Annotated in this window: 807 protein-coding genes, 15 tRNA genes, 1 other RNA gene, 7 pseudogenes and 5 riboswitches (1 of these 835 cut by a window edge); of the genes and pseudogenes, 419 read left to right on the forward strand and 411 right to left on the reverse strand. The window is 69.2% G+C overall.

Annotation, left to right across the window (positions count from 1 at the left end):
• Positions 1–183: the 5' end (the start) of a heavy metal translocating P-type ATPase gene (locus AC1MLT_RS01580; protein ID WP_481035080.1), read on the reverse strand. 2,094 nt of this gene lie to the left of the window's left edge; only the first 183 of its 2,277 coding nucleotides appear in the window; the start codon lies at positions 181–183; its stop codon lies beyond the left edge, outside the window.
• Positions 184–551: 368 nt separating this feature from the next.
• Between AC1MLT_RS01580 and AC1MLT_RS01585 the strand changes: the two genes are divergently transcribed.
• Positions 552–974 (forward strand): Cd(II)/Pb(II)-responsive transcriptional regulator, encoded by a 423-nt coding sequence (locus tag AC1MLT_RS01585; RefSeq protein ID WP_481033539.1) that lies wholly within the window; start codon positions 552–554, stop codon positions 972–974.
• Between the two features lie 18 nt (positions 975–992).
• On the opposite strand, the gene AC1MLT_RS01590 is transcribed toward AC1MLT_RS01585, so the two are convergent.
• Together AC1MLT_RS01590 and AC1MLT_RS01595 are read right to left on the reverse strand one after the other, a co-directional pair.
• On the reverse strand, positions 993–2,300 hold the full coding sequence (locus AC1MLT_RS01590; RefSeq protein ID WP_481033540.1) for a c-type cytochrome: 1,308 nt from the start codon (positions 2,298–2,300) through the stop codon (positions 993–995).
• Positions 2,297–3,085 carry a c-type cytochrome gene (locus tag AC1MLT_RS01595; RefSeq protein WP_481033541.1) on the reverse strand — a complete coding sequence of 263 codons (789 nt, stop codon included), beginning with the start codon at positions 3,083–3,085 and terminating at the stop codon, positions 2,297–2,299. The genes AC1MLT_RS01590 and AC1MLT_RS01595 overlap by 4 nt, the downstream gene beginning before the upstream one ends.
• A 184-nt stretch (positions 3,086–3,269) precedes the next feature.
• Between AC1MLT_RS01595 and AC1MLT_RS01600 the strand changes: the two genes are divergently transcribed.
• The 3 genes from AC1MLT_RS01600 to AC1MLT_RS01610 all read left to right on the forward strand — a co-directional run bounded on the left by AC1MLT_RS01600 (position 3,270) and on the right by AC1MLT_RS01610 (position 4,942).
• Positions 3,270–3,345 (forward strand) — tRNA-Gly (locus AC1MLT_RS01600).
• Positions 3,346–3,441: 96 nt separating this feature from the next.
• A complete protein-coding gene (locus AC1MLT_RS01605) occupies positions 3,442–4,221 on the forward strand; it encodes a fumarylacetoacetate hydrolase family protein (RefSeq protein ID WP_481033542.1) in 780 nt (259 codons plus the stop codon).
• A gap of 52 nt (positions 4,222–4,273) precedes the next feature.
• On the forward strand, positions 4,274–4,942 hold the full coding sequence (locus tag AC1MLT_RS01610; RefSeq protein WP_481033543.1) for a DUF1345 domain-containing protein: 669 nt from the start codon (positions 4,274–4,276) through the stop codon (positions 4,940–4,942).
• 12 nt (positions 4,943–4,954) lie between these two features.
• Here AC1MLT_RS01610 and AC1MLT_RS01615 read toward each other — a convergent pair whose 3' ends face one another.
• Genes AC1MLT_RS01615 through AC1MLT_RS01625 form a run of 3 tightly spaced genes read right to left on the reverse strand, consistent with a single transcriptional unit; the run spans position 4,955 to position 8,132 of the window.
• A complete protein-coding gene (locus AC1MLT_RS01615; RefSeq protein WP_481033544.1) occupies positions 4,955–5,935 on the reverse strand; it encodes a DMT family transporter in 981 nt (326 codons plus the stop codon).
• On the reverse strand, positions 5,932–6,429 hold the full coding sequence (locus tag AC1MLT_RS01620) for a methylated-DNA--[protein]-cysteine S-methyltransferase (protein ID WP_481033545.1): 498 nt from the start codon (positions 6,427–6,429) through the stop codon (positions 5,932–5,934). The genes AC1MLT_RS01615 and AC1MLT_RS01620 overlap by 4 nt, the downstream gene beginning before the upstream one ends.
• Complete coding sequence (locus AC1MLT_RS01625; RefSeq protein ID WP_481033546.1) at positions 6,426–8,132, reverse strand: Ada metal-binding domain-containing protein; 1,707 nt, start codon at positions 8,130–8,132, stop codon at positions 6,426–6,428. Before AC1MLT_RS01625 ends, AC1MLT_RS01620 begins: the two co-directional genes overlap by 4 nt.
• Positions 8,133–8,248: 116 nt before the next feature.
• On the opposite strand from AC1MLT_RS01625, the gene AC1MLT_RS01630 reads away from it, so the two are divergent.
• Entirely contained in the window at positions 8,249–9,631 is a 1,383-nt protein-coding gene (locus AC1MLT_RS01630) for a phosphomannomutase/phosphoglucomutase (RefSeq protein ID WP_481033547.1), read from the forward strand.
• 43 nt (positions 9,632–9,674) lie between these two features.
• Positions 9,675–11,186: a 3-deoxy-D-manno-octulosonic acid transferase gene (locus AC1MLT_RS01635; RefSeq protein WP_481033548.1), complete on the forward strand. Its 1,512-nt coding sequence runs from the start codon at positions 9,675–9,677 to the stop codon at positions 11,184–11,186.
• Between the two features lies 1 nt (position 11,187).
• Here the strand turns inward: AC1MLT_RS01635 and AC1MLT_RS01640 are convergent, their stop codons facing one another.
• The 4 genes from AC1MLT_RS01640 to AC1MLT_RS01655 all read right to left on the reverse strand — a co-directional run bounded on the left by AC1MLT_RS01640 (position 11,188) and on the right by AC1MLT_RS01655 (position 14,589).
• Positions 11,188–12,726: a TolC family outer membrane protein gene (locus AC1MLT_RS01640; protein WP_481033549.1), complete on the reverse strand. Its 1,539-nt coding sequence runs from the start codon at positions 12,724–12,726 to the stop codon at positions 11,188–11,190.
• 5 nt (positions 12,727–12,731) lie between these two features.
• A complete protein-coding gene (locus tag AC1MLT_RS01645; protein ID WP_481033550.1) occupies positions 12,732–13,073 on the reverse strand; it encodes a rhodanese-like domain-containing protein in 342 nt (113 codons plus the stop codon).
• A 131-nt stretch (positions 13,074–13,204) separates the two neighbouring features.
• Entirely contained in the window at positions 13,205–13,882 is a 678-nt protein-coding gene (locus AC1MLT_RS01650; RefSeq protein ID WP_481033551.1) for a protein-L-isoaspartate O-methyltransferase family protein, read from the reverse strand.
• On the reverse strand, positions 13,879–14,589 hold the full coding sequence (locus tag AC1MLT_RS01655) for a TetR/AcrR family transcriptional regulator (protein WP_481033552.1): 711 nt from the start codon (positions 14,587–14,589) through the stop codon (positions 13,879–13,881). The genes AC1MLT_RS01650 and AC1MLT_RS01655 overlap by 4 nt, the downstream gene beginning before the upstream one ends.
• Positions 14,590–14,863: 274 nt before the next feature.
• Here AC1MLT_RS01655 and AC1MLT_RS01660 point away from each other — a divergent pair, with 274 nt between their 5' ends.
• Positions 14,864–15,046 carry a hypothetical protein gene (locus tag AC1MLT_RS01660; protein ID WP_481033553.1) on the forward strand — a complete coding sequence of 61 codons (183 nt, stop codon included), beginning with the start codon at positions 14,864–14,866 and terminating at the stop codon, positions 15,044–15,046.
• Complete coding sequence (locus tag AC1MLT_RS01665) at positions 15,021–15,278, forward strand: hypothetical protein (RefSeq protein WP_481033554.1); 258 nt, start codon at positions 15,021–15,023, stop codon at positions 15,276–15,278. The genes AC1MLT_RS01660 and AC1MLT_RS01665 overlap by 26 nt, the downstream gene beginning before the upstream one ends.
• A gap of 54 nt (positions 15,279–15,332) precedes the next feature.
• On the opposite strand, the gene AC1MLT_RS01670 is transcribed toward AC1MLT_RS01665, so the two are convergent.
• Together AC1MLT_RS01670 and AC1MLT_RS01675 are read right to left on the reverse strand one after the other, a co-directional pair.
• Positions 15,333–18,380, reverse strand: coding sequence for an AAA family ATPase (locus tag AC1MLT_RS01670; RefSeq protein WP_481033555.1), 3,048 nt, complete (start codon positions 18,378–18,380; stop codon positions 15,333–15,335).
• Complete coding sequence (locus AC1MLT_RS01675; protein WP_481033556.1) at positions 18,364–18,612, reverse strand: hypothetical protein; 249 nt, start codon at positions 18,610–18,612, stop codon at positions 18,364–18,366. Before AC1MLT_RS01675 ends, AC1MLT_RS01670 begins: the two co-directional genes overlap by 17 nt.
• A 253-nt stretch (positions 18,613–18,865) precedes the next feature.
• On the opposite strand from AC1MLT_RS01675, the gene AC1MLT_RS01680 reads away from it, so the two are divergent.
• Positions 18,866–19,423 (forward strand): hypothetical protein, encoded by a 558-nt coding sequence (locus tag AC1MLT_RS01680; protein ID WP_481033557.1) that lies wholly within the window; start codon positions 18,866–18,868, stop codon positions 19,421–19,423.
• Positions 19,424–20,215: 792 nt separating this feature from the next.
• Here AC1MLT_RS01680 and AC1MLT_RS01685 read toward each other — a convergent pair.
• The gene (locus tag AC1MLT_RS01685) at positions 20,216–21,202 is read right to left on the reverse strand and encodes a DNA-methyltransferase (protein WP_481033558.1); all 987 of its coding nucleotides are present in this window, start codon (positions 21,200–21,202) and stop codon (positions 20,216–20,218) included.
• A gap of 100 nt (positions 21,203–21,302) precedes the next feature.
• Between AC1MLT_RS01685 and AC1MLT_RS01690 the strand changes: the two genes are divergently transcribed.
• Both AC1MLT_RS01690 and AC1MLT_RS01695 read left to right on the forward strand, forming a co-directional pair.
• Complete coding sequence (locus AC1MLT_RS01690) at positions 21,303–21,527, forward strand: helix-turn-helix domain-containing protein (RefSeq protein WP_481033559.1); 225 nt, start codon at positions 21,303–21,305, stop codon at positions 21,525–21,527.
• On the forward strand, positions 21,508–22,104 hold the full coding sequence (locus tag AC1MLT_RS01695) for a restriction endonuclease (RefSeq protein WP_481033560.1): 597 nt from the start codon (positions 21,508–21,510) through the stop codon (positions 22,102–22,104). Before AC1MLT_RS01690 ends, AC1MLT_RS01695 begins: the two co-directional genes overlap by 20 nt.
• Positions 22,105–22,151: 47 nt before the next feature.
• On the opposite strand, the gene AC1MLT_RS01700 is transcribed toward AC1MLT_RS01695, so the two are convergent.
• Positions 22,152–22,754: a hypothetical protein gene (locus AC1MLT_RS01700; RefSeq protein WP_481033561.1), complete on the reverse strand. Its 603-nt coding sequence runs from the start codon at positions 22,752–22,754 to the stop codon at positions 22,152–22,154.
• 59 nt (positions 22,755–22,813) lie between these two features.
• On the reverse strand, positions 22,814–24,058 hold the full coding sequence (locus tag AC1MLT_RS01705) for a tyrosine-type recombinase/integrase (RefSeq protein WP_481033562.1): 1,245 nt from the start codon (positions 24,056–24,058) through the stop codon (positions 22,814–22,816).
• Positions 24,059–24,152: 94 nt separating this feature from the next.
• On the opposite strand from AC1MLT_RS01705, the gene msrA reads away from it, so the two are divergent.
• The 4 genes from msrA (at position 24,153) to AC1MLT_RS01725 (ending at position 28,625) form a co-directional block, all read left to right on the forward strand.
• Positions 24,153–24,686, forward strand: coding sequence for a peptide-methionine (S)-S-oxide reductase MsrA (msrA, locus tag AC1MLT_RS01710; RefSeq protein WP_481033563.1), 534 nt, complete (start codon positions 24,153–24,155; stop codon positions 24,684–24,686).
• 26 nt (positions 24,687–24,712) lie between these two features.
• Entirely contained in the window at positions 24,713–25,198 is a 486-nt protein-coding gene (locus tag AC1MLT_RS01715; RefSeq protein ID WP_481033564.1) for a hypothetical protein, read from the forward strand.
• An 85-nt stretch (positions 25,199–25,283) separates the two neighbouring features.
• Entirely contained in the window at positions 25,284–27,365 is a 2,082-nt protein-coding gene (locus tag AC1MLT_RS01720; protein ID WP_481033565.1) for a TonB-dependent receptor, read from the forward strand.
• A gap of 162 nt (positions 27,366–27,527) precedes the next feature.
• A complete protein-coding gene (locus AC1MLT_RS01725; protein WP_481033566.1) occupies positions 27,528–28,625 on the forward strand; it encodes a diguanylate cyclase in 1,098 nt (365 codons plus the stop codon).
• Between the two features lie 40 nt (positions 28,626–28,665).
• Here the strand turns inward: AC1MLT_RS01725 and AC1MLT_RS01730 are convergent, their stop codons facing one another.
• On the reverse strand, positions 28,666–29,262 hold the full coding sequence (locus AC1MLT_RS01730; RefSeq protein WP_481033567.1) for a chemotaxis protein CheB: 597 nt from the start codon (positions 29,260–29,262) through the stop codon (positions 28,666–28,668).
• 338 nt (positions 29,263–29,600) lie between these two features.
• Here AC1MLT_RS01730 and AC1MLT_RS01735 point away from each other — a divergent pair, with 338 nt between their 5' ends.
• On the forward strand, positions 29,601–30,578 hold the full coding sequence (locus AC1MLT_RS01735) for a Bug family tripartite tricarboxylate transporter substrate binding protein (protein ID WP_481033568.1): 978 nt from the start codon (positions 29,601–29,603) through the stop codon (positions 30,576–30,578).
• Between the two features lie 46 nt (positions 30,579–30,624).
• Positions 30,625–30,954, forward strand: a complete 330-nt coding sequence (locus tag AC1MLT_RS01740) for a hypothetical protein (protein ID WP_481033569.1) — start codon at positions 30,625–30,627, stop codon at positions 30,952–30,954.
• Positions 30,955–30,973: 19 nt separating this feature from the next.
• On the opposite strand, the gene AC1MLT_RS01745 is transcribed toward AC1MLT_RS01740, so the two are convergent.
• Entirely contained in the window at positions 30,974–33,211 is a 2,238-nt protein-coding gene (locus tag AC1MLT_RS01745; RefSeq protein WP_481033570.1) for an NADP-dependent isocitrate dehydrogenase, read from the reverse strand.
• Between the two features lie 233 nt (positions 33,212–33,444).
• On the opposite strand from AC1MLT_RS01745, the gene AC1MLT_RS01750 reads away from it, so the two are divergent.
• Together AC1MLT_RS01750 and AC1MLT_RS01755 are read left to right on the forward strand one after the other, a co-directional pair.
• Complete coding sequence (locus AC1MLT_RS01750; RefSeq protein WP_481033571.1) at positions 33,445–34,131, forward strand: DUF421 domain-containing protein; 687 nt, start codon at positions 33,445–33,447, stop codon at positions 34,129–34,131.
• 475 nt (positions 34,132–34,606) lie between these two features.
• Positions 34,607–35,980, forward strand: coding sequence for an SGNH/GDSL hydrolase family protein (locus tag AC1MLT_RS01755; protein WP_481033572.1), 1,374 nt, complete (start codon positions 34,607–34,609; stop codon positions 35,978–35,980).
• 161 nt (positions 35,981–36,141) lie between these two features.
• Here AC1MLT_RS01755 and AC1MLT_RS01760 read toward each other — a convergent pair.
• The 10 genes from AC1MLT_RS01760 to AC1MLT_RS01805 all read right to left on the reverse strand — a co-directional run bounded on the left by AC1MLT_RS01760 (position 36,142) and on the right by AC1MLT_RS01805 (position 44,519).
• Positions 36,142–36,217 (reverse strand) — tRNA-Lys (locus AC1MLT_RS01760).
• Between the two features lie 121 nt (positions 36,218–36,338).
• A complete protein-coding gene (locus tag AC1MLT_RS01765) occupies positions 36,339–37,697 on the reverse strand; it encodes an acyltransferase family protein (protein ID WP_481033573.1) in 1,359 nt (452 codons plus the stop codon).
• Positions 37,698–37,925: 228 nt separating this feature from the next.
• On the reverse strand, positions 37,926–38,069 hold the full coding sequence (locus AC1MLT_RS01770; RefSeq protein WP_481033574.1) for a hypothetical protein: 144 nt from the start codon (positions 38,067–38,069) through the stop codon (positions 37,926–37,928).
• A 37-nt stretch (positions 38,070–38,106) separates the two neighbouring features.
• The gene (locus AC1MLT_RS01775) at positions 38,107–39,051 is read right to left on the reverse strand and encodes a DUF707 domain-containing protein (protein WP_481033575.1); all 945 of its coding nucleotides are present in this window, start codon (positions 39,049–39,051) and stop codon (positions 38,107–38,109) included.
• 23 nt (positions 39,052–39,074) lie between these two features.
• A complete protein-coding gene (gene rfbC, locus AC1MLT_RS01780; RefSeq protein ID WP_481033576.1) occupies positions 39,075–39,623 on the reverse strand; it encodes a dTDP-4-dehydrorhamnose 3,5-epimerase in 549 nt (182 codons plus the stop codon).
• Between the two features lie 30 nt (positions 39,624–39,653).
• On the reverse strand, positions 39,654–40,982 hold the full coding sequence (locus AC1MLT_RS01785; protein WP_481033577.1) for an NAD(P)H-dependent oxidoreductase: 1,329 nt from the start codon (positions 40,980–40,982) through the stop codon (positions 39,654–39,656).
• Between the two features lie 54 nt (positions 40,983–41,036).
• Complete coding sequence (rfbF, locus tag AC1MLT_RS01790; protein ID WP_481033578.1) at positions 41,037–41,822, reverse strand: glucose-1-phosphate cytidylyltransferase; 786 nt, start codon at positions 41,820–41,822, stop codon at positions 41,037–41,039.
• A gap of 87 nt (positions 41,823–41,909) precedes the next feature.
• Positions 41,910–42,962 carry an NAD-dependent epimerase/dehydratase family protein gene (locus AC1MLT_RS01795; RefSeq protein WP_481033579.1) on the reverse strand — a complete coding sequence of 351 codons (1,053 nt, stop codon included), beginning with the start codon at positions 42,960–42,962 and terminating at the stop codon, positions 41,910–41,912.
• A 435-nt stretch (positions 42,963–43,397) separates the two neighbouring features.
• Positions 43,398–43,473 (reverse strand) — tRNA-Ala (locus AC1MLT_RS01800).
• Positions 43,474–43,541: 68 nt separating this feature from the next.
• Positions 43,542–44,519: a GMP reductase gene (locus AC1MLT_RS01805; protein WP_481033580.1), complete on the reverse strand. Its 978-nt coding sequence runs from the start codon at positions 44,517–44,519 to the stop codon at positions 43,542–43,544.
• Between the two features lie 241 nt (positions 44,520–44,760).
• Between AC1MLT_RS01805 and AC1MLT_RS01810 the strand changes: the two genes are divergently transcribed.
• Positions 44,761–47,193 carry a UvrD-helicase domain-containing protein gene (locus tag AC1MLT_RS01810; protein WP_481033581.1) on the forward strand — a complete coding sequence of 811 codons (2,433 nt, stop codon included), beginning with the start codon at positions 44,761–44,763 and terminating at the stop codon, positions 47,191–47,193.
• Between the two features lie 60 nt (positions 47,194–47,253).
• Here the strand turns inward: AC1MLT_RS01810 and AC1MLT_RS01815 are convergent, their stop codons facing one another.
• The 3 genes from AC1MLT_RS01815 to AC1MLT_RS01825 are packed head-to-tail and all read right to left on the reverse strand — an operon-like array spanning position 47,254 to position 49,531.
• Positions 47,254–48,057 (reverse strand): BPSS1780 family membrane protein, encoded by an 804-nt coding sequence (locus tag AC1MLT_RS01815; RefSeq protein ID WP_481033582.1) that lies wholly within the window; start codon positions 48,055–48,057, stop codon positions 47,254–47,256.
• A gap of 9 nt (positions 48,058–48,066) precedes the next feature.
• Entirely contained in the window at positions 48,067–49,125 is a 1,059-nt protein-coding gene (locus tag AC1MLT_RS01820; protein WP_481033583.1) for a homoserine kinase, read from the reverse strand.
• A gap of 7 nt (positions 49,126–49,132) precedes the next feature.
• On the reverse strand, positions 49,133–49,531 hold the full coding sequence (locus AC1MLT_RS01825) for a hypothetical protein (protein ID WP_481033584.1): 399 nt from the start codon (positions 49,529–49,531) through the stop codon (positions 49,133–49,135).
• Between the two features lie 95 nt (positions 49,532–49,626).
• On the opposite strand from AC1MLT_RS01825, the gene polA reads away from it, so the two are divergent.
• From polA to AC1MLT_RS01850, 5 genes are all read left to right on the forward strand, one after another.
• Positions 49,627–52,419, forward strand: coding sequence for a DNA polymerase I (gene polA / locus AC1MLT_RS01830; RefSeq protein ID WP_481033585.1), 2,793 nt, complete (start codon positions 49,627–49,629; stop codon positions 52,417–52,419).
• A gap of 187 nt (positions 52,420–52,606) precedes the next feature.
• Positions 52,607–53,917 (forward strand): M20/M25/M40 family metallo-hydrolase, encoded by a 1,311-nt coding sequence (locus tag AC1MLT_RS01835; protein WP_481033586.1) that lies wholly within the window; start codon positions 52,607–52,609, stop codon positions 53,915–53,917.
• Positions 53,918–53,988: 71 nt separating this feature from the next.
• Positions 53,989–54,495 (forward strand): copper chaperone PCu(A)C, encoded by a 507-nt coding sequence (locus tag AC1MLT_RS01840; protein WP_481033587.1) that lies wholly within the window; start codon positions 53,989–53,991, stop codon positions 54,493–54,495.
• A gap of 230 nt (positions 54,496–54,725) precedes the next feature.
• The gene (locus AC1MLT_RS01845; RefSeq protein ID WP_481035081.1) at positions 54,726–55,385 is read left to right on the forward strand and encodes a superoxide dismutase; all 660 of its coding nucleotides are present in this window, start codon (positions 54,726–54,728) and stop codon (positions 55,383–55,385) included.
• A 147-nt stretch (positions 55,386–55,532) separates the two neighbouring features.
• Positions 55,533–56,459 (forward strand): dienelactone hydrolase family protein, encoded by a 927-nt coding sequence (locus tag AC1MLT_RS01850; protein ID WP_481033588.1) that lies wholly within the window; start codon positions 55,533–55,535, stop codon positions 56,457–56,459.
• A 28-nt stretch (positions 56,460–56,487) separates the two neighbouring features.
• On the opposite strand, the gene AC1MLT_RS01855 is transcribed toward AC1MLT_RS01850, so the two are convergent.
• The 4 genes from AC1MLT_RS01855 to AC1MLT_RS01870 form a co-directional block, all read right to left on the reverse strand.
• Positions 56,488–57,204 (reverse strand): 2OG-Fe(II) oxygenase, encoded by a 717-nt coding sequence (locus AC1MLT_RS01855; protein WP_481033589.1) that lies wholly within the window; start codon positions 57,202–57,204, stop codon positions 56,488–56,490.
• Positions 57,201–58,307: a bifunctional DNA-binding transcriptional regulator/O6-methylguanine-DNA methyltransferase Ada gene (ada, locus tag AC1MLT_RS01860; protein WP_481033590.1), complete on the reverse strand. Its 1,107-nt coding sequence runs from the start codon at positions 58,305–58,307 to the stop codon at positions 57,201–57,203. The genes AC1MLT_RS01855 and ada overlap by 4 nt, the downstream gene beginning before the upstream one ends.
• A 121-nt stretch (positions 58,308–58,428) precedes the next feature.
• The gene (gene alkB, locus AC1MLT_RS01865) at positions 58,429–59,082 is read right to left on the reverse strand and encodes a DNA oxidative demethylase AlkB (protein WP_481033591.1); all 654 of its coding nucleotides are present in this window, start codon (positions 59,080–59,082) and stop codon (positions 58,429–58,431) included.
• A gap of 22 nt (positions 59,083–59,104) precedes the next feature.
• A complete protein-coding gene (locus AC1MLT_RS01870) occupies positions 59,105–59,806 on the reverse strand; it encodes a 2OG-Fe(II) oxygenase (protein WP_481033592.1) in 702 nt (233 codons plus the stop codon).
• Between the two features lie 249 nt (positions 59,807–60,055).
• On the opposite strand from AC1MLT_RS01870, the gene AC1MLT_RS01875 reads away from it, so the two are divergent.
• Positions 60,056–61,042: a ZIP family metal transporter gene (locus AC1MLT_RS01875; protein WP_481033593.1), complete on the forward strand. Its 987-nt coding sequence runs from the start codon at positions 60,056–60,058 to the stop codon at positions 61,040–61,042.
• A gap of 115 nt (positions 61,043–61,157) precedes the next feature.
• Positions 61,158–61,382 carry a hypothetical protein gene (locus tag AC1MLT_RS01880; protein ID WP_481033594.1) on the forward strand — a complete coding sequence of 75 codons (225 nt, stop codon included), beginning with the start codon at positions 61,158–61,160 and terminating at the stop codon, positions 61,380–61,382.
• Between the two features lie 50 nt (positions 61,383–61,432).
• Here AC1MLT_RS01880 and AC1MLT_RS01885 read toward each other — a convergent pair whose 3' ends face one another.
• Genes AC1MLT_RS01885 through AC1MLT_RS01895 form a run of 3 tightly spaced genes read right to left on the reverse strand, consistent with a single transcriptional unit; the run spans position 61,433 to position 64,511 of the window.
• The gene (locus tag AC1MLT_RS01885; protein ID WP_481033595.1) at positions 61,433–62,338 is read right to left on the reverse strand and encodes a sulfurtransferase; all 906 of its coding nucleotides are present in this window, start codon (positions 62,336–62,338) and stop codon (positions 61,433–61,435) included.
• A 43-nt stretch (positions 62,339–62,381) separates the two neighbouring features.
• Complete coding sequence (locus tag AC1MLT_RS01890; protein WP_481033596.1) at positions 62,382–63,329, reverse strand: DMT family transporter; 948 nt, start codon at positions 63,327–63,329, stop codon at positions 62,382–62,384.
• A gap of 36 nt (positions 63,330–63,365) precedes the next feature.
• Entirely contained in the window at positions 63,366–64,511 is a 1,146-nt protein-coding gene (locus AC1MLT_RS01895; RefSeq protein ID WP_481033597.1) for an aromatic ring-hydroxylating oxygenase subunit alpha, read from the reverse strand.
• 323 nt (positions 64,512–64,834) lie between these two features.
• Here AC1MLT_RS01895 and xseB point away from each other — a divergent pair, with 323 nt between their 5' ends.
• From xseB to AC1MLT_RS01915, 4 genes are all read left to right on the forward strand, one after another.
• A complete protein-coding gene (gene xseB, locus AC1MLT_RS01900; RefSeq protein ID WP_481035083.1) occupies positions 64,835–65,062 on the forward strand; it encodes an exodeoxyribonuclease VII small subunit in 228 nt (75 codons plus the stop codon).
• The gene (locus tag AC1MLT_RS01905) at positions 65,059–65,967 is read left to right on the forward strand and encodes a polyprenyl synthetase family protein (RefSeq protein ID WP_481033598.1); all 909 of its coding nucleotides are present in this window, start codon (positions 65,059–65,061) and stop codon (positions 65,965–65,967) included. The genes xseB and AC1MLT_RS01905 overlap by 4 nt, the downstream gene beginning before the upstream one ends.
• 12 nt (positions 65,968–65,979) lie before the next feature.
• Positions 65,980–67,875: a 1-deoxy-D-xylulose-5-phosphate synthase gene (gene dxs / locus AC1MLT_RS01910; protein WP_481033599.1), complete on the forward strand. Its 1,896-nt coding sequence runs from the start codon at positions 65,980–65,982 to the stop codon at positions 67,873–67,875.
• Positions 67,876–67,987: 112 nt separating this feature from the next.
• The gene (locus AC1MLT_RS01915; protein ID WP_481033600.1) at positions 67,988–69,067 is read left to right on the forward strand and encodes a TRAP transporter substrate-binding protein; all 1,080 of its coding nucleotides are present in this window, start codon (positions 67,988–67,990) and stop codon (positions 69,065–69,067) included.
• A gap of 26 nt (positions 69,068–69,093) precedes the next feature.
• On the opposite strand, the gene AC1MLT_RS01920 is transcribed toward AC1MLT_RS01915, so the two are convergent.
• The 3 genes from AC1MLT_RS01920 to AC1MLT_RS01930 form a co-directional block, all read right to left on the reverse strand.
• On the reverse strand, positions 69,094–69,564 hold the full coding sequence (locus AC1MLT_RS01920) for a hypothetical protein (RefSeq protein WP_481033601.1): 471 nt from the start codon (positions 69,562–69,564) through the stop codon (positions 69,094–69,096).
• Positions 69,561–71,108 carry a TRAP transporter large permease gene (locus AC1MLT_RS01925; RefSeq protein WP_481033602.1) on the reverse strand — a complete coding sequence of 516 codons (1,548 nt, stop codon included), beginning with the start codon at positions 71,106–71,108 and terminating at the stop codon, positions 69,561–69,563. The genes AC1MLT_RS01920 and AC1MLT_RS01925 overlap by 4 nt, the downstream gene beginning before the upstream one ends.
• 65 nt (positions 71,109–71,173) lie before the next feature.
• Complete coding sequence (locus tag AC1MLT_RS01930; RefSeq protein WP_481033603.1) at positions 71,174–71,713, reverse strand: TRAP transporter small permease subunit; 540 nt, start codon at positions 71,711–71,713, stop codon at positions 71,174–71,176.
• A 133-nt stretch (positions 71,714–71,846) separates the two neighbouring features.
• Here AC1MLT_RS01930 and AC1MLT_RS01935 point away from each other — a divergent pair, with 133 nt between their 5' ends.
• Entirely contained in the window at positions 71,847–73,091 is a 1,245-nt protein-coding gene (locus tag AC1MLT_RS01935; RefSeq protein WP_481033604.1) for an SUMF1/EgtB/PvdO family nonheme iron enzyme, read from the forward strand.
• Positions 73,092–73,116: 25 nt separating this feature from the next.
• Here the strand turns inward: AC1MLT_RS01935 and glpK are convergent, their stop codons facing one another.
• Positions 73,117–74,610 (reverse strand): glycerol kinase GlpK, encoded by a 1,494-nt coding sequence (gene glpK, locus AC1MLT_RS01940; RefSeq protein ID WP_481033605.1) that lies wholly within the window; start codon positions 74,608–74,610, stop codon positions 73,117–73,119.
• A 52-nt stretch (positions 74,611–74,662) separates the two neighbouring features.
• Positions 74,663–75,430, reverse strand: coding sequence for a DeoR/GlpR family DNA-binding transcription regulator (locus tag AC1MLT_RS01945; RefSeq protein ID WP_481033606.1), 768 nt, complete (start codon positions 75,428–75,430; stop codon positions 74,663–74,665).
• Positions 75,431–75,539: 109 nt separating this feature from the next.
• Here AC1MLT_RS01945 and glpD point away from each other — a divergent pair, with 109 nt between their 5' ends.
• The 8 genes from glpD (at position 75,540) to AC1MLT_RS01985 (ending at position 83,977) form a co-directional block, all read left to right on the forward strand.
• Positions 75,540–77,213 (forward strand): glycerol-3-phosphate dehydrogenase, encoded by a 1,674-nt coding sequence (gene glpD, locus AC1MLT_RS01950; protein WP_481033607.1) that lies wholly within the window; start codon positions 75,540–75,542, stop codon positions 77,211–77,213.
• Positions 77,214–77,239: 26 nt separating this feature from the next.
• On the forward strand, positions 77,240–78,334 hold the full coding sequence (locus tag AC1MLT_RS01955) for an ABC transporter ATP-binding protein (RefSeq protein WP_481033608.1): 1,095 nt from the start codon (positions 77,240–77,242) through the stop codon (positions 78,332–78,334).
• 1 nt (position 78,335) lies between these two features.
• Complete coding sequence (locus AC1MLT_RS01960) at positions 78,336–79,406, forward strand: ABC transporter ATP-binding protein (protein WP_481033609.1); 1,071 nt, start codon at positions 78,336–78,338, stop codon at positions 79,404–79,406.
• Positions 79,403–80,293: a carbohydrate ABC transporter permease gene (locus AC1MLT_RS01965; RefSeq protein WP_481033610.1), complete on the forward strand. Its 891-nt coding sequence runs from the start codon at positions 79,403–79,405 to the stop codon at positions 80,291–80,293. Before AC1MLT_RS01960 ends, AC1MLT_RS01965 begins: the two co-directional genes overlap by 4 nt.
• Positions 80,290–81,105 (forward strand): carbohydrate ABC transporter permease, encoded by an 816-nt coding sequence (locus AC1MLT_RS01970; protein ID WP_481033611.1) that lies wholly within the window; start codon positions 80,290–80,292, stop codon positions 81,103–81,105. Before AC1MLT_RS01965 ends, AC1MLT_RS01970 begins: the two co-directional genes overlap by 4 nt.
• 3 nt (positions 81,106–81,108) lie before the next feature.
• Entirely contained in the window at positions 81,109–81,417 is a 309-nt protein-coding gene (locus tag AC1MLT_RS01975) for a DUF2160 domain-containing protein (RefSeq protein WP_481033612.1), read from the forward strand.
• Positions 81,418–81,506: 89 nt separating this feature from the next.
• Positions 81,507–83,240 carry an ABC transporter substrate-binding protein gene (locus tag AC1MLT_RS01980; protein ID WP_481033613.1) on the forward strand — a complete coding sequence of 578 codons (1,734 nt, stop codon included), beginning with the start codon at positions 81,507–81,509 and terminating at the stop codon, positions 83,238–83,240.
• Between the two features lie 191 nt (positions 83,241–83,431).
• Positions 83,432–83,977, forward strand: a complete 546-nt coding sequence (locus tag AC1MLT_RS01985; RefSeq protein ID WP_481033614.1) for a histidine phosphatase family protein — start codon at positions 83,432–83,434, stop codon at positions 83,975–83,977.
• A 30-nt stretch (positions 83,978–84,007) separates the two neighbouring features.
• On the opposite strand, the gene mltB is transcribed toward AC1MLT_RS01985, so the two are convergent.
• From mltB to AC1MLT_RS02005, 4 genes are all read right to left on the reverse strand, one after another.
• On the reverse strand, positions 84,008–85,150 hold the full coding sequence (gene mltB, locus AC1MLT_RS01990; RefSeq protein ID WP_481033615.1) for a lytic murein transglycosylase B: 1,143 nt from the start codon (positions 85,148–85,150) through the stop codon (positions 84,008–84,010).
• A gap of 101 nt (positions 85,151–85,251) precedes the next feature.
• Complete coding sequence (locus tag AC1MLT_RS01995; protein ID WP_481033616.1) at positions 85,252–87,288, reverse strand: transglutaminase TgpA family protein; 2,037 nt, start codon at positions 87,286–87,288, stop codon at positions 85,252–85,254.
• Positions 87,282–88,253, reverse strand: a complete 972-nt coding sequence (locus AC1MLT_RS02000) for a DUF58 domain-containing protein (RefSeq protein WP_481033617.1) — start codon at positions 88,251–88,253, stop codon at positions 87,282–87,284. Before AC1MLT_RS02000 ends, AC1MLT_RS01995 begins: the two co-directional genes overlap by 7 nt.
• 12 nt (positions 88,254–88,265) lie before the next feature.
• Positions 88,266–89,186: an AAA family ATPase gene (locus tag AC1MLT_RS02005; protein ID WP_481033618.1), complete on the reverse strand. Its 921-nt coding sequence runs from the start codon at positions 89,184–89,186 to the stop codon at positions 88,266–88,268.
• Positions 89,187–89,263: 77 nt separating this feature from the next.
• On the opposite strand from AC1MLT_RS02005, the gene AC1MLT_RS02010 reads away from it, so the two are divergent.
• The 12 genes from AC1MLT_RS02010 to AC1MLT_RS02065 all read left to right on the forward strand — a co-directional run bounded on the left by AC1MLT_RS02010 (position 89,264) and on the right by AC1MLT_RS02065 (position 103,541).
• Entirely contained in the window at positions 89,264–90,217 is a 954-nt protein-coding gene (locus tag AC1MLT_RS02010) for a histone deacetylase family protein (protein ID WP_481033619.1), read from the forward strand.
• A 30-nt stretch (positions 90,218–90,247) separates the two neighbouring features.
• Positions 90,248–91,528, forward strand: a complete 1,281-nt coding sequence (locus tag AC1MLT_RS02015; protein WP_481033620.1) for a mechanosensitive ion channel family protein — start codon at positions 90,248–90,250, stop codon at positions 91,526–91,528.
• A 159-nt stretch (positions 91,529–91,687) separates the two neighbouring features.
• On the forward strand, positions 91,688–92,437 hold the full coding sequence (locus AC1MLT_RS02020; protein ID WP_481033621.1) for an electron transfer flavoprotein subunit beta/FixA family protein: 750 nt from the start codon (positions 91,688–91,690) through the stop codon (positions 92,435–92,437).
• 2 nt (positions 92,438–92,439) lie between these two features.
• Positions 92,440–93,372, forward strand: a complete 933-nt coding sequence (locus AC1MLT_RS02025; protein WP_481033622.1) for an electron transfer flavoprotein subunit alpha/FixB family protein — start codon at positions 92,440–92,442, stop codon at positions 93,370–93,372.
• 88 nt (positions 93,373–93,460) lie between these two features.
• The gene (locus AC1MLT_RS02030; RefSeq protein ID WP_481033623.1) at positions 93,461–95,275 is read left to right on the forward strand and encodes an acyl-CoA dehydrogenase; all 1,815 of its coding nucleotides are present in this window, start codon (positions 93,461–93,463) and stop codon (positions 95,273–95,275) included.
• Between the two features lie 56 nt (positions 95,276–95,331).
• On the forward strand, positions 95,332–96,294 hold the full coding sequence (locus AC1MLT_RS02035) for an NAD(P)H-dependent flavin oxidoreductase (protein WP_481033624.1): 963 nt from the start codon (positions 95,332–95,334) through the stop codon (positions 96,292–96,294).
• Positions 96,295–96,801: 507 nt separating this feature from the next.
• A complete protein-coding gene (locus AC1MLT_RS02040) occupies positions 96,802–97,920 on the forward strand; it encodes an acyltransferase family protein (RefSeq protein ID WP_481033625.1) in 1,119 nt (372 codons plus the stop codon).
• A 94-nt stretch (positions 97,921–98,014) separates the two neighbouring features.
• Entirely contained in the window at positions 98,015–99,136 is a 1,122-nt protein-coding gene (gene aroC / locus AC1MLT_RS02045) for a chorismate synthase (RefSeq protein ID WP_481033626.1), read from the forward strand.
• 86 nt (positions 99,137–99,222) lie between these two features.
• Positions 99,223–99,816 (forward strand): rhomboid family intramembrane serine protease, encoded by a 594-nt coding sequence (locus AC1MLT_RS02050; protein ID WP_481033627.1) that lies wholly within the window; start codon positions 99,223–99,225, stop codon positions 99,814–99,816.
• A 109-nt stretch (positions 99,817–99,925) separates the two neighbouring features.
• Positions 99,926–100,600: a DsbA family oxidoreductase gene (locus AC1MLT_RS02055; protein WP_481033628.1), complete on the forward strand. Its 675-nt coding sequence runs from the start codon at positions 99,926–99,928 to the stop codon at positions 100,598–100,600.
• Positions 100,601–100,844: 244 nt separating this feature from the next.
• Positions 100,845–102,302 carry a DUF1800 domain-containing protein gene (locus AC1MLT_RS02060; RefSeq protein WP_481035084.1) on the forward strand — a complete coding sequence of 486 codons (1,458 nt, stop codon included), beginning with the start codon at positions 100,845–100,847 and terminating at the stop codon, positions 102,300–102,302.
• Between the two features lie 24 nt (positions 102,303–102,326).
• Complete coding sequence (locus AC1MLT_RS02065) at positions 102,327–103,541, forward strand: DUF1501 domain-containing protein (protein ID WP_481033629.1); 1,215 nt, start codon at positions 102,327–102,329, stop codon at positions 103,539–103,541.
• Between the two features lie 33 nt (positions 103,542–103,574).
• Here the strand turns inward: AC1MLT_RS02065 and AC1MLT_RS02070 are convergent, their stop codons facing one another.
• Positions 103,575–104,525: an NAD(P)H-hydrate dehydratase gene (locus AC1MLT_RS02070; RefSeq protein ID WP_481033630.1), complete on the reverse strand. Its 951-nt coding sequence runs from the start codon at positions 104,523–104,525 to the stop codon at positions 103,575–103,577.
• Complete coding sequence (locus tag AC1MLT_RS02075; RefSeq protein WP_481033631.1) at positions 104,522–105,349, reverse strand: histidine phosphatase family protein; 828 nt, start codon at positions 105,347–105,349, stop codon at positions 104,522–104,524. The genes AC1MLT_RS02070 and AC1MLT_RS02075 overlap by 4 nt, the downstream gene beginning before the upstream one ends.
• Before the next feature lie 126 nt (positions 105,350–105,475).
• On the opposite strand from AC1MLT_RS02075, the gene AC1MLT_RS02080 reads away from it, so the two are divergent.
• Positions 105,476–106,402, forward strand: a complete 927-nt coding sequence (locus tag AC1MLT_RS02080; protein WP_481033632.1) for a DUF3014 domain-containing protein — start codon at positions 105,476–105,478, stop codon at positions 106,400–106,402.
• A 45-nt stretch (positions 106,403–106,447) separates the two neighbouring features.
• Here AC1MLT_RS02080 and gcvP read toward each other — a convergent pair whose 3' ends face one another.
• The 8 genes from gcvP to yjgA all read right to left on the reverse strand — a co-directional run bounded on the left by gcvP (position 106,448) and on the right by yjgA (position 115,612).
• Complete coding sequence (gcvP, locus tag AC1MLT_RS02085) at positions 106,448–109,366, reverse strand: aminomethyl-transferring glycine dehydrogenase (protein WP_481033633.1); 2,919 nt, start codon at positions 109,364–109,366, stop codon at positions 106,448–106,450.
• A 40-nt stretch (positions 109,367–109,406) separates the two neighbouring features.
• Positions 109,407–109,778, reverse strand: a complete 372-nt coding sequence (gene gcvH / locus AC1MLT_RS02090) for a glycine cleavage system protein GcvH (protein WP_481033634.1) — start codon at positions 109,776–109,778, stop codon at positions 109,407–109,409.
• A 105-nt stretch (positions 109,779–109,883) separates the two neighbouring features.
• Positions 109,884–111,068 (reverse strand): glycine cleavage system aminomethyltransferase GcvT, encoded by a 1,185-nt coding sequence (gcvT, locus tag AC1MLT_RS02095; protein WP_481033635.1) that lies wholly within the window; start codon positions 111,066–111,068, stop codon positions 109,884–109,886.
• A 57-nt stretch (positions 111,069–111,125) separates the two neighbouring features.
• Positions 111,126–111,252: riboswitch (glycine riboswitch) on the reverse strand.
• Between the two features lie 11 nt (positions 111,253–111,263).
• Positions 111,264–111,358: riboswitch (glycine riboswitch) on the reverse strand.
• 42 nt (positions 111,359–111,400) lie between these two features.
• Positions 111,401–112,693 carry a TRAP transporter large permease gene (locus AC1MLT_RS02100; RefSeq protein WP_481033636.1) on the reverse strand — a complete coding sequence of 431 codons (1,293 nt, stop codon included), beginning with the start codon at positions 112,691–112,693 and terminating at the stop codon, positions 111,401–111,403.
• 12 nt (positions 112,694–112,705) lie between these two features.
• Positions 112,706–113,239: a TRAP transporter small permease gene (locus AC1MLT_RS02105; protein WP_481033637.1), complete on the reverse strand. Its 534-nt coding sequence runs from the start codon at positions 113,237–113,239 to the stop codon at positions 112,706–112,708.
• Complete coding sequence (locus AC1MLT_RS02110; RefSeq protein WP_481033638.1) at positions 113,236–114,216, reverse strand: TRAP transporter substrate-binding protein; 981 nt, start codon at positions 114,214–114,216, stop codon at positions 113,236–113,238. Before AC1MLT_RS02110 ends, AC1MLT_RS02105 begins: the two co-directional genes overlap by 4 nt.
• A 122-nt stretch (positions 114,217–114,338) precedes the next feature.
• Positions 114,339–114,941 (reverse strand): molybdopterin adenylyltransferase, encoded by a 603-nt coding sequence (mog, locus tag AC1MLT_RS02115; protein ID WP_481033639.1) that lies wholly within the window; start codon positions 114,939–114,941, stop codon positions 114,339–114,341.
• Complete coding sequence (gene yjgA / locus AC1MLT_RS02120) at positions 114,938–115,612, reverse strand: ribosome biogenesis factor YjgA (RefSeq protein ID WP_481033640.1); 675 nt, start codon at positions 115,610–115,612, stop codon at positions 114,938–114,940. The genes mog and yjgA overlap by 4 nt, the downstream gene beginning before the upstream one ends.
• Positions 115,613–115,681: 69 nt before the next feature.
• Here yjgA and pmbA point away from each other — a divergent pair, with 69 nt between their 5' ends.
• Complete coding sequence (gene pmbA, locus AC1MLT_RS02125; RefSeq protein ID WP_481033641.1) at positions 115,682–117,052, forward strand: metalloprotease PmbA; 1,371 nt, start codon at positions 115,682–115,684, stop codon at positions 117,050–117,052.
• A 19-nt stretch (positions 117,053–117,071) separates the two neighbouring features.
• On the opposite strand, the gene AC1MLT_RS02130 is transcribed toward pmbA, so the two are convergent.
• From AC1MLT_RS02130 to AC1MLT_RS02175, 10 genes are all read right to left on the reverse strand, one after another.
• Positions 117,072–117,518 carry a GatB/YqeY domain-containing protein gene (locus AC1MLT_RS02130; RefSeq protein WP_481033642.1) on the reverse strand — a complete coding sequence of 149 codons (447 nt, stop codon included), beginning with the start codon at positions 117,516–117,518 and terminating at the stop codon, positions 117,072–117,074.
• 157 nt (positions 117,519–117,675) lie between these two features.
• On the reverse strand, positions 117,676–117,888 hold the full coding sequence (rpsU, locus tag AC1MLT_RS02135) for a 30S ribosomal protein S21 (protein WP_007833691.1): 213 nt from the start codon (positions 117,886–117,888) through the stop codon (positions 117,676–117,678).
• A gap of 132 nt (positions 117,889–118,020) precedes the next feature.
• A complete protein-coding gene (locus tag AC1MLT_RS02140) occupies positions 118,021–119,247 on the reverse strand; it encodes a BaiN/RdsA family NAD(P)/FAD-dependent oxidoreductase (protein ID WP_481033643.1) in 1,227 nt (408 codons plus the stop codon).
• A 121-nt stretch (positions 119,248–119,368) separates the two neighbouring features.
• The gene (cobA, locus tag AC1MLT_RS02145; RefSeq protein WP_481033644.1) at positions 119,369–120,205 is read right to left on the reverse strand and encodes a uroporphyrinogen-III C-methyltransferase; all 837 of its coding nucleotides are present in this window, start codon (positions 120,203–120,205) and stop codon (positions 119,369–119,371) included.
• Positions 120,202–121,107, reverse strand: a complete 906-nt coding sequence (gene ybiB / locus AC1MLT_RS02150) for a DNA-binding protein YbiB (protein WP_481033645.1) — start codon at positions 121,105–121,107, stop codon at positions 120,202–120,204. The genes cobA and ybiB overlap by 4 nt, the downstream gene beginning before the upstream one ends.
• A 75-nt stretch (positions 121,108–121,182) precedes the next feature.
• Positions 121,183–122,073 carry a GAF domain-containing protein gene (locus tag AC1MLT_RS02155; protein WP_481033646.1) on the reverse strand — a complete coding sequence of 297 codons (891 nt, stop codon included), beginning with the start codon at positions 122,071–122,073 and terminating at the stop codon, positions 121,183–121,185.
• Between the two features lie 28 nt (positions 122,074–122,101).
• On the reverse strand, positions 122,102–122,926 hold the full coding sequence (locus tag AC1MLT_RS02160; RefSeq protein ID WP_481033647.1) for an ABC transporter ATP-binding protein: 825 nt from the start codon (positions 122,924–122,926) through the stop codon (positions 122,102–122,104).
• Entirely contained in the window at positions 122,923–123,825 is a 903-nt protein-coding gene (gene ntrB, locus AC1MLT_RS02165; RefSeq protein WP_481033648.1) for a nitrate ABC transporter permease, read from the reverse strand. Before ntrB ends, AC1MLT_RS02160 begins: the two co-directional genes overlap by 4 nt.
• An 11-nt stretch (positions 123,826–123,836) precedes the next feature.
• Positions 123,837–125,081, reverse strand: coding sequence for a CmpA/NrtA family ABC transporter substrate-binding protein (locus tag AC1MLT_RS02170; protein ID WP_481033649.1), 1,245 nt, complete (start codon positions 125,079–125,081; stop codon positions 123,837–123,839).
• Positions 125,082–125,352: 271 nt separating this feature from the next.
• Positions 125,353–126,666, reverse strand: a complete 1,314-nt coding sequence (locus AC1MLT_RS02175) for a nitrate- and nitrite sensing domain-containing protein (RefSeq protein ID WP_481033650.1) — start codon at positions 126,664–126,666, stop codon at positions 125,353–125,355.
• Positions 126,667–126,728: 62 nt separating this feature from the next.
• On the opposite strand from AC1MLT_RS02175, the gene tsaD reads away from it, so the two are divergent.
• Positions 126,729–127,775 (forward strand): tRNA (adenosine(37)-N6)-threonylcarbamoyltransferase complex transferase subunit TsaD, encoded by a 1,047-nt coding sequence (tsaD, locus tag AC1MLT_RS02180; protein ID WP_481033651.1) that lies wholly within the window; start codon positions 126,729–126,731, stop codon positions 127,773–127,775.
• A gap of 31 nt (positions 127,776–127,806) precedes the next feature.
• On the opposite strand, the gene AC1MLT_RS02185 is transcribed toward tsaD, so the two are convergent.
• Complete coding sequence (locus tag AC1MLT_RS02185) at positions 127,807–128,502, reverse strand: phospholipase D family nuclease (RefSeq protein ID WP_481033652.1); 696 nt, start codon at positions 128,500–128,502, stop codon at positions 127,807–127,809.
• A complete protein-coding gene (locus AC1MLT_RS02190; protein ID WP_481033653.1) occupies positions 128,492–129,046 on the reverse strand; it encodes an alpha/beta hydrolase in 555 nt (184 codons plus the stop codon). Before AC1MLT_RS02190 ends, AC1MLT_RS02185 begins: the two co-directional genes overlap by 11 nt.
• Positions 129,047–129,755: 709 nt before the next feature.
• Between AC1MLT_RS02190 and AC1MLT_RS02195 the strand changes: the two genes are divergently transcribed.
• From AC1MLT_RS02195 to AC1MLT_RS02315, 25 genes are all read left to right on the forward strand, one after another.
• Positions 129,756–131,030 carry a branched-chain amino acid ABC transporter substrate-binding protein gene (locus AC1MLT_RS02195; RefSeq protein WP_481033654.1) on the forward strand — a complete coding sequence of 425 codons (1,275 nt, stop codon included), beginning with the start codon at positions 129,756–129,758 and terminating at the stop codon, positions 131,028–131,030.
• Between the two features lie 7 nt (positions 131,031–131,037).
• Positions 131,038–132,279, forward strand: coding sequence for a pyridoxal phosphate-dependent aminotransferase (locus AC1MLT_RS02200; protein ID WP_481033655.1), 1,242 nt, complete (start codon positions 131,038–131,040; stop codon positions 132,277–132,279).
• 155 nt (positions 132,280–132,434) lie between these two features.
• Positions 132,435–132,701 carry a 30S ribosomal protein S15 gene (gene rpsO / locus AC1MLT_RS02205; protein WP_007837783.1) on the forward strand — a complete coding sequence of 89 codons (267 nt, stop codon included), beginning with the start codon at positions 132,435–132,437 and terminating at the stop codon, positions 132,699–132,701.
• 263 nt (positions 132,702–132,964) lie between these two features.
• Positions 132,965–135,361 carry a polyribonucleotide nucleotidyltransferase gene (gene pnp, locus AC1MLT_RS02210; RefSeq protein WP_481033656.1) on the forward strand — a complete coding sequence of 799 codons (2,397 nt, stop codon included), beginning with the start codon at positions 132,965–132,967 and terminating at the stop codon, positions 135,359–135,361.
• A gap of 78 nt (positions 135,362–135,439) precedes the next feature.
• On the forward strand, positions 135,440–136,450 hold the full coding sequence (locus tag AC1MLT_RS02215; RefSeq protein ID WP_481033657.1) for an NAD(P)H-quinone oxidoreductase: 1,011 nt from the start codon (positions 135,440–135,442) through the stop codon (positions 136,448–136,450).
• Positions 136,451–136,470: 20 nt separating this feature from the next.
• A complete protein-coding gene (gene tpiA, locus AC1MLT_RS02220) occupies positions 136,471–137,220 on the forward strand; it encodes a triose-phosphate isomerase (RefSeq protein ID WP_481033658.1) in 750 nt (249 codons plus the stop codon).
• Between the two features lie 36 nt (positions 137,221–137,256).
• Complete coding sequence (secG, locus tag AC1MLT_RS02225; RefSeq protein WP_481033659.1) at positions 137,257–137,718, forward strand: preprotein translocase subunit SecG; 462 nt, start codon at positions 137,257–137,259, stop codon at positions 137,716–137,718.
• Positions 137,719–137,834: 116 nt separating this feature from the next.
• Positions 137,835–137,919, forward strand: a tRNA-Leu gene (locus AC1MLT_RS02230).
• Between the two features lie 67 nt (positions 137,920–137,986).
• Positions 137,987–138,346 (forward strand): NADH-quinone oxidoreductase subunit A, encoded by a 360-nt coding sequence (locus AC1MLT_RS02235; protein ID WP_481033660.1) that lies wholly within the window; start codon positions 137,987–137,989, stop codon positions 138,344–138,346.
• Between the two features lie 50 nt (positions 138,347–138,396).
• Positions 138,397–138,879 (forward strand): NuoB/complex I 20 kDa subunit family protein, encoded by a 483-nt coding sequence (locus AC1MLT_RS02240; protein WP_140839331.1) that lies wholly within the window; start codon positions 138,397–138,399, stop codon positions 138,877–138,879.
• A gap of 12 nt (positions 138,880–138,891) precedes the next feature.
• Entirely contained in the window at positions 138,892–139,518 is a 627-nt protein-coding gene (locus AC1MLT_RS02245; RefSeq protein ID WP_481033661.1) for an NADH-quinone oxidoreductase subunit C, read from the forward strand.
• A 6-nt stretch (positions 139,519–139,524) separates the two neighbouring features.
• On the forward strand, positions 139,525–140,778 hold the full coding sequence (locus AC1MLT_RS02250; protein WP_481033662.1) for an NADH-quinone oxidoreductase subunit D: 1,254 nt from the start codon (positions 139,525–139,527) through the stop codon (positions 140,776–140,778).
• On the forward strand, positions 140,775–141,323 hold the full coding sequence (gene nuoE, locus AC1MLT_RS02255) for an NADH-quinone oxidoreductase subunit NuoE (protein WP_481033663.1): 549 nt from the start codon (positions 140,775–140,777) through the stop codon (positions 141,321–141,323). The genes AC1MLT_RS02250 and nuoE overlap by 4 nt, the downstream gene beginning before the upstream one ends.
• Complete coding sequence (gene nuoF, locus AC1MLT_RS02260; RefSeq protein WP_481033664.1) at positions 141,320–142,660, forward strand: NADH-quinone oxidoreductase subunit NuoF; 1,341 nt, start codon at positions 141,320–141,322, stop codon at positions 142,658–142,660. Before nuoE ends, nuoF begins: the two co-directional genes overlap by 4 nt.
• 23 nt (positions 142,661–142,683) lie before the next feature.
• Entirely contained in the window at positions 142,684–144,885 is a 2,202-nt protein-coding gene (gene nuoG / locus AC1MLT_RS02265; protein WP_481033665.1) for an NADH-quinone oxidoreductase subunit NuoG, read from the forward strand.
• Positions 144,882–145,958, forward strand: a complete 1,077-nt coding sequence (gene nuoH, locus AC1MLT_RS02270; RefSeq protein ID WP_481033666.1) for an NADH-quinone oxidoreductase subunit NuoH — start codon at positions 144,882–144,884, stop codon at positions 145,956–145,958. Before nuoG ends, nuoH begins: the two co-directional genes overlap by 4 nt.
• 15 nt (positions 145,959–145,973) lie before the next feature.
• A complete protein-coding gene (gene nuoI, locus AC1MLT_RS02275) occupies positions 145,974–146,504 on the forward strand; it encodes an NADH-quinone oxidoreductase subunit NuoI (RefSeq protein WP_481033667.1) in 531 nt (176 codons plus the stop codon).
• Positions 146,505–146,533: 29 nt separating this feature from the next.
• Positions 146,534–147,187, forward strand: a complete 654-nt coding sequence (locus AC1MLT_RS02280; RefSeq protein ID WP_481033668.1) for an NADH-quinone oxidoreductase subunit J — start codon at positions 146,534–146,536, stop codon at positions 147,185–147,187.
• Positions 147,184–147,492, forward strand: coding sequence for an NADH-quinone oxidoreductase subunit NuoK (gene nuoK / locus AC1MLT_RS02285; protein ID WP_481033669.1), 309 nt, complete (start codon positions 147,184–147,186; stop codon positions 147,490–147,492). The genes AC1MLT_RS02280 and nuoK overlap by 4 nt, the downstream gene beginning before the upstream one ends.
• 11 nt (positions 147,493–147,503) lie before the next feature.
• The gene (gene nuoL, locus AC1MLT_RS02290) at positions 147,504–149,618 is read left to right on the forward strand and encodes an NADH-quinone oxidoreductase subunit L (RefSeq protein WP_481033670.1); all 2,115 of its coding nucleotides are present in this window, start codon (positions 147,504–147,506) and stop codon (positions 149,616–149,618) included.
• A gap of 24 nt (positions 149,619–149,642) precedes the next feature.
• Positions 149,643–151,115 (forward strand): NADH-quinone oxidoreductase subunit M, encoded by a 1,473-nt coding sequence (locus AC1MLT_RS02295; protein WP_481033671.1) that lies wholly within the window; start codon positions 149,643–149,645, stop codon positions 151,113–151,115.
• 22 nt (positions 151,116–151,137) lie between these two features.
• On the forward strand, positions 151,138–152,634 hold the full coding sequence (gene nuoN, locus AC1MLT_RS02300; protein ID WP_481033672.1) for an NADH-quinone oxidoreductase subunit NuoN: 1,497 nt from the start codon (positions 151,138–151,140) through the stop codon (positions 152,632–152,634).
• Positions 152,635–152,650: 16 nt separating this feature from the next.
• Positions 152,651–152,974, forward strand: coding sequence for a DUF2818 family protein (locus AC1MLT_RS02305; RefSeq protein ID WP_481034872.1), 324 nt, complete (start codon positions 152,651–152,653; stop codon positions 152,972–152,974).
• Positions 152,975–152,999: 25 nt separating this feature from the next.
• Positions 153,000–153,620 carry an NUDIX domain-containing protein gene (locus AC1MLT_RS02310; protein WP_481033673.1) on the forward strand — a complete coding sequence of 207 codons (621 nt, stop codon included), beginning with the start codon at positions 153,000–153,002 and terminating at the stop codon, positions 153,618–153,620.
• Between the two features lie 8 nt (positions 153,621–153,628).
• Positions 153,629–154,117, forward strand: coding sequence for a DUF1178 family protein (locus AC1MLT_RS02315; protein WP_481033674.1), 489 nt, complete (start codon positions 153,629–153,631; stop codon positions 154,115–154,117).
• Positions 154,118–154,155: 38 nt separating this feature from the next.
• Here AC1MLT_RS02315 and AC1MLT_RS02320 read toward each other — a convergent pair whose 3' ends face one another.
• Positions 154,156–155,940 carry an ABC transporter transmembrane domain-containing protein gene (locus AC1MLT_RS02320; RefSeq protein ID WP_481033675.1) on the reverse strand — a complete coding sequence of 595 codons (1,785 nt, stop codon included), beginning with the start codon at positions 155,938–155,940 and terminating at the stop codon, positions 154,156–154,158.
• A 126-nt stretch (positions 155,941–156,066) separates the two neighbouring features.
• Between AC1MLT_RS02320 and AC1MLT_RS02325 the strand changes: the two genes are divergently transcribed.
• From AC1MLT_RS02325 to AC1MLT_RS02365, 9 genes are all read left to right on the forward strand, one after another.
• Positions 156,067–156,543 (forward strand): MarR family winged helix-turn-helix transcriptional regulator, encoded by a 477-nt coding sequence (locus AC1MLT_RS02325; RefSeq protein WP_481033676.1) that lies wholly within the window; start codon positions 156,067–156,069, stop codon positions 156,541–156,543.
• Positions 156,540–158,072: an efflux transporter outer membrane subunit gene (locus tag AC1MLT_RS02330; protein ID WP_481033677.1), complete on the forward strand. Its 1,533-nt coding sequence runs from the start codon at positions 156,540–156,542 to the stop codon at positions 158,070–158,072. Before AC1MLT_RS02325 ends, AC1MLT_RS02330 begins: the two co-directional genes overlap by 4 nt.
• 53 nt (positions 158,073–158,125) lie before the next feature.
• Positions 158,126–159,463 carry an EmrA/EmrK family multidrug efflux transporter periplasmic adaptor subunit gene (locus AC1MLT_RS02335; protein ID WP_481033678.1) on the forward strand — a complete coding sequence of 446 codons (1,338 nt, stop codon included), beginning with the start codon at positions 158,126–158,128 and terminating at the stop codon, positions 159,461–159,463.
• 20 nt (positions 159,464–159,483) lie between these two features.
• Entirely contained in the window at positions 159,484–161,082 is a 1,599-nt protein-coding gene (locus tag AC1MLT_RS02340; RefSeq protein WP_481033679.1) for a DHA2 family efflux MFS transporter permease subunit, read from the forward strand.
• Positions 161,083–161,257: 175 nt separating this feature from the next.
• On the forward strand, positions 161,258–162,028 hold the full coding sequence (locus AC1MLT_RS02345; RefSeq protein ID WP_481033680.1) for an ABC transporter ATP-binding protein: 771 nt from the start codon (positions 161,258–161,260) through the stop codon (positions 162,026–162,028).
• Position 162,029: 1 nt separating this feature from the next.
• A complete protein-coding gene (locus AC1MLT_RS02350; protein ID WP_481033681.1) occupies positions 162,030–162,737 on the forward strand; it encodes an ABC transporter ATP-binding protein in 708 nt (235 codons plus the stop codon).
• Between the two features lie 74 nt (positions 162,738–162,811).
• On the forward strand, positions 162,812–164,014 hold the full coding sequence (locus AC1MLT_RS02355) for an ABC transporter substrate-binding protein (protein WP_481033682.1): 1,203 nt from the start codon (positions 162,812–162,814) through the stop codon (positions 164,012–164,014).
• A gap of 170 nt (positions 164,015–164,184) precedes the next feature.
• Positions 164,185–165,060: a branched-chain amino acid ABC transporter permease gene (locus AC1MLT_RS02360; RefSeq protein ID WP_481033683.1), complete on the forward strand. Its 876-nt coding sequence runs from the start codon at positions 164,185–164,187 to the stop codon at positions 165,058–165,060.
• Positions 165,061–165,077: 17 nt separating this feature from the next.
• The gene (locus AC1MLT_RS02365; RefSeq protein WP_481033684.1) at positions 165,078–166,067 is read left to right on the forward strand and encodes a branched-chain amino acid ABC transporter permease; all 990 of its coding nucleotides are present in this window, start codon (positions 165,078–165,080) and stop codon (positions 166,065–166,067) included.
• 31 nt (positions 166,068–166,098) lie between these two features.
• Here the strand turns inward: AC1MLT_RS02365 and AC1MLT_RS02370 are convergent, their stop codons facing one another.
• From AC1MLT_RS02370 to mutL, 7 genes are all read right to left on the reverse strand, one after another.
• Positions 166,099–166,695 (reverse strand): flavin reductase family protein, encoded by a 597-nt coding sequence (locus tag AC1MLT_RS02370; RefSeq protein WP_481033685.1) that lies wholly within the window; start codon positions 166,693–166,695, stop codon positions 166,099–166,101.
• 74 nt (positions 166,696–166,769) lie between these two features.
• Positions 166,770–167,849 carry a lipocalin-like domain-containing protein gene (locus AC1MLT_RS02375; RefSeq protein ID WP_481034874.1) on the reverse strand — a complete coding sequence of 360 codons (1,080 nt, stop codon included), beginning with the start codon at positions 167,847–167,849 and terminating at the stop codon, positions 166,770–166,772.
• A 122-nt stretch (positions 167,850–167,971) separates the two neighbouring features.
• Positions 167,972–170,602, reverse strand: a complete 2,631-nt coding sequence (locus AC1MLT_RS02380; protein ID WP_481034875.1) for an ABC transporter permease — start codon at positions 170,600–170,602, stop codon at positions 167,972–167,974.
• Positions 170,603–170,646: 44 nt separating this feature from the next.
• On the reverse strand, positions 170,647–171,312 hold the full coding sequence (locus AC1MLT_RS02385; RefSeq protein WP_481033686.1) for an ABC transporter ATP-binding protein: 666 nt from the start codon (positions 171,310–171,312) through the stop codon (positions 170,647–170,649).
• Positions 171,309–172,391 carry a tRNA (adenosine(37)-N6)-dimethylallyltransferase MiaA gene (miaA, locus tag AC1MLT_RS02390; RefSeq protein WP_481033687.1) on the reverse strand — a complete coding sequence of 361 codons (1,083 nt, stop codon included), beginning with the start codon at positions 172,389–172,391 and terminating at the stop codon, positions 171,309–171,311. The genes AC1MLT_RS02385 and miaA overlap by 4 nt, the downstream gene beginning before the upstream one ends.
• Before the next feature lie 74 nt (positions 172,392–172,465).
• Complete coding sequence (locus AC1MLT_RS02395; RefSeq protein WP_481033688.1) at positions 172,466–173,353, reverse strand: alpha/beta hydrolase; 888 nt, start codon at positions 173,351–173,353, stop codon at positions 172,466–172,468.
• A gap of 122 nt (positions 173,354–173,475) precedes the next feature.
• Positions 173,476–175,380, reverse strand: coding sequence for a DNA mismatch repair endonuclease MutL (gene mutL / locus AC1MLT_RS02400; RefSeq protein WP_481034876.1), 1,905 nt, complete (start codon positions 175,378–175,380; stop codon positions 173,476–173,478).
• A 127-nt stretch (positions 175,381–175,507) separates the two neighbouring features.
• Between mutL and AC1MLT_RS02405 the strand changes: the two genes are divergently transcribed.
• Positions 175,508–176,176 carry a DedA family protein gene (locus tag AC1MLT_RS02405; RefSeq protein ID WP_481033689.1) on the forward strand — a complete coding sequence of 223 codons (669 nt, stop codon included), beginning with the start codon at positions 175,508–175,510 and terminating at the stop codon, positions 176,174–176,176.
• 89 nt (positions 176,177–176,265) lie between these two features.
• Here AC1MLT_RS02405 and AC1MLT_RS02410 read toward each other — a convergent pair whose 3' ends face one another.
• The 3 genes from AC1MLT_RS02410 to tsaE form a co-directional block, all read right to left on the reverse strand.
• On the reverse strand, positions 176,266–176,523 hold the full coding sequence (locus AC1MLT_RS02410; protein WP_481033690.1) for a glycine zipper domain-containing protein: 258 nt from the start codon (positions 176,521–176,523) through the stop codon (positions 176,266–176,268).
• A 121-nt stretch (positions 176,524–176,644) separates the two neighbouring features.
• The gene (locus AC1MLT_RS02415; protein ID WP_481033691.1) at positions 176,645–178,198 is read right to left on the reverse strand and encodes an N-acetylmuramoyl-L-alanine amidase; all 1,554 of its coding nucleotides are present in this window, start codon (positions 178,196–178,198) and stop codon (positions 176,645–176,647) included.
• Entirely contained in the window at positions 178,195–178,779 is a 585-nt protein-coding gene (gene tsaE, locus AC1MLT_RS02420; protein ID WP_481033692.1) for a tRNA (adenosine(37)-N6)-threonylcarbamoyltransferase complex ATPase subunit type 1 TsaE, read from the reverse strand. The genes AC1MLT_RS02415 and tsaE overlap by 4 nt, the downstream gene beginning before the upstream one ends.
• On the opposite strand from tsaE, the gene queG reads away from it, so the two are divergent.
• Entirely contained in the window at positions 178,765–179,838 is a 1,074-nt protein-coding gene (gene queG / locus AC1MLT_RS02425) for a tRNA epoxyqueuosine(34) reductase QueG (protein ID WP_481033693.1), read from the forward strand. The two genes, tsaE and queG, sit on opposite strands and share 15 nt — an antisense overlap.
• A gap of 55 nt (positions 179,839–179,893) precedes the next feature.
• Here queG and AC1MLT_RS02430 read toward each other — a convergent pair whose 3' ends face one another.
• Both AC1MLT_RS02430 and AC1MLT_RS02435 read right to left on the reverse strand, forming a co-directional pair.
• The gene (locus AC1MLT_RS02430; RefSeq protein WP_481033694.1) at positions 179,894–180,721 is read right to left on the reverse strand and encodes a siderophore-interacting protein; all 828 of its coding nucleotides are present in this window, start codon (positions 180,719–180,721) and stop codon (positions 179,894–179,896) included.
• Positions 180,721–181,350 (reverse strand): PadR family transcriptional regulator, encoded by a 630-nt coding sequence (locus AC1MLT_RS02435; protein WP_481033695.1) that lies wholly within the window; start codon positions 181,348–181,350, stop codon positions 180,721–180,723. The genes AC1MLT_RS02430 and AC1MLT_RS02435 overlap by 1 nt, the downstream gene beginning before the upstream one ends.
• A 136-nt stretch (positions 181,351–181,486) precedes the next feature.
• On the opposite strand from AC1MLT_RS02435, the gene AC1MLT_RS02440 reads away from it, so the two are divergent.
• On the forward strand, positions 181,487–182,182 hold the full coding sequence (locus AC1MLT_RS02440) for an SDR family NAD(P)-dependent oxidoreductase (protein ID WP_481033696.1): 696 nt from the start codon (positions 181,487–181,489) through the stop codon (positions 182,180–182,182).
• A gap of 18 nt (positions 182,183–182,200) precedes the next feature.
• Here the strand turns inward: AC1MLT_RS02440 and AC1MLT_RS02445 are convergent, their stop codons facing one another.
• The 7 genes and pseudogenes from AC1MLT_RS02445 to AC1MLT_RS02475 form a co-directional block, all read right to left on the reverse strand.
• Positions 182,201–183,544, reverse strand: a complete 1,344-nt coding sequence (locus AC1MLT_RS02445; RefSeq protein WP_481033697.1) for a sulfatase family protein — start codon at positions 183,542–183,544, stop codon at positions 182,201–182,203.
• A gap of 86 nt (positions 183,545–183,630) precedes the next feature.
• Positions 183,631–184,623, reverse strand: coding sequence for a tripartite tricarboxylate transporter substrate-binding protein (locus tag AC1MLT_RS02450; protein WP_481033698.1), 993 nt, complete (start codon positions 184,621–184,623; stop codon positions 183,631–183,633).
• A gap of 119 nt (positions 184,624–184,742) precedes the next feature.
• Positions 184,743–185,150 carry a DUF2846 domain-containing protein gene (locus AC1MLT_RS02455; protein ID WP_481033699.1) on the reverse strand — a complete coding sequence of 136 codons (408 nt, stop codon included), beginning with the start codon at positions 185,148–185,150 and terminating at the stop codon, positions 184,743–184,745.
• Positions 185,151–185,370: 220 nt separating this feature from the next.
• Positions 185,371–186,306, reverse strand: a complete 936-nt coding sequence (locus AC1MLT_RS02460) for a hypothetical protein (protein ID WP_481033700.1) — start codon at positions 186,304–186,306, stop codon at positions 185,371–185,373.
• Between the two features lie 191 nt (positions 186,307–186,497).
• Positions 186,498–187,577: a mechanosensitive ion channel family protein gene (locus AC1MLT_RS02465; RefSeq protein WP_481033701.1), complete on the reverse strand. Its 1,080-nt coding sequence runs from the start codon at positions 187,575–187,577 to the stop codon at positions 186,498–186,500.
• 16 nt (positions 187,578–187,593) lie between these two features.
• Positions 187,594–189,912, reverse strand: coding sequence for an FUSC family protein (locus tag AC1MLT_RS02470; RefSeq protein ID WP_481033702.1), 2,319 nt, complete (start codon positions 189,910–189,912; stop codon positions 187,594–187,596).
• Between the two features lie 286 nt (positions 189,913–190,198).
• Positions 190,199–191,233: pseudogene (locus tag AC1MLT_RS02475) on the reverse strand (inositol monophosphatase family protein); the annotation flags it as partial.
• Positions 191,234–191,377: 144 nt separating this feature from the next.
• Here AC1MLT_RS02475 and AC1MLT_RS02480 point away from each other — a divergent pair.
• Positions 191,378–192,196, forward strand: a complete 819-nt coding sequence (locus AC1MLT_RS02480; RefSeq protein WP_481033703.1) for an RNA methyltransferase — start codon at positions 191,378–191,380, stop codon at positions 192,194–192,196.
• 48 nt (positions 192,197–192,244) lie between these two features.
• Here the strand turns inward: AC1MLT_RS02480 and AC1MLT_RS02485 are convergent, their stop codons facing one another.
• The 5 genes and pseudogenes from AC1MLT_RS02485 to AC1MLT_RS02505 all read right to left on the reverse strand — a co-directional run bounded on the left by AC1MLT_RS02485 (position 192,245) and on the right by AC1MLT_RS02505 (position 194,515).
• On the reverse strand, positions 192,245–192,529 hold the full coding sequence (locus AC1MLT_RS02485) for a GIY-YIG nuclease family protein (RefSeq protein ID WP_481033704.1): 285 nt from the start codon (positions 192,527–192,529) through the stop codon (positions 192,245–192,247).
• Positions 192,530–192,629: 100 nt separating this feature from the next.
• Positions 192,630–192,821: pseudogene (locus AC1MLT_RS02490) on the reverse strand (PIN domain-containing protein); the annotation flags it as partial.
• Between the two features lie 45 nt (positions 192,822–192,866).
• Complete coding sequence (locus tag AC1MLT_RS02495) at positions 192,867–193,289, reverse strand: PIN domain-containing protein (protein WP_481033705.1); 423 nt, start codon at positions 193,287–193,289, stop codon at positions 192,867–192,869.
• Positions 193,286–193,540 carry a FitA-like ribbon-helix-helix domain-containing protein gene (locus AC1MLT_RS02500; protein WP_481034877.1) on the reverse strand — a complete coding sequence of 85 codons (255 nt, stop codon included), beginning with the start codon at positions 193,538–193,540 and terminating at the stop codon, positions 193,286–193,288. The genes AC1MLT_RS02495 and AC1MLT_RS02500 overlap by 4 nt, the downstream gene beginning before the upstream one ends.
• A gap of 48 nt (positions 193,541–193,588) precedes the next feature.
• Positions 193,589–194,515: a LysR family transcriptional regulator gene (locus AC1MLT_RS02505; RefSeq protein WP_481033706.1), complete on the reverse strand. Its 927-nt coding sequence runs from the start codon at positions 194,513–194,515 to the stop codon at positions 193,589–193,591.
• Positions 194,516–194,671: 156 nt separating this feature from the next.
• Between AC1MLT_RS02505 and AC1MLT_RS02510 the strand changes: the two genes are divergently transcribed.
• Genes AC1MLT_RS02510 through AC1MLT_RS02535 form a run of 6 tightly spaced genes read left to right on the forward strand, consistent with a single transcriptional unit; the run spans position 194,672 to position 201,957 of the window.
• On the forward strand, positions 194,672–195,523 hold the full coding sequence (locus AC1MLT_RS02510) for a fumarylacetoacetate hydrolase family protein (RefSeq protein ID WP_481033707.1): 852 nt from the start codon (positions 194,672–194,674) through the stop codon (positions 195,521–195,523).
• A gap of 15 nt (positions 195,524–195,538) precedes the next feature.
• Complete coding sequence (locus AC1MLT_RS02515) at positions 195,539–197,623, forward strand: hydantoinase/oxoprolinase family protein (RefSeq protein ID WP_481033708.1); 2,085 nt, start codon at positions 195,539–195,541, stop codon at positions 197,621–197,623.
• Positions 197,620–199,440 (forward strand): hydantoinase B/oxoprolinase family protein, encoded by a 1,821-nt coding sequence (locus AC1MLT_RS02520; RefSeq protein ID WP_481033709.1) that lies wholly within the window; start codon positions 197,620–197,622, stop codon positions 199,438–199,440. Before AC1MLT_RS02515 ends, AC1MLT_RS02520 begins: the two co-directional genes overlap by 4 nt.
• A gap of 8 nt (positions 199,441–199,448) precedes the next feature.
• Positions 199,449–199,823 carry a hypothetical protein gene (locus tag AC1MLT_RS02525; RefSeq protein ID WP_481033710.1) on the forward strand — a complete coding sequence of 125 codons (375 nt, stop codon included), beginning with the start codon at positions 199,449–199,451 and terminating at the stop codon, positions 199,821–199,823.
• Positions 199,820–200,986 carry a CobW family GTP-binding protein gene (locus tag AC1MLT_RS02530; RefSeq protein WP_481033711.1) on the forward strand — a complete coding sequence of 389 codons (1,167 nt, stop codon included), beginning with the start codon at positions 199,820–199,822 and terminating at the stop codon, positions 200,984–200,986. The genes AC1MLT_RS02525 and AC1MLT_RS02530 overlap by 4 nt, the downstream gene beginning before the upstream one ends.
• Complete coding sequence (locus AC1MLT_RS02535; RefSeq protein ID WP_481033712.1) at positions 200,983–201,957, forward strand: Bug family tripartite tricarboxylate transporter substrate binding protein; 975 nt, start codon at positions 200,983–200,985, stop codon at positions 201,955–201,957. The genes AC1MLT_RS02530 and AC1MLT_RS02535 overlap by 4 nt, the downstream gene beginning before the upstream one ends.
• Positions 201,958–201,972: 15 nt before the next feature.
• On the opposite strand, the gene AC1MLT_RS02540 is transcribed toward AC1MLT_RS02535, so the two are convergent.
• From AC1MLT_RS02540 to AC1MLT_RS02550, 3 genes are all read right to left on the reverse strand, one after another.
• Positions 201,973–203,673: an electron transfer flavoprotein-ubiquinone oxidoreductase gene (locus tag AC1MLT_RS02540; protein WP_481033713.1), complete on the reverse strand. Its 1,701-nt coding sequence runs from the start codon at positions 203,671–203,673 to the stop codon at positions 201,973–201,975.
• Positions 203,674–203,874: 201 nt separating this feature from the next.
• On the reverse strand, positions 203,875–205,236 hold the full coding sequence (locus AC1MLT_RS02545; protein WP_481033714.1) for a sensor histidine kinase: 1,362 nt from the start codon (positions 205,234–205,236) through the stop codon (positions 203,875–203,877).
• The gene (locus tag AC1MLT_RS02550) at positions 205,233–205,907 is read right to left on the reverse strand and encodes a response regulator (RefSeq protein WP_481033715.1); all 675 of its coding nucleotides are present in this window, start codon (positions 205,905–205,907) and stop codon (positions 205,233–205,235) included. The genes AC1MLT_RS02545 and AC1MLT_RS02550 overlap by 4 nt, the downstream gene beginning before the upstream one ends.
• A 169-nt stretch (positions 205,908–206,076) precedes the next feature.
• Between AC1MLT_RS02550 and AC1MLT_RS02555 the strand changes: the two genes are divergently transcribed.
• On the forward strand, positions 206,077–206,769 hold the full coding sequence (locus AC1MLT_RS02555; protein ID WP_481033716.1) for a phosphatase PAP2 family protein: 693 nt from the start codon (positions 206,077–206,079) through the stop codon (positions 206,767–206,769).
• Between the two features lie 57 nt (positions 206,770–206,826).
• Positions 206,827–208,605, forward strand: a complete 1,779-nt coding sequence (locus tag AC1MLT_RS02560) for a phosphoethanolamine transferase (RefSeq protein WP_481033717.1) — start codon at positions 206,827–206,829, stop codon at positions 208,603–208,605.
• Here the strand turns inward: AC1MLT_RS02560 and AC1MLT_RS02565 are convergent.
• Genes AC1MLT_RS02565 through AC1MLT_RS02575 form a run of 3 tightly spaced genes read right to left on the reverse strand, consistent with a single transcriptional unit; the run spans position 208,590 to position 211,543 of the window.
• Positions 208,590–209,225 carry a peroxidase-related enzyme gene (locus tag AC1MLT_RS02565; protein WP_481033718.1) on the reverse strand — a complete coding sequence of 212 codons (636 nt, stop codon included), beginning with the start codon at positions 209,223–209,225 and terminating at the stop codon, positions 208,590–208,592. The genes AC1MLT_RS02560 and AC1MLT_RS02565 overlap by 16 nt on opposite strands.
• Entirely contained in the window at positions 209,222–210,145 is a 924-nt protein-coding gene (eutC, locus tag AC1MLT_RS02570; RefSeq protein WP_481033719.1) for an ethanolamine ammonia-lyase subunit EutC, read from the reverse strand. The genes AC1MLT_RS02565 and eutC overlap by 4 nt, the downstream gene beginning before the upstream one ends.
• 3 nt (positions 210,146–210,148) lie before the next feature.
• On the reverse strand, positions 210,149–211,543 hold the full coding sequence (locus AC1MLT_RS02575) for an ethanolamine ammonia-lyase subunit EutB (RefSeq protein WP_481033720.1): 1,395 nt from the start codon (positions 211,541–211,543) through the stop codon (positions 210,149–210,151).
• A 137-nt stretch (positions 211,544–211,680) separates the two neighbouring features.
• Here AC1MLT_RS02575 and AC1MLT_RS02580 point away from each other — a divergent pair, with 137 nt between their 5' ends.
• Both AC1MLT_RS02580 and AC1MLT_RS02585 read left to right on the forward strand, forming a co-directional pair.
• Complete coding sequence (locus AC1MLT_RS02580) at positions 211,681–212,847, forward strand: oxidoreductase (RefSeq protein WP_481033721.1); 1,167 nt, start codon at positions 211,681–211,683, stop codon at positions 212,845–212,847.
• A gap of 245 nt (positions 212,848–213,092) precedes the next feature.
• The gene (locus tag AC1MLT_RS02585) at positions 213,093–213,467 is read left to right on the forward strand and encodes an FKBP-type peptidyl-prolyl cis-trans isomerase (RefSeq protein WP_481034879.1); all 375 of its coding nucleotides are present in this window, start codon (positions 213,093–213,095) and stop codon (positions 213,465–213,467) included.
• A gap of 226 nt (positions 213,468–213,693) precedes the next feature.
• On the opposite strand, the gene AC1MLT_RS02590 is transcribed toward AC1MLT_RS02585, so the two are convergent.
• Positions 213,694–215,286, reverse strand: a complete 1,593-nt coding sequence (locus AC1MLT_RS02590; RefSeq protein WP_481033722.1) for an OpgD/OpgG family glucan biosynthesis protein — start codon at positions 215,284–215,286, stop codon at positions 213,694–213,696.
• Between the two features lie 58 nt (positions 215,287–215,344).
• Entirely contained in the window at positions 215,345–215,932 is a 588-nt protein-coding gene (locus AC1MLT_RS02595) for a LuxR C-terminal-related transcriptional regulator (protein ID WP_481033723.1), read from the reverse strand.
• A 102-nt stretch (positions 215,933–216,034) separates the two neighbouring features.
• On the opposite strand from AC1MLT_RS02595, the gene AC1MLT_RS02600 reads away from it, so the two are divergent.
• From AC1MLT_RS02600 to AC1MLT_RS02610, 3 genes are all read left to right on the forward strand, one after another.
• Positions 216,035–216,859, forward strand: a complete 825-nt coding sequence (locus AC1MLT_RS02600) for a CoA transferase subunit A (RefSeq protein ID WP_481033724.1) — start codon at positions 216,035–216,037, stop codon at positions 216,857–216,859.
• Positions 216,860–216,861: 2 nt separating this feature from the next.
• Complete coding sequence (locus AC1MLT_RS02605; protein ID WP_481033725.1) at positions 216,862–217,503, forward strand: CoA transferase subunit B; 642 nt, start codon at positions 216,862–216,864, stop codon at positions 217,501–217,503.
• Positions 217,504–218,217: 714 nt separating this feature from the next.
• The gene (locus AC1MLT_RS02610; RefSeq protein WP_481033726.1) at positions 218,218–219,612 is read left to right on the forward strand and encodes a sigma 54-interacting transcriptional regulator; all 1,395 of its coding nucleotides are present in this window, start codon (positions 218,218–218,220) and stop codon (positions 219,610–219,612) included.
• Between the two features lie 24 nt (positions 219,613–219,636).
• On the opposite strand, the gene AC1MLT_RS02615 is transcribed toward AC1MLT_RS02610, so the two are convergent.
• A complete protein-coding gene (locus tag AC1MLT_RS02615; RefSeq protein ID WP_481033727.1) occupies positions 219,637–220,569 on the reverse strand; it encodes a LysR family transcriptional regulator in 933 nt (310 codons plus the stop codon).
• 130 nt (positions 220,570–220,699) lie between these two features.
• Here AC1MLT_RS02615 and AC1MLT_RS02620 point away from each other — a divergent pair, with 130 nt between their 5' ends.
• From AC1MLT_RS02620 to mmsB, 5 genes are read left to right on the forward strand one after another with little or no spacing between them, the layout of a single operon-like run.
• Positions 220,700–222,226 carry a CoA-acylating methylmalonate-semialdehyde dehydrogenase gene (locus AC1MLT_RS02620; RefSeq protein ID WP_481033728.1) on the forward strand — a complete coding sequence of 509 codons (1,527 nt, stop codon included), beginning with the start codon at positions 220,700–220,702 and terminating at the stop codon, positions 222,224–222,226.
• 41 nt (positions 222,227–222,267) lie between these two features.
• Positions 222,268–222,678, forward strand: a complete 411-nt coding sequence (locus AC1MLT_RS02625) for a lysozyme inhibitor LprI family protein (protein WP_481033729.1) — start codon at positions 222,268–222,270, stop codon at positions 222,676–222,678.
• The gene (locus AC1MLT_RS02630; protein ID WP_481033730.1) at positions 222,675–223,823 is read left to right on the forward strand and encodes an acyl-CoA dehydrogenase family protein; all 1,149 of its coding nucleotides are present in this window, start codon (positions 222,675–222,677) and stop codon (positions 223,821–223,823) included. The genes AC1MLT_RS02625 and AC1MLT_RS02630 overlap by 4 nt, the downstream gene beginning before the upstream one ends.
• Positions 223,820–224,980 carry an enoyl-CoA hydratase/isomerase family protein gene (locus AC1MLT_RS02635; RefSeq protein WP_481033731.1) on the forward strand — a complete coding sequence of 387 codons (1,161 nt, stop codon included), beginning with the start codon at positions 223,820–223,822 and terminating at the stop codon, positions 224,978–224,980. Before AC1MLT_RS02630 ends, AC1MLT_RS02635 begins: the two co-directional genes overlap by 4 nt.
• Positions 224,981–225,005: 25 nt before the next feature.
• Positions 225,006–225,902 (forward strand): 3-hydroxyisobutyrate dehydrogenase, encoded by an 897-nt coding sequence (gene mmsB / locus AC1MLT_RS02640; RefSeq protein ID WP_481033732.1) that lies wholly within the window; start codon positions 225,006–225,008, stop codon positions 225,900–225,902.
• A gap of 45 nt (positions 225,903–225,947) precedes the next feature.
• On the opposite strand, the gene AC1MLT_RS02645 is transcribed toward mmsB, so the two are convergent.
• On the reverse strand, positions 225,948–227,108 hold the full coding sequence (locus AC1MLT_RS02645) for a PQQ-dependent sugar dehydrogenase (protein ID WP_481033733.1): 1,161 nt from the start codon (positions 227,106–227,108) through the stop codon (positions 225,948–225,950).
• 157 nt (positions 227,109–227,265) lie between these two features.
• Here AC1MLT_RS02645 and AC1MLT_RS02650 point away from each other — a divergent pair, with 157 nt between their 5' ends.
• Complete coding sequence (locus tag AC1MLT_RS02650) at positions 227,266–227,757, forward strand: hypothetical protein (RefSeq protein WP_481033734.1); 492 nt, start codon at positions 227,266–227,268, stop codon at positions 227,755–227,757.
• A gap of 8 nt (positions 227,758–227,765) precedes the next feature.
• Here the strand turns inward: AC1MLT_RS02650 and AC1MLT_RS02655 are convergent, their stop codons facing one another.
• From AC1MLT_RS02655 to hemH, 14 genes are all read right to left on the reverse strand, one after another.
• A complete protein-coding gene (locus AC1MLT_RS02655) occupies positions 227,766–228,056 on the reverse strand; it encodes a helix-turn-helix domain-containing protein (RefSeq protein WP_481033735.1) in 291 nt (96 codons plus the stop codon).
• Positions 228,057–228,327: 271 nt separating this feature from the next.
• A complete protein-coding gene (locus tag AC1MLT_RS02660; RefSeq protein ID WP_481033736.1) occupies positions 228,328–228,804 on the reverse strand; it encodes a hypothetical protein in 477 nt (158 codons plus the stop codon).
• A 142-nt stretch (positions 228,805–228,946) separates the two neighbouring features.
• Positions 228,947–229,120 carry a hypothetical protein gene (locus AC1MLT_RS02665; RefSeq protein WP_481033737.1) on the reverse strand — a complete coding sequence of 58 codons (174 nt, stop codon included), beginning with the start codon at positions 229,118–229,120 and terminating at the stop codon, positions 228,947–228,949.
• Positions 229,121–229,234: 114 nt separating this feature from the next.
• Positions 229,235–230,485 (reverse strand): MFS transporter, encoded by a 1,251-nt coding sequence (locus AC1MLT_RS02670; RefSeq protein WP_481033738.1) that lies wholly within the window; start codon positions 230,483–230,485, stop codon positions 229,235–229,237.
• Positions 230,482–231,117, reverse strand: a complete 636-nt coding sequence (locus AC1MLT_RS02675; protein WP_481033739.1) for a glutathione S-transferase family protein — start codon at positions 231,115–231,117, stop codon at positions 230,482–230,484. The genes AC1MLT_RS02670 and AC1MLT_RS02675 overlap by 4 nt, the downstream gene beginning before the upstream one ends.
• Before the next feature lie 68 nt (positions 231,118–231,185).
• Positions 231,186–232,109, reverse strand: a complete 924-nt coding sequence (locus AC1MLT_RS02680) for an ABC transporter permease (RefSeq protein WP_481033740.1) — start codon at positions 232,107–232,109, stop codon at positions 231,186–231,188.
• Positions 232,106–233,170, reverse strand: a complete 1,065-nt coding sequence (locus tag AC1MLT_RS02685) for an ABC transporter permease (protein WP_481033741.1) — start codon at positions 233,168–233,170, stop codon at positions 232,106–232,108. Before AC1MLT_RS02685 ends, AC1MLT_RS02680 begins: the two co-directional genes overlap by 4 nt.
• A gap of 5 nt (positions 233,171–233,175) precedes the next feature.
• Entirely contained in the window at positions 233,176–234,768 is a 1,593-nt protein-coding gene (locus tag AC1MLT_RS02690) for an ABC transporter ATP-binding protein (RefSeq protein WP_481033742.1), read from the reverse strand.
• A 14-nt stretch (positions 234,769–234,782) separates the two neighbouring features.
• A complete protein-coding gene (locus AC1MLT_RS02695; RefSeq protein WP_481033743.1) occupies positions 234,783–235,784 on the reverse strand; it encodes a 5'-methylthioadenosine/S-adenosylhomocysteine nucleosidase in 1,002 nt (333 codons plus the stop codon).
• Positions 235,781–236,788 (reverse strand): BMP family protein, encoded by a 1,008-nt coding sequence (locus tag AC1MLT_RS02700; protein ID WP_481033744.1) that lies wholly within the window; start codon positions 236,786–236,788, stop codon positions 235,781–235,783. The genes AC1MLT_RS02695 and AC1MLT_RS02700 overlap by 4 nt, the downstream gene beginning before the upstream one ends.
• 174 nt (positions 236,789–236,962) lie before the next feature.
• A complete protein-coding gene (gene upp, locus AC1MLT_RS02705) occupies positions 236,963–237,607 on the reverse strand; it encodes a uracil phosphoribosyltransferase (RefSeq protein WP_481033745.1) in 645 nt (214 codons plus the stop codon).
• Between the two features lie 185 nt (positions 237,608–237,792).
• Positions 237,793–239,169 (reverse strand): URC4/urg3 family protein, encoded by a 1,377-nt coding sequence (locus tag AC1MLT_RS02710; protein WP_481033746.1) that lies wholly within the window; start codon positions 239,167–239,169, stop codon positions 237,793–237,795.
• The gene (locus tag AC1MLT_RS02715) at positions 239,166–240,572 is read right to left on the reverse strand and encodes a GTP cyclohydrolase II (protein WP_481033747.1); all 1,407 of its coding nucleotides are present in this window, start codon (positions 240,570–240,572) and stop codon (positions 239,166–239,168) included. Before AC1MLT_RS02715 ends, AC1MLT_RS02710 begins: the two co-directional genes overlap by 4 nt.
• A 79-nt stretch (positions 240,573–240,651) precedes the next feature.
• Positions 240,652–241,749: a ferrochelatase gene (gene hemH / locus AC1MLT_RS02720; RefSeq protein ID WP_481033748.1), complete on the reverse strand. Its 1,098-nt coding sequence runs from the start codon at positions 241,747–241,749 to the stop codon at positions 240,652–240,654.
• A 15-nt stretch (positions 241,750–241,764) separates the two neighbouring features.
• Here hemH and AC1MLT_RS02725 point away from each other — a divergent pair, with 15 nt between their 5' ends.
• A complete protein-coding gene (locus AC1MLT_RS02725; protein ID WP_481033749.1) occupies positions 241,765–242,520 on the forward strand; it encodes an HAD family hydrolase in 756 nt (251 codons plus the stop codon).
• 66 nt (positions 242,521–242,586) lie between these two features.
• Here AC1MLT_RS02725 and AC1MLT_RS02730 read toward each other — a convergent pair whose 3' ends face one another.
• The 4 genes from AC1MLT_RS02730 to hpnC form a co-directional block, all read right to left on the reverse strand.
• Positions 242,587–243,336, reverse strand: a complete 750-nt coding sequence (locus AC1MLT_RS02730; protein ID WP_481033750.1) for a response regulator transcription factor — start codon at positions 243,334–243,336, stop codon at positions 242,587–242,589.
• 306 nt (positions 243,337–243,642) lie between these two features.
• Complete coding sequence (gene hpnE, locus AC1MLT_RS02735) at positions 243,643–244,938, reverse strand: hydroxysqualene dehydroxylase HpnE (protein ID WP_481034881.1); 1,296 nt, start codon at positions 244,936–244,938, stop codon at positions 243,643–243,645.
• 25 nt (positions 244,939–244,963) lie between these two features.
• The gene (gene hpnD, locus AC1MLT_RS02740; RefSeq protein ID WP_481033751.1) at positions 244,964–245,803 is read right to left on the reverse strand and encodes a presqualene diphosphate synthase HpnD; all 840 of its coding nucleotides are present in this window, start codon (positions 245,801–245,803) and stop codon (positions 244,964–244,966) included.
• A 28-nt stretch (positions 245,804–245,831) separates the two neighbouring features.
• Positions 245,832–246,731: a squalene synthase HpnC gene (gene hpnC, locus AC1MLT_RS02745; protein ID WP_481033752.1), complete on the reverse strand. Its 900-nt coding sequence runs from the start codon at positions 246,729–246,731 to the stop codon at positions 245,832–245,834.
• A 171-nt stretch (positions 246,732–246,902) separates the two neighbouring features.
• Here hpnC and AC1MLT_RS02750 point away from each other — a divergent pair, with 171 nt between their 5' ends.
• The 9 genes from AC1MLT_RS02750 to AC1MLT_RS02790 all read left to right on the forward strand — a co-directional run bounded on the left by AC1MLT_RS02750 (position 246,903) and on the right by AC1MLT_RS02790 (position 257,758).
• Positions 246,903–248,093 (forward strand): efflux RND transporter periplasmic adaptor subunit, encoded by a 1,191-nt coding sequence (locus tag AC1MLT_RS02750; protein WP_481033753.1) that lies wholly within the window; start codon positions 246,903–246,905, stop codon positions 248,091–248,093.
• Between the two features lie 58 nt (positions 248,094–248,151).
• Complete coding sequence (locus AC1MLT_RS02755; RefSeq protein WP_481034882.1) at positions 248,152–251,298, forward strand: efflux RND transporter permease subunit; 3,147 nt, start codon at positions 248,152–248,154, stop codon at positions 251,296–251,298.
• 74 nt (positions 251,299–251,372) lie between these two features.
• A tRNA-Leu gene (locus AC1MLT_RS02760) sits at positions 251,373–251,459 on the forward strand.
• A gap of 31 nt (positions 251,460–251,490) precedes the next feature.
• A complete protein-coding gene (tig, locus tag AC1MLT_RS02765) occupies positions 251,491–252,813 on the forward strand; it encodes a trigger factor (RefSeq protein WP_481033754.1) in 1,323 nt (440 codons plus the stop codon).
• A 98-nt stretch (positions 252,814–252,911) separates the two neighbouring features.
• Complete coding sequence (gene clpP, locus AC1MLT_RS02770) at positions 252,912–253,520, forward strand: ATP-dependent Clp endopeptidase proteolytic subunit ClpP (protein WP_481033755.1); 609 nt, start codon at positions 252,912–252,914, stop codon at positions 253,518–253,520.
• A 138-nt stretch (positions 253,521–253,658) separates the two neighbouring features.
• Positions 253,659–254,924, forward strand: a complete 1,266-nt coding sequence (gene clpX / locus AC1MLT_RS02775) for an ATP-dependent Clp protease ATP-binding subunit ClpX (RefSeq protein ID WP_481033756.1) — start codon at positions 253,659–253,661, stop codon at positions 254,922–254,924.
• A gap of 124 nt (positions 254,925–255,048) precedes the next feature.
• Entirely contained in the window at positions 255,049–257,490 is a 2,442-nt protein-coding gene (gene lon / locus AC1MLT_RS02780; protein ID WP_481033757.1) for an endopeptidase La, read from the forward strand.
• A 61-nt stretch (positions 257,491–257,551) separates the two neighbouring features.
• Positions 257,552–257,627, forward strand: a tRNA-Gly gene (locus AC1MLT_RS02785).
• A gap of 57 nt (positions 257,628–257,684) precedes the next feature.
• A tRNA-Cys gene (locus AC1MLT_RS02790) sits at positions 257,685–257,758 on the forward strand.
• 85 nt (positions 257,759–257,843) lie between these two features.
• Here the strand turns inward: AC1MLT_RS02790 and AC1MLT_RS02795 are convergent.
• Positions 257,844–258,983 (reverse strand): DnaJ C-terminal domain-containing protein, encoded by a 1,140-nt coding sequence (locus AC1MLT_RS02795; protein ID WP_481033758.1) that lies wholly within the window; start codon positions 258,981–258,983, stop codon positions 257,844–257,846.
• 830 nt (positions 258,984–259,813) lie between these two features.
• Here AC1MLT_RS02795 and AC1MLT_RS02800 point away from each other — a divergent pair.
• The 4 genes from AC1MLT_RS02800 (at position 259,814) to mdeB (ending at position 267,203) form a co-directional block, all read left to right on the forward strand.
• The gene (locus AC1MLT_RS02800) at positions 259,814–262,288 is read left to right on the forward strand and encodes an ATP-dependent DNA helicase (protein WP_481033759.1); all 2,475 of its coding nucleotides are present in this window, start codon (positions 259,814–259,816) and stop codon (positions 262,286–262,288) included.
• Between the two features lie 143 nt (positions 262,289–262,431).
• Positions 262,432–263,070, forward strand: a complete 639-nt coding sequence (locus AC1MLT_RS02805) for a DUF6806 family protein (protein WP_481033760.1) — start codon at positions 262,432–262,434, stop codon at positions 263,068–263,070.
• A 22-nt stretch (positions 263,071–263,092) separates the two neighbouring features.
• Positions 263,093–264,442: an MFS transporter gene (locus AC1MLT_RS02810; protein WP_481033761.1), complete on the forward strand. Its 1,350-nt coding sequence runs from the start codon at positions 263,093–263,095 to the stop codon at positions 264,440–264,442.
• A 91-nt stretch (positions 264,443–264,533) separates the two neighbouring features.
• Positions 264,534–267,203 (forward strand): alpha-ketoglutarate dehydrogenase, encoded by a 2,670-nt coding sequence (gene mdeB / locus AC1MLT_RS02815; protein WP_481033762.1) that lies wholly within the window; start codon positions 264,534–264,536, stop codon positions 267,201–267,203.
• A 21-nt stretch (positions 267,204–267,224) separates the two neighbouring features.
• On the opposite strand, the gene AC1MLT_RS02820 is transcribed toward mdeB, so the two are convergent.
• Positions 267,225–267,644 carry a BLUF domain-containing protein gene (locus AC1MLT_RS02820; RefSeq protein ID WP_481033763.1) on the reverse strand — a complete coding sequence of 140 codons (420 nt, stop codon included), beginning with the start codon at positions 267,642–267,644 and terminating at the stop codon, positions 267,225–267,227.
• 191 nt (positions 267,645–267,835) lie between these two features.
• Between AC1MLT_RS02820 and AC1MLT_RS02825 the strand changes: the two genes are divergently transcribed.
• From AC1MLT_RS02825 to AC1MLT_RS02845, 5 genes are read left to right on the forward strand one after another with little or no spacing between them, the layout of a single operon-like run.
• Positions 267,836–268,720 carry a TauD/TfdA dioxygenase family protein gene (locus tag AC1MLT_RS02825; protein WP_481033764.1) on the forward strand — a complete coding sequence of 295 codons (885 nt, stop codon included), beginning with the start codon at positions 267,836–267,838 and terminating at the stop codon, positions 268,718–268,720.
• Positions 268,721–268,731: 11 nt separating this feature from the next.
• Complete coding sequence (locus tag AC1MLT_RS02830) at positions 268,732–269,760, forward strand: ABC transporter substrate-binding protein (RefSeq protein ID WP_481033765.1); 1,029 nt, start codon at positions 268,732–268,734, stop codon at positions 269,758–269,760.
• Positions 269,760–270,698, forward strand: coding sequence for an ABC transporter ATP-binding protein (locus AC1MLT_RS02835; RefSeq protein WP_481033766.1), 939 nt, complete (start codon positions 269,760–269,762; stop codon positions 270,696–270,698). The genes AC1MLT_RS02830 and AC1MLT_RS02835 overlap by 1 nt, the downstream gene beginning before the upstream one ends.
• A complete protein-coding gene (locus AC1MLT_RS02840) occupies positions 270,695–271,564 on the forward strand; it encodes an ABC transporter permease (protein WP_481033767.1) in 870 nt (289 codons plus the stop codon). Before AC1MLT_RS02835 ends, AC1MLT_RS02840 begins: the two co-directional genes overlap by 4 nt.
• A 17-nt stretch (positions 271,565–271,581) precedes the next feature.
• A complete protein-coding gene (locus tag AC1MLT_RS02845; RefSeq protein ID WP_481033768.1) occupies positions 271,582–271,962 on the forward strand; it encodes a VOC family protein in 381 nt (126 codons plus the stop codon).
• Between the two features lie 9 nt (positions 271,963–271,971).
• On the opposite strand, the gene AC1MLT_RS02850 is transcribed toward AC1MLT_RS02845, so the two are convergent.
• From AC1MLT_RS02850 to AC1MLT_RS02860, 3 genes are read right to left on the reverse strand one after another with little or no spacing between them, the layout of a single operon-like run.
• Entirely contained in the window at positions 271,972–272,739 is a 768-nt protein-coding gene (locus tag AC1MLT_RS02850) for a PA3715 family protein (protein ID WP_481033769.1), read from the reverse strand.
• Complete coding sequence (gene murI, locus AC1MLT_RS02855; protein WP_481033770.1) at positions 272,736–273,554, reverse strand: glutamate racemase; 819 nt, start codon at positions 273,552–273,554, stop codon at positions 272,736–272,738. The genes AC1MLT_RS02850 and murI overlap by 4 nt, the downstream gene beginning before the upstream one ends.
• Complete coding sequence (locus AC1MLT_RS02860; RefSeq protein ID WP_481033771.1) at positions 273,551–275,104, reverse strand: fumarate hydratase; 1,554 nt, start codon at positions 275,102–275,104, stop codon at positions 273,551–273,553. Before AC1MLT_RS02860 ends, murI begins: the two co-directional genes overlap by 4 nt.
• 131 nt (positions 275,105–275,235) lie before the next feature.
• Here AC1MLT_RS02860 and fumC point away from each other — a divergent pair, with 131 nt between their 5' ends.
• Positions 275,236–276,633 (forward strand): class II fumarate hydratase, encoded by a 1,398-nt coding sequence (gene fumC / locus AC1MLT_RS02865; protein WP_481033772.1) that lies wholly within the window; start codon positions 275,236–275,238, stop codon positions 276,631–276,633.
• Positions 276,634–276,670: 37 nt separating this feature from the next.
• On the opposite strand, the gene AC1MLT_RS02870 is transcribed toward fumC, so the two are convergent.
• The 5 genes from AC1MLT_RS02870 to AC1MLT_RS02890 form a co-directional block, all read right to left on the reverse strand.
• A complete protein-coding gene (locus tag AC1MLT_RS02870; RefSeq protein ID WP_481033773.1) occupies positions 276,671–277,384 on the reverse strand; it encodes a response regulator in 714 nt (237 codons plus the stop codon).
• Positions 277,381–279,015 (reverse strand): ATP-binding protein, encoded by a 1,635-nt coding sequence (locus AC1MLT_RS02875; protein WP_481033774.1) that lies wholly within the window; start codon positions 279,013–279,015, stop codon positions 277,381–277,383. Before AC1MLT_RS02875 ends, AC1MLT_RS02870 begins: the two co-directional genes overlap by 4 nt.
• A 146-nt stretch (positions 279,016–279,161) precedes the next feature.
• Positions 279,162–279,836, reverse strand: a complete 675-nt coding sequence (locus tag AC1MLT_RS02880; protein WP_481033775.1) for a YqhA family protein — start codon at positions 279,834–279,836, stop codon at positions 279,162–279,164.
• A 175-nt stretch (positions 279,837–280,011) separates the two neighbouring features.
• Complete coding sequence (gene map, locus AC1MLT_RS02885) at positions 280,012–280,803, reverse strand: type I methionyl aminopeptidase (RefSeq protein WP_481033776.1); 792 nt, start codon at positions 280,801–280,803, stop codon at positions 280,012–280,014.
• Entirely contained in the window at positions 280,800–281,069 is a 270-nt protein-coding gene (locus AC1MLT_RS02890; RefSeq protein ID WP_481034883.1) for a ParD-like family protein, read from the reverse strand. Before AC1MLT_RS02890 ends, map (AC1MLT_RS02885) begins: the two co-directional genes overlap by 4 nt.
• A 163-nt stretch (positions 281,070–281,232) precedes the next feature.
• Here AC1MLT_RS02890 and AC1MLT_RS02895 point away from each other — a divergent pair, with 163 nt between their 5' ends.
• Positions 281,233–281,760: a LapA family protein gene (locus tag AC1MLT_RS02895; protein ID WP_481033777.1), complete on the forward strand. Its 528-nt coding sequence runs from the start codon at positions 281,233–281,235 to the stop codon at positions 281,758–281,760.
• Positions 281,761–281,772: 12 nt separating this feature from the next.
• Here the strand turns inward: AC1MLT_RS02895 and AC1MLT_RS02900 are convergent, their stop codons facing one another.
• Positions 281,773–282,081, reverse strand: a complete 309-nt coding sequence (locus AC1MLT_RS02900) for a c-type cytochrome (RefSeq protein ID WP_481033778.1) — start codon at positions 282,079–282,081, stop codon at positions 281,773–281,775.
• Between the two features lie 189 nt (positions 282,082–282,270).
• On the opposite strand from AC1MLT_RS02900, the gene AC1MLT_RS02905 reads away from it, so the two are divergent.
• Positions 282,271–282,546, forward strand: coding sequence for a TIGR04438 family Trp-rich protein (locus AC1MLT_RS02905; protein WP_481034885.1), 276 nt, complete (start codon positions 282,271–282,273; stop codon positions 282,544–282,546).
• Positions 282,547–282,615: 69 nt separating this feature from the next.
• Here AC1MLT_RS02905 and ilvD read toward each other — a convergent pair whose 3' ends face one another.
• A complete protein-coding gene (ilvD, locus tag AC1MLT_RS02910) occupies positions 282,616–284,310 on the reverse strand; it encodes a dihydroxy-acid dehydratase (RefSeq protein WP_481033779.1) in 1,695 nt (564 codons plus the stop codon).
• A 97-nt stretch (positions 284,311–284,407) separates the two neighbouring features.
• Here ilvD and AC1MLT_RS02915 point away from each other — a divergent pair, with 97 nt between their 5' ends.
• Positions 284,408–285,391: a LysR family transcriptional regulator gene (locus tag AC1MLT_RS02915; protein ID WP_481033780.1), complete on the forward strand. Its 984-nt coding sequence runs from the start codon at positions 284,408–284,410 to the stop codon at positions 285,389–285,391.
• Here the strand turns inward: AC1MLT_RS02915 and AC1MLT_RS02920 are convergent.
• Entirely contained in the window at positions 285,367–293,100 is a 7,734-nt protein-coding gene (locus AC1MLT_RS02920) for a hypothetical protein (protein ID WP_481033781.1), read from the reverse strand. The genes AC1MLT_RS02915 and AC1MLT_RS02920 overlap by 25 nt on opposite strands.
• A 175-nt stretch (positions 293,101–293,275) precedes the next feature.
• Here AC1MLT_RS02920 and lgt point away from each other — a divergent pair, with 175 nt between their 5' ends.
• Positions 293,276–294,136, forward strand: a complete 861-nt coding sequence (gene lgt / locus AC1MLT_RS02925; RefSeq protein ID WP_481033782.1) for a prolipoprotein diacylglyceryl transferase — start codon at positions 293,276–293,278, stop codon at positions 294,134–294,136.
• Here the strand turns inward: lgt and AC1MLT_RS02930 are convergent.
• Positions 294,095–297,259, reverse strand: a complete 3,165-nt coding sequence (locus AC1MLT_RS02930) for an EAL domain-containing protein (protein ID WP_481033783.1) — start codon at positions 297,257–297,259, stop codon at positions 294,095–294,097. The genes lgt and AC1MLT_RS02930 overlap by 42 nt on opposite strands.
• Positions 297,260–297,402: 143 nt before the next feature.
• On the opposite strand from AC1MLT_RS02930, the gene AC1MLT_RS02935 reads away from it, so the two are divergent.
• On the forward strand, positions 297,403–297,879 hold the full coding sequence (locus tag AC1MLT_RS02935; RefSeq protein WP_481033784.1) for a reverse transcriptase-like protein: 477 nt from the start codon (positions 297,403–297,405) through the stop codon (positions 297,877–297,879).
• 52 nt (positions 297,880–297,931) lie between these two features.
• Here the strand turns inward: AC1MLT_RS02935 and AC1MLT_RS02940 are convergent, their stop codons facing one another.
• The 7 genes from AC1MLT_RS02940 to AC1MLT_RS02970 all read right to left on the reverse strand — a co-directional run bounded on the left by AC1MLT_RS02940 (position 297,932) and on the right by AC1MLT_RS02970 (position 303,448).
• Positions 297,932–298,645, reverse strand: coding sequence for a YebC/PmpR family DNA-binding transcriptional regulator (locus AC1MLT_RS02940; protein WP_481033785.1), 714 nt, complete (start codon positions 298,643–298,645; stop codon positions 297,932–297,934).
• A 72-nt stretch (positions 298,646–298,717) separates the two neighbouring features.
• Positions 298,718–299,668, reverse strand: coding sequence for a pseudouridine synthase (locus AC1MLT_RS02945; RefSeq protein ID WP_481033786.1), 951 nt, complete (start codon positions 299,666–299,668; stop codon positions 298,718–298,720).
• A gap of 60 nt (positions 299,669–299,728) precedes the next feature.
• Positions 299,729–300,523, reverse strand: a complete 795-nt coding sequence (locus AC1MLT_RS02950; protein ID WP_481033787.1) for an amino acid ABC transporter ATP-binding protein — start codon at positions 300,521–300,523, stop codon at positions 299,729–299,731.
• Positions 300,507–301,160: an amino acid ABC transporter permease gene (locus tag AC1MLT_RS02955; RefSeq protein WP_481033788.1), complete on the reverse strand. Its 654-nt coding sequence runs from the start codon at positions 301,158–301,160 to the stop codon at positions 300,507–300,509. Before AC1MLT_RS02955 ends, AC1MLT_RS02950 begins: the two co-directional genes overlap by 17 nt.
• A 48-nt stretch (positions 301,161–301,208) precedes the next feature.
• Positions 301,209–301,871: an amino acid ABC transporter permease gene (locus tag AC1MLT_RS02960; protein ID WP_481033789.1), complete on the reverse strand. Its 663-nt coding sequence runs from the start codon at positions 301,869–301,871 to the stop codon at positions 301,209–301,211.
• A 21-nt stretch (positions 301,872–301,892) separates the two neighbouring features.
• The gene (locus AC1MLT_RS02965) at positions 301,893–302,687 is read right to left on the reverse strand and encodes a transporter substrate-binding domain-containing protein (RefSeq protein ID WP_481033790.1); all 795 of its coding nucleotides are present in this window, start codon (positions 302,685–302,687) and stop codon (positions 301,893–301,895) included.
• On the reverse strand, positions 302,684–303,448 hold the full coding sequence (locus tag AC1MLT_RS02970) for a GntR family transcriptional regulator (protein ID WP_481034886.1): 765 nt from the start codon (positions 303,446–303,448) through the stop codon (positions 302,684–302,686). The genes AC1MLT_RS02965 and AC1MLT_RS02970 overlap by 4 nt, the downstream gene beginning before the upstream one ends.
• 211 nt (positions 303,449–303,659) lie before the next feature.
• Between AC1MLT_RS02970 and AC1MLT_RS02975 the strand changes: the two genes are divergently transcribed.
• The 3 genes from AC1MLT_RS02975 to AC1MLT_RS02985 all read left to right on the forward strand — a co-directional run bounded on the left by AC1MLT_RS02975 (position 303,660) and on the right by AC1MLT_RS02985 (position 307,857).
• A complete protein-coding gene (locus AC1MLT_RS02975) occupies positions 303,660–305,060 on the forward strand; it encodes a malonyl-CoA decarboxylase (RefSeq protein ID WP_481033791.1) in 1,401 nt (466 codons plus the stop codon).
• Between the two features lie 64 nt (positions 305,061–305,124).
• Positions 305,125–306,141: a Bug family tripartite tricarboxylate transporter substrate binding protein gene (locus AC1MLT_RS02980; RefSeq protein ID WP_481033792.1), complete on the forward strand. Its 1,017-nt coding sequence runs from the start codon at positions 305,125–305,127 to the stop codon at positions 306,139–306,141.
• A 114-nt stretch (positions 306,142–306,255) separates the two neighbouring features.
• Positions 306,256–307,857 carry a malonate--CoA ligase gene (locus tag AC1MLT_RS02985; RefSeq protein WP_481033793.1) on the forward strand — a complete coding sequence of 534 codons (1,602 nt, stop codon included), beginning with the start codon at positions 306,256–306,258 and terminating at the stop codon, positions 307,855–307,857.
• A gap of 43 nt (positions 307,858–307,900) precedes the next feature.
• On the opposite strand, the gene AC1MLT_RS02990 is transcribed toward AC1MLT_RS02985, so the two are convergent.
• The 3 genes from AC1MLT_RS02990 to AC1MLT_RS03000 form a co-directional block, all read right to left on the reverse strand.
• Positions 307,901–309,013: a catalase family protein gene (locus AC1MLT_RS02990; RefSeq protein ID WP_481033794.1), complete on the reverse strand. Its 1,113-nt coding sequence runs from the start codon at positions 309,011–309,013 to the stop codon at positions 307,901–307,903.
• A gap of 479 nt (positions 309,014–309,492) precedes the next feature.
• A complete protein-coding gene (locus AC1MLT_RS02995; protein ID WP_481033795.1) occupies positions 309,493–309,921 on the reverse strand; it encodes a cell division protein ZapA in 429 nt (142 codons plus the stop codon).
• A complete protein-coding gene (locus tag AC1MLT_RS03000) occupies positions 309,918–310,193 on the reverse strand; it encodes a DUF904 domain-containing protein (protein ID WP_481033796.1) in 276 nt (91 codons plus the stop codon). The genes AC1MLT_RS02995 and AC1MLT_RS03000 overlap by 4 nt, the downstream gene beginning before the upstream one ends.
• 39 nt (positions 310,194–310,232) lie before the next feature.
• A riboswitch (cobalamin riboswitch) is annotated at positions 310,233–310,474 on the forward strand.
• A 73-nt stretch (positions 310,475–310,547) separates the two neighbouring features.
• Here AC1MLT_RS03000 and AC1MLT_RS03005 point away from each other — a divergent pair.
• The 6 genes from AC1MLT_RS03005 to AC1MLT_RS03030 are packed head-to-tail and all read left to right on the forward strand — an operon-like array spanning position 310,548 to position 317,411.
• Positions 310,548–312,491: a TonB-dependent receptor domain-containing protein gene (locus tag AC1MLT_RS03005; protein WP_481033797.1), complete on the forward strand. Its 1,944-nt coding sequence runs from the start codon at positions 310,548–310,550 to the stop codon at positions 312,489–312,491.
• Positions 312,488–313,927, forward strand: coding sequence for a cobyrinic acid a,c-diamide synthase CobB (locus AC1MLT_RS03010; protein WP_481033798.1), 1,440 nt, complete (start codon positions 312,488–312,490; stop codon positions 313,925–313,927). Before AC1MLT_RS03005 ends, AC1MLT_RS03010 begins: the two co-directional genes overlap by 4 nt.
• Positions 313,920–314,501 carry a bifunctional adenosylcobinamide kinase/adenosylcobinamide-phosphate guanylyltransferase gene (locus AC1MLT_RS03015; protein ID WP_481033799.1) on the forward strand — a complete coding sequence of 194 codons (582 nt, stop codon included), beginning with the start codon at positions 313,920–313,922 and terminating at the stop codon, positions 314,499–314,501. The genes AC1MLT_RS03010 and AC1MLT_RS03015 overlap by 8 nt, the downstream gene beginning before the upstream one ends.
• Entirely contained in the window at positions 314,498–315,619 is a 1,122-nt protein-coding gene (locus AC1MLT_RS03020) for an ABC transporter substrate-binding protein (protein WP_481033800.1), read from the forward strand. The genes AC1MLT_RS03015 and AC1MLT_RS03020 overlap by 4 nt, the downstream gene beginning before the upstream one ends.
• Positions 315,616–316,635 (forward strand): FecCD family ABC transporter permease, encoded by a 1,020-nt coding sequence (locus AC1MLT_RS03025; RefSeq protein WP_481033801.1) that lies wholly within the window; start codon positions 315,616–315,618, stop codon positions 316,633–316,635. Before AC1MLT_RS03020 ends, AC1MLT_RS03025 begins: the two co-directional genes overlap by 4 nt.
• Positions 316,632–317,411 carry an ABC transporter ATP-binding protein gene (locus AC1MLT_RS03030; protein ID WP_481033802.1) on the forward strand — a complete coding sequence of 260 codons (780 nt, stop codon included), beginning with the start codon at positions 316,632–316,634 and terminating at the stop codon, positions 317,409–317,411. Before AC1MLT_RS03025 ends, AC1MLT_RS03030 begins: the two co-directional genes overlap by 4 nt.
• Positions 317,412–317,464: 53 nt before the next feature.
• Here the strand turns inward: AC1MLT_RS03030 and AC1MLT_RS03035 are convergent, their stop codons facing one another.
• Complete coding sequence (locus AC1MLT_RS03035; RefSeq protein WP_481033803.1) at positions 317,465–318,181, reverse strand: SDR family NAD(P)-dependent oxidoreductase; 717 nt, start codon at positions 318,179–318,181, stop codon at positions 317,465–317,467.
• Positions 318,182–318,266: 85 nt separating this feature from the next.
• Here AC1MLT_RS03035 and cobO point away from each other — a divergent pair, with 85 nt between their 5' ends.
• Genes cobO through AC1MLT_RS03050 form a run of 3 tightly spaced genes read left to right on the forward strand, consistent with a single transcriptional unit; the run spans position 318,267 to position 320,989 of the window.
• A complete protein-coding gene (gene cobO, locus AC1MLT_RS03040) occupies positions 318,267–318,848 on the forward strand; it encodes a cob(I)yrinic acid a,c-diamide adenosyltransferase (RefSeq protein ID WP_481033804.1) in 582 nt (193 codons plus the stop codon).
• 30 nt (positions 318,849–318,878) lie between these two features.
• Positions 318,879–319,901 carry an adenosylcobinamide-phosphate synthase CbiB gene (gene cbiB / locus AC1MLT_RS03045; protein WP_481033805.1) on the forward strand — a complete coding sequence of 341 codons (1,023 nt, stop codon included), beginning with the start codon at positions 318,879–318,881 and terminating at the stop codon, positions 319,899–319,901.
• Positions 319,898–320,989 (forward strand): aminotransferase class I/II-fold pyridoxal phosphate-dependent enzyme, encoded by a 1,092-nt coding sequence (locus tag AC1MLT_RS03050; RefSeq protein ID WP_481033806.1) that lies wholly within the window; start codon positions 319,898–319,900, stop codon positions 320,987–320,989. Before cbiB ends, AC1MLT_RS03050 begins: the two co-directional genes overlap by 4 nt.
• On the opposite strand, the gene AC1MLT_RS03055 is transcribed toward AC1MLT_RS03050, so the two are convergent.
• Together AC1MLT_RS03055 and AC1MLT_RS03060 are read right to left on the reverse strand one after the other, a co-directional pair.
• Positions 320,925–321,113, reverse strand: coding sequence for a hypothetical protein (locus AC1MLT_RS03055; protein ID WP_481033807.1), 189 nt, complete (start codon positions 321,111–321,113; stop codon positions 320,925–320,927). The genes AC1MLT_RS03050 and AC1MLT_RS03055 overlap by 65 nt on opposite strands.
• 105 nt (positions 321,114–321,218) lie before the next feature.
• Complete coding sequence (locus AC1MLT_RS03060; protein ID WP_481033808.1) at positions 321,219–321,452, reverse strand: hypothetical protein; 234 nt, start codon at positions 321,450–321,452, stop codon at positions 321,219–321,221.
• A 134-nt stretch (positions 321,453–321,586) separates the two neighbouring features.
• On the opposite strand from AC1MLT_RS03060, the gene AC1MLT_RS03065 reads away from it, so the two are divergent.
• From AC1MLT_RS03065 to AC1MLT_RS03080, 4 genes are read left to right on the forward strand one after another with little or no spacing between them, the layout of a single operon-like run.
• Positions 321,587–323,074, forward strand: a complete 1,488-nt coding sequence (locus tag AC1MLT_RS03065) for a cobyric acid synthase (protein WP_481033809.1) — start codon at positions 321,587–321,589, stop codon at positions 323,072–323,074.
• A 54-nt stretch (positions 323,075–323,128) separates the two neighbouring features.
• A complete protein-coding gene (gene cobT, locus AC1MLT_RS03070; RefSeq protein ID WP_481033810.1) occupies positions 323,129–324,316 on the forward strand; it encodes a nicotinate-nucleotide--dimethylbenzimidazole phosphoribosyltransferase in 1,188 nt (395 codons plus the stop codon).
• Positions 324,317–324,341: 25 nt separating this feature from the next.
• Positions 324,342–325,127, forward strand: coding sequence for an adenosylcobinamide-GDP ribazoletransferase (gene cobS / locus AC1MLT_RS03075; protein ID WP_481034888.1), 786 nt, complete (start codon positions 324,342–324,344; stop codon positions 325,125–325,127).
• A 41-nt stretch (positions 325,128–325,168) separates the two neighbouring features.
• Positions 325,169–325,906, forward strand: a complete 738-nt coding sequence (locus AC1MLT_RS03080; RefSeq protein WP_481033811.1) for a histidine phosphatase family protein — start codon at positions 325,169–325,171, stop codon at positions 325,904–325,906.
• Positions 325,907–325,908: 2 nt separating this feature from the next.
• Here the strand turns inward: AC1MLT_RS03080 and nth are convergent, their stop codons facing one another.
• Together nth and AC1MLT_RS03090 are read right to left on the reverse strand one after the other, a co-directional pair.
• A complete protein-coding gene (gene nth, locus AC1MLT_RS03085; RefSeq protein ID WP_481033812.1) occupies positions 325,909–326,553 on the reverse strand; it encodes an endonuclease III in 645 nt (214 codons plus the stop codon).
• Positions 326,554–326,593: 40 nt separating this feature from the next.
• Positions 326,594–327,979 carry a HipA domain-containing protein gene (locus AC1MLT_RS03090; protein WP_481033813.1) on the reverse strand — a complete coding sequence of 462 codons (1,386 nt, stop codon included), beginning with the start codon at positions 327,977–327,979 and terminating at the stop codon, positions 326,594–326,596.
• Positions 327,980–328,304: 325 nt separating this feature from the next.
• Between AC1MLT_RS03090 and AC1MLT_RS03095 the strand changes: the two genes are divergently transcribed.
• Positions 328,305–329,492: an aminotransferase-like domain-containing protein gene (locus tag AC1MLT_RS03095; RefSeq protein WP_481033814.1), complete on the forward strand. Its 1,188-nt coding sequence runs from the start codon at positions 328,305–328,307 to the stop codon at positions 329,490–329,492.
• A gap of 54 nt (positions 329,493–329,546) precedes the next feature.
• Here AC1MLT_RS03095 and AC1MLT_RS03100 read toward each other — a convergent pair whose 3' ends face one another.
• A complete protein-coding gene (locus AC1MLT_RS03100) occupies positions 329,547–329,774 on the reverse strand; it encodes a hypothetical protein (protein ID WP_481033815.1) in 228 nt (75 codons plus the stop codon).
• A 90-nt stretch (positions 329,775–329,864) separates the two neighbouring features.
• Between AC1MLT_RS03100 and AC1MLT_RS03105 the strand changes: the two genes are divergently transcribed.
• Positions 329,865–330,203 carry a DUF6172 family protein gene (locus tag AC1MLT_RS03105; protein WP_481033816.1) on the forward strand — a complete coding sequence of 113 codons (339 nt, stop codon included), beginning with the start codon at positions 329,865–329,867 and terminating at the stop codon, positions 330,201–330,203.
• 119 nt (positions 330,204–330,322) lie between these two features.
• On the opposite strand, the gene serB is transcribed toward AC1MLT_RS03105, so the two are convergent.
• Both serB and mfd read right to left on the reverse strand, forming a co-directional pair.
• Complete coding sequence (gene serB / locus AC1MLT_RS03110) at positions 330,323–331,042, reverse strand: phosphoserine phosphatase SerB (RefSeq protein WP_481033817.1); 720 nt, start codon at positions 331,040–331,042, stop codon at positions 330,323–330,325.
• Complete coding sequence (mfd, locus tag AC1MLT_RS03115; RefSeq protein ID WP_481033818.1) at positions 331,039–334,542, reverse strand: transcription-repair coupling factor; 3,504 nt, start codon at positions 334,540–334,542, stop codon at positions 331,039–331,041. Before mfd ends, serB begins: the two co-directional genes overlap by 4 nt.
• Positions 334,543–334,687: 145 nt before the next feature.
• Between mfd and ispD the strand changes: the two genes are divergently transcribed.
• Positions 334,688–335,446, forward strand: a complete 759-nt coding sequence (gene ispD / locus AC1MLT_RS03120) for a 2-C-methyl-D-erythritol 4-phosphate cytidylyltransferase (RefSeq protein ID WP_481033819.1) — start codon at positions 334,688–334,690, stop codon at positions 335,444–335,446.
• Complete coding sequence (gene ispF / locus AC1MLT_RS03125) at positions 335,443–335,991, forward strand: 2-C-methyl-D-erythritol 2,4-cyclodiphosphate synthase (protein WP_481033820.1); 549 nt, start codon at positions 335,443–335,445, stop codon at positions 335,989–335,991. Before ispD ends, ispF begins: the two co-directional genes overlap by 4 nt.
• A 67-nt stretch (positions 335,992–336,058) precedes the next feature.
• Here the strand turns inward: ispF and AC1MLT_RS03130 are convergent, their stop codons facing one another.
• Entirely contained in the window at positions 336,059–337,471 is a 1,413-nt protein-coding gene (locus AC1MLT_RS03130) for a sensor histidine kinase (protein WP_481034889.1), read from the reverse strand.
• An 86-nt stretch (positions 337,472–337,557) separates the two neighbouring features.
• Entirely contained in the window at positions 337,558–338,289 is a 732-nt protein-coding gene (gene ompR / locus AC1MLT_RS03135; protein ID WP_481033821.1) for an osmolarity response regulator transcription factor OmpR, read from the reverse strand.
• 180 nt (positions 338,290–338,469) lie between these two features.
• Here ompR and AC1MLT_RS03140 point away from each other — a divergent pair, with 180 nt between their 5' ends.
• The 5 genes from AC1MLT_RS03140 (at position 338,470) to AC1MLT_RS03160 (ending at position 343,229) form a co-directional block, all read left to right on the forward strand.
• Positions 338,470–338,862 (forward strand): hypothetical protein, encoded by a 393-nt coding sequence (locus AC1MLT_RS03140; protein ID WP_481033822.1) that lies wholly within the window; start codon positions 338,470–338,472, stop codon positions 338,860–338,862.
• A gap of 118 nt (positions 338,863–338,980) precedes the next feature.
• Positions 338,981–339,715 (forward strand): SIMPL domain-containing protein, encoded by a 735-nt coding sequence (locus AC1MLT_RS03145; RefSeq protein WP_481033823.1) that lies wholly within the window; start codon positions 338,981–338,983, stop codon positions 339,713–339,715.
• A gap of 114 nt (positions 339,716–339,829) precedes the next feature.
• Positions 339,830–340,813: an alpha/beta fold hydrolase gene (locus AC1MLT_RS03150; RefSeq protein ID WP_481033824.1), complete on the forward strand. Its 984-nt coding sequence runs from the start codon at positions 339,830–339,832 to the stop codon at positions 340,811–340,813.
• A 32-nt stretch (positions 340,814–340,845) separates the two neighbouring features.
• Positions 340,846–343,107 carry a RelA/SpoT family protein gene (locus AC1MLT_RS03155; protein WP_481033825.1) on the forward strand — a complete coding sequence of 754 codons (2,262 nt, stop codon included), beginning with the start codon at positions 340,846–340,848 and terminating at the stop codon, positions 343,105–343,107.
• Between the two features lie 45 nt (positions 343,108–343,152).
• A tRNA-Val gene (locus tag AC1MLT_RS03160) sits at positions 343,153–343,229 on the forward strand.
• A 129-nt stretch (positions 343,230–343,358) separates the two neighbouring features.
• Here the strand turns inward: AC1MLT_RS03160 and AC1MLT_RS03165 are convergent.
• The 3 genes from AC1MLT_RS03165 to pcaB are packed head-to-tail and all read right to left on the reverse strand — an operon-like array spanning position 343,359 to position 347,568.
• Positions 343,359–344,738, reverse strand: coding sequence for a class II fumarate hydratase (locus tag AC1MLT_RS03165; protein ID WP_481033826.1), 1,380 nt, complete (start codon positions 344,736–344,738; stop codon positions 343,359–343,361).
• Complete coding sequence (locus AC1MLT_RS03170; RefSeq protein WP_481033827.1) at positions 344,735–346,159, reverse strand: cation:dicarboxylate symporter family transporter; 1,425 nt, start codon at positions 346,157–346,159, stop codon at positions 344,735–344,737. Before AC1MLT_RS03170 ends, AC1MLT_RS03165 begins: the two co-directional genes overlap by 4 nt.
• A complete protein-coding gene (pcaB, locus tag AC1MLT_RS03175) occupies positions 346,156–347,568 on the reverse strand; it encodes a 3-carboxy-cis,cis-muconate cycloisomerase (RefSeq protein ID WP_481033828.1) in 1,413 nt (470 codons plus the stop codon). The genes AC1MLT_RS03170 and pcaB overlap by 4 nt, the downstream gene beginning before the upstream one ends.
• Before the next feature lie 102 nt (positions 347,569–347,670).
• Between pcaB and AC1MLT_RS03180 the strand changes: the two genes are divergently transcribed.
• Positions 347,671–348,429: a GntR family transcriptional regulator gene (locus AC1MLT_RS03180; protein WP_481033829.1), complete on the forward strand. Its 759-nt coding sequence runs from the start codon at positions 347,671–347,673 to the stop codon at positions 348,427–348,429.
• Positions 348,430–348,454: 25 nt separating this feature from the next.
• Here AC1MLT_RS03180 and AC1MLT_RS03185 read toward each other — a convergent pair whose 3' ends face one another.
• Together AC1MLT_RS03185 and AC1MLT_RS03190 are read right to left on the reverse strand one after the other, a co-directional pair.
• Complete coding sequence (locus tag AC1MLT_RS03185) at positions 348,455–349,471, reverse strand: glycerophosphodiester phosphodiesterase (RefSeq protein ID WP_481033830.1); 1,017 nt, start codon at positions 349,469–349,471, stop codon at positions 348,455–348,457.
• A complete protein-coding gene (locus AC1MLT_RS03190) occupies positions 349,468–350,040 on the reverse strand; it encodes a YceB family lipoprotein (protein WP_481033831.1) in 573 nt (190 codons plus the stop codon). Before AC1MLT_RS03190 ends, AC1MLT_RS03185 begins: the two co-directional genes overlap by 4 nt.
• A gap of 125 nt (positions 350,041–350,165) precedes the next feature.
• Here AC1MLT_RS03190 and AC1MLT_RS03195 point away from each other — a divergent pair, with 125 nt between their 5' ends.
• The 7 genes from AC1MLT_RS03195 to AC1MLT_RS03225 all read left to right on the forward strand — a co-directional run bounded on the left by AC1MLT_RS03195 (position 350,166) and on the right by AC1MLT_RS03225 (position 356,399).
• Positions 350,166–351,863 carry a long-chain fatty acid--CoA ligase gene (locus AC1MLT_RS03195; protein WP_481033832.1) on the forward strand — a complete coding sequence of 566 codons (1,698 nt, stop codon included), beginning with the start codon at positions 350,166–350,168 and terminating at the stop codon, positions 351,861–351,863.
• A gap of 42 nt (positions 351,864–351,905) precedes the next feature.
• Positions 351,906–352,349 carry a cyanase gene (gene cynS, locus AC1MLT_RS03200; RefSeq protein ID WP_481033833.1) on the forward strand — a complete coding sequence of 148 codons (444 nt, stop codon included), beginning with the start codon at positions 351,906–351,908 and terminating at the stop codon, positions 352,347–352,349.
• A 115-nt stretch (positions 352,350–352,464) separates the two neighbouring features.
• Positions 352,465–353,727, forward strand: coding sequence for an ergothioneine biosynthesis protein EgtB (gene egtB / locus AC1MLT_RS03205; protein ID WP_481033834.1), 1,263 nt, complete (start codon positions 352,465–352,467; stop codon positions 353,725–353,727).
• Entirely contained in the window at positions 353,728–354,747 is a 1,020-nt protein-coding gene (gene egtD, locus AC1MLT_RS03210) for an L-histidine N(alpha)-methyltransferase (RefSeq protein WP_481033835.1), read from the forward strand.
• A gap of 73 nt (positions 354,748–354,820) precedes the next feature.
• Positions 354,821–355,102, forward strand: coding sequence for a DUF427 domain-containing protein (locus tag AC1MLT_RS03215; RefSeq protein WP_481033836.1), 282 nt, complete (start codon positions 354,821–354,823; stop codon positions 355,100–355,102).
• Between the two features lie 49 nt (positions 355,103–355,151).
• A complete protein-coding gene (locus AC1MLT_RS03220) occupies positions 355,152–355,922 on the forward strand; it encodes a 2OG-Fe dioxygenase family protein (RefSeq protein WP_481033837.1) in 771 nt (256 codons plus the stop codon).
• Between the two features lie 36 nt (positions 355,923–355,958).
• Complete coding sequence (locus AC1MLT_RS03225) at positions 355,959–356,399, forward strand: universal stress protein (protein WP_481033838.1); 441 nt, start codon at positions 355,959–355,961, stop codon at positions 356,397–356,399.
• A gap of 20 nt (positions 356,400–356,419) precedes the next feature.
• Here AC1MLT_RS03225 and AC1MLT_RS03230 read toward each other — a convergent pair whose 3' ends face one another.
• On the reverse strand, positions 356,420–357,172 hold the full coding sequence (locus tag AC1MLT_RS03230) for an RluA family pseudouridine synthase (RefSeq protein ID WP_481033839.1): 753 nt from the start codon (positions 357,170–357,172) through the stop codon (positions 356,420–356,422).
• A gap of 17 nt (positions 357,173–357,189) precedes the next feature.
• Between AC1MLT_RS03230 and AC1MLT_RS03235 the strand changes: the two genes are divergently transcribed.
• A complete protein-coding gene (locus tag AC1MLT_RS03235; RefSeq protein WP_481033840.1) occupies positions 357,190–358,473 on the forward strand; it encodes an MFS transporter in 1,284 nt (427 codons plus the stop codon).
• A 44-nt stretch (positions 358,474–358,517) separates the two neighbouring features.
• On the opposite strand, the gene AC1MLT_RS03240 is transcribed toward AC1MLT_RS03235, so the two are convergent.
• The 3 genes from AC1MLT_RS03240 to AC1MLT_RS03250 are packed head-to-tail and all read right to left on the reverse strand — an operon-like array spanning position 358,518 to position 359,256.
• The gene (locus tag AC1MLT_RS03240) at positions 358,518–358,787 is read right to left on the reverse strand and encodes a 2Fe-2S iron-sulfur cluster-binding protein (protein WP_481033841.1); all 270 of its coding nucleotides are present in this window, start codon (positions 358,785–358,787) and stop codon (positions 358,518–358,520) included.
• Positions 358,784–359,089, reverse strand: a complete 306-nt coding sequence (locus tag AC1MLT_RS03245; protein WP_481033842.1) for a VF530 family protein — start codon at positions 359,087–359,089, stop codon at positions 358,784–358,786. The genes AC1MLT_RS03240 and AC1MLT_RS03245 overlap by 4 nt, the downstream gene beginning before the upstream one ends.
• Before the next feature lie 17 nt (positions 359,090–359,106).
• On the reverse strand, positions 359,107–359,256 hold the full coding sequence (locus AC1MLT_RS03250) for a hypothetical protein (protein WP_429591616.1): 150 nt from the start codon (positions 359,254–359,256) through the stop codon (positions 359,107–359,109).
• Between the two features lie 242 nt (positions 359,257–359,498).
• On the opposite strand from AC1MLT_RS03250, the gene AC1MLT_RS03255 reads away from it, so the two are divergent.
• Entirely contained in the window at positions 359,499–360,017 is a 519-nt protein-coding gene (locus AC1MLT_RS03255) for an N-acetyltransferase family protein (protein WP_481033843.1), read from the forward strand.
• Positions 360,018–360,148: 131 nt separating this feature from the next.
• The gene (locus tag AC1MLT_RS03260; RefSeq protein ID WP_481033844.1) at positions 360,149–361,054 is read left to right on the forward strand and encodes a DUF808 domain-containing protein; all 906 of its coding nucleotides are present in this window, start codon (positions 360,149–360,151) and stop codon (positions 361,052–361,054) included.
• 58 nt (positions 361,055–361,112) lie between these two features.
• On the opposite strand, the gene AC1MLT_RS03265 is transcribed toward AC1MLT_RS03260, so the two are convergent.
• On the reverse strand, positions 361,113–361,331 hold the full coding sequence (locus AC1MLT_RS03265) for a hypothetical protein (protein ID WP_481033845.1): 219 nt from the start codon (positions 361,329–361,331) through the stop codon (positions 361,113–361,115).
• A gap of 24 nt (positions 361,332–361,355) precedes the next feature.
• Here AC1MLT_RS03265 and AC1MLT_RS03270 point away from each other — a divergent pair, with 24 nt between their 5' ends.
• Positions 361,356–361,781: a hypothetical protein gene (locus AC1MLT_RS03270; RefSeq protein WP_481033846.1), complete on the forward strand. Its 426-nt coding sequence runs from the start codon at positions 361,356–361,358 to the stop codon at positions 361,779–361,781.
• A 25-nt stretch (positions 361,782–361,806) separates the two neighbouring features.
• Here AC1MLT_RS03270 and AC1MLT_RS03275 read toward each other — a convergent pair whose 3' ends face one another.
• The 3 genes from AC1MLT_RS03275 to AC1MLT_RS03285 all read right to left on the reverse strand — a co-directional run bounded on the left by AC1MLT_RS03275 (position 361,807) and on the right by AC1MLT_RS03285 (position 365,943).
• Entirely contained in the window at positions 361,807–363,489 is a 1,683-nt protein-coding gene (locus AC1MLT_RS03275) for a ShlB/FhaC/HecB family hemolysin secretion/activation protein (RefSeq protein ID WP_481033847.1), read from the reverse strand.
• 11 nt (positions 363,490–363,500) lie between these two features.
• Entirely contained in the window at positions 363,501–365,156 is a 1,656-nt protein-coding gene (locus AC1MLT_RS03280) for a collagen-like triple helix repeat-containing protein (protein WP_481033848.1), read from the reverse strand.
• Positions 365,157–365,502: 346 nt separating this feature from the next.
• The gene (locus AC1MLT_RS03285) at positions 365,503–365,943 is read right to left on the reverse strand and encodes a hypothetical protein (RefSeq protein ID WP_481033849.1); all 441 of its coding nucleotides are present in this window, start codon (positions 365,941–365,943) and stop codon (positions 365,503–365,505) included.
• A 135-nt stretch (positions 365,944–366,078) separates the two neighbouring features.
• Here AC1MLT_RS03285 and AC1MLT_RS03290 point away from each other — a divergent pair, with 135 nt between their 5' ends.
• The 4 genes from AC1MLT_RS03290 (at position 366,079) to AC1MLT_RS03305 (ending at position 370,007) form a co-directional block, all read left to right on the forward strand.
• Positions 366,079–366,750, forward strand: coding sequence for an alpha/beta hydrolase (locus tag AC1MLT_RS03290; RefSeq protein ID WP_481033850.1), 672 nt, complete (start codon positions 366,079–366,081; stop codon positions 366,748–366,750).
• A 113-nt stretch (positions 366,751–366,863) separates the two neighbouring features.
• A complete protein-coding gene (gene gshA / locus AC1MLT_RS03295) occupies positions 366,864–368,432 on the forward strand; it encodes a glutamate--cysteine ligase (protein WP_481033851.1) in 1,569 nt (522 codons plus the stop codon).
• A 160-nt stretch (positions 368,433–368,592) separates the two neighbouring features.
• Positions 368,593–368,970 (forward strand): response regulator, encoded by a 378-nt coding sequence (locus tag AC1MLT_RS03300; RefSeq protein WP_481033852.1) that lies wholly within the window; start codon positions 368,593–368,595, stop codon positions 368,968–368,970.
• A gap of 122 nt (positions 368,971–369,092) precedes the next feature.
• Positions 369,093–370,007 (forward strand): SDR family NAD(P)-dependent oxidoreductase, encoded by a 915-nt coding sequence (locus AC1MLT_RS03305; protein WP_481033853.1) that lies wholly within the window; start codon positions 369,093–369,095, stop codon positions 370,005–370,007.
• A gap of 40 nt (positions 370,008–370,047) precedes the next feature.
• Here AC1MLT_RS03305 and AC1MLT_RS03310 read toward each other — a convergent pair whose 3' ends face one another.
• Both AC1MLT_RS03310 and AC1MLT_RS03315 read right to left on the reverse strand, forming a co-directional pair.
• Positions 370,048–372,267: a hypothetical protein gene (locus AC1MLT_RS03310; protein WP_481033854.1), complete on the reverse strand. Its 2,220-nt coding sequence runs from the start codon at positions 372,265–372,267 to the stop codon at positions 370,048–370,050.
• A 16-nt stretch (positions 372,268–372,283) separates the two neighbouring features.
• Positions 372,284–372,715 (reverse strand): CBS domain-containing protein, encoded by a 432-nt coding sequence (locus AC1MLT_RS03315; protein ID WP_481033855.1) that lies wholly within the window; start codon positions 372,713–372,715, stop codon positions 372,284–372,286.
• A 147-nt stretch (positions 372,716–372,862) separates the two neighbouring features.
• On the opposite strand from AC1MLT_RS03315, the gene ylqF reads away from it, so the two are divergent.
• A complete protein-coding gene (ylqF, locus tag AC1MLT_RS03320; protein WP_481033856.1) occupies positions 372,863–373,810 on the forward strand; it encodes a ribosome biogenesis GTPase YlqF in 948 nt (315 codons plus the stop codon).
• A gap of 9 nt (positions 373,811–373,819) precedes the next feature.
• Here the strand turns inward: ylqF and AC1MLT_RS03325 are convergent, their stop codons facing one another.
• Positions 373,820–374,035 carry a hypothetical protein gene (locus tag AC1MLT_RS03325; RefSeq protein ID WP_481033857.1) on the reverse strand — a complete coding sequence of 72 codons (216 nt, stop codon included), beginning with the start codon at positions 374,033–374,035 and terminating at the stop codon, positions 373,820–373,822.
• 147 nt (positions 374,036–374,182) lie between these two features.
• Here AC1MLT_RS03325 and AC1MLT_RS03330 point away from each other — a divergent pair, with 147 nt between their 5' ends.
• Together AC1MLT_RS03330 and AC1MLT_RS03335 are read left to right on the forward strand one after the other, a co-directional pair.
• The gene (locus tag AC1MLT_RS03330) at positions 374,183–374,602 is read left to right on the forward strand and encodes a DoxX family protein (RefSeq protein ID WP_481033858.1); all 420 of its coding nucleotides are present in this window, start codon (positions 374,183–374,185) and stop codon (positions 374,600–374,602) included.
• A gap of 67 nt (positions 374,603–374,669) precedes the next feature.
• Positions 374,670–374,873 carry a hypothetical protein gene (locus AC1MLT_RS03335; protein WP_481033859.1) on the forward strand — a complete coding sequence of 68 codons (204 nt, stop codon included), beginning with the start codon at positions 374,670–374,672 and terminating at the stop codon, positions 374,871–374,873.
• Between the two features lie 172 nt (positions 374,874–375,045).
• Here AC1MLT_RS03335 and AC1MLT_RS03340 read toward each other — a convergent pair whose 3' ends face one another.
• A complete protein-coding gene (locus AC1MLT_RS03340) occupies positions 375,046–375,963 on the reverse strand; it encodes a peptidoglycan DD-metalloendopeptidase family protein (protein ID WP_481033860.1) in 918 nt (305 codons plus the stop codon).
• A gap of 102 nt (positions 375,964–376,065) precedes the next feature.
• Between AC1MLT_RS03340 and AC1MLT_RS03345 the strand changes: the two genes are divergently transcribed.
• Together AC1MLT_RS03345 and AC1MLT_RS03350 are read left to right on the forward strand one after the other, a co-directional pair.
• Positions 376,066–377,025 carry a restriction endonuclease gene (locus AC1MLT_RS03345; RefSeq protein ID WP_481033861.1) on the forward strand — a complete coding sequence of 320 codons (960 nt, stop codon included), beginning with the start codon at positions 376,066–376,068 and terminating at the stop codon, positions 377,023–377,025.
• Positions 377,022–377,501 (forward strand): DUF4124 domain-containing protein, encoded by a 480-nt coding sequence (locus tag AC1MLT_RS03350; protein ID WP_481033862.1) that lies wholly within the window; start codon positions 377,022–377,024, stop codon positions 377,499–377,501. The genes AC1MLT_RS03345 and AC1MLT_RS03350 overlap by 4 nt, the downstream gene beginning before the upstream one ends.
• A 102-nt stretch (positions 377,502–377,603) precedes the next feature.
• On the opposite strand, the gene AC1MLT_RS03355 is transcribed toward AC1MLT_RS03350, so the two are convergent.
• Genes AC1MLT_RS03355 through AC1MLT_RS03370 form a run of 4 tightly spaced genes read right to left on the reverse strand, consistent with a single transcriptional unit; the run spans position 377,604 to position 381,613 of the window.
• Entirely contained in the window at positions 377,604–378,152 is a 549-nt protein-coding gene (locus AC1MLT_RS03355) for a pseudouridine synthase (protein ID WP_481033863.1), read from the reverse strand.
• On the reverse strand, positions 378,149–379,360 hold the full coding sequence (locus AC1MLT_RS03360; RefSeq protein ID WP_481033864.1) for a Fic family protein: 1,212 nt from the start codon (positions 379,358–379,360) through the stop codon (positions 378,149–378,151). Before AC1MLT_RS03360 ends, AC1MLT_RS03355 begins: the two co-directional genes overlap by 4 nt.
• Before the next feature lie 57 nt (positions 379,361–379,417).
• On the reverse strand, positions 379,418–379,792 hold the full coding sequence (locus AC1MLT_RS03365) for a hydroxyisourate hydrolase (protein ID WP_481033865.1): 375 nt from the start codon (positions 379,790–379,792) through the stop codon (positions 379,418–379,420).
• Positions 379,793–379,795: 3 nt separating this feature from the next.
• A complete protein-coding gene (locus AC1MLT_RS03370; RefSeq protein WP_481033866.1) occupies positions 379,796–381,613 on the reverse strand; it encodes a glutamine--tRNA ligase/YqeY domain fusion protein in 1,818 nt (605 codons plus the stop codon).
• A gap of 147 nt (positions 381,614–381,760) precedes the next feature.
• Here AC1MLT_RS03370 and AC1MLT_RS03375 point away from each other — a divergent pair, with 147 nt between their 5' ends.
• The 6 genes from AC1MLT_RS03375 (at position 381,761) to AC1MLT_RS03400 (ending at position 392,630) form a co-directional block, all read left to right on the forward strand.
• Entirely contained in the window at positions 381,761–382,141 is a 381-nt protein-coding gene (locus AC1MLT_RS03375; protein ID WP_481033867.1) for a hypothetical protein, read from the forward strand.
• Between the two features lie 272 nt (positions 382,142–382,413).
• On the forward strand, positions 382,414–383,829 hold the full coding sequence (locus AC1MLT_RS03380) for an efflux RND transporter periplasmic adaptor subunit (RefSeq protein WP_481033868.1): 1,416 nt from the start codon (positions 382,414–382,416) through the stop codon (positions 383,827–383,829).
• On the forward strand, positions 383,826–387,014 hold the full coding sequence (locus AC1MLT_RS03385; protein WP_481033869.1) for an efflux RND transporter permease subunit: 3,189 nt from the start codon (positions 383,826–383,828) through the stop codon (positions 387,012–387,014). The genes AC1MLT_RS03380 and AC1MLT_RS03385 overlap by 4 nt, the downstream gene beginning before the upstream one ends.
• Positions 387,011–390,238 (forward strand): efflux RND transporter permease subunit, encoded by a 3,228-nt coding sequence (locus AC1MLT_RS03390; RefSeq protein ID WP_481033870.1) that lies wholly within the window; start codon positions 387,011–387,013, stop codon positions 390,236–390,238. The genes AC1MLT_RS03385 and AC1MLT_RS03390 overlap by 4 nt, the downstream gene beginning before the upstream one ends.
• Positions 390,235–391,734: an efflux transporter outer membrane subunit gene (locus tag AC1MLT_RS03395; protein ID WP_481033871.1), complete on the forward strand. Its 1,500-nt coding sequence runs from the start codon at positions 390,235–390,237 to the stop codon at positions 391,732–391,734. The genes AC1MLT_RS03390 and AC1MLT_RS03395 overlap by 4 nt, the downstream gene beginning before the upstream one ends.
• A 71-nt stretch (positions 391,735–391,805) precedes the next feature.
• Positions 391,806–392,630 carry an undecaprenyl-diphosphate phosphatase gene (locus AC1MLT_RS03400; protein WP_481033872.1) on the forward strand — a complete coding sequence of 275 codons (825 nt, stop codon included), beginning with the start codon at positions 391,806–391,808 and terminating at the stop codon, positions 392,628–392,630.
• Positions 392,631–392,643: 13 nt separating this feature from the next.
• Here the strand turns inward: AC1MLT_RS03400 and AC1MLT_RS03405 are convergent, their stop codons facing one another.
• Together AC1MLT_RS03405 and mutS are read right to left on the reverse strand one after the other, a co-directional pair.
• Entirely contained in the window at positions 392,644–393,483 is an 840-nt protein-coding gene (locus AC1MLT_RS03405; RefSeq protein ID WP_481033873.1) for a proteasome-type protease, read from the reverse strand.
• A gap of 27 nt (positions 393,484–393,510) precedes the next feature.
• Positions 393,511–396,150, reverse strand: coding sequence for a DNA mismatch repair protein MutS (mutS, locus tag AC1MLT_RS03410; RefSeq protein ID WP_481033874.1), 2,640 nt, complete (start codon positions 396,148–396,150; stop codon positions 393,511–393,513).
• Positions 396,151–396,393: 243 nt separating this feature from the next.
• Between mutS and AC1MLT_RS03415 the strand changes: the two genes are divergently transcribed.
• Positions 396,394–396,858: a hypothetical protein gene (locus tag AC1MLT_RS03415; RefSeq protein ID WP_481033875.1), complete on the forward strand. Its 465-nt coding sequence runs from the start codon at positions 396,394–396,396 to the stop codon at positions 396,856–396,858.
• A gap of 366 nt (positions 396,859–397,224) precedes the next feature.
• Here AC1MLT_RS03415 and AC1MLT_RS03420 read toward each other — a convergent pair whose 3' ends face one another.
• Positions 397,225–398,340, reverse strand: coding sequence for a hypothetical protein (locus tag AC1MLT_RS03420; RefSeq protein ID WP_481033876.1), 1,116 nt, complete (start codon positions 398,338–398,340; stop codon positions 397,225–397,227).
• 236 nt (positions 398,341–398,576) lie between these two features.
• Positions 398,577–399,161: a hypothetical protein gene (locus AC1MLT_RS03425; protein WP_481033877.1), complete on the reverse strand. Its 585-nt coding sequence runs from the start codon at positions 399,159–399,161 to the stop codon at positions 398,577–398,579.
• A 108-nt stretch (positions 399,162–399,269) separates the two neighbouring features.
• On the opposite strand from AC1MLT_RS03425, the gene AC1MLT_RS03430 reads away from it, so the two are divergent.
• Entirely contained in the window at positions 399,270–400,808 is a 1,539-nt protein-coding gene (locus AC1MLT_RS03430; RefSeq protein WP_481033878.1) for an IS3 family transposase, read from the forward strand.
• 255 nt (positions 400,809–401,063) lie between these two features.
• Here AC1MLT_RS03430 and AC1MLT_RS03435 read toward each other — a convergent pair whose 3' ends face one another.
• Positions 401,064–401,984 (reverse strand): AEC family transporter, encoded by a 921-nt coding sequence (locus AC1MLT_RS03435; RefSeq protein WP_481033879.1) that lies wholly within the window; start codon positions 401,982–401,984, stop codon positions 401,064–401,066.
• A 138-nt stretch (positions 401,985–402,122) separates the two neighbouring features.
• Between AC1MLT_RS03435 and AC1MLT_RS03440 the strand changes: the two genes are divergently transcribed.
• The 3 genes from AC1MLT_RS03440 to AC1MLT_RS03450 all read left to right on the forward strand — a co-directional run bounded on the left by AC1MLT_RS03440 (position 402,123) and on the right by AC1MLT_RS03450 (position 406,543).
• Positions 402,123–403,100, forward strand: a complete 978-nt coding sequence (locus AC1MLT_RS03440; RefSeq protein WP_481033880.1) for a tripartite tricarboxylate transporter substrate binding protein BugE — start codon at positions 402,123–402,125, stop codon at positions 403,098–403,100.
• A gap of 157 nt (positions 403,101–403,257) precedes the next feature.
• Positions 403,258–404,151, forward strand: coding sequence for a site-specific tyrosine recombinase XerD (gene xerD / locus AC1MLT_RS03445; protein ID WP_481034890.1), 894 nt, complete (start codon positions 403,258–403,260; stop codon positions 404,149–404,151).
• 232 nt (positions 404,152–404,383) lie between these two features.
• A complete protein-coding gene (locus AC1MLT_RS03450; protein WP_481034892.1) occupies positions 404,384–406,543 on the forward strand; it encodes a TonB-dependent receptor in 2,160 nt (719 codons plus the stop codon).
• 54 nt (positions 406,544–406,597) lie between these two features.
• Here AC1MLT_RS03450 and AC1MLT_RS03455 read toward each other — a convergent pair whose 3' ends face one another.
• Positions 406,598–407,470, reverse strand: a complete 873-nt coding sequence (locus tag AC1MLT_RS03455; protein WP_481033881.1) for a ferritin-like domain-containing protein — start codon at positions 407,468–407,470, stop codon at positions 406,598–406,600.
• Between the two features lie 37 nt (positions 407,471–407,507).
• On the opposite strand from AC1MLT_RS03455, the gene AC1MLT_RS03460 reads away from it, so the two are divergent.
• Positions 407,508–408,035, forward strand: a complete 528-nt coding sequence (locus AC1MLT_RS03460; RefSeq protein WP_481033882.1) for a gamma carbonic anhydrase family protein — start codon at positions 407,508–407,510, stop codon at positions 408,033–408,035.
• A gap of 11 nt (positions 408,036–408,046) precedes the next feature.
• A complete protein-coding gene (gene hslO, locus AC1MLT_RS03465; protein WP_481033883.1) occupies positions 408,047–409,045 on the forward strand; it encodes an Hsp33 family molecular chaperone HslO in 999 nt (332 codons plus the stop codon).
• A gap of 30 nt (positions 409,046–409,075) precedes the next feature.
• Here the strand turns inward: hslO and AC1MLT_RS03470 are convergent, their stop codons facing one another.
• From AC1MLT_RS03470 to AC1MLT_RS03500, 7 genes are all read right to left on the reverse strand, one after another.
• Positions 409,076–409,753: an AAA family ATPase gene (locus AC1MLT_RS03470; RefSeq protein WP_481033884.1), complete on the reverse strand. Its 678-nt coding sequence runs from the start codon at positions 409,751–409,753 to the stop codon at positions 409,076–409,078.
• Complete coding sequence (gene pnuC, locus AC1MLT_RS03475) at positions 409,750–410,391, reverse strand: nicotinamide riboside transporter PnuC (protein ID WP_481033885.1); 642 nt, start codon at positions 410,389–410,391, stop codon at positions 409,750–409,752. Before pnuC ends, AC1MLT_RS03470 begins: the two co-directional genes overlap by 4 nt.
• Positions 410,392–410,404: 13 nt before the next feature.
• A complete protein-coding gene (gene ftsB / locus AC1MLT_RS03480) occupies positions 410,405–410,680 on the reverse strand; it encodes a cell division protein FtsB (RefSeq protein ID WP_481033886.1) in 276 nt (91 codons plus the stop codon).
• A gap of 29 nt (positions 410,681–410,709) precedes the next feature.
• Positions 410,710–411,993, reverse strand: a complete 1,284-nt coding sequence (gene eno / locus AC1MLT_RS03485; RefSeq protein WP_481033887.1) for a phosphopyruvate hydratase — start codon at positions 411,991–411,993, stop codon at positions 410,710–410,712.
• A 70-nt stretch (positions 411,994–412,063) separates the two neighbouring features.
• Positions 412,064–412,354, reverse strand: coding sequence for a DUF1330 domain-containing protein (locus tag AC1MLT_RS03490; protein WP_481033888.1), 291 nt, complete (start codon positions 412,352–412,354; stop codon positions 412,064–412,066).
• Complete coding sequence (gene kdsA / locus AC1MLT_RS03495) at positions 412,351–413,208, reverse strand: 3-deoxy-8-phosphooctulonate synthase (protein ID WP_481033889.1); 858 nt, start codon at positions 413,206–413,208, stop codon at positions 412,351–412,353. The genes AC1MLT_RS03490 and kdsA overlap by 4 nt, the downstream gene beginning before the upstream one ends.
• A 61-nt stretch (positions 413,209–413,269) precedes the next feature.
• Entirely contained in the window at positions 413,270–414,940 is a 1,671-nt protein-coding gene (locus tag AC1MLT_RS03500; protein ID WP_481033890.1) for a CTP synthase, read from the reverse strand.
• Between the two features lie 70 nt (positions 414,941–415,010).
• Between AC1MLT_RS03500 and coaBC the strand changes: the two genes are divergently transcribed.
• The 4 genes from coaBC (at position 415,011) to AC1MLT_RS03520 (ending at position 417,780) form a co-directional block, all read left to right on the forward strand.
• Complete coding sequence (coaBC, locus tag AC1MLT_RS03505; protein WP_481033891.1) at positions 415,011–416,240, forward strand: bifunctional phosphopantothenoylcysteine decarboxylase/phosphopantothenate--cysteine ligase CoaBC; 1,230 nt, start codon at positions 415,011–415,013, stop codon at positions 416,238–416,240.
• Entirely contained in the window at positions 416,237–416,665 is a 429-nt protein-coding gene (locus AC1MLT_RS03510; protein WP_481033892.1) for a hypothetical protein, read from the forward strand. Before coaBC ends, AC1MLT_RS03510 begins: the two co-directional genes overlap by 4 nt.
• Positions 416,662–417,108 (forward strand): dUTP diphosphatase, encoded by a 447-nt coding sequence (gene dut, locus AC1MLT_RS03515; protein WP_481033893.1) that lies wholly within the window; start codon positions 416,662–416,664, stop codon positions 417,106–417,108. Before AC1MLT_RS03510 ends, dut begins: the two co-directional genes overlap by 4 nt.
• Positions 417,109–417,246: 138 nt before the next feature.
• Entirely contained in the window at positions 417,247–417,780 is a 534-nt protein-coding gene (locus AC1MLT_RS03520; protein WP_481033894.1) for a glycine zipper 2TM domain-containing protein, read from the forward strand.
• 89 nt (positions 417,781–417,869) lie between these two features.
• Here AC1MLT_RS03520 and AC1MLT_RS03525 read toward each other — a convergent pair whose 3' ends face one another.
• Positions 417,870–418,394, reverse strand: coding sequence for an FKBP-type peptidyl-prolyl cis-trans isomerase (locus AC1MLT_RS03525; RefSeq protein ID WP_481033895.1), 525 nt, complete (start codon positions 418,392–418,394; stop codon positions 417,870–417,872).
• Positions 418,395–418,604: 210 nt separating this feature from the next.
• Here AC1MLT_RS03525 and AC1MLT_RS03530 point away from each other — a divergent pair, with 210 nt between their 5' ends.
• The 3 genes from AC1MLT_RS03530 (at position 418,605) to AC1MLT_RS03540 (ending at position 420,683) form a co-directional block, all read left to right on the forward strand.
• Positions 418,605–419,750 carry a JmjC domain-containing protein gene (locus AC1MLT_RS03530; RefSeq protein ID WP_481033896.1) on the forward strand — a complete coding sequence of 382 codons (1,146 nt, stop codon included), beginning with the start codon at positions 418,605–418,607 and terminating at the stop codon, positions 419,748–419,750.
• Entirely contained in the window at positions 419,737–420,264 is a 528-nt protein-coding gene (locus tag AC1MLT_RS03535; protein ID WP_481033897.1) for a hypothetical protein, read from the forward strand. The genes AC1MLT_RS03530 and AC1MLT_RS03535 overlap by 14 nt, the downstream gene beginning before the upstream one ends.
• Before the next feature lie 134 nt (positions 420,265–420,398).
• Positions 420,399–420,683 carry a hypothetical protein gene (locus tag AC1MLT_RS03540; RefSeq protein WP_481033898.1) on the forward strand — a complete coding sequence of 95 codons (285 nt, stop codon included), beginning with the start codon at positions 420,399–420,401 and terminating at the stop codon, positions 420,681–420,683.
• A gap of 109 nt (positions 420,684–420,792) precedes the next feature.
• Here AC1MLT_RS03540 and AC1MLT_RS03545 read toward each other — a convergent pair whose 3' ends face one another.
• The 3 genes from AC1MLT_RS03545 to AC1MLT_RS03555 form a co-directional block, all read right to left on the reverse strand.
• On the reverse strand, positions 420,793–421,767 hold the full coding sequence (locus tag AC1MLT_RS03545; protein ID WP_481033899.1) for an aldo/keto reductase: 975 nt from the start codon (positions 421,765–421,767) through the stop codon (positions 420,793–420,795).
• A 72-nt stretch (positions 421,768–421,839) separates the two neighbouring features.
• Entirely contained in the window at positions 421,840–422,439 is a 600-nt protein-coding gene (locus AC1MLT_RS03550; RefSeq protein ID WP_481033900.1) for a chromate transporter, read from the reverse strand.
• Positions 422,436–423,020: a chromate transporter gene (locus AC1MLT_RS03555; protein WP_481033901.1), complete on the reverse strand. Its 585-nt coding sequence runs from the start codon at positions 423,018–423,020 to the stop codon at positions 422,436–422,438. Before AC1MLT_RS03555 ends, AC1MLT_RS03550 begins: the two co-directional genes overlap by 4 nt.
• 104 nt (positions 423,021–423,124) lie before the next feature.
• On the opposite strand from AC1MLT_RS03555, the gene AC1MLT_RS03560 reads away from it, so the two are divergent.
• The 4 genes from AC1MLT_RS03560 (at position 423,125) to AC1MLT_RS03575 (ending at position 428,793) form a co-directional block, all read left to right on the forward strand.
• On the forward strand, positions 423,125–424,060 hold the full coding sequence (locus AC1MLT_RS03560) for a YihY/virulence factor BrkB family protein (protein WP_481033902.1): 936 nt from the start codon (positions 423,125–423,127) through the stop codon (positions 424,058–424,060).
• Positions 424,057–425,265 carry a DUF3734 domain-containing protein gene (locus tag AC1MLT_RS03565; protein WP_481033903.1) on the forward strand — a complete coding sequence of 403 codons (1,209 nt, stop codon included), beginning with the start codon at positions 424,057–424,059 and terminating at the stop codon, positions 425,263–425,265. The genes AC1MLT_RS03560 and AC1MLT_RS03565 overlap by 4 nt, the downstream gene beginning before the upstream one ends.
• Before the next feature lie 48 nt (positions 425,266–425,313).
• A complete protein-coding gene (locus AC1MLT_RS03570; protein WP_481033904.1) occupies positions 425,314–426,096 on the forward strand; it encodes a 3-hydroxybutyrate dehydrogenase in 783 nt (260 codons plus the stop codon).
• A gap of 135 nt (positions 426,097–426,231) precedes the next feature.
• On the forward strand, positions 426,232–428,793 hold the full coding sequence (locus AC1MLT_RS03575; protein ID WP_481033905.1) for a YgiQ family radical SAM protein: 2,562 nt from the start codon (positions 426,232–426,234) through the stop codon (positions 428,791–428,793).
• Positions 428,794–428,865: 72 nt separating this feature from the next.
• Here the strand turns inward: AC1MLT_RS03575 and AC1MLT_RS03580 are convergent, their stop codons facing one another.
• Positions 428,866–430,752, reverse strand: a complete 1,887-nt coding sequence (locus AC1MLT_RS03580) for a PhoX family protein (protein ID WP_481033906.1) — start codon at positions 430,750–430,752, stop codon at positions 428,866–428,868.
• Positions 430,753–430,866: 114 nt separating this feature from the next.
• On the opposite strand from AC1MLT_RS03580, the gene AC1MLT_RS03585 reads away from it, so the two are divergent.
• Positions 430,867–430,943: transfer RNA gene (locus AC1MLT_RS03585), tRNA-Pro, on the forward strand.
• A gap of 75 nt (positions 430,944–431,018) precedes the next feature.
• Positions 431,019–431,095 (forward strand) — tRNA-Arg (locus AC1MLT_RS03590).
• On the opposite strand, the gene AC1MLT_RS03595 is transcribed toward AC1MLT_RS03590, so the two are convergent.
• The gene (locus tag AC1MLT_RS03595) at positions 431,054–432,232 is read right to left on the reverse strand and encodes an acyltransferase family protein (protein WP_481034893.1); all 1,179 of its coding nucleotides are present in this window, start codon (positions 432,230–432,232) and stop codon (positions 431,054–431,056) included. The genes AC1MLT_RS03590 and AC1MLT_RS03595 overlap by 42 nt on opposite strands.
• 411 nt (positions 432,233–432,643) lie before the next feature.
• On the opposite strand from AC1MLT_RS03595, the gene AC1MLT_RS03600 reads away from it, so the two are divergent.
• Positions 432,644–432,853 carry a hypothetical protein gene (locus tag AC1MLT_RS03600; protein WP_481033907.1) on the forward strand — a complete coding sequence of 70 codons (210 nt, stop codon included), beginning with the start codon at positions 432,644–432,646 and terminating at the stop codon, positions 432,851–432,853.
• 149 nt (positions 432,854–433,002) lie between these two features.
• On the forward strand, positions 433,003–433,188 hold the full coding sequence (locus AC1MLT_RS03605) for a hypothetical protein (RefSeq protein WP_481033908.1): 186 nt from the start codon (positions 433,003–433,005) through the stop codon (positions 433,186–433,188).
• A gap of 47 nt (positions 433,189–433,235) precedes the next feature.
• Here AC1MLT_RS03605 and AC1MLT_RS03610 read toward each other — a convergent pair whose 3' ends face one another.
• Entirely contained in the window at positions 433,236–433,475 is a 240-nt protein-coding gene (locus tag AC1MLT_RS03610) for a hypothetical protein (RefSeq protein WP_481033909.1), read from the reverse strand.
• Positions 433,476–433,629: 154 nt separating this feature from the next.
• Positions 433,630–434,445 carry an OBAP family protein gene (locus tag AC1MLT_RS03615; protein WP_481033910.1) on the reverse strand — a complete coding sequence of 272 codons (816 nt, stop codon included), beginning with the start codon at positions 434,443–434,445 and terminating at the stop codon, positions 433,630–433,632.
• A 152-nt stretch (positions 434,446–434,597) separates the two neighbouring features.
• Between AC1MLT_RS03615 and AC1MLT_RS03620 the strand changes: the two genes are divergently transcribed.
• Complete coding sequence (locus AC1MLT_RS03620; protein WP_481033911.1) at positions 434,598–435,263, forward strand: SOS response-associated peptidase; 666 nt, start codon at positions 434,598–434,600, stop codon at positions 435,261–435,263.
• Between the two features lie 18 nt (positions 435,264–435,281).
• Here AC1MLT_RS03620 and AC1MLT_RS03625 read toward each other — a convergent pair whose 3' ends face one another.
• Positions 435,282–436,244 (reverse strand): threo-3-hydroxy-L-aspartate ammonia-lyase, encoded by a 963-nt coding sequence (locus AC1MLT_RS03625; protein ID WP_481034895.1) that lies wholly within the window; start codon positions 436,242–436,244, stop codon positions 435,282–435,284.
• Positions 436,245–436,357: 113 nt separating this feature from the next.
• On the opposite strand from AC1MLT_RS03625, the gene AC1MLT_RS03630 reads away from it, so the two are divergent.
• The 6 genes from AC1MLT_RS03630 (at position 436,358) to AC1MLT_RS03655 (ending at position 441,297) form a co-directional block, all read left to right on the forward strand.
• On the forward strand, positions 436,358–436,834 hold the full coding sequence (locus AC1MLT_RS03630) for a hypothetical protein (protein WP_481033912.1): 477 nt from the start codon (positions 436,358–436,360) through the stop codon (positions 436,832–436,834).
• A 108-nt stretch (positions 436,835–436,942) separates the two neighbouring features.
• Complete coding sequence (locus tag AC1MLT_RS03635; protein WP_481033913.1) at positions 436,943–437,752, forward strand: DUF5672 family protein; 810 nt, start codon at positions 436,943–436,945, stop codon at positions 437,750–437,752.
• A 123-nt stretch (positions 437,753–437,875) separates the two neighbouring features.
• Entirely contained in the window at positions 437,876–439,432 is a 1,557-nt protein-coding gene (locus AC1MLT_RS03640) for a phospholipase D family protein (RefSeq protein WP_481034896.1), read from the forward strand.
• A 27-nt stretch (positions 439,433–439,459) separates the two neighbouring features.
• Complete coding sequence (locus AC1MLT_RS03645) at positions 439,460–439,678, forward strand: hypothetical protein (RefSeq protein ID WP_481033914.1); 219 nt, start codon at positions 439,460–439,462, stop codon at positions 439,676–439,678.
• A gap of 86 nt (positions 439,679–439,764) precedes the next feature.
• Positions 439,765–440,868 (forward strand): acyltransferase family protein, encoded by a 1,104-nt coding sequence (locus AC1MLT_RS03650; RefSeq protein ID WP_481033915.1) that lies wholly within the window; start codon positions 439,765–439,767, stop codon positions 440,866–440,868.
• A gap of 69 nt (positions 440,869–440,937) precedes the next feature.
• Positions 440,938–441,297, forward strand: coding sequence for a hypothetical protein (locus tag AC1MLT_RS03655; protein WP_481033916.1), 360 nt, complete (start codon positions 440,938–440,940; stop codon positions 441,295–441,297).
• Between the two features lie 19 nt (positions 441,298–441,316).
• Here AC1MLT_RS03655 and AC1MLT_RS03660 read toward each other — a convergent pair whose 3' ends face one another.
• Positions 441,317–441,586, reverse strand: a complete 270-nt coding sequence (locus AC1MLT_RS03660; RefSeq protein ID WP_481033917.1) for a hypothetical protein — start codon at positions 441,584–441,586, stop codon at positions 441,317–441,319.
• Positions 441,587–441,626: 40 nt separating this feature from the next.
• Positions 441,627–442,331: a glutathione binding-like protein gene (locus tag AC1MLT_RS03665; RefSeq protein WP_481033918.1), complete on the reverse strand. Its 705-nt coding sequence runs from the start codon at positions 442,329–442,331 to the stop codon at positions 441,627–441,629.
• A gap of 154 nt (positions 442,332–442,485) precedes the next feature.
• Here AC1MLT_RS03665 and AC1MLT_RS03670 point away from each other — a divergent pair, with 154 nt between their 5' ends.
• From AC1MLT_RS03670 to AC1MLT_RS03680, 3 genes are all read left to right on the forward strand, one after another.
• Entirely contained in the window at positions 442,486–443,340 is an 855-nt protein-coding gene (locus AC1MLT_RS03670; protein ID WP_481033919.1) for a GNAT family N-acetyltransferase, read from the forward strand.
• 121 nt (positions 443,341–443,461) lie between these two features.
• On the forward strand, positions 443,462–445,648 hold the full coding sequence (ppk1, locus tag AC1MLT_RS03675; protein WP_481033920.1) for a polyphosphate kinase 1: 2,187 nt from the start codon (positions 443,462–443,464) through the stop codon (positions 445,646–445,648).
• 24 nt (positions 445,649–445,672) lie between these two features.
• The gene (locus AC1MLT_RS03680) at positions 445,673–446,134 is read left to right on the forward strand and encodes a SixA phosphatase family protein (RefSeq protein ID WP_481033921.1); all 462 of its coding nucleotides are present in this window, start codon (positions 445,673–445,675) and stop codon (positions 446,132–446,134) included.
• Here the strand turns inward: AC1MLT_RS03680 and AC1MLT_RS03685 are convergent, their stop codons facing one another.
• Positions 446,135–447,649, reverse strand: coding sequence for a Ppx/GppA phosphatase family protein (locus AC1MLT_RS03685; protein WP_481033922.1), 1,515 nt, complete (start codon positions 447,647–447,649; stop codon positions 446,135–446,137).
• 268 nt (positions 447,650–447,917) lie between these two features.
• On the opposite strand from AC1MLT_RS03685, the gene pstS reads away from it, so the two are divergent.
• The 7 genes from pstS (at position 447,918) to phoR (ending at position 454,757) form a co-directional block, all read left to right on the forward strand.
• Positions 447,918–448,961: a phosphate ABC transporter substrate-binding protein PstS gene (gene pstS / locus AC1MLT_RS03690; protein ID WP_481033923.1), complete on the forward strand. Its 1,044-nt coding sequence runs from the start codon at positions 447,918–447,920 to the stop codon at positions 448,959–448,961.
• 19 nt (positions 448,962–448,980) lie between these two features.
• Positions 448,981–450,063 (forward strand): phosphate ABC transporter permease subunit PstC, encoded by a 1,083-nt coding sequence (pstC, locus tag AC1MLT_RS03695; protein ID WP_481033924.1) that lies wholly within the window; start codon positions 448,981–448,983, stop codon positions 450,061–450,063.
• Positions 450,060–450,944, forward strand: a complete 885-nt coding sequence (gene pstA / locus AC1MLT_RS03700; protein ID WP_481033925.1) for a phosphate ABC transporter permease PstA — start codon at positions 450,060–450,062, stop codon at positions 450,942–450,944. Before pstC ends, pstA begins: the two co-directional genes overlap by 4 nt.
• Positions 450,945–450,965: 21 nt before the next feature.
• A complete protein-coding gene (pstB, locus tag AC1MLT_RS03705; protein WP_481033926.1) occupies positions 450,966–451,748 on the forward strand; it encodes a phosphate ABC transporter ATP-binding protein PstB in 783 nt (260 codons plus the stop codon).
• A gap of 137 nt (positions 451,749–451,885) precedes the next feature.
• Positions 451,886–452,587 carry a phosphate signaling complex protein PhoU gene (gene phoU / locus AC1MLT_RS03710; RefSeq protein ID WP_481033927.1) on the forward strand — a complete coding sequence of 234 codons (702 nt, stop codon included), beginning with the start codon at positions 451,886–451,888 and terminating at the stop codon, positions 452,585–452,587.
• Between the two features lie 59 nt (positions 452,588–452,646).
• Positions 452,647–453,339, forward strand: coding sequence for a phosphate regulon transcriptional regulator PhoB (gene phoB / locus AC1MLT_RS03715; protein ID WP_481033928.1), 693 nt, complete (start codon positions 452,647–452,649; stop codon positions 453,337–453,339).
• Between the two features lie 50 nt (positions 453,340–453,389).
• Positions 453,390–454,757 (forward strand): phosphate regulon sensor histidine kinase PhoR, encoded by a 1,368-nt coding sequence (phoR, locus tag AC1MLT_RS03720; protein ID WP_481033929.1) that lies wholly within the window; start codon positions 453,390–453,392, stop codon positions 454,755–454,757.
• Here phoR and AC1MLT_RS03725 read toward each other — a convergent pair.
• The 3 genes from AC1MLT_RS03725 to AC1MLT_RS03735 all read right to left on the reverse strand — a co-directional run bounded on the left by AC1MLT_RS03725 (position 454,741) and on the right by AC1MLT_RS03735 (position 458,240).
• Complete coding sequence (locus tag AC1MLT_RS03725; RefSeq protein ID WP_481033930.1) at positions 454,741–456,105, reverse strand: MATE family efflux transporter; 1,365 nt, start codon at positions 456,103–456,105, stop codon at positions 454,741–454,743. The genes phoR and AC1MLT_RS03725 overlap by 17 nt on opposite strands.
• Positions 456,102–457,889, reverse strand: coding sequence for a hypothetical protein (locus AC1MLT_RS03730; RefSeq protein ID WP_481033931.1), 1,788 nt, complete (start codon positions 457,887–457,889; stop codon positions 456,102–456,104). The genes AC1MLT_RS03725 and AC1MLT_RS03730 overlap by 4 nt, the downstream gene beginning before the upstream one ends.
• 81 nt (positions 457,890–457,970) lie before the next feature.
• Entirely contained in the window at positions 457,971–458,240 is a 270-nt protein-coding gene (locus tag AC1MLT_RS03735; RefSeq protein WP_481033932.1) for a type B 50S ribosomal protein L31, read from the reverse strand.
• Positions 458,241–458,378: 138 nt separating this feature from the next.
• Between AC1MLT_RS03735 and AC1MLT_RS03740 the strand changes: the two genes are divergently transcribed.
• Positions 458,379–459,464, forward strand: a complete 1,086-nt coding sequence (locus tag AC1MLT_RS03740) for an oxidoreductase (protein ID WP_481033933.1) — start codon at positions 458,379–458,381, stop codon at positions 459,462–459,464.
• A gap of 127 nt (positions 459,465–459,591) precedes the next feature.
• Here the strand turns inward: AC1MLT_RS03740 and rho are convergent, their stop codons facing one another.
• On the reverse strand, positions 459,592–460,857 hold the full coding sequence (rho, locus tag AC1MLT_RS03745) for a transcription termination factor Rho (protein ID WP_481033934.1): 1,266 nt from the start codon (positions 460,855–460,857) through the stop codon (positions 459,592–459,594).
• A 178-nt stretch (positions 460,858–461,035) separates the two neighbouring features.
• The gene (gene trxA, locus AC1MLT_RS03750; RefSeq protein WP_429591325.1) at positions 461,036–461,368 is read right to left on the reverse strand and encodes a thioredoxin TrxA; all 333 of its coding nucleotides are present in this window, start codon (positions 461,366–461,368) and stop codon (positions 461,036–461,038) included.
• Between the two features lie 237 nt (positions 461,369–461,605).
• Between trxA and AC1MLT_RS03755 the strand changes: the two genes are divergently transcribed.
• From AC1MLT_RS03755 to AC1MLT_RS03780, 6 genes are all read left to right on the forward strand, one after another.
• Positions 461,606–467,533 carry a UvrD-helicase domain-containing protein gene (locus AC1MLT_RS03755; RefSeq protein ID WP_481033935.1) on the forward strand — a complete coding sequence of 1,976 codons (5,928 nt, stop codon included), beginning with the start codon at positions 461,606–461,608 and terminating at the stop codon, positions 467,531–467,533.
• A complete protein-coding gene (locus AC1MLT_RS03760) occupies positions 467,530–468,906 on the forward strand; it encodes a TIGR03862 family flavoprotein (RefSeq protein ID WP_481033936.1) in 1,377 nt (458 codons plus the stop codon). The genes AC1MLT_RS03755 and AC1MLT_RS03760 overlap by 4 nt, the downstream gene beginning before the upstream one ends.
• A gap of 66 nt (positions 468,907–468,972) precedes the next feature.
• The gene (locus AC1MLT_RS03765) at positions 468,973–469,248 is read left to right on the forward strand and encodes a hypothetical protein (protein ID WP_481033937.1); all 276 of its coding nucleotides are present in this window, start codon (positions 468,973–468,975) and stop codon (positions 469,246–469,248) included.
• 125 nt (positions 469,249–469,373) lie between these two features.
• On the forward strand, positions 469,374–471,998 hold the full coding sequence (gene alaS, locus AC1MLT_RS03770; RefSeq protein WP_481033938.1) for an alanine--tRNA ligase: 2,625 nt from the start codon (positions 469,374–469,376) through the stop codon (positions 471,996–471,998).
• A gap of 133 nt (positions 471,999–472,131) precedes the next feature.
• On the forward strand, positions 472,132–472,437 hold the full coding sequence (locus tag AC1MLT_RS03775; protein WP_481033939.1) for a plasmid stabilization protein: 306 nt from the start codon (positions 472,132–472,134) through the stop codon (positions 472,435–472,437).
• Positions 472,438–472,589: 152 nt separating this feature from the next.
• Complete coding sequence (locus AC1MLT_RS03780; RefSeq protein WP_481033940.1) at positions 472,590–473,315, forward strand: carbonic anhydrase; 726 nt, start codon at positions 472,590–472,592, stop codon at positions 473,313–473,315.
• On the opposite strand, the gene trmB is transcribed toward AC1MLT_RS03780, so the two are convergent.
• From trmB to AC1MLT_RS03800, 4 genes are all read right to left on the reverse strand, one after another.
• Positions 473,305–474,171, reverse strand: a complete 867-nt coding sequence (gene trmB, locus AC1MLT_RS03785; RefSeq protein WP_481033941.1) for a tRNA (guanosine(46)-N7)-methyltransferase TrmB — start codon at positions 474,169–474,171, stop codon at positions 473,305–473,307. The genes AC1MLT_RS03780 and trmB overlap by 11 nt on opposite strands.
• The gene (gluQRS, locus tag AC1MLT_RS03790) at positions 474,141–475,109 is read right to left on the reverse strand and encodes a tRNA glutamyl-Q(34) synthetase GluQRS (RefSeq protein WP_481033942.1); all 969 of its coding nucleotides are present in this window, start codon (positions 475,107–475,109) and stop codon (positions 474,141–474,143) included. The genes trmB and gluQRS overlap by 31 nt, the downstream gene beginning before the upstream one ends.
• Before the next feature lie 45 nt (positions 475,110–475,154).
• Positions 475,155–476,327 carry an NAD(P)/FAD-dependent oxidoreductase gene (locus tag AC1MLT_RS03795; protein ID WP_481033943.1) on the reverse strand — a complete coding sequence of 391 codons (1,173 nt, stop codon included), beginning with the start codon at positions 476,325–476,327 and terminating at the stop codon, positions 475,155–475,157.
• Positions 476,328–476,431: 104 nt separating this feature from the next.
• On the reverse strand, positions 476,432–477,385 hold the full coding sequence (locus AC1MLT_RS03800) for a LysR family transcriptional regulator (RefSeq protein WP_481033944.1): 954 nt from the start codon (positions 477,383–477,385) through the stop codon (positions 476,432–476,434).
• 142 nt (positions 477,386–477,527) lie between these two features.
• On the opposite strand from AC1MLT_RS03800, the gene AC1MLT_RS03805 reads away from it, so the two are divergent.
• The 5 genes from AC1MLT_RS03805 (at position 477,528) to AC1MLT_RS03825 (ending at position 481,815) form a co-directional block, all read left to right on the forward strand.
• Complete coding sequence (locus AC1MLT_RS03805) at positions 477,528–478,229, forward strand: pirin family protein (RefSeq protein ID WP_481033945.1); 702 nt, start codon at positions 477,528–477,530, stop codon at positions 478,227–478,229.
• Positions 478,230–478,338: 109 nt separating this feature from the next.
• Positions 478,339–478,779, forward strand: coding sequence for a DoxX family protein (locus AC1MLT_RS03810; protein WP_481033946.1), 441 nt, complete (start codon positions 478,339–478,341; stop codon positions 478,777–478,779).
• A 76-nt stretch (positions 478,780–478,855) separates the two neighbouring features.
• Positions 478,856–479,413, forward strand: a complete 558-nt coding sequence (locus AC1MLT_RS03815) for a flavodoxin family protein (protein WP_481033947.1) — start codon at positions 478,856–478,858, stop codon at positions 479,411–479,413.
• Positions 479,414–479,454: 41 nt separating this feature from the next.
• Positions 479,455–480,372, forward strand: coding sequence for a pirin family protein (locus AC1MLT_RS03820; protein WP_481033948.1), 918 nt, complete (start codon positions 479,455–479,457; stop codon positions 480,370–480,372).
• Between the two features lie 78 nt (positions 480,373–480,450).
• The gene (locus AC1MLT_RS03825; protein ID WP_481033949.1) at positions 480,451–481,815 is read left to right on the forward strand and encodes a carbohydrate porin; all 1,365 of its coding nucleotides are present in this window, start codon (positions 480,451–480,453) and stop codon (positions 481,813–481,815) included.
• A gap of 46 nt (positions 481,816–481,861) precedes the next feature.
• Here AC1MLT_RS03825 and budC read toward each other — a convergent pair whose 3' ends face one another.
• The gene (gene budC, locus AC1MLT_RS03830) at positions 481,862–482,698 is read right to left on the reverse strand and encodes a meso-2,3-butanediol dehydrogenase (protein WP_481033950.1); all 837 of its coding nucleotides are present in this window, start codon (positions 482,696–482,698) and stop codon (positions 481,862–481,864) included.
• Between the two features lie 155 nt (positions 482,699–482,853).
• Here budC and AC1MLT_RS03835 point away from each other — a divergent pair, with 155 nt between their 5' ends.
• The 9 genes from AC1MLT_RS03835 to AC1MLT_RS03875 all read left to right on the forward strand — a co-directional run bounded on the left by AC1MLT_RS03835 (position 482,854) and on the right by AC1MLT_RS03875 (position 491,611).
• The gene (locus AC1MLT_RS03835) at positions 482,854–483,771 is read left to right on the forward strand and encodes a LysR family transcriptional regulator (protein ID WP_481033951.1); all 918 of its coding nucleotides are present in this window, start codon (positions 482,854–482,856) and stop codon (positions 483,769–483,771) included.
• Between the two features lie 115 nt (positions 483,772–483,886).
• The gene (locus AC1MLT_RS03840; protein ID WP_481033952.1) at positions 483,887–484,897 is read left to right on the forward strand and encodes a Bug family tripartite tricarboxylate transporter substrate binding protein; all 1,011 of its coding nucleotides are present in this window, start codon (positions 483,887–483,889) and stop codon (positions 484,895–484,897) included.
• A gap of 218 nt (positions 484,898–485,115) precedes the next feature.
• Entirely contained in the window at positions 485,116–485,808 is a 693-nt protein-coding gene (locus tag AC1MLT_RS03845) for an RraA family protein (protein ID WP_481033953.1), read from the forward strand.
• Positions 485,805–486,740: an NAD(P)-dependent oxidoreductase gene (locus AC1MLT_RS03850; protein WP_481033954.1), complete on the forward strand. Its 936-nt coding sequence runs from the start codon at positions 485,805–485,807 to the stop codon at positions 486,738–486,740. Before AC1MLT_RS03845 ends, AC1MLT_RS03850 begins: the two co-directional genes overlap by 4 nt.
• A gap of 79 nt (positions 486,741–486,819) precedes the next feature.
• Positions 486,820–487,800 carry a tripartite tricarboxylate transporter substrate binding protein gene (locus AC1MLT_RS03855; RefSeq protein WP_481033955.1) on the forward strand — a complete coding sequence of 327 codons (981 nt, stop codon included), beginning with the start codon at positions 486,820–486,822 and terminating at the stop codon, positions 487,798–487,800.
• A gap of 65 nt (positions 487,801–487,865) precedes the next feature.
• Positions 487,866–488,822, forward strand: coding sequence for a tripartite tricarboxylate transporter substrate binding protein (locus AC1MLT_RS03860; RefSeq protein WP_481033956.1), 957 nt, complete (start codon positions 487,866–487,868; stop codon positions 488,820–488,822).
• Positions 488,823–488,836: 14 nt separating this feature from the next.
• On the forward strand, positions 488,837–489,721 hold the full coding sequence (locus AC1MLT_RS03865) for an amidohydrolase family protein (RefSeq protein ID WP_481033957.1): 885 nt from the start codon (positions 488,837–488,839) through the stop codon (positions 489,719–489,721).
• A gap of 19 nt (positions 489,722–489,740) precedes the next feature.
• On the forward strand, positions 489,741–490,682 hold the full coding sequence (locus tag AC1MLT_RS03870; protein WP_481033958.1) for an SMP-30/gluconolactonase/LRE family protein: 942 nt from the start codon (positions 489,741–489,743) through the stop codon (positions 490,680–490,682).
• Complete coding sequence (locus AC1MLT_RS03875; RefSeq protein ID WP_481033959.1) at positions 490,679–491,611, forward strand: hydroxyacid dehydrogenase; 933 nt, start codon at positions 490,679–490,681, stop codon at positions 491,609–491,611. The genes AC1MLT_RS03870 and AC1MLT_RS03875 overlap by 4 nt, the downstream gene beginning before the upstream one ends.
• Here the strand turns inward: AC1MLT_RS03875 and AC1MLT_RS03880 are convergent.
• Positions 491,601–492,410 carry a sulfurtransferase gene (locus AC1MLT_RS03880; protein WP_481033960.1) on the reverse strand — a complete coding sequence of 270 codons (810 nt, stop codon included), beginning with the start codon at positions 492,408–492,410 and terminating at the stop codon, positions 491,601–491,603. The genes AC1MLT_RS03875 and AC1MLT_RS03880 overlap by 11 nt on opposite strands.
• A gap of 70 nt (positions 492,411–492,480) precedes the next feature.
• On the opposite strand from AC1MLT_RS03880, the gene dnaE reads away from it, so the two are divergent.
• Both dnaE and AC1MLT_RS03890 read left to right on the forward strand, forming a co-directional pair.
• Positions 492,481–495,981, forward strand: coding sequence for a DNA polymerase III subunit alpha (gene dnaE / locus AC1MLT_RS03885; RefSeq protein ID WP_481033961.1), 3,501 nt, complete (start codon positions 492,481–492,483; stop codon positions 495,979–495,981).
• Positions 495,982–496,118: 137 nt separating this feature from the next.
• Positions 496,119–496,988, forward strand: coding sequence for a cupin-like domain-containing protein (locus tag AC1MLT_RS03890; RefSeq protein WP_481033962.1), 870 nt, complete (start codon positions 496,119–496,121; stop codon positions 496,986–496,988).
• Positions 496,989–497,028: 40 nt separating this feature from the next.
• On the opposite strand, the gene tolA is transcribed toward AC1MLT_RS03890, so the two are convergent.
• The 9 genes from tolA to AC1MLT_RS03935 are packed head-to-tail and all read right to left on the reverse strand — an operon-like array spanning position 497,029 to position 503,864.
• A complete protein-coding gene (gene tolA, locus AC1MLT_RS03895; protein ID WP_481033963.1) occupies positions 497,029–498,138 on the reverse strand; it encodes a cell envelope integrity protein TolA in 1,110 nt (369 codons plus the stop codon).
• Positions 498,139–498,141: 3 nt separating this feature from the next.
• Positions 498,142–498,579: an ExbD/TolR family protein gene (locus AC1MLT_RS03900; RefSeq protein WP_481033964.1), complete on the reverse strand. Its 438-nt coding sequence runs from the start codon at positions 498,577–498,579 to the stop codon at positions 498,142–498,144.
• A 44-nt stretch (positions 498,580–498,623) separates the two neighbouring features.
• Positions 498,624–499,352, reverse strand: coding sequence for a protein TolQ (gene tolQ, locus AC1MLT_RS03905; RefSeq protein WP_481033965.1), 729 nt, complete (start codon positions 499,350–499,352; stop codon positions 498,624–498,626).
• A gap of 16 nt (positions 499,353–499,368) precedes the next feature.
• Complete coding sequence (gene ybgC / locus AC1MLT_RS03910; RefSeq protein WP_481033966.1) at positions 499,369–499,785, reverse strand: tol-pal system-associated acyl-CoA thioesterase; 417 nt, start codon at positions 499,783–499,785, stop codon at positions 499,369–499,371.
• Positions 499,782–500,969, reverse strand: coding sequence for a pyridoxal phosphate-dependent aminotransferase (locus AC1MLT_RS03915; RefSeq protein ID WP_481034898.1), 1,188 nt, complete (start codon positions 500,967–500,969; stop codon positions 499,782–499,784). The genes ybgC and AC1MLT_RS03915 overlap by 4 nt, the downstream gene beginning before the upstream one ends.
• A 2-nt stretch (positions 500,970–500,971) precedes the next feature.
• The gene (gene nusB, locus AC1MLT_RS03920; protein WP_481033967.1) at positions 500,972–501,532 is read right to left on the reverse strand and encodes a transcription antitermination factor NusB; all 561 of its coding nucleotides are present in this window, start codon (positions 501,530–501,532) and stop codon (positions 500,972–500,974) included.
• Positions 501,529–501,993, reverse strand: coding sequence for a 6,7-dimethyl-8-ribityllumazine synthase (gene ribH / locus AC1MLT_RS03925; protein ID WP_481033968.1), 465 nt, complete (start codon positions 501,991–501,993; stop codon positions 501,529–501,531). Before ribH ends, nusB begins: the two co-directional genes overlap by 4 nt.
• A 6-nt stretch (positions 501,994–501,999) precedes the next feature.
• Positions 502,000–503,181 (reverse strand): bifunctional 3,4-dihydroxy-2-butanone-4-phosphate synthase/GTP cyclohydrolase II, encoded by a 1,182-nt coding sequence (gene ribBA / locus AC1MLT_RS03930; protein WP_481033969.1) that lies wholly within the window; start codon positions 503,179–503,181, stop codon positions 502,000–502,002.
• Positions 503,178–503,864 (reverse strand): riboflavin synthase, encoded by a 687-nt coding sequence (locus AC1MLT_RS03935; RefSeq protein ID WP_481033970.1) that lies wholly within the window; start codon positions 503,862–503,864, stop codon positions 503,178–503,180. Before AC1MLT_RS03935 ends, ribBA begins: the two co-directional genes overlap by 4 nt.
• A gap of 56 nt (positions 503,865–503,920) precedes the next feature.
• Between AC1MLT_RS03935 and AC1MLT_RS03940 the strand changes: the two genes are divergently transcribed.
• From AC1MLT_RS03940 to AC1MLT_RS03975, 8 genes are all read left to right on the forward strand, one after another.
• Positions 503,921–504,862, forward strand: coding sequence for a LysR family transcriptional regulator (locus AC1MLT_RS03940; protein WP_481033971.1), 942 nt, complete (start codon positions 503,921–503,923; stop codon positions 504,860–504,862).
• A 128-nt stretch (positions 504,863–504,990) separates the two neighbouring features.
• Complete coding sequence (gene tcuA, locus AC1MLT_RS03945) at positions 504,991–506,517, forward strand: FAD-dependent tricarballylate dehydrogenase TcuA (RefSeq protein ID WP_481033972.1); 1,527 nt, start codon at positions 504,991–504,993, stop codon at positions 506,515–506,517.
• Entirely contained in the window at positions 506,501–507,718 is a 1,218-nt protein-coding gene (tcuB, locus tag AC1MLT_RS03950) for a tricarballylate utilization 4Fe-4S protein TcuB (RefSeq protein WP_481033973.1), read from the forward strand. The genes tcuA and tcuB overlap by 17 nt, the downstream gene beginning before the upstream one ends.
• Before the next feature lie 64 nt (positions 507,719–507,782).
• The gene (locus AC1MLT_RS03955) at positions 507,783–508,772 is read left to right on the forward strand and encodes a Bug family tripartite tricarboxylate transporter substrate binding protein (protein ID WP_481033974.1); all 990 of its coding nucleotides are present in this window, start codon (positions 507,783–507,785) and stop codon (positions 508,770–508,772) included.
• 9 nt (positions 508,773–508,781) lie between these two features.
• A complete protein-coding gene (locus tag AC1MLT_RS03960) occupies positions 508,782–509,561 on the forward strand; it encodes a class II aldolase/adducin family protein (protein WP_481033975.1) in 780 nt (259 codons plus the stop codon).
• A 76-nt stretch (positions 509,562–509,637) separates the two neighbouring features.
• Positions 509,638–510,603, forward strand: a complete 966-nt coding sequence (locus AC1MLT_RS03965; RefSeq protein WP_481033976.1) for a Bug family tripartite tricarboxylate transporter substrate binding protein — start codon at positions 509,638–509,640, stop codon at positions 510,601–510,603.
• The gene (locus AC1MLT_RS03970) at positions 510,600–511,562 is read left to right on the forward strand and encodes an NAD(P)-dependent oxidoreductase (protein WP_481033977.1); all 963 of its coding nucleotides are present in this window, start codon (positions 510,600–510,602) and stop codon (positions 511,560–511,562) included. The genes AC1MLT_RS03965 and AC1MLT_RS03970 overlap by 4 nt, the downstream gene beginning before the upstream one ends.
• Before the next feature lie 51 nt (positions 511,563–511,613).
• Positions 511,614–512,804 carry an ATP-binding protein gene (locus tag AC1MLT_RS03975; protein ID WP_481033978.1) on the forward strand — a complete coding sequence of 397 codons (1,191 nt, stop codon included), beginning with the start codon at positions 511,614–511,616 and terminating at the stop codon, positions 512,802–512,804.
• 236 nt (positions 512,805–513,040) lie between these two features.
• Here AC1MLT_RS03975 and ribD read toward each other — a convergent pair whose 3' ends face one another.
• From ribD to AC1MLT_RS04025, 10 genes are all read right to left on the reverse strand, one after another.
• Positions 513,041–514,186 carry a bifunctional diaminohydroxyphosphoribosylaminopyrimidine deaminase/5-amino-6-(5-phosphoribosylamino)uracil reductase RibD gene (gene ribD / locus AC1MLT_RS03980; protein WP_481033979.1) on the reverse strand — a complete coding sequence of 382 codons (1,146 nt, stop codon included), beginning with the start codon at positions 514,184–514,186 and terminating at the stop codon, positions 513,041–513,043.
• A gap of 42 nt (positions 514,187–514,228) precedes the next feature.
• Positions 514,229–514,843, reverse strand: a complete 615-nt coding sequence (locus AC1MLT_RS03985) for a GspH/FimT family pseudopilin (RefSeq protein WP_481033980.1) — start codon at positions 514,841–514,843, stop codon at positions 514,229–514,231.
• Positions 514,831–515,019 (reverse strand): hypothetical protein, encoded by a 189-nt coding sequence (locus AC1MLT_RS03990; protein WP_481033981.1) that lies wholly within the window; start codon positions 515,017–515,019, stop codon positions 514,831–514,833. The genes AC1MLT_RS03985 and AC1MLT_RS03990 overlap by 13 nt, the downstream gene beginning before the upstream one ends.
• A complete protein-coding gene (locus AC1MLT_RS03995) occupies positions 515,006–519,043 on the reverse strand; it encodes a pilus assembly protein (RefSeq protein ID WP_481033982.1) in 4,038 nt (1,345 codons plus the stop codon). The genes AC1MLT_RS03990 and AC1MLT_RS03995 overlap by 14 nt, the downstream gene beginning before the upstream one ends.
• The gene (locus tag AC1MLT_RS04000; protein WP_481033983.1) at positions 519,040–519,648 is read right to left on the reverse strand and encodes a pilus assembly PilX family protein; all 609 of its coding nucleotides are present in this window, start codon (positions 519,646–519,648) and stop codon (positions 519,040–519,042) included. The genes AC1MLT_RS03995 and AC1MLT_RS04000 overlap by 4 nt, the downstream gene beginning before the upstream one ends.
• A complete protein-coding gene (locus tag AC1MLT_RS04005; protein ID WP_481033984.1) occupies positions 519,645–520,631 on the reverse strand; it encodes a PilW family protein in 987 nt (328 codons plus the stop codon). The genes AC1MLT_RS04000 and AC1MLT_RS04005 overlap by 4 nt, the downstream gene beginning before the upstream one ends.
• Entirely contained in the window at positions 520,628–521,239 is a 612-nt protein-coding gene (gene pilV / locus AC1MLT_RS04010) for a type IV pilus modification protein PilV (protein ID WP_481033985.1), read from the reverse strand. The genes AC1MLT_RS04005 and pilV overlap by 4 nt, the downstream gene beginning before the upstream one ends.
• A gap of 226 nt (positions 521,240–521,465) precedes the next feature.
• Positions 521,466–521,909 carry a transcriptional regulator NrdR gene (gene nrdR / locus AC1MLT_RS04015; protein WP_481033986.1) on the reverse strand — a complete coding sequence of 148 codons (444 nt, stop codon included), beginning with the start codon at positions 521,907–521,909 and terminating at the stop codon, positions 521,466–521,468.
• Positions 521,910–521,931: 22 nt separating this feature from the next.
• Entirely contained in the window at positions 521,932–523,176 is a 1,245-nt protein-coding gene (gene glyA, locus AC1MLT_RS04020; protein WP_481033987.1) for a serine hydroxymethyltransferase, read from the reverse strand.
• Positions 523,177–523,219: 43 nt separating this feature from the next.
• A riboswitch (ZMP/ZTP riboswitch) is annotated at positions 523,220–523,347 on the reverse strand.
• Positions 523,348–523,389: 42 nt separating this feature from the next.
• On the reverse strand, positions 523,390–524,265 hold the full coding sequence (locus AC1MLT_RS04025; protein WP_481033988.1) for a lytic transglycosylase domain-containing protein: 876 nt from the start codon (positions 524,263–524,265) through the stop codon (positions 523,390–523,392).
• Positions 524,266–524,612: 347 nt separating this feature from the next.
• Here AC1MLT_RS04025 and AC1MLT_RS04030 point away from each other — a divergent pair, with 347 nt between their 5' ends.
• Positions 524,613–528,437: a DUF748 domain-containing protein gene (locus AC1MLT_RS04030; protein WP_481033989.1), complete on the forward strand. Its 3,825-nt coding sequence runs from the start codon at positions 524,613–524,615 to the stop codon at positions 528,435–528,437.
• Positions 528,438–528,542: 105 nt separating this feature from the next.
• Positions 528,543–531,473, forward strand: coding sequence for a DUF349 domain-containing protein (locus AC1MLT_RS04035; protein WP_481033990.1), 2,931 nt, complete (start codon positions 528,543–528,545; stop codon positions 531,471–531,473).
• A 93-nt stretch (positions 531,474–531,566) separates the two neighbouring features.
• Here the strand turns inward: AC1MLT_RS04035 and AC1MLT_RS04040 are convergent, their stop codons facing one another.
• Genes AC1MLT_RS04040 through AC1MLT_RS04060 form a run of 5 tightly spaced genes read right to left on the reverse strand, consistent with a single transcriptional unit; the run spans position 531,567 to position 535,018 of the window.
• The gene (locus AC1MLT_RS04040; protein ID WP_481033991.1) at positions 531,567–532,361 is read right to left on the reverse strand and encodes a M90 family metallopeptidase; all 795 of its coding nucleotides are present in this window, start codon (positions 532,359–532,361) and stop codon (positions 531,567–531,569) included.
• A 16-nt stretch (positions 532,362–532,377) separates the two neighbouring features.
• The gene (locus AC1MLT_RS04045) at positions 532,378–533,154 is read right to left on the reverse strand and encodes a UDP-2,3-diacylglucosamine diphosphatase (RefSeq protein ID WP_481033992.1); all 777 of its coding nucleotides are present in this window, start codon (positions 533,152–533,154) and stop codon (positions 532,378–532,380) included.
• 55 nt (positions 533,155–533,209) lie between these two features.
• Positions 533,210–533,722, reverse strand: a complete 513-nt coding sequence (locus tag AC1MLT_RS04050; RefSeq protein ID WP_481033993.1) for a peptidylprolyl isomerase — start codon at positions 533,720–533,722, stop codon at positions 533,210–533,212.
• 16 nt (positions 533,723–533,738) lie between these two features.
• The gene (locus tag AC1MLT_RS04055; RefSeq protein WP_481033994.1) at positions 533,739–534,350 is read right to left on the reverse strand and encodes a peptidylprolyl isomerase; all 612 of its coding nucleotides are present in this window, start codon (positions 534,348–534,350) and stop codon (positions 533,739–533,741) included.
• A 59-nt stretch (positions 534,351–534,409) separates the two neighbouring features.
• Entirely contained in the window at positions 534,410–535,018 is a 609-nt protein-coding gene (locus AC1MLT_RS04060) for a tetratricopeptide repeat protein (protein WP_481033995.1), read from the reverse strand.
• Between the two features lie 227 nt (positions 535,019–535,245).
• On the opposite strand from AC1MLT_RS04060, the gene cysS reads away from it, so the two are divergent.
• The 7 genes from cysS (at position 535,246) to AC1MLT_RS04095 (ending at position 541,209) form a co-directional block, all read left to right on the forward strand.
• Positions 535,246–536,631 (forward strand): cysteine--tRNA ligase, encoded by a 1,386-nt coding sequence (gene cysS, locus AC1MLT_RS04065; RefSeq protein ID WP_481033996.1) that lies wholly within the window; start codon positions 535,246–535,248, stop codon positions 536,629–536,631.
• Positions 536,632–536,654: 23 nt separating this feature from the next.
• A complete protein-coding gene (locus AC1MLT_RS04070; protein WP_481034899.1) occupies positions 536,655–537,302 on the forward strand; it encodes a DNA-3-methyladenine glycosylase family protein in 648 nt (215 codons plus the stop codon).
• Positions 537,303–537,321: 19 nt separating this feature from the next.
• The gene (locus AC1MLT_RS04075; RefSeq protein WP_481033997.1) at positions 537,322–538,302 is read left to right on the forward strand and encodes an acetyl-CoA carboxylase carboxyltransferase subunit alpha; all 981 of its coding nucleotides are present in this window, start codon (positions 537,322–537,324) and stop codon (positions 538,300–538,302) included.
• A 49-nt stretch (positions 538,303–538,351) separates the two neighbouring features.
• Positions 538,352–539,329: a tRNA lysidine(34) synthetase TilS gene (gene tilS, locus AC1MLT_RS04080; protein WP_481033998.1), complete on the forward strand. Its 978-nt coding sequence runs from the start codon at positions 538,352–538,354 to the stop codon at positions 539,327–539,329.
• Positions 539,330–539,386: 57 nt separating this feature from the next.
• Positions 539,387–540,655 carry an aspartate kinase gene (locus AC1MLT_RS04085; protein WP_481033999.1) on the forward strand — a complete coding sequence of 423 codons (1,269 nt, stop codon included), beginning with the start codon at positions 539,387–539,389 and terminating at the stop codon, positions 540,653–540,655.
• Between the two features lie 55 nt (positions 540,656–540,710).
• Positions 540,711–540,803, forward strand: a tRNA-Ser gene (locus AC1MLT_RS04090).
• A gap of 172 nt (positions 540,804–540,975) precedes the next feature.
• The gene (locus tag AC1MLT_RS04095; RefSeq protein WP_481034000.1) at positions 540,976–541,209 is read left to right on the forward strand and encodes a hypothetical protein; all 234 of its coding nucleotides are present in this window, start codon (positions 540,976–540,978) and stop codon (positions 541,207–541,209) included.
• Between the two features lie 34 nt (positions 541,210–541,243).
• On the opposite strand, the gene AC1MLT_RS04100 is transcribed toward AC1MLT_RS04095, so the two are convergent.
• The gene (locus AC1MLT_RS04100; protein WP_481034001.1) at positions 541,244–541,966 is read right to left on the reverse strand and encodes a GAF domain-containing protein; all 723 of its coding nucleotides are present in this window, start codon (positions 541,964–541,966) and stop codon (positions 541,244–541,246) included.
• Positions 541,967–542,010: 44 nt separating this feature from the next.
• Entirely contained in the window at positions 542,011–545,265 is a 3,255-nt protein-coding gene (locus tag AC1MLT_RS04105; RefSeq protein ID WP_481034002.1) for a PAS domain S-box protein, read from the reverse strand.
• Positions 545,266–545,484: 219 nt separating this feature from the next.
• Here AC1MLT_RS04105 and AC1MLT_RS04110 point away from each other — a divergent pair, with 219 nt between their 5' ends.
• Both AC1MLT_RS04110 and AC1MLT_RS04115 read left to right on the forward strand, forming a co-directional pair.
• Positions 545,485–545,838 carry a DUF3761 domain-containing protein gene (locus AC1MLT_RS04110; protein ID WP_481034003.1) on the forward strand — a complete coding sequence of 118 codons (354 nt, stop codon included), beginning with the start codon at positions 545,485–545,487 and terminating at the stop codon, positions 545,836–545,838.
• Between the two features lie 219 nt (positions 545,839–546,057).
• Positions 546,058–546,339 carry a hypothetical protein gene (locus tag AC1MLT_RS04115; protein ID WP_481034004.1) on the forward strand — a complete coding sequence of 94 codons (282 nt, stop codon included), beginning with the start codon at positions 546,058–546,060 and terminating at the stop codon, positions 546,337–546,339.
• Between the two features lie 92 nt (positions 546,340–546,431).
• Here AC1MLT_RS04115 and AC1MLT_RS04120 read toward each other — a convergent pair whose 3' ends face one another.
• The 4 genes from AC1MLT_RS04120 to AC1MLT_RS04135 form a co-directional block, all read right to left on the reverse strand.
• The gene (locus AC1MLT_RS04120) at positions 546,432–546,818 is read right to left on the reverse strand and encodes a hypothetical protein (RefSeq protein WP_481034005.1); all 387 of its coding nucleotides are present in this window, start codon (positions 546,816–546,818) and stop codon (positions 546,432–546,434) included.
• 177 nt (positions 546,819–546,995) lie between these two features.
• Positions 546,996–547,421, reverse strand: a complete 426-nt coding sequence (locus AC1MLT_RS04125) for an RNA-binding S4 domain-containing protein (protein WP_481034006.1) — start codon at positions 547,419–547,421, stop codon at positions 546,996–546,998.
• A gap of 47 nt (positions 547,422–547,468) precedes the next feature.
• Positions 547,469–548,875: a sensor histidine kinase gene (locus AC1MLT_RS04130; protein WP_481034007.1), complete on the reverse strand. Its 1,407-nt coding sequence runs from the start codon at positions 548,873–548,875 to the stop codon at positions 547,469–547,471.
• Positions 548,872–549,564, reverse strand: coding sequence for a response regulator (locus AC1MLT_RS04135; protein ID WP_481034008.1), 693 nt, complete (start codon positions 549,562–549,564; stop codon positions 548,872–548,874). The genes AC1MLT_RS04130 and AC1MLT_RS04135 overlap by 4 nt, the downstream gene beginning before the upstream one ends.
• Positions 549,565–549,678: 114 nt before the next feature.
• Here AC1MLT_RS04135 and AC1MLT_RS04140 point away from each other — a divergent pair, with 114 nt between their 5' ends.
• The 3 genes from AC1MLT_RS04140 to AC1MLT_RS04150 all read left to right on the forward strand — a co-directional run bounded on the left by AC1MLT_RS04140 (position 549,679) and on the right by AC1MLT_RS04150 (position 552,974).
• The gene (locus AC1MLT_RS04140) at positions 549,679–550,638 is read left to right on the forward strand and encodes a Bug family tripartite tricarboxylate transporter substrate binding protein (protein ID WP_481034009.1); all 960 of its coding nucleotides are present in this window, start codon (positions 549,679–549,681) and stop codon (positions 550,636–550,638) included.
• Positions 550,639–550,730: 92 nt separating this feature from the next.
• The gene (locus tag AC1MLT_RS04145) at positions 550,731–551,291 is read left to right on the forward strand and encodes a tripartite tricarboxylate transporter TctB family protein (protein ID WP_481034010.1); all 561 of its coding nucleotides are present in this window, start codon (positions 550,731–550,733) and stop codon (positions 551,289–551,291) included.
• Between the two features lie 165 nt (positions 551,292–551,456).
• Positions 551,457–552,974 carry a tripartite tricarboxylate transporter permease gene (locus AC1MLT_RS04150; protein ID WP_481034011.1) on the forward strand — a complete coding sequence of 506 codons (1,518 nt, stop codon included), beginning with the start codon at positions 551,457–551,459 and terminating at the stop codon, positions 552,972–552,974.
• Positions 552,975–553,029: 55 nt separating this feature from the next.
• On the opposite strand, the gene AC1MLT_RS04155 is transcribed toward AC1MLT_RS04150, so the two are convergent.
• The 3 genes from AC1MLT_RS04155 to AC1MLT_RS04165 form a co-directional block, all read right to left on the reverse strand.
• Positions 553,030–553,407 carry a hypothetical protein gene (locus AC1MLT_RS04155; protein WP_481034012.1) on the reverse strand — a complete coding sequence of 126 codons (378 nt, stop codon included), beginning with the start codon at positions 553,405–553,407 and terminating at the stop codon, positions 553,030–553,032.
• A 116-nt stretch (positions 553,408–553,523) separates the two neighbouring features.
• Positions 553,524–554,318, reverse strand: a complete 795-nt coding sequence (locus AC1MLT_RS04160; protein ID WP_481034013.1) for an IclR family transcriptional regulator — start codon at positions 554,316–554,318, stop codon at positions 553,524–553,526.
• 58 nt (positions 554,319–554,376) lie between these two features.
• Positions 554,377–555,201, reverse strand: coding sequence for a TauD/TfdA dioxygenase family protein (locus tag AC1MLT_RS04165; RefSeq protein WP_481034014.1), 825 nt, complete (start codon positions 555,199–555,201; stop codon positions 554,377–554,379).
• 241 nt (positions 555,202–555,442) lie between these two features.
• On the opposite strand from AC1MLT_RS04165, the gene AC1MLT_RS04170 reads away from it, so the two are divergent.
• The gene (locus tag AC1MLT_RS04170) at positions 555,443–556,408 is read left to right on the forward strand and encodes a Bug family tripartite tricarboxylate transporter substrate binding protein (protein ID WP_481034015.1); all 966 of its coding nucleotides are present in this window, start codon (positions 555,443–555,445) and stop codon (positions 556,406–556,408) included.
• Here AC1MLT_RS04170 and AC1MLT_RS04175 read toward each other — a convergent pair.
• The 4 genes from AC1MLT_RS04175 to AC1MLT_RS04190 all read right to left on the reverse strand — a co-directional run bounded on the left by AC1MLT_RS04175 (position 556,380) and on the right by AC1MLT_RS04190 (position 562,900).
• Positions 556,380–559,478 (reverse strand): efflux RND transporter permease subunit, encoded by a 3,099-nt coding sequence (locus AC1MLT_RS04175; RefSeq protein ID WP_481034016.1) that lies wholly within the window; start codon positions 559,476–559,478, stop codon positions 556,380–556,382. The two genes, AC1MLT_RS04170 and AC1MLT_RS04175, sit on opposite strands and share 29 nt — an antisense overlap.
• Positions 559,475–560,602 carry an efflux RND transporter periplasmic adaptor subunit gene (locus AC1MLT_RS04180; RefSeq protein ID WP_481034017.1) on the reverse strand — a complete coding sequence of 376 codons (1,128 nt, stop codon included), beginning with the start codon at positions 560,600–560,602 and terminating at the stop codon, positions 559,475–559,477. Before AC1MLT_RS04180 ends, AC1MLT_RS04175 begins: the two co-directional genes overlap by 4 nt.
• Positions 560,599–562,185 carry an efflux transporter outer membrane subunit gene (locus AC1MLT_RS04185; protein WP_481034018.1) on the reverse strand — a complete coding sequence of 529 codons (1,587 nt, stop codon included), beginning with the start codon at positions 562,183–562,185 and terminating at the stop codon, positions 560,599–560,601. The genes AC1MLT_RS04180 and AC1MLT_RS04185 overlap by 4 nt, the downstream gene beginning before the upstream one ends.
• 127 nt (positions 562,186–562,312) lie before the next feature.
• A complete protein-coding gene (locus AC1MLT_RS04190) occupies positions 562,313–562,900 on the reverse strand; it encodes a BPSL1445 family SYLF domain-containing lipoprotein (protein WP_481034019.1) in 588 nt (195 codons plus the stop codon).
• 200 nt (positions 562,901–563,100) lie between these two features.
• On the opposite strand from AC1MLT_RS04190, the gene AC1MLT_RS04195 reads away from it, so the two are divergent.
• Positions 563,101–565,188: a PAS domain-containing protein gene (locus AC1MLT_RS04195; protein WP_481034020.1), complete on the forward strand. Its 2,088-nt coding sequence runs from the start codon at positions 563,101–563,103 to the stop codon at positions 565,186–565,188.
• Positions 565,189–565,194: 6 nt separating this feature from the next.
• On the opposite strand, the gene AC1MLT_RS04200 is transcribed toward AC1MLT_RS04195, so the two are convergent.
• Entirely contained in the window at positions 565,195–566,733 is a 1,539-nt protein-coding gene (locus tag AC1MLT_RS04200; RefSeq protein WP_481034021.1) for a helicase HerA-like domain-containing protein, read from the reverse strand.
• Positions 566,734–566,833: 100 nt separating this feature from the next.
• Between AC1MLT_RS04200 and AC1MLT_RS04205 the strand changes: the two genes are divergently transcribed.
• From AC1MLT_RS04205 to fabG, 12 genes are all read left to right on the forward strand, one after another.
• A complete protein-coding gene (locus AC1MLT_RS04205; RefSeq protein ID WP_481034022.1) occupies positions 566,834–567,145 on the forward strand; it encodes a phosphopantetheine-binding protein in 312 nt (103 codons plus the stop codon).
• A gap of 75 nt (positions 567,146–567,220) precedes the next feature.
• Positions 567,221–567,865: a COG4648 family protein gene (locus tag AC1MLT_RS04210; protein ID WP_481034023.1), complete on the forward strand. Its 645-nt coding sequence runs from the start codon at positions 567,221–567,223 to the stop codon at positions 567,863–567,865.
• Between the two features lie 188 nt (positions 567,866–568,053).
• On the forward strand, positions 568,054–569,865 hold the full coding sequence (locus AC1MLT_RS04215) for an ApeI family dehydratase (protein ID WP_481034024.1): 1,812 nt from the start codon (positions 568,054–568,056) through the stop codon (positions 569,863–569,865).
• Positions 569,865–570,827, forward strand: coding sequence for an LpxL/LpxP family acyltransferase (locus tag AC1MLT_RS04220; RefSeq protein ID WP_481034025.1), 963 nt, complete (start codon positions 569,865–569,867; stop codon positions 570,825–570,827). Before AC1MLT_RS04215 ends, AC1MLT_RS04220 begins: the two co-directional genes overlap by 1 nt.
• Positions 570,799–571,410 (forward strand): LolA-related protein, encoded by a 612-nt coding sequence (locus AC1MLT_RS04225; RefSeq protein WP_481034026.1) that lies wholly within the window; start codon positions 570,799–570,801, stop codon positions 571,408–571,410. The genes AC1MLT_RS04220 and AC1MLT_RS04225 overlap by 29 nt, the downstream gene beginning before the upstream one ends.
• A gap of 35 nt (positions 571,411–571,445) precedes the next feature.
• A complete protein-coding gene (locus tag AC1MLT_RS04230; protein ID WP_481034027.1) occupies positions 571,446–573,890 on the forward strand; it encodes an MMPL family transporter in 2,445 nt (814 codons plus the stop codon).
• A 140-nt stretch (positions 573,891–574,030) separates the two neighbouring features.
• Entirely contained in the window at positions 574,031–574,873 is an 843-nt protein-coding gene (locus tag AC1MLT_RS04235) for a polysaccharide deacetylase family protein (RefSeq protein ID WP_481034028.1), read from the forward strand.
• On the forward strand, positions 574,870–575,703 hold the full coding sequence (locus AC1MLT_RS04240) for a class I SAM-dependent methyltransferase (protein WP_481034029.1): 834 nt from the start codon (positions 574,870–574,872) through the stop codon (positions 575,701–575,703). Before AC1MLT_RS04235 ends, AC1MLT_RS04240 begins: the two co-directional genes overlap by 4 nt.
• The gene (locus AC1MLT_RS04245) at positions 575,700–576,185 is read left to right on the forward strand and encodes a hotdog family protein (protein WP_481034030.1); all 486 of its coding nucleotides are present in this window, start codon (positions 575,700–575,702) and stop codon (positions 576,183–576,185) included. Before AC1MLT_RS04240 ends, AC1MLT_RS04245 begins: the two co-directional genes overlap by 4 nt.
• Before the next feature lie 29 nt (positions 576,186–576,214).
• On the forward strand, positions 576,215–577,531 hold the full coding sequence (locus AC1MLT_RS04250) for a lipopolysaccharide biosynthesis protein (protein WP_481034031.1): 1,317 nt from the start codon (positions 576,215–576,217) through the stop codon (positions 577,529–577,531).
• A 5-nt stretch (positions 577,532–577,536) separates the two neighbouring features.
• Positions 577,537–578,532 (forward strand): glycosyltransferase family 2 protein, encoded by a 996-nt coding sequence (locus tag AC1MLT_RS04255; protein WP_481034032.1) that lies wholly within the window; start codon positions 577,537–577,539, stop codon positions 578,530–578,532.
• 75 nt (positions 578,533–578,607) lie between these two features.
• Positions 578,608–579,339, forward strand: a complete 732-nt coding sequence (gene fabG, locus AC1MLT_RS04260) for a 3-oxoacyl-ACP reductase FabG (protein ID WP_481034033.1) — start codon at positions 578,608–578,610, stop codon at positions 579,337–579,339.
• Between the two features lie 16 nt (positions 579,340–579,355).
• On the opposite strand, the gene AC1MLT_RS04265 is transcribed toward fabG, so the two are convergent.
• From AC1MLT_RS04265 to AC1MLT_RS04300, 8 genes are all read right to left on the reverse strand, one after another.
• Positions 579,356–580,252: a DUF7577 domain-containing protein gene (locus tag AC1MLT_RS04265; protein ID WP_481034034.1), complete on the reverse strand. Its 897-nt coding sequence runs from the start codon at positions 580,250–580,252 to the stop codon at positions 579,356–579,358.
• Positions 580,253–580,346: 94 nt separating this feature from the next.
• The gene (locus tag AC1MLT_RS04270; protein WP_481034035.1) at positions 580,347–581,441 is read right to left on the reverse strand and encodes a DUF2272 domain-containing protein; all 1,095 of its coding nucleotides are present in this window, start codon (positions 581,439–581,441) and stop codon (positions 580,347–580,349) included.
• A complete protein-coding gene (locus AC1MLT_RS04275; RefSeq protein WP_481034036.1) occupies positions 581,438–582,667 on the reverse strand; it encodes a beta-ketoacyl-[acyl-carrier-protein] synthase family protein in 1,230 nt (409 codons plus the stop codon). The genes AC1MLT_RS04270 and AC1MLT_RS04275 overlap by 4 nt, the downstream gene beginning before the upstream one ends.
• A complete protein-coding gene (locus AC1MLT_RS04280) occupies positions 582,664–583,068 on the reverse strand; it encodes an acyl carrier protein (protein WP_481034037.1) in 405 nt (134 codons plus the stop codon). The genes AC1MLT_RS04275 and AC1MLT_RS04280 overlap by 4 nt, the downstream gene beginning before the upstream one ends.
• Positions 583,065–583,799 carry a phosphatase PAP2 family protein gene (locus AC1MLT_RS04285; protein ID WP_481034038.1) on the reverse strand — a complete coding sequence of 245 codons (735 nt, stop codon included), beginning with the start codon at positions 583,797–583,799 and terminating at the stop codon, positions 583,065–583,067. The genes AC1MLT_RS04280 and AC1MLT_RS04285 overlap by 4 nt, the downstream gene beginning before the upstream one ends.
• Positions 583,796–584,572 (reverse strand): glycosyltransferase family 2 protein, encoded by a 777-nt coding sequence (locus AC1MLT_RS04290; RefSeq protein ID WP_481034039.1) that lies wholly within the window; start codon positions 584,570–584,572, stop codon positions 583,796–583,798. The genes AC1MLT_RS04285 and AC1MLT_RS04290 overlap by 4 nt, the downstream gene beginning before the upstream one ends.
• Positions 584,539–585,345 carry a lysophospholipid acyltransferase family protein gene (locus AC1MLT_RS04295; protein WP_481034040.1) on the reverse strand — a complete coding sequence of 269 codons (807 nt, stop codon included), beginning with the start codon at positions 585,343–585,345 and terminating at the stop codon, positions 584,539–584,541. Before AC1MLT_RS04295 ends, AC1MLT_RS04290 begins: the two co-directional genes overlap by 34 nt.
• A 49-nt stretch (positions 585,346–585,394) precedes the next feature.
• Entirely contained in the window at positions 585,395–586,426 is a 1,032-nt protein-coding gene (locus AC1MLT_RS04300; protein WP_481034041.1) for a chorismate transformation FkbO/Hyg5 family protein, read from the reverse strand.
• A gap of 245 nt (positions 586,427–586,671) precedes the next feature.
• Here AC1MLT_RS04300 and AC1MLT_RS04305 point away from each other — a divergent pair, with 245 nt between their 5' ends.
• The 8 genes from AC1MLT_RS04305 to rng all read left to right on the forward strand — a co-directional run bounded on the left by AC1MLT_RS04305 (position 586,672) and on the right by rng (position 593,776).
• Entirely contained in the window at positions 586,672–587,397 is a 726-nt protein-coding gene (locus tag AC1MLT_RS04305; RefSeq protein WP_481034042.1) for a YebC/PmpR family DNA-binding transcriptional regulator, read from the forward strand.
• 13 nt (positions 587,398–587,410) lie between these two features.
• On the forward strand, positions 587,411–588,718 hold the full coding sequence (purD, locus tag AC1MLT_RS04310; protein WP_481034043.1) for a phosphoribosylamine--glycine ligase: 1,308 nt from the start codon (positions 587,411–587,413) through the stop codon (positions 588,716–588,718).
• The gene (gene hemF, locus AC1MLT_RS04315; RefSeq protein WP_481034044.1) at positions 588,718–589,632 is read left to right on the forward strand and encodes an oxygen-dependent coproporphyrinogen oxidase; all 915 of its coding nucleotides are present in this window, start codon (positions 588,718–588,720) and stop codon (positions 589,630–589,632) included. The genes purD and hemF overlap by 1 nt, the downstream gene beginning before the upstream one ends.
• The gene (nadD, locus tag AC1MLT_RS04320; RefSeq protein ID WP_481034045.1) at positions 589,629–590,282 is read left to right on the forward strand and encodes a nicotinate (nicotinamide) nucleotide adenylyltransferase; all 654 of its coding nucleotides are present in this window, start codon (positions 589,629–589,631) and stop codon (positions 590,280–590,282) included. The genes hemF and nadD overlap by 4 nt, the downstream gene beginning before the upstream one ends.
• Complete coding sequence (gene rsfS, locus AC1MLT_RS04325; RefSeq protein WP_481034046.1) at positions 590,282–591,064, forward strand: ribosome silencing factor; 783 nt, start codon at positions 590,282–590,284, stop codon at positions 591,062–591,064. Before nadD ends, rsfS begins: the two co-directional genes overlap by 1 nt.
• Positions 591,061–591,528, forward strand: a complete 468-nt coding sequence (gene rlmH / locus AC1MLT_RS04330) for a 23S rRNA (pseudouridine(1915)-N(3))-methyltransferase RlmH (protein WP_481034047.1) — start codon at positions 591,061–591,063, stop codon at positions 591,526–591,528. Before rsfS ends, rlmH begins: the two co-directional genes overlap by 4 nt.
• Before the next feature lie 99 nt (positions 591,529–591,627).
• Positions 591,628–592,227: a Maf family protein gene (locus AC1MLT_RS04335; RefSeq protein WP_481034048.1), complete on the forward strand. Its 600-nt coding sequence runs from the start codon at positions 591,628–591,630 to the stop codon at positions 592,225–592,227.
• A 19-nt stretch (positions 592,228–592,246) separates the two neighbouring features.
• Positions 592,247–593,776: a ribonuclease G gene (rng, locus tag AC1MLT_RS04340; RefSeq protein ID WP_481034049.1), complete on the forward strand. Its 1,530-nt coding sequence runs from the start codon at positions 592,247–592,249 to the stop codon at positions 593,774–593,776.
• A gap of 113 nt (positions 593,777–593,889) precedes the next feature.
• On the opposite strand, the gene msbA is transcribed toward rng, so the two are convergent.
• On the reverse strand, positions 593,890–595,674 hold the full coding sequence (gene msbA, locus AC1MLT_RS04345) for a lipid A export permease/ATP-binding protein MsbA (RefSeq protein ID WP_481034050.1): 1,785 nt from the start codon (positions 595,672–595,674) through the stop codon (positions 593,890–593,892).
• Positions 595,675–595,839: 165 nt separating this feature from the next.
• On the opposite strand from msbA, the gene tolB reads away from it, so the two are divergent.
• The 6 genes from tolB (at position 595,840) to AC1MLT_RS04375 (ending at position 600,869) form a co-directional block, all read left to right on the forward strand.
• Positions 595,840–597,156 (forward strand): Tol-Pal system beta propeller repeat protein TolB, encoded by a 1,317-nt coding sequence (tolB, locus tag AC1MLT_RS04350; RefSeq protein ID WP_481034051.1) that lies wholly within the window; start codon positions 595,840–595,842, stop codon positions 597,154–597,156.
• Positions 597,157–597,175: 19 nt separating this feature from the next.
• The gene (pal, locus tag AC1MLT_RS04355; protein WP_481034052.1) at positions 597,176–597,703 is read left to right on the forward strand and encodes a peptidoglycan-associated lipoprotein Pal; all 528 of its coding nucleotides are present in this window, start codon (positions 597,176–597,178) and stop codon (positions 597,701–597,703) included.
• Positions 597,703–598,461 (forward strand): tol-pal system protein YbgF, encoded by a 759-nt coding sequence (gene ybgF / locus AC1MLT_RS04360; RefSeq protein WP_481034053.1) that lies wholly within the window; start codon positions 597,703–597,705, stop codon positions 598,459–598,461. The genes pal and ybgF overlap by 1 nt, the downstream gene beginning before the upstream one ends.
• Positions 598,462–598,528: 67 nt before the next feature.
• Positions 598,529–599,341, forward strand: a complete 813-nt coding sequence (locus AC1MLT_RS04365; protein ID WP_481034054.1) for a tRNA threonylcarbamoyladenosine dehydratase — start codon at positions 598,529–598,531, stop codon at positions 599,339–599,341.
• An 86-nt stretch (positions 599,342–599,427) separates the two neighbouring features.
• Positions 599,428–599,503, forward strand: a tRNA-Lys gene (locus tag AC1MLT_RS04370).
• Positions 599,504–599,789: 286 nt separating this feature from the next.
• Positions 599,790–600,869, forward strand: coding sequence for a glycosyltransferase family 4 protein (locus tag AC1MLT_RS04375; protein ID WP_481034055.1), 1,080 nt, complete (start codon positions 599,790–599,792; stop codon positions 600,867–600,869).
• Between the two features lie 8 nt (positions 600,870–600,877).
• Here the strand turns inward: AC1MLT_RS04375 and AC1MLT_RS04380 are convergent, their stop codons facing one another.
• The 10 genes from AC1MLT_RS04380 to AC1MLT_RS04425 form a co-directional block, all read right to left on the reverse strand.
• Positions 600,878–601,105: a hypothetical protein gene (locus AC1MLT_RS04380; protein WP_481034056.1), complete on the reverse strand. Its 228-nt coding sequence runs from the start codon at positions 601,103–601,105 to the stop codon at positions 600,878–600,880.
• A gap of 97 nt (positions 601,106–601,202) precedes the next feature.
• Positions 601,203–601,727: a hypothetical protein gene (locus AC1MLT_RS04385; protein WP_481034057.1), complete on the reverse strand. Its 525-nt coding sequence runs from the start codon at positions 601,725–601,727 to the stop codon at positions 601,203–601,205.
• An 85-nt stretch (positions 601,728–601,812) separates the two neighbouring features.
• Entirely contained in the window at positions 601,813–603,864 is a 2,052-nt protein-coding gene (locus AC1MLT_RS04390; protein WP_481034058.1) for an ABC-F family ATP-binding cassette domain-containing protein, read from the reverse strand.
• Between the two features lie 250 nt (positions 603,865–604,114).
• The gene (gene prmB, locus AC1MLT_RS04395; RefSeq protein ID WP_481034059.1) at positions 604,115–605,029 is read right to left on the reverse strand and encodes a 50S ribosomal protein L3 N(5)-glutamine methyltransferase; all 915 of its coding nucleotides are present in this window, start codon (positions 605,027–605,029) and stop codon (positions 604,115–604,117) included.
• The gene (gene dapE, locus AC1MLT_RS04400; protein WP_481034060.1) at positions 605,026–606,216 is read right to left on the reverse strand and encodes a succinyl-diaminopimelate desuccinylase; all 1,191 of its coding nucleotides are present in this window, start codon (positions 606,214–606,216) and stop codon (positions 605,026–605,028) included. Before dapE ends, prmB begins: the two co-directional genes overlap by 4 nt.
• 65 nt (positions 606,217–606,281) lie before the next feature.
• Positions 606,282–607,442 carry a PilT/PilU family type 4a pilus ATPase gene (locus AC1MLT_RS04405; RefSeq protein WP_481034061.1) on the reverse strand — a complete coding sequence of 387 codons (1,161 nt, stop codon included), beginning with the start codon at positions 607,440–607,442 and terminating at the stop codon, positions 606,282–606,284.
• A gap of 67 nt (positions 607,443–607,509) precedes the next feature.
• Entirely contained in the window at positions 607,510–608,334 is an 825-nt protein-coding gene (gene dapD / locus AC1MLT_RS04410; protein ID WP_481034062.1) for a 2,3,4,5-tetrahydropyridine-2,6-dicarboxylate N-succinyltransferase, read from the reverse strand.
• A 78-nt stretch (positions 608,335–608,412) separates the two neighbouring features.
• Positions 608,413–609,651, reverse strand: coding sequence for a succinyldiaminopimelate transaminase (gene dapC / locus AC1MLT_RS04415; protein ID WP_481034063.1), 1,239 nt, complete (start codon positions 609,649–609,651; stop codon positions 608,413–608,415).
• 9 nt (positions 609,652–609,660) lie between these two features.
• On the reverse strand, positions 609,661–610,941 hold the full coding sequence (locus AC1MLT_RS04420) for an amidohydrolase family protein (protein ID WP_481034064.1): 1,281 nt from the start codon (positions 610,939–610,941) through the stop codon (positions 609,661–609,663).
• A 104-nt stretch (positions 610,942–611,045) separates the two neighbouring features.
• The gene (locus AC1MLT_RS04425) at positions 611,046–611,960 is read right to left on the reverse strand and encodes a LysR family transcriptional regulator (protein ID WP_481034065.1); all 915 of its coding nucleotides are present in this window, start codon (positions 611,958–611,960) and stop codon (positions 611,046–611,048) included.
• A 114-nt stretch (positions 611,961–612,074) separates the two neighbouring features.
• On the opposite strand from AC1MLT_RS04425, the gene AC1MLT_RS04430 reads away from it, so the two are divergent.
• From AC1MLT_RS04430 to AC1MLT_RS04445, 4 genes are all read left to right on the forward strand, one after another.
• Positions 612,075–613,505: an acyclic terpene utilization AtuA family protein gene (locus AC1MLT_RS04430; RefSeq protein WP_481034066.1), complete on the forward strand. Its 1,431-nt coding sequence runs from the start codon at positions 612,075–612,077 to the stop codon at positions 613,503–613,505.
• Complete coding sequence (locus AC1MLT_RS04435; protein WP_481034067.1) at positions 613,502–613,885, forward strand: AtuA-related protein; 384 nt, start codon at positions 613,502–613,504, stop codon at positions 613,883–613,885. Before AC1MLT_RS04430 ends, AC1MLT_RS04435 begins: the two co-directional genes overlap by 4 nt.
• Before the next feature lie 53 nt (positions 613,886–613,938).
• Positions 613,939–614,916, forward strand: coding sequence for a Bug family tripartite tricarboxylate transporter substrate binding protein (locus AC1MLT_RS04440; protein ID WP_481034068.1), 978 nt, complete (start codon positions 613,939–613,941; stop codon positions 614,914–614,916).
• Between the two features lie 68 nt (positions 614,917–614,984).
• Positions 614,985–617,183, forward strand: a complete 2,199-nt coding sequence (locus tag AC1MLT_RS04445) for an alpha/beta hydrolase domain-containing protein (RefSeq protein ID WP_481034069.1) — start codon at positions 614,985–614,987, stop codon at positions 617,181–617,183.
• A 132-nt stretch (positions 617,184–617,315) separates the two neighbouring features.
• Here AC1MLT_RS04445 and AC1MLT_RS04450 read toward each other — a convergent pair whose 3' ends face one another.
• On the reverse strand, positions 617,316–618,677 hold the full coding sequence (locus AC1MLT_RS04450) for an MFS transporter (RefSeq protein WP_481034070.1): 1,362 nt from the start codon (positions 618,675–618,677) through the stop codon (positions 617,316–617,318).
• Positions 618,678–618,833: 156 nt separating this feature from the next.
• Between AC1MLT_RS04450 and cyoA the strand changes: the two genes are divergently transcribed.
• Genes cyoA through AC1MLT_RS04485 form a run of 7 tightly spaced genes read left to right on the forward strand, consistent with a single transcriptional unit; the run spans position 618,834 to position 625,779 of the window.
• A complete protein-coding gene (gene cyoA / locus AC1MLT_RS04455) occupies positions 618,834–619,856 on the forward strand; it encodes a ubiquinol oxidase subunit II (RefSeq protein WP_481034071.1) in 1,023 nt (340 codons plus the stop codon).
• 2 nt (positions 619,857–619,858) lie between these two features.
• Positions 619,859–621,862 (forward strand): cytochrome o ubiquinol oxidase subunit I, encoded by a 2,004-nt coding sequence (gene cyoB / locus AC1MLT_RS04460; protein WP_481034072.1) that lies wholly within the window; start codon positions 619,859–619,861, stop codon positions 621,860–621,862.
• Between the two features lie 10 nt (positions 621,863–621,872).
• A complete protein-coding gene (gene cyoC / locus AC1MLT_RS04465; protein ID WP_481034073.1) occupies positions 621,873–622,502 on the forward strand; it encodes a cytochrome o ubiquinol oxidase subunit III in 630 nt (209 codons plus the stop codon).
• Positions 622,499–622,978: a cytochrome o ubiquinol oxidase subunit IV gene (gene cyoD, locus AC1MLT_RS04470; RefSeq protein WP_481034074.1), complete on the forward strand. Its 480-nt coding sequence runs from the start codon at positions 622,499–622,501 to the stop codon at positions 622,976–622,978. Before cyoC ends, cyoD begins: the two co-directional genes overlap by 4 nt.
• 29 nt (positions 622,979–623,007) lie before the next feature.
• Entirely contained in the window at positions 623,008–623,862 is an 855-nt protein-coding gene (locus AC1MLT_RS04475; protein ID WP_481034075.1) for an SURF1 family protein, read from the forward strand.
• On the forward strand, positions 623,859–625,244 hold the full coding sequence (locus tag AC1MLT_RS04480; RefSeq protein ID WP_481034076.1) for an ATP-binding protein: 1,386 nt from the start codon (positions 623,859–623,861) through the stop codon (positions 625,242–625,244). Before AC1MLT_RS04475 ends, AC1MLT_RS04480 begins: the two co-directional genes overlap by 4 nt.
• Positions 625,234–625,779, forward strand: a complete 546-nt coding sequence (locus AC1MLT_RS04485; RefSeq protein WP_481034077.1) for a response regulator transcription factor — start codon at positions 625,234–625,236, stop codon at positions 625,777–625,779. Before AC1MLT_RS04480 ends, AC1MLT_RS04485 begins: the two co-directional genes overlap by 11 nt.
• Positions 625,780–625,812: 33 nt before the next feature.
• Here AC1MLT_RS04485 and AC1MLT_RS04490 read toward each other — a convergent pair whose 3' ends face one another.
• The 11 genes from AC1MLT_RS04490 to lexA form a co-directional block, all read right to left on the reverse strand.
• Complete coding sequence (locus AC1MLT_RS04490; RefSeq protein WP_481034900.1) at positions 625,813–626,115, reverse strand: chaperone modulator CbpM; 303 nt, start codon at positions 626,113–626,115, stop codon at positions 625,813–625,815.
• A gap of 83 nt (positions 626,116–626,198) precedes the next feature.
• Positions 626,199–627,173 (reverse strand): DnaJ C-terminal domain-containing protein, encoded by a 975-nt coding sequence (locus tag AC1MLT_RS04495; protein ID WP_481034078.1) that lies wholly within the window; start codon positions 627,171–627,173, stop codon positions 626,199–626,201.
• A gap of 78 nt (positions 627,174–627,251) precedes the next feature.
• Positions 627,252–627,908: a histidine phosphatase family protein gene (locus AC1MLT_RS04500; RefSeq protein ID WP_481034079.1), complete on the reverse strand. Its 657-nt coding sequence runs from the start codon at positions 627,906–627,908 to the stop codon at positions 627,252–627,254.
• Entirely contained in the window at positions 627,905–630,337 is a 2,433-nt protein-coding gene (locus AC1MLT_RS04505; protein WP_481034080.1) for a penicillin acylase family protein, read from the reverse strand. Before AC1MLT_RS04505 ends, AC1MLT_RS04500 begins: the two co-directional genes overlap by 4 nt.
• Before the next feature lie 55 nt (positions 630,338–630,392).
• Positions 630,393–631,040 carry a CDP-alcohol phosphatidyltransferase family protein gene (locus AC1MLT_RS04510; protein WP_481034081.1) on the reverse strand — a complete coding sequence of 216 codons (648 nt, stop codon included), beginning with the start codon at positions 631,038–631,040 and terminating at the stop codon, positions 630,393–630,395.
• Between the two features lie 78 nt (positions 631,041–631,118).
• Positions 631,119–632,681 (reverse strand): GTPase/DUF3482 domain-containing protein, encoded by a 1,563-nt coding sequence (locus AC1MLT_RS04515; RefSeq protein WP_481034082.1) that lies wholly within the window; start codon positions 632,679–632,681, stop codon positions 631,119–631,121.
• Positions 632,678–634,123 carry a DUF2868 domain-containing protein gene (locus tag AC1MLT_RS04520; protein ID WP_481034083.1) on the reverse strand — a complete coding sequence of 482 codons (1,446 nt, stop codon included), beginning with the start codon at positions 634,121–634,123 and terminating at the stop codon, positions 632,678–632,680. Before AC1MLT_RS04520 ends, AC1MLT_RS04515 begins: the two co-directional genes overlap by 4 nt.
• Before the next feature lie 286 nt (positions 634,124–634,409).
• Positions 634,410–636,245, reverse strand: a complete 1,836-nt coding sequence (locus tag AC1MLT_RS04525; RefSeq protein ID WP_481034084.1) for an ABC transporter ATP-binding protein — start codon at positions 636,243–636,245, stop codon at positions 634,410–634,412.
• Between the two features lie 90 nt (positions 636,246–636,335).
• Positions 636,336–637,343, reverse strand: a complete 1,008-nt coding sequence (locus AC1MLT_RS04530; protein WP_481034085.1) for a D-2-hydroxyacid dehydrogenase family protein — start codon at positions 637,341–637,343, stop codon at positions 636,336–636,338.
• A gap of 110 nt (positions 637,344–637,453) precedes the next feature.
• Complete coding sequence (locus tag AC1MLT_RS04535; RefSeq protein ID WP_481034086.1) at positions 637,454–637,813, reverse strand: hypothetical protein; 360 nt, start codon at positions 637,811–637,813, stop codon at positions 637,454–637,456.
• Positions 637,814–637,950: 137 nt separating this feature from the next.
• Positions 637,951–638,625 carry a transcriptional repressor LexA gene (lexA, locus tag AC1MLT_RS04540; protein WP_481034087.1) on the reverse strand — a complete coding sequence of 225 codons (675 nt, stop codon included), beginning with the start codon at positions 638,623–638,625 and terminating at the stop codon, positions 637,951–637,953.
• A gap of 72 nt (positions 638,626–638,697) precedes the next feature.
• Between lexA and AC1MLT_RS04545 the strand changes: the two genes are divergently transcribed.
• On the forward strand, positions 638,698–639,723 hold the full coding sequence (locus AC1MLT_RS04545) for an asparaginase (RefSeq protein WP_481034088.1): 1,026 nt from the start codon (positions 638,698–638,700) through the stop codon (positions 639,721–639,723).
• Positions 639,724–639,765: 42 nt separating this feature from the next.
• On the opposite strand, the gene adk is transcribed toward AC1MLT_RS04545, so the two are convergent.
• The 6 genes from adk to AC1MLT_RS04575 form a co-directional block, all read right to left on the reverse strand.
• Positions 639,766–640,422 (reverse strand): adenylate kinase, encoded by a 657-nt coding sequence (gene adk, locus AC1MLT_RS04550; protein WP_481034089.1) that lies wholly within the window; start codon positions 640,420–640,422, stop codon positions 639,766–639,768.
• Between the two features lie 141 nt (positions 640,423–640,563).
• Positions 640,564–641,334, reverse strand: coding sequence for a 3-deoxy-manno-octulosonate cytidylyltransferase (gene kdsB, locus AC1MLT_RS04555; protein ID WP_481034090.1), 771 nt, complete (start codon positions 641,332–641,334; stop codon positions 640,564–640,566).
• Between the two features lie 5 nt (positions 641,335–641,339).
• Positions 641,340–641,522, reverse strand: coding sequence for a Trm112 family protein (locus tag AC1MLT_RS04560; RefSeq protein ID WP_481034091.1), 183 nt, complete (start codon positions 641,520–641,522; stop codon positions 641,340–641,342).
• Entirely contained in the window at positions 641,503–642,525 is a 1,023-nt protein-coding gene (gene lpxK, locus AC1MLT_RS04565) for a tetraacyldisaccharide 4'-kinase (protein ID WP_481034092.1), read from the reverse strand. Before lpxK ends, AC1MLT_RS04560 begins: the two co-directional genes overlap by 20 nt.
• Positions 642,522–642,947, reverse strand: coding sequence for an ExbD/TolR family protein (locus AC1MLT_RS04570; RefSeq protein ID WP_481034093.1), 426 nt, complete (start codon positions 642,945–642,947; stop codon positions 642,522–642,524). Before AC1MLT_RS04570 ends, lpxK begins: the two co-directional genes overlap by 4 nt.
• A gap of 19 nt (positions 642,948–642,966) precedes the next feature.
• Positions 642,967–643,599, reverse strand: coding sequence for a MotA/TolQ/ExbB proton channel family protein (locus AC1MLT_RS04575; protein ID WP_481034094.1), 633 nt, complete (start codon positions 643,597–643,599; stop codon positions 642,967–642,969).
• Between the two features lie 321 nt (positions 643,600–643,920).
• Here AC1MLT_RS04575 and xseA point away from each other — a divergent pair, with 321 nt between their 5' ends.
• A complete protein-coding gene (gene xseA, locus AC1MLT_RS04580) occupies positions 643,921–645,234 on the forward strand; it encodes an exodeoxyribonuclease VII large subunit (protein ID WP_481034095.1) in 1,314 nt (437 codons plus the stop codon).
• Between the two features lie 86 nt (positions 645,235–645,320).
• Positions 645,321–645,902 carry a superoxide dismutase gene (locus AC1MLT_RS04585; RefSeq protein WP_481034096.1) on the forward strand — a complete coding sequence of 194 codons (582 nt, stop codon included), beginning with the start codon at positions 645,321–645,323 and terminating at the stop codon, positions 645,900–645,902.
• A 37-nt stretch (positions 645,903–645,939) separates the two neighbouring features.
• Here the strand turns inward: AC1MLT_RS04585 and AC1MLT_RS04590 are convergent, their stop codons facing one another.
• The gene (locus AC1MLT_RS04590) at positions 645,940–646,395 is read right to left on the reverse strand and encodes a DUF192 domain-containing protein (protein ID WP_481034097.1); all 456 of its coding nucleotides are present in this window, start codon (positions 646,393–646,395) and stop codon (positions 645,940–645,942) included.
• A 167-nt stretch (positions 646,396–646,562) separates the two neighbouring features.
• On the opposite strand from AC1MLT_RS04590, the gene icd reads away from it, so the two are divergent.
• The 5 genes from icd (at position 646,563) to sbcB (ending at position 653,778) form a co-directional block, all read left to right on the forward strand.
• Positions 646,563–647,822: an NADP-dependent isocitrate dehydrogenase gene (gene icd, locus AC1MLT_RS04595; protein WP_481034098.1), complete on the forward strand. Its 1,260-nt coding sequence runs from the start codon at positions 646,563–646,565 to the stop codon at positions 647,820–647,822.
• Positions 647,823–647,990: 168 nt separating this feature from the next.
• Positions 647,991–648,350 (forward strand): ATP-dependent Clp protease adapter ClpS, encoded by a 360-nt coding sequence (gene clpS / locus AC1MLT_RS04600; RefSeq protein WP_481034099.1) that lies wholly within the window; start codon positions 647,991–647,993, stop codon positions 648,348–648,350.
• Positions 648,351–648,431: 81 nt separating this feature from the next.
• Entirely contained in the window at positions 648,432–650,753 is a 2,322-nt protein-coding gene (clpA, locus tag AC1MLT_RS04605; RefSeq protein ID WP_481034100.1) for an ATP-dependent Clp protease ATP-binding subunit ClpA, read from the forward strand.
• A 106-nt stretch (positions 650,754–650,859) separates the two neighbouring features.
• Entirely contained in the window at positions 650,860–652,308 is a 1,449-nt protein-coding gene (cls, locus tag AC1MLT_RS04610; protein ID WP_481034101.1) for a cardiolipin synthase, read from the forward strand.
• Between the two features lie 24 nt (positions 652,309–652,332).
• Positions 652,333–653,778, forward strand: a complete 1,446-nt coding sequence (sbcB, locus tag AC1MLT_RS04615; protein WP_481034102.1) for an exodeoxyribonuclease I — start codon at positions 652,333–652,335, stop codon at positions 653,776–653,778.
• A gap of 39 nt (positions 653,779–653,817) precedes the next feature.
• Here sbcB and AC1MLT_RS04620 read toward each other — a convergent pair whose 3' ends face one another.
• Complete coding sequence (locus AC1MLT_RS04620; protein WP_481034103.1) at positions 653,818–654,954, reverse strand: iron-containing alcohol dehydrogenase; 1,137 nt, start codon at positions 654,952–654,954, stop codon at positions 653,818–653,820.
• 140 nt (positions 654,955–655,094) lie between these two features.
• On the opposite strand from AC1MLT_RS04620, the gene AC1MLT_RS04625 reads away from it, so the two are divergent.
• The 6 genes from AC1MLT_RS04625 to AC1MLT_RS04650 all read left to right on the forward strand — a co-directional run bounded on the left by AC1MLT_RS04625 (position 655,095) and on the right by AC1MLT_RS04650 (position 661,450).
• Positions 655,095–656,024, forward strand: coding sequence for an alpha/beta hydrolase (locus AC1MLT_RS04625; protein ID WP_481034104.1), 930 nt, complete (start codon positions 655,095–655,097; stop codon positions 656,022–656,024).
• 16 nt (positions 656,025–656,040) lie between these two features.
• The gene (locus AC1MLT_RS04630) at positions 656,041–656,952 is read left to right on the forward strand and encodes a YbgC/FadM family acyl-CoA thioesterase (protein ID WP_481034105.1); all 912 of its coding nucleotides are present in this window, start codon (positions 656,041–656,043) and stop codon (positions 656,950–656,952) included.
• Positions 656,953–657,004: 52 nt separating this feature from the next.
• Complete coding sequence (locus AC1MLT_RS04635) at positions 657,005–658,378, forward strand: cache domain-containing protein (protein WP_481034106.1); 1,374 nt, start codon at positions 657,005–657,007, stop codon at positions 658,376–658,378.
• Positions 658,375–659,040 (forward strand): response regulator transcription factor, encoded by a 666-nt coding sequence (locus AC1MLT_RS04640; protein ID WP_481034107.1) that lies wholly within the window; start codon positions 658,375–658,377, stop codon positions 659,038–659,040. Before AC1MLT_RS04635 ends, AC1MLT_RS04640 begins: the two co-directional genes overlap by 4 nt.
• Before the next feature lie 119 nt (positions 659,041–659,159).
• Positions 659,160–661,229, forward strand: a complete 2,070-nt coding sequence (locus tag AC1MLT_RS04645) for a carbon starvation CstA family protein (RefSeq protein ID WP_481034108.1) — start codon at positions 659,160–659,162, stop codon at positions 661,227–661,229.
• The gene (locus AC1MLT_RS04650; protein ID WP_481034109.1) at positions 661,229–661,450 is read left to right on the forward strand and encodes a YbdD/YjiX family protein; all 222 of its coding nucleotides are present in this window, start codon (positions 661,229–661,231) and stop codon (positions 661,448–661,450) included. Before AC1MLT_RS04645 ends, AC1MLT_RS04650 begins: the two co-directional genes overlap by 1 nt.
• Positions 661,451–661,490: 40 nt before the next feature.
• On the opposite strand, the gene ygfZ is transcribed toward AC1MLT_RS04650, so the two are convergent.
• A complete protein-coding gene (gene ygfZ / locus AC1MLT_RS04655; RefSeq protein WP_481034110.1) occupies positions 661,491–662,414 on the reverse strand; it encodes a CAF17-like 4Fe-4S cluster assembly/insertion protein YgfZ in 924 nt (307 codons plus the stop codon).
• A 168-nt stretch (positions 662,415–662,582) separates the two neighbouring features.
• Between ygfZ and mltG the strand changes: the two genes are divergently transcribed.
• The 6 genes from mltG to AC1MLT_RS04685 all read left to right on the forward strand — a co-directional run bounded on the left by mltG (position 662,583) and on the right by AC1MLT_RS04685 (position 667,368).
• Positions 662,583–663,734 (forward strand): endolytic transglycosylase MltG, encoded by a 1,152-nt coding sequence (gene mltG / locus AC1MLT_RS04660; RefSeq protein WP_481034111.1) that lies wholly within the window; start codon positions 662,583–662,585, stop codon positions 663,732–663,734.
• Positions 663,731–664,390: a dTMP kinase gene (tmk, locus tag AC1MLT_RS04665; protein ID WP_481034112.1), complete on the forward strand. Its 660-nt coding sequence runs from the start codon at positions 663,731–663,733 to the stop codon at positions 664,388–664,390. The genes mltG and tmk overlap by 4 nt, the downstream gene beginning before the upstream one ends.
• Positions 664,387–665,409 (forward strand): DNA polymerase III subunit delta', encoded by a 1,023-nt coding sequence (locus AC1MLT_RS04670; protein WP_481034113.1) that lies wholly within the window; start codon positions 664,387–664,389, stop codon positions 665,407–665,409. The genes tmk and AC1MLT_RS04670 overlap by 4 nt, the downstream gene beginning before the upstream one ends.
• Positions 665,406–665,801 carry a PilZ domain-containing protein gene (locus tag AC1MLT_RS04675; protein WP_481034114.1) on the forward strand — a complete coding sequence of 132 codons (396 nt, stop codon included), beginning with the start codon at positions 665,406–665,408 and terminating at the stop codon, positions 665,799–665,801. Before AC1MLT_RS04670 ends, AC1MLT_RS04675 begins: the two co-directional genes overlap by 4 nt.
• A gap of 97 nt (positions 665,802–665,898) precedes the next feature.
• Positions 665,899–666,702 (forward strand): TatD family hydrolase, encoded by an 804-nt coding sequence (locus AC1MLT_RS04680; RefSeq protein ID WP_481034115.1) that lies wholly within the window; start codon positions 665,899–665,901, stop codon positions 666,700–666,702.
• 9 nt (positions 666,703–666,711) lie between these two features.
• Positions 666,712–667,368, forward strand: a complete 657-nt coding sequence (locus tag AC1MLT_RS04685; RefSeq protein ID WP_481034116.1) for an ankyrin repeat domain-containing protein — start codon at positions 666,712–666,714, stop codon at positions 667,366–667,368.
• 16 nt (positions 667,369–667,384) lie between these two features.
• On the opposite strand, the gene AC1MLT_RS04690 is transcribed toward AC1MLT_RS04685, so the two are convergent.
• From AC1MLT_RS04690 to tadA, 4 genes are all read right to left on the reverse strand, one after another.
• Positions 667,385–668,413: a tyrosine-type recombinase/integrase gene (locus tag AC1MLT_RS04690; protein ID WP_481034117.1), complete on the reverse strand. Its 1,029-nt coding sequence runs from the start codon at positions 668,411–668,413 to the stop codon at positions 667,385–667,387.
• A 770-nt stretch (positions 668,414–669,183) separates the two neighbouring features.
• Complete coding sequence (locus tag AC1MLT_RS04695) at positions 669,184–670,119, reverse strand: adenylate/guanylate cyclase domain-containing protein (protein ID WP_481034901.1); 936 nt, start codon at positions 670,117–670,119, stop codon at positions 669,184–669,186.
• 151 nt (positions 670,120–670,270) lie between these two features.
• Positions 670,271–671,221 (reverse strand): LD-carboxypeptidase, encoded by a 951-nt coding sequence (locus tag AC1MLT_RS04700; protein WP_296311246.1) that lies wholly within the window; start codon positions 671,219–671,221, stop codon positions 670,271–670,273.
• 22 nt (positions 671,222–671,243) lie between these two features.
• Positions 671,244–672,359 carry a tRNA adenosine(34) deaminase TadA gene (gene tadA / locus AC1MLT_RS04705; protein WP_481034118.1) on the reverse strand — a complete coding sequence of 372 codons (1,116 nt, stop codon included), beginning with the start codon at positions 672,357–672,359 and terminating at the stop codon, positions 671,244–671,246.
• A 195-nt stretch (positions 672,360–672,554) separates the two neighbouring features.
• On the opposite strand from tadA, the gene AC1MLT_RS04710 reads away from it, so the two are divergent.
• On the forward strand, positions 672,555–673,634 hold the full coding sequence (locus AC1MLT_RS04710) for a DUF72 domain-containing protein (protein WP_481034119.1): 1,080 nt from the start codon (positions 672,555–672,557) through the stop codon (positions 673,632–673,634).
• 59 nt (positions 673,635–673,693) lie between these two features.
• Here AC1MLT_RS04710 and AC1MLT_RS04715 read toward each other — a convergent pair whose 3' ends face one another.
• The 9 genes and pseudogenes from AC1MLT_RS04715 to guaB all read right to left on the reverse strand — a co-directional run bounded on the left by AC1MLT_RS04715 (position 673,694) and on the right by guaB (position 683,643).
• A complete protein-coding gene (locus AC1MLT_RS04715; protein WP_481034120.1) occupies positions 673,694–674,821 on the reverse strand; it encodes a type VI secretion system protein TssA in 1,128 nt (375 codons plus the stop codon).
• A complete protein-coding gene (gene tssG / locus AC1MLT_RS04720) occupies positions 674,818–675,870 on the reverse strand; it encodes a type VI secretion system baseplate subunit TssG (RefSeq protein WP_296311230.1) in 1,053 nt (350 codons plus the stop codon). Before tssG ends, AC1MLT_RS04715 begins: the two co-directional genes overlap by 4 nt.
• A pseudogene (locus AC1MLT_RS04725) lies at positions 675,867–676,295 on the reverse strand (type VI secretion system baseplate subunit TssF); the annotation flags it as partial. The pseudogene AC1MLT_RS04725 and the gene tssG, both read right to left, overlap by 4 nt.
• 304 nt (positions 676,296–676,599) lie before the next feature.
• Positions 676,600–677,895 (reverse strand): annotated as a pseudogene (tssC, locus tag AC1MLT_RS04730) (type VI secretion system contractile sheath large subunit); the annotation flags it as partial.
• A 382-nt stretch (positions 677,896–678,277) separates the two neighbouring features.
• Positions 678,278–678,403 (reverse strand): annotated as a pseudogene (locus AC1MLT_RS04735) (DUF6597 domain-containing transcriptional factor); the annotation flags it as partial.
• Between the two features lie 890 nt (positions 678,404–679,293).
• A pseudogene (locus AC1MLT_RS04740) lies at positions 679,294–679,542 on the reverse strand (DNA-binding protein); the annotation flags it as partial.
• Positions 679,541–680,203, reverse strand: a pseudogene (locus AC1MLT_RS04745) (tyrosine-type recombinase/integrase); the annotation flags it as partial. The pseudogenes AC1MLT_RS04740 and AC1MLT_RS04745, both read right to left, overlap by 2 nt.
• A gap of 299 nt (positions 680,204–680,502) precedes the next feature.
• Positions 680,503–682,116 carry a glutamine-hydrolyzing GMP synthase gene (gene guaA, locus AC1MLT_RS04750; protein ID WP_481034903.1) on the reverse strand — a complete coding sequence of 538 codons (1,614 nt, stop codon included), beginning with the start codon at positions 682,114–682,116 and terminating at the stop codon, positions 680,503–680,505.
• Between the two features lie 57 nt (positions 682,117–682,173).
• Complete coding sequence (guaB, locus tag AC1MLT_RS04755) at positions 682,174–683,643, reverse strand: IMP dehydrogenase (protein WP_296307101.1); 1,470 nt, start codon at positions 683,641–683,643, stop codon at positions 682,174–682,176.
• A gap of 147 nt (positions 683,644–683,790) precedes the next feature.
• On the opposite strand from guaB, the gene AC1MLT_RS04760 reads away from it, so the two are divergent.
• On the forward strand, positions 683,791–684,315 hold the full coding sequence (locus tag AC1MLT_RS04760) for a DUF4124 domain-containing protein (protein WP_296307105.1): 525 nt from the start codon (positions 683,791–683,793) through the stop codon (positions 684,313–684,315).
• Positions 684,316–684,343: 28 nt separating this feature from the next.
• Here the strand turns inward: AC1MLT_RS04760 and AC1MLT_RS04765 are convergent, their stop codons facing one another.
• Entirely contained in the window at positions 684,344–684,679 is a 336-nt protein-coding gene (locus AC1MLT_RS04765; RefSeq protein WP_296307109.1) for an RnfH family protein, read from the reverse strand.
• A gap of 12 nt (positions 684,680–684,691) precedes the next feature.
• Positions 684,692–685,138: a type II toxin-antitoxin system RatA family toxin gene (locus AC1MLT_RS04770; protein WP_296307111.1), complete on the reverse strand. Its 447-nt coding sequence runs from the start codon at positions 685,136–685,138 to the stop codon at positions 684,692–684,694.
• A gap of 63 nt (positions 685,139–685,201) precedes the next feature.
• Here AC1MLT_RS04770 and smpB point away from each other — a divergent pair, with 63 nt between their 5' ends.
• From smpB to AC1MLT_RS04785, 3 genes are all read left to right on the forward strand, one after another.
• On the forward strand, positions 685,202–685,681 hold the full coding sequence (gene smpB / locus AC1MLT_RS04775) for an SsrA-binding protein SmpB (RefSeq protein WP_296307113.1): 480 nt from the start codon (positions 685,202–685,204) through the stop codon (positions 685,679–685,681).
• Between the two features lie 64 nt (positions 685,682–685,745).
• Positions 685,746–686,324: an LbetaH domain-containing protein gene (locus AC1MLT_RS04780; RefSeq protein ID WP_296307115.1), complete on the forward strand. Its 579-nt coding sequence runs from the start codon at positions 685,746–685,748 to the stop codon at positions 686,322–686,324.
• Between the two features lie 56 nt (positions 686,325–686,380).
• Complete coding sequence (locus tag AC1MLT_RS04785; RefSeq protein ID WP_481034121.1) at positions 686,381–686,785, forward strand: COG4315 family predicted lipoprotein; 405 nt, start codon at positions 686,381–686,383, stop codon at positions 686,783–686,785.
• 130 nt (positions 686,786–686,915) lie between these two features.
• Here the strand turns inward: AC1MLT_RS04785 and typA are convergent, their stop codons facing one another.
• The 11 genes from typA to AC1MLT_RS04840 form a co-directional block, all read right to left on the reverse strand.
• Positions 686,916–688,742: a translational GTPase TypA gene (gene typA / locus AC1MLT_RS04790; protein WP_296307117.1), complete on the reverse strand. Its 1,827-nt coding sequence runs from the start codon at positions 688,740–688,742 to the stop codon at positions 686,916–686,918.
• On the reverse strand, positions 688,739–689,707 hold the full coding sequence (gene truB, locus AC1MLT_RS04795) for a tRNA pseudouridine(55) synthase TruB (protein ID WP_296307119.1): 969 nt from the start codon (positions 689,705–689,707) through the stop codon (positions 688,739–688,741). Before truB ends, typA begins: the two co-directional genes overlap by 4 nt.
• 2 nt (positions 689,708–689,709) lie before the next feature.
• A complete protein-coding gene (gene rbfA, locus AC1MLT_RS04800) occupies positions 689,710–690,081 on the reverse strand; it encodes a 30S ribosome-binding factor RbfA (protein WP_296307121.1) in 372 nt (123 codons plus the stop codon).
• Positions 690,082–690,093: 12 nt separating this feature from the next.
• Positions 690,094–693,111, reverse strand: a complete 3,018-nt coding sequence (gene infB / locus AC1MLT_RS04805) for a translation initiation factor IF-2 (protein WP_481034122.1) — start codon at positions 693,109–693,111, stop codon at positions 690,094–690,096.
• A gap of 24 nt (positions 693,112–693,135) precedes the next feature.
• A complete protein-coding gene (gene nusA, locus AC1MLT_RS04810) occupies positions 693,136–694,620 on the reverse strand; it encodes a transcription termination factor NusA (protein ID WP_481034123.1) in 1,485 nt (494 codons plus the stop codon).
• Between the two features lie 18 nt (positions 694,621–694,638).
• On the reverse strand, positions 694,639–695,289 hold the full coding sequence (gene rimP, locus AC1MLT_RS04815) for a ribosome maturation factor RimP (protein WP_481034124.1): 651 nt from the start codon (positions 695,287–695,289) through the stop codon (positions 694,639–694,641).
• Positions 695,290–695,468: 179 nt separating this feature from the next.
• Complete coding sequence (locus AC1MLT_RS04820) at positions 695,469–696,668, reverse strand: YbfB/YjiJ family MFS transporter (protein WP_481034125.1); 1,200 nt, start codon at positions 696,666–696,668, stop codon at positions 695,469–695,471.
• Positions 696,669–696,701: 33 nt separating this feature from the next.
• Positions 696,702–698,339 carry an ABC transporter ATP-binding protein gene (locus AC1MLT_RS04825; protein WP_481034126.1) on the reverse strand — a complete coding sequence of 546 codons (1,638 nt, stop codon included), beginning with the start codon at positions 698,337–698,339 and terminating at the stop codon, positions 696,702–696,704.
• Positions 698,336–699,382: an ABC transporter permease gene (locus AC1MLT_RS04830; RefSeq protein ID WP_481034127.1), complete on the reverse strand. Its 1,047-nt coding sequence runs from the start codon at positions 699,380–699,382 to the stop codon at positions 698,336–698,338. The genes AC1MLT_RS04825 and AC1MLT_RS04830 overlap by 4 nt, the downstream gene beginning before the upstream one ends.
• Before the next feature lie 19 nt (positions 699,383–699,401).
• Positions 699,402–700,436 carry a microcin C ABC transporter permease YejB gene (locus AC1MLT_RS04835; protein ID WP_481034128.1) on the reverse strand — a complete coding sequence of 345 codons (1,035 nt, stop codon included), beginning with the start codon at positions 700,434–700,436 and terminating at the stop codon, positions 699,402–699,404.
• 28 nt (positions 700,437–700,464) lie between these two features.
• Positions 700,465–702,270: an extracellular solute-binding protein gene (locus AC1MLT_RS04840; protein ID WP_481034129.1), complete on the reverse strand. Its 1,806-nt coding sequence runs from the start codon at positions 702,268–702,270 to the stop codon at positions 700,465–700,467.
• A 38-nt stretch (positions 702,271–702,308) separates the two neighbouring features.
• Between AC1MLT_RS04840 and fabI the strand changes: the two genes are divergently transcribed.
• Positions 702,309–703,094: an enoyl-ACP reductase FabI gene (fabI, locus tag AC1MLT_RS04845; RefSeq protein WP_481034130.1), complete on the forward strand. Its 786-nt coding sequence runs from the start codon at positions 702,309–702,311 to the stop codon at positions 703,092–703,094.
• Between the two features lie 138 nt (positions 703,095–703,232).
• The gene (locus AC1MLT_RS04850) at positions 703,233–704,102 is read left to right on the forward strand and encodes a DNA ligase (protein ID WP_481034131.1); all 870 of its coding nucleotides are present in this window, start codon (positions 703,233–703,235) and stop codon (positions 704,100–704,102) included.
• A gap of 48 nt (positions 704,103–704,150) precedes the next feature.
• Here AC1MLT_RS04850 and AC1MLT_RS04855 read toward each other — a convergent pair whose 3' ends face one another.
• On the reverse strand, positions 704,151–706,439 hold the full coding sequence (locus AC1MLT_RS04855) for an Orn/Lys/Arg family decarboxylase (protein WP_481034132.1): 2,289 nt from the start codon (positions 706,437–706,439) through the stop codon (positions 704,151–704,153).
• A 138-nt stretch (positions 706,440–706,577) separates the two neighbouring features.
• Between AC1MLT_RS04855 and AC1MLT_RS04860 the strand changes: the two genes are divergently transcribed.
• The 4 genes from AC1MLT_RS04860 to AC1MLT_RS04875 all read left to right on the forward strand — a co-directional run bounded on the left by AC1MLT_RS04860 (position 706,578) and on the right by AC1MLT_RS04875 (position 708,934).
• Positions 706,578–707,003, forward strand: a complete 426-nt coding sequence (locus tag AC1MLT_RS04860) for an NfeD family protein (protein ID WP_481034133.1) — start codon at positions 706,578–706,580, stop codon at positions 707,001–707,003.
• A gap of 43 nt (positions 707,004–707,046) precedes the next feature.
• Positions 707,047–707,976 (forward strand): SPFH domain-containing protein, encoded by a 930-nt coding sequence (locus tag AC1MLT_RS04865; protein ID WP_481034134.1) that lies wholly within the window; start codon positions 707,047–707,049, stop codon positions 707,974–707,976.
• A 57-nt stretch (positions 707,977–708,033) separates the two neighbouring features.
• A tRNA-Ser gene (locus tag AC1MLT_RS04870) sits at positions 708,034–708,124 on the forward strand.
• Between the two features lie 303 nt (positions 708,125–708,427).
• A complete protein-coding gene (locus tag AC1MLT_RS04875) occupies positions 708,428–708,934 on the forward strand; it encodes a sterol desaturase family protein (RefSeq protein WP_481034135.1) in 507 nt (168 codons plus the stop codon).
• Between the two features lie 103 nt (positions 708,935–709,037).
• Here the strand turns inward: AC1MLT_RS04875 and AC1MLT_RS04880 are convergent, their stop codons facing one another.
• From AC1MLT_RS04880 to crtY, 3 genes are read right to left on the reverse strand one after another with little or no spacing between them, the layout of a single operon-like run.
• Entirely contained in the window at positions 709,038–710,021 is a 984-nt protein-coding gene (locus tag AC1MLT_RS04880) for a phytoene/squalene synthase family protein (RefSeq protein ID WP_481034136.1), read from the reverse strand.
• Positions 710,018–711,514 carry a phytoene desaturase gene (locus AC1MLT_RS04885; protein WP_481034137.1) on the reverse strand — a complete coding sequence of 499 codons (1,497 nt, stop codon included), beginning with the start codon at positions 711,512–711,514 and terminating at the stop codon, positions 710,018–710,020. The genes AC1MLT_RS04880 and AC1MLT_RS04885 overlap by 4 nt, the downstream gene beginning before the upstream one ends.
• Positions 711,498–714,047 carry a lycopene beta-cyclase CrtY gene (gene crtY / locus AC1MLT_RS04890; protein ID WP_481034138.1) on the reverse strand — a complete coding sequence of 850 codons (2,550 nt, stop codon included), beginning with the start codon at positions 714,045–714,047 and terminating at the stop codon, positions 711,498–711,500. The genes AC1MLT_RS04885 and crtY overlap by 17 nt, the downstream gene beginning before the upstream one ends.
• Before the next feature lie 97 nt (positions 714,048–714,144).
• Here crtY and AC1MLT_RS04895 point away from each other — a divergent pair, with 97 nt between their 5' ends.
• Positions 714,145–715,071 (forward strand): polyprenyl synthetase family protein, encoded by a 927-nt coding sequence (locus tag AC1MLT_RS04895; protein ID WP_481034139.1) that lies wholly within the window; start codon positions 714,145–714,147, stop codon positions 715,069–715,071.
• 80 nt (positions 715,072–715,151) lie between these two features.
• Here the strand turns inward: AC1MLT_RS04895 and AC1MLT_RS04900 are convergent, their stop codons facing one another.
• The 4 genes from AC1MLT_RS04900 to AC1MLT_RS04915 all read right to left on the reverse strand — a co-directional run bounded on the left by AC1MLT_RS04900 (position 715,152) and on the right by AC1MLT_RS04915 (position 718,844).
• Positions 715,152–716,354 (reverse strand): branched-chain amino acid ABC transporter substrate-binding protein, encoded by a 1,203-nt coding sequence (locus AC1MLT_RS04900; RefSeq protein ID WP_481034140.1) that lies wholly within the window; start codon positions 716,352–716,354, stop codon positions 715,152–715,154.
• 149 nt (positions 716,355–716,503) lie between these two features.
• Positions 716,504–716,818 (reverse strand): hypothetical protein, encoded by a 315-nt coding sequence (locus AC1MLT_RS04905; RefSeq protein WP_481034141.1) that lies wholly within the window; start codon positions 716,816–716,818, stop codon positions 716,504–716,506.
• Positions 716,815–717,255: a DNA polymerase III subunit chi gene (locus tag AC1MLT_RS04910; protein ID WP_481034142.1), complete on the reverse strand. Its 441-nt coding sequence runs from the start codon at positions 717,253–717,255 to the stop codon at positions 716,815–716,817. Before AC1MLT_RS04910 ends, AC1MLT_RS04905 begins: the two co-directional genes overlap by 4 nt.
• Entirely contained in the window at positions 717,252–718,844 is a 1,593-nt protein-coding gene (locus tag AC1MLT_RS04915; RefSeq protein WP_481034143.1) for a leucyl aminopeptidase, read from the reverse strand. The genes AC1MLT_RS04910 and AC1MLT_RS04915 overlap by 4 nt, the downstream gene beginning before the upstream one ends.
• Positions 718,845–718,865: 21 nt before the next feature.
• On the opposite strand from AC1MLT_RS04915, the gene lptF reads away from it, so the two are divergent.
• From lptF to AC1MLT_RS04940, 5 genes are read left to right on the forward strand one after another with little or no spacing between them, the layout of a single operon-like run.
• Positions 718,866–719,975, forward strand: a complete 1,110-nt coding sequence (lptF, locus tag AC1MLT_RS04920; protein WP_481034144.1) for an LPS export ABC transporter permease LptF — start codon at positions 718,866–718,868, stop codon at positions 719,973–719,975.
• Entirely contained in the window at positions 719,972–721,087 is a 1,116-nt protein-coding gene (gene lptG / locus AC1MLT_RS04925) for an LPS export ABC transporter permease LptG (RefSeq protein WP_481034145.1), read from the forward strand. Before lptF ends, lptG begins: the two co-directional genes overlap by 4 nt.
• Positions 721,088–721,145: 58 nt before the next feature.
• Positions 721,146–721,538, forward strand: coding sequence for a sirohydrochlorin chelatase (locus AC1MLT_RS04930; protein ID WP_481034146.1), 393 nt, complete (start codon positions 721,146–721,148; stop codon positions 721,536–721,538).
• Positions 721,539–721,598: 60 nt separating this feature from the next.
• Complete coding sequence (locus AC1MLT_RS04935; protein ID WP_481034147.1) at positions 721,599–722,540, forward strand: CysB family HTH-type transcriptional regulator; 942 nt, start codon at positions 721,599–721,601, stop codon at positions 722,538–722,540.
• A 2-nt stretch (positions 722,541–722,542) separates the two neighbouring features.
• Positions 722,543–723,763, forward strand: a complete 1,221-nt coding sequence (locus tag AC1MLT_RS04940) for a pyridoxal phosphate-dependent aminotransferase (protein ID WP_481034148.1) — start codon at positions 722,543–722,545, stop codon at positions 723,761–723,763.
• Positions 723,764–723,830: 67 nt separating this feature from the next.
• Here the strand turns inward: AC1MLT_RS04940 and hrpA are convergent, their stop codons facing one another.
• Complete coding sequence (gene hrpA / locus AC1MLT_RS04945; protein ID WP_481034149.1) at positions 723,831–727,922, reverse strand: ATP-dependent RNA helicase HrpA; 4,092 nt, start codon at positions 727,920–727,922, stop codon at positions 723,831–723,833.
• A 164-nt stretch (positions 727,923–728,086) separates the two neighbouring features.
• Between hrpA and argA the strand changes: the two genes are divergently transcribed.
• On the forward strand, positions 728,087–729,436 hold the full coding sequence (gene argA / locus AC1MLT_RS04950; protein WP_481034150.1) for an amino-acid N-acetyltransferase: 1,350 nt from the start codon (positions 728,087–728,089) through the stop codon (positions 729,434–729,436).
• 3 nt (positions 729,437–729,439) lie between these two features.
• Here the strand turns inward: argA and AC1MLT_RS04955 are convergent, their stop codons facing one another.
• The 6 genes from AC1MLT_RS04955 to AC1MLT_RS04980 form a co-directional block, all read right to left on the reverse strand.
• Positions 729,440–730,045, reverse strand: coding sequence for a hypothetical protein (locus AC1MLT_RS04955; protein ID WP_481034151.1), 606 nt, complete (start codon positions 730,043–730,045; stop codon positions 729,440–729,442).
• Between the two features lie 77 nt (positions 730,046–730,122).
• Positions 730,123–730,596: a DUF4174 domain-containing protein gene (locus tag AC1MLT_RS04960; RefSeq protein WP_481034152.1), complete on the reverse strand. Its 474-nt coding sequence runs from the start codon at positions 730,594–730,596 to the stop codon at positions 730,123–730,125.
• Positions 730,597–730,725: 129 nt separating this feature from the next.
• Complete coding sequence (locus AC1MLT_RS04965; RefSeq protein WP_481034153.1) at positions 730,726–731,286, reverse strand: fasciclin domain-containing protein; 561 nt, start codon at positions 731,284–731,286, stop codon at positions 730,726–730,728.
• 133 nt (positions 731,287–731,419) lie between these two features.
• On the reverse strand, positions 731,420–732,484 hold the full coding sequence (locus AC1MLT_RS04970) for an MBL fold metallo-hydrolase (RefSeq protein WP_481034154.1): 1,065 nt from the start codon (positions 732,482–732,484) through the stop codon (positions 731,420–731,422).
• A 111-nt stretch (positions 732,485–732,595) separates the two neighbouring features.
• Positions 732,596–733,477, reverse strand: coding sequence for a helix-turn-helix domain-containing protein (locus AC1MLT_RS04975; RefSeq protein WP_481034155.1), 882 nt, complete (start codon positions 733,475–733,477; stop codon positions 732,596–732,598).
• 37 nt (positions 733,478–733,514) lie between these two features.
• A complete protein-coding gene (locus tag AC1MLT_RS04980; RefSeq protein ID WP_481034156.1) occupies positions 733,515–735,908 on the reverse strand; it encodes a Tex family protein in 2,394 nt (797 codons plus the stop codon).
• A gap of 148 nt (positions 735,909–736,056) precedes the next feature.
• On the opposite strand from AC1MLT_RS04980, the gene AC1MLT_RS04985 reads away from it, so the two are divergent.
• The 3 genes from AC1MLT_RS04985 to AC1MLT_RS04995 all read left to right on the forward strand — a co-directional run bounded on the left by AC1MLT_RS04985 (position 736,057) and on the right by AC1MLT_RS04995 (position 739,762).
• On the forward strand, positions 736,057–737,748 hold the full coding sequence (locus tag AC1MLT_RS04985) for an ATP-binding protein (RefSeq protein ID WP_481034157.1): 1,692 nt from the start codon (positions 736,057–736,059) through the stop codon (positions 737,746–737,748).
• 70 nt (positions 737,749–737,818) lie between these two features.
• Complete coding sequence (locus tag AC1MLT_RS04990) at positions 737,819–738,328, forward strand: hypothetical protein (protein WP_481034158.1); 510 nt, start codon at positions 737,819–737,821, stop codon at positions 738,326–738,328.
• Between the two features lie 48 nt (positions 738,329–738,376).
• Positions 738,377–739,762, forward strand: a complete 1,386-nt coding sequence (locus AC1MLT_RS04995; protein ID WP_481034159.1) for an MATE family efflux transporter — start codon at positions 738,377–738,379, stop codon at positions 739,760–739,762.
• A 22-nt stretch (positions 739,763–739,784) separates the two neighbouring features.
• Here the strand turns inward: AC1MLT_RS04995 and AC1MLT_RS05000 are convergent, their stop codons facing one another.
• The 8 genes from AC1MLT_RS05000 to AC1MLT_RS05035 form a co-directional block, all read right to left on the reverse strand.
• Positions 739,785–740,477, reverse strand: coding sequence for a PqiC family protein (locus tag AC1MLT_RS05000; protein ID WP_481034160.1), 693 nt, complete (start codon positions 740,475–740,477; stop codon positions 739,785–739,787).
• On the reverse strand, positions 740,474–742,201 hold the full coding sequence (locus AC1MLT_RS05005) for a PqiB family protein (RefSeq protein ID WP_481034161.1): 1,728 nt from the start codon (positions 742,199–742,201) through the stop codon (positions 740,474–740,476). Before AC1MLT_RS05005 ends, AC1MLT_RS05000 begins: the two co-directional genes overlap by 4 nt.
• Positions 742,198–742,923, reverse strand: a complete 726-nt coding sequence (locus tag AC1MLT_RS05010) for a paraquat-inducible protein A (RefSeq protein ID WP_481034904.1) — start codon at positions 742,921–742,923, stop codon at positions 742,198–742,200. The genes AC1MLT_RS05005 and AC1MLT_RS05010 overlap by 4 nt, the downstream gene beginning before the upstream one ends.
• A gap of 74 nt (positions 742,924–742,997) precedes the next feature.
• Entirely contained in the window at positions 742,998–743,681 is a 684-nt protein-coding gene (locus AC1MLT_RS05015; RefSeq protein WP_481034162.1) for a paraquat-inducible protein A, read from the reverse strand.
• Between the two features lie 39 nt (positions 743,682–743,720).
• Positions 743,721–745,184, reverse strand: a complete 1,464-nt coding sequence (locus AC1MLT_RS05020) for an MFS transporter (RefSeq protein WP_481034163.1) — start codon at positions 745,182–745,184, stop codon at positions 743,721–743,723.
• A 55-nt stretch (positions 745,185–745,239) separates the two neighbouring features.
• Positions 745,240–746,448: a multidrug effflux MFS transporter gene (locus AC1MLT_RS05025; RefSeq protein WP_481034164.1), complete on the reverse strand. Its 1,209-nt coding sequence runs from the start codon at positions 746,446–746,448 to the stop codon at positions 745,240–745,242.
• 73 nt (positions 746,449–746,521) lie between these two features.
• The gene (locus tag AC1MLT_RS05030) at positions 746,522–747,115 is read right to left on the reverse strand and encodes an ankyrin repeat domain-containing protein (RefSeq protein WP_481034165.1); all 594 of its coding nucleotides are present in this window, start codon (positions 747,113–747,115) and stop codon (positions 746,522–746,524) included.
• 164 nt (positions 747,116–747,279) lie between these two features.
• Positions 747,280–748,230 (reverse strand): LysR family transcriptional regulator, encoded by a 951-nt coding sequence (locus tag AC1MLT_RS05035; RefSeq protein WP_481034166.1) that lies wholly within the window; start codon positions 748,228–748,230, stop codon positions 747,280–747,282.
• A gap of 77 nt (positions 748,231–748,307) precedes the next feature.
• Between AC1MLT_RS05035 and AC1MLT_RS05040 the strand changes: the two genes are divergently transcribed.
• Together AC1MLT_RS05040 and AC1MLT_RS05045 are read left to right on the forward strand one after the other, a co-directional pair.
• On the forward strand, positions 748,308–749,489 hold the full coding sequence (locus AC1MLT_RS05040) for an MFS transporter (RefSeq protein WP_481034167.1): 1,182 nt from the start codon (positions 748,308–748,310) through the stop codon (positions 749,487–749,489).
• 76 nt (positions 749,490–749,565) lie between these two features.
• Positions 749,566–750,615, forward strand: coding sequence for an aldo/keto reductase (locus AC1MLT_RS05045; protein WP_481034168.1), 1,050 nt, complete (start codon positions 749,566–749,568; stop codon positions 750,613–750,615).
• Positions 750,616–750,688: 73 nt separating this feature from the next.
• Here AC1MLT_RS05045 and AC1MLT_RS05050 read toward each other — a convergent pair whose 3' ends face one another.
• The 17 genes from AC1MLT_RS05050 to AC1MLT_RS05130 all read right to left on the reverse strand — a co-directional run bounded on the left by AC1MLT_RS05050 (position 750,689) and on the right by AC1MLT_RS05130 (position 769,727).
• The gene (locus tag AC1MLT_RS05050; protein ID WP_481034169.1) at positions 750,689–751,591 is read right to left on the reverse strand and encodes an SDR family oxidoreductase; all 903 of its coding nucleotides are present in this window, start codon (positions 751,589–751,591) and stop codon (positions 750,689–750,691) included.
• On the reverse strand, positions 751,588–752,535 hold the full coding sequence (locus AC1MLT_RS05055; protein ID WP_481034170.1) for a glutathione S-transferase family protein: 948 nt from the start codon (positions 752,533–752,535) through the stop codon (positions 751,588–751,590). The genes AC1MLT_RS05050 and AC1MLT_RS05055 overlap by 4 nt, the downstream gene beginning before the upstream one ends.
• Before the next feature lie 17 nt (positions 752,536–752,552).
• A complete protein-coding gene (locus AC1MLT_RS05060; protein WP_481034171.1) occupies positions 752,553–753,569 on the reverse strand; it encodes an NADP-dependent oxidoreductase in 1,017 nt (338 codons plus the stop codon).
• 54 nt (positions 753,570–753,623) lie between these two features.
• Positions 753,624–754,046: a PaaI family thioesterase gene (locus AC1MLT_RS05065; protein WP_481034905.1), complete on the reverse strand. Its 423-nt coding sequence runs from the start codon at positions 754,044–754,046 to the stop codon at positions 753,624–753,626.
• Positions 754,047–754,134: 88 nt separating this feature from the next.
• Positions 754,135–754,953: an SDR family oxidoreductase gene (locus tag AC1MLT_RS05070; RefSeq protein WP_481034172.1), complete on the reverse strand. Its 819-nt coding sequence runs from the start codon at positions 754,951–754,953 to the stop codon at positions 754,135–754,137.
• A 5-nt stretch (positions 754,954–754,958) separates the two neighbouring features.
• Entirely contained in the window at positions 754,959–755,240 is a 282-nt protein-coding gene (locus AC1MLT_RS05075) for a Dabb family protein (protein WP_481034173.1), read from the reverse strand.
• 78 nt (positions 755,241–755,318) lie between these two features.
• A complete protein-coding gene (locus AC1MLT_RS05080; protein WP_481034174.1) occupies positions 755,319–755,579 on the reverse strand; it encodes a hypothetical protein in 261 nt (86 codons plus the stop codon).
• Positions 755,579–757,423, reverse strand: a complete 1,845-nt coding sequence (locus AC1MLT_RS05085; RefSeq protein ID WP_481034175.1) for an acyl-CoA dehydrogenase — start codon at positions 757,421–757,423, stop codon at positions 755,579–755,581. The genes AC1MLT_RS05080 and AC1MLT_RS05085 overlap by 1 nt, the downstream gene beginning before the upstream one ends.
• A 114-nt stretch (positions 757,424–757,537) precedes the next feature.
• The gene (locus tag AC1MLT_RS05090; RefSeq protein WP_481034176.1) at positions 757,538–758,713 is read right to left on the reverse strand and encodes an acetyl-CoA C-acyltransferase; all 1,176 of its coding nucleotides are present in this window, start codon (positions 758,711–758,713) and stop codon (positions 757,538–757,540) included.
• A 90-nt stretch (positions 758,714–758,803) separates the two neighbouring features.
• Positions 758,804–760,306 carry a M20 family peptidase gene (locus tag AC1MLT_RS05095; RefSeq protein WP_481034177.1) on the reverse strand — a complete coding sequence of 501 codons (1,503 nt, stop codon included), beginning with the start codon at positions 760,304–760,306 and terminating at the stop codon, positions 758,804–758,806.
• A gap of 73 nt (positions 760,307–760,379) precedes the next feature.
• Positions 760,380–762,485 (reverse strand): 3-hydroxyacyl-CoA dehydrogenase NAD-binding domain-containing protein, encoded by a 2,106-nt coding sequence (locus AC1MLT_RS05100; RefSeq protein ID WP_481034178.1) that lies wholly within the window; start codon positions 762,483–762,485, stop codon positions 760,380–760,382.
• Between the two features lie 226 nt (positions 762,486–762,711).
• Positions 762,712–763,413: an ABC transporter ATP-binding protein gene (locus AC1MLT_RS05105; RefSeq protein WP_481034179.1), complete on the reverse strand. Its 702-nt coding sequence runs from the start codon at positions 763,411–763,413 to the stop codon at positions 762,712–762,714.
• A 2-nt stretch (positions 763,414–763,415) separates the two neighbouring features.
• Entirely contained in the window at positions 763,416–764,234 is an 819-nt protein-coding gene (locus tag AC1MLT_RS05110; RefSeq protein ID WP_481034180.1) for an ABC transporter ATP-binding protein, read from the reverse strand.
• The gene (locus AC1MLT_RS05115) at positions 764,231–765,595 is read right to left on the reverse strand and encodes a branched-chain amino acid ABC transporter permease (RefSeq protein WP_481034181.1); all 1,365 of its coding nucleotides are present in this window, start codon (positions 765,593–765,595) and stop codon (positions 764,231–764,233) included. Before AC1MLT_RS05115 ends, AC1MLT_RS05110 begins: the two co-directional genes overlap by 4 nt.
• Before the next feature lie 4 nt (positions 765,596–765,599).
• Complete coding sequence (locus AC1MLT_RS05120) at positions 765,600–766,553, reverse strand: branched-chain amino acid ABC transporter permease (protein WP_481034182.1); 954 nt, start codon at positions 766,551–766,553, stop codon at positions 765,600–765,602.
• A 139-nt stretch (positions 766,554–766,692) separates the two neighbouring features.
• Positions 766,693–767,940 carry a branched-chain amino acid ABC transporter substrate-binding protein gene (locus tag AC1MLT_RS05125; protein ID WP_481034183.1) on the reverse strand — a complete coding sequence of 416 codons (1,248 nt, stop codon included), beginning with the start codon at positions 767,938–767,940 and terminating at the stop codon, positions 766,693–766,695.
• Between the two features lie 143 nt (positions 767,941–768,083).
• Positions 768,084–769,727: a 3-(methylthio)propionyl-CoA ligase gene (locus AC1MLT_RS05130; RefSeq protein WP_481034184.1), complete on the reverse strand. Its 1,644-nt coding sequence runs from the start codon at positions 769,725–769,727 to the stop codon at positions 768,084–768,086.
• Between the two features lie 159 nt (positions 769,728–769,886).
• Here AC1MLT_RS05130 and AC1MLT_RS05135 point away from each other — a divergent pair, with 159 nt between their 5' ends.
• The 7 genes from AC1MLT_RS05135 to AC1MLT_RS05165 all read left to right on the forward strand — a co-directional run bounded on the left by AC1MLT_RS05135 (position 769,887) and on the right by AC1MLT_RS05165 (position 777,165).
• On the forward strand, positions 769,887–771,413 hold the full coding sequence (locus tag AC1MLT_RS05135; protein WP_481034185.1) for a protein adenylyltransferase SelO: 1,527 nt from the start codon (positions 769,887–769,889) through the stop codon (positions 771,411–771,413).
• The gene (gene msrB, locus AC1MLT_RS05140; RefSeq protein ID WP_481034186.1) at positions 771,410–771,841 is read left to right on the forward strand and encodes a peptide-methionine (R)-S-oxide reductase MsrB; all 432 of its coding nucleotides are present in this window, start codon (positions 771,410–771,412) and stop codon (positions 771,839–771,841) included. The genes AC1MLT_RS05135 and msrB overlap by 4 nt, the downstream gene beginning before the upstream one ends.
• A 78-nt stretch (positions 771,842–771,919) precedes the next feature.
• The gene (locus AC1MLT_RS05145; RefSeq protein ID WP_481034187.1) at positions 771,920–772,462 is read left to right on the forward strand and encodes a septation protein A; all 543 of its coding nucleotides are present in this window, start codon (positions 771,920–771,922) and stop codon (positions 772,460–772,462) included.
• Positions 772,459–772,761: a BolA family protein gene (locus AC1MLT_RS05150; RefSeq protein ID WP_481034189.1), complete on the forward strand. Its 303-nt coding sequence runs from the start codon at positions 772,459–772,461 to the stop codon at positions 772,759–772,761. Before AC1MLT_RS05145 ends, AC1MLT_RS05150 begins: the two co-directional genes overlap by 4 nt.
• Positions 772,762–772,845: 84 nt before the next feature.
• The gene (locus tag AC1MLT_RS05155; protein WP_481034190.1) at positions 772,846–773,631 is read left to right on the forward strand and encodes a foldase protein PrsA; all 786 of its coding nucleotides are present in this window, start codon (positions 772,846–772,848) and stop codon (positions 773,629–773,631) included.
• Positions 773,632–773,767: 136 nt separating this feature from the next.
• A complete protein-coding gene (locus tag AC1MLT_RS05160; RefSeq protein WP_481034191.1) occupies positions 773,768–775,666 on the forward strand; it encodes an alkaline phosphatase D family protein in 1,899 nt (632 codons plus the stop codon).
• Between the two features lie 89 nt (positions 775,667–775,755).
• The gene (locus AC1MLT_RS05165; protein WP_481034192.1) at positions 775,756–777,165 is read left to right on the forward strand and encodes a glycerophosphodiester phosphodiesterase family protein; all 1,410 of its coding nucleotides are present in this window, start codon (positions 775,756–775,758) and stop codon (positions 777,163–777,165) included.
• 63 nt (positions 777,166–777,228) lie between these two features.
• Here the strand turns inward: AC1MLT_RS05165 and purL are convergent, their stop codons facing one another.
• Entirely contained in the window at positions 777,229–781,359 is a 4,131-nt protein-coding gene (gene purL, locus AC1MLT_RS05170) for a phosphoribosylformylglycinamidine synthase (RefSeq protein ID WP_481034194.1), read from the reverse strand.
• A gap of 186 nt (positions 781,360–781,545) precedes the next feature.
• On the opposite strand from purL, the gene map (AC1MLT_RS05175) reads away from it, so the two are divergent.
• On the forward strand, positions 781,546–782,394 hold the full coding sequence (map, locus tag AC1MLT_RS05175; RefSeq protein ID WP_481034195.1) for a type I methionyl aminopeptidase: 849 nt from the start codon (positions 781,546–781,548) through the stop codon (positions 782,392–782,394).
• 23 nt (positions 782,395–782,417) lie between these two features.
• Positions 782,418–785,021, forward strand: coding sequence for a [protein-PII] uridylyltransferase (locus AC1MLT_RS05180; RefSeq protein ID WP_481034196.1), 2,604 nt, complete (start codon positions 782,418–782,420; stop codon positions 785,019–785,021).
• Between the two features lie 23 nt (positions 785,022–785,044).
• On the opposite strand, the gene AC1MLT_RS05185 is transcribed toward AC1MLT_RS05180, so the two are convergent.
• From AC1MLT_RS05185 to AC1MLT_RS05195, 3 genes are read right to left on the reverse strand one after another with little or no spacing between them, the layout of a single operon-like run.
• Positions 785,045–786,115 carry an amino acid ABC transporter permease gene (locus AC1MLT_RS05185; protein ID WP_481034197.1) on the reverse strand — a complete coding sequence of 357 codons (1,071 nt, stop codon included), beginning with the start codon at positions 786,113–786,115 and terminating at the stop codon, positions 785,045–785,047.
• Positions 786,112–787,116, reverse strand: coding sequence for an amino acid ABC transporter permease (locus AC1MLT_RS05190; RefSeq protein ID WP_481034198.1), 1,005 nt, complete (start codon positions 787,114–787,116; stop codon positions 786,112–786,114). Before AC1MLT_RS05190 ends, AC1MLT_RS05185 begins: the two co-directional genes overlap by 4 nt.
• Positions 787,113–788,123: an amino acid ABC transporter substrate-binding protein gene (locus AC1MLT_RS05195; protein ID WP_481034199.1), complete on the reverse strand. Its 1,011-nt coding sequence runs from the start codon at positions 788,121–788,123 to the stop codon at positions 787,113–787,115. The genes AC1MLT_RS05190 and AC1MLT_RS05195 overlap by 4 nt, the downstream gene beginning before the upstream one ends.
• A 186-nt stretch (positions 788,124–788,309) precedes the next feature.
• Here AC1MLT_RS05195 and AC1MLT_RS05200 point away from each other — a divergent pair, with 186 nt between their 5' ends.
• On the forward strand, positions 788,310–788,714 hold the full coding sequence (locus tag AC1MLT_RS05200) for a DoxX family protein (RefSeq protein ID WP_481034200.1): 405 nt from the start codon (positions 788,310–788,312) through the stop codon (positions 788,712–788,714).
• A gap of 28 nt (positions 788,715–788,742) precedes the next feature.
• Here the strand turns inward: AC1MLT_RS05200 and def are convergent, their stop codons facing one another.
• From def to smc, 5 genes are read right to left on the reverse strand one after another with little or no spacing between them, the layout of a single operon-like run.
• A complete protein-coding gene (def, locus tag AC1MLT_RS05205) occupies positions 788,743–789,282 on the reverse strand; it encodes a peptide deformylase (RefSeq protein ID WP_481034201.1) in 540 nt (179 codons plus the stop codon).
• 19 nt (positions 789,283–789,301) lie between these two features.
• Positions 789,302–789,811, reverse strand: a complete 510-nt coding sequence (locus tag AC1MLT_RS05210) for a hypothetical protein (RefSeq protein ID WP_481034202.1) — start codon at positions 789,809–789,811, stop codon at positions 789,302–789,304.
• A 58-nt stretch (positions 789,812–789,869) separates the two neighbouring features.
• On the reverse strand, positions 789,870–792,041 hold the full coding sequence (ligA, locus tag AC1MLT_RS05215; protein WP_481034906.1) for an NAD-dependent DNA ligase LigA: 2,172 nt from the start codon (positions 792,039–792,041) through the stop codon (positions 789,870–789,872).
• Between the two features lie 37 nt (positions 792,042–792,078).
• Positions 792,079–793,191: a cell division protein ZipA C-terminal FtsZ-binding domain-containing protein gene (locus tag AC1MLT_RS05220; protein ID WP_481034204.1), complete on the reverse strand. Its 1,113-nt coding sequence runs from the start codon at positions 793,189–793,191 to the stop codon at positions 792,079–792,081.
• A gap of 14 nt (positions 793,192–793,205) precedes the next feature.
• Complete coding sequence (gene smc, locus AC1MLT_RS05225; RefSeq protein ID WP_481034206.1) at positions 793,206–796,730, reverse strand: chromosome segregation protein SMC; 3,525 nt, start codon at positions 796,728–796,730, stop codon at positions 793,206–793,208.
• Between the two features lie 103 nt (positions 796,731–796,833).
• On the opposite strand from smc, the gene AC1MLT_RS05230 reads away from it, so the two are divergent.
• From AC1MLT_RS05230 to bla, 3 genes are all read left to right on the forward strand, one after another.
• Positions 796,834–797,586: a hypothetical protein gene (locus AC1MLT_RS05230; protein ID WP_481034207.1), complete on the forward strand. Its 753-nt coding sequence runs from the start codon at positions 796,834–796,836 to the stop codon at positions 797,584–797,586.
• A 146-nt stretch (positions 797,587–797,732) separates the two neighbouring features.
• Positions 797,733–798,425 (forward strand): P-loop NTPase family protein, encoded by a 693-nt coding sequence (locus AC1MLT_RS05235; protein WP_481034209.1) that lies wholly within the window; start codon positions 797,733–797,735, stop codon positions 798,423–798,425.
• 202 nt (positions 798,426–798,627) lie between these two features.
• Positions 798,628–799,560, forward strand: a complete 933-nt coding sequence (gene bla / locus AC1MLT_RS05240; RefSeq protein WP_481034210.1) for a class A beta-lactamase — start codon at positions 798,628–798,630, stop codon at positions 799,558–799,560.
• Positions 799,561–799,594: 34 nt separating this feature from the next.
• Here bla and AC1MLT_RS05245 read toward each other — a convergent pair whose 3' ends face one another.
• The 7 genes from AC1MLT_RS05245 to AC1MLT_RS05275 all read right to left on the reverse strand — a co-directional run bounded on the left by AC1MLT_RS05245 (position 799,595) and on the right by AC1MLT_RS05275 (position 805,972).
• On the reverse strand, positions 799,595–800,104 hold the full coding sequence (locus AC1MLT_RS05245; RefSeq protein ID WP_481034211.1) for a disulfide bond formation protein B: 510 nt from the start codon (positions 800,102–800,104) through the stop codon (positions 799,595–799,597).
• A gap of 153 nt (positions 800,105–800,257) precedes the next feature.
• A complete protein-coding gene (locus AC1MLT_RS05250; protein WP_481034212.1) occupies positions 800,258–801,346 on the reverse strand; it encodes a sulfate/molybdate ABC transporter ATP-binding protein in 1,089 nt (362 codons plus the stop codon).
• Positions 801,347–801,372: 26 nt separating this feature from the next.
• Positions 801,373–802,284: a sulfate ABC transporter permease subunit CysW gene (gene cysW / locus AC1MLT_RS05255; protein ID WP_481034213.1), complete on the reverse strand. Its 912-nt coding sequence runs from the start codon at positions 802,282–802,284 to the stop codon at positions 801,373–801,375.
• Positions 802,281–803,177, reverse strand: a complete 897-nt coding sequence (gene cysT, locus AC1MLT_RS05260; protein WP_481034214.1) for a sulfate ABC transporter permease subunit CysT — start codon at positions 803,175–803,177, stop codon at positions 802,281–802,283. Before cysT ends, cysW begins: the two co-directional genes overlap by 4 nt.
• 3 nt (positions 803,178–803,180) lie before the next feature.
• The gene (locus AC1MLT_RS05265; RefSeq protein WP_481034215.1) at positions 803,181–804,194 is read right to left on the reverse strand and encodes a sulfate ABC transporter substrate-binding protein; all 1,014 of its coding nucleotides are present in this window, start codon (positions 804,192–804,194) and stop codon (positions 803,181–803,183) included.
• Between the two features lie 58 nt (positions 804,195–804,252).
• Complete coding sequence (locus AC1MLT_RS05270; protein WP_481034216.1) at positions 804,253–804,894, reverse strand: peroxiredoxin; 642 nt, start codon at positions 804,892–804,894, stop codon at positions 804,253–804,255.
• 127 nt (positions 804,895–805,021) lie between these two features.
• The gene (locus tag AC1MLT_RS05275) at positions 805,022–805,972 is read right to left on the reverse strand and encodes a LysR family transcriptional regulator (protein WP_481034217.1); all 951 of its coding nucleotides are present in this window, start codon (positions 805,970–805,972) and stop codon (positions 805,022–805,024) included.
• A gap of 112 nt (positions 805,973–806,084) precedes the next feature.
• Between AC1MLT_RS05275 and AC1MLT_RS05280 the strand changes: the two genes are divergently transcribed.
• Positions 806,085–806,711 carry an FMN-dependent NADH-azoreductase gene (locus AC1MLT_RS05280; protein ID WP_481034218.1) on the forward strand — a complete coding sequence of 209 codons (627 nt, stop codon included), beginning with the start codon at positions 806,085–806,087 and terminating at the stop codon, positions 806,709–806,711.
• A gap of 82 nt (positions 806,712–806,793) precedes the next feature.
• Here the strand turns inward: AC1MLT_RS05280 and AC1MLT_RS05285 are convergent, their stop codons facing one another.
• The 3 genes from AC1MLT_RS05285 to AC1MLT_RS05295 all read right to left on the reverse strand — a co-directional run bounded on the left by AC1MLT_RS05285 (position 806,794) and on the right by AC1MLT_RS05295 (position 809,448).
• Positions 806,794–807,345 carry an NADPH-dependent FMN reductase gene (locus AC1MLT_RS05285; protein ID WP_481034220.1) on the reverse strand — a complete coding sequence of 184 codons (552 nt, stop codon included), beginning with the start codon at positions 807,343–807,345 and terminating at the stop codon, positions 806,794–806,796.
• 38 nt (positions 807,346–807,383) lie between these two features.
• A complete protein-coding gene (gene epsC, locus AC1MLT_RS05290) occupies positions 807,384–808,319 on the reverse strand; it encodes a serine O-acetyltransferase EpsC (protein ID WP_481034221.1) in 936 nt (311 codons plus the stop codon).
• A 106-nt stretch (positions 808,320–808,425) separates the two neighbouring features.
• Entirely contained in the window at positions 808,426–809,448 is a 1,023-nt protein-coding gene (locus AC1MLT_RS05295; RefSeq protein ID WP_481034222.1) for a sulfate ABC transporter substrate-binding protein, read from the reverse strand.
• 163 nt (positions 809,449–809,611) lie between these two features.
• Here AC1MLT_RS05295 and AC1MLT_RS05300 point away from each other — a divergent pair, with 163 nt between their 5' ends.
• The 12 genes from AC1MLT_RS05300 to AC1MLT_RS05355 all read left to right on the forward strand — a co-directional run bounded on the left by AC1MLT_RS05300 (position 809,612) and on the right by AC1MLT_RS05355 (position 821,410).
• On the forward strand, positions 809,612–809,884 hold the full coding sequence (locus AC1MLT_RS05300; protein ID WP_429590450.1) for an oxidative damage protection protein: 273 nt from the start codon (positions 809,612–809,614) through the stop codon (positions 809,882–809,884).
• A gap of 18 nt (positions 809,885–809,902) precedes the next feature.
• Entirely contained in the window at positions 809,903–812,038 is a 2,136-nt protein-coding gene (locus AC1MLT_RS05305) for an FAD-dependent oxidoreductase (protein WP_481034223.1), read from the forward strand.
• Positions 812,039–812,199: 161 nt separating this feature from the next.
• On the forward strand, positions 812,200–812,556 hold the full coding sequence (locus tag AC1MLT_RS05310; RefSeq protein WP_481034224.1) for a hypothetical protein: 357 nt from the start codon (positions 812,200–812,202) through the stop codon (positions 812,554–812,556).
• A 94-nt stretch (positions 812,557–812,650) separates the two neighbouring features.
• Positions 812,651–813,547, forward strand: a complete 897-nt coding sequence (locus AC1MLT_RS05315; protein WP_481034225.1) for a transglutaminase family protein — start codon at positions 812,651–812,653, stop codon at positions 813,545–813,547.
• A 99-nt stretch (positions 813,548–813,646) separates the two neighbouring features.
• The gene (locus AC1MLT_RS05320; protein WP_481034227.1) at positions 813,647–814,387 is read left to right on the forward strand and encodes an extensin-like domain-containing protein; all 741 of its coding nucleotides are present in this window, start codon (positions 813,647–813,649) and stop codon (positions 814,385–814,387) included.
• A gap of 214 nt (positions 814,388–814,601) precedes the next feature.
• Positions 814,602–816,392: a nitrite/sulfite reductase gene (locus tag AC1MLT_RS05325; RefSeq protein ID WP_481034228.1), complete on the forward strand. Its 1,791-nt coding sequence runs from the start codon at positions 814,602–814,604 to the stop codon at positions 816,390–816,392.
• The gene (locus tag AC1MLT_RS05330) at positions 816,389–816,799 is read left to right on the forward strand and encodes a DUF934 domain-containing protein (RefSeq protein ID WP_481034229.1); all 411 of its coding nucleotides are present in this window, start codon (positions 816,389–816,391) and stop codon (positions 816,797–816,799) included. The genes AC1MLT_RS05325 and AC1MLT_RS05330 overlap by 4 nt, the downstream gene beginning before the upstream one ends.
• A 13-nt stretch (positions 816,800–816,812) precedes the next feature.
• Complete coding sequence (locus tag AC1MLT_RS05335; RefSeq protein ID WP_481034230.1) at positions 816,813–817,472, forward strand: phosphoadenosine phosphosulfate reductase domain-containing protein; 660 nt, start codon at positions 816,813–816,815, stop codon at positions 817,470–817,472.
• Between the two features lie 73 nt (positions 817,473–817,545).
• Positions 817,546–818,505, forward strand: a complete 960-nt coding sequence (cysD, locus tag AC1MLT_RS05340; RefSeq protein WP_481034231.1) for a sulfate adenylyltransferase subunit CysD — start codon at positions 817,546–817,548, stop codon at positions 818,503–818,505.
• A 111-nt stretch (positions 818,506–818,616) separates the two neighbouring features.
• Positions 818,617–819,945, forward strand: coding sequence for a sulfate adenylyltransferase subunit 1 (locus AC1MLT_RS05345; RefSeq protein WP_481034232.1), 1,329 nt, complete (start codon positions 818,617–818,619; stop codon positions 819,943–819,945).
• An 86-nt stretch (positions 819,946–820,031) separates the two neighbouring features.
• Positions 820,032–820,361, forward strand: coding sequence for a ferredoxin FdxA (gene fdxA / locus AC1MLT_RS05350; RefSeq protein ID WP_481034234.1), 330 nt, complete (start codon positions 820,032–820,034; stop codon positions 820,359–820,361).
• Between the two features lie 2 nt (positions 820,362–820,363).
• Positions 820,364–821,410 (forward strand): NAD(P)/FAD-dependent oxidoreductase, encoded by a 1,047-nt coding sequence (locus tag AC1MLT_RS05355; protein ID WP_481034235.1) that lies wholly within the window; start codon positions 820,364–820,366, stop codon positions 821,408–821,410.
• Between the two features lie 18 nt (positions 821,411–821,428).
• Here AC1MLT_RS05355 and AC1MLT_RS05360 read toward each other — a convergent pair whose 3' ends face one another.
• Both AC1MLT_RS05360 and thiD read right to left on the reverse strand, forming a co-directional pair.
• The gene (locus tag AC1MLT_RS05360) at positions 821,429–821,635 is read right to left on the reverse strand and encodes a hypothetical protein (RefSeq protein ID WP_481034236.1); all 207 of its coding nucleotides are present in this window, start codon (positions 821,633–821,635) and stop codon (positions 821,429–821,431) included.
• An 86-nt stretch (positions 821,636–821,721) separates the two neighbouring features.
• A riboswitch (TPP riboswitch) is annotated at positions 821,722–821,828 on the forward strand.
• A 156-nt stretch (positions 821,829–821,984) separates the two neighbouring features.
• The gene (gene thiD / locus AC1MLT_RS05365; protein WP_481034237.1) at positions 821,985–822,836 is read right to left on the reverse strand and encodes a bifunctional hydroxymethylpyrimidine kinase/phosphomethylpyrimidine kinase; all 852 of its coding nucleotides are present in this window, start codon (positions 822,834–822,836) and stop codon (positions 821,985–821,987) included.
• Positions 822,837–822,859: 23 nt separating this feature from the next.
• On the opposite strand from thiD, the gene AC1MLT_RS05370 reads away from it, so the two are divergent.
• The 8 genes from AC1MLT_RS05370 (at position 822,860) to AC1MLT_RS05405 (ending at position 834,103) form a co-directional block, all read left to right on the forward strand.
• Positions 822,860–824,008, forward strand: coding sequence for an FAD-dependent oxidoreductase (locus AC1MLT_RS05370; protein WP_481034239.1), 1,149 nt, complete (start codon positions 822,860–822,862; stop codon positions 824,006–824,008).
• Positions 824,005–824,244, forward strand: coding sequence for a sulfur carrier protein ThiS (thiS, locus tag AC1MLT_RS05375; RefSeq protein ID WP_481034241.1), 240 nt, complete (start codon positions 824,005–824,007; stop codon positions 824,242–824,244). Before AC1MLT_RS05370 ends, thiS begins: the two co-directional genes overlap by 4 nt.
• Before the next feature lie 78 nt (positions 824,245–824,322).
• Complete coding sequence (locus AC1MLT_RS05380; RefSeq protein WP_481034907.1) at positions 824,323–825,165, forward strand: thiazole synthase; 843 nt, start codon at positions 824,323–824,325, stop codon at positions 825,163–825,165.
• A 77-nt stretch (positions 825,166–825,242) separates the two neighbouring features.
• Positions 825,243–826,214 (forward strand): thiamine phosphate synthase, encoded by a 972-nt coding sequence (locus AC1MLT_RS05385; RefSeq protein ID WP_481034908.1) that lies wholly within the window; start codon positions 825,243–825,245, stop codon positions 826,212–826,214.
• 116 nt (positions 826,215–826,330) lie between these two features.
• On the forward strand, positions 826,331–828,559 hold the full coding sequence (locus tag AC1MLT_RS05390; protein WP_481034242.1) for a TonB-dependent siderophore receptor: 2,229 nt from the start codon (positions 826,331–826,333) through the stop codon (positions 828,557–828,559).
• A gap of 97 nt (positions 828,560–828,656) precedes the next feature.
• Positions 828,657–830,792 (forward strand): ATP-binding protein, encoded by a 2,136-nt coding sequence (locus tag AC1MLT_RS05395; RefSeq protein WP_481034243.1) that lies wholly within the window; start codon positions 828,657–828,659, stop codon positions 830,790–830,792.
• Positions 830,793–830,811: 19 nt separating this feature from the next.
• Positions 830,812–832,914 carry a hypothetical protein gene (locus tag AC1MLT_RS05400; RefSeq protein WP_481034244.1) on the forward strand — a complete coding sequence of 701 codons (2,103 nt, stop codon included), beginning with the start codon at positions 830,812–830,814 and terminating at the stop codon, positions 832,912–832,914.
• A gap of 73 nt (positions 832,915–832,987) precedes the next feature.
• Positions 832,988–834,103 (forward strand): BMP family protein, encoded by a 1,116-nt coding sequence (locus AC1MLT_RS05405; RefSeq protein ID WP_481034245.1) that lies wholly within the window; start codon positions 832,988–832,990, stop codon positions 834,101–834,103.
• A gap of 66 nt (positions 834,104–834,169) precedes the next feature.
• Here the strand turns inward: AC1MLT_RS05405 and AC1MLT_RS05410 are convergent, their stop codons facing one another.
• The 9 genes from AC1MLT_RS05410 to AC1MLT_RS05450 all read right to left on the reverse strand — a co-directional run bounded on the left by AC1MLT_RS05410 (position 834,170) and on the right by AC1MLT_RS05450 (position 846,604).
• Positions 834,170–834,817: a hypothetical protein gene (locus AC1MLT_RS05410; protein ID WP_481034247.1), complete on the reverse strand. Its 648-nt coding sequence runs from the start codon at positions 834,815–834,817 to the stop codon at positions 834,170–834,172.
• Positions 834,808–837,423, reverse strand: a complete 2,616-nt coding sequence (locus AC1MLT_RS05415; RefSeq protein WP_481034249.1) for a fimbria/pilus outer membrane usher protein — start codon at positions 837,421–837,423, stop codon at positions 834,808–834,810. The genes AC1MLT_RS05410 and AC1MLT_RS05415 overlap by 10 nt, the downstream gene beginning before the upstream one ends.
• Before the next feature lie 42 nt (positions 837,424–837,465).
• The gene (locus AC1MLT_RS05420) at positions 837,466–838,200 is read right to left on the reverse strand and encodes a fimbria/pilus periplasmic chaperone (protein WP_481034250.1); all 735 of its coding nucleotides are present in this window, start codon (positions 838,198–838,200) and stop codon (positions 837,466–837,468) included.
• 58 nt (positions 838,201–838,258) lie between these two features.
• On the reverse strand, positions 838,259–838,948 hold the full coding sequence (locus AC1MLT_RS05425) for a DUF1120 domain-containing protein (RefSeq protein WP_481034251.1): 690 nt from the start codon (positions 838,946–838,948) through the stop codon (positions 838,259–838,261).
• 835 nt (positions 838,949–839,783) lie between these two features.
• Positions 839,784–840,317, reverse strand: a complete 534-nt coding sequence (locus AC1MLT_RS05430) for a hypothetical protein (protein ID WP_296311221.1) — start codon at positions 840,315–840,317, stop codon at positions 839,784–839,786.
• A gap of 107 nt (positions 840,318–840,424) precedes the next feature.
• The gene (locus tag AC1MLT_RS05435) at positions 840,425–842,830 is read right to left on the reverse strand and encodes a fimbria/pilus outer membrane usher protein (protein ID WP_296311219.1); all 2,406 of its coding nucleotides are present in this window, start codon (positions 842,828–842,830) and stop codon (positions 840,425–840,427) included.
• A gap of 235 nt (positions 842,831–843,065) precedes the next feature.
• Positions 843,066–843,800 carry a fimbria/pilus periplasmic chaperone gene (locus AC1MLT_RS05440; RefSeq protein WP_296311216.1) on the reverse strand — a complete coding sequence of 245 codons (735 nt, stop codon included), beginning with the start codon at positions 843,798–843,800 and terminating at the stop codon, positions 843,066–843,068.
• A 328-nt stretch (positions 843,801–844,128) separates the two neighbouring features.
• Positions 844,129–844,809, reverse strand: a complete 681-nt coding sequence (locus tag AC1MLT_RS05445) for a DUF1120 domain-containing protein (protein ID WP_296311213.1) — start codon at positions 844,807–844,809, stop codon at positions 844,129–844,131.
• Positions 844,810–846,528: 1,719 nt separating this feature from the next.
• Positions 846,529–846,604 (reverse strand) — tRNA-Asn (locus AC1MLT_RS05450).
• Between the two features lie 858 nt (positions 846,605–847,462).
• On the opposite strand from AC1MLT_RS05450, the gene aat reads away from it, so the two are divergent.
• Genes aat through AC1MLT_RS05465 form a run of 3 tightly spaced genes read left to right on the forward strand, consistent with a single transcriptional unit; the run spans position 847,463 to position 849,797 of the window.
• Positions 847,463–848,203, forward strand: coding sequence for a leucyl/phenylalanyl-tRNA--protein transferase (gene aat, locus AC1MLT_RS05455; protein WP_296307220.1), 741 nt, complete (start codon positions 847,463–847,465; stop codon positions 848,201–848,203).
• A gap of 15 nt (positions 848,204–848,218) precedes the next feature.
• The gene (locus tag AC1MLT_RS05460; protein WP_481034252.1) at positions 848,219–848,968 is read left to right on the forward strand and encodes an arginyltransferase; all 750 of its coding nucleotides are present in this window, start codon (positions 848,219–848,221) and stop codon (positions 848,966–848,968) included.
• A 31-nt stretch (positions 848,969–848,999) separates the two neighbouring features.
• Entirely contained in the window at positions 849,000–849,797 is a 798-nt protein-coding gene (locus AC1MLT_RS05465) for an IclR family transcriptional regulator (protein ID WP_296307218.1), read from the forward strand.
• 45 nt (positions 849,798–849,842) lie between these two features.
• Here AC1MLT_RS05465 and AC1MLT_RS05470 read toward each other — a convergent pair whose 3' ends face one another.
• The 6 genes from AC1MLT_RS05470 to AC1MLT_RS05495 form a co-directional block, all read right to left on the reverse strand.
• A complete protein-coding gene (locus tag AC1MLT_RS05470) occupies positions 849,843–850,997 on the reverse strand; it encodes a serine hydrolase (RefSeq protein ID WP_481034253.1) in 1,155 nt (384 codons plus the stop codon).
• Positions 850,998–851,447: 450 nt separating this feature from the next.
• Complete coding sequence (leuA, locus tag AC1MLT_RS05475) at positions 851,448–853,151, reverse strand: 2-isopropylmalate synthase (RefSeq protein ID WP_481034254.1); 1,704 nt, start codon at positions 853,149–853,151, stop codon at positions 851,448–851,450.
• 177 nt (positions 853,152–853,328) lie between these two features.
• A complete protein-coding gene (gene pssA, locus AC1MLT_RS05480) occupies positions 853,329–854,153 on the reverse strand; it encodes a CDP-diacylglycerol--serine O-phosphatidyltransferase (RefSeq protein WP_296307216.1) in 825 nt (274 codons plus the stop codon).
• Between the two features lie 162 nt (positions 854,154–854,315).
• A complete protein-coding gene (gene ilvC, locus AC1MLT_RS05485) occupies positions 854,316–855,332 on the reverse strand; it encodes a ketol-acid reductoisomerase (protein ID WP_296307215.1) in 1,017 nt (338 codons plus the stop codon).
• A 148-nt stretch (positions 855,333–855,480) separates the two neighbouring features.
• Positions 855,481–855,972, reverse strand: coding sequence for an acetolactate synthase small subunit (gene ilvN, locus AC1MLT_RS05490; protein ID WP_296307214.1), 492 nt, complete (start codon positions 855,970–855,972; stop codon positions 855,481–855,483).
• A gap of 129 nt (positions 855,973–856,101) precedes the next feature.
• On the reverse strand, positions 856,102–857,886 hold the full coding sequence (locus AC1MLT_RS05495; protein WP_296307213.1) for an acetolactate synthase 3 catalytic subunit: 1,785 nt from the start codon (positions 857,884–857,886) through the stop codon (positions 856,102–856,104).
• A gap of 277 nt (positions 857,887–858,163) precedes the next feature.
• Here AC1MLT_RS05495 and AC1MLT_RS05500 point away from each other — a divergent pair, with 277 nt between their 5' ends.
• The 6 genes from AC1MLT_RS05500 to AC1MLT_RS05525 all read left to right on the forward strand — a co-directional run bounded on the left by AC1MLT_RS05500 (position 858,164) and on the right by AC1MLT_RS05525 (position 861,605).
• The gene (locus AC1MLT_RS05500; protein ID WP_481034910.1) at positions 858,164–858,730 is read left to right on the forward strand and encodes an RNA polymerase sigma factor; all 567 of its coding nucleotides are present in this window, start codon (positions 858,164–858,166) and stop codon (positions 858,728–858,730) included.
• Positions 858,727–859,188 carry a DUF3619 family protein gene (locus AC1MLT_RS05505; protein ID WP_296307211.1) on the forward strand — a complete coding sequence of 154 codons (462 nt, stop codon included), beginning with the start codon at positions 858,727–858,729 and terminating at the stop codon, positions 859,186–859,188. Before AC1MLT_RS05500 ends, AC1MLT_RS05505 begins: the two co-directional genes overlap by 4 nt.
• Positions 859,189–859,275: 87 nt before the next feature.
• Positions 859,276–859,926, forward strand: coding sequence for a DUF3106 domain-containing protein (locus AC1MLT_RS05510; RefSeq protein WP_481034255.1), 651 nt, complete (start codon positions 859,276–859,278; stop codon positions 859,924–859,926).
• An 11-nt stretch (positions 859,927–859,937) separates the two neighbouring features.
• Positions 859,938–860,513 carry an RDD family protein gene (locus AC1MLT_RS05515; protein ID WP_481034911.1) on the forward strand — a complete coding sequence of 192 codons (576 nt, stop codon included), beginning with the start codon at positions 859,938–859,940 and terminating at the stop codon, positions 860,511–860,513.
• A 16-nt stretch (positions 860,514–860,529) separates the two neighbouring features.
• Positions 860,530–860,958 (forward strand): diacylglycerol kinase, encoded by a 429-nt coding sequence (locus AC1MLT_RS05520; protein ID WP_296307208.1) that lies wholly within the window; start codon positions 860,530–860,532, stop codon positions 860,956–860,958.
• Positions 860,959–861,014: 56 nt separating this feature from the next.
• Positions 861,015–861,605 (forward strand): LOG family protein, encoded by a 591-nt coding sequence (locus tag AC1MLT_RS05525; protein ID WP_481034257.1) that lies wholly within the window; start codon positions 861,015–861,017, stop codon positions 861,603–861,605.
• A 19-nt stretch (positions 861,606–861,624) separates the two neighbouring features.
• Here AC1MLT_RS05525 and AC1MLT_RS05530 read toward each other — a convergent pair whose 3' ends face one another.
• Complete coding sequence (locus AC1MLT_RS05530; RefSeq protein ID WP_296307205.1) at positions 861,625–861,963, reverse strand: P-II family nitrogen regulator; 339 nt, start codon at positions 861,961–861,963, stop codon at positions 861,625–861,627.
• Positions 861,964–862,155: 192 nt separating this feature from the next.
• On the opposite strand from AC1MLT_RS05530, the gene AC1MLT_RS05535 reads away from it, so the two are divergent.
• Together AC1MLT_RS05535 and AC1MLT_RS05540 are read left to right on the forward strand one after the other, a co-directional pair.
• The gene (locus AC1MLT_RS05535; protein ID WP_481034259.1) at positions 862,156–863,052 is read left to right on the forward strand and encodes a DMT family transporter; all 897 of its coding nucleotides are present in this window, start codon (positions 862,156–862,158) and stop codon (positions 863,050–863,052) included.
• A complete protein-coding gene (locus AC1MLT_RS05540) occupies positions 863,049–864,287 on the forward strand; it encodes a GNAT family N-acetyltransferase (RefSeq protein WP_481034260.1) in 1,239 nt (412 codons plus the stop codon). Before AC1MLT_RS05535 ends, AC1MLT_RS05540 begins: the two co-directional genes overlap by 4 nt.
• On the opposite strand, the gene ppa is transcribed toward AC1MLT_RS05540, so the two are convergent.
• Positions 864,275–864,802, reverse strand: a complete 528-nt coding sequence (gene ppa / locus AC1MLT_RS05545) for an inorganic diphosphatase (protein WP_481034261.1) — start codon at positions 864,800–864,802, stop codon at positions 864,275–864,277. The genes AC1MLT_RS05540 and ppa overlap by 13 nt on opposite strands.
• A gap of 286 nt (positions 864,803–865,088) precedes the next feature.
• Between ppa and AC1MLT_RS05550 the strand changes: the two genes are divergently transcribed.
• Complete coding sequence (locus AC1MLT_RS05550) at positions 865,089–867,158, forward strand: sodium-translocating pyrophosphatase (protein WP_481034263.1); 2,070 nt, start codon at positions 865,089–865,091, stop codon at positions 867,156–867,158.
• 36 nt (positions 867,159–867,194) lie between these two features.
• Here AC1MLT_RS05550 and AC1MLT_RS05555 read toward each other — a convergent pair whose 3' ends face one another.
• Positions 867,195–867,476: a hypothetical protein gene (locus AC1MLT_RS05555; protein WP_481034264.1), complete on the reverse strand. Its 282-nt coding sequence runs from the start codon at positions 867,474–867,476 to the stop codon at positions 867,195–867,197.
• Positions 867,463–867,837 (reverse strand): hypothetical protein, encoded by a 375-nt coding sequence (locus AC1MLT_RS05560; protein ID WP_481034265.1) that lies wholly within the window; start codon positions 867,835–867,837, stop codon positions 867,463–867,465. The genes AC1MLT_RS05555 and AC1MLT_RS05560 overlap by 14 nt, the downstream gene beginning before the upstream one ends.
• Positions 867,838–867,964: 127 nt before the next feature.
• Here AC1MLT_RS05560 and AC1MLT_RS05565 point away from each other — a divergent pair, with 127 nt between their 5' ends.
• Positions 867,965–869,398 (forward strand): aldehyde dehydrogenase family protein, encoded by a 1,434-nt coding sequence (locus AC1MLT_RS05565; protein WP_481034266.1) that lies wholly within the window; start codon positions 867,965–867,967, stop codon positions 869,396–869,398.
• An 11-nt stretch (positions 869,399–869,409) separates the two neighbouring features.
• Here AC1MLT_RS05565 and AC1MLT_RS05570 read toward each other — a convergent pair whose 3' ends face one another.
• Both AC1MLT_RS05570 and AC1MLT_RS05575 read right to left on the reverse strand, forming a co-directional pair.
• The gene (locus AC1MLT_RS05570; RefSeq protein ID WP_481034267.1) at positions 869,410–870,318 is read right to left on the reverse strand and encodes a ZIP family metal transporter; all 909 of its coding nucleotides are present in this window, start codon (positions 870,316–870,318) and stop codon (positions 869,410–869,412) included.
• Between the two features lie 94 nt (positions 870,319–870,412).
• Positions 870,413–871,036 (reverse strand): superoxide dismutase, encoded by a 624-nt coding sequence (locus AC1MLT_RS05575; RefSeq protein WP_481034268.1) that lies wholly within the window; start codon positions 871,034–871,036, stop codon positions 870,413–870,415.
• Between the two features lie 171 nt (positions 871,037–871,207).
• Between AC1MLT_RS05575 and moaA the strand changes: the two genes are divergently transcribed.
• From moaA to moeA, 3 genes are read left to right on the forward strand one after another with little or no spacing between them, the layout of a single operon-like run.
• On the forward strand, positions 871,208–872,395 hold the full coding sequence (gene moaA, locus AC1MLT_RS05580) for a GTP 3',8-cyclase MoaA (RefSeq protein ID WP_481034269.1): 1,188 nt from the start codon (positions 871,208–871,210) through the stop codon (positions 872,393–872,395).
• Positions 872,392–873,066 (forward strand): molybdenum cofactor guanylyltransferase MobA, encoded by a 675-nt coding sequence (gene mobA, locus AC1MLT_RS05585; RefSeq protein WP_481034270.1) that lies wholly within the window; start codon positions 872,392–872,394, stop codon positions 873,064–873,066. The genes moaA and mobA overlap by 4 nt, the downstream gene beginning before the upstream one ends.
• 5 nt (positions 873,067–873,071) lie before the next feature.
• Positions 873,072–874,403: a molybdopterin molybdotransferase MoeA gene (gene moeA, locus AC1MLT_RS05590; protein ID WP_481034912.1), complete on the forward strand. Its 1,332-nt coding sequence runs from the start codon at positions 873,072–873,074 to the stop codon at positions 874,401–874,403.
• 61 nt (positions 874,404–874,464) lie between these two features.
• Here the strand turns inward: moeA and rnhA are convergent, their stop codons facing one another.
• Both rnhA and AC1MLT_RS05600 read right to left on the reverse strand, forming a co-directional pair.
• Positions 874,465–874,914 (reverse strand): ribonuclease HI, encoded by a 450-nt coding sequence (gene rnhA / locus AC1MLT_RS05595; protein WP_481034272.1) that lies wholly within the window; start codon positions 874,912–874,914, stop codon positions 874,465–874,467.
• Complete coding sequence (locus AC1MLT_RS05600; protein WP_481034273.1) at positions 874,911–875,696, reverse strand: class I SAM-dependent methyltransferase; 786 nt, start codon at positions 875,694–875,696, stop codon at positions 874,911–874,913. Before AC1MLT_RS05600 ends, rnhA begins: the two co-directional genes overlap by 4 nt.
• Positions 875,697–875,715: 19 nt before the next feature.
• On the opposite strand from AC1MLT_RS05600, the gene gloB reads away from it, so the two are divergent.
• Both gloB and AC1MLT_RS05610 read left to right on the forward strand, forming a co-directional pair.
• Positions 875,716–876,504: a hydroxyacylglutathione hydrolase gene (gene gloB, locus AC1MLT_RS05605; RefSeq protein WP_481034274.1), complete on the forward strand. Its 789-nt coding sequence runs from the start codon at positions 875,716–875,718 to the stop codon at positions 876,502–876,504.
• A complete protein-coding gene (locus AC1MLT_RS05610; protein ID WP_481034275.1) occupies positions 876,501–878,141 on the forward strand; it encodes a transglycosylase SLT domain-containing protein in 1,641 nt (546 codons plus the stop codon). Before gloB ends, AC1MLT_RS05610 begins: the two co-directional genes overlap by 4 nt.
• A 39-nt stretch (positions 878,142–878,180) precedes the next feature.
• On the opposite strand, the gene AC1MLT_RS05615 is transcribed toward AC1MLT_RS05610, so the two are convergent.
• The 5 genes from AC1MLT_RS05615 to dnaX form a co-directional block, all read right to left on the reverse strand.
• Positions 878,181–879,218, reverse strand: coding sequence for an ABC transporter substrate-binding protein (locus tag AC1MLT_RS05615; RefSeq protein WP_481034276.1), 1,038 nt, complete (start codon positions 879,216–879,218; stop codon positions 878,181–878,183).
• Positions 879,219–879,405: 187 nt separating this feature from the next.
• Positions 879,406–879,798, reverse strand: coding sequence for an MAPEG family protein (locus AC1MLT_RS05620; RefSeq protein ID WP_481034277.1), 393 nt, complete (start codon positions 879,796–879,798; stop codon positions 879,406–879,408).
• Positions 879,799–879,813: 15 nt separating this feature from the next.
• Positions 879,814–880,404 (reverse strand): recombination mediator RecR, encoded by a 591-nt coding sequence (recR, locus tag AC1MLT_RS05625; RefSeq protein ID WP_481034279.1) that lies wholly within the window; start codon positions 880,402–880,404, stop codon positions 879,814–879,816.
• A 30-nt stretch (positions 880,405–880,434) separates the two neighbouring features.
• On the reverse strand, positions 880,435–880,758 hold the full coding sequence (locus AC1MLT_RS05630; protein ID WP_429590255.1) for a YbaB/EbfC family nucleoid-associated protein: 324 nt from the start codon (positions 880,756–880,758) through the stop codon (positions 880,435–880,437).
• A 73-nt stretch (positions 880,759–880,831) separates the two neighbouring features.
• The gene (gene dnaX, locus AC1MLT_RS05635) at positions 880,832–882,844 is read right to left on the reverse strand and encodes a DNA polymerase III subunit gamma/tau (RefSeq protein ID WP_481034280.1); all 2,013 of its coding nucleotides are present in this window, start codon (positions 882,842–882,844) and stop codon (positions 880,832–880,834) included.
• A gap of 129 nt (positions 882,845–882,973) precedes the next feature.
• Here dnaX and ffs point away from each other — a divergent pair.
• An RNA gene (ffs, locus tag AC1MLT_RS05640) (signal recognition particle sRNA small type) lies at positions 882,974–883,070 on the forward strand.
• 109 nt (positions 883,071–883,179) lie between these two features.
• Here ffs and poxB read toward each other — a convergent pair.
• Positions 883,180–884,904 carry a ubiquinone-dependent pyruvate dehydrogenase gene (gene poxB, locus AC1MLT_RS05645; RefSeq protein ID WP_481034281.1) on the reverse strand — a complete coding sequence of 575 codons (1,725 nt, stop codon included), beginning with the start codon at positions 884,902–884,904 and terminating at the stop codon, positions 883,180–883,182.
• Between the two features lie 284 nt (positions 884,905–885,188).
• On the opposite strand from poxB, the gene AC1MLT_RS05650 reads away from it, so the two are divergent.
• From AC1MLT_RS05650 to AC1MLT_RS05685, 8 genes are all read left to right on the forward strand, one after another.
• The gene (locus AC1MLT_RS05650; RefSeq protein ID WP_481034283.1) at positions 885,189–887,162 is read left to right on the forward strand and encodes a serine protease; all 1,974 of its coding nucleotides are present in this window, start codon (positions 885,189–885,191) and stop codon (positions 887,160–887,162) included.
• A 56-nt stretch (positions 887,163–887,218) separates the two neighbouring features.
• Positions 887,219–887,292: transfer RNA gene (locus tag AC1MLT_RS05655), tRNA-Gly, on the forward strand.
• Between the two features lie 112 nt (positions 887,293–887,404).
• Positions 887,405–889,186, forward strand: coding sequence for a DUF6538 domain-containing protein (locus AC1MLT_RS05660; protein ID WP_481034284.1), 1,782 nt, complete (start codon positions 887,405–887,407; stop codon positions 889,184–889,186).
• 274 nt (positions 889,187–889,460) lie between these two features.
• Positions 889,461–889,811: a hypothetical protein gene (locus AC1MLT_RS05665; protein ID WP_481034285.1), complete on the forward strand. Its 351-nt coding sequence runs from the start codon at positions 889,461–889,463 to the stop codon at positions 889,809–889,811.
• A 3-nt stretch (positions 889,812–889,814) separates the two neighbouring features.
• On the forward strand, positions 889,815–890,672 hold the full coding sequence (locus AC1MLT_RS05670; RefSeq protein WP_481034287.1) for a hypothetical protein: 858 nt from the start codon (positions 889,815–889,817) through the stop codon (positions 890,670–890,672).
• A gap of 423 nt (positions 890,673–891,095) precedes the next feature.
• The gene (locus AC1MLT_RS05675) at positions 891,096–891,809 is read left to right on the forward strand and encodes a hypothetical protein (RefSeq protein ID WP_481034288.1); all 714 of its coding nucleotides are present in this window, start codon (positions 891,096–891,098) and stop codon (positions 891,807–891,809) included.
• Between the two features lie 1,056 nt (positions 891,810–892,865).
• The gene (locus AC1MLT_RS05680; RefSeq protein WP_481034289.1) at positions 892,866–893,132 is read left to right on the forward strand and encodes a hypothetical protein; all 267 of its coding nucleotides are present in this window, start codon (positions 892,866–892,868) and stop codon (positions 893,130–893,132) included.
• A gap of 112 nt (positions 893,133–893,244) precedes the next feature.
• Positions 893,245–896,721, forward strand: coding sequence for a hypothetical protein (locus AC1MLT_RS05685; protein ID WP_481034291.1), 3,477 nt, complete (start codon positions 893,245–893,247; stop codon positions 896,719–896,721).
• A 1,175-nt stretch (positions 896,722–897,896) separates the two neighbouring features.
• On the opposite strand, the gene AC1MLT_RS05690 is transcribed toward AC1MLT_RS05685, so the two are convergent.
• From AC1MLT_RS05690 to AC1MLT_RS05700, 3 genes are all read right to left on the reverse strand, one after another.
• The gene (locus AC1MLT_RS05690) at positions 897,897–898,166 is read right to left on the reverse strand and encodes a hypothetical protein (protein ID WP_481034293.1); all 270 of its coding nucleotides are present in this window, start codon (positions 898,164–898,166) and stop codon (positions 897,897–897,899) included.
• A gap of 252 nt (positions 898,167–898,418) precedes the next feature.
• Positions 898,419–899,336 (reverse strand): AbiTii domain-containing protein, encoded by a 918-nt coding sequence (locus AC1MLT_RS05695; RefSeq protein ID WP_481034294.1) that lies wholly within the window; start codon positions 899,334–899,336, stop codon positions 898,419–898,421.
• Between the two features lie 405 nt (positions 899,337–899,741).
• Complete coding sequence (locus AC1MLT_RS05700; protein WP_481034295.1) at positions 899,742–899,939, reverse strand: hypothetical protein; 198 nt, start codon at positions 899,937–899,939, stop codon at positions 899,742–899,744.
• A 703-nt stretch (positions 899,940–900,642) separates the two neighbouring features.
• On the opposite strand from AC1MLT_RS05700, the gene AC1MLT_RS05705 reads away from it, so the two are divergent.
• A complete protein-coding gene (locus AC1MLT_RS05705) occupies positions 900,643–901,731 on the forward strand; it encodes an acyltransferase family protein (RefSeq protein WP_481034297.1) in 1,089 nt (362 codons plus the stop codon).
• Positions 901,732–901,887: 156 nt separating this feature from the next.
• Positions 901,888–903,114: an MFS transporter gene (locus AC1MLT_RS05710; RefSeq protein WP_481034298.1), complete on the forward strand. Its 1,227-nt coding sequence runs from the start codon at positions 901,888–901,890 to the stop codon at positions 903,112–903,114.
• A gap of 15 nt (positions 903,115–903,129) precedes the next feature.
• On the opposite strand, the gene AC1MLT_RS05715 is transcribed toward AC1MLT_RS05710, so the two are convergent.
• Positions 903,130–903,966 (reverse strand): AraC family transcriptional regulator, encoded by an 837-nt coding sequence (locus AC1MLT_RS05715; protein WP_481034913.1) that lies wholly within the window; start codon positions 903,964–903,966, stop codon positions 903,130–903,132.
• Positions 903,967–904,107: 141 nt separating this feature from the next.
• Here AC1MLT_RS05715 and AC1MLT_RS05720 point away from each other — a divergent pair, with 141 nt between their 5' ends.
• Positions 904,108–905,535 (forward strand): MFS transporter, encoded by a 1,428-nt coding sequence (locus AC1MLT_RS05720; RefSeq protein WP_481034299.1) that lies wholly within the window; start codon positions 904,108–904,110, stop codon positions 905,533–905,535.
• 192 nt (positions 905,536–905,727) lie between these two features.
• Here AC1MLT_RS05720 and AC1MLT_RS05725 read toward each other — a convergent pair whose 3' ends face one another.
• Positions 905,728–906,972, reverse strand: a complete 1,245-nt coding sequence (locus AC1MLT_RS05725) for an acyltransferase family protein (protein ID WP_481034301.1) — start codon at positions 906,970–906,972, stop codon at positions 905,728–905,730.
• Positions 906,973–907,110: the final 138 nt, after the last annotated feature.

Genomic DNA, 907,110 nt, shown 5'->3' on the forward strand with positions numbered 1-907,110 from the left:
GCCGGCCACGACCGGCTCGGGCGCGAAGCCGGCCTTGCGGATCGCCGTGAGTGCCGCCGGCACCGCTTCGTCGGTGCCATCGATGCGCAATTGCCGCCGCGAGAGCGCGAAGTGCAGTCCGCGTATGCCCGGCAGCGGCTCGACCAGGCGCCGGATCTCCGATTCCTCGATGCTGCAATCCATCGTCGGGATCCGGAAGACATGGCGCCCCGCGCCCGTCGGAGCGCTGGCGCCGTCGTCGGTGATCGGGCCGCCGGAGGATGCGCCCCCGCAGCACGGCGCGAGGACGAGGGGCCCGGGTGTCGGCTCGCCCGGCGTGCAGCAGGCGGCCGGAACCGCGCCCGGGCCGGCGTCGGCGCCCTCGTGGTGGTTCGGCGCGGTGGTGTCGTGCGGATGCGGATGCGGAAGATCGCTCGCGGCTGCGGGCTCGATGTCGTGCGTGTGTCGGCGTGCCATGAAACCTCGGTGGTAGGGAAGGCATTGCACACCCTGTACCCGCTGCAGGGTCAAGCCACTAGCATCGGAGCCTGTTCTGTCACCAGGGGCATCCCATGAAGATCGGCGATCTGAGCCGCGCGACCGGCGTCGATGTCGGCACCATCCGTTTCTACGAACGCTCGGGGATCCTGGCGGCGCCCCGACGCGAGGCGAATGGCTATCGCAGCTACGGACCGGAGCACCTGGAGGGCCTGTCCTTCGTGCGCCACTGCCGCGCGCTGGACATGCCGCTGGCCGACATCCAGCGCTTGCTCGACTTCACGCTGCGGCCCGAGGCCGACTGCGGCGACATCAACGAACTGGTCGATCGGCAGATCGAACGCGTGCGTGCGCGCCTGGACAGCCTGCGGGCGCTGGAGACGCAGCTGAGCGTGCTGCGTGGCAAGTGCTCGCAGGGCCACCGGGCGCAGGAGTGCGGCATCCTGGGGGAACTGGTGTCGGCCGCGCATGGCGAGGCCTGCGCCTGCCATGCCTGAGCCCGGCCCGGAGCATCCTCAGCGCCGCATGGTCGCCTGCAGCGACACCGCCGGCGCGTCGTTGCCCCAGGCGCCACGCACATAGGTCAGCACCGCCGCGATGTCGCCGTCGTCGAGCACCTGGCCGAACGGCGGCATGCCGTAGGGCCGCGGGTTGCCCGCGGTGGCGGGCAGGAAGCCACCCTGGCGCACGATCTGGATCAGGTTGACGGGTGTCGTCATGAGGACGGCCCGATTGCCCGCCAGCGGCGGATAGGCGCCGGGCGCGCCCTGGCCGGCATCGCCATGGCAGTAGGCGCAGCGCTGGTCGTAGATGCGCGCGCCGCGTTCCATGGTGCCGGCGTCGCGCCGCTCGGGCGCGGCGCGGGGCGTGGCCGGAGCGGCGGCCACCTCGACGGCGGCGGCGGCCGGCAGCTCCCGCAGGTAGGTCGCCATCGCCGTCAGGTCGGCCGTGCCCAGATGCTGCGTGCTGCCGTGGACCACGTCGGCCATCGGTCCCATCACCGATCCACGCGGCGACGTGCCGCTGCCCAGCAACTGCACGATGTCGCGCAACTCCCAGTCGGCCACGCCGGCCTCGCGGTTCGATGCCAGCGAGGGGGCATACCAGTTCTCGCCCGGGATCAGTCCCCCGGCGAGGCCGCGCGACGTCTCGGTCGCGCCCAGCGAGTTGCGCGTGCCGTGGCAGGCGATGCAGTGGCCCAGGCCGTCGACCAGGTAGGCGCCGCGATTCCATTCGGCCGTCCGCGCCGGATCGGCGACGAAGCTGGCGGGTTCGAACGACAACGCCCGCCAGACCGCGAGCGCGAGCTGCGTGTCGTAGGGAAAGCGCAGTCGATGCGGCGCGTTCGGCACCGCCGCCGGCGGCACGCTGCGCAGGTAGGCGTAGAGGGCGTCGGAATCCTCGCGCGTGACGCGGGTGAAGCTCGGATAGGGAAAGGCCGGGTAGAGCAGCCGGCCGTCCTTCGAGCGGCCGTGGTGCATGGCGCGCCAGAAATGTCCCGCGCTCCAGTCGCCGATGCCATGGCGGGTGTCGGGCGTCAGGTTGCTGGCGTGGACGGTGCCGAAGGGCGTCTCGATGCCCGGGCCCCCCGCGTAGGGGGCGCCGCCGCGCTGCGTGTGGCAGCCGGCGCAGTTCCCCGCCAGCGCCAGATAGCGCCCGCGCTCGACCTGCGCCGGCGTCGCCTCGAAGGCGACCGCCGGCATGGCGACCGGTTCCTCGCCGCGCAGGTTCAGCGCCACCAGTGCGCCACCGGCGAGCCCGGTCAATGCCAGCGACGCGAGCAGCACGACCACCAGACGGCGCATCCCGGACCTCGCCGTCATGGTGTTCGCGCGTCGGCGGCGCGGGGCATGGAACCGCAGGGCAGCGGCAGCGGCCGGGGCAGGGCGGCGACCGCCTTGGCCGTCGCCGGGACCGGCTGGATCGCGAGCCAGCTGGCCACCGCGTTGATGTCCGCCGTGGTCAGCCGGCGGCCGACCTCCCGCATGCAGTCCGGCGGCAGCGCGTGGCGGCTGTCGGTGAGCCAGGCGCCCAGCTGCGACGAGAGATAGAGGCGCGGCAGGCCCACCAGCGCCGGGATGCCGGGCTGCACGCCCGTCAGGGCCGCGCCATGGCATTGCACGCAGGCCGGAACACCGCGCGTGGCATCGCCCTCGAGGGCGAGCTCGCGACCGCGCGCCAGTGTCGCCGGCGTGGCGTCGCTGGTCGATGGCGTGTCCGGGTAGGGCAGGTCGAGCCCGGCGAAGTAAGCGGCGATCTCGCGCAGGTAGTCGTCGGAGAGGTGGCGCACCAGGTGCGTCATGTCGGAGTTGAAGCGGCGCCCGTCGCGGAAGCTCGCCAGCTGGTTGTAGAGATAGCCCGCCGGCTTGCCCGCCAGACGCGGATAGAAGGCGCCGTTGCCGATCGCGCCCTCGCGCCCGTGGCAGGCGATGCAGGCGGCGACGCGCTGGCCGATGGTGTCCGGCACCCCGTGGGACGTGGCGGGAATGGTGGCTGGCGCCGCCACCGGAGCGGCCGTTGCCGGCCCCGCCGTGGCCAGCAGGCAGCCGAGGACGCCGGCGACGAGATGTCGGTGCCTGCCGCCCATCGATGGGACTGTCAAATGCATGTGAGTCGGATCGTGAGGGACCCCAGGGGTCGGAAGCCGCCGCCCGGCGCGTGGCCGCCATTCTCCCGCGCCGTGCCCGATGAAGGCCACGGACTTTTTGTCCCAGGCCGTCGGGACGAAAATTTCTTCGACACTGAAATAAAAAGACATTTTTTGCCCCCTATAATCCGAGTCGCTTTGAAGTGCGGGATTAGCTCAGTTGGTAGAGCGCAACCTTGCCAAGGTTGAGGTCGAGAGTTCGAGTCTCTTATCCCGCTCCACATTTCAGCAGCGTCGTTCAGAAGGGCCCTTGGGCCCTTTTTTCGTTTCTGCCACCGCCATCCGCGCGCGGGGCTCTTCGGGAAAGCGGGAATGCCATGAAGCTGAACACACTGGATGGCCTGGTCGAGGCGCTGGCGTCGGCCCATCATGCCGGCAACGTCGTCGAGGGAGCGGCCTGGCGCGATGCCTTGTCGGATGCCTCGCAGGCCTACTGGGTCCAGGATGCCGTCGGCCGGGCGCTGGGCCTCTTCGGTTCGGAAATCCCGGCGCGCTGGAAGTCGGGCGGCGCCTCCCGCGACGTCACGCTCACCCATGCGCCCCTGCCGGGCGCGGGCGTGCGCACCGGTCCGGCGCGCTTCGCCGACATGGCCTTCCACATCCCCGGCTTCGAAGCCGAGATCGCATTGCGCCTGGGGCGCGACGTGACGCCCGCGATGGCCAGCGAACTCACCGCCGATGGCGTCGACGCGCTCATCGATGCCATGGCCGTCTCGGTCGAGATCGTCGACTCGCGCTGGGACGATGTCGGACGCACCGTCGCGCTCCTCAAGCTGGCCGATTTCCAGTCGCATGGCGCACTGGCGCTGGGCGAATGGGTGCCCTATCAATCCCGTGACTGGTCGACCCAGGTCTGCCGCGTGAACATCGAGGGCAGCGAGCCCGCCGTCTTCACCGGCAGTCATTCGCTCGGCGCGCCGCAATGGCTGCTGCCGAGCTGGCTGCGCCACGTCACGCGCGGCGGCAAGACCGTCGCCGCCGGCACGATCGTCACCACCGGCACCTGGTGCGGCCTGATTCCGTTGCGGCCGGATGCCGCGGCCTCGGTGACCTTCGACGGCATCGGCTCGCTCGACGTCCGCTTGGCCGGCGGTTGAGGTCGCGCGGCGCGGTCCGCTTCCCGTCAGGCGAGCGCACTAGAGTCGTGGCATGCACCCGTCCCTCATCCAGGCGCCCGGCCTGCGCCGGCTCGCCTATGGCGCCATCGCCGGACTCGCGGTCGGCTTCGTTCCCTGGCCGCTGGGCGGTGTCGCGCGCGGCCTGCTCGGCTGGAGCGCCGGTGCCGGCGTGTACCTGGCGCTGGCCTTCTGGCTGTGCCGTACCTTCGACGCCGAGCGCACGCGCGCCCGTGCCCAGTCGCTCGACCCGCCCAACGCCATGATCCTGGCCGTCATGGTGACGGCCGTCGGTGCCTGCGTGGCCGCCATCGCGATGCTGCTGCAGCAGGTCAAGGACATGGCCGGCCTCGAACGCGCCGGCCACATCGTGCTGGCGCTCACGGCGCTGGCGACCTCGTGGCTGCTGATCCACACCGTCTATGCCTTCCATTACGCGCACCGCTACTACCAGCAGGAGCTGCGGGACCGGCGCCTCGGACAGGGCGCCGAGCCGAGCCTCGACTTCCCCGGCAAGCCCGATCCCGACTACTTCGATTTCGTCTACTTCTCCTTCGTCGTCGGCATGACCTCCCAGGTCTCCGACGTGCAGGTGACGACGTCGCGGCTGCGCCGGGTCACGCTGGTGCACAGCGTGCTCGCCTTCGCCTTCAACATGCTGGTGCTGGCGCTGTCGGTCAACGTGGTGGCCAGCGCGATCTGAGCGGTGCCGGACTCACCCACCGCGCCGCGCGAGGCGCGGACGGACCAGCCCGGTCGACAGCGACACGCCGCAGATGATCACGCCGGCGCACAGCAGCATCCACGACGTCACACGCTCGTGCAGGAACACGGCGCCATAGGCCACCGCGAACACCGGCACCAGGAATGTCACCGTCAGGGCCCGCGCGGGGCCGGCGGTCTCGATCAGGCGGAAGAACAGCACGTAGGCGAAGCCGGTGGAGGCGATGCCCAGCACGGCGACGGCGAGCCACGCCTGCGCGCTCGGCAGTCGCGTCGGCCAGGTCAGGAGGGCGGGCACGGCCAGGAACAGCGTGGCGCCGATCTGGCTGCCCGCCGCGCTCGCCAGGGATGGCAGTCCGGCCAGATGGCGCCGCGCCGCGCTGGCCGAGATGGCATAGCAGACGCAGGCGCCCAGGCTGGCGCCGATGGCCAGCAGCGGTGCGCGCAGGCTGCCCGCGGCATCGGCGTGGAAGCCGACGCTGCGGCTCGCCAGCATCGCCACGCCGATGAAACCGATCACCAGCCCCGCGATGCGCGCGCCGGAGGGGCGCTCGCCGAACCAGGCCCAGGCCACCAGCGCGCCGAACAGCGGCACCGTCGCGTTCAGCACCGAGGCCGCGCCGCTGGTGAGCGTGAGCAGGGCAAAGCAGAACAGCGCGAAGGGCAGGCCGGAGTTGAGGATGCCGATGCCGAGCATCGGCTTCCAGTGCCGCAGCAGCGCCGGCCCCTGGTCGCGCAGCAGCATCAGCGGCACCAGCACCAGGGTGGCGATGGCGACGCGCATCGTCGCGGCCGGCAGCGCGCCGAACTCGGGCGCGGCGATGCGCATGAACAGGAACGATGCGCCCCACAGCGCGCCGAGCAGCACCAGGTCGACGATCCAGCGCCGCGATGGCGCGGCCGGACCGGTGGCGGCGGCGTCGGGACCGTCGGCGGCGGGAGCCAGGGTCGTGGCGGACTCGGATCGGCTCATCCGGCGCTCTCCAGCGCCAGCAGCGCGCGCTTGCGGTCGAGGCCGCCGGCATAGCCCGTCAGCGCGCCGCTCGCGCCGACGACGCGATGGCACGGCACGACGACGCTGATCGGATTGCGCCCGACCGCGCCGCCGACCGCGCGCGTCGCCATCGGCCGTCCCAGCCGCTGGCTGATCGCGCCATAGCTGAGGGTCGCGCCGCGCGGGATCGCGCGCAGTTCCTGCCAGACCGCCTGCTGGAACGCGGTGCCGTGCGAGAGGTCCAGCGGCAGGTCGAAGACCCGCCGTCGGCCCTCGACATAGTCGGTCAGCTGCGAAGCGGCAGCGCGCAGCACCGGATGCGCCACATCCATGCGCCAGCCGATGGTGCGGGGCGCGTGGCGCTGGGCGTCGAACCACAGGCCGCAGAGGCCGAGGTCGGTGGCCGCGAGCAGCACGCCGCCCAGCGCGGTGTCGATGTGGGTGGCGTGGATCGTGTCGGTCCTGAACCTCATGGCGTCGGTCCCTTCTTCCTGGTCGTGCGGGTCGTGCGGGTCGTGCGGGTCGTGGCGGCGGCGAGCGGCGCCGACCCGGACGCGCGATCGGGCACCGGTTCCAGCGGCGCCTTGGCGGCCACGGCGGGCGCCAGGGTCTGCCAGGCGCGCAGGACCGCATAGCTGCGCCAGGGGCGCCAGGGGAGCGAGGCTTCGGCCGCCGCGCGCGCCGAGGAGACGCCCATGGCCTTCTGCAGCGCCACGTCGCCCGAGGGAAAGGCATCGGGCCAGCGCAGGGCGCGCATGGCGATGCATTGCGCGGTCCAGTCGCCGATGCCCGGCAGCGCATGCAGGGCGGCGAGTGTGGCGCTCACGTCGGCGCCGGGATGCAGGGCCAGCCGGCCGGCCAGGGTCTCGCGCGCCAGGGCCTGCAGCGCGCCCTGGCGCTGGCGCACGATGCCCAGCAGTCCCAGGCCCTCGCTGCTCGCCGCCAGCAGGGCCTGGGGCGTGGGAAACAACCGGTCGACGCCTTCGAAGGGCGTGGCCAGCGGCTCGCCGAAGGCCATCACCAGGCGGCCGCCGATGGTGCGGGCCGCCGCCACCGAGATCTGCTGGCCGAGCACGATGCGCACGGCCATCTCGAAGCCGTCGAGCGTGCCGGGCACGCGCAGGCCGTCGCCCTGCGGGAACGGCGCGTTGAGCACGGCATTGATCGCCAAGGGTTCGGCATCCAGATCGAGCCATGCGCGCGCGCGACTGATGACCACCGGCAGCACCGTCGCGAGCGAATCGCTGACCGTCAGCCGTGCCTGCTCGCGTTCGGGATCGAAGCGCAGCCGCAGCCAGCCGGCATGGGTGCGGCCGGCATGCTCGATGCGCAGGGTGCGGACGAAGGGCTCCGCCAGGTTCGCACCGCCGCTCTCCATGCCCTTGAGCGCATGACGGGCGTGGAATTCGAGCATGGCGTCCATGTCGTAGGGTGGCCGCAGGCCGAGTCGCACCTCGATCGCGCCGGCCTCGGCATCGCCGTCACCACCGCCACCGCCACCGCCGCCACCGCCACCGCCACCGCCACCGCCACCTTCGCCGAGGCGCGCCGCCGGGCGACCGGCGCGTCGCATGCCGCTCGGATTGAGGCCGTAGTGCGCCGCGAAGGCGGCATTGAAACGGCGCACGCTGGCGAAGCCGCTGGCGCGTGCCACCTGCGCCATGGGCAGGCGGGTGTCGGCGATGAGCTGCTTGGCCGCGAGCAGGCGCCGTGTCTGCAGGTACTGCAAGGGCGAGACGCCGAAGCGCGCCTCGAAGATGCGTCGCAGATGGCGATCGCTCACGCCCAGGCGCATGGCGACATCGGCGGCGCCGGGACCGTCGAGGTGCCAGGCATCGGGCTCGTCGATCAGGCGCGCGGCCTGCAGGGCCAGGATGGTCGAGGCGTCCTCGGTCGACCAGCTCGCCGCGCGTGGCGCCAGTTCCGGCCGGCAGCGCAGGCAGGGCCGGAAACCCGCGGCTTCGGCTTGCGCCGCGTGGCGGTAGAAGCGACAGTTCTCGCGCAATGGCAGGCGCACCCGGCAGACCGGGCGGCAGTAGATGCCGGTCGAGGTGACCGCCGTGAAGAAGGAGCCGTCGAAGCGCGCGTCATGGGCCTGCATGGCCCGGTAGCAGGCATCGCCGCCCAGGCCGGCGGGCAGCTCGGAGAGCGAGGGAACCTGAGAAGTTGTTGTCATTCGGCCCATCTTACGGGCGCCTTCGGCCGGTACTGGCCGTTTCCGGACATCCGACTGGCGGAAGCACATGCCTACAATGGCGCCTCGTTTTTCCCGAGAACTTTTGGGGCATACCCATGCAAATCAGCGCATCGATCTTCAAGGCCTACGACATCCGGGGCGTCGTCCCCACCACGCTCGACGCGGAGATCGCGGAAGCGCTCGGCCGGGCTTTCGGCAGTGCCGCGCGCGCGGCGGGCGAGAAGAGCGTGGCGGTCGGCCGCGATGGTCGCTTGTCGGGACCGGCCTTGTCCGAGGCCCTGATCCGCGGCCTGGTGGCCACGGGCGTCGAAGTCATCGATGTCGGCGCGGTCACCACGCCCATGCTGTATTTCGCCGCGCACACGCTCGCCACCAGCGGCATCCAGGTCACCGGCAGCCACAATCCGAAGGACTACAACGGCTTCAAGATGGTGCTGGCCGGACGTGCCATCTATGGCGATGAGATCCAGTCGCTGCGCCGCGTGATGGAAGCCGGCAGCGCCCAGCTCGCCGAGGGCGGCAGCGTGCGCAAGGTCGATGTGCTGGAGGACTACAAGCAGCGCATCGTCGGCGACATCAAGCTGTCGCGCCCGATGAAGATCGTGGTCGATTCGGGCAATGGCATCGCCGGCGCTTCGGCACCGGCCATCCTGCGCGCCATCGGCTGCGAGGTGACCGAGCTCTTCAGCGAGGTCGATGGCGACTTCCCCAACCACCATCCCGATCCGAGCAAGCCGGAGAACCTGGTCGACCTGATCGCGGCGCTGAAGTCCGGCGATGCCGAACTCGGCCTGGCCTTCGATGGCGATGGCGATCGCCTGGGCATCGTCACGCGCGAGGGCAACAACATCTATCCCGACCGCCAGATGATGCTGTTCGCGCAGGACGTGCTTTCGCGCGTGCCGGGCGGCACCATCGTCTACGACGTCAAGTGCTCGCAGCGCCTGGGCCCGGCGATCGAGGCCGCCGGCGGCGTGCCGATGATCTTCAAGACCGGCCATTCGCTCATCAAGGCCAAGATGAAGGAGATCGACTCGCCCCTGGGTGGCGAGATGAGCGGCCACATCTTCTTCAAGGAGCGCTGGTTCGGCTTCGACGACGGCACCTATGCCGGTTGCCGCCTGCTGGAGATCCTCAGCCAGAGCCCCGATGCCAGCGCCGTGCTCGATGGCCTGCCGACCAGCTTCTCGACCCCCGAACTGAACGTCAAGTGCGCCGAGGGCGAGCCCCACACGCTGGTCGATCAGCTCGTGAAGACGGCGAACTTCGCGGCGCCGGCCAAGCTCTCGACCATCGACGGCGTGCGCGTGGACTGGCCCGACGGCTTCGGTCTGATCCGCGCCTCCAACACCACCCCGGTGCTGGTGATGCGCTTCGAGGGCCAGACGCAGGCGGCGCTCGAACGCATCGAGAGCGAGATGCTGACCTTCCTGAAGACGGTCAAGCCCGACGCGACCATCGCCGAAGCGGCGCACTGATCCCTTTTCCTCCACGAGCCCCAGCGACCGAAATCCCTTCCGCGTGCCCTCGATGCTGCTGCGCCTCTATGGCGCCTTTACCCGTCTCGCTCAACCCCTGGTCCGGCGCAAGCTGCGCCGCCGCGCCGTGGCCGAGCCCGGCTATGCGGTCGCGGTCGAGGAACGCTTCGGCCACTACGCGTCGCTGCCGGCCGACACCGATGCCACCGGCGGCTGCTGGGTGCATGCGGTCTCGCTCGGCGAGACGCGCGCGGCGGCGATCCTGATCGCCGAACTGCGGCGCCAGCATCCGGACATCCCGATCCTGCTCACGCATGGCACGGCGACCGGCCGCGAGGAGGGCGCCAAGCTGCTGCAGCCGGGCGATCTGCAGGTCTGGCAGCCGTGGGACGAGCCGGGTGCCGTCGGCCGCTTCCTCGACCGCTTCGCGCCGCGCATCGGCGTGCTGATGGAGACCGAGGTCTGGCCGGTGATGGTCGATGCCTGCCGGACGCGCGGCATCCCGCTGGTGCTGGCCAATGCCCGGCTGAGCGAGAAGTCGCTGGCCGCGGCCGAGCGCCTGCGCTGGCTGTCGCGTCCGGCGTATTCGGCGCTGACCGCGGTCTGGGCCCAGACCGAGGCCGATTCGCACCGGCTGGTGTCGCTCGGCGCCAAGGTCGAGGGCATCTACGGCAACCTCAAGTTCGATGCCACGCCCGATGCGCGCCAGCTCGCCACGGCGCGCGCCCTGCGCGGCACCCTGCCCAAGCCGCTGGTGGTGCTGGCGAGCTCGCGCGAGGGCGAGGAGCGCCTGCTGCTGGACGTGCTCAAGCGCTTCGGTGCGGGCGATGCGGCGCCGCCCCCGGCGCAGACCGGCATCGACTCGATCGCGCGCCAGGTCGCCGCCGTGCAGTGGATGATCGTGCCGCGCCATCCGCAGCGTTTCGACGAGGTGGCCGCGCTGATCGAGGAGAGCGGCTTCGCGGTCGCGCGGCGCAGCGTCGCCGGCGCGCCGGCGCCATCCGAGATCTGGCTGGGCGACTCGCTCGGCGAGATGGCGCTCTACTATGGCCTGGCCGATGCGGCCCTGCTCGGTGGCAGCTTCGAGGCCTTGGGCGGGCAGAACCTGATCGAGGCGGCGGCCTGCCGCTGTCCGTTGGTCCTGGGACCGTCGACCTTCAATTTCGCCGAGGCGGCCGAGCTGTCACTGGCTGCCGGGGCCTCGGTGCGCGTCGAGACCATGGAGCAAGCGGTCAAGGCGGCGCTGGCCCTGGTCAACGATCCAGCGCGCCGCGAGACCATGGCCGAGGCGGCGCAGGGCTTCGCCGCCGCCAATCGTGGTGCCGCGCAGCGCACGGCGACCGCGGTGCTGGCCGTGGTCGAGGCGGCGGCGGCCCGCGAGTCGGCCGGCGGCGGCCCGGACGAGCTGGGTCTCGAGATGCCGGCACCGGCGACGAGTCCGGCGACCATGACGGGCGCGCCGGCCATGCCGTCTTCGGCACCCGCACCGACCGCAGCGGCCCGGCCGCCGGCGGGCACCCCCGCCGGCGAACGCCCGGAACCCTGGCTGGACTGAATCAGCGCAGCGTCGGTGGCGGCACCGAGGGCGTCGGCGCAGCCATCGGCATGTTCGGCACAGGTGCTGGCACCGATGCCGTCGTTGACGTTGCCGGGGCTGCGTAGGCGCTCGTGGCTCGCCCGGCGTCGGCCGCGCGCGCGTCGCGTGCCAGCGTGGCGTCGATCGGCAGCAGGTCGGGCGCCGCCAGGGTGCCATTGGCCTGCCGCAGGCGCAGGTGGCCGAGCAGCACGTTGTAGCGCGCCAGGGCCAGGTCGCGCCGGGTCTGGAACAGCTGGCTCTGCGAGTTCAGCACGTCGATGTTGATGCGCACGCCGACCTGGTAGCCGAGCTGGTTGGCCTCCAGGGCGCTGAGGCTCGATGCCTCGGCCGCCTCCAGCGCCCGCACCTGACCGGCACCCGAGACCAGGCCCAGGTAGGCCGTGCGGGTGGCCTGCGCCACGCCGCGGCGCGTGGCATCGAGCGTGGCGCGCGACTGCGCTTCCAGCGACAGCGTCTCGCGGATGCGGTTCTGCGTCGCGAAGCCGGCGAACAGCGGCATGTTCAGCACCACGCCGACATTGGGTCCGGTGGCGCGCGTGCCGATGGCGGTGAGCGCGGTGCCGTCGGGGTTGCGCGAGATGCTGTAGCCCAGGCTGGCATCGACGGTCGGCTTGTGGCCGGCCTCGGCCTTCTGCACCTCGAGCGCGGCGACGTCGACGCCCAGCCGGGCCTGCTCGATCGCCGGATGCGCATCCTGCGCCTGCGTCACCCAGGCCTCCATGTCGGCCGGCAGGGGCGTGGGCAGCACGATCGGCGCCGCCAGCGGCAGCGGCGCGCTGCCGCGCTGGCCGACCAGCGTGTCGAGCGCCAGGCGCTTGACCTGCAGGTCGTTGCCGGCGGCGATCTCCTGGGCGAGCACCAGGTCGTAGCGGGACTGGGCCTCGCGCGAATCGGTGATGGTCGCGGTGCCGACCTCGAAGTTGCGCTGGGCCGAGGCCAGCTGCTCGGCCACCGCCGCCTTCTGCGCGCGTACCAGCCCCAGGGTGTCCTGCGCGGCGAGCACGTCGAAGTAGGCCTGGCTCACGCGCAGGATCAGGTCCTGCTCGGCCGTCGTCAGCACGGTGCGTGCGATCCCGGCCTGCCGCTGCCCCTGTTCGTAGGCGGCCCAGGCGGCCGGCCGGTAGAGCGGCTGGCTGGCGCTGATGCCGATGTTCTGCGCCGTGTAGGCGCGCGAGGCCGAGCCGCGCGGCGCGCCGGAGATGACGTCGATCTCCAGGTCGGTGCGCGTGACGCCCGCCTGCACGCCGACCTGCGGCAGGATGCCCGCCTTGGCCTGCGCGGCGCGGGCGATGCTGGCGTCGTATTGCGCCAGTGCGCCCTGGTAGGTGGCGTCGTAGCCTCGGGCCGCCTCGTAGAGCGTCACCAGGCCCTGGCCGTGCGCCGGCGTCGCCAGCACCGCCGCCAGCAGCAGCGGGGCCAGAGCCACCGTCGCGTGGCGCTGCAGCGTTCCTCGCGCCGGCACGACGGGCCCGCCGGAAACCACGGCCTTGGCGGACATGGCGCTCAGTACCGTGGCACGGCGGCGTCGCGCGTCGCCGACCAGGCATCGATGCCGCCGGCGACATTGGCGACCTCGGCGAAGCCCTGCTGCGCCAGGAAGGCCGCCACGCGCTGGCTGCGCGCGCCGTGATGGCACAGGCAGGCCACCGGTCGCGCCGGATCGAGCTCGCCCAGCCGTGCCGGGATCTCGTTCATGGGGATGGCGACCAGCTCCACGCCTTCGGGCGCGGTGACCGATGCCGTCTGCAGTTCCCAGGGCTCGCGCACGTCGAGCAGCAGGGGCCGGTGCGGGGACGCGCCGGCGCTCCAGGTTTCGAATTCGGCGGGGCGGACTTGCTCGATCATGGAAGCGACCTCTGATGGCGGGCTCCGGACGCCCGATGGCGCGGAAGGCCCGCCCGGCACAGCGCATTGGCTGCGGAACGATGGCGAAAGCGAGCGGCGGGATGGCGGCGCGACCGCGCTGCCCGCCGGCCTCAGAAATTGAAGCGCGAGGGCTCCGGGAAATTCAGCAGTCGCGGCGCGACGGTGTCCCATGGCTGCGTCACGTCCCAGTGGCTCTCGCTGGTACGGGTGACGAAGTGGGCCCGCATCATGGGCTCCTGGCCGACGATGGCCGCGAGCCGGCCGCCGATGTTGAGCGAGCCCAGCAGGTTCTGCGGCACTTGCGCGACCGAGCCGCTCAGCACGATGACATCGAAGGTGGGGCCGCTGGGCAGGGGCTTGGAACCATCGGCCTGGCGCACGTCGACATTGGCGACGCCGTTGCGGCGCAGCGTCGCGGTGGCGCGCTCGGCGAGCGTCGGGTCGATCTCCAGCGTCAGCACGCGCGCGGCCTGGTGGGCCAGCAACGCGGCCATGAAGCCCGAGCCGGTGCCGATCTCGAGCACGGTCTCGTGCTTGCGGACCTTGAGGTCGTTGAGGAGACGCGCTTCCACCTTGGGCGCCAGCATGGTCTGACCGGGCACCGAGCCGTCGCCGAGCGGCAGCTCCATGTCGAAGAAGGCGAGCGCGCGATGCGCGGCGGGTACGTAGTCCTCGCGCCGGATGCTGCTGAGCAGTTCGAGGACTTGCGAGTCGTGCACGTCCCAGGGGCGGATCTGCTGCTCGATCATGTTGAAGCGCAGGCGCTCCGGCGTGGCGGGGGTGTTCATGGCGTTGGTTTTCTGGCTGCGGGAGCTCGGAGGGAATCGGGGATTTTAGGTCGCACGGCCCGCAGGCCGCCGATGAGAATCTCGGTCTGCACCGACAGGTAGCGACGCGGATCGATGCCGGCCTGGCGGTCGAGGCAACTGATCGACGAGTGCCGCATCATGGTCAGCATCAGCATGGTCGAGGTGACGGCATAGCTGGCGTGGTCGACGTCGACCGCGCCGAACTCGCCGCTGTCGATGCCGCGTCGCAGGATGCGCCGGATCAGCGCATGGCCGGGCTCCACGACCTCGCTCCGGTAGTAGGCCGCGAGGTCGGGAAAGTTGTTGCCCTCGGTCATCATCAGCTTGGCGATGCCGGAGACCGGCGTGGCGCCCACGAGCTCCCACCAGACGTCGAGGCAGTGGCGCAGCATGTCCGCCGTGCTGCCCTCAAAGCGGTCGAACTCCGCGTTCCAGACGCGGTAGTGGCCGGCGAGGGTCTGGGCGATGACGGCCTTGAGGAGGTCGGTCTTGCTGGGAAAGTACAGGAAGAGGGTGCCCTTGGAGACGCCGGCGCGGGCGGCCACCTCCTCGGAGCGCGTGGCCGCGAAACCCTTCTCGACGAACAGCTGCAGGGCCGCCTGGACGAGCTCACCGGGTCTCGCTTCCTTGCGCCGTTCGTGCTTGGCACGGGTCGGGCAGAGCGAGTCGCTGATGAGATGGGGCATGCGTGGCGCGTTAATGACTGATGGGTTATTAATGCTAGTGAAGCACCCGGACAGCGTCAAGACACGACAATGGCATGCTTCGTCTTTCAGCGATCATGCCGAGATCCATCATGTCCAGCACTCCATCCTCTTCCAGTGTTTCGAGCTCCGCATCCGACGCGACGTCGACCGACACCATCGTGCTCGGCGGCGGCTGCTTCTGGTGCACCAAAGTTATATGATATTGCTAGGCCGTTGATTTCAAACGGATTTCAGCCAAACGGATCAACGGGTGGTGCAAATTATGGTGGAATTTTCTGGTCGTGCCACTGGTGTTGAGCAGGGCAGTAGCCTCGCCGCCATGGCACTCCTGCAAGTGCTTGCCCTTGGTGCTGTTGAGATAGAGCAAGGCAAGTTTCGCAGTGCAGAAGATGTGTTTGCAGAGCTTGATAATGAAGATGGGCAACCCAATGACTGAAGACAGAAACATCACTGGAACCTTCAACAACCATCTTGGTTTGGGTACTACCTACGAGCAAAACGCGGCAGGTGTGAACTCTTGGGATACTTCCATAAGTGCACAAACAAAGATGAATGCCTACTATCAGAAGAATGGTTATCAACTTCCATTAAAAGAAGTAAAGCCTGATGTAGAAGATGGTTTTCTCTACAAGCTATTTTATAAAATAGCTAGAGCGATGAATAAGTAATAATGTCAGCCTAGAGCAAGCCACCTACGGGTGGTTTTTTTATGCCGAAAATTATCAAATACTTCTTCCGGTCTGCGGCTTGTGGGTTGGATACTTTCTAGTTGTCGCGGCAGTCATTTTTTCTAAGAGTACTTGAGCATTCGGCTTTGTAGGTGCATTCGCTGCGGGCAAAGGAACTGCGATAGAAGAGTTTGTTACTTCTACTTTGTTTGTTGCTTCTTCTTTCATTTGCTCTAAATATTTGTTGAACGTTGTGCCTGGTAAAATTGGTAGTACTTCTGGTTCTTTGTCTGCCAAGCCAATTAAGCTAACCTTGTCATTTGTTCTTTTAAAAGACTGTACTACCTTGCTAAGCTCGCCCTTTGTAGTGTAGAGATAAACATCGTTTCTATTTCTGGTAGAAGCCACATTAAAAAGCTCAGAGTTGTTTACTCTGCTGTCCTCGCCATAAATAAATGTGTCGTTGATGGTCATGCCTTGGCTCTTATGGATTGAGGTCGCATAGGCTAAGCCAATCTTTGAGCCTTCTTCAATCTTTACTTCTTTTGTCTTGTTGTTGTCAAGTTTGATTGTGGCAATGCCATTGTTGATACTTCTAATGGTGCCAAAGTCTCCATTATTAAAATCACCTTTCTTGTTCTTCTTTAGTACAACTCTGTCGCCTTTATGAAAAGCTTCTTGACCATTGGATAAGCTTTGCCCGCCAACCTCGTTCCTGAGAAGCCTTTCCTGCTGGATTGATTGGTTTAATCTTGATATGCTCTCATTTGTTGTTGCAAGTATGAGCTTATCTTTAAAGTCGTTCAAATTTGAAAGATAGTCTGAACTGATAGCGGCAATTTTCTCCGACGTTGTCGTGAAGGTATTTTTTACTTTCCCGTGCTTTTCCATCGTATTGATTGCCTTATCAATGTGTTCACCCGATTTTTTTACTTCTGCATAGTCTCCACTTCTGTACTCGTTTTTTAATGATGTTGCTGTGGCAATCTCTTTGGCTACATCGTTTTGCTGCCTTCTGATTTCTGTTAGATATTTCACTTCTTTATGAATGTTACTATCACTCAAAAACTCATTAAGAGTGTTGCCGACAGCGACAGACTGAATTTGATTAGGGTCGCCAATGACGACTATCTTGGCGCCGTTCAAATTGTTCAAAAGCTGGTTCCAGTTTCTAGTTCCTACCATTGAAGCTTCATCAAGAAACAAAATATCATTCTTGTCAAGCTGAAGTTTTCCTTTTTGAATTTCAAGATTTAGTTTGTCTACAGTCATTGCCATACTTGCAGAAGTGTCGTTTGCAATGGCTGTGGCTACCTTGCCAGTAGGTGCAATGCCTATTGTTCTATGTCCGTGGAAGTTGGCGATATCGCAAGCGAAAGACATTGCCAAGCTCTTTCCTGCTCCTGGCACGCCCACCACAATACTTGCATTCTTATCATTGAAAACAGAGTGAATGAACTCTTTTTGCTCTGCATTAAGTTGCTTGTTGCTGGCTTTCTCCAATCCAGCTATTTTACTTAGTATATTTTTTACTTTAAGTTCTCTCTTTTGCTCAAACTGGTTCCTCATCAATCTCAGATTTTGTACTTCTTGGTCGCACAGCGACTTTAAAGTGAACTTTTCTTGATGTGTTGACTGGGTGGAGTAACCGCCATCTATTAACTGCTTGGTTTCCCTAAGCATTAAAAGAAGTTCTTCGGCTTTCGCCGTACCCGCTTTGCCATAAGATTTTGAAAACTCCGTAATCATCTCATTCTTAGTGAAGAACGGATTGATGTTGGTAAGCTCTGACATTATTTCTATGTCTGTCTTTTTGACAAAGGTTGCTCCAGCATCTTTGATGTTCTTTAGTCTTAGGTTCATAGATGAAACTGTCTGAACCATTCGACTGTCTTTATCGGTCGTGCTTTCTGATTTCTTAAAGTTCTTCTGAAAATGTTGAATTTCTGCTTTATGTTTTCTTGAAGTAATAAAGGTACTTTGCTTTTCAAAGTATTTATTTAAATTCTCAAGCTGCCTTTTGTGTTGTATTGGGGTTGTTCTTCCATCGTAAACATCTTTGTCAATTGTGAGCCTTTTGTCATCGTAAGTGTCTGTTAGGTCTTTAAGTTCTCGTTTTACTTGCTTGTCTATACTTTCTTTCGCAGTGCTCTTTTCTTTGATTTGGCGTAGCGAATTTTCATCAAAAGCTACTCTCCAGTCTTTCAGTGACTGTGTTTGACTAGTGATTTCCTTGTTATCAACGTCGTAAGCTTCTATGCCAATCTCTGGAAATAGCTCTTGAAACTTTTCAATAAAGGTGGTCTTAAAGAAACTATCCATTTTTGAATGAAAGCCAGTTTCTTTGATTTCCGGTATTTCTATCGCTCTTATGCTTCCATCTGCTAGCTGTATCAGGTTTGAGGTTTCATTATGTACATGAATGAACGGCAGGCCGTCTCTATTGTCTTTGTGCATAAAACTATAAGACAAAGTTTTTCCTTGCTCGCCAGTGCTTGATTTCATTAGTGGCTCAAGGACTGACTTTCTAGTTTCATCGGCACTATCCATAAAAGCAATTTCAAATTTGAGTTGCTGCTCTTCTGTCATCATTTGATAAAGATATGAAAAAGAACTATCAAGAGAGTAGGTGGTCTCTATGGCAGACTTCCGAACATCTTGATAGGTTTCTTTCACATCTTCGGGATTGAAGTGAATTTCTTCATTGAACTTGTTTGTATAAAACTTGTTCTTTATGTCCTTCTTGGTAAGAACAATTTCATTGTTCTCTTCATCAATGATTGTGTGAATAGTCATGTGCTTGACCTTCACATGCTTGCTGGTGCGTGGGTCTTGTCCAAGTTCCAGCTTGGCGATGGTGCTGAGCTTCTCGTTGCTCAAGTCGCCAGCCAAGCCCCATTGGTCTGCCAGTGCGCCACTGCAACGGGTGTAGCGGGCCAGGTTGACCTGGTTAATTGCTGTGGCCTGTTCGGCGGTCAGTTCGTTGCTGTTGTATGCCTTCTGGGCAATGGCTTGCTCTTGTATCTCTTTGAGTTGGTCCTTGAGATATTTGGAGTAGGAGTAACCAGCCTTGACTGATATGTTTTTAATTCCTATGCCCATCTAACTTCTCTGAAATTCTAGATATTCTTCCGTCAATATGGACTATTGCTTTCTCAAAGCCATTTAGATGTCTCTGAATCAACTCAACCCTATTGATTATTTCTTCTTCTTTTTCGCTCTTGTATTCTTCATTTAGCCTGATGAGATTGTGAATGTATTCATTGACTGTCATGCCTAGCTTCTTGGCTCTTTCTTCAATGGTGCAATCTATTTTGAATGTCTTGTAGTTCATTTTTCTAACTCTCCTTTGTAAAGTTATAGAAGAAAAAACCTGAAAATCAATAGGTAACCTAAAATTCTCCTATGAGGATGGTAAAAATGAACTAAAAAAAGACACCTAAGTGTCGATTAGTTCTTCTCAAAATGGGCTGTTGTGTTTTTGGCTGTTTTCTGGCTTTCTTGAATTTCAGATGAGTAACCTTTTCTTGATTTTCTAAAAGATTGTGATAGTCTATATTTACTAAACTACACAAAGGAGAATAAAAATGAGTTTACAAAAGAAAATAGATGAGCTTCTTAGCAAAAAAGAAAAGATAGCACGTGAGGAAAGTAAAAGACTTGTTGATGTGTTTAGGAAAAACATCAAGTCATTTAATAGACTAGTACAGACATACACTTCGCACAAAGGTCATGAAGAATTCAAAGGTGGAGCCTATGCAGAAATATCAAAGCTACTTGCTGAAGAAGGCATCACAAAGCGAAACGGTCAAAACATAAGTACTGCACAGATTGCCAAGTGTTTGCGACAAGTTCGGATTGAATCTGGATTGCTTGACTTCGGTGGAAAGGACAAGAAGAAAGGAAGTTCAATGGGTTTTAAATTGGCAAAAGAAGAGAAGTCAGAAAACAATGTTAGTGATGGTGATGATAGATGGGCTAAGGTTTTAGATAGACTTGTTGAAACTATGGAGCTTTGGACATTAGAAGATAAGAAGGATTACTTTGACCTTGAAAAGATAAAGAGTAAGGGTAGTGATTTAACAAGCGACCAGCTAAATTGTTATGACAGACTTCTACGAAAGAAAGAAAATTCAGGACATTAAAAAAGCCACCTTCGGGTGGCTTTCTTGTTTGTGGTGTCCGGCGAAATTAAAAAAGTTGTGCCGCATTCCTTTTTATTTCGTTTCACTACATCCCTATCGGGTTAGTGCTTCGCTTGTTGCTTTCTTGTGCTTCGCTCATATCTTTACACTAATTCTGTAAGAATTATCGGAATACAGTAGCCTTCAGCTCTGTATTCTCCTTAAAGCTTTTGCGGTATTCACCAACTTCGTTGTTGAGCCCCGCAAAAGCTTACCCTTACCAAAACATAGAAATGGTTTTGGTTTTTTGCTTTTGCTAGTACATGGTCATCGCCGTATACCCCGAGTAAAGATAGAGAAAGTACTTTACTTTTTGCAATTCATGTTCTTTTCAACACCTATGGCCCGTTTGCTTTAGCTTGGGTGAGACTGTCCATAGTTCTCGCTTTAATCTCTTCGGTCAGTTGTTTGGGCTGCCTTGTATCTGTAATCTTTATTTTATGGAGTTTGTTCTAAGTGCTACATTTCTGTAGGTAGTTGCTATTTTTTCCACTTCGTCTACTAAGCCAAACTTTCCATAAAGGAACTTACTGAATATGTAGAAACCGGGAACCTGTCAGGGTTGACGTGCACTACATACTGATAATTTAATTAAAACAGAAAATATCTGGAAGTCAATCGGACACAAAAAAGCCAGCTTTCGCTGGCTTTTAAGTGATGTGCAACCTTTCGGTATTCCGTCAACCCTGACAATAGTATTCTTGCAGAAAAGTTTTTATTTGTCAAATATATCGAGAAAAGCAATATATCTTCCTAGATAAGTTCTGTTTGTCGCTTTGGGCTTATCTCAAGTGTCTTGCCGTGCTCTAACTTATCTAAAGCTTCTTTAATTGTAGGGAAGTCTTCTTCCTGCATAAATCTAAAGAGTGAGGCGGAAAGGTAATCTAACCTTTCATCAAATGAAAGCCATTTCCGGTTTTGTTGTTCTGCAACATAGCCTGTGGTGTTGGAGCCAGCAAAAATATCGACAACCAAGTCGCCAGGCTCTGTTAGAAACTTTACAAAGAACTCTGGCAGTTTTGCTGGAAATCGTGCTGGATGTGCGGGCAAGCCAGCTTCTTTGCAAAGTTTAAGATATCTTGAGCTAGCTTCTGAATTTGAGATTTGTAGAAGATTGGAAGGAATCGAACCACCGTTATCTTTTCCAAAAGTAGAACCTATGTCATGTCCAGAAGGTCTTTTGGCTGGTGTGTAATATGCTTCCGGGTCTTTAATAAGTTTTTTCATTCTTTCGGAATACTCTGAAAGAACCTTCGAAACATCTGCTTTGGGCCACTCTGATTTGGATAGCCACCAAACTGTGTTAACAGAGTCTTTGGCTCTTATCTTTCTTTTGTTGACCCATTCGATCGGACTTGGAAGTTTAGAGGGATTGAACCAAAAGAACTCTTCTGCAAGATGAAAACCTATTTCATCACAGAATTTTATTAAAACGCGATAGTTATAAAGACTTCTTACGGGTACACCTTTTCTATAGGCTCCCCCTAGGTCTAGTACAAATGAACCGTCGTCTTTTAACTTCTTGAAGACCAAGCTTGCGAACTGTGCAAGCCAGTCGATATAGTCGTACTCATCCTTGTTCCCGTACTCCTTCTGTCGCTGGAGTGCGAAGGGCGGGGAGGTCATGACCAGGTTGACGGAGTTGTCGGGTAGCTGGGCCAACATCTCTAGAGAGTCAGCTACATAGGCTGCACCGTGCTCTGTCGTATAGAGAGGGTGCTGTTTGAAGGTGTGTGACATGGGTTCTATTGTAGCGGTGTTGGGTCAGGTCGAAACTTATAGTCTGTAGACTCAAAGTCGTCAAGCGTCGACTATCTGGCTCCATTCGCGCATTCATCGCATGTCAGCCAGACTCCTCTTCGCTAAAAATTTACGGTTGTTCAGAACACAAAGAGGTCTCTCGCAAGAGAAGCTAGCCGAATTGTGTGACCTTCATAGAACTTATGTTAGTTCCGTTGAAAGAGGTGAAAGAAACATCGCCGTAGACAACATGGAGCGGTTAGCTGTTGCTTTGGGTGTATCCATCACCGAGCTTCTTAGCGACCATGACAACTTCAAACCCTGACTATCAAGAGTACCTCCGTCTCTTTCCTGCAATTAACGAATATCAAAATCTAGCAATAAAATATAATATTGCTGACATATTCCAAGATAACGGCGGAAAGTATGTCCAGCTTTTGATTTTGTTAGGATTGAAGACGGACGGAAAAAGAGAAGGGAATGATGCTTTTGATGAGAATGGTGTGGAGTTTGAAATCAAGACTGTCAATATTTCGTTGACCAAGTCATTCTCCACTCACCATCACATGAACCCGGTGATCATAAAAAAGTACCGGAAAGTTGATTGGTATTTCGCGGTCTATAAAAGCATTGAGCTTCAATGTATTTATAAGATGACTCCCAAGGCGATGGAGCTTTACTATACGGCTTGGGAAACTAAGTGGACTTTGAGTGGCGGCAAAGATATCAACAATCCAAAGATTCCGCTGAACTATGTTCTTGCGAATGGTTCTCCTGTCTGGATGCACGATGGTTCAGAAAAGTACGAAATTCCGAAAGCTCCAAAAATTGAGAAGGTTCGCAAGGTTCCAAAAATTCCGAAGAGAACAAAATCAAATAAGATTGATTTGCTAGATTTATAAAAGAAAAAGCCAGTCTTAGACTGGCTTTTTCTTTGGCTTAGGAAGACTTAAGCTTTAGCAGTCTTTTTAGTCTTCGGTTCGGGCGTTGGATAAAGCATATCCAAAACCGTTACGGCCTTTTCGCTATCTGGTTCGATTCCGTCAAAGAGTTTCGTGAGTGCTTCGTCACGAGTTGGGGCCACCTTGCTTGCAATATCTTGAAGTCCTTTTTCACCACCTTTGATATCTTCAAGATAAATGATTGAGAACTTAGTTGTAGATATTCCTGCAACAGTTCTCTTGGGCAACTTGAAGAATGGCGTTTTCTTTGACCGGACATACTCGTTCTTCAGTTCATTGAACTGACTGAACCAATCATCAAGTTTTTCTTTGGGAATGGTGTCAAAGACTTCCTTTGGATAGTAGTAAGAGCCACTATCCAGCTTGAAAGCTTCTTTAATACTTGCAATGAAATCAGCAGGAAGAATTTCCAAAGCATTGATTTGCTCTGCAACATTTTGAACAAAGCTTGCTCTCTGTTCTTCCATTTTTTGCTTTAGAGCTTCATCAAGTCGCCGAGTTTCTTCAGCAATCTTTTTGCGATGTGCAATGATTTGTTCAGCAGTCAAAGTGCTGTAGTCAGTATTAGCAAGAACCGGATTGAATGACATAAAGCACCAAGAGTGTTGTTGAAAGAAGTACCTATTTTATAGTTGTTCTTCCTGGCTGTCTACTTCTTTTTTACATCAAGATTGATGTTCTTAAAGACAATGTTGTAGTACCCCTTGGTTACTTGTGCTGAACTATGTCCGAAGCTTTTCATTGCTTGAGCCTGTGTTGTAGGTTCAATCGGAATGTTGTAGGAGTGAACTTCTTCAAACTTCCTGACTGATTGAAGACCCAAAATTTCTGTAGCTAAGATGGTGTTGTCATTACCTATTCTAGTAAGCAATCTAGAAATATTTGTTCTTCTTAAGTCGTGAAAGTGAATGTGCTCAAGTTTCGCTTTTTGTAGAACTTCCCTAAACACACGGTCAAAACCTCCAATTGTGTACTTGAAGAACCTGCCGTTTGGCAGAACTTCCAAGGTTTCAATATAATCTTTTGCTTCTTTAGTTAGAAAAACTTTTCTCGGTTTTCCTGATTTGGTGTGTACTAGGTCAATGAATGTTTGCTTGATTTGCTCTTTGTTCAAGTAAACTATTTCACTTCTTCGGCATGCTGTCAGAAGCGAAAGTTTGGCAATCTTGAAAAGCTCTTTGTTGTCTTTTTGTAGAAGGGTTGCAAATAGCTTCACTTCGTCTTCTTCTGATATGACTGCTTCTCTCTTTTTGACTGTGTAGGAGCCTAGCAAATCTTTGTCGTATGTTCTTGTGGGGTTCTGAATATCTGCTAGTTCTTCATCAAAGTACTGGAGCTTCTTGAATACATTTGACAGGTAAGTAAGCTCTCTGGACACGGATATAGGCTTCACAAAGTGAAGTCTTGCTTTGATGTAGTTGTTAACATCAATGGCTTTTATTTTCCTAACATCAAAGCTGCCAAACAATGTGTATGTATTGGGATCGGTGAGGGTGTCAATCCCTAGGTCGTCTTTCTCTTCAAAAGTCATGTGCCTGTTAAGAACACTTGTCTTTTTAAGGGTATTGAGAAAAGATAGCTTGTTGTTTTTGTTTCTTTGCTGAAGCTCTGTCTCTATCTTCTTGCTATTTATGTAATCTTCAATAAACAAGTCTATGAAATGTCCAAGGGTGTAGTTTCCCTTTTCATAAACCTTCTGTTTCTTTTCTTCTTCCGTGATTGAGTAAATAAGCTCTTTACCTCTTTTTGCTTTGGTAAGGGCTAGGAACTCTTTTGCTTCTTCTGGGTCTTTAAAATACTTGTCAGCCTTGAAACCTTTCCGAGCGACCTTAACTCTGTAATAGATTGCATTGGTACGCCGAACTACCTGAATGCCCCTCGGAAGTGTTGCCATAATGGTGGTGTAATCTGTAGTGAAATTTGTGCCAGTGGTGCAATTTTAGAGGTAGTGTAGGCGGGCGTCCAGACTCTCTAACTCGTTGATTTATATGACAGAAAAAATAGTTTTGGGTGGGGGTTGCTTTTGGTGCACCGAGGCCGTCTTCGACCGCGTCCAGGGCGTGGTCGATGTCGAGTCGGGCTACAGCAATGGCCAGGTCGCGCGACCGACCTACGAGCAGGTCTGCACCGGTCGCACGGGAGCGGTCGAGGTCGTCAAGGTCACCTTCGATCCGTCCGCGATCACCTTGCGCGAGCTGCTGGAGATCTTCTTCGTGATCCATGATCCGACCACCCTCAACCGGCAGGGCAACGATGTCGGCACGCAATACCGCAGCGGCATCTACACCACGCGCGACGACCAGCGCGAGGTCGCGCAGGACGTGATCCGCGAGATCGGCGCGAGCGGCACCTACCGCTCGCCGATCGTCACCGAGGTGGTCCCGCTCGCGGACTACTCGACCGCCGAGGCCTACCACCAGGACTATTTCCTGCAGCACCCCAACCAGGGCTACTGCGCCTTCGTGGTCGGCCCCAAGGTCGAGAAGTTCCAGAAGACCTTCGCTGCGCGCGTCAAGGGCTGACGGCCCGCCGCCACTGGACCGACGACATGCGTCGAACGACTCCCGGATCGCCTCGCAGGTCGTGGTGGCGCGCGGCGCCATCGATGCCGGCCCGCGTGCGTCCGGGCACCGGCAACGCGACGTGGGTCCTGATGCTGGCGATGGCGCTGTGGCTGGCCTCGACGCTCGGCTTCATGCATCGCGTCGTGCATGCGCCGGGTGCGCGGGCGCTGGTCGCTACCGTTGCCGTTGCCGGGGTGATCGCGACCGACCCGGCCGCGACCGGCCCCAAGACCGGTGCCGCGGCGCACGCCCATGTCCGTGTCGGCTGGGCGACGCTGTTCGGCCACCAGGGCGGTACCGATGACTGCCGGCTCTACGACCAGCTCGGCGGCACCTGCGCCATTCCGTCGCTGCCGCTCGTGGTCCTGCCCATCGCCATGCCGATGGCGCGGTTCCACTATTTCCTGGGCGAGGCCGTGGCCCGCTGGGTCACGCTGTTCGATGCGCGGGGGCCGCCGACGACTCGCTGAATTCCCTTGTTCTCCGCGCCCGATCGCTGCTCCCGAAGAGGGGGGCGGCCGGCCGGCATTCATCCGATTCAACGAGTCCGCTTCCATGATCCACGATTTCCGGCGCCATGCCATCGGCATCGCCGTCCTGTCCTTCGCCTCCGTCCTCGCCACCCCTGCATCCGCCCAGGACCGGGCCACCGCTCCCACCCTGAGCGAGATCACCGTCACCGGCAATCCGCTGGGTGCCACCGAACTCATCGCCCCGACCGTGACCCTGCAGCGCGACGAGCTCCTGCTGCGCTCGCAGTCCACGCTCGGCGAGACGCTCGAAGGCCTGCCCGGCGTCAGCAGCAGCTATTTCGGACCCAATGCGAGCCGGCCCATCATCCGCGGCCTGGATGGCGACCGCATCCGCATCCTGCAGAACGGCGGCGCCGCCCCCGATGCCTCGGCATTGAGCTACGACCACGCGGTGCCGGTCGACGCGCTGGTCACCGAGCGCATCGAGGTGCTGCGCGGTCCCTCGGCATTGCAGTACGGCGGCAGCGCCATCGGCGGCGTGGTCAACGTCATCGACAACCGCATCCCGACCGAGCGCCTCGACGGCTTCGGCGGCCGGGCCGATGTCGGCTATGCCACGGGCAGCAGCGAGAAGAGCGGTGGCGTGGTGCTCGAAGGTGGCAACGACCGCTATGCCCTGCATGTCGATGCCTTCGACCGCCGCTCGGACGACGTCCGCGTGCCGATCGAGCTCGACTGCGAGAAGCCCGGCTCGCCCGGCCTCGCGCGACGCATCTGCAATTCGCAGAACAGCGCCCATGGCGGCGCCGTCGGCGGCACCTTGTTCTTCGATCGCGGCTGGGTCGGCGCGTCCGCCAGCACCTATCGCAGCGACTACGGCACGGTGGCCGAGGACGACGTCACCATCGGCATGAAATCCGACCGCTACGCGCTCGAGGGCGAATGGCGTCCGGGCGGCTTCTTCACCAGCGTCCATGCCAAGTTCGGCCACACCGACTACCGCCACACCGAGTACGAGGGCGCCACGGCCGGCACCACCTTCGCCAGTCTGAGCAACGACCTGCGCGTCGAGGCGCGGCATCGCAGGATCGGTGGCCTGGAGGGCCTGATCGGCTTCACCAGCGAGCGCAACCGCTTCTCCGCCGATGGCGAGGAAGCCTTCGCGCCGCACAGCCGCACGCGCTCGGACGCATTGTTCGTTCACGAGGAACTGGGCATGCCGTGGGGCCGGCTGAGCTTCGGCGCCCGCACCGAACGCGTCCAGGTGCAGTCGCTGGGCTATCCGGACGATCCGTCGATCGATCGCTTCTTCGTCGGCACGCGGCGTTTCAATCCGCACAGCGCCGCGTTCGGCGCGCTGGTGGACGTCGCGCCGCAATGGCAGCTGACCTCGAACCTCGCCTATACCGAGCGCGCGCCCAAGGACTACGAACTGTTCGCCAACGGCCCGCACGTGGCGACGGCGGCCTGGGAGATCGGCAACCCGGGCCTCGACAAGGAGAAGTCGCTCGGCCTGGACATCGGCGCGCAGTGGAAGGCCGGCGCCAACAACGCCCGCGTCAACGCCTACGTCACGCGTTTTCGCAACTACATCGGCCTGAACGCCACCGGCAACCAGCTCGATGGCGAGGGCGCCCCGGCGGCACCTGGCGCTGAGGAGACGCTGGCCGAATATGTCTACGGCAACTCGCGCGCGCGCTTCACCGGCATCGAGGCCAACGGCAACTGGCGCCTGCTGGGCCGCGACGGCTTCGCGCGGCTGGCCGATGGCGCCACGCTCGACCTCCTCTGGCGCGGCGACCTGGTGCGCGCCACCAACACCGATACCGGCGAGGCGCTGCCGCGCATCTCGCCGGTGCGCGTGGGGGCCAGCCTGGCCTGGGCCCAGGGCGCGTGGTCGGCACGCGCGGGCTTCGACCACTACGCGGCGCAGAACCGCGTGCCCGAGGTCGGCGCGCGCGCCACCGAGGCCTACACGCTGTGGAACGCCGCGCTGGCCTATCGCATGAAGGTGAAGGCCACCAACTTCACCTGGTACGCGCGCCTGGACAACATCACCAACCGGCTCGCCTACAGCGCGACATCGATCCTGACGACCACCGTCTACCCGGCCGCGCCGCTGCCCGGACGTTCGCTGAAGGTCGGCTTGCGTGTGACCTTCTAGATGGCATGAGGCGGCGACGGCAAATCCTTGCGGCGCGGCAAGCGCGCGCCGAGCCGCTATGCTCGCCCGCGTGAATTTGGCTGTCTCCTCCTCGCTGTCCAATACCCCGGGTGAGCCGCGACCGCCCGCCATCGCCCAGGCACGGGACCCGGAGCGGCGGCGATGACGAAGGGCCGTGTCGGCGCGCGCCTGCCACGCCAGATCTACCTGCCACGCGCGCTCGGGCTGGGACTGGGCGGCCTGGGCGTGGCCGCCGCATTGCGCGAGGACCAGGCCTCGGCCTGGATCTGGGTGTTCCTGGCCTTCGGCGCCCTGGTCTGGCCGCACATCGCCTATCAATGGTCGTCCCGGGCCCAGCGGCCGAGCCGGGCCGAGCGGCGCAACCTGATGATCGACGCCTTCATGACCGGGGCGGTGGTCTGCGCCATCGGCGGCAACCTGGTGCCGAGCGCCGTGGCGCTGGCGATCGTCTGCATGAACAACATGGCCTTCGGCGGTCTGCGCCTGTGCGGCTGGGGCGTCGTCGCGGCGTTGGCTGGCGCGGGCGCCATGGGCGCGGTCGTGCCGTTCCGGTTCTCCTCCGACTCCAGCCTGCTGGTGCAGCTGGCCGTGCTGCCCGTCATCGTGTTCTATCTGCCGGCCTTCGGCTGGACCATGCACCAGCTGGCGTTGACGCTGCACCGCAGCCGGGAGGCGCTGCGCCGGGCCAGCCAGATCGATCCCCTCTCGGGCCTCTACAACCGCCGGACCTTCGAGGTGGGTTTCCAGGCCACCTTCCAGGGCCTGGCCGATGCCGGCGCCGGCGTGCTGCCGGCACGTCGGACCACCGCGCTGGTGTTGTGCGACGTCGATCACTTCAAGCGCATCAACGATGGCGCCGGGCACGCCGCGGGTGATGCCGTGATCCGCAGCATCGGCGAGAGCCTGCGCACGCACGTGCAGATGCCCAACGTCGCCGCGCGCTATGGCGGCGACGAGTTCGCCATGCTGCTGCTGGACCACGATGGCGACGAGGCGCGCCTCTTCATCGAGCGACTGTGGGAGCAGCTGGACACGGAGGCATCCGAACGCGGGTCTCCGGTGCCGGCCTTCACGATGAGCACCGGCGTCGCGTGCTTCGATGCCTCGCTCACCAGCGCGGACGACTGGATGGCGCGCGCCGACGAGGCCCTCTACGAGGTCAAGCGCCGCGCGCGCGGCGGCATCTGCGTGGCGCCGGTCGCGAGGTCGCGCCAGACGCCGGACGCCCTCACGGCCTGAGGGTGTCCGACATCGCGGCCCGCCGGCGGTCGGCGACGCCTCAGGCCGACCCCTTCGGGCCCGGCGTGCGCTGGATCAGGAGCTCGAGCAGCTTGCCCATGTCGTCCACCAGCGGGACATAGTCGGGACTGTCACCCAGCACGGCATTGATGGTCATTCCCGGCATCGCGGCATCGGCCGGACTCTGCACGATGCCCATGGCACCGGGGATGCGATGGATGGCGCGCAGCCCGGCCGTGCCGTCCCTGCCGTGGCCGCTCATCACCACGCCGATCACGCGCGGGCCGAAGACCTGCGCGGCCGAGGTGAACAGCAGATCGGCCGGATGGGTATCGACGGTGGCCGGCGTCTCGTCGATCCTGAAGCAGCCATCGGCATCGACCGTGAGGCATTGACCGCGCGGCCCCAGGAACACCCGGCCCGGCTCCACCCGCATGCCATGGACGGCGCGCGAGACCGGCAGCGCGACGCCGCGCGCCACCTGCTCGAACGTCAGTGGCGGGCCGTCGACGGATTCCTTGATGATCACGACGATGGCCGCCGCGATGCCGACGCGCAACGGACGAAGCACCCGGTGGACATCGCCGAGGGCTTCGCTGGATGCCGCGATGGCGACGAACTTCCATTCGGCTGTCATGAATGCTCCTCGCGGACGCTGCCGGGAGCGTCCGGTGGTTGGAACACTGGCGGTCGAAGGCAGGAGGCGGCGTCGGAAGACATGGCCATGGTGGCGTTCCCGGTGTTGGCTTGGCGATTCCTTCGTTGGAATCATGCCGTTCGTTGCGTTCGCGAAAGGATCCCGCATGCGGGTGGCAACGATCGATTGTGCGCGTCTTCCGGGCCGAAGGTGCAATAGTGTGACACTTTTGGGGCCCGTGTCGGGTTGTAGCCCCCGACGCGAACGAATAGCATGAGCGCCCCCCGGCCGAGGTGGCGACATTCGCAGACACGGCAGATCAACTTCGAGATCCGACAATGACAAAGAGACCCTTCCTGATCGCCGCACTCGCCCTGGGCGCCGCCGTCGCCACCACCGGCGCCCTGGCCCAGGAGAGCTATCCCACCAAACCGGTGCGCATGATCGTGCCGTTCCCGCCCGGCGGTGGCACCGACATCCTGGCGCGCCTGGTGGCCACCAAGCTGGGCGACAGCGCCAAGTGGACCATCGTCGCCGACAACCGCGCCGGCGCCGGCGGCACCATCGGCATCGCCGAGGCCGCCAAGTCGCCGCCGACGGGCTACGACATGGTGATGGGGCAGAAGGACAACATGGTCGTGGCGCCCTGGCTCTACAAGCACCTGAGCTATGACCCGACGCGCGACCTGGTGGCGGTGGCGAGCGTCGCCTACACGCCGGTCATCATCGCGACCAGCACCAGTTCGCGCTTCAAGACCCTGGCCGACGTGGTCGCGGCCGCGCGTGCCACGCCCGATGCCATCACCTATGGCTCGCCAGGCAACGGCACCACGATCCATCTGGCGGGCGACATCTTCGGCAAGGCGGCGAAGGTGTCGCTGCGCCACGTGCCGTACAAGGGCTCCGGTCCGGCACTGATGGATGTGCTGGCCGGCAACGTCGATCTCCTGATGTCGTCCGTGCCGTCGGCCATCGGCCAGATCAAGTCCGGCAAGCTGCGGCCATTGGCGGTGACCTCGGCGACACGCAGCAGCTCGCTGCCGGACGTGCCGACGGTGGCCGAGCTGGGCTATCCGGGTTTCGACGTCAGCACCTGGTATGGCATCTTCATGCCGGCGCGCACGCCCGCGGCGGTGGTCGACGTGGTCAACCACAAGGTCAACGAACTGCTGGCCACGCCGGACATGAAGGCCGCGATCCAGGGCCAGGGCGCCGAAGCGCTGCCCATGACGTCGCAGCAGTTCCAGAAGGTGGTGGCCGAGGACGTGCGCAAGTGGAAGGGCATCGTCGAGGCATCGGGCGCGACGATCGAGTGAGGTCGGCCGAAGTGGGCGCGGGCATCGGCCTTGCTAGCGCAGTCGCATGGACCTCGCCCACCACCTCGATGCCGCATCCCGTCTGAGCCCGAAGAGCGCGGCCATCGCCTTGCGGCTGCTGGCGCGCATCGCTTCCCGGCTCGACCCGCGCGCGCGGGACGGCCTGCACGACATGCTGGCCGATCAGTCGCGCCGGTCGGAGCCGTTCTCCGACAGCGACCTGATGGCGCTGATCACGCACGACACGCCGGTGGTCGAGCGCGTCTTCGTCTTCGAGACCGCGCACCAGCGCATGGCCCGCCTGTGGATCCAGAGCGTCATGGCCGACGCTTCGCTGCGCGACGGGCCGCGCCGGGTGGCGGACGGCCGGCGCTGAGGCGCCGGCCTCGCCCAGATCAGGAAGCCGCGGCTTCCAGCGCCGAGTTGAACGTCGCGCTCGGGCGCATGACGGCGGCGGTCTTGGCCGGATCCGGACGGTAGTAGCCGCCGATGTCGACCGGCTGGCCCTGCACCGTCTTCAGTTCCTCGACGATCTTCTGCTCGTTCCTGGCCAGTGCCTCGGCCAGGGGAGCGAAGTGCGCCTGCAGGTCCTTGTCCTCGGTCTGGGCGGCCAGGGCCTGGGCCCAGTAGAGCGCCAGGTAGAAGTGACTGCCGCGGTTGTCGAGTTCGCCGGTGCGCGTCGACGGGCCCTTGTTGTTGTCCAGCAGCATGCCGGTGGCGGTGTCGAGCGTCTCGGCCAGGATCTTGGCCTTCTGGTTGCCGGTCTTCTGACCCAGATCCTCCAGCGAGACGGCCAGCGCCAGGAACTCGCCCAGCGAATCCCAGCGCAGGTGGTTCTCCTCGACCAGCTGCTTGACGTGCTTCGGCGCCGAGCCGCCCGCGCCGGTCTCGAACATGGCGCCTCCGGCCATCAGCGGGACGATCGAGAGCATCTTGGCGCTGGTGCCGAGTTCCATGATGGGGAATAGGTCGGTCAGGTAGTCGCGCAGGATGTTGCCGGTCACGGAGATGGTGTCCTTGCCGCGGATCACGCGCTCGAGCGTGTAGCGCATCGCGCGCACCTGCGACATGATCTGGATGTCCAGGCCGCTGGTGTCGTGGTCCTTCAGGTAGGTGCGGACCTTCTTGATCAGCTCGGCCTCGTGCGGGCGGTACTCGTCGAGCCAGAACACGGCCGGCATGCCCGACAGGCGGGCCCGGTTGACGGCCAGCTTGACCCAGTCGCGGATCGGCGCGTCCTTGGTCTGGCACATGCGCCAGATGTCGCCCTGCTCGACGTTCTGCTCCAGCAGCACCTCGCCGGTGGCGAGGTCGACGATGCGGGCGACGCCGGCTTCGGGGATCTCGAAGGTCTTGTCGTGCGAGCCGTATTCCTCGGCCTTCTGCGCCATCAGGCCGACGTTGGGCACGGTGCCCATGGTGGCCGGATTGAAGGCGCCGTTGGTCTTGCAGAAGTTGATCATCTCCTGATAGATGCGGGCGAAGGTGCTCTCGGGCATCACGGCCTTGGTGTCCTTCGGACGGCCGTCCGGACCCCACATCTTGCCGCCCTGGCGGATCATGGCCGGCATCGAGGCATCGACGATCACGTCGTTGGGCGCGTGCAGGTTGGTGATGCCCTTGGCCGAGTCGACCATGGCGAGCTCGGGCCGGTGCTCGTGGCAGGCGTGCAGGTCCTTGATGATCTGGTCGCGCTGCGAGGTCGGCAGGTTCTCGATCTTGCTGTAGATGCTGGAGAGGCCGTTGTTGACGTTGACGCCGAGCTCCTCGAACAGCTTGCCGTGCTTGGCGAAGGCGTCCTTGTAGAAGATCTTCACGGCGTGGCCGAAGACGATCGGGTGCGACACCTTCATCATGGTCGCCTTCACGTGCAGCGAGAACATGACGCCGGTCTCGCGCGCGTCCTCCATCTGCTCCTCGTAGAACTTGCACAGCGCGTTCTTGCTCATGAACATGCTGTCGATCACCTCGGCCTCGAGCAGGGCGACCTTCTTCTTCAGCACGATCGTCTTGCCGCTGGTGGTGACCAGGTCCATCTGGACGTCGCGCGCCTTGTCCAGCGTCATGCTCTTCTCGCCGGCGTAGAAGTCGCCGCCGTGCATGTGCGAGACGTGGGTGCGCGAGGCCGGGCTCCAGGGACTCATCGAATGCGGGTTCTTGCGCGCGTTGCGCTTGACGGCGGCGGGGGCGCGGCGGTCGGAATTGCCCTCGCGCAGCACCGGGTTGACGGCACTGCCCAGCACCTTGGAGTACTTGGCCAGCGTGGCCTTGTCCTCGTCGGTCTTGGGGTCCTCGGGGAAGTCGGGGATGTCGTAGCCGGCGGCCTGCAGTTCGCGGATGGTGGCCACGAGCTGCGGCACCGAGGCGCTGATGTTGGGCAGCTTGATGATGTTGGTGTCGGGGAACTGGGTCAGGCGACCGAGTTCGGCGAGGTTGTCCGCGACCCGCTGCGCCTCGTTCAGGCGATCCGGGAATTCGGCCAGCACGCGGGCCGCGACCGACACGTCGCTGGTGACGACATCGATGCCCGCTGCCTTGGCGAAAGTCTGGATCACGGGCAGCAGCGAGGCGGTCGCCAGCAGGGGTGCCTCGTCCGTCAGCGTATAGATGATCTTTGATTTTTCAGCAGTCATAAAGGGACCTTTCGTATGGATGGGGGAGTTCGCCCGCGACGGTGAGGGCGATCGGCGGCCGGCATGCGCGCGGTCGGCGGCATGCGCGTCACGGAGTCGCTTTCTCGGCGGCGCGGCGATGTCGCCGGACGCTTTGTCGAGCGGCCGGCGCCGCGTCGCGCCATTATTCCAGCAGTCGCGCGGGTCACCCGCTTTTCGTGTGGAATTGCGCGCTGCCGGCAGAATCGCCCGCCATGGATTTCGACTTCGCGAACGTGCTCCTCAACGACCTCGATGGCGCGTACGTCGTGGAGATCGTGTTCCGCACGATCGTGATGTTCATCGTCATCCTGTCGTTCCTGCGGCTGTCGGGGAAGAAGGGCGTGCGCCAGTTGTCGATCTTCGAGGTCGCGATCGTCATCGGCCTGGGCTCGGCGGCCGGTGATCCGATGTTCAACCGCGACCACGGCATCGTGCCGGCGCTGGTGGTCTTCACCTGCATCCTGGCCTTCTATCGCGGCATCATGTGGTTCGCCTCGCACAGCGAACGCTTCGAGAACCTGCTCGAAGGGGAGCCGGTCCACATCGTCGAGGACGGGGAGTTCGTGCTCTCGGAGACCCGGCAGCGGCTCTATGCCAAGGACGAGTTCTTCTCCGAGATGCGGCAGCAGTCGATCGAGCACATCGGTCAGGTCCGGATCGCCATCCTCGAGACCACCGGCAGCATCAGCTTCTACTACTTCGAGGACGAGGATGTGAAGCCGGGACTGCCCATCACGCCCCGGCGCTATCGCACCAAGCGGCGCGTGCTCGATGGCGCGGGCGACTATGCCTGCACGGGATGCGCCCGCGTGGCCTCGATCTCGACGACCACGCACGCCTGCCCGCGCTGCGGGCACGACGAGTGGGTCGAGGCCCTGGCGTCGCGGCGCAAGGAGTGAGGCGGGCGGGCTGACCGCGCGGTGTCGCTCGAGCGGAATGGCCGTGGCACAGACGTCCGGCACGACGAGCGGCCCCAAGAACCATGCGGAATGCTGAACCCGAGGGCACTGTCGCGTCGATGGACGATGCCGTCCTGACTCGCTCCTCTCCGCATCTGCGACCCGCGTCTGGTGCGACCACACACTCGCGAGAAGACGCAGCGTCGGCGAGCTTCTCGAAGGCCACGACGTCGAAGATGCCAGCCGTCTCCTGCAGGGCCGCGACGTCCTTTCCTACAGAGGGATTCTGATTTGGTAATAAGAACTTACTGAAAAAGTACTACATATCATTTATAGTGCGTACTTTTTACGCATACATATGAGTGCTTTAATCAATCGACTGACTGCCTCATTCGCCTGCCTCGGTTGTGCCGTGCTCGTTGTCGCGTGCGGTGGCGGAGATGGCGGTTCCAGCAGCACCGCAGGAAGCGGCGCAGTGGCAGCGACGACCGCGCCGGTCAGCACCGCGACGCCGCCGCCGGCCGCGTCGAGCAGCAACGTCGCCACGCGGCCTGCCGCCACGACCCCCGATGACCCGGCTCCGACCCAGTCGCTGCTCGCATTGGCCAAGAAGGCGGCCGCGTCCGCGCCGACCACCGTGGCGGCGATCCCGACACGCGCGGGTCCGGTACCCGTGCTGCTCCCTTCGGGCGCCACGCCCGCCTGGCCGTATCAACGGTATTGGATCTCCGGCGAGGGCAGGAACAACGGCAACAGCACCGCCGCCGACAATCCCCGCCTGGACACCGTCGCCTACATCTACAACTTCGCCAAGTGGGCCAAGCGCCCCACCGGCGTCACCAACAGCTTCAACGACGGCAGCAAGGCCGACTACTGGACCACCAGTGCGGACTACGGTGGTTCGCAGGCCTATGTCGGCATCCGGACCAACTCGCGGTATGTCGCCATGCCGTCCGAAGTGTTCTGCATGATGTCGCTGATCGTCGACGGCAAGGTCGTCCTCCCGGGTGTCGACTACACGGCGAACAATCAGTACGCGGTGTGGGACCTGGGCACCAACGAGGAACGCAATCTCGTCTTCGTCGGCAGTTCCGCCGCCTGGATCTCCGAGATCGTGGTCGAGAGCGGCGCCAAGATCGCCCCGTACGACTTCACGGTGGAGAAGCCGGTGACGGTCTCCTTTACGGGCGACAGCTACCTGGGTCACGAGTCGACGGAGCAGGCGGGCCTGAGTTTCGTCGACATGCAGGCACGGTTGCTGGGCGCCCTGGCCACGACCGCGACGCACGTGGGTGGCACCGGCTATCGCCGGGAGATCAACGACGACATCCAGACGCGGGCCTCGTCGCCCCAGCGGCTCGCCCGTTTCACCGAAGCCAAGCCGACGATCATGATCGTCGAGGTGGGCATCAACGATCCGTGGCCCGGCACCGGCCCGACGACATTGGAGTCCATGAAGACGCTCCTGCAGGGCGCTCGTGCCGCGAATCCGGACAGCATCCTGGTGGCCGTCGGACCCTGGGAGCCGAACGAGTCCGATGCGCGCCAGCCTGACGGCCAGGACATCGCCGTCATGAACGCGATCTCGGCGACCGTCGAGGCCCTGCCGGGACCATGGGTCGTGCTGGACAACATCCGTGGCAGCTGGAAGACCAGCAAGGGCACGTCGCGCAGTGCGCTGCGCGGTCCGTGGCAGACGGGCGAGGGCAACAAGGGTGCCCCGACGGGTGTCGGCAACGGCGACACCTGGCTGAATTCCGATGGCGTCCATCCCTCGACACCGGTGGGCATCACGGGTCTGGCGGAAGTGCTCACCAGCGAACTCCGCGCCGCCCTGGCGTCGATGTAAGCAGCCCTGGAGACGGAGGCAGCCCGGGCCCGATGCGGCGGGCTGGCCTCCGGCTCTCGCGGTCCTCCGAATCGATTCAGACGGTCGGATCACATACCCCAAGAAAAAAGCCTGCTATCTTTTGGATAGCAGGCTTTTCATTGCCCATGCGGGCTTGTTGGTGGTGGGCCCTGAGTGACTCGAACACTCGACCTACGGATTAAGAGTCCGCTGCTCTACCAACTGAGCTAAGAGCCCCTGATCGACATTGCTGTCTTCAGGCAAGACCAAGATTATAGCCCGAGATTTTTTGCATTTGCCACCCCCTGCGTGCGCCTGAAGACAGAAAAAGTAAAAAAGCTCCCGGGCCCGATCCGTCTCATCGCACCGGTCGGGGTTCCGGGCGTGGGTTGAAGTCGATGAAGCGGCGTTCCAGCAGCAGGTAGGTCAGCGCCGAGATCGCCATCACCAGCATGACCGCCATGCTCGCCAGCAGGGTGAAGGCGACCGGCGAGAGGGCGGCGACGTCGAAGAAGTACGCGTGGCACACACCGAACACCGCGAAGAACACCATCACGTGCAGCAGGTAGAGGCTGTAGCTGAGCGTGCCGAGCGCCACCGCCCCATGGCTCGACAGCCAGCGCGGCCGCGTCACGGCCACGCAGGCGAACAGCGCCAGCACGTGCAGGCCCTGCAGGACGCGGTCCTGGTCCACCACCACCCAGTTGAGCAGCAGGGAGCCCATGCAGACATGCAGCGCGACGCGCATCCAGCCGCGCTGTGCCGGCGTCGGCTCCCAGCGCGCGAGCGGCGCCATGAGGGCGCCCAGGGCGAAGAACATCCAGACGCCCAGGCCCTCGACCATCATCAGGACCACCGTCACCAGGGTGATGGCGACGCTGCCCGGCGCCTTGCCCAGGCGGATCACCATGAACACCAGCGGCAGCACGACATAGAAGCGCCATTCGAACGCCAGCGTCCAGCTCATGCCCAGCAGGCGCGAGGTCTCGAGCGCGCCGACGCGCGGCAGGGGGTAGAAGCCGAAGGCCATCAGGCGCGGAATGGCATCGAGCGCGGAGGCGATGAAATGCCGGTCGATGCGCGAGAAGATGCCCGCGACGACGAGGGCCGCGACGACCGCGACCACGTAGGCCGGCATCAGCCGTTGCGCGCGCCGGACGAAGAACAGGGCCCAGTCGACCCGCTGCGCCGGCAGCAGCTTGTGAGCGAACAGGCAGCCGGTGATGCAGAAGAAGATCTGCACGCCGATGCTGCCCAGGTAGTCCAGCAGTTCCCGCGTCTCGGCGCTCAGGGTGAAGCCGGTCGGCGCGAGCTGGAGGTTGAGCAGTACCAGCGGGGCGTGGTTGAGCAGCACCAGCGTGACGGCCAGTCCGCGCAGACCATCGAGCCAGCGGGTCTGCGGACTCGCCTGCCACGACAGGCCGCGCGCGCGTCCCGACATCCACATCGCCGAGCCGACCACCACGGCGAACAGGCAGGCGAGCATCAGCAGGCTGCCCGCGAAGGACAGGACCGCGACGTCGGCCGACGGCGTCTGCAGGGGCAGCGGATCGGCGCGTATCGACAGCGCCTCCGCCGTGGCGGCCGGCGCGCGCGTCAGTTCGAGTGCGCGGGTCACGGCCGCCCCGATGGCGGCGCCAGGCCACGCGGTGCCATCGTTCGCCTGGATGCACGCCGGATACGCGAACGCGTCGGCGCAGGCATGAAAGTCGTTCATGTTCACCCCCTTGGATGAGTCGTGCTTCGACCCCTCTGCGGCACGCGCATGCGAGCCGGAGAAGTGACGCGCGCGGTGGCGCGCAAGGTCACCGGGCGGGGTCTGGCACTGGTTTTGTCGTGACCGGAACCACGCGGACGGCGTCCGCTCGCTTCAGTGTCGTGAAACACGAAGACACGCGGATGTCCACGATCGGACCGGACGGAGAAAGCCGTCGGAGGAGCCGACTCAGGGGGGTGTGACCGAGAAGAAGTGACCCAGCGGCAGTTCGCTGCCGCGGAAGGTCGCGGGCCGGATGCACAGGCGCTCGCAATCCGGGCGCCCGACGGTGTCGTGCGCGGCGGCGGATCGGGCGGGCTGGCGGGATGTCATCTCGGCAGGGGAGGGGCGATGCGGGTGGGCGCCGTCGTCAGGCGACGAGGTCGGCGATCTTGGTCTCGCGACTCTTCAGGGCGTCCGGGCTGCTCTTCTTCAGGCGCAGCTGGGCCGGCCGGTAGGCCGATTGCGTGAAGACCTGGATCAGCATGCCGATGCCCTTGCGGAAGATCTTGTAGGGCGTCTTGGTCCGGGCCGCCGTCAGCACCAGGTGCGCGCCGTTGCGCAGCTGCACCTGGGTGTTGCCGACGCGCCGGCCATCGGCGAGCAGGCCGCCATAGACGACCGTGCGCTCGGGGAAGTTCTCGAACAGCGCCGTCACCACCTTCACCTCGTCGAAGGGGTTGACGCCCTGCTTGGCGAAACTGTCGTAGAGCGTGCCGGTGTAGAAGGCGCGCGTGTGCGTCATCGTGACCTCGTCGAGCACGGCCGCCTTGTAGGCCGGGTCTTCCATGAGCAGCGCCCAGATGTGGTCGGCACCCCAGCCGCAGACGTACTTCTCGATGATCGGCAGCAGCGTCTTCATGTAAGACGTCTTGATGCACGGCGACATGCATTCGAGGTGGTTGGTGTAGCGCAGGCTGAAGCCCGGGCACTGCATCAGCACCGGATAAGACACGAAGCTGTCCATCGACATCGCCGGCTGGGCGATCGTGAGGTCGTGCTCGATCGCCATCTCGAAGATCCGGTTGATGCCGCGCGCGGTCATCAGCAGGTCGTCGTCCGGCAGCATCACGTACTCGTAGCGGTCGAGCAGTTCGGGGTGGGCGCGGAAATGGCGCGCCAGGCTGTCCCACTTGGTGCCCTGGTCGATGACCGTGGGCAGATCGACATCGGCGATCTGCGCGGCGGCGTCGCCATAGGCGTTGAGCTGCAGGTCCCAGGTCCGCTCGCAGGTGGTGTCCTCGATCCAGGCCTTGTGCAGCGATTTGCCGCCGACGCGACCGATGACGAGGAAACGCTTCGATGTCTGTGTCATGGATGTCTCTTTTCCCGTGGCGTTCAGAAGAAGGCGGGCGTGTCGGCCTCGAGCAGCGGCCAGGCGGCATCCTTGTCGGAAATGCTGGTCACGGCCAGGGGCCAGGCGATGGCCAGGCGCGGATCGGAGTAGCGCAGACCCCATTCGGCCGCCGGGGTGTAGGGCGACGACACCAGGTAGCTGACCTCGACATCGTCGGTCAGGGTCTGGAACGAATGGGCGAAGCCCGGCGGCACGTAGAGCTCGCGATGGTTCGTCGCGGTGAGCTCGAACGCCTCGTGGCGCATGTAGCTCGGCGAGTCGGCGCGCAGGTCCACGATGATGTCGACGATGGCGCCCTGGGTGCAGCGCACCAGCTTGGCCTCGGAGGCGTCGCCGCGCTGGAAGTGCAGGCCGCGCAGGGTGCCCTTGTCGGCCGAGAACGAGGTGTTCTGCTGCACGTAGGTCGTGACCAGGCCGTGCGCCGCGAATTCCTTCTGGCACATGGTGCGCGCGAAGAAGCCGCGCGCATCGCCGCGTTTCTCCAGATCGATGATCCAGGCGTCTTTGAGGGTGGTGGGGGTGAAAAGCATGGGTAGCGTTCGAAGGATGCGGCGGAGGGCTCAGTGGGTGGCGGCGGTGGCCGGGGCGAAGGTGCGTTCCTGCTCGGCGTACAGCGCGTCGATGACGCGGCCCGGCGGGACCTCGATGTCGGCGAAGGTCAGCGCGGCGTCCTTGGCCACCGGACGCACGACCTTGCAGCCGACGGCCAGGCCGATGGGCAGCAGCGCTTCGTCGCGGATGGCCTCGATGTTCTCGGCCACGCCATAGACCTCGTAGCCACCCAGCTCGTCGATCAGGTCGCCGGGCACGAGGTCCTTCTTGGCGACGGCGATGACGCCGACTTCCGCTCCGGCGAGCGGCGTGAGCACGGCATCCTGGAACAGGACCGCGCGCGCCACCGAGGTCGGCACCTCGAAGTGGCAGAGGTGGTAGGGCGTGTAGAAGCAGTAGTACGGACCGGTGCCCAGCTTGTACAGGTTCAGGTAGTGCTGCTGGCGCGGATCGTCGTGCGTGGCCAGTACGAAGACGCCCGGGCCGGGACGCGCGCCCACCACGTAGTCGACGATGCCCGGGCCGCCCTTGTCCAGGTGCGCGGCGAAGGCGCTGACGGTCTCCTCCAGCGGCACCAGCGGCGCGCCGGGATTGCCGCCGGAGAAGTCCGGGCCGAGCATGCCGCGCCGTGCCACCTTCATGCCGGTGCCGTTGGCGACGATGGCCTGCTCGAACGAGATCTTGGTGCCATCGGCGAACGAGGCCACCATGGCGGGCTTCTGGCCCCACTTCTCGGCGAACGCGCGTTGCGTGGTCGGGTCGCGGTAGGGGTCGTGCAGGCCCTTGATGTTGCCGCACAGCACCGGCTTGCAGCCCAGGCCCTCGACGAAGCGGTACAGGTTCATCTGCACTCCGGGCTGGTCGCCGTCGGAGAAGGTGTAGACCACGCCGCGCGCCTGCGCCTTCTGCTTGAGGATCGGGCCGACCGTGCCGTCGAGTTCGGCGTTCATCTGCACCACGTGCTTGCCCGACTCGATGGCGGCCAGCACGACCGTGGCGGCGTAGTCGAGCGAACCGGTCACCTCGATGATGGCGTCCAGGCCCGCGGCCCGGGCCAGCGCCACGGCGTCCTCGGTGACGGCCGGCGTGCCGGCGGCGATGGCGGCCTCCAGTTCGGCCTGGGTGTCGCAGCGCACCGCTTCGACATCCGCTTCCGCATAGGCGCGCTGGGCCGGCTCGATGCGTCGGTTGGCGATGGCGCACAGCCGCATGCCCGGCGTCGACGCGATGATCTGCAGCGCGATGCCGCGACCCTGGAAACCAGCGCCCACCAGGCCGACCTTGATGGGGTCGCCGGCGGCGGCGCGCTTCTTGAGCGCGGTATCAACAATGATCATTCCAAATACTCCATTCGCCTCTGTGCAACGTATTGTTTGTGTAATACGTAACTACTAATTGTTCCAGACTTTCCAGGGGGCCGATTCGCCCTTGCCCCAGAGGCCCTCGAGGACCTGCTTGTCGCGCAGCGAATCCATGCTCTGCCAGTAGCCGGTGTGGTGGTAGCTGGCCAGCTTGCCCTGCTCGACCAGGCGCGCCATGGGTTCTTCCTCCCACATCTGGTGGTCGCCGTCGATGACGTCGAAGATCTCCGGCTCGCAGACGAAGAAGCCGCCGTTGATGAGGCCGCCATCGGTGGCGCCCTTCTCGCGGAAGCCCTTGACGTTGCTGCCGTCGTCCGACAGGTGCAGCGCGCCATAGCGGCCGGGCTGCGTGACCGCGGTGAGCGTGCAATGGGCGCCGGACTTCTCGTGGAAGGCCATGAGCTCGTGCATGTTCACGTCGGACACGCCGTCGCCGTAGGTCAGGCAGAAGCGTTCGCCGTCGAGGTACTTGCGGGCGCGCTTGATGCGTCCGGCGGTCATCGTCTCCAGGCCCGTGTCGAGCACGGTCACGCGCCAGTTCTCGCTGCGCGTCTCCAGCCAGTCGACCTTGCCGGTGGACAGGTCGATGGTGAAGTCGGTGTCGCGGGCCTGATGACGCAGGAAGTACTCCCGGATCATGTCGACCTTGTAGCCGCCCAGCACCACGAAATCGTTCAGGCCGTAGTGCGCGTACAGCTTCATGATGTGCCACATGATCGGCTTGCCGCCGACCTCGACCAGCGGCTTCGGCCGGATCGTCGTCTCTTCACTCAGGCGGGTGCCGTAGCCACCCGCCAGCAATACCACTTTCACCATCGTCGGTCTCCTCGCGATGCAATCCGGTCCGTGCCGGCTGCCGTCATGGGTTGGAAGCGCCTCGACCCGGGTCGAGGCAGCGGGTCGTCAGGAATCCAGGGCCTGCCACTCGAAGGCCTGGTTCAGGCGCTTCTCGTCGATGTGGCCCTGCAGCACGTTGAGCCGGATCAGCAGCGACTTGCGGAAGTCGGCGTCGTCGAACTTCATGCGGCGCATGCCGGCGAGCAGGTTCTGGATCGATTGCGCCAGATCGACCTGCGGCTGGTGCTGGGGTGCCAGCGACTTGTAGAGGGCGAAGTCGACCTGGTAGGAGCGGCTGTCGGCCGGCGCGTCGAGATTGATCGACACCTTGGTGCCTGGCACGGCATCGGCCACGGCCTTGGCGAGGTCGCGCACCTGGTAGTTGCATTCGTTGGCGCCGGCATTCACGGCCAGATAGCGGCCGCCGTTGTCGGCCGGACGGGCGACGGCCCAGTCGATGGCGCGCGCCATGTCGGCGACGTCGATCAGCGGACGCCACGGCGAGCCATCCGACAGCACCGTGATCTCGCCCTGGCTCAATGCGCAGGCGACGAAGTCGTTGAGCACCAGGTCGAGCCGCAGGCGGTCGGACATGCCGCAGGCGGTGGCGAAGCGCAGGCAGGTGACCGTCATGTCGGTGTCGAGCTCGGCCAGCTCGCGCTCGGCGCCGATCTTCGACTTGGCGTAGGCGGTGATGGGGTTGAGCTCGTCGGATTCCTTGCGCGGGCCGCCCAGCGCGATGCCGTAGACGCTGCAGCTGGAGGCGAAGACGTAGTTCTTGACGCCGGCGGCGGAGGCGGCCTTGGCGATCGACACGGCCGAGCCCTGGTTGATGTCCATCGTGGGCTTCTCGAAGCGATTGCCCATGGGGTCGTTGGAGATCGCGGCGAGCTGGACCACGGCGTCGTAGCCCTGCAGGAATTCCGGCGCCAGGCCGCGCACGTCGCCATAGAACTGCTCGTTCAGGCTGCGTTCGGGAACGACGGTGGTGCCGGTGAGGCCATGGGCGAAATACGCGTTGTCGTAGCCGTGCAACACGGCATCCGGGTGGGCGGCTCGCAGGTATTTCGAGACCACCGAACCGACGTACCCCATGTTTCCAGTAATCAATATTTTCATGATATTCAATTTAGCTACGAGCAATACAATAGATGTGTACCTAAGTCCTCATTCGAGGATTCCTCCTCGGAACCAAGCATCTCGGTTTCAAGGTTTCCATCGGTCTGCCGCGTGTCCTCGTCTCCATCCGGCCTCGCCGTCGTCGATGGCTGGATGACAAGGAACCCGCTCAAAGCGGCGAAAAATGTAAACCTTAAGTAATAATTGTGCACATAAAAGTCTGAAGTGTCAGCTTTTGTTTAAGCGAATTGCAGTTTTTGTTTCAACTCGCTTGGAATCTGTGCAATTTGTCCGCTTTTGGCTCCCGTGCAGGGCCATTGGAAGGGCTGCGAAGTCCTGAAGGACACGCCGGCCGACGCATTTCCAGCATCGGACGCGCAAAAAAAAGCCCCGGCGGAGGGCCGAGGCTTTTTGCGAGTGTTCTGGAACGATGTGTGGTGGAGAGGATGAGGATCGAACTCACGACCTCCGCATTGCGAACGCGGCGCTCTCCCAGCTGAGCTACCCCCCCGACACGCAGTCGATTCTAGTGACGCCGGTCGCTTTCCCGCATGACCTGCCGCACGTGTCGGGTTTGGCTCACATGAGCAGGTGCTCGCCGGCGTTGTCGCCGCCCAGGGTCACGTAGTTGACCTTGCGGATGTCCATCAACACCTTGCCGCCGGCATAGCTGATGGAGCTCTGGACGTCCTGCTCCATCTCGACCAGGGTGTCGGCGAGCTTGCCCTTGATCGGCTCCAGGATGCGCTTGCCTTCCACGTGCTTGTACTCGCCCTTGTTGAAGTCGCTGGCCGAGCCGTAGTACTCCTTGTAGAGCACGCCGTCGACCTCCACCGTCTTGCCCGGAGACTCCTCGTGACCCGCGAACAGCGAGCCGATCATCACCATCGAGGCACCGAAACGCACGCTCTTGGCGATGTCGCCGTGATCGCGGATGCCGCCGTCGGCAATGATCGGCTTGGTGGCCACGCGGGCGCACCACTTGAGCGCGCTGAGCTGCCAGCCCCCGGTGCCGAAGCCGGTCTTGAGCTTGGTGATGCAGACCTTGCCCGGACCGATGCCCACCTTGGTCGCGTCGGCGCCCCAGTTCTCGAGGTCGATGACGGCCTCGGGCGTGCCGACGTTGCCGGCGATCACGAACGACGCCGGCAGCTTGCGCTTGAGGTAACCGATCATGTTCTTCACGCTGTCGGCATGGCCGTGCGCGATGTCGATGGTGATGTATTCGGGCACCAGATCGCCCTCGGCGAGGCGGTCGACGGTCTCGTAGTCGGCCGGCTTCACGCCCAGCGAGATGGAGGCGAACACGCCCTGCGCCCGCATGCGCTGGACGAACGCGACGTTGTCGAGGTCGAAGCGATGCATGACGTAGAAGTAGCCGTTCTGCGCCAGCCACAGGCAGGTGGTCTCGTCGACCACCGTCTTCATGTTGGCCGGCACCACCGGCAGGCGAAAGCTGCGGCCGCCGAGCACGACGCTGGCGTCGCACTCCGAACGGCTCTCGACGCGGCACTTGCGCGGCAGCAGCAGGATGTTGTCGTAATCGAAGATCTGCATGGAACCAAGCTCCTGGAAGAGGAAGAGGGCGCCGCGGGACGATTCCCGGCGGCGCGGGCGCTTGGTCCGCGTCCGGTTCCTGACGCCATGCCGAGAGGCGGGCGAAAAAAAACCGGGCGTCAAGAAACTTGGGCCCGGTGACCGATTCTAGGCCGGCGGGCACCGCGCGGTACCCCGGCTTTCATATAGACCTCATGCGCGACGCGGTAGGGGGCGACCCGCGGCTTCCTACAATCGACGGATGTCTCTTTTCGGCTCGCACGACGCCTCCGCCGGCGCCTCTCCTCCTGGCTCGGCATCCGCCGATGCAGGCTCCTCCGGGCTGCTGGCCCATCTCAATCCCGAACAGCTCGCCGCCGTCACGTTGCCCGAGGGTCACGCACTGATCCTCGCCGGCGCCGGTTCCGGCAAGACCCGGGTGCTGACCACCCGCATCGCCTGGCTGCTGCAGACCGGCCAGGTCTCCCCCGGCGGCATCCTGGCCGTGACCTTCACCAACAAGGCCGCCAAGGAGATGCTCACGCGGCTGACGGCGATGCTGCCGGTGAATGCGCGCGGCATGTGGATCGGCACCTTCCACGGCCTGTGCAACCGCTTCCTGCGCTCGCACTGGAAGCTGGCGAACCTGCCCTCGACCTTCCAGATCCTCGACACCCAGGACCAGCTCTCGGCCATCAAGCGGCTGATGAAGCAGCACCAGGTCGACGACGAACGCTTTCCCGCCAAGCAGACGCAGTGGTTCATCGCCGGCGCCAAGGAGGACGGCCTGCGCCCGGATGCTGTGGAGACGCGCAGCGAGGACGACCGCAAGAAGGTCGAGCTCTACCGGCTCTACGAGGAGCAGTGCCAGCGCGAGGGCGTGGTCGACTTCGGTGAGCTGATGCTGCGCAGCTACGAGCTGCTGCGCGACAACGACGCCGTGCGCGAGCACTACCAGCGGCGCTTCCGCCACATCCTGATCGACGAGTTCCAGGACACCAACCGGCTGCAGTACGCGTGGATCAAGATGCTCTCGGGCCACGTCGACCACGGCCAGTTCGTGCCGGCCGCGCACAACAGCGTCATCGCCGTGGGCGACGACGACCAGAGCATCTATGCCTTCCGCGGCGCGCGGGTGGGCAACATGTCGGACTTCGTGCGCGAGTTCGACGTCCAGCGCCAGATCAAGCTGGAGCAGAACTACCGCAGCTTCAGCCACATCCTCGATTCGGCCAATGCGCTGATCAGCCACAACACCCGGCGCCTGGGCAAGAACTTGCGCACCGAGCAGGGCCCGGGCGAGCCGGTGCGCGTCTACGAATCCACCAGCGATTTCGCCGAGGCGCAGTGGATGGTCGAGGAGATGCGCCAGCTGGTGCGCGAGGGCGTGGAGCGCAAGGAGATCGCCGTGCTCTACCGCAGCAACGCGCAGAGCCGGGTGATCGAGACGGCATTGTTCAACGCGGCGGTGCCCTACCGCGTGTATGGCGGCCTGCGCTTCTTCGAGCGCGCCGAGATCAAGCACGCGCTGGCCTATCTGCGGCTGATGGAGAACAAGGACGACGACACCAGCTTCCTGCGCATCGTCAACTTCCCGCCGCGCGGCATCGGCGCGCGCAGCATCGAGGTGCTGCAGGACACGGCGCGCACCGCCGGGCGCTCGCTGCACGACGCCGTCAGCGCGGTGGGCGGCAAGGCGGGCGGCAACCTGTCGGCCTTCGTCGCCCGCGTCGACGTGATGCGCGAACAGACGGTGGGACGTTCGCTGCGCGAGATCATCGAGCTGGTGCTCGAGCACAGCGGCCTGATCGAGCACTACAAGGCCGATCGCGAGGGCGCCGACCGCATCGAGAACTTGAACGAACTGGTGAACGCGGCGGAGAGCTTCGTCACCCAGGAGGGTTTCGGGCGCGATGCCGTCGCCCTGCCGGTCGACGAGCTGCGCCAGTCGCCGGCCAGCCAGGGCCTGGATCCGGCCCTGCCGGTGATCGACGAACCGCTCGAGGCGCTGGCGCCCGATGCCGAGACCGGCGAGACGCTCAGTCCGCTGGCGGCCTTCCTGACGCACGCGGCGCTCGAGTCCGGCGACAACCAGGCCCAGGCCGGCCAGGATGCCGTCCAGCTCATGACGGTGCATGCCGCCAAGGGCCTGGAGTTCGACTGCGTGTTCATCACCGGCATGGAGGAGGGCCTGTTCCCGCACGAGAACTCCCTGAGCGACCACGACGGCCTGGAGGAGGAGCGCCGGCTGATGTACGTGGCCATCACGCGCGCCCGCCAGCGGCTCTACATGAGCCACTCGCAGACCCGCATGCTGCACGGCCAGACGCGCTACAACGTCAAGAGCCGCTTCTTCGAGGAGTTGCCGGAGGAGTCGCTGAAATGGCTGACGCCGAAGAACCAGGGCTTCGCGCCGTCGGCCTTCGGCTATGGCGGCGGCTATGCGACATCGCGCGGCGCCGACTCCGGCGGCTTCAGCAAGGACGCCTTCGCCAGCCCGCCGGTGCCGCCGCAGAAATCCGCGCCGTCGCACGGCCTGCGCTCGGGCATGCAGGTGTTCCACAACAAGTTCGGCGAAGGCACCGTGACGGCGCTCGAGGGCGTGGGCGACGATGCCCGGGCGCAGATCAACTTCCCGCGCCACGGCGTGAAGTGGCTGGCGCTGTCGGTGGCCAAGCTCACGCCGGTCGTCTGAGGACGCTGGCCACGGCGGAGCGCGGAGGCGGGGCGAGCGGCGTCGCCACCGCCCATGCCGTCATTCGCTCTCGAAGGTGTTGCGGAAGGAGAACCAGAGACTGGTGAAGAACATGGTCGCCGTGACGGTCGCGCCACCCATCACCAGCAGGCCGACCACCGACTCGACGCCGGCGCCATCGCTGCCGAACAGGCCCACGGCGCCCAGCAGGAGCGAGACGGCGCTCAGCAGGATGCCGGCACCCGCCAGGACGCCCAGCCAGACCAGCATGAACACCAGCAGCGCCTTGAAGGTCTTCAGGCAGGCCACGAAGCTGAAGAACAGGCTCTTGACCGGCGGGACGTGGTGCCAGTGGATCAGCGCCGGGGCATGCCAGAAGGTCAGCGAGAGCGGCAGATAGAGCAGCATCGCCAGCCATCCGGCGGCCTGGAACGCGCCACTCTGCGCCAGCTCGCGGCTGACGGGTTCGCCCAGCAGGTAGACCCGCGCGAACTGCCCGCCGTCGATCACGGCCGACGCGCCCACCACCACCGGGATGAGGACCGCGTACAGCGCGCCGAGCACGGCCAGCGGACGGATGTCGGTCCGTACCGCGCGGAAGGCGGCCAGGAAGATGCCGGCGGCCTGGGGCCGGGCCTCCAGCGAGGAGGCGTACTCGGCGGCGGCCATGAAGCCCAACGTCGTGGCCGGCAGCAGCGCCAGCGTGAGCAGGGGACCCAGCAGCGGGAGGCGCGAGATCAGCGACACCACCGTCATGCTCAGCATGAACAGCACCATGAAGGCCAGCGGACGCTTGGCGAAGGTCTGGAGGCCGCTGCGGACCCACTGGGCCCCCGCACGGGCCGGAACGATATTGAGTTTCATCGGTCGCGTTCAGGCCCCCAGGGGCTCGGTCGCCATCTCCAGCGCCAATGGCGTGCGCACGCGCTCGCGCAGGACGCGCTCGAAGTGGGTCGGGTCGTGCGCCTTGAGCATGCTGGCCTCGCGGGGCAGGTGGAAATCCCAGAGCCGCGAGATCCAGAACCGCAGCGCGGCGGCGCGCAGCATGGCCGGCAGCAGCGCGCGCTCGGCGCCCGTGAGCGGCCGCACCTGGATGTAGGCCTCCAGCAGGGCGGTGGTGCGTCCGGCGTCGCCGCGGCCGGTGGGCAGGTCGATGGCCCAGTCGTTCAGGCTCACGGCCAGGTCGAAGAGCCAGCTGTCGGTGCCGGCGAAATAGAAGTCGAAGACGCCACTGAGGCGTGGTGCCGCGTCGGCGGCATCGGCCGCGAACATGGCGTTGTCGCGGAACAGGTCGGCATGCACCGGGCCGCGCGGCAGGGCGGTATGGGCCGACGATGCGGCGACGTGGTTCTGGTAGGCCAACTCGCTGCGCAGCAGTTCGGCATCGGCGGCGTCCAGGTGCGGCAGCACGACCGGCGCGGTCTCGTTCCACCAGTCCAGGCCGCGCAGGTTGGGCTGCACGCGCGGGAAGTCGCGCCCGGCCAGGTGCATGCGCGCCAGCCAGCGACCCAGTTCGGCGCAGTGCGCGGGACCGGGCGCCAGCACGCTGTGGCCGCTCAGGCGGTCGACCACGGCGGCCGGCTTGCCCGCCAGGGTGTGCAGCAGCGCGCAGGGCGCATCGGCGGCCGGGGCCGGCTGCCATTGCCCGGGCGTGGCCGCCGGTGCCGACACCCGTGCGGGGTCGGCCACGGGCGCCGGCACGGGAATGCCGCGGCTCGCCAGGTGCTCCATCAGGCACAGGTAGTAGGGCAGTTGCTGCCGGCTCAGGCGTTCGAACAGGGTCAGCACGTACTCGCCACGCTCGGTGGTGGCGAAGTAGTTGGTGTTCTCGATGCCGCCCTCGATGCCGCGCAGCGCCTTCAACGCGCCCAGCCCCAGTTGCCGTACGAGCGCGTCCGCTTCGTCGTGATCGACTTCGGTGTAGACCGCCACGCCGCGCTCAGAACTTCAGCAGGTTCCACACGCGCGCGCCGATGCCGCTGCTGCCGGTCTCGGCCTGGCCCTGGCGCTCGCGTCCGCCGTCGTTGGGCAGCACCTCGTAGGCTGGCACGTTGGCCTTGGGCTGCACCGTGATGCTCTGGGTCTGGCCTCCGTAACGGACCTCGTTGACCTTGGCGCCGTTGTCCTCGACCTGGATGTTCTCGATCTTCTGGTTGCGCCGGCCCTCGGCGCGGGTCTGCGCGGCATCCTGCGAGGCCGTGTCCTGGGCGGCGCCCGAGGGCGTGCCGCCGGCCGGCGCCGGCAGCGCGCCGGTCTGGGCGCAGGCCGCCGCGGTCGAGAGGGCGCAGAGGGTCGCCAGCAGCGCTTGGCGAAGGAGGGGAGCAGTGGAGGTGGCCATCGCAGGATTGTAGGTGCGCCCCCCGGGCGCGCGTTGTCGGCGTGCGGTGTCCGAAGCTGCCGGCGGCCATGCCGAGCGCGGGCAGAATGAGCGCGATGACCGACAAGAAAACGCTGCTGCTCGTCGATGGATCGAGCTACCTCTACCGCGCCTTCCATGCGATGCCCGACCTGCGGGCCGTGCCCGGCGACGCCGCGAGCCCGGCCACCGGGGCCATCCGCGGGATGATCAACATGATGCAGTCGCTGCGCCGCGAGGTGCGCGCCGACTATGCCGCCTGCGTCTTCGATGCCCCGGGCAAGACCTTCCGCGACGACTGGTACCCCGACTACAAGGCCCATCGCTCGCCCATGCCCGACGACCTGCGGGCCCAGGTCGGCCCGATCCACGAGGTGGTGCGGCTGCTGGGCTGGCCGGTGCTGTGCGTGCCCGATGTCGAGGCCGACGACGTCATCGGCACGCTGGCGAAGACCGCCGCCGCCCAGGGCGTCGAGGTCATCGTCTCCAGCGGCGACAAGGACCTGAGCCAGCTGGTCGACGAGCACATCACGATCATCGACACCATGAACGGCAAGAAGCGCGACGTCGCCGGCGTCACGGCCGAGTTCGGCGTGCCGCCGACATTGATGGTCGACTACCAGACGCTGGTGGGCGACGCGGTCGACAACGTGCCCGGCGTCGACAAGGTCGGTCCGAAGACGGCGGCCAAGTGGCTGCTGCAGTACGGCTCGCTCGACGCCCTGATGGCGCACGCCGGCGAGATCAAGGGCCAGGCCGGCGAGAACCTGCGCAAGGCGGTCGACTGGCTGCCCCAGGGCCGCCGGCTGGTGACCATCCGCACCGACTGCGACCTCGACGGCCACGTCGCCGGACTGCCGGCGCTGGACGCCATCGCCATCGGCGCGCAGCAGGTCGACGCGCTCAAGGCGTTCTACGAAAGCCACGGCTTCAAGAGCCTGGCGCGCACCCTGGAAGCGCATGCGGTGCCCCCCGAGCTGATCGCCCAGAACAAGAAGAAGAAAGGTCCCGAGGCCAGCGGCGGGCTGTTCGACGAGCCCGAGACGGAGGCCGCCGAGAAGGTCTCCAACCTGGCCTACGACACCATCCTGACGTGGGAGATGTTCGATGCCTGGATGGCGCGGATCGACGCCGCCCCCCTGGTGGCCGTGGACACCGAGACCACCTCGCTCGACGAGATGCGGGCGCGGATCGTCGGCGTCAGCTTCAGCGTCGAGCCGGGTGCCGCCGCCTACATCCCGCTGGCGCACGACTACGCGGATGCGCCGGCGCAGCTGCCGATCGACGAGGTGCTGGCGCGCCTGAAGCCCTGGCTGGAGGACCCGGCGCGGCCCAAGCTCGGCCAGAACGTCAAGTACGACCGCCACGTCTTCGCCAACCACGACATCACGGTGCGCGGCTATGCCCACGACACCATGCTGCAGAGCTACGTGCTGGAGGTGCACAAGCCGCACGGCCTGGCCAGCCTGGCCGAGCGCCACCTGGGGCGCAGCGGCATCGACTACGAGGACCTCTGCGGCAAGGGCGCCAAGCAGATCCCGTTCGCGCAGGTCTCGATCGACAAGGCGGCGGAGTATTCGAGCGAGGACAGCGACCAGACCCTGGACGTGCATCGCGTGCTGTGGCCGCAGATCGAGGCCGACGCCAGGCTGAACTTCGTCTACCAGCTGGAGATGCGCAGCAGCGAGGCGCTGTTCCGCATCGAGCGCAACGGCGTGCTGATCGATGCGCCGAAGCTCGCCGCGCAGAGCCACGACCTGGGCACGCGCATCATGGCGCTCGAGCAGGAGGCCTACGAGCTCGCCGGCCAGCCCTTCAACCTGGGCAGCCCGAAGCAGATCGGCGAGATCTTCTTCACCAAGCTCGGTCTGCCGATCGTCAAGAAGACCCCCAGCGGCGCCCCCAGCACCGACGAGGAGGTGCTGGAGAAGCTGGCCGAGGATTTCCCGCTGCCGGCCAAGCTGCTGGCGCACCGCAGCCTGTCCAAGCTCAAGGGCACCTACACCGACAAGCTCGGCCAGCTCGCGCTGCCGCGCACCGGCCGCGTGCACACGCACTACGCGCAGGCCGTGGCGGTGACCGGGCGCCTGAGCAGCAACGACCCCAACCTGCAGAACATCCCGGTCAAGACCGCCGAGGGCCGGCGTGTGCGCGAGGCCTTCGTGGCGCCGCCGGGCCACGTGATCGCCAGCGCCGACTACTCGCAGATCGAGTTGCGCATCATGGCCCACATCAGCGGCGACGAGTCGCTGCTGCGCGCCTTCACCGAGGGCATCGACGTGCACCGCGCGACGGCGGCCGAGGTCTTCGGCACGCCGGTGGACAAAGTCTCCAGCGAGCAGCGGCGCTATGCCAAGGTCATCAACTTCGGCCTCATCTACGGCATGAGCAGCTTCGGCCTGGCCAAGAACCTGGGCATCGAGACCAAGGCCGCCGCGTCCTACATCGACCGCTATTTCGCCCGCTATCCGGGCGTCAAGCGCTACATGGACGAGACCCGCGCCAGCGCCAAGGAACTGGGCTACGTCGAGACCGTGTTCGGCCGTCGCCTCTATCTGCCGGCGATCAACTCGCCCAACGGCCCGCGCCGTGGCGGCGCCGAGCGCGCGGCGATCAACGCGCCGATGCAGGGCACCGCCGCCGACCTGATCAAGCTGAGCATGGTCGAGGTGCAGGACGTGCTCGACGCCGAGGGCAAGGGGACGCGGATGATCATGCAGGTGCACGACGAACTGGTCTTCGAGGTGCCCGAGGCCGAGGTCGACTGGGTGCGCGCCGAGATCCCGCGCCTGATGGCGGGCGTCGCCGAGCTCAAGGTGCCGTTGCTGGCCGAGCTGGGTGTCGGTCCGAACTGGGACCAGGCGCATTAGGTTCTCCCCCCAGGCTTGCCCACTGCGTGTGGCAGCGCCAACCCCCTTCCGGGGGCGACACCGGCGGACCGGCGGAGCCGGCTCCGTGGTGTCCCCGGCCCGGGAAGCCATGCGGATGACGGGGTGCGACAGAATGGATGCCGCTTCCGCTCGATCTCCTGTTCCTTGATAACCACATAGAAGAGTCATGAGTCTTTCCAGTCTGTTGGCACGACGTTCCGGCCTGGCGCTGCTGTGTGCCGCCGCCTGCGTCCTCGGTGGCGTCGCGCATGCCGCGCCCGATGCGCGCATCGCCGGGCTCGCCGCCCGCGAGAAGCAGCCGCTGCTCGATTCGCTGTCGCAGCTGGTGGGCATCGAGTCCGGCAGCCGCGACCTGGACGGGCTCGACCGCATCGCCGAGCTCATCGCCGGCCGGCTGCGCGCGCTCGGCGGCACGGTCGAGCTGATCGAGCCGGGCAGCGCCGCGTCGCCGCAGGTCTACCGCATGGAGGACACGCCCGAGAAGATCGGCAAGGTCGTGAAGGCCACCTTCGAGGGCACCGGCACCCGCCGGATCATGCTGATCGCCCACATGGACACGGTCTACCAGCGCGGCATGCTGGCCGGCCAGCCGTTCCGCGTCGATGGCGACAAGGCCTACGGGCTGGGCATCGCCGACGACAAGCAGGGCATCGCCGTCATCCTGCACGCGCTGGCCATGCTGCGCCAGCTCGACTTCAGGGAGTACGGCACGCTCACGGTGCTGATCAACGGCGACGAGGAGATCAGTTCGCCGGGCTCGCGCGCGCTCATCACGCAGCTGGGCGCCGAGCACGACGCCGTGCTGTCGCATGAAGGCGCCTCGATCACCGAGGACAAGCTGTCGCTGGCCACGGCGGGCATCGGGGCGGTGGCGCTCACGGTGCGCGGCAAGGCCTCGCACGCCGGCTCGGCGCCCGAGCGCGGCGTCAACGCGTTCTACGAGATGGCGCACCAGGTGCTGCAGATGCGCGATCTCTCGGACCCGGCCACTGGCCTGAAGATGAACTGGACCACCGCCCAGGCCGGCACCAACCGCAACGTGATCCCGGCCCTGGCCACCGCCAATGCCGACGTGCGCGTGACCCGCGTGGCCGACTACGACCGCGTCGAGAAGGCGATCACCGAACGCGTCAGGACCCAGCTGGTGCCCGAGGCGCAGGTCGAGGCCCGCTTCGAACGCCGCCGACCGCCGCTGGAGTCGAGCCCCGCCTCACTGGCGCTGGCCCGCCACGCGCAGGGCATCTATGGCGAACTCGGCCGCAAGCTGGGCGCCGACGACAAGGTCGCCGGCGGCGGCACCGATGCCGCCTTCGCCGGCCTGTCGACGCGCGCCGGCGTGGTCGAGCGCTTCGGGCTGCAGGGCTATGGCGCCCACTCGGCCGATGCCGAATACGTGCTGCTCGACTCGATCGAGCCGCGTCTCTATCTCGTCACGCGGATGATCATCGACATCGCGCGCGGCAAGGCCGGCCTGTGACGAACGGCAGCGCCGCCTCGCCACGTTCCCGTTCCCGTTCCCGTTCCCGTTCCATGCTCCACGACCTGCCCATGAAGAAACTCCCGTCCGCTCTCGTCCGCTCCCTCGTCCTGGCCGCCGCGACGGTCGCCGGCATCACCTCGGCCCAGGCCGACGTCAGCGTCAAGGACGTCTGGGTCCGCGCCACCGTGCCGCAGCAGAAGGCCACCAGCGCCTTCATGCAGCTGAGCGCGCCGGTGGACAGCCGCCTGGTCTCGGTCGCCACGCCGCTGACCCCGGTGGCCGAGGTGCACGAGATGCGGATGGAGGACGGCGTGATGCGCATGCGCCGCACCACGGCGCTGGAACTGCCCGCCGGCAAGACCGTCGAGCTCACGCCGGGCGGCTATCACGTCATGCTGATGGACCTGAAGCAGCAGGTGAAGACCGGCGACACGGTACCGCTGACATTGGTCTTCGAGGGCCGCGACGGCCGGCGCGAGACCCGCCAGGTGATGGCGCCGGTGCGCGCGCTCGCCACCACGACCGCGCCGGGCGGACCCGCCGCGCACGGGGCCCCGGGCGACCACAAGCACTGACACCCGCCGACGCGCGCGTGCCTGACACGCCGTCGTCCGACGTGGCGGGGCGGGGTTGTGGTTGACCATGGCGCGTCATCAACGTCCAGAGGAGTACTTTTTCCATGCAGAGATTCATCGTGTCGCTCGCGGTCGCGGGTTTCGTCGCCGGATGCGCGCAGACCGGCCCCATGTCGGCCCAGTCCATGACGCCCGCCGCTCCCATGGCGCCCGCCCCGATGGCCGCGCCCATGGCACCGCCGCCACCGCCCGCGACCCCGCCCGCCGCCCAGGTGTTCCGCCAGGCGCCGTTGCCCTATGCGGCCGACGCGCTGGAGCCGGTGATCGACAAGGCGACGATGGAGATCCACCACGGCCGCCATCACAAGGCCTACTACGACGCGTTGAACAACGCCGCCGCCTCGAGCCCCGAGGTCGCGCGCTCGACCCTCGAACAGCTCGTCGCCACCGCATCGCGCCAGACGATGGTCGTGCGCAACAACGCCGGCGGCGCCTGGAACCATGCCTTCTTCTGGAACACCATGGCACCGGCCGGCCAGCGCGGCGCGCCGTCGCCCGCGCTGATGGCGCGCGTCCAGGCCGACTTCGGCTCCATGGAGACGCTGATGCGCCAGTTCAACCAGGCCGGCGCCTCGCGCTTCGGTTCCGGCTGGGCCTGGCTGATCGTCAAGGACGGCAAGCTCGCCGTCAGCTCCACGCCCAACCAGGACAACCCATTGATGGACGTGGCCGAAGTGCGTGGCACGCCCATCCTGGGCAACGACGTCTGGGAGCATGCCTACTACCTGAAGTACCAGAACCGTCGCGCCGACTATCTCGCCGCCTGGTGGCAGGTGGTGAACTGGAACGAAGTCAACCGCCGCTTCGCCGCCGCGACCGCCGCGCGCTGAGGCGCCGGCATCGGCCCTGAGGAGACGTCCATCGTGCGACGTCGTCAGGGCCCGCATGTCGCCGGCGCACTTCCATGATGCGCCGGCAAGGCACCGGTTTCTCCTCTTTCGGCCGCAGCGGCCGATCCATCGAAAGCGACGTTTTCCATGACTTCCTCCCTTTCATCGAACGGTGCGGCACGCGACGACCTCGATGCCGACTTCGATTCGCTGCGGCCCGGCGCCAGCACGACCGCCGGCGCGACGCGCCGCACCGCGCTGATGGCCGCCCTCGGCGTCGGCTACGCGGCGGCGGCGGTGCCGGTCGCGGCGCAGACCTTCGTCACCACGCCGGCCGATGGCCTCGTGGCCGGCCCGATCACCTACACGGTCGACGGCTTCGAGGTGCCGGCCTATGCCGCGGCGCCGGCCGGCCGGACCGGCCTGCCGGTGGTCCTGGTGATCCAGGAGATCTTCGGCGTGCACGAGTACATCGCCGACACCTGCCGGCGCTTCGCCAAGCTGGGTTATCTGGCCATCGCGCCGGAGCTCTACGCGCGCCAAGGCGATGCCCGGTCCTTCACCGAACTGCCCCGGCTCATGAGCGAGCTGGTGTCGAAGGTGCCGGACGCGCAGGTCATGGCCGACCTCGACGGCGCATTGCGCTACGCGGCCACGCGCGGCGGCGACGTCGCCCGCGCCGGCATCACCGGCTTCTGCTGGGGCGGCCGCATCACCTGGCTCTACGCGGCCACCGGCAAGGTCAAGGCCGGCGTGGCCTGGTACGGACGCCTAGTCGGGCAGCCGAACGCGCTCACGCCGCGCAATCCGATCGACATCGCCGCACAGCTGCAGGCCCCGGTGCTGGGCCTGTATGGCGGCAAGGACCAGGGCATCCCGCTCGACACGGTGGAGCGCATGAAGACGGCGCTGGCGGCCAGCGGGTCCGCCGCCGCCCGCGCGTCGCAGTTCGTCGTCTACCCGGAAGCCGGCCATGCCTTCCATGCCGACTATCGCCCGAGCTATGTCAAGGATGCCGCCGAGGACGGCTGGAAGCGCACGCTGGCCTGGTTCAGGACCCACGGGGTCGTCTGAGCGACCGGGCGCCCGGGCGTCGCGACGCTCAGGGCGCGCCGTCGAGCGACAGCGCCAGCCCGATCCGGGTCCCGCCATGGACCCGGCTGATGGCCTGTCGCAGCCGACCCGGATAGGGTCCCCGGGCGCCCCGGATCGGGCGGGTCGTGCAGATCAGCGCGGCGTCGCCCGAACGCAAGGGCACCACCGCGGGCCGCGACTGCATGCGCGGGCGCTGTTCGACGCACACCAACTCTCCACCCGTGAAATCGCTCCCGGGTTCGCTCAGCAGCAGTACCAGTCGGAAGGCCGGAGCGTCCGCGTCGTCCGCGTGACGGTGCAGGCCGATGGCATCGCCCGCGCGCAGCCGATCCAGGCGCGCCGAGGCATCGTGCGGCCTGGCCGGGATCGCGGGCCCGGCCGCGGGCCGGTCGGTGTCGGCAGGACGCAGCAGCTGCCGCCAACGCGTCGCGAGCGGTGCCAGGTGGCGGTGGAAGTCGGCGCGCCAGATCCGCAGGAAGTCCGGTGGTTCCGGGTCGAAGGCGAACGGTTCGCCGCGCCCCGGTGTGGCCACGGTCCGCCGCAGCGACCAGGACGCCCGCGCGATGTCAGGGCCGTCGCGGTGCCGGTCGTCGATGGCGGCGATCAGCGCCTGGCGGTGCGCCGGTGCCAGCAGGCCCTCCAGCACGGCATGGCCTTCGGCTTCGAGTTCGCCGGCGATGGCGTTCCAGTCCAGGCCCGGGGTCGGGGTCGGCGTCCCGTTCACGCCTGGGCCTCGCGCCGCAGCAGTTCCCGCTTGCGCTCCACGCCCCAGCGATAGCCGGAGATGTCGCCATCGCGCCGCACCACCCGGTGGCACGGGATGGCCACGGCGATCGCATTGGCGCCGCAGGCCCGGGCCACGGCGCGCACCGCGCGGGGTGCGCCCATGCGCTGGGCGATGTCCGCATAGCTCACCGTGACGCCCGCCGGGATCTCGCGCAGGGCCTGCCAGACCCGCTCCTGGAAGGCGGTGCCGCGCAGGTCCAGCGGCAGGTTCAGGCCCAGCGACGGCAGCTCGACGAAGCCCACGACCTGGGCGACCAGCCGCTCGAATTCCGCATCGCCGCCGATCAGGCCGGCCTGCGGGAAGCGGTCCTGCAGTTCGCGTACCAGCCGCTCCGGATCGTCGCCCAGCAAGATGGCGCAGATGCCGCGCTGGCTCTGCGCGACCAGGATGGCGCCCAGCGAGCACTCGCCGACCGCGAAGCGGATCAGCGCGCCGACGCCGCCGGCCCGGTAGTCGCGCGCCCGCATTCCCAGCCAGCGGTCCGAGCTCTCGTAGAACCGGCTGTTGGAGCTGAAGCCGGCGCCATAGATGGCCGCCGTCACCGAGGCCGTCGGCACACCGAGTTCCTCGCGCAGGCGGCGCGCGCGGGAGGCCGAGGCATAGGCCTTGGGGGTCAGCCCGGTCTCGGCCTTGAACACGCGGTGGAAGTGATGCGGGCTCAGGCCCGCCGCGGCGGCCAGCGTCTCGAGCGGCAGCGCGGTCTCGGCGGCGTCGATCAGGCGACAGATCCGCGTCGCCATCCCGGCGCGCTGCGTCGCCGCCAGGTCGGCATCGCCGCCAGGGCGCTGGCTGGGTCGAAAGCCGGCCGCCTCCGCGGCTGCGGCATCGTCGAAGAACACGACGTTGGCACGTCGGGGTCGCCGTGCCGGCGAATCGGCCCGGGCGTAGACGCCGGTGGTGCGCACGGCATAGACGAAATGGCCGCTCGCCGCCTGATCGCGCGCCAGCACCGCGCGCCAGCGCTCGTCGTCGGTCGCATAGCGCGCCGCCGGAGCGTCGACGGTCGTCGCGTCGATGGACGGGCGGGCAGCGGGAAGCACGCCGGGGAGTGCGATGGGGAGTGCGGCCGGAAGTGCGGCCGGAAGTGCGGCCGGAAGTGCGGCCGGAAGTGCGGCCAGTGGTGCCTGCCGGGTCGCGAGAGGAGTCGGAGTTGCCATGGTGTCATCCCGCCTTGCGGAAAGTGAGGTTGAAGCGGTGGTGGCCCAGGAGCGGGTGGGGCCGGTCGGCCAGGGGCGCGACGCCATGGAAGCGCAGGCGGTCGACGCCGCCCCAGACCGCGACGTCGCCGTGCTGCAGCGGCGTCCGCAGCACCTTGTCCGCGCGCTCGGCGCCGCCGAACAGGAAAGTGGCCGCCATGCCCAGCGAGACGGAGACGATGGGCGCCGAGCGGTCGCGCTCGTCGCGGTCCTGGTGCAGCGACATGCGCGCGCCGGGCCGGTAGCGGTTGATCAGGCAGGCATCGGGCGTGAAGTCGGCGAAGCCCGCCGCCGCGGCGGCGTCGCGCGCCAGCCGCAGGAACGCCTCCGGCATGGGCGGCCAGGGCACGCCGTGCTCGGGGTCGATGCCGCCATAGCGGTAGCCGCGCCGGTCGGTGATCCAGCCCAGCGCGCCGCAGTTGGTCATGGCGACCGACATGGCGGAGCCACCCGGCGTCAGCATGTGCCGGAACGGCGCCGCGCGGTCGATGGACTCGATGGCCCGCGAGAGGTCGCCGGCGGCCGCCAGCGCGAAGCCCCGCAGCACCACGGACTGTGGCCCGAGGCGTTCGGGTCCGGCCGGCGCGGTCGTGTCGAAGAGGTCGAGGTTGTCGGTCATCGGGGTGCTCGTCGTGCCGGGCTCATGCCGCGTCGTGGAAGATCAGGCCCACCGTGTGGCGCCGGCCGCCGCGCACGCGGCTGACGCCATGGCGCAGGGCGGTCTTGCGGCTGCGGCCGCGCCGGCCGGCCGCCGGCCGCTCGTGGACCGCGAAGACCACCGCGTCGCCCTGGCGCAGCCCGATCACGCGGGCGTGCTGTTCGCCGCCGGCGCTCTCGGTCATGACGAATTCGCCACCGGTGAAATCGCGTCCGGGCTCGGACAGCAGGATCGCGACCTGCAGGGGAAAGACATGCGTGCCGTACAGGTCCTGGTGCAGGCAGTTGTGGTCGCCGGCGCCATATTGCAGGATCAGCGGCGTCGGGCGTCGCTGGCCCGCCGCGTGGCAGCGTTCCAGGAAGGATTCGAGGTCGGCCGGATAGCGCGCCTCGATGTCGAGCCGGCCGTTCCAGCGGTTGGCGATCGGCGCCAGCTGCGCATACAGCGCGTGACGCAGCCGATCGAGCAGGGGCGGCAGTGGATAGGCGAAGTACTTGTACTCGCCCCGGCCGAAGCCATGCCGCGCCATCACGACGCGCGAGCGGTAGCCGGTCTCGTCCGCGTACCGGGCCGCCAGCTCGTGGCAGTGCGTGACGTCGAGCAGGCGTGGCAGCACGGCGTGGCCATGGTCGTCGAGCGAGCGTTCGATGCCGAGCCAGTCGAAGGTGTCGGGATGGGGAGTCATGGAGGGACGGGGCACGGGGTGGAGCGAGGAGGCCACAGTCTAGGAAATGCCGCGCCTGGCCACACTCCGCTTTTTGCGATCGAATCCCGGCCTGCTCGCCGGCCGGCGGGCGGCGCGCCCCGCCGGTCGACGGGCGCGCGACCGACACGCATCGATGCCCGGGCCGGGCCGCCGGTGGGGCGTCATGGGACACTCGGCGCCCATCGCTCTTTTCCGATCGCCGGCGCAAAGGCCGCGAAGTCCGTCGTCATGAATCTGTTGTTCATTCTCCCCGCCACGCTCGCCGCCGGCATCGGCAGCGTGTGGATCGCCGCGCTGCTGATGCGCGTGGGGGTGCGCAACGGCACCGGTGGCCTCAATGCCCAGCACCTGCTGAGTCTGGCCGCGGGCGCCTTGCTCGCCACCGCCTTCATGCACCTGCTGCCCGAGGCCTTCGAGGGCGGCATCGAGCCCTCGCGTCTGTTCGCGGCATTGCTGTTCGGCGTGGTGTTCTTCTTCCTGCTCGACAAGGCCGAGCTGTGGCACCACGGGCACGAGCACCATCACGGCGCCGTGGCGGCTCCGGCCTCCGGCCACGACCACGACCACGGCCATGCCCATGGCCATGGCCACCCGCATGCGCACGCACATGGCCCCGCCGCATCGCGCACGGGCGGCTGGACGCTGCTGACCGGCGACAGCGTGCATTGCTTCGGCGACGGCATCCTGATCGCCTCGGCCTTCACCGCCGACGCGCGCCTGGGCGTGGTCGCCGCGGTCTCGGTGCTGGCGCACGAGGTGCCGCACCACATCGGCGACCTGGTGGTGCTGCGCCAGACCTCGGCCAGTTCGCGCGCGGCGATCGTCAAGGTCTCGCTCGCCGGCACCATGACGGCGCTGGGCGGGTTGATCGGCTGGTGGCTGGTCGAGCAGCTGCATGGCTGGCTGCCGTATTTCCTGGTGCTGGCCAGCAGCAGCTTCATCTACGTGGCCCTGGCCGACCTGATCCCGCAGCTGCAGAAGAGCCTGCCGGCGCGGCAGACCGCGGCGCAGATCGGCTGGCTGGCCGCGGGCATCGCGGTGGTGACGCTGGTCAGCACGCTCGCGCATGGCGGCCACGACCACGACCACGGGCATGGCGCGGCCGGCGCTCGTCACGACAGCGGCGACACGCACCACGAAGGCGACGGGCACGACCACGACTCCGGCACCGGCACCGCCACCGACGCGCGGGAATCCGCGCCGCCGTCACGCTGAGCCGCTGGCCGGTGGGAGAGGGTTTCTCCGACAGTCGAGTGGCCGGCTGGCTGTTGCACTCCGGTGGGTCCGGGAGCAGCATCTGCGTTCCCTTATCCATTCGAAGATCTGTTCCATGACCCACCCAGACCCCACGCCACGCACCGGTTCGTCGACCCGCGAAGAGGGCGAACTGCCCATGCTCGGCGATGATTTCGATTCCCCGGACGACCTGGAGAGCGCGGCGCCCGACGAACTGGAGGACGAGACCGGCATCGATCTGACCGATGCCAGCGACCTCGACGCCGACAACGTGCCGGCCGACGAGGAGAGCGAGCGCGTCGTCCACGCGCCCGACTGATTGCCGCCTCGGCAGGTCCGGGCCACCGCTGGAGCGGTGACCCTGGCCCGTCAGGGGTTGGGACCCTGGCGCGTCGGCACGCCCGGCGTGCTGCTCCACTCGCTCCAGCTGCCGGCATAGAGTGCCGTCGGACCCAGGCCGGCGATCTGCATGGCCAGCAGGTTGGGCACCGCGCTGACGCCGCTGCCGCACTGGTGCACCACCGTCGCCGGATCGCGGCCGTCGAGCAGCCGATCGAACTCCTCGCGCAGCCGTGACGCCGACTTGAAGCGGCCGTCGGCCTCCAGGTTCTCGGAGAAGGGTCGGTTCAGGGCACCGGGGATGTGGCCGGCGATCGGGTCCAGCGGTTCCACCTCGCCGCGATAGCGCGCGCCGGCCCGGGCGTCGATCAGGGTCTGGCCGGGCTGCTCGAGTCGCGCGCGCACCTCCTGCGTGCCCACCAGCGGCAGCAACGGCTCGCCCGGCACGAAGTTCGACTGGAAGTGCGCCGGCTCGACCTGGTCGGTCACGGCCCCGCCGGCGGCCTGCCAGGCCTGCAGGCCGCCATCGAGCACGGCCACGGCGTCGTGGCCCATCCACTTGAGCATCCACCACAGGCGGCCGCAGAAGTTGGCGCCGTTGCGGTCGTACACCACGGCCTGCATGTCGTTGCGAAAGCCGATGCTAGAGAGCCAGGCCGAGAAGCGTTCGCGGCTCGGCAGTGGGTGGCGCCCGCCCGAGGCCGGCAGGCCGTCGTCCTGCGCCACCACCACCCCGTGGCGACCCGGCACGCCGTGGCGCGCGCTCAGGTCGGTGTCCAGGTTGGCATGGAGGGCGCCGGGGATGTGGGCGGCGCGGTATTGCGCGGCGCCGGCTTCGGGCTGCATGAGGTCGAAGGTGCAGTCGAAGATCATCGATGGCGCGCCGCCGGCCTTCAGGTCCAGCAGTTGTTCGGCGGAGATCAGTGTGGTGTGCATGTGGATACCCTGCGGATGAGGTGGCGCCGCGCGGCGCGGCAAATCAGTGTTCCTCGGCGGGCGCACGGGGCAGCGAACGCTGCCGCAGGACCGTGGCGGCGATGCCGCTGCCGATGATCAGCGCCATGCCGGCCCAGCCGAGCGCGTCGATGCGATCGCCGAAGACCACCACACTGTAGATCGCCGCGAAGACGATGCCCGAGTACTGCAGGTTGGCCACCACGAGCGTGCCGTTTTCCGTCCGCGCCGACGCATAGGCGCGCGTCATGCACAACTGGCCGGCCGAGGCCAGCAGGCCGACCGGCAGCAGCCAAAAGGCGTGGCTCCAGGTCCACTGGCCCCAGGGCGTGACGCCGGTGAACAGCATCGCGAGTCCGCCCGCCACGGCCGAGCCGACGGCGAAATAGAACACCGTGCGGGTCTCCGGTTCGCCCAGGCGCGACAGCGCCACGACCTGCATGTAGGCGAAGGCGGCCGTCAGCCCCGACATCAGGCCGACCGCGCCGGCCAGGCCGTTGCCGCCGCCGCCGGTGCCGCCGACATCGGGCTTGAGGATCATGACGACGCCCGCGAAGCCGGCGAGCACCGTCCCCACCAGCGCGCCCTGCAGGGGCGGCCGGTCGGCGGCGCGCCCGTCGCGCCCGGGCACCGGCACCCACGCCACCAGGGCGCCGCCGACCAGGAAGGCGGCGATCCAGACGCTGCTCATGTAGTTGAGGGTCATGGCGGTGGCCAGCGGCAGGTGCGCGATGGCATAGAACCAGGCTCCGAGGGACAGCACGCCGATGGTGCTGCGCCAGGCATGCATGCGCGGATGGCGGGTGGCCAGCGGAATGCCGCCGGCGCGCGCCAGCAGCCAGAGGAACACGATGCTGATCAGGCCGCGATAGAACACCAGCTCGGCGCTGGAGAACCATTGCGAGGCGATCTTCACGCACACGCCCATGCTGGCGAACAGCAGGGCGGCCAGCACCATCCACAGGGCCTGCATCGGGTGCTCAGGCCCCGCCGCGCGGCAGCCGCCGCCTCATGCGAGCGACTGCGCCATCTCGCGGCGATACCACTCGTGGAACTGCTGCATGCCGTCCTCCATCGGGCTCTGGTAGGGACCGGTCTCGTTGTCGCCGCGCAGCATGAGCGCGCGCCGGCCGGCGTCCATGCGCTCGGCGATCTCGTCGTCCTCGACGCAGGTCTCCATGTAGGCGGCCTGCTGCGCCTCGATGAATTCGCGCTCGAAGGCGACGATCTCCTCGGGATAGAAGAACTCCACCATGTTGAGCGTCTTCTGCGGCCCCACCGGGTGCAGCGTCGAGACCGTGAGCACGTGGGGATACCACTCGATCATCACGTTCGGGTAGTAGGTCAGCCAGATGGCGCCGTACTTGGGCGGCTGGCCCTCGCGGTACTGCAGCAGCTGTTCCTGCCACTTCTGGTAGACCGGGCTGCCGGCGCGGCCGAGCCGGTTGGCCACGCCCACCGTCTGGACGGAGAAGTCGCGCGCGAATTCCCAGCGCAGGTCGTCGCAGGTGACGAAGCTGCCCAGGCCGGGATGGAACGGGCCGACGTGGTAGTCCTCCAGGTAGACCTCGATGAAGGTCTTCCAGTTGTAGTTGCATTCGTGCAGCTCGACGCGGTCGAGCGCGTAGCCGGAGAAGTCCAGGTCGGCGCGCGGGCCCAGGCTGGCGAGGTCGGCGGCCACGTCGCGTCCGCTGCCGTCGCGGTTCTTCTCGAACAGCAGGCCGTTCCACTCCTCGAGCGGATAGTTGTGCAGGTTGAGGCACGGATCCTGGGCGAAGTGCGGCGCGCCGATCAGGGTGCCGGTGGTGCGCGGATCGGACGCGGCATAGGTCCAGCGATGCAGCGGACAGACGATGTTGCCGCCGGTCCCGCTGTCGAGCGTGCCGCGGCCCTGCAGGATCGTGGCCTGCCGGTGGCGGCAGACGTTGGAGATCAGCTCCACGCCCTTGGGCGTGTGCACCAGCGCGCGGCCCTGGTGCTCCTGGGGCAGCGTGTGGAAGTTGCCCGGCTCGGGCACGGCCAGCCGGTGGCCGACATAGCGCGGGCCATTGGCGAACAGGGTGTGCAGTTCGCGGGCGTAGAGCGCCTCGTCGAAGTACGCGGAAACCGGAAGTTGGCTCTGGGCCTTCTGCAGTTGAAGACTTAAATCAGACATGGAGGACCTGACCAAGCTCCCCACAGGGAGAGAAAAGGAGAGAAGGAAGTGGTCGATCGCCGATCCGGCAAGCCCGGGGGCGGAGCGTGGCGGCGACCCCGAGGAACGATGCCGGCGAGAACCGGCGCGGGAGAAGGCATTGTACCCGCCGGGTCCTGGATACAACGGCGCCCTAAAATGTTCTGCTTACTCCCAGGTCCATTTCAGACTCCCCACGCATGCCCAAGGCGCCATCCCCCGTCGTCGGAACCTTTCCGGCGAACCCGGCGAATCCCGTCGAACCCCCTTCCTCCGCCACGTCGGCCGGTGTTCCGCCGCCGGCCGTGCCGGCGGCCGACGTCACGCCGCCGGCCAGCTACGAGGCCGGCCTGCAGGAACTCGAACGACTGGTGAACGAGCTCGAATCGGGCCAGTTGCCGCTCGACCGGCTGCTCGTGAGCTACCAGCGCGGCGCCTTCCTGCTGTCCCATTGCCGCGATCGGCTGCAGGCGGTGGAGGACCAGATCAAGGTGCTCGACGCCGGCACGCTCAAGACATGGTCGCCCGAATGACCGCCTGGACGGCCCGCGAGCTGGCCGACTGGAGCGCGCCGCACCTGGGCCGCGTCGAGGACGCGCTGTCGCGCTGGGTCGGCGTCGATTCGCCGGCGCAGCTGGGCGACGCCATGCGCTATGCCGTGCTGGGCGGGGGCAAGCGATTGCGCCCGCTGCTGGTGCTGGCGGCCGGCGAGGCCGTCGGCGGCAGTGCCGCCGCCGCGCTGCGCGCCGCCTGCGCGACCGAACTCATCCATGCCTATTCGCTGGTCCACGACGACCTGCCCTCGATGGACAACGACGTCCTGCGCCGCGGCAAGCCCACGGTGCACGTCCAGTTCGGCGAGGCCAGCGCGCTGCTCGCGGGCGATGCGCTGCAGGCACTGGCCTTCGAGCTGCTGACGCCGGACGACGAGCCGGAGGTCACGCCGCGCATGCAGGCCACGCTGTGCCGCCTGCTCGCGCGCGCCGCCGGCAGCCAGGGCATGGCGGGCGGGCAGGCGATCGACCTGGCGAGCGTCGGCGTGATGCTCGACGAGGCCCGCCTGCGCGAGATGCACCGGCTCAAGACCGGCGCGCTGCTGCAGGGCAGCGTTGAGATGGGCGTGGCCTGCGCGGCGACCGATGTCGCATCCGGCGCGGCCGAGGCCCTGCGCGGCTATGGCGCGGCGCTGGGCCTGGCCTTCCAGGTCGTCGACGACATCCTCGACGTCACCGCCGATTCGCAGACGCTGGGCAAGACCGCCGGCAAGGACGCCGCCGCCGACAAGCCGACCTATGTCTCGCTGCTGGGCCTCGACGGCGCCCGCGCCGAGGCCGCCGCCCTGCTGGAACGCTCGCTGGCCGCGCTCGAAGGCAGCGGCTTGGACGACACCCGCGCGTTGCGCGCTCTGGCACACATGGTCGTCGACCGCGACCGATAACGACAACCACACATGGCCGAGCTGCTCCCCACCATCCACGACCCATCGGCGCTGCGCGCCCTCGACCGCGACCAGCTCAAGCAGCTGGCGCACGAAGTGCGCGCCTGCGTGCTCGACAACGTCTCGCGCACCGGCGGACACCTGAGTTCGAACCTCGGCACGGTCGAACTCACCGTCGCGCTGCATCACGTCTTCCACACGCCGCACGACCGGCTGGTGTGGGACGTGGGCCACCAGACCTACCCGCACAAGATCCTGACCGGCCGGCGCGACCGCATGCCCACGCTGCGCCAGCAGGGCGGCATCTCCGGCTTCCCGCAGCGCAGCGAGAGCGAGTACGACACCTTCGGCACCGCGCACTCGTCGACCAGCATCTCGGCCGCGCTCGGCATGGCCATGGCGGCCAAGCAGAAGGGCGAGGACCGTCACGCCGTGGCGATCATCGGCGATGGCGCCATGACCGCCGGCATGGCCTTCGAGGCGCTCAACAACGCCGGCGTGTCGGACTGCCGGCTGCTGGTGATCCTGAACGACAACGACATGTCGATCAGTCCGCCGGTGGGCGCGCTCAACCGCTACCTGGCGCAGCTCATGAGCGGCAATTTCTACGCCGCGGCCAAGAACGTCGGCAAGAGCGTGCTGCGCGCGGCGCCGCCGCTGTTCGAACTGGCCAAGCGCTTCGAGCAGCATGCCAAGGGCATGGTGGTGCCGGCCACGCTGTTCGAGCAATTCGGCTTCAACTACGTCGGCCCGATCGATGGCCACGACCTCGACTCGCTGGTGCCGACGCTGGAGAACCTGCGCCAGCTCGAAGGCCCGCAGTTCCTGCACGTCGTGACCAGGAAGGGCCAGGGCTACAAGCTCGCCGAGGCCGATCCGGTGGCCTATCACGGGCCGGGCAAGTTCGATCCCCAGGTCGGCCTGGTCAAGCCCCAGACGGCGCCGCGCCAGACCTTCACGCAGGTCTTCGGCGAGTGGCTGTGCGACATGGCCGCGCACGACGGCCGCCTGGTGGGCATCACGCCGGCCATGCGCGAGGGCTCGGGCATGGTCGAGTTCGAGCGGCGCTTCCCCGGGCGCTACCACGACGTCGGCATCGCCGAGCAGCATGCCGTGACCTTCGCCGCCGGCCTGGCCTGCGAAGGGCTCAAGCCGGTGGTCGCGATCTACTCGACCTTCCTGCAGCGTGCCTACGACCAGCTGATCCACGACGTCGCGATCCAGAACCTGCCGGTGGTCTTCGCGCTCGACCGCGCCGGACTGGTGGGCGCCGATGGCGCGACGCACGCCGGGGCCTACGACATCCCGTTCCTGCGCTGCATCCCCAACATGAGCATCGCCTGTCCGGCCGACGAGGCCGAGTGCCGGCAACTGCTGACCACGGCCTACGAGCAGGACCATCCGGTGGCGGTGCGCTATCCGCGCGGCGCCGGGGTCGGCGTCAAGCCGCACCTGACGCTCGACGCGCTGCCCTTCGGCCGCGGCGAGATCCGGCGCGAGGGCCGTGGCGTCGCGATCCTGTCCTTCGGCACCTTGCTGCACGCCGCGCTCGAGGCCGCCGAGGCGCTCGACGCCACGGTGGTCAACATGCGCTGGGCCAAGCCGCTCGACGTCGAGCTGCTGCTGCAGGTCGCGACGGCTCACGAATCGCTCGTGACGCTGGAGGAGGGCGCGGTGATGGGCGGCGCCGGTGGCGCGGTGCTCGAAGCCCTGCAGACCGCCGGCATCGTCCGGCCGGTGCTGGTGCTGGGCCTGCCCGACCGCTTCGTCGAGCATGGCGATCCGGCGCGGCTGATGGCCGGCCTGGACCTCGACGCGGCCGGCATCGCGCGCTCGATCGAGCGCCGTTTCGGTACCGCGCCGGCACCCCTGGCGGCACCGGAGACGGCGGGGAAATCCGCAGGGTAAACCCCGGTCGGCCCGGGGGGTGCGCTTTTTACAATGGCGCTGGCCCACAAGGTCTGGAACGCGGCTCGGGCCGCGTTTTTCTTTTTCCTCGCTACTTCGGAGTCAATTCCCCATGGATCGTCGTTCCCTCATCAAGCACGCGGGCATCGCCGGTGTACTGGCCGCGGGCATCGCACCCGCCGTGCACGCGCAGGCCGCGGTGCGCTGGCGTCTGGCCTCGAGCTTCCCCAAGTCGCTGGACACCATCTTCGGGACGGCCGAGGTGTTCTCCAAGAAGGTCAGCGACATGACCGGCGGCAAGTTCCAGATCTCGGTGCATGCCGGTGGCGAGCTGATGCCGGCCTTCGGCGTGGTGGACGGCGTGCAGAACGCATCGGTGGAGATGGCGCACACCGCGCCCTATTACTTCTACGGCAAGGACCCGACCTTCTGCCTCGGCTGCGCGGTGCCCTTCGGCTTCAACACCCGCCAGATGAACGCCTGGATGTACGAGGGCAACGGCATGAAGCTCATGCGCGAGTTCTATGCCAAGTACAACATCATCAACCTGCCCGGCGGCAACACCGGCGCGCAGATGGGCGGCTGGTTCAGGAAGGAGATCAAGTCGGTCGCCGACCTCAAGGGCCTGAAGTTCCGCACCAACCCCTTCGCCGGCCGCGTGCTGGAGCCCTTCGGCGTGATCCCGCAGTCCATCCCCGGCGCCGACCTGTACCCGGCGCTGGAGAAGGGCACGCTCGACGCCCTGGAGTGGGTCGGTCCCTACGACGACCAGAAGCTCGGCTTCAACAAGGTCGCGCCGTTCTACTACTACCCCGGCTGGTGGGAGGGTGGCCCGCAACTCGACTTCTACATCAACAACAAGGCCTGGGAAGGTCTCTCGTCCGAGTACAAGGCGGTGGTGGAAGCCGCGGCGTCGCATGCCAACATCACCATGACGGCCAAGTACGACGCCCGCAATCCGGTCGCGCTCAAGCAGCTCGTGGGGTCGGGCACCAAGCTGCGTCCGTTCCCGCAGGACGTGATGAACGCGGCCTTCAAGTCGGCGCAGGAGATCTACGCCAACCTGAACAGCACCAACCCCGAGTGGAAGAAGATCTACCCCGACTACTCGAAATTCCTGGCCGACCAGAACGCCTGGTTCCGCTTCACCGAAGGCACCTTCGACCGCTTCATGCAGCAGCAGAAGCTGTGAGGTAGCCGCGCCGCCGTCCGCGCGGTTCAGCGCGGCGGCAGCATCGCGCGGCCGGCGTGCTCGCCCACGCGCTGCGCGAAGGCCGTCAGCAGGGCCGGGTCGGCCGACTGGAACCAGCCGATCGCGCCATTGCGGCGCTTGACCAACAGGCGCGGCGCGATCACCTTCTGCAGCGGTGCCCAGTGCACCAGCTTGAGCTGCACCACCTCGCCCGCGTGCGCGCGGCGATTCCAGAGCCAGGTCTGCGTCAGCACGTCGCCCTCGAGTCGCGTGCGGCTGCGCACCACCCAGGCGCCCATCCAGACCACGCCGACGGCCGCCAGCGCCAGCACCACCAGGCTGCCGGCCGACCAGCTCGTCGCGCGCAGCGCCGGCAGGCTCCACAGTCCGAGGCCGACGACGTCGACCACGATCACCACCGCCAGCACGCGCAGGAAGGCCGGATAGGCCGGGCTCTCCAGCGCGGCTTCCGGCGGGACGAGCGCCGCGTCGCTCATCGGGGCGCGGAGGCCGGCTCGGCCGGGACCTCGGGCAGCGCCGGCGCCGGCTCGGGCGTCGACTGGCCGGGCTCGGAGGTGCCGAACGGGTTCTCCATGTCGATGTTGCCGGAGTCGGGCTGCTGGCCCTCGGTGGGCATCTCCAGCTGCACCTTGTCGGTGTCGACCACCACCGGCTTGTCCAGGAACACGGTGACGGTCTGCGGGAAGAAGATCACGATGGCCACCAGCAGCAGCTGCATCGCCACCCAGGGGATCGCGCCCAGGTAGATGTCGCGCGACTCCACCTTGCGCGGCAGCGCGCCGTTCTTGAACAGTGTGTCGGCGATGCCGCGCAGGTAGAACAGCGCGAAGCCGAAGGGCGGGTGCATGAACGAGGTCTGCATGTTCACGCACAGCAGCACGCCGAACCACACCATGTCGATGCCCAGCTTGTGCGCCACGGGCCCGAGCATCGGCAGGATGATGAAGGCGATCTCGAAGAAGTCGAGGAAGAAGGCCAGGAAGAAGACGAAGACGTTGACCGCGATCAGGAAGCCGATCTGGCCGCCGGGCAGGCCCGAGAGCATGTGCTCGATCCACACCGCGCCGTCCACGCCCTGGAACACCAGCGAGAACACGCGCGAGCCGATCAGGATGAACACCACCATCGCGGTCATGCGCATGGTGCCTTCCATGGCGTCCTTGAGCAGCGACCAGGTCAGGCGGCCGTGGATCGCCGCCAGCAGCAGGGCGCCGACCGCGCCCATCGCGCCGGCCTCGGTCGGCGTGGCGATGGCGTGGTCCATGAAGGGCAGGCCACCCATCGAGCCGAGCACCGCGAAGATCAGGATCGCCGAGGGGATGATGCCGCGCAGGCACTTGCCCCACAGCGCCCAGCCGTGCAGCGTGCGCGCCGAGGGCGGCAGGCCGGGCACGTGGCCGGGGCGCAGGCGCGAGACCAGGAAGGTGTAGGCCGCGAAGATCAGCACCTGCAGGATCGACGGACCCCAGGCGCCCTTGTACATCTGGCCGACGTCGGTGCCGAGCTGGTCGGCCATGACGATCAGCACCAGCGAGGGTGGCACCAGCTGCGTGATGGTGCCCGAGGCCGCCAGCACGCCGGTCGAGTAGCGCATGTCGTAGCCGTAGCGCATCATGATCGGCAGCGAGATCATGGCCATGGCGATGACCTGGCCGGCCACGGTGCCGGTGATGGCGCCCAGCACGAAGCCGACGATGATCACCGAGTAGCCCAGGCCGCCGCGCACTGGGCCGAACAGCTGGCCCATGGAGTCGAGCATGTCCTCGGCCAGCCCGCACTTCTCCAGCACCGCGCCCATCAGGGTGAAGAAGGGGATCGCCAGCAGGGTCTCGTTGGACAGGATGCCGAAGACGTTGAGCGGCAGGTTGGCCATGAAGCCGGCCGGGAACCAGCCCATCTCGATGGCGATGAAGCCGCTGAGCAGGCCCAGCGCCGAGAGCGAGAACGCGACCGGGAAGCCGATCAGCATGATCACCACGAGCCCCGCGAACATCAGCGGGGCGAAATTTTCCATGTGCATTTTGTGAGGCTCTCGCGGGGATCAGGCGATGTCGGGCGTGGCGGCGATGGCAGCAGCGGCGGCGCTCATTGCAGCGGCTTCTCGTACTGGGTGCTCATCTCGATGTCGCCGCGCAGGTAGGCCACGCGCTTGACGATCTCGGCGATGCCCTGCAGGAACATGGTGCCGAAGCCCACCGGCATCAGCAGGGCGGCCGGCCAGCGCACCAGGCCGCCGATGTTCCCGGAGATCTCGTTGGTCTGGAACATGTTCCAGAAGAAGGGCCAGGTGAGCCAGGTCAGCAGGCCCATCACCGGCAGCAGGAAGAAGAGGAGGCCGAAGAGGTCGACGTAGACCGGCCCGTTGCCCTTGAGCTTGCCGTAGATGATGTCGACCCGCACGTGCTCGTTGAAGCGCAGCACCACCGGCGCGCCCAGCATCACGGTGGCGGCGAAGAGATACCACTGGATCTCCAGCCACGCGTTGTTGCTGAAGTCGAACCCGTAGCGCACCAGCGCGTTGCCCGCCGAGATCAGCGATGCCGCCAGCACGGCGACGCCGGCGATCTTGCCGAGTTTCTCGCAGACCCAGTCCATGAGGGTGGCGAATCGAAGGAGTGCGGACAAGGTGGGGTTCTCCGGGAACGGGTGGATGTCGGACGGCGCCGACGCGGCGCGCAAAGCCCGCGATGGTAAGGCCCGCATCCGCGTTGGTGCCGACAAACTACCGACGGGTTTTCCCTGAGAACATAATTCGCGCATGCCTCCCGCCCCCGACCCCACTGCGCGTTCCACATCCCTGCGCAGCATCGACAGCCCGGACATGCGAGGCGCCGGACGCGAACTGCTGTCGCTGGCCCTGATCGATGCCCGCAACCGCACCCTGCACCTGCTGTCGATGTGCGGCGACGCGGCCGACGCGCTGTGGCTGGCCGGCCATGCCGGCTGGTTCAGCGAGTGGTGGATCGCCCGCAACACCCAGCGCGCCTTCGGCATCGCCTGCTCGCCGCGGCCGACCCGGCTGGCCTCGATCGAGCCGCGGGCCGACGACTGGTGGTCGCTGCGCCCATCGGAGGCATCGCGCGCCGCGCCCGGATCGATGGCGCCCGATGCCGAAATCACGCGGGCCTATCTGCTGGAGACCCTGGAGAACACGCTCGACATGCTCGAGCGCGCGGTCGAGACCGATGCCGGCCTGTACTTCTATCGCCTGGCGCTGTTCCACGAGGACCTCTGCGGCGAGGACCTGGTGGTGCGGGCGCAGACGCTCGGCCTGCCGCTGGACGTGCCCCTGGAGACGCCGCCGCAGCCGCGCGACGCCGTGCCGATGCCGGCGACCGCCTGGGCGCTCGGCCGCGCCGAGGAGGGCTTCGCCTTCGCGCAGGAATGCGGCATCCAGGAGGTCGAGGTGCCGGCCTTCGAGATCGACGCCCAGCCGGTGACCTGGTCGCAGTACGCCGAGTTCGTCGACGATGGTGGCTACGACCGCCTGGACCTCTGGCGGCCCGAGGGCGCCGAGTGGCTGGTGCGACAGGTCGACGGCCGCCGCGCGCCGCGCCACGTCGAGCACATCGGTCTCTCGCACCAGGGCGGTGGCGGCGCGGTGACGCAGCGGCGTTTCGGCCGCACCGTGCGCCTGGCCGGCCAGCGCAGCGCCGTCCATGTCAACTGGTGGGAGGCCGACGCCTGGGCGCGCTGGGCCGGCCGCCGCCTAGCGACCGAGGTCGAGTGGGAGATCGCGGCGCGGGCCTCGGCGCACCACGGCTTCCGCTGGGGCGACGTGCACGAATGGACCGCCAACATCCTGCGCCCCTGGCCCGGGTTCCGGCCCGACCCGTGGAGCGCCGGCACCGACTTCGATCCGCGTCCCGCCTTCGGCCAGGCGCGCGTGCTGCGCGGCGCCTCGCTCGCCACCCAGGCCCGCCTGCGCTCGCCGCAGCGCCGCGGCTTCGCGCCGCCGGCCTGGGACGAGGGCTTCGTGGGGTTCCGGACCTGCGCGATGTGACGCGCGCCGTGGCCGGACGACGCGCCTAGGCCGCCGTCGCCTGCCGCACCGCCCGCTCCCAGCGCGCCATGGCCTCGTCGGCCTGGGCGCGCTCCATGGTCGGGAGGAAGCGCCGCTCCACCCGCCAGAGCTTCGACAGCGCGGCGGTGTCGGCGAACACGCCGCACGACAGTCCGGCCAGGCAGGCCGCGCCCAGCGCCGTGGTCTCGACGACCTCGGGCCGCACCACCGGGATGCCCAGCAGGTCGGCCTGGAACTGCATCAGCAGGTCGTTGACGCAGGCGCCGCCATCGACCCGCAGCTCGCTCACCGGCGCTCCGCCGGCGGCCACGGCGTCGCGGCTCATGGCCTGCAGCAATGCCGCGCTCTGGTAGCCGATGCTCTCCAGCGCGGCGCGCGCGATGTGGGCCACAGAGGTGCCGCGCGTCAGGCCGGTGATGACGCCGCGCGCCTCGGCGTTCCAGTAGGGCGCGCCCAGGCCGGTGAAGGCCGGCACCATCATCACGCCGCCGGCGTCGGGCACGCTCTCGGCCAGCGACTGCACCTCGGCGCTGCCCTGGATCGCCTTCAGGCCGTCGCGCAGCCACTGCACCACCGCGCCGCCGACGAAGACGCTGCCTTCCATCGCATAGCGCGGCCGGCTGTCGGTCTGGGCGGCGCTGGTGACCAGCAGGCCGTTGCGCGAGGGCTGGAACGACTCCCCGGTGTGCATCAGCAGGAAGCAGCCGGTGCCATAGGTGTTCTTGGCCATGCCGGCGTCGAAGCAGGCCTGGCCGAAGAGGGCGCTCTGCTGGTCGCCGGCGACGCCACCGATCGGCAGGGCGGCGCCGAGCAGGCCGGCCTCGGTGTCGGCGAAGTGCGAGCTCGACGGCTGCACCGCCGGCAGCAGCGACGCCGGGATGTCCAGCAGCGCCAGCAGCTCGGGATCCCACTCGTTGCGATGGATGTCGAAGAGCATCGTGCGCGAGGCGTTGCTGACATCGGTGACGTGCACCCGGCCGCCGGTGAGCTGCCAGATCAACCAGCTGTCGACGGTGCCGAAGGCCAGCTCGCCGCGCTCGGCCTGGGCCCGGACGCCGGGCACGTGGTCGAGCAGCCAGCGCAGCTTGGTGGCGGAGAAGTAGGCATCGATCACCAGGCCGGTGCGCTCCTGGATCAGCGCGCCGGCGCCGTCCTCGCGCAGCCGGGCGCACAGCGGCTCGGCGCGCCGGTCCTGCCAGACGATGGCGTGGTGCACCGGCTGGCCGGTGCGGCGGTTCCACAGCACGGTGGTCTCGCGCTGGTTGGTGATGCCGATGGCGCGGATATCGCGCGCCTCCAGGCCGGCCCGGGCCAGCGCCTCGCGCGCGGTGGCGAGCTGGCTGGCCCAGATCTCGTGCGGGTCGTGCTCGACCCAGCCTGGCTGCGGATAGATCTGCGTCAGTTCCCGCTGCGCCACCGCCACGATGCGGCCGTCGGTGTCGAACACGATGCTGCGCGAGCTGGAGGTGCCCTGGTCGAGGGCGAGCAGGTAGGTCATGGCGATGGGTTCCTGGAATGGCCGGCGGCCCTGGTGGAGGTCGCGCCGGCGGTCACGCGCCGGCGATCTCGCAGCGCACGCCGGCGCGTTCGAGCAGCTCGGGGAAGGGCGCCGGTGGCGGCGCGTCGGTGAACAGCCGGTCGATCTGCGACAGCGTGCCCAGCTCGATCATGGCCGGCCGGTTGAACTTGCTCGCATCGGCCGCCAGCCAGACCTCGCGGGCCTGCGCGATGATGGTCTGCGCCACCTTCACCTCGCGCAGGTCGTAGTCGCGCAGCGAGCCGTCGGCCTCGATGCTGGAGACGCCCACGAGCGCGATGTCGACCTTGAACTGGCGGATGAAATCGATCGTCGCCTCGCCCACCACCGCGCGGTCGCGCGAGCGCACCGAACCGCCCGCGACGATCACCTCGCAGGCGGTGTTGCCGCTCAGGATGGTCGCCACGTTGAGGTTGTTGGTGATCACGCGCAGACCGGTGTGGCGCATGAGCTGCTGGGCGATGGCCTCGGTCGTGGTGCCGATGTTGAGGATCAGCGAGCAGTCGTTGGGCACGCCCGCCGCCACGGCGCGCGCGATGCGCGCCTTGGCCTCGGCGTTGAGCGTGGCGCGTTGCTGGTAGGCGATGTTCTCGGTGGTCGAGCCCGGCATGCGCACGCCGCCGTGGAAGCGCGTGAGCAGGCCCTCGTCGGCCAGGCGCTGCACGTCGCGCCGCACCGTCTGCAGGGTCACGCCCAGCATCTCCGCGAGCTGCTCGACGGTGGCCGAGCCGCGGCTGCGGACGGTGTCGAGCAGGTTGATCTGGCGGGGATTGGTGTTCACGTGGCGCGGGTCGGGACGAGGCGGGCGGAATGCGCATTACTTTAGAACGAACCCAAACGAATCGACGTAAGGGAAAGCTATGACGAAAATCGCGCTCAAAGGAAACAGAATGAATGAATACGAAAACGTCGATGGTTCGCGCCGTCGCGCTTGCGCCCCCGCTCCCTCACCCTCGGCAACCACTTCCACCCCTCCATCCGCCGTGACCGATCCATCGCCCCAGCCCCCCGACACCCCCATCGACTGCGACGTGCTGGTCATCGGTGGCGGCATCAACGGCTGCGGCATCTCGCGCGATCTGGCCGGCCGGGGCTGGCGCGTGATGCTGTGCGAGCAGGACGATCTCGCCTCGCACACCTCGTCGTCCTCGACCAAGCTGATCCATGGCGGATTGCGCTACCTGGAGTACTACGAGTTCTCGCTGGTGCGCAAGGCCCTGCGCGAGCGCGAGGTGCTGCTCAAGAGCGCGCCGCACATCATGTGGCCATTGCGCTTCGTGATGCCGCACGACCCGACCACGCGACCGGCCTGGATGATCCGCGTCGGCCTGTTCCTCTACGACCACCTGGCCAAGCGCGAGATGCTGCCGGGCTCGCACGGCATCGACCTGCGCCGGCATCCGGCGGGCACGCCGCTCAAGCCGCAGTACCGGCGCGGCTTCGTCTACTCCGACGGCTGGGTCGACGACGCCCGGCTGGTGCTGCTCACGGCCATCGACGCGCGCGACCACGGCGCCGAGATCCTGACGCGCACGCGCTGCGTCCGCGCCCGGCGCGACGCCGATGCCTGGACCGCCACGCTCGAGGGCCCGGCCGGCACGCGCACCGTGCGCGCGCGCGCCGTCGTCAATGCCGCCGGACCGTGGGCGGAAGCCTTCCTGCGCGGCGTCGCAGAGTCCGCCCGGGGCGAGACCATGGCCACCAAGAGCCTGCGGCTGGTCAAGGGCAGTCACATCGTCGTCAGGCGACTGTTCGACCACGACCACGCCTACATCTTCCAGAACCCCGACAAGCGGATCATCTTCGCCATCCCGTACGAGGACGAGTTCACGCTGATCGGCACGACCGACGTCGAGGTCAAGAGCGACGACCCCAGCGCCGCCCGCGCCAGTCCCGACGAGATCGCCTACCTGTGCGACCAGGTCAGCCGCTATTTCGAGCAGCCCGTGACGCCGGCCGATGTCGTCTGGACCTACTCCGGCGTACGGCCGCTGCTCGACGATGCCTCGGGCGACCCCTCGGCCGTCACGCGCGACTACCTGCTGGAGACCAACACCGATGGCGCGCCGCTGCTGTCGGTGTGGGGCGGCAAGATCACCACCTTCCGCAAGCTGGCCGAGGATGCCGCCGACGAGGTCGGCACGATGCTCGGGCAGGGGCCGGCGCAGCGCCCGGCATGGACCGCCGGCGCCTTCCTCGCCGGCGGCGACCTCTCGGACTGGATCGGTCCGCGCGCGCGCGGCACCCGGCCGGTGGAGGAGTTCGAACGCTTCATCGCCGCGGTGCAGGCGCGCCATGCCTGGCTGGACGCGGCGCTCGCGCGCCGTCTCGCCCATGCCTATGGCGCGCGCGTGGCCGACCTGCTGGGCGATGCCGCCTCGCCGGCCGACCTGGGCGTCGAGGTCGCGCCCGGCCTGTACGAGCGCGAACTGCGCTTCATGCAGGCCCACGAATGGGTGCGCGTCGGGGACGACGCGCTGTGGCGCCGCTCCAAGCTCGGCCTGCGCTACTCGGCCGAGCAGCGCGCGGCGGTCGATGCCTGGCTGCGCGACCACCCCATCTAGACGGAAAGACACAGAGGGAGTGAGGGATGCAACTGACACTCGAGCGCGTCACCCAGCGGGTGGGCGCCCAGATCTGGCTCCATGAGCAGAGCATCGCGCCACGCGCCGGCGCGGTGACGGTGCTGCTCGGCGCCACGCAGGCCGGCAAGACCAGCCTGATGCGCCTGATGGCCGGACTCGACGCCCCCACCACGGGCACGGTGCGCGTCGATGGCCGGGACGTGACGGGCCGGCCGGTGCGCGAGCGCAACGTCGCCATGGTCTACCAGCAGTTCATCAACTACCCCTCGCTGACGGTGGCCGACAACATCGCCTCGCCGCTGCGCCTGCGCGGCGAGAAGGACATCGAGGGCCGGGTACGGGCGCTGGCCGACAAGCTGCACATCGGCATGTTCCTGGATCGCCTGCCGGCCGAACTCTCCGGTGGCCAGCAGCAGCGCGTGGCGCTGGCGCGCGCCCTGGCCAAGAACGCGCCACTGATGCTGCTCGACGAGCCGCTCGTGAACCTCGACTACAAGCTGCGCGAGGGCCTGCGCGAGGAACTGACGCAGCTCTTCGCCAGCGGCGACTCGACCGTCGTCTACGCCACCACCGAGCCGGGCGAGGCGCTGCTGCTGGGCGGCTACACGGCGGTGCTCGACGCCGGCGAGCTGCTGCAGTACGGGCCGACCTCCGAGGTCTTCCACGAGCCGGTCTCATTGCGCGTGGCACGCGCCTTCAGCGATCCGCCCATGAACCTGATCGCCGCCACGGCCGTCGCGACCGGCGTGCGGCTCGCCGACGGACCATTGCTGGAGGTGGCGCTGCCCGGCGACGCCCGGGCGGCATCGACGGCCGCACCGGACACGCTGACGGTGGGCCTGCGCGCGAGCGCGCTCAAGGTCGAGCCGGCACCCGGCGACGTCGCATTGCCGGGCCGGGTCGAGCTGGCCGAGATCTCCGGCTCCGACACCTTCGTGCACGTGCACACGGCGGTCGGCGAACTGGTGGCGCAGCTCACCGGCGTGCACCGCTTCGAGCTGGGCGCGCACCTGACGCTGCACCTCGATGCGCGGCAGGCCTATGTCTTCGACGCCGCCGGGCGGCTGGCGGTCGCGCCGCGCTGGCGCAAGGGGCACTGACATGGCGCGCATCGACCTCGACCTCGCGCATGCCTATCGCGCCAACCCGCGCGAGGATGCCGACTACGCCCTGCTGCCGCTGAAGATGAGCTTTCGCGACGGCGGCGCCTATGCGCTCCTCGGTCCCTCGGGCTGCGGCAAGACGACCATGCTCAACATCATCTCGGGCCTGGTGGCGCCCTCGCACGGCAGCGTCGCCTTCGACGGCCGCGACGTCACCCGCGCCAGTCCGCAGGAGCGCAACATCGCGCAGGTGTTCCAGTTCCCGGTGATCTACGACACCATGACGGTGGCCGAGAACCTGGCCTTTCCGCTGCGCAACCGCAAGGTCCCGGAGGACCGCATCCGGCAGCGCGTGGGCGAGATCGCCGAGATGCTCGACATGAGCGGCCAGCTCGACCAGCGCGCCGCCGGCCTCGCCGCCGACGCCAAGCAGAAGATCTCGCTCGGCCGCGGGCTGGTGCGCAGCGATGTCTCGGCGGTGCTGTTCGACGAGCCGCTGACGGTGATCGATCCGCACCTGAAATGGCAGCTGCGGCGCAAGCTCAAGCAGATCCATCGCGAACTCGGGCTGACGCTGATCTATGTCACGCACGACCAGGTCGAGGCGCTGACCTTCGCCGAGGAGGTGATGGTGATGACGCGCGGCCGGGCGGTGCAGGTGGGCAGCGCCGAGGCCCTGTTCGAGCGGCCGGCGCACACCTTCGTCGGCCATTTCATCGGTTCGCCGGGCATGAACTTCCTGCCGGCGCGCGGCCACGGCGGCGGGCTCGACATCGCCGGTCTCACGCTCGCCGCGCCGCGCGTGCTGCCCGATGGCGAGCTGAAGATCGGCATCCGGCCGGAGTACCTGCGCCTGGCCGCCACCGGCGCGCCCGGCGCCGTGCCGGCGGTGGTGACGCAGGTGCAGGACGTGGGCACGCACGCCATGCTCGGCGCCGAGCTCGCCGGCACGCGCCTGAAGGCGCGCCTGCACGCCGACGTCGCGCCGCCCGCCATCGGCGACACGGTCTGGCTGCAGGTGCTGGACGCGCACACCTGCTACTACCGCGACGAGGAGCTGGTCGCATGAGCACCACCACCAAGCCCGTCAACCAGAAGGCCTGGTTCCTGATCCTGCCCGTGCTGGTGTGCGTCGCCTTCTCGGCGATCGTGCCCTTGATGACGGTGGTGAACTACTCGGTGCAGGACATCATCTCGCCCGAGCGGCGCGTGTTCGTGGGCACGGAATGGTTCGCCGCCATGATGCGCGACGACGAGCTGCACGGGGCGCTGCTGCGCCAGCTGGGTTTCTCGTTCTCGGTCCTGCTGGTGGAGATCCCGTTGGGCATCGCGCTGGCCCTGTCGATGCCGGCCAAGGGCTGGAAGTCGTCGGCGGTGCTGGTGGTGATCGCGCTGTCGCTGCTCATCCCGTGGAACGTGGTGGGCACCATCTGGCAGATCTACGGCCGCGCCGACATCGGACTGCTCGGCTACACGCTGCAGCGGCTGGGCATCGACTACAGCTACACCGGCAGCGCGACGGACGCCTGGCTGACCGTGCTGGTGATGGATGTCTGGCACTGGACGCCGCTGGTGGCGCTGCTGGGCTTCGCCGGCCTGCGCTCCATCCCCGATGCCTACTACCAGGCCGCGCGCATCGATGGCGCGAGCAAGTTCGCCGTCTTCCGCTACATCCAGCTGCCCAAGATGCGCGGCGTGCTGATGATCGCGGTGCTGCTGCGCTTCATGGACAGCTTCATGATCTACACCGAGCCCTTCGTGCTGACCGGTGGCGGGCCCGGCAACGCCACCACCTTCCTGAGCCAGTACCTGACGCAGAAGGCCGTGGGCCAGTTCGACCTCGGTCCGGCGGCGGCCTTCTCGCTGATCTATTTCCTGATCATCCTGCTGCTGTGCTTCGTCCTCTACAACTGGATGCAGCGCGTGGGCACGCAGAAAGTCGAGGTCGAGCAATGAACGACGAGCGCCGCTTCCAGAAGCGCACCATCTTCCTGCTGCTCTACATCCTGTTCGCGCTGCTGCCGATCTACTGGATGATCAACATGAGCTTCAAGACGAACGAGGAGATCCTGTCGAGCTTCTCGTTCTTCCCGCAGCAGTTCACCTGGGCCAACTACGTCCGCATCTTCACCGACGAGTCCTGGTACTCGGGCTACATCAACAGCCTGATCTACGTCGCCATCAACACCGTCATCTCGCTGGCGGTGGCGCTGCCGGCGGCCTATGCCTTCTCGCGCTATTCGTTCCTGGGCGACAAGCACGTCTTCTTCTGGCTGCTGACCAACCGCATGACGCCGCCGGCGGTGTTCCTGCTGCCGTTCTTCCAGCTCTACAGCACCGTCGGCCTGATGGACACGCACCTGGGCGTGGCGCTCGCGCACCTGCTGTTCAACGTGCCGCTGGCGGTGTGGATCCTGGAGGGCTTCATGAGCGGCATCCCGCGCGAGATCGACGAGACCGCCTACATCGACGGCTACAGCTTTCCCAGGTTCTTCGTGCGCATCTTCCTGCCGCTGATCAAGGCCGGCGTCGGCGTGGCGGCGTTCTTCTGCTTCATGTTCAGCTGGGTGGAGCTGCTGCTCGCGCGCACGCTGACGAGCGTGAACGCCAAGCCCATCGTCGCCACCATGACGCGCACGGTCAGCGCCTCGGGCATGGACTGGGCGACGCTCGCCGCGGCCGGCGTGCTGACCATCGTGCCGGGCGCGATCGTGATCTGGTTCGTGCGCCACTACATCGCCAAGGGCTTCGCCATGGGGAGGGTGTGATCGATGTTCGACTGGATGGTGTGGACCACCCCGGTGGCCGTGTTCTTCTGCTGCATCGCGCTGCTGCTCGCGGGCATGACCGTGTGGGAGCTGAAGTCGCCCACCACGCTGCGCCGCGGCTGGCTGCCGATCGCCACCACGCGCGGCGATCGCCTGTTCATCGGCCTGCTGATGGCGGCCTACGTCAACCTGGCGTTCATCGGCCTCGCGGGCAGGTTCCAGGAATGGTTCGGCCTGGCGTCGGAGCCGTCGATCTGGATCAGCTTCGTGCTCTCGATGCTGCTGCTGGCCCTGGTGATGCGCAAGGGCTGATCGTCTTTTCCCAACCGTCCGGCTCTCCGATCCCCGGAGCCGCGACCTGGCAGACCCGGGGATGCAACCACTGGTAGAGGAGACACGACATGTTGATGCGCTATACGGCCATGGCCCTGGCGGCGGCCGCGATGTTCGCCGGGCAAGGAGCGTCGGCCGGCGAGGCCGAGGCGAAGAAATGGATCGACGCCGAGTTCCAGCCGTCCACGCTGTCCAAGGACAAGCAGATGGACGAGATGAAATGGTTCATCGACGCCGCCAAGAAGCTGCAGGCCAAGGGCGTGAAGGAGATCTCGGTGGTCTCCGAGACGCTCACCACCCACGAGTACGAGTCCAAGACGCTGGCCAAGGCCTTCGAGGAGATCACCGGCATCAAGGTCAAGCACGACCTGATCCAGGAGGGCGACGTGGTCGAGAAGCTGCAGACCTCGATGCAGTCGGGCAAGTCGATCTACGACGGCTGGGTCTCCGACTCCGACCTGATCGGCACGCACTACCGCTACGGCAAGATCATGTCGCTGACCGAGTACATGGCCGGCGCCGGCAAGGAGTTCACCAACCCCGGCATCGACCTCAAGGACTACATCGGCACCAGCTTCACGACCGCGCCCGACGGCCAGCTGTACCAGCTGCCCGACCAGCAGTTCGCCAACCTCTACTGGTTCCGCGCCGACCTGTTCGCGCGCAAGGACCTGCAGGACAGGTTCAAGGCCAAGTACGGCTACGACCTGGGCGTGCCGCTCAACTGGAGCGCGTACGAGGACATCGCCGAGTTCTTCAGCGTCGACGTCAAGACCATCGATGGCAAGCCGATCTATGGCCACATGGACTATGGCAAGAAGGACCCCTCGCTCGGCTGGCGCTTCACCGACGCCTGGCTGTCGATGGCCGGCGCCGCCGACAAGGGCATCCCCAACGGCATGCCGATCGACGAGTGGGGCATCCGCGTGGCCGAGGACAAGTGCACGCCCACGGGCGCGTCGGTCTCGCGCGGCGGCGCGACCAATTCGCCGGCCGCCGTCTATGCGCTGACCAAGTACATCGACTGGATGAAGAAGTACGCGCCCAAGGAAGCCATGGGCATGACCTTCGGCGAGTCCGGTCCGGTGCCGGCGCAGGGCCAGATCGCGCAGCAGATCTTCTGGTACACGGCCTTCACCGCCGACATGACCAAGCCCGGCCTGCCGGTGGTCAACGCCGATGGCTCGCCCAAGTGGCGCATGGCGCCGGGACCGAACGGCCCGTACTGGAAGCAGGGCATGCAGAACGGCTACCAGGACGTCGGCTCGTGGGCCTTCTTCAAGGGTCACGATGCCAACCGGACGGCCGCGGCCTGGCTCTACGCGCAGTTCATCACGGCGAAGACGACCTCGCTGAAGAAGTCGATCACCGGCCTCACGTTCATCCGCGACAGCGACATCCGCTCGGACTACTTCACGCAGAACGCCAACAAGTACGGTGGCCTGATCGAGTTCTACCGCAGCCCGGCGCGCGTGGCCTGGACGCCCACCGGCACCAACGTGCCCGACTACCCGAAGCTGGCCCAGCTGTGGTGGAAGAACGTGGCCGAGGCCGTCACCGGCGAGAAGACCCCGCAGAAGGCGATGGACAACCTGGCCGACGAGATGGACAACGTGATGGCCCGCCTGGAGCGCGCCGGCATGGCCAAGTGCGCGCCCAAGCTGACGCCCAAGGGCGATCCGGCCAAGTACCTGAGCGACGCCCACGCGCCGTGGAAGAAACTCGCCAACGAGAAGCCCAAGGGCGAGACGATCGCCTATGACAAGCTGCTGACGGCCTGGAAAGACGGCAAGGTCCGGTAACCCCCCAGTCTTCGCGCACTTCGTGTCGCTTCGCCAACCCCCCTGCCGGGGGCGACACCGGTGGCCCGGCGGAGCCGGTTCCACGGTGTCCCTGGCTGGTGCCGGCCTGATTTGCGCCAGCCTGGCGGCGGCGGGGGAGTGCGGTATCTTGGGCGGTCTGGGGGCTTGGCCTGATCGACCGGAGGTGAGGGATGCGACGACGTGGACTGGCGGGGGTGGCGCTGCTGCCTTGGGTGGGTGCGTGGGCGGCGCAGGACGAGGCGTTCCTGCGCGCGGTGCGCGCGGGCGGGTGCGCGGTGGTGTTCCGCCATGGGCAGACGGTGGCGGGCATCGGTGATCCGCCGGGGTTCGCGCTGGAGGCTTGCGCGACCCAGCGCAATCTGAACGACGAGGGTCGCGCGCAGGCGCGTCGCATCGGCGGATGGTTCGCCGGCCACGGGCTGCGGCCGCTGGCGGTGCGCTCGAGCGCCTGGTGCCGCTGCCAGGACACGGCCCGGCTGGCCTTCGGCGCGGTCGAGGTCTGGCCGCCCCTGAATTCCACCTTCGACGATGCCGCCCTGTCGCCGGCGGCCACGGCCCGGCTGCGCGAGGCGCTGCGCGCCATCCCGGCCACGGGCTTCGAGGTCTGGGTGACGCATCAGGTCAACCTGTCGGCGCTCACGGGCCGTTTCGCGGCCTCGGGCGAGGGCTTCGTCGTCGATGGCGCTGGCGCCGTGCGGGCGCAGGCGCGGCTCTGAGGGCGACCGGCGACAGCCCGGGCGCCGGACTCATTGCGCCATCGCGGCCTTGACCTCGTCGCCGAGGTCGAGCACCGACATCGCGTAGTAGCTGCTCCAGTTGTAGCGCGTGATGACGTAGAAGTTGCGCGTGCCGGCGACATAGGTGGGGGCGTCGGCGCCGTTCTGCAGCTCGATCAGCGCCAGCAGGCCGGGGTGCGAGAGGGCCGGGCCCTCCAGCACGGCGCCGGCGGCGACGAAGCTGTCGGCGCTGAAGGTCGGCAGGATGTCCGGCGCCATCAGCACGTCCATGCGCAGGCGCGCCCGATCGAAGGCGACCGGATAGGTCGACGGCATGCCGCGTTGCCAGCCGAAGGCCTTGAAGTAGCTGGCCACCGAGCCGATGACGTCGGCCGGGTTGTCGACCAGGTCGATGCGGCCGTCGCCATCGAAGTCGACCGCGTACTTGGCGATGCTGCTGGGCATGAACTGCGGCATGCCCATCGCGCCGGCATAGCTGCCCAGGGGCGCCAGGGGATCCTGCGCGGTCCGGCTCTCGATGCTCAGGAAGCTCTCGAGCTCGCCGCGGAAGAAGGCCTCGCGTTCGGCGGCGCGCGGATGGCCCGCCGGGAAGTCGAACGACAGCGTGGCCAGCGCGTCGATGACGCGGAAGCTGCCCATGTTGCGGCCGTAGATGGTCTCGACGCCGATGATGCCCACCACGATCTCCGGCGGCACGCCGTACTCGGCCTCGGCGCGCGCCAGGGTGGCGGCGTTGTCGCGCCAGAACCGCACGCCGGCGGCGATGCGCACCGGATCGATGAAGCGGCCCCGGTAGGCGCGCCAGTTCTTCGCGGTACCGCGCGCGGCCGGCAGCATCAGGCGCGGCACGTTGGGCAGGAAGCGCGCCGCGCCGATGGTGGCGCGCGTCCAGTCGCGATCGAGCCCGCGCCGCGCCGCGACGTCGTCGGCGAAGCGCATGGCGTCGTCGCGCGTGGCGTAGAGCGGCGCCGCCCGGGGCGCCTCGGCGGCCGGCGCGGCCGGGCGCCGGGCCTGCTTCGGGGTCGCCAGGCCGGCCGAGGCGCCGCAGGCGAGCGCCAGGGCGAGGGCGACGGCGCGCGCGGCGTGGCGGGGCAGGGCGGACGTGGCGGACGCGGCGCCGGCGGATGCGAGGCGGATGGAGGAACGATGCATCGATGGATTGTGCCGGCCGTCCGCCGACCCCGCGCGACCGGAGGCGACCGAAGATGCGGCGGCGGTCGAAGCGGCGGCCCCGCGCGTCGGGGCAGGCGGGTCTAGCGCGCCGTCCGGCGCGGCCACGCCAGGCGGCGGAACTCGGCGCGCAGGGCCGGCAGGCCGGTCGCGGGCTGCCTGGCGTAGCGTTGCGCCTCCAGCCGCAGCAGCCAGTCGTGCGCCGAGCGGCCGGCGGCGCCGAAATGCGCCGCCGTCTGTTCGGCCATCCGGCGCGGCGGGGTCGCATCGGGCAGCACCAGGCCGGCCTTCGCCAGGCGCGCCCGGGCCTGGTCGAGCAGGCGCAGCCATGGATCGCGCCGGCGCCGCTCCCACAGCGTCCAGGCGCCGCCCAATGTTGTCGCGCCGATCATCAGCCACAGCAGGGCCAGGGCCAGGTCGCGCGTGTCCGGGGCCTCGAAGCCCAGCCACTTCAGCAGGTCGAGCTGGCGGCTCTGCGTGTAGTTGAGGACCCGCTGGTTCCAGGCGTTGTTGATCGCCTCCCAGACCTCGCGCGCGTTCTGCAGCAGGGTCGGGCTCATGGTGCCGATCGCGCCGGCCAGGAAGCCCGGCTGCGGCGCCAGCCGGCGCAGGGCGCCGACGCGCTCGGGCGCGATGGCGCCGGTCGGGTCGACCCGCACCCAGCCGGCGCCGGCCTGCCACACCTCGGCCCAGGCATGGGCGTCGCTCTGGCGCAGCACCCAGGTGCCGTCCAGGCCGTTGAGCTCGCCGCCCTGGTAGCCGGTGACGATGCGCGCCGGCACGTCGAGCGCGCGCATCAGCACCACGAAGGCGGAGGCGATGTGCTCGCAGAAGCCCTCCTTGCGGTCGAACCAGAATTCGTCGGCGGTCTGGTCGCCATAGACACCCGGCTCCAGGGTGTACGAGTAGCCATCCGTGCGCAGCCGCTGCAGCGCCGCCTGCACATAGCCCGGCGTGCCGGCGGCGGCCAGCGCCGGATCGGCGCGCATCTGCGCGGCCAGCGCGACGGTGCGTGGGTTCGAGCCCGCCGGCAGCGCCACGTCGCGCTGCAGCGCCGGGGTACGCCGCAGCGGCCCGCTCTGGAAGTCGGGATGGCTCGCGCCGCGATAGCGCAGCAGGTCGCCGATGGGGCGGTTGGCCAGCCATTGCAGATCGGGGGTCGTCACCACGCGCAGGCCGGGCACGTGCGAGATGTCGGGCGGCGTCGATGGCGCGTCGAGCGCCAGCAGCCAGGGCCGGTTGCTGGGTTCGAGCGTGACCTCGTAGCCGACCGGCTCGCCACGCACGCGCAGCTCCGATGTCAGCACGCCACGCTCCCAGGGCGGCAGCGCGCTCCAGGTGCGACCGTCGAATTCCGACAGCACCGGACCGCGGAAGTACAGGGTGCGCTGCTCGGGCACGCGGCCGCCGTCGAAACGCAGGCGCGCGGCGATGCTGTCGTCCAGCGCCAGGCGCGCGATGCTGCCCACGCGCATCGTGTTGGACAGGCCCGAGCGGCCGGTGACCTCGTCGTTGGGCGTGCCCCACAGCGGCGCCAGGCGCGGGAACAGCATGAACAGCGCCAGCATGATCGGCGCGCCCAGCAACGCCATGCCGCCGGCCGTGCGCGCGGCCTGCGCGAGCGGCGGCCGGCCCACCGGCATGTGGGCATTGACCAGCGCCGTCAGCAGGCCCAGCAGCGCCAGCAGCATCGCCACCGCCGTCAGCAGGGTCTGCGACTGGAAGAAGTTGGTCAGCATGGCGAAGAAGCCGAGGAAGAAGACCACGAAGGCATCGCGCCGCGCGCGCAGTTCCATCGTCTTGAGCGCCAGCAGCACCACCACCAATGTCACGCCGGCATCGCGCCCGAGCAGGGTGCCGTGCGTGGCGTAGGTGGCGGCCAGCGTGACGGCCAGCAGTGCCAGGCGCCAGGCCCCGCGCGGCAGCGGCGCGGCGCGCACGGCCAGCAGGCCGCGCCAGACCAGCACCACCGCCACCAGGACGCCGCACCACCACGGCAGGTTCGGCAGCTGCGGCAGCACCACCAGCGCGATCACGCCGAGCAGGAACAGCGTGTCGCGCGCGTCGCGGGGGAGGGTGCGCGGGTCGAGCCCGCGCCAGATCGGGCGCGCGCTCAGCATGTGGCGAGCAATTCCAGGCAACGCCGCCGGTGCGCCTCGCCATGGCCCGGCGGCAGCTGCTGGCCGCCGGCGCGCAGCCCGTAGTCCAGCCCGAGGCGGTCGGCCGCCAGCACCCAGGCGCACAGGCGCGACAGGGCGGCTTCGGTGTCGGCCAGGCCGGTGGCGCGGGCGTCGAGCCAGAGTTCGCGGCGCTGGTCCTGCTGGGTGTCGCGGCTGACCAGGTCGTCCGAGCCGGCGGCCTGCGCACGCGCCGCCTTCTTCCAGACCACCAGCTTCTGCGGATCGCCGCGCTGGTAGGCGCGCACGCCGTCGTATTCGCCGGCGCCACCGGTGCGCAGGGCCGGCGCGCCGGCATCGGCGGCCAGTGGCTGGCCGACGGGCAGCGCCGGCGCCTGCGCCTCGGGCGCCGGATAGACGAGCAGGCGAGCGGCCGGGCGCCACACCGTCCAGACGCGGAAGGTGCCCAGCGGGAAGCGCGTCTCCGCCGTCAGCGCCGGCATCGCGTGCAGGCCGCGCCGCTCGGGCCGGAAGGCGATCTCGACGGTCTCGCTGCCCTGGGCCGGCACGTCGGTCCAGGCCCACTGGCCACTGCCGCGCACCGCCAGGCCGATGCCGTAGCGCACGCGTCGCCGGGCGTTGTGCAGCACGACGCGGAACACCGCCGCGCCGCCGGCGAACTGCGCCTCCGGCGGCAGCAGGTGCAGGCTCAGGCCGCGCAATGTCGCGTGGCCCACGTGCATGCCCACGGCCACGCAGCCGGTGATCATGAAGGTCAGCAGATAGCCGAGGTTGAGCTGGTAGTTGATCGACGCGACCAGCTGCACGGCCAGGGTCGCGGCCAGCAGCCAGCCGGCGGCCGTCGGCACGATGTAGACATTGCGCTGCGTGAGTTCGAGGATGTCGGCGGGCGGCTGGCGGCCGAGGAACCAGCCATCGATACGCCGGCGCAGCGCCGCCGTGGTCATCTCTGCGCGCTCCTAGGGCAGCGGCACGGCGGCGATCATCGCGCGCACCTGTTCCTGGGCGCCGCGCCCGGCATCGCCCACCGGCGTCACGCGATGCGCCACGGTCTGCGGCAGCACGGCCTGGATGTCGTCGGGCGCCACGTAGTCGCGACCGGCCAGCAGCGCCTGCGCCTTGGCCGCCCGCAGCACCGAGATGCCCGCGCGCGGCGACAGTCCCTGCAGGAACCAGCGGCCGCTGCGCGTGGCGGCGATCAGGTCCTGCAGGTAGTCCAGCAGCGCCCCGGAGGCATGCACCTGCTGGACCCGCTGCTGCAGCGCCAGCAGCTCGCCGGCGTCGAGCAGGGCCGGCAGGTGCGCCAGCATCTCGCGCCGGTCGGCGCCGGCGAGCAGCTCGCGCTCGGCGGCACGGTCGGGATGGCCGAGCGAGATCCGCATCAGGAAGCGGTCGAGCTGCGACTCCGGCAGCGCGAAGGTGCCGAGCTGGTCGTGCGGGTTCTGCGTCGCGATGACGAAGAACGGCGTCGGCAGCGGCCGGGTCTCGCCCTCGATCGTCACCTGCTTCTCCTCCATCGCCTCGAGCAGCGCGCTCTGGGTCTTGGGGCTGGCGCGGTTGATCTCGTCGGCCAGCAGCACCTGGGCGAAGACCGGGCCGGGATGGAACACGAAGGTCTGGCTGTTGCGGTCGTAGATCGCCACGCCCGAGAGGTCGCCGGGCATCAGGTCGGCGGTGAACTGGACGCGCGAGAACTGCAGCCCGAAGGTGTGGGACAGGGCATGCGCCAGGGTCGTCTTGCCGACCCCCGGGACGTCCTCGATCAGCAGGTGGCCCCCCGCCAGCAGGCAGGCCACGCAGTCGCGCACCTGGGCCTCCTTGCCCACGATCACCGTGTTAAGCTGACCCAGCAAACTGGCGAGCTTCGCGGCCACGTCCATCTTTGTATCCATATGCAAACAATACCGCATGGCCCGACGGCCCCACGTCGCGTGGGGCCGGAGCAAGCGACAGAGACATGGGCAAGACTGGTTATTTCACCCACCGCGACTGCTGGAAACACGACATGGGCGGCGGTCACCCCGAATGCCCGCAGCGTCTCGACGCCATCGAGGACCGCCTGCTCCTGACGGGCGTCGGCGACGCGCTCGAACGCTTCGATGTCCCCCTGGCCACATTGGCGCAGATCACCCGGGCCCACAGCGTCGCCCACCTCGAGCATCTCGAATCCCTGAGCCAGCGCCTGGTGGCCGATGCGCCGGCGGGCGGCCCCGACCACGCCCAGCTCGACCCCGACACCGTGCTGATGCGCCACACCGTGCTGGCCGCGCGCCGCGCCGCCGGCGCCGCCGTGGCGGCGACCGACGCGGTGCTCTCGGGCGCCCTGGAGAACGCCTTCTGCGCCGTGCGTCCGCCCGGCCACCACGCGTGCCGCGAGCAGGCGATGGGCTTCTGCTTCCTCAACAACGTCGCCATCGCGGCCCGCCACGCGCTGGAGGCGCATGGCCTCGAACGGGTGGCGATCGTCGACTTCGACGTCCATCACGGCAATGGCACCGAGGACATCCTCGCCGGCGACGAGCGCGTGCTGATGGTGGGCATCTTCCAGCACCCGTTCTACCCCTACACCGACGTCGAGCACCCGGCGCCCAACATGCTCAACCTGCCGGTGCCGGCCTATACCCGGGGCATGGACGTGCGCGAGCTCATCGAGATGATGTGGCTGCCGCGCCTGGAGGCCTTCCGGCCGCAGCTGATCCTCGTGAGCGCCGGCTTCGACGCCCACCGCGACGACGAACTCGGCCAGCTGCGGCTCAACGAGCAGGACTTCGCCTGGATCACCGAGCGCGTGCGCGGCGTCGCGCAACGCCACGCCGGGGGCCGCATCGTCTCCATGCTCGAGGGCGGCTACAACCTCGACGCCCTGGCCACGAGCGTCGAGGCGCACGTGCGCGTGCTGGCCGACCTCTGAGCGGCGGCCGGCAGGACGACCGACGCCTCCATGCGCTTCGACGACTTCCTCGACCGCCTGCGGCTGGTGCGCATGGGCGGCCTGTGGATCGAGCTGGCGGTGCTCGCCGGCTGCCTGGCGCTGGCCTGGGGCCTGAGCCGCTGGTCCGGCCGCGGCCAGCCACGCGACTCCATCTGGTTCGGCGAACGCACCTTCGACGGGCTGCTGTTCCCGCTGCTGTCGCTGGTCTTCGTCGACCTCGCGCGCCGCGTCATGCTGGACCATCAGGTGGTGGTGGTGCTGCGCATCGCGGTGTCGGTGTTCGCCTCGCTGGTGGCGATCCGGCTGATCGCGCGGGTGCTGCGCGCGGTGTTCCCGGCCTCGGCCCTGGTCGGCCTGGTGGAGCGCACCGTCTCCTGGATCGCCTGGGCCGGGGCGGTGTTGTGGATCGTCGGCCTGCTGCCGCCTGTGCTGGCCGAACTCGACCGGGTCACCCTGGCCTTCGGCAAGGACCGCGTGAGCCTGCGCACCATCATGGAAGGCACGCTGTCGGCCGGCCTGGTGATGGTGATCGCGCTGTGGGTCGCCGCCACCATCGAGAAGCGCATCCTGCGCGAGGCCGTGAGCGACCTGTCGATGCGCAAGGTGGCCTCCAACGCGATCCGCGCCTTCCTGCTGCTGGTGGGCCTGCTGTTCGCGCTGTCGGCGGTCGGGGTCGACCTGACGGCGCTGTCGGTGCTCGGCGGCGCCCTGGGCGTGGGCCTGGGCTTCGGCCTGCAGAAGCTGGCGGCCAACTACGTGAGCGGCTTCGTGATCCTGCTGGAGCGCTCGATCCGCATCGGCGACAACGTCAAGATCGACAGCTTCGAGGGTCGCATCACCGACATCAAGACGCGCTACACGCTGGTGCGCGCGGGCAACGGCCGCGAGGCGATCGTGCCCAACGAATCGCTCATCACCAGCCGGGTCGAGAACCTCTCCCTGGCCGACCGCAAGTTCAACATCACGACGGCCATCGTGGTGGGCTACCGCAGCGAGGTGGCGCAGGTCCAGGCGATCCTGGTCGCGGCGGCCACCGCCCAGCCGCGCGTGATGACGGAGCCGGCACCGGTCGCCTTCCTGACCACCTTCACGCCCGACGGCATCGAGTTCACGCTGCATTTCTGGATCGCCGACCCCGACAAGGGCAAGGACAACGTGCGATCGGCGATCAACATCGCCATCCTCGAGGGCCTGCGCGCGGCGCGGATCGAGATCCCGTTCGCGCAGCGCGTGCTGCGGGTGGAATCCCTGCCACGCGATTTCACCGCCGGCCAAGAAGCTCCTTTATAATTTGAAAGAAAAGAACGATCGTTCTTTTTTCTCATCGTCCTCCGGACCGCGCAGGCACCGCGGTGACACAAACGGACAGTCGTCCGAAAAGACCGACCCTAGAATGATCGGTTGCCCTCTCGGAGGCGCGCGGTTTTGCCATCTCATGGAGTCATATCAATGAAGGTTCTGGTCCCAGTCAAGCGGGTCGTCGACTACAACGTGAAGGTTCGGGTGAAATCCGACGGCAGCGGTGTGGACGTGGCCAATGTCAAGCACAGCATGAATCCCTTCGACGAGATCGCCGTCGAGGAAGCCGTCCGGCTCAAGGAGAAGGGCGTGGTCACCGAGATCATCGCCATCTCCTGCGGCGAGACCAAGTGCCAGGAGACCCTGCGCACCGCATTGGCCATCGGCGCGGACCGCGCCATCCTGGTGGAGACGAGCGAGGAGCTGCAACCCCTGGCGGTGGCCAAGCTGCTTAAGGCGCTGATCGACAAGGAGCAGCCCCAGCTGGTGATCCTGGGCAAGCAGGCGATCGACGACGACGCCAACCAGACCGGCCAGATGCTCGCCGCGCTGGCCGACCTGCCCCAGGGCACCTTTGCCAGCAAGGTCGAGGTGTCGGGTGACAAGGTCAATGTCACGCGCGAGGTCGACGGCGGCCTGGAGACGGTGTCGCTGACGCTGCCGGCGATCGTCACGACCGACCTGCGCCTGAACGAGCCGCGCTACGTGACCTTGCCCAACATCATGAAGGCCAAGAAGAAGATGCTCGACGTCGTCAAGCCCGAGGACCTGGGCGTGGATGTCAAGCCGCGCCTGAAGACCCTCAAGGTCGCCGAGCCGCCCAAGCGCGGTGCCGGCGTCAAGGTGGCCGACGTGGCCGCCCTCGTCGACAAACTCAAGAACGAAGCCAAGGTGATCTGACCATGCCCATCCTCGTCATTGCCGAACACGACCACGCCAGCGTCAAGCCGGCGACCCTCAACACCGTCACGGCCGCGCTGGCCATCGGAGGCGACGTGCACGTGCTCGTCGCCGGTGCCAACGCGGCGGAGGCGGGCGCCGCCGCCGCGCAGATCGCCGGCGTCGCCAAGGTCATCGTGGCCGACGGCGCGAGCCTGACCGAAGGCCTGGCGGAGAACGTCGCGGCGCAGGTGCTGGCCATCGCCTCGAACTACAGCCACATCCTGTTCCCGTCGACGGCGGCGGGCAAGAACGTCGCGCCGCGCGTGGCCGCCAAGCTCGACGTCGCGCAGATCAGCGACATCACAAAGGTCGATTCGCCCGACACCTTCGAGCGCCCGATCTACGCCGGCAACGCCATCGCCACGGTGCAGAGCAGCGATGCGATCAAGGTCATCACGGTGCGCACCACCGGCTTCGACGCGGCGGCGTCCTCCGGTGGCAGCGCCACCATCGAGAACGCCGATGCGGTGGCCGACTCGGGCAAGTCCAGCTTCGTCGGCCGCGAGGTCACCAAGAGCGACCGCCCGGAACTGACGGCGGCCAAGATCATCGTCTCGGGCGGCCGCGCGTTGGGCAGCGCCGAGAAGTTCACGGAAGTGATGACGCCGCTGGCCGACAAGCTCAACGCCGGCCTGGGCGCGAGCCGCGCGGCGGTGGACGCGGGCTACGCGCCCAACGACTGGCAGGTCGGCCAGACCGGCAAGATCGTCGCCCCGCAGCTCTACATCGCCGCGGGCATCTCCGGGGCGATCCAGCACCTGGCGGGCATGAAGGACTCCAAGGTGATCGTGGCGATCAACAAGGACGAGGAGGCGCCGATCTTCTCCGTGGCCGACTACGGCCTGGTGGCCGACCTGTTCGTCGCCGTGCCCGAACTCGTCGAGAAGCTCTGAGTCCGGGCGATCGACGCCTCCGCACCAGCACTCGAAAGGCATCGCTCGCGGTGCCTTTTTCGCATCCGATCCACTTGAAAGCAGAGACATGACCTACCGCGCCCCGCTCGAAGACATGCTGTTCGACATGGAGCACCTGGCGGGGCTCGATGCCATCGCCACGCTGCCCGGATTCGAGGACGCCGGCCTGGAGACCGCGCGCGCCGTGCTGGCCGAATGCGCGCGCTTCACCCAGGACGTGGTCGCGCCGCTGAACGTGGCGGGCGACCGCGATCCCTCGTCGTTCAAGGATGGCGTGGTCACCACCACCCCCGGGTTCAAGGAGGCCTTCGCGCAGTACACGGCGGGCGGCTGGCAGGGCCTGCAGCACCCACTCGACTTCGGCGGCCAGGGCCTGCCCAAGACCATCGGCGCGGCCTGCGCCGAGATGCTCAATTCGGCCAACATGAGCTTCGCGCTCTGCCCGCTGCTGTCCGACGGCGCCATCGAAGCACTGCTGACCGCCGGCTCCGACGAGCTGAAGGCGGCCTACCTGGGCAAGCTGGTGAGCGGCGAATGGACCGGCACCATGAACCTGACCGAGCCCCAGGCCGGCAGCGACCTCTCGCTGGTGCGCACGCGGGCCGAGCCGCAGACGGATCCCGCCGGACAGCGCGACGGCACCTACAGGCTCTTCGGCACCAAGATCTACATCACCTATGGCGAGCACGACATGGCCGCCAACATCGTGCACCTGGTGCTGGCGCGCGTGGCCGGCGCGCCCGAGGGCGTCAAGGGCATCAGCCTGTTCGTCTGTCCGAAATTCCTGCCCACGGCCGATGGCGCGCCCGGCGAGCGCAACGACGTGCACTGCGTGAGCATCGAGCACAAGCTGGGCATCAAGGCCTCGCCGACGGCCGTGCTGCAGTTCGGCGACCACGGCGGCGCGCTCGGCTGGCTGGTGGGCGAGGAGAACCGCGGGCTGGAGTACATGTTCATCATGATGAACGCGGCCCGCTATGCCGTGGGCGTGCAGGGCGTGGCGATCTCGGAGCGGGCCTACCAGCACGCGGTGGCCTATGCCCGCGACCGCGTGCAGAGCCGACCGGTCGACGGCTCGGCGAACACCAGCGTGCCGATCATCCAGCACCCCGACGTGCGTCGCATGCTCATGACCATGCGCGCGCTCACCGAGGGTTGCCGCGCCATGGCCAGCGTGGCCGCCGCCGCCTACGATGCCGCGCACCACCACGCGGATGCCGAGGCGCGCCGCGAGAGCGCCGCGCTGCACGAATTCCTGGTGCCGCTGGTCAAGGGCTACTCGACGGAGATCAGCATCGAGGTCGCCTCGCTGGGCGTGCAGGTGCATGGCGGCATGGGCTTCATCGAGGAGACCGGGGCGGCGCAGTACCTGCGCGATGCCCGCATCCTGACGATCTACGAAGGCACCACCGCGATCCAGGCCAACGACCTGGTCGGGCGCAAGACGGCGCGCGACGGCGGTCGCCTGGCACGCGCCATCGCCGGGCGCATTGCCGCCACCGAGGCCGAACTCGAGGCCAGCGGCAGCGAGGCGGCGCTGGCCGTGCGCGCTCGCCTGGGAGCCGCGCGCGAGGCATTCGTCGAAGTGGTCGATTTCGTGGTCGCGCAGGCCCGGGTCGCGCCCAATGCCGTCTTCGCCGGCAGCGTGCCCTACCTGATGCTGGCGGGCAACCTGGTCGCCGGCTGGAAGCTGGCGCGCTCGCTGCTGGTGGCCCAGACGCTGATCGAGACTGGCAGCGGCGCCGAGGCGGCATTCATGCAGGCCAAGATCGCGACGGCGCGCTTCTATGCCGAGCACATCCTGAACAAGACCGGCGCCGTGCGCGACAGCATCGTCCATGGCGCCGACAGCGTCACGGCGCTGGCGCTCGACGCCTTCTGAGAACCGGCCGCCTCGCGCCCCACCACGATCCACTTTCCCAGACCGACGGAGTCCCCATGTCCAGACTGCCTCCCGTGCTCGCCCACCTGCCGCTGCCGATCATCGGCTCGCCGCTGTTCATCATCAGCAATCCGAAACTGGTGATCGCCCAGTGCAAGGCCGGCGTGGTGGGGTCGATGCCGGCGCTCAACGCGCGTCCGGCCTCGCAGCTCGACGAGTGGCTGGCCGAGATCACCGAGACCCTGGCCGCGCACGACCGTGACCATCCCGACCGGCCGGCGGCGCCATTCGCCATCAACCAGATCGTCCACAAGAGCAACGACCGGCTCGAGCACGACATGGCGCTGGTGGCCAAGTACAAGGTGCCGATCGTCATCACCTCGCTGGGTGCCCGCGTCGATGTCAACGAGGCGGTGCACGCCTATGGCGGGGTGACACTGCACGACATCATCAACAACACCTATGCCAGGAAGGCGATCGAGAAGGGCGCCGACGGCCTCATCGCCGTCGCGGCCGGCGCTGGCGGCCATGCCGGCGTGAAGAGCCCGTTCGCGCTGATCCAGGAGATCCGGCAATGGTTCGACGGGCCGGTGGCGCTGTCGGGCTCCATCGCCACCGGCGACGCGGTGCTGGCCGCGCAGGCGATGGGCGCCGATTTCGCCTATATCGGCACCGCCTTCATCGCCACCGAGGAAGCGCGCGCCAGCGACGACTACAAGCGCGCCATCGTCGAGGGCAATTCCGACGACATCGTCTATTCCAATCTCTTCACCGGCGTGCATGGCAATTACCTGGCGCCCAGCATCGTGGCCGCCGGCATGGACCCCGCGAATCTGCCGCAGGGCGATCTCAAGACCATGAATTTCGCCAGCGGCGAAGGCTCGAAGGCCAAGGCCTGGAAGGACATCTGGGGCTCGGGCCAGGGCATCGGCGCGATCGGCGAAGTCACCAGCGCGGCGGCCTATATCGAGAAGCTTAAACAGCAATACCAGGCCGCGCGCCAACGCCTGGCGCTCTGAGCGAAGCGTCGGCACCGGAGTCCGACGTCCGACGCCGGCCTTCACGGCTTTTCCAGCCGATTCCTGTTTCACTTCATTGCCGTTCGGTTACGAACGGCAATTTTTTTGGCTTTCCGGGTCATGGCCCGCGGAATGGCCGTCGCATATCGTCCACATCGCGAAGGTCCGATCCATCGAAAAGCGTCACGCCGCCGTGACGATCTAGCCGGATACGGGCGGATATTTCCAATATCAAGATATTTCCGATCAGGCAAGAAAATCGGATGCCGCGATCCGTTTATTTACATCTCAATACACGATACAGATCAAGTTTCAATTCGAAACGTGGACAAATGTGTCCTATGAGTGTTTCTACCGATAATCAATAGGTCGCTTTAATCGATTCCGAGACATGGAAGGCGATATTGAATTCGACGTCAAGATCGATCCGACAAGCTCCTCCAATGGAATTGATTTTCCATTGCGGCGGCTGTTCATCTGCAATTTCCATGTGAAGGAATAATTCGAGTGCAATTCAACGGAAGAGTCTATTTTCTCGACGCCGCGCGTGCCATCCTGATGTTCCTGGGCATTCCTTATCATGTCGCCCTGGTCTACGCGCAGGGCAATGACTGGATCTTCGCCAAATCGGAGGACACCAGCGGCTTCCTGAAATACCTCGCCGAAGCGATCCATATCTTCCGCATGCCGCTGTTCTTCGTGGTGGCCGGCTATTTCGCCTTCATGATGCTCGATCGCAAGGGCGCGGGCGCCTGGTTCGGCGGCCGCACGGTCAAGCTGGGCGTGCCGCTGCTGGCGGCGGCCTTCCTGCTCAATCCGCTGTCGCTCTGGGCCCAGGACGACAGCATGGAACTGATCACCAGCAGTGGCGATCACTGGCTGGCCCATCTCTGGTTCCTGACGACGCTGCTGGTTCAATGCGGCGTCCTGGCGCTGCTGGCGATGACACCGCTGCAGGCGCGCTTCAAGGCCATGGTCGACGCGCTGGTCGAGCGGCCCGTGGTCGGCGTCGTCGCGCTGGTGCTGATGACCGGGGTCATCTCGGGCATCGGCTCGATGCTCGGCAAGCACGTGCCGGAGACCCTCGTGCTGAAGATCACGTTGCTGTCGGCGATCGGCTATGCACCGTTCCTGCTGCTGGGCGTGGCCATGCGGATGAACCAGCGCGTGCTGCACTTCATGAGCACGAGTTCGGTCGCGAGCCTGGTCGTGACGCTGCTGGCGGTGGCCTTCCTGCTGGTGGTGCCCTGGGGTGGCTTCGCGCTCAACGTCGGGCGCATGTTCATCTCCACCGTGGCCTGCATCGGTGTTGCGCGCGCCCTGTTCTCGGCCTGCCGCATGCTGCTGGACGTGCCGAGTTCGGCGATCCGCAAGGTCGCGGACGCGTCGTTCACGGTCTACCTGGTGCATTTCCCGCTGCTCAACCTGTTCTACAAGTGGATCGAGCCGGCCCACATCCCGGTGCTGTCCGAATTCGTGCTGCTGTGCGGCCTGGTGACGGCGGTGTCGTTCGCCATCCACGTGGTGGTCGAGCGCAGCGGCATCCTGATGTTCCTGTTCAATGGCGTGCCGCTGCCGAAGAACGCGTTCCGGTTGCGCAAGAGCGAGGTCCGGCTGCACGAGTGAGCCGTCCACGGATGGCTCCGACCCGGCGCGGTCGATGGTCTTGCGGGCGTGGCCGCCACCGGGGGCCGGCGCGTTGTGCGGATAATTCCGCCCCATGAGCGGTAATACATTCGGAACTCTCTTCGCCGTCACCAACTTCGGTGAATCCCACGGTCCCGCGATCGGCTGCGTCATCGATGGCTGCCCCCCGGGACTGGCGCTGTCGGAGAGCGACATCCAGGGCGATCTCGATCGCCGGCGTCCCGGCACCAGCCGCCACGTCACGCAGCGCAACGAGCCCGACGCGGTGCAGATCCTTAGCGGCGTCTACGAGGGCCGCACCACCGGTACCCCGATCGCGCTGCTGATCCAGAACACCGACCAGCGCAGCAAGGACTACGGCCGCATCGCCCAGCAATTCCGTCCCGGCCATGCCGACTTCACCTACTGGAAGAAGTACGGCATCCGCGATCCGCGCGGCGGCGGTCGCTCGTCGGCCCGGCTCACGGCGCCCATGGTGGCGGCCGGCGCGGTGGCCAAGAAATGGCTGCTGGAGCGCTATGGCACGGTGTTCCGGGGCTGCATGACGCAGATCGGCGAGATCGAGATCCCGTTCGAGGACTGGGCGCACGTGCCGGCCAACCCGTTCTTCGCGCCGGTGGCCGACGTCGCCCACCTGGAGGCCTACATGGATGCCCTGCGCAAGGCCGGCGACTCGTGTGGCGCGCGGCTGCGGGTCACGGCCTCGAACGTGCCGGTGGGCCTGGGCGAGCCGCTGTTCGACAAGCTCGATGCCGACATCGCCTTCGCCATGATGGGCATCAACGCGGTCAAGGGCGTCGAGATCGGCGCCGGCTTCGCGAGCGTGCGCCAGCGTGGCACCACGCACGGCGACTCGATCACGCCCGAGGGCTTCGTCACCAACAACGCCGGTGGCGTGCTCGGCGGCATCAGCACCGGGCAGGACCTGGAGGTCGGCATCGCGATCAAGCCGACCAGCTCGATCATCAGCCCGCGCCAGTCGATCGACGTCGACAACCAGCCGGTCGAGGTGGTCACCAAGGGCCGGCACGATCCCTGCGTGGGCATCCGCGCGACGCCGATCGCCGAGGCCATGCTGGCACTGGTGGTGATGGAGCACGCGCTGCGCCAGCGCGCGCAGTGCGGCGAGGGGCCCGTCTCGGCCACCGACGCCGCCGGCGCCGGCACCGGTCGCCTGCAGGCGTCCTTCCTCTAGCGCGGCGCTCCTCGTCCCGCACCGGCCACGGCGTCCTAGCGATGCCGCTCCCGGTCCTCGTCCCACTCCCTCGAAACGGAAGCCCGATGTTCTCCATGCCGCCCGCCACCCAGGCGTTGATCCTCAGTTGCGTCGCCGTCTTCCTCATGCAGTCGCTGGGCGTGGACGGCATCGCGGCCTTCGCGCTGTGGCCGGTGGACTCGGGCGGCTTCCTGCCCTGGCAGGTGCTGACCTATGCCTTCCTGCACGGCGGGGTGTCGCATCTGGTCTTCAACATGTTCGGCCTGTTCATGTTCGGCGCCGAACTCGAGCGTGTCTGGGGTCCCCGGCGCTTCCTGGTGTTCTATTTCGCCAGCGTGCTGTGCGCGGCCCTGGCGCAACTGGCGGTGGCGGCCTGGAGCGGCAGCAATACGCCCACCATCGGCGCTTCGGGTGGACTGTTCGGCCTGCTCGCGGGTTTCGCGATGCTGTTCCCCAAGCGCACCATCGTCCCGCTGATCCCTCCCATCCCGATGCCGGCCTGGCTCTTCGTGGTGCTCTATGGCCTGGTCGAACTGACCCTGGGCGTCACCGGCAGCATGAGCGGTGTGGCGCACTTCGCCCACCTGGGCGGCATCCTGGGCGGCTGGCTGACCCTGCGCTACTGGCGCGGGCAGCTGCCATTCGGCCGTCGCCCCTGAGATCGGGCGCCGCCGCCCACGCCCGTCGCCATCGCGCGACGGGTTGAAGTCCGCCCGGATGCCGCCATCATTCCAGTATCGACCACCCGATCCGACCGGAACACCCTCCATGACCACCCCCCTCAAGATCGACTTCGTCTCCGATGTCTCCTGCCCCTGGTGCGCCGTCGGCCTGGGAGCGCTCGAAGCGGCTCTCGAGCGCGTCGCGCCGGAGGTGCGCGCCGAGCTGCACTTCCAGCCCTTCGAGCTCAATCCGCAGATGGCGCCCGAGGGCCAGGACATCGGCGAGCATCTGCATGGCAAGTACGGCTCGACGCCGGAACAGCAGGCCCAGATGAGCGAGACGATCCGCCAGCGCGGCGCGGCCGTGGGCTTCACCTTCACGCCCGGCGCCCGGCGCCGCGTCTACAACACCTTCGACGCGCACCGGCTCCTGCACTGGGCGGAAGTGGATCATCCGGCGCACCAGTACGCATTGAAGAAGGCGCTGCTGAAGGCCTATTTCACCGATGGCCTGGATCCGTCGGATGCCGCCACGCTGGTGCGGTTGGCCGGGGAGGTCGGCCTCGATCCGGCGCGGGCGAGCGAGATCCTGGCGGGCGACGAGTACGCCGAGGCGGTGCGCGAGCGCGAACGCCTCTACACCGATGCCGGCATCCACTCGGTGCCGGCGATCATCCTGAACGACCGCCACCTGATCTCGGGTGGCCAGCCGGTCGAGGTGTTCGAACGCGCCCTGCGGCAGATCGCCGGGGCGCAGCCGTCGCAGGTCGTCTCCGCCTGACCGGGGCTGTCGCTCCCGCGCGCCCCGGGCGTGGGCGGGGGTGAGGGGCCGACGGCGTTCGCGGGGGGCCGACGATGGTCGTGTCAACGCCAGGTAAAGCACGTCAACTGCCCACGCCGTTGACGGGTTGAGGGAGGACCGGTCCGGATCGGATCGATTCCATCGGAGCCTTCGCTTGAACGCAGTTCCCGCCATCGTCGCCACGGGCGCGACCCGTCGACTCTGTCTCTCGGGCCTCGGCGCCATGCTGCTCTCCGCCTGCGCGCTGCCCGCCGCTCCCCCCGCGCCCCGGGTCGCCGCCGCCGATGCCGTCACGCGGCTGCGCTGGATCGACCGCGTCACCTGGGGCGCCAACGTCGCCACGCTGGAGGAGGTCGATGCGATGGGCTTGGCGCCCTGGCTGGGCCGCCAGCTCCATCCCGGCGCCGCGCGGCTCCCGCCCGCCGTGCAGGCGCGGATCGATGCCATGCGCATCACCACCACGCCACCGGACGCGCTGGCCGCCGAGCTCGACGCCCAGCGCCGCGCCATCGACACCCTGCCCGACGAGGCGCGCCTGCCCGCCCGCCAGGCCTATCAGCGCGCGCTCGACGATCTGGCGCGCGAGTCGCGACAACGCTTCGCATGGCGCGCCCTCTATTCGCCCCACCAGCTGCAGGAGCAGATGACCTGGTTCTGGATGAACCATTTCAATGTCAGCACCCGCAAGGGCGAGGTGCGTGCGCTGGTCGGCGACTACGAGGAGCACGCCGTCCGGCCGCACGCCCTGGGGCGTTTCCGCGACCTGCTGGGCACCACGCTGCGCCATCCGGCCATGCTGCGCTACCTCGACAACGCGCAGAACGCCAACGGCCGCCTGAACGAGAACTACGCGCGCGAACTCATGGAACTGCACACGCTGGGCGTGGGCGGTGGCTACTCGCAGGGCGACGTCCAGGAACTGGCCCGGGTGCTGACCGGCGCGGGCATCGCACCGGCGGCGGCCGACGCCCCGGCGCCCGCCGTGCGGCCGGCCCTGCGTGGAGACTACGTGCGCCAGGGGCGCTTCGAGTTCAATCCCAACCGCCACGACTACGGGCCGAAGACCTTCCTCGGCCGGCCCATCACGCGGCGCGGCCCCGGCGAGATCGACGAGGCGCTCGATCGCCTGGCGCGCGCTCCGGCCACGGCGCGTTTCGTCTCGACCCGGCTGGCGACCTGGTTCGTCGCCGACGCGCCGCCGCCCGCGCTGGTGGCGCGCATGAGCGCCGCCTTCGAGCGCAGCGACGGCGACATCGTCGCCGTGCTGACGGCGATGTTCGAGTCGGCCGAGTTCGCCGACTCGCTCGGCACGCGCTTCAGCGATCCGGTGCACTACGCGATCGGCAGCGTCCGGCTGGTCAACGACACCCGCGTGATCGCCAGCGTCGATCCGCTGCTCGGCTGGATCGCGCGCATGGGCGAGCCGGTCTATGGCCACGAGACGCCCGACGGTCATCCGCTGACGCGCGACGCCTGGGCCAGCGCCGGCCAGATGGCGACGCGCTTCGAGATCGCGCGCGCCATCGCCGCCGATGCGAACGTCTCGCTGGCCGAATCGCCGGTCGTGCGCATCCTGCTGCCACGGTTCGCCGCGCCCACGCGCGCCGCGCTGGCGCAGGCCAGGTCGCCACGGGAATGGAACACGTTGATGCTGGCCGCGCCCGAACACATGAACCGCTGAAGGTTCGAGAAGGAGAACGAAGCCATGAAACGCCGCGAACTGCTCGGGATGCTCGGCGCCGCTCCACTGGCCGGCGCGAGCGCGCGCCTGCTGGCCACGCCGGCCCACCGCGATGCCCGACTGCTGGTCGTGTTCCTGCGTGGGGCCTACGACTGCGCCAACCTGCTGGTGCCGACCGCCAGCGACTTCTATCGGGCCGCGCGCCCGCGCATCGCGGTACCGCGACCGGGCGAGGCGGGCGGCGCGATCGCGCTCGACGGCACCTGGGGCCTGCACCCGGCGCTGGCATCGAGCGTGCTGCCGCTGTTCCGGCGCGGGCAGGCCGCCTTCATCCCCTTCGCCGGCACCGACGACCTGACGCGCAGCCACTTCGAGACCCAGGACTCGATCGAGCTCGGCCAGGCGCTCGACGGTCGGCGCGACTACCGCTCGGGCTTCCTCAACCGCCTGGCGGGCGTGCTGGGCGGCGGTCCGCTCGTCGACGTGGCGCCCATCGCCTTCACGGAGCAGCTGCCCCTGGCCCTGCGTGGCGAGGCGCGCGCGGCCAACATGGCGCTCGCCGCCGTCGGGCGCGGCGGCGGCCTCGATGCGCGCCAGAGCGCGGCGATCCAGGCGATGTACCGCGACACGCCGCTCGCCGACGCCGTGACCGAGGGTCTCGCGGTGCGCGACGAGGTCCGGCGCGCCGTCGCCGCCGAGATGACGGCGGCGGGCCGGGATGCCCTGACGACGCGCGGCTTCGAGCGCGTGGCGCGCCGCATGGCCGCACTGATGCGCGAGCGCTTCGACCTCGGCTTCGTCGACGTCGGCGGTTGGGACACGCACGTCGGCCAGGGCGGCAGCACCGGCTACCTGGCCGGCCGCTTCGACGAACTGGGGCGTGGCCTGGCCGGCTTCGCCGAGGAGATGGGCGAGGCGGCCTGGCGCGACACGGTCGTGGTGGTCATCAGCGAGTTCGGCCGCACCTTCCGCGAGAATGGCAATGGCGGCACCGACCACGGCCACGGCACGGTGTACTGGGTGCTCGGCGGCGGCCTGGCCGCGCAGGCCGGCGGGCACATCGTCGGCGAGCAGGTCGAGGTCGACCGCAAGCACCTGTTCCAGGACCGCGACTACCCGGTGCTCAACGAATACCGGGCGGTGTTCGGCGGCCTGTTCCAGCGCATGTATGGCCTGTCGCCGGCGCAGCTCGATCGCGTCTTCGGCGGCGTGGCGGCGCGCGACCTGGGGCTGGTCTGAGCGCCGTGCGAGCGGCGCGTGGCCGGCCCGGCGTCACTTGCCGCGTGCCGGCGCGTGCTGCTTCCCGATGGCGTGGATGATCGCCGGCACCTCGGCCGACAGCTCGCGCGCCAGGTAGCCCAGCGGCCCGTGGCGACGCGCCAGCACATGACCGGCGCGCGCATGCAGCAGTACGCCCCAGGCACTGGCCTGCAGCGGCGACAGGCCGCGCGCCGCCAGGCCGCCGATCAGGCCGGCGAGCGTGTCGCCCGAGCCCGATGTCGCCAGGCCCGGCGTGCCGCCGTCGAAGCGCCAGGCGCCTTCGCCCGGCTGCACGATGAAGGTCTGCGCGCCCTTGAGCGCCACGCAGGCGTTCCAGCGCCCGGCGGCATCGCGCGCGGTACCGAGCGGATCGGCGCAGACCGCCTCCTTGGTCAGGCCGGTCAGGTGCGCCATCTCGCCGGCATGCGGCGTCAGCACCACCGGCTGGTCGAAGGGGCCGTCGCGCACCACCGACATGGCATAGGCATCCAGCACGACGATGGTCTCGCGCAGCAGGGGCAGCAGGCCGCGCACGAAGGCCACGCTGCGCGCCTCGTCGAGCATGCCCGGCCCCAGCACCACCGCCCCGGCCCTGGCGGCGACCGGCGCCAGTTCGTCGCAGCCCTTGGCCAGCAGGCCGCCACCCTTGTTCTCGGCCAGCGCGATCACGCGCGCCTCGGGGATCGCCAGCGCCAGTCCCAGCGCGACCCGCTCGGGCGCCGCGATGGTCAGCTTGCCGGCGCCGACGCGCAGGGCGGCGACGGCGGCCAGCAGCGCCGCGCCCGGGATCTCGTGGCTGCCCGCCACCACCAGCACGTGGCCGCGGGTCTCCTTGTCGGCCGCGCCATCCGGCGCGGTCAGCGGCCAGCGGGCGAGGGCGGCGGCATCGATGGTTCCGACGGTCTTCCCGGCCCCGGTCCCGCCGGACCGGGCGGCACGCCGCGGACGCGCGGCGGTGGTCATGGCTTGGGCGAGGTCTGGGCGTCGGGCGCGCTGGTGACCGGCGTCGCGGCCTCGCGCAGGGGCGCGAGGAAGTTCACCAGGTCGAGTCGCATCACCTCGGCCTGATCCGGCGCGTCGTCGTCGCGCTGCGCCCGGTAGGACGTGACGGCGCAATTGGGCACGTCGCCCTGGCGATCGATGTCGAGGATGCGCTGTTCGTCCATGTGCTCCAGCAGGTAGCGCATGCAGTTGACGATGACCTGGTGGCCCACCACCAGCACGCGCTGGCCGGCGTACTCGCGCGTGACCATCTCCAGCAGGCTGCGCAGGCGCAGGATCACGTCGCACCAGCTCTCGCCACCGGGCGGGCGGAAATAGAACTTGCCGACGTGGCCGCGCTGCTCGTCGAGCTCGGGATGCTTCTGCTGGATGCCGAAGCGCGTGAGCCGGTCGAGGATGCCGAACTCCTTCTCGCGCAGCCGCTCGTCGATGCGCAGGCGCACGCCCTGGTCGGGGCCCAGGCCGGCGCTCTCGGCCAGCAGGCGGGCGGTCTCGCGCGCCCGCACGTAGGGCGAGCACAGGATGATCTCCGGCCGCGCGTCGTCGGGCAGCCGGCCGAACCAGTCGCCCACGGCCGTGGCCTGTTCGATGCCGAGGTCCGACAACGGCACGTCGATGTCGCGCCAGGCCAGGTCGATCACCGGTAGGCCGCCGGATTCGGCGATGTCGCGCGCGACATTGCCGGCACTCTGGCCATGGCGGATCAGCCAGAGCGTCTGCGGCCAGGAGGTGACGAGGGAAGCGGTGGCGGAAGGCGGGGAGGAGGTCGTGGCGGAAGAGGGCATGGGATCATGATAGGAAGCGCTCCGGCGCCATTCCGTAGGCCGACGCCGCTGGCTTTCACAGCGCGTTACGGCGCCGGCCCCGGTCCCGGTTTTAATAGTGCAGTCAACGAACAACGGACCCCGCCCATGCCCGAGCGTCATTCATCGGATTTCAGACCCGTGCCAGAACCCTCGCGCGGCATCGGCGGCGTGCTGCTCGTCCTCGCGATCGTGGCCATCGCCGCCGGCCTGGCCTGGTGGTACTGGTCGACGCAGCGCGCCGAGGCACCGCCGGACATCGCGCCGCCCTCGGCCAGCATGTCCGACCCGCCCGCCACCGACATGCCGCCGCCATCGCCCGTGCCCGAGCAGGCCGCCGGCCCGCAGAACCCGGTCGAGGCGCTGGCCGCGCCCGAGGCCTCGCTGCCGCGCCTCAACGATGCCGACGCGCGCGTCACGGCGGCGCTGGCCGAACTGCTCGGCGGCCAGAAGTCGCTGTCGTTCCTGCAGCTCGACGGCTTCGTGCGCCGCCTGGTCGCCACGGTCGACAACCTGGTGCGGCCGCAGGCGGCGGCCCGCATGTGGCCGGTGCAGCCGACGCCCGGCCGCTTCACGGTCGCCGGCGGCACCGGGAGCACCGGGGGTGCCCCGACCACGATCGATGCCAGCAACGCGGCGCGCTATGGCGCCTTCGTCGGCTTCGCCGAGACCGTGAACGTCGAGCGCGCCGCGGCGCTGTACGCGCGGCTCTATCCGCTGTTCCAGGAGGCCTACGAGGAGCTCGGCTATCCCGGGCGCTATTTCAACGATCGCCTGGTCGCCGTCATCGACCACCTGCTGCAGGCGCCCGAACCGGAGGGTCCGGTGGCGGTGACGCTGGTCGAGGTCAAGGGCGAGTACGCGACGCCCCGGCCCTGGACCCGCTACGAGTTTGTCGATCCGGAGCTGGAGTCTCTCTCCAGCGGCCAGAAGCTCATGGTGCGCATGGGCGTGGCCAACGAGCGACGCCTGAAGGCCCGGCTGGCGGCGTTCCGCGAGCGCATCGCCACCGGCGCCGTGGCGACCCGGCGCTGAGCGCGCCACGATCGCCCGGCGTGGCGCGGCGTCACGCGCCCGGCGTCATTCCGCTTCGGCGTAGGCCTCGACGGGCAGGCAGCTGCAGAACAGGTTGCGGTCGCCATAGACGTTGTCGACGCGCCCCACCGGCGGCCAGTACTTGGCGTTCCTGAGCGCGGCCACCGGATAGGCGCCGAGCTCGCGCGCGTAGGGCCGCTTCCACTCGGTCGCCAGCAGGCTGGCGGCGGTGTGAGGCGCATGCTTGAGCGGGTTGTCGTCCCTGGGCCAGACGCCTTCCTCGATGCGGCGGATCTCGCCCCGGATGGCGATCATGGCGTCGATGAAGCGGTCGAGCTCGGCCAGCGGCTCGCTCTCGGTGGGCTCGACCATCAGGGTGCCCGGCACCGGAAAGCTCAGGGTCGGCGCATGGAAGCCGTAGTCGATCAGGCGCTTGGCCACGTCCTCGGCCGTGATGCCGCAGCGGTCCTTGATCGGGCGCAGGTCCAGGATGCACTCGTGCGCGACGTGGCCGTTGGGGCTGGCGTAGAGCGTGGGGTAGTGCTCGCCCAGGCGCGCGCTGATGTAGTTGGCGCTCAGGATCGCCGTCTCGGTGGCGGCCCGGAGGCCGTCGGCGCCCATCATGCGGCAGTACATCCAGCTGATCGGCAGCACCGCCGCATTGCCCAGCGGCGCGGCGGAGACGGCGCCCACGGCATGCTCGGAGCGCGCGACGGCATCGGATGCGGCGCTGGCATGGCCGGGCAGGAACGGCACCAGGTCGGCCACCACGCACACCGGCCCGACGCCGGGACCGCCGCCGCCGTGCGGGATGCAGAAGGTCTTGTGCAGGTTCAGGTGGCTGACGTCGCCGCCGAACTCGCCCGGCGCCGCCACGCCGACCAGCGCGTTCATGTTGGCGCCGTCGACATAGACCCGCCCGCCGTGGGCATGGACCAGCTCGCACAGTTCCTTGACGCGGGTCTCGAACACGCCATGCGTGCTGGGGTAGGTGATCATCACGGCGGCCAGGTCGGCGGCGTGCTTCTCGCAGGCCCGCTTCAGGTCGTCCATGTCGACGTTGCCATTGGCGTCGCAGGCCGTCACCACCACCCGCATGCCGACCATCTGCGCGCTGGCCGGGTTGGTGCCATGGGCCGACGACGGGATCAGGCAGACATTGCGCGCGCTGTCGCCGCGCGAGGCGTGCCAGGCCTTGATCGCCAGCAGGCCGGCGTACTCGCCCTGCGAGCCGGCATTGGGCTGCAGGCTGATGCCCGCATAGCCGGTGGCCTCGCAGAGCCAGTCGCGCAGCTGGCGGTCGAGCTCGGCATAGCCGCGCAGCTGCTCGGCCGGGGCGAACGGGTGGATGTGGGCGAACTCGGGCCAGGTGACGGGGATCATCTCGCTGGTCGCGTTGAGCTTCATGGTGCAGCTGCCCAGCGGGATCATGCTGCGGTCGAGCGCCAGATCCTTGTCGGAGAGCGAGCGGATGTAGCGCAGCATCGCCGTCTCGCTGCGGTGGGTGTTGAACACCGGGTGCGTGAGGAACGCGCTGGTGCGGCGCAGGGCCTCGGGGATCATCGGCGCCGCATCGGCGGCCAGGACCTCGAAGCGCGGCATCGCCACGCCGGCGGGCACGAACAGCGCCCACAGGGTCTCGATGTCGGCGCGGGTGGTGGTCTCGTCCAGCGAGATGCCCAGGTGCTGCTGCAGGCGATGGCGCAGGTTGACGCGGGCGGCCTCGGCGCGCGCGACGATGGCGTCGGTGGCGTCGCCGGTCCTCACGGTCAGGGAGTCGAAGGCGGTGTCGTTGACGGTCTCGAAGCCCATCTGCGCCAGGCCCCGGGCCAGCAGGCCGGTGAGGGTGGCGACGCGCCGCGCGATGCGCGCGAGGCCGTCCGGGCCGTGGTAGACGGCGTACATGCTCGCCACCACCGCCGGCAGCACCTGTGCCGTGCAGATGTTGGAAGTCGCCTTCTCGCGGCGGATGTGCTGCTCGCGCGTCTGCAGCGCCAGGCGCAGCGCGGGCGCGCCATGCGCGTCGACGCTCACGCCGACCAGCCGGCCGGGCAGCGAGCGCTTGTAGGCGTCGCGGCAGGCCAGGTAGGCGGCATGCGGGCCGCCGTTGCACATCGGCATGCCCAGGCGCTGCGTGGTGCCGCAGACGATGTCGGCATCCCACTCGCCCGGCGGCACCAGCAGGGTCAGCGCCAGCAGGTCGGCCGCCACGCACAGGGCGGCGTCGTGGCGGTGCGCGAGGCCGGCCAGGGCGCGCAGGTCGTGCACCTGGCCGGTGGTGGCCGGGTACTGCGCCAGCGCGCCGAAGAAATCGCCCGCCTCCATCAGCTGCGGCAGCGACTGCGCGGCGGTGCTGACCTTGAGCTCGATGCCCAGGGGCGCGGCGCGTGTGCGCAGCACCTCGATGGTCTGCGGATGGCAGTCGCCGGCGACCAGGAAGACGGCGCTCTTGGCCTTCACGCTGCGGCGCGCCAGGGTCATGGCCTCGGCCGCGGCGGTGGCCTCGTCGAGCATCGAGGCATTGGCGATCGCCATGCCCGTGAGGTCGCACACCATGGTCTGGAAGTTGAGCAGGGCCTCCATGCGGCCCTGCGAGATCTCGGCCTGGTAGGGCGTGTAGGCCGTGTACCAGGCCGGGTTCTCCAGGATGTTGCGCAGGATCACGCCCGGCGTGTGGGTGCCGTAGTAGCCCTGCCCGATGAAGTTGCGCGCGACCGTGTTCTGCGCCGCCATGGCCCTGAGCTCGGCCAGCGCCTCGGCCTCGCTCGCCGCCGGGGGCAGGTCCATCGGCCGCGTGCGGCGGATCGCCGCCGGCACGATGCCGTCGATGAGTTCGGCGCGCGTGGCCGAGCCGATGACCGGCAGCATGCGCGCCTCGTCGGCCGGCGCGATGCCGATGTGCCGGGGGATGAATTCGCCGGCGGTGTCGAGATCGGCCGGCAGGAGGAAGTCGTTGGATGGCATGGCGGTCACGTGGAGGGCTGCGGGGTCGGCGCCGAGGGCCTCATTCGGCGGCGAAGGCGTCGTAGGCGTCGGCGTCGAGCAGGGCCTCGACCTGCGCGGCATCGGACAGCCTGACCTTGAAGAACCAGCCGGTGCCCAGCGGATCGCTGTTGGCCAGTCCGGGATCGGCGCGCAGCGCCTCGTTGACCTCGATGATCTCGCCCGAGACGGGCATGAAGACATCGGCGGCGGCCTTGACCGACTCGACGACGCCGGCGACCTCGCCCTGCGCATAGGTCTTGCCGACCTCGGGCAGGTCGACGAACACCACGTCGCCGAGCGCGTCCTGGGCATGGACCGTGATGCCGACGGTGGCAGCATCGGCGCCGGTGGTCTCGACCCACTCGTGGTCTTTGGTGAACTTGACGGTCATGGGAAGGCTCCTGGGAAAGGGAAGGTGGAATGGAAAAGGAAAAGGAAAAGGAAAAGGAAAGGAAAGGGGATGCGCGTCGGGCCCGGCGTCGGTGGAGGCGACGGATCAGCCGCGGAAATAGCGCGCCGGCACGAAGGGCAGGGCCACCACCTCCATCGGCACCGCCTTGCCGCGCACGCGCGCCTGCAGGCGGGTGCCCGGCGCGGCCAGCGCCACGGGCACGTAGCCCATCGCGATCGGCCGGTCGACGGTGGGTGCCAGCAGGCCGCTGGTGACCTGGCCGACCGGCTGGCCATCGACCGATTCGAGCGGCGTGCCGTCGCGCACCGGGATGCGCTCGAGCGCGACCAGGCCGACGCGCCGGCGTCCGGACGCGGCACCGGCGGCGGCCGCGTCGAGCTGCGCCAGCACCCGCTCGGCGCCGGGAAAGCCACCGGCGCGCTCGCCGCCGGTGCGCCGCACCTTCTGCATGGCCCAGCCGAGCGCGGCCTCGACGGGCGTCGTGGTGCGGTCGATGTCGTGGCCGTGCAGGCACAGGCCGGCCTCCAGGCGCAGCGAATTGCGCGCGCCCAGGCCGATCGGCAGCACCTCGGGCTGCGCCAGCAGCAGGCGGGCCAGCGGCTCGGCATCGGCCGCGCGCACCGAGATCTCGAAGCCGTCCTCGCCGGTGTAGCCGCTGCGCGTGACGAAGGCGCCGATGGCGGCGTCGCCCGCGCCGATGCGCACCGCGCCGCCGGTCATGAAGACGAAGCGCCCGCTGCCCGGCGACAGCCGCTCCAGCACGACCGCCGCCTGCGGGCCCTGCAGCGCGAGCAGGGCGTGGTCGGGCAGGGGCTGGACCTCGCAGCGCGCGCCGATGCGTGCCTGGAGATGGGCCAGGTCGGCCGCCTTGCAGGCGCCGTTGACGATGACGAAGAGCGAGCCGCCGCCTTCGTTGAAGAACATCAGGTCATCGAGGATGCCGCCATCGTCGTCGAGCAGCAGGCCATAGCGCTGCCGGCCGGGCGCCAGGCCGATCACGTCGACCGGCATCAGGGTCTCGAAGGCGGCGGCGGCATCGGGTCCGACGAGGCGCAGCTGGCCCATGTGGGAGATGTCGAACAGGCCGGCGGCGGCCCGGGTGTGGCGGTGCTCGGCGACCAGGCCGGCCGGGTACTGCACCGGCATCGAGTAGCCGGCGAAGGGCACCATGCGGGCGCCGAGGGCGACGTGCAGGTCGTGCAGCGGCGTGGTCCGCAACGGCTGCGGCTCGATGGAAGCGGGGGCGGGGGCGGGGGCAGTGGCGGTCATGGGTGCTCTCCGGTGCACACGAGGGGCGGATCGAATTCCACGGCTCGCAAGCCGTGGGCCACCCCTGCTGTCCGCTCTACCTGAGAGATTCGCCCCGCCCGGACACCGGCTCGGGGGTTGCTCCTTCGGTGGACCGGCTTCGTCGCCCTGCGGCGCGTACCGGTCTCTCTCCAGCAAGGAAACGCCCGGTCGACGGGCGCCTCGTCAGTCCTGGGTACCTGAGCGTTCGGAACTGATCCTGCGCCTTCGGCGGCCTTCCCGGGGGGAAGACGCTCTCCTGACCCGGACGAGTGTAGTGGAGGATCCCGCGCCCGCCGGACGCGGGAGTGTCGCTACTTGAAACCGAGCGCGCGCGGCAGCCAGGTGCTGAGCGCCGGCACGAAGGTCAGCAGCACCAGCACCACCCCGTGCGCCCACAGGAAGGGCACGAGTTCGCGCACGAGCTGCGACATCGGCACCTTCGACACGTTGCAGGTGACGAACAGCAGTCCGCCCACCGGCGGTGTGATCATGCCCAGCGTGAGGTTGAAGATCACGATCATGGCGAAGTGCACCGGATCCACGCCCAGCTTGATCGCCACCGGCGCCAGGATCGGCGCCAGCACCATCACCCCCGGCAGCGGCTCGATGAAGATGCCGAACAGCAGCAGGAAGACGTTGACGATGATCAGGAACATCCACGGCGAGAGGTTCATGGAGATCAGCCACTCCGCCATCTGCTGCGGGATGCCTTCGATGGTCAGCACCCAGGCGAAGGAGGCCGACAGCCCGATGATGATCAGCACCGAGGCCGACAGCAGCGCCGAGCGTTCCAGGATGTTGGGCAGCGCCTTCCATTCGAGCGTGCGGTAGACGAACTTGCCGCACAGCAGGGCGTAGAACACCGCCACCACCGAGGCCTCGGTCGGCGTGAACCAGCCCGCGCGCATGCCCCCGAGGATCACCACCGGCAGCAGGATCGCCGGCAGCGCCTTCCAGCTCGTCACCAGGATCTCGCGCAAGGGCGGCAGCCGGCCGTCGCCCCGGTAGTTGCGCTTCTTCGAGACGTGGAAGTTGACCGCGCACATCGCCACCGCGATCAGGATGCCCGGCAGGATGCCGGCCACGAACAGCGAGCCGACCGAGACCGTCTCGTCCTGCAGCGCGTAGATGATCATGATGATCGAGGGCGGGATGATCGGCCCGACGATGGCGGTCGAGGCGGTCAGCGCGGCGGCGTAGGAACGGTCGTAGCCGGCCTTGCTCATCATCTTGATGAGCATCGAGCCGGGCCCGGCCGCGTCGGCCAGCGCCGAGCCGGAGATGCCCGAGAAGAAGGTCAGCGACACCACGTTGGTGTAGCCCAGGCCGCCGCGCTTGTGGCCGACGAACTGGCCGGCGAAGCGCAGCAGCACCTCGGTCAGCGAGCCGCCGCTCATCAGCTCGGCTGCCAGGATGAAGAACGGCACCGCCATCAGCGGGAAGCTGTCGATGCCGGTGAAGGTCTCCTTGAGCAGCACGATCAGCGGATAGCTCTCCGCCAGGATCAGCGTGGCGGCCGTGGCCATGCCCAGCGCGAACGCCACCGGCACCCCGATGGCGAGGAACAGGCAGGCCGAGACGATCAGGACGACGCTAGCGTCCATGGCGACCCCCCGTCACAGCGAGGCACTCGCGGTCGCGTCGAAATGCGCGTCGGAGCGGAATTCGCGTCGCAGCACGTAGCTCTTCACGACGAACAGGAAATGCACGATCAGCAGCAAGCCGCCGATCAGCATGGCGCTGTAGACATAGGCGAAGGGGATCTGCGTGACCGCCGTCAGCTGGAACATGGTGCGCTGCATGTACAGCCAGCCATACCAGACCAGGAAGCCGAAGAAGGCGAACAGCAGGGCCGCGACGACGGCGCGCAGCGCCATGCCGCCACGCGCGGGCAGCGCGTCCTGCAGGTTCTCCACCGCGATGTGGCCGCCATAGCGCAGCACCGGCCCGGCGCCCAGGAAGGTCAGCCAGATCATCATGTGGCGCGACACCTCCTCGGCCCATTCGAGCGAATGGCTGGTGAGGTAGCGCAACGCGACGTTGACGAAGATGATGACCGACATGGCGGCCAGCAGCAGGATCAGCGCCCAGCGGTTGGCGGTGAGGAAGTGGCGCTCGAAGGCGTGCACGGCGGCGTGGGTCGCGCTCACTTGACGTCGGTGATCTTCTTGATGTTGTCGGCGCCGAATTCCTTGGCGTAGCCGACGTAGGCCGGCTTGAGCGCCTCGCGGAAGGCGGTGGAGTCGACGGTGCGCGTGACCTTCATGCCCTGCGACTCCAGCTGCGCGATGCCGGTGTTCTCGTCGTCGTTGACCTTCTTGCGCTGGGCCACGGCGGCGGTCTGGGCCGCCGCGACGAAGATCTTCTTGTCGGCGTCGGAGAGCTTGTTCCAGGTCCGGGGCGACATCAGCAGCAGCGCCGGCGAGTAGACGTGGCCGGTCAGCGAGAGGTGCTTCTGCACCTGGGAGAACTTGGACGCCAGGATCACCGGGATCGGGTTCTCCTGGCCATCGACCGTGCCCTGCTGCAGGGCGCCGAACAGCTCCGGGAACGCCATCGGCGTGGGCAGGATGCCGAAGGTGCGATAGCCGTCCATGTGCACCTTGTTCTCCATGGTGCGCATCTTCAGCCCGGCGGCATCGGCCGGCTTGACGATGTCGCGCTTGCTGTTGGTCATGTGCCGGAAGCCGTTCTCGGTCCAGGCCAGCGCGATGATCCCCTTGCTCGGGAACTTGGTCAGCAGGTCCTGGCCGATCGGGCCGTCCATGACCTTGCGTGCATGGTCGTAGTCGCGGAAGAGGAAGGGCAGGTCGACGATGCGGACCTCGGGCACGAAGTTGCCGACCGGGCCGGTGGAGGTGTTGAGCAGGTCCTGCGTGCCCAGCTGGATCGCCTCGATCTGCTCGCGCTCGCCGCCGAGCGCCGAATTGGCGAAGTGCTGGCACTTGTAGCGCCCCTGGGTGCCTTTCTCGACCTCGTCGCAGAACACCGTCGAGCCGACGCCGTAGTGCGATTCCTTGGACGTGGCGTAGCCGATCTTCAGGGTGGTGGTCTGGGCCTGGGCGCCCGCAGCGCCGGCGAGGCCGAGGGTCAGGGCGAGGCTGGTGGCGAGGATGCCGTTCTTCATGGGTTCGATGTCTCCGGGAGAGTCGGACGCTCAAGCGGCGCCCCGCCGGACTATGCGGTACCCGGAGTGCTTTGCGCGTCGGGGGTTACACGGACGCGCGCACGAAAAACCACCGGAATTGGTCAGGCCACCGGCCGGCGCGCCGACTTCGGCCGGAAGGCGGCGCAGACCGCAGGATCGGTTTCCAGGTAGGGGCCGCCGATCAGGTCGATGCAATAGGGCACCGCCGCGAAGATGCCCGCGACCATCGGCGCGCCGGCGGCATCGCGCAGGCCCTCGAGCGTCTCGGCGATGGCCTTGGGCTGGCCCGGCAGGTTCAGGATCAGGCTGCGATCGCGCAGCACCGCGACCTGGCGCGACAGGATCGCCGTCGGCACGAAACGCAGTCCGATCTGGCGCATCTGCTCGCCGAAGCCGGGCATCTCGCGATGCGCGACGGCCAATGTCGCCTCGGGCGTGACGTCGCGCGGCGCCGGGCCGGTGCCGCCGGTGGTCAGCACCAGCGAGCAGCCGGCCTCCACCAGTTCGATCAGCGTCGCGCTGATGACGGCCTGCTCGTCGGGGATCAGGCGGGGTTCGAAGGTGATGGGGTTGCGCAGGGCGCGCGTGAGCCAGTCCTGCAGGGCCGGCAGGCCCTGGTCGGCGTAGACCCCGCTCGAGGCCCGGTCGCTGACCGAGACGATGCCGATGCGCACCGGCTCGAAGGCGCTCTGCGCCGCGCTCATGCGCCGGTCCCGCGCACGGCCGGATCGCGTCCGTCCTCGGCCTCGTCATCATCTCCATCGGCCTGTGCGTCGGCACCGGCGAGCTGGGCGCGCACGACCTGGAAGATCTCGCGGTAGGCCTTGCCCTGGCGCGGCGCCTCGCCGGCCGGTCCGGCCTTCAGGTCCTTGCGGGCCTGGCGCACCAGGGCGCGCAGCTGCTGGCTGTCGGTGGCCGGGTGGCTCTCGATCCAGCCGCCGAAGGCCTCGTCGTCGGCGATCAGGCGATCACGCCAGCGCTCGGCCTCGTGCAGCGTGGCGGTCTCCTCGGCCGGCGCGCGGTGCTGCTCCTCCAGCGCGGCGCGCACGAGGTCGAGCGTGGCGGCGTCGAGGCCGCGCATGAGCTTGCCGATGAACTGCATCTGGCGGCGCTTGCCCTCGAAATTGGTGATGCGGCGCGCCTCCACCACGGCGTCGACGAACTTCTCGCTGAGTGGCAGCTTGTCGAACAGGCCGGGGCGCAGGCCCAGCAGGTCCTCGCCGATCCTCTGCAGCTCGGCGCTCTCGCGCTTCAGGTCGGTCTTGCTGGCTTCGTCGGTGCCCTTGAGCTCGCGCTTGAGTTCGAGGTCGAGTTCGCTGCCTTCGGCAACGAACTCGCCGCGCACGTAATAGCCTTTTTTGGGTTTGCGGGACATAGGTCGATGGCTGGCCGCAAAGGACCGCGGGAGAGAGGGAAAGGGGGGCGCAAGTATCATAGCCAACACATGACGACATCCACTTCGCGCGCCGAATCCGGCTTCGCCTACAGCCGCTCCTTCTTCGAGAACCTGGTCGACTCGGCCCTCGACCATGCCCGCAAGCTCGGCGCCACCAACGCCGGCGCCGAGGCCTCCGAAGGCTGCGGACTGAGCGTCTCGGTGCGCAAGGGGGAACTCGAGAACGTCGAGCGCAACCGCGACAAGTCGCTCGGCATCACGGTCTACATCGGCAACCGGCGCGGCAATGCCAGCACCTCCGACTTCTCCGACGCCGCCATCGCGCAGACCGTCCAGGCGGCCTACGACATCGCGCGCTTCACCGCCGAGGATCCGCTCAGCGGCCTGCCCGACGAAGCCGACATCGTGCGCGAGCAGCCCGACCTCGACCTGTTCCACCCCTGGGACATCGACAGCGAGCGCGCCGCCACCTTGGCCCTCGAATGCGAGGCCGCCGCGCTCTCGACCGACAGCCGCATCACCAACAGCGAAGGCGCGGGCGTGTCGGCCCAGCAGAGCCATTTCTTCAGCGCCCACACGCACGGCTTCCGGGGCGGCTACGCGAGTTCGCGCCACTCGATCTCGGTGGCGCCGATCGCCGGCCTGGGCGACGACATGCAGCGCGACGCCTGGTACAGCTCGATGCGCTCGGCCGACGAGCTCGCCAGCCCGCAGGCGGTCGGCCGCTATGCCGCCGAGCGGGCGCTGTCGCGCCTGAAGTCGCGCAAGATCAGGACCACGCAGTGCCCGGTGCTGTTCGAGTCGCCGCTGGCGGCGGGCCTGCTCGGTGGACTGGTGCAGGCCACCAGCGGCGGCGCGCTCTACCGCAAGAGCACCTTCCTGCTCGACTCGCTCGGCAAGCGGGTGCTGCCCAAGCACATCGACATCGCCGAGGATCCGCACGTCCTGCGCGGGAAGGGCAGCTCGCCCTTCGACGACGAGGGCGTGGAGACGCGGGCGCGCAAGGTGGTCGACGGCGGTCGTCTGCAGGGCTATTTCCTGAGCACGTATTCGGCGCGCAAGCTGGGCATGCGCACCACCGGCAACGCCGGCGGATCGCACAATCTGACCTTGAGCTCGCGCCTGACGCAGCCCGGTGACGATCTCGACGAGATGCTGCGCAAGCTCGGCACCGGCCTGTTCGTGATCGAGCTGATGGGGCAGGGCGTGAACTACGTGACCGGCGACTACTCGCGCGGCGCGAGCGGCTTCTGGGTCGAGAAGGGCCGCATCGCCTATCCGGTGCAGGAGATCACGATCGCCGGCAACCTGAAGGACATGCTGATGGGCATCGAGGCGGTCGGCGCCGATGCCTATAACCACGGCGCCAAGACGACCGGATCGCTGCTCGTCAACCGCATGAAGATCGCGGGCAGCTGAGTCCGGCGCCGCCGGGGATTCAGCCGGCGAGCGCGGCCTTCACCGCCGCGCTGACCTGGCCCATGTCGGCCTTGCCGGCCAGGCGCGTCTTCACCGCGCCCATGACCTTGCCCATGTCCCCCGGGCCCTTGGCGCCCAGCTCGGCCACGATGGCCCGGACCTCGACCGCCACCTCGTCGGCGCTCAGGCGCTGCGGCAGGTAGACCTCCAGCACCTTGATCTCGGCGGCCTCCTTGTCGGCCAGATCGGTGCGACCGCCCTGCGTGAAGGCCGTGACCGAGTCCTTGCGCTGCTTGACCAGCTTGTCGACGATGGCGACGACCGCGACGTCGTCGAGCTCGATGCGCTCGTCGACCTCCTTCTGCTTCATCGCCGCGAGCAGCAGGCGGATGGTGCCCAGACGCTCGGCATCCTTGGCGCGCATGGCGGTCTTCATGTCTTCGGTGATCTGGTTCTTGAGGCTCATGGCGTCTTCCTGGGAGGCGAACGGAACGTGGAAAGGTGGAACGGCGGGGCAAAAACAAGGCCGCGGCAGGTTTCCCTGGCGCGGCCGGTGTGTCTGAGCGGGGCGGAGCGTCGTCGTCGTTGCCCGGAGGCAGCGGACCGGCGCGGCCGGTCGGGACTCAGTACAGCTTCTTGGGCAGCTGCATGCTGCGCACGCGCTTGTAGTGGCGCTTGACGGCGGCGGCCTTCTTGCGCTTGCGCTCGGCGGTCGGCTTCTCGTAGAACTCGCGGGCGCGGAGGTCGGTCAGGAGGCCGAGCTTCTCGATGGTGCGCTTGAAGCGGCGGAGGGCGACGTCGAAGGGCTCGTTTTCTTTAACGCGGATGGTGGTCATTGATGAATCGTTGAATTGAAGTTGGTCCCAGGAGATCGAGGCCTGGAGCCGGGGTTCCTCAACTGGAGAAGTTTTGCGGCCGTTGAGGGGAGGCCAAAGTGAGCCCGGCATTATAGCCCGCCCGGGAGAGGTTCAGGCGTCCGGTCGCAGCGCCTGCGCGCAGGCGAAGGCGCTGGCCCACGCCCACTGGAAGTTGTAGCCGCCCAGCCAGCCGGTGACGTCGGTCACCTCGCCGATGAAATGCAGCCCGGGCTGGCGCCTGGCCTCCAGCGTCTGCGACGACAGTTCGCGCGTGTCGACGCCGCCGGCCGTCACCTCGGCCTTGCGGTAGCCCTCGGTGCCGCTGGGCGTGATGCGCCAGCCGGCGACGCGCTCGGCCAGGGTGGCCAGGGCCCGGTCGGCGGCCTCGTTGATCGGCCGCTGCAATGCCGGATCGTCGCCGACCCAGGCGTCGGCCAGGCGCGACGGCACCAGGGTCGCCAGTTCGTTGGCGATGCGCTTGCGCGAATTCAACTTGGCGGCACCCAGCGTCGCCGCCACGTCGGCGTCGGGGGCGAGGTCGATGGCCAGGGCCTGGCCATCGCGCCAGTAGCTGGAGATCTGCAGCACCGCCGGCCCCGACAGTCCGCGATGCGTGAACAGCAGGTCTTCCAGGAAGGTCATGCGGTCCTTCTTCGCGCCCACCTCGATACGCACCGGCAGCGCGAGGCCGGCCAGCTGCGCATAGGGCGCCCAGCCCTCGCCCGCGAAGGTCAGTGGAACCAGCGCCGGTCGCGGCGCGACGACGCGCAGGCCGAACTGCGTCGCGATGCGGTAGCCGAAGTCGCTGGCACCGATCTGCGGGATCGCCAGTCCACCGGTGGCGACGACCAGTTGCGGCGTCTCGACCGCTCCGCGCGCGGTGTCGATGCGATAGCCGCCCGCCGGCAGGGCGGCGACGCCACGCACACTGCAGGGCTGCCAGCGCTCGACGCCACCGGCCGCGCATTCGGCCAGCAGCAGGTCGATGATCTGCTGCGACGAGCCGTCGCAGAACAGCTGGCCCTTGTGCTTCTCGTGATAGGCGATGCCGTACTGCTCGACCAGCGCGATGAAGTGCTGTGGCGTGTAGCGCGAGAGCGCCGAGCGGCAGAAGTTGGGGTTCTCGCCGACGAAGTGCCGCTGCGGGGCGCGCACGTCGATGTCGCGATTGGTGAAGTTGCAGCGGCCGCCGCCGGAGATGCGGATCTTCTCGGCGATGCGCTCGGCATGGTCGACGAGCAGCACGCGCAGGCCGCGCTGGCCGGCCAGCGCGGCGCAGAACAGACCCGCCGCGCCGGCACCGATGACGACGGCGTCGAAGCGGGCGGCGATGGACATGGAAGCGGAGTCGGACATGCCGGGGAGGAAGGGGGGAGGAGGAGACGCGGCGGAAGGCCGGGATTCTAGGGACCGTCCAGCAACCGGCGTGGCCGGTGCGCGTGGACGGGTCGGGAGCGGATCAGCCCTGCCGCCGGGAGTCTGGAGAGTCCAGGGCGGCTGGCGTGCCGGCGGTCGTCGTCGGCAGTGCCGCGGCGGCCAGGCCGCGCAGCACGTCGCCCACCACGATCACCGAGGGGCTGCCCAGTCCGGCCTCGCCGATGGCCGTCGCCAGCCGCTCCAGGGTGGTGGCCACGTGGCGCTGGTGGGGCAGGCTGGCATGCTGGATCACCGCCACCGGCGTGCTCCCGGGCAGGCCGTGCAGCAGCTCGCCCTGGATGTGCGCCGCGCCGGCCACGCCCATGTAGACCACCAGGGTCAGGCGCGCGTCGCGCACCAGGGCCGCCAGGGCGCGCCAGTCGGTCGGGTCCTGCGGCGCGGCCGCGCCGGTCTTGGCATGGCCGGTGACGAACACCACGCCCTGGGCGTGGTCGCGGTGGGTCAGCGGCACGCCCAGCGAGGTGACCGCGGCGAGTCCGGCGGTGATGCCGTTGACCACCGCCACCTCGATGCCGGCCGCGCGCAGGTGCTCGACCTCCTCGCCGCCGCGCCCGAAGATGAACGGGTCGCCACCCTTGAGGCGCACCACCGTCTCGCCCGCGCGCACGGCCGTGATCATGAGCTTCTCGATGAAGGCCTGGGGCGTGCTCTTGCAGCCGCCTCGCTTGCCCACGTGGACGATGCGCGCGTCGGGGCGCGCGTGGGCCGTGACGATCTCCTCGTTGACCAGGTCGTCGACGAACAGCACCGTCGCCGCGCCGATGGCCCTGACGGCCTTGAGGGTCAGCAGCTCCGGGTCGCCCGGGCCGGCGCCCACCAGGGTGCAGCGGCCCGAGGAGGAAAGGCAGGGGTTCGTCATGCGCGCGCCGCCAGTCCGACGATGAACTCGACCTGCCGCGCGATGGCCGGCGGCAGCGGCGCCTCGCCGGCCAGCACGGCACGGGTGTAGGCGGCCGTGGTCGCGATGTCGATCTCCGTCGGCAGGCCTTCGACCTCCGGCGCGGTGCCGGGCTGCTGCGCCTGCAGTTCGATGCGCTCGCCATGCACGAAGCCGTCGATCTGCGCCGTGCGCCGGGGATCGGAGACCACCTCGCCTTCGAGCCCGCGCGAGAGCAGGGCGGTCGCGCCCACCAGCTCGAAGGTCTCGCCCATGGTGCGCGCGTATTCGGGATGGGTGTAGCTCGCCACCACCACGCATGGTCCGGCGGTCGGCCGGATCAGCTTGGTCACGCTGTGGGCCGGATTGCGCAGGCCGACCACGCGGCGCACGTCGAGCAGCCGCTTGAGCGCCGGGTTGAGGAGCTCGGTCGGCGCGAAGGCGACCTCGCCCGCCGCGATGGACCGCATCCGCTCGAGCGGCGCCACGCCCAGCGCCTCCAGCACGCCCGAGGCCAGCACGCGGCTCGCCTCGGTGGCCGTGCCATGCACCAGCACCGGCAGGCCTTCGCGCGCGACCAGCAGGGCCAGCAGCGGCGTGAGCACCGGCAGCTTGCGCGCGCCGTTGTAGCTCGGCAGCGAGACCAGCGCGCGCTCGCCCGGCGGCACCGGCACGAGCCGGGCGTGGGTGGCGTCGAGGAAACCCGCCATCTCCTGCGGCGTCTCGCCCTTGATGCGCATCGCGAGGCAGAACGCGCCGATCTCCAGGTCGGTGACGTTGCCGTCGAGCACCTGGCCGAACAGATCGGCCGCCTGCTCGCGCGCGAGCGGCTTGGCGCCCCGCGCGCCCCGGCCGATTTCCTTGATGTAGTGACTGATTCCCATGGGTAGGCGGGATTGTCCCGCAAGGCTTATGCCGGAACCGGTCCGGGCTTATGCATCGTCGGGTCGGTCGTGGCCTCAGAGCCGCAGGGCGACCACCGCCGTCACGCGGCCGCGCGGCGCCACCGGGATGGCGATGGTCGCGCCATCCACGCACGGCACGCCGGTGACGAAGGCCTGGGCGAGCGGGCTGTCGCCCGTCGCCGTCCATGCGACGCTGCCCGGCGTCGGCGTGGCCGCCTCCCGCGTCTCCTCGGAGAAGCCGAAGGTGCGCTGCAGCCGCGTTCCCTCGGCATCGGGCTCCCAGGTCTCCACGCGCCGGGCGATCGGCGTGGCCAGCGCGGAGAGAAAGGCCAGGACGAAGTTCGAACCGTCCAGCGTCGAACACGGGATGGCGAAGCCACGGTTGATGCCCACCTTCACGGCGCCATCGGCGCGCAGGAAACCCGAACCCTTGCCCAGATCGGGCAGGAACACGGGCTTGTGCCGCTCCCAGGCCATGCCCGGCAGGCCGTTGCCCTTGCGGAAGGCGGTGGCGCGCGAGATGAATTCGAAGGTGTCGCCGGTGGTGCCGTAGTAGCCGTCGACCAAGGTCATGTCGTGCGACTCCTCCGGGTCGTTGCCCCAGAGCTCGATGGCGCCGGCATGCGCCTCGTCGTCGCCGCAGAAGAACACCACCACGGCCGCGAGGCGCGCGCCCCGGAAGATCGGCAGCGCGATGCCGCAGGTCAGGCCGACGGCGCGGGCGGCATCGACGCGGCGGAAGTAGGAGCCCTCGAGACGCGCAAGCACGATCGGGCGACCGCTGGCCCAGGCCCGGCCGGGCAGTCCTTCGCCGCGGGCGAAGGACAGGCCGGCGCTGGCGTCGGCGAGGACGGCGGCCTCGCCGAACAGGCCGCCGCCGAACGTCAGTCGCGTGCCCCCGGCATCGGGGATCCAGTACTCGACGACGCGGATGAAGGTCTTCATGGCATGGGTCCTTCCGGCGCGACGGGCTTCAGGCCGCCTTCTCCACGTGCCCCTGGCGCGTGTAGAGGAAGTCGATCACCGCCTTGCGGTAATGGACGTAGTGGCGATCCTCCGCCAGCGCCACGCGGTTGCGCGGCCGCTCGAGGTCGATGCTGAGCACCTCGCCGATGGTCGCCGAGGGGCCGTTGGTCATCATCACGATCTTGTCGGACAGCAGCACCGCCTCGTCGACGTCGTGCGTGACCATGACCACCGTGCTGCGCGTCTTCTGCACGATCGCCAGCAACTCGTCCTGCAGCCGGGCCCGGGTGAGGGCGTCGAGCGCGCCGAAGGGCTCGTCCATCAGCAGCACCTTGGGTTCCATGGCCAGCGCCCGGGCGATGCCCACGCGCTGCTTCATGCCGCCGGAGATCTCGCCCGGGCGCTTGCCGGCCGCCGGCGTGAGGCCGACCAGCGCCAGCGCCGCGTCGGTGCGCGCCTTGAGCTGCGCGCGGTTCTCGGTCGCCGCGAAGACGCGCTCGACGCCGAGGAAGACGTTCTCGTGGCAGGTGAGCCAGGGCAGCAGCGAGTGGTTCTGGAACACCACCGCGCGTTCCGGACCGGGCCCGGCGATCTCGCGGCCGGCGCACAGCAGCACGCCATGCGTCGGCCGGGTCAGGCCGGCGATGAGGTTGAGCAGGGTCGACTTGCCGCAGCCCGAGTGGCCGATCAGCGCGACGAATTCGCCCTTGGCGACCGTCAGGTGGATGTCGCGCAGGGCCTGGAAGCTGCCCTTGGGCGTCTTGAAGGTCTGCTCGACGTCCTGGATGTCGATGAACCTGCGTTCGGTGGGGAGTTCCGGTGGGGCGATCATGATTTCACCTCTTCGAAAGTGAATGCGGTGGCGATCCTGACGAGCGCGAATTCCAGGATCAGGCCGACGATGCCGATCACGAAGATCGCGATGATGATGTTCTTGACGTTGAGGTTGTTCCACTCGTCCCAGACCCAGAAGCCGATGCCGACGCCACCGGTCAGCATCTCGGCCGCGACGATCACCAGCCACGCGGTGCCCACGGCCAGCCGCACGCCGGTCAGCATGTAGGGCAGCACGGCCGGGAACAGGATCTTGGTGATGATCTTCCACTCGCTCAGGTTGAGCACGCGGGCGACGTTCATGTAGTCGCTGGGCACGCGCTGCACGCCCACGGCGGTGTTGATGACCATGGGCCAGATCGAGCAGATGAAGATGGTCCAGATGGCCGCCGGGTTGGCGCCCTTGAAGACCAGCAGCCCGATCGGCAGCCAGGCGAGCGGCGAGACCGGGCGCAGCAGACTGATCAACGGGCCGAACATGCGCGACATGAACTCGAAGCGGCCGATGGCGAAGCCCGCCGGAATGCCCACCACCGCGGCCAGGCCGAAGCCCAGCGCCACGCGCTGCAGCGACGCCAGCACGTTCCAGCCGACGCCCTGGTCGTTCGGTCCCTTGCTGTAGAACGGATCGCTGAAGACCTGCAGGGCCTGCAGCCAGGTCTCCCAGGGATCGGGGAAGCTGCCGGCGCTGCCGCGGGCGATCAGCTCCCATACCAGGAGCAGCACGCCGAAGCCGGCGAGCGGCGGCAGCACGCGCATCCAGAAGCGACGCAGGTCCGGCGGCCGGCGGCCGCGCGATGCGACGGGAGCCGGGGCGGGGGTCGCGTGGAGACCGGCGGCGGCTGGCGGGGCGGCCACCGGAACGTCGAGCGGGGGATGGAAGACGGCACTGACCATGGGGTTCTCCTTCAGACTTTGATCTTGAAACCGTCGGCATAGGCCTGGGGATTGCGGCCGTCCCACACGACGCCGTCCATCAGCTTGCTGCTGCGCATCGTTTCCTTGGGCACGGGCGTCCTGGAGGCGGCGGCGGCCTGCTTGTAGAGCTCGATCTGGTTGATCTCGGTGGCGACCTTGAGATAGTCGGGATGCGCCTTGAGCAAGCCCCAGCGCTTGTGCTGCGTGAGGAACCACATGCCATCGGACAGATAGGGAAAGCCGACGGCGCCGTCGCCATAGAACTTCATGTGGTTGGGGTCGTCCCAGTTCCTGCCCAGGCCGTTGGTGTAGCGGCCCAGGATGCGCTGGTTGATGGCGTCGACGCTGGTGTTGACATAGCTCTTGTCGGCGATCGTCTCGGCCATCTTGTTCTTGTTCTGCAGGCTCGAGTCGATCCATCGGCCCGCCTCCAGCAGCGCGGCGGTCACGGCGCGCGCCGTGTGGGGGTTCTTCCTGGCGAACTCGGCGGTGCATCCGAGCACCTTTTCGGGGTGGTCCTTCCAGATGTCCTGCGTCGTCACGGCGGTGATGCCGATGCCGTCCATGATGGCGCGCTGGCCCCACGGCTCGCCCACGCAGTAGCCGTCCATGTTGCCGATGCGCATGTTGGCCACCATCTGCGGCGGCGGCACCACGATCGACTTGGCGTCCTGGACCGGGTTGATGCCGTGGGCCGCCAGCCAGTAGTTGAGCCACATCGCATGGGTGCCGGTCGGGAAGGTCTGGGCGAAGATGTATTCGCGCTTCTCCGCGCCCATGAGCCTGGCCAGCGAGGTGCCGTCGACCGCGCCCTTGTCGGCCAGCTTCTTCGACAGCGTGATGGCCTGGCCGTTGTTGTTGAGGGTCATCAGGACGGCCATGTCCTTCTTGGGGCCGCTCACGCCCAGGTGCACGCCGTAGACCAGTCCGTAGAGGACGTGGGCGAAATCGAGATCGCCATTGACCAGCTTGTCGCGCACGCCGGCCCAGCTGGCTTCCTTGCTCGGCACGATCTTCACGCCGTACTTCTTGTCGATGCCCAGCACCGAGGCCATCACCACGCTGGCGCAGTCGGTCAGCGGGATGAAGCCGATCTTCACTTCCTCCTTCTCGGGCTTGTCGGAGCCCTGGGCGTAGACGGCGGCGCGCAACGCGGGGTCGATCGCCACGGCGCCGACGGCGGCGGCCCGCAGGACGGCGCGGCGGCTCAATCGGGGATTCATCGAATCTGTCATGCGAACGGGCTCCAGAAGGAAGAAGAGGGACCAAGAGGGAAGACGAGGACCAGGGAAGAAATGGATCCACGAAAAAAAAAGGCGTCCGCATCACGCTGCGCCGGCCCACGGGGGCGGGTGCTGCGGATACGGACGCCTTTGTCCGGTCGAGGAGCCGCGACCGCCGTTGGAAGCCGCTCCTCGCATGCGGGCCACCGATGGCCCGTGCCTCCTCCCGGATGCAAACCGCATGCCAGCTTTCGGCATGGCGATCCGGGGTGCCGTGCACCAATCAGGCCCGTTTCGGCGTCACGGCTGCTGGCAGGTACTCGGCCATCGCCAGCACCGATTCGGCGACGTCGACCAGGCGGCGGTTCTGGTTCATGGCGGTCTGGCGCAGCATCTTGTGCGCGTCCTGCTCGCTCAGCTGCCGATGCGCCATCAGCAGGCCCTTCGCGCGCTCGACCAGCTTGCGCTCGTTGAGGGTCGCGCGCACCGTATCGAGCTCGTCGCTCATCGCCTGCAGCCGGTCCGACTGGTCACGCACCAGATCGAGGATCGAGCGTTCCAGCTGGCGGCCGTACAGCGCCGGGTTGCCGGGAGGTGGTGCGGCGACGACCGCCTGGGGAGTGTCGAAGAAGGCGTTGGGCACCGGCGACGGGCTGTCGGCGAGGCGTATCAGCAGGGCCTCGTGCGCGGCCAGTTCGGTGCGCGCGCCACGGGTCTTGGCATCGCAGAGCCGCCGCAGGTCGTCGGCCAGGCGTTCCTCGACCGTCTGCATGGCATCGATGCGACGCGTGCAGCAGTCGAACCAGGCCGCGCTCATCTCGGGGTCCAGCGGCGCGCCCGGCGGCGCCGCGCAGGCGATGCGGCGCATGCGCTCGAGCTCGGCCATCTGGGCCGGCGCCAGGTTGGCCAGCCATTGCGCCTCCAGCGCGGGCCCGGCGAATTCGGCGAAGACCTGGAAGCAGCGTTCCTGCGACTCGATCAGGTCAAGCCAGTCCTGCTGGCGCGCCCGTTCGTTGCGACCGGAGGCGAAGGCGACGCCGCCACAGGCGCGTTCCTGGCCGGCGAATTCCTTGCCCTGCATGAAATTGAACATCGCCGCGAGCAGGCGCGAGATCTCCGGATCGGTCGCGCCATCGGCGGCTTCGAACACCACCGCGAGCCAGCCCGCGACCAGGCGACCATAGGCGGCGGTGGCATCGGCCACCGGCAGCGCCAGCGCGCCGATGCGATCGCGCAGGCCGGGCAGGGCGTCCAGCCCGGGCAGCACCCAGGCGATGCGGCTGAACAGGCGGGCGCCGTTGCGCAGGTGGATGCCCGGGGCCGGCGATCGTGTCCCGTCGCCCGGCCCCTCCAGTCGATCGAGCCGGACGCGCACTTCCCGTTCCAGGTGCTCGCTGCACGCGATCTGCGCTTCGCGCTCGGCCACGAAGCGCCGGCCGCCGGAGGCCAGCACCACGTTCGAGAGTCCGCGCTCGCGCTGCAGCGCATGCACCAGCCGCCCGATGGCGCCGACGAGCTCGCTCGTGCGACCGAGCTGGTCGAGTTCGTCGATCTCGCAGCGCAGGGCGGCGACCAGGAAGCTCAGTCCGGATTTCATCTTGGGAAGGGCATCGAGCAACAACCGTGCCTCGCCGGCGACGGCCCCCTACACTCGACCGCATGCTGGTCCTCGGAATCGAATCCTCCTGCGACGAAACGGGCGTGGCCCTGGTCGAAACCCGCGACGCCACCGCGTTGCCGGTGCTGCTGTCCCATGCGCTGCACAGCCAGATCGCCATGCACCAGGCCTATGGCGGCGTGGTGCCCGAACTCGCGAGCCGCGACCACATCCGCCGCGTCCTGCCGCTCGCCCGCGCCGTCTTCGACGAGGCCGGGCGGGCCCTGGCCGATGTCGACGTGGTCGCCTACACGCGCGGTCCGGGCCTGGCCGGCGCGCTGCTGGTGGGCGCCGGCGTCGCCTGCGCGCTCGGCGCGGCGCTCGATCGCCCGGTGCTGGGCGTGCATCACCTCGAAGGGCATCTGCTGTCGCCATTCCTGAGCGCGGACGCACCCGAGTTTCCCTTCGTCGCCCTGCTGGTCTCGGGCGGCCACACGCAGCTGATGCGCGTCGATGGCGTGGGCCGCTACGAGATCCTGGGCGAGACCATCGACGATGCCGCCGGCGAGGCCTTCGACAAGTCGGCCAAGCTGCTGGGGCTGCCTTATCCGGGCGGCCCGTGGCTGGCCCGGCTGGCCGAGACGGGCGATCCGGCGGCCTTCAGATTGCCGCGGCCGCTGCTGCACAGCGGCGACCTCGATTTCTCGTTCGCCGGCCTGAAGACGGCCGTGCTGACGCAGGCGAAGAAGCTCGGTGGCGACCTCGAGGCACGCAAGGCCGACCTGGCGGCGTCGACCCAGGCGGCGATCGTGGAGGTGCTGCTGCGCAAGTCGCTGGCCGCGCTCGATCGCACCGGGCTGAAGCGTCTGGTGGTGGCTGGTGGCGTCGGCGCCAACGCGGTCCTGCGCTCGCAGCTCGACGCGGCCTGCGCGGCGCGGCGGGTGCGGGTGCACTACCCGGAACTCCATCTGTGCACCGACAACGGCGCCATGATCGCCATGGCCGCGGCGATGCGGCTGCAGGCCGGCGTGCAGTCGGCCACCACCGGCTATGCCTTCGACGTCAAGCCGCGTTGGCCGCTCGACCGGGTGACCGACGCCGTGGCCTGAGCGGCGCCGGATCGCGGTCGGCGTCGTCGCGTCAGTGCGGCGCTTCGTCCGGGACGCGGTCCTCGAAGACCATGCCGGGCGAGTAGGGGACGGACTCCTGGCGCAGGCGGTCGAACTCCCCGGCATAGGTGCCGGCGAGCGCTGTCCAGTGCCGGAACAGGTTGAAGTTCTCGGCGTTGTGCCGCGCGCCGGCCTGGGTGAAGTTCATCGAGCCGAAGCCGACCGTGTCCTCGTCGACGACCAGGAACTTGTGGTGCATCACCGGATAGCGCGCATTGATCCAGAGCGGCACGCCCTGGTTGTGGAAGTAGGTCGCGCTGGAATAGGTGAGCGTGGCCTGGGAACGGTCGAGCACCACCCGCACGTCGATGCCGCGCCGGAAGGCCTGATCGAGCGCGCGCGCGATGGTCGACGAGGTGAAGTAGTAGCCGGCGATCCAGACCCGCACGCGCGCGCCGTCGATGAGATCGGCCACAGCCCGGTCGGTGCGGCCGCCGGGCGAGAAGAAGACATCGACCGTGGCGTGCGCCGAGGGTGGCGGCATCGGCACGGCGGTCGCGGCCGGCCTGGTCGCCACGGGCGCGGGCGTGGTCGTGGTCCGCGCGGAACTCGCGGGCGGCATCGAGAACATCACGATGCCCGTCAGCAGGGCGCCCCACAGGCCGATGAGGCCGCGGCGTCCCGGCGTGTGGTCGGGACGAGCCGGCACGACCGGCTCAGTGCGCATGCGCCAGGGCAGGGGCCTCGACCCGTGGCAGCGGCAGGTTCGGGAGCAGGTCCTGCCACAGTGCCGACCACACCGGCCAGTCGTGACCGCCCTGCGCCGTGAAGACATGGCCGGCCGGCAGCACGTCGGCGAGCAACTGGTGGTTGGGAGCGAAGCGATCGGCCAGGCCATAGCCCAGATAGAGCGGCGGCAGTTCCGCGGCGGCATCCGGTGCCGCGTAGCGCTGGAGCCAGGGCCAGAGCTTGCGGTCGACCTCCTCGTCCGGCGGCGGGCCCTCGGGGTTCTTCCAGAGCCGCAGGCCACCCGCCTTCTGGATCTCGGCGCCGACCGGACGGCGACCGAGGTAGGGCGCCAGCACGATGATGCCTTCGACCAGGCCCGGCTGCGCCAGTTCGTGGGTCAGGGCGCCGAAACCGCCGATCGAGATGCCGACCAGCCAGATCGACTTGTAACCCTGGCTGCGCGCCGGCGCCAGCACGTCACGCGTCAGACGCGGAATAAAGGTCTGATCGTAGTAATACGATACGTTCGCATCGACCAACATGACATCTGCTGCAAAACCATGATGGCGTACGCCGCTCACGAAGCCCTCACGCTCGAATTCTTCAGGCTTGAGAAAGGCACCAGGCAAAAAGACGAGCAAAGTATCAGCGCGATGTCCCGGTGTCAGCGCATGCAGATGTGTATCCAACGAAATCCCCTGAATGACGGGGACTCCGCTGCCACGGTTTGTCAGCGTTATCGCGACGTCAAATTAATAAATAGGTTCCTGTGATTCAATCAATCAAGTGATTTTTTACACAGGTTGCTCATTCGAACATAAAAACTAGAAATAAGTGATAACTGACATGAAATATCAGATTTCGCTGATTGCAAAATTGTAGAAAAAAGTGTTGCAATCTAAATTAATGTCATACATTGGTTTTAGTTTTTAGTTGAAATTTGTGCCTCGAGCTGTTGTCGGATCGCCGCAGTTTGGGGATCCGTGAGCTCGTGGGGCCGCTGAAGTGTCCTGCAGAAGCATGGGTGTATTTTTTCAGCAACACTTTTTTTCACGTGTTCCTGAGGCCGGCATCCTTCGGCGCGGGTGGAAAGGCGGGCCTGGGGTTGGCGTCGAGAGCGGGTGGGACGTCCCTTACACTGCGCGGCCTTCAAGTTCCCCGGCGTGCGCCACGGCCCCGGGATCCTCGCCAGCGGCGCGACGGACGCACGCCTCTTCTTTCATGTCCCTTCGTTTTTCCCATCGCCGTCGCATGCTGGGCCTCGCGGCGACATCGCTGTACGCCGCATGGACCGCAGTCCCTGCCATCGCCGCCGCGCCGGCCGTGCCCGCCGTCGCCCTGCCGCCGATCCGGCTGGCCCTGATCGAGACCCTGAGTGGATCGTTCGCCAACACTGGCGAGGCGGTGTTCCGCAATCTCCTGTGGGCCGTCGAACGCGTCAACGCCAGAGGCGGCGTTCCGCTGCCTGGAGGCGCGCGTCTGCTGGCGCTCGACCGTTACGACAGCAAGGGCCAGAACGAGGAGGCGCTGTCGGCACTGAGGGCGGCCATCGACGACGGCGCCCGCATCGTGCTGCAGGGCAATTCCTCCGCCACGGCGGCCGCGCTGATCGACGCCATCGACAAGAACAACGAGCGCGATCCGGCGCGCCGCGTGCTGTTCCTGAACTATTCGGCGGTCGATCCGGTGCTCACGAACGAGCGCTGCAGCTTCTGGCACTTCCGCTTCGACGCCCATGCCGACATGCGCGTGACGGCCCTGATGCAGATGGTGAAGGACGACCGGGCGCTGCAGCGTGCCTACCTGATCGGGCAGGACTACAGCTTCGGCCAGTCGGTGCTGCGCGAGTCCAGGCGCCAGCTCGGTGCCCTGCGGCCCGATGTCCAGGTGGTGGGCGACGAACTGCATCCGCTCGGACGCGTCAAGGATTTCGCTCCCTACGCCAGCAAGATCATGGCCAGTGGCGCCCAGGCGGTCATCACGGGCAACTGGGGCAACGACCTGACCCTGCTGGTCAAGGCCGCCCGTGAAGCCGGTTTCAACGGCACCTTCTATACCTTCTACGGCAACGCCCTGGGCGCGCCGGCGGCCATCGGCGACGCCGGGATCGGCCGCGTGGTGGCCGTGGCGGACTGGCTGCCCAACGTGCGGACCGACGCCTCGGAAGCTTTCTACCGTGCCTTCCGCACGCGTTTCCCCAAGCCGGCCGACGACTACGTCCACATGCGCATGCAATTGCTGGTGGAGGCGCTGGCGCAGGCGATCGCCGCCGCCGGCAGCGTCGACACCGTGGCGGTCGCGCGCGCCCTGGAGCGCGCCGACGTGACGCTGGCTGGCCAGCGGGGCCGCATGCGGGCGGCCGACCACCAGTTCCAGCAGAGCCTGGTCGTCGGCGTGATGGACCGCCAGGGCACCGATGGGGTCCGGTTCGACGTCGAGGGCTCGGGCTATGGCTTCCGCGTCGTCAAGACGGTGGCGGCCGAGCGCGCCGAGATGCCCACCACCTGCCGCATGCAGCGGCCCTGACGCCCCGATGCCGCGCGACCGGTCGCACGGCGTTTCCCATGGCACGACGACCCCTGACCACGCTTCACCCAGAAAGATCGCCCTCATGCGCCAGGCCATCCACGATCTCCAGGCTTCCAAGATCCGCGAAGTCGCCAATGCCGGGCTGGGACGCGACGACGTGCTCGCGTTCTGGTTCGGCGAGAGCGACGAGGTCACCCCCGACGTCGTGAGACAGGCGGCGATCGACTCGCTGCAGCGGGGCGAGACCTTCTATGCCCACAACCTGGGGCTGCCGGAACTGCGCGCCGCCATCGCGCGCTACACCAGCGCGCTGCATCCGGCGGTCGATGCTTCCCGCATCGCGATCACGTCGGGTGGCGTCAACGCGCTGATGCTGGCGGTGCAGGCCCTGGTGGACGCCGGCGACGAGGTGGTCGCGATCACGCCGGTCTGGCCCAACCTGGTGGCGCAGTCGGCCATCATGGGGGCCGAAGTGCGCTGCGTCGCGCTGCGGCCGGTCGACGGCGCCTGGACGCTGGACCTCGATGCGCTGCGCCGCGCCATCACGCCGCGCACCCGGCTGCTGATCGTCAACGCACCCAACAATCCCACCGGCTGGACGCTCACGCGCGACGAGCAGCAGGCCATCCTCGATCACTGTCGCGTCACCGGGACCTGGATCCTGGCCGACGAGGTCTACGAACGCCTGTATTTCGAGCCGACGGCCAATGCCTGCGCGCCCAGCTTCCTGGACCTCGCGACGGCCGACGATCGCCTGGTGGTCGCCCACAGCTTCTCCAAGAGCTTCCTGATGACCGGCTGGCGCCTGGGCTGGCTGGTGGTGCCGCCGGCGCTGATCGAGGGCATTGGCAAGCTGATCGAGTTCAACACCTCGTGCACGAGCGTCTTCACCCAGCGCGCGGGCATCGCCGCGCTGGCGCACGGCGACGAGATCACGCCTCGCGTCGTCGCGCATCTCAAGGCCTGCCGCGACGTGCTGGTGCCGCTGCTCGCCGGCCTGCCGGGCGTGCAGGTGGCGCCGGCGCGTGGGGGCATGTATGCGTTCTTCCGCCTCGAAGGCTTCGGCGACTCGCTCGAGGTCGCCAAGCGCCTGGTCGCCGAGGCCGGACTCGGCCTGGCGCCCGGCAACGCCTTCGGCGACGAGGCGCAGGGCTGGCTGCGCTGGTGCTTCGCCTCCCGCGATCCCCAGCGCCTGGTGCAGGGCGTCGCCCGCCTGGAGAAGTGGCTGACCGCGCAAGGCCGCTAGACCGGCCGATCGCCGGCGCCGCCCGGCGACCCGGGCGCTGCAGCCACCGCCCGGCGCGGGCTATAATCCAAAGGCTTTGCATGCCGCAAGGCGCACGGTGCAGGCAGTTCCAGCGCGCACCGCAAGTCAAACATCCCGGAACAGGAAACACACACATGATCGCAGCCTCCATCAAGGCCGAAGTCGTCAAGGACAACGCCCGCGCCGCCAACGACACCGGCAGCCCCGAAGTCCAGGTCGCACTGCTGACCGCCCGCATCAACGAACTCACCCCCCACTTCAAGACCCATGCCAAGGATCACCATGGCCGCCGCGGTCTGCTGCGCATGGTGAGCCGTCGCCGCAAGCTCCTCGACTACCTCAAGTCCAAGGATGCCGACCGCTACACCGCACTGATCGCGAAGCTGGGTCTGCGCAAGTAATCCGATCCGCACGAAAAAACGCCTGGGTTAGTCCGCTAGCTCAGGCGTTTTTTACTTCGCGAACCGCTGAATCGTCATCTCCGGAGTGCCGCACAGAGCGAAGCTGTGTCATTCCAACGAATTTCGGATGCCCATCGTCGGCGCCGAGCCTCGCTGGAATGGCATCGTGTTCTGGAAGCGTTCCGAATCCCCGGCGGCAGTCGGCCGGCACAACGTCTTTTTGCGACGGCCGGTCCCTCCGCCCTCAACACAGGAGCTAACACATGAGCCTCTTCAACAAAGTCACCAAGTCGTTCCAGTGGGGCGGCAAGACCGTCGTCCTCGAAACCGGTGAGATCGCCCGCCAGGCCAGCGGCGCCGTCGTCGTCGACATCGAAGGCACCGTGGTGCTGGCGACCGTCGTCGCCTCCAAGTCGGCCAAGCCCGGCCAGGACTTCTTCCCGCTGACGGTCGACTACATCGAGAAGACCTATGCCGCCGGCAAGATCCCCGGCAGCTTCTTCAAGCGCGAAGCCAAGCCCAGCGAGCACGAGACGCTCACCAGCCGCCTGATCGACCGCCCGATCCGTCCGCTGTTCCCCGAAGGTTTCCTGAACGAAGTCCACGTGGTCATCCACACGCTGTCGCTCAACCCCGAGGTCGATGCCGACATCGCCGCGATGATCGGCGTCTCCGCCGCCCTGTCGGTCTCCGGCGTGCCGTTCAGCGGCCCCATCGGCGCGGCGCGCGTGGGCTACATCAACGGCGAATACGTCCTGAACCCCGGCCAGACGGCGCGCAAGGATTCGCAGATGGACCTGGTCGTCGCCGGCACCGAATCGGCCGTGCTGATGGTCGAGTCCGAGGCGCTGCAGCTGAGCGAGGAGATCATGCTCGGTGGCGTGGTGTTCGGCCACGAGCAGGCGGCCATCGCCATCAACGCCATCCACGAACTCGTGCGCGACGCCGGCAAGCCGGTGTGGGACTGGCAGGCACCGGCCGAGGACGAGGCTTTCGTGGCCAAGGTCAATGGCCTGGCCGAGGAGAAGCTGCGCGCGGTCTACCAGATCCGCAGCAAGCAGGCCCGCACCCAGGCGCTGCGCGAGGCCAATGCCGGCGTGATGGCGGCCCTCAAGGAAAGCGGTGAGCCCTTCGATGCCGGCAAGGTCAGCGACCTGCTGTTCGCGATCGAGAGCCGCATCGTGCGCAGCCAGATCCTCGAAGGCGAGCCGCGCATCGACGGTCGCGACACGCGCACCGTGCGCCCGATCGAGATCCGCAGCTCGGTCCTGCCGCGCACCCACGGCTCGGCCCTGTTCACGCGTGGCGAGACGCAGGCGCTGGTCGTCACCACGCTCGGCACGGAACGCGACGCGCAGCGCATCGATGCGCTCTCGGGCGACTACGAGGACCGCTTCCTGTTCCACTACAACATGCCTCCCTTCGCCACCGGTGAGGTCGGCCGCATGGGCTCGACCAAGCGCCGCGAGATCGGCCATGGCCGGCTGGCCAAGCGCGCTCTTGTCGCCGTGCTGCCGAGCAAGGAGGACTTCCCCTACACCGTGCGCGTGGTCTCGGAGATCACCGAATCCAACGGCTCCTCGTCGATGGCCTCGGTCTGCGGCGGCTGCCTGTCGCTGATGGATGCTGGCGTGCCGGTGAAGGCGCACGTGGCGGGCATCGCCATGGGCCTGATCAAGGAAGGCAACCGCTTCGCGGTGCTGACCGACATCCTGGGCGACGAGGACCACCTCGGCGACATGGACTTCAAGGTGGCCGGCACCACCGCCGGCATCACGGCGCTGCAGATGGACATCAAGATCCAGGGCATCACCAAGGAGATCATGCAGGTCGCGCTGGCCCAGGCCAAGGAGGCACGCGTGCACATCCTGGGCAAGATGCAGGAAGCCCAGGGCTCGGCCAATGTCGAGGTGTCGCAGTTCGCGCCCCGCATGACCACGCTCAAGATCAATCCCGAGAAGATCCGTGACGTGATCGGCAAGGGCGGCGCCGTCATCCGCGGCCTGCAGGAAGAGACCGGCACGACGATCAACATCGACGAGGACGGCACCATCACCATCGCCTCGACCGATCCGGAGAAGGCGGAGATCGCCAAGAAGCGCATCGAGCAGATCACGGCGGAAGTCGAGATCGGCAAGATCTACGAAGGCCCGGTCACCAAGATCCTGGACTTCGGCGCCCTGATCAACCTGCTGCCGGGCAAGGATGGCCTGCTGCACATCAGCCAGATCGCCCACGAGCGCGTCGAGCGCGTGCAGGACTACCTGACCGAAGGCCAGATGGTCAAGGTCAAGGTCCTGGAGACCGACGAGAAGGGCCGCGTCAAGCTGTCGCTCAAGGCCCTGACGGAGCGTCCGGCCGGCATGGAATTCCAGGAACGCGCACCGCGCGAGGACCGTGGCGGCGAGCGTCGCGAGCGTCCGGACCGTGGCGAGCGCAACGACCGTGGTGATCGCGGCGACCGTGCACCGCGCGGCGAGCGCGCGCCCCGGTTCGACAATGGCAACCCCGGTGGCAACGAGCGTGGTGGCGAGCAGCAGCAGGCACCGCAGCAGCCGCAACCCCAGCACGCGCTCTACCCGGAGCAGGCACAGGTCGAACTGCAGCGCCCCGCGCCGCAGGACTTCCCGCGCGGCGACCGCAACGACCCGCAATCCTGATCGACGGCGGCGGGCGACCGCTCGCCGCACGGATCACGCGACGCCTCCGCGAGGAGCGTCCCAGCCTGGAGAAAGCCCATGAAAGCCATCGAGATCACGACATTCGGAGCGCCCGAGGTCCTGCGTGCCGTCGAGCGGCCCGCACCGGTCGCGGGTGCCGGTGAACTGCTGATCCGCGTGGCGGCCAGCGGAGTGAACCGGCCCGACGTGCTGCAGCGCACCGGCAACTACCCGGTGCCACCCGGCGCTTCGGACCTGCCCGGCCTCGAGGTCGCGGGCGAGATCGTCGCCGGCGACGCCAAAGCCATGGCCACGGCCGGACTGTCGGTCGGCGATCACGTCTGCGCCCTGGTCGCGGGCGGCGGCTATGCCGAGCTGTGCGTGGCTCCCGTCGTGCAATGCCTGCCGGTGCCCGAGGGCTGGAGCGACGTCGAGGCTGCCACGCTGCCGGAGACCTTCTTCACCGTCTGGAGCAACGTCTTCATGCGCGGGCGCTTGCAGCGCGGCGAGACCCTGCTGGTGCAGGGCGGATCGAGCGGCATCGGCGTCACGGCGATCCAGCTCGGCAAGGCCATGGGCGCGACGGTCATCGTGACGGCCGGCAGCGATGAGAAGTGCGAGGCCTGCAAGGCCTTCGGCGCCGATCACGCCATCAACTACAAGACCGCCGACTTTGTCGAGGAAGTCAAGCGCCTGACCGGCGGCAAGGGCGTCGACGTGGTGCTCGACATGGTCGCCGGCAGCTACGTGGCGCGCGAGATCGAATGCCTGGCCGACGACGGTCGCATCGTCATCATCGCCGTGCAGGGCGGTGTCAAGGGCGAGATCAATGCCGGCCAGGTGCTGCGTCGGCGGCTGACCATCACCGGCTCGACCTTGCGGCCCCGACCGGTGGCATTCAAGGGTGAGATCGCGGCGGCGCTGCGCGAGACCGTCTGGCCGCTGCTGGAGAGCGGCGTCATCAAGCCGGCCATCCACAGCAATTTCGTCGCCCTCGGCGACACGGCGGGTGGGCCGAGCGGAGCCGCGCGAGCCCACGAGCTCATGGAATCGAACCAGCACATCGGCAAGATCGTGCTGACCTGGTGACCCCACACAACGAGATCGAAATGACGAATAGGAAGCTGATTGCTGGCAACTGGAAGATGAACGGCAGTCTCGCCGCCAACGAGGCCCTGGTCGGCGCCCTGCGGCGCGACATCGGCGCGCCGGCCTGCGACGTGGCGCTGTGCGTGCCGGCGCCGTACCTGGCGCAGGTGCAGGCCCTGGTGGCGGGATCGCCGCTGGCGCTCGGAGCGCAGGACATCTCGGCCCGTCCCCATGGTGCCTTCACCGGAGAGAAGTCGGCTTCCATGCTGAAGGAATTCGGCGTGCGCTATGCCATCGTGGGTCATTCGGAGCGCCGCGAATACCATCGCGAGGCCGACGATCATGTGGCCGCCAAGGCCGCGGCCGCGCTCGGCGCGGGCATCACCCCAATCGTCTGCGTCGGCGAGACGCTGGCCGAACGCGAAGCAGGGCAGACCGAGGAGATCGTGAAGCGGCAGCTGGCCGCCGTCATCCATCTCAACGGCCATTGCATCAGCGAGATCGTGGTCGCCTACGAGCCCGTGTGGGCCATCGGCACGGGCAGGACGGCGACGCCCGAACAGGCGCAGTCGGTGCACGCCGTGCTGCGCGCCCAGCTGCATCACGCGGCGAGCGAGCATGCCGCCGGCATCCGCATCCTCTATGGCGGCAGCATGAACGCCGCCAATGCCGCGGACCTGCTCGCGCAGCCGGACATCGATGGCGGCCTGATCGGCGGCGCCTCGCTCAAGGCGCCGGACTTTCTGCAGATCATCGCCGCGGCCCGCTGAGGCATGCGCGGCCGTTTCAACAAGGAGTAGATAACAATGAACGTGGTTCTCAACATACTGGTCGGCGTGCAGATGCTGACCGCGCTGGTGATGATCGGACTGATCCTGATCCAGCACGGCAAGGGTGCCGACATGGGCGCGGCATTCGGCAGCGGCAGCGCGGGGAGCCTGTTCGGCGCCAGCGGCAGCGCCAATTTCCTGTCGCGCACGACAGCGGTCCTCGCCGCCGTCTTCTTCGCGACCACATTGCTGCTCGCGTACTTCAGCCACGCCCGTCCGGTGGGTGGCGGCAGCCTGCTCGAGAGAGCCACGACGGGGACACCGATCCCGGCCACGGTGCCTGCGTCCGCGCCGGCATCGACCGGGGCCGCATCGCAGATTCCCGCTGGCAATCCGACGTCCGTCGCTCCGGCGGCGCCCGCCGTCCAGGCGGTGCCTGCTCCGGCGGTGGTGCCGGCGCCGGCCGCACCGGCTTCGGGCAGCGGATCGACGCAATAATCTGTCATGATCCTTGCATCCGAATGGCAATCCGGATGTATTTCAGGGTAAACTCTTAAGCTGTCCGGAAAGCCAAAAACTCTTGGGTTCCTCATGCCATTCGGACAGTCAAAACCGCGGTCGTGGTGAAATTGGTAGACACGCTATCTTGAGGGGGTAGTGGCGAAAGCTGTGCGAGTTCGAGTCTCGCCGACCGCACCAAATCTCACTGGCAAATGGCAGCAGCAACGGCTGCTGTTTGCTGGTGGCAAGCGGTGATAGAACAACGATGAATCTCGATTCCTACCTCCCCGTCCTGTTGTTCATCCTGGTCGGCATCGGGGTCGGCATCGCTCCCCAGGCACTGGGTTATCTGTTGGGGCCCAATCGGCCTGATGCAGCCAAAAATTCCCCCTACGAGTGCGGCTTCGAAGCGTTCGAGAACGCTCGCATGCAGTTCGACGTCCGCTACTACCTCGTCGCCATCCTCTTCATCCTTTTCGATCTCGAGATCGCCTTCCTGTTTCCCTGGGCCGTCGCGCTCAAGGAAGTCGGCGCGGCCGGTTTCTGGGCGGTCGTCATCTTCCTGGCGATCCTGGTCGTGGGCTTCGCCTACGAGTGGAAGAAGGGCGCTCTCGACTGGGAGTAGCGATCGCCTGCGCGGCTGCGGCCGCACCCACGAAAAAACAAGGTACAGCCATGGCCATTGAAGGCGTTTTCAAAGAAGGTTTCGTCACCACGTCGTACGACTCCGTGGTGAACTGGGCCAAGACCGGTTCGCTGTGGCCCATGACCTTCGGTCTGGCCTGCTGCGCGGTGGAAATGATGCATGCGGCAGCCGCACGCTACGACATCGGCCGTTTCGGCGCGGAAGTGTTCCGTGCCAGTCCCCGTCAGTCCGATCTCATGATCGTCGCTGGCACGCTGTGCAACAAGATGGCCCCCGCGCTGCGCAAGGTCTATGACCAGATGGCCGAGCCACGCTGGGTGCTGTCGATGGGTTCGTGCGCCAATGGCGGCGGCTACTACCACTACAGCTATTCGGTGGTGCGCGGCTGCGACCGCATCGTGCCGGTCGACGTCTACGTGCCCGGCTGCCCGCCGACGGCGGAGGCCCTGATCTACGGGATCATCCAGCTGCAGCAGAAGGTGCGTCGCACCAACACCATCGCGCGCGCGTAAGAGGGCACGTCCATGACAGTTTTTGCGATCGATCCGGCCGCGCTCAAGGCGTCGGTGGAGCTGGCCCTCGGCGACAAGCTCAAGAGCGCCACCGTGGCCCTCGGCGAATTGACGGTGGTCGTCAAGGCGGCCGACTACCTGGACGCGATGCGCATCCTGCGCGACGCGCCGGAGTGCAGATTCGAACAGCTGATGGACCTCTGCGGGGTCGACTACTCGGCCTACCGCGACAGCGTCTGGGAAGGGCTGCGCTATGCCGTGGTGGTGCACCTGCTGTCGACGAGCCTGAACCAGCGCGTGCGCGTCAAGGTCTTCTGCACCGACGACGACTTCCCGGTGCTGCCCTCGGTGATGCAGCTCTGGAGCTCGGTCAACTGGTTCGAACGCGAAGCCTTCGACCTGTTCGGCATCGTGTTCGAGGGCCACGAGGACCTGCGCCGCATCCTGACCGACTACGGATTCATCGGTCATCCGTTCCGCAAGGACTTCCCGCTCAACGGCAATGTCGAGATGCGTTACGACGAAGAGCTCAAGCGCGTCGTCTACCAGTCCGTCACCATCGAGTCGCGCGAGGTCACGCCGCGCATCATCCGCGAGGAAAACTACGGGGGCCCGGCATCCAAGGTCATGCCCCGGTGATCGAACATGGCTGAAATCAAGAACTACACGCTCAACCTCGGTCCGCAGCATCCGGCGGCGCATGGCGTGCTGCGCCTGGTGCTCGAACTCGACGGCGAAGTCGTCCAGCGCGCCGACCCGCACATCGGCCTGCTGCATCGCGCGACGGAGAAGCTCGCCGAGGGCAAGACCTACATCCAGTCGCTGCCCTACATGGACCGTCTCGACTACGTGTCGATGATGAGCAACGAGCATGCCTACTGCCTGGCGATCGAGAAGCTCCTGGGCCTCGAGGTGCCACTGCGCGCGCAGTACATTCGCGTCATGTTCGGCGAGATCACGCGCCTGCTCAACCACCTCATGTGGCTGGGTTCGCACGGCAACGACTGCGGCAGCTCGACGATCCTGATCTATGCGTTCCGCGAGCGCGAGGACCTGTTCGACATCTACGAGGCGGTCTCGGGCGCGCGCATGCATGCGGCCTATTTCCGTCCCGGCGGCGTCTATCGCGACCTGCCCGATGCGATGCCGCAGTACAAGGTCAGCAAGATCAAGAACGCCAAGGCCCTGGCGCGCATGAACGAGAACCGCAGTGGTTCGGTGCTCGACTTCATCGACGACTTCACGCAGCGGTTCGAGAAGCACGTGGACGAGTACCACACGCTGCTGACCGACAACCGCATCTGGAAGCAGCGCACCGTGGGCATCGGCGTCATGTCGCCCGAGCGCGCGCTGAACCTGGGCCTGACGGGCCCGATGCTGCGCGGATCGGGCATCGCCTGGGACCTGCGCAAGAAGCAGCCCTACGACGTCTACGATCGCATGGACTTCGACATCCCGGTGGGCAAGACCGGCGACTGCTACGACCGCTACCTCGTGCGCATGGAGGAGATGGTGCAGTCCAACCGCATCATCAAGCAGTGCGTCGATTGGCTCAAGGCCAATCCGGGCCCGGTCATCACCGACAACCACAAGGTGGCCGCGCCCGCCCGGGAGTCGATGAAGGCCAACATGGAAGAGCTGATCCATCACTTCAAGCTCTTCACCGAAGGCTTTCACGTGCCCGAAGGCGAAGCCTACGCCGCGGTGGAGCACCCCAAGGGCGAGTTCGGCATCTACCTCCTGAGCGACGGCGCCAACAAGCCCTATCGCCTGAAGATCCGCGCTCCCGGCTTCGCGCACCTCGCCGCGCTCGACGAACTCACGCGCGGCCACATGATCGCCGACACCGTCGCCATCATCGGCACGCTCGACATCGTGTTTGGAGAAATCGACCGATGAATGACAACACCCCCGCTCCGGCAGCCGTGCCGCCGCTGTCGGAAGCCACGCACGAGCGCTTCGCGCGCGAAATCGCCAAGTACCCGCCCGACCAGGCGCAGTCGGCCGTCATGGCCTGCCTGGCCATCGTGCAGCAGGAGCATGGCCACGTGAGTCCGGAGCACGAGAAGGTGGTCGCCGACGTGCTCGGCATGCCCCAGATCGCCGTGCACGAGGTCACGACCTTCTACAACATGTACAACCAGCGTCCGATCGGCCGCTTCAAGCTCAACGTCTGCACCAACCTGCCGTGCCAGCTGCGCGACGGCGAGAAGGCCCTGGCGCACCTGGAGAAGAAGCTCGGCATCGGCATGGGCGGCACCACCGCCGATGGTCTCTTCACGCTGCAGCAGAGCGAATGCCTGGGCGCCTGCGCCGATTCGCCCGTGATGCTGGTCAACGACCGCACGATGTGCAGCTTCATGACCAGCGAGAAGCTCGATCAACTGGTCGACGGGTTGCGCGCCTGCGCGCATCCGGCGGCATCGAACGGGGAATCCGCATGACGCCCGACCAAGTCCTCGAACAGTTCCGCGCGACCGGCGTCCAGACCTGTTTCCACGACCGCCACATCGAGCCGCAGATCTATGCCGGCCTCGACGGCACCAACTGGCGCCTGGCCGACTACGAGGCGCGCGGCGGTTACAAGGCACTGCGCAAGATCCTCACCGAAGGCATGACGCCCGACCAGGTGATCGCCGAGGTCAAGGGTTCGGGCCTGCGCGGCCGCGGCGGCGCGGGCTTCCCGACCGGCCTGAAGTGGAGCTTCATGCCCCGCCAGTTCCCGGGCCAGAAGTACCTCGTCTGCAATTCCGACGAAGGCGAGCCCGGTACCTGCAAGGACCGCGACATCCTGCAGTTCAACCCGCACATCGTGATCGAGGGCATGGCCATCGCCGCCTTCGCCATGGGCATCAGCGTCGGCTACAACTACATCCACGGCGAGATCTTCGGCACCTACGAGCGATTCGAGGAAGCGCTGGAGGAGGCGCGTGCCGCCGGTTACCTGGGCGATGCCATCATGGGCAGCGGCTACAACTTCCAGCTGCACGCGGCGCATGGCTTCGGCGCCTACATCTGCGGCGAGGAGACGGCCCTGCTGGAATCGCTCGAAGGCAAGAAGGGCCAGCCGCGCTTCAAGCCGCCGTTCCCGGCCAGCTTCGGCCTCTACGGCAAGCCGACCACGATCAACAACACCGAGACCTTCGCGGCGGTGCCCTGGATCATCCTCAACGGCGGACCGGCCTATCTCGCGTGCGGCAAGCCCAACAACGGCGGCACCAAGATCTATTCGGTCAGCGGCGACGTCGAGATGCCCGGCAACTACGAGGTGCCCATGGGCACGCCGTTCTCCAAATTGCTCGAGCTCGCCGGCGGCGTGCGCAAGGGACGCCAGCTGAAGGCCGTGATCCCGGGCGGATCGTCGTCGCCCGTGCTGCCCGCATCCATCATGATGGACTGCACCATGGACTACGACTCGATCGCCAAGGCCGGCTCGATGCTGGGCTCGGGCGCCGTGATCGTCATGGACGACAGCCGCTCGATGGTCGAGTCGCTGCGGCGCCTCTCGTACTTCTACATGCACGAATCGTGCGGCCAGTGCACGCCGTGCCGCGAAGGCACGGGCTGGTTGTGGCGGGTGGTCGACCGCATCCACAACGGTCATGGCAAGCCGAGCGACATGGACCTGCTGAATTCGGTGGCCGACAACATCCAGGGCCGCACCATCTGCGCGCTGGGCGATGCCGCCGCCATGCCGGTGCGCGCCATGATCAAACATTTCCGCCACGAGTTCGAGGCACTGATCCCGGGCTACGTCGCCAAGACGCCCGTCAACGCCTGAGCACGAAACCGCGACACACACCTATGGTTGAAATCGAACTCGACGGCAAGAAGGTCGACGTGACCGAAGGCAGCATGATCATGCATGCGGCCGACAAGGCGGGCACGTACATCCCGCACTTCTGCTATCACAAGAAACTCAGCATCGCGGCCAACTGCCGCATGTGCCTGGTCGACGTGGAGAAGGCGCCCAAGCCGATGCCGGCCTGCGCCACGCCCGTCACGCAGGGCATGATCGTCCGCACCAAGAGCGACAAGGCCATCAAGGCCCAGCAGTCGGTGATGGAGTTCCTTCTCATCAACCACCCGCTGGACTGCCCGATCTGCGACCAGGGCGGCGAGTGCCAGCTGCAGGACCTGGCCGTGGGCTATGGTGGCTCCTCCTCGCGCTACGAGGAAGAGAAGCGCGTCGTCTTCCACAAGGACGTCGGCCCGCTGATCAGCATGGAGGAGATGACCCGCTGCATCCATTGCACGCGTTGCGTGCGCTTCGGCCAGGAAGTGGCCGGCGTGATGGAACTGGGCATGATTCATCGCGGCGAGCACTCCGAGATCACGACCGTGGTCGGCGACACCGTCGACTCCGAACTCTCGGGCAACATGATCGACCTGTGCCCGGTCGGCGCATTGACCAGCAAGCCGTTCCGCTACAGCGCCCGCACCTGGGAGCTGTCGCGCCGCAAGTCGATCAGTCCGCACGACTCGACCGGCGCCAACCTGATCGTCCAGGTCAAGAACAACCAGGTCATGCGCGTCGTTCCGCTCGAGAACGAGGATGTGAACGAATGCTGGCTCGCCGACCGCGACCGCTTCTCCTATGAAGCGCTCAACAGCGACGAGCGCCTGCGCCAGCCGATGCTCAAGCAGGGCGGCCAATGGCAGGCGGTGGACTGGCAGACGGCGCTCGAATACGTCGCCAACGGCCTGCGCCAGATCAAGGCCGACCATGGCGCCGGCGCGATCGGCGCATTGGTCAGCCCGCACAGCACGGTCGAGGAGATCTCCCTGGCCACGGCGCTGGTGCGCGGACTCGGCAGCGAGAACATCGATCACCGGCTGCGCCATGCCGACTTCGGCAGCTCCAAGTACATCCGCTGGCTCGGCACCTCGATCGCGTCCCTGACGACGCTCCAGCGCGTGCTGGTGGTCGGCTCCAACCTGCGCAAGGACCATCCGCTGTTCGCGCAGCGCATCCGCCAGGCCGCCCGCAAGGGCGCCGCCATCGGCGTGATCGCCTCCGAGCGCGAGCTCGCCTCGCCCGACGCCTGGGCCATGGCGCTCGCCAACGTGCACACTGCCGCCGCTGGCGACTGGGTGCAGGCGCTGGCCGACGTGGCCGCGGCCATCGGCGCGGAGAAGGGCGAGACCGCTCCGATGCGCGGCGAAGCCACCGACACCGCCAAGGCCATCGCGACCTCGCTGCTCGGCGGCGAACGCAAGGCCATCCTGCTGGGCAACGCGGCCGCGCACCATGCGGACGCCTCGCGACTGCTGGCCCTGGCCCAGTGGATCGGCGTGCAGACCGGTGCGAGCGTCGGCTACCTGACCGAAGCGGCCAACACGGTCGGCGCGCAATGGGTCGGCGCGCTGCCGGGTGCCGGCGGCCAGAACGCCGCGCAGATGCTGGCCGGCGGCGTGAAGGCGCTGCTGCTGCTCAACAACGAACCCGAATTCGATTCGGCGGCCGGTGCCCAGGTGCGCGCCGGGCTCGAGCACGCGCAGATGGTCGTCACGCTCAGCCCGTTCAAGACCAACCTGGCCTTCAGCGACGTGCTGCTGCCGATCGCGCCGTTCTCCGAGACGCCCGGCACCTTCGTCAACGCGGAAGGGCGCATTCAGAGCTTCCACGCCGTGGCCAAGCCGCTCGGCGACACGCGACCGGCCTGGAAGGTGCTGCGCGTGCTGGCGAACCTGCTGGGTGTGCAGGGCTTCGATTTCGAGACCGCGCAGGACGTGCTCGCGCACGTGCTGGGTTCGGCCGAGAACCAGAAGGCCACGCAGGTGCCGGCGGTGCTGCTGGGCAATGCCGCGCCCGAGGATTTCGACTTCGCCTCCGCGCCGGTCGTGGGCGCCGCCGAGCCGGTGGTCGCCGCCATCTATGAACTCGACGGTCTGACGCGTCGCGCGCCGTCGCTGCAACTGACCGCCGACGGACGCGGCACCCGGCACGCCGCCAAGGGCGTGCCACAAGGACAGCACGTGACGCTCGACGAGGTGGCCGCATGATCGATTCGATTCACGCCTTCGGCCAGGGGCTGATCGCCGCGCGCTGGTGGACGGCCGGCGGCTGGCCGGTGATCTGGTCGCTGATCAAGATCATCTGCGTGCTGCTGCCGCTGCTGGGCGCCGTCGCCTATCTGACATTGTGGGAGCGCAAGTTCCTGGGCTGGATCCAGGTCCGCCACGGACCCAACCGGGTCGGCCCGCTGGGCCTGCTGCAGCCGATCGCCGACGCGCTCAAGCTGCTGACCAAGGAAATCATCAGTCCCTCGGCCGCGAGCCCGGGCCTGTTCCGGCTCGGTCCGGTGATGGCGATCATGCCGGCCCTGGCGGCCTGGGTCGCGATCCCGTTCGGTCCCGAGGCCGTGCTGGCCAACGTCAACGCCGGCCTGCTGCTGATCATGGCCATCACCTCGATCGAGGTCTATGGCGTGATCATCGCCGGCTGGGCCTCGAACTCGAAGTACGCCTTCCTGGGCGCCATGCGCGCCTCGGCGCAGATGGTCAGCTACGAGATCGCCATGGGCTTCTGCCTGGTGGTCGTCATCATGGTCACGGGCAGCCTGAACCTGGGCGACGTGGTGGCCGTGCAGGGCCGTGGCATGGGCGCCGACATGGGCCTGGGCTTCCTGTCCTGGAACTGGCTGCCGCTGCTGCCGATCTTCGTCGTCTACGTGATCTCCGGCGTCGCCGAGACCAACCGCCACCCCTTCGACGTCGTCGAGGGCGAGGCGGAGATCGTGGCCGGCCACATGGTCGAGTACTCGGGCATGGGCTTCGCGATCTTCTTCCTGGCCGAATACGCCAGCATGTGGCTGGTGTCGATCCTGGCGGCGCTGATGTTCCTGGGCGGCTGGCTGTCGCCGGTGGGCTTCCTCGACTTCATCCCCGGCTGGATCTGGCTCGGCCTCAAGACCTTCTTCGTGGTGTCCACCTTCATCTGGATCCGCGGTACCTTCCCGCGCTTCCGGTATGACCAGATCATGCGTCTGGGCTGGAAGATCTTCATCCCGGTCACCCTGGTGTGGCTGCTGGTGGTCGGGGGCTGGATGCAGACGCCCTGGAACATCTGGAAATAAGCGGAGCAACACACGATGCCTTCATCCACCACGGTCGCCACGGCGCCGTCGAAATCTGCTTTCTCGGTCAGCGACTTCCTCAAGAGCTTCATGCTCGCCGAGCTGTTCAAGGGCATGGTCCTGACGGGGCGCTATGCGTTCCGCCGCAAGATCACCGTCCAGTTCCCGGAGGAGAAGACGCCGCTGTCGCCACGTTTCCGGGGCCTGCACGCCTTGCGCCGATACGAGAACGGGGAGGAGCGCTGCATCGCGTGCAAGCTGTGCGAAGCGGTCTGCCCGGCGGTCGCCATCACCATCGAGTCCGATGTGCGCGAGGACGGCTCGCGCCGCACCACCCGCTACGACATCGACCTGACCAAGTGCATCTTCTGCGGCTTCTGCGAGGAGAGCTGCCCGGTCGATTCGATCGTCGAGACGCACATCCTGGAGTACCACGGCGAGAAGCGCGGTGACCTGTACTTCACCAAGGAGATGCTGCTCGCCGTCGGCGACCGGTACGAGACCGAGATCGCGGCCAACAAGGCCGCGGACGCCAAATACCGTTGATACGACGGACGCCCCAAAGAAAAACATCCATGGACGTCAAGACCGGCTTCTTCTATCTGTTCTCGATCGTGCTGCTGTTCGCGGCCTTTCGAGTCGTCACCGCGCGCAATCCCGTGCACGCGGTGCTCTACCTCATGCTGGCCTTCTCGCAGGCATCGGCCGTCTGGCTGCTGCTCGAGGCCGAATTCCTGGCCATCGTGCTGGTGCTCGTGTACCTGGGCGCCGTGATGGTGCTGTTCCTGTTTGTGGTGATGATGCTCGACCTGAACATCGACAACCTCCGACAGGGTTTCTGGAAGCACTTCCCCCTGGCCGCCCTCATCGGCGTGGTGATCGCGCTCGAGATGGCCTATGTGCTGATGGGCGGCTTTCGCGAGATGCCGATCGCCCCGCAGCAGGCCGGCCTGGCGCAGCTCTCCAACACCAAGGCGCTCGGCATCCTGCTCTACACCGAATACCTCTATCCGGTGCAGATCGCCGCCGTGATCCTGGTGGTCGCCATGATCGCGGCCATCGCGCTCACGCTGCGCCAGCGCAAGGACAGCAAGTTCATCGACGTCAGCACGCAGATCCACGTCAAGGCGCGTGATCGCCTGAGCGTCGTGAAGGTCGATGCCACCCGTGCCGCTCCCCCGGCCCCGACCGAGCCGAGCGTCGCCGCTCCCGTGGAGAAGAAGCCATGACCCTGACCCTCTCGCATTACCTGACGCTTGGCGCGATCCTGTTCGCCATGGCGGTGGTCGGCATCTTCCTCAACCGCAAGAACCTGATCGTCCTGCTGATGTGCGTCGAGCTGATGCTGCTGGCCGTCAACATGAACTTCGTGGCCTTCTCCCACTACCTGGGCGACATGCACGGGCAGGTCTTCGTGTTCTTCATCCTGACCGTGGCGGCTGCCGAGTCGGCCATCGGACTGGCCCTCCTGGTGCTGCTGTTCCGCAACCGCTCGACCATCAGCGTCGACGAGTTGAACTCGCTCAAGGGCTGAGGCTTCTCCATATGAGCGCAACTCTCTCCGCATCCACGCTGCTGGCCGTCCCGCTGGCTCCTTTGGTGGGCGCCGCCCTGGCCGGCCTGTTCGGCACCAAGTTCGGTGGCAACCACATCGGCCGCAAGGTCACGCACTCGCTGACGATCCTGGGCGTCCTGATCGCCTTTGTCATCTCGGCCATGACGCTGCGCAGCGTCGTCGCCGATGGCGCGCGCTTCAACGAGACCCTCTACACCTGGATGGTGGTGGGTGGTCTGAAGATGGAGGTCGGCTTCCTGGTCGACGGTCTGACCGCCATGATGATGTGCGTCGTCACCTTCGTCTCGCTGATGGTGCACATCTACACCATCGGCTACATGGAGGAGGACGAGGGCTACAACCGCTTCTTCGCCTACATCTCGCTGTTCACCTTCTCCATGCTGATGCTCGTGATGAGCAACAACATGCTCCAGCTGTTCTTCGGCTGGGAGGCGGTGGGCCTGGTGTCGTACCTGCTGATCGGCTTCTGGTTCAACAAGCCGACCGCGATCTTCGCCAACATGAAGGCCTTTCTGGTCAACCGGGTCGGCGACTTCGGCTTCATCCTGGGCATCGGCCTCATCGCGGCCTATGCCGGCACGCTGAATTATGGCGAGGCCTTCGCCAAGGCCGATGCCCTGGCGGCGCTGACCTTCCCGGGCACGCAGTGGATGCTGGTGACGGTGATCTGCATCTGCCTGTTCATCGGTGCCATGGGCAAGAGCGCGCAGTTCCCGCTGCACGTCTGGCTGCCCGATTCGATGGAAGGTCCGACGCCGATCTCGGCGCTGATCCACGCCGCGACCATGGTGACGGCCGGCATCTTCATGGTGGCGCGCATGTCGCCGCTGTTCGAGCTCAGCGACACGGCGCTCAGCTTCATCCTGGTGATCGGTGCCATCACGGCGCTGTTCATGGGCTTCCTGGGCATCATCCAGAACGACATCAAGCGCGTCGTCGCCTACTCGACGCTGTCGCAGCTCGGCTACATGACGGTGGCGCTGGGGGCCTCGGCCTATTCGGTGGCGGTGTTCCACCTGATGACGCACGCGTTCTTCAAGGCGCTGCTGTTCCTCGGCGCGGGCTCGGTCATCATCGGCATGCACCACAACCAGGACATCCGCTGGATGGGCGGCGTGCGCAAGTACATGCCCATCACCTGGATCACCTCGCTGCTGGGCTCGCTGGCCCTGATCGGCACGCCGCTGTTCTCGGGCTTCTACTCCAAGGACAGCATCATCGAGGCGGTGCACGAGAGCCACCTGGCCGGTGCCGGCTTCGCGTACTTCGCCGTGCTGGCGGGCGTCTTCGTGACGGCGTTCTATTCGTTCCGGATGTATTTCCTGGTCTTCCACGGCAAGGAACGCTACGACCAGAACCCGGATGCCCATCACGCGCACCATTCCGACGAGGAGCCACTCGACGGCCACGACGACGGCCACGGGACCCAGGCGGCGCACGCCTCCCATGCCCCGCACGCCGCGACGTCGCACGACGCCCATCACGGCCACGACCACGATGCCAAGCCGCACGAGTCGCCCTGGGTGGTGTGGCTGCCGCTGGTGCTGCTCGCCATCCCGTCGGTGCTGATCGGCTTCTTCACCATCGAGCCGATGCTCTATGGCGAATTCTTCAAGGACGCGATCTTCTTCAATCTCGACAAGCATCCCGCGATGCGCGAGATGGAGGAGGCGTTCCACGGTCCCATGGCGATGGCACTGCACGGTCTGAGCACCGCGCCGTTCTGGCTCGCACTGGCCGGCGTCGTGCTCTCGTACTACATGTACATGATCAACCCGGCATTGCCGGCGGCGATCAAGCGTGGCTTCGGCCCGGTCTACCGGCTGCTGGAGAACAAGTACTACCTCGACTGGATCAACGAGAACATCGTGGCGCGCGGCGCGCGCGCGCTGGGCACCGCCTTCTGGAAGGGCGGGGACCAGGCCGTCATCGACGGCGCGATCGTCAACGGCTCGTGGCGCACCATCGGCCGCATCGCCGGCGCCGTGCGCGGCGTGCAGTCGGGGTACATCTATCACTACGCGATGGCGATGTTGCTGGGCATCTTCCTGCTCATGACGTATTTCGTCTGGTTCAACAAATAAGCGCTGCGCTGGAGAACAATAAAAATGGGTTTGTTGAGCCTTGCCATCTGGCTGCCGATCGTGGTCGGCACCCTGTTGCTGGCGTTCGGCCGGAACAGTGCGAATGTCGTGCGCTGGGTCGCGCTCCTCGGGTCGATCGCCAGCTTCGTCGTGACGCTGCCGCTCTACACGGGGTTCCAGAACGGGACCTCGGCGATGCAGTTCGTCGAGAAAGCGCCCTGGATCGAACGCTTCAACATCAACTACCACCTGGGGGTCGACGGGATCTCCCTGTGGCTGGTGCTGTTGACCGCATTCATCACCGTCATCGTCGTGATCTCGGCCTGGGAGGTGATCACCGAGCGCGTGAACCAGTACATGGGCGCGTTCCTGATCCTGTCGGGCCTGATGATCGGCGTCTTCGCCGCGCTCGACGGTCTGCTGTTCTACGTGTTCTTCGAGGCGACCCTGATCCCGATGTATCTCATCATCGGCATCTGGGGCGGTCCCAACAAGATCTACGCGGCGTTCAAGTTCTTCCTCTACACGCTGCTGGGCTCGCTGCTCATGCTGGTCGCGCTGATCTACCTGTACAACAAGTCCGGTGGCAGCTTCGACATCCTGACGTGGCATCGCCTGCCGCTCACGGCCAGCGCGCAGACCTTCCTGTTCTTCGCCTTCTTCGCCGCCTTCGCCGTCAAGGTGCCGATGTTCCCGGTCCACACCTGGCTGCCCGACGTGCACGTCGAGGCCCCCACGGGCGGCTCGGCCGTGCTGGCGGCCATCATGCTGAAGCTGGGTGCCTATGGCTTCCTGCGCTTCTCGATGCCGATCGCCCCCGACGCCTCGCGCGAGTGGGCTTGGCTGATGATCGCGCTGTCGCTCATCGCGGTGATCTACGTCGGCCTGGTGGCGCTGGTGCAGAAGGACATGAAGAAGCTGGTGGCCTATTCGTCGGTCGCCCACATGGGCTTCGTGACGCTCGGCTTCTTCATCTTCAACGACCTGGGCGTCTCCGGCGGCATCGTGCAGATGGTGGCGCACGGCTTCGTCTCGGCGGCCATGTTCCTGGGCATCGGCGTGCTCTACGACCGCGTCCACTCGCGCCAGATCGCCGACTACGGCGGCGTGGTCAACACCATGCCCAAGTTCGCCGCCTTCGCCTTGCTGTTCGCCATGGCCAACTGCGGGCTGCCGGGCACAGCCGGCTTCGTGGGCGAATGGATGGTCATCCTCGGCGCGGTCAAGGCCAACTTCTGGATCGGCCTGGGGGCCGCCACGGCCCTGATCTTCGGCGCCGCCTACACGCTGTGGATGTACAAGCGCGTCTACCTGGGCCCGGTGGGCAACCACCATGTCGAGGAGCTGCAGGACATCAACGCACGGGAATTCCTGATGCTGGCCCTGCTGGCGATCGCGGTGCTGTGGATGGGCATCTACCCGAAACCTTTCACCGATGTGATGGACGTGTCCGTGGCCGATTTCCTGCGGCACGTGGCCATGTCCAAGCTGCCCTGATCACGCTGAAGAAGAGAACGAGATGATTGACAAACTCAGCTGGATCACGATCTATCCGGAAATCGTGCTGCTGGTCATGGCCTGCATCATCGCGCTGGTCGACCTGTCGTCGACCGACGCGCGCCGCACCCGGACCTACATCCTCACGATGCTCACGCTGGCCGTGGTGGCCGCGCTCACGGGGGCGAACGCCGTCGCCGGCCGCACCATCTACGGCTTCGGCAACATGGTCGTCAGCGACCCGATGGGCAACTGGCTCAAGTGCTTCGCCACCCTGGCGTTGATGGTCACGCTGGTCTACGGCCGGCCTTACGCGGCGGATCGAGGCATGCTGCGCGGCGGCGAGATCTTCACCATCAGCATGCTGTCGCTGCTGGGCATGTTCGTGATGATCTCGGGCAGCAACTTCCTGCTGATTTACCTCGGCCTGGAACTGCTGACGCTGTCGAGCTATGCGCTGGTCGCCCTGCGCCGCGACGACGCCACCGCCAGCGAGGCCGCCATGAAGTACTTCGTGCTCGGCGCCATGGCCAGCGGCTTCCTGCTCTATGGCCTGTCGATGATGTACGGCGCCACCGGGTCGCTCGACGTCAACGAGGTGTTCCGCGCCATCGCCAGCCGCCAGGTGAACCACCAGGTGCTGGTGTTCGGACTGGTCTTCATCGTCGCCGGCCTGGCGTTCAAGGTCGGTGCGGCGCCGTTCCACATGTGGGTGCCCGACGTCTATCAGGGCGCGCCGACGGCGATCACGCTGCTGATCGGCGCGGCGCCCGAGCTCGCTGCCTTCGGCATCATCATCCGTCTGCTGGTGGAGGGCCTGCTGCCGCTGGCCTTCGACTGGCAACAGATGCTGGCCGTGCTGGCCGTGGCCTCGCTGCTGGTGGGCAACCTCGCGGCCATCGCGCAGACCAACCTCAAGCGCATGCTGGCCTACTCGACCATCGCGCAAATGGGCTTCATGCTGCTGGGCATGGTCGGCGGCGTGGTCGAGGGCAATGCCAGCGCGACCAGCGCCGGCCTGGCCTACAGCGCGGCGATGTTCTACGTCGTGACCTATGTGCTCACCACGCTGGCGAGCTTCGGCATCATCCTGCTGCTGGCCCGAGAAGGCTTCGAGAGCGAGGAGATCTCCGATCTGGCCGGTCTCAACCAGCGCAGCCCGTTCTACGCCGGCGTGATGGCGGTGGCGATGTTCTCGCTTGCCGGCCTGCCGCCGCTGGTCGGCTTCTATGCCAAGCTGGCCGTCCTGCAGGCCCTGATCGCCTCGGGCCAGGCGGCCTACATCACGATGGCGGTGTTCGCGGTCCTGATGTCCCTGATCGGCGCGTTCTACTACCTGCGCATCGTCAAGGTCATGTACTTCGACGCGCCTCCCGCGTCGGCGCCGCCGGTCACCAGCGGTGGCGACGTGCGCATCGTGCTGGCCCTGAACGGTGCCCTGATCCTGGTGCTCGGGCTGGTGCCGGGCGGCCTCATGAACCTGTGCGCGCGTGCCATCGCGGCCACGCTGGCGAACTGACCCGCGCGGGGTGGCGGTGTCCCAGAGCGTGTCCGTCTGGCTGGTGCTGGGCATCGCGCTGCTGGTGGCCAACCTGCCATTCCTGACCGAGCGCTTCCTCGGCCTGATCCCCCTGCGCGCGGCGGCTCCCAAGTCGCTGGCGCTGCGGTTGCTGGAACTGGTGCTGTTCTACGGCCTCGCCGGCGGCGTCGGGCTGCTGCTCGAGAAGCGCGTCGGCCAGATCGCGTCGCAGGGCTGGGAGTTCTATGCCGTCACCGGCGCGCTGTTCATCGTGCTGGCCTTCCCGGGCTTCACCTGGCGCTACCTGCTCAAGCACCGCCAGGCCCAGGCCCCGTCCTGATCCTTCCTCGCCACCGGCCCCGTCCATGATTCCTGCCTCCACCACCTCCAGTCCGACCGAATCGCATCTGAGGGAGGAGGGCACGGCCAGCGAGGTGCTGGTCGATGGCAACTTCCTGAAGGCACGGCGCGACGTCGTGCGCCTGCCCGACGGCGGCACAGCGACGCGCGAATATGTGATCCATCCCGGCGCGGTGGTGGTCGTGCCGATGCTCGACGATGGCCGGCTGGTGCTGGAACGCCAGTACCGCTATCCCGTCGGGCAGGTGATGACCGAGTTCCCGGCCGGCAAGCTCGATGCCGGCGAGGACCATTTCCTCTGCGGCCGGCGCGAGCTGCTGGAGGAGACCGGCTACAGCGCCCGCGAATGGGCCTATGCCGGCCTGATGCACCTGGCGGTGGCCTATTCGACCGAGATCATCCACGTCTACTTCGCGCGCGGTCTCTCGCTGGGCGAGCGCCGGCTCGACGACGGCGAGTTCGTCGATGTCTTCACCGCCACGCCGGAGACCCTGCTGGGCTGGTGCCGCGATGGCACCGTGACCGACGCCAAGACGCTGACCTGCACGCTGTGGCTGCAGAACGTCCTGTCGGGCGCGTGGACACTCGACTGGCGGACCCTCGGCGCCGAGGGCGCACCCGGATAATCCTTCGCATGAAGGTCCTCGATCTCCGCTGCGAACATGGCCATGGCTTCGAGGGCTGGTTCGCCTCGGGCGATGCCTTCGAGGACCAGCTCGGCCGTGGCCTGGTGGCGTGCCCGGTCTGCGGCACCACGGCGGTCGTCAAGCTGCTGGCGGCGCCGCGCCTCAACCTGAGCGGCGCCCGGGCGCCGGTCGATGCTCCCGCGGCATCGCCCGCCGGCGGGACCACCATGCCGATGCCGGCCGGGGCCACGGGCGACGCGGCGGCGCTGTCGGCACTGCGGGAGCATTGGACCCGCGCCGTGCGCCATCTCGTGGCCAGCACCGAGAACGTCGGCGACCGCTTCGCCGAGGAAGCCCGCAGGATGCATTACGGCGAGGTCGAGGAGCGCGCGATCCGCGGCCAGGCGACGCGCGCGCAGGCCGAGGCCCTGCACGAGGAGGGCATCGAGGTGGTCGCGCTGCCGATCCCTCCGGACGCCAAGGGCACGCTGCAGTAGCGTGCCGCCCGCTCCGGCCCTGGAGCGGGTGACCGGGTTCAGGCGCCGAACTGCAGCGCCGCCAGCCGGGCGTAGACGCCGCCCTGCGCCACCAGCATCGCGTGCGTGCCCTGCTCGACGACCCTGCCGTGGTCGAGCACCACGATGCGGTCGGCCTTCTGCACCGTCGCCAGGCGGTGGGCGATGACCAGCGTGGTGCGCCCGGTCATCGCGGATTCGAGCGCCGCCTGGACCATGCGCTCGCTTTCGGCGTCGAGCGCGCTGGTGGCCTCGTCGAGCAGCAGCAGCGGCGGATTCTTCAGGATGGCGCGCGCGATGGCGATGCGCTGGCGTTGGCCGCCGGACAGCCGCACTCCGCGTTCGCCGAGGAAGGTGTCGTAGCCCTCCGGCAGGGCGCGCAGGAAATCGTCGGCGAAGGCGGCGCGCGCGGCGGCATGCACCTCCTCGGTGGTGGCGCCGGGCCGGCCATAGCGGATGTTCTCGAACGCGCTGGCCGAGAAGATGACCGAGTCCTGCGGCACCAGGCCGATGCGCTGGCGCAGGTCGCCCAGCGACAGCGTGTCGAGGGCCGCGCCGTCGAGCGCGATGCCGCCGGACTGCGGGTCGTAGTAGCGCAGCAGCAGCTGGAACACCGTGCTCTTGCCGGCGCCGCTGGCGCCCACCAGCGCCACGGTCTCGCCGGGCGCCACCCGCAGGCTGACGTCGCGCAGGGCCGGCGTGCCGGGGCGCGAGGGATAGTGGAAGGTGACGGCATCGAGCGTGATCGCGCTGCCGCCACTCGGCACGGTCGTCTGCGCCGGGTGCGCGGGAGAGGCGATGTCCGAGCGCGAGTGCAGCAGCTCCATCAGGCGCTCGGTCGCGCCGGCCGCGCGCAGCAGATCGCCATAGACCTCGCCCAGCACGGCGGCGGCGCTGGCCAGGATCAGCACGTAGACCACGGTCTGGCCCAGGTGCCCGGCGGAGATGCGGCCGTCGAGCACGGCCTGCGTGCCCTGGTAGAGGCCCCACAGCAGCGCCGCCGAGGTCGCGATGATGATGAACGCCACCAGCACCGAGCGCGCCTTGGCGCGGCGCACGGCGGTGCGGAAGGCGTCGTTCGTGGAAGCGTCGAAGCGCGCCGCCTCGCGCGCTTCGGAGGTATAGCTCTGCACCACCGGGATGGCGTTGAGGACCTCGGCGGCGATGGCGCTCGAATCGGCGACGCGATCCTGGCTGGCACGCGAGAGCTTGCGCACGCGGCGGCCGAACCACATGCTGGGCAGCACCACCAGCACCAGGCCACCGAGCACCTGCACCATCACATAGGGATTGGTCCAGACCAGCACGGCGAGCGCGCCGATGCCCATGACCGCGTTGCGCAATCCCATGCTGAGCGACGAGCCGACGACGGTCTGCACCAGCGTCGTGTCGGCCGTCAGGCGCGAGAGCACCTCGCCGGTCTGGGTGGTCTCGAAGAAGGCCGGGCTCTGGCGCAGCACGTGCGAGTAGACCGCGTTGCGCAGGTCGGCGGTGATGCGCTCGCCCAGCCAGCTCACCGTGTAGAAGCGCGCCGCCGAGAACAGTCCCAGGGCCACCGCGACGGCGAAGAGGGCGACGAAATGCTGGCGCAACGCCAGGGTCTGGGCACCGCGATCGGCGGGCACCAGTCCACCGTCGATCAGCGTGCGCAGCGCCAGCGGGAAGATCAGCGTGGTGACCGCCGCCAGCACGAGGAACAGCCCGGCGAGCGCGATCTGCAGACGATAGGGACGCAGGAAGGGAAGCAGGCCGGAGAGGGATTTCGGGGAGCCCTTGGCGGCGGTGCGGGAAGCGGAATCAGCCATTGGCCGATTCTACCCAACGGTTGCGTTTGCAAAGGCAGCCTTGACAATTGTTGCCTAAGCAACTAATATTTGGCCCCGATGCAAGACACCGATCCAAAGATCCCGCCAGCACCGCCAGGGGCTCCCGTGCCCGACTTCTACAAGCCGGAGAACTACTCGGCCGAGGACAGCGTCGGCTACCTCATGCGCCGGGTCATCAACGCCATGAGCCAGGCCATCGACGTCCAGCTCTGCAAGCCCGACTCGCCGACCTATCCGCAGTGGCTGCCACTGCACAAGCTGCATGCGCACAAGGCGCAGACGGTGGCCGAGCTGGCACGCGAATGCATGCTCGACGCCGGCTCCATGACCCGTCTGCTCGACCGGCTCGAAGCCAAGGGACTGTGCCGCCGCGTGCGGTCGGTGACCGACCGGCGCGTGGTCAACATCGAACTGACCGACGAGGGCAGCGCGGCGGCCCAGCAGGTGCCCGAGGTCCTGTGCCGCGTGCAGAACGAATACCTGGCCGGCTTCGATGCCGCCGAATGGACACAGCTCAAGAGCTATCTGCATCGCATCCTCGACAACACGCAGGTCTTCGCGGCCCAGGCAGGAAAGAAATGACGCCCCGCTTCCCCTCGTCCGCCGCCATGACGTTCGCGGCCACCGTCGTCGTCGCCGCCATCGCGGCCCTGACCCTGACGCTCGCCGGCTGCGCCGACATGGGTGGCATCGACTCGCAGGCCCGCCTGCGCGATGCCGCCTCGCTCGGCCTGGGGGCCGAGGCCGGCACATCCGCGCCGGCGGCCGACCCGGCCGAGGCCCGCGCCGCCGCCGTTCCCGGCGCCATGCTGCCCGAGGCGCGCTGGTGGCATGGCTTCGGCGATGGCCAGCTCGATGCGCTGGTCGGCGCGGCGCTCGCCGACAGCCCGAACCTGCGCTCGGCCCAGGCCCGCCTGGCGCGCGCGCAGGCCGCCATCGCGACCGCCGACTCGGCCTCGCGGCCGCAGGTCAATGGCGCGCTTGACCTCACGCGGCAGAAGTTCAGCGGCAACTACATCTACCCGGCGCCGCTGGGCGGCTCGGTCCGGGAGACCGGCACGCTGCAGCTCGCCGGCAGCTGGGAGCTCGATTTCTTCGGCAAGAACCGCGCCGCGCTCGATGCCGCGCTCGGCAGCGCCAATGCCGCCGCCGCCGAGATCGATGCCGCCGCCGTGCTGCTGGCGGCCAACGTGGCGCGCGGCTATGTGCAGTGGGCGCGCCTGTCCGACCAGCTCGCCGTCGCCCGTCGCACGCTCGCGCAACGCGACGAGACGCTGCGCCTGGTGCGCGACCGCGTCTCGGCCGGACTCGACACGCGGCTCGAACTGCGCCAGAGCGAGGGCGGCCTGCCCGAGGCGCGCCAGCAGATCGAGGCCCTGGCCGAGCAGATCGAGATCGCCCGCCATGCGCTCGATGCCCTGGTGGGCCGGCCCGACGTCACGCGATCGCTCGTGGTGCCGACCCTGGCCTCGCTGCGCGGCCTGGCGCTGGCGTCCGACATTCCGGCCGACCTGCTGGGCCGGCGCGCCGACATCGCCGCCGCCCGCTGGCGCGTCGAAGCCGCGCGCGGCGACGTCGCCAACGCGCGCACGCTGTTCTATCCCAACATCAGCCTGACGGCCTTCGTCGGCGCGGCCAGCCTGGGCTTCGGCAAGCTGCTGGAGTCCGGCAGCGGGCAGTGGGGCGTCGGTCCGGCGGTGCGCCTGCCGATCTTCGAGGGCGGCCGGCTGCGCGCCAACCTGCGCGGCCGCGCGGCCGATCTCGATGCCGCCATCGAGAGCTACAACGCCAGCGTGATCGATGCCGTGCGCGACGCGGCCGACCGCGCGAGCAGCGCCCGCTCGGTGGTGCGCCAGCAGGTCGAGCAGCGCGATGCGCAGACCGCCGCCGAGGGCGCCTACGACATCGCCGTCCAGCGCTATCGCGCCGGGCTGGGCAACTACCTCAACGTGCTGACGGCCGAGACCGCCGTGCTGGTGCAGCGCCGCCAGGGCGTCGACCTGGCCTGGCGCGCGCTCGACACGCAGATCGGCCTGGCGCAGGCGCTCGGCGGCGGCTGGCTGCCGGCGGACCCCGCCACGACGACCGCCGCGCTCGCCGCCCGGCCCTGAACCTCGACCACCGTCCGATCCCGATCCCGAACCGACATCGAAGAGATTTGCAGATGACCAACGACAACCAGGCCGCACCGGCCGCGCCGGCAGTGGCGCCGAAGACCTCCAGCAAGCGCCGTCGCGCGCTCACCGGCCTGGCCGCCGTCGTGGTGCTGGTCGGCGGCGCCTGGGGCCTGTACGAATGGCTCGTGGCGAGCCACTATGAGAGCACCGACAACGCCTACGTGCAGGGCAACGTGATCCAGATCACGCCGCAGATGCCGGGCACCGTGATGTCCATCCTGGCCGACGACACCGACTTCGTGAAGGCCGGCCAGCCCCTGGTGCGGCTGGACCCGGCCGATGCCAAGGTCGCGCTGGAGCAGTCCGAGGCGGCGCTCGCCCAGGCCGTGCGCCAGGCCCGCACGCTCTATGCCAACAACGGCTCGCTGGCCGCGCAGGTGACCCTGCGGCAGGCCGACATCGTCAAGGCGCAGAGCGACATCGCGCGCGCGCGGGACGACCTCCAGCGGCGCCAGGCCCTGACCGGCAACGGCGCGGTGTCCAAGGAGGAGCTCAACCACGCCGAGACCACGCTGGCCAACGCGCGCAGCGCGCTGGCCGCGGCGCAGGCCGGCGTGCTGGCCGCGCGCGAGCAGCTCACCAGCAACCAGTCGCTCACCGAGGGCACCAGCATCGCCCAGCACCCCAGCGTGCTGGCCGCCGCGGCCCGCGTGCGCGAGGCCTGGCTGGGCACGCAGCGCGCGATGCTGCCGGCGCCGGTCGATGGCTATGTCGCGCGGCGCACCGTGCAGCTCGGCCAGCGCGTGGCCGCCGGCACGCCGATGATGTCGATCGTGCCGCTCGACCAGCTCTGGGTCGATGCCAACTTCAAGGAAGTGCAGCTGCGCAACATCCGCATCGGCCAGCCGGTCAAGCTCACCGCCGACCTGTATGGCAAGAAGGTCGAGTACGACGGCCGGGTCTCGGGCCTGGGCGTGGGCACCGGCGCCGCCTTCGCGCTGCTGCCGGCGCAGAACGCGACCGGCAACTGGATCAAGGTGGTGCAGCGCGTGCCGGTGCGCATCGCGCTGGCGGCCGAGCAGCTCAAGGCGAATCCATTGCGCGTGGGCCTGTCGATGGACGCCGAGATCGACGTCAGCCGCAAGGACGGCAAGTCGCTCGCCGACGCGCCGCGTCCCGGCCCGCTGGCGCAGACCCAGGTCTACAGCGCCACCGACAACGGCGCCGATGCCGAGGTCCAGCGCATCATCGCGGCCAACCTCGGCCGCGCGGCCGCGACGACGACGGCTCCGCCGGCGGCCGGCAAGGCACCGGCGGCCCGGCCGGCGGCCTCGGGGGCGGACGGCAACGGCGCCCTCGTGCAGCGCGACGCCGCGCACGGCTGAGCCGGGACGGCTCCGACCCGATGGCCACCGCTACCGCCAGCGCCGCCGCGCCCGCTCCCCAGGCGCCGCCGGCCCACATCACCTATGCGCCGCTGGAAGGCTCCGCGCGCGTCTGGGGCACCATCGCGCTGTCGGCCGCGACGTTCATGAACGTGCTCGATTCGTCGATCGCCAACGTCTCGCTGCCGGCCATCGCCGGCGACCTCGGCGTCAGCTCGACGCAGGGCACCTGGGTCATCACCAGCTTCGCCGTCGCCAACGCCATCGCGGTGCCATTGACCGGCTGGCTGACGCAGCGCTTCGGCCAGGTGCGGCTGTTCATGGCGAGCGTGATCCTGTTCATGGTCGCCTCGCTGCTGTGCGGGCTGGCGCCCAACATGACCATGCTGATCGCCTTCCGCGCGCTGCAGGGCTTCGTCGCCGGGCCGATGATCCCGCTGTCGCAGACGCTGCTGCTGTCGAGCTACCCGCGCGCCAAGGCCGGCCTGGCGATGGCGATGTGGTCGATGACCACGCTGGTCGCGCCGGTGATGGGCCCATTGCTGGGCGGCTACATCACCGACAACATCTCCTGGCCCTGGATCTTCTACATCAACATCCCGGTGGGCATCGCCTCCGCCACCATCACCTGGGCGCTCTACCGCAAGCGCGAGAGCACGACCCGCAAGCTGCCGATCGACTCCATCGGGCTGGCGCTGCTGGTGCTGTGGGTGGGCTCGATGCAGCTCATGCTCGACAAGGGCAAGGAGCTCGACTGGTTCAACTCGCCCGAGGTCGTGGCGATGGCCGTGGTGGCGGTGGTGGGCTTCGCCTTCTTCATGATCTGGGAGCTGACCGAGGAGCATCCGGTGGTCGACCTGTCGCTGTTCAAGCGGCGCAACTTCTGGGCCGGCGCCACCGCCACCGCGGTCGGCTACGGACTGTTCTTCGGCAACGTGGTGCTGCTGCCGCTGTGGCTGCAGCAGTACATGGGCTACACCGCGACCCAGGCCGGCATGGTGCTGGCGCCGGTCGGGGCGCTGGCGATCGTGCTGTCGCCGGTGGTGGGCATGACGGTGGCCAAGGTCGATCCGCGGCGCTATGCGACCTTCTCGTTCCTGATCTTCGCGCTGGTGCTGTGGATGCGCTCGAACTTCAACACCCAGGCCGACATCGCCACCATCATGGTGCCGACCGTCGTGCAGGGCGTGGCGATGGCCTTCTTCTTCATCCCGCTGGTGACATTGACGCTGTCGGGCCTGACGCCCGACCGCATCCCGGCGGCCTCGGGCCTGTCGAACTTCCTGCGCATCACCGCCGGCGCCATGGGCACCTCGATCGCCACCACGCTGTGGGAGCGCCGCGCCACGGTGCACCACGCCCAGCTGGCCGAGTCGATCAACCAGGGCAACGCGGCCGCCACCAGCGCGTTGAACGGCCTGGCCGCAAGTGGCCTCGGCCCCGACCAGGCACTGGCGCAGATCGGCCGCATCGTCGACCAGCAGGCCTTCATGCTGGCGGCCAACGACATCTTCTACGCCTCGGCCGTGCTCTTCGTCTTCCTGATCCCGCTGGTCTGGCTGGCGCGTCCCCAGATGGGCGGTGCCGGGTCCGCCGACGCCGCCGCCGGCGCCCACTGAGCGGGCGGCGAGGGGCCCGGGGGCGGGCTCCTCGCATTGCGCTGCAGCATAGGCATTTGCCCCAGTAGGCAAGGGTGGGGGCGTCGCGAACAATCGCGCGGCGTCCACTGTCGGGCGCGCCGACCTAGCCCGCCATGACCGACCTGTCCCGTCTGCAACCGAACGTCCGCGCGAGATGAGCGACATCATTCTCGAAACCCGCCAGCTCACCAAGGAATTCAAGGGCTTCACCGCGGTCAGCAAGGTCGACCTGCGGGTCGCGCGCGGCTCGATCCACGCGCTGATCGGACCCAATGGCGCTGGCAAGACCACCTGCTTCAACCTGCTGACCAAGTTCCTCGAACCGACCTCCGGCAGCATCCTCTTCAACGGCCAGGACATCACCGGCGAACGCCCGGCGCAGATCGCGCGGCGCGGCATCATCCGCTCGTTCCAGATCTCGGCCGTCTTCCCCCATCTCACGCTGCTGGAGAACGTGCGCCTGGGCCTGCAGCGCTCGCTGGGCACCTCCTACCACTTCTGGAAGAGCGAGCGGTCGCTCAAGCCGCTGGACATCCGGGCCCGCGCGCTGCTGGCCGAGGTCGGCCTGGACGACCTCGCCGACGAGATGACCGTGAACCTGCCCTATGGCCGCAAGCGGGCGCTGGAGATCGCCACCACCCTGGCCATGGACCCCGAGCTCATGCTGCTCGACGAGCCGACGCAGGGCATGGGCCACGAGGACGTGCACCGCGTGGCCGAGCTCATCAAGCGCGTCTCGGCCGGTCGCACGATCCTGATGGTCGAGCACAACATGAGCGTGGTGTCCACCATCGCCGACACCATCACCGTCCTGCAGCGCGGCGCCGTGCTGGCCGAGGGACCCTATGCCGAGGTCTCCCGCAACCCGCAGGTCATGGAGGCCTACATGGGCACCACCGACGGCCAGCTGCAGGGAGCCCACTGACATGACCGCCGCACTCGAGATCAAGGGCCTGCAGGCCTGGTACGGCGAATCGCACGTGCTCCACGGCGTCGACATGGTGGTGCAGCCGGGCGAGGTCGTGACCCTGCTCGGGCGCAATGGCGCCGGGCGCACCACCACCATGCGCGCCGTGATGGGCCTGACCGGCGCGCGCAAGGGCAGCATCCGCGTCAACGGCACCGAGACCATCGCCATGCCGACGCACCGCATCGCGCACCTGGGTATCGGCTACTGCCCCGAGGAACGCGGCATCTTCGCCAGCCTCTCGGCCGAGGAGAACCTGATGCTGCCGCCCGCGCTCAAGGGCGCCGGCGCGGGCATGTCGGTCGAGGAGATCTACGAGATGTTCCCCAACCTCGCCGAGCGCCGCCACAGCCAGGGCACGCGCCTGTCGGGCGGCGAGCAGCAGATGCTGGCGGTCGCGCGCATCCTGCGCACCGGCGCGCGGCTGCTGCTGCTCGACGAGATCTCCGAAGGCCTGGCGCCGGTGATCGTGCAGGCCCTGGCCCGCATGATCACGATGCTGCGCGGCAAGGGCTACACGGTGGTGATGGTGGAGCAGAACTTCCGCTTCGCCGCCCCGCTGGCCGACCGTTTCTACGTGATGGAGCACGGCCGCATCGTGGAGCAGTTCGGCGCCGCCGAACTCGCCGCCAAGATGCCGGTGCTCAACGAGCTGCTGGGCGTCTGACGTCCCGGCGCGCGAACCGCTGTTTCTTTTTTCCTGTGACCGCTCGATCGATTTTTCTGACGGAGATACCTTCCATGACACGACAACTCACCGCCCTCGCCATCGCCATCGCCACCCTGGGACTGGCCTGCGGCGCCGCGCACGCCCAGACGCAGGAGAAGGTCAAGATCGGCTTCATCACCGACATGTCGAGCCTGTATGCCGACGTCGAGGGCAAGAACGGCGCGGTCGCGATCCAGATGGCGATCGACGACTTCGGCGGCAAGGCGCTCGGCCAGCCGATCGAACTGCTCACGGCCGACCATCAGAACAAGGCCGACATCGCCGCGAGCAAGGCGCGCGAGTGGATCGACACGCAGGGCGCCACGATGATCTTCGGCGGCACCAACTCCGGCACCGCGCTGGCCACCGCCAAGGTCGCGGCCGAGAAGAAGCGCGTCTACTTCAACAACGGCGCGGGCACCTCCGCGCTCACCAACGAGCAGTGCACCCCCTACACCGTGCACTACGCCTACGACACCGTGGCCCTGGCCAAGGGTACCGGCGGCGCGGTGGTCGACCGTGGCGGCAAGAGCTGGTTCTTCCTGACCGCCGACTACGCCTTCGGCCAGGCGCTGGAGGCCGACACCACGGCCGTCATCAAGGCCAAGGGCGGCACGGTGGCCGGCGCGGTGCGCCATCCGCTCAACGCCTCGGACTTCTCGTCGTTCCTGCTGCAGGCGCAGAACTCCAAGGCGCAGATCCTGGGCCTGGCCAACGCCGGTGGCGACACCATCAACGCCATCAAGGCGGCGCGCGAGTTCGGCATCAACAAGACCATGAAGACCGCCGGCCTGCTGGTGTTCCTGACCGACATCCACAGCCTGGGCCTGAAGAACACCGAAGGCCTGCTGCACACCACCAGCTGGTACTGGGACATGAACGACGACACGCGCAAGTTCGCCAACGCCTTCTTCGCCAAGACCAAGCGCATGCCCACCGACGTGCAGGCCGCCGACTACTCGGCCACCATGACCTACCTGAAGGCGGTCGCGGCGGTCAAGACGACCGACTCCGACAAGGTCATGGCCCACCTGAAGAGCACGCCGATCAGCGACTTCTACGGCAAGGGCCAGATCCGCGCCGACGGCAGCTTCATCCACGACATGTACCTGGTCGAGGCCAAGGCGCCGGCCGAGTCCAAGAAGCCGTGGGACTACCTGAAGGTGATCGCCACGCTGCCGGGCGACCAGGTCTTCACGACCAAGGCCGAGAGCAAGTGCGCTCTCTGGAAGTAAGGCTCGCCCCCAGGCTTGCGCACTTCGTGTCGCAGCGCCAACCCCCTGCCGGGGGCAACACCGACCGACCGGCGAAGCCGGCTCGGTGGTGTTCCCGGCCCTAGACGGTTCGGTGCTCGCGCACCATCACCCTTGAGTTCGTCGTCGGAGTTTCTTTTGTTGCTGTTGTCATGAACATCTCTATGTCCGCCTTGTCCAGCCAGCTCCTGCTGGGGCTGGTCAATGGCTCGTTCTACGCGATCCTGAGCCTGGGGCTGGCGGTGATCTTCGGGCTGCTCAACGTCATCAACTTCGCGCATGGCGCGCTGTTCATGATGGGCGCCATCCTGAGCTGGATGGCGATGGAGTACCTGGGGGTCAACTACTGGGTCATGCTGCTGGCCGCGCCGGTCATCGTCGGCCTGTTCGGCGTCGTCATCGAGCGGCTGCTGCTGCGCTGGATCTACAAGCTCGACCACCTCTACGGCCTGCTGCTCACGCTCGGGCTGACGCTGCTGATCGAGGGCGTGTTCCGCTCGGTCTATGGCGTCTCGGGCCTGTCCTACGACGCGCCCGACGCGCTCTCCAGCGCCACCGACCTCGGCTTCATGATCCTGCCCAACTACCGCGCCTGGGTGGTGGTGGCCTCGCTGGTGGTGTGCTTCGCGACCTGGTTCGTGATCGAGAAGACGCGCCTGGGCGCCTATCTGCGCGCGGGCACCGAGAATCCGCGGCTGGTCGAGGCCTTCGGCGTCAACGTGCCGCTGATGATCACCCTGACCTATGCCTTCGGCTGCGCGCTGGCCGCCTTCGCCGGCGTGCTGGCCGCGCCGGTGATCCAGGTCTCGCCGCTGATGGGGCAGAACCTCATCATCGTGGTGTTCGCCGTCGTCGTGATCGGCGGCATGGGCTCCATCATGGGCGCCATCCTCACCGGCCTGGGACTGGGCGTGATCGAGGGTTTCGCCAAGGTCATCTACCCGGAGGCCTCGTCCACCGTGGTGTTCCTCATCATGGTCATCGTGCTGCTGATCCGTCCGGCCGGCCTGTTCGGCAAAGAAAAATGATGCGGGATCAGGAATCCATGAAGAAGCTCTCTCTCGTCGTCTACCTGCTGCTGCTCGTCGGGCTGCTGCTCGCGCCGTTCTTCGGCGCCTATCCGGTGTTCGTGATGAAGCTGATGTGCTTCGCGCTGTTCGCCTCGGCCTTCAACCTGCTGCTGGGCTACACCGGCCTGCTGTCCTTCGGCCACGCGGCCTTCCTGGGCGGCTCGGCCTACGTGGCGGGCTATGGCGTGCGCTCCCTGGGTTTCACGCCCGAGCTCGGCCTGATCGCCGGCACCCTGACCGGCGCGCTGCTGGGCTGGCTGTTCGGGGTGCTGGCGATCCGCCGCCAGGGCATCTACTTCGCGATGATCACGCTGGCGCTGGCGCAGCTGGTGTTCTTCGTCGCGCTGCAGGCCAAGTTCACCGGTGGCGAGGACGGCCTGCAGGGCGTGCCGCGCGGCAAGCTGTTCGGCCTGCTCGATCTCTCGAACGACCTGACCATGTACTACGTGACGCTGGTGGTGGTGGTCGGCGCCTTCCTGCTGATCATGCGCACCATCCACTCGCCCTTCGGGCAGGTCCTCAAGGGCATCAAGGAGAACGAGCCGCGCGCGCTCTCGCTCGGCTACGACGTGGCGCGCTTCAAGCTGCTGGCCTTCGTGATCTCGGCGGCGCTCTCGGGCCTCGCGGGTTCGCTCAAGACCCTGGTGCTGGGCTTCGCCACGCTGTCGGACGTGCACTGGACCGCCTCGGGCCAGGTGATCCTGATGACGCTGGTGGGCGGCCTGGGCACGCTCTCCGGGCCGCTGGTCGGCTCGGCGGTGGTGGTGCTGCTGGAGAACAAGATCGGCGAGCTGGGCAACCTGCTCGCCAGCATCACCTCGGTCGAGTGGTTCAACACCCTGGGCGAGTCCGTCACCATGGTCACGGGTCTGATCTTCGTGATCTGCGTGCTGGCCTTCCGCAAGGGCATCATGGGCGAGATCATCGCCTTCATCGAGCGCCGCAGGTCCGGGCCGCGTCACTGACGCACGGCCGGCCGGGGCGCCGGAACGCCGCTCAGGCGGCGCCGGTGTCGTCCGCAGGCGGCGCGTCCAGCGCCTCGCCGATGGCATAGAAATGGCCACCCGCGACGTGGTGCAGGCTGCGCCACCGCGGATCGGCCGTCTCGAAATGCCACCGTCCCTCGGTGAACGCCCGCCGGTCCGCCCAGGCCGCCACCACGTCGCCGATGAACAGGTCGTAGGCGGCCTGGTTGCGGGGCTCGGGACGCAGCCTGCAGGCCAGCCAGGCCGAGCAGCCCGCCACGAACGGCAGCTCGTGGCCTTCGACATCGAACAGTTCGACGCCCGCGCGCATCAGCTTGGCGGGATCGTCCTTGAGGCTGCGCGTGCCGACGACCTGCGTCAGCCGCAGCTGCGCGACGGTGGGCACCTGGATCAGGAAGATGCCGCTGGCCTCGATCAGTTCGCGGGTCCGGGTGGCCTTGTCGAGCACCACCGTCAGCCGGGGCGGCGTGAAGTCCAGCGCGCAGGCCCAGGCCGCGGCCATGACGTCGTCCGTGGCCTGGTGGCGGGCTCCCACCAGGACGGTGGGGCCGTGGGTGATCAGGCGGTAGGCCTTGTCGAGCGGAACGGGAGCGATGTGGGAGTCCATGGGACGCCAGCGTACCCGAGCGCGGTCCGGCCGATGAAGGCCCGGGTCGATTCCTGCGCCGACGTCCGTCGCGCTCAGAGCCGCAGCCGCGCCACGTAGCCCGTCATCTCCAGATAGCCCCGCCCGACGCGCCGGCCGCTGGCGTCGCTCAGCTCGCTCACGCCTTCCCAGTAGACGGCGCCGGTCGAGTTGCGGCTGTCGAGTTCTTGATCGGCGAGCAGGGCGCGCACCTCGAAGCGGCCGACCGGCGTGTCGATGTCCCAGCGCGTCGGATACGCGGCCCGCGTGCGCGGACTGGTCCAGCGGTCGCGCGCCTCGAAGCGCACCTCGTCGGCGCCGAAGATGCGCGCCGGGCCGCCACGCGGCCGGTACGAGCCACCGGCCCACAGCGCGCTGCCATCGGCGCGCCGCAGGTGGAAGGCGGTGAGGGCGCCGCCATCGTCCAGGTTCATGCCGATCCAGTCCCAGCCGACCGCCTCGGGATGCAGCAGCGCCTCACTCCATTCGTGGTCCAGCCAGGCGACGCCATCGACCTCGAGGGCCCGGCCGCCCAAGGTGATGCGCCCGCGCGTGGCGAGCTGCGGCTCGCTGTAGTAGTAGCTCGCCTGCGCCGGGTCGGGGCCCTTGCGCGACAGGCCGTCGCGGCCCTGCAGCAGCACCGGCTGGGTCGGCGTGAAATCGAGCGCCAAGCCGAAATCGGCGGCCGGCAGGCGGGCCTCGTAGGTGCCATCGGCCCGGCGCCGCAGGTGCCAGTCGCGCAGGTGGACATCGGTGTCGGCCTCGCCGGCGGCGGCGACGCCGAAGCCGGCGCGCGCGATGCGCTCGTCGTGCCGCAACCGGGCCTGGGCGCCATCGAGATCGGTCAGCGCGGCATGCGCGGAGATCAGCTGGCGCGCCGCGAAGGCCGAGCGCATGCCGCGCGTGGCATCCACGCGCGAGCGGAAGAAGGTCAGCTGGAAGCCGAACTCGCGGGCCGGGTCGCGGCCCGCCGCGCGCGCCGTGGCGCGACCGGTGATGTACCACCACTCGGTGCGCAGCTCGGGATGGCTGCCGAAGTCGCGCGGGAAGACCAGCGTGCGCGGCGCCAGGGGCGGTGGCGGGGCCTCGGCCGCGGCCGGCGCCGGGGTCCGGGTCGGCACGGCGGACGGCGGCACCACCGCGCCGGCCGCCGTGCCGGTGGTCTCCGCCGCCACGGCAGCCGTCGCCAGGCCGCCCGCGCCGGGCAGGGCCAGCAGCGCCGCCAGCAGGGTCCGGCGCTCGCGCTCGAATCCATCCATCACCAGTCCTCCTTCACCGCCAGCACGGCATCGCGTCCCGCCGCCGCGCGGCCGGCGACCCAGGCGGTCAGCGTGCCGGCCGCGATCACCGCCGCGCACAGCGCCAGCAGGCGCGGCCAGGGCACCAGCAGGTCCATGGTCCAGTGGAAGCTCTGCGGATTGACCACCCGCACCAGCACCACCGACACCGCCAGTCCCAGCGTCAGTCCGGCGACGGCGCCGATCGCCGTCCAGGCCGCGCCCTCGCCGGCGACCACCGTCAGCACCTGGCCGCGGGTGAAGCCCAGGTGCGCCATCAGGCCGAATTCCTTGCGCCGCGCCAGCACCTGGGCGCTGAAGCTGGCCGCGATGCCGAACAGGCCGATGGCGATGGCCACGCCCTGCAGCCAGTAGGTGACGGCGAAGCTGCGGTCGAAGATGCGCAGCGAGGTGGCGCGGATCTGTCCGACCGAGCTCAGTTCGAGCGCATCGCCGGCGAAGGCGTCGTCGCCGGCCAGCGCGGTCCGCACCGCGCGCTGCACGGCGGCCTCGTCGGCGCCCGGCCCCAGCCAGATCGACACGTCGCTGACGCTGCGGTCGCCCGTCAGCCGCTCGAAGTCGCGCGCCTCCAGCGTGATGGCGCCGAACTGCCGCACATAGTCGCGCCAGACCCCGGCGACGAAGAACACCGGCGCCGCCGCGCCCGTGCCGCCGAGCGCGCGCGCGAGCGGCGCGAACTCGGTGCCGGGGCGGGCGCCATAGAGGTCGACCATGGCCTCGCTGACATAGATGCCGATGCGACCGGCGGGCACCGGCAGGGCCTCGCCGATCATCGGCAGGGTGCGGGCGGGATCGGCCTCCAGGGGGCGCGAGATCAGCGTCACGGCCGGCCGCGCCGGGTCCAGCAACAGCGTGCGCAGGCGCAGCGTGCCGGTGCGCGCCACGCCGGGCAGCCGGTCCAGCCGCTGCACGATCCCGGGCGTGAAGGCGGCCGGTTCGTCGTCGACAGCCGCGCCGGCACCCGCGCCGCCACCGGCCACGCGCAGGTACAGGTCGGCCGGCAGCACGACATCGAGCCACTGCGTGACCGAGTCGCGGAAGCTGGCCACCATCACGGTCAGCGCCACCGCCAGGCTCAGGCTGGCGACCACGCCGCTGACGGCCACCGCCGCCGTGCCGCGCATGCGGCGCGCGCGCTCGATCGCCAGCATCGGCAGCACGCGGCTCGACAGCAGCGGCGCGAGCCGGTCGTAGAGCAGCGCGACCAGGGCCGGCAATGCGGTGATGCCGCCCACCAGCAGCAGGCCGACCGACAGGTAGGCCGCCACCGGCAGACCGAGGATCGGCGGCGCCGTCGCCAGCGCCACCCCCGCCGCCAGCAGCGCCAGTGGCAGCCAGCCGGCACCGCCGCCGGCCGCCGCGGCGCCCAGGCCCTTGAGGGTCTGGGCCTCGGGCAGGGCCTGGGCGGCGCGCGCCGGCCACCAGCCACCGATGCCCGCCGCCGCCACGCCCAGCGCGCCATACAGCAGGGCCGCGAGGCCGCTCCAGCGCAGGGTCGGCGCGACGCCGGCGAAATAGCCGCCGCCCAGGTCGCCGCCCAGCACCCGCAGCGCCAGCGCGGCCAGGCCGGTGCCCAGCGCGATGCCGGCCGCGCTGCCCAGCAGTCCCAGCAGCAGCGATTCCGCCAGCACCAGCCGCAGCCGGCCGCGCGGCGTCAGGCCCAGCACGCCCAGCAGGGCGAACTGCTGCGCCCGCTTGGCCACGCTCAGGGCCAGCACCGAGAACACCAGGAAAGCGCCGGTGAACAGCGCCACCAGCGCCAGCACCGTCAGGTTGACGCGATAGGCACGCGAGAGGTTGCTCACGCGCTGGGCGGCATCGCCCGGTTCGGCGATCTGCACGTCGGCCGGCCAGCCCGGCGCGTCGCGCAGCGAGGCGATGAAGGCGGCGCGGTCGATGCCGGCGGCCAGGCGCAGGTCGATGCGCGTGAGCTGGCCGATGCGCCCGAGCAGTTCCTGCGCCGCGCCGATGTCCATCACGGCCAGTGCCGGGCCACCCGCCGTCACGTGGCCGGCGATGTCCAGCGCGTGGCGCTGGCCGCGCCACTGCACGTCCAGCCGCCGGGCGTCCGGTCCGACCGCCTCGCGCGCCGCCGCGTTCAGGAAGGCCTGTCCCGGCGCCACGATGGCCAGCCGCGCCGCGTCCTCGTCCGGCCGCGGCAGCAGCGCCGGCGCCAGCGTGGCGATCACCAGCGCGTCGACGCCGACGATGCGCAATGGCACGCGGCCGCCGGCGTCGGCCTCGGCGTCGGTCGGGGTGGTGGTGGTGGTCGAAGCCGCCGTGCCACCCGGGGGACGCGCCAGGCGCACCTGGGCCTCGACCACCGGGCTCGCCAGCAACACCTGCGGATGCGTCGCCACGCGGGCGAACACCGCCTCGTCGAAACCGCCGGCGGCGGCGCGCAGTTCGAGGTCGGGCTGGCCGTTGACCGAGCGCACGGCGCTGGAGAACTCGTCGAGCGCCGAGGCGTTGATCAGGTGCACCGAGAACGCCAGCGCCACGCCCAGCATGACGGCGATCGCGGCGGCGGCATTGCGCCACGGGTGATGGCGCAGCTCCTGCCAGGAGAAGGTCGAGAGCAGCAGGGGCAGCGGCCCCCCGAGGCCGCCGCCGAGCCGGTGCCGGAGGGCGGGCCTCACGCAGGCGCCCGGGCGATGCCGTCGGCGCGCAGGTGCAGCACGCGGTCGGCGCGCGCGGCGGCGGCCTCGGAATGCGTCACCAGCACCAGCGAGGCGCCATGCTGGCGCGTCTGCGCCAGCAGCACGTCCATGATCCGGGCAGCGGTGGTGGGGTCGAGGTTGCCGGTCGGCTCGTCGGCCAGCAGCAGGGCCGGGCGATGCACCAGCGCCCGCGCGATGGCCACGCGCTGCAGCTGGCCGCCGCTGAGCTGCTGCGGCAGCCGGGGCCCCAGGCCGGCCAGGCCGACGGCATCGAGCATCGCCGCCACGCGCGGCCGCGCGAGCGCCTCGCGCTGGCCCAGCAGCATCAGCGGCAGCGCCACGTTCTGCGCCACGTCCAGGTGCGGCAGCACGTGGAAGGCCTGGAACACGAAGCCGACATGGCTGCGGCGCCAGATCGCGCAGGCCTCGGCATCGAGCGCGCCGATGTCGGTGCCGTCGTGCGCGATCCGGCCCGCATCCCAGGTGTCGAGCCCGGCCATGCAGTTGAGCAGGGTCGACTTGCCGACCCCCGATTCGCCGACGATGGCGACGAATTCGCCGGCCGCCACCTCGAGCGAGACATCGGCGAACACCGTGGCGTCGCCATAGCGCTTGGCCAGTCGGTCGATGACGAGCGTCATGCCGCCACCCGCAATGCGTGCGTCACCGCCTGCGCGACGGCATCGGGCGCGTCGGCCGCGATCACGGTGCGCCAGGGCATGCCGCGCAGCCAGGTGATCTGGCGCTTGGCCAGCTGGCGCGTGGCGGCGCCACCGCGCTCGCGCAGCGTGTCCAGCGCGGCGGCATCCAGGGTCGTCATCGCCGGCGGGGCGGGCGCGGCGCCCGAGGCGGCATCGAGCAGTTCCCAGGTCTGGCGGTAGCCGACGCAGCGCATCGAGGGCAGGTCGGCGTCCAGGTCGCCGCGCGCGCGCAAGGTTCGCACCTCGTCGACCAGGCCCTCGCGCAGCATGGCGTCGAAGCGCTCGGCGATGCGCGCATGCAGCCAGGCGCGCTGGGTCGGCTCCAGGGACAGCAGGGCGGCGGGGCGATGGCCGCCTGCCGATGCCGACATCGAGCCCGACGCCGTGGCGCCGGTGGCGTCGTCGCGATGCGCGCGCTGGAATTCCGAGAGCGGCCGCCCGCTGGTGCGCCACACCTCCAGCGCGCGCTGGATGCGCTGGCTGTCGTGCGGCGAAAGACGCGCCGCCGTCACCGGATCGACCTCGGCCAGTCGCGCGTGCAATGCCGGCCAGCCTTCGGCGGCGGCTTCGATCTCGATCGCGCCACGGATCGCCGGGTCGGCCGCCGGCATGGCGTCGATGCCATCGACCAGGGCCTTGAAGTACAGCATCGTCCCGCCGACCAGCAGCGGCAATCGGCCACGACCGGCGATCTCACGGATCAGCCGCGTGGCATCGGCGACGAAGGCGGCGGCGCTGTAGGGCTCGCGCGGGTCGCGGATGTCGATCAGGTGGTGCGGCACCTCGGCGCGCTCGGCGGCCGAGGGCTTGGCCGTGCCGATGTCCATGCCGCGATAGACCAGCGCCGAGTCGACGCTGACGATCTCCACCGGCCAGGCGCGGGCGATGGCCAGCGCGGCGGCGGTCTTGCCGGATGCCGTGGGACCGGCGAGGGCGAGGTAGCGCGGGAGCGGGGACGGGGCGGGGGAGGCCGCGGCGGGCGGCGTGGCGGCGAGGACGACGCCGGATGGGAGAGGCATCGTCGGAGCGTAGCAAATGGCCGCCGACCCTCCATCCCGCAGGCCCGTGGCGGCGGGGCGGCGCCGCCGCCCGGTCAGATCGCCGGCGCGTTGTCGCCCGCCACCTGCGTGGTCGCCGGCTTCATCTTGAACAGCTGGCCGAGCGCGGCCTGGTACTGGGCTTGGCCGATCGAGTTGGTGTTGTGGTGCGAGCCGCCTTCGACCAGCACGAACATCTTCGGCACTGTGGCGGCCTCGTAGAGCCGGCGGCCCAGCGTCGGATTGATCAGGCTGTCGGCCGTACCATGCACCACCAGCAGGGGCGAGCCGATGTCCTTGACGCGGCTGATGGCCTCGAAGCGCTGGGTGATGAACGGGCCGAAGGGCAGCCAGCCCCACTTGAAGCTGCTGGCGACATCGGCGATCGAGGTGAAGGTGCTCTCGACGATCACGCCGCTCTCGTCCTTGACGTTCGATGCCAGGTCGATGCCGATGGCGCCGCCGAGCGAGTGGCCGAAGATGTAGCGATGCTGCTGCGGATGACGGGCGGCCAGCCAGGTCCAGGCGGCGCGGGCGTCCTCGCGGGCGGTGGCCTCGGAGGGCAGGCCGGCCGAGCTCTTGCCGAAGCCCCGGTAGTCGATCGCCAGCACCGAAAAGCCCAGCTCGTGCATGCGCTGCATGCGTGGCGCCGAACCCGCCACGTTGTAGCGCGCGCCATGCAGGTACAGCAGGACGGGGGTGTCGGCCGATTCGGGCGCGCCGCCGAGCCACAGGCCGTGCAGGCGCGCCGGCTCGCCGGTGACGGAGGACTGGAAGTCGATCCAGACATGTTCCATGCCCTGGGTCATGGCCTCCGTGTTGCCCCAGCTGCGGTCGCTGGGCTGGAAGATCCATTCGCGCTGACGCTCGTCGAGCGTCGAGCATCCGCCGGCAAGCAGCGCGAACAGGGCGGTAACGGAGGCGAAGATCGACCAATGTTTCATGTGTAGGGACAGAGCGCGTGACTCCATCGAAGTTCCATGGGCAAGACCCATGCAACGTGCATGCCCGGATGCCGGCCTACAGCGAAAACCCGTAGGTAATACTTTGCTATGCGTTTGCGAAGTCAGCGCCCACGCATGAACAAGCCATCCAGCTCGCGCACCGAGAGCTGCCGCCAGGTCGGCCGGCCATGGTTGCACTGGTCCGAGCGCTCGGTCGCCTCCATCTGCCGCAGCAGGGCATTCATCTCGTCAATCGTCAGGCGCCGGTGGGCCCGCACGGCGCCGTGGCAGGCCATGGTGGAGAGCAGCTCGTTGCGGGCGCGCTGCACCACCGTGCTGGCGTCGTGCTGGGCCAGCTCGGCCAGCACGCTGCGCGCCAGCTCCACCGGATCGCCCTCGGCCAGCGTGGCGGGCACGGCGCGCACGGCCAAGGTGCGCGGCGAGAACGGAGCGATCTCCAGGCCCAGCGTGGCCAGCACCGCCGCGCAGGCCTCCGCCGTCGCCACCTCGTGCGGCGTGGCGGCGAAGGTGGCCGGGATCAGCAGCGGCTGGCTGGCGATGGCGGCGCCCTCGAGCTGCGTCTTCAGGCGCTCGTAGACGATGCGCTCGTGCGCCGCATGCATGTCGACGACGACCAGGCCCTGGCGGTTCTCGGCCAGGATGTAGATGCCCTGGAGCTGCGCCAGCGCGCGGCCGAGCGGCCAGACGTCGTCGTCCTCGGCGGCCGGGCGGGCGGGCCCGGTCGAGGGTCGAAGGGCCACCGGCAGGCCGGTGTCCGGTCCGGGGCCGACGCCGTCGATGGGAGCCGGAGCCTCGGCCCCGGCGTGCCGCGGGGCGTCCGTGGCGTCGGGGACGCCCGTGACGACCGCGATGGCCGGACCGGGGGCGCCGGGCGCCCGCGCCATCGGCCACATCGCGGCCTGGTCGCCCGGTCCGCGCTCGGCGGCGAAGTGCATGCGCGGCTGGGTCCAGGCCGGTGGCGCGGCGGCCACCGGCCGCGCCAGCAGGCTCGGCGCCGCCGGTGTCGCGGCATCACCCGCGCGCGGCGCCGCCAGCGCGTTCTCCACCGCGTGGCGCACCGCCTGGTGGACCTCGCGGCCGTCGCGGAAGCGGACCTCGATCTTGGTCGGATGCACATTGACGTCGACGCGCGCCGGATCGATGCGCAGGTACAGCGCGAACACCGGCTGGCGCTGGCCGTGCAGCACGTCCTCGTAGGCGCTGCGCACCGCGTGCGAGAGCACCCGGTCGCGCACGAAGCGGCCATTGACATAGAAGAACTGCTGGTCACCGCGCGCGCGGGCGGCATCCGGCACGCCGGCGCGACCCTCGACGCTCAGCGTGCCGACGCTGTGCGCCACCGCCACGCTGCGGGTCACGAAGTCGTCGCCCAGCGCATCGGCCAGGCGGGGCTCGCGCATCGGGTGGGCGCGCCACTGCTCGACCAGGCGGCCGTCGTGCCAGACCGAGAAGCCGACATCCGGCCGCGCCAGCGCATGGCGGCGCACCGCCTCGACGCAATGCGCGAGTTCGGTGGCGTCGGTCTTCAGGAACTTGCGGCGCGCCGGCGTGGCGTAGAACAGCTCGCGCACCTCGACCGTGCTGCCCTCGGCGCGCGCCACCTGCCGCAGCTCGCCGGTGCGGCCGTCGAGCGCATAGGCGGCATCGGCGCCGCGTTCGCGCGAGTGCAGGGTGAGATCGGCGATGGCGTTGATCGCGGCCAGCGCCTCGCCCCGGAAGCCCATGGTGCCGACCGTCTCCAGGTCGCCCAGGCTGGCGATCTTGCTGGTCGCGTGGCGGCGCAGGGCCACGCTGAGGTCGGCGCGCGCGATGCCCTCGCCATCGTCCTCGACCGCGATCAGGCGCACGCCACCGGCCGACAGCCGCACCGTGACCTGCGTGGCGCCGGCATCCAGCGCGTTGTCCAGCAGCTCGCGCACCACGGAGGCCGGTCGCTCCACCACCTCGCCGGCCGCGATCTGGCTGATCAGTTCGTCGGGCAGTTCGCGGATCGGCCGGCGCGGCATGGCCGGCGGCACGACGGGATCGGGAGAGGGCGCGGATGCATCGGAAGGAATGGGCACCGGATCATTCTAGATTTCGGGGCGCAGCCGGGCTGCGGTGGGGGGAAGCGTGCTGCGCATAATCCGCCCCATGGAATTCGTCCACTTTCTCATCGACTTCATCCTCCACATCGACAAGCACCTCGAGGCTTTCGTCATCGCCTACGGGCCCTGGGTCTACGCGCTGCTCTTCGCCATCGTATTCGTGGAGACCGGGGTCGTGGTGATGCCCTTCCTGCCGGGCGACTCGCTGCTGTTCATCGTCGGCGCGCTGTGCGGGATCGGGCTGATGAGCTTCCCGATCGCCTGCGCGGTGCTGATCGTGGCGGCGATCCTGGGCGACCAGTGCAACTTCACCATCGGCCGCCACCTGGGGCCGAAGGTGTTCCAGTGGGAGGACTCGCGCTTCTTCAACAAGAAGGCGTTCAACCAGGCGCACGCGTTCTACGAGCGCTATGGCGGCATCACCATCATCCTGGCGCGCTTCATGCCCTTCATCCGCACCTTCGCGCCCTTCGTGGCGGGCGTCGCGGCCATGGACCGCGGCAAGTTCACGCTGTTCAACGTCGTCGGCGCGCTGCTCTGGGTGCTGGGCATCGGCACCGCCGGCTATTTCTTCGGCAACCTGCCCTTCGTGCGCCAGCACCTGGAGAAGATCATCTGGGGCCTGATCCTGGTGCCGGGCCTGCTGGCCATCTTCGGCGCCTGGCGCGCCGGCCGCGCCGAGAAGGCGCGCGAGGCCGCCGGCCTGCAGGGCTGAGCGGAAGCCAAAAAAAAGGCGCGCCCTCGGCACGCCTTCTTCTTGTCTGCGGTCGGGAACATCGTCCCGCCGCATCCGGCCCGATGCGCTCAGTAGCGCGAGCCGTCGTTGCGATAGCGCTGGTTGTTGCGCTGGTCGGAGTTCTTGCCGACCTCGTTGCCGATCAGGCCGCCGAGCGCCGCGCCGCCGACCGTGGCCGCCGTGTTGCCGCCCAGCACGTTGCCCAGCACGGCGCCGCCCACCGCGCCACCCGCGGCGCCCATCTGCTGATTGGGGCCCGTGCCGCAACCGGCGAGCACCATGAGCGAAGAGGAGGCCACCGCTGCGATCCAGAGACGTGTCTTCATGGGATTCACCTTCAAAAAATGTTGTGAAACTCATTGTGTCCGGAACGCGGCGACGCACTGTAGGAAGCCGCCCCAGGACAGTGCGCGAGTGCACCGGTCCTGACCGGAGCGAGCATTCGCCTCAAAGCTGGCGGCTGCGCGCCAGCGGCGGATTCTGCGAGAAATAGCGCTGGATGCCACGCATCAGCGCATCGGCCAAGTCGTCCTGGTATTGCGCGCTGCGCAGCTTCGCTTCCTCCTCCGGGTTGCTGATGAAGGCGGTCTCGACCAGCACGCTGGGGATGTCGGGCGCCTTCAGCACCGCGAAGCCGGCCTGCTCGACGCCGGCCTTGTGCAGCCGCGCGCCGATGCGCTGGATCTCGCCGAGCATCGCCGAGCCCAGCCGCAGGCTGTCGTTGATCTGCGCCGTGGTGCTCATGTCCAGCAGCGCGCGCTGGACCTGCGCCTCGTGGCTGCCGACATTCACGCCACCGACCTTGTCGGCCTGGTTCTCCTTGTTGGCCAGCCAGCGCGCGGCCGAGCTCGACGCTCCCGACTGGCTGAGCGCGAACACGCTGGCGCCGCGCGCGTCCGGATTGGTGAAGGCATCGGCGTGGATGCTGACGAACAGGTCGGCCTGCACGCGTCGCGCCTTCTGCACCCGCATGCCCAGCGGCACGAAGAAGTCGGCATCGCGCGTGAGGAAGGCGCGCATCGGACTGCCGCCGACGCTGGCCGCGTTGATGCGGTCGCGCAGGCGGTGCGCCACCTGCAGCACGATGTCCTTCTCGCGCGTGCCGTTGGGTCCGGTCGCGCCGGGGTCCTCGCCACCATGGCCGGGGTCGAGGGCGACGATGATGATGCGGTCGGTCCGGTTGGGCGTGGCGATGCTGCGCCGCGCGGCCGGGAGGCTGGGCGGTGGCGGCGCCGAGGCCATGGGCGGGGGCAGCTGCGAGGGCAGGGGCGCGGCCGGTGGCGGCGGGCGCACCGTGGGAGCGGCGGCGATGGCGGGTGGCCGGGTCGGCAGCGGGATCGACGGCGTGGCCGGCACGACCGGCCAGTTGCCGTTCCCGGGCCCGGTGGGCACGCCGTCCTGCACGCGGTCGGCCTGCTGCGCCATCAGCTCGCCCAGCGGATCGGCGCCGACCGGGCCCGATGCGATGGAGGGCGCCGGCGGCGCCGGTGGCGCCGGCGCCATCGACACCGCCGGCGCGGTGCGCAGCCGGTCGGCGATCAGGGCCTCCATCGGATCGACCGGCTGTTCCGGATAGAGGTCGAGCACCAGCCGGTGGCGGTAGGCGGCGACCGGCGCGAGCGAGAAGACCTGCGGCTGCACCGCCTGCTTGAGGTCGAACACGATCCGCACCACGCCCGGTGCGTACTGGCCCACGCGCAGGCCGTCGATGTAGGGGTCGCCGGGCTTGATCTGCCGCACCAGGTCGCGCAGCGCCGGATTGAGGTCGATGCCCTGGATGTCGATCGCCAGGCGCGGCGGGCTGCCCACCACCAGCTGCTGGGTCTGCAGGCGACCATCGGATTCGATGGTGACGCGGGTGTAGTCGGTCGCCGGCCAGACGCGCACGGCCATGATGCTCGCGCCGCGCGCGATGTCCTGGGCGCCCAGCAGGAGGACGAGGCTGCCGGCCTTGAGGAGGGCGCGACGCGAGGCGGGGGATTTGTTCGGGGCCTGGGTCATGAAGGAGATGGTGGAGGGGCCGCGATCGTCGGACCCTTGTCGGTGGTATCGGCCAGAGTCGCCAGCAGCTTGAGGCCGAGCGTCGTGCGCGCTTCCAGCGTCACTTGGCGGCTGTCGTCGGCCCGGGCGTCGATGCGCAGGTCGAGATCGGCGACGGGCAGGCGGCCGGCGGCGTTGTCCGGCCATTCTGCGAGCTTGAGGCCACCGGCGGCGAAGATGTCGCGAAAACCCGCATCGTCCCATTCGCGCGGGTCGCCGAAGCGATAGAAGTCGAAGTGGTGGATGGCCAGGCCGTCGGGCGTCTCGTGCGGCTCCACGACCGCGTAGGTCGGGCTCTTGATGCGCCCCGCGATGCCCAACGCGCGCAGCAGGTGCCGCACGAAGGTGGTCTTGCCGGCGCCGAGGTCGCCATGCAGCGCGACGAAGGCATCGCGCAATGCCGGCTGGGCCGCGAGCGCGCGCGCGAAGGCCTCGGTGTCGGCCTCGTCGCGCCACGCCATGACGGCGACGCGGATGTCCGGCGCGCCGGGGGCCGGCGGCACGGGAGGGGTTTCTACAATCGGCAAGTGATCGGCAGCCATCAACTCGTCATTCGGATTCAGGCCTTGGCCCGGGAATTGGGATTCTCCCAAATCGGCATCGCCGGCATCGACCTGTCGAGCGCGGAGCCGGGTCTGATGCAGTGGCTGGCCCAGGGGTTCCATGGCGAGATGCATTACATGGCCGCGCATGGCACGCGGCGCGCCCGGCCGGCCGAGCTGGTGCCGGGCACGGCATCGGTCATCACGGCGCGCATGGACTACCTGCCGCGCGCCACGCCGCCGGACTGGCAGGCGATCGAGTTCGCGCGCCTGGAGCGCCCCTCGGAGGGCATCGTCTCGCTCTACGCGCGGGGCCGCGACTATCACAAGGTGCTGCGCTCGCGGCTGGCCACGCTGGCCGCGCGCATCGCCGACGAGGTCGGCGCCTTCGGTCACCGGGCCTTCACCGACTCGGCCCCGGTGCTGGAGGCCGAGCTGGCCGCGCGCAGCGGCCAGGGCTGGCGCGGCAAGCACACGCTGGTGCTCGACCGCGACGCCGGCTCGATGTTCTTCCTGGGCGAGATCTATGTCGACATGGCGCTGCCGCCGAGCGCGCCGGTCACGCCGCATTGCGGCCGCTGCACGGCCTGCATCGACATCTGCCCGACCGGCGCCATCGTCGCGCCGCAGCGGCTCGACGCCCGGCGCTGCATCTCCTACCTGACGATCGAGCATCCGGGCGCCATCCCGGTCGAGCTGCGCTCCCTGATCGGCAACCGCATCTATGGCTGCGACGACTGCCAGCTGACCTGTCCCTGGAACAAGTTCGCGCGCAGGAGCACGCTACCGGACTTCGATGCGCGCGAGGGACTCGCCGGCCGCGCGCTGGCCGAGCTCTTCGCCTGGACCGAGGACGAGTTCCTGCGCCGCACCGAGGGCAGCCCGATCCGGCGCATCGGCCACGAGCGCTGGCTGCGCAACATCGCCGTCGCGCTGGGCAACGCGCGACACGCCGGCGCGACGGACGCGGCGGCGGCGCTGGCGACGCGACGCGAGCATCCGAGCGCGCTGGTGCGCGAGCACGTGGCGTGGGCGCTCGGCGACGTGTCGCCGGCCTGAGCGGATCCAGTCGGGTGGGCCGGCTGGGCCGGCGCCGCGCGCCCCCGGCCGATGCTCAGTCCTCGTGCGTGTCGTGCGTCGCGGCGCTGCCCCGGCGCCAGTAGCCCGAGGCCCGGACCCATTTCGGATTCAGCCCGCGCTCGCCGACCAGGTGCGCGCGCAGGGCCTTGGCCGCCGCCGACTCGCAGCCGATCCAGGCATGGATGTCGCCCGCCGGCAGGGTGGCGCCGCGCAGGGCGTCGAGCAGGGGCGGGGCGGCGGTCGCCGCCTGCTCGCGGTGGACCCAGATCAGCGTCACGTCGGCCGCGCTCGGCAGCGCGACGTGGTCGGCCGGGCCGTCGACCTCGGCCAGCACCAGCGCGCGGGCGCCGGCGGGCAGCTCGGCCAGGCGGCGCGAGATCGCCGGCAGGGCGGTGTCGTCGCCGATCAGCACATGGCCATCGAACGCGGTCGGCACCAGGAACGAGCCACGCGGCCCGCCCACGCCCAGGCGCTGGCCGGGCGCGGCCCGTTCGGCCCAGCGCGTGGCCGGACCGGCGACGTGCAGTGCGAAGTCGATCTCCAGCGTGCCGGCCCCGGCATCGAAATGGCGCGGCGTGTAGTCGCGCATCGTCGGCTTGCGGCCCTCGGGCCAGACCGGACCATCCGCTCCGAGGGTCGGCAGCGTCAGCACGCCGGTGGCCTCGTCGGGGAAGAACAGCTTCGCATGGTCGTCGAAGCCGGGGCTGTGGAAGCCCGCCAGATCGGCGCCTTCGAGCGTCACGCGCACCAGGTGCGGCGTGATCCGCTCGACCGCGCGCACATCGAGCGCCCGGAAGCGCAGGGCATGGCGCACGCGCCGCGGCGCGCGCTCGTCGGTCGGGGTGGCGAGGGTGTCGTCCATCAGATCTGCTCCAGTTGCTGGGCCGCGTGATCGAGCACGGCGGCGAAGGCGCTGGCCTGGGCCGGCGTCAGGGGTTCGCCCGACAGGCGCATGCGCATGGCGAGCTTCAGGTTCTCGATGGCGCGCGTGACCTGGGGCGGCCGGCCGCCGCGCGGTCCGGCGCCATCGGCGCCGCCCTGCATGCGCGCCATCAGCTCGTCGGTGGTCGCGCGATGGGCGGCCAGGTACTCGCGGCCGGCCTCGGTGGCGCGATAGCGCTTGCGGCTGCTGCCATCGGCGGTGTCGATGTCCAGGTGGCCCAGCTCCTCGAGCAGGGTGAGCGTGGGATAGACGATGCCGGGACTCGGCGCATAGCTGCCGCCGAGCCGGTCCTCGATCGCCTTGATGAGTTCGTAGCCGTGCGAGGGCTTGTCGGCGATGAGCTGCAGCAGCACGAAGCGCAGGCCGCCGTGGCCGAAGATGCGGCCGCCGCCGCCGCCGCCGCCGCCGCCGCCGCCGCCACGACGGCCACCGCCGCCGCGTGCTGGCCGGTCCTCGGGGCCGGTGCGGCCGGCCGGGCCCTCGCCGTGGGCGCCGTCGTGGTCGCCATGGCGATGGTGGCAGGCAAAGGAATGATGGACGTGTCGCATGGGACGCTCCTTGATGGAAGATGCGCCACTATAAAAGATATATCTGATTTGTATCTAGATAGGATCGTAAAGCTCCGGTAAATGCCATCGTCGGGATCGCTACGATGGGGTTCCTTCCAACCACAGGAGTCGATCCATGCAGTCCTTTCCGGCGGGTTTCCGCGCCCTGGTGCTGGGCGCCTCCGGCGCCATCGGTGGTGCGCTGGCACGCCGGCTCGAAGCCGATCCGCGCTGCGCCGGCGTGACGCGGCTCGGCCGTGGCTCGGTGCCGGCGGTGGATTTCGGGGTCGAGGCGAGCATCGCGGCGGCGGCCGCCGCCCTGAAGGACCGGGGGCCGTTCCATCTGATCGTCAATGCCGCCGGCCTGCTGCACACGGACGGCTTCATGCCCGAGAAGCGCCTGGGGCAGTTGAGCTATGCGCAGATGGAGGCGACTTTCCGCGTCAACGCGTTCGGGCCGGCCCTGGTGCTGGCGCATTTCGCGCCCCTGCTCGACCGCGAGCGCGGCGTGCTGGCCGTGCTCTCGGCCAAGGTCGGCAGCATCGGCGACAACCGGCTGGGCGGCTGGTACAGCTATCGCGCTTCCAAGGCCGCGCTCAACATGTTCGTCAGGACCGCCGCCATCGAGGTCGCGCGCGGCAACCCCCATGCCGTGCTGGTGGCATTGCATCCGGGCACGGTCGACTCGTCGCTGTCGGCGCCATTCCGTGGCGCCGAGATCGGCCGCGCGGCCGATGACGCCGCCGCCGACCTGCTCGCGGTGATCGATGGGCTCGCGCCGGCCGACACCGGCGGCTTCCGCGCCTATGGTGGCCAGGTGCTGCCCTGGTGAGGACGCGGGCGCGCCTGCTCAGCGGCTCGGCATGTCCTTGACCGAGTAGCCCAGGCTCACCGTCGCGTCGGCCGGGATCGGCGGCATGGTGGCGTTCCAGGCCAGCCAGTCGGCGCGCAGGGCGGCCAGGCGCTCGGGCTGGCGCTTCGCCTGGTTGGCGCGCTCGCGTTCGTCGGCGCTCAGGTCGAACAGGTATTCGTTGCCGTCGACCTGCAGGTACTTCCAGTCGCCATCGCGCAGGGCGCGCTGGTCGCGGTGGTTCATGCGCCAGTGCATCGGCCGGCGGAACACGTGGGCCGCGTCGCGCAGCACCGGGCGCAGCGACACGCCATCGAGCGGATGGGCCGCATCGGGCGTCGCGCCGGCGAGATCGAGCATCGTGGCCGACCAGTCCATCGTCAGGCAGTGCTGCGCGCTGGTGCCGCCCGGCGCGATGCCGGCCGGCCAGTGCGCGATCCAGGGCACGCGGATGCCACCCTCGGTCAGGTCCATCTTGCCGCCGACCAGTGGCCAGCTGTCCGAGAAGCGCTCGCCGCCGTTGTCGCTGGTGAAGACCACCAGGGTGTCGTCGGCCAGGCCGTGGCGCTCCAGCGCGGCCATGACCCAGCCGATGCCCTCGTCCATGTGCCGGATCATCTCGCGGTAGCGGTGGATGCTGCCGCCGGCGAGGTCGAACAGGTTGTCCTTGACCTGCGGCGCGCGGCCGGCGTCGTCGCGCGTCTCCCAGGGCCAGTGCGGCGCGGTGTAGTGCAGGCTCAGGAAGAACGGCTGCGCCGCGTCCCCGGGCTGCGCGGCCATGCGCTCGACATAGTCGACCGCGCGCCGCGACAGCAGGTCGGTCAGGTAGCCGTCCTGCCGGCAGTCCTCCTCGCCCAGCCACAGATCGTGCGTGCCGCGCGAGTCGCAGTGGGTGAAGTAGTCGACGCCGCCGGACATCGGGCCGAAGAATTCCTCGTAGCCCGAGCGCAGCGGACCGAAGGTAGGCGGATAGCCCAGGTGCCACTTGCCCACCAGCGCGGTGCGATAGCCCGCCGCCCTCAGCAGCGAGGGCAGGGTCGGGTGGTCGGTCGGCAGGCCCAGCGTGGTGTTGGCGCGGTCGCCGCTGCGGATCGGCTCCTCGGCGGCGCCGCGCAGGCGGTACTGGTAGCGCGCCGTGATCATCGCGAAGCGCGTCGGCGAGCACACCGGCGAGTTGGCATAGCCCTGCGTGAAGCGCAGGCCGCGCGCGGCCAGGCCGTCGAGCACGGGCGAGACCGGCTCGCGTCCGCCATAGCAGCCGAGGTCGGCGAAGCCCAGGTCGTCGGCGACGATGAAGATGATGTTGGGACGCCGGGCGGAGGGGAGGGACGACGGGGACGACATGGTTTCGGAGGTGGGGATGGAAGCGGACGGTGGGGCGGACATGGCGGCGGAGGGAGCGGCGGACGGGATGGCGCAGCCGGGGCCGCTCAGGGCTGGTAGCCCGATGTCGTCACCACCGGCGCCCACTGGGCGCGATAGGCGCGCAGCATGGCGGCGGTCTGCTCGGGCGTGCTCGTCACGGGAGTCAGGCGCGCGTCCCTGAACCTGCGCTGCGTGTCGGGGTCCTGCATGACCTCGCGCACCGCCTGCGAGATGCGCGCGACCTTCTCGCGCGGCATCGTCGCCGGGGCGAAGAAGACATTCCAGCCGGTGCCCACCAGGTCGAGGCCGGCCTCGCGGAAGGTCGGCACGTCCGGTGCGAAGGGCGAGCGCTTCGCGCCCGAGACCGCCAGCAGGCGGAGCTTGCCGGCCTCGTGCTGCGCGACGACGCTGTCGAGCGTGTCGACCGCGATCGGCACCTGGCCGCCCATCAGGTCGTTGAGCAGCGGGCTGGAGCCCTTGTAGCCGATCACCTCGGCCTTGACGTCGGCCTTCTGGCCCAGCATCAGCGCGAAGAAGTGCGGCAGGCTGCCGGTGGCCGGCACGCCGAAGTTGGCCTGCCGGGGATTGGCGCGCATCCAGGCCACCAGGTGCGACAGCTCCTTGACCGGCACCGCGGCGGCCACGGCCAGCGCGAATTCGTATTCGTTGACGTTGGACATCGGCACGAAGTCGCGCTCGGCGTCGTAGCCGTTGTCCTTGAAGACCAGGGGCGCCACCACCATCACGGCCGGGTTGGCCACCATGACGACATTCTGGTTCGCCGGGGTGGCGCGCACCTGCTGCGCCGCCAGCCGCCCACCGGCCCCGGGCTTGTTGTCGACGATCACCGGCACGCCCAGTCTGGCGCCCAGCTTCTCGCCGACCAGCCGCGCGACGCGGTCGGTGGCGCCGCCGGGGGCATAGCCGACGACGATGTGGAGCGGGGCGTCGAGGGGGGTGGCGGGAGCCGGTGCCCGGGCCTGGGCCTGGGCCGACAGCAGCGGCGCGGCGACGAGGAAGGCCGCGAAGGCGCGGCGCAGGAGGGGGTGGGACGTCATGGGGAAGGGCGTGATGGAAGTGAAATCGACGACGATTTTCCAGCAACATCCGTCCCGCCGAAAAGGTGAACTACGCCCCTTCGTGGACCTACCTCCAGGGCCTGCGATCCGGCCGCTGCCTACTTCTCGCAGGTGCCCGGCTGTGCCAGGCCGAGTTGGGTCACATCAGTCTTGCCCTGTTCCTCCGGGATGACTTCGAGATCGGCGCCGCCCACGAAAGCGCCGATCTTGATGAACTGACGTACGAAGTAATTCTTTCCCGTCTCCACGAACAACTCGAGCGCATTGGGAGAGAACTCGGACTCCGTCTCGATTTTGTGTTTCTTGTTGCCTTCGACTTGCGTGTAGAAGAAAACCCCGGAAGCGCTTTCTCCGAGGCATTTGCCATCGACCCAGAGGTCCTTCTTTAATGCCTTGCCTACAAAGCTGTTGCGATAGACATAGAGGCCGGCGTTTCCCGGCCCGGGAACATCGAATTGTTTGGCTTGGTCGGACTCCTGCTGGGGGCCATGTTGACGGAAGCACATCCCGTCGACATCACGGCAGCGAAAGCAATAATGATAATGTTGTAATTAACTCGCATCTTATATTTCTGAATATCAGGTTTTAATCATCGAGTCCCCAGAGGAGACTCGCCTCCCTTGTCGCGGCAATTAATTTGCTGCGAACCATCTGATTATGACGTCTCGATTTCAGGAATTCCGTGTGCGCTTGGCTGGCTCAAGAAAGTCGATGCTGACGGGCTTCTCAAGTACGTCCTCTGTAGTAATCGTCCCAGCTGGCACAATTGCCATTTCTCAAGCGATAGCCCGGTCCGCCCCGAGAGCCACAGCCACTATTGCCACTGGCGGTGGGAGTGGAAACCGCGCTGGCGTTGCCGGTCGTTATCGTGGTGACCGCTGCATTGGTTCTGGCCGCTGTCACCACAAAGCCATTGCTGCGCGCCGTGTTGAGCGCGGCCGAATAAAGATTAGATCCTTCCAGGTAAGCGATGCCGTTCGTGGTGGATGTGCCATTCGCGCAGGTGCCGCCTTGGAAGACGATGGTCACGTCATAGACATTGACGGTCCGGTGCACGCTGGCGCTGCCATTGAAGCGACAGCCGTCATTGCTGGTGCCGGATACGAAACCGGACGAGTCGATCGCAATCGTGGTGCGATTCGTCCCGCTGCCCGTGGCCGCAGTCCCGCTGTAGGTACCGGCCAGCGCCGAAAGCGACGCGCTCTGTTCATAGATCGAGCGGTAGGTCGAGGTGAAGCTGACGGCGCCGCCGCTGGCCTGATCGGTCAGCGAACCATTGAAGGACTGCTTGGCGCTGTAGCTGGCAGAGAGCGTCGCATCGGCGATGTAAGCGGCCTCGATGCTGAAATCCCGACCATTGGCCGACGAGAAACTGCCAGGCGACGAGATGCCACTGCCTTGGACAACACCCGCGATCACATTGGGATTGTTGACGCCCGAATAGAGTGCCCAATAAGTGCCGTCCTCAAGCACGACGGCGCGCAAGGTGCGACTTGCGGAAGTCGTGCCTTGCCAGAGGCCCTCGGCGGAAGAGGTGGTGGACGGAGAGGGCGCGACCGCTGCGGACATGCCACCCGGTATCGCAGTGCCATCATCGGAGCCGCCACCGCAACCCAGCAGGCCCGCGACAGCCAGAGCACTAAATACGAATTTAGGAGACATTTTTTCTACTCGTTTGTAAATGTAAGAATTTATATTGATTCACTTACAAATGCGAGAAGAACTGCCTCCACCAGAATATGTATTGACGACGGCCATCGTCTGGGCTGATGCAGTGCCGCGATGCGGGCGTCAGGAAGCCAAGACCACGCCCGGCATGCCCAATGCGCGATGCGCGATGCGCGATCCGCGCGTCAGCGGCCCGCCGGGTCCAGCGGCCGCAGCACCGCCCCCGCCGATTCGTCGATCCGCATCCGCGGCAGGAACTGCGGGTACTCCCGCTGCATGAAGCCGATCAGTCCCTCGCGCACCGCGCAGCGCAGGTCGAAGGCCAGCGACGACGAGGCGGCGGTGCACAGCACGCGCACCTGCATCGTGCGTTCGGTGGCGTCGGTCACCTGCACGTTGAAGAAGCGGCCGTCCCATTGCGGGGCCGCCTTCACCAGGCGCTCGACCTCGGCGCGCAGCGGGTCGATCGGCATGCCGTAGTCGGTGTAGACGAACACCGAGCCCAGCAGCTGCGAGCTGCTGCGCGTCCAGTTCTGGAACGGCTTCTCGATGAAGTAGGACAGCGGCAGGATGAGGCGCCGGTCGTCCCAGATGCGCAGCACGACGAAGGTGCCGGTGATCTCCTCCACGCGGCCCCATTCGCCTTCGACCACCAGCACGTCGTCGATGCGGATCGGCTGCGACAGCGCGATCTGCAGGCCGGCGATCAGGTTGCTGAAGACCGGCTTGGCCGCCAGGCCGGCCACGATGCCGATCACGCCGGCCGAGGCCAGCAGGCTGGCGCCCACCTGCCGCGCGCCGGGGAAGGTCATCAGGATCATCGAGGCCCCGGCCAGCAGCAGCAGCGTGATGGCGGTGCGCGCCAGCACGCGCGTCTGCGTCAGGATGCGGCGCGCCTGCAGGTTGTCGGTGACGTCGTACGGGTACTTGGCGATCAGCCCGTTGGCGAAACCGTTGATGGCCTTGATGCCCACCCAGGTCGCCGCCGCGATCAGCAGCACGCCGTTGAGGTGGCGCACGCCGTTCATGAAGCGCAGGTCGTCCGGCGCCGCCTGCCACACCACCTGCAAGGCCACCAGCGGCAGCAGCAGCTGCGCCGCCGCGCTCAGGTTGAGCAGCATGGTGTGCACGACGGGGGTGCCGCGCGTCACGCGCCGCAGGATCAGGGTGGCGACGCGATGCGCGACGAGCGCGAGCGGCACGGCGATCAGCGCGCCGAGCAGGGGGCCGAACCAGGGGTGGGAGAGCAGGAGGTCGAAGTTCATCGTTTCAGGGGGTCCTTCAGGAAGTCGGGTTGGAGGGGGAATCGGGAATGCCGGAGGGGGGGAGGGAAGCGCTCGACCGGGCGATGCCGGCGGACGCGGCGGCCGACGCGGGGTCGGCCTCGTCGCCTTGCGGCGCTTGCAGGATGCGTGCCGCGTCGTCGCGCAGCTGCAGCGCGATGCCGCTGGCCAGGTCGAGCCGGCGCAGCATCCAGGGACTGATGTCGTTGTCGAACGGATCGGGCAGGCGCACCGCGCCGGCCAGGGTGGTGGAGCTGGCACTGGCCGGCGTGGCCGTGCCGGGCGGCGGCGTGCTGCCGATGGCGGCCTCGATGCGCTCGGCCGTGCGCCGCAGCGGGCCGGCGATCTCGGTCGCGGTCAGGCGGTCGCGCCGCAGCACCAGCATCGACTTGACGGCGCTGAGCTGGGCCAGCAGCTGGTAGCTGTGGGCCTGCAGGTGCTCCAGCGGCGCGATCGGCGGGCGCACCGCGCGCGGCTCGGAGAGCGAGCGCTGCGTCGCCTGCACCAGCGCCGACAGGCTGTCGAAGGCCTCCTTGCGCGCCAGGCGCCAGTCGAGCTCGGGACTGCTCTCCATCGCCTGCAGCTGGCCGAGGCCGAGCGCCAGCCGCGCGTGGCGCGCCTGCGCCTTCAGCACGCGCGCCACCAGCGCCGGGATCTGGGTGCGTTCCCAGGATGGCAGCACGTAGCAGAAGCCCCAGGCGATGGCGGCGCCGATCAGCGTGTCGGCGACGCGCTCGAACAGGGCGAAGGAGGGCGCGGCGCCGGTGTTGAGCAGGTGCGCCTGCACCAGGCCCAGCACCGTCGCCGCCACCGCCGTGATCAGGTAGCGCCGCACCGCGAAGCCGTGGGCGATGGCCTGCGCCACCACCGACGCGGCCAGCAGCGTGAGGGCGTCCGGATGGCCCGACAGCAGCGCCAGCGCGAGCACGCAGCCCAGCAGCGTGCCGGCCACCCGGTGGTTGCGCCGCTCCAGGGTCTGCGAGAGGCTGCCGCGCAGCACGACGACGATGGTCAGCAGGATCCAGTAGTCGTGCGAGCCCCAGGGCAGCAGCACCGCCACGCCATAGCCCGTGGCGATCGCCAATGCCGCCCGGATCGCGTGGCGCAAGGGCGGCGCGTCCCAGCGCCACAGGGCGCGCAGGGGCGCCCACGACCAGGCCGTGGGACTGACGAACATCTGCCAGTTGGCGCGCACCACCGCCAGGTCGGGCTCGCGCTCGCCGCGCGCCAGCGCCGACAGCCGCAGCACCTCGTCGTTCATGTGGCCGATGCGGCTGGCCAGGCCGCGCGCGAGCAATGCAGCCGTCGGCCCGGTCGCGGCGGCGCCGGGGCCGGCCTCGTCGGCGACGCGGATCGCCATCAGCTCGTCGCGGCGGTCGCGCACGCGATCGGGATAGCGCCCGAGCAGCAGCGAATCGGCCAGCGCGGCGGTGGCGTCGGCGAGCTCCTCCAGCACGCGGCGCATCTCGGCCAGGGCGCGCGCGTGGGCCGGCTGCGACTGCAGCACGTCGAGGTCGAGCTCGCTCGCGAGCAGCTGGTCGCGCATCTCCAGCACCACGATCAGCATGCCCGCCAGGCGCTGGCGGTGCGCGGTGCGCGGCGACTCCAGCACGATGTCACGCGTGGCCTGGATCTGGTCGGCCAGCGCGGCCTGCTCGCGCAGCAGCTGGCCGAGCACCGGCGCGGGCGTCTCGCGCACGTCGCCGGACTCGTCGCACGGCGTGAACTGCCGCGCCTCGGTGCGCATCAGCGCGGCCAGCGACAGCAGTACGTCGGCCACGGCCTGCACCCGGTAGCGCCCGTTGAGCGCCAGATTGGCCAGCGTCGCGTAGAGCACGTACAGCCCGGCGCCCAGCCCGAACAGCAGCGTGCGCTCGAAGGCCTCCTCCAGCCCCGAGGGGCGGTGCGTGGCCATCGAGAAGATCATCGAGAACATCACCGAGATGGCGATCGGGATGCCGCGTTTGCCCCAGGCCATGGCCGTGAAGGCGAGGAAGGTGGCGGGCACCAGCAGCAGGCCCAGGCGGATCGGCGCCGCGTGCAGCATCTGCACGGCGAAGAACAGCGGCACGCCGATCAGTGGCGCCGGCAGCATCTGCAGGAACTTGCCGCGGCGCGGGCCGGGCAGGTCGGGCGGCGCGGCAACGATGGCGCCGACGGCGGCGGCCGAGGCCGCGAAGGCGCCCAGCCAGACATGCACGCAGGCCGAGATCACCAGCAGCCCGAGCGCGACCGACAGGCCGTTGGCGATGTAGTGGCTCAGCGCGACCCGCATCGCGGCGCGGGTGCGCAGGACGGCCGCGCGCGGGGACCGCATGTCAGCGCGGGGTCGGTTCGCCCTCTGCGGGCGGTTCGGCGCGATCGGCGTGGTCGTCGGCGGCGTCGTCGAACCCGGGGACGTCGGCCGATGTCTCGAACGGACCGGTCTGGACCTCCTCCAGCGCGGGCGTCGCGGGCGCGGCGGCGGCCTCGGGCGCGGGCGCGGGTTCGGACACCGGCGCGTCCACCGGCGCGGCGGCGGCGGGTGCGACGGGCGCGGCCGGCATGGCGGGCGCGATCGTCGGGGTCGGCCGCGCGCCGGCGCGCGGTGCCGCCGCCTCGGGCGCCGGAGCGCCCGGCTCGCGCTTCACGCGCGTGAGGCGGCGCGGCGCCGGCGCGGCGGCCGGCGCGGGAGCCGCTTCCGCGTCGCCGGCGTCGCTCTCGTGCAGGCCGACGGTGCTGCGGGCGTAGAGGTCGCCACTGGTGTCGGCCGAGGGATCGGACTCGGCGCGCGAGGACGAGGCCACGGCGCGCATGCGGTCGCTGGCGCGCATCTTCTCGTCGACGCCGGCGAACTTCGAGTACTTGGACAGCAGCGGCACGATCTGGCCGTAGATGCGCGGCGCGGCGGCCAGGCATTCGCGATGCGTCATGAAGTCGGCCTCGCCGGTGAAGTTGCCGATCAGGCCGCCGGCCTCGATCACCAGCAGCGAACCCGCCGCCACGTCCCACGGCTGCAGGCCGGTCTCGAAGAAGCCGTCGGTGAAGCCGGCCGCCACGTAGGCGAGGTCGAGCGCGGCGGCGCCCGGACGGCGCAGGCCGGCGAAGCGCGGCATCAGGTCGGCCATGATGGCCAGGTACTGCTTGAAGTTGTCGCCGGTGCGGAACGGGAAACCGGTGGAGATCAGGCACTCGGGCAGCCGCACGCGCTTGCTCACGCGGATGCGGCGGTCGTTCATGTAGGCGCCCCGGCCGCGGGTGGCGGTGAACAGGTCGTTGCGGGTCGGGTCGTAGACCACCGCCTGCTCGATCCTGCCCTTGACCGACAGCGCGATCGACACGCAGTAGACCGGGAAGCCGTGGATGAAGTTGGTCGTGCCGTCGAGCGGATCGATGATCCAGACGTAGTCGGAGTCCTTGGCGCCGTGCTCGTTGCCCGATTCCTCGGCCAGGATGCCATGGCCCGGGTAGGCGCCCAGCAGGGTCTCGATGATGATCTGCTCGGCCGCGTGGTCGACCTCGGTGACGAAGTCGTTGACCTGCTTCTGGGAGACGCGCACCGCCTCGACGTCGAGCGCCGCGCGGTTGATGATGGCGCCGGCGGCGCGTGCGGCCTTGACGGCCACGTTGAGCATGGGATGGAGATTGGGCGACGACATGGATTGTGGGAAGAGCGAAGGGTGCGGAGTGCGGCGGGAAGCGGAGCGGAGCGACCGTGGCGAGCGCGGACCGGCGATGCGGGGCGGCGAGAATCGGGGATTTTACCGGGCGTCCGCCGTCGTCCCGTCGCCTTCACGTTCGCCATGCGCACCCGCTTCATCCTGATCCAGACCAGTCATGCCGGCAATGTCGGCGCCGCCGCGCGCGCCCTGAAGACCATGGGTTTCGGCGACCTCGTGCTGGTCGCGCCGCGCTGGGCCAACGTGCTGCGCCGCGAGGAGACCATCCAGCGCGCCAGCGGCGCCCTCGACGTGCTGGCCAACGCGCGCATCGTCGACACGCTTGACGAGGCGCTCGACGGCGTGACGCACCTGTGCGCCACCGCCATGATCCCGCGCGACTTCGGCCCGCCCACGCGCACGCCGCGCGAGCACCTGGAGCCGCTCGGCCGCTCGCCGACGCCCGAGCACGTCGGCTTCCTGTTCGGCTCCGAGCGCTTCGGCATGAGGAACGAGGACGTCTACCGCTGCAATGTCGCGCTCAGCATCCCGGCCGATCCGAAGTTCGGCTCGCTCAACCTGGGCGCCGCGATCCAGCTGGTGGCCTACGAATGGCGCCTGGCGCTGGGCGGCTTCCCCGTCACCGAATCGGTCGCGCCCACCGAGGCCGCCGATGCCCGCGCCGTCGCCGGCATGCTCGACCACTGGGAGCGCTCGCTGGTGGAGATCGGCTTCCTCGACCCGGCCGCGCCGAAGAAGCTGATGCCGCGCCTGCAGCAGCTGTTCAACCGGGCGCGGCCGACAGTGGAGGAGATCCACATCCTGCGCGGCATCGCCAAGATGATGGCGCAGCCGCAGCGGGGGGCGGTACATGTTCGAGATGCAGCCAGTGTGGCAAAAACGTCGTCATCAGAGTCTGTTTCATTACCGTTTCAATTGCTGAATCCAGACAAGTCAGACTAGTGCTGGGTTGGATTGCCAAGCACACATTCTGTGGAGAAGAGGGAATGTCTATTGCCAGCCGTCCTCGATCAGTTGAGCCGTGTTGAGGTCATGTGTCGTTCTGGTGATCGAGCCGTCTTGAATGCGCTGTACCACTTGGTCAATCACATGAAGTGGCACTAAAAACCACTCCCTTGGTTTAACTGAATTGCCGAAACGATCTTCTATCGTCAAATCCAGTTGAGCAGCACCAAATAGACGATGAAAGATGTTTTCGAGCTTCATGCGATTCAAGTTGTGCAACCTGCGGCGCAGCAGATTGCTTTCGGTGCCGTTGGCGTAGATGGCGCGCAAGCACGCATCGTTTTCGCCGCCCCGCTCCTGCGGAACAGGCGCGGCTTCAGCCGCGATAAAAAAAGTACGGGGGCGAACTCCGCATGGGCCTGCGCATGGGTTACACCTGAGCCCATGGGTTGATGACTGTGACGCCCGCCGCCTCAAATGGGCTGGTGTCTCTGGTCGCAACAGCGAAGCCGTTGGCTGCCGCGATCGCCGCGATGTAGCCATCGGCCGTGGCTACGGCCAAGCCAGTGCTGCGGGCCTTGGCCATCAGCGCCGCATGGGCCTGGGTGCAGGCCAAGTCAAAGTAAAAAAAGTACGGGGGCGAACTCCGCATGGGCCTGCGCATGGGTTACACCTGAGCCCATGGGTTGATGACTGTGACGCCCGCCGCCTCAAATGGGCTGGTGTCTCTGGTCGCAACAGCGAAGCCGTTGGCTGCCGCGATCGCCGCGATGTAGCCATCGGCCGTGGCTACGGCCAAGCCAGTGCTGCGGGCCTTGGCCATCAGCGCCGCATGGGCCTGGGTGCAGGCCAAGTCAAAGGGCAGCACTCGGCCAGCAAACAGAGGCAGCACGCGCTTTTCCAAGTTCTCTTGCAGGCCTACGCGTCGCTTGCCGGCCGGCAGCAGGGAGACACCCGCCCGCAATTCCGCAACCGTGATTGCGGAAAGGAACAAGGTCTCCATCGCCTGGGCATCGATCCACTTGATCACTCGGGGCTCAGGTGCGTGGCGAAGCGGCTCCGACATCACATTGGTGTCGAGCAAGATCATTCGAAGCTCACCGGACGCGCGGGCGCCTTGTCGCGCACCTGCTCGAACACCGCGAATTCTTCATCGCTCAGCTTGGCTTGGCGGCCCATGTCTGCCAGGAGCGAACCCAGCTTCACGCGACCCTTGGGGCTGATCGCTGACTCCAAAATCTCGCGCACTTCGGCCTCCATACTCTGGCCGTGCTGAGCAGCACGGGCGCGGAGGGCACGGTGCACCTCTTCGGAAAGATTGCGAACTGTCAGCATGGCCATGGTGATCTCTCCCAAAATATTGAATGCATGCATTTTGCCATTTTGCATTCATTCTTTCATCGGTTCCGTGATCCGATGCCCCCAGTCCGCCGCCAGGCGCTCGATGATGTCGGCCGCCTTGCGCCCCGCCGGCGACAGCTTGCCCTGCTTGGGGAAGGCCAGCATCACGTGCCGGAACAGGTCGGGGTCGATCAGCTGGCTGGCCTGCAGCCGGCCGCGATGGAGTTCATCGGCGATCGAGTAGGGGCCCATCACCGAGTAGAGACCGGGCGTGTGCGCGACCAGCTCCTTCTGCATCGTCAGCGAGTCCACCTCGGCGACCGAATCCAGGGTGAAGCCCAGGCTGCGCGCCGCCTCGTCGAGCGCGTTGCGCCAGTGGCTCGGGCGCCGGGGCAGCACCAGGCGCAGGCCGGCCAGGCGCGAGAACCCGATCGTCGGCTCGCGCGTGAGCGCATCGCCCGGCGCGGCGATCAGGTAGGTGTGGGCGACGCTCAGGAGGCGCTCGTCGCTGGCGCCACCCGGGCGGTCGAAGCGGAACAGGATCGCCATGTCGACGGCGCCGCCATCGAGCATGGCGTTGAGCTCGGTGCCCTGGGCCTCGGTGATGTTCAGGCGCACACCCGGGTGGTCCCGCCGCAGTTCCTGGAACAGCCGCGTCATGAGCGGGTGCGCCGCCGAAGGGATCACGCCCAGGCGCACCTCGCCGAGCAGCCGACCCGATTCCTCGCGCAACTCCTGCGTCAGGCGGTCGGTCTCCGCCAGCCAGGCGCGCAGCCGCCGTTCCGCGCGCCGGCCCAGCTCGGTCGGCACCACGCCGCGGCCGGTGCGGCGGAACAGCGGTCCGCCGAAGTCGGCCTCGAAGTCGCTGATCTGCCGGCTGACATGCGACTGCACCGTCTGACGACGGGCCGCGACCTTGCTCAGGCTGCCGGCCTCGAGCACTTCCAGGAATAACCGGACCATCGCGACGTTCATAGGATTTACCCGCATGAGCCATGCCAGATCAGGCAGATCTGATGGCGCCGAATTCTATCTATCCGGAGAAGCCATAGGTTCCTAAAGTCGTGCCATGCGCTGTGAGGAGCCTCATTCCGAGCCCGGTCCGCAGCGATGAATCCCAAGGAGACACGCTTGAAACTCGTCAGCTTCAACCACGCCGGACAGGCGTCCTATGGCCTCGTGGACGGCGACCGCTATCTGCAGCCGTCGGCCGACTTCCTGGTGCGCCATCCGGACCTGGCCTCGGTGCTGCGCGCCGGTGCCCTGGCCGAACTCGAACAGAACGCCCGGGACGCAGGCACGGCCTTGCGCGCCGACGACGTGCGGGCCCTGCCGGTCATTCCCAACCCGTCCAAGTTCATCTGCGTCGGACTGAACTACAAGACCCACGTGGCCGAGACCAAGCGCGGCGACAGCGAGCATCCGTCGCTGTTCCTGCGCTTCAACGACACACTGGCGGCCGATGGCGACGAAGTGCTGCGCCCCCCGTTCTCCGAACGCTTCGACTGGGAGGGCGAGCTGGCCCTGGTGATCGGCAAGGGCGGCCGCCACATCCCCAAGGCCCAGGCCTTCGAGCACATCGCCGGCTTCGCCTGCCTGAACGACATCAGCGTGCGCGACTGGCAGCGCCACACGCACCAGTTCACGCCGGGCAAGAACTTCCCCGGCACGGCGCCGTTCGGCCCGTTCCTGGCGACCCGCGACGAGGTGCCCGATGTCGGCGCACTCACGCTGGAGACGCGCGTCAACGGCGAGGTGATGCAGCACGCCAGCGTCGGCGACCTGATCTTCGACATCCCCACGATCATCGAATACGTCTCGCGCTTCACGCCGCTGTCGCCCGGCGACGTCATCGCCACCGGCACGCCCGGAGGCGTCGGCGACCGCCGCGAGCCGCCGCGCTACATGAAGGAAGGCGACGTGGTGGAGGTCGAGATCACCGGCCTGGGCATCCTGCGCAACCGCATCGGAACGGACGCCTGAGGCGACGCACCCACCATGGCACAGACCTCCGCTCCCCACCTGCGCATCGCCGTCGACATCGGCGGCACCTTCACCGACATGGCCGCCTTCGACGAGGCCACCGGCCGGCTGATGTTCGGCAAGGCGCTGTCGACGCATGGCAAGCTCGTCGATGGCATCCAGGCCACGCTCGACAGCGCCGACATCGACGTGCGCAACGGCCAGCTGTTCCTGCACGGCTCGACCATCGCCATCAACACGCTGCTCGAGCGCAACGGCGCCAACACGGCGCTGCTGATCACCGAGGGCTTCCGCGACATCTACGAGATCGGCCGCGTCAACCGGCCCGATGCCTACAACCTGTTCTTCAACAAGCACCAGCCGCTGGTCAAGCGCTCGCTGCGCTTCGAGGTCGCCGAGCGCCTGCGCGCCGACGGCAGCCTGCACAAGGCGCTGGACGAGGGCGCGGTGCGCGAGCTGGCCAAGGAGCTCAAGGGGCAGGGCATCGAGGCCGTCGCGGTGCTGCTGCTGCATTCCTACCGCAACCCGGCGCACGAGCAGCGCGTCAAGCAGATCCTGCAGGAGGAGCTGCCGCATGCCTTCGTCTCGGCCTCGCACGAGCTGTCGCAGGAGTACCGCGAGTTCGAGCGCGTCTCCACCGTGGTGGCCAACGCCTATGTCGGCCCGCGCGTGTCGCAGTACCTGGGCCAGCTGGAGACGCACCTCTCCGACAAGGGCTTCGAGGGCGACTTCTATGTCGTGCAGTCCACCGGCGGACTGTTCCCGATCGAGCACGCCCGCGTCGGCTGCGTGCGCATGCTGGAGTCGGGCCCGGCGGCCGGCGTGATCGGCGCGCAGGCCATCTGCGCCCAGCTGGGCATGGGCGACGCCATCGCCTTCGACATGGGCGGCACCACCGCCAAGGCCGGCGTGATCAGCGAGGGCCGGCCATTGACGACCGGCTCGGCGCTGATCGGCGGCTACGAGCGCGCGCTGCCGATCCAGATCCCGATGATGGACATCCACGAGGTCGGCACCGGCGGCGGCTCGATCGCCCGCGTCGAGACCGGCAACGCCCTGCGCGTGGGGCCGCAGAGCGCGGGTTCGATCCCCGGCCCGGTGGCCTATGGCCGTGGCGGCAAGGAGCCGACCGTGACCGATGCCAACCTGGTGCTCGGACGCCTCGACGCCGACAACTTCCTCGGCGGCGAGCTCAGGCTCGACATGGCCGCCTGCCAGCGCCAGATGGCCGAGCGCGTGGCCACGCCGCTGGGGCTCGAGCCGACCGAGGCGGCCGACGGCATCCTGCGCATCGCGGTGACGCAGATGTCGCATGCCGTGAAGGCCGTGACCACCGAGCGCGGCCTGGACGCCGGCAGCTTCACGATGGTGGTCTATGGCGGCGCCGGACCGCTGCATGCCTCGGCGATCGCCCGCGAGATCGGCATCCGCAAGGTGCTCATCCCGTACGCGCCGGGCTACTTCTCGGCCTACGGCATGCTGTTCTCCGACCTGCGCTACGACTACGTGCGCTCGGTGTTCCGCAAGTTGAACGATGTCTCGTTCGACGAGATCGAGGCCGCCTACCAGTCGATGGAGGACGAGGGCCGCGCCGCGCTGGAGCAGTCGGGCGTGCGGGCCGATGGCGTGGTCATCGAGCGCGCCGCCGACATGCGCTATGTCGGCCAGGAGCATGCCGTGACGGTCGACCTGCCCCTGGCCTACTTCGAGGGCCGCGACCGCTCGGCCATCAAGCAGCAGTTCGACGAGCTGCACAAGGTGCGCTATGGCACCTCGGCGCCCAAGGAACCGGCCGACCTGGTGAGCCTGCGCGTGACCGTGCTGGGCACCATGAAGAAGCCGCCGAAGCATCGGGTGGACGAGGGCGCCTCGCAGCCCGAGCAGGATGCGCGGCGCACGGTCAAGCCGGTGTACTTCCGCGCCGGCGGCTGGGCCGACACGCCGGTCTACAAGCGCGACCTGCTGCGCGCGGGCAACCTGATCTCCGGTCCCGCGCTGATCGAGGAACACGCCTCCACCACCGTCGTGCAGCCCGGCGACGAGCTGCGCGTGGACGAACTCGGCAACCTGCAAATCGCCATCGGGAGCGACCGCTCATGAACGACACCTACACCACCCCCACGCCGGCCGCCGGCGGCGCCGACGTCGCCGCGATCGATCCGATCACCGTCGAGATCATCCGCAACGGCCTCTATGCCGTCACCGAGGAGATGAAGACCAACCTGACGCGCACGGCCTACAACCTGATCATCTACGAGGCGCTGGACTTCACGGTCGGGCTCTTCACGAAGGAGGGCGACACGGTGTCGATCGGCCTCGGACTGCCGATGTTCATCCGCGGCATGTCCGAGACCGTCAAGGCCAAGATCCGGCACTTCGGCTACGAGAACATATTGCCGGGCGACATCCTGGTGACCAACGACGCCTACACCACCGGCAGCCACCTCAACCACTTCACCTTCACCATGCCGGTGTTCCACGAGGGCCGGCTGGAGGGCTTCACCTGCTGCATGGCGCACTGGCTGGACGTCGGCGGCACGCTGGGCAACGTCACCACCGACATCTTCAGCGAGGGGATCCAGATCCCCATCATCAAGTACCAGCGCGAGGGCGTGGTCAACCAGGACCTGATCGACATCATCGCCATGAACGTGCGGCTGGCCGAGCGCGCGCTAGGCGACCTGCGGGCCCAGATCACCGCCATCACCACCGGCGAGCGCCGCTATGTCGAGCTGCTGCAGCGCTATGGCGCCGATGCCGTCAATGGCTCGATCCGCCAGATCATGGATTCGTCCGAGGCGGTGGCGCGCAAGAACACGCTGTCGATCCCCGATGGCGTCTACGAGGCCGAGTCGTACATGGACGACGACGGGCTGGAGATCGGCAAGCGCATCCCGATCCGCGTCAAGGTGACGGTGGCCGGCGACGAGATGACGGTGGACCTGTCGGATGTCAGCAAGCAGGTGCGCGGTTTCTACAACTCCGGCTTCACCACCGGCATCGCCTGCGCGCAGGTGGCCTACAAGTGCCTGACCACGCCGACCGACTATCCCGTCAACGACGGCAGCTTCCGCTCGCTGAAGGTGGTGATGCCGATGGGCACGGTCATCAGCGCCGAGCGTCCGTATCCGATGCGGGTCTGGATGACCTTCCCGATGACGGTGATCGACACCATCTTCAAGGCGCTGGCGCCGGCCATCCCCGACCGCTCCATCGCCGGCCACCATGCCGACCTGGTGTTCCCGAACATCCACGGCATCTCGCCGGAGGACGGCCGGCTGTTCATCGTCGGCATCGGGCCGCTGGGCGGCGGCTGGGGCGCCAAGAGCAACGAGGACGGCGTCTCCGTCACCGTCTGCATCAACGACGGCGACACCCACAACAGCCCGACCGAGCAGCTGGAGGCCAAGTACCCGGTGCTGGTGGAGAAGTACGAGATCAGGAAGGACAGCGCCGGCGCCGGCCAGTACCGCGGCGGCCTGGGCGCGGAGATGGTGGTGCAGGCGCTGTCGCCCTTCACCGTGACGACGCGCATCGACCGCGTGCATTGCAAGCCCTGGGGCCTGGAGGGCGGTGGCGACGCCATGGGCAACGGCCTGGCGGTGCGCCACAAGGGCGAATGGAAGACCGATCACCAGAACGCCAAGATCTTCAACGTCCGCCTGGAGCGCGGCGACGCCTACCGGATGCTCTCGGGCGGTGGCGGCGGCTTCGGCGATCCGCTCGAACGCGACATGGACAAGGTCGCCGAGGACGTGCGCGAGGGCTATGTCGGCGCCGAGGTGGCGCGCGAGGTCTATCGCGTCGCGCTCGACGCCAGGGGCCGGGTGGATGCCGAGGCGACGCGCGTGCTGCGCTCGACATCCGGGACCGCGCGCGCGGCCGCGTCGGTCGATGTCGCCTGGGACGGACAGTGAGCCTCGCGATGGCCGATGACGTGGCGCAGCGCGCCGGCCGGCTGCAGCGGCTGTGGAGCGAGCTGGCCGTGCGCCATGTCGCGCTCGGTTCGAGCTGCGGCTGCGGCGCCGGCGGCGTCAGCCTCCAGCTGATCGACTTCGAGCTCGACATCGTCGACTACCTGGAGGACGCGGGTCTGCGTTCGGGCGTGGCGGCGGTCGAGGCCTTCTTCCGGGCGCGTCCGACCGCGCAGGCCGCCGGCCTGCCGCTGCAGGGTCTGCTGGAGGACCTGGAGCGCGATGCCTTCGATCCGCTGGCCAGCCAGTGGCTGCTGGGTCGGCTGGAGAAGACCCTGAATTCCTTCGCCGAATTGCACGGCGGGCCGCGGCAGGGCGGGCGATGAGCGGCCATTTCTCCTCGCTGGTGGCGCGCGACGCCGCAGCGGCGGGCGGCCGCGCCCGGATCCCGGTGACGGTGCTCACCGGCTTCCTGGGCAGCGGCAAGACGACCCTGCTCAACCGGCTGCTGCGCGCGCCCGACCTGCACGGCACGGCGGTCATCGTCAACGAGTTCGGCGAGATCGGCATCGACCACGACCTGATCGCCAGCACCACCGAGGACACCGTGCTGCTGGCCAATGGCTGCCTGTGCTGCGCGGTGCGCGGCGACCTGGTGGCGGCGCTGGTGGCGCTCGGCGCGCGCGACGAGCCCGACGCGCCGGCCCTGCGCCAGGTGCTGATCGAGACCAGCGGCCTGGCCGATCCGGCGCCGATCCTGCGCACCCTGATGGGAGACCCCGCCGTCGTCGAGCGCTTCGCGCTGGCCGGCGTCTGCTGCACGGTCGATGCCGTGCTGGCCCCGGGCACGCTCGATCGCCATCCGGAGGCCGAGCGCCAGATCGCGATGGCCGACCGGCTGCTGTTCACCAAGACCGACCTGCTGGACGGCCCGCTCGCGCCCGCATTGGTCGAACGCGTGGCGCGCCTGAACCCGGCCGGCACGCGCCACGCGCCCCCCGAGGACCCGGTGGCGGTGCTGTGCCGGATGCTGCGGACCGGCCGCGAAGCCGTGGCCGACGGTGCCAATGCCGATGCCGATGCCGATGCCGACGCTGTGGGGCAGGGCCTGTACTACCGCGCGCCGCCGGCGGCCGCGCAGATGCAGGCGCGGGCGGAGGCGCCATCGACGCACGCGGGCGGCATCCGCTCGTTCGTGCTCGTGCGCGACGAGCCGCTGCCGCGAGATGGCTTCGAAGCCTGGCTCGACACCGTGATCGCGATGCGCGGCGAGGACCTGCTGCGCGTCAAGGGCATCGTCAACCTGGCCGAGACGCCGGAGCGGCCGCTGGTCTTCCATGGCGTGCAGCACCTCTACCAGCCGCCCGAATCGCTGCCGGCCTGGCCGAGCGCGGACCACCGCACGCGCATCGTGTTCATCACGCGCGGCGTCGATGCCGAGGCGCTGGACGAGTCGCTGAGCGTGTTCGCGCGCCGGCGCCGCCCGCGCCCGGCCGCCACGCCCGCCGTACCACCGGATTCATCGGAACCCACAACGGAGACATCATGAAACGACTCGGATTCATCGCCGCCTGCGCCGGGCTCGCGCTCGCGCCGGCCTGGGCCCAGACCGATACGGGCAAGTACCCCGACCGGCTGATCCGCATCGTCGTCCCCTTCGCCGCCGGCGGCGGGGTCGACAGCGTCGCGCGATTGCTGGCCAACCAGCTCCACACCCAGCTCGGCGGCGTCTCGGTGATCGTCGAGAACCGGGCCGGCGCCAATGGCGTGCTCGGCGGCCAGGCCGTCAAGGCGGCGCCGGCCGATGGCTACACCCTGCTGTTCTCCGCCGCCACGCACGTGCTGGCCAAGGAGGTGATCAGCGCGCCGCCCTACGACCCGCAGACCGACTTCGCGCCGGTCGCCCGCGTCGCCGAGGCGCCGCTGATGCTGGTGATCGGCCCGGCGCTGGAGCCGCGCAACCTGAAGGAGGTGCTGGCCGCCGCGCGCAAGGAGCCGGGCCGCTGGACGGCGGCGATCCCGGCGGCGGGCGCGCCCAGTCACCTGGCCACGCTGCTGCTGGCCAAGCAGGGCGATGTCAGGTTCACCTACGTGCCCTACAAGGGCACGCAGCCGGCGGTGGTCGATGTCGCCGGCGGCCATGTGCAGCTGCTGCTGGACTCGATGATCTCGCTGCTGCCCCTGGCCAAGGCGGGCCGCGTGCACCCGATCGCCATCAGCTCGGCCCGGCGCAGTCCGCTGGTGCCCGACATCCCGACCGTGCAGGAGAGCGGCCTGCCGAACTTCACCTATGGCTCCTGGTACGGCGTGTGGGCGCCCAAGGGCACATCGGCCGAGCGCGTGCGCGTGCTCAACCAGGCCATCAATGCCGCCATGGCCGAGCTCGGCCGCAGCGGCGCGCTGGCCAGCCTGGGCGTCGAGCCCGTCACGCAGGATGTCGAGCAGTTCCGCCGCTATGTCACCGGCTTCGTGGCCCAGAGCGCCGAGCTGCTGCGCAGCGCCGGCTTCAAGCCGGAATGAGCCGGCGCCGGATGCTCACATGCCCACGTAGTTGGGTCCGCCGCCGCCCTCGGGCGTGACCCAGACGATGTTCTGCGTCGGGTCCTTGATGTCGCAGGTCTTGCAGTGCACGCAGTTCTGGGCGTTGATCTGCAGGCGCTCCTTGCCGGCGTTGGCCTCGTCGGGCACGTACTCGTAGACCCCCGCCGGGCAGTAGCGCTGCTCGGGGCCGGCGTACTCGGGCAGGTTGATGCGCGTGGGCACCGTCGGGTCCTTGAGCGTCAGGTGCGCCGGCTGGTTCTCCTCGTGGTTCGTGTTGCTGATGAACACGCTCGAGAGCTTGTCGAAGGTCAGCTTGCCATCGGGCTTAGGGTAGACGATCTTCTTGCACTCGGCCGCCGGCTTCAGGCGCTTGTGGTCGGCCTCGGTGCGGTGGATGGTCCACGGGATGTGCCCGCGCAGCACCAGCTGCTCGACGCCGGTCATGATGGTCGCGACCGTCAGGCCCTTCTTGAACCACTGCTTGAAATTGCGCGCCTTGTGCAGCTCGGTGTGCAGCCAGCTGCGCTCGAAGGCCGCCGGATAGTCGGTGAGTTCGTCGTGCTGGCGGCCCGCGCCGAGCGCGGCGAAGGCGGCATCGGCCGCCAGCATGCCGGTCTTGATCGCGCCGTGGCTGCCCTTGATGCGGCTGGCGTTCATGTAGCCGGCCTCGCAGCCCACCAGCACGCCGCCGGGGAACACCGTCTTGGGCAGCGCCAGCAGGCCGCCGGCGGTGATGGCGCGCGCGCCGTAGCTCAGGCGCTTGGCCGGCTTCAGGCCCTTGTCCTGGCCCTCGAAGTACCAGCGGATGTTCGGATGCGTCTTGAAGCGCTGGAACTCCTCGAACGGGCTCAGGTGCGGGTTCTGGTAGTCCAGGCCGACCACGTAGCCGATGATGAGCTGGTTGTTCTCGGCGTGGTAGATGAACGAGCCGCCATAGGTGTCGGACTGCAGGGGCCAGCCGGCCGTGTGGATGGCCAGGCCCGGCTCGTGGCGTGCCGGGTCGATCTCCCAGAGTTCCTTGATGCCGATGCCGTAGCTCTGCGGGTCCTTGCCCTCGGCCAGGTTGTACTTGGCGATCAGCTGGCGTCCCAGGTGGCCGCGCGAGCCCTCGGCGAAGACGGTGTACTTGCCGTGGAGCTCCATGCCCAGCTGGAAGGCGTCGGTAGGCTCGCCGTCCTTGCCGATCCCTAGGTTGCCCGTGGCCACGCCACGCACCTTGCCGTCGTCGGTGTAGAGCACCTCGGCGGCCGGGAAGCCGGGGAAGATCTCCACGCCCAGTTCCTCGGCCTGCTGGGCCAGCCACTTGGTGACATTGCCCAGGCTGACGATGTAGTTGCCGTCGTTGTGGAAGTTCGCCGGCAAGGCGAAGTTGGGCGTGCGGGTGGCGCCGCGCTCGCTGAGCATCAGGAAGGTGTCGGCGGTGACCGGCTGGTTCAGCGGCGCGCCGCGCTCCTTCCAGTCGGGGAACAGCTCGGAGAGGGCGCGCGGGTCCATGATGGCGCCCGAGAGGATGTGGGCGCCGGGCTCGGAGCCCTTCTCCAGCACCACCACCGAGACCTCCTTGTCGTAGAGCGCGGCGAGCTGCTTGAGCCGGATCGCCGTGGACAGTCCGGCCGGGCCGCCGCCCACCACGACCACGTCGTATTCCATGGCTTCGCGCGGGCCGTACTGGGCGAGGATTTCTTCTGGGGTCATGGGGGATCGTGGGGTCGATGTGGATGGGATCGGCGCCACCGACAGTGCGCGGCGCCATGCGTCGTGGGTTATCTCGTGTTGGTGTTATGGCACGGCCGCCCGACATTTTATGTACGCCGATATCGACAGCTGCGCGCTCCGCCATTGTTGCCGCTGGCGCCGCCGGGGCCTGTCGGCCAGGCGACGCGCGCCGCCATGCCCTCAGGCCGGCTGCAGGACGATGCGCGCCTCGAAGCCGCGCGGGCGGCCCGGTGGCGGCGATGCCAGCTCGAGCCGGGCCTCGTGCTTCTGCACGATGGTGGCGACGATCGACAGCCCCAGTCCGTAGCCGGTGCGCTCCCGCGTGTGGCGCACGTGGCGCTGCGCCAGGGTCGCGAGCTCGGTCCCGCTCACGCCCGGGCCGGCATCGCGCACCACCAGCACGCCCTCGGGCCGCACCTCGATCTCGACCGGGTTCGCGCCGGCATAGCGCAGGGCGTTCTCCACCAGGTTGCGCAGCGCGATCGCCAGGCCGTCGAAATCGCCCAGCACGATGGCGCCGTCCTGGCATTCGGGCACCTGCAGGGCGAGCCGGTCGAGCACCCGGTCGTCCTGCCAGAAGTCCTGCGCCACGGTGGCCGCCAGCTTCACCAGGTCGACCCGCGCGCGCGTGAGCGAGGCGCCGGACTCGGCGCGCGAGAGCTGCAGCAGCCGCTCGGTGCGGTGGCTGAGCATGCGCAATGCCTCCAGCGCGGCGACGACGTCCTCGCGCCGCAGGTCGGCGTCGAGCGCGGTCTGCAGGCGCAGTCGGGCGGCGGCCAGCGGCGTGCGCAGTTCGTGGGCGGCATTGGCCGCGAGGGCGCGCTCGACGTCCAGCGACTGGGCCAGCCGGTCGAGCAGGCGGTTGACGTGGTCGCCCACCAGCTGCAGCTCCTGCGGCAGGCCGGGCAGGGCGATCGGCTGCAGGTGCGTGCCGTTGCGCTGGCCGATCTCGTTGGCCAGCCGGCCCAGCACGGCCAGCTCCTGGCGCGCGATGCGGCGCAGCAGCCAGGCCAGCAGCGGCAGCGCCGCGCCCAGCGGGATCACCAGCCCGAACAGGGTGCGGTTGAGCGCGAGGCGGCGCTCGTCGAGCGGGTCGGCCACCTGCAGGAACAAGGGCCGCGTCGGGTGCTGCACCGTGTAGATGCGCCAGGCGGTGTTGGAGGCGAAGCCCGGCGCCACCGGCACGTCGAAGGTGCCGGCCGGCGTCTCGGCCGAGCGCACCAGCACCCGCTCGCCGCGATCGAGGACCTGGTAGATCACGGCCGCGTCCTCGAAGGTCGGCGTCGGCGCGATCAGCGGACCGCGCGCCTCCGCGTCCTTGACGTGGGCATCGACATCCTGGATCGCGATGTCGAACATCCGGTGCGAGACCTCGATCAGCTCGTTGTCGAAGTTGTGGTTGATCTCGCGGTCGACGTACCACACCACGCCCAGCACGCCCAACAGCCACACGCCGCCGATCCACAGGATCAGGGTGCGGATCAGGCGCCCGGCGAGCGTGTCGACCGGATTCGCGCCGCGCCCGGGCGTCGTCGTGGTCACCCGAAGTCCCCGACGTTCTGCACCAGCCGGTAGCCCATGCCGCGCAGCGTCTGGATGTGGGCGCGGCCGAGCTTGCGGCGCAGGCGGCTGATGAAGACCTCGAGCGTGTTGCTGTCGGCCTCGTCGTCGAAGCCATAGAGCGCGTTCTGCAGGCTCTCGCGGGTGTGGATGCGATCGGGCCGCGTGGCCAGCACGCGCAGCAGCGCCCATTCCTTCTGCGTCAGGGTCACGGGCATGCCGCGATCGCGCACCACCTCGCGCGCCAGGTCGATCTGCAGGGTGCCCAGCATCAGCACCGGCACGTTGGCCGCGCTGCGCCGCCGCTCGACCGCGCGCAGCCGCGCCAGCAGTTCGCCCGGGTCGTAGGGCTTGACGAGGTAGTCGTCGGCGCCGGCGTCGAGGCCGCGGATGCGATCGGTGACCTGGTCGCGCGCGGTCAGCACGATCACGATCGGTCGCTCCTTCAGGGCCCGGACCTGCGGCAGCAGCGCCAGGCCGTCGCCGTCGCCCAGATGCAGGTCGAGCAGCACGGCGGCGTACTGCGCGCCGCGCAGCGCGGCATTGGCGGCGGCCAGACTGGGCACGGCATCGACCACGAAGGCCTTGGCGCGCAGGTAGCCGCACACGGCTTCGGACAGGGCGACATCGTCTTCGACCAGCAATACGCGCACGGGGAGGTCCTTGGGCAGAAGAGGAGAGGATGGAAGAAGGAATGAAGGAAGGGCGGGCACGGCCGGCGGCCGCGACGGCGAGTTTATCGACCGCCGGGCACCCGGCCCTCCAGCTTCAGGCTGCGTTAAGTGAATGTGCCTAGTCTGGGAGTTTTCGGAAAACATTGCATTGACTGATTCGTCCGGCGCCTCGGATCGCCTTCTGCTCGCCCTCACCGCCCTGGCGCTCGTGCCGATCGTGCTGTGGGACCTCTCGGGTCTGGATCTCGCCATGGCGCGGCTGGCCGGCGACGCCGCCGGTTTCGCGCTGCGCGACAACCGCCTGCTGGTCCTCGGACTGCACGAGATCCCGCGCTTCCTCGGCATGCTCGGCGTGGTGGCATTGGTGGCCGCCGTGCGCTGGCCCCTGGGCGTGCTGCGGCGGCTCGATGCGCGGGCCCGACTGCAGCTGGCCCTGAGCGTGCTGGCCGCGCTGGCGGCGGTGTCGCTGCTCAAGAACACCAGCCGCAGCAGCTGTCCCTGGGACCTGGCGGAGTTCGGTGGCGTGGCCAGCCATGTCTCGCACTGGAACTGGCGCCTGCGCGATGGCGGCCCGGGACGCTGCTTCCCGGCCGGCCACGCCTCGGCCGCGTTCGCCTACCTGGCCGGCTGGTTCGTGTTGCGCCGGGTCTCCCCGGGCGCGGCCATGGCCTGGCTGCTCGCCGCGCTCGGCGCCGGCCTGGTGCTGGGACTCGCGCAGCAATGGCGCGGCGCCCACTACATGAGCCACACGCTGTGGACCGCCTGGGTCTGCTGGAGCGTGGCGCTGGCGATCGATGTCGCCTGCCGCCGCGCGACGCGCCGTCGCCTCGCGCCAGTCTGAACGAATCCTGAGTGGATTGTTCAGACCCACTTCAGTCCGGCTGCGGATCATGAGCGGGTGCCCGATGCCATCCAACCGATCCTGCCGCCACCGCCCAGCGCCGTGGCCTCCGCCGCCACCGCCCCGTCGCCGTTCGAGCCGCCGCCCACGGGCTGGCACGCCCTGCGACGCTGGCTGTCGCGGCCGCGCTCGCCCCGCTTCGTCGTCGGCGTCCTGAGCCTCTACCTGCTGCTGGCGACCAACTGGCCCCTGTGGCGCGAGCTCGCCCGCATCGGCGGCGCGCCGAGCCTGTACATGCATTCGATCGCCACCATGGCGATGCTGGTCGGCTTCGGCACCGCCGCCGCGCTGACCCTCACGGCCTGGACACGTGGCATGAAGCCGGTGTGGTGCGCGCTGGTGCTGGTCGCGGCCGTCGCGCAGCACTACATGCTGACCTACCGCGTCGTGATGGACCCGACCATGGCGGCCAATGCGCTGCAGACCGACATGCACGAGACGCGCGACCTGCTCGGCTGGCGCATGGCGTTCGGGGTCGCGCTGGTCACGCTGCCGGCGATCTGGTGGATCGCGCGCGTGCCGCTCCTGCCGATGCGCGCCTGGGGCCAGATCTGGCGCAACGCGGTGATGCTCGTCGTGGCCCTGCTGGTGGTGGTGGCCAGCGTGGTCGTCGATTCGCGCGACTTCGCGCCGCTGATGCGCAATCACGTGACATTGCGCTACATGGTCAATCCGCTCGCCAGCCTCTACTCGACCAGCCGGGTGGTGCTCAAGCCGATGTTCGCGCACACCCGCAAGCTGGTCCTGACCTCGGCCGGCGCGGCCCTCGGCACCAGCTACGCGACCGGGGCCAAGCCGCCGCTCTTCGTGGTGGTGGTGGGCGAGACGGCGCGCGCCGACCACTTCGCGCTCAACGGCTATGGGCGCGACACCACGCCCGAGCTCGCCGCGCGCGGCGTCGTGAGCTGGCGCGACGTGCATTCGTGCGGCACCAACACGCTGGCCTCGGTGCCCTGCATGTTCTCGCCACTGGGCAAGGAGGGCTACGAGAGCGCCAGGGACGACCACGAGAACCTGGTCGACGTGGCGCAGGCCGCCGGACTGGCCGTGCTGTGGATCGACAACCAGCCCGGCGGCTGCAAGGGCGTGTGCGACCGCGTGCCCCATGCGGCCGCCATCGACGGGCTCGACGCCGCCGCCAAGACTGCGCTGTGCAGCGATGGCGAGTGCCTGGACGATGCCATGCTGGTCGGCCTCGACCGCCGCATCGAGGCCTTGCCGCCGGAGCGCCGCGCGCGGGGCGTGCTGCTGCTGATGCACCAGATGGGAAGCCACGGACCGGCCTACCACAAGCGGTCGTCCGACGACATGAAGCGCTTCACGCCCGAGTGCCGCACCAACGTGCTGGCCGACTGCAGCCATGCCGAGCTGATCAACGCCTACGACAACTCGATCGCCTACACCGACCGCTTCCTCGGCCGCACCATCGACTGGCTCAAGACCCGCTCGCCGAACTACGCCACCGGGCTGCTCTACCTGAGCGATCATGGCGAATCGCTCGGCGAGTTCGGCCTGTTCCTGCACGGGCTGCCCTACCAGATGGCGCCGGAGGTGCAGAAGCACATCCCGATGGTGGCCTGGTTCGACCCTGGCCTGGCGACACGCGACATGCTGTCGACCGCCTGCCTGCAAGCCGGCCGCGACACGCCGCTCACGCACGACAACCTCTATCACACCGTGCTGGGCGTGATGGACGTGACCACGCCGAGCTACCGGCACGGGCTCGACGCCTTCGCCCGCTGCCGCAGCGCCGAACTGGCTCAGCTCGCGCGCTGAGGCCGGGGCACGCGCCCGAGCAGGTAGAACTCCGGATTGGGCTGCATGCCGGCGAAGCTGGCCATGCGGTTGGACAGACCGAAGAACGCCGTGATGGCGGCGATGTCCCAGATGTCCTCGTCGTCGAAGCCATGGGCCTGCAGGCGGGCGAAATCGGCTTCCTCGATCTCGTGCGACCGCTCGCAGACCTTCATCGCGAAGTCCAGCATGGCGCGCTGGCGCGGCGTGATGTCGGCCTTGCGCCAGTTCACCGCCACCTGGTCGGCCACCAGGGGCTTCTTCTCGTAGATCCGCAGCAGCGCGCCATGCGCCACCACGCAGTAGAGGCAGCGGTTGGCGGCGCTGGTGACGGTGACGATCATCTCGCGGTCGCCCTTGGTGAGGCTGCCGTCCTCCTTCAGCATCAGCGCGTCGTGGTAGGCGAAGAAGGCGCGCCATTCGGCCGGGCGGCGCGCCAGCGCCAGGAACACGTTGGGCACGAAGCCGGACTTCTCCTGCACCGCCAGGATGGCGGCGCGGATGTCGTCGGGCAGGTCGGCGAGATGGGCGGCGGGATAACGCTCGGCGGTCGGAGCGGCATCGGCGTCGGCGGTGGCGGTGCGCGGGTCGGGCGAGGTCATGGGTGTCTCCTGGAGGTCGGAGCCGTCATGATGGCATCCGCCCGGTCGCTGCGGGGGGCGGACTCCAGCACCGCCAGGTCGCTCTCGTCCTTGAGCGCGATGCCGGTGGCGCCGCGGCGCAGCGCCTCGCGCATCAGCCAGGCCAGCTTGAAGGCGGCGGCGTCGCTGGCCAGCCCGGCGGGGCGCACGTTCGAGATGCAGTTGCGCTCGGCATCGTGGCGGCCGCGCCGGGGGGTGTGCGTGAGGTAGATGCCCAGGCTGTCGGGCGAGCTCAGTCCCGGCCGCTCGCCGACCAGCATCACCGACAGGCGCGCGCCGAAGGCCTCGCCGACCTCGTCGGCCAGCGCGACGCGGGCCTGCGTGGCGATCACCACCGGGGCGAAGCGCGTGTCGGCGGGCAGGTGCGGGCGCAGGGCCGCCAGCAATGGCGCGGCATGGCGCTCGACGGCGAGCGAGGAGAGGCCGTCGCCGATCACGATGCAGACCTCGCAGGCCGCGCCCTCGGCGGCGCGCGCCGCGCCCTCGCGCAGGCGTGCCGCGTCGCCGGCGTCGAGCCGGCGCCCGAGGTCGGGCCGGCGCAGGTAGGTGGCGCGGTCGGCGGCCTGGCTGCGCACGCGCTCGACCGTCCAGCCCTGCGTCGCCAGCCGGCCGGCGAGGGCCTCGACGTCGAGCGCCGCGTGGATGGCGTCGCGCGCCATCGCGTGCGCCCAGCCGAAGCGCAGGGTCTCGTCGGTCGGCATGCCGGTGCCGACCCGGCCCAGCGCCAGCCGCGCCGGCGTGGCGCGGCGCCACTCCCGCCAGGGGTCGGGGGTGACCACGGGGGCGGCGCCGGCGCCGGCGACGTCGGCCGAGGGTGCCGATGCCGGGTCGCTCCGCGCGTCCCGTGGGTCCTGCGGATCGCGGGGTTCTGGCGTGTCCATGGTTCAGCTCCCCAGCGAGGGCAGGCGGCCCATGTCCGCGAGCAGGCGATGGGTCGCCGGCGGCGCCAGGCGGCCGGTGTCGTCGGTGATGCGCATGCGCTGCAGCCAGGCCTCGAACTCGGGCGCGCGCTTCAGGCCCAGCGTCTCGCGCAGGAACAGCGCGTCGTGGAACGAGGTGCTCTGGTAGTTGAGCATCACGTCGTCGGCGCCCGGCACGCCGATCAGGAAGGTCAGGCCGGCCGTGGCCAGCAGCACCAGCAGGGTGTCCATGTCGTCCTGGTCGGCCTCGGCGTGGTTGGTGTAGCAGACGTCGCAGCCGATCGGCAGGCCCAGCAGCTTGCCGCAGCAGTGGTCCTCCAGGCCGGCGCGGATGATCTGCTTGCCGTCGAACAGGTATTCCGGCCCGATGAAGCCGACCACCGTGTTGATCAGCAGCGGCCGGTAGCGCCGCGCCAGCGCATAGGCGCGCACCTCGCAGGTCTGCTGGTCGACGCCGAAGCCGGCATCGGCCGACAGCGCGCTGCCCTGGCCGGTCTCGAAGTACATGACGTTGTCGCCCAGCGTGCCACGCCCCAGCGAGCGCGCCGCGTCGTGGGCCTCGTCGAGCAGTTCCGGCGTGACGCCGAAGGACAGGTTGGCCTTCTCGGTGCCGGCGATCGACTGGAACACCAGGTCCACCGGCGCCCCGGTCTCGGCCAGCTTCAGGGTGTTGGTGACGTGGGTGAGTACGCAGCTCTGCGTCGGGATCTCGAAGCGCTGGATCACCTCGTCGAGCATGTGCAGCAGGCGGCCGAGCACCGGCAGGCTGTCGGAGGCCGGATTGAGGCCGATCACCGCATCGCCGGCGCCATAGAGCAGGCCGTCGAGGGTCGAGGCCGCGACGCCGCGCAGGTCGTCGGTCGGATGGTTGGGCTGCAGGCGCACCGCCATGTGGCCGGGCAGGCCGATGGTGTTGCGAAAGCGCGTGACCACGCTGCACTTGCGCGCCACCGCGATCAGGTCCTGGTTGCGCATCAGCTTGGAGACGGCGGCCACCATCTCCGGCGTCAGGCCGCTCGCCAGGGCGCTCAGCGCGGCGGTGGTCGCGTGCTCCGACAGCAGCCAGTCGCGCAGGCCGCCGACCGTCAGGTGCGACACCGGCGCGAAGGCCATCGCATCGTGGCCGTCGATGATCAGGCGCGTGATGTTGTCGCTCTCGTAGGGGATCAGCGCCTCGGTCAGGAACTGCCTGAGCGGCGTGTCGGCCAGCACGTGGCGCGCGGCCATGCGCTGCTGCGCGGTGGCCGCGCCGATCTCCGCCAGGTAGTCGCCCGAGCGCGCCGGGCTGGCGCAGGCCATGACCTGCTTGAGGTCCTCGAAGTCGAAGACATGGGCATCGAGCGTGGTTCGGTAGCGCATCGTGGATTTCCTCGCTGGAGACGGTGGGGACGACGGCTCGATCCTCCGAGGGCCGCCGGGGCGTCGTGAAGGATTGGGCGCGAAGTTTGCTTCGCATCGGGCATCCCATTGTTCCGCAATCCACCGGAGGACTCCCCATGCCAGATCTCTTCAGCCCCTACACGCTCAAGGGCGTGACCCTGCGCAACCGGATCGTCATGTCGCCGATGACCATGTACAACTCGGTCGACGGCAAGCTCGACGACTATCACGTCAGCTACCTGGGCGCCCGAGCGGCGGGTGGCTTCGCGCTGGTCTTCGGCGAACAGATGGCGATCACGCCGGACGGCCGCACCACCACCTCGTGCGCCGGCATCTGGAGCGACGACCAGATCGAGGGCCACGCGCGCGTCTGCGCCATCATCGAGCGCATGGGCGCGGTCCCGGCCATCCAGCTCGGCCACACCGGGCGCAAGGGCAGCGAGCTGCCGCCCCATCGCGGCACCAATGCCGAGGGCACCTGGAAGCAACTGCCGCCCGACCACCCCGACGGCTGGACCTGCGTCGCGCCATCGGCCATCCCGTATGGCGGCGGTGGCCACGTCCATCCGGTCAGGGAGCTCAGCGTCGGGGAGATCAAGGCCATCCACCAGGCCTATGCCGACGCGGCGGTCCGGGCCCTGGACGCGGGCTACAAGTGGCTGGAGATGCACTACGCGCACGGCTACCTGGGCGCCAGCTTCTTCTCGCCGCTGGCCAACCAGCGCACCGACCAGTACGGCGGCAGCGTGGCCAACCGCGCCCGTTTCCACCTGGAGGCGCTGGATGCCGTGCGCGCCGTCTGGCCGGAGAAATATCCATTGACCATGCGGCTCGGCTCGGACGACCTCCATCCCGCCGGCACGCAGTTCGAGGATGCCGTGGTCGCGGTCGGCCTGATGAAGGAGCACGGCCTCGACCTGGCCGACCTGTCGCTGGGCTTCAACACCGACGAGATGGTCGACGCGCCGATGAACGACGTTGGCTTCATGATCGAGCGCGCCCATCGCGTGCGCACCGAGATCGGCATCCCGGTCGCCACCAGCTGGAACCTCGGTGTGCCGCAGAACGCCGACCGGGTGATCCGCGAGGAACTGATCGACCTGGTCATGCTGGGGCGGCCGGCGCTGGCCAATCCGCACTGGCCGGTGTGGGCCGCGCGCGAGCTCGCCCATCCGTCGCCGTTCTCGCTGGTGCAGCAGGACTGGCGCTGGTGGCTCGAGAACTTCCGCGGCCACGCGCCCAGCATCGGCTGGCCGGAGGTGAGGCCGCAGGCGATGGGTTGAGCCTCGTCCGTGCCGCATCGTGGCCCGGGTGGAACGATGCGGCCATCGGCCTCGGGGCCATGCGCCCGGGCCGGCATGCGCGGGCGCCATGGCTTCGAGCGAGCGCTCACGTCGGATGGCCCGACGGCGCGCCGGGTGGAGGAGGGCATGGCAATAATCGCCGTCCGAACTTCCTCAACGAAAGCGTGCCTTCCATGTCCATCGTCCTCCGCGCCGCCATCCTCGCCGCCGCGACCGCCGCCTCCATGACCCTGCTGCCCGCCGCCTGGGCCCAGGGCGCTCCCGTCACCACCCCGAGCGGCCTGGTCTACCAGTCGATCAAGGAAGGCAGCGGCGCCTCGCCGGCGGCCTCCGACACCGTCAAGGTCCACTATCGCGGCACGCTGCAGGACGGCAAGGAGTTCGACAGCTCCTACAAGCGCGGCGAGCCGATCGAGTTCCCGCTCTCCGGCGTGATCCCGTGCTGGACCGAGGGCGTGCAGAAGATGAAGCCTGGCGGCAAGGCCAAGCTGACCTGCCCGCCCGCCATCGCCTATGGCGCGCGCGGCGCCGGCGGCGTCATCCCCCCCAACGCGACCCTGAACTTCGAGGTCGAACTGATCTCCGTCCGCGGCCGCTGAGCCCCGCCCGGATCAGCCCAGCCAGGGACACCGCGGAACCGGCTCCGCCGGGCCGCCGGTGTCGCCCCCTGCAAGGGGGTTGGCGAAGCGACACGAAGTGCGCGAAGCCTGGGGGTGAGCCAATGACCCCGCGGAACCGGCTCCGCCGGGCCGCCGGTGTCGCCCTCTTGAAAAGGGGGTTGGCGAAGCGACACGCAGTGCGCGAAGCCTGGGGGTCAGCCCCTGGTCATGGCTGGTATTGATACAGCCACGTCTCCGTCAGCGTCTGGTCGCCGGTCTTCAGATAGAGACGCATGTCGACCGGCTCGGTGCCATCGACCGTGAAGTCGAACTGGGCCCGCCAGTGGCCGGCCACGCCGTTGGGCACGGCCTCGGAGAAGATGTACGAGAAGCGCCCGCGCGAGGCGGTCAGCACCAGCTCCGGCTTGACGCCGAAGGGCAGGGTGGCGAGCGGCGCGCCGATGAATTCCACCATGAATTTGCGCACGCCCGCCGGGCGCGGCTGGCCGGGCTGGCCGCCACGCCCGATGCGCGTGGCCACGCAGCGTCCGAGCGGCGACGGGAAGGGCTCCTTGTCGGTCCAGTGCAGGCGGTACTTCAGGGCATAGGTGGAGCCGGCGCGGGCCGGCGCCTTGGGCACCCAGAAGGCGACCGTGTTGTCGTGGATCTCGTCGTCGGTCGGGATCTCGATCAGCTGCACCGCGCCTTCGCCCCAGTCGCCCAGGGGCTCGACCCACAGGCTCGGCCGCTTCTCGTAGAACACGCCGTCCTGGTAGTGGTCGAACGAGCGGTCGCGCTGCAGCAGGCCGAAGCCGCGCGGACGCGTGTCGCCGAAGGCCGAGGCGCGGGTCTGCGTCGGATTGTTGAGCGGGCGCCAGATGTGCTCGCCGGCGCCGTTCCAGATCGCCAGGCCGTCGGAGTCGTGGACCTCGGGGCGCCAGTCGATGCCGCTGGGCTTGAGGGTCTCCGAGTACCAGTACATCGAGGTCAGCGGCGCGATGCCCAGGCGCGCCACGTCCTTGCGCAGGAACAGCTGGCAGTCGATGTCCATCAGCACGGCGGCATCGCGCTGCATGACGAACTTGTAGGCGCCGGTGATGCTCGGGCCTTCGAGCAATGCATACACGGTGACGCTCTTGCTGCCCGGCGCCGGCGGCTCGAAGTGGAAGCGGGTGAAGGTCGGGAATTCCTCCGGCTTGTCGGGCACCGCCACGTCGAGCGCGATGCCGCGCGCGGACAGGCCGTACTGGTAGAGCTCGCCGATGGCGCGGAAATACGAGGCGCCGAGGAAGGCGACCCAGTCGTTCTTCTTCCAGTCCAGCTTGGCCTGGTCGCCCAGCCGGCTCTCCTGCAGGCGGAAGCCGGCGAAGCCGGCGCCATCGGGCAGCTGGCGCGCCGGACTGTCGGCGGGCATGTCGAAATACGCCGCGTCGTAGAGGATCTCGCGCGAGAAGAGGTCGCCGCCGGCGGTCTCCAGCACGTGCATGTGGACCGGCACCTGGAAGAAGCGCCCGAGGTGGAAGAAGGTGACCGGATAGGCGCCGGGGCCGTCCTTGAAGAGCGCGCTGTCGGTGTCGAACCTGATCTTGCCGTGCGCCTCGTAGTCGATGCGTTCGAGCACGGCGGCCGGCAGCGCGGTGTCGACCACGTAGGGGCGCGTGGCGAGCGTGCGGGCCTGGGCGATCAGCCGTTCGAAGGAGAACGGCGTGGGATCGGAGAGCTTGAGCCCGGTGGCGGCGAGCGCGGCGGCGGGCAGTCCGAGGGAGGCGAGCGCCACGGAGGCGCTGCCGGCGGCGAGGAAGGATCGTCGATCTAGCATCCGGCCATGGTACCCAAGGGCCGGGCCCAATCCGTGTATCCGGATGCCACCGAAGGTGTCAGCCCGCCATCAGCTTCTGCACCAGTTCGGCGGTCGTGGCGGCGGCGTACTTGCGCATCAGGCGCGCGCGGTGCAGTTCCACCGTCCGATGGCTGATGCCCAGCACGCGGCCGATCTCCTTGGAGGTGAGGCCCTGCATGACCTGCGCCGCGACCTCGCGCTCGCGCGGCGTCAGCGCCGCCTTGGCCTGGCGCCGCGAGCCCAGGTCCTCGAAGGTCCAGATGCCCGACTCGTGCGGCCGCGACCGGTTGAGCGCGTGGCCGGTGACGTGGCACCAGAAGGTCTCGCCGGCGAAGGCGCCGTGCAGGTCGCCGAGCCGGCGCATCATGCGGTGGTCGGCATAGCGTCCGCTGGCGTTGAGGATCGGCACCAGGCGCCGGCCGATGCGCTCGAACTCCACCGCGCTCGGATACAGCACCCGCAGCGACTGGCCCACCAGCTGGTCCCGGGTGGCACCGAACATCTCGCACAGGCGCTGGTTGCAATCGACGATCTCGCGTTCGCGCGACAGCACCATGCCCACCGGCGCGCGCTCGAAGGCCAGGCGGTAGTCGATGCCGGCGACGGGGGGCTCGGGGCTGTCCATTACGAATTACTACGTATGCGGGTACGTAGTATCGTTCCGGGGCCGCACACTTCCGCGTCCCCCTCCTTCACTCCACCCTTCCACTCGCGAGGATCACTTCCCATGGCGAACAAGATCTATCCCTCCGCCGACGCGGCGCTCCAAGGCGTCGTCGCCGACGGGCAGACGCTGGCCGTCGGCGGCTTCGGCCTCTGCGGCATCCCCGAGGCGCTCATCGACGCCCTGCGCGACTCCGGCGTCAAGGACCTGACCTGCGTCTCGAACAATGCCGGCGTCGACGGCTTCGGTCTCGGCAAGCTGCTGGAGACGCGGCAGATCAAGCGCATGGTGGCCAGCTACGTCGGCGAGAACAAGGAGTTCGAGCGCCAGTACCTGGCCGGCGAACTCGAACTCGAGTTCACGCCGCAGGGCACCCTGGCCGAGAAGCTGCGCGCCGGCGGCGCCGGCATCCCGGCCTTCTTCACCAAGACCGGCGTCGGCACGCAGGTCGCCGAGGGCAAGGAACTGCGCGAGTTCGATGGCGAGACCTATGTCATGGAGCGGTCCATCGTGCCCGATGTCTCGCTGGTCAAGGCCGATGTCGCCGACAAGTCCGGCAACCTGCGCTTCCGCCTGACGGCGCGCAACTTCAACCCCGCCGCCGCGATGGCCGGCAAGCTGTGCATCGTCGAGGTCGAACGCATCGTCGAGGTCGGCGAACTGGCGCCCGACGACATCCACCTGCCGGGCATCTACGTGCACCGCATCGTGCTCAACGCCCATCCGGAGAAGCGCATCGAGAAGCGCACCGTGAGCGCCTCGGCGCCGGTCGACGTCGATGCCGCCAAGGTCGAGGCGCAGGCCGTCATCGCGCAGGCCGCCGCCGGCAGCGAAGTCCCCGCCGTTCCCACCGTCACCGTGCCCGCAGGCACCCAGAAAGGAATCTGACCATGCCCTGGACCCAAGACCAGATGGCCGCGCGCGCGGCGCAGGAACTCGAGGACGGCTTCTACGTGAACCTCGGCATCGGCATCCCGACGCTGGTGGCGAACTTCGTGCCCAAGAACAAGGAAGTCTGGCTGCAGAGCGAGAACGGCATGCTGGGCATCGGCGCCTTCCCGACCGAGGACGCGGTCGACGCCGACCTGATCAATGCCGGCAAGCAGACCGTCACCACGCTGCCGGGCTCGGCCATCTTCGGCAGTCACGAGAGCTTCGCGATGATCCGCGGCGGCAAGATCAACCTGTCCATCCTGGGCGCCATGCAGGTCAGCGCCGAGGGCGATCTGGCCAACTGGATGATCCCCGGCAAGATGGTCAAGGGCATGGGCGGCGCCATGGACCTGGTGGCTGGCGTCAAGCGCGTGATCGTGCTGATGGAGCACGTCGCGCGCAAGAAGGATGGCACCCAGGACCTGAAGATCCTGGAGAAGTGCACGCTGCCACTGACGGGCGTCGGCGTGGTCGACCGCATCATCACCGACCTGGCCGTCATCGACGTCACGCCCGAGGGCCTGAAGGTGGTCGAGCTGGCCGATGGCGTGACCTTCGAGGCCCTGCAGGCCAAGACCGGCGCGCCGCTCATCGCCTGAGGCGGCGGCGCAGCCCGCTTCGCGACCCGCGATGGTCGCGGCGGGCGTCGAGCCCCGGGTGTCCGGGGCGCGCCGGGCCGGCCGGCGGATCCATCGCGACCCGGTGCCCGTGCGTGGCATCTCACGTGCCAAGCGAGGTGCGATCCCGATCTTCGAGCGCGCGCAGCGGACGACGCGTTCCGGTCAATTGAGCGCGTCATATTCCTGACCTTTTGCATTGCGGGCACTCGACCGAATTGGCAATCGGTCCTCGGCAATCGGCGTGCCCATGTAACTCCAGTGTGACATCAATTGGAAAAATTTCGACCCAATTGATTGGAAAATCGTTATTCGTCCGGAGATGCCGAAAATGGTTGCCGCCAAGGGAAGCACTCACTCTCAGACGGACGCAATGGTGGAGCGCCCCGGGTATCGACGGAGGTCGACAAATTAAAAGCACCCGTCTTTCCGTGACTCTGAATTAATCACTTACAAGATTTCCGTTCTCAATTTAGAATGTGTCTTAATGCATGGCTACGATCGTTGAATTAAGCAATTAAGACACTGGTTCAGGAGAAGGGATTTCATGATGCAGGTGGAAACCGAGCGGGTGGCCCGCGCCACGGCGGCCTTCCGATCGACGACGCGGCGCGTCATCCGGCTCCGCCCGCATCAGGCGGTCCCATCGCTCACTTCATCCGTATCGACTTCGCGCAGGCAGGCCCCCCACGGCCCATGCCATGGCGCGGACGCCTGAGCGTGCCGGCCATGGCGGCACGCAAGGTCCTGTGCATCGCACCGGGCCGGCGGCCCACCGAACTCGATACGCAGTTGCGCGAGCAGGGCTGGGAGGTGGTCTGGGCCGATGACCTCGCCACCGCGCGGCGTCTGCAGTCCCAGCTGCAGTTGCGGCTGTGCCTGCTGTTGATCGACCGCGTGAACCTCGCGCTGACGGCGCAGATCGAGTCGGCCGTGCGTTCGATCACCGACCTCGAATGGGTGGCGGCGGTGCCCCCGGGCGCGCTGGAGCTGCCGGCGTTCCGTGATCTCCTGCTCGATGCCTTCCTGGATTTCCACGTCGGCCCGATCCAGGCCGACAGCCTGCTGCCGATGCTCGCGTATGCACACCGGCGCTCGCTGCTGCGGGCGTCCCTGCGGGATGCGGAGACGAGCGAGACGGACGCCGAGCTGGGCCTGGTCGGCCGCAGCGCGGCGATGACCCAGCTGCGGCGCCAGATCGTCAAGCTGGCCGCGACCGATGCGCCGGTCCTGATCGACGGCGAGCGCGGCACCGGCAAGGAGCTGGTGGCGCAGGCGATCCATGGTCGGTCGGCGCGCGCGCCGGAGCCTTTCATCGTCGCGCACTGCGGCGCGCGCCTGCACGGCGACGCCGGGACTGAGATCTTCGGACCCGAGGTGACCCATGGCGGCACCGAGGGCACCGGCGGACTGCTGCGCACGGCGCACCGGGGCACGCTGTACCTCGACGACGTCAACGAGCTCTCGGGCGATGCCCAGGCCCGCCTGCTGCGCCTGCTGCAGGAACGCACGGAGCGGCGGCTGGGACTGGTGCGGACCTCGGCGGCGGATGTGCGCGTGATCGCCGCCTCGCAGGTCCAGCTGTCGGCGGCCGTGGCGCAGGGCCTGTTCCGCGAGGAGCTGTTCGACCGGCTGGACGTGCTGTCGATCACGGTGCCACCCCTGCGCGAGCGCAAGGACGACATCGCGCTGCTGGCGCGCCACTGCCTGCAGCGCTGCGCCGCCGAGCGCAAGACCCGGGTCGAGGGCTTCAGCCGACCGGCCATCGACGCCATGCTGGCGCACGACTGGCCCGGCAACGTGCGCGAGCTCTTCCATCGCGTGCAGCGCGCGGTGGTCATGACCGACCACCGGCTGATCTCGCCGGTCGACCTCGAACTCGCCCGCGCCGGTGATGCGGGCGAGGGGCGCCTGGTCGGCCTCGAAGCAGCGCGCATGCGGGCCGAACGCGAGGCGATCCGGGTCGCGCTGGCGCGTGGCGGGCACAACGTCTCGCGCGCGGCGCGCGAACTCGGCGTCTCGCGCATGACGCTCTATCGCCTGATGGCCAAGCACCGCGTCTCCGAGGACAAGGCCACCGACGCGGCCTGAACCGGCCGCCGCCGGGGTCCGGCCTCAGCGTGCCGGCCGGGGCGCCGGCACCGGCGCGGCGGGCGCCGTGGCCGGCAGCAGCAGGTCGCGCTGCGCCGCCACCGTCTCGCGCAGGAAGGACCAGGCCGCCTGCAGGCGCGCCGTGTGCTGGGTCTCCTCGGGCATCGACATCCAGAAGGTGCGCGTGAAGCTGGCCTGGTCCGGCAGCACCGCGCGCAGCGACGGATCGCGCCCGGCGACGAAGGCTGGCAGCACCGCGATGCCGGCGCCGGCGGCCACGGCGGCGTGCTGGGCCAGGATGCTGGTGCTGCGCAGGGCGAAGGCATCGGGGCGCCAGAGTTCGTCGAGGTAGTGCAGCTCCTTGCTGAACAGCAGGTCGTCGACATAGCTGATGAAGCTGTGGCCGCGCAGGTCCTCGCGCGACGCGATCGGCGGATGCGCGGCCAGGTAGGCCTCGGCGGCATAGAGCCTCAGGGTGTAGTCGGTCAGCTTGGTCACCACCACCGGGCCGCGCGCCGGGCGTTCCAGCGAGATGACGATGTCGGCCTCGCGCCGTGACAGGTGCAGCAGGCGCGGCAGCGCCAGCAGGTCGACCACCAGCTTCGGATGGCGCCGCGCGAACAGCGCCAGCCGGGGCGCCAGCACGATGGTGCCCAGGCCCTCGGTCGCGCCGATGCGCACCACGCCCGACAGGCCCTCGCGCGAGGCCGGCGCCGCGCTCTCGATGCGCAGGAACGCCGCCGCCATGGCCTCGACCTGGGGCTGCAGCGCGCGCCCGGCCTCGGTCAGCCGGTGGCCCAGCGCCTCGCGCGTGAAGAGCGGCGCGCCGACCTGCTTCTCCAGGGCCTGGATGCGCCGCGCGACGGTCGTGTGGTCGACCGCCAGGCGCCGCGCCGCGCTCTGCAGCGTGCCGGAGCGGGCGAGTTCGAGAAAGAAGCGCAGGTGGTCCCAGTCCATGCGCGCATTCTGCATTCGTGCAAAGCGCGCGCGCGTTTCTGTCTATTGCCAGCGCAAAAGTGCAAAGCTAGCATGTCCCGCTGACACCGGCGCACGTCCGGACAGATCACGAGACCGGAGACAAGACACCATGGATGCCACCACCACGCCCCCGACCACGCGGATCGACACCGTCAAGCTGCTGATCGGCGGCAAGTTCGTCGAATCGCAGACCACCGAGTGGCGCGATGTCGTCAATCCGGCGACGCAGGAGGTGCTGGCGCGCGTGCCGTTCGCCACCGCCGCCGAGGTCGACGCCGCGGTGGCCTCGGCCCAGGCCGCCTTCCGGACCTGGCGCAAGACGCCCGTCGGCGCGCGCTCGCGCATCTTCCTGAAGTACCAGCAGCTCATCCGCGAGCACATGACCGAGCTGGCGGCCATCCTCACGGCCGAGCAGGGCAAGACCCTGCCCGATGCCGAGGGCGATGTCTTCCGCGGCCTGGAGGTGGTCGAGCACGCCTCGGGCATCGGCAACCTGCAGCTCGGCGAGCTGGCCAACAACGTCGCCAACGGCGTCGATACGTACACCCTGCTGCAGCCGCTGGGCGTGTGCGCCGGCATCACGCCATTCAACTTCCCGGCCATGATCCCGCTGTGGATGTTCCCGATGGCCATCGCCACCGGCAACACCTTCGTGCTCAAGCCCTCCGAGCAGGACCCGATGGTCACCATGCGCCTGTGCGAACTGGCGCTGGAGGCGGGCGTGCCGCCGGGCGTGCTCAATGTCGTCCATGGCGGCGAGGCGGTGGTCAACGCGATCTGCGACCACCCCGACATCAAGGCGATCTCCTTCGTCGGCTCGACCCGCGTCGGCACCCACGTCTACCACCGCGCCTCGGCCACCGGCAAGCGCGTGCAATGCATGATGGGCGCGAAGAACCACGCCATCGTCATGCCCGACGCCAACAAGGAACAGACCCTCAACGCGCTGGCCGGCGCCAGCTTCGGCGCCGCCGGGCAGCGCTGCATGGCGGTGTCGGTGGCGGTGCTGGTGGGCGAGGCGCGCGACTGGGTGCCCGACCTGGTGGCCAAGGCCAAGAGCCTGAGGATCGGCGCCGGCACCGAGAAGGGCGTCGATGTCGGTCCCCTGGTCTCGCGCGCCGCCCACGAACGCGTCAGCGGCCTGATCGAGCGCGGCGTCGCCGATGGCGCGACGCTGGCCCTCGATGGCCGCAAGCCCCAGGTGCCCGGCTACGAGAGCGGCAACTTCATCGGCCCGACCGTGTTCGCCGACGTCCAGCCCGGCATGACGATCTACGAGCAGGAGATCTTCGGTCCCGTGCTGTGCACCGCCAACGCCGAGACGCTCGACGAGGCGATCGCCATGATCAATGCCAATCCGAACGGCAACGGCACGGCGATCTTCACGCAGTCCGGCGCGGCGGCGCGGCGTTTCCAGGAGGAGATCGACGTCGGCCAGGTCGGCATCAACGTGCCGATCCCGGTGCCGGTGCCGATGTTCTCGTTCACCGGCTCGCGCGCCTCCAAGCTCGGCGACCTCGGTCCCTATGGCAAGCAGGTCGTCATGTTCTACACGCAGACCAAGACCGTGACGGCGCGCTGGTTCGACGACGCCACCCTGAGCCAGGGCGTCAACACGACGATCAGCCTGAAGTGAGCGGTATGGAGGGACACCGGGCGCCGGCACCGGCGCGCGCCATGCATGCGAAGGCCGGGTCGCTCGCGCTCGCCGTGCTGCTGGCCATCGCTGGCGCCGGCCTGGCGCATGCCGCCGAGGCGGACACCCCGGGCGACGCGGGCGATCCATCGACCTGCCGCCCCGATGGCACCCAGCAGCAGATGAGCGCCTGCGCCGTGCGCGACTACCGCGCCGCCGACGCCATCCTCAACATCCGCTATCGCGAGGTCATGGCCGCGCTGCCCGCCCCCGCGCGCATGGCCCTGCGCCAGGAGCAGCGCGACTGGCTGCGCCACCGCGACCCGGCCTGCAAGGCCGAGGCACGCCCCAGCGAGGGCGGCTCGATCTGGCCGCTGGTGTTCCATGGTTGCCTCGAACGGGCGACCCGCGCGCGCATCACCGCCATCGACGCCTGGAAGGCCCGCCCATGAACTTCGAACCCTCCGAGGAGCAACTCGCCTTCGCCCAGACCGCGCGCGACTTCGCCGCCGCCGAGTTCGCGCCGCACGCCGCGCGCTGGGACGCCGAGGCGATCTTCCCGCGCGAGGCCATTGCGCTGGCCGGCGAGCTGGGCTTCTGCGGCCTCTATGCGCCCGAGCGCATCGGCGGCCTGGCATTGCCGCGCCTGGACGCCACGCTGGTGTTCGAGGAGATGGCCGCCATCGATCCCTCGACCACCGCCTTCCTCACGATCCACAACATGGCGACCTGGATGCTGGGCACCTGGGGTGGCGAGGCGGTGCGCGCGCGCTGGGGCGAGGACCTCACCAGCGGCCGCCGGCTGGCCTCCTACTGCCTGACCGAGCCGGGCGCCGGCTCCGATGCCGCCGCGCTCAAGACGCGCGCCCGGCTGGAGGGCGGCGACTATGTCATCGACGGCGGCAAGGCCTTCATCTCCGGCGCCGGCGCGACCGACGTGCTGGTGGTCATGGCGCGCACCGGCGGCGCCGGCGCCGCCGGGGTCTCGGCCTTCGCCGTGCCGGCCGACGCGCCCGGCGTGAGCTATGGCAAGAAGGAACACAAGATGGGCTGGAACAGCCAGCCCACGCGCGCCATCGCCTTCGATGGCGTGCGCGTGCCGGCCGACCACCTGCTGGGTGCCGAGGGCGAGGGTTTCCGCATCGCCATGAAGGGGCTCGACGGCGGGCGCATCAACATCGCCACCTGCTCGGTCGGCGCGGCGCAGGGCGCGCTCGACGCCGCGCGCGGCTACCTGCACGATCGCAAGCAGTTCGGCCAGCCGCTCGCCGGCTTCCAGGCGCTGCAGTTCAAGTTCGCCGACATGGCGACCGAACTGGTCGCGGCGCGGCAGATGGTGCGCCTGGCGGCCAGCAAGCTCGACGCCGGTCACCCGGATGCCGGCACCTATTGCGCGATGGCCAAGCGCTTCGCCACCGATGCCGGCTTCCAGGTCTGCAACGACGCCCTGCAGCTGCACGGCGGCTATGGTTACCTGGCCGAATTCCCGCTGGAGCGGCTGGTGCGCGACACGCGCGTGCACCAGATCCTCGAAGGCACCAACGAGATCATGCGCGTCATCGTCGCGCGCAAGGTCCTGGACAAGGACATCCGATGACCGATGCGACCCCCGAACCGAAGGCCGGCACGATGCCGGACGACGCCGTCGTGCGCTTCACGACCCTCCCCACCGCCGGCGGCCGGCATTTCGGCGTCGCGACGCTGAACGCGCCGGCCTCGCTCAACGCGCTGTCGGTCGACATGGTGCGACTGCTGACGCCGCGCCTGCGCGAGTGGGCCACCGACGACGACATCGTCGGCGTGGTCCTCGACGCGGCCGGCGAGAAGGCCTTCTGCGCCGGTGGCGACCTGCGCGCGCTCTACCAGACCCTGCGCGACTGCCAGGACCGGCGCAACACCTATGCCGAGCGCTTCTTCGGCGAGGAGTACGAACTCGACCACCTGATCCACACCTATCCCAAGCCATTCCTCGGCTGGGGCCACGGCATCGTGATGGGCGGCGGCGTCGGCCTGCTGGCGGGTGCCTCGCACCGCGTGGTCACCGAAGGCAGCCGGGTGGCGATGCCGGAGGTCAACATCGGCCTCTATCCGGATGTCGGCGGCAGCTGGTTCCTGCGCCGCACGCCGGGGCGCACGGGGCTGTTCCTGGCCTTCACGGCGGCGCCGCTGAACGCGGCCGACGCGATCTTCTGCGGCCTGGCCGACGTGCTGGTGCCGCAGGCGGCCAAGGCGCAGGTGCTGGAAGCCATCTCCACCGCGCCCTGGCGGGGCGAGTCGCAGAGCGATCGCGCGCTGCTGTCGAAGCTGCTGGCGCAGGCCGGGGAGGGCGTGGCCATGCCGGCGTCCAAGTTGCGCGAGCACTTCGACCTCATCAACGCCACCCTGGCCGGCGACGACCTGCTGGACATCGATGCCCGCCTGCGCGCGCTGCCCGAGCGCAGCGACGACCCCTGGCTGCAGACGGCCGCCAGGACCTATGCGCGCGGCGCCCCGAGCTCGGTCGCGCTGTCGTGGGCGCTGTGGCAGCGCGTGCCGCGCATGTCCCTGGCCGAGGTGTTCCGGCTCGAATACCAGGCCTCGCTGGGCTGCTGCGCCCATGCCGATTTCGCCGAGGGCATCCGCGCCGTGCTGATCGACAAGGACCGCAACCCGAGCTGGCACCCCGCGACGCTCGACGAGATCACACCCGACTTCATCGACGACCACCTGCGCGCGCGGGGCGACATGGCGCCCGAGCTGGTCGGCCTGCGCTGAATCCATCCACACGGGAGAACGAGACATGAAGATCGCCTTCATCGGCCTGGGCCACATGGGTGGCCCGATGGCGCTGAACCTGCACCGGGCCGGCCACGCATTGACCGCCTTCGACCTCTCCGGCGAGGCCTGCGACCGGCTGGCGGCCGAGGGCGTCTTCATCGCCGCCTCCGCCGCCGACGCGGTGGAGGGCGCCGAGGCCGTGGTCAGCATGCTGCCGGCCAGCGCGCATGTCGACGCGCTGTACTTCGGCATCGACGGCCGGCCGGGGCTGCTCGAGGCGATCGCGCCCGGCGCGCTGGTCATCGACAGCAGCACTATCGCCGCCGCGACCTCGCGCAAGGTGGCCGCGGCGGGCGCGGCGCGCGGGCTGGCCGTGATCGACGCACCGGTCTCCGGCGGCACCGGCGGTGCCATCGCCGGCACATTGACCTTCATGGTCGGCGGCGCGGCGGCCGACCTGGAACGCGCACGGCCGTTGCTGGAGAAGATGGGCGCCAACATCTTCCACGCCGGCGAGGCCGGCGCCGGCCAGACCGCCAAGATCTGCAACAACATGCTGCTGGGCATCCTGATGATCGGCACCTCCGAGGCCATCGCCCTGGGCGTGGCCAACGGGCTCGATCCGAAGGTGCTGTCGGAGATCATGCGGCGCAGCTCGGGCGGCAACTGGGCGCTGGAGAAGTACAACCCGCTGCCGGGCGTGATGGAGGCGGCGCCGGCGTCCAAGGGCTATGCCGGCGGCTTCGGCACCGACCTGATGCTGAAGGACCTCGGCCTGGCGCAGGAGAACGCCGCCGCGGTGCGCGCCGCCACGCCATTGGGCGGCCTGGCGCGCAACCTCTATGCCGCGCACAGCCTGGCCGGCCACGGCGCGCTGGATTTCTCCAGCGTCATCAAGTCGTTCCAGAAGCCGGCCTGAGCGGCCCGGGCCACCCCATCGGCCCCATCGGCCCGGCCGGGCGGGTCAACGCGGCGCGACGCGCAGCACCCGGCCGCGTTCGGCATCGGTCAGCAGGTAGAGCACGCCATCGGGGCCGGCGCGCACGTCGCGCAGGCGCTCGCCGAGTTCGGTGAAGAGCGTCTCCTGCGGCCCCGGCACGCCATCGGCCAGCGGCACCCGACGCACGCTCTTCTCCTTCAGCGCGGCGACGAACAGGCTGCCGCGCCAGGCCGGGAACAGCGCGCCGTCGTAGTACGCCATGCCGGCCGGCGCGATCGAGGGCGTCCATTCCGCCAGCGGCGGCGTGATGCCGGGATAGGCCCGATAGGGCGTGATGCGCGCGCCGGTGTAGTCGACGCCGCCGGTGGTCACCGGCCAGCCGTAGTTGGCGCCGGACTCGATGAGGTTGAGCTCGTCGCCGCCCTTGGAGCCATGCTCGTGCGCGTACAGCACGCGCCGCGCCGGCAGGCTCACCATGCCCTGCGGATTGCGATGGCCGATGCTGTAGATCTCCGGCAGCGCGCCGGCGCGGCCGACGAAGGGGTTGTCCGCCGGCACCGTGCCATCGCGGCCGATGCGCACGATCTTGCCCAGGTGGGTGGACAGCCGCTGGGCATCGGTGCGCTCCAGGTTGCCGTCGCCCATGCCGACCACCAGCGTGCCATCGGCCAGCAGCGCCATGCGGCCGCCGAAGTGCTGCGCGTGCGACTTGGCCGGCCGCGACGTGAACAGCACGCGGATGTCGTCCAGGCGCGTGCCGTCGAAGCGCGCGCGCACCACGCGCAGGTGGTTGGCCGCCGGGGTGCCATGCGCGAACGACAGGTAGAGCAGGCCGTTGCTCGCGAAGTCCGGATCGAGCAGGACGTCGAACAGGCCCGACTGGCCCCGGGTCAGCACCGTCGGCACGCCCTCGACCGGCGCGGCGCGCAGGCGCGGGGCGCCGGCCGCGTCGCGCTCGATCACGCGCAGGCGACCCGCTCGCTCGGTGACCAGCAGGCGGCCATCGGGCAGGACGGCGAGCGACCAGGGATGGTCGAGCGCTTCGGCGATGGTGTCGATGCGATAGGCCGCAGCGGAGGACGACGTGGCGCCATCGGCGGCCCGCGCGCCGGTGCCGGCCAGCCACGCCGCGCCGGCGAGAGTCATGACGAGCGCCAGGGACGGGCGGCGCGGACGGTGGAGCATTCGATATCCTCGATCGGGGGAACGGGAAGGGGCGGCCGGCGCCTGCCGGTGCCGGGCCCCGGCGGTCCCCCGGTTATCACACAGCCTTCGCAGGAACCCTCGCATGTCCCCACGGTCCGTCCCCCCGTCCTTGCCGTCCTTGCCGTCCTTGCCGTCCTTGCCGTCCTCGCCGTCCTCGCCGTCCTCGCCGTCCTGGCGGCGCGCCGTCCCGGCCTTCCTCGGCGCGCTGCTGGCGGCGGCGGCCTGGGGCTCGATCGCGCAGACGCAGATCACCCTCAACGCGCTGGTGGCGCTGGACGTGGCATTGCCCTGGGGCCTGCGCGGCCGCACCACGCTGCAGGACCTGGTCGCCTTCGGACCGGTCTATGCCGGCATGGTGTTCGTGGCCTGGCTGCCGGCCTTCGCCATCGCCGGCTGGCTGGCACGGCGCGCGCCGCGCTGGCGTGGCGTGCTGTTCACGCTCGCGGGTGGCGCGGCGCTGGCCGCCGCCTTCGCCTGCGCCGACGCGGTGGCGCCGATGCCGGTCTTCATCGATGCCACCCGGGGCGTCCCGGGAACCCTGGCGATGGTGCTCGGCGGCGTGCTGGGCGGCGCGCTGTATGCGCGCTGGACGCGTACCGCCACGCCGGTGGGCGTTCGTTCGGCCTGACCATCGCCTCAGTGCGGATCCGGCATCCGCACCACGGCCAGCTTCAGTCCCAGCATGCCGAAGATCCGGTTCATCGTCTGCACGGTGCCTTCGCTGCGACCCTGCTCGATGTCCTGGATCGTCTTCGTCGAGACGCCCGCCAGGAGGGCCATCTCCGGGCTGGTCAGGCGCATCTGCTTCTTCAGGTGGCGCACGCATTGCCTCAATGTCCACTCGGGATGCGCGACGACCTCCTCGATGGCCTGACGGCGCAAGGCGAGCTGCTCGTGCACGGGGAGCGCGTTGTAGCGTTTGTCCATGGCGGATCGGCACGCGCCTCAGCGCACCCGCTCCAGGCGATCGGCCTGATCCTCGATGCCCTGGCGCAGGTGCGCATGGACATCCGCCTCCAGGCCCATGGGCATGGAGTTCGATTGTGCAGTGGTCGCGCATATCGGTGGTTTTCTATAGCAAGAACAACCATCATACGCATCGATATGCATAAAAATCTACATAGATCGCCTTGGGGCAGTCGTTGGCGCAAGGGCGATGGACCGACGGCCTTGGCACCGTCGATCCATCCCAAGGGCGTCAGGAATTCTCGTGGTGCCGCACCGCCATCGCCACGACCGCGATGCCGGCCGCGACGACCAGCGCGTCCTCGATCAGGCCGCTGCGGGTCTGGCCGATGCGCGCCATGGCGCGCTTGCGGCCGGCCAGGGTCAGATAGGCCAGGGGCACGGCGGTCGCGATGGCGGTGGTCGCGCCGGCCTGCTCGTGGCCACGGGGCGCCAGGGCCGCGCCGGCGATGCCCGCGCTCGCCACGCGCGCCAGCAGGCCGAGGAACACCGTTCGGTCGGGCGCGGATTCCATCTTGTCGCCGAACAGCTCGCCGACGCCCATCGCCAGGGCGCCGTACTTGAACAATGGGCGGTCCAGCAGCGCGAGCTGGCCGGGCGTGTCGCGACCGGCGACGCGGGCGGCCGCGAGGCTGGCCATGGGCGTCATCGAGCGCGCGCTGGCGACGGCGCCGATCAGGGCGGAGAAGAGCAGTCCGAGAGGTTTCATGGGGCAGGGGGCGTGAGCGGGTGTTTCGAAGTCCGGATGGTCGTCCAGGCCCCGATCGCGCCACCAGGGTGGAAGCCCGCGACTGGCTGTAGGAACTGGGGGCCGCGCGGCCCGGGACGCCGGCCCGTGCCGGCACTCGTGTCTACTTCTTCCCGTGGCCGTGCTTGGCGGTCTTCTCCGACTTGTCGAAGTCCTCCTTCTTCGGCGCGCCCTCGGAGCCGGGTTCGCGCATGTGCTCGCCGCTGCCGTGCTTGATGCGTTCCTGCTTGGCGTGGATGTTGGCGTAGAGGCCGGGTTTCTTCTTGGCGGCGGTCATCGGAGGACTCCTGGTGGATGGAGACGCGAACCTAGGGCGCGATGCCCGCCGCCGGATGTCGGCGCCGCCGCGCCCGGGCGTAGGAGGCGAGGGCGGCGCGGCGCGGCGCGCGCCTCATGCGGTCGTCGGCCGTGGACTCAGGGCGTAGAGCGCGACGCCGGCGGCCACCACCACCGTGGCGCACAGGAAGATCCACGCATAGGTCGAGGCGGCGCTCCAGCCATGGCGCAGGCTGGCCTCGGCGATCTGGCCGAAGATCCAGGAGGTCGCCGCCGAGCCCAGGAAGACGAAGGTGTTGAGCACGCCCAGGCCGCGTCCGCGCAGCGCCGGCGCCACCATGCCGCGCCCGTGGGCCATCACCAGCGGATGCACCATGCCGATGGTCGCCAGCCCGGTCAGCAGGGCCAGGGCCGGCACCAGGGCCGACGCCGGCCAGGCGGCCAACAGCGCGCCGCAGCCCAGCGGCAGCACCGACCAGGCCAGCACGGCGGTGCGCAGCGACAGGCGTCGCACCAGCAGCGGCAGCAGCAAGGCCGTGCCGAAGCCGCCCAGGCTGAGCAGCGCCAGCGCCAGTCCGCGGGCATCGGTGCCGAGCGCGAAGACATCGGCCAGATAGGGCCCGCCCCACGCATTGCGGAAGGTGGTGCCGGCGGCCATCGCCAGGCACAGCGGGATCAGCGTCCACAGGGACGGGATGGCCAGCAGGCGCAGGCTGCCGGCCAGCAATGCGAGCGGGCGCTCGGCGCGCGCCTCGGCATGGCCCTGGTCCTGCACGTGGCGCCAGATGCCGATGCAGGCGACACCCATGCACACCGCCGCCAGCGCCAATGCCGCGCGCCAGCCGAAGCGATGCGCGGCCCAGCCCAGCGGCGCCGTCGCGCACAGGGCGCCGAGCATCGACAGCGCGTTGGCGCGGCCGACCACCGGGGCATAGCGCGATGCCGGCAGCTGCTCCGAGGCATAGTGCATCAGGCCCATGAAGACCGGCGCGCACGCCAGCCCCAGGCCGGCCTGCGCCACCATCGCCATCGCGCCACCGGGCGCGACGACGAACAGCAGCGACGCCCCGACGCCCAATGTCGTCAGCAGCCGGGTCGGCCGGCCCACGCCATAGCGGTCGAAGGCGATGCCCACCGGGATCTGCGCCACCGCGAAGGCCAGGAAGAAGCAGGACGACAGCGCGCCGAAGCCCGCCGGCGACAGGCCCAGGTCGTGCTGCAGTTCCGGCGCGATGACCGCCAGGCAGGTGCGGAAGAACTGGCTGAGCGCGAAGGCGAAGGTGAGGGCGCGGATGCCCGGCATGGCATCCGGACTCCAGGTCCGGTCGGTGGGCTGAGGCGTGTCGGGCGACGGAGTCGCGCTCACACCCGCGGCACGGCCATGCCGCGCTGCACCGCCGGGCGCGCGCCGACCTCGGCCAGCCAGCGCTGGAAGTTCGGCTTGGTCGCCAGGCTGTCGGCCAGAGCGTCCTTCAGGAAGGTGGTGGCGGCGACGCTCCAGCCATAGCAGGCGATGTCGGCGATGGTGTAGTCGGCGCCGGCGAGGTAGGCGTGCTGGCCGAGCTGGCGGTCCATCACGCCCAGCAGGCGGTCGGACTCCTCGGTGAAGCGATCGATGGCGAGCTGCGACTTCTCCTTGGAGCGCACGGCGAAGAAGCCGAGCTGGCCGAGCATCGGACCCAGGCCGCCCATCTGCCAGTTGAGCCATTCGAGCGCCTTCCAGCGCGCCGCGCCCGAGGGCGCCAGGAAGCGGCCGTGGCGATCGGCCAGGTAGGTCAGGATGGCGCCGCTCTCGAAGAGCGACAGCGGACCGCCATCGGCCTCGTCGTCGACGATGGCGGGGATCTTGTTGTTGGGCGAGACCTTGAGGAATTCGGGCGCGAACTGCTCGTCCTTGCCGATGTTGATCGGCCGCACGGTGTAGGGCAGGCCGAGCTCCTCCAGCAGGATGGAGATCTTGCGACCGTTGGGCGTGGTCCAGGTGTAGAGGGTGATCATGGAGGGCACTTTCGAGAGAGACGGAACGAGGGAAGACCGGCGTCCATTCGACCACGCGCGAGGCGACTTCAGCGTTCGCCTTGGCGATAGGGCTTCATCAATGCCTGCGGATAGCTGGCCTTGCGCGCCACCAGCACCAGCGCGACGATCGACAGCGCATAGGGCAGCATCAGATAGAGCTGGTAGGGCAGCGCGGCATCGCCCGACTGCTGCAGGCGCAGCTGCAGGGCGTCGAAGAAGGCGAACAGCAGGGCTCCGAGCAGCGCCTTGCCCGGCCGCCACGAGGCGAACACCACCAGCGCGACGCAGATCCAGCCGCGACCGTTGATCATGTTGAAGAAGAAGGCGTTGAAGGCCGACAGCGTGAGGAAGGCGCCGGCCACGCCCATCAGGGCCGAGCCCGCGACGATGGCGGCGGTGCGCGTGGCCGCGACCGACAGGCCCTGGCTCTCGGCCGCGTGCGGGTTCTCGCCGACCATCCGCAGCGCCAGGCCGGCCGGCGTGCGCTGCAGCATCCAGGCCACCAGGGGCACCAGCAGCAGCGCCAGCAGGGTCAGCGCCGTCTGGGCGCCCAGCACCGGGATCGGCAGCCAGTCCATGGGCGCGAATGGCGTCACGGTGGGTGGCGTGGCGACCTTGGGGAAGCTGACCCGGTAGGCATAGTGGCTCAGCGCCGTCGCCAGCAGCGTGATGCCCAGCCCGGAGACGTGCTGCGACAGTGCCAGTCCGACCGTGAGCCCTGCATGCAGCAGCCCGAAGGCCGCCCCGGTGAGCGCCGCCACCGCGACCCCGCCCCACAGCGGCAGTCCGAGGTAGACCGCCAGCCAGCCCGAGAACGCGCCGGCCACCATGATCCCCTCGATGCCCAGGTTGAGCACGCCCGCGCGCTCGCACAGCAGCACGCCCAGCGTGCCGAGGATGAGCGGCGTCGCGATGCGCAGGGTGGCGATCCAGAACGGCGCGCCGGCGAGCAGGTCGAGGATGTCGCTCATCGGGCCCGGATCCGGAATTGGGTCAGCAGGGTCGCCACCAGCACCGCGATCAGCGAGGTGGCGACGATGACGTCGGCGATGTAGGTCGGCACGCCCACGGCGCGGCTCATGGTGTCGGCGCCGACCAGCACGCCGGCGACGAACACCGCCGCGGCGACCACGCCCAGCGGATGCAGCCCGGCCAGCATCGCGATCACGATGCCCGCGTAGCCATAGCCGGGCGACATGTCGAGCGTCACATAGCCGGTGCGGCCGGCGACCTCGATGGCGCCGGCCAGTCCGGCCAGGGCGCCCGAGCACAGCGCCACCGCCACCACCGTGCGCGTCACCGGCACGCCGGCGAATTCGGCCGCCCGGGCGTTGGCGCCGACGGCGCGCAGGTCGAAGCCGGCCACCGTGTGGCGCATCACCACCCAGGCCGCCACGGCCAGCGCCATGGCGCCCAGCAGGCCGGTGTGCACGCGGGTCTGCGGGATCAGCTTGCCGAGTTCGAGCGCGCCCTGGAGCGACACGCTCTGCGGCCAGCCCATGGCCGAGGGGTCCTTCATCGGTCCGTCGAGCAGTGCCGACACGCCCAGCAGCACGATGAAGTTGAGCAGCAGCGTGGTCACCACCTCGTCGACGCCCAGGCGCCGCTTGAGCAGCGCCGGGCCGAGCAGCAGCAGCGCGCCGGCCACCGCCGCGGCGGCCAGGGCCAGCGGCAGCAGCAGCCAGGGCGCCAGCGCGAAGCCCTCGCCGCCGCCGTGCATGCCGCCGACCGCCACGGCGGCCAGCGCGCCGGCGTAGAGCTGGCCCTCGGCGCCGATGTTGAACAGCCGGGCCCGGAAGGCGATCGCCGCCGACAGGCCGGTGAGGATCAGCGGCGTCGCCCGCGTGAGCGTCTCGCTCCAGGCGAACACCGAACCGAAGCCGCCCTGCAGCAGCAGGGCATAGGTGCGCCCGACCGGCGCGCCGGCCCACAGCACCAGCAGCGCGCTGATCGCCAGCGTGAAGGCGATGGCACCCAGGGGCGCCAGCACCAGCGCGGTCCGCGAGGTCGTGGGACGACGTTCGAGTCTCATGGTCGTCAGGCGCCCGCCATCGCCAGGCCGATCTCCTGGCGCGTCCAGTGCTCGGCCGCGCGGGCCATGCCCAGCTCCCCGCCGTGCATGACGGCGACCCGGTCGCCCAGCGCCAGCACCTCGTCGAGGTCGTCGGAGATCACCAGCACCGCCGCGCCGGCGTCGCGCGCGGCGATCAGCTGCGTGTGCACATACGCGACGGCGCCGATGTCCAGCCCCCAGGTCGGCTGGTGGGCGACGATCAGGCGCGGCGGGGTCTCGTTCCAGGCGCCGACGGGCGGGCCGGGTTCAGTCAGCGCGCGGCCGAGGATCAGCTTCTGCATGTTGCCGCCGGAGAGCGAACGCGCCGGCGCGTCCAGGCCGGCGCCGCGCACGTCGTAGGCCGCCTCGATGCGCCGCGCATGCGCCCGCGCGGCGGCGCGCCGCACCCAGCGCAGACCCGGCAGCACGGGCCGCGAGAACACCGGCCCGCGCAGGTGCTCCGACACCGCGTTCTCCCACACCGGCAGGTCGCCGATCACACCGACCGCGTGGCGGTCCTCCGGCACGCGCGCCACGCCCAGCGCCACCACCTCGGCCGGCGCGGGCGGCAGCGGCCGGCCGAGCAGCCGCACCGTGCCGCCGCTGGCGCGCCGCAGGCCGCACAGCAGCTCGGCCAGCGCGACCTGTCCGTTGCCCGAGACCCCGGCGATGGCGACGATCTCGCCCGCGCGCAGGGTCAGCGAGACCTCCTCCAGCCGGTCGTCGCCGCCGCCCTCGGTGTCGACGCGGTCGAGCACGCAGACCGCCTCGCCGACGCCATGGGCCGGCCGGCGCCGCGCCGTCGTCGCCACCGCGTGGCCGACCATCCACCGCGCCAGTTCGGCCTGCGTGGTGTCGGCCGCGTAGGCCTGGGCCACCAGCCGGCCGCCGCGCAGCACGGCGACGCGATGCGACACGCGCAGCACCTCGGGCAGCTTGTGACTGATGAAGATGATCGACAGTCCCTGCGCCACCATGCGCGCGAGCGTGGCGAACAGCGCCTCGCTCTGCTGCGGCGTCAGCACCGCGGTCGGCTCGTCGAGGATCAGGATGCGCGCGCCGCGATAGAGCGCCTTCAGGATCTCCACCCGCTGGCGCTCGCCCACCGACAGGTCGCCCACGCGCGCATCCGGCGCCACCGGCAGGCCGAAGCGCTCGGACACCTCGCGCAGCCGCTCGCGCGCCTGCGCGCGATGCGAGAACGGGCGCCACAGCGGCTCGGTGCCCATCAGCACGTTGTCGAGCACGCTCAGGTTGTCGGCCAGGGCGAAGTGCTGGTGCACCATGCCGATGCCGGCGGCCAGCGCCGCCTTCGGATGCCCGGGCGGCAGGCGGCGGCCGAAGACCTCGATGCGGCCGGCATCGGCCGTGTAGTGGCCGAACAGGATCGACATCAGGGTCGACTTGCCGGCGCCGTTCTCGCCCAGCAGCGCCAGCACCTCGCCGGCCTGCAATGTCAGCGAGATGGCGTCGTTGGCGACCAGGCGGCCGAAGCGCTTGGTGATGCCCTCGAGGCGCAGCACCGGCGGCGGCTCGGCGGCCGGCATGGTGGGCGGCGTCCCGGGGACGGATGGCATCGCCAGGGAGGCCATCAGCGCCAGGCGGCCAGGAAGGCCAGCAGCACCCGGGCCGAGTTGTCCGCGGCGAGGCCCATGAAGGCGCGCATCTCGTTCTCGCCGGCGCCGCCGCCAGCGAGATCGCTGAGCGAGCGGAAGGCGATGAAGGGCACGCCGTTGCTCCAGGCCACCTGGCCGACGGCCGCGGTCTCCATGTCGAGCACGCGGGCGGCAAAGGTGGCGAAGGCATGGCGGCGGAATTCGGCGTTGTCGACGAAGGCCGCGCCCGAGACGCCGTTGCCACCCACCACCAGGCGCGGCCGGCTGCCCAGGCAGCGCCCGGCGCGGTCGCAGCCGGCCAGCTCGACATCCTGCAGGCCACGCGCGGCCGCCAGCATGCCGGGGTCGACCTCGAACCAGAAGCGGGTCTCGGCGCCATGCGCGGACCGCACCTGCACCGCGCGCGGATGGATCATCCCGAAGTTGGCGAAGCCGGCGTCCTTGGAGGTGCGGAGCGCCGTGAAGCGGCCGGGCGCAGTCTCGCGCGCGAACAGCGATTCGAGATACGAGCCCCATTGCGCCGGCACCGCCACGTCGCCAATGTGCAGCGTGGGATCGACGCCGCCGGCGATGCCGCTGAAGACCAGGTGCGTGACGGCGAAGCGGTCGAGCGCGCGCTGGGTGTTCATGGCCGCGTTGGTCATGCTGATGCCGGAGAGGAACAGCACCACCGGCCGGCCCTGCAGCAGGCCGGTCGTGAACTCGACGCCATGGACGCGGTGGACGACCGGCTGCGCCAGCCGCTCGCGCAGCAGCACCAGCTCGGGCTCGAAGGCCGAGACGATGGCGATGCGCGGCACGGCATCCAGGCGCGCGCCGGCATCGGCATCGGCGGCGGCCGGTGGCGTGCGCGCGGGCATGGGGACGGGCGCCGCACCGACGGCCGTGGCGGGCACGGCGGTTGGCCCCGGCGGCATGCCCGCGCAGCCCGCGAGCAGGCCGGCGCACAGGACGCCGAGCGCGATCGCCCGCTTCATTTCGCGGTCGATTTCGGCTGCGAGTCGTCGACCTTCACGACGAAGGTGCCGGCCAGGATCTCGGCCTGCCGGGCCTGGACCCGGGTCACGACCTCGGCCGGCACCTTCCTGGCGAAGGTGCCCAGCGGCGCCAGCTCGGAGCCCTTGTGCTTCATGGTCGAATAGACGCCATAGTCCTCGGCCGCGAACCTGCCTTCCTTCACCAGGCGGATCGCGCGGTCGGCCGAGGGCTCGAAGTTCCACAGCGCCGAGGCGACCACGGTGTCCGGGTACTGCGCCTGGGTGTCGATGACGTTGCCGATGGCGAGCTTGCCCTTCTCGCGGGCGGCGTCGCTGACGCCGAAGCGCTCCGCGTACATCACGTCGGCGCCCTTGTCGATCATGGCGAAGGCGGCTTCCTTGGCCTTGGGTGGATCGAACCAGCTGTTGATGAAGCTGACGCTGAATTCCACCTTTGGGTCGGTCTCCCGGGCGCCGGCCATGAAGGCGTTCATCAGCCGGTTCACCTCGGGGATCGGGAAGCCGCCGACCATGCCGATGCGATGGGTCTTCGTCATGCCGCCGGCCACCATGCCCGAGAGGTAGGCCGGCTCCTGGATGTAGTTGTCGAAGACGCTGAAGTTGGGCGCCTGCGGCTTCTGCGACGACCCCATCAGGAACGCCACCTTCGGGAAGTCCCGGGCCACCCGGCGCGCCGCCTGCTCGACCCCGAAGACCTCGCCCAGGATCAGCTGGTGGCCCGCCGTCGCGTACTCGCGCAGCACGCGCTCGTAGTCGGCGTTGGCGACGTTCTCCGTCGCCTTGTAGTCGATCTCGCCGCGCGCCTGCGCCGCCAGCAATGCCTTGTGGATGCGCCCGACCCACTGCTGCTCGAAGGGCACCGTGTACACGGCCGCCACCTTCAGCTTGCCCGCCGGCGCCGGCTGCGCCAGCACCGGCAGCCCCAGCGCCAGTCCCGCCGCCACGGCGGCCCCACCCACGATCAATTCACGGCGTGCGTTCAAGATCTTCTCCTCATCGATAAAAAAAACGTCTGCCCGCCCACGCACCGGCCGACATCCCGCAGGGAGGCCCGGCCCCGCGCGAACACCGTGGAGCCGGCTCCGCCGGCCCGCCGGTGTTGCCCCCGGCAGGGGGGTGGTGCTGCTACGCGCAGCGAGCAAGCCTGGGGGCGAGCCTCATTTCGTCCCGAAGATGCGGTCGCCCGCATCGCCCAGGCCCGGCAGGATGTAGCCATGGCTGTCGAGTTCGCGGTCGATGGCGGCGGTGTAGATCGGCACGTCCGGATGCGCTTCCTGCAGGTTCCTCACGCCCTCCGGGCAGGCCAGCAGGCAGACGAACTTGATCGATTTCGGGCTCATCTCCTTCAGTCGCTCGACCGCGGCGATGGCCGAATTGCCGGTCGCCAGCATCGGATCGACGACGATGATGTCGCGGTCCTGCATGTCGCCGGGCATCTTGAAGTAGTACTCGACGGCGGTCAGCGTCTTGGGGTCGCGGTACAGGCCGATGTGGCCGACGCGCGCGCCCGGCACCACGCTGAGCATGCCCTCCAGGATGCCGTTGCCCGCGCGCAGGATCGACACCAGCACCAGCTTCTTGCCATCGATGACCTTGGCGGTCATGGTCTCCAGCGGCGTCTCGACCTCGATGTCCTGCATCGGCATGTCGCGCGTGACCTCGTAGGCCATCAGCATGCTGAGCTCGTTGAGCAGGCGGCGGAAGCTGTTGGTCGACGCCTCCTTGCGCCGCATGAGCGTCAGCTTGTGCTGGACGAGGGGATGGTCGATGACGTGGACGTTGCTGCTTGTTGTTTGACTCATGGAGGACGATGGCCCAAAGGCGTTGAAGACGACGAATGAACGAGGATAAGAGGCTGCGTCGAGACGGTGAAAGCCGACATTCCCGCATTCCGGGAACACCGCGGAACCGGCTCCGCCGGTCCGCCGGTGTTGCCCCCGGCAGGGGGTTGGCGCAGCGACACGAAGTGCGCGAAGACTGGGGCGAGTCAAAACACCGTGCCGTCGCTTTCGATGATCAGGGGCGGTGCGCCCGCTCGCAAGCGCTGTGCCAGCACGCGGCCGGCGGCCCAGGTGCCACCCTCGAGCACGCAGGCCAGCGGCATCTCCTCGGCGCTCCGGCCCAGCAGCGCGCGCACGCGCGGCGCCACCTCGTCGAGCAGCGCGACGGTCAGGGCGCGCCACTCGACCACGAACTCGTCGCCGACCTGCCAGGTGCCTTCGAGAAAGGCCTCGTCGCGCGCGACGATCACGCCGGTGTCGATGAACAGGCCGCCGTTGCGGTACTCGGGCAGGCCGGTGAGCCGGTCGATGCCGCGCACCTTGATGCCGGCCCACTCGAAGGGCTCAAGCAGCGAGTAGGTCAGCCACTGCGACAGCTTGTGGAACGGCATCCAGCCATCGGTCAGGCCGGGGCCGCGCACCGCGCCATGCGGCCAGCAGTCGCCCAGGGCCAGCGCCGGATCGCCCGAGCCGGTGAGGATGTCGCCGTCGAGGGCGTTGCCGGCGGGCCAGATGCGCGAGAGCGAGTCCAGCACCAGCTGCAGGATCTCCTCGGCCGAGATCTCGGCCGTCGGCGGCGCCGCCGGGCCATAGGCGCTCACGAGGGCATCGAACAGGCCGCCGGGCCGGGGCGCTCCGTCGTGGCCGAAGATCTCCGGCTGCTGGGCCAGTGCCTCGCCGAGCCGGCGCAGCAGGGTGGTGCGCCCGCTCAGGCCGACCAGCGGATTGGCCGCGCTGACCTGGAACGCCTCGGCCAGGCGGTCGCCCGACAGGCCGCGCAGGCCGGCGGCATCGGCCTGCAGCGGCCGCTCCGCGTCGGAGGAGAACAGGCCGGCCGTGAAGGCGTGGAAGCTGGCCACGCCCAGGCCCTCGGAGCGCGTGAAGCGCTGGCCGCTGGCCGGCTCGACATAGTGCCAGTCGGGTCCGGCGCCGGCATCGAGCAGCACGCTCACCAATGCCAGGTCGATCTGCACGCGGGCGCGTTCGCGCGGCGTCACGTCGGCGCCCAGCAGGGCGTCCAGCCGGGCCAGCCGGTCGACGCCGCCGGCCTCGAAATGGCGCCAGCGGCTGTGGAACGGGATGCGGCCCGATGGATAGCGCTCGCGCGCCGCATCGGCCACGGCCTGCGCGGCGGTGTCGAGCGTGGCGTCGGCGCCGATCGAGAACCATGTCGACTCGCCGCGACGCGCCCGTGCCAGCAGGGCGGCGGCGCGCTCGCGCACGGCGCCAGCGGTGCGCAGGTAGCCCACGGCGTTGCCGGGCTGGTCGTAGTCGGGGGCGATGTCGGCCTCGACGCGCGCGGCGGCGCGGTCGTCGTCGGCGGTGGTGGTGGTGGTGGTGGTCGTGCGCGTGGCGGTGTTCATTGGTCGAGTCCCCGGCCCTTGGCCTTCTTCAATTCTTCTGCGCCCGGCACCGGGCCGGGCGTGAAATAGCCGGCCGCCATCTTGGCATCCATCTCGACGCGGGCATCGGCCGGGATCAGTTCGTCGGGGATGTTGACGCGTTCGCCGATCTCGATGCCCGAGCCGGTGATGGCGTCGAACTTCATGTTGCTCATCGACACCAGGCGATGGATCTTCCTGATGCCCAGCCAGTGGAAGACGTCGGGCATCAGCTCCTGGAAACGCATGTCCTGCACGCCGGCCACGCATTCGGTGCGAGCGAAATACTGGTCGGCGGTGTCGCCCCCGACCTGGCGCTTGCGCGCGTTGTAGACCAGGAACTTGGTGACTTCGCCGAGGGCGCGGCCCTCCTTGCGCGAGTAGGCGATCAGCCCGACGCCGCCGCGCTGGGCGCCGCGGATGCATTCCTCGATGGCGTGCGTGAGGTAGGGCCGGCAGGTGCAGATGTCGGAGCCGAAGACATCCGAGCCATTGCACTCGTCGTGGATGCGGGCGGTGAGCTCGACCTCCGGATTGGCCAGGTCGCGCGGATTGCCGAAGATGTAGATGGTCTGGCCGCCGATCGGTGGCAGGAAGACCTCCAGGTCGGAGCGCGTCACCAGTTCCGGGTACATGCCGCCGGTCTCCTCGAACAGGGTGCGGCGCAGGTCGGTCTCGGAGCAGCCGAAGCGCCGTGCCACCTCGGGCAGGTACCAGACCGGCTCGATGGCGGCCTTGGTCACCAGCGCGGCGCCGCCGGCGGTGAGGAAGCGGCCGTCGGCCTGCAGGCGGCCGCTCTGCAGCGCCTCGATCACCTCCGGCAGGATCACGTGGGCCTTGGTGATGGCGATGGTCGGGCGGATGTCGTAGCCGGCGGACAGCTCGCCGGCGAAGACGTCGGCCACCAGCGCGCCCCATGGGTCGAGCGAGACGATGCGGCCGGGCTCGGTCCATTGCGGATAGGGGCCGATGGCATCGGTCGGCGAGGTGTTGGTGAGGTCGGCCTTGTGCTCGCGCTTGAGCGCGCCGGCGGCCACCGCCAGTGCGCGGTAGACGCTGTAGGAGCCGCTGTGGGTGCCGATCACGTTGCGATGCGCGCGGCGGGTGGTGGTGCCGACGATCGGACCGCGCTCGGCCGGCGTGGCGGCGCCCCAGCGGATCGGCAGCGAGCCGAAGCCGCTCGAATGCGAGGTCAGCCGGATGTGGCGCGGAGCGGTCGCCAGCGGCGCGTTGTAGAAGGGCGAGATCGATCCACCGGTCTCGACCGGCAATGCCATGGCCGGCGGAATGACCGCCGCCGCATGGCCCGAGGCATCGAACAGGGGGGAGGGGGAAACCGGGATGGTGGGTGAGGAGGAAGAATCGGAAACGGTGTCGACGGACATTGCGGACCCTCAAAAAATGCAATGTACCGAGGGTCTTCCATCACGGCAAGCAAAGCCGTACGCCATTCGTCGTACCTTTCTAACGGCGTGGCTCGCCCCTTACTTCCTGCGGTTTCGTCGGCCAGCCGGCGAGGTGGCGTTCGGCGATGCCGGCCAGCGCGGTGATCCAGGCCGGATCGTCGTTGAGCGAGGGGATGTAGTGGAACTCGCGACCGCCCTCGTGCAGGAAGGCTTCGCGCCCTTCCATGGCGATCTCCTCCAGGGTCTCCAGGCAGTCGGCCGGGAAGCCCGGGCACATCACGTCGACCCGCCCGACCCCGGCCTTGCCGAGCTCGCGCAGGGTCGGCTCGGTGTAGGGCTCCAGCCACTTGGCGCGGCCGAAGCGCGACTGGAAGGTCACGCGATGGCGCTGCGCCGACAGCCCGAGTCGCTCGGCCAGCAGGCGCGCGGTCTCCAGGCATTGCGACTGGTAGGGATCGCCCAGGCGGATGTTGCGCTCGGGGATGCCATGGAAGCTCATCACCAGCTGGTCGGGCCGGCCGTGCCGCTTCCAGTAGGCCTGCACGCTCTGCGCCAGGGCGTCGATGTAGAGCGGATCGTCGTGGAAGTCGTTGACGAAGCGCAGCTCCGGCAGACGGCGCTGCGTGCGCGTCCACTGGGCGACGGCGTCGATCACGCTGGCGGTGGTGGTGGCCGAATACTGGGGATAGGCCTGCAGCACCAGCACGCGCGCGATGCCCTCGGCCTGCAGGGCATCGAGTTGCGAGCCGATCGACGGATTGGCATAGCGCATCGCCGCGCGCACCGTGAGCCGGTGGCCGCGCTCGCCGAGCCAGCCGGCCAGCAGCGTCGCCTGCCGGGCGGTCCAGACCTTCAGCGGCGAGCCTTCGGCCAGCCAGATGCTGGCGTACTTGGCCGCCGACTTGGCCGGTCGCACGCGCAGGATGATGCCGTGCAGGATCAGGCACCAGATGGCGCGCGGAATCTCCACCACGCGGTGGTCGTGCAGGAACTGCGAGAGGTAGGGGCGCACGGCCTGCGCGGTCGGTGCATCGGGCGAGCCCAGGTTGCACCACAGGATGGCGGTGCGGACGGTGGAAGGCGGGTCGGTGGGGCGGGATGGGGCGGCGGGCGCCAGGGCATCGGCACGGGCGCCGGCGGGGTCGTTCGGGAGCATGCGATATTCTGCGGCATGACCTCAGAGACCCCGGCGCCCCCGGCCATGGCCCTCCACGACGGCCTCGACATCGACCGCATCGCCGGCATCTCGCTGGACCTCGACGACACCTTGTGGCCGATCTGGCCGACCATCGAGCGGGCCGAGGTGGCGCTGCACGAGTTCCTGCTGCGCGAGGCGCCGGGCACGGCCGAGTTGCTGCTCACGCCCGGCGTGCTGCGCGAACTGCGCGAAGCCACCGAGCGCGAGCGCTCCGACCTCGCGCACGACATGAGCGCATTGCGCCGCGAGTCGATCCGCACGGCCCTGCGCCGCGCCGGCGAGGATCCGCTGCTGGCCGACCCGGCCTTCGACGTGTTCTTCGCCGCGCGCCAGCGCGTCGTGCTCTACGACGATGCCGCGCCGGCGCTGCAATGGCTGAGCGAACGCTATCCGCTGGTGGCGATCTCCAATGGCAATGCCGACATCCATCGGACCGGCATCGGGCACTGGTTCCGTGGCGCCTTCAGCGCCCACGTCTTCGGCAGCGGCAAGCCGCACGCGCCGATCTTCCACGCCGCCGCCGCCTCGATCGGGCTGGCGCCGGAGGCCATCCTGCATGTGGGCGACGATGCGGCGCTGGACGTGGTGGGGGCGCTCGACGCCGGCATGCAGGCGGTCTGGCTGGATCGCAAGCCGGACGACGAGCGTCAGCCCTGGGCCCACGGTGCGCGGCCCCAGCTGGTGGTGCCCGATCTGCTCAGTCTCTGCCGCGCGCTCGGCGCGAACTGAGATCGAACGCACGGGGCCGCCCGGCATGGCGGGACCCGATGCGCGCGACCCGGGAGGAGTCCGGCGTCACCGGATGTGGAACGACTTCTGCAGCCGGAACAGATCCTGGTTGCTGCTGACGCTGAGCTTGCGGAAGGCGGCCTGCTTCTGCGAGCTGATGGTCTTGATGCTGCGCACGAACTTGTGGCTGATCTCGCTGACGGACATGCCCTGGAGCAGGCACCGCAGCACTTCCATCTCGCGCGTCGACAGGCCCGCGCCATCCAGGGCCTCGTTGTTCGACGCGGGCGCGATGTTCATCGAATCGAACTGGATCTCCGGCGGCTTGGGGCGCTTGCGGTCGCCATGGAAACGCGAATGCCAGGAGGCGAATCCCAGCTCGCGGATGACGCTGATGAGCTTGTCCATGGAGCAGCGCTTGGACAACACGCAGGACACGCCGGCCCGCGTGATGAGGGCCTGGGTGGCCTGGCTCATGTAGCCGGTGTAGACCAGCAGGCGCGTGTCGGGGAAATTGCGCTGGAACTGCTTGATGAGATTCCAGCCGTCGTTCTCCAGCCCCTCGAGCTGGTATTCCACGATGACGACGTCGCAGGTGAATTCCCTGAGCAGAGCAGCGACTTCACGAAAATCAGAGCCGGAACCGATCCAATGCATGTCGTATTGACTGCGGATCTTGCATTCCAGGCCGAAGCGTACTGCTGAATGACTGTCGAGTTGGCAGATATTGATGCGTGCGGGGTCTCCGCCCACGGCCGTCGACGTTGTTTGCGTTCTCGTCGAAATGGTCTTATCAAACTCGTGCGTTTCTGACATTTACGGCTTCCTGGTGGTTGGTTGAGCACCGATCCATGAGAAATGGACCCTGTACCCCCAAGGCTAATCCCGCTAGGTCATCCGCAATCTGAAGTAATGTTTATTACGTCCAAAAACTTTGCTGATGAAATCAAGCTACAACATGTTTGTCTGCAATAAACAACTCATTCTTTCTAAAAATAAAGAATGTCGCCGTTGAAAAATCGAATAGTTGGAAAAATCAATGATTTGATTGGATGTTGCATTTGATTTTGGCAAATTCGAGGTATTGCCAAATTTAGCCGTCCCAAATCCATTTTCATGACTTCATGTAACAGATATGAAGTTTTTTTGACGTTCGGTGCCCGATATTCGGCGGGCGGCGGTCAGACCACTCCGCACGGCGCCTTCCAGGGTGGCGGGATACGGCCCCTCCACATAGTCGCCGCACGCGCCGAGGGTGGCGTCGATGTCGCCCGCAGGCCGTCGCAGGCCGGGCGTGCAGGAAAAGGTGGCGCGCTTCTCGACGATCGTGCGCAGGATGCGCAGCCCCGGCTGACCGAGGACCTTCCGGGCCTGCTCCAGAACGCGTCGCTCCAGGATCTCGCGCGGGACATCGACGGCGCTCACGACCAGCGCCAGGCGGCCCGCCGGGCCACCCAGGCGGGTGCGGTCGAAGACGAACTGCGCCGGTTCGTCGACCGACGAGCGCAGGGCCAGCATGGGCGCGGCCAGGGGCGTCGCGCCTTCGAGATACACCGTGGCGATCGCCTCGAAGCGCAGCGACTCGGCGGCCTCGATCCAGGCCGGCGCGTCGATGGCGCTGTGGCGCAGCAGCCGGGCGGCATCCCAGGAAGCGCCGGCCAGCACGACGTGATCGAAGGGCAGGTCGTGGATGCGCCAGGGCGCGCCGCCCGGTCCGCCCGGCTCGAGGATGTCGACGCGCGTTCCCAGGTGCAGCGTGGCGTCGTGACGGGCGAGCCAGTCCAGGGCGGCATCGGGCAGCAGGGCACCGAGATCGACGCGTGGCAGCAGCAGGTCGGCGCCGCCCGGGAGGCCGAAGAGCGCATCGCGCAGGACGGTGAGGAACACCTGGCCACTGGCCCGGACCGAGGGCGTGTTGAGGGCCGACACGCACAGCGGATCGATCAGCTCGTCCATCACGCGTGGCGTGAGGTCGCGGCACAGATCGCTCACCGTGGCCGTGCCGGCGCAGCGGAAGCCGGCGCGTCGCCAGCGCCAGGCGCTTCGCATCAGGGTCGTCTTGTCGCGCCAGTTCCAGCCACGCGCCGTGGCGATGCCGGCGAGCAGGTCGAGTGGCGCCGGCCACCCCGCCGGCACGGCCAGCCCGGTGCCGTCGGGCCGTCGCAGCGACAGCGGCAGACGCAGCAGGGCGGTCTCCGGATCGACGCCGACCAGGCGCATCAACGCCAGCGTCTCGCGGTAGGCGCCGATCAGGATGTGCTGCCCGTTGTCCAGCGGTGGACCGGCACGGATGCCGGCATCGCCCTCGATACGGCGCGCGCGGCCGCCGGTGGTGCGCGCGGCGTCGAACAGGGCGACGCGATGGCCCGCGCGCGTGGCCTCGACCGCGCAGGCGAGGCCGGCCCACCCGGCACCGATCACGGCGACCCTCACACTGTCCGACCTACAGCCGTCCGAGTGCCTGCACCTGCCAGGCCAGCCAGAACTTGCGCACCGGCGTGAGGCTGACGCGCTGGTTCAGCACCTGGAAGTCGTCGCTCTCGATCTCGCGCAGCAGCGTGCGGTAGATGCTCGCCATCATCAGGCCCGGTTTCTGGTTGCGGCGGTCGGCCGCGGGCAGCAGACCCAGGGCCTCGTCGTAGGCCTGGTGGGCGCGCTCGGCCTGGAACTTCATCAGCGCGACGAAGCGCTCCGAATGCACGCGGTTGAGGATCTCGTGCGCCTTGACGTCGAAGCGCTGCAGCTCGTTGACCGGCAGGTAGATGCGACCGCGCAGGGCGTCCTCGCCGACGTCCCGGATGATGTTGGTGAGCTGCAGCGCGAGTCCGAGCCGGTGGGCATAGTCGGTCGTCTGCGGATCGGACTGGCCGAAGATGCGCGCCGCGACCTCGCCCACCACGCCGGCCACCAGGTGGCAATAGCGCCCCAGGGCGTGGAAGTCGAGGTAGCGGGTCTGGTCGAGGTCCATCTGGCAGCCATCGACGATCTGCTGGAGCTGCGCGGCCTCGATGCCGTGCTCGGCCGCCAACGGCATGAGCGCCTGCATCACCGGATGGTGGGGCTGGCCGGCGAAGGACTGGGCGATCTCGGTACGCCACCAGGCGAGCTTGGTGGCGGCGACGCCGGGATCGCGCACCTCGTCGACGACGTCGTCGATCTCGCGGCAGAAGGCATAGAACGCGGTGATCGCGGCACGGCGCTGCTTGGGAAGGAACAGGAACGCGTAATAGAAGCTGCTGCCCGAGGCGGCCGCCTTGTCCTGCACGTACTGGTCGGGATTCATCGGGTCGAACGCGCGGTCTGCTGGGTGGTCATGCGGGCGATTGTCTCCGCATCCACAGGGCGCGCCAGGCCAGGCGCGGCGCGTCGCCCCCGCCGATGGTCGGGCGGCGCGAGAAGCTGTCGAAGCCCTGCGCCTCGATCTTGTCCAGGATCCTCAGGCCGCCCTGGACCACCAGGCGCAGCTCCCAGCCGGCCCGCCCGGGCAGGCGGTGCACCAGCGGCGCGCCTTCGCGCATCAGCTCGCGCGCCCAGGCCACCTGGCGGGCGACCAGGGTCAGCGCGGCGGCGGGCGGCGCGTCGCTGCCCAGCGGACGGAAGCGTTCGAAATCCTCCGGTCCGAGCCCGCATGCCGCGCAATCCGCGAGCGGCAGGTAGTGCCGCTCGCGCGGCAGGTCGACGCTCGGGTCCTGCCAGAAGTTGATCAGCTGCAGGGCGCTGCAGATGGCGTCGCTGCGCTCGAGCGACGGCGCGTCGTCGACGCCATAGAGATGCAGGAGCAGCCGGCCGATCGGGTTGGCCGAACGTCGGCAGTAGTCGAGCAGCCCGGCACGGTCGGCATACCAGCGGCGATCGCGCGTGTGGGCGATGTCCTGGGCGAAGGCATCGAGCAGATCGGCCAGCAATGCCTCCGGCAGCGCGAAGGTCCGCATCGCGTGGGCGAGCGGGCCGAAGACGTCGGGCCAGCGCGAGGCGGGGTCGACCGTGCCGCGCGCCGCGACGGCCAGTTCGGCGCGGAAGTCGCGCAGGTCGGCCAGGCGCGGCGTCGGGCCGGCATCGCCTTCGTCGGCGATGTCGTCGGCCGTGCGGGCGAAGTGGTAGATGGCCGCGATCGGAGGTCGCAGGCGCGGCGGGCACAGCCACGACGCGACGGGGAAGTTCTCGTAGTGGGTCGGCGGCGCGGCGAGCGTCGGCGCCGTCGACGGCGGCACGGGAAAGGGGGAGGAGGACGGCACGCGCAGGATTGTCGACGACCCGCCGCACCGGGCGGCCGCCGGGGTTGCTTTCCACCCTCCGCCGGACCGATTGACAGTGTCTGACGCTTATCCTAGATTACTAACCGTTCGGTCATTAGTGGCCTTCAGTGCACAACGAGGTGGTCCATGACCGTGCTTTTTCCCCATCCGATGGCTTCGTCGACCGGCGCTGCGTGCCTGCTGCTGGCACTGGTCGTCGCGCTCGCCGGCTGCTCGCGCCCGGCACCCGTCGAAGAGCCGCTGCGCGCCGTCAAGGTCCAGGCCGTGGGCGCCAGCGGCATCGAGACCACGCCCGAATACTCCGCCGAGGTGCGCGCCCGCATCGAGTCGCAGCTCGGCTTCCGGGTGGCCGGAAAGATCCTGCGCCGGCAGGCCGAACTGGGCCGGCACGTGCGTGCGGGCGAGGTGCTGGCACAGCTCGATCCACAGGACTACCGGCTCGCCGCCGAAGCCGCGCGGGCCCAGCTGGCGGCGGCGGTCACCAACCGCGATCTCGCCGCCGCCGACCTCCAGCGTTATCGCGAACTGCGCGCGCAGAACTTCATCAGCGGCGCCGAACTGGAGCGCCGCGAATCGACCTGGAAGGCGGCGCAGGCCCAGTTCGAACAGGGCCGGGCGCAACTCGCGTCGCAGGGCAATCAGGCGTCCTACACGACCCTCACGGCCGACGTGGCCGGGATCGTCACGGCCGTGGAGGCGCAGCCGGGCCAGGTGGTGTCGGCCGGCACGCCGGTGGTGCGCATCGCGCAGGACGGCGCGCGCGACGTCGTGTTCGCGGTGCCCGAGGACCGCGCGGCGCAGATGCGCCTGGGGTCGGCCGTCGCCGTGCGCGGGTGGGCCGGGGGCGAGGAGATCGAGGGTCGCGTGCGCGAGGTCGCGGCCAGCGCCGATGCCGTCACCCGCACCTATGCCGTCAAGGTCGCGATCGACGCGGCCAGCGCGCCGCCGCTGGGCGCGACGGTGTACGCGCGGCCGCAGGCGCTGGCGCGCACCGACCAGCCGGTGCTGAAGCTGCCGACCAGCGCGTTGCGCCAGGCTGGCGGTGGCAGCGCGGTGTGGGTGCTGGATCGAGCCACGATGACGGTGCGCTCGCAACCGGTGCAGGTGGCGACGGCCGATGGCAACCAGGCCGTGATCGCGTCGGGCCTGAAGCCGGGCGAACTGGTGGTGGTCGCGGGGGTGCACGTGCTGTCGCCAGGCCAGAAGGTCACGATCTACCAGGACCGTCTGGCCGCCGCGGCGGCGGCCGCGTCCGCACCGGCACCGGCACCGGCAGCGCCGCCATCCTCCCTGGCCGCGCCCGCGGCGGCACGCTGAGGACCGGACGATGAACGACTCCGGCGCCGCGCGCGATCCCTCCATGCCCGACGCGGCGATGCCGGGCGGTACGACCTCCCGCGCCGGCTTCAACCTGTCGCGCTGGGCGCTCGAACACGTCGCCCTGACGCGCTACCTGATGGTGGCGCTGATGGTGCTGGGCTTCGCGGCCTACTTCCAGCTCGGCCAGGACGAGGATCCGCCCTTCACCTTCCGCGTCATGGTGGTGCGCACGCTCTGGCCCGGCGCCACGGCGCAGCAGATGGCCGAGCAGGTCACGGACAAGCTCGAGCGCACGCTGCAGGAAGTGCCCTACGCCTATCGCATCCGCAGCTATTCCAAGCCCGGCGAGTCGCAGATCATCTTCGAGATCAAGGATTCGTCGAAGGCGAGCGAGGTGGCCGGCATCTGGTACACGGTGCGCAAGAAGATCGGCGACATGCGCGCGACGCTGCCCGGCGGCGTCGTGGGGCCGTTCTTCAACGACGACTTCGGCGACGTCTATGGTGTGATCTATGCGCTGGAAGCCGAAGGGTTCTCGCCGGCCGAGGTCAGGACCTTCGCCGACGACGTGCGCCAGAGCCTGCTGCGCGTCAAGGACGTCGCCAAGGTCGAGCAGTTCGGCCTGCAGGACGAGCGGATCTACATCGAGGTGTCGCAGAAGCGCGTGGCGCAGCTCGGCCTGGACTTCAACGCCGTGCTGCAGCAGATCGGCGCGCAGAACGCGGTGGAGAGCGCCGGCACCATCCAGTCGCCGCTGGACGTGCTGCAGGTGCGCGTGGCCGGCCAGTTCACCAGCGTCGAGCAATTGCGCGAGATGCCCATCCGCGGCAGCTCGGGCAATCAGTTGCGGCTCGGCGACATCGCCGGCATCGTGCGCGGCACGGTCGATCCGCCCGTGACCAAGGTGCGCCACCAGGGCCGCGAGGTGGTGGCGCTGGGCGTGTCCATGACCAAGGGCGGCGACATCATCGCGCTGGGCAAGTCGCTGCGGCTGGCGCTGGCGGACATCCAGCGCGGCCTGCCCGCCGGGGTGACGCTCTCGCAGGTCCAGGACCAGCCCGTGGCCGTGGCCACCTCGGTCAACGAATTCGTGCATGTCCTGATCGAGGCGGTGGGCATCGTGCTGGCCGTGAGCTTCATCGCGCTGGGACTGCACCGGGGCGGCCGTTTCGGCTGGACCATCGACATCCGGCCGGGCCTGGTGGTGGCGATCACGATCCCGCTGGTGCTGGCCGTGACCTTCCTGGCGATGGACTACTTCGGCATCGGATTGCACAAGATCTCGCTGGGCTCGCTGATCATCGCGCTGGGACTGCTGGTGGACGACGCCATCATCGCCGTCGAGATGATGGTGCGGAAGATGGAGGAGGGCTACGACAAGGTGCGCGCCGCCACCTTCGCCTACGACGTCACGGCCAAGCCGATGCTGACCGGCACGCTCATCACGGCGGCCGGCTTCCTGCCCATCGGCATCGCGAAGTCGGTGACCGGGGAATACACCTTCGCGATCTTCGCCGTCACCGTGATCGCTCTGGTGCTGTCGTGGATCGTGTCGGTGTATTTCGTGCCCTATCTCGGCACGTTGCTACTCAAGGTCAAGCCGCACGATCCCGACGCGCCACCGCACGAGATGTTCGACTCGCGCTTCTACAACGCCTTCCGCCGCGCGGTGAACGCCTGCATCGCGCATCGCTGGATCACCATCGGCGCGACCGTCGCGATCTTCGCGCTGGGCATCGCCGGCATGGGGCGCGTGCAGCAGCAGTTCTTCCCGGACTCGGTCCGCCCGGAGATCCTGGTCGATCTCTGGATGCCCGAAGGCACCAGCTTCGCCGCCAACGAAGAGGTCGCCCGGCGGGTCGAGCGGCGGCTCATGACCGAGGGCGCGGTGACCTCCGTCACGACATGGATCGGCAACGGCGTGCCGCGCTTCTATCTGCCGCTCGACCAGATCTTTCCGCAGAGCAACGTCTCCCAGATGATCGTGCTGACCAAGGATCTGAAGCAGCGCGATGCCTTGCGCGCCAAGCTGCCGGGCATCCTGGCCCAGGAGTTCCCGGAGGTGCGTGGCCGTCCGAAGCTGCTGCCCAACGGGCCGCCGGTGGCCTATCCGGTGCAGTTCCGCGTCATCGGCAGCGACCCCGCGCAACTGCGCCAGCGCGCCGACGAGGTGGCCGCGCTGATGCGGTCCAACCCGCACACCCGTGGCGTCAACGACAACTGGAACGAGGCGGTCAAGGTGGTGCGGCTGGAGGTCGACCAGGCCAAGGCACGCGCGCTCGGCGTCACCAGCCAGGCCATCGCGCAGGCCTCGCGCACCATGTTCAGCGGCACCACCGTCGGCCAGTACCGCGAGGGCGACCGGCTGATCGACATCGTGCTGCGCCAGTCGGCCGACGAGCGCGGCGAGATCTCGGACATCGGCAGCGCCTACCTGCCGACGGCGTCGGGCCGCTCGATCCCGCTGCTGCAGATCGCCAAGCCGGTCTTCACCTGGGAGCCGGGCGTGATGTGGCGGCAGAACCGCAACTACGCCATCACCGTGCAGAGCGACATCGTCGACGGCCTGCAGGGCGCCACCGTGACCAAGGAACTGCTGCCCGCCCTGCGCGAGCTGGAGGCGCGCTGGCATGCCCAGGGACAGACCGCCTACCGCATCGAGGTCGCCGGCGCGGTCGAGGAGAGCAGCAAGGGTTCCGACTCCATCGTCGCGGGTGTGCCCATCATGCTGTTCCTGGTCTTCACGCTGCTCATGCTGCAGCTGCACAGCTTCAGCCGCGCGCTGCTGGTGTTCATGACCGGGCCGCTGGGCATCGCCGGCGTGGCCGCGGCACTGCTCGTGCTCGACCGGCCGTTCGGCTTCGTGGCCCTGCTCGGCGTGATCGCGCTGATGGGGATGATCCAGCGCAATTCGGTGATCCTGATCGACCAGATCGAAAGCGACCGGGCGGCCGGCGTGCCGGCCTGGGACGCCATCGTCGAGTCGGCCGTGCGACGCCTGCGGCCCATCGTGCTGACGGCGGCCGCGGCGGTGCTGGCGATGATCCCGCTCTCGCGCAGCGTGTTCTGGGGTCCGATGGCCGTGGCCATCATGGGCGGATTGATCGTGGCGACCGCGCTGACGCTGCTGGCGCTGCCGGCGATGTACGCCGCCGCATTTCGTGTCCGACGCGAGCCGGAAGGGGCTCCGGTTCGCGTCTAAAATAAGCGGTTGCCGATTTCGAACGGGTGGTCTGCATGCAGAGGCCGCCCGTTCTTGCATTGAGTTCCCTGACCGCGCGGGTGGCGAAATTGGTAGACGCACCAGGTTTAGGTCCTGACGTTCGCAAGAACGTGCCGGTTCGAGTCCGGCCCCGCGCACCAGCAAAAAATCCTCTCAAGGAAGACACATCAGATGACCGTGAACGTTGAAACCCTCGACAAGCTCGAGCGCAAGATCACCCTGACCCTCCCGGTCGAGACCATCCAGTCGGAGGTCAACGCGCGCCTCAAGAAGATCGCGCGCACCGTCAAGATGGACGGCTTCCGTCCCGGCAAGGTGCCGATGACGGTGGTGGCCCAGCGCTATGGCTATTCGGTCCAGTTCGAGGTCATGAACGACAAGGTCGGCGAGGCCTTCTCGCAGGCCGCCAACGAAGCCAAGCTGCGCGTGGCCGGCCAGCCCCGCATCACCGAGAAGGAAGAGTCGCCCGAGGGCGCGCTGGCCTTCGAAGCGATCTTCGAGGTGTTTCCCGAAGTCAAGATCAACGACCTCTCCGCCGCCGAGATCGACCGCATCACGGCCGAGGTCAGCGACGAGGCCATCGACAAGACGCTCGACATCCTGCGCAAGCAGCGCCGCACGTTCGAGCCGCGCGCCCAGGACGCTGCCGCCCAGGACGACGACCGCGTGACGGTCGACTTCGAAGGCAAGATCGATGGCGAGCCCTTCCAGGGCGGCAAGGCCGAGGACTTCCAGTTCATCGTCGGCGAAGGCCAGATGCTCAAGGAGTTCGAGGATGCCGTGCGTGGCCTGAAGGCGGGCGACAGCCGCACCTTCCCGCTGTCGTTCCCGGCCGACTACCACGGCAAGGACGTGGCCGGCAAGCAGGCCGACTTCATGGTCACCGTGAAGAAGATCGAGGCCTCGCAGCTGCCCGCCATCGACGAGGAACTGGCCAAGTCGCTCGGCATCGAGGACGGCACCATCGACGGCCTGCGCGCCGACATCAAGCGCAACCTCGAGCGTGAAGTGAAGTTCCGGCTCCTGGCGCGCAACAAGAATGCCGTCATGGACGCGCTGATCGGCAACGCCGAGCTCGACGTGCCCAATGCCAGCGTGCAGTCCGAGGTCGAGCGCATGGTCGAGGGCGCCCGCGCCGAGCTCAAGCAGCGCGGCATCAAGGACGCCGACAAGGCGCCGATCCCCGAGGAAGTGTTCCGTCCGCAGGCCGAGCGCCGCGTCCGGCTCGGCCTCGTCGTGGCCGAACTGGTGCGTGCCAACGAACTGCACGCCAAGCCCGAACAGGTCAAGGCGCACGTCGAGGAACTCGCCGCCAGCTACGAGCGCCCCGCCGACGTGGTGCGCTGGTACTTCAGCGACAAGGATCGCCTGGCCGAGGTCGAGGCCGTCGTCATCGAGAACAACGTGACCGACTTCGTCCTTGGCAAGGCCAAGGTCAGCGAGAAGGCCGTCTCCTTCGACGAACTGATGGCGCAGCCCCAGCAGCAGGGCTGAGCGTCCCGGGCCGTGTCCGAGTGTGTACGGCCAGGGGCTTGTGCTCTGCGCGCGAGCCCCAAATTGGCGGGTTGGTAAGAAACACTCTGGAGAGCAATATGAGCGCACAGGAAATTCAAGGCCTCGGCATGGTGCCGATGGTGATCGAGCAGTCGGGCCGCGGCGAGCGTTCCTACGACATCTATTCGCGGTTGCTCAAGGAACGCGTGATTTTCCTGGTGGGCGAGGTCAACGACCAGACCGCCAACCTCGTGGTGGCGCAGCTGCTGTTCCTCGAGAGCGAGAACCCCGACAAGGACATCTCGTTCTACATCAACTCGCCGGGCGGCAGCGTGAGCGCCGGCATGGCCATCTACGACACGATGCAGTTCATCAAGCCGGCCGTCTCGACGCTGTGCATCGGCTTCGCGGCCAGCATGGGCGCCTTCCTGCTGGCGGCGGGCGAGAAGGGCAAGCGGTTCTCGCTGCCCAATTCAAAGGTCATGATCCACCAGGTGCTCGGCGGCGCACGCGGTCAGGCGACCGACATCGAGATCCATGCGCGCGACATCCTGCGTACCAAGGACCAGATGAACCGCATCCTGGCCGAGCGCACCGGCCAGCCGCTGGAGAAGATCGCCCGCGATACCGAGCGCGACTATTTCCTCACGGCCGACGAATCGAAGGAATACGGCCTGATCGACGCCGTGATCGCCAAGCGCGGCTGATCGAGGCACGCCATGGCCGAGGTTCCTCGGCGCCTCTGCAAGGACGGCGTTTTCCATTCGGAGAACGCCGTTTTCGTTGAGGAAGAGGCTTTCCGCTCTTGGCTATGATTGTTGAACCCCATTACGAGGCACCTGCCCATGGCCGATAAAAAAGGCTCTTCCAGCGAAAAAACGCTTTATTGCTCCTTCTGTGGCAAGAGCCAGCACGAGGTCAAGAAGCTCATCGCCGGGCCGTCCGTGTTCATCTGCGACGAATGCATCGACCTGTGCAACGAGATCATCCGTGACGAGCTTCCGCCGGGCGATGAGCCGCGCGATGCGCGCAGCGACCTGCCGACGCCGCTGGAGATCAAGAACAACCTCGACAACTACGTGATCGGCCAGGAAGCGGCCAAGCGCATGCTGTCCGTCGCGGTCTACAACCACTACAAGCGGTTGCGCCACAAGGAGAAGGCCAAGGGCGACGACGTCGAGCTCAACAAGAGCAACATCCTGCTGATCGGTCCGACCGGCTCCGGCAAGACGCTGCTGGCCCAGACACTCGCGCGCATGCTCGACGTGCCCTTCGTGATGGCCGATGCCACCACGCTGACCGAGGCCGGCTATGTGGGCGAGGACGTCGAGAACATCATCCAGAAGCTGCTGCAGAGCTGCAACTACGAGGTCGAGCGGGCGCAGCGCGGCATCGTCTACATCGACGAGATCGACAAGATCTCGCGCAAGTCGGACAACCCGTCCATCACGCGCGACGTGTCGGGCGAGGGCGTGCAGCAGGCCTTGCTCAAGCTGATCGAAGGCACCATGGCCAGCGTGCCGCCGCAGGGCGGACGCAAGCATCCGAACCAGGACTTCCTGCAGATCGACACCACCAACATCCTCTTCATCTGTGGCGGCGCGTTCGCCGGCCTGGAGAAGGTGATCGAGAACCGTACGGAAGCCTCGGGCATCGGTTTCGGGGCCTCGGTGCGCAGCAAGGCGCAGCGCAGCCTGACGGACGTGTTCCGCGAGGTCGAACCCGAGGACCTGATCAAGTTCGGCCTCATCCCCGAACTGGTGGGACGCATGCCGGTGGTGGCATCGCTGGCCGAACTGACCGAGGACACGCTGGTCAAGATCCTGACGGAGCCCAAGAACGCGGTCGTCAAGCAGTTCGTCAAGCTGCTGCAGATGGAGGGCGTCGACCTGGAGATCCGTCCGGGCGCGCTGAAGGCCATCGCGCGCAAGGCGTTGGCGCGCAAGACCGGCGCGCGCGGCCTGCGCTCGATCCTGGAACAGTCGCTGGTCGACACCATGTTCGAATTGCCGAACGTCACCAATGTCGACAAGGTCGTGGTCGAGGAATCGACCATCGACGAGAACAAGCCGCCGTTGCTCGTCTATCGCGAAGCGGCCAAGAAGGCTTGAGCACGCGGGGGTCTTCCACCTGCTTCGGCACGCGAGATCCGCGTGTCCCTACGATGAACGCGCCGTCCGGGCTTGAAATGCGGACGGCGCGTTCCATCTTTGCATGATCACTTCGAGGATTCGCATGTCCGGTCACACTCCCTTGCCACCCGACGCCATCGACCTGCCGCTCTTGCCGCTGCGCGATGTCGTCGTGTTTCCCCACATGGTGATTCCGCTGTTCGTCGGCCGGCCCAAGAGCATCAAGGCGCTCGAACTGGCCATGGAAGCCGAGCGACGCATCATGCTGGTGGCGCAGAAAGCCGCCGCCAAGGACGAGCCCGCCGTCGAGGACATGTTCGCCGTCGGCTGCGTCTCGACGATCCTGCAGATGCTCAAGCTGCCCGACGGCACCGTGAAGGTGCTGGTCGAAGGCCAGCAGCGCGCGCGCGTCGATGGCATCCAGGATGCGGAGACCCATTTCACCGCCACCGTCACGCCGGTCGCGGTGGCCGACGCGTTGGCCCAGAAGGGCACCGAGATCGAGGCGTTGCGTCGTGCCGTGATGCAGCAGTTCGATCAGTACGTCAAGCTCAACAAGAAGATCCCGCCCGAGATCCTGACGTCGATCTCCAGCATCGACGATCCCGGTCGGCTGGCCGACACGATCGCCGCCCACCTGCCGCTCAAGCTCGACAGCAAGCAGTCCGTGCTCGATCTGGACGATGTCAAGGCGCGACTGGAGAACCTGTTCGGCCAGCTCGAACGCGAGGTCGACATCCTGAACGTCGACAAGAAGATCCGTGGCCGCGTCAAGCGCCAGATGGAGAAGAACCAGCGCGACTTCTATCTGAACGAGCAGGTCAAGGCGATCCAGAAGGAACTGGGCGAGGGCGAGGATGGCGCGGACATCGAGGAGATCGAGAAGAAGATCAAGCTCGCCAAGATGCCCAAGGACGCGCTCAAGAAGGCCGAGGGCGAGCTGAAGAAGCTCAAGCTGATGTCCCCGATGTCGGCCGAGGCCACGGTGGTGCGCAACTACATCGACGTCCTGATCGGCCTGCCCTGGAGCAAGAAGACCAAGATCAAGCACGACCTCGCCAATGCCGAGGCGGTGCTCAACGAGGACCACTACGGTCTCGACAAGGTCAAGGACCGCATCCTGGAATACCTCGCGGTGCAACAGCGCGTGGACAAGGTCAAGGCACCGATCCTGTGCCTGGTGGGCCCGCCCGGCGTCGGCAAGACCTCGCTCGGCCAGTCGATCGCCAAGGCGACCGGTCGCAAGTACACCCGCATGGCGCTCGGCGGCATGCGCGACGAGGCGGAGATCCGGGGCCACCGCCGCACGTACATCGGCGCGCTGCCAGGCAAGGTGCTGCAGAGCCTAAACAAGGTCGGCACGCGCAATCCGTTGTTCCTGCTCGACGAGATCGACAAGCTGGGCACCGACTTCCGTGGCGATCCGTCGAGCGCGCTGCTCGAAGTGCTCGACCCGGAGCAGAACCACACCTTCGGCGACCACTACGTCGAGGTCGACTTCGACCTCAGCGACGTCATGTTCGTGGCGACGTCGAATTCGATGAACATCCCGCCCGCGTTGCTGGACCGGATGGAAGTCATCCGGCTGGCCGGCTACACCGAGGACGAGAAGACGCACATCGCGCTGAAGTACCTGCTGCCCAAGCAGATGCAGAACAACGGTGTGAAGGAGGAGGAGCTCCTCATCACCGAGGAAGCCGTGCGCGACATCGTGCGCTACTACACGCGGGAGGCCGGTGTGCGCTCGCTCGAGCGCGAGCTCTCGAAGATCTGCCGCAAGGTCGTGAAGGGACTGCTGCTCAAGAAGATGACGCCCAAGGTCATCGTCGACGGTGCCAATCTCAACGAGTTCCTGGGTGTGCGCAAGTACACCTTCGGTCTGGCGGAGAAGCAGAACCAGGTCGGTCAGGTGGTGGGCCTCGCCTGGACCGAGGTCGGTGGCGACCTGCTGACGATCGAGGCCGTCGTCATGCCCGGCAAGGGAGTGATCAGCCGCACCGGCTCGCTCGGCGACGTCATGAAGGAATCGGTCGAGGCGGCCCGCACGGTGGTGCGCAGCCGCGCGCATCGGCTGGGCATCCGCGACGACATCTTCGAGAAGCGCGACATCCACATCCACGTGCCCGATGGCGCCACGCCCAAGGATGGCCCGAGTGCCGGCGCCGCCATGACGACGGCCTTCGTCTCGGCCCTGACGGGCATCCCGGTGCGTGGCGATGTCGCCATGACGGGCGAGATCACCTTGCGCGGCGAGGTCACCGCGATCGGCGGCCTGAAGGAGAAGCTGCTGGCCGCCCTGCGCGGTGGCATCCGCACGGTGCTGATCCCGGAGGAGAACGCCAAGGATCTGCAGGACATCCCGGAGAACGTGAAGAACGGTCTGGAGATCATCCCGGTGAAGTGGATCGACAAGGTGCTGGAGATCGCACTGGAGAAGGCGCCGACGCCCTTGTCCGACGAGGAAGTGGCGGCATCGGCCGCGGCCGTGGCCGAGCTGTCGCGCCAGCGCGCGGCCCAGCCGCCCGAAGGTTCGATCAAGCATTGAGGAAGTGATCGGCTCGCTTGCGGGACCTCGAAAAACTAGTATATAATTCGAGGCTCGATACGCGGGATTAGCTCAGTTGGTAGAGCGCAACCTTGCCAAGGTTGAGGTCGAGAGTTCGAGTCTCTTATCCCGCTCCAGATCCGAAAAAGGGAAGCCCAGGCTTCCCTTTTTTTCGATTGATTCAGATCAGACGTGGCGCGATAGCAAAGCGGTTATGCAACGGATTGCAAATCCGTCTAGCCCGGTTCGACTCCGGGTCGCGCCTCCACTCCATTCGACGTAGATCGATGTTCATGATGCCCCGCACCGTCGGGGCATTTTTTTGTCCGTCGCCGCCATCGTCTCCTGGCGGATCAGGCGGCCGGTCGATCCTTCTCCCAGGCGCGCACGGCGCGGTTCCAGTCCCGCAGGCGCGGGTCGACGGCCTCGCCATCGGCGCCCAGACCGGTGGCGGTGAGCTGGTCGAGCAGGATCTGCTGGTCGATGCTCAGCTGCGGCGGGAACACCGGCGTCAGCGTGACGACCTGATCGCCACGCGAGCCCTGACGCTGCATCGGGAAGCCCTGTCCGGGGAGGCGATAGGACAGTTGATCGCGACGCAGGGCAATGCTCTGGAAGCCGGACACCGTCGGCACCCTCAGGGGCCGGTTGCCGATCCAGGCGAAGCCATCGACCGGCATCTCGCAATGGATCGTGCCATCGTCCTCGAGCCTGAAGAGCGGGTGGGGCTCCACCTCGACGCGGATCTCGACATCGGCATTCGGGCCGGCGGCACGCATGCGTCGCCCGTCCACATGCAGCAGATCGCCATCGCGCACGCCATGCGGGATCCGCACGCTGATGCGGTAGTTGCGCGGTGGCAGCTTGCCGGCGCCATCGCAGCGATCGCAGACGACCCGTCCGCTGCCGCTGCCATCGCAGGCTTCGCAGGCCGTGGCGGCACCGGCCGACCAGCCGAAGAACGATCGCTTCTGCAGCACGCCCGATCCCCCGCAGGGAACGCAACGGCCACTGCGCATGACGGAGCCCGCGCCGGCACAGGCGGTACAGGTGTCCGTCACCTTGCCGCGCAGCACCTTGATGCAGCCCGCCGCGGCTTCCTCGAGCGTCAGCCGGATCTTGCGGCGCAGCAGCCGGCGGGTGGCGGCCGCGTCGTTCGCCGGATCGGGGTCGGCCGGTCCGGCCTGGGCCGTCGACGCCATGTCGGGTGCTTCGGGCGCCTCCGGTGCCTCCGGTGCCTCGGATGCGGGAGCGGAGGCGGTGGCCTCGGGAGCCGGTCGCGCCGGCCCGGCGGCGGCGGGTCGGGCGGCGAAGCCGGTGCGCCGGATCTGTTCGAACGCCTGATTGATGCGCTGCATCCGGGCACTCGCATCGGCACTGCCGTTGCGGTCGGGATGCCACTGCGAGGCGAGGCGGCGCCAGGCGGCCTTGACCTCGCGCTCGGTCGCGTCCGATGCCAGTCCCAGTTCGGCGAAAGCGTTGTCGGTAACCAAGATCCTGCAACCTCATCCGAGGACGCCACCCATGGCGGGAGCTCGTGGACGTGGCGGCCTTCTGCCGTGAATCTTATGTCAGCCGCGTCGGAGGGCGGCCACGGAAGGCTCCAATGCCGGTCGATCCGATGACACCGCCGATTCCCGGGCCACGGTCTGCCGGAGTGGGCGGGGCCGGGTGGTATTCTCATGGGCTCAGCATCCGGCGGCCCGCAGGCGGCCGCCGGTCTGCCCGAGTGGTGAAATCGGTAGACACAAGGGACTTGAAGCAATTTGAGCCCTCCGGTGGAAACATCGGAGATGAAACCCGTCAAATTCGGTGAACGCCCTGGTGGCCCGTGCGCGATGTCCATCGCGCCGCGAGGCCACCGAGCCAACGCCGAGCCAAGCCGGGGCGCGCCATTTCGATGGCATCCCCGGAAGGTGTAGAGAGCAGACGGCGGGCACCTACAGCCGCGAGGCCAGGGTGAAGGCGTGCTCCAGACCACGAACAGCGACTCGCGCGCTGGCGGCGAAAGTCGAAGTGGCAGGAAAATCCCTCGACTTCGCGGTCGTGCCGGTTCGATTCCGGCCTCGGGCACCAACACGACGAATGCCGTTCCGGCTCAGCAGATCCTGCTGGACCGGCGCGGCATTCCTCCTGGTGGACCGCCGTGCCCTCGGAATCGCGACGAACGCGTGCTCACATCGATGACGGGCTGGCGTGGGCCGGTCACCCCGACATGCCCCGCCTGGCACCCGCCAGGCAAGGCGAAGCTAAGATATGGGTTTCCATCCAGTGCCGCAGCAGCCACTGGCATCGGTCCGACCTCTCCCTCCTGACCACCCTCATGGTCGACACTCCTTCCGACGATGCCGTCCCGCCCACCGGGCCGTTCGGGCCGCCCCCCGCGCTGCGGGTGTCGGTCCGCGCGCTGTGCGAGTTCGGCGCCAAGGCGGGCGACCTGGATTTCCGCTTCGCGCCCGCGCCGACCGCCCAGGAGGGCATCGCCGGCCATCGATGGGTGCAGGGCCGGCGTGGTCCGACCTACCAGAGCGAGGTCGCGCTCGCCGCGGGATTCGAGGGCCTGTGGGTCCGGGGCCGTGCGGATGGCTTCGAGGCCGCCGGGGACACCGACACCGGCTGCGCGCGCGTCGAGGAGATCAAGACCTTCCGGGGCGATTTCGATGCCATCCGGCAGAACCACCGCGCATTGCACCTGGCGCAGGCGCGCACCTATGGTTGGCTGCTGTGCGAGAAGCACGATCTGGCGGAGATCGACGTGGCGCTGGTCTACCTCGACATCGCCACCAACGAGGAGACGGTGGTCGAGACGCGCTGCCAGCGCGATGCGTTGCGCGCCGACTTCGAGGCCCTGTGCCGGCGCTTCATGCGGTGGGCCCTGCAGGAAGGCCGGCACCGGAGCGATCTGGCCCGCGCGCTGGACGGCCTCGCGTTCCCGCATGCGGGCTTCCGCGCCGGCCAGCGCGAACTCGCCGAGAGCGTGTATCGGGCGGCATCCTCGCGCCGCTGCCTGATCGCGCAGGCGCCCACGGGCATCGGCAAGACCGTCGCCACCATCTTCCCGCTGCTGCGGGGCTGGACCGCGCAGCGGACCGACAAGCTGTTCTTCCTCACCGCCAAGACGTCGGGCCGTGGCGTCGCCCTCGAGGCGCTCGATCTGCTGACGCGTCCGGTCGCGGCGGTGCCATTGCGCGTGGTCGAACTGGCGGCGCGCGAGAAGGTCTGCGAATACCCGGGCCGGGCCTGCAACGGCGAGGCCTGCCCCCTGGCGCGCGGTTTCTACGACCGCCTGCCCGCCGCGCGCGACCAGGCCGTCGCGAGCGCCCGCCTCACGGTGGCAGCGACGCGCGAGATCGCCCGCTCGCATGCGGTGTGCCCGTATTTCCTGGCGCAGGAGATGGTGCGCTGGGCCGACGTGGTGGTGGCCGACTACAACTACTACTTCGACACCAGCGCGTTCCTCTTCGCGCTGACCCGGCAGGAGGACTGGAGGGTCGCGGTGCTGGTCGACGAGGCGCACAACCTGCTCGACCGCGCGCGGAGCATGTATTCGGCCGAATTGCGCGCCGGCGACATCGAGGCGGCGCGCCTGCTGGCACCGGCGGGCGTGCGCCCGGTGGTGGAGCGGGTCCGGCGCGAGTGGCGGGCCCTGCAGAAGTCGCAGGCGGCCGGGTACGTGGCGCGGGACGAGGTGCCCGAAGGCCTGCACGACGCCCTCAAGGAGGCCGTCGCGGTGCTGGCGGATCACTTCTCGTCGCCGGCGGCGGCATCCTCGGCGCCCGCAGCGACATTGCCGCTGCCGGGGGCCTCCGAGGCGGCCGACGGGGCCGCGCCGGTGGCGATCGCGCAGGGGCCGCTGCAGCGCTTCTTCTTCGATGCCCTGCATTTCACCCGCCTGTGCGCTGGCGCGCTGGCGGGCCATTCGATCTTCGAGAGCCTCCTCGGCCCGGACCAGGGCGCGGACGCCCATGCCATCGCGGTGCGCAATCTCGTGCCGGCGCCGTTCCTCAAGGCACGCTTCGCCGGCTCCATGACCACCGTGTGCTTCTCCGGCACCATCGCGCCGTTCGCGTTCTACCGCGACATGCTCGGGCTGCCCGACGATGCCGGCGAGCTCGACGTGGCGTCGCCGTTCCACCCGGCGCAGCTCGAGGTGCGCATCGCCGCCGATCTGTCGACGCGCTTGCGCGACCGGGCGCGCTCGATGCAGCGGCTGGTCGATCTGGTGGCCGAGCAGTTCGGGCGGCGCCCGGGCAACTACCTGGTGTTCCTCAGCAGCTTCGAGTTCCTGGCCGACGCCCATGCGCACTTCACGCGCCGGCATCCGGCGATCCCGACCTGGACCCAGTCGGCCAGCATGCGCGAGGCCGAGCGCGATGCCTTCGTGGCGCGCTTCCGGGCCGGCGGCCGCGGCATCGGTTTCGCGGTGCTCGGTGGCGCGTTCGGCGAGGGCGTCGATCTTCCCGGCGAGCGCCTGATCGGCGCATTCGTCGCCAGCCTCGGCCTGCCGCAGCACGATGCCCGCAACGAAGCCATGCGCGAGCGCATCGAGGCACGCTTCGGCGACGGCTATGCCTACACCTATCTCTATCCCGGCCTGCGCAAGGTGGTGCAGGCCGCCGGCCGCGTGATCCGCACCGAGGACGACACCGGCGTGCTGTTCCTGCTCGACGACCGCTTCGCGCAACCCGCCGTGCGGCGCCTGCTGCCGCCGTGGTGGCGGGTGGAGATCGTCGATGGGCGCCGGCCGCAGGAAACGGTCGCTGCGACGTCCGCGCGCCCGCTGTCGGAAAACCCCTGAAGATGCCCGCCGATGGCGTGGGCAAGCCATTCGGCCGCCCTGCGGGAAGGCCGGGGCTGCGGGTATCATCGACTTCAATTGCCCGTCGCAGATCCGTTTTCGTCGTGGTCCCGGGCATCCCGAAACATCCCTGGAGCCCTCCCATGCCACGCTACAACGCTCCATTCGAAATCCACGTCCACGGCGACGTGCCGCTGCGCTCCGACGTCACCTTCGCCCAGATCCAGGAAGCGCTCAAACCCTTGTGGACCTATGCCGGCGCGCGGTCGCTGGCCGATGGCGCCGCCAGTTCCTACGAAGAGGAGCCCGGCCTGCGCTTCGACGCCAAGGAGCACCTGCTCCAGATGTGCTGGACCGTGGCCGGCGACGAGGACTTCCGCCAGGAGCTCGACGAGATGTGCATGGCGCTCAACGAACTGGCCGAGCAGGGCGCGGCCATCGAGATCACCTTCTACGACACCGACTACGACGAGGACGAGGGCGATGCCGAGGACGAGTCGCGCGACGACTTCGTGATGCTGTTCGTCGGCCCCAATCCGGCGGCCATCATGCAGGTCCAGCGCGACCTGCTGGTCGAGGACGTGGTCAACCTGATGGAGCGCCACTTCGACGGCGCCGAACTCGGCGGCGTCGTCGCCGAGATCGACAAGCTCTTCGGCGAGCGCTTCGACGCGCTGGTCAATTCGCTCGAGATCGGCAAGCGCCCGCGCGGCAGCGGCGGCTCGGGCGGACCGGGCGCCGGTGGCCATGGCGGCGGTCGTCGGCCGCGCCACCTCCACTGATCCACCCGCGCCGGAGACGGCCTTGAGCCTGTTCCCCGCATCGGCGTTGCGCCCCGGCGTGCGTCGCGCCGATGTCTTCGGCTGGGCGATGTACGACTTCGCCAATTCCGGCTACACGACGGTCGTCATCACGGCGGTCTATGCGGCCTATTTCGTCGGCGGCATCGCGCGTGGCGCGCCCTGGGCGACCTTCGCCTGGACCGCCGCGCTGAGCCTCTCCTATGCGATCGTGATGGTCACGATGCCCGCCATCGGCGCCTGGGCCGACCGGCGCGCCGCCAAGAAGCGGGTGCTGATGATGGCGACGGCCGGCTGCGTCGTCGCCACCGCCGCGCTGGCGCTGACGCCGCGTCTCGCCGGGGCCGGCGGCGACGTGGTGCCCGCGGGCGTGGCGCTGGCCATGGCGCTGCTGGTCCTCTCCAACGTGTGCTACTCGTATGGCGAATCGCTCACCGGTGCGTTCCTGCCGGAGCTGGCCACGGCCGAGGGCATGGGCAAGGTCAGCGGCTGGGGCTGGGGCTTCGGCTACTTCGGCGGCATGCTGGCCCTGGGCCTCTGCCTGGGCTATGTGCTGTGGGCCCAGGGGCGCGGATTGCCGGCGGCGCATTTCGTGCCGGTCACGATGCTGCTGACGGCGGCCTTCTATGGCGCCGCCGCCTGCGTCACCTTCGCGCTGCTGCCCGAACGCGCGCGGCCCGCGACGCAGCGCGCGGCCGACGATGCCGAGCCGGCCTGGGCGCGACTGCGGCGGACCTTCCGCCAGGCGCGCCGGCATCGCGACTTCATGTGGCTGCTGACCTGCACGGTGTGCTACCAGGCCGGCGTGGCCGTGGCGATCACGCTGGCGGCGATCTATGCCGAGCAGGTGATCGGCTTCGTGCCGCACGAGACGATGACCCTGATCTTCGTGCTCAATCTCGCGGCGGCGGCGGGCGCCTTCGCCTTCGGCTACCTGCAGGATTCGCTGGGTCACCGGCGCGCGCTGTCGATCACGCTGGTCGCCTGGATCGCGGTCTGCGTGATCGCGGCGATGGCGCGCGGCAAGGGCGATTTCTGGTGGGCGGCGGTGATCGCGGGATTGGCGATGGGATCGAGCCAGTCGGCCGGCCGCGCCATGACTGGCTGGCTCGCGCCACCGCGGCAGTCCGGGGAGTTCTTCGGCCTCTGGACCTTCGCCACGCGCCTGGCGAGCATCGTCGGACCGCTGAGCTATGGCGCCATCACCTGGGCGACCGGCGGCAACCAGCGCATCGCCATCGTGGCCACCAGCGTGTTCTTCGTCGGTGGCCTGCTGCTGCTGATTCCCATCGACATGCGGCGCGGGCGGGCGCTGGCGCTGCGCGACGAGCCGGTCGCGTCGGCGCTCGCCTGAGGCACGGGGCGGCGCCCGCCGGCGCCACGTCCGCAAGTCCGCATGTCAGGGTGTGCATCGAACGACATCACAACCTCGAGAGACAGTCCCCATGAATGCTGCCCTTCCTTCTGCCGCCACCGCCACCGTCGCCGTTCCGGAGGACGCGTCCCGCGAGGCGATGCCCGACATCGACCCGGTCGAGACCGCCGAGTGGCGCGATGCCTTCCTGGCGCTGGCCGACTCGCATGGACCGGCGCGCGCGCGCGCCATGCTCGACGAGCTGGCCCGCCTGGCGCGGCGCCAGCGCATCGGCTGGCAGCCCGAACTCGCGACGCCCTATGTCAACACCATCGCCGCCGAGGACCAGCCGGCGTTCCCCGGCGACCTGGCGATGGAAGAGCGCCTGGGCTCGCTGATGCGCTGGAACGCGCTGGCGATGGTGGTGCGCGCCAACCAGGCCTATGGCGAGCTCGGCGGCCACATCGCCAGCTACGCCAGCGCGGCCGACCTGTTCGAGGTCGGCTTCAACCACTTCTTCCATGCCCGCGGCGACGCGCATGGCGGCGACCTGGTGTTCTTCCAGCCGCACAGCGCGCCGGGCGTCTATGCCCGCGCCTTCCTCGAGGGCCGGCTCGGCGAGGACGACCTGCTGCACTACCGCCAGGAACTCACCGCCCCGGCCGCCGCCAGCGCCGACGGCAGCGGCGCGCGCGGACTGTGCAGCTATCCGCACCCCTACCTGATGCCGGACTTCTGGCAGTTCCCCACCGGCTCGATGGGACTCGGCCCGATCAGCTCGATCTACCACGCGCGCTTCATGCGCTACCTCACCGACCGCCAGCTGCTCGACTGCGCGCCCCGCAAGGTCTGGGGCGTCTTCGGCGATGGCGAGATGGACGAGCCCGAATCGATGAGCGCCTTGACCCTGGCCGCGCGCGAGAAGCTCGACAATCTGGTGTGGGTGGTCAACTGCAACCTGCAGCGCCTGGACGGCCCGGTGCGCGGCAACGGCCGCATCATCGACGAGCTGGAGCGGCTCTTCGCCGGCGCCGGCTGGAACGTCATCAAGCTGGTCTGGGGCAGCGACTGGGACGGCCTGTTCGCGCGCGATGCGACCGGCGCCCTGGCGCGCGCGCTCGGCGACACCGTCGACGGCCAGATGCAGACCTTCGCGGCCAAGGACGGCCGCTTCAACCGCGACACCTTCTTCGGCCAGAACGCCGAACTCGCGCGCCTGGTGCAGGGCCTGACCGACGAGCAGATCGACCGCCTGAAGCGCGGTGGCCACGACCTGGTGAAGATCCACGCCGCCTATGCGGCGGCGGCGGCCCATCGCGGCCAACCCACCGTGATCCTGGCCCACACCAAGAAGGGCTATGGCATGGGTGCCGGCCAGGGCCGCATGACCACGCACTCGCACAAGAAGTTCGAGAGCGCCGACCTGATCGGTTTCCGCAACCGCTTCGACCTGCCGCTGTCCGATGAGCAGGCGACCTCGCTGTCGTTCTACAAGCCCGCCGACGACAGCCTGGAGATGCGCTACCTCAAGGCCCACCGCGCCGCGCTCGGCGGCTCGCTGCCCCGGCGCGAGACCGCGTGCGAGGTCGTTCCCGTGCCCGGTCTGCCCGCCTACGCGAAGTTCGCGCTGGAGGCCGAGGGCAAGGACATGAGCACCACCATGGCCTTCGTGCGGCTGCTGGGGGCTCTCCTCAAGGACCCGGCGCTGGGCCCGCGCGTGGTGCCCATCGTGGCCGACGAGGCGCGCACCTTCGGCATGGCCAACCTGTTCAAGCAGGTCGGCATCTACTCGAGCGTCGGGCAGCGCTATTCGCCCGAGGACATCGATTCGATCCTGAGCTACCGCGAGGCCATCGACGGCCAGATCCTGGAGGAGGGCATCAGCGAGGCCGGCGCCATCGCCAGCTGGACGGCGGCGGCCACCAGCTACAGCGTGCACGGCCTGGCCATGCTGCCGTTCTACATCTACTACTCGATGTTCGGCTTCCAGCGCGTGGGTGACGCCATCTGGGCCGCCGCCGACCAGCGCGCCCGGGGCTTCCTGATGGGTGCCACATCGGGGCGCACCACGCTCGGGGGCGAGGGCCTGCAGCACCAGGACGGCAGCAGCCACCTGGTGGCCGCGACCATTCCCAACTGCAAGGCCTACGACCCGGCCTTCGCCGGCGAGATGGCCGTCATCGTCGATGCCGGCATGCGCGAGATGCTGGTCGAGCAGCGCGACGTCTTCTACTACGTCACCCTGATGAACGAGAACTATGCCCAGCCGAGCCTGCCCCCCGAGATGCATGGCGACGTGCTGCGCGGGTGCTATCGCTTCGGGCGCTTCGGCGCGGTCGATGGGGCCGAGGGCCCGGCGCGGGTCACGCTGATGGGCTCGGGCGCGATCCTGACCGAGGTCGTCAAGGCGGCGCGGCAGCTCGCCCAGGAGGGTGTCGCCGTCGAGGTCTTCAGCGTCACGAGCTGGAGCGAACTCGCGCGCGATGGTGTCGCCTGCGAGCAGGCCGCATTGCGCGGCGAGCCGGCCGGGCGGCCGTTCATCGCGCGCCAGCTCGCCGCCGGCGCCGGGCCGATCGTCGCCGCCACCGACTATGTGCGCGCCGTGCCGGAGAGCGTACGTGCCTGGCTGCCCGAGGGCCGGCGCTACCTGACCCTGGGCACCGACGGCTTCGGTCGCAGCGACACGCGCGCGGCGTTGCGCGGGTTCTTCGGCGTCGACGCGGCCAGCATCGTCCGCGCCGCACGGCATGCGATGGGCTGAGGCGCCGGGCGCCGCCCGGACTCAGGGCACGAAATTCCAGTCGGCCGAGCGCGTCATGGCGCGCACCAGCGGCGCGGCGGTGGAAGGGTCGCCGGCGAAGAGGTCGAGATGGGTGCCGGGCGAGAAGCTGCGGAAGATCGCCTTGGTGCGCTCGTCCCATTCGAGGACGGCCATCGACCAGGAGGGGTAGGCGCGCTGCGGGATGGCACGCTGGTCGAGGATCGTCGCATGGCGATGCCGGGTGTCGCGACGGATGCTGTCGAACAGGTGCATCACGCTGGCCTCCTCGCCCTCGAGGTGCTGCATGTAGGTGCCATCGAGCAGACAGAGGACGCCCGTGATGCCCAGGGCGGGGTTGTGGGTGCGCGACCACTCGAGGATGCCGGCAATGTCCTGCAAGCACGACTCGCGTGCGTGACTGACGTAGATGAGACGGTGCATGCGATCGATCGGTGAGGAGCGAACGTGATGATTGTCCTTACTTATTGCATCCAGAGCTTTCGGAGATGCTTTTAGGTTCAGTTTCTTATAAGCAATCAATGAATCAATCGTTCGTTCCGGGAGAGACGCATCCTAGAGTGTGGAATCCCTCGCCGCATGCATGTCGGCCAAATTCCCATGAGGACGTTCGAATGACCGCCGTTTCCATTTCCCCGCCCGTTTCCCAGACCTTCGAGATCGTCCCGTTCGACGCCCCGGTCGGTGCCGAGATCATCGGCCTGGACATCTCGCGACCGCTCTGCGAGTCCGACTTCGCGCGCATCCATCGCGCGCACCTCGACCACCACGTGCTGGTCTTCCGCGACCAGCGGGTCTCGCCCGACGACCACGTCGAGTTCAGCCGCCGCTTCGGCGAACTCGAGATCCACGTGCTGCACCAGTTCCAGTTGCCCCGCCATCCGGAGATCCTGATCGTCTCCAACATCCTGGAGAACGGCCAGCCGATCGGCCTGGGCGACGCCGGCGTCTACTGGCACTCCGACATCTCGTACAAGCCCAAGCCGAGCCTGGGCTCGCTGCTGCATGCGCAGGAACTGCCCGCCGAGGGTGGCGACACGCTCTTCGCCGACCAGCACCTGGCCTGGGAAGCACTGAGTCCGGAATTGCAGCGGCGCATCCTGCCACTGAAGGCCGAGCACAGCTACCTCGCCAAGTACGAGGAACTGCGGGCGAAGAATCCGTGGCGTCCGAAGCTCTCGCAGGCGCAGATCGACCAGGTCGCGCCGGCCGTGCATCCGGTGGTGCGCACGCATCCGGAGACCGGGCGCAAGGCCCTGTTCGTCAGCGAGCACTTCACCACCCGCATCGTCGACCTGCCGAAGGAGGAGGGCGACGCCCTGCTGGCCGAACTGTTCGCGCACAGCGTGAGGCCGGAGTTCATCTATCGCCACCAGTGGCGGCCGCACGACCTGGTCTTCTGGGACAACCGCTCGCTGATGCACCTGGCCGCCGGTACGCCGGACCATCTGCGCCGCCGGCTCAACCGCACCACCGTCGTGGGCGACGCGCCGTTCTGACGAGGGCCCACATGAAGTCCCCCTCCATGCATCGGTTCACCCGCCGCGCCGCGGCCACCCTCGTCGGGCTGGGTCTCCTGGCCGGCAGCCTCGCCGCCCAGGCGGCCGAGGGCCAGATCCGCATCGCCCGCCAATTCGGCATCGTCTACCTGCTGCTGGACGTGGCGCAGGAGCAGAAGCTGGTGGAGAAGCACGCCAAGGCCGCCGGCATCGACGCCAAGGTCGAGTGGCTGCAGCTCTCGGGCGGCTCGGCCGTCAACGACGCGCTGCTGTCCGGCAACATCGACATCGCCGGCGCCGGCGTCGGCCCGCTGCTGACCTTGTGGGACCGCACCAAGGGCCGGCAGGACGTCCGGGGCGTGGCCTCGCTGGGCAACTTTCCTTACTACCTGGTGAGCACCAACCCGGCCGTGAAGACGATCGCCGACTTCACCGCCAAGGACCGCATCGCGGTGCCGGCGGTGGGGGTGTCGGTGCAGTCGCGCGTGCTGCAGATGGCCTCGGCCAAGGTCTGGGGCGACAAGGAATTCGCCCGGCTCGACAAGTCCAGCGTGGCGCTGCCGCATCCCGATGCCGCCGCCGCGATCATCAAGGGCGGCACCGAGATCAATGCCCACTTCGGCAATCCGCCGTTCCAGGAGCAGGAGCTGGCCGGCAATCCGCAGGCGCACGTGGTGCTGAGCTCCTACGACGTGCTCGGCGGGCCGGCCTCGGCGACCGTGCTCTACGCGACCGGGAAATACCGCGACACCCATCCGAAGACCTACAAGGCCTTCGTCGAGGCGCTCGACGAGGCGGCGCGCTTCGTCACCGCCAACCCCGAGAAGGCGGCCGACATCTACCTGAAGGCCGGCAACGCGCGCATCGATCGCGAGCTGCTGCTCAAGATCATCCGCAGCCCCGAGGTCCAGTTCAAGACCGCGCCGCAGAACACCTTCGCGCTGGCCGAGTTCATGCATCGCGTGGGCGCGATCAAGAACAAGCCGGCTTCGGCGAAGGACTACTTCTTCGACGACGCCCACAACGCGGGAGGGAACTGATGGGCCGCGCCGCCGTGTTCCCCGCCGTGGCCGGGCTCGACTCCTTCGCGCGGCGGGAGAAGGTGGGGGCGACGGGCGTGCCGTCGTCGTCCGCGCCGACGGACCTCGCCCCGACCCCCTCCGGCGAGCGGGCGCCGGACCCCCACCGGCCCGAGGCACTCCTGCAGGTCGACGGCGTCAGCCTCGAGTACCGCACGCCCGAGCGCGTGGTGCGCGCCACGCACCGGGTCGGCTTCGATGTCTTCGAAGCCGATCGCTTCGTGCTGCTGGGTCCGTCGGGCTGCGGCAAGTCGACCCTGCTGAAGGCCATCGGCGGCTTCATCGCGCCGGTCGAGGGCAGCATCCGCCTGGACGGCCGCGCCGTCACCGCGCCGGGCCCGGACCGCATCGTCGTGTTCCAGGAGTTCGACCAGCTGCCGCCGTGGAAGACCGTGAAGGAGAACGTGATGTTCCCGTTGCGCGCCTCCGGGACCCTGGGACGCCGCGAGGCGGCCGAGCGGGCGCTGCACTACCTCGCCAAGGTCGGACTGGACAAGTTCGCCGACGTCCATCCGCACCAGCTCTCCGGCGGCATGAAGCAGCGCGTGGCGATCGCCCGCGCGCTGGCCATGCAGCCGCGCGTGCTGCTGATGGACGAGCCCTTCGCCACGCTCGACGCCCTCACGCGTCGCCGGATGCAGGAGGAGCTGCTGGCGCTGTGGGACGAGGTGCGCTTCACCCTGCTGTTCGTCACGCATTCGATCGAGGAGGCCCTGGTGGTGGGCAACCGCATCGCCCTGCTGTCGCCCCATCCCGGGCGCATGCGCGCCGAGATCAACAGCCACGCCTTCGACCTCGCCAGCCAGGGCGGCGTCGAGTTCCAGGCCACGGCGCAACGCATCCACCGCATGCTGTTCGAGGAGGAGGCCGCCGCTCCCCGGGCCGCCACGACCGCATGAACACGCTCACGCCCCCCGTCCGTCCCGAATACGAACGCCAGCTCCAGCCCTTCACCGACGGACCGGTCGAGCGCTCGCTGCCCCTGGCCACGCGCGTGGCCTCGCAGGCCTGGCTGCGCAAGGCACTGATCCTGGTGGTGCTGGCGGCCCTGTGGGAAGCGGCCGCGCGCTGGCAGGACAACGACCTGCTGCTGCCGACCTTCCTCGCCACCGCGCGCGCGCTGGTCGCGGGCCTGGCCTCGGGCGAGCTGATCGACAAGGTCGCCATCTCGCTGGGCATCCTGCTGCAGGGCTACCTGGCGGGCGTGCTGCTGGCCTTCGCCCTGACGACCTTGGCGGTGTCCACGCGCATCGGCCGCGACATCCTCGACACGCTGACATCGATGTTCAACCCGCTGCCGGCCATCGCATTGCTGCCACTGGCGCTGCTGTGGTTCGGACTCGGCCGCGGCAGCCTGGTGTTCGTGCTCGTCCATTCGGTGCTCTGGCCATTGGCGCTCAACACCTACGCCGGCTTCCAGGGCGTGCCCGAGACCCTGCGCATGGCCGGGCGCAACTACGGCCTGCGCGGCCTGCCGTTCGTGCTGCAGATCCTGGTGCCGGCGGCGCTGCCGGCGATCCTGTCGGGCCTGAAGATCGGCTGGGCCTTCGCCTGGCGCACGCTGATCGCGGCCGAGCTGGTGTTCGGCGCGTCGTCGGGGCAGGGCGGGCTGGGCTGGTACATCTTCCAGAACCGCAATGAGCTCTACACCGATCGCGTCTTCGCCGGCCTGGCGATGGTGGTGCTGATCGGCCTGCTGGTCGAGAGCCTGGGTTTCGCGACGCTGGAGCGCCTGACCGTGCGAAAGTGGGGGCAGCAACGCTGAACGAGGAGACCCCCGCCATGATCGACCACCTGGACCATATCGTCCTCACCACCACCGACGAAGCCGCCTGCCTGCGCTTCTATGTCGACGGCCTGGGCATGACGCTGGAGAACTTCGGCCAGGGCCGCAAGGCACTGCGCTTCGGCGATCAGAAGATCAACCTGCACGTCAAGGGCCACGAGTTCGAACCCAAGGCGCACCTGCCGGTGCCCGGCGCGCTGGACCTGTGCTTCATCGCCAGCGTGCCGCTCGACGAGGTCGTGAAGCGCCTGGCGGCGCGCGGCCTGTCGATCATCGAGGGCCCGGTGGCGCGCACGGGCGCGGTGTCGCGGATCCGTTCGGTGTACCTGCGCGATCCCGACCTGAACCTGATCGAGATCTCCGAACCCGTCGCCTGAGACTCGCGATCAGGGCATCGCGCCATCGGTCACGCGATAGCGCCTGCCGTCGAAACGCAACGTGGTCGAGCGGGAGGTGATGGGCTGTTCGTGGGTCACGCATTCCTCGCCCTGCAGCGTCGAGCGGCTGCGCGACAGGGTCTGGTGGAGCGTCAGGTCGGCGCGGCCGTTGCTCGCGCCGCGCGCGACCGACACATTGCCGCGCAGGGCCTGGAAGTTTCCGCCGCAGTCGCCGTCCCGGACGCCACGCTCCACGGTGACCTCCACGCCGTCCAGGACCTTGTCGAGCTGCATGCCTTGTGGCTGCGGCACGTACAGGGCCAGTCGGTCGCTCTCATAGGAGTCGGCGCGCGAGGTGCCACGCACCAGCGTGCGCACGCCGAAGGCCTTGGTGTCCGGAGCCAGGGTGTAGCGGGCACCATCGATGCGCAGCGCGGCGATGGTGCGGTCGTCCTCCACCACCAGCGCGCGCGGCTCGAACAGGCGGCTGACGATGCGGGCGCGCTCGGTGTTGCCGTTGTCGGCCTGCTGCACGACCAGCACGTCGAGGTCGTATTCGGTGATGTCGGGATCGGTGGACGGACGCGCCAGGGGCAGCAGCACGATGTAGCGGCCCAGCATGCCGCGCCAGGGCTCGCAGACGGCGCGCTCGTGGTCGAGCGTGCGCTGGGGATGCAGCTTGCCGTGCATGCGCTCGGCCAGGCCGGTGTCGCAGGCCGCGTGGGCGGCGACGCAGCCACCCGCCAGCAGCACGGCCGCCAGGCCGGCGCGGATCATCCGCGCGACCCCGGCAGCCAGCGGATGGCGGCGGCGCGCAGCGCGGCCGGGTCGCCCGTTCCCATGAGCCGCACGCCGCCACGGCCAGTGGCGGCGCCATCCGCGTCGCCGGCCGGCGCCAGCGTGCCGGCGGCCGCCAGCAGCCGCCGCGTCTGCAGCGCCACCGGCACGCCGGTCTCGATGAAGCGCACGTCGTCGCCGGTGTGGCGGCGCAACTCGGCGGCGACGAAGGGATAGTGCGTGCAGCCCAGCACCAATGTGTCGATCTCGCCGGGCCGGATGCCGAAGCGGCCGGCCTGCGCCACATAGCGCGCGCACAGCTCGGCGATGCGGCCGGGCTCGCCATCCTCGATGGCATGCGCCAGGCCATCGCAGGCGACGATGCTGAACTCGGCCTGCGCCGCGAAGCCCTCGCGCAGCAGCTCGAACTTGCGGCTGGTCACGGTGCCGCGCGTGGCCAGCACGGCGATGCGGCCGGTGCGCGAGGCCGCCACGGCCGGCTTGAGCGCCGGCTCGACGCCCACCAGCGGGAAGCCCGGCAGCTCGGCGCGCAGCAGGTGGATGGCCGCCGCCGTGGCGGTGTTGCAGGCCACCACCAGCGCCTTGATGCGCTCGCCCTCGATCAGCCCGGCCGCGACGGCCCGCGTGCGTTCCACCACGTAGTCCGCGCCGCGCTCGCCATAGGGCGCGTGGCCGGTGTCGGCGAAATAGACGAAGTCCTCTGCCGGCAGCTCGGCCCGCAGCGCGGCCAGCACGCTCAGGCCGCCGATGCCGCTGTCGAACACGCCGATCGGGCGCCGGTTGCCAGGACTCAAGCGGTCTCCAGCACGATCGTCTTGAGCTCGCCCGAGGCGATGCGCCGCTGCCACTCGGCCGGGCCGGTGATGTGCACGCTGGTGCCGCCGGCGTCCACCGCCACGGTCACCGGCATGTCGACGACGTCGAACTCGTAGATCGCCTCCATGCCCAGGTCGGCGAAGCCCACCACGCGGGCATTCCTGATCGCCTTGCTGACCAGGTAGGCGGCGCCGCCGACGGCCATCAGGTAGGCGCTCTGGTGCTTCTTGATGGCCTCGATGGCGATCGGGCCGCGTTCGGCCTTGCCGATCATGGCGATCAGGCCGGTCTGCGCCAGCATCATCTCGGTGAAGCCGTCCATGCGGGTGGCGGTGGTCGGGCCGGCGGGGCCGACGGCCTCGCCCTGGACCGGATCGACCGGGCCGACGTAGTAGATGACGCGGTTGGTGAAGTCGACCGGCAGCGGCTCGCCCTTGGCCAGCATGCCGGCGATGCGCTTGTGCGCGGCATCGCGGCCGGTGAGCATCCTGCCGTTGAGCAGCAGGGTGTCGCCGGGCTTCCAGCTCGCCACCTCGGCCGGGGTCAGGGTGTCGAGGTCGACCTTCCTGCTCTTGTTGTAGTCGGGTGCCCAGTCGACGTCGGGCCAGAGGTCGAGCGAGGGCGGCGTGAGGTAGACCGCGCCGCTGCCGTCGAGCGTGAAGTGCGCGTGGCGGGTCGCCGCGCAGTTGGGGATCATGGCCACCGGCTTGCTCGCCGCGTGCGTCGGATACATCTGGATCTTGACGTCCAGCACCGTCGACAGGCCGCCCAGGCCCTGGGCGCCGATGCCCAGGGCATTGACCTTCTCGTAGAGCTCGATGCGCAGCGCCTCGACATCGGTGAGGGCGGCGCCCGAGGCCTTCTTGGCCTGCAGCTCGTGCATGTCGAGGTCGTCCATCAGGCTCTCCTTGGCCATCAGCGCCGCCTTCTCGGCCGTGCCGCCGATGCCGATGCCCAGCATGCCCGGCGGACACCAGCCCGCGCCCATCGTCGGCACCGTCTTGAGCACCCAGTCGACGATGCTGTCGCCGGGGTTGAGCATCGCCAGCTTGCTCTTGTTCTCGCTGCCGCCGCCCTTGGCCGCGACCGTGACCTCGACCGTGTCGCCCGGCACGATCTGCGTGAAGATCACCGCCGGCGTGTTGTCGCCGGTGTTCTTGCGCGCGAACTGCGGGTCGGCCACGACCGAGGCGCGCAGCGTGTTGTCCGGATGGTTGTAGGCGCGGCGCACGCCCTCGTTGATGGCGTCGTCCAGGCTGCCGGTGAAGCCGCCCCAACGCACGTCCATGCCCACCTTGAGGAACACGTTCACGATGCCGGTGTCCTGGCAGATCGGGCGCTGGCCGGTGGCGCTCATCTTGCTGTTGGTCAGGATCTGCGCGATGGCGTCCTTGGCCGCCGGGCTCTGCTCGCGCTCGTAGGCGCGCGCGAGGTGGGCGATGTAGTCGGCCGGGTGGTAGTAGCTGATGTACTGGAGCGCGGCGGCGACCGATTCGATCAGGTCGGCCTGCTGGATGGTGGTGGTCATGGACGTCGTTCGTGGGGTTGGAAGCGGGACGCAGATGCGAGTCGTTCTTGTCCTGGCTATGCTGTCAGGCTCTTCGGTGCCCGGATTGCATGCCGGCACGCCCTCCATTTTGACAGCGGAGCCTTTTTCACATGACACAAAGCAGCAACATCCGGATCGAACGCGATACCTTCGGTCCCATCGAGGTCCCGGCGGACAAGCTGTGGGGGGCGCAGACGCAGCGCTCGCTGCAGAACTTCGACATCTCCGGCGAGCAGCAGCCGCGCGAGATCATCAAGGCGCTGGCGCAGGTCAAGCGCGCCTCGGCCGTGGTCAACCAGGCGCTGGGCCTGCAGGACGAGAAGAAGACCAAGGCCATCGTCGCGGCGGCCGACGAGGTCATCGCCGGCGGCCACGCCGACGAGTTCCCGCTGGTGGTGTGGCAGACCGGCTCGGGCACGCAGACCAACATGAACGTCAACGAGGTGCTGGCCAACCGCGCCAGCGAACTGCTCGGCGGCGAGCGCGGCGAGGGCCGCCTGGTGCACCCCAACGACGACGTCAACCGCAGCCAGTCGAGCAACGACGTGTTTCCCACCGCCATGCACGTGGCCGCCGTCGAGGCCCTGACGCACCGCCTGCTGCCGGCGCTGGCGCTGCTGCGCGGCACGCTGGAGAAGAAGTCCGCCGACTTCATGGACATCGTGAAGATCGGCCGCACCCACCTGCAGGACGCCACCCCGCTGACGCTGGGGCAGGAGTTCTCCGGCTACGTGGCGCAGCTCGCGCATGGCGAGGCGCACGTGCGCGCCGCGCTGCCGCACCTGGGCGAGCTGGCACTGGGCGGCACGGCCGTGGGCACCGGCCTGAACGCGCCCAAGGGCTATGCCGAGCAGGTCGCGGCCGAACTCGCCGACCTGACCGGCCTGCCGTTCGTCACCGCGCCCAACAAGTTCGAGGCCATGGCCTCGGTCGACGCGCTGGTGCACGCGCACGGCGCGCTCAAGACCCTGGCCGCCAGCCTGATGAAGATCGCCAACGACGTGCGCTGGCTGGCCAGCGGCCCGCGCAGCGGCATCGGCGAGCTCAGCATCCCCGAGAACGAGCCGGGCTCGTCGATCATGCCGGGCAAGGTCAATCCGACTCAGAGCGAGGCCGTCACGATGCTGGCCGCCCAGGTCTTCGGCAACGACGTCGCCATCAACTTCGGCGGCGCCTCGGGCAACTTCGAGCTCAACGTGTTCCGCCCGATGGTGGCGCACAACTTCCTGCAGAGTGTGCGGCTGCTGGCCGACGGCATGCGCAGCTTCAACGACCACTGCGCGGTCGGCATCGAGCCCAATCGCGAACGCATCACCGAGCTGGTCGACAGCTCGCTCATGCTGGTGACCGCGCTCAACACGCACATCGGCTACGACAAGGCGGCCTACATCGCCAAGAAGGCGCACAAGGAGGGCAGCAGCCTGCGCGAGGCGGCCGTGGCCTCGGGCCATCTCACCGGCGAGCAGTTCGACCAGTGGGTGGTGCCGGGCAACATGACCGGGCGCTGAGGCCGCCGACGCGGGTCGGGCGACCCGCCGCCGGATCTCAGGCCCGCGCGTCGACGTCCTCGAACGCGAAGCCGATGCCATAGACCGAACGGATCCAGTCGTGGCCCGGCGCGGCGGCGGCGAGCTTGCGGCGCAGGTTCTTCACGTGGCTGTCGATGGCGCGCTCGTTGACGTCGAGCGCGTCGTCGTAGGCCAGTTCGAGCAGCTGGGTGCGCGAGAAGATGCGGCCCGGCTGCCGCGCCAGCACCTCGAGCAGGCGGAACTCGCGCCGCGTCAGCGCGAGCGAGGCGCCCTGCAGCGTCACACGCCACTGGCCATCGTCCAGCAGCAGCGAGCCGCCGGCCGCCACCGTCGCCGCGCTGCGGCCGTCGTTGCCGTTGCCACCGGCGCCGCCGCTGCGGCGCAGCACGCTCTTCACCCGCGCCACCACCTCGCGGGGCGAGAACGGCTTGCAGATGTAGTCGTCCGCGCCCAGCTCCAGGCCGATCAGGCGGTCGACCTCCTCGACCCGCGCGGTGAGCATGATCACCGGCAGCGCCGAGCGCGCGCGGATGGCGCGCAGGATCTCGATGCCGCCGGTGCCGGGCAGCATGACGTCGAGCAGCATCAGGTCCGGCGGTCGGGCCAGGGCCCGGGCCAGCGCCGTGGTGCCGTGGTCGATGTGCTCGACCTCGTGGCCGGCGTGGTGGAGGTAGTCGCGCAGCACGCTGGCGATGTCCTGCTCGTCTTCGACCAGGAGGATGTGGCTCATGGGAGGTCTTCCGTCAGGGGGAGGGTGAGGGCGATGCGCAATCCGCCCAGCGGTGAGTGGTCGGCTTCGATGCGGCCGCCGTGGGCCAGCACGACGCTGCGGCAGATGGCCAGGCCCAGGCCCGAGCCGCCGAGCATGCGGTCGCGCGAGCCCTCGCAGCGATATAGGCGCTCGAAGATCAGCGGCCGCTCGGCCTCGTCGACGCCGGGCGCGCTGTCGTCGAACCACAGCAGCAGCTCGCCCGGCGGCGTCGCCTCGGGCGGGGCCCGGCTCACGCGCAGCCGGCCGCCGGCATCGGTGTAGCGCAGGCTGTTCTCGAGCAGGTTCATGAACACCTGGTGCAGGCGCCGGGCATCGCCCACGACCTCGGGCGCCGCGCCGGACCGGCCGGCCACGGAGGCGGTCCAGGTGGTCTCCAGCGCGATGCCCGCCTGCGTGAAACGCTCGCGCATCGAGGCCACGGCCTCGTCGATCAGCGCCAGCGGCCGCACCGTCTCGGCCGCCTCCAGCGGCACGGCGGTGTCGCTCATGCTCAGGCGCAGGTCGTCCACCAGCTGGCCCAGGCGCATCACCTGCCGGTGCAGGCGCAGGGCGGTGCGGTCGTCGAAGGTGCGCACCCCGTCCTGCAGGGCTTCGATCTCGGCGCGCATCGCCGCCAGCGGGGTGCGCAGCTCGTGCGCCACGTCGGCCAGCCAGGCGCGGCGCGACGACTCGACGCGGTCGAGCCGCGTGGCCATGTGGTTGAAGGTCCGCGCCAGCGTCGCCAGTTCGTCGTGGCCCCGGGCCCGCACGCGGGTGCCGAGGCGGCCCTGCGCGATGCCGCGCGCGCCATCCATCAGTTCGCCGATCGGCGCGAACCAGTGGCGCGCCAGGAACCACGACAGCGCCAGCGCCAGGACCAGTCCGGCCAGCCCGGTCCAGACCATGAAGCGCGACTGCTGGGCGACGAATGCCCGGTCGGCGTCGCTGCCCAGGTCCTCCAGGGGTGCCAGCACCAGGAAGCCGATCGTGTGGCCGGCCTGGCGCAGCGGCCGGCGCACGGCGCTGGCGGCATCGACGACGGCACCGGCCACGCGCCGGCCCGCCGCGTCGGTGACGCCCAGGCGCGCATAGATCGAATCGGGTCCCGGGCGGGCGTCGAACTCGAACGGCAGCGGCGGCGGACCGCCCAAGCGCGGGGGGCCGGAGGCCGCGTCCGGTGATGCCATGCCGTTGCCATCGGCATTGGCATTGGCTGACGACGATGGCATCCGCGCGTCGCGATCGAACCGGAAGCCTGCGGGTGGCGGGCCGGGCCAGCCCCAACCCATGCCGCCGCCCGCGCCTTCGCCGCCGCCGCCGCGGATCAGTGGCCGGGTGCGCGGCGGCGACTGCGAGGCATCGCGCAGCAATTGCTGCCAGGCGTTGCCGCTGCCGCCGTCGCGCAGGGCCTCCCAGTTGCCATGCAGCGCATGGCTGCGCTCGGCGCGTTCGCCGACCCACTGCATGCGCGACAGCTCGATCTCGGCCACATACGGGCCCAGACCGCGTTGCAGCCCGAAGCGCGTGAAGCCGGCGAAGATCAGCAGCAGGGCCACCAGCAGGACGGCGAGCGCGAAGAAGACTTTTCTCTGGAGCGTCAGGCGGGGCATCGCTCCATTGTCCGAGCGCCGCGAGCCCGGGCGACGATCGTGATCGAAATCGAAATCGTCGTCACGTGGCCATCCACGAGGCTGCCCGGCAGCGAAGCTGTGCCGGCCGATGCGGCGGAAAGATGGGACGCGCGGCGCGCGCGCCTTCAGTGCTCGCCGGCCGCGCGCGACATCAGCCGGTCCGTGCCGGCGATCGCCATGGCCGACAGCAGGAAGGTGATGTGGATCACCGTCTGCGCGATCAGCACGCGGTCGGTGTAGTTGTCGGCGTTGATGAAGGTCTTGAGCAGGTGGATCGAGCTGATGCCGATGATGGCGGTCGCCAGTTTCACCTTGAGCACGGAGGCGTTGACGTGGCTCAGCCACTCGGGCTGGTCGCGGTGGCCGCTGAGGTCCATGCGGCTGACGAAGGTCTCGTAGCCGCCGACGATCACCATGATGAGCAGGTTGGAGATCATCACGACGTCAATCAGCGCCAGCACCACCAGCATGATCACCGTCTCGTTGAGCGAGGTGATGGGCGCGGTGGCGGCGGTCTTGTAGCCGATGCTGGTGATCAGTGCCTTGAGCGCGGTCTCGCTGCCGAAGGCGGCTTCCACCAGGTGCAGCAACTCGACCAGGAAGTGCACCACGTACACGCCCTGGGCCACGATCAGCCCCAGGTACAGCGGCAGCTGCAGCCAGCGGCTGGCGAAGATCAGCCGGGGCAGCGGCCGCATGGGCGAGGCGGCGGCGAGCCGGGGCGGCGCGTCGGCGGCCGGATCGAGGGAAGCGGGGGCAGCGGCGGAGCCGCGGAAGTCGGAGGGATCGGGGCGAGCCATGATGTGTGAGGGGGAAGGAGGGGGGCCGCAATGGCGGCGGGTGGGGTCGGCCATCGAGGCGGCGCGGCGCGGCGATGGAGACCCGGCCAGCGGCGCGGCATTCTAGGGGCGGCCGGCCGGCGTCCTCATGACATGCCCCCACGGTCATCGGTGCGAAGTCGCGCCGGGCCCGGTCTCAGCCGGCCGGTGGATCGTCGGCGGCGTCGGGCCATTCCGTGAGCACCTCGAAGCCTTCCGGGGTGACGGCCACCATGTGCTCCCACTGCGCCGACAGCGACCGGTCCCGCGTCACCACCGTCCAGCCATCGGCCAGCGTGCGGGTCTCGGCCCGGCCGGCGTTGAGCATCGGCTCGATCGTGAAGATCATGCCCGGCTCCAGGCGCAGGCCGGTGCCGGGCGAGCCGAAGTGCAGCACCTGCGGATCGCCGTGATAGACCTGGCCGATGCCGTGGCCGCAGAAATCCCGCACCACCGAGAAGCGCTCGCGCCGCGCGACCGCCTGGATGGCGTGGCCGACGTCGCCGAGCGTCGCGCCCGGCCGCACCCGACGGATGCCGGCCCACATCGCTTCGTGCGTCGCGGCCACCAGCCGGCGCGCCAGGACTCCGGGCTCGCCGACGAAATACATCCGGCTGGTGTCGCCGAACCAGCCGTCCTTGACGACGGCGACATCGATGTTGACGATGTCGCCCTTCTTCAGCACCTTGTCGGCCGAGGGGATGCCATGGCAGACCACCTGGTTGACCGAGGTCCGCACCGTGCGCGGGTAGTCCAGGTAGCCGAGGTTGGCGGGCGTCGCGCCCTGCACCTCGACGATGTGGCGGTGGCAGATGCGGTCGAGCTCGTCGGTGCTGACGCCGGGTCGCACGTGGGGCGCGACGATGCGCAGCACCTCGGCGGCGAGCTGGCCGGCGATGCGCGAGCAAGCGATCTCCGCCGGGCCGCGCAGCGGGATGTCGGTGCTCATTGGCGCGCCCGCGATGGCGGGGTGGCCGTGGCCGGCGCGAGCGCCGCCGGCGCCTCGGCGACGAGCGACTCGAGGTCGAAGCCGCCGGCCTGCTCGGCCTGGATCAGCAGGCGGCAGATGTCGCGGTGGTCGAGGTCCGGATGCAGTTCGGACAGCATGCCCACGCGCATCCAGTGCTCGGCCTGGGCATTGATCGAGCGGCTCAGGGCATTGCCGGCCAGCCGCAGGTTGACATGCATGAGGTCGGAGATCTTGACGATGCCCATCACGGTAGGAATATATGAAACATGCATGGATCATATATGCATTGCGAGGCTCCACGGTGCATCGACGCGGCGGCTTGTCTCAGGCTGAGGCGGGCCTGTCCGACAGGCGTCCCGTGGCCGTGCGACTACAACCCTGGCATCGCAACGACAAGAGGAGGTTCACATGGGTCTGATTACGGGCGCACTGCTGGTGGTGGTGCTGTTGATCGCGGCGCTGGCCGCGCTGAACTGGGGTCTGCTGGTGGCACCGACCTTGATGTCGCTGGGCTTCATGCAGACGAACGCGCCCTTCGGGCTCATCATGCTGGGCCTGACGGTGCTGCTGGGCGTGCTGCTGATCGCCTACGTGGTGTACCTGCAGAGTTCGGTGCTGCTGGAGACGCGGCGTCACAACCGCGAGATGCAGACCCAGCGCGACCTGGCCGACAAGGCCGAGGCCTCGCGCTTCACCGAACTGCGCGCCTTCCTGGAGACCCAGGCGACCGCGCGCGCGGCCCAGGAGACGCAGCGCCACGAAGCCGTGCTGGCCCGCGTGGCGCAGTTCGAGACCGCGACGCGCCAGCGCGCCGAGCAGACCGAGAATTCGCTCGCCGCGCACATCGGCCAGCTGGAGGACCGGCTCGAACGCCGCCCGGCGGCATCGGCCGGCATGGACGTGGCGTCGGCGCCCGGGTTCCCGTCGCGCTTCTGAGGCGTCGCCGCGTCAGTGGGGCGTCGCCAGCACCCAGGTCGCCAGCGCCTTGGCTTCGGCCTCGCTGACCTGGTTGTTGGCCGGCATCGGCACCGGCCCCCAGACGCCGGCGCCACCCTTGCGGATCTTGGCGGCCAGCATGTCCGCCGCGCCGGCCTGGCCCTTGTAGCGCGCGGCGACGTCCTTGAAGGCCGGGCCGAGCACCTTGCGCTCGACGGCGTGGCAGCTCATGCAGTTCTTCGACCGCGCCAGGGCCAGGTCAGCCCAGGCGGGTGCCAGGATGCCGCACAGGCCGGCGGCGAGGACGAACGCTTTTTTCATGGGGTCGGCTCAGGTGGTCGGTGATCGTGGCGGGTGGACGCGGCTCGGACGCCCGATGACCGCAGCCGCGGCCATTGTAGGGAGCCCGGCCCGTCGGCCGAGCCGCCAATCGCGCTCGGCTTCTTCCCGGCCCCCGGCCGGCATGGGGCTCGTGTGCGACGATCCGGCGGATCGTCTGGAGAAATGTCTATGTGGTTCCTGGCCCTGGGTCTGCTCGGCCTCGTGCTGAAGTTTCTGGAGGTCGGCCCGGTGGCCGGTCTCTCCTGGTGGATCCTGCTGATCCCGTTCGGCCTCGCCGCGCTGTGGTGGGCCTATGCCGATGCCTCGGGCTACACCAAGCGCCGCGTCATCGAGCGCGAGGCCGTGCGCAAGCAGGCGCGCATCGACCGGCAGCGCGCCGATCTCGGCCTGTTCGATCCGCGCGATGGCCGCAACGGCCGCAAGGACCGCGCGCGGCGCAAGTAGCGGCATCGAGCGCGCAGCCGACGGCGGAGTCGGCGCCGCGCCGGCCCCGCCCGCCCGCTTGCCCGCTCCTCAGTAGTTGTCCAGCACCGCGCCCGAGCTGGCGCTCGACGCGTTGAAGGCGAACTTCGCCTGCACGCCACGCGTGTAGCGTGGTGCCGGCGCCGTCCAGCCTTCACGCCGCTTGGCGATCTCGGCCTCGTCGACGTTGAGCTGCAGCTTGAGTTCGTGGGCGTCGATGGTGATCGAGTCGCCCTCGTTGACGAAGGCGATGGTGCCGCCGGCCGCCGCTTCCGGCGCCACGTGGCCCACCACCATGCCCCAGGTGCCGCCGGAGAAGCGGCCATCGGTGATCAGGCCGACGCTCTCGCCCAGGCCGGCGCCGATCAGCGCGCCGGTGGGGGCCAGCATCTCGGGCATGCCCGGGCCGCCCTTGGGGCCGAGGTAGCGCAGCACCATGACGTCGCCGGCGACGATCTTGCCGGCCAGGATGGCCGCCAGCGCCGACTGCTCGTCGTCGAAGACCCGCGCCGGTCCGGTGATGACGGGGTTCTTCAGGCCCGTGATCTTGGCGACCGCGCCCTCGGGCGAGAGGTTGCCCTTGAGGATGGCGAGGTGGCCCTCTGCGTACATCGGCTCGCCGATCGGGCGGATCACGTCCTGGTCGGCGCGCGGCACGTCGGGCACGTCGGCCAGCACCTCGGCGATGGTCTGGCCGCTGATGGTGATGCAGTCGCCGTGCAGCAGGCCGGCGTTGAGCAGCACCTTCATGACCTGCGGGATGCCGCCGGCCTGGTGCAGGTCGACCGCCAGGTACTTGCCCGAGGGCTTGAGGTCGCACAGCACCGGCACCTTCTTGCGCATGCGCTCGAAGTCGTCGATGGTCCATTCGACCTCGGCGGCGTGGGCGATGGCCAGGAAGTGAAGCACCGCGTTGGTCGAACCGCCGGTGGCCATGATGACGGCGACGGCGTTCTCGATCGACTTGCGCGTCACGATGTCGCGCGGCTTCAGGTCCCGCTTGATGGCCTCGATCAGCACCTTGGCCGATTCCCTGGCCGAGTTGGCCTTCTCGTCGTGCGGGTTGGCCATGGTCGAGGAGTAGGGCAGGGAGATGCCCAGCGCCTCGAAGGCCGAGCTCATGGTGTTGGCGGTGTACATGCCGCCGCACGAGCCGGTGCCGGGGATGGCGCGCTTCTCGATCTCCAGCAGGTCCTCGTCGCTCATGTGGCCGGCGGCGTTCTGGCCCACGGCCTCGAACACGCTGACGATGTTCAGGTCGCGGCCCTGGTAGCGGCCCGGCAGGATGGTGCCGCCATAGACATAGATCGCCGGCACGTTGGCACGCAGCATGCCCATCAGGCCGCCGGGCATGTTCTTGTCGCAGCCACCGACCACCAGCACGCCGTCCATCCACTGGCCGCCGACGCAGGTCTCGATGCAGTCGGAGATCACCTCGCGGCTGACCAGCGAGTACTTCATGCCCTCGGTGCCCATGGCCATGCCGTCGGAGATCGTGGGCGTGCCGAAGACCTGCGCGTTGCCGCCGGCCTCCTCGATGCCGGCGATGGCCGCGTCGGCCAGCTTCTGCAGGCCGGAGTTGCAGGGCGTGATGGTGCTGTGGCCGTTGGCCACGCCGACCATCGGCTTCTTGAAGTCGCCTTCCTCGTAGCCCATCGCGTAGTACATCGAGCGGTTGGGGGCGCGCGACTTGCCTTCGACGATGTTGGCGCTGCGGCGGTTGATCTGGAGGGTCTTGGTGTCCATGGCGGGGGTCTGCTCGGAAATCGGGGGGTCGCCAGTATCCGCCTTCGCACTGATTCGCTCCAATCCGTTTTCAGTGGCCGATTGATATGCTGGGTGTATGAAAGACCTTCCTGTCGACCTGCGGGCCTGGCGCCAGTTCGTCGCCGTCGCCGAGGAACTGCACTTCGGCCGCGCGGCCCGGCGGCTGCACCTGACCCAGCCACCCGTGACGCAGGCCATCGCCCAGCTGGAGCGGATGCTGGAGGTGCGGCTGTTCGACCGCACGCAGCGTCGGGTGGCATTGACGGCGGCCGGCGAGGCGCTGCTGCCGGACGTGCGCGACCTGCTCGCGCGCGCCCAGGCGCTGCCGGCGCGGGCGCGCGCGGCGGCGGCCGGGGAGGTCGGCCGCGTGCGCCTGGCCTTCGTCTCCACCATCGGCTTCGAGCAGCTGCCGCTGTGGGTGCGCGACTTCCGCGCGCTGTGTCCGCAGGTCGCGCTGGAACTGGTCGAGGCGACCGGCGACGTGCAGCTCGAGGCCCTGGCGCGCGGCGAGATCGACGCCGGGCTGATGCTGCATTCGCCCGGCTTCGCGCCGCCCGGGCTCGACCGCCTCGCCGTGGCGGCCGAGCCGCTGGTGCTGGCGCTGCCCGAGGCCCACCCGCTGGCCGGCGCCATCCGCCCGGCGCTCGCGGACGTGCTGGCCGAGCCGCTGGTGATCTTCCCGCGCCGCATCCTGCCGTCGCTGCACGACGCGATCCACGGGCTCTACCACGCCGCCGGCCGCGTGCCCCGCGTCGCGCAGGAGGCGATCCAGATGCAGACCATCGTCAACCTGGTGTGGGGCGGCATCGGCGTGGCCTGGGTGCCGGAGAGCGTGACGCGGTTCCGGCGCGAGGGCGTCGCCTATCGCGGCGCGGCCGCCTTCGCGGGCGGGCGCGCGGCCCGCTCGAAGGACGGCCGCGCGGCGAGCGCCATCGCGCTGCCCGACTGCGAGACCAGCCTGGTCTGGCCGGCCGAGCGCGACAACCAGGCGCTGGCGCGCTTCGTCCGTTTCGTGCGCGACCGCGCCGCGACGCCTCAGGTGTGCTCGGGGATGCCGTAGTAGAGCACCAGCATCTCGCGGATCTCCGGCTCGAAGGGGAGCAGGTGCGGGAAGCGCGGCAGTTCCTGGTGCAGCCGTCGCGTCAGCGACCGCACGGTGTTGGTCGCGCCGCCCAGCACGGGTTCGAGCAGGTTGATCAGCTCGTAGTTGCTCTGGATCTGGGATGCCGTCATCGCCTGCTCGACCGTCGTCGCCGGGCCGGCGTCCGCCTTGGTGACCGAGGGCAGGATGCGGCTGACGAACGTCACGCGATGCAGGATGCGCCAGGGCTTGGACTTGGTGCTGCGGTCCTTGAGCGGGCGCAGGGCGGCGGCGTTGGGGTCGCTGCTCTGGCTGAGCCATTTCTGGTCCACCACCTTCTCGAAGAAGTCGTCGTGGTGGGACTCCTTGCCATCCAGGAAGAAGGTCGAGAACCGGTAGGCGTCGACCTTGCCGGGCAGGTTGGCCTTGCCATAGGGATCGCTGAAGGCGAAGTTCCATTCCTGCTGGGTCAGGTAGCGGTAGTGGCGGATGTTGTTGGGTGGGGTCAGGGTCACCTTCATGGCGAAGCCCTCGCTGGTGTCGTTCTGCTTGGAGCGCTCCACCGCCAGCTGGCTGCCCATCATCCCGACCATCTTGAACGCCGCCTTCAGGCTGAGGCCGGAGGCATCGGCGCCGAAGCCGCCCTCGGCCTGCATGCCATGCAGGTCCTGGACCGTGAACTTGCCGGTCATGACCTGGGAGAAGGTGTTCTTCTGCGTGCTGTTGAGCTCGAACAGCCCGCCCGACGCCGTCCAGACATAGGTGTTCATGAGGTTGCGCCTGGAGGGCGTGACGGCGAGCGACCCGGGCGTCGCCTCGAAGGCATTCTTGAATCGCGTCATGGTGTGCATGTTCACCGCGGCCATGCCGACCCCGGTGGCCGACAGGATGGGACCCAGGACGAAGGGCATGCCCGCCGCCACGCTGGCGAGGATGCTGGGGGTCGCGGTCGAGGCGGCCACGGTGGTTCCCAGGATCGCCGACTTGATGGCGGCGGCGGAGGCGGCCACGCCCGAGGCGACGCCGGCCGACGCCATGCCGCCGACCGCCGCCAGCCCCCCGGCGACGGCCGCTCCCCCGCCGACGGCCAGGATCGCCGGGAGGTCGTCGGACAGGGAGGCATAACCGGGCGCGCCACCGGTCGACTTGGCGTTGAAGTTGCCGTAGTAGGCCGCCAGCCCGGCTTCCTCGCGGTCGATCTGGGACTTCAGCCGATAGGCCTCGCGCGGCTTGAAGTAGCTGTACTCGCCACGACCGGCCGAGCCCCGGTAGTCCGGATCGAAGAAGGCCTGGAAGCCTTCCTCCTCGTTGCCGTCGAGCCCGAGGCGGCCATCCAGCGTGCCCTGCTTGGTGTACTTCGGATTGATGTCGAAGGTCATCAGGTTGAAGTCCTCCGGGATGTCCGGACTCGGCAGCATGCGATAGGCCAGGATGCCCCGGTGGCCGCGCAGGCGCAGCGCGAAGACATCGGCGGTCTTGGACTTCACCAGGGCCAGGCCCTTGTTCTCCGGCAGGAAGCGCAGGCCCAGGGTCTTGTTGTAGCCGGCCTCGGGGTTGCTGGCGGTGTCGTCCTCGATGAGCTTCCTGTCGATGTAGGCCGACTGCCAGTGGCCGTTGACCTGGAAGCGCGTCGTCTTGCGCGACTCCCGCTCCGTGACGATGCCGTTCTTGGTGACGACGCCATTGGAGGTCTCGTACTTCCCCTTGTAGCCGCCGCTGAAATTGGCCGTGGCCTTGAAGGTCAGCCCGACGCCGAACGGCGCGATGACGAAATCCTTGATGCCGTAGGTGTTGCCATAGGTGGCGTCGACCTCGGTCGAGGTCTTCTCGGCGATCTCCCGGCTCTGGGAGTAGGTGTACTTGTCGGTGATCGCATCCACCAGCTCGATCGACGAGACCGCGTTGTAGTCCATCTTGAGCGTCTTCGGTCCGAGCGTCAGGTTCTCGCCCGGCACCGGCGGCGCGCCCTCGATGTAGCCGACCAGCTGCGGGTCGTACTGGACCTGCGACACCCATTCGCTCGTCAGCGCGCCGACCCTGAAGCCCGTGACCAGGTGCAGGTCGCCCTCGTCGAGGAAGGCATAGGCGCGCTTGTAGGCGCCAGCCACGCCGCCGGCGCCGTCCATCTGCATGTCCGCGTACTCCTGCGCGCAGACCACGCTGTCCGTGGTGCGGATGAACCGGTTGTGGAATGGATTGAGCACCGTCCTGACCATGCCGATCTCGCTGCGCGCCGGGCCGTCGTTGATGCTGTGGTGGTCCGGCGTCCAGGCGTCGCGGGCCTTGCGCCGGCCGGCGCGGCCGCGCGCCGCCGCCGGGGCGAGCTGCGTGTCGGTCACCGCCAGGTCCAGGCCGGCGTGCCCCTCGTCGTGCACGTCACCCGCGGGATCGAGGTTGAACGGGTAGTACGCGATGACGTCTTCCAGGTCGTCGTGCAGCTTGACGAAGAGGTTGTCGCGGATCGCCTCGTCCGAGCGCAGGCTGTTCCAGATGCGCACCTCGTCGATCAGGCCGGAGAAGTTCCGCCCCAGCGAGAAGCCGTGGTCCACGGGCAGGTGGCCGGCATCGCCATCGTCCAGGGTGCGCAGGGGCATGCCATTGAGGCTGAGCGAGGAGTAGTGGCTCTCCACGTCCTCGCTGGGCAGCCAGGTGCCCGCTTCCTCCTCCTTGCCCATCCGGATGATCCAGGCCGTCTTCGGGTCGCGGGTGTCGCCCACGCGGCTGCCGCGGCCGTCCTCGAAGCGCCACCAGTGGACCAGGGCGGACATGGCCGCCCGGGGCGGCGACCAGACCGGACCGATCTCGCATTTCACGGACCAGAGGCGGACCTCGTACAGGATGCCGTCGAAGCGCTCCCCCATGACCATCGGCAGGGCGTTGCCATCGACCTTGGGCGCGTAGAAGGGCAGCCGGTCCGGCTTCCCGTTCATCGTCGTGGGTGGCGAGGCGGCCTCCTTGGCCTCCTTGGCCAGGGCCTCGGCCGTCACGCCCGGGCGCGGATAGAGCGGGATCTCCTGGCCGTCCTCGCGCTTGAAGAGGTGGAGCGGCTCGTTGACCAGGAACGAGCCGCAGGCGACGCCGTCGATGAAGAAGTCGACGGTGACCTGCTCCTCGTCGCGATGGCTCTCGTGGAAGTCGTTCTTGTCGTTGTAGATCGAGCCATCCTCGTACTCGGTGATCCTGACCTTGCGCGTCCAGCGGCGCACGGCCAGCGTCTGGAACTTGCCCGGCGTCAGCTTCGACGTCGAGACGAAGCCATGGGTCCCGCGCCACGGGGTGATCACCGGATTGGTGGGCGACGAGCCCGCCATCGCCGAGTAGGTGAAGAGCAGCCGGCCCGCGTTGTCGACGCCCAGGCAGAACGCATGGCCGCCCCTGCCATGCTCGCCGTCCGCGTCGCCCTCGCTGTTCTCCAGGGCCTGGTCCAGCAGGACCGCCGTCCGGCCCTTCCAGGTCAGCGCCATCTCGATCGTCAGGTCGCGGGCGACGACGGACTCGTCGCTCTCGGCCTCGATGCGCAGCTCCGGATCGAGCTGGAGCCCGTAGGCATGCGCATAGCGCACCGCGACGTGCGACCAGCACTGCTGCCGCAGGCCGATGACGGAGCGCCGCTTCACGTCGTCGCAGACATAGCGGATGGTGCGGAACGGCGTCGGCGAGAAGCCCAGCGCGTTGGCCTTGATGGTGTAGTCGCTGTCGTGGATGTAGTTGGGGATCCGGGCATCCTTCTCCAGGATGTCGTATCCGTCGTCCTGGACCCCGACGGCGGGCAGGTAGACGCGCAGCTCGTCGAAGGCGAGCGACTCGGCGTTGAGCGCCAGGTCCATGAAGGCGCGGATGTCGGCGATCGACCGCTTCGCGTGCCAGATGCGGAGTTCCGCCAGGCTCATCCGGTTGCTGCCGGTCGTGAAGTGGAGGATGCCGAAGGACGAGTCCGTCGAGGTCAGGCGGATCCGGTGGATGCCGTCGACCACGACGTCGGCCGTGGCGTCGTCGACGACCACCGCCAGGTGATGCCACCGGCCCCGGACGATCGGCCCGATCACGGTGCGGCGCGTGGCCGGGCCGGTGTACTCCTGGCAGACCAGCGAGCCGTTCTTGAGCTCCAGCCGGAAGTAGCCCTGCAGGGTGAACCACGACCAGTTCTGCAGCGCGTCGTCGAACCTGAAGAGGGTCTCGATGGTGGCGCGCGACACCAGCTCGTCCTTGACCAGGTAGAGGGCGCCGTCGTGGCCGAGCGCCAGCGCCTTGCCGGCGAGGGCGCCGGCCGCGTAGGCGACGAAACCGACCCCGGCCTTCGGGATGAGCCGCTCCGGGGCGCGCGAACTCAGCCCGATGCCGTAGTTGAAGATCCCGGTGCTGCCATCTTCCCGGGTGTCCTTGAACCACATGACGCGCTCGAAGGCGTCCCATTCATCGTCGGCGTTGGTGAACGGGAACACCCAGCTCTCCAGCGTCAGGGCGCGGTCGCCGCGCATCTTCCTCAGCGCGCCGGGGTCCTTGAGCGAGGCGACGAAGCGCTGGAGCGGCGCGAAGCTGTAGCCCGCGGGCTCGGACGACCAGGCCGGCGCCACGCCCGGCTGGTCGATGCCCGCCGCGATGCCGCGCAGGGCGACATGGGGCAGGCCCTCGAGCTTCAGCCGCGCGATCACCAGCCGCGAGTGGAACGACGCCAGGTTGTCGACGAAGATCTCGCCGCCGAGCCTCACCACCTTCGAGCAGCCCCCCGGAAGCGACTGGCCGTTGATGACGCCGGCCAGCATCGCGACGCTGTTGGGGATGCCGCTCCAGGTCTCCTCGATGCCCAGGACCGGGTTGGACAGCGTGAGGGTGAGGGTCGAGAGCTCCGGCTGATCGGGCTGGGTGGCGTGCGGGACCAGCTCCAGGCGGCTGGTGGTCGATGCCGCCGCCTCGTCCGACTGCTGCGATCCCAGGCTGAGCATGCCGCGTCGGCCATCGACTGTCTCGAGGTCGTGCTCGATCACGTGGCGGACCGCCTTGACGTCGTAGGTGGCCGAGGCGATCTCGTGCTGGCTGCCCACGCGCTGCGCGAAATACAGCAGCACCGTGCCGCCGGCGGCCTCGAACAGGGTCGCCCGGTGGGGGGCGGCGGCGAAGCCCAGGCGGGCAGCGCAGAGGGTGCAGCCCAGGCCGTCCGTTCCGGCCACCGGCATGGCCTCTCGGTAGGGGCCGCTGTACTCGGGGTCGAGGGCGTGGAGATCGTCCGTCTCCAGCCGGGCGAGGTCGCGCAGGGAGCGCTCGACCGCCGCCAGTTCGCGCCGGTAGTACGCCAGCCGCTCGCGCTGGCCCTGGATCGAGGCCGGCTCCGCCGCCGTGGCGTCGCTGCCAGCCGATGACGCCGGCGACGGCGGGTCGGCGACGGCGCGGGCCTCGCGGCCGCCCATGGTGCCGCCCAGCGCCGCCAGGTCCAGCGCCAGGGCATCGTGGGGCAGTCCGGTCGGTTGCTGGTTGGCGAACTCGGCCAGGTGGGCGAGCAGCGCGCCGCCGCCCGCGACGGCGCCCGGCGCCGGGGTGCCGCCACCGGCGCCGGGCAGGGTCGCGGGCCCGTCGCCGCCGATGCCGTCGAGGGAGGTCGATGGCACCGGGACGACGCCTTCGGTCTGGACCAGCCGCTCGATCCTCGCCTCCAGGTCGGCCTTGCGCGCGCGGAGCTCCTCCAGCGCGTCGCCCGTGGCCTGCAGCGCCACCGGCCGCAGCGGGCTCAGCGCCGAGACGGCGATCGGCCTGGCGCGCGCCAGCCGGCCCTCGGGCGTGACGTTCCAGTCGAGCACCAGGACGTTGCCGGGCGTGTCGGGCGCGTCGGCCGCGTCGGGCGCGAGCGCCTCCGTCAGGGCGAGCATGACCCGGACGTCGCCCCGCGCCAGGTCGCTCATGTCCGGCTTCTCGGCGATCTGCTCGTGATAGAGCAGGCACGACATGCCGACCATGGCGGCATCCAGGCTCGCCAGCGAGCGGCGGTCGACGCCGGGGGCGTCCTGCACGGGCGGGCTGTCGAGCACCCAGCTCGCCTCCGGGTTGGCCATCCCCGGCCTGGCGTCCGGGTAGCTGCCGAACGACCAGCCCGCGGCCCTGAGATTGGCCGCGTGGTTGTGCAGCACCAGGTCGGAGCCGCCCGCGAGCGGGTAGTAGGCGATCAGGTAGGGCTCGCTGCCGCTCATGCGGTGATGGCGGTCGTGGCGGGCCCGCGAGGCGGCGCGCGGCAGGTTGAAGACGCGCAGCTCGGCCAGGCGGTGGTCCGCCGTCAGCAGGGCGAGCACCCTCGCGAGCAGGTCGATCGGCCGGGGTGGCTCGTCGATGATGTGGCGCAGGAAGACCGGATCGCGATCGCTCTCGTCGACATCGATGCGGATCTCAAGCACCCACCCGGCGCCGGCGCGCCGCAGCAGGCAGTTGGCCTGGAGGTGGCTCCAGACGCCCGCGGGCAGCGTCTTGCGGTTGCCGCCGGCGTTGTCGCCGGCGGAGTTCAGGGTCAGCTCGGATTCGGGCTTGATCCAGCATTCGATGCACATGCCGCTGGTGCCCTCGGCATCGACGTCGGGCAGGGCCAGGGTCAGCTGGTCGTGCGGCTGCTCCTTGAAGAAGCGCTCGGTGCGCGGCGTGCGCAGGACCCAGCGCGGCTCGCCCAGCGCGCCCTGGACCAGTGGCACCAGGTCCAGCCGGGTGAACGGACATTGCCCCGGACGGCGCTCCAGCACCGAATCGCGGTAGGTCGGGTCCGGGCTGGTGTAGAAGCGCTCGCCCTGGAAGTCGAAGCCGCCCTTGTCGTCGCGCGCCACGCTGAAGCCCTCGACCTCCCAGGCATCGGCGTTGTGGATGAAGAACTGCCAGCGTCCGTTGCCGTTCTCCGACGGGATCGTCGCGACGCAGAAGCCGCCCGGCCCGACCGGCGGCATCAGGGTCAGGGCGATGGTCGGCTCGAAGAAGGACTTGCCGTCCATGTCCTTCTGGTCGAGGGTGTCGGTGCGTCCGGCCGGCAGGGACTTGTTCCGGCTGCGCTGGTAGCGCGACTCGCGCATCGGCTGGAGCGTCATCGACTGGCCGCTCGCCACCAGCGTGAAGCGGTCGACCAGCAGGGTGTGGTGCAGCAGGCCCTGCCGGGGGCCACCGCGCGCGCCGCCGGCGATGGTCATGCCGGTCGTCAGGTGGCTGGCGTTGGCAACCGTTGCGGACTGGCCGACGATGTTGCCGGGATCGGTGCCGGCGACCGACTGGCGGAAGACATAGACGTGCATGTCCGTCGAGACCACGTGGAAGTCGAAGTCGCCCCCCAGGCGCGCCGTCGTCGACAGGAAGGCATCCAGCTTCTTCGCCTTCTCCGGCGTCAGCTCGCCCGGCGGCACCTCCTCGATCGTGTCGACGCCGGTCACGGCATCGGCGTCGACCAGCGTCAGCGGCATGACGAGATTGCCGATGGCTTCCTGGCCCGCCATCTGCAGCTCGCGCGGGAAGTCCAGCGTGCGCAGGTCGTCCGGCCAGGCGTCGGCGTCGTCGGGCGTCTGGTCGGTCGCGCCGAGCACCGCGTACCTGATGCGCGTGCCCTCCATGACGAAGACGATCATGTTGCCTTCGTGGGAGATCGTCGTGACGTGGCCGAAGCGCTGGTGCTCGGCCGGTTCGTATTGGTGGTGGAAGCTCTTGAGATAGTCGAGCGATGCGGGACTTGGCATTCGTAACTCCTCGGGAAGGACGGGGCGGGACGGGACTCCGGGACACTAGGGCCGCCCCGCCTCGGAACGCTCCGCTTTGTCGGTCGCGCGCCATCGGCGCGGGCGCGGCCGGGCCGATTCGGAGTCCTCGCATGCAGTCGCGCGAACCGACACCACCGCACGGCACAATCGCGCGATGCTCATGTATCCGCACATCGACCCGGTCGCCCTCCAGATCGGCCCGCTGGCCGTCCACTGGTATGGCCTGACCTACCTGGCCGCCTTCGCGCTGTTCTATTTCCTCGGCACGCGCCGGCTGCGCCACGAGCCGTTCCGCTCGATCACCGGTCCCGGCGCCTGGTCGCGCAAGGACGTCGAGGACATCCTGTTCCTGGGCGTGATGGGGGTCATCGTCGGTGGCCGCCTGGGCTACTGCCTGTTCTACAAGCCGGGCCACTACCTGAGCCATCCACTGGAGATCTTCTACATCTGGCAGGGCGGCATGAGCTTCCACGGCGGCCTGCTGGGCGTCATCACGGCCATGATCTGGTTCGCCCGCTCGCGGGCCCGGCCCTACTGGCAGGTGATGGACTTCGTCGCTCCCTGCGTGCCGACCGGGCTGGCCGCCGGGCGCGTGGGCAACTTCATCAACGGCGAGCTCTGGGGCCGCTTCGCGCCGCCCGACCTGCCCTGGGGCATGGTGTTCCCGCACAGCGGCTCGATGCTGCCGCGCCACCCGTCGCAGGTCTACCAGTTCCTGCTCGAGGGCCTGCTGCTGTTCGTCGTGCTGTGGCTCTACGCGCGCAAGGACCGGCGCGAGCGCCGCGTCTCGGCGGTGTTCCTGATGGGCTATGGCGCCATGCGCTTCATCGCCGAGTACTTCCGCGAGCCCGACGACTTCCTCGGCCTGCTGGCGCTGGACATGAGCATGGGTCAGTGGCTGTGCGTGCCGATGATCGCCTTCGGCATCTGGCTGTACGCGAGCGCGCCGCCGCGGCGCGCATCGACCGCCACCTCACGCGGGGACGACGGCGCCGCGCTCCCGCTCGGCCGCTAGCCAGGCCGCCAGGGCGTCGGCGTCCATCGGGCGCGCGAAGTGGAAGCCCTGCAGCTCGTCGCAGCGCGCCTCGCGCAGCATCCGGGCCGTCGGGCCCGATTCGACGCCCTCGGCCACCACCCGCAGTCCCAGCGTGTGGCCCAGCCCGATGACGGCGCGCACGATGGCCAGGTGCGTCGGATCGTCCAGCATCCGGTGCACGAAGGAGCGGTCGATCTTGAGCATGTCGATCGGGAAGCGGTGCAGGTACGCGAGGCTCGAATAGCCGGTGCCGAAGTCGTCGATCGACAACCTGACGCCGAGCGCCTTGAGCGCGCGCAAGGGCGCCAGCGTGCGGTCGGAGGTGTCCATCAGGGTCGACTCGGTGAGTTCGATCTCCAGGTCGGCCGGCGCGACGCCGTGGCGCCGCAAGGTGTCGTCCAGGGTGGCGATCAGCTCGGGGTCGCGCAGCTGCAGCGCCGAGACGTTGATCGATACCGGCACCGCGCCCAGGCCCTGGCGCCGCCAGGCCGCGTGCTGGGCGCAGGCCCGCTCGACGACCCAGGCACCGATCGCCACGATCTGCCCCGACTCCTCGGCCACCGGGATGAACTCGCCCGGCGACACGCCGCCGAGCTCGTCGTCGTGCCAGCGCAGCAGCGCCTCGACGCTCACCGCGTGGCCGCTGCGGGCGTCCACGCGGGGCTGGAAGTGGAGCCGGAAGGCATCGCGCTCGACGGCATGGCGCAGGTTCGACTCGATGCGCTGGCGCCGGCGCGCGCGTTCGTTCATCTCGGAGGTGAAGAAGCGCGCGGTGTCCCGGCCGCCGGCCTTGCTCTGGTACATCGCGACGTCGGCGTGGCGCATCAGCTCGTCGATGTCGGCGCCGTCCTCCGGATAGAGGGCGATGCCCACGCTGCACGAGACATGCAGTTCGTTGCCATCGATGTCGTGCGCGCGCCGCACCGCCGGCACCAGCTGGTCGACCAGCGCCAGCACGGCGTCGCCATCGGCGACGTCGCGCAGCACGATGACGAACTCGTCGCCGCCCAGCCGGCTCACCGTGTCGCCCGGCCGCACCGCCGCCAGCAGCCGCTGCGCGACCGACTTCAGCAGCGCGTCGCCGACGTGGTGGCCGAGCGAGTCGTTGATGACCTTGAAGCGGTCGAGGTCGAGGAACAGCACGCCCACGCGGCGCCCGGCGAGCCGTGCCTCGCGGATCGCGCGGCCCAGGCGCTCGATGCACAGGAAGCGGTTGGGCAACTCGGTCAGCACGTCGTGCAGCGCCAGGTAGCGGATGCGTTCCTCGCTGCGCTTGCGGTCGCTGATGTCGATCGACGTGAAGATGTAGTGCGAGACCCGGTCCGGGCCGTCGCGCACCACGCTGGCCACCAGCCAGGCCGGGTAGGTGGTGCCATTGCGCCGGCGCACGCCGCCCTCGCCCTGCCAGGCGCCGCGCTGGTCGAGCCGGTGCCAGAAGTCGGGGTCCTCCAGCGTGGTCTCGGCCAGCAGGTAGTCCGGCGTCATGCCGACGAGCTCGCGCGCGTCGTGGCCGGTGTGGCGGGTGAGGGCGCGATTGACGGTCAGGATGGCATGACGCGCGTCGATGATCATGATGCCCTCGGACGAGGCCTCGAACACCTTGGCCCACAGCTCCAGGCGCTGCTCCAGCTGCTTGAGGTGGTTGACCGGCGTGAAGGCGGTCAGCACCGCGTCGCGGCCCTGGTAGGTGAAGCGGCGCGCCGACAGCACGGCCCACGAGGGCTCGCGGCCGCCCTGCCAGCGGACCTCGAACTCGTCCACGGCGTCGCGGTCGGCCAGCTGCTGGAAGAAGCGGGCCCGCACCGTCGGCTCCATGCCCCCGGCCCACGGATCACCCTCGCGGCCGCCGAGCCAGGCGCGTCCCGGCGGGTTGGCGTCGAGCACCTCGTGGCCGGGGATGGCCGTGACCATGATCGGGATCGGGATGGCGGCGACGAAGTCGCGCTGCGCCTCGGCGGCGCGCGCGCTGGCGGCGAGCTCCTGCTGGATGCGGCGCTCGCGGTCGAGCTGCGCGAGCATGTCGTTGAAGCCCACCACCAGGCGGCCGATCTCGTCGCCGCTGTCCCAGTGCGCGCGCAGCCGGTGGTCGCCGGTGCGGCGCACGGTGTCGACGACGTCCGAAAGGCGCGCGAGTGGCAGCGCGATCTGCCGCGCGACGTGGTAGACGGCGCTCAGGATCAGCAGCAGCAGGAACAGGGCGGTGCCCAGGTGCAGCCACATCCGCATGAAGAAGCCGCGCTCGCGCGAGCGCAACAGCATGTCGAGGTCGGCGCTGGCCTCGGACCAGGCCCGGTCGAGTTCGCCCAGGAGCGACTGCCGCGTCGGCTCGAAGGCATCCGCGCGCGCGTCGTCGCGGCCGTCGAGCGCGCCGCGGGCGGCGGCCTGGAAGGCCGCGATGCCGGCGCCCAGGCGCTCGCGCGAGCCGTCGAGTCGCGCGCGCAATGGCGCGGCGGCGGCGGCGGAGGCTTCGGTGTAGTCGCTGCGGATGGCCGCCGCGATGGCATCGACGCGGCCCTCGAGGATGAAGTAGCGCATGCGCGATTCGGCCTCCTCGGCGGCGTCGCCCCGCGGCCGGTCCAGGTGCGCGTCCAGGGCGGCGGCCAGTCCCAGCAACTCCGGGAAGCGCAGCAGCACCAGCGACATCGTGTAGTAGCTGTCGAGGTCGGGGTCGAGGATCAGGTTGGACTGGTTGCCCACGCGCGTCACCAGTGCCCGGCCGCTCTCCAGTGCCGCGTGCTCGAGCGCCTGGTGTCCCGGCGCGTCGGCCCTCGACCGTCCAACGCGCTCGACCGCCTGGCGGAAGGCCAGGCTGCGTTCCTCGCTGCGCAGGTCGCCGCCATGGAGGCGCTCGATCCCGGCCAGCGCGGCATCGGTGGCCGGATCGGCATCGCGCCAGCCGGCCAGCGCGAGCAGCGAGGGCCGCAGGGCGTTGATGTAGGCGATGCCCGCCATCTCCTTGCGACCGAAATCGATGGCGATAAACTTTTCGTTGATCAGGATGCCGCTGATGAAGATCACGGCCGTCAGATCCAGCAGGTAGATGACGAGCAGCTTGCGGCCGACGCTGAGGCGGCCGAGTCGGCGGGTGAGGAATTTCGGCATGCGTGCGAGAGGGGAGCTGCTGCGGTCGAAAGCAAACAACGTGCCCTCTTCGCGTTCTCATCACGCTTCTATATACGTCTAAAGTATGCCTAAGTGCTTTTATTTTCAGCCATGAGACAGTCCGGTCGCGCTCCATGGCGGACATGACGAGCCCGGGCCCATTGGAATGGACCGCCTGGTGCGATGGCAGCGCATTGCCCAACCCCGGTCGCATGGGCTGGGGCGCCGTGCTGGTCGGTCCCGGGGGCGAATGTCACACCCTGTCTTCGGCCGCGAGCGGTGCGCTGGTCGGCTGCAACAACGAGGCCGAACTGCGGGGCGTGATGGCCACATTGCGACGATTGCGCGAGCTCGGTGCCCGCGCGCCGACGGTGTACTGCGACAACAGCGTGGTGGTCGCCCAGCTGGGGCCGGCCGGCGCGCCGGCGGTGCGGCCGATCGAGCGGCTGGCGCTGCGGTTCGACGAGGCGCGCCTGCTGCTGCGCTCCTTCGATGCGGCGCGCGTGCTGTGGATCCCGGCGCATCGCAATGCGCGGGCCGATGCGCTGGCGCGCGCGGCGCTCGGCCTGACGGAACCACGGCGGATCGCGCCGCCGCGCGCGAAGGCCCGGCGGCGCTGAGCATCCGCCCGTGTCCCGGCCCCGGCCGGTGCCCGGACATCGCGCCGGCGCGTCAGCCGGCCAGACCGACGTACACGTTCTGGACGTCGTCGTTGGCGTCGATGGCGGCCAGGAAGGTCTCGACCTCCTCGAGGTGCTCCGGGCTCAGCGAGGCCGGATCGACCGGATTCTTCGCCCGGTAGCCGAGCTTCGAGGACACGACGCGGAAGCCGTGCGCCGGCAGGGCGCGGCCGACCAGGTCGAGGTCGGCGGGCGCGGTCAGGAAGCGCACCACGCCCTCGTCGTCGCCGGGCTCGAAATCCTGCGCGCCGGCCTCGATGGCGGCGAGCTCGCCATCGGCATCGGCGGCCGCTGGTTCGGCCTCGATCAGGCCCAGGTGGTCGAAGTCCCAGGACACCGAACCCGACGTGCCCAGCTGGCCCTTGCGGAACAGCACGCGCATCTCGGGCGCGGTGCGGTTCACGTTGTCGGTCAGGCACTCGACCATCAGCGGCACCCGGTGCGGCGCGAAGCCCTCGTAGACGACGTGCTCGAAGTGCACCGCCTCGCCGGTCAGGCCGGCGCCCTTGCGGATCGCGCGATCCAGCGTGTCCTTGGGCATCGAGACCTTGCGCGCCTGCTCGACCACCAGCCGCAGCCGGGCGTTGGAGGCCGGATCGGCGCCGCCGCGCGCGGCCACCATGATCTCCTTGGCCAGCTTGCCGAACAGCCGGCCCTTGGCATTGGCGGCCACGTCCTTGTGCTTTGCTTTCCACTGCGCGCCCATGTCGATTCGTCCTTGGTGATGTTCGGGGAGGGGGTGGTTATACGCCCTGGCGCGCCGGCCGGCGCGGGGCCGTCAGGCCGGCGCGTCCAGCGCGAGGCGGCTGTGGAACGCGCGCGCCTCGCCCGTCACGGGGTCGTCGAAGGCCAGCGCGCGCGCCAGCAGTCGCAGCGGGCGCGCGAAGTCCTCGTGATCGGTCTCGGGTCGCAGCACCGGATAGATCGGGTCGTCGACGATCGGCAGGCCGAGCGCGGCGCAATGCACGCGCAGCTGGTGGCGGCGGCCGGTGACGGGCGACAGGCGCAGGCGCGCATGGGCCGGCCCGGGCGGCGCCATCAGTTCGAAATGCGTCTCCGAGTTCGGCTCGCCCTCGATCTCGCGTGTCTTCATGAAGGCCCGGTCGTCGACCACCAGGCGGCTGCGGCGGGTGGCCGGCAGCACCGCGCCGGGCGGCCAGTGGACGATCGCCTCGTAGGTCTTGCGCACGCGGCGCTGCGCGAACAGGCCCTGGTAGGCCCCGCGCGTGGCCGGATCGGCCGAGAACAGCACCAGCCCGGCGGTGCCGCGATCGATGCGGTGGATCGGCACCAGGTCGTCCAGGCCCAGGGCGCGCTTGAGTCGCACCAGCAGGGTCTCCTGCAGGTACTTGCCGGTCGGCGCCACGGGCAGGAAATGCGGCTTGTCGACCACCAGCAGATGCGCATCGCGCCACAGCACCGCGTGCTCGAAGGGCACGCGCGGCTCGTGCGGCAGGGAGCGGTAGTAGTAGAGGCGCTGGTGCGGCTCGTAGGGGCGCTCAGCGGTCACCGCGCGGCCGTGCTCGTCGACCACCTCGGCGGCGTCGAAGCGCGCCAGCCAGGTGGCGCGCGCGACGCCGGGAAAGCGCTGCAGCAGGAAGTCCAGGAAGGTCGGCCAGTCGCCCGCCGGCAGGCCGACGCAGCTGGGGCCGACGCCATCGCGGGTCGGCAGCGGGAGCGGCGGCGCGGAAGGCGCGGAAGGTGCGGATGAGGCGGAAGGCGGGGCCAAGGACGCTGTCGAGGTGGAGGAGGGGCGTCGAATCTACCCCGCGCGTCCGGGTGGCGCGACTCAATCGTGCAGCGAGGACAGGAACTGCCTGAGTTCCGCCGTCTGCGGATTGCCGAACAATTCGGCCGGCGGACCCATCTCGTGGACCCGGCCCTGGTGCATGAAGATCACGCGGTCGCCGACCTTGCGCGCGAAGCTCATCTCGTGCGTGACCATCAGCAGGGTCATGCCCTCGTCGGCCAGCGATTCCACCACGCGCAGCACCTCGCCGACCAGCTCGGGGTCGAGCGCGGAGGTGATCTCGTCGCACAGCAGCACGGCCGGCTCCATCGCCAGGGCGCGCGCGATGGCCACGCGCTGCTGCTGGCCACCGGAGAGCTGGTCGGGCATGGCGTCGAACTTCTCGGCCAGGCCGACGCGGGTGAGCAGCCGGCGCGCCTGCGATGCCGCCTCGGCCTGCGCCCGGCGCTTGACCAGCGTCGGCGCGAGCATCACGTTCTTTCCCACCGTGAGGTGCGGGAACAGGTTGAAGCCCTGGAAGATCATGCCCACGCGCTGGCGCAGCTCGCGCATCGCCATCGCGCTCTCGTGCAGCAGCGGCTTGCCATCGACCGTCAGCGCGCCTTCCTGGAACGCCTCCAGGCCGTTGATGCAGCGCAGCAGCGTGCTCTTGCCCGAGCCGCTCTTGCCGATGATGGCGATGACCTCGCCGCGCCTGACGGTCAGGTCGATGCCCTTGAGCACCTCGTTGCTGCCATAGGACTTGCGCAGCGCGGTGATCTGGACGATCGGCGCGCCCGGCGTGCCCGGATGGCCCGGATGGACGACGGGATGGGATTCAGCGACGGTTGACATGGGTTCTTCTCTCCAGATGTTTGGCAAACAGGCTGATCGGGAAACACAGGACGAAGTACAGCAGCGCGACGCAGCTGAAGACGACGAAGGGCTTGAAGGTGGCGTTGGAGATCATTCCGCCGGCCTTGGTCAGCTCGACGAAGCCGATGACCGAGGCCAGGGCGGTGCCCTTGACCACCTGCACCAGGAAGCCGACGGTCGGCGCGGTGGCGATGCGCACCGCCTGCGGCAGGATGACGTGGCGCATCTGCTCGGAGAAGCTCAACGCCAGGCTGCCCGAGGCCTCCCACTGGCCCTTGGGGATCGAGGCCACGCAGCCGCGCCAGATCTCGGTGAGGAAGGCGCTGGTGTAGAGCGTCAGGGCCACGCTGGCGGCGGTCCAGGCCGAGACGTCGATGCCGAACAGCGCGATGCCGAAGTAGGCCAGGAACAATTGCATCAGCAGCGGCGTGCCCTGGAACAACTGCACGTACAGCCCGACGGCGCGCTGCGCGCCACGGCCGCCGCGCAGCCGCGCGAACAGCAACAGGCCGCCGACCAGGCCGCCACCGACGAAGGCGATGGCCGACAGCGCGACCGTCCAGCGCAGCGCCAGCAGCAGGTTGCGCAGGATGTCCCAGAGGGAGAACTCGACCATGGGATGCTCTTTCTTTCTCTCTTTTTTTTCGCTCGGAGGGGAGGGCGCTCAGCGGCCGAAGAAGTACTTCGGGCCGGCCCAGTCGAGCAATCGCCGCAGCGCCACCGACAACGCCAGGTAGATCAGCGTGGCGACGATGAAGGACTCGAAGGCGCGGAAGTTGCGGCTCTGGATCAGGTTGGCCGCGTAGCTCAGCTCCTCGGTCGAGATCTGGCCGCAGACCGCCGAGCCCAGCATCACGATGACGATCTGGCTGACCATCGACGGCCAGACCTTCTTCAGCGCCGGCGGCAGCACGACGCGGAAGAACACCTGCACGCGGTTGAGCGCCAAGCTCACGGCGGCCTCGATCTGGCCGCGCGGCGTGGCCTCGATGCCGGCGCGGATGATCTCGGTGGCGTAGGCCCCCAGGTTCAGCGTCATGGCGATGACCGAGGCCATCTCGGCCGAGAGCTTGAAGCCGGCCGCCGGCAGGCCGAAGAAGATGAAGAACAGCTGCACGATGAAGGGCGTGTTGCGGATCAGCTCCACATACGCGCCCACCACCCAGCGCAGCCAGGTCGGACCGCTCGCGCGCGCCCAGGCGCAGAAGGTGCCGACCATCATGCCGACGACGGTGGCGATCGCGGTGAGACCGACGGTCCAGGCCACGCCCCTGAGCAGCAGCGGCCACTGGGCGAGGACCGCCAGGAAATCGAAGGTGATGCGCATGGCCGGGACGTCGTCTCGGGATCAGCTCGGCAGGTCGCCGGCCGGGCGGCCGAGCCACTTCTTCGACAGCGCGTCGAGCTCGCCGCTCTTCTTGGCCTCGGCCAGGATGTCGTTGACCCTGGTGCGCAGCTTGTCCTCGCCCTTGGCCACGCCGATGAAGTTGGGGCTGTCCTTGAGCAGCAGCTTGAACTCGGCGCCGACGCCGGGGTTCTTGGCCATCATGTTGCCGGCGACCGAGGCGCTGGTCGCGACCAGCTGCGTCTGGCCGGCGACGAAGGCGGCGATGGTGGCGTTGTTGTCCTCGAAGCGCTTGACGTCGACGCCGGCCGGCGCGACCTTGGCCAGCTCCTGGTCCTCCATCGCACCGCGCGTCACGGCCACGCTCTTGCCGGCCAGGTCGGACCAGTTCTTGACCGCCAGCGACTTCGCCGCGAACACGGCCTGGAAGAAGGGCGAGTAGGCGCTGGTGAAGTCGATCACCTTCTCGCGGTCGGGGTTCTTGCCGAGCGTGGAGATCACCAGGTCGGCCTTGCGCGTCTGCAGGTAGGGCACGCGGTTGGCGCTGGTCACGGGCACCAGTTCGACCTTCACGCCCAGCTTGCCGGCGATCAGCCGCGCCACGTCGACATCCAGGCCCTGGGGCGCCATGTCGGTGCCGACGAAGCCATAGGGCGGGTAGTCGGTCGGGATGGCGATCTTGATCGCCTTGGCCTTCATGACGTCGTCGAGCGCCGTCTGGGCCTGGACGCCGGTCGTGGCGAGGAGGGCGGCCGCGGCGGCGAGGCCGAGCGTGAACGCGCGTTTGGAAAGGGTCATAGCAAAGCTCCTAGGTAGGTGGATGAGTCGTCGAAGGCCGGATCGCCGGCCGGGGCCCGGCCGAGCGCCGCCGCGTTGGCGCCGGGCACGGGGGCGAGCGCGTCGCGCAGCTGCGCCAGCGGGTCGTGGCTGGCCTGCGCGCGCAGGGCCGAATGCACGGTGCCGATGTGCTCGGCCATCAGGGCCTCGGCGGCGGCGGCGTCGCCGCGCGCGAGGGCGTCGACGATGCGCACGTGGTCGCGGCACGACTGCGCGGCGTCGTGGGTGGATTGGTAGAGCATGGCGATCAGCGTGGTGCGCGCGGTGAAGTCGCGCAGCGTGTCGGCCAGCAGGGTGTTGCCCAGGCACTCGGCCAGGCAGACGTGGAAGTCGCCCAGCAGGAAGCTGCGCGTGCCGATGTCGGTGTCCTCGATGGCGGCCTGTTCGCGCCGCAGGTGCGTGCGCAGGCGCTCGAGCGCGCCGGCGCCGATGCCGCCGGCCTGGCCGGCGCTGCGGATCAGCCCGACCTCGATCACGCGGCGTGCCTCGAAGGCCTCGCGCGCCTCGTCCTGCGAGGGCTCGATGACGAACCAGCCACGTCGCGCGCTGACCGTCACGATGCCGCGCGCGGCCAGCCGCGTCAGCGCCTCGCGCACGATGGTGCGGCTGCAGCCGAAGAGCATGGCCAGCTGCTGCTCGCCCAGGCGCGAACCGGGCGCGAGCTTGCGCGCCATCACGGCTTCGATGATGCGGGCACTGATTTCTGAGGCGGAGATCGACATGTCCTGATGCATCAGCAGCTTCCGTGCCAACTGGTATGCAAGATCTGCGCACCACGGTGGCGCAAAAAACGTGGTCTTTCGCTCTACCTCTGTGCGTAAAGTCGGATCCGCACCGGGATGGCCTGCGACGTCGCGTCTCCTAGAATTTCCTTCCGTCGAGCCCTTCGCTCCTGGCCCCCCGCCACCCACCGGCCCTCCAGATCCATCCCGCATGACCGACCGCTCCGCCTCACCCTCGACCCCACCGGCGCCGCCGGCCGCGCCGCCCCGCAGCCTGACCGAGCGCCTGGGCGTCACGCTGCGGCGCCATGGCGAGGCCCTGGCGCCGCGCACCCTGCGCCGGGTGCTGGCCGAGCTGCAGGCGGTGGTCGATCCGAGCCTGAGCGAGGTCGAGGCCGGACGCCACGCCCGCGCCGTGATGGATGGCTATGCGGCGCAGGACGCCGCGGCGCGCCACGACATCTGGCTGCTGCTGAGCGAACGCTTCGCGCCCGATGCCGAGGTCCTGCGCAGCGCCCGCGCGCGCCACGAGGCGGCCACGGGCACGCCCGACGAGGGGCCGGCCGAGGCGCAGCTGCGGCGCGCGCTGGCCTCGCCGCGCGCGCGGCTGCTGCAGCGCATCACCATCGACCCCGATGGCATGCGCTTCCTGGTCGACCTGCGCGCCGAGCTGCTGCCGCACGTGCGCAAGGACCGCCGGCTGGTGCCGCTCGACGCCGAGCTGGAGCAGCTGTTCTCGACCTGGTTCGACGTCGCCTTCCTGGAGCTGCGCCGCATCAGCTGGGATTCGCCGGCCTCGCTGATCGAGAAGCTGATCCGCTACGAGGCGGTGCACGACATCCGCAGCTGGACCGATGTCAAGAACCGGCTCGACAGCGACCGGCGCTGCTATGGCTTCTTCCATCCGCGCCTGCCCGACGTGCCATTGATCTTCGTCGAGGTGGCGCTGGTGGAGCACATCAGCGCCGGCATCGAGCCGCTGCTCGACGAGGCCGCCGCGCCGCTCGCCGCCCGGCGGGCGACGACGGCGATCTTCTATTCCATCAGCAACACGCAGGACGGCCTGCGGGGCGTGAGCTTCGGCGACTCGCTCATCAAGCGCGTGGTCGAGACCCTGGAGGCGGAGTTCCCGCGCCTGAAGACCTTCGCCACGCTGTCGCCGATGCCCGGCTTCCGCGCCTGGCTCGGGCGCAACGCCGGCGAGCTGCTCGGGCGCCTGGAGGCCCGCCGCGCGGTGGCGCTCGGCCACGCGCTCGGCTCGCTGCCGCCGACGCCCGAGCGGCTGCTGGCGGCCGCCGACACCGCCCTCTCGCTGGATGCCAAGTCGCCGGTGCGTCAGGTGCTGATGCAGTGCGCGGCCGAATATCTGGGCCGCGCGACGCACGACGGCAAGCCGGTCGATCCGGTGGCGCGCTTCCACCTGGGCAATGGCGCGCGGGTGGAGCGCCTGAACTGGGCCGGCGACCCGTCGCCGAAGGGCATCAAGCAATCATTTGGGCTCATGGTCAACTATCTCTACGATCCGAAGCGGCTCGACCGCCATCGCGCTTTGCTGGCGCAGGGCCAGGTCGCCGTCTCGGGCGAGGTCGACCGGCTGTTCATGAAGGATTGAACGGCCGGCGGAAGCCGGAGGCCCGAGGCGACGCGACGATCACCACAACGACTGGAGACGACCCATGAACGCAAGCTTCCACCGGCGCGAATTGCTGCGCCTGAGCACCACCACGGCCGGCCTCGCCGCGGCGACCGGCCTCGGCCTGCTCGGCCCCTTCGCCACCGCCCGGGCCCAGGCCCCCTGGCCGGGCCGGCCGGTGACGATGATCGTGCCGTTCCCGGCCGGCGGCGGCACCGATGCCTTCGCCCGGCCGCTGTCGGCGCAGTTCTCGCGCGTCACCGGGCAGACGCTGGTGATCGACAACCGCGGCGGCGCCGGCGGCACGCTCGGCGCCAGCATCGCCGCCAAGGCGCCGGGCGATGGCTATACGCTGTTCATGGGCGCCGTGCACCACGCCATCGCGCCTGCGGTCTATCCGCGCCTGGACTACGACCTGGAGCGCGACTTCGTGCCGCTGATGCTGCTGGCCAACGTGCCGCAGGTGCTGGTGGTCAATCCGCAGCGCGTGAAGGCCGCCGGCTATCGCGAGTTCATCGAACTGGCGAAGAAGAATCCCGGCCGGTTGAATTACGCCTCGGCCGGCGCCGGCACCTCGCACCACCTGGCCGGCGAGCTGTTCAAGCTGCAGACCGGCGTCTTCATCACCCACATCCCCTATCGCGGCGCCGGTCCGGCCCTGCAGGACCTCATCGCCGGCAATGTCGACCTGATGTTCGACGGCCTGGGCTCGTCGGCGCAGCACATCAAGGCCGGGCGCATCAAGGCGCTGCTGGTCTCGGGCGCCCGGCGCAATCCCGCCTTCCCCGACGTGCCCTGCGCCGCCGAGGTCGGCCTGCCCGACTACACCGTCACCACGTGGTACGGACTGTGGGCGCCCAAAGGCACGCCGGCCGACGTCCAGACGCGCGCCATCGACGCCACCCGCAAGGCGATGGCGGCCGACGACCTGCGCGGCATCTGGGCCGCCAACGGCTCGGAGATCCCGGATGTCACGGCGGCGGCCTTCGGCGGCTTCGTCAACGCCGAGATCCGGCGCTGGGCCACCGTGGTCAAGGCCTCCGGCACCAAGCTCGACTGAACCCGTGGCCGTCGCGATCCGCATCCCGCATCCCTCCTCGCGCCGGCCGCCCCAGCGCCGGCGCCTCGTTCGACCGTTCCGTTTTCCCTTCGAGCCTTTCCCGCCAGACGCACCATGAACGCCACATCGACCCTGCCGCCCGCCGGCAACGCCAATCTCTTCGTCGCCCTGCGCGGCGGGTTCCCGGCCGACCTCGACGCCATCGCCATCGAGACCGACGACGGCCGCACCTGTTCGTGGCGCGAACTCGACCAGACCAGCGCGCGCATCGCCAACCTGCTCGACGCGCTGGCGCTGCCGCCGGCCTCGCGCATCGCCGTGCAGGTGGAGAAGTCGGTCGAGGCGATGGCGCTCTATCTCGCGACCCTGCGCGCCGGCCATGTCTTCCTGCCGCTCAACACCGCCTACCGCAGCGCCGAGATCGCCTACTTCATCGGCAACGCGGAACCCGCCGTGGTGGTCTGCAGCAGCGCCAATGCCGACTGGGTGGCGCCGATCGCCGTGCAGGCCGGCACGCGCCACGTCTTCACGCTCGACGACGACCGCAGCGGCACGCTGCTCGACGTCGCCGCGCAGTGCGGCGACCAGCACGCGCCGGCGCAGAAGTCCGACGACGACCTCGCGGCCATCCTCTACACCAGCGGCACCACCGGGCGCAGCAAGGGCGCCATGCTCACGCATCGCAACCTGCGCTCCAACGCCGAGGTGCTGAAGGACTACTGGGGCTGGACCGAGGGCGACGTGCTGATCCACGCGCTGCCCATCTTCCACGTCCACGGCCTGTTCGTGGCCCTGCATGGCGCATTGCTCAACGGCAGCCGCATGATCTGGTTCGACCGCTTCGATCCGAAGCGGGTGGTGGCCCGCCTGCCCGAGGCCACCGTCTTCATGGGCGTGCCCACGCTCTACGTGCGGATGCTGGCCGAGCCCGGCCTGACGCGCGAGGCCTGCGCGCGCATGCGGCTGTTCATCTCCGGCTCGGCGCCATTGCTGATCGAGACCTTCGACACCTGGCGCGAGCGTACCGGCCACACCATCCTGGAGCGCTATGGCATGAGCGAGACGGCGATGCTGACCTCCAACCCGTACCGGCCGGTGCAGGGCGAGCGGCGCGGCGGCACGGTCGGCTTTCCGCTGCCGGGCGTCAACCTGCGCATCCGCACGGCCGACCACAGCGGCGGCGGCGAATTCCGCGACTGCGCCACCGACGAGATCGGCGGCATCGAGGTGGTCGGCCCGAACGTGTTCTCGGGCTACTGGCGCATGCCGGAGAAGACGCGCGAGGAGTTCACGGCCGATGGCTTCTTCAAGACCGGCGACGTCGGCCGCATCGATGGCATGGGCTATGTCACCATCGTCGGGCGCAGCAAGGACCTGATCATCAGCGGCGGCTACAACGTCTATCCGGCCGAGATCGAGAGCGCCATCAACGAACTGCCGGGTGTCGCCGAGAGCGCGCTGATCGGCGTGCCGCACCCGGATTTCGGCGAGGTCGGGGTGGCGTTGGTGGTGGCGCGCAAGGGTTCGGTGCCCGAGCCCGACGCCATCCTGTCGCGCCTGCGCGGCCAGCTGGCCAACTTCAAGATCCCCAAGCGCTGCTTCGTCGTCGACGAGCTGCCACGCAACACCATGGGCAAGGTGCAGAAGGCCGCGTTGCGCGAGCAGTACAAGGCCCTGTTCGCCGCCGGCGGCACGGGCGGCGCCGGCAAGTCCTGAGGCGGAGCCGGGCCGACCTGTCCGGCCGGCCCATCGGGCGCGCTCAGTCGGGTAGCGAGGTCAGGGTCCGGGGCTCGGCCACCGAGACGCCATTGGCGGTGCTGCGGAACTGGGCCGCCATGTCGTAGACCGCCTTGCGCACCCGCATGATCGAGCCGATCGGGCGATGCGCCGCCAGCGCGTGCCAGGGCGAGAAGGACAGGGCGTCGTCGACCGCCGCCGAGCGCGCCGGGCTCCAGGACACCTGCGGCTTGGCGCTCAGCCGGGCCACCGCGACATAGGGGCTCTGGTCCTCCGGCCACTCGACCGAGGCGTCCTCGACCGGCATCGCCTCGATGTCGGTGCACAGCTGCACGCGCAGTTCCCACTCGCCGCCGTTGTGCTGGAAGTGCGTCAGCACGGCCTGGCGGATGACATCGGGATCGTCACCGAGCTCGAGCTTGCTGCCGGCCAGCGCCACCAGCTCGGCCGACACCGGCGCCAGCGACAGCTTGGCCATGTAGGGGCCGTAGAGCAGCGGCACCTGGCTGTAGAAGGTCTCGCCCAGGATGTGCGTGGCCGGATGGCCGCCCATGGTCTTGAAGGTGGCGACCTCGCCGCCGGCCTTCTCCACCAGCGTCTCCAGGCCGCGCAGCGCGGCGGACAGGACCTTCTTCAGGCCCGGCGCCTTGTCGGTGGTGGCGGCCAGCAGCTTGAGCGGCCCGAGGAAGGCCTTGGCCGTGGGCGCGCTGAACACCGGGCCGTTGACCAGCACGAAGTCCTGGGTGACGTCGCCCTCGGAGCCGGAGACGCGATCGCCCTCGACGCCGACCACCTTCAGCGCCACGCCGCGCGGCGTCGAGACGGCATCGTCGAGCAGGTCGCCGGGCGTGGTCGAGAAGCGCATGGCGACCGGGTAGGTCGCCGGCCGGGCGAACAGGCCCTGCGCCAGCCGCTGCGGCAGGCCATCCAGCACGCGCAGTTCGGCCAGCAGCAGGCCGTGGCTCTTGGCATGCACGCTGCGATAGGCATGGCCCTCGTCCCTGTGGACGATCTCGCTGATCTGGTGGAGCTTCTCCTTGAGCTCGCGCGTGGTCTCGGCTTCGTCGTCCTCGAGCGATTCGAAGGCCGGCTGGTAGCGCAGCGGCTCGGCGGTGTGGGGCAGGGGCACGGACATGGTGTTCTTTCTTCGTGGAGGGGCACGGCGCGAAAGTCCCGGCGGGCGCTTCCGTCGCGCGGTCCGCGCGCGGGGGCGCCACGGTCCGCAGCCGCGCCGGTCAGTATCCGGAAGGCGGACGGACCGGATTCGTCAGTGGCCTCGACGAGGCGATGTCGGACGACATGGCGTCACGACGTGGCCTCGCGCGGCGGATGCCGGGCGACGGGTTCGCGGGGGGGGGGGGTGGGGCAGGGCGCGGCATCGGCCGGGCCAGGAAAGAAGGTGTCTGCGAATGTGCACCGGACCCGCATCCTGAACCAGGGTTCAGGTGGGCGAGGGCAGCAAGACTTCGGGTTCATCTGACGCGAGATGATCACGCCCGTCGAGCGATGTACCAAGCCCGGCTCCGGAGAGCATTGGAACAAGGAAATATTAAGCCCGGCGCGCACCGCAGACAGTGACGATTCTATGCCCCGCAGGCCGCTCCGGGCAGCTTCTCAAGGCAAATGTGGGCGCTCGGCAAGGGCTTGATCGAGGCGCTTGACGAGCTCGTCCAGACGGTCCTGCGCCAGCACCGATCCCGGGGGCTGCGCCAGTCGCGCGAGTCGGCGGGCCTGGGCCTCGACCTGCGCGCGGGCGGTCACTTCGGCCTCGAGCCGCGCCTGCGCCTGGGCCGCCGCCTGCGTCGCGGCGGCGGCGGCGGCCGCGCTCGCCTCGGTGGTGGCGAGCTGCTGCCCGAGGTCGTAGGCCAGGTGCAGCGAGGCCAGCACCGCGATGCGGTCGCGCGCGCGCACCTTGCCGGCATCGCGGATGCGGCACATCGTCTGGTCGACCCGCTCGACCGCGTCGCGCAGCCGGGCCTCGCCGCCCTCGGGGCAGCCGAGCAGGTAGCTCTGGCCCATGATCTGGACTTCGATCTGCTTCATCGACTGGCCGCGGCGAAGGCGCCGCCCGAGGGCGCGGCGGGAGGCGTCGGCGAGGCGACGGGGGCGTGGGAGGGCTCGGCCGGCAGGCGCTGCAGCACGGCGTCCAGCCGCAGCCGGGCCTCGGCGAAGCGCGACAGGAGCGCATCGCGCTCCTGCGCCAGGGCGTTCACCTGGTCCTGCAGCAGGGCGTTGGCGCGCAGGACTTCCTCGTGGCGCGCCAGCAGGCGCTCGACGCGCTCGGCGATCTGGTCGATGGTGCTCGGGTCGGACATGGAGAACGATTGTATGAGTGCATGCCGGTCGGGGCCTCCCGTAGAATCCGCCGCGTTGGTGCTCGCGCCGCGGTTCACGCGGCGCAGTTCAACGGGAAGCAGGAAGCCAGCGCCCTCCGGGTCACGGCCAGCCTGCGCTGCCCCCGCAACGGTCCAGCAGACGGCGTCCTCACCGGCGCCACCTCCGTCAATTCGCCACTGGGCGCCCTGAAACAGGTGCCTGGGAAGGCGGCGGAGGATGCGCTGCAAGCCCGGATACCGGCCAACGAGGAGACGGCGCCGCGTGCGCCGTCGTGACACCCAGACGTCCGGCGGGGAAGCCGGACAGGGTCTTGATCCAGAGCTTTCCGTTCCATGACAATTTCCGTTTCCTTCGCGGCTGCGCGCCGTTCCGCGCCCGCACGCCTGCTGCCCCTGACGCTGGCCATCGCCGCCGCCTGGCCGGTCCTGGCCTCGTCCCAGGTGCTGCCGTCCGATCCGACCCTGCGCGAGACCGTGGTCACCGCCACGCGCGTCGAGCAGCCGATCGCCGACCTGGTCGGCGATGTCTCCATCGTCGACCGCGCCACCATCGAGCGCAGCGGCGCGACCGGCGTGGCCGACGTGCTGGCGCGCCTGCCGGGCATCGAGATCGTGCGCAATGGCGGCATCGCCAACAACAGCAGCGTCTTCATCCGGGGCGCCGACGCGCGCTTCACGGCGGTCTACATCGACGGCGTGCGCATCGATTCGCAATCCACCGGCGGCGCCGCCTGGGAGGCGATCCCGCTGGCGCAGATCGACCGCATCGAGGTCCTGCGCGGCCCGGCGGCGGCGGTCTATGGCTCGGACGCCATCGGCGGCGTGATCCAGCTGTTCACCCGGCGCGGCGATGGCGTGGCGCGGCCCTATGTCGGCATCGGCCTGGGCAGCCACGACCTGCGCCGCGCCGAGGCCGGCATCAGCGGCTCGGCCGGCGTCGACGGCGCCTTCGACTACTCGCTCGGCGCCGCCTACGAGGAGAGCCGCGGCTTCGACGTCCAGCCGCGCAGCCTGCGCTCGCCGCTGCGCGGTGGCGGCTTCGCGGCCGATGGCTGGACCAGCCCGGACCGCGACGGCTATCGCGTCAGCTCGGCCAACGCGCGCCTGGGCTTGCGCATCAGCCCGACGCAGCGCATCGAGACCACATTGCTCTCCAGCGACACCCGTTCGCACTACGACGCCCGCGTCAGCGGCACGCGGCAGCCGACGGCGTTCGCCGACGACACCAACGCCAACACGTTGCGCACCGTCGGCGCGGCCTGGATCGCCAAGTGGAGCGACATCTACAGCACCCGCCTGCAGGTGACCGACAGCCGCACCACCTACGAGACGCAGCCGTCGTTCTATCGCACCGAGACACGGCTGCGCGGCTACCTGTTCCAGAACGAGCTGCGCTTCGGCCCGCACCTGGTGACGGCCGCGCTGGAGCGGCGCGAGGACGCGCTCGACAATGCCGCGACCGCCTCCGCCACGCGCCTGGCGCAGGACCGCTCGCAGAACGCGCTGGCGCTGGGCTATGGCTTCGTGCAGGGCCCGCACTCGGTGCAGCTGCACGCGCGCCACGACGAGGACAGCGAGTTCGGCGGCAAGAGCACCGGCAGCGCCGCCTATGGCTTCGCGATCACGCCGCAATGGCGCGCCACGGCCTCGGTCGGCAGCTCGTTCCGCGCGCCCACGGTCTACCAGCGCTTCAGCCAGTACGGCGTGGCCGGCCTGCAGCCGGAGGAGGGCCGCAATGTCGAGGTCGGCCTGCGCTATGCCCAGGGCGCGACCAGCGCCGGCGTGGTCGCCTATCGCAACCGCATCACCAACCTGATCGCCTTCGGCGCGGCGGGCCCGTGCGCCGACAGCTTCGGCTGCTATGGCAACACGGCGCGCGCGCAGTACGAGGGCGTGACCCTGTCGGCCGGCCACCGGCTGGGCGACGTCACGCTGCGCGCCTCGGCCGACTTCCAGGACCCGCGCGACCTCGAGACCGACCGCCAGCTGGCGCGCCGCTCGCGTCGACACGCCACGGTGGGCGCCGACTGGCGCCTGGCCGGCTGGGTCCTGGGCGCCGAGGTGCAGACCTCGGCCATGCGCTGGGACGATGCCGCCAACACGCGCCGCCTGGGCGGCTACACGCTGCTGAACCTGTCGGCCACGACCCAGCTCACGCGCGAGCTCGGCCTGGTCGCGCGCATCGACAACGTCGGCGACAAGGACTACCAGCTGGCGCGCACCTACGCCACCGGCGGTCGCCGGGGCTATGTCGGCCTGAAGTGGACGCCGCAATGAGTCTTGCGGCCGGCGGCGCGGCGAGCTGCGCCGCCGTGCTGGTGGCGGCGCCGGCCTCGGGCCAGGGCAAGACCACCGTGGCCGCCGCGCTGGCGCGGCTGCACGCGCGCGCCGGCCGGCGCGTGCGGGTCTTCAAGTGCGGACCGGACTTCCTCGATCCGCAGTGGCTGGCCCTGGCCTCCGGCGCGCCGGTGCATCCGCTGGACCTGTGGATCAATGGCGAGGCCGACTGCCGCGCGCGCCTGCATGCCGCCGCCATCGAGGCCGACCTGCTGATCGTCGAGGGCGTGATGGGCCTGTTCGACGGCCGGCCGAGCGCCGCCGACCTGGCCGCGCGCTTCGGCCTGCCGGTGCTGGCGGTGATCGACGCGCGCGCCATGGCCGGCACCTTCGGGGCGCTGGCCTTCGGCCTGCAGAACTTCCGCCCCGGCCTGCCATGGCTGGGCGTGCTGGCCAACCGCGTGGCCGGCGAGCGCCATGCCGGCATGCTGCGCGATGCGCTGCGGGAGCCGGCGCAATGGCTGGGCGGACTGCCGCACGGCCCGGCCTTCGCGTTGCCGGAGCGTCACCTGGGACTGGTGACCACCGGCGACACCGCCGATGCGCTGGCGCGGCTCGACGCCGCCGCCGACGCCCTGGCCGCGACGCCGCTGGGCGAGCGGGCGATCGAGGCGCTGCCGCGCGTGCGCTTCGAGGCGCCGGCGGCGGCATCCGCCACGACCGCGTCGCCCCTGGCCGGCCGCACCATCGCCGTGGCGCGCGATGCCGCCTTCGCCTTCATCTATCCGGCCAACGTCGAGACCCTGGAGGCGCTCGGCGCGCGGGTGGAGTTCTTCGCGCCATTGGCCGGCGACACGCTGCCGGCCTGCGACGCCGTCTGGCTGCCGGGCGGCTACCCGGAACTCCACGCCGCCGCGCTCTCGGCCCGCGAGCCGCTGCGCGCGGCGCTGGCCGCCCATGTCGCCGCCGGCAAGCCGGTGTGGGCCGAGTGCGGCGGGATGATGGCGCTGTTCGACACCCTGGTCACCGCCGATGGCGTCGCGCATGCGATGTGGGGCCTGCTGCCGGGCCGCTCGACGATGCAGAAGCGCCTGGCCGGCCTGGGCCCGCAGGCACTGCGCTGGGCCGGGGCCGAACTGCGCGGCCACACCTTCCACTACTCGACCAGCGAGACCCCGCATCCGCCGGCGACCTGGACCACGGCGCCGGTCGCCGAGGGCGGCGCCCGCGCCCGGCCGGGCGAGGCCGTGCACGTGCATGGCAGCGTGCGGGCGAGCTACTTCCACGCCTGGTTCGCGTCCGATCCGGAAGCGACGGCGCGCCTCTTCGATGCCGCGCCGCTCGACTTCACGAACGACGACGACGGTCGCGCCGCGATGGCCGCGACGGCCGCCGGTGCCACCGCGCCCTCGCGGGCAGACTCGCGCGATGCCTGAACGCGAACTCATCCTCGGCGGCCAGAAAAGCGGCAAGTCGCGACGCGGCGAGCTGCTGGCCCGCGCCTGGCTCGATGGCGAAGGCGCGCGCCGGGCGGTGCTGATCGCCACCGCGCAGCCCTGGGACGACGAGATGCGCGAGCGCATCGCGCGCCATCGCCGCGAGCGCGCCCTGCGCGTGCCGGGCCTGCGCACGGTGGAGGAGCCGCTGCGGCTGGCCGAGGCGATCGCCGCGCACAGCGCGCCCGACACGCTGGTGCTGGTCGATTGCCTGACCCTGTGGCTGACCGCCCACCTGATGCCCATGGTGCCGCCCGACGCGCCCGACGCGCCCGTCGGGTCCGCCGGTCCCGCCGCCGCCGCGAGCCGCGCGCTGATCGCCGCCATCGGCGCCGCGCGCGGTCCGCTGGTGCTGGTGGGCAACGAGATCGGCCTGGGCGTGATCCCGATGGGCCGCGAGGTGCGGGCCTTCGTCGATGCCCTGGGCCGGCTCAACCAGGACGTCGCCGCCGCCTGCGACCGCGTCACGCTGATGGCGGCCGGACTGCCGCTGACCCTGAAGGAACCCGCATGAGCCGCACGATCCGCATGACCCGCATGACCCGCATGACCGACGCGATCCGTCCGATCGACGCCACCCGTCCGACCGCCGCGACCCGCGTGACGCGCTTCCCGTCCCCGGGGCCGCTGCCACGCCCGGTGCGTGCCTCCGCCCGGCGCCCGGTCACGCGGATCGCCGGCCCGCTGGCCTTGGCGCTGGCGCTGGTCGCGCCGCTGGCCGGCGCCCGCGCCGCCGAGGTGCGCGACGAGCGCGGCGTGGTCGTCGCGCTGCCGCGCCCGCCGCAGCGCATCGTCAGCCTGCTGCCCTCGCTGACCGAATCGGTCTGCGCCCTGGGCGCCTGCGACCGGCTGGTGGGTGTCGACCGCTACTCGAATTCGCCGGCGTCGGTGCGCGCGCTGCCGCAGGTCGGCGGCGGGCTGGATCCGAACGTCGAGGCCATCGTCGCCCTGCGCCCGGACGTGGTCCTGCTGTCGCAGGCCTCGCGCGTGACGCAGCGGCTGGAGGCGCTGGGCCTGAAGGTGATCGCGCTGGAGCCGCGCACCAGCGCCGACGTGCGGCGCGTGCTCGACACGCTGGGCACCGTGCTGGAGGTGGACGACGCCCAGCGCGTCTGGCGCGCCATCGATGCCGGCGTGGCGGCGGCGGCGCAGTCGCTGCCGGCCTCGGCGCGCGGCGCGCGGGTCTACTTCGAGGTCAACAACGCGCCCTACGCGGCGGGCGAGACCTCGTTCATCGGCGAGACCCTGCTGCGCCTGGGCGCGCGCAACATCGTGCCGGCCGCGCTGGGACCCTTTCCCAAGCTCAATCCGGAGTACGTGGTGCGCGCCGATCCGGAACTGATCATGGTCGGCGCGCGCAGCGCCGCCGGGCTGGAGCAGCGTCCGGGCTGGGGCGGCATCCGCGCCGTGCGCGAGCAGCGCATCTGCCGCTTCACGGCCGAAGAGTCCGACGTGCTGGTGCGCCCGGGGCCGCGCATGCCCGAGGCGGCGCGGCTGATGGCGCGCTGCCTGTCGGAGAAGGCGCCCGGCGCCGTCGCGCATGCCGCGCACGCCGGGCCGGCCGGCCAGGCCGGCCACGGCGGTCGCGTCGGCCCTGCCGGGGCGGCCGCGCCGGCGAAGGCCGTGCCGTGAGCGATCCGCGGCGCCGCGTCCGGGTCGTCGGCGGCGCCGTGCTGCTGCTGTCGTGCGCGCTGCTGCTGGTCGGGCTGGGCATCGGCAGCACCGGCTTCGCCAGCGTCTTCGCGCTGCGGGACGATCCGGTGGCGCTGCAGATCGTCTGGGACATCCGCCTGCCGCGCACCCTCGGGGCCTGGCTCGCGGGCGCGCTGCTGGGGCTCTCCGGTGCGGTGGCGCAGGGGCTGTTCCGCAACCCGCTGGCCGATCCCTACCTGCTGGGCAGCGCTTCGGGCGCGCTGCTGGGCGTGGCGTTCGCGCTGCTGCTGTTCGGCCAGGCCGCGGCCGGCGCCTCGCCGGCGGCGCAATGGGCGCTGCGCCTGGGGCTGACGGGCGCGGCCTTCGTCGGCGCGGTGGTGGCGGTGCTGCTCACGCTGGCACTGGCGCGCGGCGTGCAGCAGACGCTGCGGCTGCTGCTGGCCGGCGTCATCGTCGGCGTGGTGCTGGGCGCGTTGAAGGACCTGGTGACGATCCAGTCGGCCGACATCCTGGTGGCGCTGACCGGCTTCATGCTGGGCAACACCGGCCTGGTCGGCTGGAGCGCCTGCGCGGCGATGGCCGGCTGCGCCGTGCTGTGCCTGGTGGCCGGCCGGCTGCTGGCGCCGGTGCTCGACGGTCTGGCGCTGGGCGAGGCCACCGCCGCCAGCCTGGGCCTGCCATTGGGCGCGATGCGCGCCGCGCTGGTGGCGGTGCTGGCGCTGGCCACCGGCGCCGCCGTGGCCCAGACCGGACTGATCGCCTTCGTCGGCTTGGCCGCGCCGCACCTGGTGCGCTCGGTGGTCAAGACCACGCATGCCGGGCTGATCGTGCTGTCCAGCGCGATGGGCGGCCTGCTGCTGATGGCGGCCGACCTACTGGCGCGCTGGCTGATCGCGCCGCAGGAATTGCCCGTGGGCGTGCTGACCGCCCTGCTCGGCGGCGGCTACCTGCTGTGGCTGATGCGCCGGGGCGCATTGCGCGGGGCGGCGCGATGACGGCGCTGGAAGCGCGGGGCGTGACGGTCGCGCTGGGCGGCGTCGAGGTGCTGCACGACATCGACCTGGCCGTGGCGGCGGGCCGCTGGACCAGCATCGTCGGGCCCAACGGGGCGGGCAAGTCGACCCTGCTGCGGGTGTTCGCCGGCCTGCACCCGGGCCGCGCCGGGTCGCGCGGCGAGGTGCGCCTGGGCGGCACGCCGCTGGACGCATTGCCGGGCCGCGAGCGGGCGCGGCGCCTGTCGTGGCTGGGGCAGGGCGGGGCCGGCGATGCCGGCGCCGACGACCTGCGCGTGCACGACATCGCCATGCTCGGGCGCCTGCCGCACCAGCGCTGGCTGGCCGCGCCCAGCGCCGCCGACCACGCGGCGGTGGAGCGCGCCCTGCGCGAGACCCAGGCCTGGGACTGGCGCGACCGGCCGCTGGGCGAGCTCTCCGGCGGCGAACGCCAGCGCGTGCTGCTGGCGCGCGCGCTGGCCGTCGAGGCCGAGGTGGTGCTGATGGACGAACCGCTGGCCAACCTCGACCCGCCGCACCAGGCCGACTGGATGCGCTCGGCGCGCGCATTGGCCGACCGGGGCCGCACGGTGGTCAGCGTGCTGCACGAGCTGTCGGTGGCATTGGCCGCCGATGCGCTGGTGGTGATGGCGCGCGGGCGCGTCGTCCATCACGGCGGCTGCGACGATCCCGTCACGCATGCCGCGCTGGAGAGCGTGTTCGACCAGCGCGTCGCCGTGCACCGGGTGGCCGGCCAGTGGATCGCCTTGCCGCGATGAGCGCGATGGCCGCCCCGACCGCCCCGATCACGACGGCCACGACCGCCGCGCGGTCAGCTCAGGCCCGTGACGGGCAGCGCCGCACCATGCACGGCGCGCGCCGCGTCGGAGGCCAGGAACACGATCACGGCGGCCAGGTCGGCCGGCGCCACCCAGCGCGCCGGATCGGCATCGGGCATGGCGGCGCGGTTCTCCGGCGTGTCGATGATGGTGGGCAGCACGCAGTTGACATTGACGTGCTGCTCGCGCAGTTCGGCCGACAGGGCCTCGGTCAGGCGGATCACCGCGCTCTTGGCGGCGACATAGGCGCCCATGTGCGCCACGCCTTTCTGCGCCGCGAAGGCGCCGACGTTGACGATGCGCCCGCCGCCGGCCGCCAGCATGCCCGGCACCACCGCGTGCGCCATGTGCAGCACCGTGCGCGCGTTCAGGCCCAGCATCAGGTCCCAGGTCGCCGCCGAGGTCTCGTGCACCGCCTCGCCCATGCGGAAGCCGCCGGCCAGGTTGCACAGCACGTCGATGCGGCCGAAATGCGCGACGGCGCGGGCGGCCGCCGCATCGGCCGCCGCCGGCTGCAGCAGGTCGGCGCCGACGAACAGGCGCAGACCGCCGGGTTCGCCGAAGGTGCGGCGCAGCGCCGCCTCGTCCAGGTCCACCAGCGCCAGGCGCGCGCCGCGCGCGGCGAAGGCCCGCGCCACGGCCGCGCCCAGGTTGCCGGCCGCGCCGGTGATCAGCACCGTGGTGCCATCGAAGTCGAGGTGGGTGTCCATGTCCCGGGTCCTGTCGAAGAATTCGGATGGCCCAGAGCCTAACCTTCTCCTCCTGCTTTTCCCCCTTCCTTTCTCCTCCACCGCCATGCAGATCGAAACACCTCCCAGCACCAAGCCCTATGCCAAGCCCGAGGGCGAGCGCCGCGGCCTCGTCATCGTCCACACCGGCGACGGCAAGGGCAAGAGCACGGCCGCCTTCGGCCTGGCGCTGCGGGCCCACGGCCGACAGCACGTCCACGGCCGGACCGTGCGGATCTGGCAGTTCATGAAGGTGCCGACCGCGCGCTTCGGCGAGCACCGCATGTTCGAGCAGATCGGCATCCCGATCGAGGGACTGGGCGACGGCTTCAGCTGGAAGAGCCAGGACTTGGAGCGCTCCGGTCAGCTGGCACGCGACGGCTGGGAACGCGCCAAGGCGTCGATCCTGTCGGGCGAGCATTTCATGGTGGTGCTCGACGAGATCACCTATCCGCTGATCTATGGCTGGCTGCCCCTGGAGGACGTGCTCGCCACCCTGCGCGCGCGGCCGGCGGACGTGCACGTGGTGCTGACCGGGCGGCGCTGCCCGCCCGAGATCATCGAGCTGGCCGACACGGTCACGGAGATGACGATGGTCAAGCATGCCTTCAAGGCCGGCATCCCGGCCCAGCGCGGCATCGAGGATTGACCTGAAGCGGCCGACGATGGGGGCACGGGAATGATCGAGTGGGCCGGGGTCGCGGTGGCGGTCGGCATCGCGCTGGGCGTCGACCGGGTCCTGGGGGAGCCGGCCGCGCGCTGGCACCCGGTGGTGGGGATGGGGCGCTACCTGGGGGCGGTCGGGCGGCGCATCGCGCCGGTGGCGGGTGCGGGCGGCACGGAAGGCAGGGCGGCCGCGCGATGGCGGCCCTTCCTGCTCGGCGCGATGGGCTGGTGCCTGGGCGCGGCGGGCGTCGGCGCGCTGGCGCTGGGCGTGCAGTGGGGCCTGGCGCAGGGACCGGCCTGGCTGGCGGTGGGGCTGTCGGGCCTGCTGCTCAAGCCGCTGCTGGCCTGGCGGATGCTGCGCGAGGAGGTGCTGGCGGTGGAGGCGGCACTGGTCGACGAATCGCTCGATGCCGGTCGCGCGCGACTGGCGCGCCTGGTCAGCCGCGATGTGTCCTCCCTCAGTGCCGCCGAGGTGCGCGAGAGCGCCATCGAATCGCTGGCCGAGAACCTCAACGATTCGGTGGTGGCGCCGCTGTGCTGGTTCGTCGTGCTGGGATTGCCGGGCGCGGCGGTCTACCGCTTCGCCAACACGGCCGATGCGATGTGGGGCTACCTCGGCGCGCGCGACGGCCGCGACTGGACCTGGGCCGGCAAGTGGGCGGCGCGTGCCGACGACGTGCTGTCCTGGCTGCCGGCGCGCATCACGGCCGGCCTGCTGCGGGCCCAGTTCGCCGACCGGCCGGGCACCGCGTCATCGGCCGACGATGCGCCGCCGGCATCGGCCGCGACGACCTTGCGCCGCGAGGCCCGGCGCACGCCATCGCCCAACAGCGGCTGGCCGATGGCGGCGATGGCATTGGGGCTGGGGGTGCGGCTGGGCAAGCCCGATGTCTATGCGCTGAACGCGACCGCGCCGGCGCCGCGCGCCGGCGACGTGCGACGCGCGGCCCGGGCCGGTGGCCGTGCCGTGGGACTGCTGGTGGCGGGCCTGATCGCGATGGCCGGCCTGGCCGTGGTCGCCGGGAGCCGGTCATGAACGCGGAGACGCTGTTCCTGCATGGCGGCCCCGACGACGGACCACCGGTGCGGCACGATTTCTCGACCAATGCCAATGCCTGCGGACCCTGCCCGGAGGTGCTGGCGGCGGTGCGGCACGCCGATGCGACGCGTTATCCCGATCCGCGCTATCACGCCCTGCGGGAACGTCTGGCGGGCTTCCATGGCGTCGCCCCCGAGCGCGTCGTGATCGCCGGCAGCGCGAGCGAATTCATCTTCCGACTCACGGCGGCCGTGGCGCGGCGGGGGGGTGGCACGGTCGCGCTGCCGAGGCATGGCTATGGCGACTACCTGCGAGCGGCACGCGCCTGGGGACTGGTGCCATGCGCGGCGCCGGGGGAGCCCGATGACGCCGGAGCCGACGATCCCGCGACGATGCCGACGCCAGCCCCGGCCCTGGCCTGGTTCTGCGATCCCTCCAGCCCGCTGGGCCAGCCGGTGGCGGGACTCGGCCCGCGCATCGACAGGCTCGACATGGCGACGACCTGCGTCCTCGACCTGGCCTACGAGCCATTGCGACTGGATGGCACGCTGGGACTCGGCCCCGCGCAACTGGAACGGGTCTGGCAACTGTGGACGCCCAACAAGGCGCTGGGCCTGACGGGCGTGCGGGCGGCCCATGCCATCGCGCCATCGGGTGATGTCGAGTTGCGGGAACTCCTGATGCTCATGGCGCCCTCGTGGGCGACGGGCGCGCATGGCGTCGCCCTGCTGGATGGCTGGACGCGCCAATCGGTGCAGGACTGGCTGCGGGACAGCCGGGTCCATCTGCGCGCCTGGCGCGACGGGTTCCTGACACTGTGCGGGGAGCACGGCTGGCGTGCCGGATCGAGCGTCGCCAATTTCCTGTGCGTCGATCCGGATGTCGACGACATCGACCATTGGGTGGCATCGCTGCGCGACGCCGGGATCAAGGTGCGCCCGACGGCCTCCTTCGGACTGCCGGGACAATGCCGCCTCGCGGTGCTGCCACCACGGGCGCAGGATGCCTTGCGCGCCGCTGTCAGCGGTCCTGCTTTTCCTGGCCGGGCTTCTGCTCCAGCTTCTTGTTCTCGACGCTCTTCATGAGTTCCTCGCCCTCGATGTCGCGCCCGTCATTGGGCACTGCTTCCTCCTGCGTGATCTCGGGTTCCTCGTGGCTCTTGTGCGACGAGGTGGCGGAGTTCGAGTTCGATTCGTTGGCGGGGGTCATGCATTGCTCCTGATTGAAATGACATTCACGGCACCGACCATGGCGCCCGATTCCTGTCCAGGGCTTCGGGCAATCGCCCCTGCGGCCGTCAGCCGATCTCCACAGTCAGGCGGAGCGCCCGCCGTCCATGTCGGCGGCAGCGGCCATCAGGCGCCGCAGCTCGGTCATGCCCAGCACCATCGCGTCCCAGTAGGCCTGCTGCGGCGCCGATGCCGAGTCCAGCACCCGGTAGTGGAAGACATCGGAGCCCTGCATCTCGCAGGCCTCCATCAGGACCCAGAAAAATCCGCCCGAGGGGCGTTCCTCGACCTTCAAGGCCAGTTCTTGTCTCGATGCCATCGTGTATCCAGGGGGTGGGGACAACCCTCAACGAGCGTGCGCGATGGCTTGATGACAGCCAGCCGCCTGTTCCAACTTCTTGTCACTCTTTCGTCCTCGCATCTGCGGGTTAACCCTGGGAAAAACGAGCATCCATGACCACTCCGATCGAGCATCCGGCCGAGGGCGCGCGCTGCGTCATGGTCCTGGGCACCACCAGCGGTGCCGGCAAGAGCTGGCTGGCGACCGCCCTGTGCCGCTGGTATGCGCGCCAGGGCCTGCGCGTGGCGCCCTTCAAGGCGCAGAACATGAGCAACAACGCGCGTGTCGTCGCCAGCGGCGAGATCGGCAGCGCGCAGTACTTCCAGGCCCTGGCGGCGCGCGCCGAACCCGAGGTGCGCATGAACCCGCTGCTGCTCAAGCCCGAGCGCGACACCCACAGCCAGGTCGTGCTGATGGGCCGGGTCAGTTCCGAGCTCACGGCGCTGCCGTGGCGCGGGCGCAGCGAGCGCGTCTGGCCGCAGATCGCCGCCGCGCTCGACGCCCTGCGCCGCGAGAACGACGTCGTCGTCATCGAAGGCGCGGGTTCGCCGGCCGAGATCAACCTGATGGACAGCGACATCGTCAACCTGCGGGTCGCCCGTCATGCCCGGGCGCGCTGCCTGCTGGTGAGCGACATCGATCGCGGCGGCGCCTTCGCGCATCTCTATGGCACCTGGGCGCTGATGCCCGAGGCCGATCGGGCCCTGCTGCGCGGCTTCGTGCTCAACCGCTTCCGGGGCGATGCCACGCTGCTGGCGCCGGCGCCCGAGCGGCTGCGGGCGCTGACCGGCGTGCCCACCGTCGCGACGCTGCCGATGTGGTGGCAGCACGGCCTGCCGGAGGAGGACGGCGTGTTCGACGACCGCGCCACGTCGGCCGGCGAGGTCCGCCTGACCGTGGCCGTGATCGCCACGCCGCGCATCAGCAACCTCGATGAATTCCAGCCGCTGAAGAACCTGGCCGGCGTGCGGCTGCGCTGGGTGCGCGGCCCCGGCGAACTGGCGGGACTGGCACCGACCGACTGGATCGTGCTGCCGGGCTCCAAGCACACCAGCGGCGACCTGGCCTGGCTGCGCGCCCAGGGCCTGGACCGCGCGGTGGCGGCGCATGCCGGGCGGGGCGGGGCGGTGCTGGGGGTCTGCGGCGGGCTGCAGATGCTGGGCGAAGCCCTGATCGACCCGCACGGCATCGATGGCAACGCGCCGGGCCTGGGCCTGCTGCCGGTGGTGACGACCTTCGAGCCGGAGAAGACGGTGCGGCATCGCCAGGCCACCTTCGACACGCTCGACGACGGGCCGTGGCGCGCGCTGTCGGGCCTGGCGGTGAGCGGCTACGAGATCCACCATGGCGCGACCGCCGAACACCCGGCCATGGCCGCCGCCGGCCAGCGCGCCCATCCGGTGCTGCCCGACGGCCTGGGCTGGCGCAACGCGGCGGGCAATGTGCTCGGGCTCTATCTCCATGGCCTGTTCGAGGACCCCGGCGTGCTGCGCGCGCTGTTCGGCGCCGCCGCGCCGACGCTGGATTCGGTGTTCGACGGCCTGGCCGATTTCATCGACGCGCACTTCGAGCCGGATGTGCTGCGCGACCTCATCCACTGACCCTTTCGACTCCTTCGCATGACCTCACCTCTTCCTTCTGCTAACGGCCTAACGATGATGTCGGGGACCGCCGTCCCCAAGACCGATCACGGCGCTCGCGACGATCACGGCGCTCGCGACGATCACGACGCTCGCGACGATCACGGCGCCCGTGTCGATCACGCGACGGCGGTCCGCCACGCCATCGGCGACATCCGCGATCCCGCGCTCGAGCAGCGCCTGCGCGCGGCCATCGATGGCAAGACCAAGCCGCTGGGCGCGCTGGGACGCATCGAGGGCCTGGCGATGCGCATCGGCGCCGTCCTGGGCAGCGCCGCGCCGGTGCTGACGCAGCCGCAGATGCTGGTCTGCGCCGCCGACCACGGTCTGGCGGCGCGGGGCGTGTCGGCCTTTCCGAGCGAGGTGACGCGGCAGATGGTCGAGAACTTCCTCGGTGGCGGGGCGGCCGTCAGCGTGCTCGCGCGCCAGCACGCGCTGACCTTGACGGTGGTCGACTGCGGCGTGCGCGGCGACATCGCGCCGCGCTCCGGCCTGGTCTCGCGCAAGGTCGCCCACGGCACCGCCGATGCGTCGGCCGGTCCGGCCATGAGCGCGGCGCAGCGCGATGCGGCCATCGCCAACGGCCGCGAGGTCGTGCGCGCCTTGCCGGGCAATGCGCTGCTGCTCGGCGAGATGGGCATCGGCAACACCTCGGCGGCCTCGCTGCTGCTGGCGCGGCTGGCCGGCATCGACATCGAGGACTGCACCGGCGCGGGCACCGGGCTCGATGCGGCGGGACGCGCGCGCAAGGCGCGGGTGCTGGGCGAGGTGCTGGCGCGGCATGCCGATGCCGGCACGGCGCTCGAGGCGCTGGCGGCCTTCGGCGGCTTCGAGATCGCGACGCTGGTGGGCGCCGTGCTGCAGGCCGCCGAGGAACGGCGCCTGATCGTGCTCGACGGCTTCATCGCCAGCGCGGCGGTGCTGGTGGCGCAGGAGGTGGCGCCGCACGTGGTGCAGCGCTGCGTCGCGGCGCATGTCTCGGCCGAGCCGGGCCATGCGCTGCTGCTGGCGCGGCTGGGCCTGGAGCCCCTGCTGGCGCTGGACCTGCGCCTGGGCGAGGGCTCGGGCGCGGCGCTGGCCTGGCCGCTGCTCGAATCGGCCTGCCGCATCCTGCGCGAGATGGCCAGCTTCGAAGCCGCGGGCGTCTCGCGCCGCGACGACGCCGGCGCCGATGCCGGCCCTGGTGCCGGCGCCGATGCCTGAGCGGTCCGCCCGGATGAGCACCGTCGTGGCCGGGGTGCGGCACTTCCTGCTGGCGCTGCAGTTCTTCACGCGCCTGCCGGTGACCGGCCGGCTGGCCCGCTGGGTCGGCTACAGCCCGGCGATGCTGCGGGCGAGCGCGGCGCATTTCCCGGCGGTGGGCGCGGTGGTGGGCGCGATCGGGGCGCTGGTCTTCGCGCTGTCCGGCATGCTCTGGCCGGTGGCCGTGGCGGCGCTGCTGGCCACCATCGCCACGGTGCTCGTGACCGGGGCCTTCCACGAGGACGGCCTGGCCGATGTCGCCGATGGCCTGGGCGGCACGCAGGACCGCGCGCGGGCATTGGAGATCATGCGCGACTCGCGCATCGGGGCCTTCGGCGCCATCGCGCTGGTGCTGGCCCTGGGGCTCAAGCTGGTGCTGCTGGCGACGCTCGGCGCGACCGGCATCGCGGCGGCCTGCGCGGCGCTGGGCGCGGCGCACGCGCTCTCGCGCCTGGCGCCGCTGGCGCCGATGCGCTGGCTGCCGCACGTGAGCGGCGAGGCTGCCAAGTCCAAGCCGCTGGCCGATGCCGTGGACGATCGCGCGCTGGTCGTGGCGGCGCTGTGGTCGGTGCCCGCCGTGGCGTTGCTGGCATGGGTCTTCGGCCCGCCGGCGGCGCTGGGCGCGCTGGCGGCGGCGGCGCTCGCGACCCTGGCGCTGATGCGCTGGTTCCGCCATCGGCTGGGTGGCTTCACGGGCGACTGCCTCGGCGCGACGCAGCAGGTCGCCGAACTGGCGATCTATCTCGCGCTGGCGGCGCGGTGGCCCGCGTGAGCCGCCCGGATCGCAGGAGTCCGATGAGTCCCATGAATCCCATGAGCGACATGAACCCCGTGAACCGGCTCTGGCTGCTGCGCCACGCGATGGTGGAGGGCGCGCCGGGACTGTGCTACGGCGCCAGCGACCTGGTGGCGCGGCCGGTGGCGACGCATGCCGTGGCGGACGACTTCGCGCGGCGCTGGCCGGCCGAGTCGGGCGCGCGAGCGACCCAGGCCGCCACCGCCGCAACCACCTCAGCCGCAGCCGCCAGTGGTGCGACGACCGACGCCGCTGCGCTCCTTGCCGCTGCCACGACCATCGACGCGGTGGCTCCGCCCGCGCGCGCCTCGTCGGCCGGCGGCATGCGGCTGCGCTGCTCGCCCTTGCGACGCTGCACGGCGCTGGCGGCGGCGGTGGTGGAGCGGCTGCCGGAGCTCGGGCCGGTCGAGCTCGACAGCCGGCTGGCGGAGATGGATTTCGGCGCCTGGGAGGGCCAATCCTGGGACGCCATCGGCCGCGAGGCCATGGATGCGTGGCTGGCCGACTTCGCCGATGGCCCGGTGGGCGGGCATGGCGAGAGCACGCGCGCGTTCATGGATCGCGTCGGCGCGGCCTGGGAGGCGTGGCGCGCATCGGGACGGGATGCCGTCTGGGTCACGCATGCCGGTGTGATGCGGGCCGTGCTGCTGCTCCAGCAGGGCATCCGCTGTCCGGTCGATGCCGCCGCCTGGCCACGCCGATCGATCGCCTTCGGCGAATGGCTGTGCATCGAGATGCCGGCCGCGCGCGCCTGAGTTCAGGAGGCGGGCGGTGGCGTCTTGGGCTTGAAGTCGCAATGCGCCGCCACCGCGCATTCCCAGCAGCGCGGCTTGCGCGCCACGCAGACATAGCGCCCGTGCAGGATCAGCCAGTGGTGCGCATGCAGCCGGTAGGCCGGCGGCACGCGCTTCTCCAGCTTCAGCTCGACCTCCAGCGGCGTCCTGCCCGGCGCCAGGCCGGTGCGGTTGCCGACGCGGAAGATGTGCGTGTCGACCGCCATGGTCGGCTCGCCGAAGGCGACGTTGAGCACCACGTTGGCGGTCTTGCGACCGACGCCCGGCAGCGCCTCCAGCTCGGCGCGGGTGCGCGGCACCTCGCCGCCATGCAGGTCGACCAGCATCCGGCAGGTCGCCATCAGGTGCTTGGCCTTGCTGCGGTAGAGACCGATGGTCCTGATGTGCCCCTCCAGTCCCTCGAGGCCCAGGTCGAGGATCGCCTGCGGCGTGTTCGCCACCGGATAGAGCCGCCGCGTCGCCTTGTTGACGCTGATGTCGGTGGCCTGCGCCGACAGCAGCACCGCCGCCAGCAGTTCGAAGGGCGAGTCGTACAGCAGCTCGGTCTCGGGTGTCGGATTGGCCGCCTGCAGCGCGGCGAAGAAGGCTTCGATGGATTCTTTTTTCATGGGCAAGCGCACGGGCGGGGCGGAAAGGACGATGCCGGGGTCAGTCGGCGGCGTGGAGCCGCGGCGCCAGGGTCCTCATGCCGTCGAGGATGGCCGTGACCAGCGGCGCCGGGGCCTCCGGCGGCAGTGCCGATTCGACCCGGGCCAGCACCTGCGGCAGGCGCTCGGCGATCTCGTCGCGCAGTAAGCCGGCATCGCCCATGCCGGCCAGCCGGGCGACCTCGTCCCAGTGCGCGGCGCGGAGGTCGGCCAGGCCCCGGTGCGCGCTCTTGCTGCGCGGCGCCAGCGCCAGCCGGGCCTGCGCGGCGGTCGGCCGGCCGGCGCCGGTGCCGATCAGCGGCCACGACGAATGCACGTCGTAGCAGGGCGCCAGGCGATGGCCGCCGCCGGCCTCCAGGAAGATCGAGTGGTTGCGGGCATGGCCATCCGTCGCGGCCAGCAGCCAGAAGATCATCTGCGTCCTCACGAAGGATGTCCTGTCGGCGTCGGCCCGGCTGCCGCCTTCGAGCACGCGCAGGACGTCGCGCAGGCCGGGGCCGCCATCGGCCTCGTAGCGGCGCTCGCCCGGCACGCCGAGGGCCTGGCACAGGTCCTCCTGCGGCAGGCGGACGATCGCCGCGTCATCGGCGCCGGCGCCGTTCGCCACCGGCGCGACGCGGTCGAAGCGCTCCACGACCAGCACCTCGTGGCGGCCGAACCGCGCCACCTCGCAGGCCGCCACCGGCAGCCCGAAGCCGGCCAGCACGCGCGCGCACAGCCATTCGTTCCAGACCGCATCGCGCGGATCGGCCTGCAGCTCGGCCTGCAGGCGGCCGATGCGCCCGAGCGGCAGCTTGAGGATGTGGGTGCTCGGGGCGCCGTCGCCGGGCCGGAACCAGCGGCCGTCGCGCCGCAGCAGGGCGGTCTTCTCCTGGGCGCCCGGCAGCGCGACGCGCGGGGCGCCGTCGACGGCGTCCGCGCCGCCGCGTCGCGCCGGCGCCAGGACGGCATCGAGGACGCGCTCGACATCGGCCTCGTCGAGCGGCGTGGCGTCGGCGCCGTCGTCGCTGGCGGCGGGCGTGGCGCCCGGCGGCAGCAGCCGCAGCGCGCCGATGCAGTCGCCGCCGAGCGCGCTCAGCAGGTCGAAGGCATCGGCATCGGTCGGGCCGAGCCGCTCCTGCCAGCGGCGGCGCAGCGCGATGTCGTCGGGCAGCAGGTTGTCGAACCAGATGCGCACCGGCTCGCCGCGCAACGGGGTCCCGTCGGGTGTCCATGGCAGCGACAACGAGAGCCTGTGTGCATCGGGCGCGGCGGTCCACGACTCGGCGTACTGGAAGCGGTGCTCGCCCTCGCGGACCGACCACTTGCCGACGACGCGGTCGCCCAGCCAGGCCACCAGCGGCGCGGGATGGCGCGGGCCGCGACCGCGCTTGCGGTTCGTCACCATGCGGACCGTCCCCGCCGCGGCATCGAGCGGGTGGCGCGCGGGCGCGAGATGGCGCCGGGGCGGGCGGCATGTCCGGGCATCCCGGCGAGCTCCGGCGGGCCGGCCGGCGCGAGCAGGGCGGTGGGACCCGGGAGGCCGGAACGGTCGACGAGGCGGGAAGAAGCGGGGCGGTCTGGCATGGGCGGTTCGGGGCGGGATCGATCGATCGGGTGACGGAGATGGCGAGGGCGGTGGCGGCGCCGTGGCGGGGAGAATTCCCCGGCCGCGGATCCGCGCCGACTTCGCTCGACAATAACGCCCTCAGAAAGGTCAAAGGTCCCTCGTCATGCAATTCGCCTCCCGCCTCGACAACGTCGAAACCTCCGCCATCCGCGAACTCTTCAAGCTGCTGGGCAAGCCCGGCATCATCAGCTTCGCGGGCGGCTTCCCCGACAGCGCCATGTTCGACGTCGAGGGACTGAAGGAAGCCAGCGCGCGGGCGCTCGACGAGGAGCCCGGCGGCGCGCTGCAGTACGGCGCCACCGAAGGCTACGAGCCCTTGCGCGCGCAGCTCTCGGCCTTCATGGGCACCAAGGGCGTGACGGTCGATCCGGCCGGTCTGATCGTCACCACCGGCAGCCAGCAGGCGCTCGACCTGCTGGGCAAGACGCTGATCTCGCCCGGCGACAAGGTGATCGTCGAGGGCCCGACCTTCCTGGCCACCATCCAGTGCTTCCGGCTCTATGGCGCGCAGCTGATCAGCGCGCCGGTCGATGCGAACGGCGTCGACACCGACGCGCTGGAGGCCCTCATCGCCGAACACAAGCCCAAGTTCGTCTACCTGATCCCGACCTTCGGCAACCCCAGTGGCGCCATGCTCGACCTGGAACGCCGCCGCAAGGTGCTGGAACTCGCGGTCCGCCATCAGACGCCGATCGTCGAGGACGATCCGTATGGCGACCTGTACTTCGGCGCGCCGCCGCCGCCCTCGATCCTGGCGCTGTCGGCACAGGTGCCCGGCAGCCGCGAGCTCGTCGTCCACTGCGGCAGCCTGAGCAAGGTGCTGAGTCCCGGCCTGCGCATCGGCTGGATGATCGCGCCGCCCGAGCTGCTGGCCCGCGCGACGATGTGCAAGCAGTTCAGCGACGCCCACACCAGCACCTTCGCCCAGGCCACTGCCGCGCAGTACCTCAGGAGCGGCCGCATGCCCGCCACGCTGGCCCACGTGCGCCGCGTCTATGGCGAACGCGCCCGGGCGATGGGCGCGGCCTTGACGCGCGAGCTGGGCGAGGCGATCGAATTCACGCAGCCGCAGGGCGGCCTGTTCTTCTGGGCCCGGCTGACGGGCGCCAACGGCAAGCTGGCCGATGCCGGCGTGCTGGCCCAGCGTGCCATCGAGCAGCTGGTGGCCTTCGTGCCCGGCGCGCCGTTCTTCGCCGAGCATCCCGATGTCGCGACCCTGCGCCTGAGTTTCGCGACCGCCAACGTGGAGAAGATCGAGGAAGGCATCGCCCGCCTGGCGAAGGCGCTCTGACATCGGGCGGGATCGCGCCGACGCGCGCGGCGCAGAGCGCGCCGATGCCCGATGTCAGGGCGACCGGTGCAGGCGGGGCGACGACAGCGCCGCCAGGCTGTCGTCGATCGCCGCGTCGAGGTCCTTCCACTTGCCCGTCAGGCGCGACAGCGTCATCACGGTCTTCAGCGCCGTCAGGTCCTTGACGCTGGGCGCGACCTTGATCTGCGCGATGGCCGCCGCCCTGTTGCCGCCGTTGACCAGCGCCATCACCTTGCTCGTCCAATCGTTCGCGCGCGCCATTCATCATCCTCGTTGTCGTCGAGGCCGCACTGTAGTCGAAGGGGTCGCGCGCCGCCGGCGCCGCCCCGGTCGCGCTTCCTACAATCACCCATGAAAAAGACATTCCAGCTCCGCGTCGAGGGCAAGCACCCCGACCGCCTCCTCGAAGCCATCAAGCACGAGATCCGCAAGTACATCAAGCGCGAACGCCGGCGCGACCTGCCACCGGATGCCGACTACTGGGACTTCGATTGCCGCTTCGGCACCAGCGCCGAGACGGCGGCGCCGATCCACCCGGCGGCATTGACGGCCGCGATCGATGCCGCGGTGGCGGCCGGCGAGCCGCAGTTCCACGTCGAGCTGCTGGCCCGGCCCGCCCGGCGCGTCGCCCGTCCCGAGGGAGTCGCCCGACGCGGCCGGGACGAAGCCACGGACAGGAGCACCGAGTAGGGAGCGGGAGCTGGAACGGACGAGGCGCCACCCGCGGTGGCGTGATCGGCGTTGCGCCTGCCGCAGCCGAGCGGGAGGCGCCGCGCCGAACGGCGCGATCGCGATCGCGCCCGTGGTGCTCAGCGCAGGACTTCGAGCAGGCGGTCGAGGCCGCCCGAATCGATCGCCACCATCGCCTGTTCGCGCACCCTGGGCTTGGCGTGGAAGGCGACCGACAGGCCGGCCGCGCCCATCATCGGCAGGTCGTTGGCCCCATCGCCCACGGCGATGGTCCGCGCCGGCGGCAGGCCCAGCAGCGAGGCCACCTCCAGCAGCGTGCGGCGCTTCTCGGCGCCATCGCAGATGTCGCCCCAGCACTGCGGCACGACGCGGCCGGTGAGGTGCCCGTCGGCTTCCTCCAGCAGGTTGGAGCGCGCGAAGTCGATGCCCAGGCGTTCCTTCACGCGGTCGGCGAAGAAGGTGAAGCCGCCCGAGACCAGCAGCACCTTCAGACCGGCCGCCTTGCAGGCCGCCACCAGCGCCTCGGCGCCCGGGTTGAGCCGCAGGCGGTCGTCGTGGACCCGCTGCAGCGCCGTCACCGGCACGCCCTGGAGCAGCGCCACGCGGCGCGTCAGGCTCTCCTTGAAGTCCTTGATCTCGCCGCGCATGGTGGCTTCGGTGATGGCCGCGACCTCGGCCTTCCTGCCGACCGCATCGGCGATCTCGTCGATGCATTCGATGTTGATGAGGGTCGAGTCCATGTCGAAGGCGATCAGGCCGAAGTCCGCCAGCCGCAGGGGCGGCGTGAAGCGCTGGAGGACGAGGCCGGGCGCGGCGGCAGGGGAGGCGTTGGAGATCATGCGGGAATCGCTTCCTGGGTGCGGGGTTGTCCGAGGCTGCGCAGCACGTCGCGCACCATCTGCGCCCGGTCCTTGGGCTCCTTGAGCTCGCGCTCGATGCGCAGCTTCTCGTTGCCGGCGAGCTTGATGTGCCTGTTCTTCTGGATCAGGTGGATGATGGCCATCGAGTCGATCGGCGGGTCCTTCTTGAAGGTGATGTGGATGACGCCCGGCGCGGCATCGACCTTGACCACGCCATAGGGCCGCGCCAGCACGCGCAGGCGGTGCACGTCGATCAGGGTCTGGGCCTGCGGCGGCAGCTTGCCGAAGCGGTCGACGATCTCCTCGAGCAGGTGGTCGATCTGCTCGGGCGTCTTCGCCGTGGCCAGCTTCTTGTAGAACGACAGGCGCAGGTGCACGTCGCCGCAGTAGTCGTCGGGCAGCAAGGCGGGGGCGTGCAGGTTGATCTCGGTGGTCACCGACAGCGGCGCCAGCAGGTCGGGCTCCTGGCCGGCCTTGAGCGCGCGCACGGCCTCGCCGAGCATCTCGTTGTAGAGCTGGAAGCCGATCTCAAGCATGTTGCCGCTCTGGTTCTCGCCCAGCACCTCGCCGGTGCCGCGGATCTCCAGGTCGTGCATCGCCAGGTAGAAGCCCGAGCCGAGCTCCTCCATCTGCTGGATCGCCTCCAGGCGCTGCGAGGCGTGCTTGGTCAGGCCCTCGATGTCCGGCACCATCAGGTAGGCATAGGCCTGGTGGTGGCTGCGTCCGACGCGCCCGCGCAGCTGGTGGAGCTGCGCCAGGCCGAACTTGTCGGCGCGGCTCATGACGATGGTGTTGGCCGTCGGCACGTCGATGCCGGTCTCGATGATGGTCGAGCACAGCAGGATGTTGTAGCGCTGGGCCACGAAGTCGCGCATCACGCGTTCGAGTTCGCGCTCGGGCATCTGGCCGTGGGCCACGGCGATGCGCGCCTCGGGCAGGATCTCCTCGAGCTTCTGGCGCCGGTTCTGGATCGTCTCGACCTCGTTGTGCAGGAAGTAGACCTGGCCGCCGCGCTTGAGCTCGCGCAGCACGGCCTCGCGGATGACGCCGTTGCCCTCGGTGCGCACGAAGGTCTTGATGGCCAGCCGGCGTTGCGGGGCGGTGGCGATGACGCTGAGGTCGCGCAGGCCCTCCAGCGCCATGCCCAGGGTGCGCGGGATCGGCGTGGCGGTGAGCGTGAGCACGTCGACCTCGGCGCGGATCGCCTTCATGGCCTCCTTGTGGCGCACGCCGAAGCGGTGCTCCTCGTCGATGATGAGCAGTCCCAGGTTCTGGAACTTCACCGACTGCGACAGCAGCTTGTGGGTGCCCACGACGATGTCGATGGTGCCATCGGCCAGCCCCTTGGCGGCGGCCGTGATCTCCTTGGCCGAGCGGAAGCGGCTCATCTCGGCCACGCGCACCGGCCACTTGGCGAAGCGGTCGACCAGCGTCTGGTAGTGCTGCTCGGCCAGCAGCGTGGTCGGCGCCAGGAAGGCCACCTGCTTGCCGCCCGTGACGGCGATGAAGGCGGCGCGCAGCGCGACCTCGGTCTTGCCGAAGCCGACGTCGCCGCACACCAGCCGGTCCATCGGCTGCGGCGAGATCATGTCCTGCACCACCGCGTGGATGGCGGCCTTCTGGTCGGCCGTCTCCTGGAAGCCGAAGTCGTTGGCGAAGACCTCGTAGTCGGCCGGCGAGTAGCGGAAGGCATGGCCCTCGCGCGCCGCGCGCCGGGCATAGATGTTGAGCAGCTCGGCGGCCGAATCGCGCACCTGCTCGGCGGCCTTGCGCTTGGCCTTGTCCCATTGGCCCGAACCCAGCTTGTGCAGCGGCGCCTCGTCGGCGCTGACGCCGGTGTAGCGGCTGATCTGGTGCAGCTGGCTGACCGGCACGTAGAGCGTGGCCTTGTCGGCGTACTCCAGATGCAGCATCTCCTGCATCAGCGGCTTGCCCTCGGCATCGGTGCCCTGGCCGAGGTCCATGTTGACCAGGCCGCGATAGCGGCCGATGCCATGCGCGGTGTGCACCACCGGGTCGCCCAGGTTCAGCTCGGAGAGGTCCTTGATCAGCGCCTCGACGTCGCTGACCTGCTCCTGGCGCTTGTTGCGCCGGCGCGTGGTGGGCGCGGTGGCGAACAGCTCGGTCTCGGTGACGAAGTCGATGCCACGCTCGCTCCAGGCGAAGCCCGCGGCCAGCGCCGCCGTGGCGATGCCGATCCGCTCGTCGCCATCGGCCTCGAACTCGGCCAGCGAGTCGAACATCGGCGGCGCCACGCCGCTCGCGCGCAGGAAGTCCAGCAGGCTCTCGCGCCGGCCGTCGCTCTCGGCGAGCATCAGCACGCGATGCGGCGTCGCGCGGATGTGCTCCTTCAGGCGCACCAGCGGATCGTCGGCGCCGCGCACCACGGCGAAGGCCGGCAGCGGCTCGAACTCGGCATAGGCGCGCGTGCCGGCATCGGCATCGGCCTCGCCGCGCAGGGCCAGCTGGGGATGCGGCTTGGCGCGCTGGTAGAACTGCTCGGCGCTCAGGAACAGCGCCTCGGGCGGCAGGGCCGGGCGCTCGGGGTCGCCGCGCACCAGGCGGTAGCGCTCGGCCGTGTCCTGCCAGAAGTGCTGGAAGGCCGGCTCCAGGTCGCCATGCAGCACCACCGTGGCGTCCTCGCCCAGGTAGTCGAAGACGGTCGCCGTCTCTTCGAAGAACAGGGGCAGGTAGTACTCGATGCCGGCGGTCGCGACACCGTTGCCCATGTCCTTGTAGATGCGGCTCTTGGTCGGGTCGCCCTCGAGCAGTTCGCGCCAGCGGCCGCGGAAGCGCGCCCGGGCGTCGTCGTCCATCGGGAACTCGCGGCCCGGCAGCAGGCGCACCTCGGGCACGGGGTAGAGGCTGCGCTGGGTGTCGGGGTCGAAGGTGCGGATCGAGTCGATCTCGTCGTCGAACAGGTCGACCCGGAACGGCACCGGCGAGCCCATGGGGAACAGGTCGATCAGGCCGCCGCGCACCGCGTACTCGCCGGGGCTCACCACCTGCGTGACGTGGCTGTAGCCGGCCAGCGTGAGCTGCGCCTTCAGCTTGGATTCCTCCAGCTTCTGCCGGGTCTTGAAGTGGAAGGTGTAGCCGGCCAGGAAGGCCGGCGGCGCCAGGCGGTAGAGCGCCGTGGTGGCCGGCACCAGGATCACGTCGGCCTCGCGCCGGCCGCCCTGCGGCAGGATGCGCCAGAGCGTCGCCAGGCGTTCGCTGATCAGGTCCTGGTGCGGCGAGAAGCTGTCGTAGGGCAGCGTCTCCCAGTCCGGGAAGAGGGCGCAGCGCAACTCGGGCGCGAAGAAGCGCAGCTCGTCGATGAGGCGCTGCGCGTCGTTGGCGTCGGCGGTGAAGATCGCCGTCGCCCGGCCGGCCTGCGTCTCGCGCGTGGCCAGCCGGGCCAGCAGCAGCGCATCGGCCGACAGGGGGGGGCGCGGCAGGGTGAAACGCTTGCCGGGGGGGAGGTGAGGGAGATCCATGAGAGATGAAATGCCCGGGAGGAGGGAAGCGCCTGGCGTGCCGTGCACGCAGGACACCCCGCGCCGCGGGGCGAGGGGTGGGTTGCAGCGGATTCTAGAATGGCCCTTCCTTCGTTGCCGGCCCTTCCCGGGCATCCCTCACTCCATGTTGGCCTTGCCGGCGCCCCGCCATTTCGTGCTGATCCCGTGCGCCGGAACCGGCAGCCGCGCGGGCGGCGGCCAGCCCAAGCAGTACCGGTCGATCGCCGGGCGGCCGATGGTCGCGCACACGCTCGACGTCTTCCGCGCGCTGCCCGGACGTTTCGCCGCGCTGGCCCTGGTGGTGGCGCCGGACGACCGCGAGGTCGAGGCCGCGCTGCCGGGTTTCCCGGCGCCGGGCGAATGGCTGCTGCGCGTCGGCGGCGCGACCCGGGCCGCCACCGTGGCCGCCGGCCTGGCGGCCCTGCGCGCGGCCGGTGCCCTGGCCCACGACTGGGTGCTGGTGCACGATGCCGCGCGTTGCCTGGTCACGCCGGCGCAGATCGAGGCCCTGATCGCCGCCTGCGCGCACGATGCCGTCGGCGGCCTGCTGGCGCACCGGCTGGCCGACACCCTCAAGACCGCGTCGCCCGAGGGCCGCGTCGCCGCCACGCTGCCGCGCGCCGACAAGTGGCTGGCCCAGACGCCGCAGATGTTCCGTATCGGCCTGTTGGGCGAGGCCCTGGAGCGCGCCGGCGACGGCGTCACCGACGAGGCCGGCGCCATCGAGGCGATGGGCCTGTCGCCGCTGCTGGTCGCCGGCAGCGCCCGCAACTTCAAGCTCACCTACGCCGAGGACTTCGAGCTGGCCGAGGCGCTGCTCGCGCGCCCGCGCGGCGCGCCGCCTCCGCCGGCCGATCCCTCCCCAAGCCCTCCGAATCCATGACGACCTCCGCCGCCCCGACCCCCTCCGCGCCCGCCACCGATCCCCTGCCGCCGCTCGACCTGCGCATCGGCGAGGGCTGGGACGTGCACCAGCTGGTGGCCGGCCGCAGGTTGATCCTGGGCGGCATCGAGGTGCCGCACGTCACCGGCCTGCTCGGTCACTCGGATGCCGACGTGCTGCTCCACGCCATCACCGACGCCCTGCTGGGCGCGGCCGGCCTGGGCGACATCGGACGCCACTTCCCGGACACCGACGAGCGCTTCCGTGGCGCCGACTCGGCCGCGCTGCTGGCCGAGGCGGCGCGCCGCGTGGCCGCCGAGGGCTGGCGCATCGGCAACCTCGACAGCACCGTGATCGCGCAGGCGCCCAAGCTGGCGCCGCACATCCCGGCCATGCGCGAGCGCATCGCGGCGGTGCTCGGCATCGCGCCGTCGCAGGTCAACGTGAAGGCCAAGACGGCCGAGAAGCTGGGCCCGGTCGGCGAGGGGCGGGCGATGGAGGCCCGCGCCGTGGTGCTGCTGCAGCGCCGGGGCGCCCCGGCCTGATCCTGGCGCCCGGCGCCCGGAGATTGGCACTGGCGGCGACCCGGAGGACGGGCGCCGCCGGTGTCGGCTAGGCCTTGCGCGGGGCGACGCCCGGTTCCGGTCGCGGCGGGAAGGCGCGCGGCAGCCGGATGTGCGCCGCGAAACCGCGCCCCGGCGTGCTGGTCAGCGCGAAGGTGCCGCCCATGCGGTCGATGTTCTTGGCCACGATCGACAGGCCCAGCCCGGCGCCGGCCGCCGAGGTGCGCGCCGCGTCGCCCCGGAAGAAGGGCTTGGTCAGCTGCGGCAGGGTGTCCGCCGGCACGCCCGCGCCATGGTCGCGCACCTTGATGAGCACCGCCTCGTCGTGCGCCTGGGCCTGGATGGTCACGTTGGCCACGCCGGTGCCCGGCGTCTGGCCATAGCGGCGCGCGTTCTCCACCAGGTTGGACAGCACGCGCGTGATCTCGACCTCGTCGGCCGTCACGCGCAGGTCCGCCGGCACCTCGACCTTGATGCGGATGTCGTCGTGGTCCTGGACCGCGTAGGTGCAGGCATCGACCACGTCGCGCAGCAGCACGGCCGTGACGTCGACGTGGTCGGGCCGCGCGTAGTCGAGGAACTTGTCGATGATCGAGTCGAGCTGGGCGATGTCGGCGGCCATGTGGTCGCGCGCGTCCTCGTCGGTCACGCTCATCTCGGTCTCCAGCCGCAGCCGGGCCAGCGGCGTGCGCAGGTCGTGCGAGATGCCCGCCAGCATGACGGCGCGATCCTGCTCGATCTTGGCGAGCTGGTCGGCCATTCGGTTGAAGCCGATGTTGACCGCGCGGATCTCGTTGGTGCGCGCGCTCTCGTCGAGCCGGTGCGCCTCGTACTCGCCCTCGCGCACCTGCAGCGTGGCGCGCGAGAGATGCTTGAGCGGCCGGTTGATGAAACCCGCGATCAGCGCGGCGCCGGCCAGCGACAGGATGATGCCGGTCACCAGCCACACCGCCCAGGTGCGGCCGCCGACATGGGTGAAGCGCGTCGGATCGAGCAGCAGCCAGTAGGCGTCGCTCTCGATCGTGAAGCCGACCCACAGGCCGGCCTCCTCGTTGACGCGGCTGGCCACGGTCGTGCCGGCGCCGAGCCGGGCGATCAGCTCGTCGGTCACGCGATGGTCCAGCGTGTCGCTCGAGTAGGGCTCGTAGCGGTCATTGGCCTCGCGCGGCAGGATGCGCACGCCTTCCTGGTCGGCCAGCGTCTTGATCAGCGACACCCGCGTCACGGCATCCGAGTACACCAGCGCGGCCCGCGTCAGATTGACCAGCGAGGCGATCTGGTGCGCCGTCTGCAGCGCGCGCGGTTCGTACTCCAGGGCGCGGAAGGTCTGCAGCCAGGCCACGGTGCAGCCCAGCAGCAGCAGGGCCAGCAGGAAGAAGGTGCGCCAGAAGAGGCTGAAACCCAGCCGCAGTCCGAAGCCGCGCCGGCGCACCCGGCCACCGCTCTCCAGCGGGCTGGGCATCGTGACCTGGGCACCGTCCTCGCCGAAGTTCGGCAGTGGTGGCGGGGGCGCCTGCGTCCGCATCGGCCGGATTCGCTGCGCCCGGTTCAGGACGTGCCGTCCGGAACGAACACGTAGCCGACGCCCCAGACGGTCTGGATGTAGCGCGGCGCGGCGGCGTCGGACTCGACCAGCTTGCGCAGGCGCGAGATCTGCACGTCCAGGCTGCGGTCGAAGGGCTCGAACTCGCGGCCGCGCGCCAGCTGCGCCAGCTTCTCGCGCGACAGCGGCTGGCGCGGATGGCGCACCAGCGCCTTGAGCATGGCGAATTCGCCGGTGGTCAGGGACAGCTCCTCGCCGTCCTTCTTGAGCGTGCGCGAGCCGAGGTCGAAGCTGAAGGGGCCGAAGGTGACGGTCTCGTTCTCGGCCGAGGGCGCGCCCGGCGCCTCCAGCGGCGGACGGCGGCGCAGCACGGCATGGACGCGCGCGAGCAGTTCGCGCGGATTGAACGGCTTGCCCAGGTAGTCGTCGGCGCCCACCTCGAGTCCGACGATGCGGTCGACGTCCTCGCCCTTGGCGGTCAGCATGATGATCGGCGTGCGGTCGTTGGCCGCGCGCAGCCGCCGGCACACCGAGAGTCCGTCCTCGCCCGGCATCATCAGGTCCAGCACGATCAGGTCCACCGTGTCGCGCAGCAGGATGCGGTTGAGCGCCTTGCCGTCCTCGGCCACGATCACTTCGAAACCTTCCTGCGTGAGATAGCGGCGCAGCAGATCGCGGATGCGCGCGTCGTCGTCGACGATGACGACCTTGTCGGTGCGGGAGAGGGTTTGATTCATTATTTCTGCAACGCTGAATTTGTAACAGGCGCGATTTTGACGGTGTTGCCATGCGGTTACCGCTTTTCGCTAGTGCTTTGACACTAAGTTACACAACTTGCGGGCAACTGAACGAACGCATTACGTTTCCAGCGGTCGATCGCCCGGTAACCTATGCACCATGGCGTCACCCAGTCACTGATGAACAAGAAGAGCGTCCGAATCCTGCAGGTGCTGCTGATGTGCGCCAGTCCCTCGCTCTGGGCCGCGTCCCAGGCGCCAGGCCCGATGGGCGTGGTGCAGGTGGGCAGCGCGCATCGCGACGACATCCGTCGCACCGTCGAGCGCCACCGCGACGCCCAGCGCGAGGAGGTGCGGCGCGGCGAGCTGGAGGCCGGCCGGCGCCTGACGGCCGCCGAGCTGCTCGAACTGCGTGCCCAGGTGCGCCGGCAGTCGCAGGCCGTGGCGGATGCCGACGCCGAGGCCCAGGCGGGTCCTGCGCGCACCGCGCCGGTGGAGTCCAGGCCGGGCACGCCGATGGTTCCCACCGCCGCGCGTTCGCTGACAATGCCACGCAGCCAGCGCCAGCCCTAGCGCGGTCGACGACGCCGTCGACGGCCTCACGGGGCCGGACCGCCGCATCGCCGGCACCGTCCGCATCGGCTTGCGTTTTCGGCCTTTCGCATCGCCTCTTCAATCAGGATCCTTCGCCTTGACCTCGAAACCGATCTCCCAGCGTTCGCGCTCCATCGTCCTCGCCGCCGCGCTCTGCGCGCTCCCGTTCGTCCCCGGCGCCGTCCTGGCCCAGGTCGCGGCGCCGCCGCAGAACGTGCTGCAGCTCTCCGCCACCGGCACGGTCGAGGTCCAGCAGGACCTGCTGAGCATGACGCTCAGCACCACGCGCGACGCGGCCGATGCCACCACCGTGCAGAACCAGCTGCGCGTCGCCCTCGAGGCGGCCCTGGCCGAGGCCCGGAAGAACGCCGAAGCCGGCCAACTGGATGTGCGCACCGGCAATTTCAGCCTGTCGCCGCGCTACACGCGCGAGGGCAAGATCAATGGCTGGCAGGGCACCACCGAACTGGTCCTCGAGGGCCGCGACTTCGCCCGCATCACCCAGACCGCCGGGCGCATCACCACGCTCAGCCTGGGCAACATCGGCTTCGGGCTGAGCCGCGAGGAGCGGCGCAAGGTCGAGACCCGGGCGCAGGCCCTGGCCATCGACAACTTCAAGCAGAAGGCGGCCGAGCTCGCACGCGGCTTCGGCTTCGGCGGCTACACCCTGCGCGAGGTGTCGGTCAATGCCAACGAGGGCGGCTTCGAGCGCCCGCGCATGATGGCCGCCCAGGCCAAGTCGCTCGCCGCCGCCGATGCGCCGGTGCCGGTCGAGCCGGGCCGCACCAGCGTGGTGGTCAACGTCTCGGGTTCGGTGCAGCTGCGCGAGTAGTACCCACGTCGAGGCCATGCCCCCCGGGGGGCGCCGCCGCCGGCGTCCGGCATCAATTACGATGCCGGGCGACCTTCCGTTGATCCCTTCTGGCGCCGCCCGGCGCCCACCGCCATGACCCGACCCGACCTCTTCTTCGTGCCCTGCGACGACGCCTGGGGCGGCCATCGCATGGCGTACTGGCAGTGGGGCGATCCGCGCAGCGCGCACGTGGTGCTGTGCGTGCACGGGCTGACGCGCCAGGGGCGCGATTTCGACATGCTGGCGCAGGCCATCGTGGCGCGTGCCGGTGGCGACGTCCGCGTCGTCTGCCCCGATGTCGTCGGCCGCGGCCACAGCGACTGGCTGCGCGAGCCGGCGTTCTATCAGGTGCCTTTCTACGCCGCCGACATGGTCACGCTGGTCGCCCGGCTGCATGCCGAGCAGCCCGTCGCCACCCTCGACTACGTCGGCACCAGCATGGGCGGCCTGATCGGCCTGGTGGTCGCCGGCCACCGCGAGCTGCCGCTGCCCGTGCCGGTGCATCGCCTGGTGATCAACGACGTCGGGCCGACCCTCGACCCGGCCGCGCTGCAGCGCATCGGTACCTACGTGGGGCAGGGCGGCCGCTACGCCACGCTGCGCGAGGCCGCCGACGCGATGTGGGCGCTGTCGAGCAGCTTCGGTCCGCACACGCCCGAGCAGTGGCTGGAGCTGTCGCGCCACATGGTCGTACCGGCGTCGCGGCGCAGCGCCGACGGCAGCGCCAGGCTGGCCGTGGACGCCACCCCGGCCGAGCCCTCCGGCGACCCGAGGGCCGAGCCCGAGGGCCCGCTGCTGCTGCACTACGACCCCGCCATCGCGGTGCCGTTCCGGCTGGCGACGCCCGAGGCCGCCGCGCAGGGCGAGGCCGCGCTGTGGGCGCTCTACGATGCCATCACCGCGCCGACGCTGCTGGTGCGCGGCGCGCAGTCCGACCTGATCACCGTGGCCACGGCGCAGCAGATGGCGCAGCGCGGTCCGCGCGCGACGGTCGTCGAATTCGACGGCGTCGGGCATGCGCCGACCTTCGTCGACCCGGCACAGAGCGCGGCGGTGACCGCGTTCCTGTTCGATTGAGCGCGCCCGGAGCCGGCACGGGACCCCACCGGATGAAGCGTGGCCCCGTCCATCCACCCGCCGCCGGACCGGCATCCGGCGCGTCCGACATCCTCGACGCGACCGCGGCCGACTATCCGTTGTCGGCCGCCACGGCCGACCCCTCGCCGCTGATCGACCACATGCTGGTGCGCGCGCGGTCCTTCGCCGCGCCGCTGATCGCCGACGAGACGCTCGACACCGGCGAGAACACGCTGGCGCATGCCGACGCGGTCGCCGCCATCGTGGCGGCCATGGGCGGCTCCGAGGCCATGCAGGCGGCGAGCTACCTGGTCTACACCTGCCAGCACCTCAACCGGCCGCAGGAGGTCATCGCCAAGGTGTTCGGCGACAACTTCGCCGCGCTCGCCGTCGAGACCACCAAGCTGGTCAACGTGCAGAAGCAGGCCCGCAGCGCGACCGCCGGCGCGCACTCGGCCGATGGTGGCGCGCAGACCGAGAACGTGCGCAAGATGCTGCTGGCGTTTTCGCGCGACCTGCGCGTCGTCATGCTGCGGCTCGCCTCGCGGCTGCAGACGCTGCGCCATGCCGCGGCCAGCCGGCAGCCGGTGCCCGAGCCGGTGGCGCGCGAGTCGCTGCAGGTGTTCGCGCCGCTGGCCAGCCGCCTGGGCATCTGGCAGGTCAAGTGGGAGATCGAGGACCTGTCGTTCCGCTTCCTGGAGCCCGAGACCTACAAGCTCATCGCGCGCCTGCTCGACGAGAAGCGGGTCGAGCGCGAGGGCTATGTCGAGCAGCTGCGCAGCCAGCTCGAGCACGAACTCCACGGCCAGGGCATCGGCGCCACCGTGCAGGGGCGGCCGAAGAACATCTACAGCATCGTCAAGAAGATGCGCGGCAAGTCGCTCGACTTCAACCAGGTCTTCGACATCCTGGCGCTGCGCGTGGTGGTGCCGGAGGTCAAGGACTGCTATGCGGCGCTGGCCTGGGTCCACACGCACTTCGAGCCGATCGACGAGGAGTTCGACGACTACATCGCGCGCCCCAAGGCCAACGGCTACCAGTCGCTCCACACCGTGGTGCGCAAGGTGCAGGACGGCAAGGTCGGCAAGCCGATCGAGATCCAGATCCGCACCGAGCAGATGCACGACCACGCCGAGCATGGCGTGGCGGCGCACTGGGCCTACAAGGAAGCCGGCCCGCGCGGCTATGCCGGCGTCTGGGCCGGCGGCGAGTACGACGCCAAGATCGCGGTGCTGCGCCAGCTGCTGGCGTGGGAGCGCGATCTCTCCGACGGCCGCCAGGGCCAGGGCCTGTTCGACGACCGCATCTACGTGCTGACGCCGGACGCCTCGATCGTCGAGCTGCCCCAGGGCGCGACGGCGGTCGACTTCGCCTACACCGTGCACACCAGCCTCGGCCACCGCTGCCGTGGCGCGCGCATCGATGGCGTGATGCTGCCGCTGAACACGCCGCTGCAGAACGGCCAGACGGTGGAGGTCATCGCGGCCAAGGAGGGCGGACCCTCGCGCGACTGGCTCAATGCCGAACTGGGCTACCTCGCCAGCCACCGGGCCCGCGCCAAGGTGCGCGCCTGGTTCAACGCCCAGGCCACCCACGAGACCGTGGCGCGCGGGCGCGAGGCGGTCGAGAAGCTGCTGCAGCGCGAGGGCCGCACGGCCTTCAGGCTGGAGGACCTGGCCTCGCAGCTGGGCTTCAAGTCGGCCGACCACCTGTTCGAGGTCATCGGCAAGGACGAGTTCTCGCTGCGCAACATCGAGATGCTGCTGCGTCCGCCGAGCCCGCAGCCGGGCGCGGACGACGGCGTGCTGATCCGCAAGTCCAGGGGCAGCGAGAAGTCCGGCAAGGGCGGCGTGCTGGTGGTGGGCGTGTCGTCGCTGATGACGCAGCTGGCCAAGTGCTGCCGGCCGGCGCCGCCCGATGCCATCGGCGGCTTCGTCACGCGCAGCCATGGCGTCAGCGTGCACCGCACCGACTGCAGCAACTTCCGCACGATGGCCGCGCACAGCGCCGAGCGCGTGATCGACGTCGAATGGGGCATGCCCAAGGCCTCGGCCGAGCAGCCGGTCTATGCCGTCGACATCGCGGTCGAGGCGGCCGACCGGCAGGGCCTGCTGCGCGACATCTCCGACGTGCTGGCACGCGAGAAGATGAACGTGATCGGCGTGCAGACGCAGTCGGTCAAGGGCACGGCCTGGATGACCTTCACCGTCGAGATCGCCAATGCCGCGCGGCTGCAGCACGTGCTGGGGATCGTCGCGGCGGTCTCGGGCGTGCGATCGGCACGTCGACGTTGAGAAGATGAATTTTTGCGTGCTATAATCGATGTCTCGAATGAACGCAGGCGCGTAGCTCAGTTGGTTAGAGCACCACCTTGACATGGTGGGGGTCGTTGGTTCGAATCCAATCGCGCCTACCAACGAATCCGTTGGTACAAGAAAGCCTTCCAGATCCCCCGATCTGGAAGGCTTTTTTCATGGGTCGCGTGCACCCGCGACGCGATCGCGCGCCGGCACCATGGCCCTCGGGCCAGCGCGCCGGCCGCCGCTCAGGCCGCCGCGCCGCCCACGATCCGGTCGTAGGTCTCGCCATCGATCACGCCCAGCGCCAGCGCCGCCGCCCGTGGCGTGTCGCCCGTGGCCAGGGCGTGCGCCGTGATGCGCGCCACGGTGTCATAGCCCAGCAGCGGATTGAGCGCGGTCACCTGCAGCAGGGCGCTCTCGACATTCGCCGCCAGACGCGCCCGGTCGACGTCGAGATCCTTCACCAGCCGCGATGCGAAGACCCGCGACGCATCGGCCAGCACGCGCAGCGACTGCAGCAGGTTGTGGATGAGCACCGGCTTGGCCACGTTGAGCTCGAACAGCCCCGAGGCATTGGCCATCGTGATGGTGGCGTGGTTGCCCATGGCCTGCAGGCAGGCCTGCACCAGCGCCTCGGCGATGGTCGGGTTGCGCTTGCCCGGCATGATCGAGCTGGTCAGCCCGTCGTCGGGGATGCGCAATTCGCCCAGCCCGCAGCGCGGCCCCGAGCCCAGCAGGCGGATGTCGTTGGCCATCTTGACCAGCGACGAGGCCAGCACGTTGAGGGCGCCGGACAGCTCCACCAGCGCGTCGTGCGCCGACATGCCCTCGAACTTGCTCGGATTGGGCGTGAAGGCCAGGCCGGTCAGCCGCGAGACCTCCTCGCAGAACAGGCCATCGAAGCCGGCCGGCGCGTTGATGCCGGTGCCCGCGGCGGTGCCACCCTGGGGCAGCGAGCGCAGTCGCGGCGCGCAGGCGTCGAGGCGGTCGATGCCATGGCCGATCTGGCGCGCGAAGGCATCGAAGGTCTGGCCGACCCGCATCGGCACGGCATCCATCAGGTGCGTGCGGGCGATCTTGGGCACGTCGGCGAAGGCGTCCGCGCGCTCGGCCAGCGTGTCGCGCAACAGGACCAGTGCCGGCTTCAGGCGCCGCTCCAGCTCCAGCACGGCCGCCAGGTGCATGACCGTCGGGAAGCTGTCGTTGGAGGACTGCGAGGCATTGACGTGGTCGTTCGGATGCACCGGCGCCTTGGTGCCCAGTGGCTGGCCGAGGCCCTCGTTGGCGCGGTTGGCAACGACCTCGTTGGCGTTCATGTTGGTCTGCGTGCCGGAGCCGGTCTGCCACACCGTGAGCGGGAAGTGGTCGTCGAAGCGGCCGTCGCGCAGTTCGGCCGCCGCCGCGACGATGGCCTCGCCCAGGCTGGCGTCGAGCGCGCCACAGCGCATGTTGGCGCACGCCGCGGCCATCTTCTGCAGCCCGAAGGCGCGGATCAGGCAGGCCGGGAAATGCTCCTCGCCGATCTCGAAGACGCCCAGCGCGCGCTGCGTCTGCGCGCCCCAGTAGCGGTCCGCCGGAATCTCGACGGGTCCGAAGGCGTCGCGTTCGATGCGGATGGCGCTCATCGGGCCGTCCCGCCCAACGCCGTGCCGGCGGCATGCGGATGCGCATCGTCGGCATCCTCGGGCAGCAGGTTGCCGTCGGCCAGCGCGGCATCGACCGCCGCGGCGGGATGGCGCTCCGGATACAGATGGCGCTCGGCGACCGCCGGATCGAAGGTGCCCGACCACTTGGCGACCACCACGGTGGCGACGCTGTTGCCGATGGTGTTGCAGGTGGCGATGGCCATCGACAGGAAGCGATAGACACCGAAGATGACCGCCAGCCCCTCGACGGGCAGCATGCCGGTCGAGGTGACCGTCGCGGCGAACACCACGAACGAGCCGCCCGAGACCGTCGCCGCGCCCTTGGACGTCAGCAGCATCAGCAGCAGGATGCCGATCTGGTGGTCCAGCGTGAGCGGGACGTTGTAGGCATGCGAGATGAACATCACGCCCATCGCCATGAACAGCGAGGTGCCGTCGAGGTTGAAGGCATAGCCCGTGGGCAGCACCAGTCCCACGGTCTGCTTGGCGCAGCCCAGGCGCTCGAGCTTGATCAGCAGGCGCGGCAGCGCGCTCTCCGACGAGGCGGTGCCCAGCACGATCAGGATCTCGTCCTTGATGAAACGCAGGAAGCGCCACAGGCTGAAACCGGCCAGCTTCGCGATCAGGCCCATGACGACGACGATGAACAGCAGCACCACGGCATAGAAGCTCAGCACCAGTTGCGCCAGCGCCACCAGCACGGCCGAGCCGTTGCTGCCCACCGAATAGGCGACGGCGCCGAAGGTGCCGATGGGCGCGAGCTTCATCACCAGGTTGATGAACGCGAACAGGACTTCGGAGATGTTGTCCAGGCCCTCGTTGATCCTGACGCGACGCGTCTGCGGGATGGACAGGATGCCGATGCCGACCATCACCGCCAGCACCACCACCTGCAGCAGCTCGCCCCTGGCGAAGGCGCCGACGAAGTTGTCCGGGACGATGTGCGCCATGAACTCCAGGAAGCCCTGGGGCGCGGCGGCCTTGGCGACGATGGGCGCCGCCGCGCCGGAGGCCACGGTCGTCATGCCCTTGCCGATGCCCAGCAGGTTGCCGGCGAACAGTCCCACCACCAGCGCGATCGTGGACACCACCTCGAAGTACAGGATCGCCCGCCAGCCGACCCGGCCCGCGCTCTTGACGTCGCCGGCCGAGGCGATGCCGTGCACGATGGTCAGGAACACCAGCGGCGCGACGCCGGCCTTGATCAGCGACAGGAACATGTCGCCCAGCAGCTTGAGCTGGGAAGCGAATCGCGGGAACGCGAAGCCCACCAGGATGCCCAGGATGAGCGAGATCAGCACCTGCGTGCCGAGCTTGCGATACCACGGCAGCCGCGCTGTCGGCGCCAGGACCGCCGTGGCGGCGGCGGTGGAGGAAGAGTTGGTGGCTGGATTGCTCATGAGGCGATGCTTCCTTCTCGTTGCGTGACGTCGCGGGCATCGATGCCGGCCGACAGGGCGATGGCGCGGTCGACCATCTGCGGCGCCAGGCCGAGGTAGTTGGCCGGATCGGTGAGGCGGTCGATGGCGGCGCGGTCGAAGTGCTTCGTGACCTCGGGCAGCGCCGCGAGCGCCTCGGCCAGCGTGCCGCCGCGCTCGTTGACGGTGCGGCAGGCGTCGTAGACCACGTCGTGCGCCTGCTGGCGGCCGATGTGCGGCGCCATGCCCATCATCACGGCCTCGGCCACGATCAGGCCGCGGCTGATGCCCAGGTTGTGCTTCATGCGCGCCTCGTCGACGATCAGCCCGCCGAGCGCGAACTTGGCCTGGTGCAGGGCGCCGGAGGTCAGGATGAAGCTCTCGGGGATGGCGATCCACTCGGCGTGCCAGGGACCGGTCGCGCGCTCGAAGTCCTGCACCATCGCATCGACCATCAGCCCGGCGTGCTGGCGCACCGCCTTGGAGGCCGCCAGCATCAGCTCGCTGGAGATCGGGTTGCGCTTCTGCGGCATCGTGCTCGACGCCCCCCGGCCCTTGACGAAGGGCTCGTAGAGCTCGGCGAACTCGGTCGAGGCCATGATCATGATGTCCAGCGCGATCTTGCCGAGCGAGCCGGTGACCAGCGCCAGCAGGTTGACGGCCTCGGCGAAGCCGTCGCGCGCCACGTGCCAGGTGGTCGCCGGCACGCCCAGGTCGAGCTCCTCGGCCATCGCCCGCTGCACCTCGAAGCCCTGGTCGCCCAGCGAGGCCAATGTGCCGGCGGCGCCCGCGAACTCCACCACCGCGACGCGCGGGCGCAGCTCGGAGAGGCGCTGCTGGTGGCGGTCGAACATCGCCAGCCAGATCGCGACCTTGTAGCCGAAGGTCACCGGCAGCGCCTGCTGCAGGTGGGTGCGCCCGGCCATCGGCGTGTCGCGGTGCTTCTTCGCCAGCGCGGCCAGGATGGCGCGCAGCTCGCGGATGTCGGCGTCGATGTCGTCGAGCGCGTCGCGCACCTGCAGCGCCACGGCGGTGTCCATGATGTCCTGCGTGGTCGCGCCCCAGTGCACGTAGCGGCCGGACTCGCCGCACATCTCCACGAGCTGGTGCACCAGCGGCAGGATCGGGTAGCCCACGATGTCGGTCTCGTGGCGCATGTGCTCGAAGTCGATGCGCTCGATGCGCGACTCGCGCGCGATCACCTCGGCCGCCTCGGCCGGGATCACGCCGCAGCGGGCCTCGGCACGGGCCAATGCCACCTCGGCATCGATGTAGCGCTGGACCAGCGCGCCGTCGGAGAAAATCTTGCGCATCTTCTGCGTGCCGAACGCATCACGGAACAGGATGGAATCGACGACCGTGCTGGCCATCGGGAGGGAGGAAGTCGACATCGGTTGCCTTCGGGAGCAGTGGAGGATGGACATTCATATGTCCGAACATATCGACTCTAATATGTTCGGACATAACCAACATTCGGGGTAAACCCTCACGACATGAACGCCAAGCCCCAACCCGCGGTCCCCAAGGCCAACTTCTCGGACATCGCCCGCCACCTGACCGATGCCATCGTGTCGGGTCACTTCGGGGTCGGCACGCTGCTGCCGACCGAACTGGCGCTGTGCAAGCACTACGCCACCAGCCGCCACACGGTGCGCGCCGCGCTGGCCGAGCTGCAGCGCCTGGGACTGGTGTCGCGGCGCAAGAACGTCGGCACGCGCGTGGTGGCGTCACGGCCGCGCGCGGGCTTCCGGCCGTCGCTGGCCTCGGTCGACGACCTGGTGCAGTTCGGCGCCGATCACCTGCGCGTGGTGCAGTCGGTCGAGCCGGTGACGGCCACCGGTCCGCTGGCGCGCGAGCTGGGTTGCGCCGACGGCACCGCCTGGCTGCGTTTCGCCACGCTGCGCCGCATGGACGACGACGACAGCATCCCCATCGGCTGGAGCGACGTGTATGTCGATCCGGTCCATGCCGAGCTGGCCGATGTCGTGCGGGCGTCGCCGGAGATCCTCGTCAGCACCCTGATCGAGGAACGCCATGGCCGCCACATCGCCGAGATCCACCAGGAGGTGCGGGCCTGCGCCGTCGAGGACGTCGCCATGGCGGCCGCGCTGCGGTTGCCGGTGGGCGCGCCCGCGCTGAAAATCGTGCGGCGCTACTTCGATGCCGCCGGCGAGCTGTTCGAGGTCTCGGTCTCGGTGCACCCGGCCGACCGCTTCTCGGTCTCGATGCGGCTGCAGCGCTCGGCGTCCTGAGCGCCATCGCCGCGCGATGGCCGGCTCAGCGCGCGGCCGATGGGGGCGGCAGTGGCAGCCCGCGTTCGCGCATGACGTCGCGCAGCAGGTCGGGCCGGTCGGTGATGAGGCCGTCGACGCCCAGCCCGATCAGGCGTGCCATGGCGACGGGGTCGTTGACGGTCCAGGGCACCACGCCCAGGCCCAGCGCATGGGCCTCGCGCACGGCGTCGGCCGTGACGTCGCCAGCGGACGGCGACCACGTCACCGCGCCGGCATCCGCTCCAGCGGCGGCCTTCACCAGGGCCGGCGTCGAGGCGAAGGCGGCGGGATCGAGCCCGGCGGTCCAGCGGCGGTCGCGCAGGTTGCCGCGTGCGCTGGTGAGGTAGGCGCGCGGCAGGGCGGGCGCCCGCTCGGCCACCCGCGCGAGCGTGCGCCAGTCGAAGCTCTGGATCGTCACCCGCCGCGCCAGGCCGGCGCGGTCGACCTCGGCCAGCAGGGCATCCACCATGGCCTCGGGCGATGCCGTGGCATCGGGCCGGGTCGGATCGATCTTGGTCTCGATGTTGAAGCGCACGGTGGTCGCGCCGCGCGCGGCCGCGAGGGCGAACACGGCCGCCAGCGTCGGGATGGTCTCGCCGTCGCCTCCCACCTGGGCCGGGAACTGGCGCGCATAGGGCGTCTCCGGCTTGATGCGCCCGACGTCGTGGCGCTGCAGTCCGGCCAGCGTGAGCGAGCGGATCGGCGCTCCCTCGGCCACCAGCCAGGCGCCATCCGCGCCACGGGTGTGCGAGGGGTTGAGCGCGCCGTCGTGCGACACCACCACCACGTCGTCGGCCGTGAGTCCGATGTCCAGCTCCAGCGTGTCGACGCCCAGCTCCAGCGCCTGCGAGAACGCGGCCAATGTGTTCTCCGGCCACAGCCCGCGTCCGCCCCGATGCGCCTGCAGGTCGAAGGCCGATGCCGTGCCCGCGCCCACCGCCAGCAGCAGCCCGAGCAGCGCCGCCAGTGCCCTCGGCGCGCGGGGGCGGTCGCGGCGCGCGGCGTGGCGACCGGCCGTCACTTGAGCTCGACCTTGATGTCGTCGGCCTGCACCGTGATCTCGCCGATCTCGTAGGTCTTGCGCCCGACGGTCAGGTCCTCGGGCTTGAAGGTCACCAGCGGATAGTCGCGCAGCAGTTCCTGCGCGACCAGGCCGCCGATGCGCTGCAGGCGCTGGGCATCGCCGCCGCCGAGGCCCTGCAGCTCGATGCGATCGGCCTTGGGCTGGTCGAGCCGCACCGCGCGCGCCGCGGCGTCGTAGCGCAGGGCGCTGCTCAGGCTCACCACGCCCTCGATGCTGGAGGGCTGCATCAGCGCGCTGCCGATGGTCATGCGCGCGGTGATGGCGGCGCGGTTGGCCGGGGCATCCAGGCCGAGGCGCGGATCGCGCAGCTCGACCGTGAACAGCTCGGCATAGCGCTGCCGCACCGGGAAGCGCTTGTCGATCTGCGCCTGCAGCTCGGCGCGCGTGGCCGTGTATTCGCTGAGGAAGAAGTTGAAGCCCGCGAACGCCGGCAGCGCCGGGATGGCGAGGCCGCCGGTGGCCAGGCGCAGGAACAGGCGGCGGGAGGGGAGGGAGCGTCGTTGCATGGCGGGTCGGAGCTTGCCATAGCGGCGGAGTTCCGAGCCGCGTCGCCTGCGCGACGCGCTCGGGGCTTCTCCCGGTGCCCGGCGCGGGCCCGGCGGCGTAGGCTCGCGGGCTCTAGGGAGACTTCATGGACCGTCCGTATCTCAAGTTCTGGCCGCGGCGCCTGCCGCGCGCGATCACGGTGCCGGCGACCTCGCTCTGGCACAACCTGGCGACCTCGGCCGCGCGCTATCCCGACAAGGACGCGCTGGTGTTCTTCGGCCGGGCCATCGGCTATCGGGACTTCATGGACCAGGCCGAGCGCCTGGCCGGCACCCTGCACGCGCTGGGCGTGCGGCGCGGCGACCGCGTGGTGCTCGACATGCAGAACTGCCCGCAGCTGGTGATCGCGCACTTCGCCATCCTGCGCGCCAACGCGGTGGTGGTGCCGGTCAATCCGATGAACCGCGCCGAGGAGCTCAAGCACTACATCGTCGACCCCGACGCCAGGGTCGCCATCACCACCGGCGACCTGGCCCCCGAGCTGGCCAAGGCCAGCAACGCGCTGCCGCCGGCCGAGCGTCTGTCGCACCTGATCGTCACCCAGTTCACCGATGCCTTCGACCGCGACGTCACCGGCGAGGAGGCTCCGGCGCCGGCCTGGCGCGACTGGCTCACTGCCGACTATCCGCTGCCGGCCCTGGAGGGCGGCACCTGCCTGCACTGGCGCGACGCGCTGGCCGCCGGCCACGCCCCGCCGCCGCACGTGGTGGGCGCCGGCGACATGGCCCTGCTGCCCTACACCAGCGGCACCACCGGGCTGCCCAAGGGCTGCGTGCATCCGCATTCGAGCCTGATGTACAACGCCGTGGCCAGCCAGCTGTGGGGCGTGGTGTCCTCCGAGGTGGTGGTGCTGGCGGTGGTGCCGATGTTCCACATCACCGGCATCGTCAGCATGATGCACACCGCCATCTACGCCGGTGGCACTCTGGTCATCATGCCGCGCTGGGACCGCGAGGTGGCCGGCCGCCTGATCTCGGTGCGCCGCATCACCAACTGGACCAACATCCCCACGATGGTGATCGACCTGATGGGAAGCCCCAACCTGGACACCTTCGATCTGAGCAGCCTGACCTACATCGGCGGCGGCGGCGCGGCGATGCCGCAGGCCGTGGCGCAGCGGCTGTTCGAGCGCTACGGCCTGCGCTACCAGGAGGGCTACGGCCTGACCGAGACCGCCGCGCCCTCGCACGCCAATCCGTTCGAGCATCCCAAGCAGCAATGCCTGGGCATCCCGTTCATGGGCGTCGACTCGCGCGTGGTCGATCCGGACACGCTGGCGGAGATGCCGGTGGGCGAGTCGGGCGAGGTGGTCACGCGCGGGCCGCAGGTCTTCCAGGCCTATTGGAAGCGCCCCGACGCCACCGCCGCCGCCTTCGTCGAGATCGATGGCCAGCGCTTCTTCCGCACCGGCGACATGGCGCGCGTCGACGAGGATGGCTATTTCTTCATGACCGACCGCCTGAAGCGGATGATCAACGCCAGCGGCTTCAAGGTCTGGCCGGCCGAGGTCGAGCTGCTGATGTTCAGGAACCCGGCGGTGCAGGAGGCCTGCGTGATCGCCATGAAGGACGCCTATCGCGGCGAATCGGTCAAGGCCGTGGTCGTGCTGCGACCGACCCATCGCGACACCACCGAGCAGGAGATCATCGACTGGTGCCGCGAGCACATGGCGGTCTACAAGATCCCGCGCCGGGTGCAGTTCGTCGACGCGCTGCCCAAGAGCGGCGCCGGCAAGGTGATGTGGCGCCTGCTGCAGGAGAGCGAGACGGCCGGGGGTACGTAACTTGCTTGGCCGACGGCTCCATAAGAAACCGGAGTCGATTCCATGAGCCGCAACGAAGTCACCGAGAAGATCATCACCGCCAAGGTATTGAAGGGCATCAGCTGGGCCAGCGTGGCCGAGCGGGTGGGCCAGTCCAAGGAATGGACGACGGCCGCCTGCCTGGGCCAGATGACCTTCACCTCCAGCCAGGCGGCGATCGTCGCCGAGCTGTTCGACCTCGATGCCGACGACCAGAAATGGCTGCAGGCGGTGCCCTACAAGGGCTCGCTGCCGAGCGCCGTGCCGACCGATCCGCTGATCTATCGCTGGTACGAGATGGTCAATGTCTATGGCACCACCATCAAGGCCCTGATCCACGAGGAGTTCGGCGACGGCATCATGAGCGCGATCGATTTCTCGATGGACATCCAGCGCCGCGAGGACCCCAAGGGCGACCGCGTCGAGGTGGTGCTGTCGGGCAAGTTCCTGCCCTACAAGACCTACTGAGCGGAGCCCGCCGCGCGGAAGCCCTGCGCGCGGCAGGGCTGCGGGCTTGTCCTACGGGGCCTCCACCGTGGCGTCGATGACACTCGACCGCACCCAAGGAGACCCCGGAGATCCCATGACGCTACCCCGGCCCCAGGCGCCGACCGCCCACGCGCTGCGCGACGCCTTCCGCGACGTGCGCGCCGAGAGCCTGGCCCGCGCCGCGCCTCTCTCGGCCGAAGACCAGTGCATCCAGTCGATGCCCGATGCCAGCCCGACCAAGTGGCATCTCGCGCACACCACGTGGTTCTTCGAGACCGTGCTGCTGCAGCCGCACCTGAGCGGCTATCGCGCCTTCGACGAACGCTTCAACTACCTCTTCAACTCCTACTACGAGGCGCTCGGCCCGCGTCATCCGCGGCCGCAGCGCGGCCTCCTCACGCGGCCGACGCGCGACGAGGTGCTGGCCTATCGCGCGCATGTCGACGAAGGGGTCGAGCGGCTGCTGGAGGCGGCGGCGCGACCCGACGACGCCCTGTGGCGGGCCATCGAGCCGATCGTCTCGCTCGGCCTGCAGCACGAGCAGCAGCACCAGGAGCTGCTCGTCACCGACATCCTGCACGCCTTCTCCTGCAGCCCGCTGCTGCCGGCCTACCAGCCGGCCTCGGCGCCGACCCTGAGACTGGCCACGGCGGCGCCGTCGACGCGCTGGCTGTCCCATCCCGGCGGTCAGGTGTCGATCGGCCACGCGGGCCCCGGCTTCGCCTTCGACAACGAGACGCCGCGCCACGTGGCGCTGCTGCAGCCGCATGCCATCGCCGACCGGCTGGTCTCGTGCGGCGACTATGCCCGCTTCATCGCCGATGGCGGCTATCGCAACCCCGCCCTGTGGCTGTCCGACGGCTGGGCGCTGGTGCGTTCGCAGGGCTGGCAGGCGCCGGCCTACTGGCTCGACGCCACCGATCCCAGATGGGCCGGCCACGGGCAGGTCGGCCAGGCCGACTGGCACGTCTTCGGCCTGCAGGGCGTGCGGCCGCTCGACCCCGCCGAGCCGGTGGCGCAGCTGAGCCTGTACGAGGCCGCCGCCTATGCCGAATGGGCCGGCGCCCGGCTGCCGACCGAGTTCGAGTGGGAGGCGGCCAGCGCCGACCCGGCATTGCGCCAGGCCACCGGCCATGTCTGGCAATGGACGCGCTCGTCGTACGACCCGTATCCCGGCTTCCGGCCGGCGCCGGGCATCGCGGCCGAATACAACGGCAAGTTCATGGTCGGGCAGCTGGTGCTGCGCGGCGGCAGCGTCGCGACGCCCGCGGGCCACACGCGGCCGAGCTATCGAAACTTCTTTCCGCCCGCGGCACGCTGGCAATTCACGGGGCTGCGCCTCGCCAAGGATCTCTGAATGCGAGGAACCCCTCACCACGCCACCGCGACCGCGGCGGCCCAGACCCTCGCCGCGCCGGCGGCACCCGGTGCCGACGCGCTGGCGTCCTCCGAGTTCGCGCGTGAACTGCGCGCCGGCCTGGCGCGCCCGGCGCGCGGCATCTCGCCCAAGTTCTTCTACGACGCGCGCGGCTCGGCGCTGTTCGACGACATCTGCGGCCTGCCGGAGTACTACCCGACGCGCACCGAATTGCGCATCCTGGCCGACTCCGCCGCCGAGATCGCCGCGCACATCGGGCCGCAGGCCGAGATCGTCGAATTCGGCGCCGGCTCGCTGACCAAGGTGCGCCTGCTGCTCGATGCCCTCGACGCGCCGCGCCGCTACATCCCGATCGACATCTCGGGCGACCATCTCGAGGGCGCCGTGGCGCGGCTGCGCGCGGACTATCCGGGCCTCGCGGTCCAGCCCGTGGCGGCCGACTACACGATGCCGCTGGTGCTGCCGGCGCCGGGCGAGGGCGCCGGCCGGCGCGTCGGCTTCTTCCCCGGCTCGACGCTGGGCAACTTCACGCCCGACGAGGCGCTGTCGTTCCTGCAGCTGGCCGCGCGGCTGCTGCGTGGCGGCGGCCTGCTGCTGGGCGTGGACCTGGTCAAGGACCCGGCCGTGCTGCATGCCGCCTACAACGATTCGCAGGGCGTGACGGCGGCCTTCAACCTCAACCTGCTGCGCCGCGCCAATGCCGAACTGGGCAGCGACTTCGACGTCGACGGCTTCACGCACGCGGCCTTCTACAACGCGCCGCACCGGCGCATCGAGATGCACCTGGTCAGCCGGCGGCGCCAGACGGTGACCTTCGAGGGCCGGACCTACGAGTTCGCCGAGGGCGAGACCCTGCACACCGAGAATTCGCACAAGTTCACCATCGACGACCTGCGCGCGCTGGCCGTCCGGGCCGGCTTCACGCCCAAGGCCGTCTGGACCGATGCGGACCGCCTGTTCAGCGTCCACTGGCTGCAGGCGCCCGGCGCGGCACAATGACACCATTCCCACGCATCCGACACCTCGTCGCCCGATGCATCCGCGCCGCCGCCGGCGGCTCCCTGGAGATCACATGAAAGCAACCTGGAACGGCGCCACCATCGCCGAGAGCGACGACATCGTCGTGCTCGAAGGCAACCACTACTTCCCGATCGATTCGCTCAACCGCGACTTCGTCACCTTCAGCAACCACCGCACCACCTGCCCCTGGAAGGGCGCGGCGAACTACTACTCGCTACTGGTGAACGGCGAGCTCAACGCCGATGCGGCCTGGTACTACGCCGATCCCAAGCCCGAGGCCGACGAGATCCGCGATCGCGTCGCCTTCTGGAAGGGCGTGAAGGTCGAGGCATGAGCCAGCGCGCCGCCCGCGTGGCGGTGCGGTCCGGCTGGCCGGGCCACCCATGAGCACCCCCGCCTTCGCGCCGCCGGCCGCCGCGCCGGCCGAGGTCGCCGGACTGCTGCGCAGCCAGGGCTATGCCGTGCTGGCGCCGTCCGGTGTCGCCGAATGGCTGGGCCTGCCGCTCGAGGACCTCGACGCGCTGCGCGTCGACTGGGACGACCTGCCACCCGATGCCTACCTGAAGGATGGCGGGCGCTACCGGCAGCGGCGCCATGCCTGCTTCGCGGTCGATGGCGACGCGGTGACGCCGGTCGCCCAGCGCGCCCACTGGCAGCCGGTCGAATACAACGCCCTGCATGGCGGCATGCATCGCTGGTTCGCGCCCATGAAGGCCGACAGCGTGGCGCGGCCGGCCTGGCGGCGGCTGCTGAGCCGCATCGCCGATGTCGCCAGCGAACTGCATGGCGCGCGACCCTGGTTCGTCGAGGCGCACCAGTTCCGCATCGACACCGCCGGCGGCATCGGCCGGCCGACGCCCGAGGGCGCGCACCGCGATGGTGTCGATCTGGTGGCGGTGATGCTGGTGGCGCGCGAGGGCATCCGGGGCGGCGAGACGCGCGTCTTCGAGGCCGACGGCCCGCGCGGCGAACGCTTCACCCTGACCGCGCCCTGGAGCCTGCTGCTGCTCGACGACGCCCGGGTGATCCACGAGTCGACGCCGATCCAGCCGCTGTCCGATCGAGACGGCCATCATCTGGCCGGCGGACACCGCGACACGCTGGTCGTCACCTGCCGCCGGGGCGGCTTCCAGGGCGACACGCAGGCAGGGTAAATTGCGGCCTTTGGCTTTCGCCGCACAGGTCCGCCCATGTTCAATCACATCCTGGTTCCCATCGATGGCTCCGAGACGTCCATGCTGGCGGTCAGCAAGGCCAGCGGCCTGGCACTGGCCTTCGGCAGCCGCATCACGCTGATCCACGTCATCGACAACTACCCCTTCATCGGCGTCGGCGCCGACTACGCGCTCGGCCAGAACGAGTACCTCGCCGCCGCCACGGCCAGTGCCCGCGCGGCGCTGGCCCATGGCGTCGAGGCCCTGGCGGCCGAGGGCCTGCACAGCGACCAGCGGGTGGTCGACGGGCACGTCGTGCACGAGGGCATCGTCGACACCGCCGTCGGTCTCGGCGCCGATCTCATCGTGATGGGCTCGCACGGCCGCACCGGCATCGAGAAGTTGCTGCTGGGCAGCGTCACGCAGCGCGTGCTGCAGGACGCGCCGATGCCGGTGCTGGTGGTCAAGGGCGAGTGAGCCCGCCGCACCGGGCCGCCCTAGAACGGCACCGGACTCTCGAAGCGCAGCAGCGCGCCGGTGGCCGGATGCCGCAGCGCCAGCACGCTCGCGTGCAGCAGCAGGCGAGGTGAGCGGGCCCGCACGGCGGCATCGCCATACAGCGCATCGCCCAGGATCGGATGGCCGATGGCGGCCAGATGCACCCGCAGCTGGTGCGTCCGGCCGGTCCGTGGCGCCAGCAGCAGCCGGCTCGCGCGCCGGTCCGTCGAAGTCGCGAGCAGGCGCCACCAGGTGAGGCTCGGCTTGCCGGCGGCGTCGATCCTCTGCAGCGGGCGACGCGGCCAGTCCGGCGCGATCGGCGCATCGATCACCGACCAGCCCGCCGCTCCGGGCACGTCCTCCAGGTCCTCCACGTCCGCGGCGTCCGAGGGGGCCGCCGCGGTCGATGGGTCCGCGACCGGCACGCCATCGACCATCGCCTCGTAGCGCTTGTCGATCTCGCGCCGGGCGAAGGCGTCGCCCAGCGCGCGCTGGGTCGCCGCGTCGCGCGCCATCAGCACCAGGCCGCTGGTGGCCATGTCGAGCCGGTGCACCACCCGCGCATCCGGCCAGCGCGCCAGGGCGCGCGCGCTCAGGCAGTCCTGCTTGTCGCTGCCGCGTCCCGGCACGCACAGCAGGCCGGCGGGCTTGTCCAGGACCAGCAGGTGCGCGTCCTCGTGGTGGGCGAAGGGCGCGGGGCCGGGGCAGGGCGAGGGCGGAACGGCCGAGTGCGGGCCTGGGTCGGGGAGCATGGGCTATTCTCGATCGGATGCCCGATGCCGTTCCCCCCTCCGCTTCCGCCCGCGATGGCGGCCCCCAGGTCGCCGCGGAGGCCCTGGCACCACCGAGCTTCTCCGACCTGACCCGCGAGCGTCCCTTCATGCGCATGTGGATGGCGCGACTGTTCGGCACGGCGGCCAGCCAGATGCTGCTGGTGGCGATCGGCTGGCACATGTACGACCTCACGGCCAGCGCCTGGGACCTCGGCCTGGTCGGGCTCTACCAGTTCGCGCCGGCGCTGGTGCTGGCGCTCTACGCCGGCCACATCGTCGACCGCCACCATCGCGGCCGCATCGTGGCGGTGTGCTTCGCGGTGCAGGGCCTGGTCGCCTTGACGCTGCTGCTGGCGCACATGGAGAACCACGATTCGCGCGCCCTGCTGCTCGGCCTGTCGGTGGTGCTGGGCGCGGTGCGGGCCTTCCAGATGCCGGCCCAGCAGGCGCTCACGCCGATGCTGGTGCCGCCACTGATGCTGCCGCGCGCGATGGCCTTCAGCTCGGCCGGCATGCAGGGCGCGATCATCGGCGGGCCGGCGCTCGGCGGCCTGCTGTTCGCCGCCGGCACCGGCGTGGTCTATGGCGCCAGCGTGCTGCTGTTCGCCATCGGCGGGGTGCTGGTGGCGGGCCTGCGCTATGTGCAGCCGGCGCGCGTGCGCGAGCCGGTGACCCTGGCGACGATCTTCGCCGGCGTCGACTTCATCTGGCGCCGCAAGCCCGTGCTGGGTGCCATCTCGCTCGACCTGTTCGCGGTGCTGCTGGGCGGCGCGGTGGCGCTGCTGCCGATCTATGCGCGCGACATCCTGCACACCGGTCCGTGGGGCATGGGCCTGCTGCGCAGCGCGCCGGCCGTGGGCGCGCTGGTGGCCTCGATCATCCTCACGCGCCGGCCGATCGAGCGCCGCGTCGGGCGCACGCTGCTGATCGCGGTGGCGGCCTTCGGCGTCTGCATGATCGTGTTCGGCATCTCGCGCAGCTTCATGGTGTCGCTGATCGCGCTGGCGATCTCGGGCGCGGCCGACATGGTCAATGTCGTCATCCGCCAGACGCTGGTGCAGCTGGAGACGCCGGATGCGATGCGCGGGCGCGTCAGTGCGGTCAACTCGATCTTCATCGGCGCGAGCAACCAGCTCGGCGAGTTCGAGTCCGGCGCCACGGCGGCGCTGCTGGGGCCGGTCGGCTCGGTGGTGCTGGGCGGCGTCGGCACGGTCGCGGTGGCGCTGGCCTGGTTCAGGCTGTTCCCGTCGCTGGCCCGACGCGACCGCATCGTCAACTGAGTCTCCGGAGCCGGAGCGCGGGGAGTCGGGGACCGCGCGCCGCGCTAGAGCAGCGGCGAGGCGATCTCGATGTCGTCGAGCGCCTCGGCCACGCAGGGCAGGAACCAGCCCTCGACCTTCTCCTCGGCGCTCAGGCCCGGCCACTCGATGATGTGGCGCACCCGGCCGGCCGTCAGCAGGCAGATGCAGGCGCGGCAGGTGCCGTTGCGGCACGAGCTGGGCAGGTCGATGCCGGCGGCCTCGGCGGCGCGCAGCACGGTCTGCGCCGGCGCGATGGCGAACTCGACCTCGGGCGACGCCAGGCGCGCCTTCATCGGGCGTCGTCCGCGCGCGCCGCGTCGCGCCGCTGCTCGCGCAGCATGAACAGGTACAGGCCCTCGACCTTCTCGCGCGCCCACGGCGTCTTGCGCAGCAGCTTCAGGCTCGACGCGATGCTGGGATCGCTGGTGAAGCAGCGCAGCGGGATGCGCTCGGCCAGGCCCGGCCAGCCGTAGTGCGCCTGCAGCGCCGTGACGATGGCCTCCAGCGTCAGGCCGTGCAGCGGGTTGCGCGGCTGGGCGGCCGGGGCCACGGGAGTCGCGGCGGCCGGCGGGCGGGGCGGGGATGGCTGCGTCACCGGGGGCCCGCCGCTTCTCACTTGTCCTTGAGCTTGCCGCGCGGGATGACCGCGGTGGTCATGGTGCGCACGACCGGTTCGCCGTTGGAGGAGGGCAGCTTGGGCGGCGAAGTGTCCTTCTTCGGTTTCTTGGCTTCCTTGTTGCTGCGTTGCTGACTTTTGGCCATGGGAGGTCTCCGGGAATGCGATGGGGAAAACGTGGAAGGGCAGTTTAGCGGCGCGGCGACAATAGCCGGCCCGCGACGGTCTCTGATTCCCCCGCGGCCGCTGCGCTCGGCGCCGGTCGCGCCGGACGCCGGCGAGCCGTCGGATCCCGGCGCCGCCGGTGCCGTCGCGGGGCCGGTGCGCGCGACCTCCGCGCGCTGGTGCCACCGATCGCTTTCCTTCTCTTTTTTCCTGTCTGTCCTCCATGTCTGATTACGAAGTCCGCCCTGCCACGATGCGCGATGCCAGGGCCATCGCCGAAGTCCACGCCGCCGCCGCCAACGCCGCCTATGCCGGCATCCTCCCAGAGGACGAACTGCGCACCCTCGCGCCTTCCACGCGCGAATCCAAGTGGCGCGAGGCCATCGAGTTCAGCGAGCCGCAGGTGCAGGTCGCCGTGCGCGGCACCGAGATCGTCGGCTTCGTCGGCTTCGACCGCTCGCGCGATCCCAAGACGCCCTCGACCACCGGCGAGATCTGGGCGCTCCACATCAAGCCCGAGCACTGGGGCCGGGGCGTGGGCGTGGCGCTGTGGGATGCCGCGCGCGAAGGGCTGGAGGACGAGGGCTGCACCACCGTCACGCTGTGGGTGCCCCTGCGCAACGACCGCGCCATGCGCTTCTTCGAGCTCGCCGGCTTCAAGCGCGAGATGAAGACCGCCAAGACCACCGCGCTGGGCACCGTGAAGATCGAGGAGATCCGCCTCAAGCGCAGCGTCGTCTGAGGCCGCGCCCGCGCCGCCATGGCCGGCCGGCGCGGCGCGTCGGGCCGTAGGACGGTCGCGGGTCTTGGCCGGCGGGCCGCGTGGCCGCGCTAAGCTCCGCCGCTCTTTTTCCTCCCCGGTACCGCTTCTCCATGGCCTCCAGCCTCTTCCTCCTGATCGACGACATCGCGAGCGTCCTCGACGACGTCGCCGTGCTCACCAAGCTCGCGGCCAAGAAGACCGCCGGCGTGCTGGGCGACGACCTCGCGCTCAATGCCCAGCAGGTCACCGGCGTCAAGGCCGACCGCGAACTGCCGGTGGTCTGGGCGGTGTGCAAGGGCTCGTTCATCAACAAGGCGATCCTGGTGCCGGCGGCGTTGCTCATCGGCAGCTTCGCCCCCTGGGCCATCACGCCGCTGCTGATGGTGGGCGGCGCCTTCCTGTGCTTCGAGGGCGTCGAGAAGCTGGCCCACCGTTTCCTGCATCCGAAGGAACGCGAGAGCGACGAGGCCCGCCTGGCGCGCGCCGTCGCCGCCGACCGGGTCGATGTCGTGGCGCTGGAGAAGGACAAGGTCAAGGGCGCCATCCGCACCGACTTCATCCTGTCGGCCGAGATCATCGTCATCACGCTGGGCACCGTGGCCGGCCAGCCGTTCGGCACGCAGGTGACGGTGCTGACCGGCATCGCGCTGGTCATGACGGCCGGCGTCTATGGCCTGGTGGCGGGCATCGTCAAGCTCGACGATGCCGGGCTCTACCTCAGCCGGCGCCCCGGCAATGCCGCGCGCGCCCTCGGCCGCGCCATCCTGGCCGCGGCGCCATGGCTCATGAAGGCGCTGTCGGTGGTCGGCACGGCCGCCATGTTCCTGGTCGGCGGCGGCATCCTGGTGCATGGCGTGCCGGCCGTGGGCCATGCGGTCGAGGCCTGGGCGGCCGGCATCGGCGGCCTGGTGGGTTCGATCGGCTCGATGCTGGCCAACGCGGCCGTGGGCATCGCCGCCGGCGCCGTGGTGCTGGCGGTGGTCGAGGGCGCCAAGCGCCTGCTCGGCCGGCACTGAGGCGGGCCGGCTCGATGGTGGCGGCGTCCCATCTGTCCCGCGGCCGGTGCGGCAACCTTCAGCGCGGGCGCCCGCGCAGCCGCTTGAGCAGTTCGCCCGCGATCAGCGCCAGGCCCAGCACCAGCGCGAACCAGCCGACCAGGTACGCGCCGCCGACCATGTCGCGCCACATCGGGGATTGCAGGAAGCGCGGACCGAGGAGCACGGCGATGCCGATCAGCACGCACAGGATGCCGCGCTCGAGCATGCGCGGCGGTCGGGAGGAAGGAGAAGCCATGACCGGGAGTTTAGGGGAGTGCCCATGACGATTCGGATGTCCATGCGTGGCCGGCGCGGCGTGGCCGGCCTGCTGGCCGCGCTCGCGCTGCTGGCCGTGCAGCCGGCGCGCGCGCAGTTGCCGCCGCAGGATCCGGCGCTGTTCCCGGCCGCCGCCATGCGCTTCCTCGACGACGAGCTGCCGCGCATGGAAGCGGCCGTGCGCGCCGACGACCGCGACTTCTTCGAGGGCGCGACCGCGCGCATGGTGGCCTTCTCCGAGGACTGGGACTTCAAGACCCGCACCAATCCCGACCTGGCGCCCTACGCGGCCTGCACCACGGCGGTGTCGGACTACGTGGTGGTCGGCCTGTGCCGGCTGGTGCCGGCCAGCCCGGTCTGCGAGCCCGGCCTGGCGACCCTGTTCGCGCGCAACGTCGAGCGCTGCCGGCAGGCCGCCACGGCGCGCTGAGCGCACCCGGGGCCGGGCCGGACGTTCACAGCCGGTAGCTCAGCTGGAGGCTGACGCGCGCCTTGCGCTGGGGGTTGTTAAGCGTCGCGTCGCCGGTGGGCCTGGCGAGTGCGACGTCGATGCTGTAGTGGCGCGCATCGGAGAACCGCAGGCCGAGCGCCACCGAGCGCAGATCGCGCGGCGCCGGCTCGCCCAGGCGCGTCGAGACGCGGGCCGCTTCCAGCAGCACATAGGGTTCGACCTGCCGCAGCCACTTCGTCTCGAAGCCGAACTGCCGGTTCACCTCGACCCCCACGCCCCAGCCGGTGTCGCCCGCGCCATCGCCCGGGGCATAGCCGCGCGCGAAGCGCGGACCACCGAAGGCGATGCGTTCCGAGGCGGCGAGCGACTGCCCGCTGTACTGGCCACCGAACGACACCCCGGTGCCCCAGCCGCCGCCGAAGCGGTCGCGCTGGCTGGCGTCGAGCGCGAGGCGCGTGAACCGGGTCCGCGCCAGGCTGTCGCCATTGAGCGCGGCGATGTTGCTGCGCACCACCGCCTGGGCGCCGAGGGCGTCGAGGCCCTGGGCCAGCAGGGCGCCGGCGCTGCGGGTGCGGCCGGGCGTGGCGTCGACGTACGCCACCTGCGCGAACAGCGCGCGCACCCGCGTGTCCTCGCTCAGGGTGGCGCCATTGGCCGGCACCCGGTAGTCGTCGGCGTTGTCGACGGCATAGAAGCCGCCGTTGAGCGTCAGGCTGCCGTGCGCATCGAGCCGCAGGGGATAGCTGGCCGAGAGTTCGGCGCGGCGGTTGGTGTTGTGGCGCTCGATCGGCGCGCCGGGGCCGAGCCGGCTGTCCGGATAGCCGCTGTAGCGCGTCAGGCTGGCGCGCCAGGCCAGCCCGTCCGGGCCGACCAGCTGCGTATAGCCGAGCGTGAAGAGCCGCTCGCGCGAGAAGTCGCCCACCAGGGTCGAGGCGCTCAGCTGTCCGCCGGCGACGAAGGGGTCGTTCCAGATGCCGTTGAGGACGGCGCGGGAGCGCGGCTGGCGCAGGTCGGCGCCGAGCGAGACGTCGTAGGGCCGGCGCGTGACCTTGAGGACCAGCGCGGTGGCGCCATCGGTGGTGCCGGGCATCGACGCGGTGGCCGCCACCGTCATGCCGGGCAGGCGCGCCAGCAGTTGCGTCACGCGGTCGAAGGTGGCCTGGCGCAATGGGCGCTCGGCCAGCAGCGGCGCCGCGATCTCCCGCACCTTGGCTTCGGCCGGTCCGGCCTCGCCCTCGATGCGCAGGCTCGCCAGATAGCCTTCCACCGCCACCACCCGCACCACGCCATCGGCGAAGGTCTGGTCGGGCACGAAGACGAAGGACAGCGGATGGCCGGCCTCGCGATACAGCGCGCTGGCCTCCGTGGCGCGCTGCACCAGCTGCGCCACCGTGGTCGGCTGCCCGGCCAGCGGCGCGAACAGCGCGGCGACGCGGGCGAAGGGCAGGGCGCGCACGCCCTCGATGTCGAAGCGCGATGGCGTCAGGCGCTGGTCGAGGCGACCGGCGCCCGGACCGGCCGGCGCGCGCAATTCGACCCGTGGCGCCGGATCGCGCGGCGCCGGCACCGCGGCGGGCGCGGGCAGCTGGTCCAGCGGGTTGCCCGGCCGCGTGCTCTGGGCCTGCACGGCCATGGCACCGCCGGCCAGCGCGAACGCCATGCCGACACGAAGCAATGGAATCGGCATGGCGCGTCCGCTCATTTCGCGATGCCGCGTCCGCCCAGGCCGAGGACGGCGCCGGCGCCGACCAGCAGGCCACCACCGGTCGCACCCGTGGCGCCGCCGGCCGAGCCGCCGGTCAGGGCGCCCACGGTGCCGCCGACCAGGCCGGCCGTCTGGCCGGCCACCGCGCCGACGCCGCCGGCGACCGTCGAGACCGTCGTCGCGACCGGGACCGCGGCCACCGTCGCCACCACCGGCGACACCACCGCCGGGACCGCGGCCCCGATGCCGGAGGCGAGGCCCGTCGCCAGCTGCGTCACCGGCGCCGCCAGGCCGCCGCCCGGGGTGCCCGCGCCGCCGGCGAGCGCACCACCGGCCAGGCCGCCGACCGCCGCCAGCGCGCCGCCGACCACGCCCGGCGTCGCGCCGGTGCCGACCCCGGCGCCCACGCCCGCCACGCCGCCCACGTTCACCGCGCCGACCAGGGCGCCGGCACCGATGCCCGCGACCACGCCGGTCCCCGGTGCCGTGGCGCCGCCGATGCCCGCGACGTTGCCGATGGTGTTCTGCAGGCCGGCCACCGCGCCGCCGACCAGGCCGCCCGGCGTCGTGCCGCCGACCGCTCCCGTCACGCCGGCCAGCGCGCCGGGCAGGCCGCCAGCGATGCCGCCCGCGCCACCAGCGCCACCGGTGGAGGTCGACGTGACCAGGCCGCCGACGCTGGCCACGGTCGCGCCCAGGGGCTGCGTCAGGGCCGTCAGCGAGCCGCCCGGCAATTGCTGGATGCGCGCGCCGACGCCGTCGACCAGCGCATCGACCGGCTGGCCGATGCCCGTGCCGTCGCCGATCCGCTGCGTCAATGTCGGCAGGCTGTCGATGCGGGCGACGACCTGGCTGACGCCGCTCGTGACCTGGCGCACCGTGGTCGCGCCGGCCAGGCCGTCGAGCTTGTCGGCCAGCGTGCCGACGCCGCCACCGATCCGGTTCACCGCGCCGCCGGCCGCATCCGTGACGACGCCGAGCGGCGTGCCATCGGCGATCGACGCGACCAGCGTGCCGGTGCTCGACACCGTCGCGCCGGCGCCGTCGACCACCGCCGGCAGGCCGGCGAGCGTGCGGCCGACCGTGTCCTGGCCGGTGCCGAGCTGTCCGAGGCCGCTGCTGACGGCACTGCCGGCGCTGCCGACCGTGGCGCCCGCGTTCGCCAGCACGCCGCCGACGACCGGCTGCTGTCCCGCGCCCGCGAGGACCTGGCCGGCGCCCGTGACGACCTGGCCGGCCTTGTCCAGCAACTGCCCGCCGGCCGAGGCCACGACGGTGGGCGTGCCCGTGCCGTCGCCCGGGATGCCGCCAGGGACGCCGCCGGGGACTCCACCAGGCACGCCGCCGGGGATCCCGCCGGGCGTGCCGCCCGTGCCACCGGCCACGTCGGTGCCGCCACTGCCGCCAGTGCCTCCGGTGCCGCCGCCGCCCGCCACGCCGCCGGAGTCGCCCGTGCCGCCCGTGCCGCCCGAGTTGCCCGCCGTGTCCTTGCTCTCGCCGACGCCATTCATGCCGCCCTGGTTGTCGGCGGCGCCGTCCTTGTTGCCGCCACCGAGTCCGCCGGGCGAGGCGCTGCTCTCGCCGCCCGCCGATGCGCCCAGCTGACCGCTGGACGAGCAGCCGGCCAACGCCGCCAGGGCGGCGGTCACGGCCGCGGCGCAAGCCAGGGACCTGAATCGAGAATGAGAAAAAGCCTTCATGTCCATCTCCTGAAAGTGACGTCGAAACGACCAGTGATCGGCCCTCGGGCCCGGTCACCGGCTCCGGCGCGGCTCGGCGTTCTTGACGACCACAGCCGCTGTCCTGTTTTTACGTTTCAAGTCACATTCGGTGACGATTCGAGAGCCGGAAGCTAGGGTATTCACGCGATTTTTGGCGTGAGAAAAGTCACGTCCTAAGCACTGTCGAACGGTGGTGAATACCGAAGAATTCCACCGTTCGGGTCGCGCGGCGACGCGAAGGCCACGCGCGGCGGCCCTGCGGCCCCCGGTGGTTTCAGGTGGGTTCGGAGCGCCCCGCCAGGCGCGCGGCGACGGCCTTCAACTCGCGCTCGTTGCGCACTTCCGCGAGCAGCGCGGGCGAGCCCTGGGCCGCCGCCGCGATTGCGATCGACTTCTTCGGGCACAGGCCCAGGCAGGACGACTGGACGATGCGCAGGCGCGAGCGCTGGGCGCCCAGGGCGCTCTTCAGGCTCTTGCGGGCGTCCTTGGCGGTGAGCTTGGACGGGCCGCTGCTGCGCTTCTCGCACTGGCCGCAGACCAGCACCAGGCCGTCGAACTTGGCCTTGACGAAGGGCGCGGCGGGCGCGTCGCGGGTGTCGGCCCGGACCGGCGCATCGGCTGGCGCGGTGGCGGCGTCGAGGGGCGTGGAAACGGACGGGGCCTCCGGGCGGGGATCGGAGGACATGGGATCGTGCAGGTCGTGTGAGGCGGTCATCGGGGGGGCTTCTCGGTCGTGGGTGAGGGGTGGCGTCCGCGTCGCGGCGCAGCCCCAGCCTAGTCCCCGCGGCGGCGTGGCATCGAGGCGGTAGGCTAAGGTTCGGGTCGTACTTTTTCCCTTCGAGGTCCGATCATGTCCACCGCCCCCCTGCCTCCCATCGAACTCCTGACCGCGCCGAATCCGGTCGCATCGATCATCGTCATCCATGGCCTGGGCGCCGATGGCAACGACTTCGTGCCGATCGCGCGCGAGCTCGACCTGTCGTCGGTCGGTCCGGTGCGCTTCGTGTTCCCGAACGCGCCGGTCATGAAGGTCACCATCAACGGCGGCTATCCGATGCCGGCCTGGTACGACATCGCCGGCCCCGGCCAGCCCGAGGACGCCGCCGGCCTGCACGCCTCGCGCGCGGCCATCGAGTCGCTGATCGCGGCCGAGGTGGCGCGCGGCATCCCGGCCGAGCGCATCGTCGTCGCCGGCTTCTCGCAGGGCTGCGCGATGGCGCTGCTGACCGGATTGCGCCATGGCCAGCGGCTCGCGGGCATCGTCGGCCTGTCGGGCTATCTGCCGCTGGCGCCGACGACCGCGGCCGAGCGCAGCGCGGCCAATCGCGAGACGCCGATCTTCCTCGCGCACGGCTCGCGCGACGGCGTGGTCGCGCCGGCGCGCGCGGCGGCCACGCGCCGGCTGCTGGAGGAACTCGGCCATGCGGTCGAGTGGCACGAATACCCGATCGAGCACTCGGTCTCGATGGAGGAGATCGCCGACCTGGAGGCCTTCCTGCGGCGCGTGCTGGCGCGCGCCTGAGGGCGGCCGGCTCGACCGGCGCGCCCGGGCCAGGAAGGGATGACCTCCGGCAGCAGCCCCTGCGCATAAATGCTAACTTCCAGCCCCATGACGTTCGACGGGCGACCCAAACAATGAGCAAACTACAGGAGCGGCTGGCGGCGCTTGCGCCCGACCGGCTAAGAGGCATGCGCCGCGGCATCGAGAAGGAAAGCCTGCGCGCGCAGCCCGATGGCCTGCTGGCGCTCACGCCCCATCCGGCGGCGCTGGGCTCGGCCCTGACGCACGCCCACATCACGACCGACTTCAGCGAATCCCAGGTCGAGCTCATCACCGGCGTGCACGGCAGCGTCGAGGCCGCCCTCGAGGAGCTGACCGACGTGCATCGCTTCACCTATGCCGTGCTGGACGCCGCGGGCGACGAGCGGCTGTGGGTGTCGAGCATGCCCTGCGGACTGCCGACCGACGAGACCATCCCGATCGGGCGCTATGGCAATTCCAATGTCGGACGGGCCAAGAGCGTCTACCGCATGGGATTGGGGCACCGCTATGGCCGGCGCATGCAGACCATCTCGGGCATCCACTACAACTGGTCGCTGCCGGAGGTGTCGAGCGAGCAGTACTTCGGCCTGATCCGCAACTTCCGGCGCCACGCGTTCCTGCTGCTGTATCTCTTCGGCGCCTCGCCGGCGCTGTGCTCGAGCTTCGTCGATGGCCGACCGCACGAGCTCCAGCCGATCGGCGAGAGCACCATGCACATGCCCCACGGCACTTCGCTGCGCATGGGGCGCCTGGGCTACCAGAGCGAGGCGCAGGCCTCGCTGGAGGTCAGCTACAACGGCCTGGAGGGTTATGCGGCCTCGCTGCAGGACGCGCTGACGCGGCCTTGGCCGGCCTACGAATCCATCGGCGTGCAGAACCCGGGCGGCGAGTACAACCAGCTCGCCACCAGCCTGCTGCAGATCGAGAACGAGTTCTACGGCACCATCCGGCCCAAGCGCGTGATCCACCCGGGCGAGCGCCCGCTGCACGCATTGCGCGAGCGCGGCGTGGAGTACGTGGAGGTGCGCCTGATGGACCTCGATCCGTTCGAGACCGTCGGCATCGCGGCGCCGACGATCCGCTTCCTCGATGTCTTCCTGCTGCACTGCCTGCTCGAGGACAGTCCGCGCGACACGCCCCAGGAGATCGCCGAACTGGCGCACAACCAGCACCTGACGGCCGCGCGTGGCCGCGAGCCGGGCCTGCGGCTGCTGCGCGACGGCCAGGAGATCGGTCTGGTCGACTGGGGCCGCGAACTGGTCGCGCAGTGCCGGCCCATCGCCGCGGCGATGGATGCCGCGCACGGCGGCCGGCTGCATGCGGAAGCACTCGAGGCGGCCGTCGCCGCGCTCGATGATCCCGACCGCCTGCCATCGGCGCGGGTGCTCGCGGTCATGGCCGGGCAGCATGGCGATTCGTTCACCGAGTTCGTCGGCGCGCGCTCCGAGGCCACCCGCGCCACCCTGCTGGCCACGCCGCTGTCGAGCAGCAGGCAGGCGCAGTTCGAGCAGGAGAGCGCGGCCTCGGTGGAGGCGCAGAAGCAGGTCGAGGCCGGCGACACGATGCCGTTCGAGATCTATCGCCAGCAGTACGTGTCGCCGGCGCGGCTGGGCAAGGGATCGGGCACCGGGCGCCCCCGGCGCGCCGTGGTCACGGCATGAGGACGCGGACGCGCGCGACCGCGCGGCGGACGGACGCGGTAGGAGGTGGCCTACCCTGATTGGCTTGCCCGGCCCACCATCCCCGGAATGGTGCGCTGCCCATCATGGCGCCACGCCCCTCATCCAGCGCTCCAGCGCGATCACTTTGCCCCATTCACTCATGGCTTTCAGGACCTATCTGGTCGAAGACAACCCGGTCATCCGAGAAAACCTGGTCGGATTCCTCGAAGACGTCGCCGACACGACCGTGGTCGCCCACGCCAGCACCGAGGACGAGGCGGTGCACTGGCTGCACGACCATCACGACGAGTGGGATCTGGCCATCGTCGACCTGTTCCTGCAGCAGGGCAACGGCCTGGGCGTCGTCGGCGCCTGCCGTGACCGCGCCGCCCACCAGAAGGTGGTGGTGCTGAGCAACTACGCCACCAACGACATGCGCGAGCGCTCGCGCGCCCTGGGCGCCGATGCCTTCTTCGACAAGTCGGCCGAGATCGACCAGCTGCTGGCCTATTGCGAGGCCGCCCATCGCGCCACCTGAACCCGTGGCGGCGGGCGGCGGTCGATGACGCTGGCGATGTCACCTGCGCAGCCGTCCACGAGGCCGCTTTGCGCTACAACCCCGGGCTTGTTTGTTTCGATCGCGAGAAGGCGTTCCTTTCCATGAGCAACATCGATTTCTCCGGCCGCGTCGCCATCGTCACCGGCGCGGGTGGCGGCCTGGGCCGGGCCCATGCGCTGGCATTGGCGCGGCGTGGCGCCCGCGTGGTGGTCAACGACCTCGGCGGCGCGCGCGATGGATCGGGCGGGTCCGTGAGCGCGGCGCAGGCGGTGGTCGACGAGATCCGCGCCGCCGGCGGCGAGGCCATCGCCGATGGCGCCTCGGTGACGGACTTCGATGCCGTGCGGGCCATGGTCGCCACCACCATCGACACCTGGGGCCGCGTCGACATCCTGGTCAACAACGCCGGCATCCTGCGCGACAAGACCTTCGCCAAGATGGACCTGGACGATTTCCGGCGCGTCGTCGACGTGCACCTGATGGGCGCGGTGAACTGCACCAAGGCGGTCTGGGCGCACATGACCGAGCGCCGCTATGGCCGCATCGTCATGACGACCTCGTCCTCGGGCCTGTATGGCAACTTCGGCCAGAGCAACTACGGCGCCGCCAAGATGGCCCTGGTCGGACTGATGCAGACCCTGGGCATCGAGGGCGCCAAGCACGACATCCGCGTCAACTGCCTGGCCCCGACGGCGGCCACGCGCATGACCGAGGACCTGATGCCGCCCGAGGTGCTGGCCGCGCTCCAGCCCGAGGCGGTGGTGCCGGCGATGCTGGTGCTGGCGTCGCAGGACGCGCCCAACCGCACGGTGCTGTGCGCCGGCGCGGGCGGCTTCGAGGCGGCGCACGTGACGCTGACCCAGGGCGTGTTCGTCGGCCTGCACGACGACGCGGCCGAGCGCCTGGCGGCACGCCTGGACCAGGTCACCGACCGGGGCGGGGAGACCGTGCCGCAGAGCGGCGCCGCGCAGGGCACCGTCGAGGTCGGCAAGTCGATGGCGGCGGCGCGGCGCTGAGGCGCCGCCACGGCGCTCGACGGGCGCCGGGAGCCGGTCCTCAGGCCGGGCGCACCACCACCACCGGCTGACCGCGCTGCAGTCCGGCCGGCAGCAGCGAATCGAGCCAGCCGAAGCGCCACGCCACGGCGGCCAGCGCCAGCACCACGACCACCGCCGCGATGGTGCGGGCCACGCCATGGCGCTCGGCATAGGGGTCGCGCAGACTGCGCCGCGAGTTCGACGGCAGGTGCGCCGTCTGCGACAGCGAGCCGCCCAGGCGGACGTTCACGCGCATGCGGCCGTTGATGGCCCAGCCGCTCGCATCCAGGATCGGACCCAGGCTGCGCTGGCGCAGCTTGAGCCAGGCGATCAGCATGCTCGGGCCCGAGATGGCCAGCACGATGCCCAGCACCGCCACCGGGATCCACTGCCCGAGGTCGACGAACTTGGCGAAGATGCCCACCAGCACGGCGCTGATGCTGCCCAATGCCACGCCCAGGGCGGCCACGGTGCCGACGTCGATGCGCGCCGGCAGCTTGATGGCGCCGGCGGCGGCATTGGCCGTGGCGGTGGCGCCGGCCGGCGTGGCGGCGGCCTTGTCGGCGGTCGTCAACGTGGTGGCGAGCGTGTTGAGCGAGCCCTGGGCGATCGTATCGCTGGCGGCGGCGCGCTTGGCCACCTGCTCCTCGATCAGGCGCAGGAACTTCTTGTAGGGCGACAGGAAGGCCTGCCGCACGCTGGTCGGGTTCTCGATCACCTTGGTGATGGTCGCGTCCCAGTCGTTGCCCTGGCGGTCGTAGAAGACGCCATTGCGGCCGGCGAACAGGAAGTCGACATCGCCCGCCGTGAAGGCCGAGACGATGGTCATGGTCTTGCCCTGGCGCGTGCACTGGCAGTAGGCCAGGTAGGCCTTGGCCAGGCCGGCGAGCGCGGCGTGCTTGGCGGCATCGGCGACCTCCACGCTCAGCTCGCAGCTGCGGCCGTCGAGGTAGAGCGTGCCGGCCTGGAAGATCGCGCCCTCGCGCTGGTAGAAGGCCTTGAACGAGACGAAGTTGGTCAGCAGCAGGAGCAGGTCGCGCTTGAAGCGCAGCAGCTTCTCCAGGTCGGCCAGGCGCGCGTTGTGCGGCTCGATGCGCTCGTCCTCCTCGATCAGCGCCATCACGGCGTCGCGCTGCGCCAGCGCGTCCTCCACCTGCTGGGCCGACAGCGCGCCCAGCTTGGTCTCGGGCTTGGCCGCGAGCCAGCTGCGCGAGGACTTCACGCGCTCCTGCAGGATGGTCCATTCGGCCTCGTCGAGCGTCTCGGCATCGGCGCGCACGAAGGGGCGCACGGCATCGCGCTGCAGCTTCGACAGGGCATCGGCCCAGGCCGGATTCACGCCCTGGCGCAGCGGCAGCGCGCGGCCGGCCGCGATCGGGGCGAGCGGCAGCCGCGCGATGCCATCGGCGCGCACGGCCACGTCCTGCAGGGCCAGCGCCTCGTAGGTCTCGATCGAGGGATTGAGGGCGTCCACCGAGCGCGGGTCGTAGGCCGCGACGCGGCACAGCGCGAAGAAGTCGTCGACCTTCTCGCGCACCGCGCCCACCGCCTGCGCGGCGGCCAGCGCGGTCTCGCCGGGCGTGGGCGCATCGGGCGCGTCGCCGCTGGCGCCGGCGAACCAGTCCTGCAGCGACTGCGCCTGCTTGAAGAAGGCCTCGGCCTGCTCGCGGTTGACGCCATCGAGGCCGTTGCGGTCCTTGACCTGGCCCTGCGTCTTCATGACCAGGTTCAGCACGTCCCGCACCGCCTCGTCGTCGGCGCTCTCGGGCGGGACGATGCCGTCGCCGTTGAAGCGCATGGCGTCGAGCAGCTGGGCGCGATCGGTCACGTCGGCCAGCGCCAGCGTGGTGGCGCCTTCCTTGCCGCGCAGCTGCAGGATGCGGCGCGCCTCGTCGGCCAGCGGCGTCGTCGCGCCATCGGCCTCGTCGCGCACGTCGGCGATGGCGTCGAGGGCGATCTCGTCGCCGCCGCGGATCAGCTCGTCGGGATCCTTCAGGTGGGCGCAGGCCCACTCGCAGGCGGCGATCAGCTCGGGCGGGCGGATGCGGCCGTCGCGGTCGGTGTCGATCAGGTCGAGCGTGCGGGGATCGAACTCGATGCCGCGCGTCGGGCAGGCCAGTGCCACCCAGAGCTTCTGGTCGAGCTGGCCGATGCGCGCGATGTCCGCGCCGGTGCGGATGACGACCTGATCGACGCCGCCCGCGCGGAAGAACTGCCAGGCATGGGGTGTGGTGTTCATGGACGCGTCGGGTGTCTCAGCTCTGGATGTAGGTGCGCAGCTGGTCGATGGTCTGCTCCTGGTCGGCGATCAGGTCGTCCATCAGGTCGCGGATCGAGAGCATGCCCACGACCTTGTCGCCCTGGACCACCGGGAGGTGGCGGATGCGCTTCTGGCTCATGAGCGCCATGCAGTCCTGCGTCGGGGTGTCCGGCGCCACCGTGAAGACGTTGGCGGTCATGATGTCGGCCACCTTGACATCGCGCGAGTTGCGGCCCTGCAGCGCCACCTTGCGGGTGTAGTCGCGCTCCGAGAACACGCCCGCGAGCGCATCGCCGCGCAGGACGACCAACGCGCCGACCTCGTGGTCGGCCAGCACCTGCAGGGCATCGAAGACGGTGGCGTCGGGGCTGGTGCTGTACAAGCCGCTGTTGGCGCGGCGCTGGAGCAGGGCGGATACGGGCTTCATGGACGACTCCGGCAAGAAAGGGAACGGGACTGGCGCCGCACCGGCGAGGCGCTTTGCCAGGGCTGGGCCGTCATCATAGGGGTGGCGCGTGCATTCATTCACAATTGCAACCTCCCCGAACGACGACGAACGAAAGCAGACACCTCGATGGCGATCCAGTGGTTTCCCGGTCACATGCACCTGACGCGCAAGGCGATCGGCGAACGCATCAAGGACATCGACGTGGTCATCGAACTGCTCGATGCGCGCCTGCCCGGTTCGAGCGCGAATCCCATGCTGGCCGAGCTCACCGGCCACAAGCCGGGCGTCAAGGTGCTCAACAAGCAGGACGTCGCCGATCCCGCGCGCACCGCCCGGTGGCTGGCCCACTACAACGCCCTGGCCGAGACGCGCGCCATCGGCCTGGACGCCAGCCAGACCAACGCGGTGCAGCAGCTGGTGGGCGCCTGCCACGCGCTGGCGCCGCTGCGCGGCGGCATGGCCAAGCCGATGCGCGTGCTGATCTGCGGCATCCCCAACGTCGGCAAGTCGACCCTGGTCAACACGCTCGCGGGCGGCCGCAAGAAGGCCAAGACGGGCGACGAGGCCGGCATCACCCGGCTGGAGCAGCGCATCACGCTGGCCGACGATTTCTATCTCTGGGACACGCCGGGCATGCTGTGGCCGCGCATCCTCGCCGCCAAGGCCGGCTACAACCTCGCCGCCAGCGGCGCCATCGGCCGCAACGCGTACGACGAGGAGGAGGTGGCGCTCGAGCTGCTCGACGTGCTCAAGCGTTCCTATGCCGATGCGCTGGCCAGGCGCTTCGGGCTCGAAGGCGATGCCGCGGCCATCGCCACCATGAAGGACGAGGAGATCCTCGAAGCCATCGGCCGCAAGCGCGGCGCCCTGCTGGGCAAGGGCCGCGTCAACCTGCAGAAGGCGGCCGAGCTCACCATGCAGGCCTTCCGCGACGGCAGCCTGGGCGGCGTCACCCTGGAGACGCCCGAGGAGTTCGCGGACTGGATGGAGGAGGGCCGCCGCCTCGACGAGGCGCGCGCGGCCAAGAAGGCGGCGCGTGGCCGCAAGGCACCGGCGCCGACCGTCGACGATTGAGCCGTCGAATCAGGATTCCATCGTGATCTTGCCGGCCTCGACATATTCCTCGAACTGGGTGCGCGGCATGGCGGTCGAGCCGACCACGCCTTCGGCTTCCTCCCAGCCGAGCGTCATGCTGTCGGGCGCCTCGATGACCTCGATGCGGCCCTCGGGGATCGGGATCGGCAGGCCGTCGCCCGGGGTGTAGGTGACGAGGCCCTTGATGGTGGCGTACTGGGTCATGGAAAGCTCCTGGAATGAATGAACGGAAGTCGGAGGGCGGACACATCGTCCCGCGCACGAGAGCCATGATTGCACGACTGCGCGGCCGCCGGACGGCCATCGGTAGGACGGTTCGAGAGCCGGCGGTGGCGCCGGCAGGAGCAAACCATGTCGGATAGGCCCGCGACCACGCGCCCGGGCCGCGCGCGGATGGCGGGCATCGCCTTCGTCTTCCTGTGGTTCGCGATCGGCGGGATCGCGCATTTCGTCTTCACCGAGACCGAGATGCGCATCGTGCCGCCCTGGATGCCCTGGCCGCGCGCGGCGGTGCTGGTGAGCGGCGTGCTCGAACTGCTGGGCGCGGCCGGGCTGCTGTGGCGGCCGACGCGCCGGCTGGCCGGCATCGGGTTGTTCCTGCTGACGCTCGCCGTCACGCCGGCGCACTTCTACATGCTGCAGCAGCCGGAGCTTTTTCCGTCGATTCCGTATGCCGCGCTGGTGGCGCGGCTGCCGGTGCAGGTCGCGCTGCTGGCCTTGATCGCGTGGTCGACCTTCGGCGGGCGGCGCAGGCAGCCGGGCGTGGAATAGTCGGAATCTCCGGCGAAAGGCGGATGCTGCCTTTACCTTGTCATGCGCGCTGCGCAGACTGGGCGGCATGCTTGAAGTCATCACCTCTCGCGAAGCCACCTATGTTCCCTATGCCCGGCAGCGCAAGGCCGGCGCCCTGTGGGAAGGCGTGGTGGACATCGTGTTCGTCGACAGCAAGACGGTGCACGTCTGCGATCGCTGCCACGACGATTCCGCCGATGCGTTCATGGATGCCACCATCGACGCCCTCCGCCTCGCCGGGGCCTGCTAGGAGCGCTCACCCCCAGGCTGCGCGCACTGCGTGTCGCTTCGCCCACCCCCTGCGAGGGGGCGACACGGGTGGACCGGCGGAGCCGGATCCACCGTGTCCTTGGACGGCGCCTCGGTCGGCGGGATGACGGAAGCGCTGCGATCGTGGCTGGTGGAAGCTCCAGGTCACAGGGTCATAGGAACAGGGCGGGGTCGACCATGGCGCGGTTGAGGAGGACGCTCCAGTGGAGGTGGGGGCCGGTGACGCGGCCGGTGGCGCCGACGGCGCCGAGGCGGTCGCCGGTGGCCAGCAGGTCGCCGGGGCGGCAGTCCATCGCGCTCAGGTGGCAGTACATCGTCAGCAGGCCGGCGCCGTGGTCGAGCCAGACGGTGCCGCCGTTGAAGAAGTAGTCGCCCGTGTCGAGCACGCGGCCGGGCAGCGGCGCCGTGACCGGCACGCCGGTGGCCGCGGCGATGTCCATGCCGCTGTGCGGATTGCGCGCTTGGCCGTTGAAGACGCGGCGCAGGCCGAAGGAGCTGGAACGCCGGCCCGGCACCGGCACCCGCATGCGAAGGTCCTGCATCGCGATGCCGGGAGCCGGCTCGGTGAAGGTCGCCATCACCTGGTTCAGATGGATCCGCTCGCGTTCGTAGCGCGCCTGGTCGGTGCTCGACAGGTCGACCGTGCCCGGCGCGACCTTCAGCCGCTGTTCGCTGTAGCGCTTGGATGCGACCGGATAGTCGAGGCGACGCTCGCGCTCGCCCGCCGCCCGCACGACGATGTGCCGCGAACCCGGCGCGGCCGCCAGCGGGATGCCGACGATGGCGGTCCATTCGATCGGATCGCCGGTCACCAGCAGCGGGATGTCGTTCTCCAGCGCGACCGGCCGCCGCGCCGCGGGACCCAGCGACAGTCGCGCCACGCCGCCCGGCACGGCCAGCATCTGCGGCCAGACCTCCGGCGGCGAAGGCGTGGTGGTGGCGGCGGCGGACGCGGATGGCGCGGCCCGGACGGGCAGGGCCGCCAGCGCCAGCAGACCGGCGCCGCCGGCCACGAGCGCGCGGCGGGTCGATGCCGGTGGGGAGAGCGATGGAAGAGGGAGAGGAGGCATGCGAAACAGTCTATCGATGCCGGCCGACGCGCCCCCCGACGACGCCAAATCAATGTAACTTTGTCTTACGATCGAGCATCTCTTGTTTCAAAGGAGTGCGCGATGACTCGAGGCGGACGAAGCGGTGCCGGCAGCGTGATCGATGGCGTGGCACTGTTGCCATGGTGGGCCGGCATCGGCCTGGCGCTCGCGACCCACGTGCTGTTCGATCGGCTGGCGACGCCGCCCGCGGGTCCCATGCAGGCCGGACAGATGGGGGTCTTCGCGCAGCACGCGCTGGTCGCGGGCGTCGCCGGCGTGGCGCGCTGGGGGGTGCCGTCGCTGTGCCTGCTCGGTGCGCTGGTGTCGTTCCTGCGGCGTCGCAAGCGACGAGCCTTGCTGGGCTCCGTCACGCGGTCCGACGCCGCTTTAGCGCTCGACGGCATGTCGTGGCGCGACTTCGAACTGCTGGTGGGCGAGTCGTTCCGGCGGCAGGGCTACCAGGTCGTCGAGCAGGGCGGCGCGCGGGCCGATGGTGGCGTCGATCTGATCCTGCGCAAGGACCACGAGACCTTCCTCGTGCAGTGCAAGCACTGGAAGGCGTTCAAGGTCGGCGTGGGCGTGGTGCGCGAACTCTTTGGCGTGATGGCCGCGCGCGGCGCGGCGGGCGGCTTCGTCGTCACCTCGGGCAGCTTCACCGCCGAGGCGAAGGCCTTCGTCGACGGCCGCAACGTGACGCTGGTCGATGGGCCCGCGTTGGCCAGGCGGATCCGGGAAGTCGGCGCGCGGACGCCGGAATCGACGACCGGCATGGCGCGCGTGAAAACCACGCCGACCGCCGAGCCGACGCAGGACACGCGAGCGACGATGTCCACGGCAAAGGCCACGGCGACGACGACGACGACGATGGCCGCGCCCCACGAGCGTCCGGCCGCGATGGCGACGACGACGGCTGCCGAGACGCCCCCGACCTGCCCGACCTGCCAGTCGGCGATGGTGCGGCGCATGGCGCGCACCGGACCCCGGGCCGGCGCCTCGTTCTGGGGCTGCTCGCGTTTTCCATCCTGCCGGGGCACGCGATGAGGCGGCGCGTCGCGCTGCCGCGTCGAGCCTGGGTCCGCGTGGCTTGTGCCGTCGCCTGCGTGCTGGCGGCATCGGGAGCGAGCGCGCAGCGGGTCTACAAGTGCACGTCGGGTCGCACGGTGCTCTATTCGCACGAGCCCTGTCTCGATGCCCAGGTCGTCGATGTCACGCCGACGCAGGGCATGGATCGCTCCAGCGGTGTCAGTCGCAAGGGCGCCGACGTGCAGCGCATCGAGACCCGGACCATGCTCGCCAACGCGATGAAACCCCTGACCGGGATGGACGAGCCGCAGCTGAGGAAGCTCGGCGAGCGCCAGCGGCTGGCGCCATCGGCACGCCAGGAATGCGACCGGCTCGACGCCCGGCTGGCCCAGGAGGAGGCGCAGACCGCGCAGGCCGTCGGCGAGGTCGACCGGCAGGCGCGGGCGGCACGGGTGTTCGAAAGTCGACGGCGCTATCGCGGCCTCGGCTGCTGAGCCGTGACGCGATGCGATGCGATGCGATGCGATGCGATGCGATGGTTTTTCAGGTGGTGCCGCGTCATCGCGCCGGCATGCCCACCCGCCACCGCGACGGCGTCAGACCGCCTGCCACGTCCCCGGCGCCAGCCCGTCGAGCGTGTAGGGTCCGATGGCCGCGCGGACCAGCCGCAGCGTCGGATGGCCGACCGCCGCCGTCATGCGCCGCACCTGGCGGTTGCGGCCCTCGCGGAGGGCCAGCTCGATCCAGGTGGTGGGGATGGCGGCGCGCACGCGGATCGGCGGCTCGCGCGGCCCGACCCCGGGCGCCGGGTCGAGGCGCCGCGCGCGGGCCGGGCGCGTGAGGCCGTCGTTGAGCCGCACGCCAGCGCGCAGGGCCGCCAGCGCGTCGTCGTCGGGCTCGCCCTCGACCTGCACCCAGTAGACCTTCTCCATCTTGAAGCGCGGATCGGCGATGCGCGCCTGCATCCGGCCGTCGCCGGTCAGCAGCAGCAGGCCCTCGCTGTCGGCATCGAGCCGGCCGGCCACGTACACGCCGGGCAGGTCGATGAAGTCCTTCAGGCCGCGCCAGCGGCCTTCGGGCGTGAACTGGCTGAGCACGCCATAGGGCTTGTGGAAGCGGATGAGGGGCGGGGGCGCGTCGGTCACGGGAGCGGTTCGTTGGGGTTCGGGTTCGAAGGTGTCGATTCGGGCTGGACGTCGAGGCCGTGCGTCCAGCCCGGCACGCTCACGTGATAGCGCAGTGCCTTGCCCCGGCCGCTGGCATGCAGCAGACCGCGCCGCACCAGGTCGGAGAGGTCGCGCGTGGCCGTGGCCTTCGAGGCATCGGTCATCTTCAGGTACTTCTCGACATTGAGCCCACCGAGGAACCCGCCATCGCCCGCGAGCAGCAGACGCAGCAGCAACCTGCGCTGGCGTTCGTTGAGGGTGTGGGTCTGCGGACGGGCCCAGAAGCGGGACCGCTCCAGCGAGGCCTCGATGACCGCGCTCGCGGCGCCACAGGCCTGGCCGAACACGGCGGCGAACCACTGGACGAACGCGGTCGCATCGGTGGTGCCACGCTGCGCCCGCGCCAGGGCGTCGTAGTAGCCGCGACGGTCCGCGAGCAGCTGGCGCGACAGGCTGTAGAGCCGCAGCGGCGTGCCGCTGCATTGCGCGAGGGCCAGATCCGCGATGGCACGGCCGATGCGTCCGTTGCCGTCCTCGAAAGGATGGATCGTCTCGAACCACAGATGCGCGATGGCGGCACGCGCGATGCCGTCCATCGAATCGGCGGGCCCGGATCGAGGCCTGGTCCTTGCGAACCAGGCGAGGAATGCATCCATTTCGCGGGCCACGCGCGCCGAGGGTGGGGCGGTGTAGTGCACGATCTCCTTGCCGAGCCTGCCGCTGACGATCTGCATCGGGTCGGCATGATCGCGAAAACGGCCGACCGCGATGCGCCGAAGGCCGTCCGTGCCGCCCGGGAACAGCGCCGATTGCCAGCGGCACAGCCGATCGGCATCGAGTGGCTCGTCGATGTTCGACAGGGCATCCTGGAGGACCTCGACGAGGCCATCGACATGGCGGACGTGCGGGCCCTGGTCGTCCCGCCCCAGGTGCCGCAGCACGGATGAACGCACGGCCGCCAGATCGAGCGTCTCGCCTTCGATGGCGGCGGTCGCGACGGCCTCCTGCATCCACAGTTCCTCGGCGATGGTGTCCAGTGCCTCGATGCCGATGCCGCGCGCCATGCCGACGACCTGACCCATCAGGCGCCATGCGTGCGTCAATGCCGGACTGGCGGCGACGACATCGAAATGAAGCGCGGGCCAGTCGGCACGTTGCCAGACATAGTGAAGGGACCCGGCCGTCATGAGCCATATTCTAAAAGATACGGCTCATGCGGTGAGCCGCAAATCAAGGCAATCGGCTCAGGCCCCGCGAAAGCACGACAGACCCCACGGGGTCAGCTTGACCGGCAGGTGATGGTGCTGCGACGCATCGGCGATGCCGAAGCGGAACACCTGCACCTCCATGAACGCGGGCTCGGGCAGCACCGTGCCGCGCAAGCGGAAGTAGTCGCCGACATGCAGGCGCAGTTCGTAGACGCCGATGTCGAACATCGGCTGCGGGCCGTCCAGCCCGCTCACCACGCCATTCGAGCCGACGCGGCCGGAGACGACCGGCAGCCAGGGCCCGGCGTCGTCGCTCGACGCGCGCCGCACGACGTCGACGCGCATGGCCGTGGCGACGACGCCATTGGCGACGTCGACGACATGGATGGAGAGGGCTTGCGGAGCCTGCATGGCCTACTTCCCCCAGCCGTCGCGCATGCCCGCCGCGCGGTTGAACACCGGCGCGCCGGCGCCCTGCGCCCGGGCATCGGCGACGAAGTAGCCATGCCGCTCGAACTGGAAGCTGGCGCCATCGGCGGCCCGCGCCAGGGCCGGCTCGACGAAGCCCCGCGCCGTCACCAGGCTGTGCGGGTTCAGCTCGTCGAGCAACTCCCCGCCGCCCGGCTTCTCGGCCGCGAACAGGCGCTCGTAGAGCCGCAGCTCCACCGCCATCGCATCGGCCGCCGCGACCCACGTGATGTTGCCCTTGACCTTGATGGCGTCCGCGCCGGGCGTGCCGCTCTTGGTGTCGGCGACGAGCAGGGCGTGGACCTCGGTCAGCCGGCCGTCGGCATCGCGCGTGGCGCCGGTGCATTCGATGGTGTGGCCGTATTTCAGGCGCACCTTGTTGCCGGGGAACAGGCGGAAGAAGCCCTTGGGCTGCACGTCCTCGTAGTCGGTGCGCTCGATCCAGAGCTCGCGGCCGATCTGGAAGTGGCGCAGGCCGCGCTCCGGATGATGCGGATGCACCGGCGCCGTGCAGGCATCCAGCGCGTCGTCGCCGCCCATGAGTTCGCCCCAGTTGGTGAGGACCAGCTTCACGGGGTCGAGCACGGCCATGGCGCGCGGCGCCACCGGATCGAGCGTTTCGCGCAGCGCGGCCTCGAGCGCGGCGTAGTCGGTCCAGCCGCCACCGGACTTGGTGGTGCCGCTGCGCTCGCAGAACAGGCGCAGCGCCTCGGGCGTGTAGCCGCGCCGGCGCAGGCCGGCGAGCGTGGGCATGCGCGGGTCGTCCCAGCCCTCGACGTGGCCTTCCTCCACCAGCTGGCGCAGCCGGCGCTTGCTGGTCATGACGTGGGTGATGTTCAGGCGCGCGAATTCGTACTGGCGCGGATGCGGGCTGGCGATCAGGCCGCCTTCGGCCAGGCGGTCGAGCAGCCAGTCGTAGAACGGCCGCTGGTCCTCGAACTCCAGCGTGCAGATCGAATGCGTGATCTGTTCCAGCGCGTCCTCGATCGGATGCGCGAAGGTGTACATCGGATAGATGCACCAGCGGTCCCCGGTGTTGTGGTGGGTGGCACGGCGGATGCGATAGAGCGCCGGATCGCGCATGTTGATGTTGGGGCTCGCCATGTCGATCTTGGCGCGCAGCACGGCGGCGCCATCGTCGAGCCGGCCGTCGCGCATCTCGCGGAAGCGCGCCAGGTTCTCGGCCGGCGCGCGGCTGCGGAACGGGCTGTCGGTGCCGGGCGTGTTGAAGTCGCCACGGTTCGCGCGCATCTCGTCAGGCGTCTGCTCGTCGACGTAGGCGAGGTCCTGGCCGATCAGGTACTCGGCCGCGCGGTACATGAAGTCGAAGTAGTCGCTCGCGAAGTATTCGTGCGGCTGCAGCACGCCGGGGTGGGCCGGGCGGTCGGCCAGCAGGGTCTCGTAGCCCATCCAGTCGATGGCGTCGCGGATGGCGTCGACGTATTCCTGTTCCTCCTTCTCGGGGTTGGTGTCGTCGAAGCGCAGGTGGCACACGCCGCCGTATTCGCGCGCCATCTCGAAGTTCAGCCAGATGCTCTTGGCATGGCCGATGTGCAGGTAGCCATTGGGCTCGGGCGGGAAGCGCATGCGCACTTTCGCCGGATCGGGCATGCCCTGGGCATGATGGTCGGCGTCGCCGGGGGCACCACCCCAGCGGCGTCCCTGGTAGGCGCCGCGGGCGAGGTCGTCCTCGATGACGTGGCGCAGGAAATTGCTGGGAGCGGGAGCGGTTCTGGAGGCGTGCTTGTCGGCGGGAGAGGTCATCGGCGGATTTTAGGGACGTTACTTTCCGCAACGAACTTCACGTGCCAGCGTTAACCTGATCAGGACCTGACGCGTTGAGGTCAGACCCGGGCGTTCTTTCGCAGCCCGCTTTCCGGATCCACCGGATTTCCCCTCAAGGAGACCCTCATGAGTTTCATCCGTTCGACCATCGCCAGGTTCGCCGCAGTCGGCGCGCTGGCCGCCGCGGCCCTGCTGGGCGCGGCATCGGCCCAGGCATCGAGCTGGTCGGTGGGCATCAGCACCCCCGGCATCGTCGTCAACGGCGGCGCCGCGCCGCTGTACTACGCGCCCCCGCCGGTGTACTACGCGCCGCCGCCGGTCTACTACCGGCCGCCACCGCCGCCGCCGCCCGTGTACTACCAGCCGGCGGCGCCGGTCTACTACGGACCGCCGCGTGGCTACTACGGTCCGCCCCGGGGCTACTACGAAGGCCCGCCGCGCGGCTACTACCGCGACGGCTATCGGGGCGATGGCCATCGCGGCGACGGCCGCCGCGACTGGCGCTGACCCCGGCGCGTCCCGTCGCCCCTGCGGGCGATGACGACGCCCCCACCGAACCGGCTTCCTGGCGGAGCCGGTTTTTTCATGCGCGTCGCCGGGCGCGCCGACGAGCCCTGCTGGAGCACCGCTTTACCGTGCCTTTACGACGGCGTCGATCGGCCGTCGCAATGGGCATGCGGTCGCGCGCTACGATTTGACACGCCGGCACATCCGCCGGCGTCTCGAAGTCGACCGGCCACGCGCCGGCGGCCGATGCCTTTGCCGTCAGGATCTCCCGCATGGACCCCCGTCCCCAAGACCCCCCGCCCGCCCACGCCACCGACTCCACGGGAGTGCCCGCGCCGCGGCGCCGGCGCTGGCTGGGCGCGCTCGTCGCGCTGCTGGCGCTGGCGGCGCTGATCGGCGCGGCGTGGTACCTGGTGAATCGGCCGGCCGCCGTGCCGGGTGGTGCCGGTGGCCCCGGCGGGCGGCCGGCGGGGGCGGGAGGACCGGGCCGGCCGGGCGGCCCCGGCGCCGGGGGGCCCGGCGGGCCTCCGGCCTCGGGCGCCTTCGTGGTCACGGTCGGCTCGGCGATCGCGCGGCGCGGCGACGTGCCGGTCTATCTCGATGCCCTGGGCACCGTCACGCCGGTCACCACGGTCACGCTGCGGCCCCAGGTCTCGGGCGTCATGACCGAGGTCTACTTCACCGAGGGGCAGACCGTGCGCAAGGGCGACCTGCTGGCGCGCATCGACCCGCGCCCCTACGAGCAGGCGCTGATGCAGGCCCAGGGCGTGCGCGCCCGCGACGAGGCCCAGTTGCGCGCCGCCCGTGTGACGCTGGAACGCTACCGGACCCTGCTCGGCCAGGACTCGATCGCCCGCCAGGAGGTCGACACGCAGAGCGCGCTGGTCGGCCAGCTCGAAGGCACCGTGACGACCGACACCGCGGCCGAGGCCGCCGCCCGCCTGAACCTGGGCTACACCCGCGTGACGGCGCCGGTCGGCGGGCGCGTCGGCCTGCGCACGGTCGATCCCGGCAACTACGTGGCGGCCGGCGCGACCACCGGCGTCGCCGTCATCACCCAGATGGATCCGATCGACGTCCAGTTCTCCGTGCCGCAGGACCGCGTGCCCGAGATCGAGTCCCGCGCCCGCGCCGGCACCCGCGGCGGCGGCGGCGGCGGCGCCAACAAGCTGGCGGTGACCGCGTTCGACCGCACCCGCGCGACGACGCTGGCCACCGGCACCTTCTCCACGCTGGACAACGTCATCGACACCACGACCGGCACCGTCAAGGCCAAGGCGCGCTTCTCCAACACGGCGGGCACGCTGTTCCCGAGCCAGTTCGTCAACGTGCGGCTGCTGCTGCGCACCATCGAGGGCGCGGTGGTGGTGCCGGTGACGGCATTGCGCACGGCGGGCACCGGCAACTATGTCTACGTGGTCAACGCCGACCGCACGGTGTCGATGCGCAATGTCATGCGTGGTGAATCGACCGTCGAGTCGGTGGTCATCACCGAGGGCCTGAAGGAGGGCGAACGCGTGGTGACCGAGGGCGGCGACCGCCTGAAGGATGGCTCGACGGTGCAGCTGCCCACCGACGACGCGGCGGCGCGCCCGCGCGGCGGCGCCTCGGGCGCGCACGGGGCCGGCACGGGCCCGCGCGGCGGCGCATCCGGTGCCGCCGGCAGCCGGCGGCAGCGACCCGAATGAGCCCCTCGCGCCCCTTCATCGAGCGGCCGGTCGCGACGGCGCTGCTGATGCTGGCCATCGTGCTGGCCGGCCTGGTGGGCTTCCGTTTCCTGCCGCTGTCGGCGCTGCCGCAGGTCGACTACCCGACGATCCAGGTGCAGACGCTCTATCCCGGCGCCAGTCCGGAAGTCATGAGCCGCACCGTCACGGCGCCGCTGGAGCGCCAGTTCGGCCAGATGGCCGGCCTGAACCGCATGAGCTCGACCAGCGCGGCCGGGGTCTCGATCGTCACGCTGCAGTTCGGCCTGGGCGAGAAGCTCGACGTCTCGGAGCAGGAGGTGCAGGCGGCCATCAATGCCGCCAACGCGCTGCTGCCGGCCGACCTGCCGGCGCCACCGGTCTATGCCAAGGTCAACCCGGCCGACGCCCCGGTGCTGACGCTGGCCATCAGTTCCACCACGATGCCGCTGACCGAGGTGCAGAACCTGGTCAACACGCGTCTGGCGCAGAAGATCAGCCAGGTCTCCGGCGTCGGGCTGGTGACGCTCTCGGGCGGGCAGCGCCCGGCGGTGCGCATCCAGGCCGACACGCGGGCGCTGGCGGCCTATGGCATCGGGCTCGACACCCTGCGCACGGCCATCTCGGCGGCCAATGCCAACAGCGCCAAGGGCAGCTTCGACGGCCCCACGCGCTCCTACACCATCAACGCCAACGACCAGCTGGTCACGGCCGCCGACTATCGCAACCTGATCGTCGCCTGGCGCAATGCCGCGCCGGTGCGCATGACCGACGTGGCGCAGGTCGTCGACAGCGCCGAGAACACGCGCCTGGGCGCCTGGGCCGGCCTGGCGGTGCCACCGGTGGTCGAGGTGCGGGCGGCCCCCGGCCCGACCGCGCCGGCGGGCACCACGGCCAGCACCACCGACAACGCCACGGCCGACGCCGCGCCGCGCCTGTACCCGGCCGTCATCCTCAACGTGCAGCGCCAGCCCGGCGCCAACGTCATCGCCACCGTCGACGCCATCCGGCGCCAGCTGCCCGAGCTGCAGGCCGGCCTGCCGGGCTCGCTCGACGTCCAGGTGCTGGCCGACCGCACGACCGGCATCCGCGCCTCGGTCACCCATGTCGAGATCGAGCTGCTGCTGGCGGTGGTGATGGTGGTGCTGGTGATCTTCCTGTTCCTGCACAGCGCGCGCGCCACGCTGATCGCCAGCCTGGCGGTGCCGATCTCGCTGATCGGCAGCTGCGGCGTGATGTACCTGATGGGCTACAGCCTCAACAACCTCAGCCTGATGGCGCTGACCATCGCCACCGGCTTCGTGGTGGACGACGCCATCGTCATGATCGAGAACATCTCGCGCTACCTGGAGGAGGGCGAGGCGCCGTTCGCGGCCGCGCTCAAGGGCGCGGCGCAGATCGGCTTCACCATCATCTCGCTGACGGTCTCGCTGATCGCCGTGCTGATCCCGCTGCTGTTCATGGGCGACGTGGTCGGGCGGCTGTTCCGCGAGTTCGCCGTCACGCTGGCGATCACCATCCTGATCTCGGCCGTGGTCTCGCTGACGCTGGTGCCGATGATGTCGGCGCGGATGTTGAAGAGTGAGCCGCACAACGCGACGCGCGGCTTCGGCGGTCACGTGCAGGCCTTCTTCGACCGCGTGATCGCGCGCTACGACATCTGGCTGCAATGGGTGTTCCGGCGCCAGGGCCTGACGCTGGTGGTGGCGCTGGCGACCATGGCGCTGACCGTGCTGCTCTACGTGCTGATCCCCAAGGGCCTGTTCCCGACCCAGGACACCGGCCAGCTGCAGGGCCGCATCGAGGCGGCGCAGGATGTCTCGTACGAGCGCATGGCCGAACTGCAGCAGGCCGCGGCGCGCGCCATCCTGGCCGACCCCGAGGTCGCGAGCCTGAGCTCCGTGACCGGGGTGGACGCGGCCAACAACACCATGCTCAACACCGGCCGCGTGCTGATCAACCTGAAGGCCGATCGCGGCGCGCAGGAGGCGACCATGCAGCGCCTGCGCGAGCGCGTGGCCGAGGTCGCGGGCGTGCGGCTGTTCCTGCAGCCGACGCAGGACCTGACCATCGACGCCGAGACCGGCCCGACCGAATACCGCTTCTCGATCGAAGGCGTCGATTCCGCCACCGTCACCGAGTGGGTGAACAAGCTGCGCGCGCGCCTGCAGGACGTGCCCCAGGTGCGCAACGTGACCAGCGACGCCGGCGCGCAGGGCCTGTCGGCCTTCGTCGACATCGACCGGGCCACGGCCTCGCGCCTGGCGGTGACGGCCAGCGCGGTGGACGACGTGCTCTACAGCGCCTTCGGCCAGCGCATCGTCTCGACGATCTTCACCGAGACCAACCAGTACCGCGTGATCCTGGAGGCGAAGAACGATTCGATCGAGACGCCGCAGCAGCTCGGCACCCTGAACCTCAAGACCGGCTCGGGCGCGGCCACGCCGCTGTCGGCCATCGCCACCATCCGCGAGCAACTCGCGCCGCTGCAGATCACGCACGTGGCGCAGTACCCGGCGGCGACGGTGGGCTTCGACACCGCGCCGGGCGTGTCGCTCGGCAGCGCGGTCGATGCCATCCGGCAGGCGGCGGTGGAGGTCGGATTGCCGGTGGGCGTGTCGATGACCTTCCTGGGCGCGGCCGGGGCCTACGAGAACTCGCTGTCCAACCAGCTGTGGCTGATCCTGGCGGCGGTGGTGTGCGTGTACATCGTGCTGGGCGTGCTCTACGAGAGCTACGTGCATCCGCTGACGATCCTGTCGACCCTGCCTTCGGCCGGCGTGGGCGCGCTGCTGGCGCTGATGGTGACGGGCAACGACCTCGGGGTGATCGGGATCATCGGCATCATCCTGCTGATCGGCATCGTCAAGAAGAACGCGATCATGATGATCGACTTCGCCATCGAGGCCGAACGGCGCCAGGGCATGACGCCATTGCAGGCGATCCACCAGGCCGCGTTGCTGCGCTTCCGCCCGATCCTGATGACCACGCTGGCGGCGCTGTTCGCCGCCGTGCCGCTGATGCTGGGCTTCGGCGAGGGCGCCGAGCTGCGCCGGCCGCTGGGCCTGGCGATCTTCGGCGGCCTGATCGTCAGCCAGGTGCTGACGCTGTTCACCACGCCGGTGATCTACCTGGCCTTCGACCGGCTCGGGCGCCGCTTCGGCCGGCGGCGCGAGGTGGCGGCGTGAACCTCTCGCGCCCGTTCGTCGAGCGGCCGATCGCCACCATCCTGCTGACCATCGGCATCGCGCTGGCGGGCATCGCGGCGTTCTTCGCATTGCCGGTGTCGCCCTTGCCCAAGGTCGACTTCCCGGTGATCTCGGTCAGCGCCAGCCTGGCCGGCGCCAGCCCCGACACCATGGCCAGCAGCATCGCGACGCCCCTGGAGCGGCGCCTGGGCACCATCGCGGGGGTCAACGAGATGACCTCGACCAGCTCGACCGGCTCGGCGCGCGTGACCCTGCAGTTCGACCTCAACCGCGACATCAACGGCGCCGCGCGCGAGGTGCAGGCCGCCATCAACGCCGCGCGCGTCGACCTGCCGGCCACGCTGCGCAGCAACCCGACCTATCGCAAGATCAATCCGGCCTCGTCGCCGGTGATCATCCTGGCGCTGACCTCCAAGACCAAGACGCCCGGGCAGATCTACGACGCCGTCTCCAACATCGTCAGCCAGCGGCTGTCTCAGGTGCAGGGCGTGGGCGACGTGGAGATCGGCGGCGGCTCGCTGCCGGCGGTGCGGGTGGAGCTGCTGCCGTTCGCGCTCAACCGCTATGGCATCAGCACCGAGGACGTGCGCGCCGCCATCCAGGCCGGCAATGCCAACCGGCCCAAGGGCGCGATCGAGGGCGAGGGCCGCCGGCTGCAGATCTACACGCCCCAGCCGGCGCGGCGCGCGGCCGAGTACCGCACCATGATCGTCGCCTGGCGCAACGGCGCGGCGGTGCGGCTGGCGGATGTCGCCAACGTGGTCGATGGCGTCGAGAACCGCCGCACGCTGGGCCTGTTCAACGGCGAGCCGGCGATCATCGTGCTGGTCACGCGCCAGCCCAGCGCCAACATCATCGAGACCGTCGACCGCGTGCGCGACCTGATCCCCGAGTTGCGCGCCCAGCTGCCGCAGGACATCGAGGTGCAGGTGGCCTCCGACAGCACCAACTCGATCCGCTCCTCGCTGCACGAGATCGAGCTCACGCTGATGGTCTCGATCGTGCTCGTGGTGCTGGTGGTCGGGCTGTTCCTGCGCAAGGCGCGCGCCACCGTGGTGCCGGCGGTGGCGACCGTGGTGTCGCTGCTGGGCACCTTCGGCGTCATGTACCTGCTGGACTTCAGCCTCAACAACCTGAGCCTGATGGCCTTGACGGTGGCCACCGGCTTCGTCGTCGACGACGCCATCGTGGTGCTGGAGAACACCATGCGCCACATCGAGGCCGGCATGGACCGCGTCGAGGCGGCGCTGCAGGGCGCGCGCGAGGTCGGCTTCACGGTGCTGTCGATCAGCCTGTCGCTGGTGGCGGTGTTCATCCCGCTGCTGTTCATGGACGGGCAGGTCGGGCGGCTGTTCCGCGAGTTCGCCGTCACGCTGTCGGCGGCGGTGCTGATCTCGCTGGTCATCTCGCTGACCACCACGCCGATGATGTGCGCGCTGCTGCTGCGGCCCGAGGCACGCGAGGGCGCCGCGCCGGCGCGGCGCGCGGCCTGGCCGGTGCGCTGGGCCGAGCGCGGCTACGACGCGCTGCTGCGCGTCTATGCCCGCAGCCTGGACTGGGCGCTGGCCAGCAAGGCGCTGGTGATGCTCATCCTGCTGGCGGTCATCGGCCTGAACGTCTACCTGTTCGCCAAGGTGCCCAAGGGCTTCTTCCCGCAGCAGGACAACGGCCAGCTCAACGGCGGCCTGCGCGCCGACCAGAGCATCTCCTCGGCCGCGCTGGGCGAGAAGCTCAAGCAGGCGGTCGACATCATCCGCGCCGATCCGGCGGTCGACACCGTGGTCGGCTTCTCGGGCGGCAGCCGGGCCGGCGGCGGCTTCATGTTCGTCAACCTCAAGCCCCTGGCCGAGCGCAAGGTCGCGAGCGACGTCGTCATCAATCGGCTGCGCCCGCAGCTCAACCGCCTGACCGGCCTGCGCGTGTTCCTGGGCCAGGTGCAGGACCTGCGCGGCGGCAGCCGGTCGAGCAACTCGACCTACGACTACACGCTCAAGGGCGACAACATCAACGACCTGCGGACCTGGAGCGGCAAGCTGATCGAGCGCCTGAAGCAGGAGAGCGCCCTGACCGACATCGACGGCGACCAGTCCGACAACGGCGTCGAGACCTTCGTCACGGTCGACCGCGAGAGCGCCTCGCGCCTGGGCGTGACCTCCAGCGCCATCGACAGCGCGCTCTACAACGCCTTCGGCCAGCGCTCGGTCGCCACCATCTACGACGAGCTCAACCAGTACGCCGTGATCATGGAATGGGCGCCGCGCTTCATGCAGGGACCGCCGGCATTGAAGGACCTCTACGTGCCGGCATCGGCGGCCGCCGCCAGCGGCACCACCGTGCTCACCACCTCCGCCAATCCGGGGCTGCGCGGCGCCTCCACCGGGGCGCCCCTGAGCACCACGCCCACCACCATGGTGCCGCTCTCGGCCATCGCCACCCTGTCCGAGCGCGCCATCCCGACCTCGATCTCGCACGAGGGCGGCGAGCTGTCGAGCACCATCTCGTTCAGTCTCGCGCCCGGCGTGGCGCTGGGCGACGCGCAGCGCATCGTCGCCCAGGCCAGCGCCGACATCGCCATGCCGATCAACGTGCGCGGCAGCTTCGGCGGCTCGGCCGGCGTCTTCCAGCAGTCGCAGAACCAGCAGTGGCTGCTGATCGTCGCGGCGCTGGTGGTCATCTACATCGTGCTGGGCGTGCTCTACGAGAGCCTGATCCACCCGATCACGGTGCTGACCACCTTGCCCTCGGCCGGTGTCGGCGCGGTGCTGGCGCTGCTGCTGTTCCGCATGGACTTCTCGCTGATCGCGCTGATCGGGGTGTTCCTGCTGATCGGCATCGTCAAGAAGAACGCCATCCTGATCATCGACTTCGCGCTCGACGCCGAGCGCGCGCGCGGCCTCACCGCGACCGAGGCCGTGCGCGAGGCCTGCCTGCTGCGCTTCCGCCCGATCCTGATGACCACCTTGGCGGCGGCGCTCGGCGCGCTGCCGCTGGCGATCGGCTTCGGCCAGGGGTCGGAGCTGCGCCAGCCGCTGGGCGTGGCGATCGTCGGCGGACTGATCGCCAGCCAGCTGCTGACCCTGCTGACCACGCCCGTCGTCTACGTGCTGATGGACAAGCTGCGCCGCCGCTCGCCCGACGAGCGCCACCTGGCCCGGGCGGCCGACGCATCGCCGCCGCACGGCCTCTCGACCACCTCCCCATGAACGCCACTTCGCATCGTCCGTCCGCCGCCTCCGCCGTCTTCGCCGCCCGCGGGTCCGCATCGTCGCGGCCGCGCTCCTGGCCGCGCGCCGCGCTCGGCCTGGCACTGGCGGCCGCGCTGGCCGGCTGCGCGGTCGGCCCGGCCTATCGTCCGGTCGTCGTCGACGCCCCCAGCGCCTGGAAGGAGGCGCCGGCCGTCGATGGCTGGCTGCCGGCCGCCCCGGCCGATGGCCTGGAGCGCGGTCCCTGGTGGCAGCGCTTCGGCGACGCCGGGCTCGACGCCCTGGCCGAACGCGTGCGGATCGACAACCCCGGCATCGCCGTGGCGGTGGCCAACTACGCGCAGGCCCAGGCGCTGGTGCGCGAGCAGCAGGCCACGCTGTTCCCGGCCGTCTCGCTCTCCGGCGCCAACTCGCGCAGCGGCACGCGCGGCGAGTCGAACGCGCGCGGCACCGCCAGCGCCACGGTGGGCGCCTCCTGGGCGCCCGACGTCTGGGGCCGGCTGCGGCTGGCGGTGGGCAGCGCGCAGGCCCAGGCGCAGGCCAGCCAGGCCGATCTGGCATCGGCCCGGCTGTCGGCGCTGGGCTCGCTGGCGTCGAACTACTTCCAGCTGCGCGAGGCCGATGCCGAGCTCGCGCTGCTGGCCGCCACGCTGGAGGGCTACGAGCGCTCGCTGGCCATCGCGCGCAACCGCTACGAGGCCGGCATCGCCGCGCAGAGCGACGTGCTGCAGGCCCAGACGCTGCTGGTCAACACGCGGGCCGACCGGGTCGCCGTGCAACGCTCGCGCGACACGCTGGAGCACGCCATCGCGGTGCTGGTGGGCGCCGCCCCGGCGTCGTTCCGCCTGCCGGTGGCGGCGGCGCCCTGGACCCCGACGGTGCCGGCCGTGCCGCTGGGCGTGCCCTCGACCCTGCTGCAGCGCCGCCCCGACATCGCCGCCGCCGAGCGCGACATGGCCGCGGCCAACGCGCAGATCGGCATCCAGCGCGCCGCGTACTTCCCCAGCATCGGCCTGAGCGCATCGCTCGGGCGCTCGGCCACGAGCGTGTCTGACCTGTTCAGCGCCGCCGGCACGCTGTGGTCGTTCGGTCTCTCGGCGACGCAGGTGCTCTTCGATGCCGGCGCCATCGCCGCGCGCGTGGAGGCCGCCCGGGCGTCCTACGACGCCGTGACCGCCAGCTACCGGCGCACCGTGCTGGCCGCCTTCCAGGGCGTCGAGGACCAGCTCAGCGCCACCGCCAGCCTGGCGCAGCAGGAGGCCCTGCGGCGCGAGGCCTCGGCCGCCGCCGACCGCACCGAGCAGCAGATCCTCAACCGCTACCGCGCCGGTCAGGTCAGCTACACCGAGGTGGTGACGGCGCAGGCGTCGGCGCTCAACGCCCGGCGCACCGTGCTGCAGGTGCAGGTGGCGCGGCAGGTCGCGGCGGTCGGGCTGATCCAGGAACTGGGTGGCGGCTGGGAGGCGTCGTCGCTGGCCGTGCCCACATCGCCTTAATACAAGAGACTTAGTTAACGCGGTCGACATGGAGCCCTGGCGATAATCGGGCCCCATTTCAAGGAGTACGCGTGGATATCGTTTTGCTGGTCAAGGCCGCCATCATGGGCATCGTCGAAGGTCTGACGGAGTTCCTGCCCATCTCGTCGACCGGCCACCTGATCCTGGCGGGCGCCTTGCTGGGCTTCGACGACGAGCGTGCCAAGGTGTTCGACATCGCGATCCAGACCGGCGCCATCTTCGCGGTGATCCTGGTGTACTGGCACAAGATCAGCGCCACCGTGGTGGCCTTGCCGCGCCAGGCCAAGGCGCGGCGCTTCGCCCTCAACGTGTTCCTGGGGTTCCTGCCGGCGGTGGTGCTGGGCCTGGCGATCGGCTCGATGGTCAAGGCCCACCTGTTCACGCCGATCGTGGTGGCGACCACCTTCATCGTCGGCGGCTTCATCATCCTGTGGGCCGAGCGCCGCGCGCCGGGTTCGGTGCGGGTCGAGAACGTCGACGACATGACGCCGCTCGACGCGCTCAAGGTCGGCCTGGTGCAGTGCCTGGCGATGGTGCCGGGCACCAGCCGCAGCGGCGCGACGATCATCGGCGGCATGCTGCTGGGTCTGTCGCGCAAGGCGGCGACCGACTTCTCGTTCTTCGTCGGCATCCCGACGCTGGTGGGCGCCGGGGCCTACAGCCTCTACAAGGCGCGCGCGCTGCTCTCGTGGGCCGACCTGCCGATGTTCCTGGTCGGCCTGGTGTTCTCGTTCATCAGCGCCTGGCTGTGCGTGCGCTGGCTGCTGCGCTACATCAGTTCGCACGACTTCGTGCCGTTCGCCTACTACCGCATCGCCTTCGGCATCGTGGTGCTGGCGACGTCGTGGAGCGGGCTGGTGGTCTGGGCCGAGTAGGCCCGCCGCTCCCTCAGATCAGCTTTTCCTCCGGCGTCGCGATCTTGCGCAGCGCGCTGTGGCGCGCGGCCGGCATCTTCAGCGGGTGGGTCGTGACGGCATCGTCCCAGACCGGGTCCTCGATGCTGTCGAACACCTCGCGCAGCTTCTGGCCCCAGCTGTTGTGCAGCATCTGGTAGTAGGGGTTGTTGGCGTCCAGGCAGACGATCTTGTCGGTCTGCAGCCGGCCGGCCTCGTACACCACCAGATCGAGCGGCAGGCCCACCGAGAGGTTCGACTTCATGGTCGAGTCCATCGACACCAGCGCGCACTTGGCGGCCTCGTCGAGCGGCGTGTCGGGCGTCAGCACGCGGTCGAGCACGGGCTTGCCGTACTTCGATTCGCCGACCTGGAAGTAGGGCGTCTCGTTGGTGGCCTCGATGAAGTTGCCGGCCGAATAGACCAGGAACAGCCGCATGCCCTCGCCGGCGACCTGGCCGCCGAAGATGAAGGAGACGTTGAAGTCGAGTCCGGCGTGCTTGAGCGCGGCGGCATCGCGGTCGTAGACGTGGCGCACCGCCGAGCCCAGCACGCGCGCGGCGTCGAACATGCTCTTGGCGTTCCAGATCGTGATGGGCGGACCGGGCTCGCCGTCGGGGTCGATCTCGCGCAGTTCCTCGATCTGCAGGATCTCGCGCACCGACTGCGAGATGCTCAGGTTGCCCGCCGACAGCAGCACCATGACGCGGTCGCCCGGCTGCTCGTAGACGATCATCTTGCGGAAGGTGCTGATGTGGTCGACGCCGGCGTTGGTGCGCGAGTCGGAGAGGAACACCAGCCCGGCGTTGAGTTTGATGCCTACGCAATAAGTCATGGATTCGTATCGTGGGAACCGGGCCTCTCAGCCGTGGCCGGTGTCGCGCACGTTCAGTTTTTGAAGGGTGTAAAGCGCTTCCAGCGCCTCCCGGGGGCTCAAGGCGTCGAGGTCGAGCGCGGCCAGGGCGGATTCTACGGGGCTCGCCACGGGGGCCTCGGCCACGGGCGCCGCCGCGAACAGGTCGACCTGCGCCCGGGTGCTGGACTGCTGGGCCTCCAGCGCCTCCAGCGCCTGGCGCGCGTGGTTCACCACCGGCGCGGGCATGCCGGCGAGCCGCGCCACCTGGATGCCATAGCTCTTGCTGGCCGGACCGGGCTGCATCTCGTGCAGGAAGACGATGTCGCGGCCGCCGCGGCCGGCCGTCTCGGTGGCGCTCACGTGCATGTTGATCGCGCCGTGGTGCGTGGCCGGGAACTCGGTCAGCTCGAAGTAGTGCGTCGCGAACAGCGTGAACGAGCGGCTGCGGTCGTGCAGGTGCGCGGCGATGCCGGCGGCCAGGGCCAGGCCGTCGAAGGTGCTGGTGCCACGCCCGATCTCGTCCATCAGCACCAGCGAGCGGGCGGTGGCGGCGTGCAGGATCTGCGCCGCCTCGGTCATCTCCAGCATGAAGGTCGATTGCGCGTTGGCCAGGTCGTCGGCCGCGCCGATGCGGGTGTGGATGGCGTCGATCGGTCCCAGCCGGCAGGCCTGCGCCGGCACGTGCGAGCCGATCGAGGCCAGCAGCACGATGATCGCGATCTGCCGCATGTAGGTCGACTTGCCGCCCATGTTGGGCCCGGTGATGACCTGCATGCGCTGCTGCGGGCCGAGCCGGGTGTCGTTGGCGATGAAGGCGCCGGCGGACTTCTCGGCCAGCCGCGCCTCGACCACCGGATGGCGCCCGCGCGTGATCTCGATGCACGGATGGGCCGCGAACGAGGGCGCGTTCCAGTGCAGGGTGTGCGAGCGCTCGGCCAGCGCGCACAGCACGTCGAGCATGGCGATGCCGCCGGCCAGCCGCGTCAGGGCATGGACGTGCGGCTGCAGGGCGTCGAGCAGCTGCTCGTAGAGCCACTTCTCGCGCGCCAGGGCGCGGTCCTGCGCCGACAGTGCCTTGTCCTCGAAGGCCTTGAGCTCGGGCGTGACGAAGCGCTCGGCGTTCTTCAGGGTCTGGCGGCGCCGGTAGTCGTCGGGCACCTTGCCCAGCGCGCCCTGCGAGACCTCGATGTAGAAGCCATGCACGCGGTTGAACTGCACGCGCAGGTTGGCGATGCCGGTGCGCTCGCGCTCGGCGACCTCCAGCCGCAGCAGGAACTCGTCGCAGTTCTCGCCGATGGCGCGCAGCTCGTCGAGCTCGGCGTCGAAGCCCGGGGCGATCACGCCGCCATCGCGCACCAGCGCGGCCGGCTCGGGCTGGATCGCGCGCAGCAGCAGCGCGCCGCAGTCCGGGGGCGGGCCCAGGTCGCCGGCGATGCGCGCGAGCAGCGCGGCCGCATCGGGCAGGGCCGGGCCCAGCAGCGCGGCCTTGTCGAGCGCCAGCCGCAGGGCCACCAGTTCGCGCGGACGCACCTGGCGCAGGGCGATGCGCGCGGCGATGCGCTCGACGTCGCTGGTGTTCCTGAGCGACTCGCGCAGCGTGCGCCATGGCGCGGCGGTGGCGCCGGCCGGCGCGGTCTGCAGCACATCGATGGCATCGAGCCGCGCCTGCGCGTCGGCCCGGTCGCGCCGGGGCGCCAGCAGCCAGCGCCGCAGCAGCCGGCTGCCCATGCCCGTCATGCAGGTGTCGAGCAGGGAGAAGAGGGTGGGCGCGTCCTCGCCGCGCAGGGTCTGCACCAGCTCGAGATTGCGCCGCGTGGCCGGTGGCAGCTCGATCAGGTCGCCATCACGCTCGACCGCCAGGCGGGCCACGTGGGTCAGCGCGCGGCCCTGGGTGTGCTCGGCATAGCCCAGCAGGGCCGATGCCGCGGCGTGCGCCTGCGGCAGGCCCTCGGCGTTCCAGGCCGCCAGGCTGGCGCTGGCGAGCTGCTCGCGCAGCTTGCGCTCGCCCAGCGTGCCATCGAACTGCCAGGCCGGGCGCACCGACAGCGTGAAGGGCGTCGCCGCGCGCGCGGCCGCCAGGCGCGCCTCGAAGGCGGGCGTGACCTCGGCGCTGTAGATCAGCTCGCTCGGCGCGATGCGGGCGATCCAGGCCTCCAGCGCATCGGCGGCGCATTCGGCCAGCCGCAGCTCGTCGCCCGTCACGCTCAGCCAGGCCAGGCCGCAGACGTTGCGCGCGCCGGCATGCACCGCCAGCAGCAGCGACTCCACGCGATCGTTGAGCAGCTCGGCATCGGTCAGGGTGCCGGGGGTCACCACGCGCATCACCTTGCGTTCCACCGGTCCCTTGCCCAGGCCGACCTCGCCGACCTGCTCGCAGATCGCCACCGACTCGCCCAGCTTGATCAGCCGCGCCAGGTAGGTGTCGACCGCATGGAACGGCACGCCCGCCATCGGGATCGGCTGGCCGGCGGACTGGCCGCGCTGGGTGAGCGTGATGTCGAGCAGGCGCGCCGCCTTCTCGGCGTCGGCGTAGAAGAGTTCGTAGAAGTCACCCATGCGGTAGAAGAGCAGGGTGTCGGGGTGGTCGGCCTTCAGTCGGAGGTACTGGGCCATCATGGGCGTGTGATTGCCCTGGTCGCTGCTCATAAGCTGTTGATCTGTCGAGGTCTTCTTCATCAACCCGTTGATTCCGTTGGGGAAATTGCTTAGACGCCTGCGGCATTCGACTTATTAGCGCTTGCCTAAAGACATCTACACTTGCCGCTTTGGCGTACCTTTTAAGAACGCATTTTCGGAACCTAAGCCGTGGGGGCTTTTGGAATACCGAAAAAGCTACGCCACGGAGACGCTGAACGCGGTTCGATGCAAGAGCGGCCAAGCAGTTACAGCTTGGCGAGCACATTATCGTGGACGGCCGATCAGATGATGGCGCAGGCTGACGTCGTGCGTCCAGCCGTCGAGGCATCCGCTGTCATTGTGGATTCGCCGGACGTGGTTACCGGTCGAGCTGTCATGTCGATCGCGGCCATGTTCGCGCGCACCGACGATTCGAACATTGTCGTGACCAGCGCGGCGGCGGCCGTCTGCGCTGCTGCAACTGTCTTTGATGACGACGATCTCGTGACCGGGTCCGCGACGAGCGTGTCGCTGCCTGTGATCGACGTCGTCGGGACCGTCTACGACGTCTTGGATTGGCTGATTGGCAGTGCTCGCGTGGGTGATGCAGCACTCGACCCTACCGACTGGATTTGCTACGCCATCCCGGCCGACCGCCGGCACTACGCCGTGCCAGCCGAGGATCGCTCTCTCACCATTGCGCTTGAGGCGCGCACTTGGACCCTGAACAAGCCATGAGCACCATTCGCATGCCTGAACTCTTCTGCAAGACCACCGGCCCGAAGGCACCCTAGAGAGACTTCGACCCGAACGCGAAGCTCAACTTCTCGTGCGACCTCGGGCCGTGGTGGGTCACCACGGCCGGCACAGGCCTGACGGTCAGCGACTGCGATGTGACATCCGATGCACTGCTGCACGTCGAGTGCCAGTTGGCCGGCTATCAGTACAGGTGAGGGGCGCCGACGGCCAGACGTTGGTGCCGGGCACTTATCTGTGGTTTCGTCTGCGTATGACGCTCAGCGACGGGCAGCGCGACGACCGGACGTTCTGGCTGCTGATGCGCGAGCGGTAATTACTGAGTTAGCAAAAGACAAAGTGTTGTAATTATTGGTCTTTGAAAGAATTATTCATCATGATTTGCTTTTGCTTTTGCACCCACGATTCAAAACGATAGTCATTGAATTTATCTTTGGATAAACGATCGTTGCAAACCATAATAAAATCAGACTTTTCTTCTTTCAATATTTTTAATAAATCGCCGTTTATTTCAATCTTAAGTTTGTCTTCAATTACTGAAACTTCAGAGACTGTCGTCTTAGAAATAGGGTATTTTGCTTCAACAATTACGATCAAACCATTGAATGAATTGAGAAAAACCCAGTTTATCGATTGAAATTGTTCAATTTGTTGACTCACTTTGGCATTCCAAATTCTTCGCCATTCTTCGATGTTACTTATTTCGGAATCACTAATGAAGTAAGTCGTTAATAGAGAGTAAGAAGAGTGCGTAACAAGACCGCCGTCTCGGTAAACAATCGAAACCCAATTATTCGGCTTCCCATCGGCATCAAAAATTAAATATGTTGTGTCTGGCAGCCAGCTAACATTATCGGTAGAAACTTTCGCACCCAAAACTGATCCGCCAACATTGTTTTCCATAAGATAATTTCTTAATCCATAAGATTGGAAAGTCGCTGCCATGGCAGAGAGCATTGAATCTTTGGAAAGTTCTTTTAGGTTAACAAGACGATCAGTGAATCTTTTTATTTGATGATCGTGGGAATTTGGCAAACTTCCAATGCTGGCATACTCTTGTGTTGAAATCAATTTTCTAGCCGAAGTATTCCACTGAATGATCTGAGCAGTGGGTCTTGAGCAGTCAGCAATTAATAGTTCGACGTAGTTTCCTGTGCTATCGATAGTGTTGTTTACAACCTCGAAATTTTGCTCTAGATCGGAATTGTATTTATTGGAACTTCTAAGAATATCTATTATTGCTCTTGCTCTTTCAGTGCATCCGGCAAAAGCGACGGCGCAACAATCTGATATTCTAAAAATTTTGGTAATTGCTTCGAAAATCACCTCATCTTTTTTTTGAACATTTGCTTCTCCGAAAGAAGTTATTGTTGAAGGCAATTCTTGATGTTGCTTGGTGGTGAAAGCTGCATCCGCATATAAGAACACGTCACCTTCGTATTTAAATGCAAAGCAATGCGTCATAAAATAATCTTTCAGCTAGGTCTAGCAAGTGCAAAGCGTTAAGTTATCACTAACAGTTGTCCTCTGCTCATATCCCCGATCGTGTCCTCAACGCATTCTGGATTTGAGTTGCGGTCAGCCACCCGTGCGCAAAGCGTGACAATCTCGTGAGCAAAGTCGACTTGTATCTGGTCGATTGGATGGCCTGGGTAGATCACGCCGGCGCGCATGGCTGCTTCAGCAAAGTTTTTCAAAGATCAGTTATTTAGAAATTGACGTACATCCGCTGCAAGTCGATCTCGGGAGAATTTGTCTATTGCTCGTTGTCCCGAAAGCATGCCTGATAAGAAGAAAGGTACCTCCTTCATTAACTGCCATCTATAACTACGGTTTTCGTCACTGGATTTAAGATCAAGAATCTCGATGAGTTTTTTCGACACACCTGCATTGGCAACAATAATTGACCTTGGGTTGATACGCAAAAGCATAGTTTTAAATAATTCCAAGAATAATTTGGTAATTTCTATTGCTTCCTCCTTCTTGTTCCAATAACTTGAAATGACTTCTGATTGGCTGGTGTGTCGCACTGGAAGCAGATCCAGATTCTCAAAAACGTCGGCGCGCACGGACAATGAGAACAATCTGAGAGGCTCAAAAAAAATCTTGTAATTTTGCTGCGCTTCACGCTCAAAATTAATAAGACGATCGATTTTATCTTGATGCATTGATGAGTCCCATCGATAGTGAGGCGCCGCATCCGATTTTTGCAATCCTTTAGAAAACGATGGGTTCATTCCAATGAAAAGAAGATCTGGATTAATTTTCAGATCTGCTCGCTGCATTGGAAATAGGGCTATGCCTGGCAGCGATCTATTGATTTCTGCATGTGTCTTCCAAATTTCGAGAACGGGGGGGTGCGGATAAAAACTTGGACTACCTGAAAGTAGTTCATGTATTCATACGAAGACCGCATCCGAGCGGTCACGCTCTACATCAAGCTGGGCAAGCGCACCGGGGCGACTATCCGCCAGCTGGGCTACCCGACGAAGAACTCTTTGAAGAGCTGGCATGAGGAGTACGAGCAGCGCCTTGACCTGTCGTCCGGCTACGTGCGCTCGAAGCCGAAGTATTCTCAAATTCAGAAGGAGCAGGCTGTCAAACACTACGCCGAGCACGGGCGCTGCATCGCCTCCACGATCAAGGCGTTGGGCTATCCGTGCCGCGATTTGCTGCGTGCCTGGATTCATGAATTGGACCCCGACTCCCGGCAACGCTTTGTTGGCAGGGCCGTCAGTGCACCTCGGCCGCCGCAACTGAAGAAGCTGGCGGTCCTCGAACTGTGCACTCGTGAGGGAAGTGCGCAGGTGGTTGCTCAGAAGCTTGGCGTGAGCAGGCCGACGTTGTACAACTGGAAGAACCAGCTTCTGGGACGTGAGGCACCCGCATCCATGAAACACACCAATCAGTCCCTGCGGGCTCAAGAGCGCGATGAGCTCGAGCGCGAGGTTGAGGCGTTGCGCCGCGAAGTCAGGCAACTGCGCCTTGAGCAGGACCTGTTGAACAAGGCCAATGAACTGTTAAAAAAAGGCCTGGGCGTCGATCTGCAGCTCCTGTCCAACCGGGAGAAGACACTGCTGATTGACGCCCTCAAGGAGCATTACGGCTTGCCTGAGCTCCTTGCACAGTTGGGCATTGCACGTAGCTCGTACTTCTACCATCGGGCCCGCGCAGTGGTGGGCGACAAGTACCTCCAAGTGCGGCAGTCCATCACCGAGATCTTTGAGTCGAACCACCGTTGCTACGGCTACCGCAGGCTGCAGGCCTCGTTGACCAGGCAGCAGGTCAACATCTCGGAGAAGGTGGTGCAGCGGCTGATGAAGCAGGAGCGCCTGGTTGTTCCAATGCACAAGAAGCGCAGATACGCCTCGTACCTGGGGGAGATCAGTCCAGCACCAGAGAACATCATCAACCGCGACTTCCAGGCTGCGGCACCCAATAAGAAGTGGCTCACGGACATCACAGAGTTCCAGATCCCCGCCGGCAAGGTTTACCTGTCGCCGATCATCGATTGCTTCGACGGCATGGTGGTGAGCTGGACCATTGGCACGAGCCCTGACGCTGAGCTGGTCAATGCCATGCTCGATGCAGCCATCGAGACGGTGACAGACACCGCTGACCGGCCTGTGGTCCACTCCGACCGCGGCGGCCACTATCGCTGGCCAGGCTGGCTATCAAGAATGAGCGATGCCAATCTCATCCGCTCGATGTCCCGCAAGGCCTGTTCTCCGGACAATGCGGCTTGCGAAGGCTTCTTCGGTCGCCTCAAAAACGAACTGTTCTATCCTCGGGACTGGAAGGGCACGACCATCGAGCAGTTCATTGAAGTGGTCGACTCGTACATCCGCTGGTACAACGAGAAGCGGATCAAGATCTCCCTTGGCTCTCTTAGCCCCATCGAATATCGGGTGAGCCTTGGACTTGCGGCATAAAACCAGTCCAAGTTTTTGTCCGCACCCCCCGGCATCGTTGTATTGATTTGGCATGATGTTACGAGTGGGTTGTCTAAGTGCAGATTGCATTACCTGTCATCGTCGATAAATTCTCAACTAGTTTTTTAGGGCAGCAGATCGAGCAGTTGCCCGATCAGCACCGCGATCGCGACCAGCGCGTCCCACAGCGCCTGGAGGAGATGCAGGAAATCCATGTGAGTCCGCGCGATGCCGTGCGATGTCGTGCAGAAGGACTCAGCGCTGCAGCAGCGCCAGCGCGAACGGCAGGCTCAGCACGCCCAGCAGGGTCGACAGCGTCACCAGCCCGGCCACGAAGGGGCCGTTGTAGCCCATGCGGGCGGCCAGCACATAGGCGCTCGATGCGGTCGGCACGGCCGAGAAGGCCATCAGCACGCCGGCCTGCACGGCATCGAGCCGCAGGAGGCGCGCCAGCGCGAAGCCCGCCAGCGGCAGGAGCAGGTGGCGGATCGTCAGCACCGACACCGCCAGCACCTTGCCGCGCGCCAGCGACGCGAACTGCATGCCCGCGCCCGCCGCCATCAGGCCCAAGGCCAGCGATGCCGCGCCGATGCGCGACAGCGTCGGTTCCAGCCACACCGGCACCGACAGGCCCAGCAGGTTCACCACCAGCCCGCTGGCGGTGGCGACGATGAGCGGATTGCGCACCAGCTGGCGCGCGAAGCCGGTGTTGGCGTGGCGCGCCATCGGCCACACCGCCGCCACGTTCATGAGCGGCACGCAGACCCCGATCAGCACCGCGAGCATCAGCAGGCCCTGCGCGCCGCCGAGCCGGTCGGCCATGGCCAGGCAGATGAAGGAGTTGAAGCGGAAGGCCACCTGGGCGCCGGCCGCGTGGTCGCGCCGGTCGATGTGACGGCCGATCCAGGGCAGGGCGGGCAATGCATAGGCCAGCGCGATGCCGGTCATGCCGACGCCCACGCCGGCGACGAGCAGGCCCGAGGTGGCGCCGAAGTCGATCGGGCTGCGCACGATCGAATGGAACAGCAGCACGGGGAAGAGGAAGTAGTAGACCAGGCTCTCGACCTGGTCCCAGACGCGGCGGTCGAGGGCCGTGTGGCGGCACAGCAGCCAGCCGCACAGGATCAGGGAGAAATCGGGAAACAGCAGCTGGGCGTAATTCACCGCGCCGAGCATAAACCGCACCTCGCGGCGGGTAATCCGCAGGCGCGGAGCATGCTTCGCGACGCTAGGATCGGAGGTTGTCCTCCGGAGCGGCGCGTGATCCGTGCCGGCGCCGGATCCCTTTCACCACGACCCACGAGGAGATCGTCGATGTCGCATCGTCACTGGAAATACGTCGCCGGCGCGTTCGCGCTGGCCACGACGCTGGCCGGCCCCGCCCTGGCGCAGAACTACCCGAACAAGCCGATCGAGCTGCAGGTGCCGTTCGCTCCCGGCGGCACCACCGACATCGTCGCCCGGATCATCGCCGACCCGCTGGGCAAGACCCTCGGGCAGAGCGTCATCGTGGTGAACAAGCCCGGCGGCGGCGGCATCGTCGGCGCGGCCGAGACCGCGCGCGCGACGCCCGACGGCTACAAGCTGGGCATCGCCACGGTGTCGAGCACGGCGGCCAACCCGGCCATCAATCCCAAGGTGCCCTACGACCCGATCACCGACTTCACGCCGATCATCAACATCGCCGCGACGCCCAACATCATCGCGGTCAACCCCAACTTCCCGGCCAAGAACTACGCCGAGTTCGTGGCCGAGCTGAAGAAGAATCCGGGCAAGTACTCCTACTCGACCTCCGGCACCGGCGGCATCGGCCACATGCTGATGGAGCTCTACAAGAGCCTGACGGGCACCTTCGTCACGCACATCCCGTACCGTGGCGCCGGCCCGGCCCTGAACGACACCGTGGCCGGCCAGGTGCCGATCATCTTCGACAACTTGCCCTCGGCGCTGCCCTTCATCAAGGCCGGCCGGCTGATCCCGATCGTGGTGAGCGCGCCGCAACGGGTCGCCGCGCTGCCCAACGTGCCGACCTTCAAGGAGGTCAACCTGGAGCCGGTCAACCGCATGGCGTACTACGGCATCCTGGGTCCCAAGGACCTGCCGCGCGAGATCGTCGACAAGATCAGCGACGCCACGCGCAAGGCCCTGGCCGATCCCGCCGTGCGCGCGCGCATCGAGGCCACGGACTCCGTGATCGTCGCCAACACGCCCGAGCAGTTCGCCGCCCAGATCAAGGCCGAGTACGCGGTCTACAAGCAGGTGGTGGTCAAGCAGAAGCTCAAGCTCGACTGAACCATCGAGCCCGGCCGCGGGCCGACGAGAAAAAGCCGCCCGGGCGACCCGGGCGGCTTTTTTGTTTGGTATCTTGTCCAGCGTGTCCGCCCCATCCCTCACGTCCACCACCGCCCCCCCATCCGCCGTCGCCGTCCGCGCGCCCGACACGCCCGAGATCGACGAGTTCATCGATGCGATCTGGCTGGAGGACGGCCTCTCCAAGAACACCCTGGCGGCCTACCGGCGCGACCTGGCGGTGTTCTCGCACTGGCTGGTGACCGAGCGCGCCACCACGCTCGCCGCGGCCAACGAGGGCGACCTGCAGGCCTACATGGGCGCCCGCCTGCTCGACAAGGAACGCAACGGCAAGCCCGGCAAGGCGACCTCGGCCAACCGGCGCCTGACGGTCTTCAAGCGCTACTTCCGCTGGGCCCTGCGCGAACGCCGCATCGGCGTCGACCCGACGCTGCGCCTGATGCCGGCCAAGCAGGCGGCGCGCTCGGTCAAGACCATGACCGAGAAGCAGGTGGTCGACCTGCTGGAGGCGCCGGACACCGACACCACGCTCGGCCTGCGCGACCGCGCCATGCTCGAGCTGATGTACGCGAGCGGGCTGCGCGTGAGCGAGCTGGTCGCGCTGCGGGTCTTCGAGCTGAGCCTGAACGATGGCGTGCTGCGCGTCACCGGCAAGGGCGACAAGGAGCGCCTGGTGCCCTTCGGCGGCGAGGCGCGGCGCTGGATCGAGCGCTACATGGCCGAGGCCCGCTCGGCGATCCTCGGCGAGCGCCAGACCTCCGACCTGTTCGTGACCGCGCGCGGCGCCGGCATGACGCGCGTCATGTTCTGGATGATCGTCAAGAAGTACGCCACCATCGCCGGCATCCATTCGCACCTGTCGCCCCACACCCTGCGCCACGCCTTCGCGACGCACCTGCTCAACCACGGCGTCGACCTGCGCGCCGTGCAGCTGCTGCTGGGCCACGCCGACATCTCGACCACCACGATCTACACCCACGTGGCGCGCGAGCGGTTGAAGCAGATCCACGCGCACCATCATCCGCGCGGCTGAGAATCCCGACGCGCACCGCCCCGGACATCGGCATCGGCAGCGGCATCGCACCCCGAGGCCGAGCTTTACAATCCGGACATACTTGTGCTTTCCGTCGCCGAGACGGACGCCCCTACCCAGATGTCTCCAGGCAGGGCGATCGCGGATCGCGCCTGCCCGGCGCATCACCCGCGAGACGCTTTTCCCGGTTCTTCACTCGCAGGGGGTTTCCTTGGCTCGACGTCGTTTCCCGATGTGCTTCGGCACGTTTTCCTGGCCCGTGGCCCTGGCCGCGCTCGCAGGCCTGAATTCATCCGTTCTCGCGCAGGCGCCCGCCCGACCCGGCGGCGGCGACACGACGCTTGGCGAGGTCACCATCCATGGCGAGCCCGACGCCGGCTACGCGCCGGCGCTCGGATCCACCGCGCTCAAGGGCAACGCCGCGCTGCGTGACGTGCCGCAGGCGGTCAATGTCGTGCCGCAGCAGCTGCTGCTCGACCAGGGCGCGACCTCCATGCAGGATGCCCTGCGCAATGCGCCGGGCATCGCCTTCAGCCACGGCGACGGCCAGCGCGACCAGGTCGTCATCCGTGGCTTCACGGCGATTTCCGACTGGTTCGTCGATGGCGTGCGCGACGATGCCCTGTACTTCCGGGATCTATCCGACACCGAGCGCATCGAGGTCATCAAGGGCCCGGCGGCCGTGCTCTACGGCCGGGGCTCCTCGGGTGGCCTCATCAATCGCGTGACCAAGAAGCCGGATGTCGAGCGCCGCTTCGGCGAAGCCACGCTCGGGCTCGGCAGCCACGGCTACAAGCGCCTGACCATCGACCTCAACGCGCCGCTCGACGACGACCGCATCGCATTCCGCCTGAACGCGGCCCGTGAGCGCTCCGACAGCTATCGCGACCAGCAGTTCGTCGATCGCTACAGCGTTTCGCCTTCGCTGGCGATCCGCTTCGCGCCGCAGACCGACCTGCTGCTGCAATACAACCAGGCCTACGACCAGCGCGTGACCGACTTCGGCATTCCGGCGCTCGACGGACGGCCGGTCGCCGTGCCGATCGGCACCTACTATGGCTCGGCCGATGCGCGACGCGACGACACCACGACGACCCACGTGCGCTCCTTCACCGCGACGCTGAACCACCGCTTCAGCGACACCCTGAGCCTGCGCAACACGCTGCGCCATGCCAGCTACGAGCTCGATCGCTACAACACGCTGCCCAGCGGCACCACCGATCCGGTGCGACTGACGGTGGGCCGCTCGCGCAGCTTCATCCTGCGCGACGAGCAGGGCTGGTTCAACCAGACCGATGTCACCTGGCGTTCGATCTGGGGCGGGGTGAAGCAGGAATGGCTGTTCGGCGCCGAGTTCGGCCGCCAGGACAAGCGCGCCCAGGCGGTGTCCTCGCCCACCGGCTTCGAGCGTGTCGCCATCTTCCGGCCGGGCGGCGTGCCGCCGTCGATCCCGGCGGCCAGCTTCCGGGCCGCGAGTGCCATCCCGACGGATTCGACCTTCCAGACGGCGGCGCTGTACGTGCAGAACCAGATCACGATCGCTCCGACCTGGAAGGCGGTCCTCGGCGGGCGCCACGACGTCTTCCGCCAGGACACGTCCTTCGAGCGCGTGTTGGCGCCACTGGAGCGGACCGACCGCCAGTTCAGCCCCCGCGCCGGGCTGATCTGGCAGCCGACGGAAATGCAGTCCTACTACCTGTCCTACAGCCGGTCGTTCCAGCCCTCGGCCGAGAATTTCGCGCTCTCGGCCGCCAACGTGCGCAACGATCCCGAGATCACCGTCAATCGCGAGCTCGGCGCCAAGCTCGACCTGCTCGACGGCGCGCTCAATGCCACGGCGGCGGCCTTCGAGCTCGAGCGCTCCGGCATCAAGAACACCGATCCGGCCGATGTCACCCGGCAGATCAATGTCGGCACGCAGCGCACCCGTGGCCTGGAACTGACATTGGCGGGCCGCCTGCCAGGTCGGTGGGACGTGAGCGGCGGCTATGCCTATCTCGACGGTCGCATGGTCCGCTCGCTCGCGACGGTGAATTCGCTGCAGCTCCCGGTGGGCGCGCCGATCGCCGTGCAGGGCCAGGTGCCGGCCCTTACGCCGCGCCATTCGGCCTTCCTCTGGGCCGTGAAGGAACTGGGCGAGGGCTTCAGCGCCGGCGGCGGCCTGAGCTACATGGCCGAGCGCTATGCGTCGCTGAGCAACCGGGTCGTGCTGCCGGCCTATGTCGTCGCCGATCTCATGGCCCGGTACGACGCCGGCGCCTGGGGGGTGACCGTCAACCTGAAGAACGCGACCAACCGGACCTACTACGTGTCGGCGCATGGCAGCGTGGACAACCTGATCCTGCCGGGCGCGCCGCGGCAACTGCAGGTCACGTTGCGCGCGCGCTTCTGAGCGTGGCGTGGCGCGGGCCCGGGCGCGATGCATCGCGCCGGAGCCGCATGCCTGTCAGACGCTGGCGCCCCGGATCGCCTCCGAGGCCTGCAACGCCTCCAGCTCCTCCGCCGTGAACCCCGCCAGCGCCCGCGCTTCCAGGTTGAACGGCGCCCGCAGGCGCGGCGCCTCGTGCCGGCGATACAGCACGCGGTAGTGCGCGATCGGGTCGAACCCATCGCGCTCGCACAGCCAGCGATACCAGCGGTTGCCGATGGCGACATGGCCGATCTCGTCGCGCAGCACGATGTCGAGCAGGGCCACGGCGGCCCGCGCATCGGGCGTGCCGACGCGCCGCAGCTTGGCCTGGATCAAGGGCGTGGCGTCGAGCCCGCGCGCCTCCAGCGTGCGCGGCACCAGCGCCATGCGGGCCAGCACGTCGTCCCTGGTCTTCTCGCACATCGCCCACAGGCCGTCGTGGCCGGTGAAGTCGCCATAGTCGGCGCCCAGGGTGCGGAGATGGTCGCGCAGCATCGTGAAGTGGCGGGCTTCCTCGTCGGCCACGCGCAGCCAGTCGAGGTAGTAGGCCTCGGGCATGCCGTCGTAGCGCCAGGCCGCGTCGAGGGCCAGGTTGACGGCGTTGAATTCGATGTGGCAGATGGCATGCATCAATGCCGCCCGGCCTTCGGTGGTGAAGGGCGAGCGCCGCTCGACGGCGGTGGCCGCCACCCGCAGGGGCCGCTGCGGCCGGCCGGGCACGCCGAGGTCGTCGCCCGGCGAGCGTATCGGCGTCGACAGCGTCGAGCACCCGGCCAGGCCGGTGTCGTCGTCGGGGGTATCGGCGGGGGTATCGGCGAACACGCGCGCGGCCAGCTCGCGGGTGGCGGCCATCTTGGCGTCGGGATCGGTCAGGCGCAGGGCGGCGAGGGCGCCGAGACGGGGGTGCATCCCTACAATTCTAGTTTTTGACGATTGGAGACGAACGATGGCGCTCTATGAACTCGACGGCGTCGCGCCGCAGCTCGCCGCAGGTGCCTGGGTGGCGGACAGCGCTCAGGTGATCGGCCACGTGGTGCTCGGCGAGAACGCCAGCATCTGGTTCGGCGCCGTGCTGCGCGGCGACAACGAGGCGCTCACCATCGGCCGCGACACCAATGTCCAGGACGGCTCGGTGCTGCATTCGGACATGGGCAGCCCGCTGACGCTGGGCGAGGGCGTGACCATCGGCCACCAGGTCATGCTGCATGGCTGTACCGTGGGCGACAACACGCTGATCGGCATCCAGGCGGTGATCTTGAATAACGCGCGCATCGGCCGCAATTCGATCGTGGGCGCCGGCGCGGTGGTGACCGAGGGCAAGGAGTTCCCCGACAACTCGCTCATCATCGGCGCGCCGGCCAAGGTGGTGCGCACGCTCGACGAGGCCGCCGCCGCCAGATTGCGCCAGAGCGCGCAGCACTATGTGGAGAACGCCCGCCGCTACGCGAAGGGGCTGCGGAAGATCTCCGACTGAGAAAGAAGCATTTGAGCGAACTGCACAAATTCCTGTTCGACGGCCTGCCGGTGCGCGGCATGATCGTCCGCCTGACCGATGCCTGGCAGGAGATCCTGGCGCGCCGGGCCTCCAACACGACCATCGGCGCCTATCCCACGCCGGTGGCCGAGCTGCTCGGCGAGATGACCGCCGCGGCCACGCTGATGCAGGCCAACATCAAGTTCAACGGCTCGCTGATCCTGCAGGTCTTCGGCGACGGACCGGTGAAGGTGGTGGTGGCCGAGGTCAAGCACGACATGAGCCTGCGGGCCACGGCGACCGTGGTCGGCGAGCTGCCGGCCGACGCGCGCCTGCCGGAGATGGTCAACGTCCACAACAAGGGGCGCTGCGCGATCACGCTCGAGCCCCGCAGCCGCCTGCCCGGCCAGCAGCCCTACCAGGGCGTGGTGCCGCTGTTCGGCGACCAGGGAGAGAAGCTCGACCGGCTCAGCGACGTGCTGCAGCACTACATGCTGCAGAGCGAGCAGCTCGACACCACGCTGGTGCTGGCGGCCGACGACCAGGTCGCCGCCGGGCTGCTGATCCAGCGCCTGCCGGTCAAGGGCGAGGGCAATCTTGAAGGCACGTCGGAGCGCGATGTCAACCCGGCCAACGAGGACGAGATCGGCCGCAACGAGGACTACAACCGGATCTCGATCCTGGCTTCGAGCCTGACGCGCGACGAACTCCTCACGCTCGACGTCGAGACCATCCTGCGCCGCCTGTTCTGGGAGGAGAAGCTGCTGCGCTTCGAGCCCCTGACCGGCGCCGAGGGGCCACGCTTCGTCTGCACCTGCGGGCGCGAACGGGTCGCCAACATGATCCGCGGCCTGGGCGTCGAGGAAGCGCAGGACATCCTGGCCGAGCGTGGCGACATCGAGGTCGGCTGCGATTTCTGCGGCCGCCAGTACCGCTTCGACGCGGTCGACGCGGCGCAGATCTTCACCGCGCCGGGCGACCAGATCCCGCCACCGACGACGGTGCAGTAGCGGGAGCGGTAGAAGTGAGCAGCCGCCGGCTCAGGAGCGGCGGGCCAGCAGGTCGGTGAACAGGCGGTGTTCGCAGACCGGGTCGGAGCACTTGTCGCACGACCAGCGTGCCGTGCCCGAGGCACCCGACGCGCCGGTGACCGCATCCGGCGCCGGCGGATCGGCCTGGGCCGCCAGGTTGAGCGCATTCCAGGCATTGCACAGGCGCCGCGCGCCGCTGCCATGCACGACCGCATAGGCGACCCCGGCGCGGCCGAGCGCGGCGCGCACCAGCGCATCGACGGGTTCGCGCACGTGCGGACCGTCGCGCTGCAGGCCATCGGCCACCCAGGGCAGGTCGAGCGCCGTCAGCAGGGTCATGGCATAGCCCCGGTGCGCGGCGAAGGCGTGGGCATAGAGGGTGTCGTCGTCGAACAGCATGTGGCTGTAGACGGCGGTCATCAATGCGGTGGTGTCGGCCACCACGACGCCATGTTCGGCGGCCCGGGCGATGCGGCGCGTCTGTTCGGCGGCGATGGCGGCCTGTTCGTCGGGACGTGGCACGCGGCCTTCGCGCTCGCACCATTCGCGCAGGTACTCGCCGACGAAGGTGGTGGCGACGCCGCGACGCGCCAGGCGCCCGGCGATGGCCTGGGCGAGTTCGGTCTTGCCGGTGCTCTCGGCACCCAGCACGGCGATGACGCTGCCGCGCGCGAGGTCCGGGGTCATGCGGTCGGGACGCCGGCGGCGGCCGGTTCGCGCAGTGGCAGCCGCTGGCGCCAGGCCACATAGCCGGCCACGCTCAGGATCGCGAACACCGCGTACAGCCCGACCGTCAGCCACAGACCCTTGTGGATGAACAAGCCGATGCTCACCACGTTGACGGCGATCCACACCAGCCAGTTCTCGATGAACTTGCGCCCGAGCAGGAACTGGCCGACCAGGCTCAGCCCGGTGGCGAAGCCATCCCACCAGGGCACGTCGGTGTCGGTGAAACGATGCAGGAACAGCGAGACGGCCGGCCATGCGAAGGCGCAGGCCGCGAGCGTCCAGGCGATGCCGCGCGGCGACAGGCGCATGACGCGCAGCGGGCCGCCGTCGCCACGGTGGCCGCGCAGCCATTGCAGCCAGCCCCAGAAGGCGACGAGGGCGAAGAAGATCTGCAGCGACGCATCGCCATAGATGCGCGCCTGGGAGAAGACGCCGAAATAGAGCAGCGAGCTGGCGATGGCCAGTGGCCAGCCCCAGTGGATCTCGCGCATGTTGCAGCCCACCATCACCAGCGCGAGGAGGGCGGCGGTGAGTTCGAGCCAGGTGGCCGGCGTGCCCCACAGCATGAAGGCGGGGGCCGAGAGGAATTCCGGCATCGGATGGGCGTGGTCAGCGGGTGATCTGGACGAAGACTTCGTCGGGCTTGACCATGCCGAGCTCCTGGCGCGCCCGCTCCTCGACCATCTCCATGCCGACCTTGAGGTCGTTGACCTCCGAGGACAGCCGGTCGTTGGCCAGGGCGGCGCGCGCGTTGGATTCCTTCTGGACGCGCAGCTTCTCCTCCAGCTGCGCGACGTCGCGCATGCTGCCGCGACCCATCCAGAGCTGCGACTGGAGGATCAGCAGCAGCACGACGAGAACGATCGGAACGACGCGCGAACGCACGGGACCGGCGATCCGTGGAGTCCCGCGCGTCAGCGCAGGTTGTAGAAGGCGGCGCGGCCCGGGTAGCTGGCGATGTCGCCCAGGTCTTCCTCGATGCGCAGCAGCTGGTTGTACTTGGCGATGCGGTCCGAGCGCGACAGCGAGCCGGTCTTGATCTGCCCGGCGTTGGTGCCCACGGCGATGTCGGCGATGGTCGAGTCCTCGGTCTCGCCCGAGCGGTGCGAGATGACGGCGGTGTAGCCGGCGCGCTTGGCCATCTCGATGGCGGCGAAGGTCTCGGTCAGGGTGCCGATCTGGTTGATCTTGATCAGGATCGAGTTGGCGATGCCCCGCTCGATGCCTTCCTGCAGGATCTTGGTGTTGGTGACGAACAGGTCGTCGCCCACCAGCTGCACGCGCTTGCCCAGGCGTTCGGTCAGGTGCTTCCAGCCGTCCCAGTCGCCTTCGTGCATGCCGTCCTCGATGCTGATGATCGGGTACTTGTCGACCCAGGTCGCCAGCATGTCGGTCCAGCTCTCGGCCGACAGGGTCAGGTTCTCGCCCGACAGCACGTACTTGCCGTCCTTGTAGAACTCGCTGGCCGCGCAGTCCAGGCCCAGGGCGATCTGCTCGCCGGCCACGAAGCCGGCCTTGTCGATGGCTTCGAGGATCAGCTGGATGGCTTCCTCGTGGCTGGCGACGCTGGGCGCGAAGCCGCCTTCGTCGCCCACGGCCGTGCTGATGCCGCGATCGCCCAGGATCTTCTTCAGGGCGTGGAAGGTCTCGGCGCCATAGCGCACCGCCTCGCGGAAGCTCTTGGCGCCCACGGGGATGATCATGAATTCCTGCAGGTCCAGGCTGTTGTTGGCGTGCGCGCCGCCATTGATGACGTTCATCATCGGCACCGGCAGCTGCATGCCGCCCATGCCGCCGAAGTAGCGGTAGAGCGGCAGACCCGATTCCTCGGCCGCGGCGCGGGCCACGGCCATCGACACGGCCAGCGTGGCGTTGGCGCCCAGGCGGGCCTTGTTGTCGGTGCCGTCGAGGTCGATCATGGTGCGATCGAGGAAGGCCTGCTCGCTGGCGTCCAGGCCCAGCACGGCTTCCGAGATCTCGGTGTTGATGTTCTCGACGGCCTTGAGGACGCCCTTGCCGAGGTAGCGGCTCTTGTCGCCGTCGCGCAGCTCGATGGCTTCGCGTGAACCGGTGGAGGCGCCCGAGGGCACGGCCGCGCGGCCCATGGTGCCGCTCTCCAGCAGCACGTCGCACTCGACGGTGGGGTTTCCGCGGCTGTCGAGGATTTCTCTCCCGACGATGTCAACGATGGCACTCATTTTGGAAGTTCTCCAGTTTTAAAAATTCTTGGATGTCGCACGAGGGAGGAGCGGTCGGCGGGCGGTCCGCTCACAGGCCCTCGACCACGATCATGCGCATGATGGCGGCACCCTGGCGCGCCGCGCGCGCCTTGCCGTATTCGGGGGAGTCGTTGAAGCGCCTGGCCGCCTCGACCGACGGGAACTTGAGGATCACGATGCGCTCCGGCGACCAGTCGCCCTCCAGCACCTCGACCCGGCCGCCGCGCACGCAGACCTCGGCGCCATGCGCCTGCATGGCCGCGCTGGACCACTTCTTGTAGTCCTCGTACTGCGTCGGGTTGGTGACTTCGACGTTGGCGATGATGTAGGCGCTGGTCATGACTGGAAGCTGTCCTCGAGGAAGGCGTTCTTCTTGGTGACCGTGTCGAGCGCGACGAGCGTCTCGAGCAGGGCCCGCATGTGCTTGAGCGGCACGGCGTTGGGGCCGTCGCTCATGGCCTTGGAGGGATCGGGATGGGTCTCCATGAACAGGCCGGCGACGCCGACCGCCACGGCCGCGCGCGAGAGCACCGGCACCATCTCGCGCTGTCCGCCCGAGCTGGTGCCCTGGCCGCCGGGCAGCTGCACCGAATGCGTGGCGTCGAACACCACCGGCGCGTTCGTCTCGCGCATGATGGCCAGCGCGCGCATGTCGGAGACGAGGTTGTTGTAGCCGAAGCTCGCGCCACGCTCGCAGGCCATGAAGTTGTCCTCCGGCAGGCCCTTCTCGCGGGCGGCGGCGCGTGCCTTGTCGATCACGTTCTTCATGTCGTGTGGCGCCAGGAACTGTCCCTTCTTGATGTTCACCGGCTTGCCCGACTGCGCCACGGCGCGGATGAAGTCGGTCTGGCGGCACAGGAAGGCCGGCGTCTGCAGCACGTCGACGACCTTGGCGGCTTCGATGATGTCGTCCTCGGTGTGGACGTCGGTGAGGACCGGCACGCCGAGCTCGCGCCGCACGGTGGCGAGGATCTCCAGGCCCTTCTCGCGGCCCGGACCCCGGAAGGTGGTGCCCGACGAGCGATTGGCCTTGTCGAAGCTGCTCTTGAAGATGAACGGGATGCCCAGCGCCGCCGTGATCTCCTTGAGCGTGCCGGCGACGTCCATCTGCAGTTGCTCGGACTCGATCACGCAGGGGCCGGCGATGAGGAAGAAGGGCTGGTCGAGCCCGATGTCGAAGCCACAGAGTTTCATGGAGATACCTTGGTGCCGCGCACTGCGGCGCGAGCTTGCTGGGGGCGGCCCGGCGCGACGCTCATGCGACGGCCTTCAGGGCGTTCTTGTGGGTGCCCTGATGGTCGAGCGCGGCCTTGATGAACGCGTTGAACAGCGGATGGCCGCCCCACGGCGTGGACTTGAACTCGGGGTGGAACTGCACGCCGACATACCAGGGATGGACATCGGTGGGCAGCTCGACGATCTCGGTCAGGTGCTCGCGCTGCGTGCGCGCGGAGATCACCAGCCCGGCGTTGCGCAGGTCGTCGAGGTAGTTGACGTTGGCCTCGTAGCGATGGCGATGGCGCTCGGTGACGACGTCGCCGTAGATGCCGTGGGCCAGCGTGCCCTCGGTGACGTCGGAGCTCTGCGCGCCCAGGCGCATGGTGCCGCCGAGGTCGGACTTGGCGTCGCGCGTCTTGACGGTGCCGTCGGCGTCCTTCCACTCGGTGATGAGGGCGATGACGGGGCAGGGGGTGTCGGGGTCGAACTCGGTGCTGTTGGCGCCCTTCAGGCCGGCGACGTTGCGCGCGTATTCGATGGTCGCGACCTGCATGCCCAGGCAGATGCCGAGGTAGGGCACCTTGTTCTCGCGGGCGAAGCGCGCCGTCGAGATCTTGCCCTCGACGCCGCGCTGGCCGAAGCCGCCGGGCACCAGGATGCCGTCGTACTTGGTCAGGCGCGAGATCTCCTGCTGCGTGATGGTCTCGGAGTCGATGTACTCGATCCTCACCCGCGCATGGTTCTTCATGCCGGCGTGGCGCAGCGCCTCGTTGACCGACTTGTAGCTGTCCGAGAGGTCGACGTACTTGCCCACCATGGCGATCAGCACCTCGCGCTGCGGATGCTCGACCTCGTAGACCAGGTCGTCCCAGCGCTGGAGCTTGGCCGGTGGCGTGTTGATGCGCAGCTTGTCGCAGATCAGACCGTCGAGGCCCTGCTCGTGCAGCATGCGCGGCACCTTGTAGATGGTGTCGACGTCCCACATCGAGATCACGCCCCACTCCGGCACGTTGGAGAACAGCGAGATCTTGGAGCGCTCGTCGTCGGGGATCGGGCGGTCGGCGCGGCACAGCAGCACGTCGGCCTGGATGCCGATGGCCCGCAGCTCCTTGGCGGTGTGCTGGGTCGGCTTGGTCTTGAGCTCGCCGGCAGCGGCGATCCACGGCACGTACGAGAGATGCACGAAGGCCGAGTTGTTGGGGCCGCTGCGCAGGCTCATCTGGCGCACCGCCTCGAGGAAGGGCAGCGATTCGATGTCGCCCACGGTGCCGCCGATCTCGACGATGGCGACGTCGACCTCGTGCTGGGTGCCGATGCCGGCGCCGCGCTTGACGTATTCCTGGATCTCGTTGGTGATGTGAGGGATCACCTGCACGGTCTTGCCGAGGTAGTCGCCACGGCGTTCCTTCTCCAGCACCGACTTGTAGATCTGCCCGGTGGTGAAGTTGTTGGCCTTGCGCATCCGGGTGTTGATGAAGCGCTCGTAGTGGCCGAGGTCGAGGTCGGTCTCGGCGCCGTCGTCGGTGACGAAGACCTCGCCGTGCTGGAACGGCGACATCGTGCCGGGGTCGACGTTGATGTAGGGGTCGAGCTTGATGAGGGTGACCCGGAGACCCCGGGATTCAAGCAGTGCGGCGAGCGAGGCGGAGGCGATTCCCTTGCCCAGGGAAGACACCACACCGCCGGTGACGAAGACGAATTTGGTCATGCCAGTACCGGGCCAGAACACCCGGACAGTGGGAAATCGGAATTATAGGTGGGCCACTTAAACTCCCCGCATGCAAGACCTCACGGGTAAACACATCGTCCTCGGACTCACCGGCGGCGTGGCCTGCTACAAGTCGGCCGAGCTGTGCCGCCTGTTCGTCAAGGCCGGCGCCGTCGTGCAGGTGGTGATGACGGAAGCCGCCACGCAGTTCATCACGCCGGTCACGATGCAGGCGCTGTCGGGGCGGCCGGTCTACGTGTCGCAATGGGATGCGCGCGAGGCCAACAACATGCCCCACATCAACCTGGGGCGCGACGCCGATGCCATCGTGCTGGCGCCGTGCAGCGCCGACTTCATCGCCCGGCTGGTGGCCGGGCGCAGCGACGAACTGCTCAGCCTGCTGTGCTTGGCGCGGCCGGCCGAACGCGTGCCGCTGCTGATCGCGCCGGCCATGAATCGCGAGATGTGGAGCCACCCGGCCACGCAACGCAACCTGGCGCAGGTCGCGGCCGATGGCGCGATGGTGCTGGGCGTGGGCAGCGGCGCCCAGGCCTGCGGCGAGACCGGCGACGGCCGCATGCTGGAGCCCGAGCAGCTGCTCGAGGACGTCGTCGCCGCGTTCCAGCCCAAGGTGCTGGCCGGCCAGCACCTGCTGGTCACGGCCGGGCCGACCTTCGAGGCGCTCGACCCGATCCGCGGCATCACCAATCATTCGTCGGGCAAGATGGGTTTCGCCATCGCCCGCGCCGCGCGCGAGGCCGGCGCCGAGGTCACGCTGGTGGCCGGTCCGGTGCATCTGCCCACGCCGCGCGGCGTGCGCCGCATCGACGTCCTGTCGGCACAGCAGATGCTCGACGCGACGCTGGCGCAGACCTCCGCCGCGACGGTGTTCGTCGCCACCGCCGCGGTGGCCGACTGGCGCCCGGCGACGGCGAGCGAACACAAGATCAAGAAGGACGGCAGCGGCCAGGTGCCGGTGCTGAACTTCACCGAGAACGCCGACATCCTGGCGACCGTCGCGCAGAGCGAGCGGGTGCGGGACCGGCGCCTCTACTGCGTCGGTTTCGCGGCCGAGAGCGAGAACCTGTCGGCCCACGCGCGGGCCAAGCGCGCACGCAAGGGCATCCCGCTGCTGGTGGGCAACATCGGCCCGCTGACCTTCGGACAGGACGACAACAGCCTGCTGCTGGTCGACGAACATGGCGAGCGCGAACTGCCGCGCGCGTCCAAGCTCGCCTTGGCGCGCGCGTTGGTGCAGGAGATCGCCGGCCGCCTGCCGGCCTGGAAGGACGGCTCATGATCCGCAACGACTGGGCCACCCCTCCCGATGGTGATTTCGCCCGCTATGTCGACCAGCTGATGGCGCGTGCCGCCCAGGCCCGGCTGCGCGCCTCCCATACCCCGGTGGATGGCTTCGATGGCGCCGTGTACGGCAGCATCGTCGAGCCCGCCGGCGCGCCGGCATCGCGCGGCGGCGCCAGCGCCGGCGGCCACGAGCCGGGCCGGCAGCAGGCCCCGGCGCCGATGGCGCTGGGCGACACCATCGCACGCGGCCTGCGCCGCTGGGCCGCGCCGCCCACGAGTGGCGCGGGCTGGGGACGATGGCTGCAGGAGCGGGTGCGCGTCGCCGCGGACGCCTCCCGCAACGCCAACGCCAACGCCCAGGCCGACGCCGGCACTCGAATGCACGATCCCCGCACAGAACGATCTCCCCGAAAGCCATGAAAGTAGACGTCCGAATCCTCGATCCGCGCATGACGGATCAGCTCCCCGCCTATGCGACACCCGGCAGCGCCGGCCTCGATCTACGCGCCTGCCTCGACGAGCCGGTGACGCTGGCACCCAATGCCTGGCAGCTCATCGGCACCGGCCTGGCGATCCACCTGGCGGACCCGGCCTATGCCGCGCTCATCCTGCCGCGCTCGGGCCTGGGCCACAAGCACGGCATCGTGCTGGGCAACCTGGTCGGTCTGATCGACAGCGACTACCAGGGCGAGCTCAGGATCAGCGCCTGGAACCGCAGCGACGCCACCTTCGTGATCCAGCCGATGGAGCGGCTCGCGCAGCTGGTCATCGTGCCGGTGATGCAGGCCTCGTTCAATGTCGTCGCGGACTTCGCGCCCAGCCAGCGCGGCGAGGGCGGCTACGGGTCGACCGGACGTGGCTGACCGACGGGGCCGACCGGCCTGCGTGCAAAGCCCGGAACTCCCGGCCGGGCGCGCACTCCCAAGAGGTCCTTCCTCACTACAACAGTCAGTGTCGCCGCAGCGCCTCCATCAGGCCGCGCGACAGCAGGAGCCACAGCCATGAAGACGATATCCCAGACCCAGACCGAATCCAGGACCAGGACACGACCGGCGCGATCCCTCTCCCTGGCCGCCGCCGTGGTGGCGATCGCCACGCTGACGGCCTGCGCCGCCCCGGGGCCGGCCTACGAGACGGCCCGCTATCCCTACCAGCCGCATTCCCGCCCGGTGGCGCAGGCCCCGTATGTCGACTACGGGCGGATCGCCAACATCGAGGTCGTGCGCAGCGAGACGCAGGGCTCCGGTCCGTCGGGCGGCGGCGCGATCGCCGGTGGTCTGGTGGGTGGCGTGGTCGGCAACCAGTTCGGCGGCGGTGGCGGACGCGCCGCGATGACGGCGCTGGGCCTGGTGGGCGGCGCCCTGCTGGGCAATCGCATCGAGTCCAACAACAACGCCCCGCGCGCCTACGAGACCTATCGCATCTCGGTGCAGACCGACTACGGCGGCTATCGCGCCTTCGACGTGCCGACACCGGGCGACCTGCGGGTGGGCGACCGGGTGCGGATCGAGAACAACCAGTTGTCCAGGTACTGACGCCACGATGCACGCGCGCCAGAAGCAGCGAAGCCGGGTCATGCGCCCGGCTTTTTTCTTTGCTGCGTCCGGCTCGAGGGCCGCTTCGCTCAGTGCAGCAGGTCGTTGCCCGGCGTCTTGGGCGCGACGCTGAAGAAGCCGGTGCCGGCGGTCCCGCTGCCGATCTCGTCCTCGGTCGCCTCGCGCACCGATCGCACCGTCAGGTCCAGCCGCAGCGCGATGCCCGCGAGCGGGTGATTGCCGTCGAGCACGAGGTGCTCGGGATAGACCTCGCTGACGGTGTAGATCGCATCGCGCGGGATGTCCGGGCTGGTGCCGGCGGGCAGGGCGGCGCCGTCGAAGGTCATGCCTTCCTCCGTGCCTTCGGGGAAGAGCGCGCGGGGCTCCAGGAACAGCAATTGGTCGTTGAAGTCGCCGAAGGCCTGCTCGGGCTCCAGCTGCAGTTGCACGCGGGCACCGGGCTCATGGCCCTGCAGCGCGGCTTCGATCGCATCGAAGAGGTCGTCGCCGCCGACCAGGAACTCCACCGGCTCGTCCAGCACGTCCAGCACATCGCCCAGGGTGTCCTTGAGCGTCCAGGTCAGTCCGACCACGCATTGTTCTGAAATTTCCATCGAAGAATGATCCTGGCCGCTGCGACGGCCCTGCTTGGGTTGTTGACGTTCGGTTCCAGGCTCGGCATCGCCCGGGCATGGACTTTAACGATGTTTGGTCGACCCCGGCGGACGAGGTCGACGTGGAGCGAGCGTCCGTCGGTCCCGCCCGCGCGCGCGGAAAAGCGCTCAGGCGCCAGGCACGCATCGCTTCTCAAGCAGAATTCCCCGATGGATCTCGACCAACCCTCATCCCTGCTCGGCGGCCTGACGCCGACGCAGTTCATGCGCCGGCATTGGCAGAAGAAGCCGCTGCTGGTGCGCCAGGCCGTGGCGCTGGACGGCCCGCCGGTGTCCCGCAATGCCCTGTTCGATCTGGCCGCGCGCGACGACGTCGAGTCGCGCCTGATCCGCCAGGGCACCAGCGGCTGGACCCTGCGGCACGGCCCGTTCGCGCGCCGCGCATTGCCATCGGCCCGGCAGCCCGGCTGGACGCTCCTGGTGCAGGGCGTGGACCTGCACGACGATGCCGCGCATGCGCTGCTGCGGCGCTTTCGCTTCCTGCCCGATGCGCGGCTGGACGACCTGATGATCAGCTATGCCGGCGACGGCGGCGGCGTCGGCGCGCATTTCGACAGCTACGACGTGTTCCTGCTGCAGGTGCAGGGCACGCGCCGGTGGTCCATCGGCCGCCAGCGCGACCTGAGCCTGCAGCCGGACGTGCCGCTGAGGATATTGAGTCACTTCGAACCCGAGCAGACCTTCGACCTCGAACCCGGCGACATGCTCTACCTGCCGCCACGCTATGCCCACGACGGCGTCGCGGTGGGCGGCGACTGCATGACGTGCTCGATCGGCCTGCGCTCGCCGGCGGCCTCGGCGCTGGGCGCCGACCTGCTGGCGCGCATCGCCGAGGCGGGCGCCGACGCCCTGCAGGACGAGCCGGCGTCGCGACCCCGGCACTACCGCGATCCGGCGCAGGCGGCGGTGGAGGCGCCCGCCGCCATGCCCGCCGCCCTGCAGGCCTTCGCGCGCGACGCGGTGGAAGCCGCGTTGCGCGAGGCCGACGTGGTCGAACGCGCCCTGGGCGAGTCCATGACCGAGCCCAAGGGCAACGTGTGGTTCGAGCCCGGCGACGCGCCTGAAGGGGTGCCCGCGCATCTGGTGCTCGACCGGCGCACGCGCATGCTCTACGACGCGCGCCATGTCTTCATCAATGGCGAGAGCTTCCGCGCCGCCGGCCGCGATGCCACGCTGATGCGGCGACTGGCCGATCGGCGCGAACTCGACGCCCGCGCGCTGCAGGGCGCCAGCACGGAGGCCATCGAGCTGCTGGGCGACTGGTGCGCCGCGGGATGGGCCCATGTCGCCGGTTGATCCCGCGCCGGATGCCATCGGAGCGGCCGGCATCGGTCTGCCGGATGGTCCCTTCGACGGCCGGCTGGCATTCCACGCGCTGCTGCATGCGGCCTTCGAGAGGGCCGCGCGTGAAGGCTGGCGGCAGATCGTCCTGTGCGATCCGACCTTCGGCGACTGGCCGCTGGGCGAGCGCGCCGTGGCGGCCGCGCTGAACGACTGGGCGTCGAGCGGACGCAGCCTGACGATGGTGGCGGGCGATTTCGGCGTGTTCGAGCGCGAGCATGCGCGCTTCGTGCAGTGGCGCCGGACCTGGAGCCATCTGGTCGATTGCATCGCCTGCGGCGGCCCGGGCGCGCCGGCCGTTCCCAGCGCCCTGTGGACGCCGCAGTGGTTCCTGCACCGGATCGACGCCGAGCGCAGCCGGGGCGTCAGCGGCCGCGATCCCCAGCACCGGCGGGCCTTGCGCGAGCAGATCGACGAGTGCCGTCGGCGGGGTCGACCGGGGTTTCCGGCCACGACGCTGGGCCTCTGATCGCCGGGCGAGGACGGCCGGACGGGCATTTGGATGACGGCGCAGAGGCGTCCAGGCCAACGCCGGGGTCCTGTTTTGCCCTGAGGATCGACCTAGAATTTATTTTCACGCTTCACTTCTCTAGGAGATTGCATATGAACAAGTCCGTCCTGATCGCTGCCCTGATGGCCGCCGCCGCCCTGACCGCCTGCGGCAAGAAAGAAGAGCCCGCCGCGCCGGCCGTCGTGACGCCCGCACCGGCCGTGGTCACGCCGGCACCGTCGACGACGATGACGCCGGCCGATCCGATGGCCCCCGCCGCATCCGGCGCCACCAGCGGCATGGGCATGAGCGCACCGTCGCCGGCTGCCTCGTCGGCGCTCGACGCCGCCAATGCCGCCACCGATGCCGCGCGCAACGCCGCCTCGGCACCCAGGTAAGCGATCCATCGCGTGACCCCCTCCGGGGTCCCAGATGGCAAGAAAAGGCCGGATCGATGACTTGATCCGGCCTTTTCTCATGGGGCCACGCAGGCCCCCGGGGACGCGCTCAGACGCCTTCGTAGCGCGCGCCGGGCTCGCTGGCCTCGTCGAGTTCGTGGATCGACGCGGCATCGAGGCGCAGCTCGGCCGCCGCGGCGAGTTCGCGCAACTGCTCCAGCGACGTAGCGCTGGCGATGGGTGCCGTGATCGCCGGCCGTGCCAGCTGCCAGGCCAATGCCACGCGGGCGATCGGCACGCCTTGCCGGCGTCCGACGAGGTCGAGCGCCGCCAGGATCCGCAGACCACGCGGGTTGAGGTACTTGCGGGTCGTGCTCTCGCCGCGCGGGCTCTTGCGCGCATCGGCCTCGGTGCGGTACTTGCCGGTCAGGAAGCCCGCCGCCAGGGCATAGAAGTTGATGACGCCGATCCCGCGCTCGAGGCACAGGGACTCCAGCGCGTCCTCGAATTCGCTGCGGTCGTACAGGTTGTAGAGCGGCTGCAGGCTCTCGTAGCGCGGCAGGCCGTCGCGCTCGGCCACATCCAGCGCCGCGGCCAGGCGGGGCGCCGTGTGATTGGAGGCGCCGATGGCCCGCACCTTGCCGGCCTTGACCAGGTCGGCGAAGGCGCCCAGCGTCTCCTCGAAGGGCGTGCCGGAATCATCGTCGTGCGACTGGTAGAGGTCGATGTGATCGGTCTTCAGGCGCCGCAGCGAGGCATCGACCGCCTCGCGGATGTAGGCCGCCGACAGGCCCGACTTGCCATCGCCCATCGGCTTGCCGACCTTGGTGGCGAGCACGACGCGGTGGCGCTTGCCGCTCTGGGCGAACCACTTGCCGATGATCGTCTCGGACTCGCCGCCGACGTGGCCGGGCACCCAGCGCGAGTAGACGTCGGCCGTGTCGACGAAGTTGAAGCCGGCATCGAGCCAGGCGTCGAGCAGGCTGAACGAGAGCTTCTCGTCGACGGTCCAGCCGAAGACGTTGCCGCCGAAGGCGAGTGGCGAGACCTGCAGGCCGGAGCGGCCGAGGGGACGGAGTTCCATGGTGGGTGTCCTTTCTTCGTTGAAGACGTCGTCGAGTGGCTCTGGGCGGCGGCGGAGGGTGCGGCAGGGCGCTCAGACGAAGCCGGCCGCGCCGAGCGCCGCGCCGGCACCCAGCAGCCACAGCAGGTGGATGCGGGTGCGCCAGACCACGAGCGCAGCCGCGCCGGCCACGAGCCACAGGTGCCAGGGTGGCGTGTCCGGCGCCCGGTTGCCCGCCGCCAGCACCCAGCCGGTGGCGATCAGCAGGCCGACCACGACCGGTGCCATGCCCTGCTTGAAGGCGCGGACGTCGCGCCGGGCGCGATTGCGATGGCCCCAGCGCGTGGCGAAATAGGTCAGGGTGGTGCTCGGCAGCAGGATGCCCACCATGGTGATCGCCAACCCGAGGAAGCCGAGCAGCCAGGCATGGATGCCGCCGTCGATGCCGCCGCCGGCGTTGAGCCCCACGTTCCAGCCCATCAGGCCGACGAACAGCACGTTGGGCCCGGGCGCGGCCTGCGCGATGGCGACCGACGAGGTGAACTGCGTGCCGCTGAGCCAGCCGTTCTGCACCACCAGGTAGCGCTGCATGTCCGGCACGGTGGTGATGGCGCCGCTGATCGAGAGCAGCGAGAGCAGCAGGTATTGGCCGAAGAGCGCGAGCCAGTCGTGCCAGTGCATGACGATGGTCATGGCGCGATCTTTCGCCAGGTCTGGATGCAGGCGGCGGCGCCGACCGTCAGCAGCACCCAGCCGAGCGGGATGCGGGCCAGCGCGATGGCGCCGAACACCAGCGCGACGAGGCCCAGGCAGAGCGGGAAGCCCAATGGGTTCTTGCGCAGTTGCGGCACCAGCTTGAAGCCCGTGGCGGCGATGATGCCGCCGGCGATGGCTCCCATGCCGCGCAGGGCGCCGGCGACCCGTGGATCACCGGCGAAGTAGGTGTAGAGCACCGCCAGCACCATCACCACCACCAACGGGGCCGAGAGCAGGCCGGCGACGGCGGCGGCGGCGCCGCGCAGGCCGAAGTAGCGGTCGCCGATCATCACGGCGAGATTGACCACGTTGGGACCCGGCAGCACCTGGGCGACGGCCCAGTCCTCGATGAACTCGTCCGGCGTCAGCCAGCGCTTCTTCTCGACGATCTCGCGCTGCACCACCGCCAGCACGCCGCCGAAGCCCTGCAACGCCAGCACCGTGAAGGAGAGGAACAGGTCGGCCGTCGAGCTGGGACGGGGACGGTCGGGGAGGGAGTCGGAAACGGCCGGTTGCATGGCCGCCGATTATGGTTGCGCCGACCGATCCGCGTCGGCGGCGCGGCGGAAGTACCGACATGGGCCGACATCGCACGGACGCCGGCTGCGGTGACACTCGGGGCATGTCCCCGAGCGCACTCTTCGATCTCTTCAAGCAGGCCTTCCTCTCATGGAAGAACGATTACGCCCCCAGCATGGGGGCCGCACTGGCCTACTACACCATCTTCTCGGTGGCGCCGCTGCTGCTCATCGTGATCTCGGTGGCGGGCCTGGTGTTCGGCCGCGACGCGGCGCGCGGCGAGATCTTCGCCCAGCTCTCCGGTCTGATGGGCGCGCAGGGCGCGCTGGCCGTGCAGGGCATGCTCGAGGCCGTCAACAAGCCCATGGAGGGGATCGTGGCGACGGTGGTGGGCGTCTCGATCCTGGTGATCGGCGCGACCACGGTGTTCGGCGAACTGCAGGACGCCATGGACCGCATCTGGCGCGCCCCGGCGCGCGACGACAGCAGCGGCGTCTGGAGCATCGTGCGCGTGCGCCTGCTGTCCTTCAGCATGGTGATGGGCATCGGCTTCCTGCTCATGGTGTCGCTGATCGCCAGCGCGGCCCTGGCGGCGTTGGGCAAGTGGTGGGCGCCGATGTTCGGCGGCTGGGCCACCCTGGCGCAGGCGGTGAACTTCCTCTTCAGCTTCGCGATGGTGACGGTGATCTTCGCCATGATCTACAAGCTCATGCCGCGCGTGAAGGTGGAGTGGCGCGACGTCTGGACCGGCGCCGGCGTCACGGCGCTGCTGTTCACGGTCGGCAAGCACCTCATCGGGCTCTACATCGGCAAGAGCAGCGTGGCCTCGGGCTATGGCGCGGCGGGCTCGCTGGTGGTGGTGCTGGTGTGGGTCTACTATTCGGCGCAGATCTTCCTGCTGGGAGCGGAGTTCACCTGGGTCTACGCGCAGAAGTTCGGCTCCCTCAAGAACAAGCCCCACGCGGTCCACGAGACCTCCGGCGACGCCAGCCGGGGTGTGCCGCCCGAGCGTGGCGACCTACCTTCACCGACGCCATGAGCAACTCCGAGACCCCGCCAGCCAATCCTCGCAATCAGGACATCACCTTCGCGCGGCGGGCGCTGGTGCTGCAGGGCGGCGGTGCCCTGGGGGCCTACCAGGCCGGCGTCTATGCCGGCGCCCACGAACGCCACAAGGAGGTCGACTGGGTGGCCGGCGTGTCGATCGGCGCCATCAATGCCGCGCTGATCGCCGGCAACGCGCCGGAGCGCCGCATCGACCGGCTCAAGGAATTCTGGTATCTGGTGTCGTCCGGCCTGCCGCAGCAGTTGCCATCGTGGGCCGGCGGGCGCGAGTGGCAGAACCAGTTCAGCGCGGCATCGGCCGCGCTGCTGGGCATTCCCGGCTTCTTCCAGCCGCGCGTGACGCCGGCGCTGCTGCTCGGCGCCAACGCGCCGCTCCTGAGCTACTACGACACCGAACCACTGCGCGCCACGCTGGAGCGGCTGGTCGACTTCGACCGCATCAACGACTGCGGGACGCGCTTCAGCGTCGGCGCGGTCAACGTGCGGACCGGCAATTCGATCTATTTCGACAACACCGTCCACCGCATCGGACCGGAGCACATCATGGCCAGCGGCGCGCTGCCGCCGGGCTTCGCGCCGGTGCACATCGATGGCGAGGACTACTGGGATGGCGGCATCGTCTCGAACACGCCGCTCCAGTACGTCCTCGACACCCACCCGCGCGACGAGTCGCTGCTGGTGCTGCAGGTCGACCTGTTCAGCGCCCGGGGCGCCATGCCGCGCACGCTGGGCGAGACCCTGGAGCGGCAGAAGGACATCACCTATTCGAGCCGGACGCGCATGAACACCGATGCGCTGGCCTCCAACATGAACCTGCAGCAGGCCATCGCCGATCTCATGGCCAAGCTGCCGCCGCAGCTGCGCGACGACCCGAGCGTCGCCGCCGTGCGCGCCGAGCTGACCCACGAGCCGATCGAGATCGTCCACCTGATCTACCGCAACAAGCCCTACGAGCTCGAATCGAAGGACTACGAGTTCTCGCGCGCCTCGGTCGAGGAACACTGGGACGCCGGCCTGCGCGACATCCGCCACACGCTCGACCATCCGGAGCTGCTGCGGCAGGCCTCCGACGTCAATGGCGTGACCACCTTCGACCTGACCGATCCGCAATCGCGCCGCGTGCGCCATCCGATGCACGCGCCCGCCGTGGCGCACCGGCCGCCGCGAGCGCAGCGCTGACGCCGCGGTCATCCCACCGCTTTTCCATCCCACTCAAGGAACACATCCATGCAACTCAAGGACAAGGTCGCTTTCGTCACCGGCTCGGCCAGCGGCATCGGCAAGGAGATCGCGCTGCTCTATGCGAAGGAGGGCGCCAGGGTCGTCATCGCCGACCTCAACAAGGAGGCCGCCGATGCCACCGCCGCCGAGATCTCGGCCAGCGGCGCGCAGGCCATCGGCGTCGGCGTCGACGTGACCAGCGAGGAGCAGGTCGACGCCGCCGTCGAGGCGGCCGCGAAGGCCTTCGGCAGCATCGACATCCTGGTGAGCAACGCCGGCATCCAGATCGTCCACCCGGTGGAGGAATTCACCTTCGCCGAATGGAAGAAGATGCTGGCCATCCACCTCGATGGCGCCTTCCTCACCACCAAGGCCTGCCTGAAGCACATGTACGCGCAGGGACGCGGCGGCAGCGTGATCTACATGGGATCGGTGCACTCCAAGGAGGCCTCGGTCATGAAGGCCCCCTACGTGACGGCCAAGCACGGCCTCATCGGCCTTTGCAAGACGGTCGCCAAGGAAGGCGCCAAGCATGGCGTGCGGGCCAATGTCATCTGCCCGGGCTTCGTGCGCACGCCGCTGGTGGAGAAGCAGATCCCCGAGCAGGCCCGCAACCTGGGCATGAGCGAGGAGGACGTCGTCAAGAAGGTCATGCTCAAGGACAGCGTGGATGGCGAGTTCACCACCACCGACGACGTCGCCCGCGTGGCCCTGCTGTTCGCCGCCTTCCCGACCAATGCGCTGACCGGCCAGTCGATGGTGGTCAGCCACGGCTGGTTCATGCAGTAGCAGGGAGGACGTTGTCCCCACGGGGCGACGGACCGGGCGGAAAACCCTAAAATCCCCGGTTGCCCGGCCCGGGCGCCACCCACAGGCGGATGCAGGTTTCCGCCCTCCATCACTCCATCCGTCCCTCCCTATCCGATGAACGCCCCCGTCGACGTCTCCTTCTTCGCGCGCGCGGCCAAGCCGCTGACCAGCTATCGCAAGTACTGGGCGGCCCGCTTCGGCACCGCGAAATTCCTGCCGACCTCGCGCGAGGAGATGGCCGCGCTCGGCTGGGACAGCTGCGACATCATCGTGGTCACGGGCGATGCCTATGTCGATCACCCGAGCTTCGGCATGGCGGTCATCGGCCGCATGCTGGAGTCGCAGGGCTTCCGCGTCGGCATCATCGCCCAGCCGGACTGGCAGAGCGCCGATCCCTTCAAGGCGCTGGGGCGGCCCAACCTGTTCTTCGGCGTGACCTCGGGCAACATGGATTCGATGATCAACCGGTACACCGCCGACCGGAAGATCCGCAGCGACGACGCCTACACCCCCGGCGACGTCGGTGGCAAGCGGCCCGACCGCGCCGCCATCGTGTACTCGCAGCGTTGCCGGGAAGCCTGGAGCGACGTGCCCATCATCCTCGGCGGCATCGAGGGCAGCCTGCGGCGCATCGCCCACTACGACTACTGGTCGGACAAGGTGCGCCGCTCGATCGTGGTGGACGCCAAGTGCGACCTGCTGCTCTATGGCAACGCCGAGCGCGCCATCGTCGAGATCGCCCACCGCCTGGCCGCGCGCGAGCCGGTGCAGGAGATCACCGACGTGCGCGGCACCGCCTTCGTGCGTCGCGCCACGCCCGAGGGCTGGTTCGAGATCGACTCCACAAGCATCGACGAACTCGGCCGCGTCGAGGCCCACGTCAATCCCTACCTGATGGTGTCCGATCAGGCCAAGGCTAATGGCGCCACCTGCGCCAAGGAGGACGAGGCCCAGGCCGTCGCCCAGGCCGCCGAGGCGCGGGGCCCGATCGCCAGGTCGCCAGCGATGCCATCGGCGGCGGGCGCGGGTGGAATGGGAGACGCGGTGCAACCGCTGCGCTTCATGCCCAACCCGAACCTGCGCCCGGCGTCGCAGGTCCCGCGTCACGAGCCGTCGCCGGAGGCGTCGACCGCCGAGGCCCCGGAAGCCGCCAGGCCGGTCTCCACCCGCATCAAGGTGCCGCCGCGCGAGCGCTCGGTGATCCGCCTGCCGTCGTACGAGCAGGTCCGTGCCGACCCGGTCCTGTATGCCCACGCCAATCGCGTGCTGCACCTGGAGACCAATCCCGGCAATGCCCGCGCGCTGGTGCAGGCGCATGGCGAGGGCGCCACCGCGCGCGACGTCTGGGTCAATCCGCCCCCGATCCCGCTCACTACGGCCGAGATGGACCACGTGTTCGACCTGCCGTATGCGCGCAGTCCGCATCCGCGCTATGCCGACGAGACCGGCGGCCACGACGGCGCCACCAAGATCCCGGCCTGGGAGATGATCCGCTTCAGCGTGAACATCATGCGCGGCTGCTTCGGCGGCTGCACCTTCTGCTCGATCACCGAGCACGAGGGCCGCATCATCCAGAGTCGCTCGGAGGATTCGATCATCAAGGAGGTCGAGGCCATCCGCGACAGCGTCAGCGGCTTCACCGGCACCATCTCCGACCTCGGCGGGCCGACCGCCAACATGTATCGCCTGGGCTGCAAGAGCCCGGAGATCGAGGCCGCCTGCCGCAAGCCCAGTTGCGTCTATCCGGGCATCTGCCAGAACCTCGGCACCAACCACGATCCGCTGATCAAGATCTACCGCCGCGCCCGCGCGCTGCGCGGCATCAAGAAGATCCTGATCGGGTCCGGCCTGCGCTACGACCTGGCCGTGCAGAGTCCGGAGTACGTCAAGGAACTGGTGCAGCACCACGTCGGCGGCTACCTGAAGATCGCGCCCGAGCACACCGAGCAGGGCCCGCTCACCAAGATGATGAAGCCCGGCATCGGCAGCTACGACCGCTTCAAGCAGATGTTCGAGAAGTTCTCGGCCGAGGCGGGCAAGAAGCAGTACCTGATCCCGTACTTCATCGCCGCCCACCCCGGCACCAGCGACGAGGACATGATGAACCTCGCCATCTGGCTGAAGAAGAACGGCTTCCGCGCCGACCAGGTGCAGACCTTCTATCCGAGTCCCATGGCCACCGCCACCGCCATGTACCACAGCAACCGCAACCCGCTGCGCAAGATCACGCGCACCAGCGAGACGGTGGACATCGTGCGCGGCGACAAGCGCCGCCGCCTGCACAAGGCCTTCCTGCGCTACCACGATGCCAACAACTGGCCGCTGCTGCGCGAGGCCTTGAAGGCGATGGGCCGGGCCGACCTGATCGGCAACGGCAAGCATCACCTGATCCCGACCTGGCAGCCCCTGACCGATGGCAGCTACACCAGCGCGCGCAGGAAGAACTCGTCCGGCGGCACGGCGGAGAAGGCCGGTGCCACGGCCGTCAACTCGCCCACCAAGGGCCGCCTGCTGACGCAGCACACCGGACTGCCGCCACGCGACAACGGCTCTGGCCGGCAGGGCGGCGCGGCGGGTGGCCTGGCGCGTTCGAACGTGGCGCCGGGCTCGTCCGCCGCCAGCGGTGGCCTGCGCCCGAAGGCGATGCCGGCCCGGCCGATCCGCAAGGGTCGCTGAAGCCACTCCGGGAGCGACCGGGGAACGGTCCGATCGCGGTGGCGGGTCGCGGCTGACCGTGCCCGCGCGATCTCAGGTCCCGACGATCCCGCCGTCGCGCCGGCGCACCACCACCGTGGCCGAACGCGGCGGCGCGCTGCCCGGCACGGCGTCCTCGGGCCAGGCACTGCTGACCGCGCCGGTCCTGCTGTCGCGGCGCTCGCCCGGATGCTGGATGTTCACGAACAGCGTGCGCCGGTCCGGCGTCAGCACGCAGCCCGTCACCTCGCAGCCGTTCGGCCCCACCATGAAGCGGCGGATGCGTCCGCTGGCCGGCTCGGCGCACAGCAGCTGGTTGTTGCCCAGAGCCGCGAGCCCGTCCTTGCCGATCGCCGAGCCGCCCATGTCGGTCTGGATCCACAACAGCCCCGAGGCATCGAAATGCAGCCCGTCGGGCGAGCCGAAGGCATCGGCATCCGCCGTCGGATAGCGGGCGCCGGTGCCGGCCAGCATCGGATCGCCCGCGCGCAAGAAATGGTCCCACGCGAAGCTCTCGCTGCCGGCGTCGCCGCCATCCTCGCGCCAGCGCAGGATGCCACCGAAGAGATTGGGCGCGCGCGGGTTGGCGGCATCGGCGGCGGGCTGGCCGGGATCGCCGCGCAGGATGTTGTTGGTCAGCGTGACATAGACCTCGCCGGTGTGCGGATGCACGGCGATCCACTCCGGGCGGTCCATCTTCGTGGCGCCGACCGCATCGGCCGCGAGCCGCGCCTGCACCAGCACCTGGGCCTGGTCGGCGAAGCCCGACGCGGCATCCAGCCCGGCGCGGCCGTGCGTGAGTTCGAGCCAGCGGCCACGGCCATCGGCGTCGTAGCGCGCCGCGTAGAGCGTGCCGTCGTCGAGCAGGCCGCGATTGGCCGCGCGGGCGGCGGCATCGTGGCCGGGACGGACCCGTTCGCGGCTGACGAACTTGTAGACGTACTCGAAGGCCGAGTCGTCGCCCATGTAGACGGCCACGCGTCCGTCGGCCGTCAACGTGCAGGTGGCGCTCTCCTGCCGCTTGCGGCCGAGCGCGGTGCGCTTGACGGGCGTGGAGCTCGGGTCGAAGGGATCGATCTCGACCACCCAGCCGAAGCGGTTCGCCTCGTTGGGCTGGCGGGACAGGTCGAAGCGCTCGTCGAAACGCCAGTACTCGACCCACTGCGAGCCCGGCACCGTGCCATAGCGCCGCTGGGCCGGGGTGGCAGTCGCGGCGGCATCCTTCGGGCCGCCGAAGTAGCCGTGGAAGTTCTCCTCGCAGGTCAGGTAGGTGCCCCAGGGCGTGACGCCCATCGCGCAGTTGGCGAAGGTGCCCAGCGCGCGCGTGCCGCCGGGGTCGGCCGTCGTGCGCAGCCATGCCGTGCCGGCCGCCGGGCCGGCCATGCGCATCGGCGTGCGTCCATGGATGCGGCGCGCGTAGGCCGAGGGCAGCACCTGCCGCCAGCCCCGGGCGGTGCGCTCGATCTCGATCACCGACACGCCCATCGCATGCAGCGACTTGGCGACCTTCTCCGCGCTGGCCGGCTTGGCGCCATCGGCATGCAGCAGGTTCTCGTCGGTGTACTCGTGGTTCATCACGAGCAGGCCACGACGGCTCTCGCCGGGACCGCCATCCGCGAGCGGGAAGAAATGCATGCCATCGTGATGCATGCCGGCCTGCAAGGCCTGATCGGCCGCCGAGTTGCCGCGATCCGGCGCGAAGGCGGGCATCGCGCCCGCGACGCCGGTGGGCGAGCCCCAGGGGTACAGCACCTCGAAGTCGTATTCCGGCGGCAGCGTGATGCCGTCGTGCAGGGTGGCCGCGACGTGGCCGAATCCCAGCACCGGGGTGGCACCACCGACACCGCCGCCTCGGGGCAGGGCGCAACCGGCGCCCATCAGCGAGACGAGGGCGGCGGCACCGGACTGGAGGAAGAAGCGGCGATCGAAGGTGGAAGTCATGGCGTGGACAGCAAGATCCGGTGCGTCGATCGACGACGGGACCAGTCTTTTCGACATTCCCGGCGATCGCGCAAAAGAAACGAGTCTAGCCACAGGTTAGAATCGCGGGCTTGTCGGGGTGTAGCGCAGCCTGGTAGCGCATCTGGTTTGGGACCAGAGGGTCGAAGGTTCGAATCCTTTCGCCCCGACCAAGTTCTTGTTTCCTCTCTTCTCTGGCATGGACCACCACACCCGGTCCTGCCGTCCGGAAGTCCTGCTTCTCTCGTCTGTCCGTAGCTCAGTTGGATAGAGCATCGGCCTTCTAAGCCGAATGTCGGGGGTTCGATCCCCTCCGGACAGGCCACTCGGGCTCCGATGCCGCCCGATGCCGGGCAGCCAGTTCCCCCTGATTCCCGCCCTCGTGCGCCGTCTTTGGTGGCGGCGACCGCGTCATGCGTCTCCCGATCCTCACGAACGGCCGCTCGATCAGCACATAGCTCAGCGAAGCCAGGATCAGGCTGCCCATCAGCGCGGCCAGGGCGCCCGCCATTCCTTCCCATCCCAGGCGATCGCGCACCCACAGCATCATCGGGAAGTGGCAGAGGTAGATCGCATACGAGGTCTCGGAGATCCAGAAGACGATCCGGCTGCGGATCGGCTGGCTGTTGAGCGCCGTCACCAGCAGCAGTGCGATCCCGATGCCCGTGACGAACATTGGATTGAAGACCAGGTAGTACGGCAGGGCGAGGAACACCAGGAGCGCCAGGCTCAGCGACAGCACGGGGTTGATGCGCGCCACGGCCTGCCGATGGAAGTGGATCCAGGCGCCGAAGACGAAGAAGACGACCTGCGCCAGGAAGTGGTTGACCACGAACAGGTAGGCCTGGCCGGGGTTCGTGTCGCTCGTGCCGGGGTAGAGGAAGTCCAGCGCGCCCGTGCTGGCCATGTAGACCCAGGCGGTCGACACGAGCACGGCGATCAGGACCGTCGGCCAGCGCAGCGTCCGGTTGCCGATGAGCAGCAGCGGGGCGAGCACGTACCAGAGCACCTCGACGGTCAGGGTCCAGGTGACATGCAGCACGTCGAACTTCATCAGCGCCGCCGGGAACAGGTGCTGCAGGAAGGCGAGGTTGATGATGAAGGCCCACGGGTCGGCGGCGATGGCGCCGGCCGTGACGACCCTGGCCCTGATCCCGATCGCCAGGAAGAAGAAGAGATAGGCCGGGACGATCCGGAAGAAACGATGGATCGCATAGTCGCGCAGGCCGTGCTTTTCGCAACTCGCGCTGATCAGATAGCCGCTGATGACGAAGAACAGCTGCACGCCGAACCAGCCGCCCGAGGCACCGAAGAACGGCACATTGCCGCCGAACACGTGCTGACCGTGATGGATGAACACCGCGGTGATCGCGAGCGCGCGCAGCAGGTCGACATTGTTCTGCCGCGAGTCGTCGAGGAGCGCGCGCAAGTCGGCGCCGAGCGCGAAGGGTGAGGCCGTCATGGCGCCTGGTTGCTTCCTGTCCGAGAGGAATCGATGGTGGAGGGCCCGCGAGGGGGGCGTCAGATCGGGTGTGGTTCGGGACGGGTCCTGCGGGAACAGGCGCTCCACGGGTCGAGCGGTCACCGCTGCGCCGGTCTTCTTGCCGCCGACGGTTGTCCGACGGATGCGCGCGATCCGGGCGTCGGACGAGGGCGCGAACTTCAGTGACCGATCCGGCAGATCCCATCGCTCGCCCTGGTCCGGTGCGGGCACATGGCGGACGATCGGTGGATGGCGTTCATGACCGCAGCGGGGCTCGGCGCGGGTCGCCCCATGCGATGTTTCGGGACGCGCGGGTGGGCCGATGTCCGACGCGGACCGCGATTCGTGCGAATCTAATTTCTCGACTCACACAGCGAGACGGGGAAGATCATGGTCAAGGACGCAGGGCAACGCCACGGTGATCAGCAAGACAACAAGCGCGTCTTCCGATGGGGCATCGGCGCGGTGGTGGTGCTGGTCCTCGCCGCGCTGGTGTTCAACAGCTTCATCAAGCGTCCCGTGGCCGAACCGACCACCTCCACAGGGACCTCCACACCGGCGTCCACGCCGCAACCGCTGGGCGCGGGAACGCCCAAATAGAGAACGTGCCGATTCCCGGTGACGAGGAAATGCCCGCTCGACCGTCACGCTGCAGCGCTTCCGGCAGCATCTGATGGTTCGGCATCGTCACCCGGCCATCCGTCCCCTGGACCCACCGATGGACCGACTCATTGACTGATGGATTGATAATGCCGAACGACCTGGACCAGAAAACAAGCCGGCGCGAATCGAATCGGCCCTTTCGCTGGATGATCGTCTTTCTCATCGCGCTGGTCGTCTGCGCGGTGGGATGGATCGCATTTTCGAGAGCGTCGCCCGACAGCCTGGTCGACCCACCGACGGCCGCGAAGCCGCCTCTGCCGATGCCACGCTAGCGCGTCTTTGGCCGCATGCGAAGCCACCGGATGGCTGGGGCGGCCGTTCAGAGTTCGAACAACTGTCCCCTGACCAGATCGCCCAGCGTGTCGTAGCGGCATTCGGGATGGGGATAACGGTCGAGCAGGCGGGCGCAGATCGTCACGATCTCGGTCGCGAAATCGATCTGCGTCTGGTCGATCGGCTCGCCCGGCCGCAAGAGGCCGGCACGTGCCGCCGCCAGGGAGAAATGCTGGCGGATCTCTTCCGCCGGGATCCCAGCCATGAAGCTTTCGTCTGGATTCATGCGCGCTCCTGAAGGATGGATCTGATGATGGGGCGTCGGGAAGTGCCTCAGTGATGTGACATGCAAGTCTGAAGTGTGATGGAAAAGTCTTAACGGAACGTGAAGCCGGACCCTTCTCATGAGAGGGCCACGGCCTTCGCCGTATCGACGGGCTTCACTGACCCCGGTTGGAGCGGGCGTTGGTGTCGGGCGAAGGAGTAGGAGAGCCCAGGGTCGCCCGCTCGTGCACATGCTGACTGCCGGTCGGATCCGCGATCTGGAATGTCCTGCCGCGCTGCCAGGCGTCGGCCCCGGGGTCGATCGCCGGCGTGGGGATGTCCTCGCGCTGTTTCCTGCGCTCGGCGCTGTCGACGCCGAAGCGTCGATCGCGGGCTGCCACCATGGCGGCATCGGACTGGCCGTCGGCGGTGAAGCCCATCATCAGCTGGGGCACGCCCAGCGGCAGCTGCTTGTCCAGGTCCGTGTGCCAGGTGTGCCAGGTCTTGCCATAGGTGTTGACGAGTTTCTTCATCAGTTCCTTCTCCGCGGCTTCCGGGATGCCGGGCGCGATGAGCTGGCCGGACTTCACCTCGTGCACGTGGCTGTGCCAGAGCGCCTTTTCCTCGGCCGGCAGGGTGGCATAGAGCCGGGCATCGACGATGTACTCGACGCCCATGATCTTGGCGTCCTTGAGGTTGCCGTCGTAGATCACGCACTGGATCAGGTCGTCGTTGAGCAACGTGCAGTAGTGATGCGCCTCCATCTGGATGTTCTGCCGGCCGTTGTAGAAATGGAAGCCATCCAGATAGGCGTTGATCGCCTCGACCGGAGGCATGTTCTGCAGCGCGGCGGCGCCCGCCTCGAGCATCCTGTTCTTGGTCGTCTCCGGCCGGCCCGGCGCTTCCACGTTCGAGGCCGTGTTGCTTTCCTTGCCGCAGCCGGCCAGCGTGGCGGCCGTCGCGACGACGGTGATCCAGAAACGTGCACGCATGGGGTTCCCTCCGCAAAAGAGGATGAAGCTAGGGGCATGGATGCCGTTCGTCTATAGGAGGCGGTCACCCAGCGATCCTCGAATCCCGCCCGTGTGCATGGGCACCGGGCACCGCGGCGGCACGCGTTGCTCCCGCTGCGCAGAATCCGCCGATGTGCAATCGATACGAGACGCCGGACGAACTCGCCGTGCAACGGTACTGGCAGGTCGGGCGCCAGGACGCCACGGCGCCCTGGCCACGCGGCGTCTTCCCCCGCGCGCCCGGCCCCTTCATCCGCCGGGCGCGCGAGGCCGCCGGCTACGAGCGTGAGGTGGTGCTCGGCCAGTGGGGCCTGATTCCCTGGTTCGCCAAGGAGGCCAAGCTGAAGTACCCGACCAACAACGCGCGGTCCGAGGAGCTCGAGCAGAAGGCCAGCTACAAGGAGCCATGGAAGCGGGGCCAGCGCTGCATCATTCCGGCGGCGACCTTCGACGAACCCAACTGGGAGACCGGCCACAACGTCTGGTGGCGTTTCCGCCGGACCGACGGCGATCCCTGGGGCCTGGCGGGTCTGTGGAACACCTGGACCGACAAGGCCACCGGTGAGGTGCTCGAGAGCTACACCATGCTGACGATCAATGCCGACGAGCATCCGCTGATGCGGCGCATGCACAAGCCCGATCCCAAGGCGAGCGCCGACCACCCCGACAAGCGTTCCGTCATCCCGCTCGACCCCTCGGACTTCGACCGATGGCTCGAGGGCACGCCGGCGCAGGCGCGCGCCTTGCTCCGGCTGGCGCCGGTCGAGGTCTTCGACGCCGGACCGGCATCCGACTGACCGGGATGCCGCGCCTCCTCAGCCCGCGAGGAGGGTCGCGTAGCGCGCCAGATCGACATTGCCGCCGCTCACGATGACGCCCACCCGCGCATCGCGCAGCATCGGCGCATCGGCGACCGCCCCGGCGAAGGCCAGGCAGCCGGTCGGCTCCACCACCATCTTCATGCGCTCGGCGAAGAAGCGCATGCCCTCGATCAGCTGGACATCGGTCACGGTGCGGATGTCCGCGACATCGCGCCGGATGATGCCGAAGGTGAGTTCGCCCAGGTGCGTGGTCTGCGCGCCATCGGCGATGGTGCGTGGGGTGTCGATGTGGACGATGTGCCCGGCGCGCAGCGATTGCCGGCCATCGTCGCCGGCTTCGGGCTCGACGCCGTAGACCCGGCAGCCGGGCGACAGCGCCTTCGCCGCCAGGGCCGAGCCACTGATCAGGCCGCCGCCGCCCAGGCAGACGTAGAGGGCGTCGAGCGGGCCGACCTCCTCGAACAACTCCTTGGCGGCGGTGCCCTGGCCGGCGATCACGTCGGCATGGTCGTAGGGCGGGACCAGGGTCATGCCGCGCTCGGCGGCGAGTTGTCGGGTGAGGGCCTCGCGGTCCTGCGCGAAGCGGTCGTAGAGCACCACCTCGGCGCCATAGCCGCGTGTGGCGGCGAGCTTGGCGGCCGGCGCGTCCTGCGGCATGACGATCAGGGCGGGCATGTCCAGGAGGCGCGCCGACAGGGCGACCGCCTGGGCGTGGTTGCCGGAGGAGAACGCGATGGCGCCGCCCTGGCGCTGCGTCGCGTCGAAGCGCGCCAGCGCATTGAAGGCACCACGGAACTTGAAGGCCCCCATGCGCTGGAAGTTCTCGCACTTGAAGAAGAAGCGGGCGCCCCAGCGGGCGTCGGCGGTGGAGGAGCGCAGCACCGGGGTGCGGTGGGCCTGGTGCCGCAGCCGCTCGGCGGCGATGGCGACGTCTTCATAGGTGGGGAGGTCCTGCATCATGGCGCACAGCTTAAGCGGCGCCGGGGATCCCTGTTTCGGAACAAGCCCCAGGAGGGCATCGAGTAACACATTGTTAGCATGAAGCTTCCCCTCACTTCCAGTGTCTGCTCATGCGAATCCCCGGTTTCCAAGGTCTGGCCCTCCAGGGCCTCGTGCTCGCCTCGGTGCTCCTGGCGGGCTGCTCGACCTCCCAGCAGGTCCAGCTCTCCAAGCGGTCCTACCATCCGCCCGTCACCAGCGTGGCGCAGTCGCCGCAGGATGGCAACTCGCCCGAGATGACGGCCCATCTGGTCGATGCGCTGCGCGACGCGGGGCTGACGGTCAAGGCCCCGCTGTCCCCCGGCACGCGCACCGCCCCGGACGTCGATGCGATCGTGAGCTATGTCGACGTCTGGCGCTGGGACGTGAAGATGTACATGAAGTCGCTGTCGGTCCAGCTGTTCGACGCCAAGACGGGTGATCTGCTGGTCACCGGTCAATGGCAGGACTCCTCGATGCATGGCTTCCGCGATGCCCGGGAAGCGATGCGCGGGGTGGTGGCCGAGATGGTCGAGACCCTGCGCGGCGCCGGCGCCACGCGACACTGAGGTCCCGGCCGCGCCACGCGCGCGGCCCGACCCGGCGACGTTGTCCGACGTCGCCACGCCGTCCCGTTCGCCGTCGGCCCGGCGGGGCGCGCCGGCATCATGCCGGCGATGAAACCCCATCTGGTCACCGTCGTCATCCATGCCCACCTGCCCGAGCCCGAGCCGCTGGAGCAGGTCTCGCTCGCGCAGACCCTGGCCATCCTGGGCCGCCATCCCATCACCTTCGTCGTGCCGACGGGCCTCGACACCCGCTGGTACGAGGACTTCTGCCGTGGCCGCGCCACCATCCGTTTCCTGCGCTTCGAATGGAATGGCCTGGACGAATATGCCCGGATGCTGCTGAGCCCGCGCTTCTATGCCCGCTTCCACGACTATCGCTACCTGCTGATCTGCCATCTCGATGCCTTCGTCTTCCGCGACGAGCTGACGGCGTGGTGCCACCGGGGCTACGACTACGTCGGGGCGGTGATCCACCACCGCACCTGGGAGCGCGGGCACCAGCGCTCGCTCGGCCGGGCCGCGAACCACGACACGCTGCACAAGCTGCTGCGCGCGACCTCGACGGGCTATCTCGCCAATGGCGGCTTCGGCCTGCGCAAGGTCGACACCTTCCTGCGCCTGACGCGCCGCTTCGAGCGCTACATCGACCTCTATGCCGATCTGGCCGTGGCGCGCGGCCGGGGCGTGTGGGAGGACCTCTTCGTGCTGCGCCACTTCCCGCGGCAGTCGCGCGACTTCAAGGTGCCGCCACGTCGCATCGCGGCCCGGTTCGGCGCCGAGCACGTCGACGAGGTCGCGCCGGACCTGCGCTCGGGCCGGCGTGAGCTCGCCGAGCTGCCGTTCGGCATCCACGGCTGGATCCAGTTCCAGCCGGAGGTCTGGAAGCCCTACGCGCGGCGATTTGGGCACGCCGTCTGACCGAGCGGCCGCATCGGCTGGGAAACAATCCGACGCACCATGTACGTCCGTTCCCCATCCCGCCCCGTGTCCGACGATTCACAGCCTCGTGGCTGGATCGCGACCTGGTGGCACCGTGTCGCGATGCTGCTGGCAGCGCTTTCGCTGGTGGCCTGCGCGCTGCCCCCGCGCGCGGACCTGGCGCCATCGCGGGCACTGACGGCCGACGAGGCGGCGACCACGGCGATCGGCCAGGCCGTGGCGCAGCGGGCGGCCGCGCAGCCGGCGGGCAGTTCCGGCATCCATCCGCTGCCCGATGGCATCGACGCCTTCGCCGCCCGCATGCTGCTGGCGGCGGCGGCCGAGCGCACGCTGGACGTGCAGTCGTACATCTGGCGCGACGACACCACCGGCCGCCTGCTGCTCCAGGCGCTGCGCGAGGCGGCCGATCGCGGCGTGCGGGTCCGGCTGCTGCTGGACGACAACGGCATCCCGGGCCTCGACCCGGTCCTGGCCGCGCTGGACGCCCATCCCCGCATCGAGGTGCGGCTGTTCAACCCGTTCACGGTGCGCTGGTTCAAGCCGCTGGGCTTCGTCACCGATTTCTCGCGCGCCAACCGGCGCATGCACAACAAGTCCTTCAGCGCCGATGCCCAGGCGACCATCATCGGCGGGCGCAACATCGGCGACGAGTACTTCGACGCGCTGGTCGAGGGCCTGGTCTTCGCCGACCTCGACGTCCTGGCCTTCGGTCCGGCGGCGCGCGACATCGCGACCGATTTCGACCGCTACTGGGCCAGCGAATCGGCCTATCCGGTGGACCTGCTGCTGGGGCCGGGGCGATCGGCCGACCTGGCGCCCCTGGATCGCATCCGCGCCGAGGTCGCGGCCGATCCCGAGCGCCGTCGCTATCTGCGAGCGGTCAAGGGTTCCGACTTCGCGGTCGACCTGCGCGCCGGCCGGCTGAGCCTGGAGTGGGCCGCCGTGCAGACCCTGAGCGACGATCCGGCGAAGGGGCAGGGCGCGGTGGCGCGCAGCGATCTGATGGCCTCCGAACTGGAGCGCCTGCTGCGCAAGCCGCGTCGTGACGTCGAACTGGTGTCGGCGTATTTCGTGCCGGGCGCCGAGGGCGTGGCCGCCTTCACCGCGCTGGCGCGGCAGGGCGTCCGGGTGCGCATCCTGACCAACGCCCTGGAGGCCACCGACGTGGCGGCGGTTCATTCAGGCTATGCGCGACGCCGCGTGCCATTGCTGGCGGCCGGGGTGGAACTGTTCGAGATGCGCCGCCGGGGCGGCCTGCCCGGTGGCAGTAGCATTGGCAGCGGTGGTGGTGGAGGCGGCAGCGGGGGCTCGGGCGCCGTCGGAAGCTCGGATTCGAGCCTGCATGCCAAGACCTTCTCGGTCGATCGCCAGCGCGTCTTCATCGGCTCCTTCAACTTCGATCCGCGCTCGGCGCACCTGAACACCGAACTCGGCTTCGTCATCGACAGTCCGGTGCTCGCCGCCGCCGTCGAGGATGCCTTCACGCGCCAGATCCCCGCGCAGTCCTACCAGGTGAAGCTCGATGCGCAGGGACGCCTCCACTGGCTGGAGCCGACATCCGATGGCGTCGTGCGCCACGACACCGAGCCCGGCACGACATGGTGGAAACGCACGGGCGTGCGCCTGATGTCGTGGTTGCCGATCGAATGGCTGCTGTGAAGCGGCCGGGAAAGCGAGGAATCGAAGATGGATGACGATGCCGACCCGGCCCTGATGTCGGACCGCGAACTGGCCGTGGCGATCCAGCGACACCGGCGTGCCGCCCTGCGTGGCAGCGGCTACCTGGCACAACGCGGCGACCGGCTGGAACAGGAGCTGCGGCGGCGCGCCGGCATCGTCAGCGAGTTCGGCGCGCCGCTGCGCTTCGCCTCGGCGCCCAGGCGTCCATGGTGGAAATTCTGGTGAATTCGCAATGATCCCGGGTCGGATTTCACCTGCAATCACTGATAGTATCAAAGTACTACTTAAGTGTTTGAGTGTGAGGAGACCCGATGACGGTTCGAACGCGATCGATCGGCGCCAGCGCCAGCCTGGTCCTGGACATGCTGCGACTGGGGGCCGCGCTGACGGTGCTGTTCGCGCATGCCCAGGACATGTGGTTGCCCTCCACCACGCACGACCCGTTGCGCCCCGGTGAGGCCGCCCACTCGGCGATCGTGGTGTTCTTCGTGCTGTCGGGCTTCGTCATCGCCTACACGACGAACACGCGGCGCCGTGGGCTGGGCGAGTTCCTGCAGGCCCGGTGGAGCCGCCTGTTCTCGATGGTGATCCCGGCCCTGATCCTCACCGCCGTGGTCGAGCTGGCGGTGCGCGCGCAGGGCGATCCGGGCCTGATGGCCGAATACGTGCGGGGCGCCTTCGGCCCGCGCTATGCGGTGACCGGCCTGTTCCTCAACGAGACCTGGTTCTTCTCCGCGGCGCCGCCGGCCAACGGCGCCCTCTGGTCCCTGAGCTTCGAGTTCTGGTACTACATGATCTTCGGCCTCTGGTTCTGCACGGGGCGCGGCTGGCGCTCGTGGCTGCTGGCCCTGGCGGCATGCGCGATCGCCGGTCCCAAGATCCTGCTGATGATGCCGATCTGGCTGATGGGCTGCGCCGCCTACCTGCTGCCGCGCCCGGCGGTGAGGACCCCGGTGCTGTGGCTCGGCGTCGCGCTGGCGTTGGGCGCGGCGGCTCTCGTCGTGGCCCGCGTGCCGCCATTTCCCTATCCGATCGGGACGGTGCCGTTCTTCTTCGCCAACGAGTTCGTGACCGACACCACCGCCGGCCTGTGCGTGGCGGTGGCGCTGTGGCTGCTGCCGTCGGGCCAGCCGGCGGTGCATGGCGGCCTGGTCGACCGGTTCCGCGTGCTGGCCGACCTCACGTTCCCGATCTACGTGCTGCACTTCCCGCTGCTGATCCTCTGGCGCGTGCTCTTCGGCCTGCGGGTCGAGGACCATGGCCAGTACGCGCTGGCACTGACCAGCGTGCTGTTCGTCGCGGCGATCCTCGGCCTGGCGCTCGAGCGGCAGCGCCCGCGCTGGGGCCGCGCCTTCGGCCGGCTCTTCGCATGGGGCGAGCGGCTGCGCCACGGTCTCCGGCCGCGCGCCACCTAGGCGCGCGCGCCATGCCGGCGCCGGGGCCTTGTCAGAATGGGGCGATCGACATCATTCGAGGAGATCCCCATGACTGACTTCCGATGGCCCTGGCGGGGCGCGACGGCCGCGGCGGCGACGCTGGCCCTGTGCGGCTGCGCGGGCATGTCGCCCTTCGGCGGCGGCGCTCCGGAGCCGCTCTACAAGGTCGACAACCGACCCGGCGGCTTCACGATATCGACCGTCCATGCCCGGCCGAAGGCATCGCGCGAGAGCGTGGAACAGGCCTGCCGCGACGGGCTGGTCCGCAATGCGCGCGACCTGGCGCGCAGCCTCGGCCGTGCCATCGAGCCGATCGACGCGCGCAGCGTCAGGGTCCGCATGAGCACCGAGGCGGGCACCGGCGCCACGCGCTGCGAGGGCTCGGTGCCCGCGACGTGGGCGCCCTAGGCGGCCCGCCGGGCCGCCGCTACAGCTCGGCCAGCCCGGTGTCCCCGGTGTGGTCGCGGGTGCTCCATTCCTCGATGAAGACGCGTGCCCGCTGTTCCAGGGCGGCGACGGCGGAAGCCGGCTCGTGCCGGTGGCCGACCAGCGTCAGCCGGCACTTGTGCCGGCCTTCGCGATAGACGTCGGCATGGCACTCGACGGGACCGTCCCGCCGCGTCGGCACGACGTGGACGCGCACGGTCCAGGGCCCCTCGTCGAAGCGGCTGACCTCGGTGGCATCGTCGAAGTTCATGGGCGTCTCCGGGTGCGGGCGCGCGCGGCGGTGGATCCGTCTAGCGCTTCTCGTACTGCGTGCGGCCGAACAGGATCTCGCGTTCCTTGTCGCCCGTGAGCGGCTTGCGCCGCTCGGCCAGCACCGCGACGCCACGCTGGACGGCCGGCCGGGCGGCGAGGGCGTCGAACCACGTCTTCAGGTGCGGATAGTCCTCGAGCACCACGCCCTGGTTCTGCCAGCTGCGCAGCCAGGGAAAGATCGCGATGTCGGCGATCGAATACTCGGCGCCGGCGATGAACGCGTGGCGGCCGAGCTGCCGGTCGATCACGCCATACAGGCGCCGGGCCTCGTTGGTGTAGCGCTCGATGGCATAGGGCAGCTTCTCGGGCGCGTACAGACGGAAGTGATGTGCCTGGCCGAGCATCGGACCGACGCCGCCCATCTGGAACATCAGCCACTGCAGGACCTCGTAGCGGGCCCGGTCGCCCGTGGGCAGCAGTCGGCCGGTCTTGCCCGCCAGGTAGACCAGGATCGCCCCGGATTCGAAGAGCGAGATCGGCTGGCCGTCCGGACCCGAGGGATCGGTGATAGCGGGGATCTTGTTGTTCGGGCTGATGGCCAGGAAGTCGGGCGCGAACTGCTCGCCCTGACCGATGTCGACCGCATGCACCTCGTAGGGGAGGCCACATTCCTCCAGCATGATGTGGACCTTGTGCCCATTGGGCGTGGGCCAGGTGTGGACCTGGATCGGTGCTTGCGTCATGGCGTTTTTCATAAGCAGAAAAGCTTAAGTAAAGACATCAGCATAAACGTCCCGCGCGGTGGCGTGGTGGTCGATGCGTCACCCGATCGACATGCCGGCGACACGGCGCTTTCATGCGGCGTCGACAGACTGGCGGTCATCGATGGAGATCGCCATGCCCGAACTGCCCAATCCCCTGTTCCCGATTTCGCAACTCGGCGTGCGCCCGTCGCTCTGGCGGGCGCCGCCGGCCGCGCGCGTGGCTCCGGCCGCGCCGAAGGCCGCCGCCGGCGTCGACGGCACCACCGGACTGAACGTCGGCTGGGCGCGCCATCTCGACGACGTGCGCGCCGCCCAGCGCCTGCGTCACCAGGTCTTCGCCGGCGAGATGGGCGCGCGCCTGGATTCGACGCTGCCCGGCCACGACATCGACCTGTTCGACGACTTCTGCGAGCACCTGCTGGTGCGTCACGAGGCGACCGGCGAGGTGATCGGGACCTACCGCGTGCTGACGCCGGCCCAGGCGCGGCGCATCGGCAGCACCTACAGCGACACCGAATTCGACCTGACGCGACTGCGCGAGGTGCGCGAGCGCATGGTCGAGCTCGGCCGCAGCTGCGTGCATCGGGACCACCGCCAGGGCGGCGTCATCCTGGCGCTGTGGGGCGCCCTGGCGGGCTTCATGCACCGCAACCGGCTCGACGTGATGATCGGTTGCGCCAGCATCCCGATGTCGCACAACGGCGTGAGCGGCGGCGACGCGGCGGCCAGTATCTGGCGGCAGCTCTCGGCGACCCACATGGCACCGGTGCGCTATCACGTCCAGCCGCGCCTGGCCCTGCCGGTCGACCGGCTCGACGGCACGCTCGACGTCGAGCCGCCGGCGCTCATCAAGGGCTACCTGCGCCTGGGCGCCAAGGTGCTCGGCGCGCCGGCCTGGGACCCGGATTTCAACAGCGCCGACCTGCCGATGCTGATGCGCATCGGCGACCTGCCGCCGCGCTATCGCAAGCACTTCCTGGGGCACTGAACGGGGTCATGGGGGCGGCCGGTACCGTCACGGAACTGTCATGAGAGTCTGTAACAATCTTGGGCTTTGCCCGACAGACTCCGCAGGCGCATCATCTTGCCCGGTATCGGAATTCGCGAACATGCAGCCTCCCGCGGTCCCCATCCCGACCGAAATCTCCGCTCCTCCGCTGGCCGTCAACAGCGCCGCCGACGCCGCGCCCGGCGCCGCGTCCACGCTGGTGCTGCTCGATCGCGATCACAGCATCCTGGCCTTCAACCGTCGCGTCCTCGACTGGGCCCGGCGGCCCGAGGTGCCACTGATCGAGCGCCTGCGCTACCTGTGCATCGTGGCCTCCAACCTCGACGAGTTCTTCGAGGTGAGGGCGGCGCCGCACCTGATCGCCGCGACCAGCGGCCAGGCCAAGGGCGGCGGCTCGGTCGAATCGTTCGAGCGCCTGGCCGAGGTCACCCATGCCATGGTGGCCGAGAAGTACGCGCTCTACAACGATGCGCTGATGCCGGCCTTCGCCGCCCACGGCATCCATGTCATCTCGCACGGCGAGCGCAACCCGACCCAGCGCCGCTGGGTCCAGGAGTACTTCGAGCGCGAGGTGCGGCCGCTGCTGATCCCGGTCGGGCTCGATCCCTCGCACCCGTTCCCGCAGGTGGCCAACAAGTCGCTCAACTTCATCGTGCGGCTCAGCGGCAAGGATGCCTTCGGTCGCGAGAACCCGATCGCCATCCTGAAGGTGCCGCGCGTGCTGCCGCGCATGATCCGGATGCCGGCCAAGGTCTCGGGCGGCCGCACGCTGTTCGTGGCGCTCTCCAGCATCGTGCGCGCGCATCTCTCGAGCATGTTCCCAGACCGCGAGGTCGGCGACTTCTCGCAATTCCGCGTGACGCGCAACTCCGACCTCTCGGTCGACGAGGAGGACGTCAAGAACCTGCGCACCGCGCTGCGCCAGGGGCTGGAGCACCGCCACTTCGGGCAGGCGGTGCGGCTGGAGGTGTCGGCGAGCTGCGCCGAATCGCTGGCGAGCTTCCTGCTGGCGCAATTCAACCTGCCGCCGCAGGCGCTCTATCGCGTGCACGGGCCGGTCAACCTGGCCCGCCTGACGCAGCTGATCGACCTGCTCGACGAGCCGGCCCTCAAGGCGCTGCGCTTCCAGCCGTACAAGGCCTCCTATCCGGTCACGCTGTCGACCGGGCAGTCGTTCTTCGATCGCCTGCAGCGCGGCGACGTCCTCGTCCACCAGCCCTTCGAGAGCTTCGACGGCGTGCTGGCCTTCCTGCGCGAGGCCGTGCAGGACCCGCAGGTGCTGGCGATCAAGCAGACCATCTACCGCACCGGCGCCGACTCGGAAATGATGGAGCTGCTGCGCGAGGGCGTGCGGCGCGGCAAGGAAGTGATGGCGGTGGTCGAGCTGAAGGCCCGCTTCGACGAGGAGGCCAACATCAACTGGGCCGAGATGCTGGAGTCGATCGGCGCCCAGGTGGTGTATGGCGTGGTCGGGCTGAAGACGCACGCCAAGATGCTGCTGGTGACGCGGCGCGAGGGCAAGCAGATGCGCCGCTATGGCCACCTGTCCACCGGCAACTACAACCCGCGCACCGCCGCGCTCTACACCGACATCAGCCACCTGACGGCCGACCCGCTGCTGACCGCCGACATGGATGCCGTGTTCGTGCACCTGGCCGGCCAGAGCCGGTTGCCCAGGTTGAACCGGATGTGGGTCGCACCCTTCGACCTGCACCGCAACCTGGTGGCGCAGATCGACGCCATCGGCGCCGCCGCCGAGCGCGGCGAGCCGACCCGGATCGTGGCCAAGATGAACGCGCTGACCGACGACCTGCTGGTCGCCGCGCTGGTCCGGGCCGGGCAGAAGGGCGTGAAGATCGACCTGGTCGTGCGCGGCGCCTGCACCCTGCCGGCGCAGCTGCCGGGCCTGACCGACAACATCCGCGTGCGCTCGGTGATCGGGCGCTTCCTGGAGCATTCGCGCGTCTTCTATTTCCGCAACGGACCGGACGAGTCGCTCTACCTGTCGAGCGCCGACTGGATGAACCGCAACATGATGCGACGCGTCGAGCTGGCCTGGCCCGTGACCGATCCGGTGCTGCGCCAGCGGATCATCGACGAATGCCTGGTGGCCTACCTGCACGACGGCCGCGATGCCTGGGACCTGGGCGCCGACGGCGTCTACCGCCGCGTCAACGGCGACACGCATCCGGGCGAGGAGGGCGCCTCGCGCCAGATCGAGGCGCATGGCGCCCAGCGCGCGCTCATGGACCGCTATGGGTCGCGCACCGGCGGCCGCGCCGCCTGAACACATTCGAGAAGGAACGGTGTCATGGACCTGATTTTCTGGCGCCACGCCGAAGCCGAGGACTGGACCGACGGCTGTGACGACATGCAGCGCGCGCTCACCGCGCGGGGCGAGAAGCAGGCCCGGCGCATGGCGGGCTGGCTCGACCGCCAGCTGCCCGAGGGCACGCGCATCATCAGCAGTCCGGCACGCCGCTGCGAGCAGACCGTGATGGCATTGGAGCGCCGCTACAAGCTGCGCGACGAGCTGATCCCGGAGACCACGCCCCAGGCGCTGCTGGCGGCGGCCGGCTGGCCCAACGGCAAGTCGGTGGTGCTGGTGGTGGGCCACCAGCCCGCGCTCGGCCAGGCGATCTCGCAGCTGCTGGGCTGGCAGCACGAGAGCTGCCCGGTGCGCAAGGGCTCGGTCTGGTGGATCCGCACGCGCGAGCGCGACGGCGACGTGCAGACCGTGGTCGTGACCGTCCAGACGCCCGAGCTGCTCTGATCAGCTGACCTCGAATTCGACGCGCCAGCCGGTCTTCTGCCAGGCCAGCGTCTCCTCGCGCAGCAGGTGCGCCGACTGCGGATAGGCGTCGATCCAGCGGCTGCGGCAGCGCAGCACGAAGGCGCGGCCATTGCGCGCCACGTTCAGCGCCAGCGGATCCGGGTCGCGCCGCGCGTGGCACAGGATGACCGCCAGGCGCAGTGCCAGCACCTGCGTCACGAAGCCCTCGTCGTCGAGCGCGGTCTCCAGCTTGCGCAGCTTGCCGCGATGTCCCAGCACCAGCTGGCTCAGGAGATGCAGTTCGTTGGTCGCGAAGCCCGGCGCGTCGGCATGGTCCAGCACGTAGGCGCCGTGCTTGTGATATTCGCTGTGCGAGATCTGCGCGCCGATCTCGTGGAGCTGCGCCGCCCAGCCCAGGGCGCGCAGCGCCCGCCCGGCGCGGCTCGTGGCGCTGCCGTCGCCGGCGCCGGGCTCGAGCTGCAGGTAGAGCGCGGTGGCGGTCCCGGACACCCGGCGGGCCTGGGCCGAATCGATGGAGAAGCGGGCCGCCAGGCGCGAGATCGTGGCGCCGCGCAGGTCGGTGGCGCCATCGTTGCGGTCCTGCAGCTCGTAGAGCACGCCATGGCGCAGCGCGCCCTGCGCGACCTTCATCTCGCGGATGTCCAGCAGGTCGAACACCGCGCGCAGCACGCTCAGGCCGCCGCCGATGACGGCCTTGCGATCCTCGCGCATGCCATCCATGCGCAGCCGCTCGGCATTGCCGGCCTTGAGCAGGCGGTCGAGCAGCCAGTCGAGTCCCTCGCGCGTGACCACGCCCGCCGGGGCGCCCGAGGCCGCGAGCACGTCGCCCACCGCGCCGATGGTGCCGGAGGCGCCATACGCGACGTCCCAGCGGTCCGGCGCATGGCTGGTGAGCGCTTCGTCGAGCACCGCCTTGGCGGCGATCTCGGCGGTGCGGAAGGCCGAGGCCGTGAACTGGCCCTGGGGGAAATGCTTCATCGACCAGGCGACGCTGCCCACGCGATAGGACTCGACCACCTCCGCCTCGAGCGCGTGGCCGATGATCATCTCGGTCGAGCGCCCGCCGATGTCCACCACCAGCCGGCGTTCCCGGCCCGATGCCTCGTTCTGCGGCAGCATGTGCGCCACGCCCTGGTAGATCAGCCGCGCTTCCTCGCGGCCGGGGATGACGTCGATGCCGAAGCCCAGCACGGTGCGCGCGCGCAGCAGGAATTCCTCCCGGTTGCGCGCCTCGCGCAGGGTCTGGGTGGCGACGGCGCGCACCTGCGCGCGCTTGAAGCCCGCCAGGCGTTCGCCGAAGCGCGCCAGGGTGTCCCAGCCGCGCTGCATGGCCTCGGGCGTGAGGTTGCGGTCGGCGTCGAGTCCGTTGCCCAGGCGCACGGTCTCCTTCAGGTATTCGGTGCGCCGGATCTGTCCATGGTCGACCTGGCCGATCTCCAGCCGGAAGCTGTTGGAGCCGAGGTCGATCGCCGCGAGGAGTGAGCCGTTTTGCATGGAGAGAAACGAGGAAGAGGGAAGGACAACGACCCAGCGGCGGGAGCGAGCCCCGGCGTGGAGGAACCGATGAGAACCTTTGATGGTATCCGTCGCCGCCACGCGGGACCATGACAGTTGCGTGACGTCGTCATGACGCCGGGCCATGGAAACGAGAGCTTTCCCTCTGGAGACGCTGTCACGAGGGCGTCACAGAAGCTTTCTAAAGTCCGCCGGCAACGCCAGAACCCCATCACGGGGAGCGGCAGAACCTCTTACAGGAAGCCTCATGCCAACGACTTTCCGATTCGCCGCTGCCACGCTCGTCGCCGCCGCCTGCTCCTTCTCCCATGTGACCTTCGCGCAGGACATCACCGGTGCCGGCGCCAGCTTCCCGGCGCCGCTCTATGCCAAGTGGGCCTCCGACTACAACAAGGCCACCGGCGTCAAGATCAACTACCAGTCGGTCGGCTCGGGCGCCGGCCTGAAGCAGATCGAGGCCAAGACGGTCGACTTCGGCGCCTCCGACGCGCCGCTCAAGGACGAGGACCTGCAGGCCAAGGGCCTGATGCAGTTCCCGACGGTGGTCGGCGGCGTCGTGCCGGTGGTCAACATCCAGGGCATCAAGCCCGGCGAGCTCAAGCTCAACGGCCAGGTGCTCGGCGACATCTACCTCGGCAAGATCACCAAGTGGAACGACCCGGCGATCAAGGCCCTCAACGGCGCCCTGGCACTGCCCGATGCCACCATCGCCCCGGTGCGCCGCGCCGATGGTTCGGGCACCAGCTTCGCGTTCACCAACTACCTCAGCCAGGTCAATCCGGAGTGGAAGTCCAAGGTCGGCGAGGGCACGGCGGTGAACTGGCCGACGGGCGCGGGTGGCAAGGGCAACGAGGGCGTCGCCGCCTTCGTCGGCCGCCTGCCCAACTCGATCGGCTATGTCGAGTACGCCTACGTCAAGCAGAACAAGATGTCGTATGCCCAGCTGCAGAACGCCTCGGGCGCCTTCGTCTCGCCGGACGACGAGACCTTCAAGGCCGCCGCCGCCGGCGCCGACTGGAACAAGAGCTTCTATCAGATCCTCAACAACAAGCCCGGCAAGGACGCCTGGCCGATCACCACCGGCACCTTCATCCTGGTGCACAAGGTGCAGGACAAGCCCGCCAACGCGGCCGCCGTGCTGAAGTTCTTCGATTGGGCCTACAAGAGCGGCGACAAGACCGCCGCCGACCTCGACTACGTGCCGATGCCCGACAGCGTGAAGGCCATCATCGCCAAGGCCTGGGCCGACAACGTCAAGGATGCGTCGGGCAAGCCCGTCGCCTTCAAGTAAAGCGCATCCGCCGACGCGCATGAACGGCCCCACGCCCCCCGGCGCGTCGATCCCCCCACTCACGGAGCGACCCTTGTCATCCACCTTCCCCGCCCAAGGCGCGCCGCTCGACCTGGCCGTCGAACGTCCGCGCGCGACCGTCAACCCGCCGCCGACCCGGCGACCGCGCACCGGCGCCGCCACCGACCGGCTGTTCGGCCTGGCGGCCAAGGGCGCGGCGCTGCTGACGCTGGCGCTGCTCTTCGGCATCCTGCTGTCGCTGGTCGCCGGCGCCTGGCCGGCGATCACCAAGTACGGGCTGGGCTTCCTGACCAGCAGCGTCTGGGATCCGGTGCAGGAGGAGTACGGCGGCCTGGTGATGATCTACGGCACGCTCGCGACCTCGTTCATCGCCCTGGTGATCGCGGTGCCGGTGAGCTTCGGCATCGCGCTGTTCCTCACCGAGATGTCGCCGTCGTGGCTCAAGCGGCCGCTGGGCACGGCCATCGAGCTGCTGGCCGCGGTGCCGTCGATCGTCTATGGCATGTGGGGCCTGCTGGTGTTCGGGCCGATCCTCTCGACCTACGTGCAGCAGCCGCTGCAGAGCCTGTTCGCCGGCGTGCCCTATCTGGGCGCCCTGGTGTCGGGTCCGCCGGTGGGCATCGGCATCCTGTCGGCCGGCATCATCCTGGCCATCATGATCATCCCGTTCATCGCCTCGGTGATGCGCGACGTCTTCGAGGTCACGCCGCCCCTGCTCAAGGAATCGGCCTACGGCCTGGGCGCGACCACCTGGGAGGTGGTCTCCAAAGTGGTGCTGCCCTATACCAAGGCCGGCGTCATCGGCGGCATCATGCTGGGACTGGGCCGCGCGCTGGGCGAGACCATGGCCGTGACCTTCGTCATCGGCAACATGAACCAGCTCAACTCGCTGTCGGTCTTCGAGGCCGCCAACAGCATCACCTCGGCGCTGGCCAACGAATTCGCCGAAGCCGGCGCCGGCCTGCACCAGGCGGCGCTGATGTACCTCGGCCTGGTGCTGTTCTTCATCACTTTCGTCGTCCTGACGCTGTCGAAGGTGCTGCTGCAGCGCATGAAGAAGAGCGAAGGAACCAAATCGTGAGCACCGCCGAGAGACTCCTCGCCGCCCGCCGGCTCGACGAGACGCGCGCGGCGCGGTTCGCCAGCCGCAAGCGCGTCAACCAGGTCGCCCTGACGCTGTCGCTGCTGGCGATGGCCTTCGGCGTGTTCTGGCTCATGTGGATCCTGTGGGAGACGCTGCGCCAGGGCATCGGCGGCATCGCGCTGGCGACCTTCACCGAGATGACGCCGCCGCCCAACGAGGCGGGCGGCATCGCCAACGCGATCTTCGGCTCGCTGGTGATGGTCGGCCTGGCCACCTTCGTCGGCACGCCGATCGGCATCATGGCCGGCATCTACCTGGCCGAGTACGACCCCAAGGGCTGGCTTTCGTCGCTCACGCGCTTCGTCAACGACATCCTGCTGTCGGCGCCCTCGATCGTGATCGGCCTGTTCGTCTATGCCGTCGTGGTGGCGTACTTCAAGACCTTCTCGGGTCTGGCCGGCGCGCTGGCGCTGGCGCTCATCGTGATCCCGGTGGTCATCCGCACGACCGAGAACATGCTGCAGCTGGTGCCGCCGGGCCTGCGCGAGGCGGCCTACGCCCTGGGCACGCCGAAGTGGAAGGTGATCATGAGCATCACGCTGCGCGCGGCCCGCGCCGGCGTCGTCACCGGCATCCTGCTGGCCGTCGCCCGCATCGCCGGCGAGACCGCGCCGCTGCTGTTCACCGCGCTCAACAACCAGTTCTGGACCGCCGATGTCAGCCAGCCGATGGCCAGCCTGCCGGTGACGATCTTCAAGTTCGCGATGAGTCCCTACGAGAACTGGCAGAAGCTGGCCTGGGCCGGGGTCTTCCTGATCACCGCCGCCGTGCTGGGCCTCAACATCCTCGCGCGCGTGCTGACGCGCTCCAAACACTAGCCACCGATCGGCGCAGCCATCATGCCCACCACCCTCGCTTCCCCTCCCGTGCGTTCGAAGATCTCGGTCAAGGACCTGAACTTCTACTATGGCAAGTTCCACGCCCTCAAGGGCATCAACCTCGAGATCCCCGAGAACAAGGTGACGGCCTTCATCGGCCCGTCGGGCTGCGGCAAGTCGACCCTGCTGCGCACCTTCAACCGCATGTTCGAGCTCTATCCCGAGCAGCGCGCCGAAGGCGTGATCTCGGTCGACGGCGAGAACCTGCTGACCTCCAAGCAGGACGTGGCGCTGATCCGCGCCAAGGTCGGCATGGTGTTCCAGAAGCCGACGCCGTTCCCGATGTCGATCTACGACAACATCGCCTTCGGCGTGAAGCTGTTCGAGAACCTCAGCGCGAGCGACATGGACGACCGCGTGGAGTGGGCGCTCAAGAAGGCGGCGCTGTGGACCGAGGTGCGCGACAAGCTGCAGCAGAGCGGCTCCGGCCTCTCGGGCGGCCAGCAGCAGCGCCTGTGCATCGCGCGCGGCATCGCCATCAAGCCCGAGGTGCTGCTGCTCGACGAACCATGCTCGGCGCTCGACCCGATCTCCACCGGCAAGGTCGAGGAGCTGATCGCCGAGCTCAAGAGCGACTACACCGTGGTCATCGTGACGCACAACATGCAGCAGGCGGCGCGCTGCAGCGACTACACGGCCTACATGTACCTCGGCGACCTGATCGAGTTCGGCCAGACCGAGCAGATGTTCTTCAAGCCGCAGCGCAAGGAGACCGAGGACTACATCACCGGCCGCTTCGGATGAGCTCGGCTCACCCCCAGTCTTCGCGCACTTCGTGTCGCTTTCGCCAACCCCCTTGCAGGGGGCAGCACCAGCGGCCCGGCAGAGCCGGTTCCGCGGTGTTCCTCGCAAAGACAACGTGCTGATTCAGGAGCATTGTCATGACAGAAAAACATCTTTCCAGCCAGTTCGACAGCGAGCTCAATGGCGTGTCGTCGCGCGTGATGGAGCTCGGCGGCATGGTGGAGTCGCAGATCCACCAGGCGGTCTACGCGCTGTCGGAGTTCGACGCCGATGCCGCCGACCGGGTCGTGGAGACCGAGGTGCGCGTCAATGCGATGGAGATGGAGATCGACCGCGAGCTCTCCTCGATCATCGCGCGCCGCCAGCCGACCGCGCGTGACCTGCGCCTGCTGATCGCCATCTCCAAGACCACCGCCAACCTCGAGCGCGTGGGCGACGAGGCCCACAAGATCGCCCGCATGGTGAAGTCGATCATCGAGAGCGGCGCGGCGCGCGCCCTGCCATCGACCGAGCTGCGCATCGCCGCCGACCTGGCCTCGGGCCTGCTGCGCAAGGCGCTCGATGCCTTCGCCCGGCTCGACACCGCCGCGGCGCTGTCGATCCTGAAGGAGGACGACCAGATCGACCAGGAGTTCGACGGTTTCGTGCGCAAGCTCGTCACCTACATGATGGAGGACCCGCGCACCATCTCGGCGAGTCTCGACCTGCTGTTCCTGGCCAAGGCCATCGAGCGCATCGGCGACCACGCCAAGAACATCGCCGAATTCATCATCTACATCGTCAAGGGCGCCGACGTGCGCCACACGTCGATGGCCGAGATCGAATCGGCGCTCGAATAGGTCGAACGCCGGCCCCAGTCCCTGCATGCCGGTCGCGCGAGCGCCGGACAATCCGAGCCATGAAAAAACCACGTGTCCTGATCGTCGAAGACGAGTCCTCGATCGCCGAGCTGATCGCGGTCAACCTGCGCCACAACGGGTTCGAGCCGATCTGGGCGGAAGACGGCGCGGCGGCGCAGCGCGAGATCGACACCCTGGCGCCCGACCTGATCCTGCTCGACTGGATGCTGCCGGGGCAGAGCGGGCTGCAGCTCGCGCGCCAGTGGCGCAAGGAAGCCCGCACCAAGGCGATCCCGATCGTCATGCTCACCGCGCGCGGCGACGAACCCGACAAGGTGGCCGGCCTGGACGCCGGCGCCGACGACTACATCACCAAGCCGTTCTCCACGCAGGAGATGCTCGCGCGCATCCGCGCCGTGCTGCGGCGCCGCGCGCCGGTGCTGCCGGACGAGCGCGTCGTCATCGGCGACCTGGTGCTCGACACCGCGACGCACCGCGTGACCTGGCAGGGCGCTCCGCTGAAGGTGGGACCGACCGAGTTCAAGCTGCTGTGCTATCTCATGCAGCACGCCGAGCGCGTACACAGCCGCTCGCAGTTGCTGGACAACGTCTGGGGCGACCACGTCTACATCGAGGAGCGCACGGTCGACGTGCACGTCAAGCGCCTGCGCGAGTCGCTGGGCAGCGCCGCGCCGATGGTCGAGACCGTGCGCGGCGCCGGCTACCGCCTGACGGCGCAGGTCACGGTTTGAATCCCGGCCGCGCGACGCCCGGCGCGGTCCACCCCGGATAATCGAGCGTCATGCCGTTTCGCATCGCACTCTTCCTTCTGGCGACGCTGGCCGGCACGGTCCTGGTCGGACTCACGGCCGGCTGGTGGCGGGCCGGTTGGGGCGCCTGGGCCGGCGCGGCGCTCTGGTTCGCGCTCGACGCGGTGCGCGCGCGACGGCTGCTCGCCGTGCTGCGCACGGATGTCCGCGGCCTGCCGACGCGTGGCGCCGGCATCTGGGGCGAGCTGGCCGAGCGCATCCGCAAGCTGCTGCGCGAGCGCGAGCAGCAGACCCGCCAGGCCGAGGAGCGCCTGCAGGAATTCCTCGCCGCCATCCAGGCCTCGCCCAATGGCGTGGTGCTGCTCGACGCGCAGGGGCGCATCGAGTGGAGCAACCAGACGGCCGCCGGCCACCTGGGCATCGACGCCGACCGCGACCTGCTCCAGCACCTGTCCAACCTGGTGCGCGATCCGGCCTTCGTGGCCTATCTCGCCTCGCACAACTACAGCCGCGACGTCGTGATCGACGCCACCTACGCGCGCCACGGCGCGGGGCACCAGCCGTTGCGCCTGTCGGTGCAGGCGCATCCCTATGCCGGCAACCGCCGCATGCTGCTGACGCGCGACATCACCTCGCTGGAGCAGGCCGAAGCCATGCGGCGCGATTTCGTGGCCAACGTGTCGCACGAGATCCGCACGCCGCTGACGGTGCTGGCGGGCTTCGTCGAGACATTGCAGAACCTGCCGCTCGAAGCCGACGAGCGCGCCCGCTACCTGGCGTTGATGGCGCAGCAGTCGCATCGCATGGAGACGCTGGTCAACGACCTGCTGACGCTGTCGCGCCTGGAGGGCAGCGCCGCGCCCAAGGTCGGGCAGTGGACGCGCGTGCGGGCCCTGCTGGCGCAATGCGAGGACGAGGCGCGCGGACTGTCGAGCCGGCTCTCGCCCGTGAACGCGCATCGGCTGGTGTTCGACCTGCAGGACGACGCCGAGATCGCCGGCGCGCCGACCGAACTGCAGAGCGCCATGTCCAACCTCGTGAGCAACGCCATCCGCTACACCCCCGGGGGCGGCGAGGTGGTGGTGAGCTGGCGGGTGCTGGGCGACGGCCGGGGCGAATACGCGGTGCGCGACAGCGGTCCGGGCATCGCGGCCGAACACATCCCGCGCCTGACCGAGCGCTTCTATCGCGTCGATCGCAGTCGTTCGCGGGAGACCGGCGGCACCGGTCTGGGGCTGGCGATCGTGAAGCACGTGGCGCAGCGCCATGGGGCCGAGCTGCGGATCGAGAGCACGGTCGGCAAGGGCTCGCGCTTCGTGCTGCTGTTCCCGGCCAGCCGCCTGCGCCCGCTGCGGCCGGCGCTGGTGGCCACCGCGCCAGCGGTCAGCGCGCTCGCCTGAGCGTGCGCCAGAGCAGGGCGGCGAACAGCAACGCCGTGGCGGCCAGCGCCAGCGCGCTCATGAGCCAGAAGGCCAGCGGCGACTGCATCGCGCCCCAGGGGCCGAACCCGCGATAGGCCAGCACGTAGCTGCCACCCAGGCCGACCCCCCAGAGCAGGCCGCAATACAGGATCAGCGGCACCACGGTGATGCGATAGCAGCGCAGCACGAACACGCACAGCGTCTGCACGGCATCGGCCAGGTGGTAGGCGGCGGTCGCCAGCAGCAGGGTCGCCGCCAGCGCGACGACGGCGGGCCGGTCGGAGTACACGCCCGCGATCGGCCAGCGCAGCGCGACCATCGCCGCCGCCCAGAGCAGGGCGCACAGCAGGGTCAGCTCGACCCCGCGCCGGCAGGCCTGCCGCGCCCCGGCGGCATCGCCGGCGCCGAGCCAGAAACTCACGCGCGCGCTGGTCGCGATGGCGAGCGAGAGCGGGAACATGTAGGCCACGGCGGTGAGGTTGGAGGCGATCTGGTGCGCCGCCGAGGCGACCGTGCCCAGGCGCGCGATGAACAGCGCCATCAGCGTGAACGAGGTGACCTCCACCAGCACGGCCAGGGCCGCGGGCACGCCCAGACGGGCGAACTGCGCCAGCGCGCGCCAGTCGGGCGCCTCGAGACGCCGCCAGAGGTCGTAGGGGGCGTAGAACGACTCGCGCCGCAGCACCACGACCGCGCAGGCCAGCATGGTCCAGTTGACCACCAGCGTGGCCCAGCCGCAGCCGGCCAGGCCCTGGGCCGGCACGCCGGCGCCGCCGAAGGTCAGCCAGATCGACAGCGGCAGCTTGATGACCAGCGCACCGAGCTGCAGCCACGTGACGAGCCGCGGCTTGCCCAGGCTCTGGTTGAGCGTGCCGAAGATCCGGAACAGCAGCGCCGGCGGCAGCGCGAAGGCCAGGATGGCGAGATAGCGCTCGACGTCGCCGCGCATCGACGCCGGCACCTCGGTCCAGCGCAGCAGCGGGGCGGGCATCCACAGCACCGCCATGCCCACGACGATGGCGATGGCGCAGACATAGAGCGACTGGCGCACCGAGCGCCCGACCTCGGTCGTGCGGCGCCCGCCATGCAGCTCGGCCCAGACCGGCAGCAATGCCTGCACCAGGCCCATGAGCGAGACGAAGACGCTGATGAAGATGGCCGAGCCCACCGACAGCGCGGCCAGCGCGCCTTCGGCATAGCGTCCGGCCACGATGGTGTCGGTGACGCCGAAGGCCATCACCGCGAGCTGGCCGACCAGCACGGTGCCGGCGTGGCCGGCGATCAGGCGGCGTTCGCTCGCGCGCGGCGTGGCGGGGTCGACCGTCACGGGCCGCTGCGCTGGTAGAGCAGCAGGTCGTCGCTGGCGCTGCTCGGGCGGCGCAGGGTGCCCACCAGGCGCCAGCGATCGAAGCTGGCGACGTCCTTCAGGCGGGTGATGGCATCGGGACCGACCACCATCCAGCCGCAGGCGGTGTCGGGCACCAGCGGCCGCAGGTCGAAATTGCCATGGTGGCGCAGGGCCGCGATCTGCGCGCGTCCGACGCCGAGCAGGGCCAGGCAGGTCGGCGGGCGCTCGGCGCGCGATGCGCCGTCGGCGCCCTCGATGCGCTCGGCGATGGCCCGGACCTGCGGCGCATAGCTCAGGGCGTAGTCGAGCGAGGGCAGCCACAGCGTGGTGCCCAGCAGCCAGCACAGCGCCGCGCCGCCACTGGGCAGCACCAGCGACTTCCACAGCGCGGCGCGATGGCGCCCGCTGCGCCAGCGCACCAGCCAGCACCAGGCCAGCGTCGCCGCGATGGCGAAGAGCAATGTCAGCCACGAGAACTGCGGCACGAAGCCCGGCGTCAGGCGCGCGACGCTGGCCGCCATCTTGGGCGGCGTGCCGGTCTGCATGGCGATCCAGTAGCCCCAGATGATGACGGCGGCGCTGCTGAAGAAGAGCAGGGTGAACCAGTCGACCAGGGCCGCCACGCTGCGCCGCAGGGTCGGCAGGGCGAACGCGGCCAGCGTGGCCACGGCCGGCAGGCCCAGCAGCAGCGAGCGATCGGAGAAATCGGTGGTCCAGGTCGCCGCCAGCGGGACCGCCAGGAACAGCAGGGGCAGCGCCAGGTGGCGCGCGGCCAGCTGGCGGCGCCAGCGCCAGAGCGTCCACACCACCAGCGGCCAGGCCGGCCAGGTGAACCACAGCATCAGCTTGGCCAGGCTGCGCAGGTCGGAGCCGAGCGACTTGTCCGCGCGCAGGCCCGGCAGCACGATCTGCCATCGCCACAGGCCCAGCAGCGCCGCCAGCCCTGCGGCCACCAGGGCAGTGCCGGCGATCCAGCGCAAGGTGCCCGCGGGATGGAGCGGCGCCTCGCGCGTGATGTCGGCGTAGAGCGTGGTGGTGTCGGTCAGGCGCCGGGCATGGCGACGGCGGTCGATGGCCACCACCAGCAGGCTGCCCAGTCCGAGCGCCAATGCCACGGTCGGTGCGCCGCTCAGGGTCAGGCCGAGCAGGCCCGCCACGGTGGCGCCCAGCGCGCCGCGCCGGTGGTAGGGCCAGGCGGCGACGCCATAGAACAGCCAGGCGGCGAAGAAGAGCTGCGTCAGCGCCGGCGTGGTCTCGTGGCCGAGCTGGGCCAGTCCGAGGCAGGCGATCAGGGCCAGCAGCGCGCCATCGGCGATGGCGCGCGCGTAGTCGGTCGGTTGGGCCTCGCCCCCGAAGGCGAAGGCCACGGGTTGCGCATCGGGCGTGCGCGCCAAGTGGTAGACCGCATACCAGGTGGCCGAGAACGCACCCCAGAGCAGCAGCGCGAAGGCGATGCGCACGGCCAGGTCGGGCGTGATCCAGGCCGGCGCGATCTTGATCGCCAGCGCGCCGAACCAGTACGGGAAAAGCGCCGGCGTGTCGGGCCGCAGGCCGAGCAGCAGCGGGTCGAACCAGCGCGCCAGGCCCTCGGAGGTCCGTGCCAGTTCGGCCATGTAGCCATAGCTGGCGATGTCGGCGCTCTTCCAGGGGCCACGGCCGAGCAGGCCGGGCATCAGGTACGCGGCGCACAGCAGCAGCAGGGCGATGCGCGGCATCCGGCGTACGGCACTCTGGGCAACGATCGCGGGCGTGGGCTGGCTCAAGACGAAGGACGGGGAGGGGGGATCGGGAATGAAAAAGGGCAGCGCGGTAAACCGGGCTGCCCTCGACTGGAAGCGATCGCCTTACTTGGCGACGGCGCCGGTGGTCTTGCCGAAGCGGTTGCGGAACTTCTCGACGCGACCGCCCATGTTGTCCACCGACTTCTGCGTGCCGGTGTAGAAGGGGTGCGACTCGCTCGTGGTGTCGAGCTTGAACAGCGGCAGTTCGCGGCCGTCGTCGGTGGTGCCCATCTCCTTGGTGTTCGCGCACGAACGGGTCACGAACTTGAAGCCGTTCGACATGTCGACGAACAGGACTTCGCGGTAATTCGGGTGGATGCCTTGCTTTGCCATGATGTTTTCCTTGCGGGATCGATGCGAGAGCCACAAGCCGGCGATCGTGGTGATCGCAAACTGTCCCTGGAAGGGGCGGGGCGGACCTGCCCTGCTGCACTTTTCGCGGAGCCGCCGATTATCGCATACTGGACGAATATGAATGCGCCTTCACTCCGCGTCGGTCTCGTCGGCTATGGCTTCGCGGGCCAGACTTTCCATGCGCCCGTGCTGGCGTCCGTGCCGGGCCTGTCGCTGGTCGCCGTCGCCAGCTCGAAACCCGAACGCGTCCATGCCGACTGGCCCGATGTCGCCGTCGCGCCCGATGCCGACGCGCTGTATGCCCGCGACGACATCGATCTGGTGGTGATCGCCGCGCCCAACGAGGCCCATCACCCACTGGCCGCGGCGGCGCTGCGCGCCGGCAAGCACGTGGTGGTGGACAAGCCCTTCGTGCTCGACGCGGCGCAGGCGCGCGAGCTCGCGGACCTGGCGCGGGTCCGGGGCCGCGTGCTGTCGGTCTACCAGAACCGCCGCCACGATGCCGACTTCCTGACCCTGCGCGACCTGCTCGCGAGCGGGACGCTGGGCCGGCCGGTGTACTTCGAATCGCACTTCGACCGCTTCCGCCCCGAGGTGCGCGAGCGCTGGCGCGAGCGGGACGTGCCGGGCGCGGGCCTGTGGCTGGACCTGGGTTCGCACCTGGTCGACCAGGCCGTCCAGCTCTTCGGCCGCCCCGACGGCCTGCGGCTGGACACCGCCGCCCTGCGCGACGGCGCCGTGGTCGAGGATCACTTCCACGCCGTGCTGCGTTACGACACGGGTCCGAGCGCTCCGCTGCGCGTCGTGCTCCACGCCACCACGCTCGCCGCCCACGCCGCGCCGCGCTATGTCCTGCACGGCACCAAGGGCAGCTATGTGAAGCACGGCGTCGATCCGCAGGAGGACGCGTTGCGCGCCGGCCAGCGTCCCGGCGCCGACGACTGGGGCGTCGATCCGCAGCCCGGCGAGCTCAAGGTCGCGGCCTTCGAGAACTGGTTCGCCGACCACACCGTGCCCAATCGCCGCGGCAACTACGCCGACTACTACGCCGCCATCCGCGACGCCATCCACGGCACCGGCCCCAACCCCGTCCCCCCCGAACAGGCCATCGAACTCATGGAGCTCCTCGACGAGGGCCGCCGCAGCGCCGCGACAGCGCAAGCGCAAGCGCAAAACCGATCCTCCATCCCAACAGCCCCATGAAAAAAAGCCCGTCGCAAGACGGGCTTTTTTCGTTGGTGGACACCGAGGAACCGGCTTCGCCGGGCCTCCGGTGTCGCCCCCTGCAAGGGGGTAGGCGAAGCGACACGAAGTGCGCGGAGACTGGGGGTCAGCCGCCGCGCCTCATCATGTCGAAGAACTCCACGTTCGTCTTCGTCGCCTTCATGTTCTTGAGCATCAGCTCCATCGACTCGATCTCGTCCATGTTGTACATGAGCTGGCGCAGGATGCGGGTCTTCTGCAGGATCTCCGGCGCGAGCAGCAGTTCCTCGCGGCGCGTGCCGCTGCGGTTGAGCTGGATCGACGGGAACACGCGCTTCTCGTAGAGCCGGCGATCGAGGTGGATCTCGGAGTTGCCGGTGCCCTTGAACTCCTCGAAGATCACCTCGTCCATGCGGCTGCCGGTGTCGATCAGCGCGGTGCCGATGATGGTGAGCGAGCCGCCTTCCTCGACATTGCGGGCCGCGCCCAGGAAGCGCTTGGGACGCTGCAGCGCGTTGGAATCGACGCCGCCGGTGAGCACCTTGCCCGACGAGGGCACGACGTTGTTGTAGGCGCGGGCGAGACGGGTGATCGAGTCCAGCAGGATCACCACGTCCTTCTTGAGTTCGACCAGCCGCTTGGCGCGCTCGATCACCATCTCGGCGACGTGCACGTGGCGGGCGGCGGGCTCGTCGAAGGTCGAGGCGATGACCTCGCCCTTGACGGTGCGCTGCATCTCGGTCACTTCCTCGGGCCGCTCGTCCACCAGCAGCACCATCATGTGCACCTCGGGATAGTTGGCGCTGATGGCGTGGGCGATGTGCTGCATCATGACCGTCTTGCCGCTCTTGGGCGGCGCCACCAGCAGGGCGCGCTGGCCCTTGCCGATGGGGGCGATGATGTCGATGATCCGGCCGGTGATGTTCTCGTCGCCCTTGATGCCGTCGCGCTCGAGCTTCATCTGCTCCTTGGGGAACAGCGGCGTCAGGTTCTCGAACATCACCTTGTGCTTGTTCTGCTCCGGCGGGCCGCCGTTGACGGCGTCGAGCTTGGTCAGCGCGAAGTAGCGCTCGCCGTCCTTGGGCGTGCGTACCTCGCCCTCGACCATGTCGCCGGTGTGCAGGTTGAAGCGGCGCACCTGGCTTGGCGAGATGTAGATGTCGTCGGTGCTGGCGGTGAAGCTGGTGTCGGGGCTGCGCAGGAAACCAAAGCCGTCGGGCAGGATTTCGAGCACGCCGTCGGCGAAGACCTGTTCACCGGCCTTCGCGCGCTTCTTGATGATCGCGAACATCAGCTCCTGCTTGCGCATGCGGCCGGTGTTTTCGATCTCAAGGGCCTCGGCCTGCTTGAGGACTTCAGACACGTGGAGTGCCTTGAGTTCGTTTAAGTGCATGGAGTGACCCCTCGCGGGGGCAATGTCGAACGGGAAACGGGGGGAGGTTCGGGAAGAGGCGAGAACGGCCTCGGGAACCGGGGAACTCAAACCGGGCGAGCCGGTGATCTGTTCGAGATTATGACAGGAAAACCAAGGCGGCCACCGCGTTGCGCGGGTGGCCACCGCTCTGGAACGCTCAGGCCAGCTGCTGGTCGATGAAGGCGGTCAGCTGGGCCTTGCTCATGGCGCCGACCTTGGTGGCGGCGAGCTGGCCGTCCTTGAAGATCATCAGCGTCGGGATGCCGCGGATGCCGAACTTGGCCGGGATGTCGCGGTTCTCGTCGACGTTCATCTTGGCGATCTGCAGCTTGCCCTTGTAGGTGTTGGACACCTCGTCGAGGATCGGGGCGATCATCTTGCAGGGGCCGCACCACTCGGCCCAGTAGTCCACCAGCACGGGCTGGCCGGACTTGAGCACGTCGGCTTCGAAAGAGGAGTCGGAGATGTGTTTGATGAGTTCGCTGGCCATGGTGTCAGTCCTTGAAGCGCTGGAGGTACGGACCCGCACGGGTACCGCTAAAGTGCGGTTCATTGTGACAGAAAGGTCCCGACCGGCGCACGTCGCAAGGCACTGCTGCGACTATGGGCGCCATGGAGGGAACCGGGCTGGAAATGCCGGGGTCCGCCCCCAGATGGCCGCCCGGATCCGGGTGCCATCGCCGTCCTTCCACGCAGACCCGCCACCCGGATCCCCGCCCTCCGACCCATGACTCCCACTTCCCCCGTCCATCCCGTGCAGGCGCTCTGGTCCGACCCCGAACGGGGTCTGGTGACGCGCATCGAAGCGATCATGGAGCGCCATGGCGCGCGGCCCGCGCGCTGCGTCGTGCTGGTGCCGTACGCGCAGCTCATCGGCGTGGCCGGCGCGATGTGGGCGGGCTGCGCGACCACCGGGGCGCCGCCGCGCTTCGAGACCACGCGCAACTGGGCCCGCGCCGCTGGCGACTTCACGCCGGCGCCGCACGATCTGGTCTTCGACATGGCGCGCGACCTGGTCGCCGCGCAGGCGCTGCTGGCGCAGACGAGCTTCGGCGCCGACAAGCAGATGCTCGCCGGCAGCCTGGTCGAGCTGGCCTACCAGCTCGCGCCGCTCGCCGCCGCGCGCCACCCCGATGCGCGCACCGCCTGGATGCTGGAGCTGCAGTCGGCATTGCGCATCGAAGGCGACGCCGAATGGTTCAAGACCGAGGGCGCGCTGAATGCCATCGCGCTGGCCTGGGTGGCCAACACGGCCTATCCCACCGACGTACTGCTGCGCGGCCCCGGGGCCACGCATGTCGACCTGCTGATCGTGCTGGAGGGCCTGCAGGCCGATCCGCTGGCGCTCGCCCTGTGCGAGCTGTGGGGCGAGGCCGCCGAGCGCATCCCGTTCCCGACCTGCGAGGCGCCGGGCGGGCCCGCCGCGCTGCATGCCGCAGCCGATCCGCAGGACGAGGCCGAGCGCGCGGCGGCCTGCGTGATGCGCTGGCTGGCCGAGGGCCACGCGGCCGTCGCGCTGGTCGCCACCGACCGCGTGCTGACGCGCCGGATCGCCGCGCAGCTGCAGTCCCTGGGCGTGCCCACGCACGACGAGACCGGCTGGAAGCTCTCCACCACCCGCGCCGCGGCGACGCTGATGGGCGCCTTGCGGGCCTGCGCGCGCGAGGCCTCGAGCGACGAGGTGCTCGACTGGCTCAAGAGCACCGGCGATCTGCCGGCCGGCGAGGTCGACGCGCTGGAGACGCGCCTGCGCCGCGAGGGCCTGCGCGAGTGGCGGCGCTGGTCGCGTGCCATCGGCGCGGGCACGCGGGACGAGGACGAGCCGCTGCGCCGCCTGACGCTCGCCATCGACGCGCGCCGCGCGGGGCTGTCGAAGGCGCGCTCGCTCGACGACTGGCTGCGCGACCTGCGCCGGCTGCTGGAGGCGACGGCGGCCTGGGACGCGCTGGCCGCCGACGCGGCCGGCGCCGGCGTCGTGACGGCGCTGTGGCTGGACGCCGATGCCGGAGCCGAGCCGGAGCCCGGCGCGACGGCCGCCGGGGGCGCGGACGGTCCGGCCGCCGGCGCCGTCCACCGGCTCTCCGAGGGCCGCTTCACCCTGGGCGAGTTCACCGGCTGGGTGCGTGACGTGCTCGAGGCCGGCAGCTTCGTGCCGCCGGCCGGCGGGGCCGCGTCGCATGTCATCGTGCTGCCGATGCAGCAGCTCCTCGGGCGCGCCTTCGATGCCGTGGTGATGCCCGGCTGCGACGAACGTCGCCTGCCGGCCGCGCCCGAGCCTTCCGGTGCCTGGACCGCGGCGCAGCGCCTGGCGCTGGGCCTGCCGTCGCGCGACGCGCTCGAGGCCGCGCAGCGCGCCGCCTGGGCCATGGCGCTGTGCCAGCCGCGCTGCGACCTGCTCTGGCGCCGCGCGGACGCGACCGGCGAGCCGATGCGGCCGAGCGCGCTGCTGCAGGCCTTGCGACTGGATGGTGGCGCGATCGACGGCGCCGACCCCCGGGTCGCCGATGCCATCGCCGTGCGCCCGACGATGCGCCCGGCGCCCAGCGGCGCCGAGCTGCCGCTGGCCACCATCTCCACCAGCGTCTACGAGGACCTGCGCCGCTGCCCCTATCGCTTCTTCGCGTTGCGCCAGCTCGGCCTGCGCAACGCCGACGAGATCGACTCCCAGGTCGACAAGCGCGACTTCGGCAACTGGCTGCATGCCGTGCTCGGCCACTTCCACGAGGCCCTGCGCCAGGCGACCGGCCTCGACCGGAGCGGGCGCCTGGGCCTGATGGAGGACGCGGCGGCGCGCGCGACGCGCGAGGCGGGACTGGGCGCGGCCGAGTTCCTGCCGTTCGCCGCCGCCTGGCCGGCGGTGCGCGACGGCTACCTCGACTGGCTGCGCGCGCACGAGGCCACCGGGGCCGAATTCGTCGAGTCCGAGCCATGGATGAGCCAGCCGCTGGGACCGCTCCGACTGGTCGGCCGCCTCGACCGCATCGACCGCACCAGCGATGGCCGGGCCTTCGTCATCGACTACAAGACCGAAGCCCCCAAGACCACCGACGACCGCGTCAAGGACCCGGCCGAGGACACCCAGCTCGCGTTCTATGCCGCCCTGATGGCCGACGACACCCTGCGCGCGGCCTATGTCAACGTCGGCGAGCGGGCGCCGGGGACGAAGACGGTCGAGCAGCTCGACGTCGTCGCCGCGCGCGATGCGCTGGTGACCGGGCTGATGGACGACTTCGCCCGCATCGCCGATGGCGCCCCGCTGCCGCCGCTCGGCGAGGGCGCGGTCTGCGAGCACTGCGATGCCCGCGGGCTGTGCCGCCGCGATTCCTGGAGCGACGAGGCCGTCGCCACGGCGCCGCAGGGCCCGGGCGGCCTGGCGGTGGCGGTGGCGGAGGCGATCGCGCCGGTCGATCCGGCCGCCGCGGCGCAGCCCGCGGCACCCGAGGATCTGCCGGTGGCCGCCGCGCCGGCCTACGAGCACAACGGCGCTCCGGTGGCGCGCGAGGCCTTCTACCGCATCGCCTGCGACCCGCGCCGCAATGTGGCGGTGGAGGCCTGCGCCGGCGCCGGCAAGACCTGGATGCTGGTCTCGCGCATCATCCGCGCGCTGCTGGAGGAGGGCGAGGGCGCCTGCGAACCGCACGAGATCCTGGCCATCACCTTCACCCGCAAGGCCGCCGGCGAGATGGGCGCGCGGCTCGACCAGTGGCTCGCGCAGTTCGCCGGCCAGACGCCCGAGGCGCTCGCGGTCGAGCTGGTGCTGCGCGGCATGGCGCCGGCCGCCGCCGCCGCCGCCGCGCCCCGCCTGAAGGGGCTGTACCGCCGGTTGCTCGACGGCGGGCGACCGGTGCAGTTCCGCACCTTCCACGCCTGGTTCGCCGGACTGGTGCGCAATGCGCCGATCGCCGCCCTGACGGCGCTCGGCCTGCCGGCGCACTACGAGCTGCTGGAGGACGACGCCGAGGCGCGCGGCCATGCCTGGCGACCGTTCTTCGAGGCCGTGGCCGCCGATGCCGACGCGCTCGCCGACTATCGCGCCCTGGTCGCCACGCATGGGCGCTCGCAGATCGCCAAGGCGCTCGGCGAGGCCCTGACGCGGCGCGTGGAGTTCGGCCTGTCCGATCCGGCCACGGCGGTGCAGCCCTTCGGCGTGCTGCATCCGTCGCTCGACGGCCTGCGCGAGCCGGTCGACGCGCTGGCCACCGAGGCCGCGCGGCGCGAGTGGCTGGCCCGCGCCGCCGCGCTCGGGCGCGAAGCCAACAAGACGCCGCAGAAGGCGGCCGAGGCGATCGTCGAGGTCTTCGGCGACGGCGTGCCCGCCCGCGAGGCCGGCGCGGGCGTGCTGGCGCGGCTGCGCAAGGCCTTCTTCGTCGCCACCGAGGACCGGCTGACCAACCACCTGCGCAAGTACGAGGCCGCCCAGGCCGCCGAGGCCGAACTGCAGGTGCTGTGCGCGGCCCAGGCCCAGCACGCCGCCTGGTGCTACCAGCAGCGCATGACGCGGCTCACGCGGCTGCTGATCGAGGCCTTCTCCGAAGTCAAGCGCCGGCACGGCTGGATCGACATGAACGACATCGAGCAGGCCGCGCAGCTGCTGCTGGGCCAGTCGGCGCTGTCGGGCTGGGTGCAGGAGCGGCTCGACGCGCGCGTCGCGCACCTGCTGATCGACGAGTTCCAGGACACCAATCCGCTGCAGTGGCAGGCGCTGCATGCCTGGCTGAGCGGCTACAGCGGGGCCGGGGCGCGGCCGCCGGGCGTGTTCATCGTCGGCGATCCCAAGCAGAGCATCTATCGCTTCCGGCGCGCCGAGCCGCAGGTGTTCATCGCCGCCAAGCATTTCGTGCGCGCCGGACTCGGCGGCGAGCTGCTCAGCTGCGACCACACGCACCGCAACGCGCGGCGCGTCGTCGGCCTGGTCAACCATGCGATGCGGGCGGCGCAGGAGCGCGAGGAGTTCGAGGGCTTCCGCGACCACAGCACGCAGCGCGACGATGCCGGCGCCGTGCAGAAGCTGCCGGCCATCGCCCGCGATGCCGTGACGGCGCCTGACGAGCCCGATGGCGGCGACGACGACGGCGCCGGCGGATTGCGCTGGCGCGACAGCCTCACCACGCCGCGCGTGCTGCCCGAGACGCGACTGCTGCAGCTCGAGTGCGAGCAGGCCGCGCGCTGGATCGCCGCGCGCATCGCCGAGGGCGTGGCGCCGGCGGAGATCATGGTGCTGGCGCGCCGGCGCAGTCGCCTGGCCGCCATGCAGGAGGCCCTGCGGGCCCGGCGCATCGCCACCGAGCAACCCGAGAAGAACGACCTGCACGACGCGCCGGAGATCCAGGACCTGATCGCGCTGGTCGATGCGCTGGTGTCGCCATCGCACGACCTGTCGCTGGCGCGGGCCCTGAAGTCGCCGCTGTTCGGCCTCGACGACGCGATGCTGGTGGCGCTGGCGTTGCGCCAGCGCGCCCGGCCGGGTGCCAGCTGGTCGGCACTGCTGGGGCTGGAGGAGCCGATGGCGGGCGATGTGGCCGGCGGTGCGTCCGGGCCCGCCGTGCCCGCCGAGCATGCCGGGGGTGTGGCGGCCCATGGTGACGACCGGCCCGGGTCCGGGTCCGGCATGGGTCCCGGCGCCGACGACATGCCCGACTTCAGCGACCGGCCCGATTTCGTCGAGCCCTTCGACACCGCCGAGCGCGAGGAGGCCGTCATCGATTTCGATTTCGACGACGCGGCGCAGGACGAGCAGGATGTCGATCGGAGGCTCCCGGATGTTCCCGGCGCCGCCATGGCACCGGCCGATCCGGCGCTGCCGCCGCTGCCGCCCGCGCTCGCCGCCGTCGCGCCGGTGCTGCTGCGCTGGCGCGGCTGGCTGCGCGCGCTGCCGCCGCACGATGCCCTCAGCGCCATCTACGAGGACGGCGACGTGCTGGCGCGCTTCGGCGCCGCCGCGCCGCCGACCCTGCGCGAGGGCACGCTGGCCAACCTGCGCAGCCTGCTGGGTGCCGCGCTGGACATCGAGGGCGGACGTTTCGCCACGCCCTATGCGCTGGTGCGGGCGTTGCGCGCGGGTGGCGTGCGCGCCCCGGCGGTGTCGGGCCCGGAGGCGGTGCGCCTGCTGACCGTGCACGGCGCCAAGGGGCTCGAAGCCGATCACGTGCTGATGCTCGACTGCGACGCCGCCGCGCCACGGGCCCAGACCATGGGCGTGCTGATCGAGTGGAAGGGCGACCAGGCGCGTCCCGGCCGCTTCGTCTTCGTGGCCAGCGAGAAGACCCCGCCGGCCTGCGCCGCGACCCTGCTGCGCGACGAGCAGGCCGCGCGCCTGCGCGAGGAGCTCAACGGGCTCTATGTCGCCACCACGCGGGCACGCGACCGGCTGGTGCTGTCGTCGGTGCAGCCGGCGCGGGCCGCCGAGGGCAGCTGGTGGCTGCGCCTGCAGGACCAGTGCGAGCCCGTGGCCGCGCCGGAGCCGCCGCGCGCGCTCATGCCTGGTGCCGCCGGCGCCGCCGGTGCGGCCGGCGAGGACGATGGCGGCACCGCCACTTTCATGTTGAAACGCCCGCCGCGCCGTCTGGCGTCGGCGCGCTCGATGACGATCCCGGCCGGAGGACCCGCATCCGCGCCGGTTCCCGCCGGATCGGACGAACCCTTGATCCCCGAATGAACGAAGCTCCCCTCCCTCCCGTGACTCCCTCGATTTCCGTCCCTGCGGTCCCTTCCATCTCTCCCGCTCCCGCCGTGCCGGCCTCCGGGCCCGCTCCCGTGGTGGTGGTCGGTGGCGGTCCCGCCGGCCTGATGGCCGCCGAGGTCCTGAGCGCCGCCGGCGTGCCGGTGCACCTGTACGACGCCATGCCCTCGGTGGGCCGCAAGTTCCTGCTGGCCGGGCGCGGCGGGCTCAACCTGACCCACTCCGAGGCTTTCGAGGACTTCGCCGGCCGCTTCGGCGAGCGGCGCGCCGATGTCGAGCCGATGCTGCGCGACTTCGACCCCGACGCGCTGCGCGCCTGGGCCGCCGGGCTGGGCGTCGAGACCTTCGTGGGCAGTTCCGGGCGGGTGTTCCCGGTCGGCATGAAGGCGGCGCCGCTGCTGCGGGCCTGGCTGCATCGCCTGCGCGCCGCCGGCGTGCAGTTCCACATGCGGCATCGCTGGACCGGCGGCCTGCGGACCGGCGCCGATGCGGCCCTGGCCGGAAGCGCCACCGCGCCGCTGCGGCTGGACTTCGACGCCCCCCAGGGTCCCGTGCGGGTCGAGGCGCGGGCCGTGGTGCTGGCGCTCGGCGGCGCCAGCTGGCCCCGGCTGGGATCGGATGGCGCCTGGGTGCCCTGGCTGCGCGGGGAGGGCGTGGGCGTCGAGCCACTGGTGCCGGCGAACTGCGGCTTCGACATCGGCTGGAGCGAGCATTTCTCCGGCCGTTTCGCCGGCCAGCCGCTGAAGTCGGTGGCCATCGAGGTCGCGGACGCGCGGGGCCGGACCCTCCGGCGCAAGGGCGAATTCGTCGTCACCGCCACCGGCATCGAGGGCAGCCTGGTGTATGCCGTCTCCGCGCTGCTGCGCGATGCGATCGCCGCGGACGGCCATGCCCGGCTGATGCTCGACCTGCTGCCCGACCGCAGCGCGGAACAGGTGCGCGCCGCCGTGCTCCATCCACGCGGCTCGCGCTCGCTCGCCAGCCACCTGAAGAGCCGCCTCGGCCTGGAGGGCGTGAAGGCCGGCCTGCTGCACGAGGTGCTGCCGCGCGAGGCGATGCTCGATCCGGCGCGACTGGCCGCGACCATCAAGGCGCTGCCATTGCGCCTGACGGCGGCGCGGCCGGTGGCCGAGGCCATCAGCAGCGCCGGCGGCGTGCGCTTCGATGCCCTGGCCGACGGCCTGCAGGCCGCCGCGCTGCCGGGCGTCTTCTGCGCCGGCGAGATGCTCGACTGGGAGGCGCCGACCGGTGGCTACCTGCTCAACGCGAGCATGGCCAGCGGCCTGGCGGCGGCACGCGGCGTGCTGCGCGGATGGGCTCCGGGCCCGTCGGTTCCCGGCGTCGAGTAAGCCATCCGGCTAATAGGCAGACCCGATGCGACATCGGACAATGACGGGCTCTGACAAAGGCCCGGCATGTACCCGCAAGTCGACATCGTGAAGATCGCCGAAGGCGACTACAACTACAGCGTGAGCATCGCGGACGCCGACAAGCGTCATGTGCGCGAAGGCCTGGTGTCGCTGGCCGAGTGCCTGCACGATGCCGCCACGGCGCTCGCCGGCCACTTCGACGTGGCGACGCTCAGCTACGCGGGCCAGCCGCTGGGGGCCTACCATGTCGCCGCGATGGAGCACCAGACGCTGGCCCTGGCCGAGACCCTGAGGGTGCGGCTGGCGGCCCGTACGGGCTAGGGTCACCGCGCCGGGCGGAGCGCCCCGGGATGGGGCGAAACCTATAATCGACGGGCATTCCAGCCCCTCGAATCCAGCGGCCGACGGGTCGGTTCCGACCCGCGGCGCGAGCACTTCCACATCCCATGAGCCAGCCCACCTTCACGGTCGCGGACATCCGCAAGACCTTCCTCGATTTCTTCGCCTCGAAGGGCCACACGATCGTGGCGTCGAGCCCGCTGGTGCCGGGCAACGACCCGACGCTCATGTTCACGAACTCCGGCATGGTCCAGTTCAAGGACGTGTTCCTGGGCGAGGACAAGCGGCCCTATGTGCGCGCCACCTCGGTCCAGGCCTGCCTGCGCGCCGGCGGCAAGCACAACGACCTGGAGAACGTGGGCTACACCGCGCGCCACCACACCTTCTTCGAGATGCTGGGCAACTGGAGCTTCGGCGACTACTTCAAGCGCGAGTCGCTGCAGTGGGCCTGGGAACTGCTCACGCAGGTCTACAAGCTGCCGCCCGAGCGCCTGCTCGCCACCGTCTACGCCGAGGACGACGAGGCCTACGACATCTGGACCAAGGACATCGGCCTGCCGCCCGAGCGCGTGATCCGCATCGGCGACAACAAGGGCGGGCGCTACAAGTCCGACAACTTCTGGATGATGGCCGACACCGGCCCGTGCGGTCCGTGCAGCGAGATCTTCTACGACCACGGTCCCGGCATCCCCGGCGGCCCGCCGGGCAGCCCCGACGAGGACGGCGACCGCTTCATCGAGATCTGGAACAACGTGTTCATGCAGTTCGACATGGCCGCCGATGGCAGCGTCACGCGCCTGCCGGCGCCCTGCGTCGACACCGGCATGGGCCTGGAGCGGCTCGCCGCCATCCTGCAGCACGTCCACAGCAACTACGAGATCGACCTGTTCGACGCCCTGATCCGCGCCGCCGCGCGCGAGACCGGCGAGCAGGACCTGGGGCACAACAGCCTGCGCGTCATCGCCGACCACATCCGCGCCACCGCCTTCCTGGTGACCGACGGCGTCATCCCCTCCAACGAGGGCCGCGGCTACGTGCAGCGCCGCATCGTGCGCCGCGCGATCCGCCATGGCTACAAGCTCGGCCAGAAGAAGCCGTTCTTCCACCGCCTGGTGCCCGACCTGGTGGCGCTGATGGGCGACGCCTATCCCAAGCTGGTGGCCGACGAGCAGCGCATCGTCGAGGTGCTCAAGGCCGAGGAGGAGCGCTTCTTCGAGACCCTGGCCAACGGCATGGAGATCCTCGACGCCGCGCTGGGCGAGGGCGCGACCGCATTGCCGGGCGACGTCGCCTTCAAGCTGCACGACACCTTCGGCTTCCCGCTCGACCTGACCCAGGACGTCTGCCGTGAACGCGACGTCGGCGTGGATGTCGCCGGCTTCGATGCCGCGATGCAGCGCCAGAAGGCGGCCGGCCGCGCCGCCGGCAAGTTCCGCATGGACCGCGCGGTGGAATACGCCGGCGCCGGCAACGTCTTCACGGGCTACGAGCACCTCGAGGAGGACGCGCGCGTGGTCGCGCTCTACGTCGACGGCACCGCGGTCGGCGAACTCGTGGAAGGCCAGCCCGGCATCGTGGTGCTCGACACCACGCCGTTCTATTCGGAGAGCGGCGGCCAGGTCGGCGACCAGGGCTTCATCGGCGCCGAGGGCGTGCAGTTCGGCGTCGAGGACACGCAGAAGATCAAGGCCGACGTCTTCGGCCACCATGGCGTGCAGACCCAGGGCACGCTGCGCGTGGGCGACGCGGTCAAGGCGGCGGTCGATGGCGCGCGCCGCGCGGCCACGCAGCGCAACCACAGCGTCACCCACCTGATGCACAAGGCCCTGCGCGACGTGCTGGGCACCCACGTGCAGCAGAAGGGCTCGCTGGTCGACCCCGACAAGACGCGCTTTGACTTCGCCCACAACGCGCCCGTCACATCGGCGCAGATCCTGGAGATCGAGCAGCGCGTCAATGCCGAGATCCTGCAGAACGAGGCCAACGTGATCCGCGTCATGCCGATCGAGGAGGCCCAGAAGAGCGGCGCGATGATGCTGTTCGGCGAGAAGTATGGCGAGACCGTGCGCGTGATCGACATCGGCAGCAGCCGCGAACTGTGCGGCGGCACCCACGTGCGGCGCACCGGCGACATCGGCCTGTTCAAGGTGACGAGCGAGGGCGGCGTCGCCGCCGGCGTGCGCCGCATCGAGGCCGTCACGGGCGCCAATGCGCTGCACTACCTGCAGGACCTGGAATCGACCGTGCAGAGCGTGGCCTCGACCCTGCGCGCGCCGACCGCCGAGCTGCAGGCGCGGCTCGGCCAGGTGCTCGACCAGATGAAGGGCCTGGAGCGCGAGATCGGCGCGCTCAAGGGCAAGCTCGCGGCCTCCAAGGGCGACGAGCTGGTGTCGCAGGCCATCGACCTCGGCGGCGTCCAGCTGCTGGTGGCCCGGCTCGACGGCGGCGACGCCCGGACCCTGCGCGACACCATGGACAAGCTCAAGGACAAGCTGAAGTCGGCCGTGGTGGTGCTGGCCCTGGTCGAAGGCGCCAAGGTGCAGCTGGCCGCGGGCGCGACCGGCGCCGCGCTGGGCAGGGTGAAGGCGGGCGAGCTCGTCAACTTCGTCGCCCAGCAGGTCGGCGGCAAGGGCGGCGGCAAGCCCGACATGGCGATGGCCGGCGGCACCGACGCCACCGCGCTGCCGGGCGCCCTGGCATCGGTACGCGCCTGGGTGCAGGAACGACTCTGAAGCCGGCCACCCGGCGCGCGGAGTCCCCGCGCCCGGGTCGGCGCGCGCCGACGGAGGGGCTTTCGCTCCTCCTACACGCCGGAGCGCCGGCGCGATCGATGAAAAGATCCCATCGATCGAGAAGGAGCATCCCATGCCCAGAGGTGACAAGTCCGCCTACACCGACAAGCAGAAGCGTCAGGCCGAGCACATCGAGGAAGGCTACGAGAAGCGCGGCGTGCCCAAGGACGAGGCCGAGGCGCGGGCCTGGGCCACGGTGAACAAGGAGACCGGCGGCGGCAAGAAGAGCGGCTCCGGTCGTGGCCAGCCGGAGAACCACGAACCCGCCAGGAAGGGCGGCAGGGCCGGTGGCGCCGCGTCGGCCGCCCGCACGCCCGAGCAGCGCTCCGAATCGGCTCGCAAGGCGGCCGCGACGCGCAAGCGCAACGCGGCATCCTGAGGCGCCGGCCCCTGTCGTGCAGGGCCTGTAGCGTGAAGCCGGGCTCAGCGCAAGCCGGCGAGGCCAAAGACCCGGCGGCACCACCCGCCGTGTGTTGACGCTCACTTTCGCCGGTGGTCTGATGCGCTCCGCTCAATCACTGGAACCGTTTCATGTATCCCCACGACTCCTCGCGCCGCTCCTTCTTCCGTCTCGGCTATGGCGCCCTTGGCCTGGCCGCCAGCGTCGGCGCGCTGTCGTCCGCCCAGGCCGCCGACGGCCGGACGACCGACCTGACGCCAGCGCAGGCGCTCGCCAAGCTCAAGCGCGGACATGACGACTTCCTCAACGACAAGCCGACGCCCAAGACCATGCGCGACAGCAGCCGCCGCCTGGCCATCGCGCGCGCGCAGGTGCCCTTCGCCGTGCTGGTGGGCTGCTCCGACAGCCGCGTCTCGCCCGAACTGCTGTTCGACACTGGTCTCGGCGAACTGTTCATCGTGCGCAATGCCGGCAACACCATCGACACCGTCGCCATGGGCAGCATCCAGTACGCGGTGCAGGTCCTGAAGGTGCCGCTGATCCTGGTGCTGGGCCACGAACGCTGCGGGGCGGTGGAGGCGGCGGTCTCGGTGGTGGAGAAGAACACCGTCTATCCGGGCAGCATCGGTCAGATGGTGGAGCCGATCATCCCGGCCGTGCTCAAGGCCAGGGCAGCGGGCGTGGCCACCGCCGACGACCTGCTCGACGCCTCGGTGCGCGAGAACGTCAGCCGCACCGTGCAGCGCCTGCGCACGGCGGAGCCGACCATGATCGACCCCATCAAGGCCGGTCGGCTGATGGTGGTCGGCGCGCGCTACGACCTCGACGACGGCAAGGTCGACTTCTTCATGGAGTGACGGGGGTCGCCGCGTCCGGCGCCTGCCTGATGAAGACCAGGTCCCAGACGCCATGGCCCAGGCGCAGGCCGCGGTTCTCGAACTTGGTCAGCGGGCGGTAGGCGGGCTTCGGGGCATAGCCCCGGTCCGTCGGGGCCGTGGCCGCATCCGGTACGTCCGGCACGTCCGCCACGTCCGCGGCAGCCACCGAATTGCGCAGCAGCGCTTCCTGCGCCAGCACCTCGAGCATCTGCTCGGCATAGGGCTGCCAGTCGGTGGCGCAGTGCAGGTAGCCGCCGGGCGCGATGCGCTCGGCCAGCTTGCGCACCAGCGGCGGCTGGATCAGGCGGCGCTTGTGGTGGCGCGCCTTGTGCCAGGGGTCGGGGAAGAAGATGTGCACGCCGGCCAGGGTGGCAGGCTCGATCATGTGGTCCAGCACGTCGACGGCGTCGTGCGCGCAGATCCGGATGTTGTGCAGGTCCTGCTCGCCGATGCGCTTGAGCAGGGCGCCGATGCCGGGCTCGTGCACCTCGCAGCACAGGAAATTGGTCTCGGGCATCAGCGCCGCGATGTGCGCCGTGGCCTCGCCCATGCCGAAGCCGATCTCCAGCACCGTCGGCGCCGCGCGGCCGAAGGTGGTCGCGAGGTCGATCGGCGCGGCGCGATAGGGCAGCAGGAAGCGCGGGCCGAGCTGGTCGTAGGCGCGTTGCTGGCCATCGGTGGTGCGGCCGCCGCGCTTGACGAAGCTCTTCAGGCGCCGGTGCAGGGGGTGGGGCGGGTCGGAGCCGTCGGCACCGGGTCCGGTGGCGGTCGCGGGGCGGTCAGGCTCGGGGGGAATTGGGTTTGTCACGGGCGCGGATTGTAGAGATCGCGCCATTGCGTGACCCAGCGGCCCAGGGCGCGGGCCCTTGCCGCGACGGGGTCGTCGGGGCGGGTCGCCGCCGCTGGCGCGCCCTCCAGGCCGAGCGCGCGGGCCGCCGTGTCGAGGGCCTCGAGTGCCGCCGCCGGCGTGCCGGTGTCGAGGGCCCGGGCGCCATTCTGCTTGGAGAGCTTCTGGCCATCGGCCGCCAGCACCAGCGGGGTGTGCAGGTAGCTCGGCGTCGGCAGGTCGAGGGCCCGCTGCAGCAGGATCTGGCGCGCGGTGTTGTCGGCCAGGTCGGCGCCGCGCACCACGTCGGTCACGCCCTGGTCGGCATCGTCGACCACCACCGCGAGCTGGTAGGCCCAGGGCCCGTCGGCGCGCCGCAGCACGAAGTCGCCGACGGCCGCCGCCACGTCCTGGCATTGCGCGCCGAGCCGGCGGTCGTGCCAGGCGACGCGGGTGTCGCCATCGGGTCCGGCGCCGGAGTCGCCGAGGGGCCGTACCGCGAAGCGCCAGGCCCGGGGCGCGCGGCCCCGCAGGCCGCAGCGGCAAGTGCCCGGATACACGCGTTCGCCATGCCGGCGATGCGCGAGGCCCTGGCGCGCCAGGGCTTCGTCGATGTCCTTGCGCGAGCAGGCGCATGGATAGGCGCGACCGGCATCGACCAGCCGCGCCAGCGCGCGTTCGTAGAGGGCGACGCGATCGGTCTGCCGCACGGGCGCGGCATCCGGGACCAGGCCACAGGCGGCGAGCTGCGCCAGGATGTGGCTCTCCAGAACCGGCAGGCAGCGCTCGGTGTCGGCATCCTCGATGCGCACCAGCCAGCGCGCGCCCGAGCCGCGCGCCCGGACGTCGAGCCAGCTCGCGAGCGCGGCGACCAGCGAGCCGGCATGCAGCGGACCCGTGGGCGATGGCGCGAAGCGCCCGATGCCGCCGCCTCCCGTGGACCCCATCGGTTCGTCCGACCTACCCGACCCGACCCGGTCGCGCCCGCGCCGTCAGAGCGCGGCCAGCGCCAGCGACAGGCCGGACAGGAACGCGTCCTCGACCCGGTGCCCCATGCACCAGTCGCCGGCCAGGCCGATGCGCGAGCGCGCATCCCACAGGTGCGACTTGCCCAATGGCGTCTGGGTCTGGGCCTCGGGCCAGCAGCGTGCCCGCGCATGGCTCGGCGTGGCGTGGATGCCGGTGATCTCGGCGAAGGCGCGCAGCAGCTTGGCCTCGACGCGCGCGGCATCGTCGCGCAGGTGCTCCTGCGACCAGGCCGGGCTGGCCTGCAGGGTCCAGCGCTCGACGGCGTCGCGGCCGGGCTTGGAGGATTCGCGCGCCAGCCAGGCGACCCGATGATGGGTGCTGCGCGCCACGTTCCATTGCGGGCCCAGGTGCGAGAGGTTGGCTTGCGGGAAGGCGATCATCAGCGTCCAGCAGGGCGAGGCCTGCACCTTGGCGATGGCGCGGCCCAGCGCCGGCGCCAGCGCTGGCCGCGCCGGCGCGGCCAGCCCGGTGGCCGGGGCGCCCTGGCCCAGCAGCAGGCGCGCGCAGGCCGGCGGCACGGTCAGCAGCACGGCATCGAAGTCCGAATGCACGCCGGTCGCGCCCTCCGCGCCCTCGGTGCGCAGCTGCCAGCGGCGGCGGTCGAGCGCGTCGGGCTCGATCTGCGTCACGCGGGCGTCGAGGATCAGCCGTTCGCCCAGCGGCGCGGCCCAGCGTCCGACCAGCGCGCCCATGTTCGGCTGCGCGACCCAGTGCTTCTCGAGCGAGGGCAGGGCGGCCTCGGCGACCCGGCCATGCGGATCGAGCACCCGCACCAGGTTGGCGCTCCAGGGCTTGCACACGCCGGGCACCGTGCGCAGCGCCTGCTCGAAGCGCGGATCGCGCACGGTGAAGTACTGCGCGCCGCTGTCGAACGAACCGAAGGGCGTCGACTCGCTGGCCATGCGGCCACCGGGGCCGGCCTCGCGCTCGAACACCGTGACCTCGTGGCCGGCCTGCAGCAGCGTGCGGGCGCAGGCCACGCCCGCGATGCCGGCACCGATGACGGCGAAGCGGCGCGGCGCCGGCGCGACCGGGCCGTCGGTGGCGCCGGTGGTGGCATCGGCGCGCGGCGCGCCGGGGGTGGACGAGGAGGTCGCGGTCTGTCGATGGCGGTCGGAGCGGCGGCGGGTGGACATGGCGGGTCTCTTTCTTCGTTCTGTGTCGGACGGGTGGGAACGGTGGCGTCGACGCGCGGCCGGACAAGGGGCGCGATGTGGTGCGGCCGACTCTACATCGGCTTTCAGCGCTCCCGGTGGCGCTCGAGCAGGGCGCGCCGCGTGGCCTCGGGTTCCAGCCGCGCCAGCCACCATTCGAGCGCGCGGCCGGGACGCCCCGTCGCCGGGGGGCGCCAGGCGATGTGCATCTGGCCGATCGGATTGGTGCGCTCGGTCCGGCACTCGACCAGGTGCCCGGCCTCGATCCACGGCCGCGCCATCGGCTCCGGCAGGAAGCCGGCGCCCAGGCCGCGCAGCTGCGCGGACAGCTTGGCCTGCATCGTCGGCACGGTCAGCACGTCCTGGCCGCCGACCAGGTTCACCGTCATGCCCTCGCCGCTGCGCGCGGAATCGGCCACGGCGACGGCCCGGTGCGCGCGCAGCGCGGCTTCGCCGAGCGGCTGAGGCTCGCTGGCCAGCGGATGGTGCGGCGCCACCGCGTAGACGAAACGCAATTCACCCAGCGGCCGGGTGCGCACGCCCTGCGCGGTGAAGGCCAGGCTCGAGGCATCGAGCACCGAGCCGATGGCCAGATCGGCCTGGCCGGTGGCCAGCGCGCCGATGGTGCCCAGCAGGGTCTCGTCGCGCAGCTTCAGGCGCGTCGGCGGTCGCTCGGCATAGAAGTCGCCGACCAGGTCGAGCAGCGGATCGCGCGCGATCACGCTGTCGAGCGCGATGGTCAGCAAGGGCTCCCAGCCGGTGGCGACGCGCCGCACGCGGTTGGCCACCGCCTCCAGGTCGGCCAGCATGCGCGGCGCCTCGCGCAGCAGTTCGGTGCCGGCCTCGGTCAGACGGGCCTGGCGCGCGCTGCGGTCGAACAGCAGCACGTCGAGCGCATCCTCGATCTGGCGCACGCGATAGCTCAGGGCGCTCGGCACCAGACCCAGCTCGCGCGCGGCGCCGGCGAAGCTGCCGGCGCGCACGATGGTCTGCAGCATCGACAGGGCATCGGGGGTCAGGGCATCGCGGGCGGCGGTCATGCGTCGGGTCCAGTCAAAAAATTCGAATGATGCCTTCAAAGCCGGCTGCTCGTCGAGGCGGGGCGGCGCCCTAAAGTCATGGACATCCGCTGCGCATCCGGCGCGGCATCGCAAGCGGGCCGCGAGGCCCAGGAGTTCAACGATGTTGACGATTCGCAAATCCCAGGATCGCGGCCATGCCGATCACGGCTGGCTCAAGTCCTTCCACAGCTTCTCCTTCGCCGGCTATCACGACCCGGCCCACATGGGCTTCGGCAACCTGCGCGTGATCAACGAGGACCGCGTGGCCGCCGGCGCCGGCTTCGGCACCCATGGCCACAAGGACATGGAGATCATCAGCTACGTGATGTCGGGCGAGCTGGCGCACCGCGACAGCATGGGCAATGTCGAGACCATCCCGCCGGGCGAGGTGCAGCGCATGAGCGCGGGCCGCGGCGTGATGCACAGCGAGTTCAACCACAAGGCCGACGAGACCACGCACTTCCTGCAGATCTGGCTGCTGCCCGACCGGCTGGGCGTCGCGCCGGGCTACGAGCAGAAGCGCTTCGATGCCGCCGACAAGCGCGGCCGTCTGCGCCTGGTGGCCTCGCCCGATGGCGCCGATGGTTCGGTCACGGTGAATTCCGATGCCCGCCTGTATGCCGGCCTGTTCGATGGCGAAGAGACCGCGTCGCTCGCGCTCGATGCGGCACGCAAGAGCTATGTGCACCTGGTGCGCGGTGAACTGGAGGTCAATGGCCGCAAACTCGCCACCGGCGATGCCGCGATGATCGAGGGCGAATCCACGCTCGATCTGGCGGGCGGCAGGCAGGCCGAGGTGCTGGTGTTCGACCTCGCCGCCTGACGCCTCGAGCGATCCGGCCGCCGCCGTCCGACGCCGGGCGGTGGCCGGATCCGGCGCGCCGCGCCAGTTTTTCCGTGTTCCACTTTTTTTCCATCGAAGGAGTCTTCCCATGGCCACCACGCTCTCCGCCTCACGCTCCACCGGCGTGACCACCACCTCCAGCCGCGATGTCGTCGCGCTCGTCGCGCGCCTGCTGATCGCCGCGCTGTTCATCCCGGCGGGCTTCGGCAAGCTGATGAACTTCGCCGGCACCGTGGGCTACATCACGTCGGCCGGCCTGCCGCTGCCGCAGGTGGCCGCCGCCATCGCGATCGTGGTGGAGCTGGGGCTGGGCGTGCTCTTCCTGGTCGGCTTCAAGACCCGCTGGGTCGCGCTGGCGCTGGCCGTGTTCACCGTGGCGGCTTCCTTCGGCTTCCATCACTACTGGTCCATGCCCGCCGACAAGGTCATGGTCAACCAGCTGATGTTCTTCAAGAATCTCGCGATCGCCGGCGGCCTGCTCGCGTTCTGGTCCTTCGGGCCCGGGCGCCTGAGCGTCGACGAGCGCTGAGCATCGGGCGGTCCTCGCGCCGCCCCTTGCGTCGTCGTCTTCCCGTTCCATGTTTTCCCGCACAGAGGATCCTTCCATGCCCGATATCGCAGTCGTCTTCCATTCCGGCTATGGCCATACCCAGCGCGTGGCCCAGGCCGTGGCCGATGGCGCCGGCGCCGAGCTCATCGCCATCGATGCCGATGGCAACCTGCCCGAGGGCGCCTGGGAGAGCCTGGCCGCGGCCGATGCCATCGTCTTCGGTTCGCCGACCTACATGGGCGGTCCGAGCTGGCAGTTCAAGAAGTTCGCCGATGCGTCGTCCAAGGTGTGGTTCACGCAGGGCTGGAAGGACAAGTTGTTCGCCGGCTTCACCAACAGCGCCTCCATGAGCGGCGACAAGTACGCCACCCTGGCGGCGTTGTGGACCCTGGCCATGCAGCACGGTGGCCTGTGGGTCGGCCTGGGCATGATGCCCAGCAACACCAAGGGCGTCTCGCGCGACGCGCCCAACTTCGTCGGCGCCTTCGGTGGCCTGATGACGCAGTCGCCTTCGGATGCCAGCCCGGCCGAGATGGCGCGTGGCGACCTGGACACCGCGCGTACCTTCGGCGAGCGCATCGCCCAGACGGTGCGCGCGCGCGCCGGCGCCTGAGCCGCATTTCCTCCGACCGACCGCCGACGGGAGACATCCGCATGACCTCGCCCCAACTGCTCCATCCGGCCGACAAGGACCTCGGCGGCGGCTTCAAGGTCCGCCGCCTGCTGCCGGCGGCCAAACGCCGCTCGGTCGGACCGTTCGTGTTCTTCGACCATTTCGGCCCGGCCACCGAGCGGCCGGGCGAGGCGCACGACGTCCGCCCGCATCCGCACATCGGCCTGGCCACGGTCACCTACCTGTTCGAGGGCGCGATGATGCATCGCGACAGCCTGGGCAGCGTGCAGGAGATCCTGCCCGGCGCCATCAACTGGATGACCGCCGGGCGCGGCATCGTGCATTCGGAGCGCAAGCCCGAGCGCCTGCGCGGCGACGAGTATGTCAATCACGGTCTGCAGTTGTGGGCCGCGCTGCCGCGCGAGCTGGAGGAGGTCGAGCCCAGCTTCTCGCACACCGGCAACGGCGAGATCCCCGAGCTGGACGAGCAGGGCGCCCGCGTGCGGGTGCTGATCGGCGAGGCCTTCGGCATCCGTTCGCCGGTGCCCACGCTGATGCCGACGCTCTACCTGGACATCGCGCTGCCGGCCGGCGGGCGCTTCGTGCTGCCGGCGCTGGCGCCCGAACTGGCGATCTACACCGTCGATGCCGACGTCACGATCGATGGCGTCTTGGTCGAGGCGCACACCATGGCCCTGCTGCCCGACGCGCGGGGCGCCACGCTGGAGGCCGAGGCGCCGGTGCGCCTGATGGTGGTCGGCGGCGCGCCGCTCGACGGTCCGCGCTTCATCACCTGGAACTTCGTCTCCAGCCGGCGCGAGCGCATCCTGCAGGCCGGCGCCGACTGGCAGGCCCAGCGCATGGGCCAGGTGCCGGGCGAGACCGAGTTCATCCCCCTGCCGGGACCGCCGTTCCAGGTCGCCAGCCCGGCGCCCGACACCGGCACGACGCCGGTCTGACGGCACGCCGTCGTCGAGCCGTCGTCAAGCCGTGACGCCGGCCTGATAGGGTTCGGGCCCCGCATCCATTTCCGTCCCATGCAGATCCCACGCTCCTTCGTCCTGGCGTCCCTCGTCCCGCTGCTGCTGGCGGGCGCCGCGACCGCGGCCACGCCCGATGCCGCCACCCCCGCCGAGCCCGACGGCACGCCCGAGACCTGGAACCTCCATGCCCAGGCGACCTACATCCGCCAGCTGAAGTCCGCGCTGAACTCGCCCTACGCGGGCGCCAACAGTCTGCTGCCGGGCCGCGAAGGCAGCTACTCCTTCACCTCGACCATCTTCATGGGACTGCGGCTGGCGCCGGGCACCGAGGTGTACTTCAATCCCGAGTTCGTCCAGGGCGTCCCGCTCTCGCGCCTGACCGGCCTGGGCGGCCTGACCAACAGCGAACTGCAGAAGACCGCCGGCGCCGACCTGATCGGCTACCGGGCCCGGCTGTTCGTGCGCCAGACCTGGGGCCTGGGCGGCGGCAGCGATGCCGTCGAGTCGTCGGCCAACCAGCTCGGCGGCAGCTACGACAAGCGCCGCGTCACGCTCACCGTCGGCAATCTCGCGGTGTCGGACCTGTTCGACGGCAGCCGCTATGCGCACGACGGCCGCACGCAGTTCATGAACTGGTCGCTGCTCACGCATGGCGCCTACGACTTCGCCGCCGATTCGCGCGGCTATTCGTGGGGCGGGGCGCTCGAATACCGCAATGGCGACGACTGGAGCCTGCGCGCCGGACGCTTCGCGATGCCGATCGAGTCCAACGGCCTGAAGCTCGACCACCATCTGATGTCGCGCCATGGCGACCAGGTCGAGTTCGAGCACCGCCACACCATCGACGGCCGCGATGGCACGGTGCGCCTGCTGGGCTTCCGCAACGTCGCGCGCATGGGCGGCTTCCAGGATGCGCTGGACTACGCGGCGCAAAACGGCACCGTGCCCGAGGTGGCGCCGGTGCGCAAGCGCCGCACCAAGGTCGGCGCCGGCATCAACGTCGAGCAGGAGGTCGCCGATGGCCTGGGCGTGTTCGCGCGCCTGGCGGCCAACGACGGGCGCTCCGAGACCTATGCCTTCGCCGAGATCGACCGTTCGTTCTCCACCGGCGCGGTGCTGACGGGCGAACGCTGGGGCCGGGCCGGCGACGCCATCGGCGCGGCCTATGCGCAGAACCAGCTGTCGCCGTCGCACCGCAACTTCCTGGCCGCCGGCGGCTATGGCTTCTTCGTCGGCGACGGCCGGTTGACGTACAAGCCCGAATCGATCGCCGAGTTCTACTACCGAGCCGGCTTCCGGGGCCCGCTGCGCCTGCAGAGCGCCCTGACGCTGGGCTTCCAGTTCATCCGCAACCCCGGCTACAACGCCGACCGCGGACCGGTGCGCACGGTGTCGGCGCGGCTGCACACGGAGTTCTGAGCCGGCTCGATCGCGGCGCCGAGGGCGCCGATGGCGGTGCGGCGGCTCAGCCCATGTTCGGCTGGCCGTTCGACGCGCCCAGTCCGCCATCGACCGGCAGCATCACGCCATTGACGAAGCTGGCGTCGTCGCTCGCCAGGAAAGCGATGACGGCGGCGACCTCGTGGGCCTCGCCCGGGCGGCCCATCGGGATGCGTTCCCGGAACTTGGCCAGGAGGTCGTCCTTCTCCTGCATGTCGGCCGTCATCGGCGTGCGGATGAAGGTCGGGCAGACGGCGTTGACGCGCACGCCATCGGCGCCGTGGTCGAGCGCCAGTGAGCGCGTGAGGTTGACGATCGCGCCCTTGGAGGCATTGTAGAAACCCATCGCCCAGTCGCCACCCAGGCCCGAGACCGATGCCGTGTGGACGATGCAGCCGCGACTGGCGATCAGGTGCGGCATCGCCGCCTTGGCGCCGTGGAAGACGCCGCCGGCGTTGACCGCCATCACGCGCGCCCAGTCCTCCAGCGAGCCATCGGCGGCCTTGCCCTCGACGGCGATGCCGGCATTGCCGACCAGCACGTGCAGGGCGCCGAAATGCTCGATCGTGGCCCGCACCAGCGCCTCGACCTGGGCGTAGTCGGCCACGTCGGTGGGCTGCACCAGCGTGCGCTCGGGGGGCAGCCCGGCGGCCACCGCGTCGAGCTTGGCGCGCGTGTCGCCGGCCAGCACCACGCGGGCGCCTTCCAGCGAGAAGCGGCGGGCGGTGGCCTCGCCGATGCCCGAGCCGGCGCCGGTGACGATGACCACGCGGTCGGTGAAGCGGTTCAGGTTGCGCGCCGGCCGGGTGTCGCTGACGTCGGCCGTGGTGCTGGTGTCGGTGGGATGGCTGTCGCTGCTCATGATCGGGGTCCTCGGGTGGGAGACAGGACGCAGAGCCTGGGCAGGCGACCGCAGCGATGGCGTCAGCCAAGGGCGACGGGGCGTGTCAACCGCCGGTGCGCCCGACAATCGATCGATCCCTCCATCCACCCATCCACCCATCGATCGGACCCACCTTGGACCTGCGCGATCTCCAGTACTTCGAAGTGATCGCCGAGCTCGAGCACATGGGCCGCGCCTCCGAGCGGCTGCATCGCACGCAGCCCGCGCTGACCAGCTGCGTCGACCGGCTCGAGGCCGCCTGCGGCGCCGCGCTGTTCGAGAAGAGCGGGCGCGGCATCCGGCTCACGGCCGCCGGCCACGCGCTGCTCAAGTGGGCGCAGCGCACGCGCTTCGACATCGAGAGCGCGCGGCGCGAGATCGGCGACATCGGGCGCGGCCTGTCGGGCCTGCTCAAGGTGGGCATCGTGCCGACGGCCGCGCAGTTCCTGCTGCCGCCGGCCGCCCGCGACCTGATCCACGAAGCGCCCGGCGTGACGCTGCGCACCACCGTGGCGCTGGTGGACGTGCTCAAGCCGCTGCTGCGCGCCGGCGAGATCGACCTGATGGTCGGCACCGAGGGCACGCCCGAGGCCGGCTTCGTGTCGCACTACCTGGCCGAGGACCTGATCGTGGTGGCGGCGGCCGAGACGCACGAGGTGTTCGGCATCGCCCGCCCGTCGCTGAAGGACCTGGCGAAGTACCGCTGGGTGCTGCAGCCCGCCGGCGCTCCGACGCGCGACTGGCTCGACCAGACCTTCGACCGCCGGCACCTGCCGCGTCCCGTGGTGCAGGTGGAGAGCACGATGCTGATCATGCTGCCGGAACTGATCGGCGAGACCGGGCTGCTGAGCTTCATCTCCCGGCTGCACTTGCAGACCGGCCGCTCCGGCGCCGCGCTGCGCGAGGTGCCGGTCAAGGGCACGGCGATGCGCCGGCGCATGGTGGTGACCCATCGCGACAACGGCTACGTGCCGCCGGCGGCGCAGCGACTGATCCAGCTGCTGGCCCGTCACGCGGCATCGCAGGCCATCGAACACCCCAAGTCCGATTGATGAATCACCAAAAATAATCGATTGGACGCTGGGTGTCGTCCTGTGAATACTTGCCATTCACCAGACGCATCGTTCCAACCATGGAGCGGGCGATCCGGAACTGGAGACAAGTGAGATGACATCCTTCCGCACCACCGGCGGCGCTTCGCGTCGCGTCGTCCTGAGCGCCCTCGGCCTGATTGCCACGGCGGGTCTGCTGGCCACCGCGCCGGCCCTGGCGCAGTCCGGCTACCCGTCGCGGCCGATCCGCCTGATCGTGCCGTTCCCCGCCGGCGGCGGCACCGACCTGATCGCCCGCGAGGTCGCCAACAAGGTCGCCACCAGCAACAACTGGTCGATCATCATCGACAACAAGCCCGGCTCCGGCGGCAACCTGGGCGTCGACGCGGCGGCCAAGGCGACGCCCGACGGCTACACGCTGGTGCTGGGCCAGACCAGCAACCTGGCGATCAACCCGACGCTGTACGCGAAGCTGCCCTACGACCCGCAGAAGGACCTGTCGCCGGTGACGCTGGTGGCCACCGCGCCGCTGGTGCTGGTGGTGGCGGCCGACTCGCCCTACAAGACCCTGGCCGACGTCATCGCCGCCGCCAAGGCCAAGCCCGAGGCGCTGAACTACGCCAGCTCGGGCAGCGGCACCGTCGCCCACCTGGCGACCGAGCTGCTGCAGAAGACCGCCGGCGTGAAGTTCACGCACGTGCCCTACAAGGGCGCGGCGCAGGGCTCGACCGACTTGATCGGCGGGCAGATCCAGATGTACATGTCCTCGGTGCCGACCCTCATCGGCTACATCAAGAGCGGCAAGATGCGCCCGATCGCCGTCACCTCGGCCCAGCGCACGACCGACCTGCCGGCGGTGCCGACGATCGCCGAGTCCGGCTACAAGGGCTTCGAGGCGGTCACCTGGTTCGGCGTCGCCGGACCGGACGGCATGCCCTCGGATGTCGTGCCCAAGCTCAATGCCGCCTTTAACAAGGCCGTGCAGGACCCCGAGGTGAGGAAGAAGCTGGCCAGCCAGGGCGCCGAGGCGCTGGGCGGCACGCCCGAACGCTTCGCCACCCTGATCCGCGACGACATCGTGCGCTGGGGCAAGGTCGTCAAGGAATCCGGCGCGAAGGTCGATTGACCCCCAGTCTTCGCGCACTTCGTGTCGCTGCGCCAACCCCCTTCCAGGGGGCGACACCGGTGGCCCGGCGGAGCCGGCTCCACGGTGTCACTGGCACGGGGGCGTGACGATTTCCATGGGCTGCGGGTAGTGGCAGCGCCATGACACACGGCGATGCCGTCGTCGTTTCCCTCTTCCTGAATTCCGATTCAACCCATCCCTCTGATCGAAAGCCATCCATGTCCACCCACGCAATCCCCGACATCATTCGCGACTTCGAACGCGTGCCCGCCGCCATCGTGGCGCAGGCCGCCCAACTGCAGCCCGCCATCCTGGCCGACGTCGCCGGCCGGCGCGGCGCGATGCACGGCCGCATCCAGGCCCTGCGCCCGCGCATGAAGCTCGCCGGCCCGGCCTTCACCGTCGAGGTGCGTCCCGGCGACAACCTGATGATCCATGCGGCCATCGCCATGGCCAAACCCGGCGACGTGCTGGTCATCGACGGCAAGGGCGACCAGACCGCCGCGCTGATGGGCACCATCATGATGACGGCCTGCCAGAAGCTCGGCCTGGCCGGCGTGGTGATGGACGGCGCCTGCCGCGACAGCCTGGAGATCGACGAGATGGACTACCCGGTCTTCTCCGTCGGCACCAACCCCAACGGCCCGACCAAGAACGTCGGCGGCCGCATCGGCCATCCGGTGACGGTCGGTGGCGTGACGGTGCATCCCGGCGACTTCGTGATCGCCGACGGCGACGGCGTGGTGGTGGTCGAGCGCGAGAAGATCGAGTCGCTGCTGCCGGTCGCCGAGAAGAAGGTCAGGGACGAAGCCGCGCGCATCGCCGCCATCAAGGAAGGCGACACGACGGCCAAGTGGCTCGTCGCCGCGCTGCGCACGGCCGGCGTGCTCAAGGAAGGGGAGTCGCTGTGAGCGGCACCGTCCTCGTCACCGGCGCCGACCTCGCGCCGCAGGCGCTGGCGCTGCTCGAGGGCTACGAGATGGTCTACGCCGGCAGGACGCCGACGCCGCAGGACATCGTCGCCCTGTGCCGCCGGCACGACCCCGTCGCCATCATCGTGCGCTACAGCGGCGTCGGCGCCGCCGCCATGGACGCGGCGCCATCGCTCAAGGTGATCGCCAAGCATGGCAGCGGCACCGACACGATCGACAAGGTCGCGGCCAAGGCGCGCGGCATCGAGGTGCTCGCGGCCGTCGGCGCCAATGCCGCCGCCGTCGCCGAGCAGGCGCTGGCGCTGCTGCTGGCCTGCGCCAAGTCGGTGGTGCGGCTCGATGCGCGCATGCACGCCGGCCACTGGGACAAGGCCACGCACAAGAGCGTGGAGCTCGGTGGCCGCACCATCGGCCTGGTCGGCCTGGGCGCCATCGGCCTGAAGTTCGCCCGCATGGCCGATGCCCTGGGCATGCGCGTGATCGGCTTCGACCCGTTCGCCAAGGACCTGCCGGATCACGTGCGGTCGGTCGACCTGGAGACGATCTGGCGCGAGGCCGACGCGATCTCGCTGCACTGCCCGCTGACCGAGGAGAACCGCCAGCTCGTCAATGCCGCGACCCTGGCGAAATGCAGGCGCGGCGTGATCGTGGTGAACACCGCGCGCGGCGGCCTGATCGACGAGGACGCGCTGCTCGAGGCGGTGCGTTCGGGCCAGGTGATGAGCGCCGGCCTCGACAGCTTCGCCGTCGAGCCCCTGGCGGCGGACAACGTCTTCAAGGGCCAGCCGGGCTTCGTCCTGAGTCCCCACATCGGCGGCGTCACCAGCGATGCCTACGTCAACATGGGCACCGCCGCCGCGCGCAACGTGCGCTCGGTCGTCGAAGGCACGAAGGCCACGGCCACGGCCTGACCACGGCCTCATCCGGCCGTCCGCGAGCTTCCGCCAGAGAGGCCCGGCCGCGCCTCCCGCTTCCTCCAGGAGACAAGACATGCATCCTCATCGACGACTCCGTGCCGCGACGGCTGCCGCCGGCCTCGCCCTGCTGGCCGCCGGCGTGGCGGCCCAGCCGGGCCGCTCGGGCCCGCCGATCCGCCTGGTGGTCGGCTTCTCGGCCGGCGGCCCCACCGACGTGGTGGCGCGCGCCTTCGCCGACTTCGCCGGGCGCGCGCTCGACCGGACCGTGGTCGTGGACAACAAGCCCGGCGCCAACACCATCCTGGCGGCCGAGGCCGTGGCGGCGGCACCGGCCGACGGCCGGACATTGCTGCTGGGCGCGACCAACCACACCATGATCCCGGCGCTCTACAGCGCCCGGGTGAAGTTCGACGCGCTGCGCTCCTTCGTGCCGATCTGCACGCTGGCGATCAGCCCGACCGTGCTGGTGGTCGGCCCGGCGATGCCGGCCAGGACGCTGGCGGAGTTCCTGCGGGACGTGCGCAGCCACCCCGGCGAGCGCACCTACGCGACGCCCGGCGGCGGCAGCAGCGGCCATTTCGCCAGCGAGCAGTTCACCCGCCTGACCGGCACGCGGATGAACCACATCCCCTACAAGGGCGCCGCCCAGGCGATCACCGACGTGATGGGCGGCCAGGTCGACAGCTCCTTCGCCACGCTGGGATCGGTGCTGCCGCAGGTGCGGTCGGGCCAGCTGCGCGCGCTGGCGGTGGCCGCGCCGCAGCGCTCGGCCCTGCTGCCGCAGGTGCCGACCTTCGAGGAGTCGGGCGTCAAGGGCTATGCGGCCGATGCCTGGTATGGCCTGCTGGCGCCGGCGGGCACGCCGGCCGACGTGGTCGCGCGCCTGACGCGCGTGGCCGGCGAGTTCGCCGCCGCCCCGGCGACCGCCGAGAAGCTGCGTGGCCTCGGCCTGCAGGCGCAGAGCCATTGCGGCGATGCCTTCGCCCGCCAGCTCGATGCCGAGGTCGCAAGCGCCACCCGCATCGCGCGCGAACTCGACCTCAAGGTCGAGTGAACCCTTCGGCCGCGCCACGCCGCGATGGCGTCGCGGTTCCTTCCCATCTTTTGCGAGACATGCCCATGAAGAAGATCCTCAAGACCCTGCTGCTGGCCTGCGCCGTGGCCGCCGGCGCCGCCCAGGCGGCATTCCCCGAACGCACCATCACCCTGGTCGTGCCCTATGCGCCGGGTGGCGCGGCCGATGCCATCGCCCGGCAGCTGGCCGTGCGCATGGCGACCCGGCTGGGCACCAGCGTGATCGTCGACAACAAGCCCGGCGCCAGCGGCACCATCGGCGAGGCCTTCGTGGCGCGCGCGCCGGCCGATGGCTACACCGTGCTCTACGACGCGACGCCGTTCTCCATCAACCCGGCGCTCTATGCCAAGCTGTCGTTCGACGACCGCAGCTTCCAGCCGCTGTCGCTGGTCTCGCTCTCGCCGAACGTGCTGATCGTGCGCAAGGACTCGCCGATCCGCGACCAGAAGGACCTGGTGGCGCGCGCCAAGGCCCAGCCCGGCAAGCTCACCTTCGCCTCCGGGGGCAGCGGCACCGTGCAGCGCCTGGCCGCCGAGCTCTATCGGCAGGGCCTGGGCCTGGACATGCTGCACGTGCCCTACAAGAGCGGCGGCCCGGCGATCTCCGACGTGATGGGCGGGCAGGTCGATTTCATGTTCGGCACCCTGGCGGCCAGCAATCCGCTGGTGACCTCGGGCAAGCTGCGGGCGCTGGCGATCTCGTCGCCCAGGCGCTCGACGCTGCTGCCGGACGTGCCCACCGTCGCCGAGACGGTGCTGCCCGGCTACGAGGCCTACGAATGGAACGGCCTGCTGCTGCCGGCCGGCACGCCCGAGGCGGTGGTGCGGCGCCTGCACCAGGCGGTGGTCGAATCGCTGCAGGATGGCGAGCTCAGGCAGCGCCTGGCCGACATGGGCGCGCAGCCCGTGGGCGGCACGCCGGCCGAGTTCGCCGACTTCCTGAAGAAGGAAGCAGCCAAGTGGGAGGGCGTGATCCGCAAGGGCGGCATCCAGGTCGACTGAGCCCGCGCGCCCCCATGCCAGCTCCCGTCCCGCATTCCGCCGGCCTGCGCCGGCCGTCGCGCGCCTTGCCCGCGAACGCGTGCGACTGCCACATGCACATCTTCGACCCGCGCTTCGCGCCATCGCCGCACTGGCCGCGCACGCCGCCACGGGCCGACGTGGCCGACTACCGGCTGCTGCAGCAGCGCCTGGGCACCGGCCGGGCGGTGGTGGTGACGCCATCGACCTATGGCACCGACAACCGCTGCACCCTGGACGCGCTGGCCGCGCTGGGCCGGCGGGCGCGCGGCGTCGCGGTGGTGGCGCAGGATGTGGACGAGGCCGAGCTGACGCGGCTGGCGGGGCAGGGCGTGCGCGGGCTGCGGGTCAATTTCGTCTCGCCGCAGGCCTGGGGCACCACCACCGCCGACATGCTGCGCACGCTGGCGGCGAAGGTCGCGCCGCTGGGCTGGCATCTGCAGGTGTTCGCCTCGGCGGCGCAGCTGGTCGAGCTCGAGCCGGTGCTGGCGCGCCTGCCGGTGCCGCTGGTGATCGACCACCTGGGGCGCATCGACCCGCCACGGGCCCTCGCCGGGGAGACCTTCGCCATGCTGCTGCGGCTGCTGGACGCCGGCCGCACCTGGGTCAAGCTCTCGGGCGCCTACATGGGCTCGACCGAGGGCGCTCCGGCCTATGGCGACCGGGCCCCGCTCGGCCGCGCGCTGCTGGCCGCCGCGCCACGACGGCTGGTCTGGGGCAGCGACTGGCCGCACACCACCGAGCCGGCCGGCAGCGTCGACGACGCCGACCTGGTCGACCTGCTGCGCGACTGGTGCGACGACGACCGGCTGATGGATGCCATCCTGGTCGACAACCCCGCCGTGCTGTACGGTTTCGACGATCCCACCTCCTCCTCCTGACGCCCGGGCGTCCCCAGCCATGTTCCTCCTGAACCCTCCGCGAGTCGTCGATCTCCAGCCCTTCACGCGCCTGCCGGAGCGCTTCCGCCAGCGCCAGCACAGCGACTGGAGCCGCGCCAACCGCGGCGGCCAGCCGACCGATTCCTTCCTCGAGGGTCCGGTGGCCGACGACCATGGCAACCTCTACGTGACCGACATCCCCTTCGGCCGCGTGTTCCGCATCGACGCGGCCGGCGACTGGACCCAGGTGGCCGAGTACGACGGCGAGCCCAATGGCATGAAGCTGCTGGACGACCGCACGCTGCTCGTCACCGACTACCGGCACGGCCTGATGCGCATCGACATCGCCACCGGGCGCGTCGAGCCGTTCCTGGAGCGCCGCAACAGCGAGCGCTTCAAGGGCGTCAACGACCTGGTCTTCGACGCCGGGGGCAACCTGTATTTCACCGACCAGGGCCAGACCGGCCTGCACGATGCGACCGGCCGCCTCTACCGGCTGCGCCCCTCCGGCCAGCTGGACCTGCTGCTGGCCAACGTGCCCAGTCCCAACGGCGTCGCGCTGTCGCCCGACCAGAAGGTGCTGTACCTGGCCGTGACGCGCGACAACTGCGTCTGGCGCATGCCGCTGCTGGCCGATGGCAGCGTCGCCAAGGTGAGCCGCTTCTTCACCTCGTACGGCCCGAGCGGGCCGGACGGCCTGGCGGTCGACCGCCAGGGCCGCCTGCTGGTCGCCAATCCGGGGCTGGGTCTGGTCTGGGTCCTGAACACCCGCGCCGAGCCCGAGATCGTGCTGCGCGGCGTGCCCGGCGCGTCCCTCACCAACCTGGCCTTCGGCGGCCCCGGCCACGACGTGCTGCACGTCACCGATTCGACCCACGGCACGGTGCTGCGCGCCGAACCCGGCGTCGCCGGCCTGCGCCTGGACCGCGCCGCGTCGCCCACCGCCACGGCGGCGCCATGAACCGCGACACGATCCTGGTCTCCGAGGCCCGGCTGCACCCGGAGGCGGTCGAGCTGCTGCGCGACCATCGCCTGGTCTACACCGGCGCCAGGTTCACCCAGGACGAGCTGGTGGCGCTGTGCGGGAGCGAGCGGCCGGTCGCCATCCTGGCGCGCTATGGCCGCTTCGACCGGCGCGTGCTGATGGCCTCGCCGCGATTGCGGATCGTCTCGCGCCACGGGGTCGGGCTGGATGCCATCGATCGAACGGCCGCGCGCGAACTCGGCATCGAGGTGGCCGCCGCCGTCGGCTCCAACAGCCAGGCGGTCGCCGAACTCGCGCTCGGACTGATCCTGGCGTGCGCCCGGCGCATCGCCTGGCTGGACCGGCGCATGCACGCCGGCCACTGGGACAAGCCGGGCTACCTGGGGCTGGAGCTCGCCGGCGCCACCTTGGGCGTCGTCGGCTGCGGCTCGATCGGCGCCCGGGTGGTGCGCTTCGCGCAGGCCCTGGGCATGCGGGTGCTGGTGCACGATCCCTTCCTGCCGCCGTCCGGGCTGCCCGAGGGCGCGATCGCCATGGCGCTGGACGAGCTGCTGGCGGCCAGCGCCGTCGTCTCGCTGCACTGTCCGCTGGACGACGGCACCCGGGGCCTGCTCGACGTCCGGCGGCTGGGGCTGCTGCGGCCGGGCGCCATCGTGGTCAACACCGCCCGCGCCGGCCTGTTCGACGAGGTGGAGATGCAGCGCCGCCTGCGGGCCGGCGAGCTCCAGCTGGGCCTGGACTGCTTCGAGACCGAGCCCCTGGCCGCGGATTCGCCCTGGCTGGACCTGCCCAACGTCGTGCTGACGCCGCACGTGGGCGGCACCACCGACGGTGGCCTGCGCGGCATGGCGGTGGGCGCGGCGCGCCACATCCTGCGCGTGCTCGCGACCCCGCTCAGCGCTTGATCGCCAGGTCCGGGTCCTCCAGGGCCCGGGCGCTGGTGTCGCTGCCGGTGGCGCTGAGGTCCGGCGCCAATGTGCCCCGGCCGTCGAAGACGAAGCAGTCGCCGTGGTAGTGCGCGCCGCCGACGTCCTCGAAGTACTTCAGGATGCCGCCCTCGAGCTGCAGCACGTTCTCCACCCCGACCTCGCGCATCAGGATGGCGGCCTTCTCGCAGCGGATGCCGCCGGTGCAGAAGCTCACGACGGTCTTGCCGGCGAGCTGGTCGCGATGGGCCCGCAGGGCCGGCGGGAACTCGGTGAACTTGGACAGGCGCCAGTCGATCGCGCCGTCGAAGCTGCCGTGGTCGACCTCGAAGGCATTGCGGGTGTCGAGCAGCACCAGCGGCCGGCCGGCGTCGTCGTGGCCCTGGTCGAGCCAGCGCTTGAGCGTCGCCGGCACCACGCCGGGCGCCCGGCCGGCGGCGGGCCGGATGGCCGGATGGTCCATGCGGATGATCTCGCGCTTGACCTTGACCAGCAGGCGCCGGAACGGCTGCGCCGCCGACCAGCTCTCCTTGGTCTCCAGGGCGTCGAAGCGCGCGTCGGCCCGCAGCTCGGCGACGAAGGCGCGCACCGCGTCGGGCGCGCCGGCCAGGAACAGGTTGATGCCCTCGGTGGCCAGCAGGATGGTGCCCTTGAGCTCCAGCGCGGTGGCGCGCGCGAGCAGGTGGGCGCGCAGGGCGGCGGGGTCTTCGATGTCGCTGAAGAGGTAGGCGGCGATGTTGAGGATGGCAGGCACGGGGCCGATTCTAGGAGGCGTCATGGCGCCTCCTAGCACGGCGGGGCGCGCGGCGCACGGGTGGGGGCGCGGCGCGGCTTCCTACAATGCCGCCATGTTTGTCCACCTGCGTCTGCACACCGAATTCTCCGTCGTCGACGGCACCAACCGCATCGACGAGGTCGTCGCCGCGGCCCGCGCCGACGGCCAGCCGGCCCTGGCCATCACCGACCTGAACAACCTGTTCGGCGCGGTCAAGTTCTACAAGGAAGCGCGCGGCGCGGGCGTCAAGCCGCTGCTCGGCGCCGAGGTGTTCCTTGAGGGCCTGGGAGCCGACATCGGCGCCGTCACCCGCATCGTCCTCCTGGTGCAGAACACCACCGGCTACCTGCACCTGTCCGAACTGCTGGCGCGCGCCTGGACCCAGAACGTCGGGCGCGGCCAGTCGCAGGCGCTGGTCAAGCGGGCCTGGCTGGAGGAGCTGGGCGCCGGCCTGATCGCGCTCTCGGGGGCGCAGGCCGGGCCGCTGGGCGCGGCGCTGCTGCAGGGCCACGCGACGCGCGCCGACGACCTGGCGCGCCAGCTGGCAGCGCTGTTCCCGGATCGCTTCTATGTCGAGCTGCAGCGCGCCGGCCGTCCCGAGGACGAGCCGCACGTCGTCGCCGCCGTGCAGCTGGCCGCCCGGCTGGGCCTGCCGGTGGTGGCCACGCATCCGGTGCAGTTCGCCACCGCCGACGACTACGAGGCCCACGAGGCGCGCGTCTGCATCTCCGAGGGCGAGATCCTGGGCAACCCGCGCCGGGTGCGCAAGTTCACCCGCGCGCAGTATTTCAAGTCGGCCGCCGAGATGGAGGCGCTGTTCGCCGACATCCCCAGCGCCATCGCCAACACGCTGGCGATCGCGCGGCGCTGCAGCCTGACGCTGGTGCTGGGCAAGCCGCAGCTGCCGAACTTCCCGACGCCCGACGGCCTGCCGATCGGCGAGTACTTCCGCCTGGCCTCGTTCGAGGGCCTGGAGGAGCGCCTGGCGCACCTCTACCCGGATGCCAAGCAGCGCGACGTCGAGCGGCCGCGCTATGTCGAGCGGCTGGAGTTCGAGATCGACACGATCCTGAACATGGGCTTCCCGGGCTACTTCCTGATCGTGGGCGACTTCATCAACTGGGCCAAGAAGAACGGCTGCCCGGTCGGGCCGGGCCGGGGCTCGGGCGCGGGCTCGCTGGTGGCCTACGCGCTCAAGATCACCGACCTCGATCCGCTGCAGTACAACCTGCTGTTCGAGCGTTTCCTCAATCCCGAGCGCGTCTCGATGCCCGACTTCGACATCGACTTCTGCCAGGGCAACCGCGATCGCGTGATCGACTACGTGAAGGACAAGTACGGCCGCGACGCCGTCAGCCAGATCGCCACCTTCGGCACCATGGCCGCGCGCGCGGCGATCCGCGACGTCGGCCGCGTGCTCGACATGAGCTACATGTTCTGCGACGGCGTGAGCAAGCTGATCCCGAACAAGCCCGGCCAGCCCGTCACCATCCAGTACCCGCCCAACCCCCGGGTGGAGGGCGACAAGAACAACTACGCCATCGAGATGGAGCCGCAGCTCGCCGCGCGCATCGAGAAGGAGGAGGAGGTGCGCATGCTGGTCGAGCTGGCGCAGAAGCTCGAGGGCATGACGCGCAACATCGGCATGCACGCCGGCGGCGTGCTGATCGCGCCGGGCAAGCTGACCGACTTCTGCCCGCTCTACCAGCAGCCCGGCAGCGATTCGGCGGTGAGCCAGTACGACAAGGACGACGTCGAGGCGGTCGGCCTGGTCAAGTTCGACTTCCTGGGCCTGGCGACACTGACCATCCTGGAGATCGCGCGCGAGTTCATCGTCAAGCGCCACAAGGGCCAGGAGAACTTCAACTACGAGGACATCCGGCTCGACGACCCGGCGACCTACCGCTTGTTCTCCGATGGCAAGACCGAGGCCGTGTTCCAGTTCGAATCGCGCGGCATGCAGGGCATGCTCAAGGACGCGCGGCCGACGCGGCTGGAGGACCTGATCGCCCTCAACGCGCTCTACCGCCCGGGCCCGATGGACCTGATCCCCAGCTTCGTGGCGCGCAAGCACGGCCGCGAGCCGGTCGAGTACCCGCATCCGCTGGTGGCGGAGATGCTCTCGGAGACCTACGGCATCATGGTCTACCAGGAGCAGGTCATGCAGACCGCGCAGATCCTGGGCGGCTACTCGCTCGGCGGCGCCGACCTGCTGCGGCGCGCCATGGGCAAGAAGAAGGCCGAGGAGATGGCCGAGCACCGGATGATCTTCCGCGCCGGCGCGGCCAAGAACGACATCCCCCAGGAGAAGGCCGACGAGATCTTCGACCTGATGGAGAAGTTCGCGGGCTATGGCTTCAACAAGTCGCACGCCGCCGCGTATTCGCTGCTGGCCTATCACACCGGCTGGCTGAAGGTCCACTACACGGCCGAGTTCTTCTGCGCCAACATGACGGTGGAGATGGACGACACCGACAAGCTCAAGGTGCTGTTCCAGGACGCGGTCAAGCATTTCGCCATCACCTTCGAGCCGCCGGACGTCAACAGCGGCCACTACCGCTTCGAGCCGGTCACCGACAAGTCCATCCGCTATGGCCTGGGCGCCGTCAAGGGCACCGGCCAGCTGGCGGTGGAGGCCATCGTGCGGGCCCGCGAGGCCGGCGGGCCGTTCAAGAGCCTGTTCGACTTCTGCGTGCGGGTGGATCGCCAGCGCATCAACAAGCGCACGGTGGACGCCCTGGTCAAGGCCGGCGCCTTCGACTCGATCCACGACAACCGCGCCTCGCTCATCGCCTCGATCGACCGCGCCTTCGACTTCGCCGCCGCCACCGAGGCCAACGCCTCGCAGGTCGACATCTTCGGCGACTGCGAGCACGGCTCGGCGGCGCGCGAGCCCGAGCTGGTCGCCGCCACGCCCTGGGGCGTCAAGGAGCGGCTGACCTTCGAGAAGACCGCCGTCGGCTTCTATCTCTCGGGCCACCTGTTCGACGAGGTCGCGCAGGAGGTGCGCCGCTTCTGCCGCCGCGAGATCGACGAGCTGCTCGACAGCCGCGAGCCGCAGGTGATCGCCGGCATCGTCAGCGACCTGCGCGTCATCAACGGCCAACGCGGCCGCCTGGCGATCTTCAAGCTCGACGACAAGTCGCAGTCGATCGAGGCGACGGCCGACGAGGCGGTCATGAACGCCAACCGGAACACCCTGAAGGATGACGAGCTGGTCATCGTCAGCGGCCGGCTGCAGCCCGGGCGCGGCGGCTTCGAGGCCCGCTTCCAGGTCCAGCAGGTCTGGGACCTGGCGACGGCGCGCTGCCGCTTCGGCAAGTTCCTGCGCGTGGCGGTCAACGGCAAGGCGCCCGACATCGCGCGGCTGGTGAAGGACTACCCGCCGCGCCTGGAGACCACCGAACTCGGCGAACTGCGCCAGGGCCTGCCGGTGCGGCTGTCGCTCGCGCGCAGCGGCGCCCGGGTGGACCTGCAGCTGGGCGAGCGGGCCAAGTTCTTCCCGACCGATGCCGCCCTGGCGAGCTGGATCGCCCAGGCGCAGTCGGGCGAGGCCGTCATCGTCTACGAGTAGGGTGCCCGGATCGGGCCGCCGACCCGATCGCGGCCAAAACACACGCTGGCACCGGATTTACGCTTTCAGGCGACGACGGGCAGCGTGTCCATACGTAAAAAAGAATTACATTCCGTCGATCTGACGGAGATTTTCTGATGCATTGTTTTGAAGATGACGCGGGTTTCGACCAGTTCGACCGCCAGGCCTTCAAGTTCCGCCACAAGCTGATGGGCCATCCGGCCCTGAGCCTGGACAACCTGGCGCGCGTGATCCCGGCCCTGCCGAAGAAGCAGGTCATGTACTCGATGGGCAAGCTGAAGAACGGCGACGACTTCGAGGGCACCTTCCGCGGCCAGCCCAAGGAGCAGGGCATCGAGCAGACGATCGAGAACATCCGCGTCTCCGATTCCTATGTGATGGTCAGTGGACCGGAGGTCGATCCGTCCTTCGCGCCATTGCATCGCGAGCTGGTGGCCGATGTCGAGACGCTGATGCGCCGACGCGGCGCCGGGGCGCGGATCGTCGAGCCGCAGCTCTATCTCTTCATCGCCTCGCCGGGCAGCGTGACGCCCTTCCACATCGATCGCTACTCGACCTTCCTGATGCAGTTCCGCGGCAGCAAGGAGGTCAGCGTGTTCGAGCAATGGGACGAACGCGTGGTCAGCCAGGTCCATCGCGAGGCCTACGTGGCCTATGCCAACACGCGCCTGCCGTGGTCGCAGGAGACCGACCGCCTGGCGACGCGCTTCGAGTTCAGCCCGGGCGAGGCGCTGCACATCCCCTTCGTCGCCGGCCACCACGTGCGCAACGGCAACGACGACGTCTCGATCTCGATGTCGATCATCTTCAACACGCCGCAGTCGATGGGCTGGCGCCGCGCGTTGGCCTTCAATCACTCGGCCCGGCCGGTGCTCGGCCGCGTCGGCCTGAAGCCGGCGCCGGTGGGCACGCAGGCCTGGCGCGATGGCGCCAAGTCGCGTCTCTGGCGCGCCGCCCAGTCGGCGCGGCGCGCGATCCACAAGTAGCAGGAGAGGGAGGAGGCCGGCGGCGCGGCCCCCCGGGGGCTCAGCGCTTGGGCTTGAGCTGCACGATCAGCGCCGACGGCACCCGGCCGTCGATGTCGCGCGGCAGCTTCTCGGTCTTCTGCAAGGCGCGCAGGGCGGCCTGGTCCCAGGCCGGCAGGCCGCTGGACTTCACCAGTCGGGGCGTGCCGACGATGGTGCCGTCGGGCGCCAGGCGGACGTCGAACTCGGCGCCCGGGTTGCCGCTGACGAGGTCGGCATCCGGGAACACCACGTTCGGCCGTACCGCCGCCGCGACGCGGCCGCCATAGCTGCCCGACGGACCGGACGAGCGCTGCGCGTTGCCGCTGGCGCCGTCGTCGCCGCTGGCGCCGGCCAGGCCCTGCATGCGCTTGAGCGTGGCGGCCCGATCGGCCGCGGCCTGCTTGGCCGCCGCGGCCGATGCCGCCGCCGCCGCGTCGGCGCGGGCCTTGGCCTCGGCCTTGCGGGCTTCCGCCTGCCGGGCCTCGGCTTCCTTGCGGGCCTCGGCCTGCTTCGCCTCGGCCTGCTGGCGGGCGTCGGCCTCCTTCTTGCGGCGGGCATCGGCCTGGGCCTTCTGCTGCGCTTCGCGGCGGTCCTCGGCTTCCTCCTCGGCGCGGCGCCTGGCTTCCAGTTCCTTCTTCTCCTGGGCCGCCTTGCGGGTGGCTTCCTTGACGGCCTCGCGCTTCTTCTCCTGCCGTGCTTCCTCCAGATCGCGTTCGCGTTCGCGCTGCTCCTTGAGCTTCTTCTCGCGCTCGAGCGCGATGTCCGGGGCGCGTGGTGCGGGCGTGGGATCGGGTGGCCGCACGGTGGGCGGCGGTGGCGGGGGTGGCGCCGGGCGCGGTGCCGGCGCGGGGGCCGGCGGCGGGGGAGGTGGCGGCGGGGGCGGTGGCGCGGGCGTGGGTTCGGGCGTCGGCGCCGGAGGCTGCGACAGGCGCGGCGCGGCGCGCTGCACCGTCGACGACCAGATCTCGGCCTCGACGGCATCGCTTTCCTCGGCATCGCGCTTCCAGCTGACGCCCCAGGTCAGCGCGGCGATCAGCACGACGTGCGCCAGCAGCGCGAACACCACCGCGCGCGGCGTGCCGCGCTGGGGCGGTGGCGCGAATTCGGGGCGGTCCGAAGCGAGCGACATCCCTTACTTCGCGCCCGTGGTCGTCACCGAGAGGCCGACGCGCTCGACGCCGGCGCGCTTCAACTCGTTCATGGCCTTGACCACCGTCTCGTACTTGACCGACTTGTCGGCGCTGATGACCACCGGCCGCTGGGCGTCGCCGTCCTGGGCCGTCTTCACGGCCTGGCCGATCTGGCCGAAGGGCACGTTACGGCCGCCCGAGCCGGTGGACGGGTCCTTCTTCACCTGGATCTCGTCCTCGGTCTTGATGACGATCTCGATCGGCTTGTCGGGCTGCTTGTTGGCGCGGTCGACGCTCGGCAGGTTGATGACGCTGGGCGTGATGAGCGGCGCGGTGACCATGAAGATGATCAGCAGCACGAGCATCACGTCGATGAACGGGACCATGTTGATCTCGTTGATCGTGCGGCGTCCGCGGCCACGGGATGAAACGGCGGGCATGAAGGGTTCTCCGGTGCGTCGCTATGGGCAGGCGCGGCTTGGTCTCAGCGACCGGTGGCGGAAGCGCCACCGGCGGCCGGGGCCGGGCTGCCGCCCAGGTGCGTCGACAGGTTGCGCTGCAGGATGTTGGAGAACTCCTCGATGAAGGTCTCCAGGGCGATGGCGATCTTGTCGATCTCGCGGGCGAAGCGGTTGTAGCTCACCACCGCCGGGATGGCGGCGAACAGGCCGATGGCCGTGGCCACCAGGGCCTCGGCGATGCCCGGCGCGACGGTGGCGAGCGTGACCTGCGCGAGGGCGGCCAGACCGGTGAAGGCATGCATGATCCCCCAGACCGTGCCGAACAGGCCCACGTAGGGCGACACCGAACCGACGGTGGCCAGGAACGAGAGGTTCGATTCGGCGACGTCGAGCTCGCGCTGGAAGCTCGCGCGCATGGCGCGCCGGGCGCCGTCGAGCAGCGTGCCGGCATCGGCCACGTGGCGCTCGCGCAGCTTCTGGTACTCGCGCATGCCGGAGGCGAAGATGCGCTCCATGGGCCCGGACAGCTTGGCGTTCTGCGCCGCCGCCGAGAACAGCTCGTTCAGGCTGGTGCCCGACCAGAACTCGCGCTCGAACTCGTCGTTGAGCGCGCGCATGCGCTTGAGCGCGAAGAACTTGCGGAAGATCGCGGCCCAGCTGGCGACCGAGATGCCCACGAGCAGGAGCACGACCAGCTGCACGACGAAGCTCGCGTGCAGCAGGAGGGTGACGATGGAGAGGTCTTGGTTCATGGCGTGATGGAGTGATTCATGGAGCGCAGTGGCGTTCCAGGGTTCCCGCGACGTGCCGGGGCATGCGCGCGGGCCGCAACGACCCGGCGTCGACCCAGCCGATGCGGATGGTGCCTTCGCAGAGCAGGGCGTCCGGCTCGGTCTTCGACAGCACGCGCTGGGCCAGGGTGAGGGAGGCGGCGCCGCGCTGCGTCAGTTCGGCCGTGACGACCAGCCGGTCGTCCAGGCGGGCCGGCCGATGGTATTTCAGTTGCGTCTCGCTGACCACGAACATGCCACCGCTGGCTTCGCGCAGCGCCTGCTGCTCGATGCCCATGGCGCGCAGCCACTCGGTGCGGGCGCGCTCCATGAACTTCAGGTAGTTGGCGTAGAAGACGATGCCGCCGGCATCGGTGTCTTCCCAGTAGACGCGGATGTCGAAGGCGAAGCTCATGGCCGGGCCAGGGCCTCGAGCCGGGCGATGGCTTCCTGCAGGTGGGCCATCGAGCTGGCGGTGGAGAAGCGGATGAAGCCGGCGGTCTCGGCATGGCCGAAATCGCGCCCCGGCGTCACCGCCACGTGGGCCCGCTCCATCAGCGCATAGGCCAGGTCCCAGCTGTCCGCGACGCCCAGGCGGCGCGCGAACTCGCGGCAGTCGGCCCAGGCGTAGAAGGCGCCGTCGGGCATCACCGGGACCGGCAGGCCGAGCGCCTCCAGGCGCGGGATGAACCAGTCGCGGCGGGCCTTGAACTCGGCGCGGCGGCGCTCGTACTCGGTGATGCTCTCGTTCTCGAAGCAGGCCAGCGCCGCGTACTGCGCCACGGTGCTGGCGCAGATGAACAGGTTCTGCGCCAGCCGCTCGACCGCCGGCAGCAGCGCGTCGGGCACCACCAGCCAGCCCAGGCGCCAGCCGGTCATGTGGAAGTACTTGCTGAAGCTGTTGATGCTGACGACCTGGTCGTCCAGCGCCAGCGCGCTCTGGCCATAGCGCTCGTCGTGCGACAGGCCGAGGTAGATCTCGTCGACCAGGGTGACGCCGCCGCGCCGCGTCACGACCTCGTGGATGCGCCGCAACTCGTCCGGCGCGATCGAGGTGCCGGTCGGGTTCGACGGCGAGGCCAGCAGCACGCCGCGCGTGCGCTCGCCCCAGGCGGCCTCGACCTTGTCGGCGCTGAGCTGGAAGCGCTCGGCGGCGGTGGTCGGGATCAGCACGGGCGTGCCCTCGGCGGCGGTCACGAAATGCCGGTTGCACGGATAGCTGGGGTCGGGCAGGAGGATCTCGTCGCCGGCGTCGATCAGGGCGAGGCAGGCCAGCTGCAATGCCGCCGAGGCGCCGGCGGTGATGACGATGCGGCGCGCCGGCACGTCGATGCCGAAGCGCTGGCGATACCAGTCGGAGATGCGCTCGCGCAGCGGCTCCAGGCCGGTCGCGGCGGTGTACTGGGTGGCGCCGGCGCGCACCGCGCGGTTGGCGGCTTCCTGCACCAGCGGCGGTGCGGTGAAGTCCGGCTCGCCGATGTTCAGGAAGATCATCGGCCGGTCGGTCTGGGCGACCTGACGCGCCAGCGCTCCGGCCGCCTTGGCGACCTCCATCACGTAGAACGGCTCGATGCGCTCGGCGCGCCGCGAGATCCTCATGCTCATGCGCGGGCCTTGCCCGAAGCCCGGTCGGCGTCGACCTCGTTGGCGCGCAGCTGCGGCGCCAGGCCGTTGAGCACCGCGTTGACGTACTTGTGGCCGTCGGTGCCGCCGAATTCCTTCGCCAGCTCGATGCATTCGTTGAGCACCACGCGCCATGGCACGTCCAGGCAGTGGCGGAATTCATAGGCGCCGATCCACATGATGGCGTGCTCGACCGGCGAGATCTCGGCCATCTTGCGGTCGAGCAGCGGCACGATCAGGGCGTCGAGCTCGGCCTCCTCGCGGATCGAGCCGTGCAGCAGCGCGTCGTAGTGGACCGCGTCGGCCTTGTGGAAGCCCGCCAGGTCGCGCGTGAAGTGGTCGATGTCGGTCGGGTCGTTGCGGCCCACCAGGTGTTGGTAGAGCGCCTGCAGCGCGAACTCGCGCGAGCGGCTGCGGTTGGACTTGGCCGCGGCCTTGCGCACGCCGGTGCTGGTCAGGCCGCTGCGCGACTGGCGCGGCGCGCGGGCGGCGGTGGACGCGGACGCGGGGGAGGGGGTCGGGTGGGAGTCGTCGGTCATGGAAGTTGCGCCAGGAGCCGGGCCATCTCGACGGCGACGCGCGCCGCGTCGCGGCCCTTGTCGGTCTGGCGGGCCACGGCCTGTTCGAGGTTTTCGGTGGTGAGGATCGCGTTGGCGATGGGCAGTCCGTGGTCGAGCGCGACGCGGCTCACGCAGGCGCCGGACTCGTTGGCCACCAGCTCGAAGTGGTAGGTCTCGCCGCGGATGATGCAGCCCAGGGCGATCAGCGCGTCGTAGCGGCCGCGCCGGGCCAGGGCCTGCAGTGCCACCGGCACCTCGAGCGCGCCCGGGACGACGACGTGGTCGATGTGGTGGTCGGCGACGCCGAGCGCCGCGAGTTCAGCCAGGCAGGCCTCGGCGAGGGCGTCGGTGATGTCGGCGTTGAAGCGTGCCTGCACGATGCCGATGCGCAGGCCCGTGCCGTCGAGCGCCATCTCGGCGCCCTGGTTCGCGTGAAACATGGGGATTCAGTCCTTCTGGATGTAGCCGGTGATCTCGAGGCCGTAGCCGGCCGCCATGCTCGGCATGCGGCGCGGCGTGCCCAGCAGGTGCATCCGGTGGACGCCGCACTCGCGCAGGATCTGGGCGCCGACGCCATAGCTGCGCAGGTCCATGCGGCCGCGCTCGGGCGCCTGCGCCGGGCGCGCGGTGCCTTCGAACTGGGCCAGCAGTTCGGCGGCCGATTCGCCGCAGTTCAGCAGCACCGCCACGCCGCGCTCCTGCGCGGCGATGTGCGAGAGGCTGGCGTCGAGGCCCCAGGAATGCATGGGCCGGCCGACCTCCAGCACGTCCAGGACCGACAGCGGCTCGTGCACGCGCACGGCGATGGATTCGTCCGCCCGCCAGCTGCCGCGCACCAGCGCCAGGTGCACGCCGCCGCTGGGCTTGTCGCGGAAGGCATGGGCGGTGAAGTCGCCCCAGGCGGTGCGGATGGCGCGCGAGCCGATCTTCTCGACCAGCGATTCGGTGCGGCTGCGATGCTCGATCAGCGCGGCGATGGTGCCGATCTTCAGGCCGTGGACGGCGGCGAAGACCTGCAGGTCGGGCAGGCGCGCCATCGTGCCGTCCTCGTTCATGATCTCGCAGATCACGGCGGCCGGTGAGCAGCCGGCCATCTCGGCGAAATCGCAGCCGGCCTCGGTGTGGCCGGCGCGCATCAGCACGCCGCCGTCGACCGCCTGCAGCGGAAAGATGTGGCCGGGCTGGACCAGGTCGGCGGCGACGGCGTCGCGGGCCACGGCGGCCTGCACGGTGCGGGCCCGATCGGCGGCGGAGATGCCGGTGGTGACGCCCTCGGCGGCCTCGATCGAGACGGTGAAGGCGGTGGCGTGCTTGGCGCCGTTGCGCGCCACCATCGGCGGCAGCTGCAGCCGCTCGCAGATCTCGCGCGACAGCGTCAGGCAAATCAGGCCGCGCGCGTGGCGGGCCATGAAGTTGATGGCCTCGGGCGTGACGTGGTCGGCGGCCAGGACGATGTCGCCCTCGTTCTCGCGATCCTCCTCGTCGACCAGGATCACCATGCGGCCGGCGGCCATCTCGGCGACGATCTCCTCGACCGGCGAGATCGGCGCGACGGCCGGCGACGGCGCGCCCGATGGTGGCGCATTGCGCGTGGCGGCGGCGCCGATCGGCGTCACGGAAGCATTCATGAGTACAGGTCTTTCGGCGCGGCCGGCGCTGGAGCCGGGCTCGCCAGGGGAGGAATGCCGATCGCGCCGGCCTGGAGCATGCGCTCCACGTAGCGCGCGACGGTGTCGATCTCGAGGTTGACGCGGCTGCCCGCGACCAGCGTGCCCAGCGCGGTGTGCTCGACCGTGTGCGGGATCAGGTTGATGCTGATCTCGCTGCCCTCGGCGGTGTCGTCCACGCGGTTGACGGTCAGGCTGACGCCATTGACGGTGATCGAGCCCTTGTAGGCCAGGAAGCGGGCCAGCGCGGGCGGCGCCAGCACGCGCAGCTCCCAGCTCTCGCCCACCGCGGCGAAGCTCGCCACGCTGCCGATGCCGTCGACGTGGCCCGAGACGATGTGGCCGCCGAGCCGGTCGTTGGCGCGCAGGGCCTTCTCCAGGTTGACCGCGCCGCCGGACTCGGCCAGACCGGCGGTCTTGTCGAGCGATTCGGCCGAGATGTCGATGGTGAAGGAGGGCTCGGCCGGCTCGAGCGAAGTGACCGTCATGCAGGCGCCGTTGAGCGCGATGCTGTCGCCCAGGCCGACGTCGTCGAGATAGCCGGCGGGCGTGGCGATGCGCAGCCGCTTGCCGTGGGATAAGGAGCTTCCGAGGTCGTGGACGGCGGCGATACGCCCCACGCCGGTGATGATTCCGGTGAACATCGGAGCATTTTCGCACGGGCCGACCTCCGGTCCGGGCACCGACCGATACGTCCCTCATGGAACTGCGCCAACTCCGCTATTTCGTCCGCGCCATCGAACTCGGCAGCATGGGCCGCGCCGCCATCGATCTGGGGGTGGTGCAGTCGGCGTTGAGCCAGCAGATCAGCCGGCTCGAGGGCGAGCTCGCGACCCGGCTGCTGCAGCGCAGCGCGCGCGGCGTGCTGCCCACCGATGCCGGCGCGGCCTTCTTCCGCGAGGCGCAGCTGACCCTGCGCCATGCCGAGCAGGCCCAGCGCGCCGCGCGCGCGGCGCGCCTGACCGGGACCGTCAGCGTCGGCCTGGCGCCCACCACCGGCGCCGTCCTGGCGCTGCCCCTGATGACGGCGATGCGCGAGCGCTATCCGGATGTGCGCCTGCACATGGTCGAGAGCCTGTCGGGCCATCTCACGGCGATGCTCAACGCGCGCCAGCTCGACCTGGCGGTGCTGTTCTCGACCCAGGCCGGCCGACGCTGGAGCGTGCTGCCGCTGCTCGACGAGAAGCTGCTGCTGATCCGGTCGCGGCGCCACATGCCCGCCGGCACCGGCGCGCGGCCGGTCTCGATGCGCGCGCTGGCGGCGCAGCCCCTGATCCTGCCGACCGGCGGCCATGGCCTGCGCGCCACCATCGATGCCGCCGCGCTGCGGGCCCGGGTCGGTCTGCAGCCGGTGGCGGAGATCGACTCGCTGGCGATGCTGATGGCGGCGGTGGATGCCGGCTTCGGCGCCACCGTGCAGCCCGGCGCGGCGGTCGGGCGCTATCCGGACGCGGCCGAGCGCTTCCATCTCGCGCCGCTGGCCGATCCGCAGGCGCATCGCCGCAACGCCATCTGCAGCCTGTCGGACGACGAGCTGTCGCCGGCGGCGCTGGCGGTGCGCGTGGTGCTGGCCGACGTGGCGCGCGGGCTGGTCGGCGCCGGGCAGTGGCCGGGCGCGACCCTGGTGCAGGGCGCGGACTGACGCCATCGCGCAGCGGCGCGCGCGGGAGTCATCACGGATCGTGATGGGCCCATGCCGGAAGCGGACTGTCGCGCCGGGCCCCGGCGGCCTAGAGTGCGCGCTTCCCGGCTTTCCCCACGAAGACATCCATGGCCCCAGATGGCAACCACCCCCCGGCGGACGTGCTGGTGATCGGCGGCGGCAACGCCGCGCTCTGCGCCGCCCTCATGGCGCGCGAGGCCGGCGCCTCCGTGCTGCTGGTCGAATCGGCGCCACGCGCCTGGCGCGGCGGCAATTCGATGCACGTGCGCAACCTGCGCTGCATGCACGACGCGCCACAGGACGTCCTGATCGAGGCCTACACCGAGGAGGAGTACTGGCAGGACCTGCTGAAGGTGACCGGCGGCCTGACCGACGAGGCACTGGCGCGGCTGGTGATCCGGCACTCGGCCGGCTGCCGGCCGTGGATGCGCCGCCATGGCGTGCACTTCCAGCCGCCGCTGTCGGGCGCACTGCACGTGGCGCGCACCAATGCCTTCTTCATGGGCGGTGGCAAGGCGCTGGTCAATGCCTACTACCGCAGCGCCGAGGCATTGGGCGTGCGGGTGCGCTACGACACGCCGATCGAGCGCCTGGAGCTCGATGGCGACCGCTTCGTGGCCGCCATCACCAGCACTGGCGAACGCATCGCGGCGCGCAGCTGCGTGATGGCCTGCGGCGGCTTCGAGTCCAACCTGGCCTGGCAGCGCGAGGCCTGGGGGCAGAACGAGCGCGGCGAGTGGCCGGCCGAGAACTTCCTGGTGCGCGGCACCCGCTTCAACCAGGGCGTGCTGCTGCGCCACATGCTGGAGGAGGCCGGCGTGGACTCGATCGGCGACCCGACCCAGGCGCACTGCGTGGCCATCGACGCCCGCGCGCCGCTCTACGACGGCGGCATCTGCACGCGCATCGACTGCGTCTCGCTGGGCCTGGTGGTCAACCGCGAGGCCGCGCGCTTCTACGACGAGGGCGAGGACTTCTGGCCCAAGCGCTATGCCATCTGGGGCCGGCTGGTGGCGCACCAGCCGGGGCAGATCGCCTATTCGATCATCGACCAGAAGGCCATCGGCCGCTTCATGCCACCGGTGTTCGACGGCACCCGTGCCGACACCCTGGAGGACCTGGCGCGCCAGCTCGGGCTGGACGTCCCCACCTTCATGAAGACGGTGAACGACTACAACGCCGCCTGCCGCGTCGGCACCTTCGACCACACCGCGCTGGACGACTGCCATACCGAGGGCCTCGCGCCGCCGAAGACCCATTGGGCGCGTCCGCTGGACACCGCGCCGTTCTACGCCTACCCGTTGCGACCAGGCATCACCTTCACCTACCTGGGCCTGAAGGTCGACGAGAGCGCCGCCGTGCGCTTCGGCGGCCGGGCGAGCGCCAACCTGTTCGTGGCCGGCGAGATGATGGCCGGCAACGTGCTGGGCAAGGGCTACACCGCCGGCGTGGGCATGAGCATCGGCACCGCCTTCGGCCGCATCGCCGGCGTGGGCGCGGCGCGCGCCTGCGGCCATCGGCACCCGGGTTTCGACCAGGAATCGCGGGCCATGCGGCCGGTGCCCCGGGCGGCCTCGACGACCACCCCTTCCATCCACCCGACGCAGGAGGTCGACCATGCCGCCACTCACTGAGATCATCGAACGCGTGCGCTCCGAGTCCGACCCGCTGGGCCAGGACGGCCGGCCCAGCGCCAGTCCGCGCGTGATCCCGATCCGCCCGGCCGGACCGCTGTCGACCGGTGAGCAGGAGGTCGCGCGCATCATGCAGATCTGCAATGCCTGCCGGTATTGCGAGGGCTTCTGCGCCGTCTTCCCGGCCATGACGCGCCGGCTGGAATTCGGCAAGGCCGACATCCACTACCTGGCCAACCTCTGCCACAACTGCGGCGCCTGCCTGCATGCGTGCCAGTACGCGCCGCCGCACGAGTTCGCGGTCAACGTGCCGCAGGCCATGGCGCAGGTGCGCGTGCAGACCTATCACGACTACGCCTGGCCGAGCGCCATGGGCGGGCTCTACCGGCGCGCCGGCCTGACGGTGGCGCTGGCGCTGGCGGCCGGACTGGCGCTGTTCCTGGTGCTCGGCCTGGCCATGGCCGGTCCGCTGCTGCACCAGCCGCTGGCGGGCGACTTCTACGCCATCTTCCCGCACAACTTCCTGGCGCTGGTGTTCGGCGCGGTGTCGCTGTTCGTGGTGCTGGCGCTGGGCCTGGGGGTGCGGCGCTTCTGGCGCGACGTCACGCCCGCGGCCGGCGTGCCGGGCGCCGCCGCCGCCGAGGCCGCGCACGACGCGCTGCGGCTGAAGTACCTCGGCGGCGGGCACGGGCAGGGCTGCAACGACGCCGACGACAAGTTCACGCTGTGGCGCCGGCGCTTCCATCACTTCACCTTCTATGGCTTCATGCTGTGCTTCGCGGCGACCTCCGTGGCCACGCTGTACCACTACCTGCTCGACTGGCACGCGCCCTATCCGCTGACCAGCGCGCCGGTGATCCTGGGCACGCTCGGCGGCATCGGCCTGCTGATCGGCCCGTCCGGCCTGCTGTGGCTGAACCTGCGGCGCGACCCGCAGCATGGCGACGTGGCGCAGAAGCCGATGGACCGGGGCTTCATCGCGCTGCTGCTGCTGACCAGCGCCACCGGCCTGGCATTGCTGGCCTGGCGCGACACCTCGGTCATGGGCCTGCTGCTGGCGGTGCACCTGGGCGTGGTGATGGCGCTGTTCCTGACCCTGCCGTACGGCAAGTTCGCGCATGGCGTGTTCCGCAGCGCCGCGCTGCTCAAGTTCTCGATCGAGAAGCGCCTGCCCAACCGGTTGCAGCTGGGCAGCGACTGAGCGCGCCACCCGATCCCGCGACGAAGACCCCACAACGAAGAACCCCCCGACGGAGACATCACCCATGCCAGTTCGAAGACGCCTGCTGACCACCGCCGCGGCCCTGAGCGCCCTCGGGGCGCTCGGCGCCCCGGCCGCCCATGCCCAGAACGCGGATTTCCCGCCGCGCAAGCCGGTCACCCTGGTGGTCGGCTTCGCCCCCGGCGGCGCCGCCGATGCCGCGGCCCGCCTGATCGCCCGCAAGCTGGCCGACAACATCGGCCAGACCGTCGTGGTCGACAACAAGGGCGGCGCGGGCGGCAACATCGCGCACCAGTACGTCGCCCAGGCGCCGGCCGATGGCACGGTGCTGCTGTTCGGCTCGATCGGTCCGCTGACCATCGCGCCGCACCTCATGAAGCTGCCCTACGACCCGTTCAAGGACCTGGCGCCGGTCTCCGGCGGCGTGAATTTCCCGAACGTGCTGGTGGTGAACAAGGCGGTCGGCGCGACGACGCTGGCGCAGTTCGTCGAGCTGTCGAAGAAGAAGCCCGGCAGCGTCGATTTCGCCTCCACCGGCGCCGGCTCGGCCTCGCATCTGGCGGGCGAACTGTTCAACCAGCGCGCCGGCATCGACATGACCCACGTGCCCTACAAGGGCGGGGCGCCGGCCCTGCAGGACCTGCTGGGCGAGCGCGTGGCCTCGTACTTCTCGGCTCCGCCCACGGCGATGCCGCAGGTCGAGGCCGGCAAGCTGGTGCCGCTGGCCACCACCGGGCCGACGCGGCCGGCCTACCTGCCCAACATCCCGACCGTGGCCGAGGCCGGCTATCCGGGCTTCGAGGCGCTCAACTGGTATGCCTTCGTCGCGCCGGCGAAGACGCCGGCGCCGTTGCTCGACCGCTGGAACGTGGAGATCGTGAAGGTGCTGAACGATCCCGGCGTGAAGGACGCGCTCGAGAAGCACGGCCTCACGCCCCAGCCCACCACCCGCGCCGGACTGGCGAGCTTCATGCGCGCCGAATCGGAGAAGTGGGGCAAGGTGGTGCGCGAACGCAAGATCAGCGCCGAATAAGGAGACACCATGAACGAATTGCGGATCGAATCCATGAAGGACAGATGCAGCCCCGAGGAGTGGCAGGCCAGGGTCGACCTGGCCGCGTGCTACCGGCTGATCGAGCACTACGGCATGGCCGACATGATGGCCAACCACATCTCCTCGCGCGTGCCGGGCGAGGAGGGCGCCTTCCTCATCAATGCCTACGGGATGATGTACGAGGAGATCACCGCCTCCAGCCTGATCAAGGTCGACCACGACGGCACCATCCTCGCGAAGGCCGATTTCGGCGCGCTCGACTATGGCGTCAACAAGGCCGGCTACGTGATCCACAGCGCCGTCCACGAGGCGCGCCCGGAGGTGGCCTGCGTGATCCACACCCACAGCTGGGCATCGATGGCGGTGTCCTCGCTGGACTGCGGCCTGCTGCCCATCACCCAGACCGCCATGCGGTTCCTGAAGATCGGCTATCACGACTACCAGGGGGTCGTGCTGGACACCGCCGAGCAGGAGTCCCTGGTGGCCGACCTGGGCCAGGGCGAAGCGCTCATCCTGCGCAACCATGGCGTGCTTACGGTGGGCCGCACCGTCGGCGAGGCCTTCAACTGGATGCACCGGCTCGAGCTCGCATGCCGCTCGCAGCTGGGCGCCATGGCCTGCAACACCCCGCTGCGCCCGGTGGCCCGCGAGGTGCTCGAGGAGACCTGGAACAACTATCAGCCGGGCACCCGCCGGCCCTATGGCGTGATGGAGTGGCCGGCCCTGCTGCGCAAGCTCGACCGCATGGATCCCGGCTACGCGACCTGAGCCTCGGCTCCCCCCGCCATCCCGCCGCTGCGCGGCGCACCCACAGATCCACCCAGAGATCCAAAGAGACAAACCCATGATCCGACGACATGCACTGATCGGCGCCGCCACGGCCTGCGCGCTGCTTCCCCTGGCCGGCCTGGCCCAGTCCGCCTATCCCGCCAGGCCGGTGAAGGTGGTGGTCGCCTTCACCGCGGGCGGCACCACCGACATCCTCGCGCGGGCGGTCACCAACAAGCTCACCGACAAGCTGGGGCAGCCTTTCGTGATCGACAACAAGCCCGGCGGCGGCGGCAACATCGGCACCGAGATGGTGGTGCGGGCCCCGGCGGACGGCTACACGCTCATCGTCAATTCGGTCGGCCCGATGGCGGTCAACCAGACGCTCTACAGGAACCTGCCCTACGACCCGCTCAAGGACCTGGTGCCGGTGGTGCAGATCGCCGACGTTCCCAACGTGCTGGTGGTGCACAACGACGTGCCGGCCACGACGCTGGAGGAATTCGTCGCCTATGCCAAGAAGAATCCGGGCAAGCTGAGCTATGGCTCGACCGGCGTGGGCACGTCGTCGCACCTGTCGAGCTACATGCTCAGCCAGCGCAGCGGCGCCGACACGCTGCATGTCCCCTACAAGGGCTCGGGAGCGCTCAACGACCTGCTGGCCGGCCGGCTGCAGTTCATGTTCGCCACCATTCCCTCGGTCATCCAGCACATCAAGGCCGGCAAGCTGCGCGCCATCGCGGTGTCCAGCGCGCAGCCCTCGCGCTCGCTGCCCGGCGTGCCGACGATCGCCGAGAAGGGATTCCCCGGCTTCGAGGCCGGCTCGTGGTTCGGCTTCTTCGCGCCCAAGGGCACACCGCCCCAGGTGGTGGCGCTGCTGAACCGGACGGTCAACGACATCCTGCCCTCGCTCAGCGACCAGATGGTGCGCGAAGGCGCCGACCCGGTCGGGGGCTCCCCCGAGCAGTTCGGCCGCTTCACGCAGCAGGAGTTCGAGAAGTGGGCCCGGATCGTCAAGGCCTCGGGCGCCACGGCGGAATGACGGCGCCGCTGCGCATCCTGCTGTCCGCGCGGGCGGCGTGCGAGCATGGCGCAGCCATCGCGCGCTGCCTGTCGCAGCGGGCGCACCGCCTGGTGCAGGAGGGCGATGCCGACATCGCCTTCGTCTCGCGCGACGTGACGGGGCTGTCCACCAAGCACCAGGTGCTGCCCGCGACCCAGGTCTTCTACGACACGCTGCTGGCGGCTCCTTCGCTGCGCTGGGTCCACATCCACGCGGCCGGCGCCGACCGGCCGGTGTTCGTGCGGCTGCGCGAGCGCGGGGTGTCCGTCACCACCTCCAGCGGCGCCAATGCCGTGGTCGTGGCGCAGACCGTCGTGGCGGCCCTGCTGGGCCTGGCGCGACGGTTGCCGCAACTCGCCGCGGCGCAGCGCGAGCACCGCTGGGCATCGCTGATCGGTGGAATGCTGCCGCGCGACCTGGCCGGCCAGCAGGTCACGGTGGTGGGCTGGGGGCCGATCGGCCAGGAAGCCGCGCGCCTGCTGGGCGCCATCGGCCTGAAGGTGGCGGTCGTGCGCTCCAGCGACACGCCGGTGGCGGCGGGCGTGCCCACGGTCGCCTTCGAGCGGCTGCACGAACTGCTGCCGGCGACCGACTGGCTGCTGCTGGCCTGTCCGCTCACGGATCGCACCCGCCGGCTGGTCGACGCGCGCGCATTGACCTTCCTGCCCCCGCAGGCCCATGTGCTCAACGTGGCGCGTGGGGAGGTGATCGACGAGCCGGCGCTGATCGACGCCTTGCGAGGCGGCCGGCTGGCCGGGGCCTACCTGGACGTGTTCGATTTCGAACCGCTGCCCGCCGACTCCGCGCTGTGGGATCTGCCCAATGTCATCGTCACCCCGCACAGCGCCGGCTTCTCGGACGGCAACGCCGGGCGCGTGTTGCGGATCTTCCTGGACCGTCTGCGGGACTGGGAGGCGCGTTCTCCGGAGTCGCCATAATTTCGCATAATCGGAGCAGAGTCACATAATTCCTCATAATCGGGAGCGTCCATGGCCGTGAAACCGCTGTCGTTCAAGCGCGATCGAGAGCACATCTTCCACCGGACGCAGCTCGCGGAATCGATCCTCGACAAGCTCGGCGACCCCGGCTACAAGTCCGGCCTGTTCCTCTCGGCGCCCCGGCGCACCGGCAAGACCACCTTCATCAAGGCCGACCTGCTGCCGCTGTTGCGCGAGGCCGGCGCCATCGTGATCTATGCCGATCTCTGGGAGCAGAAGCGCATCGATCCCGCGCGGGTGATCGTCGCCGCCATCGGCGAGGCCATCCTGCACGAGAGCGGCGCCGTCACCCGGGCCGCCAAGCTGGTCGGCCTGAAGAAGGTCCGGCTCGGCGGCCTGGAGATGGACCTCGACGCCATCGGCACGCAGGAGGGCGACAGCATCGCCCGCACGCTGGAGAAGCTCGGCGCCGCGACGGACAAGCCGATCGTGATGGTGATCGACGAGGCCCAGCATGCCCAGACCACCGAGGAGGGCCGCAACACGATGTTCGCCCTCAAGGCCGCGCGCGACGCGATGATCCTGGGCGAGGGCGCCGGCTTTCGCCTGATCGCCACCGGCTCGAACAGCGACCGGCTGATGACACTGGTGGCCTCCAAGGACCAGGCGTTCTTCCACGCCCGCCAGGAGCATCTGCCCGAACTCGACGACACCTACCTGGCCTGGGTGCTCGACCATTCGCCCTTCAAGGCCCACCTGAGCCTGGGCGTGCTCCACCAGGCCTTCGAGATCTTCAGTCGCCGGCCCGAGCCCCTGCAGGCACTGCTGGCCGCGTTCGAGCGGGATCGCGCGCTGGATCCCGCGACCCTCGACCGGGTCTTCGTCGAAGGCGCGCATCGCGCGATGGAGACGGCGCGGCAGGCGTTCATGGTCTCGCTGCGTTCCATGGATGCGCTGGACGTGGCGGTGTTCCGCCGCATGGCCAGGCTCGGACGCGACTTCACGCCCTTCGACGGCGAGGCCTTGCGCGACTACGAGCGGCTGATGAGGGAGGCCGTCCCGGATGCCGATGTCGCCATGCCCGGACCGTCCGCCGTGCAGGTGGCGCTCGAACGCCTGCGCAAGGAGTCGCTGATCTGGAACGCCGGCCGGGGCCTGTGGTTCGTCGAGGACTCGCAGCACGGCGCCTGGGCGCTCGCCGATACCCAGCCGCCGGCCACGCCGGCTCCATCGGTGGCGTGAGCATCGGGTTCCGGCGTCACGGGGACGGGTAGTACTTCATGTGACGGCCCGGGCGCGATCGCCTTCGGACACCGGCAGCAATCGCTCCGATCGCGTGGCACGCACCTGGCCCCGTGCGAAAGGCGGAACCCACTTGAGCGCGGTGACGGTGATCATGAGCGTGACTCCCGGGGTTCGAAGGATGCGCCGTCTCGCGGCCTTCCGTGGCCTTCCATGGCCAGCGACGGCCGAAGCCTTCAGGACGACGGTGGCGCGGTCGGCGAGGCATCGCGGCCGGCGACGCGCGCGAGGATGCGCAGGTCGCCTCCGACGCGATCGATCGCCGTGAATTCCAGCGCCATCGCATCCGCCAGGCTGGCGAGCGGGCCGCCCGCGAATGGCTCGTTGGCCAGCCCCAGGCCGTCGCCGAGCAGCTTGGGCGCGAGGTAGACCAGCAGTTCGTCCACCAGTCGCTCGCGCAGCAGCGAGCCGTTGAGCTTGTGGCCGGCCTCGACATGCAGTTCGTTGACCTCGCGCGCGGCCAGGTCGCGCAGCAGCGCCGGCAGGTCGACCTTGCCGCGCGCATCCGGCAGGCAGGTCACGGTCGCGCCCCGGGCCTCGAGCGCGGCGGCCCGCTCCGCGTCGCGCCGGGCGGCATAGATCCAGACGTGGCGCCCGGGCACCTCGAACAGCCGGGCGGCGGGCGGTGTCGCGAGGCCGCTGTCGACGATCACCAGATGCGGCTGGCGCGGCGTCTCGATGGCGCGGACATCCAGGCGCGGGTCGTCGTCGAGCACCGTGCCGACGCCGGTGAGGACGGCGCTGGCGCGGGCGCGCCAGGCATGGCCGTCGGCGCGCGCGGGCTCGGCGGTGATCCACTGGCTGCTGCCATCGGGCAGGGCCGTGCGGCCATCGAGGGAGGCGGCGATCTTCATGCGGACCCAGGGCGTGCCGCGCGTCATGCGGCTCCAGAAGCCGGGATTGAGCGCGCGCGCGGCGATGGCGCCGGGACCCACCTCGACCTCGATGCCTGCCGCGCGCAGTCGCTCGAAGCCGCGACCGGCGACCAGCGGATTGGGGTCGGCCAGCGAGGCCACCACGCGGGCGATGCCGGCGGCGACCAGGGCGTCGCAGCACGGTGGCGTGCGGCCATGGTGAGAGCAGGGCTCGAGCGTGACGTAGGCGGTCGCCCCCGCGACCGAATGGCCATGGGAGGCCGCGTCGCGCAAGGCCATCACCTCGGCATGCGGGCCGCCCACGCGCTGGGTGTGGCCGCGCCCGAGCACCGTGCCGTCGGGAGTGGCGATGACGCAGCCGACGCGGGGGTTCGGATCGGTGAGGAGGAGGGCGGAGCGGGCCAGCGCCAGCGCCTCGGCCATGCAGTCTGGGGGCGGGAGTTTCATCGGAGGGAGAGCGGAACGAAGGAGTGCGGCCGGGCCGGCGGGTCAGCCATCGCCGGCGAGCGGCGGACAGCGCCGGTCGCTGGCCGAGGCCGGCGTGCAGATCCGCAGCCGGCCGGTGCGGGCGATGAAGATGCGGCGGCTCGGCGCGAAGGCGGGATGGCCGGGGACATCGGTCCTCGAGATGCTGATGCTGAGATTGTCGGGGCTGTCGTCGGTCTTCCGGGGGAAGCCCGAACCATCGTAGCGCACGTAGGCGGGCGTGGCCCGGATGCTGCCGGTGCCGGTGATGGACAGGAACGGCGCCGCGAGCGGCTGGCTGAGGACCGTCTGGTCGACGCCTTCGGTGTAGCGGCCGTCGCGGTCGGTGTCGACGAAGGCCACGAAGCCCCGCGACCAGTCGCGGCGGCCGGGCTCCAGCGGCATCACCAGGGCGGGCAGGTTGCGCTTCATGGCCTCGGAGCGCGCCGCGTGCAGGCTGGCGACGAGGCCGCGGGCGGCCGACGCCAGTTCGGCATCGCGCACGAAGGTCGTGAAGTTCGGCGTCGCCATCAGCAGCAGCACGCCGGCGATGGCCAGCACCACCATCAGCTCGACCAGCGTGAACCCCGGCGCGCGCCTCGTGGCGCGGCGGTGCGGTCGGTGCCTCAGGACCCGCATGCGTGCGGTTCCGACCGGGCCGTGCCTTCGCAGCCACGTGCGCCGGTGCTCTCCATCCAGAGCACGTCGACCGCCGGATCGGGGCGCGTGGGCGTCGCCGTGACGCGCACGCAGTCGGCCAGCGAGGGCGCCGCGTCGGTTTCGGCCGCGCAGGCCGTGGCGCTAGTCCCTGGCATGGCGGAGGTCCTGGTGGTTGTGGATGCGGCGCCAGCTCAGCATGCCGTGGACCTGCGTCCGTGGCGGGAGGGCGACATCGCCGCCGATGGCCGGATCGATGCCCGCCGAACCGATGCCGACGATGCGGGCCCGCGTCGTGGTGATGCCGCGCCCGCCGGCTTCGACGGCGCCGGGCGCGGACGGACCGTCCCGCAGCACCAGCGGCGTGGCGGGCACGCCGACGGTGGAGGCCCGGAAGTTGCCGTCGCCGGTGACGAGGTCGACCTGGTAGACGTGGCCGGAGCCGGCATCGCAGACCTCGTTCGTGGCGCCCGGAGGTATCAGCGAGGCGAAGACGAGCGTGCGGCCGAAGGTCGCGAGCTCGCCGATCTGGCGCTCCCCGGCAGCGGGCAGGTCGACATACCAGCCGGCCCGGCGCGTCGTGTCGTCGTCGGTGGACGGGCGACCCCAGGCGAAGGGCGGGACGGTGATCGTGCCATCGCGCGCGCTGCCGGCGACGAGCCGCGCGCGGCCGGCGATCGCCCCGTCGCCAGGGCCGCCGCCTTGCCCACCGTGTCCGGCCGATCCGTTTCCGTCCACGCTGGACGTCGCGTCGTCGAGGAGCACGTAGATCGATTGGGTCTGCGGCCGCGCCGTTGTGCTCGACGGATCGTCGTCGCGTTCGAGGTACCTGCCGGTGCCGAAGGCCACCAGCACGCTGTGGCCGGGTCCGGCCAGCAGGTGCGGTGCGGCGCTGATCGGTTGCGGCCGGCCGGTATCGCCCGGACCGTCGCGGGCGGTGAACAGGGGCCACGCGATGCCATCGCGGACGAAGGGCGACAGCTGGCGCGTCGTCCAGCCGGTGCTGCCCTGGCGCGAGAAGTCGAGTTTCCAGAGCCGGCCATGGAGATCGCCGAAATACAGCGCCTGCACGGCGCCATCCTGGCCGATGACGGGAGCCAGATCCAGGATGCCGGGCGCCAGGCGGGCGGCCAGCATCGCATCGACCGGGACGGACAGGCGGAAGTAATTGGCGCCCAGCTTCCAGGGCGTGCCGACCGGCTTGGCCAGGTCGAGCAGGAAGATCGCCGGCGCGCCATCGGTGGTGGCGTGACCATCGGGCGCGGCATTGCCGACGCCGCTGGCGACGACGGCGAAGCTGCGGTGGGTCGGCGCGCCCGTGGCATCGGCGGCGCTGGTGCGGAAACGCAGGATCCAGGGCCGCCCGGTCACGTGGCCCAGCGCCGGGTCGTCGCGATCGGTGAACTCCCACAGGACGCGGGAGGCGTCGAAGGCCGCCGGATCGCCGACGTCCAGCGCATAGACGCCCTGGCCGCCGCTGCCCGTGCCGCCCACCAGCACCGTCCTGCGGCTGCCATCGGGCCAGTCGGCCCGGGCCACGCGCGGCGTCGCATCGACATAGCCGCGATGCAGGCCGGCGTCGTAGGCCGGCGCGGTCAGGGTGGCCAGGTGCGGCCCTAGCCAGCTCGGGATGTAGGCGAAGCGTTCGTCGCCGGTCGTGGCGTCGAAGGCATGCAGCATGCCGTCGTTGGCGCCGGCGAAGACGGTCGTCGGGCCGCGCGCGGACTGCTCGTCGAACGCGACGCCCGAGTGCACGAAGTCGCCCAGGCGGCTGGCGCGCCGGCGGAAGCGCACGCCTTCCAGGCGCCGGTCGCCGCGCAGGAACGCAACGCGCCGCGCGCCGAGCCCGTCCGGTGGCGCCGTCGCGCTGGCGCGGTCGAGCGACTGGCGCAGCCCGTGGCCATCGGCATCGCCCTCCAGCAGGGGCCAGTGGAACTCGTCGGCCGTGCGCCGCGACATGTCGACCCGGCCGATGAAGATCCGGCGCCGGTCGGGGTCGAGCGTGGGCGCGTCGAGCCGGGCGGCGGCCGACCAGCCACCCGCGGCGCCATCGTCGCCGGCAACGACGCGACCGGACGCGTCGAGCGCGAGCGGCACCGCCCGCACGTCGCCATGCCAGCGGTCGCTGTCGAAGCTGGCTCGGTAGAGCGACAGGGGCGCCGTGGCGGCGAGCGCCGTGGCCGGAACGTCGCCCGTGGCGATGGTCTGGCCGCGCGAACCGAGGCCGGCGAAGACGTCGTCCAGTCCGCCCAGCAAGGCGGCCGCGTCGCCGGCGAGGTGATAGGTGCGCGGATCACCCGCCCGGTTCGGGTGCTCCCAGGCGCTGTTGTCGGGCTGGCCACGGGCATCGACGAATGGATGGCCGATGCCCGACCGGTCGATGAAGCCGCCGTACTTCGCGGCCAGGAAGAGGGGCGTGCGGCGGCGCCGGTCGAGCGGCTCGCCGTTGCCATCCGCCTCGATGTCGAGCACGTGGGTCGTGACGCGCAGTCCGGGGCGTCGCCGGTCCGGTGCGATGGCCGGCGCGGCGCCCCGGATGTCGTGCGTGCCGGCCCAGTAGGCCAGCCCGGCGATGTCGTGGCCGATGCCGATGGCTGTCGCTTCCGGCCATGGCGCCGCCGGCGACCCGGCCGGATTGGGATTGGAGGTGGCGCGCGTCGGATCGTCGGGATGGGCGACGCGGGTGTCCGATTCGAAGCCGCCGACCACGCGGGTCCAGGCGGCGACGTCGGGCTCGTCGGTGCCGGGTCCGGCCGGGCGGGCGAATTCCCGCGGATCGGTCGACTGCCGGCCGGGCATCGAGGCATCCAGGTAGGTGTGGCCGTCCCCGATCAGCAGGAGGTGATCGCGCAGGCAGGCGTGATCCCGGCTCGCCGAGCCGCCGGCGTGCGGATCGTCCCAGCGCTCGTGGACGGGGAAGCCGTCCTTCAGGTCCGCCGTCAGGCCGAGGCCGGCCTGCGATGTCGGTGCCAGACCCCGCAGGTAGCGCAGGGCCTCGTCGTAGAGCTCGCCGATCGGCGCGCGCTGCCGGTAGCGCCCCGGCACCGACCCACCGCGGCCCAGGTGGTTGAGGTAGTTGAGGACGCCGCTCACGCCCTCGGCCGCGTCCTCCGGATTGGCGACGAGGACGCCGGTCGCGGGATCCCATTCCGGGCGCGGGTTGGCGGGCTGCGGCACGCCGGCTTCGTCCCGGCGCTCGGGGCCGAGGAACTTCATCGGCGCGCGCAGGACGCCGCCATGGCGCGTGTCGCTCTCGTCCATCAGCAGGCCGAAGACCGCCACGCGGAGGCGGTCGGCCTGGCGCTGCAGGTGGCCGAGCGGCTTGAAGTTGCCGGCGGGCTGCCGCACGCACAGGTCGGAGCGCGGGTCGAGCAGCTCGCCTCGCGCATCGGACTCGCAGACGCGGACGCGGGCCTGGAAGAAGCGGTCGCGCGCCAGCGGCGTCGAACCGTGCGCCGTCTCCGGGTCGCCCTGGACCCCGGGCCGGGCGACGCCCAGGTCGTCGGGATCGCCGGACGGGGTGCAGCCGGCCGAGGCCCGGGTGCCGAATCCGATGCCATCCGGGCAATCGCCGATGAAGACATCGCCTTTCCAGTCGCCCCGCAGCGCCTGGGGCAGGGCCTGCGCGGCGGCATCCGCCGCGAGCCGCCGGCGCGGCATCGCGCCACCATCGTGTGGAGGCGGCACGGCGCGCTGCAGCACCGTCAGCTCGGGGGTGTCGACGATGCGATCGCCGCCCGTCAAGCCCAGGCGCAGCAGGTCGAGGGCCGAGGCGGTGGCCCAGTTCATGAGGTTGCCGCTGAAGCCGGTGCCCTGGCATCCATGAGCGCGGGCCGCGCCGATGCGGTCGAAACGGCGCAGCATCGGTTCGGCGGCGTCCAGGTAGGCATAGCAGCCCTCGGCGTCGAAGTAGCCGTGATAGGTGTCGTCGACGTCGTAGTCCGGTGCCGGGTGGCGGGCGCCGAGGAGCGGGTGGCCGATCGCCATGGCCAGGGTCAGCGTGGGCGGGTGGCCCGGGGCGCCGATGTGCAGCGGCTCGGCGGACAGCTCGATCGCCTTGACCTCGGAGGTCTGGCCGAGCACCCGCCAGGACAGCGCCGCCATCAGCAGGATCATGGCGACGAGCGCCAGCCGCCGAGAATGCCCGGAGGACCGCGTCGGCCGGGTGGCATGGGTGCTCATGTCCTTCGTCTCCGGTAGAGCGTCTGCAGGACGACCTGGATGTCGCGGCGCGGCCCGAAGCCCATCGCGGTGATGCGGTAGACCGGCAGGGAAGGAAGCGACAGGTCGCTCAGCAGCTCGCGGTCGTCGACCGCCTCGACGATGTAGCGCGGTGCCAGCACCGGGCGCAGGCCGCGCGCCATGCCGGCGCCACTGGCGAAGGTGCGTCCGGTGAACTCGCCGAAGCCGGCCGTGCGCGAGGAGTCGGTGAAATCGATCTCCTGCCAGACCGGCTTGCCGATGCGCTTCTGCCGGCACAGGCCACGGTTGCGGGGGCCGGTGCCGCAGCCCTCGACGAAGGCGTCGCCGCGCGGATCGTCGAAGGCGCCGGCGCGCGCCACGGCATCGGCGGGACCGTCGACGTCGCGGATCGCGTCGGCCAGGCCGGCCTCGGCCGCCTGCAGCGCCAGCTGCATGTCGCGGGTGCTGCGCGCGCCGCGTTCACCCATCAGCGCGAGCTCGGCCGAGGCCAGGCCCAGGATCGAGACCGCCAGCAGCAGCTGCAGCACGACGACCAGCGACAGGCCCCGTGGCGCGCGGCGGGCGGGAATGCGCGGCCTGCTCATGGGAGGGCCGGCGCATTGCGCAACTGGATGGTGAATGCCACCGTCTGGCGCAAGCGCCCGTCGGTCTCCGGCACGAAGCGGCTGCCGGGATCGGCGGCGGAGGACATGCCGGCGCCGAGCGGATGGAGCACCGGAGCGGGCGCGCGGTCCCGTGCGTCATCCGGCGGCCCGCGCAGCACCAGGCCGATGCGCAGCGAGCGCACGCGCCGCCAGTTCTCGTGCGTGGCGGCGGTGTCGCCGGCGACGACCATCTGGTCGGCGCGCAGGTAGCGTTCGGCGACGCCGTCGACCACGGCGGCGGCGTCGGCAGGGGCGTTCGGCGTCACGCCGTCGACGCCATAGAGCACCTGGAAGCTCTCCACGCCCTGGATCATCGGCTGCGGCCTGGACGCCAGGCCGGCGGTGCTGCCGGCCCTGCACATCAGCGAGGGCTCGCCATCGCTGCCGACGTCGACATAGAGCACGCTGACGCCGAGATCGTCGCGATGGGTCGGTGCGGTCTTCAACGTGTCGCCCATGCAGTCGATGCTGGCGTGATCGCTCTCGAGGGCGCCCGGCGACCGGGCGGCGGCCTGGGTGCGCAGCACCAGGACGTCGCCCGCCTGCCGGCAGGCCGGACCGGCCGCCGTCGTGCAGCCGGCGCCACGGCTGCCGTTGACACCCACGGCACCGTCCGGGGCCAGCGCATCGTCGTAGCCCTGGACCGCGCCGGGTGTCTGCGGCGCATCCACCAGCGGGAAGTCCCGGGGCCGGGTCTGGACGGCATATCCATCGTCCAGGTAGCCGCTCTGCGAGGCGACGCGCTGGATGAGCTCGACGGCGAAGCGCGCGTTGTCCTGCAGCTGACCCATGGCATCGACGGTGGCGAAACCGCGTCGCGCCACCCGCAGGGCGGTCGCGGCGGCGAGGATGACCACCAGCGCCAGGACCAGGGAGATCATCAGTTCGACCAGCGTCAGGCCGCGCTCGATCCGGCGCCTCATGACATCGTGCCCGTCAGGACCGGCACCGAGATCGCGGGACGGCTGTCGGCGTCGTCGACGCGGTCGAAGGCGGCGGCGCCGGTCCGGGAGCGGTCGGTGCTCTCCCGGCGCCAACCAAGCTTGATGTGCAGCAGGTCGCCCGTCCCGGTGCAGTGCCAGATGGGCAGCCCGTCGGCGTCGAAGGTCTGCTCGTCGAAGCAGATGGTGACGCGGGCATCGGGCAGGCCGCTCTCCACGGAGAACAGGCGCCCGGCCCATTCGACGACGTCCCACGTCGCGAGCTGTTCCGGCGTCTCGCAGCGCGCGACCGCGCAGTCGATGGCGACCTCGGTGGGCGCGGCGCGCAGACGTGGCCGCAGATAGGGGTTGGACGAGGGGTCGCGGCGCGCGGCGACGCTCGGGTTGCCACGCATGCGTTCGGCGAGTTCCGTGGCCAATGTCATGGCCGTCGTCTGCAGCCGGGCTTCCCGCAGGTGGCGCACCATGAAGATCTGCAGTCCCACCAGACCCAGGATGCCGATCGCCATGACGATGATCGAGACCAGGATCTCGACCAGCGTCGACCCGGCGTCCAGCCACGGTCCGCCCTCATGTGCTTGTTGTCTCACGCGCATTCCCAGCTTGTTCTGCCGCCTCCCTGGATGGCGACTTGTGCGGGGAATTCTGGCGGGGCGTGGCGGTCGGCCCATGCCGCCCGACGAGGGTCGAACGCCGCTCGGCAGGTGCGCGCGCCGCGAGCACGGCGAGCGAGAAAAATTTCACGGATACGGAAAAGCGGTCTTCATCGGGCCCGGACGCGCGGCCAGGCGCGGCGCCATCGGCCGATCGCCGGACTCAGATGTCCTTGAGCAGCTGACGAAACTCGTCGACGTCCTCGAAGCTGCGATAGACCGACGCGAAGCGGACATAGGCGACCTTGTCCATGCCCTCGAGCTCCCGCATGACGAGGCCGCCGACTTCGGTCGTCGGGATCTCGCGCAGGCCGCTGGCCAGCAGCTTCTGCTCGATGCGCAGCAGCGCGTCGTCAATCTGCTCGATGCCCACCGGGCGCTTGCGTAGCGCCAGCATCATGGAGGCGCGGACCTTCTTGGAATCGAAGTCGGCGCGGCTGCCGTCCTTCTTGACGACGACCGGGAAACCCACGTCCGGCCGCTCGTAGGTGGTGAAGCGCTTGTCGCAGCCGGCGCACTGGCGGCGGCGGCGCACGAAATCGCCATCCTCGGAGACGCGGGTCTCGACGACCTGCGTCTCCGCATGACGGCAGAAGGGGCACTTCATGCGACCACGCCGCGCCGCTCGATCAGCGGTAGACCGGGAACCGGCTCGTCAGGGCGTGCACCTTGGCGCGGACCGCCTCGATGTTGGCGACGTCGCGCGGATTCTCCAGCACGTCGGCGATCAGGTTGGCCGTCAGGCGCGCCTCCTCGTCCTTGAAACCGCGCGTGGTCATGGCCGGGGTGCCGATGCGCACGCCGCTGGTGACCATCGGCTTCTCGGGATCGTTGGGGATCGCATTCTTGTTGATGGTCATGTGGGCGCTGCCCAGCACGGCCTCGGCTTCCTTGCCGGTGATGCCCTTGGCGCGCAGGTCGACCAGCATGACGTGGCTCTCGGTGCGGCCGCTGACGATGCGCAGGCCGCGCTCGGTCAGGGTGTCGGCGACGATCTGCGCGTTCTTCACGACCTGCTGCTGGTAGGCCTTGAACTCCGGCGCCATGGCTTCCTTGAAGGCCACCGCCTTGGCCGCGATCACGTGCATCAGCGGGCCGCCCTGCAGGCCGGGGAAGATGGCGCTGTTGATCGCCTTCTCGTGCTGCGACTTCATGAGGATGATGCCGCCGCGCGGGCCGCGCAGGCTCTTGTGCGTGGTCGAGGTGACGACGTCGGCGTGGGGCACGGGATTCGGATAGACGCCCGCGGCCACCAGGCCGGCGTAGTGGGCGATGTCCACCATGAAGATCGCGCCGACGTCCTTGGCGACCTTGGCGAAGCGCTCGAAGTCGATGCGCAGCGAATAGGCCGAGGCACCGGCGATGATGAGCTTGGGCCGGTGCTCATGGGCCTTGCGCTCCATGGCGTCGTAGTCGATGGCTTCGTCGGCGTCGAGGCCGTAGCTCACGACGTTGAACCACTTGCCGCTCATGTTCAGCGGCATGCCGTGCGTGAGGTGGCCGCCCTCGGCCAGGCTCATGCCCATGATGGTGTCGCCCGGCTTCAGGAACGCCAGCATGACGGCCTCGTTGGCCGAGGCGCCGCAATGCGGCTGCACGTTGGCGGCATCGGCGCCGAAGATCTGCTTGACGCGGTCGATGGCCAGCTGCTCGGCCACGTCGACATGCTCGCAGCCGCCGTAGTAGCGCTTGCCGGGATAGCCCTCGGCGTACTTGTTGGTGAGCTGGGAGCCCTGGGCGGCCATCACGGCGGGCGAGGCGTAGTTCTCGCTCGCGATCAGCTCGATGTGGTGCTCCTGGCGCGCGTTCTCGGCCTGGATGGCGGCGAAGAGTTCGGGGTCGGTCTGTTCGACCAGGATGTCGCGGTGATACATGGCAGTCCTTTGAAGACGGTGGTCCTTGTTCTTCAAGCAAACAAGGGGCTGCCCAGGCGAACGGCTGAACACCCTTCCGTGGGTGGAGGGGCGGCACGCTTCCCAGTGGTAGTCCACGTCAGCGCCATCCGCCGGAAGGGGCGGCGCCTATCGCCAGTCGCGCACCGGGCGAGTGTAGCCGAGCGTCCCGTATCCCCTGGGCCGCACGGGCTCTCAGAAGTCGGACAGCAGGGCGACCTTCTCCACCTTCTGCGGTGCCGCCGGTGCCGGTGCCGGCAGCGTCGCGGCATCGGCCTTGATGGTCGGTGGCGTGGCGTTGGGGATCGCCTGGGCGCGCAGCACCGGCGGATTGATCGTCGGCACCGAGGCGCCACCGGCGACCAGGCGCAGGCGCTCGTGCTCGGCCAGCACCTTGGCGGCATAGCCGCCGTCGCTATCGAGATTGGCCGCGCCGACGTAGTAGCGCAGGCCGGCTTCCAGCGATCCGGCGCGGGCGATGCATTCCTGCAGCACCTTCACGCCCACGCGCATGTTGGTCACGGGGTCGAAGGCGGTCAGCGACCCGCCGGCGCTTTCGTACTTGTCGACGTGCACGCGCGTCATGACCTGCATCAGGCCCTGCGCGCCGACGTGGCTCTGCGCGAAGGGGTTGAAGCTCGATTCGACCGCCATGATCGCCAGGATCAGGGTCGGATCGAGCTTGGTGCGCTTGCCCAGGGCGTAGGCCTCGGAGACCAGCACGCTCAGCGGCTCGGCCGCGACGCGGTATTTCTTGCTCAGCCAGTAGGCGACGGCGGCCTGCTGCTTGGGGAGCTCGTGCGGGCTGGCGGCGGTCGTGCGATCGATGGCGGTCGGTTCCAGCGCCGTCGGCTCGGCCACCACGACCGGCTTGCGCGATTCGAGCCAGCCCATCAGATGCTGCTCGCCGGTGGCGCGCAGGTCCGGCCGCGCGGTGAGGGCGAGCACGGTGAACACCGTCGCCCGGCCGACCAGGGCGGAACCGTTGTGGGTGATCTCGAAAAAACCGTCGACCACGTCGGACCCGAAGGTCTTGAGCCCGTGGGCCGTGGTCTTCAACGCGTCTTTCATCGCTTTCCTTTCGGTGCGGAATCCCGGATCGCCGTGCGCTCGGAAGGAGCGGCCGCGACTGCGGGGTTGGGCACTTGGATTGGCAAAAGCCAGGTCCGCGCGAGGACGTGAAGAGAGGTGCGCGCGATCGCCTGACGGAGCCGACGTACGTTGTTGTCGGCAGCGGAGCCTGAGCCTCTAGTACTTACGTTGTATGTCGAGCGGTCAGGCGGAAGGCATTCTAAAAAGCCCTAAATAACTAGTCAAGCATATAAAAACCGTTCGTTATGCACTTATGGAGGGGATTGGGAGCGTTCCTAGAGGGAGAGGGCTCTAAACCCCTTCCGGCTTTGCGGCAAACTCGGCCAATGAACGTGTCATCCTTCACATCACGCCAATGGGTCCGCCGCACCGCGATCGTGCTCGCGGCGGTGCTCGCGATCGGGTTGCTCCTGTGGCTGGCGGTGCCGCCGCTGGTGAAGAGCCAGCTGGAGCGCATCGGCAGCGACAAGCTCGGCCGCACGGTGACGGTCGGGCGGGTCGATTTCAAGCCGTGGACGCTGGAGCTCGCGCTGGAGGACCTGCGCATCGCCGGAGCCGCGGGGGGCGAGCCCCAGCTGGCGGTCCGCCGCATCTATGCCAATGCCGAACTGCAGTCGCTCGTGCGCCTGGCTCCGGTCATCGACGCCGTCGCCATCGAGGCGCCGGCACTGCGCCTGACGCATCTGGCCGATGGTCGCTACGACATCGACGACATCCTGCAGAAGCTCTCGGGCGGCCCCGAGAAGCCCGCGGGCGAGCCGCAGCGCTTCGCCGTCAACAACATCACGATCTCCCAGGGCACCGTCGATTTCGACGACCGCACGGTCGGACGCAAGCACGAGCTGCGCGACTTCACGCTCGACATCCCGTTCCTGAGCAACTTCGATTCGAAGCGCGACATCACGACCGAGCCGCGGCTGGCGTTCGTGCTCAACGGCAGCGCGTTCGACTCCAAGGCCTCCAGCACGCCTTTCGCCGACAGCCGCAAGACCGATGCGAGCCTGGCGTTCAAGGATCTGGACCTGGCTCCCTATCTCGGCTACCTGCCCGCCGGACTGCCCGTGCGGCTGCGCGCGGGTCGGCTCGATGCCGACCTGCGCATCGACTTCGAGCGCGCCGGCACGTCCAGCCTGCGGATCGCCGGCACGCTGGAAGCGCGTGCGGCGAAGTTCACCGATGCGCGCTCGGGCGAGCTGTTGGCCTTCGATTCGCTGAAGGTGACGCTCGCGGACGTGCGCCCGCTCGAAGGCGTGATCCATCTGGGGGACGTGATGCTCGCGTCGCCCCGGCTGAAGCTGACTCGCGAGGCCGACGGCCGCCTCAACCTGCTCGCGAATGCTCCGGCCGATGGCGCAGCGCGCCCGGTCGCGGCCACGCCCACGCGCCCGGCGGCCAGCGCCGCCGACCCGGCCGCTGCGTCCGCTGCGCGGCCCTCGCTGAACGTGCGGGTCGACCGGTTCCGCCTCGCCGCCGGCCAGGTCGACTGGCGCGACGAGACCACCCGCCCGACCGCCGCCGTGGACATCGACAAGCTGGCGCTCGACGTCGGCGCCATCGCCTGGCCGATGACGAAGCCGGCGCGCTTCGAGGGTTCGGCGGCCGTCGGTGGCGCGCCGCTCCGGTTCAGCGGCGAGGCGACCGACAAGGTGGCGAACCTGAACGCCGAGTTGACCGATCTGCCCCTGGCGCTCGCCGCGCCCTATCTGGCGCAGAGCCTGGTGCCGACGCTCGACGGCAGGCTCGGCGGCCGGGTCGAGGTCGACTGGAACGCGACCACGGCACCGGCGCGACTGCTGATCAAGGCGAGGCGCCTGACAGCCGACAACCTGGCGCTGACGCAGGCGAAGACCGCGCTGGCGAGCGTCGGGCGCTTCGAGCTGGTCGATGCCGAGGTCGACCTGGCCGATCGCACGGTCGCCATCGCCTCGGCCACCGCGACGGCGCCGAAGGTGCGCGTCGAGCGCGATCGCGAGCGGCGCTGGATGTTCGAGCGCTGGCTGCGCAGCGCCGATCGCCCGGCCGCCACCGCCGCCACCCCCCGGGCCGCCGGTGCCGCCGCCGCCACGCCGGTGGCCCCCGGTGGCGAAGCGCGGCCGTGGCGCCTGTCCCTCGCCGCGCTCGACATCAATGGCGCAACGGTCTCCTATGCCGATGCCGCCGGCAACGTGCCGGTGGCGGTCGAGATCACGGCGCTGACGCTGGCCATGCAGAAGCTGCAGCCGGGCACCTCCACGGTCTCGCCGGTGCGGCTCTCGGCGCGCGTGGGCGCCGGCCGCGCCGATGCCGGACGGCTCCAGTACCAGGGCCAGGTCGTGCTGCAGCCACTCTCGGCCGAAGGTCGTCTCGATGTGGCCGGATTCCCGGCGCATGCCTTCAAGGCCTACTACGGGGATCCGCTCAATGTCGACATCCGCCGTGCGTTCGCCAGCTACCAGGGCACGGTGCGTTTCGCGAGCACGCCCTCGGGCATCACCCTGCGGCTGGCCGGCGATACCGCCGTGGAGGACTTCCGTGCCAACAGCGCCTCGCTCACGCAGCCCGGCGCCCCGGGACTGGAGCGTGGCAACGATCGCCTGCTGAGCTGGAAATCGCTCAACCTGCGCGGCCTGCAACTGGCGCTGGCGCCGAGCGCGCCGCTCTCGCTCGACGTGCGCGAGACCACGCTGACCGACTTCTTCGCCCGCGTCATCGTCGATCCGACCGGGCGCGTCAACCTGCTGGAACTGGGCCGCGGCAGCAAGTCCACGCCGCCCACTCCAGCCGTGGCAGCGGCCGCGGCCGGAACACCGGCGGCGGCCGTCGCCGTCACGCAGCAGCGCCTGCCCGATGGCGAGACCGTGACCGTCGCGGCGCCAGCGGCTGCGGCATCGGCCGCGGGTGGCGCGGTCGCGCCCTCGGCGGCGGGAGCGGCTCCTGGCGCCGGCGCGACGTCGGGCAGTCCGGCGGCGAACCTGCGCTTCGGCCCGATGCGGCTGGTCAACGGCAAGATCGACTTCACCGACCTGTTCGTCAAGCCCAACTACTCGGCCGACCTGAGCGAGCTCACCGGCAGGCTGAGCGCCTTCACCTCGCGACCCGGCGAGAAAGCCGAGATGGCCGACCTCGAGCTGCGTGGCAAGGCCCAGCAGACCGCCTCCCTGGAGATCACGGGCAAGATCAATCCGGTGGCCAAGCCGCTCGAGCTCGACATCACGGCGCGGATGCGCGACCTGGACCTGGCGCCGCTGACGCCGTATTCGGTGCGCTTCGCCGGCCATGGCATCGAGCGCGGCAAGCTCAGCATGGACATCAACTACCGCATCTCGCCCGATGGCCGGCTGGCCGCGACGAACAAGCTGGTGCTCAACCAGCTGCGCTTCGGCGACGCGGTGGAGGGCGCGCCCAACAGCCTGCCGGTGCGCCTGGCCGTGGCGCTGCTGGCCGATCGCAATGGCGTCATCGACGTCGAAGTGCCGATCAGCGGTTCCATCAACGATCCGCAGTTCAGCGTCGGCTCCCTGATCATGAAGGCGCTGGGCAACCTGATCGTGAAGGCCGTGACGGCGCCCTTCAGCCTGATCGCGCGCGGCTTCGGTGGTGGCGGTGGTGGCGACGGCGAGGCGAGCATGGTGACCTTCGACAGCGGCAGCGCGGTGCTCTCGTCCACGGCGCGCGCCAGCCTCGACAGCCTGGCCAAGGGACTGCTGGAGCGGCCGGCCCTGCAGATGACGGTGGTCGGCACGGCCAACCTGGCGATGGAGCGCGATGGCTACAGGCGCCAGCGTCTGCGGCAGCTCGCCCAGGCCGAGAAGCGTCGCGCGGCGGCCCGCTCGGGCGAGGACGCGGCCGACATCGCGCCACTGACCGAGGCCGAGTATCCGGCGCTCCTCGCCGCGGTCTACAAGCGCTCCGAGATCACCAAGCCACGCAACCTAATCGGGCTGGCCAAGGACCTGCCGGTGGCCGAGATGGAGGCCTTGCTGCTGGCCGACATCCAGGTCGACGCCGAGGCGATGCGTCAGCTCGCGGTGGCGCGGGGGGCGGTGGTGCGCGACTACCTGCTGGCGCAGAAGCTGCCCACCGAACGGCTTTTCATTGGAGCGACGCGCGTCGCCACGGTGGCCGAGGAGGGCTGGAAACCCTCCGCGCAACTCAATCTGGCGACCCGTTGAGACGATTGGCCGCCGGTCGGTGAAAATGATGCCGTTGACCGGCCGTCCGAATTCCGGACCGGGCTGGTTTCCCTTTCCATCCAGACAACGTTTCAGCAGCGCGCAGTGACCTCCAATTCCTCCAAGCACCACGATCTCCAGTCCCTCGACACCCTCACCGGCGGCGCCTTCACCGCGCCGACGTCGGGTGAACGGGCCCAGCGCATCCGCGACTGGCTCGCGACGAACCCCACGGCCGAGCAGATGCAGGGCGTGTTCAAGGAACTGAGCGGCCGCGACAAGGGCGCCGCGCGACTGCTGCGCGAGAAGCTCGACGAGATCAAGCGCGCCAAGGGCCAGGAGACCATCGCCGCCGAGTGGGCGGCCAAGGCCGAGACCCTGCTGGGCCAGTCCAAGCTGAACATCGCCGATGCGATGGCATGGCAGCGCGATGCGGCCCGTGCCGGGGCGCCGCTGTCGCGCGAACCGCTCGCGGGCTTCAAGAACCGGCTGGCCGAGCGCGTCAAGGGCATCGAGGACCTGCAGCATCGCGCGCAGGTCCAGCGCGAGGCCGCCGTGCTGCTGGCGCAGCGCTTCGAGGTGCTCTCGACCAAGGGCTGGCGCAATGCCCAGGCCGCCGAGGAAGCGCTGCGCGGTGATGTCGCCCATTGGCAGCAGCAGGCGGGCGAACTGGCGGGCGACCCCAACTGGAGCAGCCTCGACGCCCGCTTCGCGCCGCAGCTCGAAGCCTCCAAGGCCCAGTTGCTGGTGGTGTCGGATGCCTTCCATGTCGCCCTGGCCCAGGCCATCGCGGCAGCCGCCGATGCGGCCGCGCCGCTGCCGCCGGTGCCGGTGTGGGCCGACGAGCTGCGCGCCGCGCGCGGCCTGCCGACCGAGGCCGCCACGCATGCGGCCGCCACGGCCGCCGCCTCGGCACCCGTGAAGACGGTCAAGACCGGCTCGGCCAAGGCCGATCCGGAGAAGTTCGCCGCGGCGCAGGTCGCCGTGGAAGGCGCGCTGGCCACGCTGGAGAAGGAAACCGCCGAAGGCCATGGCAAGGGCAGCGCCGGTGCCGCCGCCGCCCTGCGCGCCGTGCTCAAGGAGCATGGCAAGCTGGTCGAGGCGCCGCTGGAGGCGCGCGTGCATGCCGCGCTGGTTGCCGCCGGTGAACTCGAGGGCTGGCAGCGCTGGAGCGCCGACAAGGTGCGCGAGGAGCTGGTCGCCAAGGCCGAGGGCTTGCTCAAGCGTCCCGAGGGCCAAGCGCTGGGTGGTCGCAAGATCCAGGAGAACCTGCGCGCGCTGCGCGAGCAGTGGAAGCAGGCCGACCAGGGTGGCGTGCCCAATCACGCGCTCTGGAAGCGCTTCGACGAAGCCTGCAACGAGGCGCACAAGGTCGTCGAGGCCTGGCTCGACAAGGTCCGCGCCGATGCCGCCGAGCACCGCGCGCATCGTCTCGCGCTGATCGAGGAGGTCCGCGCCTGGGCCGCCGAGCATGCGGAGGCCACCGACCTGAAGGCGCACAACCGCGCCCTGCATCAGTTCGCCGACCGCTGGCGCGATGCCGGCCACGTCGGCGAGAAGCTCTTCGCCGAACTGCAGCCGCAATGGAACGAGGCCTTCGGTGCCGCGCGCGCGCCATTCGAGACGGCACAGAAGGCCAGCATCGAGCGGCGCCAGGCCATGATCGGAGAAGCCGTCGAGCTGGGCGCCGCGCCGATGCTGCGCATCGATGCCGTCAAGGCGCTGCAGCAGCGCTGGCAGGCCGAGGCGCAGAGCGTGCCGCTCGACCGCCGCCACGAACAGAAGATGTGGGATGCCTTCCGCGCGCCCATCGACGAGGCCTTCAATCGCAAGACGGCGGAGCGCGAGAAGGCGACTTCCGCCATGAGCGAACACGATCGCCACGTGCTCGAGGCCTCGAAGGCGCTGGAGGCGGCCAATGCCACCGGCGATGCCCAGAAGATCCGCGCCGCCGTGGCCCGCCTCGAAGGCGCGTTGCGCGGCGAGGCGCCCCCACCGGCACCCGCTCCGGCGCCGGCCGCACCGGTCGCCACGTCGGGCAGCGACGGCCCGCCGGTCGGCGCCACGGAGGTGGTTGCGCCCGGTCAGGCGGCGGCCGAGTTCGGCGAGGGTGCGCATGTGCAGCCCAGCGCCCAGGAAGCCGCCGTGCCGGCGCCGCTGGAGCCGGCCGAGGGCGACGACGCCGTGCCGGCGCCTGCCGCGGCGGCACCGGTCGACCTGATCGCTCCCGCGAACAGCTCGGATGCCGGCGCCCGCGCCGACGCCGGCGACAACACCGCGGGCGCATTGCCCGACGAGACGCCGGCGCCCGCCGCGCCGCCCAAGCCGGCCGTCAAGGCGGTGGTGGCCCGACGTGGCGACGATCGTCCCGCCACGCGCAAGGCCGATGCGGCCCCGGTCGGCCGCGACGGCCGCTTCGGCGGTGGCGATCGACGCGATGGTCGCAGCGGTCCCGGCGGTCGACCCAACGATCGCGGACCGCGTCCGGATGGGGGCCGCTCCGATGCCCGTGGCGGTCCGGGCGCGAATCGCTTCGGCGACCGTCCGCCGCGTTTCGAGGATCGGGGTCCCCGCCTGGGCGATGCCGCATTCCGGGCGCAGCGCGAGGCGCTGGAACACGCCGAGATGTCGCTGCGCAAGCTGGCCGCACAGGCCCACGGCGAAGCGCTCACGCAGCTTCTCGGTGCCTGGGAGAAGCGTGACGCCGGTCAGCTGCCGAGCGTCCAGGAACTCGGCCGTGCCGTGTCGCCGTCGGTGCGTGGTGCCTGGTCGCAGGCGGTCGGATCGGCACCCGCCGCGTCGCCCGAGGCGGCCTCGGAGGCACTGCTGCGGCTGGAGATGGCGGCCGAGGTGCCGACGCCGGCCGACCAGATCGATGCCCGCCGCGCCCTCCAGCTCAAGTTGCTGACGCGTCGTGGTGATCCGGCGCCGGGCCAGACCTGGGGCGAGGATGCCGGCAAGGTGTTCGCCACGCCGCACGATTCCAACGCGGCACGCCGTCTGCAGAACGCACTGAAGGCGTTGTTGCGGAAGTAGGCAGGGGGGTTTGAGTTCCGTCGGGGCCCGCGAGGGCTTCGGCGAGCGACCGGATCGACGGCTCGACGGTGTCATGCACCCTCGAGCCGTTGCTCATGGCGCGGGTCGCTGCGCGGGACCGAAGAACGCATCGAACAAGGCCACCAGTGGCGGGAATTCCCGCTGGAAGGTGGCCCGGTCGACGAAATATGCCTCGCAAGCCACGGCGAAGAATTCGCTGATCGATTCGGCGCCATAGGCGTCGAGCCAGGGTTGCGCGCCGCCGAAGCGTTCGGCGATCACGGTCTGCTCGCGGAACGCATCGAAGGCCGGTTGCAGCACGGCCAGCCAGGCGGTGCGCGCGTCGCGCGCGTTCGACGTGCCCCGGAAGCCGGCCGGCAGGGGTGGGCAGCCATCGGCATCGCCACCACGCATGTCGATCTTGTGGACGAACTCGTGCACGACCACGTTGTAGCCGGCGACCGAGCCGCTCGCCAGCACGTCGCGCCAGCTCAGCATCACGGGACCGCGATCCATCGCCTCGCCGGCGACGACCTCGTCGTACTCGTGCACGACCCCGTTCTCGTCGGTGGTGCGGCGCCGTGCCACCACTTCCGAGGCATGGACCACGATGCCGACGAAATCGTCGTACCAGTCGAGTCCGCCGGCCAGGTGCAGCACCGGCAGCACGGCCTGCGCGGCGATCGCCAGCGCCACCTCGTCGGTGATGACGAAGCCCTGCGCGCCATTGAATTCCTTGTCGCGCAGGAATTCGGCGGTCAGCGCGCGCAGCCGGGCCAGGTCCGCGGCGGCGCGCCCGGCCAGGAACGGATAGCGCTCCAGCGTGGCCCGCCAGAGCGCATCGGGGATGGGGGGCGTGGCGCGAAGGCTGCGGAGCCAGCCGAACATGGGCGGTCCGTGCGGCTCAGCGCAGGTCGACCCGCTGCGCGCCGGTGGCCGAGAGGCACACCAGTTGCGCCCGGGGAGGCTCGGCGGCGACGTCCCAGTCGCTCAGGACGATGCGGCGCAGCGCACCCGAGTCGTCCAGCGCGTGGTCGGCCGGCCGGTGGGTATGTCCGTGGATGAGGGTGCGCGCGCCCGATCGTCGCAGCCAGTCGAGCGCGGCCGGCGTATCGACGTCGGCCCAGACGGCATCGGGGTCGCGCTTGCGATGCTCGCTCTGCGTGCGCATGGAGCGACCGACCGCGCGGCGCTGGTCCAGGGGCTGGGCCAGGAATTCGCGCTGCCAGTCGGCCGTGCGGACGCGGGCGCGGAAGGCCAGGTAGTCGGTGTCGCCCAGGCAGAGCAGGTCGCCATGCGAGAGCAGCCAGCGCTCGCCCTGGAACACCAGCACGCACGGGTCGTCGATCAGCGTCATGCCGCACTGCGCAGCGAAGCCCGCGCCGACGAGGAAGTCGCGATTGCCATGCATGAAGAAGAGCGGCCGTCGCGTGGCGGCCTGTCGCAGCAGTCGCGCGCATTCGGCCTCGAAGCCGTCCGCCTGCGCGGCGGCATCGTCCCCGACCCACAGTTCGAACAGGTCGCCGAGGAAGAAGACCGCATCCGCCGGCGTGGTCTCGAGATAGCCGCGCCAGGCATCGAAGGTGGCGGCTTCGCCGGCCTGCAGATGCAGGTCGGACAAGAGGTCGACGGTGCGCCAGCCGGACGGCGCGACGATCTCGGCGAAGGGGGTCTCGCTCATGTCGGTTCGCGTGTCAGCAGCGCGCCGTCGGGTGTCCGCGATGGGAGGCGCGGAGTTATTCCGACAGGATCGTGGCCTTCTCGATCACCACGTCCTCGAGCGGGACGTCGTCATGGAAGCCCTTGCGGCCGGTCTTGACGGCCTTGATCTTGTCGACCACCTCGGTGCCGGCGACGACCTTGCCGAACACGGCATAGCCCCAGCCCTGGGCCGACGGCGCGGTGTGGTTGAGGAAGCCGTTGTTGGCGATGTTGATGAAGAACTGGGCGGTGGCCGAATGCGGCGCGCTGGTGCGGGCCATGGCGACCGTGTAGATGTCGTTCTTCAGGCCGTTGTTGGCCTCGTTCTCGATCTCGCCGGCGGTCGGCTTCTGCTGCATGCCGGGCTCGAAGCCGCCACCCTGGACCATGAAGCCCGGGATCACGCGGTGGAACACGGTGTTGTCGTAGTGGCCCTTCTTGACGTAGGAGAGGAAATTCTCGACCGACTTCGGGGCCTTGGCGCGATCGAGTTCGAGCGTGATCGTGCCGTGGTTCTTGATGCTGAGTTCGACTTGGGGGTTGCTCATGGAAGAAGCTCCTTCGTTATTTCGCCACGATGGTGGCGGACTGGATGGTGATGGGGTCGACCGGCACGTTCTGCATGCGGCCCTGGCTGGTGGTGCGCACGGCGCGGATCCGGTCGACGACCTCGGTGCCGGAGACGACCTTGCCGAAGACGGTGTAGCCGTGGCCGTCGGGGTTGGGCGCGTCGAGGTTGGCGTTGTCCTTGACGTTGATGAAGAACTGCGCCGTGGCGGAGTCCGGGTCGGAGGTCCGGGCCATGGCGACGGTGTAGCGCTCGTTCCTCAGGCCGTTGCGCGCCTCGAGCGGGACCGGGGCGCGTGTGGGGCGCTCCTTGAAGTCCGCCGCGTAGCCGCCGCCCTGGATCATGAAGCCGTCGATGACCCGGTGGAAGACCGTGCCGTCGTAGTGCTTGTCGCGCACGTACTGCAGGAAATTGGCGACCGTCTTCGGGGCCTTCTCGGGCGCGAGCTCGAGCACGATGTCGCCGGCCGAGGTGGCCAGCTTCACGCGCGGCGCCGCGCCCTGGGCCAGCGCGGGTCCGGACATGGCGAGGGAGAGCGCCAGCAGCGTGGTGGCCCGCAGCACGATGCGGCGGGACTGACGGACATAGGACGAGACGGACAGGGACATGGATGAGGCCTGGTGGCGCCGGGCGCGACCCGCGGAAGGTCCGCGCGGGGTCGGCGGTATCAGCGGTTGTTGTTCGGGATGCGGCGCGGGACCGGCGTGGCCGCGGGCAGGGTGTCCGGATTCGGCGTCGCGAAGACCTGGCGCAACGCGGCGACCTTGGGCGCGATCGTGGCGCTGGCCGGCGCAAGCTTCTGCGCGCGGTCGTAGGTCTGGGCCGCCAATCGGGCATAGACGTCGCCGAGGTTCTCGTAGGCGGTCGAATAGGCCGGACTCAGGCGGATGGCCGTCTCCAGCGCATCGCGCGCGCGCTCGAACTGGCTCTGCTGCGCATAGAGGGCGGCCAGGTTGTTGTAGGGCTCGGGCAGTTCGGGGAAATCCTGCGTCAGCTGCGTGAAGGCGAGCGTGGCATCGGCCGTGCGCCCTTGTTCGGTGAGGATCACGCCGCGCAGGAATCGCATCTGCGGATCGCGTGGCTTGCCGGCGATGTAGGCATCGGCCTTGGCCAGCGCCTCGGCGGGCGAGCCCTGGCGCAGCAGCCGGTTGACGTCGCCATACTCGTCGGCCCGCGCCGTGACGCCCGCGAGCGCCAGCATCGGGAACATCAGCGCGGCGACCGAGCGCCGCAGGGCCGGACCGGACACGAAGGAGAGGAGGGCGGCGTGCTTCATGGAGTCTCGGGGAAAGCGGCGTGCGTGGGAGTGGGAGGAGACGACGCGGGCACGGCGGGCAAGGCACGCGGAACACCCGGGGGATTGCCCGTCGAGGGCCGTTTATACTGACCGGATTGTAGCCGAGGGGCCATGCCCAACCCCTCGTGCGAAGGCCTTCCCCCTCCCTGAAAACCCGATCGTCCACCTGCCTCCGGCCGGGTGCGATCCGACGCTTCCCGAATTCCATGAGTTTGCGCATCTACAACACGCTGTCGCGTGAAATGCAGGAGTTTTCTCCGATACAGTCCGGCCGTGTGCGAATGTATGTTTGCGGCATGACGGTCTACGACTTCTGCCACATCGGGCACGCCCGCTCGATGGTCGCGTTCGACGTCGTGCAGCGCTGGCTGCGGACCAGCGGGTTCGACGTCACCTATGTGCGCAACATCACCGACATCGACGACAAGATCATCCGCCGCTCGGTGGAGAACGGCGAGACCGTCCGGGCGCTGACCGACCGCATGATCGACGCGCTCCACGAGGATGCCGACGCGCTGGGTATCGAACCGCCTACGCACGAACCGCGCGCCACCGATCATGTTGCGCAGATGCTTTCGATGATCGGCACGCTCGAGGACAAGGGACTGGCCTACCGCACACCGGCAGGCGACGTGAACTACGCGGTGCGCAAGTTCCCCGGCTATGGCCGGTTGAGCGGCAAGTCGCTCGATGAACTGCACGCGGGCGAGCGGGTCGCGGTGCTGGATGGCAAGGACGATCCGCTGGACTTCGCGCTGTGGAAGGGCGCCAAGCCCGACGAGCCGCAGGAAGTGAAATGGGCGAGCGCCTATGGTCCCGGGCGACCCGGCTGGCACATCGAATGCTCGGCCATGGCCTGTGCGCTGCTGGGCGAGACCATCGACATCCACGGCGGCGGCGCCGATCTCCAGTTTCCGCACCACGAGAACGAGATCGCGCAGAGCGAGGGCGCCAACGGCCGACCGCTCGCGCGCTACTGGATGCACAACGGCTTCATCAACGTCGACGACGAGAAGATGTCCAAGAGCCTGGGCAACTTCTTCCTGATCCGCGACGTACTCAAGAGTTTCGATGCGGAGACGGTGCGCTTCTTCGTCCTGCGCGCCCACTATCGCAGTCCGCTCAACTACAGCGATGCGCACCTGAACGACGCGCGGGCCTCGCTGCGCCGTCTCTACACCGCGCTGCATGGCGTGACGCCGCAGCCGCTGGCGCCGGCATCGATCGACTGGTCGATCGGTCACGCGGCGCGTTTCAAGGCCGCGATGGACGAGGACTTCGGCACCCCCGAGGCCGTGGCGATACTGTTCGATCTGGCGGGGGAGGTCAATCGCACGCGTTCGCCGGAGCTGGCGGCATTGCTGCGCGCGCTCGGCGGCTGCATCGGCATCCTCCAGGACGAGCCCCAGCGTTTCCTGCAGGCCGGCAGCGTGCTCGACGACGCCGCGATCCGGACCCTGATCGATCAGCGGGCCGAGGCCAAGGCGAATCGCGATTTCGCGACGGCCGATCGCATCCGCGCCGACCTGCTCGCCCAGGGCATCATGCTCAAGGACTCGGCCAGCGGCACCACCTGGGCCACCGCGCAGTGAAGACTCCCATCTCCAAGGTCGCCATGGCGGCGGCAGACGTCCCGGTGCGCGTCATCACGCCGGACTACTGGGAGGAGGCCTGCCGCCATCTCTCGAAGAAGGATCGCGTGATGAAGCGGCTGATCCCGCAGTTCGGCGATGCCTGTCTCGAATCGCGCGGCGATGCCTTCGTGACCCTGGCGCGCAGCATTGTCGGCCAGCAGATCTCGGTGAAGTCCGCGCAGGCCGTCTGGGACCGCTTCGTCCAGTTGCCGAGCGACCTGACCCCCGACAGCGTGCTGAAGCTGCGGGTCGACGACATGCGCGGCGCCGGGCTGTCGGCGCGCAAGGTCGAATACCTCGTCGACCTGGCGATCCATTTCAATTCCGGTGCGGTGCACTTCGATGCCTGGCAGGACATGACCGACGAGATGATCGTCGAGGAGCTGGTGGCCATCCGCGGCATCGGCCGCTGGACCGCGGAAATGTTCCTCATCTTCCACCTGATGCGGCCCAACGTGCTGCCGCTGGACGATGTCGGACTGATCAGCGGTGTGAGCCGCAACTACTTTTCGGGCGAGCCGGTGAGCCGCTCCGATCTGCGCGAGGTCGGGGTGGCCTGGGCCCCCTATTGCAGCGTGGCGACTTGGTATATTTGGCGGTCGCTCGACCCGGTGCCGGTCGCGTACTGACAACAAAAAGGAGAAGACGTTGGCCAAACGAACCTTCCTGGATTTCGAGCAGCCGATCGCGGAACTCGAAAGCAAGATCGAGGAACTGCGCTACGTGCAGACCGAATCCGCCGTCGACATCTCCGACGAGATCGATCAACTCGGCAAGAAGAGCCAGCAGCTCACCAAGGACATCTACAGCGACCTGACGCCCTGGAAGATCACCAAGATCGCCCGGCATCCGGAACGCCCCTACACCCTCGACTACGTCCACGAGATCTTCACGGATTTCGTCGAACTGCATGGCGACCGGCATTTCGCCGACGACCTCTCGATCGTTGGCGGCCTGGCCCGCTTCAACGGCACGCCATGCATGGTGCTGGGCCATCAGAAGGGTCGCGACACGCGCGAACGCACGATGCGCAACTTCGGCATGAGCAAGCCGGAAGGCTACCGCAAGGCCTTGCGCCTGATGAAGACGGCCGAGAAGTTCAAGCTGCCGGTCTTCACCTTCGTCGACACGCCCGGCGCCTATCCGGGCATCGATGCCGAGGAGCGCGGCCAGTCCGAGGCGATCGGCCGCAACATCTTCGAGATGGCGCAGCTGGAGGTGCCGGTCATCGTCACCATCATCGGCGAGGGCGGCTCCGGCGGGGCGCTGGCGCTATCGGTGGGCGACCAGCTGGTGATGCTGCAGTACTCGATCTATTCGGTCATCAGTCCCGAGGGTTGCGCCTCCATCCTGTGGAAGACCAGCGACAAGGCGCAGGAGGCGGCCGATGCGCTGGGCATCACGGCGCATCGACTGAAGGCGCTGGGCCTGGTCGACAAGATCGTCAACGAGCCCGTGGGTGGCGCTCACCGCGATCATCGCCAGATGGCCGCGTTCCTGAAGCGGGCGTTGAACGATGCCTTCCGCCAGGTGAGCGACCTGTCGGTCAAGGAACTGCTCGCACGGCGCTACGAGCGCCTGCAGAGCTATGGCCGCTTCTCGGACACCAAGGCCGAGAGCGGACGCTGAACGAGCGGCGCCGGGCACGACGGCGTCGTCCTCCGACGCGGCACCTCCCGTGCCATCGACCGATCCCGCGCTCGACGCGCTGAGGCACTGGGCCGCGTCCCCGGTCGCATCCGATCCCGACATCCGTATCGGCATCGCCTACAGCGGCGGTGCCGATTCCACCGCCTTGCTCCATGCGGCCGCGAACTTGTGGCCCGACCGGGTGCGGGCGCTGCATGTCCACCACGGACTGCAGGCGGCGGCCGACGATTTCCAGCGTCATTGCGGGCTCATCTGCGGTGCCCTGGGCATCCCGCTGCACGCGGGACGCATCGATGCTCGCCATCGTCCGGGCGAGAGTCCCGAGGATGCCGCGCGACGCGCCCGCTACCTGACCCTGGCCGGTCTGGCCCGGACCCATGGCCTGGCTCACGTGCTGCTGGCGCAACATGCCGACGACCAGGTCGAGACGATGCTGATCGCGCTCGGACGTGGCGCCGGGCTCGACGGACTGGCCGGCATGCCCCGTGAGATGCGTCGCCATGGCATCGTGTTCCACCGTCCACTCCTCGCCGTGCCCGCGGATGCCCTGCGGCGGGGACTGGTCGAGGCGGGCATCGCATTCATCGAGGATCCCAGCAACGTCGACGAGCGCTACACGCGCAATCGCATCCGTCGGCGCCTGTTGCCGGTGCTCGCCGAGGTGTTGCCGCGATATCGCGAAACCTTCGCCCGCTCCGCGCGCAATGCCGCGCGGGCATCGGAGCTGCTCGTCGCCCTGGCCATGGACGACCTCGCCGCGACCGGCATGCCGCCCGCCATCGACGCGTTGCGGCGCCTGCCGCAGGAGCGGCGGGCCAACGCCCTGCGCCAGTGGCTGCGGCAGGCGCACGCAGTGGTGCCCAGTGAAGCGCAGCTGCTCCAGCTCCTGGTGCAGGTGGAGGCCTGCACCACGCGCGGCCACGGCATCCGCCTGAAGGTGGCCGATGGCTTCGTCGAGCGCGAGGGCGCGAATCTGCGTTGGTACAATGCCGCGCCTTCCCCCTGACCCGCGGCCATGCGCCGATGCGGCCGACCTCTTTCTTCCAGTCCTGATTTCATCCACATGGCATTGATCGTTCACAAATACGGCGGCACGTCGATGGGCTCGACCGAGCGCATCAAGAATGTCGCCAAACGCGTGGCCAAGTGGTCGCGCGCCGGCCACCAGATGGTCGTCGTCCCGAGCGCCATGAGCGGCGAGACCAACCGCCTCCTGGGTCTCGCCAAGGAACTCGCCACGAGCAGCGCCGGCACCGAGCATTTCCGTGAACTCGACATGCTGGCCTCCACCGGCGAGCAGGCCTCCTCGGCGCTGCTGGCCATTGCGCTGCAGGCCGAGGGCGTGCCGGCGGTGAGCTATGCCGGCTGGCAGGTGTCGGTACGCACCGACAGCTCGTTCACCAAGGCCCGCATCGAACGCATCGACGACGAGCGCGTGCGCGCCGACCTCGAAGCCGGTCGGGTGGTCGTCATCACCGGTTTCCAGGGCGTCGACGAGGCCGGCAACATCACCACGCTCGGACGCGGCGGCAGCGACACCTCGGCCGTCGCCATCGCCGCGGCGATGAAGGCGAGCGAATGCCTGATCTACACCGACGTCGACGGCGTCTACACCACCGACCCGCGCGTGGAGCCCGACGCGCGGCGCCTGACCACCGTCAGCTTCGAGGAGATGCTGGAGATGGCGAGCCTGGGCTCCAAGGTGCTGCAGATCCGCTCGGTGGAATTCGCCGGCAAGTACAAGGTCCCGCTGCGCGTGCTCTCGAGCTTCACGCCCTGGGACATCAACATCGATGAAGAGGCCAAGTCCGGCACGCTGATCACTTTCGAGGAAGACGAAAACATGGAACAAGCCGTCGTATCCGGCATCGCATTCAATCGCGACGAAGCCAAGATCTCGGTCCTGGGCGTGCCCGACAAGCCCGGTATCGCCTATCACATCCTGGGTGCCGTCGCCGACGCGAACATCGAGGTCGACGTCATCATCCAGAACCTGAGCAAGGATGGCCGGACCGACTTCAGCTTCACCGTCAACCGCAACGACTATGCGCGCACGGTCGATCTGCTCAAGGCCAAGGTGCTGCCGACGCTGGGTGCCGCCGAGGTCGTCGGCGACACCAAGATCTGCAAGGTCAGCATCGTGGGCATCGGCATGCGCAGCCACGTCGGCGTGGCCAGCAAGATGTTCCGCGTGCTGAGCGAGGAGGGGATCAACATCCAGATGATCTCCACGTCCGAGATCAAGACCTCCGTCGTCGTCGACGAGAAATACATGGAGCTCGCCGTGCGCGCCCTGCACAAGGCGTTCGATCTCGACCAGCCGGTTGCATAAAGAATCGTAGAGGAGCCGAAAAACCGGCTTTCGGGATGGCATAATCGACGGCTCAGGAACTGTGACCGAGTGGCCGAAGGTGCTCCCCTGCTAAGGGAGTATGGGGTGTAGAGCCTCATCGAGGGTTCGAATCCCTCCGGTTCCGCCAGACATCGTCTTTGACGATCCCAAGGCCCCGCACCCACAAGGTGTCGGGGCTTTTTTCATGGCGCTTCATCCTGGTCGTGTGGGGGCGGGACATGACGCCGCGCAGGCCGGACATCCATGCCGGGGGGAAACGCCGACAGCCGCGCCGGTCGTCCGCAGCGATAAACGATCCCATGACCGATGCTGCCTCATCCCCCGATTTTTCTCCCTCATTCCTTGCTGCGCGCGAACAGGCCGACACGGCGGCCGAGACCGAGCGAAGCGCCTGGGAAGCACTGCAGGGCCGACCCGACACCGACCGCGAAGCGCTAAAGGCATGGCGCCAGGCCCATCAGGCGGCGGGTGAGGCTCAGGCGCGTTTCGCCGAGGAAGTCCGGACCTGGTTCTCGCGCGGCGCGCTCGACTGATCGCGCGAGCCGGGCGGAGGGACCCCGGTGGCCTTCAGCCCCGATGCTTGTCGAGTTCGGCCGCGACGATGCCCGCGACGTGGCGCAGGGCGTCGATCTGCCGGTTGCCGAGCGCCGATCGCGCCGTGTGACTGATGCAGCACAGCGTGCCGTAGACGGTACCATCGCGCCGGACCACCGGCGTGCTGAGATAGGCGCCGATGTTCATGGTCGTGGCGGCCGCCAGTCCTGCGAGTTCCATTTCGGCGCGCGCGTCCGGGTGCAGTTCCGGCAACCGCCCATCGACGACTCGCTGACACAGCGTCGTCTCCAGGGGCGCTGAATCGCCGGTCTTGACCGGAACCGGGTCTTCCTCGTCGTGGTCGATGTGGCGATAGATCTTGTGGCCGTCGACGAACTCGGCGACGAAGACGATGTCCATGGCCAGCAGCACTCGCAGGTTGTGCAGCAGTTCGTGCAACGCCTCCGCCGAGCGTGTCGCGACCCTGGCCGCGACGTCGCCGGTGTCGCCATCCGACCGATCGGTGGTCGACGGGGTGGCTGGCCACGGGGCGCTGCCGGACGGGGTGGCGGGCTGCCGGTCCGGGCGGTCCCCCGCCGACGCGTCGAGATCGAGCGTACCGAAGCGGCGGCGCAATTCCGTTTCGTACCGCCGCGCCTCGGCGACGGCACCCGGGGTTCCGGTGAGTGCGAGGCGACGCCAATGGTGCGAGACGTCGATGAGTTCCTGATCGGACAGAGGACGATGGTTAGGCATGGAAGGATTGTGGAAGCTTCGGACACTCCGTGGGAAGCGTCGGGTCAGACGATCAGCCGCAACGTGCCGTCCCGGGGCGGCTTCTTCGTGGCGTTCGAACGATCATGGTCGTCGCTCCAGAAGAGCCGACCCAGCTGCGCCGCCGCCATCGGCCGTGCCAGCAGGAAACCCTGCACCTCGGCGCAGTGGTCCTCCACCAGCATCTCCAGTTGCCGGTCGGTCTCGACGCCTTCGGCCGTGACCGTGAGACCCAGCGCCTTGCCCAGGGCGAGGATCGCCTGGACGATGGCGCGACCACCGGCGATCGGCTCCAGATCGCCGATGAACTGGCGATCGATCTTGATGACGTCGAACGGGAACGAGCGCAGGTAGCTCAGCGACGCGTAGCCCGTGCCGAAGTCGTCGACGGCGAGCCTGACGCCCAGGGCCTTGAGTTCGCGCATCGTCGCGCCGGCCCACTTGGCGTCCTCGAGCAGCACGCCCTCGGTCAGCTCGATCTCGAGGCGGCCCGGCGCGAGGCCGCTGAGCTCGAGCGCGTGGCGCACCCGTTCGACCAGCCGGTCGTCCCGGAACTGGACCGGCGACACGTTGACCGAGACGCCGATCTCTGGCCAGTCGCGCGCCGTCTGGCAGGCGGTCAGCAGCACCCAGTCGCCCAGCGGCAGGATGAGTCCGTTGCGCTCCGCCAGCGGGATGAAGAGGTCCGGCGCCATCTTGCCGTGCTCGGGATGCTGCCAACGCACCAGCGCCTCGGCGCTGCGGATGGTCTTGGTATGGGCATCGAAGCGCGGCTGGAATTCCAGGAAGAACTCGCCAGCGCCGATGCCGCGCCGCATCTCCTCGGTCAGGCGCCGATGGGCCTGCAGCCGGTCGTTCATGCGGGTGGAGAAGAAGCAGTAGGTGCCGCGGCCGTTGTTCTTGGAGCGGTAGAGCGCGGTGTCGGCCGCGCGCAGCAGTTCGTCCGGGCTGGTGCCGTCGGTCGGTGCCATGGCGATGCCGATCGAGGCGCCGATGAAGAGTTCGCCGCCCTCGTGCGCGATCGGCAACGCCAGCAGCTCCAGCATGTGCTGGCAGTACTGGGTGATCTCCTCCTCGGCGAGGTGCGGCGCCGCGATGACGAACTCGTCACCACCGATGCGCGCGGCGATCTGGTCGGGTCGCAGCGAGCGTCGCAGGCGGTCGGCGACCTCGCCCAGCACCTTGTCCCCCACCAGGTGGCCATGGGTGTCGTTGATCGCCTTGAAGCGGTCGAGGTCGAGGTACATGACGGCCAGGCGTGAACCCTCGTTGGCCAGGTGCGTGGCCAGGAAGCCGGCCAGCCGGATGCGGTTGGGCAGCGAGGTCGCCGCGTCGTGATGCGCCTGCCGCCGCGCATCCTCGAAGGCTTCGGCCATGGCGACATCGGCCGTGATGTCGATCGCGAACTTCATCACCCGGCAGAGTTCGCCGTCGAGATCGAAGATCGGGTTGTACGAGGCCTGCAACCAGATCTCGCGGCCATCGCGGCCGATGCGCTTGTAGCGTCCGGAGACGAAGCGCCCCGAGCGCAGCGTGGCCCAGAAAGCGGTGTGTTCCGCCGTCTCGGCGGCCAGCGGTTCCAGCAGGATGCGGTGGTCGCGCCCGACGATCTCGTCGAGCCGGTAGCCCAGCGTGGCGAGGAGATTGGCATTCGCGCCGAGGATGGTGCCATCCAGCGCGAGCGTCATCGTGCCCTGCGACTTGTCGATCGCGGCGATCTGGCTCTGGAAATCGGCCTGGCGCAGCTTCTGCTGCGTGATGTCGGTGGCGTACTTCACGACCTTGAGGGGCCGTCCCGCCATGTCCATGATCGGGTTGTAGGTGGCCTGCAGCCACACCTCACGCCCGTCCTTGCCGATGCGCTTGAATTCGCCGGCCTGGTAGACGCCACGACCCAGCGCCTGCCAGAACGCCGCATAGGCCGCGGAATCGGCCAGCTCGGCCTCGACGAACATCCGGTGGTGGCGCCCGCGCAGCTCCGACAGGCGATAGCCCATGAGATCGAGGAAATTCTCGTTGGCGTCGAGGATGCTGCCATCGAGGTGGTAGGCGACGACGGCCTGCGCCTTGTGGATGGCGGCGATCTGGCCCTGGTGCTCGGCCTGCCGGCGTTTCTCCTGCGTGACCACCTTGGCGTACTTGACGACCTTGATCGGCCGACCCGCCAGATCGAAGACCGGGCTGTAGTCGGCTTGCAGCCAGACCTCCCGGCCCTCGCGGTCGATCCGCTGGTACTGGCCCGACTGGTGGTGGCCGGCCGCGAGCGCCTGCCAGAAGGCCGCGTATTCCGCGCCATGGGTGTGCGCCGCGTCGACGAAGATGCGGTGGTGGCGGCCGACGATCTCCTCGAGCCGGTAGCCCATCGCCCGCAGGAAGAGGTCGTTGGCATCGAGCACCACCCCCTGCATGTCGAAGGCGATGACGCAATGCGACTTGCGCAATGCCGTGATCTGCCACTTGAACTCCGACAGCAGCTGCCGTTCCCGGGTGACGTCGGTGGCGTACTTGACGACCTTCTGTGGCCGCCCCATGGGATCGAAGATCGGGTTGTAGGTGGCCTGCAGCCAGACTTCGCGGCCATCCTTGCCGAGCCGGCGGTATTCGCCCGCGTGGTGCTGGCCGGCGGCCAACTGCGCCCAGAAGGCGGCGTAGTGCTGCGTCCCGGCTTCCTCCGGCGCCACGAACAGCCGATGGTGATGGCCGACGATCTCGTCGAGCCGATAGCCCATCGCATCGAGGAAAAGCCGGTTCGCATCCAGCACGGTGCCATCCAGCGCGAACTGGATCACCGCCTGCGATGCGTTGATCGCGAGGATCTGCCCCCGGTCGTCGGTCGCGCGCTCGACCCGGTCGGTGATGTCGTGGGAGAGCTCCACGACCTGCGCGATCCGGCCCTCGCCGTCCTGGAGGACGGAATAGAAGGCCTCGATCCAGTGCAGCGTGCCATCCTTGTGCAGGCGCAGCCGCTCGATGCCGGACGACTCGCCGTCGAGCACGCGGCGCCACTCGCGCGCGGCGCTCTCAGGGAGGCGGTCCACGGTCGGGCTCAGGCGGGCGAAATCGACGCCCACGATGTCCTCGGGTTCATAGCCGTACTGCCGCAGGAACCGGTTGTTGGCCCGTACGATGCGTCCGGATGGGTGCACCACCAGGGTCGCGAAACTGCCGTTGAGCGCCCGCAGTTCTTCCGACGAATGCACCACCAGCGCCCGGTGGCCCGACGGCGACAGCGGACCGTCGAGCGCGGGCGAGGGAGTGGATGGCGCGAAGGAGAGGTTCATGGCGACCCCGGGTGCGTGGGGAGAGGGCGGTTCTCCTTGGATCTTCGGCACTGGCGCGTGGATCTTGAGCGCTTGTCGACTTTGCCCACCCCTATCCGATGAACGCACCTACAAGGCCGACCCGCGAGCGCGGCACTCTGTCAGGACGAGAAATGGCATCGGACGTCCTCCCGGGATCCACGCCATCTCTGCCGCTTCCTCACAACCGGAGACCTCTTCATGAAATGCCTGTCAGCCTTCGCTCTCTGCGCGATCCTCGCCACCACCGCCGTGCAAGCTCAGGCCCAGCCGACCCCGGCCAAGGCCCCGGCCGGCAGCACCGCGCTGTGCAACGACGGCAGCTACTCCAACGAAGCGCGCCGCACGGCTGCATGTAGCGGGCATCAGGGGATCAAGACCTGGCTCGGCGTCGCTGGCGAAGCCGTGCAGACGCAGTCGCCTGCCGTCAGCGCGACCCAGGCCGCCCCGACCACGGGATTGCCGACCCGCACACCCGCGACGCCCGAGAACCCCGTGACAGCGACCAAGCCGGCGCCGCGTTCGCTGCCGGCTTCGTCCGCGACATCGCGCTGAGCCGACCACCGGCGATGCTCGCTGCCGGCTGTCCGGTGGCCTCGGCGCGGTCCGGACCTCTGTCCAGGGGATGGCTGCCGAGGTGATCAGGCCATTAATGAAAACTTATTAGCGAAAACTGCCAATTAGTTCAGACTTGTCCAAAAGTATGAACTAAAAGCTTCATTTTGAACGAATCATCTCTTACAAACGAGGGGTTGCGTTTGGAACCCACAAGAGATGACCAAGAAGTACAGCGAATTGCGGCGCCTGGCCCTGACCGTCGACGAGCCCGTCCCCGGCATGTATTTCTGGGTGGTGCAGGAAGAAGACGACGAGATGGGTATCTATGAGCCGATCGAGTCGGCAGAGATGCCGGTGACCAGCTATCACGCCGCGCTCGCGGCGGGATACATGGCGCTGCAGGCGATGTGCGGGCCGAATGGTCCGCGCGAAGGGCTGGTGGAGTCGCCACTGTTCATCAGCCCGTCGATGGAATCGACGCTCGGCACGTTGCAGTAGCGTCCGGGGCGGGATCGCCGTCGGCCCGTTGCTTCCGGTCGACGCCCACGCGCCGGAAAAGGGCGAGTCGGAAGCGGCGAGTCGGAAGCGGCTCAGTGGCGTCCCGCGCCCCGGAGCAGATCGCGTTCGAAGGAAAACAGGCCGGCCGGCAGAGCCTTGGCCGGCTCGAGCACCATCGGCATGGTCGGAGCGAAGGCGGCACCGCGTTCGTGGAGTGCGAGACGTCGTTCGCGGGCCTGCCGGATCGCCGCGCTGCGTCGTGCGAGCAGGGCGCGCACGGCGTCTTCGGCGGCGATCAGCGCGGCGCGGGCGCGTGCCATCGGACCGGTCTTGACCGCTTCCGGCCACGTCGGCAATGGCTGCAGACCCCAGGACGACTTGTTGGCGTCCTTCAGCGTCGCGTAGGCGCGGACATCGGTGTCGTAGGCGATTTCCAGCGCTGCCACGGCTTTGCTGAAGTCAGTTTCCCATTTGTTCATTGTCTCTCCGAGCTGGTGGCATCAGTATGTGCGGAGCCCTCGGTTAATCAATGTCAAATTATTCACGTTGAATTAAGGAAAGAACGCGTCGATTCGTTCTCAAAAACTTTCGTATTACACATAGTCGGGATTCTGGCTGACAGGGCACCCGACCGGTCTCCCGACGAGCATCGAGACTCACCGATCCTCGCCATCTTCCAGGCTCGCGCTCCAGCGACTGCCCCAGCCGCGCGCGGCGCCATCGAGGTCACGCCGCTCGCGCTTGGTCGGTCTGCCCTGGACGATCGACAACGCCGGTTCGCTCCCCAGCCGCCGTTCCTCGCGCGCGCGTTCGAGGGCCTGCAGGCTCTCCGGCGTCTCCTCGTAGAGCAGCTGGGCCGTGGGCGCCGGTCCGCGCTGCTTGCTCAGTCCGCGCACGACGACCGTGCGGGTCGTCGCGTTGTGGCGCATGGCCACCATGTCGCCGGCCTTGACCTCGCGCGAGGCCTTGGCGATGTCGCCGTTGACCTGCACCCGGTGCTTGCCGATGTCCTCGGCCGCGAGCGAACGCGTCTTGTAGAAGCGGGCGGCCCAGAGCCATTTGTCGATGCGGAGTCGATCCATCTTGTCCTTGGTTGATGTCGAAGCGAAATCCGGGGAGCGTCCTGGCCTCAGTCCGGGCGGCGGGGCAGCCGCACCGAGACGTCCAGGCCCTCGATCCGTTCCTCCGGGCACCGATTGTCCAACGCGATCCGGCCATGGAGCGCCCGGACGATCTCCCGGCAGATGGTCAGTCCCAAGCCCGATCCCCCCGGCATGCCGCCGGTCGTGAAGGGCGTGAACAGGCGGCTGTGCAGATCGGGCGCGATGCCGGGTCCGGCGTCGCTGAGCATCAGCAGCGCCATGGCGTCGTCGTCCCGTCGCACCGACAGTCGCAGCATGCCGCCGTGCGGGCTGTGCCGGATGGCGTTGTGCAGCAGATTGCGCGTCAGCTCCTCCAGCATCCAGCGGTGCGCGCTGACGACCACCGGCGTGGCATCGGCGTCGAACTCGAAATCCAGTGCGCGTTCGGCGATCAGCGGCGAGACATCCAGCACCACCTGACGCACGACGTCGACGAGATCGAGCGGCTCCGAGTCGGGTTGCTGGCGCAATTGCTCGACCTTGGCAAGCGAAAGCATCTGGTTGGCCAGCATCGTGGCACGCGTGACGGTGCGATCGATCTCGGCCAGCGCCTGCGCGGCGGGCAGGTCGCCCCGGCGCGCCGACTGCACCTGCACCTTGAGCACGGCGAGCGGCGTGCGCAACTGATGGGCGCTGTCGCGCACGAAGCGGTTCTGGTGGTCGATCAGGCCCTGCAGCCGCGTCATCACCCGGGTGGTGGCCTCGATCAGCGGCAGCAGCTCGCGCGGAGCGTCGGGCGCCTCCACCGGGGACAGGTCGTCGGCGGCGCGCCGCTCGATCGCCTCGCCCAGGCGCCGCACCGGTCGCGTCGCGCGCTGCACCACGATCACTGTCACCGCCGCGATCACGCCCAGCAGCAGCAGGTGGTGCCAGAGCGTGTCGGTGAGCAGGGTGCGCGCCAGCGTCTCGCGCAGCGCCAGCGTCTCGGCGACCTGGACCACCGCCATGCCGCGCCCGTTGCCACTGGCCACCGGCTGCAGCAGCACGGCGACGCGCACCGGCTCGGCGCGGAAGGTGTCGTCGTAGAAGTCGACCAGCGCCGCGTAGGGCGGCTTGCTGGGCAGGCGGCCATGCCAGAACGGCAGGTCGGCGAAACCCGAGACCAGGTCGCCGCCGAGCGTCGAGACCCGGTAGTACATGTGGCTCTGGTTGTCGGCCTCGAACGCCTCGAGTGCGGAGTAGGGCACCACCGAGCGCAGCTGCGCCCGCTCGTCGTAACCCTGGACGTCGAGCTGCTCGCCGATGGTCTTGGCCGAGGCCAGCAGCGTGCGGTCGTAGGCCACGGTGGCGGCGGCCAGGCTGTCGCGATAGAGGCTGGCGCTGTTGACGCCGATCACCGCGGCCACGGGCAGCAGGATGCCGGCGAGCAGCCGCGTGCGCAACGATGCCGTCATGCCGCTGGCGGCGCCTCCTCGCGCAGCAGATAGCCCAGGCCGCGCAGCGTCAGGAGCGCGGCGCCGGTGCCGGTGAGCTTCTTGCGCAGGCGATAGACGACGACCTCGATCGCCTCGTACTGGACTTCGGTCGCCCCCGGGAACACCAGCTCGAACAGCCGCTCCTTGGTCATCGCGTGGCCCGGCCGGATCATCAGCGCGGCGAGCAGGGCCAGCTCGCGCGGCGTCAGCTCGAGCACGGTGCCGCGGTGGTAGATGGCGCCGCTCGATGTCTCGTAGTGCAGGCCGCCGACGTCCTGCGGGCCGGCCGGCGGATCGCCCGCCGCGTTCTGGTGGCGCCGGCGCAGGGCACGCAGCCGGGCTTCCAGTTCGTCGAGGTCGAAGGGCTTGGGCAGGTAGTCGTCGGCGCCGGCGTTGAGGCCGACGATGCGGTCGCCGACGGTGCCGCGCGCGGTCAGCAGCAGCACCGGCGTGCGCAGTCCCGCGGCCCGCGCCGCGGCCAGCACCTGCAGGCCGTCGACGTGGGGCAGGCTCAGGTCGAGCGCCACCACGTCGGGCTCCAGCGCCTGCCATTGCGCCAGCGCCAGCGCGCCGTCGCCGCACACGCGCACGTCGATGCGGCGACGCTCGAGCGCGCGCTGCAGCGTCGCCTGCATCGACGCATCGTCCTCGACGAGCAGCAGCTTCATGGCATTTCGGATGAGTGTTAACCCCAGTCCGCTGGACAGCCAACTGACAGGAGCGCGGCGCATCATAGCGGCCGTCCCGGTATTTCCAGAAACATCCCTCAGGAGACTTGCCCCATGCGTCGCGATACCTTCCTCAAGTCACTGGCCGCGCTCGCCGCCGCCGGTGCCCTCCCGCTCTCGGCCCGCGCCGCCACCAACGTCAAGATGATGATTCCGGCCAACCCCGGCGGTGGCTGGGACACCACCGGGCGCGCGCTCGGCAAGGCCATGACCGACGGCAAGCTGGTCGACACGGTCACCTACGACAACAAGGGCGGCGCCGCTGGCGCCCTCGGCCTGGCGCAGTTCATCAACGGTTCCAAGAACGACCCGAACGCCCTGATGGTGATGGGCGCCGTGATGCTCGGCGGCATCATCACCGGCAAGCCGCCGGTGAACCTGTCGCAGGCCACGCCCATCGCGCGCATCTCCAGCGAATACAACGTCTTCGTGCTGCCGGCGAACTCGCCCTTCAAGACCATGGCCGACGTCGTCGCGCAGCTCAAGAAGGACCCCGGCAGCGTCAAGTGGGGCGGCGGTTCGCGCGGCTCCACCGAGCACATCGCGGCGGCCATGATCGCGCAGAAGGTCGGCGCCGATCCGTCCAAGATCAACTATGTCGCCTTCCGGGGCGGCGGCGAGGCGACGGCGGCCGTGCTCGGTGGCAACGTCACCGTCGGCGGCAGCGGCTACAGCGAGTTCGCCGAATACATCGCCGCGGGCAAGATGCGCGCCATCGCCGTCACCTCGGCCAATCGCCTGCCCGGCGTCAACGTGCCCACGCTCAAGGAGCAGGGCATCGACGTCGAGATCGGCAACTGGCGCGGCGTCTATGGCGCGCCGGGCCTGTCGGCCGACCAGCGCAAGACGCTGACCGACCTGGTGCTGGCCGCGCTCAAGACGCCGTCGTGGGCCGAAGCCTCGAAGAAGAACGACTGGACCCCGGCCGTGCTCGCCGGCGAGCCCTTCGCCAAGTTCGTCGACGACGAGTTCGCCAGCCTGCGCGCCACCATGACCAAGTCCGGCATGGTCTGACGCGCCGGGTCCCCGCGACCCTGGCCCCGCCTCGAAGGCACGTCGCGCGACGTGCCTTTTTTCAGTTCCCACGTTCTTCGGAGATCCACTCCATGACTCCTGCCGACGCTTCGGCGAATCCTCTCACGCCGCACGAACCGCCGTTCGTGCCCGTGGCCGTCTGGCCGCAGACGCTGGTGGGCGTCGGTGTCTTCCTCACCGGGCTGGCGCTGGCCTATGGCGCGCTGAGCATCTCGGGCGAGGCCGGCTACGGCGGCGTCGGCCCCAACTTCCTGCCCTGGCTGGTCTCGGTCGTGCTGACGCTGTGCGGCGCCTGGATCATCTGGGAGTCGCGCACCGGCGGCTTCCGCGAGATGGATGCGCCCGCCGATGCCGTCGGCGCCTACTGGCCGGGCTTCGTCTGGGTCACGGCCGGCCTGCTGCTCAACGCCGCGCTCATCACCACCATCGGCTTCATCCTGAGTTGCGCGCTGTGCTATCTGCTGGCCGTGCAGGGCCTGCGCCGCGCCGCCGGCCAGTCGCAGGCGAACTCGCCGCGCGCCTGGCTCGGCGATGTCGTCACCGGGCTGCTGATCTCCGCGCCGGTGTTCTGGATGTTCACGCAGTTCCTGGCCATCAACCTGCCGGGCCTGACTTCGACGGGGTGGTTCTAGAAATGACGACAACCCCCAGTCTTCGCGCACTTCGTGTCGCTGCGCCAACCCCCTTCCAGGGGGCCATATCCGCGGTCCGGCAAGGTCGGCTCCACGCTGTGTCCTGCTTCGGCTTCATGGGCTCACATGCGCTCTGCTCGTCTGGCGTACTGAAGGAAAACTGACATGGAAATCTTCAACGCGCTCATGGCCGGCTTCGCCTCGGCCATCACACCCGCCAACCTGCTGTGGTGCCTGGTGGGCTGCGCCCTCGGCACGGCCGTCGGCGTGCTGCCGGGCATCGGTCCGGCGGTGGCGGTGGCGATGCTGCTGCCCATCACCGGCAAGGTCGACGTCACGGCCTCGATGATCTTCTTCTCGGGCATCTACTACGGCGCCATGTATGGCGGCTCGACCACCTCGATCCTGCTCAACACGCCCGGCGAGACCGCCAGCATGGTGACGGCGATGGAGGGCAACAAGATGGCCAAGAGCGGCCGCGCCGGGGCGGCGCTGGCGACGGCGGCCGTCGGCTCGTTCGTCGCCGGCACCATCGCCACCGTGGTCGTGACGATGTTCGCGCCCTTCGTGGCCGAGTTCGCGGTCAAGCTCGGCCCGCCGGAATATTTCCTCCTGATGCTGCTGGCCTTCACCACCGTCAGCGCGGTGCTGGGCAAGAGCACGCTGCGCGGCATGACGGCGCTGTTCATCGGCCTGGCCGCCGGCTGCATCGGCCTCGACCAGATCTCCGGCCAGGGCCGCTACACCGGCGGCGTGCCCGAACTGCTCGACGGCATCGAGATCGTGCTGGTCGCGGTCGGACTGTTCGCGGTGGCCGAGGTGCTCTACGCCGTGCTCTACGAGGGTCGTGTCGTCGAGGGCCAGAACAAGCTCAGCCGCGTGCACATGAGCGCGCGCGACTGGAAGCGCTCGATCCCGGCCTGGCTGCGCGGCACCGCCATCGGCACGCCATTCGGCTGCATCCCGGCCGGCGGCACCGAGATCCCGACCTTCCTGAGCTATGCGATGGAGAAGAAGCTGGCCAAGGATCCGGCCGACCGCGCCGAGTTCGGCAACCAGGGCGCCATCGAGGGCGTGGCCGGGCCGGAAGCGGCCAACAACGCGACCGTCACGGCCGCGCTGATCCCGCTGCTGACGCTGGGCATCCCGACCTCCAACACCACCGCGATCCTGCTGGGCGCGTTCCAGAACTACGGCATCCAGCCGGGTCCGCAGCTGTTCACCACCTCGGCCGCGCTGGTGTGGGCGCTGATCGCCTCGCTCTACATCGGCAACGTCATGCTGCTGGTGCTGAACCTGCCGATGGTCGGCCTGTGGGTCAAGCTGCTGAAGATCCCGAAGCCCCAGCTCTACGCCGGCATCCTGATCTTCGCCACGGTCGGTGCCTATGGCATGCGCCAGAGCGCCTTCGACCTGTTCCTGCTCTATGCCATCGGCGTGCTGGGCGTGATCATGCGGCGCTTCGACTTCCCGACCGCACCGGTCGTCGTGGGCATGATCCTCGGCCCGCTGGCCGAGGCCCAGCTGCGCAATGCGATGTCGATCGGCGAGGGCAGCGCGCTGGTGTTCCTCCAGCGGCCGATGTCGATCACCCTGGTGGTCATCGTGCTGGCCGTGCTGCTCCTGCCGCGCCTGGCCAAGGCGATGGCGCTGCGCAAGGAACGCGCGGCGCTGCTCGGCTGACGACGGGCCGGCGCGTGCCGCGGCTCCGATGGGGCCGCCGGTCCGGGCCCGGCCTTCAGCGCGGCGTGCCGACCCCGTCCGCCGGCACCACGATGGTCGCGCGGCCATCGTCGGAGGTCACGGTGTCGGAGCCGGCGCGCGGCGCGATCGAGCCGCGTGGCGCGATCACGGTGGCGCGGCCGTCCCGCGTTTCCAGCTCCGTCTCGGGCGGTGGCCCGCCCAACGTGCGGTCGAGGGCCGCGCCGGCCGCGCGCACGCAGGCATTGCGCGCCGGCGCCGGCAGGTCGCTGCGGTTGCACTCGGCGATGCGGGCCTCGTAGCGTTGCTGCAGCTGAGCCGGGCCGCCCGGCGCCATCGGCTGCGCGAAGCTGCCGACTGCCGTCACGAGGGCGGCACCGACGAAGGCGTACGGGATGCGGGTGGCGACGGACATGGCGGACTCCGGGTGGGGACATGGATGGCTGATGCTTCCATCGTCGTCCGGCATGGTCACGTCGCGGGTCCGCCAGCGCAGCGAGAGACGGTAGGCCGGCGACGGGTCGGGCCGGCCTACGCAGCGCCGTGGTCGGCCCGCGCGGCCGAGCGGGTGCCCGCCGGCGGCCGGTCGAGCCGGCGTGCCAGCAGGCTGCAGGTCGTGACGATCTGCTGCGCGCATTCGCGCATGCCGTCCTGCATCCGGTGGCGCGGGCCGGCCAGGCCGACGCCCCAGGTCTCGCGCCCGACATGGAAGAACGCCGAGACCGCCCAGACGTCGGGCACGTTCTCCCCGCGCGTCTGGAAGAAGCCGGCCTGGCGGCCCCGCAGCACCTCCTCGACCAGCCGGGCCGGATCGGTGATGGTGGCCGGCGTGACGCGCGTCAGCTCGTGCGCCGCGACCCAGTCGCGCAGGCCGGCCTCCTTCTGCGCGCCCAGCATGGCCTTGCCGATCGCGCTGGAGTGCAATGGCTTGAGGTCGCCCGGCCGGGCGGAGTAGCGGATCGGATGCGGGCTCTCCAGCACCTGCAGGTAGATCACCTGCTCGCCCTGGCGCTTGCCCAGGATCACGGTCTCGCAGGAGGCGCCGCGCAGGTCCTCGAGCAGCGGCATCACGCGGTCGAGGAAGGGGTCGCTCGCGACGATGTCGTGCGCGACGTCCAGCATGCGCTGGGTCGGGTAGAGCGCGCGCGGCGGCGACAGGGTGTAGAGATAGCCGCGTGCCGCCAGGGTCTGGACGATGGCGTGGCAGCTGCTCTTGGGCATGCACGCGTGCGCCGCCAGTTCGGTCAGCGACAGGGGTCGTTCACTGCTGCGAAATGCTTCGAAGATGTCGATGACGCGGTCCACCGCGCTCCCGCTGCCTGGCATGCCCGCTCCTGGAAGATCGGACGATCATCGCATGGCCCACGACGGCCGCGCCGCCGGCTCAGCGCGGCCGGTCGCCCCGCAGCGTGATGCGATGCATCACCCGGCGGTGCCCGTGGTAGTCGTTGACCGGGTTGTGCTGGACGCAGCGGTTGTCCCAGAACGCGATCATGTCGGGCTCCCAGACGCAGCGGCAGGTGAACTCCGGCTTGACCTGGTGCTGGAACAGGAAGCGCAGCAGCGGCGCGCTTTCCTCCTCGGTCATGCCCCGGATGCCGGCGGTGTGGGCCACGTTCACGTAGAGCGCCTTTCGGCCCGTCTCCGGATGCGTGCGCACGACCGGATGCTCGGCGCGGTACTCCTTGGGCGCCTCCTGGCGGCCGTCGCTGCGGATGCGGTCCTCGCGGGTCTTGCTGACATCGGCCTTGCTCGACGTGCTGATGCCCACCAGGGGCTCCAGCACGGCCTTCATGGTCTCCGACAGGGCGTCGTAGGCCGCGTACTGGCTGGCGAACAGGGTGTCGCCGCCATAGGGCGGGACCTGCCGCGACAGCAGCATGGAACCCATCGGCGGCTCCTCCAGGTAGGTGGTGTCGGAATGCCAGACGCCACCGAAGTTGACCTTCTCGTGCTCCAGCTTCTTGACCTCGATGATGGTGGAGAAGCCATCCAGGCCCTTCACGAACGGGTACTCGATGGGTTCGCCCATGGCCTGGGCGAAGGCCAGGAAGCGCGCCGGGTCGAGCAGCTGCCGCCGGATGAAGATGACCTGGTGGTCCAGGAGGGCCTGGCGGACATCGGCCGCGACCTGCGGCGTCAGGTCGCGCGCCAGGTCCAGTCCCAGGAGTTCGGCGCCCAGTGCGCCGGCGGTTCGCTTGATCTGCATGCTGTGGAGGTCGGATGGGGGTTGACGGGGAAACGGTGGAGGAGGAGCGGGGACGCAGCCGACTCTAGCGATGCCCGCGCGGCCTTCGTTCAGCGGATCGAACATGCTTGCGCGGCCGGGGTCCGGGAGCCCAATCGGATGGCGGCCGTTCAGCCGGCTGAACGCGGGGGCCCAGGATTTCCCGCTTGAAAGGATGGCCGGCTGGGGCTGTACTCTCGCGCTGGACATCGCTGGACATCTCATGAAAAGACGGACCCTCACGTGCCTGCTCGCGGCAGGCGCATTCGCCTGGGCGCTGCCCGCCGGCGCGCAGACCTATCCCTCGCGGCCGGTGAGGATCGTCGTGCCGCAGACGCCGGGCGGCGCCTCCGACACGCTGGCGCGCGTGGCCGGCCAGAAGCTCTCCGAGATGTGGGGGCAGCCGGTGGTGGTCGAGAACCGCGCCGGCGCCGGCGGCAACGTCGGCATGGAGGCCGTGCTGGCCGCGCCGGCCGATGGCTACACCCTGCTGATGACCTATGTCGGCACGCAGGCCATCAATGGCGCGCTCTACAAGGGCCTGCCCTTCGATCCGGGGCGCGACTTCCTGCCGGTGGCCACGCTGGCGACCGTGCCCTTCGTGCTCGTCGCCAAGACCGGCACGCCGTTGCGCACGGTCGGCGCCCTGGCCGATGCCGCGCGCCACGGCCGGATCACCTACGGCTCGGCCGGCAACGGCTCGGTCAACCACCTGCTCGGCGAGATGTTCGCGCGCGCGGCCGGGGTCGAGCTGGCCCACGTGCCCTATCGCGGCGCGGCGCCGGCGCTGCAGGACCTGCTGGGCGGGCAGATCGACGTCGTCTTCACCAGCCTGCCCTCGGTCGCGGGCCAGATCAGGAACGGCACGCTGCAGCCCATCGCCGTCACCAGCCGGCGCCGCGCGCCGTCGTTCGCCGCCATACCCACCGTGGCCGAGAGCGGCCTGCCGGGCTTCGACGTCAATCCGTGGTTCGGCCTGATGGCCTCGCGCAAGCTGCCGCGCGAGATCGCCGAGAAGATCAACCGCGACGTCAACACGGTGCTGCGCCAGGCCGACACCGCCGAGCGCTTCGCCGGCCAGGGCGCCGAGCCCTATGCCACCACCCCGGCCGAGTTCGCGGCCCTGCTGGCGGCCGACGTCGAGAAGTGGGGCGCGGTGGTCAGCGCCTCGGGCGCCAAGGTCGACTGAGGGTGCGGCGGATCCACTGCTCGAAGTCGTCGACATAGGTGAACACCGCCGGCACCACCAGCAGGCTCAGCACGGTCGAGGTGATCAGGCCGCCGATCACCGCCATCGCCATCGGCGAGCGGAAGCTCGAGTCGGCCGCGCTCCAGCCGAAGGCGATCGGCATCATGCCCGCGCCCATGGCGATGGTGGTCATGACGATCGGCCGGGCGCGCTTGTGGCAGGCGTCGCGCAGGGCGTCCCAGCGGCTCATCGGCGCGACCACCGGATGGCCGTCGGCGCCATCGTTGCCGCGCCGCGCCACGATCGCGTACTCCACCAGCAGGATCGAGTTCTTGGTCGCGATGCCCATCAGCATGATCAGGCCGATGAGCGAGGGCATCGACAGCGCCTTCTGCCCCAGCAGCAGGCCGACGAAGGCGCCGCCGAGCGCCAGCGGCAGCGCGCACAGGATGGTCACCGGGTGCAGGAAGTCCTTGAACAGCAGCACCAGCACGATGTAGATGCACAGCACGCCGGTCAGCATCGCCAGGCCGAAGCTGTTGAACAGTTCGGTCATGACCTCGGCATCGCCGACCTCGGCCACGCGCACGCCCGGGGGCAGGGTGCGGATCGAGGGCAGCGCCATGGCCGCCGTCTTGGCATCGCCCAGCCCGACGCCGGAGAGTTCGATCTCGAAGTTGACGTTGCGCGAGCGGTCGTAGCGGTCGATCACGGCCGGCCCGCCCTCCATCGTCAGGGCGGCGACCTGGCCGAGCATCACCGGCCCGCGCGCGCCGGGCACGGCCAGGCGCTCCAGCACCGCCAGGTCCTGGCGCGCCGAATCCTCCAGCTTCACCACGATCGGCACCTGGCGCTGGGCCAGGTTCAGCTTGGGCAGCAGCTGGTCGTAGTCGCCGACCGTGGCGATGCGCAGCGTCTCGGCGATCGCCGAGCTGGTCACGCCCAGGTCGGCGGCGCGCGCGAAGTCCGGGCGCACCGCGATCTCGGGGCGGATCAGGCTGGCGGTCGAGGTGATCGCGCCCAGGCCGGCAATGGTGCGCAGGTCGCGCTCGACGGCGCGCGCGGCGCCGGTCAGCGCCACCGGGTCCTCGCCGCTCAGCGCCAGCACGTACTTCTCGCCCGAGCCGCCCAGCCCGACGGTGCTGCGCACGCCCGGCAGCGACTCGAGCGCCTGGCGGATGTGGTCCTCGATCACCTGCTTGCGCGGCCGCTCGCCGCGCGCATCGAGCTTGATGGTGAGCGTCGCCTTGCGGGTCTCGGGCGTGCTGAAGCCGGCGAAGGGGTCGCCGCCGGCGCTGCCGCCGCCCACCGTGGTGTAGACGCTGCGTACGTGCTCGACGCGCATCAGGCGGGTGCGCGCCTCCTCGGCCGTGGCGCGGGTCTGCGCCAGCGTGGCGCCGGGCGCCAGCGAGAGGTAGACCTGCGTCTGCGAATTGTCGTCCGGCGGGATGAAGCCGGTCTTCAGCAGCGGGATCATGGCGAGCGAACCGGCGAAGAACAGCGTCGCCAGCGCCATCGTGATCAACCGGTGGCGCATGCACCACTCGGCCATGCGCATGTAGACGCGCAGCCAGCCGGCCTCCTTCTCCTGGCCGACGATCGGCTTGAGCAGGTAGGCCGCCATCATCGGCGTGAGCACCCGCGCCACCACCAGCGAGGCGAACACCGCCAGCGAGGCGGTCCAGCCGAACTGCTTGAAGAACTTGCCCGCCACGCCGCTCATGAAGGCGGTCGGCAGAAACACCGCGATCAGCGTGAAGGTGGTGGCGATCACCGCCAGCCCGATCTCGTCGGCCGCCTCCATCGCCGCGTCGTAGGGGCTCTTGCCCATGCGCAGGTGGCGCACGATGTTCTCCACCTCCACGATGGCATCGTCCACCAGGATGCCGATCACCAGCGACAGCGCCAGCAGCGAGATGACGTTGATCGAGAAGCCCAGCAGATGCATGCCGATGAACGCCGGGATCACCGACATCGGCAGCGCGACGGCCGAGACGAAGGTCGCGCGCCAGTCGCGCAGGAACAGCCACACCACCACCACCGCCAGGATCGCGCCCTCGTAGAGCAGGTGCAGCGAGCCGTCGTACTCCTCCTGCACCGGCTCGACGAAGTTGAAGGCCTCGGTGAGCTGGATGTCCGGGTGCTGCGCGCGCAGCTCCACCAGTGCCTGCTGGATCAGCGCGCCGACCGCGACCTCGCTCTGGCCCCGGCTGCGCGCGACCTCGAAGCCGACCACCGGCCGGCCGTCGAGCAGGGCGGCCGCGCGCGGCTGGGCGATGGTGTCGGTGATGCGCGCCACCTGGTCGAGCCGGATGCGGCGGCCGTCCGACAGTGGGATCTGGATGGCGCGCAGGGCGTCGGCCGAGCGCACCGTGGCCAGCGTGCGCACCGGCTGCTCGCTGCCGCTCAGGTCGGCGCGTCCGCCCGCGCTCTCGGTCTGCACCAGCCGCAGCTGGCGCGAGATGTCGGCGGCGGTGGCGCCCAGCGCCTGCAGCCGCGCCGGATCGAGATCGACGTGGACCTGGCGCGTGACGCCGCCCACGCGGTTGACGGCGCCCACGCCCGGCAGCGCCAGCAGCTTCTTCGTCACGTCGTTGTCGACGAACCAGGACAGCGCCTGGTCGTCCATCCTCGAGGACGCGATGGTGAAGGCCAGCACCGGCTGGGCCGCGAAGTCGAGCTTGGTGATGACCGGATCGCGGACGTCGGCGGGCAGGTCGGCGCGCACGCGCTGCACCGCCGAGCGGACGTCGTCGACCGCCTCTTGCACCGGCTTCTCCAGCCGGAACTCGATGATCAGCGTCACCGCGCCGTCCTGCACCTTGGTCGTGATGTGCTTCAGGCCGGTGACGGTGGCGATCGAGTTCTCCAGCTTGCGCGCGACATCGGTCTCCAGCTGGGATGGCGACGCCCCCGGCAGCGCCGCCGACACGGTCACCGTCGGCAGGTCGATGTCGGGAAAGTTCTGCACCTTCATGGCGTTGAAGGACAGCAGGCCGCCGAAGGTCAGCAGCACGAACAGCATCACCGCCGGGATCGGGTTGCGGATCGACCAGGCCGAGACGTTCATGGCGCCACCCGCACCAGGTCGCCGTCGTTGAGGAAGCCGGCGCCCTGCACGACCACGCGCGCGTCGGCCGCCAGCGGCGTCAGCACCTCGACCCGGTCGCCGACGCGGCGTCCGGTCTCGATCCTCAGCTGCGCGACCCGGCCGTCGGGCTGCATCAGCATCAGGTGGTTGAAGCCATCGCGCGGCACCACCGAGGTCTGCGCCACGGTGGCGGCGCGGGTCTGGCCGAGCTGGAAGTCGCCGCGCGCGAACATGCCGGCCTTGAAGCTGCCGCCGCCGCCGGTCACCGGATCCTGCGTGACGGCCGGCAGGTCGACATACACCAGCGCGGCGCGCGTCTGCGGGTCGACGGTCGGCGCGATGCTGCGGACGCGGCCGCGCACCTGCGCGCCGCCCGGGCTCGTCACCACCGCCGGCGTGCCGACGGCGAGGCGGCCGAGCTCGGCCGCCGTGACCTCGGCGCGCCACTCGAGGCGGCCCTGGCGGATCAGGCGGAACAGTTCGGTGCCGGCGCCCACCACGCCGCCCACCGTCGCCACGCGGGCCGAGATGACGCCGTCGTCCGGCGCCAGCACGCGGGTGTTGCGCCCGCGCACCTGCTGCGCCGCCAGCACCGCCTCGGCGGCCGTCACGCGCGCCCGGGCGGTCTGCTCGGCGGTCTGGTACTGGTTGATCTGCTGCTGGCTCAGGGCGCCGGTCTGGGCCAGGGTGCGGGCGCGCGCGGCATTGCCGGCGGCATCGGCGGCGGTGGCGCGGGCCTCGGCCAGGGCGGCGCGCGACTGGGCGACATCGGCGTCGATGGTCTCGGGCGCGAAGCGCGCCAGCACCTGGCCCTTCCGCACCACGTCGCCGACGTTGACGCGCACCTCGGCCAGCCGCAGGCCGTTCGATTCGGAGCCGACGATGGCCTCCTGCCAGGCGGCGACATTGCCATTGGCCGCCAGGGTGACGGTGAGCTCGGTGATCTCCGGCGCCGCGACCGTGACGGTGAGCACGGGGCGCGGCGGCGGCGCCGTCTCCTGCGCGAGCCGGCGCTCGCGCGCCAGCCAGTAGGCGACGCCGCCAGCCACCACGAGCAGGGCCGCGAGCAGGACGATCAGGGTGGAACGGGACGGTGTCTTCATGGGGGCGTGGCGGAGGTCGGGAGGGGCGGGAGCGATGGGGCGGTGGCCGTGCCGGTGTCCGGGCGCGTCCAGCCGCCGCCGGTGGCGCGATACAGCGCCACCCAGGCCTCGGCGCGTTCGCGCTGCAGCGCCACGCGCGCGGTCTGGGTCGCGAACAGGGTGCGGCGCGCGTCCTCCAGTTCGAACAGGGTGGCCAGCCCGCTGTCGTAGCGGGCCTGCGTGGCGTCGAACGAGACCTGGTAGTTGCGCACGGCGGTATCGGCGTCGCCGGCGCGGGCTCCGGTGCCCTCCAGGTTCACCAGCGCCTCCTCGACCTCGCGGACCGCCTGGCGCACGCCGGCACGGTAGAGCGCCACGGCCTCCTCGTAGCGGGCGCGGGCGCCCCGCGCATTGGCCGCGCGGATGCCGCCATCGAAGATCGGCAGGCTGATCGCCACCGGGCCGATGGTCCAGGTCTGCAGCGACTGGTGCACGCCGCCGCTGCGCAGCTGCAGGGCGGCGATCGAGCCCTGCAACGCGAGGCCGGGATAGCGTCGGGCCTCGGCGACGCCGACATCGGCGCTGGCCGCCGCCACGGCCTGCTCGGCGGCATAGACGTCGGGGCGCTGGGCCAGCACCCGGGCCGGCACGCTGGCGATGGCCGTCACCGGTGGCGCGCCGCGATCGGCGGGCGCGGCATCGAGCCGGGCATCGAGCGCGACGCCGTCGATCGCCGTCAGCGCCGCCAGTCCCTTGCGCAGCAGGGCGCACTGCACGCGCTGCTGCGTCAGCCGCGCCGAGGCATCGGCCGCGCTGGCCCGGGCCAGCGCGGCGCTCGCCGGTGCCGTGAAGCCGGCGCGGGCCGACAGGTCGGTGAGGCGGGCGGTCTCGCCGCGCGAGCGGGTGTCGTCGCCGGCCACGGCGAGCTGGCGCCGGCAGGCCCGTTCGGCGAAATACAGGTTGGCGGTCTCCGCCGCCACGGCGACGCGGGCGTCGTGCCAGCGCGCATCGACACCGCGCAGTCGCGCATCGGCGGCATCGCGGCCGGCGCGCAGGCCGCCGAACAGGTCGAGTTCCCAGCGCGATTGCGCGGCGGCCTGCAAGGTCGTCAGGCCCGGCAGCGAGGCGCCATCGCCGCCGGCGGCGACACCGGTGGCGAAGGGGGAGTTGCTGCGTTGCGCCGACAGCGTGCCGTCGAGCGTGGGCAGCAGCGCCGCGCCGGCCTGCGTGCGCGCCGTGCGGGCCTCGGCGATGCGCGCGGCGGCGCTGGCGACATTCGGGCTGGCGGCCTGCGCGGCATCGATGAGCAGGCCCAGGAGCGGATCGTCGAACTGCCGCCACCAGTCCGCCAGCGCCGCCGTCGAGCCACCATGGGGCAGGTCGGCGGCCGGGACGCCCGCCGTGGCCACCGGCGCCGGCGCCGGCGCGGCGGATTCGGGCGTCGCTGGCGAGGCGTTCCAGCGCACCGGCGCGGGCATGTCGACCGCCGCCGGCGGGCGGGCCAGACCGCAGGCCGTCAGCAGGATCGACAGCAGCAGGGCCGGCAGGACCCGCGCGCCGGATCCGGCCGGACGAGGGGGCGCGGGTGGTGTGGAGGACGTCATCCGGTCGGATTGGAGCATGGGAACGGGCGACGACCCGAAATGCGAAAAGGCTAAGGGCCGGTCACCGGACCCGCGCATCGCGCGGGCCGGTCACCGGCCCTGGCTCGGAACCCCGGGAGGAGGCTGCTTAGAGCGAGATCTCGCTGATCTTGGCGCCCTGCACCGACACGCCGGCTTCCAGGCCGACATTGGTCAGCACGAAGCCCACCACCGGCTGGCGGATGGTGTTGGTGTCGACCGCGCCATTGGCACCGATCGTGGCCAGGGCGACGGTGGCGTCGGCGCCGGCGGTCCAGCCCTTGCTGTTGCGGAACTTCATCAGCGATTCCTGGGTGGTGAACAGGTAGATCACCGCCTTGGACTGGGCACCGGCCTGGAAGCCGATGGAGCCGGCCGTGGTGCTGTAGTAGGCCTGCGTGCGGCCGCCGGTGCGCAGCACGCCGCGTCCGTATTCGGCGCCGACGCCCAGGCTCGCGCCGACGACGGCCGGGAACACCAGGACACCCTGCGACTTGGCGACCAGTTCGCGCGAGCCCGGCACGGTCGAGTACAGCTTGGACAGCGCGGCATCGGCCTGGGCGTCGAGCGACGAGCGGCTGGAGGCGTTCGATCCCATGTCGCCCGGGCGCGTGGTCGTGCAGCCGACGAAGACCGTGCTGCAGGCGGCGACGGCGGCGATGGTGGCGATGGAGCGGAGGCGGGTGGTGACTTGCATGTGACGAGATTCCTGAAGGTGAACCAGACCGGGTCCTGTCGCCGTGATCGGCGATCGATGGTCTGTGGGCGCATCCTAGTGGTCCTTGGCACCGGTTGGGTGCGGTGTGGCGAGTTGACGAAACTCGCCTACGCCAAGTCGGGAGATCGGGAGCGCCCGTGCCGGCGGTGCCGTCCTTCTCAATTGTTGCTCCTGCCACCATGACGTCAGACATCCCGGCCTTCCCCCCGATCCAGGACGCCCTTGGCGCATTGCTCGCCGGACGCGACTGGACGACCACCCCCCTGGGGCACCCGGATCGCTGGCCGGCCGTCGTCCGTAGCACCCTGGCGACCTGGCTCGACTCGCCACAGCCGATGTGCATGGCCTGGGGTGCCGACCTGCGCTTCTTCTTCAACGCGGCCTATGCGCCGATGCTGGGCGCGCGCGTCGGCTCGGCGATGGGCCAGCCCTTCAGGGAGGTCTGGCCCGATGTCTGGGCGGACATCGAGCCGATCGTCGAGCGGGCCCTGGCCGGCGTCGGCAGCCGCTTCGACGAGATGCCGCTGACCATGACGCGCAACGGCTATCCGGAGGAGACCTGGTGGACCTTCACCTACCAGCCATTGCGCGACGAGGAGGCCCGGGTGATCGGCATGCTGTGCACCACCACCGACGTCACCGCCCAGGTGCTAGGCCGGCGCCAGGCGATGCGCGAGCGCGAGCGCCAGCAGCGCCTGCTGCAGCAGATGCCGGGCTTCGTCGCCGTGACCACGGGACCGGGGCATGTCTTCGCCTATGTCAACGATGCCTTCAGGCGCATCGCCGGCGAGCGCGACTTCATCGGTGGCACGGTGCGCGACGTCTTCCCGGAACTGGCGTCGCAGGGCTTCTACGAGATGATCGACGCGGTCTATGCCACCGGCCGGCCGAACGTGGTGCGCAGCCACCCGCTGCGCCTGAGCGGCGATGCCCAGGACCGGTACATCGATCTGCTGTGCCAGCCGACCTTCGACGAGACCGGCGCCATCCATGGCCTCTTCTGCGGCGGCTACGAGGTGACCGAGGGCGTGACGGCCACGGCCGGGCTGCGCCGCCTCAACGAGACGCTGGAGCAGCGCGTCGAGGAACGCACGGCCGACCTGATGCGGGCGCAGGACGCCCTGCGGCAATCGCAGAAGCTGGAGGCGGTCGGCCAGCTGACCGGCGGCATCGCGCACGACTTCAACAACCTGCTGACCGTCATCGGCTCGTCGGTCGAGCTGATGCGCCGCCACGATGTCTCCGAGGCGCGGCGCCATCGCTACATGGATGCCATCGCCGACACCGTGCGCCGCGCTTCCCGGCTGACCGCCCAGCTGCTGGCGTTCGCGCGCCGGCAGCCCTTGCGGCCCGAGGTGTTCGATGTCACGAGCCAGGTGAAATCGGTGGCCGAGCTGATCCGCCCTCTGGTCGGCGCCCGGATCGAGATCCGGATCGAGGGCATCGCGAGCGGCTGCCTGGCCAAGGCCGACATCAACCAGTTCGGCACCGCCCTGATGAACCTGGCGGTGAACGCGCGCGATGCCATGGACGGCGAGGGCCGCCTGACCCTGCGTGTCGCCGGGGTCGATGCCCTGCCACCCGCGCCGGGCCACGTCGGCGCGGCGGGCCGCTACGTGGCCGTCACGGTCGCCGACACCGGCACCGGCATCGCCCCCGGGCAACTGGGTGCCGTCTTCGAGCCGTTCTACACCACCAAGGGCGTGGGCAAGGGCACCGGGCTCGGCCTGAGCCAGGTGCATGGCTTCGCGCAGCAGTCGGGGGGCGACGTGCGGGTGGCGAGCGAGCTCGGAGCCGGCGCCGCCTTCACGCTTTACCTGCCGCGCGCCAGCGGCGTCGTGCCGCCGGCGATGTCCGGGGATGCCGCGCCGGATCCGGCGTCGTCGCCCGGCGCCGGGACCTCGGTGCTGGTGGTGGAGGACGACCAGGCGGTCGGACGCTTCTCGACCGAGGTGCTGCACGACCTCGGCTATCGCACCACCTGGGCCACCGACGCCGCGCAGGCGCTGGCGCTGCTGGCCGAGGACAACCTGCGCTTCGACCTGGTGTTCTCGGATGTGATCATGCCGGGCATGGATGGCGTCGAATTCGCCCGCCGGGTGCGCGAGCGCTATCCGGGCCTGCCGGTGGTGCTGACCAGTGGCTACAGCACCGCCCTGGTCGAGCAGGGCTCGCGCGGCTTCGAGCTGGTGCAGAAACCCTATTCCGTCGAGGCCCTGTCGCGCGTGCTGCGCCAGGCGATGGCGACGCGCGCGGCGGCCGGCTAGGTGGGGTCAGCGGCGCTTCTTGCCGCCGAAGATGCCGCCGAGCACGCCGCGCAGGATCTCCCGCCCGACGCTGGTGCCGATGGTGCGCACGGCCGATCGCGCCATGGTCTGTGCCAGGCCGTCATGTTTGCCGCCGCGCGGTCCGGTATGGCCGAACAGCAGGTCGTTGAGGCCACCCATCAGTCCGCCACCGGCCGCGCCGGAGTCCTCGGGCGCCGGCGACGATGCGGGGGTGGCCGGCGGCGACGGGCTCGGGGCGCCGGACGTGGCGGTCGTGCGCTCCTGCAGTTTCTCGTAGGCCGATTCCCGGTCCACGGTCTGCTCGTAGACGCCCGCGACCAGCGAGCCGGCCCGCAAGGCCTGGCGCTCGTCGGCCGTGAGCGGGCCGAGCCGGCTGCCCGGGGGCAGCACGAACACGCGCTCGGTCACGCTCGGGCGGCCCTTCTCGTCGAGCAGGCTGACCAGGGCCTCGCCGACGGCGAGTTCGGTGATCGCGGCTTCCAGGTCGAGGCCGGGGTGCGGCCGCATCGTCGAGGCCGCCGCCTTGACGGCCTTCTGGTCGCGCGGCGTGAAGGCGCGCAGCGCGTGCTGGACGCGGTTGCCGAGCTGGGCCAGCACGGCATCGGGGATGTCCAGCGGGTTCTGCGTCACGAAGTAGACGCCGACGCCCTTGGAGCGCACCAGCCGCACGACCAGCTCGATGCGCTCGACCAGCGCCTTGGGCGCGTCCTTGAACAGCAGGTGCGCCTCGTCGAAGAAGAAGGCCAGCCGGGGCTGCTCCGGATCGCCGATCTCCGGCAGCTGCTCGAACAGTTCCGACAGCATCCACAGCAGGAAGGTGGCGTAGAGGCGCGGGGCGTTCATGAGCCGGTCGGCCGCCAGCACGTTGACCACGCCGCGGCCGTCGACCGTCTGCATGAAATCCTGGATGTCGAGCATCGGCTCGCCGAAGAAGCGATCGCCGCCCTGGCCCTCGATGCGCAGCAGCCCACGCTGGATGGCGCCGATGCTCGCCGCGCTGACGTTGCCATAGGCGGTGGTGAAGCGGCTGGCGTTGTCGCCGACGTGCTGCAGCATCGCGCGCAGGTCCTTCAGGTCGAGCAGCAGCAGGCCATGGTCGTCGGCGATGCGGAACACCAGGTCGAGCACGCCGGCCTGGGTCTCGTTGAGGTCGAGCATGCGGCCCAGCAGCAGGGGCCCCATGTCGGAGACCGTGGCGCGCACCGGGTGGCCCTGCTCGCCGAAGACGTCCCACAGCGCGACCGGGCAGGCGAGGGGAGCGGGTGGCTCGATGCCGCGTTCGGCCAGCGTCGCGGCCAGCCTGCCGCCGATCGCGCCACGCTGGCCGATGCCCGCGAGATCGCCCTTGACGTCGGCGACGAACACCGGCACGCCGAGGCCCGAGAGCCGCTCGGCCAGGGTCTGCAGCGTCACCGTCTTGCCGGTGCCGGTGGCGCCCGTGATGAGCCCGTGGCGGTTCGCCATTCCGGGCAGCAGGAAGCATTCGGTCGCGCCGTGGCGGGCGATCAGGAGCGGTTCGGCCATGGAGACTCCGGCGTGGTCGGGCCGGCCAGTCTAGCGAAAGTGGCCTCCTATAATTCGGCGCCCTCGCGGGCATTCCTCGTCCTCGTTTTCAGGAGCTTGCGTGTCATCGATTCCCCCCACCGTTTCCGCCGTCGACAGTCCTTCCGGGCAGACGCCCCTGGAGCACGAGCTCGCCGTCCTGCTGGTCGATTCGCTCAACCTCGAAGTCGCTGCCGCCGAGGTCGATCCCAACGCACCGCTCTACGGCGAGGGCCTGGGCCTGGACTCGATCGACATCCTGGAGGTGGCCCTCGAGGTCTCGCGCCGCTATGGCTTCCAGCTGCGCTCCGACGACGAACGCAACCAGCAGATCTTCCAGTCGCTGCGCACGCTCGCCACGCACGTCGAGCAGAACCGCGCCGCGGCCGCCTGAATGGCCCGCCCGCACGCGCGGCCGATTTCGGCGCCGGCCCGGCCGCGCGAGCCTCGCCGGCTGCCGGACTGACGCATGTCGCGCTGGCGCCTGGCCTCGATGCTGCTGGCGGGCATCGCCTACGCCGGCCTCTCCCACTGGATGATGGTCCGCCATCCGCATGCGCCATGGGCCATGGCGGTGCTGCTCGGCCCGCTCTGGCTGACCGCGCTGGGCCTGGGTGGGGCGCGCTTCGGCGCCTGGGGCGTGGCGGCGGCAGTGGTCGCCGGTGGCGCGGCCGTCTGGCTGATCGCCGATGGCGCGGTGGGCGATCCGGACCGGCTGTACGTGCTGCAGCACTTCGGCATCAACGCCGTCCTCGGCTGCTGGTTCGGCGGCACCCTGCGTGGCGACCGGCTGTCCCTGATCGGCGAGTTCGCGAGTCGCGTCCAGCCGATGGAGCCCGGCCTGCGCGAATACACGCGCCAGGTCACGTGGGTCTGGACCGGCTACTTCGCGCTGACGGCGCTGGGGTCGATCGCGATCTACCTGTGGCTGCCGTTCGCGGCCTGGTCGCTGTGGGCCAACGTCGTCAGTCCGGTGCTGGTGGGCGTGCTGTTCGTGGGCGAGCATCTGCTGCGGCATCGGATCCATCCTGAATTCCAGCGCACCCGCATGATCGATGCGGTGCGGGCCTTCTACGGCGTGTCCTCGGTCGCCGAGCCACCGGCCAAGTCCTGAGGGAGCCGGCGACCGCGCGATCGGCCGATCCCCCGCGGACCCGCGCGACGCCCGGCACCCTCGAGCGACCCTTTTCATCCTTTTCCCGCCCGTCCATCCCGCGTCCCCATCCCGCAGACTCCCCAGCACCCGCAGGCCCCGGCATGTCGAACGATCCGTCTTCCACTCCCACCCCTTCCTCGTCCACCATGACGTCCACGACCGCCGCCGGCCTGCCGGCGCCGCTGCTGCCGCTGCTGGCGGAGCGCGACCTCGACGCGCCGCTGGCCTGGTGCGCCGGCACGCCCGTGAGCGCGCGCACCTTCCTGGCCGACGTGGCCTGGCTGGCGGCCGGCATCGCCGCGCGCATGCCGGCCGGCGGACCGGTCATCAACCTGTGCAACGACCGCTATGCCTTCGCCGTCGCGCTGGGCGCCGCGCTGGTGCGCGGGCAGCCGAGCCTGCTGCCGCCCGATGCCCGGCCCGACACGCTCGCGCGGCTGCGGCAGTCGCATGGCGACCTGGTCGCGCTGACCGACGAGCCTTCGCTGGAACTGCCCGGCCTGCCGCGGGTGCTGGTGCCGTTCGGCGCCGCCGGTGCCGGCGGCGCCCGGGTGACGACCGCGGGGGAGGGGGCCGAGACGACGCTCGCGGTGCCCGGCATCCCGGCGGAGCTGCATGCGGTGAGCCTGCTGACCTCCGGCTCGACCGGCGTGCCGCAGCCGCACGCCAAGCGCTGGACCACCCTGTGCGGCGATGTCGCCGCGGCGGTCGGCCGGCTGGCCCAATGGATCGATCGGCCCTCGATGGCCGGCCTGACGCTGGTGGCGACCGTGCCGGTGCAGCACAGCTACGGCCTCGAATCCTCGGCGCTGCTGGCGCTGCTGGGTGGCGCCGCGTTCGACAGCGGCCGGCCGTTCTTCCCGGCCGACATCGCCGCCGCGCTGGCCTCGGTGCCCCGGCCGCGCGCGCTGGTCACCACGCCGTTCCACCTGAAGACGCTGCTGCTCTCGGGCATCGAGCTGCCGCCGGTCGAGCTGATCCTGTCGGCCACCGCGCCGCTGTCGCCGCAGCTCGCGGCGCAGGCCGAGGCGGCCATGGGCGGCGTGCTGGTCGAGATCTATGGCAGCACCGAATCGGGCCAGGTCGCCGCGCGGCGGCCGACGGTCAGCGAGGTCTGGGAGAACTTCGGCGGGATCCGGGTGCGCGCCGAGACGGCGGCCAAAGGCGCGGAGCCGGCGGCCGGTCCCGGCGCCACCGAGCGCTTCGTCTTCGAGGGCGACTTCATTCCCCAGCCGACCCCGATGGCCGACGTGCTGGAGCTGCTGGACGACCGGCGCTTCCGCCTGCTCGGGCGTTCCAACGACCTGATCCACGTGGCCGGCAAGCGCAGCTCGCTCGGGCACCTGAACTACCACCTCAACAGCATCGCCGGCATCGCCGATGGCGCCTTCTGGCTGCCCGACGAGCAGGCCGACGCGGTGGTGCGGCCGGTGGCCTTCGTCGTCGCGCCGACGCTCGACGCGGCGGCGGTGGTCGCGGCGCTGCGCCAGCGCATCGAATCGGTGTTCGTGCCACGGCGCGTGGTGCACGTGGCGGCGCTGCCGCGCGAGGGCACCGGCAAGCTGACGGCGCGCGCCCTGCGCGAGTTCGCGCTGGCGCAGCTCGCCGGCGACGACACCCCCGTGCGCGTGACGCACGAGGTGCCGCTCGACCATCCGGCCTTCGCCGGCCATTTCCCCGGCCAGCCGCTGCTGCCGGGCGCGCTGCTGGTGGCCGAGGTGACCGAGGTCCTGCGGCGGGTGCCGGCGATGGTCGCGCGACTCGGCGCGATGCCGACACTCGCCGCCGTCAAGTTCCTGGCGCCGGTGCGCCCGGGCAGCGAACTGCTGATCGAACTGCTGCCCGAGACCGGCGCCGCGCGCGGCGTGCGCTTCGAGGTGCGCCAGGGCGACACGGTGGCCGCCAGCGGGCGCTGGGTCGCGGGCGCCACCGCCCCGGCGCCGGCGGAGCACGGCTGATGGAGCAGACGGCGGGCGACTGGACCCGCATGCCCGAGCGCAGCAACATGCTGGCGCTGCGCTTCATCTGCTGGGTCGCGCTGACGTTCGGCCGCCGCGCCACGCGCTGGCTGCTGCCGCCCGTGTGCGCCTATTTCCTGGTCTTCGCGCCGGCGCAGCGTCGCCATGTCATGCGCTACCTGCGGCGCGCCATCGGACCGCGCGCCGGCTGGCTCGATGCCTATCGGCTCTTCCACTCGTTCGCCTCGACCGTGCTCGACCGCACCTACCTGCTGCGCGGGCGGCTCGACCTGTTCGACGTCCGCGTCACCGGGCACGCGCCGGTGGAGGCCGAGGCCGTCGCCGGCCGGGGGGCCTTCCTGATCGGCGCGCACTTCGGCAGCTTCGAGGCCCTGGGCGCCTGCAAGCAGCAGAGCGCGGATCAGGAGGCGCTGCGCGTGGCGATGCTGATGTTCACCGGCAACGCGCGGCGCATCGTCGCCATCCTGGACGCGATCAGCGTGCCGGCGATGCGTCCGCACGTCATCGCCCTGGGCCAGCCGCATTCGATGCTCGCGCTGCGCGACTGGCTCGATGGCGGCGGGCTCGGCGGCATGCTGGCCGATCGCACCCTGCCGGCCGACGACGGTCCGTCGGCGCCGCCGCGCGAGCATCGCGGCGGCACGGTCATGGTGCCTTTCCTCGGCCGGCCGGCCGCCTTCAACGACGGTCCGTTCCGGCTCGCGGCGATGCTGCGGCGCCAGGTGTTCTTCATGGCCGGCGTCTACCTCGGCGGCGGCCGCTACGATGTGACGTTCGACCCGCTGATGGATTTCAGCGAGCGCGTGAAGGACCCGGCGGAACGCGAACGGCGCATCCGGACGGCGGTCGAAGCCTATGTCGCGCGACTCGAAGCGCTGTGTCGCGCCCACCCCTACAACTGGTTCAACTTCCATGATTTCTGGCTCGAAGACACGCCTTGATCCGCTGCGGCCGACCCGCCGCGCCAGCCGCTGCGCGGCCCTCGCCGCGCTGCTGTGGCTGGCCGCGGCACCGGCCTGGGCCTTCGACCTGCCCGAACTCATGGGCCTGCTGTCGCGGCAGAAGCAGGCCGAGGCCCGCTTCGTCGAGCAGCGCTACGTGCGCGGCTTCGACGGTCCGCTCCAGGCCAGCGGCACCCTCAGCTTCACGGCGCCCGACCAGCTGGTGCGCCGCACCACCTCGCCCCGGCCGGAGACCATGGCCGTGGATGGCAACAACCTGACGCTCACGCGCAGCGGCCGCACCCGCTCCATGACGCTCGACAGCGTGCCCGAGCTGCTCGGCCTGGTCGAGGCGATGCGCGCCACGCTGGCGGGCAACTCGTCGGTCCTGACGCGCTACTTCAAGCCCAGGCTCGATGGCACCGCCGCGCAGTGGACGCTGGACCTGGCGCCGGTCGATGCCCGCCTGGCGGCGCAGATCGACGGCTTCCGCCTGAGCGGGCGCGGTGGCGAGGTGCTGGGCGTCGAGATGGAGTTCCGCGGCGGCGACCGCTCGGTCATGACCATCTCGCCCAACCGATGAGGCGGCCCGCCGGTTCGCGCGTGCCAGCGCCCCCGATGGATGCGGGACCGGGGCGGCTGCGGCGCGCGCTGGTGCTGCTCGCGTGGCTGGCGGCGATGCTGGCCGGCGTGGCGGTGATCGCGCGCACGCCCTTCAGCGCCGATCTCTCGGCCTTCCTGCCCGCCAGCCCCGATGCGCGTCAGCGGGTCCTGATCGAGCAGCTGCAGAGCGGCGTCGCCTCGCGCACCCTGATGGTGGGCGTGGAGGGCGGCAGCGGCGCGGCGCAGCGGGCCGACATCTCGCGCGCGCTGGGCCGCGCGATGCGCGCGAGCGGACTCTACGAACAGGTGCAGAACGGCGACACCTCCGACTGGCAGGAGGCCGGCACGCTGGTCTTCGACCGCCGCTACCAGCTCTCGCCGGATGTCTCGCCGGAGCGCTTCGAGGTCGACGGCCTGCGCGACGCCATCACCGACACGATCTCGATGCTGGGCACGCCGGCGGGCAACCTGATGCGGCCGCTGTTCGAGCGCGACCCGACCGGCGAGACCGCGCGCGTCGCGGAGATGCTGATCCCGGCGACCTCGCCGCGCACCGAGGAGGGCGTCTGGGTGTCGCGCACGACGCCGCGCGCGCTGCTGCTGGCGACGACCCGGGCCTCGGGCAGCGACATCGATGCCCAGGCGCAGGCGGTGGCGCGCATCCGCAGCGAATTCGACCGTGCCGTCGCGGCGTCGTCCGCCGCCGGTCCCGCCTCCGGCGCCGCGGGCGCCACGGCCACGGCGCCCCGGCTGCTGCTGAGCGGCACGCCCGTGTTCTCGGTCGAGAGCCGGGACAAGATCAAGGGCGAGGCGGTCCACCTGGCCATCGTCGGCGCCCTGGTGATGGGCGCCTTGCTGCTGCTGGCCTTCGCCTCGCCGCGCGCGCTGGTGATCGCGGTGCTGCCGGTGCTCACCGGCGTGGTGGCCGGGACCGCGACGGTGGGGCTGGTCTTCGGCTCGGTGCACGGGCTGACGATGGGCTTCGGCAGCACGCTGATCGGCGAGACCGTCGACTACGCCATCTACTACCTGATCCAGGCCCGTGGCGCGGCGCTCCCGGGCACCGGCTGGCAGCGCTGGCGCGACCTGAACTGGCCGACCGTGCGGCTCGGGCTGCTGACCTCGGTGGTGGGCTTCGCGGCACTGCTGTTCTCGGGCTTCCCGGGCCTGGCGCAGCTGGGCGTGTTCTCGATCGCCGGCCTGGTGGCCGCCGCCTTCGTCACGCGCCACGGCCTGCCGGTGCTGGCGCCCGATGGCGCCACCGGCATGGGCATGCGCCACCGCATGGCACAACTCGCCGGCGGCATCGTGCGACTGCTGCCGCGCCTGCGTCTGGCCTTCGTGGTGCTGGGACTGGGCGCGCTGGGTCTGATGGCCTGGCAGGGTGGCCACCTGTGGCGCGCCAACCTGGCCTCGATGAGTCCGATCGCGCCAGCCGCGCTGGCGCTCGACGCCAGCCTGCGCGAGGACATCGGCGCCAGCGACGGCGGCACCCTGGTGGTGGTGCAGAGCGACGACCTGCAGTCCGCGCTGCGCGCCACCGAGGCCGCCGGCGAGCGGCTCGACGCCCTGGTGGCGCAGGGACAGCTCGCCGGCTACGAGAGCGTCGCCCGGCTGCTGCCGAGCGAGGCCACGCAGCGCGCCCGTCTGGCCAGCCTGCCGGACGCGACGATCCTGCGCGCTCGGCTGGCCGAAGCCAGCGTCGGCCTGCCGCTGGCGCCCGGTCGCCTGGAACCCTTCGTCGCCGCCGTCGAGGCGGCGCGTGCCTTGCCACCCCTCACGCGGGCCGATTTCGGCGAGAGCGCGCTGGCGCCGGTGGTGCGGGCGCTGCTGTTCGAGCGGCCGGGCGGTGGCTGGGCCTCGCTCATCGCGCTGCATCCGACCGAGCGCTTCGAGTCCGCCGGGCTGGTCGCCGCGCTGGCGCCGTTGCCGCAGGTGCAGGTGGTCGACATCGGCCGCGAGCTCGGCAGCCTCTACGACCGCTACCTGCACGAGGCCTTCGTCCAGGTGCTGCTGGGCGCGACGGCGGTGGTGGTGCTGCTGGGGCTCTACCTGCGCTCGCTGCGACGGCTGGTGGCGGTGTGCCAGCCGCTGCTGCTCGCGGTGATCCTGACCCTCGGCGGCATGGCGGCGCTGCAGGTGCCGCTGGGCATCCTGCACCTGGTGGGCCTGCTGCTGATCGTGGCGGTCGGCTCCAACTACGCGCTGTTCTTCGACCAGCTGCGCGTCACCGGTCGCGCCGACGAGGACACCCTGGCCTCGCTGATGCTGGCCAACCTGACGACCGTGGTGTCCTTCGGCCTGATCGCCATCTCCGACATCCCGGCCCTGTCGGCCATCGGGCGCGTGGTGGCGCCGGGGGCCTTGCTGGCGCTGCTGCTGTCGGCGGCGTTCGCGCGTGGCGCGCCGGCCGGTGGCCCGGCCGGCCATGTCGACGCGCCGGCTGCGGGACCGCGCTGAGCCGGGGACCGACGAGCGCGTCCCGACGCTCCGCCGCCCGCCCGTCGCCGCGCCGTCCGCTCCAGCCAGCCCGCCCACCCGCATCGCCACTTCCGCGTCCTCGCCGCACACGCCATATCCGCCCACCGATCCAGCCCGCCATGTCCTCCTCCGACCGAGCCCCGCATCCCATCGTCCCGGCGCCCGGGCGCTGGCCGCTGCCGCCCCTGGTGACCGCCAGCGCCGGCCTGCATGCCGTGGCACTGGGTGCCGCCGTGGGCGTGCCCGGCGCGCTGCCCTGGGCGATCGGGGCGGTGGCGCTGAACCATGCCCTCATCACCGGCATCGGCCTGACGCCGCGCAGCCGGTGGCTGGGCGACAACGTCACGCGGCTGCCCGCCGCCGCCGCCGGCCGGCGCGAGATCGCGCTGACGATCGACGACGGCCCCGACCCCGAGGTCACGCCACGGGTGCTGGACCTGCTCGACGCGCAGGGCCAGCGGGCGACCTTCTTCTGCATCGCCGAGCGCGCGCTGGCCCATCCCCGGCTGGCGCGCGAGATCGTCGAGCGCGGCCACAGCGTGCAGAACCACACTGCGCGCCATCGCCACGACTTCTCCTTCCTCGGTCCGCGCCGCTACGTGGCTGAGATCTCGCGCGCGCAGTCGCTGCTGGCGGACATCACGGGCGAGACGCCGACCTGCTTCCGCGCCCCCGCCGGCCTGCGCAATCCGTTCCTCGCCCCGGTGCTGCACCGGCTCGGCCTGCGGCTGGTGAGCTGGACGCGCCGCGGATTCGACACCCGCGAGCGCGATCCGCGGCGGGTGCTGGACCGGCTGACGCGCGATCTCGCGCCCGGGGACATCCTGCTGCTGCACGACGGCAACGCCGCGCGCACGGCAGCAGGGCGGCCGGTGGTGCTCGAGGTGCTGCCGCGCCTGCTCGAACGTTTCGCAACCGACGGCCTGCATGCCGTCACCTTGAACCAGGGACTCACCGAATGAAGGTCGACGCATCGCCACGCGCCGCGCCCGCCGGCGCTCAACCCGCCGCCGCGCCCGCCGGTACCCAGCCACCCGCCGCCGATGCCGCCTGGCACCGCCTGCACGACGACGCCACCGCGCCCTATCGCCAGGCCGGCCGCTTCGCCTGGCACTTCGCGCGCGGCAAGCTCGGCCGCGACCCGGTCTTCCGCGGCCTGATCGAGCGCGGGCTGGTCGGTCCGCAGCGCGCCCGCGTGGTCGACATCGGCAGCGGCCAGAGCCTGATCGCCAGCCTGCTGTCGGTGGCCGCGGCGATGCAGGCCCGCAGCGAATGGCCGGCGCGCTGGAGCGCCACGCCGGCGCGGATCGACTACACCGGCATCGAGCTGATGCCCAAGGACGTCGCGCGCGCGCGGGAGTCGCTGCGCCACCTGCGGCCGCCGCCGAACCTCGTGTGCGCCGACATGTGCCGCGCCGAGCTGCCGGCCTGCGACCTGGTGGTGATCCTGGACGTGCTGCACTACGTCGACCTGCCGGCGCAGGAGGAGGTGCTGCGCCGGGTGCGCGACGCGCTCGGCCCGGGCGGACGATTGCTGCTGCGCATCGGCGACGCGTCGAGCGCGCGCGGCTTCGCGGTCAGCCAGTGGGTCGACCGCACCGTGACGCGCGTGCGCGGCCATCGCGTCTCGCCGACCTGGGGCCGCACCCTGCCCGAATGGATGGCGCTGCTGGCCCGCCTCGGCTTCACCGTCCAGAGCCTGCCGATGAGCGAGGGCACGCCGTTCGCCAACGTGCTGCTCGTCGCCGATCTTCCCGCCGCCCCTGGTGGCGCCCAACCCCGTCCGACATGACCCCACCCCAGACCCTCGACCGCGCCGGCATCGCCCGGCGCATCCCCCACAGCGGCACCATGTGCCTGCTCGACCGCCTCGAAGCCTGGGACGACGTGGCCATCCGCTGCACGACCGGCAGCCATGCGCGTCCCGACAACCCGCTGCGCACGGCCAGCGGCCTGCTGGCTCCCAATCTGGTCGAGTACGCGGCGCAGGCCATGGCCCTGCACGGCGGCCTGCTCGCGCCGCCCGACGCCGAGCCCTCGGCGGGTTTCCTGGCGAGCGCGCGCAATGTGCGCTTCGGCGTCGCACGCTTCGACGACATCGCCGGCGACCTGCACATCGAGGCGCGCCGACTGTCGGGTGATTCACAACAGATTCTTTATGAATTCGTGGTGAAAGACGCGAACGATCACTTTCTGTGCGAGGGAAGGGCCGTCGTGGTCCTGAATCGATCCTTGCCTCCACCTTCTACGGGCAAAATAAGTGTCTGTTTGTAAATCGGCGAAGCTGCCGTGAAGAAAACTCAATGAAAACGCTGCTGCGGCGTGTGCGATCACACCCCAGGTACTCCAAGATCTTCGAATGGGGCATGCTGATCTCGGTCATGGGCTCCGCGCAGATGATGATCCAGGGCCTGGGTCTGCTGAGCGGCTTCCTGATCGTCCACATGCTGACGACGGAGGAGTACGCCTACTACACGCTGGCCTACACGATGTTCGGCACCCTGGTGGCGCTGGCCGACGCGGGCATCTCCAACGGCGTGCTGGCGCATGGCGCCAAGAACTGGCGCGACGAGCAGGCGCTCGGCAAGGTCGTCGTCACCGGCATCGCGCTGCGCCGCAAGTTCGCGCTCATCAGCCTGGCGGTATCGTTCCCGATCCTGTTCGTGCTGCTGACGCGGCACGGCGCGGCATGGCAGTTCTCGCTGCTGATCCTGCTGGCCCTGGGCCCGACGTTCTACGCCTCGCTGACCGAGGACCTGCTCGAGATCCCGTCCAAGCTGCACCAGGACATCCTGACCTTGCAGAAGAACCAGCTGGTCGCCAACGGCGGACGCCTGGTGTTCCTGGGCATCGGCCTGTTCGCGCTGCCCTGGGCCGCCATGGCCATCCTGGCCAACGGCCTGCCACGCATCTGGGCCAACATCCAGCTGCGCAAGATCGCCGAGAAGTTCACCGACTTCTCCCAGCCCGAACAGGCGCAGATCCGGACCGACATCCTGAAGATGGTGAAGCGGGCACTGCCCGGCGCGATCTACTACTGCCTGTCGAGCCAGCTGTCGATCTGGCTGATCTCCATCTACGGCAACACCGAGTCGATCGCCCAGATCGGCGCGTTGGGACGGCTGGCGGCCATCCTGACGGTCGTCGGCGCCATGTTCTCGACCCTGATCGTCCCGCGCTTCGCGCGCCAGCCCGAGCGCGCGGCGGGCCTGCTGCGCAGCTTCTTCCTGGTGATGGCGGTGCTGGTGCTGATCTGCGTCATCGGCTCCGGTCTGGCCTACCTGTTCCCGGAGCAGATGCTGTTCCTGCTCGGCAAGAACTATGGCGGCCTGAACGAGGAACTGTTCCTGAGCGTCCTGGGCAACTGCATCTCCATGGTCGTCGGCGTGGTCTACGCGCTGCTGATCTCGCGGACCTGGATCCTCATGCCGGTCATCAACATCAGTCTGAGCATCCTGATGCAGATCCTCCTGATCTCGACCCTGGATCTGTCCAACGCCAAGGGCGTGCTGATCTATTCGTTGTTGAACGCGTTGTGGGCCCTGGCGATGTATGCGGCCTATTTTTTCTTCCGGATCGCCATCCTGAGGAAATCGGAAAAAACCGCTGCGGCCACCTGAAAGCCATGATCCCCCCGGAATATTCGATCGTCATGCCGGTGTACCGGCGCATCTATGGATTCGGGGAGGCCCTGCAGTCCGCGCGCGATGTCGCGGGCTGTACCGAGATCGTCGTCGTCGACGACAACTCGGACCACGACCAGTTCGAATCGATCTGCGCCGCGACCGGGGATCCGCGTGTCCGCTATGTCAGGAACGAGCAGAACCTCGGCCTGTTCGGCAACTGGAACCGCGGCATCGAACTGGCCCGGGGCAAGTTCGTCTCGGTCCTGTGCAGCGACGACCTGGTCTGTCCGGACGCCTACACGCGATTCCTGGATGCCTACGGCACCGACCCGACCATCGATGTCTTCTTCGGCTCGTTCTGCACCTTCTCCGAGCACATCGACGACGCCGTCGTGCTGCGCGAGTTCCCGTCCGGTCCGATGCCGTGGACGGACCTGGTGGCCGATGCGATCGAGAACGGTCCGGGTTTTCCGGTGCTGTCGATCATCCGCCGCTCCAAGGCATTGCAGATGCCCTTCGTCGCGCGTCCGCACAGCGGCAACGACTGGCTCTGGATCTACGCCAACGCCTCGCAGCTGCAGCTCCACGCGATCGACCGGCCGATCAACTACTGGCGCCGCCATCCCGACCAGGACGCCCAGAACTCGCAGCCCATCACCACCGACTGCTGGCCGCTCATGTACCAGGAGATGGCGCGGCAGCTGCGCGCCATCGGCGACCCGCGCGCCGAACGGGCGCGGCGCTGCGCCAAGGGCGTGATCCTGAACTGGCTGCTCAACGACCATCGCGAGCGCGACAACCACTGCGTGCGGCTGCTCGACACGCGAGCGGCGTCGCAGCACACATTCATGGCGGCCACGCTGGAGATCGTCGCCGAGGACCGGCTGCTCGAGGGTCTGCTCAAATCGCGGCCGGGCTCGCGGATGTACTACAACCTCGGGCGGCTGGTGCGCAAGTCCAGGTTCTATCCTTCGCCCTACGGCAAGACCAGCTGAGCCCGCCGGCCCGTCGACGCCCGCCATCCCTCGTCTTTCGTCCTTCGACCCTCGTCACTCGTCCATCGACTGCCCATGACCCTCCTCGGAAAACGCGCGCTCGTCACCGGCGCCAGCGGTGCGCTCGGCACCGCCATCGCCCACCGCCTCGCCCGCGACGGCGCCACCGTGCTGCTGCACGCCAGTTCGCGCCCCGAGGCCATCGAGAGCCTGGCCGAGACCCTCCGCGCGGCCGGCGGCACGGCCGAATGCCATGTCTTCGACCTGCGCAGCGACGAGGCCACGGCCGCCGGCTGCGCGGCCATGCTCGCGGGTGGTCCGGTGCAGATCGTCGTCAACAACGCCGGCGTCCACGACGATGCCGTGATGCCCGGCATGCGGGCGGAGCAATGGCACAAGGTGATCGACGTCTCGCTCAACGGCTTCTTCCGCGTCACCCAGCCGCTGCTGCTGCCGATGATGCGCACGCGCTGGGGCCGCATCCTGAACATCTCCTCGGTCGCCTCGCTGACCGGCAACCGCGGCCAGGTCAACTATGCCGCCGCCAAGGGCGCGCTCAACAGCGCCACCAAGTCGCTGTCGCTCGAGGTCGCCTCGCGCGGCGTCACGGTCAACGCGATCGCACCGGGCATCATCGCCTCGCCGATGGCCGATGCCGTGTTCGACCCGGCCGTGATCCAGCAGATGGTGCCGATGAAGCGCGCCGGGACGCCCGACGAGGTGGCCGCGCTGACGGGCTTCCTGGCCGGTCCCGATGCCGCCTACATCACCGGCCAGGTGATCTCGATCAACGGCGGCATGATCTGAGTCCGGGGCGGCGCACTCAGCAGTTGGCCCGGATGCTCCGGATCACCGTCTGCCCGCCGATGCGCTCGGTCCGCACCAGCGCGACCCCCTCGCACACCGTGCGCGTCGCGCGATAGGTGTAGCGCGCCTCGACGGCCTGGGCATCGATCTGCCGGATCGAGCGCACCTCCAGGGGCTCGTTGAACGATCCATAGAACTGCGTCATGCGCGCTCCCGAGAAGCGGCCGATGTCGCGCTTGGCCGGCGTGATGACCGCCGCCGCGGCCTGGCCGTCGCCCGCCGCCAGGGCGCCATAGAAGGCGGCGACGACGCGCGTCGGGGTGTCGGGGCCGAGATCGTCGCGCGCCATCGGCGCGGGCACCAGCGGGGTCAGGGGCGGGGCGGAAGGTGCCGGGGTGGTGCTCCGGTTGGTGACGCCGTCGACCAGTTCCTCCGCCTTGTCCAGCCATTCCCAGGGGGCCGGCTTGGCCTCCGATGGCGATGCGGTGGCGGCCGCCTCCGGTCGCGCGCCGGATTCCGGAGTGGCCGCAGTGGCCGGCGTGGCCGGAGCCGACGCCACGCGCCGTTCCGCTGCCGGGCGTTCGACCCGGGGCGCGGATGCGTCGGTGCCGTCGCGGGATCGCAGGACATACCAGCCAGCCGCCGCCGCGAGGGCGACCAGACCGGCCACGCCCAGCGTCAGCCAGAACGCCGGCGTTTCCGCCACCGAGGCCACGCCACCCACGGGCCGCGCCACGCCCACGGCCGGACCGCGCATGGCGCCGGATGTCACGCCCAGGGTCTCGAGCGCCGAGGGGCCGGTCGCGACGAAGGCCGGCAGTCGACCCGCGCAGCCGATGCAGAACATCGCCGTGGCGCGATTGGACGTTCCGCAGTGTTCGCAGACGACCGGCATGCCGTGGAGCTCCTTCAAGGTGTGAGTGCTTTCAGCTTACTACGCATCGGGGTATGCCCGAGGGCGAGGCGGTTTCTCGATGTGTCGGCCGCATCCGGCGGCCGATGCCGGCTCAGCGCCACTGCAGGAGCAGGGACCAGGGCTGATGGCTCATGTGGCGGTCGATGCAGGCCCCGACGCCGGATGTGCATTCCGCCATCAGGTAACTCGGATCGAGCCTGTGCGTGCCCGGGGCGAAGGCCAGGCGGCGCAGGGTGACCGACTGCAGCACGTTGCCGCCCACGGCGTCGAAACCCGAGTCGTCCACGGCGGTTACGACATCGCAGTGCATCGGCACGGCGCGTCCGCCGGTCGGCCGCTCGGCCAGCACGCGGCCCAGGGTCTCGAACTGGTCGAGTCCGGCGCCGGCGCTGCGGGTCTGGCAGATCAGGTCACCGACGCGCGGCGGCGTCGTCGTGATGTCGCAGGCCCGCAGGGCGTGGCGCACCGGCCGGCCGGCGTTCTCGTCCGCGCCGGCCTGCCAGGCGGCGCCGGCATAGTCGACATGGGCTTCCGAGAAGACGAACTCGCCGGCGCCCAGGCCGGCCGTGCGCGCCAGCCAGCTGACGAAGGCGGCCGACCAGGGCGTGTCCATGACGGCGACGCGATCGAGCGCGGCGCCGAGGGCACGCAGCTCCGAGGATTCGAGGCCCTGGCCCGGCGCGGCGCCCAGACCCCGCAGGCGCGGCGCCGCGGCCTGATCCAGCGCCTGGCCGAGCAGGCGGCGCGATGCCGGTCGCAGCGCGCCGAAGCGCACCTGGTCAGGCAGCCCGGCGCCATCGTCCTCGTCGTCGCCCACCGCCCGCCAGTAGGCGAGCACGCGCTGCCAGGGCGCCGTCGCGAAGACCGACCGGCGGCCCGGGAATCCGGCTTCGGCCTCCGAGGCGCCGGCGCGGACCAGCCGGCCTTCGACATCCAGGGCCTGCCGCCCGAACAGCGTGTGCTCCTCGATGGCCGCCGCCGCCATGGCGACGGCGCGGGGCGGCGCCGGGGTCGAGGCCGTGGCGATGCAGCGCGCGACCGGCGCCGGCGCCGGATCGGCCGCGGCGCTGGCGTCGGCGAGCAGCAGGCCGGCGATCGCCAGCATCGCGCGCGCGGTGGTGCCACCGCCGGCGGGGCGTCCGGCGCGACCCGCCGGTGGGGATGCGCCGGCCGGCCGGTCGCTCATGCGGGCCGGGTGAACGCCAGCACCGAATTGCTGCCGCCGAAGGCGAAGGAGCTGCTGATCGCGGCCTGGAGTCCGGGCGCGGCATGGCCGTCGTCGAGCACCAGGTTCAGGGGCAGGGCGGGATCGGCCGCCCCGGCATGGGCATTGGGCGGCAGTTCGCCGCGATGCAGGGCCAGCACGGTGATGACGGCTTCGAGGGCGCCGGCCGCTCCCAGCAGGTGGCCATGCAGCGCCTTGGTGGAGCTCACCCGCAGCCGCTCCAGGTCGGCGCCCCAGACCTGGGCCAGGGCCTCGGCCTCCACCGCGTCGCCGATGCGCGTGGCGGTGCCATGGGCATTGCAGTAGCCGACGTCGCCGGGGCGCAGGCCGGCGGCCGCCAGCGCGGCGCGCAGCGCGCGGGCCTGGCCCCCGGCATCGGGCTTGGTGAGGTGAGTGGCATCGCAGCTCGCGCCCCAGCCGGCCAGCGTGGCATAGCTGCGGGCGCCACGGCCGGCCGCGCGCGTGGCGGATTCCAGCACCAGGAATGCCGCGCCCTCGCCGAGCGCGAAGCCGCTGCGCTCGGCCGCGAACGGGCGCACCGCGCGCGCGGCCTCTCCCGGGGCGAAGGTCGCCAGCGTCTGCATCGCCTGCCAGGCCAGCACCACGCCCGGCACGATCAGGGCCTCGGCGCCGCCGGCGATGGCCACGTCGACCTCGCCGCAGCGCACCGCCTTGGCGGCCTCGGCGATGGCGATGGAGGACGACGCGCAGGCCACCGAATAGGTCAGCACCGGTCCCTGCACGCCGTGTCGCAGGGCGACCTGCGCGGCGGGCGCGTTGGGCATGAAGGCGGGAATGGTCAGTGGCGGCACGCGCGCGCCGCCCCGGTAGGCGGTCTCCAGGGCGGTGGCGCCGCCCATGCCGCACCCCACGAAGACGCCGATGCGCGTGGCATCGATGTCGTGCGGCGCGCCCGGTGGCAGGCCGGCATCGGCCAGCGCCAGGCTGGAGGCCGCGACCGCCAGCTGGCTGACGCGGTCGACGCCGGGCAACTGCAGCTTGGTGAACCAGCGCCGGACGTCGAAGTCGACCGTCGCGGCGGCGGCGGGCTTGGGCAGTTCGGCCTCGAACACCGGTCGCAGGGCCGATTCGCCGCGCATCAGCGCCTCGAACAGCGCGACGGGGTCGTCGCCATGCGGCGCGGCGACGCCCAGGCCGGTCACGGCGACCGCATCGCGCGGCGTCATGCCGGGCTCGACGTCTTGGTTTCCTTGGCGTCGCCGTCGTTCGCGGCACCGCGCCCGCCGGCATCGACCACGACCGCCGGGGCATCGGCGGCGGCCCCGCCATCGACCGGCGCGGCCCGGTCCGAGGGCGCCGCTTTTCCAGCCTTGTCCGCTTTCCCGGCCTTCTCCGCCTTCTCGATCAGCAGCCGGTCGACCACCGCCGCCAGGCCACCCAGCGACATGATCGATGGATCGTCGTCGGGCACGACGACATGGAAGTGGTCCTCGACGGCGAAGATGAATTCGGCCAGCGCGAGGGAGTCCAACCCCTTGTCGCGCATGGATGCGTCGGGGTCGAGTTCGGACATCGGGATGTCGTATTTCTCGTGGATGAGGTCCTGCAGTGCCTTCAGCGAACTCATGATGTGTGTTGTTCCGTTTTTTGAGCCGGATTCGATGATATCGATGGCCCGGGGCGCCGTGGCCTCCCGGGCACCGTGGCGTCGCCGGGGCGCCAGCGCATCGACGGCACGGCGAAGGCCAGGCCCAGCAGCGCGCCGGCCAGCGCATCGAGCGCGACATGCTGGCGCGTCGCCAGGGTCGACCAGGCGATGGCGGCGAACCAGAGCACATTCAGGACCCGCAGGACCCGGGGCGTCCCGGCCCGGCGCAGGATCTCGGCCAGACGGACCGCCGTGAACATCGCCGCGGCCACATGCATCGACGGGCAGGCGTTGCCGGCGGCATCGACGCCCTGCAGCAGCGCGAAGCCCGGGAAGCCCGAAGCGTCGAAGCCCAGCGGCGGCACGGTCGTCGGCCAGAGATAGAACAGCAGCAGTCCGGCGGCGCACATCGCGACGATCCAGGCCGCATAGGCCACCAGCGCCGCGAGGTTGCGCTGCAGGCCCGGACCGAAGCCGACATACAGCCACAGCGAGAGATAGGCGAACAGCGCCTCCGGCTGGAAGGCGATCCAGTGGTCCAGGAAGATCAGCGGCATCGTCGTCACCTCGCCATTGGGGTGGCGCAGCAGGTGGAAATAGGCGACGAAGAACAGGGCCGTGAAGGCGGTGGTGCCGGCCAGCTTGAGCACGAAGTGCCGCCGCATGCGCAGCGCGATCTCCGCCACCCAGGAGGGGTGGGTGGCGTTCAAGGCTGGAAGGGCGGCAGCCGGCGCAGGCGCCGCCAGGCCAGCAGCGGCAGTCGCAGCACGAACTCGGCCATCAGGCGGGCATGCATCCAGCTCAGCAGGACGTTGTCGCGCAGGTAGTTGAAGTGCGAGACCCCGCCCTCGGCCGCGCTCAGGTACTTGACCGGCGCGTCGACATTGAGCGGTTTCACGCCGTTCCAGACCAGGCGGACCACGGCCTCGGGATCGAAGTCGAAGCGGCGCATCCAGGGCTGGCGCTGCATGACGTCGATGAGCGCCTCGATCGGATAGGTCCGGAATCCGTAGAGCGAATCGCCGACCCCGGCCCACAGCGTCTCGATGTGCGCCCAGCCGTTGGAGAGCTTGCGTCCACGCACCCGCAGCAGCGGCGCGCTGGCGTCGAAGATCGGCCGGCCGAGCACCATGGCGTCGGGGCGGGCCTGCGAGAGCCGCATGAAGTCGGGGATCAGCGCGGCCGGATGCTGGCCGTCGGAGTCCATGGTGAGCGCATGCGTGAAGCCGGCCTCGTGCGCCTGGCGCAGGCCCTGGAGCACGGCGGCGCCCTTGCCCTGGTTCCGGTCCAGGACCAGCACCCGCAGGCCGGAGTCCGTCCCGGCCAGCTGACGCATGCGTTCTCCGGTGCCATCGGTGCTGCCGTCGATCACGACCCAGACCGGGTCCCATTGCGCCCGCGCCTCGCGCACGGTGGCGAACAGACGTTCGCCGGTGTTGTAGCTCGGGATCAGAACGAGGTGGGTACGCGAAGAGACTGGCATTCGGGCTGCGCTTCTGGGGGGCGCGCTTCCATGGAGTGACGGAAATAGTGTTCGACCTGCTGGAGCAGCGCCGCGCTGTCCTGGGCCGGGGCGAAGCGCTGGCCGAGCCGCAGGGTGAAGACCAGGGGCAGGGGCGGCACGCGCCAGAGCGGCCAGCCCTTGCCGAGGTAGGGCGAGTCGGTCTCGATGAAGACGGTCTGGATCGGCGCCTGCGCCAGCTTGGCGATCAGCGTCACCCCAGGGCGGAACGGATTCACCGGGACGTCGGTGGTGCGCGTGGCCTCGGGGAAGATCACCAGCTGGCCGCCACGGCGCAGGTCCTCCACGGCCAGGCGCACCATGCTGTGCGCCGAGTCGTTGCTGATGTACTGCGCCAGCCGGGCGCCGGCGCCGAGGAACACGTTGCGGGTCAGGCCGGCCTTCATGATGCAGGCGCTGCGCGGCAGGCGGGCCACCATCAGCAGGGCATCGAGCATGGTCGGGTGGTTGGCCGCCAGGATCAGGCCGCGCTCGTCGCGCAGGGCGTCGAGGCAGCGCGTGTCGATCCGCATCACCCCGCAGAGCGTGGCCGTGGCCCAGAAGACGCGGTAGGCGAAGGCGATGATCCAGCGGCCGAGCGCGCGTCCGCGCGCGGGCGACAGCGCGGGCCGCAGCACCAGGGCGATCACGTTCCAGCCCAGCGACACCACGCCCAGCGCGAGCAGCAGCAGGTAGAGCGGCACCGTCAGGAGCAGGCGGGCCGACTGGCGCAGCACTCGCATCGCAGGGGTCATGGGGACGCCGGGCCGGATCGCCGCGCCGATGCGCGGGCGCACCGGGCGATCATGACGCGCCCAGCGTGCCGGGCGCGGCGGCGTGGGCCTCGATCTCCACCAGCAGGTCCTGGCGGCAGATGTCGGCTTCGAGGTAGACCGCCTGCCGCACGGTGTGCGCATCGGGGCCCAGCACCTCGTCGAGCACCTCGCGCACGATCGGCGCATCGCTCACGTGGCGCACGTAGACCACCGCCTCGAGCCGCGACAGCTCGAAGACCGCGCTGGTGCGCGCGTTGGCGGCCGCGATCACGGCGGCCAGGTTGCGCAGGGTCTCGTGCGTCTGCGCGCGCACGTCGCCCAGGTGGACCGTCTCGTGGCCGACGATGCTGGCGGTGCCGGAGATGAACAAGGCGATGTCGCCGCCGCCGAGCGCGGCCAGGGCGGCGCGCGAGAAGGTCGGCGCGCGCGGCCCGTAGGTCTCCGGATAGCGGTAGGCCGAGACCTGGCGCGGGTTCTCCACCGGCACCGGCGCCACCTGGCCGGCGAGGAAGCGGATGCACAGCGAGCCCTGGCGGATGCCCAGCGCGCAGGCCGCCGGGGCGCCGTCGAACGCGGCCTGGCCGGCGTCGATGAAGGCCTGCTGGCGACCCATGTTGAACTGGCGGTAGCGCTCCATGCCGCCGCCGTCGCCGTTGATCTGGGGCAGGTAGTTCCAGATGCGCTGCAGGTGCGGGCAGCCGGTGTCCTCGAGCGTCTGGAACAGGTCGTGATAGGCCAGCTCGGACAGCCGGGCCAGGCCGTGGTGTGTGGTCGCCTCGTCGAGGTCGATGGCGCCGAGCACCCAGTGGCCGTCGGTGCGCCAGCGCACCACGCCGGTCATGCCCGATCGCACCGCGCCCTCGGCGTGCCAGATGTCGGCCATGGGGCCGTGCCCGGAGAGCACCTGCGCGTTCACCTTCGGCATCCAGGGCAGGTCGTCGGGCGTGCCGTAGCCCAGGCCGCCGAAAGGCGCCGCGCCGCGCGCCGACAGGGCCAGGCCATCGGTCAGCGACAGCCGCTCGATGCGCAATGGCGGCAGCATGAGATCGCGTGCACTCATTTCGGCTCCTGCATGGACATGGTGATTCCTTCCCGCGGAACGGGTTTTGCTTGTGGATCAAGAATCCGCGCTGGATCGGGCGGCGTCGCCCGACGAATCGGCGGACGGCCGACACCGCTTCGCGGTCATGGCCGGCGGATTATCTCCAATGCGCCCGGACCTGGATGATGAGCCCGGCGCGTCCCGGGCCGGACAGTAAACTCGCCCCCAGGTTTAGAAACACACGACAGCGAGAAGAGAGAGCCATGGCCGGACACAGCAAATGGGCGAACATCCAGCACCGGAAGGGACGCCAGGACGAGAAGCGGGGCAAGCTCTGGACCCGTGCCATCCGCGAGATCACGGTGGCCGCGCGCACCGGTGGCGGCGACCTGAGCGCCAACCCGCGCCTGCGCCTGGCCGTCGAGAAGGCGAAGGCCGTCAACCTGCCGGCCGACACCGTCAAGCGCAACATCGACAAGGCCACCGGCAACCTTGAAGGCGTGAGCTACGAGGAGATCCGCTACGAGGGCTATGGCATCGGCGGCGCGGCGATCATCGTCGACACCATGACCGACAACCGGGTGCGCACCGTGGCCGAGGTGCGCCACGCCTTCAGCAAGTACGGCGGCAACATGGGCACCGAGGGTTCGGTGTCCTTCCAGTTCAAGCATTGCGGCCAGATCATCTACGCGCCCGGCACCGACGAGGACCGGGTCATGGAAGTGGCGCTCGAGGCCGGTGCCGAGGACGTCGTCACGGGTGAGGATGGCGCCATCGAGGTCCTGACCGCCGTGGCCGACTTCGAGGCCGTCAAGAACGCCCTCGAGGCCGCCGGCCTGACGGCCGAGCTGGCCGAGGTGACCATGCGGGCGGAGAACACCATCGAGCTCGCGGGCGAGGAGGGCGCGCGCATGCAGCGCCTGCTCGACGTGATCGAGGACCTGGACGACGTCCAGGACGTCTTCCACAACGCGTCGATTTCGCAGTGACGGGGAGCGACGCATGAAAGTCCTGGTGATCGGCGGCGGCGGCCGCGAACATGCCCTGGCGTGGCGGCTGTCGCAGTCCGAGCGCGTCTCCCGCCTCTATCTGGCGCCGGGCAACGGCGGCACCGCGCTCGACCGGCGCTTCGAGAACGTCGACATCACCGATGTCGTCGCATTGCGCGAGTGGGCGCAGCAGGAGCGGATCGCGCTGACCGTGGTCGGTCCGGAAGGTCCGCTGGCCGCGGGGGTGGTGGACGAGTTCCGCGCCCATGGCCTGCGCATCTTCGGCCCGACCCGGGCGGCGGCGCAGCTGGAAAGCTCGAAGGCCTTCTCCAAGGCCTTCATGAAGCGCCACCGCATCCCGACGGCCGCGTACGAGGCCTTCACCGACGCCGCGGCCGCCCACGCCTATGTCGATGCCCAGGGCGCCCCGATCGTCGTGAAGGCCGACGGCCTGGCCGCCGGCAAGGGCGTGGTGGTGGCGATGACCCTGCAGGAAGCGCACGACGCCATCGACTTCATGCTGGTGGACAACAAGTTCGGCGTCGCGCACAACGCCGGCGCCGATGGCCAGGCCGTGCCGCGCGTCGTCATCGAGGAATTCCTGCAGGGCGAGGAAGCCAGCTTCATCGTCCTGTGCGACGGCCGCAACGTGACCGCGCTGGCGACCAGCCAGGACCACAAGCGCCTGCTGGCCGGCGACCAGGGCCCCAACACCGGCGGCATGGGCGCCTATTCGCCCGCGCCGGTGGTGACCGCCGAGGTCCATGCCCGCGCCATGCGCGAGATCATCCTGCCGACCGTGCGCGGCATGGAGAAGGACGGCATCCCGTTCACCGGCTTCCTCTATGCCGGTCTCATGATCGATGCGACCGGGCATCCGAAGACGCTGGAATTCAACTGCCGCATGGGCGACCCCGAGACGCAGCCGATCATGATGCGGCTCAAGTCCGACCTGTTCGAGCTGTTCTGGCACGCCACCGATGGCACGCTCGACACCGTCGACCTGCAGTGGGACCGCCGCGTCGCCCTGGGCGTGGTGCTCGCCGCGGAAGGCTATCCGCTCGCGCCCCGCAAGGGCGACCGCATCCGCGACCTGCCGCCCGAGGCCCCCGACGCGGTGGTCTTCCATGCCGGCACCACGCTCGAGGATGGCGAGCTCAAGACCAGCGGCGGCCGCGTGCTGTGCGTGACGGTGCTGGCAGACAACGTGCGCCTGGCGCAGCAGCGGGCCTACGAGGTCGCCGCGCGCATCCAGTTCGACGGCGTGCAGTACCGCCGCGACATCGGCTTTCGCGCGCTCCAGGCCCGCGGCAACGGCTGATGCAGGCCGATCCGGGCGCCGTCGGCGATTACCTGCGCGGCCTGCAGCAGCGCATCGTGGACGCGGTCGAGGCCGCCGATGGCGCGACGGCCGTGCGCGATGCCTGGGTGAAGCCGCCCGGCGAGCCGCTGCAGGGCAGCGGCCTGACCTGCATCCTCGAGGGCGGCACGCTGTTCGAGCGCGCGGGCTGCGGCTTCTCGCAGGTGCGCGGTCCCCGGCTGCCGCCATCGGCGACGCAGCACCGGCCCGAACTCGCCGGCGCGCCCTTCGAGGCGATGGGCGTGTCGCTGGTCTTCCACCCGCGCAATCCCTACGTGCCGATCGTGCACATGAACGTGCGCATGCTCGCGGCGCTGCCGGCGGAGGGCGCGCCGGTCTGCTGGTTCGGCGGCGGGCTCGACCTCACGCCGATCTACGGCTTCGAGGAGGACGCCTCGCACTTCCATCGCACCTGCCGCGATGCGCTGGCGCCCTTCGGCGCCGACAAGTACCCGCGCTTCAAGACCTGGTGCGACGAGTATTTCTTCCTGCGCCACCGCAACGAGCAGCGCGGCGTCGGCGGCATCTTCTTCGACGATTTCTCGGAGCTCGGCTTCGAGAACAGCTTCGGACTGCTGCGCGCGGTCGGCGACGCGCTGCTGCCGGCCTACCTGCCGATCGTCGAGCGCCGCCGCGACACGCCCCATGGCGAGCGCGAGCGCGGCTTCCAGCTCTACCGGCGGGGCCGCTATGTCGAATTCAACCTGGTCTGGGACCGTGGCACGCACTTCGGCCTGCAGTCCGGCGGCCGGACCGAGTCGATCCTGATGTCGATGCCGCCCTTGGCGAGCTGGTCCTACGGCAGCGCGCCGGCGCCCGGCACGCCCGAGGCGGCGCTCTACACCGATTTCATCGTGCGGCGCGAATGGGCATGAGCAAGCGCCGCGTGGGCGTCTTCGGCGGTGCCTTCGATCCGCCGCACGTGACCCACGTCGCGCTGGCGCGGGCGGCGCTGGCCCAGCGCGACCTGGACGAGCTGCGCGTCTTCCCGACCGGGCATTCATGGCACAAGGCGCGCGTCCTGAGTGCCGCGGCGCATCGCATCGCGATGGCCGAGCTGGCCTTCGGGGGCATTCCCGGTGTCGTCGTCGACCCCCGCGAGACGCGGCGCGAGGGCCCCACCTACACCCTCGACACGCTGCAGGAACTGCACGCCGAGCAGCCCGGTGCCGAGCTGGTGCTGGTCATGGGCAGCGACCAGGCCCGCGCCCTGCCGGGCTGGCATGGCTGGCGCGAGATTCTCTCGGTCGCCGTCGTGTGCGTCGCCGAGCGACTAGAATCCGCCCCCTCCGCCCTCGCGGCCGGGTCGATGGATGCCGTCATGCGCACGGCGTCGCGTTTCGATCCCGCGACATTGCCCGAACCGCCTGCGGGAGCCCGCTTCGAATCGCTCGAACTCCCTCCGGCGGCGACCAGCGCCACCGACATCCGGGCGCGCCTGGCGCGGCACCAGCGCATCACCGGTCTGGTTCCGCCCGCGGTTGAACGCTATATTGAACAACACCACCTCTACGCCCCTGCCTGATGACCACTGAAGCCGCCGCCAAAAAAGACACCCACAAGCTCCAGCGAGCCATCATCGACGGGCTCGAAGACGTCAAGGCGCAGGACATCCAGGTTTTCGACACCGAGCATCTGTCGCCGCTGTTCGAGCGCGTGATCGTCGCCTCGGGCACGTCCAACCGCCAGACCAAGGCGCTCGCCGCCAGCGTGCGCGACGCCGTGCGCGAGGCCGGCTTTCCCAAGCCGCGCACCGAAGGCGAGGACAACGGCGAGTGGATCATCGTGGACTGCGGCGCCGCGGTCGCGCACATCATGCAGCCCGCGATCCGCCAGTACTACCACCTGGAAGAGATCTGGGGCGACAAGCCGGTGCGCCTGAAGCTCGGCGCCGCCAAGCCCGCCGGCGCCCAGGCCGAGGCCGCCATGCCCGAGAAGAAGCAGCCCGCCGCGGCCAAGACCCTGCGTCGCGCCAGCGCCGCCAAGACCGCCATCCGCGAGGCCGAGCAGCTGGCCAAGGCCGAGAAGGCGGAGAAGTCCGAGCGCGCCCGTCCGGCGGCCCGCAAGACGGCGGCCCGCAAGACCGCCACCGGATCGACGGCCGCGAGCGCGCCGGCCGGCAAGACCGCCGCGCCCGCCAAGCGCGCGCCCAAGTCCGCCGCCGCGACGGCCACCCCGGTGAAGACGCCGGTCAAGGTCATCGGCAAGCCGGCCGCGCGCAAGGCGCCGGCCAAGAAGACGGCGGCACCGCGCAGCGCCGCGCCGCGCAAGACGGCGGCCCGCAAGACCGCCCCACGCAATCCATGAGACTGCTGGTGGTCGCGGTCGGGCAGCGCATGCCCGACTGGGCGCAGACCGCCTGGGACGACTACGCCAAGCGCTTCCCGCCCGAGCTCAAGCTGGAACTGCGTGCCGTCAAGACGGAGCCGCGCGGCTCCAAGACGCTGGACACCCTCTACGCCGCCGAGCGCGAGCGCATCGAGGGCGCCATCGCCCGCAACATGCGCATCGTGGCCCTCGATGAACGCGGCACCGCGCTCACCACCAAGGCCCTGGCCGCGCGCCTGCAGGCCTGGCAGGGCGAGGGCGACGACGTGGCGCTGGTCATCGGCGGTCCCGACGGCCTGGACCCGGCATTCAAGGCCGCCGCGCACGAACGCATCCGCCTGTCGGACCTGACCCTGCCCCATGCGATGGCGCGCGTGCTGCTGGTCGAACAGCTCTACCGCGCCTGGTCGGTCAATGCCGGCCATCCGTATCACCGCGAATAGGGCCGGGGACGCCGCGTCCCGGCCGCCGGTCCCGATGGCCGTCGGCCCGTCATCTGCCCACCGTCCGCCCACCGTCCGCCCCTCCTGGAACCCACCTCCGTGACGTACATCTACCTCGCCTCGCAAAGCCCGCGTCGCGCGCAGCTGCTCGCGCAGCTGGGCGTGCGCCACGAACTGCTGCTGGCCGGGCCCGACGAGGACGCCGAGGCGCTCGAGGCGGGTCGCCCCGGCGAGTCGCCCAGCGCCTATGTGCGTCGCGTGACGGCGCTGAAGCTGGATGCCGCGGTCGAACGCCATCGCCGCCTGGGCCTGCCGGCGGCGCCCATCCTGTGCGCCGACACCACCGTCGCGCTCGGCCGCGACATCCTCGGCAAGCCGGCCGACGAGGAGGACGCGCGGCGCATGCTGGCGCGTCTGGCGGGCACCACGCATCGCGTGCTGACCGCCGTGGCGCTGCAGCACGGCGCGGCGCGCCACGCGGCGCTGCAGGTCTCGCGCGTGCGCTTCGCGGCATTGCCGGCGGCCGACATCGCCGCCTATGCCGCCAGCGGCGAGCCGATGGGCAAGGCCGGCGCCTATGCGATCCAGGGTCGCGCCGGCGCCTTCATCGAACACATCGCCGGTTCCCATTCGGGCATCATGGGCCTGCCTCTCCACGAGACCGCGCAGCTGCTCCGGCAGGCCGGTCTCACGACCTGATCGCCTCCATGCCCACACCATGCAAGACATCCTGATCAACTGGTCGCCCCAGGAAACCCGCGTCGCGCTGGTCGAACACGGCGCGGTGCAGGAACTGCATGTCGAGCGCACGCTGGAGCGCGGGCTGGTCGGCAATGTCTATCTCGGCAAGGTCTCGCGCGTGCTGCCCGGCATGCAGTCGGCCTTCATCGACATCGGCCTGGAGCGCACCGCGTTCCTGCACGTGGCCGACATCGTCGCGCCCTTCACGCCGGGCTCGCGGGCCTCGACGCAGGTGCCCGAGCGCGACCACCGGGGCCAGGCGACCAGCGTGGTGCCGATCGAGAAGCAGGTCTTCGAGGGCCAGGCGCTGCTGGTGCAGGTGATCAAGGACCCGATCGGCACCAAGGGCGCGCGCCTGTCGACCCAGATCAGCATCGCCGGACGGCTGCTGGTGTTCCTGCCGCAGGACAACCACATCGGCGTCTCGCAGAAGATCCCTGGCGACCTGCGCGACGCGCTGCGCGCGCGCCTGCAGGTGCTGATCGAGGCGGCCGCGGCGGCCGAACATCCCGGCGCGCCGCCCGGTCCCACCGGCGGCTTCATCCTGCGCACCAACGGCGAGGACTCCAGCGATGCCGAGCTGGCCGAGGACATCGCCTACCTGCGCAAGACCTGGTCGCGCATCCGCGAGCGCTCGATGCGGCTGCCACCGGTGTCGCTGCTGCACCAGGACTTGAGCCTGCTGCAGCGCGTGCTGCGCGACCTGACCACCGAGGAGACGCAGACCATCCGCATCGATTCGCGCGAGCAGTTCGAGCTGCTGCGGGCCTTCGGCGCCGAGTTCATGCCGCAGGCGGTGGCGCGGCTGCAGCTCTACCAGGGCGAGCGGCCGATCTTCGACCTCTGTTCGATCGACGAGGAGATCGTCAAGGCGCTCGGCCGGCGGGTCGACCTGAAGTCGGGCGGCTACCTGGTGGTCGACCAGACCGAGGCGTTGACCACCATCGACGTCAACACCGGCGGCTTCGTCGGCGCACGCAACTTCGACGACACCATCTACAAGACCAACCTGGAGGCCGCGCAGGCCATCGCGCGCCAGCTCCGGCTGCGCAACCTGGGCGGCATCGTCATCGTCGACTTCATCGACATGTCGCGCGAGCACCATCGCGAGCAGGTCCTGGCCGAGTTCCGCAAGCAGCTCGCGCGCGATCGCGTGAAGACCAGCGCGGGCGGCTTCTCGCCGCTCGGCCTGGTGGAGATGACGCGCAAGCGCACCCGCGAATCGCTGGCCCACATGCTGTGCGAACCCTGCGTGGCGTGCGGCGGCCAGGGCATCGTCAAGACCGCGCGCAGCGCCGCCTACGACGTCATGCGCGAGATCCTGCGCGAGGCCCGGCAGTTCACGCCGCGCGAGTTCCGCATCGTCGCCGCGCCGCAGGTGATCGAGTTGCTGCTCGACGAGGAGAGCCAGCACCTGGCCGGCCTGAGCGATTTCATCGGCAAGCCGATCTCGCTGCAGTCGGAGCCGGCGATGGGGCAGGGGCAGTTCGACATCGTGTTGCTCTGACTCGCCCCCAGGCTGGCGCACTTCGTGTCGCAGCGCCCACCTCCGTCCGGGGGCGACGCCGGCGGCCGGGCCGAGCCCGTTGCGCAACGTCTCACGGTGGCTCCCGCGCGCTTTTATAGCGTCGGTGTCTGGCCGGGCGGGGTGACGCGCACGGCGTTGTTCTGCAGTCGCGCATACAGGCCGTCGAGGGCCATCAGCTGGGCGTGGGAGCCCTGTTCGGCGATGCGGCCGCGCTCCATCACGACGATGCGGTCGGCATGCTGGATGGTGCTCAGGCGATGCGCGACGATGAGCGTGGTGCGGCCCTGCATCAGGCGCTGCAGCGCGTCGTGCACCAGGCGCTCGGACTCGGTGTCGAGCGCCGAGGTCGCCTCGTCGAGCAGCAGCACCGGCGCGTCCTTGTAGAGCGCGCGGGCGATCGCCAGGCGCTGGCGTTGGCCGCCCGAGAGCTGGGTCGCATTGTGGCCGAGCACGGTGTCGATGCCCTGCGGCAGTCCGGCCACGTGATCGGCCAGGTTGGCCGCGGCGATGCAGCGTTCGACGCGCCCGCGATCGACGGCCGCGCCCAGCGCGACGTTGGCCGCCAGGGTGTCGTTGAGCATCACGACATCCTGGCTGACCATGGCGAACTGGGCGCGCAGGCTCGCCAGGCGCCACTCGGGCAGGGCATGACCGTCGAGGCGCAACTCGCCCGCGCTCGGCAGGACGAAGCGCGGCAGCAGGTTGACCAGCGTGCTCTTGCCCGATCCGGACGGGCCGACGAAGGCCACGATCTCGCCCGGCGCGATCTCCAGGTCGACGCCGTCGAGCGCATGGGCCTCGTCCTCGCCGCGATAGCGCACCCGCACGGCGCGCAGTTCGACGTGGCCGCGGGCGCGGTCGAGCGCGAAGCCGCCCTCGGCCTCGGACGGCACGTCGTCGACCAGAGCCAGGCCGCGCTCGAGCGCCGCCAGTCCGCGCGTGATCGGGTTGGCCATGTCGGCGAGCCGGCGGATCGGCGCGATCAGCATCAGCATGGCCGTGATGTAGGCGACGAAACCGCCCACCGTCAGGCCCTGCTCGTTGCTCTGCCAGAGCGCGATCATGACCACCACCGACAGCGCCACCGCCGCCAGCAGCTGCGTCAGCGGCGTCATGGCGGCCGAGGCGATGGTCGACTTGACCGCCAGCCGGTTGAGCGTGCGGCTGAGCTGCTCGAAGCGTTCGGCCTGCGCGGTCTCGGCGCCATGCAGGCGCACCACGCGGTGGGCCAGCACGTTCTCCTCGACGACGTAGGCGAGGTCGTCGGTGGCGGTCTGGCCGAGCCGGGTCAGGTGATAGAGGCGCTTGGACAGCACCTTCATGATCCAGGCCACGCCCGGGACCAGCAGGCCGACGATCAACGTCAGCTTCCAGTTCAGGTAGATCAGGTAGCCCAGCAGCGCGACCAGGGTGAAACCGTCGCGCGAGAGTCCCAGCAGCGCCTGCACCAGCAGCATGGCGCCGGTCTGCACCTCGTAGACGACCGTGTTCGACAGGGTGCTGGCCGACTGGCGCGAGAACAGCGCCAGTTCCGCCGCCAGCAGGCGCTCGAACAGCTTGCGCCGCAGGCGCTGCATGCCCTCGTTGGCGATGCGCGCCAGCGCGTATTGCGAGACGAACTGCGCCAGTCCGCGCACCGCGAACAGGCCGACGATGGCGGCCGGCACCATCCACAGTGCCAGCTGGCCGCGCGTGAAGCCACGGTCGAGCAGGGGCTTGAGCAGGGCCGGCATCAGCGGCTCGGTGATGCCGGCGAGGAGGGCGGCACCCAGCGCGAGCGCCCACCAGCGTCGCGAGCCTCCGAACCAGGTCATCAGGCGGGCGAGTCGGCGGGTCAGGGGAGGCCGCGCGGCGTCGCCAGGGGGGGAAGGAGACATGGCGGCGGATTCTAAGGGCGCGTGTCGCGCCTCCCGGGCTCACCGCGCCGGCCGACCCGGGCGACCCGGCGCGGAGGCCGGCGCGAAAAACGCGGCGGGCGGTGTGTACCATGTCGCCTGCTTCCGACCGGCGAAACTTTGTTGCCGGAAACCTCTCCGAACCGCATGAACAAGCCGCTGCCCGATCTCTCCCGCACCCTTCCTTCATCGTTCTTCGCCCGCCGTGGCCTGGTCGCCGGACTGGCGGCATCGCCGTTCATCCCGACATTCGCCCAGTTCCGGGTCGAGGTCTCCGGCGTCGGGCTGACGCAACTGCCCATCGCCCTGGCACCCTTCAAGGGCCAGGACGCCTCGCCGCAGAAGATCTCCACCATCGTCCAGGCCGACCTGGAGCGCAGCGGCCAGTTCCGCGGCGTCGATGCCTCGGGCCAGGCGCTCGACGAGTCCTCACGTCCCGATCTGACCCTGTGGCGCCAGCGCACGGCCGATTCGCTGGTGGTGGGCAGCGTCAACCGGCTCGCCGACGGCCGCTACGACGTGCGCTTCCGCCTCTGGGACGTGGTCCGTGGCCAGGATCTCGGCGGCCAGAGCTACACCGTGCCGCAGGGCGACCTGCGCCTGGCCTCGCATCGGATCGCCGACTACGTCTACGAGAAGCTGACCGGCGAGAAGGGCATCTTCTCGACGCGCATCGCCTATGTCACCAAGAACGGCGGCCGCTACAACCTGTGGGTCGCCGACGCCGACGGCGAGAACTCGCAGGCCGCCCTGGCCAGCCCGGAGCCGATCATCTCGCCGGTCTGGTCGTCCAATGGCGGCCAGCTCGCCTACGTGTCCTTCGAGTCGCGCAAGCCGGTGGTCTATGTCCACAACGTGGCCAGCGGACAGCGCCGGCTGCTGGCCAACTTCCGCGGCTCCAACAGCGCGCCGGCCTGGGCTCCGGATGGCAATTCGCTGGCCGTGACCCTCAGCCGCGATGGCGGCTCCCAGCTCTACACCATCCCGGCCGGCGGCGGCGAGCCGCGCCGCCTGACGCAGAGCAACAGCATCGACACCGAGCCGGTCTTCTCGGCCGACGGCAGCACCATCTATTTCGTCAGCGACCGGGGCGGCGCGCCCCAGATCTACAAGATGGGCAGCAGCGGCGGCACCCCGACGCGCGTCACGTTCACAGGCACTTACAACATCTCGCCTTCCATCAGCGGCGACGGCCGGTGGTTGGCCTACATCTCGCGCGTCGGCGGAGCCTTCAAACTCCACGTCATGGAGTTGGCGACGGGCAACGTGACCGCCATCACCGAGACCGGCGCCGACGAGAATCCGAGCTTCGCGCCCAACAGCAGGTTGATCGTCTACGCGACGCAGCTCCAGGGGCGCGAAGCCCTGATGACCACCACGCTCGATGGCAAGATCAAGGCCCGACTCGCAGGGCAGGCCGGCGACATCCGCGAGCCGGACTGGGGTCCGTTCCAAAAGCAATGATTCATTAGAGGAGTTCGAAATGTTGAAACGTACGATCTATTCGCTGGCCATCGTGGCCCTCATCGCCGGATGTTCGTCGGGCACCAAGCTCAACGACACGCCGGTGGTGGACCGCACCGGCGGCATGGCCGGCCAGGGCAGCGGCAGTGGCGGCGCCGCTAGCGGTGTGGCACCTGTCACCATCGATCCCAACGCGCAGAATGCGGCCGGCCCGGTGGGCATCGCGCGCATCGTGTACTTCGATTACGACAGCTACACGGTGAAGCCCGAGTTCCAGTCGCTGCTCGACGGTCATGCACGTTTCCTGAAGGCGAATTCGCAGCGCCGCGTGTCCATCGAGGGGCACACCGACGATCGTGGTGGCCGTGAATACAACCTGGCGCTCGGCCAGAAGCGCTCGGAAGCCGTGCGTCGCGCCCTGACGCTGCTCGGCGTCAACGACGGCCAGATCGAGGCCGTCAGCTTCGGCAAGGAAAAGCCGGCCGTCACGGGCGGCGGCGAATCCTCGTGGGCCCAGAACCGCCGCGCCGAGATCACCTACCGTTGATGATGTACGGCACTCCCTTGAGCTGGAAACGTGGCGCCCTGGCTGCCGCGCTCTTCTGCGTCTCGCTGGGCGCGAACGCCGCGCTCTTCGAGGACGACGATGCGCGGCGCGCGATCCTGGAACTGCGCCAGCGCGTCGAGGCCCAGCGTATCCAGACCGAGCAGCGCCTGACCGACGAGAACGCCCAGTTGCGCCGCAGCCTGCTCGACCTGCAGACGCAGATCGAGGCGATGCGGGGCGACCTGGCGCGCATGACCGGACAGAACGAACAGCTCACGCGTTCCCTGTCCGAGGTGCAGCAGCGCCAGACCGATGTCGACGAACGGCTGCGCAAGACAGAGCCTTCCAAGATCACGGTCGATGGACGCGAATTCACCGCCGATCCGCGCGAGAAGGCCGAGTTCGACGCGGCCCTCGGCGTGTTCCGCACCGGCCAGTTCGCGCAGGCGCAGACGGCCTTCGCGGACTTCGTGAAGCGCTATCCGCAGAGCGGATACAACGCCTCGGCGCTGTTCTGGCTGGGCAATGCGCAATACGCGACGCGCAACTACAACGAGGCCATCGCCAATTTCCGCTCCATGCTGTCGCTGGCGCCCGATCATGCGAAGGCACCCGAGGCGGTGCTGTCGATCGCCAATTGCCAGATCGAGCTGAAGGACAACCGGGCCGCACGCCGGACATTGGAGGACCTGACCAAGGCCTATCCGCAATCCGAAGCGGCCCAGGCGGGTCGCGAGCGTCTGTCGCGCCTCAAGTGAACGGATGGTCGCGCGGCCGTCCGATGCACCGTGGGTGGATCGTGATGGAAGCGTCGCCGACATGACCATGGACACATCCACCATCGCGGCATCCACCGCCGACGCCGTCACGGCGCGTCGTTTCGGCGGCCTGGAACGTCTCTACGGCGTTGCCGGCGCCGCCGCCATCCGAGGCGCGCACGTGGTGGTGGTCGGCATCGGTGGTGTGGGATCCTGGAGCGTCGAGGCGCTGGCGCGCTGCGGCGTCGAGCGACTGACATTGATCGACCTCGATCACATCTCCGAGTCCAACATCAACCGGCAGATCCATGCCCTGGCATCGACGCTCGGCAAGTCGAAGATCGAAGCCATGCGCGAGCGCATCGCGGACATCAATCCCGCCTGCCGGGTGTTCGCCGTCGACGACTTCGTCGAGCCCGGCAACTGGCTGGCATTGATCGCCTCGGCGCAGGAGGCGCAAGGTCCGATCGATGCCGTGATCGATGCCTGCGACCAGCCGAAGGCCAAACTCGCGATGAGCGCGTGGAGCCGGGGTCGGCGCTCCCCGGCCTTCGTGACGGTGGGTGCCGCGGGCGGCAAGCGCCTCGCGCATCGTGTGGAGATCGACGATCTGTCGGTCGCCACGCACGACCCGTTGCTGGCGCAATTGCGTCATCGTCTGCGCAAGGAGCATGGCGCACCGCGCGATGGCAAGAAGATGGGCGTGGCCTGCGTCTTCAGTCGCGAAAGCGTGGCCCCACCGGACGCGTCGTGCGCGGTCGACGGCGACGGCACCCTGAACTGCAGTGGCTATGGTTCCGTGGTCAGCGTGACGGCGACCTTCGGCCAGTGCGCCGCGGGATGGGTCGTAGAGAAAATCGCTACGACAAAGACGCTATAATCACAGGCTTTGCCGGATTCGAAGTCGGCAGAACCTGAGTGGCCTGATTGATCAGGCACCAGTCGGACCGTCACTCGGCGGTTCACGGGACGTTAGCTCAGTTGGTAGAGCAGCGGACTTTTAATCCGTTTGTCGTGGGTTCGACCCCCGCACGTCCCACCAACATCAAGCCCAAGAGGGTCAGCCGGCCACAGACGCCTGCTGACCCCTCTTCATTGGGTCTGTGGCCTGATCGCCACCCCATGGTCGCTGGCGCGATGCATGCTATGTAAACTTTCATCTGTTTTTTGACTCATACGGCGGACAAGTAGTACATAAGCGCTACTGGCCAAAATCGATCTCATGAACGATCTTGGCAAATCTGAAGAATGCGGTCTTTTGCAACAGAAAAATAGTATTTTTGTTTACATCTAACACATAAAATTACTTTTGCCATTGTTGGCATACCGTGTTTTTCATCAAGCCCACGAATCAACGAACCATCGCACCACCTATGTCTGCCGAAAGAAAAAAACTGCTGATCATCGGCTCCACGCAAGGCGTCTATGGCGGCATCGAAGCTTTCATGATGGCTGTGGCCGAAGCAGCTCAGAAATGGCCCGAACTCGATGTCAAGGTCTGTTTCAAGCTGGTCAAGAATGTCGAGGCCAACGAGCACATCGTCAGCATGGCCAGGAAGTACTGCAGTTCGGTGCATTTCGTGCGTCGCGGATCGCGGCAATTGATGGATCTCATCCGTTGGGCCGATATCGTCCATGCCCAGAACATGCCGCCGGACATCGTGATTCCGGCGTTCCTGAAGCGCAAGAAGATCCTGCTGACGGTGCACAACAAGAAGTTTCCGCAGGCCAGCCTGCACCGGTTGATGTGGGGCGTCACGATCCGCCTGGCCGACAAGCGCTGGTTCAACTCCAATTTCGTCTGGAACACCTGGGAACCCGGCGAGAAGGACAAGAACAGCGCCTGCATTCCCACGGTCTGCCGTTTTCCCGATGAATACGTCCCGCCGCAGGATCGCAAGGGCTTCCTGTTCGTCGGTCGCTGGATCGAGAACAAGGGCATCGAGGAACTCATCCAGGCCTACAAGTCGATCGACAACCCGGAATGGCCGTTGACGATCCTCGGTGACGGTCCGCTGCACGATCGCGTGCATGGCCTGATCGAGAAGACCGGCGTCGAGAACGTCACGCTGCCCGGTTTCGTCAGCGACAAGACCAAGCAGGAGATGATCGCATCGTGCAAATGGCTGCTGGCGCCGGCCAAGACGCAGGAAGACCTGGGCTTGACGCCGATCGAGGCGCGCTGCGCGGGCGTGCCGTCGATCGTGACCCGCGACGGCGGCTTGCCGGAGTCGGGAGGCAAGGCGGCACTGGTGGCGGAACCCGGTGACGTCCAGGATCTGGCGCAACGCATGAACGAAGCGATCCGCATGAGCGAGGAGGCCTATGCCCACCGCGCCGCGCTGGCCAAGGCTTCGCTCAACGAGTTCCTCAAGCCGATGGAGTTCTATCGCAAGGCGTACGAATGAGCATCGGCTCAGGCCGACAGATCGTTCATGTTGGAGGCCAGGCCGGACGTCGCCAGTGACGTCACGATGCCGATGGCACTGGCGCGCAGCAGTTCCTGTTTGATCGCGCCACGGAGTTGGTGACGGGCGGAGTTCGGCTGGTCATGGTCGTACTCCTCGTCGAGCTCGCAATGGAGGTAGTAGTCGACATGCACCATGAGGCGGTCGATCGACGTGGCAAGCTCTGTGTTGTTCATCCGATATCTCTGGTTTTGAGCTTGGCAAGGGTTCGCCAATGCCATCTTGACGAATTCATTCACAACTTTTCTTACCAGAATATCACGCGTTCAGTGTTTATTCAGTCTCGCGAGTGCCGATTGACGAAGAGCGTGGAGGTGGTAGCAAATGCTGCGCGGCGACCGCGACCCGCACGCAATCCCTGATGTGGTGCTCTCCCAGCGCACGCAGCGCGGCATAGCCGAGCATCGCCGAGACGGCCTGGCCGGCCAGCGGCACGTATTTGGTGGCCTGCTTGGCGGTCAGGCGCATGCCGGCATGCTTCGCCAGCGTGATGAGCAGGTCCCGGGTCACCAGTCGCCCCACCAGCAGGGCGCCGACCATGCCCACCGCCTGCTGGATGCGCTCCTGCTTGTGCGGTGCCAGCCGCTCGATCTGGGTCGGCGCCAGGCCGAACTCCTGGCTGATCTGCGGTATCAGGCGTGACAGCAGCGCCGCATCGGCCGCCCAGTCGATCCCGGGCAGCGGCACGGTGCTGGCGGCGGCGGCGATCAGCGCCTTGCGTCCGATGAGCTTGCGGCTGCGCCGGATCGCCTCGATCAGGCGCGGATCACCTCGTGCGAGTTCGATGGCGGAAGACATGCGACTTGTTTCCGTGAGGGTCGTGGTGGTGGTGGTGGTGGTGGTGGCGGATGGGAAAGGCGCGAGCCGGGTGCCGCGTCGCTCCTCAGGCCGCCAGGGTCTCGAGCTGGTCGGACAGCGCCAGCCAGCGTTCCTCGAGTTGTTCGACCTCGCTGGTCAGGGCCTTCAACCGCTTGCCGGCATCAGCGATCTCTTGGGGGGACAGGCGTTGGGACATGCGCTCCTCGAGTTGGGCCTTTTCGATCCCGATGGCCGACAGACGTTCATCGATGCGGGCGATCTCCCGCTTGAGCGGCTTCTCCTGCTCGGCACGCTGCTGGCGCTCCTGGGCATCGAGACGGCGCTGGTCGCGACCGGCACCGGCCGGGGACGAGGGCGCGCGCTCCACCGATGGCGCCTCGACCGGCGCGGCCGCCACGGCCGGCGCCGCCACGACTGGGGCGGGAGCGGCATCGGCCGCCGACCTGTGGCGCACCGCCTCCTTGGCTTCCTCGCGCTGGCGCTTGGCCTCCTCGAGCAGATAGCGCTGGTAGTCGTCGAGGTCGCCATCGAAATCCGTCACGGCGCCACGCCCGACCATCCAGAACTCGTCGCAGACCGAGCGCAGCAGGGCGCGATCGTGGCTGACCAGCATCAGCGTGCCTTCGAACTCGTTGAGCGCCACGGCCAGGGCCTCCCGGGTGGCGAGGTCGAGGTGGTTGGTGGGCTCGTCGAGCAGCAGGAGGTTGGGCCGCTGCCAGACCATCATGGCCAGCACCAGGCGTGCCTTCTCGCCGCCGCTCATGGTGCCCACCGCCTGCTTGACCATGTCGCCGTTGAAGTTGAAGCTGCCCAGGAAGCCGCGCAGGGCCTGCTCGCCGCTCGGCTCCTTGGCCGCCGCGCCCAGTTCGCGCGCCATGCGCACCATGTGCTCCAGGGGCGTGTCCTGGGGGCGCAGGACGTCGAGTTCCTGCTGCGCGAAATAGCCGATGTTCAGTCCCTTGCCTTCGGTCACGGTCCCGGCGATGGCGCCCATCTCGCGCGCGATGGTCTTGACCAATGTCGACTTGCCCTGGCCATTGGCGCCCAGGATGCCGATGCGCTGGCCGGCCAGCACCGAGCGGTTGACGCCGCGCAGGATGGTGCGCGGCTCGGCGTCCTCCATCCGGTAGCCGAAACTCGCGTTGCTGATCGACAGCATCGGATTGGGGATGTGGCCGGGTTCCTTGAATTCGAAGGTGAAGTCGGCCTCGGCCAGCAGCGGCGCGACCTTCTCCATGCGCTCCAGGGCCTTGACGCGGCTCTGCGCCTGCTTGGCCTTGCTGGCCTTGGCCTTGAAGCGGTCGATGAACTTCTGCAGGTGGGCGATCTTCTCCTGCTGCTTGCCGAAGGCGGCCTGCTGCTGCTCCATGTGCAGCGCGCGCATCTCCTCGAACTTGCTGTAGTTGCCGCCATAGCGCGTCAACTGGGCATTGACGATGTGCAGCGTGACGTTGGTGACGGCATCCAGGAATTCCCGGTCGTGGCTGATGACGATCATCGTGCCGGCATAGCGCTGCAGCCACGCCTCGAGCCAGACCAGGGCGTCGAGGTCCAGGTGGTTGGTGGGCTCGTCGAGCAGCAGCAGGTCGCTCGGGCACATCAGCGCGCGGGCCAGCTGCAGGCGCATGCGCCAGCCGCCCGAGAAGCTGTTGACCGGCAGGTCGAGCTCGTGCGTCTTGAAGCCCAGCCCCAGGATCAGGGCTTGGGCGCGCGGCACGGCGTCGTGCTCGCCGGCATCGGCCAGGTCGGTGTAGGCGTGGGCGAGCGCCATGCCGATGTCGGCGTCGTCGGGCTGGGCCTCGTAGCTGGCCTCGGTGACCGCCAGCGCCTCGCGCAGTTCGACCAGGCGGGTATCGCCGCCGACCACGAAATCGGTCGCCGACTCGCTGGTCTCCGGCATGTTCTGCGCCACCTGCGCCATGCGCCATTGCCGGGGCAGCGAGAAGTCGCCGCCATCCTCGTGCAGGGTGCCGTTGAACAGGGCGAACAAGGTCGACTTGCCGGCGCCGTTGCGGCCGACCAGGCCGACGCGCTCGCCGGGATTGAGGGTGACGTTGGCACCGTCGAGCAGGACTTTGGCGCTCCGGCGCAGGACGACGTTCTTCAGATGGATCATGGACGGGACGAAATGGGGCTCAGGGCTTCGACCGCAGCCGGGACCGGGAAGGGTCTGCGTCTCGCAGGCCGGCAGAAGGGATTCCGGTCACGGTCGAGACGGACGACGCGGGGATCATCGACGCCGGCATCGGATCGGGGTGGTCGACCCCGGCGACGCAGCGGACCGGAACAGTCGCGCTCGACCGTGGACGGCCGCTCGACGACGCGCCTATTGTAGGTGGCGCGACGCCGGCGGCCCGTCGCGGCGCTCAGGGCGCGGTCGCGCCGGCCAGTGCATCGCGCGTCGCCAGCAGCACCTGGTCCTCGCCGGCGGAGGTGTCGAGCCAGAACACCTCCAGCATCGGGAAGGCGGCCTCGAAGTGCGCGCGCTCGTTGCCGATCTCCAGCACCAGCACGCCCCCGGCGTTCAGGTGCGCCGGCGCGTCGCGCAGCAGGCCGCGGATGAAGTCCATGCCGTCGCTGCCGCCAGCCAGCGCCAGCTCGGGCTCGGCGCGGTATTCCGCCGGCAGCGCCGCCATGCTCCGCGCGTTGACATAGGGCGGATTGCACAGGATGAGGTCGTACGGACCGCGCACGTCGGCCAGCCCGTCGGACGTCATCAGCGCGATGCGCCCGTCCAGGCCGTGGCGCGTCACGTTGATGGCCGCCACCTCGAGCGCGGTGGTCGACAGGTCGGCCGCGTCGACGCTCACGTCCGGGTAGGTCAGGGCCGCCAGCACGGCGAGACTGCCGTTGCCGGTGCACAGGTCCAGCACGCGCCGGGTGTGCTCGCCGAGCCAGTAGTCGATGGTCCCCTCGGCGATCAGCTCGGCGATGAAGCTGCGCGGCACGATGGCACGCTCGTCGACATAGAAGGGCACGCCCTGCAGCCAGGCTTCCTTCGTCAGGTAGGCGGCGGGCTGGCGGCTGTCGATGCGACGTGTGACGAGGGCCTCGACCTGCTGCGCGTCGGTCGGCGACACGATCCGCGCGGCGACGGCGTCGAGGTCGTGCAATGGCAGGCGCAGCCGCCACAGCACCAGCCAGGCGGCCTCGTCGAAGGCGTTGGTGGTGCCATGGCCGAAGGCGACTCCGGCCGCCTCCAGCCGCGCGGCGGCGGCATCGACGAGTTCGATGACGGTGGGCGCGGCCTCGGCCGGCGCTGCGGGTGCGTCCGCGCTCATGCCGGCATCGCCTTCGGCTGCAGTGCCGCCAGGCCCTCGAGCGTGCGGCGATAGATGTTCTTCAGCGGCTCGATGTCGGCGACCGCGATGTGCTCGTCGATCTTGTGGATGCTGGCGTTCACCGGCCCCAGCTCGATCACCTGGGAGCAGATGCGGGCGATGAAGCGGGCATCGCTGGTGCCGCCGCTGGTCGAGCGCTCGGTCCGGATGCCGGTCTCGTCGTGGATCGCCTGCTCGACGGTCGTGACCAGCTCGCCCGGCTCCGTCAGGAAGGGCAGGCCGCCGATGGTCCAGGCCAGCGTGTGCTCGACGCCATGCGCCGCCAGCACCGACTCGACGCGCCGTTGCAGCGACTGCGGCGTCGATTCGGTCGAGAAGCGGAAATTGAAGTCGATCACGGCGCTGCCCGGGATCACGTTGCTCGCGCCGGTGCCGGCGTGGAAGTTGCTGATCTGCCAGCTGGTCGGCTGGAAGTGCGCGTTGCCGGCATCCCAGGCGCCGGCCTCGTTGATGGCGACCAGCTCGGCCAGGGCCGGCGCGACCGCGTGCACCGGGTTGCGCGCCAGGTGCGGATAGGCGATGTGGCCCTGCAGGCCATGCACGGTGAGGCGCCCGCTCATGGTGCCGCGCCGGCCGTACTTGATCATGTCGCCGCAGCGCTCGACGGAGGTCGGCTCGCCGACGATGCAGTAGTCGATCGCCTCGCCGCGCGCGGCCAGCGCGTCGCAGACGACGACGGTGCCATCGGTGGCCGGGCCTTCCTCGTCGCTGGTCAGGAGCAGCGCCAGGGTCAGGCAGGGCCGCGGATCGGCCGCCAGGAACTCCTCGATCGCCACCACGAAGGCCGCCAGCGAGGTCTTCATGTCGCAGGCGCCACGCCCGTAGAGCCGGCCCTCGCGATGCGTGGGCGCGAACGGATGGCTGGTCCATTGCTCGAGCGGTCCGGTCGGCACGACATCGGTGTGACCGGCGAAGGCGATCGTGCGCGGCGACACGACATCGGCGGCGGCGGGGCGCACCGCCCACAGGTTGGCGACGCGGGCGTCGGCCGGGCCGCTCTCGAAGTTCTCCAGCCGGAAGCCCAGCGCCGCCAGGCGCTCGCCGATCAGGCGCTGGCAGCCGGCATCGTCGGGAGTGAGGGAGGGCAGCGAGATCAGCTGCTCGGCGAGCTGCAGGGTACGGGACATGGCGATCGGAAAGGAGCGGGTCGAGGGAAGGAAACGGAGAGCGGCGAGGTCGTCGGAAGCGGTCGTCAGAAGCGCGCGTCGAGCGTGATGTCGGTGAAGGACGGCTCGTCGTCGAGCCGGTTCTGGCGCTGTTCCCTCTGCTCGTCCTCGCTCGGCGTCGAGGGCACCTTGCGATTCTGCAGGCGCCAGGTGAGGTCGGTGGGCGAGTCGGCGTGGGCCAGGCCCTCCTCGCGGGTGACGAAGCCGCCGTCGATCAGGCGGGCGATGTCCTCCTCGAAGGTCTGCGAGCCTTCGGCCATGGACTGCGCCATCGCCTCCTTGACGGCCGTGAAGTCGCCGAGTTCGATCATCTCGGCGACCAGCGAGGTGTTGAGCATCACCTCGACCGCCGGCAGCCGCGTGCCGCGTGGCGTGCGCAGCAGGCGCTGCGCGACGATGGCGCGCAGCGAGCCGGCCAGATCGCTCAGCAGCGTGTTGCGCACTTCGGCCGGGTAGAAGCCGAGGATGCGGTTGAGCGCGCGATAGGCGTTGTTGGCGTGCAGCGTGGCGACGCACAGGTGGCCCGACTGCGCATAGGCGATCGCCGCGCTCATGGTGTCGCGGTCGCGGATCTCGCCGATCTGGATCACGTCGGGCGCCTGGCGCAGCGCGTTCTTCAGGGCGATGCGCAGCGACTGCGTGTCGCTGCCGACATCGCGCTGGTTGACCACCGACTTCTTGTTGGTGAAGGTGAACTCGATCGGCTCCTCCACCGTCAGGATGTGGCCGGTGGCATTGGCGTTGCGGTGGTCGAGCATCGAGGCCAGCGTGGTCGACTTGCCCGCGCCGGTGGCTCCGACCATGAGGATGAGTCCGCGCTTCTCCATGACGAGCGTCTTGAGGACGTCCGGCAGCAGCAGCGCGTCGAGCGCGGGGATCACCGAGGCGATGTGGCGCACCACCACCGCGTAGCAGCCGCGCTGGCGCATGCCGCTGATGCGGAAATTGCCCGCGCCCTCGATCTGCACGGCCATGTTGAGCTCGCCGCTGGATTCCAGCTCGGCGATGCGGCTCTCGTGGACCACCTCGGCCAGCAGGTTCAGCGGCGCCTCCGGTGGCAGCAGCTGGGCGTTGACCGCCACGCACTGGCCGTTGATGCGCATCTGCACCGGCGCCTGCGGCGACAGGTACATGTCGGACGCCTTGCGATCGGCCATCAGGCGCAGGAACCGTTCCATCGTCTTCATGAGCGTGTTCCCGGGCCGTGGGCCGTTGCGAGAGGAGGACGGGGCGCCTGCTCGGCTGATCCGGCGATCAATCGCGCAGCAGGTCGTTCAGGCTGGTGGTCGAGCGCGTCTTGGCGTCGACCTTCTTCACGATGATGGCGGCGTACATGCTGTAGCGGCCGCCGTCCCTGGGCAGGCTGCCGCTGACGACCACCGAACCGGCGGGCACGCGGCCATAGGTGGTCTCGCCGGTGGCGCGGTCGTAGATCGGCGTGCTCTGGCCGATGTAGACGCCCATCGACAGCACCGAGTTCTCCTCGATCACCACGCCCTCGACCACCTCGGAGCGCGCGCCGATGAAGCAGTTGTCCTCGATGATGGTCGGGCCGGCCTGCAGCGGCTCCAGCACGCCGCCGATGCCCACGCCGCCCGAGAGGTGCACGTTGGCGCCGATCTGGGCGCACGAGCCGACGGTGGCCCAGGTGTCGACCATGGTGCCCTCGCCGACATAGGCGCCGATGTTGACGTAGGAGGGCATCAGGATCGCGCCCCTGGCGATGTAGCTGCCGCGCCGCGCGACCGCCGGCGGCACGATGCGCACGCCGGCTTCCTTGAGCTCTTCCGGCGACAGGTGCGAGAACTTGGTCTGGACCTTGTCGTAGAAGCCCAGGGCGCCGGCCTGGATCGGCTCGTTGTCCTTCAGGCGGAACGACAGCAGCACGGCCTTCTTGATCCACTGGTGCACCGTCCACTGGCCGACGGCCTCGCGCGTGGCGACGCGCAGGTGCCCGTTGTTGAGTTCGGAGATCACGTGCTCGACGGCCTCGCGCACCTCGGCCGGGGCCTGGGTGGGGGAGAGGTTGGCGCGGTCGTCCCAGGCGGCGTCGATGGTCTGCTGGAGTTGTTGGGTCATGGAGGGACTCTGAGGATGATGGACGGGAAAGGAGGGGGGCGGGAACCGGCGCCACGGGAGCCGGGTCCCGGCGGCGCTTCAGCGCCGCACGAAATCGACGATGCGCCGGGCGGCCTCGACGCATTCGTCGGTGCCGGCGACGAGCGCCATGCGGATGCGGCCGCGACCCGGATTGGGCGGTGGCGGCACCGCCAGCGACGGCGTCGATGCGGTGGCGGCGGGACCGCCGGCATCGCGCGCCAGGAAGCTGCCGGGCAGCACCGTCACATTGTATTGAGCGTAGAGCGCGCGGGCGAAGCCGGCGTCGTCGCCGTTCCAGGCGGCCGGCACGCCGGCCCACAGGTAGAAGCCGGCATCGGGCAGGCGCACGTCGAGCACCGGCTCGAGCAGCGGCATCACGGCCGCGAACTTGGTCCGGTAGAGCGCCCGGTTCTCCACCACGTGCGACTCGTCGCCCCAGGCCGCGATGCTGGCGGCCGCCACGGCGCCGCCCATGGCGCTGCCGTGATAGGTGCGATAGAGCAGGAAGGCCTTGATGAGCCCCGCGTCGCCGGCGACGAAGCCGCTGCGCAGGCCCGGCACGTTGCTGCGCTTGGACAGCGAGGTCAGGGCGATCAGGTTGCGGAAGTCGTGGCGGCCCAGTCGCTGCGCGGCCTCGAGGCCGCCCAGGGGTGGCACGTCGCGGAAGTAGATCTCGCTGTAGCACTCGTCCGAGGCGATGACGAAGCCATGGCGGTCCGACAGCGCGAACAGCTTCTGCCATTCCTCCAGCGGCATCACGGCGCCGGTCGGATTGCCGGGCGAGCAGACGAAGACCAGCTGGGTGCGGGCCCAGACCGCCTCGGGCACGCTGTCCCAGTCGACCGCGAAGTTGCGCTCGGGCACGCTCGGCACGTAATGGGTGTCGGCGCCGGCGAGCAGGGCCGCGCCCTCGTAGATCTGATAGAACGGATTGGGCGACACCACGATCGGCTGGCGGCTGGCGTCGATCACCGTCTGCGCCAGCGCGAACAGCGCCTCGCGCGAGCCGTTGACCGGCAGCACCTGCGTCGCCGGATCGAGCGAGAGGCGATAGCGCTTCTGCAGCCAGGCCGTGAACGACTGGCGCAGCTTCAGGTCGCCGGCCGTGGCCGGGTAGGCCGAGAGGGCATCGAGCCCGCCGGCCAGGGCGTCGCGGATGAAGGCGGGGGTCGGATGCTTGGGTTCGCCGATGCCCAGGCTGATGGGGCGCAGGTCGGTCAGGGGCACGACACCCGCGAAGAGTTGGCGCAGCCGCTCGAACGGATAGGGCTGCAGCTTGGCGAGCAGGGGATTCATGGCGCGCGATTATCGGGGAGCGTGGGTCCAGTCGCTTCGCGCCGGCCGGCCGTCCAGATGCAGGCGGGCCGTCGCCGGCGGCGTCTCGGCCAGCAGCACGCCCCGGCGGAACACCTGCAGGCGGGTGGCGCGCAGCCGGATCGCCTCGACCGGGTCGCGCGCCTGCAGCAGCACGAAGCTGGCGTCGCAGCCGACCTCCAGGCCGTAGCGGGGCAGATGCATGACGGCGGCGGCATTCGTGGTCACGGCCTCGAAGCAGCGCCGGATGCCGGCCTGGCTGGTCATCTGCGCCACGTGCAGGCCCATGTGCGCCACCTCCAGCATGTCGCCCGAGCCCATGCCGTACCAGGGGTCCAGCACGCAGTCGTGGCCGAAGGCGACGGTCACGCCCGCGGCCATCAGCTCCGGCACCCGCGTCATGCCGCGACGCTTGGGATAGGTGTCGTGGCGGCCCTGCAGCGTGATGTTGATCAGCGGATTGGCGATGACGCTGACGCCGCTCTCGGCGATCAGGGGCAGCAGCTTGCTGACGTAGTAGTTGTCCATCGAATGCATCGAGGTGCAGTGCGAGCCGGTCACCCGGCCCTGCAGCCCCAGGCGCTGCGCCTCGGCGGCCAGGGTCTCGATGTGGCGCGAGAGCGGGTCGTCGGACTCGTCGCAGTGCATGTCCACCAGCTTGCCGCGCGCCGCGGCGATCTCGCACAGCCGGCGCACGCTGTCGGCGCCGGCGGCCATGGTGCGCTCGAAATGCGGGATGCCACCGACCACGTCGACGCCCAGGTCGAGCGCGCGTTCCAGGTTGGCCAGGCCGCCGGGCGAGCGCAGCACGCCATCCTGCGGGAAGGCCACCAGCTGCAGGTCGAGGTAGGGCGCGACGCGATGCTTCACCTCCAGCAGGGCCTCGACCGCCAGCAGGCTCGGATCGCTGGTGTCGACATGCGTGCGCACCGCCAGCAGGCCCTTGGCCACGGCCCAGTCGCAATACGCCAGCGCGCGCTCGATCAGCGCCTCCTGCCGCAGCAGCGGCTTGAGCTCGCCCCACAGCGCGATGCCCTCGAGCAGGGTGCCGCTCTCGTTGACGCGCGGCAGGCCGTAGCTGAGCGTGGCGTCCATGTGGAAATGCGGATCGACGAAATGCGGGGTGACGAGCTGGCCGGCGGCATCCAGGGTCCGCAGCGCCGGCGCGTCCAGCGCGGCGGCGACCTCGACGATCAGGCCATCGCGCACGGCGATCGACATGCCGGTGCGCCCATCGGGCAGGGAGGCGTTGCGGACCAGGAGCTGGAGCATGGCGGGCGGGCTTTCGAAGGCGATGGGACGGGGGTCCGCAGGATTATGTTTCCCCGGACGGAGGCCGCGCCGGCCGTCGGACATCGACGGGGCGCGGATGCGCGTCAGTCCAGCTTCAGATCGCCCAGGCGTCGCACGATCAGGTCGTGCAGCGTCTGCGCCGCGACCGAGAGACCCCCCTCGCGACGGCGTATCAGGTAGAGGTGGCGCCGCAGGCCCGGCACCGGCAGGGGCCGCGTGACCAGGGTGTCGCGCCGGAAATGGAACAGCGTCAGGGCCGGCACCACGCTGATGCCCAGGCCGGCCTCGACCAGTCCCATGACCGTGGCCAGATGCTCGACCTCGAAGGTGGCGTTCAGCCGCAACGGATGCAGCGCCGCGTCGAGCGACTGGCGCACGCTGCTGTGGCGCGCCATCTGGATGAAGGGCCACGGCGCCAGCTTCGAAGCGTCCAGCGGTGTCTCGACGGCCAGCGGGTGATCGACGCGACACACCAGATGGAAGCCGTCGCTGCACAGCTCGAAGGCCACCAGGTCGCCCTCCGCGGCGGTGCCCACGCCCGACGAGGCCAGCGCGAAGTCGGACTGCCCATTGCGCACCCGGGCGATGCAGGCGTCCGACAAGGCGTCGTCGAGTTCCAGCGTGATGCCCGGCCAGCTCGCCATGAATTCGGCGAAGACGGCCGGCAACCAGCCCGCGGCCAGCGAGGGCAGGGCCGCGACGCGCACGCGGCCGGTGCGGCATCGGACGTGGTCGGTCAGGCCGGAGAGCGCCTCGTGCATGTCGTCGAGCAGCCGGCGTGCCGCGGGCTCGAACAGCCGGCCCTCGGGCGTGAGCGCGACGCTGCGGGTGTCGCGGTCGAACAGGCGCGCGCCCAGCGTGTCCTCCAGCGCCCGGATGAGCGCGCTGAAGGCCGGCTGCGACAGATGGCAGGTCCGGGCCGCGCGGGTGAAGCTGCGCTGCGCGGCCAGGGCCAGGAAGGCGCGCAGCTGCCGCGCGGAGAGATCGGGAGCCGTCATCGATGTGATCCGCAAAACAAATGAATCGATCTGAATTTTCGATTTTACGAATGATTGCTCGCATCCTAAATTGACTGTCCGCGATCCTGGAGACAAAGAAGGAGACATGGCACCATGACCGATCCCGCCCCGTCCACCGTGACGGCCCCCTCCCTGCTCATCGGCTGCGCCGCCGGGTTCTCGGGCGATCGCACCGATGTCGCCGCGGCCGTGGTCGACACGCTCATCGCGCGACTCGGCCCGATCGCGCCGGCGACCGGGTCGGATCCCACCGCGCCCCCGGCGCTGCCGCGGGCCTTCCTGATCTTCGAGACCCTGGCCGAGCGCACGCTGGCGCTCGCGCAGCTGCGCCGCCGCGCCGATCCCGAGGCCGGCTACGAGCCATTGCTCGACCTCATGCTGCGACCGGTGCTGGCGCGCTGCCTGGCGCATGGCGTCGGCATCGTGAGCAATTTCGGCGCCGCGAATCCACGCGCGGCGGCCCGGCACATCCTCCGGCTGGCGCGCGAGCTCGATCTGCCGGCGCCGCGCATCGCGGTGCTCGAAGGCGACGACCTGTCGGCGCCCAGCTTCCGGGACCTGCTGCGCGAGCGCATCGGCGCGACGCTCGACGATCTGCGCATCGTCAGCGCCAATGCCTACATCGGCGCCGAGCCGATCGCCGCGGCGCTGCGCGCCGGCGCGCAGATCGTCGTCTGCGGGCGCGTGGCCGATCCGTCGCTGACCGTCGGGCCGGCGATGGCGCACTTCGGCTGGGCCGCCGACGACTGGGAGAAGCTCGGCCGCGCGACCATGGCCGGGCACCTGCTCGAATGCGGCGCGCAGGTCTGCGGCGGGTATTTCGCCGATCCCGGCTTCAAGGACGTCCCGGGCCTGGACCAGGTCGGCTTCCCGATCGCCGAGATCGACGCCGAGGGCCGCTGCACCATCGGCAAGTCCGAGGGCACCGGCGGCTTCGTCAACGAGGCGACGGTGAAGGAGCAACTGCTCTACGAGGTGCACGACCCGGCGGCCTACCTCACGCCCGACGTGGTGGCCGACATCGCCGAGGCCTCGGTGAGCGTGGTCGGCGCCGACCGCGTGGCCCTGGCGGGCGTGCGCGGGCATGCGCGGCCGACGCACTACAAGGTCAATGTCTGCCACGAAGGCGGCTGGCTGGCCGAGGGCGAGATCTCCTATGCCGGCGCCCGCGCCGAGGGGCGCGCCCGCCTGGCCGCCGACGTGCTGCGCGAGCGCCTGCCGGCGCTCGACCTGCGGGTCGACCTGATCGGCGCCGTCAGCATCCTGGCCGACGACACCGGTCGCATGTTGGCGGCGACGCCCGACGCCGGGGTGCGCGACGTGCGGCTGCGCGTCGCCGCCACGCATCACGACCGCGCCGTGGCCGAGACGCTCGGGCGCGAGGTGACGGCGCTCTACACCTGCGGCCCGGCCGGCGGCGGCGGCGTGCGCTGCAGCCTCACGCCGCGTCTGAACACGATCTCCTGCCTGGTGCCGCGCGATGCCGTGCCGGTCGGCTTCGAGATGATCCGGGAGGCCGCATGAACACCATCGATCCCGACGGCGTCGACATCGTCGTCCCGCTCTACCGGGCGGCCCACGGGCGCACCGGCGACAAGGGCGACCGCTCCAACATCAGCGTGATCGCCTGGCATGCCGATCTCTGGCCCCTGCTGGTCGAGCAGATCACGCCGGAGGCCGTGGCGACGCAGTTCCGTCACCGCGCGCCCAGTCGCGTCCAGCGCTTCGTCATGCCGACGCTGCAGGCCATGAACTTCGTGCTCGATGCCGTGCTCGACGGCGGCGTCAACGATGCGCGCAATCTCGACACCCACGGCAAGTCGCTGTCGTTCCTGCTGCTGGACATGCCGCTGCGGGTGCCCGCGGCGCTGCGCCACCGGCTGGTCGGCCCGGACGCCGGCTGACCGGCCGATTCCCTTTCCCCCATACCAACGACCCCTCCAGGAGACAACGACCCATGAACGCATTCCGTCCCGTCGCGCTCGCCGCCGCCGTGCTGGCCGTCACCGCGCTGGCATCCGCCGCCGCCCAGGCGCAGACCTTTCCCGACAAGTCGATCACCTTCGTGGTGCCCTTCGCGGCCGGCACGGCCACCGACCAGATCGCCCGCGCGCTGGGCAACGGCGTCACGGCGGAGAGCAAGCAGGCCGTGATCATCGACAACCGGGCCGGCGCCAGCGGCTTCATCGCCTCGCAGTACGTGGCCAAGGCCGCGCCCGACGGCTACACCGTCCTGATCACCACCAACACCACGCATGCCGCCAACGAGCATCTCTACAAGAAGATGCCCTACGACCCGGTGAAGGACTTCGCCCCGGTCGCCGCGCTGGGCAAGGGGGGCCAGATCATGGTGGTGCGGCCGGACTTTGCGGCCAAGTCGGTGGCCGAGTTCGTGGCGCTGGCGAAGAAGGATCCGGGCAAGTACAGCTTCGGCAGCGGCAGTTCGTCGAGCCGCATGGCCGGCGAGCTGCTGCAGCAGATGGCCGACGTCAAGCTGCTGCACGTGCCCTACAAGAGCAACACGCTGGCCGTGACCGACCTGCTGGGTGGCCAGATCGACATGATGATCACCGACACCGCGACCGGCCTGCCGCAGGTCAAGGCCGGCAAGCTGCGCGCCATCGGCGTGTCGAGCGCGGCGCGCTCGCCCCTGGCGCCGGACGTGCCGACCATCTCCGAGGCCGGCGTCAAGGGCTACGAGATGGGCTACTGGTTCGCCGCCTACGCGCCCGCGAAGACGCCGCCGGCCGTGGTCCGCCGGCTGAACGAACTGCTGGTGAAGGCCGCCCGCAGCGACGCCGCGAAGACCTCCTTCTATGAACCCACCGGCACCGAGGTCTTCACCACCTCGCCGGAGGACCTGGCGAAGTTCCAGGCCGGCGAATCGACCAAGTGGGGTCGCATCGTGAAGGCCGCCGGCATCGAGGCGGAATAGCGCCGGGGCCACCGCGCGGCCCGGGACGCGGATCGACGAACACAAGACCAACCGACGGAGACAACGACATGCAACGACTCGACACCCGACCCTCCACCCCGCGTCGCCGGACCCGCCCGGGCCTGGCCGTGGGCCTCGCCACGCTGCTGCTCGCCGCCTGCGGCGGCAGCGACGATGGCGGCACCAGCGCGCCGCCGGTGGCCACCACGCCGACCTCGCCCGCGACGCCGGCCGCCACCAAGCCGCAGCTCACGCTGACCATCACCTCGACCGTCGACTATCCGGGCAGCTTCGGCGCCGTCGGGGCCTACGAGCAGGTCTCGGGCACGCTGTCGGGCGAGGTCGATCCCAGGGATGCGAAGAACGCGATCATCCAGGACCTCGACCTGGCGCCGGTGAACGCGCGCGGCATGGTCGAGTACAGCGCCGACTTCACCATGCTCAAGCCCAAGGACATGAGCAAGGCGAGCGGCGTGCTGCGCTACGACGCCCCCAATCGCGGCAACATCCTGACGGCGCCCAATCTCGCGGCCAACCCGGGCGACGCGATCTATTTCGAGCGCGGCTTCGTCTGGCTGTTCTCGGCCTGGCAGGGCGACGTGCCCAAGAGCTCGCCCCAGCGGTTGACCGCCACCGTGCCGGTCGCCAGGAACAAGGACGGCAGCTCGATCACCGGTCCCTACACCGCCGAGCTGCTGACCGGCGCGGCGACGCCCTCGCTCACGCTGCCCGGCGGTGTCTTCAATGGCAGCATGATCCCGTACGCGCCGGCCAGCCTGGACAACACCCAGAGCGGCTACCTGCTGACGCGCCGCACCAACGAGGCCGATCCGCGCATTCCCATCCCGCCCTCGGACTGGAAGTTCGCCAGCTGCAACGCCACCGACAAGCCGTTCCCCGGCACGGCCGATCCCGCCTCGGTCTGCCTGAAGGGCGGCTTCCAGCCCGAAACGCTCTACGAGGTCAGCTATGTCGCCAAGGACCCGCGCGTGATGGGCGTCGGCCTGGCCGCGCTGCGCGACACGGTCGACTTCTTCCGCAACGCCAGCGCCGACGCCGCCGGCCGGCCCAATCCGCTGGCCGGCCGCATCAAGGCCACGATCGGGCAGGGCACCTCGCAGTCGGGCAACGCGCTCAAGACCTTCCTGCACCTGGGCTTCAACCAGTCGCTGGGCGGCGGCAAGGTGTTCGACGGCCTGTACACGCACGTCGCGGCGCGCCAGACCAACATCAACACCCGCTTCGCCGTGCCGGGCGGCGGCGGTGGCGTGCGCACCGACCACCGTGCCTTCGGCCAGACCGCGCCGCGCGGCCTGGCGGCCGACTATCGCGACGACGTGGCGGGCCGCACGGGCGGCGTCATGGCGCGCTGCCAGGCGACCGCGACCTGTCCCAAGTACTTCCTCGGGCTGTCGGGCACCGAGTTCTGGCAGCTGCAGGGCTCGCCGGTGCTGACCGACGCCTGGGGCTTCCGCGACCTCGTCCAGCCCGACAACGCCCGGGTCTACTACTACGCCGGCACCCAGCACGGTGGCGGCACCGGCGGACTGGAGACCGGCATCACCTACGCGCCGGCGAGCGCGGTCTATCCGCGCGGCAACATGGTCGACTTCGCCGACACCTTCCGGGCCCTGTTCGTCCAGCTGACCGACTGGGTGACGCTGGAGAAGGCGCCGGCGCCGAGCCAGACGCCGCGCCTGGCCGACGGTTCGCTGGTGCGACCCGACCAGCTGCGCTTCCCGGCCATGAGGAACGTCGGCTTTCCGCGCCGCGGCGGTGTCGTGCTGCCCGACTTCGCCTACCGGGGGCTCTACAACGAGTTCACGCTGCTCGATTTCGGTCCGCTCTACCGGCCGCAGGACGAATCGGGCATCCCGACGCTGCTGCCACCGGCCAACCTCGGGCGCAGCTATGCCATCCTGGTGCCCAATGTCGACCCCCGCACCGGCCTGCCCACGGCCGGCATCCGCAACGTCGACGTGCAGGCGCCCCTGGGCACCAGCATCGAGTTCAACTACGTCCCGACGCCCGGCATCATCGACCTGGTGAACCTGGCCGGTGCCTACATCCCGTTCCACGTCACCGAAGCCGCGCGGCTCGCCGCCGGCGATGCCCGGCCCTCCCTGGAGTCGCTCTATGGCAACCAGGCCGGCTACGTGGCGGCGGTGACGGCGGCGGCGGATGCCCTGGTGGCCCAGGGCTTCCTGCTGCGCGCCGATGCCGACCGGCGCATCGCGCGGGCGCGGGCCACGGCGCTGTTCGACTGAGGCCGGCGCCGATCCCGGTGCGATCCGGATGGCTCCGCCGGGGCCGCAACGACGAAGGCCCCGCGAGGGGCCTTCGTCATGTGGGGACGTCGCGGGGACGCCAGGGTCCCCGGAGCCGGGGGCGATGTGTCCTCAGCGGGCCTCGGCCTCGGTCTCGATCTCGCGCTCGCCCAGCCTGCGGTTGATGAACAGGGCCGCCAGCGTGGCCGCGCAGCCCGACAGCAGGTAGACGCTGATGTAGGCCAGGCCGAAGTGCGCCGACAGGCCCAGCACCACCAGTGGCGCGAAGGCCGCGCCGATCAGCCAGGCGACGTCGGCCGTCAGCGCCGCGCCGGTGTAGCGGTACTTGCCGGTGAAGTTCGACGTCACGGCGCCGGCCGCCTGGCCATACGACAGGCCCAGCAGCACGAAGCCGACCAGGATGAAGATGTCCTGACCGAGCGAGCCGCCGCCCATCAGCGTCAGGCCGAAGCCGCTGAAGATGGCGATCAGCACCGCCAGGGCGCCCAGCGTGTTGCGGCGGCCGAAGCGGTCGGCGATCTTGCCGGAAGCCACCATCGAGACGCCGCAGAGCGCGGCGCCGATGAGCTGCACGACCAGGAATTCGCTGACGCTCTGGTCCGAGTACAGGGTCACCCAGGACAGCGGGAAGATCGTCACGACGTGGAACAGCGCATAGCTGGCCAGCGCGGCGAAGGCGCCGATCAGGATGTTGGAGCCCTGGGCGCGGAAGATCTCGATGACGCCGGTGGGCGCGAGCTCGCGCTCGTCGAGCAGCTTGACATAGGTCGTGGCCGCCACCAGGCGCAGGCGGGCGAACAGCGCCACGACGTTGATGGCGAAGGCGACGTAGAACGGATAGCGCCAGCCCCAGGAGAGGAATTCCTCGCGCGTCAGGCTCGCCGTCAGGAAGGCGAAGAGGGCGGCGGCGACGCCGAAGCCCAGCGGAGCGCCGAGCTGGCCGAGCATCGCGTACCAGCCGCGACGGTTCTGCGGCGCGTTCAGCGCCAGCAGGGACGGCAGACCGTCCCACGAGCCGCCGAGCGCCAGGCCCTGCAGGATGCGCAGCACGCCCAGCAGCACGATCGAGGCGTTGCCCAGGCTGTTGAAGCCCGGCAGGAAGGCGATGCCGGCCGTCGAGGTGCCCAGCAGGAAGAGGGCGATCGCCAGCTTGGCCTGCCGGCCGTAGCGCCGCTGCACGCCCATGGAGATGGCGGTGCCGAAGGGGCGTGCCAGGAACGCGAGCGAGAACACCGCGAACGAATAGAGCGTGCCGGTCAGGGCATCGGCGAAGGGGAAGAAGATCGTCGGGAACACCAGCGCCGAGGCGATGCCGTAGACGAAGAAGTCGAAATACTCGGAAGCGCGGCCGATGACCACGCCGACCGCGATCTCGCCGGGTTCGACCTGGCCGTGGTCGCCGCCAACCGCGTGCGCGATGTCCTTGTCGGTCGATGTGTTGCTGCCGTGTTGGCCGAGAGTGGACGTCGTCATGGTTCTAGGCGGAATTTTCCGGTTGTAATTGCTGCATGCCCGAGCGTCGCACCGCTGGACGATTGTGACCATAGGACAAAACGTCCAATGACAAAGATTGACCATTGGCCGTAAATTCGGCGGGTGCTCACGCAGCACGCTCTCCATATTTACCGCATGCCCACCCTCAAGAACCTCCGCGGTCTGCTGATTGCCCCCGCCATGCTGTTGGCCGGTTGCAACACAGTCCTGCTCAATCCGTCCGGCGACATCGCCAACCAGCAGGGGCGGCTCATCGTCGTCTCCACGGTGCTGATGCTGCTGATCATCATCCCGGTGCTCTTCCTGGTGTTCTATTTCGCCTGGCGCTACCGGCACGGAAGCGAGACGGCGAAGAAGGAGTATTCGCCCAACTGGGACCATTCGGTGCAGCTGGAGCTGGCGATCTGGGGCGCGCCGCTGCTCATCATCATCGCGCTGGGCGCGGTGACCTGGATCAGCACCCACACGCTCGACCCGTACCGGCAGCTGACCCGGCTCGACGCCAAGCGGCCGATCCCGGCCGATGCGCAGCCGATCACGGTCGAGGTGGTGGCCCTGGACTGGAAGTGGCTGTTCATCTATCCCGACCAGGGCATCGCGCTGGTCAACGAGCTGGCCGCGCCGGTCGACGTGCCGATCCATTTCAAGATCACCTCGTCCTCGGTCATGAACTCGTTCTTCATCCCGGCGCTGGCCGGGCAGATCTACGCCATGCCGGGCATGGAGACCAAGCTGCACGCGGTCATCAACCAGCCCGGCGTGTTCGACGGCTTCTCCGCCAATTACAGCGGCGAGGGCTTCTCGGGCATGCGCTTCAAGTTCCACGGCATGAGCTCGGCGGACTTCGGCCGCTGGGTCGAGCGCACCAAGGCCGGCGGCGCCGCGCTGGACCGGCCGACCTACCTCAAGCTCGAGCAGCCCAGCGAGCGCGATCCGGTGCGTCGCTATGGCTCGGTCGCGCCCGACCTCTACCAGGCCATCCTCAACCGCTGCGTCGACACCAGCAAGATGTGCATGAACCAGATGATGGCCATCGACGCGCAGGGCGGCATGGGCAAGCCCGGCGCGCACAACACGGCGTCCAAGCCCTGGCAACCCGATAACAACAAGTCGCCGATGCGGACCTACGTCGCGGCGATGTGCACTCCCCGAGATTGAAAATGCCCGATTCATCCGAACTGACGAAGCTGATCTTCGGTCGCCTCACCTGGGAGGCGATCCCGCTGCACGAGCCCATCCTCCTGGTCACCTTCGCCGCCGTGCTGCTCGGCGGGCTGGCGGTGGTCGCGGGGCTGACGTATTTCCGCCTGTGGGGACCGCTGTGGCGTGACTGGATCACCAGCATCGACCACAAGAAGATCGGCATCATGTACATCATCCTGGGCCTGGTGATGCTGCTGCGCGGCTTCGCCGACGCCCTGATGATGCGTACCCAGCAGGCCATCGCCTTCGGGGACAACGCCGGCTTCCTGCCGCCGCACCACTACGACCAGATCTTCACGGCGCACGGGGTCATCATGATCTTCTTCGTGGCCATGCCCCTGGTCACGGGCCTGATGAACTTCGTCGTGCCGATGCAGATCGGCGCGCGCGACGTGGCTTTCCCGTTCCTCAACAACTTCAGCTTCTGGATGACCGCCTTCGGCGCCGTCCTGGTGATGGCCTCGCTGTTCGTCGGCGAGTTCGCGCGCACCGGCTGGCTGGCCTATCCGCCGCTGTCGGGCATCGCCTTCAGTCCGGACGTGGGGGTGGACTACTACATATGGTCCTTGCAGGTGGCGGGGGTCGGGACGACGCTCTCGGGCATCAACCTGCTCGCGACCATCGTGAAGATGCGCGCGCCCGGCATGACCTTCATGAAGATGCCCATCTTCACGTGGACCTCGCTGTGCACCAACGTGCTGATCATCGTCAGCTTCCCGGTCCTGACCGCGGTGCTCGCGCTGCTCTCGCTCGACCGCTACGTCGGCACCAACTTCTTCACCAACGATCTCGGCGGCAACGCCATGATGTACGTGAACCTGATCTGGATCTGGGGCCACCCCGAGGTCTACATCCTGGTGCTGCCGGCCTTCGGCGTCTTCTCCGAGGTGGTCTCGACCTTCTCCGGCAAGCGCCTGTTCGGCTACGCGTCGATGGTCTACGCGACGGTCGTGATCACCATCCTGTCGTACCTGGTGTGGCTGCACCACTTCTTCACGATGGGTTCCGGGGCGAGCGTCAACTCGTTCTTCGGCATCACCACCATGATCATCTCGATCCCCACGGGAGCGAAGATCTTCAACTGGCTGTTCACGATGTACAAGGGCCGCATCCGCTATGAAGTGCCGATGCTGTGGGCCATCGGGTTCATGTTCACCTTCACGATCGGTGGCATGACCGGCGTGCTGCTGGCCGTGCCCCCGGCGGACTTCGTGCTGCACAACAGCCTGTTCCTGATCGCCCACTTCCACAACGTGATCATCGGTGGCGTGGTGTTCGGCATGTTCGCCGGCATCACCTACTGGTTCCCGAAGGCCTTCGGCTACAAGCTCGACGCGTTCTGGGGCAAGTGCTCGTTCTGGTTCTGGCTGGTGGGCTTCTGGCTCGCCTTCGCGCCGGTCTACGTGCTGGGCTTCATGGGCGTCACGCGTCGCCTGAGCCACTTCGAGGATCCGTCGCTCCAGATCTGGTTCCAGATCGCAGCCGTCGGCGCCTTCCTGATCCTGTGCGGCATCATCTGCATGGGCATCACGCTGGTGGTGAGCTTCATGCGCCGCGAGTCGCTGCGCGACCACACGGGCGACCCGTGGGATGGCCGCACGCTGGAGTGGTCGACCTCGTCGCCGCCGCCGGCCTACAACTTCGCGTTCACGCCGCAGATCCACGACAACGATGCCTGGGCCGACATGAAGGCGCGCCAGTACCAGCGTCCCGACAAGGGCTTCATGCCGATCCACATGCCCAAGAACACCTGGGCCGGCTTCGTGATCTCGGCGCTGGCCGGTGGCTTCGGCTTCTGCATGATCTGGCAGATGTGGCTGCTCGGGGGCGTGGCCTTCGCGCTGCTCGTGCTGACCGCCATCATCCACACCTTCAACTACAAGCGCGACTACTACATCCCCGCGGACGACGTCGTCCGCATCGAGTCCGATCGCACCCGTCTCATGGCCGCCCATGTCTGATACCGCCGTCATGTCCACTTCCACCACCGTCAGCGTCGACGCGCCGGACAACCTGCGCTTCTACGTCCCGGGCGACCATCACGTGGAGAACGGGACCCTGCTGGGGTTCTGGTTCTACCTGATGAGCGACTGCCTCATCTTCGCCTGCCTGTTCGCCATCTACGGCGTGCTGGGGCGCAGTTATGCGGCCGGACCGTCGGGCGCCGATCTGTTCGACCTCAAGCTGGTCGCGATCAACACCTCGCTGCTGCTGTTCTCCTCCATCACCTATGGCTTCGCCATGCTGGAGATGCAGAAGCGCAAGACCGGCAGGACGCTGCTCTGGCTGGCCATCACCGGCCTGCTGGGCCTGGGCTTCCTGGGACTCGAGCTCTACGAGTTCGCCCACCTGATCCACGAGGGCGCGGTGCCACAGCGCAGCGCCTTCCTGTCGGCCTTCTTCGTGCTGGTGGGCACCCATGGGCTGCACGTGTTCTTCGGCTGCATCTGGCTGGTGGTGCTGATGGTGCAGGTCGGGCGCACCGGCCTCATCGCCGAGAACCGTCGTCGCCTGATGTGCCTGTCGATGTTCTGGCACTTCCTGGACGTCGTCTGGATCGGCGTCTTCACCTTCGTGTACCTGATGGGAGTGCTGAAATGAGCGCCACCACGAGCGCCACGGCGCCCCTCGACAACAAGGCCCCGCGCGGCATCCACGCCCAGCCCGACGACGTCGACCACAGCCACGGGCACGGTCATGGCCATGGCCACGACCACCTCGACGACGACCACGAGGGCGCCAGCCACAGCACGCTCAAGGGCTATGTGACCGGCTTCATCCTGGCGGTGATCCTGACGGCGATCCCGTTCTGGCTGGTCATGGGCAACGTGCTGGACAACCCCCGGACCACGGCGATCGTGATCCTGGGCTTCGCGGCGGTGCAGATCGTGGTCCACATGATCTACTTCCTGCACATGAACACGCGCTCGGAGAGCGGCTGGTCGCTGCTGGCCCTGATCTTCACGCTGGTGCTGGTCGTGATCACGCTGGCCGGTTCGCTGTGGGTGATGTATCACCTCAACACGAACATGATGCCCGGCATGATGGATCACGGGATGCACACGCCGGCGTCTTGAACGTCCCGGCGCGCGCCTCCTCCGCTCCCATGGCCGCCGAATTCGATCGCCGGCCCGCCGGAACGCCCGCGCGGCGCTCCGGGCCCTGGCGGCTGTTCATGGGGGTGGTGGCCCTCGCCATGTTCGCCGGCCTGCTGGCGCTCGGGACCTGGCAGGTCGAGCGCCGGACCTGGAAGCTGGCGCTGATCGAGCGGGTCGAGAACCAGTTGCGCGCCGCGCCGGTCGATCCCCCGGCCACCCTCGAGGATCCACGGCGCGACGAATATCGGCGCCTGCGCCTGACCGGCGTCTTCCAGCACGACCGCGAGACCCTGGTCCAGGCCAGCACCGAGCTCGGTGGCGGCTTCTGGGTGCTGACGCCATTGCGCCTGGCCGACGGCCGGCACGTACTCGTCAACCGGGGCTTCGTGACGCCAGAGCGCCGCGACCGGGCCACGCGCGGCGAGCGCGGACCGACGGCGCCGGGGGCGGGCGATGGCGCCACCACGACGCTGGTGGGCCTGCTGCGATTGAGCGAACCCGGCGGCGGTTTCATGCGGCGCAACGACCCGGCCGCCGGCCGCTGGCATTCGCGCGACGTCGCCGCCATCGCGCAGGCGCGGGGACTGGGCGACGTGCTGCCTTATTTCGTCGATGCCGAGGCCACGGCGGCCGAGCGCGCCCAGCCCCAGCTGATGGCCGATGCCGACCGGATCTGGCCGGTGGCCGGTCTGACCGTCATCCGCTTCAACAACCATCACCTGGTCTATGCCATCACCTGGTATGCGCTGGCGCTGATGGTGGCGCTGGCGGTCGGCTATCTCGGGCGCGAGTGGTGGCGCGAGCGGCGCCCGGACGCCGGCGCACCGCCGGGGGCGGCCGGCTCCGGTCCGGCCCGCCCATGATCCGGCTGCCCTCGCTCGGACGCCTGTCGCGGCGCGAGGCCAAGCTGCCGCGCGGCGGCCACGCGATCGAGTCGGCGGCCGGCCTGCGCAACCTGGAGCAGCTGGTCCAGCTGCGCTGGATCGCCGCCTTCGGCCAGATCGTCACGATCGGCGTGGTGCATTTCGGCTTCGGCATCCGCCTGCCGCTCGACCAGATGACGCTGGTGCTGGGCTGCCTGGTGGTCTTCAACCTGCTGAGCCTGCAGCGCGCGCGTCTCGGGCGCAAGGTCACCAATGGCGAGCTGTTCCTCAACATGCTGGTGGACCTGGGCCTGCTGACGGCGCAGCTCTACCTGAGCGGTGGCACCACCAACCCCTTCGTCTTCCTCTACCTGCTGCAGGTGATCCTGGGAGCCGTGCTGCTGAAACCGTGGTCGAGCGCGACGATGGCGGTGGTCACGATCCTGTGCCTGGCCGGCCTGGCGATCTTCTCGGTGCCCTTGCCATTGGCGCTCGACCACGACCAGGGCCTGTCGAGCCCCTACATCCAGGGCCTGCTGGCGTGCTTCGCGCTCGACGCCGCGCTGCTGATCGTCTTCATCAGCCGCATCAATGGCAATCTGCGCTCGCGCGACGAGCGACTGGCGGCGCTGCGACAGCGCGCCGCCGAGGAGGAGCTGGCCGTGCGCATGGGCCTGCTGGCCTCCGGCGCCGCCCACGAGCTGGGCACGCCCCTGGCCACGCTGTCGGTGATCCTGGGCGACTGGCGCCGCATGCCGGAGTTCAAGGGCAACCCGGAACTGCTGCAGGAGATCGGCGAGATGCAGGTCCAGCTGCAGCGCTGCAAGTCGATCGTCAGCAGCATCCTGCTGTCGGCCGGGGAGGCGCGCGGCGAATCCTCGGCCGCCACCACGGTGGCGGATTTCCTCGACGACGTGGCGCGGGAATGGCGCGCCACGCGTCCGGTGGTGGCCTTCGACTATGCCAACCACTTCGGCGAGGACCTGTCGATGGTCTCCGACTCGGCCTTCAAGCAGACCATCTGCAACGTGCTGGACAACGCGCTGGAGGCCTCGCCGCAGTACGTGGCGCTGGAGGCCACGCGCTCCGGCGACACCCTGGTCATCACCGTCACCGACACCGGGCGCGGCTTCGCGCCCCGGATGCTGGCGCAGCTGGGCAAGCCCTACCAGTCGAGCAAGGGCCGGCCGGGCGGCGGACTCGGCCTGTTCCTGGTGGTCAACGTGCTGCGCACGCTGGGCGGCAGCGTGACGGCGGCCAACCGGCCGCAGGGTGGCGCCATCGTGACGATGCGGCTGCCGCTGGCCGCGATCGCGCTCGACGACGAGCTGGAGCAGCTGCTGGCTGCGGACAAGGAGAAGGGAGACGACGATGCCCGATGACGACCCACGCCACCTGCTGATCGTCGAGGACGATGCCGCCTTCGCGCGTATCCTCGGCCGCTCCTTCGAGCGCCGTGGCTACACGGTGAGCCTGGCCGACAGCTTCGACCAGGTCGCCGCATTGCTGCAGCGCGAGCCCGGCCCGGGCTATGCCGTGGTGGACCTGAAGCTCAGCGGCGAGAGTTCCGGCCTGGCCTGCGTCCGGCTGCTGCACGCGCACGACCCGGCCATGCTGATCGTGGTGCTGACCGGTTTCGCCAGCATCGCCACGGCGGTCGAGGCGATCAAGCTCGGCGCCTGCCACTACCTGGCCAAGCCGTCGAACACCGACGACATCGAGGCCGCCTTCGGTCGTGCCGAGGGCACCACCGAGGTCGAGCTGACCAATCGCGCCTCGTCGATCAAGACGCTCGAATGGGAGCGCATCCACGAGGTGCTGGCCGAGACCGGTTTCAACATCTCCGAGACCGCGCGCCGCCTGGGCATGCATCGCCGGACCCTGGCGCGCAAGCTGGACAAGCAGCAGGTGAAGTGAGCCACGTCCGCCGGACACGTCCGGCGGCGCGCCTCAGTGACCGATCCGGTGGGCCTGCAGCACGGCCTTGAGGCGCCGCACCTCGTGTTCGAGGTCGAGGATCAGCGCGGCGGCATCGAGCTCGACGCCGAAGTCGCGCTGCAGCCGCCGCGCCTCGAGCGCGCGACGCAGGTCGGCGCCGCGGAAGCGCCACTGCTCGGGTCCGGTCCGGGTCCCGGCCTCGGGTGCTGCGTGTTCGACGATGCCGATCTCCACCAGCTGCACCACCCAGTCCACTCCGGCGCCACAGGCATGCGCGAGATCGCGGGCGGCGAGCGACGGCGTGGCGTCGAGCATCGAGGCGGTGACGGAGACGGCGGTGGTGGTGGTGGTCGAATGCGGGGAGACCGTCGACGAGACGGAAAAACGGGCCATGGTGGTCAAGCTCCCAGGTGTTGGCGCGGATCGAAGGCGGCGGTGGCGGCGGCGAGCTGGCGATAGGCCTCGCGCGCGGCGTCGCTGTCGGCCGGTGGCAGGGCGATGTCGAGCAGCAGGTAGAGGTCGCCGGCGGTCGCGCCCGGGAAGCCACGGCCCTTGAGCCGCAGCTTCAGGCCCCCGCGCGACTTCGGCGGCACGGTGACCTCGACCGCGCCGCCACCGGGCACCGGCACCTCGACCGAGGCGCCCAGCGCGGCTTCGCTCGGCGTCACCGGCAGGGTCATGTAGAGATCGCGGCCCTCGATGCGATAGAGCCTGTGGGGCGCGATGCGCACCTCCAGGAACAGGTCGCCGGCGGGTTCGCCTCCATGGCCGGGCATGCCCTGGCCGGCCAGCCGCACATACTGGCCCGGATGCACGCCGGCGGGGATCTTCACGGCCAGCGTGCGGGTGGTGAAGGCCGGCTGGCCATCGGCGCCGGTCTCGACCGCGCGCAGCGAGATCTCGCGCTCGCTGCCGCGCAGGGCGTCCTCCAGCGTGATCTCGATGGCGGCGTGGTGGTCCTCGCCCCGGGCCCGGCGCTGCTGGCGGGCCGCCCCGCGCCGCTCGGCCTCGCCGAACAGCGAGGAGAAGAAGTCGCTGAAGTCGGCCTGGTCGGCCGGTCCGCCCGCAGCCGGGCCACCGGCGCCGCGATGGAATTCATAGCCCGCGTCCCAGCCCGGCGGCGGACTGAAGTCGCCCTCCGGACGACCGCCGCGCGCCACGCGGTCGGCCAGCGCGTCGTAGGCGGCGCGCTTTTCCTTGTCGCGCAGCACGTCGTTGGCTTCGTTGATGTCGCGCATCTTCAGCTCGGCATCGGCTTCCTTGCTGACGTCGGGATGGTATTTGCGCGCCAGCTTCCGATAGGCCTTGCGGACGTCGTCCTCCGACGCCGTGCGCTCCAGCCCGAGCACCTGGTAGTAGTTCTTGAAGTCCATGTCGGCTCAGATGGCGGTGGGGGGTGGAAAAGAAAGAGGCGGTGGTCAAAGGAGCGATGGTGGACCGCGCGCCGGTGCTCAGGCGATGGCGCTGCCGGCGCCGGCGTCCGCGCCATCGGCGTGCGGTGGCAACGCCAGCGCCTCGGCGCGCCAGCCATCGGCATCGCGTTCGAAGCGCAGCGGCTGCGCGTTGCCGAGCACGGCGGCATCGACCGGCACGCCGAGTAGCGCCGCCAGCGCATACAGCGTGCCGCCATGCGCCACCACCAACACCGGGCCGGGCAGCGCCAGCGCGATGGCGAGCGCGGCGCGCTTGCGCCCGACGAACTGCGCCAGGGTCTCGCCACCCTCGGGCTCGCAGGCCCAGTCGATGTTCGCCGACGAGGTGCCGATCAAGGCGCCGAAATGGCGCTCGCGCAGTCGCGACTCCGGCAGCGGCACCAGATCGAGTCGCGTGGCGACGGTGTGCGCGGTGTCGAAGGCGCGCCGGGCATCGCTGCAGACCACGGTGCGGATCGGTTCACCGGCCAGGCGTTCCGCCGCGCGCGTCGCCTGCGCGAGGCCCAGCGCGCTGAGCGGCTCGTCGACGTCCTGGAAGATGCGCAGCGCATTGCGGCCGGTCTGCCCGTGGCGCAGGAAATAGAAGTGGTCGCAGGCGGGATCGAGTGGCTGCGCGGCACCGAGCCGGACGATCTGCGAGAGGCCGGGAGCGGGATGGGAGGGATGCAGGGTCATGGGGGTCCGTAGTCCAGGGTCAGGGGCGGGCCTTCGCGCTGCGCCCGCACGTCCTCGGGATGGAAGGGCAGCGGGAGCCAGCGCTTGGCGGCGAACAGCGGCAGTTGGTCGTAGGCGCGCGGCGAGGCCGGGTCGCTGCTCTGGCCGTAGGTGAGCACGCCCTGGGCCACCGGGCCGCGGTCGTCGAAGCCGACGACCTGCAGGTAGCTGGTGCCGTAGTTGATGCGATAGCCGCCCGGCGCGATGCGCGGCTGACCCTGCGATTCGAGCTTGTTGAGGACGCCCTCGAACTCGTCGCCGCCGTGCAGCGCGACGCGCTGGCCACGCACCTCGCGCCACTGTGCCTCGCCGAGCGTGGCATCCGGCGCGAAGCCGGCCGAGCGCAAGGCGGCGACGGCGTCGCCCAGGGCCTGGAAGACGGCCGCGCGCGTCGCGGGCGTCGCCGTGTCGAGTCCGGCCGGCGTGTCGACCGGCCGGCGCGGGTCGAAGGGCACGCGCCACACCCTCGGCACGTCGCGGGCCTGGCGCCAGAACTCACGGAACAGTGGGGCGCCGCGCGACCCCGCGTTGCTGGTGCGATCCCAGCCGGCCAGGGCGCGGCAGCCGGCGAGGACATCGGCGCCCGGACCGGTGGCGTCGGCCGGCGCGGCGTCGCAGGCGCTTCGCAGGTCGTCCATGACCAGCGCGCCGGCCAGGTTGCGATCGCGCAGGATCACGCTGCGGGCTTCCGCCGCTCCCATGCGATCGCCGGGCAGGCCATCGCCTCCGGCCAGCCGGGCGCGGATCTCGCGGATGGCGCTGCGGGTGCGCAGGCGCTGCGGCGTGCCGATCGCGCCGACCAGGGGCGAGATCCCGGCCATCGGCGCCACGTCGGGCTGGCTGAGCCAGAAACTGTCGTTGCTGTTCTGCACCCAGTCGGAGGTCACCAGCACGGGCATGCGCGCCGGCGGGATGCGCCCCGGCGCGGCGGCCGAGGCGTCCTCGCGCCAGGCGCAGGCGCTGCGCGAACCATCGAGCACCGGCAGGCCGGCCGCGTTCAGCAGCACGGCGGCGGCCGGCGAGGGCGCGCAGGCGCGCAACTGCTCGGCCGACACGTCGGGCACCACCGACAGGTCGGCATACAGGGCCTGGCCGTGGCGGTCGGCCGCGAGGGTGTTGATCCATGGCATGCCCTGGTTGCCCATGGCCGCGCGCAGTTCGGCCACGTCGCGCGCCTTGGCCATGCGCATCCAGCTCTCGACCGAGCGCACGTTCAGGGTGTTGGCATCGCGCAGGGCATAGGCCTTCTGCGGGGTCCAGGCGAGACCGGCGCGCGGCAAGGCGATCACCGGGCCCCAGTCGGTGGCGTAGAAGGTGTGGCGCAGCGCCGCCCCCCCGGGCATCGGCGCCTCGACGGTGCGCGCGACCATGCGGCGCGGCTGACCGTCGACCAGGTAGACGGTCGGGTCGGCCGGATCGAGCGTCAGTTCGTAGAGCGTGAAGCGCTTGCCGGTGGAGACGGTGTGCGTCCAGGCGACATCCTTGTTGAAGCCGATCGAGACCACGGGGCTGAGGCCGCCGGTGGCGCCCATGACGTCGACCTCGCCGGGAATGGTCAGGTGCAGCTGCCAGAAGCGGTTGGTGCCGTTCCAGGGGAAGTGCGGGTTGCCCAGCAGCACGCCATGGCCGTCGGGCGTGGCGTCGCGGCCGAAGGCCCAGCCGTTGGAGCCGAGTTCGCCACCCTCCGGATTGGCATCCATGCTGTGGCGGGCGATCTCGGCGACGGCTTCGCGCAGTTCCACCGGTGGCGCGGGCGGCGCGGCGCCCAGGGCGGTCGCGGGTGGGGGCGGCCGGGCGGCGAGCACCGCGCCGGCCAGGGCGCCCAGGCCGCCCTGGATCATCGACAGCTCGGTCGCGCGCGACAGGTCGGCTGCCGTCATGGGCCGCACCCAGGGTCGGCCCCGGCAGGCTTCGGGCAGGCCGTCTGGACCGGCGTCGCGCAGATAGCGGTTGTAGCCCGCGACATAGCCGCGCAGGGCGGCGCGGGCCTGCGGACCGACGGTGTCGGCGGCCCGTGCCAGCGCCGCGTCGTCCATGTGCTGGCGCACGAACAGGTCGATCTGCGCATTCGACAGGCGACCCAGGCCGAGATCACCCATCGCCTGCGGCCCCAGGAAGCGCGAGCGCTCGCCGCGCACGGTCAGCAGGTGCTCGGCGGTCTGGCAGACGTTGTCCTGGGCGTGCGCGTACGACGAGCCATAGGCCAGGCCCTCGTAGTCGGCGGCCGTGACGTGGGCGATGCCATGCGTCGTGCGCTCGATGGTCACGCTGCGCGGGCCCGTGGCCGATGGCGCGGCGCAGCCCGTCAGGGCCGCGCAGAGCGCGAGGACCGGGACCACCGGCCACGCCGGATGGCGATGGCGACGGGACGACGAGGATGGCGGGGTCATGGGCACGGCTCCTTCGCGAGGGGGACGGGCGCTCCGTCGATGGGAGCGCCGGCGCTCAGAACTTCGGGATGCGCAATGTCTTGCTGATCATCAGCGTGCCCGACAGCGCGAACAGCAGCACCAGCGGATGCAGCGTGGCCGGGCCGATGGCCCAGGCGCCGCCCCAGATCGCATCGCCGACGCGGCCCTGCCAGGCGGCCCAGGCCAGCACGCCGACCAGCACCACGCTGGTCGGGATCGGGGTGCCCTCGAAGTACCTCACCTTGTCGGCACCCTCGGACAGCGCCTCGGCCGTCACGTTGTAGCGCGCCAGCCGGCTGACGCCACAGCAGACGAAATAGATCAGCGCCACGCAGTCCCAGCCGCCGTCCAGCCCGGCGGCGAAGGCCAGCGCGGCCGGAGCGACGCCGAAGGAGATCACGTCGGCCAGCGAATCCAGCTCGCGCCCGAGCGCCGAGTGGGTCTGCCGCCAGCGCGCCACCCGGCCGTCGAAGACGTCGAAGACGAACGCCGCCGGCGCCAGCAACGCGGCCCACAGGAACAGTTCCGTCGACCGGTTGCCGACATAGGCCATGGCCAGGAAGACCGCGCCGACGCCGCAGGCGGCATTGCCGAGCGTGAAGGCATCGGCCAGGTGGAAGCCGCGGATCATCGAGAAATGGCGGGGCGCCGGGCGCGTGGCCGCGGGAGGAAGTGGAGCCATGGTGCGGTAGTTCCGGGTGGTCGAGAAAGGTCGTCACCTTAGCGCAAGCGCGCCACCCACCTTGTAGTCGCAGTTCGATCAGGCCGGCGTCGCGAAGGCGTCCGGATCGTCCGGCCTGCCCGGTGCCCCGGGCGCCCCCGGTGCGCCGGGTCCGGTGTCGCCGCGCAGTGCGGTCTCGACGCGCCGCGCCACCAGGCCCACCAGCGCCTGCCGCTGGGCCGACGAACTGGCACGCCAGCGCGGGCCGTCGGCGGTGGATTCCCAATCGGCATGGTTGCGCGCCGGCCGCGCCGCGCGCACCGCCAGCGCGATGTCGCGCGCGACCACGCCGCCCGCCACGGGCGCGTCCACGGTGGCCGCGACCGGGCCGGTGGCGCCATGCCCGCGATGCTCCAGCGCATGCACGAGCGCGATCTGCCATTCGGCGATCAGATAGAGCGCCCCGTCCTCGACGCTGAGCTCGCGCACGTCGCGCAGCGCATTGACCATCTTGCGGCCGAGCGGACCCCAGCCCTGCGCGATGGCGCCGCCGATGGCGCCACCCAGGGCCGCGCCGGCCCCCAGCGACAGACCGCCGACCGCCAGGTCCGCCGCCACGCCCACGGCCACGCCGACCGCCGCGCCCTTGCCCAGCCGCAGGCCAGCGTCCTTCAGGGCCTCGGGGCTGAAGAAGTCCATCGACCAGCGGCCCTCGAGCAGCGGCAAGGGCGCCTCGGAGGCATCGCCCTCGCGGAAGCCATGCAATGCGAGCAGGTCCGAGGCGCAGCGCTGCGCCTTGTCGAAGACGTCCTGGCGCAGGGCCGCCAGGAGCGGGGCGCGTCGCGCCTCGTCGTCGAAGTCGGCGACCGCCGCCGTGCGGCGCATCGAGGCCGCGTCGACCAGCAGCTCGGCGATGCGCGCGCCGGCGGCCTGGCGGCGCGCGGTGAATTCGCGTTCCAGGAAGGCGATCACGCCCGCCAGCTGTTCGCGCCGCTCGCGCAGCAGGGTGACCAGGTCCTGGTAGAGGTCGCGCTCGGCGCCGACGAAGGGCGCGGCGGCGTCGAAGCGCACCACGGCGTGCATGCCATAGGCCGCCAGCAGGGCGCGCCACTCGGGCTCGCGATGGTTCTCGGCCCGCACGAAGTTCAGCACCGGCAGCACCGGCCGGGCGCAGGAGCGGATCAGTTCGATCTCGTCGCGGAACTTCGGCAGCACCGGCTCGCGCGCGTCGATGACCAGGAAGGCCGCATCGACGTCGAGCAAGGTGCGCAGCACCTTGGCCTCCTGCTCGAAGACGCCATGGGCCTCGGGGCCGTCGAGGAAACGGCGGATGCGGTCGGGCGGCGTCGCGGCGGCCGGTCCATCGGCGGCACCGGCGGCATCGGCGGCGGTCCGGCCGATGTGCTCGTGCAGGCTGACGGCATCCTCCAGGCCGGGCGTGTCCAGGAAGCGCACGGCGGCGCGGCCATTGACCACCAGGTCGATGCGCTCGACATGGCGGGTGGTGCCCGGGCTCGCCGAGACCCGGCCGAAATCGATGCGGCGCGTGAGCGTGCGCAGCAGCGAGGTCTTGCCGGCGTTGGTGTGGCCGACGACGGCGATGCGCAGGGCTTCGCCCGGGGTGGCGCTGCCGCCCCGGGCGGGCGTGGGGAGCGGGTTCATGCGACGGCCTCGGTGGAATCGACCGGCAGCGCTTCGGCCAGCGTATCGGTCGCCACGATGGCGTCGAGGCCGGTGTCGCGCAGCCATTGGCGCCAGCGGGCACGTGACGCGGCATCGGTCCTGGCATCGGCTTCCGACACCAGCCACAGGCGACAGGCGCCGCTGTGGGCGAGCAGTTCACGCAGCAGCCGCTCGGTGCCGCGATCGGGGCTCGACGCGGCACGCACGGCCAGCACCAGCAGGGCCGGGTGGCGGCGCGCGGCGGCATCGAGCAGTTCGCGCCGGCTGCGCGCGCTGCCATCGGCGTGGGGCCATGCGCTGGCGCGCGCCGGCAGTTCGGCGGGTGGCCAGGGCATGCCGGGCGCGAGCTCGAAGGCCGCCACGGCCAGGACGTCGCCGGCGACGGCGTCCTCCGCCAACGCGCGCGCCGGGCCGGTCGCGACGGGCCGGCCGGGGTCGGCATCGACGATGTCCGGCGGCGTCAGGGCGTCGAAGCGGGCGGCGAGGCGGCGGTAGTAGGGCGCTGCCAGGTCAGGTGTCAGGTCCGCGCGTCGCCAGCGCCACATCGCCAGGCTCAGGGCCAGCAGCAGCACGCGCGGCAGCAGTCCGTAGACGACGATGCAGCCGATCAGCCACAGTGCCCAGGTCCGCTGCACGACGGCATCGGTGGCGCCGGCCGCGCCCCGGGGCGCGAGCACGGTGGCGGCGTCGGGCACCGGAAAGCCCAGCCAGGCGGGCCCCTGGCCCAGCAGCTCGACCGTGCGCAGGAAGAACCGGGGCTCCAGGATGGTGGTCTCCCAGTCGAGCGTGTAGCGATGGAAGGCCAGGGCGAACAGCATGGCGGCGAGCACGGCGACGAACGACAGCGTCCAGATGGCGTGACTGGTGATGCCGACGGCCCAGGGCAGCAGCCGCGCACGCGCCAGCAGCCGCGTCGCGGCGCGCACCAGCACCGGCGCCTGGCCCTGCCGGCCGCCGGCCACGCGGGCGGTGAAGGTCATCCACAGCCAGCCCAGCGACAGGCGCGAGGCGCCCGGCAGGCGCACGGGCAGTACCAGGCCGGCCAGCCAGGCGACCAGGGTCAGCACATGCACACCCAGCAGGCTCAGGAGGGCGGCGATGACATTGATGCGGCGATCGCCGGCACCGGTGACGCCGCCGGCCAGGGCCAGCCCGGCCGCGACGATCAGCATTACGCCGGCCAGTCCGATCCATGGCGCCCAGTGGCCGAAGCGGTCGATCTCGGCATCGAGGCCGATGCGCCGGCCGAGCAGTCCGGCGCGCGATGCGACGCGGCGCGGCAGCGTCGTCTCCGCGGCGTGGGCCGCGCGCAGCGCGGCGTCATCGTCGAGGGCGCCGGTCTCCTCGATCAGCCGGACGGCCTCGGTGACGACGGAGGCCCGGCGCGGGTCGACCATGACGGCGGGGGAAAGCGAGGACATGGCGTCCCTTCAGGAGCCGGGCGGAAATGGAAACGGGGCCGCGATGGCGGCCCCGTTCGATCCCGGCATGCCGGAGGATGGAAGGCGTCGGGTCAGCGCAGGCCGAAGAACGACAGCACGGCCACCACGACCACGACCAGACCGACGATGTAGATGATTGAATTCACGGCTTTTCTCCTCGCGATTGATGAACGAATAACCTTCGCATCGACCGGGCGATTGCCTGTCGGCGGCGGGCGGCGGGCCCTGTAGGACTCGCCAGTGATCCATCGCGACGGGCATCGCCTCAGGCATCCTCGCCGAGGAAGCCACCGCTCTGGTGCGACCACAGGCGGGCATAGAGCCCGTTCTGCGCCAGCAGCGAGGCATGGTCGCCTTCCTCGACGACGCGTCCCTCGTCGAGCACGATCAGCCGGTCCATGGCGGCGATGGTCGACAGCCGGTGGGCGATGGCGATCACCGTCTTGCCTTCCATCAGGCGATAGAGGCTGGCCTGGATCGCCGCTTCGACCTCGGAGTCGAGCGCGCTGGTGGCCTCGTCGAGCAGCAGGATCGGCGCGTCCTTGAGCATCACGCGCGCGATGGCGATGCGCTGGCGCTGGCCGCCCGAGAGCTTGACGCCACGCTCGCCCACGTGAGCGTCGTAGCCGACCCGCCCCTTGGCGTCGCCCAGCGAGCGGATGAACACATGGGCCTCGGCGCGCTCGGCGGCGGCCTCGACCTCGTCGTCGCTGGCGTCGGGCCGGCCATAGGCGATGTTGTCCGAGACCGAGCGATGCATGAGCGAGGTGTCCTGGGTCACCATGCCGATGTGCTTGCGCAGCGAGTCCTGCGTGACCCGCGCGATGTCCTGGCCGTCGATCAGGATGCGGCCGCTCTCCAGGTCGTGGAAGCGCAGCAGCAGGTTCACCAGCGTGGACTTGCCGGCGCCGGAGCGTCCCACCAGGCCGATCTTCTCGCCCGGGCGCACCGTGAGGTCGAGGTTGTCGATGATGCGGCGACCGCCTTCCTGGCCATAGCTGAAGCTGGCGTGCTCGAAGCGCACCTCGCCGCGCGGCACCTCCAGCGCCGGGGCATCCGGCACGTCGAGCACGCTGCGCGGCTGCGACAGCGTGCGGATGCCGTCCTGCACCGTGCCGATGTTCTCGAACAGGCTGGTCATCTCCCACATGATCCAGTGGGACATGCCCTGCAGGCGCAATGCCATGGCCGTCGCCGCGGCCACCGCGCCGACGCCGACCGTGCCCTGCGACCACAGCCACAGCGCCATGCCGGCCATGCCGGCGGTCAGGCCCATGCTGAGCGCATGGTTCACGATCTCGAAGGCGCTCACCAGCCGCATCTGCGCATTGCCGGTGACCTGGAATTCCTGCATCGCCTCGCGCGCGAAGCCGGCCTCCCGGTGGGTGTGCGAGAACAGCTTGACGGTGGCGACGTTGGTGTAGGCGTCGGTGATGCGGCCGGTCATGAGGGCGCGCGCATCGGCCTGCGCCTTGCCCACCTTGCCCAGCCGTGGCACGAAGTACCACAGGGCCGCCACGTACAGCACCAGCCAGACGGCGAAGGGCAGGATCAGCTGGCGGTCGAGCACCGCCGCCAGCACGATGATGGTGGTGACGTAGACGATCATGGCGATCAGCACGTCGGCCAGCACGAAGATCGTGTCGCGCACCGCGATGGCCGTCTGCATCACCTTGGCGGTGATGCGGCCGGCGAACTCGTCCTGGTAGAAGGCCATGCTCTGGCCGAGCAGCAATCGATGGAAGTTCCAGCGCAGCCGCATCGGCAGGTTGATGGCCAGTGCCTGGTGCTTGACGATGGTCTGCAGCGCCACCACCGCGATGCTGGCGACCAGCGCCACGCCGATCCAGATCAGCGTCGTGCCACGGTCCTCCCACAAGCGCGCCGGTGACTGGCCGCCGAGCCAGTCGACGATGCGCCCGAGCATGGCGAACAGCCAGGCCTCGAAGGCCGAGATGGCGGCGGTGAGCAGGGCCACCGCGGCCACCAGTCCCCGCGTGCCCTGCATGCAGGCCCAGATGAAGGGCAGGAAGCGGGCCGGCGGGACCGTGGGCTCCGCGGCGGGATAGGGAGGAAGGAGCTGCTCGAAGAAACGGAACACGGGCGGGGATTTCTCTCGGGGTGGCGTGCTCCCGCCGGGACGGTGCGCGCCGTGCGCCGCCGGATAACGGGCGGCGACGTCGCGGGTGCTTCAGCGACGTCGCTGCAGTGCCTCGGGATTCACGATGTGGGTCGGATTGTCTTGCACGAAGTTCACGACGTTGTCGAAGGCCTGGCCAAAATAGGACTCGTAGCTATCCAGCTCCACATAGCCGAGGTGAGGCGTGCAGATGCAGTTTTCAAGACGCAGCAGCGCATGGCCCTGCAACGGTGGCTCGCTCTCGAAGACGTCCACCGCGCCCATGCCCGGGCGGCCGCGGTTCAACGCCGTCAGCAGGGCATCGGGCTCCACCAGCTCGGCGCGCGAGGTGTTCACGAACAGGGCCGTGGGCTTCATGCGCGAGAGGTCGTCGAAGCCGATCAGGCCGCGCGTGGCCTCGTTCAGGCGCAGATGCACCGTCAGCACGTCGGCGGTCTCGAAGAAGGCCTCGCGACTCGGGGCGACCTGGAAACCATCGGAGCGCGCCTGCTCGCGGCTGCCCTCGCGGCCCCAGATCACGACCTGCATGCCGAATGCCTGGCCATAGCGCGCCACGAGCTGGCCGATGCGCCCATAGCCCCAGATGCCCAATGTCTTGCCCTTGAGGACCGAGCCGAGCCCGAAGTTCGGCGGCATCGAGGCCGACTTGAAGCCCGACTGCTGCCAGGCGCCATGCTTGAGGTTGCTGATGTACTGCGGCAGGCGACGCATCGCCGACATGATGAGCGCCCAGGTCAGTTCGGCCGGCGCCAGCGGGGAACCGACACCCTCGGCCACGGCAACGCCATGGTCGGTGCAGGCGGCGATGTCGATGTGGGCGCCGGCGCGTCCGGTCTGGGAGATCAATTGCAGCCGGGGCAGCTTCTCGATCAGCTGGCGCGTGATCTGCGTGCGCTCCCGGGTCAGCACGATGACATCGGCATCCTTCAGCCGGATCGAGAGCTGCCCGATGCCCTTGACCGTGTTGGTGTAGACCTTGGCCGTGTACGGATCGAGCTTGGCGGCGCAACGCAGCTTGCGCACCGCGTCCTGGTAGTCGTCGAGGATCACAATGTTCATGGCTTGCCATTGTGCCTCGCGCTCCGTGGACTCATCCCATCGGTCGACACGCACCACCGCCAACCACCGGCATGCCGATGCGACCGGCGTCCGTTGCCGGACCGCGCGCTTCAGTGCAGTGTGCCGGCGCTGCGCGAGAGTTCAGCGGCTTCCAGGGCGGCCAGCCGGTCGAGCTCGGCGCAGACATCGACCATCCGGCCCGACAGCACCAGACGTCCGGTGACGCCGCCGCAACGCTGGGCATCGGCGGTGCGCACCACGCGCAGCGGGCGCGGCGCCACGACGGCATGCGGCGTGGCCAGCGCCACGTCGACCGCCGCTCCGGCACGGGGCCCGCGCTTCGGACGCGCCGCCGCGCAGTGACCCGCGGTCGATTCGTCGGTGTCGGACGCGCGCGCCGGCATCCATCGGTGGGCGAAGGACTGCAGCGGTGAGAGCAGGTCGACCAAGGCAAGCAAAGCGATTCCCATGCGGATCTCCAGGTAACTGAGAGGTTGTCGAGCGGTGGTGGCCACCGGTGATTGAGGTTCGCAGGGGCGTGGTCGGACCGTGGCCGGACGCCGGGCGTCCGCCACTCCTGCCGCGCCGAGCGGGCCGCGGTCGTCCGCTACATGAGCATCGTGTTGCGGATCAGGCCGACGGCCAGTCCCTCGATCTCGAACGGCTCGCCCGGCTGCACGAAGATGGTCGGGTAGTCGGGGTTCTCGGCATGCAACTCGACGGCGTCGCCGGTGCGCTTGAGCCGCTTGACCGTGACTTCCTCGCCCAGACGGGCGACCACGATCTGGCCATTGCGGGCCTCTCGCGTCGACTGCACGGCGAGCAGGTCGCCGTCCATGATGCCGGCGTCGCGCATCGACATGCCGCGCACCTTCAACAAGTAGTCGGGCTGGTGCTGGAACATGGCGCGCTCGACGTAGTAGGTCTGCTCGACATGTTCCTGGGCCAGGATGGGCGAACCGGCAGCCACGCGACCGACCAGGGGCAATGGCAGCTGCGAGGTCCCGGGCAATGCCAGCGAGAACTGGTTGTTGCGCGATGCGTTGAGGGAGCGCAGGGCATCGCCCTTGAGCCGGATGCCGCGCGAGGTGCCGCTGACGAGTTCGATGGCGCCCTTGCGTGCCAGCGCCTGAAGATGCTCCTCGGCCGCGTTGGCGGACCGGAAGCCCAGTTCCGCCGCGATCTCCGCCCGCGTGGGCGGCGCGCCCGTGCGTGCGATGGCGGCGCTGATCAGGTCGAGGATCTGCTGCTGCCGGGTTGTAAGCTTGACGGGAAATGGCATGGAAGCTCCTTGCGATACTGTCTGGATATCCAGTATCTGTATTTTTGAACAGTTTTTGAAACTTTGCAAGACATGGTCGACGACTCACTCATCCAATGCTCGCGCGTCGTCGTGCTGGCCACTGGCGGCACCATCGCCGGCAGGGCCGCCGCCGCCGGAGACAACATCGGCTACGTCGCGGGCCAGGTCGATGTGGCGGACATGCTGCGCGGCATCGACGCGCCGGCGGGCATCGAACTGGTGGGCGAGCAGGTCGCGCAGCTCGACAGCAAGGACATGGACGCGGCGACCTGGCAGATGCTGGCCCTGCGCTGCGCCGCCTGGCTGGCGCCGCCGGACGTGGTGGGGCTCGTCGTCACGCACGGGACCGACACGCTGGAGGAGACCGCGTTCTTCCTGCATCGCGTGCTGGCGCCGGAGAAGCCGATCGTGCTGGTCAGCGCCATGCGGCCGTCGACCGCGCTGGCGCCCGACGGGCCGCAGAACCTCCGCGACGCGATCGCGGTGGCGACGACGCCCGGTGCCCGTGGGGTGTGCGCGGTCGCGGCCGGCGTCGTGCATGGTGCGGTCGATGTGCGCAAGGTGCACACCTATCGCCTCGATGCCTTCGATTCGGGCGATGCCGGCGCATTGGGTCATGTCGAGGAGGGCGCGTTGCGTCGTCTGCGCGACTGGCCCGCGCACGACGGCGCCATGGCGCGGCGGGCCTTCGAGCACATGAGCCGCGTCGATCCCGCGCGCTGGCCCCGGGTGGAGATCGTGACCAGCCACGCCGGCGCCAGCGGCAGGATCGTCGACCTGCTGCTGCGCGAGCATGCGGCCGGCGCATCGGATCGCCTGCGCGGTCTCGTCGTCGCGGCGACGGGCAACGGCACGGTCCATCGGGAGCTCGAGGAAGCGGCCTTGCGGGCGCAGCGATCCGGCGTCGGCGTGCTGCGCGCCACGCGCTGTGCCAGCGGGCGCATCGTGGAAGGCCCGGGCGATGCCGCGATGCCCGGCGATCACGCGCGCGGGTTGCGCAGCGCCGGCGACCTGACACCGGTCAAGGCGCGGATCGCGTTGATGCTGGAACTGATGGAGCGGGTCGACGCGCCTTGAGCGCCCGCCGGCCGGCCGGCGGGAACCGGGCCTGCGAGGAGCTCAGGCGCTGAGGGCCGCCAGCGCGCGCTGCGTGATCTCGTCGACGCTGCCGACCCCGCTGATGGCGCGGTACTTCGGTGCCGCCTCGGGCTCGTTGCGGGCCCACTGCGAGTAGTAGTCGACCAGGGGACGGGTCTGCTGGCTGTAGACGTCCAGGCGCTTGCGGACGGTGTCCTCGTGATCGTCCTCACGCTGGATCAGGTCCTCGCCGGTCACGTCGTCCTTGCCTTCGACCTGCGGCGGGTTGAACTTGACGTGATAGATGCGGCCCGATGCCGGATGCGAGCGGCGTCCGCTCATGCGCTCGATGATGTCGCCGAAGGGCACGTCGATCTCCAGCACGTAGTCCAGCTTGACGCCGGCATTGCGCATGGCGTCGGCCTGCGGCAGCGTGCGGGGAAAGCCATCGAACAGGAAACCGTTCGCGCAGTCGGGCAATGCCAGGCGTTCCTTCACCAGATTGATGATCAGATCGTCGCTGACCAGGGCACCCGAGGCCATCACGGCCTGGGCTTCGCGCCCGAGCGGCGTGCCGGCCTTGACGGCCGCCCGCAGCATGTCGCCGGTGGAGATCTGCGGAATCGAAAACTGCCGACAGATGAAGGCGGCCTGCGTGCCTTTGCCCGCGCCGGGGGCGCCCAATAAAATCAGTCTCATGGTGTCCTCGGACGTTTTTTGGAATTCTTTTTCGCCCCGTGAATACCAATGGATTCGACAAGGCAGGTTATCTTGAGAATAACATGCGTCATCGTCAGTGAATTGACGACCGCCACGTTGTCGGTCGATCGTTGACGGAGGTCAATCCGCGGCGAGCAGGGCACGGACCCTGACGAGATCCTCTGGCGTGTCGACACCCGGGCCGGGTGTCGCGCCGCTCACGTGCACGGCGATGCGAAAGCCGTGCCAGAGCACCCGCAATTGCTCCAGCGCCTCGGTCGCTTCCACCGGCGCCTGGGGCAAGGTCGGAAACCGGCGCACGAAGCCGGCGCGATAGCCATAGATGCCGATGTGCCGCAGGGGCGCCGGCGAGCGTGGCAGGGCGGCTTCTCCGGGCGCCGTGCTCGCGGCATCGCGCCAGAGCGGGATCGGCGCGCGGCTGAAATACAGCGCGTGGCCCCGCGCGTCCAGCACGACCTTGACGACATTCGGATTGAGAAAATCCTCCATCGAGTCGATGGCGTGCGCGGCCGTGCTCATGACGGCATCGCGATCGGCCTCCAGGGTCGCGGCCACCGCATCCACCAGGGCCGGATCGATCAGCGGTTCGTCGCCCTGCACGTTGACCACGATTTCGTCGTCCCCCAGGGCGAGCCGTGCGCAGGCCTCGGCCAACCGGTCGCTGCCGCTCGGATGGTCGACGCGCGTGAGCAGGGCCTCCACGCCATGCCGGACGCAGGCGTCGACGATGCGCGGGTGGTCCGCCGCGACGACCACGCGGCCCGCCTGCGAAGCCCGGGCACGCTGCGCGACGCGCACCACCATCGGCAGGCCCGCCAGGTCGGCGAGCGGCTTGTCGGGTAGCCGGGTCGAAGCGAGTCGGGCGGGGATGAGGACGACGAAGGAGCGCACCGGCGTCAGAGTCCGAGTTCGTCGTCGGACAGCGTGCGGGCCTCGGTCTCGAGCAGCACGGGAATGCCGTCGCGCACCGGATAGGCCAGTCGCGCGCTGCGGGAACGCAGTTCCTGCCTCTCGGCGTCCCAGGTCAACGGCCCCTTGGTGACGGGGCAGACGAGCAGTTCAAGCAGCTTGGAATCCATCGACCGATGATAGCTTCGCCTCCAGCGCTTCGAAGAAGGCCGCATCGGGTTCGAAGACCAGGGGCACGGCGAGCGCCTCGGGCCGCAGGCGCCACAGCTTGACCGCGTCCTTCTCGGTGCAGACCAGTGTGGCGGGCGCGGCGCCGGGCTCGGATGCCGGTGGCGTCCAGGTCGTGAAGTCGTCGTGGTCGGGCAGGGCCACGCAGGTCGCGGGCTGCAGGCCGCACGCGCGCAGCATCGAGAAGAAGCCTTCCGGCTTGGCGATGGCCGCGACCGCCAGCAGCGGCACGCCCCGCAGCGCGTCGAGCGGCACGCGGGTGCCATCGCTGCGCAGCGCGTGGTCGGCCAGCGCCCGGCGCGCGCCGAAGCCGGCGATGGCGCCCGGGGCGGCGGCGGACGGCCGTCCGCCGGTGTGCAGCACCAGGTCGCAGGCGCGTGGCCAGGGTTCGCGCAAGGGGCCGGCCGGCAGCAGCCAGCCATTGCCGATGCCACGGTCGTCGAAGACGCAGATCTCGACATCGCGCCGCAGTGCCAGGTGCTGCAGGCCATCGTCGCAGACGATCAGCCGCACATCGGGATGGCGCGCCAGCAGGGCCCGGGCCGCTTCCACCCGCCGCCGCGCGACGAAGACCGGCGCGCCGGTGGCGCGGCGCAGCAGCAGCGGTTCGTCGCCGACCTCGGCCGGGTCGCTGTCGTCGAGGACTTCGCGGCAGTCGTCGGTGCTGCGGCCGTGGCCCCGGGAGACGATGCCCACGGCCAGGCCCCGGGCCTGGAAATGTCGCGTGACCGCGAGCACGACCGGGGTCTTGCCGGCGCCCCCGGCCACCACGTTGCCGACCACGACCACCGGCACCGGCACGCCCTCGCGTCGCAGCCAGCCGAGCGCGAAGAGGGCGCGGCGCAGGGCCGCCAGGCTCGCGAACACCCACGACAGCGGCCGCAGCAGCCATGCCAGCGCGCCGCGCCGCAGCCAGGCCCGCTGCAGTCGCCCGCCCACCGTCATCGGTCCTCCGTCCCGCTCGACGATCGGGCGGAGAAAGTCACGCGCGTCAGTCCGGCGCGGCGGGCGGCTTCCATCACGCGGATCACCGACTGATGCGTGGCCTGCGCATCGGCATCGATGACGAGCACGCTCTCGGGGCCGTCCGCCGCCGCGCCGAGCGCCGTGGCCAAGGCCGCCACGCCACGCTCGGGCAGATCGGTCTGGCCGATCCGGTAGTGGCCGTCGGCCGCCACGGCGACGACGACCTGGCGCGGCGCTTCGCGGCGGGCGTCGGTATCGGCCACCGGCAGCCGCAGCGGGATCTCGGTGAACCGGCTGTAGGTGGTCGACAGCATCAGGAAGATCAGCACCACCAGCAGCACGTCGATGAACGGGATCAGGTTGATCTCCGGCTCGCCGCCGCTGTCGCGTCGGAAACGCATGCGCTGGCGTCTCATGGCATCACTTCCGCAGGGTGACCAGGTGGCCGGCGAAACGCTCGCCGGCGAGCTCGAGGTGCAGCAGGTAGTCGTCGACCCGCGCGCGGAAATAGCGCCAGAACATCAGGGCCGGGATCGCCACCATCAGGCCGAAGGCCGTGTTGTAGAGCGCGATGGAGATGCCCTGCGCGAGCTGGGCCGGATTGCCCGTCGCCGCGCCGTTGCCCGCGCCGGACTGCGAGCCGAAGATCTCGATCATGCCGATGACCGTGCCCAGCAGTCCCAGCAGGGGGGCCGCCGATGCGATGGTGGCGAGCGCCGGGAGCCAGCGTTCGAGCTGGTGGGCGACGCGCCGGCCGGCGGCCTCCACGGCGGCGTGCAGTTCGTCGTCGGTGCAGCGCGCGTCGCTCCCGAGGGCGCGGAAACCCGCCCCCAGGATCTGCCCCAGCGCCGAACTGCGCTCCAGCTTGGCGACCACCTCGGGGGTCGGCGGGCCGTTGCGCGACGCGTTGATCGCGTCATCCAGCAGCCGGGACGGGAGGACGCGCGCGCGCTGCAGGCTCGTGAACCGCTCGATGACGAGGGCCAGGCCGAGCACCGAACAGGCCAGCAAGGGCCAGATCGGCCAGCCGGCGGCAACTATGATGGAAAACAAGGCGGGTCCCTCCGAATGCGCGGCGATTATGACCGCCACGCCCGTCGCGCCATGGCACGCGCAATCGCCGATCCCGCCGTGCCGGATCCCGGTTTCCGCGCACAGAATCTGTGGATAACTTTGTGAGCAAGTACGCTGGAAAGTCGCCCGGAGGCCCGCCGGACGTGGCTTGCATTAGGTCGAACGAATTTTGAGCACCTCTTTCCTCAATCAAATCAACAAGTTGCACGACAACCCGAGCACTTCCCGATGGTCCCGGCGGCGTCCCGAGCGGCCGGCATCGCGTTGTGGAAGAGTCCCCTCCCACGATGGGGGGCGCCGATGAGCGCGCGGCCTCCGGTCCGCGCGGCCGGCCCCCGGATCTGGGACGTCGGCGCCCTGTGCCACGCGGTGGCCGATGCGCTGGAAGCGCGCTTCAACCCGGTGTCGGTGCGCGGCGAGATCTCCGGCTTCTCGCGCGCGACCAGCGGGCACTGCTACTTCTCGCTCAAGGATCCGGGCGGTCAACTGCGCTGCGCGATGTTCCGGCGCGCCGCCGGTCTGCTCGACTTCACGCCACGCGAGGGCGACCAGGTCGAGGTGCGCGGGCGCCTGGCGGTGTACGAGCCGCGTGGCGACCTGCAGCTGATCGTCGAGAGCCTGGCGCGCGCCGGGCAGGGCGCGCTGTTCGAGCAGTTCCTGCAGCGCAAGGCGCGGCTGGAGGCGCAGGGCCTGTTCGATCCGGCCCGCAAGCGTTCGCTGCCGCCGTTGCCGCGCGCCATCGGCCTCGTGACCTCGCTGGGGGCGGCGGCCCTGCACGACGTCGTCACGGCATTGCGCCGCCGGGTGCCGCACGTCCGGGTGGTACTGGCGCCGGCGGCCGTCCAGGGCGCCGGCGCGCCGGCCGAACTGGTGCGGGCGCTCGAGGCGCTGTATGCGCTCGATCCCCCCGTCGATGCCATCCTGCTGGTGCGCGGCGGTGGCTCGATCGAGGACCTGTGGGCCTTCAACGACGAGACACTGGCGCAGGTGGTGGCGCGCAGTCCGGTGCCGGTGGTCAGCGGCGTCGGCCACGAGACCGATTTCACGATCGCCGATTTCGTCGCCGACCTGCGAGCGCCCACGCCGACGGCGGCGGCCGAACTGGTCGCCGCGCCGCGCGAGACCTGGCTGGGCGCGCTGGACCTGCTCGAGCGCCGGCTGACCGCCGGGCTGGACGCGCGGCTCGACACGCTCGGCCAGCGGCTGGACATCGCGGCCGCGCGCCTGGGCCGGCCGTCCCAGGCGGCGGCCCGGCAGCGGGTGCACCTGGCGCACGAGGCGCAGCGCCTGCGATACGCGGTGACGGCCCAGCGCGCGCGGCTGGCGCAGCGCGAGCAGGCCCTGCGCGATGCGCTGCCGGTGGCGCTCGCCGGCACCGCCGCCCGCCGGCGCGATCACCTGGAGCGGCTCGCGGCCCGGCTGCGGCTGCTCGATCCGGCCCACGTCCTGCGACGGGGCTACGCGTGGCTGGCCGATGGCCAGGGGCGGGCGATCACCAGCGTGCGGCAGGTCGCGGCGGGCCAGCCCGTGGCGGCGCGGCTGGCCGATGGCGAACTGCCCCTGACGGTCGCCGGGCCGGCCACGTCGCGACCGATGCCGGGCGACGCCGCCTGATCGATTCCTAGAATCGCCACGACGCCCGGAGCCCCGCATCCGGGCGCGTACCCCCGATCCCCATCACGACCCACGAGGAAAAAACCATGGAACACACCCTTCCCCCGCTGCCCTACGCGATCGACGCGCTGGCGCCCGCCTATTCGCAGGAGACGCTGGAGTACCACTACGGCAAGCATCACAACGCCTACGTGGTGAACCTCAACAACCTGCAGAAGGGCACCGAATTCGAGGCCATGCCCCTGGAGGACATCGTCCGCAAGTCGAGCGGCGGCATCTACAACAACGCGGCCCAGATCTGGAACCACACCTTCTTCTGGAACTGCATGAAGCCCCAGGGCGGTGGCGCTCCGAGCGGCGCGCTGGCGCAGGCCATCGATGCGAAATGGGGTTCGTACGACGCCTTCAAGGAAGCCTTCGCGAAGTCGGCCGTCGGCAACTTCGGCTCGGGCTGGACCTGGCTGGTGAAGAAGGCCGATGGCTCGGTCGACATCGTCAACACCGGTGCCGCCGGCACGCCGCTGACCACCGGCGACACGGCGCTGCTGACCATCGATGTCTGGGAGCATGCCTACTACATCGACTACCGCAATCTGCGTCCGAAGTTCGTCGAGACCTTCCTGTCGCAGCTGGTGAACTGGGACTTCGCCGCGAAGAACTTCGGCTGACGGGACGCCGACCGCCGCGGCCGCCCGCGCCGCGGCCTCAGCGCGATGCGTTGTCGAAGGGCCGGCCGCCGAGCCGGGCGCCGCTGCGTATGTTCTTGCGCTCGAACCAGCCCTGGTTCATCTCCAGCACATAGCGCACCGGCTCCTTCGAGCAATGCGAATCGAGGGTCCGGGGCTGCATGTCGACCAGGTTGACGATGCGGCCGTCGTCGGCGACGAAGGCCGCGGTCAGGGGCAGCAGGGTGTTCTTCATCCAGAAGCACTGCGTGGCGGGCTGCTCGAACACGAAGAGCATCCCCTCGGCCTGCGGCATCTCCTTGCGGTTCATCAGCCCGATCTCGCGCTGCCGGGGCATCGCCGCCACCTGGGCGTCGATCTGGTACATGCCGGCGGACAACCGGGTGCGCGGCAGGTCGAGCTGGGCGTCCTGGGCGCTGGCGTTCGACAGCGCGGCACAGGCGAGGGCGAGGAGGACGGCGAGACGCGGGAGCATGGTCGGAATCACTTTCGAAGGCGATGGGCGCGGGGCGCGGGAGTGCGCTTTGTAGCAGTGTCGATGCTTTCGCGGGCCTAGAATTCCGCCGTTCGCGTCCGGCCCGCCATCGCGGTCGGACATCGGCCGTCCTTTTCTCCATTCCGGCGCCTCCCGTCCCCATTTCCATGTCCAGCTACCAGCACATCCAGGTTCCCGCCGAAGGCCGGAAGATCACGGTGAACGCCGACAACTCGCTCAACGTGCCCGACGAGCCGGTCATTCCCTACATCGAGGGCGACGGCACCGGTGCCGACATCACGCCCGTGATGCTCAAGGTGGTGGACGCCGCGGTCGCCAAGGCCTACGACGGGCGCCGCCGGATCCACTGGATGGAGGTCTACGGGGGCGAGAAGGCGACGCGCATCTACGGCCCCGACGTCTGGCTGCCCGAGGAGACGCTGCACGCCGTGCGCGACTATGTCATCTCGATCAAGGGCCCCATGACCACGCCGGTGGGCGGCGGCATCCGCTCGCTCAACGTGGCGCTGCGCCAGGAGCTCGATCTGTACGTGTGCCTGCGCCCGGTGCGCTATTTCGCCGGCGTGCCCTCGCCGGTCAAGGAGCCGCAGAAGATCAACATGGCGATCTTCCGCGAGAACTCCGAGGACATCTACGCGGGCATCGAGTTCGAGGCCGGCAGCGACAAGGCCAAGAAGCTCATCGGCTTCCTCCAGGAGGAGTTCGGCGTGCGCAAGATCCGGTTCCCGGCCACCTCGGGCATCGGCATCAAGCCGGTCTCGCGCGAGGGCACGGAGCGCCTGATGCGCAAGGCGATCCAGTACGCCATCGACAACGACAAGCCCAGCGTGACCATCGTGCACAAGGGCAACATCATGAAGTACACCGAAGGCGCCTTCCGCGAATGGGCCTATGGCCTGGCCGCGAAGGAATTCGGCGCCGAACCGATCGATGGCGGACCGTGGATGAAGGTGCGTCACCCCAGGTCGGGGCGCGACATCACGATCAAGGACAGCATCGCGGATGCGTTCCTGCAGCAGATCCTGCTGCGCCCGGCGGAATATTCGGTGGTCGCCACGCTCAACCTCAACGGCGACTACATCTCCGACGCCCTGGCCGCGCAGGTCGGGGGCATCGGCATCGCGCCGGGCGGCAACCTCAGCGACACGGTGGCCATGTTCGAGGCCACGCACGGCTCGGCGCCCAAGTACGCCGGCAAGGACTACGTCAACCCGGGTTCGGAGATCCTCTCGGCCGAGATGATGCTGCGCCACATGGGCTGGACCGAGGCGGCCGACCTGATCATCGTCGCGCTGGAGAAAGCCATCGCCAGCAAGCGGGTCACCTACGACTTCGCCCGGTTGATGGAGGGCGCGACCCAGGTCAGCTGCTCGGGCTTCGGCGATGTCATGATCTCCTGCATGTAGGTGCCGGCATGCACGCGCCGGGTGCATCCAGGCCGCGTCCGCCCCCCGGAAAGCCCCGGCACGACATGTGCTGGGGCTTTTTGCTTGGGCCCCGGTTGATTCCCGACCGCGAGGCTCCACCTCATCAGCTTCCCACAGGGCGCAATGCGGCTCGATAGAATGAATTTCATGGCAACCAGAAACCCTACGAACCCCCCCACGCCGCCGGCGCAGAAGCCGGGCCGGGGCGATGGCGACTCGGTCGTCCTGGAGCGACGGCCGCAGAAGACCGCGCCTCCACAGATGTTTCAGGTCGTCATGTTGAATGACGACTTCACGCCCATGGAGTTCGTGATCGTGGTGCTGCAGGAATTCTTCAGCAAGGATCGCGAGACGGCGACGCAGATCATGTTGAAGATCCACCTCGATGGACGTGGCGTCTGTGGGGTCTATTCACGCGACATGGCGGCCACCAAGGTCAATCAGGTGATGGAGGCGGCCCACCAGGCCGGCCACCCGTTGCAGTGCGTCAGTGAACCCGTCGGCTGAGTACGGCTTGATTTCGATGTGGGCCGACCCATATCCGAAAAGTTCTCAGAAGTTATTTACAGCAAGGCAAAAGGAAACCTCATGATTGCCCAGGAACTGGAAGTCAGCTTGCACATGGCCTTCGTCGAGGCCCGGCAGCAGCGTCACGAGTTCATCACCGTCGAGCATCTGCTGCTCGCTTTGCTGGACAACCCGAGTGCGGCGGAAGTCCTCCGCGCCTGTTCGGCCAATGTCGACGACCTGCGGTCGTCGCTCACCAATTTCATCAAGGACAACACGCCCCAGGTGGCCGGGACCGACGACGTCGACACCCAGCCGACCCTGGGTTTCCAGCGTGTGATCCAGCGTGCCATCATGCACGTGCAGTCCACCGGCAACGGCAAGAAGGAAGTCACCGGCGCCAACGTGCTGGTCGCGATCTTCGGCGAGAAGGACTCGCATGCCGTCTACTATCTCCACCAGCAGGGCGTCACGCGCCTGGACGTGGTGAACTTCATCGCCCACGGCATCAAGAAGAGCGATCCTCCGGAAGCCGCCAAGGGCGCCGCCGAGTCGTCCTCCAACGAGGGCGAGGAAGGCGGCGGCGAGAAGAACGAGAAGTCCTCGCCCCTGGAGCAGTTCACGCAGAACCTCAACCAGATGGCCAAGGACGGCAAGATCGATCCGCTGATCGGCCGCGAGTACGAGGTCGAGCGCGTGATCCAGATCCTGTGTCGCCGGCGCAAGAACAACCCGCTGCTGGTCGGCGAGGCCGGTGTCGGCAAGACCGCCATCGCCGAGGGCCTGGCCTGGCGCATCACGCAGGGCGACGTGCCGGAGATCCTGGCCGAGGCCATTGTGTATTCGCTCGACATGGGTGCGTTGCTGGCCGGCACCAAGTACCGCGGTGACTTCGAGCAGCGCCTGAAGGGCGTGCTCAAGTCGCTCAAGGACAAGCCCAACGCGGTGCTGTTCATCGACGAGATCCACACCCTGATCGGCGCCGGCGCGGCCTCGGGCGGCACCCTGGACGCGTCCAACCTGCTGAAGCCGGCGCTCTCGAGCGGCCAGCTCAAGTGCATCGGCGCGACCACCTTCACCGAATATCGCGGCATCTTCGAGAAGGACGCGGCCCTGTCGCGGCGCTTCCAGAAGGTCGACGTGGTCGAGCCGACGGTGCAGGAGACGGTCGACATCCTCAAGGGGCTCAAGAGCCGCTTCGAGGAGCACCATGGCGTGAAATACGCGGTCGCCGCGCTGCAGGCCGCGGCCGAGCTGAGCGCCAAGTACATCAACGACCGGCATCTGCCCGACAAGGCGATCGACGTCATCGACGAGGCGGGCGCGGCCCAGCGCATCCTGGCGCCGAGCAAGCGCAAGAAGACCATCAGCAAGACCGAGGTCGAGGAAATCGTCGCCAAGATCGCGCGCATTCCCCCGGCCAACGTCAGCAACGACGACCGCGGCAAGCTGCAGACGCTCGAGCGCGACCTCAAGAGCGTGGTGTTCGGCCAGGACAAGGCGCTGGAGGTGCTGGCATCGGCCGTCAAGATGGCGCGCTCGGGCCTGGGCAAGGGCGACAAGCCGATCGGCTCGTTCCTGTTCAGCGGCCCGACCGGCGTCGGCAAGACCGAGGCCGCCAAGCAGCTGGCCTACATCATGGGCATCGAGCTGATGCGCTTCGACATGTCGGAGTACATGGAGCGTCATGCCGTGAGTCGCCTGATCGGCGCGCCTCCGGGCTATGTCGGTTTCGACCAGGGCGGCCTGCTGACCGAGGCCGTCACCAAGAAGCCGCACGCGGTGCTGTTGCTCGACGAGATCGAGAAGGCGCATCCGGACATCTTCAACGTGCTGCTGCAGGTCATGGACCATGGCACGCTGACCGACAACAACGGACGCAAGGCCGACTTCCGCAACGTCATCATCATCATGACGACGAACGCGGGTGCCGAGACCATGAACAAGGCGACCATCGGCTTCACCAACCCGCGTGAATCGGGCGACGAGATGGCCGACATCAAGCGCCTGTTCACGCCGGAGTTCCGCAACCGCCTGGATGCCACCGTGAGCTTCAAGGCGCTGGACGAGACGGTCATCCTGCGGGTGGTCGACAAGTTCCTGCTGCAGCTGGAGACCCAGCTGGCCGAGAAGAAGGTCGACGTCACCTTCACCGACACCTTGCGCAAGCACCTGGCCAAGAAGGGCTTCGATCCGCTCATGGGCGCGCGGCCGATGCAGCGCCTGATCCAGGACACGATCCGTCGTGCATTGGCCGACGAGCTGCTGTTCGGACGTCTCCAGGATGGTGGCCGCCTGACGGTCGACCTGGACGACAAGGGCGAGGTGCAGCTCGACATCCAGCCGCTGCCGAAGAAGGAAGGCCGCGCCAAGCCGGAAGCCGAGGAAGCGGCGACGGGTTGATTGCGCCGATCGGCGCGCCGGGCGCGCCCTCGAAGGCCGGTAGCATCGCGCTACCGGCTTTTTTTTGCGCCGGTCCGACGACCTTCCACCCGACCGCGTCCCCATCTTGATCCTTCCCGAAATCAGCGCCGAATGGCGTACCGGCCTGTCCTTCGCGTGGAGTGGCTACATCGCCGTGCTGTCGATCTGGATCGTCATGCAGAAGCGCGCGCCGGTCTCGACCATGAGCTGGATCCTGTCGCTCGCGCTGCTGCCGTTCGCGGGCTTCGTCATCTACTACTTCCTGGGCCCGCAGCGACTGAAGAAGCAGCGCCTGCGGCGCGTGCGCAGCCGGGCCAAGGCGCAGGCGCCGGCCGATGTCGCCAAGCTGCGCCAGGCCGCCGAGGGCGCGCCACCGGCCCTGCGGCAGCTGGCCGAGCTGGGCAGCGCCTCGTGTGGCATCCCGCTGTCGAGCGCGACCGGCGTCGAGTTGCTGTCGGGCGGTTCGCGCACGTTCGACGCCATCTTCGAGGCCATCCGGGCGGCCCGGGACCACGTGCACCTCGAGTACTACATCTTCGAGCCCGATCGCATCGGCACCGCCCTGCGCGATCTGCTGGTGGAACGCGCGAATGCCGGTGTCGCCGTGCGCCTGCTGGTCGATGCGCTGGGGTCGAAGCGCCTCGGTCGGCGTTTCATGGCGCCGATGCACGCGGCCGGCATCCACGTGGCGCTGTTCCACGACACCCGCATCGGCCGCCGGCTGCGGCCGGTGACCAACTACCGCACCCACCGCAAGATCGTGGTGTGCGACGGACTGGTGGGCTTCACCGGCGGCGTCAACATCACCGACGACGAGGACCGGCGCACGCATCCCGATGCCTACCACGACGTGCACCTGCGCATCGAGGGCGGGGCGGTGCGATGGCTGCAGACGACCTTCCTGGAGGACTGGAGCTACGCGACCGGCGAGAACGCCCGCCACATGATGGACGAATCGATCACCCGGATGATGCCGCCGAGCCAGGCCGGCGACATCGCCATGCAGATCGTCACCAGCGGGCCCGACACGCCGCTGGAGGCGATCCACCGCATGCACGTGGCCGCGATCCATTCGGCCAGCCACCGGGCGTGGCTGACGACACCGTACTTCGTCCCGGGCGAACCGGCCCTGATGGCCTTGACCAGCGCGGCCCTGCGCGGCGTCGACGTCCGCATCCTGGTGCCGCGGCGCAGCGACTCGCTGGTGGTGAGCGCGGCGGCGCGCTCCTACTACGACGAACTGATGGCCGCCGGTGTCAAGGTCTGGGAGTACAAGGCCCGGATGCTGCACTCCAAGACACTGGTGGTCGACGACCATTGCGCGATGGTCGGCACGGCCAACTTCGACAACCGGAGCTTCCGCCTCAATTTCGAGGTCATGGCGGTGGTCTACGGGCCGGCGCTGGCCGAGGCGCTCGAGCAGCAGTTCAAGACCGACCTGCGCAGCGCCTCCCCGGTGCAGCTCAATCGCCGGCAACCCTTCCTGCGCCGGCTGGGCGACTCGCTCGCCCGGTTGACGTCACCCCTTCTCTGATTCCCAGCGTTCCTCCGAGACTCCATGCCCGCCCACACCTTCCTCTGGCACGACTACGAAACCTTCGGCGCGGTGCCGCGCCGCGACCGGCCCTCGCAATTCGCCGCCATCCGCACCGATGCCGAGCTCAACGAGGTCGGCGAGCCCCTGATGCTGTACTGCCGGCCCGCGCCGGACTACCTGCCGAGTCCCGAGGCCTGCCTCATCACCGGCATCACGCCGCAGCTGGCGCTGCAGCGCGGCGTGCCCGAGCACGAGTTCGCCGCCCGCGTCGAGCAGGCGTTCGCCGAGCCCGGCACCATCGGCGTGGGCTACAACACGATCCGCTTCGACGACGAGGTGACGCGCTTCCTGTTCTGGCGCAACCTGATCGAGCCCTATGCGCGCGAGTGGCAGAACGATTGCGGTCGCTGGGACCTGCTCGACGTCGTGCGGCTGACGCATGCGCTGCGGCCCGAGGGCATCGAGTGGCCGCGGCGCGAGGACGGCCGGCCGAGCTTCAAGCTGGGCGACCTCACGCGCGCCAACGGACTCGCGCACGAAGCCGCGCACGACGCGCTCTCCGACGTGCGCGCCACCATCGCGCTGGCGCGCCTGATCCGCCAGAAGCAGCCGCGCCTGTTCGACTTCGCCTTCGGCCTGCATCGCAAGGACCGCGTCGCCAGCGAACTCGGCCTGCCGGCGGCGGTCGGCGCGACGAAGCCGTTCCTGCACGTCTCGGGCATGTTCCCGGCCGAGCGCGGCTGCCTGGCCGTGATGTGGCCGCTGGCGGCCCATCCGACCAACCGCAACGAGATCATCGCCTGGGACCTGGCCCATGACCCGTCGCAGCTGCGCGACCTCGACGTGGCGACATTGCGCCAGCGCATCTTCACGCGCGGCGCCGACCTGCCCGAGGGCGTCGAGCGGCTGCCGATCAAGAGCGTGCACCTGAACAAGTCGCCGATGGTGGTGGGCAACCTGAAGACGCTGACGCCCGCCATGGCCGCGCGCTGGAACATCGACATGGAAGCCGCGATGGGCAACGCCGAGCGCGCCGCCGCGCTGCCCGACATGAGCGCGCTGTGGCCCCAGGTGTTCGAGCGCCCGCGCGCCGAAGGCACACCGGATGTCGACGAGGACCTGTATGGCGGCTTCATCGGCGATGCCGATCGCCGCCGGCTGGTGCGTCTGCGCGCCCTGACACCGGCCGAACTGGCGGTGGAGCGGGGCGGCTTCGACGACCCGAGATTGGGCGAGCTGGTGTTCCGCTACCGGGCGCGCAACTTCCCCGACACGCTGTCGGCCGAGGAGGCCGAGCGCTGGGAGGCGCATCGTGCCGCCCGCCTGCTGGAGGGCGAGGGCGGCGCGCGCAATGTCGACCAGTTCTTCGCCGAGATCGACACGCTGGCCGCTGATGCCGACGAGCGCGTCGAGGAGCTGCTCGGCCTGCTCTACGAATACGCCGAGGAAATCGCGCCGTCGGTGTGATCCCGCCGACGGCGAAGGCGGGCGGCCGGTCGGCGGTGCCTACATCGCCGCTTCCAGCATCTGCCGGTAGTCGTCACGGGTGGCCAGGCGGGGATTGGTCTTGTGGCAGTGATCGGCCATCGCGCCGTCGATGACCTGCTCGAAGACGTCGGGCGTGACGCCGACCTCGGCGAGGCCGGCGGGCAGCCCGAGCCGGGCGCCCATGTCGCGGATGGCCGCGCCGATGTCGCCGGCCGAATCCAGGTTCATGGCGCCGGCCATGCGCTGGAGGCGGCGATCCTTCTGCACCGATTCGGCCCCGGCGTTGAAGGCGATCACGGCCGGCAGGAACAGGGCGTTGAGCGTGCCGTGGTGCAGGCGCGGATCGACGCCGCCCAGGCTGTGGCTGAGCGAGTGGACGCAGCCCAGGCCCTTCTGGAACGCCATGGCGCCCTGCATCGAGGCGCTCATGAGGTTGAGGCGGGCCTCGCGGTCGCTGCCATCCCTGGTGGCGCGCTCGATGTGGTTCCAGGCCCGTTCCAGGCCGTTGAGCGCGATGCCATCGGCCGGCGGATTGAAGGCGGCCGACATGAAGGTCTCCATGCAGTGGGCGATGGCGTCCATGCCGGTCGCGGCGGTGAGGCGGGGCGGCAGGCCGAGCGTGAGCTCGGGATCGCAGATCGCCACCTTGGGCATCAGCGACCAGCTGTGGAAGCCCAGTTTGCGATGGTCGTCGACGATGATGATGGCGCCCCGCGCGACCTCGCTGCCGGTGCCGCTGGTGGTGGGCACCGCGATCAGCGGCGCGACGTCGTCGGTGATCTTCGGCGACCCGCCCTCGATGGTGGCGTAGGTCTTGAGCGGGCCCTCGTGCGTGGCGGCGATGGCCACGCCCTTGGCGCAGTCGATGGCCGAGCCGCCGCCGACGGCGATCAGGCCGTTGCAGCGGCCCTGCCGGTAGGCCGCCACGGCGGCGCGCACGGCGGCCTCGGTCGGATTGGACGGCGTGCCGTCGAACACGGTCGCCTCCAGGTCGCCCAGGGCGTCGAGCGCGGGCTGCAGCACGCCGGCCGCGCGCACGCCGGCGTCGGTGACGATCAGGGGCCGCGTGATGCCCAGGCGCACGCACTCGGCGCCGAGGAGGCGGATGGCGCCGAATTCGAACTGGATCTGGGTGAGGTACTGGATGAGGGCCATGTCGGGGAACTTGCTGAAGGGTGGGGTGGCGGACGGTACGATGCGCAGCCCCCAATCTAGCCAATGGAGCCCGGCTTGCCCATGACTGAAACCCTACCCGTCGGTGTCGCCCACGGCACATCCGGCAAGGCCGCCGCCCGATGCTGACGCCGAAGATGCGCGACGTGGTCGAGCGCATGGCGCGCGCGCGCCACCCGGCCCTGCACCGGCTCACGCCCGCCGAGGCCAAGGCGGCCTACGAGAAGGGCGCCGGCGTGCTCGAGGTGCCCAAGCCCGAGCTGGCGCGCATCGAGGACCTGGCCATCGTCACGCGCGATGGCCAGACCGTGCCGGCGCGGCTCTATGCGCCGGCGCATGACCGGCTGCCGGTGCTGGTGTATTTCCATGGCGGCGGCTTCACGGTCGGCAGCATCGCGACGCACGACACGCTGTGCCGCGTGCTGGCCGCCCGCAGCGGCTGCGCCGTGGTGTCGGTCGACTACCGGCTGGCACCCGAGCACAAGTTCCCGACCGCCGCCGACGATGCCTGGGACGCGGTGCGCTTCGTCGCGCGGGAGGGGAATGCGCTGGGACTCGATGGCTCGCGCCTGGCCGTCGGCGGCGACAGCGCCGGCGGCACGCTCGCCGCCGTCTGCGCCGTGATGGCCCGCGACGAGCGCCTCGCCATCGCCCTGCAGCTGCTGTTCTATCCCGGGACGACGGCGCACCAGGACACCGCCTCGCATCGCCGCTTCGCCTGCGGCCCGCTGCTCGACGAGACGCTGATCGCCTGGTTCTTCGGCCAGTACGTGCGCACGCCGGCCGACCGCGACGACTGGCGTTTCGCGCCGCTCAACGCCGACGACGTCGAGGGCGTCGCGCCGGCCTGGATCGGCCTGGCCGAGGCCGATCCGCTGGTCGACGAGGGCATCGCCTATGCCGACAAGCTGCGCGCGGCCGGCGTGCCCGTGGACCTGGAGATCTATCGCGGCGTGATCCATGAATTCGTCAAGATGGGCCGCGCCATCCCCGAGGCCCTGCGGGCGCACGACGACGCGGCCCGCGCGCTCAGACAAGCCTTTCTTTCCTGATTGCAGCGAGCAGCCCATGACCCTCCCTTCCGAATCCGCCACCCCGACGACCCCCGGCCAGCCCCGCCGGAGCGACTTCCGCCTTTTCCACCGCCTGCGGGTGCGCTGGTCCGAGATCGACATGCAGGGCATCGTCTTCAATGCGCACTACCTGATGTATTTCGACACCGCCATCGGCGACTACTGGCGCGCGTTGGCCTTGCCCTATGCGCCGTCGATGGTCGCACTCGGCGGCGAGCTCTACGCGCGCAAGGCGACGCTCGAATTCCATGCCTCCGCGCGGCTGGACGACGTGCTCGACGTGGCGCTGCGCTGCGCCCGGGTCGGCACGACGTCGATGACCTTCGCCGGCGCGCTGTTCCGGGGCGACGAGGTGCTGGCCGAGGTCGAGATGGTCTACGTCTTCGCCGATCCCGCGACGCAGCGTCCCCGGCCGGTGCCCGATGCGCTGCGCATGCTGTTCGAGCGCTACGAGCGCGGCGAGCCGGCCTGCGAGGTGCGCGTGGGCGACTGGCAGCGCGTCGGGCGCGAGGCCGCCGTCCTGCGGCGCGCCGTCTTCGTCGCGGAGCAGGGCGTGCCCGAAGCCCTCGAATGGGACGAGCACGATGCCACGGCATTGCACGTCGTCGCGCTCAATGGCGTCGGCCGGGCCGTCGCCACGGCGCGCCTGGTGGCACAGGCACCGGGGGTGGGTCGGGTCGGGCGGATGGCGGTGGATCGCGCCCTGCGCGGGGGTGGCCACGGCACGGCGATGCTGCGGGCGCTGGAGGCGGCCGCCCGGTCGCGCGGCGATCGCGAGATCGTGCTGCACGCGCAGCGCGGCGCGCAGGCCTTCTACGCGCGCCAGGGCTACGCGCCGCACGGCGAGCCGTTCGAGGAAGCCGGCATCGCGCACATCGAGATGCGCCGGCTGCTGCACCCGGCGTGACCGGGGCGATCGACCACCCGCATGGCGGACCCCGGATCGCGCCCGGCATGACATGAACCTGCGCAGCAAGATCGTCGCGCTGGCCGTCGCGCCGTTGCTGGTGGCGCTGCTGCTGGTGGCGACGGCCGTCTGGTACCAGGAGCGCGATCTGGCCGCGCGCGAGCGCGCACTGGTCGAGCGCACCCTGCTGGCGCAACGGCGATCGGAGCTGCGCAGCTATGTGGAGCTGGCCGTGAGCACGGTCAAGCCGCTCTACGACGCCGGCCTCGACGACGACCGCACGCGCGACGAGGCGCTGCGCCGGCTCGCCGCGCTCGACTATGGCGACGATGGCTACTTCTTCGTCTACGACCTGCGCGGCCGCTCGCTCATGCATTCGCGCCAGCACGACCTGGAGGGCCAGGACCTGTGGGGCCTCACCGACTCGAAGGGACGACGCACCATCCAGGACCTCATCGGACGGGCCGTCGATGGCGGCGGCTATGTCGAGTACGAGTGGCGCAAGCCATCGAGCGCCCAGCGCGCGCCCAAGCTGGGCTACGTGACCGCGCTGCCGCGCTGGGGCTGGATGCTGGGCACCGGCCTCTACCTCGACGATGTCGAGCTCGCCATGCGTACGCTGCAGGACCAGGTGAGGGACAACGTGACCACCACGATGCTGTGGATCGCCGTGATCGCGGCCGCTTGCCTGGGCGTGGTGAGCGCCGGCGGCCTGCTGCTCAACCTGAGCGAGCACCGCGTGGCCGAGGCCCGGCTGCGCCTGCTGGCGCGGCGGGTGGTGCGCTCGCAGGAGGACGAGCGGGCCCACCTGGCGCGCGAACTGCACGATGGCGTCAGCCAGACGCTGGTGTCGGCCAAGCTGCTGATCGAATCGGGCGTGGATGCGCTGGAGCGCGCCGACCGGACACCGCCACCGGCGCTGGCCAAGGCCCTGCTGCGCCTGAACGACTCGCTCGCCGAGGTGCGCCGGCTGTCCCACCGGCTGCGGCCGGCGCTGCTCGACACCCTCGGCCTGCCCGCCGCGCTCGAGCACCTGGGCGCCGAATTCGACGCGGATGGCGCGCTGCGCGTCGAGGTCGCCGTGCGGGGCGACTCGCCGGAGCTGCCGGCGGATGTCAAGACGGCGTTGTTCCGCGTCGCGCAGGAGGCGCTCACCAACGTGCACAAGCATGCGCGGGCGCGTCGCGTGGCCATCGTGCTGGATGTCGACGCCGCCGGCGTGCGCCTGGAGATCGGCGACGACGGCCAGGGTTTCGATGCGGTGGCGCTGGCCGACGATCCTCGGCGCGGCATCGGCCTGCGCAACATGCGCGAGCGCCTGGATGCCATCGGCGGCGAGCTCACCGTGCGCACGCGCCCTGGCGATGGCACGAGGATCATCGCCGCCGTACCCCTGGGCCACCTCCACCTGACGGATTCCGCATGACCACCCCCGATCCGGGCGTCGTCCCGAACCCGAACCCTGTCATCCGCCTGTTCCTGGTTGACGACCATCCGCTGGTGCGCGACGGTCTGCGCGCCCGCCTGGGCGGCCTGCCGGGCCTGGAGATCGTCGGGGAGGCCGGTTCGGCGCAGGAAGCGCTGACATCGATCGAGGCCCTGCAGCCGGACCTGGTGCTGACCGATGTCGGCATGAAGGACATGAATGGCATCGAGCTCGCGGGTCTGCTGCTGGCACGGCGGCCGGCATTGCACGTGGTGATGCTCAGCATGTACGACAACCCCGAATACGTGCAGCGCGCCCTGCAGGCCGGCGCGCGCGGCTATGTGCTCAAGGACGCGCCGGCGGCCGAGATCGTGGCGGCGCTGCATGCCGTGACGGCCGGCGGGACGTTCCTGAGCCCGGCGGTGTCGCACCGTCTGTTCCGCAACCAGGCGCCGCGTCCGCTGCTGACGCCGCGCGAGAGCGAGATCCTGAGCGCGCTCGGCCGGGGCGCGTCGAGCAAGCAGATCGCGCGCGACCTCGACCTGAGCGTGCGCACGGTGGAGGCGCATCGCCAGAGCATCAAGCGCCGGCTCGGCCTGGAGGGGCAGGCCGAACTGATCAAGTACGCCGTGGAACACGCCCGGCGCTTCGACGGCGACTGAGACGCGGCGGGTTTTCCCTTACGAGATACCGCGTGGCGTTCCCGCGCGGTCCGACGGATGCCATGCGGGGACAAGGCGGGAACACTCCAGGAACTTTTTCCTTCCTGGAGACAACACCGATGCCAAGCATCCGCCGCCACCTCGTGTGGTTCCTCGTCGCGATCGCCGGCGCCTTCTCGCTGGGCACCGTGGCGCTCGCGCGTGGCGAGGCCATCAGCGCCCTCTGGATCGTGGTGGCCGCCGTGTGCGTCTACCTGATCGCCTATCGCTACTACAGCCTGTTCATCGCCGAGCGCGTGCTCGGGCTCGATCCGGGGCGCAAGACGCCGGCGCATCGCCACAACGACGGTCTGGACTACGTGCCGACCGACAAGAACGTGCTGTTCGGCCATCACTTCGCGGCCATCGCCGGCGCGGGGCCGCTGGTCGGGCCGGTGCTGGCGGCGCAGATGGGCTACCTGCCGGGGCTGCTGTGGATCCTGGCCGGGGTGGTGTTCGCCGGCGCGGTGCAGGATTTCATCGTGCTGTTCATCTCGACCCGGCGCGACGGCCGCTCGCTCGGCGACCTGATCAAGCAGGAGATGGGCCTGGTGCCGGGGATGATCGCGCTGTTCGGCACCTTCATGATCATGATCATCATCCTGGCGGTGCTGGCGCTGATCGTCGTGAAGGCGCTGGCCGAATCCCCGTGGGGCGCCTTCACGGTCGCCGCGACGATTCCCGTGGCGCTGTTCATGGGCGTCTACCTGCGCTACCTCCGGCCCGGGCGCATCGGCGAGGTGTCGGTGATCGGCTTCGTGCTGCTGATGCTGGCCATCTTCGGTGGCCAGGCGGTCAGCCACGATCCCGAGTGGGCGGCCCTGTTCACCTTCGACGGCAAGGCCCTGACCTGGATGCTGATCGGCTATGGCTTCGTCGCCGCCACGCTGCCGGTGTGGCTGCTGCTGGCGCCGCGCGACTATCTCTCCACCTTCCTGAAGATCGGCACCATCCTGGCGCTGGCCGTCGGCATCGTCTTCGTCGCGCCGACCCTGCAGATGCCGGCGGTCACGCAGTTCGTCAATGGCAACGGCCCGGTGTGGTCGGGCAGCCTGTTCCCGTTCCTGTTCATCACCATCGCCTGCGGCGCGGTCTCGGGCTTCCATGCGTTGATCTCCTCGGGCACCACGCCCAAGATGCTCGACAACGAATCGCACGCGCGCTTCATCGGCTATGGCGGCATGCTGGCCGAGTCCTTCGTGGCCGTGATGGCGCTGGTGGCGGCCTCGTGCATCGAGCCGGGCATCTACTTCGCGATGAACAGCCCGGCCGCGCTGGTCGGCAGCACCCCGGCCACCGTGGCGCAGACGATCTCGAGCTGGGGCTTCGTGGTCACGCCCGAGATGCTGATGCAGACCGCGCGCGATGTCGGCGAAACCACCATCCTGGGCCGCGCCGGCGGCGCGCCGACCCTGGCCGTGGGCATGGCCCACATCCTGCACCAGGTCCTCGGCGGCCCCGGCATGATGGCCTTCTGGTACCACTTCGCGATCCTGTTCGAGGCCCTGTTCATCCTGACGGCGGTGGACGCCGGCACGCGCGCCGGCCGCTTCATGCTGCAGGACCTGCTGGGCAGCTTCGTGCCGGCGCTGGGCAGGACAGACTCGCTGCCAGCCAACCTGATCGCCACGGCGCTTACCGTCGCGGCCTGGGGCTACTTCCTCTACCAGGGCGTGGTCGATCCGCTGGGCGGCATCAACACGCTGTGGCCGCTGTTCGGCATCTCCAACCAGATGCTGGCCGCGGTGGCGCTGCTGCTGGGCACGGTGGTGCTGTTCCGCATGAAGCGCGAGCGCTATGCCTGGGTGGCCGTGGTGCCGACGGTGTGGCTGCTGGCCTGCACGCTGACCGCCGGCTGGCAGAAGATCTTCTCGGCCGATCCCAAGGTGGGCTTCCTGGCCCATGCCGCCCGCTATGCCGACGGCCTGGCGCAGGGCGTGCTGATCGCGCCGGCGAAGACGCCCGAGGCCATGGCCCGCATCGTCTTCAACGACCGGCTCGATGCCGGCCTGTGCGCCCTGTTCATGTTCGTCGTGCTCAGCGTGCTGGTCTATGCCGTCAAGGCCTGCCTGGCGGCGCGCCGGGTGAATCACCCGACGGTGCACGAGACCCCGTTCGAGGCGCTGGCGGCGATGCCGGCGAAAGCCTGATGACGGTCGGATCCGTCGTCCTGGGTCTGCCGGAGGCCGGGCGCTACCTGGGCCGCTCGCTGGCCCGTTCGCTGCGGCTGATGGTGGGTCAGCCCGATTACGAGACCTACGTGAGCCACATGCGGCTCACGCATCCGGACGAGGCACCGATGAGCTACGAGATGTTCTTCCGCGAGCGCCAGGAGGCGCGGTACGGCGGCGGCAGGGGTCGCTGCTGCTAGCGTCGCGGACGTCGCATCCGCCGTCATCACCCCGGCAGGCTCAGATGTCGGCCAGCAGGGGGTAGGGCAGGGGCTCGAGCGTCAGGACCGGGCCGGTCGGCCCGCCGGCGCGCAGGGTGCCTCCCTCGGCGGCCGAGGTCTGCATCGACACCAGGATCGCCCAGCGGCCGTCGGGCGAGCGGGCCGCCTGCACCACGGTGCCGACGGGTTGCTCGGCATCGTCGGCGGCGAAGACCTCCTGGCCGGCCTCGACGACGGCATCGGCCGCGGCCAGGTAGGTGCGGCGCTTGAGCGTGCCGCGGAACTGGCTGCGTGCGACCACTTCCTGGCCCGGGTAGCAGCCTTTCTTGAAGTTGACGCCGCCGACGGATTCGTAGTTGAGCATCTGCGGCACGAAGGCCTCGACCACCGGCGCCGTCAGGGTCGCGATGCCACTGCGGACTTCGCTCCATGCCCAGATCGAGGGATCGAGCGCGTCGCCGATCGGCGCGGCGGCATCCGCCGGGGCGATCCACAACGCGCGTGGCACGCCATCGGCCGGATACAAGGAGACGACCGAGGCCGGTCCCGCCTCGACGCGGCGGCCGGGTGGCGCGGTGGCATCGAGGCCATTGGCCGCCAGCGCCGCGCCGGCCAGGCCGAACAGCGCGAAGTCCGGGCTCGCATCGGTCAGCTTGACCTTGGCGCGCAGCACGAACATCGACAGGCGCTTGAGGGTCTGCGCCAGGATGTCGCGGCTCATCACCAGCAGGACCTCGTCGGGTCGCGGCCGGATGCCGACGAAGCTGGCGAGCATGCGGCCCTTGGCCGTGCACAGGGCCGCGAGCCGGGCCTCGGCGGCTGTCAGGAGCGCGAAGTCCTGGGTCAGCTGGCCATGCAGGAAAGCGGCGGCATCGGCGCCTTCGGCGCGGATCACGCCCAGGTGCGCGAGGGTGGTTACACCATGGAGAACGGCAGGAGTCATGGCTGAATTATCATGGCCTGCGACGCGCCATCGAGGCCGCAGGGCCAAGCGCGAGAGGGTCGAAGCCGACGCACCGTCCGGTGCCGCCGCCGGTGCGCTCGACGCGACCGACGGCTTGGCGCTCCGCCTGGCTCACCCATCCTCCTCGACCCTCCAGACAGCCCTTCCGTGCGCCGTTTCCTCCTCAAGCTCTTTCTGCTGATCGCCTTCATCGGACTGGGGGGTGGTGCCCTCGGACTGTGGTGGGTCAACCGGCCGATCACGCTGCCCGCGCCGACGGTCGACCTGACCGTCGAGCCCGGCACCACGCCGCGCGGCATCGCGGAGGCCGTGGCGGCCACCGGTGCCGGCGTGCCGCCACCCCTGCTCTATGGCTGGTTCCGCTTCTCCGGCCAGGATCGCCGCATCCGGGCCGGCAGCTACGAGCTGGAGCGGGGCGTGACGCCGCGCGGCCTGCTCGACATGCTGGTGCGTGGCGAGGAGGCGACGCGCAGCGTGGGGCTGGTCGAAGGCTGGAACTTCCGCCAGGTGCGCGCCGCGCTGGCGAAGGCCGAGCAACTCAAGCCCGACACGATCGGCGAGAGCGACGAAGCACTGATGACCCGGCTCGGACGGCCCGGCGTCCATCCGGAGGGGCGTTTCTTCCCGGACACCTACACCTATTCGAAGGGGTCGAGCGACTTCGCCGTCCTGCAGCGCGCCCTGCGTGCCATGGACCGCAAGCTCGACGCCGCCTGGGCCGCGCGCAGCAGCGACCTGCCGCTCAAGTCGGCCGAGGAGGCGCTCGTCCTCGCCAGCATCGTCGAGAAGGAGACCGGCCAGGCCCGCGACCGCGCCGAGATCTCGGCCGTGTTCAACAACCGGCTGCGCGTGGGCATGCCATTGCAGACCGATCCGACCGTCATCTACGGCATGGGCACCGCCTTCAATGGCAACCTGCGCAAGAAGGACCTGCAGACCGACACGCCCTGGAACACCTACACCCGCGGTGGCCTGCCGCCGACGCCGATCTCGATGCCGGGCCGCGCGGCCTTGCTGGCCGCGGTGCAGCCGGCGCGCAGCAAGTCGCTGTATTTCGTGTCGCGTGGCGACGGCAGCAGCCATTTCAGCGCCTCGCTCGACGAACACAATCGCGCCGTGAATCGCTATCAGCGCGGCATCGAGCCGCCGGCGGGCGTCCCGACGGCCCCGACGGCACCGACTCCCGGGGCGGCCGCGTCCGCCCCGGCCACTGGCGCGCCCGCCGAGCCCGCCGCCGGGACGGCGGCGACATCTCCAGCCTCGTCGGCATCCGCATCGTCACCCCGCACCGGTCCATGAGCAGCTCTCCTTCCTCTCTTTTCCTGACGTTCGAGGGCATCGACGGCGCCGGCAAGTCCAGCCACCTGGCCGCGCTCGAAGCCTTCTTCGTCCAGCGCGGCCGATCGGTCACGCGCACGCGCGAACCCGGCGGCACGCCGCTGGCGGAGACCCTGCGCGAGCTGATCCTGGCCAGGCCCATGGATGCGCTGACGGAATCGCTTCTGGTGTTCGCCGCGCGCCGCGACCACATCGCGCAGGTCATCGCGCCGGCGCTGGCGCGGGGCGATGTCGTGCTGAGCGATCGCTTCACGGATGCGACCTTCGCCTACCAGGGTGCCGGTCGCTCGTTCGATCGCGATGTTCTGCTAACGCTCGAGCGTTGGGTGCAAGCCGGAACATCGGATGCCGGCAGGGTGGGCTCCCTGTTGCAGCCCGATCTGACGTTCTGGTTCGACCTGCCGGCCGAGATGGCGGCGGAGCGCCTGGCCGGGGCTCGGCTGCCGGACAAGTTCGAGTCGCAGCCGGTCGAGTTCTTCCGTCGCGTGGCGATGGGCTATGCCGAGCGGGCGAGCGCTGCGGCGGACCGGTTCGTCCGCATCGACGCCGCCCTGCCGCGCGAACAGGTCTGGGCCCAGGTCGAATCGGCGTTGAAGCAGCGTCTGGGGCTGGCATGACGCCCGCAGCCGCCGCGCCGTTGCGCGTCTCGCCGTGGCTGGCGCGTCCGCTGGCCGAACTGCTGCGCCAGCGCGGTCATGCCTGGCTTCTCCAGGGGCCGTCCGGTCTGGGCCAGTACGAACTCGCGCTGTCGCTGGCGGCGGCATGGCTGTGCGAGGAGCCGAGCGCGCAGGGCGCCTGCGGGCACTGCGCGAGTTGCCACGCCATCGCGGTGCGCACGCATGCCGATCTGTGCGTGCTGATGCCCGAGGTGGCGATGCTCGATCGCGGCTGGCCCCTGGACGAGAAATCGCAGGCCGACATCGACGACAAGAAACGCAAGCCGAGTCGGGAGATCCGGGTCGAGGCGATGCGCGATGCGATCGGGTTCGCGCAGCGCACCAATGCGCGCGGGCGTGGCAAGGTGATCCTGGTCTATCCGGCCGAGCGCATGAATGCCATCGCCGCCAATGCCTTGCTCAAGACGCTGGAGGAGCCGGTGGGGGACGTGCGTTTCGTCCTGGCGAGCGAGGCGGCGTGGCAGCTGCTGCCGACGATCCGCAGCCGCTGCATCGGTTTCAACGTGCCATGGCCCGAGGTCGGCGACGCCGTCGCCTGGCTGGCATCCAATGGTGTGGCCGAGGCCGATGCGCCGGCCTTGCTGAGGGCGTCCGGAGGGCGTCCGCACGAGGCGCTGCGCCGCGCGCGCGCCGGGGCAGCGCCGAAGACCTGGTCGGCATGGCCCAAGGCGCTGCTTCGCGGCGAGGCCGGGGCCCTGGCCGACCAGACGCCACCCCAGGCCATCGATTCGCTCCAGAAGCTGTGCCACGACCTGATGGCCGTCGGGGTCGGGGCCGAACCGCGGTTCTTCCCGCGTGCCGATCTGCCGCCGGCGCCATCGCCGACGGTGCTGGCGCGGTGGTCGAAGTCGCTGGCCAGCGCCGCCAGGACGGCCGAGCACCCATTCAATCCGGGACTCATGCTGGAGGCCCTGGCGAGCGAGGCGCAGGCCGCCCTAAACTCGGTGTCTCGCTCATGAGCATTCCTACGACGATCCCCGGCTTCGAACCCAGCCAGCGTGCGCCGCTGTCGCCACGTCCCAGCGTGATCCAGCTGGCCATCAAGGAGAAGGGCGCGCTGCACGCGGCCTACATCCCGCTGTTCGCGGAAGGCGGCATCTTCATTCCGACGGCGCGCGAGTACCGGCTGGGGGACGACGTCTATGTGCTCCTGACATTGCCCGATGACAACCAGCGCTATCCGGTCGCCGGCAAGGTCGCCTGGATCACCCCAGCGCGAGCCACGGGCAACCGGGCGCCCGGCGTCGGCATCCGCTTCCCGGCCGACGAGAAGTCGCGTGAACTGAAGGCGCGGATCGAAAGCGTCCTCGGCAGCGCCATGGCCTCCGATCGGCCGACCCAGACCATCTGAACGCAAGAGGCCGGATGTCTTCCCTCGTGGAATGGGGCTGCGGGCGCCGTCCGGTCGATCTCCAACCCGTGCCCACCCACCCATAGACTCTCCTTCCATGTTCACCGACTCGCACTGCCACCTGACCTACCCTGGATTGATCGAGCGCATACCGGAGGTGCGTGCGGCGATGGCGCAAGCGCGGGTCGATCGCGCGCTCTGCATCTGCACCCGCATGGAGGAGTTCGACGCGGTCCAGGACCTGGCCGCGCGCTACGACAACTTCTGGGCCAGCATCGGCGTCCACCCCGACAACGAGGATGTGGCGGAGCCGACCATCGAGGATCTAGTCCAGGGCTCCAGGCGGGCGAAGGTCGTCGCGATCGGCGAGACCGGCCTGGACTACTACCAGATGGACGAGCGCAAGGGAGGACGCACCATCGCGGACATGGAATGGCAGCGCAACCGCTTCCGCGTCCACATCCGTGCCGCCCGCCAGGTCGGGAAGCCGCTGGTGATCCACACGCGGGATGCCTCGGCGGACACCCTGCGGCTGCTGAGGGAGGAGGGCGAGGACGGCTCGGCGGGTTCGGCGGGCGGGGTCTTCCACTGCTTCACCGAGACCGCCGACGTGGCCCGGGCCGCGCTTGACCTCGGCTTCTACATCTCGTTTTCCGGCATCATCACATTCAAGAAATCGCAGGACCTGCGCGATGTCGCGGCTTTCGTTCCACTCGATCGCATGCTGATCGAGACCGACAGTCCCTACCTGGCGCCGGTGCCTCATCGAGGCAAGACCAACAGTCCCGCTCACGTGCCGCTGGTGGCGCGTCAGATCGCCGAACTGCGGGGGACCTCGATCGATACCATCGCCGAGGTGACCAGCCGCAACTTCGGCACCTTGTTCACCGCTGCCACCTGATTGCAAGAAATGCGCTTGAAAAAACTGTTGTGCCTGGCCGCATTGGCTGCTTCCATGGCGTCGCACGCCGGATCCTTCGAGGATTTCTTCCGCGCCGTGCGTGCCGACAACGCCAGTGGCGTCGCCTCGCTGATCAATCGCGGATTCGATCCGAACACGCGCAACGAGACGGGCCAGACGGGTCTGCTGCTGGCGCTGCGCGAGCCATCGCCGCGCGTCATCGATGTCCTGCTGTCCTCGAAGAAGACCGACATCGACGCACGCAACGCGAACGACGAAAGCCCGCTGATGCTGGCGGCGTTGCGCGGCCAGGAGGACGTCGTGCGCAAGCTCATCGCACGCGATGCGGCTGTCAACAAGCCGGGCTGGACGCCCCTGCACTATGCGGCGACGAACGGGCAGATCGCCATCATGAAGCTGCTGCTCGAGAACTATGCGTTCATCGACGCGCCATCGCCCAACGAGACGACGCCGCTGATGATGGCGGCGATGTACGGATCGACCCAGGGAGTGGAACTGCTGCTGGCCGAAGGCGCCGATCCATTGCTGAAGAACCAGCAAGGCATGACGGCGGCTGATTTCGCCCAGCGCGGCCAGCGTCCCGATGCGGTGGCCCTGCTGAATGCCGCCATCAGGGCCAGGAAGCCATCGGGTGGCGCCTGGTAGGCATGTCAGGCGCGTTTCACAGTCCCTCGGGCGCGCTTTCCATCAGTCTTCCGTACTGGTTCATCGAGTCCGGTTCGACCCCCAGCCACATCGCCACCTGTTCCGCGGAGGTGCCCCGGCGCAATTGCCGCAGCGCGAAGGTGTGTCGCAGTCGGAACGAGCCGCCTTCGGTGCTTTCGAGTCCGGCTTCCTCCAGCACCTTGTTGGCGCACATGTAGTGTGAATCGCGACTCCACTGCTTGCCGGTGCGGGTCGAGGGAAACAGGAAATCGCCGGCGATGGCCGCGTCCTGACGCACCTTGAGCCAGTGGTGCAGCAGTTCGCCCGACCAGGGAGCGATGGGCGTCTCGCGCGCGGGCCAGTTGCCATGGTTCGGCACCGCGATCTTCCAGGGACGATCCCTGATCCGACCGCCTTGCGACACCGGCGATCTCAAGGTCAGTGCACGGATGTCGGCCGGCGTCAGACCGCCTCCCAGCTGGAGGCCGACGGCCGCTCGATTGCGTACCTGCTGCCAGGTCAGGCCGACCGGATTTTCCCTGCTCGATCCCGTGACGCCGGGGCGCGGGCGTGCTGCGGACAGGAAGGTGATGAGGTGCCGTGTCTCGGTGACGGTCAGGAAGTCGGGCAGGGGATCCGATTGCGCTGCCTCCGCGTACTTGATTTCCGGCTGCGCGGCGATCCACTCTGCGGCGGCCTCATTGGGCGATTCATCATGCTTGGCTGCCTGATGTTTGAGCACTCGATCGACGAGTCGCAACAATCGGAGTGCGTGACGGGGGGAGAGCGACAGATCGGAACTCTTCATTCCGAACCGTGCGCCTTGAAAGGCCTGGAGGTCACTCGTGGACAGGTGCGTCAGGGTCACGGGTGGCGTCTGTGACAACGCCCAGTTCATGAATCCGCCCCACATGTCGCGATACACCTGGATGGAGGACGGCTGACGCAGGATGCCTTGGGCCATCTGGTCCGCCAGCCAGTCCTCGAACGGTGCCTTCAGCCCATCAATGGGCGAGTCTTCATCGAATGGAAGTAGTGATTGCATCTATCTGCTAACGGCTTTGGAATTGCAGTCCATCTTAGTCGAGGACAATAAAAAAAGAAAATAAACGTTAGCAGATAAATAGAACGAAGTGCCTTCAATCTCTTGAGGACCGAGAAAGGGGAGTATCCGGACACGCTTTCACGAACCTTGCTGCGAGATGATTCGAACAAGATCCTTGCTGTGTGGAAGTGGATGGAGCAGACGCTGAGTAGACAAGTCGTACACATGGCATGCGCAACGACTCAGAGATCGATGAAAACCGGTAAAAGATCAAGATGCTGATCGTGCTGACCCACAAGCTGCGCTGGCCGTTGGTGTATCCATGCCATCGGTCAATGTCCATGAAGACGCTCGCATGGAATCGCTGCAAGACTCAGATGGTCAGACCGTTCGACAGCGAGAAGACGCGTGATCGAATACGGCAAGGTGAAGAAGGACCTCGGGTCGATGTTCCATATGAAGCCCGAGATCCATACAGACGATCTCGATCGTCCAGATCGCCGATACGAGGCGCTGATGTATCAATCGAGAAATCCTTGTCGACTTGCAGCCTCATCAAAAAGGGCTGTCCTGGTCGATCGATCGATGAAGTGGACGAATACTTTGGCCGCACCATCCCAACCCATCCTGCTTACTTGCCCTCTTGTTTTAAATACAATGTATATTATGTTAAGTCAAGGGTACGGATAACCGAATGTCTCTGCCCTTTGCGCCTGGACAGGCTGAATGGCAGATCGACCCGTCCTCTTCGTGTCCGATATCTTCATGACTCAACGCGAAAGCACCATCAGGCCACCTGTCGTATCGAAATTGACCACAGGCGCGCTCAGATCGCTGAGCGGCGCACCCAGGCTGATTTGTCCGTTGCCATGAAGCAAGCATTCGTCGCGCCTCAGTGCGATCTCACCGCTGATGCCCGTGGCATTTCTGAACTGTACCCACGTGCCATAGGTACTGACATCCACCAGCACGCAGCTGCCCTTCCTCGACTCGAGCCGTGCGTGCAGTCGCGAAACCCGCGGATCGTTGACGACAAATTCCGCATCGTCGACGCGACCGAGATAGATCGGAAGATCGGTCGCATTGAAGGTTTGCCTCACATCCAGCCACGACAACTCTATCTTTCCGAACGAAGCTTCTTTAGGACGATTCATCTGAGCCAAGGTCGCCGGCATCGTCAGGAATTCGAGCGATTCGTCCTGCCAATCGATTCGGTAGACGACCGGCATCTCGCTCTTCCCGCGGATGTTGATCGGTCCCAGGCTTCGATGGCGCACTTCCTGCCCCTTGAGTTCGTCGATCACGGATTGCGTGGCCCAGATCTGCCGGGGGCCGGCGAGGTCACTCAATCTCGAGGCGAGATTGACGGCATCACCATAGCAATCCCCATCGACCTCGAGAACGTCTCCACTGGCCATTCCGATCTGCAGCTCCATGCGCAATGCGGGTGGCCAGGTCTGGATACGCTTCTGATGGTTGCGTTGCATTTCGAGTGCAGCGCGCGTTGCCCAGTCGCCCGACTGGAAAACCGCCAGCACGCCGTCCCCAAGCGTCTTGACGACACGACCTTGGTGCGCCTCGCAGACGGCAGCAATCCACTGCGTGAGCCGCGTGACCGTTTCAGCAGCACGCGCGTTTCCCATCGACTCGAAAACAGCCGTGCTTCCGGTCAGATCTGCAAAAACCACTGTTGAATGAGCGCCCATGTCTTGACTTTTTTGATGAAAATTCGTCCAGGTTTCAAAACCGAGACAAATCGACATCCAACGATTTCATAAAATATTTCTTGCCATCAAGGAGTTCTGTCGATTCGAACAGCTCAATCTCATACTTCAGACGGAACATATCAACGCTGATTCAATGATGATGCGCGTGCGGGAATTCTTTGGCATGCATGTGCCCCCACATGATAATGACCTCCCTGCCCTCGCGATCCATTTCCACCTTTGCTCCCACGGGCAACAGGACTTTCGTTGGAACATGTCCGAACGGCAATCCACTCAGCACCGGAATGTCGAGCAGCGATCGCAATCTGGCGAATACAGTTGGCAGACCGAAGCCCCGATCGTTGGGCACCTTCCTGAATGCCGTGAATTGACCCATCAGGATCGCGCACTGGCGCTGCAGTACTCCCGCATGAAACAACTGATCGAGCATGCGTTCGATGCGATAGGGATGCTCCCCCACATCCTCCAGGAACAGAACCCCGCCCCGGATGTCGGGAAAATAGGGTGTGCCGAGAAGACTGAGCAGCACCGTCAGATTGCCTCCCCACAGCGGTGCGTTCCGGATGTGGTTCAGAGCGGGTGCTTCGCCTTCACGAGCGGGTAGACGCCATCCGGTGCCTTCGCCCTGTTCATCGAGGAGATCGTCGAAACAAGCCTCCATGATGTCGTCGGGCCCTTCGATCGCACCGAAATCCTCACCCACGGATGGTCCCGACCAGGTCACCGCGCCGGTCTTTGCCAGCAGCGCATTTTGAAACGCGGTGAAATCGCTGAATCCAACGAATTTCGTGCCCCGCTCCACTGCCTTTGCGACGTCTGCGTAATCGATGCCGCCAAGAATACGGGTGAGACCATAGCCCCCGCGCGTCGTGAGAGCGATATCTGCTCCACTGGCAACAGCGCGTGCGATGGCAGCCAGACGAGTCGCATCGTCGCCCGCAAAACGCTGATGGACCTCCAGCGCAGATGGATCGATTTCCACCTGATGGCCTTTTGCCTCGAGGCGCTTGACTCCTCTCCTGAATGCAATCTTGTCGCGTACGGCGCTGGACGGCGAATATATGTAAATATGTTTGCTCACAGAAAACCATCTTTCAATAGATTCAGCATCTTCTTCTCACAATTTCCGCGATTTTTGATATCTGCTCAGGAGACGGTCCCGAAGAATCAGGATGGATCGAGCCCAGAGATCTCAATGCCGCTTCATGGCCTCGATCAGGAAACGGTGCTTGCCATGCGTTGAGTGAATCCCCGGCCCTTTCGTCCAGTGCACAGATAGGCGACGCATCGAACAACAGACTGGATGGCTCGGTACGCAGCAGCTGTACCAACGGATCGGCGCCGGCTGCATGGACCAGATGGACAGGCCCGATCTTCATCTCGCCGAGCCATTCAGAGAGTACCTCCCTGTGCCACTCCCAAGTGTGGACGGTCGCGTTCTTTGGTTTGTCACTTCGGCCGAAGCCGATTAAATCAGGAACGATCCAGCGGATGTCATCGATGGTCATCAGGTTCCTGAAAAGATAGCCCCATTGCCCTGGACCATGTAGGCAGATGGCGGTTGCTCGAACGCCAATGCCGTTAGCCGAAGTATCGAACCAATGCATGCGCCAATTGCGTTGTGCGCTCCCCCCCGTCGACCAGAAGGATGTGGGGGGCTCCTGCATGAGTCCTGTGAAGCGGTTTTCAGGTGTCCTCAGCGCGTCATCGCGCAGTGGGTTCGCGTTCTCACGCTGCTGCTGCCGACGCTGTTTGAAGAACGTCTTGAGCATGGCGCTGCAAACCTCTCCCAGCACTCCCCCACGGATGTCGGTGTGATGATTGAGTTGAACCAGGCCGAACAGGTCGACGACCGAGCCGGCCGCGCCCGTCCTGGGATCGGGAGCGCCATACACCACCCGCGCCAGGCGGGAGTGCAGGACGGCACCGGCGCACATGGCACAAGGCTCGAGCGTGACGAACAACTCGCAGTCGTCGAGTCGATAATTGCCCAGCACGGCGGCAGCCGCGCGCAATGCATTGATCTCGGCATGCCCACTGGGATCGCACGAGCCCTTGGGTGTGTTGCGTCCAGTCGCGATGACGGCTCCGTCCTTCACCACGACGGCACCCACCGGCACTTCACCTGCGCAACCCGCCTCATGGGCTTGCTCCAGCGCGAGGCGCATCCAGTGATCATCGCTCGTCATACGTTCAGGAACCTTCTGTGGTGGTTGCATCGTGACAGATGATGCGGCACCGATCCCACCACTGCTGGCTGGCATGCGCTGCCAACCGAAAAGCCGAACTATACGCACCCCGCGACGCATCTTTTCGCCGGGAATCGTCGTCGGCGCTGGCGTCTCTTCCCGCTCCGGACTGACCTCTGCCCTCTGAAGCACCGATCATCGTTAGGCTCGATTTCGGATTTGAAGATGCAAGAATCGCTTTTTCCCACGGATCCTCCAAACGACGTCAAAGCCGACGTTCGTGCTGGCCAAGTCATTGCATCGACGCATGCCCAGTCTCCGGTATTGCCGTTTCCAAGCGCTTCCGAGACGAGGGACCTGGCCAGCGCATTGCCGCGGGAGATTCGCCTCGGCACATCGTCCTGGGGCTTCCCGGGTTGGGCCGGTCTGGTATGGGCCGATGTCTACACGACCAAGCAGCTGGCACGCGATGGCTTGCCGGCCTATGCCTGTCATCCCCTGTTGCGCACGGTCAGTCTCGACCGTGCCTTCTACAAGCCGTTGAGCGCCCATGAATATGCGAGCCTGGCCGCCCAGGTTCCCGACGATTTCCGTTTCGTCGTCAAGGCGCCAAGCGCCATATCGGATGCGATGGTCCGTGACCACGGTCGCGGGTTGCAACGCAATGCGACGTTCCTTGATCCGATCGCCGCAGCGCACGAGTTCGTCCAGCCGGCTCTCGACGGGCTCGGCCCCAAGCTCGGCGCCCTGGTCTTCCAGTTGAGCCCCCTGCCCTCCTCGATGCTGCTGCGCATCCCCGAACTCTTGGAAAGCCTGGCTACGATGCTGGCAGCCCTGCCCCCACTGCGGCCGACCGCGCCGGATGGCGTCGTCGCCGTCGAGGTCCGCAATGCGGAACTCATGACTGCGGAACTGGCAGCCGTCCTGAAAGCCGCAGGCGCAACCTACTGTCTGGGTCTGCATGCCAAGATGCCCGGCATCTCGGACCAGCTGCCCATGCTGCGTGCCCTGTGGCCTGCCCCCCTGGTGGCCCGATGGAATCTCCATCAGCGTCATGGTGCCTATGGATATGACAGTGCCAAGGATCTCTACGAACCGTTCGACCGCCTGCTCGACCCTGATCCGGAGACTCGCGCGATCCTGTCCCAGGTCATGGCAGCGACTGCGGCGGCGCATCTCCCGGTGTACGTGACCATCAACAACAAGGCGGAAGGCTCGGCGCCGTTGAGCGTGGAGGCGTTGGCCGAGGCGGTGCGGGAACGACACATACTCCGGACCGACCCGCACCCGGTGCCGAAACGCTGATTTCCCGCCACCACTGCCATCATTCACGACAGGATGTCCGAACCCTTGAAGCCCAAGGTTCAGTCCTCCCGGTCCCAGGCCTGCATCAGGTCCGGTGGGATCATGTGCGCGACCTCGGAAAAGCGTTTGCCCCACATGCGGTCGGCCTGCTTGAGCAGGATGGTGATCGGGCTGCTCGGCTCGTGGTGCTCCAGCCAGAGTCGGATCTCCAGCAGCAAGGCCCGCATCTGTTCGCGCTCCTTCTGCACATCGGCATGCATCAGGGCGACCGGCAGGCGCGCATGGGAGCCGTCGCCCCAACCCCCATCGGCGCTCCCGGCCGGCACCAGCGCGTGCTCCTGCGAGCCTGGCGCGACGCGCTTCGCGATGCCGTCGGATATCACGGATTCCGCCTGCACCCGCTCTTTCAGGGGCGAGGCCGCCGCGAAGGAGGCCAGCGAGGCCAGGAGACGCATGAGCGGGCCCAGTTCGGGCGCGTCGTCCTTGAGCGATGCCTTGCTCCAGTGGTCGATCCCGAGCACACAGTTTCCGCACGCCAGCAGCGCATGCAGCACGCCGTCGCCCTTGGCATGCAGATCGGCCAGTTGGCGCTTGACGCTGCCGGGCTCCGGCGCATAGGGCTGACGAGGCGTGGCGAAGGCACGCTCGACGTCGCGCACCGTCAGGCGGAAGGCGGTATTCCCGCAGACGACCACATCGCGCAGGTCGTCCAGCAGACCGTCCGGATCGCACAGCGCGGCCAGGGCGTTGGCCCGCACCGCCGGATCGGCCATTCCGTCGAGCATCAGCTGGGGATGGACCTGCTCCGGGTAGGCCTGCAAGACGGCCTGCAACGATCTCAAACCCTCCAGCAATCCGGCGGCACCCGCGACCCGACAACGTGCACGAGCGAGCCACAGCAGAACGGAGATGTCCTTGCTGCGCAGTAGGAGTCGGCGTGCATCGCGCTCGACCTCGGCCCAGTCCGGAGCATCGGGTTTCGACGAGAACTGGCCGTACTGCACATCCGCCTTGGGCTCCAGGCGTGCTCGCAGCACGGCGAACTCGCCGTCGTATTCCAGGCTTTCTCCGCAGGGAAAGGCCTCGCTCACAGGCTTCAGCAGTTCGGCGGCCACACCCACGGCGGACGAATCGGCATTCGAAGCCGGACCGGCGAACGCGCTCAACAGTTGCTTGATGGGATTCATGCGCCATAGCTTTCGGGTTCGAACAACATGCCGGTCACCGGCCCGCACGAGACCCCCTCGCTCGCCATCCACGTCGACCAGCCCAATTGCGTGGTGTCGCCGAGTCGGCAGCGAGGCGCCGCAATGCTGTCGATCAGGAGTTCGACTTCCCAGAGGTATTCGAAGCCGATGAACGAACGGACGATCTCGATGAGAGCGGGCAGATCCTCGCCGGAGGACGCCCCCTGCGGTGTGAGGCGCAGATACCGCTCGAGATCCAGCGGACCGATCACCAACCGGAAGCGGTTCTGCCGGTCGGGCACCACCTCGCCCGCCACGGCGCCTTCGCCCAGCACACTGGACCGCCGTGGCTGCCCCAGCACGCACTGGTCCTGCGGCGCGATGGGCATCCACTGCAGCACGTACTCGCGCAGTGCCACCGTGACCCCGAAGAAGCGCGACAGCGTGCTCACCAGGCCGTCGGGATTGCGGGCCGCGCGCACCCGGTGTGCGCTGCTGGCCCAGCGCGCATGCGGCGCCAGGGGACTGCCCTGCACCTCCGAGGGTTCGTCTCCGGCCAGACGGGCAACGTAGGCGCTGAAAAGTTCCTCGCCGGGCCGATCGAGCCCCGCCGCGCTCTGGCTCTGCGCCCAGGCACGGTAGATGTGCGTGAACACGCGATGGTGGAAGAGATCGATGAAGTCGGCCAGCGTCGTGTCGCGTCGGCCTTCGACGCGCTCGCGCACCAGCTCGGTGAAGTGGATCGGCAAGGCCCCCTGAGGGCCCAGCATGCCCAGGCCGAACAGCTTGAGGTGAACACGCGGCTCCTGATCGATATCCGCCTTGATTTCCACCTTCGCGAGTTCTCGCGGCGCGAAGGCCAGGCTGGCTTGCTGACCCAGGCGAAAATTCTCCTGCTGCGGCCGCTGGGACGTGCCGATCAAGGGCTGGAGCGGATCGGCCGCCGCCAGTCGGCGCATGAGCGGCAGGAAGCCATGCCGCCACGGCCGCACCGGTGCGTCGCCGACCACAGCGCTCACCGAACGCGCGGACGCCTCCCGGGCCGTCATACCGCGCTCCTGGTGCCCATGCGCGCATCCCAGCTCGCCACCATCCCACGCTGCATGGACTCCAGCCGCGTCTCGGTGAAGACGTTGATGCTGACGTGGCGGGCGAGGTAATGCTCGAGCACCAGACCGAAGAGATAGGGGCTGGTTCCGCTGAAGGCATCCTCGTCCACCGTCAGGTCACATTGCACGCCACGGCCGTACACCAGAGGACCGTTGCCCGGCAGACGGCGCGTGACGGGCGCGATGCGGCTGCCGATCAGTCCGTCGACCTGTCTGGCGGCGATGGCATCGTCGGCACCCACGAACAGGCGCAACATGTCGCGCAGGGCCTGTGCGCCCTGGCGGGTGTCCATGTCCATCAGCGGCAGGTAGTTGAAGTTGAGCTGCCGAATCAGGCGCCAGGCCGTCTCGCCCTGCGCGAAGGGAGCCGTCGCTGGTCCACGCCGCGCTCGGCGTGCCATCGCCGAAGGGGTTGTAGTTGAGCGCGTGCGTGACGTCGGCGTTGGGCGTCGTGGGCGCATGCACGTAGACGACCTTGCCATCGGCGATGGCGCGCACGGGCAGGCCCAGCTGCTCACGTCGATTTCGTCCGTGTGCGCGGAGTCCTGGCTCTCGCCATCGATGCCGGCGATTTTCAGGAAGATGTCTTGTGCCATTTTTTTGATTCCTATGAGGCGGGATTGAGGGAAAAGGGAATGGAAAGAAAAGGGATGGAGATGCCGGTGACGTTCAGGCTGCGGTCTTGACCGACGGCAGCTTGGCCACCAGGCGCAGGCTCACCGTGAGGCCTTCGAGCTGGAAGTGCGGACGCAGGAAGAACTTGGCGCTGTAGTAGCCGGGGTTGCCCTCCACGTCCTGAACCACCACTTCGGCCGCGGCCAGGGGACGACGTGCCTTGGTTTCCTGACTGGAATTGGCGGGATCGGCATCCACGTAATTCATGATCCAGCCGTTGAGCCAGGTCTGCATCTCCTCGCGCTCCTTGAAGGCACCCACCTTGTCGCGCACGATGGATTTGAGGTAGTGCGCGAAGCGGGTGCTGGCGAAGAGGTAGGGCAGCCGGGCCGACAGGTTGGCGTTGGCCGTGGCGTCCGGATCCATGTACTCCTGCGGCTTCTGCAGCGACTGCGCACCGATGAAGGTGGCGTGATCGGTTCCCTTGCGATGGACCAGTGGAATGAAACCGGCCTTCGCCAATTCGGCCTCGCGGCGGTCGGAGATGGCGATCTCGGTGGGACACTTCATGTCCACACCACCATCGTCGGTGGGGAAGGTGTGGCACGGAAGGCCCTCGACCGTGCCGCCCGATTCCACGCCGCGGATCATGGTGCACCAGCCATACAGCTTGAAGCTGCGGTTGATGTTCACCGCCATCGCATAGGCCGCATTGCTCCACACATAGTTCTGGTGGTCGGCGCCCTGGGTGTCTTCCTCGAAATTGAACTCGTCCACCGGATTGGTCTTGGCGCCATAGGGCAACCGCCCCAGGAAGCGCGGCATGCACAGTCCCACGTAGCGAGCGTCCTCGCCCGCACGCAGCGAGTTCCATGGCGCGTGCTCCAGATTGCCGGTGATCTTGGCCAGATCGCGCGGATTGGCCAGCTCCTGCCACGACTCCATCTGCAAGGTGGAGGGTGCCGCACCGGCGATGAAGGGCGCATGTGCTGCCGCGGCGATCTTCGACATCGCGCCCAGCAATTCCACGTCGGGGGGCGTGTGATCGAAGTAGTAGTCGGCGACCAGACAACCATAGGGCTCACCGCCCAGTTGCCCGTATTCCTCTTCGTACAGCCGCTTGAACAGCGGGCTCTGGTCCCAAGCCACACCCTTGAACCGACGCAGCGTCCGGCGCAGTTCGGTCTTGCCGATGTCCATGAAACGGATCTTGAGCATCGAGTCGGTCTCGGTGTTGGAGACCAGATGGTTCAGACCGCGCCACGCCGATTCGAGTCGCTGGAAGTCCTCGTGGTGAAGGATGAGGTTGATCTGCGCCGTGAGTTTCTGATCGATCTCGGCAATGATGGCGGGCCAGGCAGAGGAGGTGTTGAAAGCGCAACATGCGCTCCAACGTCTTTGGGCCGTAGCCGAAATGATCGCGGCAATGGCGCAGTAAAGTACGCGGGCTGATGTCCAGGCGCTTGGGCATGCAGGCCACTGCCCGGCCCTCATCGCGCGCCAACATGGACGCGAGGCAGAAGATCTCTGAGGCACTCCAATCAGGTCTGGCGGGTGGCCTCGGAGCCTGCATCAGTTGCTGCTGAAACACTTGTGCCTGCCGGTCAATTGATTGCGCATCTTCCATGCGTCGGGCGAAGCCTTTGGCCCATATTCCTCGCAGATCCGCCAGCTCGACGCTTTGGCCGACGATTTCCGACAGTGGCAAGCCCAGCCAGTGGCGCGCGTCGCCCGGCTGAAATCGGGCACCGATGACGTGCGCACCGGGTGGGAGGTCAGGACGGGCTGCCGTGATGTCGGGGCCGACGACCAGCAGTCGGTTGGCTCGCCAGATGACGTCGACGCAGCCGTCAGGCAAGACGGCGATGTCACTCGAGCGCTGGGCGGGTAGTACGCTGGTCCAGATGCACTAGAGATTCGGCTGTAGCTGTGGAAGAGGACGTTTTTCCATGTACTGCCCTGCAACGCCTGCAATTTCAGGCACTCCCGACGCAGCACCGGTTGGAGGGGGCATGGCTTTACTTCGCATACTCTCGATCCCTCATTGCTGATGTTCGTTTAAAACATTAAATCTTGGGCGTGTCGGCACTTCGTGCCGCCGGGCTCTCGGGCGTTGCCCCGTGCCGGCGATGCCGTCACGGCCATTCGGCGTCCATCCCTCACGCACTCCGGCCTGATCCAGGCCTGCGCGTGCGATGCAGTTTGCGCTGATGACGGTTCGGCGCGGCGCGCGGGCGCCAACGTGCGCTGTACCTTGCTGCGGCAGGTTGTGCGAATGCGTGCCGTCCACGACGCTGGGGCTGATCGTCGGGGCCGTCACGAAGGACGGATCACCGACACGCCGCACGGCCTTGCCATGAAGATTCCACGCCACGCCTCCATCCGTTCACGGCCCGATGCACTGCGGCTGTCGCACGTCGTTGCGGGCCAGACCTTCCCAGCGTCATAGCGCGTACCGGCGCTGCCGTGCTGCGGGAATGCCGAGTCGGCCATCGCGCCTTTCGGGCCAGTTCGCCCCTGCGTCCTTAGTTTGTCGTGAATCCTGGCGGAGGCGCGGCTGTGCCTCGGGCTTCATGGCTGCAACCGTCCAGCACAAACAATTTCCCTAGCCCCTTCACTTCGTTCGTTGCCTTCCTCGCGCAGCAAAGTCTTTGCGCCTCCCGCTAGTGCCGCCAGGTCGACCGGACCGGACGTCAGACAGCGCAAGTACCGCCCCGTACGCGATGTGGTTGCTCGGTAGCAGTGTGGTCAGGCGATCAACAGCTTCAGCTCACTCGCTGCTGCTGCTGCTGCTGCAGGTAGTCGATGAACGTCCCTGGCCAGATTCACTTCCAACGCCGCACGCGCGGCGTCCAGCATCTTCCTTTCAAGGGCGTAGCCGCCCTTCTCTTCCAACCAGCCCAGCACTTCAGCCAAGTGCCAGATCGAGGCGCTGCCCTCGTGGACCGGCGCGGGAAAGGTGGTGGCGTGGGAGAGCATCAGCTTGCGCATCGCCTGAGGCCACCGACTCCATCTGCCGACACATCAGACGGATCTCCATCGGCGACAGTGACCGATCCTTTGGCACGAAGGTCGCGATCGAAGCCGCCCCAACGCCATCGGCGGGGTTGTCCACCTTTTCCCCGTGGAGGATGGCGAAGGCATAGACCTGCTTCAGGATGTCCCGGACGTGGACGGCCGTAGCAGGCGCTCCCCGAGCCTTCACCTTGTTGCACAGGGCTCGCAGATCATCGGCGCTGATTTCGACGAGAAGACGGTTCTTGAACGCCGGCAGGATGTCGCGATCGACGATGCTCTTGCGCATCGCGCGGGTGGTCTCAGCCATGCATGCGTCCACCAGCCAGCGGTCAGTCATGTCGCCGAAGGTCTTCGCGGCGGTCAGGCGTCGCTTCTCGCGCTGTTTTTCGTGGGCTGGAGATTCGCCCCGGGCGACAGCCCGATTGGCGTCCAGCCGCTTTTCGCACGCCAAGACGAGCGATACGCCGGCCGGGCCGTACCGGCCCAAGGTGAGGGTCTCGCGGCGGCCGTTGAGACGCTAGTCGTAACGGAAAGCGATGGTGCCTGCCGTCGATACCGTCACGTACATGTCGTCACGGTCGGAAGCCTTGTAGGTCGCGGCTTTGGGCTTGAGGTTGCGTAGCGCAGTGTCGGTCAACATCGAGGATTTGCCTCCTGGTCATGACGGTTTTTACCGTCAGGGATCAGGAGACCTGAAGATGCCTTGGAACCCGCATGAAACCTAGCTCTTCTGCGAGCTTTTTACCGTCCAGACCGAAAAAGAATGGATAGTAAACAAGAGGGTCTGAACCCGGGCTCGGTTTGTACCGTCAGCTTTACCGCCAAACCGTTTTGCTGGTCGGCGATAGCCACCGATAGTCTTCGTGACGTAAATTTTTTTAAATCAACGACTTACCAAGACTTTTCGATTGCTGGCGATAGTCCCCGAAGGACCCGATTTCACTCCCACTCGATGGTGGCCGGCGGCTTCGAACTCACGTCGTACGTGACGCGATTGATGCCACGCACTTCGTTGATGATCCGACCCGATACCTTCTTGAGCAGCGCATACGGAAGCTCGGCCCAGTCGGCGGTCATGAAGTCGCTGGTCTGCACCGCGCGCAATGCGACCACGTACTCGTAGGTGCGGCCATCCCCCATGACACCCACACTCTTCACCGGCAGGAAGACGGTGAACGCCTGACTGGTGAGGTCATACCAACTCTTGCCGCTCTCAGAATCGCGGAAATTGCGCAGTTCCTCGATGAAGATGTGGTCGGCCTGCCGGAGCAGGTCGGCGTATTCCTTCTTCACCTCGCCCAGGATGCGCACTCCCAGTCCGGGACCGGGGAACGGATGCCGATAGACCATGTCGGCTGGCAGCCCCAGCGCGACGCCGAGTTCGCGAACCTCGTCCTTGAACAGGTCGCGCAGCGGTTCCAGCAATTTCAGGCCCAACTGCTCGGGCAGACCGCCGACGTTGTGATGACTCTTGATGGTCATCGCCTTCTTGTTCTTGGCGCCACCGGATTCGATGACGTCCGGATAGATCGTTCCTTGCGCCAGCCACTTCGCGCCCTTCGCGCCCGCGTTCATGAGCTTGGCGGCTTCCTGCTTGAACACGGTGACGAACTCGCCGCCGATGATCTTGCGCTTGGCTTCCGGATCGCTCACGCCGGCCAGCTTGCCGAGGAACAATTCGCTCGCATCCACACGGATGACCTTGGCATGCAACTGGCCCACGAACATGGTCATGACCGTGTCGCCTTCATTGAGCCGCAACAGACCGTGATCGACGAACACGCAGGTCAGTTGATCCCCGATGGCGCGATGGATCAGCGCCGCCGCCACGGACGAGTCGACGCCACCCGACAGCCCCAGGATGACTTCCTCATCGCCGACCTGGGCCCGGATCTTCTCCACCGCCTCGGCGATGTGGTCGCGCATGACCCAATCCGGCCGGGCCCGGCAGATGTCGAGGACGAACCGCTCGAGGATCGCCTGGCCCTGCTTGGTGTGGGTGACTTCGGGATGGAATTGCACCGCGTAGAAGTGCCGCGTCTCGTCGGCCATGCCGGCGATCGGGCAGCTTTCCGTCGAAGCCATCAGGCGGAAGCCGGGCGGGAGCTCGGTCACCTTGTCGCCGTGGCTCATCCAGACGTCGAGCATCCCGAAGCCTTCGTCGGTCGTGAAGTCGGCGATGCCGTCCAGCAACTTGGTATGGCCACGAGCACGCACCGAGGCGAAACCGAACTCGCGCTGATGTCCACTCTCCACCTTGCCACCGAGCTGGTGGGCCATGGTCTGCATGCCATAGCAGATCCCCAGCACCGGCACGCCCAATTCGAACACCGCCTGGGGCGCCTTGTCGGTCGATTCCTCGTAGACGCTGGCATGGCTGCCCGACAGGATCACACCCTTGAGCGAGCCATCGCTGGCGTAGTCCCGGATCCACTCGTCGGTGACGTCACAGGGATGGACTTCGCTCAATACATGGGCCTCGCGCACGCGTCGCGCGATCAATTGGGTGACTTGGGAACCGAAATCGAGGATGAGGATTTTTTGATGCATCAGTGGAACCACCGAGACGCGCCTGGCCTGCCATGACGCGCGGATTGGTTGATGGAGCGGTCACGAGGCCCGGTAATTGGGCGCTTCCTTCGTGATCTGCACGTCGTGGACGTGGCTTTCGCGAATGCCGGCCGCCGTGATCTCGACGAACTCGGCACGCTCCTTCATCTCGTCGATGGTGGCGCAACCGCAATAGCCCATGCTGGCGCGCACGCCGCCGGCCATCTGATAGATGATCGAGACGATCGAACCCTTGTACGGAACGCGACCCTCGATGCCTTCGGGAACCAGCTTGTCGGTATTGGGATTGCCGGTGCTCGATTCCTGGAAGTAGCGGTCGGCACTGCCCTGCTGCATCGCGCCGATCGACCCCATGCCCCGATAGCTCTTGTAGCTGCGGCCCTGGTACAGGACGATCTCGCCGGGCGCCTCCTCGGTACCGGCGAACATGCTGCCCATCATCACCGTGCTGGCGCCAGCGGCCAACGCCTTGGCGATGTCGCCCGAATAGCGGACACCGCCATCGGAGATCAACGGCACGCCGGTCCCCTGCAGCGCCGTCGCCACGCTGTCGACCGCCATGATCTGCGGCACGCCCACGCCCGCGACGATCCGTGTCGTGCAGATCGATCCCGGGCCGATGCCCACCTTGACCGCGTCGGCTCCGGCATCGGCCAGAGCCCGCGCGGCATCGCCCGTGGCGATGTTGCCGCCGATGACGTCGATCTGCGGATAGTTCTGCTTGACCCAGCGCACGCGGTCGATCACGCCCTTGCTGTGGCCGTGCGCGGTGTCGACCACGATGGCATCCACGCCAGCGCGCACCAGGGCCTCGACGCGCTCCTCGGTACCCTCGCCCACTCCGACCGCCGCGCCCACGCGCAGGCGGCCATTGGCATCGCGTGCGGCATTGGGGAAGGTGGTCTGCTTGGTGATGTCCTTGACCGTGATCAGCCCCTTGAGCTCCCAGTCGTCGTTGATCACCAGCAGACGTTCGAGCTTGTACTTGTTGAGCAGTGCCTTGGCGTCGACCAGCGTGGTGCCATCCGGGACGGTGATGAGCCGGTCGCGCGGCGTCATGATCTCGCTGACTGGTACGTCGTAGCGGTTCTCGAAGCGCAGGTCGCGCCCGGTCACGATGCCCACCACCTTCCCGGCGTCGACCACCGGAAAGCCCGAAATGCCCAATTGCTCGGACAGTGCCATGACCTGGCGCACCGAATGCCCCGGCGTGATGACGACCGGATCGCGCAGGACGCCCGACTCGTAGCGCTTGACGCGGGCAACCTCGGCCGCCTGCTGCTGCGCCGTCAGGTTCTTGTGCACGATGCCGATACCGCCTTCCTGAGCGATCGCGATCGCGAGGCGCGCTTCGGTCACGGTGTCCATGGCCGCGGAGACGAGCGGCAGGTTCAGCGAGATGTTGCGCGAGAACCGGGTGGCGAGGGAGGTGTCCTTGGGCAGGACCTGGGAGAACGCTGGCACCAGCAACACATCGTCGAAGGTGAGCGCTTTGCCTAGAAGGCGCATGAGGTAAGGCTCCAAAAGATGGATTGTAACGAGGGCGACGCGTCCTTTCGTGCCCGCCATCCCCGGCGCGGATCGTCGCCGACGGTGCTCTCGGCCTGGCTCCGGACGCGATCCTCCAGCGCGCCCGCGAGCGCTAAACTGCCGTAGATGAAGATCTCGCACTTCCTGATCGTGGCGTGCCTGGGCGCCCTGCCGCTGACGGTTGCCGCTCAATGGCAATGGATCGACAACAATGGAAAGAAGGTGTTCAGCGACCAGGCGCCGCCGATCACCGTGCCGGAGAAGAACATCGTGCGTCGTCCCGGCAGTCCGATGCGATCGGTCACGCCGCCCTCGGCGCCACAGACGAGCACGCAGCCGGAACCCGCGCTCGCGCCGCGTGCCGGCGCTTCGAGCAGCCTGTCGCGGCCGGCCGGTGTCGATCGCGAGCTGGAAGAGAAGACCCGGCGTGCCGAGGAAGCCGACAAGGCCAAGCAGGCGGCCGAAGCGGAACGACTGGCCAGGGCCAAGGCCGACAACTGCGCCCGTGCCCGTCAGGGCAAATCCACGTTCGACAGCGGGATCCGCATCGCCCGCATCAATGCCAATGGCGAGCGCGAGATCATGGACGATGGCGCGCGTGACGCCGAGAACCGGCGCCTGCAATCGATCATCGACAGCGAGTGCAATTAGGACGCTGGAAGACGACGGCGAGCCAGTGCTAGTAGCCGGCTTTCCCGCCTTCGCGCCGACGGGCGAACAGTCCGGCGGCGCGACTTCCCTGGCGCTGGAAGCGCTCGCGTCGGGCGACCTTCGGATCCACCAGCAACGCACGGCACAGCTCGAGTCGATCGTCCTGCTGCAGGACTCGGTCCCAGCCCACCACCTTGCCCCAGACGCCAGGTGTCAGGGCTCGCCAGTCCAGTGCGGGAAACTGCCCGTCAAGGCCGCTGGCCAGGACCGCTTCGGAGACCGTCGCGCCCTCGGGAAGATCGAGAGCCTGCTCGAACGTCTGGCGCGCGGCGGGCGAGCACAGCAGCGTGACGGAGATGCTCATGCCGCTGGATCGTCAGGGCGTGCCATAGACCTGCTCGGCGCGTTTGACGAAGGCCTCCACCAGGCTCGATGCGACCTTGTCGAACACCGGCCCGACGACGGCCTGCAGCGCGAAGTTGTTGAAGCCATAGCTCAGGTCGAGTTCGACGCGGCAGGCGCGTTCACCGGCCTCGCCCACGGGCTCGAACTTCCAGACGCCGTCGAGATTGGAGAATGGCCCGTCCACGAGCTTCAGACGTACCTCGCGTCCGGGGACATGGGTATTGCGCGTCGTGAACTTCTGTCGCATCCCGCCGAAGGACAGGCCGATCTCGGCCGTCATCGCATTCGGGCTTTCGTCGATCACACGGGTCTTGTCGCACCAGGGAAGGAATTCGGGGTATCTCGCCACATCGGTGACCAGGGCATACATCTCATCGGCGCTGTACCAGATGAGAACTGACTTGTGAACGGTTTTCATAGAATCGGCACGATGTGTGCGCCTCGATTGTATTGATGCCATGCGACCCCAGATCGGACAGCCATGGCCACCAAAAAAACCCAAGACCCCTCGACCCGCATCGCCGACAACAAGAAGGCTGCGTACAACTATTTCTTCGAAGAACGCTTCGAGGCCGGCATGGTGCTCGAAGGCTGGGAAGTGAAGTCCCTGCGCGAAGGCAAGGTGCAGCTGACCGACGGCTATGTGATGATCCGCGACGGCGAGATGTTCATCGTCGGTTGCCAGATCAATCCGCTGCGCAGCGCTTCCACGCACACGACCACGGATTCGGTGCGCACCAAGAAGCTGCTGCTGCACAAGGAGCAGATCCGCAAGCTCACCGGCAAGATCGAGCAGAAGGGCTACACGCTGGTCCCACTCAATCTGCATTGGAAGGCAGGCAAGGTGAAGTGCGAGATCGCCCTGGCCAAGGGCAAGGCGGAGCACGACAAGCGCGACACCATCAAGGACCGCGAAGGCAAGCGCGAGGTCGAGCGCGCCATGAAGAGCCGCACCCGCTGAGCCCCCGATCTACCCTGCCCCATTTCCCTTCCCATTCCCATCCGACCGCACTCGACGACTTCCCATGGCACTCCAACCCCTCGACGCCGAGCGCTCCAACCCTCTGGGTGGCGGGCCGAGCTTTTCCCTCTCCAATCGGCTGCTTCGTGCACTCTGGATCGTCACCTGGGCCGTTCTCGCGTCCTGGACCCCACCGCCCCTGCGGGGCTGGCGCCGCTTCATCCTGCGGACCTTCGGGGCCACCATGGCCGCGGGCACCGATGTGCGTGGCACGGCCAAGGTCTGGTATCCGCCGCATCTGCACATGGAGGAACGCGCCCTCATCGGACCCCGCGTCAACTGCTACAACATGGCGCCGATCCACATCGGCCAGGGCGCGATCGTGTCGCAGGGCGCGCACCTGTGCGCCGGCTCGCACGACATCAGCTCACCGGTGTTCCAGCTGACGACGCGGCCGATCACCATCGGCGCGCAGGCATGGATCGCGGCCGAAGCCTTCGTCGGCCCGGGTGTCGACGTCGGTGAAGGCGTGGTGCTGGGTGCGCGCGGCGTGGCGTTCCGCTCGCTCGAGCCCTGGGGCGTCTATGCGGGCAATCCCGCCAAGCTGATCAAACACCGCGAATTGCGTCAGCGGGGCGGCTAGACTGCCAATGCCTTTAGATTTAGTTCAGTTTTGACCACCCACTCAGGAGATCCCTCATGAAACTGCTCAGTGCATCGATCCTCGCCGCCGCTCTGCTCGCTGGCTGTGGCAGCTACTCGCCCATGTCCAAGTCGACATCGGCATCCATGCCCGACACCCCGACGCGCACCGCCGATGGCGTGCTGGTCGGCCCGAATGGCATGACGCTCTATACCTTCAGCCGCGACATGGTGGGCAGCGGCAAGTCCGTCTGCAACGGCCCCTGCATCACCAACTGGCCCGCGCTCACGGCGCCCGCCACCGCCAGGCCGATGGGCGACTACAGCGTCGTGATGCGCGACGACGGCACGCGCCAGTGGGCCTACAAGGGCGCCCCGCTCTACTACTGGGCCAAGGACACGAAGGCCGGTGACCGCACGGGCGACGGCGTCGGCGGCGTCTGGAAGGTCGCCCGGCCCTAAGCCTTTCCAGGCTCCACCCGGATTTCTCTGGGTGGCTCAAGCCCATGAAAAAACCGGCCCTCGAGCCGGTTTTTTCATGGGCGGAACACACGGACGCGACGTCCGGCAGGAGCTCGCGCTCCCAGGTCCCTTATTCGCGGCTCGCGCGCTTGCGCTCGTGTTCCTTCAGATAGCGCTTGCGCAAGCGAACGCTCTTGGGCGTGATCTCGACCAGTTCGTCGTCCTCGATGAATTCCACGCCGTATTCCAGCGTGAGTTCGATCGGAGGCGTGATCTTGATCGCGTCTTCCTTGCCCGAAACGCGGAAGTTGGTCAGCTGCTTGGTGCGGGTGGCGTTCACCACCAGATCGTTGTCGCGGCTGTGGATGCCGACGATCATGCCCTCGTACACCGGATCGTTTGCCTTCACGAACATGCGGCCGCGGTCGTCGAGCTTGCCCAGCGCATAGGTGAAGATCTCGCCGTCGTCCATGGAGATCAGCACGCCATTCTTGCGGCTGGCGATCTCGCCCTTGTGCGGCTCGTAGCTGTCGAAGATGTTGGAGATCAGGCCCGAGCCACGCGTCAGGTTCAGGAATTCGTTGGTGAAGCCGATCAGGCCGCGAGCTGGAATGCGGTACTCCAGGCGCACGCGACCGCGGCCGTCGGACTCCATGTTCACCAGCTCGCCCTTGCGCTCGCCGAGTGCCTGCATCACGCCACCCTGGTGGGTCTCCTCGATGTCGGCGGTGACCAGCTCGATGGGTTCGTTCTTGACGCCATCGATGTCGCGGAACACCACGCGCGGCTTCGACACGGCCAGCTCGTAGCCTTCGCGGCGCATGTTCTCCAGCAGGATGGTCAGGTGCAGTTCGCCACGTCCCATCACTTCGAAGATGCCTTCCTCGTCGGTTTCCTTCACGCGCAGCGCGACGTTGTGCTGGAGTTCCTTCTGCAGGCGATCCCAGATCTGGCGGCTGGTGATGAACTTGCCTTCGCGACCGGCCAGCGGGCTGGTGTTGACGCAGAAGTTCATCGTCAGGGTCGGCTCGTCGACCTTGAGCATGGGCATGGGCATGGGGCTGGCCGGATCGGTGATCGTCACGCCGATGCCGATGTCCGACAGGCCGTTGATCAGCACGATGTCGCCGGGTCCGGCTTCGGTCGCCTGCACGCGGTCGAGGCCGTGGAACTTGAGCACCTGGTTGACCCGGCCCTTGACGACCTTGCCCTCGGGCCCTTCCATGACCACCACGTCCATCATCGGCTTGATGGTGCCGGCGCTGATGCGGCCGACGCCGATGCGGCCGACGAAGGTCGAGAAGTCCAGGGCCGAGATCTGCAGCTGCAGCGGCGCGGCCGGATCACCCTTCTGGGACGGCACGTGCTTCAGGATGGTGTTGAAGAGCGCCGACATGTCGGGTCCCCACTGCTCGTTCGGCTCGCCTTCCTCCAGCGAGGACCAGCCATTGATGCCGGAGGCATAGACGACCGGGAAATCGAGCTGCTCGTCGGTGGCGCCGAGCTTGTCGAACAGGTCGAAGGCGGCATTGACGACGTGGTCGGGCCGCGCACCGGGCTTGTCGACCTTGTTGACGACCACGATCGGCTTCAGACCCAGCGCGAGCGCCTTCTTGGTCACGAAGCGGGTCTGAGGCATGGGGCCTTCCTGGGCATCGATCAGCAGCACAACGCCGTCCACCATCGACAGGGCGCGCTCGACCTCGCCGCCGAAGTCCGCGTGGCCGGGGGTGTCGACGATGTTGATGTGCGTGCCTTCCCAGCTCACCGCGCAGTTCTTGGCCAGGATGGTGATGCCGCGCTCGCGCTCGATGGCGTTGTTGTCCATCACGGTGTCGACGACCTTCTCGTGATCGGCGAAGGTGCCCGACTGGCGCAGCAGCTGGTCGACCATCGTGGTCTTGCCATGGTCCACGTGGGCAATGATGGCGATATTGCGGATTTGCTTGGTACTCATGGTGTCGTTTCGCAGAAAGTTGCGTTCACAGGTGCGTTCAAAAGGATTTGCTGGATTTCGATGGGGTTCAGCAACCGCCCCGGTATCAGTTCGCGCGCGCGCGCATGGGCCGTTCCCAGGAACGCCACCGGCTGGCTGCCGAACACGGCGATCTCGTCGGCATCGGCCCATTCGCCGCGCCGGCGCAGACCCGAGAGAAAACGAGCCGCATCATCGGCCTGGAGCGTGACACGGCCATGGCCCGACACCAGCGACTCGACGGGCAGCAGGCACGCCAGCCGCTCCGTCTCGTCCATGGCTTCGAGCCCGTCGAGCGTGATGCAGCGCGTGGCGTCGAAATCACCGGTCGACAGGCGTCGCAGCGAGCGCAGGTGCGCGCCGCATCCCAGCGCCTCGCCGATGTCCTCGCCCAGCGTGCGGATGTAGGTGCCCTTGCTCACGGTGGCGACGATGCGGATCAGCTCGGGCTCGATCCATGCCAGGGACAGCGACCGCACGATCACGTCGCGCGGAGCGCGCTCGATCTCGATGCCATCACGGGCATATTCGTAGAGGGCCTTGCCATCCTTCTTCAGGGCGCTGTGCATCGGCGGCACCTGTCGCAGGGGTCCGGTGAAGAGCGCCTCGACGCGCGCCAGGTCGGCGACGGTGACGTCGACCGGACGTTCGGCGATCACGTCACCTTCGGCGTCACCGGTGGATGTCCGGACACCGAGCCGAGCCGTCGCCTCGTAGGTCTTGTCGGCATCGAGGTGGAGCTGGCTGAACTTGGTCGCCGCGCCGAAGCACAGCGGCAGCACGCCACTGGCGAGCGGGTCCAGCGTGCCGGTATGGCCGGCCTTCTCCGCTCGCAGCAACCACTTGGCCTTCTGCAAGGCTTGGTTGCTCGAGAGTCCGAGCGGCTTGTCGAGCAGCAGCACCCCATGCACGGGGCGCCGCTGCACCCTCGTGCGTGGCGCATTCATGGCTAGTCGTCCTTCGAACGGGACGCGACGGCCTGGGCGATGAGGGCATTCATGTCGGCCGCGCGCTCGGTGGTGCGGTCGAACACGAAGTGCAGCGTCGGCACGGTATGGATGTGCAGACGCTTGAACAGGCCGCTGCGCAGGAAGCCCGCGGCCTGACCGAGGGCTTCGGTCGTCTCGACGGGATCTCCCGTGAGGACGCTGAAGAACACCTTGGCATGAGCGTAGTCCGGCGTGACCTCGATCGCCTGGATCGTCACCATGCCCACGCGCGGGTCCTTGAGTTCGCGCGCGATCAGCTCGGTCAGATCACGCTGGATCTGATCGGCGACCTTGAACGAACGATTGGGCGCAGCGGCTTTTCTCTTGGGCATGTGCGGCTCTGATCACAAGGTACGGGCGATTTCCCGGATCTCGAAGAACTCCAGCTGATCACCTTCCTTGATGTCGTTGTAGTTCTTGAGCTTGATACCGCACTCGAAGCCTTCGCGGACTTCGCGGACGTCGTCCTTGAGGCGCTTGACCGAGTCGATCTCGCCGGTGTAGACCACGACGTTGTCGCGCAGCAGGCGGAAATGCGCGCTGCGATTGACCGAGCCCGACGTGATGTACGAGCCGGCGACCGTGCCGATCTTGGAAGCGACGAACACCGTGCGGATCTCGGCCGTGCCGATGACCTCTTCACGACGCTCCGGTGCCAGCATGCCCGACATCGCGACCTTGATCTCGTCGACGGCGTCGTAAATGATGCTGTAGTAGTTCAGCTGCACGCCATTGTTCTCGGCCAGCTTGCGCGCACCGGCATCGGCACGCACGTTGAAGCCGATCACGACCGCCTTGGAGGCGATCGCCAGGTTGATGTCGTTCTCGCTGATGCCACCGACGCCGGCGTACACGACCTGGACCTTGACCTCTTCGGTCGCCAGCTTGAGCAGCGACTGCGCCAGTGCTTCCTGCGAACCCTGGACGTCAGCCTTGATGATCAGGCGCAGCGTCTGGACCTCGCCCGCCGACAGGTCGGTGAACACGCTCTGCAGGTTGGCCGCCTGCTGCTTGGCCAGCTTGGTGTTGCGGAACTTGCCGGCCCGGTAGGTAGCGATCTCGCGCGCACGGCGCTCGTCGCTCATCACCATGAATTCGTCGCCCGCCTGCGGCACCTCGGTAAGACCCTGGATCTCGACCGGGATCGACGGACCGGCGGACTTGCTGGCCCGGCCGTTCTCGTCGAGCATGGCGCGCACGCGGCCATAGGTCGAACCGGCCAGCACCACGTCGCCGGTCTTGAGCGTGCCGGACTGGACCAGGACGGTCGCCACCGGACCACGGCCCTTGTCGAGCTGAGCCTCGATGACCAGACCCTTGGCGGCGGCTGCCACCGGCGCCTTCAGTTCCAGGACTTCGGCCTGCAGCAGGACCTGCTCGAGCAGGTCGTCGATGCCCTGGCCGGTCTTGGCCGACACCGGCACGAACGGCACTTCGCCGCCGTACTCCTCGGGCACAACCTCCTCGGCGACCAGCTCCTGCTTGACGCGATCGAGGTTGGCATCCGCCTTGTCGACCTTGTTGATGGCGACCACGATCGGCACACCAGCAGCCTTCGCATGCTTGATGGCTTCCTTGGTCTGCGGCATCACGCCGTCATCGGCCGCCACCACCAGGATGACGATGTCGGTCGCCTGCGCGCCACGGGCCCGCATGGCGGTGAACGCCTCGTGACCCGGGGTGTCGAGGAAAGACACCATGCCGCGGTCGGTCTCGACGTGATAGGCGCCGATGTGCTGGGTGATGCCGCCGGCTTCGCCCGCCGCCACCTTGGCACGCCGGATGTAGTCCAGCAGCGAGGTCTTGCCGTGGTCGACGTGACCCATGACGGTCACGACGGGTGCGCGCGGCAGCGACTCGCCGGCCTGGGCGCCAACGTCCTCGTCGGTGAAGGCTTCCGGATCGTCCAGCGCGGCGACCACGGCCGTGTGGCCCATGTCCTCCACGATGATCATCGCGGTGTCCTGGTCGAGCGACTGGTTGATGGTCGCCATCATGCCCAGCTTCATCAGCTGCTTGATGACTTCCTGGGCCTTGACGGCCATCTTGTGCGCGAGTTCGGAGACGGTGATGGTCTCGGGCACGTGCACTTCGAGCACGCGCACTTCCACCGGTGCCGACTGGACGTGCTGGTCGTCATGACCACCACGGTCGTTGGAGCCGCGACGCCCACGCGGGCCACCGCGCCAGTTGCCACGTCCGACGCCGCCACTGGCGTCGCCACGGGTCTTGATCTCCTTCTTCTTGGCCGGATCGCCAGCCCAGCTCGAGGAGAGCTTGGCGGACTTGACTTCCTTGCCAGCGGCGGCACCGGGCGCGGCGGCCGCGCCAGGCGCGGCGGGCGCACCCGCACGCGCCACCGGGGCGACGGGCTTGTGCAACGTGCCCTTGACGGCCGGCTTCGGGACTTCCTTCTCCGGCGCCTTGTGCGGGACCAGCACGCGGGCCGGTGCATTCATCATGGCGCGGATGGCTTCGGCCTCGGCCAGGGCCTTGCGACGACGCTCGTCCAGGTCCTTGGCGCGCGCGGCTTCCTCGTCGGCACGGGCCTTCGATTCGGCGGCCGCCTTGGCCTTGGCGTCCTCACGGGACTGCGCGGCAGCGGCTGCGGAGGCTGCAGCTGCAGCGGCCTTTTCAGCGGCGGCCTTCTCGGCCGCGGCCTTCTCGGCTGCCGCCTTCTCGGCTGCGGCAGCGGCGGCCCGATGCGAGGGCGCGATGCTCTTGGAGAAGGCGTTGGTGGCGGCGGTCGCGGCGGCGGCGGCCGCGGCGGCCTTGCGACGCGCTTCCGCATCGGCTTCCACCTTGTCCCGTGCCTGCCGCTCGGCCAGTTCGGCCTGGTCGACACGCTCGGCCTGTTCACGGGCGCGGGCTTCGGTTTCCTCGCGCTGGCGCCGCTTTTCAGCCAATTCTTCCTCCTGGCGACGAATCAATTCAGCCTGGCGACGCGCTTCTTCCTCGCGGCGGGCCAGTTCGGCCTCGTCCACCTTGGGTGCCACGGGCGCGGGTGCGGGCGGCTCGACCGGTGCGGCCTGCACCGGCTCGGGCGGCGACGCCGGCGCATCGTCGCGCTGGATGAACGTGCGCTTCTTGCGCACTTCGACCTGGATCGTGCGCGCACGACCCATGGCATCGGCCTGCTTGATTTCGCTGGTGGATTTCTTCACGAGCGTGATTTTCTTGCGTTCGGGCTCGGCCGTGCCATGGCTGGCCTTGAGGAAACCGAGCAGCCGCTGCTTGTCGGCCTCTGTCAGGGCATCGGTGGGTGCCGCCTTGGGCACGCCTGCGCTCTTGAGCTGGTCAAGCAGGGTTTCGGGGGTCTTCTTGAGTTCGTTCGCGAACTCGGCGACTGTGGTGCTGGACATATGTGCTTCGTGCCTCCATGACCGTCACTCTTGGCCCGCGAACCAGTGTTCGCGAGCTTTCAAGATGAGGGCTTTGGCGTCATCGGCGCTGTGGCCGGTGATCTCGGTGAGTTCGTCGACCGCGAGGTCGGCCAGGTCGTCACGGGTATGGACACCCGCCTCGGCCAATTTGGGAATGAGTTCGGCGTCGAGGCCTTCGAGGTCGCGCAGATTCTGCGAGACGCCCTCGGCGCTTTCTTCCTTGGCGATTTCCATCGTGAGCAACGCATCCTTGGCACGGGTGCGCAACTCGTTGATCGTGTCCTCGTCGAAGCCTTCGATCTCCAGCAGTTCGGAGATCGGCACGTAGGCCACCTCTTCCAGACTGGTGAAGCCCTCGTTGATCAGGATGTCGGCGATCTCTTCGTCGACATCGAGCTTCTCGATGAACAGCTTGCGGCTCGAATCCGTCTCGAGCGCGAGCTTCTGGGCCGACTCGTTGGCATCCATGATGTTGATCTTCCAACCCGTGAGGTCGGAAGCCAGACGCACGTTCTGACCGCCACGACCGATGGCGATGGCGAGGTTCTCCTCGTCGACCACCACGTCCATGGCGTGCTTTTCCTCGTCGACCACGATCGACGAGACGTTGGCGGGCGCCAGGGCGCCGATCACGAATTGCGCGGGGTCCTCGCTCCACAGCACGATGTCGACGCGCTCGCCGGCGAGCTCGTTGGTCACGGCGTTCACACGCGTGCCCCGGACCCCGACGCAGGTGCCGATCGGGTCGACGCGCTTGTCGTGCGAGAGCACCGCGATCTTGGCGCGCGATCCGGGATCGCGGGCACAGCTCTTGATCTCCAGCAGGCCCTGTTCGATCTCGGGGACTTCCTGGCGGAACAGCTCGATCATGAACTCGGGCGCCGAGCGCGACAGGATGATGGGCGCGCCACGCAGCGTGAGGTCCACCTCCATGATCATGGCGCGCACGCGGTCGCCATTGCGCAGGTTCTCCTTGGCGATCATCTCGCTGCGGCGCAGGCGCCCTTCGACGCGACCCGCCTCCACGATGATGTCGCCCTTGTCCAGGCGCTTGACCGTGCCGACGAAGATCTTATCGCCGCGCGACATGAAGTCGTTGAGCAGCATCTCGCGCTCGGCGTCGCGGATCTTCTGCAGGATGACCTGCTTGGCCGCCATGGCGCCGATGCGGCCGATGGGCACCGACTCCACCGATTCCTCGATGTATTCGTCGACCTCGATGTCGGGCATCTCCTCCTTGGCCTCGAACAGCAGGATCTCCTGCTCGGGCAACTGCAGGCCGGCCTCGTCGGGGACCACGTGCCAGCGCCGGAAGGTCTCGTAGTTTCCGCTGTCGCGATCCACGACCACACGGATGTCCACTTCGCCTGGATAGAGCTTCTTGGTGGCCTGCGCCAGCGCGGACTCGACCGCGCCGAAGACGACGTCGCGCTCGACGTTCTTCTCGCGCGAGATCGCATCCACCAACATCAACATTTCGCGATTCATTGCCACTAGCTCCTCTTGTCAGTCCGACACTTCCGTGCCGCCATCCTCCGAAGAGGCTCCATCCGGACCCTGCTCCGGCGCTCCTTCGGCGGCTTTGGCCCTGCGGCCCTTGAAATCCACGATCGGCGCGAGCCGCGCTTCGCGCAACTCGTCCAACACGAAACCCAGCGCCTGCAACGGTGCCAGCGCGCGCTTCTTGCCGATCTTCTGTCCCGGCTTCACGGGCGGCGCATCGCTCCACACGATCTGCCAGCCACCGTTGTCGGCCCGCTCGAGCGTGCCGCGAAACTTCTTGCGATTGGCCGACACCTGGCCGGCGGCGGCGCTGCCCAGCGGCGCCTTGAGCGTGACGTCGATCACCTCGCCGACGAAACGCTCGAAATCCTGTTCGTTGCGCAAGGGGCGATCGATGCCCGGCGAAGAGACTTCCAGGCGCTTGTAGTCGACGCCGTCGACCTCGAGCGCGAATTGCAGTTGCCGGGTGACCTTCTCGCAATCCTCGACCGTCACGAAGGGTTCGGGGACACCTGCCGCCACAGCTTCCGAGCTGGGGGCGATCCAGGGCAAATCAATCGTGATACGCAGCAATCCGCCCGCCGAACGTTCGATCTCGACGAGGTCGTAGCCGAGACCGGCCACGGTTTGTTCCACTGTCTGCTGCAATGCCACGTGTTTGTAAGCGCCTTTGGGATGCTGGGGTACATCCGATGTGGTGTCGCCAGCCCGCGGACACCGCATCGGAAATGTTTCGACCCATAAAAAAACGGGCGGTAAGTACCCGCCCGTTTGGTCGTGAGCTTTGGATTATATGCCAAATGGCTACGTCGACGGGCGGCTCCTTCCGACGTTCACGCTCGGAGGAGACTCATTTCGGCGCGCGAGCGCCACCAGACCCGCGCGAACAGCGCCGAGCCGATCGCCAGGCCCAGCGCCGCGATCAGGAGCGGCAGGGAGAACGAGCCCGTGCGCTGCGCCAGCGGCGCGGCGAACAGCGGCCCGACGATCTGCCCGACCCCGTAGGAGGCCGTGGCGTAGCCGATCAGCCCGGCCGCCGCGTTGCCGCGCAGGCGCCGGGCATCACGGACGGCGAACAGCGTGATCGCCGTGAACGGCATGCCCAGCAGCAGACTGCCCAGCGCGAATCCGGCCACCGTCGGCCAGGCCACGGACAGCACGATGCCGGCGGCCTGCAGCGCATAGGCCACCGCCAGCAGCAGTCGGTTGTCCCAGCTGGCGGGCGCCCGCGATCCGATCAATGCCCCCGGCACGATGGCCAGGCCGAACAGGGGCCAGAAGAAGTCGGGCCAGGGCGAGCCCGGCAGGGCCTGGCGGGCGATCAGCGGCAGGAACGTGGCGGTGATGATGTAGCCGAAGCCGGCCAGGCCATAGAGCCCGACCAGCCAGCCGGCATCGGCGCGGTCGCGGACCGAGGCGACCCGGGGCATCGCCACCGGGCCGGCACCGCCCGTGGCGGGCGTCGCTCCATCGTCGAAGACGCGCCAGATGACGGCGATGAGCGCCAGCGCCAGGACGCCGAAGCCGATCCAGGCCGCATCGGCGCCCCAGCGCCCGATCACGCCGCCGAGCAGTCCGGTCGCGGCGATGCCGACGCCCGGACCGCAATAGATCACCCCGGCGAGTTGCGACGCGCCGGTCTCGGCGAGGCGGCGCAGTCCCCAGCCGGAAGCGAAGACGAAGACCCAGGCGCTCATGACCCCCGCCAGGGTGCGCAGCGCCCCCCAGGTCGTGAAGCCGTGCAGCAGTCCCATGCCCAGCAGCAGCGCGGCGGTGGCGACCAGGCCGCCGCGCACCATCGTGGCCGCGCGCACCCGCAGCGAGGCACACGAGACGGCGCCGAGGAAATAGCCCAGGTAGTTCAGCGATGCCAGCAGACCCCCGCCCTGCAGGTCGAGGCGGCCCTCGTGCAGCATGAGCGGCAGCATCGGAGTGAAGGCGAAGCGGCCGAGGCCCATCGCCACCGACAGCGTCACCATGCAGGCCAGCGCGGCGCGCCAGGCGGCGCGCCGGTCGTGTCCGGGATTCGACATCCCCATGTCCGATCGTCCTTGCATCCGGGTCCCCTAGGCCAGCCGCGCCGCGGCCACCAGCTGGCGGGTGTAGGGATGGGTGGGCGCGTCGAGCACGGCGTCGACGGACCCGGTCTCCAGGATGGCGCCGTCCTTCATCACGATGACGCGATGCGCCATGGCGCGGATCACTTCGACGTCGTGCGTGATGAGCAGGTAACCCAGGCCACGTTCGCGCTGCAGCCGCTGCAGCAGACCCAGCACCTGCTTCTGGATCGTGACGTCGAGCGCGCTGGTCGGTTCGTCGAGCACCAGCAGGCGCGGCCCGACGATGAGCGCCCGCGCGATCGCCAGGCGCTGGCGCTGGCCGCCCGAGAATTCGTGCGGATAGCGGTCCAGCAGGGCCGGGAACTGCGCCTCGGTCAGGCCGACATCGGCCAGCGCCTCGAGCGCGCGGGCGCGGCGCCCGGCGGCGTCGAGCGCCGGCTCGTGCACCGTGAGCCCTTCGCCGACGATCTGCTCGACCGTCATGCGCGGCGACAGCGAGGAGAACGGGTCCTGGAAGACGACCTGCATCGCGCGCCGCAGCATCCGGTCCTGGCCGCGTCCCGTGCCCCAGGAGCGGCCCTCGACGGTCAGGTCGCCGTCGTGCGGCAGCAGGCCCAGTGCCGCCAATGCGAGGGTCGACTTGCCGGATCCCGATTCACCCACCACGCCCAGCGTCTCGCCCGTCGCGATGCGGAAGTCGGCGCCCTGCACGGCGACGAAGGCGCCCTTGGCGAACCAGCCGCGCAGACCCGGCAGCGGCGTCGGGTAGCTCACGCGCAGGCCCCGGGCCTCGACGAGCGCCTCGGCCGCCGGCTCGGCGGGCCGCTGGGCGACGTCGCGGGTCGGACGGCTGTCGATCAGCCGGCGGGTGTAGGGATGCCGGGGCGCGTTGAAGACCTCGCCCACGCCACCCTCCTCCACGATGCGTCCGCCCTCCATGACGGCGACCCGGTCGGCGAAGCGGCGCACCAGGTTCAGGTCGTGCGTGATGAGCAGCACCGCCATGCCGTGGCGCCGCTGCAGGTCGGCGAGCAGATCGAGGATCTGGGCCCGCACCGTCACGTCCAGCGCCGTCGTCGGCTCGTCGGCCAGCAGCAGGCGCGGCTTGCAGGCCAGCGCCATGGCGATCATGGCGCGCTGGCGCTGGCCGCCCGAGAGCTGGTGCGGGAACGCGCGCGCGCGGCGCTCGGGCTCGGTGATCCCGGTGTCGGCGAGCAGGCGCACGGCGGCCTGCTGCGCATCGCGTCTGGACAGGCCCTCGTGCAGTTCCAGCACCTCGGCGATCTGGTCGCCCACGGCATAGAGCGCGTTGAGGGCGGTCATCGGCTCCTGGAAGATCATGGCGATCTCCTTGCCGCGGATGCCACGCAGGGTGTGCTCGGGCAGGCTCAGCAGATCGCGCGCGGCACCGTTGCCGTTGCCGGTCCCCCCATCGATGTCGGAGAACCGGGCCACGCCCGCGACGTCGGCGTTCGGCACCAGACCGAGCAGGCTCAGCGCGGTCACGGTCTTGCCGGAGCCCGACTCCCCCACCAGCGCCAGCTTCTCGCCCGGTGCGATGTGGAAGTCGATGCCGTGCACCACGTCGCGGCCACCGAAGCCCACGCGCAGGCCCCGCACGTCGAGCAGCCAGGGCGCGCTCATCGTTCGGCCTTCCGGGGATCGAGGGCGTCGCGCAGGGCATCGCCCATGAAGGTCAGGAGCATCAGCGTCACCACCAGCACGGCGAAGGTCGAGAGGGAGATCCACCAGGCGTCGATGTTGGCCTTGCCCTGGCTGAGCAGTTCGCCCAGCGACGGCGTGCCCGGCGGCACGCCCAGGCCCAGGAAGTCGAGCGAGGTCAGCGCCAGGATCGCCGCGCTCATGCGGAACGGCAGGAAAGTGACGACCGGCGTCATGCTGTTGGGCAGGATGTGGCGGCGCATGATCTGCAGGTTCGACACGCCCAGGGCGCGGGCGGCGCGCACGTAGTCCATCTGGCGGTTGCGCAGGAATTCGGCGCGCACGTAGTCCGACAGCCCCATCCAGCCGAACAGGCTCAGCAGGATCAGCAGCAGCGCCACGCTGGGCGCGAAGATGGCGCTGAAGATGATGAGCAGGTAGAGCTCGGGCATCGAGCCCCAGATCTCGATGAAGCGCTGGAAGGCCAGGTCGGTCTTGCCGCCGAAGAAGCCCTGGAGCGCCCCCGTGACCACGCCCAGCACCACGCCGATGGCCGTGAGCGCCAGCGCGAACAGCACGCTGACGCGGAAGCCGTAGATCAGCTGGGCCAGCAGGTCGCGCCCGCGATCGTCGCTGCCGAGGTAGTTCTCGCGCGACGGCGCCGCCGGATTCGGCGAGGTGGCGAAGTAGTTGAGCGTCCGCGGGCCATAGGGATTGGGCGCGTAGACGGCCCAATTGCCGTCGCGCGTGATGCGCTCGCGGATGAAGGGATCGAGGTAGTCGGCCGGGGTCTCGAAGTCGCCGCCGAAGGTCTTCTCGGAATAGACCTGCAGGACCGGGAAATAGGTCCGGCCCTCGTAGCGGACGACCAGCGGCCGGTCGGTCGAGAGGATCTCGGCGAACAGGCTGAGCACCACCAGGATGCCGAAGACCCACAGGCTCCAGTAGCCCAGGCGGTTGCGCCGGAAGCGCTGCCACGCGCGGCGGCCCGGGCTCACCGACACCGACGGCGGGCGGGAGGACACGGACGGGTCCGCGTCCGCTTCAATCGAACTTGACACGGGGATCGACCCAGACATAGCAGAGATCGGAGACGAGCTTGGTGACCAGCCCGATCAGCGTGAAGAAATAGAGCGTGCCCAGCACCACCGGATAGTCGCGCCGGATCACGCTCTCATAGCTCAGGAGGCCCAGGCCGTCGAGCGAGAACAGGGTCTCGATGAGCAGCGAGCCGGTGAAGAAGGCACCGATGAACGCGGCCGGGAAGCCCGTGACGATCGGGATCAGCGCATTGCGCAAGACATGCTTCCAGAGCACCTGCCGCTCGCTCAGGCCCTTGGCGCGCGCGGTCAGGACGTACTGCTTGCGGATCTCCTCCAGGAACGAGTTCTTGGTCAGCATCGCCGTCACCGCGAAGCTGCCCAGCACCATCGCCGTCACCGGCAGGGCGATGTGCCAGAGGTAGTCGACGATCCGCGCCCCCCAGCCCAGGCTCTCCCAATTGGGAGAGGTCAGGCCGCGCAGCGGAAACCACTGCAGCTGGCCACCGAAGACCACCAGCAGAGCCACGCCCAGCACGAAGCCGGGGATCGCATAGCCGATCAGCACGAACAGCGTGGTCACGAAGTCGAAGCGCGAACCGGCCCGCACCGCCTTGGCCACGCCCAGCGGCACGGCGATGAGATAGCTGATGAAGAAGGTCCACAGCCCCAGACTGATCGACACCGGGAGTTTTTCCTTGATCAGCTCCCACACCGCCTTGCGCTGGTAGAAGCTGGTGCCGAGGTCGAAGCGCGCGAACGACTTGAGCATCTCCCAGAAGCGCTGGGTCGGCGGCTTGTCGAAGCCATAGAGCTGCCTGATCTCGCCGATGCGCTGCTCGTCGAGGCCCTGGCGGCCGCGATAGCCCGCCCCGGCGCTGGCGGCGCGCTCGCCACCGGAATCGCGGCCCTGGAGTTGGGCGACCATCTGCTCGACCGGTCCGCCCGGCACGAACTGGATCACCACGAAGGTCAGCAGCAGCACGCCCAGGAGCGTGGGCACCATGAGCAGGAGGCGCTTGAGGATGTAGCTGGCCATCGTGGGGTCGGATTGCTTTCGTGGTCGCTCACTGGTTGGAAGGCGATGCCCACCAGGTGCTCATGGCCCAGGTGTCGGGCTGATAGTACGGCGGGACCATGGCGGGCAGCACGAACGGGCGCGGACGATAGCCGATCAGGAACGCGTCTCCGTAGTATTGCGGGACCGAGTAGTGGCCATGGGCGAGCACGCGGTCGAGCGCGCGCGCCGCCGCGCTCAGCGCGGGCCGGGTGGTGGCCGAGACCACGCTGCGCAGCAACGCGTCGACCGCCGGATCGGCGATGCCCCAGATGTTGGACGAACCCGGCGTCTTCGCCGCCTGGGAACCGAAGCGCTCGATCAGCTCGCTGCCCGGCGCCGTGCTGCCTGGCAGGCGGGTTGTCGTCATCTCGAACTGGAACTCCTGCATGCGCTGCTGCGCGAGCGAGAAGTCCACGGTGCGGAAGGTCATCTGGATGCCCAGCTTCTGCAGCGCGGTCTGGAATGGCGTCGCCACGCGGATGAGCGAGGGCTGGTCGTTCAGGAACTCGATGGTGAAGGGCGCCCCGGCGGCATCGCGCAGCGCGCCGTCGCGATAGGTCCAGCCGGCTTCGGCCAGCAGATCGCGCGCACGCCGCAGGTTGTCGCGCAGGCTCCCCGGCGGCGCCGTGCTCGCCGGCACCGCGGCCGGCCCGAAGACCTCCGGACGCAGTTGCGCACGCAAGGGCTCCAGCAGGGCCAGCTCGTCGGCCTTGGGCAGGCCCTCGGCATGGAACTCGCTGTTCGGGAAGTAACCCACCACGCGCTTGTACAGGCCGTAGAACAGCTGCTTGTTGAGCCATTCGAAATCCATCGCCAGCCCGATCGCCTGACGCACCCGCACGTCCTGGAACTTGGGATTGCGCAGGTTGAAGACATAGCCCTGGAAATCGCCCGGGTTGCCGTTCTCGAAGGCGCGCTTCACGACCTCGCCCGAGGTGAACTGCCGGCCGGTGTACTGCCGGGCCCAGTTGCGCGAGGTGAACTCGCGCATGAAGTCGTACTCGCCGGCCTTCAGCCCCTCGAAGCGCGAGGTGTCGTCGAGATAGATCTTGAAGCTTACCCGGTCGAAGTTGAACAGCCCGCGGCGCACCGGCAGGTCGGCGCCCCAGTAGCCGGGATCGCGGGTGTAGGTGATGTCGCGGCCCATGCGCGGCTCGACCAGGCGGTATGGCCCGGAGCCGATCGGTACCTCCGAGACCACCTGGTCGAAGGGCTTGCCGCGTCCCCAGGCGCGGCTGAACACCGGCATGCCGCCCACGACCAGCGGAAGCTCGGAATTGGCACTGGCGAAATCGAAGCGCACCGTGCGCGCGTCGAGCGCCCGGACGCCCTTCACCTCGGCATAGATCGAGCGGTACTGCGGCGCCGCGGCCTTGCTCACGAGCGTCTCGAACGAATGGACGACGTCGGCGGCCAGCACCGGCGAGCCATCGTGGAAGCGCGCCTTGGGGTTCAGCCTGAAGGTCGCCGAATGCCTGTCGGGCGCGACCTCCACGTCCTCGGCCAGCAGGCCGTAGGCCGTGGTGGGCTCCTGCGAATTGCCCGTCAGCAGGCTCTCGAGCATCAGCGCGCCGATGCCGTAGGGTGCCGTGCCCTTGAGCGTGAACGGATTGAACTTGTCGAAGTTGGTCGGCCGGGTCGGCGGCACCATGCGGATCTCGCCGCCCTTGGGCGCGTCCGGGTTGGCCTCGTCGAAATGCGTGAAGCCGCTCGCATAGCGGATGTCGCCGAACTGGGCATAGGCGTGCGCCGCACGGGAGGGAGATGCCGAGAAAGCCAGGAGTGCCAGCACCGGGAGCAGCCAGATTCGCATGCGAGAATTCTGCCCCACGATTTTCAGGAGACGGATCCATGGGTTTTCTCACCGGCAAGAAGCTGTTGATCACCGGCGTTCTGAGCAACCGCTCGATCGCCTACGGCATCGCCCGCGCGTGCCACCAGCAGGGTGCCGAACTGGCGTTCAGCTATGTCGGCGAACGTTTCAAGGACCGCACCGCCGAGTTTGCGGCGCAGTTCGACTCGCAGCTGATCTTCGACTGCGACGTCGCCGACGATGCCCAGATCGAGAAGCTCTTCGCCGATCTCTCCCGGACCTGGCCGCAGTTCGACGGCTTCGTCCACAGCATCGGCTTCGCGCCGCGCGAGGCGATCGCCGGCGACTTCCTCGACGGCCTCTCGCGCGAGGGCTACCGCATCGCCCACGACATCAGCGCCTACAGCTTCCCGGCCATGGCCAAGGCCGCGCTGCCCTACCTGCGCGACAAGTCGGCCCTGCTCACCCTGACCTACCTCGGCTCCGAGCGCGCCCTGCCCAACTACAACACCATGGGCCTGGCCAAGGCCAGCCTGGAGGCCTCGGTGCGCTACCTGGCCGAATCGATCGGCCCGAAGGGCATGCGCGTCAACGGCATCAGCGCCGGCCCGATCAAGACGCTGGCCGCGAGCGGCATAAAGGGCTTCGGCAAGATCCTGTCGGTGGTCGCCGATGTCTCGCCGATCCGGCGCAACGTGACGATCGACGAGGTCGGCAACGTCGCCGCCTTCCTGCTGAGCGACCTGGCCAGCGGCGTGACGGCGGAGATCACGTACGTGGATGGCGGCTTCAGCCAGGTCGTCGGCGGCATCGCCGAGGCCTGAACGGCCGGACCCCTACCCGTCACCCGCCACCCGCCACCCGCCGCCATCGCCCGCCGCGACTCCGCATGACCGTGCGCCCCCGCCGTCCGCAGCGCGCCTGACGCAGCACCGCCGGCCGCCGACACGGGACCCCTGCCGATGATCGAACGACGCGCACTTCTACGCACGGCCCTGGCCGCGCTGCTCGCGCCGGCGCTGGGCGCGAGCCGGGCTGCATCGCCGCCGGCGCTCATGCTGGCCGATGTCTATCGCCAGGGCGTGGTGCTCGACGACTACTGGGTCAGCGAGAAATACGATGGCGTGCGCGGCTACTGGGATGGCGCCGCCCTGTGGACCCGTGGCGGCGAGCGGGTGGTCGCCCCGGCGTGGTTCACGGCGCCATTGCCGCGCGTGCCGCTCGATGGCGAGCTGTGGGCCGGACGCGGGCGCTTCGCCCTCGCCGTCTCGACGGTGCGCAGCCAGGTCCCCAACGACCTGGCCTGGCACGAGATGCGCTTCATGGTGTTCGACCTGCCCCGCCAGCCGGGCGACTTCACGACGCGCCTGGCCGCCCTGCGCAAGCTGTTGCCCATCGTCGGCGCGCCCTGGGTGGTGCCGGTCGCGCAGGAGCGCGCCACCACCCACGAGGCCCTGCGCGCGCTCATGGACAAGACCGTGAAGATGGGTGGCGAGGGCCTGATGCTGCATCGCGGCGCCTCGCTCTATCGCGGCGAGCGCAATGCCGACCTGCTCAAGGTCAAGCCCTACGACGATGCCGAGGCGCGCGTGGTCGCGCACCTCGAAGGCAAGGGCCGGCATGCCGGCCGGCTCGGCGCGCTGCTGGTGGAGATGCCCGACGGCCAGCGCTTCCGGCTCGGTGGCGGCTTCACCGACGCGCAGCGCGACGATCCGCCGCCGGTGGGCTCCTGGGTGACCTATCGCTACAACGGCACCCACCCCGGCGGCCTGCCGCGTTTCGCCCGCTTCCTGCGCGTGCGGGAAGACGTGGTCGCGGCGCCGCCCTCCTGAGGCACACCGCGCCGGTCGGCGGCCGCGCGTCACGGCGGCCGCTCGATCTCACTCCGCCCGGCGGACGCAATCGGCGTAGTAGCGCTTCTTGCCGGACTCGTCGATGCGCGCCACCAGGCCGTGGATGTCGGTCTCGAAGCCCGGGCACTCGCGGTTGAACTCGCGGGCGAAGCGCAGGTAGTCGACGATCTTCTTGTTGAAGACCTCGCCCGGGATCAGCAGCGGAATGCCCGGTGGGTAGGGCGTGATCAGGCTGGTCGTGATGCGGCCCTCGAGATCGTCGATCTCCACCCGCTCGGTCTTGCGGTGCGCGATGTGGGCGAAGGCGTCGCTCGGCTTCATCGCCGGCGTCAGGTCGCTCAGGTACATCTCGGTCGTCAGGCGGGCGACGTCGTAGCGGGCATAGAGCTTGTGGATGTGCTGGCACAGGTCGCGCAGGCCGAGCTTCTCGTAGCCCGGGTGCTGCTGGCAGAACTCCGGCAGGATGCGCCACATCGGCTGGTTGCGCGCGTAGTCGTCCTTGAACTGCTGCAGGGCCGTCAGCAGCGTGTTCCAGCGGCCCTTGGTGATGCCGATGGTGAACATGATGAAGAAGCTGTAGAGCCCCGTCTTCTCGACGATCACGCCATGCTCGGCGAGGAACTTGGTCACCACGCTGGCGGGGATGCCGGTCTCGGCGAACTTGCCCTGCAGGTCGAGGCCGGGCGTGACGATGGTCGACTTGATGGGGTCGAGCATGTTGAAGCCGTCGGCCAGCTTGCCGAAGCCGTGCCAGTTGCGCTTGGCGCTCTTGGCCTTGCTGTCCTCGCCCTTCATGATCCAGTCCTCGGCCCGGCCGATGCCTTCCTCGACCAGCTTTTCCGGGCCCCAGACCTTGAACCACCATTCGTCCTTGCCGAACTCCTCCTCGACCTTGCGCATGGCGCGGCGGAAGTCGAGCGCCTCCAGGATGCTCTCCTCCACCAGCGCGGTGCCGCCGGGTGGCTCCATCATGGCCGCGGCGACGTCGCAGCTGGCGATGATCGCGTACTGCGGGCTGGTCGACGAGTGCATCAGGTAGGCCTCGTTGAAGAGGTCGCGGTCGAGGGCGCGGTTCTGCGAGTCCTGCACCAGCACGTGGCTGGCCTGGCTGATGCCGGCGAGCAGCTTGTGGGTCGACTGCGTCGCGAAGACCAGCGACTCCTTGGGCCGCACGCGGCGCTTGCCCATGGCGTGGTAGGCGCCATAGAACGGATGGAAGGCGGCGTGCGGCAGCCAGGCCTCGTCGAAATGCAGGGTGTCGACGTAGCCGTCGAGCATCGTCTTGATGGTCTCGGTGTTGTAGATCACGCCGTCGTAGGTCGACTGGGTGAGCGTCATCACGCGCGGCTTGATCTTCTCGTGGTCGACGCCCGCGAGCAGCGGGTTGGCCAGGATCTTGGCCTTGATCGCCGCCGGCTCGAACTCGCTCCTCGGGATCGGGCCGATGATGCCGAAGTGGTTGCGCGTGGGCTTCATGAAGACCGGAATGGCGCCGGTCATGATGATCGCGTGCAGGATCGACTTGTGGCAGTTGCGGTCGACCACCACCACGTCGTCGGGCGCCACCGTGTGGTGCCAGACCATCTTGTTGCTGGTGCTGGTGCCGTTGGTGACGAAGAAGCAGTGGTCGGCATTGAAGATGCGCGCCGCGTTGCGCTCGCTGGCGGCCACCGGGCCGGTGTGGTCGAGCAGCTGGCCGAGTTCCTCGACGGCGTTGCAGACGTCCGCCCGCAGCATGTTCTCGCCGAAGAACTGGTGGAACATCTGGCCGACCGGGCTCTTCAGGAACGCCACGCCGCCGGAGTGCCCCGGGCAGTGCCACGAGTAGGAACCGTCCTCGGCATAGTCGATGAGGGCCTTGAAGAACGGCGGCTGCACGCCTTCGAGGTAGCTCTTGGCCTCGCGGATGATGTGGCGCGCCACGAACTCCGGCGTGTCCTCGAACATGTGGATGAAGCCGTGGAGCTCGCGCAGGATGTCGTTGGGGATGTGGCGCGAGGTGCGCGTCTCGCCATAGATGTAGATCGGCACCTCGGCGTTCTTGCGCCGCACCTGCTCGATGAAGCTGCGCAGGTTGAGCACGGCGGGATCGAGATCGGGGCCGGGCGTGAACTCCTCGTCGTCGATCGACAGGATGAACGCGCTGGCACGGCTCTGCTGCTGGGCGAACTGGCTCAGGTCGCCATAGCTGGTGACGCCGAGCACCTCGAAGCCCTCGCTCTCGATGGCTTGCGCCAACGCGCGGATGCCCAGGCCCGAGGTGTTCTCGGCGCGGAAGTCCTCGTCGATGATGACGATGGGAAAGCGAAATTTCATGCGGCAAAGCTCCTGGGAGCGCGCGACGGCGCGGCGACGGGGGATCGAGAAAGGCGCGAAGTGTACGGAATTCGAATGACGAAACGTGACGCGCCGATGCGCCGAGAATGACACCCATTGACCACGAAGGAACTGCATATGGCCAATTCCACTTTCTGGTGGCTGGTTTCCGGCGGCACGATCGTGCTGGAACTGCTCTCCGGCACGATCTACCTGCTGCTGCTGGGCATCGGCTTCGCGGCCGCCGCGCTGGTGGCGCATGCCGGCTTCGGCATCGGCGCGCAGATCCTGGCGGCGGCGGTCGTGGGCGTCGGCTCGGTGGCCGTCTGGTACGTGATCCGGCGGCGGCGGCCGGCGGCGGCGCCCAGCCGGGCCAATCGCGACGTCAACCTCGACATCGGCTCGCACGTCCACATCGAGCGCTGGAACGCCGACGGCACGGCCAGCGTGCGCTACCGGGGCGCGCAATGGACCGCCGTGGCACGCGATGGCACGGCGCCGGCTCCCGGCGAGCATCGCGTCGGCGAGATCGTCGGCAGCCGGCTGGTCGTCGACCGCCTCTGAGACCCCGCCCAGACCTTCCACCTCTCCTACCGAAAGCGCCCGCATGGAATATTCAGTCCCCCTCGTGATCCTCGTGATCGCCGTGATCTTCATCAGCCAGTCGGTGAAGTTCGTGCCGCAGCAGAACGCCTGGGTGCGCGAGCGCCTGGGCAAGTACCACAGCACCATGACGCCCGGCGCCAACTTCCTGATCCCCTTCATCGACAAGGTGGCCTACAAGCACAGCCTGAAGGAGATCCCGCTCGACGTGCCCAGCCAGATCTGCATCACGCGCGACAACACCCAGCTCCAGGTCGACGGCATCCTGTACTTCCAGGTCACCGATCCGATGCGCGCGAGCTATGGCTCGTCCAACTACATCGTCGCCGTCACCCAACTCGCGCAGACCTCGCTGCGCAGCGTCGTGGGCAAGCTCGAACTCGACAAGACCTTCGAGGAGCGCGACGTCATCAACGCCCAGGTGGTCGCCGCCATCGACGAGGCGGCGCTCAACTGGGGCGTGAAGGTGCTGCGCTACGAGATCAAGGACCTGACGCCGCCCAAGGAGATCCTGCTGGCGATGCAGGCCCAGATCACGGCCGAGCGCGGCAAGCGTGCGCTGATCGCCGCCTCCGAGGGCCGGCGCCAGGAGCAGATCAACATCGCGACCGGCGAGCGCGAGGCCTTCATCGCGCGTTCCGAAGGCGAGAAGCAGGCGCAGATCAACAACGCCCAGGGCGAGGCGGCGGCCATCACCGCCCTCGCCGAGGCCACGGCCGGGGCCATCGAGCGCGTCGCCGCGGCGATCCGCCAGCCCGGTGGCGAGCAGGCGGTGCAGCTCAAGATCGCCGAACGCGCGGTCGATGCCTTCAGCAAGGTCGCCGCCGACGCCAAGACCACCCTGATCGTGCCGAGCAACATGACCGAGACCTCGGCGCTGATCGCCTCCGCAATGCGCATGGTGCAGGCCGGCAAGTCGACCCCCACGAGCTGAAATCCCGCGCCGGCCGGCGGAAAGGCCCTCGAACGCTGCTATAGTCGAGGGCTTCGCGGAGCGGTGGATGAGCGGTTTAAGTCGCACGCCTGGAAAGCGTGTGAGGGTTAATAGCCCTCCGCGGGTTCGAATCCCGCCTGCTCCGCCAAATCATTGTTCGCGATCCGTCGCGAGCATCCAGAAAGCCCGGCCCTCCACAGGGAGCCGGGCTTTTTCTTTGGATGACGCGCGACCGGGTGCGTCCTCGGCACCAGGGCCCCACACGCCTCGAGCGGCTTTCCAGGATGGCCTTTCCCCACCCGCATCCTCGCTCCGGCGCGCTGGCCTTACGATGACGCCGGATGTCCGCCTTCGACCGGCACGCGACGGTCGGCGATAGTCGTCGGTGGCTGCCTGGTCGTAAAGCCGCCCATCCCTGACTCGACCCCCGCATTGCTCGACCGACTCCCACGTGTCCTTCCTGTCCAACCTCCTCATCGTCCTCGCCACCGCCGCCGGCATGGAGGCATTCGCCTGGGTGGCGCACAAGTACGTGATGCATGGCTTCGGCTGGGGCTGGCACGCCTCGCACCACGAGGCGCGGCGCGGCTGGTTCGAGGCCAACGACCTGTATGCGATCGTGTCCGCGGGCGTGGCGATCGCGCTGGTCTGGTTCGGCATGCGTGGCGCTTGGCCATTGCAGTGGATCGGCGCCGGCATGACGCTGTATGGCGCGCTGTATTTCGTCGCCCACGATGGCATGGTGCATCGGCGCTGGCCATTGCGCTGGACGCCGCGCAGCGGCTACCTGAAGCGGCTCTACCAGGCGCATCGGCTGCACCACGCGGTGCGGGGCCGCGAAGGCTGCGTGTCGTTCGGATTCCTGTGGGCGCCCTCGCCCCGGCGCCTCAAGCAGCAGCTGCAGGCCGCCCAGACCCGGCGCGCCGACCAGCGCCGCGCGATCGACGCCGGCCACTGAACGGTCGAGCCGCTCGCCGCCTTTCCTGAATCGACCGCGCTCCGGCCACCGCGACGGACCGGCCGCGCGCCCACCGGATCGGCACGGCCTCAGGCCCCTTGGATCAGACCGGCCGTCGCCACAGCTGCGGCGCCCGCGAACGTGGCGGCAGCGCGCGCGACAGCAATGCCACCGCCCCGCCCCGTACCACGAAGCGCAGCTTGTCCCAGCGCGACGTCGCCGCCCGCTGGTCCCAGGCGTGGGGACCGCGCTGGCGCACCAGATGGCCGATGTGCCGGTACACCCCGCGCGCCGTGGCGATCGACCAGGCCGAGCGGATCGGCAAGGTGGCGATGCCGGTCATCGATGAGCGGTAATACGGCTCCGCCGCCTCCACCAGCCGCGCCGCGACCATCGCCAGCGCCGCGCGATGCTCGCGCCGCGTCAACGCCATCGGATCGCCCACGGGCAGCCCGGCTTCGCGCAGCCACTGCGCCGGCAGGTAGACCCGGCCGATGGCGGCGTCCTCGACGATGTCGCGCGCGATGTTGGTGAACTGGAAGGCCACGCCCAGGTCGCAGGCGCGGTCCAGTACGTGGGCCGGCACCGAGGCGCCGCCGCGCGTGCCCATCAGCAGCGCCATCATCACGCCCACCACGCCGGCCACGCGCCAGGCATAGCGCAGGGTGTCGTCGATGGATTCGTAGCGCGTGGCGGGATCGACATCCATCGCGAAACCGGCCAGGTGCTCCATCAGATAGTGCTCGGGGATCCCGTGCGCCTGCACGATCTGCTGCAGCCCGACGAAGGCCGGATGCGTCATCGGCTCGCCCCGGCAGGCGCCGAGGGTGAGGGCCCGCAACTCGGCGATGCGTCCGGCGCCATCCTCGCGGTCGCCCCCGACCTGTCCATGGCCGAGCGACTGCCCGTCGATGACATCGTCGCAATGGCGGCACCACGCATAGAGCTTGACGGCGCTGTCGCGCGTCGCCGGGTCGAACAGCCTGGCGGCGGCGGCGAAGCTCTTGGAGCCCTGGCGGATCGCCTGTTCGGCATGGATCGAGGTCGAATCGACACGGGGCCGACCGACGGGCCTGCGAGGGTTCATGCATCCTCCTCCAGCATCAGCCCGGCCGTCGCCTTGGCCGAACCCACCACGCCCGGCACTCCGGCGCCCGGATGCGTGCCGGCGCCGGCGATGTAGAGATTGGGGATCAGGCGGTCGCGGTTGTGCGGGCGGAACCAGGCGCTCTGGGTCAGCAACGGCTCCAGCGAGAAGGCCGAGCCCAGGTGCGCGCCCAGTTCGTCGCGGAAATCGGCGGGGGTGAAGATTCGACTGGTCACGAGGTCGGCACGCAGGTCAGGGATGTAATACTTTTCTAGGTACTGAAGAATACGATCCCGGAAGCGCGGACCCTCGACCTCCCAGTCAATATCGGCGTTGCCAAGATGGGGAACGGGCGCCAGCACATAGTGCGCGCCGCAGCCCTCGGGCGCCAGCGACGGATCGGTGACGCAGGGCGCGTGCAGGTAGAGCGAGAAGTCGTCGGCCAGCGTCTTGCCGTGGAAGATCTCCTGGATCAGCTCCTTGTAGCGCGGACCGAAGCACACCGTGTGGTGGCGCAGGTGCTCGTGCCGGCGCTTGAGACCGAAGTGGATGACGAACAGCGACATCGAGAAATTCTTGCGCTTGAGCCGCTTGCTCTCGAGCCGGCCACGGGGCTCGTGGCCGAGCAGTGCCTCGTAGGTGTGGACCACGTCGGCATTGCTCGCCACCATGTCGGCCGGGATGCGTTCGCCGGCGAAGGCGCCACCCAGCACCACGCCGCTCGCGCGCCGGCGTTCCAGTTCGATCCGGGCCACCGGGGCATTCAGGCGCAGCGTGCCACCCAGGTCCTCGAACAGGCGCACCATGCCCTGCACCAGCGCGCCGGTGCCGCCACGCGGGAACCACACGCCCCACTCGCGCTCCAGCGCGTGGATCAGGGCATAGATCGACGAGGTGGCGAACGGATTGCCGCCCACCAGCAGCGAATGGAAGCTGAAGGCCTGGCGCAGGTGCTCGTCCTTGATGAACTTCGACACCATGCTGTAGACGCTGCGCCAGGCCTGCAGCTTGGCCAGCGCCGGTCCGGCCTGCACCATGCTGCGGAACGACAGGAACGGCACCGTGCCCAGCTTGAGATAGCCCTCGTCGAAGACGGCGCGCGAATAGGCCAGGAAGCGGCGATAGCCCTCGACGTCCTCGGGCGAGCGGGCGGCGATCTGCGCATCGAGGTCGGCCTGGTCGTTGGCGTAGTCGAACGGCGGCGCGTCCTCCCAGCACAGGCGATAGAACGGCGCCACCGGCAGCAGCTCGACATAGTCGGACATGCGGCGCCCGGAGAGCGTGAACAGTTCCTCCAGGGCCGTGGGATCGGTGATGACGGTCGGTCCGGCATCGAAGGTGAAGCCCTGGTCGCGATAGACATAGGCGCGGCCGCCGGGCTGGTCGCGGCCCTCGAGCAGGGTGGTCTGGACGCCGGCGGACTGCAGGCGGATGGCCAGCGCGAGTCCGCCGAAGCCGGCCCCCACGACGATGGCGCTACGAGCGGGTTTCATAAGGGATGGGTTCCTGGGTTGCGGGCGGTCCGCGCAGGTCGGTGGCCAGGGCGGCGCGCAGCGCGGCACCCAGTGGCACCGGCGGCTTGCCCGTGAGAATGCGAAGCTGGTCGGCGAGCGTCGGTCGCGCGGCATAGAAGCGCGCGACCAGCGGCGCCGGCAGGCCATAGAAACGTTGCATCACGCGCCAGCGCCGGGTCGGCTCGGCGGCGCGGAACAGCATGCGGTTGAGCAGGCGGAAGAAGCCCCGGTCGCGCCAGGTGCGCAAGGCGTGGTCGCGCACCGCGCCACGCACCGCGTCGAGGTCGAGCACCGGCAGCGTGGCGACGAGGTCGGCCAGCCGGACGGCATCGGGCAGCGAATATCCGGTGGTCGGATGGAACAGCGCCGCCGCCAGGCCGACCGGCACCGGGCCCGCGCCGGCATCACGCCAGAACGCCTCCATGTCGCCGGCCAGCACGATCGGCAGCACGCCCCGCTCCTCGCGCAGCACCTCGGCGATGCGCCAGCCCTGCGCCCGGGCATAGGCGGCGATGCGCTCGCGCAGCACGGCATCGTCGAGCGCGGCGCCATCGGCGTAGTAGGTGTCCTCGATCAGCAGGGTGTCGGGCGAGAACGGCAGCAGGTAGACGAAGCGGTAGGCATCGTGCTGATCGACCGTGGCATCCATCAGCACCGGCTCGACGAGGCCGTGCGGCGCGGCCGTGCGGATCTCCTGGCCGAGGAATTTTTGGAAACCGAGCGCGATGTGCGGGCTCGGCCGCGCGCCACGGCCATCGAGCACGCAGCCGGCCGTCAGCACGCGGCCATCGGCCAGGGTGACGGATCGCGCATCCAGCCGACGCACCGGCGTGCCGAAGCGCAGCCGGTCACCCAGGGCGTCGCGCAGCACCGCATCGAAGCGGCTCGAGGTGACCGACGCATAGCCGCCTTCGACGCGGCGCCGGCGCTGCGGGAAGCGCACGGCATGGGCCGGCCAGCGATGCGCCACCAGCGGCGCGATCCAGGCGTTCTGCGCCGCGTCCAGGTCGGCGTCGTGGAACGACCAGGTGTGGTTGCCGCCCGCCACGTCGTCGCTCTCCAGCACGATCACGCGCAGTTCGGGACGCCGCTGCGCCAGCCGCCAGGCGATCAGGCCGTTGCTCAGACCACCGCCGACCAGCAGCAGGTCGCAATCCGTTGCCGGTCCGGTGGCGGTCGGCGCGCCGGCGCCGGTGGTGGCAGTGGGAATGGCTGCGTCGGCGATGCGCGGGCACTCGGCATCGGGTCGCGTCTCCAGTTGCGCCTCGACGAGATCCGCCGCCAGCGCCGTGCCGCCGGCGGCATGCACCCGGGGGGCCAGCGCCCGGGCCGCCAGGGCGAACCGGGGCTCGTCCAGCAGCCGACGGAGGGCCTGGCGGATCGCCCGGGTGGTCATCAGCCCCGGGAAGAGCCGCAGGCCGACGCCCGCGTGCACCACGCGCGCCGCGCAGCCCGGCTGATCGAAGGCGATCGGCAGCGCCAGCATCGGCTTGCCGGCGGCCAGCGCATCCATGACGGTGTTGAGCCCGGCATGCGTCACCACGACATCGGCCCGCGCGATGGCCGCCCGCTGCGGCGCGAAGCCGGTGACCCAGGTCGCGCCGGCGCGCCGCAGGGCCTCGGCCTGGCGCGCGTCGAGCCGGTCGCAGTGCGCCGCCAGCAATTGCACGCCCTCGGCCCGGCAGGCGCGTGCGATCCGTCGGAACAGTCGGAAGCGCCCGCCCTGCAATGTGCCGAGCGAGGCGAAGACGAAGGGTCGGTCGTCGGCGAGGCCGGGCGCATGCCGGTCGAGCGCGTCCTCGGCGGTGGTCGCGCCACGCAGCGGACCGACCGCATGGAGCGTCGCCGGCGCGGCCTCGCGCGGGAAGTCGAAACCGGGCACGGTCTGCGCGATCTCCAGCGATGGCGACAGGCACTGGTCGAGCCGGGTGCGCGGCGGCAGGCCGAAGGCGGCCGCATGGCGCGCGATCACCTCGGCATGGGGCCGCATGAGCCAGTCGTAGACGCGTTCGCTGCCCTGGTTCATCTGCAGCCCGGCCGGGTCGGTGGCGGCGCCCCAATGCATCACCGGCAACGGCACGCGCGGCTCGCGATCGACCGGCAGCGCGCAGGCCACCGAGACGAACGGCAGGCCCAGGTGGGCCGCCACCAGGCCGCCCGCCGCCTCCATCTGGTCGGCGATGACCAGATCGACGCCCTGGGCGCGCAGACGCGCCGGAGCCTCGCGGCAGAGCATGTCGGTGGTCGCGGCGACATCGCGGATCACGCGGCGCAGGCCCGACGGGCCTGCGGGATTCGCCGCCCGTGCCACGATGGCATCGAGCGAGCCGGCCGGATGCGTGTCGGCGCCCAGCGCGTGGAATTCGATGTGGGGGCTGCGAATCAGCGTGCCGACGTCGGCCTGATGGAACCAGCTGATGCGATGTCCCCGCTGATGCAGGGCGTCCGCCAATGCCTCGAGTGCCCGGATGTGGCTGGTGAAGGGCGGCGCAATGATCGCGAGGTGAGGCATGAGGGGGAACTGACGATCGATCGATTCTGGGGAGTCGGAAGAGCGTGCGCTGTCGGCCGACACCGCTTTGAAGGTTGTCACGTTATAAAAACCGCTCATGCTGACCTCTCCCGCCCTCCGACCCTCCCCGGCACTCGACGCGCTCGCCTCGCTCGGCTTCGCGTCGCACGTGGATGCGCTGCGCGCGCGCGTCGACGAACGCCTGCTGGCCTGGATCCCGGCGCCGCAGCCCGACACCGACACGGTGTCCTGCGCGATGCATGCCTGCGCGCTGGCGCCGGGCAAACGGTTGCGCCCGCTGCTGCTGCTGCTGGCCGCCGAGGACCTCGGTGTCGAAGCGGGCGATGTCATCGATGCCGCCTGCGCGCTGGAGATGGTGCATGCCGCCTCCCTGGCCCTGGACGACCTGCCCTGCATGGACGATGCGCAACTGCGCCGTGGCCGGCCGGCGCTGCATGTGCTGCATGGCGACGACGTCGCCATCCTGGCGGCCGTCGCGCTGCTCGGGCAGGCGTTCGCCGCGGCCGGCAGCAGCAGCCTGGCACCCGCCGTGCGGGTGCGCTGCATGACCGTGCTGGCCGAGGCCATCGGCCCGCGTGGCCTGGTCGGCGGCCAGTGCCGCGACCTGCGCGACGGCCGCGTCCAGCGCAGCGCCGAGTCGATCGTGCAGACCAACCAGCTCAAGACCGGCTCCCTGTTCACCGCGGCGGTGGAGATGGCCGCGCTCGCCGCGCATGCCGATGTCGCGACCCGGGCGGCGCTGACCGCCTTCGCGACCGAACTCGGCCAGGCCTTCCAGCTCGCCGACGACATCGCCGATGCCTGCGGCAGCACCGTGGTCCTGGGCAAGGACGTCGGCCGCGATGCCGGCAAGTCCACCCTGGTGGCCCTGCTGGGACTGAAGGCCGCGCGCGAATGCCTGGCCGGTCACATGGAACGGGCCCAGGCCTCGCTGCAGCTGGCGCTGGGTCCCGACGCATCGCTGGCGCGCTACGTGGCGCGCCTGATCCCGACTGGCGCCTGAACGGCGCGGACGAAGAAAAAGGGGCGCGAGGCCCCTTCGTTCCTTTCCACCGGCGCGTGGCGCCGATGTCTTCCGGTCGATCAGCGCACCACCGAGATCTGGGTGCGGGCACCGCCCTTGTACGTGTAGAGCGTCAGCGCGCCATTCTTGACGTCGCCCTTCTCGTCGAAGGCGATCGGGCCGGTCAGGCCCTTGTATTCGATCTTGCCGATCTCGGGCAGGTACTTCTCCGGATCGGACGAACCGGCCTTCTCCATGGCGGCGGCCAGGATCTGCACCGCGTCGTACACGTAGGGCGCATAGAGCTGCACGTCGACGTTGTTCTTCTCCTTGAACTTCGTCTTCCAGGCATCGAGCGGCGCCTTCAGGTCGCCATCGACACCGCCGGCCTCGGCACAGACCACCATGTCCTCGCCCACCGCGTCGCCCGCGAGCTTGGCCAGCTCGCCGGTGCACAGGCCGTCGCCGCCCATGAACTTGACATTCATGCCCAGCTGCTTGACCTGCTTGAGCATCGGGCCGCCCACCGCGTCCATGCCGCCGAAGAACACCACGTCGGGCTTGGCGCCCTTGAGCTTGGTCAGGATGGCATTGAAGTCGGTCGACTTGTCGGTCGTGAACTCGTGGCCGACGATGGTGGCGCCGGCGGCCTTGGCGGCCTTCTCGAACTCGTCGGCGACGCCCTGGCCATAGGCCGTGCGGTCGTCGATGACGGCGATGTTCTTGGCCTTGAGCGTGTCGACCGCGTAGCGGCCGAGCGTGCCGCCGAGCTGCGTGTCGTCGGCGACGACGCGGAAGGTGGTCTTGAAGCCCTGGCGCGTGTACTTGGGGTTGGTCGCCGAGGGCGAGATCTGCGGGATGCCGGCGTCGCTGTAGAGCTTGGACGCGGGGATCGTGGTGCCGGAGTTCAGGTGGCCCACCACGCCGTTGACCTTGCTGTCGACCAGCTTCTGCGCCACGGCCGTGCCCTGCTTGGGATCGCCGGCGTCGTCCTCGGCGACCAGCTCGAACTTGGCGGTCTTGCCACCGAGCTTGATACCACGGGAATTCAGGTCCTCGATGGCCATCTTGGCGCCCAGCTCGTTGTCCTTGCCCAGGTGCGCGATCGCTCCGCTGACTGGCCCGACGTGGCCGATCTTCACGACGACCGTCTCACCCGCGGGAGCGGCCGCCGGCGCGGCGGCGGTCGGCGTCGTGGCGGCAGGGGCGGCCGCTTCTTCCTTCTTGCCGCAGGCCACCAGGGTCAGGGCGGCCAGTGCGACCGCGGTCCATTTCAATTGCATGAGAAAACTCCAGGGAAACGAGTTGAGGGTGATGGAAAAACCGGCCGCCGAAACCGCCTGGGACATCCGAGCAAGTTCCGCGCCGTCCTGTGGCCGCCGCATCCGCGCGTGTTTGAACCGCGCGCAGTGTAGCCCGCGCCCGGAGGCGTTCAGGGCGGGGGCGACTGCGGGTTTTCCGCAAGTTCGCGCGCCAGGGCCTCGGCGATCAGGGCACGCAGCGCGGCCTGCATGTCGCGCCGCAGACGCGGCACCATGACGTCGAGCTGGGCCTCCACCGCGGCCGCCACGGCATCGCCCAGGCGGGTCTCCAGATCGGCGTCGAGCCGCGACATGACGCGCTGCAGGACGCGCGCCTCGATCGAGCCGGTGTCGCCCTCGTCGACGACGCCGGGACCGGGCTCGAGCACGGCCGTCAGGGTCGGCACGAAGGCCGGCGGCGTGCGCCCGGGAGGATTCGCGCTCATGCCCGGCCTCCGGCGTTGAAGTCGTGCCGGGTGATGGCATAGCCCCGGTCGGCATAGTGACGCCAGCGCGAGCGCGCCATCCGCCGGTCCTCCTCGTCGTCGCTGACGATGTCGACCAGCCGCTCGAAGCGGCCGAAACCGGCCGGGACGTCGGCGCCCAGGTTCACCAGCACCTGGTGGTGCGGCGCCCGTGCCTCGCCGCCCGCCGCCAGCACCACCGGCGAGCGCGACAGCATGCCGGGCGCGGCATCGTCGCGGCAGTGCGCGATGAAGTCGGCCGGCGAGAGCTGCCACAGCGCGACGTCGATGGCCTCCAGCATCGCGGCATCGCCGACCACCACCACCCGCGCGCCGCGCGCCGCCACGGCCTTGCGCAGCAGCCGGCAGGCGTGGTGGATCTTGTCGGGCGTGTTGAAGTGGAAGTCGATGCCGGTCACGACGCCGATCGCCCGGTCTTCGCGCCCGAGCGGGAGGCCCGCTTGGCGCCCGCCTTGCGCGTGCCCGGGGCCGCTGGCGCGGTGGTGGCGACCGTGCCGTCGGTCGCGCCGGAGGACCCGGCCTCGGCCTGGGCCATCAGGTAGGCCAGCAGCAGGCCCACCGGGCGTCCGGTGGAGCCCTTGGCGGCGCCGCTCTTCCAGGCCGTGCCGGCGATGTCGAGATGCGCCCACGGGAAGTCGGCGGCGAAGCGCTGCAGGAACTTGGCCGCGGTGATCGCGCCACCGGCCCGGCCGCCGATGTTGGCGACGTCGGCATAGCTGGTCTTCAGGCCGTCGGCGTACTCGTCGTCCAGCGGCATGCGCCAGCAGCGGTCCTGCGCGCGCTCGCCGGCGTCGGCCAGGGCCTGCGCCAGGGCGTCGTCGGAGGCGAACAGCCCGCTGCGCACGCCGCCGAGGGCCACGACGCAGGCGCCCGTCAGGGTCGCGATGTCGATCACCGCGCGCGGCGAGAAGCGCTTGGCGTAGGTCAGCGCGTCGCACAGCACCAGGCGCCCTTCCGCGTCGGTGTTGAGCACCTCGATGGTCTGGCCGCTCATGCTGGTGACGACGTCGCCGGGCTTGAGCGCCCGGCCGCTGACCATGTTCTCGCACGACGGGATCAGGCCGACCACGTTGATCGCCGGGCGGATCTCGCCGAGCGCGCGGAACACGCCCAGGACGCTGGCCGCGCCGCACATGTCGTACTTCATCTCGTCCATGTCGCCGGCCGGCTTGATCGAGACGCCGCCGGTGTCGAAGGTGATGCCCTTGCCGACCAGCACCACGGGCGCGTCGCCCTTGGCCGCGCCCTGGTAGCGCAGCACGATGAAGCGCAATGGCTCCTCGGAACCCTGCGCCACGGCGGCGAAGGAACCCATGCCCAGCTTGGCCACTTCCTTGGGGCCGAGCACCTCGCACTGGATGCGCGGCAGTGCGGCGAGCTCGCGCGCGGCCTCGCCCAGCAGCGTCGGCGTGGCGTGGTTGGACGGGCGGTTGCCCCATTCCTTGGCCAGCTCGATGCCGGCGACGGTCGCCTGCGCCTGGGCGAAGGCATCGGCCGTGGCGCCCGAATCGGGCAGGCCCACCACCAGCTGGCGCACGCTGCGCGCCTCGGCCTTAGGCTTGGTGGTCACGTAGACATAGGTGGCATCGGCCGCGGCGAGGACCGCCGCATGCACCGCCGGCGCCTGCGTCGGGCCCGCGAAGACGATCGTCAGGCGCTTGGGATCGAGGGCCTTGGCCGCGCCGACGCCCGCCAGCACGGCGCTGCGCACGGCCGCCGGCAGGCCGTCGCCGGCCGAGACCAGCATGACGCGCGCCGCGGCGATGCCGGCCGGCCGGTACAGCGCCAGCAGCTTGCCGGCCTTCGCCGGCAGGTCGCCGGCCTGCCGCACCTGCGCGATCAGGGCCGCCAGGGCGTCATCGCCGGGCGTGGGAGAGGTCTTCTGCGTCGCCTCGACCCCGGGTGATTCGGCGACGAGCACGATCAGCGCGTCGGTCTTTTCGTTCGCCGCCTGGGCGGTCGTGAGGGTCTTGAGCTGGAAGTCCATAATCCTTTTTTTCCTCCGACGATGTTATTTCATTCCACTCTTCGCAAGGAGCTGTCGCGCAGCTTCAGCGCCACCCTGGTGGTCCTGGCCACCATCGTGATGACCATGATGCTGATCCGCACGCTCGGACTGGCGTCCAAGGGCAGTGTCGATCCGTCGGACGTGATGCTGGTGATGGCCTACACGGTGCTCGGCTACATGCCCACCATCCTCAGCCTGAGCCTGTTCGTGGCCATCGTGGGCACGCTCTCGCGCATGTACGCCGACAGCGAGATGGTGATCTGGTTCTCCAGCGGGCGCGGACTGGTCGACTTCGCCAAGCCGCTGTTCCGCTTCGCCTGGCCGGTGCTGGTGCTGGTCGGACTGCTGGCGGTGTTCGGCTGGCCTTGGGCCAACTCGCAGACCCAGGGCATGCGCGACCAGTACGAGCGCCGTGGCGACCTCGAGCGCATCACGCCCGGTGAATTCCGCGAATCGGCCGGCCGCAACCGGGTCTTCTTCATCGACAAGGACACGCCCGACGGCGCCACGGCGACCAATGTCTTCATCTCCTCGATCGAGCGCGACAAGCAGCTGATCACGTCGGCGCGCAGCGGTCGCATCGACACCGTCGGCGACGGCCGCTACCTGCTGCTGAGCAACGGCCAGCGGCTCGAGCGGCCGCTGGTGCCCGGTCCCCTGAAGATCAGCGAGTTCGGCACCTATGGCGCCCGGGTCGGCGGCGACACGGCGGCGGCGCTGCAGGACAAGCCGGCGCGTTCGCGGCCGACGGCGCAGCTGCTGGCCGATCCGACGCCGGTCAATCGCGGCGAGCTCGGCTGGCGCCTGGGCATGCTGCTGGCCGGCGCCAACTTCGTGCTGCTCGCCCTGACCCTCACCAGCGTCAATCCGCGCGTGGGCCGCAGCGGCAACCTGATGCTGGCCTTCTTCGCCTTCGTGGTCTATCTCAACCTGATCAACCTCGGCCAGAGCTGGGTCGCCTCGGGCCGCGTCGGCATGGCCACCTACCTGATCGGCCTGCATGGCGGCGTGCTGGCACTGACCGCGCTCTGGCTGGCCAAGCGCAACAACAACTGGGTCCGCCGCGCGCGCCGCGCCGCCGTGCCCGCGACCCCGGACCCGCGCACGTGAGAACCATCCGCCGCCTGATCTATGCCGAGGTGCTGAAGTCGGTCGCCTTCGTCGCCCTCGGCTTCCTGGCCCTGTTCTTCTTCTTCGACTTCATCGACGAGCTCTCGAGCATCGGCCGCGCCGACAGCCTGGACTACGGCGTGCCCCAGGCCCTGCTCTATGTCGCCCTGCTGGTGCCCAGCCACCTCTACGAGCTGCTGCCCATCGCGGTGCTGATCGGCACCATCTTCGTGATGGCGCGGCTGGCCCAGAGCTCCGAATACACCATCCTGCGCACCAGCGGCCTGGGGCCCTGGCGGGCCTTGCGCACCCTGCTGATGCTGGGACTGGGCTTCGTGGTGCTGACCTTCGCCGTCGGCGACTACGTGGCGCCCTACGCCGACCGCGGGGCGCAACTGGTCAAGACCCGCTACCGGGGCGAGATGTACGCGGCGGCGGCCGGCATCACCGGCGCCTGGCTGAAGGAGAAGCAGGGCGACATGTCGTATGCCGTCAATGTCTCGGCCCTCAACCGCGACGGCGTGCTGGTGGCGCCGCGGATCTTCGAGTTCGACGCCAAGGGCTATGTGTCGTCGCAGACCTCGGCCGCCTCGGCGCGCATCGTCGACGGCGCCTGGGTGCTGTCGCAGGTCGAGCGCCAGCGCTACGACACGCGCGGCGCCAAGGACACGGCGCGCATCGAGACCATCGCGCTGCCCGAATGGAAATGGCCGACGTCGCTGACCAACGAGATGATCTCGGTGGCGCTGCTCAAGCCCGAGCGCATGCCCACCATCGACCTGTTCGAGTACATCCGCCACCTGGAGGCCAACGCCCAGACGGCGCAGCGCTACGAGATCCAGTTCTGGCGCAAGGTGTTCTATCCGCTGTCCTGCCTGGTGATGGTGGTGCTCGCCCTGCCCTTCGCCTACCTGCACTTCCGCCAGAAGGGCATCACCAGCTATGTCTTCGGCGGCGTGATGATCGGCATCAGCTTCTTCCTGCTGAACAACGTGTTCGGCTACATCGGCAACCTGAGCAACTGGCTGCCCTGGCTGACGGCGGCGGCACCGGGGCTGATCTACACCGTGCTGTCGCTGGCGACCTTCGGCTGGCTGGTGCTGCGGCGCTAGCGCCGCAGGCAGGCTGCCGCTCCTCCTCCACCGTCCCCTCCGCACCCGGCCGTCCCGCATGAACGATTCCCCTCCCTCCCCGACCGAGTCGCGCCGCGGCGTCCTGCTGTTCGCCCATGGCTCGCGCGACGCGCGCTGGCGCGAACCGGTCGAAGCCGTGGCCGCGCGCATCCGGCTGCAGGATCCGCAGGTCCTGGTGGCCTGCTCCTACCTCGAGCTGGTGGTTCCCGACCTGCCCACGGCGGCCGCCCGACTGGTGGCCGACGGCGCCGGTGCGTTGCGCATCGTTCCGCTGTTCCTGGGCATCGGCAAGCATGCGCGCGAGGACCTGCCGCTGCTGGTGGAGGACCTGCGCGCCGCGCACCCCTCGGTCGACATCACGGTGGCCTCCGCGGTGGGCGAGGATCCGCGCGTCATCGAGCTGCTGGCGAACATGGCATTGAACGGTTAATAGGAAAGTTTCTATAGATTATTACGGCATAATGAATTACACAAAAAAACATAATTCGTTATGAACTTGCATCAATTCAGATTCGTTCAGGAAGCGGTCCGTCGCAATCTCAATCTGACGGAGGCCGCGAAGGCCCTGCACACGTCGCAACCCGGGGTGTCGAAGGCCATCATCGAGCTCGAGGAGGAGCTCGGCGTCGAGATCTTCGCGCGCCATGGCAAGCGCCTCAAGCGCGTGACCGAACCCGGCCAGCACGTGATCGAGAGCATCGGCCTGATCATGCGGGAGGTCGGCAACCTGAAGCGGATCGGCGAGCAGTTCAGCGCCCAGGACAGCGGCACGCTGTCGATCGCCACCACCCACACCCAGGCCCGCTATGTGCTGCCGCTGCCGGTGGTCCACCTGCGCGAGGCCTATCCCAAGGTCAATGTCAGCCTGCACCAGGGCTCGCCCGACCAGGTGGCGCGCATGGTCATCGACGAGGTTGCGGAGATCGGCATCGCCACCGAGTCGCTCGACGGCTATGCCGAGCTGGTGACGCTGCCCTGCTATGAATGGCAGCACGTGCTGGTGCTGCCCAAGGAGCACCCGCTGGTCGCCAAGGAGCGCCTGTCGCTCGAGGACCTGGCGGCCGAGCCGATCATCACCTACCACCCCTCCTTCACCGGCCGCACCCGCATCGACCACGCGTTCGCGCAGAAGAAGCTGACGCCGCGCATCGCGTTGGAAGCGATCGATTCGGACGTCATCAAGACCTATGTCCGGCTCGGCCTGGGCATCGGCATCGTGGCCGAGATGGCGGTGCGCGACGATTCCAACGCCGACCTGGTGGTGCGGCCGATGGGGCACATCTTCGGCAGCAACATCGCGCGCGTCGCCTTCAAGCGCAGCGCCTACCTGCGCAACTTCGTCTTCAAGTTCGCCGAACTGCTGAGCGACCGGCTCGACCGCAACCTGATCGCCAAGGCCTTGAGCGGCCACCCCGAAGACTACGAACTCTGAACATGCCGTCGACGTCGACCTCCCCCGTCTCCACGCCCCGCGCGCCCCGCACGCCCCGCACGCCCCGCACGCCCCGCACGCCGAGCGTTGCCACCAAGCTGCCCGCCGTGGGCACGACCATCTTCACCGTGATGTCCGCGCTCGCCACCGAGCACCATGCGGTCAACCTCGGCCAGGGCTTCCCGGACTTCGCCTGCGATCCGGCGCTGCCCGCGGCCGTCGGCGCCGCGATGGCGGCCGGCCACAACCAGTACCCGCCGATGCCCGGCGTGCCGGCGCTGCGCGAGGCCATCGCCGCCAAGATCGAGACGCTCTACGGCCACCGCTACGACGCCGCCAGCGAGATCACCGTCACCGCCGGCGCCACCCAGGCCATCATCACGGCGGTGCTGGCGGTGGTGCGGCCGGGCGACGAGGTGATCGTGCTGGAGCCGTGCTACGACAGCTACGTGCCGAACATCGAACTCGCCGGTGGCACCGTGGTGCGCGTGCCGCTCACGCCCGGCACCTTCCGGCCGGACTTCGACCGCATCGCCTCGGCCCTCACGCCCCGCACGCGCGCGATCATCGTCAACACGCCGCACAACCCCAGCGCCACGGTCTGGACCACCGAGGAGATGCGCGCGCTGGAGGCGCTGCTCGCGCCGACCGACGTGCTGCTGATCGCCGACGAGGTCTACGAGCACATGGTCTTCGACGGCGTGCGCCACGAGAGCGCGGCGCGCTTCCCGGACCTGGCGGCGCGCGCCTTCATCGTCAGCAGCTTCGGCAAGACCTATCACGTGACCGGCTGGAAGATCGGCTTCGTGGCGGCGCCGGCGGCGCTGATGGCGGAATTCCGCAAGGTCCACCAGTTCAACGTCTTCACGGTCAACACGCCGATGCAGTACGCGCTGGCGCAGTACATGACCGATCCGCGGCCCTATCTCGACCTGCCGGCGTTCTACCAGCGCAAGCGCGACCTGTTCACGGCCGGCCTGGCGGGCACGCGCCTGCGCCTGCTGCCCAGCGCCGGCACGTACTTCCAGTGCGTCGACATCCGCTCGGTGACCGACCTCGACGAGGCCGCGTTCTGCCAGTGGCTGGTCAAGGAGATCGGCGTCGCCGCGATCCCGCTGTCGGCCTTCTATGGCGATGGCTTCGACCAGCGCGTGGTGCGCTTCTGCTTCGCCAAGAAGGACGAGACGCTCGAACTGGCGCTGGAGCGGCTGGCGCGCCTCTGACGCCGTCCCGGGGCCGGGCTCCGGCGATGGCCGGGCCGGCCGCGCGAGGCATCGGCGGCGCGCATCCTCAGTGGGAGAGCTGTGCCCAGGCCTTGTCCAGGCGCTTGACGCTCACCGGCTGGGGCGTGCGCAGTTCCTGGGCGAAGAAGCTCACCCGCAGCTCCTCCAGCAGCCAGCGGAATTCCAGCATGCGCTCGTCCGCCACGCCCTTGCGCTCGGCCACCAGGCGCCAGTAGCGCTGCTCCTGTGGCTGAAGCTCGGCCAGGCGCGTGGCATCGCGCGCCGGATCGCTGCGGATCTTGTCCAGGCGCAGGGTGATGGCCTTCAGGTAGCGCGCGACATGCTGCAGCTGCGTCCAGGGCGTGTCGGCGATGAAGCGCTTGCCCATCAGTCGCTGCAGCTGCTGGGCGGCATCGGCCGTGGCGGCGGGATGCGCCTTGGTGTCCTTGATCTTGCGCGTGGCGGCCGCGTAGTCGACCAGCACCGCGCCGGCCAGGCGCGCGACCTCGCTGGCGATGAGCGTGAGGCGGCCACGCCCCTCGTCGAGCCGGCGCCGGAACGCGGCCTCGTCGGTCGGCAGCGGCTCCTGCAGGAAGGCGCGGTCGAGAGCCACGTCGACGATCTGCTGGCGCAGCTCCTCCGCCGTGCCCAGCGACATGTAGGCGGCGGCCATCTTCTGCAGGTCGGGGATGTTCTTCTCCAGGTACTTGAGCGCGTCCTTGAGCTGCAGCGCGAACAGGCGGCGCAGGCCGACGCGGTGCCTGGCCGCCGCGACGGCCGGCTCGTCGAAGACCTCGATGGTCACGCCATCGCCGCCGTCGACCAAGGCCGGGAAGCCGATCAGCGCCTGCGCCCCGCGCCGCACCTCCATCAGCTCGGGCAGCTCGCCGAAGGTCCAGGCCGTGTAGCGCGCCCCGGCCGGCAGTGACGGGGATGCGGTGGCGGCCGCCGGCGCGGCCGGGCGCCGGGCGCCGACCGTGGCCGTGGCGGCGACCGGCTCGGCCGCGGCCGGCGTCGCGCGCACGTTCAGGCCCGCCAGCGCCTGGAAGGCGCCGCGCGCCTGCGCCCCGAGCTCGGCCTTGAGCGCGCCCAGGTTGCGCCCCATGCCCAGCTGCCGGCCATGCTCGTCGACCACGCGCAGGTTCATGAACAGGTGCGGCGGCAGCATGTCGAGCTTGAAGTCGGCGCGCAGCACGTCGATGCCGGTGATCTCGCGCACGCGCCTGAGCAGGGCATCGGTCAGCGAACCGGCGCCGAAGACTTCGGGCGCGCAGAGCGCCTCGGTCAATCGCGCGGCCGACTCGGGCAGCGGCACCAGGCGCGAGCGCGGGCGCTGCGGCAGGCTCTTGAGCAGCGCCTGCACCTTGTCGCGCAGCATGCCCGTCACCAGCCACTCGCAGCGCTCCTCGCTGACCTGGTTGAGCACGAACAGCGGCACGGTGGCCGTGAGTCCGTCCTTCGGGTCGCCGGGCTCGTGCAGGTACGCCGCCACGCAGTCGACGCCGCCCAGGCGGATCGTCGGCGGGAACGACTGCGTCGTGATGCCCGCGGCCTGGTGGCGCATGAGCTCGTCGCGCGAGAGGTAGAGCAGGCGCGGCTGGGCGCGCGAGGCCTCGCGGTACCAGTGCTCGAACGAGGCGCCGCTGGCGACGTCGGGCGGCAGCTGGGCGTCGTAGAAGGCATAGATCAGCTCGTCGTCGACCAGCACGTCCTGCCGGCGCGACTTGTGCTCCAGCCCCTCGACCTCCTTGACCAGCTTGCGGTTGGCCGCCAGGAACGGCAGGCGGCTCTCCCACTGCCCGGCCACCAGCGCCTCGCGGATGAAGATCTCGCGCGCGCCGACCGGATCGATGTGCGCGAAGTCCATGCGCCGGCCGCTGTAGACCACCAGTCCGTAGAGCGTGGCGCGCTCCAGCGCCGTGACCTGCGCGCCCTTCTTCTCCCAGTGCGGATCGAGCAGCTGCTTCTTCAGCAGGTGGCCGGCGACCTCCTCCAGCCATTGCGGCTCGATGTGGGCGATGCCGCGACCGAACAGGCGCGTGGTCTCGACCAGCTCGGCCGCCACGATCCAGCGCCCCGGCTTCTTGCGCAGGTGCGCGCCCGGATGCGGAAAGAACTTGATGCCGCGCGCGCCCAGGTATTCGCCATTGCCGCCCGAGCCCGAGGGCCGGCCCTGGCCGGCCGCCGGCGTCGCGCCACCGCCGCCACCGCCCGGGTCCTCCATCTTCCAGCCGATGTTGCCCAGCAGGCCGGCGAGCATCGACAGGTGCAGCGCCTCGTAGCTCGCCGCCTGCGCGCCCATCGGCCACTTGTGCTCGGCCACCACGGTCAGCAGCTGCGAGTGGATGTCGCGCCACTCCCGCACGCGGCGGATGTTGATGAAGTTCTGCCGCAGCAGCTGCTCGTACTGGCGGTTGGTGAGCTTGTGCGTGGGCGCCGTGGCGGCCGCCGCCGGCAGGGGCTCCACCGCCGGACGCGCCAGGCGCTGCGCCACCGGCAGCACCGCCGCGCTGGCGCGGCGCGGGCCGCCCTGCTGCTGCGCCATCTCGCGCCGCGAGGTCGCCACCGGCGCCCCGCCACGCGCGTCGCCGAGCCACTTCCACAGGGTCAGGTAGCCGCTGAATTCGCTCTTCTCGTCGTCGAACTTGGCATGCGCCTGGTCGGCCTGCTGCTGGGCCTCCATCGGCCGGTCGCGCACGTCCTGCACGCTCAACGCGGAGGCGATCACCAGCACCTCCTGCAGCGCGCCGCGCTCGCGCGCCTCCAGGATCATGCGGCCCACGCGCGGGTCCAGCGGCAGGCGCGACAGCTCGCGCCCGACCGCCGTCAGCTCGTTGGCATCGTCGACCGCGCCCAGCTCGTTGAGCAGCTGGTAGCCGTCGGCGATGGCGCGGCGCTGCGGCGGCTCCAGGAACGGGAACTGCTCGACATCGCCCAGGTGCAGCGACTTCATGCGCAGGATGACCCCGGCGAGCGAGGAGCGCAGGATCTCGGGGTCGGTGAAGCGCGGCCGGCTCTCGAAGTCCTTCTCGTCGTAGAGCCGGATGCAGATGCCGTTGGCCACGCGGCCGCAGCGGCCGGCGCGCTGGTTGGCCGCGGCCTGGCTGATCGGCTCGACCAGCAGCTGCTCGACCTTGCTGCGGAACGAATAGCGCTTGACGCGCGCCGTGCCGGTGTCGATCACGTAGCGCGTGCCGGGCACCGTCAGCGAGGTCTCGGCGACGTTGGTGGCCAGCACCACGCGGCGCCCGGTGTGGCCCTCGAAGATGCGGTCCTGCTCGGCCGGCGACAGACGAGCGAACAGTGGCAGCACCTCGGCGCCGCGCATCACCGGCTGGTTGGCGAGGTGGCGCCGCAGGTGGTCGGCGGCCTCGCGGATCTCGCGCTCGCCGGGCAGGAAGACCAGGATGTCGCCGGCGTTGTGCGGATCGCGCCAGAGCTCGTCGACGCCTTCGGCGATGGCGTCGTTCAGGTCGTGGTCGCGCGACTCCTCGAAGGGCCGGTAGCGCTGCTCGACCGGGAAGGTGCGGCCCGACACGTAGATCACCGGCGCCGGCCCCCGGGCCGACCTGAAATGCTGCGCGAAGCGCTCGGCGTCGATGGTGGCGGAGGTGACGACGACCTTCAGGTCGGGCCGGCGCGGCAGGATCTCGCGCAGGTAGCCCAGCAGGAAGTCGATGTTCAGCGAGCGCTCGTGGGCCTCGTCGATGATGATCGTGTCGTAGGCCTTGAGCAGCGGGTCGGTCTGCGTCTCGGCCAGCAGGATGCCATCGGTCATCAGCTTGACCGAGGCATCACGCGATAGCCGGTCCTGGAAGCGCACCTTGAAGCCGACCACGTCGCCCAGCGGCGTCTTCAGTTCCTCGGCGATGCGCTTGGCGACCGAGCTCGCGGCGATGCGCCGGGGCTGCGTGTGGCCGATCAGCCGGCCCTGCCCCGGCGGCTTGCCGAGCTTGCCGCGTCCGAGCTGCAGGGCGATCTTGGGCAGTTGCGTGGTCTTGCCCGAGCCGGTCTCGCCGCAGACGATGACGACCTGGTGGTCGGCGATGGCCTGCGCGATCTCTTCACGCCGGGCCGAGACCGGCAGGGATTCGGGGAATTCGATCCTCAGCGCGGCCAGTGGCGCGCGAGCGTCGGAAGAAGGGATGGAAGCGGACAAGACAGGTGGTCGTGCGCGGGGCACATCGGAGAGAATCCCCGATTATCCCAGTCCCGTTGCCGAACCACGCGCCTTCCCGGCCAGTGGCCCCGCCGGCCGCCGGACGTTCGGCCCGTCCACCCACTTCGCCGCTTTCCGCGCCATCCTCCGCCGTCACCACCCGCATGTCCGCCGTCTTCAACTTCACCTTCGTGCCCTGGTTCCGCTCGGTCGCGCCCTACATCCACACGCATCGCGGCAAGACCTTCGTGGTCGGCGTCGCCGGCGAGGCCATCGCGGCGGGCAAGCTGCAGAACATCGCCCAGGACCTGGCGCTTATCCAGTCGATGGGCGTGAAGATCGTGCTGGTGCACGGCTTCCGGCCGCAGGTCAACGAGCAATTGCGCGCCAAGGGCCACGAGGCGCGCTACTCGCACGGCATGCGCATCACCGACGAGGTCGCGCTCGACTCGGCCCAGGAGGCCGCCGGCCAGCTGCGCTACGAGATCGAGGCCGCCTTCAGCCAGGGCCTGCCCAACACGCCGATGGCCGGCTCCACGGTGCGCATGATCTCCGGCAACTTCATCACCGCGCGGCCGGTCGGCGTGATCGACGGCATCGACTTCAAGCATTCGGGCCTGGTGCGCAAGGTCGATGCCGTGGGCATCCGCCGCACGCTCGACTTCGGCGCCATGGTGCTGATGTCGCCATTCGGCTTCTCGCCCACCGGCGAGGCCTTCAACCTGACGATGGAGGAAGTCGCCACCAGCGTCGCGACCTCGATCCAGGCCGACAAGCTGATCTTCCTCACCGAGATCCACGGCATCCGCGTCGACAGCGAACTGCCCGAGAGCGAGGACAACCCGATCGACACCGAGCTGCCGCTGGATGCCGCGCGCAAGCTGCTGGCGACGCTGCCGCCGGCGCAGCGGCCGACCGACACCGGCTTCTACCTGCAGCACTGCGTCAAGGCCTGCGAGGCCGGTGTCGAGCGCAGCCACATCCTGCCGTTCGCGGTCGATGGCGCGTTGCTGCTGGAGATCTACGTGCACGACGGCATCGGCACCATGGTGATCGACGAGAAGCTCGAATCGCTGCGCGAGGCGACGGTCGACGACATCGGCGGCATCCTGCAGCTGATCGAGCCGTTCGAGCGCGACGGCACCCTGGTCAAGCGCAGCCGCACCGAGATCGAGCGCGACATCCACCAATACACCGTGATCGAGCACGACGGCGTGATCTTCGGCTGCGCCGCGCTCTACCCCTACCCCGAGGCCCGCACCGCCGAGATGGCGGCGCTCACGGTGTCGCCGCAGGCGCAGTCGACGGGCGACGGCGAACGCATCCTCAAGCGCATCGAGCAGCGCGCCCGGGCACAGGGCTTCGACAGCATCTTCGTGCTCACCACGCGCACCATGCACTGGTTCATCAAGCGCGGCTTCGTGCAGGTCGACCCGGACTGGCTGCCGGAGGCGCGCAAGCGCAAGTACAACTGGGACCGGCGCAGCCACGTCCTGGTGAAGAAGCTCGCCTGAGGCCTACTGGCCGGTGAGCGTCCGGTAGGCCTCGCGCGTGGCGGGCGAGACCGAGTCCAGCAGCAGCGCGTAGGAGGTCTTGTGGCGCGCCATCATGCGGGCCGAGGCCACCGCCTTGGAGCGGCAGTACCAGTGGCACGTGTGCTGCATCAGGAACAGCTCGGCCGACATGGTGAAGGCGCGCGCCTTGGGGCTGAGCCCGCGCGTGTTGGCCGCCGCGTCGGCGATGCCGCGCGCATGGATCGCGAAGGCCTGGCGCACGTCGAAGGTGCTGCCCGGGAACGCATGGCCGACATAGGGCACGGTCACCGGCAGCTTGCTGACGCGGGCCTGGACCGGATCGACATCGGAGAAGCCCCGGGCGAAGCGGCTGAACTGCGACGCCAGCGATTTCTCGCTCGGCTCCAGGAGGTGCCAGATCTGCTCGCGCCGCACGGGATCGTCCTCGCCCAGACAGCGCAGGTAGCCCTGCGTCACGGTTTCCATGAGCTTTTCGATCTGGAACTGTCCGAGATGGCCGCCCAGCAGGGCGATGCGCTTGCGCTGGTCCCTCGACTTGAGCACGAAGGCGCCGGTGGCGATCAGGGCCGCCAGAATGAAGAAGTCCATGAGCGAGGGGAAAGAGACGGATGCGTGGGAAGCCGGGGGCCGATTGTCCCCGACTTGAACGCCCGACCAGCCGGGTGTCAGCGCTGGCGCATGGGCATTCGATCGATTTCGGCGAACACGGCGGCGAGGTCGACATCGGCGCCCTCGGTCATCTTGGTGCCGCCATCCTTGCCCACCAGCACGAAGGTCGGCGCGCCGGCGGCATCGAGCCTCAGGGCCTCGAGCAGGGCCCGGGTCTGGCGCGCCGACAGGGCGACATCGTTGCGCCGCCCCTGTCCGGCGACGACGGTGTAGAGCACCATCTCGCGATCCAGGAAGGCCTCGCGCGTGGCCGTCTCGCGCAGGGCGCCGCGCACCCGGCGCAGCAGCGGATGGTCGTCCACCGGCACCACCAGCACCACCGGCCGCGTCTTCCAGCGCTCGGCCGCGAGCGGGTTGTCGGCGGTCGCGGCCGTGGCCGACGATGGCGCCATCCACAGCGGCAGCGTCGCCAGCAGGGTGGCCAGGCCCCACAGCAGGAGGCGCAGGGCGGGGAATTTCAGAGGATTCATGGACGGGTCTCCGGCAGGGCTTCGATGCGGGTCATCGTCGCCCCCGCAGCGAACCCCGGCATGGCGGCCGGATCGCCACGCCGCGTGGGGTTATGGCCCCCCGCGACGTCGCCGGCCGCCGACGCCCTCTCACTTGGGCAGCAGGACCTTGTCGACGACGTGGATGACGCCGTTGGACTGGATGACATCGGCGATCGTGACGTTGGCGGTGCCGCCCTTCTCGTCGGTGATCATGACCTTGCCACCGCTGCTCTTCGCCGTCAGCGTGCCGCCGGCCACGGTCTTGAGCATGGCGGTGCCCTTGCCTTCGGTGATCTGGCGCGTCAGCGCGGCGGCGTCGATCTTGCCCGGCACCACGTGGTAGGTCAGCACGCCGGTCAGGGCGGCCTTGTTCTCGGGCTTGAGCAGCGTGTCGACCGTGCCGGCCGGCAGGGCCGCGAAGGCGGCGTTGGTCGGCGCGAAGACCGTGAACGGACCCGGGCCCTTGAGCGTGTCGACCAGGCCGGCGGCCTTGACGGCGGCGACGAGCGTGGTGTGGTCCTTGGAGTTGACGGCGTTGTCGATGATGTCCTTGGTCGGCGACATCGGAGCGCCGCCCACCATGACATCGGCGGCCATGGCGGATGCGGCGCCCAGCGACAGTGCGGTGGCGAGGGCGATGGAGGCGAGACGGGAGAGATTGCGTGTCATGGAGGACTCCTGGGTTGGGATGGGAACGGCTGCCACCTGTTCGCGGGGCAGTCCTGATCGATACGGTCCGATGCGCCGCCTGGATTCGATCCGCGTGAAATAAATCGTCCCCGTCCGCGTCGCCAGCGCCGCCCTAGCGGCCGGGCGCCGGTGGCGCCGGGGGCAATGGCGAGAACTCCGCCGGCACCCAGGCATAGGCGCCGCGCTCGGCGCGCACGTGGCCCAGTCCGGGAAACGGCAGGTGCGCTCCCGCCACCCACCAGCCCTCGCGCAGCGCGCGGCCGAGCAGGCCGCGACGCGAGGCGATCGCCTGCGCCCGGTCGACGTCGGCCTCGAAGCTGGCGTCGGGCCGGGCGAACTGCACCGCGTGGTAATGGACCACGTCGCCCCACACCAGCAGCCGGTGCGCCGGCGCGCCGCCATCGACCAGGAACGAATCGTGGCCCGGCGTGTGGCCGTGGGAAGCCAGCGCCTGGATACCGCCGGGCAGCGCGTCGCCCGGCCGGAAGCTGCGCAGCCGGCCGGCCGCCTCGTAGGGCGCCAGCGCCCGCCGGGTCTGGTCGACGACGAAGCGCAGCGCGGCGGGCGTGCGCGCCGTCGACTCCGGACTGCGCCAGTAGCCGAGCTCGCGCTCGTCGATCCAGAGCGTGGCGCGGGGGAAGGCGCGCGCGCCGGCGGCGTCGAGCACGCCGCACAGGTGGTCGGGATGGGCATGGGTCAGCAGCACGTCGTCGACGTCCGCCGGCATCACGCCGGCCGCCTTGAGATGGCCCACGACCTGGCCCAGGCCGGGACCGAAGCAGTCGGCGGTGCCGGCATCGATCAGCACCCGGCGCCCGCCCACTTCCACCAGATAGGCATTGACCGCCGTCTGCAGGCCCTGCGGGGTCTCGGGCACGTGGCGGTCGCGCAGCAGCGCGTCCCGGGGCGCCGGCGCCAGTCCCTGGAGCTGCTGGCGCGGCAGGCTCACCACGCCGTCGAACAGCGCCGTCACCCGCAGGTCGCCCAGGACCTGGCGGTAGTAGCCCGGCACCTGGCGCGCCGGCGGTGGATCGGCGGCCGGCTGGGCCCCGGCGCCGCCACCCGCCATGAGCAGCGGCAGCAAGGCGGACGCGAGCAGGCCGAGGCCGGGAGCGCGACGACGCGGGGTCGGACGCGACCGGGCGGAGGACGGGAACGGGGAATGCAACGGCGACATGGGGCGACTCCTGGGGAACGACGATCGGACACGCGGCGGCAGGGGCGCCGCGCGTTCCCCATCATGTCGCCCGGAGGTCGCGCGAGGCGCTCGAATTCCTGCGCGATCCGCTCACGTGCCCGGCATGCGCCCGTCGGCCACGGCGGCGGCGGACTGGGCCTCGTCCTTGCCGATCTGCAGCGGCTCCGCGCCATAGCGCCGCGCGAAGCGGCGCGAGAAGGTCGCGGCGGAGCGATAGCCGACCCGCGCGGCGATCGTCTGGATCGGCCATCGCGTGGTGTAGAGCCAGTGCAGCGCGCAGGCCAGCCGGGCGTCCGTGATGGTGTCGCGCAGGCCGACGCCTTCGATGGCGAGATGCCGGCGCAGCGTGGCGCCGCTGAGTCCGAATTCGGTCTCGAAGTCGCTCGATTGCCAGGCCCGGTCCGGCGTCTCGGCGACGCGCGCCCGGATCCGCGCCGCCAGGGTGGGCGGCGTGGGCGCGAGGATCGCCGAATGACCCAGGGCGCACAGCGCCACCAGCGCGCTCGCCAGGGCGGCGCGGGCGGCGCCGGGGTCGTCGCGCCGCAGGGAGGCGGCCCAGGTGGCCAACGACTCCGACAGCTGCAGCGCCGGCAGCGCGATGGCGTCCGGGCCGCCGCGCGCCCCGGGACGCGCCCACAGCAGGCGGGCGGCGGCGATCACCTCGTCGCACAGCGGCACCACCAGGGCCAGGAAGACCCCCGCCGCGTCGGGCTCGTTGATGGTGTCGACGCTGCAGGCGCGCGTGAAGACGAAGGCATCGCCGGTCGTCATGGACAGCGCGCTGTCGTCGCCGCGCAGGCGCATGCGCCCGCGCAGCAGCACGCCCAGGGTCGGCCGTTCGATCCGCAGGGCCCGCACGCCATGCGTCTGGTGCGCGCAGAAACAGGTGTAGGCCTCCGCGTGCGGGGTCCCGACCAGCGCTCCCAGCGCATCGAACAGCTCCGGGCGCGTGTCCAGTGTCGCTGGCGTCATGTCGCCCACCGCCCGCCGTGCGTGGACGCCGGCGGCCTCATTTGCGCAGCCCCTGCAGCTTGGCGAACGCGCTCGCCATCTGGCCGGCCGGTGCCGGCGTGGCGTCGCGCCGCGCGGGAGCCGCCTGGCGGCCACGGCCGGCGCTCTCGAAGCGGTTGTCGCGCGGGGCATCGCGGCGCGCCGGCGCGGCATCGAGCTTCATCGACAGCGCGATGCGCTTGCGCGCCGCATCCACCTCCATCACCTTCACGCGCACGATGTCGCCGGTCTTGACCACCTCGCGCGCATCCGAGACGAACTTGTGCGCCAGCTGGCTCACGTGGACCAGGCCGTCCTGGTGCACGCCGATGTCGACGAAGGCGCCGAACTGTGCGACGTTGCTCACCGTGCCCTCGAGCACCATGCCCTCGACCAGGTCGGCGATGTCCTCGACGCCGTCGTTGAAGCGCGCCACCTTGAAGTCCGGGCGCGGATCGCGCCCGGGCTTCTCCAGCTCGCCCAGGATGTCCCGGACGGTGATGACGCCGAAGGTCTCGTTGGCGAAGAGCTCGGGGCGCAGGGTGCGCAGCATCTCCGCGCGGCCCATCAGCTCGGCGATCGGCCGGCCGGTGCCCTCGATGATGCGCTGGACCAGCGGATAGGTCTCCGGATGCACGCCCGTCATGTCGAGCGGATCGGCGCCACCGCGGATGCGCAGGAAGCCCGCGCTCTGCTCGAACGCCTTCGGTCCGAAGCCGCCGACCTCCAGCAGCTGCCGCCGGGTCGAGAACGCGCCATGCGCCTCGCGCCAGCGCACCACCGCGCGCGCCACGCTCGGCGACAGCCCGGAGACGCGCGACAGCAGCGGCACGCTGGCCGTGTTGAGGTCGACGCCGACCGCGTTCACGCAGTCCTCGACCACCGTCTGCAGCGTGCGGGCGAGCTCGCCCTGGTTGACGTCGTGCTGGTACTGGCCGACGCCGATCGACTTGGGGTCGATCTTCACCAGCTCGGCCAGCGGGTCCTGCAGCCGCCGCGCGATGCTGGCGGCGCCGCGCAGGCTGACGTCGACATCGGGCATCTCCAGCGAGGCGAACTCGCTGGCCGAGTAGACCGAGGCGCCGGCCTCGCTGACGACCACCTTCTCCAGCGCCTTCGGTCCCGTGGCCGCCACGGCGGCGGCGCCCTCGCCCGCGCGCCCGGCCAGGCGCTTGATGAGCTCGCCGGCCAGCCGGTCGGTCTCGCGGCTGGCGGTGCCGTTGCCGATGGCGATCAGGTTGACGCCATGGCGCAGGCACAGCCGCTCCAGGGCATGCAGCGCGCCATCCCAGTCGCGGCGCGGCTCGTGCGGAAAGACGGTCGCGGTCTCGACCAGCTTGCCGGTGGCATCCACCACGGCCACCTTGACGCCGGTGCGGATGCCCGGATCCAGCCCCATGACCACGCGCGGCCCGGCCGGCGCGGCCAGCAGCAGGTCGCGCAGGTTGTCCGCGAAGACCTTGATGGCGGTCCGCTCGGCCTCCTCGCGCAGCCGGGCGAACAGGTCGCGCTCGGTCGACAGCGACAGCTTGACGCGCCAGGTCCAGGCCACGCACCTGCGGATCAGGTCGTCGGCCGGGCGCCGGGCGTGGCTCCAGCCCAGGTGCAACGCGATGCGGCCCTCGGCGATGGAGGGCTGGCCCGGCTCGGGCTCGACCGGCAGCACCAGCCGGGCATCGAGGATGTCGAGCGCGCGCCCGCGGAATACCGCCAGCGCCCGGTGCGAGGGCACGCGGCCGATCGGCTCGTCGTAGGCGAAGTAGTCGCGGAAGCGGGCCACCTCGGCATCGGCCTCGTTCTTGCCGCTCATGAGACTGGAGCGGAACAGGCCTTCGGCCCACAGCCATTCGCGCAGCTGCTGGACCAGCACCGCGTCCTCGGCCCAGCGCTCGGCCAGCAGGTCGCGCACGCCATCGAGGACGGCGGCCACGGTGGAGAAATCGGGACCCGGCTTGCCATCGTCGAGCGTGGTGGCCGGTCGCAGGAAGGCCGGGGCCTCGACGGCCGGGTCGCGGCCGGGATCGGCCAGCAGCAGGTCGGCCAACGGCTCGAGGCCGGCCTCGCGCGCGATCTGGCCCTTGGTGCGGCGTTTCTGCCTGAACGGCAGATAGAGATCCTCGAGCTCCTGCTTGGTCGGCGCGGCGGCGATGGCGGCGCGCAGGGCATCGGTCAGCTTGCCCTGCTCGTCGATGCCGCGCAGCACCACGGCGCGGCGGTCCTCCAGCTCGCGCAGGTAGGACAGGCGCGCCTCGAGCTCGCGCAGCTGGACGTCGTCGAGGCCGGCCGTCGCCTCCTTGCGATAGCGGGCGATGAAGGGAACCGTGGCGCCGCCGTCGAGCAGTTCGACGGCGGCCTTCACCTGGTGTTCGCCGATCCGGATTTCGGCGGCGAGCTGGCGAATGATCTGTTGCATGGCGAGGTGGATCCGGGGGAAGCGCCGGCGACCACGGGGCCCGGCGACGAAAGCGGGAAAGTTTGCCATAGCGTCACATCGGCGGGACGATGCGTCGTGGCCCCGGGGGCGGCCGGTCGGCTCGATCTTTCGGCTACATTCCCTGGCGATGTCCGATCCCACTCCATCACCCAGCCTCGAGGATCAGCGCCTGGACGCGCTGCGCAGGCTCGACCTGATGGACAGCCTGCCCGAGGAGGATTTCAACGACATCGTCACCCTGGCCTCCGAGATCTGCGGCACGCCGATCGGCCTGGTGTCACTGGTGGATGGCGAGCGCCAGTGGTTCAAGGCCCGCATCGGCCTGGCGGTCGAGCAGACGCCGCGCGACCAGGCCTTCTGCGCCCATGCCCTGCTCGAGCCCGACCGGCTGATGATCGTCGAGGACGCGACACAGGACGAGCGCTTCGCGCGCAATCCGCTGGTCACCGAGAGCCCCGACATCCGCTTCTATGCCGGCGCGCCGATCTTCTCGCCCGATGGCTTCGCGCTCGGGACGGTGTGCGTGATCGACACCGTGCCGCGCACCCTGAGCGACTCGCAGGCCGCCGCCCTGAAGGCCCTGGCCCGCCAGACCTCGGCGCTGATCCGCCTGCGGGCCATGAACATCGCCCAGCGCCGACACTCGGAACAGCTCCAGCGCCAGGTCACGGCCGCGCTGGCGGACGACTCCGGCGCCCACGCGGCCTTGCAGCAGCGCCATCGCATCGCCTCGGTCGGCCAGCTCACCAGCGGACTGGCGCACGACTTCAACAACCTGCTGCAGACCATCAACGGCAGCCTGCAGCTGATCCTGCGCAAGACCGAGCGGGCGGACCTGCGGCGCTGGGCCGGCGGCGCCATGGATGCCGTCGCCCGCGGCGCCAAGCTGACCTCGCACCTGCTGGCGTTCTCACGCTCGAACGTGACGCAGCGCTCGGTGGTCGAGGTCGACACCTTCGTGGCGGGCATGCGCGACCTGCTCGAACGCGCCCTGGGCCCCGAGATCGAGCTCACGCTGCGCCCGGACGCCCACGGCGTCACCGTCAACCTGGACGTGACGCAGCTCGAGGCGGCGGTGCTCAACCTCTGCGTCAATGCCCGCGACGCCATGGAAGGCGCCGGCAAGCTGGGGATCTCGACCTCGGTGCTCGATTTCGAGGGCGACGCCCTGCTGACGCGCGGCCGCTTCCTGGTGCTGGAGGTCGGCGACAACGGCCCGGGCATGCCGCCGGAGGTGGTGCAACGCGCCTTCGAGCCCTTCTTCACCACCAAGGTCGACGAGGGCGGCACCGGCCTGGGACTGGCGCAGGTCTATGGCTTCGCGCTGCAGGCCGGCGGCATCGCGCGCATCCGGGTGGTCCCGGACCAGGGCACCACCGTGGCGCTGTGGCTCAAGGCGTCGCCCGGCACCGGCCCGGCGCGCGACACCACCGAGACGTCCCGCCCCAGCACGCCGGCCTCCGGGGCCCGGGTGCTGCTGGTGGACGACGACGCGGTGCAGTGCGCGACCTGGTGCGAGCTGCTGGCCGACGCCGGCTACCGCGCCCGTGGCGTGTTCACGGGCCGCGCCGCGCTCGACGCCATCGCCAGCGAGCCATTCGACGTCGTCATCGTCGATCGCGGCATGCCGGTCATGAACGGCTCGATGCTGGCGCAGGAGATCGGCGCCCGCTGGCCGGCGCTGCCGCTGATCTTCGTCACCGGCCAGGCGGAGGTGGATGGCGCGCATCCGGCCACGGCCGATGGCGCCCCGATGCTGACCAAGCCGCTGCTGCTCGAGCAGGTGATGCACGCGATCGAATCCGCGCTCGGGCGCTGACCGGCCTGTGGCCGGCGGGACTCGCCGGGCGGCCGCGACGCCCGGCGCCAGCCGATCGACAATGGCCGCCATGCCCGCCCTCCGCAAGCTGCTGCGATCCCTCCTGGCGATCCTGCTCGTCCCGCTGCTGCTGTTCGAGGAATGGGGCTGGGCTCCGCTCGCCGCGCAGGCCGCGAAGCTGGCGCGGCTGCCGCTGTGGGCCCGGCTGGAGCAGCGGGTGCGCGCCATGCCGCCCTGGGCCGCGGTGGCGATCTTCCTGCTGCCGGTGGTGATGTTGCTGCCGGTCAAGCTGCTGGCGCTGCTGCTGTTCGGCCATGGCCACTACGCGAGCGGCCTGGCGCTGCTGGCCGGCGCCAAGCTGGTGGGCACCGCGCTGGTGGCGCGCCTGTTCCAGCTGGTGCAGCCGACCCTCATGCACGTGCCGTGGTTCGCGCTCTGGTACCCGCGCTGGACCGCCTGGAAGAACCACTGGCTCGGCCTGGTGCGCCAGAGCGCCGCCTGGCGCGCGCTGCGGCGGCTGCGTTCGGGCACGCGGCGCCGCTGGCGGCTGTTCCAGCGCGGGTTCTGGCGCGTATCCTAGGCGCGCCCGGGTGCCGCCGCCGGGGCGCCTCTCCACCCCCTGCCCCGCATGACCTCCTCCCTCCCCTCCGCGCTCGCCGCCGGCCCCGCCGCCGGGCGGCCCCTCTGGAAGACCTTCGCCTTCTTCCTGGCCCCGATGCTGCTGAGCAACATCCTGCAGTCGCTCTCGGGCACCCTCAACAATGTCTACGTCGGGCAGATGATCGGCGTCGGCGCGCTGGCGGCGGTGTCGAGCTTCTTCCCGGTGATGTTCTTCTTCATCGCCTTCACCATCGGCCTGGGCGCGGGAGCCTCGGTGCTGATCGGGCAGGCCTGGGGCGCGCGCGACACCGGCCGGGTCAAGGCCATCGCCGGCACCACGCTCACGGTGGGCATCGTCTTCGGCCTCGCGGTGGCGCTGTTCGGCGGCTTCTTCACCACGCCGCTGCTGCAGGCGCTGGGCACGCCGCCCGACATCCTGGCCGACGCCACCCGCTATGCCCGCATCATGCTGGTGGCGATGCCCGGGCTGTTCGTCTTCCTGCTGTCCACCGCCATGCTGCGCGGCATCGGCGACACCGTGACGCCGCTCTACACGCTGGGCATCTCGACCGCGCTCGGGCTGGTGCTGACGCCGGCACTGATCCGCGGCTGGGGCGGGCTGCCGATGCTGGGGGTGGCCAGTGGCGCCGCCGCCACGGTGGTGTCCTTCGTCGTCGCCACCGTCTGGCTGGCCTTGCGGCTGCGGGCCCGCCGCAGTCCGCTGGCGCCCGATGCGGAGTTCGTGCGCCACCTGCGCGTCGATCCGGGACTGCTGCGCGCGGTGCTGCGCATCGGCGTGCCCACCGGGGTGCAGATGATCGTCATCGCCATCGCCGAGATCGCCTTGCTGTCGCTGGTCAACGGCTTCGGCTCGCAGGCCACGGCGGCCTATGGCGCGGTCAACCAGGTGGTGGCCTATGTGCAGTTCCCGGCCATCTCGATCGCCATCACGGCCTCGATCCTGGGCGCCCAGGCGATCGGCGCCGGCCGCGTCGACCAGCTCGGCGCCATCGCGCGCACGGGCCTGCTCATGAATCTCGTGCTGACCGGCGCCCTGGTGCTGGCCGGCTACCTGTTCTCGCGCCGGCTGATGGGCTTCTTCATCACCAGCGAGCCGGTGATCGAGGTGGCGCAGACCCTGCTGCACATCATGCTGTGGAGCACGGTGGTCTTCGGCATGGCCTCGGTGCTCTCGGGCGTGATGCGCGCCAGTGGCTCGGTGCTGGTGCCGACGGCGATCTCGATCCTGTGCATCCTCTGCATCGAGGTGCCGGTGGCCTGGGTGGCGAGCCGGCGCATCGGCCTCGACGGCGTCTGGGTCGCCTATCCGGTGACCTTCATGGCCATGTTCGCGTTGCAGGCGGCCTACTACCGTCTGGTCTGGCGCAGGAAACCGATCCGCAAGCTGCTCTGACCCTGGGCCGGGCCGCGCGGGCTCAGGCGCCCGGGCAGGCCGCGGCCGGGTCGGCCTGGAGCGCCTGCACGTGGCGGGCGATCTGCGTCGAGACGCGACCCGTCAGATGCCGCGCGCCCAGCGCCAGGGCCTCGATGCCACCACCGGCCACGGCTTCGGTGCCACTCCAGCGGCAGGCCGTGCCGCGCTCGGCATCGGCGCGCCGCACGGTCCAGGAGAACGCGGCATCGGCACGCTGGTCCTCGATCAGGTCGAGCCGCTGCAGCTGCACCGCCACGCGCCAGACCGGCGCGCCCGCCAGCCGCGCGCCCTTGGTGACATCGGTGGCGCCCAGTCGGGTGGCGATGCCGGCGGCCAGCGCGTCGCGCAGTTCGCTCTCGAAGGACGAGGTCCAGCGATGCTGCTCCAGCAGCGCCACCTCGGCGCCCGGCATGCCGGTGCGGCTGACCACCAGCTGCGGTCGCGCGAGGCGCTCGGGCATGGCGACCGGGGCGATGTCGATGAACAGGCCCGAGGCCGGCACCGGCCCGGCCGCGCCGGCAGCACCAGCGGCACCCGGGATGGTGGCGGCGACCGGTTCGGCCAGGGTGTAGTAGCGGTCGGGCGCGCTCGCGCAGCCGGCCGCGAGAGCGGACGCCGCGAGCGCCAGCAGCATCCTCGCGCCGCGCGGGGTGGCTCGGGTGGGGGTCGGGACCATCGTCGACGCGCTCTTCATTTCTTGTCCTCGGGTTTGCCGCGCAGCAGCGATTCGGGATGGCGCTCCAGGTAGTCGGTCAGCACCCGCACGGAACCGGCGGCGCGCGTGAGCTCCTGCAGCGTCTGGCGGATGTCCTGCTGCAGCGGAGCGTCCTGCTGCAGCAGCGCGCGGTCGGCGCTGTTGAGGGCGCGGTCGGCGCTGTTGATGGTCTTGCGCGCGTCGGTCATGGCGGCCTTGATCTCCGGCGAGATGTCGTCGTTGAGCGTGCGCGTCAGGCGCTCGGCGCCCTTGAGGGTCTTGTCGAGCGTGGCCAGGGTGGTGCGCAGGTCGTTGCCGATCTGCTCGAACGGCACCTTGTTGAGCTTGCTGGCGATCTCCTGCACCTGCGACTGGATCTCGTCGAGGCTGTTGGGCACCGTCGGCAGTTCGACCGGATCCTTCGAGAAATCGATGGTCCTGGCGGGCGCCTTGGGGAAGAAGTCGATGGCGACATAGACTTGGCCGGTCAGCAGGTTGCCGGTGCGCAACTGGGCGCGCAGGCCCTTGGAGACCATGTAGCGCAGGCGCTGCTCCTCGGTGTAGCGCGACTCGGGCGGCTGCGTCTTCATGCCGCGCCGCAGGCGTTCGGGATAGATCTGCACCAGCACCGGCATGCGGAACTCGCGCTCGCTGCGGTCGAAGTCGACGCCGATGGACTTCACCTCGCCGATCACGACGCCCCGGAAATCGACCGGCGCCCCGGGCGACAGGCCGCGCAGCGACTGGTTGAAGTACAGCAGCACGGTCTGCGCCGGGCCGTCCGGCCGTTTCATGGCCGCGCCCTCGTCGCTGGCCAGCAGGAAGGCGGTGTTCTCCGAGGCGACCGGGCCGGCGCCTTCCTCCGGCGCGCCGATGGCGATGCCGCCGAGCAGGATGGTCGCCAGCGACTGCGTGCGCAGTGTCAGGCCGCTGGCGCTGAGCTGCATGTCCAGGCCGCTGGCATGCCAGAAGCGGGTGTTGGCGCCGACGAACTTCTCGTAGGGTGAATTGACGAAGACCCGCAATGTCACGCCGCGGCCGTCGGCATCGAGCTCGTAGGCCGCCACCTGGCCGACCTTGATGCGCCGGTAGTAGATCGGCGAGCCGACGTCGAGCGAGCCGATGTCGTTGGCGCGCAGCAGGAACTGCCGGCCCGAGGCGTCGCGGGTCACGGTCGGCGGCGCCTCGAGCCCGGTGAACTCGGAGGCGCTCTCCTCCGACACGCCGGCATCGGCGCCGATGTAGGCGCCCGAGAGCAGGGTTCCCAGGCCCGAGATGCCCGAGGTGTCCAGGCGCGGTCGCACGACCCAGAACGCGGTGTCCTGGGCGGTGAAGGCATCGGCATCCTTGTTGAGCTGGACCTGCACCCGCACGTGCGACCGGTCGCGCGCCAGACGCACGCGCTCGACCAGGCCGATCTGCACGTCCTTGTACTTGACGATGGTCTTGCCGGCCTCCAGGCCCTCGGCGGTGCGGAAGTTCAGCATGATCTCCGGCCCGCGCCCGAGCAGCGTCTTGGCCACCAGCGTGATGCCGACCAGCGCCGCCACCACCGGGATCAGCCAGATCAGCGAGGGCAGCCAGGCGCGCCGGCGGGCGACGCGCGGCGCCGACAGCGCCGGCGGCGCGGCGGCCACGGCCACCGGGTCGTCGCCGGCCGGGCGCCCGGGCGGTCCGGAGGGTTCGGGGGATCCAGGTGTCGCGGGGGGTTCGCGGTCGTTCATCGGTCGAGGGTCCTTGCCGGCGCGCTGGCCGGCGTCTGCGGGATGGGCCGGGGGGCGATGGCGTCGTCGACGACATCGTCGTCGTCGTCGTCTTCGCCATCGGGATCGCCGGCGGCGCCATCCCAGGTCAGCTTGGGATCGAAGCTCAGCGAAGCCAGCATCGTCAGCACCACCACCATGCCGAAGGCGGCGATGCCGGCGCCGGCGGTGATCTCGGCGAAGCCCCGGATGCGCACCAGGCCGGCCAGCAAGGCGACGACGAAGACGTCGAGCATCGACCAGCGGCCGATCAGCTCGATCACGTGATAGAGCCGCGAGCGCTCGCCGCGCCGCCAGTTGGTGCCACGCTGGGCATTGAACACCAGCACGAACAGCGCCGCCAGCTTGAACAAGGGCACCAGGAAACTGGCGATGAAGACGATCGCCGCGAGTTCGTAGTCGCCCGAGATCCAGAAATAGATGATGCCACTGAGGATGGTGTCGTTCTGCGTGCCGAAGATCGAGCGCGTCACCATCACCGGCAGCAGGTTGGCCGGCAGGTACATCGCGCAGGCGGCGATCAGCAAGGCCCAGGTCCGGTTCAGGCTGTCGCGCTTGCGGGTGCGCAGCGGCGTGCCGCAGCGCCCGCACGGGGTGCCCTCGGCGGCGCCATCCCAGACCGTGCCGCACTGGCGGCAGCCGATCAGGCCGACCTCGATGGCGCGCGGCGCCGCCAGGGCCAGCGCGCGCTCCTCGGCCGAGACCGGCCGGTGCAGGCCGCGCAACGGATGCCTGAGCAGCCGCAGCGTGCTGGGCTTCACGTGGCACGCTCCGATGTCGACGAGGCCGAGGCCGACGCCGGGCCGTCGGCCGGCCGGGGCGGCGCGGTGTCGTCGAGCTTCTTCTCGGCCATCTCCCAGAAACCGCGCGGATCGAAGGCCAGCACCGCCGTCAGCACCACCGTCAGCGCCATGAAGGCCCACAGCGCCGGCCCCGGCAGCACGCTGGCGATGCTCGAGAGCTTGACCAGCGCCACCAGCACGCCCAGCAGGAAGACCTCGATCATTCCCCACGGTCGCAGGGCCTGCATCAGCCGCACCAGCACGGCGAAGCCGAGGGCGCGCCGATGGCGGCGCAGCGGCACCAGCAGCCAGGCCAGGATCAGCAGCTGCATCAGCGGGAACAGGATCGTCGTGGCCAGCACCAGCAGGGCCACCAGCGAGCGGTCCTCCCCGGTCAGGGTGATGACGGCGCCGGCGAGCGTGGTGTGGCTGCGCAATCCGCGCAGCTCGATCTCCACGATCGGGAACAGGTTGGCGATCGCGAACAGGATCAGGCAGGCCAGCGTGAGCGGCAGCATGCGGTCGCGCTGGGCGCCGGCGTGGCGGTCGAGCTCGGTGCCGCAGCGCGGGCAACGCGCGATCTCGCCCTCGGCGAGGCGCGCGCGTCGCCAGACGGCATCGCAGCCGTCGCAGACCATCGCGTCGGGCACTTCTTTCATGGGCGGGCGGGCACTCGCATCGATTCGTAACTCCTGAATCTAGGGGTGAACGACGGCGGGAGCCCTCAGACGCAGACTACTGAAGATGCCAGCCACCGCCGCGCAGGCCGCCGCCAGCACCAGGGCGATGAAGGGACCGCGCCCCTGATGCGGATTCCAGATGCTGAACACCGCCGCCACCGCCACCGCGCCGATGGTCTGTCCGGTCAACCGCGCCGTGCCCAGCATGCCACTGGCCGCGCCGCTGCGGTGGCGCGGCGGCGAGGTCACGATGGTGTGGTTGTTGGGCGACTGGAACAAGCCGAAACCGGCGCCGCACAATGCCAGCCGCCAGGCGATGTCGAGGTTCGACGGCGCCGCCGGCAGCATCGCCAGCAGCGCCAGGCCGAGCGCCAGCAGGCCCAGTCCGATGCCGCCGAGCAGGCCGTCCGGATAGCGGCCGATCAGCCGCCCGGCGATCGGCGCCATGACCACGATCGCCAGTGGCCAGGCCGTGATCAGCAGGCCGGCCTGCAGGTGGCTGCGGCCATAGACATCCAGCAGCAGGAACGGCAGCGCGATGTACGACAGCATCTGGGCGCAGAACGCCGCCACCGAGGTGCCCATCGACAGCGCGAAGACCGGGATGCGCAGCAGGTCGACCGGGAACAGCGGCAGCGCCAGCGTGCGCTGGCGGCGCAGGTAGAAGAAGCCCACGCCGAGCCCGCCGGCGAGCAGCGCCCAGGCGATCGGCTGCGCGCCCGATGCGGCGGCATCGCTGCGTACGCCCAGGCGATCGACGCCGATGAAGATCAGGGCGAACATCAGGACGTTGAGCGCCACGTCGCCCCACGAGAAGCGCGCGCCGGCGGCTGGTTTGGCGACGTTGAAGGGCAGCGCCCGGCGCCCGATCAGCAGCACCGCCAGTCCCAGCGGCACGTTGAAGGCGAACAGCCATGGCCACGACGCCACCGACAGGATGCCCGCCGCCACCGAGGGCCCCGCCACCGAGGCGATCGCCACCACCATCGAGTTGATCGCCACGCCGCGCCCCAGCCGGTCGGACGGATAGATCAGCCGCACCAATGCGGCATTGACGCTCATGATCCCGGCCGCGCCCATGCCCTGCAGCATGCGCGCGGCGATCAGGGTGCCGAGCGAGTCGGCCAGCGTCGCTCCCAGCGAGGACACCGTGAACAGCGCCATGCCCCACAGGTAGACCCGCCGGTAGCCGATCAGGTCGCCCAGCGAGGCCAGTGGCAGCAGCAGCACCAGGGTGGCGATCTGGTAGGCGTTGATGACCCAGATGGCATGCGACGCGCTGGCGTCGAGCTCGCGCGCGATGCCCGGCAGCGCCAGGTTGACGATGGTGCCGTCGAGCACCGCCACGGAGATGCCCAGCACCATCACCACCATCGCGCGCAGGCGCTGCGGCTGCGGCAGGCCGTCGCGGACCGGCGCGGCCTCGGGCGCGGCGGTGGGTTGCCGGACGCCGGGGGCGCCGAGGGTGTCGTCGGTTGTCATGGGATGTGGGGCATGGGGCCGGGGTGTCGCGGGAGGATGCTCGGGCGGATGGCGCTCAGGGAACGGCGCAGGTCGCCGGACGCTCGGCGCCGCCCAGCGTCGTCCAGGTCAGGAGGCCCGCCACCAACGCGCCGCCGGCCATGCCCGCGACCATCGGCAATGGCGTGCCGTCGGTGAACAGGCCGACCACGCCCATGACGACGGCGCCGGTGAGCATCTGCAGCGTGCCCAGCAGCGCCGAGGCCGTGCCGGCGATGGCGCCGTGGCGTTCCAGCGCCAGCACCGCCGTGGTCGGGATCACCAGGCCCATGCAGCCGCTGGCGATGAAATACAACACGATCAGCACCCACAGCGCATCGCCGCCGGTGGCGTAGTAGCCGAACATCGCCAGCATGACCGCGCAGGAACCGGCAACGCCGCCCTGCACCACCCGCGTCAGCCCGTAGCGCTCGCCCAGCGCGCCCGTGAACTGCGAGACGGCGATGAACGCCGCCGCGTTGACGCCGAAGGCGATGCTGTACATCGTCGGCGTCAGCCCGTAGTGGCCGATCATCACGAACGACGAGTTGGCCAGGTAGGTGAAGAAGCCCGCCATGGCGAAGCTGCCGATGAAGACCAGGCCCAGATAGTGCCGGTCGCGCAGCAGCAGCGCATAGGCCGCCAGCGCGCTGGCGAGGCTGCTCTCCACCCGGTCGGCCGCCGGCCGCGTCTCGCGCAGCGAGGTGGCGATGAGCACGATCCCGGCCAGCGCCGCCGCGCACACCACCCAGAACACGGCGCGCCAGCCAGCCAGTGCGATCACCGCGCTGCCGGCCAGCGGCGCCAGGATCGGCGAGATGCTGAAGACCAGCATCAGCAGCGCCATCAGGCGCGCCGCGTCGTTGCCGGTGTGCAGGTCGCGCACCACCGCGCGCGGGATCGCCATGCCCGCCGCGGCGCCCAGTCCCTGCAGGAAGCGCATCGCGATCAGGACGCGGATGTCGCCGGCCAGCGCGCAACCCACGCTGGCCGCGGCGAACAGCACCAGGCCGAAGACCAGCGGCGCGCGGCGCCCGACCATGTCCGAGACCGGCCCGTAGAACGGCTGGCCGACCGCCAGCGCCAGGAAGAACGCCGTGAGGCTCCATTGCACGGCGCCGATCTCCGCACCCAGGCTGGCGCCGATGGCCGGCAGCGCCGGCAGGTACATGTCGATGGCGAAGGGGCCGATGGCCGAGAGCAGGCCCAGGACCAGGGCCATCCGGAGGAAACGCGGAGAAGTCATTGCCGACGATTGTCGCCAACCGGGCGCCATGGCCCCGGGCCGGGGCCTTTGGAGCGAGCCGGGCGCGCCGGCCTCACGCCGCCGGCGACGCCGGGGGCACCGGGGAGTGCGCCTCCAGGCAGGCGGTGGTGTCGACGGCGCCCATGCTGCGCGCCAGGTCCAGCGCCGACAGCCCGTCCGAGCTCCGGGCGTCCATGTCGATGCCCTGCCCGAGCAGGAGCTCCACGATCTCGCGCCGGTTGAACATGGCCGCGAACATCAGGGGCGTCTTGCCGCCCGGCGGCGCGAAATCCGGCCGCGCGCCATGCGCCAGCAGCAGTTCGACGATCGGCAGGAAGCCCTTGAAGGCGGCGCCGCCCATCGGCGTCTGCGCCATGTCGTTGTAGCGGTCGGGTTCGGCGCCGGCCTCCAGCAGGACCCGGGTCGCCTCGACCTGGCCGTGATAAGCGGCCAGCATCAGCAGCGTGTCGCCCTTGTGGTTGCTCATGTTAGGCGGCAGGCCCTTCTGCAGCAGCCGCTCCAGCATGGGCGCGTCGCCGGTGCGCGCGACCTGGAACACCTCCTGGGCGAACTGGATGAATTCGGCGCTGGCGGGGGCCGGTGCGGCCGGCGCGGCCGATGCCGACGATGCGTCCGGCGGGCTGTGGGGGGTGCTGGGATGGTCCATCGTTGATCCGGGATGTGGGGGCGCGTCGGCAGGCCGCGAGCGCGAATCCCTGGGTATACCCGCCCCGCCCGCCGGCGGATGTAGGTCGAGGTGGCCCGTTGGCGCGATCGCTCCCGCAGGACGCCATGGCCGGCCGGCGGCGCGGCGGCGCCAGGGCGTCGGCGTCAGCCCGGCGGAGCGCCGCGCGCACCCGTCGCGCGCGGATGCAGCGCCACCTCCGCCACCAGGAAGTCCAGCACGGCCCGCACGCGCGCCGGCAGGTGGCCGGGCTTGCCGACATAGACCGCGTGGATCGGCTCGACGTCGCGCGGATTGAAGTCGTCCAGCACCTCCATCAGCCGGCCGGCGTCGAGGTCGGCGCCCACGTGATAGAGCGACAACCGCGCCAGCCCGGCGCCCGCCACGACCAGGGCGCGGATCGCCTCGCCATCGGCGGCGCGCACGCGGCCGGAGACCGGCAGCATCAGCGTGCGACCGTCCACGCGCAGCGGCCAGTCGGCCACGTTGCGCCGGTACGACCAGCCGATGCGGTCGTGGGCCTCGAGGTCGCGCGGCACGGCCGGCGTGCCACGCCGCGCCAGGTAGGACGGCGCGGCGACGATCGCCTGCTCGGTCGCGCCGAGCCGGCGCGCCACCAGGTCCGACGCCGGCAGGTCGCCCCAGCGGATCGCGACGTCGGCGCGCTCGTCCATCAGGTCGACCACGCGGTCGGTCAGGCCGATATCGAGCGTGATCTCCGGATGCAGCGCCAAGAAACGCGGCACCAGCGGGATCAGCACCTGGTGGCCGAAGGAGACGCTGGTGTTGATGCCCACGCGCCCGCGCGGGGTGGCGCCGATGGCCGCCGAGCTGGCCGAGCGCTCGGCCTCGTCGAGGTCCGCCAGCACGCGCAGGCTGCGCTCGTGGAACTGCCGCCCCTCGGGCGTCAGCTGGAGCTTGCGCGTCGAGCGATGCACCAGCCGGACCGACAGCCGCGCCTCCAGCCGCGCGATCAGCTTGCTGACGGCCGAGGGCGTCATGCCCAGGTGGCGCGCCGCGGCCGAGAAGCCGCCCCGCTCCACCACCTGCACGAAGGTCTCCATCTCGCCGGAGCGGTTGACGTCGGGGCGTGGCATTCTTGAATTCAGCTCACAGGTGAAGGTCGGAGCGGCATTCTATTCATCGTGGCCGGAGACGCGCACAGTCGCCCACCATGCCCATCGCACTCCTCGCACTCACCGCCGGCGCCTTCGGGATCGGCACCACCGAATTCGTCATCATGGGCCTGCTGCTGCAGGTCGCTGCCGATCTCCACGTCTCCCTGGCCACGGCCGGACTGCTGATCTCCGGCTACGCGCTGGGCGTCGCGATCGGCGCGCCGCTCCTGACCATCGCCACCCGCGCCATGCCGCGCAAGACGGTGCTGCTGGTGCTGATGGCGATCTTCACGCTCGGCAACATCGCCTGCGCGCTGGCGCCGGACTACGCGACCCTGATGGCGGCGCGCGTCGTCACCTCGCTCGCGCACGGCACCTTCTTCGGCGTCGGCTCGGTGGTGGCGACCGGACTGGTGGCGCCGGAACGCCGTGCCTCGGCCATCGCCGTCATGTTCACCGGACTGACCGCCGCGACGGTGCTGGGCGTGCCGGCCGGCGCATGGCTGGGCCTGCACTTCGGCTGGCGCGCCGCGTTCTGGGCCGTGGCATTCATCGGCCTGACGGCGCTGGCGGTGCTGGCCGCGTTCGTCCCGCGCGACCGCGCCGACGCGGCGCCGGGTCCGCTGGCCGACGAACTGGCGGTGCTGGCACGCCCGCAGGTCTGGCTCGGCCTGGGGATGACGGTCTTCGGCTTCGCCGGCGTGCTGGCCGTCTTCACCTTCGTGCAGCCCCTGCTGACGCGCGTGACCGGGCTGTCGGCGGCGGCCGTGTCGCCGGCGATGCTGCTGTTCGGCGCCGGGCTGGCGCTGGGCAACCTGCTGGGCGGCCGGCTGGCCGACCGGGCGCCGATGCCCGCCGTGCTCGGCACGCTGCTGGCCCTGGCGCTGGTGCTGGCCTCGATGGACCTGTGGATCCACCTGAGCGTGCCGGCGATGGTCTTCCTGGTGGTGCTGGGCATCGCCGCCTTCGCCACCGTGGCGCCGCTGCAGGTGCGCGTGCTCGACCAGGCGGCGGGCGCCGGCCGCAACCTGGCATCGAGCCTGAACATCGCCGCCTTCAACCTCGGCAACGCGCTGGGCGCGTGGGTCGGCGGCCTGGTCATCGACCACGGCCCCGGCCTGCGGGCGCTCGGCGCGGCGGGCGCGGTGCTCACGCTCGCCGGCCTGGGCCTGGCGCTGTGGAGCCGCCGGCTGGAGCGGCGCGACGCGCCGGCCGCCGGGGCGCCGGCTCGGACCTGAGCCGACGCGTCCCACCCTCCTCCCCCCTCCCCGGTCATCCATCCACTCATTCATTCATTCATTCAGGAGCACTCTCATGGAATACCGCTATCTCGGCCGCTCGGGCTTCAAGGTGCCCGTCCTGGGCTTCGGCGCCGGCACCTTCGGCGGCCAGGGCCCGCTGTTCAGCGCCTGGGGCTCGACCGATGTCGCCGGGGCGCGCCGCATCGTCGACCTCTGCCTGGACGCCGGCGTCAACCTGTTCGACACGGCCGATGTCTACTCGGGCGGCGCCTCGGAATCGATCCTGGGCGCCGCGCTGCAGGGCCGGCGCCACCGGGCCATCGTCTCGACCAAGCTGTCGCTGCGCATGGGCGACGGGCCGAACGACGTCGGCTCGTCGCGCCACCACCTGCTCGCGGGCGTCGACGCGGCGCTCACCCGCCTGGGCACCGACCACATCGACATCCTGCAGCTGCATGCCTTCGATGCCATGACGCCGGTCGAGCAGGTGCTGCGCACGCTGGACGACCTGGTGCGCGCGGGCAAGGTGCGCCACATCGGCGTCTCCAATTTCTCCGGCTGGCAGTTGATGAAGTCGCTCGCGGCGGCCGACCGGCTGGGGCTGGAGCGCTATGTCGCCAACCAGACCTACTACTCGCTCGCCGGCCGCGACTACGAGTGGGAGCTGATGCCGCTGGGCCTCGACCAGGGCGTGGGCGCGATCGTCTGGAGTCCGCTCGGCTGGGGCCGGCTGACCGGCCGGATCCGCCGTGGCCAGCCGCTGCCCGCCGGCAGCCGCCTGCACGAGACCGCCGGCTTCGGCCCGCCGGTCCAGGACGAGGTGCTCCACCGGGTGGTCGAGGCCATGGACGGCATCGCCGAGGAGAACGGCCGGACCCTGCCGCAGATCGCCATCAACTGGCTGCTGCGGCGCCCGACCGTGGCCAGCGTGCTGATCGGCGCGCGCGACGAGGCGCAACTGGCGGAGAACCTGGGCGCGGTCGGCTGGTCGCTGACGGCCGAACAGGTCGGCCGCCTCGAGGCCGCCAGCGCCGTGACGCCGCCCTACCCCTACTACCCGTACTGGAACGGCCAGTTCGCCGAGCGCAGCCCGGTGGCGGTGTTGCCGGCGACGACCGACTGAAGCCGCCGGCGGCGCGACGCGATCGCGCGGCCGACGGGCCTCACCCGTGTCTCACCCGTGTCTCACACGCCCCTCACTCGCGCAGCTGCGCCCGCAGCCGCTCGCCGATGTCCGGCCGCTCCAGGAACGGGTCGGCCGGATTGATGCCGGCGACGATGTGCTCCATCCGGCTCTTCACGTTGCCCAGCGCCTTCGGGTGGCTGAAGACATAGAAGCGGTTCTCGGCCATGGCGTCGAACACCATCGCCGCGACGTCCGCCGCGCTGACCTTGCCGCTGCCCACGGCCTTGGCGGTCATGGCGCGGCCGATCATCTGGCTGCGCGTCTCCTGGCCCACCGGCAGCGTGCCGGGGCGGTTGCGGTCGCTGGTGGTGATGCCGGTGGGCACGAAGTACGGACACAGCAGGCTGGCGCCGACCTGGTCGGTGACCAGGCCCAGGTCCTGGTAGAGCGTCTCGGTCAGGCTCACCACCGCCGCCTTGGCGGCGTTGTAGATGCCCATGTTGGGCGGCGTCAGCAGGCCGGCCATGCTGGCCGTGTTGACGACGTGGCCGCGCCAGGCCGGATCGCGCGCGGCGGCCTCCAGCATCATCGGCACGAACAGGCGCACGCCGTGCACCACGCCCATCAGGTCGACCCCCAGCACCCAGTTCCAGTCGGCGACGCTGTTCTCCCAGACCAGCCCGCCGGCGCCGACCCCGGCGTTGTTGAAGACGAAGTGCGGCGCGCCGAAGCGCTCCAGCACGGCCTGCGCGAGCGCCTCCATCTGGGCCGCGTCGGCGACGTCGACCCGGTGCGCCATCACCCGGGCGCCGGTGGCCTCGAGTTCGATGCGCGCCGCCTCCAGCGCGTCGGCCTGGACGTCGACCAGCGCCAGGTTCATGCCGCGCGCCGCGCCGATGCGCGCCGCCTCCAGCCCGAAGCCCGAGCCGGCACCGGTGATCACCGCCGTGCGGCCATGGAAGTCGTCGATCATGGCGTGCCCACCTCGGCCAGCTTCAGCACGTAGCCGATGCGCGGGAAATGCACGTCGAGCGTGCCGGCGCGCGGGTCGGTCCGCCGCAAGGTGTAGTGCATGCGCGTGGCGGCGACCAGTTCGCCCGCCGTCTCCTCGGGGCCGAAGGTCTCGGCCCGCACCGTGACCTGGCTGCCCAGCGGGATGCCGTGGTCGTCCTGGAAGGTGCTGTCGGACAGCAGGGTGCGCGGGCTCGCCGAGCGCGCCACCTCGATGGCCTCGGCCGACGTCATCGGCGTCGATTCGCCATGGCCGATGTCGGCCATGCGGTCCATCCAGTCGAGCACCGCCGGAGTCAGCTCGAGCAGTTCCTTGAGCGCGTCGATGCGCCGCGTGTACCACAGCGGGTGGTAAGCCGCGAAGTCGGCGATGCAGGGCACCTCGCCGAGCAGGAACGGCTTGTCGTCGAGCATGTCGGAGAGCCGACGCAGGTAGGACTTGTAGGCGCCGGCGGCATCGGCCGGACGCAGGCGCGTCATGCCGCCGCCGCTCATGCGGGCGCGGTCCTCGGCGAAGGCCTTGGCCGCCTCGGGCGGCGCGCCGGCGAACAATTCGGCGGCGCCCCGGGGCTGCAGGTTGTAGGCCATGGCGGCCCAGAACAGGGTGCTGTCGGCCCATTGCGCCAGGATGCGCGACATGCCCTTCTCGGGCTCGGGATAGGCCGTCGGCGTCGGCGCCAGGTGCTCCAGCACGTCGACGATGAGCGCGGTGTCGCAGTAGATGTCGCAGCCCACCTGCAGCAGCGGCGTGCGGCGATAGCCGCCGGTCAGTGCCAGCACGTCGGGCTTGGGCATGATCGGCGGGATCGTCACCGAGCGCCAGGCCAGCTGCTTGTGGCCCAGCAGCAGCCGGATCTTCTCGGAGAACGGCGAGCGCGGGTAGTGGTGGAGGATCAGTTCGGGCATGGCGCGGGCTCCGTGGCTCAGACCAGCTTGACCAGCTGCTTGCCGAAGTTGCGGCCCTTGAGCAGGCCCAGGAAAGCCTCGGGCGCGGACTCGATGCCCTCGGCCACCGATTCGCGCGGCCGCAGCTTGCCCGTGGCCACCAGCTCGCCCAACTCGCCCAGGGCCTCGGGCCAGACGTCCATGTGCTCGCTGACGATGAAGCCCTGGATCTTCAGGCGGTTGACCAGGATCAGTGCCGGGTTGGTCAGGGGCAGCGGCGCGCCGTCGTAGCCGGCGATCATCCCGCACAGGGCGACGCGGGCGAAGGCATTGGTGCGCGAGAGCACGGCGTCGAAGATCATGCCGCCGACGTTCTCGAAGTAGCCGTCGATGCCATCCGGGCAGGCTTCCTTGAGCGCCTTGCCCAGGCTCTTGGCATCGGCATGCTGCTTGTAGTCGATGCAGGCGTCGAAGCCCAGCGTGTCGGTGGCGTAGGCGCACTTCTCCGGGCCGCCGGCGATGCCCACCGCGCGGCAGCCGCGCGCCTTGGCCAGGGCCGCGAAGGCGCTGCCGACCGCGCCGGTGGCGGCCGAGACCACCACCGTGTCGCCGGCCTTGGGCTCGATGATCTTGACCAGGCCGTACCAGGCCGTCACGCCCGGCATGCCGACGGCGCCCAGGTAGTGCGACAGCGGCACCCGCGCGGTGTCGACCTTGCGCAACGCGCCGGGCTGGCCGGCATCGACCACGCTGTATTCCTGCCAGCCGCCGAAGCCGACCACGCGGTCGCCGACGGCGTACTTGGGATGGCGGCTCTCCACCACCTCGCCGGCCGTGCCGCCCTGCATCACCTCGCCCAAGGGCTGCGGCTGGGCATAGCTCTTGGCGTCGTTCATGCGCCCGCGCATGTACGGGTCCAGGCTCAGGTAGTGATGGCGCACCAGCACCTGGCCGTCGGCCAGCGCGGGCGTCTCGGTGGTGACGAGGCGGAAATTGCCGGCCACGGCTTCGCCCTCGGGGCGGTTGTCGAGCAGCTGCTGTCGATTGGTGGGCATGTCGCGGGTCTCCTGGAGGAAGGTCGGTCGGGGTCGGTCGATGGGGTCGGGCGGTCAGTCGGTGGACGGCAGGCGCTGCGCGTTGGCGCTGGCCGGCCCGGTGGGCAGGCGGCGCTTGACGTACTTGAAGGTGCCGGTGGCGTGGGCGCAGAGCTGTTCCCTGTCGTCGACGATCGATGCCTCCACGAACGCCAGCGTGGCGGTGCGGTGCATCAGCCGGCCGATGCCGCGCAGCGCGCCGACCGAGGGCCGCATGAAGCTGGTCTTCATCTCGATGGTGACGACGCCGGACTCCGGCGTGTCGCTGCGCGCGGCGGCGGCCATGGAGATGTCCAGCAGCGTCATGCAGGCGCCGCCATGGGCGACGTCGAAGGTGTTGAAGTGCTCGGGCGTGGGCGTGTAGAGGATCTCGGAGGCGCCGTCGCCGAACTTCACCAGCTCGAAGCCCAGCAGCCGCGCGAACGGGATCTGGCTCATGTAGGAGGCGATGTCGATCGGCACGGCGGCCGTCGTGGTGGTGGTGGTGGTGGTGCGTTCGGGGGTGTCGTTCATGGGTTCGTCGTCTTCATCCGGTCACCACGCTGACGCCGCCATCGACCGCCAGCCACTGGCCGGTGATGTGCTTGCCGGCATCGCTCGCGTAGAGCAGCGTGATGCCCTTGAGATCCTCCTCGTCGCCGAGGCGGCGCAGGGGCGCGTGGGCGGCCATCTTGTCCTCGCCCAGGCTCTCGATCAGCACGCTGGCCATCCTGGTCTTGAAGAAGCCGGGGCAGATCGCGTTGACGTTGATGCCGTACTCGCCCCACTCCGCCGCCAGCGTGCGCGTGAAGCCGATGACGGCGGTCTTGGAGGTGTTGTAGGCCAATGTCCGCATGCCCGGGGGATTGCCGTTGAGTCCGGCGATCGAGGACACGTTGATGATGCGGCCGCTCCGCCGGGGAATCATCCAGGCGTTGGCGACCTGCTGGGCCAGGATGAAGTAGCCACGCACGTTGAGGTTCATCACCTTGTCCCAGGCCGCCACCGGATGCGTCTCGGCCGGGGCGCCCCAGCTGGCGCCGGCGTTGTTGACCAGGATGTCGATGGCGCCCATGCGCTCGAGCGTCTGGTCGGCCAGGCGGCGCGCGTCCTCCTCCTTGGCGCAGTCGGCGGCGATCCAGCGGGCGTCGATGCCGGCGGCCTGCAGGTCGGCCGTGGCCTGCTCCAGGTCGTCGGCCTTGCGCGAACTGAGCATCACGCGCGCGCCGGCCTCGCCCAGCGCATGGGCCATCTGCAGGCCCAGGCCGCGCGAGCCGCCGGTGATGAGCGCCGTCTTGCCGGTCAGGTCGAACAGTTGGGAGACGGTGCGCACGGTGGGGGCGGTCGTGGCGGTCGTGGCGGTCATGGTGTTCAGGCCTCGAAGTCGAAGACCGCGCGCGACTCGCGCAGCGTGCCCAGCGTGGCGGCCACCGACTGGTGCTTCGGATGGACGACATAGGACTGCAGCGCCGCCGCGTCGTCGAAGACCGAATACAGCACCACGTCGTGATTGGCCTCCAGGCCCTCGGCGCGCACCGCGACCTCGAACTCGCGCATGCCCGGCACCAGGCCCTTGCAGGTTTCCAGCAGACTCTTGAAGCGCGGCGCGTCGGCCGGGTCGTTGAGCTTCCACATGACGATGTGCTTGATCATGGTCGGTTGTCCTTTGAATCTTGGAGGGGCGGGAGAAGGAGAAAAGGAGGAAACGAAGGAACAGGCGGTCGCCCCGGCTCAGTCCAGGCGCGAGCGCACGAAGATCAGCGCCACGCCGGCCACCGCCGCCACGACCCCGGGCACGGCGATCAGCCAGCCCAGGGCGGCATCGGTGCGGCCGGTGTACCAGCCCAGCGCCGTGACGGCGATGCCGACGTAGATCAGGATCCACATCCACTTCTCCAGCCGCGCGTGCGGCTTGGGCGTGGTCGGCGCGGCCGGGCCGGCGGGCGTGGCGGGAGCGGTTCGGGGTGCGGGCTTGGCGGGGTCGATGGCCATCAGAAGGCGTCCTCGGGTAGGGCCGTGCAGGTCGGGTCGCGCCGCTCGACGACCTCGAGCCAAGCGCCGATCTTCGGCAGTTCGTAATGAAAGAAATAGCGGGCCGCGCCCATCCGGCCGGCCGTGGCGGGCCGCGTGGCGTCCGGATCGCCTTCCAGCGACCGCAACGCGACGTCGAGCCAGATCCAGGCGAGGACGGTATGGCCGAAGGCCTGCATATAGGGTACCGCGTTCGCCAGCGCCTCCCCCGGATCGCCCGTGGCCCAGGCCGCGCGCGTGGCCGCCAGCAGGCGCGCCAGCGCCGCCTCCAGCGCCTCGGGCCAGCCGGCCAGCCTCGCATCGCCGGTGGCGCGCGCGGCCGTGGCGCGGATGCGCTGCGCCAGCAGCACCAGTCCGCGCCCCTCCTCCATCAGCACCTTGCGCCCCAGCAGGTCGGCCGCCTGGATGCCATGCGTGCCCTCGTGGATCATGTTGAGGCGGTTGTCGCGCCAGTACTGCTCGACCGGGAAATCGCGCGTGTAGCCATAGCCGCCATGCACCTGGATGGCGAGCGAGTTGGCCTCCAGGCACCATTCGCTCGGCCAGCTCTTGGCGATCGGCGTCAGCACCTCCAGCAGCAGCCGCGCGTCGTCGGCCGAGCGCGGATCGCCACCGGCGCCGGCGGTCTTCTGCTCGTCCACCAGCCGCGCGCAATACAGCGCCAGGGCCAGCGCGCCCTCGCAGTACGACTTCTGCGCCAGCAGCATGCGGCGCACGTCGGCGTGCTCGATGATGCGCACCTGCGGCCGCGCCGGGTCCTTGCCGGCCGGGCCGACCGGGCGGCCCTGGGGCCGGGCCTTGGCATAGTCGAGCGAGGCCTGGTAGCCGGCCATGCCGAGCATCGTGGCGGCCATGCCGATGCCGATGCGCGCCTCGTTCATCATGTGGAACATGCAGTGCAGTCCCTTGCCGGGCTGCCCCACCAGGTAGCCGACGGCGCCGGCGCGGCCCTCGACCGGGAAGCGCCCCTCGCCGAAGTTCAGCAAGGTGTTGGTGGTGCCGCGCCAGCCCAGCTTGTGGTTGAGGCCGGCGAGCGCGACGTCGTTGCGCACGCCGGTCAGGGCGCCGTGGGTGTCGACCAGCCGCTTGGGCACGATGAACAACGAGATCCCGCGCGTGCCCGGCACCAGGCGGCCCTCGGCGTCGGGGATCTTGGCCAGCACGATGTGGACGATGTTCTCGGTCAGCTCGTGGTCGCCCGAGGAGATCCACATCTTGTTGCCGGTGAGCCGGTAGCGCGGCCCGAGCGGATCGTCGGCGAAGTCGGCGCCATCGGGCACGGCGCGCGTCGCCACGTCGCTCAGCGACGAGCCCGCCTGCGGCTCCGACAGGCACATCGTGCCCGACCAGCGGCCGGAGAACTCGTTGCGGGCGAACACCTCGCGCTGCATCGGCGTGCCGTGCACCATCAGCAGGTTGGCGTTGCCGCTGGTCAGCAGGCCCGAGCCGATGCTGACCGAGGCCATGGCGAAGAAGGCATTGGCCGCGGCCTGCACCGTGTAGGGCAGCTGCATGCCGCCGATGTCGTAGTCCTGCGCGGCGCTCAGCATGCCCGAGGCCGCGAAGGCCGCGTGCGCGTCGTGCGTGGCCTGCGGCAGGATCACCCGCTCGCCATCGAAGCGCGGCTCCTGGGCGTCGACGGTGCGGTTGTGCGGCGCGTACTTCTCGCGCGCGATGCGCTCGCAGGTGTCCAGCACCGCGTCGAAGGTCTCGCGCGAGTGGTCCGAGAAGCGCTCCCGCTGCGCCAGCCCCTCGGCGTCGAGCCAGTCGTACAGCAGGAAGTCCAGGGTCGGGCGGAAGCTCATGATGATCTCGGTGCAAGGAAAGCTGTCGATACGTCCGCCACGGCGGAGCAGGCCTTCCGCCCCCCGCAAAGGGGTCCGCGCGGCGTCACGCGGTGCGCGAAGACCAGTGGTTTCTCAAAGAACCTCGAAGACGCCGGCCGCGCCCATGCCGCCGCCGATGCACATGGTGACGAGCACTCTCCTGGCGCCACGGCGCTTGCCCTCGATCAGGGCATGGCCGGTCAGGCGCTGGCCGCTGACGCCATAGGGGTGGCCCACCGCGATGGCGCCGCCGTCGACGTTCAGGCGGTCGGCCGGGATGCCCAGCTTGTCGCGGCAGTAGATGACCTGCACGGCGAAGGCCTCGTTGAGTTCCCACAGGTCGATGTCGGCGACCGTCAGGCCCAGGCGCTTGAGCACCTTCGGGATGGCGAAGACCGGACCGATGCCCATCTCGTCGGGCTCGCAGCCCGCCACCGCGAAGCCCAGGAAGCGGCCGAGCGGCTTCAGGCCGTGGCGCTCGGCATAGCGTTCGTCGACCACCACGCAGGCGCCGCCACCGTCGGAGAACTGGCTGGCGTTGCCGGCCGAGATCACGCCGCCGGGAATGGCCGGGCGGATGCCGCTGATGCCTTCCTGGGTGGTGCCGGGCCGGATGCCCTCGTCGTTCTCGACCGTGACCTCCTTCGTGCGCAGACCCATCACCGGATCGGCCACGCCGGCCATCACCGTGATCGGCGCGATCTCGTCCTTGAAGCGGCCGGCCTCCAGGGCGGCGGTGGCGCGCTGCTGGCTGGCGGCGCCGTACGCGTCCATGGCGTCGCGGTCGATGCCATAGCGCTTGGCCACCTGCTCGGCGGTCTGCAGCATGTTCCAGTAGATCTCGGGCTTGTGCTTGACCAGCCAGGGGTCGGCGATCATGTGGCGGTTGGCCTCGTTCTGCACGCACGAGATGCTCTCGACCCCGCCGGCCACGTAGACCTCGCCCTCGCCGGCGATGATCCGCTGGGCCGCCGTGGCGATGGTCTGCAGGCCCGACGAGCAGAAGCGGTTGATGGTCATGCCCGAGGTGGTGATGGGCAGGCCGGCGCGCAATGCGATCTGGCGCGCGATGTTCGAGCCGGTGGCGCCCTCGGGCGTGGCGCAGCCCATGATGACGTCGTCGACCTCGGCGCCGTCGATGCCCGCGCGGGCCACGGCATGCTGGACCGCATGGCCGCCGAGCGTGGCGCCATGGGTCATGTTGAAGGCGCCCTTCCAGCTCTTGGCGAGCGGCGTGCGGGCGGTGGAGACGATGACGGCGCTGGTCATGATGGGGATCCTTTGGGCTGGGGGAAGAAGAGGAAGAAGAGGACGAAAAAGAAGAAAAAGAGGAAGCGGGGGAATCCGTCGAGGGTCGCCTCAGCGCGCGGCGATGGTGGTGGGGGCGTCGGGGCCGCGCAGCAGGCGCTGGTAGAACCGGATCATCCGGGCGTAGTTGTCCAGCGACAGGCGTTCGTCGGTGCCGTGCAGGCGGCCCAGGTCGGCGCCCGCCAGGCGCATCGGCGAGAAGCGGTAGACGGCATCGCTCACGGCGCCCAGGTGGCGCGAATCGGTCGCGGCGGTCATGAGGCCGGGCGCCACCACGGCCTCGGGATAGACGGCGCCGATCGCGCGCGCGAGCGTCGCGTAGCCCTCGCCCGTGGCCGGCGACACCGGCGAGGGCTCGGCGTTGCCGGCCGCTGGCGTGATGCGGATCGCGTCGTTGGCCACCCGGCGCCGCAGGTGCGCCTCGACCGAGGCCAGCGTGTCGCCCGGCAGGATGCGGAAATTCACCGTCGCCTCGGCATGGCCGGGCAGCACGTTGTCCTTGTCGCCGGCGCGCACCACGGTCAGGGCCGTGGTGGTGCGCAGCATCGCGTTGCTGCCCGGGCTCTTGGCGAGCTGCGAGGCGACGACCGGCGCCGTCAGCCACAGGTTGGTCAGCAGATAGCGGTTCAGGCCCTCCATCTCGGGCGCCAGCGTCGTGAACATCTCGCGCGCGACCCCGCGCACCGCGCCGGCCATCGGCTGGCTCTCCAGCCGCGCCAGGGCCGCGCTCATCTGGCCGATGGCGCTCTGCGCCGGCGGCATGGAGGAATGGCCGGGCGGCATGTCGAGCGTCAGGAAGAAGGTGCCATAGCCCTTCTCGGCGATGCCGATCAGCGCCGCCGGCCGGTCCAACCCCGGCAGCACGCCATCGAGCACCAGCAGGCCTTCGTCGAGCACCCAGTCGAGCCGCACGCCGCGCTCGGCCAGCCGCCGCGCGATCGCCCGGGCGCCCTGCAGGCCGCCGACCTCCTCGTCGTCGCCGAAGATGAAATGGATCGTGCGGCCCGGCCGGAAGCCCGCCGCCAGCAGCGACTCCACCGCCTCCAGCTGGGCCAGAAGGTTGCCCTTGTCGTCGAGCGTGCCCCGGCCCCAGACGAAGCCGTCGCGGATCGCGCCGTCGAAGGGCGGCACGGTCCAGGCGCTCTCGGTGCCGGGCGCCACGGGCACCACGTCCTGGTGCGCCATCAGCGCGACCGGCCGCGCCGACGCATCGCTGCCGGCCCAGGTGTAGAGCAGCGCCTTGCGCCCGACGACCTCGCGCTTCAGGGTGGCATGCACGCGCGGGAACTCGGTCGCCAGCAGCTGGTGCAGCCGGTCGAACGCCATCTCGTCGCGCGGCGCGCCATCCGGGGTCGAGACGGTCGGCAGGCGCACGGCCGCGCCCAGGCGCCGGGCCGCCGCCGGCAGGTCGATGGCGACCGGCTCGTCGGCCGGCGCAGCCGTTGCCGGCCACGCCTGTCGCGAGGGCGTGCGCCAGGTGTTGACGGCCATCGCCGCGGCCAGCACGAGCAGCACCGCCAGCGCCGCCGCCGGCAGTGCCAGTCCGATCCACATCCCGCGCCCGCGCCGTCGCCCGCCCGTGCCCATGCCGCTGTGCTCCCGTGGTCTTGCGTGGCCCGGCCGCGCGTCAGGAGAAGGTCTTGCCTTCGGCCACCAGGCGCTGGATCAGCGGCGCCGGCTCCCAGAACTTGCCGTCGTCGCGCGGATTGCGCGCGAAGCGCTTCATCGACTCGGCCACGTTGTAGAGCCCGACCTGGCCGGCATAGTGCATCGGGCCGCCGCGCCACATCGGGAAACCATAGCCCGTGAGGTAGACCATGTCGATGTCGCTGGCCTTGCTGGCGATGCCGTCCTCCAGGATGTGCGCGCCCTCGTTGACCAGCGAATAGACCAGGCGCTGGACGATCTCCTCGTCGCTGATCTTGCGCGGGGTGATGCCCTCGTCCTTGCGATGCTGCTCGATCAGGTCGTTCACGACCTGGCTCGGGATGGCATCGCGCTTGCCCGGCTTGTAGTCGTACCAGCCGGCGCCGGTCTTCTGGCCGAAGCGGCCGAGCTCGCACAGCTTGTCGGCCGTGCGGCTGTACTTCATGTCGGCGCGCTCGGTGGCGCGGCGCTTGCGGATCGCCCAGCCGATGTCGTTGCCCGCCAGGTCGCCCATGCGGAACGGTCCCATCGCGAAGCCGAACTTCTCGACCGCCCGGTCCACCTGCTGCGGCGTCGCGCCCTCGTCGAGCAGGAAGCCGGCCTGGCGGCTGTACTGCTCGATCATGCGGTTGCCGATGAAGCCGTCGCACACCCCCGAGACCACCGCCGTCTTCTTGATCTTCTTGGCCAGCCCCATGACGGTGGCCAGCAAGTCCTTGGCCGTCTTGGCGCCGCGCACCACCTCCAGGAGGCGCATCACGTTGGCCGGGCTGAAGAAGTGCATGCCCACCACGTCCTGCGGCCGCCCGGTGAAGGCGGCGATCCTGTCGACGTCCAGCGTGGAGGTGTTGGAGGCCAGGATGGCGCCGGGCTTGGCCACGGCATCGAGCTGCTTGAAGACCTGCTCCTTGACGCCCAGCTCTTCGAACACCGCCTCGATGATCAGGTCGGCGTCCTTCAGGTCGGCATAGTCGAGCGTGGTGCTCAGCAGCGCCATGCGCTCCTCGTACTTGTCGGCCTTGAGCTTGCCCTTCTTGACCTGCGCCTCGTAGTTCTTGCGGATGGTGGCGATGCCGCGATCCAGCGCCTCCTGCTTCATCTCCAGCATCTTCACGGGGATGCCGGCATTGAGGAAGTTCATCGAGATGCCGCCACCCATGGTGCCGGCGCCGATCACGGCCACGGCCTTGATCTCGCGCTTCGGGGTGTCGTCGGACACGTCGGGGATCTTGCTGGCGGCGCGCTCGGCCATGAACAGGTGGCGCAGCGCCAGCGATTCGGGCGTGAACATCAGTTCGGTGAACAGGCGCCGCTCCTCGGCCAGGCCGTCGTCGAACTTCTTGGTCGCGGCGGCCTTCACGGCATCGACGCACTTGAGCGGCGCCGGATAGTTCTTCGACATGCCGCCCACCATGTTGCGGGCGAACTGGAAATAGGCATCGCCCTGCGGGTGGCGGCATGGCAGGTTGCGCACCAGCGGCAGGTCGGCCGGATCGCGTCCGCCGACCGACTTGGCATAGATCACGGCCTCGTCGAGCAGCGACTCGCGCGACTGCGCCATGGCGTCGAACAGCTTCTGGCCCGGCAGGCCGGCCAGCACTTCGCTCTTGACGGCCTCGCCGCTGACGATCATGTTGAGCGCGGTCTCCACGCCCAGCACGCGCGGCAGGCGCTGCGTGCCGCCGGCGCCCGGCAGCAGGCCGAGCTTGACCTCCGGCAGCGCGATGCTGGTGCCCGGCGCCGCGACGCGGTAGTGGCAGCCCAGCGCGAGTTCCAGTCCGCCGCCCATGCACACCGAATGGATCGCCGCCACCACCGGCTTGGGCGAGGCCTCCAGCGCCAGGATGACGCTGAGCAGGTTGGGGTCCTGCAATGCGCGCGGCGTGCCGAATTCCTTGATGTCGGCACCACCGGAGAACGCCTTGCCGGCGCCGGTGATGACCACCGCCTTGATCGCGTCGTCGGCATTGGCCTTCGCCAGGCCTTCGGTGATGCCCTGGCGCGTGGCATGCCCGAGTCCGTTGACCGGCGGGTTGGCGAGCGTGATCACGGCGACCTCGCCGAGCACTTTGTATTCAGCCGTCATGGACGTTCCTTCGATGGTGAGAGAAGTTGCGGAAATGGATGGGAAGGCGCTGAACGCGAGGCCGATGGCACCCTGGGGTGCCATGCCGGCCGCGGCGATCAACGCGGGATGTTCCGGAAGCGGAAAAGAACGAGTGTTCTTTTGCGTGAAATTCTAGGCATAAGGCGCGGCGCGGCCTATCGGGTCAGTCCCTGCCGTGACAGGGATCGGACTGGCGGCGACCACCCTACACCTCCAGCCATTCCTTGCGCGTGACCGCGTCGGCGCGCAGGCCGTCGGGCGTGCCGTCGAAGACGATGCTGCCGTGACCCATGACCAGGGCGCGGTCGGAGATCTGCATGGCGATGGTGAGCTTCTGCTCGATCAGCAGCACCGACACGCCACGATCCTTCAGCCGGCGCAGGTACTCGCCCACCAGCTCGACGATCTTGGGCGCCAGGCCCTCGGTGGGTTCGTCGATGATGATCAGGTCGGGATCGCCCATCAACGTGCGGCACAGCGTGAGCATCTGCTGCTCGCCGCCGGAGAGCACGCCGGCCTCGGTGTGCTGGCGCTCCTTCAGGCGCGGGAACATGGCGTACATGTCGTCGAAGGACCAGCGGCTGCCCTTGGCGGCCTTGGCGCCCTTCTGGCCCAGCATCAGGTTCTGGTGCACCGTGAGCTTGGGGAAGATGTCGCGGTTCTCCGGCACGTAGCCGATGCCCAGGTGGGCGATCTCGTAGGCCTTCCTGCGCAGGATGTCCTGCTCCTTCCAGCGCAGCGTGCCCTCGGCGTGCACCAGTCCCATGATGGCCTTGGCGGTGGTCGAGCGGCCCGAGCCGTTGCGCCCGAGCAGCGCCACGATCTCCCCGGCGCCGACGGCGAACGACACCCCGTGCAGCACGTGGCTCTTGCCATAGTAGGCGTGCAGGTCCTGCAGCTGCAGCATGGTCAGTGCCCTCCCTGCGCGTCGGCCACGGCGGAGCCGAGATAGGCCTCCTGCACGCGCGGGTTGGCGCGCACCGCCGCCGGCGTGTCGAAGGCGATGACCTCGCCATACACCACCACGGCGATCTTGTCGGCGAGGCCGAACACCACGCCCATGTCGTGCTCCACGGTCAGCAGCGTGCGGCCCACGGTCACCTCCTTGATGAGTGCGATGAAGTGCGCGGTCTCGGTCTTGCTCATGCCGGCGGTCGGCTCGTCCAGCAGGATCACGCCGGCGCCGCCGGCGATGGTCACGCCGATCTCCAGCGCCCGCTGCTCGGCATAGGTCAGGTTCATGGCCAGCACGTCGTGCTTGGGCTCCAGCCCGACCTGGCGCATCAGCTCCTCGGCACGCGCGTTGGCATCGTCCAGGCGCGAGAGGAAGCGCAGGAAGGTGTAGCGATAGCCCAGGCTCCACAGCACCCCGCAGCGCAGGTTCTCGAACACGCTGAGCTTGGGGAAGATGTTGGTGATCTGGAAGCTGCGCGACAGGCCCAGCCGGTTGATCTCGTACGGGCGCAGGCCGTCGATGCGGCGGCCGGCCAAGCGCACCTCGCCGCTGGTGGGCGCCAGGCGCCCGCTGATGAGGTTGAACAGGGTCGACTTGCCCGCGCCGTTGGGCCCGATCACCGCGATCCGCTCGCCCGCGCGCACCGCCAGGTCGACGCCGCGGATGATCTCGGTCTTGCCGAAGTTCTTGCGCAGGTCCTTGAGTTCGAGCGCCCAGGCGTCGCCCGCGATGTCGCCGACGGCCGCCGGCGCGGGGTTCGGCACGCGGCTCATGGCGCGGCTCCCGCGTCGGCGCCGCCGCGATGGCGCAGGCGCCGCTGGATCTCGGCCTCGATCTGCTCCTGCGCGTGGCCCCAGGCGCGCACGAAGCGCCGCCGCACCTGCTCCAGCAGGAAGCCGCCCACCGCCAGCAGCGCCGCCGCCAGCACCCAGCTGGTGGCGCTGGAGGTGTCGAGCGACAGGCCGAGGAAGTGCAGCTCGGGGCCCAGCGCGGCATTGAGCTGGCGGTGGTAGATCATCTCGACCAGCGCCGCGGCGCCGGCCGCCGTCAGCGCCCCGGTGACGGCCAGGCCGGCATAGAGGGCCCAGAACGGCCCGAAGCGGCCGAAGCGCGCCACCCGCAGGTTGGTCATGACCAGGCTGGCGACGCCGCCGGGCGCGAACATCACCATGAACAGGAAGATCAGGCCCAGGTAGAGCAGCCAGGCCTTGGTCAGCTCCGACAGCAGGATCGAGGCGAACACCAGCAGCACCGCGCCGATGATCGGCCCGAAGAAATAGGTCGCGCCGCCCAGGAAGGTGAACAGCAGGTAGCCGCCCGAGCGGATGCCGTTCAGGCTGTCGGCCGCGTTGACGATCTCGAAGTTGATGGTCGCCAGGCCGCCGCCGATGCCGGCGAAGAAGCCCGCGATGATGAAGGCGGTGTAGCGCACGCGCTGGGTGTTGTAGCCGATGAACTCGACCCGCTCGGGGTTGTCGCGCACGGCGTTGAGCATGCGCCCGAGCGGCGTGGCGGTGAAGGCGTACATCAGCGCCGTGCAGACGAAGCAGTAGGCCGCGATCAGGTAGTAGACCTGGATCTGCGGGCCGAACGTCAGTGACGGGATGCCCAGGAACGGCGTGCCATAGACGCGGTTGGTGGTGATGCCGCCCTCGCCGCCGAAGAAGGTCGGGAACATCAACGCCATCGACGCCACCAGCTCGCCCAGGCCGAGCGTGATCATGGCGAAGGTGGTGCCCGACTTCTTGGTGCTGACGTAGCCGAACAGGATGGCGAAGAACATGCCGCCGAGTCCACCCACCAGCGGGATCAGCACCAGCGGCACCGGCAGGCTGCCCTTGGCCGCCAGGTTCATGGTGTGGATGGCGATGAACGAGCCCAGCCCGGTGTAGACCGCGTGGCCGAAGCTCAGCATGCCGCCCTGCCCCAGCAGCATGTTGTAGCTCAGGCAGATGATGATGAGATAGCCGATCTGCGAGAGCATGGTGAGCGCCAGGCTGCTGCGGAAGACCAGCGGCACGACGGCCAGCGCCAGGGCGAACAGGCCCCAGGTCAGCACGCGCGTGGCGTTGAAGGGCTTGACGCCGTAGCGGTAGCCGGTGGGCCGGGCGGTGCCGGATGCGAGGGTGTTCATGGGGTCAGTCCTCCCGCGTGCCCAGCAGGCCCTTGGGCCTGAAGATCAGAATCAGCACGAGCAGCAGGTAGGGCAGGATCGGCGCGACCTGCGAGATGGTGAGCTTGAGCAGTTCGTAGCCCGGCGTCTGGTCGGTGACGGCGACGCCCAGTGCCTGCAGGCCGGTGGCGAGCGACTGGTCCATCGCCACCGCGAAGGTCTGCACGATGCCGATCAGCAACGAGGCCAGGAAGGCGCCGGCGAGCGAGCCCATGCCGCCGACCACCACCACCACGAAGATGATCGAGCCGACCGAGGCCGCCATCGCCGGCTCGGTGACATAGGTGTTGCCGCCGATCACGCCGGCGAGCGCCGCCAGCGCCGCGCCGCCACCGAAGACCAGCATGAAGACGCGCGGCACGTTGTGGCCGAGCGCCTCGACCATCTCGGGGTGCTTGAGCGCCGCCTGGATCACCAGCCCGACCCGCGTGCGCGTCAGCAGCAGCCACACCGCGCCCAGCATCAGCAACGCCAGCAGCATGATGAAGGAGCGCGACTTCGGGAACTGGGTGCCGTAGAGCGTGAAGAGCGGTCCCTGCAATTGGGTCGGCAGGCCGTAGGGCACGGTCGAGCGCCCCCACAGCAGCTGCACGATCTCCAGGATCAGGTAGGACAGCCCGAAGGTGATCAGCAGTTCGGGCACGTGGCCGAACTTGTGCACCCGGCGCAGGCTGTAGCGCTCGAACGCCGCGCCCAGCACGAAGACGATCAGCGGCGCCAGCACCAGCGCCGGCCAGAAGCCGACCAGCCCGGAGATGGTGTAGGCCAGGTAGGCGCCCAGCATGTAGAAGCTGGTATGGGCGAAGTTCAGCACGCCCATCATGCTGAAGATCAGCGTCAGCCCGGAGCTGAGCATGAACAGCAGCAGGCCGTAGCTCACGCCATTGAGCAGCGAGATGGCGAAGAATTCGACGTTCATCGATCGGAGGACGGAAAGGGTTCCGGCGAAGGCGGGAGGATCGGCGCGGCGGCGCGAGGCGACGCGGCGCGCGCCCGGCCGGGGCCGGGACGCGCGTCGCTGCGCCGCAGGCAGCGCCGCGAGGGCATGCGTCGCCGGCTCAGGACGGCCGCTTCATCTGGCAGGACGTCGGCGTGCTGGCCACGTAGGCCTCATAGTATTTGACCGGATAGAGGGTGTAGCCGGTGTTCTCCGGGCTGTACGGATTCTTGGCGTCGGCCTTCTGCCAGCGCGTGATCCACAGGCCCTGCTGGAGCTGGTGGTCGGTCTTGCGCATCTCGACGTCGCCGTTGAAGCTCTTGAACTTCATGCCCTCGAGCACCGGCGCGACCTTCACCGGTTCGGTCGACTTGGCGCGCACGAAGCCCTCGCCCAGCATCGCGAAGACGGTGTAGATGTCGGTCGTGTAGAGATCGTCGTTGAAGCGCTTCTTGTACTCGGCCATCAGGGCGGGCATCACGCCCGGCGCGTTGTAGTGGCTGTAGCCGACCGCGTAGACCTTGCCATCGGAGGCCGCGCCCATGGCGGTGGGCGTGCCGGTGGTCACCGCGTAGTAGGTGTAGAACTTGACGTCGAGCCCGGCGTCGTTGGACGCCTTGATCAGCAGCGCCAGGTCGGAGCCCCAGTTGCCGGTGATGACGGTGTCGGCGCCCGACTGCTTGATCTTGGCGATGTAGGGCGCGAAGTCGCGCACCTGGGCCAGCGGATGGAGGTCGTCGCCGACGATCTGCACGTCGGGCCGCTTGACCTTCAGGTTCTCCTTGGCGAACTTGGAGACCTGCTGGCCGTGCGAGTAGTTCTGGTTGATGAGATAGACCTTCTTGACGTCGGCCTGGTCCTTGATGAAGGTGGTCAGGGCCTCCATCTTCATGGAGGTGTCGGCATCGAGGCGGAAGTGCCAGTAGCTGCACTTGCCGTTGGTGAGGTCGGGGTCGACGGCGGCGTAGTTGACGTAGAGCACCTCCTTGCCGGGGTTGCGCGCGTTGTGCTTCTCCAGGGCGTCGATGATGGCCAGCGCCGGGCCCGAGCCGTTGCCCTGCACCACGTAGCGCGCGCCCTGGTCCATGGCCGAGCGCAGCGCGCTGGTGGTCTCCTGGGGACTGAGCTTGTTGTCGATGCCGATGATCTCGAACTTCACGCCGGCCGCATTCTTCTTGTTGAACTCCTCGGCCAGGAACTGGAAGCTCTTGAGCTGGTTGGTTCCCACCGCGGCCATCAGTCCGGACAGCGGATCGAGCCAGGCGATCTTGACGGTCTGGCCCTGCTGGGCCTGCGCGTTCGAGGCCCCGAGGGCGACGAGGGCCGCGGCGGCGAGGGCCGATCTGACTGCGTTCAATGCGAAGGTCATGCGTGTCTCCGGAATGGTTCTGGTCCTGCGGAGGCAGGTTACAAGCCTTGGTCGGACAACCCCTCAGGGAATGCCCGTAACGCCGCCGCGACAAGCCGTCCGGCTATCGCGAAGGCGACAGAAATCACGCTTCGGGCGTCGCGTCACGCCCCCGGCAGCACATAGCCGCGCAACTGCTCGCGCAGCTTGGTCTTCAGGATCTTGCCGGTCGCCCCGATCGGGATCGCATCCAGGAAGATCACATCGTCGGGGATCTGCCACTTGGCCGTCTTGCCCTCGTAGAAGGCCAGCAGCTCCTCGCGCGTGACCTCGCTGCCGCTGCGGCGCACCACCGCCACCACCGGGCGCTCGTCCCATTTCGGATGGGCGACGCCGATGCATGCGGCCATCGCCACGCCCGGATGCGCGACGGCGATGTTCTCGATGTCGATCGAGCTGATCCATTCGCCGCCGGACTTGATGACGTCCTTGCTGCGGTCGGTGATCTGCAGGTAGCCATCGGCGTCGATGGTGGCGACGTCGCCGGTCGGGAACCAGCCGCGCCCCTGGGCGTCGGGCACCAGCGGATCGCCGCCCTCGCCCTTGAAGTACGCCTTGACGATCCACGGCCCCTTGACCAGCAGGTCGCCATAGGCCCTGCCGTCCCAGGGCAGCTCCTCACCCTGGCCGTCGACGATCTTCATGTCGACGCCGTAGATGGCGCGGCCCTGCTTCAGGCGGATCGCGTCCTGCTGCTCGGCCGGCAGCGCCAGGTGCTTGTTCTTGAGCGTGCACAGCGTGCCCAGCGGGCTCATCTCGGTCATGCCCCAGGCGTGCAGCACGTCGACGCCATAGTCCTGCTGGAAGGCGTGGATCATGGCCGGCGGGCAGGCCGAGCCGCCGATCACCGTGCGCTGCAGGGTCGAGAAGCGCAGGCCGCCGGGCTTCATGTGCCCCAGCAGCATCTGCCAGACCGTCGGCACGCCGGCGGCGAAGGTGACGCGCTCGCTCTCGATGAGCTCGTAGATCGACTTGCCGTCGAGCGCCGGGCCGGGAAACACCAGCTTGCAGCCGGTCAGCGCGGCCGAGTACGGCAGGCCCCAGGCGTTGACGTGGAACATCGGCACCACCGGCAGCACCGCGTCGCGCGCCGACAGGCCCATGACATCGGGCAGCGCCGCCGCATAGGCATGCAGCACGCTGGAGCGGTGGCTGTAGAGCGCAGCCTTGGGATTGCCGGTGGTGCCGCTCGTGTAGCACATGCTGGAGGCGGCGTTCTCGTCGAAGGTCGGCCAGGCATAGTCGTCGCGCTGCCCGCCCATCCAGTCCTCGTAGCTCGCCAGGCCGGGCACGCCGCTGTCGGCGGGCAGCCGGTCGGCGTCGCACAGCGCGATCCAGCGCCGCACCGTGGGGCAGCGCGCGTGCACCGCCTGCACCAGCGGCAGGAAGGTGAGGTCGAAGCACAGGATCTGGTCCTCGGCGTGGTTGACGATCCAGGCGATCTGGTCCGGATGCAGGCGCGGGTTGACGGTGTGCAGCACGCGCTCCGAACCGCTGACGCCGTAGTACAGCTCCAGGTGGCGATAGCCGTTCCAGGCCAGTGTCGCGACCCGGTCGCCGGCGGCGAGCGCATCGCCGTCGAGGGCGCGGGCGACCTGGCGCGCGCGCCGGGCGATCTCCGCCCAGGTGCTGCGGTGGATGTCGCCCTCGACGCGCCGCGAGACGATCTCGCCATCGCCGTGGTGGCGTTCGGCGAACTCGATCAGCGACGAGATCGACAACGGTTGGTCTTGCATCAAACCCAGCATCGGGGCGTCTCCTGTAGGAAATAAGAAAGATCCGGCCACGCAGGCGCCCGGAGGCGCCGACGGGGCTGACGGTCATTGTTGCGCGCCGCAATATCGCGGCGTAGGGGGATTGCCCGCAAGCATCCGGGCGACAGGTCGCCTGCGGGGAAAATCCATTCCATGAACGCGCCCGCCGCCACCGATTCCGCCGTCGCTCGCGCCGCTGCTCCCGCCACGTCGCCACCCTCGTCGTCCGGGATCGTCGGCACGCCCCGCTTCGCCGCGCTCGGACCGGCCTTCTTCACGTCGCTGCGGCCGACGCCGCTGCCGGCGCCCCACTGGGTCGGCCGCAGCGACGCGACGGCGCGCGAGATCGGCCTGGCGCCGGACTGGCTGGCATCGCACCAGGCGCTCGGGATGCTGACCGGCAACCAGCTCCTGGGCGACGGCGAGCCGCTGGCGAGCGTCTACAGCGGCCACCAGTTCGGCGTCTGGGCCGGCCAGCTCGGCGACGGCCGCGCGATCCTGCTGGGCGAGACCGCCAGCGGCTTCGAGATCCAGCTCAAGGGCGCCGGCCGCACGCCCTACTCGCGCGGCGGCGACGGCCGCGCCGTGCTGCGCTCGAGCATCCGCGAATTCCTCTGCAGCGAGGCCATGCACGGCCTGGGCATCCCGACCACGCGCGCCCTGTCGGTCACCGGCTCCGACCAGCCGGTGCGCCGCGAGACGATCGAGACCGCGGCCGTGGTGGCGCGCGTCGCGCCGAGCTTCATCCGCTTCGGCCATTTCGAGCACTTCGCGGCCGACGACCGCATCGACGAACTGCGCGCGCTCGCGGACCACGTGATCGACCGCTTCTATCCGGCATGCCGCGCCACGACGGCCTTCGGCGGCAATGCCTATGCCGCGTTCCTGGAAGCCGTGAGCGAACGCACCGCCGCGCTGATGGCGCAATGGCAGGCGGTCGGGTTCTGCCACGGCGTGATGAACACCGACAACATGAGCATCCTGGGACTCACCATCGACTATGGACCGTTCCAGTTCCTCGACGGCTTCGACCCGGCCCACATCTGCAACCACAGCGACACCCAGGGCCGCTACGCCTTCAACCAGCAGCCCAACGTCGCCTACTGGAACCTGTTTTGCCTGGCGCAGGCGCTGCTGCCGCTGATCGGCGAGCAGGAGACCGCCATCGCCGCGCTGCAGTCGTACAAGACCGTGTTCCCGCGCGAGTTCGACACCCGCATGGGTCGCAAGCTCGGCCTCGACGACGCCGATGCCGACGACCGGCCGCTGATCGACGACACCCTGCGGCTGCTGGCCGTGGAGCGCACCGACTGGACCATCTTCTGGCGCCGGCTGGCGGATGCCGCGCGCGACGGCGACCACGCCCCGGTGCGCGACCTGTTCATCGACGGCGCGCGCTTCGACGCCTGGCTGCCGGCGCTGCTGCGGCGCCGCGCGACGCTCGCCGCGCGCGACGGCGCCGCGCTCTCGGCGGCGATGCGCGCGGTCAATCCGAAGTTCGTGCTGCGCAACCATCTCGGGCAGCAGGCCATCGAGGCGGCGCGGCAGCGCGACTTTTCGGGGGTCGCCACCTTGCTGGAACTGCTCGAATCCCCATTTGAAGACCATGCCGGCCACGATGCCCAGGCCGGCTTTCCGCCCGACTGGGCTTCCACGATCGAAATCAGCTGTTCGTCATGACCTCATCCAACGCCCACGTCCCCAAGATCCAGAAGACCGATGCCGAATGGAAGGCACTGCTGGCCGAGAAAGGCGCCGAACGCGGCGCCTTCGAGATCACGCGCCATGCCGCCACCGAGCGCCCGTTCACCGGCAAGTACGAAGCCGAATGGGCCGATGGCACCTACCACTGCGTGTGCTGCGGCGCCAAGCTGTTCGACGCCGCCACCAAGTTCGACGCCGGTTGTGGCTGGCCGAGCTTCTCGCAGGAGGCGGTGCCCGGCGCCATCACCAACATCGTCGACCGCTCGCATGGCATGGTGCGCACCGAGAACGTCTGCACGAACTGCGGCGCCCACCTGGGCCACGTGTTCCCCGACGGCCCGACCGAGACCGGCCTGCGCTACTGCATGAACTCGGCCTCGCTCGACTTCGAGCCCAAGGCCTGAGCGGGGCGCGGATCGTCACCGGTCGCGGCCGGTGGTTTCTTTCCGGACCGCGGATGCATTTAGGCTCCAATAGCGTCCATGAAACTCCTGCTCGATTTCTTTCCCATCCTGCTGTTCTTCGGCGCCTTCAAGCTGGCCGACATCTACGTCGCGACCGGCGTGCTGATGGCCGCGACCGTGGTGCAGATGGCCATCACCTATGCCATCGAGCGCCGCCTGCAGACCATGCAGAAGGCCACGCTGGTGCTGATCCTGCTGTTCGGCAGCCTGACGCTGCTGCTGCACGACGAGCGCTTCATCAAGTGGAAGCCGACCGTGCTGTACGGCGCCATGGCCATCGCGCTGGCCGTCGCCCTGTGGGGCTTCCGCAAGAACTTCCTGCAGACCATGCTGGGCGCCCAGCTGCAGCTGCCCGCGCGCATCTGGACCCACCTGAACTACGCCTGGATCGGCTACTGCATCTTCATGTCGGCGCTCAACGCCTACGTGGCGCTCTATTTCAGCACCGAGGCCTGGATCAACTTCAAGCTCTGGGGCTATGCTTTTCCGCTGGTGTTCCTGATCGCGCAAGGCCTCTACATCTCCCCCCACCTGAAATCCGGCGACCAGCCCTCCGCATGAACCAAGCACTTCCTCCCGATACCGCGGGCGCCGCCGCGGCGCCCCCCAGCGCGGCCGATCTCGACGCCGCGCTGCGCCAGGCCCTGCAGCCCACGCGGCTCGAGGTCATCGACGAGAGCGCCGCCCACGCCGGCCATTCCGGCGCCAACGGGCTGGGCCACGGCACCCACTTCCGGGTCCGCATCGCCTCCGCGCAGTTCGAGGGTCGCACCCGCGTGGCCAAGCACCGCCTTGTGTATGATGCCCTGCGTTTTTTCATCGCCCAGGGCGTCCACGCGATCGCCGTCGAGACGCTCTGACGAAGCGTCCCCGATCCTCCGGCGCCCGGCGCGCCGCCCTCGCTTCCCTTCCCCTTTCTCCTCCACCTCTCCCTGCCTTCTCCCATGAAGAAACAACTCCTGAAGACCGTTGCGGCCACCCTCGTCCTGGGCGCGGCCTCCGTGGGCGCCCTCGCCCAGAACATCGCCATCGTCAATGGCAAGCCGGTCCCGAAGTCGCGCGTGGATGCGCTGGCGCAGCAGCTCGCCGCCAGCGGCCGCCCGGTCACGCCGGACCTGGAGCCGCAGCTGAAGGAGGAGATCATCGCCCGCGAGATCTTCATGCAGGAAGCGCAGAAGCAGGGCCTGGAAGCCTCGCCCGAGTACCGCGCCCAGCTCGAACTCGCGCGCCAGGCGATCCTGATCCGCACCCTGTTCGAGAACTACCGCAAGCAGAACCCGGTCACCGATGCCGACGTGCAGGCCGAGTACGACAAGTTCGCCGCGGCCAACGGCGGCAAGGAATACAAGGCGCGCCACATCCTGGTCGAGACCGAGGCCGAGGCGCAGAAGATCATCGCGGACCTGAAGAAGGGCGCCAAGTTCGAGGACATCGCCAAGAAGCAGAGCAAGGACCCCGGATCGGGCGCCAACGGCGGCGACCTCGACTGGGCCAACCCGTCGAGCTTCGTGCCGGAATTCTCCGAGGCCATGATCAAGCTCAAGCCGGGCGAGACCACCGCCGCGCCGGTGAAGTCGCAGTTCGGCTACCACGTCATCCGCGTCGACGAGATCCGCTCGGCCCAGCTGCCCAAGGTCGACGAGGTCAAGCCGCAGGTCACGCAGCAGCTGCAGCAGCAGCGCCTGCAGAAGTACCAGGAAGACCTGCGCGCCAAGGCCAAGATCGAGTAAGGACGGCCCCGGGGCGTCCACCCCCTGCCTGGTCCGCCCCGGGCCATTCGATGGACGGGCACGCCGAGCCGCCGCGCGTTCACCGAACCGTCACCCGCCTCGCATCCAATCGCTTCCTTTCACAGGGAGGATCCGGATGACAAGCACCCACACCGTCGGACCATCGGCACAGACCGGGACCGATCTGCGCGAGATCGCCAACCGACGACGGCGCGACTTCCTCGATTTCCTGGTCAGGTCGTCCTCCAGCGCGCTGGCGCTGGCGGCGGCCGGCTCGCTCGCCGCGTGCGGCGGCGGTGGCGACGACGGCACCGCCGTCTCGCCCACCACACCCACGGCGCCCGCCACCCCCGACACCGCGCCGGCGGTGTTCGCCTTCGGCGTCGCCAGTGGCGATCCGCTGGCCGACCGCGTGATCCTCTGGACCCACGCCAAGATCCCCGACAGCACCGCCGACGTGGCGCTGACCTGGGAGGTGGCGAGCGATGCCGGCTTCACCCGGCCGGTGCGCAGCGGCACCGTGTCGGCGCTGCAGTCGCGCTCCTTCACGGCCAAGGTCGACGTCACGGGCCTCGCGCCCGGCGCCAGCTATTTCTATCGCTTCCGCGACGCCACCGGTGCCTCGTCCACCGTGGGCATCACGCGCACCCTGCCGGCGGCCGATGCGGATTCGGTCACCTTCGCGGTGTTCTCCTGCGCGCTCTACTCGGAGGGCTATTTCCACGCCTATGCCGATGCCGCGAAGTCGCAGGCGCTCTACGCGCTGCATCTGGGCGACTACATCTACGAGTACGGCTCGGACCCGAGGAAGTACGGCAATGCCGCCATCCCCGGCAACCGCGTCGCCAGTCCGGCCAACGACATCGTGACGATGAACGACTACCGGACGCGCCACGCGCTCTACAAGTCGGACCTCGACCTGCAGGCGGCGCATGCGCGCATGCCCTGGATCACGGTCTGGGACGACCACGAGTTCGCCAACGACGCCCATGCCGAGGGCGCCCAGAACCACGATCCGGCGACCCAGGGCGACTGGGCGACGCGCAAGGCCATCGCCGCCCGCGTCTATCACGAGTGGATGCCGATCCGCAGCCCCGATCCGGACGACCTGCTGCGGATCCATCGCCGCTTCGACTTCGGCCGGCTCTTCACGCTGCACATGCTGGACACCCGCATCGAGGGTCGCGACCGGGGCTACGACGGCTTCGGCGATGCCGATGGCGGCACCGCCCGCTACCTGGCCGGCCTCGCGCCCGATGCCGATGGCCGGCGCCCCGACGCCGCGCGCCGGATGATGAGCAGCCGGCAGCAGGACTGGCTCGTCGCCGGCATGGCGGCATCGACGGCGCCCTGGCAGCTGCTGGGCAACCAGACCGTCATGGCCCGCATGTGGATGCCACGCTCGGTGCTGGCGGCCTTCGCGGCCGCGCCGGCCAGCGTGCCGGGCGCCATCGCCGCCTACCTCGGCGCCAAGGCGACGCGCGCGGCGGCGGGCGCGGGCGCCCTGACATCGGCCCAGGCCGCCCTGCTCGATGCCACCGCCAACCCGCGCCTGCCCTACAACCTCGACGCCTGGGACGGCTATCCGGCGCAGCGCGAGGCCCTCCTGCAGGCCGTCCGGTCGCTGGGCCGACGCCTCGTCACGCTCTCGGGCGATTCGCACAATGCCTGGTTCGCGCAGCTCACCACCCTGGCCGGCGACCGGGCGGGCGTCGAGTTCGCGGGCACGGCGGTCACCTCCAGCGGCTTCGAGGCGCTCGGCCTGGGCGCGCTGGCGCCCTCGATCGACGGCAGCGCGCTGACCCCGCAGCTGGGCGAGGCCGCCCTCGGCGCCGGCCTCGGCCTGATCGACGACGTCGCCTACTGCGACACCTCGCGCCGCGGCTACCTGCTGATGACGGTCACGCCGAGCGCCGTCCGCGGTGCCTATGTCTATGTCGGCAGCGTCAAGCAGCCGACCTACACCGCCACCATCGGGCGCACCGTGACGGTGGCGGCGACGGCCGGGGGCATGGCCGCGCCGGTGTTGGGCTGAGGCGGTCGCGCGCATGTCATGGATCGGTCACCGCCCGAACCTAGCATCGGCGCGCGTCCACCACCGATTCCAACATCCGACCGCACCCCATGACCAGACATGCTCGCTCCCCTTCCGCCCCGGCCCCGCGACGGCCCCTGTGGGTCCTGCTCGCGCTCGGGGGCACGCTGCTGGCGAGCGCCTGCGGCGGCGGTGGTGATGGTGGTGGTGGCGGCGACGCCCTCGCGCCGCTCAAGACCCTGGACGGCAACGCGCCATTGATCATCGGCCACCGCGGCCTTCCGGGCCTGTATCCCGAGGAGACGCGCACGGCCTACGAGGCGGCGGCGGATGCCGGCGCGGACTCTCTCGAACTCGACGTCCACCTGACGAAGGACTGCATCCCGGTGGCGCGCCACAACCCCTGGCTCGGCGACAACACCAACATCGCCCAGGTGGCGGCCGGCAATCCCGAGGTGGCGCGCCGCAAGCGCACCACGCCCGGCGTGCTGGTCGACGTCAAGTACCCGCCGGTCGCCTCGAACGGTCCGCCGCGCTACCTCAGCGACCTGACCGACCCGAACGATCCGAAGTCGGTCCTGGGATCGCTGGTGGTCGATGGCGAGGAGCACACCAACGACTGGTCCATCACCGACTTCACGCTGGCCGAGCTCCAGCGGTGGATCGCCGGCACCACCTACGACGCCCGCGCCCAGCGGCCGACCGATCTCAACGGCAAGCTGCCGATCCTCAGCTTCCAGCAGGTCATCGACATCGCCAGGGCGAAGAGCGCCGCGCTCGGGCGCACGCTCACGGTCTACCCGGAGAGCAAGAACCCGTACTGGAACAATGCCCAGGCGATCGCCAACGGCTGCGGCCCGGCCGGCAGTCATCCGTTCGAGGACGCGATCCTGAAGGTGATGCGGGCCAACGACCTCGACCGCAAGGACGCGCCGATCCTGGTGCAGAGCTTCGATCCGGCCAGCCTGAAATACCTGCGCTCGGCCGGCATGAAGGCGCGGGCGGTCCAGCTGGTCGACGGCAACGACATCGACTTCCGGACCGGCGAGATGATCTACGTCACCGACGACGCCTACACCTTCGTCGACGGCCGGCCCTACAGCTGGACGCTGGCTGGCGATCCGCGCTTCTTCGGCGCCATGCTGACGCCGGCCGGCCTGGCCGAGATCGCCACCTATGCCGATGGCGTCGGCCCCTGGAAGCCGCAGGTCATGGCGCACACGATCGTCCCGTTCAAGCCGGCGCCCTACAAGGGCACCCTGGCCGAGGTCACGCAGGTCACGCCCACCGCGCTGATCGCCGACGCGCACCGGGCCGGGCTGTTCGTGCACAGCTACACCTTCAGGAACGAGCCGCAGTACCTGGCGGGTGTCTACAAGGGCGATCCGGCGGCCGAGTACCAGGCCTACTTCGCCGCCGGCATCGATGGCGTCTTCACCGATTTCGCCCACACCGGCTTCGCCGCCCGCAAGGCGTACCTGGCGGGCACCGGGCGCTGAGGTCGCCGGAACGACCGGAGCAACCGGGCCCACGGACCGCCGTCCCGGCGGGCCGGCGCCGCCTCAGCCGACCCAGCGGCGCGCGTTGCGCCAGATCCGCATCCACGGGCTGCGCGCCTCGCGCTCGCCGGCGGTCCAGCTCATCTGGATGTTGCGGAACACGCGCTCGGGGTGCGGCATGACCGCCGTGAAGCGGCCATCGGCCGTGGTGACCGAGGTCAGGCCGCCGGCGCTGCCGTTCGGATTGAACGGATAGCGCTCGGTCGGCTGGCCGTGGTTGTCGACGAAGCGCATGGCGGCGATGGCGCGGTCGGCATCGCCGCGCCGCGCGAAGTCGGCATAGCCCTCGCCATGCGCCACCGCGATGGGCAGCCGCGCGCCGGCCATGCCGGCGAAGAACAGGCTGGGCGACTCCAGCACCTCGACCATCGACAGCCGCGCCTCGAAGCGCTCGCTGCGGTTGGTGGTGAAGCGCGGCCAGGCCTCGGCGCCGGGAATGATGTCGGCCAGCTCGGCGAACATCTGGCAGCCATTGCACACGCCCAGCCCGAAGGTGTCGGCGCGGCCGAAGAAGGCCTGGAACTGCGCCGACAGGCGCGGATTGAAGGTGATGCTGCGCGCCCAGCCGATGCCCGCGCCCAGCGTGTCGCCATAGCTGAAGCCGCCGCAGGCGACCACGCCCTTGAAGTCGGCGAGGTCGGCGCGGCCGGCCTGCAGGTCGGTCATGTGGACGTCGAAGGCCTCGAAGCCGGCCTCGGTGAAGGCATAGGCCATCTCGACATGCGAGTTGACGCCCTGCTCGCGCAGGATCGCGACCCGGGGGCGCGACTGGAGGATGGCGGGGGCCTGGGGGGACCCGCCCTCGTCTCCACCCTCTCCTGGGGGGGTCGGAAGAAAGACGTGCAGACCGGGGTCCGAGGGCTCGCCGGCGGCGGCATGCTCGGCATCGGCGCATTCGGGGTTGTCGCGCTCGCGGGCGATCTTCCAGCTGACCGAATCCCAGACCTGGTGCAGGTCGTGCAGGCTGGCGCTGAAGACCGACTTGGCATCGCGCCAGACCTCGATCTTGCCCTTGCCGGCGGCCATGGTGGAGGCTTCGGGCCGGGTCTTGCCGACGAAGTGGCTGTGGGTGCTCAGGCCGTGGGCGCGCAGCACCTGCATGACCTCGTTGCGCTCGGCCGTGCGCACCTGCAGCAGCATGCCCAGCTCCTCGTTGAACAGCGCCTTGAGCGTGAGTTCCTCGCGCCGCGCGCTCACCTGGCCGGCCCAGTTCTTGGCGTCGCCGTATTCGGCGCGGCTGTCGCTGATGCCATCGCCCTCGGTGATCAGCATGTCGACGTTGAGCGCCACGCCGACATGGCCGGCGAAGGCCATCTCGCAGGCGGCGGCGAACAGGCCGCCATCGCTGCGGTCGTGCAGCGCCAGGATGCGGCCCTCGGCGCGCAGCGCGTTGACGGCCCGCACCAGCTGCACCAGGTCCTTGGGGTGGTCGAGGTCGGGCACGCCGTCGACCACCGGGCAGCCGCTCTGGCCGAGCGCCTGCGCCAGGATGCCACCGGCCATCCGGTGGCGGCCGCGCCCGAGATCGACCAGCACCAGCGTGGTGTCGGCTTCCTCGCGGTCGAGCTGCGGCGTCAAGGTGCCGCGCACGTCGTCCAGGGTGGCGAAGGCGGTCACGATCAGGCTGACCGGCGATGTCACCTTCTTGGCCTCGCCGGCATCGGTCCACTGCGTGCGCATCGACAGCGAATCCTTGCCCACGGGAATCGAGATGCCCAGCGCCGGGCACAGCGCCAGGCCGACGGCCTCGACGGTCGCATACAGCGCCGCGTCCTCGCCGGGCTCGCCGCAGGCCGCCATCCAGTTGGCCGACAGCTTGACGCGCGAGAGCTCGATCGGCGCCGCCAGCAGGTTGGTGATGGCCTCGCCGACCGCCATGCGCCCGGAGGCCGGGGCGTCCAGGGCGGCCAGCGGCGTGCGCTCGCCCATGCTCATTGCCTCGCCCGCGAAGCCGGCGTAGTCGGCCAGCGTGACGGCGCAGTCGGCCACCGGCACCTGCCACGGGCCGACCATCTGGTCGCGGTGCGTGAGGCCGCCCACCGTGCGGTCGCCGATGGTGATCAGGAAACGCTTGGAGGCCACCGTCGGATGCGACAGCACGTCGATGGCGGCCTTCTGCAGCTCGACGCCCGTGAGGTCGAGCGGCTCGAACCGGCGCTCGACCGTGGCGACGTCGCGCAGCATCTTCGGCGGCTTGCCCAGCAGCACGTCCATCGGCATGTCGACCGGATGGCCATCGGCGGCGCCATCGGCGACCACCAGCTGGCGCTCCTCGGTCGCCACGCCGACCACCGCGAACGGGCAGCGCTCGCGCTCGCAGAAGGCCTGGAACTGCGCCAGCGAATCGGGCGCGATGGCCAGCACGTAGCGCTCCTGGCTCTCGTTGCACCAGATCTCCTTGGGCGCCATGCCCGACTCCTCCAGCGGCACCGCGCGGAGGTCGAAGCGCGCGCCGCGGCCGGCGTCGTTGGTCAGTTCGGGGAAGGCATTGGACAGGCCGCCGGCGCCGACGTCGTGGATCGCCAGGATCGGGTTGGCTTCGCCCTGCTGCCAGCAATGGTTGATGACCTCCTGGGCGCGGCGCTCGATCTCGGGGTTGCCGCGCTGCACCGAGTCGAAGTCGAGTTCGGCCGCGTTGGCGCCGGTGGCCATCGAGCTGGCGGCGCTGCCGCCCATGCCGATGCGCATGCCGGGGCCGCCGAGCTGGATCAGCAGCGAGCCGGCCGGGAACGGGATCTTCTTCGTCTGCGCGGCGTCGATGCTGCCCAGCCCGCCGGCGATCATGATGGGCTTGTGGTAGCCGCGATGCTGCGTGGTGGCGACGCCGTCGGCGTCCCGGCCCGCGATGGCCTGCTCGTACTCGCGGAAGTAGCCCAGCAGGTTGGGCCGGCCGAACTCGTTGTTGAAGGCGGCGCCACCCAGCGGGCCCTCGGTCATGATCTGCAGCGGGCTGGCGATGTGGTCGGGCCGGCCGTAGTGGCCCTCGCCGGGCCACAGGCGCGACACCGTGAAGCCGGTCAGGCCGGCCTTCGGACGCGAGCCGCGCCCGGTGGCGCCCTCGTCGCGGATCTCGCCACCGGCACCGGTGGCGGCACCCGGGAACGGCGAGATGGCGGTCGGGTGGTTGTGCGTCTCGACCTTCATCAGCACGTGGGCCAGCGTCTCCTCCTTGCGGTAGCGCCCGCCCGAGGCGGCCGGCACGCCGGCGCCGGCCTCGGCGGCCTCGGCGGCGCGCGGCACGAAGCGTTCGATGCGGCCGCCCTCCATGACCGAGGCGTTGTCGGCATAGGCGACCACGGTGTGCTGCGGGTTCTGCCGCTCCGTGTGGCGGATCATGCCGAACAGGCTGTGCGGCCGGGCCTCGCCGTCGATGACGAAGTCGGCGTTGAAGATCTTGTGGCGGCAGTGTTCGCTGTTGGCCTGGGCGAACATCATCAGCTCGACATCGCTCGGGTTGCGTCCGAGCCGCGTGAACGCATTCACCAGGTAGTCGATCTCGTCGGCCGCCAGCGCCAGGCCGAAGCGGGTGTTGGCCTCGACCAGCGCGGCGCGGCCGCCGCCGAGCACGTCGACCTGCGCCATCGGCTGGGCCGGCAGCTCGGCGAAGAGCGCCGCCGCGTCGTCGAGGTCCTGCACCACGGATTCGGTCATGCGGTCGTGCAGCAGCGCGGCGACCGCCTGCAGCGTGCGGGCGTCGAGCACTGGTTGGGTGCCGCGCGCCTTGTCCAGCAGGCCGTCGAGCAGGGGCGCCTTCAGCGCCAGCCGGTACTGCACCACGCGCTCGACGCGGCGCAGCGCCAGGCCGCAGTTGTGGGCGATGTCGGTGGCCTTGGACGCCCAGGGCGAGACCGTGCCCAGGCGCGGCGTCACCACCAGCGACAGGCCCTGGCGGCCCTCCGGCGCCTCGTAGGCCGGGCCGTAGTCGAGCAGCGCCGCGAAGCGCTCCCGGGCGGCGGCGTCGGGCGCCGTCTCGGTCACCACCAGGTGCACGAAACGCGCCGCGATGGCGCTGATGCGGGGCTCGATCCCGCGCAGCCGGGGCAGCAGCTGGCGGGCGCGGAAGCCGCCGAGCGCGCTGCCGCCCTCGAACACGGTCACGATGGGCGGGGCGGTGTGGATGGGCTGCTGCGTCACGGTCGGTGGGCCGGCGCGGGGGCCGGCGGGGGATGATTGAAGGGTCGAGGAGAAGGACGGGGGCGCCGGACCGCCGCTGACTGGGACGGCCCCTGGCGCGAGGCCGCGATTTTAGGCCACGCGCCCGGGTCGGCCTCCGCGCCGGGGCGCCGCCGCCACGCGAGGCCGATGGGATAATTGGGCCCCATGAGCATTACCTACAACGACGCCGCGGGCGTGGCCGCGATGCGCATCGCCTGTCGCCTGGCTTCCGAGGTCCTGGACTACCTCACCCCCTTCATCAAGCCCGGCGTGACGACCAACGAGATCGACCGCCTGGCCGCCGAGTACATGGTCGGCCAGGGCACCACGTCGGCCACCATCGGCTACCAGGGCGCCAGCAGCGTGCCGTTCCCGAAGTCGCTGTGCACCTCGGTCAACCACGTCGTCTGCCACGGCATCCCCAACGACAAGCCCCTGAAGAAGGGCGACATCATGAACATCGACGTCACCGTCATCAAGGACGGCTGGTTCGGCGACAACAGCCGGATGTTCATGATCGGCGACGTCTCCATCGCCGCGAAGCGCCTGTGCACCGTCACCTACGAGGCGATGTGGCAGGGCATCCTGCAGGTGCGCCCGGGCAACCGCCTGGGCGACGTCGGCCACGCGATCCAGAAGTACGCCGAGGGGCACGGCTTCTCGGTGGTGCGGGAGTTCTGCGGCCATGGCGTCGGCCGCCACTTCCACGAGGAGCCGCAGGTGCTGCACTATGGCCGCCCCGGCACCATGGAGGAACTACGTCCCGGCATGATCTTCACCATCGAGCCGATGATCAACGCCGGCAAGCGCGACATCAAGGAGGACGCCAAGGGCGGCCAGTACGACGGCTGGACCATCGTCACGCGCGACCACTCGCTGTCGGCGCAATGGGAGCACGCCGTGCTGGTCACCGAGACCGGCTACGAGGTGCTGACGCTGTCGGCCGGCAGCCCGCCGCCGCCGGCCTTCGTGCGCGAGGCGCAGGCCCGCAGCGCGGCCGGCGTGCCGGCCTGAGCCGGCCGCCGGACACCCCCGCCGTGATCGAGGTCGCCAAGGTCGACGCCGCGACATTGCGCGAGACGTATCGCGCCCGCAAGCTCGCGCTGTTCGATACCCTGCGCTTCTCGCGTGCCCCCACGCGCGCCGTGCATTCGGTGCTGCGCCAGCTCGCCGCGCTGGCCGACGAGACCCTGGTCGCGCTCTGGGAGCGGGCCGGCTTCTCCGGCGCGCCCGCGCTGCTGGCGGTCGGCGGCTTCGGCCGTGGCGAGCTGTTCCCCTACTCCGACGTCGACGTCCTGGTGCTGCTGCCCGAGTCGCATGCGACCTGCATCGACCCGGCCTGCGTCGAGGCCTTCATCGGCCAGTGCTGGGACGCGGGACTGGAGATCGGCTCGAGCGTGCGCACCGTCGGCGAGTGCCTGGCCGAGGCGGCCAAGGACGTCACGGTGCAGACCGCGCTGATCGAGTCGCGGCTGATCACCGGCGACAAGAAGCTCTACGCGGCCTTCCGCAAGCAGTTCTTCGCCGAGCTCGACCCGCGCGCCTTCTTCGCCGCCAAGTCGCAGGAGATGCGCCACCGGCACCACAAGTACGACGACACGCCCTACGCGCTGGAGCCCAACTGCAAGGAGTCGCCCGGGGGCCTGCGCGACCTCCAGACCATCCTGTGGGTGACCAAGGCCGCCGGCTTCGGCAACCGCTGGGAGGACCTGTTCAAGAACGGCCTGGCGACCCCCTTCGAGGTGCGCCAGATCAAGCGCAACGAGGCGCTCCTGAGCCTGATCCGCGCCCGGCTGCACGTGACGGCCAACCGGCGCGAGGACCGCCTGGTGTTCGACCTGCAGACCGCCGTCGCCGCCACCTTCGGCTATGTCGGCGAGTCCCAGCGCAAGGCGAGCGAGGCGCTGATGCGGCGCTACTACTGGGCCGCCAAGGCGGTCACGCAGCTCAACCAGATCCTGCTGCTGAACATCGCCGAGCGGCTGCATCCGCTGGCCGAGCAGCCCACGCGCATCAACGAGCGCTTCTACGAGAAGGCCGGGATGATCGAGGTCGTGTGCGACGACCTCTACCTGAAGGAGCCCCAGGCCATCCTGGAGACCTTCCTGCTCTACCAGAAGACCGCCGGGGTCAAGGGCCTGTCGGCGCGCACATTGCGCGCCCTCTACAACGCCCGCCCGGTGATGGACAGCCGCTTTCGCAACGACCACGTCAACCACGTCACCTTCATGCGCATGCTGGTGGAGCCGCGCGGCATCACGCACGCCTTCCGGCTGATGAACCAGACCTCGGTGCTGGGCCGCTACCTGCGCGTCTTCCGCAGCATCGTCGGGCAGATGCAGCACGACCTGTTCCATGTCTACACGGTCGACCAGCACATCCTGATGGTGCTGCGCAACATCCGGCGCTTCTTCATCGCCGAGCACGCGCACGAATATCCGTTCTGCTCGCAACTGGCCGCCGGCTGGGACAAGCCCTGGGTGCTGTACGTGGCGGCGCTGTTCCACGACATCGCCAAGGGCCGCGGCGGCGACCACTCCACCCTGGGCGCGCGCGACGTCGCCCGCTTCTGCCGCCAGCACGGCATCGAGCGCGAGGACTCGCGCCTGATCGAGTTCCTGGTCACCGAGCACCTGACGATGAGCACGGTGGCGCAGAAGCGCGACCTGAGCGACCCCGAGGTGATCGCCGCCTTCGCCAAGCGCGTGGGCAGCGAACGCTACCTGACCGCGCTCTACCTGCTGACCATCGCCGACATCCGCGGCACCTCGCCGCGCGTCTGGAACGCCTGGAAGGGCAAGCTGCTGGAGGACCTCTATCGCGCCACCTCGCGCGTGCTCGGCGGCCACATGCCCGACCCGGATGCCGAGGTCGAGGCGCGCAAGCGCGAGGCGCTGGTGGAGCTGGCGTTGCGCGCCATGCCCTTCGAGTCGCACAAGCAGCTGTGGGAGACCCTGGACGTGGGCTATTTCATGCGCCACGACGCCTCCGAGATCGCCTGGCACACCAAGCAGCTCTCGCGCCACGTGCGGCTGCAGGCCGCGCCCATCGATCCGGCGGCGGCGCCGATCGTGCGGGCCCGGCTCTCGCCCATCGGCGAGGGCCTGCAGGTGGTGGTCTACACGCCCGACCAGCAGGACCTGTTCGCCCGCATCTGCGGCTACTTCGAGCAGTCCTCGTTCAGCATCCTCGACGCCAAGGTGCACACCACCAGCACCGGCTACGCGCTGGACACCTTCCAGGTCGTGACGACCTTCGCGCCGGAACACTATCGCGACCTGATCAGCATGGTCGAGACCGGCCTGACCACGACCCTGGCCGAGGCCGGCGCCCTGCCCGCGCCGGGCAAGGGCCGGGTCTCGCGCCGCGTGCGCAGCTTCCCGATCCAGCCGCGCATCAGCCTGACGCCCGACGACAAGGCACAGCACTGGCTGCTCAACATTTCGGCCAGCGACCGCGCCGGCCTGCTCTATTCCGTGGCGCGGGTGCTGGCGCACCACCAGCTCAACCTACAGTACGCCAAGGTGACCACGCTGGGCGAGCGCGTGGAGGACACCTTCCTCATCAGCGGTCCGCAGCTCCATGGCCAGCGCGGACAGCTGGCGATCGAGCGCGAGCTGATGGAGGCGCTGGCGGCCTGAGCGGCGCGCGCCACCGGCCGGCGTCAGGCCGCCGCCAGCCGCCGTTCCAGCCAGGTGCTGTAGCGCGACAGCCCGAAGCACATCACCCAGTACACGGCGGCGATGAAGAGGTAGCCCTCCAGATAGAACGGCCGCCAGGTCGGATCGCCGCCCAGCGCCAGGCCCAGCGCCCCGGTGAGCTCGAACAGGCCGACCACCGTCACCAGCGAGGTGTCCTTGAGCGTGCCGACGACGGTGTTGGTCAGCGCCGGCACCACCAGCCGCAGGGCCTGCGGCAGCACGATGTCGCGCTGCACCGGCCAGCGGCCGAAGCCCAGTGCCATGGCGGCGTCGACCTGCCCGCGCGGCACGGCCTGCAGGCCGCCGCGCACGATCTCGGCCATGTAGGCCGCCACGAACAGCGACAGCCCGGCCAGCACGCGCACCAGCACGTCGGGTTGCCAGCCGGCCGGCCACAGGAGCGGCAGCAGGAACGACACCATGAACAGCACCGAGATCAGCGGCACGCCCCGCACCAGCTCGATGTAGGTCGCGCACAGCGCCCGCGCCGCCGGCCAGCGCGAGCGCCGCCCGAGCGCCAGCAGCAGGGCCAGCGGGAAGGCCAGCGCCAGCCCGATCACCGCCAGGCCGATGGTCAGCGGCAGCCCGCCCCAGCGGTTCGTCGGCACCGCCGCGAGTCCGGCGACGCCACCGAACATCAGCACCACGAAGGCGCCCAGCGCGACCAGCCAAAGCGGTGCCAGCCACCAGCGCCAGCTGCGCGGCCAGGCGCTCAGCAGGGTCACGGCCGACAGCAGCACCACCGCCACCGCCGGGCGCCATTGCGCCTCGTAGGGATAGCGCCCGAACAGCAGGGGCCGCCACTTCTCGGCGATGACGCCCCAGCAGGCGCCGCGACCCGGCATCCGGCAGGCCTCGGCATCGGGCTGGAACACCGCGCGCAGCACGCCCCAGTCGAGGGCATGCGCGGCGGCCCAGGCGACCAGCAGCAGTAGCGCCAGGCTGGCCAATGCGCGCCAGGGCGTGCCGAACAGCTCGCGGCCCCAGCGACGGGCCCAGGGCTCGGCCGGCGGCGGCGGCAGGGCGGCGCTCATCGCCAGCCCCGCAGCGCGACGCGCGCGTTGTAGAGATTCATGCCGGCCGAGATCGCGAGCGACAGCAGCAGGTATACCGCCATCACGATCGCGATGCACTCGAAGGCGCGCCCGGTCGAGTTGAGCGAGGTGTTGGCGACCGACACCAGTTCCGGATAGCCGACGGCCACCGCCAGCGACGAATTCTTGGTCAGGCTCAGCAGCTGGTTGGTCAGCGCCGGCACGATCAGGCGCAAGGCCTGCGGCAGCACCACCAGGCGCAGCTGCGCGCCGGGCTCGAGCCCCAGCGCCTGGGCCGCCAGCTTCTGCCCGGGCGCCACCGAGGCGATGCCGGCGCGCACGATCTCGGCCACGAAGGCCGCCGTGTAGAGCGCGAGCGCGCCGACCACCGCCAGGTATTCGGGGCTCAGCGCGGCGCCGCCGACGATGTTGAAGCCGCCCTGCTCCGGCCACTCGAAGCCATGCGGCCAGAAGGCGCCGGCCTCGCGCAATGGCCACGGCAGCGACAGGCCGCCCTTGCTCAGGAACACGCCCGGCGCCAGCCGGATCGCCTCGGCCGAATCGGGCAGCAATTGCGTCAATGCGAAGTACAGCATCAGCATCTGCACCAGCAGCGGCACGTTGCGCACCGTCTGCACATAGACCGCGCACAGGCCGCGCACCAGCGCGTGCGGCGCCAGCCGGCCGATGCCCAGCAACGTGCCCAGCACCACCGCCAGCAGCGCCGCCGGCAGCGCCGCGCGCACGGTGTTGATGAAGCCGGCGAGGAAGGCGCGCCAGAACGGCTGACCGCTGTCGTAGTCCAGCCAGCCCTCGGAGATCTCGAAGCCGGCCGACTGGGCCAGGAAGTCGAAGCCCGAGCGCACGCCGCGCCCGCGCAACACCTCCAGCGCATGCTGCACGACCCAGAACAGCCCGCCCAGCACCGCCGCGACGAGCAGCGCCTGCAGCGCGAGGCCGAGCGCCGCCGAGCGCCGCTCGGGCGCGCCGCTCATGCTCATTGGACCGGGAGCGCGTAGAGCAGGCCGCCCTTGTTCCAGAGGTTGTTGGCGCCGCGCGGCAGCTTCAGCACCGATTGGGCGCCGACGTTGCGCTCGAACATCTCGCCATAGTTGCCGACCGCCTTGATGGCGCGGTAGGACCATTCCTTGTCCAGCCCCAGCAGCTTGCCGAGGTCGTCGCCGGCACCCGCCAGGCGCTGCTGCACCGGGTCCTTGCCGCTGGCCTTCAGGGCGTCGATGTTGCCTTGCGTGACGCCGGCCTCCTCGGCCTCGATCAGCGCGTTGGGCACCCACTTGACGATCGCGAACCACTCGTCGTCGCCGCGGCGCACCACGGGCGCGAGCGGCGCCTTGGAGATCAGCTCGGGCAGGATCAGGTAGTCGTCGGGATTGGTGGCTTCCTTGTTGCGCAGGCCGGCCAGACCCGAGACGTCGGTCGTGAAGGCCTGGCAGCGGCCGGCGAAGAAGGCCTTGAACGAGGCCTCGAAGCTCTCGAAGACGACCGTCTTGACCGGGATGTTCTGGCTGCGGAAGTAGTCGGCGACGTTCTTCTCGTTGGTGGTGCCGGCCTGGGTGCAGATGGTGGCGTTCTTGAGCTGCCTGGCGCTCGTCACCTTGATCTTCTTGGGCACCAGGAAGCCCTGGCCGTCGTAGTAGTTGATGGTGGTGAAGTGGAAGCCCAGCGAGGCGTCGCGCGTCAGGTTCCAGGTGGTGTTGCGCGCCAGGATGTCGATCTCGCCGGCCTGCAGGGCCGAGAAGCGCTGCTGCGAGTTGAGCGGCACGAACTCGACCTTCCTGGCGTCGCCGAGCACCGCCGCCGCGATCGCACGGCAGGTGTCGACATCCAGGCCCGACCACTGGCCCTGCGTGTCCGGCGCCGAGAACCCGGCCACGCCATTGGTGACGCCGCACTTGACGCTGCCGCGCTGCTTGACGGCATCGAGCGTCTTGCCGGCCAGCGCCGGCGCGGCCGCCAGCACGGTCGTCGCGGCGCAGAGGACGGACAAGGCCAGGCGGCGGGCGGAAACGCGGCGTGGACGGGCCGCGGGGAAGGAGGCGTGGTGGCTCATGGATGACTTTCTGGGCGCAAAAAACGTGCTGCGCAGTTTACGGGGGCCTCCGCGTCCTTGCCCGCGCGGTCCTGAAGATCGACCACAATCCGGCTCCATTCCAACTGCACAAAGGCCCTCCCCATGTCCACCTCCGACGACACCGGCAAGCTCGTCCTGCGCCTGGCGCTCGGCATCCTGATCCTGCTGCACGGCATCTCCAAGATCAGCAACGGCATCGGCTCCATCATTGGCATGGTGACGGCCAACGGCCTGCCCGCCGGCTTCGCCTATGGCGTCTACATCGGCGAGGTGGTGGCGCCGGTGCTGGTGATCATCGGCGCGCTGACGCGGCCGGCGGCCCTGATCATCGCGATCAACATGGTGGTGGCGATCGCGCTGGCGCACACCGGCCAGCTGGCCAGCCTCGGCAAGTCCGGTGGCTGGGCGCTCGAACTGCAGGGCATGTTCCTGTTCGGCGCCATCGCGCTGGTGTTCCTGGGCGCCGGCCGCTTCAGCGCCGGCGGCAGCGCGGGCCGCTACAACTGAACCTGGCGGGCCGGCGACGCGGCCGGCCTCAGTCGTCGGCGCTGGCGTCGAGTCCGGGGAACAGCACCTCGGTGAAGCCGAAGCGCGAGAAGTCCCGGATGCGCATGGGATAGAGCTTGCCCCACAGGTGGTCGACCTCGTGCTGCACCACCCGCGCGTGGAAACCGCCCACGGTGCGATCGATCGGATCGCCATAGGGATCGAAGCCGGTGTAGCGGATGCGCGCGAAGCGCGGCACCACCCCGCGCAGGCCGGGCACGGACAGGCAGCCCTCCCAGCCTTCCTCCTCCTCGTCGCCCAGCGGCGTGATCACCGGATTCACCAGCACGGTGCGTGGCACCACCGGCGCATCGGGGTAGCGGGGATTGGGCGCATCGGTGCCGAAGATCACCAGCTGCAGGTCGACGCCGATCTGCGGCGCGGCCAGGCCGGCGCCATTGACGGCATGCATGGTGTCGAACATGTCGCTCACCAGCAGGTGCAAGGCGTCGGTGTCGAAGGCCTCAACCGGCTGCGCGACGCGCAGCAGGCGCGGATCGCCCATCTTCAGGATCTCCCGGACGGTCATGACGTCACCACCCCCGCCTTCAGGATCCGCCCGTCGTCCCGGAGGCCCGCTCGCGCAAGATGCGCTGCGACTCGATCGGCATCGAACGGTCGTTCGGCGACAGGATGGGATTGACCGAGGGCGCGAGCTGCTGTGGCGTCGGATTGCCGCGCCCCGGACGCGCGTCGCCGGGCTGGATGCCCGGATTGCCGCCCGGGCGATAGCCCGGGTCGGGGCGACCCGGACGGCCGCCATAGCCGGGCCTGGAGCCGTAGCCGGGTCGCGCGCCATAGTTCGGCGGCGCCGCATAGCCAGGACGTCCGTAGTAGCCCGGGCGCCCGTAGTAGCCGGGGCTGTCGTAGTAGCCGCCCTGGATGTAGACCGGTGCCGGCACGACCACCGGCGCGGAGTCGTAGTAGGAGCTGGAATAGCCGCCGTAGCTGGTTCCGTAGCCGTAGTCGCCATAGGGGCCGGGGGCGGCGCAGCCGCCGAGCAGCAGGACGCCGCAGAGTCCGAGTGAGCCGGCGAGCCAGCGGGTGGTCTTCTTCATGATGGCGTTTCCTTTCGATGCCGTCGTCGAGGCGGCGCGCGGGTATGAGGCCCCGAAATCACCTGTCGTCGGCGACCTCCCTGTCGGGACCATGATCCAGGATGTACAACATCCCTTCCTCATCGATCACCGGAACCCCCAACAAGTTCGCTTTTTCGAGCTTGCTGCCGGCTTCCGTGCCGGCGACCACATAGTCCGTCTTCTTGCTGACCGAACCGGCGACCTTCGCGCCCGCAGCCTCCAGCTTGTCCTTGGCTTCGTCGCGCGACAGCGTAGGAAGCGTGCCGGTGATGACGAAGGTCTTGCCCGCCAGCGGTCGCGGCGCGCGCGCGGCGGGTGCGCCCTCCTCCCAGCTCAGCCCGGCGGCGCGCAGCTGCTCGACCACTTCCCGGTTGTGCGGCTGGTCGAAGAAGGTCCGCAGGCTCGTCGCCACCACCGGACCGACGTCGTTGACCTCCAGCAGCTCCGCCTCGCTGGCGGCCATGATGGCGTCGAGACTGCCGAAATGCAGCGCCAGGTCCCTGGCGGTGCTCTCCCCGACGTGGCGGATGCCCAGCCCGAAGAGGAAGCGCGGCAGGGTCGTGTGCTTGGACTTCTGCAGCGCCTCGACCAGGTTGGCGGCCGACTTGTCGGCCATCCGCGCCAGCCCGGCGAGCGTGACCAGCCCGATCTTGTAGAGATCCGGCAGGGTGCGGATGAGCTGGGCGTCGACCAGCTGCTCGACCAGCCTGTCCCCCAGCCCCTCGATGTCGACGGCGCGCCGGGCGGCGAAGTGCAGCACCGCCTCCTTGCGCTGGGCGGCGCAGAACAGGCCCCCGGTGCAGCGATGGTCGACTTCGCCCTCGGCGCGCAGGGCATCGGAGCCGCAGACCGGGCAATGGGCCGGCATGGTGAAGACGGCGCCGCGCTCGCCCTCGGGCCGCGCCAGGCTGGCCGGCGCGAGTCCGACGACCTCGGGGATGACATCGCCGGCGCGCCGCACGATCACCGTGTCGCCCACGCGCACGTCCTTGCGGCGCGCCTCCATCTCGTTGTGCAGCGTGGCATTGGTCACCGTGACGCCGCCGACGAACACCGGCGCCAGCTTGGCCACCGGCGTCAGCTTGCCGGTGCGCCCGACCTGCACCTCGATCGACAGCACCTCGGTGAGCTGTTCCTGCGCCAGATACTTGTGCGCGACGGCCCAGCGCGGCTCGCGCGAGACGAAGCCGAGCCGGCGCTGCAGGGCGACGTCGTCGACCTTGTAGACCACGCCGTCGATGTCGTAGGGCAAGGCGTCGCGCTGGCGGCCGATGGCCTCGTGGAAGGCCACCAGCTCGGCCGCGCCCCGCGCGCGCAGCGTCTGCGTGGCGACCGGGAAGCCCCAGGTCTTGAACTGCGCCAGCCAGTCGATCTGGGTCGGGCAGTCCGGCCCGCCGTCTTCCGGCGTCGAGACCTCGCCCAGGCCATAGGCGAAGAAGCTCAGCCGCCGCGAGGCCGCGATCGCCGGATCGAGCTGGCGCACCGCGCCGGCGGCGGCATTGCGCGGATTGACGAAGATCTTCTCGTTCTTCTGGCCGGCCGCGATCCGCTCGCGCTGGCGGTCGTTCAGGGCCTCGAAGTCGTCGCGCCGCATGTAGACCTCGCCACGCACCTCGACCACCGGGGGCGGCGCGGCATCGCCATGCAGGCGCAACGGGATCTGCCGCAGGGTGCGCAGGTTCTGTGTCACGTCCTCGCCGATCGCGCCGTCGCCGCGCGTGGCGGCCTGCACCAGCACGCCGTCCTCGTAGCGCAGGCTCAACGCCAGGCCGTCGAACTTGAGCTCGCAGGCGTAGTCGACCGGCGGCGCGTCCTCCGCCAGCCCCAGCTCGCGCCGCACCCGGGCATCGAAGGCGGCGGCGCCGGCGGCGGTGATGTCGGTCTCGGTGCGGATCGACAGCATCGGCACCCGGTGGCGCACCTTGACGAAACCGGCCAGCACCTGGCCGCCCACGCGCCGCGTCGGCGAGTCGGGGGTCAGCAGCTCGGGATGCGCGGTCTCGATGGCCTGCAGGCGCTGGAACAACTTGTCGTACTCGGCATCCGGCAGCGCCGGCTGGTCGAGCACGTAGTAGAGATGGGCGTTGTGGCGCAGCTGCTCGCGCAGGTCGGCGGCCTCGCGCGCGAGCGCCGGCGTGGCGGGCGCGGGAGCCGGCGCCGGATCGGACGCGGGATCGGTTCCGGCCGCGCCGGGCAATGGATCGTTCATGGTCTTGTCGCCGTCGTGCGGCATCGGGTTCGTCTGGCTAGCTGAACAGGCGGCGCGCGAGGGGTGAGCCGGCCGCCAGGTCGCGCGATTCCAGCGTGTCGTAGAGCTGCTCGAGGTCGGCGCCGATGGCATCCATGGTCTCCTCGCGCAGCAGCTGGGCGTCGCCATCGGTGATGACGCCATCCATCTCCAGCGCCAGGGCGTCGGCGGCCTCGCGCATGCGCTCGAACGGGCGCTCGGCGCGATCGACCTGCGGCACGTCCAGGCTGAGCGTGAGTTCGCGGATCGCCGATTGCGCCGGATCGTCGGCCAGCGCGGCCTGGGTGTCGAACGCCAGCCCGACCACCGGCGGCAGCCCGGCCTCGCTCGCCGGCAGCACCATGCGCCCGGGAATGATGCCCGGCAGGAAGCCCAGGCGGGCGGCGTTCTGCTGCACGTAGCCCGGACTCCAGGCGGCATGCCGGGCCCGCAGCACGAAGCCCAGCTGCGCGTCGTGGGCGCTGGCGAACTGGTCCAGCTCGCGGGCGCGCGCGACCTCGTCGAGCATCTCCGGGAATTCCGGCGCGCCATTGATGCCATCGGCGAAGGCCTGGGCCTTGACGACGAATTCCGAATACTCGATCTCGTTGAGCGCACCGGTGCGGTTGGCCAGCTGCACGCCGATCTGGAAGGCGCCATAGCGCTGGCCGGCGACGGGGGGTTCCCACTCGCCGTTGTGCTCGTTCAGGCCCTCGACGGCCACCGGCTTGCTGCCGGCGCGGCGCGTCGCGGGCATGGCCGCGATGGCGGCGTCGCCGGAGACCAGGCCGTCGAGCGCGATCGGCGCGATGACGTCGATCAGCGGGTCGAGTCCGCCGCGGCGCTCGCCGGCGAGCACGCCCGGCAGGCCGCTGGGCGCCGGGAGGTCGGGGTCGAAGAGCGGCTCGTGGCGCGCGTTGCCCGGCACCGGATGGGGCTGCACGTGCAGCACCGGGCCGTCGTCGTCGGTGCGGCCGGCGGCGGCCAGGCGCTCGGCGTCCTCGGCCAGCGCCTCGTCCAGGGCGTCGGGCTGGCGCGGCGTGTTGCGGCGCGACATCCAGGTGTTGTAGGCCACCAGGCCCGCGAGCACGAGCCCGCCGAGGATGGCGAGGGCGAGGGTGAGACTGGTCATGGGATCTGGGACTTTCAGGCTGCTGCGACCATCGACACGGCTGCTTCCATGTCCACCGCCACGATGCGCGAGACGCCCTGCTCCTGCATGGTCACGCCGATGAGCTGCTCGGCCATCTCCATCGCGATCTTGTTGTGGCTGATGAAAAGGAACTGGGTGCTCTGGCTCATGGCGGAAACCAGTTTGGCATAGCGCTCGGTGTTGGCGTCGTCCAGCGGCGCGTCGACCTCGTCGAGCAGGCAGAACGGCGCCGGGTTGAGCTGGAAGATGGCGAAGACCAGCGCGATGGCCGTCAACGCCTTCTCCCCGCCGGAGAGCAGGTGGATGGTCTGGTTCTTCTTGCCCGGTGGCTGCGCCAGCACCTGCACGCCGGCGTCGAGGATCTCGTCGCCGGTCATCATCAGGCGCGCGTTGCCGCCGCCGAAGAGTTCGGGGAACATGCGGCTGAAGTGCTCGTTGACGGTCTTGAAGGTGCCCGCGAGCAGCTCGCGCGTCTCGACGTCGATGCGGCGGATGGCATCCTCCAGCGTGTCGATGGCCTCGTTCAGGTCGGCCGACTGGGCATCCAGGAATTCCTTGCGTTCGCGCGCGCTGGCCAGCTCGTCGAGCGCGGCGAGGTTGACCGCGCCGAGCGCGGCGACCTCGCGGTTGAGGCGGTCGATCTCGCCCTGCAGGCCGACCAGGCGCACCTTGCCGTCCTCGATCGAACGGGCGACGGCGTCGAGGTCGGCCTGGGCATCGGCCAGCAGCGCGGCGTACTGCTCGACGCCCAGGCGCGCGGCCTGCTCGCGCAGCTGGAATTCGGTGATGCGCTGGCGCAGCGGGTCGAGCTCGCGCTCCAGCCGCAGCCGGGCCTCGTCGCTCACGCGCAGCTTCAGCGTCAGGTCGTCGTACTGGCTGCGGATGGCGGCCAGCGCCTGCTCGCGCTCGAGCCGCAGCGCCAGCGCGTCCTGCAGGCCGGCGCGCGCCGTGGCATCGCTCAGGCGGCCGAGTTCCTCCTCGGCGCGCTCCTGCTCGGTCGCCAGCGCGACGACCTGCTGCGCCGCGGTGTCGATGGCGCGGGCCAGCTCGCCACGGCGCGCCTCGACGCTGCGGCGCGCGAAGGCCGCTTCCTGGGCCTGGCGCTCGAGCCGGCGGTGCTGCTCGCGACTGGCATCGAGCACGCGGGCGGATTCGATCACGCGATCGTCGAGCTGCGCATGGCGCTCCTGGCCGTCGGCCAGCTGCAGGTCGAGTTCCTCGAAGCGGCCCTCGGCCGTCAGGCGGCGCTCCTGCAGCGCCTCCAGCTGCGCATCGACCTCGTCGATGTCGGCCGCCAGCTGCTCGCCGCGCGCCCGGCTCTGCTCGGCCAGCTGGGTCAGGCGCAGGGTCTCGACCTGCAGCGCGTGGGCCCGCGCCTGCGTCTCGCCGGCCTCGCGCCGCGCGCCGACCAGGCGCTGCGCGACATCGGCATAGGCCGCCTCGGCGCGCGCGAGCGCGGCGCGCGCCTCGTCGCTGATCAGGGTCTGGGCCCGCACCTGGCGTTCGAGGTTCTCGATCTCCTGCTGGCGTGCCAGCAGGCCGGCCTGCGCCGAGTCCGGCGCGTAGAACACCACGCCATGCGCCGTCACGGCATGGCCGCCGGGCACATAGATCGTGGCACCGGGCGCGAGCGCGTCGCGCTGCGCCAGGGCCTCGTCGAGCGTCGGCGCGACCAGGCAGCCATGCAGCCAGTCGGCCAGCAGCGCCTGCAGGCCGGCATCGTTCAGGCGCAGCAGTCCGGCCAGCGGACGCAGCGCGGCATCGGCCGGCGCGGGGACCGTGGCACCGGCCGCCGGCGGTCGATAGAAGGCCAGCCGGGCCGGTGGCGCATCGGCCGCGAAGGCCCGCACGAGATCGAGGCGCGACACCTCGAGCGCGCCCAGGCGCTCGCGCAAGGCCGATTCGAGGGCGTTCTCCCAGCCCGGCTCGACGTGCAGGCGGCTCCACAGGCCCTGCAGGCCGTCGAGTCCGTGCCGCTCCAGCCAGGGCGCCAGCTTGCCGTCGCTGCGCACGCGTTCCTGCAGGGCCTTCAGGGCTTCGAGGCGGGCCGAGAACTCGGTCAGCCGCGCGCTCTCGACGTTGGCGTCCTGCTGGCGCGCGCGGCGGTCGTCGTCGCGCTGCGGCGCGGTGTCCTGCAGGTCCTGCAGGCGCGCCTCGGCCTCGGCGCCGGCGTCCTGCGCGGCGGCGAGCTGGGCGCGCAGGTCGTCCAGCTGCGACTCGTCCGGCGCGGCCAGCGCCTGGCGGTCGCCGCGCAGGCGCTCGCCGCGCAGGGTCAGCTGGCGCCGCTGTTCCTCGATGTGGCGCTGCTCGGCTGCCAGCAGCTGGATCTGCTGCTGGACCTGCGCCACGGCGGCGCGCTGGGCATCGGCCTCGGCCTGGGCCCGGCGCCGGGCATCCTCCAGGCCGGGCAGCCGCGCGTCGTGCTCCTCGAGCTGCGCGGCCAGCAGTTCGGCCTGTTCCTCGGCATCGACGCCCTGGCCGGCGAGCGCCTCCAGCTCGACCTCGGCGGCCTCGCGGCGCGCGCTCCACTGCGCGAACTGCTCGCGCAGCTGGACCAGCCGCTGCTCGACGCGCTGCCGCCCCTCGACCACGAAGCGGATCTCGCCCTCGAGCCGGCCGACCTCGGCGCCGGCCTCGTAGAGCCGGCCCTGGGCCTGCGACACCGTGTCGCCGGCGGCGTAGTGCGTCTGGCGCACGGCCTCCAGCTCGGCCTCGACATGGCGCAGCTCGGCGGTGCGCGCTTCCAGGTCGTTGAGCGCGCGGTCGGCCTCGGCCTTGACGCGGGTCTGATCGGCCTCGCTCTCGGCGCGCTTCATGAACCAGAGCTGGTGCTGCCTGCGGGTGGCGTCGGCCGTCAGGGTGTTGTAGCGCTGGGCGACCTCGGCCTGCTTCTCCAGCCGTTCGAGGTTGGCATCGAGCTCGCGCAGGATGTCCTCGACGCGGATCAGGTTCTCGCGCGTGTCGCCCAGTCGGTTGCCGGTCTCGCGGCGGCGCTCCTTGTACTTCGACACGCCAGCCGCCTCTTCCAGGAACAAGCGCAGTTCCTCGGGCTTGGACTCGATGATCCGGCTGATCGTGCCCTGGCCGATGATGGCGTAGGCGCGCGGGCCGAGGCCGGTGCCCAGGAACACGTCCTGGACGTCGCGGCGCCGCACCGGCTGGTTGTTGATGTAGTAGCTGCTGGTGCCGTCGCGCGTGAGCACGCGGCGCACCGCGATCTCGGCGAACTGCGCCCACTGCCCGCCGGCGCGATGGTCGGCGTTGTCGAACACCAGTTCGACGCTGGAACGGCTGGCCTGCTTGCGCGTGGTGGTGCCGTTGAAGATCACGTCCTGCATCGACTCGCCGCGCAGTTCCGAGGCGCGCGACTCGCCGAGCACCCAGCGCACCGCATCCATGATGTTCGACTTGCCGCAGCCGTTGGGCCCGACCACCCCGACGAGTTGCCCGGGCAACAGGAAGTTGGTGGGTTCGGCGAACGATTTGAAACCCGAGAGCTTGATGGAGTTGAGACGCACGAGAAGTCGTTGGAACCTGGGCCAGCGCCAAGCCTTTGATTTGAAAGGAGAATCCGATCACCGGCCAGCGGTGGGCCGAGCTCTCGATGATAACGTGCGTGCCATGCATCGAATTCAATTTCCGTCGTCTTCCGCCACCGTCCTGTGGTGCGCCATCGCACTCCTGGGCCTCCCGGGCTGCGCCGCCTTCCGCGAGACCGACCGGCGCGACTCCTATGCCACGCGCGAATGGCTGGAGTCCAGCGCCAACCGCGTCGCCAACCTCGCCATGCGCGACAACCTGGAGTCGATCCGGCGCGTGCAGCTGTCGCTCTACCGGCGCAATCCGCGCGAATGGCGCAAGTGGGCGCCCAGCGCCGAGGAGGCGATCGAGCGGACCTGGGATGCGGTGCGCCGCGACGTGCCGCCAGCCGGCCTGCGCGAAGCCCGCGGCATCGACGCGGTGCGGCTGGCCTTCGACACGACGTCGCCCACGCCCTACGACGGCGACCGCGTCGCCGCGCTGGTGTTCGGCTGGGCCTCGATGCTCAAGGAGGCCAACGGCGGCACCTGGTCGCAGACCATGGTCGATGGCGTCGACGCCGAGAACAGCTTCCGCGCGGCCCGCAACGTCGAGATATCGCTCTGGCTGATCGGCTCGAAGACCGGCGCCGACGGCCAGCCCCTGCTGCTGGCCACCGAGGTCAGCGAGCGCGGCCGCAACCTGGTGATCGACCGCGAGCTGTCGAAGGTGGTGGCGCGGCTCGACCTGCTGGCCGCGCAGGCGGACGAGAAATACCGGCGCGCGGCGCTCGACTTCGCGCAGGGCTGGCTGCTGGGCAACCTGGGGCCGTTCCTGTCGCTGGCCCGGCGCTGAGACGCGCCTCGCGATGCCATCGCGCGCCGACCGGGGGGCGTGAAATCCGTCACATCGGGACTTCTAGAATATCCCGTGGTCCTCCACATCCACGCGCACTCCTCATCCCTTCCCCCTCCTCCTTCCCCTCTCCCACAGCACATCCCATGAGCTCCATCAATTTCATCGGCGGCGAAAAAGGCGGCGTTGGCAAATCCGTCGTCTCGCGGGTCCTGGCGCAGTACTTCATCGACCACAGCCGGCCCTTCACCGGCTTCGACACCGATCGCTCGCACACCTCGTTCGCGCGCTTCTACCAGGGCTTCGCCTCGCCGGTGGTGGTCGACAGCTTCGAGGGACTCGACGCCGTCGTGGCCGGCTTCGAGACCAACCCGCAGCAGAGCGCCATCGTCGACCTCGCGGCCCAGACCCTGGCGCCCCTGTCGCGCTGGATCAAGGAATCGGACCTGCTGGGCGTGTTCGAGGAAATGGGCATCGCCGTCAACTTCTGGCACGTGCTGGACGACGGCAAGGATTCGAGCGAGCTGCTCGGCACCCTGATCGACACCTTCGGCAGCAAGCCCAACTACATCGTGGTGCAGAACTACGGCCGTGGCGGCGATTTCGCCCAGCTGCTGGCCTCGCCCTCGCTGGCCAAGGCCACCGCCAACGGCGCCCACGTGATCGCCCTGCCGCGCCTGCACGAGGCCAGCATGCGCAAGATCGACATGCACGACACCAGCTTCTGGAAGGCGGTCAACGACCGCGAGACCCCGCAGGCGCTCGGCCTGCTGGAACGCCAGCGCGTGAAGACCTGGCTCGCCACCACCTACGCGGCCTTCGACACCCTGCCGCTCTGAGCGCCTGCGCCAAGCCCCCGCCAGCGCGCCCGAGCACCCGCGCCTGATCCGGCCGCTTCCAGGCCGCGGTCCGGCACAGGGCCGCCACGCCAGGCACGCCAAGCGCGGCATGGCGTTCCCATGCCGAGCTGTATCTACGGACGCGGCGCCAGCCGGGTCCGCAGGGATCTTCATCAACGCATAGGCCGTTAGCAGATTGAAAATGGAACGTCGAAAATTCGCCCTCGGACTGGCATCGTGGCCCCTGCTCGGCGCCCTGCCGGCATCGGCCCGCACCCCCCGGATCGAGCATGTTTCCCGCTCCGATGCGGACTCGCCGGCCGCGCTCGAGACCCGGCGCGCCCTGCGCCGGATCGAAGCGGCGGCCGGCGCCCGGCTCGGCGTCGGCATCCTCGACACCGCCAGCGGACAGCGGGTCGGCCATCGCGCCGACGAGCGTTTCCCGATGTGCAGCACCTTCAAGTTCCTGGCGGCGGCGCAGGTGCTGCGGCGCGTCGATCGAGATCTGGAATCGCTCGATCGCCCGGTGGCGATCCGCGCCGACCGGCTCGTCACCTACTCCCCCGCCACCGGCCGCCATGCCGGCGGCCACATGACGATGGGCGAGCTGTGCGAGGCCGCCGTCACGCTCAGCGACAACAGCGCCGCCAACCTGATGCTGGAGAGCTTCGACGGTCCGGCCGGGCTGACGCGCTTCGCGCGCTCGCTGGGGGACGACGTCACCCGCCTCGACCGCATCGAGACCACGCTCAACGAGGCCACCCCGGGCGACCCGCGCGACACCACCTCGCCAGCGGCGATGCTCGGCCTGATGCGCGAACTGCTGCTCGGCCGCGCCCTGGCCCCGGCCTCGCGCGAACGTCTGCGGAGCTGGCTGGGCGCCAACACCACCGGCGCCACCAGCCTGAAGGCCGGCCTGCCCGCCGACTGGCGCATCGGCGACAAGACCGGCGCGGGCGGCCACGGCACGCGCAACGACATCGCGATCGTCTGGCCGCGCGGCACCGGCGCGCCGGTGCTGGTGACGGCCTACCTGACCGGCGCGACCGCGCTCGACGATGCCGCGCAACGCCGCGTGCTGGCCGAGGTCGGCGCGCTGCTGCCGGATTTCGTGGCTCGCGCGGCGGCCGGCTGAGCGGCCGCCGGAGCGACGGCGGCGGGTCCGGTCCTCAGGCCGCCAGGCGCGGGCGCCGCGCCAGCAGCAAGGCCAGCAGCAGCAGCGCGAACAGCACGAAGCAGAGGAACGACCAGTTGGCGATCGACAGGCCGAGGAAGCTCCAGTCGACCTTGCTGCAGTCGCCACCGCCCCGGAAGATCATCGGCAGCGCGCGTTGCAGTGGGAAGGTCTCGATCATTCCGTAGATGTCGCGTCCGCAGGTGACCACCTCCGGCGGATACCACTGCAGCCAGCTCTGCTGCGCCGCCGTGTAGGCACCGCCGATCGAGAACAGCAGCGCCAGTCCGGTGCCCAGGCGCCGGGCTCCGGAACCGTGCATCAGCGCCGCCAGGCCACTGAACAAGGCCACCGCGATCAGCGCATAGCGCTGGACCACGCACATCGGACACGGCTCCAGGCCGACGACGTGCTGCAGGTACATGCCGAAGGCGAGCATGGCGACACAGGCGGCGCAGATGAGCGCGAGCGCGCGCCGGGGCGCGCCGAAGAACCAGGAGATCAAGGTAGGAGTCCTCGCAGACGGAAGAAGACGGATGCGGGCGGGATCGAGGACCGGCAAGGCCGCCGCTCCCACCCAGGGAGCCGCATTATCGGAGGCGCCCGCCGGGCCCCGCGCCCGGCCGCCCGCGCGCGATGCTGCCCGCCGACGCCCGCGTCAGGCCGGCTGCACGAACAGCCGCACATTGCGCGGCGTCGCCAGCACGCGGTCGCCCTCGCGCAGGCCGGTGGCCTGGAACTGCTGCGCCGGCAGGTGCACCTCGATCACGGCCGGCAGCGCCGCCGGATAGGCGGCATGGGAAGCCAGCGGCTCGAGCTCGAGCCGGGCCGTCGGCCCCACCACGATGGCGCGCGTGATGGTGGCGGCGATGCCGTTGCCACCCTCGGCCCAGGGCGCGAGGTCGAACTCATGCGGCCGCACGTAGGCCATCGCCTTGCCATCGGCGACGCCGCTGTGCTCGGGCGCGTCGATGCGCATGCCGCCGACGCTGACCTCGCCGCTCTGCGCCCGGCCATGGAACAGGTTGACGTCGCCCAGGAAGCTGTAGACGAACGGGCTGGCCGGATGGTCCCAGACGGCCTGCGGTGAGCCGCTCTGCTCGATGCGGCCCTGGTTGATCACGACCACGCGATCGGCCACCTCCAGCGCCTCCTCCTGGTCGTGCGTGACGAAGATCGAGGTCACGTGCAGCTCGTCGTGCAGCCGGCGCAGCCAGCGGCGCAGTTCCTTGCGCACCTTGGCGTCGAGCGCGCCGAAGGGCTCGTCGAGCAGCAGCACCTTCGGCTCCACCGCCAGCGCACGCGCCAGGGCGATGCGCTGGCGCTGGCCACCCGAGAGCTGCGGCGGATAGCGGTCGGCGATCCAGTCGAGCTGCACCAGCTTCAGCAGCTCGTGCACCTTGGCCTTGATCTGGGCGTCCGAGGGCCGCTGGTCGCGCGGCTTGACACGCAGGCCGAAGGCCACGTTCTCGAACACCGTCAGGTGGCGGAACAGCGCGTAGTGCTGGAACACGAAGCCGACCTTGCGCTCGCGCACGTGGACGTCGGTGGTGTCCTCGCCATAGAAATGGATGCTGCCGGCGTCGGCCGTCTCCAGCCCCGCGATGATCCTCAGCAAGGTCGTCTTGCCGCAGCCCGAGGGGCCCAGCAGCGCGATCAGCTCGCCCGAGTCGATGTCCAGGCTGACGTCGCGCAGGGCCTGGAAATCGCCGAAGTGCTTGCTGACGTTTCTGATTTCGATGCTCATGGTGTGTGTATCCCTTCCCGGTCGGTTCAGTGGGGCGCGGCGGCGGCATCGGCCGAGGGCGGGCGCTCCGGCGGCAGGTCGGCGGTGGCGCGCAGTTCGCGTTCGTGGCGCCATTCGATGACCGACTTGACGACCAGCGTGACGATGGCCAGCAGCGCCAGCAGCGACGCCACCGCGAAGGCCGCGACCGACTGGTATTCGTTGTAGAGCACCTCGACGTGCAGCGGAATGGTGTTGGTCTGACCACGGATGTGGCCCGAGACCACCGACACCGCGCCGAACTCGCCCATCGCCCGCGCGTTGCACAGGATCACGCCATAGAGCAGGCCCCACTTGATGTTGGGCAGGGTCACGCGCCAGAAGGTCTGCCAGCCGGTGGCGCCCAGCACCATCGCCGCCTGCTCCTCGTCGGTGCCCTGCGCCTGCATCAGCGGGATCAGCTCGCGGGCGATGAACGGGAAGGTCACGAAGACCGTCGCCAGCACGATGCCCGGCACGGCGAAGATGATCTTGATGTCGTGCGCCGCCAGCCACGGACCCAGCCAGCCGTGGGCGCCGAACACCAGCACGTAGATCAGGCCCGCGACCACCGGCGATACCGCGAACGGCAGGTCCACCAGCGTGGTCAGGAAGGCCTTGCCACGGAACTCGAACTTGGCGATGGCCCAGGCCGCGCAGATGCCGAAGACCAGGTTGAGCGGCACCGTGAGGGCCGCGACCAGCAAGGTCAGCCGGATCGCGCTCCAGGCATCGGGCTCCTGGAGGGCGGCGAAGAAGGCATCGGCGCCCTTGCGCAGCGCCTCGGTGAAGACCGCCGCCAGCGGCAGCACCAGGAACAGCGCGATGAACAGCAGCGCCAGGCCGATCAGCAGGCGCCGGATCCAGGGCGATTCGGTGGTGCCGGCGAGCGTGCGGCGGGTGGGCGGGGTCGCGCTCATGCCGAGGCTCCCGCGGAGCGCCGCCGCTGCCAGGCCTGCAGACCGTTGATGACCAGCAGCATCGCGAACGACACCACCAGCATCACCAGCGCCACGGCGGTGGCGCCGGCGTAGTCGTACTGCTCCAGCTTGCCGATGATGATGAGCGGCGTGATCTCGGAGACCATGGGCATGTTGCCGGCGATGAAGATGACCGAGCCGTACTCGCCGATGGCGCGCGCGAAGGCCATCGCGAAGCCGGTCAGCAGCGCCGGCAGGATGGTCGGCAGGATGACCCGCGTGAAGGTCTGCCAGCGCGTCGCGCCCAGGCAGGTGGCGGCTTCCTCCAGCTCCTTCTCGGTGTCCTCGAGCACCGGCTGCACCGTGCGCACCACGAAGGGCAATCCGATGAAGATCAGCGCGATGACGACGCCGGCCGGCGTGAACGCCAGCTTGATGCCCAGCGGCTCGAGGTACTGCCCGATCCAGCCGTTGCCCGCCAGCAGCGCCGTCAGCGCGATGCCGGCCACCGCCGTGGGCAGCGCGAACGGCAGGTCGACCAGCGCGTCGACGATCTTCTTGCCCGGGAACTGGTAGCGCACCAGCACCCAGGCCACCAGCAGCCCGGCGAACAGGTTCACCGTCGCCGCCAGCAGCGAGGCGCCGAAGGTCAGGCGGTAGGAGGCCAGCACGCGCGGCGCGCTGATGGCGACCCAGAACTGGTCCCAGGTCAGGGTGAAGGTCTTGAAGACCAGTGTCGAGAGCGGGATCAGGACGATCAGGCTGAGATACAGCAGGGTGTAGCCGAGCGTGATGTTGAAGCCCGGCAGCACGCGGCGCGAGACCCCGCGGCCACCGGCGCGCGCGACCGGCCCTGCCGCCGGGGACGGCAGGGCCGTGGAAATGCCGCTCATGGCTTACCTGGCGCCGGTGTAGAGCTTGTCGAACTGGCCACCGTCGTTGAAGTGGACCTTCTGCGCCTCGCCGAGGCTGCCGAAGATCTCCTGCACCGTGAACAGCTGCAGCGGCTTGAACGTGGTGGCGTATTTCTTCAGCACGGCGGCCGAGCGCGGGCGCAGCGCGTGCTTGGCCGCGATCTCCTGGCCCTCCTCGGAGTACAGGAAGTCGAGATAGGCCTTGGCGACGGCGCCGGTGCCCTTCTTGGCCACGGTGCGCTCGACGATGGCGACCGGGTTCTCGGCCAGCACGCTGATCGACGGATAGACCGCGTCGACCTTGCCGGCGCCGAACTCGCGGTCGATCGACAGCGACTCGGACTCGAAGGTGATCAGCACGTCGCCGATGTTGCGCTGCAGGAAGATGGTGGTGGCGTCGCGCCCGCCCTTGCCCAGCACCGGCACGTTCTTGTAGAGCTTGCCGACGAACTCCGCCGCCTGCGCGTCGGTGCCGCCCTTCTTCTTCACGTAGCCCCAGGCCGCCAGGTAGGAGTAGCGGCCGTTGCCACCGGTCTTGGGATTCACCACGATCACCTGCACGCCCGGCTTGATCAGGTCGTCCCAGTCCTTGATGCCCTTGGGGTTGCCGTTGCGCACCAGGAAGATCGAGGTCGACAGCGTGGGCGAGGCGTTCTCCGGGAAGCGCTTGGACCAGTCCTTGGCGACGACGCCATTGGTAGCCAGGAAGTCGACGTCGGTGGTGGTGTTGAAGGTGACGACATCGGCATCGAGGCCGTCGTTGACCGCGCGCGCCTGGGCGCTCGAGCCGCCATGGGCCTGGTCGATCTTCACGTCCTTGCCGGTCGCCTTCTTGTAGCTGGCGATGAAGGCGGGATTGATGTCCTTGTAGAACTCGCGCGCCACGTCGTAGGAGGCGTTGAGCAGCGTCGTGGTCTGCGCGAAGGCGCTGCCGGCGCCGAAGCCGGCGGTGGCGAGCGCCACGGCGGCGGCGAAGGTCTTGAATCGGAGGTTCATCGGAATCGGGTGGGATGGGGGGGTGGGGATGGCGCGGCCGGCGGTGCGGATCGGGGGCCTAGCGGTTGGGCTGCGGCGTCACGCGCAGGTAGGGCCGGACGGCCTTGAAGCCCTTGGGGAAACGCTCGGCCAGCTCGGCCGGGTCCTGGATGCTGGGCACGATGACGACGTCGTCGCCGTCCTTCCAGTTGGCCGGCGTCGCGACCTTGTGGCTGTCGGTCAGCTGCAGCGAGTCGATGACGCGCAACAATTCGTCGAAGTTGCGCCCGGTGCTCGCCGGATAGGTCAGCGTGGCGCGGATCTTGTGCTGCGGATCGATCCAGTAGACCGTGCGCACCGTCGCCGTGGTCGAGGCGTTGGGGTGGATCAGGTCGTAGAGCTCGGCGATCCTGCGATCCGGGTCGGCCAGGATCGGGAAGTCGACCGTGGTCGACTGCGTCTCGTCGATGTCGGCGATCCACTCGCGATGCTTGTCCACCGGATCGACGCTGATGGCGATCGGCTTCACGTTGCGCCGGGCGAACTCGCCCGACAGCGCGGCCGTGCGGCCCAGCTCGGTCGTGCACACCGGCGTGAAATCGGCCGGGTGCGAGAACAGCACGACCCAGGAATCGCCGGCCCAATCGTAGAAGTCGATCGTGCCGGTGCTGGATTCCTGCGTGAAATTGGGGGCGGTGTCGCCGATGCGAAGCGTGGCCATGGTGATCCTCTCCTCGGAAGTGGGGCAGCGATTGTCGGAACGATCGCTCAGAAGGGGAACGAATATCTAATTGTTTGGATATTCGGTTTTGTGCATGAAGCGCCCGATGTCGCGCCAGCCGATGCCGTCAGGCCCCGGTGGCGGGCCAGCCGGGCAGCCCGGCCTCGGCCGGCACGTGTGGCGCGTCTCCGTCGAGCTGCTCGGCCAGGAAGTCGATCAGCGCGCGCACCGCCGGCACCAGGGCCCGGCGCGGCGGATACATGGCGTGGACGATGCCCGGTGGCGGTCCCCAGCCCGGCAGCACCTCCACCAGGTCGCCGGCCTTCAGTTCGGCGCGGCACATGTAGTCGGGCAGCATGCCCGCCCCGACGCCCTGCAGGATGGCGCACTTGAGCGTGAGCAGGTCGTCGGCCACGAAGCGCGGCGCGAGGACGATCTCGTGCGTCCGCCCGTCGGGGCTGATCAGCGTGGTGGCGGCGCGGCCCTCGCCGACGCTCATGGCGACCGTGTCGAGCCGCGCCAGGTCCTGCGGGCCCTGCATCGGCGCCTGCTCGCCCAGGCGCCGGGCCTGCATCACCAGCACGCTTCGACTGAGCCCGAAGCGGCGCGCGGCCAGCGTGGCGCTGTCCTCGATCGCCGGGCGCACGCGCAGGGCGAGGTCGAGTCCCTCCTCGACCGGATCGACCGGCCGGTTCATGACCCGCATCTCGATGCGCACCAGCGGATGGCGGCTCATGAACAGCGGCAGCAGCGGCCCGACCGTCGCCTGGGCCAAGGTCACCGGACAGCTCAGGCGGATCAGGCCGCGCGGCTCCGTCTGGATCCGGGCCACGGCCTCGCCGGCGGCGATGGCGGCATCGCGCAGGGCCGTGCAGTGGCCCAGGTAGATCTCGCCGGCCGGCGTCAGCGACAGGCGCCGCGTGCTGCGCTGGAGCAGCTGCACGCCCAGCGCCGCCTCCAGCTCGGCGACGTGGCGCGACAGCCGCGACTTCGGTATGCCGAGTGCGCGGCTGGCCGCCGTGAAGCCGCCGCGCTCGGCGACTTCGGCGAAGAAGACCATGTCGTTGAGGTCCTGCATGGCTTTCATTGTTCCAGGAGAAGAACTGGTTTGCTCATTTTTGTCCCCTTATCCGTTTTTGGTCTCAAAAATAGAATGGTGGTTTCGTCATCACATCCCATGGGAGTCTCCAATGAACCTGCTGCACATCGATTCCAGCGTCCTCGAAGCCCATTCCGTCTCGCGCCAGCTGACGGCCGAGGTGGTCGAAGGATGGCGCCGCGCCCACCCCGACGCCACGGTCGAGTATCTCGACCTGGCCATCGATGCGCCCAGCCACCTGGATGCCCATTCGCTCGGTGCCAAGACCGGCCCGCAGGCCGAGCCGACCGCGCGCCAGGCGCAGGAGAACGCATTGTCCGAACGGCTGGTCAGCCAGTTCCTGGCGGCCGACGTGGTGGTGGTGGGCGCCCCGCTCTACAACTTCTCCATCCCGAGCCAGCTCAAGGCCTGGCTCGACCGGGTGGCGCAGAAGGGCCGCACCTTCAGCTATGGCGCCAGCGGACCGGTCGGCCTGGCCGGTGACAAGACCGTGATCGTGGTGTCGACCCGTGGCGGCATGTACTCGACGACCGAGGGCGGCCGGGCGGCCGAGCACCAGGAGAGCTACCTGAAGGTGATCTTCGGCTTCTTCGGCATCACCGATGTGCGCATCGTGCGCGCCGAGGGCCTGAACATGGGCGACGCGGCCAAGGCGGCGGCGATCGCATCGGCCCGCGAGGAGATCGCGCAGGTGGTGCAGGACCCCGTCGAGGCCTGATGCGGCGCTCCCACGGCGCCTGAATCGAGAAAGCCCGCGACAGCGGGCTTTTCCTCTTGCATGGGCGCGATCGCGTCGCGGCTCAGCCGTTGTGCATCTTGACCCAGGCCACGTACTTGTCGACCCAGGTCTGCAGGAACTTGCGGCTGTCCTCGCCGACATGGCCGCGGTCGTCGAACAGGCCTTCCTTGTTCTGGATGAAGGCTTCGGGCTGGCCGAGCGTCGGCACGTCGAGGTAGGCCAGCACGTTGCGCAGGTGCTGCTGCGCCAGCGCCGTGCCGATGGCGCCGACCGAGACGCCGATCACGCCCGCCGGCTTGCCGCCCCACACGCTCTGGCCGTAGGGCCGCGAGGCATGGTCGATGGCGTTCTTGAGCACGCCGGGGATCGAGCGGTTGTATTCCGGCGTGATGAACAGCAGGCCCTGCGCCGAGGAGATCTCGGTCTTCAGGCGCTGCACGGCCGGCGCGGGATGGCCGTCGTCGTCCTGGTTGTAGAGCGGCAGGTCGCCGATCCCGATGTGCTCGAAGGTGAATTCGCTCGGCGCCAGGTGCGCCAGGGCGAGTCCGAGCTTCCGGTTGAGCGAATCCTGGCGCAGGCTGCCGACGAGGACGGCGATCTTGTAGTGGGTCATGGACGGGTTCTCCGGGGGGGGTGGATGGATGGGGGCCTTCAGACGCGGTCGGCCGGCACGCAGCCCAGGCGCGGCTGGATGCCGTTCTGCAGGCTGGCCTGGGTCAGGCTGGCACCGGCGGGCACGTCGTGCGTGATCCAGACGTTGCCGCCGATGACCGCGCCGCGACCGAGCGTCACGCGACCGAGGATGGTGGCCCCGGCATAGATCACGACGTCGTCCTCGACCACCGGATGGCGTGCCAGACCCTTGCGCAGGACGCCGTCGGCATCGACCGGGAAGCCCTTGGCGCCCAGCGTCACGGCCTGGTAGACGCGCACCCGCTCGCCGATGATGGCGGTCTCGCCGATCACCACGCCCGTGCCGTGGTCGATGAAGAAGCCCGCGCCGATGGCCGCACCCGGATGGATGTCGATGCCGGTCTGCGCATGCGCCAGCTCGGCGACGATGCGCGCCAGCAGCGGCAGGCCCAGCCGGTAGAGGGCATGCGCGAGGCGGTGATGGATCATCGCCAGCACGCCCGGATAGCAAAGCAGCACCTCGTCGACGCTGCGCGCGGCCGGATCGCCCTGGAAGGCGGCCAGCACGTCGCTGTCGAGCAGGCGGCGGATCAGCGGCAGCTCGGCGCCGAAGGCGCGCACGGCCTGCGTGGCCTGGGCATCGACCTGGGGCTCGTCCGCGCCGTGCTGGCGCGCCACGTAGCGCAACTCGAGCCGGGCCTGCGCCTCCAGCCGGGCCAGCGCGGCATCGATGGTGTGGCCGACATAGAAGTCCTCGCTCTCGTGGCGCAGCTCGGGCGGACCCAGGCGCATCGGGAACAGCGCGCCCTTGAGCGCCTCGACGATGTCCTCCAGCGCCTCGCGCGAGGGGAACTCCCGTCCCATGGGTTCGCGGGAACGCTTGCGCGCGTCCCGCCATTCGTGGCGCGCCTCGCGCAACGCGCGCACGATGTCGTCGATCTCGTACTGGGCCATCTGCCTTCCTCGTTGTTCCCGCTCGCCGGCCCGGTGCGGCTGCGATCGCGGGAGAGGAAGTATCCAACAAGGCCGCGGCCGTCGGCGGGCCGCGGCCGGGTCCGCCTTACTTGACGGTGTAGATCTGGTCGAACGAGGCGTTGTCGGCGAAGTGGTCCTTGTCGGCCTTGGCCCAGCCGCCGAAGGCCTGGTCGACCGTGAACAGCGTCAGCTTGGCGAACTGCTTGTCGTACTTGGCCTTGGCCTTGTCCGAAGTCGGCCGGTAGTAGTTGCGCCCGGCGATGTCCTGGCCCTCGTCCGAGTAGAGGTACTTCAGGTATTCCTCGGCCACGGCGCGCGTGCCCTTCTTGTCGACCACCTTGTCGACCACCGCCACCGTGGGCTCGGCCAGGATGCTGACCGAGGGCGTCACGATCTCGTACTTGCCGGCGCCGAATTCCTTCTGCGCCAGGTAGGCCTCGTTCTCCCAGGCCAGCAGCACGTCGCCGACGCCGCGCTGGACGAAGGTGATGGTCGAGCCGCGCGCGCCGGTGTCGAGCACCGGCACGTTCTTGTAGAGGTTGGCGACGAATTCCTTCGCCTTGGCATCGCCGCCGTACTTGCGCTTGGCGAATTCCCAGGCCGCCAGGTAGTTCCAGCGCGCGCCGCCGGAGGTCTTGGGATTGGGGGTGATGACCTGCACGCCGGGCTTGACCAGGTCGTCCCAGTCCTTCAGGCCCTTCGGGTTGCCCTTCTTCACCAGGAACACGATGGTCGAGGTGTAGGGCGCCGAGTTGTGCGGCAGGCGCTTCTGCCAGTCGGCCGGCAGCAGCTTGCCATTGCGGGCCAGCGCATCGACATCGGCCGCCAGCGCCAGCGTCGCGACATCGGCCTCCAGGCCGTCGATGATCGAGCGGGCCTGCTTGCCGGAGCCACCATGCGACTGCCGCACCGCCACGTCCTGGCCGGTCTTGGCCTTCCAGTGCTTGGCGAAGGCCTGGTTGTATTCGACGTAGAGCTCGCGCGTCGGGTCGTACGACACGTTCAGGAGATTGACGGTCTGGGCGAACGACGGCAGCGCCGGCAAGGCCATGCCGCCGGCGACGGCGGCACCGATGGAAAGCTTGATAAAGTCGCGGCGAAGGCTCATGGGTCTGCTCGTCATGGAGGGCATATCGAAGAAGCCGCCGATTCTGGGTCGGTCCCCGCGAACCGGGAACGATTGAATTCTTGGTTCCAAATAACCAGATCGACTAAGGACCGCCACGCGGTCCCCTCATCCCACCCCACACATTCAAGACAGGAAACATCAAATGGCACGCATGGTCCAGTGCATCAAGCTCGGCAAGGAAGCGGAGGGTCTCGACTTCCCGCCCTATCCCGGCGAACTCGGCAAGCGCCTGTGGGAAAGCGTCAGCAAGGAGGCCTGGGCCGCCTGGCTCAAGCAGCAGACCATGCTGGTCAACGAGAACCGCCTGAACCTGGCCGACCAGCGCGCCCGCGAGTACCTCAAGCGCCAGATGGACAAGCATTTCTTCGGCGATGGCGCCGACGCGGTCCAGGGCTACGTCCCGCCGAGCGCCTGAGCGCGCCACGCCCTGCCCTTGCTTTCCGCCGCGCCCTCGTCGACGTCGTCCGGACCGGCCACCGGCGACCCGGCGGCCACCGCCGCGTCGGGCCGCCGATGGCACGACCTGGCGCAGTGGCGCATCCTCGACACCGGCTTCGGCACCGGCGCGCGCTTCCTCGCCGCGTGGCAGGCCTGGCGGGCCGATCCGGGACGTCCGCGACTGCTGCACTACGTCGCCCTGCTGTCGCATCCGCCACCGGCGGCCCTGCTCGACACCACCGGCGATTCGATCCCACCCGCCCTGCGCGCCGCATTGGTCGACCAGTGGCACGGCCTGCTGCCGGGCTTTCACCGCCTCTCCTTCGACGATGCGCATGTCCTGCTGACGCTGTGCATCGGCGCGGTGCGGCCGATGCTGCGCGCGCAGCATTTCGAGGCCGACGAGATCGTCGTCGATGCGACGACGCTGACGGCCGGCGACGCGACGACGACGCCCGAAGCCGGGCCGGATGTCCGGCCTTCGCCTGCGCCACCTGACGATCCGGGCGACCTGGCGAAGGCGTTCGCCCGCTTCGCCCGGATCGGGACCCGCATCACCATCGATGTCGCGGCCGCCGCGAATGTCCCTGCCCTCGCACTGCGCGGGATGCTGGAACGGCAGGGCTTCCGCGTGCGGCCCGACGAGGACGCGGCCCTGCCCGCGCGGGCGACAGCGCCCGCGGGCTGGATCGGTGAATTCGCGCCACCCTGGCAGGTGCGACGGCGCCCGGTCGTGGCGACGGCGCCGCTCGCGGGCGGCGCGACCACGCCCGGCCATTGCGTGGTGGTCGGCGCCGGGCTCGCCGGCGCGGCGGTGGCGGCGAGCCTGGCGCGGCGCGGCTGGCGCGTGACGGTGCTCGATGCCGAGGCGCAGGCCGCGACCGGCGCCTCGGGCGTGCCGGCGGGGGTCTTCGCGCCGCATGTCTCGTCCGACGATGCCCTGCTCTCGCGCCTGACGCGCGCCGGCCTGCGCCTGATGCGCCGCGAGTTGCAGATCCGCCTGCGCGAAGGCGTGGACTGGCACGACGGCGGCGTGCTGGAACGGCGCGCGCCGGGCACCGCCCGCCTGCCCGCCGACTGGCGCGCGGAGGGCCCGAACGAATCCTGGCACGCCACGCCGGAGCGGCTCGCCGCCCACCATCTGCCGGCCGATGTCGATGCCCTCTGGCACACCCGCGCCGGCTGGGCCCGGCCGGACCGGCTGGTGGCGGCCTGGCTCGCGCTGCCGGGCATCACGCTGCGGACGCGGGCCCCGGTGGCGCGCATCGAGCCGGTCGACGATCACGATCCCGACCGGGACAACGACCAGGACCAGGAAGAAAGCGGCGCAGACGGCGATGGCAGCGGAAGCAGCGGCGACGGCGACGGCGACGGCGACGGTGGCAGGCGATCCTCCGTCCCCATGTCGCCCATGCCGCCCGTGGCGGCCGAGCCCGGCGCGACCGCCACGGACGTGCGACACCCCTCGCGCTGGGCCTTGTTCGATGCCGAGGGACGCTGCCTCGTCGCCGATGCCGACCGCGTCGTCGTCGCCGCCGGCGCCGGGACCATCGCCCTGGCGCAAACGCAGCCATTGCAGCGCGTGCGCGGTCAGCTCGCCTGGGGCCGCATCGACCGGGTCCCCGGCCTCGCGGATACCCTGCCGGCCACGGCGCTGAATGGCGATGGCCACCTGGTCGCCCACGTTCCCGACCCGGCGGGCGCGTTCTGGCTCACCGGCGCCACCTTCGACCGCGATCGCGGCGACCGCTCGACCTGCGCGGCGGATGCCGCGGCCAATCTGGCGCGCCTGGCCAGCCTGCATCCGGCGACCCATGCGCTGCTGATGCGGGACCCGTCGCCCACCGATCACCTCCAGGCCTGGGCCGGCGTGCGATGCGCCTCGGCCGACCGCCGGCCGCTGGTCGGGCCGCTGCGCCTCGATGCGCCCTCGGGCCCCTGGTTGTGCACGGCGATGGGCTCGCGCGGCCTCAGCTTCGCGGTGCTGTGCGCCGAGCTGCTGGCCGCGCGCTGGCATGGCGAGCCCCTGCCATTGCCGGCCGCCCTGGCGCAGGCCCTGGACACGGCGCGCACGGCTCGCGTGCCACGCGCGTCCGGCAAGGGTCGCCCGCCCGCCACTCCACGCTCCTGAGACCTGCGGCAGCGATGCCGGACGCCACCGGTAGGACCGCTCCCGCAACCCGAAGCGGCATGCGCCGCGCCCGGGTGGCCCGCGGTTGGCGCCAAGTTCGGATCTTCGCCAAGGCGCCCGCCGGTGCCGGACGCGTTACCGATCCAACCAGGACACCCGTCATGAGCTCTTCCTCTTCTTCCTCCTCCTCTTCCACCCAGCCCCGTCAGGACGAAGGTCCCGACGACACCACGACCGCCGACCAGCGCGTGGCGGACAGCGCGTCGATCGACGCCATCGGCCCGCATGGCGTCGACGAGCCCACGGGCGATGCCGTGCTGGGCGGCGGCGGCCCCGACACGGCGCCGCTGAATTTCGACGACGACGAGATCTATTCGGGCCGGGGCAACAACGTCCGCACCGGTGGCACCACGCATGCCCAGGGTGGCGACAGCGGCCGGCTCGGCCCGCCGGCGGAGCAGCTCTCGGGCTCCAACACGCCGAGCGACCCGGATGCCAAGAAGGACGATCCGGCCTGAATCTTGCAGCGATGGGTGCCACAGGCAGGCGGCGGCGCGCGACCTCGCGCGCCGATGCCGGTCCCGTTCCGGCCGCAGCACCGCACAATCGCCCATGCCCACTCGCTACGACATCGTCCACACGACGCTCTACCGCTACTCGAAGCCGGTCACCTTCGGGGAGCACCGGATCATGTTCCGGCCCCGCGACAGCCATGACCTGCGCGTGCTGGCGACCGACCTGAAGGTCAGCCCCGAAGCCATCGTGCGCATGATCCAGGATCCGCACTCCAACTCGGTGGCCCTGGTGCAGCCACTCGGTGCTTCCACCGAACTGCGACTGGTGTGCTCCTTCACCATCGAGCGCGCCGATGTGATGCAGGACCTGTCGCTGCTCTCGCCCTCGGCGGAATTCCTGCCCTTCGCCTATTCGCTGCAGGACCGCCTGGACCTCGAGCACTACCTGCGGCCGCACCACGACGATCCCGATGGCAAGCTGATCGCCTGGGCGCACCAGTTCTTCGTCCAGGGCGGACCCACGCCCACGCGCGACCTGCTCGCGCGCATGAACCAGCACATCTTCCAGCAGTTCCGCTACGAGGCGCGCGACGAGCAGGGCACGCAGACGCCCCTGCAGACATTGGCGCGCGGCAGTGGCAGTTGCCGCGACTATGCGCTGCTGATGATGGAGGCGGCGCGCCGGCTGGGCGTGGCGACGCGGTTCGTCTCGGGCTATCTCTACGATGCCGCGCTCGACGCCAACGCCATGCCCGGCGGCCTCGCCACGACCGGCGCGGGCGCCACCCATGCCTGGCTGCAGGCCTACCTGCCCGGCGCCGGCTGGGTCGCGTTCGATCCGACCAACAACCTGCTGGGCGGCAACCAGCTCATCCGGGTCGCCGTGGCGCGCGATCCGGCCTTCGCTGCCCCGGTCTCGGGCAGCTGGTTCGGCGAACCCGATGCCTATGTCGGCCTGGAAGCCACCGTGCAGGTGAGTCGGCGCGCCAAGTGACGCGTGGCGTCGGGTCCGCCAGCGGGTGAGTCTCCGTCTCCCGGGCAGGCCCGGCGTTTTCCTTCAGCCACCCCCGCCACCGGGGTCTAGAAGGACGGCATGGTCTCACGCTGCATCACCTTGCTGCTGGTCGTCGCGCTCGCCGCCGCGATCTATGCGGTCCATGTCGGCGCGCTCGTGGTCCCGGCTCGGTTCAATCCCTGGGCGCCGCTCGATGTCGAAGCCGCGCCCGACTGGCTGACCGACATCCGGCTGTCGCGCGCGCGGCGCGATCCGGCGCTGTGCACCGCCGCGCTGGCACGCACCGGCATGCAGTACGACCCCGTGCCCGATCGCGTCACGGGACCGGGCTGCGGCTTCAGCAATGCCGTGCGCCTGCGCACGGCGCCGGTGCGCCTGGGCAATGCGCCGCTGACCCTGAGTTGTCCGATGGCGCTGTCGTTCTACATGTGGGAGCGCCATGCCCTGCAGCCCGCGGCCAAGGCCCGCTATGGCCAACGCATCACCGCCGTCGAGCAGCTCGGCAGCTATGCCTGCCGCAATGTCAACCTGGGCGAGGCGACGGCGGGGACGTCGCGCAGCCGTCACGCGACGGCCGATGCGCTCGACATCTCGGCGCTGGTGCTGGCCGACGGCCGCCGGGTCTCGCTGTCGCGCGACTGGCGTTCCGCCGAGCTCGACGGGCCGGAGGTGGTGTCCGTGCCCACCGCCGCGCTGCTGCTGCGCGACGCGCGTCGCGGGGCGTGCCGCTACTTCGATGGCGTGCTGGGTCCCGACTACAACGCCGCGCACCGCGACCATTTCCATCTCGAGACCGGAGGCTTCGGCATGTGCCGCTGACGCTGGTCCCCGGAGCGCCCGCTTCACGCCGCCGGCAGGGGCTCGACCCGCCTTATCCGAGAATCGGGGGTTTTCGCCCGCCGGCCCGCATGGAGCCTGGCGAATATGCTTATCCGCATAAAGCGTGAATTAGAAAATAGTTTGTTTCCATGAGCGGTGCTTCTACAGTTCCGCCTCTCTTGCCGGGCGTTCGCGCCGCACTCCAAGACCCACGATGTATCAATACACAGACTTCGATCGCCAGTTCGTGCGCCAACGCGCCGACCAGTTCCGCGACCAGCTCGGCCGCTGGCAGACCGGCAAGCTCAGTGAGGAGGAATTCCGCCCGCTGCGCCTGCAGAACGGCTGGTACGTCCAGCGCTATGCGCCGATGCTGCGCGTGGCGGTGCCCTATGGCGAGCTCTCGAGCCGCCAGATCCGCGCGCTCGCCGTCATCGCGCGCGAGTACGACGAGCCCGAGGCCGAGGTCTATCGCACGGCCCTGGAGACGCAGGGCGCGCTGGGCACCGCGACGCTGCCGACGCACTACGCGCACTTCACCACCCGCACCAACGTCCAGTACAACTGGATCCCGCTGTCCAAAAGCGCCGATGTCATGGACCTGCTGGCCAGCGTCGACATGCATGGCATCCAGACCAGCGGCAACTGCATCCGCAACATCACCACCGACGAGCGCGCCGGCATCGCGCAGGACGAGGTGGCCGATCCGCGTCCCTTCGCGGAGATCATGCGGCAGTGGTCGACCCTGCATCCCGAGTTCGCCTTCCTGCCGCGCAAGTTCAAGATCGCCATCACCGGCGCCACCGAGGACCGCGCGGCGACCGACTGGCACGACGTCGGCCTGAAGCTGGTGCGCAACGACGCCGGCGAGCTGGGCTTTCGCGTCGCCGTCGGCGGCGGCATGGGCCGCACGCCGATGATCGGACCGGTGGTGCGCGAGTTCCTGCCCTGGAACCAGATCATGAATTACCTGGAAGCCGTGGTGCGGGTCTACAACCGCTATGGCCGTCGGGACAACAAGTACAAGGCCCGCATCAAGATCCTGGTGAAGGCCGAGGGCCAGAAATACATCGACGACGTCGAGCAGGAATACCGCGAGATCGTCGAGATCGATGGCGGCCCGCACACCATCACGCAGGCCGAGTTCGACCGCGTCGCGGCCAGCTTCGTGCCGCCGGCCCTTGCCGGGCGCCGGGACGCGATGCCCCAGGGCGAGCGCGACGCGCTGCTGCAGCGCCAGAGCGCCGCCAGCGTGCCGTTCGCGCGCTGGCTGGCGCGCAACGTGGCACCGCACCAGGACCCCGGCCTGCGCGCGGTCACGCTGTCCTTCAAGCGCCGCCTGCAGGCGCCGGGCGATGCCTCGGCCGACCAGCTCGACGTGCTGGCCGGCCTGGTCGACCGCTTCTCCGCCGGCGAGGCGCGCGTGACGCACGACCAGAACATCCTGCTGCCCTGGGTCCATGCCGAGGATCTGTTCGAGCTCTGGCAGGCCGCCAGCGACGCCGGCCTGGCGAGCGCCAACGTGCACCTGCTGACCGACATGATCGCCTGCCCCGGCGGCGACTTCTGCGCCCTGGCCAATGCCCGCTCGATCCCGATCGCCGAGGCCATCACCGAGCGCTACCAGGACCTGGACGAACTCGACGACATCGGCGAGATCGACCTGCACATCAGCGGCTGCATCAACTCGTGCGGCCACCACCACAGCGGCCACATCGGCATCCTGGGCGTCGACAAGGACGGCAAGGAGTGGTACCAGGTCACCCTCGGGGGTTCCGATGGCAGCGCGCTGAGCGGCAGGTCGGCCGCAGGCAAGGTCATCGGCCCGTCGTTCTCGGCGCCGGAAGTGCCCGATGTGATCGAGGCCGTGCTCACCACCTACCGCGACACCCGCCTGGCCGGCGAGACCTTCATCAACACCGTGCGGCGCGTCGGACTCGATCCGTTCAAGACCGCCGCCAACGCCGCGCGCTTCGCCGTGGCCGCCCAGGAGAGCGCATCGTGACGCTGAAGCCCATCCGCCTCGTCTCGGCCGAGGAGCATGCCGAGGCCGGCGCATCCGACGACCCGAAGGTCGTGCGCCTGCCCAACGACGCCGATCCCCACACGCTGGCCGACCGGCTCGATGCCATCGAGCGCATCGACCTCGACTTCCCGCAGTTCCACGACGGCCGCGCCTTCAGCCAGGCCTTCCTGCTGCGCCGCCGCCTGGGCTTCAAGGGCGACATCCGCGCCACCGGCGACGTGCTGATCGACCAGCTGGTGCAGATGGAACGCACCGGCTTCACCAGCGCGGCGCTCAAGCCGGGCGTCGACGCGGCCGACGCGCAGCGCCAGTTCGAGCGCTTCCCGGCGTTCTACCAGGGCGACGCGGTGGAGGTCGAGCCGCTGTTCGCGCGCACCGGCGCCTGAGGTCCGAACCGTCATGAACGCCATCACGCAGCAGACCCTCCGCCCGTCCGCCGACGCCTTCGATCTGGCCGAGGTCAACGCCCGGCTCGGTCGCGACGCGCAAGGCCTGGTCGACTGGGGCATCGGCCTGGACCGTCCGGCCATCGTCACCACCAACTTCCGTCCGTTCGAGGCCGTGATCCTGCACCTGGTGACCCGTGCCCGGCCCGACGTGCCCGTGGTGTGGATGGACAACGGCTACAACACCGAGGCCACCTACCGCTTCGCCGACGAGGTGACGCGGCAGCTGGACCTGAACCTGAAGATCTACGTGCCGCGCCGCTCGCGCGCCCACCGCGAGGCCGTCGAGGGCGCCACGCCGGCGCTGGACGACCCGCGCCACGCCGCCTTCACCGAGGAGGTCAAGCTGGAGCCCTTCGCCCGCGCCCTGCGCGAGACGGCGCCGCAGGTCTGGTTCACCGCCCTGCGTGCCACGGACACCGCCGTGCGCGCGCAGATGGACCCGGTCAGCGTCAACCCCGACGGCCTGATCAAGGTCGCGCCGCTGCTGCACTGGACGTCGAAGGATCTCCACGCGTATTGCCAGGCGCATGGCCTGCCCAACAACTTCGACTACGTGGACCCGACCAAGGGCGAGGACAACCGCGAGTGCGGCCTGCACATCGCCCACTGAACCGACGACGTCCCTCCGCCCCGGCCCCCGCGCCCGACCCTGCCTCCCGCCCTCCCATTTCCAGTCCCGATCCATGAACGCCCGCGACGACGCCGAACTGCTCGCCCCCGCCCCGCCCGACGAGGCCAGGGCCCGCCTGTCCAACGCCCACCTCGACGCCCTGGAGGAAGAGGCGATCTTCATCCTGCGCGAGGTCGCCGCCGCCTTCGAGCGCCCGGCGCTGCTGTTCTCGGGTGGCAAGGATTCCCTGGTGCTGCTCAAGTGCGCCGAGAAGGCCTTCGGCACCGGCCGCATCCCCTATCCGCTGCTGATGATCGACACCGGCCACAACTTCCCCGAGGTCACGGATTTCCGCGACTTCCGGGCCCGGGAGCTGGGCGCCGAGCTGATCGTGCGCAGCGTCGAGGACTCGATGCTGCGTGGCACGGTGCGCCTGGCGCACGCCGGCGAATCGCGCAACGCGCACCAGTCGGTGACATTGCTGGAGGCGATCGAGGAATTCCGCTTCGACGCCCTCATCGGCGGCGCCCGCCGCGACGAGGAGAAGGCCCGCGCCAAGGAGCGCATCTTCTCGCACCGCGACGCCTTCGGCCAATGGCAGCCCAAGGACCAGCGCCCCGAGCTCTGGACGCTGTTCAACACGCGCCTGTCGCCGGGCGAGCATTTCCGCGTCTTCCCGATCTCGAACTGGACCGAGCTCGACGTCTGGCAGTACATCGAGCGCGAGTCGATCGCGCTGCCGTCGATCTACTACACGCACCAGCGCCCGGTGGTCGACCGCCGCGGCCTCCTGGTGCCGGTGACGCCGCTGACGCCGCCGCGCGACGGCGAGCAGGTGCAGGTGCGCGACGTGCGCTTCCGCACCGTGGGCGACATCACCACCACCTGCCCGGTGCCCAGCCTGGCGGCCGATGCCGGCGACGTGGTGCTGGAGACGCTGTCGGTCGACGTCAGCGAACGTGGCGCCACGCGGATGGACGACATGACGTCCGAGGCTTCCATGGAGAAGCGCAAGAAGGACGGGTACTTTTAGCTCGCCCCCAGGCTTGCCCGCTGCGCGTGGCAGCGCCCACCCCCTGCCGGGGGCGACACCGGTGGACCGGCGGAGCCGGATCCACGGTGTCTCTTGAATGGAGAAGAACGAATGAATGCCTCGATTGATTCTGGAACGGCCGACGTGGCCCTCGATACCGGCGCGGCCCTGCGCTTCATCACCTGCGGCTCGGTGGACGATGGCAAGAGCACGCTGATCGGGCGGCTGCTGGTGGACAGCAAGACGGTGCTGCAGGACCAGCTCGCGGGCGTGCAGCGCGGTGGCGAGACCGACCTGGCATTGCTGACCGACGGCCTCTCGGCCGAGCGCGAGCAGGGCATCACCATCGATGTCGCCTATCGCTACTTCGCCACCGCCCGGCGCAAGTTCATCATCGGCGACGCGCCGGGCCACGAGCAGTACACGCGCAACATGGTCACGGCGGCATCGAGCGCCGACGCCGCCGTGGTGCTGGTCGACGCCACCAAGCTCAAGTGGGCGGCCGAGGTCGGCGACGGCGCGGTGGTGGCGCGCGAGCTGCTGGCGCAGACCCGCCGCCACACGCTGCTGTGCGGCCTGCTGCGCGTGCAGTCGATCGTGTTCGCGGTCAACAAGCTCGATGCCATCGACGATGCCGCCCTCGCCTTCGAGCGCATCGCGGGCGCGCTCGCCGCCTTCGCCGAGCAGGCCGATGTGCGCATCGAGGCGATCGTCCCGGTGTCGGCCCTCAAGGGCTGGAACGTGGTCACCCGCCACCCCGACTGGGCCGGCTACGACGGCCCCAGCCTGCTCGAGCTGCTCGAGCATCTGCCGGTGACGGTGCCCGACGAGGACGTCCCCTTCGCCTTTCCGGTGCAGTGGGTGGAGAAGTTCTCCGCCTCGGCCGACACCTCGCAGGGCCGGCGCGTGTTCTGGGGCCGCGTCGCCAGCGGCCACGTCGAGCCGGGCCAGCGCGTGACGGTGCTGCCCAGCGGCCAGGGCGCCACCGTGGCGCAGGTGCTCAGCCACACCCGCCAGCCCAGGACCGTGCATGCCGGCCACAGCGCGGGCATCGTGCTCGACCGCGAGGTCGACGTCTCGCGCGGCGACTGGCTGCTGGCACCCGACGCCTTCGAGCCGGTGCGCGAGATCACCGCCACGGTGGCCTGGCTGGACGACGAGCCCCTGGTGCCGGGCCGCGTCTACTGGGCGCTGCAGGGCCACCGCTGGGTCAAGGCCAAGGTGGCGCGCATCGTCGACCGCCTGAACATCAACACGCTCGACGCCGAGCCGGCCGAGCGGCTGGAAGCGAACGCCATCGGCGACATCGTGCTGACCCTGCAGCAGCCGCTGGCGGTGCTGCCCTTCGCGCGCTCGCGCGCGCTGGGCTCGCTGGTGCTGGTGGACACCGCCTCGCACAAGACCGCCGCGGCGGTGTTGGTACAGCCGGCCACGCGCTGAAGAACCCCGGGCCGCGCATCTAAAATGCCCGGCCATCCCGATCCACTTCGCCGCGACCCGCCGGCGACCGACCCCTCCAGATTCCCATGACCCACGTCGTCTCCGAAAACTGCATCCGCTGCAAATACACCGATTGCGTCGACGTGTGCCCGGTGGACTGCTTCCGCGAAGGTCCGAACATGCTCGTGATCGATCCGGACGAATGCATCGACTGCGCGGTGTGCATCCCCGAGTGCCCGGCCAACGCCATCTTCGCGGAAGAGGACCTGCCGGCCGACCAGCTCGCCTTCATCAAGCTCAATGCCGAGCTGGCCCTGGCCGACGGCTGGAAGAGCATCACCAAGCGCAAGGCGGCCCTGCCCGACGCCGACGAGTGGAAGGACAAGCCCAACAAGATCGCGGAACTGGTGCGCTGAGCATGTCCGCGAGTCCGATCGAGACCGACGCGCTGGTCATCGGCGCCGGGCCGGTCGGGCTGTTCCAGGCCTTCCAGCTGGGCCTGCTGGAGATCGGCTGCCACATCGTCGATGCCCTTCCCCACGCGGGCGGCCAGTGCGTCGAGCTCTATGGCGACAAGCCGATCTACGACATCCCCGGCACGCCCGCCACCACCGGGCGCGGCCTGGTCGAGTCGCTGCTGCAGCAGATCGCGCCGTTCGACGTGCCGATGCATCTCGGCCAGCGGGTCGCCACCCTGGCGCGCGAGCCGGATGGCCGCTGGCGCCTGGCGACCGACCAGGGCACCGTGTTCAGGGCCCGCACCGTCTTCATCGCCGCCGGCGTCGGCGCCTTCGTGCCGCGCCGCCTGACCATCGAGGGCATCGGCCGCTTCGAGGGTTCGCGACTGTTCTATCACCCCGATGCCGACACGCTGGCGCGCTTCACCGGCCAGGACGTGGCCGTCAATGGCGGCGGCGACGATGCGCTGCGTACCGCGCTGACGCTGGTCGCCCAGGCCCGCGCGTCCGGGCGGCCGGCCCGTGTCACGCTCGTGCATCGCCGCGACGGCTTCCAGGCCGATGCGGCCCTGGTCGCCGAGGTGCGCGCCGCCATCGCCGCCGGCACGCTCGGCTTCGTCGTCGGCCAGCCGACCGGCCTCGACGACGAGCAGGTCGAGGTCACGCGGCCCGATGACGACATCGTGGCGGCGCCGGTCGCGGCCCTGATCGTCTGCCTGGGCGTCTCGCCGCGCCTGGGCCCGATCGCCGACTGGGGACTGGCACTGGAGCGCAAGCAGGTGCCGGTGGACACCGCGCGCTACGAGACACGCGAGCCGGGCGTCTTCGCCGTCGGCGACATCAACACCTATCCGGGCAAGCGCAAGCTGATCGTCTGCGGCTTCCACGAGGCCACCCTGGCCGCCTGGGGCGCGACCACCCTCGTCTTCCCGGACCGGGCGGTGCCGCTGCAGTACACGACCACCAGCACGCGGCTGCACGAGCTGCTGGGCGTGGCGCCGAACTGACCGCCGGCGCGGCCGCCTTCAGTGGCCCGGCTTGATCAGGTCCATCGCGTCCGAGACGGCTTCCGCGAAGGCGCTTTCGGCATCCTCGTAGACACCGACGCTGACCAGCGTCAGCCGGCCGTTCGGCGAGACGACGTCGATGGCGCCTTCCCACAGGCCGCCGATGGGAGTCAGCCGCGCATGCGGGAAGTAGGTCGAGTCACCCGTGAAGATCACTTCTTTCATGCCCACAGTGTGTGCCTCCCCGCGGCCTGGAACCACGCGATCGTCTCGGCCTGTTCCTAATCTTGTCCTGATCTTGCCTACAATCCACGCCGAGCTAGGGGTGCTGCATCGATCGAGCGATCGACGCGGCTGAGAAAGTCCCTTCGAACCTGATTGAGTTAATCCTCGCGCAGGGAAGCCGGCCCGGTGGCCGTCACGCCGTTCCACAGGTGTGTCGTTCCTTGCATCGTCCACGACGCAAGCCCCGGGCCCCGCCCACCTGCCAGATCCTTTGCGTGGAGCAAAAGAATGGCGACAAGCACCGATCCGAATCCTCCGCAGGCCGGCCCCATCGCCGGCCGCGCGCGCCTCAGGCCGCCCCCGGGAGCCGCCGCATGGGCACGGGCGCGAAGCCGTGGTTGAGCGGCCCGTTGCCCGACCCGGTCGCGACGTCGGCCCCCGCCGCGATGGCGCCGCGCACATAGTCGCGCGCATGGACGACCGCCTCGGGCAAGGCATCGCCGAGCGCCAGCCGCGCCGCGATGGCCGATGCCAGCGTGCAGCCGGTGCCATGCAGGTTGCCGCTGGCGATGCGCGGCGCGGCATGGCGCTGCCGCCGGATGCGGTCGCCATCGGCGATGGCCAGCAGGTCGACCAGCTCGTCGCCGGCCAGGTGGCCGCCCTTGAGCAGCACGGCCGGGGCGCCCAGCGCCAGCAGCGCATCGGCGGTGTCGTCGAAGGCGTCGATGCCGGCGAGCCCCCGGCCCGTCAGCCGCGCCGCCTCGTCGAGGTTGGGCGTGACGAGCGCCACGCGCGCGAACAGCTCCCGCACCATCGTCCCGGCCAGGTCCGCGGCGGCCAGCGCGGTGCCGCTGGTGGCGGCCAGCACCGGATCGAGCACGACATGGGGCAGCGCATAGCGATCGATGGCCCACGCCACCACCTCGACGATCTCCCGGGTGTGCAGCATGCCCAGCTTGACGGCATCGACGCCGATGTCCTCGACCACGGCGCGGATCTGCGCGCGCACCACCTCGGCCGGCACCGGATGGATGGCGGCGACGCCATGCGTGTCCTGCGCCGTGATGGCGGTGATGGCGGTCATGCCATGGCAGCCGAGGGCGGCGAAGGTCTTCAGGTCGGCCTGGATGCCGGCGCCGCCGCCGCTGTCGGAGCCGGCGATGGTCAGCACGCGCGCATAGCGCGAGGGTGTCGGAGTCATGCGGCAAATTATGGGTGGCGCGCATGACGCACGACGACGACGCCACCGAGCTCGCGCCGCTGCCGTTCGCATCGGCGCGCGTGCTGGGCGCGGGCCTGATCGGCCGCCTGCTGGCACTGGCGCTGGCGCGGCGCGGCTGCCGGGTCGACCTGTACGACGCCCAGGGCCCGGATGGCGCAGGCGCCGCGGCGCGCGTGGCGGCGGCGATGCTGGCGCCGCTGGCCGAGTCGGCCGTGGCGCCGCCGCCGGTGGCGCGGATGGGCCGGTACGCATTGGACCGCTGGCCCCGGCTGCTGGCCGGACTGACCACCACCGCCGCGCCGGTGTTCTTCCAGCGCGAGGGCACGCTGGTGCTGTGGCACCGGCAGGACGCGGCCGAGGCCGAGCGCTTCGCCCGCGTGGTCGAGCGCACGCGCGGCTGGATCGGCGACGACCTGCCGCCGATCCGGCATCTGGATGCGGCCGGCATCGTCGCGCTGGAGCCGGCACTGCGCGGCTCGCGCTTCGCGCAGGGCCTGTACCTGGCGGGCGAGGGCCAGCTCGACAACCGCGCGCTGCTGGCCGCCCTGCATGCCGCGCTGGTGGCGCAGCCGAATGTCACGCTGCACTGGCATCGGCCGATGGCGCCGGACGCGCTCGATCCGGGCGCCGCCGAACGCGTGATCGACTGCCGCGGCCTGGGCGCGCGGCCGCAGTGGGCGGCCTTGCGCGGCGTGCGCGGCGAGGTGATCCGGGTGCATGCGCCCGATGTCGCGCTGAGCCGCCCGACGCGCCTGATCCATCCGCGCTATCCGCTCTACATCGCGCCCAAGCCCGAGGGCGTCTTCGTCATCGGCGCGACGGAGATCGAGTCGGGCGACATGTCGCCCATGAGCGTGCGCTCGACGCTCGAACTCCTGAGCGCGGCCTATGCGGTGCACAGCGGCTTCGGCGAGGCGCGCATCCTGGAGCTCGCGACCCATTGCCGCCCGACGCTGCCGGACCATCTGCCCTCGCTGCGCTGGCACGGCCCGCGCGTGCTGCAGGTCAACGGGCTGTATCGCCATGGCTTCCTGCTGGCGCCGGCCCTGCTGGCGATGACGCTGGAATTGCTGGCGACCGGCGAGTCGCCATTGGCGGCGCGCTTCGGACTCGACCCGATGGCGGCCACGGCCGCGCGGGACGCCGCATGACCGCGCCGACCCTCTCGCGCCCGGATGCCGCGGCGCGGCTCCAACTGCGCATCAACGGCATCGACCACGTCCTGGCCGCGCCCGCCACGGTGGCCGACGCGGTCGCGCGCATCGGCGCGGTGGCGCCCTATGCGGTGGCCGTGAACCGCGCCTTCGTGCCGCGCTCGCTGCACGCCACGCGGATGCTGGCCGAGGGCGACTGCGTCGAGGTGATCCGCCCCGTCACGGGCGGCTGACCCGTGCACCACTCCGACCCCGACGCTTTCAGACGCGCCCCGACACCCACCATGACCTCCATTCCCACCGCTCCCGCCATGCCGGCGCCCGGTCTCGCAACCGCCATCGGCATCGATGCCGACGAACTGGTTCTGTACGGCCAGCGCTTCGCCAGCCGCCTGCTGCTGGGCACGGCGCGCTATCCGTCGCCGGACCTGCTCGAAGCCGCCGTGATCCGCGCGCGGCCGGCCATGGTCACGGCCTCGCTGCGGCGCCAGACCGCCGCGCCGGCCGCCGCCGACGGCCCGGCCGACGACCACCACCACTTCTGGCCGCTGCTGCGACGCCTGGGCGTGCCGGTGCTGCCGAACACGGCCGGCTGCCATCGCGTCGACGAGGTCGTCGCCACCGCGCACATGGCGCGCGAACTGTTCGACACGCCCTGGATCAAGCTCGAGCTCATCGGCGACGACTACACGCTGCAGCCCGACACGCTGAACCTGGTGGAAGCCGCCGCGCGGCTGATCGACGATGGCTTCCTGGTGCTGCCCTACTGCACCGAGGACCTGGTGCTGTGCCAGCGCCTGGTCGATGTCGGCTGCCAGGCCGTGATGCCCTGGGCGGCGCCAATCGGCACCGGGCGGGGGCCCGTCAATCCCTATGCCCTGCGGCTGCTGCGCGAGCGCATCGACGTGCCGCTGCTGGTCGATGCCGGTCTCGGCCTGCCCTCGCATGCCTGCCAGGTGATGGAGTGGGGCTACGACGGCGTGCTGCTCAACAGTGCCGTGGCGCTGGCGCACGACCCGGTCGGGATGGCCGGCGCCTTCGCCGATGCGGTGCGCGCCGGCCGCGCGGCCCGGCACGCCGGCGCCATGCCGGCACAGCACGCGGCCCGGCCGAGCACGCCGGTGCTGGGCACGCCGTTCTGGCATCAGGCATGAGCGCGGCTTCCGGCCCGGCCGGCCCGGCTCCCGGCTCCCGCTCCGACCTCATCGAACGCACCGAACGCACCGAACGCATGCCCATCGAGTCCGACGCCTCCGCCATCGCCATCACCGCGGCGATCCTCGCCGCCCACGCGGCCCGCTTCGGCGTGACGTCGCCATCGCCAGCGCCGCGCGCCATCGAGGTCGCGCCGGACGACGACCCGGTGCGGGCCGGCGCCAGAGCGGCCTGCCGCGCGCTCGGCTTCATCGACATCGACGCCATCTGCCTGGCCGATGCGTGGCGGGCCCGCACCGTGCGCACCGGGGTCTTCGATGCCCTGGCCTGGCCCGCCGCGCCGGCCGATTTCGGCCTGCGGTCGCATCCGGTGGCCGCGCGGGCCGACGCCTTCGCGCCCTGCCCGGCCGAGCTCGGCCTGTATGCCGTGCTGCCCGACGCGGCCTGGGTCGGGCGCATGGCGCGCGCGGGCGTGCCGACGGTGCAGCTGCGCTTCAAGTCGACCGACCCGCGCGCCATCGAGCGCGAGGTCCGCGCCGCGGTCGAGGCCGTGCGCGGCACCGGCGCGCTGCTGTTCATCAACGACCACTGGCGCATCGCGATCGAGGCCGGCGCCTTCGGCGTGCATCTCGGCCAGGAGGACCTCGACGCCCTGGCGCCGGCCGACCTGCGACACCTGCGCGAGGCCGGCCTGCGCCTGGGCGTGAGCACGCATGGCTATGCCGAGATGGTGCGCGCCGATGCCGCGAGTCCCAGCTACATCGCGCTGGGCGCCGTGTTCCCGACCACCCTCAAGGCCATGGCCACCGCGCCCCAGGGCCTGGTCCGGCTGGGCGACTACGCGCGCCTGCTGCGCGGCTATCCCCGCGTCGCCATCGGCGGCATCGACGCGAGCCGCCGCGCGGCCGTGCTGGCCACCGGCGTCGGCTCGGTGGCGGTGGTGCGCGCGCTGGTCGCGGCCGCCGATCCGGAGGCCACCGCCACGGAATGGACCACCGCCGTCGATGCCGGACTGCGGGGGGCCCGGGCCTCGCCGGCCCGGCCATGACCCGCCCGCAGCGCCAGGCACATGCCGCATCGCCCCGACGTCCTTTTCCTCCAGCGCCATCGCGCCCGCATTCCTCGTTCCTCCATCGCCTCCGTCCGCCGCACCGACCCGCCACCATGACCCTCCTGCCCACGCCCCGTCCCGCTCCCGCCACCGCCCGCGATCGCCGGGAGACCTTCGTCGCCACGCCCGTCGCCGGCGCCGCCGCCACCCTGCTGTGGCTGGCCGCATCCGCCGCCTCGGCCCAGACCGCGCCGGCACCGGCCACGGCCACGGCCACGGCCGGCGACGCCACGCTCTCGACCGTGACGGTCGACGCGCGCGCCGCCGCGCCGCAGGCCGATGTCAGCGGTTTCGGCGATCTGCCATTGCGCGAGGTGCCGCTGTCGGCCACCGTGATCGACAGCGCCACCCTGCGCGCCACCGGCGCGCGCCGGCTGGCCGACCTGACGCAGTTCGACGCCTCCGTCACCGATGCCTACAACTCGGCCGGCTACTGGGACTATCTGACGGTGCGCGGCTTCGTCCTCGACAACCGCTTCAACTACCGCCGCGAGGGCCTGCCGATCAGCGCCGAGACCTCGATCGCGCTGGACAACAAGGAGCGCGTGGAGATCCTGCGCGGCACCAGCGGCATCCAGGCCGGCACCAGCGCGCCGGGCGGGCTGGTCAACTATGTCGTCAAGCGGCCGACCGAGCGCGACCTGCGCGAGGTGCGCGCCGAGGTCACCGGGCGCGGCGGCGTGCTCGGCGCGGTCGACCTGGGCGGCCGCTTCGGCATCGAGCGCCAGTTCGGCTACCGCCTGAATGCCGCGGTCGAGAATCTCAAGCCGCGCACCTTCGACCTCGACGGCCAGCGCCACCTGTTCTCGCTCGCGGCCGACTGGCGCGTGACGCGCGACTCTCTGTTCGAGGCCGAGCTCGAATACTCCAAGAAGACCCAGCCGAGCCAGAACGGCTTCAGCCTGCTGGGCAACCGTCTGCCGGCGCCGGTCGACCCGCGCCTGAACCTCAACAACCAGCCCTGGTCGCAGCCCTCGGTCTTCGAGGGCCTGACCGGCACCCTGCGCTTCACGCAGGCGCTCAACGCCGACTGGCGCTGGAGCGCGCAGCTCGGCCAGCAGCGCCTGAAGAGCGACGACCGGCTGGCCTATGCCTTCGGCTGCGGCGCCGAAGGCAATTTCGACCGCTACTGCTCCGACGGCACCTTCGACTTCTACGACTTCCGCAGCGAGAACGAGCGCCGCACGCAGACTGCCGGCAGCCTGAGCCTGAAGGGCCAGGCCCGCACCGGCGGACTGCGCCACGACCTGTCGTTCGGACTGCTGACGAGCCGGGTGCGCAACCGGTTCCAGGACCAGGCCTTCAACTATGTCGGCACCGGCAATGTCCAGGGCACGGCGGTGGTGCCGGCCGACCCGGCGCTGACCGATGTCAACACCAACCGCGACGAACGCTCGACCGAGCTGTCGTTCCAGGATGCCATCCGCTGGAACGACCGCCTGACGACCTGGGTCGGCCTGCGCCACACCCGGCTCGATCGCGACAGCATCCGCACCGACGGCTCGCGCCCGACCGGCTATGCCGATGGCGTGACCTCGCCCTGGCTGGCCCTGAGCTACAACCTGCGTCCCGGCCTGCTGGCCTATGCGAGCTGGGGCCGGGGCGTCGAATCGCAGGTGGTGCCCAACCGGTCGTCGCAGTACGCCAATGCCGGCGAGGCCCTGCCGGCGGTGCTGTCGCGCCAGTGGGAAGCGGGCTTCAAGGGCGGCGCCGACGCCTTCGGCTGGCAGGTGGCGTATTTCGACATCGCGCGGCCGGTCACCAACCTCGATGCCTGCAACCGGCTGGGGCTGTCGCCCTGCGCCGGCGCCTTCGACGGCAAGGCGGTGCATCGCGGCATCGAGGCCAGCGCCCAGTGGTCCCAGGGCCCCTGGCGCCTGGCCGGTGGCGTGACGGCCATCGATGCCAAGCGCGAGGGCAGCCTGGTCGAGCCCGCCATCAACGGCGAGCGCCCGACCAACGTGCCGCGACAGGTGCTGCGCGCGCAGGTCGCCTATCGCGTCGCGGCGGTGCCGGGCCTGGAACTGCAGGGTCGGATGTCGCACGAGGGCCGGCGCAACGTGCTGCCCGACGGCTCGATCGAACTGCCGTCCTGGACCCGCTTCGATGCCGCGCTGCGCTACGAGACGCGCCTCAATGGCGTCGCCACCAGCTGGACGCTGGGGGTGGAGAACCTGGCCGATCGGCGCTACTGGAAGGAGTCGCCCTACCAGTTCGGCCATGTCTACCTGTTCCCCGGCGCGCCGCGCACGCTGCGGCTGATGATGACCGCGGCGCTGTAGGCCTCACGGGCGCGTCCCGGGAGCGGCCCGCGCCGGCCGCAAAGCTGCCGATAATCGGGCGTCATTCCGACGCAACCTTCCACCCGGGACGTAACCGATGAAGTTTCTCGACAGCGGCGGCGAGTCGGGGCGCCTGATGCGAGCGCTCGACTGGTCGCGCAACCCGCTGGGCGTGCCGGCCTCGTGGCCACTGCAGCTGCGCACGCTGGTGGGCGTGATGCTCGACGCGCGCCAGGGCATCCTCATCGTCTGGGGCCCGGAGCAGATCACGCTCTACAACGACCACTATGCCGAGATGCTCGGCGCGCGCCATCCGATGGCCATGGGCCAGCGCTTTCGCGACGTCTGGTACGAGATCTGGGACCAGGTCGATCCGATCATCTCCGCCGCCTACGCGGGCGAGTCGATCCAGATGGACGACATCGTCTTCGAGATGCTGCGCAACGGCTATCCCGAGGAGACCCATTTCTCCTTCTCGTACACGCCCGTGCGCGACGACGACGGCGTGGTGCAGGGCATGTTCTGCGCCTGCAACGAACTCACCCAGCGCGTCAACGCCGAGCGCCAGGTGCTGGCCCAGGCGACCTACCTGGCCTCGCTGTTCGACGCCACGCCCAGCTTCATGGCGGTGCTCAGCGGCCCGGAGCATCGCTTCACCCTGACCAATGCGCCCTATCGCGCGCTCATCGGGCATCGCGATCCGATCGGGCTGCCCGTGCGCGAGGCCCTGCCCGACCTGCAGGGGCAGTTCTTCTTCGACCTGCTCGACGAGGTCTACCGCACCGGCCGCGCGGCCGTCGGCAGCGGTACCGAGATCCTGTTCCAGCGCGCCGCCGGCGGGCCGGTCGAGCGGCGGTACCTGGATTTCATCTATCAGCCGCTGCAGACCGACACGCGGGTCACCGGCATCCTGGTGGTGGGCACCGACGTGACCGGCCAGAAGGTGGTCTCCCTGCAGCTCGAGCAGGACAACGTCGCGCTGGCCCGCCGCGCCGAGGAGACCGAGGAGCGGCTGCGCCAGGCCCAGAAGATGGAAGCCGTCGGCCAGCTCACCGGCGGCATCGCGCACGACTTCAACAACATGCTGCAGGGCATCGTGCTGCCATTGCAGGTGATCCGCAAGCGCCTGCAGCAGCAGCGCCACGAGGGACTGGACGACTATGTCGAGGCCGGCCTCGCCTCGGCGCGCCGCGCGGCCTCGCTGACCCAGCGCCTGCTGGCGTTCTCGCGCCGCCAGCCGCTCGACGAGAAGGTGGCCGATGTCGCGGGCTCGATCCGCACGGTCGAGCCGCTGCTGCGCACCACCTGTGGCGAGAACATCACGCTCGACGTCGAGCTTCCGGCCGAGCTGTGGCCGGTGCGCACCGACACGCACCAGTTCGAGAGCAGCCTGCTGAACCTGGTGATCAATGCGCGCGACGCCATGCCCCATGGCGGCGCGATCGGCCTGTGCGCGACCAATCTGACGCTGGCGGCCGACGTGCTCGAAGGCACCGGTCTGCCCGCCGGCGACTATGTCGAGATCCGCGTCACCGACAGCGGGGTCGGCATGCCGCCCGAAGTGCTGGCGCGCGTGTTCGACCCGTTCTTCACCACCAAGCCGATCGGCCAGGGCACCGGCCTGGGCCTGTCGATGGTCTACGGGTACATCCGCCAGTCGGGCGGCTATGTGACGGTGGACAGCATCGAGGACGTCGGCACCGTGGTGCGGGTGCGGCTGCCGCGATCGCCGGACACGCCGCAGCCGGTCCGGGCGCAGCCGGCCCGCACCTGCGACGACGCACGCGGCGTCTATCGCGTGCTGGTGGCCGAGGACGACGACGTCGTCCGGCTGCTGGTGGTCGACCTCCTGCGCGACCGCGGCCACGTCGTGAGCGAAGCCATCGATGGCAGCCAGGCCATGATGATGCTCGACCAGGGCGTCGCCTACGATCTGCTGCTGTCCGATGTCGGCCTGCCCGGCCCCAATGGTCGCCAGGTCGCCGATTACGCGCGCGAACGCCTGCCCGGGATCCGGGTGCTGCTGATGACCGGCTATGCCGCCGAGGTCGCGACCAACTCCAGCTTCCTGGGACCGGACATGGCGCTGATCGTCAAGCCCTTCGATTCCGACGCCCTGGTCGCCAAGGTCGACGGCGTCATGCACGGCCCCGCGCCCGCCGCCGCTCCCCCGTGCCGAGTCGAATCGTCGTGCGACGGCATCGACGCGACGGCATCCGCCCTGCTGCCCTGAGTCCGAAGAAAGTCCATCCGTGAACCGTTCCCGAATCTCCCGCCCCCCGGCCCGGCCCATCCGCCGTGCGACCCTCGCTCTCACGGCCGCGCTGGCGCTGGGGGCGGCGGTCGCGCCGGTCCTGGCCGCGGGATCGAAGGCGCCGGAGCGACGCGACGGCGCGGCGACGCCCGCGGCCGCGTCGGCGCGAGCGCCCATCCCCGAGGGCGCCTACGACATCTCCACGCCGGAGGCCTATCGCGCCATGGCGGCGCGCATGGGCACCGAGGCCGGCATCGAATACCGCTATGGCCCCGATGCCGCCGCGTACGGCACGCCCCGGACCACCACCACCTACCCCGGCCCGCGTCCGAGCAGGAGCTACCAGACGCTGTCCGGCCAGCGCGCCGAGAAGCAGCAGGATGGCATCGTCGGCGGTCGTGGCTGCGGCCGCGACAGCTGGTGCGGCGAATACCAGATCGGCGACAAGCTGCTCGGATTGCCGGGCGATTTCAGCTCCAGCATCGTCAACGTCGCCTACCTGCCCGATGCCAAGCCGGCGCCGAATTTCCTCGAGTCGCGCTACTGGGGCGTGGCCAGCCTGCAGACCATCAACATCGGCCACAACACGATCTCCTGGAAACCCGAGCCGAGCTGGACGACCTACATCAGTCCGCGCATGAACAACGCCGACAACGACGAGAACACCGTGCGGCTGGCGGGCGTGCGGCCGGGTTCGACCATCGGCACCGCCGACCTCGACGGCAAGCCGGTCGCGGCGGCCCGGGGCTATGGCCGGGGCGGCTGGGTCAACAACGTGCTGACGGTGTTCGCCAACGGCTGGATCACCAGTTCGGGCAGCAACACGTCGCACAACTTCCTCAAGTTGAAGCTGCCCGATGGCAAGACGCCGACCGCCATCGCCATCACCAACAGCGGCGAATTCGCGCTGGTGACGGTCTGGGACACGGCGGCGCTCAAGGGCCAGGTGGCGGTGATCGCCCTGGCCGATGGCTGCGCCTGGTGCGAAGCCAAGCCCGAGTCGCAGTGGGAGTCCAACTGGGGCAGCCACCGCCAGGCCTATGCCGGCCTGCCGGGCCTGGGCAACTATGTGAGCGCCAAGCTGGTGGGCTTCGTCGACCTGCCCGACACGCTCAGGGCGCCGACCGAGATCAGCGTCACGACCGGCAAGACCAACACCGACTACCAGCGCATCCAGAACTACTTCAACGACCACCTGCAGAGCGACCACAACCGCCGCAAGTACTACGACGGCGAGTGGAGCCAGGCCATCGCGCGCAGCGGCCTGGCGGTGGTGGTGAGCAAGAGCGAGCGGCGCGCCGCCGTGATCGACCTGCGGCCGCTGTTCCAGTACTACCGCAAGCAGTACTTCGACCAGGGCCCCTGGGAATGGGGCACGATGATCTCCGGACGCGGCCCGGGCCCGCGGCAATGGCCATTCACCTTCGAGGCCGCGCCGGCGCAGACGCCGGTCGTGGTGAAGGTGATGGACCTGCCCGAACGCCCGACCGCCATCAAGCTGACGCGCGAGCCGCCCTATCGCGCCTTCATCGCCACGCAGGAGGGCCGCCTGCGCGTGTACGACCTCGGCTCGCGCTATCTCGACCAGAAGGGCACGGCCCAGGGCCGGCCCGAGGACATCGCGCCGATGTTCTCGATCGACGTCGGCGAGAACCCGACCAGCATCGCCTACGTGAAGGAGAAGGCGACGCTCAACCCGACCGCCACCAGCGCTCTCTTCGGCCGTCGCCGGCCGGAGGAATTCCTGTGGGTGCTGTCGCGTGGCGAGCGCAAGGCCACGATGCTGCAGTTCGATCCGCGCTTCGAGTCGGTGAAGGTCTACAAGACATTGGAGGACAGCCGGCTGGTCGACCCGATCGCCATCGAGGACGTCGACAACCATGGCACCGAGAGCTATGTGCTGACCGTGGCCGACTACCAGGGCAGGACGATCCACAACTATCCCTATGGTCCGATCATCATGTGGACCTACGACCCCAAGAGCGCGCCCTGCCCCAAGCCACGCGGCTGCGGGCTGCGCGACGGCCGGCCGTTCGAATACGCCGGTGGCCACGTGCTGCCGGGCAAGCCGTTCCAGATGGGCGGCTCGAACATCAACTGACGGGCGCGGTTGTTGCTTGAGCATGCGGTCGCCCGGCCTGGCGCCGATCCGCACGCTCCACTTCCTCGAACCGATGAAAGCACCGACCCGCTCCGCAGCCGCACCCGCCACTCCCGATGCCCCATGCGCTGGCCAGGCCGGCCATGGGCTTGAATCGCCCCTGCGCCGCCGGCTCGGGCTGGCCGCCGCGAGCCTGGGCGCGGCGCCGCTGCTGGCGGCCTGCGCCGGAACGGCGGGGCGCATGCAGGAGCCTTCCACGACCGCCCGCCCCCTCACGGTGGCGGCGCTGTTCGCCGGCCGCATCGACGATCGCGGCTTCATGGAGGCCGGCTGGCGCGGCCTGGATCGCGCCCGCGTCGAATTCGACGTCGCCACGACCCACCGGGCGAACATCGAGCCGAGGAAGGACCTGCTGGTGGCGGCACTCCACGAGCTGGCCGCCGCCGGTCCCGACCTGGTCATCGCCCATGGCGGGCAGAACAACGAGGCCTGCGCCGAGGTCGCGCCGCACCATCCGCGCGTGAGGTTCGTCGTCACGCAGGGCGCCGTCACGGGCGCCAACCTGGCGAGCTACGACATCCTGCAGGAGGAATCGGCCTACCTGGCGGGCGTGCTGGCCGCATCGAGCACGCGCACCGGCGTCATCGGGCACATGTCGGGCATCCGCGTCCGCCCGGGCCTCAAGGGCCGAGCGGCCTATGCCGCCGGGGCGCGGGCGGCCGATCCGGCGGTCCGCCTGCTGACCAACTTCTCCGGCCAGCAGGACGACAACGCGCTGTCGCGCCGCGTCGCGCTGGCTCAGATCGATGCCGGTGCCGACGTGATCTTCACGATGCTCAACGCCGGTCGCACCGGCGCCATCGAGGCCTGCCGCGAGCGTGGCGTCCGCCAGATCGGCAATGTGATCGACTGGGTCCGGACCGACCCCCGGATCTTCATCGGCTCGGCGACGGCCGATGTCGGCATGGGGGTGTTCGAGGCCGTGCGGGACCTGCGGGCCCGGACCTTCCCGGCCGGGTCGGTCAGGCGCATCGGGCTGTCGACCCCCGGCGCGGTCGGCCTGACGCTGGCGCCCGACGTGCCACCGGGGATCCGAGAGCGGATCGCCGCGACGACGGAGCGCATCGCGGCTGGCGGCATCGTGGTGCCGGAGACCTACGACGGCCCGGAGTTCGCGACACCGGCGTGACGACGACACGGTCCTCGTTGCCGGCGCTGTCGCCGCAGCCGCAACGCACGCCGGCAGCGGCGGCGTTCACGGGACGGTCATGCCCAGGTCCAGACGGAACGGCGTTTCGGCGCTGGGCGCGAAACCGGAGGACTTCACCAGCGTCTGGATCTGCAGGTTGACCAGCACGTTCTTGCGCGCATCGGTGTCACGGGGTACCGCGCGCAGGTCCAGCACCAGCATCCCGGCGCCCGCCAGCGTCAGTGGACCTGGCGTGATCGTGCTGGTGGTGCCGCCCACCGGCGTGAAGGTCATGGGCACTTCGTGACCGCCCGCCGTGGCCTGCTGCACCACCATCCGCGCCGCGCCGATGTCGCCGGCCCGCGCGGCCGTCGAGCTCCAGCGCACGAGGCCCGGCGTATCGTCGGCGACCAGGGCATCGACGCGGATCTGCCGGGTGTCCGGGGTGTCGTCGCAGACCGCGCGCAGAGTGACGCCTCGGGCGCCCACCAGCTTGTAGCCGGCGATGTCGGCACGGGGAAGCGACGTGTAGCCCTTGCGGCCCATGTCGACACCTGACGACGAGAACGCCACGGTGTCGCAGGTCGCGAACGCCAGGCCCGGTCCGCACGCCAGCAGGCCCAGCCACAGGCGCAGTCGGCGCCCAGGGCTCGAGCGCAACACCGACCACCGGCCGGATCGGCCCGGGATCTCCATCTCCATCTTCATCTGCATACGGCACTCCCGCTTTCGAACAGGCCATCCGCCGCGCGCGGCCGGGTCCGGATGTCCTGCAGCAGGCAGCGCCGGCCCGGTGCGAGTTCCACATAGAGCGGCACGCCTTCGGTCATGTGGTCGACCATGACGCGCCCGCCCTGGGCGGTGGACGAGAACAGTGCGCCATTGCGACGCAGCACCGGCAGGCCCTTGGGCAGCGGCCGGCCCAGCGCGTCCACCACGCCGAGCAGGACGCGTCGCACCCTCCTGGCATCCATCTCCATGCGGACCACGGCGCCCCGGCCGGGCTGGACGACCTGCAACGGATTGCCGACGTCGATGTCGATCGCCCCGGCATCCAGGCTCGCCTCCACTCTCGAGGGCCGATAGGCCTGCAGCGACGGGACGGCGGCGGATCCGCCCGGACCGGACCACACCGGCCCCTGGGGCGTCATCACCTTGAGGCCGACGACATCGCCCGTCCTGACGACGCCGAAGGTGTCCTGGACGGCATAGGGCGAGAAGCCCCATCCGGCCGAGGTCGCGAGCAGGCTGCCCGTGATCTCAGCGTAGTAGCTGCGTCCGCCGTTCTGGCGATCCGTGATCCCCAGCGATGTCGATGCATAGCGTGGCAACGCATGCACCGAGCCCGAGGTCTCGGTGGTCGGCCGATCGGCCACGCGATCGACCGACAGCCGGTAGTCCAGCATGTCGTTCACGCGCTGGTCGAGCGCCGTGCCGTAGCGGGTCTCGTCGTTGGTGCGACGCGCATAGGAGGTACTGGTGATGCTGTCGCCGAGTGGAATCGACAGGTTGACGTAGGCATAGGTGTTGGCCCGCGGCTGAGGCCATCCCGCCACCTGCGGACTCGAATGGGCCGGATAGGCGCGCGCCGCGTTGCGCGAGATGCCGGTCTGCAGATTGATGCGCCGCCACGACGTGCCCCATCCCAGCGAATACATGTGGTCGGGAGGGGCGTCGAAGGCGCTGGTGCGCGTCACGCCCGCCGACACGGAGCCCCACCGATCCAGGCTCCACGATGCCGTAGCACCGATCTGCGAGCGCGTGCCCCGTCCCGCGATCGTCGCCTGGTACGGACCGACGGCCTCCTGCACGGTCCGGTAACCCAGCGTGCGCAGGTTGCCCGAGGCACCCAGCGCCACGCCCTCCACGGGACGCCAGGCCAGGGCCGCGCTGCCCTGGACGCCATGGACGTCGCGCCGCTCGTCGCGCGAGGCGATCAGCTGCGCGAAGACGCTGGCGTCGCGCGAGAACTTCCAGTTCGACGCCACGCCCGCCGACACATAGTTCCTCGACAGCAGCGCGCCGAGCGTGCCGCCCAGGGACCGCAGGGCCCACCCATAGCCGCCGGTGACCACCGGAGCGTTGCCGCCGCCATGCGCGTCTGCGGCGTTCCACAACTGGCCGGCCGCCAGCGACAGCCCGTCGTTCTGCGTCCGGTCCGATGCCAGCAGCAGGGACGAGGCCGGCACCGTGATGATCCGCTCGCCACCGCTCTCCTCGAACACGCTGACCCGCAGATCGGCGCCGACGTTGGTGAGGGGATAGTCCGTCAGCGAGAAGGGTCCGGGCGGCACGATGGTCGAGTACAGCAAGACGCCGCTCTGGCGGATCTCCACCCGCGCCCGCGTGGCGGCCACGCCCGTCACCGGAAAGCTCTGCAGTTGCCTCAGGCCTCGTTCCGGGAACCACTGCGCTCCATGGATCGGGAGACCCGCGTACAGCGGTGTGAGCGTGGTGATGCGCCCGGCCTGCAGCACCTGCCGGGCGTCGTCGAAGGTCTTCTGCGCATAGGCCGACTGCCACTGGAAGCGGTTCACGCCTTCGCCGCCGCTGTAGGTCTGGTGCGAGCGCACGATCCAGTCGCCGGCATTGAAGCCGAGCTCCGTGTTCACGTAGCGGGAACGGCGGGTCTCCCCGCCGGGGAAACGGTTGTCGTAGGCATAGGCCCGGTAGTTCAGCAGGGCGCCGATGCCGCCCTTCTCGACCGCCGAGGGTTTCGACGTTGGCAGCGTGTCCTCCAGCGGTACCGTCAGATCGACGATGCCCTCGCTCGGGCGCAGGACGATCAACGTGCGCGGCGAGTGGTCGCGATAGTCCGGACAGGCCTTCTCCCTGCGACGTCCCCCTTTCTCGGGTGTGATCCGGGCCGGCTGTCGCAACCCCAGGGCGACGATCAGCACGGGGGTGAAACAGAGTCGGCCGGCGGCATCGAACACGACGGCCCTGCGCCCGATCTCGTTGCCGTTGACGACGAATGAAACGGATTGCGCACCCGGCGGAAAACGTGCGCCTTGCCTGAAGTAGTTGCCGATGTTCGGACTCAATCCGCGCTTGCGCAGGATGTCGGGATCGAATTGCGCGAGTCGCTCCTGGCCGGGTACGTCGCCGGTTCGCGCATCGCCTCGATCGGCGTCGCGTTGATCGCCGGACGACGCTGCCGATGCATGCGAGGAGACCGGCACGATGCGCTCCCGAATCCCGGAGGGTGACTGTGTCTGCGCCCAGGCACAGCAGGTTCCGGCGACCGCCAGCGTCACGCAACCCAGCGGCGCATGCAGGCGCTTGTGCGGCACATGCAGCGCCGTTTTGTTTTTCTGCAATTTCTGCTCCGACTCACATGGCGGGACTTTGAGGCGCCCGGTCTAGGGCATGCCGCCGTCGGAGAGCTGGATCTCGTAGGGCTCGACCGAGATGCCCCAGGGCGAAGCGGGCTGGATGCGGATGGCTCGGACCGAGGCGGCTTCCACGTCCGGCGGCAGACCCACCGCGATGTGTTCGCCCGGCAGCACGTAGGTATTCGCGAGCAGGCGGATCGGCATCCTCTGGGGAAGCAGTTCCCCCTCGCTCCTGAGACGTGCGACGAAAGGGCTGTCGTTGCGGATCTCCGCCACGCCCGAGGCCTTGCGCACGATCTTCAAACGCTTCCAGGGCTCGGGGTCCTGTTCCAGGCCCGGGGGCGAGATCACCAACGGAATGACCTGTCGCACATTGATGGCCACTCCACTTCCCTTGGCGCGACTGTCCTGGGGCGGTATGCCTTCGAAGCTCACGCGCTTCAGGTACTGCTTGGTGATTCCCCGGGCCGATTCCGCAAGGACGAACCGCACGATCTGATGTCCGTTGGCCTCGACGCGCGTGACCTGCGGCAAGGCAAGCACCGTGAGCGATTCACTGCCTGGCAGGTCCTGGACCGTGACATTCATCAGCAACGGCACCGGATCCGTGTTCCTGACCGTCATCTGGGCCTGGCCCTCTCCAGCGGACAGTCGGACGATGGTCGTATCGGGTTGGATTCCGGTCGCGCCGACGCCGACGAAATGGCCGGCAATCAGGCAGCGCAAGAAGATGCGGAGCGCGGGCCTGACGATGAAAGACATCGCGCTCACGAATCACACGCCCATGCGGCTTTTCTTGATTCGCCTGTACCGCCATTCATCAAAGGTATTCCAGCGAAACCGTCGACGATCCATCCAGCTTGATCTCGGAGGCAGATGTATCGACCAGGGATTTGCTTACGTAGGCATTCACATAAAGAGTAATTGCAGCACTATAAATCGCAGTAATGGACGTATCCGGGGCGGAAATCTTGAATCCATAATAACCATTGTTCTTGAATTTCCCCACCGCTCCATCGACATCGTAGTAATTCCACGAAGGAGGAATGGAAGCGGAATAAGCATATCCACCTCCATTAGTCAACGAACCCGAAGCAGTCGTCGCAATCTGTGAAACAAGGCCGTCGAGACTGTATATACCAATATTTTTTCCGGCACTTACACCCAATCCAAAACGACTCGGAATCGAAGCATTGCTATTGATGATGCTTTCTGATTTGTTATCGACCCAGTGCAAGACAACGACCGTTGGACTCGCGCAATTCACTTGCAGATTTATGCTTTTCTGTCCCAAATCGTACAGTGGAATATCTGTCCCCAGCACCGCCTTCTTCTTTACGTCGTTCGTTTGTAATTTTCCATAGTCCACAGTCGCACCCGCACTCCCACCCAATGAGATGCTGCAGGCTTCCGGCGATATCGTTCCGGTCACCGTCAAATTGGCGCTCGCGGCTTGGACCCCTGCACACCCCAACGCCACCGCACCTGCAATCATCGATTTCTTGATCATTCCTGCTCCCTACCCTTCATGGATTTCGCTTATTGGAAAAATACTGCTCGTTTCTTTCGAAATTGAATTCATGGCGACCTACGAGGACTTCGCCAAATTCAACAAGCCATTGCAAAACGAGTCTGGATTTTTCGCTCGCCGCTCAGCGACGCGAGATCATGATTAATAATTGATCAGAATTTTTCGGCCTACAAGAGACTCAGCGTTTCTCAAGAATGCCGATCATTTAAGAAAAACATCTACATGCAAAAATTCTCACAGCATTTCTTGTAGGCCGTCACGTGTATTTCATTCAAAAAGTCAGCGGATTTTCTTCATAGAAACGGGAGTTGCCATCCTTTTGATGGATGTCCCTGGACCCGCCATGAGGATGGGGGTGCCGCGATTCGCTAGAAAGTCGACAACGATTCTGTGACCCGCACATCGTTTATAACGTTGCACTTCTTCGGAAGCTCGAGTCCGGCATTGGCAATGCAGCAGGATTTGAACGAATGGCATGGCGACCCTCATGGATGTCGAACGACCCGGCGGTCGCGGACGCCGGTCGTCCAGCCATCACGCATGCGAAACTCGGAGCGAAACCATGCAATCGAAGCACCGATGGCAAGGAATCAATCTTTCCCCGATTCGCTTGGTTCAAATGCCGCGCGGTGATGGAACTTCCTGAGCATTGGCCTGGACGGTTTTCGATCCAAGGTTCTTGCGGGAAAAGATTGGAGAGTTACGGGTGTCGCTTGTTCGAACATGAGGTTTTGGCGACCGGAGGCATGCGGCCCTGGAGAGTCGGATCGCGACGTCTTCGGCGATGCCGCTCGAAGCCGAGGAAATGCGCCGTTCAAGGCAGGCTCACGGCCATGTTGAATCCGAAGGGCGTGGCGCCGACCGGCTCGAAGCCGGGACTTCTCAGCAAGGTCTGGATCTGCAGGTCGACCAGCAATGTCTTCCGCGCGTCGCCCTCGCTCGATACACCGCGGAGATCGACGCTCAACGTGCCTGGTCCCGCCAGAGTCAACGGTCCTTGTGTGGCCAGGGTGGTGGCAGGTCCTCCTGCGGGCGTGAAGGTCATCGGCACGGCCCGACCGCCGGCGACGACCTGCCGCACCGTGATCCGAGCCGCTCCCGCCCGTTCGGCGCCAGCCACCATGGACCCCCAGCGCACCAGACCCGGGACATCCAACGCCATGGGCAGGAGCACATTGAGCTGCCGGACGTCCGGTCGGTCATCGCAGCTCGCTCGCAATGCCACGGTCCTCGTTCCGGCCAGCTTGTGACCGGCGAGCTGCGCGTCGGGTAGCGACGAATAGGTCCTGGATCCCATGTCGACGTGAGTCGAGGAAAAGGTCAAGGAATCACACTTGGCCATCGCCATGAGCGGGACGATCGCCCATGCGCTTGCCCACAGTCCAGGCCATGGGAGCCGACGAGTCCAGGAAGTCCGATGAGTCCGCGCCGGACGCCGCGGTCGAAGAGTCGTCGTCATCTGCATGCTGCCGTTCCGCTCTCGAATAATTCGCCCTCGCCGCGTGCCCGCGTGCGGACGTCCTGCAGCATGCAGCGCTGACCGGTGGGCAGCTCCACATACAGGATGTCGTCCTCCTGCATCCGATCGACCATCACCCGGCCGCCCCGGGCCGTGGACGAGAAGAACTCGTTGCCGCCACGCAGCACCGGCAGCCCCGCCGGCAGCACGACGTCCTGGGCATCCGTGACGGTGAGCAGCACCCGCCGCACGCGTCTGGCATCCATGGTCATGTCCAGGACGGCACCACGCCCAGCCCGGACCACCTGTGAGGGATCGGCCACATCGACATTCAGCGCCTTGCCGGTCAAGGCGGCCTCGAGTCTCGAAGCCTGGTAGGCGAGCAATGCCGGCACGGCGACGATACCGCCAGGGCCCGACCACACGGGTCCCTGGGGCGTATCCACCTTCAGGCCCACCACGTTCCCGGTCCTGATGACGCCGAACGTATCCTGTACCGGATAGGGCGAGAAGCCCACGCCCGAGGGCGTCGCCAGCATGCTGCCCGTGATCTCCCCGTAGTAGCTGCGCCCCGTCTGGCGATCCGACAGGCCCAGCGACACGGATGCATAGCGCGGTAGCACGTTCACCGATCCCGAGGCCTCCGTGCCGGGGATCCCGCTCGAGCGCTCGGCCGACAAGCGATAGGCCACCGTGTCGTTCACCCGCTGGTCGATGCTGGCGCCGTAGTAGGTCACATCGTCGGTCCTGCGTCCGTACGAGCTGATCGTCACACCCGAACCCAAGGCGATCGACAAATTCACATACACGTAGATCGGCGCCCGCTGAACACCATAGGGGGCGAATCCCGCGCTTTCGGCGGAGGCGGTCGTCGTGCTGCTGCGCGACACACCCACCTGCAGGCTGACCTGTCGCCAGCCTACTCCCCAGGATGCGGAATATGTCGTGCCAGGCTGGGCGTCGAAATAACTCGTGCGCGTGATGCCCGCCGACACCGCGCCCCAGCCTTCGAGATTCATGGAGACCGTCGCGCCTGCCTGCGAACGGGCGCCCGACCCTGAGATCGGCGCCTGGATCACGCTGGCGGCTTCCTGCACCGTGCGATATCCCGCCGAGCGCAGATTGCCCGACACGCCGACCGACACGTGTTCACCGATCAGCCACGCGAGCGCCGCGCTTCCCTGGGCACCGTTCCGGTCGCGTCCACCGTCGCGCGAGGCCACCATCTGCGCAAAGCTGCTGACGTGGGGCGCGACCTTCCAGTTCGCGGCCATGGCGGCCGATGCGTATTGCCTGGAGAGCAGACCGCCCAGGGTGCCAGTGAGACTGCCGCGCGCCCAACCGTAGGCACCCGTCACCACTGGCACGTTGTCATAGCTGCGCACATCGGCCGCACTCCACAACTGCCCCGCGGCCATCGTCAGGCCCTCGTTCTGGGTGTTGTCGGACAGCAGCAGCAGCGAGGCCGCCGGCACCGTCATGATCTGCTCGTTGCCGTTCTCCTCGACGATGCTGACCCGCAGGTCGCTCGTCTTGTCCACGAGTGGATAGTCGCTCACCGTGAAAGGTCCGGGAGGCACGACCGTCGAATGGAGCAGCATGCCGTTCTGCCTGATCTCCACCCGGGCACGCGTGGCGGCCACGCCGGAGACCGGATAGTTGCGCAACTGCTTCAAGCCGCGTTCCGGGAACCATTGCGCGCCCGTGAGAGGCAATCCGGCGAACAATGAACCACGCGTGGTGATGCGTCCGGCCTGCAGCACCTGCTTGTGCTCGACGAATGTCCTCTGCGCATAGGCGGACTGCCATCGGTAGTGGCCGATGCCGGCGTTCTGGCTGTACATCTGATGCGAGCGAACGATCCAGTCGCCGGCATTGAAACCCAGTTCGGTGTCCAGATAACGCGAAGCATTCTTCTGCGCACCGATCGTCCGGCTTTCGTAGGCGTAGGCACGATAGTTCAGGAGAGCGCCCACACCACCCGTTTCCATGCGCTCCGGATGCGACATGGCCATCATGTCCTCGGGTGGGACGGTGATCTCGACAGCGCCTTCACTGGGACGCAACACAATCACTGCTCGGGGCGCGTGGACGCGCTGGTCGGGACAGTCGCCGACGGCGGATGCACCGGCCTGCACGCCTCCAGGCCTCTCCACCGCCTTCAGGCCCAGCGATGCCGCCAGTGTCGCGGTGATGCACAGACGACCCGTGGCATCGAAACTGGTGCGCCTGCGGCCGATGTCGTCGCCATTGACATTGAAGGCGACCCACTGGGCGCCCATCTGGAATCGTGGCCCGTCTCGGAAATACTCACCGATTGTCGGACTCAGTCCGCGCTCGCGCAGGATCTCGAGATCGAACTGGACCGGCCTCGCTTCCTCATCGGACTTCGAATGATCCAAAGCCGCGAGTCTCGAAGACTGCCGGGGCCCTTGGGACGACGACGATGCATCGGCCGGCGGCGGTGCGAAGGTCGTCGAGTCTTGCGCCTGCGTGGACGTGCAGCACGCACCCGCTGCCAGAACCACACTCGTCAACGGTCCATGCATGCGTTCCCGCAACGCTTTGAACGCCGTTTCATGCCGACTCGACGGCGGAGGGGAGCACGACGACGAAAGAACACGCTGATCGATCCGGCTAACGCGTCTCATTGCCCGCCACGTGGATTTCGTAGGGATTCACCGAGTATCCCCAAGGCGACGCAGGCGAGATCCGCACGGCCGTGACCGCACTTGCCATCACATCCCGGGGCAGTTCGAACGCGATGTGTTCGCCCGGCAGCACGTAGGTGTCGACGAGCAACTGCACCGGCGTATTCATCGGAAGCAATTCCGCCTGGGTCCTCAATCTCACGACGAATGGGCTGTCGTTGCGCAATTCCATCGCACTCTCACTCTTGCGAACGATCGCAAGTTGAGTCCAGGGCTCCGCTTCCTGCACCAATCCAGGCGGCGAGATCACCAGGGGAATGATCTGACGCACATTGACAGCCAGAACCGCCTCTTTCGGCCCGCTGGTCTTCGGCGGGATGCCTTCAAAACTCACTCTCTTCAGATACTGCTTCTTGATGTCGGGAGCAGATTCGGTCAATACGAAACGAACGATCTGCCGACCATTTCCCTCGACCCGTGCCACGCTGGGCAGGGGCATGACCGTGAGCGACTCGCTTCCAGGCAGGTCCATCACGACCACATTCATCAACATCGGCAAAGCCTCGGTGTTGGTGACTGCCATCTGGGCCTGTCCATCGCTCGCGGACAATTGAACGATGGTGCTGTCCGGCTTGAGTCCCGTCGCGCCGGCCAGCCACGAGATCGAGACACCCCAGCAGATCAAAAGCGCAGCACGAACCGCATGAAGAATGGACGACATGATGAATCGGGAAAACAGTTGAAAAACCGGATCTCTGACGCACATCTCTATCGCAGATCGAAAAATCGTTGCTCGACATATCCATAGCGCCAGCAGGATGATTTCCAGCCATGGCTGAGCGTTCTCGATCAGCGGGAGGCATTGGGAATCCGCACCGACATGCGGCGCACATTCCGAGTCGGCCGGATTCCACCTCCCTCAATCACCATCGAGATCTCGCGAACGACCTGATCGAGGGCCCGCGATGAGAAGCGTCGCACGACGCCTCGATGGAGATCGTTGAGCCCGGCCGAGGGGCTGCGGCACGGGTCGAGGTCGAATCAATGCCTCAGACGTAGACCATCTGGATGGTCGTCGCACCGGCGAGTGAGAGATTGCCGACCAAACCATCGATCGCGCGCGTACTGACTTTGGTGGATATCCTCAAGGTACCCGACAGACGCGTGATAGGGGTGAGTTGAGCAGTCCGTGTGGTCCCTGTGGAGAACGAAGTCACGCTGAGTTGCGACAGATACCCGCTTGGAACATCCGACGACTGATAGATCCACGGGCCTCCGGACATGTCCCTGATCAACGAGCTTCCCGCATTGTTGGGAGTCCCCCCCCGCGTCAGGCCGATCTGGATGGAATGCGTCTGTATTTCATAAAAGCCGATTGGCTGTGTCCCAGAAAGTCCGAGCCCGAACTTGATGCCCGGTCGGGTCAGTCCGTTCTCCTTGGTGGTTGCTCTGTTGTCGAGGACTGAAAGCCCGACACGCGTGGCCGATGGGCAATTGACTTCGATGGCGATGTCCTTGTTCGGTAGCGTGTAATGGGTTCCAAACCACAAGTCATACGACCTCACGACCGATGCCGTGAGGGTGCCGTAGTCCACATTGCCGTTGTTTCCGAGCGCAATGGTGCAGGCATCGGGTGTGACGGTCCCCGTCACGCTGATGTTGGCGCCCACTGCATGAGCCCCAAGAGAAACGGAAAGGACAGCACCGGCAATCAATGATCTTTTGAACATTTTCCAGACCTCACAAGTGAATGAGCTGTCAAAGACAGCGATTGATGAAATTGCAACCCGCACATACACCACGGAGTTTTACTTTTGTATTCGCATGCATCCTCCATACAGTGCACGAACAATTTATACCTCTCGAAAATCTGTGACGTGAATTATTTACTTAAACCGATCACATCTTCCATGCGTAATCCTAAGAAACCTCCCATTCCTTGATAAGAGTCAGCCATGTCAAATAATTTTTGAAAGAATTAGATCGATATAGGAATGACTAATTCTATTTTCTTAACTCTTTTGACAAAGTCTGCCGATATCCAAAAATATGCATCGCGCAACAAAGCACGCTCAAAAGCAAAACCCTGGAATTTTTTGAACGTCCACGGCTAGGTCAGGCGCGCGCGGGTGCATCCATGACATGTGCAAAAACAATTTCTCTGGCGACTCGCAAGCACGCGTGGTCTTCGTGTTGGCAAGTACCGACTCGTCTGCCGCTCGCCTCCGGTGAATGGACGAATCGCCAGATCGAGCAGGGCTTCGGCATGCAGATCTTTTCGCGTCCTCATTCACGACATGGCCACGACACGTGTTCCGTGTTGCCGCGGCACGCCATCATTTCGTCGATTTCCGGCTTGCTCCCGCTTGGCACTCTTCGATCACTCGTGCATGGACGGATGCACACGTGTTGGCATTTCACGTCTCCGTCACGGACTTTTCTCGGCAGTTGCTGGCCTGCGCCAACGGTAGGCCTCCAGCAACTTTTTCACCCGGTCCTGCGTGGGTCCTGCACTTTCACAAGCAATGGGAGCGATGGCTTGGGATTGTTGGGTTGGAGGTCCGTCCTCCATGGAAGGCGCGCATCCCTGACCTGCTTCCTCGTGGGGCCACGAGGCTTGGAGACGCCCGCTCAAGATGTGGTGTGACTCACTGCCAAAGAGCCGGCCGCTGGAACGACGGATGCCAACGACGTCGAGGCGATTACCTGCTGCAGCAGACGATGGAGATCCATCGTGCGCGGGTATCGATTGACATGGCGACCAGGACTTCGAGCCGCTTGCATGGAATACTGGCCTTCATTGGAGAGTCTCCGGTCACGTGGCCATTGCCGATGGTCAGTCCATGCAGGGGTCCCACGGCCTCCTCAGACCTTCCGACTTCAGGGATCAGGAGGCGTTAACCACAGACAGCATGTGGCTCACTGAAACCAGGCAGCACCGACAACTGCGTTCGACTTCCCTGCGCCATGGGTACCACGGCCAGCGAATGCATCGATGATGAAACTGCCAGATTCGTCCTCAGGGCAAGAGCCAGAAGATCGGCGTCGATGCTCAGCGCAGCAGCCTGGCACCACCGCGTGGCAGGGCCCATGATCCTGATCCACGGTCATGTTCATCAGGACGCGATGACCACTGGATTCTGGACTGCGGGATCGCATGAGTGCATGACCGCTGCGGCAGCTCGACTAAAGGATCGGTCGTCCATGGTCGAAGAATGCAGCTCATCGCATGCATCAATCCATGCAGTCGGAACGCGACAAGTCTGTATGTCTACCAAAGCAGACCGCATTCGATAGCCCCAGCAAACAGCCTTCGTGGTTTCGGTCGTACCAAGTTGGTTTGGGCTGGAGTGGACCGACAGCCGACAAGCTTCGAATCGAGCCCTGCAAATGAAAATGCCCCGCTATCGATGTGATAGCGGGGCATCCAGTGGCCTTGTGGCTTGTAGTGGCTCCTCGACCTGGGCTCGAACCAGGGACCTACGGATTAACAGTCCGGCGCTCTACCAACTGAGCTATCGAGGAACAAGCCTCAAATTATAGCACCACATTTTGAACTTTGTCCAACACGGCTCCAACATTCGAAGATTTCGCCCTGCGCCGACGGATCGCGCTCGTCGATGAAGAGAATGTCCGCGTCTTCATGGACTCCGCTCCCACGCCCCGTCCCGCGACGTGAGACCCAACTCGGCGTACCTTCCAGGCACCCACCTTCAAGCGGACGTGAAACTTCCGATCGAGACGCGGGGAACCGGCCTCATGATGCGCACACACCCGACCATGGACCAGATTGCCGCATGGAACAAATGCTTTCTGGTCCGAGGGCTCTGATCGATGTCGATGAACCCAGAAGACGAGATCAATGGTCGGACATTCATCCTTGCAGAATCCAGCCGACCACGAGTTCTACGCGGACATGCTGTTGACTATCGATCCCGGATCGCCCGATGCGGTTTCGCCAATGTACCCCTGCTGAAGCCGGCGAATCGAACAGCTCGATGTGCTCCATGATCGGCCAGTGCATCATTCAAGAGTTTCTTCGAATCTGCAGGTGCTCGCGAATCAGCGTATGTACCATCATCACCACCTCAGGCAGCATCAAGATATGCGATTTCAACTGAAGTCCGAGAAGCCACATTTTTGTATCCCTGCCCCATTCGACGCAGAACGGTCAGCGCAGCGTTCTGGAGTAGAACGAAGTTTGGAGCGGATCAAGGCGTTTCTGGCACCCATGGACCATTGAATTTGCCGGCGTGCCCTCACGACCCGTAATTCGATTGGATCGAAGCACCGTGAACGATGGCAATGCGTGGAACGACATGGCGCTATCTTCATCTACATGCCATGTGCGGAACCCATGGTCATACACATACATCTTGAATCATGAGCACCAAACTGCCCTGGCTCGAACCAGGTGAGCCAGTGCCCGAGCCAGCCAGCGCGTGGGGCGCGGAAGATCCCGTGCCCGGCCTGCTGGCCGCGGGTGGATCGCTCGACGTGGCGACATTGCGGAATGCGTATGGCAAAGCGGTGTTTCCTTGGTTCAGCGAGGGCCAACCCATCCTGTGGTGGAGCCCACAACCACGAATGGCACTCGCGCCGAGCGCATTCCGCCTTCATCGATCCATGAGGAAATCGTTGCAATCGTTCCGTTCCGCAAGCAACTGCGAGATACGCATCGACCACGATTTCGAAGCTGTCATTCGCGCTTGTGCGACCGCATCACGCAAAGGTCAAGACGGGACATGGATCGTCGACTCCATGATCGATGCCTACGTCACCCTGCATCGTGCCGGATCAGCACACAGCGTGGAGACTTGGATCGATGGAGAGCTGGCAGGCGGGTTGTATTGCGTCGCACTGGGCCACGCCATCTTCGGAGAATCGATGTTCGCCCACCGCACAGACGCATCGAAGACGGCACTCGCCGCGCTCGTCTGCATCTGTTTGCGTCATGACATTGGCATCATCGATTGCCAGCAAAATACGACGCACCTGGCGAGCCTGGGCGCCGGTGAGATCTCGCGCGAACAATTGGTGGCGCATGTAGCCCGCGCACGAGAGAAAGCTGATATAGACTGGCATTTCAAACCTTCCTATTGGTCTGAATTATTGCACCGTTAACTTTCTTCCATCGACGTGGCACATCTCAAGGAGCTTCCTCTGCATGCCTTGCAATTTTATGCAACGGCAGCCTATCCATGCAGTTACCTGCCTGACCGGCAAGCACGCTCTCAAGTCGCGACGCCTGGTCACCTGATCCACAGCGAGGCATATTCGGAACTCGTGCGCGACGGCTTCCGTCGCAGCGGCATGTTTACTTATCGTCCGTATTGTGATGGCTGCAATGCGTGCACGCCCTTGAGAATACCAGTCGACCGTTTCAGAGCCAATCGAAGTCAACGTCGGTCTTGGACACGTCATTCCAATCTGCAGGTGCGCATATTGAAATTGTGTTTTGTTCCTGAGCACTATCAACTCTATCTCCGATATCAGAGCCATCGCCATGCCGGTGGCGGGATGGATCACGACAGCATCGATCAATACACCCAATTCTTGTTGCAGAGCCGCGTGGATTCAAGACTCGTCGAATTCCGTACGATCGGCATCGACGGCGGCGCAGGAGAATTGAAGATGGTCTCCATTCTGGATGTGTTGGAAGACGGACTATCGGCGGTCTACACGTTCTATGAGCCGGATCCAGGCGCCGCTTATGGCATATATGGCGTTTTGTGGCAGATCGAACAAGCCCGTCGACTTGCCTTGGCCCACGTCTATCTCGGTTACTGGATTGCCGATAGCCCCAAGATGGCCTACAAGCGGACCTTTCGTCCCTGTGAAGTTCTTGTCGGAGGAAGATGGAAGGACGAAAGCGATTTCACAAGGTAAAATCGCGTCTCGGTCTTCTACGAGGTGCGACATGACTAAACCACATTCAGATATTCCAGCGACACCAGTCATCCAAGTCATCGAACGAATGTTCGCCCTCATCGACGTACTCGCTTCAAGAACCGATCCGATTTCGCTCAAGGAGATCAGTGAGAAGACTGGCCTGCACCCTTCCACGACCCATCGAATTTTGAATGACCTTGCAGTCGGTCGTTTCGTCGATCGACCGGCGGCGGGCAGTTATCGACTTGGAATGAGGCTTCTCGAGCTTGGCAATCTTGTGAAGGGCAGATTGAGCGTGCGTGATGCCGCGTTGGCGCCCATGCGCGAGTTGCACAAGATCACTCAGCAACCCGTGAACCTGAGCCTGCGTCAGGGAGATGAAATCGTTTATATCGAGCGTGCTTTTAGCGAACGCTCAGGCATGCAGGTCGTGCGCGCCATTGGCGGTCGAGCGCCGCTTCATCTGACATCGACAGGCAAGCTGTTTCTGGCCGCGGAAGAACCGCAGCGCGTACGCAGTTATGCGACCCGAACGGGTTTGGCAGGTCATACGCGAAACAGCATCACCCAATTGCCATTGCTGGAACGAGAGTTGTCCATGGCTCGACAGCAAGGTGTTGCGCGAGACAACGAGGAATTGGAACTCGGCGTGAAATGCATTGCGGCAGGCATTTACGACGATCAGAACAAGCTTATTGCTGGTCTTTCGATCTCAGCTCCAGCGGATCGGCTGGATGATAGCTGGCTACCGAAACTGCAGTCGACCGCCAATGAAATCTCGAGTGCGTTGGGCCGGCATACCGGAGTCCCAGACTTCACTTCATGATGTGTCTTGACGGGACATCGACCGATGTCCATCGAAGAAACGAGATCAGTCGCCCACAGAGTGAGACATGCTCGCAGCTTGCAGACTTGGTGACATCAGATGAGTGGCCTCGACCCAACGTCTCACGCGTTCCGCATCCCCGATACGACTGAGTTTTCCTGCCGAATCGAGAAAGACCATGATCAATTTGCGTCCGGCAATTTTTGTCTGCATCACGAGGCACTGGCCAGCTTCGGAGATATAACCGGTTTTCTGAACGCCAATGTCCCAGTCCGGACTCCTGACCAATCTGTTGGTCGTGTTGTACTGAAGCGTCCGATTGCCGATTGCCACCTGGTAGTTGGGTGAAGTCGAAAGCTCGCGAACCATCGCATTGGACGAAGCTGCGTTGACCAGGAGTGCCAGATCCTGTGCACTGGACTGGTTACGGCTCGATAGACCCGTTGGTTCCACGTACACGGTGTCGCGCATTCCCAGCATCTTGGCCTTGGCATTCATCATGCTGACGAAGGTTGCCAGCCCCCCCGGATAGGTTCGCCCGAGTGCGTGAGCTGCCCGGTTCTCGCTCGACATCAGCGCCAGATGCAGGAGCTCGCCACGTGAGAGGGTCGTACCGATGCGTAGACGCGAGCTGCTGCCCTTTTCGGTATCAACATCGTCCTGCGTGATAGTGACGAATTCATCCATGGGAAGACGCGCTTCGCTGATCAGCAAACCAGTCATCAATTTGGTGATGGAAGCAATGGGCAGTACGGCATGGTCGTTTTTGCTGAACAGGACCTCGCGCGTGTCCTGGTCGATCACCAATGCAGCGCTCGATTTCAGATCCAGCGCATCCTCGGTGCCATGAAGTCCTGCCATCTGCCCATACGACAGACGAGGTGTCTCTGCAAGTCTGACGACCGAGCGACGCTCAACGGCGACGACCGTCTTGCCACCGCTCTTGCGCAAGGTCGCCACGATGTTGCGCCCCGCGCTGACTGCCCGTCCCTCGGCGACAGCTGACTTCCTGGCCTTCGGCACCGCGACCTTGTGCCTGCTTTCGACCATGACTTGAGTCTTCTTCGCCGGGACCTGCTTCTTGGTGGCAGCCTGGGCGCTGGGCCATACGATGGCAGTCGCACACAATGCGATAGCTATCGCACGAAATGTTGACATCAGACGCTGGCTTGAAACTCGACTTACACGGGCTTCTGACATCAAAACTTCTCCAGCGACAACGAGTACGGCCCCGCAGTGTATCGAAATCAAAAAAAGCATGCAATGACAATTACTTGCGCTTCTTTCTTCATTCGAAACTAAAGGGCTACTTCTCATGCCGCTGTTTTCTTTAGCCAGCATTGAAACGGACGATGACCAGTGCGCGCTCGGGTACTTCGAGCCGACATCGAAGGCATGATCTCTTTGCCTTGTCGACGGCCTGGTCAGGCTGGGCGCTGCACGATCCACAGAGCCCTTCCGAAGCGTCCATGTTCACGCGCAAGCCAGTTGTAATTATTTTTTACTAACTAACCAAGCTCTTCTGACCCAGGAACACCGCTTGCCGGCAGCGAATGGCTGACACAGCCATTAACGGCCGACCCGAGTCGACCGCCCATGGCTGCATCCCACTGCGGAATGACCAAGGTTCAATCAGAGACTACTGATTCCTCAGGTCGTGGTTGCATTTCCAACCTCCGCCCATTGACCCGCACGCCGAGCACGCTCGAGTCCTGAAACAATCGCTTTCAGCGAGGCAGAAATGATGTTGGCGTCCTGACCAACGCCAAAGAGGGTCTGCTTTTCGTCGATGCGCAGTTCGAGATAGGCCATCGCCTGAGCATCCGCGCCTTCGCCGATCGCATGCTGGTGGTAATCGACCACGCGAACAGAATGCCCGGTCATCCTCGACACCGCATGGATGAAGGCATCGATCGGGCCATTTCCACGGCCCTCGATCTTGTGCGTCTCGCCATCCCACGTCAGATCCGCGCGGAGTGCAACGGACGGCACGCCATCCTCTGCCACGTCTTCCAACAGCCGGTGCTGCGGACCGACGACCGCCCGGACGCCATACTCCTCGTCGAAAATTCGCCAGAGATCGGCGGCGGTGAGCTCTTTTCCTGCCACATCCATGACGCGCTGAACGATCTGGCTGAATTCCATCTGCAACCGACGGGGCAACTCCAAGCCATATTCGCTTTCGAGCAGATAGGCGATGCCGCCCTTGCCTGACTGACTGTTCACACGGATCACGGCTTCGTAGCTCCGACCCACGTCCTTTGGATCGATCGGCAGATAAGGCAAGTCCCAGATGTCCCCATCCTTCCGCGCCGCGAACGCCTTCTTGATGGCGTCCTGATGTGAGCCGGAAAACGAGGTGTAGACCAGATCGCCAACATACGGGTGCCTTGGATGCACCGCCATCTGATTGCATTGCTCGACCGTGACCCGGATTTCATCGATGTTGGAAAAATCCAGACCGGGCGATACGCCTTGCGTATAAAGATTGAGCGCCACGTTCACCAGATCGAGGTTCCCCGTCCGCTCGCCGTTGCCGAAGAGGCAGCCCTCGATCCGGTCGGCTCCCGCCATCAACGCGAATTCACCGGCGGCAGTCCCGGTGCCGCGGTCATTGTGTGGATGGACCGACAGTACGATCGCATCGCGGCGCGCGAGATTGCGGTGCATCCACTCGATCATGTCGGCGAAGATATTCGGTGTCGAATGCTCGACAGTCGAAGGCAGATTGATGATGCACTTGCGTTCGACCGTGGGTGCCCACACGTCGGTCACCGCATCGACCACGCGTTTGGAAAAAGCCAGTTCAGTTCCAGAGAACATCTCTGGCGAGTACTGGAACGTCCATTGCGTCTCCGGCTGCTTCGCAGCGCATTCATTGAACATGCGCGCGTGCGTGGTCGCCAAGTGGACGATCTCGTCCTCGTCCATGCCCAGCACGACTCGACGCATGATCGGCGCCACGGCGTTGTAGAGGTGGACGATGGCGCGCGGCGCGCCTTGGAGCGCTTCAAACGTTCGCGCGATGAGCTGGTCGCGCGCCTGGGTCAGGACCTGCACCGTCACGTCATCGGGAATGCGATCCTCTTCGATGAGTTTGCGAACGAAGTCGAACTCGACCTGTGAAGCAGACGGAAATCCGATCTCGATCTCCTTGAAACCGATCGACACCAGCGTCTCGAACATGCGCATCTTCCGGGCGATGTCCATGGGCTCGACGAGCGCCTGGTTACCGTCACGCAGATCGGTCGACAGCCAGATAGGCGCCTTGCTCAGGACGGCATCGGGCCAGGTGCGATCCTTCAGGCCGATGGGTGCGAAGGCACGGTACTTAGTGTCGGGTTGCTTCAACATGACGATTCTTTCGGTGAAAGGAAAATCCACCAGCAACTCCAAACAAAACGGCCCGTTGCTGATGCGAACGGGCCGTTGGTAGGAATGCGCGCGCGCTACCGTCTCTGCCCGTGGGAGAGAATTAGTAGGGACAGCGGCATCTTGCTCATGGAGCCGAGGAATGTAGCACAGTGCTTTTTATTTGTGGAGCCCCCGCTCGTCTGGCTCGTCGGTCGACATGCTGATCAAGCTGACAGGCTCACCCTTGGCTTTCCGCCATGCATAGACCAGATAGCCGCTCAGTCCATAGACCACGAACACTCCGAACAGCACGGTCGGTGGATGAATGTTCACCACCGCGATGCCCAAGGCAATGAGCACAATGGATGCGAAAGGGACACTCCTTTTGACTTGCACGTCCTTGAAGCTGTAGAACGGTGCATTGGTGACCATCGTCAGACCCGCATAGAGCGTGAAAGCGAAAGTGATCCAGGTGATCTGCTTCCACGACAGGAACAGCACTTCGTCGCCACGCTTGCCCCATTCCGTCATCAGCCAGATGAAGCCTGCCACCAACGCCGCTGCCGCGGGCGACGGCAAACCCTGGAACCAGCGCTTGTCGACCGTGCCGGTATTGACATTGAAGCGCGCCAGACGCAGCGCGGCACAGGCACAGTAGACGAAAGCCGCGATCCAGCCCCAGCGTCCCAGGCCCTTGAGCGACCATTCGTAAGCGATCAGTGCCGGCGCGGCACCGAAAGACACCATGTCGGAGAGTGAATCCATCTGCTCGCCGAACGCACTCTGCGTGTTGGTCATGCGAGCCACTCGGCCGTCCAGACTGTCGAGCACCATGGCGGCGAACACACCCAATGCAGCCAGGTCGAAGCGCGCATTCATGGCCATCACCACCGCATAGAAGCCACCGAACAACGCCGCCAACGTGAACAGGTTGGGCAGAATGTAGATGCCCTTGCGACGCTTGCGCGGCAACGTGTCGTCGACCACGGTGTCGTCATGCATCGCAATCGCTCCCCGGATGCGGAGGTGCCGAGTCGGCACCGCACAGGCGCGCCGCGAAACAGGGTTTGAGGTTCATCGCAGGCAGTGTAGTTGAGGGCAGCGGAAGCCCAGAATGGAAAAGGCCACCGCGAAGGTGGCCTTGCGGATCCCGAAGCCTCGGACTCAGTTGCGGGTCTGGTCGACCAGCTTGTTCTTCTTGATCCAGGGCATCATGTCACGCAGCTTCTCACCGACGACTTCGATCTGGTGCTCGGCATTCAGACGGCGACGGCTGATCAGCGTGGGCGCGCCAGCAGCATTCTCCAGCACGAAGCTCTTGGCATATTCACCGGTCTGGATGTCCTTCAGGACCTGCTTCATGGCCTTCTTCGTCTCTTCGGTCACGATGCGCGGGCCCGTGACGTACTCGCCATATTCAGCGTTGTTGGAGATCGAGTAGTTCATGTTGGCGATGCCGCCCTCGTAGATCAGGTCGACGATGAGCTTGAGTTCGTGCAGGCATTCGAAGTACGCCATCTCGGGCGCATAGCCGGCTTCGACCAGCGTCTCGAAACCGGCCTTGATCAGTTCGACGGTACCACCGCACAGGACGGCCTGTTCGCCGAACAGGTCGGTCTCGGTCTCCTCGCGGAAGTTGGTCTCGATGATGCCGGCCTTGCCGCCGCCATTGGCTGCGGCATAGCTCAGGGCCAGGTCGCGAGCCTTGCCGGTCTTGTCCTGATGCACGGCCACGAGATGGGGCACGCCTCCGCCTTGCGTGTAGGTGCCACGCACGGTGTGGCCCGGTGCCTTCGGGGCGACCATCCAGACGTCGAGATCGGCACGCGGCTGCACGAAGCCATAGTGCACGTTGAAGCCGTGGGCGAAGACCAGCGAGGCACCTTCCTTGATATGGGGCGCCACGTCGTTCTTGTAGACGTTGGCGATCTGCTCGTCGGGCAACAGGATCATGACGACATCGGCCGACCTCACGGCCTCGGCCACCTCGGCCACCTTCAAGCCGGCCTTCTCGACCTTGGGCCAGGAGGCACCGCCCTTGCGCAGACCGACCACGACCTTCACGCCGCTGTCGTTCAGGTTCTGTGCGTGCGCATGACCTTGCGAACCATAGCCGATGATGGCGACGGTCTTGCCCTTGATCAGGCTCAGGTCGGTGTCCTTGTCGTAGTAAACCTTCATTTCGTTCTCCAGATGAATGTGTGCAGATGCAGTGTGGTGGTGCCGTTCGTGTCGAGCCTGTCGAAGGGCTCAGTGCAGACCCCGCTCGCGCGAGGGCTCCGACAAGCTCAGCCCGAACGTGCGACGGCTGAGCCCCGATGCATGATCGTCAGACGCGCAGGATGCGCTCGCCGCGACCGATGCCGCTGGCACCGGTGCGCACGGTCTCGAGGATGGCGCCACGATCGATCGCTTCGAGGAAAGCGTCGTTCTTGCCGTGGTCGCCCGTGAGTTCCACGGTGTAGCTCTTGTCGGTGACGTCGATGATGCGGCCGCGGAAGATTTCGGCCATGCGCATCATCTCTTCGCGCTCCTTGCCGACGGCGCGCACCTTGACCATCATGAGTTCACGTTCGGTATAGGCACCTTCGGTCAGATCCACGACCTTGACGACCTCGATCAACCGATTGAGGTGCTTTGTGATCTGTTCGATGACGTCGTCGGAACCCGCCGTGACGATCGTCATGCGCGACAGGCTCGGATCCTCGGTGGGCGCGACGGTCAGGGATTCGATGTTGTAGCCACGGGCCGAGAACAGACCCACGACACGGGACAAGGCACCCGCCTCGTTCTCCAGCAAGACAGCAATGATGTGTTTCATGTGTGCGAACTCCTCTTTTCGCCGCCCTCCCCCACGCACGGTAATGCGCAGGCTCGGCGGACAATAGATTCGTCGAAAGAAAGATTCGAAAAACCGGCAGCCGCCGATGCGGCTGCTGCCGGACGTAGCTCAAAGATCTTCCGAGCCCAGAAGCATCTCGGTGATGCCCATGCCGGCCTTGACCATCGGGAAGACGTTCTCGGTGGGATCGGTACGGAAATCCATGAACACCGTCCGGTCCTTCAGACGGCGCGCCTCGCGCAGCGCGGGCTCCACATCCTCGGGACGTTCGATCAGCATGCCGACGTGGCCATAGGCCTCCGCCAGCTTCACGAAGTTGGGCAAGGCATCCATGTAGCTATGACTGTAGCGGCCGGAGTACTCGATCTCCTGCCACTGGCGCACCATGCCCAGGTAGCGGTTGTTCAAGGCGCAGATCTTGATCGGCGTGTTGTACTGCAGGCAGGTCGACAACTCCTGGATGCACATCTGCACCGAACCCTCGCCGGTGATGGTGAAGACCTCGGCATCCGGCTTCGCCAGCTTGATGCCCATGGCATATGGAATACCCACACCCATGGTCCCCAAGCCGCCCGAGTTGATCCACCGGCGTGGTTCGTCGAAGCGATAGTACTGGGCTGCCCACATCTGGTGTTGACCGACGTCGGACGTGATGTAGGTCTCCACGTCCTTGGTCATGTTCCACAACGTCTCGACGACGAACTGCGGCTTGATGACATCGCCGTTGCCGCGGTCGTAGGCCAGACAGTCACGTCCGCGCCATGTCTCGACGGTCCGCCACCACTCGGCCAGCGCATCCGCATCAGGCTTGTGGGCCGCCTCGCGGATCATGGTGATCAGCTCGGTCAGCACGTCCTTCACGTCGCCGACGATCGGCACATCGACCTTCACGCGCTTGGAGATGCTCGACGGATCGATGTCGACGTGGATGATCTTGCGTTCGTTCTGCGCGAAGTGCTTGGGATTGCCGATCACGCGATCGTCGAAGCGCGCTCCCACGGCCAGCAGCACATCGCAGTTCTGCATGGCATTGTTGGCTTCGATGGTGCCGTGCATGCCCAGCATGCCGAGGAACTTGCGATCGCTCGCCGGATAGGCTCCCAGGCCCATCAGCGTACTGGTGACCGGATAGCCCAGCATGTCGACCAGCGTGCGCAATTCGTTGGTGGCATTGCCGAGCAGCACGCCACCGCCGGTGTAGATATAGGGGCGCTTCGCATTCAGCAGCAGCTGCAGCGCCTTGCGGATCTGACCTCCATGGCCCTTGCGCACCGGGTTGTACGAACGCATCTCGACCTTGTCGGGATAGCCGGTGTAGGCCACCTTCTTGAAGGACACGTCCTTGGGCACATCCACCACCACAGGGCCCGGTCGACCGCTGCGAGCGATGTGGAAAGCCTTCTTCATCGTCATCGCCAGGTCCTTGGGATCCTTGACGAGGAAGTTGTGCTTGACGATGGGACGCGTGATGCCCACCGTGTCGCATTCCTGGAATGCGTCGAGACCGATGGCCGCCGTCGGCACCTGACCCGAGATGATCACCATCGGGATGGAATCCATGTAGGCCGTGGCGATCCCGGTCACCGCGTTCGTCAGGCCCGGGCCCGACGTCACCAACGCCACGCCGACTTCGCCCGTCGCACGCGCGAATCCGTCGGCAGCATGCACTGCTGCCTGCTCGTGGCGCACGAGCACATGCTGGATGGTGTCCTGCTTGTAGAGCGCGTCGTAGATGTAGAGGACAGCGCCACCCGGATAGCCCCAGATGTATTGGACGTTCTCGGCCTGGAGTGCCTTCACCAGCACTTCGGCACCCATGAGTTCCTGGGGAGACTGAGCGGAATGGGCCGATGCGGCCACTGCAGAAGCGAGTTCTGCCTTCGAGATTTCCATGATGAACCTTTGTGTTTTTTCGGGCACGAAAAACCTTGGGTGCCCCTTGCCAACCCTCGTGAGGTCGCGTCGGGACTTGAGGCCAAAGCCATGGACGAACTCGATGCGTTTCGCCGGACAGTGACCCGTTTGCCTTTTGACTTGCAATGCGGATTATGACATTGACGCGATGCGACTCGATCTCCCCGATGGGGGCGGTGCCATAATCCGCGCAAAAAAGAACTCGACTGCCGCGGAAGACAGACCCCCACACGGCGCCACGATGCGCCCCTGCGACTTGGCTACCGAACAAGAACTTTCCGAATTCCTGAAGAGCGTCGAACGGCGGGCTTTCAAGCGCTCGGTCTACCACGTCAAAGATCAGGAAGCCGCGCTCGACATCGTGCAGGACAGCATGATGAAACTCGCCGAACACTATGGTGACAAGCCCGCACGGGAATTGCCGATGCTGTTCCAGCGAATCCTCTCGAATTGCACGCTCGACTGGTTTCGTCGCCAGAAGACGCGACGCGCCCTGTTCTCCACGATGGGCGATTTCGAGAACGCCGACGGCGATGGCGACTTCGATCTTCTCGAGAACCTGGCGTCCCCGATCGATTCCCGCGAGTCGGAGAGCGCAGAGGACGCCACGCGTCGCGCGCAGATCTTCAGGGAGATCGAAGAAGAGATCGCCGCCTTGCCAGGTCGTCAACGCGAGGCTTTCCTGATGCGTTACTGGGAAGAAATGGATGTGGCGGAAACCGCTGCAGCCATGGGTTGCTCGCAAGGCAGCGTCAAAACCCACTGTTCGCGTGCCGTCCACGCGTTGAGCAAAGCGCTCACGGCCAAGGGAATATCGCTATGAACATGTCGTCGATCACCGCCGGGGAGACTCTGTCACGGTCTTCGTCCGGCTCCCATCCTCCGATGTCCGCGGATGAGCGCTTCGCTCGCCGAATCGTGTCCCGCCTGTCCGAGGGCACGCAGGAATTGCCCCACGACGTCGTCGAACGGCTCCGCGTGGCACGGACCCGGGCGGTCTCGAATCGCCGTCGTCCGACCCGGCAGGTGACGACCGTCGGGAATTCCGGCGGCGAAGCCATGCTGGGCCTGGGCCAGGTCTGGTGGAACCGGCTGGGTGCCGTCATCCCGCTGGTGGCCTTGGTGGCAGGTCTGCTGGTTATCAGCGTCGTCCAGGACGACGATCGAGCCAGCGAACTGGCAGATGTCGACTCGGCGCTGCTCGCCGACGACCTGCCCCCGGCCGCCTATGCCGATCCCGGCTTCGCCCAGTTCCTCAAGAGCGACTCCTCCGCACGATAAGCGCCGACCTCGAGGCGACTGCCCGTCGTGCTCGATGCCTCGCTTCACCTCATTGCTCGGCTCATCCCGCTTCCAGGGTCCTCCACGGTGTCCTCTCTTCCCCTTTCGCTGCGTTGCGGTCTGAGCGTTGCATTGCTCGGCGGCATCGTTCTCGTCGCGTCGCACGGACGTGTCCATGGCCAGCCGCTGCCGGTTGCCCGCGTGGAGACGGGCGCATCGTCGCCGGCGAGGACAGCCATGCGAGCGGTGCCATCGCGGCCGGCATGGCGGGAGTTGACTCCGGAGCAGCAGCATGCGCTGTATCCACTGACGTTGGTATGGGATGAACTCTCGGAACAGCACAAACGCAAATGGCTGGCGCTTTCGCGCAATCATGCGAAGCTCTCGCCAGCCGAACAAGCCATACAGCACAGCCGCATGACGCAATGGGCCACTTTGAGCCAGCGGGAACGCGCACAGGCCCGCTTCAATTTCGCCGAGGTGAAGCAGCTTCCCGCGGACGAGCGCCGGGCCAAGTGGGAGGCCTACCAGGCACTCAGTGAGGACGAGAAACGCCGTCTCGCGGAGCGGGCGCCCGCCAGGCCGGTGGGCGTCGCACCGACGATCGCCCCCGTCCCGGCGCGCAAGCTCGCGCCGGTGGTCGCCCCGGCGTTACGGAACGGCACGTCCAGAGCCACGTCCCGATCGGCCGCTCCGCAGGAGTCCACGAAGAGGGCCCCCGATGCGCCATCGCTCTGAATCCGGTGACGATGCATCCTGAGCCCGGCACGCCCGTGATGGATACGGACACGACACTGCCGCCATCCCGCCTCACGACCAGCGAGCCTCCCGTGGCGCGTGACGTCCCGGGTCTGTGGCGGCGCATGGCCTGCTGGCTCTACGAGGGGATGCTGCTGTTCGCGGTCGTCTTCGTCGCCGGCTGGCTGTTCAGCACCCTGGGCCAGATGCGCGACGCGATGGATGCTCGTCGTCACCTGCTGCAGGCCTTTCTGTTCGTCGTCTTCGGCATCTACTTCGCCTGGTTCTGGTCGCGCGGCCAGACGCTCGCCATGAAGACCTGGAACCTCCGTCTGGTCGATCGGCATGGCCGAGCCGTCACCCAGGGCCGCGCCGCTCTGCGCTATCTCCTGTCCTGGGTCTGGTTCCTGCCACCCCTGGCGGCGATCGCACCGTTTCGCCTTTCCGGTGGCGAATCCGCCCTGCTCGTGGCCGGCTGGGTGATCGTCTGGGCCCTGCTCGCCCGATTCCATCCGGAGCGTCAGTTCTGGCACGACGCCTGGGCCGGCACGCGCCTCGTGAGCTCTCGACCCATGAGCCGCTCTTGAAGGGTCCGGGCACGTCATGAATCTTCTCGACGACGACCGGAAGGACCCAGGGCCCGAGGGCCCGGTCAATCCTCAGAAGACGCGACGGGGGCTGAACCGCATCGTCCACGCGGGCTTGATCTCGTGGGCCGGCCTGCGCGCCGGCTGGGGCGAGACGGCATTCCGCCAGGAAGCCGTTGCGGCCCTGGTGCTCGTGCCAGCGGCGTCCTGGGTCGGACGCGGCTGGGTCGAGATCGGCCTGCTCGCGTCGTCCGTGATGCTGGTCCTGATCGTCGAACTCCTGAACAGCGGCATCGAGGCCGCGATCGATCGCGTCGGCCCCGAATGGCATGCCCTCTCGAAGAAGGCCAAGGACCTGGGCAGCGCCGCCGTGCTGCTGTCCCTGCTGACCTGCGGTGCCCTCTGGGCCGCGGCGCTGTGGAGCCGTTTCGGTGGAACGCCCTGAGGTCCTCGGATCCGCTCGCCCGGGAGCCTGTCACGCATTGGCGGCATGATCACTGCATGAATCCTGCTTTTTCGATTTGCGTCTATTGCGGCTCGCGACCCGGCGAGCGTCCCGAATACTCCCAGGCCGCCGAGGCCGTCGGCCACTGGATCGGCCGGCATCAAGGTCAACTCGTCTACGGCGGTGGGAGGACCGGGCTCATGGGCACGGTGGCCGAAGCCACCCGCGCGGCGGGCGGTCGCGTGGTGGGCATCATCCCGCAGGCACTGGTGGACAAGGAAGTGGCGAACCGCGCCTGCGACGAGCTTCTGGTCGTCGATACCATGCATGAGCGCAAGGCCCTGATGGGCGAGCGCGCCGGTGCCTTTCTCGCCCAGCCCGGCGGGATCGGAACCTTCGAGGAACTGTTCGAGATCTGGACCTGGCGCCAGCTCGGCTATCACGACAAGCCGATCGGTCTCCTCAATGTCGCCGGCTACTACGACGGTCTGCTGGCCTTCATGGCCCACAGCGTGCGCGAAGGCCTGATGTCGTCCTGGCAGATGGATCTGATCCGCAGCGGCGACACGCTCGAGCCCCTGCTGGAAGCGCTGGTGGAGGAATCCCGCCGCCGACCATCCGACGATCGGTTGGCGGACGTGGTCTAGCGAGACTCGGCCCCCGGGCTCAGACCGCGGCCTCGTCCTCTTCGCCGGTGCGGATGCGCACCACGCGTTCGACGCTGGTGACGAAGATCTTGCCATCGCCGATCTTGCCGGTGCGTGCGGCACCGATGATGGCATCCACGCAGCGATCGAGGTCGCCTTCGTTGACCACCACCTCGATCTTCATCTTGGGCAGGAAGTCGACCACATACTCGGCCCCGCGATAGAGCTCGGTATGCCCCTTCTGCCGGCCGAAACCCTTGACCTCCGTGACCGTGAGCCCGGAGACGCCGACCTCGGCCAACGCTTCGCGCACGTCGTCGAGCTTGAACGGTTTGACGATGACGGTGATGAGCTTCATGAATATCCTTCCTGAGGGTTCGGGGGCGACGCGCCAACGGATAGGTTAACGCGAATCGGCCGCCTGCCAGCACCGCCGGGCACACGCTGTTAATCTCGATCGGCGATGCGCACCTCATTTTCCGAATCCGCGGCAGGCGATCCTCCGGACGATCCCACCGCTTCGGCACGGCACCGGGTGCTGTGGCGATGGGTGAACGACCAAGCCTACGTGCTGCTCGTCTTCACGATGCTGATCTGGGGCGCGAATGCCGTCGCCGCACGTCTCGCCGTCGGCGAGATCTCGCCCATGGTGCTGACCTTCCTGCGCTGGACGGTCTGCTGCGCGGCCCTCCTGCTGACCTCCAGACGCCGGATCGCCGAGCACTGGCACGTCCTGCGACCGTCGTGGCGCCACATCGCGCTCATGGGCACCCTGGGCTTCACGGGTTTCAATGCGCTGTTCTACGCCGCGGCCCATCACACCACCGCCATCAACATCGCGATCATCCAGGGCACCATCCCGGTCTTCGTGCTGCTCGGCAGTCTGCTGGTCTTCGGCACGCGCATCGGCTGGGTGCAGGCGCTGGGGGTCCTGCTGACCCTGGCGGGCATCGTGGTCGTGGCATCGCAGGGGCACCTGGCGGCGCTGGCATCGCTGCGCTTCAACATCGGCGACCTCTGGATGATCGTCGGCTGCGTCTTCTACGCGGGCTACGCGCTCGGTCTGCGCCGGCGCCCGGCAGTGCCGGCGGTCGTCTTCTTCGCCGCGACGGCAGCGGTGGCGGCGCTGGTATCGCTGCCGCTGGTCGCCATCGAGATCGTGCGTGGCGAGGCATTCATGCCGACCCCGACCGGCCTGTTGCTGGTGCTTTTCATCGGCCTGCTGCCCTCCTTCGTCTCGCAACTGACCTTCATGCAGGCGGTCAGCCTGATCGGCCCGGCGCGCGCGGGCATGTTCCTCAACCTGGTGCCGATCTTCGGGCCGCTCCTGGCCGTCCTCGTGCTGGGCGAGCCCCTGTCGCCGTTCCATGCCGTGGCGCTCGCGCTGGTGCTGGGCGGCATCTACATCGCCGAACACCTGGGCGCCCGCGGGCGTCCGATCCCATGACCCCGTCCACCCCACCGACCCCGCCCACCCTGCGCATCCATGGCGACCCCGGCGACATCGATGCCGCCGACTGGAACCGCCTCCTCGCCGCCCAGGCCGCGCCCAGCCCCTTCATGCGCCATGAATACCTGGCCGCCCTGCACACCAGCGGCAGCGCGACGCCGGCGAGCGGCTGGACGCCGCAATTCGCCACCCTCTGGCGCGGCACGGCACTGGTCGCGGCCTGCCCGCTCTACGTCAAGGACCATTCCTATGGCGAGTACGTGTTCGACTGGGCCTGGGCCAATGCCTACGAGCAGCACGGCCTGCGCTACTACCCCAAGGCGGTCGTGGCGGTGCCGTTCACGCCGGTGCCGGGCGCCCGACTGCTCGCGCTCGACGCGGACAGCCGCACGCTGCTGGTCGATGGTCTCATCCAGTGGTGCCGCCAGGCCGGACTGTCATCGCTGCACCTGCTGTTCGGCGCCGACGAGGACATCGCCGCCAGCACCGAGGCCGGCCTGATGCTGCGCAACACGGTGCAGTTCCACTGGCACAACGCCGGCTATGCCGACTTCGAGACCTTCCTCGCCGGCCTGGCGCACGACAAGCGCAAGAAGATCCGCCAGGAGCGCCGCAAGGTGCGCGACGCGGGTGTCACCTTCAGATGGTCGCGTGGCGTCGACATCGCACGGGACGACTGGGATTTCTTCTATCGCTGCTATGCCCGCACCTATCGCGAGCATGGCAACGCTCCCTACCTGCAGCGCGACTTCTTCCACCGCATGGCCGAGACCCTGCCCGAGGCCTGGCTGCTGTTCATCGCCGAACGCGAGGGTCGACCGATCGCAGCCAGCCTGATCGCCCTGTCGGTCGACGGCAATGGTGCCGAGCCCGACCGGCCGCAGGCCGCGTACGGGCGCTACTGGGGAGCGGTCGAGCGCGTGGACTGCCTGCATTTCGAGGCCTGTTACTACCAGCCGCTCGAATGGTGCATCGCGCACGGCGTGGCGCGTTTCGAGGGCGGCGCCCAGGGCGAGCACAAGATGGCGCGCGCCCTGATGCCGGTCAGGACCACCAGCGCGCACTGGCTCGCGCATCCCTCGTTCGCCGATGCCGTGGAGCGCTTCCTCGAGCGCGAGGGCGCGGGCATCGGCGACTACCTGGAGCATCTGGAGGAGCGCAGCCCCTTCAGGATGGCGTCCCCCTCAACGACGACACCGTCGGCGGGAGACCCGGCCGCTCACTTGCCGTAGTTGGCGATGCCGTCGAGCACTTCCTTCTTGGCGGCTTCCAGGCCTTCCCAGCCCAGCACCTTGACCCACTTGCCCGCTTCCAGGTCCTTGTAGTGCTCGAAGAAGTGGCTGATGGCCTTCAGGCGCATCGGGTTCACGTCGTCGATCGAGTTCCAGTGGCTGTAGATCGGCAGCACCTTGGTGGTGGGCACGGCCAGCACCTTGCCATCGACACCGGCTTCGTCCTCCATCATCAGGATGCCCAACGGGCGGCACGGCACCACCACGCCGGGCAGCAGCGGATAGGGGGCGATGACCAGCACGTCGACCGGGTCGCCGTCGCCCGAGAGCGTCTGCGGCACGAAGCCGTAGTTGGCCGGGTAGTACATGGCGGTCGTCATGAAGCGATCGACGAACAGCGCGCCGGACTCCTTGTCCACCTCGTACTTGATCGGATCGGAATTCATCGGGATCTCGATGACCACGTTGAAGGAATCGGGAATGTTCTTGCCGGGGGAGACTTTGTCGAGGGACATGTTCGCTTGTCGGTGGAGTGTAAAAAAACGGAAGCCGGGGCGGCGCACGCCGCTGGAATGCGGCCCCGGGACAAACCCGCAGTTTACTTTCCGGACCGTCGCGGGCCGTCCGGACGACGAGTTTTGCCTGTAAATTGCCGCCGTTGGCCAATCGGTTTCCCTGCTACGCCGGGGCGGCGCCGAGGAAGCAACGCGACGGAAGGCACGAGGCCCGGACGCGTTGACGCTCGGGTATCCCGGCTTTCGTCTCCCGTGGTCCACCCGGCACGACAGGAGAACGAGTCCCATGATTGGCAACACCCCTCTCATCCTCGCCGGCGTCTGCGGCCTCGTCGCCGTCATCTACGGTGTCTGGGCGCGCAGCTGGATCCTCGCGCAGGACCCCGGCAACGCCCGCATGCAGGAGATCGCTGCGGCCATCCAGCAAGGCGCGGCCGCCTACCTGGCGCGGCAGTACCGCACCATCGCCATCGTCGGCGCGGTGCTGGCCGTGCTGATCGGCCTGTTCCTGGACATCGCCACGGCGGCCGGGTTCGTGATCGGGGCGGCGCTCTCCGGCGCCTGCGGCTTCATCGGCATGAACATCTCGGTGCGCGCCAACGTGCGGACCGCCCAGGCCGCGACGCGGGGCATCGGGGCGGCGCTGGACGTGGCATTCCGTGGTGGCGCGATCACCGGCATGCTGGTGGTCGGCCTGGGCCTGCTGGGTGTCACCGGCTTCTATGCCTTCCTGGCGCGTGGCGGGCTGCCCGCCGCCGGCGCGGGCCTGGCCGCCCTGCTCGATCCGCTGGTCGGCTTCGCCTTCGGATCCTCGCTGATCTCGATCTTCGCCCGGCTCGGGGGCGGCATCTTCACCAAGGGAGCCGATGTCGGCGCCGATCTGGTCGGCAAGGTCGAGGCCGGGATCCCGGAGGACGATCCGCGCAATCCGGCCGTGATCGCCGACAACGTGGGCGACAACGTCGGTGACTGCGCCGGCATGGCTGCCGACCTGTTCGAGACCTATGCCGTGACGCTCATCGCCACCATGGTGCTCGGCGCACTGCTGGTGACGGCGGCGCCCGCCAACGCGGTCCTCTACCCGCTGGCGCTGGGCGGGGTGTCGATCGTCGCCTCCATCGTGGGCTGCTTCTTCGTCAGGGCCAGGCCCGGGACGATCCATGTGATGCCGGCGCTCTATCGTGGCCTCGCGGTGGCGGGCGTGCTGTCGCTGGTCGCCTTCTGGTTCGTCACGGCCTGGCTGATCCCCGACGACGCCATCCGCCCCCAGGGCAGCGCGCCACGCCTGTTCGGAGCCTGCGTGGTCGGGCTGGTGCTGACGGCGGCGCTGGTGTGGATCACGGAGTTCTACACCGGCACGCAGTACCCGCCGGTGCGCCACATCGCGCAGGCCTCGACCACCGGACACGGCACCAACATCATCGCCGGCCTGGGCGTGTCGATGCGCTCGACGGCCTGGCCGGTGCTGTTCGTCTGCCTCGCCATCCTGGCGGCGCACGGGCTGGCCGGTCTCTACGGCATCGCGGTCGCGGCCACGGCGATGCTGAGCATGGCGGGCATCGTGATCGCCCTGGACGCCTACGGCCCCATCACCGACAACGCCGGCGGCATCGCCGAGATGGCCGAACTGCCCGCCAGCGTGCGCGCCGTGACCGACCCGCTCGACGCCGTCGGCAACACCACCAAGGCCGTGACCAAGGGGTACGCCATCGGCTCCGCCGGCCTCGCCGCGCTGGTGCTGTTCGCCGACTACACGCACCGGCTGGAGAGCTATGGCCAGACGATCCGTTTCGATCTCGGCGACCCGATGGTGATCGTCGGCCTGTTCATCGGCGGCCTCATCCCCTATCTCTTCGGCGCCATGGCCATGGAGGCGGTGGGACGCGCGGCCGGCGCGGTGGTGGAGGAGGTGCGGCGGCAGTTCCGGGAGATCCCGGGCATCATGGCCGGTACCGCGCGGCCCGAGTACGGCCGGGCCGTCGACATGCTCACCAGCGCGGCGATCAGGGAGATGATGGTGCCTTCCCTGCTGCCGGTGGTGGTGCCGATCGTCGTCGGATTGCTGCTGGGACCCCGGGCGCTGGGCGGGTTGCTGATGGGGACCATCGTGACCGGCCTGTTCGTGGCGATCAGCATGTGCACCGGTGGCGGCGCCTGGGACAACGCCAAGAAATACATCGAGGACGGCCACCATGGCGGCAAGGGCTCGGAGGCGCACAAGGCCGCCGTCACCGGCGACACGGTCGGCGATCCCTACAAGGACACCGCCGGCCCGGCCGTGAATCCGCTCATCAAGATCATCAACATCGTGGCGCTGCTGATCGTGCCGCTGGTGGCACGTCTGCATGGCGGGTGAGCGCAGGCCGACCGAGCGGCGGACCCGGCTCGCGCGTCATCCCTCCTCGGGCGTCGGTGCGGTGGGCGCGGCGACACCGCTTTCGCCGGCATCCAGCGCCTCCTGCAGCGCCTTGCAGGAAGGCGCGCAGACGCTCTGCGACTTGCCCAGCACCTGACGGGTCCGCATCTGCGAGCGCAGGCGATGCTTGCCGCACATGAAGCACGACATCGTCGCGCCGCTGAACGAGGCCGAGGCGCGGAAGGGCGAACCCGACGGCTTCGACTTGTAGCGCAGGCCGTCGGCCACCACGGCCGTCTTGACGTCAGCCTTGGACATCGGTGGCGCCCCGGTGGTCGGCATCGCCAGCACGACGCATGGCCCGCGCGAGGACGTCGCGCGCCTGCATCTCGGCGGCGAGCGACACGTCCAGCGACGTGCGGCACAGGCCGGCATGCGCGTAATTGACGTTTTCGTACAGTTCGGCCGCGGCCGGATACCGGTCGAGCAGTTGACCCAGCGCCGGTCCCGATTCGACATCGGCGAACTCGTGCACCAGATGCATCACGACCGAGCGGTACTGGTCGGCACCGACCGGCACGGCGCTGCGATCGAGCCGTTCGAGCAGATGCGCCAGCCTCTCGGCGATGTCCAGCCCGGCATGGGGTGCCTTGGAAGTGGAAGAGCGTGTTGCGTTCATGCGAAGCAATTGGGGCGCTTCGGGGACTTTGCAAGTGGCGTCGCGACCGGCCATCGCCGTACCATGCACGCCCGTGCGCGCGCCCGCGCCGTCGCTTCGTCCCCCCCTCCTCCAACGCCCATCCACCATGCAGTTCAACTACATCGCCAATGCCGCCGTGCCCTCCGCCTCGGGCCGCACGATCCCCGTCATCGATCCGTCCGACGGCCAGCCCTTCGACGAGATCCAGCGCAGCACCGCCGAGGACATCGATGCCGCCGTGCGCGCCGCGCGCGACTGTTTCGAGAACGTCTGGCACAAGGTCAGCGCCGCCGAGCGCGGCCGGCTCCTGTACCGGCTGTCGCAGAAGATCGCCGATCACGTCGACGAGCTCGCCGCCCTCGAGCAGCGCGACTGCGGCAAGCCGGTCAAGCAGGCGCGCGCCGACGCCCTGGCGCTGGTCCGCTATTTCGAGTTCTACGCCGGCGCCTGCGACAAGTTCCATGGCGAGACCATCCCCTACCAGGACGGCTACAGCGTCTTCACCTGGCGCGAGCCCCATGGCGTGACCGGCCACGTCGTCCCGTGGAACTATCCGATGCAGATCTTCGGCCGCAGCGTGGGCGGCGCCCTGGCCGCGGGCAACGTCTGCGTGGTCAAGCCGGCCGAGGATGCCTGCCTGTCCCTCCTGCGGGTGGCCGAACTGGCCGCCGAGGCGGGTTTTCCGGCCGGCGCGCTCAACATCGTCACGGGCTATGGCCACGAGGTGGGCGACGCGCTGGCCCGCCATGAAGGCATCGACCACATCAGCTTCACCGGCAGCCCCTCCGTCGGCACCCTGATCCAGCAGGTCGCCGCCGAGCGTCACTGCCCGGTGACCCTGGAACTGGGCGGCAAGAGCCCGCAACTCATCTTCGCCGACGCCGACCTGGGCGCGGCCGTGCCGGTGATCATCAACGCCATCGTCCAGAACGCCGGCCAGACCTGTTCGGCCGGCTCCCGCGTGCTGATCCAGCAGGACATCTACGAGCTGCTGCTGGAACGCCTGGGCCGCGCCTTCGAGGCGCTGCGGGTCGGACCGGCGGCCATGGACCTCGACGTCGGGCCGCTCATCCGCCAGTCGCAGCAGCAGCGCGTCTGGGACTTCCTGTCGGACGCCCAGGTCGCGGGCATCCCGATGGTGGCGCAGGGCGTGGTGGTCGACGAGGCACCCGAGACCGGCTTCTACCAGGCGCCGACCCTGCTGCGCGACGTGCCGGTCGATCACCGCCTGGCCCAGGAGGAGGTCTTCGGACCGGTGCTCGCGGCGATGTCGTTCCGCGACGAGGACGAGGCCATCGCCCTGGCCAATGCCACGCAGTTCGGACTGGTCTCGGGTGTCTGGACGCAGGATGGCGCGCGCCAGTTCCGCATGGCCAAGCGCCTGCGCACCGGCCAGGTGTTCATCAACAACTATGGTGCCGGCGGCGGCGTGGAGCTACCCTTCGGCGGCGTCAAGTCTTCGGGCTATGGTCGGGAGAAGGGCTTCGAGGCCCTCTATGGCTTCACCACGCTCAAGACCGTGGCCATCCGCCACGGCTGAGTCCGTCCCGGTCAGCCCAGGGCCGTGTCCAGCAGCATCATGAGCACGAAGCCGACCATCAGGCCGGCCGTGGCGAAGGCCTCGTGGCCCTTGCGGTGCGACTCCGGGATGATCTCGTGGCTGATGACGAACAGCATCGCGCCGGCCGCGAAGCCGAGGCCCCACGGCAGCAGCGCCGCCGAATAGCCGACGATGGCGGCGCCGAACACCGCGCCGATCGGCTCGACCAGGCCCGAGGCCATGCCCAGCGCCACGGCGAACGCTCGTCGATAGCCGGCCGACAGCAGGGCCACGGCGACCACCAGGCCCTCGGGCACGTCCTGGATCGCGATGCCGGTGGCCAGCGCGTTGGCGCGCACACCCTCGTTGCCGGCATAACCGACGCCGATGGCCAGACCCTCGGGAAGGTTGTGCAGCGCGATGGCGATGACGAACAGCCAGGTCCGGCGCAGTTTCTGCGCCGACTGGCCCTCGCGACCCTTGATGAAGTGTTCGTGCGGCAGCAGGCGGTCCATGGCCAGCAGCGCCGCGGCGCCCAGCAGGATGGCGATGCCGATGACGCTGCCCGCCGCCCAGCGGCCACCGCCGAAGACGCCGATCGACTTGGCCGCCTCCAGCCCCGGTATGACCAGCGAGAACGCGCAGGCCGCGAGCATCACGCCGGCGCCGAAGCCGAACAGCGTGTCCTGCACCCGGTCGGAGAGTCGCTGGGAGAACATCACCGGCACCGTGCCCAGCGCGGTCGCCATGGCGGCGATGGAGCCGCCGATGAGCGCCTGCATGATCACCGGGTTGGCGCTGGCGAGCTGCCAGGTCTGGGCCAGCACCCAGAGTCCGCCGACCACGAGGACGCCCAGTCCGATGCGTTCCCGCAAGGAGCGGGGCAGACGCACCAGAGGTGCCGAAGCCGGGTCTTTCATGGATCGATTCGCCTTCAGCGTTGCAGGTTACGGGACGTGGCGCGGGCCGGAACACCCGTCGGAGCCAGTCCCCTGCCCCACCGCGGTGGACCGGTCAGCCGCGGGCGGCGGCGAAGCGCCGGGCCACTTCGTTCCAGTCGACGACGTTATAGAACGCGGCGATGTACTCGGGGCGACGATTCTGATACTTGAGGTAGTAGGCATGTTCCCACACGTCCAGACCGAGGATCGGGGTGTTGCCCGAGCCGATGCCGGTCATGAGCGGGCTGTCCTGGTTGCCGCTGCTCTCGACGGCCAGCTTGCCGTCCTTGGACACCGTCAGCCAGGCCCAGCCGCTGCCGAAGCGCGTCAATGCCGCCTTGGTGAAGGCTTCCTTGAAGGCATCGAGGCCGCCGAGGTCGGCGTCGATCGCCTGCGCCAGTTCACCCGTCGGCGCGCCGCCGCCCTGGGGCGACATCACGGTCCAGAACAGGCTGTGGTTGGCGTGGCCGCCACCGTTGTTGCGCACCGGCGCCCGCAGCTTCTCCGGCAGCTGCTCGACACCCGCGATGAGCTGCTCGACGGGAACGTCGGCGTGCTCGGTGCCGTCGAGCGCCGCATTGAGATTGTTGATGTAGGTCTGATGGTGCTTGGTGTAGTGGATCTCCATCGTCTGCGCGTCGATGTGCGGCTCGAGCGCGTCGTAGGCGTAGGGAAGCTTGGGCAGTGCGTAGGTCATGAGACTCCTTCGTTGACGTTGATGACGGAACCAATCATCAGATGATAGTTATTCTTAACCAGGGTGTCGGACACCCCGCCTAGACCGTGCAAGGCGTCATCGTCGCCTACAGCCACGCAGTAACCACGCGAAGCCACCAGTTCGGGGCCTTGGGTTAAATTGCCCCGGCCCATGATCGAAACCTTCGTCTCTATCGCCGATATCGGCCGCGCATCGTTCCCGACGTCGTCTCCGTCACCCGGGACCGATCGGCCGCTGGCCTCCGATGGCGTCCTGATCGATCGACTGGGTCGCCCCCTGACCGACCTGCGCATCAGCGTCACGGACCGGTGCAACTTCCGCTGCAGCTACTGCATGCCCAAGGAAGTGTTCGACAAGAACCATCGCTATGTGCCGCATGCGGCGCTGTTGAGCTTCGAGGAGATCACGCGCCTCGCGCGCCTGTTCGCGGCGCAAGGAGTGCGCAAGATCCGCCTGACCGGGGGCGAGCCGCTCTTGCGCAAGGACATCGAGCGCCTGGTCGAACAGCTCGCCGCGCTGCGCACGCCCGATGGCCTGCCGCTCGACCTGACGCTGACCACGAATGGCTCGCTGCTCGCGCGCAAGGCCAAGGCCTTGAAGGCGGCCGGCCTGAACCGCGTGACGGTCAGCCTCGACGCCCTCGACGACGCCGTGTTCCGGCGCATGAACGACGTCGACTTCCCGGTGGCCGACGTGCTCGCCGGCATCGACGCGGCGCTCGACGCCGGCCTGGGTCCGGTCAAGATCAACATGGTGGTCAAGGGCGGCACCAATGCCCAGGAGATCGTGCCGATGGCGCGCCATTTCCGCGGCTCCGGCGCGACCCTGCGCTTCATCGAATACATGGACGTCGGTGCCACCAATGGCTGGCGCATGCACGAGGTCGTGCCATCGGCCGAGGTGGTGCGGCGCATCGCGGCGGAATTCCCGCTGGTTACGCTCGAGGCCAGCGCGCCCGGCGAGACCGCCCAGCGCTGGGGCTATGCCGATGCCGAGGGCCGCGCCGATCCGGCATTGGGCGAGATCGGCGTCATCAGCAGCGTGACGCGCGCCTTCTGCGGCGACTGCAGCCGCGCCCGCCTGTCGACCGAGGGCCGGCTCTACCTGTGCCTGTTCGGCAGCCGGGGCCACGACCTGCGTCCACTGGTGCGCGAGCAGGTCGGCGCCGACGGCCAGGTCGTGGCGGCGGCGAGCGACGAACGCATCCTGCAGGAGATCGCCGGCATCTGGCGGGGCCGGGCCGATCGCTATTCCGAGTTGCGCGCCTCGCGCCCCCCCGAACCGGCCGCCGATGCCGCGACGCCGCGCCGCGTCGAGATGAGCTACATCGGCGGATGACTCCGATCGGTCGCCAGGACATCACGGGTCTCGTGCTCGCCGGTGGCCGGGGTACCCGCATGGGTGGCATCGACAAGGGGCTGCAGGACTTCGGCGGCGTGCCGCTGGCGCTGCATGCCTTGAGCCGCCTGCGGCCGCAGGTGGGCCAGGTGGCCGTCAATGCCAATCGCGAGCAGCCGACCTACGAATCCTTCGGCGCGCCGGTCTGGTGCGACGACGTGCCCGATCATCCGGGCCCCCTCGCCGGCTTCCTGGCCGGCCTGGCGCGGTGCGAGACGCCGCTCCTGCTGACGGTGCCGTGCGACTCGCCGTTGTTCCCCCACGACCTCGCCACGCGCCTGGCGGCGGGACTCGTCGAGGCCGGGGCCGACCTGGCGGTGGCGGTCGCGCCGCAATCCGATCGGCATGGCATGCCAGTGCTGCGTCCACAACCGGTGTGCTGCCTGTTGCGCGTGAAGCTGCTCGATGACCTGCGATGCTTCGTCGCCGATGGCGGCCGCAAGATCGATGGCTGGACCGCCGCTCACCGCGTGGCGCTCGTGTCCTTCGACCGGCCGGGCGACGATCCGGATGCGTTCCGCAACGCCAACACGCTCGACGAGCTCGACGCCCTGCGCGCCCTCGCCGCCGGCACGACGCGCGCCACGACGACGGCCGGGCCGGCACCATGAGCCGCATCGCCGCCATCGCCGCCATCGCCGCCACGCTGCCTGGCCACGATCCCTCCGCCATGCATGTCGACGTCGCGCTCGCCTTCCTCGACCGGCTCGTCGCGCAGCCGGCCGCCCTGGCATCGCGTGAGCTGCCGTTGCGCGACGCGCTCGACCGCGTGCTGGCGGACGACGTCGTCGCGCCGGTCGACGTGCCCCCGCACGACAACTCGGCGATGGACGGCTATGCCTTCGATGGTGCCGTCCTCGCGGAGGCCGCGTCGGCCGATGGCCCGACCCTGCGCTTGCGCGTCGCCGCGGGCACCGCCCTGGCTGGCGGCGTGCGTGGCGTGGAGGTGGCTGCCGGCGAGGCCGTGCGCATCATGACGGGCGCCATGATGCCGGCCGGGCTCGACACCGTCGTGCCGCAGGAGCTCTGCCACGTCGCCGATGGCGGCGTGAGCTTTCCGCGCGCGGCCCTGGTCCGGGGCGCCAATCGCCGCCGCGCCGGCGAGGACCTGCGGGCCGGCCAGCCGGTGCTGCGCGCCGGCGACCGGCTGACGCCCGCCGCCCTCGGTCTGGCCGCCAGCATCGGCCGCGCCACGCTGCCGGTGCTCGACCGCCTGCGGGTGGCGTACTTCTCCACCGGCGACGAGTTGCTCGGTCCGGGCGAGGTGCCCCGCATGGGTGCCATCTACGACAGCAACCGCGCCGCGATGGGCGGGCTGCTGGCGCGCCTGGGTTGCGAGGTGGTCGATCTCGGACCGGTGCCCGATGCGCCGGTGGCGCTCGAGGCGGCCCTGCGCCGCGGCGCCCGCGAGGCCGATGCGATCGTCACCACCGGCGGCGTCAGCGCGGGCGACGCCGACCATACCCGCCGCGTGATGCGCGAACTCGGCGACGTCGCCTTCTGGAGCCTGGCGATCCGCCCGGGCCGACCGATGGCGGTCGGCTCGATCGCCGCGCCGGCGGCCACCCCCGGCGCGCCGGATCGGGAGGTCCTGCTGGTCGGCCTGCCGGGCAATCCGGTGGCCGCGATGGTCGCTTTCCTCGTCTTCGTGCGACCCGTGCTGCGCAAGCTCATGGGTTGCAACGAAGCCGCCTGCCGTCCGCCACCGTTGCTGCGCGCCCGCCTCGCGGCGCCGCTGCGAAAGCGCGCCGGTCGCACCGAATTCCCGCGTGGCTTCGTCGAGTCGATGCCGGGCGAATGGCCCCGGGTGCGGCTGGCCGACCACCAGGGCTCGGGCGTGCTGAGCTCGATGGCATCGGCCAACGCATTGGTGGTGCTCGGCCCGGAGACCGAGACCGTGGCGGCGGGCGAGCTGGTCGACGTGATGATGTTCGACGGCGCGATCTAGCCGCGCCACTGCGGCCGCGCGATGCCGGCGATCCGTCGGTGGCCCGGCCCGGGCGCGTGCCTCAGAGTCGGCCCTGGGCCCGCAGCACGCCCTTGTTGGCCAGCATGTCGGCGCGTTCGTTGCCCGGATCCCCCGAGTGCCCCTTGACCCAGCGCCACTCGATCTGGTGGCCGCTCTCGTGGACCAGCTTGTCCAGCCGCTGCCAGAGCTCGGCGTTCTTGACCGGCTGCTTGGTGGAGGTGCGCCAGCCCTTGGCCTTCCAGCCATGGATCCACTCGGTGATGCCCTGGCGCACGTACTGGCTGTCGAGGTAGATGACGACCTTGCAGGGCCGCTTGAGCGCGGCCAGGCCCTCGATGACCGCTTCGAGTTCCATGCGATTGTTGGTGGTGACGAGTTCGCCGCCGAAGATTTCCTTCTCCGTCGCGCCCGACTTGAGCCATGCGCCCCAGCCGCCGGGTCCGGGATTGCCCTTGCAGGCGCCGTCGGTGTAGATCTGTACTTCGGTCAACTGTCGTGTCCTTGGGAATCGAATGAGGGGGATGCGGGAGGCGCTTCGCGATGCATCCGGCCGGCGATGGGCACCGGCGCGCCGGCGCGCTGGACGGTGCGCCGCCAGTGGGCGCCACGCAGCCGCAGGCCGCGCACGCGCTTGACGGCGACCATGAAATAGACCGCGCCGAAGATCGGCCACCAGCGCTCGCCGGCGACGTCGAACCAGCGGAAACGCTCCAGCCACGCCTCGGTGCGGAACGCCGGCCGGTAGACGCCGAAGCGCACCGACTCGACCTCGAAACCGAGCAGGCGCAGCCAGTCGCGCATGCGCCAGTAGCCGATCAGGCCGGTCCCTTCGGGCAGGAAGAGTTCACTGAACCCCAGCCGCCTGCACAGGTGGGCGCGGCGCTGCCGCATGGCCCAGAGACTGGCCGGATTGAAGCCGCACAGCATCACCCGGCCCTCCGGCACCAGCACGCGCTCGACCTCGCGCAACGTGGCATGGGGATCCTGGCTCAATTCGAGAGTGTGCGGCAGCAGCACCAGGTCGAGGCTCGCGGCCTGGAACGGAAGCGCGTCGAATTCGGTCAGGAGCGCCGCGGCACGTCCCTTGCAAGGATCGGGATGCGCATCGGCGATCCAGCGGTGCGGCATGCGGTTGGCGCGCAGACCGTCGACGCCGGCGCAGCCGAGCTGCAGCGCGTGGTAGCCGAAGACATCCGACACGGCGTGATCGAACTGCAGCTGTTCCCAGGCCATCAGGTGGCGTCCTGGCGGGGTCGCGAACCATTCCTCCAAACCTATAATTTGACCGCTCATGACCCTCGTTCCGCTGCCCGCCCTCGCCGACAACTACATCTGGATGCTGCATGACGGGAGCCACGCGATCGTGGTGGACCCCGGGGAAGCCGAACCGGTGTTCGATGCGCTGGCGCGCGAGTCCCTGCAACTGTCGGCGATTCTAGTCACGCACCACCACGCCGATCACACCGGCGGCGTGGCCGCCCTGCGCGAGGCGACCGGCGCCACCGTCTTCGGCCCGGCACGCGAACGCATCCCGGCGCCCTGCATACCGCTCGCCCAGGGCGATCACGCCGAAGCCCTCGGCCTGCGTTTCGACGTGCTCGACATCCCGGGCCACACGGCCGGCCACATCGCGTTCTTCCTGCCATCCGATCCGACGCGCGACATCGCGACGCCGATCGTGTTCTGCGGCGACACCCTGTTCTCCGGCGGCTGCGGACGCCTGTTCGAAGGCACGCCGGCCCAGATGCTGGCATCGCTCGACGCCCTCGCCGCCCTGCCCGACGACACTCGCGTGTGCTGCGGCCACGAATACACACTTTCTAACCTGCGGTTCGCTCGCGCGGTGGAACCGTCGAATGTCGAATTGACTCACTACACCGCGCGGTGCGAAGCACTGCGTGCCAAGGGCCAGCCCACGCTGCCCGCCCGACTCGGCCTCGAACGCCGGATCAACCCCTTCCTTCGCAGCCGCGAAGCCCCCGTCCTTCAAGCGCTGCAGGCGCATGACGGGCTTGCCGCCGAGAGCGCGCAAGTCGACGTCTTCGCCGCGCTGCGCCAATGGAAAAACGATTTCCGATGAAACTTACGATCGCGGCCGTCCTGGCCGGTGCCCTCTTCCTCGCGGGCTGCGCCAGCAGCCCGACCTCCGTCGGTTCTCCCTCGGCCGGTGGCACGGCCCTCCAGAGCGGCACCGCCGCGCCGGTCTACCCCGACGGCAACCTCACCCCCATCACCGCCGGATCGACCTCCTCGCGCAGCGTCGCCCATCTGGCCCCGCCGGTCGACATGTGGGACCGCATCCGCCGCGGCTTCAAGATGCCCGACCTGGAGAGCGATCTGGTGCAGGACCAGGAGCAGTGGTACGCCAGCCGCCCGGACTATGTCCAGCGCATGACCGAACGCTCGAACCGCTACATCTTCCACATCGTCGAGGAGCTCGAGCGCCGCAACATGCCCACCGAGCTGGCGCTCCTGCCGTTCATCGAGAGCGCCTTCAATCCGCAGGCCGTCTCCAGCGCCCGCGCGGCCGGCATGTGGCAGTTCATGCCCGCGACCGGCACCGACTACGACCTCAAGCAGAACATCTTCCGCGACGACCGGCGCGACGTGCTGGCCTCGACCCGCGCCGCGCTCGACTACCTGCAGCGCCTCTACACCATGTTCGGCGACTGGCACCTGGCCCTGGCGGCCTACAACTGGGGCGAAGGGAGCGTCGGCCGCGCCATCGCCAAGAACCAGCGCGCGGGGCTGGCCACCGGCTACACCGATCTCTCCATGCCGGCCGAGACGCGCAACTACGTGCCCAAGCTGCAGGCGGTCAAGAACATCGTGGCCGATCCGCAGCGCTTCCGGGTCGAGCTGCCGGTGATCTCCAACCACCCCTATTTCCAGACCGTGACGCTCACGCGGGACCTCGACGTGGCGCTCGCCGCCAAGCTCGCCGACGTCCGTGTCGAGGACTTCCGGGCCCTCAATCCGGCGGCGCACAAGCCGGTGCTGCTGGCCGCCGGCACGCCGCAGCTGCTCCTGCCCTGGGACAACGCGGCCGTCTTCCAGCGCAACTTCGATGCCTACACGCAGGGCCAGTACGCGAGCTGGACCGCCTGGACCGTGCCCGACACCATGACCGTGGCCGATGCCGCGCAGCGCTCGGGCATGAGCGAGACCGACCTGCGCGCCATCAACAACGTGCCGCCGCGCATGCTCATCAAGGCCGGCTCGACATTGATCGTGCCGCGCAATTCGCGCGTGCTCGAGGACGTCGACGCCCTGGTCGCCGACACCGGTCACCTGAGCTTCCAGCCGGAGATCGTCACGCGCCGCACGCTGGTCCAGGCACGACGCAACGAGAGCGTCGCGAGCATCGCCCGGCGCTATCGCGTCAGCCCCGCCAGCGTCGCCGAGTGGAACGACGTCAAGCCGACCCATGCCTTCCAGCGCGGCTATCAGGTGGTGGTGTTCGTCCCGGTGCGGGCGGCCAGTTCGGCCCGCGTCGGCACCAGCATCTCGAACGCGCCCCGCGCGGTCGCCGCGCCCGCGCCCACCGTGGCGATCCCGGCGCAGAAGGGTGGCTCCCTCAAGCGGACGGTGTCGACCACGCCCAGGGCGGCCACGACGGCCGGCAGAAGACCCCCGGCCGCAGCCGCCGCGCGGCAACCCGTCGTGCGCAAGAAGGGCCAGGCCGCCGCCGCCCCCGCCACGAACAAGAAACGTTGACGACGCACGGCGCCGGACCGGCGTCGCCCCGGGCATGGCTCAGGCGTGGAACCGGTCCTTGGCGCGTTGCGCGAAGCGGTTGGTGTAGGTGCGGTCGAGATCGATGCGATCGGCCTGGATGGAGGGATCGAAGCTGCTCAAAGCGGCCAGTGCGGTCTTGGGTCCCTGGGCCGGCACCAGGCCGTCCACCGAGATGGCTTCGCGCATCTTGTCGAAGGCCGAGAGATACAGCGCGCGGTCGCCCAGCAGATAGGCTTCCGGCACCGTCTTGATGATGTCGCCCGGTCCCGCCGTCTGCAGCCACTTCAGCCCATGCACGACGGCATTGGCGATCGCCTGGCAGGTCCGGGGATGGCGTTGCACGAACTCGGCCGGCGCATACAGGCAGGCCGCTGGCATCGGCCCGCCGAACAGGTCGAGCGTGTCCTTGAGGGTGCGCGTGTCGCAGACGATCTTCACGTCGCCCTTCTGCTCCAGCATCGTCATCACGGGATCGATGTTGCTGATGGCGTCGACCTGGCCGCTCCGCATCGCCGCCAGTGCGCCGGCCGCCACGCCGACGCCGACATAGTTCGCATCGCCGGCATGCAGACCGGCGCGCGACAGCACCAGGCTGGCGACCATCTGGGTTGAGGCGCCCGGTGCGGAGACGCCGATCCTGCGGCCGCGCAGGTCGGCCACGCCGTGGTAGCCACCCAGGGTCCGGGTCGACACGCCCACGGCGATCTGCGGCGCGCGCGCCTGCAGCACGATCGATTGGAAATACTGGCCCTTGGACTGCAGGTTGATGGTGTGCTCGAAAGCCCCCGCGCCCAGGTCGGCGGTCCCACCGATCACCGCCTGCAGGGCCCGCGTGCCACCAGCGAAATCGGTGATCTCGACGTCGACGCCCTCGTCGTGGAAGTAGCCGAGCTGCTGGCTCACGGTCAGCGGCAGGTGATAGAACGCCGACTTGCCACCCACGGCCAGGACGACCCGGTTCTTCTCGAGCTTGGCCTGCGCCTGGACGCCGGGCAGCGCGATGGAAGCGGCGCCGAGCGCTGCGGCGGCATAGAGGAAGGTGCGGCGATTCATCATTGAGCGTTGGTTCCCCCCGAAGCCGCGCTCGTCGATCGCGCGCCGTCCGTTCGTCGTGTTCGTCTTTGTTACGGTCGAGCTTAAAGCGTGTGCTCACGCCAAGTCATCAGGAACATCCCCGTGCGGGTTTTCACGTGACGACGAAGGTATTGCTTTTGGTGGGTTGGCCCCCACCCTCCAAGCGCCTTCAGCGTCCGGCGAACAGGAGCGCGACGTTGGCGATGAAGCCCAGTGCCCATACCAGGCTGCGCGCGCCACCGATGCCCTTGACGTAGAGCCCGATGTAGATCACCCGCAGCAGCACGTAGGCGCCCGCGAGCAGATCGATGCGACCCTGCGCGGCACCGAGCTGATGCGCGATCACCACCGCGCCGATGAAGAATGGCAGGCCTTCGAAGCCGTTGGCCTGCGCCGCATTGGCGCGCGAGCGCCAGCCACTCTGCCGCGCCGCCCAGTCACGCGGCGCGTCGTTGTCGTTCAGTCCGTAGGCACCGGCCTTGGCCAGGTAGGCCGTCAGATAGGGCAGCACGGCGGCGATCAGCACGCACCAATAGGCCAGCGTCAGCGAGGGGAAGTTCATCGGGTGCTCTCTTCTTCAACGGCGGTCGACCAGCGCATGGGCGATGGTGCCCAGGTCGACATATTCGAGTTCGCTGCCGGCCGGCACGCCACGCGCCAGGCGCGTCACGGTCAGACCACGCTGGCGCAGGGCCTCGCCCACGACATGGGCCGTGGCCTCGCCCTCGGCGGTGAAGTTGGTCGCCAGGATGACCTCGCTCACGATGCCGTCGAGCGCACGGTCGAAGAGCTTCTGCAGGCCGATGTCGCGCGGCCCTATGCCGTCGAGCGGACTCAGGCGCCCCATCAGCACGAAGTAGTAGCCCCGGAAGGCGCCGGTGCGTTCGAGCGCCGCCTGGTCGGCGGGCGTCTCGACGACGCACAGCTTGGTGGCGTCGCGCCGGGGGTCGAGACAGACACTGCAGATCTCGCCCTCGGTGAAGGTGTTGCAGCGATCGCAGTGGCGCACGTGGGCCGCCGCCTGCTGCAATGCACGGGCCAGCAGGTCGGTGCCGGCGCGGTCGTGCTGCAGCATGTGGAAGGCCATGCGCGAGGCGGATTTGACTCCCACGCCGGGCAGCCGGCGCAAGGCCTCGACGAGGGCGTCGAGCGAACTGGCGTCAGCCATGGTGAGGCGTGGTCACGGTCACGACCGCGCTCAGAACGGCATCTTCATGCCGGGTGGCAGACCGGCGGTCAGCTTGCCCATCTTCTGCTCGCTCACCTCCTCGGCCTTGCGCACGGCGGCATTGAAGGCGGCGGCCACCAGGTCCTCCAGCATGTCCTTGTCGTCGGCCAGGAGGCTGGGGTCGATGGTGATGCGCTTGACGTCGTGCTTGCAGGTCATCAGCACCTTCACCAGACCGGCGCCCGATTCGCCCTCGACCTCGATGTGGGCCAGCTCCTCCTGCGCCTTCTTGAGGTTGTCCTGCATGGCCTGGGCCTGCTTCATGAGGCCGGCGAGTTGTCCCTTGTTGAACATGGTCTTGATCCTGGAAAAGTGGGTGTGGAAAAGAAGGAGTGAACGGATGGAAAACGCGAATCGATCGTCCGGCTCAGGCCGGCTTGAGCGAACCGGGGACGATCTTCGCATCCCAGTCGCGCATCATCGACTGCACCTCGGGGTCGTTGTGGATCGCCTCCTCCGCCGCGCGCTGGCGGGCGTCGGCGGCGAGCTTGTTGCGGCGCGCCGGACTGTCGGAGATGCCACCGATCTCGATGGTCAGCATCACGGCGTGGCCGAGACCGGCGAGCGCGGTCTGCAGCCGGTCCCGGCTGGCGGGCTGGTTGAGCGATTCGCGCTCGATGCGCAGCAGCCAGCGGTCGAGGTCGCGCGCGACGAGCTGCGACTGCAGGGCCAGCTCGCGCGCCAGCGCGGTGATGGCCTCGGCGACGACCAGCTGCGTGACGGTGGCGTGCCAGAAATCGCCGACCTCGCTCGGCTCGATCGCGTGCGAGGCGGCTGCCACCTCGGCGCCGGCCGTGCGTCGCACCGCGTTGCCGGCATCGACCACCGAGCGATCCTGCGGATGCTCGCGGCCAGCGGCGGCCGGCTGCACGCGCACCGGCATCGCCAGGACGCGATCGGCGTCCGGCGGTTCGTCGGGCGGCGCTGCGGCATCGACTCGCGCCGCATCGGCGACCGGCGTCTCGCGCACCGGCAGGCGATGGCCGTGCGGCGCCGTGGCGCGGGAGACGAAGGCGGGCGCCGGTGGGCGCATGGGCGCGGATGGCGCCGCGACGGGTGGAGGGGCCGGGGTGGGTGCGATGGCGGGTCGATGATCGGCATCGACTTCTCCTGCATCGGCATCGGCATCGACGGCTCCCTGGACGACCGCGTCCTGGCCGGCCCGGCCAGGCATCGCCGGCGCCGGCATGGCCGCCATCGGAGCATCAGGCTTCAGAGTTTTTTTTTCCGGCGCGGCGGCACCCGCCGTCTCGAGCGGCCGCGCGCCGGCCGGCTTGAAGGCCAGCAGGCGCAGCAGCACCATCGTGAGCGCCGCGTACTCGTCGGGCGCCAGGCCGAGTTCGCCCCGGCCATGCAGGCACAGGCTGTAGAGCAGCTGCGTCTCGTCGCCGGGCATCAGGGCGGCGAGCCGCGCGGTCTCGGCGGCATCGGGATCGCTGTCGTCCGCCACCGCCGCGGCGGCGCGCGACGGCACGGCCTGCAGCACGGCCATCGACTGCAGCACCGAGGTCATCTCCTCCAGCGTCGAGGCGGCGGCGATGCCATCGCGGCGCAGGGCCTCGGAGGTCTCGACGACCGTGTGCCCATCGGCACGCGCCAGCGCGTCGATCAGGCCGAACACGTGGCCCCGGTCGGCGCTGCCGAGCATCTGGCGCACGCCGTCCTCGCGCAGCGTGCCATTGCCGAAGGCGATGGCCTGGTCGGTCAGCGAGAGCGCATCGCGCATCGATCCGCGCGCCGCCCTTGCCAGCAGGCGCAACGCCTGCGGCTCGGCCTCGACGTGCTCGGTCGCCAGCACCTGGACCAGATGCTCCCGCACGGTCTCCGGCGCCATCGGGCGCAGGTTGAACTGCAGGCAGCGCGACAGCACCGTGACCGGCACCTTCTGCGGATCGGTGGTGGCGAGGACGAACTTCAGGTATTCGGGCGGCTCCTCCAGGGTCTTGAGCATCGCGTTGAACGCGGTGTTCGTGAGCATGTGGACCTCGTCGATCATGAAGACCTTGAAGCGCCCCTGCACCGGCTTGTAGACCGCCTGCTCCAGCAGGGCCTGCACCTCGTCGACACCCCGGTTGGAGGCGGCATCGAGTTCGGTGTAGTCGACGAAGCGGCCGGCATCGATGTCGACGCAGGCCTGGCACACGCCGCACGGATGGGCCGTGATGCCGCCCCGGCCATCGGGCCCCTGGCAGTTCAGCGACTTGGCCAGGACGCGCGAGACGGTCGTCTTGCCGACGCCGCGCGTGCCGGTGAACAGATAGGCGTGATGCAGCCGCCCGGTCGTCAGCGCATTGGACAGGGCCTGCACCACGTGCTCCTGACCGACCATCTCCTCGAAGTTGCGGGGCCGGTATTTGCGAGCGAGCACGAGATAGGACATTGGTGCGATTTTACGTGTGGCGGCGAAGCCATCGGATCACCACGGCGATGCGGACGCGGGCGTCGCGACGGGCTTTCGCAATGCCCGGAACCGGCCAGGGACAAGTCGCGTCGGTTTAGAATGCGCTCTGACGGGCCTCCCCGCATGGTGAAGCGGCCAACCGGGTCAGGTGGGGAACCAAGCAGCCCTAACTGCGTAGCCAGTGCCGGGGGTAAGGCTCGTCAACCTCATTCAATGTCCGCCTGGATCCAGGCGCTCCGCATCACCGGAGCCCTTCAGGCGGACCCTCCTCCCTCCAGCGTCCCGCCACCCTGCCCCCGACGCGCCGACCCCGGTCAGCGCAGCAGGTTGGTCTTCGCCAGTTCCAGCACCTCGTCCCCACGGCCCGACAGGATCGCGCGCAACGCGTACAGGCTGAAGCCCTTGGCCTGCTCGGCCTGGATCTTCGGCGGCATGATCAGCTCCTGCCGCGCCGCCACGACATCGATCAGCACCGGGCCGTCGTGCGCGAAGGCCGCCTCCAATGCCGGTCGCAATGTCTCCGAATCCTCGACGCGAAGGCCCAGCAGGCCGATGGCATTGGCCATGGCCGCGAAGTCCGGGTTCTTCAGCGCCACGTTGGTCGACAGGTAGCCCGCCGCCTTCATCTCCATCTCGACGAAATCGAGCGAGCCGTTGTTGAGCACCACGATCTTGATCGGCAGGCGCAATTGGACCGCGCTGAGCAGGTCGCCCATCAGCATCGCGAAGCCGCCGTCGCCGGACATCGAGATCACCTGCCGTCCCGGGAACGCGGCCTGCGCGCCCAGGGCCTGCGGCATCGCGTTGGCCATGGAGCCGTGGTTGAACGATCCGATCAGGCGTCGCCGGCCGTTCATGCGGAAGTACCGTGCGGCCCACACCACCGGCGTGCCGACATCGGCGGTGAAGATGGCATCGTCGGCCGCCAGCGCGTCGACCATCTTCGAGACATATTGCGGATGCAGCGGCTGGCCCGCCTCGCGCGGCGTCGCCAGGTCGTCCAGGCTCTTCTGCACCTCCTGGAAGCTCCGGCGCGCCGCGTCGAGGAAGGCGCGCGAGCGGCCCTCGCCGATCTCCGGCGCCAACAGGGCCGCGAACTCCCTCACGTCGGCGACCACGCCCAGCGTCAGGGCCGTGCGCCGGCCGAGCGCCGATGGGTCGCGGTCGACCTGGATGACCTTGGCGTCCTTCGGGTAGAAGGCGCGATACGGGAAATCGGTGCCCAGCATCAGCAGCACCTCGCAGTCCATCACCGCGTCGTACCCCGACGACAGTCCGATCAGGCCGGTCATGCCGACGTCGAAGGGGTTGTCCCATTCGACATGTTCCTTGCCGCGATAGGCATGGACGATGGGAGCGGCCAGCCGGTCGGCCAGCACCATCAGTTCGGCATGCGCGCCGGCACAGCCGGCGCCGGCCAGGATCGTCACCTTGGAAGCACCCTCCAGCACGTCGACCGCCCGCGCGATCTCGGCGCGGGCCGGCACCAGGCGCGGCGCCGCCAGCGCCGGGAATTCCGTCGAGACACCCTTGGGCATCTCCAGCAGCGAGACATCGCCCGGCACCACCAGAACGGCCACGCCGTTCTGTCCGATGGCCGTGCGCAGGGCCCGGTGCAGCAGTTCGGGCAGCTGCTGCGCACTGGTCAGCATCTCGCAGAAATGGCTGCATTCGCGGAACAGGTCGGTCGGATGCGTCTCCTGGAAGTACGACAGGCCGATCTCGGAGGTCGGGATGTGGCTGGCGATGGCCAGCACCGGCACCCGGCTGCGATGGCAGTCGAACAAGCCGTTGATCAGATGCAGGTTGCCCGGCCCGCAGCTGCCGGCGCACACCGCCAGCCTGCCCGTCGCCGCCGCCTCGGCGCCGGCCGCGAAGGCGCCCGCCTCCTCGTGGCGCACATGCATGAACTCGATGCCGCCATGCGCGCGCAGGGCGTCGTTGATCGCATTGAGGCTGTCGCCCGTGACGCCCCACATGCGTTCGACGCCGACGTTGGCGAGGGTCTTGACGATGAAATCGGCGATCGTGTCGGCCATGGAAGAGGCGGCTCCGGTGGATGGATGGGAGGGTCATCTTCCGATGCCGCGAGGTCGCGCGCCGGCAGGACCGGACCGCGTCGTCGTGTCTGCGGAACGACCGCCCGGCACCGGCTGGCGGCGGCTCCGATCTCGGAGCATTCCAGCGCTGCAGCCTCAGTGGAACGCACGACACTGAAAAGCGCCCGGCCGCGTTCGCGGGCCCGCATGCCGGCGTGGTCGGGGCGGCTTCATCACAGGGGGATCCGGGGATGGCAACAGCTTGTGGCAGGTGGGTCGCCGCGATGTGGATGGCTCTCGCGCTGGTCGCGTGCGGCGGGGATGGCGGTGGTGGGGACCGCGCCTCGGCGCCCGCAGCGGGCGATGGCGGTGGCGCGACCGTCGTGGGCGCCGCCACGCCGGCGGCGGCACCCGTCGCACTGATCGAGCCGCTGGTCCGCACGGCGCTCCAGACGCAGGACGTGTCGCCGTTCCGTCCCCGCCGGTCCGAGCGCGGCCTGATGGCGTCGCAGGTCGTGCTGCCGCCGCTCGACGAGGAGGAGGAGCGGAGGAGAACACTGATGCCGACCGCGATCTCGCTGGGCGCCGAGAGCGGCGCCCCGACCCGGATCGGCATCGGTCGAGCGATTCCCGCGACGTCGAGCAGGACCGGTGTCACGGCACTGCTCGACTGGGTCCCGTCCTCGAACGGTGGACGGATCGCGGCCTTGACCTTCCGCTCGACGAACGCGAGCGGTGTCCGGCTGGGCCTGCTGGTGCGCGACCTGCCGATGGCAGCGGTCGTGCGCTTCCACGTCCCCGGAAGCGCCACCGCGTTCGAAGTGGCGGCTCGGGAGATCCTCGATCTCATCCAGCGCAACCTGGATGCGGGCGACACGACCGATGCGGCACGCACCTACTGGTCCCCCGACCTGGGCGGCGACGAAGTGACGATGGAGATCGAGGTGCCCGCGGGCGTGGACCCGGCGACGACCGACCTGTCGGTGCCCTCGCTCTCGCACATCCATCGACGCCTGGGAGAACCCCAGGAGGTCCGCGACCCGAGCCGCGATCTCGGCGACTCCGGCGCCTGCCAGCGGAATGTGACCTGCGATCCGGCCTACGAGCGCGAGAGCCGGTCGGTGGCATTGATGTCCTTCGTCGACGATGGCGATTCGTACACCTGCACCGGCACGCTGATGAACGACCGGGCGTCGTCGGGCACGCCCTACTTCCTGACCGCCAGGCACTGCATCGGCCAGCAGACGGTGGCCTCGACACTGATCACCCTGTGGTTCGCGCGGGCGTCCGCCTGCGCCAACGCGATCCCGCTGCCAAGCCTGACGCTGGTGGCGGGCGGGGCGGCGCTCCTGTATGCCGGCGCGGACACCGACACGTCGTTCATGCGGCTCAACGCGACCCCTCCGACGGGCGCCATCCATGCCGGATCGAGCCCCTTCGCGGCGGAACTGTTCAAGGAGGTGTTCACGTTGCACCATCCTTCGGGCGACCTGCAGAAGCTGAACCTGGGCTATCTGTGGGGCTTCGCATCCTGCACGCCCAGCGGTGCCTCCGATACCTTCAGCTGCGCGAACGCCAGTCCGACCATCGCCAACTACCTGCTCGCCACGTGGCAGCAAGGCGCCACCGAGGCGGGCAGCAGCGGGTACGGCCTGTTCACGCGGCTCAATGGCACCAGCTACCTGATCGGTCAGTTGCGTGGCGGCGCCTCGTCGTGCGTCAACCGGATCGGACTGGATGGCTACGGTCGCTTCGACCGGGCCTACCAGGCCGCGCTTTCCCAATGGCTGAATCGAGCATCCGACACCATCCGGACGCCCGTCTTCCGCTTCTACAACATCGGGACGGCGACCCATTTCTACACGACCGATGCCGTCGAACGAGACCGCACGATCGACAAGTACGGTGCCACCTTCATCTACGAGGGCCCGGTGTTCCATGCCTATGGCGCCCGAGCGACGGGATCGAGTCCGGTCTATCGCTTCTACAACCCGCGCACCAACTCCCACTTCTACACCATCAGCGACAGCGAGCGCGCCAACGTCGTGGCGCGCTATCCCTGGTTCGCATTCGAGGGTACCGGCTGGTTCGCCAACGTCGGTGCCGGCGCGGGCTCGATGCCCGTCTTCCGCTTCTACAACACATGGACCGGCACGCACTTCTACACGATCAGCGCCGCCGAGCGAGACACGGTGCGGCAACGATATCCGCAGTTCCTCTATGAAGGCGCCGTCTACGAGGCCTGGACCGCGCCCTGAGATCGGCCTGTCGGCGTCGAGAGCGATGCCGGAGCGACGGTAGAATCGCGGCCGATGCGGGTGTAGTTCAATGGTAGAACGGCAGCTTCCCAAGCTTCATACGAGGGTTCGATTCCCTTCACCCGCTCCAACGGTTTCCTAGCCTCTGCGCTGGGAGCCGCGCCCAGCTTAAGTCTCGGGCACTTTCGATGTGTTCCCAGGGTGTGTCACAGCTTCATAAAATTGAACCTGGAGAGCACCGCATGGCAGCACGAAAAATCACTGGAATGCATCAGCGCGGGGGGTCCACCAACTGGTATCTCCGCGTCATGATCCCCATGGCCCTCAGGGATTCCTTCCATGGAGGCCGTGCCTTTGTCAGGGTCAGCTTGAACACTGCGGATGCCACCGTGGCCCGCACGGTTGCCCTGGGAATCCATCAGACCTACGCGGACACCTTCGCCCGCCAGCAAGCCCAGCTACAGCCCATGCAACAGGCGGTCATCTCGCCCGAGCTGGCAGACCTGTTGGCGCAGCGTGCCCGTGCCCGCATCCTGGCGATGGATGACGCCATTCGCTTCGATCCAAAGGCCCTGGGGTCCTTCCTGACGGTCTTTGCACCTGAGCCTCTGCGCTTCTTCACGGCTGACCGTCCACCAAGGCCTAAGACGCTCGTTGAGATTGGCAAGCATGGCATGACCCCTGAGCAGCTCAAGACCTTGGGGCGCATCCATGACACCCTCGCCATGGGTCTTTCGTCCTCGCTTGCTCGTGGGCATCTCACCTATGGCGAAGAAGAGGCCGCCCTAGAAGCCCGGCAGCTGGGCCTGTCGGCCGATTGGTCCCGGAATCGCCCTGCCGTCCTGACAGTGCTACGGGCCGTCATCACCGCGTGGATTGACGTGGGCCGTCGCAACCTTGGTGAGGCAGTGACTACCCCGGAGATGCCTGAGCCCTCAGAGGGCCTGTTGCCTCGCGCAGATTCACCAGCCTCCCCCAAAGCTTCCCGGAAGTCCGGGGGGAACCTTCGGACCCTTTGGGACGTGCAGGACGAGTGGGCACAAGACAAGTCGAGGGACGCCAAGGCCAAGATGGGTCGCGCCTTGAAGATGTTGGAGATCAGCGGCTACTGGGCTCCCCTTGAGGGCCTGACACGCCAACACGCCCTGGGCTTCAAGCAGCACATCCAGACCGCCATGAAGGGCTCCAGCTCGAAGACGCAATCTGATGTCCTGTCCAACATCCAAGCTTTGATCAACTGGGCTGTGAAAGAACGCGGATACCTGGACGCCAATCCTTGGGCAGGAACGACCATCGCCAAGGGCAAGGCGACCCAGCGGGACACCTGGGACAACGAGGACTTAGAAACGCTCCTCGCCTCCGATCTACACCAGACCTACGCCCTGCCCTCTGATCCCCGTGGAGGCCATGACGCAGCCTATTGGCTCATCCCCATGGCAGTCCTCACCGGCTGCCGTCTTGCCGAGTTGTGCCAGCTACAGCTACGGGATGTCTCCAGCCGTGATGGGGTCTTGATGCTGTCCATCAATGAGGAAGACGGAAAGGCTGTGAAGTCATCCGCAGGGGTCCGACAGATCGCCGTGCATTCCAAGCTGCTTGCTCTGGGCTTTGCGGACTTCGTGTCGGACCAGCGGGCTCGCGCGATCTCTGCGGGTCTGGGGGACTCCATGCGCTTGTTTCCCGACCTCCATGAACAGCCATCCAGGTCAGGCGCTGTCTATGCGTCGGACTTTCATCGAGAGCTTTTCAAGTCTCAAGCGGTCTACAGGCGATGGAGGGACTTTCACTCGTTCCGGACAACCGTAGGGACCGCCCTGCGGGCCGTGCATCCACCGCTGGGAGAGGCCTTGATAACTGCCCTCATGGGTCATGAGCAGGGAAACGTGGGAGCGTCCAACTACCACCGTCCGGCCCCGGCAACCCTAAAGCGTGCGGTAGAGCACTTGGACTTCCCTGCGGTCCTAGCGCTCCCCAGGGTTTACAGGATCACGCCGCTTGATCCACAGGCTCAGCGGCCCGCTTGATCTTGTCCCGTATCCAAGCCGCACCACCAAGGCGCTTGCACTTATTCCACTCGTCGTCCGTCATGCGGACAGGACGGGACCTCATCAGTTCACCCGTAGGGCTGATGGCCTTACGGCCTTGGCCGCGATCACTTGGGGGTCTAGTTGTCATACTTAGATTCTAGTTTCTAGATGATCAGCCGCAACGTGATTTTGTACACACACAATCTACTTGCAAATCTCTGATTGCGCATCTACATTAACAGCACACCAACCAACCTAGTGAGCTGCCAAGATGATCGCAAACGCTGCAACTTTCACCGCCACCCAGCAAGCCGCTATCGAGGGTCTCCGCCTTGACCTGATTAAGCGCACTCACGCCGTCGTCTCGACGGAATACGGACAAACCGATTGTGGTCAGTCATGGGCCGCCCTGTGCGTCGATAGCCTCCCCGAAGGCTTTCAAGGCACCCCAGGCGCCCTGGTCTCCATCCTTGTCGGCACGGGTGTCTCTGGCCCCGCTGCTGTCATGGCCGCTGATGGCTCCCCGTTGGCTGACGGTGTGAAGTTCTCGCAAGCCGTGAAGGCCGCGCGGTCCGCTGGTGCCAGGGAGTTCCGCTCCCTGCGCAAGGCGGCCTATCATTAAGCCATGGCCCTCTACAGCCGACCAGAGACTTCATTCTGGTACTACGAATTCAAGGTTGAAGGAAAGCGGTACAGGGGTAGCACGAAGACCGCCAACCGCGTCCAGGCTGAGGCGTATGAGGCTCTAGAACGTCTCAAGGCTATCCAGGCTACCAAGGATTCCCGGGACGCCGTAGAAGGCGCTGTAAGCCGTACAACGCTCTGGAATGCCGCGCAGTCTTGGCTTGCTACGACGACCCTGGGGGACCGCAAGGGCAACCTGAGTCGTGTCCGAAAGCTGTTTGGCTTGGAAATGCGCCTAGTCGACGGTCTGTGGCGCGAGGTCGTTAGCGAACGGTTTGCCCTGTCCAAGACGGTTGCCGTAGCGGACGTGTCGCCTGGGGTTCTGGAGGAACTCAAGAATGCTCGGAGACGTGAGGGGAACAGTACAGCGACCATCGAACGCGAGCAGTCGCTGTTGCGGGTGTTGCTGGTGCATGCCCAGACGATGGCGGGAATCGGGCCAAAGACTCCCATCGCACCCGTCAACGTGCGTAGATCAGCAAGTGCTCAACGTGAGTTCCTGAGGTTTCAGCGGGCAACCCAGCTTGGACCCAAGCTGCCGACTTTCACATACGACGAGCGGCGGAAGCTTGGGGCGTTGGCTGTTCGTCTCTCCGCACATCTGCGGACAAGGATTGGCTCTGAAGTCAACCAAGACGACGGACATGGCGAGACATGTACTCTCAGAGTCAAGCAGGGCCCTAGACAGGGCCTCGCCCTGGCTGTGGTGGCGCTACGTGAATGGGACTTCAATGAATTCCTCGCGGAGGTCCGGAAGGCCCAGGTTGACGCCATACGGGTCTTGAAAACCGTTAACTAGTTGGCTTCTACTCAAACCCCTTGAACCGAATCCGCACCTCCGTTTGCGATACGCGAGCAAACTGGTAGCCCTGTCTAGGGGATTCAAATGGCCGCCCTCGCATTCTTCGTCGTTCTACTGTTCGGTCTGGTCCAGCTCGGGGTCGGATGGTCTGGTATTGAGCACTTGTGCGGGTGGGGCTGGGCACTTGCCGTATGTCTTCTAGCAGTAGCGACACGATTCACGCTCCCGCTGACCATCGGTGTTTTCTTTGGTGCTCGGGATGTCCTGGGGTGGCACTGGCTAGCCGCGCTGGGATTGGCCCTTCCCGGGATTCTTTTCATGGTCCCAGCAGCAATGGTAGCAATCTCGTCGCTATTTCTGCGCAAGCGGGTAGGCTGACAAAGAAGATTCTCAGGCTTAGAGTTAGTGCAAAATAGGGCAATGAAATACGACAACCCTGCCGCGCGACTTCTGGCCGTCCTGCAAGCCGGCCGTAACATTCCAGACGGTCATTCATGCAGGGATACTTGGGCCTCTCTTTTGGAAGCAGAAGGCGACGAAGTCCTATTGATGTCGAGGCTTAGCAAGCTCATGGCGCTAGTCTCCGAAGCCGTTCAGAGCCTTAAGGAAATATCCCCCGATCAAGACGACGACTCATGGCGTCACTGGGCCACTACAGTAAATAATGCGTTCATGGTCCAGAACATGCATGGACATTGGCAATCTTTTAACGGTTCGATTGACAATCATACTCTTACCTATCTAGGCCTATCGGCTCGACTTTTACATCAGCACGAAAAAAACAAGGTCGCAACAGCGGACGAGATTACTCAAATCAGAAGCAATTTGCTTTCTCTTTTGAATGAAACCCTAGAGTCTGAATGCGATCTGACGGTTAAAACTTATTTAGTCAAGAGTTTCCGCAAAATCATTGCCGCGCTCGATGATTATAAATTGACCGGTGCCGATGGCATATTGGAGGAAATAGAAGTCACTGTAGGGCGCGCATTACGCGATGCGCCTTATAGGCACTTTCTTTTCAAAACTGATCTGGGCCAAAAGATCAGAGATACACTATCCACAGCCGCCAACATAGCGACGATTGGGCCGACAGTGCCTCTGATAGCTAATGCTGTCGTGCAATCATTAACTTGATTCAAATTTAAACCCCTTTAATAAGCCTCAGCAATCCTGAGGCTTTTTTCTTTTATTGACCCCTACATAACATGAACTTTTTCCAAAACGCCGCAGCCTTAGCCGCTGAAGCTCACGGCACCCCTGCTACCCGTATGCACACCAGCCGTCTCACGGACACCGTGCAATTCCGTGGAAGGCTGGGGACCGTCATGACCCCCGAGCAACACAACGCCACCTTGGACCACGTAGACACCATCTACGCGAACTGCCAGCGCGTGCAGGTTCTCCGCATGGATGACGTGGGGGCTGTGGCGCATGTGTCGTTCCCAGGGACCTGAGTAACACCCTTTTCTACGTTTAACGTAGACAAGCCAGCAAGGCCCGGTGATTAAAGCGACACAGGGTAGAGACCGTAAGGCCGCCTCGCAGAGGGTTAGGACCCTGTGTACACGGCGCGTGTACCGGCGACCCCTTAACCGGTACTTCGCCCCTGTTTGTGCCCATTTGGGAACACCCACAAACCCAGGAAATGTCTGGGTTTACCACGTCATCCTACGGAACGCGCAAACGCCCTAGGAAGCGCGGGTAGTCGTCGCCGCCACCTGGGTAGCCCCTCAGCCTCCCCGCGCCTCCTGCGCTGTTCTAGAGGCTTCCCGATAAAAGTACAAGAGAGTAGTGGACCCTATGTGAGGTCCATCCTCAATCACTCCGCAGCCCGGCCGTTCTGGCCGATTTGCTGCATCCCCTTTTGTTCATTACAGCCTGCTGGATCAGCCGGCATGACACCCCATGCGCACGAATACCGACACCACTACAGCGCCCCTGAAGCAATGCCGGGGCACATGCCGCGAGGTCTTACCGTTGTCCCAGTTCTACAGACGAGGGGCCACCACGCCGGCTTACCGGCCAATCTGTAAGGTCTGCTGGAAGGACTTGAACGCCGCTGCCCACCAGAACCGCCAAGAGCAGCGCGACCGCCGAAAGAGCCTCCTGGGTCTTTCAAAGAACTCCAGCCGTCCTGCATGAATCGCCGCCCTATCTGGGGCGGCCCCTTTTGTTCATTACTTTGCGTCAATGACCAACTTTGTCACCGGCTGGAAGACCCCGGCCCCCAAGCCCCCACCCCGGAAATACCTGAACGCCGCTGGGTCTCCATTGACCCTCTGTAGCTTCCATGCCCGAGGCCAGTGGCTCCTGACCTTCGCCGATGGAACCACCCGGATCACCACGATTCGTCCCACGGTCGGGATGACCAAGATTCACAACGCCACCGTTGCCAAGACGGCGCGGCAGTCCGGCCCAAAGCCCGTAGACATCGCGCCGCCGAACACCTGGGACTGAAAGGTCCCGCCGACATCACCCGCAGCCCCCGACGACTTCCAAGGTCCCGGGGGTTTTCCTCGTTTGGGCCCGCCGCCATAAGCAGCCCAGCGAACACAACTGAAAAAATCACATGTCAGCACTCATCGCAGCGCTCGAAGGGGACACCCTGCCGGCCACAGGCGACGGTGCCGTGGGCTCACGCCTCCAAGGCGCCGCAGACTCCACGTCCACCCTCCTGAACAAGGTGGGCTCCCTGGGTGAGGGCACGGTGTTCGACCGGATGCCCCACTACCCCCCGGGACTCCGTGGTCTCCTGACGCAGGGCCTGGACCAGTTCGGGTTCCTGAACCGCGCCATGGGCCGTGGTGACGCCGCAGCCCCCGAGGCCGAGGCGATCAACAACGTGTGGCGCCAGAAGGGCCGTGCGCTCCAGGAAGACCTCAAGGGTTACCTGCGCGAGGCCCAGACCGCCCTCGGGGAATCCAAGGTGGCCGCGAGACTCCGTGGGGCCGTGGACGACCTGAGCAACGGCAAGGTCCAGATGAACCGGATCACCCGCGAGGAGTTCTTCGGCGAGGCCGTGGCTCACATGCGGGCCAAGATGACGAACAACGTCATGGCCGAGCAGGAGATCAAGCAGCGCCTGTCGATCAATGGCCGGACCCCGGAGCAAGTCGACAAGCTGTACTCCAGCGTGATCAAGGCCGCCGAGGCGTCGACCCGCCACATGGACAACATGTTCAAGCAGGCGGTCGACAAGGGTCTGGTGGACCCCAAGATTCTCCAGCAGGACTATGGCCTCCCGGTCATGTTCGTGCGTGGCGAGATCATGCGTAACCGCTCGAAGTTCGAGAACATCGTCATGCGCCTGCTGGAGAAGCAGCCGCAGGAGGAATGGCTCCGCGAGAGCGGATGGGTCCGCGACAAGGTCGATGCGGTGGGCACCACGCCCGCCGTGGAAGCCCGGACTCTGGAGGACATCCAGGCCGACCCGGTCCTCTGGAACCAAGCCCTGCGCGAGTGGAACGGCGAGCTGGAACACAACCTGCGCGAGCAGGCTGCCACCGCCTGGACTGCCGCAGAGCTGAAGCTGGAGCGGGCGATCAACGAGGTCGACGCACTCACCGAGGGCCTGAAGCTCCACGAGAGCGACAAGAAGGTCAAGACCGTCCTGGCCGCGAAGACGCGAGCACGGGCCATGGAAGCCAACTGGCAAGCCCGGAACCTCGGGTACGCCAAGGGTCGTGCGGAGGCCGCAGAGGCCCGCCTACAGTCCCTGGGGAAGGAGTACCCCGACCTCCTGGACCTGGGCGAGTACGCTGCCCGGAAGTTCGAGGAGACGGGCCCAGCGGTCGATGAGGCCCTTGAGGGCGCCATGGCCGCCAAGAAGACCAAAGCAGAAGCTGACGGTCTGGTGGACTTCCTCCGGGAAGAACGCAGCGGCCCCAAGGACCCCGAGTCGGGCAAGCGCCCAGGCAAGATGGTTCCCGGGTCCCCCGAGTACCTGGAAGCCATGGCGAAGATCGATGAGGCCCTCATGGCCCGCAAGGTCGCCAACGCCCAGCTCGCAGAAGCTGAGGCCGCCCTGAGCGCCGCAGCGACCAAGCAGCGTAATGCTGTCCAGTTCCGCGAGTCGGTGGTCAAGGAGGTCGATCAGTACCGCCGCGACAAGCACGCCGCTGACACCAACGAGGGGATCGTGGAGATGCTGGACATCCAGCGCTCCCGCCTGGACGAACTGCACGCCAAGGTCGCCGAGGCCCGCAGGGCTCAGGTGGAAGGTATCCAGGTCTGGAAGGAAGCCCGCAAGGGTCTGAGCATCGGACGCAAGGAACTCCGCCAAGCCAAGTCCCAGTTCCGCAAGACGGGCCGGGCCTTCGACGCCGCGAGCAAGCGCACCCCCAAGGCAGAGTACGCCGAGAAGCTGGCCCGGTCCCTCAGCGGACTGGATCACTACCCGAGCGGAATGCTGCTGGATGAGGCGCCTGAGATCGGTCGCCTGAAGGAACGTCGGTTCAAGTGGAACGAGGAGCTGATGGCTGAGGCCCAGCGCGAGGGGATGGTGGAGAGCGACCTGAGCTACATGATGGACCGCTACACGCGGGACATGGGTGGCCGGCTTGCCCTGCACGACGCCTTCGGTGGTCAGAGCTACAGCACCCTGGCCGCCAAGGCCGACGAGGAACTCCGCCAGTGGGTTGAGTCCGTCCCGAAGGATCACCCCGAACGCGGCGCCCGAGAGACGATGCACGAGAAGGGTCTGAAGGACTTCAAGTACATGTGGGACCGCAATGCCGGCAAGGGGACCGTGGAGCCCACGGACATGGCGAGCTTCGCCGTGAAGACCCTGATGAACGGAGCCTACATCCGCATCGCGGGTGGTATCTGGAAAGCAGCCATCCAGGACGTCGCCACCGCCATCTTCACCAACCCACGCTTCGTGAGTCAGGTGCTGACCAACGCTCGGGCCTACTCGAAGCTCCTCAAGGAGATCGACGCCCGTGTGTTGAACGACGCTGACGGACGCTTGGAGGGGCTGCGCCAGATCAAGGTCCTGATGGCCTCCATGGAAAACGCCTCGCACACCGGGGTCTCCCAGCGAGCCATCGGTCGTGGGTCTGCTCTGGACCAGTTCGGTGTCGGTGACGGGATCACCCGCAAGATGACCCGGGAGCTGGAGGTCGGTATGCAGAACGTGGGAGACAAGGTGACCTGGGCAACCGGGCTCAACCTCGTGTCCGACTTCACGCGCCGCACCGCTGCCTTCGCCCACATCGCGGACGTCGCCAAGTTCTCCAAGACCCCCTGGGACTCCCTGAGCCACTCACGCCGTGCTCAGCTCGCCTCGATGAACATCGGTGGCCCTGAGTACGCCAAGATCGCCGAGCAGATGCGCAAGCACAGCAAGAAGATCAGCGGCCTCGTGGACCCTGGGATCGATCAGTGGGATGACCCCCGCATGGTGGAGGTGTTCGAGAACTTCATCGTGAAGGCCCAGAACCGCTCGGCCTACACGGAGAGCATGGGCGCAGTGCCCGTGGGTCTCCATGACGGCAGCATCTACTACAAGGCCCTGGGTCAATTCCAGAGCCATGCGTACATGTCGCTGCGGTTCTTCCTCCAGGCAGCCGTGCAACGCGGCGCTGTGACCGGGGACTACTACTCAGGCATGGCGGCCTTCGCGACCTCCATCGCCCTGGGGACCGCCATGTCCATGCTGCGGGCCTACGAGAACGGCAAGCTCGATGAGAAGCTGGACTCGTGGACCGAGAACCCTTCCACGCTCGCACGCGAGATGGTGGATCGCTCGGGAATCCTGGGGGCCGCCAGCCCCTACTTCGACATGGCAACGAAGACCGGCTTGGGCGCCCACATCAACAACATGTTGGGCACCAAGTTCTTCGACCCTGGCACGAAGTTCTCCCAGAACAGCGCGGTCGCCTCGGCCTTGGGTCCTGCCTTCGGGGAGGCCCAGAACATCTACACGGCGATCTCCAACACCGTCAACGGTGACTTCGACAAGGCGGGCCAGAAGCTCCTCAGGCTCCTCCCGTTCAACCAGCAAATCCGCTTCCTTCAGGAGGTGGACAACTCCCTAAACCAGTAAGCCATGCGGCCCGGGTGTCCTAGCTGTCCTTCGGGTCAGCCTGGGTCCCCGGGCCGCCCTTATTTGTGATGACAACTCCTACACCCCCACAAGGGGCCACCAAGACCTGTAGCGCTTGCAAGCTCGATCTGTGCCTCTCCTCGTTCCCACCAAATGGGAAAAGGCTCAGAAGCGCATGCAGGTCGTGCGAACGGCTACGCAAGCGGAAGCGCAGTAAGACCCCAGGAAAGAAGTACGGGCTTCAACACCCACCGACGCACAACTCCCTGTGCAATGCCCGGCAACGATGTAACAGCCCAAAGCCTCAGGACGGTCCGGGCTACGTGGGAATCGAATACAGGCTCAAGTATGCGGAAGTGGTGAGGTCCATTGGCCTACGCCCCCTGGGAACCACCCTGGACCGCGTGGACCCCTCGGGTCACTATGAGATCGGCAACATACGCTGGGCCACCCCGGCCGAGCAAGCGGTCAACAGGGGACCATACAGGCCCAGGAAGACCAAGGGAGAGCGGCTTAATTTTGGTCCAGACTTTCGCGACCACTCCTGCGTCCGCGCGTGAAGCCGGATTCCCCCATGCCCCCGGGGTCGCCTTCTGGGCAGCCTGGGAATCCTTGAGAGTCAGCCGGCCTCCTGGGGCCTCTGCCGGGGCTCTGCCGGGGCCGACGCCACAGGATCACCCACAGCCACCCGTGCCTCCGCCCTTTCTCCCTCTGAGGAAACGGTTGGAAGCATCGGATTAAGAATCCCGTGCTGGCCATGTGTGCCAGCGATCAGGTGACACAGCGGCGCCATGCATGGGCCTGTAAGAAGGGCTATGCAGCCTCCTTGCCCTACCTAAGTCATTGATTCATAAGGCCCTGAGGTCTCCATGGACCGTCCAGGCCCAAGGGTCTCATACCCTTGTGCGGCCCCTCCTATGGGTCTTTTGAGCTTACCAGGGGCACAGGGACCCCGGAGGCTTTCAGAGCCTCTCAGACGCCTTCGGACACCTCTGCAAGCCTCTCTGGACCCTGTGGGTCATGGGGAAGCCCCAGGAGACCCTCAGACCCCCTAGACCTCCAAACCATTTACTACCATGCCACGCCATTCCTCAGGGCCCCTGGAGATCGATAAGCGCCTTCACAGGCCGCATCCAAACCTCTTACCGTCGCATCGACGCTGCACCCTATGCAAGCTAATCCTGCCTCTCGATGCACTCCACTTCTATGAGCGCAATGGTGAGCGATACAAGTGGAATTTGAGCTTCTACGGGACCCGCTGCAAGCCCTGCGCCTCCAAGGCAGCTATGGAACGCAAGGCGGCTCAGCGAGACAAGGTCAATGAGCAGGCCCGGCAACGCCGGGCGGCCAAAAAGGAAGCTGAGCGCTTTCAAAACCCTGCCTTCAAGGCTGTATGCAAAGAAGCGGAACATCAGAATGCGCGAGAAGCATTTGAGCGCCGTCAACGTTTAGCTTGGGCCAAGAAAACTCTTAAGGTATCTCGCAGCGGGCCCTACGTTGATGCAGTCAAGCTCATGATAAAGAAGAGACAAGAGGAATACGCCTATCGACGTCGAGACCGTCCTGTACTAAGCGAGGATGTTCAACGGGAAAAGGCCCTTAGCGTTGCACTGTCTCGCCCACCCGCTGAGGTCATGGCTGCGCTTAGGGCACTCCACAAGTCACAGGCTGACGCTAGCAATTTCGATTAACGCTGCCTAACCACTCACACCGAGATAAGCCATCACGGCTTGTCCTGCAAGCGACGCCAATGAATCAATCCCTTTATCTGCAACTTTAGTCCCCGCTTTAATTGCCAAGTCACTTAACCACCCCTTTACTTTAGAGCCTAGACCGGGCCCGCCATCAGCACGATCATCTTTCAATGCAATTTCAAGACTGGGCAAATTATCAGCGGGCACACCCAATTGAACCAAAGCTGCAAAAAGTGACCCAAGATCGCCGGCCTCAATCCCGTTAATTATCGACTGGTTGACGCCTTGACTTCCAACAGCCATGTTTTGAACGCTTCCACCATTGATAGTCGTATTAAAAATTTGAGTCACTTTTTCTTGTCCTAGTATTGAGGCCCCTGATTCACCTGCGGATGGATCGGCCCCCTCGATCTCAAGCGCAAATAACATCACGCGAGTTTTTACTTGATCCAATACTGCTGACATTTCAGAAACTGAGATTTCTGACCATGCCGCAGTACATTGACTCTGCGGAGAGAGCTTCTTACCACAACGCATAGCGAGCGGGAGCGGCCACGGTCTTCGTAGCGAAGGACTACTAAGACGCGACCCTCTGTTCGCAAGGTCTAGGCATTCAGCAATACTGCTTCTAAACCGCACATCCGCATAAAAATCTCTCAATTCCTCCGGCAAAGTACTTAATGGTATCTCTAATTCCCCACGCCAACTCATAGCCATAAAATACCCTTTATTATGAGATGTAAGCACTCGATAATTCGGCAGATCCGCTTCATCAGGGTATCCCTCCAACTCATGTTTAACCCATTGCTTTAATTGATCGTTTTTGAGTCTTGCAGCCAATACCAAACACAATCTTAGCAATCTAGCTACATCGACATCTCTGGAGACAGCTTCTTCGATTATTTGTTGCAGCAATCTCATTTTTATAGCGTAAGAAGTAAGAATTAGAAGACCATAGGCTTTGACAAAATTCTACTTCAGGGATCATGCAAGGTGATGACTAACAAGTGAACGGCCTTGCCAGCCCGTACAAACTTATGCATGATCTACGTGTGTCACTTCCTGGGGCACATGTCGAAGATTCTCCTTAGGAATCAAGGAGCTTCATAGGGTTCGATTCCCTTCACCCGCTCCAATCGACTTTCCGGCCTCTGCGCTGGAACCCGTGCCCGACTCATGCTTGAAAGAAGGCCGAAGCGCATTCGGTTTGCCAAGCAGATGGCATGGAGTCGGCATTCATGCATGGAGCGTCATGCACATGAGCGCTGCATTAATGGCCCAGTCGCTGGCGGCGCTCCAATGCATCCGATGGCACGCTCGCTGTCTTCACGCACTGCCACGACGCTCGCTCGCCCGAGCGTTCGTTCCCCACGGCTCGAGCGCAAGCGAATTCGTCGCCAAGTCAAATCGATGCGCGATGCTGAAAACAACGACATTCCGAACCATCTTCGAATATTCCTCGATTTGGAAAGCCGCCTTCGCATTGCAGACCCTGTCGCTCCATTGCAGTTCGAACGACGTCATTTCCGAAGTCTCGAAATAGTTTGGGGAACGAATTGCAGCGATCACTGAAACATCGATCCATTTCCATCAGCGCGAATCAGGGCGGCAATGCCCGGATGACACGTCGACGGAAGTCCGATGCGTGACGCCAGGGACCGAGCGCGACGCCCGCGCGGCCTGCCCAATCCACGCTCAGGGCCGGGAGCAGCCGTCTCCGACGACGGCAAACACCGCTACGACCCCTTCGGAAAGCGCTCAAAATTGAACGATCTCGACCGGCTTTGATGGCCAACGGAACGGCCTTCCAGGCCACTCCCCGGACCCGGAAAACCGTCTAATCCACGGCTTCACCGAGTCCCGCCAGCCGTGCCGACCAGAGTCGGATCCTTGCATTTCCATCCGGACTCTCAGGTGCCACCGGGCGAGGGCCGAACCGGGGACGGCGACTCTGAAGCAGACCATCGGATCGCGTGATTTCTAGAGTCTCCGCGGTGATGGCGGGCCCGGATCGCCACCAGCTCGAAAGTCACCCTCCTTCCACTTCGGCAATCGCAATTGATTGTGACTTGAAGACCGTCGCAGGAGATCCATGGCGCGTCGATCGACCCAATGCGAGGTATTTCCAGGCAGGACCATTCGAACCTCGATCATTTACCTGTTTCGTATCGCAGGCCAGAATGCATCGTCGTCGCGCTGTACCTGCTGCCGATGATTGGGAGCGTCCATGTCGAACGCCTTCCCACATGAATGCCGCACGCCCATGACACCGAACACGGTCAAGAACAACAACAACAACTTCAATCTGTTGAGGTTCGTCTTCGCAAGTCTGGTCATCATTTCGCACGCCCACGAAATCAAGGATGGAGACCGGTCGAACGAGATATTGACCACGATCTTCGGTTCGATCTCTTTCGGAGAATTGGCGGTCGATTGCTTCTTCGTGATCAGCGGCTACCTGATCACCAAAAGCTGGCTCGAGAATCCGAGATTCTCCGCCTTTCTATCGAGTCGCATCCTGCGGATCTTTCCGGCATTCATCGTCGCCTCCCTGCTGTGCGCGTTGATCCTGGGGCCCCTGTATGGAAATGCCAGCTATTGGCACGATTTCGACCCGGTGGATTATCTGAAGAGTCTCGTGACCTTGAAGCGACCCGCCATACCGCCGGTGTTTGAAGATACCTTCTACCCGACGATGAACAATTCGATGTGGACCATCTCCTATGAATTCAAGTGCTACCTGCTGGTTCTGGGATTCGGGATGGCGGGCATGCTGAGGCGCCGATATTTTCTGTTGACACTGGCTTTCCTCTGCGCCTGTCTCCAGATTTTCAATCGGATATCGTCGATTCCGCTTCCACACGAGGAACTGTCCAGATTCATCATGGCCTTCTCCGTCGGCGGCAGCTTCTATGTCTTTCGCCACAGAATTCCATGGAACTCGACGCTGGCGACCCTGGCATTCCTGCTGTGCCTGTCGCTGCTCTTCTTCCAACCGGTCGCGGAATTCGGGGTGTGCGTTTTCCTGGGTTATTCGATCATCTTCTACGCCCACCACGGAAAACATCTGCTCGGCTTCAATCGCGTCCCGGACATGTCGTACGGCATCTATCTCTATGCGTTTCCGATCAACAAGATACTGTATTGGCACGACCCCTCCCTCAATGCATACACAGCCATGGCACAGATATTTCTCCTGTCCATCGTCTGTGGCGCCCTCAGCTGGTACCTGGTGGAAAAGCCCAGCCTCGCATTCAAGAAGCTGTTTCGCGGCAAACGCATCCAAGCCACCGATCACCAGACGATCGCTAGCTGAAGGGACGTTCGCTCGCCGGCAACGGCTTCGCCAACCGGCGCGGCGACGATCCCAGAAGCAAGCGAGGAATCCGGCCACCTGCAAGACTTCGCCCTTGAAGGTCACGTGACGATCGATCGTCATCAAATGCGAAACATTCTCATTTAAGATGACCGCATGAGCCCCGACATCGCCATCGATCCATCCTCTTCCAGTCCCGCGGAGGCAATGTTCAGCCTCAAGCCCCTGCTTGCCGCCAACACGGCCTGCACCATGGCCATGATGGCGTTCGTGGCCATCGTCGGTCCCTTGGCGCGGCAATTGCGCCTGCCGGCCTGGCAGGCCGGAGCGGCCGTCACCGTCGGCGGTGTGCTGTGGATGCTGCTCTCACGTTCCTGGGGTGCGGCGAGCGACCGGCGCGGGCGTCGTGCGATCCTGTTGACCGGTGTCGGTGGCTTCGCCCTGTCCTACTGGGCCATGTGCGCGGTGCTCGTGGCGTCGCTGCGGTTCATGCCCTCGGCGCTGCTCGTGTTCTCCGGATTGCTGCTCACGCGTGGGGCCATCGGCGCGTTCTACGCGGCCATTCCATCGACAGGCCAGGCGCTGATCGCCGACTACGTGCCTGCGCAGCGACGGGCCGGAGCCATGGCCTCGCTGGGCGCGGCCAATGCGGTGGGCATGGTGCTGGGGCCGGCCCTGGCTGCGGCGCTGGCGCAGTACAGCCTGAGCTTGCCGCTGTACGTGACGGCGCTGCTGCCGGCGACGGGCTGGCTGGTGCTCTGGAAGGCACTGCCGCGGCAGGAACACCATGCGACGGCGCTGCCCTCCGCGCTGCGCGTCACCGACGCCCGGCTGCGACGACCGATGGCGGTGGCCTTCATTGCGATGTTCTGCGTGGCCATCGCGCAGATCACGGTGGGTTTCTTCGCCATCGATCGGCTGCACTTGGCACCGGGACCGGCGGCACGCGCGGCCGGCATCGCACTCACGGCGGTGGGCATCGGTCTGATGGCCTCGCAGTTGGTGGTGCGCAAGCTGGACTGGTCGCCACTGCGGTTGATCCGCACGGGCGCCGTGGTCTCGGCCCTCGGCTTCGGGGCCACGGCGATGGCCGCGACGCCGACCTGGCTCGCGGCGTGCTACTTCGTCGCGGCCGCAGGAATGGGCGGGGTCTTCCCGGCCTTCGCGGCGTTGGCAGCCAATGCGGTCGAGGGCCATGAACAAGGCGCCGCAGCGGGGTCCGTCGGCGCAGCGCAGGGTCTCGGCATCGTGCTCGGCCCGCTGATCGGCACGCTGCTCTACGAGTTCGGGGCGGGCGTTCCGTACCTGCTGGTTGCGCTGCTGCTGGCAGGGGTCGCGCTGTCGCGCATGCCGACCGGGCCCGCCCAGTCGTCGCAGCCATGACGACGCGGCGCTGCCTCAGCGCATGGACGTCGCCAACGCCTCGCTGGCCCCATCGCGCGTCGTCGCGCGGTGGGCGAAGTACCGAGCCGGCGACTCCCCGAAGGCGCGCCGGAACATCGCGATGAAGTTGCTCGGCGTGGCGTAGCCCAGCGCATCGGCCACGCGGGCCACCGACTCGCCTCGCGCCAGGCGCTCGAGCGCATGCACCAGTCCCGCCTGCTGACGCCACTGCGCGAAGCTCGTGCCCAACTCTGCCCGACACAGCCGCGTCAGGCTGCGCGGCGACAGCCCCGCCCATGCCGCCCATTCATCGAGCGTGCGCGCATCACCCGGCGCCTGCAGCACGGCCCGCGCGATGCGCAGCAGCCGGCGGTCGGTGGGCATGGGCAGATGCAGCGGCTCGTGCGGCGCATGCCGCAGTTCGTCCAGCAGCACGGCCGTCACCCGGCGCTGCGCGGCGGTGAGCCGGCCCTGTCCGCTCCAGCCCACCGCGCGGCGTACCAGGGCGCGCATCAATTCACTGACGCCCACGACGCAGGGATCGGAGGGCAAGGCCCGCGCGGCCTCGGGCGTCACCAGCACGTTCCAGCCGCTCATCACCCCGCTGATGCTGGCCATGTGCGGCATGCCGGGCGGCACCCAGCCGGCGCGGTTCGGCGGCAGCAGCCAGGAACCCCGGCCGGTGCGCACGTGCATCAGGCCGTTCTCGATGCAGAAGATCTGGCCGCGCAGATGCTGGTGCCAGCCGGTCTCGCGCGTCCCGAGCTGGAAGTCGCTGTCCGTCTTCTCGCTGCCCCAGATGGCGATCAGCGGCGGGCCATCGGCGCGCTCGCCGAGCTCGAACAGCGCCATGTTCGGCGAGACGGGAGGTTCGGGATTCGCGGGGGTCGAGCGCATGGCTGGATTTCATCGTTTTACGTCCCTACGACGTTATCAGGTCCTCCTCTGCCGGCCGGACACTGCGTCCCCACGAACCCCTGGAGTCCTGTCCCCATGCGCGCCACCGCCCCTTCCTCCGCTTCGCCCCTGCTGCGCCCCCACCTTCCCCCATGGCTGGTCATCGCCATGGCCTGTCTCGCCTCGTTCATGGTGGTGATGGATGGCTCGATCGTGAACGTGGCCCTGCCCGCGATGCAGCGTGACCTCCACTTGTCCGCCGAGGCCCAGCAATGGGTGATCGACGCCTACCTGCTGAGTTTCGGCGGCTGCATGCTGCTGGCGGCGCGTGCGGGCGACCTCTACGGGCGGCGACCGGTGCTGCTGGCCGGCCTGTTCCTTTTCACGCTCTCCAGCCTGGCCGGAGGCCTGGCCGACGATGCCGCATGGCTGCTGGCGGCACGCGCCGTGCAGGGCCTCGGCGCCGCCGTGCTGGCGACCTCCTCCATGACGCTGGTGATGGCGGCGACGCACCACGACCAGCAGGCCCGCGCCAGCGCGCTGTCACTGTGGGCCGCGCTGAACTCCGCCGGCTTCGCGCTGGGCGTGGTCATCGGCGGCCTCCTGACCGAAGGCGTGGGCTGGCGCTGGGTGATGTTCGTCAACGTACCGGTGGGGCTGGCGCTGATGGCGGGCATCGCGTCCAGCCTGCTGGCCCCGGTCGCACCGACGACGCGGCCTCGGCTGGACGTGCCCGGTGCGCTGACGTCCACGGTCGGCAGCGCGCTGCTGGTCTATGGCATCACGCAATCGACCGCACGGGGTTGGGGTTCTCCGCTGGTGTCGGGCGCGCTGGTCCTGGCGCTCGGAATGTTCGTGATGTTCATCCTCATCGAGCAGCGCAGCGCCCATCCGTTGATGCGCCTGTCGATCTTCGAACTGCCCGGACTCGCCGCAGGCAACCTGCTGATGCTGGGCCTGGGGGCCCTGCTCGCCGCGTCGATCTACCTGATCTCCACCAGCCTGCAGCAGGTGGCAGGCTACGGCGCGCGCGAGACGGGGTTGGCGCTGCTGCCGATGGGCTCGATGCTGGCGGCGGTACGGCTGCTGTTCACGAAGGCGATGGGCGCGGGCAGAGCCCGGCGACTGCCGCTGGGAGGCGCGCTGCTGGCGGCCGCGGGGCTGGCCTGGCTGGGGGTCCTGCCACGTCATGCAGCGTTCCTGCAGCATGTGCTGGGGCCGACGTTGCTGGTCGGCGCCGGCCTGGGCCTGCTGATCCTGGCGGCCACGCATGCGGTGACTTCCGGCGTACCGGCGCAGGACGCCGGGCTGGCGTCCGGGGTGGCCAACACCTCCCGCCAGATGGGAGGCGCGCTGGGCGTGGCCGTGCTGGCAACCCTGGCGGGCGCCATCGCGCATGGACAGCCCGCGGGGATCGATGGACGGCAAGCCTTGCTGGCGGGCAGCCATGCCGCGCTCTTCGCTGCCGCTGGCCTGGCGCTGCTGTGCGGGCTGGTCTCGTTGCGGCTGGCCCGTCCGGCCTGAATCCTCCTCGTCGCATGACGAAGAGATCGCTGGTTCCCTTGGCACCGAGGTCCTCCTTCCGGGTTCGCGTGGCCGGGTTCTGGCGGATCACGGGGCCGACCGGGGCTGGCCTCGATGGTCATGCAGGCGCCACCATGACGGATGCCATGCCCGCGACCCCGCCGAGCCTTCGCCGAGGCTCGCCCGCCGGCCTCACGGCCACGAACGATGACGCGGTCGCGGTCGCGACCGCGCCGGCTCCTCGAACAGCGTGCGCCGTGGCGCCTCGTGGGCGCCGGCGCCTTGCGTCGAGAGAACCTCGCGCGGGTTCGGGTGATGCAGGGTGCCACCGCCGCCCGTGCCGCTGCCATCCCCGGTTCCGATTTCCAGCCCGGCCCCGGCCTCGGCCTGGCGACGCGTCAGCCAGCGGCGCACCGGCACGTCGATGCGCTTGAACGCCACCCAGGCCAGTCCCACGCAAGCGCCGATGGCGACGACCACGACGAGGCCGTGCTGCCAGATCGGCAGGGGTTCGAAGCGTCGCAGCGCACCCAGCACGGCCCGCACGACCGGATAGTGGAGCGCGTAGAGCGGATAGGACACCGCGCCGAGCCACAGCGTGAGTGGTCGTAGTCCGGCCGCCGGCGCGATCGACGCCGCGTGGAGCAGCAGCATCGGCAGCAGGATCAGCACGGCGACCGCCTCGTAGAGGCCGCTGAGCGCGCGTGGCATCGGCACGAAGAAGATCGCCATCAGCATCAAGACCAGGCCGACGCATCGGGCGGGCGATTCCACGGGCCGCCGGGGCAGCCGGGACGCCAGCCGATACAGGAGGATGCCGACGCAGACCGGATAGAGCACGCGGATCAGGCCGACCGGCATGACGGCCCAGGCGTCGCGCAGCGGGACGTGCGGGCGCGTCAGCGCATCGATCACCACCACCACCCCCGCCAGTCCCATGACGGCGATCAGCGGCCGGTCTCCGGCGCGCAGCAGCCACGGGAATGCCAGCGAGACGACGAACTGCAGGAACAGCGCCCACTGCGGCGGATTGGCCGGCCAGGACTGCGCATGGCCGATCGGGAACAGGGACGACGGCAGCATGACGAGATTGGCGACCGAGGCGCCCAGCAGGTTCCAGATCGTCGCCACGTCGCCTTGCAGCACCAGCTTCGCCAACAGCACCAGCATCCCGGCGACCAGGCCGCACAACAGCATCGGATAGAGCCGGATGCAGCGCGTGGTGTAGAAACTCCTGAACGACAGTCGCCTCGCCAGCAGGTCGCCATAGGCATGGGTGAGAACGAAACCGCTCAGGCAGAGAAAGAAATCGAGCGCCAGGCGGGCATGCCCGATGCGCAGGCCCGGGATGTCGATCGGTTCGAGGAAATGGAGCGACACGACCAGGATGGCCGTCACGCCCCGCAATCCATCCAGGATTTCATAGCGACCGTTCATGGGGAAGATCCAATGTGCATTGCGTGAGGCCGGGCCGATCGACTGCGCCGCGCGGATCGGGTGGAAGGGAGCACGCCCCACAACGCTTGCGACGCCCGGGCGCCTCGATCAGCAGGACACGGAAAGGCTAACGACCTT

Source organism: Variovorax sp. PEI5 (assembly GCF_056679935.1).

Coding starts and splice junctions, on each gene's coding strand:
- AC1MLT_RS05665 (WP_481034285.1), top strand. CDS start 889,461: ATGATCGCAAACGCTGCAACTTTCACCGCCACCCAGCAAGCCGCTATC.
- AC1MLT_RS03995 (WP_481033982.1), bottom strand. CDS start 519,043: ATGAGCACCCATGCCACCCGGCCGACGCGGTCCTCCGGGCATTCTCGG.
- hemH (WP_481033748.1), bottom strand. CDS start 241,749: ATGCTCCCGAACGACCCCGCCGGCGCCCGTGCCGATGCCCTGGCGCCC.
- AC1MLT_RS02935 (WP_481033784.1), top strand. CDS start 297,403: ATGACGAGCCCGGGCCCATTGGAATGGACCGCCTGGTGCGATGGCAGC.
- AC1MLT_RS03350 (WP_481033862.1), top strand. CDS start 377,022: ATGAGGCGGCGCGTCGCGCTGCCGCGTCGAGCCTGGGTCCGCGTGGCT.
- AC1MLT_RS05045 (WP_481034168.1), top strand. CDS start 749,566: ATGGAATACCGCTATCTCGGCCGCTCGGGCTTCAAGGTGCCCGTCCTG.
- AC1MLT_RS04515 (WP_481034082.1), bottom strand. CDS start 632,681: ATGAACCCGCTCCCCACGCCCGCCCGGGGCGGCAGCGCCACCCCGGGC.
- AC1MLT_RS04300 (WP_481034041.1), bottom strand. CDS start 586,426: ATGAGTGCACGCGATCTCATGCTGCCGCCATTGCGCATCGAGCGGCTG.
- AC1MLT_RS05345 (WP_481034232.1), top strand. CDS start 818,617: ATGAATGCCTCGATTGATTCTGGAACGGCCGACGTGGCCCTCGATACC.
- AC1MLT_RS03975 (WP_481033978.1), top strand. CDS start 511,614: ATGGCCGTGAAACCGCTGTCGTTCAAGCGCGATCGAGAGCACATCTTC.
- AC1MLT_RS03510 (WP_481033892.1), top strand. CDS start 416,237: ATGATCCGCAACGACTGGGCCACCCCTCCCGATGGTGATTTCGCCCGC.
- AC1MLT_RS05710 (WP_481034298.1), top strand. CDS start 901,888: ATGAGCCCCGACATCGCCATCGATCCATCCTCTTCCAGTCCCGCGGAG.
- clpP (WP_481033755.1), top strand. CDS start 252,912: ATGAGCGCACAGGAAATTCAAGGCCTCGGCATGGTGCCGATGGTGATC.
- lexA (WP_481034087.1), bottom strand. CDS start 638,625: ATGCCATTTCCCGTCAAGCTTACAACCCGGCAGCAGCAGATCCTCGAC.
- AC1MLT_RS02995 (WP_481033795.1), bottom strand. CDS start 309,921: ATGAAGCAGATCGAAGTCCAGATCATGGGCCAGAGCTACCTGCTCGGC.
- AC1MLT_RS04915 (WP_481034143.1), bottom strand. CDS start 718,844: ATGGACTTCCAGCTCAAGACCCTCACGACCGCCCAGGCGGCGAACGAA.
- eutC (WP_481033719.1), bottom strand. CDS start 210,145: ATGGACACGCCAGAACCCCGCGATCCGCAGGACCCACGGGACGCGCGG.
- nth (WP_481033812.1), bottom strand. CDS start 326,553: ATGAAAAAAGAATCCATCGAAGCCTTCTTCGCCGCGCTGCAGGCGGCC.
- AC1MLT_RS04430 (WP_481034066.1), top strand. CDS start 612,075: ATGACCGATCCCGCCCCGTCCACCGTGACGGCCCCCTCCCTGCTCATC.
- AC1MLT_RS01880 (WP_481033594.1), top strand. CDS start 61,158: ATGACCCACCCAGACCCCACGCCACGCACCGGTTCGTCGACCCGCGAA.
- ribBA (WP_481033969.1), bottom strand. CDS start 503,181: ATGAATGCTTCCGTGACGCCGATCGGCGCCGCCGCCACGCGCAATGCG.
- AC1MLT_RS05235 (WP_481034209.1), top strand. CDS start 797,733: ATGAGCTCCATCAATTTCATCGGCGGCGAAAAAGGCGGCGTTGGCAAA.
- mdeB (WP_481033762.1), top strand. CDS start 264,534: ATGAATGCTGCCCTTCCTTCTGCCGCCACCGCCACCGTCGCCGTTCCG.
- AC1MLT_RS02580 (WP_481033721.1), top strand. CDS start 211,681: ATGCCAGATCTCTTCAGCCCCTACACGCTCAAGGGCGTGACCCTGCGC.
- AC1MLT_RS04980 (WP_481034156.1), bottom strand. CDS start 735,908: ATGCAACAGATCATTCGCCAGCTCGCCGCCGAAATCCGGATCGGCGAA.
- ylqF (WP_481033856.1), top strand. CDS start 372,863: ATGGCGATCCAGTGGTTTCCCGGTCACATGCACCTGACGCGCAAGGCG.
- AC1MLT_RS03425 (WP_481033877.1), bottom strand. CDS start 399,161: ATGCAGCGAGCAGATCTGAAAATTAATCCAGATCTTCTTTTCATTGGA.
- AC1MLT_RS02880 (WP_481033775.1), bottom strand. CDS start 279,836: ATGGCTCGCCCCGATCCCTCCGACTTCCGCGGCTCCGCCGCTGCCCCC.
- AC1MLT_RS05000 (WP_481034160.1), bottom strand. CDS start 740,477: ATGAAGAGCGCGTCGACGATGGTCCCGACCCCCACCCGAGCCACCCCG.
- AC1MLT_RS02020 (WP_481033621.1), top strand. CDS start 91,688: ATGAAGGTTCTGGTCCCAGTCAAGCGGGTCGTCGACTACAACGTGAAG.
- AC1MLT_RS01640 (WP_481033549.1), bottom strand. CDS start 12,726: ATGTCCGCCAAGGCCGTGGTTTCCGGCGGGCCCGTCGTGCCGGCGCGA.
- AC1MLT_RS05020 (WP_481034163.1), bottom strand. CDS start 745,184: ATGACAACCGACGACACCCTCGGCGCCCCCGGCGTCCGGCAACCCACC.
- AC1MLT_RS03190 (WP_481033831.1), bottom strand. CDS start 350,040: ATGCAACGACGCTCCCTCCCCTCCCGCCGCCTGTTCCTGCGCCTGGCC.
- cyoC (WP_481034073.1), top strand. CDS start 621,873: ATGTCCACTTCCACCACCGTCAGCGTCGACGCGCCGGACAACCTGCGC.
- AC1MLT_RS03845 (WP_481033953.1), top strand. CDS start 485,116: ATGTCCACCCACGCAATCCCCGACATCATTCGCGACTTCGAACGCGTG.
- AC1MLT_RS02725 (WP_481033749.1), top strand. CDS start 241,765: ATGACCTCAGAGACCCCGGCGCCCCCGGCCATGGCCCTCCACGACGGC.
- AC1MLT_RS05725 (WP_481034301.1), bottom strand. CDS start 906,972: ATGAACGGTCGCTATGAAATCCTGGATGGATTGCGGGGCGTGACGGCC.
- AC1MLT_RS04240 (WP_481034029.1), top strand. CDS start 574,870: ATGAAGGTCGACGCATCGCCACGCGCCGCGCCCGCCGGCGCTCAACCC.
- mobA (WP_481034270.1), top strand. CDS start 872,392: ATGACTCCGATCGGTCGCCAGGACATCACGGGTCTCGTGCTCGCCGGT.
- AC1MLT_RS05575 (WP_481034268.1), bottom strand. CDS start 871,036: ATGACCTACGCACTGCCCAAGCTTCCCTACGCCTACGACGCGCTCGAG.
- serB (WP_481033817.1), bottom strand. CDS start 331,042: ATGATCTCCAACGCCTCCCCTGCCGCCGCGCCCGGCCTCGTCCTCCAG.
- AC1MLT_RS05615 (WP_481034276.1), bottom strand. CDS start 879,218: ATGATGAATCGCCGCACCTTCCTCTATGCCGCCGCAGCGCTCGGCGCC.
- AC1MLT_RS04050 (WP_481033993.1), bottom strand. CDS start 533,722: ATGAGCAACCCCCAAGTCGAACTCAGCATCAAGAACCACGGCACGATC.
- moaA (WP_481034269.1), top strand. CDS start 871,208: ATGATCGAAACCTTCGTCTCTATCGCCGATATCGGCCGCGCATCGTTC.
- AC1MLT_RS03530 (WP_481033896.1), top strand. CDS start 418,605: ATGGATCTCGACCAACCCTCATCCCTGCTCGGCGGCCTGACGCCGACG.
- def (WP_481034201.1), bottom strand. CDS start 789,282: ATGACCGTCCGGGAGATCCTGAAGATGGGCGATCCGCGCCTGCTGCGC.
- AC1MLT_RS03810 (WP_481033946.1), top strand. CDS start 478,339: ATGGCCACCACGCTCTCCGCCTCACGCTCCACCGGCGTGACCACCACC.
- AC1MLT_RS04505 (WP_481034080.1), bottom strand. CDS start 630,337: ATGACCCCGCCATCCTCGTCGTCCCGTCGCCATCGCCATCCGGCGTGG.
- AC1MLT_RS03955 (WP_481033974.1), top strand. CDS start 507,783: ATGCCAGTTCGAAGACGCCTGCTGACCACCGCCGCGGCCCTGAGCGCC.
- AC1MLT_RS03105 (WP_481033816.1), top strand. CDS start 329,865: ATGAAAAAGACATTCCAGCTCCGCGTCGAGGGCAAGCACCCCGACCGC.
- AC1MLT_RS02970 (WP_481034886.1), bottom strand. CDS start 303,448: ATGTCGATCTCCGCCTCAGAAATCAGTGCCCGCATCATCGAAGCCGTG.
- AC1MLT_RS03550 (WP_481033900.1), bottom strand. CDS start 422,439: ATGACCATCGTCATGCACTGGCACGACTGGCTCGCGCTCTTCGGCCAA.
- AC1MLT_RS03860 (WP_481033956.1), top strand. CDS start 487,866: ATGAAGAAGATCCTCAAGACCCTGCTGCTGGCCTGCGCCGTGGCCGCC.
- thiD (WP_481034237.1), bottom strand. CDS start 822,836: ATGACTCCGACACCCTCGCGCTATGCGCGCGTGCTGACCATCGCCGGC.
- ygfZ (WP_481034110.1), bottom strand. CDS start 662,414: ATGACTCCTGCCGTTCTCCATGGTGTAACCACCCTCGCGCACCTGGGC.
- AC1MLT_RS02835 (WP_481033766.1), top strand. CDS start 269,760: ATGGGCCGCGCCGCCGTGTTCCCCGCCGTGGCCGGGCTCGACTCCTTC.
- AC1MLT_RS03130 (WP_481034889.1), bottom strand. CDS start 337,471: ATGCCCAGCCCGCTGGAGAGCGGTGGCCGGGTGCGCCGGCGCGGCTTC.
- lptF (WP_481034144.1), top strand. CDS start 718,866: ATGTTATTTCATTCCACTCTTCGCAAGGAGCTGTCGCGCAGCTTCAGC.
- AC1MLT_RS03815 (WP_481033947.1), top strand. CDS start 478,856: ATGCCCGATATCGCAGTCGTCTTCCATTCCGGCTATGGCCATACCCAG.
- AC1MLT_RS01965 (WP_481033610.1), top strand. CDS start 79,403: ATGAGCACCACCACCAAGCCCGTCAACCAGAAGGCCTGGTTCCTGATC.
- AC1MLT_RS03330 (WP_481033858.1), top strand. CDS start 374,183: ATGTCGGATAGGCCCGCGACCACGCGCCCGGGCCGCGCGCGGATGGCG.
- hemF (WP_481034044.1), top strand. CDS start 588,718: ATGCAGGCCGATCCGGGCGCCGTCGGCGATTACCTGCGCGGCCTGCAG.
- AC1MLT_RS05405 (WP_481034245.1), top strand. CDS start 832,988: ATGAAAGCACCGACCCGCTCCGCAGCCGCACCCGCCACTCCCGATGCC.
- AC1MLT_RS05075 (WP_481034173.1), bottom strand. CDS start 755,240: ATGATCAAGCACATCGTCATGTGGAAGCTCAACGACCCGGCCGACGCG.
- AC1MLT_RS03605 (WP_481033908.1), top strand. CDS start 433,003: ATGCCGAACGACCTGGACCAGAAAACAAGCCGGCGCGAATCGAATCGG.
- AC1MLT_RS03570 (WP_481033904.1), top strand. CDS start 425,314: ATGCAACTCAAGGACAAGGTCGCTTTCGTCACCGGCTCGGCCAGCGGC.
- msrB (WP_481034186.1), top strand. CDS start 771,410: ATGACCTCATCCAACGCCCACGTCCCCAAGATCCAGAAGACCGATGCC.
- AC1MLT_RS01595 (WP_481033541.1), bottom strand. CDS start 3,085: ATGCATTTGACAGTCCCATCGATGGGCGGCAGGCACCGACATCTCGTC.
- pmbA (WP_481033641.1), top strand. CDS start 115,682: ATGACGACATCCACTTCGCGCGCCGAATCCGGCTTCGCCTACAGCCGC.
- AC1MLT_RS04570 (WP_481034093.1), bottom strand. CDS start 642,947: ATGCGTTTCCGACGCGACAGCGGCGGCGAGCCGGAGATCAACCTGATC.
- AC1MLT_RS05095 (WP_481034177.1), bottom strand. CDS start 760,306: ATGTGGATCGGACTGGCACTGCCGGCGGCGGCGCTGGCGGTGCTGCTC.
- AC1MLT_RS03220 (WP_481033837.1), top strand. CDS start 355,152: ATGAGCACCCCCGCCTTCGCGCCGCCGGCCGCCGCGCCGGCCGAGGTC.
- AC1MLT_RS02365 (WP_481033684.1), top strand. CDS start 165,078: ATGAAGAAGCTCTCTCTCGTCGTCTACCTGCTGCTGCTCGTCGGGCTG.
- msbA (WP_481034050.1), bottom strand. CDS start 595,674: ATGTCTCCTTCCCCCCCTGGCGACGCCGCGCGGCCTCCCCTGACCCGC.
- AC1MLT_RS03765 (WP_481033937.1), top strand. CDS start 468,973: ATGTACCCGCAAGTCGACATCGTGAAGATCGCCGAAGGCGACTACAAC.
- AC1MLT_RS03915 (WP_481034898.1), bottom strand. CDS start 500,969: ATGAGGATCTCGCGGCGCGCCGAGCGCATCGAGCCGTTCTACGTGATG.
- tsaD (WP_481033651.1), top strand. CDS start 126,729: ATGCTGGTCCTCGGAATCGAATCCTCCTGCGACGAAACGGGCGTGGCC.
- pcaB (WP_481033828.1), bottom strand. CDS start 347,568: ATGTCGACTTCCTCCCTCCCGATGGCCAGCACGGTCGTCGATTCCATC.
- AC1MLT_RS04060 (WP_481033995.1), bottom strand. CDS start 535,018: ATGAAGCACGCCGCCCTCCTCTCCTTCGTGTCCGGTCCGGCCCTGCGG.
- AC1MLT_RS04180 (WP_481034017.1), bottom strand. CDS start 560,602: ATGAAGACACCGTCCCGTTCCACCCTGATCGTCCTGCTCGCGGCCCTG.
- AC1MLT_RS05380 (WP_481034907.1), top strand. CDS start 824,323: ATGCCGGCGCCCGGTCTCGCAACCGCCATCGGCATCGATGCCGACGAA.
- AC1MLT_RS02730 (WP_481033750.1), bottom strand. CDS start 243,336: ATGTCAGAAACGCACGAGTTTGATAAGACCATTTCGACGAGAACGCAA.
- AC1MLT_RS04935 (WP_481034147.1), top strand. CDS start 721,599: ATGAACTTGCATCAATTCAGATTCGTTCAGGAAGCGGTCCGTCGCAAT.
- AC1MLT_RS04425 (WP_481034065.1), bottom strand. CDS start 611,960: ATGACGGCTCCCGATCTCTCCGCGCGGCAGCTGCGCGCCTTCCTGGCC.
- AC1MLT_RS04510 (WP_481034081.1), bottom strand. CDS start 631,040: ATGGCTCCACTTCCTCCCGCGGCCACGCGCCCGGCGCCCCGCCATTTC.
- AC1MLT_RS02385 (WP_481033686.1), bottom strand. CDS start 171,312: ATGACGCTCGTCATCGACCGACTGGCCAAGCGCTATGGCGACGCCACG.
- AC1MLT_RS03150 (WP_481033824.1), top strand. CDS start 339,830: ATGACCCGACCCGACCTCTTCTTCGTGCCCTGCGACGACGCCTGGGGC.
- AC1MLT_RS02830 (WP_481033765.1), top strand. CDS start 268,732: ATGAAGTCCCCCTCCATGCATCGGTTCACCCGCCGCGCCGCGGCCACC.
- AC1MLT_RS02870 (WP_481033773.1), bottom strand. CDS start 277,384: ATGAGCCACATCCTCCTGGTCGAAGACGAGCAGGACATCGCCAGCGTG.
- AC1MLT_RS03240 (WP_481033841.1), bottom strand. CDS start 358,787: ATGAAGGCGCGCCTGGCGTCGCCCGAGGTCGAGTTCGCCATCGCGCCG.
- yjgA (WP_481033640.1), bottom strand. CDS start 115,612: ATGTCCCGCAAACCCAAAAAAGGCTATTACGTGCGCGGCGAGTTCGTT.
- AC1MLT_RS04970 (WP_481034154.1), bottom strand. CDS start 732,484: ATGTCGCCGTTGCATTCCCCGTTCCCGTCCTCCGCCCGGTCGCGTCCG.
- aat (WP_296307220.1), top strand. CDS start 847,463: ATGAGCACCAAACTGCCCTGGCTCGAACCAGGTGAGCCAGTGCCCGAG.
- AC1MLT_RS05650 (WP_481034283.1), top strand. CDS start 885,189: ATGTGGATGGCTCTCGCGCTGGTCGCGTGCGGCGGGGATGGCGGTGGT.
- egtD (WP_481033835.1), top strand. CDS start 353,728: ATGCGAGGAACCCCTCACCACGCCACCGCGACCGCGGCGGCCCAGACC.
- AC1MLT_RS04900 (WP_481034140.1), bottom strand. CDS start 716,354: ATGCAATTGAAATGGACCGCGGTCGCACTGGCCGCCCTGACCCTGGTG.
- AC1MLT_RS01785 (WP_481033577.1), bottom strand. CDS start 40,982: ATGATCATTGTTGATACCGCGCTCAAGAAGCGCGCCGCCGCCGGCGAC.
- AC1MLT_RS01615 (WP_481033544.1), bottom strand. CDS start 5,935: ATGAGCCGATCCGAGTCCGCCACGACCCTGGCTCCCGCCGCCGACGGT.
- AC1MLT_RS04270 (WP_481034035.1), bottom strand. CDS start 581,441: ATGAGCGACCGGCCGGCCGGCGCATCCCCACCGGCGGGTCGCGCCGGA.
- AC1MLT_RS02950 (WP_481033787.1), bottom strand. CDS start 300,523: ATGTCAACCGTCGCTGAATCCCATCCCGTCGTCCATCCGGGCCATCCG.
- AC1MLT_RS02010 (WP_481033619.1), top strand. CDS start 89,264: ATGGGCAAGACTGGTTATTTCACCCACCGCGACTGCTGGAAACACGAC.
- tmk (WP_481034112.1), top strand. CDS start 663,731: ATGAGCAGCTCTCCTTCCTCTCTTTTCCTGACGTTCGAGGGCATCGAC.
- AC1MLT_RS04825 (WP_481034126.1), bottom strand. CDS start 698,339: ATGAGCGCGCCCTGGCTGCTCGACGTGCGGGGCCTGCGCGTGGGCTTC.
- AC1MLT_RS04000 (WP_481033983.1), bottom strand. CDS start 519,648: ATGAGCAGGCCGCGCATTCCCGCCCGCCGCGCGCCACGGGGCCTGTCG.
- AC1MLT_RS01680 (WP_481033557.1), top strand. CDS start 18,866: ATGAGTTTACAAAAGAAAATAGATGAGCTTCTTAGCAAAAAAGAAAAG.
- AC1MLT_RS03525 (WP_481033895.1), bottom strand. CDS start 418,394: ATGGAAATTTCAGAACAATGCGTGGTCGGACTGACCTGGACGCTCAAG.
- lgt (WP_481033782.1), top strand. CDS start 293,276: ATGCTCATGTATCCGCACATCGACCCGGTCGCCCTCCAGATCGGCCCG.
- AC1MLT_RS03580 (WP_481033906.1), bottom strand. CDS start 430,752: ATGACTTCCACCTTCGATCGCCGCTTCTTCCTCCAGTCCGGTGCCGCC.
- AC1MLT_RS04500 (WP_481034079.1), bottom strand. CDS start 627,908: ATGACCCTGCATCCCTCCCATCCCGCTCCCGGCCTCTCGCAGATCGTC.
- fdxA (WP_481034234.1), top strand. CDS start 820,032: ATGACCCACGTCGTCTCCGAAAACTGCATCCGCTGCAAATACACCGAT.
- AC1MLT_RS03545 (WP_481033899.1), bottom strand. CDS start 421,767: ATGGAACTCCGTCCCCTCGGCCGCTCCGGCCTGCAGGTCTCGCCACTC.
- AC1MLT_RS02630 (WP_481033730.1), top strand. CDS start 222,675: ATGAACTTCGAACCCTCCGAGGAGCAACTCGCCTTCGCCCAGACCGCG.
- gcvP (WP_481033633.1), bottom strand. CDS start 109,366: ATGCCATCCAACGACTTCCTCCTGCCGGCCGATCTCGACACCGCCGGC.
- AC1MLT_RS02955 (WP_481033788.1), bottom strand. CDS start 301,160: ATGGTCGAGTTCTCCCTCTGGGACATCCTGCGCAACCTGCTGCTGGCG.
- AC1MLT_RS02840 (WP_481033767.1), top strand. CDS start 270,695: ATGAACACGCTCACGCCCCCCGTCCGTCCCGAATACGAACGCCAGCTC.
- msrA (WP_481033563.1), top strand. CDS start 24,153: ATGACAGAAAAAATAGTTTTGGGTGGGGGTTGCTTTTGGTGCACCGAG.
- AC1MLT_RS03300 (WP_481033852.1), top strand. CDS start 368,593: ATGGCTTTCAGGACCTATCTGGTCGAAGACAACCCGGTCATCCGAGAA.
- AC1MLT_RS05310 (WP_481034224.1), top strand. CDS start 812,200: ATGAGCTCTTCCTCTTCTTCCTCCTCCTCTTCCACCCAGCCCCGTCAG.
- AC1MLT_RS02215 (WP_481033657.1), top strand. CDS start 135,440: ATGAAAGCCATCGAGATCACGACATTCGGAGCGCCCGAGGTCCTGCGT.
- AC1MLT_RS03420 (WP_481033876.1), bottom strand. CDS start 398,340: ATGACGCATTGCTTTGCATTTAAATACGAAGGTGACGTGTTCTTATAT.
- AC1MLT_RS02335 (WP_481033678.1), top strand. CDS start 158,126: ATGACCAACGACAACCAGGCCGCACCGGCCGCGCCGGCAGTGGCGCCG.
- rfbF (WP_481033578.1), bottom strand. CDS start 41,822: ATGGTGAAAGTGGTATTGCTGGCGGGTGGCTACGGCACCCGCCTGAGT.
- AC1MLT_RS03560 (WP_481033902.1), top strand. CDS start 423,125: ATGTCCCCGAGCGCACTCTTCGATCTCTTCAAGCAGGCCTTCCTCTCA.
- ilvC (WP_296307215.1), bottom strand. CDS start 855,332: ATGAAGGTTTACTACGACAAGGACACCGACCTGAGCCTGATCAAGGGC.
- ispD (WP_481033819.1), top strand. CDS start 334,688: ATGTTGGCCTTGCCGGCGCCCCGCCATTTCGTGCTGATCCCGTGCGCC.
- AC1MLT_RS04100 (WP_481034001.1), bottom strand. CDS start 541,966: ATGCCTAACCATCGTCCTCTGTCCGATCAGGAACTCATCGACGTCTCG.
- tolA (WP_481033963.1), bottom strand. CDS start 498,138: ATGTCGCTCGCTTCGGACCGCCCCGAATTCGCGCCACCGCCCCAGCGC.
- AC1MLT_RS04085 (WP_481033999.1), top strand. CDS start 539,387: ATGGCATTGATCGTTCACAAATACGGCGGCACGTCGATGGGCTCGACC.
- AC1MLT_RS02430 (WP_481033694.1), bottom strand. CDS start 180,721: ATGGACGACACCCTCGCCACCCCGACCGACGAGCGCGCGCCGCGGCGC.
- AC1MLT_RS03595 (WP_481034893.1), bottom strand. CDS start 432,232: ATGACGGCCTCACCCTTCGCGCTCGGCGCCGACTTGCGCGCGCTCCTC.
- AC1MLT_RS03640 (WP_481034896.1), top strand. CDS start 437,876: ATGCTGCTGGCAGCGCTTTCGCTGGTGGCCTGCGCGCTGCCCCCGCGC.
- alaS (WP_481033938.1), top strand. CDS start 469,374: ATGAGCCAGCCCACCTTCACGGTCGCGGACATCCGCAAGACCTTCCTC.
- cysT (WP_481034214.1), bottom strand. CDS start 803,177: ATGAGCGGCATTTCCACGGCCCTGCCGTCCCCGGCGGCAGGGCCGGTC.
- AC1MLT_RS05270 (WP_481034216.1), bottom strand. CDS start 804,894: ATGGCCACGCTTCGCATCGGCGACACCGCCCCCAATTTCACGCAGGAA.
- lpxK (WP_481034092.1), bottom strand. CDS start 642,525: ATGACGGTGGGCGGGCGACTGCAGCGGGCCTGGCTGCGGCGCGGCGCG.
- AC1MLT_RS01850 (WP_481033588.1), top strand. CDS start 55,533: ATGACTTCCTCCCTTTCATCGAACGGTGCGGCACGCGACGACCTCGAT.
- xseA (WP_481034095.1), top strand. CDS start 643,921: ATGAGCGCGCGGCCTCCGGTCCGCGCGGCCGGCCCCCGGATCTGGGAC.
- AC1MLT_RS03985 (WP_481033980.1), bottom strand. CDS start 514,843: ATGCGGGTCCTGAGGCACCGACCGCACCGCCGCGCCACGAGGCGCGCG.
- AC1MLT_RS05555 (WP_481034264.1), bottom strand. CDS start 867,476: ATGTCCAAGGCTGACGTCAAGACGGCCGTGGTGGCCGACGGCCTGCGC.
- ybgC (WP_481033966.1), bottom strand. CDS start 499,785: ATGAGCTTCGCCTTCGACATCCGCGTCTACTGGGAAGACACCGATGCC.
- AC1MLT_RS02715 (WP_481033747.1), bottom strand. CDS start 240,572: ATGTCCGTCGACACCGTTTCCGATTCTTCCTCCTCACCCACCATCCCG.
- leuA (WP_481034254.1), bottom strand. CDS start 853,151: ATGTTGAAGCAACCCGACACTAAGTACCGTGCCTTCGCACCCATCGGC.
- trxA (WP_429591325.1), bottom strand. CDS start 461,368: ATGGCCAGCGAACTCATCAAACACATCTCCGACTCCTCTTTCGAAGCC.
- AC1MLT_RS01905 (WP_481033598.1), top strand. CDS start 65,059: ATGACCGCCTGGACGGCCCGCGAGCTGGCCGACTGGAGCGCGCCGCAC.
- AC1MLT_RS04040 (WP_481033991.1), bottom strand. CDS start 532,361: ATGTTCGGCTGGCTCCGCAGCCTTCGCGCCACGCCCCCCATCCCCGAT.
- AC1MLT_RS01645 (WP_481033550.1), bottom strand. CDS start 13,073: ATGATCGAGCAAGTCCGCCCCGCCGAATTCGAAACCTGGAGCGCCGGC.
- AC1MLT_RS04820 (WP_481034125.1), bottom strand. CDS start 696,668: ATGTCGAATCCCGGACACGACCGGCGCGCCGCCTGGCGCGCCGCGCTG.
- ompR (WP_481033821.1), bottom strand. CDS start 338,289: ATGAATCAAACCCTCTCCCGCACCGACAAGGTCGTCATCGTCGACGAC.
- AC1MLT_RS03455 (WP_481033881.1), bottom strand. CDS start 407,470: ATGCACCCCCGTCTCGGCGCCCTCGCCGCCCTGCGCCTGACCGATCCC.
- rng (WP_481034049.1), top strand. CDS start 592,247: ATGCAAGACATCCTGATCAACTGGTCGCCCCAGGAAACCCGCGTCGCG.
- tadA (WP_481034118.1), bottom strand. CDS start 672,359: ATGCAACCACCACAGAAGGTTCCTGAACGTATGACGAGCGATGATCAC.
- kdsA (WP_481033889.1), bottom strand. CDS start 413,208: ATGAAACTCTGTGGCTTCGACATCGGGCTCGACCAGCCCTTCTTCCTC.
- AC1MLT_RS04475 (WP_481034075.1), top strand. CDS start 623,008: ATGGCCGCCGAATTCGATCGCCGGCCCGCCGGAACGCCCGCGCGGCGC.
- AC1MLT_RS04625 (WP_481034104.1), top strand. CDS start 655,095: ATGCTGACGCCGAAGATGCGCGACGTGGTCGAGCGCATGGCGCGCGCG.
- lon (WP_481033757.1), top strand. CDS start 255,049: ATGTCCGGTCACACTCCCTTGCCACCCGACGCCATCGACCTGCCGCTC.
- AC1MLT_RS05610 (WP_481034275.1), top strand. CDS start 876,501: ATGAAACTTACGATCGCGGCCGTCCTGGCCGGTGCCCTCTTCCTCGCG.
- AC1MLT_RS04630 (WP_481034105.1), top strand. CDS start 656,041: ATGACCCTCCCTTCCGAATCCGCCACCCCGACGACCCCCGGCCAGCCC.
- AC1MLT_RS02155 (WP_481033646.1), bottom strand. CDS start 122,073: ATGAAGACCTTCATCCGCGTCGTCGAGTACTGGATCCCCGATGCCGGG.
- AC1MLT_RS03080 (WP_481033811.1), top strand. CDS start 325,169: ATGAGCGACATGAACCCCGTGAACCGGCTCTGGCTGCTGCGCCACGCG.
- AC1MLT_RS02405 (WP_481033689.1), top strand. CDS start 175,508: ATGGAATTCGTCCACTTTCTCATCGACTTCATCCTCCACATCGACAAG.
- AC1MLT_RS03155 (WP_481033825.1), top strand. CDS start 340,846: ATGAAGCGTGGCCCCGTCCATCCACCCGCCGCCGGACCGGCATCCGGC.
- AC1MLT_RS04675 (WP_481034114.1), top strand. CDS start 665,406: ATGAGCATTCCTACGACGATCCCCGGCTTCGAACCCAGCCAGCGTGCG.
- AC1MLT_RS02805 (WP_481033760.1), top strand. CDS start 262,432: ATGCCACGCTACAACGCTCCATTCGAAATCCACGTCCACGGCGACGTG.
- AC1MLT_RS02985 (WP_481033793.1), top strand. CDS start 306,256: ATGAACGCCACATCGACCCTGCCGCCCGCCGGCAACGCCAATCTCTTC.
- AC1MLT_RS05560 (WP_481034265.1), bottom strand. CDS start 867,837: ATGAACGCAACACGCTCTTCCACTTCCAAGGCACCCCATGCCGGGCTG.
- dapE (WP_481034060.1), bottom strand. CDS start 606,216: ATGTCCCGTACCCTGCAGCTCGCCGAGCAGCTGATCTCGCTGCCCTCC.
- AC1MLT_RS04390 (WP_481034058.1), bottom strand. CDS start 603,864: ATGATCCATCTGAAGAACGTCGTCCTGCGCCGGAGCGCCAAAGTCCTG.
- crtY (WP_481034138.1), bottom strand. CDS start 714,047: ATGCCTCACCTCGCGATCATTGCGCCGCCCTTCACCAGCCACATCCGG.
- AC1MLT_RS01980 (WP_481033613.1), top strand. CDS start 81,507: ATGTTGATGCGCTATACGGCCATGGCCCTGGCGGCGGCCGCGATGTTC.
- AC1MLT_RS05315 (WP_481034225.1), top strand. CDS start 812,651: ATGCCCACTCGCTACGACATCGTCCACACGACGCTCTACCGCTACTCG.
- cobO (WP_481033804.1), top strand. CDS start 318,267: ATGCAGATCGAAACACCTCCCAGCACCAAGCCCTATGCCAAGCCCGAG.
- AC1MLT_RS04770 (WP_296307111.1), bottom strand. CDS start 685,138: ATGAAAACCGTTCACAAGTCAGTTCTCATCTGGTACAGCGCCGATGAG.
- nuoG (WP_481033665.1), top strand. CDS start 142,684: ATGGTTGAAATCGAACTCGACGGCAAGAAGGTCGACGTGACCGAAGGC.
- AC1MLT_RS03805 (WP_481033945.1), top strand. CDS start 477,528: ATGTTGACGATTCGCAAATCCCAGGATCGCGGCCATGCCGATCACGGC.
- AC1MLT_RS05060 (WP_481034171.1), bottom strand. CDS start 753,569: ATGCCCACCAATCGACAGCAGCTGCTCGACAACCGCCCCGAGGGCGAA.
- AC1MLT_RS04185 (WP_481034018.1), bottom strand. CDS start 562,185: ATGACGTCCTCCACACCACCCGCGCCCCCTCGTCCGGCCGGATCCGGC.
- AC1MLT_RS02340 (WP_481033679.1), top strand. CDS start 159,484: ATGGCCACCGCTACCGCCAGCGCCGCCGCGCCCGCTCCCCAGGCGCCG.
- AC1MLT_RS01985 (WP_481033614.1), top strand. CDS start 83,432: ATGCGACGACGTGGACTGGCGGGGGTGGCGCTGCTGCCTTGGGTGGGT.
- AC1MLT_RS05285 (WP_481034220.1), bottom strand. CDS start 807,345: ATGACCCACTACAAGATCGCCGTCCTCGTCGGCAGCCTGCGCCAGGAT.
- AC1MLT_RS03255 (WP_481033843.1), top strand. CDS start 359,499: ATGTCTGATTACGAAGTCCGCCCTGCCACGATGCGCGATGCCAGGGCC.
- AC1MLT_RS05370 (WP_481034239.1), top strand. CDS start 822,860: ATGACGCACGACGACGACGCCACCGAGCTCGCGCCGCTGCCGTTCGCA.
- AC1MLT_RS04985 (WP_481034157.1), top strand. CDS start 736,057: ATGTCCGATCCCACTCCATCACCCAGCCTCGAGGATCAGCGCCTGGAC.
- AC1MLT_RS03685 (WP_481033922.1), bottom strand. CDS start 447,649: ATGCAAAACGGCTCACTCCTCGCGGCGATCGACCTCGGCTCCAACAGC.
- AC1MLT_RS03650 (WP_481033915.1), top strand. CDS start 439,765: ATGACGGTTCGAACGCGATCGATCGGCGCCAGCGCCAGCCTGGTCCTG.
- glpK (WP_481033605.1), bottom strand. CDS start 74,610: ATGACCTACCTGCTCGCCCTCGACCAGGGCACCTCCAGCTCGCGCAGC.
- nuoH (WP_481033666.1), top strand. CDS start 144,882: ATGATCGATTCGATTCACGCCTTCGGCCAGGGGCTGATCGCCGCGCGC.
- AC1MLT_RS01770 (WP_481033574.1), bottom strand. CDS start 38,069: ATGACATCCCGCCAGCCCGCCCGATCCGCCGCCGCGCACGACACCGTC.
- AC1MLT_RS02280 (WP_481033668.1), top strand. CDS start 146,534: ATGGACGTCAAGACCGGCTTCTTCTATCTGTTCTCGATCGTGCTGCTG.
- AC1MLT_RS02000 (WP_481033617.1), bottom strand. CDS start 88,253: ATGACCACGGCGGCGCTGCGCCGGCGTATCGATGGCTGGTTCCTCGGC.
- AC1MLT_RS04170 (WP_481034015.1), top strand. CDS start 555,443: ATGAAAAGACGGACCCTCACGTGCCTGCTCGCGGCAGGCGCATTCGCC.
- AC1MLT_RS04645 (WP_481034108.1), top strand. CDS start 659,160: ATGCCAAGCATCCGCCGCCACCTCGTGTGGTTCCTCGTCGCGATCGCC.
- AC1MLT_RS04975 (WP_481034155.1), bottom strand. CDS start 733,477: ATGACGCCAGCGACACTGGACACGCGCCCGGAGCTGTTCGATGCGCTG.
- AC1MLT_RS02635 (WP_481033731.1), top strand. CDS start 223,820: ATGACCGATGCGACCCCCGAACCGAAGGCCGGCACGATGCCGGACGAC.
- AC1MLT_RS02920 (WP_481033781.1), bottom strand. CDS start 293,100: ATGCCAAGTCCCGCATCGCTCGACTATCTCAAGAGCTTCCACCACCAA.
- cyoA (WP_481034071.1), top strand. CDS start 618,834: ATGCCCACCCTCAAGAACCTCCGCGGTCTGCTGATTGCCCCCGCCATG.
- smpB (WP_296307113.1), top strand. CDS start 685,202: ATGGCCACCAAAAAAACCCAAGACCCCTCGACCCGCATCGCCGACAAC.
- AC1MLT_RS02465 (WP_481033701.1), bottom strand. CDS start 187,577: ATGAACTTCGACCTCCTGCTCTCCCACCCCTGGTTCGGCCCCCTGCTC.
- AC1MLT_RS01675 (WP_481033556.1), bottom strand. CDS start 18,612: ATGAACTACAAGACATTCAAAATAGATTGCACCATTGAAGAAAGAGCC.
- AC1MLT_RS05430 (WP_296311221.1), bottom strand. CDS start 840,317: ATGGCGATGGCCAAGTGTGATTCCTTGACCTTTTCCTCGACTCACGTC.
- AC1MLT_RS04785 (WP_481034121.1), top strand. CDS start 686,381: ATGAAACTGCTCAGTGCATCGATCCTCGCCGCCGCTCTGCTCGCTGGC.
- AC1MLT_RS02415 (WP_481033691.1), bottom strand. CDS start 178,198: ATGACCCAGGCCCCGAACAAATCCCCCGCCTCGCGTCGCGCCCTCCTC.
- AC1MLT_RS05515 (WP_481034911.1), top strand. CDS start 859,938: ATGCATCCTGAGCCCGGCACGCCCGTGATGGATACGGACACGACACTG.
- AC1MLT_RS02940 (WP_481033785.1), bottom strand. CDS start 298,645: ATGGGCGCGCAGTGGAAAGCAAAGCACAAGGACGTGGCCGCCAATGCC.
- AC1MLT_RS05530 (WP_296307205.1), bottom strand. CDS start 861,963: ATGAAGCTCATCACCGTCATCGTCAAACCGTTCAAGCTCGACGACGTG.
- AC1MLT_RS02895 (WP_481033777.1), top strand. CDS start 281,233: ATGGGTCTGATTACGGGCGCACTGCTGGTGGTGGTGCTGTTGATCGCG.
- rho (WP_481033934.1), bottom strand. CDS start 460,857: ATGCACTTAAACGAACTCAAGGCACTCCACGTGTCTGAAGTCCTCAAG.
- gcvT (WP_481033635.1), bottom strand. CDS start 111,068: ATGACCGCCACTGCCCCCGCCCCCGCCCCCGCTTCCATCGAGCCGCAG.
- AC1MLT_RS03250 (WP_429591616.1), bottom strand. CDS start 359,256: ATGGCCAAAAGTCAGCAACGCAGCAACAAGGAAGCCAAGAAACCGAAG.
- AC1MLT_RS04560 (WP_481034091.1), bottom strand. CDS start 641,522: ATGGATTCCAAGCTGCTTGAACTGCTCGTCTGCCCCGTCACCAAGGGG.
- AC1MLT_RS02665 (WP_481033737.1), bottom strand. CDS start 229,120: ATGACCGCCGCCAAGAAGAAACCCGGCCTCTACGCCAACATCCACGCC.
- AC1MLT_RS05055 (WP_481034170.1), bottom strand. CDS start 752,535: ATGCCCGAACTGATCCTCCACCACTACCCGCGCTCGCCGTTCTCCGAG.
- AC1MLT_RS02440 (WP_481033696.1), top strand. CDS start 181,487: ATGCAGTCCTTTCCGGCGGGTTTCCGCGCCCTGGTGCTGGGCGCCTCC.
- AC1MLT_RS05355 (WP_481034235.1), top strand. CDS start 820,364: ATGTCCGCGAGTCCGATCGAGACCGACGCGCTGGTCATCGGCGCCGGG.
- bla (WP_481034210.1), top strand. CDS start 798,628: ATGGAACGTCGAAAATTCGCCCTCGGACTGGCATCGTGGCCCCTGCTC.
- AC1MLT_RS04990 (WP_481034158.1), top strand. CDS start 737,819: ATGCCCGCCCTCCGCAAGCTGCTGCGATCCCTCCTGGCGATCCTGCTC.
- AC1MLT_RS04385 (WP_481034057.1), bottom strand. CDS start 601,727: ATGTCTTCCGCCATCGAACTCGCACGAGGTGATCCGCGCCTGATCGAG.
- AC1MLT_RS02435 (WP_481033695.1), bottom strand. CDS start 181,350: ATGCGACACGTCCATCATTCCTTTGCCTGCCACCATCGCCATGGCGAC.
- AC1MLT_RS02505 (WP_481033706.1), bottom strand. CDS start 194,515: ATGAACGTCGCGATGGTCCGGTTATTCCTGGAAGTGCTCGAGGCCGGC.
- AC1MLT_RS04235 (WP_481034028.1), top strand. CDS start 574,031: ATGTCCTCCTCCGACCGAGCCCCGCATCCCATCGTCCCGGCGCCCGGG.
- AC1MLT_RS01895 (WP_481033597.1), bottom strand. CDS start 64,511: ATGTCTGATTTAAGTCTTCAACTGCAGAAGGCCCAGAGCCAACTTCCG.
- AC1MLT_RS03565 (WP_481033903.1), top strand. CDS start 424,057: ATGAGCAACTCCGAGACCCCGCCAGCCAATCCTCGCAATCAGGACATC.
- AC1MLT_RS03535 (WP_481033897.1), top strand. CDS start 419,737: ATGTCGCCGGTTGATCCCGCGCCGGATGCCATCGGAGCGGCCGGCATC.
- AC1MLT_RS04045 (WP_481033992.1), bottom strand. CDS start 533,154: ATGAGCGAGACCCCCTTCGCCGAGATCGTCGCGCCGTCCGGCTGGCGC.
- AC1MLT_RS03285 (WP_481033849.1), bottom strand. CDS start 365,943: ATGACCGCCTCACACGACCTGCACGATCCCATGTCCTCCGATCCCCGC.
- AC1MLT_RS01925 (WP_481033602.1), bottom strand. CDS start 71,108: ATGCACATGGAAAATTTCGCCCCGCTGATGTTCGCGGGGCTCGTGGTG.
- AC1MLT_RS05105 (WP_481034179.1), bottom strand. CDS start 763,413: ATGCTGCAGCTGCAGGACCTGCACGCCTACTATGGCAAGAGCCACGTG.
- pstC (WP_481033924.1), top strand. CDS start 448,981: ATGAACGGCCCCACGCCCCCCGGCGCGTCGATCCCCCCACTCACGGAG.
- AC1MLT_RS02585 (WP_481034879.1), top strand. CDS start 213,093: ATGACCCTGCTGCCCGCCGCCTGGGCCCAGGGCGCTCCCGTCACCACC.
- AC1MLT_RS04905 (WP_481034141.1), bottom strand. CDS start 716,818: ATGAGCGCGAATCCTCCCGGGCGCACGCCGCCGGCCTTCGTGCCGACC.
- AC1MLT_RS04940 (WP_481034148.1), top strand. CDS start 722,543: ATGCCGTCGACGTCGACCTCCCCCGTCTCCACGCCCCGCGCGCCCCGC.
- AC1MLT_RS05470 (WP_481034253.1), bottom strand. CDS start 850,997: ATGTCAGAAGCCCGTGTAAGTCGAGTTTCAAGCCAGCGTCTGATGTCA.
- AC1MLT_RS04120 (WP_481034005.1), bottom strand. CDS start 546,818: ATGAACAAATGGGAAACTGACTTCAGCAAAGCCGTGGCAGCGCTGGAA.
- trmB (WP_481033941.1), bottom strand. CDS start 474,171: ATGGCGCGATCTCTACAATCCGCGCCCGTGACAAACCCAATTCCCCCC.
- AC1MLT_RS04220 (WP_481034025.1), top strand. CDS start 569,865: ATGGAGCAGACGGCGGGCGACTGGACCCGCATGCCCGAGCGCAGCAAC.
- aroC (WP_481033626.1), top strand. CDS start 98,015: ATGAGCGGTAATACATTCGGAACTCTCTTCGCCGTCACCAACTTCGGT.
- AC1MLT_RS03035 (WP_481033803.1), bottom strand. CDS start 318,181: ATGGACACCCACCTCGACTTCGATGGCACCACGGTGCTGATCACCGGC.
- AC1MLT_RS03095 (WP_481033814.1), top strand. CDS start 328,305: ATGCAATTCGCCTCCCGCCTCGACAACGTCGAAACCTCCGCCATCCGC.
- rpsU (WP_007833691.1), bottom strand. CDS start 117,888: ATGACCACCATCCGCGTTAAAGAAAACGAGCCCTTCGACGTCGCCCTC.
- AC1MLT_RS05680 (WP_481034289.1), top strand. CDS start 892,866: ATGACCAACTTTGTCACCGGCTGGAAGACCCCGGCCCCCAAGCCCCCA.
- AC1MLT_RS04440 (WP_481034068.1), top strand. CDS start 613,939: ATGAACGCATTCCGTCCCGTCGCGCTCGCCGCCGCCGTGCTGGCCGTC.
- AC1MLT_RS03395 (WP_481033871.1), top strand. CDS start 390,235: ATGAACGCCACTTCGCATCGTCCGTCCGCCGCCTCCGCCGTCTTCGCC.
- AC1MLT_RS04055 (WP_481033994.1), bottom strand. CDS start 534,350: ATGTCCCTGTCCGTCTCGTCCTATGTCCGTCAGTCCCGCCGCATCGTG.
- AC1MLT_RS05495 (WP_296307213.1), bottom strand. CDS start 857,886: ATGGAAATCTCGAAGGCAGAACTCGCTTCTGCAGTGGCCGCATCGGCC.
- AC1MLT_RS05720 (WP_481034299.1), top strand. CDS start 904,108: ATGCGCGCCACCGCCCCTTCCTCCGCTTCGCCCCTGCTGCGCCCCCAC.
- fabI (WP_481034130.1), top strand. CDS start 702,309: ATGGGTTTTCTCACCGGCAAGAAGCTGTTGATCACCGGCGTTCTGAGC.
- sbcB (WP_481034102.1), top strand. CDS start 652,333: ATGCCCGCCCACACCTTCCTCTGGCACGACTACGAAACCTTCGGCGCG.
- alkB (WP_481033591.1), bottom strand. CDS start 59,082: ATGACCGACAACCTCGACCTCTTCGACACGACCGCGCCGGCCGGACCC.
- AC1MLT_RS02330 (WP_481033677.1), top strand. CDS start 156,540: ATGACGCCCCGCTTCCCCTCGTCCGCCGCCATGACGTTCGCGGCCACC.
- phoR (WP_481033929.1), top strand. CDS start 453,390: ATGCCGTTTCGCATCGCACTCTTCCTTCTGGCGACGCTGGCCGGCACG.
- dapC (WP_481034063.1), bottom strand. CDS start 609,651: ATGAATCCCCTGCTCGCCAAGCTGCAGCCCTATCCGTTCGAGCGGCTG.
- AC1MLT_RS01840 (WP_481033587.1), top strand. CDS start 53,989: ATGAAGAAACTCCCGTCCGCTCTCGTCCGCTCCCTCGTCCTGGCCGCC.
- AC1MLT_RS02660 (WP_481033736.1), bottom strand. CDS start 228,804: ATGAAACCTCTCGGACTGCTCTTCTCCGCCCTGATCGGCGCCGTCGCC.
- AC1MLT_RS02615 (WP_481033727.1), bottom strand. CDS start 220,569: ATGGACTGGGACCACCTGCGCTTCTTTCTCGAACTCGCCCGCTCCGGC.
- AC1MLT_RS03165 (WP_481033826.1), bottom strand. CDS start 344,738: ATGAGCGCCATCCGCATCGAACGCGACGCCTTCGGACCCGTCGAGATT.
- AC1MLT_RS02100 (WP_481033636.1), bottom strand. CDS start 112,693: ATGGACGCTAGCGTCGTCCTGATCGTCTCGGCCTGCCTGTTCCTCGCC.
- AC1MLT_RS03775 (WP_481033939.1), top strand. CDS start 472,132: ATGCCCAGAGGTGACAAGTCCGCCTACACCGACAAGCAGAAGCGTCAG.
- dxs (WP_481033599.1), top strand. CDS start 65,980: ATGGCCGAGCTGCTCCCCACCATCCACGACCCATCGGCGCTGCGCGCC.
- AC1MLT_RS05540 (WP_481034260.1), top strand. CDS start 863,049: ATGACCCCGTCCACCCCACCGACCCCGCCCACCCTGCGCATCCATGGC.
- AC1MLT_RS03020 (WP_481033800.1), top strand. CDS start 314,498: ATGAGCCGCACGATCCGCATGACCCGCATGACCCGCATGACCGACGCG.
- AC1MLT_RS02250 (WP_481033662.1), top strand. CDS start 139,525: ATGGCTGAAATCAAGAACTACACGCTCAACCTCGGTCCGCAGCATCCG.
- AC1MLT_RS02755 (WP_481034882.1), top strand. CDS start 248,152: ATGCCGGGCGGTACGACCTCCCGCGCCGGCTTCAACCTGTCGCGCTGG.
- nrdR (WP_481033986.1), bottom strand. CDS start 521,909: ATGAAGTGCCCCTTCTGCCGTCATGCGGAGACGCAGGTCGTCGAGACC.
- AC1MLT_RS01610 (WP_481033543.1), top strand. CDS start 4,274: ATGCACCCGTCCCTCATCCAGGCGCCCGGCCTGCGCCGGCTCGCCTAT.
- AC1MLT_RS05015 (WP_481034162.1), bottom strand. CDS start 743,681: ATGAAAGAAGTGCCCGACGCGATGGTCTGCGACGGCTGCGATGCCGTC.
- AC1MLT_RS05115 (WP_481034181.1), bottom strand. CDS start 765,595: ATGAACACCCTCGCATCCGGCACCGCCCGGCCCACCGGCTACCGCTAC.
- AC1MLT_RS01730 (WP_481033567.1), bottom strand. CDS start 29,262: ATGACAGCCGAATGGAAGTTCGTCGCCATCGCGGCATCCAGCGAAGCC.
- tolB (WP_481034051.1), top strand. CDS start 595,840: ATGAACAAGCCGCTGCCCGATCTCTCCCGCACCCTTCCTTCATCGTTC.
- egtB (WP_481033834.1), top strand. CDS start 352,465: ATGACGCTACCCCGGCCCCAGGCGCCGACCGCCCACGCGCTGCGCGAC.
- AC1MLT_RS04125 (WP_481034006.1), bottom strand. CDS start 547,421: ATGGATCGACTCCGCATCGACAAATGGCTCTGGGCCGCCCGCTTCTAC.
- cyoB (WP_481034072.1), top strand. CDS start 619,859: ATGCCCGATTCATCCGAACTGACGAAGCTGATCTTCGGTCGCCTCACC.
- AC1MLT_RS04695 (WP_481034901.1), bottom strand. CDS start 670,119: ATGGGCGCTCATTCAACAGTGGTTTTTGCAGATCTGACCGGAAGCACG.
- AC1MLT_RS04445 (WP_481034069.1), top strand. CDS start 614,985: ATGCAACGACTCGACACCCGACCCTCCACCCCGCGTCGCCGGACCCGC.
- AC1MLT_RS03600 (WP_481033907.1), top strand. CDS start 432,644: ATGGTCAAGGACGCAGGGCAACGCCACGGTGATCAGCAAGACAACAAG.
- icd (WP_481034098.1), top strand. CDS start 646,563: ATGTCCAGCTACCAGCACATCCAGGTTCCCGCCGAAGGCCGGAAGATC.
- AC1MLT_RS01825 (WP_481033584.1), bottom strand. CDS start 49,531: ATGGCCACCTCCACTGCTCCCCTCCTTCGCCAAGCGCTGCTGGCGACC.
- AC1MLT_RS02845 (WP_481033768.1), top strand. CDS start 271,582: ATGATCGACCACCTGGACCATATCGTCCTCACCACCACCGACGAAGCC.
- AC1MLT_RS02860 (WP_481033771.1), bottom strand. CDS start 275,104: ATGACCACCACCATCCAGCAGGCCGACCTGATCGAATCGGTCGCCGCC.
- AC1MLT_RS03430 (WP_481033878.1), top strand. CDS start 399,270: ATGTATTCATACGAAGACCGCATCCGAGCGGTCACGCTCTACATCAAG.
- AC1MLT_RS01995 (WP_481033616.1), bottom strand. CDS start 87,288: ATGCTGAGCGCGCGCCCGATCTGGCGCGGGCTCGACCCGCGCACCCTC.
- AC1MLT_RS02110 (WP_481033638.1), bottom strand. CDS start 114,216: ATGAAGAACGGCATCCTCGCCACCAGCCTCGCCCTGACCCTCGGCCTC.
- typA (WP_296307117.1), bottom strand. CDS start 688,742: ATGAGTACCAAGCAAATCCGCAATATCGCCATCATTGCCCACGTGGAC.
- AC1MLT_RS01725 (WP_481033566.1), top strand. CDS start 27,528: ATGACGAAGGGCCGTGTCGGCGCGCGCCTGCCACGCCAGATCTACCTG.
- AC1MLT_RS02310 (WP_481033673.1), top strand. CDS start 153,000: ATGATTCCTGCCTCCACCACCTCCAGTCCGACCGAATCGCATCTGAGG.
- AC1MLT_RS05420 (WP_481034250.1), bottom strand. CDS start 838,200: ATGTCTTTCATCGTCAGGCCCGCGCTCCGCATCTTCTTGCGCTGCCTG.
- AC1MLT_RS02030 (WP_481033623.1), top strand. CDS start 93,461: ATGACCTACCGCGCCCCGCTCGAAGACATGCTGTTCGACATGGAGCAC.
- AC1MLT_RS03405 (WP_481033873.1), bottom strand. CDS start 393,483: ATGACTTATTGCGTAGGCATCAAACTCAACGCCGGGCTGGTGTTCCTC.
- AC1MLT_RS04165 (WP_481034014.1), bottom strand. CDS start 555,201: ATGCAGATCAAGCGAACCGCCGGCGCACTGGGCGCCGAACTCCTGGGA.
- AC1MLT_RS02480 (WP_481033703.1), top strand. CDS start 191,378: ATGCGCACCCGCTTCATCCTGATCCAGACCAGTCATGCCGGCAATGTC.
- AC1MLT_RS02645 (WP_481033733.1), bottom strand. CDS start 227,108: ATGCTCCACCGTCCGCGCCGCCCGTCCCTGGCGCTCGTCATGACTCTC.
- ribD (WP_481033979.1), bottom strand. CDS start 514,186: ATGAAACTCCCGCCCCCAGACTGCATGGCCGAGGCGCTGGCGCTGGCC.
- AC1MLT_RS03655 (WP_481033916.1), top strand. CDS start 440,938: ATGACTGACTTCCGATGGCCCTGGCGGGGCGCGACGGCCGCGGCGGCG.
- AC1MLT_RS02680 (WP_481033740.1), bottom strand. CDS start 232,109: ATGAGCGACATCCTCGACCTGCTCGCCGGCGCGCCGTTCTGGATCGCC.
- AC1MLT_RS02395 (WP_481033688.1), bottom strand. CDS start 173,353: ATGAAACATTGGTCGATCTTCGCCTCCGTTACCGCCCTGTTCGCGCTG.
- AC1MLT_RS04140 (WP_481034009.1), top strand. CDS start 549,679: ATGCGTCGCGATACCTTCCTCAAGTCACTGGCCGCGCTCGCCGCCGCC.
- fabG (WP_481034033.1), top strand. CDS start 578,608: ATGACCCTCCTCGGAAAACGCGCGCTCGTCACCGGCGCCAGCGGTGCG.
- AC1MLT_RS04095 (WP_481034000.1), top strand. CDS start 540,976: ATGACCGATGCTGCCTCATCCCCCGATTTTTCTCCCTCATTCCTTGCT.
- map (WP_481033776.1), bottom strand. CDS start 280,803: ATGAGCACCGACATCCCGCTGCGCGGCCCGGCGGAGATCGCTTGCTCG.
- AC1MLT_RS02130 (WP_481033642.1), bottom strand. CDS start 117,518: ATGAGCCTCAAGAACCAGATCACCGAAGACATGAAGACCGCCATGCGC.
- AC1MLT_RS03345 (WP_481033861.1), top strand. CDS start 376,066: ATGACTCGAGGCGGACGAAGCGGTGCCGGCAGCGTGATCGATGGCGTG.
- dapD (WP_481034062.1), bottom strand. CDS start 608,334: ATGACCCAACAACTCCAGCAGACCATCGACGCCGCCTGGGACGACCGC.
- AC1MLT_RS04710 (WP_481034119.1), top strand. CDS start 672,555: ATGCAAGAATCGCTTTTTCCCACGGATCCTCCAAACGACGTCAAAGCC.
- nadD (WP_481034045.1), top strand. CDS start 589,629: ATGAGCAAGCGCCGCGTGGGCGTCTTCGGCGGTGCCTTCGATCCGCCG.
- AC1MLT_RS05035 (WP_481034166.1), bottom strand. CDS start 748,230: ATGCCACGCCCCGACGTCAACCGCTCCGGCGAGATGGAGACCTTCGTG.
- AC1MLT_RS03235 (WP_481033840.1), top strand. CDS start 357,190: ATGCCCGATGCCGTTCCCCCCTCCGCTTCCGCCCGCGATGGCGGCCCC.
- AC1MLT_RS02455 (WP_481033699.1), bottom strand. CDS start 185,150: ATGTGCTTCCGTCAACATGGCCCCCAGCAGGAGTCCGACCAAGCCAAA.
- AC1MLT_RS01720 (WP_481033565.1), top strand. CDS start 25,284: ATGATCCACGATTTCCGGCGCCATGCCATCGGCATCGCCGTCCTGTCC.
- mfd (WP_481033818.1), bottom strand. CDS start 334,542: ATGGATCTCCCTCACCTCCCCCCCGGCAAGCGTTTCACCCTGCCGCGC.
- AC1MLT_RS04450 (WP_481034070.1), bottom strand. CDS start 618,677: ATGACGACGTCCACTCTCGGCCAACACGGCAGCAACACATCGACCGAC.
- AC1MLT_RS04190 (WP_481034019.1), bottom strand. CDS start 562,900: ATGCAAGTCACCACCCGCCTCCGCTCCATCGCCACCATCGCCGCCGTC.
- AC1MLT_RS01890 (WP_481033596.1), bottom strand. CDS start 63,329: ATGCAGGCCCTGTGGATGGTGCTGGCCGCCCTGCTGTTCGCCAGCATG.
- AC1MLT_RS04025 (WP_481033988.1), bottom strand. CDS start 524,265: ATGAAAGACGCGTTGAAGACCACGGCCCACGGGCTCAAGACCTTCGGG.
- dut (WP_481033893.1), top strand. CDS start 416,662: ATGAAAGTAGACGTCCGAATCCTCGATCCGCGCATGACGGATCAGCTC.
- AC1MLT_RS03265 (WP_481033845.1), bottom strand. CDS start 361,331: ATGGCTTCTCCTTCCTCCCGACCGCCGCGCATGCTCGAGCGCGGCATC.
- AC1MLT_RS04715 (WP_481034120.1), bottom strand. CDS start 674,821: ATGAATCCCATCAAGCAACTGTTGAGCGCGTTCGCCGGTCCGGCTTCG.
- AC1MLT_RS05565 (WP_481034266.1), top strand. CDS start 867,965: ATGCAGTTCAACTACATCGCCAATGCCGCCGTGCCCTCCGCCTCGGGC.
- AC1MLT_RS02890 (WP_481034883.1), bottom strand. CDS start 281,069: ATGGGCATCGTCAAGATCTCCGACCTCATGCATGTCAACCTGCGGCTG.
- AC1MLT_RS01690 (WP_481033559.1), top strand. CDS start 21,303: ATGTCAGCCAGACTCCTCTTCGCTAAAAATTTACGGTTGTTCAGAACA.
- AC1MLT_RS03060 (WP_481033808.1), bottom strand. CDS start 321,452: ATGGCATCGAGACAAGAACTGGCCTTGAAGGTCGAGGAACGCCCCTCG.
- map (WP_481034195.1), top strand. CDS start 781,546: ATGAGCATTACCTACAACGACGCCGCGGGCGTGGCCGCGATGCGCATC.
- AC1MLT_RS03450 (WP_481034892.1), top strand. CDS start 404,384: ATGTGCTTCGGCACGTTTTCCTGGCCCGTGGCCCTGGCCGCGCTCGCA.
- AC1MLT_RS03940 (WP_481033971.1), top strand. CDS start 503,921: ATGGAACTGCGCCAACTCCGCTATTTCGTCCGCGCCATCGAACTCGGC.
- AC1MLT_RS03645 (WP_481033914.1), top strand. CDS start 439,460: ATGGATGACGATGCCGACCCGGCCCTGATGTCGGACCGCGAACTGGCC.
- AC1MLT_RS03140 (WP_481033822.1), top strand. CDS start 338,470: ATGAACAAGAAGAGCGTCCGAATCCTGCAGGTGCTGCTGATGTGCGCC.
- AC1MLT_RS03375 (WP_481033867.1), top strand. CDS start 381,761: ATGAGTTTCATCCGTTCGACCATCGCCAGGTTCGCCGCAGTCGGCGCG.
- AC1MLT_RS03555 (WP_481033901.1), bottom strand. CDS start 423,020: ATGCAACCGGCCGTTTCCGACTCCCTCCCCGACCGTCCCCGTCCCAGC.
- AC1MLT_RS04115 (WP_481034004.1), top strand. CDS start 546,058: ATGACCAAGAAGTACAGCGAATTGCGGCGCCTGGCCCTGACCGTCGAC.
- AC1MLT_RS04305 (WP_481034042.1), top strand. CDS start 586,672: ATGGCCGGACACAGCAAATGGGCGAACATCCAGCACCGGAAGGGACGC.
- AC1MLT_RS02070 (WP_481033630.1), bottom strand. CDS start 104,525: ATGACCACCGCCGCGCGTCCGCGGCGTGCCGCCCGGTCCGGCGGGACC.
- AC1MLT_RS03050 (WP_481033806.1), top strand. CDS start 319,898: ATGAACGCGGAGACGCTGTTCCTGCATGGCGGCCCCGACGACGGACCA.
- AC1MLT_RS04855 (WP_481034132.1), bottom strand. CDS start 706,439: ATGAAATTTCGCTTTCCCATCGTCATCATCGACGAGGACTTCCGCGCC.
- AC1MLT_RS03880 (WP_481033960.1), bottom strand. CDS start 492,410: ATGACGCCTCCTAGAATCGGCCCCGTGCCTGCCATCCTCAACATCGCC.
- AC1MLT_RS05185 (WP_481034197.1), bottom strand. CDS start 786,115: ATGAGCGCCGCCCTGCCGCCGCCGCCGGCCGAGCCCTGGGCCCGTCGC.
- AC1MLT_RS03360 (WP_481033864.1), bottom strand. CDS start 379,360: ATGACGGCCGGGTCCCTTCACTATGTCTGGCAACGTGCCGACTGGCCC.
- AC1MLT_RS03620 (WP_481033911.1), top strand. CDS start 434,598: ATGTGCAATCGATACGAGACGCCGGACGAACTCGCCGTGCAACGGTAC.
- rbfA (WP_296307121.1), bottom strand. CDS start 690,081: ATGCCCAAGAGAAAAGCCGCTGCGCCCAATCGTTCGTTCAAGGTCGCC.
- AC1MLT_RS03065 (WP_481033809.1), top strand. CDS start 321,587: ATGACCACTCCGATCGAGCATCCGGCCGAGGGCGCGCGCTGCGTCATG.
- AC1MLT_RS02900 (WP_481033778.1), bottom strand. CDS start 282,081: ATGAAAAAAGCGTTCGTCCTCGCCGCCGGCCTGTGCGGCATCCTGGCA.
- eno (WP_481033887.1), bottom strand. CDS start 411,993: ATGAGTGCCATCGTTGACATCGTCGGGAGAGAAATCCTCGACAGCCGC.
- AC1MLT_RS04365 (WP_481034054.1), top strand. CDS start 598,529: ATGGACACATCCACCATCGCGGCATCCACCGCCGACGCCGTCACGGCG.
- AC1MLT_RS02035 (WP_481033624.1), top strand. CDS start 95,332: ATGTCCAGACTGCCTCCCGTGCTCGCCCACCTGCCGCTGCCGATCATC.
- AC1MLT_RS02800 (WP_481033759.1), top strand. CDS start 259,814: ATGGTCGACACTCCTTCCGACGATGCCGTCCCGCCCACCGGGCCGTTC.
- AC1MLT_RS04635 (WP_481034106.1), top strand. CDS start 657,005: ATGAACCTGCGCAGCAAGATCGTCGCGCTGGCCGTCGCGCCGTTGCTG.
- clpS (WP_481034099.1), top strand. CDS start 647,991: ATGGCAACCAGAAACCCTACGAACCCCCCCACGCCGCCGGCGCAGAAG.
- AC1MLT_RS01795 (WP_481033579.1), bottom strand. CDS start 42,962: ATGAAAATATTGATTACTGGAAACATGGGGTACGTCGGTTCGGTGGTC.
- AC1MLT_RS05520 (WP_296307208.1), top strand. CDS start 860,530: ATGAATCTTCTCGACGACGACCGGAAGGACCCAGGGCCCGAGGGCCCG.
- AC1MLT_RS02695 (WP_481033743.1), bottom strand. CDS start 235,784: ATGAAGCGGGCGATCGCGCTCGGCGTCCTGTGCGCCGGCCTGCTCGCG.
- AC1MLT_RS03825 (WP_481033949.1), top strand. CDS start 480,451: ATGCAGATCCCACGCTCCTTCGTCCTGGCGTCCCTCGTCCCGCTGCTG.
- AC1MLT_RS04070 (WP_481034899.1), top strand. CDS start 536,655: ATGGCGGCGGCAGACGTCCCGGTGCGCGTCATCACGCCGGACTACTGG.
- cyoD (WP_481034074.1), top strand. CDS start 622,499: ATGAGCGCCACCACGAGCGCCACGGCGCCCCTCGACAACAAGGCCCCG.
- ilvN (WP_296307214.1), bottom strand. CDS start 855,972: ATGAAACACATCATTGCTGTCTTGCTGGAGAACGAGGCGGGTGCCTTG.
- AC1MLT_RS03795 (WP_481033943.1), bottom strand. CDS start 476,327: ATGTCCACCCGCCGCCGCTCCGACCGCCATCGACAGACCGCGACCTCC.
- AC1MLT_RS02960 (WP_481033789.1), bottom strand. CDS start 301,871: ATGCGCATCACCTTCGATTTCCTGGCGGTCCTCGCCCAGTGGCCGCTG.
- AC1MLT_RS05110 (WP_481034180.1), bottom strand. CDS start 764,234: ATGAGCCGCGTGCCGAACCCCGCGCCGGCGGCCGTCGGCGACATCGCG.
- AC1MLT_RS02530 (WP_481033711.1), top strand. CDS start 199,820: ATGAGCGGCCATTTCTCCTCGCTGGTGGCGCGCGACGCCGCAGCGGCG.
- AC1MLT_RS04030 (WP_481033989.1), top strand. CDS start 524,613: ATGAACGTGTCATCCTTCACATCACGCCAATGGGTCCGCCGCACCGCG.
- AC1MLT_RS03440 (WP_481033880.1), top strand. CDS start 402,123: ATGTCGCATCGTCACTGGAAATACGTCGCCGGCGCGTTCGCGCTGGCC.
- AC1MLT_RS04895 (WP_481034139.1), top strand. CDS start 714,145: ATGCTGACCTCTCCCGCCCTCCGACCCTCCCCGGCACTCGACGCGCTC.
- AC1MLT_RS02610 (WP_481033726.1), top strand. CDS start 218,218: ATGCCATGGCGCGGACGCCTGAGCGTGCCGGCCATGGCGGCACGCAAG.
- AC1MLT_RS05200 (WP_481034200.1), top strand. CDS start 788,310: ATGTCCACCTCCGACGACACCGGCAAGCTCGTCCTGCGCCTGGCGCTC.
- AC1MLT_RS04110 (WP_481034003.1), top strand. CDS start 545,485: ATGAAATGCCTGTCAGCCTTCGCTCTCTGCGCGATCCTCGCCACCACC.
- AC1MLT_RS04535 (WP_481034086.1), bottom strand. CDS start 637,813: ATGGGAATCGCTTTGCTTGCCTTGGTCGACCTGCTCTCACCGCTGCAG.
- AC1MLT_RS03055 (WP_481033807.1), bottom strand. CDS start 321,113: ATGACCCCCGCCAACGAATCGAACTCGAACTCCGCCACCTCGTCGCAC.
- AC1MLT_RS04880 (WP_481034136.1), bottom strand. CDS start 710,021: ATGAACCCTCGCAGGCCCGTCGGTCGGCCCCGTGTCGATTCGACCTCG.
- AC1MLT_RS03865 (WP_481033957.1), top strand. CDS start 488,837: ATGCCAGCTCCCGTCCCGCATTCCGCCGGCCTGCGCCGGCCGTCGCGC.
- AC1MLT_RS02140 (WP_481033643.1), bottom strand. CDS start 119,247: ATGTCCATCGCCGCCCGCTTCGACGCCGTCGTCATCGGTGCCGGCGCG.
- AC1MLT_RS05425 (WP_481034251.1), bottom strand. CDS start 838,948: ATGATCAAGAAATCGATGATTGCAGGTGCGGTGGCGTTGGGGTGTGCA.
- tsaE (WP_481033692.1), bottom strand. CDS start 178,779: ATGGCTGCCGATCACTTGCCGATTGTAGAAACCCCTCCCGTGCCGCCG.
- AC1MLT_RS04840 (WP_481034129.1), bottom strand. CDS start 702,270: ATGCGAATCTGGCTGCTCCCGGTGCTGGCACTCCTGGCTTTCTCGGCA.
- AC1MLT_RS02750 (WP_481033753.1), top strand. CDS start 246,903: ATGACCGTGCTTTTTCCCCATCCGATGGCTTCGTCGACCGGCGCTGCG.
- AC1MLT_RS03635 (WP_481033913.1), top strand. CDS start 436,943: ATGAAACCCCATCTGGTCACCGTCGTCATCCATGCCCACCTGCCCGAG.
- pnp (WP_481033656.1), top strand. CDS start 132,965: ATGAGCCTCTTCAACAAAGTCACCAAGTCGTTCCAGTGGGGCGGCAAG.
- AC1MLT_RS05570 (WP_481034267.1), bottom strand. CDS start 870,318: ATGAAAGACCCGGCTTCGGCACCTCTGGTGCGTCTGCCCCGCTCCTTG.
- AC1MLT_RS05700 (WP_481034295.1), bottom strand. CDS start 899,939: ATGACGTCGTTCGAACTGCAATGGAGCGACAGGGTCTGCAATGCGAAG.
- AC1MLT_RS03290 (WP_481033850.1), top strand. CDS start 366,079: ATGTCCACCGCCCCCCTGCCTCCCATCGAACTCCTGACCGCGCCGAAT.
- mutS (WP_481033874.1), bottom strand. CDS start 396,150: ATGAGCAGCGACCAGGGCAATCACACGCCCATGATGGCCCAGTACCTC.
- poxB (WP_481034281.1), bottom strand. CDS start 884,904: ATGGCCGACACGATCGCCGATTTCATCGTCAAGACCCTCGCCAACGTC.
- AC1MLT_RS04420 (WP_481034064.1), bottom strand. CDS start 610,941: ATGCTCCAGCTCCTGGTCCGCAACGCCTCCCTGCCCGATGGGCGCACC.
- AC1MLT_RS03340 (WP_481033860.1), bottom strand. CDS start 375,963: ATGCCTCCTCTCCCTCTTCCATCGCTCTCCCCACCGGCATCGACCCGC.
- AC1MLT_RS05550 (WP_481034263.1), top strand. CDS start 865,089: ATGATTGGCAACACCCCTCTCATCCTCGCCGGCGTCTGCGGCCTCGTC.
- AC1MLT_RS02690 (WP_481033742.1), bottom strand. CDS start 234,768: ATGCCATCCGTCCCCGGGACGCCGCCCACCATGCCGGCCGCCGAGCCG.
- pstB (WP_481033926.1), top strand. CDS start 450,966: ATGCCCACCACCCTCGCTTCCCCTCCCGTGCGTTCGAAGATCTCGGTC.
- cbiB (WP_481033805.1), top strand. CDS start 318,879: ATGATCGAGTGGGCCGGGGTCGCGGTGGCGGTCGGCATCGCGCTGGGC.
- AC1MLT_RS04225 (WP_481034026.1), top strand. CDS start 570,799: ATGATTTCTGGCTCGAAGACACGCCTTGATCCGCTGCGGCCGACCCGC.
- AC1MLT_RS02185 (WP_481033652.1), bottom strand. CDS start 128,502: ATGCGCACTGAGCCGGTCGTGCCGGCTCGTCCCGACCACACGCCGGGA.
- AC1MLT_RS02965 (WP_481033790.1), bottom strand. CDS start 302,687: ATGACCCTTTCCAAACGCGCGTTCACGCTCGGCCTCGCCGCCGCGGCC.
- AC1MLT_RS04490 (WP_481034900.1), bottom strand. CDS start 626,115: ATGCTCGACGCCACGCCGTCGCTCGCCGCCCGCGATCTCGCGCATGCC.
- ppk1 (WP_481033920.1), top strand. CDS start 443,462: ATGCAGCCTCCCGCGGTCCCCATCCCGACCGAAATCTCCGCTCCTCCG.
- AC1MLT_RS02620 (WP_481033728.1), top strand. CDS start 220,700: ATGGATGCCACCACCACGCCCCCGACCACGCGGATCGACACCGTCAAG.
- AC1MLT_RS04780 (WP_296307115.1), top strand. CDS start 685,746: ATGGCACTCCAACCCCTCGACGCCGAGCGCTCCAACCCTCTGGGTGGC.
- AC1MLT_RS05300 (WP_429590450.1), top strand. CDS start 809,612: ATGGCACGCATGGTCCAGTGCATCAAGCTCGGCAAGGAAGCGGAGGGT.
- AC1MLT_RS01955 (WP_481033608.1), top strand. CDS start 77,240: ATGCAACTGACACTCGAGCGCGTCACCCAGCGGGTGGGCGCCCAGATC.
- AC1MLT_RS02470 (WP_481033702.1), bottom strand. CDS start 189,912: ATGCGGTCCCCGCGCGCGGCCGTCCTGCGCACCCGCGCCGCGATGCGG.
- glyA (WP_481033987.1), bottom strand. CDS start 523,176: ATGTATCACCGCGACATCCTGGTCGAACAGACCGACCCCGAACTCTTC.
- AC1MLT_RS03780 (WP_481033940.1), top strand. CDS start 472,590: ATGTATCCCCACGACTCCTCGCGCCGCTCCTTCTTCCGTCTCGGCTAT.
- AC1MLT_RS02160 (WP_481033647.1), bottom strand. CDS start 122,926: ATGATCGCCCCACCGGAACTCCCCACCGAACGCAGGTTCATCGACATC.
- clpX (WP_481033756.1), top strand. CDS start 253,659: ATGGCCGATAAAAAAGGCTCTTCCAGCGAAAAAACGCTTTATTGCTCC.
- cysS (WP_481033996.1), top strand. CDS start 535,246: ATGAGTTTGCGCATCTACAACACGCTGTCGCGTGAAATGCAGGAGTTT.
- AC1MLT_RS02875 (WP_481033774.1), bottom strand. CDS start 279,015: ATGCCCCGCCTGACGCTCCAGAGAAAAGTCTTCTTCGCGCTCGCCGTC.
- AC1MLT_RS05220 (WP_481034204.1), bottom strand. CDS start 793,191: ATGACCAGTCTCACCCTCGCCCTCGCCATCCTCGGCGGGCTCGTGCTC.
- cobA (WP_481033644.1), bottom strand. CDS start 120,205: ATGACGAACCCCTGCCTTTCCTCCTCGGGCCGCTGCACCCTGGTGGGC.
- AC1MLT_RS02190 (WP_481033653.1), bottom strand. CDS start 129,046: ATGTTGGTCGATGCGAACGTATCGTATTACTACGATCAGACCTTTATT.
- AC1MLT_RS04275 (WP_481034036.1), bottom strand. CDS start 582,667: ATGACGCCGCGCGATGCGGTCGCCGTGACCGGCCTGGGCGTCGCCGCG.
- AC1MLT_RS02685 (WP_481033741.1), bottom strand. CDS start 233,170: ATGAGACTCGAACGTCGTCCCACGACCTCGCGGACCGCGCTGGTGCTG.
- AC1MLT_RS05660 (WP_481034284.1), top strand. CDS start 887,405: ATGGCAGCACGAAAAATCACTGGAATGCATCAGCGCGGGGGGTCCACC.
- AC1MLT_RS02565 (WP_481033718.1), bottom strand. CDS start 209,225: ATGACCTCGCCCGACCCGCGCACCGCCACCGCCGACGCCGATGCCGCT.
- AC1MLT_RS03630 (WP_481033912.1), top strand. CDS start 436,358: ATGCGAATCCCCGGTTTCCAAGGTCTGGCCCTCCAGGGCCTCGTGCTC.
- AC1MLT_RS04135 (WP_481034008.1), bottom strand. CDS start 549,564: ATGAAGCTGCTGCTCGTCGAGGACGATGCGTCGATGCAGGCGACGCTG.
- AC1MLT_RS05670 (WP_481034287.1), top strand. CDS start 889,815: ATGGCCCTCTACAGCCGACCAGAGACTTCATTCTGGTACTACGAATTC.
- AC1MLT_RS01655 (WP_481033552.1), bottom strand. CDS start 14,589: ATGCCCCATCTCATCAGCGACTCGCTCTGCCCGACCCGTGCCAAGCAC.
- AC1MLT_RS01875 (WP_481033593.1), top strand. CDS start 60,056: ATGAATCTGTTGTTCATTCTCCCCGCCACGCTCGCCGCCGGCATCGGC.
- AC1MLT_RS03665 (WP_481033918.1), bottom strand. CDS start 442,331: ATGACGCAAGCACCGATCCAGGTCCACACCTGGCCCACGCCCAATGGG.
- AC1MLT_RS04520 (WP_481034083.1), bottom strand. CDS start 634,123: ATGTCCTCGCTTTCCCCCGCCGTCATGGTCGACCCGCGCCGGGCCTCC.
- AC1MLT_RS02825 (WP_481033764.1), top strand. CDS start 267,836: ATGACCGCCGTTTCCATTTCCCCGCCCGTTTCCCAGACCTTCGAGATC.
- AC1MLT_RS05040 (WP_481034167.1), top strand. CDS start 748,308: ATGCCCATCGCACTCCTCGCACTCACCGCCGGCGCCTTCGGGATCGGC.
- AC1MLT_RS04585 (WP_481034096.1), top strand. CDS start 645,321: ATGGAACACACCCTTCCCCCGCTGCCCTACGCGATCGACGCGCTGGCG.
- AC1MLT_RS02170 (WP_481033649.1), bottom strand. CDS start 125,081: ATGACAGATTCGATGAATCCCCGATTGAGCCGCCGCGCCGTCCTGCGG.
- pnuC (WP_481033885.1), bottom strand. CDS start 410,391: ATGCCGGAATTCCTCTCGGCCCCCGCCTTCATGCTGTGGGGCACGCCG.
- thiS (WP_481034241.1), top strand. CDS start 824,005: ATGACCGCGCCGACCCTCTCGCGCCCGGATGCCGCGGCGCGGCTCCAA.
- AC1MLT_RS05630 (WP_429590255.1), bottom strand. CDS start 880,758: ATGTTCAACAAGGGACAACTCGCCGGCCTCATGAAGCAGGCCCAGGCC.
- AC1MLT_RS03610 (WP_481033909.1), bottom strand. CDS start 433,475: ATGAATCCAGACGAAAGCTTCATGGCTGGGATCCCGGCGGAAGAGATC.
- miaA (WP_481033687.1), bottom strand. CDS start 172,391: ATGCCTCTCCCATCCGGCGTCGTCCTCGCCGCCACGCCGCCCGCCGCG.
- nuoK (WP_481033669.1), top strand. CDS start 147,184: ATGACCCTGACCCTCTCGCATTACCTGACGCTTGGCGCGATCCTGTTC.
- AC1MLT_RS01805 (WP_481033580.1), bottom strand. CDS start 44,519: ATGCAGATCTTCGATTACGACAACATCCTGCTGCTGCCGCGCAAGTGC.
- AC1MLT_RS04005 (WP_481033984.1), bottom strand. CDS start 520,631: ATGAGGCGCCGGATCGAGCGCGGCCTGACGCTGGTCGAACTGATGATC.
- cysD (WP_481034231.1), top strand. CDS start 817,546: ATGAACGCCCGCGACGACGCCGAACTGCTCGCCCCCGCCCCGCCCGAC.
- AC1MLT_RS03840 (WP_481033952.1), top strand. CDS start 483,887: ATGACATCCTTCCGCACCACCGGCGGCGCTTCGCGTCGCGTCGTCCTG.
- AC1MLT_RS02655 (WP_481033735.1), bottom strand. CDS start 228,056: ATGGACAAACGCTACAACGCGCTCCCCGTGCACGAGCAGCTCGCCTTG.
- AC1MLT_RS03315 (WP_481033855.1), bottom strand. CDS start 372,715: ATGAAGCCCGTATCCGCCCTGCTCCAGCGCCGCGCCAACAGCGGCTTG.
- AC1MLT_RS01745 (WP_481033570.1), bottom strand. CDS start 33,211: ATGACTGCTGAAAAATCAAAGATCATCTATACGCTGACGGACGAGGCA.
- AC1MLT_RS03890 (WP_481033962.1), top strand. CDS start 496,119: ATGCATTGTTTTGAAGATGACGCGGGTTTCGACCAGTTCGACCGCCAG.
- AC1MLT_RS04215 (WP_481034024.1), top strand. CDS start 568,054: ATGACGTCCACGACCGCCGCCGGCCTGCCGGCGCCGCTGCTGCCGCTG.
- AC1MLT_RS02675 (WP_481033739.1), bottom strand. CDS start 231,117: ATGATCACCCTCTACACCTGGACCACGCCCAACGGTCGCAAGATCTCC.
- AC1MLT_RS05695 (WP_481034294.1), bottom strand. CDS start 899,336: ATGAGATTGCTGCAACAAATAATCGAAGAAGCTGTCTCCAGAGATGTC.
- AC1MLT_RS02240 (WP_140839331.1), top strand. CDS start 138,397: ATGGCCATTGAAGGCGTTTTCAAAGAAGGTTTCGTCACCACGTCGTAC.
- hpnD (WP_481033751.1), bottom strand. CDS start 245,803: ATGAATCCCGACCAGTACGTGCAGGACAAGGCGGCCGCCTCGGGCAGC.
- AC1MLT_RS01670 (WP_481033555.1), bottom strand. CDS start 18,380: ATGGGCATAGGAATTAAAAACATATCAGTCAAGGCTGGTTACTCCTAC.
- AC1MLT_RS02575 (WP_481033720.1), bottom strand. CDS start 211,543: ATGCGCTACCGAACCACGCTCGATGCCCATGTCTTCGACTTCGAGGAC.
- AC1MLT_RS05120 (WP_481034182.1), bottom strand. CDS start 766,553: ATGAACGTCGAATTCTTCGCCATCTCGCTGCTCAATGGCGTGAGCTAC.
- AC1MLT_RS05150 (WP_481034189.1), top strand. CDS start 772,459: ATGAACCAAGCACTTCCTCCCGATACCGCGGGCGCCGCCGCGGCGCCC.
- tssG (WP_296311230.1), bottom strand. CDS start 675,870: ATGACGGCCCGGGAGGCGTCCGCGCGTTCGGTGAGCGCTGTGGTCGGC.
- AC1MLT_RS02850 (WP_481033769.1), bottom strand. CDS start 272,739: ATGATCCGCGCCGGCCTGGCGGCCGTGCTGCTGGCGGGTGGCTGCGTC.
- AC1MLT_RS05445 (WP_296311213.1), bottom strand. CDS start 844,809: ATGTTCAAAAGATCATTGATTGCCGGTGCTGTCCTTTCCGTTTCTCTT.
- AC1MLT_RS05210 (WP_481034202.1), bottom strand. CDS start 789,811: ATGAAGAAGACCACCCGCTGGCTCGCCGGCTCACTCGGACTCTGCGGC.
- AC1MLT_RS01970 (WP_481033611.1), top strand. CDS start 80,290: ATGAACGACGAGCGCCGCTTCCAGAAGCGCACCATCTTCCTGCTGCTC.
- AC1MLT_RS05065 (WP_481034905.1), bottom strand. CDS start 754,046: ATGAGCCAGATCCCGTTCGCGCGGCTGCTGGGCTTCGAGCTGGTGAAG.
- AC1MLT_RS04230 (WP_481034027.1), top strand. CDS start 571,446: ATGGATGCGGGACCGGGGCGGCTGCGGCGCGCGCTGGTGCTGCTCGCG.
- AC1MLT_RS01700 (WP_481033561.1), bottom strand. CDS start 22,754: ATGTCATTCAATCCGGTTCTTGCTAATACTGACTACAGCACTTTGACT.
- AC1MLT_RS04685 (WP_481034116.1), top strand. CDS start 666,712: ATGCGCTTGAAAAAACTGTTGTGCCTGGCCGCATTGGCTGCTTCCATG.
- AC1MLT_RS02345 (WP_481033680.1), top strand. CDS start 161,258: ATGAGCGACATCATTCTCGAAACCCGCCAGCTCACCAAGGAATTCAAG.
- ilvD (WP_481033779.1), bottom strand. CDS start 284,310: ATGGACACCAAGACCCTCCAGATCAACCGCCGCAGCGCCAACATCGTC.
- ispF (WP_481033820.1), top strand. CDS start 335,443: ATGACGACCTCCGCCGCCCCGACCCCCTCCGCGCCCGCCACCGATCCC.
- AC1MLT_RS03540 (WP_481033898.1), top strand. CDS start 420,399: ATGAACAAGTCCGTCCTGATCGCTGCCCTGATGGCCGCCGCCGCCCTG.
- AC1MLT_RS02460 (WP_481033700.1), bottom strand. CDS start 186,306: ATGTCTCCTAAATTCGTATTTAGTGCTCTGGCTGTCGCGGGCCTGCTG.
- AC1MLT_RS03820 (WP_481033948.1), top strand. CDS start 479,455: ATGACCTCGCCCCAACTGCTCCATCCGGCCGACAAGGACCTCGGCGGC.
- AC1MLT_RS05275 (WP_481034217.1), bottom strand. CDS start 805,972: ATGCAGGACCTCAACGACATGGTCTTCTTCGCCGAAGTCGCCGAGCGC.
- AC1MLT_RS01605 (WP_481033542.1), top strand. CDS start 3,442: ATGAAGCTGAACACACTGGATGGCCTGGTCGAGGCGCTGGCGTCGGCC.
- rfbC (WP_481033576.1), bottom strand. CDS start 39,623: ATGCTTTTCACCCCCACCACCCTCAAAGACGCCTGGATCATCGATCTG.
- AC1MLT_RS03325 (WP_481033857.1), bottom strand. CDS start 374,035: ATGACCCAGTACGCCACCATCAAGGGCCTCGTCACCTACACCCCGGGC.
- ppa (WP_481034261.1), bottom strand. CDS start 864,802: ATGTCCCTCGACAAAGTCTCCCCCGGCAAGAACATTCCCGATTCCTTC.
- mutL (WP_481034876.1), bottom strand. CDS start 175,380: ATGCCGCGCCGGCCGATCCGCGAACTGCCCGACGAACTGATCAGCCAG.
- AC1MLT_RS04680 (WP_481034115.1), top strand. CDS start 665,899: ATGTTCACCGACTCGCACTGCCACCTGACCTACCCTGGATTGATCGAG.
- AC1MLT_RS03900 (WP_481033964.1), bottom strand. CDS start 498,579: ATGCCCGCCGTTTCATCCCGTGGCCGCGGACGCCGCACGATCAACGAG.
- AC1MLT_RS02540 (WP_481033713.1), bottom strand. CDS start 203,673: ATGACCCCAGAAGAAATCCTCGCCCAGTACGGCCCGCGCGAAGCCATG.
- AC1MLT_RS02050 (WP_481033627.1), top strand. CDS start 99,223: ATGTTCTCCATGCCGCCCGCCACCCAGGCGTTGATCCTCAGTTGCGTC.
- tcuB (WP_481033973.1), top strand. CDS start 506,501: ATGCCGCCACTCACTGAGATCATCGAACGCGTGCGCTCCGAGTCCGAC.
- AC1MLT_RS03275 (WP_481033847.1), bottom strand. CDS start 363,489: ATGCCGATTCCATTGCTTCGTGTCGGCATGGCGTTCGCGCTGGCCGGC.
- AC1MLT_RS01625 (WP_481033546.1), bottom strand. CDS start 8,132: ATGACAACAACTTCTCAGGTTCCCTCGCTCTCCGAGCTGCCCGCCGGC.
- AC1MLT_RS01975 (WP_481033612.1), top strand. CDS start 81,109: ATGTTCGACTGGATGGTGTGGACCACCCCGGTGGCCGTGTTCTTCTGC.
- prmB (WP_481034059.1), bottom strand. CDS start 605,029: ATGAGCGCGGACGCACCCGCAGCGCCGGCCGAGGCCGCGCCCACCGTC.
- AC1MLT_RS02015 (WP_481033620.1), top strand. CDS start 90,248: ATGCGCTTCGACGACTTCCTCGACCGCCTGCGGCTGGTGCGCATGGGC.
- AC1MLT_RS02495 (WP_481033705.1), bottom strand. CDS start 193,289: ATGATCTTGCTCGACACCAATGTGATGTCGGAGCCGCTTCGCCACGCA.
- AC1MLT_RS05320 (WP_481034227.1), top strand. CDS start 813,647: ATGGTCTCACGCTGCATCACCTTGCTGCTGGTCGTCGCGCTCGCCGCC.
- AC1MLT_RS03965 (WP_481033976.1), top strand. CDS start 509,638: ATGATCCGACGACATGCACTGATCGGCGCCGCCACGGCCTGCGCGCTG.
- AC1MLT_RS01885 (WP_481033595.1), bottom strand. CDS start 62,338: ATGCACACCACACTGATCTCCGCCGAACAACTGCTGGACCTGAAGGCC.
- ybiB (WP_481033645.1), bottom strand. CDS start 121,107: ATGGGAATCAGTCACTACATCAAGGAAATCGGCCGGGGCGCGCGGGGC.
- tcuA (WP_481033972.1), top strand. CDS start 504,991: ATGGCCCCAGATGGCAACCACCCCCCGGCGGACGTGCTGGTGATCGGC.
- AC1MLT_RS01810 (WP_481033581.1), top strand. CDS start 44,761: ATGTCTCTTTTCGGCTCGCACGACGCCTCCGCCGGCGCCTCTCCTCCT.
- AC1MLT_RS04850 (WP_481034131.1), top strand. CDS start 703,233: ATGATCGAACGACGCGCACTTCTACGCACGGCCCTGGCCGCGCTGCTC.
- AC1MLT_RS05160 (WP_481034191.1), top strand. CDS start 773,768: ATGACAAGCACCCACACCGTCGGACCATCGGCACAGACCGGGACCGAT.
- AC1MLT_RS03800 (WP_481033944.1), bottom strand. CDS start 477,385: ATGACCGCCGCCCGCGATGCCCTGACCCCCGATGCCCTGTCGATGCTG.
- AC1MLT_RS04380 (WP_481034056.1), bottom strand. CDS start 601,105: ATGAACAACACAGAGCTTGCCACGTCGATCGACCGCCTCATGGTGCAT.
- AC1MLT_RS05165 (WP_481034192.1), top strand. CDS start 775,756: ATGACCAGACATGCTCGCTCCCCTTCCGCCCCGGCCCCGCGACGGCCC.
- AC1MLT_RS03500 (WP_481033890.1), bottom strand. CDS start 414,940: ATGACCAAATTCGTCTTCGTCACCGGCGGTGTGGTGTCTTCCCTGGGC.
- AC1MLT_RS02055 (WP_481033628.1), top strand. CDS start 99,926: ATGACCACCCCCCTCAAGATCGACTTCGTCTCCGATGTCTCCTGCCCC.
- AC1MLT_RS02915 (WP_481033780.1), top strand. CDS start 284,408: ATGAAAGACCTTCCTGTCGACCTGCGGGCCTGGCGCCAGTTCGTCGCC.
- AC1MLT_RS02625 (WP_481033729.1), top strand. CDS start 222,268: ATGCATGCGAAGGCCGGGTCGCTCGCGCTCGCCGTGCTGCTGGCCATC.
- AC1MLT_RS05685 (WP_481034291.1), top strand. CDS start 893,245: ATGTCAGCACTCATCGCAGCGCTCGAAGGGGACACCCTGCCGGCCACA.
- AC1MLT_RS02590 (WP_481033722.1), bottom strand. CDS start 215,286: ATGCTAGATCGACGATCCTTCCTCGCCGCCGGCAGCGCCTCCGTGGCG.
- AC1MLT_RS04865 (WP_481034134.1), top strand. CDS start 707,047: ATGGAATATTCAGTCCCCCTCGTGATCCTCGTGATCGCCGTGATCTTC.
- cobT (WP_481033810.1), top strand. CDS start 323,129: ATGATGTCGGGGACCGCCGTCCCCAAGACCGATCACGGCGCTCGCGAC.
- AC1MLT_RS01845 (WP_481035081.1), top strand. CDS start 54,726: ATGGCACCGCCGCCACCGCCCGCGACCCCGCCCGCCGCCCAGGTGTTC.
- AC1MLT_RS05715 (WP_481034913.1), bottom strand. CDS start 903,966: ATGGCGCTGTTCGAGCTCGGCGAGCGCGCCGATGGCCCGCCGCTGATC.
- AC1MLT_RS03370 (WP_481033866.1), bottom strand. CDS start 381,613: ATGACCTCTCCCGCCGACAAGCACGCCTCCAGAACCGCTCCCGCTCCC.
- AC1MLT_RS02175 (WP_481033650.1), bottom strand. CDS start 126,666: ATGAAATCCGGACTGAGCTTCCTGGTCGCCGCCCTGCGCTGCGAGATC.
- gloB (WP_481034274.1), top strand. CDS start 875,716: ATGACCCTCGTTCCGCTGCCCGCCCTCGCCGACAACTACATCTGGATG.
- AC1MLT_RS05155 (WP_481034190.1), top strand. CDS start 772,846: ATGAAGAAACAACTCCTGAAGACCGTTGCGGCCACCCTCGTCCTGGGC.
- AC1MLT_RS03990 (WP_481033981.1), bottom strand. CDS start 515,019: ATGCCAGGGACTAGCGCCACGGCCTGCGCGGCCGAAACCGACGCGGCG.
- AC1MLT_RS02200 (WP_481033655.1), top strand. CDS start 131,038: ATGCCGCGCGACCGGTCGCACGGCGTTTCCCATGGCACGACGACCCCT.
- AC1MLT_RS05325 (WP_481034228.1), top strand. CDS start 814,602: ATGTATCAATACACAGACTTCGATCGCCAGTTCGTGCGCCAACGCGCC.
- rlmH (WP_481034047.1), top strand. CDS start 591,061: ATGAGACTGCTGGTGGTCGCGGTCGGGCAGCGCATGCCCGACTGGGCG.
- polA (WP_481033585.1), top strand. CDS start 49,627: ATGACCGACAAGAAAACGCTGCTGCTCGTCGATGGATCGAGCTACCTC.
- AC1MLT_RS02235 (WP_481033660.1), top strand. CDS start 137,987: ATGAATCTCGATTCCTACCTCCCCGTCCTGTTGTTCATCCTGGTCGGC.
- AC1MLT_RS03305 (WP_481033853.1), top strand. CDS start 369,093: ATGAGCAACATCGATTTCTCCGGCCGCGTCGCCATCGTCACCGGCGCG.
- AC1MLT_RS03225 (WP_481033838.1), top strand. CDS start 355,959: ATGTTCAATCACATCCTGGTTCCCATCGATGGCTCCGAGACGTCCATG.
- dnaX (WP_481034280.1), bottom strand. CDS start 882,844: ATGTCCTATCTCGTGCTCGCTCGCAAATACCGGCCCCGCAACTTCGAG.
- nuoI (WP_481033667.1), top strand. CDS start 145,974: ATGCCTTCATCCACCACGGTCGCCACGGCGCCGTCGAAATCTGCTTTC.
- mltB (WP_481033615.1), bottom strand. CDS start 85,150: ATGCATCGTTCCTCCATCCGCCTCGCATCCGCCGGCGCCGCGTCCGCC.
- AC1MLT_RS03870 (WP_481033958.1), top strand. CDS start 489,741: ATGTTCCTCCTGAACCCTCCGCGAGTCGTCGATCTCCAGCCCTTCACG.
- AC1MLT_RS04765 (WP_296307109.1), bottom strand. CDS start 684,679: ATGAGCATCTCCGTCACGCTGCTGTGCTCGCCCGCCGCGCGCCAGACG.
- AC1MLT_RS04965 (WP_481034153.1), bottom strand. CDS start 731,286: ATGACACGCAATCTCTCCCGTCTCGCCTCCATCGCCCTCGCCACCGCA.
- AC1MLT_RS03260 (WP_481033844.1), top strand. CDS start 360,149: ATGGCCTCCAGCCTCTTCCTCCTGATCGACGACATCGCGAGCGTCCTC.
- AC1MLT_RS03335 (WP_481033859.1), top strand. CDS start 374,670: ATGCTTGAAGTCATCACCTCTCGCGAAGCCACCTATGTTCCCTATGCC.
- AC1MLT_RS04690 (WP_481034117.1), bottom strand. CDS start 668,413: ATGCAATCACTACTTCCATTCGATGAAGACTCGCCCATTGATGGGCTG.
- AC1MLT_RS03875 (WP_481033959.1), top strand. CDS start 490,679: ATGAACCGCGACACGATCCTGGTCTCCGAGGCCCGGCTGCACCCGGAG.
- AC1MLT_RS04495 (WP_481034078.1), bottom strand. CDS start 627,173: ATGGACTTCAAGAACTACTACCAGGTGCTCGGGCTGGAGCGCACGGCG.
- rpsO (WP_007837783.1), top strand. CDS start 132,435: ATGATCGCAGCCTCCATCAAGGCCGAAGTCGTCAAGGACAACGCCCGC.
- purD (WP_481034043.1), top strand. CDS start 587,411: ATGAAAGTCCTGGTGATCGGCGGCGGCGGCCGCGAACATGCCCTGGCG.
- AC1MLT_RS01620 (WP_481033545.1), bottom strand. CDS start 6,429: ATGAGGTTCAGGACCGACACGATCCACGCCACCCACATCGACACCGCG.
- truB (WP_296307119.1), bottom strand. CDS start 689,707: ATGAATGCGCCACGCACGAGGGTGCAGCGGCGCCCCGTGCATGGGGTG.
- AC1MLT_RS05080 (WP_481034174.1), bottom strand. CDS start 755,579: ATGGCCATCGACCCCGCCAAGCCCGCACCCCGAACCGCTCCCGCCACG.
- ligA (WP_481034906.1), bottom strand. CDS start 792,041: ATGAACGATCCATTGCCCGGCGCGGCCGGAACCGATCCCGCGTCCGAT.
- AC1MLT_RS04590 (WP_481034097.1), bottom strand. CDS start 646,395: ATGCTCCCGCGTCTCGCCGTCCTCCTCGCCCTCGCCTGTGCCGCGCTG.
- AC1MLT_RS03460 (WP_481033882.1), top strand. CDS start 407,508: ATGGCGCTCTATGAACTCGACGGCGTCGCGCCGCAGCTCGCCGCAGGT.
- AC1MLT_RS02075 (WP_481033631.1), bottom strand. CDS start 105,349: ATGCCCTCTTCCGCCACGACCTCCTCCCCGCCTTCCGCCACCGCTTCC.
- AC1MLT_RS04255 (WP_481034032.1), top strand. CDS start 577,537: ATGATCCCCCCGGAATATTCGATCGTCATGCCGGTGTACCGGCGCATC.
- nuoL (WP_481033670.1), top strand. CDS start 147,504: ATGAGCGCAACTCTCTCCGCATCCACGCTGCTGGCCGTCCCGCTGGCT.
- AC1MLT_RS03010 (WP_481033798.1), top strand. CDS start 312,488: ATGAGTCTTGCGGCCGGCGGCGCGGCGAGCTGCGCCGCCGTGCTGGTG.
- gshA (WP_481033851.1), top strand. CDS start 366,864: ATGAGCAAACTACAGGAGCGGCTGGCGGCGCTTGCGCCCGACCGGCTA.
- rsfS (WP_481034046.1), top strand. CDS start 590,282: ATGACCACTGAAGCCGCCGCCAAAAAAGACACCCACAAGCTCCAGCGA.
- AC1MLT_RS03180 (WP_481033829.1), top strand. CDS start 347,671: ATGAACGCCAAGCCCCAACCCGCGGTCCCCAAGGCCAACTTCTCGGAC.
- AC1MLT_RS03740 (WP_481033933.1), top strand. CDS start 458,379: ATGAATGCGCCTTCACTCCGCGTCGGTCTCGTCGGCTATGGCTTCGCG.
- AC1MLT_RS03490 (WP_481033888.1), bottom strand. CDS start 412,354: ATGACCAGCGCCTACATCATCGCCAACGTCGAAGTCACCAACCCGACG.
- adk (WP_481034089.1), bottom strand. CDS start 640,422: ATGAGACTGATTTTATTGGGCGCCCCCGGCGCGGGCAAAGGCACGCAG.
- AC1MLT_RS05030 (WP_481034165.1), bottom strand. CDS start 747,115: ATGGACCATCCCAGCACCCCCCACAGCCCGCCGGACGCATCGTCGGCA.
- AC1MLT_RS03365 (WP_481033865.1), bottom strand. CDS start 379,792: ATGCAGGCTCCGCAAGCCCTCTCCATCCATGTCGTCGACGTCGCCAAT.
- AC1MLT_RS02975 (WP_481033791.1), top strand. CDS start 303,660: ATGACCGACCGCTCCGCCTCACCCTCGACCCCACCGGCGCCGCCGGCC.
- AC1MLT_RS04160 (WP_481034013.1), bottom strand. CDS start 554,318: ATGCCAGGCAGCGGGAGCGCGGTGGACCGCGTCATCGACATCTTCGAA.
- AC1MLT_RS05505 (WP_296307211.1), top strand. CDS start 858,727: ATGAACATGTCGTCGATCACCGCCGGGGAGACTCTGTCACGGTCTTCG.
- secG (WP_481033659.1), top strand. CDS start 137,257: ATGAACGTGGTTCTCAACATACTGGTCGGCGTGCAGATGCTGACCGCG.
- AC1MLT_RS05265 (WP_481034215.1), bottom strand. CDS start 804,194: ATGAACCTCCGATTCAAGACCTTCGCCGCCGCCGTGGCGCTCGCCACC.
- ybgF (WP_481034053.1), top strand. CDS start 597,703: ATGATGTACGGCACTCCCTTGAGCTGGAAACGTGGCGCCCTGGCTGCC.
- AC1MLT_RS02535 (WP_481033712.1), top strand. CDS start 200,983: ATGAAACGACTCGGATTCATCGCCGCCTGCGCCGGGCTCGCGCTCGCG.
- AC1MLT_RS02905 (WP_481034885.1), top strand. CDS start 282,271: ATGTGGTTCCTGGCCCTGGGTCTGCTCGGCCTCGTGCTGAAGTTTCTG.
- pssA (WP_296307216.1), bottom strand. CDS start 854,153: ATGCATGACGACACCGTGGTCGACGACACGTTGCCGCGCAAGCGTCGC.
- AC1MLT_RS03575 (WP_481033905.1), top strand. CDS start 426,232: ATGAACGCCCCCGTCGACGTCTCCTTCTTCGCGCGCGCGGCCAAGCCG.
- dnaE (WP_481033961.1), top strand. CDS start 492,481: ATGTTTGTCCACCTGCGTCTGCACACCGAATTCTCCGTCGTCGACGGC.
- epsC (WP_481034221.1), bottom strand. CDS start 808,319: ATGGCCCAGTACGAGATCGACGACATCGTGCGCGCGTTGCGCGAGGCG.
- nusA (WP_481034123.1), bottom strand. CDS start 694,620: ATGAATCGCGAAATGTTGATGTTGGTGGATGCGATCTCGCGCGAGAAG.
- glpD (WP_481033607.1), top strand. CDS start 75,540: ATGAATGAATACGAAAACGTCGATGGTTCGCGCCGTCGCGCTTGCGCC.
- AC1MLT_RS03935 (WP_481033970.1), bottom strand. CDS start 503,864: ATGTTCACCGGAATCATCACCGGCGTGGGGCGTATCGCCGCCGTCCAC.
- AC1MLT_RS05705 (WP_481034297.1), top strand. CDS start 900,643: ATGTCGAACGCCTTCCCACATGAATGCCGCACGCCCATGACACCGAAC.
- AC1MLT_RS01960 (WP_481033609.1), top strand. CDS start 78,336: ATGGCGCGCATCGACCTCGACCTCGCGCATGCCTATCGCGCCAACCCG.
- AC1MLT_RS02315 (WP_481033674.1), top strand. CDS start 153,629: ATGAAGGTCCTCGATCTCCGCTGCGAACATGGCCATGGCTTCGAGGGC.
- AC1MLT_RS02980 (WP_481033792.1), top strand. CDS start 305,125: ATGAACGCAAGCTTCCACCGGCGCGAATTGCTGCGCCTGAGCACCACC.
- AC1MLT_RS02450 (WP_481033698.1), bottom strand. CDS start 184,623: ATGACGTCCCACCCCCTCCTGCGCCGCGCCTTCGCGGCCTTCCTCGTC.
- AC1MLT_RS03000 (WP_481033796.1), bottom strand. CDS start 310,193: ATGTCCGACCCGAGCACCATCGACCAGATCGCCGAGCGCGTCGAGCGC.
- AC1MLT_RS02525 (WP_481033710.1), top strand. CDS start 199,449: ATGGCCGATGACGTGGCGCAGCGCGCCGGCCGGCTGCAGCGGCTGTGG.
- AC1MLT_RS03380 (WP_481033868.1), top strand. CDS start 382,414: ATGGACCCCCGTCCCCAAGACCCCCCGCCCGCCCACGCCACCGACTCC.
- AC1MLT_RS01650 (WP_481033551.1), bottom strand. CDS start 13,882: ATGAACACCCCCGCCACGCCGGAGCGCCTGCGCTTCAACATGATCGAG.
- AC1MLT_RS05025 (WP_481034164.1), bottom strand. CDS start 746,448: ATGACTTCTCCGCGTTTCCTCCGGATGGCCCTGGTCCTGGGCCTGCTC.
- AC1MLT_RS01765 (WP_481033573.1), bottom strand. CDS start 37,697: ATGAACGACTTTCATGCCTGCGCCGACGCGTTCGCGTATCCGGCGTGC.
- AC1MLT_RS04995 (WP_481034159.1), top strand. CDS start 738,377: ATGACCTCCTCCCTCCCCTCCGCGCTCGCCGCCGGCCCCGCCGCCGGG.
- cysW (WP_481034213.1), bottom strand. CDS start 802,284: ATGAGCGCGACCCCGCCCACCCGCCGCACGCTCGCCGGCACCACCGAA.
- ribH (WP_481033968.1), bottom strand. CDS start 501,993: ATGTTTCACGCGAACCAGGGCGCCGAGATGGCGCTCGACGGCACGGGC.
- AC1MLT_RS05005 (WP_481034161.1), bottom strand. CDS start 742,201: ATGAACGACCGCGAACCCCCCGCGACACCTGGATCCCCCGAACCCTCC.
- AC1MLT_RS02500 (WP_481034877.1), bottom strand. CDS start 193,540: ATGGCCATGCTGACAGTTCGCAATCTTTCCGAAGAGGTGCACCGTGCC.
- AC1MLT_RS04670 (WP_481034113.1), top strand. CDS start 664,387: ATGACGCCCGCAGCCGCCGCGCCGTTGCGCGTCTCGCCGTGGCTGGCG.
- phoB (WP_481033928.1), top strand. CDS start 452,647: ATGAAAAAACCACGTGTCCTGATCGTCGAAGACGAGTCCTCGATCGCC.
- AC1MLT_RS02005 (WP_481033618.1), bottom strand. CDS start 89,186: ATGGACGTGGCCGCGAAGCTCGCCAGTTTGCTGGGTCAGCTTAACACG.
- AC1MLT_RS04295 (WP_481034040.1), bottom strand. CDS start 585,345: ATGACCCCTGCGATGCGAGTGCTGCGCCAGTCGGCCCGCCTGCTCCTG.
- AC1MLT_RS05335 (WP_481034230.1), top strand. CDS start 816,813: ATGAACGCCATCACGCAGCAGACCCTCCGCCCGTCCGCCGACGCCTTC.
- AC1MLT_RS02605 (WP_481033725.1), top strand. CDS start 216,862: ATGCCCTGGACCCAAGACCAGATGGCCGCGCGCGCGGCGCAGGAACTC.
- AC1MLT_RS03270 (WP_481033846.1), top strand. CDS start 361,356: ATGACGATTCGGATGTCCATGCGTGGCCGGCGCGGCGTGGCCGGCCTG.
- AC1MLT_RS05090 (WP_481034176.1), bottom strand. CDS start 758,713: ATGACCAGCGCCGTCATCGTCTCCACCGCCCGCACGCCGCTCGCCAAG.
- AC1MLT_RS03755 (WP_481033935.1), top strand. CDS start 461,606: ATGACTCCCACTTCCCCCGTCCATCCCGTGCAGGCGCTCTGGTCCGAC.
- upp (WP_481033745.1), bottom strand. CDS start 237,607: ATGAGTCAAACAACAAGCAGCAACGTCCACGTCATCGACCATCCCCTC.
- clpA (WP_481034100.1), top strand. CDS start 648,432: ATGATTGCCCAGGAACTGGAAGTCAGCTTGCACATGGCCTTCGTCGAG.
- AC1MLT_RS03435 (WP_481033879.1), bottom strand. CDS start 401,984: ATGCTCGGCGCGGTGAATTACGCCCAGCTGCTGTTTCCCGATTTCTCC.
- AC1MLT_RS02445 (WP_481033697.1), bottom strand. CDS start 183,544: ATGTCGTCCCCGTCGTCCCTCCCCTCCGCCCGGCGTCCCAACATCATC.
- AC1MLT_RS03520 (WP_481033894.1), top strand. CDS start 417,247: ATGAAGACGATATCCCAGACCCAGACCGAATCCAGGACCAGGACACGA.
- AC1MLT_RS01735 (WP_481033568.1), top strand. CDS start 29,601: ATGACAAAGAGACCCTTCCTGATCGCCGCACTCGCCCTGGGCGCCGCC.
- AC1MLT_RS01740 (WP_481033569.1), top strand. CDS start 30,625: ATGGACCTCGCCCACCACCTCGATGCCGCATCCCGTCTGAGCCCGAAG.
- AC1MLT_RS04930 (WP_481034146.1), top strand. CDS start 721,146: ATGAACGATTCCCCTCCCTCCCCGACCGAGTCGCGCCGCGGCGTCCTG.
- AC1MLT_RS03735 (WP_481033932.1), bottom strand. CDS start 458,240: ATGGCAAAGCAAGGCATCCACCCGAATTACCGCGAAGTCCTGTTCGTC.
- AC1MLT_RS01815 (WP_481033582.1), bottom strand. CDS start 48,057: ATGAAACTCAATATCGTTCCGGCCCGTGCGGGGGCCCAGTGGGTCCGC.
- AC1MLT_RS05085 (WP_481034175.1), bottom strand. CDS start 757,423: ATGAGCTTCCGCCCGACCCTGGACTTCCTGCTGTACGACTGGCTCGAC.
- tpiA (WP_481033658.1), top strand. CDS start 136,471: ATGACGAATAGGAAGCTGATTGCTGGCAACTGGAAGATGAACGGCAGT.
- AC1MLT_RS03385 (WP_481033869.1), top strand. CDS start 383,826: ATGAGCCCCTCGCGCCCCTTCATCGAGCGGCCGGTCGCGACGGCGCTG.
- AC1MLT_RS02930 (WP_481033783.1), bottom strand. CDS start 297,259: ATGCCGAAATTCCTCACCCGCCGACTCGGCCGCCTCAGCGTCGGCCGC.
- AC1MLT_RS02520 (WP_481033709.1), top strand. CDS start 197,620: ATGAACGACACCTACACCACCCCCACGCCGGCCGCCGGCGGCGCCGAC.
- AC1MLT_RS04245 (WP_481034030.1), top strand. CDS start 575,700: ATGACCCCACCCCAGACCCTCGACCGCGCCGGCATCGCCCGGCGCATC.
- AC1MLT_RS04290 (WP_481034039.1), bottom strand. CDS start 584,572: ATGCCAGTCTCTTCGCGTACCCACCTCGTTCTGATCCCGAGCTACAAC.
- AC1MLT_RS01870 (WP_481033592.1), bottom strand. CDS start 59,806: ATGACTCCCCATCCCGACACCTTCGACTGGCTCGGCATCGAACGCTCG.
- guaB (WP_296307101.1), bottom strand. CDS start 683,643: ATGCGCCTTCTAGGCAAAGCGCTCACCTTCGACGATGTGTTGCTGGTG.
- AC1MLT_RS04175 (WP_481034016.1), bottom strand. CDS start 559,478: ATGAACGTCTCGGCCTGGTCGATCCGCAACCCGATCCCGGCGGTGATG.
- AC1MLT_RS03170 (WP_481033827.1), bottom strand. CDS start 346,159: ATGAGCAATCCAGCCACCAACTCTTCCTCCACCGCCGCCGCCACGGCG.
- AC1MLT_RS03625 (WP_481034895.1), bottom strand. CDS start 436,244: ATGCAGGACCTCCCCACCTATGAAGACGTCGCCATCGCCGCCGAGCGG.
- AC1MLT_RS05295 (WP_481034222.1), bottom strand. CDS start 809,448: ATGAGCCTTCGCCGCGACTTTATCAAGCTTTCCATCGGTGCCGCCGTC.
- AC1MLT_RS01590 (WP_481033540.1), bottom strand. CDS start 2,300: ATGACGGCGAGGTCCGGGATGCGCCGTCTGGTGGTCGTGCTGCTCGCG.
- AC1MLT_RS04280 (WP_481034037.1), bottom strand. CDS start 583,068: ATGAGTTCGCTGAAGGCACTGCAGGACCTCATCCACGAGAAATACGAC.
- AC1MLT_RS04485 (WP_481034077.1), top strand. CDS start 625,234: ATGCCCGATGACGACCCACGCCACCTGCTGATCGTCGAGGACGATGCC.
- AC1MLT_RS03100 (WP_481033815.1), bottom strand. CDS start 329,774: ATGGCGCGCGCGAACGATTGGACGAGCAAGGTGATGGCGCTGGTCAAC.
- AC1MLT_RS03615 (WP_481033910.1), bottom strand. CDS start 434,445: ATGCGTGCACGTTTCTGGATCACCGTCGTCGCGACGGCCGCCACGCTG.
- AC1MLT_RS01695 (WP_481033560.1), top strand. CDS start 21,508: ATGACAACTTCAAACCCTGACTATCAAGAGTACCTCCGTCTCTTTCCT.
- AC1MLT_RS05135 (WP_481034185.1), top strand. CDS start 769,887: ATGAACGCGCCCGCCGCCACCGATTCCGCCGTCGCTCGCGCCGCTGCT.
- AC1MLT_RS01630 (WP_481033547.1), top strand. CDS start 8,249: ATGCAAATCAGCGCATCGATCTTCAAGGCCTACGACATCCGGGGCGTC.
- AC1MLT_RS02355 (WP_481033682.1), top strand. CDS start 162,812: ATGACACGACAACTCACCGCCCTCGCCATCGCCATCGCCACCCTGGGA.
- infB (WP_481034122.1), bottom strand. CDS start 693,111: ATGTCCAGCACCACAGTCGCCGAGTTCGCGAACGAACTCAAGAAGACC.
- AC1MLT_RS04640 (WP_481034107.1), top strand. CDS start 658,375: ATGACCACCCCCGATCCGGGCGTCGTCCCGAACCCGAACCCTGTCATC.
- AC1MLT_RS03680 (WP_481033921.1), top strand. CDS start 445,673: ATGGACCTGATTTTCTGGCGCCACGCCGAAGCCGAGGACTGGACCGAC.
- AC1MLT_RS04210 (WP_481034023.1), top strand. CDS start 567,221: ATGTCGCGCTGGCGCCTGGCCTCGATGCTGCTGGCGGGCATCGCCTAC.
- AC1MLT_RS04480 (WP_481034076.1), top strand. CDS start 623,859: ATGATCCGGCTGCCCTCGCTCGGACGCCTGTCGCGGCGCGAGGCCAAG.
- AC1MLT_RS01775 (WP_481033575.1), bottom strand. CDS start 39,051: ATGACACAGACATCGAAGCGTTTCCTCGTCATCGGTCGCGTCGGCGGC.
- gluQRS (WP_481033942.1), bottom strand. CDS start 475,109: ATGGGGTCCACGGGAGGCGGCGGCATCGGGCGCTTCGCGCCATCGCCC.
- AC1MLT_RS04650 (WP_481034109.1), top strand. CDS start 661,229: ATGACGGTCGGATCCGTCGTCCTGGGTCTGCCGGAGGCCGGGCGCTAC.
- AC1MLT_RS02320 (WP_481033675.1), bottom strand. CDS start 155,940: ATGGCTGATTCCGCTTCCCGCACCGCCGCCAAGGGCTCCCCGAAATCC.
- AC1MLT_RS05280 (WP_481034218.1), top strand. CDS start 806,085: ATGAACCTGCTGCACATCGATTCCAGCGTCCTCGAAGCCCATTCCGTC.
- AC1MLT_RS01935 (WP_481033604.1), top strand. CDS start 71,847: ATGCCTCCCGCCCCCGACCCCACTGCGCGTTCCACATCCCTGCGCAGC.
- AC1MLT_RS05070 (WP_481034172.1), bottom strand. CDS start 754,953: ATGACCGCCACGACCGCCACGACCGCCCCCACCGTGCGCACCGTCTCC.
- AC1MLT_RS03970 (WP_481033977.1), top strand. CDS start 510,600: ATGACGGCGCCGCTGCGCATCCTGCTGTCCGCGCGGGCGGCGTGCGAG.
- AC1MLT_RS04150 (WP_481034011.1), top strand. CDS start 551,457: ATGGAAATCTTCAACGCGCTCATGGCCGGCTTCGCCTCGGCCATCACA.
- AC1MLT_RS03005 (WP_481033797.1), top strand. CDS start 310,548: ATGACAATTTCCGTTTCCTTCGCGGCTGCGCGCCGTTCCGCGCCCGCA.
- AC1MLT_RS02515 (WP_481033708.1), top strand. CDS start 195,539: ATGGCACAGACCTCCGCTCCCCACCTGCGCATCGCCGTCGACATCGGC.
- AC1MLT_RS02820 (WP_481033763.1), bottom strand. CDS start 267,644: ATGCACCGTCTCATCTACGTCAGTCACGCACGCGAGTCGTGCTTGCAG.
- AC1MLT_RS01835 (WP_481033586.1), top strand. CDS start 52,607: ATGAGTCTTTCCAGTCTGTTGGCACGACGTTCCGGCCTGGCGCTGCTG.
- AC1MLT_RS04885 (WP_481034137.1), bottom strand. CDS start 711,514: ATGAAACCCGCTCGTAGCGCCATCGTCGTGGGGGCCGGCTTCGGCGGA.
- AC1MLT_RS01915 (WP_481033600.1), top strand. CDS start 67,988: ATGGATCGTCGTTCCCTCATCAAGCACGCGGGCATCGCCGGTGTACTG.
- AC1MLT_RS05100 (WP_481034178.1), bottom strand. CDS start 762,485: ATGACGGCTGAATACAAAGTGCTCGGCGAGGTCGCCGTGATCACGCTC.
- AC1MLT_RS04860 (WP_481034133.1), top strand. CDS start 706,578: ATGGCCAATTCCACTTTCTGGTGGCTGGTTTCCGGCGGCACGATCGTG.
- AC1MLT_RS02195 (WP_481033654.1), top strand. CDS start 129,756: ATGCTGGGCCTCGCGGCGACATCGCTGTACGCCGCATGGACCGCAGTC.
- tig (WP_481033754.1), top strand. CDS start 251,491: ATGACCGTGAACGTTGAAACCCTCGACAAGCTCGAGCGCAAGATCACC.
- nuoF (WP_481033664.1), top strand. CDS start 141,320: ATGACGCCCGACCAAGTCCTCGAACAGTTCCGCGCGACCGGCGTCCAG.
- nuoN (WP_481033672.1), top strand. CDS start 151,138: ATGATTGACAAACTCAGCTGGATCACGATCTATCCGGAAATCGTGCTG.
- AC1MLT_RS01715 (WP_481033564.1), top strand. CDS start 24,713: ATGCGTCGAACGACTCCCGGATCGCCTCGCAGGTCGTGGTGGCGCGCG.
- AC1MLT_RS02060 (WP_481035084.1), top strand. CDS start 100,845: ATGCTGCTCTCCGCCTGCGCGCTGCCCGCCGCTCCCCCCGCGCCCCGG.
- AC1MLT_RS05250 (WP_481034212.1), bottom strand. CDS start 801,346: ATGAGCATCGAAATCAGAAACGTCAGCAAGCACTTCGGCGATTTCCAG.
- gcvH (WP_481033634.1), bottom strand. CDS start 109,778: ATGACCGTCAAGTTCACCAAAGACCACGAGTGGGTCGAGACCACCGGC.
- AC1MLT_RS03030 (WP_481033802.1), top strand. CDS start 316,632: ATGACGGCGCTGGAAGCGCGGGGCGTGACGGTCGCGCTGGGCGGCGTC.
- nusB (WP_481033967.1), bottom strand. CDS start 501,532: ATGACCGACGACTCCCACCCGACCCCCTCCCCCGCGTCCGCGTCCACC.
- AC1MLT_RS03660 (WP_481033917.1), bottom strand. CDS start 441,586: ATGAACTTCGACGATGCCACCGAGGTCAGCCGCTTCGACGAGGGGCCC.
- AC1MLT_RS02370 (WP_481033685.1), bottom strand. CDS start 166,695: ATGGACTCCCACATCGCTCCCGTTCCGCTCGACAAGGCCTACCGCCTG.
- AC1MLT_RS03855 (WP_481033955.1), top strand. CDS start 486,820: ATGCATCCTCATCGACGACTCCGTGCCGCGACGGCTGCCGCCGGCCTC.
- AC1MLT_RS04155 (WP_481034012.1), bottom strand. CDS start 553,407: ATGTCCGTCGCCACCCGCATCCCGTACGCCTTCGTCGGTGCCGCCCTC.
- AC1MLT_RS03470 (WP_481033884.1), bottom strand. CDS start 409,753: ATGACCCCGGACCTCGCGCGCGGCAGCGTCATCGCCGTGCTGGGTGCC.
- AC1MLT_RS05145 (WP_481034187.1), top strand. CDS start 771,920: ATGAAACTCCTGCTCGATTTCTTTCCCATCCTGCTGTTCTTCGGCGCC.
- AC1MLT_RS03230 (WP_481033839.1), bottom strand. CDS start 357,172: ATGCTCCCCGACCCAGGCCCGCACTCGGCCGTTCCGCCCTCGCCCTGC.
- coaBC (WP_481033891.1), top strand. CDS start 415,011: ATGCAAGACCTCACGGGTAAACACATCGTCCTCGGACTCACCGGCGGC.
- AC1MLT_RS02080 (WP_481033632.1), top strand. CDS start 105,476: ATGCCCGAGCGTCATTCATCGGATTTCAGACCCGTGCCAGAACCCTCG.
- AC1MLT_RS04530 (WP_481034085.1), bottom strand. CDS start 637,343: ATGAACATTGTGATCCTCGACGACTACCAGGACGCGGTGCGCAAGCTG.
- AC1MLT_RS02245 (WP_481033661.1), top strand. CDS start 138,892: ATGACAGTTTTTGCGATCGATCCGGCCGCGCTCAAGGCGTCGGTGGAG.
- AC1MLT_RS05390 (WP_481034242.1), top strand. CDS start 826,331: ATGACCCTCCTGCCCACGCCCCGTCCCGCTCCCGCCACCGCCCGCGAT.
- AC1MLT_RS02595 (WP_481033723.1), bottom strand. CDS start 215,932: ATGGACAGCCCCGAGCCCCCCGTCGCCGGCATCGACTACCGCCTGGCC.
- AC1MLT_RS03670 (WP_481033919.1), top strand. CDS start 442,486: ATGCCCGAACTGCCCAATCCCCTGTTCCCGATTTCGCAACTCGGCGTG.
- AC1MLT_RS02025 (WP_481033622.1), top strand. CDS start 92,440: ATGCCCATCCTCGTCATTGCCGAACACGACCACGCCAGCGTCAAGCCG.
- AC1MLT_RS05385 (WP_481034908.1), top strand. CDS start 825,243: ATGCCCATCGAGTCCGACGCCTCCGCCATCGCCATCACCGCGGCGATC.
- AC1MLT_RS02990 (WP_481033794.1), bottom strand. CDS start 309,013: ATGTCCGTGCCCCTGCCCCACACCGCCGAGCCGCTGCGCTACCAGCCG.
- AC1MLT_RS05130 (WP_481034184.1), bottom strand. CDS start 769,727: ATGCTGGGTTTGATGCAAGACCAACCGTTGTCGATCTCGTCGCTGATC.
- tolQ (WP_481033965.1), bottom strand. CDS start 499,352: ATGAACCAAGACCTCTCCATCGTCACCCTCCTGCTGCACGCGAGCTTC.
- AC1MLT_RS05125 (WP_481034183.1), bottom strand. CDS start 767,940: ATGACCTTCGCATTGAACGCAGTCAGATCGGCCCTCGCCGCCGCGGCC.
- AC1MLT_RS05410 (WP_481034247.1), bottom strand. CDS start 834,817: ATGCAGATGAAGATGGAGATGGAGATCCCGGGCCGATCCGGCCGGTGG.
- mog (WP_481033639.1), bottom strand. CDS start 114,941: ATGAGCGCGGCGCAGAGCGCCTTCGAGCCGGTGCGCATCGGCATCGTC.
- AC1MLT_RS03215 (WP_481033836.1), top strand. CDS start 354,821: ATGAAAGCAACCTGGAACGGCGCCACCATCGCCGAGAGCGACGACATC.
- cynS (WP_481033833.1), top strand. CDS start 351,906: ATGAGCCGCAACGAAGTCACCGAGAAGATCATCACCGCCAAGGTATTG.
- AC1MLT_RS01750 (WP_481033571.1), top strand. CDS start 33,445: ATGGATTTCGACTTCGCGAACGTGCTCCTCAACGACCTCGATGGCGCG.
- AC1MLT_RS03310 (WP_481033854.1), bottom strand. CDS start 372,267: ATGAACACCACACCCCATGCCTGGCAGTTCTTCCGCGCGGGCGGCGTC.
- AC1MLT_RS03015 (WP_481033799.1), top strand. CDS start 313,920: ATGCCTGAACGCGAACTCATCCTCGGCGGCCAGAAAAGCGGCAAGTCG.
- mmsB (WP_481033732.1), top strand. CDS start 225,006: ATGAAGATCGCCTTCATCGGCCTGGGCCACATGGGTGGCCCGATGGCG.
- AC1MLT_RS04145 (WP_481034010.1), top strand. CDS start 550,731: ATGACTCCTGCCGACGCTTCGGCGAATCCTCTCACGCCGCACGAACCG.
- nuoE (WP_481033663.1), top strand. CDS start 140,775: ATGAATGACAACACCCCCGCTCCGGCAGCCGTGCCGCCGCTGTCGGAA.
- AC1MLT_RS04545 (WP_481034088.1), top strand. CDS start 638,698: ATGGTCGACGACTCACTCATCCAATGCTCGCGCGTCGTCGTGCTGGCC.
- AC1MLT_RS04955 (WP_481034151.1), bottom strand. CDS start 730,045: ATGGACTTCTTCATTCTGGCGGCCCTGATCGCCACCGGCGCCTTCGTG.
- AC1MLT_RS04760 (WP_296307105.1), top strand. CDS start 683,791: ATGAAGATCTCGCACTTCCTGATCGTGGCGTGCCTGGGCGCCCTGCCG.
- phoU (WP_481033927.1), top strand. CDS start 451,886: ATGACAGAAAAACATCTTTCCAGCCAGTTCGACAGCGAGCTCAATGGC.
- AC1MLT_RS01920 (WP_481033601.1), bottom strand. CDS start 69,564: ATGAGCGACGCGGCGCTCGTCCCGCCGGAAGCCGCGCTGGAGAGCCCG.
- AC1MLT_RS03090 (WP_481033813.1), bottom strand. CDS start 327,979: ATGGTGACGAACCGCAAGCGCGGTCGCGGCCCGCGCCATCCCGCGCCG.
- AC1MLT_RS04620 (WP_481034103.1), bottom strand. CDS start 654,954: ATGGCCCTCATCCAGTACCTCACCCAGATCCAGTTCGAATTCGGCGCC.
- AC1MLT_RS05620 (WP_481034277.1), bottom strand. CDS start 879,798: ATGAACTTCCCCTCGCTGACGCTGGCCTATTGGTGCGTGCTGATCGCC.
- AC1MLT_RS05050 (WP_481034169.1), bottom strand. CDS start 751,591: ATGATCGACGACTTCCATGGCCGCACGGCGGTGATCACCGGTGCCGGC.
- ntrB (WP_481033648.1), bottom strand. CDS start 123,825: ATGGTCAGTGCCGTCTTCCATCCCCCGCTCGACGTTCCGGTGGCCGCC.
- AC1MLT_RS05395 (WP_481034243.1), top strand. CDS start 828,657: ATGAAGTTTCTCGACAGCGGCGGCGAGTCGGGGCGCCTGATGCGAGCG.
- AC1MLT_RS02350 (WP_481033681.1), top strand. CDS start 162,030: ATGACCGCCGCACTCGAGATCAAGGGCCTGCAGGCCTGGTACGGCGAA.
- AC1MLT_RS04835 (WP_481034128.1), bottom strand. CDS start 700,436: ATGGCCAGCTACATCCTCAAGCGCCTCCTGCTCATGGTGCCCACGCTC.
- AC1MLT_RS03760 (WP_481033936.1), top strand. CDS start 467,530: ATGAACGAAGCTCCCCTCCCTCCCGTGACTCCCTCGATTTCCGTCCCT.
- AC1MLT_RS01665 (WP_481033554.1), top strand. CDS start 15,021: ATGAAGATGGGCAACCCAATGACTGAAGACAGAAACATCACTGGAACC.
- AC1MLT_RS05675 (WP_481034288.1), top strand. CDS start 891,096: ATGAAATACGACAACCCTGCCGCGCGACTTCTGGCCGTCCTGCAAGCC.
- AC1MLT_RS04195 (WP_481034020.1), top strand. CDS start 563,101: ATGACGTCAGACATCCCGGCCTTCCCCCCGATCCAGGACGCCCTTGGC.
- AC1MLT_RS04105 (WP_481034002.1), bottom strand. CDS start 545,265: ATGAACCTCTCCTTCGCGCCATCCACTCCCTCGCCCGCGCTCGACGGT.
- AC1MLT_RS02360 (WP_481033683.1), top strand. CDS start 164,185: ATGAACATCTCTATGTCCGCCTTGTCCAGCCAGCTCCTGCTGGGGCTG.
- AC1MLT_RS04405 (WP_481034061.1), bottom strand. CDS start 607,442: ATGAAGACGATGGAACGGTTCCTGCGCCTGATGGCCGATCGCAAGGCG.
- AC1MLT_RS02600 (WP_481033724.1), top strand. CDS start 216,035: ATGGCGAACAAGATCTATCCCTCCGCCGACGCGGCGCTCCAAGGCGTC.
- AC1MLT_RS05465 (WP_296307218.1), top strand. CDS start 849,000: ATGACTAAACCACATTCAGATATTCCAGCGACACCAGTCATCCAAGTC.
- AC1MLT_RS02065 (WP_481033629.1), top strand. CDS start 102,327: ATGAAACGCCGCGAACTGCTCGGGATGCTCGGCGCCGCTCCACTGGCC.
- argA (WP_481034150.1), top strand. CDS start 728,087: ATGTCCGCCGTCTTCAACTTCACCTTCGTGCCCTGGTTCCGCTCGGTC.
- AC1MLT_RS01585 (WP_481033539.1), top strand. CDS start 552: ATGAAGATCGGCGATCTGAGCCGCGCGACCGGCGTCGATGTCGGCACC.
- AC1MLT_RS02295 (WP_481033671.1), top strand. CDS start 149,643: ATGGGTTTGTTGAGCCTTGCCATCTGGCTGCCGATCGTGGTCGGCACC.
- AC1MLT_RS05230 (WP_481034207.1), top strand. CDS start 796,834: ATGCATCGAATTCAATTTCCGTCGTCTTCCGCCACCGTCCTGTGGTGC.
- AC1MLT_RS04250 (WP_481034031.1), top strand. CDS start 576,215: ATGAAAACGCTGCTGCGGCGTGTGCGATCACACCCCAGGTACTCCAAG.
- AC1MLT_RS03195 (WP_481033832.1), top strand. CDS start 350,166: ATGGACCGTCCGTATCTCAAGTTCTGGCCGCGGCGCCTGCCGCGCGCG.
- AC1MLT_RS01705 (WP_481033562.1), bottom strand. CDS start 24,058: ATGGCAACACTTCCGAGGGGCATTCAGGTAGTTCGGCGTACCAATGCA.
- pstS (WP_481033923.1), top strand. CDS start 447,918: ATGCCAACGACTTTCCGATTCGCCGCTGCCACGCTCGTCGCCGCCGCC.
- AC1MLT_RS01685 (WP_481033558.1), bottom strand. CDS start 21,202: ATGTCACACACCTTCAAACAGCACCCTCTCTATACGACAGAGCACGGT.
- AC1MLT_RS02710 (WP_481033746.1), bottom strand. CDS start 239,169: ATGAACACCGCCACGCGCACGACCACCACCACCACCACCACCGCCGAC.
- AC1MLT_RS03960 (WP_481033975.1), top strand. CDS start 508,782: ATGAACGAATTGCGGATCGAATCCATGAAGGACAGATGCAGCCCCGAG.
- AC1MLT_RS04435 (WP_481034067.1), top strand. CDS start 613,502: ATGAACACCATCGATCCCGACGGCGTCGACATCGTCGTCCCGCTCTAC.
- AC1MLT_RS05190 (WP_481034198.1), bottom strand. CDS start 787,116: ATGAGCATGAGCGGCGCGCCCGAGCGGCGCTCGGCGGCGCTCGGCCTC.
- AC1MLT_RS04130 (WP_481034007.1), bottom strand. CDS start 548,875: ATGACGGCATCGTTGCGCACGCGGCTGCTCGCCGGCATCCTGCTGCCC.
- AC1MLT_RS04960 (WP_481034152.1), bottom strand. CDS start 730,596: ATGAATCCTCTGAAATTCCCCGCCCTGCGCCTCCTGCTGTGGGGCCTG.
- AC1MLT_RS04200 (WP_481034021.1), bottom strand. CDS start 566,733: ATGGCCGAACCGCTCCTGATCGCCCGCCACGGCGCGACCGAATGCTTC.
- AC1MLT_RS05360 (WP_481034236.1), bottom strand. CDS start 821,635: ATGAAAGAAGTGATCTTCACGGGTGACTCGACCTACTTCCCGCATGCG.
- AC1MLT_RS05440 (WP_296311216.1), bottom strand. CDS start 843,800: ATGTCGTCCATTCTTCATGCGGTTCGTGCTGCGCTTTTGATCTGCTGG.
- recR (WP_481034279.1), bottom strand. CDS start 880,404: ATGGCTGACGCCAGTTCGCTCGACGCCCTCGTCGAGGCCTTGCGCCGG.
- AC1MLT_RS02410 (WP_481033690.1), bottom strand. CDS start 176,523: ATGAAGACACGTCTCTGGATCGCAGCGGTGGCCTCCTCTTCGCTCATG.
- pal (WP_481034052.1), top strand. CDS start 597,176: ATGTTGAAACGTACGATCTATTCGCTGGCCATCGTGGCCCTCATCGCC.
- AC1MLT_RS05525 (WP_481034257.1), top strand. CDS start 861,015: ATGAATCCTGCTTTTTCGATTTGCGTCTATTGCGGCTCGCGACCCGGC.
- fumC (WP_481033772.1), top strand. CDS start 275,236: ATGACACAAAGCAGCAACATCCGGATCGAACGCGATACCTTCGGTCCC.
- budC (WP_481033950.1), bottom strand. CDS start 482,698: ATGAGCAGCGACAGCCATCCCACCGACACCAGCACCACGGCCGACGTC.